Origin of the sequence: Micromonospora sp. NPDC048909 (assembly GCF_040649635.1) — a bacterium.
In the GTDB taxonomy this organism is placed as follows: domain Bacteria; phylum Actinomycetota; class Actinomycetes; order Mycobacteriales; family Micromonosporaceae; genus Micromonospora.
Map to the genome: position 1 here is coordinate 509,537 of NZ_JBEZFU010000001.1, position 651,025 is coordinate 1,160,561.

Annotated in this window: 606 protein-coding genes, 11 tRNA genes, 7 pseudogenes and 1 riboswitch; of the genes and pseudogenes, 369 read left to right on the forward strand and 255 right to left on the reverse strand. The window is 72.6% G+C overall.

The features are described from left to right. Both AB0C04_RS02490 and AB0C04_RS02495 read left to right on the forward strand, forming a co-directional pair. A partial coding sequence (locus AB0C04_RS02490; RefSeq protein WP_357047159.1) for an ATP-binding protein occupies window positions 1-2,411 on the forward strand: 2,411 nt, incomplete at its 5' end. Next, complete coding sequence (locus tag AB0C04_RS02495) at window positions 2,408-2,962, forward strand: response regulator (protein WP_357047161.1); 555 nt, start codon at window positions 2,408-2,410, stop codon at window positions 2,960-2,962. The genes AB0C04_RS02490 and AB0C04_RS02495, both read left to right, overlap by 4 nt. A gap of 15 nt (window positions 2,963-2,977) precedes the next feature. Here AB0C04_RS02495 and AB0C04_RS02500 read toward each other — a convergent pair whose 3' ends face one another. Further along, window positions 2,978-3,313 (reverse strand): STAS domain-containing protein, encoded by a 336-nt coding sequence (locus AB0C04_RS02500; protein ID WP_350868170.1) that lies wholly within the window; start codon window positions 3,311-3,313, stop codon window positions 2,978-2,980. 141 nt (window positions 3,314-3,454) lie between these two features. Between AB0C04_RS02500 and hemL the strand changes: the two genes are divergently transcribed. Genes hemL through ccsB form a run of 6 tightly spaced genes read left to right on the forward strand, consistent with a single transcriptional unit; the run spans window position 3,455 to window position 9,485 of the window. Continuing rightward, window positions 3,455-4,792 (forward strand): glutamate-1-semialdehyde 2,1-aminomutase, encoded by a 1,338-nt coding sequence (gene hemL / locus AB0C04_RS02505; RefSeq protein WP_357047164.1) that lies wholly within the window; start codon window positions 3,455-3,457, stop codon window positions 4,790-4,792. Window positions 4,793-4,797: 5 nt separating this feature from the next. Next, on the forward strand, window positions 4,798-5,445 hold the full coding sequence (locus tag AB0C04_RS02510; RefSeq protein ID WP_350868167.1) for a histidine phosphatase family protein: 648 nt from the start codon (window positions 4,798-4,800) through the stop codon (window positions 5,443-5,445). Next, entirely contained in the window at window positions 5,445-6,017 is a 573-nt protein-coding gene (locus AB0C04_RS02515; RefSeq protein ID WP_357047167.1) for a TlpA disulfide reductase family protein, read from the forward strand. The genes AB0C04_RS02510 and AB0C04_RS02515 overlap by 1 nt, the downstream gene beginning before the upstream one ends. Beyond that, the gene (locus tag AB0C04_RS02520) at window positions 6,017-6,841 is read left to right on the forward strand and encodes a cytochrome c biogenesis protein CcdA (RefSeq protein WP_357047169.1); all 825 of its coding nucleotides are present in this window, start codon (window positions 6,017-6,019) and stop codon (window positions 6,839-6,841) included. The genes AB0C04_RS02515 and AB0C04_RS02520 overlap by 1 nt, the downstream gene beginning before the upstream one ends. Then, a complete protein-coding gene (locus AB0C04_RS02525) occupies window positions 6,841-8,505 on the forward strand; it encodes a cytochrome c biogenesis protein ResB (protein WP_357047171.1) in 1,665 nt (554 codons plus the stop codon). Before AB0C04_RS02520 ends, AB0C04_RS02525 begins: the two co-directional genes overlap by 1 nt. Continuing rightward, window positions 8,505-9,485: a c-type cytochrome biogenesis protein CcsB gene (gene ccsB, locus AB0C04_RS02530; RefSeq protein WP_357047173.1), complete on the forward strand. Its 981-nt coding sequence runs from the start codon at window positions 8,505-8,507 to the stop codon at window positions 9,483-9,485. The genes AB0C04_RS02525 and ccsB overlap by 1 nt, the downstream gene beginning before the upstream one ends. Before the next feature lie 15 nt (window positions 9,486-9,500). Here the strand turns inward: ccsB and AB0C04_RS02535 are convergent, their stop codons facing one another. Together AB0C04_RS02535 and AB0C04_RS02540 are read right to left on the reverse strand one after the other, a co-directional pair. Next, window positions 9,501-9,698 carry a hypothetical protein gene (locus AB0C04_RS02535; RefSeq protein WP_357047175.1) on the reverse strand — a complete coding sequence of 66 codons (198 nt, stop codon included), beginning with the start codon at window positions 9,696-9,698 and terminating at the stop codon, window positions 9,501-9,503. A 278-nt stretch (window positions 9,699-9,976) separates the two neighbouring features. Beyond that, on the reverse strand, window positions 9,977-10,453 hold the full coding sequence (locus AB0C04_RS02540; RefSeq protein WP_357047177.1) for a MarR family winged helix-turn-helix transcriptional regulator: 477 nt from the start codon (window positions 10,451-10,453) through the stop codon (window positions 9,977-9,979). A gap of 69 nt (window positions 10,454-10,522) precedes the next feature. Between AB0C04_RS02540 and AB0C04_RS02545 the strand changes: the two genes are divergently transcribed. The 3 genes from AB0C04_RS02545 to mqnP all read left to right on the forward strand — a co-directional run bounded on the left by AB0C04_RS02545 (window position 10,523) and on the right by mqnP (window position 13,572). Next, the gene (locus AB0C04_RS02545; protein ID WP_357047179.1) at window positions 10,523-11,131 is read left to right on the forward strand and encodes a carboxymuconolactone decarboxylase family protein; all 609 of its coding nucleotides are present in this window, start codon (window positions 10,523-10,525) and stop codon (window positions 11,129-11,131) included. Window positions 11,132-11,200: 69 nt separating this feature from the next. Next, window positions 11,201-12,661 (forward strand): menaquinone biosynthesis decarboxylase, encoded by a 1,461-nt coding sequence (locus tag AB0C04_RS02550; protein ID WP_357047181.1) that lies wholly within the window; start codon window positions 11,201-11,203, stop codon window positions 12,659-12,661. Then, entirely contained in the window at window positions 12,661-13,572 is a 912-nt protein-coding gene (gene mqnP, locus AB0C04_RS02555; protein ID WP_357047183.1) for a menaquinone biosynthesis prenyltransferase MqnP, read from the forward strand. Before AB0C04_RS02550 ends, mqnP begins: the two co-directional genes overlap by 1 nt. A 46-nt stretch (window positions 13,573-13,618) precedes the next feature. Here the strand turns inward: mqnP and AB0C04_RS02560 are convergent, their stop codons facing one another. After that, complete coding sequence (locus tag AB0C04_RS02560; protein ID WP_357047185.1) at window positions 13,619-14,599, reverse strand: terpene synthase family protein; 981 nt, start codon at window positions 14,597-14,599, stop codon at window positions 13,619-13,621. Between the two features lie 197 nt (window positions 14,600-14,796). On the opposite strand from AB0C04_RS02560, the gene AB0C04_RS02565 reads away from it, so the two are divergent. Then, window positions 14,797-15,426, forward strand: coding sequence for a UbiX family flavin prenyltransferase (locus AB0C04_RS02565; RefSeq protein WP_357047187.1), 630 nt, complete (start codon window positions 14,797-14,799; stop codon window positions 15,424-15,426). 73 nt (window positions 15,427-15,499) lie between these two features. Here AB0C04_RS02565 and AB0C04_RS02570 read toward each other — a convergent pair whose 3' ends face one another. Beyond that, window positions 15,500-15,766, reverse strand: coding sequence for a BldC family transcriptional regulator (locus AB0C04_RS02570; RefSeq protein WP_357047189.1), 267 nt, complete (start codon window positions 15,764-15,766; stop codon window positions 15,500-15,502). A 268-nt stretch (window positions 15,767-16,034) separates the two neighbouring features. Here AB0C04_RS02570 and AB0C04_RS02575 point away from each other — a divergent pair, with 268 nt between their 5' ends. The 3 genes from AB0C04_RS02575 to AB0C04_RS02585 are packed head-to-tail and all read left to right on the forward strand — an operon-like array spanning window position 16,035 to window position 18,490. Beyond that, on the forward strand, window positions 16,035-16,493 hold the full coding sequence (locus tag AB0C04_RS02575; protein ID WP_357047191.1) for an Lrp/AsnC family transcriptional regulator: 459 nt from the start codon (window positions 16,035-16,037) through the stop codon (window positions 16,491-16,493). Between the two features lie 50 nt (window positions 16,494-16,543). After that, the gene (locus AB0C04_RS02580) at window positions 16,544-17,374 is read left to right on the forward strand and encodes an SDR family NAD(P)-dependent oxidoreductase (protein WP_357047193.1); all 831 of its coding nucleotides are present in this window, start codon (window positions 16,544-16,546) and stop codon (window positions 17,372-17,374) included. Window positions 17,375-17,398: 24 nt separating this feature from the next. Beyond that, the gene (locus tag AB0C04_RS02585; RefSeq protein ID WP_357047195.1) at window positions 17,399-18,490 is read left to right on the forward strand and encodes a PLP-dependent cysteine synthase family protein; all 1,092 of its coding nucleotides are present in this window, start codon (window positions 17,399-17,401) and stop codon (window positions 18,488-18,490) included. A 52-nt stretch (window positions 18,491-18,542) separates the two neighbouring features. Here the strand turns inward: AB0C04_RS02585 and AB0C04_RS02590 are convergent, their stop codons facing one another. The 3 genes from AB0C04_RS02590 to AB0C04_RS02600 all read right to left on the reverse strand — a co-directional run bounded on the left by AB0C04_RS02590 (window position 18,543) and on the right by AB0C04_RS02600 (window position 21,736). Then, window positions 18,543-19,172: a putative glycolipid-binding domain-containing protein gene (locus AB0C04_RS02590; protein ID WP_357047197.1), complete on the reverse strand. Its 630-nt coding sequence runs from the start codon at window positions 19,170-19,172 to the stop codon at window positions 18,543-18,545. A gap of 129 nt (window positions 19,173-19,301) precedes the next feature. Next, window positions 19,302-21,146 (reverse strand): DEAD/DEAH box helicase, encoded by a 1,845-nt coding sequence (locus tag AB0C04_RS02595; RefSeq protein ID WP_357047199.1) that lies wholly within the window; start codon window positions 21,144-21,146, stop codon window positions 19,302-19,304. Window positions 21,147-21,373: 227 nt separating this feature from the next. Then, complete coding sequence (locus tag AB0C04_RS02600; RefSeq protein ID WP_357047201.1) at window positions 21,374-21,736, reverse strand: hypothetical protein; 363 nt, start codon at window positions 21,734-21,736, stop codon at window positions 21,374-21,376. 7 nt (window positions 21,737-21,743) lie between these two features. Here AB0C04_RS02600 and AB0C04_RS02605 point away from each other — a divergent pair, with 7 nt between their 5' ends. Further along, the gene (locus AB0C04_RS02605) at window positions 21,744-22,463 is read left to right on the forward strand and encodes a hypothetical protein (RefSeq protein ID WP_357047203.1); all 720 of its coding nucleotides are present in this window, start codon (window positions 21,744-21,746) and stop codon (window positions 22,461-22,463) included. A 699-nt stretch (window positions 22,464-23,162) separates the two neighbouring features. On the opposite strand, the gene AB0C04_RS02610 is transcribed toward AB0C04_RS02605, so the two are convergent. After that, a complete protein-coding gene (locus tag AB0C04_RS02610; RefSeq protein WP_357047205.1) occupies window positions 23,163-24,680 on the reverse strand; it encodes a C40 family peptidase in 1,518 nt (505 codons plus the stop codon). A gap of 236 nt (window positions 24,681-24,916) precedes the next feature. Between AB0C04_RS02610 and mqnE the strand changes: the two genes are divergently transcribed. From mqnE to AB0C04_RS02630, 4 genes are all read left to right on the forward strand, one after another. Next, window positions 24,917-26,086, forward strand: coding sequence for an aminofutalosine synthase MqnE (gene mqnE / locus AB0C04_RS02615; protein ID WP_357047207.1), 1,170 nt, complete (start codon window positions 24,917-24,919; stop codon window positions 26,084-26,086). 23 nt (window positions 26,087-26,109) lie between these two features. Then, window positions 26,110-26,532 carry a hypothetical protein gene (locus tag AB0C04_RS02620; protein ID WP_357047209.1) on the forward strand — a complete coding sequence of 141 codons (423 nt, stop codon included), beginning with the start codon at window positions 26,110-26,112 and terminating at the stop codon, window positions 26,530-26,532. A 45-nt stretch (window positions 26,533-26,577) separates the two neighbouring features. Next, a complete protein-coding gene (locus AB0C04_RS02625; protein ID WP_357047211.1) occupies window positions 26,578-26,898 on the forward strand; it encodes a DUF4229 domain-containing protein in 321 nt (106 codons plus the stop codon). A gap of 68 nt (window positions 26,899-26,966) precedes the next feature. After that, the gene (locus tag AB0C04_RS02630; RefSeq protein ID WP_357047213.1) at window positions 26,967-27,449 is read left to right on the forward strand and encodes a hypothetical protein; all 483 of its coding nucleotides are present in this window, start codon (window positions 26,967-26,969) and stop codon (window positions 27,447-27,449) included. A gap of 54 nt (window positions 27,450-27,503) precedes the next feature. Here AB0C04_RS02630 and AB0C04_RS02635 read toward each other — a convergent pair whose 3' ends face one another. Continuing rightward, window positions 27,504-28,868 carry a C39 family peptidase gene (locus AB0C04_RS02635; RefSeq protein WP_357047215.1) on the reverse strand — a complete coding sequence of 455 codons (1,365 nt, stop codon included), beginning with the start codon at window positions 28,866-28,868 and terminating at the stop codon, window positions 27,504-27,506. Between the two features lie 214 nt (window positions 28,869-29,082). Here AB0C04_RS02635 and AB0C04_RS02640 point away from each other — a divergent pair, with 214 nt between their 5' ends. The 4 genes from AB0C04_RS02640 (at window position 29,083) to AB0C04_RS02655 (ending at window position 34,258) form a co-directional block, all read left to right on the forward strand. After that, window positions 29,083-30,957: a M14 family zinc carboxypeptidase gene (locus AB0C04_RS02640; protein WP_357047217.1), complete on the forward strand. Its 1,875-nt coding sequence runs from the start codon at window positions 29,083-29,085 to the stop codon at window positions 30,955-30,957. Between the two features lie 439 nt (window positions 30,958-31,396). Further along, on the forward strand, window positions 31,397-32,332 hold the full coding sequence (locus AB0C04_RS02645; protein ID WP_357047219.1) for an ABC transporter substrate-binding protein: 936 nt from the start codon (window positions 31,397-31,399) through the stop codon (window positions 32,330-32,332). Between the two features lie 31 nt (window positions 32,333-32,363). Beyond that, entirely contained in the window at window positions 32,364-33,461 is a 1,098-nt protein-coding gene (locus AB0C04_RS02650) for an iron ABC transporter permease (protein WP_357049062.1), read from the forward strand. 47 nt (window positions 33,462-33,508) lie between these two features. Continuing rightward, window positions 33,509-34,258 carry an ABC transporter ATP-binding protein gene (locus AB0C04_RS02655; RefSeq protein WP_357049066.1) on the forward strand — a complete coding sequence of 250 codons (750 nt, stop codon included), beginning with the start codon at window positions 33,509-33,511 and terminating at the stop codon, window positions 34,256-34,258. Window positions 34,259-34,264: 6 nt separating this feature from the next. Here the strand turns inward: AB0C04_RS02655 and AB0C04_RS02660 are convergent, their stop codons facing one another. From AB0C04_RS02660 to AB0C04_RS02670, 3 genes are all read right to left on the reverse strand, one after another. Continuing rightward, window positions 34,265-35,032 (reverse strand): VOC family protein, encoded by a 768-nt coding sequence (locus tag AB0C04_RS02660; RefSeq protein WP_357047221.1) that lies wholly within the window; start codon window positions 35,030-35,032, stop codon window positions 34,265-34,267. Between the two features lie 93 nt (window positions 35,033-35,125). After that, a complete protein-coding gene (locus tag AB0C04_RS02665) occupies window positions 35,126-35,863 on the reverse strand; it encodes an ABC transporter permease (protein WP_357047223.1) in 738 nt (245 codons plus the stop codon). Between the two features lie 10 nt (window positions 35,864-35,873). Then, window positions 35,874-36,800: an ABC transporter ATP-binding protein gene (locus tag AB0C04_RS02670; RefSeq protein ID WP_357047225.1), complete on the reverse strand. Its 927-nt coding sequence runs from the start codon at window positions 36,798-36,800 to the stop codon at window positions 35,874-35,876. 170 nt (window positions 36,801-36,970) lie between these two features. Between AB0C04_RS02670 and AB0C04_RS02675 the strand changes: the two genes are divergently transcribed. Continuing rightward, on the forward strand, window positions 36,971-37,570 hold the full coding sequence (locus AB0C04_RS02675) for a hypothetical protein (RefSeq protein WP_357047227.1): 600 nt from the start codon (window positions 36,971-36,973) through the stop codon (window positions 37,568-37,570). Window positions 37,571-37,622: 52 nt separating this feature from the next. Here AB0C04_RS02675 and AB0C04_RS02680 read toward each other — a convergent pair whose 3' ends face one another. Together AB0C04_RS02680 and AB0C04_RS02685 are read right to left on the reverse strand one after the other, a co-directional pair. Continuing rightward, window positions 37,623-39,713, reverse strand: coding sequence for an AAA family ATPase (locus tag AB0C04_RS02680; RefSeq protein WP_357047229.1), 2,091 nt, complete (start codon window positions 39,711-39,713; stop codon window positions 37,623-37,625). A gap of 170 nt (window positions 39,714-39,883) precedes the next feature. Next, window positions 39,884-40,711, reverse strand: a complete 828-nt coding sequence (locus tag AB0C04_RS02685; RefSeq protein ID WP_357047231.1) for a carbon-nitrogen hydrolase family protein — start codon at window positions 40,709-40,711, stop codon at window positions 39,884-39,886. A 102-nt stretch (window positions 40,712-40,813) separates the two neighbouring features. On the opposite strand from AB0C04_RS02685, the gene AB0C04_RS02690 reads away from it, so the two are divergent. Genes AB0C04_RS02690 through AB0C04_RS02700 form a run of 3 tightly spaced genes read left to right on the forward strand, consistent with a single transcriptional unit; the run spans window position 40,814 to window position 43,632 of the window. Next, window positions 40,814-41,395, forward strand: a complete 582-nt coding sequence (locus AB0C04_RS02690) for a metalloregulator ArsR/SmtB family transcription factor (RefSeq protein WP_357047233.1) — start codon at window positions 40,814-40,816, stop codon at window positions 41,393-41,395. Between the two features lie 41 nt (window positions 41,396-41,436). Beyond that, window positions 41,437-42,747, forward strand: coding sequence for an MFS transporter (locus tag AB0C04_RS02695; protein WP_357047235.1), 1,311 nt, complete (start codon window positions 41,437-41,439; stop codon window positions 42,745-42,747). A 33-nt stretch (window positions 42,748-42,780) separates the two neighbouring features. Then, the gene (locus AB0C04_RS02700; protein ID WP_357047236.1) at window positions 42,781-43,632 is read left to right on the forward strand and encodes a menaquinone biosynthesis protein; all 852 of its coding nucleotides are present in this window, start codon (window positions 42,781-42,783) and stop codon (window positions 43,630-43,632) included. Between the two features lie 30 nt (window positions 43,633-43,662). Here AB0C04_RS02700 and AB0C04_RS02705 read toward each other — a convergent pair whose 3' ends face one another. Together AB0C04_RS02705 and AB0C04_RS02710 are read right to left on the reverse strand one after the other, a co-directional pair. Next, window positions 43,663-44,625 carry a hypothetical protein gene (locus AB0C04_RS02705; protein WP_357047238.1) on the reverse strand — a complete coding sequence of 321 codons (963 nt, stop codon included), beginning with the start codon at window positions 44,623-44,625 and terminating at the stop codon, window positions 43,663-43,665. Then, window positions 44,625-45,587, reverse strand: a complete 963-nt coding sequence (locus tag AB0C04_RS02710; RefSeq protein ID WP_357047240.1) for a hypothetical protein — start codon at window positions 45,585-45,587, stop codon at window positions 44,625-44,627. Before AB0C04_RS02710 ends, AB0C04_RS02705 begins: the two co-directional genes overlap by 1 nt. A gap of 368 nt (window positions 45,588-45,955) precedes the next feature. Between AB0C04_RS02710 and paaA the strand changes: the two genes are divergently transcribed. From paaA to AB0C04_RS02835, 25 genes are all read left to right on the forward strand, one after another. Continuing rightward, window positions 45,956-47,023: a 1,2-phenylacetyl-CoA epoxidase subunit PaaA gene (gene paaA / locus AB0C04_RS02715; protein ID WP_357047242.1), complete on the forward strand. Its 1,068-nt coding sequence runs from the start codon at window positions 45,956-45,958 to the stop codon at window positions 47,021-47,023. Continuing rightward, window positions 47,020-47,340 (forward strand): 1,2-phenylacetyl-CoA epoxidase subunit PaaB, encoded by a 321-nt coding sequence (gene paaB, locus AB0C04_RS02720; RefSeq protein ID WP_357047244.1) that lies wholly within the window; start codon window positions 47,020-47,022, stop codon window positions 47,338-47,340. The genes paaA and paaB overlap by 4 nt, the downstream gene beginning before the upstream one ends. Continuing rightward, the gene (gene paaC / locus AB0C04_RS02725; RefSeq protein WP_357047247.1) at window positions 47,337-48,062 is read left to right on the forward strand and encodes a 1,2-phenylacetyl-CoA epoxidase subunit PaaC; all 726 of its coding nucleotides are present in this window, start codon (window positions 47,337-47,339) and stop codon (window positions 48,060-48,062) included. Before paaB ends, paaC begins: the two co-directional genes overlap by 4 nt. A gap of 55 nt (window positions 48,063-48,117) precedes the next feature. Then, entirely contained in the window at window positions 48,118-48,591 is a 474-nt protein-coding gene (gene paaD, locus AB0C04_RS02730) for a 1,2-phenylacetyl-CoA epoxidase subunit PaaD (protein ID WP_357047249.1), read from the forward strand. Further along, window positions 48,588-49,700, forward strand: a complete 1,113-nt coding sequence (gene paaE / locus AB0C04_RS02735) for a 1,2-phenylacetyl-CoA epoxidase subunit PaaE (protein ID WP_350868103.1) — start codon at window positions 48,588-48,590, stop codon at window positions 49,698-49,700. The genes paaD and paaE overlap by 4 nt, the downstream gene beginning before the upstream one ends. Before the next feature lie 173 nt (window positions 49,701-49,873). Then, complete coding sequence (gene mqnC, locus AB0C04_RS02740; RefSeq protein WP_357047251.1) at window positions 49,874-51,064, forward strand: cyclic dehypoxanthinyl futalosine synthase; 1,191 nt, start codon at window positions 49,874-49,876, stop codon at window positions 51,062-51,064. 472 nt (window positions 51,065-51,536) lie between these two features. Next, a complete protein-coding gene (locus tag AB0C04_RS02745) occupies window positions 51,537-52,736 on the forward strand; it encodes a cell wall anchor protein (protein ID WP_357047253.1) in 1,200 nt (399 codons plus the stop codon). Window positions 52,737-52,836: 100 nt separating this feature from the next. Then, on the forward strand, window positions 52,837-53,547 hold the full coding sequence (locus AB0C04_RS02750; protein ID WP_357047255.1) for a demethylmenaquinone methyltransferase: 711 nt from the start codon (window positions 52,837-52,839) through the stop codon (window positions 53,545-53,547). Window positions 53,548-53,610: 63 nt separating this feature from the next. Continuing rightward, complete coding sequence (locus AB0C04_RS02755) at window positions 53,611-53,835, forward strand: hypothetical protein (protein ID WP_357047257.1); 225 nt, start codon at window positions 53,611-53,613, stop codon at window positions 53,833-53,835. Between the two features lie 160 nt (window positions 53,836-53,995). Beyond that, window positions 53,996-55,273: a geranylgeranyl reductase family protein gene (locus tag AB0C04_RS02760; protein WP_357047259.1), complete on the forward strand. Its 1,278-nt coding sequence runs from the start codon at window positions 53,996-53,998 to the stop codon at window positions 55,271-55,273. Between the two features lie 146 nt (window positions 55,274-55,419). Continuing rightward, entirely contained in the window at window positions 55,420-55,785 is a 366-nt protein-coding gene (locus tag AB0C04_RS02765; protein WP_350868092.1) for an NADH-quinone oxidoreductase subunit A, read from the forward strand. A gap of 14 nt (window positions 55,786-55,799) precedes the next feature. Continuing rightward, the gene (locus AB0C04_RS02770) at window positions 55,800-56,477 is read left to right on the forward strand and encodes an NADH-quinone oxidoreductase subunit B family protein (RefSeq protein ID WP_350868090.1); all 678 of its coding nucleotides are present in this window, start codon (window positions 55,800-55,802) and stop codon (window positions 56,475-56,477) included. Continuing rightward, window positions 56,474-57,211: an NADH-quinone oxidoreductase subunit C gene (locus tag AB0C04_RS02775; protein ID WP_357047262.1), complete on the forward strand. Its 738-nt coding sequence runs from the start codon at window positions 56,474-56,476 to the stop codon at window positions 57,209-57,211. The genes AB0C04_RS02770 and AB0C04_RS02775 overlap by 4 nt, the downstream gene beginning before the upstream one ends. Further along, a complete protein-coding gene (locus AB0C04_RS02780) occupies window positions 57,208-58,536 on the forward strand; it encodes an NADH-quinone oxidoreductase subunit D (RefSeq protein WP_350868087.1) in 1,329 nt (442 codons plus the stop codon). Before AB0C04_RS02775 ends, AB0C04_RS02780 begins: the two co-directional genes overlap by 4 nt. Continuing rightward, window positions 58,533-59,690: an NADH-quinone oxidoreductase subunit NuoE gene (nuoE, locus tag AB0C04_RS02785; RefSeq protein ID WP_357047264.1), complete on the forward strand. Its 1,158-nt coding sequence runs from the start codon at window positions 58,533-58,535 to the stop codon at window positions 59,688-59,690. The genes AB0C04_RS02780 and nuoE overlap by 4 nt, the downstream gene beginning before the upstream one ends. Continuing rightward, entirely contained in the window at window positions 59,687-61,003 is a 1,317-nt protein-coding gene (nuoF, locus tag AB0C04_RS02790) for an NADH-quinone oxidoreductase subunit NuoF (protein ID WP_350868083.1), read from the forward strand. Before nuoE ends, nuoF begins: the two co-directional genes overlap by 4 nt. Next, window positions 61,003-63,510 (forward strand): NADH-quinone oxidoreductase subunit G, encoded by a 2,508-nt coding sequence (locus AB0C04_RS02795; RefSeq protein WP_357047267.1) that lies wholly within the window; start codon window positions 61,003-61,005, stop codon window positions 63,508-63,510. Before nuoF ends, AB0C04_RS02795 begins: the two co-directional genes overlap by 1 nt. A 163-nt stretch (window positions 63,511-63,673) precedes the next feature. Further along, complete coding sequence (nuoH, locus tag AB0C04_RS02800) at window positions 63,674-65,026, forward strand: NADH-quinone oxidoreductase subunit NuoH (RefSeq protein WP_357047269.1); 1,353 nt, start codon at window positions 63,674-63,676, stop codon at window positions 65,024-65,026. A gap of 1 nt (window position 65,027) precedes the next feature. Further along, window positions 65,028-65,669 (forward strand): NADH-quinone oxidoreductase subunit NuoI, encoded by a 642-nt coding sequence (gene nuoI, locus AB0C04_RS02805; RefSeq protein ID WP_357047271.1) that lies wholly within the window; start codon window positions 65,028-65,030, stop codon window positions 65,667-65,669. Then, entirely contained in the window at window positions 65,666-66,436 is a 771-nt protein-coding gene (locus AB0C04_RS02810; RefSeq protein ID WP_357047273.1) for an NADH-quinone oxidoreductase subunit J, read from the forward strand. Before nuoI ends, AB0C04_RS02810 begins: the two co-directional genes overlap by 4 nt. 58 nt (window positions 66,437-66,494) lie before the next feature. After that, window positions 66,495-66,812 (forward strand): NADH-quinone oxidoreductase subunit NuoK, encoded by a 318-nt coding sequence (gene nuoK, locus AB0C04_RS02815; protein WP_350868074.1) that lies wholly within the window; start codon window positions 66,495-66,497, stop codon window positions 66,810-66,812. A gap of 11 nt (window positions 66,813-66,823) precedes the next feature. Then, complete coding sequence (gene nuoL, locus AB0C04_RS02820; RefSeq protein ID WP_357047276.1) at window positions 66,824-68,782, forward strand: NADH-quinone oxidoreductase subunit L; 1,959 nt, start codon at window positions 66,824-66,826, stop codon at window positions 68,780-68,782. 64 nt (window positions 68,783-68,846) lie between these two features. Further along, entirely contained in the window at window positions 68,847-70,382 is a 1,536-nt protein-coding gene (locus AB0C04_RS02825; protein WP_357047278.1) for an NADH-quinone oxidoreductase subunit M, read from the forward strand. Next, complete coding sequence (nuoN, locus tag AB0C04_RS02830) at window positions 70,379-71,932, forward strand: NADH-quinone oxidoreductase subunit NuoN (RefSeq protein ID WP_357047280.1); 1,554 nt, start codon at window positions 70,379-70,381, stop codon at window positions 71,930-71,932. Before AB0C04_RS02825 ends, nuoN begins: the two co-directional genes overlap by 4 nt. A gap of 151 nt (window positions 71,933-72,083) precedes the next feature. After that, window positions 72,084-73,157: a polyprenyl synthetase family protein gene (locus tag AB0C04_RS02835; protein WP_357047282.1), complete on the forward strand. Its 1,074-nt coding sequence runs from the start codon at window positions 72,084-72,086 to the stop codon at window positions 73,155-73,157. 143 nt (window positions 73,158-73,300) lie between these two features. Here AB0C04_RS02835 and AB0C04_RS02840 read toward each other — a convergent pair whose 3' ends face one another. Further along, window positions 73,301-74,482: an MFS transporter gene (locus AB0C04_RS02840; RefSeq protein ID WP_357047284.1), complete on the reverse strand. Its 1,182-nt coding sequence runs from the start codon at window positions 74,480-74,482 to the stop codon at window positions 73,301-73,303. A 154-nt stretch (window positions 74,483-74,636) separates the two neighbouring features. On the opposite strand from AB0C04_RS02840, the gene AB0C04_RS02845 reads away from it, so the two are divergent. Further along, window positions 74,637-75,419: an IclR family transcriptional regulator C-terminal domain-containing protein gene (locus AB0C04_RS02845; protein WP_350868063.1), complete on the forward strand. Its 783-nt coding sequence runs from the start codon at window positions 74,637-74,639 to the stop codon at window positions 75,417-75,419. An 81-nt stretch (window positions 75,420-75,500) separates the two neighbouring features. Here AB0C04_RS02845 and AB0C04_RS02850 read toward each other — a convergent pair whose 3' ends face one another. After that, window positions 75,501-77,630, reverse strand: a complete 2,130-nt coding sequence (locus AB0C04_RS02850; RefSeq protein ID WP_357047286.1) for a PhoX family phosphatase — start codon at window positions 77,628-77,630, stop codon at window positions 75,501-75,503. Window positions 77,631-77,882: 252 nt separating this feature from the next. Between AB0C04_RS02850 and AB0C04_RS02855 the strand changes: the two genes are divergently transcribed. Together AB0C04_RS02855 and AB0C04_RS02860 are read left to right on the forward strand one after the other, a co-directional pair. Continuing rightward, window positions 77,883-78,377, forward strand: a complete 495-nt coding sequence (locus AB0C04_RS02855) for a sigma-70 family RNA polymerase sigma factor (protein WP_357049069.1) — start codon at window positions 77,883-77,885, stop codon at window positions 78,375-78,377. Then, the gene (locus AB0C04_RS02860) at window positions 78,374-79,063 is read left to right on the forward strand and encodes a zf-HC2 domain-containing protein (RefSeq protein WP_357047288.1); all 690 of its coding nucleotides are present in this window, start codon (window positions 78,374-78,376) and stop codon (window positions 79,061-79,063) included. Before AB0C04_RS02855 ends, AB0C04_RS02860 begins: the two co-directional genes overlap by 4 nt. Window positions 79,064-79,074: 11 nt before the next feature. Here AB0C04_RS02860 and rarD read toward each other — a convergent pair whose 3' ends face one another. From rarD to eccE, 4 genes are all read right to left on the reverse strand, one after another. After that, the gene (rarD, locus tag AB0C04_RS02865; protein ID WP_357047290.1) at window positions 79,075-80,013 is read right to left on the reverse strand and encodes an EamA family transporter RarD; all 939 of its coding nucleotides are present in this window, start codon (window positions 80,011-80,013) and stop codon (window positions 79,075-79,077) included. Next, window positions 80,010-80,525: a GNAT family N-acetyltransferase gene (locus tag AB0C04_RS02870; RefSeq protein ID WP_357047292.1), complete on the reverse strand. Its 516-nt coding sequence runs from the start codon at window positions 80,523-80,525 to the stop codon at window positions 80,010-80,012. Before AB0C04_RS02870 ends, rarD begins: the two co-directional genes overlap by 4 nt. Before the next feature lie 125 nt (window positions 80,526-80,650). Beyond that, entirely contained in the window at window positions 80,651-81,037 is a 387-nt protein-coding gene (locus tag AB0C04_RS02875) for a phage holin family protein (protein WP_357047294.1), read from the reverse strand. Between the two features lie 118 nt (window positions 81,038-81,155). After that, window positions 81,156-83,021, reverse strand: coding sequence for a type VII secretion protein EccE (gene eccE, locus AB0C04_RS02880; RefSeq protein ID WP_357047296.1), 1,866 nt, complete (start codon window positions 83,019-83,021; stop codon window positions 81,156-81,158). 244 nt (window positions 83,022-83,265) lie between these two features. Here eccE and AB0C04_RS02885 point away from each other — a divergent pair, with 244 nt between their 5' ends. Both AB0C04_RS02885 and AB0C04_RS02890 read left to right on the forward strand, forming a co-directional pair. Then, the gene (locus tag AB0C04_RS02885) at window positions 83,266-83,586 is read left to right on the forward strand and encodes a WXG100 family type VII secretion target (RefSeq protein ID WP_357047298.1); all 321 of its coding nucleotides are present in this window, start codon (window positions 83,266-83,268) and stop codon (window positions 83,584-83,586) included. 32 nt (window positions 83,587-83,618) lie between these two features. Next, window positions 83,619-83,912 carry a WXG100 family type VII secretion target gene (locus tag AB0C04_RS02890; protein ID WP_357047300.1) on the forward strand — a complete coding sequence of 98 codons (294 nt, stop codon included), beginning with the start codon at window positions 83,619-83,621 and terminating at the stop codon, window positions 83,910-83,912. A 124-nt stretch (window positions 83,913-84,036) separates the two neighbouring features. Here AB0C04_RS02890 and mycP (AB0C04_RS02895) read toward each other — a convergent pair whose 3' ends face one another. Beyond that, entirely contained in the window at window positions 84,037-85,299 is a 1,263-nt protein-coding gene (gene mycP, locus AB0C04_RS02895) for a type VII secretion-associated serine protease mycosin (protein WP_357047302.1), read from the reverse strand. Between the two features lie 153 nt (window positions 85,300-85,452). Here mycP (AB0C04_RS02895) and AB0C04_RS02900 point away from each other — a divergent pair, with 153 nt between their 5' ends. Then, window positions 85,453-88,635 (forward strand): SseB family protein, encoded by a 3,183-nt coding sequence (locus AB0C04_RS02900; RefSeq protein ID WP_357047304.1) that lies wholly within the window; start codon window positions 85,453-85,455, stop codon window positions 88,633-88,635. Further along, the gene (locus tag AB0C04_RS02905; protein ID WP_357047306.1) at window positions 88,632-88,997 is read left to right on the forward strand and encodes a hypothetical protein; all 366 of its coding nucleotides are present in this window, start codon (window positions 88,632-88,634) and stop codon (window positions 88,995-88,997) included. The genes AB0C04_RS02900 and AB0C04_RS02905 overlap by 4 nt, the downstream gene beginning before the upstream one ends. A 33-nt stretch (window positions 88,998-89,030) precedes the next feature. Here AB0C04_RS02905 and AB0C04_RS02910 read toward each other — a convergent pair whose 3' ends face one another. The 6 genes from AB0C04_RS02910 to acs form a co-directional block, all read right to left on the reverse strand. After that, complete coding sequence (locus AB0C04_RS02910; protein ID WP_357047308.1) at window positions 89,031-89,963, reverse strand: alpha/beta hydrolase; 933 nt, start codon at window positions 89,961-89,963, stop codon at window positions 89,031-89,033. Between the two features lie 152 nt (window positions 89,964-90,115). Beyond that, window positions 90,116-90,607 carry a hypothetical protein gene (locus AB0C04_RS02915; RefSeq protein WP_357047310.1) on the reverse strand — a complete coding sequence of 164 codons (492 nt, stop codon included), beginning with the start codon at window positions 90,605-90,607 and terminating at the stop codon, window positions 90,116-90,118. 127 nt (window positions 90,608-90,734) lie between these two features. Continuing rightward, the gene (locus tag AB0C04_RS02920; protein ID WP_357049072.1) at window positions 90,735-93,164 is read right to left on the reverse strand and encodes an immune inhibitor A domain-containing protein; all 2,430 of its coding nucleotides are present in this window, start codon (window positions 93,162-93,164) and stop codon (window positions 90,735-90,737) included. Window positions 93,165-93,488: 324 nt separating this feature from the next. After that, window positions 93,489-95,795: an immune inhibitor A domain-containing protein gene (locus AB0C04_RS02925; RefSeq protein ID WP_357047313.1), complete on the reverse strand. Its 2,307-nt coding sequence runs from the start codon at window positions 95,793-95,795 to the stop codon at window positions 93,489-93,491. A gap of 404 nt (window positions 95,796-96,199) precedes the next feature. Continuing rightward, window positions 96,200-98,992, reverse strand: coding sequence for an immune inhibitor A domain-containing protein (locus AB0C04_RS02930; RefSeq protein ID WP_357047316.1), 2,793 nt, complete (start codon window positions 98,990-98,992; stop codon window positions 96,200-96,202). Window positions 98,993-99,259: 267 nt separating this feature from the next. Next, complete coding sequence (acs, locus tag AB0C04_RS02935; RefSeq protein WP_357047319.1) at window positions 99,260-101,251, reverse strand: acetate--CoA ligase; 1,992 nt, start codon at window positions 101,249-101,251, stop codon at window positions 99,260-99,262. A 328-nt stretch (window positions 101,252-101,579) separates the two neighbouring features. On the opposite strand from acs, the gene AB0C04_RS02940 reads away from it, so the two are divergent. After that, entirely contained in the window at window positions 101,580-102,326 is a 747-nt protein-coding gene (locus AB0C04_RS02940) for an oxidoreductase (protein ID WP_357047322.1), read from the forward strand. 152 nt (window positions 102,327-102,478) lie between these two features. Here the strand turns inward: AB0C04_RS02940 and AB0C04_RS02945 are convergent, their stop codons facing one another. The 4 genes from AB0C04_RS02945 to AB0C04_RS02960 all read right to left on the reverse strand — a co-directional run bounded on the left by AB0C04_RS02945 (window position 102,479) and on the right by AB0C04_RS02960 (window position 106,985). Further along, window positions 102,479-103,285 carry an HAD-IB family hydrolase gene (locus tag AB0C04_RS02945; RefSeq protein WP_357047325.1) on the reverse strand — a complete coding sequence of 269 codons (807 nt, stop codon included), beginning with the start codon at window positions 103,283-103,285 and terminating at the stop codon, window positions 102,479-102,481. A gap of 950 nt (window positions 103,286-104,235) precedes the next feature. After that, complete coding sequence (locus AB0C04_RS02950) at window positions 104,236-105,117, reverse strand: hypothetical protein (protein WP_357049075.1); 882 nt, start codon at window positions 105,115-105,117, stop codon at window positions 104,236-104,238. Window positions 105,118-105,375: 258 nt separating this feature from the next. Further along, window positions 105,376-106,344: an alpha/beta hydrolase gene (locus tag AB0C04_RS02955; protein WP_357047328.1), complete on the reverse strand. Its 969-nt coding sequence runs from the start codon at window positions 106,342-106,344 to the stop codon at window positions 105,376-105,378. A 314-nt stretch (window positions 106,345-106,658) separates the two neighbouring features. Continuing rightward, on the reverse strand, window positions 106,659-106,985 hold the full coding sequence (locus AB0C04_RS02960; protein ID WP_357047331.1) for a DUF6331 family protein: 327 nt from the start codon (window positions 106,983-106,985) through the stop codon (window positions 106,659-106,661). A 1,352-nt stretch (window positions 106,986-108,337) separates the two neighbouring features. Here AB0C04_RS02960 and AB0C04_RS02965 point away from each other — a divergent pair. From AB0C04_RS02965 to AB0C04_RS03000, 8 genes and pseudogenes are all read left to right on the forward strand, one after another. After that, the gene (locus AB0C04_RS02965; protein WP_357047334.1) at window positions 108,338-108,784 is read left to right on the forward strand and encodes a glutaredoxin domain-containing protein; all 447 of its coding nucleotides are present in this window, start codon (window positions 108,338-108,340) and stop codon (window positions 108,782-108,784) included. A gap of 190 nt (window positions 108,785-108,974) precedes the next feature. Continuing rightward, the gene (ssd, locus tag AB0C04_RS02970; RefSeq protein WP_357047338.1) at window positions 108,975-110,078 is read left to right on the forward strand and encodes a septum site-determining protein Ssd; all 1,104 of its coding nucleotides are present in this window, start codon (window positions 108,975-108,977) and stop codon (window positions 110,076-110,078) included. Then, window positions 110,075-111,286, forward strand: coding sequence for a TadA family conjugal transfer-associated ATPase (locus tag AB0C04_RS02975; protein ID WP_357047341.1), 1,212 nt, complete (start codon window positions 110,075-110,077; stop codon window positions 111,284-111,286). Before ssd ends, AB0C04_RS02975 begins: the two co-directional genes overlap by 4 nt. Before the next feature lie 590 nt (window positions 111,287-111,876). Next, a pseudogene (locus AB0C04_RS02980) lies at window positions 111,877-112,530 on the forward strand (hypothetical protein); the annotation flags it as partial. Between the two features lie 266 nt (window positions 112,531-112,796). Further along, a complete protein-coding gene (locus AB0C04_RS02985; protein ID WP_357049078.1) occupies window positions 112,797-113,381 on the forward strand; it encodes a type II secretion system F family protein in 585 nt (194 codons plus the stop codon). A 66-nt stretch (window positions 113,382-113,447) separates the two neighbouring features. After that, on the forward strand, window positions 113,448-113,576 hold the full coding sequence (locus AB0C04_RS02990; RefSeq protein WP_208418639.1) for a DUF4244 domain-containing protein: 129 nt from the start codon (window positions 113,448-113,450) through the stop codon (window positions 113,574-113,576). Continuing rightward, window positions 113,573-113,941 (forward strand): TadE family type IV pilus minor pilin, encoded by a 369-nt coding sequence (locus AB0C04_RS02995; protein WP_357047344.1) that lies wholly within the window; start codon window positions 113,573-113,575, stop codon window positions 113,939-113,941. Before AB0C04_RS02990 ends, AB0C04_RS02995 begins: the two co-directional genes overlap by 4 nt. Then, window positions 113,938-114,327: an Rv3654c family TadE-like protein gene (locus tag AB0C04_RS03000; RefSeq protein WP_357047348.1), complete on the forward strand. Its 390-nt coding sequence runs from the start codon at window positions 113,938-113,940 to the stop codon at window positions 114,325-114,327. The genes AB0C04_RS02995 and AB0C04_RS03000 overlap by 4 nt, the downstream gene beginning before the upstream one ends. A gap of 125 nt (window positions 114,328-114,452) precedes the next feature. Here the strand turns inward: AB0C04_RS03000 and AB0C04_RS03005 are convergent, their stop codons facing one another. From AB0C04_RS03005 to AB0C04_RS03015, 3 genes are all read right to left on the reverse strand, one after another. After that, window positions 114,453-115,031, reverse strand: a complete 579-nt coding sequence (locus AB0C04_RS03005) for a hypothetical protein (protein ID WP_350868011.1) — start codon at window positions 115,029-115,031, stop codon at window positions 114,453-114,455. 360 nt (window positions 115,032-115,391) lie between these two features. Further along, window positions 115,392-115,598, reverse strand: coding sequence for a hypothetical protein (locus AB0C04_RS03010; protein WP_350868009.1), 207 nt, complete (start codon window positions 115,596-115,598; stop codon window positions 115,392-115,394). Between the two features lie 115 nt (window positions 115,599-115,713). Next, window positions 115,714-118,107: a DEAD/DEAH box helicase gene (locus AB0C04_RS03015; protein WP_357047352.1), complete on the reverse strand. Its 2,394-nt coding sequence runs from the start codon at window positions 118,105-118,107 to the stop codon at window positions 115,714-115,716. Between the two features lie 139 nt (window positions 118,108-118,246). Here AB0C04_RS03015 and AB0C04_RS03020 point away from each other — a divergent pair, with 139 nt between their 5' ends. From AB0C04_RS03020 to topA, 6 genes are all read left to right on the forward strand, one after another. Beyond that, window positions 118,247-118,603: an STAS domain-containing protein gene (locus tag AB0C04_RS03020; protein WP_350868005.1), complete on the forward strand. Its 357-nt coding sequence runs from the start codon at window positions 118,247-118,249 to the stop codon at window positions 118,601-118,603. Beyond that, complete coding sequence (locus AB0C04_RS03025; protein ID WP_350868003.1) at window positions 118,600-119,037, forward strand: ATP-binding protein; 438 nt, start codon at window positions 118,600-118,602, stop codon at window positions 119,035-119,037. Before AB0C04_RS03020 ends, AB0C04_RS03025 begins: the two co-directional genes overlap by 4 nt. A 346-nt stretch (window positions 119,038-119,383) precedes the next feature. Continuing rightward, entirely contained in the window at window positions 119,384-121,744 is a 2,361-nt protein-coding gene (locus AB0C04_RS03030; RefSeq protein WP_357047357.1) for a sodium-translocating pyrophosphatase, read from the forward strand. Window positions 121,745-121,869: 125 nt separating this feature from the next. Further along, window positions 121,870-122,412: a hypothetical protein gene (locus AB0C04_RS03035; RefSeq protein WP_357047360.1), complete on the forward strand. Its 543-nt coding sequence runs from the start codon at window positions 121,870-121,872 to the stop codon at window positions 122,410-122,412. After that, on the forward strand, window positions 122,409-123,185 hold the full coding sequence (locus AB0C04_RS03040; RefSeq protein ID WP_357049081.1) for a hypothetical protein: 777 nt from the start codon (window positions 122,409-122,411) through the stop codon (window positions 123,183-123,185). The genes AB0C04_RS03035 and AB0C04_RS03040 overlap by 4 nt, the downstream gene beginning before the upstream one ends. A 297-nt stretch (window positions 123,186-123,482) precedes the next feature. Beyond that, window positions 123,483-126,293 (forward strand): type I DNA topoisomerase, encoded by a 2,811-nt coding sequence (gene topA / locus AB0C04_RS03045; RefSeq protein ID WP_357047363.1) that lies wholly within the window; start codon window positions 123,483-123,485, stop codon window positions 126,291-126,293. A gap of 57 nt (window positions 126,294-126,350) precedes the next feature. Here topA and AB0C04_RS03050 read toward each other — a convergent pair whose 3' ends face one another. The 4 genes from AB0C04_RS03050 to AB0C04_RS03065 all read right to left on the reverse strand — a co-directional run bounded on the left by AB0C04_RS03050 (window position 126,351) and on the right by AB0C04_RS03065 (window position 130,897). After that, window positions 126,351-126,851, reverse strand: a complete 501-nt coding sequence (locus tag AB0C04_RS03050) for a MarR family transcriptional regulator (RefSeq protein ID WP_357047366.1) — start codon at window positions 126,849-126,851, stop codon at window positions 126,351-126,353. 105 nt (window positions 126,852-126,956) lie between these two features. Beyond that, window positions 126,957-128,588 carry an anibiotic ABC transporter gene (locus tag AB0C04_RS03055; RefSeq protein WP_357047369.1) on the reverse strand — a complete coding sequence of 544 codons (1,632 nt, stop codon included), beginning with the start codon at window positions 128,586-128,588 and terminating at the stop codon, window positions 126,957-126,959. Next, on the reverse strand, window positions 128,585-129,484 hold the full coding sequence (locus tag AB0C04_RS03060; protein ID WP_357047372.1) for an ABC transporter ATP-binding protein: 900 nt from the start codon (window positions 129,482-129,484) through the stop codon (window positions 128,585-128,587). Before AB0C04_RS03060 ends, AB0C04_RS03055 begins: the two co-directional genes overlap by 4 nt. Before the next feature lie 96 nt (window positions 129,485-129,580). Then, on the reverse strand, window positions 129,581-130,897 hold the full coding sequence (locus AB0C04_RS03065) for a D-arabinono-1,4-lactone oxidase (RefSeq protein ID WP_357047375.1): 1,317 nt from the start codon (window positions 130,895-130,897) through the stop codon (window positions 129,581-129,583). Window positions 130,898-131,122: 225 nt separating this feature from the next. Between AB0C04_RS03065 and AB0C04_RS03070 the strand changes: the two genes are divergently transcribed. After that, a complete protein-coding gene (locus AB0C04_RS03070; protein ID WP_350868806.1) occupies window positions 131,123-131,698 on the forward strand; it encodes a TetR family transcriptional regulator in 576 nt (191 codons plus the stop codon). 202 nt (window positions 131,699-131,900) lie between these two features. On the opposite strand, the gene AB0C04_RS03075 is transcribed toward AB0C04_RS03070, so the two are convergent. Continuing rightward, the gene (locus AB0C04_RS03075; protein ID WP_357047378.1) at window positions 131,901-133,109 is read right to left on the reverse strand and encodes an alanine racemase; all 1,209 of its coding nucleotides are present in this window, start codon (window positions 133,107-133,109) and stop codon (window positions 131,901-131,903) included. Between the two features lie 148 nt (window positions 133,110-133,257). Here AB0C04_RS03075 and tmk point away from each other — a divergent pair, with 148 nt between their 5' ends. The 6 genes from tmk to ricT all read left to right on the forward strand — a co-directional run bounded on the left by tmk (window position 133,258) and on the right by ricT (window position 139,443). Then, window positions 133,258-135,600: a dTMP kinase gene (gene tmk, locus AB0C04_RS03080; protein WP_357047381.1), complete on the forward strand. Its 2,343-nt coding sequence runs from the start codon at window positions 133,258-133,260 to the stop codon at window positions 135,598-135,600. Continuing rightward, window positions 135,600-136,841 carry a DNA polymerase III subunit delta' gene (locus tag AB0C04_RS03085; protein ID WP_357047384.1) on the forward strand — a complete coding sequence of 414 codons (1,242 nt, stop codon included), beginning with the start codon at window positions 135,600-135,602 and terminating at the stop codon, window positions 136,839-136,841. The genes tmk and AB0C04_RS03085 overlap by 1 nt, the downstream gene beginning before the upstream one ends. 141 nt (window positions 136,842-136,982) lie before the next feature. Next, window positions 136,983-137,312 carry a YbaB/EbfC family nucleoid-associated protein gene (locus AB0C04_RS03090; protein WP_350867981.1) on the forward strand — a complete coding sequence of 110 codons (330 nt, stop codon included), beginning with the start codon at window positions 136,983-136,985 and terminating at the stop codon, window positions 137,310-137,312. Between the two features lies 1 nt (window position 137,313). Continuing rightward, window positions 137,314-137,619: a hypothetical protein gene (locus AB0C04_RS03095; RefSeq protein WP_357047387.1), complete on the forward strand. Its 306-nt coding sequence runs from the start codon at window positions 137,314-137,316 to the stop codon at window positions 137,617-137,619. Then, window positions 137,619-138,305 (forward strand): hypothetical protein, encoded by a 687-nt coding sequence (locus tag AB0C04_RS03100; protein ID WP_357047390.1) that lies wholly within the window; start codon window positions 137,619-137,621, stop codon window positions 138,303-138,305. The genes AB0C04_RS03095 and AB0C04_RS03100 overlap by 1 nt, the downstream gene beginning before the upstream one ends. 301 nt (window positions 138,306-138,606) lie before the next feature. Further along, window positions 138,607-139,443 carry a regulatory iron-sulfur-containing complex subunit RicT gene (gene ricT / locus AB0C04_RS03105; protein WP_357047393.1) on the forward strand — a complete coding sequence of 279 codons (837 nt, stop codon included), beginning with the start codon at window positions 138,607-138,609 and terminating at the stop codon, window positions 139,441-139,443. A gap of 121 nt (window positions 139,444-139,564) precedes the next feature. Here the strand turns inward: ricT and AB0C04_RS03110 are convergent, their stop codons facing one another. Beyond that, entirely contained in the window at window positions 139,565-141,358 is a 1,794-nt protein-coding gene (locus AB0C04_RS03110) for a metallophosphoesterase (RefSeq protein WP_357047396.1), read from the reverse strand. A 143-nt stretch (window positions 141,359-141,501) separates the two neighbouring features. On the opposite strand from AB0C04_RS03110, the gene AB0C04_RS03115 reads away from it, so the two are divergent. The 3 genes from AB0C04_RS03115 to AB0C04_RS03125 all read left to right on the forward strand — a co-directional run bounded on the left by AB0C04_RS03115 (window position 141,502) and on the right by AB0C04_RS03125 (window position 142,519). Continuing rightward, window positions 141,502-141,575: transfer RNA gene (locus tag AB0C04_RS03115), tRNA-Thr, on the forward strand. A 116-nt stretch (window positions 141,576-141,691) separates the two neighbouring features. After that, the gene (locus AB0C04_RS03120) at window positions 141,692-142,072 is read left to right on the forward strand and encodes a VOC family protein (RefSeq protein WP_357047399.1); all 381 of its coding nucleotides are present in this window, start codon (window positions 141,692-141,694) and stop codon (window positions 142,070-142,072) included. A 51-nt stretch (window positions 142,073-142,123) separates the two neighbouring features. After that, window positions 142,124-142,519 (forward strand): hypothetical protein, encoded by a 396-nt coding sequence (locus AB0C04_RS03125; RefSeq protein ID WP_357047402.1) that lies wholly within the window; start codon window positions 142,124-142,126, stop codon window positions 142,517-142,519. Here AB0C04_RS03125 and AB0C04_RS03130 read toward each other — a convergent pair. Beyond that, entirely contained in the window at window positions 142,498-142,686 is a 189-nt protein-coding gene (locus AB0C04_RS03130; protein ID WP_357047405.1) for a hypothetical protein, read from the reverse strand. The genes AB0C04_RS03125 and AB0C04_RS03130 overlap by 22 nt on opposite strands. 148 nt (window positions 142,687-142,834) lie before the next feature. Beyond that, window positions 142,835-143,314: a hypothetical protein gene (locus tag AB0C04_RS03135; RefSeq protein ID WP_357047408.1), complete on the reverse strand. Its 480-nt coding sequence runs from the start codon at window positions 143,312-143,314 to the stop codon at window positions 142,835-142,837. Between the two features lie 111 nt (window positions 143,315-143,425). Between AB0C04_RS03135 and AB0C04_RS03140 the strand changes: the two genes are divergently transcribed. Then, window positions 143,426-143,803 carry a nuclear transport factor 2 family protein gene (locus AB0C04_RS03140; protein ID WP_357047411.1) on the forward strand — a complete coding sequence of 126 codons (378 nt, stop codon included), beginning with the start codon at window positions 143,426-143,428 and terminating at the stop codon, window positions 143,801-143,803. Window positions 143,804-143,841: 38 nt separating this feature from the next. Here AB0C04_RS03140 and AB0C04_RS03145 read toward each other — a convergent pair whose 3' ends face one another. The 5 genes and pseudogenes from AB0C04_RS03145 to AB0C04_RS03165 all read right to left on the reverse strand — a co-directional run bounded on the left by AB0C04_RS03145 (window position 143,842) and on the right by AB0C04_RS03165 (window position 147,976). Next, window positions 143,842-144,798 carry an alpha/beta fold hydrolase gene (locus tag AB0C04_RS03145; RefSeq protein ID WP_357047414.1) on the reverse strand — a complete coding sequence of 319 codons (957 nt, stop codon included), beginning with the start codon at window positions 144,796-144,798 and terminating at the stop codon, window positions 143,842-143,844. Between the two features lie 116 nt (window positions 144,799-144,914). Then, a pseudogene (locus AB0C04_RS03150) lies at window positions 144,915-145,139 on the reverse strand (DUF4190 domain-containing protein); the annotation flags it as partial. Between the two features lie 144 nt (window positions 145,140-145,283). Then, a complete protein-coding gene (locus tag AB0C04_RS03155; protein ID WP_357049084.1) occupies window positions 145,284-146,504 on the reverse strand; it encodes an MFS transporter in 1,221 nt (406 codons plus the stop codon). 155 nt (window positions 146,505-146,659) lie between these two features. After that, window positions 146,660-147,286, reverse strand: a complete 627-nt coding sequence (locus AB0C04_RS03160) for a helix-turn-helix domain-containing protein (RefSeq protein WP_357047417.1) — start codon at window positions 147,284-147,286, stop codon at window positions 146,660-146,662. 72 nt (window positions 147,287-147,358) lie between these two features. Continuing rightward, the gene (locus AB0C04_RS03165) at window positions 147,359-147,976 is read right to left on the reverse strand and encodes a pyridoxamine 5'-phosphate oxidase family protein (protein WP_357047420.1); all 618 of its coding nucleotides are present in this window, start codon (window positions 147,974-147,976) and stop codon (window positions 147,359-147,361) included. 157 nt (window positions 147,977-148,133) lie between these two features. On the opposite strand from AB0C04_RS03165, the gene AB0C04_RS03170 reads away from it, so the two are divergent. The 3 genes from AB0C04_RS03170 (at window position 148,134) to AB0C04_RS03180 (ending at window position 150,389) form a co-directional block, all read left to right on the forward strand. Then, the gene (locus AB0C04_RS03170) at window positions 148,134-148,640 is read left to right on the forward strand and encodes a DUF2231 domain-containing protein (RefSeq protein WP_357047423.1); all 507 of its coding nucleotides are present in this window, start codon (window positions 148,134-148,136) and stop codon (window positions 148,638-148,640) included. Between the two features lie 76 nt (window positions 148,641-148,716). Continuing rightward, window positions 148,717-149,262, forward strand: coding sequence for an Hsp20/alpha crystallin family protein (locus tag AB0C04_RS03175; protein ID WP_357047426.1), 546 nt, complete (start codon window positions 148,717-148,719; stop codon window positions 149,260-149,262). A gap of 5 nt (window positions 149,263-149,267) precedes the next feature. After that, complete coding sequence (locus AB0C04_RS03180; protein WP_357047429.1) at window positions 149,268-150,389, forward strand: glycosyltransferase family 9 protein; 1,122 nt, start codon at window positions 149,268-149,270, stop codon at window positions 150,387-150,389. Window positions 150,390-150,412: 23 nt separating this feature from the next. Here AB0C04_RS03180 and AB0C04_RS03185 read toward each other — a convergent pair whose 3' ends face one another. After that, window positions 150,413-151,291 carry a glycosyltransferase family A protein gene (locus tag AB0C04_RS03185; RefSeq protein WP_357047432.1) on the reverse strand — a complete coding sequence of 293 codons (879 nt, stop codon included), beginning with the start codon at window positions 151,289-151,291 and terminating at the stop codon, window positions 150,413-150,415. Then, window positions 151,288-153,171 carry a D-glycero-beta-D-manno-heptose 1-phosphate adenylyltransferase gene (rfaE2, locus tag AB0C04_RS03190; RefSeq protein ID WP_357047435.1) on the reverse strand — a complete coding sequence of 628 codons (1,884 nt, stop codon included), beginning with the start codon at window positions 153,169-153,171 and terminating at the stop codon, window positions 151,288-151,290. The genes AB0C04_RS03185 and rfaE2 overlap by 4 nt, the downstream gene beginning before the upstream one ends. 168 nt (window positions 153,172-153,339) lie before the next feature. Between rfaE2 and AB0C04_RS03195 the strand changes: the two genes are divergently transcribed. Together AB0C04_RS03195 and AB0C04_RS03200 are read left to right on the forward strand one after the other, a co-directional pair. Further along, window positions 153,340-153,882, forward strand: a complete 543-nt coding sequence (locus AB0C04_RS03195) for a type 1 glutamine amidotransferase domain-containing protein (protein WP_357047438.1) — start codon at window positions 153,340-153,342, stop codon at window positions 153,880-153,882. A gap of 140 nt (window positions 153,883-154,022) precedes the next feature. Next, window positions 154,023-155,699 (forward strand): MDR family MFS transporter, encoded by a 1,677-nt coding sequence (locus AB0C04_RS03200; RefSeq protein WP_357047441.1) that lies wholly within the window; start codon window positions 154,023-154,025, stop codon window positions 155,697-155,699. Window positions 155,700-155,819: 120 nt separating this feature from the next. Here AB0C04_RS03200 and AB0C04_RS03205 read toward each other — a convergent pair whose 3' ends face one another. Continuing rightward, window positions 155,820-156,311: an NUDIX domain-containing protein gene (locus AB0C04_RS03205; protein WP_350867935.1), complete on the reverse strand. Its 492-nt coding sequence runs from the start codon at window positions 156,309-156,311 to the stop codon at window positions 155,820-155,822. 98 nt (window positions 156,312-156,409) lie between these two features. Here AB0C04_RS03205 and AB0C04_RS03210 point away from each other — a divergent pair, with 98 nt between their 5' ends. Continuing rightward, a complete protein-coding gene (locus tag AB0C04_RS03210; protein WP_357049087.1) occupies window positions 156,410-158,044 on the forward strand; it encodes a fatty acid--CoA ligase in 1,635 nt (544 codons plus the stop codon). Between the two features lie 180 nt (window positions 158,045-158,224). Here AB0C04_RS03210 and AB0C04_RS03215 read toward each other — a convergent pair whose 3' ends face one another. The 7 genes from AB0C04_RS03215 to AB0C04_RS03245 form a co-directional block, all read right to left on the reverse strand. After that, window positions 158,225-159,238, reverse strand: a complete 1,014-nt coding sequence (locus tag AB0C04_RS03215) for an NADPH:quinone reductase (RefSeq protein WP_357047445.1) — start codon at window positions 159,236-159,238, stop codon at window positions 158,225-158,227. Window positions 159,239-159,391: 153 nt separating this feature from the next. Beyond that, window positions 159,392-160,045, reverse strand: a complete 654-nt coding sequence (locus AB0C04_RS03220; RefSeq protein WP_357047447.1) for an HAD family phosphatase — start codon at window positions 160,043-160,045, stop codon at window positions 159,392-159,394. A 102-nt stretch (window positions 160,046-160,147) separates the two neighbouring features. Then, window positions 160,148-160,972 carry a hypothetical protein gene (locus AB0C04_RS03225; RefSeq protein ID WP_357049090.1) on the reverse strand — a complete coding sequence of 275 codons (825 nt, stop codon included), beginning with the start codon at window positions 160,970-160,972 and terminating at the stop codon, window positions 160,148-160,150. A gap of 184 nt (window positions 160,973-161,156) precedes the next feature. Beyond that, window positions 161,157-161,813: an FKBP-type peptidyl-prolyl cis-trans isomerase gene (locus tag AB0C04_RS03230; RefSeq protein WP_357047451.1), complete on the reverse strand. Its 657-nt coding sequence runs from the start codon at window positions 161,811-161,813 to the stop codon at window positions 161,157-161,159. A 136-nt stretch (window positions 161,814-161,949) separates the two neighbouring features. Continuing rightward, the gene (locus AB0C04_RS03235; RefSeq protein WP_357047454.1) at window positions 161,950-162,588 is read right to left on the reverse strand and encodes a DUF4241 domain-containing protein; all 639 of its coding nucleotides are present in this window, start codon (window positions 162,586-162,588) and stop codon (window positions 161,950-161,952) included. A 109-nt stretch (window positions 162,589-162,697) separates the two neighbouring features. Beyond that, on the reverse strand, window positions 162,698-163,042 hold the full coding sequence (locus AB0C04_RS03240; protein WP_357047457.1) for a thioredoxin domain-containing protein: 345 nt from the start codon (window positions 163,040-163,042) through the stop codon (window positions 162,698-162,700). Further along, window positions 163,015-163,404 carry a MerR family transcriptional regulator gene (locus tag AB0C04_RS03245; protein WP_357047460.1) on the reverse strand — a complete coding sequence of 130 codons (390 nt, stop codon included), beginning with the start codon at window positions 163,402-163,404 and terminating at the stop codon, window positions 163,015-163,017. Before AB0C04_RS03245 ends, AB0C04_RS03240 begins: the two co-directional genes overlap by 28 nt. Window positions 163,405-163,523: 119 nt before the next feature. Between AB0C04_RS03245 and AB0C04_RS03250 the strand changes: the two genes are divergently transcribed. Next, entirely contained in the window at window positions 163,524-163,916 is a 393-nt protein-coding gene (locus tag AB0C04_RS03250; RefSeq protein WP_350867924.1) for a PPOX class F420-dependent oxidoreductase, read from the forward strand. A gap of 4 nt (window positions 163,917-163,920) precedes the next feature. On the opposite strand, the gene AB0C04_RS03255 is transcribed toward AB0C04_RS03250, so the two are convergent. Next, on the reverse strand, window positions 163,921-164,940 hold the full coding sequence (locus tag AB0C04_RS03255; RefSeq protein ID WP_357047466.1) for a Ku protein: 1,020 nt from the start codon (window positions 164,938-164,940) through the stop codon (window positions 163,921-163,923). An 85-nt stretch (window positions 164,941-165,025) separates the two neighbouring features. Between AB0C04_RS03255 and ligD (AB0C04_RS03260) the strand changes: the two genes are divergently transcribed. The 3 genes from ligD (AB0C04_RS03260) (at window position 165,026) to AB0C04_RS03270 (ending at window position 168,215) form a co-directional block, all read left to right on the forward strand. Next, complete coding sequence (gene ligD, locus AB0C04_RS03260; RefSeq protein WP_357047469.1) at window positions 165,026-165,967, forward strand: non-homologous end-joining DNA ligase; 942 nt, start codon at window positions 165,026-165,028, stop codon at window positions 165,965-165,967. Continuing rightward, window positions 165,957-166,871 (forward strand): non-homologous end-joining DNA ligase, encoded by a 915-nt coding sequence (gene ligD, locus AB0C04_RS03265; protein WP_357047472.1) that lies wholly within the window; start codon window positions 165,957-165,959, stop codon window positions 166,869-166,871. The genes ligD (AB0C04_RS03260) and ligD (AB0C04_RS03265) overlap by 11 nt, the downstream gene beginning before the upstream one ends. A gap of 477 nt (window positions 166,872-167,348) precedes the next feature. Beyond that, a complete protein-coding gene (locus tag AB0C04_RS03270) occupies window positions 167,349-168,215 on the forward strand; it encodes a GNAT family N-acetyltransferase (protein ID WP_357047476.1) in 867 nt (288 codons plus the stop codon). 87 nt (window positions 168,216-168,302) lie between these two features. Here AB0C04_RS03270 and AB0C04_RS03275 read toward each other — a convergent pair whose 3' ends face one another. Continuing rightward, a complete protein-coding gene (locus AB0C04_RS03275) occupies window positions 168,303-170,609 on the reverse strand; it encodes an esterase-like activity of phytase family protein (RefSeq protein WP_357047479.1) in 2,307 nt (768 codons plus the stop codon). Between the two features lie 54 nt (window positions 170,610-170,663). Continuing rightward, on the reverse strand, window positions 170,664-171,707 hold the full coding sequence (locus AB0C04_RS03280; protein WP_357047482.1) for a hypothetical protein: 1,044 nt from the start codon (window positions 171,705-171,707) through the stop codon (window positions 170,664-170,666). A gap of 208 nt (window positions 171,708-171,915) precedes the next feature. Here AB0C04_RS03280 and AB0C04_RS03285 point away from each other — a divergent pair, with 208 nt between their 5' ends. Then, window positions 171,916-172,671: a TIGR03089 family protein gene (locus tag AB0C04_RS03285; RefSeq protein ID WP_357047485.1), complete on the forward strand. Its 756-nt coding sequence runs from the start codon at window positions 171,916-171,918 to the stop codon at window positions 172,669-172,671. A gap of 148 nt (window positions 172,672-172,819) precedes the next feature. Here AB0C04_RS03285 and AB0C04_RS03290 read toward each other — a convergent pair whose 3' ends face one another. Then, the gene (locus tag AB0C04_RS03290) at window positions 172,820-173,749 is read right to left on the reverse strand and encodes a hypothetical protein (RefSeq protein ID WP_357047488.1); all 930 of its coding nucleotides are present in this window, start codon (window positions 173,747-173,749) and stop codon (window positions 172,820-172,822) included. Then, window positions 173,739-174,248, reverse strand: a complete 510-nt coding sequence (locus tag AB0C04_RS03295; RefSeq protein WP_357047491.1) for a SigE family RNA polymerase sigma factor — start codon at window positions 174,246-174,248, stop codon at window positions 173,739-173,741. Before AB0C04_RS03295 ends, AB0C04_RS03290 begins: the two co-directional genes overlap by 11 nt. A gap of 438 nt (window positions 174,249-174,686) precedes the next feature. On the opposite strand from AB0C04_RS03295, the gene AB0C04_RS03300 reads away from it, so the two are divergent. After that, the gene (locus AB0C04_RS03300) at window positions 174,687-175,646 is read left to right on the forward strand and encodes a zinc metalloprotease (protein ID WP_357047494.1); all 960 of its coding nucleotides are present in this window, start codon (window positions 174,687-174,689) and stop codon (window positions 175,644-175,646) included. A gap of 71 nt (window positions 175,647-175,717) precedes the next feature. On the opposite strand, the gene AB0C04_RS03305 is transcribed toward AB0C04_RS03300, so the two are convergent. Continuing rightward, the gene (locus tag AB0C04_RS03305; RefSeq protein ID WP_357047498.1) at window positions 175,718-177,397 is read right to left on the reverse strand and encodes a DNA repair helicase XPB; all 1,680 of its coding nucleotides are present in this window, start codon (window positions 177,395-177,397) and stop codon (window positions 175,718-175,720) included. Between the two features lie 179 nt (window positions 177,398-177,576). On the opposite strand from AB0C04_RS03305, the gene AB0C04_RS03310 reads away from it, so the two are divergent. Both AB0C04_RS03310 and AB0C04_RS03315 read left to right on the forward strand, forming a co-directional pair. Next, window positions 177,577-178,458: a L,D-transpeptidase family protein gene (locus tag AB0C04_RS03310; protein WP_357047501.1), complete on the forward strand. Its 882-nt coding sequence runs from the start codon at window positions 177,577-177,579 to the stop codon at window positions 178,456-178,458. 92 nt (window positions 178,459-178,550) lie between these two features. Next, window positions 178,551-178,787 (forward strand): hypothetical protein, encoded by a 237-nt coding sequence (locus tag AB0C04_RS03315; RefSeq protein ID WP_357047504.1) that lies wholly within the window; start codon window positions 178,551-178,553, stop codon window positions 178,785-178,787. A 46-nt stretch (window positions 178,788-178,833) separates the two neighbouring features. Here the strand turns inward: AB0C04_RS03315 and AB0C04_RS03320 are convergent, their stop codons facing one another. Next, the gene (locus tag AB0C04_RS03320) at window positions 178,834-181,308 is read right to left on the reverse strand and encodes a helicase-associated domain-containing protein (protein WP_357047507.1); all 2,475 of its coding nucleotides are present in this window, start codon (window positions 181,306-181,308) and stop codon (window positions 178,834-178,836) included. An 82-nt stretch (window positions 181,309-181,390) separates the two neighbouring features. Between AB0C04_RS03320 and AB0C04_RS03325 the strand changes: the two genes are divergently transcribed. Beyond that, on the forward strand, window positions 181,391-182,014 hold the full coding sequence (locus AB0C04_RS03325; RefSeq protein ID WP_357047510.1) for an HAD hydrolase-like protein: 624 nt from the start codon (window positions 181,391-181,393) through the stop codon (window positions 182,012-182,014). Between the two features lie 28 nt (window positions 182,015-182,042). Continuing rightward, a complete protein-coding gene (locus AB0C04_RS03330) occupies window positions 182,043-182,429 on the forward strand; it encodes a cold shock domain-containing protein (protein WP_350867898.1) in 387 nt (128 codons plus the stop codon). Here the strand turns inward: AB0C04_RS03330 and AB0C04_RS03335 are convergent. Further along, window positions 182,390-183,220, reverse strand: a complete 831-nt coding sequence (locus AB0C04_RS03335) for a 1,4-dihydroxy-6-naphthoate synthase (RefSeq protein ID WP_357047513.1) — start codon at window positions 183,218-183,220, stop codon at window positions 182,390-182,392. The genes AB0C04_RS03330 and AB0C04_RS03335 overlap by 40 nt on opposite strands. A gap of 867 nt (window positions 183,221-184,087) precedes the next feature. Between AB0C04_RS03335 and AB0C04_RS03340 the strand changes: the two genes are divergently transcribed. Further along, complete coding sequence (locus tag AB0C04_RS03340) at window positions 184,088-184,918, forward strand: GNAT family N-acetyltransferase (RefSeq protein ID WP_357047515.1); 831 nt, start codon at window positions 184,088-184,090, stop codon at window positions 184,916-184,918. A gap of 63 nt (window positions 184,919-184,981) precedes the next feature. On the opposite strand, the gene AB0C04_RS03345 is transcribed toward AB0C04_RS03340, so the two are convergent. Then, complete coding sequence (locus AB0C04_RS03345) at window positions 184,982-185,632, reverse strand: futalosine hydrolase (protein ID WP_357047518.1); 651 nt, start codon at window positions 185,630-185,632, stop codon at window positions 184,982-184,984. After that, the gene (locus AB0C04_RS03350; protein ID WP_357047523.1) at window positions 185,629-187,242 is read right to left on the reverse strand and encodes an MFS transporter; all 1,614 of its coding nucleotides are present in this window, start codon (window positions 187,240-187,242) and stop codon (window positions 185,629-185,631) included. Before AB0C04_RS03350 ends, AB0C04_RS03345 begins: the two co-directional genes overlap by 4 nt. A gap of 87 nt (window positions 187,243-187,329) precedes the next feature. Between AB0C04_RS03350 and AB0C04_RS03355 the strand changes: the two genes are divergently transcribed. After that, window positions 187,330-188,169, forward strand: coding sequence for a DUF3027 domain-containing protein (locus tag AB0C04_RS03355; RefSeq protein WP_357047526.1), 840 nt, complete (start codon window positions 187,330-187,332; stop codon window positions 188,167-188,169). Window positions 188,170-188,190: 21 nt separating this feature from the next. Here AB0C04_RS03355 and AB0C04_RS03360 read toward each other — a convergent pair whose 3' ends face one another. Beyond that, entirely contained in the window at window positions 188,191-188,442 is a 252-nt protein-coding gene (locus AB0C04_RS03360; protein WP_357047529.1) for a DUF2530 domain-containing protein, read from the reverse strand. 88 nt (window positions 188,443-188,530) lie between these two features. Between AB0C04_RS03360 and AB0C04_RS03365 the strand changes: the two genes are divergently transcribed. The 5 genes from AB0C04_RS03365 (at window position 188,531) to thpR (ending at window position 193,154) form a co-directional block, all read left to right on the forward strand. Beyond that, entirely contained in the window at window positions 188,531-190,012 is a 1,482-nt protein-coding gene (locus tag AB0C04_RS03365; protein WP_357047532.1) for an NCS2 family permease, read from the forward strand. Window positions 190,013-190,128: 116 nt separating this feature from the next. Then, window positions 190,129-190,578, forward strand: coding sequence for a MarR family transcriptional regulator (locus tag AB0C04_RS03370; protein ID WP_357047535.1), 450 nt, complete (start codon window positions 190,129-190,131; stop codon window positions 190,576-190,578). Window positions 190,579-190,648: 70 nt separating this feature from the next. Then, a complete protein-coding gene (locus AB0C04_RS03375; protein WP_357047539.1) occupies window positions 190,649-191,932 on the forward strand; it encodes an MFS transporter in 1,284 nt (427 codons plus the stop codon). A gap of 121 nt (window positions 191,933-192,053) precedes the next feature. Next, window positions 192,054-192,563 (forward strand): hypothetical protein, encoded by a 510-nt coding sequence (locus AB0C04_RS03380; RefSeq protein ID WP_357047542.1) that lies wholly within the window; start codon window positions 192,054-192,056, stop codon window positions 192,561-192,563. A 12-nt stretch (window positions 192,564-192,575) separates the two neighbouring features. Further along, a complete protein-coding gene (gene thpR / locus AB0C04_RS03385) occupies window positions 192,576-193,154 on the forward strand; it encodes an RNA 2',3'-cyclic phosphodiesterase (protein ID WP_357047545.1) in 579 nt (192 codons plus the stop codon). Window positions 193,155-193,215: 61 nt separating this feature from the next. On the opposite strand, the gene AB0C04_RS03390 is transcribed toward thpR, so the two are convergent. The 4 genes from AB0C04_RS03390 to AB0C04_RS03405 form a co-directional block, all read right to left on the reverse strand. After that, entirely contained in the window at window positions 193,216-194,202 is a 987-nt protein-coding gene (locus AB0C04_RS03390) for an aldo/keto reductase (RefSeq protein WP_357047548.1), read from the reverse strand. Window positions 194,203-194,280: 78 nt separating this feature from the next. Continuing rightward, the gene (gene sepH, locus AB0C04_RS03395; protein WP_357047551.1) at window positions 194,281-195,357 is read right to left on the reverse strand and encodes a septation protein SepH; all 1,077 of its coding nucleotides are present in this window, start codon (window positions 195,355-195,357) and stop codon (window positions 194,281-194,283) included. Between the two features lie 185 nt (window positions 195,358-195,542). After that, window positions 195,543-196,670, reverse strand: coding sequence for a phosphoserine transaminase (serC, locus tag AB0C04_RS03400; RefSeq protein ID WP_357047554.1), 1,128 nt, complete (start codon window positions 196,668-196,670; stop codon window positions 195,543-195,545). A 307-nt stretch (window positions 196,671-196,977) separates the two neighbouring features. Then, entirely contained in the window at window positions 196,978-198,084 is a 1,107-nt protein-coding gene (locus AB0C04_RS03405) for a citrate synthase 2 (protein WP_350867870.1), read from the reverse strand. Window positions 198,085-198,366: 282 nt separating this feature from the next. Here AB0C04_RS03405 and pdxH point away from each other — a divergent pair, with 282 nt between their 5' ends. The 7 genes from pdxH to AB0C04_RS03440 all read left to right on the forward strand — a co-directional run bounded on the left by pdxH (window position 198,367) and on the right by AB0C04_RS03440 (window position 204,525). Further along, complete coding sequence (gene pdxH, locus AB0C04_RS03410) at window positions 198,367-198,996, forward strand: pyridoxamine 5'-phosphate oxidase (protein WP_357049093.1); 630 nt, start codon at window positions 198,367-198,369, stop codon at window positions 198,994-198,996. Next, complete coding sequence (locus AB0C04_RS03415) at window positions 198,993-200,351, forward strand: MFS transporter (protein WP_357047558.1); 1,359 nt, start codon at window positions 198,993-198,995, stop codon at window positions 200,349-200,351. Before pdxH ends, AB0C04_RS03415 begins: the two co-directional genes overlap by 4 nt. A gap of 18 nt (window positions 200,352-200,369) precedes the next feature. After that, window positions 200,370-201,299 (forward strand): aldose 1-epimerase family protein, encoded by a 930-nt coding sequence (locus tag AB0C04_RS03420; RefSeq protein WP_357047562.1) that lies wholly within the window; start codon window positions 200,370-200,372, stop codon window positions 201,297-201,299. Window positions 201,300-201,324: 25 nt separating this feature from the next. After that, entirely contained in the window at window positions 201,325-201,927 is a 603-nt protein-coding gene (locus AB0C04_RS03425; protein WP_357047566.1) for a nitroreductase family protein, read from the forward strand. A gap of 188 nt (window positions 201,928-202,115) precedes the next feature. Continuing rightward, window positions 202,116-202,421 (forward strand): type II toxin-antitoxin system VapB family antitoxin, encoded by a 306-nt coding sequence (locus AB0C04_RS03430; RefSeq protein WP_350867862.1) that lies wholly within the window; start codon window positions 202,116-202,118, stop codon window positions 202,419-202,421. A 43-nt stretch (window positions 202,422-202,464) separates the two neighbouring features. Continuing rightward, window positions 202,465-203,640 (forward strand): acyl-CoA dehydrogenase family protein, encoded by a 1,176-nt coding sequence (locus AB0C04_RS03435; protein ID WP_357047569.1) that lies wholly within the window; start codon window positions 202,465-202,467, stop codon window positions 203,638-203,640. 120 nt (window positions 203,641-203,760) lie between these two features. Next, window positions 203,761-204,525 (forward strand): DUF4230 domain-containing protein, encoded by a 765-nt coding sequence (locus tag AB0C04_RS03440; RefSeq protein ID WP_357047572.1) that lies wholly within the window; start codon window positions 203,761-203,763, stop codon window positions 204,523-204,525. Window positions 204,526-204,748: 223 nt separating this feature from the next. Here the strand turns inward: AB0C04_RS03440 and AB0C04_RS03445 are convergent, their stop codons facing one another. After that, a complete protein-coding gene (locus tag AB0C04_RS03445; protein WP_357047575.1) occupies window positions 204,749-204,958 on the reverse strand; it encodes a PspC domain-containing protein in 210 nt (69 codons plus the stop codon). A 331-nt stretch (window positions 204,959-205,289) separates the two neighbouring features. Between AB0C04_RS03445 and AB0C04_RS03450 the strand changes: the two genes are divergently transcribed. The 10 genes from AB0C04_RS03450 to AB0C04_RS03495 all read left to right on the forward strand — a co-directional run bounded on the left by AB0C04_RS03450 (window position 205,290) and on the right by AB0C04_RS03495 (window position 218,944). Next, a complete protein-coding gene (locus tag AB0C04_RS03450) occupies window positions 205,290-206,660 on the forward strand; it encodes an L-serine ammonia-lyase (RefSeq protein WP_357047578.1) in 1,371 nt (456 codons plus the stop codon). A 70-nt stretch (window positions 206,661-206,730) separates the two neighbouring features. Continuing rightward, the gene (locus tag AB0C04_RS03455; RefSeq protein ID WP_350867854.1) at window positions 206,731-207,558 is read left to right on the forward strand and encodes an ABC transporter permease; all 828 of its coding nucleotides are present in this window, start codon (window positions 206,731-206,733) and stop codon (window positions 207,556-207,558) included. A gap of 2 nt (window positions 207,559-207,560) precedes the next feature. After that, window positions 207,561-208,307 (forward strand): ABC transporter ATP-binding protein, encoded by a 747-nt coding sequence (locus AB0C04_RS03460; RefSeq protein ID WP_357047582.1) that lies wholly within the window; start codon window positions 207,561-207,563, stop codon window positions 208,305-208,307. After that, window positions 208,304-210,376, forward strand: a complete 2,073-nt coding sequence (locus AB0C04_RS03465) for a DUF5941 domain-containing protein (protein WP_357047585.1) — start codon at window positions 208,304-208,306, stop codon at window positions 210,374-210,376. Before AB0C04_RS03460 ends, AB0C04_RS03465 begins: the two co-directional genes overlap by 4 nt. Window positions 210,377-210,391: 15 nt before the next feature. Further along, window positions 210,392-212,602, forward strand: coding sequence for a bifunctional glycosyltransferase family 2 protein/CDP-glycerol:glycerophosphate glycerophosphotransferase (locus AB0C04_RS03470; RefSeq protein WP_357047588.1), 2,211 nt, complete (start codon window positions 210,392-210,394; stop codon window positions 212,600-212,602). 149 nt (window positions 212,603-212,751) lie between these two features. Further along, window positions 212,752-214,056, forward strand: coding sequence for an ABC transporter ATP-binding protein (locus AB0C04_RS03475; protein WP_357047591.1), 1,305 nt, complete (start codon window positions 212,752-212,754; stop codon window positions 214,054-214,056). Window positions 214,057-214,122: 66 nt separating this feature from the next. Further along, window positions 214,123-215,109, forward strand: coding sequence for a hypothetical protein (locus AB0C04_RS03480; protein WP_357047594.1), 987 nt, complete (start codon window positions 214,123-214,125; stop codon window positions 215,107-215,109). A gap of 193 nt (window positions 215,110-215,302) precedes the next feature. Further along, window positions 215,303-215,767 (forward strand): DUF4442 domain-containing protein, encoded by a 465-nt coding sequence (locus AB0C04_RS03485; RefSeq protein WP_357047597.1) that lies wholly within the window; start codon window positions 215,303-215,305, stop codon window positions 215,765-215,767. Between the two features lie 55 nt (window positions 215,768-215,822). Further along, on the forward strand, window positions 215,823-216,575 hold the full coding sequence (locus AB0C04_RS03490; RefSeq protein ID WP_357047600.1) for a beta-phosphoglucomutase family hydrolase: 753 nt from the start codon (window positions 215,823-215,825) through the stop codon (window positions 216,573-216,575). Further along, window positions 216,572-218,944: a glycoside hydrolase family 65 protein gene (locus tag AB0C04_RS03495; protein ID WP_357047603.1), complete on the forward strand. Its 2,373-nt coding sequence runs from the start codon at window positions 216,572-216,574 to the stop codon at window positions 218,942-218,944. Before AB0C04_RS03490 ends, AB0C04_RS03495 begins: the two co-directional genes overlap by 4 nt. 96 nt (window positions 218,945-219,040) lie before the next feature. Here AB0C04_RS03495 and AB0C04_RS03500 read toward each other — a convergent pair whose 3' ends face one another. Next, window positions 219,041-219,241 (reverse strand): hypothetical protein, encoded by a 201-nt coding sequence (locus AB0C04_RS03500; protein ID WP_357047606.1) that lies wholly within the window; start codon window positions 219,239-219,241, stop codon window positions 219,041-219,043. A gap of 299 nt (window positions 219,242-219,540) precedes the next feature. Here AB0C04_RS03500 and AB0C04_RS03505 point away from each other — a divergent pair, with 299 nt between their 5' ends. Further along, window positions 219,541-220,197, forward strand: a complete 657-nt coding sequence (locus tag AB0C04_RS03505; protein ID WP_357047609.1) for a dienelactone hydrolase family protein — start codon at window positions 219,541-219,543, stop codon at window positions 220,195-220,197. 65 nt (window positions 220,198-220,262) lie between these two features. On the opposite strand, the gene AB0C04_RS03510 is transcribed toward AB0C04_RS03505, so the two are convergent. Next, window positions 220,263-221,417 (reverse strand): AI-2E family transporter, encoded by a 1,155-nt coding sequence (locus tag AB0C04_RS03510; protein ID WP_357047612.1) that lies wholly within the window; start codon window positions 221,415-221,417, stop codon window positions 220,263-220,265. A 282-nt stretch (window positions 221,418-221,699) separates the two neighbouring features. Here AB0C04_RS03510 and AB0C04_RS03515 point away from each other — a divergent pair, with 282 nt between their 5' ends. Next, window positions 221,700-221,882: an antitoxin gene (locus AB0C04_RS03515; protein ID WP_357047615.1), complete on the forward strand. Its 183-nt coding sequence runs from the start codon at window positions 221,700-221,702 to the stop codon at window positions 221,880-221,882. A 63-nt stretch (window positions 221,883-221,945) separates the two neighbouring features. On the opposite strand, the gene AB0C04_RS03520 is transcribed toward AB0C04_RS03515, so the two are convergent. Then, window positions 221,946-222,833: an aminoglycoside phosphotransferase family protein gene (locus AB0C04_RS03520; RefSeq protein ID WP_357049096.1), complete on the reverse strand. Its 888-nt coding sequence runs from the start codon at window positions 222,831-222,833 to the stop codon at window positions 221,946-221,948. Between the two features lie 109 nt (window positions 222,834-222,942). Between AB0C04_RS03520 and AB0C04_RS03525 the strand changes: the two genes are divergently transcribed. Beyond that, window positions 222,943-224,301 (forward strand): FUSC family protein, encoded by a 1,359-nt coding sequence (locus AB0C04_RS03525; protein WP_357047618.1) that lies wholly within the window; start codon window positions 222,943-222,945, stop codon window positions 224,299-224,301. A 10-nt stretch (window positions 224,302-224,311) separates the two neighbouring features. On the opposite strand, the gene AB0C04_RS03530 is transcribed toward AB0C04_RS03525, so the two are convergent. The 8 genes from AB0C04_RS03530 to eccB form a co-directional block, all read right to left on the reverse strand. Then, entirely contained in the window at window positions 224,312-224,974 is a 663-nt protein-coding gene (locus AB0C04_RS03530; protein WP_357047621.1) for a C39 family peptidase, read from the reverse strand. Window positions 224,975-225,369: 395 nt separating this feature from the next. Beyond that, window positions 225,370-225,777, reverse strand: coding sequence for a TIGR03618 family F420-dependent PPOX class oxidoreductase (locus tag AB0C04_RS03535; RefSeq protein ID WP_357047624.1), 408 nt, complete (start codon window positions 225,775-225,777; stop codon window positions 225,370-225,372). A gap of 31 nt (window positions 225,778-225,808) precedes the next feature. Next, the gene (locus AB0C04_RS03540) at window positions 225,809-226,150 is read right to left on the reverse strand and encodes a YkvA family protein (RefSeq protein ID WP_350867825.1); all 342 of its coding nucleotides are present in this window, start codon (window positions 226,148-226,150) and stop codon (window positions 225,809-225,811) included. Window positions 226,151-226,236: 86 nt separating this feature from the next. After that, the gene (locus AB0C04_RS03545) at window positions 226,237-227,034 is read right to left on the reverse strand and encodes a hypothetical protein (RefSeq protein ID WP_357047629.1); all 798 of its coding nucleotides are present in this window, start codon (window positions 227,032-227,034) and stop codon (window positions 226,237-226,239) included. A gap of 220 nt (window positions 227,035-227,254) precedes the next feature. After that, entirely contained in the window at window positions 227,255-227,566 is a 312-nt protein-coding gene (locus AB0C04_RS03550; RefSeq protein WP_357047632.1) for a hypothetical protein, read from the reverse strand. Between the two features lie 248 nt (window positions 227,567-227,814). Next, window positions 227,815-229,098 (reverse strand): WXG100 family type VII secretion target, encoded by a 1,284-nt coding sequence (locus AB0C04_RS03555; RefSeq protein ID WP_357047635.1) that lies wholly within the window; start codon window positions 229,096-229,098, stop codon window positions 227,815-227,817. Beyond that, a complete protein-coding gene (locus tag AB0C04_RS03560; RefSeq protein WP_357047638.1) occupies window positions 229,091-229,459 on the reverse strand; it encodes a hypothetical protein in 369 nt (122 codons plus the stop codon). Before AB0C04_RS03560 ends, AB0C04_RS03555 begins: the two co-directional genes overlap by 8 nt. 105 nt (window positions 229,460-229,564) lie before the next feature. Then, window positions 229,565-231,121 carry a type VII secretion protein EccB gene (gene eccB / locus AB0C04_RS03565; protein WP_357047641.1) on the reverse strand — a complete coding sequence of 519 codons (1,557 nt, stop codon included), beginning with the start codon at window positions 231,119-231,121 and terminating at the stop codon, window positions 229,565-229,567. A 160-nt stretch (window positions 231,122-231,281) separates the two neighbouring features. Between eccB and AB0C04_RS03570 the strand changes: the two genes are divergently transcribed. Next, window positions 231,282-232,472, forward strand: a complete 1,191-nt coding sequence (locus AB0C04_RS03570; RefSeq protein ID WP_357047644.1) for a type VII secretion protein EccE — start codon at window positions 231,282-231,284, stop codon at window positions 232,470-232,472. Here the strand turns inward: AB0C04_RS03570 and eccD are convergent. After that, the gene (eccD, locus tag AB0C04_RS03575; RefSeq protein WP_357047647.1) at window positions 232,456-233,853 is read right to left on the reverse strand and encodes a type VII secretion integral membrane protein EccD; all 1,398 of its coding nucleotides are present in this window, start codon (window positions 233,851-233,853) and stop codon (window positions 232,456-232,458) included. The genes AB0C04_RS03570 and eccD overlap by 17 nt on opposite strands. A gap of 169 nt (window positions 233,854-234,022) precedes the next feature. Here eccD and eccCa point away from each other — a divergent pair, with 169 nt between their 5' ends. From eccCa to AB0C04_RS03610, 7 genes are all read left to right on the forward strand, one after another. Continuing rightward, window positions 234,023-237,988: a type VII secretion protein EccCa gene (gene eccCa, locus AB0C04_RS03580; RefSeq protein WP_357047650.1), complete on the forward strand. Its 3,966-nt coding sequence runs from the start codon at window positions 234,023-234,025 to the stop codon at window positions 237,986-237,988. Between the two features lie 58 nt (window positions 237,989-238,046). Next, window positions 238,047-238,310 (forward strand): hypothetical protein, encoded by a 264-nt coding sequence (locus AB0C04_RS03585; RefSeq protein WP_357047653.1) that lies wholly within the window; start codon window positions 238,047-238,049, stop codon window positions 238,308-238,310. A 193-nt stretch (window positions 238,311-238,503) separates the two neighbouring features. Further along, window positions 238,504-238,812, forward strand: coding sequence for a WXG100 family type VII secretion target (locus tag AB0C04_RS03590; protein ID WP_357047656.1), 309 nt, complete (start codon window positions 238,504-238,506; stop codon window positions 238,810-238,812). A gap of 28 nt (window positions 238,813-238,840) precedes the next feature. Then, entirely contained in the window at window positions 238,841-239,122 is a 282-nt protein-coding gene (locus AB0C04_RS03595; RefSeq protein WP_350867805.1) for a WXG100 family type VII secretion target, read from the forward strand. A gap of 134 nt (window positions 239,123-239,256) precedes the next feature. Then, complete coding sequence (locus AB0C04_RS03600) at window positions 239,257-240,771, forward strand: S8 family serine peptidase (protein WP_357047659.1); 1,515 nt, start codon at window positions 239,257-239,259, stop codon at window positions 240,769-240,771. A gap of 34 nt (window positions 240,772-240,805) precedes the next feature. Beyond that, window positions 240,806-241,342 carry a hypothetical protein gene (locus tag AB0C04_RS03605; protein WP_357047662.1) on the forward strand — a complete coding sequence of 179 codons (537 nt, stop codon included), beginning with the start codon at window positions 240,806-240,808 and terminating at the stop codon, window positions 241,340-241,342. 16 nt (window positions 241,343-241,358) lie between these two features. Then, complete coding sequence (locus AB0C04_RS03610; RefSeq protein WP_357047665.1) at window positions 241,359-242,732, forward strand: hypothetical protein; 1,374 nt, start codon at window positions 241,359-241,361, stop codon at window positions 242,730-242,732. Between the two features lie 134 nt (window positions 242,733-242,866). Here AB0C04_RS03610 and mycP (AB0C04_RS03615) read toward each other — a convergent pair whose 3' ends face one another. Together mycP (AB0C04_RS03615) and AB0C04_RS03620 are read right to left on the reverse strand one after the other, a co-directional pair. Further along, window positions 242,867-244,063 (reverse strand): type VII secretion-associated serine protease mycosin, encoded by a 1,197-nt coding sequence (mycP, locus tag AB0C04_RS03615; protein ID WP_357047668.1) that lies wholly within the window; start codon window positions 244,061-244,063, stop codon window positions 242,867-242,869. A gap of 109 nt (window positions 244,064-244,172) precedes the next feature. Next, on the reverse strand, window positions 244,173-244,505 hold the full coding sequence (locus AB0C04_RS03620) for a MarR family winged helix-turn-helix transcriptional regulator (RefSeq protein ID WP_357047671.1): 333 nt from the start codon (window positions 244,503-244,505) through the stop codon (window positions 244,173-244,175). A 177-nt stretch (window positions 244,506-244,682) separates the two neighbouring features. Here AB0C04_RS03620 and AB0C04_RS03625 point away from each other — a divergent pair, with 177 nt between their 5' ends. Next, window positions 244,683-245,405 carry a carbonic anhydrase gene (locus AB0C04_RS03625; RefSeq protein ID WP_357047673.1) on the forward strand — a complete coding sequence of 241 codons (723 nt, stop codon included), beginning with the start codon at window positions 244,683-244,685 and terminating at the stop codon, window positions 245,403-245,405. Window positions 245,406-245,504: 99 nt separating this feature from the next. Here AB0C04_RS03625 and AB0C04_RS03630 read toward each other — a convergent pair whose 3' ends face one another. Both AB0C04_RS03630 and AB0C04_RS03635 read right to left on the reverse strand, forming a co-directional pair. Continuing rightward, window positions 245,505-246,524, reverse strand: coding sequence for a hypothetical protein (locus AB0C04_RS03630; protein ID WP_357047676.1), 1,020 nt, complete (start codon window positions 246,522-246,524; stop codon window positions 245,505-245,507). 3 nt (window positions 246,525-246,527) lie between these two features. Further along, window positions 246,528-246,659, reverse strand: a riboswitch (cyclic di-AMP (ydaO/yuaA leader). A 166-nt stretch (window positions 246,660-246,825) separates the two neighbouring features. Further along, the gene (locus AB0C04_RS03635; RefSeq protein ID WP_357047679.1) at window positions 246,826-248,193 is read right to left on the reverse strand and encodes a YibE/F family protein; all 1,368 of its coding nucleotides are present in this window, start codon (window positions 248,191-248,193) and stop codon (window positions 246,826-246,828) included. Between the two features lie 697 nt (window positions 248,194-248,890). On the opposite strand from AB0C04_RS03635, the gene AB0C04_RS03640 reads away from it, so the two are divergent. Next, window positions 248,891-250,852, forward strand: a complete 1,962-nt coding sequence (locus tag AB0C04_RS03640) for a heavy metal translocating P-type ATPase (protein WP_357049099.1) — start codon at window positions 248,891-248,893, stop codon at window positions 250,850-250,852. 3 nt (window positions 250,853-250,855) lie between these two features. On the opposite strand, the gene AB0C04_RS03645 is transcribed toward AB0C04_RS03640, so the two are convergent. Beyond that, window positions 250,856-251,152 (reverse strand): metal-sensitive transcriptional regulator, encoded by a 297-nt coding sequence (locus AB0C04_RS03645; RefSeq protein ID WP_357047682.1) that lies wholly within the window; start codon window positions 251,150-251,152, stop codon window positions 250,856-250,858. Between the two features lie 146 nt (window positions 251,153-251,298). Here AB0C04_RS03645 and AB0C04_RS03650 point away from each other — a divergent pair, with 146 nt between their 5' ends. The 7 genes from AB0C04_RS03650 (at window position 251,299) to AB0C04_RS03680 (ending at window position 256,339) form a co-directional block, all read left to right on the forward strand. Then, window positions 251,299-251,508, forward strand: a complete 210-nt coding sequence (locus AB0C04_RS03650) for a cation transporter (RefSeq protein ID WP_357047685.1) — start codon at window positions 251,299-251,301, stop codon at window positions 251,506-251,508. A 29-nt stretch (window positions 251,509-251,537) separates the two neighbouring features. Further along, complete coding sequence (locus AB0C04_RS03655) at window positions 251,538-252,524, forward strand: hypothetical protein (RefSeq protein WP_357047688.1); 987 nt, start codon at window positions 251,538-251,540, stop codon at window positions 252,522-252,524. An 11-nt stretch (window positions 252,525-252,535) separates the two neighbouring features. After that, the gene (locus tag AB0C04_RS03660) at window positions 252,536-254,800 is read left to right on the forward strand and encodes a heavy metal translocating P-type ATPase (protein WP_357047694.1); all 2,265 of its coding nucleotides are present in this window, start codon (window positions 252,536-252,538) and stop codon (window positions 254,798-254,800) included. Window positions 254,801-254,873: 73 nt separating this feature from the next. After that, window positions 254,874-255,047, forward strand: a complete 174-nt coding sequence (locus tag AB0C04_RS03665; protein ID WP_350867779.1) for a CsbD family protein — start codon at window positions 254,874-254,876, stop codon at window positions 255,045-255,047. A 119-nt stretch (window positions 255,048-255,166) separates the two neighbouring features. Beyond that, window positions 255,167-255,667 carry a hypothetical protein gene (locus tag AB0C04_RS03670; protein WP_357047698.1) on the forward strand — a complete coding sequence of 167 codons (501 nt, stop codon included), beginning with the start codon at window positions 255,167-255,169 and terminating at the stop codon, window positions 255,665-255,667. Window positions 255,668-255,776: 109 nt separating this feature from the next. Continuing rightward, entirely contained in the window at window positions 255,777-256,133 is a 357-nt protein-coding gene (locus AB0C04_RS03675) for a helix-turn-helix domain-containing protein (RefSeq protein WP_357047701.1), read from the forward strand. Beyond that, window positions 256,130-256,339, forward strand: a complete 210-nt coding sequence (locus AB0C04_RS03680; protein WP_357047704.1) for an alpha/beta hydrolase — start codon at window positions 256,130-256,132, stop codon at window positions 256,337-256,339. Before AB0C04_RS03675 ends, AB0C04_RS03680 begins: the two co-directional genes overlap by 4 nt. 49 nt (window positions 256,340-256,388) lie before the next feature. Here AB0C04_RS03680 and AB0C04_RS03685 read toward each other — a convergent pair whose 3' ends face one another. From AB0C04_RS03685 to AB0C04_RS03710, 6 genes are all read right to left on the reverse strand, one after another. After that, complete coding sequence (locus tag AB0C04_RS03685; protein ID WP_357047707.1) at window positions 256,389-257,024, reverse strand: dihydrofolate reductase family protein; 636 nt, start codon at window positions 257,022-257,024, stop codon at window positions 256,389-256,391. Continuing rightward, window positions 257,021-258,298 (reverse strand): DUF6596 domain-containing protein, encoded by a 1,278-nt coding sequence (locus AB0C04_RS03690; RefSeq protein WP_357047710.1) that lies wholly within the window; start codon window positions 258,296-258,298, stop codon window positions 257,021-257,023. The genes AB0C04_RS03685 and AB0C04_RS03690 overlap by 4 nt, the downstream gene beginning before the upstream one ends. Then, entirely contained in the window at window positions 258,295-258,651 is a 357-nt protein-coding gene (locus AB0C04_RS03695; RefSeq protein WP_357049102.1) for a YciI family protein, read from the reverse strand. The genes AB0C04_RS03690 and AB0C04_RS03695 overlap by 4 nt, the downstream gene beginning before the upstream one ends. 147 nt (window positions 258,652-258,798) lie before the next feature. Then, window positions 258,799-260,055 (reverse strand): DUF2786 domain-containing protein, encoded by a 1,257-nt coding sequence (locus AB0C04_RS03700; RefSeq protein WP_357047713.1) that lies wholly within the window; start codon window positions 260,053-260,055, stop codon window positions 258,799-258,801. A gap of 143 nt (window positions 260,056-260,198) precedes the next feature. Next, the gene (locus AB0C04_RS03705; RefSeq protein ID WP_357047716.1) at window positions 260,199-260,882 is read right to left on the reverse strand and encodes a response regulator; all 684 of its coding nucleotides are present in this window, start codon (window positions 260,880-260,882) and stop codon (window positions 260,199-260,201) included. Then, a complete protein-coding gene (locus AB0C04_RS03710) occupies window positions 260,879-262,468 on the reverse strand; it encodes a sensor histidine kinase (protein ID WP_357047719.1) in 1,590 nt (529 codons plus the stop codon). Before AB0C04_RS03710 ends, AB0C04_RS03705 begins: the two co-directional genes overlap by 4 nt. A 112-nt stretch (window positions 262,469-262,580) precedes the next feature. Here AB0C04_RS03710 and AB0C04_RS03715 point away from each other — a divergent pair, with 112 nt between their 5' ends. Next, window positions 262,581-263,993, forward strand: a complete 1,413-nt coding sequence (locus AB0C04_RS03715; RefSeq protein ID WP_357047722.1) for a cation:dicarboxylase symporter family transporter — start codon at window positions 262,581-262,583, stop codon at window positions 263,991-263,993. A gap of 67 nt (window positions 263,994-264,060) precedes the next feature. Here the strand turns inward: AB0C04_RS03715 and AB0C04_RS03720 are convergent, their stop codons facing one another. Then, window positions 264,061-265,197: a CaiB/BaiF CoA-transferase family protein gene (locus tag AB0C04_RS03720; protein WP_357047725.1), complete on the reverse strand. Its 1,137-nt coding sequence runs from the start codon at window positions 265,195-265,197 to the stop codon at window positions 264,061-264,063. Beyond that, window positions 265,187-266,335, reverse strand: a complete 1,149-nt coding sequence (locus tag AB0C04_RS03725) for an acyl-CoA dehydrogenase family protein (RefSeq protein ID WP_357047728.1) — start codon at window positions 266,333-266,335, stop codon at window positions 265,187-265,189. The genes AB0C04_RS03720 and AB0C04_RS03725 overlap by 11 nt, the downstream gene beginning before the upstream one ends. A 113-nt stretch (window positions 266,336-266,448) precedes the next feature. Between AB0C04_RS03725 and AB0C04_RS03730 the strand changes: the two genes are divergently transcribed. Together AB0C04_RS03730 and AB0C04_RS03735 are read left to right on the forward strand one after the other, a co-directional pair. Next, window positions 266,449-267,405, forward strand: coding sequence for an ATP-binding cassette domain-containing protein (locus tag AB0C04_RS03730; RefSeq protein WP_357047731.1), 957 nt, complete (start codon window positions 266,449-266,451; stop codon window positions 267,403-267,405). Further along, on the forward strand, window positions 267,402-268,193 hold the full coding sequence (locus AB0C04_RS03735; RefSeq protein WP_357047734.1) for an ABC transporter permease: 792 nt from the start codon (window positions 267,402-267,404) through the stop codon (window positions 268,191-268,193). The genes AB0C04_RS03730 and AB0C04_RS03735 overlap by 4 nt, the downstream gene beginning before the upstream one ends. Here AB0C04_RS03735 and AB0C04_RS03740 read toward each other — a convergent pair. Together AB0C04_RS03740 and AB0C04_RS03745 are read right to left on the reverse strand one after the other, a co-directional pair. Next, window positions 268,169-271,366, reverse strand: a complete 3,198-nt coding sequence (locus AB0C04_RS03740; protein ID WP_357047737.1) for a BTAD domain-containing putative transcriptional regulator — start codon at window positions 271,364-271,366, stop codon at window positions 268,169-268,171. The genes AB0C04_RS03735 and AB0C04_RS03740 overlap by 25 nt on opposite strands. A 34-nt stretch (window positions 271,367-271,400) precedes the next feature. Continuing rightward, window positions 271,401-273,320, reverse strand: a complete 1,920-nt coding sequence (locus AB0C04_RS03745) for an APC family permease (RefSeq protein WP_357047740.1) — start codon at window positions 273,318-273,320, stop codon at window positions 271,401-271,403. A 241-nt stretch (window positions 273,321-273,561) separates the two neighbouring features. Between AB0C04_RS03745 and AB0C04_RS03750 the strand changes: the two genes are divergently transcribed. The 9 genes from AB0C04_RS03750 (at window position 273,562) to AB0C04_RS03790 (ending at window position 283,042) form a co-directional block, all read left to right on the forward strand. Beyond that, a complete protein-coding gene (locus AB0C04_RS03750) occupies window positions 273,562-274,038 on the forward strand; it encodes a hypothetical protein (protein WP_357047743.1) in 477 nt (158 codons plus the stop codon). Beyond that, complete coding sequence (locus AB0C04_RS03755) at window positions 274,028-274,603, forward strand: hypothetical protein (protein WP_357047746.1); 576 nt, start codon at window positions 274,028-274,030, stop codon at window positions 274,601-274,603. Before AB0C04_RS03750 ends, AB0C04_RS03755 begins: the two co-directional genes overlap by 11 nt. A 138-nt stretch (window positions 274,604-274,741) precedes the next feature. Further along, the gene (locus AB0C04_RS03760; RefSeq protein WP_357047750.1) at window positions 274,742-274,885 is read left to right on the forward strand and encodes a hypothetical protein; all 144 of its coding nucleotides are present in this window, start codon (window positions 274,742-274,744) and stop codon (window positions 274,883-274,885) included. Continuing rightward, window positions 274,882-274,971 (forward strand): K(+)-transporting ATPase subunit F, encoded by a 90-nt coding sequence (gene kdpF / locus AB0C04_RS03765; RefSeq protein WP_262287437.1) that lies wholly within the window; start codon window positions 274,882-274,884, stop codon window positions 274,969-274,971. The genes AB0C04_RS03760 and kdpF overlap by 4 nt, the downstream gene beginning before the upstream one ends. Further along, window positions 274,971-276,626, forward strand: coding sequence for a potassium-transporting ATPase subunit KdpA (gene kdpA / locus AB0C04_RS03770; RefSeq protein ID WP_357047755.1), 1,656 nt, complete (start codon window positions 274,971-274,973; stop codon window positions 276,624-276,626). The genes kdpF and kdpA overlap by 1 nt, the downstream gene beginning before the upstream one ends. Window positions 276,627-276,646: 20 nt before the next feature. Continuing rightward, window positions 276,647-278,839, forward strand: coding sequence for a potassium-transporting ATPase subunit KdpB (kdpB, locus tag AB0C04_RS03775; protein ID WP_357047758.1), 2,193 nt, complete (start codon window positions 276,647-276,649; stop codon window positions 278,837-278,839). Beyond that, the gene (locus AB0C04_RS03780) at window positions 278,839-279,720 is read left to right on the forward strand and encodes a potassium-transporting ATPase subunit C (RefSeq protein ID WP_357047761.1); all 882 of its coding nucleotides are present in this window, start codon (window positions 278,839-278,841) and stop codon (window positions 279,718-279,720) included. The genes kdpB and AB0C04_RS03780 overlap by 1 nt, the downstream gene beginning before the upstream one ends. Window positions 279,721-279,812: 92 nt before the next feature. Beyond that, on the forward strand, window positions 279,813-282,365 hold the full coding sequence (locus AB0C04_RS03785) for a sensor histidine kinase KdpD (RefSeq protein ID WP_357047763.1): 2,553 nt from the start codon (window positions 279,813-279,815) through the stop codon (window positions 282,363-282,365). Continuing rightward, a complete protein-coding gene (locus AB0C04_RS03790) occupies window positions 282,362-283,042 on the forward strand; it encodes a response regulator (RefSeq protein ID WP_357047766.1) in 681 nt (226 codons plus the stop codon). The genes AB0C04_RS03785 and AB0C04_RS03790 overlap by 4 nt, the downstream gene beginning before the upstream one ends. A 48-nt stretch (window positions 283,043-283,090) precedes the next feature. Here AB0C04_RS03790 and AB0C04_RS03795 read toward each other — a convergent pair whose 3' ends face one another. The 8 genes from AB0C04_RS03795 to AB0C04_RS03830 all read right to left on the reverse strand — a co-directional run bounded on the left by AB0C04_RS03795 (window position 283,091) and on the right by AB0C04_RS03830 (window position 289,450). Then, complete coding sequence (locus AB0C04_RS03795; protein WP_357047770.1) at window positions 283,091-283,657, reverse strand: winged helix-turn-helix domain-containing protein; 567 nt, start codon at window positions 283,655-283,657, stop codon at window positions 283,091-283,093. 19 nt (window positions 283,658-283,676) lie between these two features. Continuing rightward, window positions 283,677-284,024 carry an SAV_915 family protein gene (locus AB0C04_RS03800; RefSeq protein ID WP_357047773.1) on the reverse strand — a complete coding sequence of 116 codons (348 nt, stop codon included), beginning with the start codon at window positions 284,022-284,024 and terminating at the stop codon, window positions 283,677-283,679. 47 nt (window positions 284,025-284,071) lie between these two features. Further along, window positions 284,072-284,572, reverse strand: a complete 501-nt coding sequence (locus tag AB0C04_RS03805) for a universal stress protein (protein WP_357047776.1) — start codon at window positions 284,570-284,572, stop codon at window positions 284,072-284,074. Then, window positions 284,569-285,018 (reverse strand): hypothetical protein, encoded by a 450-nt coding sequence (locus AB0C04_RS03810; protein ID WP_357047779.1) that lies wholly within the window; start codon window positions 285,016-285,018, stop codon window positions 284,569-284,571. The genes AB0C04_RS03805 and AB0C04_RS03810 overlap by 4 nt, the downstream gene beginning before the upstream one ends. Before the next feature lie 109 nt (window positions 285,019-285,127). After that, window positions 285,128-287,008 carry a glycoside hydrolase family 15 protein gene (locus AB0C04_RS03815; protein ID WP_357047782.1) on the reverse strand — a complete coding sequence of 627 codons (1,881 nt, stop codon included), beginning with the start codon at window positions 287,006-287,008 and terminating at the stop codon, window positions 285,128-285,130. Window positions 287,009-287,137: 129 nt separating this feature from the next. Further along, window positions 287,138-288,100, reverse strand: coding sequence for a sensor histidine kinase (locus AB0C04_RS03820; RefSeq protein WP_357047785.1), 963 nt, complete (start codon window positions 288,098-288,100; stop codon window positions 287,138-287,140). Beyond that, the gene (locus AB0C04_RS03825) at window positions 288,097-288,930 is read right to left on the reverse strand and encodes an MEDS domain-containing protein (protein WP_357047788.1); all 834 of its coding nucleotides are present in this window, start codon (window positions 288,928-288,930) and stop codon (window positions 288,097-288,099) included. The genes AB0C04_RS03820 and AB0C04_RS03825 overlap by 4 nt, the downstream gene beginning before the upstream one ends. 40 nt (window positions 288,931-288,970) lie before the next feature. After that, window positions 288,971-289,450: a MarR family transcriptional regulator gene (locus AB0C04_RS03830; RefSeq protein ID WP_357047791.1), complete on the reverse strand. Its 480-nt coding sequence runs from the start codon at window positions 289,448-289,450 to the stop codon at window positions 288,971-288,973. A gap of 134 nt (window positions 289,451-289,584) precedes the next feature. On the opposite strand from AB0C04_RS03830, the gene AB0C04_RS03835 reads away from it, so the two are divergent. Both AB0C04_RS03835 and AB0C04_RS03840 read left to right on the forward strand, forming a co-directional pair. Further along, window positions 289,585-291,870, forward strand: coding sequence for an LLM class flavin-dependent oxidoreductase (locus tag AB0C04_RS03835; protein ID WP_357047794.1), 2,286 nt, complete (start codon window positions 289,585-289,587; stop codon window positions 291,868-291,870). Continuing rightward, on the forward strand, window positions 291,867-292,778 hold the full coding sequence (locus AB0C04_RS03840) for an LLM class flavin-dependent oxidoreductase (protein WP_357047797.1): 912 nt from the start codon (window positions 291,867-291,869) through the stop codon (window positions 292,776-292,778). The genes AB0C04_RS03835 and AB0C04_RS03840 overlap by 4 nt, the downstream gene beginning before the upstream one ends. Before the next feature lie 9 nt (window positions 292,779-292,787). Here AB0C04_RS03840 and AB0C04_RS03845 read toward each other — a convergent pair whose 3' ends face one another. The 3 genes from AB0C04_RS03845 to AB0C04_RS03855 form a co-directional block, all read right to left on the reverse strand. Beyond that, entirely contained in the window at window positions 292,788-294,077 is a 1,290-nt protein-coding gene (locus AB0C04_RS03845; protein ID WP_357047800.1) for a sigma-70 family RNA polymerase sigma factor, read from the reverse strand. Next, window positions 294,074-294,415: a YciI family protein gene (locus AB0C04_RS03850; RefSeq protein ID WP_357047803.1), complete on the reverse strand. Its 342-nt coding sequence runs from the start codon at window positions 294,413-294,415 to the stop codon at window positions 294,074-294,076. Before AB0C04_RS03850 ends, AB0C04_RS03845 begins: the two co-directional genes overlap by 4 nt. A 125-nt stretch (window positions 294,416-294,540) precedes the next feature. Beyond that, window positions 294,541-295,419, reverse strand: coding sequence for an alpha/beta hydrolase (locus tag AB0C04_RS03855; RefSeq protein WP_357047807.1), 879 nt, complete (start codon window positions 295,417-295,419; stop codon window positions 294,541-294,543). 164 nt (window positions 295,420-295,583) lie between these two features. Here AB0C04_RS03855 and AB0C04_RS03860 point away from each other — a divergent pair, with 164 nt between their 5' ends. Then, window positions 295,584-298,862: a BTAD domain-containing putative transcriptional regulator gene (locus tag AB0C04_RS03860; protein WP_357047810.1), complete on the forward strand. Its 3,279-nt coding sequence runs from the start codon at window positions 295,584-295,586 to the stop codon at window positions 298,860-298,862. A gap of 45 nt (window positions 298,863-298,907) precedes the next feature. On the opposite strand, the gene ileS is transcribed toward AB0C04_RS03860, so the two are convergent. Then, window positions 298,908-302,030: an isoleucine--tRNA ligase gene (gene ileS / locus AB0C04_RS03865; protein WP_357047813.1), complete on the reverse strand. Its 3,123-nt coding sequence runs from the start codon at window positions 302,028-302,030 to the stop codon at window positions 298,908-298,910. A 365-nt stretch (window positions 302,031-302,395) separates the two neighbouring features. Here ileS and AB0C04_RS03870 point away from each other — a divergent pair, with 365 nt between their 5' ends. Both AB0C04_RS03870 and AB0C04_RS03875 read left to right on the forward strand, forming a co-directional pair. Further along, window positions 302,396-303,001, forward strand: a complete 606-nt coding sequence (locus AB0C04_RS03870) for a helix-turn-helix domain-containing protein (protein WP_357047816.1) — start codon at window positions 302,396-302,398, stop codon at window positions 302,999-303,001. Window positions 303,002-303,017: 16 nt separating this feature from the next. Further along, entirely contained in the window at window positions 303,018-303,776 is a 759-nt protein-coding gene (locus AB0C04_RS03875; RefSeq protein WP_357047819.1) for an SRPBCC domain-containing protein, read from the forward strand. Window positions 303,777-303,856: 80 nt separating this feature from the next. Here AB0C04_RS03875 and AB0C04_RS03880 read toward each other — a convergent pair whose 3' ends face one another. After that, complete coding sequence (locus tag AB0C04_RS03880; RefSeq protein WP_357047822.1) at window positions 303,857-304,789, reverse strand: helix-turn-helix domain-containing protein; 933 nt, start codon at window positions 304,787-304,789, stop codon at window positions 303,857-303,859. An 81-nt stretch (window positions 304,790-304,870) separates the two neighbouring features. Between AB0C04_RS03880 and AB0C04_RS03885 the strand changes: the two genes are divergently transcribed. Further along, window positions 304,871-305,281 carry a DUF6010 family protein gene (locus AB0C04_RS03885; protein ID WP_357047825.1) on the forward strand — a complete coding sequence of 137 codons (411 nt, stop codon included), beginning with the start codon at window positions 304,871-304,873 and terminating at the stop codon, window positions 305,279-305,281. 84 nt (window positions 305,282-305,365) lie between these two features. On the opposite strand, the gene AB0C04_RS03890 is transcribed toward AB0C04_RS03885, so the two are convergent. The 4 genes from AB0C04_RS03890 to AB0C04_RS03905 form a co-directional block, all read right to left on the reverse strand. Further along, window positions 305,366-305,572, reverse strand: coding sequence for a hypothetical protein (locus AB0C04_RS03890; RefSeq protein WP_357047828.1), 207 nt, complete (start codon window positions 305,570-305,572; stop codon window positions 305,366-305,368). A 157-nt stretch (window positions 305,573-305,729) separates the two neighbouring features. Next, window positions 305,730-306,911 carry a low temperature requirement protein A gene (locus AB0C04_RS03895; protein ID WP_357047831.1) on the reverse strand — a complete coding sequence of 394 codons (1,182 nt, stop codon included), beginning with the start codon at window positions 306,909-306,911 and terminating at the stop codon, window positions 305,730-305,732. Between the two features lie 198 nt (window positions 306,912-307,109). Beyond that, on the reverse strand, window positions 307,110-307,664 hold the full coding sequence (locus tag AB0C04_RS03900) for a DUF5994 family protein (protein WP_357047834.1): 555 nt from the start codon (window positions 307,662-307,664) through the stop codon (window positions 307,110-307,112). Between the two features lie 3 nt (window positions 307,665-307,667). Continuing rightward, window positions 307,668-307,973 (reverse strand): LapA family protein, encoded by a 306-nt coding sequence (locus tag AB0C04_RS03905; RefSeq protein WP_357047837.1) that lies wholly within the window; start codon window positions 307,971-307,973, stop codon window positions 307,668-307,670. A 735-nt stretch (window positions 307,974-308,708) separates the two neighbouring features. Here AB0C04_RS03905 and AB0C04_RS03910 point away from each other — a divergent pair. The 6 genes from AB0C04_RS03910 (at window position 308,709) to AB0C04_RS03935 (ending at window position 314,706) form a co-directional block, all read left to right on the forward strand. Further along, window positions 308,709-308,882, forward strand: coding sequence for a hypothetical protein (locus AB0C04_RS03910; protein WP_357047840.1), 174 nt, complete (start codon window positions 308,709-308,711; stop codon window positions 308,880-308,882). A 2-nt stretch (window positions 308,883-308,884) separates the two neighbouring features. Beyond that, window positions 308,885-309,901 carry a glycosyltransferase family 4 protein gene (locus AB0C04_RS03915; protein ID WP_357047843.1) on the forward strand — a complete coding sequence of 339 codons (1,017 nt, stop codon included), beginning with the start codon at window positions 308,885-308,887 and terminating at the stop codon, window positions 309,899-309,901. A 153-nt stretch (window positions 309,902-310,054) separates the two neighbouring features. After that, the gene (locus AB0C04_RS03920) at window positions 310,055-311,191 is read left to right on the forward strand and encodes a glycosyltransferase (RefSeq protein ID WP_350867696.1); all 1,137 of its coding nucleotides are present in this window, start codon (window positions 310,055-310,057) and stop codon (window positions 311,189-311,191) included. Next, a complete protein-coding gene (locus tag AB0C04_RS03925; protein WP_357047847.1) occupies window positions 311,188-312,240 on the forward strand; it encodes a glycosyltransferase in 1,053 nt (350 codons plus the stop codon). The genes AB0C04_RS03920 and AB0C04_RS03925 overlap by 4 nt, the downstream gene beginning before the upstream one ends. Next, window positions 312,237-313,730: a glycoside hydrolase family 130 protein gene (locus AB0C04_RS03930; RefSeq protein WP_357047850.1), complete on the forward strand. Its 1,494-nt coding sequence runs from the start codon at window positions 312,237-312,239 to the stop codon at window positions 313,728-313,730. Before AB0C04_RS03925 ends, AB0C04_RS03930 begins: the two co-directional genes overlap by 4 nt. Window positions 313,731-313,986: 256 nt before the next feature. Beyond that, entirely contained in the window at window positions 313,987-314,706 is a 720-nt protein-coding gene (locus AB0C04_RS03935) for a SigB/SigF/SigG family RNA polymerase sigma factor (RefSeq protein ID WP_357049105.1), read from the forward strand. A 30-nt stretch (window positions 314,707-314,736) separates the two neighbouring features. Here AB0C04_RS03935 and AB0C04_RS03940 read toward each other — a convergent pair whose 3' ends face one another. After that, entirely contained in the window at window positions 314,737-315,237 is a 501-nt protein-coding gene (locus AB0C04_RS03940) for an anthrone oxygenase family protein (RefSeq protein ID WP_357047854.1), read from the reverse strand. Window positions 315,238-315,730: 493 nt separating this feature from the next. On the opposite strand from AB0C04_RS03940, the gene AB0C04_RS03945 reads away from it, so the two are divergent. The 3 genes from AB0C04_RS03945 (at window position 315,731) to AB0C04_RS03955 (ending at window position 317,910) form a co-directional block, all read left to right on the forward strand. Then, window positions 315,731-315,806: transfer RNA gene (locus tag AB0C04_RS03945), tRNA-Arg, on the forward strand. Window positions 315,807-316,210: 404 nt separating this feature from the next. Further along, window positions 316,211-317,152 (forward strand): ATP-binding cassette domain-containing protein, encoded by a 942-nt coding sequence (locus AB0C04_RS03950; RefSeq protein ID WP_357047857.1) that lies wholly within the window; start codon window positions 316,211-316,213, stop codon window positions 317,150-317,152. Beyond that, a complete protein-coding gene (locus AB0C04_RS03955) occupies window positions 317,149-317,910 on the forward strand; it encodes an ABC transporter permease (protein WP_357047860.1) in 762 nt (253 codons plus the stop codon). Before AB0C04_RS03950 ends, AB0C04_RS03955 begins: the two co-directional genes overlap by 4 nt. On the opposite strand, the gene AB0C04_RS03960 is transcribed toward AB0C04_RS03955, so the two are convergent. Both AB0C04_RS03960 and AB0C04_RS03965 read right to left on the reverse strand, forming a co-directional pair. Continuing rightward, window positions 317,894-321,037, reverse strand: a complete 3,144-nt coding sequence (locus tag AB0C04_RS03960) for a BTAD domain-containing putative transcriptional regulator (protein ID WP_357047863.1) — start codon at window positions 321,035-321,037, stop codon at window positions 317,894-317,896. The two genes, AB0C04_RS03955 and AB0C04_RS03960, sit on opposite strands and share 17 nt — an antisense overlap. A gap of 282 nt (window positions 321,038-321,319) precedes the next feature. Continuing rightward, window positions 321,320-321,595 carry a hypothetical protein gene (locus tag AB0C04_RS03965; RefSeq protein ID WP_357047866.1) on the reverse strand — a complete coding sequence of 92 codons (276 nt, stop codon included), beginning with the start codon at window positions 321,593-321,595 and terminating at the stop codon, window positions 321,320-321,322. Between AB0C04_RS03965 and AB0C04_RS03970 the strand changes: the two genes are divergently transcribed. From AB0C04_RS03970 to AB0C04_RS03995, 6 genes are all read left to right on the forward strand, one after another. Then, window positions 321,569-321,641, forward strand: a tRNA-Trp gene (locus AB0C04_RS03970). The genes AB0C04_RS03965 and AB0C04_RS03970 overlap by 27 nt on opposite strands. Before the next feature lie 298 nt (window positions 321,642-321,939). Beyond that, window positions 321,940-322,013, forward strand: a tRNA-Gln gene (locus tag AB0C04_RS03975). A gap of 15 nt (window positions 322,014-322,028) precedes the next feature. Then, window positions 322,029-322,101 (forward strand) — tRNA-Leu (locus tag AB0C04_RS03980). Between the two features lie 5 nt (window positions 322,102-322,106). Further along, window positions 322,107-322,178, forward strand: a tRNA-Ala gene (locus AB0C04_RS03985). Between the two features lie 49 nt (window positions 322,179-322,227). Next, window positions 322,228-322,300 (forward strand) — tRNA-Arg (locus AB0C04_RS03990). A gap of 23 nt (window positions 322,301-322,323) precedes the next feature. Next, window positions 322,324-322,394: transfer RNA gene (locus AB0C04_RS03995), tRNA-Cys, on the forward strand. A 129-nt stretch (window positions 322,395-322,523) separates the two neighbouring features. On the opposite strand, the gene AB0C04_RS04000 is transcribed toward AB0C04_RS03995, so the two are convergent. From AB0C04_RS04000 to AB0C04_RS04015, 4 genes are all read right to left on the reverse strand, one after another. After that, entirely contained in the window at window positions 322,524-323,057 is a 534-nt protein-coding gene (locus AB0C04_RS04000) for a hypothetical protein (RefSeq protein ID WP_357047869.1), read from the reverse strand. A gap of 125 nt (window positions 323,058-323,182) precedes the next feature. Further along, window positions 323,183-323,653, reverse strand: coding sequence for a hypothetical protein (locus tag AB0C04_RS04005; protein ID WP_357047872.1), 471 nt, complete (start codon window positions 323,651-323,653; stop codon window positions 323,183-323,185). A 188-nt stretch (window positions 323,654-323,841) separates the two neighbouring features. Then, window positions 323,842-324,504, reverse strand: coding sequence for a methyltransferase domain-containing protein (locus tag AB0C04_RS04010; RefSeq protein WP_357047875.1), 663 nt, complete (start codon window positions 324,502-324,504; stop codon window positions 323,842-323,844). A 175-nt stretch (window positions 324,505-324,679) separates the two neighbouring features. After that, complete coding sequence (locus tag AB0C04_RS04015; RefSeq protein WP_357047878.1) at window positions 324,680-325,528, reverse strand: SDR family oxidoreductase; 849 nt, start codon at window positions 325,526-325,528, stop codon at window positions 324,680-324,682. A gap of 117 nt (window positions 325,529-325,645) precedes the next feature. On the opposite strand from AB0C04_RS04015, the gene AB0C04_RS04020 reads away from it, so the two are divergent. Then, complete coding sequence (locus tag AB0C04_RS04020; protein ID WP_357047881.1) at window positions 325,646-325,999, forward strand: helix-turn-helix domain-containing protein; 354 nt, start codon at window positions 325,646-325,648, stop codon at window positions 325,997-325,999. Between the two features lie 270 nt (window positions 326,000-326,269). On the opposite strand, the gene AB0C04_RS04025 is transcribed toward AB0C04_RS04020, so the two are convergent. After that, window positions 326,270-326,872: an ATP-dependent Clp protease proteolytic subunit gene (locus AB0C04_RS04025; protein WP_350867660.1), complete on the reverse strand. Its 603-nt coding sequence runs from the start codon at window positions 326,870-326,872 to the stop codon at window positions 326,270-326,272. Window positions 326,873-327,006: 134 nt separating this feature from the next. Beyond that, window positions 327,007-327,501, reverse strand: a complete 495-nt coding sequence (locus tag AB0C04_RS04030) for a helix-turn-helix transcriptional regulator (RefSeq protein ID WP_357047884.1) — start codon at window positions 327,499-327,501, stop codon at window positions 327,007-327,009. Between the two features lie 256 nt (window positions 327,502-327,757). On the opposite strand from AB0C04_RS04030, the gene AB0C04_RS04035 reads away from it, so the two are divergent. After that, window positions 327,758-328,771, forward strand: a complete 1,014-nt coding sequence (locus AB0C04_RS04035; RefSeq protein ID WP_357047887.1) for a potassium channel family protein — start codon at window positions 327,758-327,760, stop codon at window positions 328,769-328,771. Between the two features lie 42 nt (window positions 328,772-328,813). On the opposite strand, the gene AB0C04_RS04040 is transcribed toward AB0C04_RS04035, so the two are convergent. Then, window positions 328,814-329,302 carry a MarR family winged helix-turn-helix transcriptional regulator gene (locus AB0C04_RS04040; RefSeq protein WP_357047891.1) on the reverse strand — a complete coding sequence of 163 codons (489 nt, stop codon included), beginning with the start codon at window positions 329,300-329,302 and terminating at the stop codon, window positions 328,814-328,816. A gap of 84 nt (window positions 329,303-329,386) precedes the next feature. On the opposite strand from AB0C04_RS04040, the gene AB0C04_RS04045 reads away from it, so the two are divergent. After that, the gene (locus AB0C04_RS04045) at window positions 329,387-330,034 is read left to right on the forward strand and encodes an NAD(P)H-dependent oxidoreductase (RefSeq protein ID WP_357047894.1); all 648 of its coding nucleotides are present in this window, start codon (window positions 329,387-329,389) and stop codon (window positions 330,032-330,034) included. Window positions 330,035-330,113: 79 nt separating this feature from the next. Here the strand turns inward: AB0C04_RS04045 and AB0C04_RS04050 are convergent, their stop codons facing one another. The 3 genes from AB0C04_RS04050 to AB0C04_RS04060 all read right to left on the reverse strand — a co-directional run bounded on the left by AB0C04_RS04050 (window position 330,114) and on the right by AB0C04_RS04060 (window position 334,732). Continuing rightward, window positions 330,114-331,148 carry a 2-oxoacid:ferredoxin oxidoreductase subunit beta gene (locus tag AB0C04_RS04050; protein WP_357047897.1) on the reverse strand — a complete coding sequence of 345 codons (1,035 nt, stop codon included), beginning with the start codon at window positions 331,146-331,148 and terminating at the stop codon, window positions 330,114-330,116. Then, complete coding sequence (locus tag AB0C04_RS04055) at window positions 331,141-332,988, reverse strand: 2-oxoacid:acceptor oxidoreductase subunit alpha (RefSeq protein ID WP_357047900.1); 1,848 nt, start codon at window positions 332,986-332,988, stop codon at window positions 331,141-331,143. Before AB0C04_RS04055 ends, AB0C04_RS04050 begins: the two co-directional genes overlap by 8 nt. 313 nt (window positions 332,989-333,301) lie before the next feature. Next, complete coding sequence (locus tag AB0C04_RS04060) at window positions 333,302-334,732, reverse strand: hypothetical protein (protein WP_357047903.1); 1,431 nt, start codon at window positions 334,730-334,732, stop codon at window positions 333,302-333,304. Between the two features lie 128 nt (window positions 334,733-334,860). Between AB0C04_RS04060 and ndhC the strand changes: the two genes are divergently transcribed. Then, the gene (gene ndhC, locus AB0C04_RS04065) at window positions 334,861-335,238 is read left to right on the forward strand and encodes an NADH-quinone oxidoreductase subunit A (protein WP_357047906.1); all 378 of its coding nucleotides are present in this window, start codon (window positions 334,861-334,863) and stop codon (window positions 335,236-335,238) included. A 104-nt stretch (window positions 335,239-335,342) separates the two neighbouring features. On the opposite strand, the gene folP is transcribed toward ndhC, so the two are convergent. Next, on the reverse strand, window positions 335,343-336,212 hold the full coding sequence (folP, locus tag AB0C04_RS04070; protein WP_357047909.1) for a dihydropteroate synthase: 870 nt from the start codon (window positions 336,210-336,212) through the stop codon (window positions 335,343-335,345). A gap of 150 nt (window positions 336,213-336,362) precedes the next feature. Here folP and AB0C04_RS04075 point away from each other — a divergent pair, with 150 nt between their 5' ends. Then, on the forward strand, window positions 336,363-336,923 hold the full coding sequence (locus AB0C04_RS04075) for a DivIVA domain-containing protein (RefSeq protein ID WP_357047912.1): 561 nt from the start codon (window positions 336,363-336,365) through the stop codon (window positions 336,921-336,923). Continuing rightward, complete coding sequence (locus AB0C04_RS04080) at window positions 336,920-337,417, forward strand: SRPBCC family protein (protein WP_357047915.1); 498 nt, start codon at window positions 336,920-336,922, stop codon at window positions 337,415-337,417. Before AB0C04_RS04075 ends, AB0C04_RS04080 begins: the two co-directional genes overlap by 4 nt. Window positions 337,418-337,446: 29 nt before the next feature. Here the strand turns inward: AB0C04_RS04080 and AB0C04_RS04085 are convergent, their stop codons facing one another. After that, window positions 337,447-338,346: a sterol desaturase family protein gene (locus tag AB0C04_RS04085; protein WP_357047918.1), complete on the reverse strand. Its 900-nt coding sequence runs from the start codon at window positions 338,344-338,346 to the stop codon at window positions 337,447-337,449. 143 nt (window positions 338,347-338,489) lie between these two features. On the opposite strand from AB0C04_RS04085, the gene AB0C04_RS04090 reads away from it, so the two are divergent. After that, on the forward strand, window positions 338,490-339,071 hold the full coding sequence (locus AB0C04_RS04090; protein ID WP_357047921.1) for a DNA-3-methyladenine glycosylase I: 582 nt from the start codon (window positions 338,490-338,492) through the stop codon (window positions 339,069-339,071). A gap of 13 nt (window positions 339,072-339,084) precedes the next feature. Further along, window positions 339,085-339,705, forward strand: a complete 621-nt coding sequence (locus AB0C04_RS04095) for a hypothetical protein (protein ID WP_357047924.1) — start codon at window positions 339,085-339,087, stop codon at window positions 339,703-339,705. Between the two features lie 32 nt (window positions 339,706-339,737). Here AB0C04_RS04095 and AB0C04_RS04100 read toward each other — a convergent pair whose 3' ends face one another. Continuing rightward, the gene (locus AB0C04_RS04100; protein WP_357047927.1) at window positions 339,738-340,529 is read right to left on the reverse strand and encodes an enoyl-CoA hydratase-related protein; all 792 of its coding nucleotides are present in this window, start codon (window positions 340,527-340,529) and stop codon (window positions 339,738-339,740) included. A 4-nt stretch (window positions 340,530-340,533) separates the two neighbouring features. Continuing rightward, the gene (locus AB0C04_RS04105) at window positions 340,534-341,352 is read right to left on the reverse strand and encodes a PaaX family transcriptional regulator C-terminal domain-containing protein (protein ID WP_357047930.1); all 819 of its coding nucleotides are present in this window, start codon (window positions 341,350-341,352) and stop codon (window positions 340,534-340,536) included. Between the two features lie 190 nt (window positions 341,353-341,542). Between AB0C04_RS04105 and AB0C04_RS04110 the strand changes: the two genes are divergently transcribed. Both AB0C04_RS04110 and AB0C04_RS04115 read left to right on the forward strand, forming a co-directional pair. Then, window positions 341,543-341,710: a DUF3117 domain-containing protein gene (locus AB0C04_RS04110; RefSeq protein ID WP_007455245.1), complete on the forward strand. Its 168-nt coding sequence runs from the start codon at window positions 341,543-341,545 to the stop codon at window positions 341,708-341,710. Between the two features lie 149 nt (window positions 341,711-341,859). Then, entirely contained in the window at window positions 341,860-343,332 is a 1,473-nt protein-coding gene (locus AB0C04_RS04115; protein ID WP_357047933.1) for a leucyl aminopeptidase family protein, read from the forward strand. Between the two features lie 49 nt (window positions 343,333-343,381). Here AB0C04_RS04115 and AB0C04_RS04120 read toward each other — a convergent pair whose 3' ends face one another. Beyond that, entirely contained in the window at window positions 343,382-343,954 is a 573-nt protein-coding gene (locus tag AB0C04_RS04120; RefSeq protein ID WP_350867627.1) for an O-methyltransferase, read from the reverse strand. Window positions 343,955-344,257: 303 nt separating this feature from the next. Here AB0C04_RS04120 and AB0C04_RS04125 point away from each other — a divergent pair, with 303 nt between their 5' ends. Further along, complete coding sequence (locus tag AB0C04_RS04125) at window positions 344,258-345,592, forward strand: trypsin-like peptidase domain-containing protein (protein WP_357049108.1); 1,335 nt, start codon at window positions 344,258-344,260, stop codon at window positions 345,590-345,592. 76 nt (window positions 345,593-345,668) lie between these two features. Further along, on the forward strand, window positions 345,669-346,091 hold the full coding sequence (locus AB0C04_RS04130; protein WP_357047936.1) for a preprotein translocase subunit TatB: 423 nt from the start codon (window positions 345,669-345,671) through the stop codon (window positions 346,089-346,091). 114 nt (window positions 346,092-346,205) lie between these two features. Here the strand turns inward: AB0C04_RS04130 and AB0C04_RS04135 are convergent, their stop codons facing one another. The 3 genes from AB0C04_RS04135 to AB0C04_RS04145 form a co-directional block, all read right to left on the reverse strand. Beyond that, complete coding sequence (locus AB0C04_RS04135; protein ID WP_357047939.1) at window positions 346,206-347,354, reverse strand: Mrp/NBP35 family ATP-binding protein; 1,149 nt, start codon at window positions 347,352-347,354, stop codon at window positions 346,206-346,208. A gap of 189 nt (window positions 347,355-347,543) precedes the next feature. Continuing rightward, the gene (locus tag AB0C04_RS04140) at window positions 347,544-348,173 is read right to left on the reverse strand and encodes a DUF1003 domain-containing protein (protein ID WP_357047942.1); all 630 of its coding nucleotides are present in this window, start codon (window positions 348,171-348,173) and stop codon (window positions 347,544-347,546) included. Next, on the reverse strand, window positions 348,166-349,452 hold the full coding sequence (locus AB0C04_RS04145; protein WP_357047946.1) for a CBS domain-containing protein: 1,287 nt from the start codon (window positions 349,450-349,452) through the stop codon (window positions 348,166-348,168). Before AB0C04_RS04145 ends, AB0C04_RS04140 begins: the two co-directional genes overlap by 8 nt. A gap of 33 nt (window positions 349,453-349,485) precedes the next feature. Between AB0C04_RS04145 and AB0C04_RS04150 the strand changes: the two genes are divergently transcribed. Both AB0C04_RS04150 and AB0C04_RS04155 read left to right on the forward strand, forming a co-directional pair. Then, window positions 349,486-350,355: a PhzF family phenazine biosynthesis protein gene (locus tag AB0C04_RS04150; protein ID WP_357047950.1), complete on the forward strand. Its 870-nt coding sequence runs from the start codon at window positions 349,486-349,488 to the stop codon at window positions 350,353-350,355. A 58-nt stretch (window positions 350,356-350,413) separates the two neighbouring features. Then, a complete protein-coding gene (locus AB0C04_RS04155) occupies window positions 350,414-350,926 on the forward strand; it encodes a hypothetical protein (protein ID WP_357047952.1) in 513 nt (170 codons plus the stop codon). A 42-nt stretch (window positions 350,927-350,968) separates the two neighbouring features. On the opposite strand, the gene AB0C04_RS04160 is transcribed toward AB0C04_RS04155, so the two are convergent. Beyond that, window positions 350,969-351,736: an HAD family hydrolase gene (locus AB0C04_RS04160; RefSeq protein ID WP_357047955.1), complete on the reverse strand. Its 768-nt coding sequence runs from the start codon at window positions 351,734-351,736 to the stop codon at window positions 350,969-350,971. A gap of 140 nt (window positions 351,737-351,876) precedes the next feature. On the opposite strand from AB0C04_RS04160, the gene AB0C04_RS04165 reads away from it, so the two are divergent. The 5 genes and pseudogenes from AB0C04_RS04165 to AB0C04_RS04185 form a co-directional block, all read left to right on the forward strand. Then, entirely contained in the window at window positions 351,877-352,797 is a 921-nt protein-coding gene (locus tag AB0C04_RS04165) for a DMT family transporter (protein ID WP_357049111.1), read from the forward strand. A gap of 164 nt (window positions 352,798-352,961) precedes the next feature. Beyond that, entirely contained in the window at window positions 352,962-355,154 is a 2,193-nt protein-coding gene (locus tag AB0C04_RS04170) for an APC family permease (RefSeq protein WP_357047958.1), read from the forward strand. A gap of 68 nt (window positions 355,155-355,222) precedes the next feature. Next, entirely contained in the window at window positions 355,223-355,663 is a 441-nt protein-coding gene (locus AB0C04_RS04175; protein WP_357047961.1) for a SigE family RNA polymerase sigma factor, read from the forward strand. A gap of 130 nt (window positions 355,664-355,793) precedes the next feature. After that, a complete protein-coding gene (locus AB0C04_RS04180; RefSeq protein WP_357049114.1) occupies window positions 355,794-357,278 on the forward strand; it encodes a recombinase family protein in 1,485 nt (494 codons plus the stop codon). 254 nt (window positions 357,279-357,532) lie between these two features. After that, window positions 357,533-357,864 (forward strand): annotated as a pseudogene (locus AB0C04_RS04185) (transposase); the annotation flags it as partial. A 41-nt stretch (window positions 357,865-357,905) separates the two neighbouring features. Here AB0C04_RS04185 and AB0C04_RS04190 read toward each other — a convergent pair. The 5 genes and pseudogenes from AB0C04_RS04190 to AB0C04_RS04210 form a co-directional block, all read right to left on the reverse strand. Further along, window positions 357,906-359,309, reverse strand: coding sequence for an ATP-binding protein (locus tag AB0C04_RS04190; RefSeq protein WP_357047964.1), 1,404 nt, complete (start codon window positions 359,307-359,309; stop codon window positions 357,906-357,908). Between the two features lie 372 nt (window positions 359,310-359,681). Further along, the gene (locus AB0C04_RS04195) at window positions 359,682-359,912 is read right to left on the reverse strand and encodes a hypothetical protein (RefSeq protein ID WP_357047968.1); all 231 of its coding nucleotides are present in this window, start codon (window positions 359,910-359,912) and stop codon (window positions 359,682-359,684) included. Between the two features lie 185 nt (window positions 359,913-360,097). Beyond that, window positions 360,098-360,382: a hypothetical protein gene (locus AB0C04_RS04200; RefSeq protein WP_357047971.1), complete on the reverse strand. Its 285-nt coding sequence runs from the start codon at window positions 360,380-360,382 to the stop codon at window positions 360,098-360,100. A 224-nt stretch (window positions 360,383-360,606) separates the two neighbouring features. Next, window positions 360,607-360,915 (reverse strand): annotated as a pseudogene (locus tag AB0C04_RS04205) (hypothetical protein); the annotation flags it as partial. Window positions 360,916-361,616: 701 nt separating this feature from the next. Further along, window positions 361,617-362,234, reverse strand: coding sequence for a hypothetical protein (locus AB0C04_RS04210; RefSeq protein ID WP_357047974.1), 618 nt, complete (start codon window positions 362,232-362,234; stop codon window positions 361,617-361,619). 995 nt (window positions 362,235-363,229) lie between these two features. Between AB0C04_RS04210 and AB0C04_RS04215 the strand changes: the two genes are divergently transcribed. Beyond that, window positions 363,230-364,066: a DUF2637 domain-containing protein gene (locus AB0C04_RS04215; RefSeq protein WP_357047977.1), complete on the forward strand. Its 837-nt coding sequence runs from the start codon at window positions 363,230-363,232 to the stop codon at window positions 364,064-364,066. A 437-nt stretch (window positions 364,067-364,503) separates the two neighbouring features. Then, window positions 364,504-365,439 carry a replication-relaxation family protein gene (locus AB0C04_RS04220; RefSeq protein ID WP_357047980.1) on the forward strand — a complete coding sequence of 312 codons (936 nt, stop codon included), beginning with the start codon at window positions 364,504-364,506 and terminating at the stop codon, window positions 365,437-365,439. Between the two features lie 906 nt (window positions 365,440-366,345). Here the strand turns inward: AB0C04_RS04220 and AB0C04_RS04225 are convergent. After that, window positions 366,346-366,978, reverse strand: a complete 633-nt coding sequence (locus AB0C04_RS04225) for a 2'-5' RNA ligase family protein (protein ID WP_357047983.1) — start codon at window positions 366,976-366,978, stop codon at window positions 366,346-366,348. 14 nt (window positions 366,979-366,992) lie between these two features. Next, on the reverse strand, window positions 366,993-368,462 hold the full coding sequence (locus AB0C04_RS04230; RefSeq protein ID WP_357047986.1) for a helix-turn-helix transcriptional regulator: 1,470 nt from the start codon (window positions 368,460-368,462) through the stop codon (window positions 366,993-366,995). A gap of 375 nt (window positions 368,463-368,837) precedes the next feature. On the opposite strand from AB0C04_RS04230, the gene AB0C04_RS04235 reads away from it, so the two are divergent. From AB0C04_RS04235 to AB0C04_RS04285, 11 genes are all read left to right on the forward strand, one after another. Next, the gene (locus AB0C04_RS04235) at window positions 368,838-370,244 is read left to right on the forward strand and encodes an APC family permease (protein ID WP_357047989.1); all 1,407 of its coding nucleotides are present in this window, start codon (window positions 368,838-368,840) and stop codon (window positions 370,242-370,244) included. Then, window positions 370,241-371,254, forward strand: coding sequence for an acetamidase/formamidase family protein (locus AB0C04_RS04240; RefSeq protein ID WP_357047992.1), 1,014 nt, complete (start codon window positions 370,241-370,243; stop codon window positions 371,252-371,254). The genes AB0C04_RS04235 and AB0C04_RS04240 overlap by 4 nt, the downstream gene beginning before the upstream one ends. A gap of 9 nt (window positions 371,255-371,263) precedes the next feature. Next, window positions 371,264-371,944: a GPP34 family phosphoprotein gene (locus tag AB0C04_RS04245; protein WP_357047995.1), complete on the forward strand. Its 681-nt coding sequence runs from the start codon at window positions 371,264-371,266 to the stop codon at window positions 371,942-371,944. A gap of 84 nt (window positions 371,945-372,028) precedes the next feature. Continuing rightward, window positions 372,029-372,655 (forward strand): N-acetyltransferase, encoded by a 627-nt coding sequence (locus AB0C04_RS04250; RefSeq protein WP_357047998.1) that lies wholly within the window; start codon window positions 372,029-372,031, stop codon window positions 372,653-372,655. A gap of 49 nt (window positions 372,656-372,704) precedes the next feature. Then, window positions 372,705-373,274: a DUF4254 domain-containing protein gene (locus AB0C04_RS04255; RefSeq protein WP_357048001.1), complete on the forward strand. Its 570-nt coding sequence runs from the start codon at window positions 372,705-372,707 to the stop codon at window positions 373,272-373,274. Continuing rightward, window positions 373,271-375,178 carry a hypothetical protein gene (locus tag AB0C04_RS04260; protein ID WP_357048004.1) on the forward strand — a complete coding sequence of 636 codons (1,908 nt, stop codon included), beginning with the start codon at window positions 373,271-373,273 and terminating at the stop codon, window positions 375,176-375,178. Before AB0C04_RS04255 ends, AB0C04_RS04260 begins: the two co-directional genes overlap by 4 nt. After that, window positions 375,175-375,729 carry a phosphoribosyltransferase gene (locus tag AB0C04_RS04265; RefSeq protein ID WP_357048007.1) on the forward strand — a complete coding sequence of 185 codons (555 nt, stop codon included), beginning with the start codon at window positions 375,175-375,177 and terminating at the stop codon, window positions 375,727-375,729. The genes AB0C04_RS04260 and AB0C04_RS04265 overlap by 4 nt, the downstream gene beginning before the upstream one ends. Then, window positions 375,726-376,802 carry a glycosyltransferase family 9 protein gene (locus AB0C04_RS04270; RefSeq protein WP_357048011.1) on the forward strand — a complete coding sequence of 359 codons (1,077 nt, stop codon included), beginning with the start codon at window positions 375,726-375,728 and terminating at the stop codon, window positions 376,800-376,802. Before AB0C04_RS04265 ends, AB0C04_RS04270 begins: the two co-directional genes overlap by 4 nt. Then, window positions 376,799-377,932, forward strand: coding sequence for a hypothetical protein (locus tag AB0C04_RS04275; protein WP_357048013.1), 1,134 nt, complete (start codon window positions 376,799-376,801; stop codon window positions 377,930-377,932). The genes AB0C04_RS04270 and AB0C04_RS04275 overlap by 4 nt, the downstream gene beginning before the upstream one ends. Beyond that, window positions 377,929-378,675: an SDR family oxidoreductase gene (locus AB0C04_RS04280; RefSeq protein WP_357048016.1), complete on the forward strand. Its 747-nt coding sequence runs from the start codon at window positions 377,929-377,931 to the stop codon at window positions 378,673-378,675. The genes AB0C04_RS04275 and AB0C04_RS04280 overlap by 4 nt, the downstream gene beginning before the upstream one ends. After that, window positions 378,672-379,259: a histidine phosphatase family protein gene (locus AB0C04_RS04285; RefSeq protein ID WP_357048019.1), complete on the forward strand. Its 588-nt coding sequence runs from the start codon at window positions 378,672-378,674 to the stop codon at window positions 379,257-379,259. The genes AB0C04_RS04280 and AB0C04_RS04285 overlap by 4 nt, the downstream gene beginning before the upstream one ends. Here the strand turns inward: AB0C04_RS04285 and AB0C04_RS04290 are convergent. Further along, window positions 379,242-379,688 carry an NUDIX hydrolase gene (locus AB0C04_RS04290; protein WP_357048022.1) on the reverse strand — a complete coding sequence of 149 codons (447 nt, stop codon included), beginning with the start codon at window positions 379,686-379,688 and terminating at the stop codon, window positions 379,242-379,244. The two genes, AB0C04_RS04285 and AB0C04_RS04290, sit on opposite strands and share 18 nt — an antisense overlap. Before the next feature lie 634 nt (window positions 379,689-380,322). Between AB0C04_RS04290 and AB0C04_RS04295 the strand changes: the two genes are divergently transcribed. The 3 genes from AB0C04_RS04295 to AB0C04_RS04305 are packed head-to-tail and all read left to right on the forward strand — an operon-like array spanning window position 380,323 to window position 385,710. Beyond that, window positions 380,323-382,932 (forward strand): DEAD/DEAH box helicase family protein, encoded by a 2,610-nt coding sequence (locus AB0C04_RS04295; RefSeq protein WP_357048025.1) that lies wholly within the window; start codon window positions 380,323-380,325, stop codon window positions 382,930-382,932. Continuing rightward, complete coding sequence (locus AB0C04_RS04300) at window positions 382,929-384,209, forward strand: restriction endonuclease subunit S (RefSeq protein WP_357048028.1); 1,281 nt, start codon at window positions 382,929-382,931, stop codon at window positions 384,207-384,209. Before AB0C04_RS04295 ends, AB0C04_RS04300 begins: the two co-directional genes overlap by 4 nt. Then, entirely contained in the window at window positions 384,202-385,710 is a 1,509-nt protein-coding gene (locus AB0C04_RS04305; RefSeq protein ID WP_357048031.1) for a class I SAM-dependent DNA methyltransferase, read from the forward strand. The genes AB0C04_RS04300 and AB0C04_RS04305 overlap by 8 nt, the downstream gene beginning before the upstream one ends. A gap of 5 nt (window positions 385,711-385,715) precedes the next feature. Here AB0C04_RS04305 and AB0C04_RS04310 read toward each other — a convergent pair whose 3' ends face one another. Genes AB0C04_RS04310 through AB0C04_RS04325 form a run of 4 tightly spaced genes read right to left on the reverse strand, consistent with a single transcriptional unit; the run spans window position 385,716 to window position 388,395 of the window. Continuing rightward, entirely contained in the window at window positions 385,716-387,200 is a 1,485-nt protein-coding gene (locus AB0C04_RS04310) for a ThiF family adenylyltransferase (protein WP_357048034.1), read from the reverse strand. Beyond that, a complete protein-coding gene (locus AB0C04_RS04315) occupies window positions 387,190-387,681 on the reverse strand; it encodes a hypothetical protein (protein ID WP_357048037.1) in 492 nt (163 codons plus the stop codon). The genes AB0C04_RS04310 and AB0C04_RS04315 overlap by 11 nt, the downstream gene beginning before the upstream one ends. Then, window positions 387,678-388,115: a hypothetical protein gene (locus AB0C04_RS04320; RefSeq protein WP_357048040.1), complete on the reverse strand. Its 438-nt coding sequence runs from the start codon at window positions 388,113-388,115 to the stop codon at window positions 387,678-387,680. The genes AB0C04_RS04315 and AB0C04_RS04320 overlap by 4 nt, the downstream gene beginning before the upstream one ends. A gap of 7 nt (window positions 388,116-388,122) precedes the next feature. Then, window positions 388,123-388,395 (reverse strand): hypothetical protein, encoded by a 273-nt coding sequence (locus tag AB0C04_RS04325; RefSeq protein WP_357048043.1) that lies wholly within the window; start codon window positions 388,393-388,395, stop codon window positions 388,123-388,125. A 193-nt stretch (window positions 388,396-388,588) separates the two neighbouring features. Here AB0C04_RS04325 and AB0C04_RS04330 point away from each other — a divergent pair, with 193 nt between their 5' ends. The 3 genes from AB0C04_RS04330 to AB0C04_RS04340 all read left to right on the forward strand — a co-directional run bounded on the left by AB0C04_RS04330 (window position 388,589) and on the right by AB0C04_RS04340 (window position 391,256). Beyond that, window positions 388,589-388,954: a helix-turn-helix transcriptional regulator gene (locus AB0C04_RS04330; protein ID WP_357048046.1), complete on the forward strand. Its 366-nt coding sequence runs from the start codon at window positions 388,589-388,591 to the stop codon at window positions 388,952-388,954. Window positions 388,955-388,958: 4 nt separating this feature from the next. Next, window positions 388,959-389,537: an ImmA/IrrE family metallo-endopeptidase gene (locus tag AB0C04_RS04335; RefSeq protein WP_357048049.1), complete on the forward strand. Its 579-nt coding sequence runs from the start codon at window positions 388,959-388,961 to the stop codon at window positions 389,535-389,537. Window positions 389,538-389,837: 300 nt separating this feature from the next. After that, complete coding sequence (locus AB0C04_RS04340; RefSeq protein ID WP_357048052.1) at window positions 389,838-391,256, forward strand: hypothetical protein; 1,419 nt, start codon at window positions 389,838-389,840, stop codon at window positions 391,254-391,256. Here the strand turns inward: AB0C04_RS04340 and AB0C04_RS04345 are convergent. Together AB0C04_RS04345 and AB0C04_RS04350 are read right to left on the reverse strand one after the other, a co-directional pair. Continuing rightward, entirely contained in the window at window positions 391,225-391,941 is a 717-nt protein-coding gene (locus tag AB0C04_RS04345; RefSeq protein WP_357048055.1) for a GNAT family N-acetyltransferase, read from the reverse strand. The two genes, AB0C04_RS04340 and AB0C04_RS04345, sit on opposite strands and share 32 nt — an antisense overlap. A 49-nt stretch (window positions 391,942-391,990) precedes the next feature. Continuing rightward, on the reverse strand, window positions 391,991-392,815 hold the full coding sequence (locus AB0C04_RS04350; protein WP_357048058.1) for an SDR family NAD(P)-dependent oxidoreductase: 825 nt from the start codon (window positions 392,813-392,815) through the stop codon (window positions 391,991-391,993). Between the two features lie 139 nt (window positions 392,816-392,954). Between AB0C04_RS04350 and AB0C04_RS04355 the strand changes: the two genes are divergently transcribed. Continuing rightward, window positions 392,955-393,911 (forward strand): CoA ester lyase, encoded by a 957-nt coding sequence (locus tag AB0C04_RS04355; RefSeq protein WP_357048062.1) that lies wholly within the window; start codon window positions 392,955-392,957, stop codon window positions 393,909-393,911. 24 nt (window positions 393,912-393,935) lie between these two features. On the opposite strand, the gene AB0C04_RS04360 is transcribed toward AB0C04_RS04355, so the two are convergent. Continuing rightward, window positions 393,936-394,439, reverse strand: a complete 504-nt coding sequence (locus AB0C04_RS04360) for a DUF4190 domain-containing protein (protein WP_357048066.1) — start codon at window positions 394,437-394,439, stop codon at window positions 393,936-393,938. A gap of 116 nt (window positions 394,440-394,555) precedes the next feature. On the opposite strand from AB0C04_RS04360, the gene AB0C04_RS04365 reads away from it, so the two are divergent. Beyond that, window positions 394,556-395,470, forward strand: a complete 915-nt coding sequence (locus tag AB0C04_RS04365; RefSeq protein ID WP_357048069.1) for an SDR family NAD(P)-dependent oxidoreductase — start codon at window positions 394,556-394,558, stop codon at window positions 395,468-395,470. Between the two features lie 10 nt (window positions 395,471-395,480). Here AB0C04_RS04365 and AB0C04_RS04370 read toward each other — a convergent pair whose 3' ends face one another. Then, window positions 395,481-396,047: a DUF4190 domain-containing protein gene (locus tag AB0C04_RS04370; protein ID WP_357048072.1), complete on the reverse strand. Its 567-nt coding sequence runs from the start codon at window positions 396,045-396,047 to the stop codon at window positions 395,481-395,483. Between the two features lie 178 nt (window positions 396,048-396,225). Here AB0C04_RS04370 and AB0C04_RS04375 point away from each other — a divergent pair, with 178 nt between their 5' ends. Continuing rightward, window positions 396,226-397,422, forward strand: a complete 1,197-nt coding sequence (locus AB0C04_RS04375) for an acyl-CoA dehydrogenase family protein (RefSeq protein WP_357048075.1) — start codon at window positions 396,226-396,228, stop codon at window positions 397,420-397,422. Between the two features lie 57 nt (window positions 397,423-397,479). On the opposite strand, the gene AB0C04_RS04380 is transcribed toward AB0C04_RS04375, so the two are convergent. After that, on the reverse strand, window positions 397,480-397,887 hold the full coding sequence (locus AB0C04_RS04380) for a CoA-binding protein (RefSeq protein ID WP_357048078.1): 408 nt from the start codon (window positions 397,885-397,887) through the stop codon (window positions 397,480-397,482). Between the two features lie 98 nt (window positions 397,888-397,985). Continuing rightward, a complete protein-coding gene (locus AB0C04_RS04385; RefSeq protein ID WP_357048081.1) occupies window positions 397,986-399,086 on the reverse strand; it encodes an Rv2578c family radical SAM protein in 1,101 nt (366 codons plus the stop codon). Window positions 399,087-399,189: 103 nt separating this feature from the next. On the opposite strand from AB0C04_RS04385, the gene AB0C04_RS04390 reads away from it, so the two are divergent. Next, the gene (locus AB0C04_RS04390; RefSeq protein WP_357048084.1) at window positions 399,190-399,570 is read left to right on the forward strand and encodes a DUF393 domain-containing protein; all 381 of its coding nucleotides are present in this window, start codon (window positions 399,190-399,192) and stop codon (window positions 399,568-399,570) included. Between the two features lie 13 nt (window positions 399,571-399,583). Here AB0C04_RS04390 and AB0C04_RS04395 read toward each other — a convergent pair whose 3' ends face one another. From AB0C04_RS04395 to AB0C04_RS04420, 6 genes are all read right to left on the reverse strand, one after another. Then, window positions 399,584-400,279, reverse strand: coding sequence for a cellulose binding domain-containing protein (locus AB0C04_RS04395; RefSeq protein WP_357048087.1), 696 nt, complete (start codon window positions 400,277-400,279; stop codon window positions 399,584-399,586). Window positions 400,280-400,384: 105 nt separating this feature from the next. After that, window positions 400,385-400,765: a DUF742 domain-containing protein gene (locus AB0C04_RS04400; RefSeq protein ID WP_357048090.1), complete on the reverse strand. Its 381-nt coding sequence runs from the start codon at window positions 400,763-400,765 to the stop codon at window positions 400,385-400,387. Beyond that, window positions 400,743-401,189, reverse strand: a complete 447-nt coding sequence (locus tag AB0C04_RS04405) for a roadblock/LC7 domain-containing protein (RefSeq protein ID WP_350867592.1) — start codon at window positions 401,187-401,189, stop codon at window positions 400,743-400,745. Before AB0C04_RS04405 ends, AB0C04_RS04400 begins: the two co-directional genes overlap by 23 nt. Next, complete coding sequence (locus AB0C04_RS04410; RefSeq protein WP_357048094.1) at window positions 401,186-403,195, reverse strand: nitrate- and nitrite sensing domain-containing protein; 2,010 nt, start codon at window positions 403,193-403,195, stop codon at window positions 401,186-401,188. Before AB0C04_RS04410 ends, AB0C04_RS04405 begins: the two co-directional genes overlap by 4 nt. Window positions 403,196-403,236: 41 nt before the next feature. Further along, window positions 403,237-405,804, reverse strand: coding sequence for a helix-turn-helix transcriptional regulator (locus AB0C04_RS04415; RefSeq protein WP_357048097.1), 2,568 nt, complete (start codon window positions 405,802-405,804; stop codon window positions 403,237-403,239). Between the two features lie 5 nt (window positions 405,805-405,809). After that, window positions 405,810-407,087, reverse strand: a complete 1,278-nt coding sequence (locus tag AB0C04_RS04420) for an Hsp70 family protein (RefSeq protein WP_357048100.1) — start codon at window positions 407,085-407,087, stop codon at window positions 405,810-405,812. A 307-nt stretch (window positions 407,088-407,394) separates the two neighbouring features. Here AB0C04_RS04420 and AB0C04_RS04425 point away from each other — a divergent pair, with 307 nt between their 5' ends. The 3 genes from AB0C04_RS04425 to AB0C04_RS04435 all read left to right on the forward strand — a co-directional run bounded on the left by AB0C04_RS04425 (window position 407,395) and on the right by AB0C04_RS04435 (window position 411,732). Further along, window positions 407,395-408,288 carry an IniB N-terminal domain-containing protein gene (locus AB0C04_RS04425; protein WP_357048103.1) on the forward strand — a complete coding sequence of 298 codons (894 nt, stop codon included), beginning with the start codon at window positions 407,395-407,397 and terminating at the stop codon, window positions 408,286-408,288. 121 nt (window positions 408,289-408,409) lie between these two features. After that, window positions 408,410-410,266, forward strand: a complete 1,857-nt coding sequence (locus AB0C04_RS04430) for a dynamin family protein (RefSeq protein ID WP_357048106.1) — start codon at window positions 408,410-408,412, stop codon at window positions 410,264-410,266. Next, complete coding sequence (locus AB0C04_RS04435) at window positions 410,263-411,732, forward strand: GTP-binding protein (protein ID WP_357048109.1); 1,470 nt, start codon at window positions 410,263-410,265, stop codon at window positions 411,730-411,732. The genes AB0C04_RS04430 and AB0C04_RS04435 overlap by 4 nt, the downstream gene beginning before the upstream one ends. On the opposite strand, the gene AB0C04_RS04440 is transcribed toward AB0C04_RS04435, so the two are convergent. From AB0C04_RS04440 to trxA, 3 genes are all read right to left on the reverse strand, one after another. Then, window positions 411,643-412,557, reverse strand: coding sequence for an HTTM domain-containing protein (locus AB0C04_RS04440; protein WP_357048112.1), 915 nt, complete (start codon window positions 412,555-412,557; stop codon window positions 411,643-411,645). The two genes, AB0C04_RS04435 and AB0C04_RS04440, sit on opposite strands and share 90 nt — an antisense overlap. Next, window positions 412,554-412,994 (reverse strand): hypothetical protein, encoded by a 441-nt coding sequence (locus AB0C04_RS04445; protein ID WP_357048115.1) that lies wholly within the window; start codon window positions 412,992-412,994, stop codon window positions 412,554-412,556. The genes AB0C04_RS04440 and AB0C04_RS04445 overlap by 4 nt, the downstream gene beginning before the upstream one ends. 142 nt (window positions 412,995-413,136) lie before the next feature. Further along, window positions 413,137-413,499 carry a thioredoxin gene (gene trxA / locus AB0C04_RS04450; RefSeq protein WP_357048118.1) on the reverse strand — a complete coding sequence of 121 codons (363 nt, stop codon included), beginning with the start codon at window positions 413,497-413,499 and terminating at the stop codon, window positions 413,137-413,139. Window positions 413,500-414,050: 551 nt separating this feature from the next. On the opposite strand from trxA, the gene AB0C04_RS04455 reads away from it, so the two are divergent. From AB0C04_RS04455 to AB0C04_RS04505, 11 genes are all read left to right on the forward strand, one after another. Then, entirely contained in the window at window positions 414,051-414,566 is a 516-nt protein-coding gene (locus AB0C04_RS04455; RefSeq protein ID WP_357048121.1) for a MaoC family dehydratase, read from the forward strand. Window positions 414,567-414,647: 81 nt separating this feature from the next. Further along, entirely contained in the window at window positions 414,648-415,178 is a 531-nt protein-coding gene (locus tag AB0C04_RS04460; RefSeq protein WP_357048124.1) for a hypothetical protein, read from the forward strand. Between the two features lie 53 nt (window positions 415,179-415,231). Further along, window positions 415,232-415,855 (forward strand): RNA methyltransferase, encoded by a 624-nt coding sequence (locus AB0C04_RS04465; protein ID WP_357048127.1) that lies wholly within the window; start codon window positions 415,232-415,234, stop codon window positions 415,853-415,855. A 156-nt stretch (window positions 415,856-416,011) separates the two neighbouring features. Next, entirely contained in the window at window positions 416,012-416,698 is a 687-nt protein-coding gene (locus AB0C04_RS04470) for a DUF6758 family protein (protein WP_357048130.1), read from the forward strand. A 116-nt stretch (window positions 416,699-416,814) separates the two neighbouring features. Continuing rightward, window positions 416,815-416,973: a hypothetical protein gene (locus tag AB0C04_RS04475; protein WP_007455302.1), complete on the forward strand. Its 159-nt coding sequence runs from the start codon at window positions 416,815-416,817 to the stop codon at window positions 416,971-416,973. A 6-nt stretch (window positions 416,974-416,979) separates the two neighbouring features. After that, entirely contained in the window at window positions 416,980-417,855 is an 876-nt protein-coding gene (locus AB0C04_RS04480) for a PH domain-containing protein (protein WP_357048133.1), read from the forward strand. Window positions 417,856-417,958: 103 nt separating this feature from the next. Next, window positions 417,959-418,804 carry a SigE family RNA polymerase sigma factor gene (locus AB0C04_RS04485; protein ID WP_357048136.1) on the forward strand — a complete coding sequence of 282 codons (846 nt, stop codon included), beginning with the start codon at window positions 417,959-417,961 and terminating at the stop codon, window positions 418,802-418,804. Beyond that, window positions 418,801-420,072 carry a hypothetical protein gene (locus tag AB0C04_RS04490; RefSeq protein WP_357048138.1) on the forward strand — a complete coding sequence of 424 codons (1,272 nt, stop codon included), beginning with the start codon at window positions 418,801-418,803 and terminating at the stop codon, window positions 420,070-420,072. Before AB0C04_RS04485 ends, AB0C04_RS04490 begins: the two co-directional genes overlap by 4 nt. Before the next feature lie 83 nt (window positions 420,073-420,155). After that, window positions 420,156-421,034, forward strand: a complete 879-nt coding sequence (locus AB0C04_RS04495) for a PHP domain-containing protein (RefSeq protein ID WP_357048141.1) — start codon at window positions 420,156-420,158, stop codon at window positions 421,032-421,034. A 40-nt stretch (window positions 421,035-421,074) separates the two neighbouring features. Continuing rightward, a complete protein-coding gene (locus tag AB0C04_RS04500) occupies window positions 421,075-421,689 on the forward strand; it encodes a MarC family protein (RefSeq protein WP_357048144.1) in 615 nt (204 codons plus the stop codon). Between the two features lie 44 nt (window positions 421,690-421,733). Further along, window positions 421,734-422,666, forward strand: a complete 933-nt coding sequence (locus tag AB0C04_RS04505) for a PD-(D/E)XK nuclease family protein (RefSeq protein ID WP_357048147.1) — start codon at window positions 421,734-421,736, stop codon at window positions 422,664-422,666. Window positions 422,667-422,778: 112 nt separating this feature from the next. On the opposite strand, the gene AB0C04_RS04510 is transcribed toward AB0C04_RS04505, so the two are convergent. After that, the gene (locus AB0C04_RS04510) at window positions 422,779-423,642 is read right to left on the reverse strand and encodes an oxygenase MpaB family protein (protein ID WP_357048150.1); all 864 of its coding nucleotides are present in this window, start codon (window positions 423,640-423,642) and stop codon (window positions 422,779-422,781) included. 33 nt (window positions 423,643-423,675) lie between these two features. Then, window positions 423,676-424,104, reverse strand: coding sequence for a Fur family transcriptional regulator (locus AB0C04_RS04515; protein ID WP_350867553.1), 429 nt, complete (start codon window positions 424,102-424,104; stop codon window positions 423,676-423,678). A 196-nt stretch (window positions 424,105-424,300) separates the two neighbouring features. On the opposite strand from AB0C04_RS04515, the gene AB0C04_RS04520 reads away from it, so the two are divergent. Beyond that, complete coding sequence (locus AB0C04_RS04520; RefSeq protein WP_357049117.1) at window positions 424,301-424,783, forward strand: DUF2231 domain-containing protein; 483 nt, start codon at window positions 424,301-424,303, stop codon at window positions 424,781-424,783. A gap of 18 nt (window positions 424,784-424,801) precedes the next feature. Here the strand turns inward: AB0C04_RS04520 and AB0C04_RS04525 are convergent, their stop codons facing one another. Continuing rightward, the gene (locus AB0C04_RS04525) at window positions 424,802-425,140 is read right to left on the reverse strand and encodes a hypothetical protein (RefSeq protein ID WP_357048153.1); all 339 of its coding nucleotides are present in this window, start codon (window positions 425,138-425,140) and stop codon (window positions 424,802-424,804) included. A gap of 95 nt (window positions 425,141-425,235) precedes the next feature. Between AB0C04_RS04525 and AB0C04_RS04530 the strand changes: the two genes are divergently transcribed. Next, a complete protein-coding gene (locus AB0C04_RS04530; protein WP_357048156.1) occupies window positions 425,236-425,412 on the forward strand; it encodes a hypothetical protein in 177 nt (58 codons plus the stop codon). A 33-nt stretch (window positions 425,413-425,445) separates the two neighbouring features. On the opposite strand, the gene AB0C04_RS04535 is transcribed toward AB0C04_RS04530, so the two are convergent. After that, complete coding sequence (locus AB0C04_RS04535; protein ID WP_357048159.1) at window positions 425,446-426,018, reverse strand: flagellar biosynthesis protein FlgA; 573 nt, start codon at window positions 426,016-426,018, stop codon at window positions 425,446-425,448. A 157-nt stretch (window positions 426,019-426,175) separates the two neighbouring features. Here AB0C04_RS04535 and AB0C04_RS04540 point away from each other — a divergent pair, with 157 nt between their 5' ends. Beyond that, complete coding sequence (locus AB0C04_RS04540; protein ID WP_357049163.1) at window positions 426,176-426,403, forward strand: hypothetical protein; 228 nt, start codon at window positions 426,176-426,178, stop codon at window positions 426,401-426,403. Between the two features lie 14 nt (window positions 426,404-426,417). Here the strand turns inward: AB0C04_RS04540 and AB0C04_RS04545 are convergent. Next, window positions 426,418-426,558, reverse strand: a pseudogene (locus AB0C04_RS04545) (FmdB family zinc ribbon protein); the annotation flags it as partial. A 60-nt stretch (window positions 426,559-426,618) separates the two neighbouring features. Continuing rightward, entirely contained in the window at window positions 426,619-427,305 is a 687-nt protein-coding gene (locus AB0C04_RS04550) for a 5-formyltetrahydrofolate cyclo-ligase (protein ID WP_357048162.1), read from the reverse strand. An 85-nt stretch (window positions 427,306-427,390) separates the two neighbouring features. Here AB0C04_RS04550 and AB0C04_RS04555 point away from each other — a divergent pair, with 85 nt between their 5' ends. The 12 genes from AB0C04_RS04555 (at window position 427,391) to AB0C04_RS04610 (ending at window position 439,353) form a co-directional block, all read left to right on the forward strand. After that, window positions 427,391-429,868 (forward strand): diguanylate cyclase, encoded by a 2,478-nt coding sequence (locus tag AB0C04_RS04555; RefSeq protein WP_357048165.1) that lies wholly within the window; start codon window positions 427,391-427,393, stop codon window positions 429,866-429,868. A 9-nt stretch (window positions 429,869-429,877) separates the two neighbouring features. Further along, on the forward strand, window positions 429,878-430,840 hold the full coding sequence (locus tag AB0C04_RS04560; protein ID WP_357048168.1) for a UTP--glucose-1-phosphate uridylyltransferase: 963 nt from the start codon (window positions 429,878-429,880) through the stop codon (window positions 430,838-430,840). Next, a complete protein-coding gene (gene glp / locus AB0C04_RS04565; protein ID WP_350867540.1) occupies window positions 430,837-432,120 on the forward strand; it encodes a gephyrin-like molybdotransferase Glp in 1,284 nt (427 codons plus the stop codon). The genes AB0C04_RS04560 and glp overlap by 4 nt, the downstream gene beginning before the upstream one ends. Window positions 432,121-432,230: 110 nt before the next feature. Continuing rightward, a complete protein-coding gene (locus AB0C04_RS04570) occupies window positions 432,231-432,881 on the forward strand; it encodes a GNAT family protein (RefSeq protein WP_357048172.1) in 651 nt (216 codons plus the stop codon). Between the two features lie 177 nt (window positions 432,882-433,058). Further along, complete coding sequence (locus AB0C04_RS04575; RefSeq protein ID WP_357048175.1) at window positions 433,059-433,853, forward strand: hypothetical protein; 795 nt, start codon at window positions 433,059-433,061, stop codon at window positions 433,851-433,853. Between the two features lie 246 nt (window positions 433,854-434,099). Then, window positions 434,100-434,173, forward strand: a tRNA-Ala gene (locus AB0C04_RS04580). Window positions 434,174-434,289: 116 nt separating this feature from the next. Beyond that, window positions 434,290-434,766 carry a DUF4279 domain-containing protein gene (locus AB0C04_RS04585; protein ID WP_357048178.1) on the forward strand — a complete coding sequence of 159 codons (477 nt, stop codon included), beginning with the start codon at window positions 434,290-434,292 and terminating at the stop codon, window positions 434,764-434,766. 499 nt (window positions 434,767-435,265) lie between these two features. Beyond that, window positions 435,266-436,489: a macrolide family glycosyltransferase gene (locus AB0C04_RS04590; protein ID WP_357048181.1), complete on the forward strand. Its 1,224-nt coding sequence runs from the start codon at window positions 435,266-435,268 to the stop codon at window positions 436,487-436,489. 3 nt (window positions 436,490-436,492) lie between these two features. Further along, window positions 436,493-436,984: a hypothetical protein gene (locus AB0C04_RS04595; RefSeq protein WP_357048184.1), complete on the forward strand. Its 492-nt coding sequence runs from the start codon at window positions 436,493-436,495 to the stop codon at window positions 436,982-436,984. Beyond that, the gene (locus AB0C04_RS04600; protein ID WP_357048187.1) at window positions 436,981-437,925 is read left to right on the forward strand and encodes a hypothetical protein; all 945 of its coding nucleotides are present in this window, start codon (window positions 436,981-436,983) and stop codon (window positions 437,923-437,925) included. The genes AB0C04_RS04595 and AB0C04_RS04600 overlap by 4 nt, the downstream gene beginning before the upstream one ends. A 371-nt stretch (window positions 437,926-438,296) precedes the next feature. Beyond that, the gene (locus AB0C04_RS04605; RefSeq protein WP_357048190.1) at window positions 438,297-439,004 is read left to right on the forward strand and encodes a hypothetical protein; all 708 of its coding nucleotides are present in this window, start codon (window positions 438,297-438,299) and stop codon (window positions 439,002-439,004) included. Then, on the forward strand, window positions 439,000-439,353 hold the full coding sequence (locus AB0C04_RS04610; protein ID WP_357049120.1) for a transcriptional regulator: 354 nt from the start codon (window positions 439,000-439,002) through the stop codon (window positions 439,351-439,353). The genes AB0C04_RS04605 and AB0C04_RS04610 overlap by 5 nt, the downstream gene beginning before the upstream one ends. Here AB0C04_RS04610 and AB0C04_RS04615 read toward each other — a convergent pair. Together AB0C04_RS04615 and AB0C04_RS04620 are read right to left on the reverse strand one after the other, a co-directional pair. Next, a complete protein-coding gene (locus AB0C04_RS04615) occupies window positions 439,350-440,783 on the reverse strand; it encodes an FAD-dependent oxidoreductase (protein WP_357048193.1) in 1,434 nt (477 codons plus the stop codon). The two genes, AB0C04_RS04610 and AB0C04_RS04615, sit on opposite strands and share 4 nt — an antisense overlap. A 93-nt stretch (window positions 440,784-440,876) precedes the next feature. Then, window positions 440,877-441,422 carry a dihydrofolate reductase family protein gene (locus tag AB0C04_RS04620; RefSeq protein ID WP_357048196.1) on the reverse strand — a complete coding sequence of 182 codons (546 nt, stop codon included), beginning with the start codon at window positions 441,420-441,422 and terminating at the stop codon, window positions 440,877-440,879. Between the two features lie 151 nt (window positions 441,423-441,573). Here AB0C04_RS04620 and AB0C04_RS04625 point away from each other — a divergent pair, with 151 nt between their 5' ends. Then, window positions 441,574-441,858, forward strand: a complete 285-nt coding sequence (locus AB0C04_RS04625) for a VOC family protein (protein ID WP_357048199.1) — start codon at window positions 441,574-441,576, stop codon at window positions 441,856-441,858. 20 nt (window positions 441,859-441,878) lie between these two features. Here the strand turns inward: AB0C04_RS04625 and AB0C04_RS04630 are convergent, their stop codons facing one another. Beyond that, window positions 441,879-442,874 carry a DUF4352 domain-containing protein gene (locus AB0C04_RS04630; protein ID WP_357048202.1) on the reverse strand — a complete coding sequence of 332 codons (996 nt, stop codon included), beginning with the start codon at window positions 442,872-442,874 and terminating at the stop codon, window positions 441,879-441,881. 367 nt (window positions 442,875-443,241) lie between these two features. Beyond that, window positions 443,242-443,898: a 4'-phosphopantetheinyl transferase superfamily protein gene (locus AB0C04_RS04635; RefSeq protein WP_357048205.1), complete on the reverse strand. Its 657-nt coding sequence runs from the start codon at window positions 443,896-443,898 to the stop codon at window positions 443,242-443,244. Window positions 443,899-444,111: 213 nt separating this feature from the next. On the opposite strand from AB0C04_RS04635, the gene AB0C04_RS04640 reads away from it, so the two are divergent. Further along, complete coding sequence (locus AB0C04_RS04640) at window positions 444,112-444,378, forward strand: hypothetical protein (RefSeq protein WP_357048208.1); 267 nt, start codon at window positions 444,112-444,114, stop codon at window positions 444,376-444,378. A 66-nt stretch (window positions 444,379-444,444) separates the two neighbouring features. Here AB0C04_RS04640 and AB0C04_RS04645 read toward each other — a convergent pair whose 3' ends face one another. From AB0C04_RS04645 to AB0C04_RS04660, 4 genes are all read right to left on the reverse strand, one after another. After that, window positions 444,445-445,245, reverse strand: a complete 801-nt coding sequence (locus AB0C04_RS04645) for a peptidase (protein ID WP_357048211.1) — start codon at window positions 445,243-445,245, stop codon at window positions 444,445-444,447. Window positions 445,246-445,247: 2 nt separating this feature from the next. Continuing rightward, window positions 445,248-446,543, reverse strand: a complete 1,296-nt coding sequence (locus AB0C04_RS04650) for a VWA domain-containing protein (protein WP_357048214.1) — start codon at window positions 446,541-446,543, stop codon at window positions 445,248-445,250. Window positions 446,544-446,654: 111 nt separating this feature from the next. Continuing rightward, window positions 446,655-447,035, reverse strand: a complete 381-nt coding sequence (locus tag AB0C04_RS04655) for an MmcQ/YjbR family DNA-binding protein (RefSeq protein WP_357048217.1) — start codon at window positions 447,033-447,035, stop codon at window positions 446,655-446,657. A 356-nt stretch (window positions 447,036-447,391) separates the two neighbouring features. Continuing rightward, complete coding sequence (locus AB0C04_RS04660) at window positions 447,392-449,104, reverse strand: phospholipid carrier-dependent glycosyltransferase (RefSeq protein WP_357048220.1); 1,713 nt, start codon at window positions 449,102-449,104, stop codon at window positions 447,392-447,394. 83 nt (window positions 449,105-449,187) lie between these two features. Between AB0C04_RS04660 and rsmI the strand changes: the two genes are divergently transcribed. After that, the gene (rsmI, locus tag AB0C04_RS04665) at window positions 449,188-450,036 is read left to right on the forward strand and encodes a 16S rRNA (cytidine(1402)-2'-O)-methyltransferase (protein ID WP_357048223.1); all 849 of its coding nucleotides are present in this window, start codon (window positions 449,188-449,190) and stop codon (window positions 450,034-450,036) included. Window positions 450,037-450,050: 14 nt separating this feature from the next. On the opposite strand, the gene AB0C04_RS04670 is transcribed toward rsmI, so the two are convergent. Continuing rightward, the gene (locus tag AB0C04_RS04670; protein WP_357048226.1) at window positions 450,051-451,256 is read right to left on the reverse strand and encodes a hypothetical protein; all 1,206 of its coding nucleotides are present in this window, start codon (window positions 451,254-451,256) and stop codon (window positions 450,051-450,053) included. Between the two features lie 415 nt (window positions 451,257-451,671). Here AB0C04_RS04670 and metG point away from each other — a divergent pair, with 415 nt between their 5' ends. Next, a complete protein-coding gene (metG, locus tag AB0C04_RS04675; RefSeq protein ID WP_357048229.1) occupies window positions 451,672-453,474 on the forward strand; it encodes a methionine--tRNA ligase in 1,803 nt (600 codons plus the stop codon). Window positions 453,475-453,591: 117 nt separating this feature from the next. On the opposite strand, the gene AB0C04_RS04680 is transcribed toward metG, so the two are convergent. Continuing rightward, window positions 453,592-454,443, reverse strand: coding sequence for an alpha/beta hydrolase (locus AB0C04_RS04680; RefSeq protein ID WP_357048232.1), 852 nt, complete (start codon window positions 454,441-454,443; stop codon window positions 453,592-453,594). A 106-nt stretch (window positions 454,444-454,549) separates the two neighbouring features. Beyond that, window positions 454,550-455,797: a hypothetical protein gene (locus tag AB0C04_RS04685; RefSeq protein WP_357048236.1), complete on the reverse strand. Its 1,248-nt coding sequence runs from the start codon at window positions 455,795-455,797 to the stop codon at window positions 454,550-454,552. Between the two features lie 133 nt (window positions 455,798-455,930). On the opposite strand from AB0C04_RS04685, the gene AB0C04_RS04690 reads away from it, so the two are divergent. The 7 genes from AB0C04_RS04690 to AB0C04_RS04720 all read left to right on the forward strand — a co-directional run bounded on the left by AB0C04_RS04690 (window position 455,931) and on the right by AB0C04_RS04720 (window position 462,202). Then, entirely contained in the window at window positions 455,931-456,818 is an 888-nt protein-coding gene (locus AB0C04_RS04690) for a TatD family hydrolase (RefSeq protein WP_350868781.1), read from the forward strand. A gap of 73 nt (window positions 456,819-456,891) precedes the next feature. Next, on the forward strand, window positions 456,892-457,761 hold the full coding sequence (gene rsmA / locus AB0C04_RS04695; protein ID WP_357048239.1) for a 16S rRNA (adenine(1518)-N(6)/adenine(1519)-N(6))-dimethyltransferase RsmA: 870 nt from the start codon (window positions 456,892-456,894) through the stop codon (window positions 457,759-457,761). A gap of 9 nt (window positions 457,762-457,770) precedes the next feature. After that, a complete protein-coding gene (locus AB0C04_RS04700; protein WP_357048242.1) occupies window positions 457,771-457,920 on the forward strand; it encodes a hypothetical protein in 150 nt (49 codons plus the stop codon). Beyond that, complete coding sequence (locus tag AB0C04_RS04705) at window positions 457,917-458,864, forward strand: 4-(cytidine 5'-diphospho)-2-C-methyl-D-erythritol kinase (RefSeq protein WP_357048245.1); 948 nt, start codon at window positions 457,917-457,919, stop codon at window positions 458,862-458,864. Before AB0C04_RS04700 ends, AB0C04_RS04705 begins: the two co-directional genes overlap by 4 nt. 274 nt (window positions 458,865-459,138) lie before the next feature. Next, entirely contained in the window at window positions 459,139-460,944 is a 1,806-nt protein-coding gene (locus AB0C04_RS04710) for an ABC-F family ATP-binding cassette domain-containing protein (RefSeq protein ID WP_357048248.1), read from the forward strand. Window positions 460,945-461,047: 103 nt separating this feature from the next. Continuing rightward, entirely contained in the window at window positions 461,048-461,503 is a 456-nt protein-coding gene (locus tag AB0C04_RS04715; protein ID WP_357048251.1) for a DUF4383 domain-containing protein, read from the forward strand. Window positions 461,504-461,725: 222 nt separating this feature from the next. Then, window positions 461,726-462,202 (forward strand): DUF4383 domain-containing protein, encoded by a 477-nt coding sequence (locus AB0C04_RS04720; RefSeq protein WP_357048254.1) that lies wholly within the window; start codon window positions 461,726-461,728, stop codon window positions 462,200-462,202. Window positions 462,203-462,266: 64 nt separating this feature from the next. Here the strand turns inward: AB0C04_RS04720 and AB0C04_RS04725 are convergent, their stop codons facing one another. Next, the gene (locus AB0C04_RS04725; RefSeq protein WP_357048257.1) at window positions 462,267-462,956 is read right to left on the reverse strand and encodes a TetR/AcrR family transcriptional regulator; all 690 of its coding nucleotides are present in this window, start codon (window positions 462,954-462,956) and stop codon (window positions 462,267-462,269) included. Window positions 462,957-463,182: 226 nt separating this feature from the next. Further along, window positions 463,183-464,139, reverse strand: a complete 957-nt coding sequence (locus AB0C04_RS04730) for an acyl-CoA desaturase (protein ID WP_357048260.1) — start codon at window positions 464,137-464,139, stop codon at window positions 463,183-463,185. 311 nt (window positions 464,140-464,450) lie between these two features. Here AB0C04_RS04730 and AB0C04_RS04735 point away from each other — a divergent pair. The 8 genes from AB0C04_RS04735 (at window position 464,451) to AB0C04_RS04770 (ending at window position 472,133) form a co-directional block, all read left to right on the forward strand. Beyond that, window positions 464,451-464,522, forward strand: a tRNA-Gln gene (locus AB0C04_RS04735). Between the two features lie 101 nt (window positions 464,523-464,623). After that, on the forward strand, window positions 464,624-466,159 hold the full coding sequence (glmU, locus tag AB0C04_RS04740; RefSeq protein ID WP_357048263.1) for a bifunctional UDP-N-acetylglucosamine diphosphorylase/glucosamine-1-phosphate N-acetyltransferase GlmU: 1,536 nt from the start codon (window positions 464,624-464,626) through the stop codon (window positions 466,157-466,159). A 61-nt stretch (window positions 466,160-466,220) separates the two neighbouring features. Continuing rightward, the gene (locus AB0C04_RS04745; protein ID WP_350867491.1) at window positions 466,221-467,201 is read left to right on the forward strand and encodes a ribose-phosphate diphosphokinase; all 981 of its coding nucleotides are present in this window, start codon (window positions 466,221-466,223) and stop codon (window positions 467,199-467,201) included. A 265-nt stretch (window positions 467,202-467,466) separates the two neighbouring features. Next, on the forward strand, window positions 467,467-468,165 hold the full coding sequence (locus AB0C04_RS04750; RefSeq protein ID WP_357048268.1) for a 50S ribosomal protein L25/general stress protein Ctc: 699 nt from the start codon (window positions 467,467-467,469) through the stop codon (window positions 468,163-468,165). Between the two features lie 88 nt (window positions 468,166-468,253). Then, window positions 468,254-468,844: an aminoacyl-tRNA hydrolase gene (gene pth, locus AB0C04_RS04755; protein WP_357048271.1), complete on the forward strand. Its 591-nt coding sequence runs from the start codon at window positions 468,254-468,256 to the stop codon at window positions 468,842-468,844. Window positions 468,845-468,983: 139 nt separating this feature from the next. Then, complete coding sequence (locus AB0C04_RS04760; RefSeq protein ID WP_357048274.1) at window positions 468,984-469,814, forward strand: inositol monophosphatase family protein; 831 nt, start codon at window positions 468,984-468,986, stop codon at window positions 469,812-469,814. 73 nt (window positions 469,815-469,887) lie between these two features. Beyond that, a complete protein-coding gene (cysD, locus tag AB0C04_RS04765) occupies window positions 469,888-470,799 on the forward strand; it encodes a sulfate adenylyltransferase subunit CysD (RefSeq protein ID WP_350867484.1) in 912 nt (303 codons plus the stop codon). Next, window positions 470,799-472,133, forward strand: a complete 1,335-nt coding sequence (locus AB0C04_RS04770; protein ID WP_357048279.1) for a GTP-binding protein — start codon at window positions 470,799-470,801, stop codon at window positions 472,131-472,133. Before cysD ends, AB0C04_RS04770 begins: the two co-directional genes overlap by 1 nt. Before the next feature lie 135 nt (window positions 472,134-472,268). Here the strand turns inward: AB0C04_RS04770 and galK are convergent, their stop codons facing one another. Both galK and galE read right to left on the reverse strand, forming a co-directional pair. After that, the gene (gene galK / locus AB0C04_RS04775) at window positions 472,269-473,426 is read right to left on the reverse strand and encodes a galactokinase (RefSeq protein ID WP_357048282.1); all 1,158 of its coding nucleotides are present in this window, start codon (window positions 473,424-473,426) and stop codon (window positions 472,269-472,271) included. After that, window positions 473,423-474,352 (reverse strand): UDP-glucose 4-epimerase GalE, encoded by a 930-nt coding sequence (galE, locus tag AB0C04_RS04780; protein WP_357049123.1) that lies wholly within the window; start codon window positions 474,350-474,352, stop codon window positions 473,423-473,425. The genes galK and galE overlap by 4 nt, the downstream gene beginning before the upstream one ends. A gap of 267 nt (window positions 474,353-474,619) precedes the next feature. Between galE and AB0C04_RS04785 the strand changes: the two genes are divergently transcribed. The 7 genes from AB0C04_RS04785 (at window position 474,620) to AB0C04_RS04815 (ending at window position 479,851) form a co-directional block, all read left to right on the forward strand. Continuing rightward, on the forward strand, window positions 474,620-475,645 hold the full coding sequence (locus AB0C04_RS04785) for a hemolysin family protein (protein ID WP_357048285.1): 1,026 nt from the start codon (window positions 474,620-474,622) through the stop codon (window positions 475,643-475,645). A 33-nt stretch (window positions 475,646-475,678) separates the two neighbouring features. Beyond that, on the forward strand, window positions 475,679-476,704 hold the full coding sequence (gene trpS, locus AB0C04_RS04790; RefSeq protein ID WP_357048288.1) for a tryptophan--tRNA ligase: 1,026 nt from the start codon (window positions 475,679-475,681) through the stop codon (window positions 476,702-476,704). 24 nt (window positions 476,705-476,728) lie between these two features. Beyond that, window positions 476,729-477,307 carry a 2'-5' RNA ligase family protein gene (locus AB0C04_RS04795; protein WP_357048291.1) on the forward strand — a complete coding sequence of 193 codons (579 nt, stop codon included), beginning with the start codon at window positions 476,729-476,731 and terminating at the stop codon, window positions 477,305-477,307. 69 nt (window positions 477,308-477,376) lie between these two features. Then, window positions 477,377-478,300: a YihY/virulence factor BrkB family protein gene (locus tag AB0C04_RS04800; protein ID WP_357048294.1), complete on the forward strand. Its 924-nt coding sequence runs from the start codon at window positions 477,377-477,379 to the stop codon at window positions 478,298-478,300. Next, the gene (locus AB0C04_RS04805) at window positions 478,297-478,686 is read left to right on the forward strand and encodes a GntR family transcriptional regulator (protein WP_357048298.1); all 390 of its coding nucleotides are present in this window, start codon (window positions 478,297-478,299) and stop codon (window positions 478,684-478,686) included. Before AB0C04_RS04800 ends, AB0C04_RS04805 begins: the two co-directional genes overlap by 4 nt. A gap of 25 nt (window positions 478,687-478,711) precedes the next feature. Then, window positions 478,712-479,338 carry an SRPBCC domain-containing protein gene (locus AB0C04_RS04810; protein ID WP_357048301.1) on the forward strand — a complete coding sequence of 209 codons (627 nt, stop codon included), beginning with the start codon at window positions 478,712-478,714 and terminating at the stop codon, window positions 479,336-479,338. Between the two features lie 69 nt (window positions 479,339-479,407). After that, the gene (locus AB0C04_RS04815) at window positions 479,408-479,851 is read left to right on the forward strand and encodes a hypothetical protein (protein ID WP_357048303.1); all 444 of its coding nucleotides are present in this window, start codon (window positions 479,408-479,410) and stop codon (window positions 479,849-479,851) included. Between the two features lie 79 nt (window positions 479,852-479,930). Here AB0C04_RS04815 and AB0C04_RS04820 read toward each other — a convergent pair whose 3' ends face one another. The 3 genes from AB0C04_RS04820 to AB0C04_RS04830 form a co-directional block, all read right to left on the reverse strand. Continuing rightward, window positions 479,931-480,299, reverse strand: a complete 369-nt coding sequence (locus tag AB0C04_RS04820; RefSeq protein ID WP_357048306.1) for a VOC family protein — start codon at window positions 480,297-480,299, stop codon at window positions 479,931-479,933. 230 nt (window positions 480,300-480,529) lie between these two features. Beyond that, a complete protein-coding gene (locus AB0C04_RS04825) occupies window positions 480,530-482,167 on the reverse strand; it encodes a glycoside hydrolase family 13 protein (RefSeq protein WP_357048309.1) in 1,638 nt (545 codons plus the stop codon). A gap of 161 nt (window positions 482,168-482,328) precedes the next feature. Further along, on the reverse strand, window positions 482,329-483,417 hold the full coding sequence (locus AB0C04_RS04830) for a LacI family DNA-binding transcriptional regulator (protein ID WP_357048312.1): 1,089 nt from the start codon (window positions 483,415-483,417) through the stop codon (window positions 482,329-482,331). Window positions 483,418-483,615: 198 nt separating this feature from the next. Here AB0C04_RS04830 and AB0C04_RS04835 point away from each other — a divergent pair, with 198 nt between their 5' ends. From AB0C04_RS04835 to AB0C04_RS04895, 13 genes are all read left to right on the forward strand, one after another. Then, on the forward strand, window positions 483,616-484,863 hold the full coding sequence (locus AB0C04_RS04835) for a maltose ABC transporter substrate-binding protein (RefSeq protein WP_357048315.1): 1,248 nt from the start codon (window positions 483,616-483,618) through the stop codon (window positions 484,861-484,863). Beyond that, entirely contained in the window at window positions 484,863-486,500 is a 1,638-nt protein-coding gene (locus tag AB0C04_RS04840; protein ID WP_357048318.1) for an ABC transporter permease subunit, read from the forward strand. Before AB0C04_RS04835 ends, AB0C04_RS04840 begins: the two co-directional genes overlap by 1 nt. Window positions 486,501-486,555: 55 nt before the next feature. Beyond that, window positions 486,556-487,488 carry a sugar ABC transporter permease gene (locus AB0C04_RS04845; RefSeq protein WP_357048321.1) on the forward strand — a complete coding sequence of 311 codons (933 nt, stop codon included), beginning with the start codon at window positions 486,556-486,558 and terminating at the stop codon, window positions 487,486-487,488. 366 nt (window positions 487,489-487,854) lie between these two features. Then, window positions 487,855-489,660: a glycoside hydrolase family 13 protein gene (locus AB0C04_RS04850; protein WP_357048323.1), complete on the forward strand. Its 1,806-nt coding sequence runs from the start codon at window positions 487,855-487,857 to the stop codon at window positions 489,658-489,660. A 169-nt stretch (window positions 489,661-489,829) separates the two neighbouring features. Then, window positions 489,830-490,318, forward strand: coding sequence for a hypothetical protein (locus AB0C04_RS04855; RefSeq protein WP_357048326.1), 489 nt, complete (start codon window positions 489,830-489,832; stop codon window positions 490,316-490,318). After that, window positions 490,306-490,647: a hypothetical protein gene (locus AB0C04_RS04860; RefSeq protein ID WP_357048330.1), complete on the forward strand. Its 342-nt coding sequence runs from the start codon at window positions 490,306-490,308 to the stop codon at window positions 490,645-490,647. Before AB0C04_RS04855 ends, AB0C04_RS04860 begins: the two co-directional genes overlap by 13 nt. A 276-nt stretch (window positions 490,648-490,923) precedes the next feature. Continuing rightward, the gene (locus AB0C04_RS04865; RefSeq protein WP_357049126.1) at window positions 490,924-491,991 is read left to right on the forward strand and encodes a BMP family ABC transporter substrate-binding protein; all 1,068 of its coding nucleotides are present in this window, start codon (window positions 490,924-490,926) and stop codon (window positions 491,989-491,991) included. Between the two features lie 264 nt (window positions 491,992-492,255). Beyond that, window positions 492,256-493,836, forward strand: coding sequence for an ABC transporter ATP-binding protein (locus tag AB0C04_RS04870; RefSeq protein ID WP_357049129.1), 1,581 nt, complete (start codon window positions 492,256-492,258; stop codon window positions 493,834-493,836). A gap of 76 nt (window positions 493,837-493,912) precedes the next feature. Continuing rightward, on the forward strand, window positions 493,913-495,268 hold the full coding sequence (locus tag AB0C04_RS04875) for an ABC transporter permease (protein WP_357048333.1): 1,356 nt from the start codon (window positions 493,913-493,915) through the stop codon (window positions 495,266-495,268). A 3-nt stretch (window positions 495,269-495,271) separates the two neighbouring features. Further along, the gene (locus AB0C04_RS04880; protein WP_357048336.1) at window positions 495,272-496,552 is read left to right on the forward strand and encodes an ABC transporter permease; all 1,281 of its coding nucleotides are present in this window, start codon (window positions 495,272-495,274) and stop codon (window positions 496,550-496,552) included. A gap of 15 nt (window positions 496,553-496,567) precedes the next feature. After that, on the forward strand, window positions 496,568-497,272 hold the full coding sequence (locus AB0C04_RS04885; protein WP_357048339.1) for a cytidine deaminase: 705 nt from the start codon (window positions 496,568-496,570) through the stop codon (window positions 497,270-497,272). 136 nt (window positions 497,273-497,408) lie between these two features. Next, a complete protein-coding gene (locus AB0C04_RS04890) occupies window positions 497,409-498,689 on the forward strand; it encodes a thymidine phosphorylase (RefSeq protein ID WP_357048343.1) in 1,281 nt (426 codons plus the stop codon). A gap of 106 nt (window positions 498,690-498,795) precedes the next feature. Beyond that, the gene (locus AB0C04_RS04895) at window positions 498,796-499,476 is read left to right on the forward strand and encodes a DUF4272 domain-containing protein (RefSeq protein WP_357048346.1); all 681 of its coding nucleotides are present in this window, start codon (window positions 498,796-498,798) and stop codon (window positions 499,474-499,476) included. 10 nt (window positions 499,477-499,486) lie between these two features. Here the strand turns inward: AB0C04_RS04895 and AB0C04_RS04900 are convergent, their stop codons facing one another. From AB0C04_RS04900 to AB0C04_RS04910, 3 genes are all read right to left on the reverse strand, one after another. Continuing rightward, entirely contained in the window at window positions 499,487-500,350 is an 864-nt protein-coding gene (locus AB0C04_RS04900; protein ID WP_357048349.1) for a putative RNA methyltransferase, read from the reverse strand. Window positions 500,351-500,441: 91 nt separating this feature from the next. Then, the gene (locus tag AB0C04_RS04905; RefSeq protein WP_357048352.1) at window positions 500,442-501,170 is read right to left on the reverse strand and encodes a sensor domain-containing protein; all 729 of its coding nucleotides are present in this window, start codon (window positions 501,168-501,170) and stop codon (window positions 500,442-500,444) included. Window positions 501,171-501,271: 101 nt separating this feature from the next. Next, on the reverse strand, window positions 501,272-501,748 hold the full coding sequence (locus tag AB0C04_RS04910; RefSeq protein WP_357048355.1) for a MarR family transcriptional regulator: 477 nt from the start codon (window positions 501,746-501,748) through the stop codon (window positions 501,272-501,274). Between the two features lie 58 nt (window positions 501,749-501,806). On the opposite strand from AB0C04_RS04910, the gene AB0C04_RS04915 reads away from it, so the two are divergent. Together AB0C04_RS04915 and AB0C04_RS04920 are read left to right on the forward strand one after the other, a co-directional pair. Continuing rightward, complete coding sequence (locus tag AB0C04_RS04915) at window positions 501,807-502,256, forward strand: PPOX class F420-dependent oxidoreductase (protein WP_357048358.1); 450 nt, start codon at window positions 501,807-501,809, stop codon at window positions 502,254-502,256. A gap of 53 nt (window positions 502,257-502,309) precedes the next feature. Then, complete coding sequence (locus AB0C04_RS04920; protein ID WP_357048361.1) at window positions 502,310-503,392, forward strand: adenosine deaminase; 1,083 nt, start codon at window positions 502,310-502,312, stop codon at window positions 503,390-503,392. On the opposite strand, the gene AB0C04_RS04925 is transcribed toward AB0C04_RS04920, so the two are convergent. Continuing rightward, window positions 503,368-503,688, reverse strand: a complete 321-nt coding sequence (locus AB0C04_RS04925; RefSeq protein WP_350867436.1) for a hypothetical protein — start codon at window positions 503,686-503,688, stop codon at window positions 503,368-503,370. The genes AB0C04_RS04920 and AB0C04_RS04925 overlap by 25 nt on opposite strands. 502 nt (window positions 503,689-504,190) lie before the next feature. Here AB0C04_RS04925 and AB0C04_RS04930 point away from each other — a divergent pair. The 4 genes from AB0C04_RS04930 to AB0C04_RS04945 all read left to right on the forward strand — a co-directional run bounded on the left by AB0C04_RS04930 (window position 504,191) and on the right by AB0C04_RS04945 (window position 509,304). Continuing rightward, window positions 504,191-507,835 carry a nitrate- and nitrite sensing domain-containing protein gene (locus tag AB0C04_RS04930; protein ID WP_357048366.1) on the forward strand — a complete coding sequence of 1,215 codons (3,645 nt, stop codon included), beginning with the start codon at window positions 504,191-504,193 and terminating at the stop codon, window positions 507,833-507,835. Continuing rightward, window positions 507,832-508,236, forward strand: coding sequence for a roadblock/LC7 domain-containing protein (locus AB0C04_RS04935; protein ID WP_030329023.1), 405 nt, complete (start codon window positions 507,832-507,834; stop codon window positions 508,234-508,236). The genes AB0C04_RS04930 and AB0C04_RS04935 overlap by 4 nt, the downstream gene beginning before the upstream one ends. Before the next feature lie 95 nt (window positions 508,237-508,331). Further along, window positions 508,332-508,709, forward strand: a complete 378-nt coding sequence (locus tag AB0C04_RS04940) for a DUF742 domain-containing protein (protein ID WP_350868772.1) — start codon at window positions 508,332-508,334, stop codon at window positions 508,707-508,709. A gap of 1 nt (window position 508,710) precedes the next feature. Further along, on the forward strand, window positions 508,711-509,304 hold the full coding sequence (locus AB0C04_RS04945; RefSeq protein WP_350867432.1) for an ATP/GTP-binding protein: 594 nt from the start codon (window positions 508,711-508,713) through the stop codon (window positions 509,302-509,304). Window positions 509,305-509,641: 337 nt separating this feature from the next. Here the strand turns inward: AB0C04_RS04945 and AB0C04_RS04950 are convergent, their stop codons facing one another. Further along, window positions 509,642-512,062, reverse strand: a complete 2,421-nt coding sequence (locus AB0C04_RS04950) for a transposase (RefSeq protein WP_357049133.1) — start codon at window positions 512,060-512,062, stop codon at window positions 509,642-509,644. A gap of 39 nt (window positions 512,063-512,101) precedes the next feature. Continuing rightward, window positions 512,102-513,043 (reverse strand): DNA primase, encoded by a 942-nt coding sequence (locus AB0C04_RS04955; RefSeq protein ID WP_357048371.1) that lies wholly within the window; start codon window positions 513,041-513,043, stop codon window positions 512,102-512,104. Between the two features lie 117 nt (window positions 513,044-513,160). Between AB0C04_RS04955 and AB0C04_RS04960 the strand changes: the two genes are divergently transcribed. Next, a complete protein-coding gene (locus AB0C04_RS04960) occupies window positions 513,161-513,499 on the forward strand; it encodes a helix-turn-helix transcriptional regulator (RefSeq protein ID WP_357048374.1) in 339 nt (112 codons plus the stop codon). A gap of 14 nt (window positions 513,500-513,513) precedes the next feature. Here AB0C04_RS04960 and AB0C04_RS04965 read toward each other — a convergent pair whose 3' ends face one another. The 10 genes from AB0C04_RS04965 to deoC all read right to left on the reverse strand — a co-directional run bounded on the left by AB0C04_RS04965 (window position 513,514) and on the right by deoC (window position 524,924). Then, window positions 513,514-514,188 (reverse strand): permease prefix domain 1-containing protein, encoded by a 675-nt coding sequence (locus AB0C04_RS04965; RefSeq protein ID WP_357048377.1) that lies wholly within the window; start codon window positions 514,186-514,188, stop codon window positions 513,514-513,516. 68 nt (window positions 514,189-514,256) lie between these two features. Then, a complete protein-coding gene (gene cydC / locus AB0C04_RS04970; RefSeq protein ID WP_357048381.1) occupies window positions 514,257-516,104 on the reverse strand; it encodes a thiol reductant ABC exporter subunit CydC in 1,848 nt (615 codons plus the stop codon). Beyond that, on the reverse strand, window positions 516,101-517,777 hold the full coding sequence (cydD, locus tag AB0C04_RS04975) for a thiol reductant ABC exporter subunit CydD (protein WP_357048384.1): 1,677 nt from the start codon (window positions 517,775-517,777) through the stop codon (window positions 516,101-516,103). The genes cydC and cydD overlap by 4 nt, the downstream gene beginning before the upstream one ends. Beyond that, window positions 517,774-518,781, reverse strand: a complete 1,008-nt coding sequence (locus AB0C04_RS04980; RefSeq protein WP_357048387.1) for a cytochrome d ubiquinol oxidase subunit II — start codon at window positions 518,779-518,781, stop codon at window positions 517,774-517,776. Before AB0C04_RS04980 ends, cydD begins: the two co-directional genes overlap by 4 nt. 9 nt (window positions 518,782-518,790) lie before the next feature. After that, a complete protein-coding gene (locus AB0C04_RS04985) occupies window positions 518,791-520,038 on the reverse strand; it encodes a cytochrome ubiquinol oxidase subunit I (protein ID WP_357048390.1) in 1,248 nt (415 codons plus the stop codon). A gap of 130 nt (window positions 520,039-520,168) precedes the next feature. Continuing rightward, window positions 520,169-521,074 carry a M56 family metallopeptidase gene (locus tag AB0C04_RS04990; RefSeq protein WP_357048393.1) on the reverse strand — a complete coding sequence of 302 codons (906 nt, stop codon included), beginning with the start codon at window positions 521,072-521,074 and terminating at the stop codon, window positions 520,169-520,171. 10 nt (window positions 521,075-521,084) lie between these two features. Beyond that, entirely contained in the window at window positions 521,085-521,537 is a 453-nt protein-coding gene (locus tag AB0C04_RS04995) for a BlaI/MecI/CopY family transcriptional regulator (protein ID WP_357048396.1), read from the reverse strand. Between the two features lie 174 nt (window positions 521,538-521,711). Beyond that, a complete protein-coding gene (locus AB0C04_RS05000) occupies window positions 521,712-522,536 on the reverse strand; it encodes an aldehyde dehydrogenase family protein (protein ID WP_357048399.1) in 825 nt (274 codons plus the stop codon). After that, window positions 522,529-523,959: an aldehyde dehydrogenase family protein gene (locus AB0C04_RS05005; protein ID WP_357048402.1), complete on the reverse strand. Its 1,431-nt coding sequence runs from the start codon at window positions 523,957-523,959 to the stop codon at window positions 522,529-522,531. Before AB0C04_RS05005 ends, AB0C04_RS05000 begins: the two co-directional genes overlap by 8 nt. 5 nt (window positions 523,960-523,964) lie before the next feature. Continuing rightward, a complete protein-coding gene (gene deoC, locus AB0C04_RS05010; protein WP_350867409.1) occupies window positions 523,965-524,924 on the reverse strand; it encodes a deoxyribose-phosphate aldolase in 960 nt (319 codons plus the stop codon). A 144-nt stretch (window positions 524,925-525,068) separates the two neighbouring features. Between deoC and upp the strand changes: the two genes are divergently transcribed. Together upp and AB0C04_RS05020 are read left to right on the forward strand one after the other, a co-directional pair. Further along, a complete protein-coding gene (gene upp / locus AB0C04_RS05015) occupies window positions 525,069-525,701 on the forward strand; it encodes a uracil phosphoribosyltransferase (protein ID WP_350867407.1) in 633 nt (210 codons plus the stop codon). Window positions 525,702-525,763: 62 nt separating this feature from the next. After that, on the forward strand, window positions 525,764-526,441 hold the full coding sequence (locus AB0C04_RS05020; RefSeq protein WP_357048406.1) for a GPP34 family phosphoprotein: 678 nt from the start codon (window positions 525,764-525,766) through the stop codon (window positions 526,439-526,441). Window positions 526,442-526,518: 77 nt separating this feature from the next. Here AB0C04_RS05020 and AB0C04_RS05025 read toward each other — a convergent pair whose 3' ends face one another. After that, window positions 526,519-528,186: a phospho-sugar mutase gene (locus tag AB0C04_RS05025; RefSeq protein ID WP_357048409.1), complete on the reverse strand. Its 1,668-nt coding sequence runs from the start codon at window positions 528,184-528,186 to the stop codon at window positions 526,519-526,521. Between the two features lie 48 nt (window positions 528,187-528,234). Then, on the reverse strand, window positions 528,235-530,289 hold the full coding sequence (locus AB0C04_RS05030; RefSeq protein ID WP_357048412.1) for a serine/threonine-protein kinase: 2,055 nt from the start codon (window positions 530,287-530,289) through the stop codon (window positions 528,235-528,237). Between the two features lie 205 nt (window positions 530,290-530,494). Here AB0C04_RS05030 and AB0C04_RS05035 point away from each other — a divergent pair, with 205 nt between their 5' ends. Both AB0C04_RS05035 and AB0C04_RS05040 read left to right on the forward strand, forming a co-directional pair. Then, window positions 530,495-532,078: a methylmalonyl-CoA mutase family protein gene (locus AB0C04_RS05035; protein ID WP_357048415.1), complete on the forward strand. Its 1,584-nt coding sequence runs from the start codon at window positions 530,495-530,497 to the stop codon at window positions 532,076-532,078. Between the two features lie 571 nt (window positions 532,079-532,649). Next, on the forward strand, window positions 532,650-533,909 hold the full coding sequence (locus AB0C04_RS05040; RefSeq protein WP_357048418.1) for an amidohydrolase: 1,260 nt from the start codon (window positions 532,650-532,652) through the stop codon (window positions 533,907-533,909). Here AB0C04_RS05040 and AB0C04_RS05045 read toward each other — a convergent pair. Further along, on the reverse strand, window positions 533,866-534,795 hold the full coding sequence (locus tag AB0C04_RS05045) for a DUF4349 domain-containing protein (protein WP_357048421.1): 930 nt from the start codon (window positions 534,793-534,795) through the stop codon (window positions 533,866-533,868). The genes AB0C04_RS05040 and AB0C04_RS05045 overlap by 44 nt on opposite strands. Window positions 534,796-534,908: 113 nt before the next feature. Between AB0C04_RS05045 and AB0C04_RS05050 the strand changes: the two genes are divergently transcribed. From AB0C04_RS05050 to AB0C04_RS05065, 4 genes are all read left to right on the forward strand, one after another. Continuing rightward, window positions 534,909-535,535 (forward strand): MBL fold metallo-hydrolase, encoded by a 627-nt coding sequence (locus AB0C04_RS05050; protein ID WP_357048424.1) that lies wholly within the window; start codon window positions 534,909-534,911, stop codon window positions 535,533-535,535. A gap of 4 nt (window positions 535,536-535,539) precedes the next feature. Continuing rightward, entirely contained in the window at window positions 535,540-536,523 is a 984-nt protein-coding gene (locus tag AB0C04_RS05055) for a hypothetical protein (RefSeq protein ID WP_357048427.1), read from the forward strand. Window positions 536,524-536,587: 64 nt separating this feature from the next. Next, a complete protein-coding gene (locus AB0C04_RS05060) occupies window positions 536,588-537,349 on the forward strand; it encodes a hypothetical protein (protein WP_357048430.1) in 762 nt (253 codons plus the stop codon). 73 nt (window positions 537,350-537,422) lie between these two features. After that, the gene (locus AB0C04_RS05065; protein WP_357048433.1) at window positions 537,423-538,394 is read left to right on the forward strand and encodes a GNAT family N-acetyltransferase; all 972 of its coding nucleotides are present in this window, start codon (window positions 537,423-537,425) and stop codon (window positions 538,392-538,394) included. A gap of 72 nt (window positions 538,395-538,466) precedes the next feature. Here AB0C04_RS05065 and AB0C04_RS05070 read toward each other — a convergent pair whose 3' ends face one another. Beyond that, on the reverse strand, window positions 538,467-538,922 hold the full coding sequence (locus AB0C04_RS05070; RefSeq protein WP_350867388.1) for a gamma-glutamylcyclotransferase: 456 nt from the start codon (window positions 538,920-538,922) through the stop codon (window positions 538,467-538,469). A gap of 106 nt (window positions 538,923-539,028) precedes the next feature. Here AB0C04_RS05070 and AB0C04_RS05075 point away from each other — a divergent pair, with 106 nt between their 5' ends. Further along, a complete protein-coding gene (locus AB0C04_RS05075; protein WP_357048437.1) occupies window positions 539,029-540,432 on the forward strand; it encodes an NAD(P)H-quinone dehydrogenase in 1,404 nt (467 codons plus the stop codon). Here AB0C04_RS05075 and AB0C04_RS05080 read toward each other — a convergent pair. After that, window positions 540,410-541,108: a DUF998 domain-containing protein gene (locus AB0C04_RS05080; protein WP_357048440.1), complete on the reverse strand. Its 699-nt coding sequence runs from the start codon at window positions 541,106-541,108 to the stop codon at window positions 540,410-540,412. The two genes, AB0C04_RS05075 and AB0C04_RS05080, sit on opposite strands and share 23 nt — an antisense overlap. Window positions 541,109-541,276: 168 nt before the next feature. Continuing rightward, window positions 541,277-541,885 (reverse strand): DedA family protein, encoded by a 609-nt coding sequence (locus AB0C04_RS05085; RefSeq protein ID WP_357048443.1) that lies wholly within the window; start codon window positions 541,883-541,885, stop codon window positions 541,277-541,279. Between the two features lie 364 nt (window positions 541,886-542,249). Here AB0C04_RS05085 and AB0C04_RS05090 point away from each other — a divergent pair, with 364 nt between their 5' ends. Together AB0C04_RS05090 and thrS are read left to right on the forward strand one after the other, a co-directional pair. Then, window positions 542,250-543,044 carry a hypothetical protein gene (locus tag AB0C04_RS05090; RefSeq protein ID WP_357048446.1) on the forward strand — a complete coding sequence of 265 codons (795 nt, stop codon included), beginning with the start codon at window positions 542,250-542,252 and terminating at the stop codon, window positions 543,042-543,044. Window positions 543,045-543,311: 267 nt separating this feature from the next. Continuing rightward, a complete protein-coding gene (gene thrS / locus AB0C04_RS05095; RefSeq protein WP_357048449.1) occupies window positions 543,312-544,526 on the forward strand; it encodes a threonine--tRNA ligase in 1,215 nt (404 codons plus the stop codon). A gap of 113 nt (window positions 544,527-544,639) precedes the next feature. Here thrS and AB0C04_RS05100 read toward each other — a convergent pair whose 3' ends face one another. Genes AB0C04_RS05100 through AB0C04_RS05115 form a run of 4 tightly spaced genes read right to left on the reverse strand, consistent with a single transcriptional unit; the run spans window position 544,640 to window position 549,390 of the window. Next, window positions 544,640-546,712, reverse strand: coding sequence for an ABC transporter ATP-binding protein (locus AB0C04_RS05100; protein WP_357048454.1), 2,073 nt, complete (start codon window positions 546,710-546,712; stop codon window positions 544,640-544,642). Continuing rightward, window positions 546,709-548,442 (reverse strand): ABC transporter ATP-binding protein, encoded by a 1,734-nt coding sequence (locus tag AB0C04_RS05105; RefSeq protein ID WP_357048457.1) that lies wholly within the window; start codon window positions 548,440-548,442, stop codon window positions 546,709-546,711. The genes AB0C04_RS05100 and AB0C04_RS05105 overlap by 4 nt, the downstream gene beginning before the upstream one ends. Beyond that, on the reverse strand, window positions 548,436-548,918 hold the full coding sequence (locus AB0C04_RS05110; RefSeq protein ID WP_357048460.1) for a MarR family transcriptional regulator: 483 nt from the start codon (window positions 548,916-548,918) through the stop codon (window positions 548,436-548,438). Before AB0C04_RS05110 ends, AB0C04_RS05105 begins: the two co-directional genes overlap by 7 nt. Before the next feature lie 25 nt (window positions 548,919-548,943). Then, the gene (locus tag AB0C04_RS05115; protein ID WP_357048463.1) at window positions 548,944-549,390 is read right to left on the reverse strand and encodes a DoxX family membrane protein; all 447 of its coding nucleotides are present in this window, start codon (window positions 549,388-549,390) and stop codon (window positions 548,944-548,946) included. A gap of 81 nt (window positions 549,391-549,471) precedes the next feature. On the opposite strand from AB0C04_RS05115, the gene AB0C04_RS05120 reads away from it, so the two are divergent. Beyond that, window positions 549,472-550,035 carry a TetR/AcrR family transcriptional regulator gene (locus AB0C04_RS05120; protein WP_357048466.1) on the forward strand — a complete coding sequence of 188 codons (564 nt, stop codon included), beginning with the start codon at window positions 549,472-549,474 and terminating at the stop codon, window positions 550,033-550,035. A 269-nt stretch (window positions 550,036-550,304) separates the two neighbouring features. Here the strand turns inward: AB0C04_RS05120 and AB0C04_RS05125 are convergent, their stop codons facing one another. Together AB0C04_RS05125 and AB0C04_RS05130 are read right to left on the reverse strand one after the other, a co-directional pair. Beyond that, the gene (locus AB0C04_RS05125) at window positions 550,305-551,744 is read right to left on the reverse strand and encodes a GuaB1 family IMP dehydrogenase-related protein (protein ID WP_357048470.1); all 1,440 of its coding nucleotides are present in this window, start codon (window positions 551,742-551,744) and stop codon (window positions 550,305-550,307) included. Between the two features lie 72 nt (window positions 551,745-551,816). Then, window positions 551,817-552,413 carry a LysE/ArgO family amino acid transporter gene (locus AB0C04_RS05130; protein ID WP_357048473.1) on the reverse strand — a complete coding sequence of 199 codons (597 nt, stop codon included), beginning with the start codon at window positions 552,411-552,413 and terminating at the stop codon, window positions 551,817-551,819. Between the two features lie 68 nt (window positions 552,414-552,481). Here AB0C04_RS05130 and AB0C04_RS05135 point away from each other — a divergent pair, with 68 nt between their 5' ends. Then, window positions 552,482-553,378, forward strand: a complete 897-nt coding sequence (locus AB0C04_RS05135; RefSeq protein WP_357048476.1) for a LysR family transcriptional regulator ArgP — start codon at window positions 552,482-552,484, stop codon at window positions 553,376-553,378. Between the two features lie 32 nt (window positions 553,379-553,410). On the opposite strand, the gene AB0C04_RS05140 is transcribed toward AB0C04_RS05135, so the two are convergent. Further along, a complete protein-coding gene (locus AB0C04_RS05140; protein ID WP_357048479.1) occupies window positions 553,411-555,162 on the reverse strand; it encodes a biotin carboxylase N-terminal domain-containing protein in 1,752 nt (583 codons plus the stop codon). A 148-nt stretch (window positions 555,163-555,310) separates the two neighbouring features. On the opposite strand from AB0C04_RS05140, the gene AB0C04_RS05145 reads away from it, so the two are divergent. From AB0C04_RS05145 to AB0C04_RS05160, 4 genes are all read left to right on the forward strand, one after another. Beyond that, window positions 555,311-555,922, forward strand: coding sequence for a PadR family transcriptional regulator (locus AB0C04_RS05145; RefSeq protein WP_357049136.1), 612 nt, complete (start codon window positions 555,311-555,313; stop codon window positions 555,920-555,922). A gap of 126 nt (window positions 555,923-556,048) precedes the next feature. Beyond that, on the forward strand, window positions 556,049-557,008 hold the full coding sequence (locus tag AB0C04_RS05150) for an ATP-binding cassette domain-containing protein (protein WP_357048482.1): 960 nt from the start codon (window positions 556,049-556,051) through the stop codon (window positions 557,006-557,008). A 15-nt stretch (window positions 557,009-557,023) separates the two neighbouring features. Then, a complete protein-coding gene (locus AB0C04_RS05155; protein ID WP_350867357.1) occupies window positions 557,024-557,779 on the forward strand; it encodes an ABC transporter permease in 756 nt (251 codons plus the stop codon). 61 nt (window positions 557,780-557,840) lie between these two features. Continuing rightward, window positions 557,841-559,217 carry an MFS transporter gene (locus AB0C04_RS05160; protein WP_357048487.1) on the forward strand — a complete coding sequence of 459 codons (1,377 nt, stop codon included), beginning with the start codon at window positions 557,841-557,843 and terminating at the stop codon, window positions 559,215-559,217. Window positions 559,218-559,388: 171 nt separating this feature from the next. Here AB0C04_RS05160 and AB0C04_RS05165 read toward each other — a convergent pair whose 3' ends face one another. From AB0C04_RS05165 to AB0C04_RS05185, 5 genes are all read right to left on the reverse strand, one after another. Next, window positions 559,389-560,042 (reverse strand): O-methyltransferase, encoded by a 654-nt coding sequence (locus tag AB0C04_RS05165; RefSeq protein ID WP_357048491.1) that lies wholly within the window; start codon window positions 560,040-560,042, stop codon window positions 559,389-559,391. A 9-nt stretch (window positions 560,043-560,051) separates the two neighbouring features. Beyond that, window positions 560,052-560,708, reverse strand: coding sequence for a Maf family protein (locus AB0C04_RS05170; RefSeq protein WP_357048494.1), 657 nt, complete (start codon window positions 560,706-560,708; stop codon window positions 560,052-560,054). Window positions 560,709-560,806: 98 nt separating this feature from the next. Next, window positions 560,807-561,919: a S8 family serine peptidase gene (locus AB0C04_RS05175; protein ID WP_357049139.1), complete on the reverse strand. Its 1,113-nt coding sequence runs from the start codon at window positions 561,917-561,919 to the stop codon at window positions 560,807-560,809. A 1,462-nt stretch (window positions 561,920-563,381) separates the two neighbouring features. Beyond that, window positions 563,382-563,837 carry a hypothetical protein gene (locus tag AB0C04_RS05180; RefSeq protein WP_357048497.1) on the reverse strand — a complete coding sequence of 152 codons (456 nt, stop codon included), beginning with the start codon at window positions 563,835-563,837 and terminating at the stop codon, window positions 563,382-563,384. An 87-nt stretch (window positions 563,838-563,924) separates the two neighbouring features. Further along, window positions 563,925-564,137, reverse strand: a complete 213-nt coding sequence (locus tag AB0C04_RS05185) for an acyl-CoA carboxylase subunit epsilon (protein WP_357048500.1) — start codon at window positions 564,135-564,137, stop codon at window positions 563,925-563,927. 91 nt (window positions 564,138-564,228) lie between these two features. Here AB0C04_RS05185 and AB0C04_RS05190 point away from each other — a divergent pair, with 91 nt between their 5' ends. Together AB0C04_RS05190 and AB0C04_RS05195 are read left to right on the forward strand one after the other, a co-directional pair. After that, window positions 564,229-566,268 carry a protein kinase gene (locus AB0C04_RS05190; RefSeq protein ID WP_357048503.1) on the forward strand — a complete coding sequence of 680 codons (2,040 nt, stop codon included), beginning with the start codon at window positions 564,229-564,231 and terminating at the stop codon, window positions 566,266-566,268. Between the two features lie 89 nt (window positions 566,269-566,357). Then, the gene (locus tag AB0C04_RS05195) at window positions 566,358-566,600 is read left to right on the forward strand and encodes a hypothetical protein (protein ID WP_357048506.1); all 243 of its coding nucleotides are present in this window, start codon (window positions 566,358-566,360) and stop codon (window positions 566,598-566,600) included. Window positions 566,601-566,710: 110 nt separating this feature from the next. On the opposite strand, the gene AB0C04_RS05200 is transcribed toward AB0C04_RS05195, so the two are convergent. Beyond that, window positions 566,711-567,466 (reverse strand): GH25 family lysozyme, encoded by a 756-nt coding sequence (locus AB0C04_RS05200; protein ID WP_350867346.1) that lies wholly within the window; start codon window positions 567,464-567,466, stop codon window positions 566,711-566,713. 212 nt (window positions 567,467-567,678) lie between these two features. On the opposite strand from AB0C04_RS05200, the gene AB0C04_RS05205 reads away from it, so the two are divergent. The 4 genes from AB0C04_RS05205 (at window position 567,679) to AB0C04_RS05220 (ending at window position 570,935) form a co-directional block, all read left to right on the forward strand. After that, window positions 567,679-568,422, forward strand: a complete 744-nt coding sequence (locus tag AB0C04_RS05205) for a M50 family metallopeptidase (RefSeq protein WP_357048510.1) — start codon at window positions 567,679-567,681, stop codon at window positions 568,420-568,422. Between the two features lie 110 nt (window positions 568,423-568,532). Further along, window positions 568,533-569,516, forward strand: a complete 984-nt coding sequence (locus tag AB0C04_RS05210; protein WP_357048513.1) for a 2-dehydropantoate 2-reductase N-terminal domain-containing protein — start codon at window positions 568,533-568,535, stop codon at window positions 569,514-569,516. Between the two features lie 62 nt (window positions 569,517-569,578). Continuing rightward, window positions 569,579-570,079: a SigE family RNA polymerase sigma factor gene (locus AB0C04_RS05215; protein WP_357048516.1), complete on the forward strand. Its 501-nt coding sequence runs from the start codon at window positions 569,579-569,581 to the stop codon at window positions 570,077-570,079. Then, window positions 570,072-570,935, forward strand: a complete 864-nt coding sequence (locus tag AB0C04_RS05220; protein ID WP_357048519.1) for a hypothetical protein — start codon at window positions 570,072-570,074, stop codon at window positions 570,933-570,935. Before AB0C04_RS05215 ends, AB0C04_RS05220 begins: the two co-directional genes overlap by 8 nt. Window positions 570,936-571,074: 139 nt before the next feature. On the opposite strand, the gene AB0C04_RS05225 is transcribed toward AB0C04_RS05220, so the two are convergent. Then, window positions 571,075-572,658, reverse strand: a complete 1,584-nt coding sequence (locus AB0C04_RS05225) for an acyl-CoA carboxylase subunit beta (protein ID WP_350867338.1) — start codon at window positions 572,656-572,658, stop codon at window positions 571,075-571,077. Window positions 572,659-572,762: 104 nt separating this feature from the next. Here AB0C04_RS05225 and AB0C04_RS05230 point away from each other — a divergent pair, with 104 nt between their 5' ends. Together AB0C04_RS05230 and AB0C04_RS05235 are read left to right on the forward strand one after the other, a co-directional pair. Next, window positions 572,763-573,638, forward strand: coding sequence for a biotin--[acetyl-CoA-carboxylase] ligase (locus tag AB0C04_RS05230; protein WP_357048523.1), 876 nt, complete (start codon window positions 572,763-572,765; stop codon window positions 573,636-573,638). Window positions 573,639-573,787: 149 nt separating this feature from the next. After that, complete coding sequence (locus tag AB0C04_RS05235) at window positions 573,788-574,360, forward strand: PH domain-containing protein (protein WP_350867334.1); 573 nt, start codon at window positions 573,788-573,790, stop codon at window positions 574,358-574,360. A 133-nt stretch (window positions 574,361-574,493) separates the two neighbouring features. On the opposite strand, the gene AB0C04_RS05240 is transcribed toward AB0C04_RS05235, so the two are convergent. Both AB0C04_RS05240 and AB0C04_RS05245 read right to left on the reverse strand, forming a co-directional pair. After that, window positions 574,494-575,204: a GtrA family protein gene (locus AB0C04_RS05240; RefSeq protein ID WP_357048527.1), complete on the reverse strand. Its 711-nt coding sequence runs from the start codon at window positions 575,202-575,204 to the stop codon at window positions 574,494-574,496. A gap of 63 nt (window positions 575,205-575,267) precedes the next feature. After that, window positions 575,268-576,118: pseudogene (locus tag AB0C04_RS05245) on the reverse strand (GtrA family protein); the annotation flags it as partial. Window positions 576,119-576,257: 139 nt separating this feature from the next. On the opposite strand from AB0C04_RS05245, the gene AB0C04_RS05250 reads away from it, so the two are divergent. From AB0C04_RS05250 to AB0C04_RS05265, 4 genes are all read left to right on the forward strand, one after another. After that, window positions 576,258-578,102: a phosphoenolpyruvate carboxykinase (GTP) gene (locus tag AB0C04_RS05250; RefSeq protein WP_357048530.1), complete on the forward strand. Its 1,845-nt coding sequence runs from the start codon at window positions 576,258-576,260 to the stop codon at window positions 578,100-578,102. Window positions 578,103-578,139: 37 nt separating this feature from the next. Next, window positions 578,140-579,015 (forward strand): hypothetical protein, encoded by an 876-nt coding sequence (locus AB0C04_RS05255; RefSeq protein ID WP_357048533.1) that lies wholly within the window; start codon window positions 578,140-578,142, stop codon window positions 579,013-579,015. A 177-nt stretch (window positions 579,016-579,192) separates the two neighbouring features. Further along, the gene (locus AB0C04_RS05260; RefSeq protein ID WP_357048536.1) at window positions 579,193-580,335 is read left to right on the forward strand and encodes a geranylgeranyl reductase family protein; all 1,143 of its coding nucleotides are present in this window, start codon (window positions 579,193-579,195) and stop codon (window positions 580,333-580,335) included. A 31-nt stretch (window positions 580,336-580,366) separates the two neighbouring features. Next, window positions 580,367-581,137 carry an isoprenyl transferase gene (locus AB0C04_RS05265; RefSeq protein WP_350867324.1) on the forward strand — a complete coding sequence of 257 codons (771 nt, stop codon included), beginning with the start codon at window positions 580,367-580,369 and terminating at the stop codon, window positions 581,135-581,137. A 24-nt stretch (window positions 581,138-581,161) separates the two neighbouring features. Here the strand turns inward: AB0C04_RS05265 and otsB are convergent, their stop codons facing one another. From otsB to AB0C04_RS05280, 3 genes are all read right to left on the reverse strand, one after another. After that, entirely contained in the window at window positions 581,162-581,986 is an 825-nt protein-coding gene (gene otsB / locus AB0C04_RS05270) for a trehalose-phosphatase (protein ID WP_357048541.1), read from the reverse strand. Between the two features lie 70 nt (window positions 581,987-582,056). Further along, window positions 582,057-582,410 (reverse strand): hypothetical protein, encoded by a 354-nt coding sequence (locus tag AB0C04_RS05275; RefSeq protein ID WP_357048544.1) that lies wholly within the window; start codon window positions 582,408-582,410, stop codon window positions 582,057-582,059. A gap of 162 nt (window positions 582,411-582,572) precedes the next feature. Next, window positions 582,573-583,016: an XRE family transcriptional regulator gene (locus AB0C04_RS05280; protein WP_357048547.1), complete on the reverse strand. Its 444-nt coding sequence runs from the start codon at window positions 583,014-583,016 to the stop codon at window positions 582,573-582,575. 264 nt (window positions 583,017-583,280) lie between these two features. On the opposite strand from AB0C04_RS05280, the gene AB0C04_RS05285 reads away from it, so the two are divergent. The 7 genes from AB0C04_RS05285 (at window position 583,281) to AB0C04_RS05315 (ending at window position 590,332) form a co-directional block, all read left to right on the forward strand. Next, the gene (locus tag AB0C04_RS05285) at window positions 583,281-583,625 is read left to right on the forward strand and encodes a hypothetical protein (protein WP_357048552.1); all 345 of its coding nucleotides are present in this window, start codon (window positions 583,281-583,283) and stop codon (window positions 583,623-583,625) included. A 31-nt stretch (window positions 583,626-583,656) separates the two neighbouring features. Then, window positions 583,657-583,992, forward strand: a complete 336-nt coding sequence (locus AB0C04_RS05290) for a hypothetical protein (RefSeq protein WP_357048555.1) — start codon at window positions 583,657-583,659, stop codon at window positions 583,990-583,992. Window positions 583,993-584,426: 434 nt separating this feature from the next. Continuing rightward, window positions 584,427-585,842: a PhoH family protein gene (locus AB0C04_RS05295; RefSeq protein WP_357048558.1), complete on the forward strand. Its 1,416-nt coding sequence runs from the start codon at window positions 584,427-584,429 to the stop codon at window positions 585,840-585,842. 273 nt (window positions 585,843-586,115) lie between these two features. Then, window positions 586,116-586,796 carry a lytic transglycosylase domain-containing protein gene (locus tag AB0C04_RS05300; protein WP_357048561.1) on the forward strand — a complete coding sequence of 227 codons (681 nt, stop codon included), beginning with the start codon at window positions 586,116-586,118 and terminating at the stop codon, window positions 586,794-586,796. A gap of 111 nt (window positions 586,797-586,907) precedes the next feature. Further along, complete coding sequence (locus AB0C04_RS05305) at window positions 586,908-587,561, forward strand: rhomboid family intramembrane serine protease (protein ID WP_357048564.1); 654 nt, start codon at window positions 586,908-586,910, stop codon at window positions 587,559-587,561. A 135-nt stretch (window positions 587,562-587,696) separates the two neighbouring features. Then, window positions 587,697-588,665: an NAD(P)/FAD-dependent oxidoreductase gene (locus tag AB0C04_RS05310; RefSeq protein WP_350867307.1), complete on the forward strand. Its 969-nt coding sequence runs from the start codon at window positions 587,697-587,699 to the stop codon at window positions 588,663-588,665. Window positions 588,666-588,733: 68 nt separating this feature from the next. Beyond that, a complete protein-coding gene (locus AB0C04_RS05315; protein ID WP_357048567.1) occupies window positions 588,734-590,332 on the forward strand; it encodes a hypothetical protein in 1,599 nt (532 codons plus the stop codon). Between the two features lie 43 nt (window positions 590,333-590,375). Here the strand turns inward: AB0C04_RS05315 and AB0C04_RS05320 are convergent, their stop codons facing one another. After that, complete coding sequence (locus AB0C04_RS05320) at window positions 590,376-591,065, reverse strand: TetR-like C-terminal domain-containing protein (RefSeq protein ID WP_357048570.1); 690 nt, start codon at window positions 591,063-591,065, stop codon at window positions 590,376-590,378. A 128-nt stretch (window positions 591,066-591,193) separates the two neighbouring features. On the opposite strand from AB0C04_RS05320, the gene AB0C04_RS05325 reads away from it, so the two are divergent. Continuing rightward, the gene (locus tag AB0C04_RS05325) at window positions 591,194-592,150 is read left to right on the forward strand and encodes an NAD-dependent epimerase/dehydratase family protein (RefSeq protein WP_357048573.1); all 957 of its coding nucleotides are present in this window, start codon (window positions 591,194-591,196) and stop codon (window positions 592,148-592,150) included. A gap of 56 nt (window positions 592,151-592,206) precedes the next feature. Here AB0C04_RS05325 and AB0C04_RS05330 read toward each other — a convergent pair whose 3' ends face one another. Continuing rightward, entirely contained in the window at window positions 592,207-593,145 is a 939-nt protein-coding gene (locus tag AB0C04_RS05330; protein WP_357049142.1) for a DMT family transporter, read from the reverse strand. A 26-nt stretch (window positions 593,146-593,171) separates the two neighbouring features. Then, window positions 593,172-594,203 (reverse strand): class II fructose-bisphosphatase, encoded by a 1,032-nt coding sequence (gene glpX / locus AB0C04_RS05335; RefSeq protein WP_350867303.1) that lies wholly within the window; start codon window positions 594,201-594,203, stop codon window positions 593,172-593,174. 157 nt (window positions 594,204-594,360) lie between these two features. Here glpX and AB0C04_RS05340 point away from each other — a divergent pair, with 157 nt between their 5' ends. After that, a complete protein-coding gene (locus tag AB0C04_RS05340) occupies window positions 594,361-595,110 on the forward strand; it encodes a DUF4245 domain-containing protein (RefSeq protein ID WP_357048576.1) in 750 nt (249 codons plus the stop codon). Window positions 595,111-595,340: 230 nt separating this feature from the next. Next, window positions 595,341-596,195: a hypothetical protein gene (locus tag AB0C04_RS05345; protein WP_357048579.1), complete on the forward strand. Its 855-nt coding sequence runs from the start codon at window positions 595,341-595,343 to the stop codon at window positions 596,193-596,195. Between the two features lie 61 nt (window positions 596,196-596,256). Here AB0C04_RS05345 and AB0C04_RS05350 read toward each other — a convergent pair whose 3' ends face one another. Beyond that, window positions 596,257-596,478, reverse strand: a complete 222-nt coding sequence (locus AB0C04_RS05350; protein WP_350867298.1) for an exodeoxyribonuclease VII small subunit — start codon at window positions 596,476-596,478, stop codon at window positions 596,257-596,259. A gap of 33 nt (window positions 596,479-596,511) precedes the next feature. Further along, window positions 596,512-597,732, reverse strand: coding sequence for an exodeoxyribonuclease VII large subunit (xseA, locus tag AB0C04_RS05355; RefSeq protein ID WP_350867296.1), 1,221 nt, complete (start codon window positions 597,730-597,732; stop codon window positions 596,512-596,514). Window positions 597,733-597,875: 143 nt separating this feature from the next. On the opposite strand from xseA, the gene AB0C04_RS05360 reads away from it, so the two are divergent. Beyond that, window positions 597,876-598,865, forward strand: coding sequence for a 4-hydroxy-3-methylbut-2-enyl diphosphate reductase (locus tag AB0C04_RS05360; protein ID WP_357048584.1), 990 nt, complete (start codon window positions 597,876-597,878; stop codon window positions 598,863-598,865). Between the two features lie 46 nt (window positions 598,866-598,911). Continuing rightward, window positions 598,912-599,349, forward strand: a complete 438-nt coding sequence (locus AB0C04_RS05365; RefSeq protein ID WP_357048587.1) for a hypothetical protein — start codon at window positions 598,912-598,914, stop codon at window positions 599,347-599,349. Between the two features lie 18 nt (window positions 599,350-599,367). On the opposite strand, the gene AB0C04_RS05370 is transcribed toward AB0C04_RS05365, so the two are convergent. After that, entirely contained in the window at window positions 599,368-600,534 is a 1,167-nt protein-coding gene (locus tag AB0C04_RS05370; RefSeq protein ID WP_350867291.1) for a DNA recombination protein RmuC, read from the reverse strand. Window positions 600,535-600,588: 54 nt separating this feature from the next. On the opposite strand from AB0C04_RS05370, the gene AB0C04_RS05375 reads away from it, so the two are divergent. Next, window positions 600,589-601,380 carry a hypothetical protein gene (locus AB0C04_RS05375; RefSeq protein ID WP_357048591.1) on the forward strand — a complete coding sequence of 264 codons (792 nt, stop codon included), beginning with the start codon at window positions 600,589-600,591 and terminating at the stop codon, window positions 601,378-601,380. 67 nt (window positions 601,381-601,447) lie between these two features. On the opposite strand, the gene ppc is transcribed toward AB0C04_RS05375, so the two are convergent. Together ppc and AB0C04_RS05385 are read right to left on the reverse strand one after the other, a co-directional pair. After that, window positions 601,448-604,234 carry a phosphoenolpyruvate carboxylase gene (gene ppc / locus AB0C04_RS05380; RefSeq protein ID WP_350867288.1) on the reverse strand — a complete coding sequence of 929 codons (2,787 nt, stop codon included), beginning with the start codon at window positions 604,232-604,234 and terminating at the stop codon, window positions 601,448-601,450. Between the two features lie 129 nt (window positions 604,235-604,363). Then, complete coding sequence (locus tag AB0C04_RS05385; protein WP_357048595.1) at window positions 604,364-605,401, reverse strand: hypothetical protein; 1,038 nt, start codon at window positions 605,399-605,401, stop codon at window positions 604,364-604,366. Between the two features lie 83 nt (window positions 605,402-605,484). Between AB0C04_RS05385 and AB0C04_RS05390 the strand changes: the two genes are divergently transcribed. Further along, window positions 605,485-606,525 carry a S66 peptidase family protein gene (locus AB0C04_RS05390; RefSeq protein ID WP_357048598.1) on the forward strand — a complete coding sequence of 347 codons (1,041 nt, stop codon included), beginning with the start codon at window positions 605,485-605,487 and terminating at the stop codon, window positions 606,523-606,525. A gap of 294 nt (window positions 606,526-606,819) precedes the next feature. Here the strand turns inward: AB0C04_RS05390 and AB0C04_RS05395 are convergent, their stop codons facing one another. Continuing rightward, a complete protein-coding gene (locus AB0C04_RS05395; protein WP_357048601.1) occupies window positions 606,820-607,740 on the reverse strand; it encodes a cyclase family protein in 921 nt (306 codons plus the stop codon). A gap of 583 nt (window positions 607,741-608,323) precedes the next feature. Between AB0C04_RS05395 and mfd the strand changes: the two genes are divergently transcribed. The 4 genes from mfd to AB0C04_RS05415 all read left to right on the forward strand — a co-directional run bounded on the left by mfd (window position 608,324) and on the right by AB0C04_RS05415 (window position 615,731). Then, on the forward strand, window positions 608,324-612,010 hold the full coding sequence (gene mfd / locus AB0C04_RS05400) for a transcription-repair coupling factor (RefSeq protein ID WP_357048604.1): 3,687 nt from the start codon (window positions 608,324-608,326) through the stop codon (window positions 612,008-612,010). Between the two features lie 171 nt (window positions 612,011-612,181). Continuing rightward, window positions 612,182-613,012 carry a hypothetical protein gene (locus tag AB0C04_RS05405; protein WP_357048607.1) on the forward strand — a complete coding sequence of 277 codons (831 nt, stop codon included), beginning with the start codon at window positions 612,182-612,184 and terminating at the stop codon, window positions 613,010-613,012. Window position 613,013: 1 nt separating this feature from the next. Further along, on the forward strand, window positions 613,014-614,009 hold the full coding sequence (locus AB0C04_RS05410; protein ID WP_357048610.1) for a nucleoside triphosphate pyrophosphohydrolase: 996 nt from the start codon (window positions 613,014-613,016) through the stop codon (window positions 614,007-614,009). 102 nt (window positions 614,010-614,111) lie between these two features. After that, on the forward strand, window positions 614,112-615,731 hold the full coding sequence (locus tag AB0C04_RS05415; RefSeq protein WP_357048613.1) for a DUF885 domain-containing protein: 1,620 nt from the start codon (window positions 614,112-614,114) through the stop codon (window positions 615,729-615,731). A 69-nt stretch (window positions 615,732-615,800) separates the two neighbouring features. Here the strand turns inward: AB0C04_RS05415 and nudC are convergent, their stop codons facing one another. Both nudC and AB0C04_RS05425 read right to left on the reverse strand, forming a co-directional pair. Further along, window positions 615,801-616,631: an NAD(+) diphosphatase gene (gene nudC / locus AB0C04_RS05420; protein WP_357048616.1), complete on the reverse strand. Its 831-nt coding sequence runs from the start codon at window positions 616,629-616,631 to the stop codon at window positions 615,801-615,803. Further along, window positions 616,628-617,320 carry a hypothetical protein gene (locus tag AB0C04_RS05425; RefSeq protein WP_357048619.1) on the reverse strand — a complete coding sequence of 231 codons (693 nt, stop codon included), beginning with the start codon at window positions 617,318-617,320 and terminating at the stop codon, window positions 616,628-616,630. Before AB0C04_RS05425 ends, nudC begins: the two co-directional genes overlap by 4 nt. Window positions 617,321-617,568: 248 nt before the next feature. Between AB0C04_RS05425 and eno the strand changes: the two genes are divergently transcribed. The 5 genes from eno to AB0C04_RS05450 all read left to right on the forward strand — a co-directional run bounded on the left by eno (window position 617,569) and on the right by AB0C04_RS05450 (window position 621,955). Continuing rightward, complete coding sequence (gene eno / locus AB0C04_RS05430; RefSeq protein ID WP_357048622.1) at window positions 617,569-618,852, forward strand: phosphopyruvate hydratase; 1,284 nt, start codon at window positions 617,569-617,571, stop codon at window positions 618,850-618,852. A gap of 31 nt (window positions 618,853-618,883) precedes the next feature. Then, window positions 618,884-619,522 carry a septum formation initiator family protein gene (locus tag AB0C04_RS05435; protein ID WP_357048625.1) on the forward strand — a complete coding sequence of 213 codons (639 nt, stop codon included), beginning with the start codon at window positions 618,884-618,886 and terminating at the stop codon, window positions 619,520-619,522. Between the two features lie 34 nt (window positions 619,523-619,556). After that, on the forward strand, window positions 619,557-620,114 hold the full coding sequence (locus AB0C04_RS05440) for a DUF501 domain-containing protein (RefSeq protein WP_350868764.1): 558 nt from the start codon (window positions 619,557-619,559) through the stop codon (window positions 620,112-620,114). Beyond that, window positions 620,111-620,656 (forward strand): amino-acid N-acetyltransferase, encoded by a 546-nt coding sequence (locus AB0C04_RS05445; RefSeq protein WP_357048630.1) that lies wholly within the window; start codon window positions 620,111-620,113, stop codon window positions 620,654-620,656. The genes AB0C04_RS05440 and AB0C04_RS05445 overlap by 4 nt, the downstream gene beginning before the upstream one ends. 369 nt (window positions 620,657-621,025) lie before the next feature. Further along, a complete protein-coding gene (locus AB0C04_RS05450) occupies window positions 621,026-621,955 on the forward strand; it encodes a Ppx/GppA phosphatase family protein (protein WP_357049145.1) in 930 nt (309 codons plus the stop codon). 28 nt (window positions 621,956-621,983) lie between these two features. Here the strand turns inward: AB0C04_RS05450 and AB0C04_RS05455 are convergent, their stop codons facing one another. Then, complete coding sequence (locus AB0C04_RS05455; RefSeq protein ID WP_357048633.1) at window positions 621,984-622,127, reverse strand: hypothetical protein; 144 nt, start codon at window positions 622,125-622,127, stop codon at window positions 621,984-621,986. Between the two features lie 75 nt (window positions 622,128-622,202). On the opposite strand from AB0C04_RS05455, the gene AB0C04_RS05460 reads away from it, so the two are divergent. The 11 genes and pseudogenes from AB0C04_RS05460 to AB0C04_RS05510 all read left to right on the forward strand — a co-directional run bounded on the left by AB0C04_RS05460 (window position 622,203) and on the right by AB0C04_RS05510 (window position 631,690). Next, a complete protein-coding gene (locus AB0C04_RS05460) occupies window positions 622,203-622,535 on the forward strand; it encodes a PadR family transcriptional regulator (protein WP_091394259.1) in 333 nt (110 codons plus the stop codon). Beyond that, window positions 622,532-623,563 (forward strand): hypothetical protein, encoded by a 1,032-nt coding sequence (locus AB0C04_RS05465; RefSeq protein ID WP_357048636.1) that lies wholly within the window; start codon window positions 622,532-622,534, stop codon window positions 623,561-623,563. Before AB0C04_RS05460 ends, AB0C04_RS05465 begins: the two co-directional genes overlap by 4 nt. Before the next feature lie 251 nt (window positions 623,564-623,814). Beyond that, a pseudogene (locus AB0C04_RS05470) lies at window positions 623,815-624,207 on the forward strand (hypothetical protein); the annotation flags it as partial. Between the two features lie 217 nt (window positions 624,208-624,424). Further along, window positions 624,425-625,111: a dienelactone hydrolase family protein gene (locus AB0C04_RS05475; RefSeq protein ID WP_357048639.1), complete on the forward strand. Its 687-nt coding sequence runs from the start codon at window positions 624,425-624,427 to the stop codon at window positions 625,109-625,111. Window positions 625,112-625,130: 19 nt separating this feature from the next. Next, a complete protein-coding gene (locus AB0C04_RS05480; RefSeq protein WP_357049148.1) occupies window positions 625,131-625,844 on the forward strand; it encodes a uracil-DNA glycosylase in 714 nt (237 codons plus the stop codon). A gap of 19 nt (window positions 625,845-625,863) precedes the next feature. Next, window positions 625,864-626,652 carry a DUF4129 domain-containing protein gene (locus AB0C04_RS05485; protein ID WP_357048642.1) on the forward strand — a complete coding sequence of 263 codons (789 nt, stop codon included), beginning with the start codon at window positions 625,864-625,866 and terminating at the stop codon, window positions 626,650-626,652. Beyond that, complete coding sequence (locus AB0C04_RS05490) at window positions 626,649-627,239, forward strand: hypothetical protein (RefSeq protein ID WP_357048645.1); 591 nt, start codon at window positions 626,649-626,651, stop codon at window positions 627,237-627,239. The genes AB0C04_RS05485 and AB0C04_RS05490 overlap by 4 nt, the downstream gene beginning before the upstream one ends. Further along, complete coding sequence (locus AB0C04_RS05495; protein WP_350867256.1) at window positions 627,239-628,246, forward strand: MoxR family ATPase; 1,008 nt, start codon at window positions 627,239-627,241, stop codon at window positions 628,244-628,246. Before AB0C04_RS05490 ends, AB0C04_RS05495 begins: the two co-directional genes overlap by 1 nt. Continuing rightward, window positions 628,246-629,643, forward strand: a complete 1,398-nt coding sequence (locus tag AB0C04_RS05500; protein WP_357048649.1) for a DUF58 domain-containing protein — start codon at window positions 628,246-628,248, stop codon at window positions 629,641-629,643. The genes AB0C04_RS05495 and AB0C04_RS05500 overlap by 1 nt, the downstream gene beginning before the upstream one ends. A 46-nt stretch (window positions 629,644-629,689) precedes the next feature. Beyond that, window positions 629,690-630,253 (forward strand): hypothetical protein, encoded by a 564-nt coding sequence (locus AB0C04_RS05505; RefSeq protein WP_357048651.1) that lies wholly within the window; start codon window positions 629,690-629,692, stop codon window positions 630,251-630,253. Between the two features lie 105 nt (window positions 630,254-630,358). Further along, entirely contained in the window at window positions 630,359-631,690 is a 1,332-nt protein-coding gene (locus tag AB0C04_RS05510; protein WP_357048654.1) for an NAD(P)/FAD-dependent oxidoreductase, read from the forward strand. 145 nt (window positions 631,691-631,835) lie between these two features. On the opposite strand, the gene AB0C04_RS05515 is transcribed toward AB0C04_RS05510, so the two are convergent. Next, entirely contained in the window at window positions 631,836-633,707 is a 1,872-nt protein-coding gene (locus AB0C04_RS05515) for a hypothetical protein (RefSeq protein ID WP_357048657.1), read from the reverse strand. Window positions 633,708-633,810: 103 nt separating this feature from the next. Here AB0C04_RS05515 and AB0C04_RS05520 point away from each other — a divergent pair. The 4 genes from AB0C04_RS05520 (at window position 633,811) to AB0C04_RS05535 (ending at window position 636,076) form a co-directional block, all read left to right on the forward strand. Next, window positions 633,811-633,891, forward strand: a tRNA-Leu gene (locus AB0C04_RS05520). A gap of 111 nt (window positions 633,892-634,002) precedes the next feature. Then, window positions 634,003-634,818: a Bax inhibitor-1/YccA family protein gene (locus tag AB0C04_RS05525; RefSeq protein WP_350867247.1), complete on the forward strand. Its 816-nt coding sequence runs from the start codon at window positions 634,003-634,005 to the stop codon at window positions 634,816-634,818. A 128-nt stretch (window positions 634,819-634,946) separates the two neighbouring features. Then, entirely contained in the window at window positions 634,947-635,705 is a 759-nt protein-coding gene (locus AB0C04_RS05530) for a Bax inhibitor-1/YccA family protein (RefSeq protein ID WP_357048660.1), read from the forward strand. A 50-nt stretch (window positions 635,706-635,755) separates the two neighbouring features. Continuing rightward, a complete protein-coding gene (locus AB0C04_RS05535) occupies window positions 635,756-636,076 on the forward strand; it encodes a hypothetical protein (protein ID WP_357048665.1) in 321 nt (106 codons plus the stop codon). Window positions 636,077-636,091: 15 nt separating this feature from the next. On the opposite strand, the gene AB0C04_RS05540 is transcribed toward AB0C04_RS05535, so the two are convergent. The 3 genes from AB0C04_RS05540 to AB0C04_RS05550 all read right to left on the reverse strand — a co-directional run bounded on the left by AB0C04_RS05540 (window position 636,092) and on the right by AB0C04_RS05550 (window position 639,290). Continuing rightward, on the reverse strand, window positions 636,092-637,354 hold the full coding sequence (locus AB0C04_RS05540) for an acetyl-CoA C-acetyltransferase (RefSeq protein ID WP_357048668.1): 1,263 nt from the start codon (window positions 637,352-637,354) through the stop codon (window positions 636,092-636,094). 86 nt (window positions 637,355-637,440) lie between these two features. Next, on the reverse strand, window positions 637,441-638,244 hold the full coding sequence (locus AB0C04_RS05545; RefSeq protein WP_357048671.1) for an SGNH/GDSL hydrolase family protein: 804 nt from the start codon (window positions 638,242-638,244) through the stop codon (window positions 637,441-637,443). Continuing rightward, entirely contained in the window at window positions 638,241-639,290 is a 1,050-nt protein-coding gene (locus AB0C04_RS05550; protein WP_357048674.1) for an SGNH/GDSL hydrolase family protein, read from the reverse strand. The genes AB0C04_RS05545 and AB0C04_RS05550 overlap by 4 nt, the downstream gene beginning before the upstream one ends. A 170-nt stretch (window positions 639,291-639,460) precedes the next feature. Here AB0C04_RS05550 and AB0C04_RS05555 point away from each other — a divergent pair, with 170 nt between their 5' ends. Together AB0C04_RS05555 and AB0C04_RS05560 are read left to right on the forward strand one after the other, a co-directional pair. Beyond that, entirely contained in the window at window positions 639,461-639,817 is a 357-nt protein-coding gene (locus AB0C04_RS05555; protein WP_357048677.1) for a YkvA family protein, read from the forward strand. 81 nt (window positions 639,818-639,898) lie between these two features. Then, the gene (locus AB0C04_RS05560) at window positions 639,899-641,269 is read left to right on the forward strand and encodes a cystathionine beta-synthase (RefSeq protein ID WP_357048680.1); all 1,371 of its coding nucleotides are present in this window, start codon (window positions 639,899-639,901) and stop codon (window positions 641,267-641,269) included. 106 nt (window positions 641,270-641,375) lie between these two features. On the opposite strand, the gene AB0C04_RS05565 is transcribed toward AB0C04_RS05560, so the two are convergent. The 5 genes from AB0C04_RS05565 to AB0C04_RS05585 form a co-directional block, all read right to left on the reverse strand. Continuing rightward, the gene (locus tag AB0C04_RS05565; RefSeq protein WP_357048683.1) at window positions 641,376-642,332 is read right to left on the reverse strand and encodes a trypsin-like peptidase domain-containing protein; all 957 of its coding nucleotides are present in this window, start codon (window positions 642,330-642,332) and stop codon (window positions 641,376-641,378) included. A gap of 96 nt (window positions 642,333-642,428) precedes the next feature. Then, window positions 642,429-642,938: a GNAT family N-acetyltransferase gene (locus tag AB0C04_RS05570; RefSeq protein WP_357048686.1), complete on the reverse strand. Its 510-nt coding sequence runs from the start codon at window positions 642,936-642,938 to the stop codon at window positions 642,429-642,431. Beyond that, window positions 642,935-643,864: a ribonuclease Z gene (locus tag AB0C04_RS05575; RefSeq protein WP_350867229.1), complete on the reverse strand. Its 930-nt coding sequence runs from the start codon at window positions 643,862-643,864 to the stop codon at window positions 642,935-642,937. The genes AB0C04_RS05570 and AB0C04_RS05575 overlap by 4 nt, the downstream gene beginning before the upstream one ends. A gap of 1,022 nt (window positions 643,865-644,886) precedes the next feature. Continuing rightward, the gene (gene msrA, locus AB0C04_RS05580; RefSeq protein ID WP_357048689.1) at window positions 644,887-645,549 is read right to left on the reverse strand and encodes a peptide-methionine (S)-S-oxide reductase MsrA; all 663 of its coding nucleotides are present in this window, start codon (window positions 645,547-645,549) and stop codon (window positions 644,887-644,889) included. 134 nt (window positions 645,550-645,683) lie between these two features. Next, the gene (locus tag AB0C04_RS05585; RefSeq protein ID WP_357048692.1) at window positions 645,684-646,094 is read right to left on the reverse strand and encodes an HIT family protein; all 411 of its coding nucleotides are present in this window, start codon (window positions 646,092-646,094) and stop codon (window positions 645,684-645,686) included. Window positions 646,095-646,216: 122 nt separating this feature from the next. Between AB0C04_RS05585 and AB0C04_RS05590 the strand changes: the two genes are divergently transcribed. Genes AB0C04_RS05590 through ilvA form a run of 4 tightly spaced genes read left to right on the forward strand, consistent with a single transcriptional unit; the run spans window position 646,217 to window position 650,969 of the window. Next, window positions 646,217-647,359, forward strand: coding sequence for a cystathionine gamma-synthase (locus AB0C04_RS05590; RefSeq protein ID WP_357048695.1), 1,143 nt, complete (start codon window positions 646,217-646,219; stop codon window positions 647,357-647,359). A 16-nt stretch (window positions 647,360-647,375) separates the two neighbouring features. Further along, window positions 647,376-648,785 (forward strand): amidase, encoded by a 1,410-nt coding sequence (locus AB0C04_RS05595; RefSeq protein ID WP_357048698.1) that lies wholly within the window; start codon window positions 647,376-647,378, stop codon window positions 648,783-648,785. Between the two features lie 49 nt (window positions 648,786-648,834). Further along, complete coding sequence (locus AB0C04_RS05600) at window positions 648,835-649,752, forward strand: DUF4328 domain-containing protein (protein ID WP_357048700.1); 918 nt, start codon at window positions 648,835-648,837, stop codon at window positions 649,750-649,752. Further along, a complete protein-coding gene (gene ilvA / locus AB0C04_RS05605) occupies window positions 649,749-650,969 on the forward strand; it encodes a threonine ammonia-lyase (protein ID WP_357048702.1) in 1,221 nt (406 codons plus the stop codon). Before AB0C04_RS05600 ends, ilvA begins: the two co-directional genes overlap by 4 nt. The last annotated feature ends 56 nt before the right edge of the window (window positions 650,970-651,025 follow it).

Genomic DNA, 651,025 nt, shown 5'->3' on the forward strand with positions numbered 1-651,025 from the left:
ATCTGACCGACAACGTGAACTCGATGGCGTCGAACCTGACCAGCCAGGTACGCAACATCGCCTCGGTCACCACGGCGGTCGCCAAGGGCGACCTCGGCCAGAAGATCACCGTCGACGCGCAGGGCGAGATCCTGGAGCTGAAGAACACCGTCAACACGATGGTCGACCAACTGTCGTCGTTCGCCGACGAGGTGACCCGGGTCGGCCGCGAGGTCGGCATCGAGGGCAAGCTGGGCGGTCAGGCCCAGGTCAAGGGGGTCTCCGGCACCTGGCGGGACCTCACCGAGAACGTGAACCAGCTCGCCTCCACGCTGACCACCCAGCTCCGGGCGATCGCCCAGGTCTCCACCTCGGTCACCCGGGGCGACCTGACCCAGCGGATCAACGTCAAGGCGCAGGGCGAGATCGCCGAGCTGAAGGACAACATCAACCAGATGATCGTCACCCTCCGGGAGACGACCAAGAAGAACGCCGAGCAGGGCTGGCTCGACTCCAACCTGGCCCGGATCGGCGGGCTGTTGCAGGGCCAGCGCGACCTCGGCGAGGTCTGCCGCATGATCATGGTGGAGGTGACCCCGCTGGTCGACGCGCAGCTCGGCGCGTTCTTCCTCTCGGACACCTCCGACGGGAGCATGCGGCTGCGGCTGACCGCCTCCTACGGGTACGTGGCCCGCGGGCACGACGTCACCTTCGGGCCGGGTGAGGGGCTGGTCGGCCAGGCCGCGCTCTCCCGCCGCACCATCCGGGTGAGCGCCGCACCGGACCGCGCGCTGACCCTGCGCTCCGGGCTGGCCGACACGCCCCCGACCGACCTGGTCGTGCTCCCCATGCTCTTCGAGGGCGAGCTGCTCGGCGTGATCGAGTTCGCCAGCGTGGCCGCCTTCTCCGAGCTGCACCTGTCGTTCCTGGAGCGGCTGGTGGTCACCATCGGCATCGCGGTCAACACCATCCAGGCCAACCGGCGTACGGAGGAGCTGCTGGCCCAGTCGCAGCGGCTGGCGCACGAGCTGCAGGAGCAGTCGGCGGAGCTCCAGCGGACCAACGCCGAGCTGGAGGAGAAGGCCACCCTGCTGTCGGAGCAGAAGGGCAACATCGAGACCAAGAACCGGGAGATCGAGCTGGCCCGGATCGGTCTGGAGGAGAAGGCGCAGCAGCTCACCCGGGCCTCGGCGTACAAGTCGGAGTTCCTGGCCAACATGAGCCACGAGCTGCGGACCCCGCTGAACTCGCTGCTCCTGCTGGCCCGGCTGCTCGCCGAGAACTCGGAGCAGAACCTCTCCCCGAAGCAGATCGAGTTCGCCCGGACCATCCACAGCGCCGGCTCCGACCTGCTCTCGCTGATCGACGACATCCTGGACCTGTCGAAGATCGAGGCGGGCCGGATGGACGTCGAGCCGACCGAGGTGCGGTTCGTCGAGATCCGCGGCTACGTCGAGCAGGCGTTCGCGCCGCAGGCCGAGGAGAAGGGCCTGGACTTCCAGGTGCGGGTCAGCAAGGACCTGCCGTCGGCGCTGGTCACCGACGCCCTGCGGCTCCAGCAGATCCTGCGCAACCTGCTCTCCAACGCGGTGAAGTTCACCGACAACGGCGCGGTGACGCTGCGCATCGCGCCGGCGGCGGAGAACGCGGTCTTCGACGTGCCGGCGTTGACCAACGCCCGGCGGGTGATCGCGTTCACCGTGATCGACACCGGCATCGGCATCTCGGACGACAAGCTGTCGATCATCTTCGAGGCGTTCCAGCAGGCGGACGGGACCACCAGCCGCCGCTACGGCGGCACCGGCCTCGGCCTGTCGATCAGCCGGGACCTGGCCCGGCTGCTGGGTGGCACCATCACCGTCTCGTCGGCGCCGGGGCAGGGCTCCACCTTCACCCTCTTCGTTCCGGAGGTGCTGGCGCCGGACGCGGTGGTCGCTCCGCTGCCGCCGTCGCCGACCCGGGCCGGCCTGCCGTCGTCGCTGCTGATGCCGCCGCTGGAGCTGCCGCAGCCGGCCCCCGGGCCGACCAGCCGGCAACTGGACGGGGCGACCGTGTTGATCGTGGACGACGACGTCCGGAACGTCTTCGCCCTCACCAGCGCGTTGGAACTGCACGGGATGACCGTGTTGTACTCGGACAACGGGGCGGACGGCGTCCGCCTGCTCGCCGAGCACCCGGAGGTGGACATCGTCCTGATGGACGCCATGATGCCGGACCAGGACGGGTACGAGACCACCCGCCAGATCCGCCGCAACCACCGCTTCGCGGACCTGCCCATCGTCTTCCTGACCGCGAAGGCGATGCCGGGGGACCGGGAGTCGGCGCTCGCGGCCGGGGGCAGCGACTACATCACCAAGCCGGTGGACCTGGACGAGCTGATCGAGCTCATGTCGTCCTGGATCAGTGGCAGCCGGACTGAGGAGAACTCGTGACCCAGATGGCCAAGGCGCTGCTCGTGGACGACCGTCGGGAGAACCTGATGGCCCTGGAGGCGATCCTCCAGGGCCTGCCGGTCCAGTCGGTGGCCGTGGAGAGCGGCGAGGCCGCGCTCAAGCAGCTGCTGGTGGACGACTTCGCGGTGATCCTGCTGGACGCCCAGATGCCGGACATGGACGGCTTCGAGACGGCGAGCCACATCAAGCGCCGGGAGCGGACCCGGCACGTGCCGATCATCTTCCTCACCGCCGCCGACCGGGACGCCCAACTGGCCCTGCGCGGCTACGCGGTCGGCGCGGTCGACTACCTCACCAAGCCGTTCGACCCGTGGGTGCTCCGGGCCAAGGTGTCGGTCTTCGTGGAGCTCTGGGTGAAGACCCGGCAGTTGGCCGCGCAGTCGGACCTGGTCCGGGAGCGGGACGCGCAGTGGCGGGTGCTGACCGACGCGGTCGACGAGGCCACCACGCTGCTCCGCGCTGACGAGCCGGACGCCGGTGAGCGCGCCGCCGACCTGCTCGAGCAGGCCCGCTGGGGCAACCCGGGCTGATCCCCGCGTCGCGGGTCAGCCGGTGGTCTGGTCGTTGCGGATCATCAGGGCCGAACGCAGGCCGGTGATGTCCAGCACCCGGAGCAGGAAGTCGCCCACGTGGGTGAGCATCAGCAGGCTCTGCGCGTGGCTCGCCTTGCGGCTGAGCACGACCAGGGTGCCCAGCCCCTGCGAGTCGCAGAAGGTGACCCCGCCGAGGTCCAGCACGATCCGCGGGGGCGGGTCGGCGAGCACCTCGTTCACGACGGTCGAGAGCTGGGCGGCCGTGAGCATGTCGATCTCACCGGCAAGGCGCAGCACAGCTTCGTCGCCCGTCCGGTGTAGCGTGATGGACAGTTCGGCACGATCCACCCGGTCAGCCTAACCCGATCCGGTCGGCGTGGCCCGTCGAGGCGATGCAGCCCCGCCGGCGTCCCGGCCCGGGTGAGCCGGGTAACCCCAGCCCGGGGTGGCTGCCGCCGCATCCGTCGGCGCTGACACAATGGCCTAATCGTGACCGACACCTTTTCCGCCGGATCTGGCCGCTACCCGGCCGACGCGCCGGCCTCCGAGGCCCTGTTCGACCGCGCCCGCGCCATCGTGCCGGGCGGGGTCAACTCCCCCGTGCGCGCCTTTCAGGCGGTGGGCGGCACTCCGCGCTTCATGGTCCGGGGGGAGGGGCCCTGGCTCTACGACGCCGACGACCGGCGCTACGTCGACCTGGTCTGCTCGTGGGGCCCGCTGATCCTCGGTCACGCGCATCCGGAGGTCGTCGCCGCCGTGCAGGCCGCGGCCGCCCGGGGCACCAGCTTCGGCACCCCCACGCCGGCCGAGGTCGAGCTGGCCGCCGAGATCGTCGACCGCACGCCGGTCGAGCAGGTCCGGCTGGTCAACTCCGGCACCGAGGCCACCATGTCGGCGATCCGGCTGGCCCGGGGCTTCACCGGCCGGTCCGAGATCATCAAGTTCGCCGGGTGCTACCACGGGCACGTGGACGCGCTGCTCGCCGCCGCCGGCTCCGGGGTGGCCACCCTCGGCCTGCCCGACTCGCCCGGGGTCACCGGCGCTGCCGCGAGCGAGACCATCGTGCTGCCCTACAACGACATCCGGGCGGTCGAGGAGGCCTTCGCCGCCGAGGGGCCGCACATCGCCGCGGTGATCACCGAGGCCGCGGCCGGCAACATGGGTGTGGTCGCCCCGCGCGACGGGTTCAACCAGGAGCTGGCCCGGATCGCGCACGCGCACGGCGCCCTGCTCATCGTCGACGAGGTGATGACCGGGTTCCGGGTCTCCCGCGCCGGTTGGCACGGCCTCGACGCGTCCGACGCCGACCTGTGGACGTACGGCAAGGTCATGGGTGGTGGCCTGCCCGCCGCGGCGTTCGGCGGGCGCGCGGAGATCATGGCCCGGCTCGCCCCCGCCGGCCCGGTCTACCAGGCCGGCACGCTCTCCGGTAACCCCCTCGCCTGCGCCGCCGGCCTGGCCACCCTGCGGCTGGCCGACGAGGCGCTCTACCAGCGCCTCGACCAGACGGCCGCCGTCGTGGGCAAGCTCGCCGCCGACGCGCTGGCCGCCGCCGGGGTCCCGCACCGGCTGTCGTACGCGGGCAGCATGTTCTCGATCTTCTTCACCGACGCCGACGTGGTCGACTACGACAGCGCCCGGACCCAGCAGGTCCCGGCGTTCAAGGCGTTCTTCCACGCGATGCTCGCCGCCGGCGTCTACCTGCCGCCGAGCGCGTTCGAGTCGTGGTTCGTCTCGGCGGCGCTGGACGACGCCGCCCTGGATCAGATCGCCGCGGCGTTGCCGTCGGCGGCGCGGGCAGCGGCAGCGGCGGGTCACGGGGGGTAGGCGCGGTGAGCAAGACGGTGGTCCACGTGCTCCGGCACGGCGAGGTGCACAACCCGGGCAGGATTCTCTACGGGCGGCTGCCCGGTTTCCGCCTCTCCGAGCTGGGCGTGCAGATGGCCAAGGCCGCCGCGCAGGGGCTCGCCGAGCGCGAGGTGGTGCACGTGGTGGCCAGCCCGCTGGAACGCGCCCAGCAGACCGCCGAGCCGATCGCGGGGCAGTTCGGCCTCCCGGTCGGGGTGGACGAGCGGCTGATCGAGAGCGCGAACTGGTTCGAGGGCAAGCAGGTCTCGCCGGGTGACGGCTCCTTCCGCGACCCGCGCAACTGGTGGGTGCTGCGCGACCCGGTGACCCCGTCCTGGGGTGAGGCCTACCGGGCGATCGCCGAGCGGATGTTCGCCGCGCTGCACGCAGCCCGGGTCGCCGCCGAGGGGCGCGAGGCGGTGCTGGTCTCGCACCAGCTGCCGATCTGGACGCTGCGCCGGTACGTCGAGCGCAAGCGGCTCTGGCACGACCCGCGCCGGCGGCAGTGCGGCCTGGCCAGCCTCACCTCGTTCCACTTCGACGGCGCCAAGGTGGTCGGTATCGGCTACACCGAGCCGGCCGCCCACCTGATCGCGATGTCGCCGACGGCCCGGACGGCCAAGGGGGCCTGATGCGTGCCCGGAGGTGGACCGCGGGTCTGCTCGCCACCGTCGCCGCGGTGGCGCTGGTCGGCTGCACCTCGCAGAGCCAGGAGAAGACCTGCGCCACCAACGCCGACGGCGTGATCGAGTGTGCGCCGGACCAGCGCTCCGCGCCGCCGAAGATCTCCGGTGAGCTGCTCACCGGCGGCAGCTACGACGTCTCCCAGGCCCGTGGCCAGGTCGTCGTGGTCAACTTCTGGGGCTCCTGGTGCGCGCCGTGCCGCGCCGAGGCCGACGACCTGGAGGCCACCTACCAGGCCACCAAGGCCTCCGGGGTGAGCTTCCTCGGCATCAACGTCCAGGACAGCAAGGACAAGGCCCTGGCGTTCGAGGAGGGCCGGGTGAGCTACCCGAGCCTCTTCGACCCGCCCAGCCGGTTGGCCCTCGCCATGGACATCCCGCCGAACACCATCCCGGCCACCGTCGTGCTCGACCGCGACGGCCGGATCGCCGCGGTGATCCGGGCCGCGGTCAAGCAGGAGGGCCTGCAACCCATCGTCGAGCGGGTCGCCGCCGAGCAGCCGGCCTCCGGTTCCCGCTGATGGGCGAGACGTTCCGGCAGGTCGCCCTCTCCGGGCCGCTGCTGCTCGCCATCGGCGCGGCCGCCCTCGCCGGCCTGGTCAGCTTCCTCTCCCCGTGCGTGCTGCCGTTGGTGCCCGGCTACCTGTCGTACGTCACCGGGCTGGCCGGCGCCGACCTGGAGGGGCGCCGCGTGGGCGCCGGCGACGCGCCGACCGGGGACGATCCGGGCGGCGGCGTCGCGCTGGCCACCCGGCCGGTCGCCGCGGTCAAGGGCCGGGTGCTCGCCGGGACACTGCTCTTCATCGCCGGCTTCACCGTCGTCTTCACCGCCACCGCGGTCCTCTTCGCCAGCGTGGGAAAGGTCTTCTTCACCTACGAGCGGACGCTGGAGATCGTGATCGGCGCGCTCATCATCGTGCTGGGGCTGGCCTTCGTCGGCCTGGTCCCCGGCATGGAGCGGGAGTTCCGGATCCACCGGCTGCCGGCCGCCGGGCTGCTCGGCGCGCCGGTCTTCGGGGCGGTCTTCGCGCTCAGCTGGGTGCCGTGCGTCGGCCCCACGCTGGCCGCCGTGACCGGCATGGCCACCGTCAGCGGTCAGGTCGACCGGGCGGTGGTGCTCGCCGTGGCGTACTGCCTGGGGCTGGGGATCCCGTTCGTCGTCTTCGGGCTGGGCTTCCAGCGCCTGCTCGGGGTCTTCCGCGCCATCCGCCGCAACAGCCGCTGGGTCACCCGGGTCGGTGGCGCCCTGCTGATCCTGATCGGCCTCGCGCTGGTCACCGGGGGATGGACGAACGTCGTGATCTGGCTGCAGACCACCTTCGGGGTGGGCGAGGTGAGCATCTGATGACCGCCGTGGACGAGCGACCGGCCACCCCCGCCTCGGCGCCCCGGCGCCGGCCGAACCGGGCGCTGGCCCTGCTGCGCAACTCCTGGCGGCAGCTGACCAGCATGCGTACCGCGCTGGTGCTGCTCTTCCTGCTCGCCATCGCGGCCATTCCCGGCTCGGTGCTGCCGCAGCGCGGGATCAGCCCGGAGAAGGTCAACGAGTACTTCGTCGAGCACCCCGACCTCGCGCCCCGGCTCGACCAGATCGGCGCGTTCGAGGTCTTCAGTTCGATCTGGTTCTCCGCGATCTACCTGCTGCTCTTCACCTCGCTGATCGGCTGCATCACGCCGCGGCTGCGCGATCACGTCCGGGCGCTGCGGGCGAAGCCGCCGGCCGCGCCGAAGCGACTGGACCGGCTGCCCCAGCACACGGTGCTCGCCGCGCCGGCCGGGGGCACGGCCGCGATCGTCGAGGTGCTGCGCCGGCGTCGCTGGCGGGTGACGGTCCGCGGCAACGAGGTCTCCGCCGAGAAGGGTTACCTCAAGGAGAGCGGCAACCTGCTCTTCCACAGCTCGCTGATCGTCGTGCTCGTCGGCGTCGCGCTCGGCTCCTGGTACGGCTGGCACGGCAACCGGCTGCTGGTGGCCGGCGCGGAGAACGCCTTCTGCAACACCCGCCAGCAGTACGCCGAGGCGCAGCTCGGCCCGCAGGTGGAGAGCGGTGACCTGCCCGCGTTCTGCCTGACCCTGGACGCGTTCCAGGCCCGGTTCCTCGACACCGGCCAGCCGGAGTTCTTCAACGCCACGGTGAGCGTGGAGGAGCCGGGCCAGGCCACCCGGACCGCGGACTTCTCGGTGAACTCGCCGCTGCGGCTGGACGGCGCCAACGTCTACCTGCTCGGGCACGGGTACGCCCCGATCATCCGCTACACCGACCGCTACGGCCGCAGCCAGACCAGCACCACGCCGTTCCTCACCACCGGCGACATGGGCCTGACCAGCGAGGGGCTGGCGGCGTTCCCGGACGCCAACCTCGACCCGAAGACCGGCAAGCGGGACCCGAACCTGCAGATGGCCTTCACCGGCCTCTACCTGCCCACCGCGCCGGACTCCGCGCCGTACGTGCGGTCGCAGTATCCGACCGAGCGCAACCCGGTGCTGAACCTGGTCGCCTACCGGGGCAACCTCGGTCTGGACGCCGGCATCCCCGGCTCGGTCTACCAGCTCGACCAGCGGCAGGTCCAGACCGGCCGGGTCAAGCAGGTCGGCGACAAGCTGCTCAAGCAGGGCGAGACCTGGAAGCTCGACGACGGCAGCAGGCTCGAGTTCCTCGGTACGAAGCGGTACATCACCCTCTCGGTGCGGCACGATCCCGGCTCGGGGCTGCTGCTGGTGGCCTGCGGAGTGCTGCTCGTCGGGCTGATGGGTTCGCTCTTCGGCCGGCGTCGCCGGGTCTTCTTCCGGGTGACGCCCGCCGGATCCGCGGACCCCGCCAGCGCAACAACGACGGCCGGTAGTAGTTTGGTGGAGGCCGGTGGGTTGCCGCGCACCGACTATCCAGGGTTCGCCGACGAGTTCGCGCAGCTCGTCGCCGCGATCAGCGGTGACGAACGATCGGACGAGCGGGCCGGCACGGAGCGCGACGGCAGCGACCGGGCCGGGACGCGAGAAGGGACCGACTGATGTCCGCACTCTCCGACCAGCTGGTGACGTTCGCGATCCTGGTGTACCTGGTCGCGATGATCAGCCACGCCGTCGAGTACGCGCTCGGCAACGCGCGGGCCCGGATCGTCAAGGCCGCACCCGCGCGGGAGTTGGTCGGCGCGGGCGCCGGTGGGCCCGGCGGGACGGTCGCGCCCCCGGTGGACCCGGCGCCGCCGGTGCGCACCGCGGCCCGTAGCGGCGGCCGCGCCCGGCTGGCCGGCCTGATCGCCGTCGGGGCCACCGCGGTCGCCGTCCTGCTGCACCTCGCGGCGCTGGTCACCCGCGGCATCGCCGCCGACCGGATGCCGTGGGGCAACATGTACGAGTTCGTGCTCACGGTCTCGTTCATCGGCGCCGCCGCCTGGCTGGCGGTGCTCGCCAAGCGGCCGTCGCTGCGCCGGCTCGGGCTCTTCCTCACCCTGGTCATGGTGCTGCTGCTGGCCATCGCCGAGCTGGTGCTCTACGTGCCGATCGTGCCGCTGGTGCCGGCGCTCAACTCGTACTGGTTCGTCATCCACGTCTCCACCATCGTCTTCTCCTCCGGCATCTTCCTGCTCGGCGTGGTGCCGGCGGTGGCGTTCCTGATGCGTAACGGCTACGAGCAGGGCAAGCGGAGCTTCCCGTACACCCTGGCCAAGCGGCTCCCGGCGGCCGCCGCCCTGGAGCGGCTGACCTTCACGCTGCACGCCTTCTCGTTCCCGATCTTCACCTTCGCGGTGATCGCCGGCGCGATCTGGGCCGAGGCGGCCTGGGGCCGGCCCTGGGGCTGGGACCCGAAGGAGACCTGGGCCTTCATCTCCTGGGTGGTCTACGCCGGCTACCTGCACTCCCGGGCCACCCCGAGCGTCAAGCGGAACGTGGCCACCTGGATCGCGGTGCTCGGCTTCCTCACCATGCTGATGAACCTGTTCGGCGTGAACATCTTCTTCACCGGCCTGCACTCCTACGGCGGGCTGTGAGCCGACCGGCGGCCGCTAGCCCCGCTGGCGGCGGCGGAGTGTCTCGTCGACCCGCAGGGTGACCTGGTAGGCGACCTCGGGCACGTCGGCGAGTTCGATCCGTTCGGCGCGCAGCGCGAGCTGGGCGTGCAGCTCGCGGGCGACGGCGTCGCGCAGCTCGACCAGCAGCGGCGACAGGCCGTCCGGGTCACCGACCACGTAGGCGTCCGACATGTCGCCAGGCTCCGCCCCGACCGGGCCGGCCCGCCAGCTCCGGTGAGATTTCTCGCCGGCACTCCCGGCCTGATCGATTCGCCAGCGCCCTCGGCCTGATCGGCTCGCCGGCACCCTCGGCCTGACCGACCGGTCGGCGCGCTCGGCTTGGTCGACTCCAGGTCGCCGATATCGCGGTGTCCAGCGCCCCGCAACACCCACCGTATCGGCGACATCCTGTCGATCAACTCGGCCCGTGGCCCTGCCGGCCCGCGACCCTGCGCGCGGCTCGTGGTCGGTCAGCCGCCGAACCAGCCGGGGACGTCGAGGCGGAACCAGTTCGCGGGGGTGACCGCGCGCAGGTCGTCCTCCATCGCGGCGACCCGCTCCGGGCCGAGGGTGTCGGCCCACCGCTGCCGGAGCTGGTCGAAGACGACCGCGGAGCGGTGCAGCCCGTCCCGGCCCCGCGCGGTCGTCCGGACCAGCTTGCGCCGGGCGTCCCGGGGGTCGTCGACCCGTTCCAGGTAGCCGAGGGCGACCAGCCGGTCCACCGTCTTGCCGGCCGCCTGCTTGGAGATGCCCAGCCGCTGTCCCAGCTCGGTGGCGGTGGTGCCCTCGACGCCGACGGCCTGGAGCACGAAGCCGTGCAGCGGCCGGAGCTCCGTGTGTCCCTGCCGGGCCAGCTCGGCGTGCAGGTCGTCGATGAGGGTGCGGAAACCGGCCAGCAGCAGCAGGGGCAGCAGGAAGCCGGGCCGTTCGGGGTCAGCCGTTGCCACGTTCGACAACCACGTTTACTATTTGGTCAACCACGTTGACGATCGTACGCCACCCGAGAGCAGGTACCCGTGCACCGAACCGTCTTCCCCGTCCACACCGTCGACACCGCGCCCGATGCCGCTCGGCCGGTCATCGAGGGCGTACGCCGCGGCTTCGGCTGGCTGCCGGCGGCGGTCGCGCTGATGGCCGACTCGCCCGAGCTGCTCAACGGATTCCTCACCGCCAACCGGATCTTCGAGCAGACCGACCTGACCCCGCTCGAACGCGAGGTGGTGGTCTTCACCGTCGCCACCGGCAACGAGTGCCACGTCTGCGTGGCGCTGCACACCGCGACGCTGGCCAAGTTGGCGGCCAGCGCCGAGCTGACCGCCGCGCTGCGGGCCGGCGGCGCCCTGCCCGAGCCGAAGCTGGAGGCGCTACGCCGGTTCACCGGTGCGGTGCTGGCGCATTCCGGCGCGGTACCCGACCCGGAGCTGGACGCCTTCCTGGCCGCCGGCTACCAGCCCCGGCACGCGCTGGACGTGGTGCTCGGCGTCGGCACGTACACCATCTCCACCTTCGCCAACCGGCTCACCGGCGCGCCCCTCGACCCGCCGCTGGCCCGGTACTCCTGGCAGCCCGACGGGACCGGCGCTGCCGGGTCGGGGCCGACACACCTCCCCGCCCAGGGCCGGTGACCGCGCTCGACCTCACCTGCGCCCACCCGGCTTGTTCACCGACGTGGCCGGTGCGGGAGACTGGCGGGCATGGCGGCTCGTGGCTTCCCGTACACCGACCTCAAGGACTTCCTCGCGGCGCTGGAGCGCGCGGGCGAGTTGCGGCGGGTGAGCGTCCCGGTCGACCCGACCCTGGAGATCAGCGAGGTGGTCACCCGGACGGTCCGCGCGGGCGGCCCGGCGCTGCTCTTCGAGCGGCCCACCCGGGGCGAAATGCCCGTCGCGATCAACCTCTTCGGCACCGAGAAGCGGATGGCGATGGCGCTCGGCGTCGAGTCGCTCGACGAGATCGGCGCGCGGATCGGCGCCCTGGTCAAGCCGGAGCTGCCGGTCGGCTGGTCCGGCATCCGCGAGGGCCTCGGCAAGGTCATGCAGCTCAAGTCGGTGCCGCCGCGCAAGGTCAAGACCGCCCCCTGCCAGCAGGTGGTCTACTCCGGCGACGACGTCGACCTGAACCGGCTGCCCGGCCTGCAGGTGTGGCCCGGTGACGGCGGCATCTTCCACAACTACGGGCTGACCCACACCAAGCACCCGGAAACCGGCAAGCGCAACCTCGGTCTCTACCGGCTCCAGCAGCACTCGCAGAACACGCTCGGCATGCACTGGCAGATCCACAAGGACTCCACCGCCCACCACGCGGTGGCAGAGCGCCTCGGCCAGCGACTCCCGGTCGCCATCGCCATCGGCTGCGACCCGGTGGTGTCGTACGCAGCATCCGCGCCGCTGCCCGGCGACATCGACGAGTACCTGTTCGCCGGCTTCCTGCGCGGCGAGCGGGTGGAGATGGTCGACTGCCTCACCGTGCCGCTCCAGGTGCCCGCGCACGCGCAGGTCGTGCTGGAGGGCTACCTGGAGCCCGGTGAGCGGCTGCCCGAGGGCCCGTTCGGCGACCACACCGGCTACTACACCCCGGTCGAGCCGTTTCCGGTGCTGCACGTCGAGACGATGACCATGCAGCGCGACCCGGTCTACCACTCGATCGTCACCTCACAGCCGCCGCAGGAGGACCACGGCCTCGGCAAGGCCACCGAGCGGATCTTCCAGCCGCTGCTCAAGCTGCTGATCCCGGACATCGTCGACTACGACCTGCCGGCCGCCGGCGTCTTCCACAACTGCGCGATCGTGTCGATCCGCAAGCGCTACCCGAAGCACGCGCAGAAGGTGATGAACGCGATCTGGGGCGCCCACCTGATGTCGCTGACCAAGCTGATCGTGATCGTCGACGAGGACTGCGACGTGCACGACTACAACGAGGTCGCCTTCCGCGCCTTCGGCAACGTCGACTACGCGCGCGACCTGCTGCTCACCGAGGGCCCGGTGGATCACCTCGACCACTCGTCGTACCAGCAGTTCTGGGGCGGCAAGGCGGGCGTCGACGCGACCCGCAAGCTGCCGGCCGAGGGCTACACCCGGGGCTGGCCGGAGGAGATGCGGATGTCGCCCGAGGTGGCCTCGCTGGTCGACAAGCGTTGGAAGGAGTACGGGATCTGATGACGGCCGTGCTGGAGCCCGTGGAACGACCGGGCCGGGTCAAGTCCTTCCTCAAACTGGTCACCATCGAGCACTCGGTCTTCGCGCTGCCCTTCGCGTACCTGTCGGCGCTGACCGCGATGCAGGTCGACGGCGGGCACGTCCGCTGGCTCGACCTGCTGCTGATCACCGTGGCGATGGTCGGGGCGCGGACGTTCGCGATGGCCGCCAACCGGATCCTCGACCGGCGGATCGACGCCCGGAACCCGCGTACCGCCGGGCGGGAACTGGTCACCGGGGCGGTCAGCGTGCGGACGGCCTGGACCGGCGCGGTCGTCGCGCTGGTCGTCTTCCTGATCGCTGCCGCGCTGCTCAACCCGCTCTGCCTGGCGCTCGCCCCGCTCGCCGTGGTGCCGCTGGTGGTCTACCCGTACGGCAAGCGGTTCACCAACTGGCCGCACGCCATCCTGGCGATCGCCCAGGCGGTCGGGCCGGTCGGCGCCTGGCTGGCGGTCACCGGCACCCTCAGCGGCTCCGGGCCGGCCTGGCTGCTGGGCGCGGCGGTCGGCCTCTGGATCGGCGGCTTCGACCTGATCTACGCCTGCCAGGACGACGAGATCGACCGGAAGATCGGCGTGCACAGCGTCCCGGCCCGGTACGGTCGGCGCTTCGCGCTGCACGCCTCCACCGTCGCGCACGTGGTCACCTTCGCGCTCTTCGTCTGGTTCGGCGCGCTGGTCGGCTTCGGCTGGCTCTGGTGGATCGGGTTGGCGCTGACCGCGGTCGCCTTCGGTTACCAGCACCTGGTGGTCACCCCGACCGACCTCAGCAAGGTCAACCGCGCGTTCTTCACCGCCAACGGCTTCGTCGGCATTGCGCTGTTCGCCTTCGCCCTGCTCGACCTGGTGATCCGGCTCGGCCTGCGGGCGTGACTCCGGGCGGGCCACCGGCGGCCGGTCCGGCCCGGTGGTCGCCGGGTCAGCCGGTGGCGGCGGGTTCGAGGTGGGCGTCCGGATAGCGGGCGCTCTCCATCGTCCAGTCGATGGTGCCCCGAACCGCGTTGGCCACCCCGTCGAGCAGGTCGGTGACCGGCTCGTCCAGCGCCGGACCGAACGACGGCACCGCCGCGCGCAGCTCGACGAAGCGCCGCATCGAGGCCCGCCACCGCTCGGCCACCAGCTCCACCGCCGTGTCGGTCGGCACGCCCCGCTCGCCGGCGAGCGCCAGCACCAGGTTGTGCCCGCCCGCGGTGGCCCGGTCCCGCTCCAGCGATGCCAGGTCGTTGTACCAGGAGAGCAGGTCATTGCCGGTGTCGGCGAACCGGCGCAGCAGCGGGTGGTGGTAGACCGGGTCCGGCAGCGGACGCCCGGTGACGAACTCCGTCAGCGGGAACGACACGTACGCCGCCGAGGTGGCCCGGCGCAGCTCGACGTACTCGGCGACGGCGGGGCGGCGACCGAGGGTCTTGTTGACCGCCTCCCGCACCGTGCCGTCCAGGTGGTGCCCGACCGCGTCGGCGAACCGGTGCCGCCAACGGGCCGGCATCCGCCGGTGGGGCTCCCGCCACGCCCGGACCAGCAGCCGCCGCAGCGGCCCGGTCAGCCCGGCGTGCTGGTGGCGGTGCCCGCTGTGCAGCACCGTCAGCGCGCCGTCGCGCAGTGCGCGGATCTGCGCCGGCGTCAGCCGACCCGGCCCGTCGCAGGCGTCGTCGACCAGGAAGAACCAGGTGAAGAGCGCGGTCAGCACCCGCAGGTCGGCCTCGGTGGCATTCGGGTAGAGGCGTCCGGCGTACCGGGCGAAGCCGGCGCGGGCCATCCGCCGCGCGGCGGCGTCGTCCAGCGGTACGCCGAGGTCGGGCAGGAACTCGATCAGCCACTCCTGCACCCCGTCGGCGTAGGGCGACAGCCGGGGGGCGATCGGGCACTCGGACCGGAGCGACCGGAGGAGCGCGGCGGTCATCAGCCGACTCCTCCCCGGCAGCCCTGCCATCGTGCGGACGATTTCCGGCAGCATGCCAGGTCGCCGAGGCCGCCACCTCCCCCGGACGGGCAGCGGGGCACACGCGGGGCAACCGCCGCAAACCGCCGGAGGTCGGGGCGGCCCGGAAGCGGGGGCCGGCCGCCGGGCCGCGGCGGTGACCAGGCAGGCTGGACGGCATGCGCGAACCATGGGTGGTCGGCGTCTCCGGTGCGTCCGGCACGCCGTACGCGGCGGCCGTCGTACGCGGGCTGCTCGACGCCGGGGAGCCGGTGGACCTGATCGTCTCCCGGGCGGCCCGGCTCACCCTGCTGGACGAGACCGGCCGTCCGTTCCGGGACGCGCACTGGGCCGACGACCTCGCCGCTTGGCTGGGCCGGGAACTGGGCGACGCCGACGTGCGGCACTGGCCGGCCGGCGACCTGGCGGCCGGGCCGAGCAGCGGTTCGTACCGGGTGCGCGGGATGGCGGTGGTGCCGGCGAGCACCGCGGCCTGTGCCGGCATCGCGATCGGACTCTCCAAGGACCTGCTGCAACGGGCTGCCGAGGTCAACCTCAAGGAGCGGCGGCCGGTCGTGGTGGTGCCCCGGGAAACCCCGGTGACCCGCAGCCACCTCGAGCACCTGATCGCGTTGCACGATGCCGGCGCGGTGGTGCTGCCCGCCAGCCCCGGCTTCTACGGCGCCGGCGCGTCCGCGTCGGCCCAGCAGTTGGTCGACTTCGTCGCCGGCAAGGCGCTGGACGCGTTGGGCGTGCCGCACACGCTGTTCCGCCGGTGGTCGGGAGAGCTCGGCGCGGGTCGGGACTGACGCCGGCCGTCACCCGGATGCCGGGACGCGGACCGGACCTCGCGCCCGGCCCGCGTGGTGGTGTCCGTAACGCTCAATACATGCCGGCGTTGGCTGGCCCGGGACCGGTCGAGGCGGCCGGACCGGTGTTGCGCGGCCTACCCACCTCGTCGCTCTCGTCCAGCATGCCCTCCCCCTCAAGCAGGGCCCGCACCTCGGATTCCCGAAACCGGCGATGCCCGCCTGGAGTCCGGATGCTGCCGATCCGACCGGCCGCCGCCCATCTCGTCACAGTCTTCGGGTCAACCCGAAACAGCGCGGCGACCTCACCCGGTGTCAGCAGGCGATCTCCAGTGTCCACAGCCCCCTCCTCGCGTCGACGAAGCCCCCGGCTGAACACACTGCCCCCGGCCGGTGCGAGCCCAGAGCCGTCATGAGGGACGTATGGCAATTACAGCACCAGCGAACTGGCCTGTCCGCCAAACGCGAAAAACGCACTGAGTGGGGAGTTAGTCAATGATACCGGCGCTGTGCTCCTTATACCGTCCGTGCGCGAGGCGTTACCTTCCGTATGGGCAACGGATGCCGGAGTCAGGGCGTTACGCCCTACCGGCTAGGGTCTACCTTCCGTGGACACCATCGACCTGAGCCTCGTGGAGCTGCTACGCGGCAACGCCCGCCTCTCCTACGCCGAACTTGCCCGCCAGGTCGGGCTCTCCGCACCGGCGGTGCACGAGCGGGTCGGCAAGTTGGAGGCCAGCGGCGTGCTCCGGGGCTACCGGGCCGACGTGGCGCCGGAGGCGATCGGGCTCGGCGTCACCGCGCTGATCGGCATCGTCGAGGACTCCGGCGCGGACACCGACGACGTGCTGGCGGCGTTCCGGGCGATGCCCGAGATCGAGTCCTGCTACTTCATGGCCGGCGTCGAGTCGTTCCTGCTCAAGGCGCGGGTCGGCACGATCGCGGAGCTGGAACAGCTGATCGTGCGGCTGAACCGGACCGCCGGCGTGGCCTCCACCCGGACCAGCATCGCGCTCTCCACCAAGTGGGAGAACCGCCCGCAGCCGGTCACCCCGCCCCCCGCCTGACCGCCCGGGCGGCCCTGGCGTCGGCCGGCCGGCGACGATAGGTTGCGCCGGTGACCTCGCCAGCCCGCGGTGCGGCCGTGGTGACCGGCGCCGCCGGTGGCCTCGGCCGCTCCATCGCCGCCGCGCTGCACGCCGACGGCTGGCCGGTGCTGCTCACCGACGTCGACCCGGGCGCGGTGGCCGCCGTGGCGGCACCGCTCGGAGGCTGGTCCCGCGCCCTGGACGTACGCGACGAGGCCGGCTGCGCCGAGGTGGCCGCCGAGGCGGCGGCGCACGGCGGCGGCCTGGGGCTCTGGGTCAACAACGCCGGCATCCTGGTCACCGGGCCGGCGTGGGAGCAGGACGGGTCGACCCGGCGCCGGGTGCTCGACGTCAACGCGCTCGGCGCGATGAACGGGACGCTCGCCGCGCTGGCCGTGATGCGTGCCCAGGGACGCGGCCACGTGCTCAACGTCGTCTCGCTGGCCGGGCTGGTCGCCGCGCCCGGTGAGACGGTCTACGCGGCCAGCAAACACGCCCTGCTCGCGTTCAGCCTCGGCACCCTCGCCGACCTGAGGATGGCCGGCCACCGTGGGGTGCACGTCTCCTGCCTCTGCCCGGACGGGATCTGGACCCCGATGCTGCACGACCGGCTGGACGACCCGGGAGCGCTGGCGTCCTTCACCGGCTCGATGCTCAGCCCCGAACGGGTCGCCGCCCGGGTGGTCCGGCTGGCCCGGCGACCCCGTCCGGTGGTGACCCTGCCGCGCTGGCGTGGCGCCCAGGTCCGGCTGCTGGACGCCGTACCCCGGCTCGCCCTCGGGCTGACCCCGGTGGTCCGCGCCGTCGGCCGGGCCGGGCAGCGGCGGCAACGCCGTCGGGCCGGCGTGGACCCCGACTAGCCGCGTCCCTGCTACGTTTCCGGCGTGACTCACCTGGATCGATGCGACGAGGTCAGCCGGAGGTGGGTGACCGAGGCGATCGCCGCGGTCGAGGCGGACGCCAACCGCTCGGCCGACACCCACCTGCTGCCCTTCCCGCTGCCCCGGGACTGGGGGATCGACCTCTACCTCAAGGACGAGTCGGTGCACCCGACCGGGTCGCTGAAGCACCGCCTGGCCCGCTCGCTCTTCCTCTACGGGCTCTGCAACGGCTGGATCGGGCCGCGGACCACCATCGTGGAGGCGTCCTCCGGCTCGACGGCGGTCTCCGAGGCGTACTTCGCCCGGATGCTGGGGCTGTCGTTCATCGCGGTGATGCCCGCCGCCACCTCGCCGGAGAAGATCGCCCAGATCGAGTTCCAGGGCGGTCGCTGTCACCTGGTCGACGACCCGGCCCGGGTGGTGGCCGAGGCCCGCGGGCTGGCCGAGGAGACCGGCGGGCACTTCATGGACCAGTTCACCTACGCCGAACGGGCCACCGACTGGCGGGGCAACAACAACATCGCCGAGTCGATCTACGCGCAGCTCGCCCTGGAGCGGCACCCGGTACCCGACTGGATCGTGGTGGGCGCCGGCACCGGCGGCACCAGCGCCACCATCGGCCGGTACATCCGCTACCGCCGGCTGCACACCAAGCTCTGCGTGGTCGACACGGAGTACTCGGCCTTCTATCCCGCCTGGCTGGCCGCCGACTGGACGCTGCGCATCGAGAAGGGGTCCAGGATCGAGGGGATCGGCCGGCCGAGCGTGGAGCCGTCCTTCGTACCCCCGGTGGTGGACCGGATGGCGCAGGTGCCGGACGCCGCCTCGCTCGCCGCCATGCGCACCGGCTCGGCCGTGCTCGGGCGGCGGGTGGGCGGCTCGACCGGCACCAACCTGTGGGGGGCGTTCGGGCTGATCGCCGGGATGCTCGCCGAGGGACGGAGCGGCTCCCTGGTCACCCTGATCTGCGACGCCGGCGAACGGTACGCCGACACCTACTACTCGGACGACTGGGTGGCCGGCCAGGGTCTCGACCTGGCCCCGCACCTGGCCACCGTCGAGCGCTTCCTGGCCGACGGCGTCTGGCCGGCCTGAGCCCGTCCACGCCCTGGCCGGCCGCGAGCTGGGGCGACCGGGACCACCGGGGTCAGCGCGGGTCGATCCGCTCGGCCAGCCCCGGGTAGCGCAGCACGTAACCCGCCACGTCCAGGTCGATGTCGGCGGTGTAGGTGTCGCTGACGAACCGGACCCGGCCCGGGCCCAACGACGTGTAGACCTGCTCGGCTGGGATCACCACGAGACTCGGCACCAGCACCCAGGCGACGCTGATCCGGTGCCCGGTGTCGGCCGCGGCGTTGGTCAGCCCTAGCCGGTGCACCGGCAACGCGTTCAACAGCGGAGAGCCGCCGAGGTCGACGTCGAGCGCGTCGGCCAGCCGGTCCGGATCGTCGGTGCCGGGCAGCCCGACCGGAGCATGCCCCGCGGCGGTCAGCGCCGCGTCCAGGTCACCCTGCTCGGCGGTGGTCACCCGCCACCGGTCGGCCGCCCGTTCCAGACGTACGCTGCGCAGCCAGCCGGTCCCCTCCACCTCGACCTCGAAGCGGGTGGTCGTCCAGTCGGGTGCGGTGCTCAGCTGGTAGCGCGCGGTCCACGGGATCGGATCGACAGCGATCATGGTGCCCCGGGCCGCCAGCCCCCGGCCGTCGTCGAAGAGGGCGTGCTCGCTGCCGGCGGTGTCGGTCCGGGTCCAGAAGAGCGACTTCGGCATGGTCGGCATGAGCCGGACCTTACGCGACCGGACCGTCACCGGCAGCGATGCGGAGACGGTTCGGCTGGAAACACGGAAGATCTTGGTAGGAGACGGCCGGGGAGGGCCGAAACCTACCAAGATCTCCCGTTGACGTACCTAGTGTGTGCGGGCCGGGCCGCGGGCGGCGAAGCCGCGCTGGTCGTCGCGCGGGCGGTCGTCGCGACCGCGCCCCTCGGACCGGAAGCCGCCGCGCCGGTCGCCCCGGTCGCTGCCGGCACGCCCGTCACGGTCGGCGAACCGTCGCTCGCCCTGCGGCCGGTCGTCGTAGCGGCGCTCGCCCTGCGGCCGGTCGCCGTAGCGCCGTTCGCCCTGCGGGCGGTCGCCGTACTGCCGCTCACCTTGCGGGCGGTCGCCGTAGCGCCGTTCGCCCTGGGGACGGTCGCCGTACTGCCGCTCACCCTGCGGGCGGTCGCTGTAACGCCGTTCGCCCTGGGGGCGGTCGCCGAACCGGCGTTCGCCCTGGGGGCGGTCGCCGAAGCGGCGCTCGCTCTGCGGGCGGTCGCCGAACCGGCGGTCGGAGAAGCTCCGGTCGCCGAAACGCCGCTCGCCGTGGCCGCTCCGGTCGCCGTAGCGACGCGGGCCGCCGGGGCGGTCGCCGTGCCGGCGGGGCTCCTCCGGCTCCTCGCGAACCGCGACGCCGCTCGGCTCCCGGGCTCCGGTCAACTCGGTGAGCACCGGGTCGCCGGCCCGAACCCGAGCCTCTGCGGGTGCGACGCCCGCCTTCTCCAGCATGGCCAGCGTGGTCCGGCGCTGCTTCGGCAGCACCAGGGTGGCCACCGCTCCGGATTCGCCGGCGCGGGCGGTCCGGCCGGCCCGGTGCAGGTAGTCCTTCGGGTCCTTCGGCGGGTCGACGTGCAGGACCAGGGTGACCCCGTCCACGTGGATGCCGCGGGCGGCCACGTCGGTGGCGACCAGCACGTTCATCCGACCCTCGCGGAACTCGGCCAGGGTGCGGGTACGCATCCGCTGGGTCTTGCCGCCGTGCAGCCCGCCGGCCCGCACGCCGACCGCGGCGAGCTGGGTGACCAGCCGGTCCACGCCGAGCTGAGTCCGGGCGAACACCATGGTCCGGCCGTCCCGCGCCGCGATGGACGCCGTCACCGAGAACTTGTCGTGCGGCGGGATCAGCAGCAGGTGGTGGTCCATCGTGGAGACGGCAGCGGTCGCCGGCGCGGTGGAGTGCGTGACCGGGTCGGTCATGAACCGCTTGACCAGCGCGTCGACGTCACCGTCCAGGGTGGCCGAGAAGAGCAGCCGCTGCGTGCCGGCCGGGGTCTTCGCCAGCAACTCGGTGACCTCCGGCAGGAAGCCCATGTCGGCCATCTGGTCGGCCTCGTCGAGCACGGTCACCTCGACGTCGTCCAAGCGGCAGACGCCGCGGGCGATCAGGTCGCCGAGCCGCCCGGGGGTGGCCACGATGATCTCCACGCCGCGGCGCAGCGCGTCGATCTGCCGGTCGTACGGAACCCCGCCGACGGCCGTCTTGAGGAAGACGCCCACCGACTTGCCGAGCGGCAACAGGGCGTCGTTGACCTGCATGGCCAGTTCCCGGGTCGGGACCAGCACCAGCGCGCGCGGGTGCAGCGGCCGGGCCCGTTCGCCGGCGGCGACCCGGGCGAGCAGCGGCAGCCCGAAGGCGAGGGTCTTGCCGGAGCCGGTCTGGCCCCGGCCGAGCACATCCCGGCCGGCGAGCGCATCCGGGACGGTCGCCCGCTGGATCTCGAACGGGCTGGTGATGCCCTCCCGTGCGAGAGCGCGGACCAGCTGCTGGGGCAGGCCGAGCGCGGCGAAGTCGCGGGTGTCGCTCACGGCCTGCTCCGCGACCGGAGCGGTCTGCTCCGAGGTCGGGTTGGTCTGCTCGTCGGCCGGGCTGGTCTGCTCCTGGGCCGCGGCGGCGTCGAAGGCGGACGGAAACGTGCTGGGGTCAGCAAAGGTGGTCAAGAAGTGCCTTTCAAGCGGGGCGCATCTTCGCGATGGCCTGCCGCAGCTGAACGCCGCCGGATCGCCCGCAAGACCGCCCATGGGCGCACAGGACGCGCGCCAGGTCAGTGATCTACACAAGTGTACGGCGACCGTCGCCAGCCGCCACCTGGCCGTAACCGTAGTGGGCGGGCTCACCCGCCCGGAGGGGTCGGTGAGCGCCACCCGGCACGGCGCGGCGGGCCCGGTCAGCCGCTCAGCACGCTGCCGATCAGCCCGTCCACCGCGTCACCGGCCAGCAGCACGATGAGCACGCTGATCACCACCAGCAGCCCGAGGGCGGCGGCCAGCACGACCACCACCCGGGTGGTACTCGACCGTTCGGCCGGCGTGTCCGACCAGCCCTGCGCCAGGATGTGCCCGGTCAACGAACCGGAGGTCTCCGCCGGGCTCGGCAGCGCGATCGTGGTGAAGCCAGGACCGTCGGTGCCGGCGCTGTAGACCGTGCCGAGGTCCGGGCCGCCGTCGTACCGGCCCGGGCGGGGGTTGCCCGACCCGCTCACCTGGGTGCTGCCGCCGGCCGGGGTGCGGGCGGCCGGGACGCCACCCATCGCGGACGTGGACGGCGCGTCGGGCGGTTGGGCCCCGCCCGGCCAGGAACCGCCGCGCGCTCCCGTCGTCGGAGAGTTCCCGGCGGCGCCCAGTTCGGCCGGGCTGGCTGCCGGCGGCCAGCCCGGCAGCGCCGGCTCGGGCACGATCGGCGGCGCCGAGACGGGTGCGCCGGCCCGGCCGCCGGGCGGCGTGGAGATGGGTGCGGTGGCCTGGCCGGCGGGCGGCCCGGAAGTGGGTGCGCTGGCCGAACCCCCGGGCGGCGCGGACGCGGGCGCGCTGGCCCAGCCGGCGGGCGGCGCGGAGACGGACGTGCCGGCCCGTCCGCCTGGTGGTGCCGAGATCGGCGCAGCGGCGCGAGCAGCCGGGGCGGACATCGGGAACGCGGACGTCGCCGGGGGCGGAGGGAAGGGCGGCGCCGGCATCGGGCCGGGCGGCGACGGTGGCGGTGGCACCGGTGGCCCGGGCGGCGGCGCCGGCGGGCCCGGCATGGGCGGCACCGGGCCGGGAGGCGGCGTGGGGCGCGGACCCGGAGGCGGCGTCGGGCGCGGCCCCGGCGGAGTCGGCCCGGGCAGCGGCGGGGCCGGGGAGGGTGGAGTCGGCCCGGGCACCGGCGGGGTGGGCGCGGGGGCCGGCTCCGGTTCCGGGGTGGGCGGCTTCGGCGGCTGCACCGGCTCCGGCGGCTGTGCGGGCTCGGGTGGTTCCGGGTTCACCGGGCCGGACCGGTAGACCCCGGGCGTCCCGGCCCGCGCCCCCGCGCCCGCCTCGTCGGCGGTGGCCCGGCTCGAACCGGGGACCGCGACGCTGGCCCGGGCGGCTCCCGCGTCGGCGGTGGCCCGGCTCCCGCTGGGCGCCGCGACGCTGGCCCGGCCGGCCGGCGTACCCGCCGTTCCGGACGCGACCCGGTCGGTACCCGGAACGGACGCGCGGGCCCGGGCAGGCGCGGTCGAGCCGTGCCGTTGGCCCGGCAGGGCCGAACCACCGGAACTGTCCGAGCCTGCCCCTCCGTAGGTGGTGCCGGCGTTCGCACCGGCCGGCGGAGCCCCCTCGGCGGGTGCGGCGGCGGTGGTCACGCTGGCGCGTGCCCGTACCGGTTTCGCCGGCTCAGACTCGTCCCTGCCCACCGCCGACTCGGCAGGTGCCGGCTCGGCGTCGGCCCGGCTCGCGTCGGCCGAGCGCTCGGCGTCCCCGCTCTCGGGGGCGGCCGTCGGGCCGTCGGAGGTGGCGTCTGACGCCATGCGGGGCGGGGTGTCGGCCCCGCCGTCGGGCGTGGGAGCCGGGCCGGACGTCTCCGCCGGGACCTTCTGATCGGCCATGCTCGCCCTCCGCGCAACGCTCGCACCCGGAACCCGGCCGGGACCGGGCGTGCCTGGGTGCCACGGTGCCACATTCCACCCCGGCGGGACAGCCGGAGTCCAGCCTTCCGGCCTAGTTGCCGGCGCTCTGGGTCTCGGAGGACGACGCCGACGGACTGCCGGTCGAGGTGTCCTCGCTGGCACTGTTGGACGGCGCGACGCTGGACGGCGCCACACTCGGCGTCGGGCTGGTCGACGTGCTCGGAGTGGGCGTGGGCGTCGTCGGCTTCGGCGGGAGCGGAGGCTTGGTCGCGCCGGTCGTCTTCGTCGGTGTGGGCCGCGGCGTGCTCGAGCCGGTGGGCGTCGGTGTCGGTGTCGGGGTCGACGTGGGGGGCGGCGTGGGCGTCGGAGTGCCGGTGGGCGGCGCGGGCACCGCCCCGATCACCCGGGTGGCGGCGTAGAGCCGGGACCAGGTCACCGTGGAGATCTTGACGACGTCGCCGGTGGTCGGGGCGTGCACCATCTTGCCGTTCCCGATGTACATCCCGACGTGGTGGATCGTCGACCAGTTGCTGCCCGAGGCGAAGAAGAGCAGGTCGCCGGGGAGCAGCGCGCTGCGGTCCACGGTGCGGCCGCGGGTGGCGTAGTACTGGTCGCGGGAGACCCGGGGCAGGTCGAAGTAGTCGGCCCCCTTGGAGCGGTAGGCCGCCCACATGAGGCCGGAGCAGTCGAACCGGTTCGGCCCCTCGGCGGCCCAGAGGTAAGGGTCGCCGAGCTGGGCGAGGGCGTAGCGCACCGCGGCCATGGCCCGGGGGTGGGCGGCCAGGCCGTTGACGTCCTGACCCTGGAGGTAGCCGGCGCCGAGCTGCTGTTCGGCGGCCTCCTGCTGGCGCTCGAGCTGGATGAGCTGCGCGGAGTTGTCGCGGCGCAGCTTGAGCAGCTTCGCCTCCTCGGTGTGCAGCGCCTTCTCGCCGGCGGTGAACTCGGCCCGGGCGGCGTTGAGTGCCGCCTCCGCCGCCGAGTAGGCCTGGTAGGCGGTCTGCTCGGCGGCCCGGGCCCGGGCCAGCTCACCGGCCGCGGCCGTGGTCGACCCCTCGACCTTCTCGCCCCGGTTGATCCGCTGGAGCTCGCTGAGCCCCTGAATGTCGTTGGCGAACTCGCCAGGGGGCAGTGCCGCAGCAGCCTTGAGCGCCTCGGCGGCGACCGTGTCGGCCTGCTCCTGGGCCCGGGTCAGGCCGTCCCGGGCGAGCTTCATCTCCTGGTCGGCGGCGGCGAGCCGGGTCTCCGCGTCGGTGCGCTTCTGGCGTAGTTGGAGCAGCGTCTCGCCGAGCAGCCCGACCTGGGTCTGTGCGGTGTAGACCTGGGTGGCCAACGGTCCGGTGCCGAGGGTGCCGCCGACCGGGGTGCCCGGAGTCACCGGGGTGCCGACCACGGGCGCGCCGCCGGGAAGTTGGACCGAGCCGGTGACCGAGGGCCGGACGCCGGAGTCGGGCACGGTGGTGGGTACGCCGGGGTCGGCGTAGGCCGGAGCGGCCAGCACCGCGGCGGCGATCGCGCCGAGCAGGGCGGACCAGAGCCTCGGACGCAGCACCGGCGAGACCACCGGGCTCCGCCGTCGTCGCCGTCGTCGCCCGAGCCCGCTGTCAACCATTCCGCTGCTCCCCGTCCGACAGGCAGACGCCGCGCCGGTGGCGCGGCCGTGGGGACGCTATCAGTGTGTCGCTCCCCACCCGTTCTTACCTCAATCAGGGCAATGTTGTCGATGCGTGGCCGGGTAACGGGAGGCTGAGAATCTGCTGAACGGGGTCGCTGCCGCGGACCGTGCCGGCGGGGTGGTCGGTGCTCCGACGTACCCTCGACCGGGACCGCAGGTGGAAGGGACGTGCCATGGACGCCGGACTCAAGCGAGAGCTCGAAGCGAAGGTGTACGCCGGGGAGCGGCTGACCCGGGAGGACGGGATCGCCCTCTACGACAGCGACGACCTGGTCTGGCTGGGTCGGCTGGCCCACCACCGGCGTACCGAGCTGAACGGCGACCGGGTGATGTTCAACGTCAACCGGCACCTCAACCTCACCAACGTCTGCTCCGCGTCGTGCGCCTACTGCTCCTTCCAGCGCAAGCCGGGTGAGAAGGACGCCTACACGATGCGCATCGACGAGGCGGTCCGTAAGGCCAAGGAGATGGAGGACGAGCAGCTCACCGAGCTGCACATCGTCAACGGCCTGCACCCGACGCTGCCCTGGCGCTACTACCCGAAGGTGCTGCGCGAGCTGAAGGCGGCGCTGCCGAACGTCAAGCTCAAGTGCTTCACCGCCACCGAGGTGCAGTGGTTCGAGAAGATCAGCGGCCTGTCCGCCGACGAGATCCTCGACGAGCTGATGGACGCCGGCCTGGAGTCGCTCACCGGCGGCGGCGCGGAGATCTTCGACTGGGAGGTCCGCCAGCACATCGTGGACCACGCCTGTCACTGGGAGGACTGGTCGCGGATCCATGCCCTGGCGCACAGCAAGGGCATGAAGACCCCGGCCACGATGCTCTACGGGCACATCGAGGAGCCCCGGCACCGCGTGGACCACGTGCTGCGGCTGCGCGAGCTGCAGGACGAGACGGGTGGCTTCGCGGTCTTCATCCCGCTGCGCTACCAGCACGACTTCGTCGACTCGGCGGACGGCAAGATCCGTAACCGGATCCAGGCCCAGACCACGATGGCCTCGCCGGCCGAGTCGCTGAGGACCTTCGCGGTCTCCCGGCTGCTCTTCGACAACGTTCCGCACGTGAAGTGCTTCTGGGTGATGCACGGCCTCTCGGTCGCCCAGCTCTCGCTGAACTTCGGCGCCGACGACCTGGACGGCTCGGTCGTCGAATACAAGATCACGCACGACGCCGACTCGTACGGCACGCCGAACACCATGCACCGCGACGACCTGCTGCACCTGATCTGGGACGCCGGCTTCCAGCCGGTCGAGCGGGACACCCGCTACAACGTGGTCCGGGAGTACGACAGGGCGCCGTCGCTTGCCGAGCGGCGCGCCGAACCGCAGCAGGTCTGGGCCTGAGCCGGCACGTACCCTCGTTGTCGATGACGGAACAGCAGAGCGGTTTTCCCCGGCGCGACGCCGAGGGGCGCATCCGTACCCTCGGTGACCTGCTCGGGGTGAGCCTGGCCGGCTGGGTGATCGGGGTGCTCGCCCTGGTCCTGTTCGACTGGGCCTTCGCCTCGTTCGGGGCGGGCGAGTTCGGCCGGGCGAACGGGTGGCTCGCGGTGATCCTCCCGGCCTGGCTCTTCTGGGAGGACTTCCGGGCCTGGGGGTTCGGCGCGGCCCGGGTGGTGGCGGGACTGCTCGCCGCCGCGGTCGCGGTGGTCGCCGGGCTGCTGGTCGCCGGGGTGGCGGCCGGGTTACCGTCGCTGCTCACCGGCGCGCTGGCGGCGGCCGCCTTCACGGTGGTCTACGCGGTGCTGTGGTTTCCCGGCGTCCGGTGGCTGGCCCGCCGGACGGGCTGAAACCGCCCGCCGGACGGGCCGGCGGCGGAGAACGGAGTGGTGCAGGTGAGCGCGTCGGTCAAGTACACGCTGGGCCGGATCGGGCTGTTCGTGCTCGTGCTGGCGGCCCTCTGGCTGGTCGACATGAACCTCTTCCTGAGGCTGATGCTGGCCCTGGTCTTCTCCGCCGCGCTCTCGTTCTTCCTGCTCAAGGGCTGGCGGGACGAGATGGCCGAGGAGATGTCCGGTGCGGCCGAGCGGCGTCGGAGCGAGAAGGAGCGGCTCCGCTCGGCGCTGGCCGGCGACGACCAGCCGAGCGACGACCAGCCGAGGGACGACCAGCCGAGCGACGGTCAGCCGGGCGAGGGTCAGCGGCGGGTCGACTAGGGCCGGCAGCGGGGGCGGGTCGGAAACGGGGCGGTACGACCGGGTCCGGCTCGCTAAGGTCTGCCGCCGTGGGAACTCTCAGCAAGATCAGCGACTGGCGGGCCAAGGTGCTCGTCTGGGTCGGCCTTCCGGTCATCGCCGTCATCGGACTGGTCATGGGTGCCGGTGACCTCGGGCCGGCCTGGCAGGCCAAGGGCGGCGGCGGAACGGCGGGCACCTTCACCGCCGTGCAGGAGGAGTGCGGGCGGCGTAGCTGCACCTGGCACGGGGACTTCGTGGCCGAGGGCGGCGAGAAGCGTGCGGACGTCATCCTCTACGACGCGCCGGACGGGCTCATGCAGGGCGCAACGGCACCGGCCCGGGACTCGGGCGCTCGCAAGGGAGTCTTCTCCACCACCGGCGGTTCCACCTGGCTGATCGTGACCGGGCTCTCCCTCGCCGGCGTGGTGGCCGCGGTGATCTGGGTGGTCGTCATCCTGCGCGCGGTTCGCCGGCGCCGCGAGCAGCGGGCGGCGGACGGGGCATTCCTCACCGCCACCGGCCAGGACTGATTTCACCGGCGAGCCCGGCACGGTCGACCGCGACCGTGCCGGGCTCGTCCGTTCTCACCAGTTGGTGGAGCCGGGGACGTGTGGCCAGGGCTTGTGTGCCGGCTTGATCAGGTAGGCGATGCCGCCGGAGCCGCCGGAGACCCCGCCGCTGGCGTTGGTCCGCTTGGTCCGCAACCAGATCTGCTCGAACTGTTCCCGCTGGTAGACGTTGCGCACCACGTCGTTGCTGGACGACGCGGGGTCGTTGACGATGACGTCACCCTCGGCGGTGAAGCCGACCACCACGAACAGATGGCCGGAGGTGCCGTAGTTCGCCCCGTCCAGCTCGCTGGCGAGGAACGACTGGCTGGTCACCACCGGAATGCCGGCGGCGATGAAGCGCTCCAGCTCGTCCAGGGAGTGCAACCGGGTCACCCGTCCCTCCAGGCCCGGGAAGCTGGCGGCGTACGCGGTGTTGAACGGCCAGTTGCCGGCGCCGTCGTAGGCGTAGTCGTAGGTCATCCGGGCGGCGTGGTTGACCGTCGGGTCCGGGTAGGTCGGGTCCACCCAGGCCGTGTCGGCCGCGGACGGCTTGCGTCCCCAGTACTCGACCACCATCTCGGTGGAGGTGGGGGAGCACCAGGCCTCGCCGCCGCCGTCGTACTCGGGGTAGTGGCCGGAGTGGACGTTCTGCGAGTAGCGCGGCACCGGCAGCTCGACGCCCCAGGCGATGTGCCCGGCGCTGGGGGTGACGGTGAACCGGTCCGGCACGTTCGAGCTCATCGCGCCGAGCATGTGCACCACCGGCGCGGCGGTCTGCCCGGGCGCCCGGTAGAGGGTCAGCCGCAGCTGGTAGGCCCGCAGCAGCACCCCGGCCGTGGCGTCGTCGATGCTGAAGGTGTCGGTCCAGATCGTCGACCAGGGGTCACCCTGCCGGTTGACGGTGGTCCGCTTGATGTCGGCGTCCCCGGCGGCCCAGCGCCCCATCACGTACCACGGGGTCTGCTCGCCGGTGTTGTAGCTGCCCTGGAGCTCGACCTGGATCCAGGTCCCGGCGGGCGTCTTCGCGTTCCAGGAGGCGACCAGTTCGGTGGCGTCGAAGCCGACCTGGGTGACCGGTGAGGTCCAGGTCGCGTACTCCCAGCTGCGGGTGGTCCCGGTGTGCGGGTCGGTGTAGTCGGTGGTGCCGACGGGGCGGGCCAGGGTCAGGCCCGGGTTGGCGCCGGGCGTCGCCCGGGTGCCGGCGTGGCTGCCCCGGCGCCAGTCCGGGTAGCGGGACCACTCCTGGAAGGTGATCTGCTCGTCGTGGCTGATCGGCCGGGACGCGGCGGTCCGGTCGACGGCGACCGGGGCGGCCGCGCCGGCGGGCACCGCGGTGCCGAGGAGGGTGAGCGCGGTGACGCCGGCGAGGGCGGCCACGCGTAGGCGTGATCTGGCCATGGGTGCTCCGCGGGTCTGGAGGTCGGGCATCGTTGCTGGTCAGTCTCCCGCCCGGAAGGAAGTTTCGCCAGATGTAGACGGATGGAAAATCATTGCCAACGTGATGATCCGCTTGGCATGGATTAGGCAGCGATCAATGTTGATATGACCATGTGACGGATGGTGAAGTGTGCAGCACCGAACGGGATCTCCCCGTACCCCGAGGAGGTTGTCCATGGCCCTCCGCACGCCCATCCCTCTCCGCCGTGTCCTGGCGCTCGCCGTCGTCGCCGGCGTGGCGCTCGCCACCGTCGCCACCGGACCGGTCTCCGCCCGGCCCGCCCCGGAACCCGACGCCGCCCCCGCCGCCAGCTACCGGGTGCTCGGCCCCCGTACCCTCGCCGACCGCAACGCGGTGGCCCGCACCGGAGCGGCCATCGACTACAGCGAACACGGCGTGCTGCACATCTCGGCCACCTCGGCCGAGGCCGCCGCGATCGCCCGGCTCGGCTTCCGGCTGGAGCCGATCGCCGAGCCGCCCACCCACGAGCACGCGGACGGCGACGTGGGCATCCAGGCCTTCCCGCCGGCCGACTCGAACTACCACGACTACGCCGAGCTGACCGCGGTGGTGAACCAGGTCGTCGCCGACCATCCGGGGATCGCCCGCAAGCTCAGCATCGGCAGCTCGTACGAGGGCCGGGACCTGATGGCCGTGAAGATCTCCGACAACGTCGGCACCGACGAGAACGAGCCGGAGCTCCTCTTCAACGCCCAGCAGCACGCCCGCGAGCACCTCACCGTGGAGATGGCGATCTACCTGCTCAACCTCTTCACGGACAGCTACGGCAGCGACTCGCGGATCACCAACCTGGTCAACGGGCGCGAGATCTGGATCGTGCCGACGGTCAACCCGGACGGCAGCGAGTACGACATCGCCACCGGCTCGTACCGCTCCTGGCGGAAGAACCGGCAGCCGAACAGCGGTTCGTCGAACGTCGGCACCGACCTCAACCGCAACTGGAGCTACAACTGGGGTTGCTGCGGCGGCTCGTCCGGCTCCACCTCGTCGGAGACCTACCGGGGACCCTCGGCGTTCTCCGCGCCCGAGACCCAGGCGCTGCGCAACTTCGTCAACAGCCGGGTGGTCGGCGGAGTCCAGCAGATCAAGGCCAACATCGACTTCCACACCTACTCGCAGCTGGTGCTCTGGCCCTACGGCTACACCACCGCGAACACCGCGCCCGGCATGAACGCCGACCAGTACAACACCTTCGCCACCATCGGCCAGCAGATGGCGGCCACCAACGGCTACACCCCGGAGCAGTCCAGCGACCTCTACATCACCGACGGGGACAGCATCGACTGGATGTGGGCCACCCACGGCATCTGGGCCTACACCTTCGAGATGTACCCGGGCTCCGCCTCCGGGGGCGGCTTCTACCCGCCCGACGAGGTGATCCCCGCGCAGACCTCCCGCAACCGGGAGGCGGTGCTGATCCTCAGCGAGTACGCCGACTGCCCGTACCGGGCGATCGGCAAGCAGGCGCAGTACTGCGGCGGTGGTGGCGGCACCACGGTCTGGTCGGACACCTTCGAGACCGCCACCGGCTGGACCATCAACCCGGCCGGCACGGACACCGCGACCCTCGGGGCGTGGGAGCGGGGCGCCGCCCAGGCGACCACGTCCAGCGGCGCGAAGCAGCTCACCCCGTACGCCGGCAGCAACGACCTGGTCACCGGCCGGCTCGCCGGAACTGGGGCCGGCGACTACGACCTCGACGGCGGGGCGACCAGCGCCCGGTCCCCGGCGGTGACCCTGCCGGCGAGCGGCACGCTCACTCTCTCGCTGGCCTGGTACCTGGCGCACGGCTCGAACGCCTCGTCGGCCGACTACTTCCGGGTCAGCGTGGTGCACAACGGCGGCACCACCACCCTGCTCACCCAGGCCGGCGCGGCCAGCAACCGCAACGGCGCCTGGACCGTGTCGAACCTGAACCTCACCCCGTACGCCGGGCAGTCCGTCCGGATCCTGGTGGAGGCCGCGGACGCTTCCGGGGCCAGCCTGGTCGAGGCGGCTGTGGACAACGTCACCATCACCTCCTCCTGATCGGGTGGGGCCCCGTCCTGCCCCCGACGGGGCCCCACCACCCCGGCCGGCTCGCCGGATCCCGGACATACCGCCAGTGAACGACCGTTCCGGCCCGCCAGGCTGATCGACTCTCTCCGATCGAGTCGTCATCGATCGGGCACGTCCCCGCGGTGCGCTACCGTCTTACCGACCGATCCACAGCGAAGCCGGTGCGAAACCGGCGCTGTCCCGCAACTGTGATGCCCCACCGCGGCGCCCGGCCCGTCCGGCCGGATGCCGCCGGCGCCGGCCCTGCCGGCGCCGAGCCGCGTACGGCCCTCCGGCCGACGCCGCGCGGCGGGGACGAGCCAGGTCGCCTGCGGAGCGGTCGCGACCCGCGCTCTCGAGGAAGGGCGCCTCGCGGACGGGCGCACTCCCTGTCGGCGAAGCACCACGCTCCTCGGCCGACAGGAGGACCATGTCCAGACGTACCCCCCGGCTTCTCGCCGCGACCCTCGCGGTCGCCGCGCTCGCCCTCGGCGCCTGCGCGCAGAAGACCGATGACCAGCCCGCGGCCGGCACCGGCCCGTCGAGCGCCGCCTACCCGGTGACGGTCGGCAAGCTCACCCTCGACAAGCGCCCCGAGAAGATCATCTCGCTCTCGCCGTCGGTGACCGAGATGCTCTTCGCCATCGGCGCCGGCCCTCAGGTGGTCGCGGCCGACGACAACTCGAACTACCCGCCGGAGGCGCCGAAGAGCGACCTCTCCGGCTTCCAGCCGAACGCCGAGGCGATCGCCGCCAAGAACCCCGACCTGGTGGTGCTCTCCAACGACACCAACAAGGTCGTCGACCAGCTCACCGCGCTGAAGATCCCGGTGCTGCTCACCCCGGCGGCGACCACGCTGGACGACTCGTACCGGCAGATCACCGACCTCGGCACGCTCACCGGCCACGCCGACGCGGCGGCCGACGTCACCGGGCGGATGAAGGACGACATCGGCAAGCTGGTCAAGGACCTGCCGCAGCGCCCGGAGAAGCTGACCTACTACCACGAGCTGGGCACGGAGCTGTACAGCGCGACCAGCAAGACCTTCATCGGCTCGCTCTACGCGATGGCCGGCCTGGAGAACATCGCCGACCCGGCCGACGCCGACGGCAAGAACGGCGGCTACCCGCAGCTCTCCCAGGAGGTCATCGTCAAGGCCGACCCGGACTTCATCTTCCTCGCCGACACCAAGTGCTGCCAGCAGAGCGCCGAGACGGTCAAGGCGCGCAGCGGCTGGTCCGGACTCACCGCGGTGAAGAACAACCAGGTGATCGCGCTGGACGACGACATCGCCTCGCGCTGGGGCCCGCGCGTCGTCGACCTGCTCCGCTCCATCGTGGACGCGGTCGCCAAGGTGCCCGCGTGAACGACCTCCCCCGGTGACCAGGGCGCTTCCGGTGGCCCAGACCGCACCGCCGGCCCGTCCGGCCGGGACGCCGCCCGCGTCCCGGCCGGCCGGCCTGCGCCCGATCTGGCTGGTGGCCGGCGTGATCGCGGTGCTCGTCGCGCTGGTGGCCGGGGTGTCCCTCGGCCCGGTCACCCTGCCGCCCGGGAGCGTCGCCGCCGAGCTGCTCAACCTGCTGCCCGGCGTGCACCTGGAGAGCGGACTCAACGAACGCGAGATCGCCATCGTGACCGAGCTGCGGCTGCCCCGGGTGGTGCTCGGCCTGCTCGTCGGCGGGATGCTCGCCCTGGCCGGCGGCTGCTACCAGGGCGTCTTCCGCAACCCGCTGGCCGATCCGTACCTGCTCGGGGTGGCCGCCGGAGCGGGCCTCGCGGTCACCGCGGTGATCGCGCTCGGCGGCGCCGGCACGGCGGGCGCGCTCACCGGGCTGCCGGTGACCATCCCGCTCGCCGCGTTCGTCGGCTCGCTCGGCGCGGTCGCGATGACCTACCTGCTCGGCGCGGCGGGCGGCCGGAGCCGCTCCCCGGCGATGTTGATCCTGGCCGGGGTGGCGGTCTCCGCGTTCCTCTCCGCCGGGCAGACCTACCTGCTGCAACAGCACTCCGACAGCATCCAGGCGGTCTACTCCTGGCTGCTCGGCCGGCTGGCCACGGCCGGCTGGCACGACGTGCTGCTGGTGCTGCCGTACGCCGTGCTGACCGCGGTGGTGGTGCTGCTGCACGGGCGGGAGCTGGACGTGCTCTCGGTCGGTGACGACGAGGCGACCAGCCTCGGGCTGCACCCGCAGCGGTCCCGGTACCTGCTGGTCGCGGCGGCCTCGCTGGGCACCGCGGCGGCGGTCTCCGCGACCGGCCTGATCGGCTTCGTCGGCATCATCGTGCCGCACACCGTGCGACTGCTCGCCGGGTCGAGCTACCGGGTGATCCTGCCGCTCTCCCTGCTCTTCGGCGCCGCCTTCCTGGCGCTCACCGACGTGGTGGCGCGCACCGCCGCCGCGCCGGCCGAGATCCCGATCGGGGTGGTGACCGCACTGCTCGGCGGCCCGTTCTTCGTGCTGGTCCTGCGTACCGCCCGCCGGGTGCTGACGTGAGGCCCGCCCAGCCGTCCGCTGCCGCCTCAGCGGTCGAGGTCCGTGGGCTGCACGTCACCCTGGACGGGGCCCGGATCCTGGCCGGGGTCGACCTGACCGTCGCCGTCGGCGAGTGGGTCACCGTGATCGGCCCGAACGGGGCGGGCAAGTCGACCCTGCTGCGCGCCGTCGGCGGCCTGCTGCCCACGAAGGGCGAGGTCACCCTCTTCGGTACGCCGATCGGGTCGCTGCGCCGCCGCGACCGGGCCCGGGTGGTGGCCACGGTGGCCCAGTCCCCGGTCGTGCCGCCGGGCATGCCGGTGCTGGACTACGTGCTGCTCGGCCGGACCCCGTACATCCCGGCGCTCGGTCGGGAGTCGGCCGCCGACCTGGCCGCCGTGCACGAGGTGCTGGAGCGGCTGGACCTGACCGGCTTCCACCGGCGCGAGCTGGCCACCCTCTCCGGCGGTGAACGGCAGCGGGTCTTCCTGGCCCGCGCGCTGGCTCAGGGCGCCACCCTGCTGCTGCTGGACGAGCCGACCAGCGCCCTGGACATCGGTCACCAGCAGGAGGTGCTGGAGCTGGTCGACCAGTTGCGCCGCGAGCACGGGCTGACCGTCTGCGCGACCATGCACGACCTCTCCATCGCCGGCGAGTACGCCGACCGGATGGTGCTGCTCGACGAGGGCCGGGTGGCCGCCGCCGGCGCCCCGCGCGAGGTGCTCACCGAGCGGCTGCTCGCCACGCACTACGGGGCCAGCGTCCGGGTGGTCGACGGTGAGCACGGCCCGCTGGTCGTGCCGGTCCGCCGCCGCTGACCCCGATCAGTCGGTGCCGACGTCGATGACCGAGAAGAGCGCGCCCTGCGGGTCGCGCAGCGCGGCGAACCGCCCCACCGGGATGTCGCGCGGCGGCACCAGGATGGTCCCGCCCAGCTCGGCGGCGCGGGCCGCGGCGGCGTCCGCGTCGGCGACCGCGAAGTAGACCGTCCAGTACGCCGGCAGGTCCGTCGGGAAGTCGTCGGCCAGCGGCGGCATCATCCCGGCCACGATCCGCGCCCCCAGCCGCCAGCCGGTGTAGGTCATCGAGCCGACCGGCTGGTCGTCCGGCTGCCAGCCGAAGACCAGCTCGTAGAAGACCTTGGCCCCCTCCGGGTCGGGGGTGACCAGCTCGTTCCAGCTCATCGCGCCCGGCACGTTGAACACCTCGCCGCCGGACATCGCCATCGGCTGCCAGACGCTGAACGAGGCGCCGGCCGGGTCGGCGAAGACAGCCATCCGCCCCCGGTCGAAGACCTCGAACGGCGGCACGACCACCTGCCCGCCGGCCCGCTCGACCCGGCCCGCGACCAGGTCGGCGTCGTCTGTGGCGACGTACGTCGACCAGATCGGGATCTGGTCGGGGATGGCCGGCGGACCCGCCCCGGCCACGGCCTGGCCGGCCAGTTTGAACACCGTGTAGCCGCCCGCCTCCGGCTCCGGGGCCACCTGGCCGGTCCAGCCGAACAGCTCCGGGTAGAAGCGTCGCGCGTCGGCGAGATCGGGGGTGGCCAGGTCGGCCCAGCAGGGCGTGCCCGGCGGGACGGTGCTCACGGCGACCCCTCTCGGCTCCGGTGGCCGGGACCGGCCCCCTGCCGGAATCCTGGCACCGTCCCGCCGACGTACGGGGCGAAATCGGACGAAATTTCAGCTGAACCGGCGACCCTCGTCCCGTCGGTACGCCCAGCCGGCGAGCGCTGCCAGCAACACCACCCAGACGCCCAGCATGGTCAGGGACAACGGCCGCACCGGGTGGTCGCCCACCGCCGCCCACATCAACTCGACCGCTCCTCGGGTGGGCAGGTAGGGCGCGAGCGCCTCGATGAACCCGGGTGCCTCGCCGGGGGCGGAGAGCAGGCCACCGCCGAAGGCGAGCGGGAAGAAGACGATCTGGGCGACCACGATCGCCGCCTTGCTCGGCAGCGAGTAGCCGATGGCGAGCCCCATCAGGGTGAACGGCACCGAGACCACGGCGACCGTGCCGATCGCCAGCAGGAACGCCGCCGGCGTGATCTGCGCGGCGGTCAGCGTCGCGCCGATCACCACCACCGGGATCAGCGAGAGGTAGGTGAGCGCCAGACCGGCCAGCACCCGGCCGGCGAACCGGGGCGCCGGCCCGGCCGGCAGGGTCCGGGTGTACGGGTTCCACGGCTGGTCGCGGTCCTCGGCCACGCCGATGCCGTACTGGAAGATGTTGGCGCTCATCACCGAGAAGGTGACCATCGAGGCGGTGGCGAAGGTGGCGCCGGTCGGGTCGTCGCCGGCGAACGGGACCACGAAGAAGAGCATCGCGGCGGCCGGGAAGAACGCGCTGCCGAAGACGGCGACCGGGATCCGGACGATCTCCAGCAGCTGGTAGCGGGCGTGGACCAGGGCAAGCTGCACGGTCGCCTCCTCAGGCGGTGGTGCCGGCCGGAGCGGCGTGGACGTCGGGCTCGTTCTCGGCGCCGGCCGGTGGCGCGTCGGAGGTGATGGCGAGGAACGCCTCCTCCAGCGAGGTGGGGCGTACCTCCAGGTCGGTGAAGGCCACCCCGGCGGTGACCAGGTCCCGGACGAGCTGGTCGGCGTCGGTGGTGAGCAGGTGCGTGCGGCCGTCGATCCGCTCGGTGCGTACCACGCCGGGCAGGGTGGGCAGCCGGTCGGCGACGAGGCTGACCCGCCGTACGCCGACCACCGCCCGGACCGCCGCCATGGTGTCGTCGACCAGTACCCGTCCCTGCCCGATCACCACGACCCGGCGGGCCAGCGCCTCCACCTCCTCCAGGTAGTGACTGGAGAGCAGCACCGCTCCGCCGTCGGCGTGGAACCCGCGGATCGCCTCCCAGAGGCTGTGTCGGGCCTCCACGTCCAGGCCGGTCGTCGGCTCGTCGAGCAGCACCAGCCGGGGCCGGCCGACGAAGGCCAGCGCCACCGCGAGCCTGCGGCGCTGGCCGCCGGAGAGCCCGCCGGTCTGTCGCCGCGCCTGCTCGGTCAGGCCGAACCGGTCGAGCAGTTCGTCGCGGGGTACCGGGTCGGGGTAGTGCGCGGAGACGAAGTCGACCACCTCGCCGACCCGCAGGGTGCCCGGAAGCCCGGTCTCCTGCGGGGTCACCCCGATCTGCCGTCGGGACGCCGGGTCGCGCGGGTCGCCGCCGAAGAGTTCGACCCGGCCCGAGGTCGGGCGGCGCAACCCGACGAGCAGGTTCATCAGCGTGCTCTTGCCGGCCCCGTTCGGGCCGAGCAGACCGACCAGCTCACCGGCGCGTACCTCGAGGTCGACCCGGTCGAGGGCGAGGACGTCACCGTACCGGCGGCTGGCCTGGTCGGCGCGGGCGAGGATCATGAGGGTTCTCCTTTGCCGGTGAACTGCCGGTTCTCTGTGTACCGGGCGGGCGCCAACTTTGTTGTCCCCCCGGCGGGGGGCGGTCGGGGACGAGTGTCGAAGCGCGGCGCACGAGAGCACCCGACGGTCGCGGGGCACCGGGGCCGACCGCCACGACCGATACTGACCCGGTGCAGGAGACCAGTTACCGCGACCGGATCGGACAGCTCGCCGAGCCGGGTGAGCGGGTGTTGGCGTACGCGAAGGCCGAGGCCGCCAACGGGGTGACGCCGGCACCCCCGCCCGCCCCGGCCGCGCCGGCGGCGCCCGGCCGGGTGACCGTCGGGTCGGCCCTGCTCAACGTGCTCGTTCCGCTGGTCACCTGGGCGCCCGGCGACCGACTGGTGGATCGGATCGCCTGGGGCGTCGCCGGCCGCGGGGTTCCGGGCTCCGCCGCCTCCCGCCTGCACCACGCGCTGCGATCGCCCCGGCCGGTCGGGACGGTGCGGGACGTTCTGCTCGCCGCCACCGACCGGCGGCTGCTGGTCTGCCTCACCGGGCCGGTGAAGCTGCTGTCCACACGCGAGGACGACGAGCGGTCGCTGGCCGAGACCCGGATCGCCTGGTCCGCGTCGCGCGCGGAGGTGGCGTCGGCCCGGGTGGGCTGGCACCGGCTCAACCCGAAGCGGCTGCGCCTCGACTTCACCGACGGCTCGTGGCTCGCCTTCACCGTGCCGATCGCCGAGTCGGGCCGGCCGCTGCGCGCGGTCGCCGCCGCCCTCTCCGGCTGAGCGGCCCCGGGGCGCAGCGCCGCTTCGCCGGGCCTCGGGAAGGCGCGCGCGGTCAGTCGGCCAGCAGCGCCGGCAGCGGCTCGGCGTGCAGCACCGTGAGCCGGGAGACCGCCCGGGTGAGCACCACGTAGAGCCGGTGCAGGCCGCGCGGCTCGGCCGCCACGATCGCGGCCGGCTCGACCACCACCACGTGGTCGTACTCCAGGCCCTTGACCAGGGTCGCGGGGACCACGGTGACCCGCGCGGCGGTGGCCACGTCGTCGGCGGTCGCGGTGGGCACGTCGGCGTCGGCGAGCGCCGCACGCAGCTCGTCCACCGTGTCGTCGGCGGCGATCACGCCGACCGAGCCGTCGTGCGCGAGCGCCGCCCGCACCTCGGCCACCGTCGCCGCGGCCGGATCGGTCACGGTACGAATGTCCAGGCCGCCGTCCCGGCGCAGCGACTCGGCCGGGGGTACGTCCACGGCGAGCGCCGGCAGCAGCCGGTTGGCGAACTCGACCACCGCGGCCGGCACCCGGAAGCCGACGGTCAGCGGGACCACGGCGGCGTCCGGCTTGCCCAGGTGGCTCAGGGACCGCCGCCAGTCCGTGGCGGCCCACGGCGCGGTGCCCTGAGCCAGGTCGCCGAGGAGGGTGATCGACCCGTGCTCGCTGCGTCGGGCGATGGCCCGGCACTGCATCGGGGAGAGGTCCTGGGCCTCGTCGAGCACCACGTGGCCGAAGCCGCCCGGCCGCTCGATCAGCCCGGACGCCTCGTCGATGAGGACCGCGTCGGCGGCCGTCCATCGGGTCGCCTTCGCGGTACGCGCCGGCTTGGACCAGGTCAACAGGGCCTGCTCGGCCTCGGTGAGGAGCCCGTCCGCCGCCGCGGCGAGCGCCGCAGGGTCGGCGAGCAGGGCGTACACCAGGCCTTCCGCGCTGAGCGCCGGCCAGACCGCGTCGAGGAACCCGGTCACCGGCCGGGACTTCCCCATCCGGCGCAGCCAGGGATCGCCGGGCGACTCCGCGCGGCGCGCCTCGGCCTGTCGTTGCAGCAGGCTGATGACCCGGGCCCGCACCCGCTCCCGGCCCACGCCGTACGGCAGCCCCTCCCGGCGGGTCTCCTCGATCACCCGGTGCAGCGGATCCAGGCCGATCCGCCAGCGGAACGAGCCGTCGGAGACCATGATCGGCTCGGTCGGCTCCCCGATGTGCGCCTCGACCGCGCGGCGCAGCACCTCGGCCATCCGGGCGTCGTGCTTCAGCGTGGCCGTGGCGGGGTCCTCCACGGCCCGGATCGGCACCCGGGCGAGCAGGTCCTCCACCGTGGACTGCTCGACCTCCACCTCACCGAGCGCCGGCAGCACCGCCGCGATGTACGACAGGAACGCCCGGTTCGGTCCGACGATCAACACGCCGGCCCGCCGCAACCGCTCCCGATGCAGGTAGAGCAGGTACGCGGCGCGGTGCAGCCCGACGGCGGTCTTACCGGTGCCCGGCGCTCCCTGCACGCAGATCGAGTCGGCGAGGTCGGCCCGGACCAGCTCGTCCTGCTCGGGTTGGATGGTGGCGACGATGTCCCGCATCGGCCCGACGCGTGGCCGCTCGATCTCGGAGGTCAGGATCCGGCTGGCCGTGCCCAGCTCCTCGCCCCGGTCCAGGTGCTCGTCCTCGAAGCTGGTGAGCACCCCGGTGCTGAAGCCGAACCGGCGCCGGGTGGCGATCCCCTGCGGGTCCCGGGCGCTGGCCCGGTAGAACGACCGGGAGATCGGGGCCCGCCAGTCGAGCACCAGCGGCTCGCCGCGCTCGTCGGTGACGTGGCGCCGGCCGATGTGGTAGCGCCGGCCGGCGTGGTCCGCGTACGTCGCGTCGCCGTCGACGGTGTCGGGGATCTCGCCGTCCAGACCGTCGGCACCCGCGCCGAAGTCGAGCCGGCCGAAGAAGAGTGGGGTGGTGGGGTCGTCGGCGAGCTCGGCGACCCGGCGGGCCAACGTCCGGCCGAGGGTCTCGGCGGCGTACGCGTCGCCGGCCACCTGGTCACCGGTGGAGAAGAGGGCCTTGGCCCGCTCGCGCATCCGGCTCAGCGCTGCTCGGGAGGTGTCCAGGTGGGCCCGCTCGGAGGCGAGTTCCACATCCAGGGACTGATCTTGGGCGTGCAGGGTCATCCACGTACTCCTCGACACGGGGAAAAACGCTGCCGCTCGCGTTTCCGGCTCGTGGGCCGGCGCGGGGACGTCCGCTGCGGTGCATACTCACCGCGGCCGTCAGGCGGAGACGAAAAGCCTACTCCCGTGCGTCAGCCCGGCAACCGAATTTCGGCGCCGGCCGGCGCGGGTCACGCGGTGGGCCGGGCAACCGACGATCCGTCGGCCGGCTGCCGGGCCGTCGGGTGGTACCGCAGGTCGAGGACGTCGCGGCGTTGCTGGTCGAGGCTCCAGTCGGAGACCTCGGCCAGGTCGACGGTGACCCGGAGGGTGCCGGTGTCGCCGGGCGGTAGCTCGGCGAGCACCTCGCCGCGGGGTGAGACCACCATGCTCGGGCAGTGCTGCCGCGGGTCGGCGAGGTTCACCGCGAAGACGAACCGCTGGTTCTCGGCGGCCCGGCTGATCAGGTGGCTGCGCCAGAGACCCGGGACCGCCTCGGGGCTCGCGGCGTTGGTCAGGAAGAGGAAGGCGGCGGCGCCCGAGCGGGCCAGGTACTGCCACTGCTCGGGGTAGCGGATCTCCCGGCACAGCTGCACGCCCACCACGAGGTCGCCCCAGGGCTGGGGCACGGGGCGGGTGGGCAGTTCGGCGCCGGCCCGCAGCACGGGCCGCTCGTTCACCGCCAGGTTGATCTTCCGGTAGCTCCACCGGCCGCCGGACGGGGTGAAGTGCAGCGCGGCGTTCCACCAGGCGCCGTCCTCGAGCACCAGCGATCCGCAGAAGAGGTGGACACCCCGGAGCCGGGCCAGCTCGGCGACCGTCTCGATCGCCTCGGCGAGTTGCCGGGGATCGAGCGCGGCGAGCGGGGAGAGGTCCGGCGCGTACCCGGAGAGGGCGCCCTCGGGCAGCAGTACGACGTCGTTGGGCCGGCTGTGGCTCAGCACCGTCTCGATCGAGGCGAGATTGGTGGCGATGTCCCAGCCGGTGGGGACCTGGCCGATCGTCACGGATGTCTTCATGCCCGCCCTCCCTCGCCGTTGAGCCCGGCCAGCCTAGTGCCGCGCCACGGTCCACGGCCGGGGGTGATGGCGGGTGCCCGGGCGGCCCGGGATCATGGGGGAATGACCGAGCCGAGCCCTGAGCAGCGTCGGGTGACGATCAGCGATCCGCAGGTGATGCGCGCGCTGGCCCATCCGGCCCGACTCGCGATCATGGACCATCTGAGCTCACTGCCGGGCGGCGCGACGGCCACCGAGTGCGCCGAGATCGTCGGTCAGTCGCCGAGCGCCACCAGTTACCACCTTCGCGAGCTGGCGAAGGCCGGCCTGGTCGAGCCGGCGCCGAGCCGGGGCGACGCGCGGGAGCGGATCTGGCGCACGGTCAGCGCCGGCTGGACGGTCGACGCCGGAAGAGGGGCCGAGCCGGAGACCCGGGCGGCCGAGCGCGCGTTGATCGAGGCGTGGTTCGCCCGCGACCTGGAGCGCAGCCGGGACTGGTTGCGGCGGGCGCCGGACGAGCCGGCCGAGTGGTACGACGTCGCCCGGCTCTCCGACAGTCAACTGCTGCTCACGGCGGCCGAGTTGAAGGAGGTGAACGAGGCGGTGTTCCGGCTGTTGGAGCCGTACCGCAAGCGGACCCGGGTGGATCCGCCGGCTGACGCGCGGACGGTCTCGATCCAGTACAAGGCGCTGCCGATGGAGTGAGCGGGCTTGCCATCACAGGTGTGAAGGATTATTTTCGAAATATGTCCTTCACACCTGTCTCGTCGCGCTGGTCGGACGTCTGGCTGGTCACCGCCGCCCGGGGCCTCTCCAGCTGCGGGGACTTCCTCGCGGCCGCCGCGCTGACCCTGGCGTTGCAGACCGCGGGCGCCGGCGGTCTCGCGGTCTCGGGGCTGTTGCTCGCCGCGACCCTGCCGCTGGTCGCGCTGGCTCCGCTGACCGGGCGGCTCGCCGACCGGGTGGACAGCCGCACCCTGCTGGTCGTCGCCGGCGTGGCCCAGGCCGGCATCTGCCTCGCGCTGGCGTACGCCGACAGTCCGCCGCTGGTCATCGTCCTGGTCGGCCTGCTCGCCGTCGGCCTGGCCGTGACCCAGCCGGTGCTCGCCGCCCTGGTTCCGGCGATGGTCAGGCCGGCGGACCTGCCCCGGGCCAGCGCCCTGCACCAGTCGGCCGGCACCCTCGGTGCGCTGGCCGGCCCGGCGCTGGCCGGGCTGCTGGTGGGCGGCTTCGGCACGCGGGTCCCGCTGCTCGTCGACGCGGTCAGCTACCTCGCCCTGGTGGCGGCAGGGCTGCTCATCCGCACCCGACGGGGCGGCCGGCGGCGGGCGCAGCCGGCGGCGACCGGGACCACCGCCGACGGTCGCACCACGGCCGGCTGGCGACTGCGCAGCGACCCGCTGCTGCTGGCGATGGTGGTGAGCGTGGCCGGGGTGGTCGGCGCGGTAGGGGCGATCAACGTGGTGGAGGTCTTCTTCATCCGGGAGACGCTGCACAGCACCACCACCATGTACGGGCTGGTGACCGGCGCCTGGACGCTGGGCATGCTGGCCGGAGCATGGATCTTCGCCCGGGTGGTCAGGCGGTTCCCGCGGGACGCCGCGCTGACCCGGGCGACCCTTGCCCTGCTCGGCGGATGCTGCCTGATGGTGCTGGTCTCGGCGGCCGTGCCGTCCGCCCTGCTGCTGGTGCCGATCTGGCTGATCGGCGGCGTCTGGAACGGCGGTAACAACGTCTTCGGCAACGTGCTGATGGCCCGGCGGGTCCCCGAGGCGGCTCGCGGTCGCGCCTTCGCGATCTATGGTGGCGCGGTCCAGGGCGCGGCCATGGTCGGCTACCTCGCCGGTGGTCTGCTGCTGGAGTTCTTCGCGCCGCGGCCGCTGGTCGCCGTCGCCGGGGTCGCCGGGCTGGTCGCGGTCGCCCTGCTGGTGATACCCGTCAACCGCGCGGCCCGCGCCGAGCGGTCCGAGTCGCCCGAACGCGCCTCCGAGCCGGGGGAGCGGACGGGGCTGTCGGCGTCGGATGCGGGGTTGGCCACTCCGGCACCGGGCCGCTGAGCGGGTGCCGGTGGGCGGGGATACGGTCAGGGCATGGCTGAGCGCATCGCCCGTCCCCGGGTCGGACACATCCAGTTCCTGAACTGCCTGCCGATCTACTGGGGGCTGATGCGCTCCGGCGCCCTGCTCGACGTCGACCTCTACAAGGACACCCCGGACCAGTTGAACTCGGCGCTGGTCGGCGGTGACCTGGACATCGGCCCGATCACGCAGCTGGAGTACCTGCGGCACGCCGACGAGCTGCTGCTGCTGCCCGACCTTGCGGTCGGCAGCGACGGGCCGGTGCTCTCGGTCAACATCGTCTCCACCCGGCCGCTGAGCGAGCTGGACGGGGCGCGGGTCGCGCTCGGCTCGACCTCCCGCACCGGCGTGCTGTTGGCGCAGATGTACCTCGCCGAGCGGTACGGGGTCCGGCCGGACTACTTCCGGTGCCCGCCGGACCTGACCCAGATGCTGCTGGAGGCGGACGCCGCGGTGCTCATCGGGGACGTGGCGCTTCGCGCCCTCCACGAGGCGCCGCGCCAGGGTCTCGAGGTCACCGACCTGGGGCAGGCCTGGCGGGACTGGACCGGGCTGCCGATGGTCTTCGCCGTCTGGGCGGCCCGCCGCGACTTCGCCGCCGCCCACCCGGGCGTGGTCAAGGAGGTGCACGAGGCGTTCCTGCGCTCGCGCGACCTCAGCCTGGCCGAGCTCGACCAGGTGGCCGAGGCGGGCGCCCGTTGGGAGCCGTTCGACGCGGAGACCCTGGCCACGTACTTCCGTACGCTGGACTTCTCGTTGGGCGAGCGGCAGGTGGCCGGGCTGCGGGAGTTCGCCCGACGGGCCGCGGCCCTCGGTGAGGCCCCCGCCCTGCCGGCCGACGGGCCCGAGTTCTTCGCCGGCTGACCGGCCCGCCGAGTCGCCCCGGCTGGCGGGTCAGACGCCGGGGCGCAGCAGGGCTTCGGTGATCTTCTCGCAGTTCTTCATGCCGTAGTCGTAGCCCATGTCGATCGGGTACTGGACCATCACGCCCATCGTCCAGGTGTCGCCGATGGCCAGGCAGTTGATGTGCATCTCCTGCTCCTTGGTCCGGTCGATCCACCCGTTCTTGATGGCGATCTTCTTCTGCTGCGCCGCCGGGAACGCCTTGCGGATGCCGAAGTCACCGGCGCCGCGGACCAGTCGCATCTCGTTGAGCAGCCACTTGGTCCACTCCGGGCCGGCTGCCGTGCCGTCGGCGATGCAGTTGCCCATTCGGGCGGTGTCCCGGGGCGACAGTGCGGTACGGCTCCAGCCGCCGTCGGGCGCGACGCTGCTGTCGGTGAGCTTGCACATCGAGATCAGCCGCTTGATCGACGCGGCCCGCCCGACGTTGTTGTAGAACTGCTCGGCCCGGGTGTTGTCGCTGTCGCGGATGATCCGGGTGGCGTCGGCGAGCTTGGCGTCGCTCGGGGTCTGGCCGTTCTCGTCGGCCCGGCGCAGGTAGTCGGCGACGATCCAGGCCTTGATCAGCGAGGCGGTGGTGCTGGTCTCGTCCATGTTCTTCGAACCGATGATCTTCCCGGTGCGTCGGTCCAGCACGCTCCAGGAGTACCAGCCCTCGATGTCCAGGTCGAGATCCTTGGCCACGAACGGCAGCGGTGCCAGCGACGGGCTGGGGCTCGGCGACGGCCGGGTGCGGCGGTCGCCGGGCGTGCTGGTGGAGCGCTCGGTCGGTGCGTCGGCATCGCCCCACCGCGAGGCGGCCCGGGACTCGAACGGCGAGCCGGGCAGCAGGCGAAGCGACACGAGCACGAGTCCGATCAGGATCACCGCGATCGCGATCAACCGCAGCGGAGAGGCCTCGCCGCCCCGCCCCTCGCCGCCCTGCCGGTCGCGGCTGCGTCGGTCGCCGGCCATCAGAGCTTCCCGAGGGGCTGCTGCGGCACCTTGAGCGCCGCGCCGGGCTGCGGGGTCACCAGTTGGGTGGCCACGCTCGCGCAGGCCTTCGCCCCGTAGGCGAGGCCGTTCTTCTGCGGGTAGCGCAGCATCACCGCGAGGCTCCACTTGCCGGTGACGGCGAGGCAGTTGACGTGCCAGTTGCCGTCGTACATGAGCGGGGTCCAGCCGTTCTTGATGCTGACCGGCCCCTGCGCCTTGATCGACGCCGGTAGACCGTCGATGATCCCCCACCTACCGCCGCCGGACTTCGCCTTCTGGTCCTTGGCCGCCGTGCTGCCCCGCACCTTGGACATCTCGTCGAGCAGGAACTTGGTCCACTTCTGCCCGGCGGCGGTGCCGTCGGCGATGCAGTCGCCGAGGCGTACCGCGTCGCGCGGGGACATCTGGGTGAAGCTCCACCAGCCGATGTAACCGGGCACCTTGCCCGGCTTGGTGTCGGTCAGCTTGCAGGTGCTGGTCATCCGCTTGATGCTCGCGCTGCCGCCGTTCAGCTTGTAGAGCAGGTTGGCGGCGTCGTCGTTGCTGTCCCGGATCGCCGTGGTGATGTTCTTCTTGGCGCTGGCCGACAGCTCCTTGTCGCCGAGTCGCTTCAGGTAGTCGGCGGCGAACCAGGACTTGATCATCGACTCGGTCGAGCTGGTCGAGGTCATGTTCTTCGAACCGGAGATCTTCCCGGTCGCCCGGTCCATCAGGGCCCAGGAGAAGAACTCGCCCTTGAAGTTCACCGAGACCGGGCCGGCGGCCAGCGTCGGGGGCGGCGGCGGGGTCGGTGCGGGCGCGGCGACGCTGCCGCCACCACCGCCACCACCGCTGGCGGTGGCGTCGTCACCGGCGAGCCGGGCGTACGCGGCGGGAACGATCAGGACGCCACCGAGCAGGACCGCCACGACGGCAAGCACCATGGTCACGCGGGAACGCATGAGTGGGGGAGCTCCAGATGTCAGGGCCGGGGGGCCGGCTGTTGCCAGGACGACCGGTCGATCGCCGGGGCCGGGGGTTGCGGCCCGTGTGGTGATGGCGATCGTCAGGAGCCGATCGGTGTGACCGGGAAAGTCTACGTCTGGATCCGGTGTGCGCCAGGATCCGCCACCTGGCAACTTGCCATAAAGGCGGGAGATCGGCCCGCTATGCGGCCTCTGTGGGGGTTCATCTTTGCCGAGTGAGCCAAGTCATAGGACCGATCGGGAGAATCCGGCCACTGGAGGCGGTGGTTCCGTGACGGAAGGTAGCTTCGGATTCCTGTTACACCCTCTGGTTTATTGAGTCGCGAGCTGTAACACTTGTCCTCATGTATGGCAACGACTTCGGCGCCCCGGAGGACGCACCCGGCGGCGGCCTGCTCGGCGAGGTCGAGGCGGCGGAAGTTGCGCTGCGCGAGGCGGCGGCGCGGCAGCGACGCGGCGGACCCGCGCCGGACGAGGACCTGGCGACGTACTTCGCCGAGGTCGTGTCGGCGGATCAGAAGATCGAGCCACGCGACTGGATGCCGGAGGCGTACCGCAGGACGCTGATCCGGCAGATCGCCCAGCACGCCCACTCCGAGATCATCGGCATGCAGCCGGAGGGGAACTGGATCAGCCGGGCGCCGTCGCTCAAGCGCAAGGCGATCCTGCTCGCCAAGGTCCAGGACGAGGCAGGGCACGGCCTCTACCTCTACGCCGCCGCCGAGACCCTCGGCATCAGTCGGGACGAGCTCGTCCAGCTGCTGCTCGACGGCCGCCAGAAGTACAGCTCGATCTTCAACTACCCGACCCTCACCTGGGCCGACGTCGGCGCGATCGGTTGGCTGGTGGACGGCGCCGCGATCGTCAACCAGGTGCCCCTCTGCCGCTGCTCCTACGGCCCCTATGCCCGAGCGATGATCCGGGTCTGCAAGGAAGAGTCGTTCCACCAGCGGCAGGGCTACGAGATCCTGCACACGCTGGCGCACGGCACTCCGGCGCAGAAGGCGATGGCCCAGGACGCGGTGGACCGCTGGTGGTACCCGTCGCTGGCGATGTTCGGCCCGCCCGACGGCGACTCGACGCACTCCGAGCAGTCGATGGCCTGGAAGATCAAGCGCTTCTCCAACGACGAGCTGCGTCAGCGCTTCGTCGACATGTGCGTGCAGCAGGCCGAGATCCTCGGGCTGCGCATCCCCGACGAGGCGCTGCGCTGGAACGACGAGCGGCAGTCGCACGACTACACCCAGCCGGACTACGACGAGCTGATGCGGGTGATCAAGGGCGACGGGCCCTGCAACCGGCAGCGGATCGCGCACCGGCGGCAGGCCCACGCCGACGGCGCCTGGGTGCGCGAGGCGGCCGCGGCGTACGCGGCCAAGCGGGCCGAGCAGAAGGAGACGGTGGCCGCGTGAGCGAGCGCAGCGAGCGAACCGACCAGCCCAGCGTGACCGGTCATTCGCCTCTTTGGGAGGTCTTCGTCCGGGCCCGGCGCGGGCTGTCGCACACCCACGTGGGCAGCCTGCACGCGCCCGACGCCGAGCTGGCCCTGCGCAACGCGCGGGACCTCTACACCCGGCGGCAGGAGGGCGTGTCGATCTGGGTGGTGCCGGCAGGCGCGATCACCGCGTCCAGCCCGGACGAGAAGGACGTCTTCTTCGATCCGGCGGCGGACAAGGTCTACCGCCACCCCACCTTCTACGACGTGCCGGACGGGGTGGCCCACCTGTGAACGGCCCCTTCCACTTCACGCTCGCGCTCGGCGACGACGCGTTGATCGCCGCGCAGCGGCTGGCCGAATGGACCACCCGGGCGCCGGAGATGGAGGAGGACGTCGCGCTGGCCAACATCGCCCTCGACCAGCTCGGCGCGGCCCGCCTGCTGCTGACGTACGCGGGCGAGCTGGAGGGTGCCGGCCGCGACGAGGACGCGCTGGCGTACCTGCGCGACGACCGGGAGTTCCGCAACTGCCTCCTGGTCGAGCTGCCCAACGGCGACTTCGCGGTCACCATGGCGAAGCTGCTCTTCCTCGCCGCCTACCAGCTACCGCTCTACACCGCGCTGGCCGGTTGCGCCGACGAGCGGCTGGCCGCGATCGGGGCCAAGGCGCGCAAGGAGTCGGCGTACCACCTGGACCACGCTTCGCTCTGGGTGCGGCGTCTCGGTGACGGCACCGAGGAGTCGCACCGCCGGATGCAGGCGGCGGTCGACCAGGTCTGGCCGTACGTCGGGGAGCTCTTCGCACCCGACGCGGCGGCACCGGTCGACCCGGCCACGCTCCGGGCGGACTTCGACGCCACCGTGGCCGCCGTGCTGGCCGAGGCCACGCTCACCCGACCGGAGACCCGCTGGGCGCCGGCCGGCGGGCGGCAGGGCGTGCACACCGAGGAGTTGTCGTACCTGCTCGCCGAGATGCAGGTGCTGCACCGCGCCCACCCGGGGGCGAAATGGTGAGCGCGAGGAGTGCAGCGAAGCGGAGCCCCGCAGTCGCGAACGGAAGGCGGCACCGGTGAACCCGAGGGAGGCCGTGGCCTCGGTGGTGGATCCGGAGATCCGGGTGCTCACCATCGACGAGCTGGGCATCCTGCGGGCGGTCGACGCCGACCCGGCGACCGGCCGGGTGGTCGTCACCATCACCCCCACCTACACCGGCTGCCCGGCGATGGACGTGATCCGCGCCGACATCCGCCGGGCGCTGGCCGCGGCCGGCCACCCCGACGCCGAGGTCCGGACGGTCCACCGCCCGGCCTGGAGCACCGACTGGATCACCGAATCCGGCCGGGCCAAGCTGGCCGCCGCCGGGATCGCCCCGCCCGGGCCGGTCCGTGCCGACGGCGTCGTGCCGTTGACCCTCACGGTGCGCTGCCCGCGCTGCGGATCGCCGGAGACCGAGCAGCTCAGCCGGTTCGGCTCCACCGCGTGCAAGGCGCTCTGGCGGTGCCGCTCCTGCTCCGAACCCTTCGACCACCTGAAGGCGCTGTGACAGTCACCATCACCCGGCCGGTCCGCCGCCGGCCGGTCTTCCACCCGCTGCCGGTCGCCGCCGTCGACCGGCTCACCGACGACGCCGTGGCGGTCACCTTCGCGGTGCCCGCGGAGCTGCGGGAGACGTTCGCGTTCCGCGCCGGCCAACACCTCACCGTCCGGCGCCCCGCCCTCGACGACGGCGCGGACGTGCGCCGCTCGTACTCCATCTGCTCCACTCCGGACGAGCTGGCCCGGCACGGCCGGCTGCGGATCGGGGTGCGCGAGGTGCCCGGCGGTGCCTTCTCGACGTTCGCCTGCGGCGCGCTGCGCGGCGGGGACACCGTCGAGGTGCTGCCCCCGCTCGGCAACTTCAGCACGGCGTTCGACCCGGCCCGGGTCCGCCACTACGGCGCGGTGGTCGCCGGCTCCGGCATCACCCCGGTGCTCGCGCTGGTCGCGACCGCGCTCGCCGTCGAGCCGGCCAGCACCTTCACCCTGGTGTACGGCAACCGGACGGCGAACACCGTGATGTTCGCCGAGGAGCTGGCCGACCTGAAGGACCGTTACCCGACCCGGCTGCACCTGGTGCACGTGCTCTCCCGGGAGCAGGGCGAGTCGCCGCTGCTCTCCGGGCGGATCGACGCCGACCGGCTGGGCCGGTTGCTGGAGACCATCGTGCCCGGGGAGCGGATCGAGGAGTGGTTCCTCTGCGGCCCGTACGGCATGGTGCTCGACGTCCGGGAGGTGCTGGCCGGGCGCGGGGTGCCCGACTCGGCGGTGCACACCGAGCTGTTCCACGTCGACGCCCCGCCGGAGCCGCCGCGCCGCCCCGGTGACGAGCCCGGCGCCGGCGCCGAGGTGACCATCACCCTGGACGGCCGGTCGTCGAGCTTCACGATGCGCCGCGACGAGCGGGTGCTGGACGCGGCGCTCAAGGTCCGCGGCGAGCTGCCGTACGCCTGCAAGGGCGGCGTCTGCTCGACCTGCCGCGCGAAGGTCGTCGACGGCGAGGTCACCATGGCCCGCAACTACGCCCTGGAGCCCGACGAAGTGGCCGCCGGCTACGTGCTGACCTGTCAGTCCAGCCCGCTCACCGACCGCCTGACGGTCGACTACGACGCCTGACCACCACGCCTTCCGTGGCGATCATGCAGTCGTGGTGCCCGATCACGCCCGCTTCGCGGCTTACGTGAGGCACCACAACCGCATGATCGGCGTGGGAGGGGTCTTTGGGGTGTGGGTCACCGGGATTGGAGTGGTGTGTGGCGGGGTCGGCGGGGCGACGTAGGCTCGGGGGCGTGACGGTGAGCCGGGAGATCGACGACATCCTGCAGCGCGGCGCGGACGGCGGGCGGATCACGCCCGAGGAGGCCCTGCTGCTCTACACCGAGGCGCCCTTCCACGCCCTGGGCGAGGCGGCCGACGCGGTACGCCGACGGCGCTACCCGGACAACATCGTCACCTACCTGATCGACCGCAACATCAACTACACCAACGTCTGCGTGACGGCGTGCAAGTTCTGCGCCTTCTACCGGGCGCCGAAGCACAAGGAGGGCTGGACCCACCCGACCGAGGAGATCCTGCGCCGCTGCGGCGAGGCGGTCGAGCTGGGTGCCACCCAGGTGATGCTCCAGGGCGGGCACCACCCGGACTACGGCGTGGAGTACTACGAGGGGCTCTTCTCCGCGGTCAAGCAGGCCTACCCGCAGCTGGTCATCCACTCGATCGGGCCGAGCGAGATCCTGCACATGGCCAAGGTCTCCGGCGTCAGCCTCGACGAGGCGATCGCCCGGATCAAGGCGGCCGGGCTGGACTCGATCGCCGGCGCCGGCGCCGAGATGCTGCCCGAGCGGCCGCGGAAGGCGATCGCCCCGTTGAAGGAGTCCGGCGCACGCTGGCTCGAGGTGATGGAGCTGGCGCACCGGCAGGGCCTCGAGTCGACCGCGACGATGATGATGGGCACCGGCGAGACCAACGCCGAGCGGATCGAGCACCTGCGGATGATCCGCGACGTGCAGGACCGCACCGGCGGCTTCCGGTCCTTCATCCCCTGGACCTACCAGCCGGAGAACAACCACCTCAAGGGACGCACCCAGGCGACCACGCTGGAATATCTGCGGCTGGTCGCGGTGGCCCGGCTCTTCTTCGAGACCGTGCCGCACCTGCAGGCGTCCTGGTTGACCACCGGCAAGGACGTCGGCCAGCTCGCGCTGCACATGGGCGTGGACGACCTCGGCTCGATCATGCTGGAGGAGAACGTCATCTCCTCCGCCGGCGCCCGGCACCGGTCCAACCTGCACGAGCTGATCGGCATGATCCGCTCTGCCGGTCGGATCCCGGCTCAGCGCGACACCCTCTACCACCGGCTCGCCGTGCACCACACGCCGGCCGACGACCCGACCGACGAGCGCGTCGTCTCGCACTTCTCCTCGATCGCCATGCCCGGCGGTGGCGCCGGGAAGTCGCTGCCGCTGGTCGACGTCCGCTGAGCATTCCCGACCCGCTGCCGGCTTGGCTCGGCACCGCCGCGCTGCCCGTCTCGTTTCCCCACAACAACCGTCAATCCGGACCGCTCCAGGTCACGGTTCTGTATGGGGTGGCGAGACAGCCGCCGCGGGGGTGGCAGAGGTGATCGACGACCGCTAACGTGCGCCGGCATACCGAGCCGAATCGGCGCGGCCGTGCCGGTCACGGTGGTGTGATGGGCCTGGTCGCGCGGCGGCGGCGGTGGTGATCGACGAGCAGAGCATCGCCCCGAGGCGGTCCTCCATCGGCCCGTGAGGGCCGTTCACATAACGCAGGGCAGTGCGGGCGGGATGGGCGACCATCCCGCCCGTACTGTCCATCCGGTCTGGACCGGACGGATGAAACCCGCCGTCCACGCTGGTGTCGGAGATCGACCTCGGATAACGTCCGCTCGGTTCCGTAACCACTCTTCTTCCCTACCCCGAGGGACGACCCATGACAGCGTTCCACCGCTCGACGCTGGCACGCGCCGGCGTCGCGGTCCTGCTCGCCGCCGGTGGTCTGGCCACCGTGGCCGCCCCGGCGCACGCCGCCGACCAGGCGGACCTCGCCCTGGTCCCGGTCAGCTACGACCTGGCCAAGGGCGTCAAGCAGGCCAAGGCCAAGCCGTTCCAGTTCAACGTCGAGAATCTGGCGTCGGTCGACGCGAAGGCCGTCACGGTCACCGTCGACACGGCCGGTCTCAAGCCGAAGAAGGTCGGCTTCGTGGTGCCGGACGGCTGCGAGGTGTCCGGCGCGACCTACACCTGCCTGCTCGGTGACCTGCCAGGCGGCACGAGCGAGCGCTTCGGCATCCCGCTCTTCTCCACCGGTGGCCGCGGTGCCGCCGGCACCCTGAAGGTCACCATCAAGGCGGACAACGCCGATGGGGACGAGGTCGAGCACGACATCACCGTGGTGAAGGCCGGTTACGACCTCACTTCGTGGGTGCAGGACGTGCAGGCCAACGTCGTGGTCAACGGCGCGGTCGTCGACGAGCCCGACCTGAAGCCGGTGCCGCGCGGTAGGACGGTGCCGCTCGACTGGGCGGTCTACAACGACGGCAGCCGCAAGGCGACCGGCATCTTCTACGGCCTGACCCTGCCGCCCGGCGTCAGTTTCGTACAGAAGCCGGAGGGTTGCCTGGAGCAGCAGTTCCTCGGCAAGGCGCAGCTGTTCTGCGAGGACGCGGGCGCCGTCGTCAGGCCCGGCCAGTACTACACGACGGACGTGACCGTGAAGGTCGGCGAGGGTGTGACCGAGCCGGTGCTGCACGAGGGTGACCTGTTCGCGTACGGGCTGGACGCTGCCGAGGGGCAGCCCGAGGAGGAGCCGGAGGTCGCCGGCGCGCAGCAGCGGAAGGCGTTCACCGAGGCCGACGAGCTGGACAACCACACCACCTTCGAGGCGTTCGTGGACCTGTCCGCGCAGCCCACCCCGACTCCGACTCCGACGCCGACGGGCGCGCCCACGCCGACCCCGGGCGCCGGTGGCGGCAGCGGTGGTGGCGGCGGTCTGCCGGTGACCGGCGTGCAGGCCGGCCTGATCGGTGGCATCGGTGTGGCCGTCCTGCTGGCCGGTGGCGTGCTGCTGCTGGCCTCCCGCCGGCGCAGGGTCGTACTGGTGGCACCGGGCGACGAGAAGTCCGAGGCCTGATCGGAACGGAATGCGAGGGCGGGGTGGGCGACCACCCCGCCCTCCGCGCGTGGTGGGGGCCTCCGGCCGGGCGTGCGGGTCGGGCTGGCAGAGTGGAGGGGTGAGTCGGACCCCCCACGGCCAGCGCGCCAGCCTGGACAAGCAGCCGCACGAGGTCGCCGCGATGTTCGACGGCGTGGCGGCGCGCTACGACCTGACGAACACCGTCCTCTCCTTCGGGCAGGACCGTTCCTGGCGGCGGGCGACCCGGGCCGCGCTCGGGCTGCGCCCGGGCGAGCGGGTGCTCGACGTGGGCGCGGGCACCGGGGTCTCGACCGAGGAGTTGGCCCAGTCCGGGGCGTACGCGGTCGGCGCCGACCTGTCGCTCGGCATGCTGTACGCCGGCAAGCAGAGCCGCCCGAGCGTGCCGCTGCTGGGCGGGGACGCGCTGCGGCTGCCGTTCGCCGACGCCAGCTTCGACGCGGTGACCATCTCCTTCGCGCTGCGCAACGTGACCGACACGGATGCCGCGCTGCGTGAGCTGGCCCGGGTCACCCGGCCCGGCGGCCGGCTGGTGGTCTGCGAGTTCAGCACCCCGGTCAACCCGGCCTTCCGCACGGTCTACCTGTCGTACCTGATGCGCTCGCTGCCGGCGGTGGCCCGCGCGGTCTCCAGCAACCCGGAGGCGTACGTCTACCTGGCCGAGTCGATCCGGGCCTGGCCGGATCAGGCGGCGCTGGCCGGGCGGATCGGCGCGACGGGTTGGCAGCGGGTGGGTTGGCGCAACCTGACCGGCGGTGTCGTCGCTCTGCACCGGGCGATCCGCAGCTAGGGTCTGGCACCCTCTTTCGTGAATATCCGATTTTAGTCCACTTTGCGCCGTAAGCTCGCCCCCATGACGGGACCAGAGCGAGCGGAGCGCGCGGCCGCCACCGACGACGACGCGGCCGAACTCATCACGCAGCTGCGGGAGCTGGCCGGCGCCGATCCGGCCGACGTCCGTCAGGTGGTTGCCGAGGTGCTCGCGGCGCTCGACCGCGCGGCCGGTGGTGCGCTGCGTGAGCACCTGCCCGAGACGATCCGGGTCGATGCCGGCCTGGACGCCCCCAGCCGGGCCTGAGCTCGCGGGCGCGAGGCCTGACATCGAGCGCACGAAAACGGCCCTCAGCTGTCACATCAGCAACTTAGGTACCCCTGGTCGGGCAGGGGTGAGACGCCGGTCATAGACTCCCACCGTCTGGCTTGTGAACCATTTCACGAGCAGTCGGGAGGAGGCGCGGATGACCGCGGTGGAGCACGACGCCGACGTGATCGTCGTGGGCGCCGGTCCCGGTGGGTCGGCGACCGCGTACCACCTGGCCCGGCACGGGGTCCGGGTGCTGCTGCTGGAGAAGACCGAGTTCCCGCGGGAGAAGGTCTGCGGCGACGGGTTGACCCCGCGCGCGGTGCGCCAGCTGGTCCGGATGGGCGTGGACACCTCGCCCGAGGCGGGCTGGCTGCACAACCGGGGCCTGCGGGTCATCGGTGGCGGCGTCCGGCTGGAGCTGGACTGGCCCGACCTGGCGAGCTTCCCCAACTACGGCCTGGTCCGCACCCGGCTGGACTTCGACGACCTGCTCGCGCAGCGGGCCGTCGCCGCCGGCGCCAAGCTGCGTACCGGCGTGAACGTCATGGGGCCGGTGCTCGACGCGGACGGCCGGGTGATCGGCGTGCAGGCCGAGATCGGCCCGGACAAGGCCCCCGGCACCTTCCACGCCCCGCTGGTGGTCGCGGCCGACGGCGTCTCCGGCCGCTTCCCGCTCGCGCTGGGGCTGGCCAAGCGGGAGGACCGGCCGATCGGGGTGGCCGTCCGGCGCTACTACCACTCGCCGGCCAAGGCCGACGACAACTACCTCGAGTCCTGGCTGGAGCTGCGCAGCAAGGAGGGCGGCGACAACCTGCTGCCCGGGTACGGCTGGATCTTCGGGCTCGGTGACGGCCGGGTCAACGTGGGTCTCGGCGTGCTCAACTCCTCGTCCGCGTTCGGCAAGACCAACTACCGCCGGTTGCTCACCGACTGGCTGGCCAACACCCCGGCCGACTGGGGCATGACCGACGAGACGAACGCCGACGGCCCGATCCTCGGCGCCGCGCTGCCGATGGGCTTCAACCGGGTTCCGCACTACACCCGCGGCGTGCTGCTGGTCGGCGACTCCGGCGGCATGGTGAACCCGTTCAACGGCGAGGGCATCGCCTACGCGATGGAGTCCGGCGAACTGGCCGCGGAGGTGGCGGTGCAGGCGCTCGCGCGGCCGGCCGGCGCCGAGCGGGAGCGGGCGCTGATGGCGTACCCGCAGGAGCTGAAGGCCCGGTTCGGCGGCTACTACCGGCTCGGCGGGGTCTTCGTGAAGCTGATCGGCCGTCCGGAGGTGATGCGGATGGCGACCAAGCACGGCATGCCGCACCCCATGCTGATGCGCTTCGTACTCAAGCTGCTGGCCAACCTGACCGATCCGCGCGGCGGAGACGCGATGGACCGGGTCATCAACGCGATGACGAAGGTGGCGCCGGCCGTGTAACACGAGGACTCAGCTTGCGCGCCTCGCGGTCGCGGACGAAGCAGGCACGGTGTAGGACCGCCCCCCGGCGGTGCCCGTCGTCGGGGACGTGAATAGTGTGATTTTCGTCAACCACGAGGGCAGGGAAGGACGAGCAGGAGAAGAAGATGTCGCTCTCGCCTTACGCACCCATCATCGGGCTGTTCGCCGTCGCCGCGGCGTTTGCGCTGTTCTCCGTGGCCGCCGCCCGCTTCGCCGGTCCCCGGCGCTACAACAAGGCCAAACTCGAGGCGTACGAGTGCGGCATCGAGCCCAGCCCGCAGCCGGTCGGCGGCGGGCGGTTCCCGATCAAGTTCTACCTGACGGCGATGCTCTTCATCGTCTTCGACATCGAGATCATCTTCCTCTACCCCTGGGCGGTCTCGTTCGACGCCCTGCCGATCTTCGGCTTCGTGGAGATGGTCCTGTTCATCGTCGCGGTCTTCGTCGCATACGCCTACGTCTGGCGGCGCGGCGGCCTGGACTGGGACTGAGGAAGGAACGTCAGATGGGCATCGAGGAGAAGCTCCCCGCCGGCGTCCTGCTCACCTCGGTGGAGAAGCTGGTCAACTGGTCCCGGAAGTCGTCCGTCTGGGGCGCCACCTTCGGCCTGGCCTGCTGCGCCATCGAGATGATGGCGGCCGGCGGCCCGCACTACGACATGGGCCGCTGGGGCATGGAGGTCTTCCGGGCCTCGCCGCGCCAGGCGGACCTGATGATCGTGGCCGGCCGGGTCAGTCAGAAGATGGCTCCGGTCCTGCGCCAGATCTACGACCAGATGGCCGAGCCGCGCTGGGTGCTCTCGATGGGCGTCTGCGCCAGCAGCGGCGGGATGTTCAACAACTACGCCATCGTGCAGGGCGTCGACCACGTCGTGCCGGTCGACATGTACCTGCCCGGCTGCCCGCCGCGGCCGGAGATGCTCATCGACGCGATCCTCAAGCTCCGCGAGAAGATCATGTACGAGCCGCTCGGCGCGAACGGCCGCAAGATGCTCGAGGCGCGCAAGGAGCGCGGCGACGTGCCGGTCGTCCCCTACGGCTCGATGCCGTCGTCGTACCGCAGTGACAAGGCCCGCCGGGCCGAGTGGACCCAGGCGGTCCGCGAGGGCCGCGAGGAGCAGCTGCGGATCGAGAACTGGATGAAGGCCCAGACCCACCTCCAGCCGCACGGGGGCCACAAGTGACCGCACCTCACGACAAGCCGAACGACGGCGGCGTACCGGTACCGGTGACGCCCCCCGGCGCCAGCAGCGGTGCCCCCGCCGAATACCCACCGGCCAGCCCCGCCGGCCGTGGCATGTTCGGCAACCAGGGCTCCGGCGACGTCTCCGGCTACGGCGGCCTGGTCCGCCCGCGCCGGTCGATCGAGGGCGCGTCCCGGCCGTTCGGAAGCTACTTCGACGAGGTCCACGACGCGCTGGAGGAGGCCTATCCGGCCTTCGCCGACGCGATCGAGAAGGTCGTGGTCGACCGGGGCGAGCTGACCCTGCACGTCCGCCCGGAGCGGATCGCCGAGGTCTGCCAGGTGATGCGGGACGATCTCGCGCTCCGCTTCGAGCTCTGCTCCTCGGTCTCCGGGGTCGACTACCTCGGCGCGGACGCCCGCCGCCTGCACGTGGTCTACCAGCTCACCTCGATGACCTACCGGCGTCGGGTCCGGCTGGAGGCGGCCGTCTCCGCGGAGGATCCGCACCTGCCCAGCGTCACCTCGGTCTACCCGACGGCGGACTGGCAGGAGCGGGAGGCGTACGACATGTTCGGCATCGTCTTCGACGGCCATCCCAACCTGACCCGGATCCTCATGCCGGACGACTGGGAGGGGCACCCGCAGCGCAAGGACTATCCGCTCGGCGGCGTCCCCGTCGAGTACAAGGGCGCCGAGATCCCGCCGCCGGACCGACGGAGGTCGTACCAGTGACCACTTCGAACTACGCGACCGAGCGTGAGACCAGCGAGGGCCGGGTCTTCACCGTCACCGGTGGCGACTGGGACAGCGTCGTCTCCGGCACCGACCCGATCAACGACGAGCGGATCGTCGTCAACATGGGTCCGCAGCACCCGTCGACGCACGGCGTGCTCCGGCTGATCCTGGAGCTGGAGGGCGAGACGGTCCGCGAGGCCCGCTCGGTCGTCGGCTACCTGCACACCGGCATCGAGAAGAACCTCGAGTACCGCAACTGGGTCCAGGGCAGCACCTTCGTGACCCGGATGGACTACCTCTCCCCGCTGTTCAACGAGACGGCGTACGCGCTGGCGGTGGAGAAGCTGCTCGGCATCACCGACGAGATCACCGAGCGGGCCACCACCATCCGGGTGCTGATGATGGAGCTGAACCGGATCTCCTCGCACCTGGTCTGGCTGGCCACCACCGGCATGGAGCTGGGCGCGATCTCGATCATGCTCTACGGCTTCCGCGAGCGGGAGTACATCCTCGACATCTTCGAGAACATCACCGGCCTGCGGATGAACCACGCGTACGTGCGGCCGGGCGGCGTGGCGCAGGACGTGCCGGACGAGGCGATCGCCAAGATCCGCAAGTTCCTCACCATGATGCCGAAGAAGCTCAAGGAGTACGAGGACCTCCTCTCCGGTCAGCCGATCTGGGTCGAGCGGACCAAGAACGTCGCGGTGCTCGACGTGACCGGCTGCGTGGCGCTCGGCGTGACCGGCCCGGTGCTGCGCTCCGCCGGCCTCGCCTGGGACCTGCGCAAGACCATGCCGTACTGCGGCTACGAGACGTACGAGTTCGACGTCCCGACGCACCCCGACGGCGACGTGTGGGGCCGCTACCAGGTCCGGCTCGCAGAGATCCGCGAGTCGCTCAAGCTGGTCGAGCAGGCGGTGGACCGGCTGGCCAAGCCGGGACCGGTGATGGTCGCCGACCGGAAGATCGCCTGGCCGGCGCAGCTGGCCATCGGCGTCGACGGGATGGGCAACTCGCTGGAGCACGTCGCCAAGATCATGGGTCAGTCGATGGAGTCGCTGATCCACCACTTCAAGCTCGTCACCGAGGGCTTCCGGGTTCCGCCGGGCCAGGTGTACGTCGGCATCGAGTCGCCCCGCGGCGAGCTGGGCGTGCACGCGGTCTCCGACGGAGGCACCCGGCCCTACCGGGTGCACTACCGGGAGCCGAGCTTCGTCAACCTCCAGGCCCTTCCGGCGATGGCCGAGGGCGGTCTGATCGCCGACGTGATCGCCGGTGGCGCCTCGCTGGACCCCGTGATGGGTGGTTGTGACCGATGACCGTTTTCACTGAAGAGACCCGGGAGCGGGCGCGCGAGATCATCGCGCGCTACCCGGCCGACCGGTCCCGCTCGGCGCTGCTGCCGCTGCTGCACCTGGTGCAGGCCGAGGAGGGTTACGTCTCCCCGGCCGGGGTGGAGTTCTGCGCCGAGGTGCTGGGGCTGAACAAGGCCCAGGTCGGCGCGGTCGCCACCTTCTACACCATGTACAAGCGCAAGCCGACCGGTGACTGGCTGGTCAGCGTCTGCACCAACACCATGTGCAACGTGCTCGGTGGCCAGCAGGTCTACGACACCCTCGCCGAACACCTCGGCGTCGGGCACGACGAGACCACCGCCGACGGGTCGATCACCCTGGAGCACGCCGAGTGCCTGGCGGCCTGCGACTACGGGCCGGTCATGACCGTCAACTACGACTTCTTCGACGGCGTCGACCCGCAGACCGCGGTCGGCGTGGTCGACGAGCTGCGCGCGGGCGGCCGCCCGAGGCCGACCCGGGGCGCCCGGCTCTGCACGCTCAAGGAGATGGCGGTGCAGCTCGCCGGCTTCGCCGACGAGCGCGAGGGCGCGGTCGCCGACGGCGGGCCGGGCGAGCCCACCCTGCGCGGCCTGCGGTTGGCCCAGCAGCACGGCATCTCGGTGCCGGGCTTCGACCCGATGACCCCGATCCGGAGCAAGGCCGAGGCCGACAAGGCCGCCGCCGAGGCCAAGGCCAGGGCGGAGGCCGCGAAGCCGGCACCGGCCGCCGCGGTGGCCAAGGGCGGCGACGGCGCCGCCGCCCCGACGGGTACGCCGGGCAACGCCGGTGCCGGCGAGCCGGCAGCCCCGGAGCGGGCCACCGGCAGCACCACCCGCGACGTCAAGGCCCCGGACGACAAGTCGCCGGAGATCCGGGCGGCCGAGACGCGGCAGCCCGACGCCTCGACCGCCGTGGCGGACGCCCCCGGCACCAAGGTTCCGGTGGACACCACCGCGCCGGCGCCCCGGGACGCGCAGGAGGCGGAGGCCGCCGGTGCGGCGGCGAACCCGCCGGCCGGCGACGGCAAGCCCGCCGGCGACGAGGCCGGGGCGCAGGAGCGCAACCTCAACGAAGCCTCGGCGGACACCGGCGGCGCCGGCGGCGCCGCGGCGAGCGAAACGGGGGTCCAGAAGTGACCACTCCTCGGCCGGAGACGCTGGCCAAGCTGACGCCGGTGCTGACCAAGCGCTGGCTGTCGCCGGACGCCTGGCGGATCGGCACCTACGAGAAGCTCGACGGCTACGCGGCGCTGCGCAAGGCGCTCAAGGCCCACCCGGACGACCTGATCCAGCTGATCAAGGACTCCGGGCTGCGCGGTCGCGGTGGCGCCGGCTTCCCCACCGGCCTCAAGTGGGGCTTCATCCCGCAGGGCGACGGCAAGCCGCACTACCTGGTGGTCAACGCCGACGAGGGCGAGCCGGGCACCTGCAAGGACCTGCCGCTGATGACGCACGACCCGCACTCGCTGGTCGAGGGCGTCATCATCGCCTCGTACGCGATCCGGGCCAACCGCGCCTACATCTACATCCGGGGCGAGGCCGTGCACGCCGCCCGGCGGCTGCGCAACGCCGTGCAGGAGGCGTACGCCAAGGGCTACCTCGGTACGAACATCCAGGGCACCGGGTTCGACCTGGAACTGGTGGTGCACTCGGGCGCCGGGGCGTACATCTGCGGTGAGGAGACCGCGCTGCTGGACTCGCTGGAGGGCTTCCGGGGTCAGCCCCGGCTCCGTCCGCCGTTCCCGGCGACCCACGGCCTGTACGCCAGCCCGACGGTGGTCAACAACGTCGGCACCATCGCCAGCGTGCCGTACATCGTGCTCGGTGGCGCCGACTGGTGGAAGAGCATGGGCACGGAGAAGTCCTCCGGGCCGATGATCTACTCGCTCTCCGGCCGGGTCGCCAACCCGGGCCAGTACGAGTGCTCGATGGGCGTGACGCTGCGCGAGCTGCTGGAGCTGGCCGGCGGGATGCAGCCGGGGCACAACCTGAGGTTCTGGACCCCGGGTGGCTCGTCGACCCCGCTGCTCGCCGCCGAGCACCTGGACGTGCCGCTGGACTTCGAGGGGGTGGCGGCGGCCGGCTCGATCCTCGGCACCACGGCCACCCAGATCTTCTCCGACCAGGACTGCCCGGTCTACGCGACGTACCGGTGGCTGGAGTTCTACCACCACGAGTCGTGCGGCAAGTGCACCCCGTGCCGGGAGGGCAACTACTGGATGGTCCGGGTGTACCGGCGGATCCTCTCCGGTCAGGGCACCCACGAGGACCTGGACACCCTGCTCGACACCTGCGACAACATCCTGGGCCGCTCGTTCTGCGGTCTGGGTGACGGTGCGACCAGCTCGGTGACCTCGTCACTGCAGTACTTCAAGCAGGACTACCTCGACTACATCGAGGGGCGCACGGCGCCGAAGCTGTCGGACAAGCAGCTGGTGGGAGCCCACTAATGACCGACGTAGTTAAGCCGACCGAGACCGTCACGCTCACCATCGACGGCGTCGAGGTCACCGCCCCCAAGGGGGCGCTGCTGATCCGGGTCGCCGAGCAGCTGGGCACCGAGATCCCCCGATTCTGCGACCACCCGCTGCTGGCTCCGGCCGGCGCGTGCCGGCAGTGCCTGGTGGAGGTGGAGGGGCAGCGCAAGCCCGTCGCCTCCTGCACCCAGACCGTCGCCGACGGCATGGTGGTCCGCACCCAGCTCACCTCCCCGGTCGCCAAGAAGGCGCAGGAGGGGGTGATGGAGCTGCTGCTGCTCAACCACCCGCTCGACTGCCCGATGTGTGACAAGGGCGGTGAGTGCCCGCTGCAGAACCAGGCGATGTCGACCGGCCGCACCGACTCCCGGTTCCACGAGCACAAGCGGGAGTACCCGAAGCCGCTGCCGATCAGCAGCCAGGTGCTGCTGGACCGGGAGCGCTGCGTGCTCTGCCAGCGGTGCACCCGGTTCTCCGAGGAGATCGCCGGTGACAAGTTCATCGACCTGATGGGCCGGTCCTCCGCCGAAGAGATCAACATCTACCGGGACGACGCGTACGGCGAGGAGGGCGACGCCGGCGACGTGCCGTTCAACTCGTACTTCTCCGGCAACACCGTGCAGATCTGCCCGGTCGGCGCGCTGACCGGCGCCCAGTACCGCTTCCGGGCCCGCCCCTTCGACCTGGTTTCCAGCCCGAGCGTCTGCGAGCACTGCTCGGCCGGCTGCGCGCAGCGCACGGACTGGCGGCGGGGCAAGGTGCAGCGCCGGCTGGCCGGCGACGACCCGGCGGTCAACGAGGAGTGGAACTGCGACAAGGGGCGGTGGGGCTTCCAGTACACCCGCGCCTTCGACCGGATCGACACCCCGATGGTCCGCGACCAGCAGACCGGCGAGCTGCGTGAGGCGTCCTGGAGCGAGGCGCTCACGGTGGCCGCCGAGGGTCTGCGCGCCGCGCGGGACACCGGGCGGGGCACGGCGGTGCTCACCGGCGGTCGGTTGACCGTCGAGGACGCCTACGCGTACGCCAAGTTCGCCCGGGTCGCGCTCAACACCAACGACATCGACTTCCGCGCCCGGCCGGTCTCCCGCGAGGAGTCCGACTTCCTGGCCAGCTCGGTCGCCGGCGTCACCGACGTGACCTACGCCGACGTCGACAAGGCGCCGGCGGTGGTGCTGGTCGGGCTGGAGCCGGAGGAGGAGTGCCCGATCCTCTTCCTGCGGCTGCGGAAGGCGTACCTCAAGAAGACGCTGACGGTCTACGCGATCGCGCCGTTCGCCACCCGGGGCCTGGAGAAGCTCGGTGCCAAGCTGGCCCGGGTGGTGCCGGGCGAGGAGGCCAGCGTGCTCGCCGAGCACGCCACGGTCGCCGAGGCGCTGAGCACCGAGGGCGCCATCCTGATCGTCGGTGAGCGGCTCGCCGAGGTGCCGGGTGGGCTCTCCGCCGCCGCGGACATCGCCCGGCGTACCGGCGCGAAGCTGGCCTGGGTGCCGCGGCGCGCGGGTGACCGCGGCGCGGTCGACGCCGGCTGCCTGCCGAACCTGCTCCCCGGCGGGCGCCTGGTAACCGAGCCGGCGGCCCGGGCCGAGCTGGGCGAGATGTGGGACATCGCGGCCGGGGTGATCCCGAGCCAGGCCGGCCGGGACACCGACGGCATCCTCGCGGCGGCCGCCAACGGTCAGCTCGGCGCCCTGGTGGTGGCCGGGGTCGACCCGGCCGACCTGGCCGACCCGCGCCTGGCCGAGCAGGCCCTGGACGCGGTGCCGTTCCTGGTCAGCCTGGAGCAGCGGCTCAGCGCGGTGGCCCGCCGGGCGGACGTGGTCCTTCCGGTCGCCCCGGCGGTCGAGAAGGCCGGTAGCTTCGTGGACTGGGAAGGCCGGCTGCGTACCTTCGACGCCGTGCTGCAGACCGCGGCGATGACCGACGGCCGGGTGCTGGACGCGATCGCCGCGCAGCTCGACGTGCGGCTCGGCACCGCCGACGTGCTCAGCGTCCGGCGCGAGCTGGGCGCCCTGCCGCCCACCCGGACCGAGCGCCCCGCCGCGCCGTCGGTGGCTCCGGTCACCGTGCCGCACCCGGGCGCCGGCGAGGCGGTGCTCTCCACCTGGCACCAGCTGATCGACCTGGGCAGCCTCACCGACGGCGACGAGCACCTCGCCGGCACCGCCCGCCCGCCGGTGGCCCGGCTGGGCAAGGGCACCGCCGAGGCGCTGGGCGTCGCGGACGGTGACCCGGTCACGGTCGGCACCGACCGGGGCGCCCTGACCCTGCCGGCGGCCATCACCGAGATGCCGGACGGCGTGGTCTGGCTGCCGACCAACTCACCCGGCGCCACCGTGCGACGCAGCCTCGGCGCGACGTCCGGCACGGTGGTCCGGATCTCCGTTCCCGCCCCGACGGCGGCCGTGCCGGCCAACCGGGTGGCGGCGGACGAGGCCGGTCTTCCGGGTCCGCTCCTCAACTCCGGGGGTGTCCAGTGAGCCCCGCAGTCGCGAATGAAAGGTGCGGCACGGTGAGCGCGAGGAGTGAACGAGCGCAGCGAGTGAGCCCCGCAGTCGCGAATGAAAGGTGCGGCACGGTGAGCGCGAGGAGTGAACGAGCGCAGCGAGTGAGCCCCGCAGTCGCGAACGAAAGGTGGGCACTGTGAACGCGCTCTACCTGGCGCAGGACCCGACGCTGGCCGACTTCGGCAAGGACCCGTGGTGGCTCGTCGTGGGCAAGGTGCTCTTCGCCTTCGTCTTCGCGGTGCTGGCCACCCTGCTCGGCGTCTGGTTCGAGCGGCGCGTGGTGGGCTACATGCAGGTCCGGCCGGGCCCCAACCAGGTCGGCCCGTTCGGCCTGCTGCAGACCCTGGCCGACGGCCTGAAGATGGCCTTCAAGGAGGACATCCTGCCGCGGACCGCGGACAAGGTCGTCTACTTCTTCGCGCCGACCATCTCGGTGATCTGCGCGGTCACCGCGCTGTCGGTGGTGCCGTTCGGCCCGATGGTGAGCATCTTCGGCCACTGGACGCCGTTGCAGGTCACCGACGTGTCGGTGGCGGTGCTGGTGCTGCTGGCCTGCTCCTCGATGGGCATCTACGGCATCGTGCTCGGCGGCTGGGCCTCCGGCTCCACCTACCCGCTCCTCGGTGGCCTGCGCTCCAGCGCCCAGATGATCTCCTACGAGGTCGCGATGGGGCTGAGCATCGTGGCGGTGTTCATGACCGCCGGCACGATGAGCACCAGCGGGATCGTCGCCGCGCAGGGCGACGGCACCCAGCTGTCCATCTTCGGCACGGAGATCCCGGCCCCCGGCTGGTACGCGATCCTGCTGCTGCCGAGCTTCATCATCTTCTTCATCGCCACCGTCGGTGAGACCAACCGGGCGCCGTTCGACCTGCCAGAGGCGGAGTCCGAGCTGGTCGCGGGCTTCATGACCGAGTACAGCTCGCTGAAGTTCGCGCTCTTCATGCTCTCCGAGTACGTGTCGATGGTGACCATGTCCGCGGTCACCACGACGCTCTTCCTCGGCGGCTGGCGGGCGCCCTGGCCGATCACCCTCTGGGAGGGCGCCAACTCCGGTTGGTGGCCGATGCTCTGGTTCTTCGGCAAGGTGATCCTGCTGGTCTTCGTCTTCGTCTGGCTGCGGGGCACGCTGCCCCGGCTGCGCTACGACCAGTTCATGCGGCTCGGCTGGAAGGTGCTGCTCCCGATCAACCTGGTCTGGATCCTGGTGCTGAGCGGGCTGCGCTCGATCGAGGACTGGGACACCAAGGGCAGGCTGACGGCGGTCGGCATCGCGGCCGGCGTACTGCTGATCGCCACGCTCTTCTGGCCGACCCGCCGGCCGCAGCCGAAGCCGAGCGTGCAGGAACAGGTCGACAGCCGGCCGCACGGGAGCTTCCCGCTGCCGCCGATGGATCTTCAGGTACCACCGAGCCCGCGCATCACGCGCGTGGTCGCCGAGCGGGAGCCGGCCAACATCGCCGCCGGCTCGGACTCCAGGGAGGTGTGACGTGGGCGCGATTACCGGAACGTTCAAGGGCTTCGGGGTCACCTTCTCGCACATGTTCAGGAAGGTCGTCACCACCGACTACCCGTTCAAGCCGCCGGTGTCGGCGCCGCGCTACCACGGGCGGCACATCCTCAACCGGCACCCGGACGGGCTGGAGAAGTGCATCGGCTGCGAGCTCTGCGCCTGGGCCTGCCCGGCCGATGCGATCTACGTCGAGGGTGGCGACAACACCGACCAGCAGCGCTTCTCGCCGGGTGAGCGGTACGCCAGCGTCTACCAGATCAACTACGCCCGGTGCATCTTCTGCGGGCTCTGCATCGAGGCCTGCCCGACCCGTTCGCTCACCATGAGCAACGAGTACGAGCTGGCCCGGGACAACCGGCAGGACCTGATCTTCACCAAGGAGCAGCTGCTCGCGCCGCTGCTGCCGGGGATGGAGCAGCCGCCGCACCCGATGCGGCTGGGTGAGAGCGAGAAGGACTACTACGTCGGCTCGCTGACCAACCCGGGCACGTCGGCCGGCGCGGAGCGCTCTCCGATGAGCCCCGGCCGGTACGAGGTCGAGGAGCACCCCGGCGTGACGTTCCCGGGCGCCGAGCAGGCGGCCCAGCGGGCCGAAGCGGGCAAGGGAGGCTCGGCATGACCACGCAGACGGTGCTCGCCGCGGCGGCCTCGGTGCCCACCGGCGAGGCGGTCACCTTCTGGATCCTCGCCCCGCTCGCGCTGCTCGGCGGGATCGGGATGGTCGCCGCCCGCAACGCCGTGCACTCGGCGCTCTGGCTGGTGCTGACCATGCTCTGCCTCGGCGTGTTCTATGTGCTGCAGGCCGGGCCGTTCATCGGCATGGTGCAGATCATCGTCTACACCGGCGCGATCATGATGCTCTTCCTCTTCGTGCTGATGCTGGTCGGCCGGGACGCGTCGGACTCGCTGATCGAGACGCTGCGCGGGCAGCGGACGGCGGCGCTGCTGCTGGCGCTCGGCTTCGCCGGCCTGGTCGGCACCGGCCTGTACCGGGGGGTCGAGGGCGTCAGCGCGGTCGGCCTGGCCACGCCGAACGCCGACGGGAACGTGCAGGGCATCGCGCGGCTGCTCTTCACCAAGTACGTCTTCGCCTTCGAGCTCACCTCGGCGTTGCTGATCACCGCGGCGGTCGGCGCGATGGTGCTGGCGCACATCGAGCGGCGCAAGGAGGACAAGCTCGACCAGCCGGCGACCATGCGGGCGCGCTTCGCCCCGGGCAACTACCCCGGTCCGAAGCCCGGCCCCGGCGTCTTCGCCACCTCCTCCTCGGTGGCCACCCCGGCCCGGCTGCCGGACGGCCGGCTCACCGAGCGGAGCACCCCGGCGATCCTGCCGGTACGCGAGCTGACCGCCGAGGAGACTTCGCTGAAGGGCACGGACCGGTGAGCGCGAGGAGTGCAGCGAAGCGGAGCCCCGCAGTCGCGAACGGAAGGCAGGCCCAGTAATGGAGAAGTTCTTCTCGGTCGAGCCGAACTACTACCTCGTCCTCGCCGCGGTGCTCTTCACCATCGGCGCCGCGGGCGTGCTCATCCGGCGCAACGCGATCGTGCTGTTCATGTGCGTCGAGCTGATGCTCAACGCGGCCAACCTGACCCTGGTCACCTTCAGCCGGATCAACGGTGACCTCAACGGCCAGATCATGGCGTTCTTCGTGATGGTGGTGGCGGCCGCGGAGGTCGTGGTCGGTCTCGCGATCATCATGTCGATCTTCCGGACCCGGCGCTCCGCGAGCGTCGACGACGCCAACCTGCTGAAGTACTGAGGGGTCCTGCGGTGGGAGAGAATCTGACGAACGCCCCGGTCGAGCCGGCGGGGGCCGTCACCTATGCGGTCGCGGACGGTCTGCTCGGCAGCGTCTGGCTGCTCGTGGCGATTCCGCTGATCAGCGCGGCGATCCTGCTGCTGCTCGGCCGACGCGCCGACCGCTGGGGGCACTGGCTCGGGGTGGCCGCCATCGGCGCCTCGTTCGTGCTGGGCCTGACCTACTTCTTCCAGCTGCGCGGGCTGGAGAACAAGTCGGTCGAGCTGAGCCTCTGGGACTTCATCACGGTCGGTGACCTGCGGGTGGACTTCGGTCTGCTCTTCGACCCGCTGGCCGCGGTCTTCGTGCTGCTGATCACCGGGGTGGGCTTCCTGATCCACCTCTACGCGGTCGAGTACATGGCGCACGACGCGGGCCGCCGGCGCTTCTTCGGCTACTTCAATCTGTTCGTCGCCGCCATGCTGCTGCTGGTGCTCGGCAACAACTACGTGATGCTCTACTTCGGCTGGGAGGGCGTCGGTCTGGCGTCGTACCTGCTGATCTCCTTCTGGTACGAGCGGCCGAGCGCCGCCACCGCCGGTAAGAAGGCGTTCCTCATGAACCGGGTCGGCGACGCCGGCCTGGCGATCGGCATCTTCATCATGTTCGCCACCCTCGGCACCACCCAGTACGACGAGGTCTTCAGCGGCATCGGCGCGCTGGCCGGCCCCACCGTGCTGGTGCTCGGCCTGCTGCTGCTGCTCGGCGCGACCGGCAAGTCCGGCCAGTTCCCGCTCCAGGCCTGGCTGCCGGACGCGATGGAGGGCCCGACCCCGGTGTCGGCGCTCATCCACGCGGCCACCATGGTCACCGCGGGCGTCTACCTGATCGCCCGGTCCAACCCGATCTTCTCGGCCAACACCACGCTGCAACTCGTGGTGGTCAGCGTCGGTGCGCTCACCCTGCTGGTCGGCTGCGTCATCGGCGCCGCCAAGGACGACATCAAGCGGGTGCTCGCCTGGTCGACGGTGAGCCAGATCGGCTACATGTTCGTCGGCGTGGGCCTGGGCGGCGCGGCGTACGCGTTGGCCATCGTGCACCTGCTGGCGCACGGCTTCTTCAAGGCCAACATGTTCCTCGGCGCCGGCTCGGTGATGCACGGCATGAACGACCAGGTCGACATCCGCCGCTTCGGCGGCCTGTCGAAGTACATGAAGGTCACCTGGATCACCTTCATGATGGGCTGGCTCGCCATCATCGGCATGTTCCCGTTCTCCGGCTTCTTCTCCAAGGAGCCGATCATCGTGGCCGCGTTCGAGCGGGACGACTGGACCGCGTGGCTCTTCGGCGGCGCGACGCTGCTCGGCGCCGGGCTGACCGCGTTCTACATGACCCGGCTCTTCGTGCTCACCTTCCACGGGCCGAAGCGGTGGACCGAGGAGATCGAGCACCCGCACGAGTCGCCGACGCTGATGACCATCCCGCTGATCCTGCTGGCCATCGGCTCGGTCGGGGCCGGCTTCCTGCTCTCCACCTCGGTGCCGGACTGGCTGACCGCCACCGCCGGCCTCGGCGGCGAGCACGGCGAGCACGCCCCGGTCCTCTCGCACGCGGTGATCACCACGCTCTCGCTGCTGGTCACGGTGCTCGGCGTCGGGCTGGCCTGGTTCCTGTTCCGGGGCGGCACGGCCACCGCGCCGCAACCAGCCGGGGTGCTGGTCACCGCGGCCCGTCGCAACCTCTACACGGACGCCGTCAACGAGGCGGTCTTCGAGAAGCCGGGCGTCTTCCTCACCCGGGCGCTGGTCTTCCTCGACAACCGGGGCGTGGACGGGCTGGTCAACGGCCTCGCCGCGGCGGTCGGTGGTGGCTCCGGCCGGCTCCGGCGGCTGCAGACCGGCTTCGTCCGGTCGTACGCGACCTCGATCCTGACCGGCGCGCTGCTGGTGGTGGCGGCGTTCCTGGCCGTACAGGCGGGGTGGCTGGCGTGATCGACCTCTTCCCGGCCGCCCCCGCCGGCGGACCACGCAGTGACGACGGAGGTAAGGCCGCATAATGTCCAACTTCCCGTTCCTCTCGGTGCTGACCGTGGCGCCGCTGGTGGGCGCCCTGGTGGTGGCCCTCCTGCCACGCCACCGGCCGGAGCTGGCCAAGCAGGTGGCGTTCGTCTGGTCGCTGCTGGTGCTGGTGCTCTCGGTGGTCATGTGGTTCACCTTCAAGGCCGGCGGTGACCGCTTCCAGTTCCGCGAGTCGTACCCGTGGATCCCGAACTGGGGGGTCAGCTTCACCTTCGCGGCGGACGGCATCGCGCTGGTGATGCTGATGCTGATCGCGGTGCTGGTGCCGCTGGTGATCCTGGCGTCCTGGCACGACGCCGAGTCGTCGAAGCGCTCGGTGCCGGTCTACTTCGCGCTGCTGCTCGTCCTCGAGTGCACGATGATCGGCGTCTTCGCCGCCGCCGACGTCTTCCTGTTCTACGTGTTCTTCGAGGTCATGCTGGTGCCGATGTACTTCCTGATCGGCAGCTACGGCGGCCACCAGCGGCAGTACGCGGCGGTCAAGTTCTTCCTCTACTCGCTGGTCGGCGGCCTCTTCATGCTGGCCGCGGTGATCGGCCTCTGGGTGGTCGGCGGAAAGACCTTCGACTGGCAGGCGCTGTCCCAGGTGGACATCTCCACGGGCACGGAGCGCTGGCTCTTCCTCGGCTTCTTCCTCGCGTTCGCGATCAAGGCGCCGTTCTTCCCGTTCCACACCTGGCTGCCGGACGCCGGTGGCGCGGCCCCGGCCGGCGCGGCGGCGCTGCTGGTCGGCGTCCTCGACAAGGTCGGCACCTTCGGCATCCTGCGTTACTGCCTGCCGCTCTTTCCCGACGCGGCGAAGTGGTTCGCGCCGTGGGCGCTGGCGCTCGGCCTGATCGGCATCATCTACGCCGCACTGCTGGCGGTCGGCCAGAACGACCTGAAGCGGCTGGTGTCGTACACCTCGATCGCGCACTTCGGGTTCATCGGGGTGGGCATCTTCGCCTTCACCACCCAGGCCGGCACCGGCGCCGTGTTCTACATGGTCAACCACGGTCTCGCCACCGGCCTGCTCTTCCTGGTGGTGGGCATGCTGATCGCGCGCCGCGGCTCCTCCCTGATCAGCGACTTCGGCGGCGCCGGCAAGCTGGTCCCGGTGCTGGCCGGCGTGCTCTTCTTCGCCGGTCTGGCCTCGCTGGCGCTACCCGGCACCGCGCCGTTCATCTCCGAGTTCCTGGTGCTGATCGGCACCTTCACGGTGAACAAGCCGGTCGCGGTGATCGCCACGCTCGGCATCATCCTGGCCGCGGCGTACGTGCTGTGGATGGTGCAGCGCACCACCCAGGGGACGCTCAACCCGGCGCTCACCGAGGTCGACGGGATGCGTCGTGACCTCAACCTGCGCGAGAAGGTCGTCGTCGCACCCCTGATCGCGCTGATCGTGCTGCTCGGCTTCTACCCGAAGCCGGTCACCGACGTGATCAACCCCGCCGTCCAGGCGACCATGGACGACATCGGCAGGACCGACCCCGCCCCGTCGGTGGGCGGCACCGTCCAGGAGGCGGCAAAGTGACCGAGTTGAAACTGCCGTCGATCGACTACGCGGCGCTCGCGCCGACGTTGATCATGCTGGCGGCCGCGCTCTTCGGCGTGCTGGTCGAGGCGTTCGTGCCGCGGCGTCTGCGGCACGTGGTGCAGCTGACCCTGGCGCTGCTCGCGGTGCTCGCCGCGCTGACCATGGTGGTGCTCAACGCCGACGACCGGCTGATCACCGCCGGCCAGGCCATCGCTATCGACGGGCCGACGCTCTTCCTCCAGGGCGCGATCCTGGTGCTCGCCGCGATGGCGCTGCTGCTGATCGGTGAGCGCACGGTGGAGCGGGGCGGGGCCTTCGTCGCCCAGGCGGCGGTGACCGCCGAGTCGGCCGAGGACCAGCGGCAGGCCGAGGGGAAGAACGGCGCCACCGAGGTCTACCCGCTGACCACCTTCGCGATCGGCGGCATGCTGATCTTCGTGGCGGCCAACGACCTGCTGACCATGTTCATCGCGCTCGAGGTCTTCTCGCTCCCGCTCTACCTGCTCTGTGCGCTGGCCCGTCGCCGGCGGCTGCTGAGCCAGGAGGCGGCGATGAAGTACTTCCTGCTCGGCGCGTACGCCTCGGCGTTCTTCCTGTTCGGCGTGGCCCTGATCTACGGCTTCACCGCCGGCACCCCGGGCCGGTCCGCCGGGGTCGACTTCGCCACCATCAACGCGGCGGTCGGCGGTTCGCCGGCCAGCCCCGTGCTGCTCTTCGCCGGCATGGCGCTGCTCGCCATCGGCCTGCTGTTCAAGGCGGCCGCCGCGCCCTTCCACGTCTGGACGCCGGACGTCTACCAGGGCGCCCCGACGCCGATCACCGGCTTCATGGCGGCCTGCACCAAGGTCGCCGCGTTCGGTGCGCTGCTGCGGGTCTTCCACGTCGCCTTCGCCGGCGCCAGCTGGGACTTCACCCCGGTGCTCGGGGCGGTGGCGGTGCTGACCATGCTGGTCGGCGCGGTGCTGGCGGTGACCCAGACCGACATCAAGCGGCTGCTGGCGTACTCCTCGATCGCCAACGCCGGCTACCTGCTGGTCGGGGTGCTGGCGCCCTCGAAGGACGGCCTCTCCGGCACGATGTTCTACCTGGTCGCGTACGGCTTCTCGGTGCTCGCCGCGTTCGCCGTGGTGACCCTCGTCCGCGACGCCGACGGGGAAGCCACCCACCTGTCCCGCTGGGCGGGCCTGGGGCGGCGCTCGCCGTTCTACGCCGGGCTTTTCACCTTCATCCTGCTCGCCTTCGCCGGTATCCCACTGACCAGCGGCTTTACCAGCAAGTTCGCGGTCTTCGGGCCCGCGCTCGCGGACGGGCAGGGATGGCTGGTGATCGCCGGCGTGCTGACCAGCATGGTGCTGGCCTTCCCGTACCTGCGGGTCGTGGTGATGATGTGGCTCTCCGAGCCGGGCGAGTCCACCCCGACGGTCACCGTGCCCGGCGGGCTCACCTCGGCCGCGCTGATGATCGGGGTGGTGGCCACCCTGGTCCTCGGTGTCGCTCCGGCCCCGCTGCTCGACCTGGCCACCGGGGCCGCCGAGTTCGTCCGATAGGCAACGCGCACGCCCGACGGGGGCCGGTACGCCATGGCGTACCGGCCCCCCGTCCGTATCCAGTGCACCGAGCGGTGCGTGCACAGTGCGCCCCGGCGCAGCACGCATCCCCCGTCCGGGGCTGGTCGAACGGGTGTGGCATGGTTGAGGCGTGGTGAATCCGGCTGGCGAGCGTACAGGTGCCACCGGCTCCGGCGGTCGTCGGAGCCGGCAGGGCACGGGTCAGTTCGGCGCGCTCGGCCTCTATCTCGCCGATCCCCAGCTCGAGGCGTCCGTGCTGGCGCTGCTCGACGCCGTCGAGGTCGAACTGCGGGCCAGTGTGGCCAGCGCCGATCCGTTCGTGACCGAGGCGGCCCGGCACCTGGTCGAGGCCGGCGGCAAGCGGTTCCGGCCGTTGCTGGTGGCGCTCGGCGCCCAGTTCGGCGATCCGACCGAGACGCGGATCGTGCAGGCCGCGGTGGTGATGGAGCTCACCCACCTGGCGACGCTCTACCACGACGACGTGATGGACGAGGCGGCCGTGCGCCGGGGGGCGCCGAGCGCCAACTCGCGCTGGACCAACTCGGTCGCCATCCTGGTCGGTGACTACCTCTTCGCCCGCGCCGCGGACCTCGCGGCCGACCTCGGCACCGAGGCGGTGCAGCTGCAGGCGCGCACCTTCGCCCGGCTGGTGCACGGCCAGATCGCCGAGACCGTCGGGCCGCGCCCCGGCGACGACCCGGTGGCGCACTACCTCCAGGTGATCGCCGGCAAGACCGGCTCGCTGATCGCCACCTCCGCCCGGTTCGGCGGGATGTTCGGCGGCGCGTCGCCGGAGCACACCGAGGCGCTGGCCGGATACGGCGAGACCATCGGCGTCGCCTTCCAGCTCTCCGACGACCTGCTCGACATCGCCTCGGAGTCGGTCCAGTCGGGTAAGACCCCCGGCACCGACCTGCGGGAGGGCGTACCGACGCTGCCGGTGCTCTACGCCCAGGCGGCAGACGACTCCGACGCCGCGTCCGTCCGGCTGCGGGAGATCCTCGCCGCCGGCGCGGTGACCGACGACGCCCTGCACGCCGAGGCGCTCGGCCTGCTTCGGGAGAGCCCGGCGCTCAAGCGGGCCCGCGAAACGGTGCGCAGCTACGCCGAGGACGCCCGCGCCCGACTCGCCCCGCTGCCCCACAACCCGGCCCGCCGCGCCCTCGAGTCCCTCTGCGACTTCGTCGCCGACCGCACCAGCTAACCCCCACCCCATCCCCGCCCAGCCCCGGGCCCTCCCGCCAACGCGCGGTGATCAAGAGAACTGCGTCGGGAACGATCTCCGCGGTGACGCGAACCTCTTGATGAACGGGAGGGGCGGGACGCAGCGGACGGGGTGGGCGTGGGTCAGGGGCGGGTCAGGAGGCGGCTGCCGGTGAGCATCAGGGCGGCGGCCAGCAGCATCGAGCCGGCGGCGGTGCTCCACATGGCGGGGTAGCCGGAGTGGGCGGCGAGCGAGCCCAGGCCCAGCGGACCGAGGCAGCCGCCCGCGTACACCCCGGTCTGGGTGATCGAGGTGGCGGCGGCCGGGGCCTGCGGGTGCAGCCGGACCACGGCGAAGTTCATCAGCCCCGGCCAGGCCCAGCCGAGGCCGAAGCCGAGCACGACGCCGGCCACCAGCGGCACCGGGCCGGCCACCGCGAGCAGCCCGAGCCCCGCCGCGCCGACCACCAGCATGCCGGCGATGAGCGCCACGTGCCCGCCCGACCGCCGGTCGGCCAGCCAGCCCGCGCCGACCCGGGCCGCGACGCAGACCGCGCTGCCCAGGGTCAGGGTGAGGCCGGCTAGCCCGGGCGCGAGCCCGCGCCCGACCGAGGAGTCCACCACGAAGGTGCCCAGCGCGTTGGCGGCGGCCGCCGCCAGGGTCGCGGCCACCCCGATGACCACCAGGGCGCCCGTGCCACGGCCGGCCCGCGCGCCGGTCGCCCGCCGGGCCCGCCCGGCCTCCCGCCGGGGTACGACGAGCAGGGCGGCCAGCGCGGTGCCGGCCGCGGCGACGAACGCCCAGCGCCAACCGGCGGTGAGCGCGATGGTCGGCACCGCCGCCCCGGCCAGCAGGGTGGAGACCGGGATCGCCGCCTGCTTGACCCCGAACGAGAGCCCCTGCCGCTGCGGCGGGACGTGCCGGGCCAGCGCGGCGTTGCTCGCCAACTGGCCGAGGGCGTTCGCGATACCGCCGAGCGCCAGCAGCCCCAGCAGCACCGGGTACGACCGGGCCAGCGCCGCCACGGCCAGCAGGACGCCGGCGGAGAGCAGGATGCCGGCGCGGGCCACCACCGCCGGCCCGTAGCGCTCGGCGAGGACGCCGGAGGGAACCGAGGCCAACGCGCCCACCCCGAAGTAGACCGACACGGCGAGGCCGAGCCCGGCGGGGGAGAAGCCGAGGTCGTCACCGAGCTGCACGGCGAGGCCACCGACCAGGAAGACCGGCAGGACGCAGGCGATGGTGACCACGATGGCGCTGACGCTGGCCCGCAGGGGCCGGGTGGAAACGGTGTCCGGGGCGGGGGTGACGGCGGTGTCGGTCATGGTCCGGCAAACCTACGCCGGTCGCCTCGACAGCACGGAACGTGTCCGTGGCTGCACGAGCCGTTGATGACGATCTGGCATCCTCGACCCGAACAGTCGTTTCGCACCGGGCCTGTATTTCATATGGTGTAAGTCCCCGGCGGCGGAGGTGGTTGTGCGCGACCCCCTGGCGGAACCTTCGGACCTGATCCGCAGCGTCTCCCGCGCGCTACGAGTGCTCGAGTCGGTCGGTCGTGCCCCGAAGGGGCTGACCGTCAAGCAGATCGCCCGGCGGTGCGAGCTGACCGTCGCCACCACCTACCACCTGGTCCGCACCCTGGCCTACGAGGGCTACGTGATCCGCCGCGAGGACGGCACGTACATCGTGGGGCTGGAGGTCGCCGACCGCTACCGGGAGCTGGTGACCGCGTTTCGCGGGCCGCCGGCGGTCGGGGAGACCCTGCGCCGGGCCGCCGCCGACACCGGCTACAGCCACTACCTGGGCCGCTTCGTGGGCGGCCAGGTGGCGCTGACCGCGGTCGCCGAGGGGCCACGCTCGCCCTACCTGGAGGAACTGGTCCCCGGCTTCGACGAGGGCGCGCACGCCACCGCGCTCGGCAAGGCCCTGCTCGCCACGCTCACCGCCGAGCAGCGCTTCCGCTACCTGCGCGAGTACGGCATGCGCCCGTTCACCACGGCGACGCTCACCAGCTCGGAGACCTTCGAGGCGGACCTGGCCGCCGGTGACCGGCGGGGCATGCAGCTGGAACTCGGGCAGTTCCGCCAGGGCGTGGCCTGCGCCGCGGTGCTGGTCAGCCCGGACAAGGACATGGAACGCCGGCTCGTGCTCGCCTGCGCGCTGCCGGCCAGCGAGATGATGACCTCCGCCCGGGTGGTGCGGGCGAAGCTGCTCACCGTGGCCCGGTCGGTCGCCGACGGCATCGCCGCCGAGCAGTGAGCCGGGAACGCCGCGAGGCCCTCCCCCGGGCTGGGAGAGGGCCCCGCGGTGGCGGTCCAGCGCCGGACCGCCGGAGGAACGTCAGCTACCCACCGGGCCGCCGTCGAGACGCCAGGTGACCACGACACCCGGCTTGGCGTAGTCGCCGTCCGGCCAGGTGGACTTCGGTGACTCCACCGAGGCGCCGGTGATCTCACCCGGGTGCTGCACCGCCACGAAGACCGAGCGGTTGTCGCCGGTGATGAACGGGCCGCAGGTCTCCGCGCCGAGCGGCACGGTCAGGAACTGCTTCAGGTGACCCCGCTCCGGACCCTCCAGGGCGGTCGCGAACAGGCCGTCGTTGCTGCCCAGCGCGTTGCCGTCGGTGGAGATCCAGAGGTTGCCGGTGGCGTCGAAGGCCACGTTGTCCGGGCAGGAGATCGGGGAGACCTTGGTCTTGTCGTACCCGGCGAAGTAGGTCGACGCGTCGGTCGGGTCGCCGCAGACGATCGGCAGCGACCAGGTGAACGACTCGGCGGTGTTGTCGCCGCGGTTCTCCTCCAGCTCCAGCACCTGCCCGTGCTTGTTGGCGTTGCGCGGGTTCGCCTCGTCCGCCTTCGGGTTGCTGCCGACACCCCGGTTGGTGTTGTTGGTCAGCGCCACGTACACCTTGCCGGTGAGCAGGCTCGGCTCGACGTCCTCCGGCCGGTCCATCTTGGTCGCGCCGACCTTGTCACCGGCGAGCCGGGTGAAGGTGAGCACGTCCGCCGCGGTCATCCCGTCCACGTACGAGCGGTTGCCGCTGACCAGCTTGATCCAGCGACCCCGACCGTTGAAGGCGCCGTCCGAGGGGAGCTTGCCGGAGCCGTCGATCTCGCCGGCGCTGGTCTGCTCCAGCTGAGCGACGTACAGGGTGCCGGACTCCAGCAGGGTCAGGTTGTGCTTGCGGGCGGCCCAGGAGTCGCCCTTCATGAACTTCTTGTCCGAGACGAACTTGTACAGGTAGTCGAACCGCTCGTCGTCGCCCATGTACGCGACCACATGGCCGTCCTTGGCGATGATGACGTTCGCGCCCTCGTGCTTGAACCGGCCCAGCGCGGTGTGCTTGCGCGGGCGGGCCTCGGGGTCGAACGGGTCGATCTCGACGACCCACCCGAACCGGTGCGCCTCGTTCGGGTGCTTGGCCAGGTCGAAGCGCTCGTCGGCGCGCTCCCACTTGCGGCTGCCGCTCGGGTAGCGGGCGGTGGTCGTGATGCCGTAGCGCTCCAGCTTCGGCTTCAGCTCCGCCGGTACGGCGTCCGCGCCCACGAAGTACTGGTTGAAGTTCTCCTCGCCGGAGAGCACCGTGCCCCACGGGGTCACGCCACCGGCGCAGTTGTTCAGCGTGCCGACGACCGTCCGGCCCTTCGGGTCGGCGGCGGTCTTCAACCAGGCCGAGCCGGCCGCCGGGCCGGTCAGGTCGAACTTGGTGGCCAGCGCGGTGACCCGCCGGTTGTACGGCCGGCGACCCTTCGCGACCGGCCGCCACTGGCCGGTGCCGTCGACCCGCTCCAGCTCCACCACGGACATGCCGTGCGCGGCCATCGCGATCCGCAGCTGCTCGACCGAGAGGTTGTCCAGGCCGGGGAAGGCCGGGAACATCAGGTCCTCGTTGGTGTACTCGTGGTTGACCACGAGCAGCGCCCGCTTGCCCTGCTTGTCCAGCGGCAGCACGCCGACGAAGTCGTTGTTGTAGCCGAACTGCTTGGCCTGCGCCGCGGCGGTCTGCCGGTGCACGTTGAACTCCGGCGCGCCGGGCACGACCTCGTCGCCCCACTTGATGACGACGGCGTGGTCGTAGCCGTTCGGCACCACCAGGGTGTCCAGCTTGTTCGGCGGGATCGGGTTGAACGTCAGCGCGCCGTTGCCGATGCCCTGCGGCGGGCGGCCGAAGCCGAAGGTCTCGGGCACCACCGCCGTCTCGCCGGGAGCGGCCGAGGCGGGAGCCGCGCCGGCCAGCGCGCCGGCCGCCGCACCACCGAAGCCGAGCACCAGCGCGCCGACCGCGCCGGCCCGGACCACACCGCGCCGGGTGACCTCGGTGCTCACCACGTCGCCGAAGTAGGCGTTGTCGGAGGTGTTCGGTACCGGGTGGTCGCAGGCGTTGCCGCAGCGGTAGAGGCAGGTCATGTTGTCACGGCTGCCGTGGCGGGTGGCGCCCAACAGCGGGAGCAGCCGGGGACGGTCGCTCATGGGGAGGAGCCTCCTGATGGGGGTCGGTGGCACGCTGGACGTCCCGCCGGCGTGCGTACCTGCCGGACGCTAGGAGGGCGTGGTGAGCGATCGTCGGCGTCGATGTGAACCAGACGTGAACAGATCGCCGGCGAACGCCCGTTGACCTCGTGCTGAACCGATCGGCGTGACCGCACGTATTCCCGGGCGTACGCCCCCGTCGGACTCGCGCCGAGAGCGAGGAGACCCGCCATCAGCGACCACGACGCCCAACTGCTCCGCGCCCTGCACGACGAGCATGCCGAGGCGCTGTACGCGCACGCCCTGCGGCTGGTCAACGGCGACCGGCAGCGGGCCGAGGACCTGGTGCAGGAGACCCTGCTGCGCGCCTGGCGACACCCCGAGTCGCTCGACCCGAGCCGCGGCTCCGTCCGCGCCTGGCTCTTCACCACCGCCCGCAACCTGGCCATCGACGCCTGGCGACGGCGGTCCACCCGGGTCGGCGAGATCTACACCGACGAGCTGCCGGAGCCGCCGGAGGTGGTGGACGAGGCCGAGCGCGCGGTGGAGGCGTGGACCGTCGCCGAGGCGCTGAACCGGCTCAGCCCGACCCATCGTGAGGTGCTCGTCGAGTGCTTCTACCAGGGGCGCTCGGTGGCCGAGGCGGCGTCCCGCCTGGGGGTGCCGCCGGGCACGGTCAAGTCGCGGACGCACTACGCGCTGCGCTCACTACGGTTGGTCCTGGCGGAGATGGGGGTGACCGGATGACCCGCTGCGAGTTCGCGCACGACGACGGCGCGTACGTGCTGGGTGCGCTCGCCCCCGCCGAGCGGGCCGCGTACGAGCGGCACCTCGCCGGCTGCGCCGAGTGCCGCGAGGCGGTCGCCGAGATCGCGGTGCTGCCCGGGCTGCTCGGCCGGCTCGACCCGGCCGGGTTGGAGCAGTTCCTGCCGCCCCCGTCGGGTCCCTCGCTGCCGACGCTGCTCGACGAGGCCCGGCAGCGCCGCCGTGGCGAGCGTTCGACCGTCCGCCGCCGGTACGCGCTGACCACGCTCGTCGCGGCCGCGCTGGCCCTGCTGGTCGGCGTCGGCACGGCCGCCGTGCTGCCCCGCAAGACCGTGCCGCCACCGGAGCAGGTGCGGATGGTCGCCATGCAGCCGGTCGCCGGGACGGTGCCGGTGCACGCCGAGATCGGCCTGACCGGCACCGACTGGGGGACCGAGGTGACCATGCACTGCGGCTACGACCAGCGCGCCGGCTACCGCAAGGCGTACACGTTCCGGCTGGTGGCGCACGGTCCGGACGGCGCGACCGAGCAGATCGGCTCGTGGCTGGCCGCGCCCGGCGACGACGTGCGGTTCAGCGGCGTCACCCGGTTCACCGACGCCGAGCTGGTCCGGTTGGAGCTGCTCCGCGCCGACGGCACCGCGGTGCTCAGCTACGACGTCCGCTGAACCGGCCGGGCTCAGCGGGCGACGGGGACGGTGGCGGTCGCCGCGCGGCGGGCGGCGGCGGTGGTGGTGGCGCGGGTGCGCCGGGCCTGGCGCAGCGCGTCCGCGGTGAAGATGATCAGGGCGAGCCAGACCAGCGCGAAGCCGCCCAGCCGGGCCGGCGGCATCGGCTCGTGGAAGATCAGCACGCCGCAGCCGAGCTGGAGGATCGGGGCGAGGTACTGGAGCATGCCGAGGTTGGTCAGCGGCAACCGGTTCGCCGCGCCGGCGAAGAGCAGCAGCGGGATCGCGGTGGCCGCGCCCGCCAGCACCAGCAGCGCCGTGTGCCCGGCCGAGGTGTGCCCGAAGGTGGCGTCGCCGGAGGCGGCGAGCCAACCGAGGTAGCCCAGCGCGGGGAGCGCCAGCACCGCGGACTCGACGAAGAGCCCCTCGGCGGCGGGCAGCCCGAGCCGCTTCTTCACCAGGCTGTAGCCGCCGAAGCTGACCGCCAGGGTGAGCGCCAGATAGGGCAGCCGACCGTAGTCGACGGTGAGCACGGCCACGGCCAGGCCGCCGACGGCCAGCGCCACCCACTGCGCGGGGCGCAGCCGCTCGCGCAGCACCGTCACCCCGAGCAGCACGACCACCAGCGGGTTGATGAAGTAGCCGAGCGCGGTCTCCACCACCCGGTCGGAGTTGACCCCGTAGATGTAGGTGCCCCAGTTCACCGCGATCAGCGCCGCGGCGACGCCGATGCCGGCCAGCGCCCGGGGCCGGCGGGCCAACGCCCGCAAGAAGCCGACGTTGCGCAGCGCGGCGAGCACCAGCGCGACGAAGACCACCGACCAGACGATCCGGTGGGCGAGGATCTCCAGCGGTCCGGCCGGCCGGAGCAGCTTGAGGTAGATCGGGAAGAAGCCCCAGAGCAGGTACGCGCCGAAGCCGTAGAGGTATCCCAGGCGGGTCGGGGTCACGCCTCCACCGTAAGGGGCGACTGCCCCGTTCGTTCCTTTCCGACGGGCGGCGTGACCGGCGTCACTGGCGCCGCCGCCCCGTCGCGCCGGTCCAGCTCCATCCAGCGCTCGGCAGCCACCGGGGCGAAGCCGACCTTCGCGTACACGCCGTGCGCGTCGTTCGTGGCCAGCAGGATCCGCCGTACGCCGAGCCCGTCGAGGTGGTCGCGGATCGCGCCGGCCAGCCAGGTGCCCAGCCCGTTGCCCCGCTCGCCGGCGTCGACGAAGACGTCGCAGAGCCAGGCGAAGGTGGCCCGGTCGGTGACCACCCGGGCCACCGCCACCTGCGCGCCGTCGCCCGGGCGGTACACGCCGTACGGAATCGAGCCGGCGAACGCGCGGGCCACCGTCTCCCGGTCCCGCCCCAGCGCCCAGTACGCCTCGGTGCTGAGCCAGTGGTGCACCCGGTCCAGGTCGAGCCGGGCCGGGTCGGTGCTGAGCAGGTAGCCGTCGCCGCGGGTCAGGGAGAACACCCCTGTGACGCTAGCCCCGGGCCCCCTGCGCCGCGCCGGCCAATTCCCGGACTCTGGTCACCGCCCGCGCTCCGGCCCGCACTCGCCCTCGGCCCGGCGCTCGTCTCCGGCCCGCGCCGCGCCGGTCAGTCGCGGTCGAGGATGGCGCCGAGAACCCAGGTCACGACGCCGACGAAGAGCGCACCCAGCACGGCGGCCGGCCAGAACCCGTCCACGTGGAACGGCAGCCCGGCCTCACCGGCGATCCAGCTGGTCAGCAGGAAGAGCAGCCCGTTCACCACCAGTGCGATCAGACCGAGGGTCAGCAGGTAGAAGCCGCAGCCGACGGTCTTGATGATCGGTTGGAGCACCGCGTTCACCACGCCGAAGATGGCCGCGACGAGGACCAGGGTGACGACCGCGTTGGTGGCGGAGTCGGTGTCCAGCGTGATGCCCGGGATGAGCAGGGTGGCCAACCAGAAGGCGAGCGCCGTCGTGGCCAGTCGGATCAGCAGACCCTTGAGAAAACCCATGGCGGGGATCGTGCCACGGACCGGTCACCGGCGGAACCCGTGGAGATCGACGAACCTGCGGTGATCGGCTGCCGGTCGCCGGTCGGGCGCGGAGCGTCGCGAACCCGGCCGGCAGCGGTCAGCGGCGGGACGGGCGACCGATCAGCTGCGACTCGATCGGAGTGGCGGAGAGCAGCGCCCAGCGCAGCGCCCGTCGGTTGACCACCGCGACCATGTCGTCCCGGATCCGGGTCAGCCACTCGGCGGAGTGGCCGAGCCCGAGCGCGGCGCCGGCCAACGCGGCCTCGCCCGGATCGAGGGGTTGAAGCACCGCCAGGTCGGCCCGGCTCAGCGCGTCCACGTCGGCCGGGGTCAGCTCGTCACGTACCACCAGGGTGGACCGCCACGGCGGGCCCGGCTCCGGATCGGCCGGCACCGGGCCCACGTCGACCAGCACCAGCAGCGGCCACAGCGGTGTGCCCGGCGCGCCGGGGACCGGTCGGCCGGGCGGGAGCAGCGGGATCGTGCCGCCGGGCGCGCCGACGCCCCGCACGAACGGCTCCCAGACGCGTGGGCGGGCGGTCTGCACCACCACCCTGGCGCCGGTCGCCATCGCGCGCAGGGCCACGAGCTGAGCGGCGGGCACCCCGCCGACCAGCAGCACCCGGGTGCCCTCGGGCCGGAACAGCCGGACGGTGACCGCGGTGCCGTGCCGGTTGGCGCCGAGCATCAGCCCCCCGCCGCCGGCGACGAGTTCCAGCCCGTCCACGGCCGGCACGGGCTGGGCGTACGGGCTGGCCAGCGCCAGTGGCAGCGTGCCGGCCAGGCCGGGCAGCTGCTCGCCGTCCAGCCGGCGAACGTCCGCGCCGAGGCCGGTCACCAGCTGACGCAGCGCCTCGGCGGCCAGCGACAGCTCTCCCGACGAGCCGGCGGCCAGGCGTACGGTCAGCTCGGCCGGAGCCGGCGCGGCGGCCGGATGCGGGCCGGCGCTGAGCGAGACGCTCGTGGCGGTCGCCGGCAGCGCCAGCATCCGGGTGATCAGCCGTCGCCCGCCGTCGCCGCGCAGATCCGGCCACCGGGTCACCCGGAACGTGGTCTGGAACAGTTCGCCGGTGCGCACCGTCGACCAGCACTCCCGCAGCGGCGCGGCGTCGTGGTGGGCCAGCTCGTCGAGCGCCCGCAGCGCGGCGGCCGTACCCAGTGGACGGGCGGCGAGGGACCCGAGCCGTCGGACGATCCGGCGCAGCGTGCCGGCGAGCGCCTGCCGCAGCTCCTCCGCCGACCACCCGTCGACCCGGAGCACCCGCACGGCGAGGAGCACCCGTTCCCGCCCGGCCAGTCGCCCGTCGGTGAGCTGCCGGTACGACGTGCCGACCGTGCCACCCGCTGTCGGTACCGGTGCCGGCGCGGCGGAGAGCACGAGCTGGATCCGGATCGGTGGCCCGTCCGGGGTGGGCGGCGGGAGCAGCGCCGAGGGGGCGGGCAGCATGCGCAGGCCGCCCCCCAGCAGGTCACCCGGGTCGCCGATCTCCAGCAGCGCCGTCACGCCGGCGGCGTCGTCCAGCATCGCGGCCGGACCGCCGGCCACCTCCGCCGAGCGGACCACGGCACCCGGATCGACCAGGTCGAGCAGGGCGGTCGGTCCGGCCTCCGCCGGCAGGACCCGCCTACGGGTCAGGTAGCCGAGCGCGGTGCCGGACCATTCGAAGAGCCAGCGACCGCGCAGCCGTAGCCAGGCCAGCGCGAGCAGCAGGACGGCCGCCAGCAGCGCCGCCGCCAGCGCGGGTGCGCCCCGGCCGAGGGCGGCGAGCGGCAGCGCCACCGCCACCTGCGCGGCGACGATCTGGCCGGCACGGACCCCGGCCGGTCGGCGGGCGGTCCACTGTGGCGGCAATGCGGGCCGGGGTGCGACCGGCGGCCCCCCGGCTGGGGCCGGGTCACGCCGGTCGGCCAGCTCACCCGGCCCGCCTCCCGGGCGTGGGCCGCTGGTGGTCGTCGCCGTCACCGCGCCTCCCACCCGATCACTGCCCGCTACCTGGCTGACGCACATGGTAAGCGAAGGACCGGGGTCCGCGTTGTCCACAGGGGAGCGGGCGGGGTAGCAGAAGTGCTATCAGGCGGCTACCGTCAGCCACGAGTTTCGCTGACCCCGCGCCCGCCGTGCGCATCATCCCCGGGCGTGAGCGGCGTGTTCCCCGGCGGGCACGCCGACGGCCAGCCACGCGCGACGAGACGAGGTGAGGTCCGGAGTGTCCCAGACCCAGGCGGAAGCTGCGGTGATGCAGCAGACCGCGGCGAAGTTCGAGCAGGTGGACCAGTCGCTGCAATCGATGCTGAGCAGCCTGATGACCGAGTTGGAGGTGTTGCAGCAGGCCTGGCGCGGCGCCGGCGGGCGGTCGTTCGAGCAGGTCAAGCAGCAGTGGGCGCAGGATCAGGCGGCGTTGCAGCGAGCCCTGCGGGAGACCGCGGGCGCGATCCGCACCGCCGGCCAGCAGTACGACGCCTCGGACACCGAGGCCGCCGGCCGGGTTGCCGGCACCAACCGCGGCGGCATCCAACTGCCGCTGTAGAACGATCCGATCCAGGGGGAGGGAGATCGCAGGTGGACCACGGTGTGCTGGTCGTCAACTTCGCCGCGCTGCAACAGGCCGGCGCGGACATCCAGAAGGCGCTGAACGCACTCGAGTCGCAGCTCGGCCAGTTGGAGCGCGACGCCGCGCCGTTGGTGGCCGGCTGGAACGGCGAGGCCAAGCAGGCCTACGAGCAGCGGCAGTCGCGGTGGCGCTCGGCGTCGCAGGATCTGCAGGCCATGCTGCGCGACATCAAGCTCGCGGTGGACGACTCCGCGACCGACTATCTGGACACCGAGAAGAAGAACGTCGGTCTGTTCCAGTGAGCCCGGCGCGTGGGACGCCGCAGGGCGACCCGGTGCGGGGCTGAGTCGGATCAGTTGGTGGCGTCGGCCCGGGACGGGCCGGCGCCACCGTCGTCCCGGCCGGCGTGCCCATCACGCCCGTGGGTCAGCGGGGGTCGGCGGGCCGCCAGCGCCGCCGGCTGCCGCGCGGCAGCACGAGGGCGATCAGCACGGCCGCACCCGCCGCCGCCGCACCGACCGTCGCCACCGTCAGCGCCCGGTCCCGGGCCGCCGTCCGCCGGGCCCGCTGGGCCAGGCGCGCCGGGTCGGCCGGCTCGTCGGCCAGGGCGGCGACGGGGCGGGTCCGGCCGGTCGCGCCGTCGGGCGTCTCGGTGACCGCCCGGTACGGGTTGAGCACGCCGGCGCCGTAGCCACCGCCCGAGCCGGCCCCGGGCGCGGGGTCGGCGGTGGCGACGATCCGTTCGGTCACCTGCGCGGCGGTCAGTTCGGGGCGGTACTGCCGGAGCAACGCCGCGGCGGCGGCGACGAACGGGGCCGCATAGCTGGTGCCCTCGGTCCGCTGGTGGCCCTGCCCGGGCGCGGCGGTCAACACGTCGCTGCCGGGGGCGACCAGGTCGACGTACGGGCCCGTCTGGGAGAAGGACGCCCGGGTGCCGTCGGCGGCGATCGCCCCCACCCCCAGCACTCCGTCGTAGGCGGCCGGATAGGGCCGGGGGTCGCCGCCCTCGTGCAGGTTCCCGGCGGCGGCCACCACCACCACGTCCCGGCCCAGCGCGTAGTCGACCGCGGACCGGACGGCCGGGTTGTCCGCGTAGAGCACGACGGAGAGGTTGAGCACGTCGGCGCCGTGGTCCACCGCCCAGCGGATGCCCCGCGCGAACTCGGCGGCGCTGACCGTACGCCCCGACTCCCGGCCCTGGACCACCTGCTGCTCGCTGACCCGGACCGGCAGGATCCGGGCCCCCGGGGCCAGGCCCCGAAACGCGACCCCGGTGCGGGGCGCCGCCGCGATGATGCTCGCCACGCCGGTGCCGTGGCCGGCGCAGTCCCGGGTGCCGTCCGCACCCCGGTCCAGCAGGTCCGTGCCGTCGAGTACCCGATCGGCGAGCTGCGGATGGTCCCGGTCCACGCCGGAGTCGACGACTGCCACCGTCACTCCCGCACCGGTGGCGAGCGGCGCCAGCCGCTCCGGCGCGTACCGCTGCTGCGGCCAGGGTGTCGCGGCGACGGCCCGGACGGGGGCCAGCGGCGTCGGGCAACCCGGTGCCAGCCGCGACGTGCCGGCGCTCGCCGGGGCCGGTCCTCGGGCGGACGCGGTGGCCGGCTCCCCGCCCCAGGCGACGGGCGTGCCGGTCAGCAGTGCGGCCGTCAGCATCGCCAGGACGAGGCGCGTCATCGACCCGGACATCGACGGCCTCCGTATCGTGTCGGCTCCGGGACGGGATGTTATCGCCTCGCCGACGAGCCGGCCGACCGGCGGCGTCCTCGCCATTGTGATCTTGTTACTACCTTGTAGGTTGTAGGCGATGCCTGTGGCCTGTTCCCGGAAGGAGAGGTGGCCGTGACCGAATGGGAGCCGGCCACGGAGGCCGAGGCGGCGATGCGGGACGCGCTACGCGCCAACGACCAGGAACTCTATTTCCGCATCCTGGCCCGGACCGAGCTTCTCCTGCCGGTCTCCACCCCGGCCGTCGGGCAGACCCCGGCGGGCTGGGGCACCTGGACCACCGGTGGTCGCACCCACGTGCTCGCCTTCACCTCCACCGGCGCGCTGCGGGCGTGCCTCGGAGAGAACTCCGGCGCCACCCGTCGGGTGCCGTACCCCGAACTCGCCGCCGGCTGGCCCAATCCGGAGTGGTGGCTGGCGGTCAACCCCGGTCTGCCCGTCGAGGGCTACCTCCCGGCGTGGTTCGTCGCCCAGCTGTCCCGCGGCGACGTGCGGCTGCCCGGCCGGACCCTGGGCGCCCGGGCTCGACTGGAGCGGGCGGAGACGTTGGCGCGGGCTCGTGCCGCCGGAGCCCAGCCGGGCCGGGACGCCCAGGCGGGGCCGTCCGTCGACGGACCGGACGCCGGCCCGCCCGGCCGGACCTCCCCGGGGGGCGCCGTTCCCGTCCCCGGCAGCAGCACCCCGGGGGCAGTCGGGTTTCCGCCCGCGCCGACCGCCGCCGCGCCGACCGCCGCCGCACTGTCGCGCCGCCCGGCGGAGGCGGTGCCGGAAGCCGACGCAGCCCGTCCGGGCGTCGGGCGCGCTCAGCCCGACCGGGCGCAGCCGAGCGCCGGTGGCGGGGAGCCCGGTCACCCCGCTGGCCGGCCCGTTGCGCCGCGGTTCGCCCCGCGCGACGCGCCCTCGGGTCGCACCGGTCCCGGGTCGGCCTGGCCGTCGTCGGCACGGCCCGGACGGACCGCCGATTCCGGCGGACCGTCGACCGCCAACGGGCGAGTCGCCTCGGTCGGGAACGCCCGCGCCGGGGGCGAGGAGAACGAGCCCGGGTCGCGGCAGTCCTTCTTCGAACCGTCGTCCGGGCGTGGCGCGGCGTCGTACCGCGAACCGGCCCGTCCCGGCGACCGGGCGGCGCCACCATCCCGGTTCGGGCGCAGCGACCAGCCGTTTCCCCGACGCCGCCCGCTGGACGCGCCGGTGGGTGAGGAGCAGACCCGGGCCTTCTTCGCTCCCAACCGCGAGCCGACTCCGACGCCGAGGCCGCCGGCGGACGATCCCCGGGCGGCCCGATCCGCGCCCGGCATCGAGACGACCCAGCCGCTGCCACGTCCGGCGCCGCCGGCCGACGAGGCCACCCGCGCGTTCGGCGTCCGCACCCCGTCGGCCGGGCAGCCCGCCTCGACCGGCCGCCCGCCGGCCTGGGAGCGGGACGGGGAGCTGACCCAGCCGTTGTCGTACCGCCGCGCCGAGCCGGCGGAGGAGCTACCACCGTCCATCGCGGAACCGGTCTCCGGCCCGCCCGCGCCGCGCCGCGGCTTCACGCCCATCGTCATCGAGGGCACGATCATCGAGTCCCGGGTGCTGTCCGACCCGCCGGACGCGCCACCGGCGCCCGGACCGGTCCGGGCGCCGCTGCCCGGCGACAGCGACCGCTCGCGGCCCGGCACCGGGTCGGCCCGCACCGCGAACGGGCGCGGCAGTGCCGACGACGACCGATGGGCTGGCGCGGCAGCGGCCGACGCGCCGAGCGATGCCACCACCGACCTGTGGGGCGGAACCCGCGCGGGAGGCCCGGGCACCGAAGCTGCCGGCGGCACCGAGGCCGCCGGCGGAGGCGGGACGGAGCGCCGGGGCGAGGCCGTGGAGGCCGACCGGTGGGCCGCCCTCCGCGGCGACCACACCATCGGCGGCGATCCCGGTGCCACCGGCCCGGCCGCCACCGCACCCCCGGGCGGCGAGCGCCCGGTCACCCCGCGCCCCGACGACGCGTCGGCGAGTTTCCCGAGGTCGACCGACGCCCCGTTCGGTTTCCCGGGCCCGCGTGGCGTCCCGGTCGGCTCCCCTCGCCCGGGCGACGCGACGACCGGGGACGGGGCCGACCTGTGGACACCGCGAGCGGCGCCCGGCCCCGCCCACACCGAGCCCGCTGCCCCGCCGGCTCGACCGGCCGCCGAGACGCCCAGGCCCGCCGAGACGCCGAGGCCCGCCGAGACGCCGAGGCCCGCCGAGACGCCGAGGCCCGCCGAGACGCCGAGGCCCGCCGAGACGGCCGGGGTCGGCGGAGCGGTCGCGGACAAGGCGCCGGACGGCCGTCCGCCCGTCGAGGAGCCGGCGTTCGACTTCCAGCCGGCGAACGCGGTCGAGGAGGACCTGCTCGGCGCGACGGGCGCGGGAAGCACCGACACCTTCCTCTCCACGCTGCTGCTGGCCCGGGTGCTGCTGCCGGTCTCGCCGGACTCGGCCCCGGGTAGCCGGCCCGGCGAGCCCGGCTTCGTGTGGCGCACTCAGGAGCTGGACGGGGAGACCTTCGTGGTGGTCTACACCTCCCCGGAACGGCTGGCGGAGCACACCGTCGGCGAGGTGGCGACGGTACCGGTCAAGTTCGTCCAGCTGATCCGCCGCTGGCCGGAGGAGAACTGGTCGTTCGCGGTCAACCCGGGCACCCCGGTCGGCGCCAAGCTGCCCGGTGAACAGATCGTCGGGCTGGCCAACTGGGCCGCCGAGGTCGGCCTGGGCGACGACGGGTACGCCGAGGAGGCACCCGCCGCGGCCGAGCCCGCCCAGCGACCCCGTCACACACCGAAGGCCGTCGACCCGTCCCGCCCGATCCTGATGCAGAAGGCGATCGCCGCCAGCCAGCTCGCCTACTACCTGGAGCGCGGCTACGACCGCGTCTCCGGCTTCGTGCACCGGGCCAACGAGCTCGCCCACCTGACCACCCCGGCCCAGCTCTACGACGCGCTCGGCCTCGGCTACCCCGAATCACCGTTCTCCCGGGACGCCGAGGAGGTCTACGTGCTGCGCTGGCCGGCGCACCGGCCGAGCCTCTACCGAATCCCCTACGGCGGGCAGAACGAGCCCGCCATGCGGGCGATGGAGGGCTGGGTCATCGAGCGTGCGCCGTTCCGGGGCAACGGGTTTGCCCCCGGCGAGAGCAACGATGTGGTGGCGGAGTTCAAGGTGGACAGTGCCCGGCTGCCGCACGGTGCCCAGCTGTGGCGGATCGGTGCGGACGGCACCGAGCGGGTGGTCGCGACCCTGGACGCCGACACCCTGCTCTGGCGGGAGGTCGGTGCGGCGTGACTCGCGACGGCTTCGTGGCCCGCTGGCGCGGCCGGGAATACCAGGCCAGCCCGGACGGCGACGACATCCGCCTCTACCAGCCGGAACCCGCCGAGGGCTTCGAGGAGGTCCGGCCGGGGCGGTACGTGCGGGTGCTGCCGGCGGTCGAGGTCGAGGATCTGGTGTACGTGCGCACCACCTGCACGTGGCAGGGGCAACCGTTCGTCGTGCTCGGCGAACACGACGGCTGGCTGCGGGTGGAGTACACCGGTGGCCGCTGGCCGGTGGCGCAGGCGATGCGTCTGGAGGTGTTCGACTTCGGCGTCTACCAGGGTTGGGCGCCGGCCGCCGAGGTCACCGACCTGCGTGAGCAGCGGTTGTAGCGGACGACGCGCGGCGTGGCTCGGCCGGGCCGGTCAGGACTTCGTCCAGCGCAGCACCTCGCCGAGCACCAGTTCGGGCGCCTCGACGTGCGGGAAGTGCCCCACCCCGTCGAGCAGCCGCCACTCGTACGGGGCGACGACATAGCGCCCGGAGCCCTGGGCGGTACGCGGCAGCGAGGCGAGGTCGACGGCGCCGTGCAGTTGCAGGGTCGGCGTGATCAGCGGCTTCTGCATCAGCCGGACGAAGCGGTAGCCGTGCAGCCGCAGCACCGAGCGGAACGCCCACCGGTAACCCTCCAGCGCGCAGAACGCCGCCTGCGGGATCCGCATCGCCTCCCGGCAGCGCTGCGCGTACGCCGCGAAGTCCGGCCCGGCCACCCAGTCCGGCCCGCCCCAGCGACGCAGGTACTCCTCGACGGCCGCCGCGCCGTCCCGGGTCAGCACGTGTTCGTAGCGGGGCAGCTGGAACTTCAACGTCGGCGTGGCGGCGGCGAACTGTCCGCGCGGATCGGCGAAGATCGCCGCGCGCAGCCGCAACGGGTGCGGCGCGCCGAGCACCACCAGCCGCCGGACCAGGGCCGGGTGGAACGAGGCGACCGTCCAGGCGACCATCCCGCCGGCTCCAGAGCCGACCAGGGTGGCCGAGCGCTCGCCGAGGGCACGGATCAGCCCGGCGATGTCGGCGGCGAGCGTGTAGCCGTCGTACCCCCGGGGTGGCTTGTCGCTCGCGCCGTAACCTCGCAGGTCGACGGCGACCGCCCGGTAGCCGGCGTCGGCGACGGCCGGCAGCAGCTCGTGCCACGCCCACCAGTGCTCCGGGAAGCCGTGCAGGAAGAGCACCATCGGCCCGGCGCCGGCTTCGACCACGTGGAACCGGCTGCCGTTCGCCCCGACGAACCGGTGCGTCCAGGGCCCCTCGGTGAGGACGCAGGACTCGTCGACGGCTCCGCCGTGCTGGTCGGTCATGGTCCCAGCCTAGGACCCGGCACTCGCGCCCGTGCGGGCCGTCAGGCGAGGGGCCGCAACGGCCGGCGCGCGATGCCGGCCGCGCGGTGCGACGGGATCCGGGCCGGCGGCGGTGTGCCGGCCGCGGTGACGCCGTGCGGGAGGCCCGGGCGTCAGTCCGACACGATGCTCATCGGGATGCCGGGGCCGCAGGCGATACGGGCCATAGTGGGGGTGAGCCGGAGCGTGACGAAGCTGCCTTGGCGCAGCTCACCGGCGTTCGGGCCGTGCAGCGCGTACTCGGTGCCGTCCTCGGCCACCAGGCCGTAGCACGGGCCCCGGCCACCGCGGGTGATGTGCCCGCTGACCAGGCCGGCGGGCCGCAGGTCGGTGGGCGGGCTCGGCTTGACGGCCGGCGGACGCAGGGTGGGCAGCTCGGTGGCGGACACCGGTGGCCGTGCCGGCGAGCCGGTCGCCGCAGGCGACGGCGGGCTGGCCGCACCGGGCGTCGGACCGGTGGTCTGCTCCGGGGTCGGCGTGGCGCTCGCACTCGCGGTGGGGGAGGTGGCCGGTGGGGCGGTCGTACCCGCGTCGCCGGGCCCGGACCGGGCGCAGGCGGCCAACGCCAGCACCGGCAGGAGGACGAGGACAGCCCGGGAAGACATCAGCACGCCCCTTCGACGCCGCGCCCGTCGCCCCAGTTCCGAACTGCCCGGCAGAACTTGCCACGGGGCGGAAAACGACAACGGCGCCCGGGAGAACCCGGGCGCCGCCGTCGTCACCGTTGACGAATCAGGAAATGCGGATCTTCATCGAGGTGCCGTCCTGCTCCAGAACCTTCACCTTGACACCGGCTGCGGGGAGCTTGACGCCGTGGTTCGGCAGCTCCTCGTAGAAGTACTTCTTGGTGTCGTCGAAGAGCGGCTGCGCGTCCTGGCCGCGGATGTACTGCGGCTGGCTGTTCAGGTGCAGGGTGAACGAGTCGGCCTTCTTCAGGCTGAACGGCGCGTCGTACACCTGGACCCGGGCCCGCCACGGCTGACCGGTGAGGTTGTAGATCGGGCGCGGGTGCGCGTCGATGTACAAGTTCTGGCCCTCGCCCGGGTGGGCGCCCGTGTCGTTGTCCGCCCAGCGGGTGTTCCAGTACGAGATGAGCAGACCCTCCTGGTACGCGTAGTGGTCCACCCAGTCCGGGCGGGTGTTCGCGTAGCCGAAGAAGTACGGGCCGGTCTTCAGGTACTTGTCGTACGAGACGTACGACCGGTTGCCCGCGATGTAGAAGTTGGGGAACGTGTCGGTGTAGGTCGCACCGACGATTTCCCACTCTTTCAGCGCCCAGCCCGCGTCGGTCTCGGCGCCGTCGGTGAACACCGTCTGGCCGTCGGCGGTCACGGTGATCGCGTCACCGAAGAAGCCACCCTCGGAGACGCCCCCGTCGGTGACGTAGTGCAGGCGGACCTGCGCCACCTTGCCGGCGAGCGAGTTCAGCGGGATGTTGATGTCGGCCCAGGCACCGTTGCTGCTGCCGTCGAGAGCTGGCCGGTCGGCGCCGTCGACGCCGATCGGCTGGCCGTTGACGGTGCCGTCCAGGTCGGTCCAGGTCTGCCCACCGTCGGTCGACGCCTCGAAGTAGAGGTAGTCGTACCCCTCTTCGATGGCGTACTTGCCCTTGAGCGACAGTGCCGCGGACGACTTGCCGGTGAGGTCGAACGTCCTCGTCATCGTGCCGTTGAGGTCGTCTCTGTTGCCGGAGAAGTACTGCTTCGCGCCTGCGAACGGCGAGCCGTAGTTGAAGGTGTACTCCCGCTCGGGTAGTACCACCACCACCGCCTGCGCGTCCTTCGAGTTGTACTCCTGCGGGCCCAGGTCGATGGTCTGCTTCTGGCCCGCGACGACCACCTCGTAGTCGAGCCAGCCGAGCTGGAGCTTGTTCCACGCGCCCAGGTCACCACCGCGGTCACCGATGCCGACGTCGTTCTTGGCGCCGAGCCGGCTCTGGGCCATCAGGGTCCAGTGCTCGTTGTTGTTGTCGGTCGAGCCGTAGTCGTCCGGCAGGCCGAGGTCGTGGCCGTACTCGTGGTAGAAGACGCTCCGGCCACCGTTCTCCGGCTGGATCGTGTAGTCACGGATCCAGAGACCGGTGTTCCCGATCTGGGTGCCGCCGATCGGGAAGTTCGGCGGGCCGACCGGCGAGCTGTTGAACGCCGACCAGCGGTGGCTCCAGATGGCGTCCTCGCCCTGGTGCGGGTCACCGTCGGCCTGGTCGCCGCCGGAGTGGACGATCTGGAAGTGGTCGATGTAGCCGTCCGGCTCGTTGAAGTCGGCGTCGCCGTCGTAGTCGAACCGGTCCCACGTGTCGTACGACCGCAGGTCCTCGGCGATCTGCGCCTCGGTGCGGCCCTTGGCCTTCTGGTCGTTGTACCAGACGGTGACGGCGTCGCGGATCAATGCCCAGGTGTTCGAGCAGACGTTGTCGGGGCAAACGGCCAGGTCGTCCTGCGGGTCCGGCTGCTGACCCGGCTCCGGGTCCGGGATCGGGTCGTCGGAGCGACCGTAGCGGGCCTCGTTGTACGGCACCTTGACCCAGTCGCTGACCATGCCGTCGACGGTGTAGCGACCCGAGGACTGGGCCTCGTAGTACTGCTTCAGCGACTCGTCGCCCGGCTTCGTGCCGAAGTACAGCTGGCGGAAGTGCTCCGGGCTGAAGTCCGGCTGCCAGATGGTGGAGTTGTCCACCGCCCGGTTGGGCTGCGGGATCTTGTTGTGCAGCGGCCCCTCGAAGGTGGTCGGCCCGGCGATGTCCGGGTTCATGTCCTTGTCCGGGTAGGACGGGTGCCGCTGGTCGCCGAACTCCGCCAGGATCACGAAGATCTTGTCGGTCCGTTCGCGCTTGAGCTCGACGTACTGGTGGCGGGTCTCCTGCTGGCCGCCGGCGCGATTACGGGCGTTCGTCGCGGTGGCCGCCTTTCCGACCTCACCGACCTTGACGACCGTGCTCCCGTTGACCTCCATGGGCTTGCTGCGCCCGGTCAGGACGTCGCTGAGGCCCTCCTGACGGAGCGCGCGACGCTTCTCCTCGAGCTTGTCGGGGAGTTCGTCCTTGAGTGCCTGCGGTTCGGCGGCGGAAGGAGCTGCTGCCGGCAGTTTGGGCTGGGGCGCCGCCGAGGCGGACGGGCCGAAAGCGAGGCCTGTCGCCGTCAGTGAGAGCCCGAGCAGACCCACTGCGACTCTGCGCACGTGGTACCTCCGGTGTGAGGGAACCGGCCCTACGGGGGTACGGACCGGTGAAGATCGATCCCACAGGTGGGACCAATGGTGAACATAGACACTGGCGGGACGGGTGGGAAGATGGACGCGTCGATTTGTTGCAAGATTTTGTTTGCCCTGTCGTCAGCCGTCACACCCCGAGCGCTCCATCAACGTTCGTGAGCAGGAGCGGGCCGGAACGCGCGCACGTGCAGCGGTGCATTTCGATCAAATGGTTCGAGGACCGAAAAAGTGGGGCCGGCGGCGTCTCCGCCACCGGCCCCACCATTCTTCGATGGATCAGTTGCTGACCCGCACGACCATCAGGTCGGTCGGGTGATTGCCCTGCTTCACGATCTCGATGCGGGTGCCGGTACCGGCCACCTTCACCGAGTTCTGCTCGTTCTGCGGCGACCAGTAGCGGTCCACCACGCTGTCGTCGAAGACCCGGTTGGCCTTCAGCTTCGGCAGGGTGACCGGCACCCCGTTGAGGCGGAAGGTCTGCGCGGGCTTCTGCTTGGTGCTGAACGTGGCGTCGAAGCCGCTGCGCCGGTTGGTGAGGGTGCCCTGGCCGTTGACCGTGATCGGACCGGGCCGGACGTCGACCGGCAGGTTGAGGCCGTAGCCCGGGTGCGCCGAGGTGTTGTTGTCGCCGTACGCGTAGTTCACGTACCAGACCAGCATGCCGGGCTGGTTGGCGTACCGGTCCACGAAGTCCGGCCGGGTGTTGGCGTAGCCGAAGTTGTACCCGCCGGTCCGCAGCGCGTCGTCGTACCCGAGGTAGGTCCGGTTCTCGGCGATGTAGAAGCGGGGGTAGACGTCGGTGACCGAGCCGGACATCCGGGTGAAGCCCTTCGCGCTCCACTCGGCGGCCTGGGTCTCCGCGTCGTCGGTCCACGCGGCGGTGCCGTTCCTGGTCAGCGAGATGTTGTCCAGGAACGCGCCGGCGAAGTGCACGCCGCCGTCGGTCGCGTAGCGGTAGCGGAACTGCACGGTCTGCCCGGCGTACGCGGACAGGTCGTAGGTCAGGTCCACCCAGTTGCCGCTGCTGGAGCCGTCGATCCCGGTCTCACCGGCGTCGACCAGCGAGTTGGTGAGCGAGGTCCAGCTGGTGCCACCGTTGGTGGACACCTCGGCGTAGAGGTAGTCGAAGTCCTCTTCGATGTCGTACTGGGCCTTCGCGGTGATCGACGCGGTGGTCGCCCCGGTCAGGTCCAGCGTGCGGGTCAGCGAGTTCTTCAGGTCGTCCGCGCTGCCGCCCCACCATTCGTACGAGCCCGCGAACGGGGTGTTGTACTCGGTGGTCTGGGTCTGCGACGGCAGGTTGACCACGACCGCCTGGGCCTTCGGCCCGTCGTTGTCACCGGCCGGGCCGAGCGTCACCTGGGTGGTGCCGCTGTCCTCCTCGACCACGCTGTGGTTCAGCCAGCCGAGGAAGAGCTTCGACCACGGGTCCATGTAGCCCGGGGTCGACCCGATGTCGTCGGTGCCGTGGCTCAGCCACGAACCCGAGGCCATCAGGCTCCAGAAGCCGACGCCGTTGTCGCCGCCGTCGGTGTCGTAGAGGTCAGGCAGGCCGAGGTCGTGACCGTACTCGTGGGCGAACACGCCCAGGCCGCCGTTCTCGGGCTCGGTGGTGTAGTCCCGGATCCAGAGACCGGTGTCACCGATCTGCACACCACCGGAGAGGTTGCCGGCCGGGCCGGCGACGCCCTCCAGGTTGGTGAAGGCGCCCCAGCGGTGCGACCAGATGGCGTCCTCGCCCTGGGCGCCGCCGCCGGCCTCCTCGCCCTCGCCCGCGTGCACCGCCTGGAAGTGGTCGATGTAGCCGTCGGCCTCGTTGAAGTTGCCGTCCCCGTCGAAGTCGTACCGGTCCCAGACGTCGAACTGGGCCAGGTACTCCTTGATCTGGGCGGCGGTCTTGCCGGCGGCGACCTGGGAGTCATACCAGGACGTGGCGCTGTCCTTGATGAAGTTCCAGGAGCCGTCGGCCTCGGAGATGGCGTTGCTGCCGTACCGGGCCTCGTTGTACGGGACGGTGACCCAGTCGGTCACGTCACCACCGACGGTGTACCGGCCACCGGACTGCGTGAGGTAGAAGTCGCGGAACGACTCGCCCTCGCCGTAGAACATGTCCAGGTAGTGCTCGCGGTGGAAGTCGGGCCGCCACATCGTGCTGTTGTCGTCGGTGGCGTTGCCGTCCCAGTTGCGGTCCGGCTCGGGGATCTGGTTCACCACCGGGCCGGCGGTGCCGCCGGTACGCGGGTCGGTCTTGTCGCCGAAGTTGACCAGCATGGTGAAGATCGGGTCGACCTTCGGAGCCTGCTGGTACTCGACGAACAGGTCGTCCTTGACCTGGATGACGTTCGAGCCGTTGCGCTTCTGCAGCTTGGCCTTGCCGGTGAGCAGGTCGGCGATGGCCTGCTTGCGGAGCTCCCGGTGCTGGTCCGCCTTCGGGTCAGGCAGGTTGTCGCGACCGTGCTTCGCCTTGTCGGATCCGGGGGTCGGGCCTGCCGCCGGGGCGCCGGAGGCCGGCGTCGCCACGACTCCCGCCGCCAGCAGCGCGGCCGTGGCGGTGGCCAGACCGGCTGTGACTCGTCTCCTCAAAGGTCTCCTCCTTTGTGGATCTGTTACATGACATGCGTTGCCGAAGCCATCACTGTCATGAGATGCGTCACTCACCCTGACAGAGGGCTGAACGAATGTCACGAGTCCTTTGTTCGACGGCGCTCGACCTTCTGGGAGGTTTTAGCGCGATAAATCGGTCCAAGCAGGCCGTAGCCTTAGGCAACTGTTCACGTTACGTTTCGATCACGATCACGGTGAGTAGCGGGAATTATGGAGTCCCCAATGGGGAGCGCCGACGTCGCTGAGATCGTCACATCCGCGGTCCGCACGAGGTCGTGCGAGCCGCACCGCGGGGTCGCCGACCAGACGGCGGACGGCCCGCCCGAAGCGAACGCTTCGGACGGGCCGCCCGTTGACCACCCGTCGCGAGGACGGGTGCGCGGTCAGTTCCTCGCCGGCGTCACGTAGATCGTCGCGGACGAGTTGTCCCGCTTCGTCTTCTTGATCGTGAGCGAGACCCCGAAGTTGACGCCCTGGTCACCGGGGTTGCCGGTGCCCAGCACGATCACGCCACCGCCCAGGGTCACCCCGTAGAACTCCGGCGCGGGCGTGCCGTCCGGGTTGGTGACCCGGGTGGTGTACGGCGCGTTGTTCCGCGACGGCAGCACCACCGAGGCGTCGCTGTCCCGGGCGTACGCCGCGCCGTCCCGCATCTCGATGCCCGGGTACCAGCCCTTGGCGTCCGTGAACGCCTTCACCGGGGGCTGCGAGCGGAACTTGGTGCAGTACGCGCTGTACGGCTCACCCGCCGCCTCCAGGCACTCCGTGAAGGGGTACGTCGAGTTCAGCGAGAACGCCGCGTTCGACGACTGCGGTCGGCTGGGCAGGTTGTCCGTCACCGACGGGTCCTTCACCGCGGCCTGGCCGGTCCGCCGGTACGGGTCGAAGTGCGAGTCGACGATGAGCAACCCGCCCTTCGCGCCGTAGCTCGGCAGCGCGGTGAGCTGCCCGGTGACGTGGTTGACGTCGCCGAGCGCGGTGTCCCGGTACCAGACCAGCATGCCCGGGGCGTTGTACGCGATCCGGTCGACCTTCCACGCGTCGCGCGAGTAGATCGTGTCGTAGGCGTACTTCAGGCCCTTGTCGAAGCCGTCGAAGTTGCGCCACTCGGCCAGGTAGTAGTGCGCCTGCGTCATGGTGCCGCTGTCGATGTTCCAGCCGCCACCGGTGGTGTCGACCCAGGTGCCGCCGGTGGCCGTCCAGCCGTTGGCGCCGCCCTCGACGTCGTCGGTCCAGGTGGTGGCCCCGCCGCCGGTGACCGAGAAGTCGTCGGCGAACCAGCCCCGCTCGACGAACGCCTCGTCGGTGGCCTGGCGCAGCCGCAGCTGGATCGTCGTCCCGGCGTACGCCGACAGGTCGACGTAGTCGTGCCGCCAGCCGTCGGTGCTACCGGTCAGGCCGTACTTCTTGCCGCCGAAGTCGTTCATCCGGCCGTTCGGGTCCGGGTAGTTGTCCGGCGTGGTGACCACGTTGCCGGCCTCGTCGTAGACCTTCTGCTCGGCCCAGGTGGTGCCACCGTCGGTCGACACCTCGACGAAGCCGTAGTCCCAGTCGGCCTCGATGACGTAGTTGTTCCACATCCAGAACTTGGCGTCCGCCGCCGCGGGCACCGCCACCGAGCGGCTCAGCTTGACGTCGGCCCAGTCCTGGTCGTTGCCGCTGTGCCACATGTTCGCGCCACTGTGCGGCGTGGCCAGCGTGATCACCTTGTCCGGCAGGTCGACCTTGATGCCGTCCTCGGTGCGGACCGGGGTGCGTGAGGTCTGCCCGAGCTCCACCGTCCGGGCCTGGGAACCGGGGGCCACGGTGAGCGGGTCGGCCCAGCCGAGCACCCACTTGTCCCAGATGCCCATGTGGGTCGGCAGCGCCTGGAAGATCTCACCCGAGTGCGAGCCCGAGGCCATCAGGTCCCAGAAGTCCACGTCGGAGTCGGCGTTGCCGGAGGTGTCGTAGAGGTCCGGCAGACCGAGGTCGTGACCGAACTCGTGGGCGAAGACGCCGACGCCGGCGTCCTCCGGCTGCACGATGTAGTTCGACACCTGGAGGTTGGTGCCCGGGATGGCGAAGCCGCCCGGCACCGAGGAGGAGTGCGCCCAGACCGCGTAGACGCCCTGCGCGCCACCGCCGCTGGACTTGCCCTTGCCGGCGTGCACCAGCACCAGGTGGTCGATCACACCGTCCGGCTCGAAGAAGTTGCCGTCGCCGTCCCGGTCGCCCTGGTCCTCGATGTCGTAGTCGGCCCACGGGAAGTTCGGGTTCGTCGCGGCCAGCGTGGTGATCGCGTCGGTCGCCAGACGGCCGGCACCGGCCGGGTTGTCCGGGTGGCCGTTCATCGACTGCTGACGGCCGGCGACCCAGTTGCCGTTCTCGTCCTGGAAGCAGCGGTTGGCCGCGTACCAGGCCTCCGAGTGCGGCACCGTGATCCACGGACTGGCCTGCCCGTCCACGGTGTACGCGCCCTTGGACATCTCCAGGTACATGTTGTGCATGGTGCGGCCGGACAGGTCGATGCCGCGCTTGCCGTCCGGACCCTTCAGGTCCTTGCGCACCCGCTCGGTGATGCCCGTCTTGGTGTAGAGCATCTTGTCGTAGTGGTTGGGCGAGAAGTTCGGCACCCACATCGAGTTGTTGTCCTCGTACCCCAGGTTGGCGGGGTTCGGGATGTTGTTGTGCTTCGGCCCGTTCTGCACCGTGCCCGGCACGCAGGTGCGGTCCTCGAACACCGTCCTCGGCACCATGACGTCGGTGAAGTCGTCGTTGGCCTGGTCGTTGAACTCCACCAGCAGGGTCAACAGCTTCGCCGTCTGGGTGCTGGGGGCCTGCTTGATCTTCCGCGGGTTCTGCTTGGTCCGGATGGACTTGGCCTCGATCTTGGCCAGCTCCCGGGCGGTCACCGGGTTGCCGCGTGCGTACTTGCGGTCGAACGCCCGCGCCTCGTCGGGCGGCGAGGTGTAGACGCCGTCCTTGCCCTTGACCTCGCGGCCGCCGGTATCCGGCTGCACCTCGGGCTCGGCGTAGTTGATGTAGTGCTCATCGGCCCCGATGACCGCGCGCGGGGCCGCGGTCGTCTGGGCCGCGGCGCTGCCGGTCACGGTCAGTGACGTGGCCGCGAGAGCAACGGCGGGCAGCGCGACGAGTAGGCGCCGGCGTGCCCCGGACTGGGGTTTTTTGTTCATGCCACTCCATTTCTCGGGCATGGCAAAGGAGGACGTCGGCCGACCGATCGAGAGAGTGATGCCCGTCGAACCGGCTCGACGTGCGTGAACCTAAATCAGAACCGACCGGAGCGACAGGGGTCAAAGCTCGCCTATGTCCGTTCAGCTTCTCCCGGCTCCCCCGACCGACCGATATGACAGTCGGCAACGATCTGGGTGGGCAGCCGTAAGACGTGACGGAGGGTGGCGGTCCACCGGACCACCACCCTCCGAGGTGTACGCCTGCCGTCAGTCCTCGTCGGACTTTCCGCCGCTCATGCCCGCCGAGATCAGATCCATCACCGAGGAGTCCTGGAGCGTGGTGACGTCGCCGAGCGACCGGTGCTCCGCCACGTCCCGCAGCAGCCGGCGCATGATCTTGCCCGAACGGGTCTTCGGCAGCTCGGCCACCAGCATGATCTGCCGGGGCTTCGCGATCGGCCCGAGGGTCTTCGCCACGTGGCTGCGCAGGTCCGCGATGAGCTGCTCGCCCGCCTCGCCGGCGATGTCCGTGCTGCCCCGCGGAATGGCGAACGCGACGATCGCCTGACCGGTGGTCGGGTCGGTCGCGCCGACCACCGCCGCCTCGGCCACCGAGGGGTGCGAGACCAGCGCCGACTCCACCTCGGTCGTGGAGATGTTGTGACCGGAGACCAGCATGACGTCGTCCACCCGGCCGAGCAGCCAGATGTGCCCGTCGTCGTCCTTCTTGGCTCCGTCGCCGGCGAAGTAGACCCAGTCGCCGCCCGACCCGCCGGCGCCGGCGCCGAACCGGGACCAGTACGTCTCGATGAACCGGTTGTCGTCACCCCAGATGGTGCGCAGCATCGACGGCCACGGCTCGCGGAGCACCAGGTAACCGCCGCCGCCGTTGGGCACCGACTGGCCCTGGTCGTCCACCACGTCGCCGACGATGCCCGGCAGCGGCGTCATCGCGCTGCCCGGCTTGGCCTCGGTCACGCCCGGCAGCGGGGAGATCATGATCGCGCCGGTCTCGGTCTGCCACCAGGTGTCCACGACGGGCAGCTCACCCCGGCCGATGTGCTGCCGGTACCAGATCCACGCCTCCGGGTTGATCGGCTCGCCGACGCTGCCCAGCAGCCGCAGCGAGGACAGGTCGAAGCCGGCCGGGATGTCCTCGCCCCACTTCATCATGGTGCGGATCAGCGTCGGCGCGGTGTAGAGGATGGTGACCTTGTACTTGTCGACGATCTCCCAGAACCGGCCCTTGTGCGGCGTGTCCGGCGTGCCCTCGTACATCACCTGGGTGGCGCCGTTGGAGAGCGGCCCGTACACGATGTAGGAGTGCCCGGTGACCCAGCCGATGTCGGCCGTGCACCAGTAGACGTCGGTCTCCGGCTTCAGGTCGAACACCGCGTGGGTGGTGTAGGAGGTCTGGGTCAGGTAGCCGCCGGTGGTGTGCAGGATGCCCTTCGGCCGGGCCGTGGTGCCGCTGGTGTAGAGGATGAAGAGCGGGTGCTCGGCGTCGAACGGCTGCGCGGCGTGCTCCGGCGAGGCGGTCTCCACCGTCTCGTGCCACCAGCGGTCCTTGGCGGACCAGGCGACGTCCTCGCCGGTGCGGCGGACCACCAGCACGTGCTCGATCGACGGGCAGTTCGCCACCGCCTCGTCCACGGTCGGCTTCAGCGCCGACGGCTTGCCCCGCCGGTAGCCGCCGTCCGCGGTGATCACCAGCTTGGCGCTGGCGTCCTGGATCCGGTTGGTCAGCGCGTCCGCCGAGAAGCCACCGAAGACCACGCTGTGCGTGGCGCCGATCCGGGCGCAGGCCAGCATCGCGACCGCGGCCTCCGGAATCATCGGCATGTAGATGGCCACCCGGTCGCCCGCGGTGACGCCCAGCTCGGTCAGCGCGTTGGCCGCCTGGCAGGTCAGCGTGTGCAGGTCGGCGTACGTCAGGGTGCGGGTGTCACCCGGTTCGCCCTCCCAGTGGATCGCCACCCGGTCGCCCCGGCCGGCCTCGACGTGCCGGTCCAGGCAGTTGTACGCCACGTTCAGCTCACCGCCGACGAACCACTTCGCGAACGGCGGGTTCGACCAGTCCAGCACCTGGTCCCACTGCTTCGACCAGGCCAGCCGGTCGGCCTGCCGCTCCCAGAAGGCCAGCCGGTCGGCCGCTGCCTCGTCGTAGGCGTCGGCCTTGACATTGGCCTCGGCGGCGAGTGCGGCTGGCGGGGGGAACTGGCGCGTCTCGTTCAGCAGATTGGCCAATGCCTCGCTCATCCGTGACTCCTCGTCGCTCGGGGTGACCTGCGTCTCGTCTGGGGGAGAGGTTAGTCCGGCCGGTCGGCGTGGGCGACCGCCGCCCGCCCGTACCGCGCCGAGCGGCCCCCGGCGCGCGCCAAGCTGCACGACGGCCCCGGCTGACGTGTCCGGCCGCGCCGTCGGGTCGGATCTGCGTCCGGCCCGGCGGTGGCGGTCGCCGTGTCCGGCGGCGCTGTCGGGGCGGGTCGATGCGTCCTGTCGGCGGGCTGACGCCGGCCCGGTGGCGTCGATCGCCTTCCGGGTGGCTCTCGCCCGGCCCGGCGGGCCGGGTCGCTAGCGTGACGGGGTGACCACCGACCCGCTCGCCCCGCTGCTCGCGCTCGCCGACATCGCCCCCGCCGTCGAGCGCGCCCGCGAGCACTTCGACCAGGCGCTGCGGCACCGCGCGCTGCGCCGGCACGGCGGCCAGGTCGCCGCCGAGGTCAGCCTCCGGTCCGCGGTGGCCAGCGCGGCCCTCGAGGGGTACCCGCGCGAGCGCGAGGCGGTGCGCGCCGGCACCGTCACCGACCCCGTCGTCCAGGGCGCGCTACGGGTCGCCGGCGCCCTGCCCGGGTTGACCGACCTCTGGCCGAAGGCGCCCCGACAGGCGCTGGCCCGACTGCACGTGCTCGCCGCACGGGACGTCGTACCCGAGCCGGAGCTGGGGCGGCCGGTGGCCGATCCGGTGGTCGGCGCCCGGCTGGACGGCCTGGCCGGGCTGGCCGCCGGCGGCACGAAGGTCCCGCCGCTGGTGCTCGCCGCCGTGGTGCACGGCGAACTGCTGAACCTGCGCCCCTTCGCCGGGCCGTCCGGGGTGGTCGCCCGGGGCGCCGCCCGGCTGGTGCTGCTCTCCAGCGGCTTCGACCCGCGCGGCCTGCTCGCCGTCGACGTCGGCCACCACGAGCGCGAGCCGGAGTACGTCGGCTCGGCAGGCGCCTTCGCCACCGGCACCCCGGACGGGCTCCGCTCGTGGCTGCGGCACTACATGAGCGCCGTCGAGGTGGGCGCCGACCAGCTCACCCAGATCGGCGACGAGGTCCTGGCCGCCGCCTGACCGGGTCGCACGCCGCCTGGAGACTGGACCGCGCACTTTCCCGGAAGTTGCTGCCTCCCGACGTCGTGAGACAGCAGTTTCCCCGAAGGCGCGGCCTCACCTTGCGTCGTGCGGCCCTCGGGTCCGGAGTGCGGCCCTCGGGTCCGGGTGCGTCAGGCGGTGGTGGAGGTGGCGCGGGTGCGGCGGTGCCGGCCGTACCAGGCGATGCCGATCGCCACCCCGACGCCGACCGCCGCAGCGGCCGCGGCCACCGGGACGGCCGGGCGCTCGCGCAGCCGCCGGCCCAGCGGGATCGGGTGCCGGAACTCGAGCACCGGCCAGGCGTTCTCCGCCGCCAGCTTGCGCAGCTGGCGGTCCGGGTTCACCACGGTCGGGTGGCCCACGCACTCCAGCAGCGGCCGGTCGCTGTACGAGTCGGAATAGGCGTACGAGTCGGCGAGGTCGTAGCCGCGCGCGGCGGCCAGCTCGTTGACGCCTTCGACCTTGCTCGGGCCGGCCGCGTAGAACTCGACCTCGCCGCTGTACCGACCGTCCTGCACCGTCATCCGGGTGGCGATCACGTCGGTCACCCCGAGCAGCTCGCCGATCGGCCGGACCATCTCCTCGCCGGAGGCCGAGACCAGCACGACGTCCCGGCCGGCCGCCTGGTGCTCCTCGATGAGCGCGGCCGCCTCGGCGTACACGTACGGGTTGATCAGCTCGTGCAGCGTCTCCGCGACGATCTGGCGGACCTGCTCCACCTGCCAGCCCTTGCAGAGGGTGGCCAGGTAGTCCCGTGTTCGGGCCATGGTCTGCTCGTCGGTGCCGCCCAGCCGGAACATCAGCTGCGCGTACGCCGACTTGACCACGTCACGCCGTGTGATCAACCCGTCCCGGTAGAACGGCCGACCGAACGCCAATGCGCTCGACTTGGCGATGACGGTCTTGTCCAGATCGAAGAAAGCGGCACCTCGGCCCACGGCGCGAAAGTCTAGCCGGATGGTCTATGGTCGGCGGGTGCCCGGGGTCGGTGATCTCCAGACCGGCGGGCCGACCCGATCATCTCTGCTGACGGTGATCGCGATCACACTCTGCGAAACAAATTCGCAGGGAGTGGAGTGAACACCACTCGACGTAACAGGTCCGCTCAGGCAGACTTGTCCGTACGACGAGCATGCATATGTCGCACAACAGGCAGACCCTCAGCGGTTGCACCCCCCGTGACCGCTGAGTTGGTTCGGCTCGACCCCCCCGGAGCCGAACCTCCCGACGACCCCCGTCTCCCCCCGACGGGGGTCGTCCCTTTCCGGGTTGTGAATTGAGGCCCAGGTCACAGCTCGTCTCCGTCCCCGTCGAGGGCGTCGTCTGAGGGCGTTTCTCCGGTCTGAGGCAGCAGGGAGGCAGCAGAGCCGTCGAAGGCAGCCAGGACGCGCGTGGCGTAGTCGTCCCCGGTGTGGGTGTAACGATGAGCGTCGTGGACGCCTGCTCGTGGCCCATCACCCGCTGCACCCGGTTGACCGGGGACGCCGTCGGTGACCAGCCAGGTCGCGTAGGCGTGGCGCAGGTCGTGGAACCGCATCCCGCCGACGGCCTTGGCCGCCACGCAGGCAACGGCCTCCCGCTCGGTGGGGACGGCTCACCCGGCGTGACGTCTGGCTCGCCCGCGAGGTCCGCTGGCACGTCGGATGTGCCGGCCGCCCTGCCTCACGCGTTTGGGCGGCGTCACGTGGGCTGCCCGCATCTACCGGCAGCCGCGGTGTTGAGCCGGGTGCACCCGGCGTCCGTACTGTCCCTGACCTCTTCGAGATTTCAAGGCGGGAGCGTGCTGACCCGGCATCCGTAAGGTAAGTCGAGAACGGTCCCGGGGTCGGGTTGTCCGAACATACTTTGCGGAGTCGAAGGCGGCGCGGCCGCAGGGCTGGCCTCCGCGTCAGTTGCGCGGCCGCCAACTGCCCGGCGTACGCGACGAGTCGTGTCCCAGTCCATAGCCGGCGTGGATTTCCACAGCGCTCACTCCAAGCGCGTCGAGACCTCGGTTGAGCTCGCGGTCCGCCCTGAACTCGGCCGTCACGTACTGCTCGCCGTCGACCGCGGTCGCCGGAGCCCAGCCGCTGCGACCAAGCGCTGTCATGGCCGTCTGCACCGCCACCCATGGACGGTGCCCAGTGATGCCGACCAGCGCGTACACCCGGGTGAACGACACCGGCCGACTGACCTCGACAGGACCGGCGCTGTCACAGGTCCGCCTGCCGACCCGTTCGGCGAGCGTCGCGGCCACCTCAACGGCGTGGTCGGCGCCGCTGTTCGGCACGTCGACGATGAGGGCCACCCGTGCCGTCTCCTGCTCACGCATCAAGGCCCGCAACCGGGGGGCGAACTCCTCCGCCTTGGCGTCGGGGACACCGCCGCCATCGAAATCCGCAGCGGTGCCTTCGGACGAGTCCGTATCGGTGTCACCGGACGCGTCAGCGTGCGCGTCGACGTCGAGCCAGTGTCCGGTGTCCCGGAAACGAGCAGCCGCTTCGCTCCAGGCGAGGTAGGCCAAGTCGGTGTCGCTGTCGGACGCCGGTGGGGCCGGCTCATTGCCGGACAAGAACCCGCGTACGAAGTACTGGGCCTGCTCGGAGCAGACGCCAATCTCACCCTTGGCCACCCGGGTACGGATGCCACGCTCGGCACAGTAGGCGAGCATGCGCCCGGGGAACGTGTGTGCATTGCCGTCGAGAAGGTAGTGCCGTCCGCATTTCTCGGTGTCGAACCACAGATCGGGGTCGACGTCGGGCGGCAATGGCGGGCGACTGGGGAAGGCCATCCGACGACGGTAGGCCAATTCGTCGACGCCGACGAACACCATTTCGCCCGCTGGCGTCGGCGGGTTGGCAACCGCACTGACGGGAACACCCAAACAGGACCACCACGGCACGCCGCCGACAAGCCCTGCATTCGTCGTTCTCCTGAACGAGGCGAAGCCCGAGACTCTCCCGGAGCCCGCCTCGACCGATCCCGACGTCGAAGTCGCCGTGATCGATGGGACGTCTGGCCGCAACTCTGGTCCGCGATGGCGTAAGGCTCAGCGCGGATTGCGGGCCGCGAGCCACCCGTCCCGGTACGGGGCCAGGAACCCGGTCAGGGCGGCGAGCATCGCGTCCGGAGCCTGCTCGGCGACCCAGTGTGCGCAGTCGGGCAGGACCACGGTTTGCACGTCGTCCGCGACGAGTTCCATCCACTTGCCGACCTGTTCGCCGAAGCTTTCCGCTCCGCCGATCGCCAGGACGGGCATCGTCAGCCGGCGGGTCTTGCGCTGCTCGTTCTGCGCCTGGGTCACCGGGAAAGCGCGGTAGAGCTCGAAGCAGCCGCGCAGCGCCTCCGGGTCGGCCGCGAGGAGGTCGACGTAATACTTGACGGCGTCGGTGGGCAGCATCTTCTTTCCGGCCGCAGCCGAAAACTTCGCGTCTAAGAAGATGTCCTCCCGCCCGCTGACGAGCTTCTCGTTGACCTCTGGAAGTGCGTTGAACGGGATGTGCCACAGGCGTTCGTTGAGCGGCGCGGGAAGGATCAGTGGCGGCGTGGGAGACACGCCCGGAAGAGGGGCTTCCCCGAGGGCCAGGCGGTCGACCCGGTCGGGATGATCAGCGGCCAGGGCGTAGCCGATGAGCAGTCCGGTGTCGCAGCCGACCATGGCGAACCGCTGGTGGCCGAGCGCGTCCATCAACGCCACAAGGTCGTTTGCGAGGGTTGCGGTGTCGTAGCCGTCCCGGGGCTTGTCGGACAGCCCCATACCACGCTGATCGACCGCGATCACCTCGAAGCTCGCGGCCAGCGCCGGCATCATCAGCCGCCATGCGTACCAGGTCTGGGGCCAGCCGTGTACCAGCAGCAGCGGCGGCCCGTCGCCTCCGATGGCCGCGTGCAGACGCAGTGCCCCGGCGTCGACGTACCGGCTGGTGAACGTGTCCGTGAACCCGTCCGGAAGGTTCGGAGCCTGCGAGACGGAGCCGGGGCCCTCCGCGGCGAGCGGGCCGGTGGACGATGCGCTCATATCGGGATCCCCTCTCACCGCAGATCACGGCACTGGAGTGCCGCTTCCGTCACGCCCTGTCTTGGGTGACGCTGCCACAACGCCGACGGCCATGGATGTGGTTGTCGTTGACCTTCCTCTGTTCGGCTGACAGCCGGCGGGTCTGCGACGCAAGAGGACCACTGCTCCGTCACGTAGCAACGTCCTTGGCTCCAACGCCATTCGTCGGCATTGATCACCAACAAATCACTGCGTCCGCCTTTGCAAGGCAGGGGTTAGGGGGTTCAGTCCACGCGCCGCCGTGCCCCGGCCGTGCCCGATGGAGCGTCGACCGCTCACGACGCGTCGCCAGCCGCCAGTCCCGCGTCGAACGCGGCCAGGAAGTCCAGCAACTGACGCCGCGCGGCGTCGTCGTGCGTGCGGTGGTTCAGGAATGTCGACGTGACGCGGTGCGAGAGGTCCTCGACCACCTCGATCAGCTCGGCGAGTTGAAGCCGAGCCTCGACCACCGCGGCCGACCCCACCTGACGGCACCACGCCTCGATAAGGGCGGGATCGGTGGAGATGGCGTCGAGCCCGCAGCACTCGCGGACACACTCGGCCTCGCAAAAGATGATGCACTTGCTCAGGGGCGGTGGTATTTCGACCGACAGGTCCACCATTGCCGCTCCTTCCGCTGAGCCCACCGCAACGGTGACGGGTAGCCGATGCTAGCGCCCGTCACCGGACTGCGGAATGTGGCGGCCAGTGGCCCGGATCGTCCGGCGACCGCGTTGCCGAAAGTCATTGAGTTAGGACAGGGAAGCATCAAGGAGCCAGCGACACGCACCACGACCGCCGATGCAGGACCGCACCGCTTGACGGCGATCCGCGAGAATCCGGTACTCAAGGCCTACGGACTACAGCCGTCGAAGGCCCGGTACGGCGTTCGGGACGAAGCGGCTGGGGAGTCAGGGCGGTGCAGCAAGATGCGGCGCGTCCACTCCAGGCGGCGTTCGGCCTGGGTCGGCTAGTGGAGCCGACTACGGATCGATACGGTCACCAATCCGGTGCTTCTCGGTTCCCGCAAGTCGGACACTGCGTGCCGTTCCACGGGCCGTTGCTGCCGCAGTGCGAGCAAACATAGCTGGGGTGGGAACCGAGCACGCCGATTCGGTCGCCACTCGAAACAAGTGCAACGGAAGGAGTCAGCGGTTTCACAAGCGTCCAGCCGCCGAAGTCGACCTTTATTTGGAGGTCCGGGTGCAGGGCTCCGGCCTCCTGGACTTCGGGCAGGGCGGCGACCACAGGAGCAATCACCTTCGCTGCCGAGCGCGCGAGTCCATTCCTTGCCTGCTTCCTTCAGGCTGGCGAGGTCAAGGCCTTGGTCAGAGAAGATATCTGTAAGGAGATTGAAGGCTTCGTCAACCTTCCGGTCAGCCTTGAACTTTGCCGCCCTCGTGGTGACCCTCTTCGCCCGCTTCTCCGCGCTTTGTACCAAGATGCCGATAATAGGCGTGTTGGGTGAAATCCGTGCACTCTTGATGCTGTTGCAACGTCGGCAACTCGGGAGCAAGTTCGAGGGTGCCCGCACGTCGTAGTCATGCGAAAGGCCGTGCAGCTTGGCGTGCAGGAATCACACCGAGCTCCCTCGACCTAAGTGTTGTGGCGTGAGCTGAAGATACCCATCACCCTCTGCTGCCGTACAGCGCGTCGCGCGGCGCCGCTGCCGGGCTGCCTGCCTCCGTCCAAGCCACGCTCACTGACCTACCGCCAGGGCAGGTGACCGGCAAAGGCAACGAAGCAGCAAGAAGGCAGCAAGAGCCTTGATGTGCGCTAGATCCAAACGCCAACCGACGAGGCCCCGCACCTGTTCGTCGACACCACCTGGCAGCAGCCGACAGCTTGAGACCGCATCCCCCCGACGGGGTCGTCCCTTTCCAGGTCCAGCGTTGAGTCCCAGGTCACAACTCCTCCCACCGGCCGGCCGGCAGCCGTACCGCGTAGTGCACGCCGGCGGGTAGCGTCCGGCGGCATGCTGCGTAGTTGGAAGCTGACGGGCATCGCGCTGGTCTGCGGGGCGGTCGTGGCGGGCACCCTGTTCGCGACCGGCTCGACCCAGACCGGTGCCGTTGAGCTGCTGGTGTTTCTCGGGTTGGCGGCCCTGCTGTCGCCACTGGTCTTTCCGAGGTCCGTCGACGCCGCCCAGGCGCAGGAGCGCAGCGCGGGTGACGGCCGAGTGATCATTTATTGGCGGCCCGGCTGCCAGTACTGCCTACGGCTGCGCGCCCGCCTCGGCCGGGATGCGCGACAGGCGTACTGGGTCAACATCTGGCGTGATCCCGCCGGTGCGGCTGCCGTCCGGGCGGTGACGGGGGGCGACGAGACGGTGCCGACCGTCGTGGTCGGTGGAGAATCCTTCGTCAACCCCGACCCCGGCTGGCTGCGCGACCGGATACGCGCCCTCGGTGACCGGGGCTAGCGTCGCGGATCGGCAAAGTACCTGCTGGGAGGGTGTCCGGAGGTCGGCGGCGCATAGCAGATCGACTGGTCCGGCGGGCGTTGTCCACAGCCGGCTGAGTTGTCCACAGGGGGCGGCAGGAGGGCGGTAGGCGGGGCGGAACGCGAGCAGGGTCTCGGTCAGCACCCGAGCCCGACCGCTGGAGGCCGCGATGCCACCCCGTACCGCCATTCCATCGCCCACCCGACGACCGCTGGTCGTCACCGCCGACGGCGAGCTGCTCGACGACCTGCTCCGGCTCGCCGCTGCCGGCGGAGCCGAGGTGGAGCTGGCACCCGACCCGGCCGCCGCCCGGACCCGCTGGCTGCCCGCGCCGATCGTGCTGGTCGGCGCGGACCAGGCCCAGCCCTGCCTGCGCGCCCGGCTGCCACACCGGCCCCGGCTGGTGCTGGTCGGCCGCTCCGGGGAGCTCGATCCCGGCTGGCAGGTCGCCGAGCTGATCGGCGCCGAACACGTCGCTACGCTGCCGGCGGCCGAGCCCTGGCTGGTCGACCGCCTCGCCGAGCACGGCGCCGACCGGTCGTCCGGCCCGGGAGCGCGCATCGTCGCGGTGTTCGGTGGGCGGGGCGGTGCCGGGGCGAGCGTCCTGGCCGGTGGCCTCGCGGTCACCGCGGCCCGCACCCGGCTGCGTACCCTGCTGGTCGACGCCGACCCACTCGGCGGCGGGCTCGATCTGGTGCTCGGCTGGGAAGAGTTGGAGGGGCTGCGCTGGCCGGCACTCACCGACGCCGACGGCCGGGTCGACGCCCCCGCGCTGGTGCGGGCCCTGCCGAACCGGGGCGACCTGGTGGTGCTCTCCTGGGACCGGGGCGACCTGCTCGCCCTGCCGGCCCCGGCAATGGCCGCCACCGTCGACGCGGCGCGGCGCGGGCGGGATTTCGTGGTGGTCGACCTGCCCCGGCAGCTCGACGACGCCGCGGTCATCGCGCTGCAGGCCGCCGACCAGGCGTTCGTCATCGTCCCCGCCGAGCTGCGCGCCACCGCGGCTGCTGCCCGGGTGGTGGCCGCCGCTTCGCCACACTGCGCCGACCTGTCCGTCATCGTCCGCGGGCCGGCTCCCGGTCGGCTCAAGGCGACCGAGGTGGCCCGGGCGCTCGGGCTCCCGCTGGCCGGCGCGCTCCGGCCGGAGCCCGGCATCACCCGCGGGCTGGAACGCGGCGAGGCGCCGGCCGCATCCGGTCGTGGCCCACTGGCCGTCCTCTGCCAGCGGATCGTCGCGGAGTTGACCGGCGTGCCCGCTGCGGGTGCGGCGTGACGGGGCGGCAGGACGGCGACGGGCTCTCCGCCCGGGTGCGGCAGCGGATGGCCGCCGCCGCGACTCCGGTCACCCCGGCGGCGATCGTCTCCGCGGTACGGGCCGAGCCCGCTGCGGCCGTCCTCGGCGACACGGCGGTGCTGCGGATGGCCGACCGGGTACGCGACGAACTCGTCGGCGCCGGTCCGCTCGCCCCGCTGCTGGCCGACCCGGAGGTGACCGACGTACTGGTCAACGGCACGCGGGTGTGGGTCGACCGGGGGCAGGGGCTGCACCAGGTGGCGGTGCCGGTGGGCTCGGTCGACGACGTACGCCGGCTGGCCCAGCGGTTGACCGCGAGCGCGGGGCGGCGGTTGGACGACGGCTCGCCGTACGCCGACGCCCGGCTCGCCGACGGCACCCGGCTGCACGCCGTCCTGCCGCCGGTGGCGACCGACGGGCCCTACCTGTCACTGCGGACCTTCCGGCAACGGCCGTTCACCCTCGACGAGCTGGTGCAGCACGGCACGGTGCCCCGACCGGTGGCGCCGCTGCTCTCCGCGGTGGTGGCGGCGCGGCTCGCCTATCTGGTGACCGGCGGGACGGGATCGGGCAAGACCACGCTGCTCAACACGCTCCTTGGGCTGGTGCCGGCGACCGAGCGGATCGTGCTGGTGGAGGACGCGGCCGAGTTGCAGCCGAAGCACCCGCACGTGGTGGGGTTGCAGGCGCGTACCGCCAATGTGGAGGGCTCGGGCGTGGTGAGCCTGGCCGACCTGGTCCGCCAGGCGCTGCGGATGCGACCGGACCGGCTCGTGGTCGGTGAGTGCCGGGGCGGCGAGGTGGTCGACCTGCTCGCTGCCCTGAACACCGGACACGACGGTGGAGCCGGGACGCTGCACGCCAACGCTCCGTCCGACGTGCCCGCCCGGCTGGAGGCGCTCGGCATGCTCGGCGGACTGCCCCGCGCCGCGCTGCACGCACAGGTGGCCGCCGCACTCCAGGTGCTGCTGCAGGTGCGCCGGGGTGATCGGGGCCGGGTGCTGGAGGCCGTCTGTGTGCTGCTGCCTGAGGGGCCGGAGCGACTGGTCACCGCGGTGCCCGCCTGGGTGCGCGGACGCGGCCTCGGTCTCGCCGGGCGGGCGCTCGCCGCGCTGCTGCGGGATAGGGGCGTAGCGGTGCCGCCGATCCTCTGCGAGCCCTGGCCCGGATCGGCCGGTCCGGCATGAGCCCGGGGCTGTGGCTGGCGGCCGCGTTCCTGCTGGTCGCGGCCGTCCTGGTGGGCTGGCCACTGCACAGCGCGCGGGCCCGCCGCCGCGCGTTGGTCGCGACGATACGACCGACCGGGCGCACCGAGCCTTCGCGGACGTGGCGGACGGTGAGCGGTGACGGTGGCGGCCGGCCGAGCAGGTCGGGTCGGCGCGCCGACCCGGCTGCGGAGGATCCCCTCGTCGGCTGGGTCGCGGAGCTGGGCCGAGCCCTCGACGTTTCCGGCCCGCTGGTTGATCGTGATGGTTCCGCGCACCGCACGGAGGCGGCGACGACCGGTCCTGGCGGCGACCCCGCCCGGGCTGGCGGAAACCGCCGCACGCCCGCGATCGAGCGGGACGTCGACACCCGAGTGCCGTGGCCGTCTGGCGGATCCCCCCGGCGGTCGCGCCCGCCGGGCCCGTCGCGTCCGCCGGGACGACGGGACGGCCGTGGGCCGGCCGGGCTCGGCGGGACGCCGGCCGCGAGCGTCTCGGTACAGCACCGGCCGACCGTCGCCACCCCGGCGGCGCGGCCGGACCGTCCCGGATGGTCGGTGCTGTTGACCGGATCGCCGAGGCGCACGTTGTTCCTGGCCGGTCTGACCGGGGCCGGGGTCGGTGGCTTGCTGGCCGGCCCGGTCGCCGCGGCGGCACTCGCCGGCTACGGACTGCTCGGCGTCCGGGCGGCCGTTCGTTGGCAGGTGACCCGTTCGGTGGAGCGGGCGCGGCGCCGCCGGCTGGACCAGCTCGCCGGTCTCGCCGCGGACCTGCGGGCCGGGCTGCCCGTGTCGGCGCTCATCCGAGCCGCGACGGCCCCGACTGTCGAAGGTGCGGACCGGCCGGTCGCCGATGGCGCGACAGCGGGGCGTCCGGAGCCCGGGAACCGGCTCGACCGGCTCGCGTCGGCGGCGGTGCGCCTCGCCGACCGCACCGGTGCGCCGTTGGCGGAGTTGCTGGAGCGGATCGAGGCGGACGCTCGGTCGACCGACCGGGGACTGGCCGCCGCAGCGGCGCAGGCGGCGGGCGCGCGGGCCACCGCGTGGCTGCTGGCGGCCCTACCACTCGGTGGCATCGGGCTCGGCTACGGCATCGGAGTGGATCCGGTGCGGGTACTCCTGCACACCCCGATCGGCGCGGCCTGCACGGTGCTCGCCGTCGCGCTCCAGGCGGCCGGGTTGTTCTGGGCGGAACGGCTCGCTGGCACTCCCGGCGGGGCCGACTGATGGTCCGCCCGGCGGTCGCCGCCGGCTGCCTGGTCGCGGCGGCCCTGCTGCTCACCGTCACCGGCCGTCGACCGCTGCACCGGCTGCGCGCCCCCGACGGCGGGGCGCGGGCGCGGGACGGCGGGCCTCCGTGGAGCGGTGGGCGGTCTGCGGACGGCGGGCGGCCGGGGGACGGCGGGCGGCAATGGGGCGGCAGTGTCGCGGCGGCCGGCGGGCCGGGGGCGCAGAACGGTGCGCCTCCCGCCCGGCAGGGTCGGCGGCCGGACGTGATCCGGCTCGCGGCCGCGCTGAGCGGCCTGGCGGTGGCGGTGGTCGTCGGCGGCTGGCCGGGTCTGCTCGCCGCGCTACCCGCCGCGCTGATGCTCGACCGGTTGCTCCGGCGGATCGAGTCACCCGCCGTCCGCAACCGGCGCCTGCGCGAGGGCGCCGACCTGCCACTCGCCGCCGACCTGCTGGCGGCGGCTCTGCGGGCGGGCGCGCCGGTGGACCGCTCGGTGCTCGCCGTGGCCGAGGCGCTGGACGGCCCGCTCGCCGAGCGGCTCGGGCGGGTCGGCCGGACGCTCCTGCTGGGCGGCGGCCCGCAGGAAGCCTGGTCCGCACTTGACGGGGTGCCGGGGGCGGAGCGGCTGGCCGCGGCCGCGTACCGCTCGTCGAACAGTGGTGCCGCGCTGGCCGGTGCGCTCACCCGGCTCGCCGACGACCTGCGGGCCGACCGGGCCACCGCCGCCGAGGCGTCGGCCCGCCGTGCGGGCGTGCTCATCGTCCTGCCGCTGGGGCTCTGCTTTCTGCCGGCCTTCATTCTCGCCGGCCTGGTGCCGGTGATCGTCGCCGTCCTCGGCGACGTGCTCTGAGAACCATCGAGGAAAGGGGTACGGCTCGTGCGCAAACTTCTCGCCCGCCTCCGCGGGGACGCCGGAATGAACACGGCCGAGTACGCCGTCGGCACACTCGCGGCGGTGGCCTTCGCCGGCATCCTGCTGAAGGTGCTGACCTCCGGGAACGTGCAGTCCGCGTTGACCGCCGTCATCGACCGGGCGCTCAAGTGAGCCGGCGCCGGCTGGCCGGTCGCGACCGGGGGTCGTTCACCGCCGAGTTGGCGGCCGGCCTGCCGGCGCTGCTGCTGCTCCTGCTCGCCGGGCTGACCGCGGTCAACGCGGTCGACGCCCGGGCGGGCTGCCTGCACGCGGCCCGGGAGGCGGCGCTCGCCGCCTCCCGGGGCGAGGACGGAGCGTCGGCGGGGGTCCACGCGGCCCCACCCGGGGCGGAGGTCGCGGTGGCGGTCGACGGCGAGCGGGTGCGGGCGACCGTACGGGCACCGGTCCGGGCGCTGGGTGCGCGGCTGCCCCGGATCACCGTGTCGGCCACCGCCGTCGCCGCCGTCGAGCCCGGCACACCCGGAGTGCTCCCGTGAGCCCGCCCCGGTGCTGGCCGGCGTTGCCGTCGGGCGGCGGGGACGCGCAGCGAGGTGGAGCCAGCGTCTGTCTACTCGCGATCGGGTTGGTGTTCGTGCTGGCCGGAGCATTCGGGGCGGCCGTCGGCGCGGCCCGGACGGCCGTCCAGCGGGCCGGCGTCGCGGCGGACTTCGGTGCGCTCGCCGGTGCCGGCCGGGCGCTCGACGGCGACGTCGTCGCCTGCGCGCTGGCCGCCGAACTCGTGGGCAGCAACGGCGGTCGGCTGGTCGCCTGCCAGCTCGACGGGCTCGACGTGCTGGTCACAGCGGAGGTCACGGTCACAGCACTGCCTGGCCTGACCCGGGTCGCGACGGCCACTGCCCGAGCTGGCCCACTACGCGGTTGACGCGCGGATGGGGGGCGGTCGTCACCGCGACTTCCGGCGACCGGATTCGCCGGACTGGTCACGACCGGGGTCCGACCGGGTGGCCCGGGACGTGGACGGCCTGGTCGGCGCCCCGGGCCGGCGGGTCAGCGGGCCTGCAGGGCGTCGAGGGCGACGGCCATCGCGATGACCAGCCGCCGGTCGATCTGCGGGTGCTGGATCTCGACCACGTACCGGTCGCGCAGGCCCCACTTCTTCACCACGGTGAAGACCGGCTGGCCGCCGGCGGTGAAGTCGAAGTGGTAGGGCAACCAGGAGAGCGAGTCCACGAAGCGGCGCAGCAGCGCCACCGGCATGCTGCGCTCCTGGCCGGTGACCTGCGGGAGCCCGTTCTGCTCCACGTGCCAGGTGGAGCGGAGCAGGGACTGGGCGAAGTCCTTGCGGAACAGGCCGATCGGGTTGCCGGCGGCGTCCGTGACGTCGTACGTGGCGCCGAGGTCGAGGCGCTGGCGGGCCTTGAAGCCGAGCAGCGGCTGCTGCTTGGAGTCGTCGGTGTAGATGGTCACCTGCTCCTTGAAGGCGAGCCGCTTCTGCTGGGCGAAGGCCAGCATCTCGCCCTCGGAGCCGTCCGGCGCCACCGCGTGGACCTGGTACTGGTTGACCATCATCCGCAGCCGCTGGCGGATGTGGAACTGCTGCTGAGCCTGCAAGTTGTCGAGCTGCATCTGTTCTCCTCCGGGGATGGGTGCGGGCCGGAGTCTCGCACAGCGCGGTGCTCGCCGCCGCCCGCGCGCGCCGTGACGTCTCCGGACGCACCGATCATCCACCCGGCAAGCCCCCGTACCGGCCGTGACCTGCCGACCCGGGCCAGCCAGCCGCCGTCGGCTGCGCGCCGTCGCCGAGCCCAACCCGCAGCGGCGGCTGTCCTCCGTCGGCCGAACCTTGCCACCGAACCCAATCTCGACGGCCGGCTGAGGCGTGGGCGGCCACCAGGGCACCCAACCTCCGGGCGGCTGCGCCGCCGGCGAACCGGATGCCCGGCGGGAGGGCAGGACCCGCCGACCCCCGTGGGCCGGCGACTGGGGTCAGCGGCCGCCGTCGACGGTGACGCGCAGGGCCCAGCCGTTGAGCACCTGGTGGATGCCGCGCAGGCGCTCGTTGATCTGCTCCAGCCGCTCGGCCTGGGCCAGGGCGGCCAGCGCGGAGCCGAGCGCGATCTGCTGGTCGGGGGTGAGGTTCTCCTGGTCGATGCCGTAGAGCAGATCGACGGTCTCGGCGATGGTGTCGGCCACGACTACCTCCTCAGGGGGACGGGGCGGCGGTCACGAGAGGTGCGCGCACGTCGATGGAAGCGCTCCCATGTCATGCGCCCGGCCGGGCTCGAACTCATGCATCGAAGGAGAGGTGTCAGGCCGGCAGGTTGGCCAGCACCACGTCCAGCACCCGGATCGCGTCCGGCTTCGAGAGCGGGTTGTTGCCGTTGCCGCACTTCGGCGACTGCACGCAGGAGGGGCAGCCGGTCTCGCAGCCGCACTCGGCGATCGCGTCCCGGGTGGCCCGCAGCCAGCCCGCTGCGGTGCCGTACGCCCGCTCGGCGAAGCCGGCCCCGCCCGGGTGTCCGTCGTAGACGAAGACCGTCGGCGCCTCGGTGTCCGGGTGCAGGGCGGTGGAGAGCCCACCGATGTCCCACCGGTCGCAGGTGGCCATCAGCGGCAGCAGCCCGATCGCCGCGTGTTCGGCCGCGTGCAGCGCGCCGGGCACGTCCGCCGCCTCGACGCCGGCCCGGGCCAGCGACTCCGGCGACAGGGTGAACCAGACCGCGACCGTGCGCAGCTCCCGGGTCGGCAGGTCCAGCGGCCGGGTGTCGATCACCTCGCCGGTGGCGATCCGCCGCCGCTGGTACGAGACCACCTGGCTGGTCACGTCCACCTCGCCGAGGAACATCCCGACCGGCCCGGCGTCCAGGTACGAGCGCACCGACACCACGGAGACGTTGGTGACGTCCCGGGCGTGGGTGGACCAGTCCGGCTCCTCGGCGTGCACCAGCGCGCACCCGTCGGCCAGGTCCAGCTCGTCCACCACGTACGAGACGCCCTGGTGCAGGTAGACCGCGCCGGGATGGAGCATGAAGTGCGACGAGCCGCCGTCCACCGTGCCGAGCAGTCGGCCGGTGGCCGCCTCCACCACCACGACCGGCGCCCCGCCCTCGCCGCGCAGGTCTACCTCGGGTCGCTCCCGGTGCCGCCAGTACCAGCCGGTCGGCCGCTGCCGCAGCGCCCCCGCCGCCACCAGCTCGTCGACCGCCTCCTTCGCCCCGTCGCCGAAGAGCGCCAGGTCGGCCGGGGTGAGCGGCGCCTCGACCGCGGCGCAGGCCAGCTGCGGGGCGAGCACGTACGGGTTGGCCGGGTCGAGCACGGTCGCCTCCACCGGCCGCCCGAAGACCGCCTCCGGGTGGTGCACCAGGTAGGTGTCCAGCGGGTCGTCCCGGGCGACCAGCACGGCGAGCGCCTCCTGCCCGGAGCGCCCCGCCCGGCCGGCCTGCTGCCACAGCGACGCCCGGGTGCCCGGGTAGCCGCAGATCAGCACCGCGTCCAGGCCGACCAGGTCGACCCCGAGCTCCAGCGCGTTGGTCGAGGCCAGCCCGAGCAGATCGCCGTGCAGCAGCGCCCGTTCCAGCTCCCGCCGCTCCTCGCGCAGGTAGCCGGCGCGGTAGGCGGCCACCCGCTCACCCAGCCCGGGCACCGCGTCGTCGAGGGCCCGGCGGGCGTTGGCCGCCACCACCTCGGCGCCCTTACGGGAGCGGACGAAGGCGAGCGTGCGTACCCCCGCGGCGACCGTGTCGGCGAGCAGGTCGGCGGTCTCCCGCAGCGCCGACCGGCGGACCGGCGCCAGGTCGGCCGTCTCGACGGAGGTGTCGGCCGAGGGCAGCAGTGGCGGCTCCCAGAGCGCGAAGGTCACCCCGCCGCGCGGCGAGGTGTCCTCGGTCACCGCGGCCACCGGCAGGCCGGTGAGCCGGCCGGCCGCCGTCGCCGGGTCGCCCGAGGTCGCGGAGGCCAGCACGAACACCGGCGTGCTCCCGTAGCGGGCGCACTGTCGGCGCAGCCGACGCAGCACGTGCGCGACGTGCGAGCCGAACACCCCGCGGTAGGTGTGGCACTCGTCGATGACCACGTACGTGAGCCGGCGCAGGAAGCCCGTCCACTGGGCGTGCCCGGGCAGGACGCCGTGGTGCAGCATGTCCGGGTTGGTCAGCACGAACCGCGAGTGCCGGCGGATCCACTCGCGCTCGGCGCGCGGCGTGTCGCCGTCGTAGCAGGCCGGGCGTACCCCTTCCAGCTCCAGTTCGGCGACGGCGCGCAGCTGGTCCGCGGCGAGCGCCTTGGTCGGCGCCAGGTAGAGCACGGTGGCCCGGGGGTCGGCGAGCAGCGTGGCCAGTGCCGGCAGCTGGTACGCCAGCGACTTGCCGGAGGCGGTGCCGGTGGCGACCACCACGTGCTGGCCGTCGTACGCCAGGCTGGCCGCCTCGGCCTGGTGCCGCCACGGCGCGACCACGCCGCGCCGGGCGAACGCCGCGCGCAGCTCCGGCGGGGCCCACTGCGGCCACGGCGCCGGCACGCCCGGTCGGGCCGGCACCCGCTCGACGTGGGTGACCGGGTCGGCGACGGCGCGGGCGCGCAGCCGGTCCAGCAGGTCGGCCGGGGCGCGCTCAGGCCCGGGACCGGCGGTTACGGTGGCGGCGGACGACGGCTTCAGGTCGTGGCGCGGCGCCAGGCGCGCCGAGCTGAAGCCGTCGGAAGTCACGTCCTGCACTCTCGCACTGGTGTTCGGAGATGAAAAGTCGGGGCCCGGGGTAAGGGGGAGCCGGCGCCGGTGACCACAGCGTCTGCCAGCGGTAGTGGTTAGATGCCCAGAGAGTTTACGGCTCGCGCGAGGAGGACCGATGGAGCTGTCGCTGGCGACCCGCACCGTGGGCGAGCACACGGTGCTCGAGGTCGGCGGTGAGGTGGACGTCTACACCGCCCCCCGGCTGCGCGAACGGCTCCTCGAACTGATCGACGGTGGCGCGCGGCACGTCGTGGTCGATCTCGGCCGGGTCGACTTCCTCGACTCCACCGGGCTGGGCGTGCTGGTCGGCGCGCTGAAGCGGCTGCGCTCGGCGGGCGGCTCGTTCGCCCTGGTCTGCGACAAGGAGCCGCTGCTCAAGATCTTCCGGATCACGGCGCTCGACCAGGTCTTCCCGTTGCACCCCACGGTCGACGCGGCGGTCGACGCCGACGCGACCGGCGCCGGCGCGTGATGGCCACGGTCCGGCTCTCCTTCTCCCCGGCGCCGGTGCACGTGCGTACCGCCCGGCTGGTCGGCGTCGCCGTTGCCAGGCGGGCCGGGGTGCGCGAGGACCTGCTCGACGAGGTCCGCCTCGCGATCGGCGAGGCGTGCACCCGCGCGGTCGCGCTGCACCGCCAGTACGGCCTGGCCGACCCGGTGCTGGTGGAGATGTCCGACGCCGGGCAGTACGCCGTCCGGGTGGTCGACCGCGCGCCGATCGAGGCGGGCATCGGCCTCGCCGCGCTGCCGCCGGACGAGTTGGCCAACGAGTCGCTCACCGACGAGGCGCTCACCACCGGCGTGGGCTTCGCGCTGCTCGCCGGCTTCGTCGAGGACCTCCAGGTCCGCCCGGTCGACGAGGGCATCGGCACCGAGGTGCGGATGGTCTGGCCGGTAGGCCGCTGACCCTCCCCGGCGCACCACCGCGTCACCGCTGACCCGTCACACCGCACAGGCCGCGTTCCCACCGGGAGCGCGGCCTGCATCGTATGGACCCGTTCCTATATCAGATTTCGGTTCATAACACAGCGACGAAGATCATCGGTGGGGGGTGCACCCTCGGTGTGACCTCGGACACTGCGGAGGGCTACAGTACCCGGGTTGTCTGCAAGTGATCCATCCCGCAGCCAGCGGGAACGGGTGTTCGTCGCTCGTCCGCTGGGTGGGCTCGGCGGGCGCTTGCGAGTCCGCATCCAGGCGCCGGTCGGTGCGTCTCCACCGGCCGACGCGTGTTCGGTACAGGAGGACACAGATGTCCGAGACCTTGGCCGCCGACGTTGGCGGGCTTTCCCTTGACGGAGCCAATGTCACGTACGTCGTCATCGCCGCGGTGATCGCGCTGGTGGCGCTCGTCTTCGCCGCCGCCCTCACCAGGACGGTTCTGGCGGCCGGCAAGGGCACCGCGAACATGCAGGAGATCTCCGGGGCCGTCCAGGAGGGCGCTTCGGCGTACCTGCTCCGACAGTTCCGCACCCTGGCGATCTTCGTCGTCGTCGCGGTGATACTGCTCTACCTGCTGCCGGTGCACGACACCGACGGCAGCGAGACCGCCGTGAAGATCGGCCGGTCGGCCTTCTTCGTGGTCGGCGCGCTCTTCAGCGCCTTCATCGGCGGCGCCGGCATGTGGCTGGCCACCCGCGCCAACCTGCGGGTCGCGGCCGCCGCCCGGGAGCGACAGGGTGGCCGGGAGGCCGCCATGAAGATCGCCTTCCGGACCGGTGGCGTGGTCGGCTTCCTCACGGTCGGGCTCGGCCTCTTCGGCGCCGCGCTCGTCGTCATCCTCTTCCGGGGGGACGCGCCGACCGTGCTGGAGGGCTTCGGCTTCGGCGCCGCGCTGCTCGCGATGTTCATGCGGGTCGGCGGCGGCATCTTCACCAAGGCCGCCGACGTCGGCGCCGACCTGGTCGGCAAGGTCGAGCAGGGCATCCCGGAGGACGACCCGCGCAACGCCGCCACCATCGCCGACAACGTGGGCGACAACGTCGGTGACTGCGCGGGCATGGCCGCCGACCTCTTCGAGTCGTACGCGGTCACCCTGGTCGCCGCGCTGATCCTCGGTCGTGCCGCGTTCGGCGAGGACGGCCTGGTCTTCCCGCTGATCATCTCCACGATCGGCGTCCTGGTCGCGATCGTCGGCGTCTTCATCACCCGGCTGCGCACCTCCGACCGCAACGGCCTGACCGCGATCAACCGGGCCTTCTACCTCTCCGCGGTGATCTCCGCGGTGCTGGTGGCGATCGCCGCGTACGCGTACCTGCCGGCGACCTTCGCCGAGCTGGAGGGCGGGCTCACCGACGTCGACCGCAACCCACGGCTAGTGGCCATCGGCGCGGTGATCATCGGTATCGTGCTGGCCGCCGCGATCCAGGCGCTGACCGGCTACTTCACCGAGACCAACAAGCGCCCGGTGCAGGACATCGGCAAGAGCTCGCAGACCGGTGCGGCGACCGTCATCCTCGCCGGCATCAGCGTCGGCCTGGAGTCGGCGGTCTACTCGGCGCTGTTGATCGGCGCCGGCGTGTTCGGCGCGTTCCTGCTCGGCGGTACCTCCATCACGCTCTCGCTCTTCGCGGTCGCGCTGGCCGGCACCGGCCTGCTCACCACGGTCGGCGTGATCGTCGCGATGGACACCTTCGGGCCGATCTCCGACAACGCCCAGGGCGTGGCGGAGATGTCCGGCGACATCGACGAGCACGGCGCCCGGACGCTGACCGAGCTGGACGCGGTCGGCAACACCACCAAGGCGATCACCAAGGGCATCGCGATCGCCACCGCGGTGCTCGCCGCGACGGCGCTCTTCGGCTCGTACACCGACACGCTGCGCACCGCGTACGCGGACGCCGGGGTGGGCGACGTCGGGTCGGAGATCCTGAACTCGCTGAACGTGGCGAACCCGCGCAACCTGGTCGGTCTGATCATCGGTGCGGCGGTGGTCTTCCTCTTCTCCGGGCTGGCCATCAACGCGGTCTCCCGCTCGGCCGGCGCGGTTGTGATGGAGGTCCGCCGGCAGTTCCGTGAGCTGCCCGGCATCATGGACCGCACCCAGCGTCCGGAGTACGGCAAGGTCGTCGACATCTGCACCCGGGACGCTCAGCGCGAGCTGATGACCCCCGGCCTGCTGGCCATCCTGGCTCCGATCGCGGTCGGCTTCGGCCTCGGCCCGGGGGCGCTGGCGTCGTACCTGGCCGGTGCGATCGGGGCGGGCACGCTGATGGCGGTCTTCCTGTCCAACTCCGGCGGCGCGTGGGACAACGCCAAGAAGCTGGTGGAGGATGGCGCGTACGGCGGGAAGGGCTCCGAGTCGCACGCCGCGACCGTCATCGGTGACACCGTCGGCGACCCGTTCAAGGACACCGCCGGCCCGGCGATCAACCCGTTGATCAAGGTGATGAACCTGGTCTCGCTGCTGATCGCGCCGGCCGTGGTGGCCTGGAGCGTGGGCGACGACCGGAACACCGGCCTGCGGATCGGCATCGCGGTGGCGGCCACCCTGGTCATCGTCGCGGCGGTGATGTTCAGCAAGCGCAAGGGCGTGGCGATGTCCGACGCGGACGCCGGCGACGGCACCGGATCGGGCAGCCCCGACCAGCAGCAGGAGACGGTTCCGGCCTGACCCGGACGGCACGGAGTCCCCGGCCGGCGCCCGTCGCCGGCCGGGGCTCCGGGCACCCACGCCGGGCCCGCAGTGGGGAAACCTGAGCGGTGCCACCCCTCGACAGAGGCCGTACGCTGCAACGCATGCGTACGTGCCGGGCGACTGCTGCCGGAAAGCTCACGGTGGTCCTGGCCACGCTCGTTCTGGTCGTCTCCGGCTGTGGCGGCGGCCCCAGCCCGCGGGCCTGGGCGGCCTCGGTCTGTTCCGCGCTCGCTCCGTGGCGCTCGGAGATCAGCAGGTTGACCAGCAGCACCGACCAGCAGATGACCGCGCAGACCACCCCCGCGCAGGCCAAGGAGAACCTGGTCCGCCTCTTCGGCGGCGCCGAGGAGGCCAGTGAGACGGCCCGGCGCGAGGTCGAGAAGGCCGGCGTGCCGGAGACCGACCACGGCGAGGAGATTTCCGCCGGCTTCCGCTCCTCCCTGGGGAAGATGCGGGACGCCTACGGCCGGGCGCGGGACACCATCGACGGGCTCAGCACCGCTCAGGCCAGCACCTTCTACGACGGGGTCAAGGCCGCCGTGGACACCCTGAACAAGGAGTACGACGCCGGTGCGCTCGACACCAATCGGCTCAAGTCGGAGGAGCTGAAACGGGCCTTCGACGAGGTGCCGGAGTGTCGCTGAACGGGCTCGGCGACCAGTCGGGAGGAGAGCTTCTCCCGGCGCTCTTCCCGGTGCCCGAGCCCGATCCGGCGTCGACTGTCCGTGCCGGCCGGCGCGGACGGCGTACCGCGTCCGTCGGCACCGACTTGCCGGCGGCGGCCGGCGGGGAGCCCGACCCGACCCGGGGCCTGTCGGGGCCGCCGGAGACCGCCGAGGGCCGGCAGCTGGTCTTCTTCGGCGCGGAGACGGCCGAGCCGAGCGTCGCCGACCTGGTCGGGCTGCTGGCCGGGCCGGGCGAGGTGGTCCGGATGGGCGGCACCGCCCGGCTCTCGGTGGTGGTCGACGCCGCCTGGCGGGTGCACGTCCTGGTGGCCGAGCTGGCCCAGCGGGGGTTGGCAGCGAGCTGGGAGCCGACCGAGGACGAGCGGCACGCGGTGCGCACCTCGTACACCCGCACGTTGAAGCCACTCGCGATGGCCTGGCTGCGCGGGGCGGCGAAGCGGCCACCGGCCGGCTTCCATCTCAACGGCCGGCGGCTGCGGCTCTGGTTGGCCGCGGCCGGGGTGGCCGAGCCGCCCGGGTTCCTGCTCCGGCTGGGCGCGGCGGACCAGCAGTGCTGGGAGCCGGTCGGCCGGGCGCTCGCCGCGGTCGGCCTCGCCGGCGACCTGCTGGCGCCGGAGCTGGGCGGTCCGGCGTACCTGATCACCGGGCGGCGCCGGCTGCGCCGCCTCGCGGAGCTGGTGGGGGATCCCCCGCCGGCCGCCCCGGCGCCGGCCTGGCCTGCCCTGTCCTGACGGCGCCGGGGGTGTCAGGTCGCGGACAGCCGGGGGACGATAACGGCAGAAAACGGGCGGGTGGGACCTCAGCCGACGGTCCGCCATCATCACAGTGGCCCGCTTCCGGCCCTACCCACGGTGTACGGTGGCGCCGTCCGGCAGGTCGATCCCTGTCGGGGCGGTTTGCCGCCCGCGAAACCCGAAACGCGGACGGCGCGTTACGTTGGACATCCGGGCCGCCGGGGTTCCGGGGGCCGAATGCGGCCCGAATCGGACGCCGAGCGGTCGTGAGCAGGAGTGAGGTCGGGGAGAGACGTGCCAAGCAACGCTGGAACCACCCGTCTGGTCATCGTCGAGTCACCGGCGAAGGCCAAGACGATCTCGGGCTACCTCGGCCCGGGGTACGTCGTGGAGGCCAGCTTCGGGCACGTCCGCGACCTGCCGCGCAACGCCGCCGACGTGCCGGCCAAATACAAGGGTGAGCCGTGGGCCCGCCTCGGGGTGGACGTCGACAACGGCTTCCACGCGCTCTACGTGGTCTCCGCCGACCGCAAGCAGCAGATCAGCAAGCTGGTGAAGCTGGCCAAGGAGGTCGACGAGATCTTCCTGGCGACGGATGAGGACCGCGAGGGCGAGGCCATCGCCTGGCACCTGGTGGAGACGCTCAAGCCCAAGGTGCCGGTCCGGCGGATGGTCTTCCACGAGATCACCAAGCCGGCGATCCAGGCCGCGGTGGCCAACCCGCGCGAGATCGACCGGGACCTGGTCGACGCCCAGGAGGCCCGGCGCATCCTCGACCGCCTCTACGGCTACGAGGTCTCGCCGGTGCTGTGGAAGAAGGTCATGCCGAAGCTCTCGGCGGGCCGGGTGCAGTCCGTGGCGACCCGGATCGTGGTCGAGCGGGAGCGGCAGCGGATGGCCTTCCGCACCGCCGAGTACTGGGACATCCTGGCCACCCTGGCCGTGCGGAACCCGGGCGAGGGGCCGCGGGCGTTCAACGCCACGCTGATCGCGCTGAACGGTGACCGGATCGCCACCGGCAAGGACTTCGAGCCGACCACCGGCCGGGTGAAGCCCGGGGCCGGCGTCGTGCACCTGGACGAGAGCGGCGCCCGTGGGCTGGCGGCCCGGCTCGAGGGGCGGCAGTTCACCGTCACCCGGGTCGAGGAGAAGCCCTACCGCCGCCGCCCCTACGCGCCGTTCATCACCTCGACCCTCCAGCAGGAGGCGGCCCGCAAGCTGCGCCTCTCCTCGCAGCAGACGATGCGCACCGCGCAGCGGCTCTACGAGAACGGCTACATCACCTATATGCGGACCGACTCGGTCAACCTGTCGGAGACCGCCATCTCGGCGGCCCGCCGGCAGATCGTCGAGCTGTACGGCGAGCGCAGCGTGCCGCCGGAGCCGCGCCGCTACACCGGCAAGGTGAAGAACGCGCAGGAGGCGCACGAGGCGATCCGCCCGGCGGGGGACAACTTCCGCACCCCGGGCGAGGTGGCCAAGGAGCTGTCGGCCGAGGAGTTCAAGCTCTACGAGCTGATCTGGCGGCGGACCATCGCCTCGCAGATGACCGACGCGGTCGGCTCCAGCGTCTCGGTGCGCATCCGCGCGGTCTCCTCGGCGAGCGAGGAGGCCGACTTCGGCGCGACCGGCAAGACCATCACCGACCCGGGCTTCCTGCGCGCCTACGTCGAGTCGAGCGACGACGAGAACGCCGAGGCCGAGGACGCCGAGCGGCGGCTGCCCACCCTGGTCAAGGACCAGCCGCTGACCGCCGACGAGCTGGCCGCGCAGGGGCACCACACCCAGCCGCCGTCGCGCTACACCGAGGCGTCGCTGGTCAAGGCGCTGGAAGAGCTGGGCATCGGCCGCCCGTCCACGTACGCCTCGATCATGCAGACCATCCAGGACCGCGGCTACGTGATCAAGCGCGGCCAGGCGATGATCCCGACCTTCCTGGCGTTCGCGGTGATCGGGCTGATGGAGCGGCACTACCCGCGCCTGATCGACTACGACTTCACCGCCAGCATGGAGAACGAGCTGGACGAGATCGCGGGCGGGGACCACGCCGCGGTCGACTTCCTCACCGCCTTCTACTTCGGCAGCGCCAACGGCGCCGGCGACCAGGACATCGCGCACGCCGGCGGGCTCAAGAAGCTGGTCACCGAGAACCTCAGCGAGATCGACGCGCGCAGCGTCAACTCCATCCCGCTCTTCACCGACGACGAGGGCCGCGAGGTCGTCGTCCGGGTCGGCCGGTACGGGCCGTACCTCCAGCGGGCGGTGCCCGGCGAGCAGCCAACCCCGGCCGCCACCGGCGAGGGCGAGGAGGGCGGCGGCCAGGGCGACCGGGCACCTATCCCGGAGGGCCTGGCCCCGGACGAGCTGACCCCGGAGAAGGTGCACGAGCTGTTCCTCGGCGGCAGCGGCGAGCGCAAGCTCGGCGACGACCCGGGCACCGGCGAGCCGATCGTGCTCAAGTCCGGCCGGTTCGGCCCGTACGTCTCCAGCGGCGAGCGCAAGTCCTCGCTGCTGCGCACGCAGACGCCCGACTCGCTGACCCTGGAAGAGGCGCTCAAGCTGCTCAGCCTGCCCCGGCTGATCGGCGTCGCGCCGGACGGCGTCGAGGTCTTCGCGAACAACGGGCGCTACGGCCCGTACGTCAAGCGGGGTGAGGAGTTCCGCTCGCTGGACTCCGAGGACAAGATGTTCACCGTCACCCTGGACGAGGCGCTGGCCCTGCTGGCCGCACCGAAGACCCGTGGCCGGCGGGCCGCGGCGCCGCCGCTGCGGGAGATGGGCGTCGACCCGCTGACCGAGAAGCCGCTGGTCATCAAGGACGGCCGGTTCGGCCCGTACGTGACCGACGGGGAGACCAACGCGTCACTGCGGCGCGCGCAGACGCCGGAGGCGTTGACCATCGAGGAGGCCTCCGAGATGCTCGCCGAGAAGCGGGCGAAGGGACCGGCGCCGCGCAAGAAGGCGGCGGCGAAGAAGGCCCCGGCCAAGAAGGCCGCCACCAAGAAGACCGCGGCGGCGGCGAAGTCCACCGCGGCCAAGAAGACCACCACCGCCAAGGCGACCGCCGCCAAGAAGGCAACCCCCCGCAAGGCACCGGCGGAGTAACCCCGTCGAGGCGTGGCGCACGGCCGGCGTTGCCCGGCCGCGCGCCCGCCGTGCCGGTCAACCGCCCCGCTGTGGCCGCTGCCGCTCCTCGCGGGTCTTCTCCCACCGCTCCGCGGCGGCGCTCATCTCGTCCTGGACGAAGAGGAAGAAGTCCCGCAGCTCAGCCAGTCGCGCACCGGCCGACGACTCCTCCTCACCGACCGCCACCACACCCTCGTGGACGACGTCGGCGAACCTCGTGTAGATCCCGCTGCGGATCATCGAGGTGTACGTGTGGGACTCGGCCGCCTTGTAAAGGTCCCGGCGAGATCCGGGGGCCGGCTCGCGTACCGCCATGCCGACGTGGATCAGGTAGCGCACCGCGCCGGAGACGGCGGCGGGGCTGACTCCGAGCCGCTCGCTGATCTGCGCCGCGGTCAACCCGGGTTCCTCGGCGACCAGGAGCGCCGCGAGCACCCGCGAGGGCATCCTGGGCACGCCCATGTCGCTGAAGGTGAGGGCGAAGTGCTCGACGAAGCGTCGAACGGCTTCCTCATCGCGGTGGCCTGCGGGTTGCATCAACCTATCTTTCACTACTTTCTGAACTTCTTGTAACGATCGTTCCGGACGGCGGCGCGGCCGGCTCGAAGCCGGCCGCGCCGCGAACGGAGTCACCCGCTGGGTTCACGAGGCGAGGTTACGTCGGCGGAAGAGGATCAGGCCCGCCCCGCCCAGTGCCAGGGCGACGGCGGACATGACCACGATCGGCGCCGCCGTGGCGTCGGCGGGCGCCGCCGGGATGTGGCTGAACGGCGAGATGTCCCGCACCGCTTCGGGCACGCCGAACAGGGACCCGTACGGACCCATGACGAAGGCGAGGGCGAAGCCGAACCAGGTCAGCCCCACCGAGATTCGCGGCACGAGCCCGAAGAGTGCCACGGCCAGCCCGGCCAGGGTCAGCACCGCCGGCAGTTGCAGGTACGCCGTGCCGGCCAGGTGCCCCGTCTGGCCGCCGAGATCGTCGACGCTCGCGCCGTACACCAGGCCGATCGAGACCGCGGCGAGCCCGAGCATGCCCACGGCGCCGGCCGTGGCGATCACGATGTGGCTGCCCAGCCAGGTCAGCCGGCCGGTCGCGGTGGCGAGCACCGCCTCGGCCCGCCCGCTGGCCTCCTCGGCCCTCGCCCGCAGCAGCGCCTGGACCAGGAAGCCGGCGACGAGCACGCCGATGGTCGCCATCATCGCGGCGAAGAAGGCGTCCATCACCTCGTGCCCACCCCCACCGGCGAGGTCGTCGAGCCGCCCCGCCACGTTCTCGTTGGTTGCCAGCTGGTCCTTGACCGCGTTGGCTATCGAGCCGACGAGCAGCCCGAACGCCGCGATCGTCACCGCCCAGCCGAGCACGGTGCCACGTTGCAGCCGCCAGGCCAGACCGAGCGGGCTGAGCAACGCGGAGGACGCCCGGGCCGGTCCGGGACGGTCCGGTAGCAGGCCCATGCCGACGTCGCGCCGCGCGGTGAGGGCGAAGGCCGCCGCTGTCAGGATCCCGAGGAGCGCGAGCGGCAGCGCGAGGACCCACCACCGGTCGCCGGCGAAGGGCCGAACCTGCATCGTCCAGCCGATCGGGGAGAGCCAGGAGGGCCAGGCACTGCTCATGGTGTAACCGTCCGGCCGCACCTCGCCGAAGGCGTCGGCGAGGCCACGGATCAGATAGCCGGTGCCGACCGCCGCGGCGGCGATCCCGTTGGCGGCGCGCGCACCCTGGGTCAGCTGCGCGACGACGGCGGCGATCGCGGCGAAGGCGATGCCGGCGGCACCGACCCCGGCGCCGGCGGCGAAGGACCCGGCGACAGGTTCGCCGTTGCCGGCGAAGGTGAGCCCGATCAGCGTCGCGAGCGCGACATTGGCACCCACCACGACGATCAGGGCGGCGGTCAGGCTGGCGTGCCGGCCGACGGCCGTCGCCCCGATCATCTCGGCGCGTCCGGTCTCCTCGTTCTGTCGGGTGTGCCGGACGACGGCGAGGGTGCTCATGAAGCCCGCCATCAACGCCAGGAACGCCAGGATCCCGAAGACGGTCATCTGGCCGTCGCTGGTGCCGGTGGGGGCGGCCCGGAACATCAGCAGTCCGGGCGTGTCGACGGCCACGCGCAGGACGGCGAGCCGGTCGGCCTCGGTCGGGTACTGCGTGTCGATCGCCGAGCCGGCGAAGGCGCCGAGCGCGACGGTGCTCAGGATCCAGACCGGCAGCTGCACGCGGTCGCGCCGCAGCGCGAGGCGGGCCAGCCAGGTCGTTCCGGTGTAGGCGCTGCTCATCGCACACCCGCCAGCTCGTCGCCGTAGTGCCGCAGGAAGAGCTCCTCCAGCGACGGCGGGGCGCTCGAGAGGGCGCGGACCTCGAACCGGGTCAGGTACTCCAGCGCGCGGTTCAGCTCGGCGCCGTCGACGGCGAACGTCGCGTGGGTGGCCGACACGTCGGCGTCGTGTACGCCGGGCAGCGTCGCCAGCCCGTCGATGGGCAGCGTCGTCTCCACCGTGACCGTGGTGCGGGTCAGGTGTCGCAGCTGGGCGAGGGTCCCACTCTCCACCGTGCGGCCCTGCCGGATGATGCTCACCCGGTCACAGAGCGCCTCCACTTCGGAGAAGATGTGGCTGGAGAGCAGAACGGTCCGGCCCTGCCGCTTCACCTCGCGTACGCACTCCTGGAAGGCCGCCTCCATCAGTGGGTCCAGCCCCGAGGTCGGCTCGTCGAGGACGTAGAGCTCGACGTCGGAGGCGAAGGCGGCGACGATCGCCACCTTCTGCCGGTTTCCCTTCGAGTACGTGCGGGCCCGCTTCGACGGATCGAGCTGGAACCGCTGGAGCAGCTCGTCCCTACGCTGCTTGTCCAGGCCGCCCCGCAGCGACCCGAAGAGGTCGATCGCCTCCCCGCCGGTCAGGTTCGGCCACAGGTTCACATCGCCCGGCACGTACGCGAGACGTCGGTGCAGGTCCACCGCGTTGCGCCACGGGTCGCCGCCGAGCAGACCGATCGTGCCGGCGTCCGCCCGCAGCAACCCGAGCAGGACGCGGATGGTGGTGGACTTTCCGGAGCCGTTCGGGCCCAGGAAGCCGTGCACCTCGCCGGTGTCGACGTGCAGGTCCAGTCCGTCGAGGGCGCGCACCCGGCCGAAGGTCTTCACCAGGGCGGAGACGGAGATAGCACTAGTCATGCCTCGAACGCTACGCCAGATTCACAGAATCGTGAAATCTCTGAACCGTATAAATCTCGTTAAAATCCGTGCGGCGATCGGAGGGCGGACCGGCGTTCAGTCGCCGAGGGTGCGGGTCAGGTGCGGGTTGGTGAAGACGCGGTCCGGGTCCAGTCGGTCGCGTACGGCCAGGAAGTCCGACCAGCGGGGATACGCGGGGGCGAGGGACGCCGCGTCGCGTCCGTGCAGCTTGCCCCAGTGCGGCCGACCGCCCAGCTCCGCGGCGACCCGTTCGAAGGCGGTGAAGTACGGCTCGTACGGCATCCCGACGTACTGGTGGACGGCGAGGTAGACGGAGTCCCGGCCGTAGCCGTGCGAGAGCCAGATGTCGTCGGCGGCGGTGAACCGCACCTCCACCGGAAAGAGCACCTTGAACGGCAGCCCGTCCACGATCCGCCGGAGCGCGTCCAGTGCCTCGCCGAGCGCCGCGCGCGGCAGCCCGTACTCCATTTCCACGAAGCGGACCCGGCGCGGGGTGCAGAAGACCTGGTCGGAGCGGCCGGTGTAGCGGCGTTCGGTGAGTGCCCGCGCGGAGACCGCGCTGATTCCGGGGGCGAGGGCGGGCACCGCGCGGCCGAGCCGGCAGGCGCCCGCGAAGACGGTGTTGGCCAGGAACTCGTCGTCCAGCCAGCCGCGTAGCCGGGACAGCGGGCGGTCGTGGGTGGGCACCCGGTCGTTGGTCTTGACCTGCACCCGGGCGGTGTACGGGAACCAGTAGAACTCGACGTGGTCGTGCGCCTCGATCAGCTCGGGCAGCTCGGCCAGCACCGTGTCCAGCGGCGCCGGACGCTCGTGCGCGTGCAGCACGAACGCGTCCTCGCAGCGCAGCGTCACCTCGACCAGTACGCCGAGCGCGCCGAGCGAGACCCGGGCGGCGGCGAAGACGTCGGGGTTCTCCTCGGCGGAGCAGCGCAGCACCTCGCCGGTGCCGGTGACCAGGGTGAGGGCCTCGACGAAGGTGGACAGGCAGCCGTACCCTCCGCCGGTGCCGTGGGTGCCGGTGGAGATGGCCCCGGCGATGGTCTGCGCGTCGATGTCGCCGAGGTTGGGCAGGGCGAGGCCGTGCCGGGCGAGCAGCTCGTTGAGCGCCCGCAGGGTCATGCCGGCCGGTACGGTGACGAGCCGGCGTTCGGCGTCCACCCGTACGCCGGTGTCGAGCGCGGCCAGCTCCATCCGCTGGTCGTCGGCGAGGGCGATGGCGGTGAACGAGTGCCCGCTGCCGGCGACGCGGATCCGGTTGCCGGCGGCGCGGGCGGCCCGGACGGCCTCGGCGACCTCAGCGGTGCAGGCGGGGCGCAGGATGGTGGTGGCGGTGCCCCGCTGGTTGCCGGCCCAGTTGGACCACGGGACGGTGGACGGTGCGGTGCCGACCATGCGCACTCCTCGACATGAATATGAACTGACTTCATATCAGGAACGTTGTTGCTGGTAAATACCGCAACTGAGGTCCGCTCGTTGTACCGGTAGTCACGGACTCGTGACGTGCAGATATGTTCATCCGTCGAAGGGGGGTGGCGCCGAGTGTCCACACCAGCCGCCACGACCGGGCCGCTGCGCCGCGTACCGGTGCAGGGTCGAAGTGTCGCGCGGGTCCAGCGAATGCTGGACGCCTGCGCCGAACTCGTCGACGAGGTGGGGTACGAGGGGCTGACCACGACCTTGCTCGCCGAGCGTGCCGAGGTGGCGATCGGGTCGGTCTACCAGTTCTTTCCGGACAAGCGGGCGATCGTGCAGGCGCTGACCCTGCGCACGATGGAGTCCTACCTCCAGCGGCTCGACGAGCGGTTCGCGTCGGACGACATGACCCACTGGTGGGACGGCGTCGACGCGGGCATCGACGAGTACATCACGATGCACCGCACCGTTCCGGGATTCCGTACCCTGCACTTCGGCGACGTGGTCGACCTGCACCTGCTCGACGAGCAGCGGGACAACAACGGGGTGATCGCGGACCAGTTGGCCCGGGTGCTCACCGAGCGTTTCGGGCTGACCGACGTCCCCGAGCTCCGTTTCCACCTGGAGATCGCGGTGGAGGTGGCCGACGCACTGATCAAGCTTGCGTTCCGCCGCCGAGCCGAGGGCGACGAACGGGTGCTGCTCGAGGCCAAGGCGTTGATCCGGGACTACCTGCACCGTCAGGTGGACGCCCCGGCCAACGCCAGCAAGTCCGGCTGAGCCGCAGGTCGCCGCCGGCTTCCCAGCGGCGGCAGCGAACGGCCCGGGGTGCGCCGGGCGGTAGCGAACGGCCCGGGGTGCGCCGGGCGGTGGGGAACAGCGTCCGGGGTGCGCCGGGCGGTGGTGCGCAGGATCGACGGCCCGGGGTGCGCCGGGTGGCGGAACAGCAGGAACGCCTCCCGGGGTGCGCCGGGCCGGCCAGTCAGAGGAAGGCGTGGCCCTCGCCCCGGTAGGTGGGCACGGTTGCCACGACGGCGTCCCCCTCGACCAGGTGCAGCTCGTTGACGTGCTCGCCCAGTTCACCGGCCTTCGCGTGCCGGAACCACACCCGGTCGCCGACCCGGAGCGTCGCCGCGGCGGCGCCGGCCAGCGGGGTTTGCACCTCACCGGCCCCCTCGGCGCCGAGCAGCGTCAGCCCCGCCGGCAGCACCGGCCGGGGCAGTCGGCTGGCCGCCGCCGCGCCGGAGGCGATCCAGCCGCCGCCGAGCACGGTGGCCAGGTCGGGTGCCGGCCGGCGGACCACCGCGCAGGCGAAGTAGGCCGCCGGCGTGGGCCGCCAGGCACGGTACGCGTCGAAGAGCGTCGGACCGTACAGGCCGGATCCGGCGGTGACCTCGGTGACCGCGGGATCCGCACTGGTCGCCGCCACGCTGCCGGTGCCGCCGCCGTTGACGAACTCCAGGTCGGCGTGCTCGCGTACGGCGGCCACCGCCGCGCCCCGGCGGGCAACCAGCTCGCGGTACGAGCGGCGCTGGGCCAGCCGGATCGCGCGGCCGAGCAACGCCTGCCCGGGCGGCGCGTCGCCGAGGCCGGCGATCTGTGCCTCGTACGCCATCAGCCCGACCAGCCGGAAGCCGGCGCGACCGGCGACGGTGGCGGCGAGCGCGCCGGCCGCCCTGGCGCTGTGCACCGGTGAGCGACGCACCCCGACGTGCACCCGCCCGCCCAGCGGGCGCCAGGAGGCGTCCAGGTCGAGGCAGACCCGCAGCTCCGCCCGCTGGTCGGGGGCGCGCACGGTGTCGATGAGGTCCAGTTGGTCGGTGCCGTCGACCATCACGGTGACCGCCGCGGCGAGCGCGGGGTCGGCGGCCAGTTCGGCCAGCGCCCCCCGGTCGACGGTGGGGTACGCCACCAGCACGTCGTCGGCCACACCGGCCCGGACCAGCCAGATCGCCTCGGGCAGGGTGAACGCCAGCACCCCCCGCCAGCCGCTCCGGTGCAGTGCCCGGGTGATCAGCTCCCGGCTGCGTACCGATTTGCTGGCCAGCCGGACCGGCTTGCCGGCGGCGAGCCCGGCCAACGCGCTCGCGTTGGCGTCGAAGGCGGTCAGGTCGACCACCGCGTACGGCGGGTCGAGGTGGGCGGTCGCCCGGTCCAGGCGCTCGCGAAGTTTGTCGCTTTCGGTGGCCACGTGTGCACGCTAACTGTCCGACGGTCAATGCGAAACACCCTCGCGTACGCCTGGGTGCGGCCGATGGCCCCGGCGGCCTAGGCTCGGCGAGCAGGAGAATGTCACGGGTGGGGCGGCCCCCCACCGGGTCTAGAGTGTTGCACCGGGGATGCCCAGCGATGGGCCGGCACGTGGAGGTACGGCCATCGAAAGCCAGAACAACGGCGAGTCGTCCGGCGTGTCGCCGTCCGACGGCCAGCCCGCGGAGCGGGTGGGACAGATGGGGAGCACCTCGGCTCCGCTGGGCAGCGCCGCGGGGCAGATCGGTGGTGCCGCCGGCCAGTCCGGCGCCGGATCGCCCCCGCCGGCCGGCAACCAGACCGACCGCTCCGGCCTCACCGCGATCCGCTCGGTGCTGCGCATCCGGCCGTTCCGCCGGCTCTGGATCGTGCTCGGCGCCGCCTCCTTCGGCGACTGGCTCGGCCTGCTCGCCACCTCGGTCTTCGCCGCCGCCCAGGTGCAGGGCAGCACCGCCAAGGGCGCGGCCTTCGGCGGCCTGATCGCGATCCGGTTGCTGCCGGCGCTGGTGCTCGGCCCGGTGGCCGGTGTCCTCGCCGACCGCTTCGACCGGCGCTGGATGATGGTCATCTGCGACCTGCTGCGCTTCGTACTCTTCGCCTCGATCCCCCTCTACGCGCTCACCGGCGCCAGCGGGGCGCTCGTGGTCACCTGGGCCCTGATCGCCACCTTCCTGATCGAGTCGATCACCCTGCTCTGGATCCCGGCCAAGGAGGCCGCGGTCCCCAACCTGATCCCGCGTGCCCGGCTGGAGACCGCCAACCAGCTCACGCTCATCACCACGTACGGCCTCACCCCGATCGCGGCGGCCATCGTCGCGGCGGTGCTGGACCGCAGCGTGCGCGGGCTGGTCGGTGGCGACCTGCCGAACTGGGCCGAGCCGGCCCAGCTCGCGCTCTGGGTCAACGCCTTCTCCCGGCTCGCCACCGCGCTGGTCGTCGCGTTCGGGATCAAGGAGATCAGCCGGGCGCAGGCCGCCCAGCGGGACCGCACCGGGCAGAGCATGACCAAGCAGTTCGCCGAGGGCTGGCGGTTCATCTCGCAGACCCCGCTGGTCCGGGGCCTGGTGCTCGGCATCTTCGGCGCGTTCGCCGGTGGCGGCATCGTGATCGGCACCGCCCGGTTCTTCGCCAACTCGCTCGGTGCCGGTGACGCCGCCTTCTTCCTGCTCTTCGGCGCGATCTTCATCGGCCTGGCGCTCGGCATCGGGCTCGGCCCGATGGTCGTCAAGGAGATGTCCCGGCGCCGCTGGTTCGGCATGAGCATCGTGCTGGCCAGCGCGGCGGTGATGACCCTGGCCTTCGCCATCCACCTGTCGATGGCGATCGTCGGCGCGGTCCTGGTCGGCGCCGGCGCCGGGATGGCCTTCCTGGCCGGCACCACACTGCTCGGTGGGGAGATCGCGGACGAGGTGCGCGGTCGGGTCTTCGCGGTGGTGCAGATCGGCACCCGGCTGGTGCTGATCCTGGCGATCGCGCTGAGCAGCCTGCTCGCCGGCGTCGGCGGCTCCCGCAAGCTGGAGATCGCCGACCTCGGCCTCTCGATCTCGTCCACCCGACTGCTGCTGCTCGCCGCCGGCGCGGCCGGCATCTTCGCCGGGATCAGCGCGTTCGGGCAGATGGACGACAAGAAGGGCGTACCGGTCCTGGCCGACCTCTGGGGCTCGATCCGGGGTCGTCCGCTGATGCCGGCCGAACCGTTCGTCTCCAACGGGCTCTTCGTGGTCTTCGAGGGCGGCGAGGGCGCGGGGAAGTCCACCCAGCTGGCGCTGCTCGCCGAGCGGCTCGGGCAGAAGGGCCGGGAGGTGGTGGTCACCCGCGAGCCGGGCGCCACCGCGGTGGGCGAGCGGATCCGCTCGCTGGTGCTGGAGAACTCGGGCGACGAGGCGCCGTCGCCGCGCGCCGAGGCGCTGCTCTACGCCGCCGACCGGGCCCACCACGTGGCCACCGTGGTTCGCCCGGCGCTGGTCCGCGGCGCGGCGGTGATCAGCGACCGGTACGTCGACTCCTCCCTGGCGTACCAGGGTGCCGGGCGCACGCTCCCGGTCGACGAGGTCTCCTGGCTCTCCTCCTGGGCCACCGGTGGGCTCAAGCCCGACCTGGTGGTGCTGCTCGACGTCGACCCGCAGACCGGCCTGTCCCGGGTGTCGGCCCGCAACCAGGACGCCGACCGGCTGGAGGCCGAGTCCGTCGCGTTCCACGAGCGGGTCCGGTACGCCTTCCTCGACCTCGCCGCGGCCGACCCGAAGCGCTACCTGGTGCTCGACGCGTCCCGCCCGGCGAAGAAGATCGCCGAGCTGGTGGCCCGGCGGGTCGAGGACCTGCTGGGCGACCCCGCCGGCATCGTGCACCCCCGGCCGGCGCAGGGACCGGACACCTCGGTGCAGCCTGAGTTATCCGACGCGGAGCTGGTGACGATGGAGCATCGGACCTGATGCCGGACGTCTTCGCCGACCTGGTCGGCCAGGACGAGGCGGTTGCCACGCTGCGCCGGGCCGCCGCCGCGGCGGCCGCCGTGCGCCGGCACGCCGCCGATCAGCCGGCGCTCGCGCTCACCCCGACCGGGTCGGCCGGTGGCGCCGCCGACCCCGGTGCCGGCATGACCCACGCCTGGATCTTCACCGGGCCGCCCGGCTCCGGGCGTTCGGTGGCGGCGCGCGCCTTCGCCGCCGCGCTCCAGTGCGCGTACGGCACCGGGTGCGGCGAGTGCCCCGGCTGCCACACCACGCTGACCGGCACCCACGCCGACGTCCGGCTGGTGGTGCCGGAGGGGCTCTCCATCGGCGTGAACGAGATGCGGGCGCTGGTGCTCCGCGCCGCCAGCACCCCGTCCGGCGGGCGCTGGCAGGTGGTGGTGATCGAGGACGCCGACCGGCTCACCGAGGCGGCCGGCAACGCGCTGCTCAAGGCGATCGAGGAGCCGCCGCCGCGGACCGTCTTCCTGCTCTGCGCCCCGTCCACCCACCCGGACGACATCTCCGTGACGATCCGGTCGCGCTGCCGGGTCGTACCGCTGCGGCAGCCGCCGGCCACCGCGGTGGCCGAGGTGCTGGTCCAGCGGGACGGCATCGCGCCCGACGTGGCGCAGTGGGCGGCCGCGGCCGCCCAGGGGCACGTCGGCCGGGCCCGCCGGCTGGCCCGCGACCCGGAGGCACGCAAGCGGCGCGACGCGGTGCTCGCGGTTCCGCGCCGGTTGACCGGGGTGGGTGCCGCGTTCGACGCGGCGTCCGCGCTGATCGAGGCGGCCGAGGCGGAGGCCGAGGCGTCGGTGGCGGAAGCCGACGCCAGCGAGCGCGCGGCGCTGGAGACCGCGCTCGGCGCGGGCGGCACCGGCCGGGGCGCCGCGGGTGCCATCCGAGGTGCCGCCGGGCAGCTCAAGGACCTGGAGAAGCGGCAGAAGTCGCGAGCCACCCGGGCCCAGCGGGACGCCCTGGACCGGGCGCTGGTCGACCTCGCCGGCTTCTACCGGGACGCGCTCACCATCGCGCTGCGCGCCCCGGTCGAGCCGGTGCACACCGACACCGCCGCGCTCGCCGGCGCCGGGGCGCAGAAGTGGGACGCCGAGGGGGCGCTGCGCCGGCTGGAGGCGGTGCTGCAGTGCCGCGCCGCGATCGAGGCGAACGTGAAGCCCCGGATCGCCGTCGAAGCGATGATGCTCGCCCTCTGGCGGGGCTGACCCCCGTCCGGCCTGCGGTCCCGCCTGCCGGACCGGTCATCCACAGGCATCGACAGCCTCGATTGGCGTGCGGTACGGTCCGGAGGCCGCGGTGACGACGGCAGCACGCTCAGTGATGATCAGTCCGGGAGGAGTCCGCGGATGCCACGGGGGGAGATCGACGAGGCCTGGATCGAGGAGGCGGTGCGGCGCTACCGCCGGATCGAATCCCTCCAGGCCGAGTTCGACCAGGCGGTGTCCACGGTGGAGGTCACCGTGCGGTCGCCCGACGGCCTGGTCGAGGTCGTGGTGACGGCCGGCGGTCGGATCACCGACGTCCGATTCCTCGGTCCGCTGCACACCCGCAACCCCCGCGACGTGGCCGGCTCGGTGCAGGCGGCGGTCACCGCCGCCGCCGACGCGGCCGAGTGGGCCCGGGAGAAGCTGCACAACGAGACCTTCACCGCCTACCGACCGCTCGCGGGGGCCTGACATGGACGCCCTGCGCGCCCTCGCCGCGCGCCTCGACCAGGCCAGCGCCACGCTCAGCACGCTCTCCCACACGGTCACCGCCGCCGATCCGGCCCAGGCCGCCTTCGGCGTCGACGCGCCCGGGCGTCCGGGTGAGGTCGGCCGGGCGCTGCACCGACAGTGGATGACCGCCACCGAACACCGCGCCCGGGAGGCCCGCGCGGCCGCCGGTCGGCTCAGCGCCGCCGCCGCCGCGATCCGGGAGGCGGCCGACCGCTACACCGATGCCGACCGGGGCGCCCGGCGGCGGCTGGGCGGGGAGGCGTGATGGACGCCCTGGACCGACTGGCCGAGCCCGGCCTGGATCTGCTGCGCCGGGTCGACACCCTGCTCGCCGCCGGTGCCCCCGAGTCGCACCGGGTCTGGCCGCTGCTGCGCCGGATGCAGGTGCTGCCGGGCGACGCCGTCCGCACCTTCCTCGACCTGCACCCCGCGCCGCTGGCCGGTGCCGGGCACGCGGTGCGCCGGCTGGTCCGGGGCTACGACGACGTCTCGGCCACGCTGGCCGACCCGGTGCTCTGGTCCGGGCCGGCCGCCGAGGCCTACGCGCAGGCGCGCACGGCGCTGCTGCACCACCTCGACGAGGGCCCGGAGAGCCTGGTCGGCCGGCTGGAGTCGACCGCCGGCTACGCCGACGCGTTGGCCGACTGGGTGGAGGGCAGCCGGCTGACCCTGGCCCGGGCACTGGCCGACGTGCTCCGCTCCGCCGAGGCGGTGGCGGTGGTCGCCGCCACCTCGATGTCGGCCGGGTCGGTGGGCAGTTCGGGCCCGGCCGGGCCGGGGGTGGCCGAAGCGGCCGAGATCGCCGCTCGGGTGCTGGCGGTGCTCTGCGTCGCCTACGACGGGGCGGACACGCTGCTGCGGGAGTGGGCGCCGAGCCTCGCCGAGTCGACGTGGCGGCCCGCGGTGGTCGGCCGGTCCCGCTACGACGCCCCCACCCGCGTCGGCTGGTAGCGGCGCGGCGTTCGAGCCCCGGACAGTCCACGGCGCCGCGCTCGGGCGCCCGGTCGACCGGGCACCGGCTGCGACGCCGTGGACTTCCCCCTGCACCCCCCGCAGGTCTGCCTCCACTCAACGCCTCCGTCGGTCGTTTGTCGCCCATGCCGACCCGGATTCAGCCGTCCGGGCGAGGATCAATGGCACGACGGGCTGGCCGGTGGGTCGGTCAAGTCGACCGATGTGAATGGCTGCACGGTGTAGTCGTCCGGCGACGCCCGGACGGCCGGCGGCCGGGGATCCGTCGTAGGGTGGGGGCATGGGCATGCTCTGCGCGGTCAGCTTCAACCGGTACGGGCGCCTCTACTACCTCGACCCGGGCGAGCTGCGTCCGCAGGTCGGCGACAAGGTGCTGGTGCCCACGGACGACGGGCCCGAGGTGGCGGAGTGCGTCTGGGCCGCGCAGTGGGTCACCGAGGAGACCGACGGCTTCCCCAAGCTGGTCGGCCTGGCCGGCGAGGACGACCTGCACCGCGACGAGGCGCTGCGTCGGCGCAAGGCCGAGGCGAAGGTGGCTGCCAAGCGGCTGATCCGGGCGCACGGCCTGCCGATGAAGGTGGTGGCCGTCGACCACGTGCTCGGCGCCGACGACGGCGGTGAACGGAGCACGATCTACTTCACCGCTCCGCATCGGGTCGACTTCCGCTCGCTGGTCCGCGACCTCGGCGCGACCCTGCACTGCCGGGTCGAGCTGCGCCAGCTTTCCGCCCGCGATTCGGCGCGGGTGCAGGGCGGCATCGGCTCCTGCGGGCGGGATCTGTGCTGCGCCACCTTCCTCACCGACTTCGAGCCGGTGACCATCCGGATGGCCAAGGACCAGGACCTGCCGCTCAACCCGCTGCGCATCTCCGGCGCGTGTGGCCGGCTGATGTGCTGCCTGAAGTACGAGCACCCGCTCTACCAGCGCTTCCAGGAGTCGGCCGCGCCGATCGGGGCTCGGGTCTCCACGCCCGAGGGCGACGGCCGGGTGGTCGGGCACAGCGTCCCGCGCGACTCGGTCACCGTCCGGTTGGACGCCGACGGCTCCCGCTGCTCCTGCTCACGCGCCTCCGTCTGCGCCCCCCGCCAAGCCCACGACCAGCACTACACCCCCTGACCCCCCTCCCTCCCGCCACCCACCTCCACCTCGTTGATCATGAGGTTTGCGGCGAAGTCGATCGCGGTCAGTGCCGCGATCCTCATGATCAACCAGAGGTGCTGGGGTGGGGTGGGGCTGGTCAGGTGAGGGTGATGGGGGGTTCGGCCAGGCGGGGGGTCAGCGGGGATTTGGGGGTCAGCCACGAGGCCGTGGGGGACTGGTCGGGGTTGACCTGCCAGTCGCGGGCTACCCGGTCGACCGCGACCGGATAGATGGTCAGCGTGCCGTCGGTGTCGATCCGCATCCGCAGGAACGCCTTCGAGTCCTCGATGCCCTGACCGGCGAAGAGCTCGTTGACGTTCACCCCGAACGCGCCGGCGACCAGCAGGTACGCCGCCACCAGTTGGCTGGCGACCAACCCGCTCACCGGCCCGTAGAGCACCGCCGCGGCGACCACCGGCAGCGGCCACGGCCAGTCGTAGAAGGGCAGGTGCAGCCAGGCCCAGGTGCCGGCCGCGCCCAACCCGACCTGGGCCAGCCCGTGCCCGATGCCGAGGATCCAGTGTCGGGCGTGCCGCTTGCCGCCGGCGCTGGGCGGCTTGGCGAAGAACGCGGCGCCGAGCAGCGTCACCACCAGCATCAGCACCAACGGCACACTGAACAGCCGCTGCTCGGTGGTGCCGACCCGGTTCGCCGCGACCCCGGCCATCGCCAGCATCAGCAACGTGTGCAGGGTGCCGAGCAGGGTGGTGAAGCCCGGGTTGCGCAGCGGCAGCCGGGGGAAGATGCCCCAGCCGTACCGTCGGGAGCGGGCCGCGTCCGGGTAGCGGGCGACCAGGTCGTACGGGCGGGTGCGGCTGGACCGGCGGGCCAGGGTGTCCTTCGGCGGTACCTCGATCCGCTCCGGGAGCTTGTGCGTCGGGTAGAGGTAGGCGCCGCCGCTGCCACAGGTGACCAACTGCCGGTCCGGGCCGGCGTACCGGGCGTAGTGGTGCAGGTCGCCGGAGATCAGCAGCCGGACCTGCGCGCCGGTGGGCGAGATGATCGTACGGATGAAGTAGTCGATCGAGTCGTACGCCGTGGGGTGGTCGGCGGCCTTGACCCAGGTCGGCGCCGGCACCGCCAGGATCACCCGGCTCTGCGGGCCCAGCTTCTCGGCCACCGTGTCGAAGTAGGCAAGCTGCGGATCGTCCAGGTACGAGCCGGACTGGTCGTCCAGGCCGAGCAGCCACCAGTCGGCCGGCAGCTCGACGGCGAAGTAGGAGCGGGACTGGCCGGTGCCCCAGCCACCGAAGTGCCGGTCCCGGGAGCGGACGAAGAGCCGCAGGAAGGCGGTCAGCCCGTCGTACCAGTCGTGGTTGCCGGGCACCGCGAAGAGGGTGGGGCGCTCGGGCGGGCTGACCGGCAGCGCCGCCTGGTAGGGCCCCTTGCACCGGTCCTCGTACGCCTCGTAGGCCGCCGACGGATAGACCTGGTCGCCGCCCATCACCAGGGTCTGCGCGCGGGGCAGCCGGTGCCCGTCGACCTCCAGCTCGGGCTGGGCGAGCAGGTACGCCACCGAGTAGGTGGCGTTGAAGCCGTCGCCCAGGTCGGCCACGTAGTCCAGCCACAGCCCGCCGTCCGGGCCGACCTGCCGCTCGATCCGGGCGTCGAGGGAGTTCTGCAGCTCCCGCTTGTCCAGGTACGCCCCGAAGAGCATCGCCAGCAGGGTACGGATGCCGGTGCTGATCAGCAGGAACGGCGCGAGCCACGGCACCGGCCTGCGCGGGGTGAAGCCCAGCTCCAGCGGGTCGGTGGTCCGCGGCCGTCGGGCCGCCCGATCGCCGGCCGGCTCGCTGGCGCTGCCGACGCCCGGGGCGCCCGCCGATCTGCCGGCAGGCGGGTCCTCGGGACGCGGGGCCGGCTCGTCGGGGCGGGGGTGATCATCGGTCACCCGCCGCAGCGTAGTCCCGACCGGCCACGAACGCTGTCCGGCGAACGACGGAACGCACCCGATGTCCGGCTTGCCGCCCGGCCGCGCCCCGGGGGTATCCGGTTCGGCCCGTGCCGGGGTGTGCCGTACACTTGACGATCGTTGCCGCCTTAGCTCAGTCGGCTAGAGCGACGCACTCGTAATGCGTAGGTCGACGGTTCGATTCCGTCAGGCGGCTCGGTACAGAAGCCCAGGTCAAAATGGCCTGGGCTTCGCCGTTTCCCGAGGTCGAACGCGCTCCTCGCCGGCCGATATGGGTTGACCTGTTCGCCGGGCCCGCACGAGGCTGACGGGATGGGGACTGTCATCCGAAACTTCGCGTTCGACTGCGCCGACCCGTACGAACTGGCGCACTTCTGGGCCAAGGTCTTCGACTGCCCGGTCGACCCCCAGCTCGAGCCGGACGACGAGGAGGTGGCCATCGAGCCGCCTGGCGGCACGAGGCTCTACTTCCAGCGGGTACCGGAGCCGAAGACCGTCAAGAACCGTACGCACATCTGCCTACAGCCGGAGGTGCTCCGCGATCAGGAGGTCGAGCGTATCGGCGCCCTCGGCGCCACCATCGTCGCCGATCACCGTGATCCGGACGGCAGCGGCTGGGTCGTGATGGCCGACCCGGAGGGCAACGAGTTCTGCGTGCTACGCAGCGACGCCGAGCGCCAGACAACCGCATAGGGCATCCGCGCTGCCCGCCGCATATCAAGGGCAGTTGATACCTTCCGCGCGATGGAGAAGCGCCACCCGGCAGCGGCCCTGTTCCTCGCGGCCCTTCTCACCGCCTGCTCCGGCACTGCCTCGCATGAAGAGCAGCTGGATTACCTGCGCGAGATGGCTCAGCATGGGGCCGAACTGCATGCGGTGAAGAAGAGCCAAGGATCCGCCGGCGATCGGGAAGAGTGCGCTGGCGCCTACGAACAGATCTACGATGGACCGTCCGGCCACGCCGCGCCCCAGGTCGAGGACTACGCCAAGAGGGTCGAGTTGCTGAAGAGCGGCGAGCGGCTGTTTATCGAGAGCTGCGTGAACGGCACGCCGTCGCCGGTATCCGCGCAGAGTGAGCCGCCAGCCTCTCCGCCCGCGAAGCGTGAAGCTGTGAGTGATCAGTCCTTGTCTTTGAGGTGACCATTGGCGCGGCGCCGGTCTGCGTCCTGAGTTCCGTGGCGAACGGCCATACGGATCACGATGTACAGGACGACCAGACCGACGATCCATGGGGCCACGCCGGAGAGCAGGTCCATGAGGGGTGAGCCCGGCGACGACATGGCCGCGAGTGGAAGTTCCATGATCATGTCTGGCACGGTAGGCGCCGTGCGGTGTGCCAGCCACCCCCTTCACGGGTGAGCCGTGCAGCCATCCGGATAGCCGAACCCACCGGCACAACCAGATCTCACCCTGACGCCAACAGTCGGGTGACCACGCATGCGGCCTGCCGAGCGCTCAGGGCGTGTTGGGGCTGTTGGTGAGCGTGCCGGCGCGGAGTTGCACCTGGTCGGTCTGCCACTCCTGGCGAGACCCGGGTGGCGGCAGCTCGACTCCGGCGATGCCGGCGGGGGACGAGAACTCCCGACGAAGCTGGTCGATCATCTGCTCGGCCTGCTGTCGCATCGCCGGGGAGTTGTCGGGGCCGTCGAGGCTCAGCCCCAGCACGGCGGCGCCGTCGTCAGTGATCGTGATCATTGCCCACGGGTGTTGCCGGCTGCGCAGGTAGAGCGTGAACGCGTCGCGGCCGCTCCAGCGGAGATCGGCCAGGGCTGCCGCGTCGGCCTCGGTCGGCGGGCCGGCGACGTAGGTGCGGGTGAAGGCGGACAGCCGTTCGTCACCTGGGTCGTCGGTGTCGACGTAGCGGTCGATGAACACCTGCAACACCTCGGGGGTGGGTTGCGCCACCCAGACGTAGACGTCCCAGCAGAGCGACACCAGCTCAGAGTAGGTGGGAACCAGGCGGTGCACGAGTGGCCCTCGACGTCAGGCACATGGCCCGGCGTCGCGCGTCGGCAACTTGTCGGTGGGACCGGCCACGATGTGCCGATGGAGCCAAGGACGATCGTTCAGGAGCTGTGGGATCGCATGCAGGCCCGCGACTGGGGCCGGCTCGGCGAGTTGCTGGCCGACGACCTGGTGGTGGAGTGGCCGGTCAGCGGCGAACGCATCGTGGGCCCGGCGAGCTACGTGGCCGTCAACGCCGAATATCCGGAGGGATGGTCGATCGACGTCCTGCGGATCGTGGCGGAGGGCGAGGTCGTGGTCTCCGAGGTCGAGGTCCCGCACGAGACCATGGGGGTCTTCCGGGTGGCGTCGTTCTGGACGGTGCGCGACGGGAAGGTCGTGGCTGGTCGGGAGTACTGGACGAGTCTCGGGGCGGACCCTTCGCCACAGTGGCGTGCCGCCTACGTGCAGCGGGTGTGATCACGCGCCATTGACCAGGCGGGACGGCCGATGGGCCGTCAGTGCCGCGTGCGGGGCGCGCCGCAGTGGCGTTGCAGCCAGGTGACGACGAGTTCGTCGAAGCCGGGCGCCCGTACGCCGGGTGTGTAGTGGCCGTTGCTCACCTGGGCTTGTCCCTCGCCCGCGTAGATCCGGATGTTGTGGTCGGCGTGCGGGAAGACCACGATGTCGTGCTGCGCGGCGCGCAGGGTCCCGGCTATGACCCGCACACTCTCCCGCACCGGGACCAGCAGGTCGTCGGCGCCGAAGATCGCCAGCAGCGGGCAGCGCAGGGCGCCGAGCGCCGGCGCCGGGTCGTAGTCCGCGATCCCGGCGAGGAAGGCGATCGATCGGGGTGTCGTCCCGGCGAGCAGCGGATACCAGGCGGCGGCGTGCCAGCGTGCCTGCTCGGCGTGCACCCGGGCTGGATCTTCGCCCGCCCGGACCCGCCCGACCTGGTCGTGCAGCAGCGCCACCGCCTGCCGCACATCGGCCTCGGTAAAGCCCTCGGCCGGGAGTTGATGACGCAGCCGGTGCTCCTCCTGGGCGAGCACGTTCACCCCGGGACCGGAGACGCTCACCACCGCCGCCACCGTGTCGTCCACCGACGCCGCGAGTTGGGCCACCCAGCCGCCCTGGCTGCCGCCGACCAGCGCGACCCCGTCCGGCAGCACGTCCTCGCGTTCACGCAGGGCCCGCACCGCGGCTGTCGTCTCCGTGGCCCGGTCGGCGATGGTCTGCCCCGTCCAGTCACCGGTCGAGGCTCCGGAACCCGGCTTGTCGTACGCGAAGCTGGCGAAGCCGGCGGCGGCGAGCCGTGTTGGCCAGGCGCCCTGGTCCCGTCCGCCCGGACCGGAGCCTTCCACGAACACCACCGCCGGATACGGGCCCGGCCACGGTGGTCGGACGTAGTCGCCGACCAGCCTGGTCCCGTTGTTGTCAAAGGACAGCTCCGTGGTCACCGGCGTGAAGAGCACACCGCCAACATAGTCACGCCCGTCGTTGCGGGCCGTGCGCACGCCCTTCAGCGGGCCAACGCCGGTGGTGGGCGGACGCCGCCGGGGCGCCCGCCCTACGCGCGCGGCCGAGGGTGTCAGGCGGTCGAGTTTCCGGTGCTCATGGCCGCCACGAAGATGAGGATGAACCCCAGTACGCCGAGAATGGTGAAGATGTAGCTCAGCACCAGCCCCGCGGTGGCGAGCCCCCCGCCCTGTTCGCCGGTCCGTCGGATCTGCTTCTTCGCGATGTGGCCGAGCACGATGCCGGCGGGCGAGAACACGAACGCGAAGACCAGCGACAGAATTGCCATCACGTTGGTGCCGGCGACCTGCGGGGCGTTCGTCGGCCGCTCGTGTTCTGTGTACGACGGTTGACTCATCGGTCCCTCCCTGGATGTCTGCTGGGAGTTCCCTGATGTCCAGCCGACGTCAAGGACAAACATGGATCTCGATGTCGCCGTCGGTCATCCGGCAGCCGCTTCGGGCAGATCGCGCAGGCGGCGGGCCGGCGAGAAGATCACCCAGAGCACGCCGGCCAGCGCGCCCACCGTCGCGATCCAGAGCGCCTCGCGGATGCCGAGGGCGGCACCGAGGGCACCGCCGATCAGGGCTCCGATCGGCCGGATCCCGTAGTTGATGGTGCGCCGCACACCGGTCGCCCGGGCCAGGAGCGACTCGGGGGTGAGCGCGGTCTGCACCGAGCCGGTCACGATGTCGAGCATCATCACGCCCACCGCGCAGAGGAGCTCGGCGGTGAAGAGCATCCCGAGCACCAGCGGCGTCGGGCCGCCGGCGAGCGGGACGAGCACCAGCGGGGCCGGGAAGAGCACGAAGCCGGCCACCATGGTCGGTCCGATGCCGAACCGGCGCGTCAGCCGGCCGGTGACCGCGGCGCCGAAGAGGCCGCCCACCGCGCCCGCGCCGAGCACCATGCCGAGCAGGCCGGGCGAGAGGTGCAGCTCGCGGGTGGCGTAGAGGACGAAGAGCGCGGCGAACATGAAGTTGAACAGGTTGACCGTGGTGGTGCCGAGCACGATCGCCCGCATCATCGGCGTCCGGGCGATGAACCGGAGGCCTTCGGCGATGCCCAGGCCGGCGCCGCGGGCGGGCGCCGGCTCCGTCGGCCGGATCCGCCCCAGGAAGTACGCGGACCAGACGTACGACAACGCGTCGGCGACCAGGGCGATCGGTGCGGAGAGCAGCTGCACCAGGAGACCGCCGATGCTCGGCCCGGCCACCAGGGACATCGCCCGGCTGCCGTTGATCAGGGTGTTGGCCTCGACGTAGTCCCGGCGCTGCACCACGGAGACGAAGAGCGGTCCGCGGGCGACCTCGAAGAGCACCGCGAGCGTGCCCATCGCGAAGGCCACGCCGTAGAGCTGGGGCAGGGTGAGCAGGTCCAACAGGTAGGCCGCGGGGATCGTGGCCAGCAGCAACGCCCGGCCGACGTCACTGACGACCATGACGCGTCGCTTGTGCGGGAACCGGTCCACCCAGGCTCCGGCGAGCAGCGAGAAGAACAGGTTCGGCGCCAGCAGCGCGGCGGTCAGGTAACCCATCTGCGCCGGCCCCGCGTCGGTGATGAGCACGGCCAGCAGCGGCAGGGCGAGGGTGGAGATCTCGTCGCCGAAGTAGGACACGGTCTGCGCCGACCAGTACCGGCGGAACGTCCGTTCGCGCAGCATCCGGGGCAGCCGGCCGCGCAGGCCCGGGCCACCGGACTCGCCCTCCCCGCCCGCCGGGGTCGAGCCGGCACCGGGAAGGGTGGTCCCGCCCGTTGACGCGGCATCGGCCGGAGTGATGACGGTGGCGGCGAGCGGCGTGCCGGGCAGCTCACCGCTCATCGGGCTTCACCCGACTCGGTCGCCGCGTCGTCCGAGACGGCGGGGGTGTCGCCGAACGACGGAGGCGAGAGCACCGCGAGCTGGATCATGCTGACCCGGCGCCAGCCGGCGGGCCGCTGGGACGGGTCGGTGACCCGGTCGTCGTAGGTGGCGAACAGGGCGCCCACTCGCTCCTTCAGCTCGGCCAGCTCGTCGGCGGTCAGGTAGAGCGACTGGTCGCTGAAGCCGGTGACCGCGCGCCAGGATGTCGGTTCGTCGGCTCGCCGGGCCAGGAACTCCTCGGCCTGTCGGGTGTAGAGGGCGAGCTGAGCGGCGTTCAGTTCGTCGGTGGCCGCCCGCATCTGCGCGTCGTCCGAGTCGTCGTCCCAGGAGGTGCTGCGCGCGGTCGCCCGCCACGGCCGCTCCCTGGCGTCGGCGCCGGGGGCCCGCTCGGCGAGTCCGTACTTGGCGAGCTGGCGCAGGTGGAACGAGCAGCTCGCGACGCTCTCGCCGAGCTGTTCGGCGGCCCGGGTGGCGGTCATCGGGCCCTGCTGGCGGAGCAGCCCGATGAGGGTCATCCGCAGTGGGTGCGCGTAGCCGCGCAGCGCCTTCGGATCGGTCAGCTTCATTCGGGGCAGCGTCATATTCTAAAGCTAGCTTTAGAAAGATAGCTTTAGCAAGCGCCCGAGCGCTTTCGTCCGAGCGACGGCGGGCGGTCAGGCGTAGATGCTCTTGATGTACTCCGGGCCGTAGTGGCTTTCCAGCTCGGCCAGGCTCTCCGCCGGGGCCTCCACCTCCTTGATCAGGCGGGCCCGCGACGGCAGTACGTCCGGCTGCCAGGTCTCCGGCTGCCAGAGCTGGGAACGGAGGAACGCCTTGGCGCAGTGGTAGAAGATATGCTCGATCTCCACCACGATCGCCAGGATCGGGCGGTGGCCCTTGACGACCATGTCGTCGAACCAGGGCGCGTCGCGGACCAGTCGGGCCCGTCCGTTGATCCGCAGCGTGTCGGTGCGCCCGGGGATCAGGAAGATCAACCCGACGTGCGGGTTCTCCAGGATGTTGCGGTAGCCGTCCGCCCGCCGGTTGCCCGGTCGCTCCGGCACGGCGATGGTCCGATCGTCCAGCGCCAGGGCGAACCCGGCGGGGTCCCCCTTCGGCGACACGTCGCAGCTGCCGTCCGCGCCCGCGGTTGCCACCAGCAGGAACGGCGACGCGGCGAGCCAATCCAGGTCCCGCTGGTGTAGCCGGGTGCGTTCCTTGGCAACCGCCCGCGCGTGCGGCGGGCCCAACAGCTCGCGCAGTTCCTCGTGCGAAGTGATCTCCACCGTCACGTGATCCTCCCCGGGGCGTTGACCGTGGTGGCGGGACCACCGTGCGGTGGGCCCGTCCGCCAGCCTAGGAGAGCGTGACCAGGGTGAGGTTTGCCCCTCGGAGGCGGGGGTACCGCCTCACCCGACGCGCCGCGGACCCGACCAGTGGAGGCCGGAGATGGAGAGCCGACTCAAGGTGCTTGGCCATCCCGTCCACCCGATGCTGGTGATGTTCCCGGTCGCCCTGCTGGCCACCGCGGTCCTCTTCGACGTGATCGACACCGTCGGCGGCCCCGACGTCCTCGGCGAGGTCGCGTACTGGAACATCGCGGTCGGCCTGGTCGGCGGCCTGCTCGCCGCAGTGGCCGGCACGTTCGACCTGCTGGCCATTCCGACCGGCACCCGCGCCAAGCGGGTGGCGCTCACCCACGCCGCCGCGAACCTGGCGGTGATCCTGCTCTTCGCCGCGGTCTGGGCGGTCCGGCTCAACGCCGACTCGCAGGCCGCCGGCGGCGCGCTCATCGCCATCGAGGTCGTCGCCCTGGCGATCCTCGGCGTCAGCGCCTGGCTCGGCGGTGAGCTGGTCGACCGGCTCGGGGTGGGCGTCGACGCCGAGGCCGGCCTGGACGCGCCCAGCTCGTTGCGGCCCACCGCGGCCACTCAGCGGATCGGAGAGATGCCATGAGCGAGCGTAGTGAGCCAATCATCGGGCACCAGGCCGCTCGGTCTCATGCGGTGGCCGACCGAACGGAGGCGTCGGCATGAGCGAACAGGGTGGCGGCGGATTCGGCCGGGGCTGGCGGAGTCGGCAGCAGGGCTGGGACCCGATGGGTGAGCTTCAGTCGCTCCGCACAGAGTTGCGTCGCCTGGTCGGCGCCCGGTCCGGCCCGCCCGAGGTGGAGCTGACCGAGACCGCCGAGGGCTGGGAGGTCATCGTCCGGCTGCCCGGGGTGGCGCCGGAGGAGGTGGCGGTCGAGTTGGACGACCGGGAGCTCTGCGTGCGGGCCCGCTCCGAGGCGGAGGTCAACGCCGACCAGGGCATTCCCGGTGGCTTCGAGACCCGAGGCTTCGAATATCGGGTCGACCTGCCGTCGCGGGTGGACCCGAACGCCATCGACGCGGTGATGGACCACGGTCTGCTCCGCGTCCGGCTGCCGCGTGCCGCCCGGCCCAGCACGCGCACCATCACGGTCGGTCGCACCGGCCCCCGCACCGCAGGCAGCGGTACGCCGATGCCGGCCGATCCCGCCGCGGACCGGGAACTGCACCACCCGGACACCGCCGCCGGCGAGATCGACCGGCCGTAGCGGGAGTGGTCGCGCCGTCCCTGCTCGGCCCGGTCGCCGAGCCCGTGCCCGACGTGGCGCGGATCGCCGTGCTGCGCGCCAACGCGCTCGGCGACTTCATCTTCGTGCTGCCGACACTGGACGCGCTGCGCGCCGCGTACCCCGAGGCGGAGATCGTGCTGATCGCCGCGCCCTGGCACGCGAAGCTCTGGCGCGACCGGCCCGGCCCGGTCGACCGGGTGCTGGTCGTGCCGGCGGCCGACGGCATTCGCCGGCCCGAGCCGGACGAGCCACCCGCCGCGATGGCGGACTTCCTGGCCGCGGCCCGCGCCGAACGTTTCGACCTGGCGTTGCAGGTGCACGGCGGTGGCGCGAACTCCAACCCGCTGATCGCGGCGTTCGGCGCCCGGGTCACCGCCGGTTTGCGCGCCGAGTCCGCGCCCCCGCTGGACCGGTGGACCCGGTACGTCTACTACCAGCACGAGGTGATCCGCTACCTGGAGGTGGCCGCGCTGGTCGGTGCTCCGGCCACCACCATCGTGCCCACGCTGGCCGTCACCGCCGCCGACCGGGCCGAGGCTGCCGAGGTGCTCGGTCCCGTGCGGCAGCCGCGGGTGGCACTGCACCCGGGCGCGACCGACACCCGCCGGCGCTGGCCCGCGGAGCGGTTCGCCGAGGTCGCCCGCGAGCTGGTCGGCGACGGGTACGAGGTGCTGGTCACCGGCACGCCGACCGAGCAGGAGGTGGTGGACCGGGTGGTCGCGGCGGCCGGGGTGCCGCTCCGCCCGCAGGTCGGCACGCTCAGCCTGGGCGGGCTGGCCGGTTGCTTCGCCGACTGCGCGCTGGTGGTCTCCAATGACACCGGCCCGCTGCACCTGGCCGCGGCGGTCGGCGCCCGGACCGTGGGCGTCTACTGGGTCGGCAACCTGATCAACAGTGGCAACCCGCTACGCGGCCGGCACCGCCCGATCACGTCGTGGACGGTGCACTGCCCGGTCTGCGGGGTGGACTGCACCCCCGGCATCTACCCGCACCGGTCGGGCGACGGCGAGTGCCCGCACCGGGACTCGTTCGTCACCGACGTGCCGGTGGTCGAGGTGCTGGAAGCCGCCCGGGAGTTGCTGCGCCCGGAGCCCGGCGCGCCCTGAGCCGGGCGCGCCCTGAGCCGGGCTCACGCTGGCTGCGGGGCGTCCTCGTCGGCGAGCACGACCTCCCACGCCTCCACGTCCCGCTCGGTGACGGTGGTCGGCGACTCCAGGTGGTACGCCCCGCTGGGCAGCACGCCCGCGCCGCCGTGCCGGGCCAGCACCGCGAGCTGGGCGGCCACGTCCTCGCCCTGGTGCCGCTCCTGCACCCGCCGCCAGAACTCGAAGCCGCCCGAGTCGACCAGCTTCGCCCGGTCGTAGAGCACGCACCCGCCGACCCAGGAGACCTTGTACGCCCGCCAGGCGCCGGGTGGCAGGGCCAGCTTCCCGGTGACGTGCAGCAGGTTCGCCGCCGAGTGGATCCGCGCCCGGTTCCACTCCGGGGTGCCCGGGCGGATCCGCTCCGGCACGGGCGGGTCGATCCACTCCTCGTAGTGCCCGTGGGTTTCCGGCCGGACGTCGTCGCGGTAGGAGAGACCGTGCACGGCGTTGCCCACGAACCCGCAGCCGAGTTCGGTCAGGGCGGTCACCAGCCGGTGCAGCGTCCCGGGTTCCAGCCAGACGTCGTCGTCCACGAAGAGCACGTAACGGGCGGTCGAGGCGGCCAGCAGATAGGCCCGGTGCTCGGCCAGCCCGCGTCGGGGCAACCGACGGGTGAGCAGCACCGGGTGACCCCGGTGTCGCAACGCGCGGGCCATCGTGGCGGCGGCCGGGTGGGCGAACGCCGGTTCCCCGTCGGACTGGTCGCTGACCACCACGCCGAACCCGGGCACCCCGTCCTGCGCGGCCAGCCCGGCGAGGGTGACCGCCAGCTCGGCGGGGCGGTTCCGGGTCGGGATCAGCACGTCGACCAGCCGGTCGGCGCGGAACTGTTCCGGACTGCCCGGGTCGAGCGGCCGGTTCACGACGGCTTGCTGGTCAACGACGAGTCCGGTTCCCGCTCCTGGCTGTGCGCGCGGATCCGCTCGATGATCTGCGAGGTGGAGCGGTCCGGCACGTAGCCGAGGGTGCGGACCTGGCCGCCCAGCCGGCGGACCAGCGGAGCCTCCGGCACCATCTCCGGAGGGTAGTCGCCGCCCTTGACGTAGACGTCCGGGCGGACGGTCTCGATCAGCGTGGCCGGCGAGTCCTCCTCGAAGACCACCACGTGGTCCACGCAGGAGAGCGCCGCGAGCAGCGCCGCCCGGTCCTCGACCGGGTTCACCGGGCGGTCCGGCCCCTTCAACCGGCGGACGCTGCCGTCGGCGTTCACCGCCACCACCAGCAGGTCGCCGAGCGTACGGGCCTGTTCCAGGTAACGCACGTGCCCGCGGTGCAGCACGTCGAAGCAGCCGTTGGTGAAGACCACCCGCCGGCCGGAGCGCCGGTGCTCGTCGACGATCGTGGCGAGTTCCTCCGACCCGACCACCGCCGGGCTCCCGGCGTCCTCGTTCGGGATCTCCAGCGCGGCGAGCAGGTCCTGTCGACGGCAGACACAGGTGCCGGTGTCCGAGACGGTGATGGTCGCGGCCAGCTGGGCGAGCTGGGCGGCCGTCGGCAGCGGCGCGTCCGCGGCCAGCGCCAACGTCATCGCCGCCAGGTAGGCGTCCCCGGCCCCGACCGCGTGGCTGGCCGGCACGGGGGTGCTGTGGCTACGTCGCGGCTCGCCGTCGGCCCCGCCGACCACCGCGCCCTCGGTGTCCAGGGTCACCGCCACCACGTCCGCGCCGGTGTGCGCGCGCAGCTCGGCCAGGCGCGACTCGGCCAGCACGGCCCGGTTGACGCCCTCACCGGCGGTCGCGTTCACCGTGACGCCGGTGCCGGTCACGCTCAGTCCGTCACCGGTCATCGCCACCCGGCCCTCGCCGGGTGTCGGCTCGCCGGTGGGCCCGATCCGGTCGGCGCGCGCCGCGCCACCGATCGGATCCGCGCCGACCACGCCGTCGAGGCTGCCGGCCCGGGTGACCGCCGGGTCGTCGGGGCCCGCCGACGAGTCGTGCTCGCGGAACGCCCGGGCGCCGGGTGCGGCTCCGACGGTCAGCTCCGAGGGGCCGTCGGCCGGGTCGTGCTCCGGGTGATCGAGGTGCAACTGACCGCCGGCGGTACGCGGGGCGGAGCCGCCCGCGCGGGCCAGCAGCCGGGTCGCCTCGGCGAAGCTCGGGGTCACCACGGTCGGGGCGAGGCCGCGCCAGTCGGCGAGGTCGTGCGCGTCCAGCGCCACCGTGGCGTAGCGCTCCCGGTGGGCGACCAGCCAGGCGCGCACCGGCGCGGGCAGGGCGCCGAGGCCGTAGTCGCAGACGACCAGGGTGGGCGGCTCCCCGCCGGCGGCGGCGCGCAGCTCCTCGGTGGCGCAGTCGAGGGCGGTGAGCAGTCGGGCGACCCCGTCCGCGTCGAGCGCGTCGTCGGGCTCGCCGGAGTCCTCCCGGAGCAGGATCTGGTTCCCGGCCAGCATCCGTCGCTTCACCGGCGTGGGTCGGCCGGGCTGGTTGACCGTGCGGTCCCAGACTCCGGCCCGGTCCAGGCAGTCGTGGACCTCGTCGCCGGCGACGTCGGCGCCGACCGGGGCGACCAGCACCGCCAGCCCACCGAGCGCGGCCACGTTCACCGCGGTGTTCGCCGCCCCGCCGGCCGCGGAGATCCGCCGGCGGAGGGTGAGCACCGGGGCGGGCGCCTCCCGGCAGAGCCGTTCGGACTCCGCGAACCGCCACTCGTCGAGCATGGCGTCGCCGATGACCAGGACCGGCCGTCCCCGCCAGCTGTCCACGACCGTGGCGAGCCGGCGCTGTTCCGCTGCTGCTCCTGCCATGCCCTGCCGGATCCCCCGGGCCTGGTGGGTCAAACCTGGGCCGCCCGTCGACCCCGGTCGATCCCGCCGTGGACCGGCGGGTGGTGGTGGGCGTCACCGCTTGTCTGGTTTCGCCCGGTGCCGCCCGGGAAGGAATTCGGACATACCCCGGGAGAGAGGAGCAGCAAGATGGCAGCGACGACCCTGAGCGGCAAGCGGATCGCCTTCCTCGCCGCCGACGGCGTGGAGGAGGTCGAGTACGTCCAGCCGCGCGAGGCGGTGGAGAAGGCCGGCGCCTCGGTGGAGCTGATCTCGCTGAAGCCCGGCTCGATCCGGTCCTTCAACCATCTCGACCCGGCCAAGCCGTACGACGTGGATGTGACGGTGGCCGACGCGGACGCCGGTGGCTACGACGCCCTGGTGCTGCCCGGCGGGGTGGCGAACCCCGACTTCCTGCGCGGCGATCCGGACGCGGTCCGATTCGTCCGGGCGTTCTTCGACGCGGGAAAGCCGGTCGGTGTGATCTGCCACGGGCCGTGGACGCTGATCGAGGCCGACGTGGTGCGAGGTCGGCGGATCACCTCCTGGCCCACCCTGCGCACCGACCTCGTCAACGCCGGCGCGACCTGGGTGGACGAGGAGTGCGTCACCGACGGCAACCTGACCAGCAGCCGCAAACCCGACGACCTGCCCGCCTTCTGCCAGAAGATCACCGAAACCTTCGCCGCCTGACCCTGGATCCCCCGGTCGATCATGGAGTTGGCCGCTCGACACGGCGGCGCGCCGCCAACTCCATGATCGGCCCCGCTCGGGGTGGGAGGGTTTTTCCCGGTCTCGGCGCATGTTCCGCGCGGGTCGGGAAAGAAGGCGAGATGACCACCGAAGCCTCCGCCGCGCCGGTGCTGAATCGCCAGCAGATCCGGCTGCTCATGATCGGCCTGATGACCGGCATGCTGCTGGCCGCCCTCGACCAGACCATCGTCGGTACCGCCCTGCCGACCATCGTCGGCGAGCTGGGTGGGATCAACCACTACTCGTGGGTGGTGACCGCCTACCTGCTCGCGTCGACCGCGTCGACCCCGCTGTACGGCAAGATGGCCGACCTGTACGGGCGCCGACCGGTCTTCCTCTTCTCGATCGGCGCGTTCCTGGTCGGTTCGTTGCTGGCCGGGCTGTCGCAGAACATGACCCAGCTGATCCTCACCCGGGGCATCCAGGGTCTGGGCGCCGGTGGTCTGATGACGCTCGCGTTCACCATCATCTCGGACGTGGTCTCACCCCGGGAACGGGGCCGCTACCAGGGCCTGTTCGGCGCGGTCTTCGGCATCTCGTCGGTGGCCGGTCCGCTGGTCGGCGGGTACTTCGCGGAGACCAACTGGCGGTGGATCTTCTACATCAACGTGCCGTTGGCCATCCTGGCCATCGTGGTCTGCTACCACGTGATGCGGCTGATCCCGTTCGAGCGCCGCGACCACGCCGTCGACTGGGTCGGCGCAGGGCTGCTGGTCGCCGGGGTGAGCTCCCTGCTGCTGGCGCTGAGCTGGGGCGGCAACGAGTACGCCTGGGGCTCCGGCGTGATCATCGGGCTCTTCGCCGCCGGTGCGGTGCTCGGCGTGCTCTTCCTGCTCCAGGAGTCGCGGGTCGCCGAGCCGATCCTGCCGCTGCGGCTGTTCCGCAGCCGTACCTTCGCACTGGCCAACAGCGGTGGCTTCGTGCTCGGTCTGGTGATGTTCGGGTCGATCATCTTCATCCCGCTCTACCTCCAGATCGTCAAGGGGGCCTCGCCGACCAAGAGCGGTCTGCTGATGCTGCCGATGATGGCCGGCATCATCTTCACCTCGATCCTCACCGGTCGGGCGATGAGCCGGATCGGGCGGTACAAGTGGTTCCCGGTGGCCGGTTCGGTGGTGCTGCTCGCCGGCATGCTGCTCTTCACCCGGTTGCACGTGGACACGTCGCTCTGGGAGGCGTTCGCCTACATGGTGGTGATCGGCGTCGGGCTGGGCCTCTGCATGCAGTCGCTGATCCTCGCGGTGCAGAACGCCGTCGCCGTACGTGACCTGGGTGCCGGCACCTCCTCGGCGACCTTCTTCCGGTCACTGGGTGGCTCGTTCGGGGTGGCGATCCTCGGCACCGTGCTCTCCTCGCGGCTCAACGGCGCGCTGGCCGACCGGCTGCCCGGCGCGATCGCCCAGCTGCCGCCGGACCAGCAGGCCGCGGTACGGGCGAGTGGCGGCGCGAACATCTCGATCAACGACCCGGCGACCATCATGGCGCTGCCCGGGCCGGTCCGGGCAGCGATCCAGAGCTCCTTCGTCGAGGGGTTGCACCTGGTCTTCCTGACCGCGGGGCTGATCGCCATCCTGGCCGTGCTGGTCACCCTCGCCATGCCGAACGCTCAGCTGCGCGGCACCGGCCCGGAGGGCGCCACCGGCGGCGCCGACCCGCTCGGCGGCAAGGCCCCCGCCCCCGGTGGCAAGCCGCTCACCAAGGAGTCGAAGGACGAGGCCATCGCCGACATGGAGGCCAAGTCCCAAACCATGATCTGACCCGGGTGTCGGCCCAGGCTGTGTCGGCCTGGTGATCAAGAGCTTTGCGTCAGGATCCGGTACCGGCCTGACGCAAAGCTCTTGATCACCGGGAGGTCGGGTGGAGCGGGCACCCGGGGGTTACTTGAGGATGAGGCGGTTGGTCTGTTCGAAGACGTCCAGGTCGGCGAGGGTCTCGTGGACGGAGGCCGACAGCGGGGCCGGGAACTGCTCGCGGTGGAAGAAGGCCGCGTCGGTGGTCTCGTCGGTCACCCGGGCCAGCGTGCCGTCCCACTCCTCGACCCGGAACGCGGTGGTGAAGATCTGGTAGGTGTGGCCGTACATGTTGGTGTGGGTGCGGTCCGGGCCGGTGTAGAGGGCGAACGCGCACACCCGCAGCGCCCGCAGGCCGGTCTCCTCGCGGACCTCGCGTACGGCGCAGTCGGCGATCGACTCACCCAGCTCCATCGCGCCGGCCGGCATCGCCCACTGGCCGTTGTCCGAGCGCCGGATCAGCAGCACCCGACCGGCGTTGTCCCGCACCACCGCCCGGGCCCCGACGAACATCAGCGTCCGGTCTCCGGCGAGCGCGCGCAGCTGCCCCACGTACGAGTCGGCCCAGGAGATGCTCACCCGGACAATTTACGAGCCGCGGCCGGGACCGGGCGGATTTCCGGGGTTCCCAACATGTGACCGGCGACACTAGCTTGTGACCCATGCGTAGCACGATGATGGACGCCCCCCTCCAGGTCGCCCGGATCCTCGAACACGGCGCCACCGTGCACGGCACCGCCGAGGTGGTCACGTGGACCGGCGCCGAACCCCGCCGGATGACGTACGCCGAAGTCGGCCGGGACGCCGCCCGGCTCGCCCACGGATTGCGCGCCGAGTGCGGCGTGACCGGCGACGAGCGGGTCGCCACCTTCATGTGGAACAACAACGAGCATCTGGTCGCCTACTTCGCGGTGCCGAGCATGGGCGCCGTGCTGCACACCCTCAACCTGCGGCTCTTTCCCGACCAGGTCGCCTACATCGCCAACCACGCCGAGGACCGGGTGGTGCTGGTCGACACCACGCTGATCCCGCTGCTGGCCCGGGTGATCGGCCAGATGACCACGGTGCGTCACGTGGTCGTGGTCGGCGGCGGCGACCCGGCCACGCTGGTCGAGGCGGCCGGCGACCGGATCACCGTGCACCACTGGGACGCGCTGCTCGCCGACCGCCCCGAAACCTACGACTGGCCCGAGGTGGACGAGCGCGACGCCGCCGCGCTCTGCTACACCTCCGGGACCACGGGCAACCCGAAGGGCGTTGCCTACTCGCACCGGTCGATCTACCTGCACTCGCTGCAGGTCTGCATGCCGGAGGGCTTCGGCCTCGGGCCGACCGACCGGGAGCTGGCCATCGTGCCGATGTTCCACGCGATGTCCTGGGGGCTGCCGTTCGCGGCCTTCCTCTCCGGCGCTTCGCTGATCATGCCGGACCGGTTCCTCCAGGCCGCGCCGATCGCCGAGATGATCGCCGCGGAGCGGCCCACCCTGGCCGGCGCGGTGCCGACCATCTGGACCGATCTGCTGGCCTACCTGGACAGCCACGAGGTGGACACCTCGTCGCTCAAGGAGGTCATCGTCGGCGGCTCCGCCTGCCCGCCGTCGCTGATGCACGCGTTCGCCGAGCGGCACGACATCCAGGTCATCCACGCCTGGGGGATGACGGAGATGTCCCCGCTCGGCTCGGTCTCCCGGCCGCCGGCCGGCGCGACCGGTGACGAGGCCTGGCGCTACCGCTACACCCAGGGCCGGGTGCCGGCCGGGGTCGAGGCGCGGATCGTCGGGCCGTCGGCGGAGCCGCTGCCCGCCGACGGCGTGTCCGTGGGGGAGCTGGAGGTCCGCGGCCCGTGGGTGACCGCGCGGTACGTCGGCGACGAGACGCCCGAGGAGGAGAAGTTCCGCGACGGCTGGCTGCGTACCGGCGACGTGGGCACCCTCTCGGCGGACGGCTACATCACGCTGACCGACCGGGCGAAGGATGTGATCAAGTCCGGCGGTGAGTGGATCTCCTCGGTGGAGCTGGAGAACGCGCTGATGGCGCACCCGGCCGTGCTGGAAGCCTGCGTGGTGGGGGTGCCGGACGAGCGGTGGGACGAGCGGCCGCTGGCCACCGTGGTGGTCCGCGAGGGTGCGACGGTCAGCGCCGAGGAGCTACGGGACTTCCTCTCCGCCTCGGTGGCCCGCTGGCAGCTGCCCGAGCGCTGGGCCTTCATCGACGCGGTGCCGAAGACCAGCGTCGGCAAGTTCGACAAGAAGGTCGTCCGTTCGCGGTACGCCGAGGGGGAACTGACCGTCCGGGAGCTGACCGCGCCGTAACGTTTTCCTGCGGGCTGTCGCCTGTTGGGTAGGAGCACTCCTGAAGACGTTCCTCCCCAGGGGCGGCCCCGGCGTTCGCACCGCGCCGGGGCCGCCCGTTCCATGCGGCGTTACCCGCAATGCCATTATTGCGAGAGTTGTTCGCCTACGTCCCGATGACGCGAAATATTCTCGTCCGGGTCACTGGTCGCTGGTGCTGATCAGCACCTTCCCGACCACGGCGTTCTCCACGGCCTGGTGCGCGGCGGCAGCCGCGGAGAGCGGGTGGTGGTGCAGCGGCAGCCCGGCGTCCTCGCCGACCCGGATGCCAGCCTGGGCGGCGGCCGCGGCCACGTCGACGACCGCCTGCGCCTTGGCCGCCTTCGGCACGGTGTAGACCATCACGAACTGCCAACGGGCGTTCGGCCTCATCAGATCGCGGACGGGCAGGGTCACCTCGGTTCCGCCCTCGTTGGCGTAGACGCAGACCGCGCCGCCGTGACGCAGCACCTGCACGTCGGTGGTCGCGTTCTTCGCCGGGGCGACCTCGACGATCGTGTGCACCCCGTCGGGGGAGATCTTGCGGACCTCCTCGACCACGTCCTGCTCCCGATAGTTGATCACGAAAGAGGCGCCGGCCGCCGCCGCCAGCTGCGCCTTCTCGGCGCTGCTCACCGTGGCGATCACGGTCGCGTCGGCCCATCGGGCGAGCTGGATCGCCGCGTTACCGACCGCGCCGGCCCCGCCCTGGACCAGCACCGTGTGATCGGTCAGCGCACCGGCGCGAAGCGCGTCCGGCATGTACTCGCCGGCGGTCAGGCAACGGTGCGCGGTGAGAAACGGGATGCCGAGGCAGGCGCCCAGGTCGAACGAGGCGTCGCCGAGGCGCACCGTGTGCCGGACCGGGACCACGGTGTACTCGGCGGTGGTGCCCCACGGGCGCTGCCAGGCCGCCTCCCAGAGCCAGACCCGCTCGCCGGTCAGCTCCTGCTCGACGCCCTCGCCGACCGCCTCGATCACCCCGGCGCCGTCCTGACCGGGAATCTGCCAGCCGGCCGGCAACGGGGACTGCTGCCGGCCCTTCCAGTCCGTCGGGTTCACCCCGGAGACGGCCATCCGGACCAGGACCTCGCCCGGCCCGGGCTCCGGCACCGGCCGGTCGACCAACTGGAGCACCGACGGGTCGCCGTTGCGCTCGTACACGATCGCCTTCATCGCGGTCTCCTCACTCCCGACGCATCCCGGGGCCGGAAGGGCGTCGTCGGCTGCGGTACCCGACCGCATCGGGCTCATGCCGATCTTCGCGGCTCCGTAAACCGGACAACCGGGCGACGGGCGGACGGCAGGTGACAGCGGGGACGGCCCGGGTCAGCCGAGCCGGTCGACGGTCTCCGGGGTCAGCTCGTCGATCGAGCCGAGGGTCACCGCGGCGAGCGCCACCGCGTCCGGATCCAGCGGGTACGAGCCGTGCGGCACCGCCACCACCCGCATGCCGGCGGCGGCCGCCGAACGCACCCCGTTTGAGGAGTCCTCCACGGCGACGCAACGGGCCGGATCGACCTTCATCCGCCGCGCCACGGCGAGGTAGACATCCGGCGCCGGCTTGCCGCGCTCGGTCTCCTCGGTGGAGAGCGTCGCGCCGAACGCGTCGGTCAGCCCGGTGGCGGTCAGCGTGGCCGCGATCAACCGGGTGGGCGAGGAGCTGGCCAGCCCCAGCGGCCACCGCGCGGCCAGCCGGCGCACCACCCGGTCGGCGTCGTCGATCAGCGGTACGTGCGCCGCGTAACGCCGGGTCATCTCGTCGACCACCTCGACCGCCACCCGCTCGGCGGTACGCGACACGCCCAGCTCGTCGCTTAGGTACCGGGCCCACTCGCCGGTGCTCATCCCCATCAGCCGGCGCTGGCTGTCCGGCTGCCAGGTGCCCCCGTGGGTCGCCACGTACGCCCGCCGGACCTCCTCCCAGACCGGCTCGGAGTCCACGATCACGCCGTCCAGGTCGAAGACCACCGCATCCGCCACATGCCCCATCCTGCCCGACGGCCGGCTGTCGGTCAGCCGGGCGGGCCGCTGACGCAACCGGGTGCGATGCGGCGGTGGCGGCCCGCGCGGGACGCGGCGGGCTCAGGCCGGCAGTGCGGGTAGGCCGATCGGGCTCTGCGCCGGGATCACCGAGTGGCAGCGCCGGGCGACCGGTTCGAGCAGCTCGCGCAGCCGGTCGGCGCGGTCCGCGCCGAGCGCCTGCCACGGTCGGGCGGCCGCGGCGTCGGTGGCGTCCTCGACCGCCTGGAAGCCGGCCCGCCCGCGTTCGGTGGGCTCGCCGTCGCGGGTGAGCCAGCCCCGGGAGCGCAGCCGGTCGCGCGCGGCGGCCCACTGCTCCTCGCTCCAGCCCCGGCCGAGCAGGTGCTGGGCGGGGATGTCGAGCGCGACCCGCCAGGCCAGCGCCTCCACCGGGTCGAGGTCGGCGGCGACGAGGGCGGCGATGTGCCCGTCGCCCCGGTGCTCGCGCAGCGTCGTGGCGGCCTGCCAGAGCCGGGCCAGCGGGTATTCGCCGGCGGGCAGCGCGGCGTTGGCGGCGCCGAGCACCCGGCCGGAGTTGTCCGCCGCGCCGGCCGCCGCCTCCAGCAGGTCGGCCGCCTCGGTGAGGTGCTCCTCGGGCAGTTCGTAGGTGAACTCGGCCAGCGCCTGCACCGCGCCGGTGAGCCGGGCCCGCAGTGCCTCCTGCGGGGTGGCCAGCCGCCACACGGCCGGCAACGCCCGGGTCACCATCGGCGGGGCGAAGGTGAAGAAGGCGGCGATCACGGGGGCGGCCTCGGTCGGGCCGAGCGGAGCGGCCCGGCCGGCGAAGTAGCCCCGCCAGTAGCCGCGCAGCCCGACCGCCTCATAGGCGGACCGGGCCCGGGGGTGGAAGTAGGTGACCGCGTGCACCGGCTCGTAGTGCGTCCACATCAGTCGGGCGGTGCGCCCAGGTTCGTCCAACGCCGTCACGTGCACCTCCGGGTCCGCATCCGGGTACACCCTGGACGGTGGGGCCGTCCAGGGTGACCACGAACCTACTGGGTGTGTGTGACGGGTTGGAAGCCCTCTGTGGTCAACCGCATCGCGGGAAGTTGACCAACCGGGGCGGCTCGACCTACTGCGCGGCCAGCACGTCCACCACGAAGCGCAGCGGACCGGCCGGCCGGCCGCCCGAAGCGTCGTTGCCGTACGCCAGCTCGGCCGGGATGTCGAGCTGCACCCGGCTGCCCACCGTGACCCCGACCAGGCCCTGGTCCCAGCCCTTGATGACCTGCCCGACACCGATCGGGAAGCTGGCCGGCTGGCCGGTGTTCCAGGACGCGTCGAACTCCTTGGCGTCCTTGTAGAAGACGCCGACGTAGTTCGTGGTGATCGTCTGGCCGGCCTTCACCGCCGGGCCGGTGCCCTTGATCAGCGGGGTGACGGTCAGCTTCGTCAACTCGCCCTTGCCGGCGGTGACCGTCGGCTTGGTGCCCAGCGCCGGGTCGGCGCCCTCGGGCAGCTGCGGGGCGGGCGGCGCGCCGGGCGACGCGGCGGCGTCGCCAGCCGGAGCGGTCGCCGACGGGGACGCGTCGGCCTGCGGCGCGGCGTCGTCGTCGCCCCCCTGGCCGACGATCACGAAGACGGTGACCAGCACCGCCACCACGGCCAGGCCGGCGAGCCCGCCCAGCCACGCCTGCCGGCGGCGCTTCGCCTCGGCCGCCTTCTGCGCGGCCAACTGGGCGGCCAGCCGCCGCTCCGACTTGGTCCGGTTCTGCGTACGCTCGCTCACGGCGTCGACTCCCTGCTGCGAAGGTGTGGCCGGCCCGGGGCCGGGGGGAAAGTCGACGCACACGGTACCCGCCCGGACGTCAACCGTGCCCTCCCCGGACCAGTGTTGATCACTGGGCGCGTCGCGGTGGCCCCGCCTATCCCGGCACCACCATGAAGTCGGTCACGAACGAGGTGACCCTGCCGTCGGCGGACCGGCCGATCCAGGTGCCGTAGCAGCCGTCGCCCCAACCGGAGCTGACCGTGACGACGTTCGCGCCGGTCGCCTCGTCCAGCACTGCCGTGATCAACCCCGGCACCGGCGCCGTCGGCAGCTCATCCGGGATGAAGACCTCCTCGACCTGGTCGTACTCCCAGCCTTCCAGCACGCTCAGCGCCGCCGGGTCGGCGAGCGTGCCGGTGCCGGCGTCCACCCCGTAGCCGAAGTAGTCGTCCGCGCCGAGGGTCGAGGAGTCCTGGTCGCCGACCAGCGCCAGCTCCCAGCGGACCGTCGGCTCGTCCGACACCACCAGCTCCAGCGCGGCCACCCGCCGGTCCACCTCGGCGTCGTCGCGGAGCACCGCGGCCACCCAGGCCCGGGCCGGGTAGCTGCCGGGAGCGACCGTGACGGTGAACGGTTCGGCCTCCGGGCAGACCAGCGGATCGCAGCCCACCACCCGGCCGGTCGGCAGGACGATGTCGCCCACCGGGTACGCCTCGACCACGTACGCGCCGTGCTCGTCGGCGAAGCGGGCACCGGGCGTCAGCAACCGGTCCAGGTCAGGGGTGTACGGCATCGGGTCTCCTCCGGTGGCGGATGGCCGGCGGAGCGTACCCGGAGGGGACGACCGGCCCGCGGCCGGAACCGGACAGTCGGCACGCCACGGGCCGGGCGCCCCCGGGTCCTCACGCCTCCAGGTGCCGCTCCAGCGCCGCGCGCAGGTGGTTCTTCGGCCGGGACCCGACGATCGAGCCGACCAGTTCACCGTGTCGGAAGATCAGCAGGGTGGGCAGCGACATGACCTGGTAACGGCGAGTGGTCTGCGGGTTCTCGTCCGAGTTGAGGGTGGCGATGCTCAGCCGCCCGGCGAACTCCCCGGCCAGCTCGGCGAGGCTGCGGGAGATGGCGTGGCAGGGCGGGCACCACTGCGCCCAGACGTCGAGCACCACGGGCCGGTCGGCGCCGAGCACCGTGCTGGCGAAGGTCTCGTCGGTCACCGTGATCAGGGCGTGTTGCGCAACCTCAGGCATGTTCTCTCCCGTTCGGCGATGGCATGGGCGAGCTGGTCCCGCAGCTCCTGCCGGACCGTGTGCAGCCGGTCGATACCGGCGTCGACCTCGGCGAGTTTGCGGCGCAGCACCGCCACGGAATCCGGGCAGACGTGCCCGGAGGTGTTGCCGGCGCGCAGGCAGGCGACGAACGGGCGGATGTCGTCCAGCCCGAATCCGACCGCGAGCAGCGCCCGGATCTCGCGTACGACGTGCAGCTCCGCCTCGTCGTAGACCCGGTAACCGTTCGCCGAGCGGGCCGGGCGGACCAGCCCGTGCGTCTCGTAGTAGCGCAACGCCCGGGTGCTGGTGCCGGCGCGTTCCGCCAGTTCACCGATGAGCATCGGACCTCCCTCGCCGCCGGCGTCGCGTCCGACGCTAGACCTTGCCGTCGGCGTCAAGGCAAACCCCGAGTTGGGCCGGGACGCCGGTGAGCCGGTCGCCCCGCCGGTAGATTTCGGCCATGGCGATCCTCACCGACGACGACCTGGCCCTGCTGGCCGAGCCCCAGCTCGCGCACGTGGCGACCATCGAGGCGGACGGCAGCCCGCACGTCACGCCCGTCTGGGTGGACACCGACGGCGAGCACATCCTGTTCAACACGGTCAAGGGACGGGTGAAGTACGAGAACATCCGCCGCAACCCGGAGGTCGCGATCTCCGTGGTCGACAAGGCCGACGACTTCCGCACGCTCTGGGTGAAGGGCACCGCCGAGCTGGTGCCCGGCGACGCCGACGCGCACATCGACCGGATGGCGAAGAAGTACCTCGGCGAGGACACCTACCCGTTCCGCCGGGAGGGCGACGAGCGGGTGATCGTCCAGGTCACCCTGACCGAGAAGCTCGGCCGGGGCTGAGCAGTCAGGCGGTCTTGCGGGCCGTCTTCTTCGCCGCCGTCTTCTTGGGCGCGGCCTTCTTCTCGGCCTCGGTGGTCTTCTTCGCGGCGCTCTTCTTCGCCGCCGCCTTCTTCGGTGCGGCCTTCTTCTCGGCGGTCTTCTTGGCCGGCGCCTTCGCCGCCTTCTTCTGCGCGGCGGCCTTCTGTGCGGAGCGGGCCGACGAGATCGGGGTCGGCTCGGCGCCGCCACCGCGGGCCGGCTCCTCGCCGCGCGCCGCCCGGGCCCGCTCCACGGACGCCTTCAGCGCGGCCATCAGGTCCACCGCCGCCGCCGGGGCCTCCTCGACCTCCTCCGGCTGGACCACCTCGCGGCCCTCGACCTTGGCGTCGATGACCTCCTGCAACGCGGCCCGGTAGTCGTCGGTGAAGGCGTCCGGCTCGAAGTCGCCGGCCATCGAGTCGATCAGCGAACTGGCCATCGCCAGCTCCGGCGGCCGGACCTTGAGGTCCTCGTCGAGGAAGCCGAAGTCGGGGGTACGCACCTCGTCGGGCCAGAGCATGGTGTTGAGCAGCAGCACGCCCTCGCGGACCCGCAGGGTGGCCAGCTGTTCCCGCTGGCGCAGCGCCACCTTGACGATGGCCACCCGCTCCGAGTCGGTCAGCGCGTCCCGCAGCAGCACGTACGGCTTGGTCGCCGCGCCGTCCGGCTCGAGGAAGTAGGCCTTGTTGTAGAGGATCGGGTCGACCTGCTCGGCCGGGACGAACTCCAGCACGTCGATCGCGTGCGAGGTGGTCAGCGGCAGCTCGGCGAAGTCCTCGTCGGTGAGGATCACCATCTCGCCGCCGCCGATGTCGTAGCCCTTGGCGATGTCGTCGTAGGTGACCTCTTCGCCACAGACGGAGCAGGTGCGCTTGTAGCGGATCCGTCCACCGTCCTCCCGGTGCACCTGGTGGAACCGGATGTCCTTCTCCTCCGTGGCGGAGTAGAGCTTGACCGCGATCGAGACCAGCCCGAACGAGACCGCTCCCTTCCAGATGGCGCGCATGCTGGCTCCTCTCCCCGCGTAATGACCAGGATCGCAAACGATCGAAGCGGGCGCGAGGACTTCCGCCGCGAACTACAGTCATTGGGTGCCCGGCGCGCCGCTCAAGCCGATGCTCGCGATGACCGGGCAGCTCCCGGCGGGCGCCGGCTGGGCCTACGAGTTCAAGTGGGACGGGGTCCGCGCGCTCGCCGACATCTCCGGCGGTGGGCAGCACCTCTACGCCCGCTCCGGCGTGGAGATCACCGCCGCGTACCCGGAACTGGCGTCCCTACGTGACCAGGTCGGCGACGCGCTGCTCGACGGCGAGGTGGTGCTGCTCGGCGAGACCGGGCAGCCCTCGTTCACCGCCCTGGCCGAGCGGATGCACGTGCGGGACCGGAACAAGGCGGCCCGGCTGGCAGCCGTCATGCCGGTCACCTACATGATCTTCGACCTGCTCCGGCTCGACGGCGAGGACCTGACCGGCTGGCCGTACGAACGCCGCCGGGAGACCCTCGACGGCCTGGCGCTGGGTGGCGCGCGGTGGGCGGTCCCGCCGGTCTTTCCCGACGGTCCGGCCACCTACCAGGCCGCCGGGGAGCACGGCCTGGAGGGAGTGATGGCCAAGCGGGTCGGATCGGTCTACCGGCCCGGGGTCCGCTCGCCGGACTGGGTGAAGGTCAAGCTGGAGGTGACCGGCGACTTCGTGGTCGGCGGCTGGCGGCCGGGCGCGCGCCGGATCGGCGGGCTGCTCGTCGGGGTGCCCCGCCCGGACGGGCGGCTCACCTACCGTGGCCGGGTCGGTGGTGGGATCGGCGCGGCCATCGAGCGGCAACTCCTCGCCGAGCTGGAGCCGCTGCGCGCCCCCGGCTCGCCGTTCGCGGGCGACGTGCCCCGCGAGGATGCCCGGGGCGCGATCTGGGTAACTCCCCGGGTCGTGGTGGAGGTGAAGTACGGCCAGCGCACCCCGGACGGGCGGTTACGGTTCCCCCGGGTGCTCCGGCTGCGACCGGACAAACCGCCCGAGGAGGTTGATGATGCCGGCTGACCGGTTGCGGGTGGACGTGGAGGGGCGTTCGCTGGAACTGTCCAACCTGGACAAGGTGCTCTATCCGGGCGCAGGGTTCACCAAGGGTGAGGTGATCGACTACTACACCCGGATCTCGCCCGTGCTCCTGCCGCACCTGCAGGACCGGGCGCTGACCCGGATCCGCTTCCCCAACGGGGTGGACGGCAATTCGTTCTTCGAGAAGAACAAGCCGGCGGCGACCCCGGACTGGGTCCGGACCGAGACGCTGCCCGCGCCGGGGTCGAGCAAGGGGCGGGAGACCATCGACTACGTGGTCTGTGACGAGCTGCCCACCCTGGTCTGGTTGGCGAACCTCGCCGCGTTGGAGCTGCACACGCCGCAGTGGAAGGTCGGCGAGCACCCGGACATGATGGTGGTCGACCTGGATCCGGGGGCGCCCGCCGGGCTGAAGGAATGCTGCGCGGTCGCGGTGCTGATGCGTGACCGGCTCGCCGACGACGGCATCGACAGCTACCCGAAGACCTCCGGCAAGAAGGGGATGCAGCTCTGCTGCCCGGTCGCCGGCACCCAGTCCGCCGACGACGTCTCCGCCTACGCCCGCCGGATCGCCCAGGAGCTGGAGCGGGCGCACCCGAAGCTGATCGTGTCGAAGATGGCGAAGAACCTGCGCCCCGGCAAGATCTTCATTGACTGGAGCCAGAACAACGCGGCGAAGACCACGGTGGCGCCCTACTCGCTGCGGGCCCAGGCGGCGCCGACGGTGTCGACGCCGCTGACCTGGGACGAGGTGGAGGCTGGCGCGGCGGGCAAGCGTCCGGCGACGAAGCCGTACACCGCCACCGAGGTGCTCAAGCGGGTGGAGAAGTCCGGCGACCTGCTCGCCCCGGTGCTCGACGGCGGCCCGGAGCTGCCAGCCCCCTGAATTCCGTTCTCCGCACCGTGCCCGCCCAGTCAGAGCGGAGCGCTCAGGTGACGCAACGTGTGGCTACGGATCGTGGTCGGGGTGGCGGCCTCCCACCCTTCCCCCTCGCATCCTTTGCTCTGCTTCAGCAGGGGCAACACCGCGCTGAGCTGCTAATCCGCGGATCGGCTACCCCAGGCCAACCGTCGCCGTCTGTAACTCGCCGTTACTGTTGCCTCCGCTGAAGCAGAGCAAAGGGTCCGGGGTGGGTCGGTCGGCGGCCCGGCTAGGTCGCGCTGCGTGACCGGCGACCGGGGCTCCGCGCGTCCATTTCGCCCCGATCGTCCTGGCCGGGGGCGCGGCCAGGTCGTCGGCGTCCGCCGGCCTCGTACGGCTGGGCCCGACCCGAATCCGGTTGACGGCGGTGTCCGGGCTCGCGCCTACTGACTCACCGGAGCGCGGCCGGCGGGGCCGCGGCGCGGAGGACGAAGGACGACGGTGGACCCGACGACTCTCACCTGGCAGCCGTACGGCGAAGAGCACCTGCCGGCCCTGACCGGGCTGGCCCAGGCCTGTCTCGCTGCCGACGGGGGACTGCCACTGTTCGTCCAGTCGCCGCTGCTGCGGGCGCGGCTGCTCCAGGCCCGTACCCTCGGCGCCTGGCATGACGGCGAGCTCGTGGCGGCCGTCGGTGTGGGCACCGACCGGCGCCCGGTCTCGATGACCGGCCTCGTGCACCCGGCTTGGCGCGGGCGGGGCCTCGGCGGCCGGCTGCTGAGCTGGGCGGGCGAGCAGGCCGGAAGCGAGGAACTGCTGGTGACCACCGAGACGTGGAGCTCGGGCGCAGAGGCTCTGTTCGCAGCGCGCGGCTTCGACCGGACCTTCGTCGAGTGGGTGCAGCGGCACGACCTCGGGACCCTCCCGGACGTGGCGGCACCTGAGGGCCTACGTGCCGAGCCGGTGACCTGGGCAGCCGGCCCAGAGCTGTTCGCGACCTACCAGGCGTCCTTCGCCGACCGGCCCGGCTTCCGCGCTCCCGAGGCCGAGGAGTGGCTGGGCGAGCTGCGCGAGGACGACGAGTACCGGCCGGACCTCTCCCTGCTGGCCCGGGGGCCGGACGGGCGCCCGGTCGGCTTCGTCAACGTCATCGGCACCTGGATCGACCAGGTGGGCGTCGTTCCGGAGTGGCGGAAGCGGCGGGTCGGGGCTTACCTGGTGGCGCGGGCGTTGCGCTCGCTGGCGGGCGACGGGGCCGGCGAGGCCTGGCTCTGCGTCAATGACGACAACCCGGCTGCCGCCCTCTACCGCCGGCTGGGCTTCGCCGACGCCGGCCGGCGCGCCCGCTACCTGCTACGCCACCCCTGACGCGCGGCGAAGGCCCGGCGCCCACCCGTGGTGGACGCCGGGCCCGGGGGCGACCCCGGCCGACCGCTGTCGGGGCCGCCATACGGGTCAGCCGCGCCCGAAGACCTTCCGGCTGGACCCGAGCCGCAGCAGGACCGTCTCGCCGGTGGCGTCCTGGACCGCGTCGTTGTCGGTGATCGCGTACACCTCGCCGTTGCCGGCCACGGTCAAGCCCTCGAGCTTCTCCTGCGTCCACCCGTTGGTGGCGCGCAGCGCGGGCAGCACGTCGACCGCGAGCGTCTTCGGCAGCACGCGCAGCGGGCCGGGCGCCGCGGCCCCGCCGGGCAGCGGCACGGTGTAGATCCGCTTCACCGTGGCGGCCGGGCCGTTCAGCTTGTCCCGCTCGATGACCGCGAGGCGGTCGCCGACCACGGTGATCTCGGACAGCCCCATCCAGTCACCCGGCACGGTGGTGCTGCCCAGCTGGTAACCGAACCAGCTCCAGGTGCCGGCCGTGACGTCGTACCGGCCCAGCCGGACCACGCCGGCCGGGTCGGTGCTCAGCTCCCGCTGCACAGCCACCCAGACAATCTCCCGGCCCTGCCGGTCGGTGGTCGCGGTGACCCCCTCCAGGCCCTGCTTGGCCAGGCCGGCGGCGACCTCGGTGGGCAGTGCGACGGTCTGCCGGGTGACCCCGGCGGCGTCGAGACGGACCAGCTTGTTCTCCGCGCCCGTGGCGCCCTCCACGGCGAGCCAGAAGCCGCCCTGCGGGCGGGCGAAGATGCCCTCGGCGTCGTACCCGACCGGCGCGCCGGTCGCGTCCTTCACCGGCAGCGCGCCGGTGATCACGGCCGGGGTCCGCTTCGCGTCGATGGTGAGGATCCGGGTCTGGCTGTACGCCGCGTCGGTGACGCTGTAGAGCTGGTCGCGCTTGCCGGGCGCCGCGGTCAGCGCGCCGAGCGCCCCCCAGCCGATCGGCGTGCCGGCCCGGTCGGTGCCGGAGACGATGCTCGGGAAGGCGGGAGTGCCCTTGCCCAGTTGGAAGAGCGAGACCGAGGCGCGGACGTTGACCGAGGCGTCGTCCTCCTCGCTGGAGACCGCGAGCAGGCCGCGCGACGGGATGGGCAGCAGCCCCTCCGGCCCGTTCGTGGTGGGCAGCACCTGCTTGAACACCGGCGCGGTCGGGCGGCTCAGGTCGTAGACGGCGACGAAGTTGCTCCGCTCCGAGCCGACGAACGCGTACCGCACGCCGTCGTACTCGGCGACGGCGACGCCCTCCGGCTCGGTGCCCTTCTTGCCGGCCCGATCCTCGTTGTGCAGGCCGTAGGTGACGGCGAGCCGCTCGAAGCTGTTGCCGGCGTCCCAGGCGACCCGCCCGGTACGGCTGTCGAAGACGGACCAGCCGCGGGTGCCGCCCCGCCAGTCGCCCTCGTTCGCCGTCGCCAGGTAGCGGTCGTCGATCCAGGAGACCGCGTCCGGCTCGCGCGGCACGTCGGTGATCGACCCGGTGAGGTCGATGACCCCGTCCTTCTTGGTGTCGATCCCGCTGATCGTGGCGGTGCCGGCGCTGAACACCTTCGTGAGCCGGCCGGTGGGCAGGTCGATCAGGGCGACGCCGTTGTTCTCCTGGAGGGTCACCGCCAGCTCGTCCCGGCTGTTGATCGAGACGTACTCCGGCTCCGGGTCGGTCGGCGCGGCGAGGCCGGCCTGGACCAGGGCGGGCAGCGCCTGACCGTTGGCGCCCGTCAGTGGAACCGGCCGCAGCCGCCAGCCGGCCGGCGACGTGCCGGTCAGGTCGACGATCTGCACGAAGCCCGCCGGGAGCTGGGGCAGGTCGCCCTCCTCACCGCCGGGCGGGGTGGCCTCCTCGTCGCGCTCGTTCTCGATCGCGATCGCGGCGTACCGCTTGTTCCTGCTGATCGCGATCGAGTCGGGCTGACCGCCGAGGTCGAAGCTCCTGACCCGCTTGCGGGTGGCCAGCTCGATCACGTCGAGGCGGCCGGACGGCTCGGTGTAGCTGCTGCTGGTGTTCACCACCACCAGCACGTACCTGCCGACCACGGCCACCGACGTGGGCTCGTCCTCGGCGTTGCCGAGCTGGGCCAGGGAGAGGGTGCCGAGGCCGCGCGGCCGGTCGGCCCGGGAGATGTCGAGGAAGCCGATCCGGCGGGCCAGCGCGTCCGTGTGGATCAGGGTGCGGCCGTCCTCGCTGACCGCCGAGATCTCGGCGACCGTCGGGGTCGCCGGGTCCTCGCCGGCCGGCCGGTTCTCGAAGACCGGGTAGGTGGCGACCCGGTCGAAGGCGAGCGGCTTGCCCGGGTGGTGCCCGCCCGCCGACGCCGAGGTGGCACCGGTCAGGCTGGCGGCTGCGACACTGGCCGCAGTGAGCGCCGTAAATGCTCTTCTGAATGTCAAGGACTTCCTCCGTAAGGTCATGCCCGGACGGAGGCTGACACCCGAGGGGGAGCATCAGCTTGCGGGGACGTGAACAGTCGGCGAAGCGCGCCGCAGCCGCCACCAGGCACCCCCGATCAGGGCGAACGTGACCACACTGACCGCGATGTCGCCGGTCAACGCCGCCGCCGGAGACGCCGCGGCGTACGGCGGCACGAGGTAGGCGAAAGCGGCGGCGGAGATCACGCTGGCCGAGCCGGCGGCGAGCACGTGCCGCTGCCCCCAGCCGGCGCGCCCGGACCAGCGCACGATCAGGCCCCCGACGACGGCCGCGACCGCCAGCGCGATGCCCACCCCGACCCACCCGGGCGCCAGGGCGGTGCCGAAGTGGGCGATCAGCACCAGCAGCGCCACCAGGATCGGGCGCGGCGCCCGGACGGTGCGTGGCGGTGCCGGCGATCGCCAGCGGGGCAGCAGGGCCGCGCCGACGAGGATGAGGATCACTGTGGCGGCGAAGGCCAGTTGAAGCGGGCTGGCCAGGAAGCCCTTCCGGCCACTCTCGTCGGAGAAGATCAGCAGGCTGCCGGCCAGCCAGAGCAGCACGACCACCACCAGGCCCGGCCGGCCCAGCCACGGCCGCAGCCGGCGGCCCGCCCCGAGGTACGACTCGACGATCGCGATCGGCGCGCAGATGGTCAGCATGATGTGGTTGCCCACGTAGTCGAACGCCTGCCGGACGCTGAACCCGAGCCCGGGCACCAGCGTCGCCGCGGCGGCGGCCTGGGTGTCGGCGTACTCCGTGTCGTCCAGGTAGTCGGGGTTGAACAGCGACTGGTCGACCAGGCCGGCCTGGACCACGCCGAACGCGGCGGCGAGCAGCACGATCACCGGCCAGCCGCCGCCGAGGTGCCGGGCGGTCTCCCGGATCAGGATTGCCGCCCCGCCGTACATCGGGCCGAGGAAGACCACCACCGGGAGAAAGTCGTCGAGGGTGAAGCCGCCCCACGAACACTCGGCGGCCCACGGGGCGAGCACCAGCAGGGCCAGCACCGGCGCGAGCCGCCGGGGCAGTGACGGCCGGTCCGCAGGTGCGGCGGCGGTGCGGGGAAGGGTGGTCATCGAGGCTCCTCGGGGCACTCGGGGTCACCCGGCACGGTGCCCGAGCCGCCCGGCCCGCCGATACGGCCATCGGCCGACGCCCCACGCGACCAAAGTCGACCGGCACGCGACCGCATCGGCCCGCACCGCACCGACCGCCCAACAGCGCGGGTCGCCGTGGCCGGCGGACCGGCGGTTAGGGTGGTCCCGACCGGCAGGAGGGCCTCCGATGACCGCCAGCACACACGTCACCGTCACGGCCGACGCACCGCGCGACGCCGATTCTCCGCTGCTCACCTACCTGGACGACGCCACCGGCGATCGGGTCGACCTGACCGCGACGCAGCTCGGCGGCTGGGCGGCGCGCACCGCGGGCCTGCTGCGGGACGGCTGCGGGCTGACCCCGGGCAGCCGGGTGGCGGTGCTGCTACCGCCGCACTGGCGTACCGCTGCGGTGTTGTTGGGCGCCTGGGCGGTCGGCCTGGCGGTGTCGTTCCGGCCTCGCGCCACCGCGGGCCTGCCGGTCCTCGAACCCGGCGGCGACCTGCCGTACGACGCGGTCTTCGTGACTCAGGAACGGCTCGACGACTGGCTGGAGGACGTGCCCGACGGGACGCACCGCTACCTCGTCGGCACCGGCCCCGACCCGCTGGCCGACGTGCCGGTCGGCTGGCTCGACTGGTCCCGCGAGGTGCTGCGGCACCCCGACGTGGCACCCGACCACGCCGCCATCCGCCCGACCGACCCGGCCAGCCCGGACGGCACCACCTACGGCGACTGGGGCGCGATCGCCCGCGAGATGGCCCAGATGTGGGACCTGTGCGCCGGGGACCGGCTCCTGGTCGACGCGGCCGAGCACGAGCAGCCGCTGAAGTGGCTGCTCGCGCCGCTGTCCGCCGGGGCATCCGTGGTGCTCTGTGCCAACCTCGACCCGGCGAAGCGGGACGCGCGGGTCGCCGCCGAGCAGGTCACCCGGGTCCTCTGAGCCGCGCCCGTCCCGCGGCGCAGCGCGCCAGGTGATCGGCGCGCAGCGCACACCGACGGAGAACACGTACGAAGGCCCTGGTCAGGACGTCAGTCCCAGCCAGGGCCTTTCGACGTTGCTCCGGCGACCAGCACGGGCCGCCCGGCGTTCAGCCGAGCCAGCGCCGGATCGCGGTCACCGCCCGGCGGCTGTAATCGTCGACCTGGGAACGCTCGCTGGAGGTGCCTTCCCACCCCTGTTCCCAGAGCACGGTCACCACGTCACCGATCCGAATCGCCCGGATCAACCGCACAGTGTTGCCGCCGGTCGGGTCACCGTTGACGTCCCGAGCCGGCTCGCTCATCTCGAACAGCACGGAGTCGTCGCCGAAGTCGCCGCTGTTCAACAGCCGCTGCCGGGAGACAACCCCCTCTACGCGCTCCTGCTCGGGGCAGTTCTGCACAGCCCGGCGGAGGTCGCCCATCCAGGCCGCGGCCTTCCCGGACCGGTAGATGGTGATGCTGTGCAGGTAACTGCCGTCTGGCACATGCCCCTCGGGGGTGTCCGGCTTCCGGTAGACCAGTTTCTTGGTCCGGCGCTGCACCAGGGACTCGTCGCTGGGGTAACGGGCGCCGCAGAGCTTCGGCAGGGCGTCCTCAAAGACGAAGGCGGGTGGCGAGGCGACGGTTCCGGCCGGCTGGGTGAAGAAGGCCCGGTCGGGGATGCTGGTCGGAGTGTCGGGAGCTTCGCTCCGGTTCGTCGGCGGCTTTCCGGCGCTCGGCGTGGTCGCCAACCCGGTCGGGTCCACCGGCGACGGCGAGGTGGTAGCCGTCGGGGACGGTGTCGTGGTCGCCGACGGCGTGCTCACCGACGGCGTGCTGCCGGGGGTGACGACCTGGGCGCCCTGGTTCGCCGTCAGCACCAACTGGCTGCCGGCCGCCGTAGCAACCACCAGGACCGCCGCGGCCAGCGCCGTGACCGTTCCACGGGCACGGGCACGCCGGTCGGCCCGGCGCCGCAGCGCGTCTGGAGGCGTCAGCACCTGCTCGTCGGCGTCCTCGGCCAGGGAGCGGTAGAAACTGTCCAGTTCACGCGACACCAGTGGCCTCCATTTCCTCGGGCGAGACATCGGGCAGCAGGGCGGCGAGCCGCGACCGGCCACGCGACAACCACGACTTGACGGTTCCGATCGGCGCGTTCGTCTCCCGCGCGATGTCCTCCACGGACATGTCGAACAGGTAGTGCAGCGCCAGTGCCTGGCGCTGCGCCGCGGGCAACTGCCGGAGCGCACCCACCAGCAGGACGGTGTCGTCAGCCGGCGGACGAACCACGTCCGGTGGGCCGTAACGGGCGATCGCCGCTCGCCAGCCGCTGAGCCGACGCCACCGGTCCGCCGCCAGCCGGGCCACGACGAGACGGACCCACGCCTCGGGTGCGGGGTGGTCGGAGAGCTTCCGCCAGTGCCGCCACGCCCGGGCGAACGCCTCCTGCACGAGGTCCTGCGCCTCGGTGTGATCCCCGGCCACCGCGTACCCGTAGCGCAGCATCCGTTTCCTGCTGCTCCGGTAGAAATCGTCGAAGCTCTCTGCGTCCCTCATCCACCTCTGCCCGTTCTGCTGACTGACACGCATGGGGGACGGACGAGCGTGCCGGCGGGTTGCGGTCGTGCCGAGAAATTTTCCCGTCCGTTCGGGGCTGGGGTCTTGTCGCATGTCGGCAGCAACGCTGACACCCACACCGCCCGCCGCCGAGCAGTGGTCGGTCGCAGAAGACCCAGTGGCGTACGCCCCTGCTCGTCCTCGGCCGCCACGGTCACCCCGCCCGGCCAGCGGGGGGAACTTGGTTTCCAAACCGTCCGGGCGCTTTTGTAAGAGCGCTCCTCGGCCCGCTACCGTTACATCGACATTAGTCATTTGAACAGGGCTTTTGTCGGCGCTACTGACGTGGTCTTATACCGGGCAGACGACGTCATTGACCTGGGTCATGGCAACCCCGCGTCGATTCCGCACCGCGTCCATCCCTTGAAAGGTGCACCGATGCACAGGAGACCTATCTACCGACTGGCAGTCCTCACCGCCACCGCCGCGACGTTGCTGGCGTCCGGTGGCGCCTACGGCGCGGTGGCGGCAGCACCCCTGACCGTCTCCCCGGGTGTCGAGGCGTGTGAGCCGGGTGCCGACGAGCACAGCGTGGCCCGGGTCGCCGAGGGCGCCACCGCAAAAGAGCCGGAGCTGTACTCCAAGAACGAGGCGAACGCCTACGGCGTGATCAAGGATTCGCCGCGCCTGGCCAACGGCAGCGTCACCGTGCCCACGATCTTCCACATGGTCTCCGACCACCCGCTCAGCGCGGCGGAGACGACCAGGTGGAACACCCTGATCGCGGCACAGATGACGGTGCTCAACGACTCGTTCGCGGGCCGTACGGCGGCGAACGCCTCGGACACGCCGTTCCGGTTCTCGCTCGTCGACACCACGTGGACGGTGAACAGCGACTGGTACACCGTCGTGCCGGGCAAGAACGAGCGGAACATGAAGCAGGCGCTGTACACCGGCGACGCCCGCACCCTGAACGTCTACGCGGCCAACATCGGCGGCGGGCTCCTCGGCTGGGCGTACTTCCCGAAGGGTTACAACAACGGCCGGGACTACATCGACGGTGTGGTGATGCTCGACGAGTCGATGCCGGGCGGAACGGCGGGCAAGTACGCGCTGGGCGACACGCTGACGCACGAGGTCGGGCACTGGCTGATGCTGGAGCACACCTTCGCGCACGGGTGCTCCGCTTCCGGCGACTTCGTCGCGGACACTCCGCGCGAGGCGGCGCCCCAGTTCGACTGCCCGGTGGGCGCGGACACCTGCACCGCGCCCGGGCTGGACCCGATCCACAACTTCATGGACTACACGCAGGACTCCTGCATGAACATGTTCACCGCGGGACAGGCGGACCGGATGAGCGACGCCTGGGTGGCGTTCCGATCCGGTGGCGGCAAGTAACCGAGCATTGCCGGGTTGACGGGCCGCGCTCAGCGGCCCGTCAACCCCTTTCGGGCCTCGGGATCGCGTTGCTAGTCGACGGTCGGAAGCTTCGGGCCGAGGACGTCGTCGGCGTCCACGATGGTGTACGCGTACCCCTGCTCGGCCAGGAACCGCTGCCGGTGCGCCGCGTACTCGGTGTCGATCGTGTCCCGGGAGACGACCGTGTAGAAGTGCGCCTGTCGGCCGTCGGCCTTGGGGCGGAGCACCCGGCCCAGCCGCTGCGCCTCCTCCTGCCGGGAGCCGAACGTCCCGGACACCTGGATCGCCACCGCCGCCTCCGGCAGGTCGATGGAGAAGTTGCCGACCTTCGAGATGACCAGGGTACGGATCTCGCCGGAGCGGAACGCGTCGAAGAGCCGCTCGCGTTCCTTGTTGGTGGTCGAGCCCTGCACGATCGGCGCGTCGAGGTATTCGCCCAGCTGGTGCAGCTGGTCGATGTAGCCGCCGATCACCAGCACCTGGTCGCCCTTGTGCCGGTCGACCAGCGCCCGCACCACCGGCAGCTTCGTCCGGGCGGTCGCCGCCATCCGGTAGCGCTCCTCGGCCTCCGCCGTCGCGTACGCCATCCGCTCCGCGTCGGTCAGGGTCACCCGGACCTCGGTGCACTCGGCCGGGGCGATCCAGCCCTGCGACTCGATGTCCTTCCACGGCGCGTCGTACCGCTTGGGGCCGATCAGGCTGAACACGTCGCCCTCCCGGCCGTCCTCGCGGACCAGGGTCGCGGTCAGGCCGAGCCGGCGGCGGGCCTGCAGGTCCGCGGTGAACCGGAAGATCGGCGCGGGCAGCAGGTGCACCTCGTCGTAGATGACCAGGCCCCAGTCGCGGGCGCCGAAGAGGTCCAGGTGGGTGAAGGCGCCGCCGCGCCGCGAGGTGAGCACCTGGTACGTGGCGATGGTGACCGGACGGATCTCCTTGCGCTCGCCCGAGTACTCGCCGATCTCCTCCTCGGTCAGCGAGGTGCGCGCGACCAGTTCCCGCTTCCACTGCCGGCCGGCCACCGTGTTGGTGACCAGGATCAGCGTGGTCGCCTTGGCCTCGGCCATCGCGGCCGCGCCCACCAGCGTCTTGCCGGCGCCGCAGGGGAGCACCACCACGCCCGACCCGCCGGCCCAGAACGTCTCCACCGCCTCCCGCTGGTACGACCGCAGCGTCCACGGCTTGCGGCCGTCCTTGCCGGCCTCGGCCAGCTCGATCGGGTGCGCCTCGCCGTCCACGTAGCCGGCCAGGTCCTCGGCCGGCCAGCCGAGCTTGAGCAGCGCCTGCTTGAGCCGGCCCCGCTCGGAGGGGTGCACCGCGATGGTGTCGTCGTCGATCCGCGCGCCGAGCATGCCGGCGAGCTTCTTGCTCTTGGCGACCTCGACCAGCACCACCCGGTCGAACGCTCGCAGCACCAGCCCGTGCACCGGGTCGTTGGCGAGCTGGAGGCGGCCGTACCGGTCCATCGTCTCGGCCACGTCCACCAGCAGCGCGTGCGGGACGGGGTAGCGGGAGAACTTGATCAGCGCGTCGACGACGCTCTCGGCGTCGTGCCCCGCGGCCCGGGCGTTCCAGAGCCCGAGCGGGGTCAGCCGGTAGGTGTGCACGTGCTCCGGGGAGCGCTCCAGCTCCGCGAAGGGCGCGATGGCCATCCGGCAGGCCTGTGCGTCGGGGTGGTCGATCTCCAGCAGCAGGGTCTTGTCCGACTGCACGATCAGTGGTCCACCGCTCACGCCAGCGTCCTCTCCTCGGGGTTGCCGCCAGTCGGTTACCCGCTACGGCGAGTGACCGGCCGCAGGCCGACCATCCAGTGTTGCACGCGGCGGGAGGTCGGAAGAAAAATGCTCACCCGATGCAACCGGTCTGGCACTTATAAACGTCTACGAAGGGGACGGTTCTGCAGGGAGGGCTCATGAAGCGCGTTCGACTCACTTCCCGGCTGGTCGCCCTGGTGGTGGTCACGCTGGTCGGCGCCGGCGCGTGCGCGCTCGACCCGTCGACCGGCGGGAGTGGTGGCGGGGGAGCCGCCCCGGCCGGAGCGGCGGAACAGGCATCGGGGGCGAGCGCAGCGCCCGGTACCGACCAGCGTGACCAACCCGCGACGACGACGCCGGAGCCGACCGCGTCCCGAACGACCCCGCCGAAGCCCAGGCCGTCGCCGACCCGCACCGCGCCGAAGCCGGCGACCAGCACCACCCCGGCCGGTTGCCCGCAGGGCGAGCAGCAGCGGGCGGTGGAGACCTACCTGGCCCAGCTGGGCGGGTTCGGCGCGGTGACCGTCGACGGCCGGCAGTCCGCCGCAGACTGCGCCGCGATCAAGAAGTTCCAGCAGCGGTACGACATCCGGCCGGCCGCCGGCCGCGCCGGCCCGACGACGTACGACGTGGCGAAGCGACTCGCCACCACCGACACCAGCCGGTGCCGGGCCGGCTCGGGCACCACGTTCTGCATCGACCTGACCCGGCAGACCACCTGGGTGATGCGCAACGGCAAGGTGCTCGTGAAGCCCACGGTGACCCGGACCGGGATGTCCGGCTACCGGACGCCGGCCGGCACCTTCACGATCAACTACCGGAACGTCAAGGAGTGGTCCAACCCGTACGAGGTCTGGCTGCCGTACTGGCAGCACTTCACCCAGGGCATGGGCTTCCACGAGACCACCACCTACCTGCACAACAAGTCGATCGGCTCGCACGGCTGCGTCAACCTGCTGCACCGCGACGCGGTCCGCTACTGGGAGCTGGGCAAGGTCGGCAGTCGGGTGGTCCTGATCGGGCGACGCCCCGGCACCTGAGCCGCCCGAATCCGGGATTTATCCCCTGTCACTTCCGCCCCGCCGGTGCCACGCTGGACGTCTGGCGTCGCGCCGGCGGGGAGGGGCGGAAGATGACGGTCGATCGTGACGTGGTCCCCGAACACGACCGGGCGCCGGCCGGCGAGGTCTCCACCGCCACCCTGGTCGCGTACGCGGTCGCCGGCGTGGTGCTTTTTGGCTGGTTCCTCTTCGGCTGGCTGGTGCTCCGGCAGGGCTTCGTCAACTCCGTCGGCGAGACGGCCGGCGCCGGCTTCGCGCTGCTGCTGGTGATCGCGGTCGTCGGCACGGTCCGCCGCAGCCGCCGCTGACCGGCCCGACCTCGGTCGCACGGCATCGACCGCAGCGGCATCCGGGTCAGTCGGCGAGCACCGCCGCGGTGATCCGGTGCAGCGCGAAGGTGTGCAGCATCTCCGTCCGCTCGTCCTCGGCCCGCAGGTAGCCGGCGCCGATAGAGACGGGCTTGACCAGCCGGGATGCGGTCGCCCCGTGCGCGTCGACGTAGCCGACCCAGACCAGCGCCTTGTCCCGTACCGCCTGTTGCAGCACCGCGAGGGCGTCGGTGTGGCTGTGCGTCGGCGTCGGGCCGGTGACGCCCCGGACGCCGCCGCGCACCACCGCCGGGGCCCGCCGGGCCGCCCGGGCCGCGGCATCGCCCCGCCGGATCTGTTCCACCACCCCGAGCAGCCGCGGCATCGGCAGCTTCGGCGCGACCAGCGGGTCGAGGGTCCGAGTGGCCACCGACACCCGGGCGGGTGCCCGTCGGGTCTTCGGGCGGGAGAGCACCGCCGCGCCGCTGGCGTCCTCGGGCACCGGGGCATAACCGGCGTCGCGCAGCGCACCGAGCAGCCGCCCCACCTGGTACGGGGTGATCAGCACGGTGGGCGCCAGCCGACGCAGCGCCAGCGACTCCAGCCGCCGGTCGGCGAAGACCTCGCTGAGCAGCGCCTCGTCGTCGCTGCGCAGGTACGCCCCGGCGGCGCCACCGCGCAGCCCCCCGTGCTTGCGGGCCACGTCGTCCACCAGGTAGGTGAGCGACTGCGGTATCGGGGTGCGGGAGCGCCGCCGGAAAACCGCGTGCAGGTCGTCCGCGGTGTAGCCGGCGTCCAGCGCCCGGCGCACGCTCGCCGGGCTGACCCGGTAGACGCTGGCCCCGCCCGCCGACTCCTGCTCGGCCACCGCGTCCAGCTCGCCGGCGAGCGTCGGGTCCGGCGGTCCGGGCACCACCACGGTCAGGTCGGCCTGCACCAGGAAGTGGTCGACGGGGGCGGGCAGCAGCGCGTCCAGCGCCCGTACCGCGGTCGACGGCTCCTCGCTGTCGGCCTCGGCGCGCACCCCGAGCGGGTCGTCCGCACCGTGCTCGTCCGTGTCGGCCAGCAGCAGCCGCCCGTACGAGGTCAGCGCCCCCAGCCCGGTGACGCCGAGCTGAGCGGCCTCGGCGAGCACCTCCCGGTGCGCGTTCTCCCGCCCCCGGCTGCGCCGGGGTGCCCGCCAGTCGAGCAGCTCCAACACCTCGTCGGGCGTGGGGGCGGTCGCCGGCTCCAGGTCGGCGAGGACGCCGAGCACCGCCCGTCGGGCAGCCGGCGCGCCGGCCCGCTCCGCCTCGGCGGAGTGCACGGTGATCGGCCGGTCCCGGTCGTCGCGCTGGCCGACCAGCCCCACCTGCCGGGTCATGGTCAGCCAGGCGCGGGCCAGTTGCTCCCAGCGCTGGGCCAGGGAGGCGGCCCGCCACACCTCGTAGCCGCCCGTCGGCAGCACCTGCTGGTCGGCCCCGTACCGGGTGGTGGTGGCACCGGGCAGCTCCAGTTCACCGGTCAGCCCGGCCGCGTACGCCACCTCGAGCAGCAGGGCGGCGTTCGGCTCGTCCAGCCCGGCGGCGCGGGCCAGCCGGCGCAGGTCGCGTACCCCGATGCCGCCGGAGCGGAGCACCGGGGCCGGCTCGGCGGCGAGCTGCTCCAGCAGCGCCTCGGTGTGGCGTACCACCTCCATGGTCTGGCCGGCGCCGGCCGAGTCGACCGCCTTCGGCTCCCTCGGCGTGGCGGCGACCGGCGGTGGGCTGGTCCGCAACGGGCCGAGCGGTCCGCTGTCGCGGCGCAGCAGCAGCCCGATCTCCCGGGGCAGCTCGACCGTGCCGCCCACCCCCGCCCTGCCGGTGGAGATCGAGACCAGCAGCCGGTTGTCCACCAGCCAGCGCACCGGCGACCCGGTCGGCGCGCCGCCGTTGGTCGGGTCCGGCGGCAGCGCGTCCTCCGCCCCGAGCGGCGGCGCCTGCAACGCGCCCGGTGGCACGCTGCCCACCGGCGGTCCGGCCGCGAGCCGGTCCAGGATCGCCCGGGCGGAGGGCGGCGCGGCGAGCAGGGTCCGGCGCAGCTTCGCCGGGTCCGCGCAGAGCGCGGCCGTGCGCGGGTCCAGCTCGGCCGCCGGTCGGCCGAGCCCGGCAGGGTACGGCGCCACCTCGTCGACGCTCGGCACCACGGTGAGGGCGCTCTCCGGGCCGTACAGCAGGAAGAGTGCCCGCAGCCGGTTGACCGCGCGCCGGACGGCGGCCGGCTCGGGTGGCCGGGGACCGGCCGCCGCCATGGCGAGCACGGCTTCGGTCGAGGTGGTGCCGTCCGTCGGGTCACCGGTCAGCCGGGCGGCGTCGAGGATCAAGAGGGTGAACTGGTCCAGCCCGTCCAGCGCCCGGGCCACCGAGACCCGGGACTGCGCCCGGATGGCGAGGGCGGAGATGTCGGACGGCACGGGTACGACGAGGTCCGGCCGCAGCTGGAGGAGGGCGGCCAGCGACTCGTCGGGCAGCGACCGCAGGTGGTCGGCGAGTGAGGTGGTCATCGTCGTTCCACGCTAGCCCGGTCCGGGGTGGTCCCGCCCCTCGGACGTCCGGCTGGCTGGGCGGGGCCGGTAGGTTCTTCGCATGCTCCCTCTGACGGTCGGGTTCGACCTCGACATGACGTTGGTCGACTCGCGCCCCGGCATCGCCGCCGCCTTCCGGGCGCTCACCGCGCAGACCGGTGTGCCGGTGGACGCGGACGCGGCGGTGTCCCGGCTCGGGCCGCCGCTGCGCACGGAGATCGCCCGGTGGTTCCCGCCGGAGCAGGTCGAGTCGGCGGTGCGGCTCTACCGGGAGCTCTACCCGGCGTACGCGATCACCCCGACCGTCCCGCTGCCCGGCGCCCGGGAGGCGATCGAGGCGGTCCGCGCCCGGGGCGGCCGGGTGCTGGTGGTCACCTCCAAGCTCGGCCGGCTGGCCCGGCTGCATCTGGAGCACCTGGGGCTGGTGGTGGACGAGCTGGCCGGTGACCTCTTCGCCGAGGAGAAGGCGACGGCGCTGCGGCAGCACGGCGCGACCCACTACGTCGGGGATCACGTGGCCGACATGGTGGCCGCCGCGGCGGCGGGGGTGCCGGGCATCGCGGTTGCGACCGGCCCGTGCTCGGCCGAGGAGCTGCGCGAGGCCGGGGCCGAGGTGGTGCTGGACGATCTCACCGGATTCCCGGCGGCGCTCGACGGCATGATCCAGCTAGCCTTGGGGCAGTAGACGTCTCAAGCGAAGCAGGGGTTCTCAGGTGCCTACGGGTCGAGTGAAGTGGTACGACGCGACCAAGGGATACGGGTTCGTCACCAGTGACGAGGGTGGCGACGTGTTCCTGCCGAAGGGCGCGCTACCGGCGGGTGTCACCGACCTCAAGGGTGGTCAGCGGGTCGATTTCAGCGTGGTGGACAGCCGCCGGGGCGCGCAGGCCATGGGGGTCAAGCTGTTGGAGGCGCCGCCGTCGGTGGCCGAGCTGCGCCGCCGGCCGGCGGAGGAGCTGCACGGCCTGGTCGAAGACATGATCAAGGTGCTGGAGGCGAAGGTCCAGCCGGACCTGCGCCGGGGCCGCTTCCCGGACCGGAAGACGTCGCAGAAGATCGCTCAGCTGGTCCACGCGGTGGCGCGCGAGCTGGAGGTCTGAGGCACCAGCCCGGCGTCGGCGGCTCGGCCGAGCAGCGCCTCCACGGCGGCGAATCCCGCCTCCCCCAGGTCGGCGGTGAATTCGTTGACGTAGAGGCCGATGTGCTGGTCGACGACGTCGGGCTCCATCTCCTGGGAGTGCGCGAGCACGTAGTCACGGCTGGTGGCCGGGTCGGCCCAGGCCTGTCGCACGGATTCCCGGATCCACCCGGCGGCGGCCTTCGGGTCGACGACGCCGCGCCGGGCGAGGATCGCGCCGAGGGGGATGGGCAGGCCGGTGTCGGCCTCCCACCACTCGCCGAGGTCGACCAGGGCGGTCAGGCCGTGCCGGTGGTAGGTGAACCGGGCCTCGTGGATGACCAGGCCGGCGTCGTAGCGGCCGGCGGCCACGCCGGGCATGATCTCGTGGAACGGCACCACCTCGATCCGCGCCGGCGGGTGGCCTGCCGCCCAGAGCCGGAAGAGCAGGTACGCGGTGGTCCGGTCACCGGGTACGGCGACGGTCGCCCCGGAGAGTTCGGTGCGGTCGCCGCGGGTGAGCACCAGCGGCCCGCAGCCGCGACCGAGCGCCCCGCCGCACGGCAGCAGGTGATACTTGTCCAGCAGCCACGGCAGCGCCGCGTAACTCACCTTGACCAGGTCGAACTCCCCGCGCTCGGCAGCCGTGTTGGTCACGTCCACGTCGGCGTAGGTCACCTCGACCGGCGGAGCGCCGGAGACCCGGCCATGCACCAGGGCGTCGAAGACGAACGTGTCGTTGGGGCAGGGCGAGATCGCCAGGGAGAGCGCCACGCCCCCACCGTAGCCCCGCCCCCGCAGGCCGTCCCTTTGCGGGCCCCTGCCACTGTGACCTGGCACCTGGGCTGAACGCGGGGCGGCTCTGACCAGCGCGACCGACCAGAGTGCCGGCGCGGCCGCGGGCCGCGTGGTGGTCAGCCGACCCGGGCCGCCCGCTGCCCCGCGCTGCTCTGGTCCGGAGCGAGCCCCCCGGACCTGAGCGGGGCCTCGGTCCTAGGCGGGCTCCGGACCTAACCGCCCCCCGAACCTGTGGTTGACCCCCTTTGGAGCTGATGTCGTAGACGATTCGCCTGCCTTACTCGCCGCACCTGCGGCCGCCCGCGGTGGGATCAGGCCCCGCGCGTGTCGCCGACGTCGCCCGCGGTGCCCCGCGGCCCCTGCCGCTGCGGGTCGCCGGCGCCGGTGGCCGACCCGCGCCTCCTGCGGCCGTGGATCGCGGCGCCGGCGGCGGCTCGCGCCTCCTGCGGCCGTGGATCGCGGCGCCGGTGGCGGCTCGCGCTCCCAGCGGCCGTGGGTCGCGGCGCCGGCGGCGGTGGCGGCCGGGCCGGCGTCCCTCAACCCGGGTTATGCCGCGAGCAGGTGCCGCGACGCCGCAGGCCTCCGGGCCGGTACCGCGCGGCAGCGCTCCGGTTTGAGCCGCCCGTGCCCGAGGCAGCAAACGCTGAGGCCCGCTTCCTGGGTGATGACATAGACGGTTCAGCTCCAGAGCGTTGCAGTACCCATTGACCTCCCCGACCGGTAGCGCTCCGCAGGTGGACCGGTTCGCCGCTGGCGTTACCTGGTCACAGTGTTGTCCACAGTGTTGTCCACAGGATGCATGCGGGTGTTGATGACGAGGTTGCGAGGCGGCAGCATCGGGTTGTGGGCGAGGCGGCGGATGCGATCGATGTGGGCAGGAGCCTGCGGGCTCTGCGCCGGAAGGCGGATCTGAGCCAGCGGGAGCTTGCCGAGCGGTCTGGCGTACCGCAGGCCACTCTGGCGCGGATCGAGTCCGGGCGGGCGGGGGATCCGCGATTTCGCACGGTCGAGCGGCTGGTGCGCGCTGCGGGCGGCGAGCTGATTATCGGCCTGCCGCGGCAGGTGGAACTGGCACCGGTGTCGGCGGTGCCGCACGACGATCTGCGTGATGAGGCGGGGCGGCGATATCCAGCGCACCTGGACGTCTGGGAGGTTCGCAAGCCGCGGGACTGGCCGGGCGCCTGGTGGGCAGATTGGTACAACCTGCCGCCAGAGCGGTATCCGTTGCCTCTGCCGCTCGCCACATATCAGCTGAACCGGTGTTACCGGGATGACCGCCGTCGGCGGGAGCAGGTTCGGCGGACCTTCCGGGTGCGCCGGGTGACCGACGAACAGTTCGCCCCGACCTGCTGGCGATTCGTCGCGGAGTTGCCCGACGGCGAACTCGTGGGCGAACTTCGGGCGCACGAACGGAACCCCCGCCTGTGCTACGGCGACTACGGCGACGGCGCGGAGCGGGAGATGGTGCTCGACGGTGTTCTCGTCGCTCTCGCTCATCGGCGGCTGGGTGTCGGGCGGCGGCTGGTCGAGGCGCTCGTCGACGACATGCGGACATGGGGCATTCGCAGCGCCTACGCGATCGCCGACGGCGGCGGGGTCGACCTGCTGCTCGCCTGCGGCTTCCGGTTCGAGGCGAGCCGCCCGGCGGCACTGCGGCTGGACCGGGTGCCCTGAGTAATGGCAGTGGCGTAGCGAATCAGAGCCAGGGCGGCAGAGCGTGGTGAGCCGAGTGCGGGGTCAGCCGAGGGCGGGGGCGGCCTCGGTCAGGGCGGCGAGGGCCTCGCGTAGGCGCCAGGCGTCGCGGTCGCGGGGGCCGATCGGGTTGGAGATGGTGCGCAGTTCGGCGAAGGGCAGGCCGGCCTGGGCGGCGGCCACCGCCACGCCGTACCCCTCCATGGCCTCGGCCACGGCGTCCGGGTGGCGCCGGCTCAACGCCTCGGCGCTGGCGGCGGTGCCGGTCACGGTGGTGACCGTGAGTACCGGCCCGACGGTGGCGGCCGGCAGCGCGGCACGGAGCGCGGCCAGCAGCTCCGGATCGGCGGTGACGGTGCTGCCGCCACCCAGCAGCGCGGGCGGCATGCCGAGCGCGTCGATCGGGATGAAGCCCTCCGGGGACTCGGCGCCGAGGTCCGCCGCGATGCTCGCGGTCCCCAGCACGGTGCCACCCACCGCGACCCGAGCGGTGAAGCCGCCGGCCACCCCGGCGCTGACCACCGCGCGGTAGGGCCGGCCGGCCGCCTCGGCCAGCGCCAGCAGCCGGGCGGTGGCCGCACCCGCGACCGCCGGTCCCACCCCGACCGGGGCGACCGTCACCGTGGGATCGGTGAGGCCGGCCCGCACCGCGTCCGCCTCGGCCGGCACCGCGGTGACCACCAGCAGGGCGCTCACGAGAGCGGTCCGTGCGGTTCCCGCCGGTTCTCCTCGTCGCTGCCGCCCGGGCCGCCGACGGCCGAGGACGGGCGGTAGATGTGGTAGCCGGGCGGGGCGAGCCCGGGCTCGTAGCCCGAGGCGCCGTTCGGCGCCGGGGCCGGTGAGGTCGGGCTCGGGTCGTCGGCCTTCGTCGGCGCGCCGTCCGGGTCGTCGGCCGGCTCCTCGGCCAGCTCGTCGTCGCCGAGCGGCCGGCCGGCCAGGCGCTGGCCACGCAGCCGGCTGGCGACCAGCACGCCCCGGATGGCGGCGAGCACACCGACCCCGGCGGCGACCGCGATGCCCGTACGACCGTCGAACGGGACCAGCCCGAGCCCGCCGCCGAGGACGAAGGCGAGCATCAGCACCGTCTCGGAGTGGGCGAAGGAACTGGCCCGCAGGCGCTCCGGGATCCGCTCCTGGATCGAGGCGTCCACGGCCAGCTTGGCCACCCCGCTCAGCATCGCGGTGACCAGGCAGAACAGGGCCACCATCGGCAGCGAGAACTTCAGCACGGCGAGCACCGCCACACCGGCCACGATGACCATGCTGCTGGACTGGATCGCGGTCGGCCGGTGGATCCGCAACCGGGTACCGACCGCGGTGGCGAGGAAGGTGCCCACCGCCAGCGCGCCGCCGACCAGCCCCAGCGCGGCCTCGTCGCTCAGCTCCCGGCCGAACACGACCGTGGTCAGGTCGCCCTTCTTGATGGCGAAGGCGAGGAAGAGCAGCAGGAAGCCGTAGATCGCGCGCAGCGTGGCCGAGCCGATCAGGGTGGCGATCACCAACCGGCCCGCCGGTCGGCCCCGGCCCAATGGGCGATCACCGGAGCGCCGGCCGAGCGCCCGCAGCGCACGCGGCACCCGTTCCGGCGGTTCCGAGTCGGCCTTCGGCGGTAGCCGTAGCGCGATGACCATGCCGACGAGGAAGATCACCGAGGCGACCCGGAGCGGCCACTGCGGCCCGAACCAGAACGCGGCCAGCCCGATCGGGGCGACCAGCGCGCCGGCCACCGTGCCGTAGACGCTCGCCCTCGCGCCGACCTGGGAGAGGCCCAGCCCTTCCGGAAGCAGTCGCGGCACCGCGGCCGAGCGGGCCACCCCGTAGGCCCGGGAGAGCGCCAGCACCCCGAACGCCGCCGGGTAGAGCCCGAAGCCGTGGATGTAGTCGGAGATCAGCCAGGCCAGGAACGCCCGGCCGAGCATGGTGGCGGCCAGCGCGTAGCGGCGGCCGTGCCGGAAGTGGTCGAGCAGCGGCCCGACCACCGGGGCGAGCATGGCGAACGGCACCATCGTCACCAGCAGGTAGAGCGCGACCTTGCTGCGCGCCTCGCCGAGCGGCACGTTGAAGAAGATCGTCCCGGCCAGGCCGATGGCGATCAGAGTGTCCCCGGCGCAGGAGACCGCGTGCAGGTCGAAGAGGCGAACCATGCCGACCTCGCCGCCGGCGCCCCTGGCGCGGGCCCGGCCGGCCCGGCGGGTCACCCAGCGCCCGCTGCCGACCGAGCCGCGGAACAGCAGCCGGAGCGCGCGGATGCCGGTGCCGACGGTCCGCCCGAGGACGGACCGCTCAGGGCGGGAGGACAGCGGCATGTGCACCATCCTCGCCCATCCGATCCCGGTGCGCCGCACCACTTGCGCAGAACGTGACCGGGGAGTCCCTGTCACCCCGCCGTACGCATGGGGAACAATGGTCGGGTGACCAGGCCCGCCTCCACCCGCGCCGCCCGCCTCGACCAGGTCTGCGCTGACGCCGTCGAGGTGGCCCGCGCCGCCATCACCGAGGTGGATGCCGACGACGTCGGTGAGCACCTCCAGGCAGTGGCCGAGGGCGACCGGCTCGTCACCCACTACTTCGAGTGTCGGCTCGCTGGCTACCGCGGCTGGCGCTGGGCGGTCACCGTCACCCGGGTGCCGCGCAGCCGCCAGGTCACCGTCTGCGAGACGGTCCTGCTGCCCGGCACTGACGCGATGCTCGCCCCCGGTTGGCTGCCCTGGCAGGAGCGGCTCAAGCCGGGCGACCTCGGCCCCGGCGACCTGCTGCCCACCCCGCCCGACGACGAGCGGTTGGTTCCCGGCTACCTGCTCTCCGACGACCCGGCGGTCGAGGAGACGGCCTGGGAGTTCGGCCTGGGCCGGGCCCGGGTGCTCTCCCGGGAGGGGCGCTCCGAGGCGGCCCAGCGCTGGTACGACGGCGACCACGGTCCCGCCGCCCCGATCTCCGCCGCCGCCCCTGCCTCGGCCCGCTGCGGCACCTGCGGCTTCTACCTGCCGCTGGCCGGCGCCATGCGGCAGGCCTTCGGCGCCTGCGGCAACTTCTACGCTCCCGACGACGGCCGCGTGGTGAGCGCCGACCACGGTTGCGGCGCGCACTCGGAGACGCTCATCGAGGCGGCCGAGACGTCCGTCGAGGAGATGCCGACCGTCTACGACGACAGCGCGGTGGAGGCCATGTCGGTCAGCCGGGCTCCCGGGTCGGTCGAGGCGGCCGAGCCGGCGGAGCCGTACGGCCACCCCTGACCGGTCGAGCCGGCGCGCGGGTCAGCCGGCCGCGGCGCGCCGGCGGCGACGGTTGGCGTCGTGTCGCAGCATGACCGCCAGGCCGGGGAACCCCCAGAGGAAGCCGGCCAGGCAGATCCAGAGCCAGTTCTGATGATCGTGGTCGGTCAGCCAGCCGCGGAAGAAGATCAGGAGCACCAGCCCGACGAGCGCCCAGCCGGCCATTCCGGCGAGCGCGAACGGCACCATCGGTGGGTCGAGCGGCTCCGGCCGCGGTGGCTGCTCGTTCGGCACCGGGCAAGCGTACGCGATCGGCTTTCCCTGCACGCCACTGATCTGGGACGATGCGCGCGACGTCCGGAAGATCACCTGCGAGGACCTGATGGCTGTAACGCCGCCCCCCGACAACGGCACCCCACCCGGCCCCGCTCGTCCGCGTAACGGATTCGATCGTTTCTTCGAGATCTCCGCCCGTGGCTCGACGATGAGCCGCGAGGTACGCGGTGGCCTGGCGACCTTCTTCACGATGGCCTACATCGTGGTGCTGAACCCGCTCATCCTCGGTAGTGCCGTCGACGGTGACGGCAAGACCCTCCCGATCCCGGCGATCGCCGCGGCGACCGCCCTGGTCGCCGGCGTGATGACCATCCTGATGGGCGTGGTGGGCCGGTTCCCGCTGGCGCTCGCCGCCGGCCTCGGCGTCAACGCGCTGGTCGCGTACGAGATCGCCCCGGAGATGACCTGGGCGGACGCCATGGGTCTGGTGGTGATCGAAGGTGTGATCATCGCGGTGCTGGTGCTGACCGGCCTGCGTACCGCGGTGTTCCGTTCGGTGCCGACCCAGCTGAAGACGGCGATCGGCGTCGGCATCGGTCTCTTCCTGACCATCATCGGCCTGGTCGACGCCGGTTTCGTCCGGCGGGTGCCGGACGTGGCGAACACGACGGTGCCGGTCGGGCTGGGCATCGGCGGCAAGCTGGTCAGCTGGCCGTTGCTGGTCTTCGTGGTCGGGCTGCTGCTGACCCTGGTGCTGGTGGTACGCCGGGTCCGGGGCGCGATCCTGATCGGCATCCTCGCCTCGACCGTGCTGGCGATCGTCGTCGAGGCGGTGGCGAACATCGGGCCGTCCGTGGTGAACGGTCAGCCCAACCCGAAGGGCTGGGCGCTGAACGTCCCGGAGCTGCCGAAGACGGTGGTGGACGTGCCCGACCTGTCGCTGCTCGGCAACTTCAACGTGCTGGACTCGTGGAGCCGGGCCGGCTGGCTGGTCGTCCTGATGTTCGTGTTCACGCTGCTGATCACGGACTTCTTCGACACCATGGGCACGATGGTCGCCGTCGGCCAGGAGGGCGGCATGCTCGACGAGCAGGGCACCCCGCCCCGGGCGAAGGAGATCCTGCTGGTCGACTCGATCGCCGCGGCGGCCGGCGGTGCGGCCAGCACCTCCAGCAACACGTCGTACATCGAGAGCGCCTCCGGTGTGGCGGAGGGTGCCCGGACCGGGGTGGCCAACCTGGTCACCGGTGCGCTCTTCCTGCTGGCGATGTTCCTGGCGCCGCTGGTGCTGGTGGTGCCGTTCGAGGCGGCCTCCACCGCGCTGGTGGTGGTGGGCTTCCTGATGATGACCGCGGTGCGGACCATCGACTGGTCCGACTACGAGATCGCCATCCCGGCGTTCCTCACCATCGTGCTGATGCCCTTCACCTACTCGATCTCGAACGGCATCGGTGCAGGTCTGATCACGTACGTCGTGGTGAAGGTGGCCAGGGGGAAGGCCCGGGAGGTGCACCCGCTGCTGTACGGGGTAGCCGTGCTCTTCGTCCTCTACTTCCTGCGCGGGCCGATCGAGTCCGTGGTGCTGTGACCGCCCTGCTCCGGGTCGGGTCCGGTCTGGATCCCGGCCCGGAGCGGGCAAACCTTCCTCGTGAGCCTGGTCATATCGGATGTCGTTAGCCAGGCTCATTAGTTAAGCTAACTATCGTGACGGAGCGGACGGTGACGGCGAAACGCGTGCCACCGGCGCAGCTGGCTCCCCAGTTGCGTGATGCGATCACCCGACTCAACCGGCGGGTCCGCCAGGCCCGACCGGTCGGCGACCTCACGGTCACCCAGGTCTCCGCGCTCACCAGCCTCAAGCTGGCGGGTGCGCTGACGCCCCGGGAACTGGCCGACGTCGAGCGGGTGCAGCCACCGACGATGACCAAGATCGTCGCGAAGTTGGAGGAGCGCGGCCTCGTGCAGCGCACCCCCCATCCGACCGACGGACGACAGGTCATCCTCGCGGCGACCGAAGGAGGGCAGGCCGTGCTCGACCAGTTCGAGCGGGCCCGCGATGAATGGCTGGCCCACCGGCTGGCCGAGCTCGACGAGGACGAACGGGAGACCCTGCACAGGGCCGCCGGGATTCTCCAGCAGCTCGCTCGCGCCTGAGCCGCCCGCGCCACCGGGCCGTGCCGTCACCTGTCGATGACGCGTACGTCCCGGAGGAGGCGCACCGAGAGTGCAGGCCAAGCTGAGCACGATGTTCCAGTCCCTACAGGTCCGCAACTACCGGCTCTTCGCGTCCGGGCAGCTGATCAAACTGATCGGCGTCTGGATGATGTTCATCGCCCAGGACTGGCTCGTCCTCGAGCTCTCTGACAACTCGGCGACCGCGCTCGGCGTGGTCACCGCGCTCCAGTTCACCCCGGTGCTGCTGCTCACCCTGCTCTCCGGGCGGCTCGCCGACCGCTACGACAAGCGGGTGCTGCTCTTCGTCGCCAACGCCCTCTGGACCGTGCTGGCGCTCGGCATGAGCCTGCTGGTCCTCACCGACCTGGTGCAGCTCTGGCACGTCTTCGCGTTCGCCGCCCTGCTCGGCGTCGCCAACGCCGTGGAGACCCCGGTCCGGCAGGCGTTCGTCTCCGAACTCGTCGGGATGTCGCTGCTGCCGAACGCGCTCTCGCTGAACGCGGCCGTCTTCAACTCCGCCCGGATCGTCGGACCGGCCGTCGCCGGTCTGGCCATCGCCGCCTTCGACGTCGGCCCGGTCTTTCTCTTCACCGCGCTCAGCTCGATCGCGCCGCTGGTCAACGTGGTCCGGATGCGCACCTCCGAGCTGCACCGCGAAGCCCTGCCGCCGCGCGACGAGCGGGCGTCGGCGAAGGTGATCGACGGGCTGCGGTACGTCTGGCGCCGCTCCGACCTGTTGCTGCCGATGGTGGTGATGTCGGTGATCGGCATGTCGCTCTTCAACTTCCAGCTCACCCTGGCCGCGCTGGCCAAGACCGTGTTCAACACCGGGGCGGCCTCGTTCGGCCTGTTCAGCACCGCGCTGGCGGTCGGCGCGCTCGGCGGCGCCCTCTCCGGCACCGGGCGGCGCAGCCGCCCGTCGGTCTGGCTGGTGCTCGGCGCGGCGGTCGCCTGCGCCAGCTTCGGCACCCTGGTCGGTCTCGCGTCGGCGTACTGGCTGGTGGTGACGCTGTTGGTGCCGACCGGGTTCTTCATGGTGTTCTTCGCCCAGGCCGCCAACCAGCGGGTCCAGCTCGGCGTGGACGCCGCCTTCCGGGGACGGGTGATGGCCCTGTGGGTGCTGGTGTTCCTGGGTACCAACCCGGTCGGCGCGCCGCTGATCGGCTGGGTGGCGGAGACCTTCGGCGCCGGTGCCAGCATCTGGATCGGCGGGCTCATCTCGCTGGCCACCGCGCTGCTGGCGCTGACCTGGCAGCTGCGCCGCTCCGGCGCCCGGCTGCGGTTCCGGGTGCTGCCGATGCCCCGCTTCTACGTGACCTCCACCGACTGCTGAGTCGGCCGGGGCCCCTGGTACGGGGGCCCCGCCGGCTTGACCGACGGAGTCCCGTTGAGCGGATGGCGCGGATGCCGCCAATCCGGTGGCGGAGCGGCACCATGAGGCTTAGCGTCGATGCGTGGGAGTCGGACGCGCGCTGCTGCTGGCCCTGGCGTTCCTCGCCGTGGCCAGTTTGCCGGCGGCCTTCGCCCTGCTCTTCTGCGCCGACGAGATCCTCGACCGGGTGGTCTGCGGCTACACCGAATGGCGGGACCGGCGCCGTGAGCGGCGCACCATCGCCAAGCTCGACCGGGCCATCGAGGCCGACGCGCTGACCCGCGACATCGACCTCTCCGAGTTCGACCGGGAGGACCGGCGGCCGTTGGAACAGCTCGCCTCCGACCTGCGCCGGCTGGGTAGCCAGCGGCTCGGTGGGAGCGGCCGGTCGATGGTGTGGCACGGCGCCGTGCTCCAGGCGTACGACGACCGGCTCCGGCGGGCCTGCCGGGCCCTCGGCATCACCGAGCACCTGAGCGAGCTCTCCGGGGTCGACCAGGAGATCGAGCGGGTCCGGGTGGAGGGGCTGCTGCACGCCGCCGGGATGAGCCTGCCCGCCGCCCGGGCCGGTCACCACCAGCGGCACCGCTGATCGGCGTACGGGGTGCGGCTCTTCGTCGCGGTCTGCCCACCGGCGGAGGCGGTCGACCACCTGAGCGCCCAGCTCGCGCGACTGAGGATCGGAGCGGCGGCCGCGGCCGGGATCAACGTCCGGCTCGCCGACCCGGCGCACGTCCACCTCACCCTCGCCTTCCTCGGCGACGTCGAGGAGGCGCGGCTGGTGGAGGTGGAGAGCGCGCTCGGGCTCGCCGCCGAGTGGTTCCGTGACGGCCGGGACGCCTCGCCCCGGCTGCGCCTCGGCGGCGGCGGCCGGTTCGGCCGGGACCGGTTCACCGTGCTCTGGGTGGACGTACGCGGCGAGGTCGAGGCGCTCGCCACCCTGGCCCGGCTGGTCCGCTCCCGGCTACGGCACGCCCGCCTGCCGAACGACGAGAAGCCGTTCCGCGCGCACCTGACCGTCGCCCGGCCCGGTGATCGGCTGGACCGCGCCGACATCGAGGCGGACCGGGCCACTCTGGACGGTTACCAGGGGCCGGAGTGGCCGGCGACCGAGCTGCTGCTGGTACGCAGTCACCTCGGTCCCCGGCCCCGCTACGACCGGCTCGCCGCGTGGCCGCTCTGACCGCTGCCCGGATGGGCGGCAGGTCAGCCGGCGGATCTGTCCGCGACCGACCGTCGGGCGGTCACCAGGCCCAGGCCTCCGGGCCCGGACCACCCTTGCCGACCGGCGGGAAGAGCTCGTCCAGCCGACCGAGGGTCGCCTCGTCGAGCTGGACGTCCAGCGCGCCGAGCGAACGGTCCAGCTGCTCGACGGTGCGCGGGCCGATGATCGGCGCGGTCACCCCCGGCCGGGAGAGCAGCCACCCGAGCGCCACGTCGGCCGGGTCGTGACCGAGGTCGGCGCAGAGCTTCTCGTACGCCTCGATGGTCGCCCGGTGCTCGGCCAGCGTCTCGGCCGAGCGGCCGCTGGTGCCCCGCGCGGCGCTGCCCTCGGCCATCTTGCGCAGCAGCCCGGCGAGCAGCCCGCCGTGCAGCGGCGACCACGGGATGATGCCCAGCCCGTGGTGCTGCGCGGCCGGGATCACCTCCAGCTCGACGTGCCGGGTCATCAGGTTGTAGATGCACTGCTCGGAGACGAGGCCGAGGAAGTGCCGCTTCGCCGCCGCCTCCTGCGCCACCGAGATGTGCCAGCCGGCGAAGTTGGACGATCCGACGTAGAGCACCTTGCCCTGGGCGACCAGCGTCTCCATCGCCTGCCAGATCTCCTCCCAGGGGGTGCTCCGGGAGATGTGGTGCATCTGGTAGAGGTCGATGGTGTCGGTCTGCAGCCGGCGCAGCGAGGCCTCACAGGCCCGGATGATGTGCCGGGCGGAGAGGCCCTGTTCGTTGGGCCAGTCGCCCATCTTGCCGTAGACCTTGGTGGCCAGTACGACCTTGTCCCGGCGACCGCCGCCTTGGGCGAACCAGCGGCCGATGATCTGCTCGGTGATGCCCTCGCCGGTCTGCCAGCCGTAGACGTTGGCGGTGTCGAAGAAGTTGATCCCGTGCTCCAGCGCGCGATCCATGATCGCGAAACTGTCCGGTTCGCTGGTCTGCGGTCCGAAGTTCATCGTGCCGAGGCAGAGGCGGCTGACCGACAGGCCGGTGCGGCCAAGATTCGTGTACTCCATGGACCCAGCCTGCCACCGTGGCACTTCGAGTGCCTCACGCCGGACGGGCGGCCGGTCAGCCACCCGCCCGACGCGTGGTCAGGAGGACTCGCGGGCCGCCGGGCCGCTGCCGAAGAGCACGTCGTCCCAGCTGGGCAGGCGCTTGCGCGGCTTGCCCGTGGCGTCGGTCGACTCGCCGCCGGCGGCGGCCGCCGCGCCGGTGCGGCGAGGCCGGAGGACCGCCAGCGACGGCACGGCCGGCACCTCCTTGGGCGCGTCCGAGTCGTCGTCGAAGGCGGAACCGGGGCCACCGCCGAGCAGCGCCGCGGCGCCACCGCCGACGGCCCGCTGCCGGGGCGCGTCGGACCCGGCCAGGGCGGCCGGCGTACGCGGCTCCAGGCTCCGGCCCGACGACCCACCGAGCGGCCGGTCGAGGGAGGCGAGCAGGGCATCGCGGCCGGCGCGGATCGGATCCCGCCCGGGGCGGGCGTGCTCGGCGGGGCCGGGCAGGCCGTGCCCGCCCCGACTCGGCTCGCGCGACGGGCCCGGCAGGGCGTGCCCGCCCCGCTCCGGCGCCGGCTCCTGGCCGAGGATCGGCGTGGGGCGCTCGGCGCAGAGGTATTGCGCCATGTCGTCGTGCGGGGTGACGTTCTGCCGGGTCTTGTCGAGATCCCAGATGGCCTGGGCGGTGGCCTTGCCGGACGGCCAGGTGGCGACGATCCGCCAGGTCCCGTCGTCGCGCCGGTAGGCGTCCCACGAGATCTTCTCGGTGTCGATGCCGTGCTGGGCCAGCCGGCCGTTGACCACCTCGGCCAGCGGGGTCGGCTTCTCCGCGCCCTTGAGCCGGGTGCGGCGGGCGTGCTGGGCCAGCATCGCCCGCTCCTGAAGCACCGGGCCGGCGTAGCGCAGCACCCGGTCGACCGGGACCCCGGCGATCCGCGCGACGTCCTCTGCGGACTCACCCGAGCGGATGCGAGCCTGGATGTCGCGTGGGGACAGTGACGGGACCGGATCGGCGGCGGCCGGCGCGACCGCGAGCGGCGGGGCGCCCGGCTCGGCGTGCATCGCGCCCGCGATGCGCTCGTCGATGGGCAGGGCGAGCAGTCGACCCACCTCGTCGGCGAGCACCAGGGCCTGGCCGTCCTCGGAGAGGGCGACGAAGCGTACTGGGCGCATAGCGTTGCCTCCGTCCCGCTTCGCTGGCCGCATGCCACGGGTCGGCCACCCGGGCGTCTCGGACTACCGTACGCTGATCCGCCCTGAGGTGGGAGACGCCACGCCCGCATGTCGTGGATGAGCAGCGGCGATGGTCACGGTGGGTGTCCGCCGCACCGGGCGGTGGACACCCACCGTGACTCTGGTCAGAGTCGCTCGACCACGTAGTCGATGGACGCGGTCAGCGCCTCGACGTCGGCCGGCTCCACGGCCGGGAAGAGCGCGACCCGCAACTGGTTGCGGCCGAGCTTCCGGTAGGGCTCGGTGTCCACGATGCCGTTGGCGCGCAGCGCCTTGGCGATCGCGCCGGCGTCCACCTCGTCGGCGAAGTCGATGGTGGCGACCACATTGGACCGCAGCGCCGGGTCGGCGACGTACGGCGTGGCCACCGCCGAGCGCTCCGCCCAGCCGTAGACGATCGCCGCGCTCTCGGCGGTCCGCTTGGCCGCCCAGGTGAGGCCGCCCTGGGCGTTCATCCAGTCGGTCTGCTCGGCCGCCAGGAAGATGGTGGCCAGCGCCGGGGTGTTGTAGGTCTGCTCCAGGCGCGAGTTGTCGATCGCGGTGACCAGGTCGAGGAACGCCGGGATGTAGCGGCCGGAGGCCTTGATCTCGGTGGCCCGCTCCAGCGCGGCCGGCGACATCAGGGCCAGCCAGAGGCCGCCGTCGGAGCCGAAGCACTTCTGCGGAGCGAAGTAGTAGACGTCGGTGTCCCCGACGTTCACCTCGAGCCCGCCGGCGCCGGAGGTGGCGTCGACCAGCAGCAGCGAGCCCTCGTCGGCGCCGGGTACCCGGGAGATCGGCACCGCCACGCCGGTGGAGGTCTCGTTGTGCGGGGTGGCGTAGACATCCACCCCGGCCTCGGCGACCAGGGTGGGTGCGCTGCCCGCCGCCGACTTGCGAATGGTCGGCTCGCCCAGGAACGGCGCGTCGGAGACCGACTTGGCGAACTTGGCGCCGAACTCGCCGAAGCTGGCGAACTGGGCCCGGTCGCGGACCAGGCCGAACGTGGCGACCTCCCAGAAGGCGGTGGTGCCGCCGTTGCCGAGCACCACCTCGTAACCCTCGGGCAGGGAGAAGAACTCGGCGATGCCGCGCCGCAGGCGCGCCACCTGGTCACGGACCGTCTTCTGCCGGTGCGAGGTGCCCAGGTAGCTGGTCGCCACCTCGGCGAGGGCGGAGACCGCCGCCGGGCGGACCTTGGACGGGCCGCAGCCGAACCGTCCGTCGGCAGGCTTGATCTCTTCGGGAATCCGGATGGTCGGTGCGTCAGCCACGGTCTTCAAGATCCTTCCGCATGGGCCGTGAGCCCGGTGAGCTGGCGGGCACGGACCGGCGGCGGGCGTCTGGACGCGCGGCGGCCGGGATCCGAGCCCGGTCCGGCGGCACTGCCGAGTCTTCATCCTCCCATCCCCTGGCGTTCGCCTCGCCGCTGGTCTCGGCCCCGCTGGTGAGGCGTGCGCCACAGGCCGCCGGGACCCGGGCGCCGCTCTGCCGGCCGGAGCGCAGCGGAACGACCCGGACCGGGCCGGAAAGCGCGAGGGGCCCCGTCCGCGACGGACGGGCCCCCTCGGCGTACGCGGGTCAGACGCCGTGCGGGATGGCGTCCCAGCCCTCGACCTGCTGCGGCCGGCGCGGGCCCGGGCCGACGTAGCGGGCGGACGGGCGGACCAGCCGCTGGAGCTTCTTCTGCTCCAGGATGTGCGCGCTCCAACCGCCCATCCGGGCGCAGGTGAACATCGAGGTGAACATGTGCGCCGGCACCTCGGCGAAGTCGAGCACCACGGCCGACCAGAACTCGACGTTGGTGGCCAGCACCCGGTCCGGACGGCGGGCCTGGAGCTCGGCCAGCGCGGCCTTCTCCAGCGCCTCGGCGATCTCGAAGCGGGGCGCGCCCAGCTCCTTCGCGGTGCGGCGGAGCACTCGGGCGCGCGGGTCCTCGGCCCGGTAGACCCGATGCCCGAAGCCCATCAGCCGCTCGCCCCGGTCGAGCACGCCCTTGACGTAGCCCTCGGCGTCGCCGCTGCGCTCCACCGCCTCCAGCATGCTCAGCACCCGCGACGGCGCGCCGCCGTGCAGCGGGCCGGAGAGCGCGCCGATCCCGGAGGAGATGCAGGCCGCGGCGTCCGCGCCGGTCGAGGCGACGATCCGGGCGGTGAAGGTGGAGGCGTTCAGCCCGTGCTCGGCGGCCGAGATGAAGTACGCGTCGACGGCCTTGACGTGCCGCGGGTCCGGCTCGCCGCGCCAGCGCTTCATGAACCGCTCGACGATGGTCTGCGCCTTGTCGATCTCCTTCTGCGGCACCGCCGGCAGACCCAGGCCGCGGGCGGACTGGGCGACGAAGGAGAGCGCGGTCACCGAGACCCGGGCGAGGTCCGCGCGGGCCTGCTCGTCGGAGATGTCCAGCAGCTGGTTGAGCCCCCAGTACGGGGCGAGCATGGCGACCGCGGACTGCACGTCGACCCGGATGTCACCGGAGTGCACCGGCACCGGGAAGGGCTCCGCCGGCGGCAGGCCCGGCCCGAACCGGCCGTCGACGAGCAGCGCCCAGACGTTGCCGAAGGAGACCTGACCGATCAGATCCTCGATGTCGACCCCGCGATAGCGCAGTGCACCGCCCTCGCGGTCGGGTTCGGCGATCTCGGTCTCGAAGGCTACGACGCCCTCCAGCCCGGGTTTGAAGTCGGCCATGTCGCTCTCCTGGATCTGGTCGGTGCGCCGGTCAGGCTCAACGCGGCCCAGCCGGCCGAGCACCCTCAGGCGACCCTCAGGGATGTGTTCGCAACATCTTGCCTGCTGAGTAACCGAGTACGCGACCCGCTGCGACTGTGCCGCACACGACATCCCCGGACGCGCATCCCGCCGCTGGCTGGGCAAGACTGGGCGGTACGGGCTGGCCAGCGTCGCAGGGCACGAGCCGGCCCGGCGAGAAGGAGTGCGAACGTGACGGGCGACACACCCGCCCTGGCCGCGATGCGTAACGAGTACGCCGCGGACCTGGGCCTTTCCGAGGCCGACCTGGCCGGCGACTGGCACAGCCAGTTCGCCCGCTGGTTCGCCGACGCGGTGGCCTTCGGGCTGCCCGAGCCGAACGCGATGGTGGTCGGCACGGCCGACGCCGCCGGCCGGCCGAGCGGGCGGACCGTGCTGCTGAAGGGGCACGACCCGGACGGGTTCGTCTTCTTCACCAACCACGCCTCGCGCAAGGGCGCCGAGGTGGCTGCCAACCCGTACGCCAGCCTGGTCTTCCCCTGGTTCGCCATGCAGCGTCAGGTGGTGGTCGCCGGCACCGTCGAGCCGCTGCCGAGGGCCGAGACGGAGGCCTACTTCGCCACCCGGCCGCGCGGTTCCCAACTGGGCGCCTGGGCCAGCCCCCAGTCGCAGGTGGTCGCCGACCGGGCTGCCCTGGAAGAGCGCTACCAGGCGGCGGCGGAGCGGTTCGCCGCCGTGCCGTCGATCCCCGCGCCGCCGCACTGGGGCGGGCTGCGCGTGCGCCCCGACTCGGTGGAGTTCTGGCAGGGCCGGGCCGGGCGGCTGCACGACCGGCTGCGGTTCCGCCGCACCGAGGCGGACGCCTGGACGGTCGAACGGCTGGCGCCGTGACGGGAGTGCAACAGGCCCGGGCGCGCGCGGCGCGCCGCTGGGCGATCGACCTGCGGCCGCTCGGGGTGCCCGCGTACCGGCGGCTCTGGCTCGGCAACGGCATCGCGATGTTCGGCTTCCAGTTCACCGCGGTCGCCGTGCCGGTGGAGATGTGGGCGCTGACCGGGAAGTCGCTCTGGGTCGGCCTGCTGGGCATCGCCGGGTTCGTACCGTTGTTGATCTTCGGACTCTGGGGCGGCGCGATCGCCGACGCCCGCGACCGGCGGCTGGTGCTGCTCGGCGGGTCCGCGCTGCTCTGGGCCTCCACGCTCGGCCTGCTGGCGCAGGCGGTGTTCCGGGTGGGCAGCCCGGTGCTGCTGCTGGTCCTGGTGGCCGTGCAGTCGATCGCGTTCGCGGTCAGCTCGCCCGCGCGCAGCGCGATGCTGCCCCGGCTGGTCCCGGCGGAGCTGGTGCCGGCGGCGAGCACGCTGAACTACACCACCTTCACCGCCGCGTCGGTGGTCGGCCCGCTGGCGGCCGGGCTGATCCTCTCCATCTGGGCCGACCCCCAGGTCGCCCTGCCGATCGCGTACGGGGCGGACGCGCTGCTCTTCACCGCGATGGTCTGGGCCGCGCTCCGGCTGCCGGCGCTGCCGCCCGAACCGCACCCGGACGGCGACACCACCCCGGCCCGGGCCGGCCTGGCCAGCGTGGTCGACGGCTTCCGCTACCTGGCCACCACCCCGGTGCTGTTGCTGTCGTTCGCCGTCGACCTGATCGCGATGATCCTGGCCATGCCCCGGGCGCTCTTCCCGGAGATCGCGCACGAGCGGTTCGGCGGCGGCGGGTCGGTCGGTTGGCTCTTCAGCGCCATCGCCATCGGGTCGATGCTGGGCGGGCTGACCTCCGGCTGGATCGGTCGGCTCCGCCGGCAGGGGCTCGGGCTGGTGGTCGCGGTGGTCGCCTGGGGGCTCGCCATCGCGGCGGCCGGGCTGGCCCACCAGCTCTGGCTGATGATCCTGCTGCTCGGCGTGGCCGGCGCGGCCGACCTGGTCAGCGCGGTGCTGCGGCAGTCCATGCTGCTGGTCTACGCGCCGGATCGGATGCGCGGCCGGCTGCAGGGAGTGAACACGGTGGTGGTTGCCGGCGGCCCGCGCCTCGGCGACCTGCGGGCCGGCGGGATGGCCGCCGGGCTCGGCGGTGGGGTCGCCTGGGTGGCCGGCGGCGTCGGTGCGGCGGTGCTGGTGGTGCTGCTCGCCGTCGCCTTCCCCGCCCTGCTGCGCTACCGGGCCGCGACGTCGTCCGACGGCGCGCAGGGGGACGTCGCGCCGGGCGACGAGCGGGCGGCGACGGCGTCGACCGGTGACCGAGAGTGACCAGTTAGGGTCGCGGACATGGACACCCCTGACCAGCTCCCGCTCTCGGGCACCCAGTGGACCATCGCCGCGGCCGGCCATGAGGCCGTCATCGTGGAGGTGGGCGGCGGGGTACGGACGTACCGGCACGACGGCGTCGACTACCTCGACGGTTACGCCGAGGACGAGCTCTGCCCCGGCTGCGCCGGGCAGGTGCTGGCGCCGTGGCCGAACCGGATCCGGGACGGGCGGTACCTCCTCGGTGAGCAGTCGTACCAGCTGCCGCTGACCGAGCCGGATCGGCACGTGGCGATCCACGGGCTGGTCAACTGGGTGCGCTGGCAGCTGGTGGAGCAGTCGCCGGACGCGGTGACGCTCAGCTACGACCTGCCGCCCCAGCCGGGCTACCCGTGGCCGCTGCGGCTGATCAGCCGGTGGAGCGTCGGGGCGGACGGCCTGCGCGCCGAGCACGAGGTGCGCAACATCGGTGGCGAGGCCGCTCCGTTCGGCTTCTCCGTGCACCCGTACCTGCAACTGGCCGGCGTGGCGGTGGACGACCTGGCGATGCGGGTGCCCGGCCAGACCCGGATGGTGCTGGACAGCCGGCTGCTGCCGGTCGCCGCGACCCCGGTCGACGGCACCGAGTACGACTTCACCAGCCCGCGCCGGATCGGGGACGCCGTCCTCGACCTCTCCTTCGGTGACGTGGTCCGGGACGCCGACGGTGGTTCGTCGGTGAGCCTGGCCGGGCCGGACGGCGCGTCGGGCGTGACCATCTGGGCCGACCGCGAGTTCGGTTGGTGGCAGGTCTTCACCGGCGACACGCTCACCGGCGTGCGGCACCGCCGTTCGGTCGCGGTCGAGCCGATGACCTGCCCGCCCGACGCGTTCCGCTCCGGTAAGGACGTGATCATGCTGAAGCCGGGGGCGACCTGGCGCGGCGTCTGGGGTGTCCGGCCGGGCGCCTGACCGGCCGGCGTCTCGGGGGGTGGGCATGGAGTTCGCCGAGGTGGTCCGGCGGCGGCGGATGGTGCGCAACTACGACCCGGACCGGCCGGTCCCGCCCGAGGTGGTGCAGCGCCTGCTCGACCACGCGGTCCGGGCGCCGTCCGCCGGCTTCGCGCAGGGCTGGGGCTTCCTGGTGCTGGAGGAGCCCGCCGAGCGGGAACGGTTCTGGGCGTCGACCACGCCGGAGGGCGGTGGCCGGGAGCGGTGGCTGGCCGGCATGCGCCGGGCGCCGCTGATCATCGTGCCGCATGCCAACCGGTCGGCGTACCTGGAGCGGTATGCGGAGCCGGACAAGGGTTGGGTGGACCGGTCCGCCGAGCGCTGGCCGGTGCCCTACTGGTACGTGGACACCGGCTTCGCCGCCCTGCTGATGCTGCTCACCGCGGTGGACGAGGGGCTCGGCGCCTGCTTCTTCGGCATCCCGCCGCAACAGGTGTCGACCTACCGGCACGCCTTCGGGGTGCCCGAGGAGTACGCGCCGATCGGTGCGGTGACTGTGGGTTACCGGGCCGCCGACCATCGGTCATCTTCGCTGCGGCGTGGGCGCCGTCCGGTCGACCAGGTGGTCCGCCGGGGACGGTGGAGCTGAGCGGTACGCCGGATTCGCCCCGTTGAGGATCGGGCGAGCGGTAGCGAAACTGACATCAGGGAGCAGAACGCGGTGTGCGACAGGCGGCTAGGCTGGCACGGTCATCGGTGCCGCGCCGCGCGGTGCCACGCCGCGACCCGGCACGGCGCCGTCGGTCGGACCGGCCATGGGGAGGGGAGCGTTTCGTCGTGATCTTCAGAGCGGTCCGGGACGGGCGTCCCTACCCGGAGCACAACCTGACGCTCAAGCAGTGGTCGGAGATCCCGCCACGGCCGCTGCGCCTGGATCAGTTGATCACCACCAAGCGCGAGCTGGCGCTGGACAAGCTCCTCGCCGAGGATTCCACCTTCTACGGCGACCTGTTCCCGCACGTGGTGCAGTGGAACGGCGGCCTCTACCTGGAGGACGGCCTGCACCGGGCGCTGCGCGCCGCACTCCAGCAGCGCAACCAGATCCACGCCCGGGTGCTGGTGCTTTCCGAGGCGGTCGAGTGACGCGCGGTCGCGCCCCGCGCTGAGCCTTCGTTAGGGTGCTGCCATGAGCTCGCGCCCCAACGCCCCGCTCGACCTGCTCGACCTGGACTCCTCGCTCAGCGAGGAGGAGCGGCAGATTCGCGCCGTCGTGCGCCAGCTGGTCGACGACCGGGTACGCCCGCACGTGGCCGGCTGGTACGAGGAGGGCCAGGTGCCCGCCCGCGAGCTGGCCCGTGAGTTCGGCAAGCTCGGCCTGCTCGGCATGCACCTGACCGGCTACGGCTGCCCCGGCGCGTCGGCTGTCGCGTACGGGCTGGCCTGCCTGGAGCTGGAGGCCGGCGACTCCGGCATCCGCTCGCTGGTCTCGGTGCAGGGCTCGCTGGCCATGTACGCCATCTGGCGCTACGGCAGCGAGGAGCAGAAGACGCGCTGGCTGCCGTCGATGGCCACCGGCGAGGCGATCGGCTGCTTCGGGCTGACCGAGCCCGACCACGGCTCCGACCCGGCCTCGATGACCACCCGGGCCCGCCGTGACGGCGACGACTGGGTGCTCACCGGCGGCAAGATGTGGATCACCAACGCCCCGATCGCCGATGTCGGGGTGATCTGGGCGCGCACCGACGACGGGGTGCGAGGTTTCGCCGTACCGATGGACACGCCCGGCGTGAGCGCGCGGGAGATCCGGCACAAGATGTCGCTGCGCGCGTCGGTCACCGGGGAGATCGTGCTCGACGACGTCCGGCTTCCGGCGGACGCGAGACTGCCCGAGGCGGTCGGGCTCAAGGCGCCCCTGAGCTGCCTCACCGAGGCCCGGCACGGCATCGTCTGGGGTGCGCTGGGCGCGGCCCGCGAGTGCCTGGAGACCACCCTGGCGTACGCCGGCACCCGCACCCAGTTCGGCCGGCCGCTGGCCGGTTTCCAGCTCACCCAGGCCAAGCTCGCCGACATGGCGGTCGAGCTGGAGAAGGGCTACCTGCTGGCGCTGCACCTCGGCCGGCTCGCCGATGCCGGCCGGCTCCGCCCCGAGCAGGTCAGCGTCGGCAAGCTGAACAACGTACGGGAGGCGCTGGGCATCGCCCGGCAGTGCCGCACGATCCTGGGCGCCAACGGCGTGTCGGGCGAGTACCCGGTGATGCGGCACGCCAACAACCTGGAGAGCGTGCTCACCTACGAGGGCACCTCGGAGATCCACCAACTGGTGATCGGGCAGCGGCTGACCGGGATCAGCGCCTTCGCCTGACCCGCAGGACACCGCGTTGACCTGCGGCGATGGCCTATCACGCGGCTCGGCGCGCGCCTGTCGTACGGCGGACGTACTGTCATTCTCAGACGGCTATGTCTGACAAGGACGGTGAGGGCGATGGCCCGCGACGGTGACAGCAACGAGCCCACCACGGAGTTCCCGGGATACCCCACCGGCGACGCGCTCAAGGTCCGCTCCGACGTCACACCCGAGCCGCCGACGACGCCGCCGAGCTCATCCGGTGGTCCCGCGAAGGGCCTGCTCTGGGTGCTCGGCGCGGCGGCGCTCGCGGTGGTCGTGCTGCTCGGGGTGCAGGGCAGCGGGCTCTGGCCCAGCTTCCGCAACCCGTTCGCCGAGCAGCAGACCGACCGGAGCCAGCCGACCCTGCTGAAGTCGATCCAGGATCTCAGCCGCTACGTCGCGGCCGAGGGCAACTTCCAGGTGGTGGTCGACCTGCAGACCGACCGGAAGTACGTGCCCGAGTTCCTGCTCAACGAGCGCACCCTCTTCGTCGGGGCGGGCAGCGTCGAGGCGTATGTGGACTTCGCGAAGATCGCCGACGGTGCGGTGGTCGAGTCGGCCGACGGCAAGTCTGTCGAGATCAAGTTGCCGGCGCCGCAGCTCGGCGAGACCAACCTGGACCTCGAGAAGAGCTACGTCTTCGCCGAGAAGCGCGGCCTGCTCAACCGGCTGGGCGACGTGTTCGCCAATGATCCCAACCGGCAGCAGGAGGTCTACCGGCTCGCCGAGGAGCGGATCACCGCCGCCGCCCGGGACAGCGGGCTCGGTGCCCGGGCCGAGGAGAACACCCGCAAGATGCTGGAGGGGCTGCTCCGCTCGCTCGGCTACGAGCAGGTGACCATCACCTACGTCGCCCCCTGACCAGAACGCCGACGGCGCCCGCCCCGACTACCCGGGACGGGCGCCGCCGCCTGTCCAACCCCGCCGCGCCCGCGGCCGTCCGCCGCGCCCCGGCCGACCCGCCGCGTCTTCCTCATGATCCAGACAACTGAGTTGCTGCTTCGTCGTCGGCGGAGGCCGCTACTTCGGGGATGTTGTCCCCTCGATCCGGGCGGAGGGCGGCCGGCGGGTCGGGTCGGCTCGGTCAGTGGCGGGCGGTGGCCAGGTAGCGGTCCTCGTTCGGCATCAGGAGCCAGAGCACCAGGTAGACGATCACCTGGGTGCCGGGCAGCAGCAGCGACAGCAGGAACAGCAGCCGGACGAAGCCGGCCGACACGCCGAACCGCTGAGCCAGGCCGGCGCAGACACCGGCGAACATGCGCCCCTGACGGGGCCGGACCAGTTTGCGACTCATCGTCGTCACTCCCACTCTGCGGCGGTACGCCGCTCTGAAATCCACGGTAGGAAGGGGTGGCCACCACGCCCTCAGCCCACAGGACGATCGGTGACCCCGGTACCCGTAGGTGATTACCCGGCCCGGCCGGCCCGACGCTTCTCCGATCGCGTGGCCACGGCTCCCCGGACGTTCACCCGTGGTCCCGGCGGCGTTCGGCAGGCGGGTGACCTGGGCGGGTAGGCTCGCAGGTTGGGCACCCACACCCCGGGCGCCCGCCGGCCGCCCGGACCCGGGCGGCACGACCGGGCCGGATCCCGTACGACGGGGACGACGGCGAGGAAGCGCAGCCATGATCAGTGTTTTCGACCTCTTCAGCGTCGGCATCGGGCCGTCCAGCTCGCACACGGTGGGTCCGATGCGGGCCGCCCGGACGTTCGTCACCGGGCTCAAGGCCGACGGGCTGCTCGCGGCGACCGCCCGGGTGCAGGCCGAGCTCTTCGGCTCGCTCGGCGCGACCGGCCACGGCCACGGCAGCGACCGGGCCGTCCTGCTCGGGCTGGCCGGGGAGGCGCCGGAGACGGTCGACACCGACAGCGTGGCGCCCCGGGTCGCCCGGATCCGCACCGAGCGGCGGATCGGCCTGCTCGACGCGCACGAGATCGACTTCGACCCGGACCGTGATCTGGTGCTGCACCGTCGACGCTCGCTGCCGTACCACCCGAACGGGATGACGTTCGTCGCGTACGACGACACCGGCGCGGAGCTGCGCTCCCGCACGTACTACTCGGTCGGTGGCGGATTTGTGGTGGACGAGGCGGCGGCCGGCGCGGACCGGATCACCCCCGACACCACCCGGGTGCGGCACCCGTTCCTCACCGGCGCGGAGCTGCTGAAGATCACCACTGGCACCGGCCTGTCGATCAGCGAGGTGATGCTCGCCAACGAGCTCTCCTGGCGCAGCGAGCGCGAGGTGCGCGACGGTCTGCTGGAGATCTGGCGGGTGATGCGCGAGTGCGTGGAGCAGGGCTGCGAGCGCGACGGCGTACTCCCCGGCGGGCTGAAGGTCCGCCGGCGCGCCGCGGAGCTGCGGCGCAGCCTGGAGGCGGAGACCGGCGGCAGCGACCCGCTGCGGGTGATGGACTGGGTCACCCTCTTCGCGCTGGCGGTCAACGAGGAGAACGCCGCCGGCGGCCGGGTGGTCACCGCGCCGACCAACGGCGCGGCCGGCATCATCCCCGCGGTGCTGCACTACTACACCCGGTTCGTGCCCGGCGCCTCCGACGAGGGCGTGGTCCGGTTCCTGCTGGCGGCCGGCGCGATCGGTGTGCTGTTCAAGGAGAACGCCTCGATCTCCGGGGCCGAGGTCGGCTGCCAGGGTGAGGTGGGGTCGGCCTGTTCGATGGCCGCGGCCGGCCTGGCCGAGGCGCTGGGCGGCACCCCGGAGCAGGTGGAGAACGCGGCCGAGATCGGCATGGAGCACAATCTCGGTCTGACCTGCGACCCGGTCGGTGGGCTGGTGCAGATCCCGTGCATCGAGCGGAACGCGGTGGCTAGCATCAAGGCGATCACGGCAGCCCGGCTCGCGCTGCGCGGTGACGGGGTGCACGCCGTCTCGCTCGACAAGGTCATCAAGACCATGCGGGAGACCGGCGCGGACATGAAGGTCAAGTACAAGGAGACGGCACGGGGCGGTCTGGCCGTCAATGTGATCGAGTGCTGAACGCGCCCGACGAGGGGCATACGTTCACCGACTGCTAACCTGTCGTCCGTTTCGAAGGCGGGAGGCGGCGGTGACCTCTGGCGTCGCGGCGTTGTGGTCGCACCGCAACTCCCTGCGCATCCTGGTCAAGCGCGACCTCGCGGTCAAGTACCAGCAGTCCGTGCTCGGCTACTTCTGGTCACTGATCGAGCCGCTCGGCATGGGGGCGATCTACTGGTTCGTCTTCGGCGTCCTCTACTCCCGCGACACCGGACGGCACCTGGGCGACGCGGCCGAGTCGTACCCGCTCTTCCTGATCACCGGGATCTTCGCCTGGATGTGGACCAGTTCGGCGTTGAGCGAGGCGACCAACGCGCTCACCGGCCAGTCACGGTTGATCACCACGATGAACGTGCCCCGGCAGGTCTTCCCGATCGGCCGGGTCACCGGCCGGTTCGCCGAGTACGCCGCCGGCCTGCCGATCCTGATCGCCGTCGCGCTGGTCTACGCCGCGCACGGCCGGGTCGAGCTGGGCTGGTCGCTGTTGGCGCTGCCGCTCGCGGTGGCCGTCCAGGGCACCCTGCTGATCGGGCTGGCCCTGCTGCTCTCCGCCTTCAACGTGCTGATGCGCGACGTCGAGCGGTTCATGCGCCTGATCATCCGGGTGCTCTTCTACGCCACGCCGATCATCTATCCGCTGAGCCTGGTCCGGGAGTCCGACCTGCCCGGTTGGCTGAAGGTGGGGTACGAGCTGAACCCGCTGGTCGGCATCTTCCAACTGCACCACTCGGTCTGGTACCCGGACGAGTTCCCGGACGCGCGGCTGCTCGCCACCACCGTCGTCGGCAGCCTGCTGGTGCTGGCCGCCGGCTGGTGGTCGTTCCGCCGGCTCGAACCCGCCGTGCTCAAGGAACTGTAGAGATGGCCGACCCGATCATCGAGGCGGACGGGCTCGGCATCCGGTTCGTCCGCAACCGGCGCCGCCAGCTGCGGCTGCGCGAGCTGTTCATCCATCGCGGCGGGCGCAAAGCGCCGGCCGGCCAGTTCTGGCCGCTGCGCGACGTGTCGTTCCAGATCAACGCCGGCGAGACGGTCGGCGTGATCGGCCGCAACGGCACCGGCAAGAGCACCCTGCTGCGGCTGATCGCCGGGGTGTTGATCCCCGACGAGGGAGGCATCCGGGTCCGCGGCGACGTCGCTCCGCTGCTGGAGCTCTCCGCCGGGTTCTCCAACGACCTGAGCGGGCGGGAGAACCTGCACCTGGTGGGCGGTCTGCACGGACTCTCGGCCGGCTACCTGAAGCGGCACTTCGACGAGATCGTCTCGTTCGCCGGCGAGCAGGTGGAGCGGGCCATCGACACCTCGGTGCGGCACTACTCGTCCGGGATGAAGGTACGGCTCGGCTTCGCGATCATCTCCCATCTGCCGCACCCGATCCTGCTGATGGACGAGGTGACCGCGGTCGGCGACGCGGAGTTCCGCAAGAAGTGTTACGCGACGATTGATCGTCTGCTCGGGGAGGGGCGCACGCTGGTGCTGGTGTCACACAACGAAAAGGACCTGACCCGGTTCTGCCGTCGGGGGCTCTACCTCGACGCGGGCCGGCTGACGCTCGACGGCACCATCGCCGAGGCGCTCGACGCGTACCACGCCGCGGTTCCGCGGTGATGCTCGCGATCGTGCTCGCCGCCGGCACGCCCGCGGCGGGCCTGAGCACCGCGACCGGCGAGCCGCTGGCCGACCGGCTGGCCGCCCAGTTGCGCCGCGCCGGCGCGGACCAGGTGCGCTTCGCCGCCGATCTCGACGAGCTGGCCGGGCTCGCCGACTCCGCCACCGGGCCGCTGCTGGTCACCGGCGCCGACCTGGTCGCGCACACCGCCGTACTGCGGCACCTGGCCACCAGCCCGGTGGGGCCGACGGTGGCCCTGGTGCTCACCGACCCGCCGGTGCCCGGCCGGACCGTGGTGCGCGAGGAGCGCGGCCAGGTGGTCGTCGCCGGCCCGGTGGGCGCCCTCGACGGTGACGCCACCGGCGTCTTCGGCGGCGCGCTGCGGGTCGGCGTGGACGACCTGCCGAATCTCGCCGCCGCCGCCCGGGCCGCGGCGGCCGGCGTGCTGCCCGTCGCCACGCCGCTCGGCCCGGCCGGGGACGTGGCGCCGCTGCCGGTGGCCGGCGAGGGCGGATCTCCCGCGTCGGTCGCCGCCGGTGGTCCCGGCTCCGCGGTCGACCGGCTCTTCGCCGGGCTCACCGCGCTCGGCACGCTGGTCTTCGCCCAGCGGGTACGGCTGCTCGTCGCGCACCGGGTCGCCGACGCGGCCGGGTTGACCGCCGCCGAGGCAGCGGTGACCGCGGTCGACGAGGACCGGGCCGAGCTGCGGCTCTCGGTGAAGGAGCGGGACGACTTCTTCTCCACCTACTTCGTCAGCACCTGGTCGCCGTACGTGGTGCGGTTGGCGGCCCGGCTGCGGCTCACCCCGACCGGGGTCACGGTCATCTCGGTGCTCTTCGCGCTTGCTGCCGCGGTGCTGTTCGGCGTCGGCGGCCGGTTGGCGCTGGTCGGCGGCGCGGTGCTGCTCTACCTCGGCTTCGTGCTGGACTGCGTGGACGGCCAGCTGGCCCGGTACACCCGCAACTTCAGCGCCTGGGGCGGCTGGCTGGACACCATGGCCGACCGGGCCAAGGAATACCTGGTCTACGCCGGCCTGGGCTTCGGGGTGACCCACGCCGGGCTGGGCAACGGCTGGGCGCTGGCGATCGCCGCGATGACCCTGCAGACCGTGCGGCACATGACCGACACCTGGTACGGGGTGCTGCACGACGAGGCGGCGCGGCGGCCGCGTACCGCCGGTGCCGGCGGTGGCGGCATCGGTGACCGGCTGAACGCCGCGTCCACCCGGGTGCAGGCGGACACCGGTTCGCTGTCGTACTGGCTGAAGCGGACCGTGGTCTTCCCGATCGGCGAGCGCTGGGCCCTGATCGCGCTGACCGTGGCGCTGTTCAACCCGCTGGTCAGCCTGGTCGCGGTGCTGGTCTGGGGCACGCTGGCGTTCGCGTACACCGGTGCGCTGCGCACCCTGCGGGCGCGCTGGATGTGGGTTCCGGTGCTGGACACCGTCGACGCCACGCTGCACCGCGACGACGGGCCGCTGGCCGTCCGGCTGCCGGTGGTGCGCCCGATGGGGCCGCTCACCCTGGCCGTGATCGCGGCGCTCGGTCCGGCGGCCCTGCTGGTCCCGGCGCTGGTGGCCGCGTACGGCGACGGCTCGGCGGCCGGGCTGCGCTGGTGGCTGCCGGTGGCCCTGCTGGTGCTGCTCGTCGGCGGCCTGGGTGCCCGGGCGGCGCACAACGGCCCGCTGGACTGGCTGGTACCGGCGGCGCTGCGGGCCGGCGAGTACCTCTTCGCGATCACCGTCGGGGTGGTCGGGGACGTCCCGCCGTGGCTGATCTTCGGCTACGTCTTCGTGCTGACCGTGCACCACTACGACCTCACCGCCCGGCTGGAGAAGCGGCAGGCGGCACCGCCGTTGCACGACGCCACGCTGGGCTGGGAGGGGCGCTCGGCACTGCTGGCCCTGGCGGCAATCGTCGGGTTCGCGGGTATCGGGATGGCTACACTCGGTACGTACCTTCTCGTGGTTTTTGTGGCGAGCGTCGTCCTGGCCTGGGTCGTCCTGCCGGCCCGCGCGGCGCGGGCGTCGGCGGTGCCGGTGCGGACGGGAGGCGGCGCGCCGGGCTGACGGAGGGAAGGCCGGATGACCCTGATCAGCTTCGTCGTTCCGGCCTTCCGGGTGCAGGGCTACCTGCGCGAGTGCCTCGACTCGATCCTCGGCCAACCCTTCACCGACATCGAGGTGATCGGGGTCGACGACTGCTCGCCGGACGACAGCGGCGAGATCATCGCCGAGTACGCGGCGCGCGACCAGCGGGTCCGCCCGGTCCGGCTGGCCGAGAACGCGGGGCTCGGTCCGGCCCGCAACATCGGGCTGGACCGAGCCGTCGGCGAGTACGTCTGGTTCGTCGACGGGGACGACTGGCTGGCGCCGGACTGCCTGCCGGAGGTGGCCGCCCGGCTGCACGCCACCCGACCGGACGTGCTGCTCGTCGACCACGTCCGGACGCACTGGAACGACACCGCGACCCGCAGCGCGATGCGCGAGGTCTTCCCGGAGCCGCCCGGGGAGGGGACGTTCCGGCTGCGCGAGCGGCCGGCGGCGATGCGACTGCTGCACACCGCGTGGAACCGACTGGTCCGCCGGAAGTTCCTGCTCGACCTCGGGCTGCGCTTCGAGCCCGGCTGGTACGAGGACGTGTCGTTCAGCTACCCCGTGCTGATGGCCGCGGACCGGATCGGCGTGCTGGACCGGGTCTGTGTCAACTACCGGCAGCGCCGGGCCGGAGCGATCACCCGGACCCGGGGTGACCGGCACTTCGAGGTGTTTCCGCAGTGGCACCGGGTGTTCCAGCTGATGGAGCGCTGGGGGCCGGCCGTCGACGAGCTGCGCCCGGCGGTCTTCGAGCGGATGATCTGGCACTACCTGACCGTGCTCGGCAACGGGCAGCGGATCGCCCCGGAGCTGCGTCCGGCCTTCTTCGCCCAGATCACCGCCGACTACGCCCGCTGGCTGCCAGCTGCCGGCTACCCGGCGCCGGACGGGGTGGAGGGGCTCAAGCACCGGCTGGTCGCGGCCGGCCGGTGGCGGACGTTCAGCGCGCTGCGCGCCGCCAACCGGGCCCGCGACGCCGCCCGGCGTTCGGCGCGGACCGCCAGGCGGCGGGTGACGCCGGTGGCCCGCCGCAACGCCCGCCGAGCCCGCGACGTGCTGTTCCGCGAGTACTACCGGGCGGAGCTGCGCCGCCCGGTCGACCCGTCGCTCGCCGTCTACGCCGCGTACTGGTACCGGGGGTACGCCTGCAATCCGGCGGCGATCCACGAGACGGCCCGCCGGCTGGCACCGGAGATCCGCGGCGTGTGGATCGTCCGCCGGGACCGGGTCGACACCCTCCCGCCCGGGGTGGAGTACGTGGTGGCCGGGACCCCGGCCTACTACCGGATGCTCGCCCGGGCCCGCTGGCTGGTCAACAACGTCAACTTCCCGGACTTCGTCCGTAAGCGGCCCGGTTCGGTGCACGTGCAGACCCACCACGGCACGCCGGTCAAGGTGATGGGGCTCGACCAGCAGCGGTACCCGATCGGCGCCGGCCGGATGGACTTCGCCGGCCTGCTGCGCCGGGTGGACCGCTGGGACTACAGCATCACCTCGAACAGCTTCTCCACCCAGATGTGGGACCGGGCGTACCCGGCCACGTACACCACGCTGGAGGTCGGCTACCCGCGCAACGACCGCCTGGTCACCGCGACCACCGAGGACGTGTTGCAGCTGCGCGCGGAGCTGGGGATCGGCCTGGCCGAGCAGGTGGTGCTGTACGCGCCGACGCACCGCGAGCATCTGCCGCACTACCGGCCGCCGTTCGACCCGGACCGGTTCCTGGAGGCGCTCGGGCCGTCCGGCCGGCTGCTGATGCGCAGCCACTACTTCCACGACCGGGATCGCCGCCCGCGTCGGCCGGCCGAGCGGGAGCGGATCCACGACGTCAGCTCCCACCAGCGGGTGGAGGACCTGTACCTGGTCGCCGACGTGCTGGTCACCGACTACTCGTCGGCGATGTTCGACTACGCGGTCCTGGACCGGCCGATCGTCATCTACGCGCCGGACTGGGAGGCGTACCGGCTGGCCCGGGGGGTCTACTTCGACGTGACCGAGGAACCGCCGGGCGCGGTGGCGCTGACCTTCGCCGACCTGATCGATCTGTTCCGGAGCGGCGAGGTCCGCTCGGAGTCCGCGGCCAAGGCGCGACAGCAGTTCCGGGCCCGGTTCTGTGCGCTGGACGACGGGCGGGCGGCGGAGCGGGTGGTCCGCACGGTCTTCCTCGGCGAGCCGGTGGAGGCGCGCCGTTCCTGCTGACGTCCGCCCGCGAGGGGATAGTCGGCGTTCGATGAGGTCGTAACAGGACCGTCACTGGCTGAACATGGCACGTTTACCCGATGTGCGGGCGGCATGATCTTGGTCACAGTCATTCGGGGGGTTCGTCGGACGAGCTGGGGGAGGTGACGGTGTCAACCGTCGCGCTCAAGGATGTCACCAAGGTCTTCAAGGACGGCACAGTCGCGGTCGACAGCATCAACCTCGACGTCACCGACGGTGAGTTCATGGTGCTGCTCGGCCCGTCCGGCTGCGGAAAGTCGACCGTGCTGCGGATGATCGCCGGCCTGGAGGACCCGAGCAGCGGGGCCATCCTGCTCGACGGCGAACTGGCCAACGACCTGTCGCCACGGGACCGGAAGATCGCCATGGTCTTCCAGGACTTCGCGCTCTACCCGCACATGACCGTCGGTGACAACATCGCCTTTCCGCTGCGGCTGGCCGGGATGGAGCCGGAGCCGCGCGGCGAGCGGGTCAGCGACGTGGCCAGCGCGCTCGGCATCGGCGATGTGCTCGGGCGCCGGCCGGGCCAGCTCTCCGGCGGGCAGCGCCAGCGGGTGGCGATGGGCCGGGCGATCGTCCGCCGTCCCGGGCTCTTCCTGATGGACGAGCCGCTGTCCAACCTCGACAGCGGGCTGCGCGCCGAGCTGCGCGCGGAGATCTCCGGCCTGACCCGTGAGCTGGGGGTCACCACCATCTACGTCACGCACGACCAGGCCGAAGCGCTCACCATGGCCGACCGGGTGGCGATCATGCGCCGCGGCGTCCTCCAGGACGTCGGCACCCCCACCCAGGTGTACGGCCGCCCGGCCACCCTCTACGTGGCCGCGTTCCTCGGCAGCCCGCGAATGAACCTGCTGGAGGCGTCGGTCTACGTCCACCTCGACCGGTACGTCACGCTCACCCTCGGCGAGCAGGCGCTCTACCTGCCGTGGGACGACATCCGCAGCCGCGCGGTCGCGCACTACCACGGCGAGCGGATCGTGGTCGGGATGCGGGCCGAGGCCCTCACCCCGGTCACGCCGGACAGCCCGGGCGACGTGCTGCACGGCCGGATCCGCTACCTGGAGCACCACGGTCACGAGTCGCTGGCCTTCCTCGACATCGGCGCGACCGCGATCGTGGTCGACGAGATGGGCAGCCGGGGCGGCAACACCCTGGACGCCGGCCAGCGCGGGCTGCGCCGGTTCGGCCAGGTGATGCAGCGCTTCGCCGGCAAGCCGACGGACGCCGCCACGGAGCCGGCCGCGCGCGGCACCCGGACGAGCGTGCTGCCCGACCCGGGACGGCACCACCGGCGCCCGGCCGAGTTGGCGGTACGCCTCGCTCCGTATCCGGCGGTATCCACCGGGCACCCGCTCTCCGTCCGGGTACGCATGGACGCCCTGCACTTCTTCGACGAGCGGGGCGATCGCATCGACGTGGGGTGGCGCTGAATCGAACCGGTGCCCTACCGTTCGGCGACCGGAGTCCACATAGCAACAACCGAGAGGGGTGCGCCCGTGTCGGGTGACCGTCCGAATCCGCTCGTCATCGAGCGCATCCTGCGCGACCGCGAGGGAATCTGGCAGCAGATCGTGGCCGAGCGCGACCTGAACGCGCTGACCGGCCGGATGTTGGCCAGCTCCGCGATCGCGCTGGCCTGCTACGGCGCTGTGCTCGGCGCGTTCCACAGCGCCCTGATGGCGTTGACCTCGGCGGTGAAGCTGCCGCTGCTCTTCCTGGTCACGTTGGCCATCTGTCTGCCCACGCTCTACCTGTTCAACCTGGTCTTCGGAGCCCGCCTCTCGGTACGCCAGTCGCTGGCGCTGGTGATGGTGGCGATCACGGTCACCGCGATGCTGGCCGTGGCGTTCGCCCCGATCAGCCTCTTCTTCCTGATCACCGCCCCCGACTACGGCTTCTTCAAGCTGCTCAACGTCGCGATCCTGACCCTCTCGGCGTTCGTCGGGCTGCGTTTCCTGACCGGCGGTATGCAGGTGCTCAACCAGCACGGCCTGCTCGCCCCGGCCGAGCCCGCCGCCGCCCCCGTGGCCGTACCGGCCGCTGCCCCCGTGGCCGTACCGTCGGCGCCGGCCGCCGTCGAGCCGGTCGCCGTGCCGGCCGGCGTGGCGGCGAACGGTGCGGCCTCGGCCGCGAGCGGGTCGGACGGGTCCGCGCCCGCTCCCACCGCCCCGGCGATCCCCGCGCAGGCGGTCGGTCCGCAGCCGGCGGTCGCCCCCGTGTTCCCGCCCGGGATGGTGCCGCCGGGCTACCCGTCGACGCAGCGGCCCTGGGCCACCCCGCCGGTCCGCCGCGCCGAGCCGAGCCAGCGGCCGGCGAGCATGACCCTGCTCTACATCTGGATCCTGCTCTTCGGCTTCGTCGGCACCCAGCTGGCCTGGACCCTGCGCCCGTTCTTCGGCGACCCGGAGCAGGATTTCGCCCTCTTCCGCAGCATCGACGGCAACTTCTACGCGGAGATCCTGCGCACCATCGCCAACCTCTGACCCGCCCCGGGCGCGGCGCTGCCGCGGCTTGTCGATCATGCAGTTGTGATGGGCGGAATGAAGCCTTTCGCGACTTTTGCCAGGCACCACAACTGCATGATCGACGGGGTGGGCGGGGTGGAGGGCGGGGCGGGGTGGGTGGGGGTGCAGCGAGGCCTTGCTCTGGGAAATTACTGGCGAGTAGCGTCGGGGCATGTCCATCGACTCACGCCAGGTGGCGGCCGGGATGCTCGAGGCCGTGCCGTTCGCCCGCACACTCGGCTTCGAGTTCGTCGAGGTCGCCCCGGAAGCTGACGGTGGGGTCCGGGCGGTCGTCCGGCTGCCCGACTCGCCGGACACCCACAATCATGTCGGCGGCCCGCACGCCGGCGCCATGTTCACGCTCGGCGAGACCGCCTCCGGCGCGGTGGTGCTGGCCGCGTTCGGTCAGCTCCTCGACCGCGCGGTGCCGCTGGCCGTCCGAGCCGAGATCGCGTACCGCAAGCTGGCCATCGGGCCGGTGCGCGCCACCGCCCGGCTGGGTCGCTCGGCGTCCGAGGTGATCGCGGAACTGGAGTCCGGCCGGCGGCCGGAGTTCCCGGTCGAGGTCGAGATCAGCACCGAGGACGGCACGCCCACCTCGGCGATGACAGTCATCTGGACCCTGCGCCCGCAATAGCCCGAGGCAGGCGGAAACGGGTTTGCCGGGCCGATCGGGTGGTTAGATTCGTACCGTGCTGGGCCTACCTGCTCACGTGACCGCCTGTCTCTTCGACCTGGACGGTGTGCTGACGCAGACCGCCCGGGTGCACAACGCCGCCTGGACCGAGACGTTCGACGCGTTCCTGCGCCAGCACGCCGCGGCGACCGGTGTGCCCTACCAGCCGTTCGACCCCGGCCCGGACTACAACCGGTACGTCGACGGCCGGCCCCGGGCGGACGGGGTGCGAACCTTCCTCGCCTCTCGCGGGATCGTGCTCCCCGAGGGCGCGCCCGACGACCCACCGGACGCCGACACGGTGAACGGGGTCGGCAACCGCAAGAATCTCCTGCTGCTGGAGCACCTGCGCACTCACGGCGTCGACGTCTACCCGGGCTCGGTGGCATACCTGAAGGCGGCCGCCGCGGCGGGGCTGCGCCGGGCCGTCGTCACGGCCAGCGCCAACGGCCGGGAGGTGGTGGCCGCCGCCGGCCTGGAGCCGCTGCTCGAAGCCCGGGTGGACGGGCTCGTCGCCCACGCCGAGGGCCTGCGCGGCAAGCCCCACCCGGACACCTTCCTGGCCGGCGCGAAGCTGCTCGGCGTCGAACCGGCCCAGGCCGTGGTCTTCGAGGACGCGCTCTCCGGCGTGGCCGCCGGGCGGGCGGGCGGCTTCGGCTACGTGGTCGGGGTCGACCGGGTCGGCCAGGCCGACGAACTGCGCGCGCACGGCGCCGACGTGGTCGTCACCGATCTCGCCGACCTGCTGGACGAAAGGCACACCGCGTGATCAGGGAACGCGCCTATCCGGTCGACCCGTGGCATGTCCGGGAGATCCGGCTCGACATGGACGTGCTGGCCCAGTCCGAGTCGGTCTTCGCCCTCTCCAACGGGCACATCGGGCTGCGCGGCAACCTGGACGAGGGCGAGCCGCACGGTCTGCCCGGGACGTACCTGAACTCCTTCTACGAGCTGCGCCCGCTGCCCTACGCCGAGGCCGGCTACGGCTTCCCGGAGTCCGGCCAGACCATCGTCAACGTCACCAACGGCAAGCTGATCCGGCTGCTGGTCGACGACGAGCCGCTGGACGTCCGCTACGGCGAACTGCTGGCCCACGAGCGGACCCTCGACCTGCGCGCCGGCACCCTGCACCGGGAGCTGCACTGGCGCTCGCCCGCCGGCCGCGAGGTCAAGGTCCGCAGCACCCGCATGGTCTCGTTCGCCCAGCGTGCGGTGGCTGCGATCAGCTACGAGGTGGAGGCGGTCGAGGGCCCGCTGCGGCTGATCGTCCAGTCCGAGCTGGTGGCCAACGAGTCGCTGCCGGCGCAGAGCCGTGACCCGAGGGTGGCCGCGGTGCTCGAGTCGCCGCTGCTGGCCGAGGAGGAGCTCACCACCGAGGACGGCGGTCTGCTCGTGCACCGGACCAAGGTCTCCGGGCTGCGGGTCGCCGCCGCCATGGACCACGAGGTGTACGGTCCAGACCGCACCACCATCGAGTCCGAGGGGTACGAGGACTGGGTCCGCACCACGATCGGCTGCGTGCTCAAGCCGGGCGAGAAACTGCGGGTGGTCAAGTACCTGGCCTACGGCTGGTCCAGCCGCCGTTCTCTGCCGGCCCTGCGCGACCAGGTCGGCGCGGCGCTGGCCGCCGCCCGCCTGGACGGCTGGGAGGGTCTCTGCCGCGAGCAGCGGGAGTACCTCGACGAGTTCTGGGACGCGGCGGACGTGCGGGTCGAGGGCGACCCGGAGATCCAGCAGGCGGTCCGCTTCGGGCTCTACCACGTGCTTCAGGCCGGTGCGCGGGCCGAGCGCCGGCCGATCGCCGCGAAGGGGCTGACCGGCCCGGGATACGACGGGCACGCGTTCTGGGACACCGAGATGTTCGTCCTGCCGGTGCTCACGTACACCCAACCCAGCGCGGTCCGCAACGCGCTGTACTGGCGGCACGCCACGCTCAACCAGGCCCGGGAGCGTGCCGAGACACTGAACCTGAAGGGCGCAGCCTTTCCCTGGCGGACGATCGAGGGGCCGGAGTCGTCCGGCTACTGGCCGGCGGGGACCGCCGCGTTCCACATCGCGGCCGACGTCGCCGACGCGCTGCGCCGCTACGTCCTGGTCACCAACGACACCCAGCTGGAGCAGGAGATCGGGCTGGAGCTGCTGGTGGAGACCGCCCGGCTGTGGCGCTCCCTCGGCCACCACGACCGGCACGGGGTGTTCCACATCGACGGGGTGACCGGGCCGGACGAGTACACCGCGGTGAAGAACGACAACATCTACACCAACCTGATGGCGCAGCGGAACCTCATCACCGCGGCGGACCTGGTGGGGCGCTACCGGGACCAGGCGACGCACCTCGGTGTCACCGACGAGGAAGCGGCGAGCTGGCGGGACGCGGCGGCGTCCATGCACCTGCCGTACGACGAGGAGGTCGACGTCCATCAGCAGGTGGAGGGGTTCACCCGGCTCCAGGAGTGGGACTTCGCGTACACGCCGGCGGAGAAGTATCCGCTGTTGCTGCACTACCCGTACTTCGACCTGTACCGCAAGCAGGTGATCAAGCAGGCGGACCTGGTGCTCGCCATGCACTGGCGGGGTGACGCGTTCACCCCGGAGCAGAAGGTGCGCAACTTCCTCTACTACGAGCGCCGGACGGTGCGGGACTCGTCGCTCTCCGCCTGCACCCAGTCGGTGCTCGCCGCCGAGGTGGGCCACCCGGAGCTGGCGCACAGCTACCTGCGCGAGGCCGCGCTGATGGACCTGCACGACCTGAACGAGAACACCCGCGACGGCGTACACATGGCCTCGCTGGCCGGCGCCTGGATCGCCCTGGTGGCCGGCATGGGTGGCCTGCGGGACCACGACGGTGAGCTGTCCTTCGCGCCCCGGCTCTCCAGCAAGCTCAGCCGGCTGGAGTTCTCGTTGCAGTGGCGCGGGCTACGGCTGCGGGTGGATGTCCGGCCGCACCAGACCACCTACGAGCTTCGCCACGGCGAGCCGGACGACGTCGTGGAGCTGCGGCATCACGACGAGACGATCCGGATCACCCCGGGCCAACCGGTGACCGTGCCGGTGCCGCCGGCCCATCCGGCCGGCCCGCCCCCGGAGCAGCCGCCCGGCCGGGGTCCGCTGCTCCGGCTGCCGGAGACCGAGCCGTGACCGGCGCGCGGTCCGCCGGGCGGCGGCGGGTCCGATGACGTACGCGGCCGGGGCGGGTTGCTCCCGCCCCGGCCGCCGCACACATCGCACCTCAGCTCAGATGGGGTCTCCGGTGGACGGGCGGCCCGCCGCGTCGCGGGGTGCCATCGCCCGCGGATCGTCGGCGGTACGCGCGTGTGCCGCGTTGTCCGCCCAGTCCTTGTTGCGCTCGGCTGCCTGCAGCCGGCCCTCCTCCTCGGACCTCTGCTCGTGCCGGGACGCCTGTTGCTGCCGGGATGTCTGCCGCTGCTGGGCCATCGTGATCCTCGCGATCCGTCGGGGCGCACGCTGCGCCGACACGGTCTGCGGTCGCCCGTCGGCTACCCGACCCGCCCGTCGACAAACTCCGCCCGGTGGCCCGGTGGCCCGGTGGCCCGGTGGCCCGTTGGTCCGGGCCGCGGTCGGCGGGGCTGGCGGGGACGGTGTGGTGCGGTGTGGCTTCGGGGCCGCTGTGACGGCGGTGGCTGGGATGGGTTGACCGGCGCCACGCGTGCGGCGGGTCGGCCGGGGTATGCGCAGCGCAGCCGGCGACCCGGCCGGCGGGCTGGAGGTCGGGCATGGACGTGCGGAGCAGTGCGGTGACGATCCCGGTCGGGGACGCGGGGCTCCCGGCGGATCTGGTGCTCCCCGCCGACCCGGTCGGGGTGGTGCTCTTCGCGCACGGCAGTGGCAGTTCCCGGCACAGCCCGCGGAACGTGGCGGTGGCCCAGGTGTTCAACCGGCAGGCGCTCGGCACCGTGCTGGTCGACCTGCTGACGCCGGAGGAGGACGAGGTGGACGCCCGCACCGCCGAGCTCCGCTTCGACATCGGGCTGCTCGCCGGCCGGCTCGCGGCGATCGTCGACTGGCTGGCCGCCGAGCCGGCGACGCGCGGGCTTCCGATCGGTCTCTTCGGTGCCAGCACCGGTGCCGCCGCGGCGCTGGTCGGTGCGGCGGCCCGACCCGATCAGGTACGCGCGGTGGTCTCCCGAGGCGGCCGGCCCGATCTGGCCGGTACCGCGCTCGCCGCGGTACGCGCGCCGACGCTGCTGCTGGTGGGTGGCCTGGACGAGCAGGTGATCACCTTGAACGAGCAGGCCCGCGAGGCGCTGCCCGGTCTCGTTGAGCTGCACGTGGTGCCCGGCGCGACCCACCTCTTCGAGGAGCCGGGCACGCTCGACCAGGTTGCCGACGCCGCCACCGCCTGGTTCGCCACCCACCTGCGCGCGTCCTGACCCGCCCGCTTTCGTCGCGGGTCATCGCCCAGCTCGACCGCTGATCCGCCCGGCCAGACCCATGATCAAACCGGCTGGCCGGCCGGGGCGGAAGGCGGGGTCGGGGTCGGGGGTGGGGCCGCGCGGCGGTGTTGTTGGACGGTGTCGATGACGCGCCAGACGACGGCCGTGATCGGCACCGAGACGAAGGCGCCGGCGATGCCGGCGATCAACGTGCCGGCGGTGACCGCCACCAGGATCACCGCCGGGTGCAGCCGGACCTGCCGCTTCATGATGAGCGGTTCCAGCAGGTTGCCCTCGATCTGCTGCACGGCGATGACCGCGGCCAGGGTGAGCAGCGCCGTGGTCGGCCCGTTGGCGGCCAGCGCCACCAGCACCGCCACCGCGCCGGCAACGGTGGCGCCGATGATCGGTATGAACCCGCCGATGAAGGTGATCAGCGCGAGCGGCAGCGCCAGCGGCACGCCGAGCAGCACCAGCGCCAGCCCGATGCCGATCGCGTCGATCGCCGCGATCATCATCGTGCCCCGGCTGTACGCGCCGAGCGTGCGCCAGCCCATCCGCCCCGCCTCGGCCGTCACCTGGCGGTTGGGGCCGGTCGTCCGGGTGAGCACCCAGTTCCACATCGTCCGGCCGTCCTTGAGCAGGAAGAAGAGCAGCACCAGGGCGAGCAGCGCGGAGCCGGCCACCTCGGCGGCGGTCCGGGCACCGGCCACCGGGTCGAGCGAGCCCTGCCCGAAGCCCTGCCGGGCCTGCTCGATCATCCAGTCCAACTGCTGGTCGGTGATCGGCAGAGTCGAGGTGACGAAGTCGCGGGTGCGGCTCAGCCCCTGCGACAGCTCCTGCCGCAGCTCGGTGAACTGGCTGGCGGTCAGGTCCCAGACCAGCACGCCCACGCCGACGAGGAGACCGACCAGCAGCAGGATGCTCAGCAGCGCGGCCAGCGACGCGGGCAGCCGGAGCCGGCGGAGCAGGAGCAGCACCGGATCGAGCAGCGCGGCCAGGAAGATGGTGGCGGCCAGCGCGATCGCCAGCGGTGCCAGCAGCATGGCGATCCGGCCGAGCAGGTACAGCCCGGCCACGATGACGACCAGACAGGCGCTCCACACCACCGCCGAGCGGACCAGCCAGGGCAGTCCGGCCCAGGCCTGTCGTGGGGCGCTGCCGGCTCGGCCGATCACCGTCCCGCCGGGCGTCCGCCCGGCATCGTCCTCGTCCACCTCGGCCCTCCTCGATCGCTGGCGGGCAGGTACCCGGCCGGCGTCATCCCGACACCCGCCCGGGCGATCTGTGCTGTCCCCTGGCGGCGCGCGGACCGCTGCGAGGGCCGGGTGGACATCGACTGTGGACGCTCCGGCTGGCCCGGTCTGGGTGTCGATGCACCGCACTGTGTTCCTGCGTACCGCCGCGATGCCGCCGTCCCTTTTCGACGGGATGGCTGGTGTTTGCGGCGCTCGGCCGAGGGAAGCCAGCAGATCCGACCCGGAACCGAGGAGGACGTCGTGGGCGACTTCATGGACAAGGCCAAGGACATGGCGGACAAGCACGACAAGCAGGTCGACCAGGGGATCGAGAAGGCCGGCGACGTGGCCGACAAGCGTACCGGCGGCAAGTACGACGAGCAGATCGACAAGGGTGTCGACCAGGCGCAGGCGCGTACCGGTGAGGGCGACCAGGTGCGCTGACCGGTGGACCCCGTCCCGGGTCGCCGTCGGCGGCCCGGGACCGTCCGCTTCAGACGGGGCGGCCTACCGCGCCGAGTCGAGCAGGGCGTCGAGGGTGTGTCGCGCGACGCCGGCCATCACCGGGTTGGTCTCGACGTAGTACGGCAGTGCCCCGATGGCCTGGGCCAGGGCCCAGCCGCGCCCGCGTGCCCAGGCCGCGTCGTCGACGGCGAGGGCACGCCGGTAGGCCTCCCGGCCGAGGGGCGGCAGCAGATTCCACGCCGGCATGAGGTCCAGGGCGGGGTCGCCGACGCGGACCGCGCCGAGGTCGATCACCGCGGCCAGCCGGCCGTCGCGTACCAGCAGGTTGCCCGGCATGAGGTCGCCGTGCAGCCACACGTCCGGCCCGTCGTGGGCCGGCGCTTCCAGACAGGCGGTCCAGATCCCGGCGAGTCGGACGGTGTCCACGAGCTGGGCACTTGCGGCAAGGTACTCGCGGACGTACCGGTCCTGGGTGTGCAGCGGCCCGCCCCGGCCTCGGCCGTTCCACGTCGCGCCGTCGGTGTCCACCGCGCGCAGGGCCGCGACGAATCCGGCGAGGTCGCGCGCGAACGCGACCGGGTCACCGATGGTCGAGCGGCTCGCGGTCTCACCGGGGATCCAGCGGTACGCCGCCCAGCGGCCCGGGTAGCCCGGCCCGGGCTCACCCAGAGCCAGCGGTTCGGGGACCGGCAGGGGCACCCGGCCGGCGAACCGGTGCGCGCTGGCCTGCTCGTCGACCAACTCGTCCCACAGGTCGGGGCCGGGCTGCAACGGAAAGCGCAGGACGACCTCGTCGCCGAGCCGGAAGAGCGCGTGGACCGTGCCGTGCGAGACGATCGGGCGTACGGGGTGGTCGGCCCAGTGCGGAAACTGGGCGGCGACCAGCGCAGCGACGACGTCGACGGGGACGTCGACCTGGTCGGCGTGCATTCTCACCGGCTGATCCTGCCCTCGAGCGTGGCCGAGTGGCGAGCGGTTTTTCCGCCGGTCTGTCGGTGGTCCGCATGATTCACCCGGGCCGGGTGGGGTAACCGCCGCCATGGCCGACGATCGTCCCGCCACCGAGCCCGAGCGGTCCTCGCTCGGCGACGTCGCCGAGCGGGGCGGCCAACGGGTGGAGGAGGCCCGGCGACGCGGTGGCGAGGCGGGCAAGATCCGGCTGCGCCAGCTGGAGATCACTCTCGTGATCGCGTTGCAGTCGGGGCTGGCCGCGGCGCTCGCGGCCCTGATCGCGCAGAACCTGCTCGGCCCGGGCGCGCACGTCTTCGCCCCCGCGGCGGCGGTCGCCACCATCGCCAGCGCCATCGGTCAGCGGGCCCGCCGCACCTTCGAACTGCTGGGCGGGGTGGGGCTCGGTGTCATCATCGGGGACCTGCTGCGCCTCGGGCTCGGCAGCGGCCCCTGGCAGACCGGGCTGGTGGTCGGGCTGGCGATTGCCACCGCACTGCTGGTGGCCGGCCGGGGCGGTCAGCTGGTCGGCCAGGCGGGCGGTACCGCCGTCCTGATCTCCACGCTCGCCCCGATGGAGCGCGGGCTCGAGCTGCCGCGGATCTTCGACGCTCTGGTCGGCAGCATCGTCGGCCTGGTGGTGGTCGCGCTCCTGGTGCCGGTCAACCCGATCCGGGTGCTGGACCGGGCCGCCGCGCCGGTGTACGACGCGGTCGGCGGCCAGCTCCACGAGCTGAGCGGCGCGCTCCGCCGCCGGGATACCGAAGGGGCGGTCCAGGCGCTGGAACGGGTGCGCTCGCTCGACGGCGACATCGGCCGGTTGAACGAGGCGCTCAGTGGCGCGGACGAGGTGGTGACCCTGGCGCCGATCCGCTGGCACCGCCGGGAGCAGTACCGCCAGTTCGCGCGCAGCGCGGAGCACCTGGAACGGATGGCGCTGGACACCCGTGCGCTCGCCCGATGGTCGGCGACCTGCCTTCAGTACCAGGAGCCGGTTCCGGATGAACTGCCCGCCGCCATCGCCCGACTCGGCGACGCGGTCCGGGCCATGCGCCAGGAGTGTCGGGCGGGGGAGCAGCCAGGTCAGGCGAGGTCGCTCACCCTGAAGGCGGCCAATCTCGCCGGTCGGGCCTGGGCGCAGGGGGTCCGTACCTTCGGCGACGCGATCGTCACCGGCATCCGTACGGCCGCCAGTGACCTGCTCCGGTCCGGCGGCTGCGAGCCGGAGGAGGCCAACCGGCTGGTGCGCACGGCTGCCGGTGCGGGTGAGCGGGCCATCCATCCGCCGTTGCGCCGCCAACTGCAGCGGACCGCCCGGCAGAACTTCGTCACCGGCGCCGGGGCGCGAGTTCGTCGGGCGAAGCGCCGGAGCACGATGCGCGGTCGTTCGGGTCGGGCCCGGGAGAACAGCCGGGCCGGGCTCCCCGGTAGGGGAGGCCCGGCCCGGTGATGGCCGCGGATCAGGAGGAGTAACCGCGCTCGGCGATCCAGTTGGCGACCTTGCCGAGGGGCATCCAGTACTCGCCGTCGGTCGGGTCGGCCGGGTCGGCGATCTGGATGGCGTCCCCACCGTCGCGGTAGCCGACCAGGGTCAGATAGTGGCCACCCTCGTACGAGTGCGGGATGCCGTTGACGTCCACGGCGGTGCCCTTGACGTTCGCCACCACCGGCCGCCCGGCGTCCAGCGCGTCCCGCACGTCGGTGCGAAGTCGCTCGACCTGCTCCGGCTTGGCCACCGAGTCACGGATCTCGGTGGTCTTGTACTTGCCGCCGGTCAGCGCGTTGAGCACCCGGGTGGTGTCCTCGGCCGAGTTGGTGCCGGCCTCGGTGGTGCCCAGCAGTGCCGCGACCTCGTCCTGCGAGATCGCCTTGCCCTGCGCCGAGAGCGCAATCCGGGTGGCGGCGGGACCGCAGTAGTAGAAGTTCGGCTGGGCCTGGTAATCCACGCCCACCGTCCGCTCGGCCCGCCGGTCGTGCTGGCCGCCCTTGTCGGACTGGGTGGACGTCGCCGGGCCGGTCTGGACCGGGGCGGCCTGGGCGGCCACCGCGGGGCCCAGCACGCAGCCGCCGGCGACCAGCAGGCCGGCAACGGAGAGGCCGCTCTTGTGCAGGATGGGATTCATGCGTCGGGCTCCAATCGGGGGGTTTGTCGCCTCCGGTCGGAGGCGGGCAAGCACCAGGACAGGCGCTCGGCTCATCAGCTGAACGACACCCGGGCGCCGTCGCGCCCCGGGATACCGGGGGATGTAACGGCCCTGCTCCGCCCGGCATTCCACCGCTCGGCCACCCCGGCCTGCGGCGTCGTGACCAGTCGCAACGGTCCAACCCACCCGGCGATTCCGGGCGAACCACCCGCCCGCCTCCAGCCCCGGTGATCAAGAGCGTTGCGGTACCGGAAACCGGACTCCTGACCCGAACCTCTTGATCATCTGCTCAGGGAACGGACAGTGCGGATATCAGGGGGCAGCCCGGACAGGTGGGCATGCCGGGTGGTGGGTGGCCGTCAGGGGGTGCCGGGTCAGAGGCTGCCCAGCAGGCGGGTCACAGTGATCTCGATGACCACGCGGGCCGGATTCGGGCGGGGGGTGCGGTAGCGCTCGGCGTACCGGCGCTCCGCCTCGGCGACCGCGGCCGGATCGGTGCGGACGACCGCCCGGCCCTCGATGGTGAGCCAGCGCCGGCCGTCGACGTGACAGACGGCCACCGGGGCGCCCTGCGGGCCGGCCGCGGCGACATGGTCGGCCTTGCGGGAGGTGCCGGAGGTGATGACCCGGGCCAGGCCCGCCGCCGGGTCGAGGGTCACCCCGATCGGCACCACGTGCGGGGTACCGTCCGGACGCAGCGTGGTCAGCGTGGCGAGGTGCCGCTCCCGGCAGAAGGCGGCGACGCGCTCGTCGCGTATGTCCAGTCGATGCGCGCCCGACATGCTCGTCCCCTGTCTCCCGGTGCCGGGGCGATCATGGCACGCGCCGCCGGGCCCGCCCGGACTCCGGGGGCGCGTCCGGCTGCCCGGGCAGCCGGCGGGCGGCCGCGCGGCGCTGATGGGCCAACCGGGTGAGATAGATCAGCGCACCCGCCAGCACACCCATGTCGTCCAGGTAGATCGGGTCGGGCAGCACGTCGACCGGGAAGATCGTGTAGATCAGGGCACCGTAGAAGGCGACCTTGCCGCTGCCGCCGAGCGCGGTGAGCATGCGCCGGGCCCGGACCACCCGGATCGCCAGCAGCACGGCGCCGACCAGCGTGGCGACCGCCACGATGCCGGCGATCACGACGACGATCCACGCCTCTCGGGACATGCGGTCACGCTAACCCAACTCGACCAGGCCGACCGGGCCGCCGCCGGTACGCCGCCCGGAGGTGTCGGGGCTCCGGCCCTCGCCGATCAGTACGCCGGCACCGCGGCCCGGCCGCGCGCCACGACCTGGTTCTCCCGGGTCTGCTGTTCGACGGGGCGGGCGACCTCGCTCAGCGGCAGCACCGACTGCTGCTCCTCCACCTGACGGCCGGTGGCGGCGAACGCCTCGTCCCGCAGACTCCGCGCGGAAGCGACCGCCAGTTCGGCGGCCCGCCACGCCGTCTGCTCCTGCTCCCGGGCCGCCTGCTGCCGGGCGAACAGGTTGTCGCGTACCGCCCGCCGCAGGACCAGCTCCTGCTCCACCGGGTGCAGTCGCGGGTCCCAGCCGTTGCGGTGGGCGAAGACGTCACTGAGCTGCTCCACCGACAGCTCCCGCCGCCAGTACGCATCCAGTGCGGCCCGGTGCAGGTAGCGCTCGCGATCGACGTACTCGGCGGGGGTGCGGACGGTCCGCGGCAGGGGCATCGCCGTGGCGGCGCCGAGCCGGCGGACGTCAGCCTCGGCCGCCTCGTACGCCTGCCAGGCCTTTTCGACCGACTCCTGCGCCGCGAGCCACTCCGCCCGGCGACGCTGCGCGGTGGCGGTGGCCCGCTCCGCGGCGACCGCGACCTCCGCGGCGTACCGGACCCGTTCCCGCTCCTCCTGGACCTGTTCGAGCTGGCTCGGCATGGCCGCCCGCCGGATCCGGGCGGCGGTGTCGGTGCGGAGCCGGCCCGGTCGCAGCAGCAGGGCGGCGACGGTGACCGCCACCACGGCGAGCAGGCTCAGCCAGATCACGGCGGCCCGGGACACGTCGGGCAGTACGGCGGAGAAGACGGTCTGCATCAGCTGCACCTCGCGGTTGATTGTCGGGAGTGGACGAGATGACCCGCTATGGGTAAAGGGACGAGGGAGGCGTAAAGCGACACGGCGTCGCCGGGGCTGGAAGCCGCCCGATCGGGGCGCGTCGGCTCACCGGAAGGCTCCTGCCGCCCGATCTGCGCGATCGGCGAGCCCGCGGTGGATCAGTCCGGCCGACAGCCGCCGGGTGGTCTGGCCCCGGGGGTCAGGCGCGCGGAGGGCCGCGTCGGCCCGGAGCGCCGCGGCCCGCGTCGGTGGCGACGGCCGGAGCGAAGGTCGACGGCACGATGCCGGTCGGAGCGGTGACGATGGGCTGGCCGGTCGGCCGTGGCGACGGAGCGGTGATGTCGACCAACCGCTCGACGGACGGTGCGGCCTCGGGTCGCAGTGCCTCGACCTGGCTGCTCACCGCGCTCGACCGGACCTGGGCGACCGGTGGCGCGGCCAGTGCCGGCACCGTCGTGGCGCCGCCGAAGCCGACGGTCAGCGCGAGCGCGGCAACGGCAAAGCGGGTCATCTCGCGCAGAGAACGCAGCGTGGCCCGCCAGACGGGACGAGCGGACGCTACGGACAGCACGTCACCAACCTATCGCCCGTGGCGGAGCAGCGCAGCGGGGCGAACCCGATCAGGCACGTGACCGAGCCCACCCTGTCCGGTGTGGACTCGCGCCCGGCCGACGGTTGACCAGCAGGTCGTCCCGGCAGCGCACGACTGCGGCCCACCCGGAACTCCGGGTGGGCCGCAGCGGTGTCTCGGGAGGTGGATCAGTCGGTGGTGCCGAGCACCGACGGCGGGGCGTCCTTGCCGTCCTGCCAGACCATCTCGTCCTCGGTGAGCCAGGTGAGGCGCTCGTCGGACTCGTCCTCGTCGTGCTGGCCGTGGCCGCCGAGCACGCCCGGCCGGTTGGCTCCGGCGCCCCGGCCGCGGCCCACGCCCTGGCGGGCCGTCGCGGCCTCCCGGGCGCCACCGTCGCCACGCCGGCCGTCCATGCTCCGCCCCACGCCGCTGGCGGAACGGCCCTCCGCCGCGGCGGTGCCGCCCGTCGGACGGATGGAGGTCGTCGAGGAGCTGGTGGCCGAGCTGGCGAGGGCACCGGTGCCGACCACGCCGCCGGCGGGTGCCCCGCCCGACGGGCCGAAGAGACCGGAACCGGCGCCGGCCGTCATGGTGCCGGCGCCGCCGCCGGGCGCGCCGCCGCCGGCCCCGGTCATCAGCTGGCCGCCGGCCAGCTCGCCGGCGCCGGCCAGGGACGTCCCGACCTGGGGAACCGTGGTGCCGGGACCGGTCAGCCCGGTCGTGTCGGTGTCGGTGCCGGTCGGGCCGGTCAGGTCCGCGCCGTGGCCGGTGTCGGGGCCGCCGACGAGCCGGTCGGGGTTGGAAACCGTGGCGTCGCCGGTCTTCGGGTTGAGGCCCGTGCTGTCGGGTGCGGCCGTCGGCGTGCTGACCCGCGGCCCGGTGCGCGGGGTCGAGCCGGTGCTGTCGACGGTGCCCGGGGTGTCGGGATCCGGCGGCGGGGGCGTGACGATCCGTCCGTAGGCGGAGAACTCGTAGCCGGCGGCCAGCTCGGCCACCACGTTGACCATGCGCTGGTGCGCCTTCTCCTGCTCTTCCTTGTCCTGCTGGTGGCCGATCAGCCCACCGACCAACGCGCCGGGCACGCCGAAGACCGCGCCCTTGAGCGCCCCGTTGACGGCCTGATCGTGGTCGTCGGTCTCCTCGGGGCTCTCGGCCTGCTTGTGTGCCGTCCGCAGCTGACCGGCCATCATGGTCAGTGCCTGCTGGACGTCGGCCATGCCTTCGCCCAGGGCACCCGTGTGGTCGACGATCAGCGTCAGTCGCCGCTGGAACTCGTTTCCGGCCGAACCCGTCCAGGTGTTGGCCAGCTTGGCCAGGTCGCCGCTCAGGTCGCGGCCGAGGCCGTCGAGGATGCCCTTGAGCGAGGACCATTGCGCGGCGACACCGTCGATCTGCTCGGGCTTGCCGGCCATCAACCCGTTGTAGAGCTCCTGGTGGCTCACGCCCTGGTAGCGCTGGGTGTACTCAGACACGCGGCTCCCCCTCCGGCTTGAGCGCCTTGTCGACCCCGGTGAGCGCGGCCTCGATGTCGGCCGAGTTGGCGGCGTTGCGCGCCTCGGTCGTCCGGTAGTTGGCCAGGATCGTGCTGGTGCCCCGCTGCGCCGCCTTCACCGCCTGCCGGAGGCGCTCGGCCTGCTCGACGTAGGACTGGTGGACGTCGGAGTAGCGGCGGGCGTTGCTGGTCGCGTCGATGAACCCGCCCAGTGCCGGGGGCGAGCACTGCATCTCGGTGTTGAGCTTGCGCAACACCGACTCGACCTCGGTCAGCCGGTCGGCCAACCGCGAATGGAAGTCCTCAAGGGACAGAAGATCGACTTCCGTGCGCCCGGTCATGGCAACATCCCCGTCGTGCTAATCGACAACCGTTGGCCAGCATCAGGTTAGTCGACGGGAGCGACCCGGGCGACCCGCTGTCGCGCGGGCCGCCGAAAGGTCCGTTCAGCCACCCACCGCGGGTGCCCCGGACGACGGACTGCCGGTGGTGGCCGGTGACCCGCTGGGGGAGCCGCCGGGCCCCGGCGATCCGCTGGCGTCCGGTGTCGGCGAGCCGGTCGGCTCGTCCGACGATGCCGGTGCCGGTGCGCCGGGCTCGAAGACGGTCATCGCGTCGGCCCGTTCCAGCGTGGGCCCGGTGGGGATGAGCGCCAGCAGCGAGCCGGGCACGGCGAGTGGGACGACCCCGCCGTAGCCGAGCGCGGTCAGCGCGTCCCCGGAGCGGGTGCCGAGTGGGTACCGGATGCCCTGGGGGCTGATCAGGTAGACGGTCGAGCCGGGCGCGCCGGTACCGCTGCCGCCCGCGCCGGGCGCCGCCTGAACCAGCATGCCCTTTCCACCGGGCAGCAGTACCCGCTCGGCCGTGCGTACCGCGTCGCGGCCAGTCTGCCGGACCGGCAGCCCGGCCGGGTCAGCGCTGGTCAGCTCCGCCGGGGCCCGGTCGAAGACCTCCACCGTGGTCACCGGCGGGCCGCCTCCCGCGCTCGCCCGGTACGTCGCGCAGAGCACCGTCTGGCCGTCCCGGGCCGGGTAGAGGGCGGGCAGCGTCTGCGGCATGCCGACCTCCTCAACCCGCTGCTCGGTGTAGAGGCGACCGGCCTGGTCCGGGGTGATGTCGGTGACCTCGCCGCCGGTGCGCAGCAGCAGCAGCGCCGTCACCTCGCCGATCGAGACCAGCCCTTCCCGGGTGAGCACGTAGTGCTTGCCGGCGGCCCGGTAGACCTGCCCGACCCGGCCGGGCCGGCCGGCCACCTCGAGCCCGCTCTGCTCACTCTCTCCGGCCAGCGCCGGCGCCCGTAGGGCTGGGCCGGCCGGCACCGCGTTGAGCAGTTGCTGGCCCACCCGGAGCGCCGGAGCGTCCGCTATCCGCAGCGCGGTGACCGTGCTGTCTCCGCCGACCATCTGCAGCCGGAGGTCGTTGGTGAGCAGGTGCCGCTGACCGTCGACGCTGACCAGCACCGCCCGGTCGCCCAGCGGGGTGCCGCCGGGGATCGGCCGGTTGATCACCACCTGGGTGCTCGACCGCCGGGGGTCGGCCGGGTCGGGCACGTCGCAGACCGACCAGGGCAACCCCGTGAGTGACGTGCGGTCCGGCAGGGCGTCCGGGGCGCCGACGATGCCGACCGCCGCGCCGCGCGGCCGATCCCGGATCGAGGCCTGCGACATCGTCCGGACCTGCGGGTCCGCCTCGTTGAGGATGAGCCGCGCCGAGGCGTAGTTGAGCGTCGGATACAGCTGACCCTCGACGAAGATGTAGGTGGCGCCGGTTTCCCGCTCGATCACCAGGGTGTTCGTCTCCAGCGGCGCCGTGTTTCCGGTGAACTGCCCGTACGCGCCCGCGCCGCCGAGCACCACGGCGGCGGCGATGACGCTGCCGAAGACAGCCATGCCGAGCCGACGCATCGGCAGGTTGCTGGTCTCCGGGTCGCCCGACAAGAGCGCCGAGACGATCCGGCGGGTGACGAACCGGTACGCCTGCACCTGATCGCGGCGGGTCCGCATGTCTTACCTCCGGCGGGGTGGATCCGCGACGATCAGGTCCGGGTCGTGTCGCGGGCTTCCCTACGATAAGGGGCCGTCGACGGGTTACCGGGACCAGCGCCCGCGCTCGGCAGCTACCGACGTGGCGGGAAGCCGCACCGTGCAGGAGGGACAGTCACCGATGACGCAGGTTCAGGCGCCACCCACGCGAACCGCCGTGGACCCGTCCGGGGTACCGGACAGGCCGGTCCCGGCGCCCGATCAGCGGCGTCGGGGGCGGATCGGCCCGCTGGTGGTCGGCCAGCTGATCGTGCTGGAGCTCTGCGCGGTCGCCGTCTGGGCCGCTTTGGGCGGGCCGAGCTGGCTCGCCGGGGTGGTCGCCGTCGTGGCGCTGCTCGTCCTGCTGGCGGTCTTCGCCCGGCGCGGCGGTCGGTGGTGGTACGAGGACCTGCTGCTGCGCCGCCGGCTGCGGGAGCGTCGGGAGCGCGCGAAGGCGGCCCTCGCCGCGGGCGGTGGCGGGGATCCCCGGCTGGTCTCGCTCGCACCGGAGTTGTCGGTCATCGAGCTGACCGACCGGGGCACCCGGCTCGGCATCGGCCAGGACGAGCAGGGTTGGTTCGCCGCGGTGGCGCTGTACGGCCGCTCCGGCGCGCCGGTCGGCTCGGTGGAGGCCACGGTGGTGGATCGGGCGCTGCGGGTGCTCGCCGAGTTCAGCGGGCCGGTCAGCCTGGCCCAGGTGGTCTCGCACACCCTGGTCTGGTACCCGGCGCCGGGCGCGCCACCGGCCGCGCACCGTACCGTGTGGGTGGCGCTGCGGCTCTCGATCGCCGACGCCCGGACGGAGACGGTGACCCGGGGCGGCGGCATGCCCGGCGTGCACCGCACGCTGGCCGCCGGCATCGGCCGGCTCGGCAAGGCGCTGAACGCCGCCGGGCTCACCCACCGGGCGCTGGGCCGCGACGAGCTGCGTGCCGCGGTGGTCTCGGCCGCCGGCCTGGACCTCACCCCGGAACCGCCGGCGGAGACCTGGACCGGGCTGCGCGGCGGCGGTTGGACCCACCGGTGCCTGGCGCTGCGGGCCCGGCCGGACGCTTCACTCGGGGCCCTGGTGGATGCGGTGACCTCGACCTCCGCGCCCTCGCACACGGTGTCGGCCGTGGTGCTGCCGGGCGGACGCACGGTCGCGCCGCTGCTCCGGGTCGCGTCGATGGACAACCACGTCGAGGCGTTGGTGAAGGTGGTCCGGGACGTCGCGCGGCGGTGCGGGACGCCGGGCCGCCCGGTCGACGGGCAGCATGGGCCGGGTGTCTGGGCGACCACCCCGGCCGGGTCGCTGCCGGCCGGGGGTTCGTCGGTCAGGGCCGCAGGTTGACGATCCAGCCGTAGAGGCCGAGGACCCACACGGCCAGCGGCACCAGCGCGATGATCAGAAGGATCTCCACGATGTCCAGCAGGCGGCCCCAGACCGGCGAGATCCGCTTGCCGGCCACGGTCAGGCCGTAGATCAGGCTGACCACCGAGGCGAGCAGCAGGCCGCCCACGATCACGCCGAGCCGGACCGGCGTGCCGCCACCGGCGAAGGTGGCCGCCGCGGTGAGGCCGAGCCCGGCGGTGCCGGCGAAGAGCACCGGCGTCCGCTGGGCGCGGCCGAGGAACGGCCGCGCCCGCAGCAGCGACAGCACAGCCAGCACCAGGCAGAGCAGCACCGCCGGCAACCGGCCGTTCAGGGCCAGCAGGACCTGCGCGCCGAGCACCACCAACGCGACCGTCCACAGCAGACCCGTGAGGAACTCGTCGGCCCGCTCGCTGAGCTGCAGCACCCGCCGGCCGTCCACCGACTCGGTGTCGGTCTTCAGGTCGTCAGGGCCGGTCGGGATGGACGGAACGGGCAGCCGGGCCAGCCGGTAGGCGGCCATCGGCAGCGCCGGAACCGCGCCGAACGCGATCGTGGCCAGCACCGCCGCGGCGGCCGTCGCGCTGATGTCGAAGGCGAGGCTGAGCACCGCGCCGAGGCCGGTCGCCGCGCCGAGGGCGACCGCGCCGAAGAAGAGCGGCAGCCGGTCGCCCACGGCCAGCGCCGAGATCGCGGCGAAGAGCACCACCGCGGTCGCGGCGAGCAGCACGTGCGGGCTGGCCAGCTCGGTGAGGCGCCGGTCACCGGCGAGCAGCAGCAGGCCGCCGACGCCCGCGTAACCCAGGCCGACCGTCGCCAGCACCGCGCCGGTGCGGCTGTCGCCGGCCGCGCGGGACAGCACCGCGGCACCGACCAGCAGCGCGACCGCGACCAGCAGGGCGGCCAGCGCCGCAGGCAGCTGCGGCGGCCCGGTGAAGAGCGCGGCCACCGCGCCGGCGCTCAGCGCCGCCGCCGCGAAGAGCACCGCGAACGACCGGGTGGTGCCGACCTGCCAGGCGCCGGGCCGTTGGTTGGTCGCGGTGGCGACGGCGTCCACCACGTCGTCGAAGACGACCTCCGGCGCGGTGGCCGACCGCGGGTTGAAGTAGAGGACCTCGCCGTCCCGGACGCCGAGCTGCGTGGCGGTGCGGCCACCGTCCAGCGGCTGCCCGCCGAGCCGCGCCAGGCTCCAGCCGCCGTGCCGTACGCCCTCGTCGGCCAGGTCCTCCCCGGCGTAGCGCAGCAGCGTCGGCAGCAGGTCGGCGAGGGGTACGTCGGATGGCAGCGCGAGGTCCATCCGGGTCCGGGGAGCCACGATGGTGATCCGGCTCAGGCCGCCGGTCGCCGTCTTCGTCGCCACTGTGGCCTCCTCGTGCTCTCCGTACGATCACCTGGCCGGCAGCATCGCTCCAACGGGACCGCGACGCCCACGGGAGATTACCTACGATGACAGCCACGTACGATGCCCACCCGACGAGTTCCTCGCGTCGCAGAACTTCATCAGGGCCGCTTCTGGGGAGGAGACAGCCGTGAGCACGGTGGTGTTCCGCCGGCTCCCGCGTCAGCCGGGACCGGCTTTGCCGCGCGGCGAGGTGCTGCTCGAGTCGCCACCCGAGCTGCCGGAGCCGACCCCCCGCGGGATGGGTCAGCTGCTGATGATCCTGCCGATGTTCTGTGGCGTCGGCGCGATGGCCTTCCTCTACGCCGGACGCGGCGGCGGCATGATGACCTACGTCGCCGGCGGCCTCTTCGGTGTGTCGATGCTCGGCATGGCGATCGGTTCGCTGAGCAACAACGGCGGCAACGACAAGGCCGAGCTGAACGCGGACCGCCGCGACTACATGCGTTACCTCGCCCAGATGCGCAAGCGCACCCGGCGTGCGGCCGAGCAGCAGCGGGCGGCGATGGCGTGGCGGCACCCGGAGCCGGACGCGCTCTGGTCGGTCGCGGCCTCCCGGCGGCTCTGGGAGCGGCGGATCACCGAGGACGACTTCGGCGAGACCCGGATCGCCCTCGGGCCGCAGCGGCTGGCGGTGGAGATCGTCCCGCCGGAGACCAAGCCCGTCGAGGACCTGGAACCGATGAGCGCTATCGCGCTGCGCCGGTTCGTCCGGGCCCACTCCACGGTTCCGGAGCTGCCCACCGCGCTGTCGGTGCGGGCGTTCAGCCGGGTGGTGCTGCGCGGCGACCGCGAGCCGGTGCTCGACCTCGCCCGGGCCGCCCTCGGCCAGCTGGCCACCTTCCACGCCCCGGACGACATGATCATCGCGGTGGTTGCGGCCGCCGACCGGCAGCCCGCCTGGGACTGGGTGAAGTGGCTGCCGCACGCGCACCACAGTGGACGTACCGACGCCGCCGGCGCCCGCCGGCTCGTCTTCGCCAGTCTCGCCGAGGCCGAGGAGGCGCTCGCCAACGAGCTGGCCGGCCGGCCCCGGTTCGCCCCCGAGGCGAAGCCGTTGACCACCGCACCGCACCTAGTGGTGCTGCTCGACGGCGGCGAGGTCGCGCCGACCTGCCAGCTGATGGGTGCCGGTCTGCTCGGCACCACGGTCATCGACCTCTCCGGCACCGTCCCCCGCGACGCCGGTCGGTCGCTGCTCTGCCTGGACGCGGGCGACGGCAGCTCGCTCGAGCTGGTCCGTGGCGCGTCGTCGTCCCGGCTGGGCCGGCCGGACCGGCTCAGCGTGGCCGCCGCGGAGGGCCTGGCCCGGCAGGTCGCGCCCTACCGGCTCTCCCAGCAGCAGGCGAGCACCGAGGAGCCGCTGGCCCGCAGCATGGAGCTGCCCGACCTGCTCGGCGTCGGCGACGCCGCCGCGGTGGACGTGCAGCAGACCTGGCGGCCCCGCAGCCACCGTGACCGGCTGCGCATCCCGCTGGGCGTGGGCCCGGACGGCAACGTGGTCGAGCTGGACTTCAAGGAGTCCGCGCACGAGGGCATGGGGCCGCACGGTCTGGTGATCGGCGCGACCGGTTCCGGCAAGAGCGAGCTGCTCCGCACGGTGGTGGCCGCCCTGGCGGTCACCCACTCCTCGGAGGAGCTCAACTTCGTCCTGGTCGACTTCAAGGGTGGCGCGACGTTCGCGTCACTGGAGGCACTGCCGCACACCAGTGCCGTGATCACCAACCTGGCCGACGAGCTGCCGCTGGTCGACCGGATGCGCGACGCGCTCGCCGGCGAGATGGTCCGCCGGCAGGAGCTGCTGCGGGCGGCCGGCAACTACGTCTCCCGCTTCGAGTACGAGAAGGCCCGCGCCGCCGGTGAGCCGTTGGCGCCGATGCCCAGCCTGCTCATCATCTGCGACGAGTTCAGCGAGCTGCTCGCGGCGAAGCCCGACTTCATCGACCTCTTCGTGATGATCGGCCGGCTGGGCCGGTCGCTCGGCGTGCACCTGCTGCTCGCCAGCCAGCGACTGGAGGAGGGCAAGCTACGCGGCCTGGACACGCACCTGTCGTACCGGATCGGTCTGCGCACCTTCTCCGCGGTGGAGAGCCGGATCGTGCTCGGCGTGCCCGACGCGTACGAGCTGCCGAACGCGCCCGGTCACGGTTACCTGAAGACGGACACCAGCACCATGCTGCGGTTCCGGGCCGCCTACGTCTCCGGGCCCTACCGGGCGCCGGGACAGCAGGCGTCCCGGTCGCAGGCCCTGGTGCAGCGCCGGATCGTGCCCTACGGCGTGAACTTCGTGCCGGTGCAGACGCCGCAGCTGCCGGTGGAGACGACGCCGGAACCCGAGCAGCCGGCCGACGGCAAGACCGTCGCGATGCTGGACGTGGTCATCGACCGGCTCAAGGGCAAGGGCCGGCCGGCGCACCAGGTCTGGCTCCCGCCGCTGGCCGAGCCGCCGGGCCTGGGCGAGCTGCTCGGCCCGCTGACCGCCGATCCGACCTACGGGCTCTGCACCGCCTCGTGGCCGGGCCGGGGCCGGCTCACCGTTCCGGTCGGCGTGGTCGACCGGCCGTACGAGCAGCGCCGCGACCCGATGATGGTGGAGCTGGCCGGCGCGGGCGGCAACGTGGTCATCGTCGGCGCCTCGATGAGCGGCAAGAGCACGATGCTCCGCTCGATGCTCGCCTCGCTGTCGCTCACCCACACCCCGCGCGAGGTGCAGTTCTTCTGCCTCGACTTCGGCGGTGGCGCGCTGCGCAGCCTGGACGCGCTGCCGCACATGTCCGGGGTGGCCGGCCGGCGGGACACCGAGGCGGTCCGTCGTACGGTGGCCGAGGTGGTGGCCGTCCTGGACGACCGGGAGGCACGTTTCGCCCAGCACGGCATCGACTCGGTGGCGAGCTACCGCCGGCGGCGGGCCGCGGGCGAGTTCGCCGACGACCCGTTCGGCGACGTCTTCCTGGTGGTCGACGGCTGGAACACGCTCCGCCAGGAGTACGAGGAGCTGGAACAGACCATCACCACCCTGGCCAACCGGGGGCTCGGCTTCGGCGTGCACGTGGTGGTGACCGCGGTGCGCTGGGCGGAGATCCGGATCAACATGCGGGACCTGCTCGGCACCAAGCTGGAGCTGCGGTTGGGCGACCCGGCGGAGTCCGAGATCGACCGTCGGTCTGCGATGAACGTGCCGGAGAAGTCCCCGGGCCGCGGTCTCACCCGGGACAAGCTGCACTTCCTCACGGCGATCTCCCGGATCGACGGCCGGCGGGACATCGAGGATCTCTCCGAGGCGTCGATCGCGCTCTCCCGGCACGTGGCGGCGGCCTGGCCGGGCCGCCCGGCGCCGAAGGTGCGGCTGCTGCCGCGCAAGCTGCCGGTCGGCGAACTCGCCCGGATCATCGACCGGTCGGTGCCCGGCCTGCCGATCGGGGTCAACGAGTCCGCGCTGGCGCCGGTCTACCTCGACCTGGCGAACGAGCCGCACCTGACCGTCTTCGGCGACGCCGAGTGCGGCAAGACCAACCTGCTCCGGCTGATCGCCCGGGGCATCACCGAGCGGTACACCCCCGCCCAGGCCCGGTTGGTGATCGCCGACTACCGGCGCGGCCTGCTCGGCGCGGTGGAGGGTGACCATCTGCTCGACTACGCGCCGTCCAACCAGGCGTTCGCGCAGGGGCTGGGCTCGATCCGCAGCGCGCTCTCCAACCGATTGCCCGGCCCGAACGTCACCACCGCCCAGCTGCGCGACCGCAGCTGGTGGAAGGGGCCGGACCTGTACATCCTGGTCGACGACTACGACCTGGTGGCCTCGGGCGGCAACAACCCGCTCAGCGCTCTGCATGAGCTGCTGCCCCAGGCCCGCGACATCGGCCTGCACCTGATCATCACCCGGCGGGCCGGCGGGGTGGCCCGGGCCCTCTACGAGCCGGTGCTGCAACGCCTGCGCGAGCTGGACAGCCCGGGGTTGCTGATGTCCGGCAACCGCGAGGAGGGCGCGGTCTTCGGCAACCTGCGGCCCAGTGTGCAGCCACCGGGCCGGGGCACGCTGGTGCGCCGACGCGACGGCCAGCAGCTGATCCAGACCGCGTGGTCCGAGCCGATGTGAGGCCCGGACGTCGCGCTGATTCGCGGTGGTAACGGTCGATGCGCGGAGGGATGTTCCGATGTGGCAGTTGTGGCTCTTCCTGACCGCGCTGGCGGCGCTCCTGGTGGGACTTCTGCTCACCGCGTACGAGCGGCTGCGTCCGTCGGCAGCCCTGCGGCGGTCGGGAGTGGTGCTCCTGCTGAGCGGGACGCTGGCCATGCTTCCGGTGCTCATCGACCGGGCGCTGGCGAAGCCGGCGCTGTGGGTGGCGGTCGCGTTGCTGGTCGGCATCCTGCTGGCCGGTCCGTTGATGGTGCGGGACGCGTCCCGGCCCCGGCCCTGAAGTCGCCCGGGATCGGCGGCACCGCCCGGAGACGATCGCCCCGACATATCGATTGCGGTCGGGCCAGGGCTGCGCGCGCTGGACCGGGTCGGCTACGGTCTTCACAGGAGTGTCCGTCGGTGGGGTGTTTCGCCTTGCCGCGGGGGAAGGCGCGGCAGAACCGCCGCCACAACATGACGGAAGGGTGTGAAGCATGGCGTTCGAGGTCGAAGCTGCGACTCTACATACCGCCGCGAGTGACGTGCGGTCCACGCGCAGCGAGGTCGACGGCGAGCTGAAGAAGCTGTGGAACGTGGCCGACGACCTGGCCATCGCCTGGAAGGGTCAGGCGTCCACGGGCTTCCAGTCGCTCATGCAGCGCTGGAACGAGGACACCGCCAAGCTGCTGACGGCGATGGACAACATCGCCGACCTGCTGGACAAGTCGGGTACGACGCACCAGGTCAACGACGAAGAGCAGCAGCAGATGCTGGACAAGTTCCACTCTGCCCTCAACCCGTGATCCATAGCCAGGAGCAGAGGAGGAAGTCGTGACGATCAAGGTTGACTACGCGGTCCTCGAGAGCAGCAACCAGCAGATGCAGGCCATCTCGCGGACGCTCGACGAGAAGCTCGACACGCTGCGTCAGATGCTGTCCAAGCTTCAGTGGGACGGCGAGGACCGGGCCGCCTACGAGCAGCACCAGGCTCAGTGGGACAGCGCCGTTCGGGACATCAACCGGATCCTGAACGAGATCGGTGGCGCCGTCGGCATCGCCCGGGAAAACTACGTCAGCACCGAGATGAGCAACTCCAAGGTCTGGAGCAGCTGACCAGACCGCCTACATGGCTCCGGTCCGGTTCGACCGGGCCGGAGCCGTGCTGCGTTACGCGTACCACACCGGCCCTGGGGGAAGTCATGTCAGCCCACAAGCGTCTACGACCGGTCGCCAGGTCGGCCTGCGCCATGCTCGCGCTGGTTGCCGCGGTCGGCGTCGGCCCGGTGGCCGCGCCGGCTCCGGCCCGGGCCGCCGACACGGTACGCGGCCTCCAGTGGCACTTGAACAGCCTGAAGATCTCCGACGCGCATCGGCTGTCGAAGGGGCGCGGGGTCACCGTCGGGGTGGTCGACAGTGGCGTCTACGCCGCCCACCCGGACCTCAAGGGACAGGTGCTGCGGGGTCGCGGCATGGGCCCCGGGGTGGCCACCGACGGCCGGACGGACCCGGACGGAGAGGCCGGGCACGGCACCGCGATGGCCGGCATCATCGCCGGCCGGGGCGGCGGTGCCATGCACGCGCTGGGCATCGCCCCCGAAGCGAAGATCCTTCCGGTGGGCCTGGGGCCCGAGGACCGGGGGCTCCAGGAGGCGCCCGCGGCCATCCGGTGGGCGGTCGATGAGGGCGCCGACGTGCTCAACCTGTCGTTCGGCATGCACAGCGACGATCCGGAGGTCGTCGAGGCGGTCCGCTACGCGCTGAGCAAGAACGTGGTGGTGGTCGCGGCCACCGGCAACGAGGACGGCGGCTACCCGAAGATCCCCCAGCCGGCCAGCGTTCCCGGCGTCATCGCGGTCGGCGCGGCCACCCGTTCCGGCGGGGTGTGGAACGGCACGGTGACGGGGCCCGAGATGGCGATCTCAGCGCCCGGTGAGCGGATCATCGCACCCGCCCCGCCCGACGCCTCACCGAACGGCTACCTCATCTCCGACGGCACCAGCAACGCCACCGCGGTCGTCTCCGGCGTCGCCGCGCTGGTCCGCGCCCGCTACCCGGACCTCGACGCCGCCAACGTGGTCAACCGGCTGGTCCGCACCGCCCGGGACCGGGGCCCGGCCGGGCGCGACGCGGAGTTCGGCTTCGGCTCCATCGACGTGCTCGCGGCGCTGAGCAAGTCGGTCCCGGCCGTCGAGACGAACCCGTTGGCCGCGCCCGTCGGCGGCTCTGCCAGCCCGGGCGGGCCGGCCGGCGGGGCCGACGACGAGGACGACGACGGGCCGGCGGTCTCGATCGGGCTCGCCGACAACGCCGGCTTGCAGATCGTGCTCTGTCTGCTGGCGGTCCTCGTGATCGTGGCGATCATCGTGATCCTCGTGGTGGTGAACCGCCGGGCCCGCCGCCGTGCCGCTGCCGGCCCGCCACCGGGTCCGATCCCCCCGCCCGGGCAGTACCCGCCGCCTGGGCAGTACCCACCGCCTGGGCAGTACCCACCGCCTGGGCAGTACCCGCCGCCGGGGCAGTACCCGCCGCCGGGGCAGTACCCGCCTCCTGGGCAGTACCAGCCGTATCCACCGTCGGGAGTCCCGGTGCCGCCCGCCGGCGTCGGGCAGACACCGCCCGGGCCGCACCCCTACCCGCCGGGCCCAACCGGCCCGCCCACGACCGCGCAGCCGTACGGGCCGCCGTATCCGCCCGGGTCGCCGGGCGCGGTGCCGCCCGCCCCGCCGATGACACCACCGCCGGGTCAGCAGCCGCGCCAGTGACCAGACCGTTCAGCCGCCCCAGGGGAGGACAGCAGTGAGCGACGAGGACGACCGGGTCGAGGTTCGTATGCCGATCCCGATGCCGATCAACCCGGTGATGCCCTACACGGGAGACATCCGGGGAATCAGCTTCGACCGGATCGGCGTGGACCAGGCCGAGACGCCCAGCGGCCTGGTGGCCGGCAAGGGCGAACAGGGTGTGAAGACCGAGTGGGACGCGGGCAACCTCGACTCCGCCATCGACTGGCTGGAGACGCACGCGAGTTACGTCTACCGGCTCTCGTACGACATGGTGGAGATCAAGGACAAGCTCGGCGGCGACCAGGCCATGGCCGGTGAGGGTCCGCTCGGCGGCTTCCACTACGCGACGCAGCTCTCCCAGCGGCACACCGAGCTGTACGGCACCACGGAGGGCGGGCTCCGCACCCTCTCCGAGAACCTCTACAACGCGGCGGACGCGCTGCGCACGGTCAAGCGGAACTACGAGAACGCCGAGGGTGCCAACGCCATGACGGCGCAGCAGATGCAGCAGGCCTTCAACAACGCCGCGAGCGGCGGCGGCGACCACTAGAGCGGGGGACGGGGAGATGGGCGACGGGAAGAGCTGGGAGGAGATGGCCCGGGAGGTGCTGGTGGCCGGTCGGCCGGCCGATGTCGCCAGCGCCGCCCTCGGCTGGAAGGAACTGGTCAAGAACATCGGCGAGGTCAAGGAGAGTCTCGAGAAGAACGTCAAGGACCTCGGCGCGGTCTGGAAGGGCCCCGCGTACGAGTCGTTCAAGACGCACATCGAGGGCTTGGCCAAGCAGGCCGGCGGCCTCCAGGACGACATCGACAAGCCGGGCCACGGCAAGGTCAGCATGGCGACCACCCTGGAGACCGCGGCCAGGCAGCTGGAGGAGGCGCAGAACAAGATGCCGATCCCGGCCGCCTGCGTGGGTGACGTGCTGGCGGCCCGGAACGGGGAGATCACCCTCGGCATCGGCATGTTCGAGACCAAGGTCACGGCCGACCTGATGGGCAGCTGGCCGGCCGAGCAGATGGGCAAGCTCGGTGACTGGGTGACCGGCTGGTTCTCCGACAAGGAGGGCGAGGCCCGCAAGGTCTACGACGAGGTCAACGGCAACTTCCGGGACCGGACGATGGAGGCACCCGGCAGCGGCCGGTCGGGCGGCCTGGAGAACGTCAACACCGAGGTGCCCAATCTGGACACCGGTGGCGGTGGCAAGGGCGTCGGCGACGTCTCCGACATCGGCGGCGGTGGCGGTAAGCCCAAGCTCGGTGACATCGGTGAGCCGATGGCTGTGAAGCCCGGCGACTCGCTCGACACCGGGGACCCGGGTATCGGTTCCGGCGCCCACCCGGATCTCTCCGGCGGCTACGACCCGGAGACCGGCGGGGTGCCGGGCGGTGGCGAACTGCCCGACGACTACGGCACCGGCCTCGCCGGCGCCGGTGGCCCGAGCGGTGCCGGGATCGGCTCGAGCGGGCTCGGCGGTGCCGGGCTGAGCGCCGGCTCCGGACTGGGTTCGGGCGGGGGTGTGGGCGGTGGCGCCGGGGGTGGAGCGATCCCCGGCGGTGGCGCGCTCGGCCGTGCCGTCACCCCCGGCATGCCGCCGATGATGGGCGGCGGCGCGGCCGGCGGCGGTCGCGGTGGAGGCGGCCGGGGCGCTGGTGGCCGGCTCGGCGCGGGCAAGCTCGGTGCCGGCGGGATGATGCCCGGCATGGCTGGTGGCGGCATGGCCGGCGGCGGCGCCGGTCGTGGCGGAGGTGGCCGTGGGGGCGTGGCCGGCGCGGCCGGCGGTGCCCGGGGCGCGGGTGCCCGCGGCGCCGGTGTCGCCGGGATGGGGCCGGGCGGCGGTGCCGGCTACGGCGAGCAGGAGAGCGCCCGCAACACCTGGCTGGAGGAGGACGAGGACGTCTGGGGCGCGGACGGCGACGGCGCCCCCGGCATCCTGCGCTGAGTCCCACCGGAAGCCGCCCGACCGTTGGTCGGGCGGCTTCCGTGCGTCTGGTCGAGCTGAGCGCGTCGCCCGCGCACCGTGACGTCCGGCGCGCTCCCGGCCGCTCCGGCCCACCCGCGCGGGCGCGTGCGGACTCAGCCGGTGGTGAGCGTGTCGGCTCCGGCCGGGCGCCGCCCGGGGCGCCAGCCGCGCCGACGGCCCCGCACCAGGATCGGCTTGATCGCCAGCAGGAGCGCCGCGAGCATTGCGCCGACGACGGCCACCCAGATCGCCACCGTCCGTTGCCAGTCCAGCGGGTCACCCGGTGGGGCCGGCGCGGGCATCGCCGCCGGCGGCGGGTCGGACCGGGTGCCGAGCACGGTCGACACCGCCCGGTACGGGTTGACCACGCCGTAGCCGACCTCGGCGTTGTGGCCGTCCGGCGGGTTGTCCGCCGTCTGGGTCAACCGGTCGGCGACCTGCTGTGCGGTGAGATCGGGATGCGCGGCGCGTACCAGCGCGGCGACTCCGGACACGTACGCGGCGGCGAAGCTGGTGCCGCCCTGCGGTTCGCCGATGTAGCCCGACCCACCGGGCGCCGGGCCGACGATGTTCACGCCGGGCGCGGCGATGTCGACGTAGTTGCCGCTCACCGAGCTGCCGACGTGCGCCCCCTGCTCGTCCACCCCGGCGACCGCGATCACCCCGGGGTACGCGGCCGGGTAGCCCGTCCGGTCCTGTTGCTGGTCCTCGCGCCGGTTGCCGGCGGCGGCCACCACGATGACCCGCTTGCGCACCGCGTAGTCGACCGCCTCGGCGAGTTCCTTGCGGGGGAGAGTCACCAGGGACAGGTTGATCACGTCAGCGCCGTTGTCGACGGCCCAGACGATCGCGTCGGCGATCTCGCCGGGCAGCGCCTCGTCATGGTTGTCCTTGCCGTCCGGCAGCACCCGGATCGGCAGGATGCGGGCCTGCGGGGCGATGCCGGTGAACGGCACCCCGCTGCCCTCGCGCCCGGCGATGATGCCGGCCACGATGGTGCCGTGCCCGGCCATGTCGCAGCGGCCCTTGTTGGCCGGCAGGCCGTTGAAGTCGGCACCCTCGCGCACCTGCCCGTTCAGCAGCGGGTGGGTGGCCGAGACGCCGGAATCGATCACCGCCACGGTCACCCCGGCGCCGCGGGAGAGCGGCCAGGCCGCGGACGGGTCGAGCCGGCGCAGCGCCCACGGCGTCTCGGTCGGCGGCGCAAGGCCGGCGGGGCCGCAGGTGGGGGCCGCCATGGCCGGCGACGGCGGCACGACAGCCGTTCCGAGCAGGACGGTGATCGATCCACAGAGGACCGCCCGGACCACGCGCCCGGCACGGTGGGCCCTTCCGCCAGCGTTCAGCCGCCTGCTCTCGCGCACCCGCTGAGATTACCGCCGCCGCGCCCGCCGTGCGGCTACGGGAGCCCGCAGGTCGTCACTGGCGGTTTGGCGCCGTCTCCTCGGTGAAGAGCGCGAGGAGGGCGCCGACCTCCCGGTCCGCCTCTGCGGGGTGGCGGAACCGGCCAGCCGGGTTGAGGGTGTATTCGTTGCGCCGGCCCACCCGGGTGCGGACCAGGTAGCCGCCGGCTTCCAGGTCGGCGACGATCGCCTGGGCCGCGCGTTCGGTGACGCCCACCTCGTCGGCGACGTCACGCAGCCGGGCGGTGGGGTTCCGGGCGATGGCAAGCAGCACGTGTCCGTGGTTGGTGAGGAAGGTCCAGTTTCGGGGGCTCCCGTACCCGCTCGTACTCGTCGCCATGGCCGTCATGGTATGGCTCGCCGGCGTTGCCCGTCGCCTTGGCCGGTGCTGCTGAACACCTGAAACGCATATCACGTATCCCTTGACGTATCTTGCGCTGAGTGTGACTGTGGATCACAGCCCGCGTCCGTCAGCGGCCGGGGGTGACGGTGACCTGGCCGATCGCGTGGGAGTCGAGGTGCGGGCATGAGCGGACCCGGATCGCCCGGAGCACACCCGGGCGCCCAGCGCGTCCCCGACGCGTCGGACGGTGTCGCGTCGCCACCCGACCCGGAGCAGGCCCTAGCCGAGCTGCGGGCGGGCAACCAGCGCTTCGTCACGGGCGCCCCGCGCCACCCGAACCAGGACGTCGAGCGGCGGGCCGAGGTGGCCGCCGAGCAACACCCGTTCGCGGTGATCGTCGGCTGCGCCGACTCACGACTCGCCGCCGAGATCATCTTCGATCGCGGCCTGGGTGATCTCTTCGTGGTCCGCACCGCCGGGCACACCGCCGGTCCGGAGGTGCTGGGCAGCGTCGAGTACGCGGTCAGCGTGCTGGGCGTCCCGCTGGTGGTGGTGCTCGGGCACGACTCCTGCGGCGCGGTGCAGGCGGCCCGGGATGCGGTCGCCACCGGCACCCCGCCGCCGGGACACCTCGGTGCGGTGGTGGACGCCGTGGTGCCCAGCCTCCGCCGGGCCGCCGCCGAGGGTGTGGACGACATCAACGGGATCGTGGACATCCACATCGCCCAGACCGTCGAGGCCCTTCTCGGCAACTCCACGGTGCTGGCCGCCGAGGTGGCCGGTGGGCGGTGCGCGGTGGTCGGCATGTCGTACCGGCTCGCCGCGGGTGAGGTGCTCCAGGTCGCCGAGGTGCCGGCGGGGGGATCCATCGCCCCGGTGGGCCTCGACGCGCCGGCGGGCGCCTAGCAGGGTCGACCCCGGCCCGCCGGTCGTGGGCGGTCAGCTCGCCCGGGTACGCGAAGGGCCGCCCCACGAGCGCGGAGCGGCCCTGTCGTGCGGATGTCGCTAGAGCAGCGACATGTGCACGTGGTCGGTGTGGTTGGAGGGCCCGCTGTAGGACTTCCAACCGGTCGCCGGGAACCAGATCTGCCTGTTCCAGATCACGTAGTAGATGCCGAGCCGGTCGGCGTTACGGATCAGGAACGCGGCCACGTTGTTGCCGTACATCCGGGTGTCGTTGTTGTGCCACGGCGCGAAGCCGCTCTTCTGCAGTGACCAGTCACAGGCGCGGCCCTTCGGGTGCTCCCACGGGCCGCCGGAGCGGTAGCAGCCGACGAACCGGTTGAAGCCGGCCCGCTTGACCTCCTTGTACGCGTGCAACGTGCGCGGGGTGACGCAGCCGGAGGTGGTGGGGTCGTTCTCGGAGCACGACTGCGGCTTCCAGTCCCCGTCGGCGGTCCGGCCCGGGCCGATCCGGGCGACCGGCGAGGTGGCCGAGACCAGGCCGCCGGTGAAGCCCTTCCCGCCGACCAGCGCCAGCGCCTTGTCCGCTTCGCGCTTCTGCTTGGCCATCACCGCGGTCTGCTTCTGCTGCTCGCGTACCTCGGCGTCGATCGCGAGCTTGGCCAGTTCGGCCCGGCTCTTGATGGCGTTGACCTTGGCAAGCTTCTGCCCGTTGACCAGGTTGAGCTCGTCGAGGCCGGCGGCGCGCTGGACGAACGAGTCCGGGGCCTTGCTCTCCAGCAGCACGGCCATCGCGCCGATCCGCCCGGTGCGGTAGGACTGAGCGGCGATCTGCCCGACCTGCGGGGCCAGCGCGTCCAGCTCGTCCTGCGCCCGCTTCACCTCGAGGGCGAGTTCCAGCTGGCGCTTCTTCGACTTCTCCAGCTTGATCTTGGCCGAGGAGTAGCTGCGGTTGGTCGCCTCGATCACGTCGTTGAGCAGCTTGGGCTCGCCGTCCTCCTCATGCCCGGAGGGGGTGCTCGGGGTGGGCGCGGCGGACGCCGGGAGGGGCCCGGCGAGCACGGCCAACGCGGCGAACACGGCCACCACAGGTGTCAACCAGCGGCGTAGGGGTGCCGTCACAGTGTTCCCTTCCATCGACCGCCGACCGGGTTAGCTGACGGGTTCGGGGCGGAAGTGGCCCCTACCGCTGGCGCGGATTCACCCCGGGTACCTGGGTTCCCGGTTCGCCCCTTGGCGATTGGGCGGTGGTACCGCAGGCGCCGCTGCGCGCCTTCGTCGGTAACCGGCAGCGAGGTTACCTGAGAGTCGACCCGTGGATCTACGTCCGGATGCCGACTAAAACCGTCATTTCGCCATTGCGCTGGGTGATCAGTGACGTGGTCGTCAGGTCGTGGGACCCGCCTGATCACGCTGCGGAGTGTCACCATGCGCTGTCTGTGCTCCTGTCCGGGTCGGGCCACCACTTCCGGGTGGCGGGGGATGGTTCCGGATCTCCGGCCGGACCGGGCCGACCCGCACCGAGCGCCTCCAACGCCTCGGCCCGGTCCGGCGCCGGCCGGGCGGCGGGGGTGGTGGGAGTGCCGTCGCCGGCGCGCTCCGGCGTTCCGTCGTGACCGGCCGTGGTCACCAGCGCGGCCAGCGCGGTGGTCAGCGGTACGGCGGCGATCAGGCCCAGCGTGGCGACCGCGCTGCGGACGATCTCCTGGGCCAGGAACTCGCTGGTGAGGATCTGGCTCACCCCGCGGGAGTCGGCGGTCAGCAGGAGCAGCAGCGGCAGCGAGGCGCCGGCGTACGCCAGCACGATGGTGTTCACCGTCGAGGCGATGTGCGCCCGGCCGACCCGGGTCGCGGCCCGGTAGAGCTGCCGGCGGGACAGGCCCGGGTTCGCGTGGGCCAACTCGGTGACCGTGGCCGCCTGAGTGACGGTGACGTCGTCGAGCACGCCGAGTGAGCCGATGATGATGCCGGCCAGCAGCAGGCCGTGCAGGTCCACGTCGGCCTGGAACATCGACAGCGTGGTGGCGTCCTCGCTGCCGAAACCGGTGAGGTGGGTGGCGGCGGTGGCCAGGGTGCCGAGCAGCCCGGTGAGCACCAGGCTGCCCAGGGTGCCGAGCACGGCCACCGAGGTCTGCGCGGTGATCCCGTGCGTCAGGTAGAGCACCACGAACATGATCAGCGCGGCGCCGACCACCGCGACCAGCAGGGGCGACCGGCCCGCGCTGATTCCGGGGAGGACGAAGGCGAGCAGGATGGCGAAGCTGGCGGCCAGGCCGGCGAGTGCGGCCACCCCACGCCACCGGCCGAACGCGACGATGGCGGCGGCGAAGACGACAGCCAGCCAGATCAGTGGCGTGCCCCGCTGGTGCTCCGCGATGTTCCAGCTGCTCGCCGTCGGATCGGCCGGATCGGTCAGCTCGACCAGGATGATCTCGTCGCCGGCCTCGACCCGTGGCGCCCCCGGACCGGCCGGAATCGGGGTCTGCACCTGCTGTCCGGCGGCCGGGCCGGTGTCCACCCGTACGCTGACCGTGCCGCAGGGTTCCGACCCGGTCTCGGGCGCGCCCTCGGGGACCTCCGGCGCGGGCGGGCAGGACTCGCTCACCACCCGGGTGACCGTGCCGTGGTAGCGCGGCACGTCGGCACCGGCCTCCGGCTCGGGCGAGTTCCAGGGCCAGAGCACCAGAGCGGCGACCACGGTGGCGAGGACGAGGGGGACCACCGTCGCGACGAGGATCCGTCGCACCCGGGGCGGGGTGGACGGAGCGGGACGGGTGTGGTCGGCGCCCAATGCGAGTCTCCCAACGAATCCGAGGCGGGGTACGTACCGGCGGGGCGAACGGTTCAGCGCCGCCGGACGACCACCGGGGTAGGCGCCTCGGATGGCGCCAGGGTGGTGCGACGGTGACCCACCGTGAGCGCGACGCCCGACCGGTTCCGGCCGCGGGCGGCGGACGGTGCCCGACGGTGCGGTCGGGCCGGACGGTGCGGGATCCGGAGAGCCATTGTCGGAATGCTAACCAGGTGTGGCCGACGCCGCCGCTCGCGTGGGGCGGTGTCGGGGCACCGCATGCCGGGGAAGGTGCCCGCCGGGCCGGCCGGGCGGGCATGGTGGAGGCATGCCCGTGCACCCGCGATCGCCGGAGCCGGATCACGGCACCTCCGCGCCCGCCCCGCCGCGGCGCGGTCATCCGGGGCGGGGCGGACCCGGTGGCCGGCCAGCTCACGACAGCCCTGCCGGGCCGGCGGGTCACGACGACCACGCCGCTCCGGCCGGCCGCGAGAACCAGGCCGGGCCCGTCGGGCCCGCCGGGCGCGACAGCCACGACAGCGACGCCGGACCGGCCGGGCAGGACAGCCCGGCCGGGCACGACAACGGGGCCGGCGACGACAGCCACGCCGGGCGGGCCGGGCGCGGCGAGCACGCGGGCCACGGCGGGCACGACAAGCACGGCGGGCACGACAAGCACGCCGGGCACGACCCGGAGATGTTCCGGCGGCGGTTCTGGCTCTGTCTGCTGCTCACCGTGCCGGTCGTGGTCACCAGCCACATGGTGATGGAGTGGTTCGGCTACCGTCTGGAGTTCCCGGGCCGCTCCTGGGTGGGGCCGGTGCTCGGCTCGGTGGTGTTCTGGTGGGGCGGCTGGCCGTTCCTGGTCGGCGCCGTACGCGAGGTCCGGGACCGGGCGCCGGGCATGATGCTGCTGATCGCCATGGCGATCAGCGTCGCCTACGTCGCCTCGCTCGCCACCAGCCTCGGCGCCTTCGACCTCGACTTCTGGTGGGAGCTGGCCGCGCTGGTCACCATCATGCTGCTCGGTCACTGGCAGGAGATGCGGGCCATCGGGCAGGCGCGGGGAGCGCTGGCCGCGCTCGCCGCGCTGCTCCCCGACCAGGCCGACCGGGTGACACCGGACGGCGGGGTGGAGTCGGTCCCGGTCGTCGGGCTACGGGTCGGCGACGTGGTGCTGGTCCGGCCGGGCGGCCGGGTGCCGGCGGACGGCCGGGTGGTGGACGGCGGTGCGGAGCTGGACGAGTCGATGGTCACCGGGGAGTCCCGGCCGGTGCTCCGATCGGTCGGGGACCGGGTGGTGGCCGGCACGGTGGCCACCGACTCGGCGCTTCGGGTCCGGGTCGAGGCGGTCGGCGAGCAGACCACGCTCGCCGGCATCCAGCGGATGGTCGCCGAGGCCCAGCAGTCCAGCGGGCGGGCGCAGGTGCTGGCCGACCGGTTCGCCGCCGCGCTCTTCTACCTGGCCACCGCCACCGCCGTGGTCACCGTGCTGGTCTGGACGCTGCTCGGCCAGGTGGACGAGGCGGTGGTCCGGGCCGTCACGGTCCTGGTGATCGCCTGCCCGCACGCGCTCGGCCTGGCGATCCCGCTGGTGATCGCGCTATCCACCGCGCTGGCCGCAGGGTCCGGGATCCTGGTGAAGGACCGGCTGGCGCTGGAGCGGATGCGGACCGTCGACGCGGTGCTCTTCGACAAGACCGGGACGCTGACCCGGGGTGAACACGCGGTCACCGACCTGGCGGCGGCGCCCGGCACCGACCGGGACGAGCTGGTGCGGCTCGCCGCCGGGGTGGAGTCGGACAGCGAGCACCCGCTGGCCCGGGCCATCGTGGCGGCGGCGGACCAGCGCGGCGGGGCGGCGCGGGCGACCGGCTTCCGGTCCCTGCCGGGCCGCGGCGTGCAGGCCACGGTCGACGGTACGGAGTACGCGGTCGGCGGGCCGGCGCTGCTGCGGGAGCTGGGCGCGCGGCTGCCGGACGAGCTTGGTCCGGCGGTCGACCGGTGGGCCGGCCGGGGCGCGGCGGTGCTGCACCTGGTCCGGCTGCCGGACACGGTGCTCGGTGCGTTCGCGTTGACCGACGAGGTGCGGCCCGAGGCGCGGAAGGCGGTCGCCGAGCTGCGCGCCCAGGGCGTCGGGACCATCGCGATGATCACCGGCGACGCTCGGGCGGTTGCCGAGGCGGTCGCCGCCGACCTCGGTTTCCGCCCCGGCGACGAGGTCTTCGCCGAGGTGCTGCCGGCGGAGAAGGACGGCAAGGTGACCGAGCTGCAGCGGCGCGGGTTGACCGTGGCGATGGTCGGCGACGGGGTGAACGACGCCCCGGCACTGGCCCGGGCCGACGTCGGCATCGCGATCGGCGCCGGCACCGACGTGGCGATCGAATCGGCCGGCGTGGTGCTCGCCTCCTCGGACCCGCGCGGCGTCACCGCGGTGATCCGGCTCTCCCGTGCCTCGTACCGGAAGATGCTGCAGAACCTGGGCTGGGCGGCGGGCTACAACGTGGTCGCGTTGCCGCTGGCCGCCGGGGTGCTGGCCTCGGCCGGGGTGGCGCTGAGCCCGGCGCTCGCCGCGGTGCTGATGTCCGCCTCCACCATCGTGGTGGCGCTCAACGCCCAACTGCTGCGCCGGGTGCGCCTCGGCCCGGCCGGCGACTGACGGTCAGCCGCGCTTCATCAGGCGACCGACGGCGGCCATCATCTCGGTGGCCATCTCGTCGGCCCGGCCTTCGGCCGCCCCCTCGTGCATGCAGTGCCGGGCGTGCCCGTCGAGCAGGCCGAGCGCGACCTTGTCCAACGCCGCCTGGATCGCGGAGATCTGGGTCAGCACGTCGATGCAGTAGCGGTCCTCGTCGACCATCTTCTCGATGCCGCGGACCTGCCCCTCGATGCGCCGCAGCCGGCTGAGCAGTTGGTCCTTGCTGGCGGTGTACCCGCGGATCGGGGTGGGAGTGGTCATGCCGACAAGGATAGCCTACCCCTGGGGGGTATGGTACGGTCCTGTGGTGGCCGATACCCCCACCGGGTACCGGTACATCGACAGGGCGGCTGTCCGCCCCGCCTCACCCCCTGCGGGTGCGGCTGGGCGGCGGAAGGAGAGTTCCGATGATCACCACGACGTACCAGGTGCAGGGCATGACCTGCGGGCACTGCGTCAGCTCGGTCAGCGCCGAGGTCGGCGCCATTCCGGGCGTCAGCGACGTCCAGGTCGACCTGGCCACCGGCCGGGTCGCCGTCACCAGCGAGAGCCCGCTGGACGCCGCGTCGGTGCGCGCCGCGGTCGACGAGGCCGGCTACGAGCTCGTCGACGCCTGACGGCGTCGGACGAAGATCGAGGTATCACGATGAACACCGGAATGAAGCTGGGCGGCTTCGCCCTCGGGCTCGTCGCGGTGTTCGGCGCGGCGTACGGGGTCGGTCAGGTGGTCGGCCCCGTCGCCCCCGCCGCCGAATCCCGCCACCAGAGCACCACCGGCGCCGGGCACGACACCACCGGCGACGCCGGACACGGCGGCGAGGAGGGCACGGACGCCCACCTCCCCGGCGGCCTGCTCGTCTCCGACCGCGGCTACACCCTCGTGCCGGTCGCCACCTCGGCCGGCGAGTTCGCCTTCCGGATCACCGGTCCGGACGGCCGGCCGGTCACCGGGTACGACGTGGCGCACGACAAGCGGATGCACCTGATCGTCGCGCGCCGCGACCTCTCCGGGTTCCGGCACGTGCATCCCGAACTGGGGTCGGACGGCACCTGGCGGGTCGCCTCTCCGCTCGGCGGGCCGGGCGTCTGGCGGGCGTTCGCCGACTTCACCCCCACCGGAGGTCAGCCGCTGACGCTCGGCGTCGACGTGAGCGTGCCCGGCACGCTGACCGACCGGCCGTTGCCGGCGCCGGCGACCAGCACCACCGTCGACGGCTACACCGTCACGCTGGCCGGCAATCCGCAGCCCGGCCTTACCGCCGAGCTGACCCTGACCGTCAGCCGCGACGGCGCGCCGGTCACCGACCTGGAGCCCTACCTCGGTGCGTACGGGCACCTGGTGGCGCTGCGCCAGGGCGACCTGGCGTACCTGCACGTGCACCCGGACGGCGCACCCGGCGACGGGCGGACGAGTCCGGGCCCCGCGGTGACGTTCCTCGCCGAGGTGCCGTCGGCCGGCGCCTACCGGCTCTACCTGGACTTCAAGCACGGCGGCGCGGTGCACACCGCGGAGTTCACCGTGCTGGCCGGCAACGTGGCGGCGACCGGCGGCGCGTCCGCCGCGCCGAGCAGCGCCGCACCCACCCCGACCGGCGTCGCCGAGCACGGCGAGCCCGGCCACGGGCACGACTGACGGGACCGCAGATGACCACCACCAGCAGCACCCCGCTGCCCACCGCGCCCAACCTGATCGAGCTCGCCATCGGCGGGATGACCTGCGCCTCCTGCGCCGCCCGGATCGAGAAGAAGCTGAACCGGATGGACGGCGTCTCGGCCAGCGTCAACTACGCCACCGAGAAGGCCACCGTCCGTTACGCCGACGACGTCACGCCGGACGAGCTGATCGCCACGGTGGAGAAGACCGGCTACACGGCGGTGGTGCCACCTCCGCCCACTCCGGCGGGTACCCCGGTCGCCGCCGAGCCGGTGGACGAGCTGCGCGGGCTTCGGACCCGACTCTGGGCATCGGTGGCGCTGAGCGTGCCGGTGATCGTGCTGGCCATGGTGCCCGCCTGGCAGTTCGACTACTGGCAGTGGCTGTCGCTGACGCTGGCCGCCCCGGTCGTGGTCTGGGGCGGCCTGCCGTTCCACCGGGCCGCGCTGATCAACCTGCGGCACGGCGCCGCGACCATGGACACCCTGGTCTCGGTCGGCACCCTGGCGGCGTTCGGCTGGTCGCTCTGGGCGCTCTTCCTCGGCGACGCCGGGATGCCCGGGATGACGCACCCGTTCCGGTTCGACATCACCCGCTCCGACGGCGCCGGGAACATCTACCTGGAGGCGGCGGCCGGGGTGACCGTCTTCATCCTCGCCGGCCGCTACTTCGAGGCCCGCTCGAAGCGCACGGCCGGGGCCGCGCTACGCGCCCTGCTCGAACTCGGCGCCCGGGACGTCGCGGTGCTGCGCGGCGGGGTGGAGATTCGGATCCCGGTCGATCAGCTCGCCGTCTCGGACCGGTTCGTGGTCCGGCCCGGCGAGAAGATCGCCACCGACGGCGTGGTCGACGAGGGCACCTCGGCGGTCGACGCCAGCATGCTGACCGGCGAGTCCGTCCCGGTCGAGGTCGGTCCGGGCGACGCCGTGGTCGGTGCGACGGTGAACGCGGGCGGCCGGTTGGTGGTCACCGCTACCCGGGTCGGCGCCGACACCCAGCTGGCCCAGATGGCCCGCCTGGTCGAGCAGGCCCAGAGCGGCAAGGCGGCCGCGCAGCGGCTGGCCGACCGGATCTCCGGCGTCTTCGTCCCGATCGTGATCGCCCTGGCCGTGGGCACCCTCGGCTGGTGGCTCGGCACCGGGGCGGGGCCGACCGCCGCGTTCACCGCCGCGGTGGCCGTGCTGATCATCGCCTGCCCGTGTGCGCTCGGGCTGGCCACCCCGACCGCGCTGCTGGTCGGCACCGGCCGGGGCGCCCAGCTCGGCGTGCTGATCAAGGGACCGGAGGTGCTGGAGAACACCCGGAAGGTCGACACCGTGGTGCTGGACAAGACCGGCACGGTGACCACCGGCCGGATGACCCTGGTCGACGTGCTGCCCGCCGAGGGCACCGACGCCGACGAGCTGCTCCGGCTGGCCGGGGCGCTGGAGGGCGCCTCGGAGCACCCGATCGCCCGGGCGGTCGCTGCCGGCGCCGCCGAGGCCGGGGCGCTGCCGGCGGTCACCGGTTTCGCCAACGTCGAGGGGCTCGGCGTGACCGGCACGGTGGCCGGGCACGAGGTGCTGGTCGGACGGCTCCGGCTGCTGCGGGAGCGCGGATTCGACGTACCCCCGGGGGTCGAGCGGGCGGCGACCGACGCGGAGGCCGCCGGCCGGACGGCGGTGCTCGCCGGCTGGGACGGGCGGGCGCGGGGCGTCCTCGCGGTCGCCGACGTGGTCAAGCCGACCAGCCGGGCCGCCGTGGCCCAGCTCCGAGACCTCGGGCTGCGCCCGGTGCTGCTCACCGGCGACAACGACACGGTGGCCCGCGCGGTCGCCTCCGAGGTCGGCATCACCGAGGTGATCGCCGAGGTGCTGCCGGCCGACAAGGTCGACGTGGTCGCGCGGCTTCAGGCCGAGGGGCGGACGGTGGCGATGGTCGGCGACGGGGTCAACGACGCCGCCGCGCTGGCCCGGGCCGACCTGGGCCTGGCGATGGGGACCGGCACCGACGTGGCGATCGAGGCGTCCGACCTGACCCTGGTCCGGGACGACCTGACCGCCGCGGTCGACGCGATCCGGCTCGCCCGGCGCACCCTGAACACCATCCGGGGCAACCTGTTCTGGGCCTTCGGCTACAACGTCGCGGCCCTGCCACTGGCCGCGGCCGGGCTGCTCAACCCGATGATCGCCGGTGCCACGATGGCCCTCTCCTCGGTCTTCGTCGTCGCGAACAGCCTGCGCCTGCGCCGCTTCCGTCCGGTCACACCCGCCTGATCGTCGATGGTTGGGCAGGTCGGGGGCGGGGTACCTCTCCGGGCGTAGCGGTACTTCGGAGTGGAGGTTCGCGATGGGTATGGACGACAAGGTCAAGAACGCGACCGAGGATGCGACCGGCAAGATCAAGGAAGGCGCCGGTCGGGCAACCGACGACGAGCGGCTGGAGGCCGAGGGTCGCAACGACCAGGCCGCGGCCAACCTCAAGCAGGCCGGCGAGAAGATCAAGGACGCCTTCAAGAGCTGACCGTACGCACGACACGCCGGGCCGGTGCTGACCGGCCCGGCGTGTCCTGCGCCGACGCCCGGTCGTTTCCAGGGCGAGGTGTTCGCCCTGAACGGCCGACGGTGCGACGGGAGGGGACGATGTCGTACGCCACAATGGCCGCCCGAGCCGCCATCGCCGCCGGGCTGGCGGCTCTGGTCGTCGGCTGTCAGGCGCCCGGGTCGCGCTCCGGTGCGCCGGCTTCCACGCCCACCGCGACCGGGCCGACCACTCCCACCGCCGCCGTCTCGCCCAGCGCGACCCCGTCGCCCGTGACCGCGGCCAACACCGTGCAGGTCTGCCAGGCCGTGGACCGCCTCATCATCGCCACCAGCCGGAGAATCGCCGCGGACTCGACCGCCGCGACCGAGCGCGAGTTGACCGGCGAGCAGCTCGCCGACCAGCTCCGGGGAAACCTGGCCGAGCTGGCCGACCAGATCCGTTCGCAGGCCCGCCGGGCCGAGGATCCGCAGATCAAGAAGCTGGTCGCGGACACCGCGGACCAGATCGACGCCGGCGGCCGCGCCGAGCGCCCGGCCGCCTGGCTGGCCGACACCTTCACCCGGATCCCGGCCAACCTCACGCGGGACTGCCGGCCCTGACCCGGACGCCCTGCGGGTGAACCCGTAACTCACCCTGATCGCGCGGTCGAGGGCCTACAACACCGACGCCGTACCTGCTGACTTCCTTTTGCATGTGCAAGGGCTCGTCATGAGTGGTGACCCGCCGCTGTCGGGAGATGACCTGGTCCGGGTGCTCGGCACCCTGGCCAACCCACACCGGTTGCGGGTGATCGCCGCGTTGGCCCGGGAGCGCGCCTACGTCAGTCGGCTCGCCCGGGATCTCGGCATCAGCCGCGCCCTGCTGCAGGTCCACCTGCGGAAGCTGACGGCGGCCGGTCTCGTGTCCGCCCAGCTGGAGTTGTCGGAGGACGGGAAGGCAATGAAGTACTACGAGGTGAAACCGTTCGTGCTCCGGCTCACTCCGGAGCTCATCGCGGTCGCGGTCCGCACGCTGACCCCGCCGGACGCCGCGGACCGCGACGGTGCCGGGGGGTGGTCGAAATGAGCGAGCACGACTGGACCGAGGTGGTCGGGGCGTTCGGCGTCGCCCGACAACTCGGCCGCCACGGCGTCATGCTGACCTACCAGGGCTGGGGGCACGGCAGTTACACGACCAGCCCGTGCGTTGCCGGGGCCGTCGACCGGTACCTGGTCGACGTGGCGCCGCCGGCTCGGGGCGTCCGGTGCCCGGCGGTGGACCCGCCCGCCTGACCGCCACCTCGCCGGCCGTCGGATCGGGTGACCCGGCGGCCGGCGACGGTCAGCGTGACACCCGGTACGTCACGTGGGTGACGCTCGGGCCGGCGACCACCGCCGCCTGCTCCAGCCGGAGATCGCCGACCTCCTCGAAGAGCCGCTCACCGGCCCCGAGCACGATCGGGACGATGTGCAGCTGGAGGGTGTCGAGCAGGCCGGCGGTCAGGAACTGCCGGACGGTGCTCGCGCCGCCGGCGATCGAGACGTCCCGCTCACCCGCCGCCTCCCGTGCCTGCTTCAGCGCGGAGTGGACCCCGTCGGTGACGAAGCGGAACTCCGTGCCACCGGCCATGATCAGCGGCGCGCGCGGACGGTGGGTGAGCACGAAGACCGGCGTGTGGAACGGCGGCTCCTCGCCCCACCAGCCGCGCCACGTCTCGTCCCACGGCCCGTCGCCGCCGCCGAACATGTGCCGCCCCATGACGTACGCGCCGATGTTGCGGGTCATCTCGTCGACGACGTCCGCGTCCACGCCGCGATCGCCACCGGTCAACCCGTGCTGTGCCCGCCAGGTGTCCAGGCCGAAGAACCACTCGTGCAGGCGCAGGCCGCCCCGGCCGAGCGGATCCTGGGGGCTCTGCTCCGGCCCCGCCACGTAGCCGTCCAGGGAGATCGACAGTTGACTCGTCACGGTGCTCATGGTCGGTCCACTCCAATGCTCGACGGTTGCTCGGTGCCGGCCAGCCGGGCGGCCCGCAGCTCCAGGTAGCGCCGCTCGGGGAGGCTGGTGGTGGCCCGGGCCGCAGCCAGGTACGCCTCCCGCGCCGGGCCGGGCTCGCCGGCCAGCTCCAGCAGGTGGGCACGGACCGCCGCGAGCCGGTGGTGTGCGGCTGTGCGCTCGTCCTCGGCGAGCGGCGCGAGCAGCGCCAGCCCGGCGCGCGGACCGTCCACCATGGCCACCGCGACCGCCTGGTTCAGGGTGACCATCGGGTTCGGCGCGATCCGGGCGAGCAGCCGGTAGAGCGCCACGATCTGCGGCCAGTCCGTCTCCGCGGCCGAGGGCGCCTCGGCGTGCACCGCCGCGATCGCCGCCTGGAGCTGGTACGGCCCGGGCGGCGACCAGGTCAGCGCCTCGGTGACCAGGGCGACGCCCTCCGCCGTGGCGGCCCGGTCCCACCGGTCGCGGTCCTGCTCGGCCAGCGGCACCAGTTCGCCGCCCGGCCCGACCCGGGCCGCCCGGTGCGCGTCGGTCAGCAGCATCAGCGCCAGCAGCCCGGTCACCTCCCCGTCGTCGGGGAGCAGCGCGTGCAGCATCCGGGCCAGCCGTATCGCCTCACCGGTCAGCTCGGCGCGGTGCAGCTCCGGCCCGCTGGACGCGGTGTACCCCTCGTTGAAGATCAGGTAGAGCACCTGCCGCACCGCGGCCAACCGGTCGTCCCGGTCGGCCGGCGACGGCATGGTGAACCGCGCGCCGGCCGCCTCGACCCGCTGCTTGGCCCGGCGGATCCGCTGGCTCATCGTCGCCTCGGGCACCAGGTAGGCGCGCGCGATCTGTGCGGTGCTGAGTCCGCCGACCGCGCGCAGGGTCAGCGCCACCTGCGCCGACCGGGCCAACGCCGGGTGGCAGCAGAGGAAGAGCAGCCGCAGCGTGTCGTCGCCGGCCGGCGGCTCCGCGTCCGCCGGCGGGGCGACCGTGGCGTACGCCGGCTCGCGGGCGGCCACCGTGACCTCGCGCTCCCGGCGGGCGTGCTCGCTGCGCCACTCGTCGGTGAGCCGGCGGGTGGCGACGGTGAGCAGCCAGGCGCGCGGCTGCTCCGGCAGGCCCTGCTCCGGCCACTGGAGAGCGGCGGCGAGCAGCGCCTCCTGCACCGCGTCCTCGCACCGGTCGAACTGGCCGTGCCGGCGGACGAGCAGGCCGAGGACCTGCGGCGCCAGGACGCGCAGCAGCTCCTCGACCTCGCCGCCGTCGGTCACATCTCAGTCCCGGCGTCGTCCATGATCGGGCGGACCTCCATGACGCCGCCGTAGCGCACGTCCGGCCAGCGTGCCGCGATCTCCGCCGCCCGTTCCGGGCTCTCGCAGTCGACCGCCAGGTAGCCGGCGAACTGCTCCTTGCTCTCCATGAACGGCCCGTCGACGACCTCCGGGTGCCCGCCGGCCAGCCGGACGGTACGCGTCTGCGACGGGTCGGCCAGCGCCTGCCCGCCCACCAGCTCCCCGGACGCGGAGAGCTCCGCCATGATCTCGTCGACCTCGCCGAAGAGCGCGACCCGCTCCTGTTCGGAGAGCTCCTCGACGAAACCGGGCCGGTTCCAGATCAACAGCATGTACTTCACGACCTGCTCCTCGCGTCCTGGCCGCGCGATCGGTGGCGCGGCTCGCCGAGGGGTCGGAGCCGATGCTCCGTGCCCTACATCCGTACGGAAGAAAATCGCAGAATCTTCGGCGGGACGGTGGCCCCCACGCCGGAGCGGTCACCGCTTGCCGCGTACCTGCCGGCCCGGCCGGGCACCGCCCAGGTCGAGCGACGCCCGGTCGGCTGCCGACGTGCCGGAGGCCCAGCCCTCCGCGTCCCGGACGGTCAGCCGGTGCCGGCGGACCCCGGGGAAGAGGCTCTCCATCCGTTCGCGCACCGCCTCACCTCGGGCGGCCAGCACCGGCAGCAACCGCTCCGCCCCGGCGGCCTCCGCCGCCTGCCGGCTCGCCGCCGCGCTGACCGCCCGCAGCCGTTCGCCGATCCGCAGCGCGAACGCGTTGAGGAAGGACTCGTCGTAACCGCGGGTACGCCGCACGCCCCCCTTTCCCTGGCGCTGACCCCGGCCGCGCAGCATCTCGGCGGTGGCCTGCACCAGCAGCGACGTGTAGAGCAGCTCGACCGCCTCCAGGTCGGCCGGCCAGCCGAGCACGGTGGCGAAGCCGAGATCGTCGGACCAGACGGCCTCGCACCCGTTCGCCGCCGCCACCTCCTGCACCAGCAGCGCCTTCGCGCCGGCGTACGGGGCTTCGGTGCCGAGCCGCACCCCGCCGGGCAGGTCGGTCCGTGGCGCGTCGGCCGCCAGCAACGCCTCGTCGAGGCTGTGCCGGGCCATCAGCTCCTGCGCCTTGCCGGTCAGCGCCTCGGCCTCTGCCGGGAAGGTGGTCGACTCGGCCTTGGCCAGCAGCGCCCGGACCCGGTCCAGCATCCGCGAACCGCCGCCGCCCCGGGACCCGGCGGCCGGACCGGCCGGCCCGCCGGTCGGCGCCGATCCGGGCGGTGGCCGGAGCACGGCGATCGGCGGCAGCCCCTCCACCAGCGCCAGCGCCTCGACCGCCTCCCGCAGCGCGGTCACCCGGTCCACCCCTTCCCGGGCGGCCCAGGCGGTGAGGTGGGCACGGTCGCCGTCCGACCGCAGGTCGGCGTCCAGGTCGCGCAGTTGGTCGTCCCACCACGTCGGGACCGGGCCCGGCAGGTCGCGCCGCTGGACGGCCATCGCGTCCGCGAGCAGCCGGGCCGGCCGGGCGCCGAGCCGACGGCCCGCGATCCGGGCCAGGTCGACCGGCTGCCAGCCGCGCGGCCAGAGCCGCCCGACGCCGGCGGCCAGCCGGCGCAGCAGCGCCGCGTCCACCGCCGCCGCGCCGTCCGGTGCGCCGGTGCCGACCACGAGCCGGTCCAGCTGCCGCTCGGCGCGGCGTACGTCGTTGTCGCGGGCCGCCGCGAGCGCGTCGGTGATGAGCTCGTCGGCGTCGGGCACAGCCGGGTCCCTCCCTGCTCCTGTGGGCGGGCTCCCGCGCCGCCACCTGCATGATCATGCCCGGCGGGCTCCGGCCGGGCCGGAACGGGGAGGTTCGGATCCCTCCGGCCCGGCGCGGGTCACGGCACCGCCGGTGCGGGCGCTCAGGTGGGCCGGTACTCCACCTCGGGACGGCCCGGGGTGCCGTAGCGGGGTGTCCGGGCCACCCGGCCGGTCTCGGCCAGGTGTTCCAGGTAACGCCGCGCGGTGACCCGGGAGGTGCCGGTCCGCTCGGCGACCTCCGAGGCGGAGAGCCCCGGCTGACGGCGCAGCACGTCCAGTACGGCGTCGAGCGTCTGCGCGCCGAGCCCCTTCGGCAGGGTGTCCGGGGCCGTTCCGCGCAGGGTGGCGAACATCCGGTCCACCTCGTGCTGGGCGGCGACCGCGCCACCCGCCGACGCCTGCCGTCGGTACTCGGCGTAGCGCTCCAACTTGTCCCGGAAGGCGGCGAAGGTGAACGGCTTGAGCAGGTAGTGGGTCACCCCGAGGGCCACCGCCGAACGGACCACGGCCAGGTCCCGGGCGGAGGTGACGGCGAGCACGTCGGCGTCGCTGCCGGCCGCCCGCATCGCCCGGCAGACGTCCAGGCCGTGCACGTCGGGCAGGTGGAAGTCGAGCAGCACCAGGTCGACCGCGTCCGCACCGGTCCGGCGCAGCTCCCGCATCGCCTCCCGGGCGGTGTGCGCCACCCCGACCACCCGGAACCCCGGCACCCGCTCGGTGTACGCGCGGTGGGCCGCCGCGATCAACTCCTCGTCCTCGACGACGAGCACCCGGATCTCGGTCATGTCGGCTGCTCCACTCCGACCGGCAGCCGGACCCGGAACACCGTCCCGCCGTCCGGGCCGGCGGCAACCTCGTGCCGGCCACCGTGCCGCGCCAGCACCTGGGCGACCAGGGCGAGGCCGATGCCCCGTCCGCTGGCCTTGGTCGACCAGCCCCGACGGAACGCGTCGCCGACCCGGTCGGGTGGCAGCCCGGAGCCGCTGTCGGTCACCTCGACCAGCACCTCGTCGGCCGTCTCGGTCACGTACACCCGTACGCGGCGGGGCGGCTCCCCGGCGGCGACCGCCTCCAGCGCGTTGTCGACCAGGTTGCCCACCACGGTGAGCAGCTCCCCGGCCGGCAGGGTGCCGACGTCGAGCCGGGAGGTCGGGTCGACGGTCAGCTCCACGCCGCGCTCGGCGGCCTGGGCGGACTTGCCGAGCAGCAGCGCGGCCAGCGCCGGTTCGGCGATCGCCCCGACCACCTGGTCGGTGAGCTGCTGGGCCAGCGCCAGCTCCTCGGTGGCCAGCCGGACGGCCTCCTCGGTGCGCCCCAGCTCGACCAGGGTGAGCACGGTGTGCAGCCGGTTGGCGGCCTCGTGCGCCTGCGACCGGAGCGCGTCGGTGAGCCCGCGCACCGAGTCCAGCTCGCTGGTGAGGGCCCGCAGGTCGGTGTGGTCACGCAGGGTCAGCACCGTGCCCAGGGCCCGGCTGTCGGCGCCGGTGGGGCGGAGGTTGGCGACCAGCGCGCGGTCGGCGGTCAGGATCAGCTCGTCCCGGGCGGCCTGGCCCGACGTGATCAGCTCGGTCAGCGCGGCCGGCAGGTCGGCTTCGGTCACCGGCTGGTCGACCAGCGGCGCGTCGGCGGGCAGCCCGAGCAGTCGTCGGCCCTCGTCGTTGATCAGGGCGATCCGGCGGTCCGGGCCGATCACCACCAGGCCCTCGCCCACCGAGTGCAGCACCGCGTCGTAGTACTCGTACATCCGGGTGATCTGGGCCGGGCCGAGGCCGTGGGTCTGCCGGCGCAGCCGCCGGCTGAGCAGCCAGGAGCCGGCGCCGGCCAGGGCCAGGGCCGCGATGGTGGCGACCACCAGCACCGGTGACTTCTCGAGCAGCTCCCGGTTGATCGCCTCGGTGGTGATGCCGACCGAGACCAGCCCGATCACCGCGCCGCCGGTGTCGCGTACCGGCACCACCGCGCGGACCGACTCGCCGAGGGTGCCGGTGTTGACCACGGTGAAGGGCTGCCCGGCCAGCGCCGGTTCGATCGTGCCGATGAACGGCCGGCCGATCTGGGTCGGGTCGGTGTGCGAGTAGCGGGTCCGGTCCGGGGCCATCACCACCACGAAGTCCGTGCTGGTGGCGACGCGGATCGACTCGGCGTACGGCTGGAGGGTGGCGGACGGGTCCGGGGTGCGCAGCGCGGCGGCCACCTCGGGCGACCGGGCGACCGTCTCGGCCACCGCCAGCACCTCCTCGCGGGCCGCGTCCCGGGCGTCGGAGCGGGCGACCAGCGCGACCCCCAGGGTGGCCGCCGCCACCAGCAGCGTGACCACGACGACCTGGAGGGCGAACAGCTGCCCGGCGATGCTCCATTTCCGTCCGGTCATGTCTCCTCGTCGTGACGGTCCGTCGCGCTCCCTGTTTCGTCGACAGTTCAGGTCGGTGAACAGAATGAACGCAAGGCTGATTCCGGTTGAGACCTGGGCCACAGTCTCAGCCATGCAGACCCCCACCACCAGCACACCGGCCCCGCGGCCCCGGCGGGATCGCACCCACTTCCTCTACCTCGCGGTGATCGGCGCCGTCCTGGCGGGCATCATCCTCGGCTTCGCGGCCCCCGACGCGGCCCAGGAGCTCAAGCCCCTCGGCACCGGTTTCGTCGCGCTGATCAAGATGATGATCAGCCCGGTCATCTTCTGCACCATCGTGCTCGGCGTCGGCTCCGTGCGGCAGGCCGCGAAGGTCGGCAAGGTCGGCGGCCTGGCGCTCGGCTACTTCCTGATCATGTCGACCGTCGCGCTCGCCATCGGCCTGGTCGTCGGCAACCTGATCCACCCCGGCTCCGGGCTTCAGCTGAGCAACGAGCTGGCCGAGGCCGGCCAGAAGGCGGCCGGCACCGAGAGCGAGGGGACCGCCGACTTCCTGCTCGGCATCATCCCGACCTCACTGCTCTCCGCGCTGACCGGCGGCGAGGTGCTGCAGACCCTGCTGGTCGCCCTGCTGGTCGGTTTCGCCGTGCAGAGCATGGGCCGCCGGGGCGAGCCGGTGCTGCGGGCCGTCGGCACCATCCAGCGCCTGGTCTTCAAGGTGCTCGCCATGATCATGTGGTTGGCGCCGATCGGTGCGTTCGGCGCGATCGCCGCGGTGGTCGGGGCGACCGGGATGGACGCGTTGAAGAGCCTGGCCCAGATCATGCTGGGCTTCTACGCGACGTGTCTGATCTTCGTGCTGGTGGTGCTCGGTGCGCTGCTGTGGTTCGTGGCCCGGATCTCGATCTTCTCGCTGCTGCGGTACCTCGGTCGGGAGTTCCTGCTGATCGTGTCGACCTCGTCGTCGGAGTCGGCGCTGCCGCGGTTGATCGCGAAGATGGAGCACGTCGGGGTGAGCAAGCCGGTGGTGGGCATCACGGTGCCGACCGGCTACTCGTTCAACCTGGACGGCACCGCGATCTACCTGACCATGGCGTCGCTCTTCATCGCCTCGGCGATGGGCGACCCGCTCTCGGTCGGCGAGCAGATCTCGCTGCTGGTCTTCATGATCATCGCGTCCAAGGGCGCCGCCGGGATCACCGGCGCCGGCCTCGCCACCCTGGCCGGCGGGCTCCAGTCGCACCGGCCGGACCTGGTCGACGGGGTGGGGCTGATCGTGGGCATCGACCGGTTCATGTCCGAGGCGCGGGCGCTGACGAACTTCGCCGGCAACGCGGTCGCCACCGTCCTCATCGGCCGCTGGACCGGCGAGTTCGACCCGGAGCAGGCCCGGGCGGTGCTCGCCGGCGAGCGTCCGTTCGACGAGGCCACCATGCTCGACGAGGACCACGACGGCCCGGACGTGCAGGAGGCAGCCGCCGATCCCACCGCCGACACCTCGTCGACCGTGGCCGAGCCGGAGCCGGCCACCACGCGCCGCTGACCGCTGGAGAGCTTGGTAGGAAACGGCCCGTCCAGGGGCGCTTTCCTACCAAGCTCCGCTTCTGGGGCTAGCCCGACCAACTCGCGATGATCTCCGACGCGGGTTCCGGGTCGGGGGTGGGGGCGGGAGGCGGGGCGGGCGTACGTCCGAATCGGGGTGCCGGCGCGGGCTGGACCTCCCCGCCGACCTCCACGAAGGTGCCCCGGGCGGCGTTGTGCGGGTGTCGGTGCGCCTCGGTCGGGGCGAGCACCGGCGCCACGCAGGCGTCCAGGTCGGTGAAGACGGCCGTCCACTCGTCCCGCGTCCGGGTCGCGAACCGTTCCGTGAACCGGCGGCGCAGCTCGTCCCAGCCCGTCGGGTCGTACTGGGCCGGGAGGTCGGGGTCGTCGCCCAGCCCAAGGCCGGCGAGGAGAGCGGCGTAGAAGGCCGGCTCCAGCGCGCCGACCGCCAGGTAACCGCCGTCGGCGGTGCGGTACGTGTCGTAGAACGGTGCCCCGCCGTCGAGCAGGTTGCGCCCGCGCGGCGCGGACCACAGCCCGGTGCCGAGCATCCCGTGCAGGAACGCGGTGAGCAGCGCGGAGCCGTCGACCATCGCGGCGTCCACCACCTGCCCGACGCCGGAGCGTTCTCGCTCCAGCAACGCCGCCAGCACTCCGACGGCGAGCAGCATTCCGCCGCCGGCGAAGTCGCCGAGCAGGTTCAACGGCGCGTGCGGGCGCTCACCGGCCCGGCCCAGCGGCTCCAGCGCGCCCGCCACCGCGATGTAGTCGATGTCGTGCCCGGCCCGGGGGGCCAGTGGGCCGTCCTGCCCCCAGCCGGTCATCCGGGCGTACACCAGCCGGGGGTTGCGGGCCCGGCAGGTCTCCGGCCCGAAGCCCAGCCGCTCGGCCACCCCCGGCCGGTACGCCTCGACCAGCACGTCCGCGCGCTCCACCAGGCGCAGCAGGTCGGCCACGCCGTCCGGCGACTTGAGGTCCAGAGCGGTGACCCGCCGGCCGCGTTGCAACGGCCCGCCGGGTGGCGCGGCCAGCCGACCAGCGGCGGGACCGCCGGGCCGGTCGACCCGGACCACGTCGGCGCCGAGGTCGGCGAGCACCATGCAGCCGAACGGGGCGGGCGCGAGGCTGGCCAGCTCGACCACCCGTACCCCGGCCAGCGGCCCGCCCGGTCCTTCCGGCGCGGCCGACCCGGGGTCAGAGCGCACGGGCGATCAGCTCCTTCATGATCTCGTTGGTGCCACCGTAGATCTTCTGAGCCCGGGCGTCGGCGTACATCCGGGCGATCGGGTACTCGGTGGTGTAGCCGTAGCCGCCGAAGAGCTGCAGGCAGCGGTCGATGACCTCGCACTGCCCCTCGGTCAGCCAGTACTTGGCCATCGCGGCGATCGGCACGTCCAGCTCACCCCGGCAGTGCCGGGCGATGCAGTCGTCCAGGAAGACCCGGCTGGCCCGGGCCCGGGTGGCGCACTCGGCGAGCACCATCCGGGTGTTCTGGTGCCCGAGCAGCGGCTTGCCGAACGCGGTGCGCTCCTTGGTGTAGGCCACGGTCAGCTCGACCGCCCGTTCCATCGCGGCGACCGCGCCCACCGCGATCACCAGTCGCTCCTGCGGGAGCTGCTGCATCAGCTGGACGAAGCCGAGCCCCTCGGCCCCGCCGAGCAGGTTCGCCGCCGGCACCCGGAACCCGTCGAAGAAGAGCTCGGCGGTGTCGTTGGCGTGCAGCCCGATCTTGGAGAGCAGCCGGCCACGGCGGAAGCCTTCCGGGTCACCGCCGACCTCGCAGACCAGCAGCGAGATCCCGGCGGCCCGCTGCTCCGGGTCGGTCTTGACGGCCACGATGACCAGGTCGGCGAGCCCGCCGTTGCTGATGAAGGTCTTCGCCCCGCTGACCAGGTAGTCGTCGCCGTCGCGCACCGCGCGGGTGCGCATCGCCTGCAGGTCCGAGCCGCCGTCCGGCTCGGTCATCGCGATCGCCCCGACCAGTTCGCCGCTGCACAGCCCGGGCAGCCAGCGCCGCTTCTGCTCCTCGCTGCCGTACGCCACCAGGTAGCCGGTGACGATGCCGCTGTGCACGGCCAGACCGAGGCTGCTCTCCCCGGTGTGCGCCTGCTCGTGCAGCATCACCGCCTCGTGGGTGAAGCCGCCGCCCCCGCCGCCGTACTGCTCCGGCACGGAGAGGCCGAGCAGCCCCAACTCGCCGGCGCGGCGGTAGTGCTCGCGGTCCGGGTGCCCCTGAGCGGCCAACCGGTCGGCGTGCGGCAGCACCTCCTTGGTGAAGAAGCTGCGGGCCAGGTCGGCCAGGTCGTCGTGCTCGGGTTGGCGCCAGGGCGAGGGGTGCGACATGGCCTCACCCTCGTGCCCGCCCCCCGGTGTGTCAACAGGCCCGGAAGGTGCCGCCCCGACCGGTGAAACCGCGATGAAACCGCCGTGATCCGGGTGCCGCGCACGCTTCCCCCATGACGACAACCGCACCACGGCCGGCGATCGCCGCGACCGGCCTGCGCAAGACGTACGGCGACCACGTCGTGCTCGACGGCATCGACCTGCACGTCACCGAGGGGACGGTGTTCGCGCTGCTCGGCCCGAACGGCGCCGGCAAGACCACGGCGGTCCAGATCCTGTCCACGCTGATCCGGGCGGACGGTGGCGACGTAAGGGTCGTCGGACACGACCTGACCCGCGAGCCGGACCGGGTGCGCGCCGGCATCGGCGTCACCGGCCAGTTCTCCGCGGTCGACAACCTGCTCACCGGCGCGGAGAACTTGAAGCTCATGGCCGACCTGCGTCACCTTCGGCGTGCCGCGGAGCGTCGGCGGACCGCCGAGCTGCTCGAGCGGTTCGACCTGGTGGACGCGGCCGGCAAGCCGGCTGCCACCTACTCCGGCGGCATGCGGCGACGGCTCGACCTGGCGATGACCCTGGTCGGCGACCCGCGGCTGATCTTCCTGGACGAGCCGACGACCGGCCTGGACCCGCGCAGCCGCCGGGCGATGTGGGAGGTCATCCGGGAACTGGTGTCCGGCGGCGTGACCATCTTCCTCACCACCCAGTACCTGGAGGAGGCGGACCAGCTCGCCGACCGCATCGCTGTGCTGGACCACGGCCGGCTGGTCGCCGAGGGCACCGCCGAGGAGCTGAAGCGGCGGGTGCCGGGCGGACACATCCGGCTGCGCTTCGCCGACGTCGAGGCGTTGGCCGCGGCGGCCCGGGTCCTCGGCGAGGTGCAGCGCGACGACGAGGCGCTCACCCTGCGGGTGCCCAGCGACGGCGGCGTCCGCTCGCTGCGGGCCGTCCTCGACCGGCTCGACGACATCACGGTCGAGGTCGAGTCGCTGAGCGTGCACACCCCCGACCTCGACGACGTCTTCCTCACCCTCACCGGCCACGACACCCAGGAAGAGGTCCCGGCATGAGTACCTTGTCGTACACCCTGAGCGACTCCGCGACCATGCTGCGCCGCAATCTGCGGCACATGCTGCGGTACCCGTCCCTGACCGTGATGATCATCGGCCTTCCGGTGGTCTTCCTGCTGCTCTTCGTCTACGTCTTCGGCGGCACCCTCGGTGCCGGCCTCGGTGGTTCCGCCGGTGGCCGCGAGGAGTACGCCACCTACGTCACCCCTGGCATCCTGCTGATCACGATCGCCGGAGTGGCGCAGGGCACGGCGATCTCGGTGGCGATGGACATGACCGAGGGGATCGTGGCCCGGTTCCGCACCATGTCCATCGCCCGGGTCTCGGTGCTGACCGGCCACGTCGTCGGCAGCCTGATCCAGACGATGGTCGGCCTCGCGGTGGTCACCGCGATCGCGCTGCTGGTCGGGTTCCGCCCCACCGCCGGCCCGATCGGTTGGCTCGCCGCCGCCGGGCTGCTCGCCGCGGTGTCCTTCGCGGTCACCTGGCTCACGGTCGCCCTCGGCATGGTCAGCAAGAGCGTCGAGTCGGCCAGCAACCTTCCGCAGCCGTTGCTGCTGCTGCCCTTCCTGGGCAGCGGGTTCGTGCCCACCGACTCGATGCCGACCGGGCTGCGCTGGTTCGCCGAGTACCAGCCGTTCACGCCGGTGATGGAGACCCTGCGTGGCCTGCTGGTGGGCGGGCCGATCGGTTCCAGCGCGACCCAGGCTCTCGCCTGGTGCGCCGGGATCACGCTGCTGAGCTACCTGTGGGCGCGCAAGCTCTACGATCGCGACCCGTCGCGATGACCGGCGGGACGGGCGGCCAGCGCCGACAGCGCGGCCGCCCGCAGCCCGCCCGGGTCCATGGCGGCGTACGTCGACACCGCGTCGGCGTACGCCGCCTTGTCGGCCTGTTCGGCCTCCTGCCGCGCGGTGGCCGAGGACATCGTGGGCTGGAACTCCCGCAGGAAGCGGAACCGCTCCGCCAGGGCGACCAGCCGGGCGCCGCTGGCGGCGGCCTCGGGATCGCCGGCGTTGCGGGCCTGCTCGATGTCGACCATGGCGAGCGCCAGGAGGAGCGTGCCGGAGACCGGCTGCTCCATCACGAACGCGGGCGGGTTGACGGCGGGATTCGTCAGCATCCGGTGCAGGTGGTCGGCCAGCACATCCGGCAGCGTGGGAACGAGATCGAGCCGGTCGGACCTGGCGTGCGCGACGACGGCGACCGCCCCGATCTGGAGCGCCCACGGGGTGGGGCGGCCGCACTCGTCGGTCTGGAACAGCGGGTCCACGGACGCGGTGACGTCCGTGACGGCCTGTCGCCACAGCTCCAGTCCGCGGTCGACCTGGCCACGCTGGAGCTGGACCTCGGCGCGGACGCCCAGCTCGAACGACCCCAGCCCGTACGCGTCCTCGGTGCCGTGCTGGGCCGCCAGTTCGAGCCAGCGCTCCGCCGCGTCGACGTCACCGGCCCCGAGGCTGACGAGCGCCAGCGCCCACCGGATCTGGATCACGTCTGCCCACGGCCCGGTCTCCTCCAGCAGGCGCAGCGCCGCCATCAGGTGCCGTCGTGTCTCCTCCCACTCATCCGTCTGGGCGAGCAGTTCGCTGAGTCGGGAGTGGGCGAGGATCCGCAACCACGGGGTGACGCCCGGCCCGAAGGCGTCGAGCATCCGCCGGGCCGCGTCGAGCGCGCCCTCCGGGTCGCCCTCCCGCTCGCAGGTGTAGGTGGCGAGGCAGTGGGCGAGGCCGGCCACGAGCGGTTCGGGGCGGGCCCGGAGCGCGCGCAGCTCGGCGGGGTCCGCGGCGATCGCGGGGAGGGCGTTCAGCAGGATCGACAGCGCACCGGTCAGGGTGTCCGGCGACGGTGGCGGCAGGCGGCGCAGGGTCACCAGGCTGCGGATGGGGTGAGGGCCCTGGATCATCATCAGGTTCGCCGCGCAGAGGGCCGAGGCGACCCTGGTCACCTCGACGAACTCCGGCTCGGGCCGGTAGTGCGAGAGCGGCGGCCCGGTCTCCTCGGCGAGCGCGATCATCCGGGTGTAGGCGGCGTCCAGCGTCCAGATGCCGGCCAGGACGGCCGCGGTGGCGGCCACCGTGGGGCAGTCCGCACGGGCCAGCCCCATCCGGTACGCCTGCACGAGGTTGTCCTGCTCGGCGCGGATCCGCTCCACGGTGGCGAACCCGTCCGGGCCGAGCAGTTCTTCGTGGTGCGTGAGGCCGACGTCGCGGGCCCAGCCGAGGAGACGGTCGGTCACCGGCCCGGTCTCGCCGGCCTCGTCGCGGCGGGCGGCGCTGAACTCGCGGACCGTCTCCAGCATCCGCAGCCGGATGCCCGTCGGGGTCTCGTCGACCTTGAGCAGCGACTGGTCCACCAGGTGTTCGAGCACCGGCAGCGGGTCGCCGTCGACCAGGTACCGGGCCGCGTCGGCGGTGAACCCGCCGGGAAAGACGGAGAGGGCACGCATGGCCGTCCGGCTGGCCTCGTCGAGCAGGGCCCAGCTCCAGTCGACCACCGCGTGGAGCGTGTGGTGCCGCTGCGGCGCGTCCCGGGCCCCGCCGCGGAGCAGGGCGAACCGGTCGTCCAGCCGGCGGGCGATCTCGGCCACCGACATGGTCCGCACCCGGGCCGCCGCCAGCTCCACCGCGAGCGGGAGCCCGTCGAGGTGGCGGCAGAGCGCCGCCACCACGTCCCCGGGCAGGTCGACGCCGGGTCGCCCGGCGCGCGCCCGCTGCCCGAACAGCTCGACGCTGGTCGGCAGCGTCAGCTCCGGCAGCAGGTGGACGGACTCGGAGGAGAGGCCCAACGGGGTACGGCTGGTGGTGAGCACCCGCAGTTCGCGGGTCGTCGAGACCAGCGCACCGACCAGCTCGGCGGCCCCTCGGACGACGTGCTCGCAGTTGTCGAGCACCAGCAGCGTCGGCCCCGAGCCGAGCACGGCGGCGATGGCGGTCGCCGGGTCCCGCCCGGCGGACAGGGCGGCGGCCGGCGTACCGAGCGTCTCGCCGATGCCGAGCGCGGCGGCCACCTCACGGGCCACGTCCTCGTCGGCTCGCACGCCGGCGAGCGGCACCAGGTGGACGACGCGCTGCTCGGCCTGCCGGGCGACCGCGTACGACAGTCGGGTCTTGCCCAGCCCGCCAGGCCCCACGATGGACGTCACCCGGGAGGCGCGCAGCAGCTCGGTCACGGCGGCGACGTCGGTGTCCCGCCCGAGCAGCGGGTTCGGGTCGTGCGGCACGCCGTGCCGGACCGGCGGCGGCTCGTCCCGCAGCAGCTGCCGCTGCACCTCCCGCAGCGCCGTTCCGGGATCGGTGCCGAGTTCGTCGCGGAGCGACCGCCGGTACGCCTCGTACCGGGCCAGCGCCGCCGACGGACCGACCGTGGCCGCCTCGGCGCGCAGCAGCTCGCCGAGCAGCTCCTCGTCGCGGGTCGGTCCGCCGGCCAGCTCGGCGAGCGGTCCGACCGCCTCGGCGTGCCGGCCGAGCCGGGCCAACGCAAGCGCCCGGGAGCGCAGCAGCGACCGGTACGCGGTGGCCCGTTCGGCCCGCAGCTCGGCGAGCGGGTCGCCGGCGGCGCTCTCCTCGGGTGGCCCGCTCCAGTAGGCCAGGCCGGCGTCCGCACTGGACAGCGCCGCGGCATGGTCGCCGGCCCGAGCCCGCTCCGCGCTCACCGTGGCGTGGCGCAACACGGCGGCGGCGTCGACCTGCTCCTCGGCCAGGGTGAGCCGGTAGCCGGTGGCGGTCCGGGCGATGACGTCCGCGCCGAGCTGCGCGCGCACCCGGGAGACCAGGATCTGCAGCGCCTTGGGCGGGTTCTCCGGCAGCTCGTCCGGCCAGAGCCCGGCGATCAGGCGGCCGGTGCCGCACCCGGCGCGCAGGTCACCGGCGAGCAGCGCGAGCAGCCCGCGCAGCCGGGGTCCGGTGATCTCCCGGCCCCGGTAGGAGACACCTGACAGCAGGGTCAGCTCGGCGGTCACCGGACCAGGTTAGTCACGACGGGGTCCGCCGGCGTCACGCCCCGGCCGGGGCGCCCGCCTCAGCGGCGTGGCGCGGCGCGGGCACCGGGAAGCGCATCCGGCAGACGATCGCGTCGGTGTCCCGGCGGACCGCCCGCTCCAGCACCGAGCCGCGGTTGTTCCGCAGGATCCGCTCCCACCGCCGCTGCGGCGCCACCTCGGGGATGACCACGAACACGTGGCGTCCCGGGTAGTGCCCCCGGAGGTGCTCGACCACCGGCCGGCCCAGGTCCCGGTCGGTGGACTCGACCACCGCGACGGGGACGTCCGGGTGCCAGGCCTCCCACTTCGTCTGGAATCGTTCCGCCGATCCGGGCTCGTCCGCGTAAGTGACGTGCACGGCGGCGACCTCGTCGCCAAGGGAGAGCGCGGCGGCCAGTGCCCGCCTGGTCAGCTCGGAGACATCGCCGACCGCGACGACCACGACCGACGGCCCGGGGCGCGGCGGCGCGGGCGTCTGGCCCAGCCGCAGGCTCGCGCCGAAGCGGTCGTATGCCCGGTGCACACTCTCGAAGCCGAACACCAGCAGCGGCAGGGCGAGCGCGATGAGCCAGGCGCCCTCGGACAACTTGCTGCCTGTGGTCACGATGGCGGCAGCGAAGGTCAGTAGGGCGCCGAAGCCGTTGAGACCCAACTTCCACCGCCAGCCCCGCCCGCGCTCGATCAGCCAGTGCCGGACCATCCCGTACTGGGCGATGGTGAAGCCGACGAAGACGCCGATCGCAAAGAGCGGCACCAGCGTGTTCATCTGCCCGTTCGCGGCCACCAGCAGCACCGCCGCGACCGCTGAGAGCACGAGGACTCCGTAGCGGTGGACCTGGCGCCGGGCGCGCAGGGCGAACACATGCGGCAGGTAGTTGTCCTCGGCCAGCAGCCGGGCCAGCACCGGCAGCCCACCGAACGAGGTGTTCGCAGCCAAGGCGAGCAGCACCATGGTGGCAAACTGCACAACATAGAACGCGATCCCGTGCCCCAGCGCGGCGTCGGTCAGCTGCGCCAGCACGGTCACCCCCTCGACCGGGTGGAGTTGGAACCGGCCGATCAGCGTGGCGAGACCGATCAGCATGACGCCCAGCAGGGCGCCGAGCGCCACCTCGGCGCGCTGCGCACGCCGCACGGCGGGCTCCCGAAACGAGGGGACCGCGTTGGCGATGGCCTCCACGCCGGTCAGCGCGGCGCAACCGTTGGCGAACGCCTTGAGCAGCAGCAGCGCGCCGACCGCCTGGATGGGCCCGGTGGCCGGCACCGCCGTGCTGATGGCTGCCGGTGCGTCGCGAAGCAGGCCGGCGACGATCACCGTGCAGATCGACCCGACGAAGATGGCGGTGGGCAGGATGAACGCCCGGGCGCTGGCCGCGATGCCGCGCAAGTTGACTGCGGTGATCAGCACCAGCACCCCCAGGCAGAGCTGCACCGTGTACGGCAGCAGCGCCGGGAAGGCCGAGGTCAGCGCGGCGACACCGGCCGCGACCGAGACGGCCACGTTCAGCACGTAGTCGATTACGAGGGAGGCAGCCGCGACCAGGCTGGTGCGCCGGGACAGGTGTCGCTTGGCCACCGCGTAGGCGCCGCCGCCATCGGGGAACGCGGCGATCACTTGCCGGTAGGAGAGGACCAGTACCGCGAGCAGGCCTGCGATCGCCAGGGTGACCGGCAGGGTGAGGCCCAAGCCGGCGCCGCCGGCGGCGGCGAGCACCAGCACGATCGCCTCGGGGCCGTACGAGACCGACGCCATCGCGTCCAGGGAGAGCGCGGCCAGGCCGCCGGACACGGAGAGCCGTTCCCGGCCATCGGTGTTCCGGTTCGTCCGGCCGATCGGCCGGCGGGTCCGCCCGGACGCGGCGCCCGCCAGCGCCGTGGTGGGGCTCGGGCGTCCTGCGGGCTCCGGACCGAGCGCGGTGGGAGAACTGACCATGCGCATCACCATGCGTCGGTGGGCTCTGTGGCCTGGTTGGTCTATACGGCTTCTTCACGGAGTGGCCGGAAATCAGTACGGCGGTTTCACGAAGGCCCTGGCGGGCCGCGTTATGACCCCGTCAAGAATCCCGCCTCGGCCGTCACGGGTGCGTGAAAACCGTCGACGGTGGCCGGCCGGCCGGACTGGTATGGCGACGTACGGGCCCGGCAGGCGGGCTCGAGTTCGGCGGAGGCGTGCGGTGAGCGTCGATCATGGCCGGGAGACCGGAACTGGGGACTGTCGGACACCGACCGGGATCAGCGTCGCGGTCGGCGCAGTGCTGGTGGTCGCGGCGACGCTGCTGGCCGCTGCGCTCTTCCCGCCGGCCGAGCTGCCCGGCCGGCTGCTCGTCGTCGCGGTCGCGGTCGGCGGGTACGCCGCCGTCGTGCCGGACCTGCGAGCGCTGGCCGTGACGACGGTGCTGGCCGCGGCGACCTTCATCGGGTTCCTGGTCAACCAGTTCGGGGACCTGACAGGCGTCTCCGGCGGCGTCTGGGCGTACACCGCGGTGATCGCGTTCGCCGGAGTCCTGGGGGCTGGGTACCGGCACATGCGCTCATCGGTACCGCCGCCCGGGGCGACTCCCGATCCAACCCCGACGGTGCTGCCCCGGTCGGCCGCCGAGTCCGTGGTGGCCCCACCGGACGGCACCCACGGTCTGGGCCGTGCGGCCTGAATCCGGACCGTCCGGCGGCGTGTTTCCCGCGCCGCCGGACGGCGTGTTGTCCATCTCGGTCGAGCTGGTCAGCGGACGCGGCCGGGACTGGTGGCCGCGCCCCGGCCGGGTCTTCCTCGCCCGTCGCCGGCACACCTTCTCCCAGTTGGCCGAGGCGATCGACGTCGCCTTCGGCCGCTGGGATCTGGCGCATCTACGGATGTTCGTGCTGCCGGACGGCACCGACATCAGTTGGTCGGCCTGGCGGGACGGGCCGGCCTTTCCGGGCACCCGTGACGGGCGGACCAGTCACCTCGACCTCCTGCCGGCCGGCGCGTCCTTCGCGTACGTGTTCGACCTGGGCCAGGACTGGACTCATCTGTGCCAGGTGCAGCAGCCGCAGCCGGACACCCCGAAAAAGCAACCACCCGACCCGCCCCGCCCGTACCGGGGTTGGGGTGACCTCCCCGACCAGTACGGCCGGCAGGGGCCCGACGACTCGACCAGCGCCCCGTCGGCGCGCGGCTCGTCGGCGCTCCTGGTTGACCTGCCCCCGATCCTGCCCAGCTGGGGCAGCCGGCCCTGACCCCCGCTCATCAGGCATGCCGCCTCCCTGTGGGGCGGCTCACCCGTTCGGGGCCGGACCGTGAAAACGCCGTCAAGAAAGCCGGACGTGCCGTCATGGTCGCGTTATGGACCCTGTCGCCGCGCAGCAGGTGGCGCTTTGATTGCCCGGCGCGACCGGCAGGCGGTCGCGACGAACCTTTCCGTACGAGGAGTCAGCGTGTCTGACGTGGTGTTCGTGGTCTTGACGGTGGCGCTGTTCGCAGCGCTCGCCCTGGTGATCCGGGCGGTGGAGAAGCTGTGAGCGCGGTCAACGCCGTCGGCTTGGTGCTGGCGATCGGCCTGGGTCTGTTCCTGGTGGTCGCCCTGCTGTTCCCGGAGCGCTTCTGATGACCATGACAACAGCCGGCGTCATCTTCATCCTGTCGTTGGTGGTGGCGCTGGTCGCCGTCTACAAGCCGTTCGGCGACTACATGTACCGGGTGGTCTCCGGCACCCGGCAGTCCCGCGTCGAGCGCGGGATCTTCCGGCTGGTCGGGGTCAACCCGGCCGCCGAGCAGACCTGGGGCGTCTATGCCCGCAGCGTGCTGGCCTTCTCGGCCGTCTCCATCCTGTTCCTCTACCTGTTCCAGCGGGTGCAGGACAAGCTCTGGCTGTCGCTGGGCTTCGACGCGGTGGTGCCGCACGGCGCCTGGAACACCGCGGTGTCGTTCGTGACGAACACCAACTGGCAGTCGTACTCCGGTGAGTCGACCATGGGTCACCTGGTGCAGATGGCCGGCCTGGCGGTGCAGAACTTCGTCTCCGCGTCGGTCGGCATCGCGGTCGCGGTCGCCCTGGTCCGCGGCTTCGCCCGGCACCGCACCGAGCAGCTGGGCAACTTCTGGGTCGACCTGACCCGGATCACGTTGCGCATCCTGCTGCCGATCGCCGTGCTCAGCGCGATCGCGCTGATGATCGGCGGTGTAGTGCAGAACCTCTCCGCCGGCACCGATGTCAGCACGCTGACCGGTGGCAGCCAGACGATCACCGGCGGGCCGGTGGCCAGCCAGGAAGTGATCAAGGAGCTGGGCACCAACGGCGGTGGCTTCTACAACGCGAACAGTGCTCACCCGTTCGAGAACCCGACGGCCTGGACCAACTGGCTCGAGCTCTTCCTGATCTTCGTGATCCCGTTCAGCCTGCCCCGGGTGTTCGGCCGGATGGTCGGCCAGAACCGGCAGGGCTACGCCATCGTCGCGGTGATGGGCATCCTCGCGCTGGCCAGCGTCACGCTGACCAACGTCTTCGAACTGGCCGGGCACGGCACCGTGCCGCAGGCGGTCGGCGCGGCGCTGGAGGGCAAGGAGGTCCGCTTCGACGTGTCGAATTCGGCTACCTTCGCCGCGGCGACCACGTTGACCTCGACCGGCGCGGTCAACTCGTTCCACGACTCGTTCACGCCGCTCGGCGGCATGATGCCGATCGTCAACATGATGCTCGGCGAGGTCGCCCCGGGCGGCGTCGGGGCCGGCCTCTACGGCCTGCTGATCCTCGCGGTGATCACGGTGTTCGTGGCCGGGCTGATGGTCGGCCGTACGCCGGAGTACCTGGGCAAGAAGATCGGCGCCCGGGAGATCAAGTTCGCTTCGATGTACTTCCTGATCACCCCGGCGCTGGTGCTGATCGGCACCGCGGCGGCGTTCGCCACCGGCAACAACTCGACCGCGCTGAACGTGGGCCCGCACGGGCTCTCCGAGGTGCTCTACGCGTTCACCTCGGCGAGCAACAACAACGGTTCCGCGTTCGCCGGCATCACCGTGAACACCACCTGGTGGGACACCGCGCTCGGGTTGTGCATGCTGCTCGGCCGGTTCCTGCCGATCATCTTCGTGCTCGCCCTGGCCGGTTCGCTGGCCCGGCAGCAGCCCACCCCGGCGTCCGAGGGCACCCTGCCGACCCACCGGCCCCTGTTCGTCGGGATGGTCGTCGGCGTCACGGTGATCCTGGTCGCGCTGACCTTCTTGCCCGCACTCGCGCTCGGCCCCCTGGCTGAGGGGCTGTGAACCCCATGAGGAACGAGAACATGTCCGTCACGTCGGTGACATCCGGGGCCGGCGAACAGCCGACCGCGGGCACCCCGGCCACCCAGGGCAACCGGGTCGGCGGGGGTCTGCTCGACCCGAAGCAGCTGTTCCGGTCCCTGCCGGACGCGCTGCGCAAGCTCGACCCGCGCACGTTGTGGCGCAACCCGGTGATGCTGATCGTCGAGATCGGCGCCGTCTTCACCACCGTGCTCGCGGTCGCGGATCCGTCCGTGTTCGCCTGGGCCATCACCGTCTGGCTCTGGCTGACGGTGCTCTTCGCCAACCTCGCCGAGGCCGTGGCGGAGGGCCGGGGCAAGGCCCAGGCGGCCACCCTGCGCCAGGCCAAGCGGGACACCATCGCCACCCGGCTGATCGGCTGGGCGCCCGGCACGCCGGCCAACCGGTACTCGGACGAGGCGGTGCCCGCACCGGAGCTGAAGCAGGGCGACATCGTCCTGGTCGAGGCGGGCGGCACCATCCCGGGCGACGGTGACGTCGTCGAGGGCATCGCCAGCGTGGACGAGTCGGCCATCACCGGTGAGTCCGCGCCGGTGATCCGGGAGTCCGGCGGCGACCGCAGCGCGGTCACCGGCGGCACCAGGGTGCTCTCCGACCGGATCGTCGTGAAGATCACCCAGAAGCCCGGGGAGAGCTTCATCGACCGGATGATCGCCCTGGTCGAGGGCGCCAACCGGCAGAAGACGCCGAACGAGATCGCGCTGAACATCCTGCTCGCCGCGCTCACGATCATCTTCCTGCTCGCGGTGGTCACCCTCCAGCCGTTGGCGATCTTCTCGAAGGCGTACCAGGCCGCCGCGCCGGACACCGGTGCGATCACCGGCTCCGGCGTCAGCGGAGTCGTGCTGGTCTCGCTGCTGGTCTGCCTGATCCCGACAACCATCGGCGCGCTGCTCTCGGCGATCGGCATCGCCGGCATGGACCGCCTGGTGCAGCGCAACGTGCTTGCGGTGAGCGGTCGCGCGGTCGAGGCGGCCGGCGACGTGAACACCCTGCTGCTCGACAAGACCGGCACGATCACCCTCGGCAACCGGCAGGCCGCCGAGTTCCTGCCGGTCGAGGGAGTCACCGCCGCGGACGTCGCGGACGCCGCGCAGCTCTCCAGCCTGGCCGACGAGACCCCGGAGGGGCGCTCGGTGGTGGTGCTGGCCAAGAACGAGTACGGGCTGCGCGAGCGCGAGCCGGGCGTGATGCCGCACGCCACCTTCGTGCCGTTCACCGCGCAGACCCGGATGAGCGGCGTCGACCTCGGCGCGGAGAGCGTCGACGGCGGCGTCCGCCGGATCCGCAAGGGCGCCGCGGCCGCGGTGATGAAGTGGGTACGCGACAACGGTGGCCACCCGACCGCTCAGGTCGGTGACCTGGTGGACGCGATCAGCGGCACCGGCGGCACCCCGCTGGTCGTCGCTGAGCACGTGGACGGTCAGCCCGCCCGGGCGCTCGGTGTCATCCACCTCAAGGACGTGGTCAAGTCCGGGATGCGCGAGCGTTTCGACGAGATGCGCCGGATGGGCATCCGGACCGTGATGATCACCGGCGACAACCCGCGTACCGCGAAGGCGATCGCCGACGAGGCCGGGGTGGACGACTTCCTCGCCGAGGCCACGCCGGAGGACAAGCTCGCCCTGATCAAGAAGGAGCAGCAGGGCGGCCGGCTGGTCGCGATGACCGGTGACGGCACCAACGACGCTCCGGCGCTGGCCCAGGCCGACGTCGGCGTGGCGATGAACACCGGCACGTCGGCCGCGAAGGAGGCCGGCAACATGGTCGACCTCGACTCGGACCCGACGAAGCTCATCGAGATCGTCGAGATCGGCAAGCAGTTGCTGATCACCCGGGGCGCGTTGACCACCTTCTCCATCGCCAACGACGTCGCGAAGTACTTCGCGATCATCCCGGCCATGTTCGCCGGCCTCTACCCGAGCCTGGACGCGCTGAACATCATGCGACTGTCCAGCCCGGAGTCGGCGATCCTCTCCGCGGTCATCTTCAACGCGATCATCATCGTCGTGCTGATTCCGCTCGCCCTGCGCGGCGTGCGGTACCGGCCGGCGAGCGCGTCGAAGCTGCTCAGCCGCAACCTGTGGCTGTACGGCCTGGGCGGCCTCGTCGTGCCGTTCGTCGGAATCAAGATCATTGACCTGATCATCCAGTTCATTCCAGGGATCTCGTGATGCGCCTACCAAACTGGCTCGCCCAGCACCTCGCTGCCCTACGGGCCCTGCTCGTCTTCACCGTCCTGCTCGGCCTGGCCTACCCGCTCGCGCTGGTCGCCGTCGGCCAGATCCCCGGTCTCGCCGGCAAGGCGGACGGGTCCCTGGTGAACGTCGGCGGGCAGACCGTCGGCAGCAGCCTGATCGGGCAGTCGTTCACCGACGCCGACGGCAACCCGGTCGCGCGCTACTTCCAGAGCCGCCCGTCGGCCGCCGGTGACGGCTACGACCCCACCGCCACCGCGGCCAGCAACCTCGGCCCGGAGAGCGTGGTGGACACCATCGCCACCGACCCCGAGGAGTCGACGCAGAGCCTGCTCACCCAGGTCTGCGAGCGCAGCAAGGCGGTCGGCGAGCTCAACGGCGTGGACGGCAGCCGCCCGTTCTGCACCACCGACGGGGTCGGCGCGGTGCTCGCGGTGTTCCGCGCCGACGGTCTCACCGGCACGGTGACCCGGGTGGTCAGCGTCAACCAGGCCGCCCCGGCCGCCCCGTTCCTCGCCACCTTCGAGGGCGTGTCGGTGGAGCCGGCCCAGCCGGGCGAGGACTACGTGGCCGACGGCGGGATCATCACCCCGATCCGCGGCAACGCGCCGGCCACGCCCGCGGTGCCCGCGGACGCGGTCACCGCCAGCGGCAGCGGCCTCGACCCGCAGATCAGCCCGGCGTACGCCGAGCTTCAGGTGAACCGGGTCGCACGCGAGCGCGGCGCCGACCCGACGGCGGTCCGTCGCCTGGTGGACGCGCACACCAACAGCCGGGCGCTCGGCTTCATGGGGGAGCCCGGAGTGAACGTCCTCGAGCTCAACCTGGCCCTGGACCGGGAGTTCCCGGCCCGCTGACACACCGAGCGCACGGGGCGAGGCCACCACCGGTGGTCTCGCCCCGTGCCGTGGCCGCCCCACGGGGCCGGCCGACCGGAGAGGATGGTCCCGTGCCACGAGGAGAACTCCGCATCTACCTGGGCGCCGCCCCCGGCGTCGGCAAGACCTACGCCATGCTGGAGGAGGCCCACCGCCGGGCAGACCGGGGCACTGACGTGGTGATCGGGCTGGTCGAGACGCACGGCCGCAAGCACACCGCGGCGATGCTCGGCGACCTGGAGCAGCTGCCCCGGCGCACCATCGAGTACCGCGGCGCCGAGTTCGCCGAGATGGACCTCGACGCGATCCTCGCCCGCCGACCCCAGGTCGCCATAATCGACGAGCTGGCGCACACCAACGTCCCCGGCACCCGCAACGCCAAGCGGTGGCAGGACGTCCAGGAGCTGCTCGACGCGGGCATCGACGTGCTCTCCACGGTCAACGTGCAGCACCTCGAATCGGTCAACGACGTGGTCGCGCAGATCACCGGCACCACCCAGCGGGAGACCGTGCCGGACGAGATCGTCCGCGCCGCCGAGCAGGTCGAGCTGGTCGACATGACCCCGGAGGCGCTGCGCCGCCGGATGGCGCACGGCAACATCTACCGGCCCGACAAGATCGACGCGGCGCTGGGCAACTACTTCCGCGTCGGCAACCTCACCGCGCTGCGCGAGCTGGCGCTGCTCTGGCTGGCCGACAAGGTCGACGAGCAGCTCGGCCGCTACCGCAGCCAGGAGGGCATCGCCGAGACCTGGGAGGCCCGTGAGCGGGTGGTGGTCGCGCTCACCGGCGGCCCCGAGGGGGAGACCCTGATCCGCCGGGCGGCCCGGGTCGCCGCCCGCAGCAAGGGCGCCGACCTGCTCGCCGTGCACGTCGCCCGCAGCGACGGCCTGGCCGGCGCCGACCCGGCGCAGCTCGCCCGGCAGCGGGTGCTGGTGGAGAGCCTCGGCGGCACCTACCACCAGGTCCTCGGCACCGACGTGCCGGCGGCCCTGCTCGACTTCGCCCGTGGGGTCAACGCCACCCAGCTGGTGCTCGGCGCCAGCCGCCGCGGCCGCTTCGCCCAGCTCTTCTCCCGCGGCGTGGGGGTGACCACCACCGCGCTCTCCGGTGCCATCGACGTGCACCTGGTCACCCACACCGAGGCGGGCCGCGGCCGTGCCGCGGCCGTGCCGGCGGCGGCGCTCTCCCGGCGTCGGCGGCTGTTCGGCTTCGCCCTCGCCCTGGTCGGCATGCCGCTGCTGACCCTGCTGCTGACGGTGCTGCCCGACCTCACCCTGGCCAGTGACATCATGCTCTTCCTCGCCGGGGTGGTGGCGGTCGCGCTGGTCGGCGGGCTCTGGCCGGCTCTGGTCGCCGCCCTCGGCGGGACGTTGCTGATCAACTGGTTCTTCACCCCGCCCTTCCACACGCTTACCATCGCCGAGCCGGAGAACCTGCTCGCCCTTGGGGTCTTCGTCGGCGTGGCCCTCGCGGTCAGCTGGATCGTGGACCTCGCCGCGCGGCGTACCCGCGAAGCCGCCCGCGCCGCGGCCGACGCGCAGACCCTGGCCGCCGTGGCCGGTGGGGTGCTGCGCGGCGGCCGGCCGCTGATCGCGCTGCTCGACCAGCTCCGGGAGACGTTCGGGCTGCGCTCGGTCAGCGTGCTGGAGCTTGTCGAGGAGGCCGCCGGCCGACCGGCCCGGGCCCGGGAGGAAGGCTCCTGGTGCGTGGTGGCGAGCGTCGGCGACCAGCCGGCCACCACCCCGGACAGCGGCGAGACGACGGTACCGGTCGACGAACGGATCACCGTCGTGCTCTGCGGCCGCCGGCTGGAGGCGGCCGACCGTCGCCTGGTCGAGGCGTTCGCCGCCCAGGCCGCCGTCGCGCTGCGGCAGGAGCGGCTGGCCGAGGAGGCGGCCACCGCCCGGCCGCTCGCCGAGGCCGACCGGATGCGTACCGCGCTGCTCGCCGCGGTCAGCCACGACCTGCGTACCCCGCTTGCGTCGGCGAAGGCGGCGGTGACCAGCCTGCGCAGCCCGGACGTCGAGTTCGACGAGGAGGACCGGGCGGAGCTGCTGGCCACTGCCGAGGAGTCGTTGGACCGGCTGGCGCGGCTGGTCGCCAACCTGCTCGACATGAGCCGGCTCCAGGCCGGCGTGCTCGGCCTCACCCCGGTCACGATCGGTCTGGAGGACGCGGTGCCCCGCGCCCTGGACGAGCTCGAACCCCAGGCCGCCGGGGTCGCCACCGACATCCCGGCCGACCTGCCCGCCGTCTCCGCCGACCCCGGGCTGCTGGAGCGGGTGCTGGTGAACATCATCGCCAACGCGCTGCGCTACAGCCCGCCCGGTCAGCCGCCGACGGTTACCGCGAGCGCCCACGCCGGCCAGGTCGAGCTGCGGGTCATCGACACCGGCCCAGGCATCCCCGAGGACAAGTGGGAGCACGTCTTCCTGCCCTTCCAGCGGCTCGGCGACCGGGACAACCAGACCGGGGTCGGGCTCGGCCTGGCGCTCTCCCGTGGGCTCGCCGAGGCGATGGGGGGCAGCCTGACCCCGGAGACCACTCCGGGTGGTGGACTGACGATGGTGCTGCGGCTGCCGGCCGTCAGCCACAACCTGGTGGAGGGACCACAGGAATGACGCGCATCCTGGTCGTCGACGACGAGCCGCAGATCCTGCGTGCCCTGCGGATCAACCTGCGCGCCCGCCGGTACGACGTCGAGGTCGCCGACACCGGCGCCGGCGCGCTCAAGGCCGCCGCCAGCCACCCACCCGACCTGGTCGTCCTCGACCTCGGTCTGCCGGACATGGACGGGGTCGAGGTGATCCGGGGCCTGCGCGGCTGGACCACCGTGCCGATCATCGTGCTCTCCGGCCGGGCCGGCAGTGAGGACAAGGTCGACGCGCTCGACGCGGGTGCGGACGACTACGTCACCAAGCCGTTCGGGGTCGAGGAGCTGCTCGCCCGGATCCGGGCGGTCACCCGTCGGTTGAGCGCCGCCACCGACGTCACCGCCACCCTGCGGATCGGCCAGCACACCGTCGACCTCGCCGACCGTACCGTCACCCGGGACGACGGGACCGAGGTGAAGCTGACCCCGATCCAGTGGGCCGTGCTGGAGAAGTTGCTGCGCCACCCCGGCAAGCTGGTCAGCCAGCGGCAGCTGCTGCACGACGTGTGGGGGCCGGAGTACCAGAACGAGAGCAACTACCTGCGCCAGTACCTGGCCCAGCTGCGCCGCAAGCTGGAGGACGACCCGGCCCGCCCCCGGCACCTGATCACCGAGCCCGGAATGGGCTACCGCTACCGCCCGTGACGCCGGTCGGGGACCCCGCCGGCGTCACGGGCGTGGCGCTGGCCGGCGTCAGTCGGCGGTGACGTGCAGCCGCTCGATGCCGTCGAGGCGGTAACCGACGCCGTGCACGGTCGTGATGACCCGCCCCCGGTCGGCGAGCTTCTGCCGGATCCGGCGGACGTGCACGTCGACGGTGCGCGCGCCGAGGCAGGCTTCGTAGCCCCAGACGTCGTGCAGCAGCTGACCCCGGGTCATTGCCTGGTACGGATGGCGGGCCAGGAAGAGCAGCAGGTCGTACTCGCGGCGGGGCATCGTCAGCGGAGCCCCGTCCAGCAGGGCGGTCCGGCGCACCGGTCGGAGCACCAGGCCAGTCCCGGCGGGGTCGGGGGCGACCCGCAGGCGGCGCGGCCAGCGGCCGGCGGCCGCCTCCGGTGCGTCGAGGGTGACCCGCGCCCGGGCCGGCGGCTCGCCGGGTGGGGCAGCACCGGCGACGACCGCGGAGATCCGTTCGACCAGCGCCCGGGCGGCCTCGGTGCCGGGGCCGGCGGCCCGTACGACCACGGAGATCTCGACGATCACCCCGGTCTCGGTCGACCCGGCCGAGACCGAACCGACCGGGTCGGACGGGGTCAGCATGGTGAGGTGGCTCGACACGTCAGGCCCGCCGGGTGCCGGCGAGTGCGGCGGCCGGCTGGCGCGGCATCGGTGCGGTGGGCGTCTCCGTCGGGGTAGGCGCCTCCGGTGCGACCGGGGGTGCGACCAGCAGCGGGTCGAGCTGGATGCGGTCGATGCCCAGCGGCTTCAGCATGGCCCGCAGGGCCGACTCGCAGAGCCGGGTCCACGGCTGGTCCGCGCCCATCGCGCTGGCGAGCTTCTCCGGTCCGGTGAAGGCCAGGCCGACCCGCTGCCCCTGTGGGAGCCGGGCGGTCCGCACCGTCATCGCCTGTCGTCCGGGCACCTCGTGCACCGGGACGACCCAGGTATCCGGAACCTCGTCCATCATGTTGCCTTTCCTTGAAGATTCCGATCGGTCCGGGCAATGGCGCCCGGTCATCGGGCGAACCGTTCGAGATCACGGCCGAAGCGGCGGATCGCGTCGGCGCGAGCCCAGGCCGGTGCGGGCACCGCGATCACCGGAACGCTCGACCGGGCGATGCAGTACCGGGTGACGTGCCCGCCCCCGGTGCCGAAGCGGCCCCGACGAGGGCTGCCCACCACCAGGAGGTCCGTCGGCCGTGAGGCGTGGTCGACCAGCACCTGGCCGGCGTAGCCCTGTTCGGCCACGACCCGCACGGACACGTCCCGGGGCACGCCGCCGAAGGCCGCGTCGAAGGCCTCCCGCACGTAAATGCGGGCCGACCGGGCGAACTCGTCCTGCCAGAGCCACGGCATGGTGCCGGGGCGCCAGAGCGGCACGAACGTCCAGGCCCGCACCGCGTGCAGGAGTGCGCCCTCACGGTGTGCCAGTCGCACCGCGGTGCGCAGCGCCTCCAGGCCGGCGTAGGACCGGTCGACGCCGACCACGATCCGGGCGGCGGACGGGCGGCTCATGCCGGTGACGGCACGCGCACCGTGACGGTGCTGGCCGGTGGTTCGGCGCCGCCCGAGAGATCGAGCGGGCGCAGGATGCTGTGCGTGACGACGACCTCCGCGCCACCGCGCCGCCGCAGGTCGGCCACGGCGCGGTGCAGCACGGTCAGGCTGTTGGCGGAGAGCCGGACGACGGCGTCGATGTCGGCCGCGATCCACCACGCGTCCACCGCGCAGGGCTCGGCCCGCAGGTATTCGAGCAGGTGGCGGCCGGGCGTGGCGCTGGTCAGCCGCACGCCGACCAGCACCTCGTGCCGCCGCTCCGGCTCGCCGGCTGCGGTGGGGGCAGGGGGCGGGGACGCGGCCAGCAGACCGGCGGTGGGGCCGTCGGTCTGCCGCGCGGGCGGGCGTCCGGTGCTCGCCGGCACCTGCCCGCGATCCCGCCGCCTCAACCGTCGTGACGTCATATCGCCATCGTGACGAGCGGTGGACGGCGGTTCCGGTCCCGATACGGCGATTTGACGGTGGACCGGGCTTTCTTGACGCGCCGTTGACGACCCCTGTCCGACGGGCGGCTCAGCCGTGCCGGTGCTGGTCGGCCCAGGCATGCAGGGTGTCCCGGTCAGTGGCGGGGTCCTTCAGGGCGGCATCCAGGTTGAGGGCGGCCTCGATCAGCGCGAGGTGGGTGAACGCCTGCGGGTAGTTGCCCAGCGCGGTGCCGTCGGGCGCGCGCTGTTCGGCGTAGAGGCCGAGCGGGCCGGCGTACCCGCGGAGCCGGTCGAAGACCCGTCGGGCCTCCTCCCGGCGGCCGGTGAGCACCAGCGCGGAGACCAGGTCGAAGCAGCAGCGCAGGAACGCGCCCTCCTCGCCGGGCAGTCCGTCGTCCACGGCGTAGCGCCGCAGCAGCCCAGGAGCGATGCCGAGCCCGTCGCGGATCCGGTCGATGGTGCCGGTGACTCGGGGGTCGTCGCCGGGCAGGAAGCCGACCACCGGGATGCGCAGCAGGGCGGCGTCCAGGTCGCGTGACCCGTACGCCATGACGAAGCTGCCCAGCTCCGGGTCGTAGCCGCGCTCGCAGACCTCCGCGTGCAGCGCGTCCCGGGCCTGGGCCCACCGCGACACCGGCGCGCTGCGGTCGCCGAGCAGCTCGGCGAGGCGGATGCCCCGGTCCAGGCAGACCCAGGTCATCACCTTCGCGTTGACGTAGTGCCGGCGTGGGCCGCGGATCTCCCAGATCCCGTGGTCCGGTTCCCGCCACCGGTCGGCCATGTTGTCGACGTGCCGGCACAGCACTCGCCACTGGTCGGCGGTCAGCTCACCGGTCAGCTCCTGGTACGCGTACGCCGCGTCCAGCACGTGCCCGTAGGTGTCGAACTGCAGCTGCTCGGCCGCCTCGTTGCCGATCCGGACCGGCGCCGAGCCGGCGTACCCGGACAGGTGCGGCAGTACCCGTTCCTCGGTTGTGACGCCGTGGATGCCGACCAGCGGCGCCTGGGTCTTCCCGGCACCGGCCTGGGCGCAGACGTCGAGCAGGAAGCGCAGGTAGCGCCGGCCCTCCTCGGCGTGCCCGAGCGAGAACAGGGCGAGCAGCAGCGCGGCGTCCCGGTGCCAGGTGTAGCGGTAGTCCCGGTTGCGCACCCCGCCGATCTCCTCGGGCAGTGACGTCGTCGGGGCGGCCAGCAGCGCGCCCGTCTCGTCGAACGAGAGGCCGCGCAGCACCAGCGCGCTGTGCCGTACGGCGTCCGCACCGAAGCCGGTGTAGTCGCCGCGACCGGACCAGTCCCGCCAGGTGGCGCAGGTCCGGTCGAGCAGCCGCTCCGGGGCGTCCTTCCGCGACCCGGCCGACGGCCCGGGCCAGCCGGACCGTTCGCCGTAGCCGAGCAGCACGGTGGCGGTGGCCCCCTCAATCAGCTCGACCTCGCCGCGCAGCGAGCCGCCGTCGACCACGAGCGGCAGGGTGGACCGCACGTCGAGCGGAACGCTCTGGGCCCGCCAGCCGCCGTCGACGGACGCCCACTCGGCGGCGTCCGCGCCGTGGCCGGGGCGCGGCTGCACCCGCACCGCCAGCCGTACCGTGCCGCGCTCGACCGTCACCCGCCGGACCAGCAGCCGCTCAGCCCGGATCGGCCGCTCCGGATCGCCGGGTCGGACGGCGAGGAAGTCCTGCCCGACCGCGGTGCCGGTCGGTCCGGCGTACCGGCTCTCCAGCACCAGGGTGTCGGGCAGGTAGCGGCGGACCGGTTGCGGACAGCCGGCAACGGAGAGCGAGAACACCCCGCCCATCCGCCGGTCGAGCAGCCGGGCGAAGACCGCGTCGCCATCGGCGTGCGGGACGCAGAACCACTCGACGGCACCGTCCGCGCCGAGCAGGGCGGTGGTGTGGGTGTCGGAGAGGAAGGCGTACGAGCCGACGGGCGGCAGGCTCGGGTCAGCTCCGGCGGGAGCAGCGCTGGACACCACGCTCTCCTCCTTCCGCCGGCGGCGGGGCCCGGCGACGACTACCCGACCAGCGGGCGGGTAGTCGACCGGGTGGCGGGAGGCGTGCACGAGGTCGCCCCGCCCACGGGTGCGCGTGTTCCCGGTGGGTCAGCTGGCGGGGTCGGGGTTGCCGGCGATGAGTCGGAGGGTGAAGCCGTCGCCGCCCCGGTGCAGGCTCACGTGGTTGCAGGACTGGTAGGTGATCCAGAGCCCGAGGCCGCCGGTCGCGCCGTTGCCCGCCGGGAGCAGCCCCGCGAACGGGTCCTTCGGGCCGTCCCCGCCGTCGCTCACCGTCACCACGATCCGATCGGCGCCGACCCAGAGGCGCAGCCGGACCGGAGGACGCCCGTGCCGCAGCGCGTTGGTGACAATCTCGCTGACGGCGACGACCAGGTCGTCCAGGTCGTCCGCGGGCAGCACGCCGGGGTCGGCGTCGTGCACCGCCGCGCGGGCCTGCGCCGCCGTCGGGTCGGTCAGCTCCACCAGTGGCGGGGTGGCCTGCAGCGGGTCGGCCGGCGCGGCGCGGTGTTCGCGCAGGTAGACCGCCGGCTCCAGGTAGGTCGGGCTGAGCGGGTGCCCGCCGTCCGGGGTGGCGAACCGGGGATGGGTGCGGGCCACCTCGTCGAGCACCGCGGGCGGGGTGATCCGGGTGTCGTACGCGCACATGCTCCAGAGCGGGAAGTCGTCGTACGCGTGGTTGATCGCCGACTCGTACCGGGCCCACCAGTCCCACGTCGCGCCGAGCGCGATCCGGGGCAGCTCGCCGATGATCCGGATCTGGTTGGCCCCGGCGGCCACCTGAGCCGCCAGCAACTCCCGGTAGGAGCGGATCGCGGCGGTGGGTCGGGCGTAGACGTCGCCGCCGGGCAGGAACTCGACGCCCGAGCCGACGGGCAGGGCGGCCCGGACCAGCCGACCGGTGCGGTCGCCGAGGGACACGAACGTCGGCTCGCCGGCCTCGACCCCGCCGAGCAGGAACGGCACCACGACCGCGAGCAGTTCGTCGTCGGAGTCGTAGCGAATCGCTTCGTGCAGGTAACCGTGGTGCCCGGCGGCCGCGCCCGTCCTCATCGCGCCAGCTCCACCTGCAGCCCGGACAGGTTGAGCAGCGCCGCGAGGCGGGCCGGGCCGGCGTGCGGGGAGCGGAGCACCAGGGTGGCGCCGCGCCGGCGGGCGTAGTCGCGCAGCATCAGCAGGGCGCGGTGGTCGATGAAGCGCAGCCGGGGAGCCTCCAGTACCAGCCGGCCGTCGAGCGGCCGCAGGTCGGCCCGCTCCAGCGCGGTGCCGAGCAGTTCGTGGCCGCTGCGGTCCAGCTCGCCGGCGAGCCCGGCGCGGTCGTCGGCCGGCTCGCACGCGTAGAGCTGGAACGGCGCCTCGGTCGCGTTCGTCTCCGGGTGCAGGCAGGCCAGCTCCGCGACGGCCCGGGAGTCCAGCTCCCGCCGGTCGTAGCCGCACATGGCGGAGAAGGGCCGGGCCCGCATGTAGCGGTCGACCTGGTGCTCGTAGCGGGTGAACGCGTCCAGCTGAGCGGGGCTGCGCACCAGCGGGGTCGCCTCGGCGACCACCCGCAGCCCGCGGTAGCCGGCGGCGAGGGCGGCGTCGGTGGCGGCGGCGTACGCCCGTACCTGCGCCGGGCCGTCCACGACCGTCCCGGCGCGGTACGTCGCGTCCAGCGGCACCACCTCGGCCATCCCGCAGGCCAGCGCGTCGCGCAGCGCCGGCGCGGTGGAGAGCTGGGCGAGGACCGGTTCGGGTCGCCCGGTGGTGACGTACCAGAGCCGTTCGCCGGCGGAGAGGCCCGCGGCGAGGAACGCGCGGGCCTGCCGGTCGAACCCGGCCCGATCGTCATAAACCCAGCAGACGTGCCCGTACGGCGCCGAAGGCAGCAGTCCGCTGGTCACGCCGTTCGTCCCATGCCGGGAGTGTAGGCCAGCGCGGCGGTCACGGCGTTTCCGCCGGACAGTTCTGGTGCAGCCGGGCCAGCACCATGGCGTTGGCCTGGTGCAGGGCGTCGAGCTGGTCGGGGGTGAGCGCATCGAGGAACAACTCGCGTACCCGGGCGGCGTGGGCCGGCGCGGCCGACCGGATGGTGTCCTGCCCCGTCTCGGTCAGCCGGACCAGCGGCGCCCGTTGGTCGTCGACGCAGACCTCCCGGGCGACCAGGCCGCGCTGTTCCATCCGGCGGATCTGGTGGGCGAGGCGGCTCTTCTCCCACTGCAGTTCGGTGCGGAGCGCCCGGGCCCGCATGGTCTGGTCCGGGGCGTCGGCGAGCGCGGCGAGCACCTCGAAGTCGGACTCGGAGATGCCCGAGTCCTGTTGGAGGGACTGGCCCAGGGCCAGCGCCAGCTGGTTGCGCATCCGGTGGAAGGTGCGCCACACCTGCTGCTCCCGCTCATCGAGCCGGCCTTCGGAATGACCCATCCGACCAGCGTAGTTCGCGTTCGGACGCGAGTCGGCGCGGGAAATCGGCTCCCCCGTCGGGCATGAGCGGCCTCACACCGGCCCACGCGTCGCGCGTCGTACACTGGTTGACGCATCAACCTTTGGGAGAGCTCGTGTCAGGTAACTATGGCCACCGCCTCGAGTTCGGCACGTTCGTCACACCGACGAACGCGTCACCCGAGACGCCGGTGGCGCTCGCCCGGCGCAGCGAGGAACTCGGCTACGACCTGGTCACCTTCCAGGACCACCCGTACCAGCCGGCGTTCCTGGACACCTGGACGCTGCTGTCCTGGGTCGCCGGGAAGACCGAACGCATCCGGTTGGCCGCGAACGTGCTGAACGTGCCGCTGCGGGCGCCGGCGGTGCTGGCCCGCTCCGCCGCCAGTCTGGACCTGCTCTCCGACGGCCGGCTGGACCTCGCCCTCGGCGCCGGCGCGTTCTGGCAGGCGATCGAGGCGATGGGCGGCCGGCGGCTGACCCCGCGGGAGTCGGTCGACGCGCTCGGCGAGGCGATCGACGTCATCCGCGCCCTGCTGGCGGCCGACGACCCGACGCCGGCCAGCTATGCCGGCGAGCACCATCGACTCGACGGCGCCGAGCGCGGCCCGCTGCCGGCCCACCACATCCCGATCTGGCTCGGCGCGTACCGGCCGCGGATGCTGCGGCTGGTCGGCACGAAGGCCGACGGGTGGCTGCCCACGCTCGGTCCGGTCGAGCCCGACGCACTCCGGGCCGGCAACAAGATCATTGACGAGGCGGCCCGGGAGGCGGGGCGTGACCCGGCGGAGATCCGGCGGCTGCTGAACGTCTCCGGCCGGTTCGCGCAAAACCGGCAGGGCCTCCTGCACGGGCCGGCCGCCAGCTGGGTCGAGGACCTGCTGCCGCTGGTCGTCGAGGACGGCATCGGCACCCTGATCCTGATGACCGATGACGACGCGACCATGACCCGGTTCGCCCAGGAGGTCGTCCCGGCGCTGCGCGAGGCCGTCGACCGGCGGCTGCCGGCCCCGCTGCCCACCACCGCGCGGCGCAGCGTCACCGTCCGCGCCAAGCGGCGCCCGGGCATCGCCTACGACGAGGTGCCGCCGTCCCTGGTCGACGGCGCGGTGGAGCCCGGCGACGTCGGCTACTCCCAGGTGAAGTCGAACTACATGCGCGGTGGCGCGCCCGGCCTGATTCTGCGACCGGGCACCCCGGCCGAGGTGGCCGACGCGCTCGCCTTCGCCCGCGCGCACCGGGACCTGCCGTTGGGCATCCGCAGCGGCGGTCACGGCATCAGCGGCCGGTCGACCAACGACGGCGGCCTCGTGATCGACGTCGGCCGGATGAACCAGATCGAGGTGCTCGACGAGGCCACCCGTCGGGTACGCGTCGGACCCGGCGCGCGGTGGATGGAGGTCGCCGCGGCGCTGGCCCCGTACGGCTGGGCGCTCACCTCCGGCGACTACGGCGGGGTCGGGGTCGGCGGGCTGGCCACCGCCGGCGGCGTCGGCTGGCTGGCGCGCAAGCACGGCCTGACCATCGACCACCTGCGCGCGGTCGAGTTGGTCCTCGCCGACGGCACCCAGGTCCGCGCCAGCGACACCGAGAATCCCGACCTGTTCTGGGCGGTACGCGGCGCCGGCGCCAACTTCGGGGTGGTGACCGCGTTCGAGTTCGAGGTCGACGAGGTCGGGCCGGTCGGTTGGGCGCAGTTCGCCCTGGACGCCAGCGACCCGGAGCTGCTGGTCCGCTGGGGGGCCGCGGTGGAGGCCGCGCCGCGCGACCTGACCAGCGCGCTTCTCATGGGCCCGCCCCGCATCGGCCAGCCGCAGGTGGCGCAGGTGATGGCGATGGTCGACTCGGACGACCCGGCGACGATCGTCGGGCAGCTCCAGCCCGTCGCGGACATCGCCCCCGGCTACGACCAGCAGGTGGTCATCACCTCGTACGCCTCGGTGATGGCCAACGCGAGCGACGGCCCGCACCACGGGCAGGGGGAGCCCATCTCCCGTACCGGCTTCGTCGAGCACCTCACGCCCGCCTTCGCGGCAGCCGCCAACCGGCTGCTGGCCAGCGGCGTGGTGTATTTCTTCCACATCCGTTCGGTCGGCGGCGCGGTCACCGATGTCGATCCCGACGCGATGGCGTGGAGCCACCGCGGGGTCAACTTCCACGTCAGCGCGTTCGGGCGGCACCGCGGCCGGCTCGACGCCCTCTGGGACGACCTCTTCGCCGGGCAGCTACGCGGCACCTACCTCAGCTTCGAGACCGACCAGCGCCCGGAGCGGCTCGCCGACGCGTTTCCGCCCCGCACGCTGGCCCGGCTCCGCGAGCTGAAGGCGCGCTACGACCCGGACCAGCTCTTCCGTGACAACTTCGCCATCACACCCGACACCGCATCGAGGACGACGCCATGAGCGACTACGGACACGATCTGCTGTTCGGCACCTTCGTCACGCCCACCGCGCAGCCCGTCCGGCACGCGGTCGACCTGGCGGTGCTGGCCGACCGCGCGGGGCTGGACCTGGTCACCTTCCAGGACCACCCCTACCAGCCCCGGTTCCACGACACCTGGACCCTGCTGAGCTACGTGGCCGCCCGCACCGAACGCGTCCACCTCAGCGGGAACGTGCTCAACCTGCCGCTGCGACAGCCGGCGGTGCTGGCCCGCAGCGCGGCGAGCCTGGACCTGCTCAGCGGCGGCCGGTTCGAACTCGGCATCGGCGCCGGGGCGTTCTGGGAGGCCATCGAGGCGATGGGCGGACGGCGGCTCTCCGCCGGCCAGGCGATCACCGCGCTCGACGAGGCGATCCGGATCATGCGTGAGGTGTGGGCGGCCGACAAGCCGGGCGGGGTCCGCGTCGACGGCGAGTACTACCGGGTCAACGGCGCCAAGCGCGGACCCGCGCCGGCCCACCAGGTGAACGTCTGGATCGGGGCGTACAAGCCGCGGATGTTGCGGCTGACCGGCCGGGTGGGCGACGGCTGGCTGCCGTCCCTGCAGTACCTGCCCGGCGGGCCGGGCGACCTGGCCACGATGAACGAGCAGATCGACGAGTCCGCCGTGGCGGCGGGCCGGGATCCCGCCCAGATCCGGCGGCTGCTCAACGTCGGTGGCCAGTTCGCGCCGACCGGCCGGTCGCTGCTCAACGGCCCGCCCGAGCAGTGGGCGGAGGACCTCGCCGGGCTGGCCTTGGAGCACGGGGTGAGCGCCTTCATCCTGGGCAGCGACGACCCGGCCGCGATCGAACTCTTCGCCGCCGAGGTCGCCCCGGCGACCCGCGAGCTGGTCGCCGAGGAGCGCGCCCGCACGACGTCGGGCTGAGAGTCCCGGTCAGTCGCCGGACGCGCCGGCTCCGCCGGCAGCCTCGATCGCGGTCAACCGGCGGCGCAGGTGGGCCCGCTCCGGCTCGGTGCCGGCCAGGTCGAGCGCCTCCCGGTAGGCCGTCGCCGCCTCCGGCAGCCGGCCCAGCCGGTGCAGCAGGTCCGCCCGGGCCGCCGGGTACGGGTGGTAGCCACGCAGCTGCGGCTCGCCGGCCAGCTCGTCGAGCAGCGCCAGACCGGCCTGCAGGCCGTCCCGCATGGCCACCGCCGCCGCCCGGTTCAGGGCCACCACCGGCGACGGCGTCAGCGCCAGCAGTACGTCGTAGAGCGCCACCACCTGCGGCCAGTCCGTGGAGGCCTCGTCGGCGGCCTCGTCATGCAGCGCGGCGATCGCGGCCTGCACCCCGTACGGGCCGGGTGGGCCGCCGGTCAACGCGGCGAGCACCAGACCCTGCCCCTCCTCGATCATCGGGCGGTCCCAGCGGGTGCGGTCCTGCGCGTCGAGGAGCACCAGCTCGCCGGTCGGGCCGATCCGGGCGTCCCGCCGGGCGTGCACCAGCAGCATCAGTCCGAGCAGGCCGGCCACCTCGCGCTCGCGGTGGAGCAGCCGGCGCAGGATCCGGGCCAGCCGGATGGCCTCCTCGGCGAGGTCGGGGCGCTGCAGGTGCGGGCCGGAGCTGGCCGCATAGCCCTCGGTGAAGATCGAGTACACCGCCTGGAGCACGCCGGACAGCCGTGCGGGCAGCTCGTCCGGCTCGGGAACCCGGAACGGGATGCGGGCCTCGCGGATCTTCTTCTTGGCCCGGACCAGCCGCTGCGCCATCGTCGCCGTCGGGACGAGGTAGGCCCGGGCGACCTCGGGCGTGGTCAGCCCGGCGAGGTAACGCAGGGTCAGGGCCCCGCGGTCCGCCGCCGGCAGCGCCGGATGGGCGCAGGTGAAGAAGAGCCGCAGCCGCTCGTCGGGGAGCCCGCCGTCGGCGTCCGCGGGCGCGGCCGGGCCGGCCCGGTCCGCCTCCGCCTGGAGGATCGCGAGCCGGGCGGCGTACGCCTGGTCGCGCCGGAGCCGGTCGACGGCCCGGCGCCGGGCCGTGGTGAGCAGCCAGGCGCCGGGCCGGGCCGGTACGCCGTCGACGGGCCAGTGCGTCAGGGCGGCCTCGATCGCCTCGGAGGCGACGTCCTCGGCCAGGTCGAGGTCGCCGAAGCGGTGTACCAGGGCGGCGAGCAGCCGGCCGCGCTCCTCCCGGAACACCGCCTCCACGCAGGCGCGGGTGCCGGCCGGCTGCCCGGCCATCCCGGTCATCCCTCGAACTCGGCGACCGGCCGCACCTCCATCGTCCCGCCGTCGCGCGCACCGGGACAGCGGGCGGCCCAGTCCAGGGCGACGTCGAGGTTCGGCACGTCGATCACGTAGTAGCCGCCGAGGACCTCGCGGGTCTCGGCGAACGGGCCGTCGGTGACGGTCCGCTCGCCGGACGGGTCGACCCGGACCGTGGTGGCGGTGGTGAGGTCGGCCAGCGAGTGCCCGGTGACGAAGATGCCCGCCTCCTGCACCTCCTTGTCGTAGGCCACCCAGTCCTCGACGGTGCACGTCGGCGCCGCGTCCGGAGACCCGGCGTAGATCAGCATCATGTACTTCATGTCTGACTCCTGTCGTCGTTCCTGGTTGCCGTACGACCTGACGACGAACGGGACCGGCCTGGATCGACAGCCCCCGGAAATTCTCTCCCACCGAACCCGCAGCGGGTCGGCCCGCCGCGTCCCGGTCAGCGGGCGAGCAGGGCGCGCAGCGCCGCGACGACCTCGGCCGGCGCCTCCTCGGCCATGAAGTGGCCGCAGGAAACGGTGCGGTGGGCCAGATCCGGCGCCCACGCCCGCCACAGCGCGGCGGCGTCGTAGCCGAGCGCGGCGCCCCAGTCCTGCTGGAGGACGGTCACCGGCATCCGCAGCCGGTTCCCGGCCGCGCGGTCGGCCCGGTCGTGCTCGACGTCGATGCCGGCGGAGGCCCGGTAGTCGGCCACGATCGAGGTGACCGCGGCCCGGGACGCCGCCAGGTACGCGGCCCGCACCTCGGCCGGGAACACCTCCCGGTCCTGGGTCCACGCGTCGAGGAAGTGCCCGAAGAAGGCGTCCGCGCTAGCGCTGATCAGCTGCTCGGGCAGGCCGGGCGGCTGGGCCATCAGGTAGAGGTGAAAGCCGACCGCGGCGGTGGTGCCGTGCAGGACGTCCCACATGTCGAGGGTGGGCAGCACGTCGAGCGCGGCGAGGTGGGTGACCACCTGCGGGTGATCGAGACCGGCCCGGACGGCGACCAGGGCGCCTCGGTCGTGCCCGACCAGGGCGAAGCGTTCGTGTCCCAGCGCGCGGGCCAGCGCGACCACGTCGGCGGCCATCGTCCGCTTCGCGTACCCGGCCCCGTCGGTGTCGGCGGGCTTGTCGCTGGCGCCGTAGCCGCGCAGGTCGGGGCAGATCACGGTGTGGTCCGCGGCGAGGTCGGCGGCGACGTGCCGCCACATGAGGTGCGTCTGCGGGAAGCCGTGCAGCAGCACGACGGCGGGGCCGGAACCGCCCACGGCCGCGTTGAGCGTGACGCCGTCGGCGACGGTGACGCGCCGGTAGTCGAAGCCCTTGATGGTGGGTTCCACGGAGGAGACCTTTCCTGGTGACGTTGGCCCAGGCGCCGGGGCGGTGCGCCCCTCGCCTGGTGTACGCCGTCGAGCCTGCTCGGCGGTGATGAGCAGCGGATCAGCACCGGATGAGTGCCGGACGGGCCCGCCGGCTGCGGCCGGCGGTTGCCTAGATTGGGGAGATGACCGGGCAGGTGGCGGTGACCTTCGGCGTGCTCGGCCCGGTGCGGGCCGTCGCCGGCGGTGGCCCGGTGCCGCTGCGGGGTGCGCGCCAGCGTGCGGTGCTGGCCCGGCTGCTGGCCGCCCGGGGTCGGGTGGTGCCGGTCGACCGGCTCGTCGACGCCCTGTGGGACGAGCCGCCGGACGCGGCGGTGGCGGCCATCCGCACCTTCGTCGCCGATCTGCGCAGGGCCCTGGAACCGGAACGGCCACCCCGCCAGCCGTCCCGGCTGCTGATCACCGAGCCGCCCGGGTACGCGTTGCAACCGGCGCGGGACGCCGTGGACGCCTGGCGGTTCGAAGCGGCGGTCGGCGAGTCGGGCGAGCTGCTGACGGCCGGGGCGGCGGAGCTGGCGCTGGCCCGTCTCGACGCCGCGCTCGCCCTCTGGCGCGGCCCCGCCTTTGCCGAGTACGCCGGCCAGAGCTGGGCCCGCGGGGAGATCGACCGGCTGGACGAGTTGCGGATGCTGGCCGTGCAGCGGCGGGCCGAGGCGCTGTTGGCGCTGGGCCGGCCCGCCGAGGCGACCGCCGAGCTGCGGGCGCTGGCCGCCGATCAACCGCTGAGGGAGGACGCCTGGCGGCTGCTGGCGCTCGCCCTCTATCGGAGCGACCGGCAGGGCGACGCGCTGGCCGCGCTGCGCCGGGCCCGGGAGACGCTGGTAGCGGAGCTGGGCGTCGACCCCGGGCCCCGGCTGCGGGACCTGGAGGCCGACATCCTCGCCCAGGCCCCGCACCTCGCCGGCCCGGCCGCCCCGGCGCCGGTGACCGGGGCGCCCGCCGCGCCCGCCGCCCCGACACCCGGCGGCCCGGCGCGGGCATTCGTCGGCCGGGACGCGGAGCTGCGCAGCCTGCGGGCTTCGGCCGACCGGGCGGTCGAGCTGGGCAGCCCGACGCTCGTCCTGCTCTCCGGGGACGCGGGGGCCGGCAAGTCGGCGCTCGCCGAGGCGCTGACCGGCCGGCTGGCAGCGGCCGGCTGGACGACGGTGTGGGGCCGCAGCCCGGAGTACGACGGCGCCCCGGTTGCCTGGCCGTGGCGGCAGGTCGCCGACGAGCTGGCCGCATCGACGGGGATCGCCCCGCCGGCGGCCGGGGAGCCGGCGGACCGGGCCGAGGCCGACCCGGCGGTGGGCCGGTTCCGGCTGCACGGCGCCGCCGCGGCGCAGCTCTCCGCGGTGGCCGGACGGGCGCCGGTGCTGGTGGTCCTCGATGATCTGCACCGGGCGGACCAGGGCACCCTGGACCTGTTGACCGCGCTCTTCACCGAGCCGGCACCGGTGACCGGCCCGGTGCTGCTGGTCGGGACCTACCGGGCCACCGAGATCACCCCGGAGCTGACCGGCGCGCTGGCCCGGATCGCCCGGCTCGAACCGCTCCGGATCTACCTCGGCGGAATCGCCGAGGCGGCGACGGGCGACCTGGTCCGGGCCCTGGTCGGGCGGGACCTGGACCCGTCCGCGGTGCGGCTCGTCCACCGCCGCAGCGGAGGCAACCCGTTCTTCGTCCGGGAGTTGGCCCGGCTGCTCGCCGCCGAGGGCGACGCGGCGTTGGAGCGGGTGCCCGCCGGGGTGCGCGACGTCATCCGGCACCGGCTCGCCCGGCTGTCTCCGGTGGCGCAGGAGGGGCTGCGGCAGGCCGCGGTGCTCGGCCGGGACGTCGACCCGGAGGTACTCGCCGCACTGGCAAGCGGCGACACCGCGACGCTCGACGCGCTGGACGACGCGTTGCGGGCCGGATTCCTCAGCGAGCAGGCCGACGGCGGGCTGCGGTTCACCCACATCCTGGTCCGCGACACTCTCTACGGCGACCTGTCCGCGCTGCGCCGGGCCCATTGGCATCGGGCGGCCGGTGTGGCGATCGAACGGCTGCACCCCGACGACGTCGTCGCCCTCGCCCACCATTTCGGGCAGGCGGGCAGGACCACCGCTGCGCGCGCGGCCCGCTATGCCGAGCTCGCCGCCGAGCAGGCCGAACGGCGGGCCCACCCCCACCAGGCAGCCCGGCTCTGGCAGCAGGCGGTCGACGCCCACGACCGGGCCGGCGGCGGTGACGTCCGGAGCAGGTTGACGGCGGTGATGGGGCTCGGCCGGGCGCTCGCCGTCACAGGGCACCTGGACCGCACCCGCCGCTACCGGGCGGAGGGGATCGACGCGGCCGAGCGGCTCGACGACCCGGCGCTCCTCGCGACCGTGCTCACCGCCTTCGACGTGCCGGCGATCTGGCCCCGCAACGACGACGAGGCGCTCTCCGGCCGCATCGTCCGGGCGGCCGAGCACGCCCTGACCGCGGTCGGCGAGGACGGCGTGGAGCTACGCAGCCGCATGTTGAGCACGACGGCGCTGGAGTTGCGCGGCGCCCGTACCGACCGGGGGCGCCGGGCGGCGGTCGAGGCGGAGGCGCTGGCCCGGCGGCTGGGTGACCCGGCCCTGCTGGCGTTCGCTCTCAACGCCCGGTTCATGCACAGCTTCTCGCGCAGCGGACTCGCGGCCGAGCGGGCCCGGCTCGGGGCGGAGCTGGTCGACCTGGCCGCCGGGCACGAGCTGGTGACCTTCGAGGTGCTCGGGCATCTCGTGTTGATGCAGGCGTACGGGGCGCTCGCCGACCTCGGCACCGCCGACGCCCACGCGGTCGCCGCCGACCAGCTCGCCGAGCGACACGACCTGCCGCTGGTGGGCGTCTTCACCGCGTGGTACGCGGCCCTGCGTCTCGCCCTCGCCGGGCGATCGGCCGAGGCGGATATCGCCTACCGGCGGGCGCACGCGCGCATGCCGGCCGGCGGGATGCCCGGCATGGAGCAGGGCCTGCTGCCGTTCGCCCTGCTGTCGCTGCGGCTCGCCGACACGCCGCCGACGGCCCCGCCGGAGGTCTCCGACGAACTGGACTGGGGGCCGCACGCGCCGTGGGTCCGCCCGTTGGCCCTGGCCGCCGCCGGCCACCGCGACGAGACCGTCGCCGCGCTGCGCGCTCTTCCGGAGTCACCGCACGACCTGCTCCGCGAGGCCCGCGCCTGCCTCGTCGCCCGCGCCGCGCTCGCCGCCGATGACCGGAACGCCATGTCGTACGCGTACGCCGAGCTGCTGCCCGCGGCCGGCGAGCTGGCCGGGGCGGGCAGCGGGGTGCTCAGCCTCGGCCCGGTGGCCCGGTACCTGGCCGACCTCGCCGCCGCGCTCGGACGGCATGACGAGGCCGCCGCCCATCAGCGGTCGGCGCGGGCGGTTGCGGCGCGGGTCCGGGCGGCGGTCTGACCGGTTCGCCGCCCCGGACCGTGGTGGCCCGGGGCGGCAACGGAGTCAGGCCTTCCGGAGCCAGAAGGTCAGGCCGAGCGACTCGTCGGTGAACGGCTGGGCGTCCGGCCAGGACGCCTCGCCCTCGGCGCAGTCGGTCGCCAGCACCTCTTCGGCCACCAGGTCGCGGTGCTCGGTGAGGGCGAGCGCGGTCTCCTCCCGGTCGGTCCGGTACCGCAGCTCGATCCGGTCGGTCACCTCCAGGCCGCTGCTCTTGCGCGCCTCCTGGATCTGTCGGATCGCGTCCCGGGCCACCCCGGCCCGGCGCAGCTCCGGGGTCAGGTGCAGGTCCAGGGCCAGGGTCGCGCCCGCGTCGCTGGCCACCGCCCAGCCCTCCCGCGGCGTCTCCACCACGACCACCTCGTCCGGGCCGAGGGTCACGGACTCGTCGTCGACGAGGACCGTGGCCGAGCCGGTGTCGCGCAGCGAGTCCCGCAGCGCGGCGGCGTCGGCGGCCGTGATCGCCTTGGCCACCTGCTGCACCCCCTTGCCGAAGCGCTTGCCGAGGGTACGGAAGTTGGCCTTGGCGGTGGTGTCCACCAGCGAACCGCCCGCGCCGCCCACCGGCTCGACCGAGCCGACGTTCAGCTCGGCGGCGATCTCGGCCAGCAGCTCCGGCGACAGCTCCTCGAACCCGTTGGCGGAGGCCAACGCCCGGGACAGCGGCTGGCGGACCTTCATCCCGGAGTCGGCCCGGGCGGCCCGGCCCAGCTCGACCAGCCGGCGGGCGAGCGCCATCTGCCGGGACAGGGCCGGGTCGATCAGCGACTCGTCGACCTCCGGGTACGCGGCCAGGTGCACCGACTCCGGCAGCGTCGGGGCGACCGGTACGACCATGTCCTGCCAGACCCGCTCGGTGACGAACGGGGTGAGTGGCGCCAGCAGCAGGGTGACGGTGGTCAGTGCCTCGTGCAGGGTGGCGAGCGCCGCGCGGTCGCCCCGCCAGAAGCGCCGCCGGCTGCGCCGGACGTACCAGTTCGACAGGTCGTCGATGAACGTGGCGAGCAGCCGTCCCGCCTGGTGCGTGTCGAACGCGGCCATCGCGGCGTCGACCTGCTGCACCAGCGTGTTCAGCTCGGAGAGCACCCACCGGTCCAGCACGGGCCGGTCCGCCGGCGCCGGGTCGGCGGGCGACGGGGTCCAGTTGGCGGTACGGCCGTAGAGGGACTGGAAGGCGGCCGTGTTCCAGTAGGTCAGCAGGATCTTGCGGACCACCTCCTGGAGCGCGGTGTGCCCGACCCGTCGCGCCGACCAGGGCGAGCCGACGGCGGCCATGAACCAGCGCACCGCGTCCGCGCCGTGCTGGTCCATCAGCGGGATCGGTTCCAGGATGTTGCCCAGGTGCTTGGACATCTTGCGGCCGTCCTCGGCCAGGATGTGGCCGAGGCAGACCACGTTCTCGTACGACGACTTGTCGAAGACCAGCGTGCCGATGGCCATCAGCGTGTAGAACCAGCCACGCGTCTGGTCGATGGCCTCGGAGATGAACTGGGCCGGGTAGCGCTCGGTGAAGAGCTCGGCGTTGCGGTGCGGGTAGCCGAACTGCGCGAACGGCATGGAGCCCGAGTCGTACCAGGCGTCGATGACGTCGGGCACCCGGCGGGCGGTCTCGCCGCAGTGGCAGGCGAAGGCGACGTCGTCGATGAACGGCCGGTGCGGGTCGAGGTTGCTCAGGTCGGACCCGGTCAGCTCACCCAGCTCCGCCAGCGAGCCGACGCAGGTCAGGTGCTCGTTCGCGCACCGCCAGATGGGCAGGGGGGTGCCCCAGTAGCGCCGGCGGGAGAGCGCCCAGTCGACGTTGTTGTTGAGCCAGTCGCCGTAGCGGCCGTACTTGACCGTGGCGGGGTGCCAGGTGGTGCGCTCGTTCTCGCGCAGCAGCGCCTCCCGGACGGCGGTGGTCCGCACGTACCAGGACGGCTGGGCGTAGTAGATCAGCGCGGTGTGGCAGCGCCAGCAGTGCGGGTAGCTGTGCTCGTACGGCTGGTTGCGGAAGAGCAGTCCCCGCGCCTGCAGGTCCTCGATCAGCGGCCGGTCGGCCTCCTTGAAGAAGAGCCCGCCGACCAGCGGCACCTCCGGGGAGAACCGGCCGTTGGACTGCACCGGGTTCACCATCGGCAGGCCGTACGCCCGGCTGTTGGCCAGGTCGTCCGCGCCGAAGGCGGGCGCCTGGTGGACCAGCCCGGTGCCGCTGTCCGTGGTCACGTACGACGCGAGGATCACGATGTGCGCGTCGGGAACCTCGACCAGGTCGAAGGGCGCCCGGTAGGTCCACCGCTCGAGTTCCTTGCCCGTGAACGACTCGCCGGTCAGCTCCCACCCGTCGCCGAGCGAGTACGCCAGCAACGGCTCGGCAACCACGAGCTGCTCGTTGCCGTCGGTGGCCACCACGTACCGCACGTCGGGGTGCACCGCGACGGCGACGTTCGACGGCAGGGTCCACGGGGTGGTGGTCCAGACCAGCAGTGCGGCCCGGTCGGCCAGCGGGCCGGAGGTGAGTGGGAAGCGGACGAAGACCGACGGGTCGACGACCGTCTCGTAGCCCTGGGCGACCTCGTGGTCGGAGAGGCCGGTCTCGTCGCGCGGGCACCACGGCGCGACCCGGAAGTCCTCGACCAGCAGGCCCTTGTCGAAGATCTGCTTCAACGACCACCAGACGGACTCGATGTACTCCGGGTCCATGGTCCGGTAGGCGTCGTCCATGTCCACCCAGTAGCCCATGCGCTCGGTGAGTTCGGCGAACGCGTCGGTGTGCCGGGTGACCGATTCGCGGCAGCGCGCGTTGAACTCCGCGATGCCGAACTTCTCGATGTCCTGCTTGCCGGAGAAGCCGAGCTCGCGCTCGACGGCCAACTCCACGGGGAGACCGTGGCAGTCCCAGCCGGCCTTGCGGGCGACGTGGAACCCCTTCATGGTCTTGTAGCGCGGGAAGACGTCCTTGAAGACCCGGGCCTCGATGTGGTGGGCGCCGGGCATGCCGTTGGCGGTCGGCGGTCCCTCGTAGAAGACCCACTGCGGGCGGCCCTCGGACTGCTCGAGGCTGCGCGCGAAGATGCTGTTGGCGTGCCAGAAGTGCAGGACCTCGTGATCGAGCTCGGGCAGATCGACCTGGGTCGGTACGCTGCGGTACATCGTTCCTCCGTCGGCGCGTGTGGTGAAGCTCCGCCGGAGGGACGAGGCCGTGGGCCCCGCGGTACCACCCTCCTTGGCCGGTAACGGCCCTCTCGTTCAGGTGTGGTCGGGTCTACTCGGCCTGGCGGCCTTTCTTCCGACGGCTCCGGGGTGATCTTCTCGCCACGCACACCCCCGGGCTTCCACCATCTCCGGGTCGCTTCTGGCTGCGTGCGGCGGTACTCGTCCCCATCTGCGCCTTCCGCACGCATCCTATCCCAGCCGATCTGAGCACGACCACGGCGTTCTGGAGGGGCGGGATCTCAGGACTCACCGACAACTCATTTTGTCTTGACAAAAGAATCTGTCGGTGGGAGAGTCAAGCCATGTTCGACATCGCAGTGATCGAGGACCCGGCGGCGGCCGAGGCGTCGCTGGACCCGATGCGGGCCCGGCTGCTGGCCGAGCTCGCCGAGCCGGCCTCGGCGACGATGCTCGCCGCCCGCGTCGGCCTGCCGCGCCAGAAGGTCAACTACCACCTCCGGGCGCTCGAGCAGCACGGCCTGATCGAGCTGGTCGAGGAGCGTCGCAAGGGCAACGTCACCGAGCGGGTCATGCGCGCCACCGCGGCGTCCTACGTGATCTCGCCCGCGGCCCTGGCCGCCGTGCGCCCCAACCCCACGCCGGCGCCGGACCGGCTCTCCGCGCGGTGGCTGCTCGCGATCGCCGCCCGCCTCGTGCAGGACGTCGGCACGCTGATCACCGGCGCCGACCGGGCGAAGAAGCGGGTGGCGACCTTCGCCCTCGACGGCACCGTCCGGTTCGCCTCGGCGAGCGACCGGGCCGCGTTCGCCGAGGAGCTGGCCACCGCGGTCACCGCGCTGGTCGGCAAGTACCACGACGAGACCGCCCCCGGCGGTCGTGAGCACCGGGTGGTGCTCGCCCTGCACCCCACCGTCGACCCCAGCACCGCATCCGCCAACGAATCCTGACGAAAGGCTTTGGATCATGGGACACCACTTCGAGCTCCAGAAGGACATCGAGCTGGCCGCCACCCCCGAGCAGGTGTGGGAGGCGATCGCCACCGGGCCGGGCATCGACTCCTGGTTCATGGGTCGCAGTCAGGTGGAGCCACGCGAGGGTGGGCGGACCAGCCTCACCATGGCCGGCCACGTCGACGAGGCGACGGTCACCGCCTGGGAGCCGGGAAAGCGGTTCGCGAACCGCACCGAGCCCGGGCCGGACGGCAGCTTCATGGCCATCGAATACCTCATCGAGGGCCGTGAGCAGGGCGGCACCGTGCTGCGCCTGGTCCAGAGCGGCGTGCTCGGCGACAACTGGGAGACCGAGTACGAGGCGATGCAGACCGGCTGGAACATGTATTTGGGCAGCCTGGCCGCCTACCTCGAACACTTCCCCGGCCGGACCGGCGTCCCGGTCACCGCGTTCCGGCCCGAGGCCGGCCGTCCGGAGCAGGTGTGGGCGGCGGTGGCCGACGCCTTCGGCATCGCCGGCCCGATCACCGAGGGCGCCAAGGCTCGGCTCACGATCGACGGCCTGCCGCCGATCGAGGGGGTCGTCGACCTCGCCGGGCTGCCGACCTACGTCGGCGTCCGCACCGACGACGCGCTCTACCGATTCCTGCACTCGGGCACCGAGCGGGGCAACGTCCTGGTCCTCGGCCACCACGTCTTCACCGCCGACGCGGATTCGTCCCGGACCGAGCAGGCCTGGCAGGACTGGGTGAACACGCTGCCGATCGGCTGAGGGGTCGAGCCCCAGCACGCACCGGAGAGCGACCGTGTCCCGCCACAGTGGCGCGAGCGGTCGCTCTCCGGTCTGCGACGTCAGCCGCTGCGGTACGCGCCGCGGTACGTGCGCGGGCTGACCCCGACGACCTGCCGGAAGCACTCGCGGAAGGCGGTCGCCGAGGCGAACCCGACCAACTCGCCGACCCGCTCGACCGGCGTGCCGGTCTCTTCGAGGAGTTGCTGGGCCCGGCGGACACGCTGCCGGCTGAGCCACTGCATCGGGGTCGCGCCGGTCTGCTGACGGAAGTGCCGGCTGAGCGACCGGGTGCTCATCGAGGCTCGGGCGGCGAGTTCGGCCAGCGTCAGCGGGGCGTTCAGATTGTCGGTCAACCAGGTGAGCAGTGGCTGAAGCGAGGTGCCGTCCGGCGCGGGCGGTTCGTGGCTGATGAACTGCGCCTGGCCGCCGGCCCGTTCCAGTGGCATGACGCAGCTGCGCGCCGTCGCGGCGGCCACCGCGACGCCGTGGTCGCGGCGCACGATGTGCAGACAGAGGTCGAGCCCCGCGGCGGCGCCGGCCGAGGTCAGCACCGACCCCTCGTCGACGAAGAGCACGTCCGGATCGACGGCCACCTGGGGATGGCGGTGGGCCAGCTCGGTGGCGGCCGCCCAGTGCGTGGCGGCGCGCCGCCCGTCGAGCAGCCCGGCGGCGGCCAGGACGAACGCCCCGGTGCAGATCGACACCAGTCGCCCGTGCGTGGCGCGAAGCGTGTCGATGACGACGCTCGGCACCGGTTGGTCGAGATCGGCGAGCCCCGGGACGACAACCGTGTCCGCCCCGGTCGCCACGCTCAACCCGTGCCGCGCCCGGATGCTGATCGGCCCGCACACCACCTCGTCGGCGGCCGCGCAGACCGACACCTCGTACGCCGGGCGGCCGTCGGCCAACCGGGCGCGACTGAAGACCTCCACCGGTACGGAGAGGTCGAAGGGCACGACGCCGTCGTAGGCGAGGATCGCGACACGATGCACCCGCACATTGTGGCGCGATCCCGTCGATGACGGTCCAGCCAGCCACTGCCAGCCGGTCTGCGCCGCACCTAGGTTCGGCGCATGGCTGTTCTCGTCGCGTTGCTCATCGGTGTCCTGTACGTCTGCCTGAACTCACTGATCCCCGAGCCGCAGCGGCGCAGGGTCAACGCCGTCATGGTGGGCGGGGCCGGGGCGGCGTACCTCAGCGGCGGCGGCTTCGGGGTCTGGGAGCTGGCGTTCACCGCGGTGCTGACCTACGTCGCGTACCGCGGGTTGGAGTCGTGGACGTTCATCGGGATCGGCTGGCTGCTGCACACCGCCTGGGACCTCGCCCACCACCTCAGCGGCGATCCGATCCTTCCGTTCGCGTCCGGGTCGTCGTTCGGCTGCATGATCTGCGATCCGGTCATCGCCCTCTGGTGCCTGACCGGCGGCCACTCGGTGACCGACGCGCTGCGTGCCCGGTTCGCCCGCGCCCGGTCCACCGGCTGACGGACTCGCCGGGGGCGGCCCGGCCGACGGGTTCGCCGACCGGGTCGGGGCTGCGGGTCGCGCCGACGTGGCGGCCGGCGCCGGTCACGGGTCGAGGGGAGTCGGCTGGGTGCGCAGGTAGGTGAGCACCGCCAGCACGCGGCGGCCGACCACGAGCAGCCCGAGGGAGAGCAGGCCGGCGATCGGGACGGTGGTCACCAGGTAGGCCAACGCCCGCCACGGCCAACTGGAGATCAGGTAGCCGCGGCGGCGTAGCGCCTCGGCCAGGTGCGGAGGCTGCGCCGATGTCATGGCATCGACGCTAATCGGGGCTGGACCTGCGACCCAGCCGGCTGGATCCACCTCGTGGGTAGCGCCAGCCCCACCCGGATGCGGGGCGTGCCCGGCCCGCGGTAACCGGCCTCGCCGGCCCATTGCCCACCCTGAGCAGACGCCCGCCGTCCGCCAGCTACATCGAGGGCGCCGGTGGCTCGGGTGGGTTTCCGTAGGCACGGATGCCGTCTGCGACGGCGACTCCCGCCAGTACGAGGGCGGCGGTGATGCCGGCGACCAGCGAGGGCGCCAGCATCAGAGCGGGCGCCGCGACGACCAGCACGAGCAGCGCGACCAGCCGGGACGGCGACACCCGGCTGAACACCTCGTATTCGAACCGGGCTCGTCCGACCAGGAACAGCGCTGGTCCGCCGAGAATGATGCCGGCCAGCCAGGGCGTGGTGTGCTCGGCGGGGTGGACGATGACAATCTCGAAACCGGCGGCGGCGGCGACCACGCCGGCCACCATGAGCAGGTGGGTGTAGGGGGCGGACCGGACGAATCCGCCCGGGTCCCGGGAGGACTCGATGGCCGCCTGCAGCAGGGCCCCGGCGCGGTGGACGTAGATCTGCCACAGCAGCACGGTGGCGAGGAACGCGACCACGAGCGCCGCGGTGCTGCCGGCCGTCACGTCGGCGTCGGCGTAGGTCAGGGTGGTGACGAGGACGAGATCGCCGAGGGCGAGAGTGAAGAACTGCTGGTAACGCTCCGCCAGATGGTCGGCCGCCACCCGGTACTGGGACACGGGTATCCGACCGAGTTTCGGCGTGGGGTATCGGAGCCAGGCCGACCCGTAGTCGACGGCGAGCGCGGCGGTCCACAGCAGACCCCGCGCCAGACCCGTCACCATGCCGCCGGCGAGCCACGGTACGGCGGAGACCACGAACCAGAAGATGAACCTGCTGGCATGTAGTTGCGCCACGCGGCCGTGCAGCGCGGAGGCGAGGAAGATGCCACGTCCCACGTGGATCGCCACATACGCGCTGGCGAAGAGCAGGGCACGGTCGGCGAAGGCTCCGGGTAGCGAGCCGGCCATCAGGATGGTCCCGATCATGACCCAGAGCGTCATGATGAAGATCGGAGGCCGCTGCGCGTGGTAGAAGTCGGTCGCCAACGCGGTGATGGACCAGACCCACCAGATCGCCATCAGCAGCACCACGGCCTGGAAGACCCCGACCCAGTCGAGACTCCGGGCCAGGGTTCGTGACGTCAGGGCGAGTGCGGCGACGAACACCAGATCGAGGAACAGTTCCAGCAGGGTTGCCCGCTGGGGTCCCTCACCCTCACGCGTCAGTCCTACTGCTTGGTCGGTCGTCATCGGTTGCCCGTCTACTGACTCCAGGGTCTTGAGGGCATCGAGGAGCGGCCTGCGAAGGAAAGCTGGGCGAGTCTGGTGCTCCCAGGATGGCCATGACGAATATTAATGGAGTAATGGGCATTCGGCCGGAGAAGGTGTGGTTTATCCAAGAGATGGCCATGGTGATCCCTTTGGCGTTTCCCCTGCCGGCCGTCCCGGTTACTCGCGCATGGGGCTGACCCGAGAATCCCGGCCCTTGACTCCGTTGCCACCGCCCTCGTTGTCCCACTCCGCGTACGACTCTGTGCTGGCCGTCGACGCCCGGGCGGGTACCACCCGGACGGCGGCCAGGATGTCGGGCGCGCGCCTGAGGTTGGCCGGGTCGGCGGCGATCGCCATCGCCCGCTCCGCTGCCGCCGGCGGGATGCTGGGCGGTACCACGAGCAGGTCGATCTGGGTGTCCCGGTCGGTGGTGGCGACCAGCACGGCGGGGTCGAGGGAGTCGAACCAGCCGAACCGGACCACGTCCGACCCGACGGTCAACCGGCGGAATCGGTCGTCCCAGGCGCGGAGGTTGAGCACGACGTTCCGGATCCGGCCATGGCGTTCGGTCAGTGCGACGAGCAGGCCGGGGAGTTCGGCGGCCGGATCCCAGGAGCGCGGCCACCACCCGCCGTCGAGCACCGTCCGTCCCCGAGTGGGGGCGAGTACGAGCCGAGGTGCGATGGGCGTCGAAGCGGGAATCATGGCGTCGGGGTGCCGGGTGACGGACACGGCTCAGCCTTCCTGGTGGGACAGCGGCGAGGCCGGGGGGAGCCCGGTCGTTGGCGGGGAGGTCGGTTCGGGTTCGTAGGGCCCCGCCGCCCGCTTCGCGGGACGGCGGTGGCGCATCCTCAGCTGGACGATCCGGGCCGTGCCGGGGAGGGCGACGAGCAGGACCCCGGCGACAGCGGCCAGCAGCAGCGCCACACCGATCGGCAGGGCGACGTGGGCGCCGAGGAACGTCACCTCGGCGCGCTGGCCGTTCTGCAGCACGAAGATCAGCAACAGCAGGAGCACGACGGCGAACACCACGGCGACCACCCACAGATCCCCGATTCGCGAGCGCTTCAGCGCAGGCCGAAGGGGAGCCGGGCGAGCGTCGGCGGGACCGTCGTGTCCGTTGACGGTGGAGAGTTGGACGTTCCTGTTTCGGGGTGCGGTCATCACGAACCGCCGCCTTCCGATGGGTGCCCGGCGTACCTGGCTGCCGGCGTGGGCCAGCGCGGGCGGGGGTGAAGGCGGGCCGGCGACGGACCGTCGCGGCCCGGCGTGCAGGCGCGGGGGAGGTGCCGGCCGTCGGCGCGACGGGAAGTCGGCGACCTGGCCGATGGATGTACGGCGGTGGGTGACGCGGTGACCCCGATCGGTGCGGTGCGTCCGCCGGCAGCGGAGCGTCAGTCACCAGGGGTCCCGAGCGACAATGCCAGCGTACGCCTCCGCTGCGGATACCGCTGTGCAGGCAGTTTCCGGGTGGCCACTGCATGCGGTGATGGTGCAGATCCACGCTGTGCGGCGTACGGTGGGCATGTCGCCCGGACCCGCGGTGGCCGCCAGGTGCCGCCGCCACCAGCCCGCAGGGGCGTTCAACGACCGTCATCCCATCGCCACAGCATGACCGTCGTGCTGGCTGATCGCCGACCAGGCTCCGGCCACTGGATCCACCGGTCACGGCACGTTCAGGTTCGCCCCGACGACGAGTGATGGGATCCGACCGGCGCGTCCACACCGCCGTCCGTGAGCGTGACCGTTCCGGACGGCTTCACTAGGGAGCACCCGATGAGGATCGCCAGGCACAGGATCGTCACCGCCCTTCGCGAACGGGGCCAGCAGGCCAGGGCCGACTGGGTCGAGCGGGAACTGCCGGAGCAGGTTGACCCGGCCAAGCACACCGGGCTGCTCGCCACCCTGCGTCTCGACCTGGCCGACCTCGCCGACGCGCCATCCCCGTGAGAGTGGCGCTGCTCGGACCGGTCGCCTGGCGGACACCCCCGTACCACTACGGCCCCTGGGAACAGGTGACGGGCCTGCTCGCCGAAGGGCTGGTCGCTCGCGGCGTGGACGTGACACTCTTCGCGACGCTGGACTCCGCCACCTCCGCCACCCTCGACGGTGTCTGCCCGCGGGGGTACGCCGACGACCCCGCCATGGACGGCCGGGTGTGGGAGGCCATGCATGTCTCCCACGCGTTGACCCGCGCCGAGGACTTCGACCTGGTGCACAACCACCTCGACTGGTTGCCGCTGGCCTTCGCCGAACACTGCCCCGCGCCGCTGCTCACCACCGTGCACGGCTTCTCCGGCGCGGGGATCCTCCCCGCCTACGCTCGGGCCCGCTCGTCCTACGTGTCGATCTCTGACGCCGACCGGGCCCCGGGGCTGGACTACGTCGCCACGGTGCACCACGGCGTCGACCTCACCGGGCTGCCGTTCACCGGCGATGCCGGCCCCGGGCTGGCCGCGTTCGGCCGGATCCACCCCGACAAAGGCACTCACACCGCCATCGAGATCGCCCGCCTCACCGGCCGGCCGCTCACCATCTGCGGCATCGTCCAGGACGAGCGGTACTTCGCCGAACAGGTGGCCCCGCACATCGACGGCGACCAGGTCACCTTCCTCGGGTCGGTGGGCCCCCGACGGCGCGCGGAGGTCCTGGGCGCCAGCACCGCCCTGCTGCACCCGATCGCCTTCGACGAGCCGTTCGGGCTGTCGGTGGTGGAGTCGATGGCGTGCGGCACACCGGTCGTCGCCTTCGCCCGCGGGTCCATGCCGGAGGTGATCGACGACGGGGTGACGGGATATCTCGTGCACACCGTCGAGCAGGCCGTCGACGCCGTCACTCGGGTCACCGGTCTCGACCGGAGCGGCTGCCGGGATCGGGCCCGGCAGCGCTTCGGTGCGGACCGGATGGTCGGCGACTACCTCGCCGTCTACGACCAACTCACCCGTCGGTCGCGACGCGGGACCCGCTGACCGCCCGGGGAAGCATGCCTGACGAGGGCCCGCAGCCGCGGTGACCCAGCCTCGAACCGTTCCGCCGGTGACACACGCTCGCCGGCGTACGCCGCATCGCGTGAGGCCGCCCCCGTTTCCGGTGGCGTCCGACAACCGGAGGGCACGACACCCATGCTCAGCTACGGTTTCCTCAGCACCCACCCACCGACCCGGTGCGGACTGGCCACTTTCAACTCCGCACTGGCCACTCACCTGACCGCCGACGGTACGCCCGGCGGCGTCGTGCGAGTCACCGACGGAAGCGACGACCAGCGGCCCCGCCCCGGCGTCGTGCACACCTGGTCGGCACGCGCCCCGGCCGGCTGGCGGGATGCCGCCGCCGCGCTGAACGCCTTCGACGTGGCCATCGTCCAGCACGAGTACGGCATCTACCCCGGCGCCGACGGCCAGGACGTCCTGCCGTTGCTGCGCCGGCTCGCCGTGCCCAGCATCGTCGTCCTGCACACCGTGCTCCGGCAGCCCTCCGCCCGGCAGAAGTCCCTGCTGGAGCAGATCGTCGCCGCTGCCGGCGCGGTCGTCACGATGACCGACACGGCCCGTGACCGGCTGATCGTCGGCTACGCCGTGAACCCGGGCAAGGTCACGGTCATCCCGCACGGCGCCGCCGAGCACACCGGCGTGCCCGCTGACCGCCGTACCCGCCCGCACCTGTTGACCTGGGGTCTGCTCGGCCCCGGCAAGGGGATCGAGTGGTCGATGCGGGCCCTCGCGCGGTTGCAGGACCTCGACCCGACACCCACCTACACCGTCGCGGGCCGGACCCACCCCAGGGTGATCGAGCAACACGGCGAGGCGTACCGGGCGGGTCTGCACCAGCTCGGCGCCCAGCTGGGCGTGGCGCACGCCGTGGACTACCAGAACGTCTACCACGACGAGCATGAGCTCGGCGCGTTGATCCGCTCCGCCGACGTGGTCGTGCTGCCCTACGACTCCCGGGAGCAGGTCACCTCCGGCGTGCTCATCGAAGCGGTGGCCGCCGGGGTGCCCGTCGTGGCCACGGCGTTCCCACACGCCGTCGAGCTGCTCACCGGCGGCCCCGGTCTGGTCGTACCCCATCAGGACCCGGCGGCGCTGGCCGCGGCGATCCGGCGGATCCTGACCGAACCAGGCCTGGCCGTCCGGCTGGCCGGCCGGATCCGGCCGCTGGCCGAGCAGCTGCGGTGGCCGACGGTGGCCGCCCGCTACGGCACTCTCGCCGAGCGGCTCATCGCCGCCCGCCCGCCGGCGGTCAGTGTGGCGTCGGCGTGACCGCGACCACCGGCCGCCCGGCCGCACCGTTCGGCGCTCGCGGGCTCGCCGTTCCCAAACCGAACTTCACGCACCTGACCCGGTTGAGCGACGACACCGGCCTCTTCGAACACGCCCGGCACGCCATCGCCCGCCGCGAGCACGGCTACTGCACCGACGACGTCGCCCGCGGCCTGGTCGTCACCAGCCGGGAGCCGGAGCCGACCGAGGCGGTGCTCCGACTCGCGGAGCGCTACCTCGCCTTCCTGACCCACGCGCAGGATGCCGGCGGCGCCTTCCACAACCGGCTCGGTCACGACCGGCGCTGGACCGACGAGCCCGGGGTCGGTGACTGGTGGGGTCGGGCGCTGTGGGGGCTGGGCACCGCCGCCGCCCGCAGTCCCGCCGGTTGGATCCGGGAGGAGGCGCTGGTCGCCTTCAGCAGGGGTGCCACGCGGCGCTCCCGGGCACCGCACGCCATGGCGTTCGCCGGGCTCGGCGCCGCCGAGGTGCTGCGCCGCCACCCAGGGCATGCCGCCGCGGCCGCGCTGCTGGCGGACGCGGCCGGCACGGTTGGCGGACCCGGATCGGACCCGCGGTGGCCCTGGCCCCGGCAGCAGCTGACCTACGCCAACGCGGCACTCGCCGAGGTGGTCATCACCGCCAGCCAGCTGCGCCACGGTGGCCCGCCGCTCGACGACGGGCTGCGAATGCTGGCCTGGCTGCGGGACGTCCAACTCCGCGACGGACGGCTGTCGGTGATACCCGCCGGTGGGTGGCGGCGCGGCGCGGCGCGACTGCGCCACGACCAACAGCCGATCGAGGTCGCCGCCTTCGCCGACGCCTGCGCCACGGCCGCCGCGGTCACCGGAGACCGGGACTGGGACACCGGGGTACACCAGGCGGTCGGGTGGTTCCTCGGCGACAACGACGTCGGCACGTCGATGTGGGATCCGGAGACCGGTGGCGGCTACGACGGGCTGACCGCGCACGGACCCAACCTCAACCAGGGCGCCGAATCCACCCTCGCGCTGATCTCCACTCTGCAGCACGCGGCGCGGTGGTCGTGACCGGACCACCGGCCCTCCGGCAGGCGCTCACCCTCACCCCTGATCCACGCCGGGTCATCGTCAAGCTCTTCGTCCCCGGTGAGGACGCCGCCCTGGTACGCACTCGTGCCGGGGCACTGATCGATCGCGTGGCGCACCTCGACGACGAGGAAGCCGCCCGGCTGCTGCGGGACACCATCGACCGCTTCGGCGGTCGGCACCGGGACCTGGACCGCACCTTCCACCACCACTACGACCTCGTCCGTCACCGGGTCGCCCGAGCCCGGGACCTTTCACCCACCACCCGGCAGCTGGTCGGCGCCTACTTCAGCCACGAGTACGCGGTCGAGGCCGCGGCGCTGTGCAACCCGTCGACGGTGGCCCATCCCGACCAGAGCGCCCTCGGCGCCGGGCAGTTGCGCGTCGCGGTCAGCCTGCGCCAGATCGGCGAGGGTCACCTGTCGTCCATCGGGTTCGCCACCGCAGTCCTCGGACCCGGGCGAAGGATCACCGTCGCCGACCGGTCCGGCCCCTTGGTCGTGGGGCAGCGGGTCGGCGTACGGCACCGACGGGACCTACTCGCCGCCGGTCTGGCCGAGGACGACTGCGACAACGAGGTCACCGCCACCGTGCTGGACGCCCTGCCCGAACGGTACGACGAGGCCACCTTCGAGCGGGTGCTCGGCGACCTGCCGCCGGATCTGCTCTCCCGCAGCACCGGGTTGCGCACGCTCGAACAACTGCGCCGTACCAACGCCGGCAGCTACGCCACGAGCTTCCCCGCCGACACCGCACTGCATCAGCGGGTGCTCTGGCCGGCAACACCGGCGGAGAGCAACGGCATGGAGGACGCGCGGTTCGTCCGGTTCACCGACGATTCCGGACCGGTGTACCGGGCCACCTACACGGCGTACGACGGCCGGAACATCGCCACCCGCGGGCTGGCCAGCGCCGACCTGCGGCGCTTCGAGATAACTCCGATGCGCGGGCCGGGCGTACGCAACAAGGGCGTTGCGCTCTTTCCCCGCCCCGTCGGCGGCCGTCACCTGGCTCTCTGCCGCGCAGACGGCGAAACCATCGGTCTGACCTGCCTGGACGGTGCGAGCCGGTGGCGGCCCCCGGTGCCGCTGCACGCTCCGCGCGACAGTTGGGAGCTGATCCAGGTCGGCAACTGCGGATCCCCCATCGAGACCGACGCGGGCTGGCTCGTGCTCACCCATGGTGTCGGCCCGATGCGTCGGTACGCCATCGGCGCGCTCCTGCTCGACCTGCACCGACCGGAGCAGGTCATCGCCGAGCTCCCCGGCGCTCTGCTGTCGCCCGACGAGGCCGACCGGGACGGGTACGTGCCCAACGTCGTCTACTCCTGTGGTGGGCTCGTGCACGACGGTGAGCTGTGGCTGCCGTACGGGGCCAGCGACGCCCGGGTCGGTTTCGCCACCGTTCCCGTCGCCGCGCTCATCGCGGCGATGGCGGAATCCGCACCGCCGTCCGCCCGCCCGGGCCGATGATCTTCCACCGCTCGGCCCTAAGCCGTTCACGACGGGATAGTCGCGATGACCTGCGCCATATCAGCCTTTCGGCTAGCTATCCGATGGCCGTTAGTCTAGTGTCTGGTCCAACGGTCGGTGCCGCAGCCGCGAAGCGCCGCCGGGAGCAGTGGAGGAACCAGCGATGACCATCACCACGGACCGACCCGCCCCGGCGAGCACCCGCACCGACAGCATCACCTCACCCGACTCGCCCGCGACCCAGCTGCTCACCGCGATGGGCGCGCTGCCCGCCGACCACCCGTCGCGTGCCGCGATGCGCGACAAGGCGATCGAGGCCTGGCTGCCGCTCGCCAACCACCTCGCCCGCCGCTACAGCGGTCGCGGCGAGCCCAGCGACGATTTGGCGCAGACCGCCGCGATCGGTCTGATCAAGGCGATCGACAAGTTCGACCCGTCCCGCGGCGTCGACTTCGCCGGCTACGCGATCCCCACCATCGTGGGCGAGCTCAAGCGGCACTTCCGCGACCGCACCTGGGACATCCGGGTGCCCCGTCGCCTCCAGGAGCTGCGCCTGGCGATCTCCGACGCCAACAGCTCGCTGCTGCAGACCCTGGGCCGCTCGCCGACGGTCGCCGACATCGCCGCCCACCTCAAGCTCACCGAGGAAGAGGTGCTGGAGGGCCTGGAGGGCGCCCGGGCCTACAACGCGGTCTCGCTCTCCGCCCCCACCGGTGACGGTGAGCGGGCCACCGAGCTGGGCGACATGCTCGGCGGCGAAGACGCCGAGTACGGCCTCGCCGAGCTGCGCGTCTCCCTCGGCCCGGCGCTGGCCACCCTCGACGAGCGCGAGCAGAAGATCCTCATCCTGCGCTTCTACGGCAACCTGACCCAGAGCGAGATTGCCACGCAGGTCGGCGTATCGCAGATGCACGTCTCCCGGCTACTGGCCCGCGCCCTGGTCAAGCTGCGCGGCCAGCTCGCCGACGCCCGCTGACGCGGGCCAGTCGGCTCGGCGGCTGGCGCCTCAACCGGCGGCATTGCCCCGGACCATCAGCGCCCAGGTGAGGCAGCCGAACGCGGCCGTGTTCGTGAGCGCGCGGACGATGTTCCAGGTGACCCAGCTGGCCTCGAAGCGCTCGCGTACGGCTGCGAGATCGGCGATGCGGCCGGGCTCGCCGGCCGCCGCGAGCGCGTCGTTGAGCGGGACGTTGACGGCGATGGTGACGATCACCGTCAGCAGGTAGAGGGCGAGCCCGCCGATGATCCACGGCAGGGCCGGTCGTCCTTCTCCCCGCCAGGCCAGGACGGCTGACAGGGCGGCGAACACCACCGCGCCCAGGAAGCTCACCATGAACCAGCCGTTGACGATCGTCGCGTTGATCCGCTGCATCGCCTCCACGAAGGTCCGGTCGTCGGCGCCCTTCAGCGCGGGCATGATCGCGTACGCGAAGGCCGCGAACAACCCGGCCATCAGCCCGGTGGTGATGGTGGCGGCGACCAGCGCCGCATGCTGTGCGAGCCTCATCGGTCCTGCCTCCGGTAGCCGCCGGCGGCGAGAACCAGGACCGTCCACTGCTCTCGCGATGTCGTCATACGGATCATTCAAATGCCGAGACGGCAGACTCTCCATAGCTGAAGCGCGCAGCTTGATGTTCGATCGTCTACACGGACGCGAGGTGATGGCGTCCCGAACCGGGAAGCCACCACCTCGCGCGTCATGCCAACCCGCCCGGTCGTCCCGTCGATGTCAGCCCTTACCGTCGGACGGGCTGTGCAGCGCTTCGCGGACCCGGTCGATGACCGCCAGAGCCGGGCCGGCCGACAGGGTGCCCTTCCCGAACTGTGCGCTGGGGTGCGGCATGGCACCCCATCTGCGGGATGAGCTGCGCGACGTGGTCGGGGCGGAGTTGGGCGGTGGGCGTGCACCCCAACGGCGTCGGTCTGTGGGACCTGGGGTCCGCGGAGGCCGCTCCCTGCCACCCCGGGTCAACCCGCAGGTCGCTAGACTTGGCCCTCGCGCCCTCGTAGCTCAGGGGATAGAGCAACGGTTTCCTAAACCGTGTGTCGCAGGTTCGAATCCTGCCGGGGGCACCAGGTTACCGCCTTGATCAGCGATTACTGATCCGTCTTCCTGGGCTTTCGTGCCCGCTGCGTCCGATCGCCTCGCCATCGCGCCCGGTTCGCGCCCAGGTGGCCGTGCAGCGTGCTAGCCACCCCTGCCGGCACTCGAGCCCATCCGGCAGCAGGTCCGCCCAGGTGAGGGCGGCGCCCGGGAGTACGGCGACCGGGTAGTCCTCAAGATCCATGCCTGGTGCCCCGCGGATCCGCGCGCGGATCGCAGCGAGGTCCTCTGAAGATCGCGGTAGCCGAGCGTCCGGCGGCCTCCGACCGATCGGCTGTCTCAGCAGGGCTGCCCCCGGCGGCCCGGCATACCGCGTCAGTGGTCGTGTCAGGGGCATGTCAGGCCGGTGACAGGGCGGGCGCCCATCGTTGCCGGCATGAGGAATTCAGCGATCGAGGTTTCCGGGCTACGAAAGGCCTTCGGCGACAAGGTCGTACTCGACGGCATCGATCTGGATGTGCAGGCGGGCACGATCTTCTCCCTACTCGGCCCGAACGGCGCGGGTAAGACGACGACGGTGAACGTGCTGAGCACGTTGATGAAGGCCGACGGTGGGACGGTGCGCGTCGGCGGCCACGACGTCGCCACCGAGGCCAAGGCGGTGCGCGCGACGATCGGGGTCACCGGTCAGTTCGTGGCGCTGGATGAGCTGCTGACCGGGCAGGAGAACCTGCAGTTGATGGTGGATCTCCACCGGGTGGGCTCCGCGGGCCGGCGGGTCGTCACCGAGCTGCTGGAGCGGTTCGACCTGTCGGAGTCGGCGCAGAAGCCGGTGTCGACGTATTCCGGGGGTATGCGCCGGAAGCTGGACCTGGCCATGACGCTCGTCGGCAACCCTCGGATCATCTTCCTGGACGAGCCGACGACGGGCCTGGATCCGCGCAGCCGCCGCACGATGTGGGCCATCGTCCGCGAGTTGGTGGCCGACGGGGTGACGATCTTCCTCACCACCCAGTACCTGGAGGAGGCCGATCAGCTCGCCGACCGGATCGCGGTGCTCGATCAGGGCCGGCTGGTCGCGCAGGGCACCTCCGCGGAGCTGAAGCGCCAGATTCCCGGCGGTCACGTCCGGCTCAGCTTCGCCGATCTCGGCGAGCTCGATGCGGCTGCCCGGTTCTTCACCGGCTCCACCCGGGACGACGAGAGCCTGACCCTGCGGGTTCCCGGCGACGGTGGCACGAACTCGTTGCGGGCCCTGCTGAACCAGCTCGACGAGCATGCGATCCAGCCCGAGGAGTTCTCCGTGCACACGCCGGACCTCGATGACGTCTTCCTCGCCCTTACCGGTCGCTCGAGCACGGAGGCCATGGCCAAATGAGTACCACTGGATCAGCGTTCGGCGATTCGGCGATCATGCTGCGCCGCAACTTCAAACACACCGTCCGGAATCCTGTCGCAGTGTTCAACGCGGTGCTGTTCCCGGTCGTCATCATGGTGATGTTCGTCTACGTGCTCGGTGACGCTTTCAGCGTCGGCGTCGACTATGTCGACTACGCGACGCCGGGCATGATCCTCCTGGCGGTCTGTTACGGGCTGGGAGCCACCGCGACGGCCGTGAACTCGGACATGACGAAGGGGGTCATCAAACGGTTCAAGGTCATGGATGTCTCTCGTGGCGCGGTGCTGACCGGTCATGTGGTCGCCAGCATGCTCAACAATCTGATTGCGATCGCGGCCATCATCGGGACGGCCTTCCTGCTGGGATTCCGCTCTTCCGGGAGTCTCCTCGACTGGCTCAGTGCGATCGGTCTCGTCGTGCTGCTCGCTTTCTCGGTCGGCTGGTTCACCGTCGCACTGGGGTTGGCCGCGAAGACTCCGGAAACGGCAGGTCTGGGCACCGTGCCGCTGATCATGCTGCCGTTCTTCAGCAGCGCGATCGTGCCGGCGGACAAGATGGGCCCTGGCATCCGGCAGTTCGCGGAATATCAGCCCTTCACGCCGATCATCGAAGCTTTGCGTGGGTTGCTCGCCGGCACCCCGTCAAGCGGCGACACGATCGCCGCGATCGCCTGGTGCGTCGGGATCGGTGTCCTCGGGTACCTGTGGGCGACCACCACCTTCAAGAAGCGAGCGTGACTTCGACCAGCTGACGCCAGCTTGTCAGGTTGTCCTCCCGCGCCGCCTCGGCGAACCGTGTGTCGCCGAGGCGGCGCCGCGCTGTCTGCTCGATCCGGGCCACGTCCGGGTGGGAACGGTCCTGCAATCCGCGTACGGCGGCGCTGGCCGCGAGCAGCCGCGCGGCCTGTTCGTACTCGTCGCGGCGTAGAGCCAGGTCCGCGACCCCGACGAGCACCTGCGCGATCAGGGGTGCGTGCCCCGCCTCGGAGGCCGCCTGCCAGGCCGCTGCGCGGTGCGTACGGGACTCGCCGGGATCGTCGGCAAGGTAGCCGAGCAGGTCGTGGGTCACCGCGCGCGAGTTCGCCCACTCCGCTTCGCCGCCCAGCAGGGTTGTCGCGAGGCCGAGTTGCCGGTACGCCTCCTCGGCGTCGCCGTCCCAACGAGCGAGTTCCGCCTTCGCGAGGGCCAGCTCAGCCAGCGCATCCGGCCAGGTGACCGGTTCCGCGCAGCGTTGCGCCTCGGCCATCGCCGCCGCGCTGGCATCCTTGTCGCCCAGCAGCCAGTACAGCTGGGCCTGTCGCGCCCGCCGCCGGATGACATCCTCGATGGCGCCGACCTGGGTGACGACCTCGATCGCCTGCTCGTAGTACTCGCACGCAGCGGCGAACTCGCCGAGCATGGCGACCCGGTCGGCCAGCTCGGTCAGCGCGAACGAAATCCCGAACCGCTCGCCGAGGGCCCGGAACTCTGCGAGCGCCATCTCAAGATGGGCGTCCGCATCCCGCCCCTCCTGGCCGAGCATGATCCGCATCTTGCCAAGGTGCAGCCGGGCCAGTGCGCGTGCCCAGGGCTCCTCGTCGTCCAGCAGTGACTCGAACGCCGGCAGGAACGCGTCCGGTGCCTGCAACATGCGTTCCAGCGGTACGACGAACTTCAACAGCGGGTGGCTTCGCTGACTGTGCCGGCTGAGTTCATACGCCTTGTGGATCCACTCCGCCGCCCGGTGCTCGTCGCCCTGCCCGGAGCTGACGTACATGCTCATCAGCGCGTACACCGTGGCCCGGATCTCATCGGTCACCTCGCCGGGCATTTCCGTGGCCGCGGTGATCAGCTCTATGCCTTCGGCCTTGTGCCCGCTGAACCACCAGTACCAGCCGACGCCCGCCGCGAGCCGCATCGCCGCGTGCGCCTCGCCGGCCCCGATCGCACCACGCATCGCCGAGCCGATGTTGTCGTGCTCGGCCAGGAGCGTGGCGAGCCACTGCAACTGCTCGGCACGGCGCAGATGCGGCTCCGCGGTCTCGGCGAGTTCGGTGAAGTAGGCGAGATGCGCTCGGCGGGCCAGGTCCGATTCCCCGGCCTCCGCGAGCCGGTTCGCGGCGTACTCCTTGATCGTGCCGAGCATCCGGTAGCGCGGTGCGCTGTCGCCCTCGGCGACCAGCAGCGACTTCTCGGCCAGCGAGGTGAGCAACTCGAGCATCTCTTCCGGCGCCACCCCGTCGCCGGCGCAGACCCGCTCGGCCGCTTCGATGCTCGCCCCGCCCGTGAACACCGAGAGCCGGCGCAGGACCACCCGTTCGGGATCGGTGAGCAACTCCCAGCTCCAGTCGACCACCGCCCGCAGCGTCCGGTGCCGCGGCAACGCGGTCCGGCTACCGCCGGTCAACAGCCGGAACCGGTCGTCGAGCCGGTGGGCGAGCTGATCGAGGGACATGGTGCGCAACCGGGCGGCGGCCAGTTCGATCGCCAGCGGCATCCCGTCCAGCGCCCGGCAGACGCGCGCCATCGTCGACAACGTGGCGGCGTCGATCGCGAGGTCCTTGCGCATCGCGCCCGCCCGGTCCCGCAGCAACTGAACGGCCGGGGACGACTTGATCTCGCCGGGGTCGGCGTCGACCTTCGGTGAAGCCAGCGGCTCGACCAGCCACAGCGCCTCGCCGGTGATGCCGAGCGGTTCCCTGCTCGTCGCCAGGATCCGCAGCCGCTGGCATTCGCCGAGCATCCGATGGGCGAACGCCGCCGCGGACTCGATCACGTGCTCACAGTTGTCCAGGATCAGCAGCGCCTCCCGCTCGCCGATCGCGGCGATGAGCCGGTCCGTCAGATCCGCGTCCCGTGCCCCGCTGAGCAGAGCATCACGAAGGCCGAGCCCGGCGATCGTCGGCTGTGCCACGTCGCCGTCGGCGCCGATCGCGGCGAGTTCCACCAGCCAGGCCCCGTCCGGCAGGTCGCCGACCAGCGTGCGGGCGGTCTCCGTGGCCAGCCTGGTCTTTCCCGAGCCGCCCGGCCCGATCAGGGTGGTGAGCCGGTGTCCGGCGACGAGCGCGCGGACTGCGGCGACGTCGGCGTCCTTGCCGACGAAGCTGGTCAGCTCGGCACGCAGGTTGGTCTTCCGCTCATCCTCCCGGCGTTTCCCATCGCCGCGCAGCAGCGCGACGTGCAACGCGGACAGCTCCGGTGAGGGGTCGACGCCCAGCGCGTCGGCCAGGGCCTCTCTCGTGCGCTGGTAGACCAGCAGCGCCTCGCTGCCGCGACCGGCCGCCACGAGGGCGCGCATCAGCGCAGCGACAAGCCGTTCCCGCACCGGGTGCGCGGCCACCAGGTCGGTCAGTTCGCTGACCAGCTCCGCACCATCGCCGAGGCCGACCTCCGCGTCGAACCGATCTTCCAGGGCAGTGAGGTGTAGCCCTTCGAGCCGGGTGACCGCCGCGTCGATCGCCCTACTGTCCGGCAGACCGACGTCCTGCATGGCGGCACCGCGCCACAGTGCGAGGGCTTCGCGCAGCAGCCGTACCCGTTGAGGACCGTCGCCGTCGCGGACCTGGCTCGCGGTGACGAGACGTTCGAACCGCACGGCGTCGACGTCGTCGGGTGCCACCGTCAACCGGTAGCCGTCGGTGTGCCCCTCGACCGATCCCTCCGGCAGCGCCTTTCGCAGCCGGGAAACCAAGCGGTGCAGGGCATTCGTCGCGTCGGCGGGCGGCTGTTCACCCCAGATCCAGTCGACGAGCGTTGCCTTCGGGACCACGCGACCCGGTTCGAGCGCGAGGGCGACCAACAGTCCGCGCAGCCGGGCGCCCGGCACGTCGGCGAAGGCGCCGTCGTCCGTGCGAACCTCGAACGATCCGAGCATCCCGATCTGCACGCAGCAGATCCTGCCATGGGGTTTGAGCACGCTCCCGACTGCTGATGCCCGGACCACAGCTGGCAGCGCCGCCGTACCTGAATTCGCTCGCGGTGATGGCCTGCTGCCGGGTCCACCCGCAACGAGGATCTCCGGGAGAGCGGCGACCAGGCCTCATCGAGGTCGAACACGGCCACCGCGCAAGGCTAGCCGTCCCTGACAGGGCACTCGTTCTGGTGCCCGCTCACCACGTCGCCATATGAAGTGAATCGGAAAAGCGATTGCCTGCCGTCGACACGGCCCCTACTTTTGATCAGGCAAGGTCATCCCGACGAACTCGAGGAGTTCCCCGTGTTGCAGTACCTCTGCACCGAAATGGCGCGGCTTCTGCCGTGCGCCGGTGTCGTGCTGCCCTCGATCGGGCGAGCCCACGATCTCTGTGCGAGTGAGCAGAACTGGCAGCCGGGGCGGCGGCGCGAATAGCGCACCTTCAAACGCGAAGCCGCCCACCCGCCAGGGATCGGGCGGCTTTTTCGTTAGTGACAACTGCACAGGGGCGTAGCTCAATTGGTAGAGCACCGGTCTCCAAAACCGGAGGTCGCAGGTTCGATTCCTGTCGCCCCTGCTCATCGTCCCGGCCGTGGCCGGCGACGTAGCACATTCTCAACTCCACAGTGGATGGCATGAGACTCCTGGCCGGCGCCGACATATGGGCCGGCCGGGGCTAATACCCTCCGGGACGAGGGAGACGGCAACCCACTCGCTTTGGGAACGAGGGAAACGGGGTGCGACTCCCCGGTCCCGGACCAAGGGACGGACCTCACTCTCGCGGGGCGGGCCTGGAGTTGAGACTCCAGCCGTCGCTCCCACCTGATCGAGCACGGTGCGGTCCTACCCGGCCGGCGAGACCTCGTCGGCCCCTTTGCGGGCTGGTGCAATTCGGCAGCACGTCCGGCTCTGAACCGGAAGGTTGGAGGTTCGAATCCTCCGCCCGCAGCGGCTCGCAGTTCATGCCCGACTGGCCCAGCGGTAGAGGCGCTCGGTTCAGGTCCGAGAGGTGCGGGGTTCGAATCCCCGGTCGGGTACGCATGGGTCGGGTGCTGGTGCACAGCGTCGCTTTGCAAGCCTCGCGTGCCCGGTTCGAAACCGGGTCGATCCACCAATGCCCTGTCGGTCCAGCCAGGAGTGGACGCCGGGTTGTCGACCCGCATGCCCCCGTAGCTCAGCGGACAGAGCGCCTGGCTACGAACCAGGAAGCCGCAGGTTCGATCCCTGCCGGGGGCACCTACCGCAGTTGGTTACGGCCTGGTCGTGTGCCCGAGTGGTCAGGGAGCGGTCCGCAAAACCGCGTACCGGGGTTCGATTCCCCGCACGGCCTCGATGTGTGCCATCCACTGGGTGAGGCGCAGGCGGGCATGGGCCCAACTGCCGCTCATAACGGCGGCCTGCTCGGTTCGACTCCGAGGCCTGCGACCAGTGCGGCGGCCGGGCTGCGCCCCGGTCGGGCTCAGTAGCAGCTCTTGCGGGAAGCCCGTACGAAGGCGTCTCGTGACACCACCTTCGTGGTGTCGTGGTCGACGGGTGCCAGCACCTGGTCGGGGCCGATCCGGGCGAAGTCCGCGGTGCTGAAGTCCACGGAGATGGCGTCACGACCGCTCGACCCGGAGAGGCTGTATGTGGCCTCGGGCTTCAGTTCGGTGAGCGGCTCCGTCCGCACCGCGGTGCCCGACGCCGGCGCAGAGGTCTCGCGGGTTCCGGCGGTCTCCCAACCCGCCGGCGGCTGACCGAGCAGCGGGACCTCCACCACCTCGGTGGTCGACTGCCCACTGATCCGCCAACTGGTCAGCGGGCCATCCCTCGTCTGGTCCTCACTGGTTTCGTACACGCTCATCTGAGAGAACGAGCCGTCGCACGGGACGAGAACACCGATCGGCCGGCCATCCAGCACGGCGAGGGCCACGACCGGTTCGTCGGGTGGGGTGCAGGCGGCCAGGAGCCCGAGCAGCGGAAGCAGCATCACCGCGACGGTCTGTCTGCGCATGCGGTCACTCTCTCAATGCGAGATCACACGCCGATCGCATGACGATCACGATCGGTTGATGGGCGGCGAGCCGGCGCCTGCATCGACCGGCGGGCACGGCGGCCCGCCGGCCGATGGTCAGGGATTCAGTTGCCGCAGGCGGTGTCCAGTGCTTCGATCGGCTGCTTCAGCGCGGGCTCGTCGACCTCCACCGGCTTCTTGTCGGCCAGTCGCTGCTCGATCGCGGTGGCCAGGGTCTCGAAGGCGGTGCGTACGGTCGGGTCGGCGGCCTGGGGCGCCTGGGCCCGCAGGCCGGTGACGATCGTGGTGTAGTGCCCACGGATCAGCCGGTCCTCCTCCGCCTTGCTGACCGGCTTGTCGATCTGGGCGATGGCGTCGTCGGCCATCCCGACGAAGCCGGTCTTGACCACCTCGGTGGCGGCCTTGCACACCGTCTGGCTGTTGGCGGCGACGTCGACCGTGGGGCTGGCCGCCGCGCTGGTCGGCCCGCCGGCCGTGGGCTCGCTGGTCTTCTCGCACCCGGCCGCGAGGCCGGTCAGCGCCGCCAGGGCGGCGAGGGTGCCGAGGGCGCGCAGGCGCCTACTGGGCTTGGACATGCTTACTCCCCGTGTGTCGTGCGTGGTCTGCGGCCCGCCGGGGCCGTTCGGACCCGGTCGATCGGACCGTCGATCCGCCACTGTAGAGGTCCGGTGCTGATCCCGCGATCAGGATTCCCCGCTCGGTGGCCCCGCCCGGACCCGGGCGGCCGGCGCAGGCGAGGCCCGCACCGGGAGGCGGACGTTCGTCAGGGCCCGGGCTTGCGGGCCAGCAGGTACGCCTGCGGCGTCTTCTCCGTACCGCCGGCGTACGGCTCGGGCTCGCGGACGAGCTGCGCCCGCAGCGTGAAGCCGGCATCGGTCAGCAGCGCCGCGACCTGCTCCGGCCGGCGCCGGCGGAAGGTCAGCGACAGCGGCTGGCCGAACCCCTCGGTGCGGATCACCGGTTCGTCGCCGACCTGGAAGACCATGGCCAGGTGGCCGCCCGGGGCGAGGGCCCGGTGGAAGCCGGCGAAGGTCGCCGGCAACAGCTCGTCGGGGACGTGGATGATCGAGTACCAGGCCGTGATGCCGGCGAGACCGCTCTCGGGCAGGTCGAGCGCGGTCATCGAGCCCTCGTCGAAGCGCAACTCGGGATGGTTGCGGCGGGCCACCGCCAGCATCCCGGGTGAGAGGTCGATGCCGAACGCCGCCAGCCCGAGCCCGCTGAGGTAGCCGGTCACCGCGCCGGTCCCGCAGCCGATGTCGGCGACCGGACCACCACCGGTCCGCTGCACCAGTTCGGCGAAGGCGGTGAGGACGGCCCGGTCCCACGGCTTGCTGGTCAGCTCGTCGCGGAACTGGGCGGCGATTTCGGTGGCCACGGCGTCGTAGGACGTCCGGGTCTCGCGGAGGAAGTCCGGTTCGATCATTCCGGGCAGGCTACGCCGGGCCGCCCGTTGGCCGAGGGCCGGCCGTCCGCCTTCGTGACGGGCGCGGGACGCCACCGGCGGCTCGGCGTAAGCGGGACGGCACGGCCGGCTCGGCGGGCACCCGGAACGGCGCCGCCCCGCCCGCGACGGCGAGCGGGGCGGCGAGAGGGAAGGCTCAGAGCGCGGCGCGGATGGCCTCGGCCAGGGTGACCGGCGGACGGCCGAGCAGCCGGGCCAGGTCGTCGCCCTCGACCTCCAGCTCGCCCAGGGCGAGCCCACGGTCACCGTCGGCGAGAACGGCGGCGAAGTCGGCGGGTACGCCGGCGCCGACCAGCATCTCGACGTACTTCTCCTCGGGAAGGTCGGTGTAGCTCACCTCGCGGCCGGCCTGCCGGGACAGCTCCTCGGCCAGCCCGGTCAGGGTGAACGGTGCGCCACCCAGCTCGTACGCCCGGTTGGCGTGGCCCTCGGTGGTGACCACCGCGGCGGCGGCCTCGGCGTAGTCGGCCCGGGCGGCCGCGCTGACCCGACCGTCGCCGGCCGCACCGGCGATGCCGTACCGCAGGTAGGTGGGGATCTGCGGCAGGTAGTTCTCGAAGTACCAGCTGTTGCGCAGGAAGACGTACGGCAGGCCGGAGGCGACGATCTCCTGCTCGACGCCGCGGTGCTCGGTGGCGAGGACCAGGCTGGAGGTGTCCGCCTTGGTGATGCTGGTGTAGGCGATCAGGCTGACGCCGGCCTGCTTGGCGGCGGCCGCCACGTTGCGGGCCTGCTCCACCCGGCGGCCGAGTTCGGTGCCGGAGACGAACACCACCTTGTCGGCGCCGGCGAAGGCTGCGCGCAGCGACGCGGGGTCGTTGTAGTCGGCCTGCCGTACGGTCACCCCGCGCTCGGCGAGGTCGGCGAGTCGGCTGGTGTCCCGGCCGAGCGCCACGATCTCGGCGGCGGGTACGCCCCGGTTGAGCAGCGATTCCACGGTGAGCCGGCCGAGGTGGCCGGTGGCGCCGGTGACGGCGATGGACATGCGAACTCCCTCTAGAAAGTGGGTCGGACCTCAGCTGCAACGGGAAGCCAGCCGGGTCACTTCCCGTTGGAGAGTAGGCACCTTGAAGTGCGTAACTCACCGTGGGAGAGTGAACGCGTGGAACCGGACCTCTACGACCGCAAGTGCGGTAGTCGGCAGGTGCTCGACCGGATCGGCGACCGGTGGAGCGTCCTGGTGGTGCTCGTCCTCGCCGACGGCACGAAGCGCTACGGCGACCTGGCCAAGCGCATCGACGGGGTGAGCCAGAAGATGCTCACCCAGACGTTGCGCGCGTTGGAGCGCGACGGGCTGGTCACCCGCGAGGTGCACGCCTCCGTGCCGCCCCGGGTCGACTACGCCCTCACCGACCTGGGGCGCAGCCTGCTCGACCTGCTCTCCGGGCTCCAGGCGTGGGCCACCACCAACCTCGGCGAGGTGGAGGCGGCCCGGGTCCGCTACGACTCCAGGTGATGTAACGAGATTTGGCGGGAAGACGCTACGTCGCCAGCGCGGGCGCGGAATTCCCGACGCGAATAGGCTCCGTCGTATCGAGAACCGCCAGATCGTGGCACTCCCACGGCCGGGGTGTCGGACGCGAGTGAGGGGGCGTGTCCGCCGCCGCCGCCGGGCGGGTGCCCATCGACGTCTCGCCGCCCAGCGGAGGATCCGCGTCGCGCGACACTGCTCGCCACTCGGGGTGCGACGGCGGCCGGCGGGACCATCGCCGGCCGCCGTCGCGGCTCAGCCCACCGGCAGCTGCTCGGACTGGCTGATCACCTGATCGATCAGTCCGTACTCCCGGGCCTGCTCGGCGGTGAACCAGCGGTCCCGGTCCCAGTCGCGCTGGATCTCCGCCAACGTCCGCCCGCTGTGCTGGGCGATCAACTCCTGCATGGTCCGCTTCACGTGCAGCATGTTCTCGGCCTGGATGGTGATGTCCGCGGCCGTGCCGCCCATCCCGCCCGACGGCTGATGCATCATGATCCGCGAATGCGGCAGGGAGTATCGCTTGCCGGCCGCGCCGGCACAGAGCAGGAACTGCCCCATCGAGCCGGCGAAGCCGAGCGCCAGGGTCGCCACATCGTTGCGGACGTAGCGCATGGTGTCGTAGACCGCCATGCCCGCGGTCACCGAGCCGCCCGGCGAGTTGATGTAGAGGAAGATGTCCCGCTCGGGATCCTCGGCGGCGAGCAGCAGGATCTGCGCGCAGATCTGATTCGCCGAGGCGTCGGTCACCTCGGTGCCGAGGAAGACGATCCGCTCCTTCAGCAGCCGCTCGAACACCTGGTCACCGAAGGACGGCTGCCCGCCGTCCAGCATCCGCACGCCGCCATAGCCGATCATCACGTCCGCCTTCCACCGTGCCGGCGGGCGGCGGAACCGCCCGGGATACCGGCCTCTCCAGCGTGCGCGCGGTGGTGGCGGAGGCCCAGCGATTCTGCCGGCGGCGAATCTGCCGCCGGCAGAACCGGCCAGGCCTAGACGGTGGTCAGCCGCCGCCGGCCCGACCGGGCCTGTCCGCAGCGCAGCAGGTCGGCGGTACGCGGACCGGGGCGCCCGGCCGGCGCCGGCCCGAACCCGCCGACGCGCAGCGTGGGACCACCGGCCCGAGGGCCGCGGTGCAGCATCGCCCCGGGGGTACGCGGACCGACCCGGACGGTCGGCCCCTGCTCGCCCAGGGCGGTTGGGACGCGCTCCAACTGGGCCAGCCCGACGCGGGGCGTGGCGGGGATCCGCGGCTCGACCTGGCGCAGGTCGTCCCGGGCCTCCTCGAGCAGTTCGGAGAGGTGGATGCCGAGCGCCCGGCAGATCGCCGCGAGCACCTCGGAGGAGGCCTCCTTGCGACCGCGCTCGACCTCGGACAGGTAGGGCACGGAGACCCCGGCGACCTCGGCCACCTCGCGCAGCGTGCGGCCCTGGCGCAGCCGCAGCCGACGCAGCACCCCACCGATCACCCGTCGCAGTAACGACATGCCGGCCTCACTCTCACGGTCGTCGTCCCGGGGACACCCCCATCATGCCCGCTGTCACCGGTCCGGGCCGCCCCGGACCGCTGACCGGCCCGCCTCGGTCCGCGGCGACCCGGGTCCGGGACGCCGCAGGCCGGCGCCTCCTCCACGGCCTTTCAGTCGGCGGGCTGGTTGCCCGGGTCGCGACCCGGACGTGCGGATCGCGGCGTAACCGCTATGTTGTGGGCGTGCAGGCGACGGCGGCGGAGCAGGTTCGACGGTGATCCATTTTCCCGCGCAGCGTCGGGGTCCACTCAGCGCGCTCAGCCTGCGGTTGGCCGCCGCGCTCGGCCTGGTCTTCGCCACCGTCGCGGTGGTCTATCTCGACCGGGGCGGCTACCGCGACGTCAACGAGGACGGCATCACCCTGCTCGACTGCTTCTACTACACGGTGGTGACCCTCTCGACCACCGGCTACGGGGACATCACCCCGTTCAGCCCGAGCGCCCGGTTGATCAACGTCCTGTTCATCACGCCCGCCCGGGTGCTCTTCCTGATCATCCTGGTCGGCACCACCCTGGAAGTCCTGACCGAGCAGTACCGGACCGGCCGTCGGCTGACCCGGTGGAGGAAAACCGTGAAGGACCACGTCATCATCTGCGGCTACGGCACCAAGGGCCGCAGCGCGGTCTCCGCCCTGCTGGAGAACGGGCTCGACAAGTCGCGGATCATCGTCGTCGAGCGCAACGGCGCGGCGCTGCGGCAGGCCACCTCGGCCGGGCTGGTCGCGATCGAGGGCTCGGCCACCCGTTCGGCGACGCTGAACGAGGCGCACATCCGGACGGCCAAGGCCGTGATCATCGCGACCGACAGCGACGACGCGTCGGTCCTGGTGGCGCTGACCGTACGGCAGCTCACCGCGGGCCAGGTGCGGATCATCGCGGCGGCGCGGGAGGCGGAGAACGCCCCGCTGCTCAAGCAGAGCGGCGCGCACCACGTGATCGTCTCCTCGGCCACCGCCGGCCGGCTGCTGGGCCTCTCCACCTCCGCCCCGCCGCTGATCGACGTCGTCGAGGACCTGCTCACCCCCGGGCAGGGGATGGCGCTGGCCATGCGGTCGGCCGAGCGCGACGAGGTGGGCCGTTCACCACGTGAGCTGGACTCGCTGGTCATCGCCCTGGTGCGCCGGGGCAAGGTGGTCACCCTGGCCGACCGGGCCGGCGCGGTCATCGAGACCGGGGACATGCTGGTGCACGTCCGGGACGACCGGCCGCGGTCGACGGCCACCGTCTGATCGCCAATTCGGCCCGCCCTCCGGGACTGCCGGAGCGACCGCTCAGCAGACGGCGTCGCCGTTCGGGTCCAGCTCGGCGACCTCGGCGCAGGTCACCTCTCTCCCGCTGATCGCCCGGCGGAGCAGGTCGTAGAGGGTCTCGCGCTCGGCCGGCTCCAGCGCGCCGAGGACGTCGTCCTCGGCGACGACGAGGGCGCACTCGGCTTCGCGGAGGCGTTTCGCGCCGGCCTCGGTGAGGCTCACCACGTGCCGGCGGCGGTCCTCGAGTGAGCGCCGCCGCTCGACCAGGCCCGTCGCTTCCAGGTCGTTGAGCAGCCCGACGACGTTCGTGCTGTCGATCTGCAGGGAGCTGGCGAGCCCCTGCTGGCTGATGCCGGCGGCGTCCCGCAGCACGGTGAGGGCGACCAGGTGCCGGGGTCGCAGGCCCAGCGGCGCCAGCACCGATTCCGACCTGAGCCGCATCCGTCGGGCCAGGTAGTCGAGCAGCGCGCCGGAGCGGCGTTCCGACTGCTCAACCGGCCCTACAGACATGTGACTCAGTTTACCCCTGCCGCAGAACGTCGGTCTGCTATAAATAGTTTGTGTCACGCAAACGATCTGTGGAGGGCTAGTTAAATGCCACACCTGTTGCACATCGACTCGAGCATCCGGGGCGAGCACTCGGTCAGCCGACAGCTCACCGCTCGCGCCGCTGCCGTCTGGCGTGCCGCCCACCCGGACGGCACCGTGACCTACCGGGACCTCGGCAAGCAGCCGCTGCCCCACCTGGACGAGGCCGGCGGCCTGGCGCGGATGGTGCCGCCCGACCAGCACACCCCGGAGCAGCGCGCCTCCTGGCAGCTGACCGAGCACCTGGTCGACGAGGTCAAGCGGGCCGACACCGTGCTGCTGGGCCTGCCGCTCTACAACTACGGCGCGCCGAGCAGCGTGAAGACCTGGGTCGACCACCTGATCGCACCCGGCATCGCGTACGACCCGGCGACCGGCGCCGGCCTGCTCGGCGACCGTGAGTTCATCGTGTTGGCCAGCCGCGGTGGCGGCTACAGCGCGGGCACCCCGCGCGAGGGTTGGGACCACGCCGAGCCGTGGCTTCCGCACGGCATGTCGCAGACCGGCCTGGAGCCGCGCTTCATCGCCGCCGAGCTGACCCTCGCGCCGGTGGTCCCGGCGATGGCCGAGCTGGTCGGCCTGCACGAGGAGAGCCTCGCGGCGGCCGAGCGGGCCATCGACGAGCTCTGGACGGCGGCCCCGGCGGCGGTCTGACCGGCGCCGCTTCTGCGGTACGACGAGAGGGGGCCGTTCCCCGACGGGAACGGCCCCCTCTGCGGTCGACGGGTGCGGGTCACATGATGGTCCAGGTGTCCCCGCTGCCCAGCAGGGCGGAAAGCTGCTGCTCGGGGGTCTCGGTGACCTCCGCCCGGGCGGCGGCGAGCTGGTCCTGCACCGTGCTGTCGTAGGACGGCCGGTCCACCGAGCGGAACACGCCGATCGGGGTGTTGCGCAGGTCGAGGCCGGGCAGCCGGGAGAGCGCGAACGCGTACGCCGGGTCGTTGACCGTCGCGTCGTGCACGACGATCTCGTCGGGGCCGGTGTTCGCCGTCTCCCGGACCTCCAGGCCGAACCCGCCGGGCGGGTGCACGACGCAGAACTGGCCGTCCTTGCCGAAGGTGATCGGCTGCCCGTGCTCCAGCCGGATCAGGAAGTCGTCCCGGGTGCCCGGATCCTTCAGCTGGTCGAAGGCGCCGTCGTTGAAGATGTTGCAGTTCTGGTAGATCTCCACGAACGCCGAGCCCTGGTGCTCGGCGGCGGCCCGGAGCACCGACTGGAGGTGCTTGCGGTCGGAGTCGATGGTGCGCCCCACGAAGGTCGCCTCGGCGCCGAGCGCCAGCGAGAGCGGGTTGAAGGGCGAGTCGGCCGAGCCGACCGGCGTCGACTTGGTGATCTTGCCGAGCTCCGAGGTGGGCGAGTACTGCCCCTTGGTCAGCCCGTAGATCCGGTTGTTGAAGAGCAGGATCTTGAGGTTGACGTTGCGGCGCAGCGCGTGGATCAGGTGGTTGCCGCCGATCGAGAGGGCGTCACCGTCACCGGTCACCACCCAGACCGAGAGGTCCGGCCGGGTGACCGACAGGCCGGTGGCGATCGCCGGGGCCCGGCCGTGAATCGAGTGCATCCCGTAGGTGTTCATGTAGTACGGGAAGCGCGACGAGCAGCCGATCCCGGAGACGAAGACCGTCCGCTCGCGGGGGATGTTCAGCTCTGGCATGAACTGCTGGATGGCGGCCAGGATCGCGTAGTCACCGCAGCCGGGGCACCAGCGCACCTCCTGGTCGGACTTGAAGTCCTTGGCGGTGAGCTTGAGGGCGACGGGCTCAGACATTCTTCAGGACCTCTTCCAGCATCGTCTCCAGCTCGGCGGCCGTGAACGGCAGGCCGCGGACCTGGTTGTAGCCGATCGCGTCGACCAGGTACTTCGCCCGGATCACGTGGGCGAGCTGGCCGAGGTTCATCTCGGGGATGACCACGCGGTCGTAGGAGCGCAGCACCGTGCCGAGGTTCGCCGGCATCGGGGCGAGGTGCCGCAGGTGCGCCTGGGCGATGGAGAGCCCACGCTGGCGCAGGCCGCGGCAGGCGGCGCCGATCGGCCCGTACGTCGAGCCCCAGCCGAGCACCAGCACCCGGGCGTCGCCGTCCGGGTCCTCGACCTCGACGTCCGGCACCGGGATGGTCTCGATCCGGGCCGCCCGGGTGCGCACCATGAAGTCGTGGTTCGCCGGGTCGTACGAGATGTCGCCGGTCTTGTCGGCCTTCTCCAGCCCGCCGATCCGGTGCTCCAGCCCCGGCGTGCCCGGGATGGCCCACGGTCGGGCCAGGGTCTCCGGGTCGCGAAGGTAGGGCAGGAAGGTCGTGCCGTCCTCGCCGTTGGGCGCGGTGGCGAACTCGACCCGCAGGTCGGGCAGGGACTCCACGTCGGGCAGCAGCCACGGCTCGGAGCCGTTGGCGACGTAGTTGTCCGACAGCAGGATCACCGGGGTGCGGTAGGTGAGCGCGATCCGGGCGGCCTCCAGCGCGGCGTGGAAGCAGTCCGACGGGGACTTCGGGGCGATCACCGCCACCGGGGCCTCGCCGTGCCGGCCGTAGAGCGCCATGTTGAGGTCGGCCTGCTCGGTCTTGGTCGGCATGCCCGTCGACGGACCGGCCCGCTGCACGTCGACGATGACCAGCGGCAGCTCCAGCGCCACGGCCAGGGAGATCGTCTCGCTCTTCAGCGCCACACCCGGGCCACTGGTGGTGGTGACGCCGAGTGACCCGCCGTAGGCGGCGCCGAGTGCCGCCCCGACCGCGGCGATCTCGTCTTCGGCCTGCATGGTGAGCACGCCCAACTTCTTGTGCTTGCTCAGCTCGTGCAGGATGTCCGAGGCCGGCGTGATCGGGTAGGCGCCGAGGAACACCGGCAGCCCGGAGCGGACCCCGGCGGCGACCAGGCCGAGCGAGAGCGCGGCGTTGCCGGTGATGTTGCGGTAGGTGCCCGGCTGCATCTTCGCCGGCTTGACCTCGTAGCGGACCGCGAAGTCCTCGGTGGTCTCGCCGAAGTTCCAGCCGGCCCGGAAGGCGGCGATGTTCGCGGCGACCAGCTCCGGCCGGGCGGCGAACTTGCGCTCCAGGAACCGCAGCGTCGACTCGTAGGGCCGGGAGTACATCCAGGAGAGCAGGCCGAGCGCGAACATGTTCTTGGCCCGCTCGGCGTCCTTCTTGGACACCTCCTGCGCGGCGAGGGCGCCGATCGTCATCGAGGTCAGCGCGACCGGGTGTACGACGTAGCCGGCGAGCGAGTCGTCGTCGAGCGGGCTGACCTGGTAGCCCACCTTGGCCAGGTTGCGCTTGGTGAACTCGTCGGTGTTGACGATGATGTCCGCGCCTCGGGGCAGGTCGGCCAGGTTGGCCTTGAGCGCGGCCGGGTTCATCGCCACCAGCACGTTCGGCGCGTCACCAGGGGTGAGGATGTCGTAGTCGGCGAAGTGCACCTGGAAGCTGGAGACGCCGGGCAGCGTCCCGGCGGGGGCGCGGATCTCGGCGGGAAAGTTGGGCAGTGTCGAGATGTCGTTGCCGAGCTGGGCCGTCTCCGAGGTGAACCGGTCGCCGGTCAGTTGCATGCCGTCGCCGGAGTCGCCGGCGAACCGGATGACCACCCGGTCGAGTTGACGGATCTGCTTGGTCACGCCTGCACCTCGCTTCGCTGCGCGCGGTTGCGCGGGCGGCTCGACATGATGGTGACCCCGCCTTGCCCGGCCACGTGACCTCCTTGACGCACCGCTGCACCGCGCCGGCCGTGACTGCCGGCCCGCTGTGGTTTCTCCCCTGAGAGCCTACGTCGGATCGACCCGTCACCTTCCCAGGAGGTTCGCCGACTGGGACCGAATCGGGGGGTGAAATTCACCTTTTAGTGGTGATTAGCCCCTCGCGCCGTAATCGAGATCACCGTCCGCCGATGCTCCAGCCCGGAATGTGCCCGCCGATCCGGGGCTCCGCCGCTCACTCCTGGGTCGCGGGCGACCGCCCCGGGTCGGTCACCGGCTCGGCGAGCCGGCGGCGCAGCGACGTGGTGGCCAGCCAGAGCGCCAGTACGACCAGCAGGGCCGAGACCACGATGAGGATGATCGCGGTGCGCTGCACCGAGCCGGCCCCGTCGCCGCCCGTGTCGGCGTCGCCGGCGCCCAGCACGCCCTGTGAACCGGTCGGCGCGGGTGCCGCGGCCACCGGGGTGGCCAGCGCCGCCGCCGCGGTGATCCGGAAGCTCATCTGCACCTGCCGGGTCCGGCCGCTGCGGGGGTCGAGCTGGCCGACGACCGCACCCGACAGCGGGGCGTCCCGCTGTGCGTCCGGTGTCGCCTCGACCGGGAGGCGCAGCTCGGCGCGTCCTCCGGCGGGTATCGCGCCCACGTCGCAGCGGGTCCGGGTCTCCTCGACCGCGACGCAGCCCGCGGGTGGTGCCGGCACGGTGACCCCGGCCGGGAGGACCACGTCGACCCGCCCGGTGGCGTCGACCTTGCCGGTGTTGCCGAGCCGCACGCCGAGCTCGCTCGCCGCCCCGCTGATGTCGAAGGCGACCTCGTCGGCGTGCAACGCGATGCCCGGCGCCGGCGGGCCCGGCGGGAAGAGCACCGCGAACCCCTCGTTGTCGCTCACCGCGCCGGTCACCCCGGGGGCGCTGGCGGTGACCGCCACCGAGCCGCTCAGCGGCATCCGTCGCCAGGCGGTGCCGGAGATCCGGACCCGGACCAGGGTGCTGAACCGGGCTCCCGCCGCGGCCGTCCACTCACCGCAGCGGTACGCGCCACCGCCGCTGGCCGCGCAGCCCTCGGTGCCGGCGTCGGTCAGCCCGGCGGGCAGCGTGTAGGAGAGTCGGATCCGCTCGGCGGTGGTGCCGGTGTTGGTCACCGTGACCCGCAGGGTGGTGTTCGTGCTGGCCGCGTTCCAGTAGCCGCTGCTCAGGGTGATGTCCCCGGTGGTGATGCGGATCCCGAGCGGGTGCTGTGCCGGGGCGCCGCCGGGCGCCGGCGGTCGGACCGGTGGCACCGGTGGGACCGGCGGCACCGGCGGGCGGCTGGACGTGCCGGCACCCGGCGTCGGCCCGGTGGCCGGCGCCGACGTCTCCGGGGCGCCGGTGGTCGGGGTCGGGTCGGTGGTCGCGGGCGGCGTCGTCTCGGCGGGCGGCTCGATGGTCGGCGGCGGTGTGGTCGGGTCCGGGGCGGTCTCGGTCGGCTCAGCCGTCGGGGTCTCGTCGCCCGGGTCCTCCGCCGGATCGGTGGCTGACGCGACCGGGCTGGCCTCCGGGACGGCCGCCGTGGCCCAGCCCGGCACGACCGCGATCGCGGTCAGCAGGCCGAGCGTGAGCGACATCGCCAGCAGGGGCGCGCTGCGGCCACGCGCCCGTCGTCCGGGGGGTACGTCCACGCTGGCCATCTGTCCTCCGGTACGACGGGTCAGGTCCAATATTCGGTAACGCTTGCCCCGCGGCACTAGTCCCAGTCGGAAACAAATCCGTAACGTGTTCGATACGTGCCCGCGGACCGGACGGTAGGCTGCCGACCGTGACCGGTTACCTGGGCTCGTACGCGACGCTCGGGCTCCTGCTGCTCGCCAGCGTCCTCTTCTTCGTTACGGCGTTCTCGGCCAATCGGATGTTACGTCCTGGCCGTCCGGCTGATCCACCCGGCAAACGGACCAGCTATGAGTGCGGGCTGGACCCGGTCGGCGGCGACTGGGCGCAGATGCAGATCCGCTACTACGTCTACGCCTACCTCTACGTGCTCTTCGCGGTCGAGGCGGTGTTCCTGTTCCCCTGGGCGGTGGTCTTCGACCGGCCCGGGTTCGGCCTGGTCACGGTCGTCGAGATGGCGATCTTCGTGGCGGTGCTGGCGCTGGGCATCCTGTACGCCTGGCGTAGGAACATCCTGCGCTGGACCTGACCGCCCCGGCCACCGGCGATCGTGTCGGCCCGGCCGTCCGTTCGCGCCGCCCCGGCGGTCGGTCATGCCCGGCCCACGCCTGATCGGCGGGCGGTCGACGCGGATCAGGCGAGGCCGCGCCGGGTGGCCGCCGGCGGGCGGTCACCCCGGATCGCGGCCACCATGTCGAGCACCCGGCGGGTGGGGCCGACCTGGTGGGCGCGGAACACCCGGGCGCCCAGCCAGGCGGAGACCGCGGTCGCCGCGAGCGTCCCCTCCAGCCGCTCGGCGACCGGCAGGTCCAGCGTCTCGCCGATGAAGTCCTTGTTGGAGAGCGCCACAAGCAGCGGCCATCCGGTGGCGGTGAGTTCGTCCAGCCGCCGGGTGATCTCCAGAGAGTGACGGGTGTTCTTGCCGAAGTCGTGCGCCGGGTCGATCAGGATGCCGTCCCGGCGTACGCCCAGAGCGGCCGCGCGCTCGGCGAGACCGGTGACCGTTGCGACCACGTCGGCCACCACGTCGTCGAAGGCCGCCCGGTGCGGCCGGGTGCGCGGGGCCAGACCGCCGGCGTGCGAGCAGACCAGGCCGGCCCCGGTCTTCGCGGCGACCCCGGCCAGCGCGGGATCCGCACCGGACCAGGTGTCGTTCAGCAGGTCGGCCCCGGCGGCCACCGCCTCCACCGCGACCTCCGCCCGCCAGGTGTCGATGGAGATCACCACGTCCGGGAAGGCGGCCCGGACCGCGGCGATCGTGTCGACCGTGCGCCGGATCTCCTCGGCCACGTCGACGTCGTCACCCGGGCCGGCCTTGACCCCGCCGATGTCGATGATCTCGGCGCCGTCGGCGACGGCCCGCTCCACCGCCCGCAGCGCGCTGTCGGCGGCGAAGGTGGCGCCCCGGTCGAAGAACGAGTCCGGCGTGCGGTTGACGATCGCCATCACCACCAGCTCGCCGGAGGCGAAGGTCCGCCCACCGAGCCGAAGCTCCCCGGCCATCGCGCCTCCCTGAAGATCCACCTGGTCGGCCGCCGCACCGTCGGCCGGTCCCGACGCTAGCCGGTCGATCCGTGTCCCACCCGTGCGGTACACCCGTCCGGCGTGGGTGGCGGGCTCGCTCCGGCCCGGTCGACATGCCACGATCTGTGCATGGGTCAGCTTCTGCTCATGGTGGTCGTGGCGTTGACCGTCGCGGCGGTGGTGTTCGGGGTGACGGTGCTGGTCACCGGTCGGGATCCGGGGCTGATGCCGGCCGAGCCGGACGGCCGGGCCGTGCCGCTGCCGGGCAACCGTCCGCTGCGGGAGTCGGACGTGGGTGAGGCGCGGTTCGACACCGCGCTGCGTGGGTACCGGATGATCCAGGTCGATCAGGCGATGCGCCGGGCCGCCTACGACATCGGCTACAAGTCGGAGCTGATCGGCGTGCTGGAAGCGGAGGTGGCCGCGTTGCGCGAGGGACGGACGGCGGACGCCGACGCGCTGCGCCGGGCGCGCGAGCAGGCGGCGGGCGTCGGGGCGGCCAACGGAGTCGTCTCCGTGCCGGGTGCGGCCACCGGCCCGGCGGCCACCGGCCCAGCGGCCGATGGGCCGGCGGTCGGGCCGGTCACCGTGACGGCGGCGGAGCACGACCCGAATGCCCAGGCGAACGACACGGAGGCGAAGCGCGGGGCGGGGCGGCCCGGCCCGGCGGTGCCGTCGGAGTCGGCGTGACCGAACCGGACGGCGGGGACGGCCTGCGCGAGGCGGCCCAGCCGGGCGCCGGCGAGGTGACCGCCACGGTGATCGTCGACGCTCCGGCGGAACGGGTCTTCGCCGCGCTGCTCGCCTGGGAGCGCCAGTCGGACTGGATCCCGTTCACCCGGGTGCGGGTGGTGGAGGGCGACGGTCGCGAGGGCAGCCTGGTGGAGGCGGTGACCGCGCTGGGGCCGGCCGAGGTGCGCGACGAGATGCGGGTGGTCCGGGTCGACGAGCCCTACGAGATCGGGGTGGTGCACTGCGGCCGGCTGCTGCGCGGCCCGGGCGTGCTGCGCTGCACTCCGCTGGCGCGCGACCGCACCCAGGTGGTGTGGCACGAGTGGTTCCACCTGCCGGGTGGGCCGGCCGGCCGGGTTGCCTGGCCGGTGGTCTGGCCCGGCTCCAAGTACGGCCTGACCCGGGCGCTGCGGAAGTTCGGCCGCCTGGTCGAGCTGGGCCTGCTGCCCTGACCGTCGCCGGGGCCGAGGCGGGTTGCGGCCTACGGTGTTGCTCCGCCGCCGGCCGGTGCCGGTTGCGGCGCCCCGGTGGCCGGCCGGGATGTCTCGGCGGTGGCGGGTTGCCAGCCGGGTGACCGGAACAGGTGCCCGGCCCGGCTGCGCCAACCGGCCGCGGCCCGCAGGTCACGGGCGATCGACACGTACTCGTGGAAGGCCACCCGGACCGGGTTGTGGGTGCCGATGTTCTTGGTCAGGCCGTAGACGCAGCGCTCCCGCTCCGGAGCGAACGTGCCGAAGAGCCGGTCCCAGACGATCAGGATGCCGCCGAAGTTGCGATCCAGGTAGCCGCCCTGCGAGGCATGGTGCACCCGGTGGTGCGACGGGGTGTTGAACACCGCCTCGTACCAGCGCGGCAGCTTGTCGATCCGTTCGGTGTGGATCCAGAACTGGTAGAGCAGGTTGACCGAGCCGCAGAAGGCGACCACGGCCGGGTGCACCCCGGCCAGGATCATCGGGATGTAGAAGACCCAGCTGGTCAGACCGGTCCACGGCTGGCGCAGCGCGGTGGAGAGGTTGAACCGCTGCGACGAGTGGTGCACCACGTGCGAGGCCCAGAGGATCCGGATCACGTGATGGCCGCGGTGCGACCAGTAATAGCTGAAGTCCTGGGCCAGCAGGATCAGCGGCCAGCTCCACCACACCTCGGCGATCCGCAGCGGGGTGAGCGCGTAGAGCAGCGCGTACGCGGCGGCGATCGGGATCTTCCAGAGCAGGTCGGTGAAGACGCTGCCCAGCCCCATCGTCAGGCTGGTGGCGGTGTCGGCGCCGCCGTAGCCGATCTCGTCGTCGTCGCGGTGCAGCAGGTAGGAGATCCGTTCCAGCACGACCAGCAGCAGGAACGCCGGGATCGACCAGGCGATGACGTCCGGGAACTCCTTCATGGGTCGCCTCCCGTGCTCGGTGCCCTCGGCGCGGCCGCGCCCACGGCCGGTGGCCGCACCCCTACCGGTCGGTAACCTGCACGATAGGCAGCCTCCCGCCCGCTGGCAATGGGGTGTCGGAGGTTTGCCCTAGCGTGTAGGCCGTGACTGACCTGGTGATCGGCGCCGACGGGCTGCCGCGCTGCGCCTGGGGGTCGAGCACCCCTGACTACGCCGTCTACCACGACACCGAGTGGGGGCAGCCGCTGCACGGCGACGACGCGCTCTACGAGCGGATGACGCTGGAGGCGTTCCAGTCCGGCCTGTCCTGGCTGACCATCCTGCGCAAGCGTCCGGCGTTCCGGCTGGCCTTCGACGAGTTCCGGATCCCGACCGTCGCCGGCTACGGCGAGGCCGAGGTGACCCGGCTGCTCGCCGACGCGGGCATCGTGCGCAACCGGGCCAAGATCGAGGCCGCGATCGCGAACGCGCGAGCCGCGACCGAGCTGCCCGAGGGGCTCTCCGCGCTGCTCTGGTCGTTCGCGCCGGCACCCCGGCCGGCCCGCCCGGCGTCGTTCGCCGAGCTGTCGGCGATCACCCCGGAGTCCACCGCGATGGCCAAGGCGCTCAAGAAGCGCGGCTTCCGGTTCGTCGGCCCGACCACGGCCTACGCGCTGATGCAGGCCACCGGGATGGTCGACGACCACCTCGCCGGCTGTCACGTCAAGCCCACCGGGACGGCGTGATGAGATTGGCTGCATGACGACCGACATCGCGCACCGGCGGGACGGGACGGGCCGGGCCGCGAGCACCGGTGCCTGGGCCGTGCTGCTGCCCGCCGCCCGCTATGACGCCGAGCGGCTCGTGCACCACGACACCCTCGAGCTGACCGGCCTGGACGAGATCGGGCGACCCCGCCCCGGCGACGAGGTCGCGGTGCTGGCCGACGAGCCACTCCGGCTGGTGGCGCTGGGCCGGGTCGCCGCGCCGACCGGCGCGCGGCCCGAAGACCCGGACGACCCGCAGTCCGACCGGGAGGCGGCGCTGGTGGTGACGTACACCCGGCGGGCTTTCGACGAGCCGGTGCCGGCCGAGCAGCTCGCGCTCGACGGGCCGGTCACCGCCCTCGACCCGGCGGCCTACCGGGCGTTGGCCGACCGGCTCGGTCCGCCGCCCGCGCGACGCACCTGGCTGGTCAGCCTCGACCTGCCGATCGAGGCTGACACCCCGGCCGAGGCGGTCCGGCTGTTCTGGTCCTACGTGCAGGAGCTCGGCCCGCGCGAGCTGCCCGCCTTCGTCTCGCCGGCCGGCGACGAGCTGGCCATGCAGGCGTTCGTGCTCGGCGCCGAGGCCAACCAGGATCCGGAGGAGGACGACTGACCGAGCCGCCCGCTCGGGTCGGGCGCGGCGGCTCAGCGTCCCTCGAAGACCGGCTTCTGCTTGCCGACGAAGGCGAGGGTGGCCGCCCGGTGATCGGTCGTGGCGCCGCAGATCGTCTGTGCCTGGGCCTCGGCGGCCAGGGCGTCGGCGAGGGTGCCGGCGTCGGCGATGGAGAGCTGCCGCTTGATCGCCCCGTAGGCGACGGTGGGGCCGGCGGCGAGCCGGGCGGCCAACTCCTGGGCGGCCGGCAGCACCTGCTCGTCGTCGTCAACCAGGCGGTTCAGCAGCCCGAGCCGGCAGGCCTCCTCGGCGCGGACCGGCTCGGCGAGCATCAGCAGCTCCACCGCCTTGGCGTGGCCGACCAGCCGGGGCAGCGTCCACGAGGCGCCGGTGTCGGCGGCGAGCCCGACCTTGGCGAACGCCATCAGGAAGTTGGTGGTCGGGCCGCCGATCCGGATGTCGGCCAGGAAGGCCAGCGACGCGCCGGCGCCGGCGGCCATCCCGCGCACCGCGGCCACCACCGGCTTCGGCAGGTTGGCCAGCCGGGCGGCGATCGGGTTGTAGTGCGCCCGGACGGTGGCGAGCGGGTCGCCGCTGGTGGACTCCAGGGTCGCCACGTGCTCGCGCAGATCCTGCCCGGCGCTGAACGACCCGCCCGCCCCGGCGAGCACCACGGCCCGGCAGCTCCGGTCGGTCTCCAGCTCGGCCAGGGTGTCCCGGAGCGCCTCCTTGAGCGCCACGTCGAGCGCGTTCATCGCCTTCGGGCGGTTCAGCGTCAGCGTGACGACGGCGTCGGTCCGGTCGACGAGCAGCGGTTCGGTCACGTTTCTAACGACCCTTCTGTCGAACGATGCGGTTGCCGGCGTCGAGACACTGCTCGACGTACCGGTCGGCGGCCGGCCGCAGCCGGGCCGCGTGCCGGTCGAAGAAGCTCGCCGCAGCGGTGCCGGGCCAGCGCTCCGGGAGCAGCGCCGGGGGTAGCTGCGGGTCCCGGAACAGGAAGGTACGCCACGCGTGCACCAGCCGGAACCGGGCGGCGTACGCCTCCTCGTCCCCGCTGCGCACCGTCACCCCGGAGAGCAGCGGGCGTTGCTCGGCGACGAACCGCTCGTAGGCCCGGCCGATCTCGGCCAGGTCCCAGGCGCGGCGGACCACCCCCATCGCGCCCGGTGTGCCGGCGGCGTGCGCCGCAGTGAACCGCTCGTAGCGCACGCCCGCCTCGCTGAGCAGCAGGTCCACGTCCTCACCCGGCCGGGTCGCCACCCAGTTGCACTCGTCGAGCGTGCCGTAGCCGAGGAAGCTGAGGTTCGCGGCGAGCCGCTGGCGTTCCCGCCGCGAGGTCGGCGCCTCCAGCACGAGCAGATCGAAGCGGCCGTCCCAGCCGACCCGGCCGGTCCGGTAGATCCGGGCGGCTGCCTCGTCGAGTCGCCGGGCGGCTTTCGGTGTGATCGAATACCCCGGCCCGGACGCCAGCCGGAGCGGGTCGAGCCAGCCCTGGCGGACCATCCGGGAGACCGCGGTCCGCACGGCCGGCGGGGCGATACCGAGCGGCGCCAACAGCTTGACCAGGGCGGCGACCGGCGCCCGGCCACCCCTCGGTCTGAGGTAGTCGCCGTACAGGTCGAAGAGTGCCGACCGTGCCTGCATGACCGCACATTGTGACAGGCCTTCTCAAGATAAGCTAGATGCTGTTACATCAATGCTGCTTCGGTTTGGGTCCGGCGGTGTTCATCAGGGAAAATCGTTGGTCGACGCCCCGCGGCGGTTGCGGGTGGGTCGTGAAGAAGTGGCTGTGGGGCAACCCACCGACCCTGGTGTAGGTCTGAGGGGAGACAACATGGCGGCGATGAAGCCGCGGACGGGCGACGGTCCGCTGGAAGTCACCAAGGAGGGGCGGGGCATCGTCATGCGGGTCCCGCTGGAGGGCGGTGGCCGGCTCGTCGTCGAGATGACTCCGGACGAGGCCAACGCGCTCGGTGACGCGCTGAAGGCGGCCGCCGGCTGATCGAGGAGCGGCCTGGGCGGCAGCTGCCGCCCGGACGGTTCGTCATACCCTGAGCCACCGGCCCGGCCGGTGGCTCAGGGCTTACCGGCGCGGAGCGCCGTGGGGGCGATCCCCGCTCCGCGATCCCTTTCCTGGAGGTACGGTCCCGCGTGCTCGCCATCCGTCTGGTCGCCGAGCCTCACCGGCTCGACACTCTCGTCCTGCCCCTTCGACCGGCCGGGACGGAGGCGGGCGGAGACGCCCCGACCGTGCCGGTCCCGACCGCGGTGACGCTGCCCGACGGCGTCGCCGACGAGGCCGCCGCACTGGCCCCCGCCGCCCGGCTCACCGGCCGCGCCGGTGAGGTCAGGACCCAGTTCCGCCCGGGGCGGACCCCCGGCGTGCTGGTCCTGATGGGCATCGGCGACGGCGACGAGGGCGATTGGCGGCGTGCGGGCGCCGCGTTGGCCCGTGCCACCACCGATGAGACGCACATCACCATCGCGCTGCCGGCCGACGCGTCCCCGGCCGCGGTCCGAGGGCTCTACGAGGGGCTGCTGCTGGCCTCCTACCGCTTCCGGTTGACCGACGCCGGTGACGCGCCCGCGCTCGCCGGAGTCGACCTGCTGGTCGGCGACCCGGACGCCTACCTGGCCGTGGTCGAGACGGCCCGGACCACCGCCCGGATGACCCGGCTGGCCCGCGATCTGACCAACACGCCCTCGTCGGTGAAGAACCCGGAGTGGTTCGCCGGGCAGGTCGCCGAGGTGGCCGGCGGGACGCCGGACCTGCACCTGCGGGTACGAGAACCGGCCGAGCTGGCGGCCGAGGGCTTCGGCGGCATCCTCGCCGTCGGCGGCGGCTCGGCCAGCGGGCCGCGCCTGGTCGAACTGGACTGGCACCCGGCCGGCGCGAGCACCCACGTGGTGCTGGTCGGCAAGGGCATCACCTTCGACACCGGCGGCATCTCGATCAAGCCGGTGCCGGCGATGAAGCTGATGCGCAAGGACATGGGCGGCGCCGCCGCGGTGGTCGCCGCCACCCTCGGCGCTGCCGCGCTGCGACTGCCCGTCCGGATCACCGCACTCGCCCCGCTGGCCGAGAACATGGTCAGCGGCTCGGCGTTCCGTCCCGGCGACGTCATTCGGCACTACGGCGGGGTGACCAGCGAGTCCACCAACTCCGACGCCGAAGGACGGCTGGTGCTCGCCGATGCGCTCGCCTACGCCGCGGCGCAGCTGAAGCCGGACCTGCTGGTCGACCTGGCCACGCTGACCGGCGCGAACGCCGTGGCGCTGGGCAAGCGCACCGGCGCCCTCTACAGCGAGAACGACCAGCTCGCCGCCGACCTGCTCGCGGCCGGCGAGGCGGCCGGTGAGTCGGCCTGGCGGATGCCGCTACCGGCGGACTACGTCGAGTTCCTGGGCAGCGAGGTGGCTGACCTGTACAGCGCTCCGGAGCCGGCCAAGTCGGTCACCTCCGCCCTCTTCCTGCGCGAGTTCACCGGCGACCTGCGCGACCGTTGGCTGCACGTGGACATGTCCGCGCCGTCCTGGGCGGACGCCGACGACGCGGAGCTGACCAAGGGCGCGACCGGCTGGGGCGTACGGTTCCTGATGCGCTGGCTGGCCACGCTGAGCTGACCGCGCGACGGCGGGCGACCCCGGCGGGCGACGCCCCCGCCGGGGCGGCTCAACACTTGACGGCGGCGAGCAGGCCGTGGCCGACCGGCAGCAGCGCCGGGATCCAGTGCTCCGACTCCCGGACCGCCTTGATGGTCTCCCGGACGGTCACCGTCTCCGCGTCGCGGGCGGCCGGGTCACCGATCCGGCCACCGGCGAGCATGCCGTTGAGCGCGAGCACGCCGCCGGGGCGCAGCAGCCGCAGCGCGGCCTCGACGCAGGCGTGGAAGCCGGTCGCCTCGGCGTCGACGAAGACCAGGTCGTACGCGCCGTCCGCGAGCCGCGGCAGCACGTCGAGCGCCCGGCCGGTGATGATCCGGGTCCGGCCGGAGACGAAGCCCGCCTCGGCGAAGATCCGCCGGGCGATCCGCTGGTGCTCCACCTCGACGTCGATCGTGGTGAGTACGCCGTCCGCGCGCATGCCGCGGAGCAGCCAGACTCCGCTGACCCCGGTCCCGGTGCCGATCTCCACCACCGCGCGGGCGTTGCCGGCGGCGGCGAGCAGCCGCAGCGCGGCGCCCGCACCGGGTGTCACGGCGTCCAGGCCCACCTCGCGGGCGAGGCTGCGGGCGGTGCGCAGCACGAGGTCCTCGGCAACGTACGACTCGGCGAACTGCTGGGCCGGGCTCGTCGAACTGCCAGAACCGGCGACCGTGGCGATGGGGCACCTCCGGGCGGCGAATGGTGCAGGGGGCGGGTTGGGCGCTATGAGCCTAGAGGCGGCGGGTCCACGGCGCAGACGCGCGTCCGGCCCCTGGCGATCACGGGGCGGCAACCGCTGACCCCATCCCGGACATCCGTGCAATCCTGGAAGCGGTGTCCCGCCAGTCGGGGCCGGACGGGTGTTCTCGTCGGGCCACGGAGCGCGCGGGATCCGGGGGACGGACTGGGAGGCACCGACGTGACCGACGGCTGGGACTGGCGCCGGCCCGGTGATGCTCCGGCTCCGGCGGCGGGACCGCCGGGGACGGGTGCCCCACCGGGGTCGGCCGCGCCGCGCAGCGCCGGGGAGGGCACCGCATCGCCCTGGTGGTCCGACGCCCTGGTCGACCCGTGGCGGGACCCGGCCGCGCCGGCCGCGGTGGTCGTACCGGCGGTGACCGACAGCGCGACGGCGCCCGAGGCGGTCAGCGATCCGGATGCGCCGGGCCGGCCGGCACTTCGCCAACTGCTGCTCATCCCGTTGGTGACCGCGCTGCTCGCCGGCACCCTCGGTGGCGCGCTCGGCTACGCGTTCGCGGTCCGCGGTGGCGCCGCGGGCACGGTGCTCGGCGCCGATCCGGCCCAGGCGCCCGCGCTGGCCCAGCGCAAACCGGAGTCACTGGCCGGGGTCGCCGAACGGGTCCTGCCCAGCGTGGTGACCGTCCGGGTGAGCAGCCTCGCCGGGACGAGCGAGGGTTCCGGCTTCGTGGTGAGCGCCGACGGGCATGTGATCACCAACGATCACGTGGTGGCCGGCGGCACCGGCAAGGCCTCGGTGGTCTTCAACGACGGCAGTACCGCGCCGGCCCAGCTCGTCGGCCAGGATCCGGAGTCGGACATCGCGGTGATCAAGGTGGATCGCAGCGGGTTGCGGCCGGTCGAGTTCGGTGACTCCGACGCGCTCGCCGTCGGCGACCCGGTGCTGGCGATCGGCTCGCCGCTGTCGCTGGCCAACACGGTCACCGCCGGCATCGTGAGCGCCCTGGACCGGACGATGCAGGCCGGTGAGCCGGGTGGCCCGGTGCGCTACTACGCAGCCATCCAGACCGACGCGGCGGTCAACCACGGCAACTCCGGCGGCCCACTGGTGGACGGGGCCGGTCGGGTGGTGGGGGTGAACTCCACGATCAAGTCCCTGGTCTCCGACGGGCAGGAGGCGGGCAACATCGGCCTCGCCTTCGCCATCCCGATCAACCAGGCCAAGCGGGTGACCCAGGACATCATCGGCACCGGCAAGGCCCGGCGGACGGTGATCGGCGCCCAGGTCGGCGGCCCGGGGGCGGGCATCGCCGGCGGCGGCGTACGGCTCGCGGCGGTCGAGCCGTCCGGGCCCGCCGACGGGGCCGGGCTCCGGGCCGGTGACGTGGTCCTGCGGCTGAACGGCCGGCCGATGACCGAGCCGACCGACCTGATCGCCCTGGTTCGTAAGTTCGCGCCCGGTTCGGTGGTCACCGTCGAGTACCGCCGGGGCTCCGATCGGCAGAACGCCTCGGTCACGCTCGCAGCGGATGCCAAGTGAGGACCCTGTCACCCCCTCCCCGGTTCCTCTCCGACGTGCGTAGTCTTGCTGCTGACCCCGAGAGGAGGCCGGCGGGATGCTCGACAACCTGAACTGGTGGGAGATCGGTGCGCTGCTGCTCCTGGCGCTGCTGATCTTCGGTGACCGGCTGCCCGCGGTCATCACCGACGGGCTGCGGATGGTGCGCAACCTGCGCAACATGGCCCGCAACGCGACCACCGACCTGAGTCGGGAGCTCGGCACCGACATCCAGCTCGAGGATCTGCATCCGAAGGCGTTCATCCGTAAGCACCTGCTCAGCGAAGAGGACGAGCAGGCGATCCGGAAGCCGTTGCAGGGCGTCTACGACAACCTCCGGGCGGACGTCACCGGCGTGCACGACGACCTGAAGGACGTGGCCAACGCCGCCGACGTGCGGTCCACCGGCGCCCGGTCGTCCACGGCCACCGGCGGCGCCCCGGCACCCGCCCCCCGAGCCAGCTACGACGACGCCACCTGAGCCGTTCGCGGCCCCGTCCGGCTCTTCTCGATCGACTCCGTATCGCCGAAACGGGGGTGTCCCGCTACCGGGACACCCCCGTTTTCGGGGAAACGACAGCCGGGCCGGGTCGGATCAGCGGCCGGCGGGCTTGAGGCCGAGCGGCTTGCCCAGCAGCGACTCGCGCCGGACGGCGAGCCGGTCGGCCACCGAGCCGAGCGCCACCGCGGCCGGCGACTCCGGCTCGGCCAGCACGATCGGGTTGCCCGCGTCGCCGGCCTCACGCACCCGGGTGTCCAGCGGGATCTGCCCGAGCAGCGGCACCTGGGCGCCGATGGTCCGGCTCAGCGACTCGGCGACGGACTGGCCGCCGCCGGCGCCGAAGATCTCCATCCGGGAGCCGTCCGGCAGCTCCAGCCAGGACATGTTCTCGATCACGCCGACGATCCGCTGGTGGGTCTGCAACGCGATCGCGCCGGCCCGCTCCGCCACCTCGGCGGCGGCGGCCTGCGGGGTGGTCACCACGAGGATCTCCGAGTTGGGCAGCAGCTGGGCCAGCGAGATGGCCACGTCGCCGGTGCCCGGGGGGAGGTCGAGCAGGAGCACGTCCAGGTCGCCCCAGTAGACGTCCGCGAGGAACTGCTGCAGCGCCCGGTGCAGCATCGGGCCGCGCCACACCACGGCGGCGTTGCCGGCGGTGAACATGCCGATCGAGATGACCTTCACGCCGTGCGACTGCGGGGGCATGATCATGTCTTCGACCCGGGTCGGGCGGCCGTCCGCGCCGAGCATCCGGGGCACCGAGTGACCGTAGATGTCGGCGTCGACCACGCCGACGGAGAGCCCGCGGGCGGCCAGCGCCGCGGCCAGGTTCACCGTCACGCTGGACTTGCCGACGCCGCCCTTGCCGCTGGCCACCGCGTACACCCGGGTACGGGAGCCGGGCTGGGCGAACGGAATGACCGGCTCCGCGGACGCGCCGCCGCCGCGCAGTGTCGCCTGCAACGACTGGCGCTGCTCCGGGCTCATCACCCCGAATTCGATCTGCACGCCGGTCACGCCGGGCACCGCGGCGACCGCGGCGGTGATGTCGGAGCGCAGCTTGTCCTTCAGCGGGCAGCCGGCGACGGTGAGCAGCAGCTCGACCCGTACCACGCCGTCCGGGCCGACCACGGCGGACTGGACCATGCCCAGCTCGGTGATGGGCCGGCGGATCTCCGGGTCGTTGACGGTGGCCAGGGCGGCCTGGATCGCGTCCTCGACGGTGCTGACGGGTGCTGACATGCCCGCAATGCTACGTCGAGGGGGATCCGCCCCGCGCTCAGCAGGGGTCGGTGTGAGCGAGTCGATGGCGATGCCAGCCCTCATCCGGGGGCTGGACGGCCAACCGACGAAGTGGGACGATCGAGACGAACGCCGCTCGCCTGGCCCCTTGAGGCGCGCGGCGTTCAAACGTTGCGGCGCCCGTCGCGCTCAGCCCTCCGGGGTCCGCGGCGTCGCCGGGTCCGGCCGGCGGTCCCGGGCGAAGTCACCGTCGAGGTCGTCGCGCGGCTCGTCCAGCCCCTCGCCGCCGGCCGACCGGGCCTGCTTCTCCTGCTGGCGTCGATCGAGCCGTTGCCGGCGCTGCGCCGCCTCGTCCAGCTCCTCGGCCAGCCGGGCCAGTTCGGAGCGGAGGAAGTCCCGGGTGGCGACCTCACCCATCGCGTTCCGCAGCGCGGCGATCTCCCGGGCCAGATACTCGGTGTCCGCCTTCTGCGCGGTCGCCCGCCGTCGGTCCTCCTCCAGCGCCACCCGGTCCCGGTCCGCCTGCCGGTTCTGCGCCAGCAGGATCAGCGGGGCCGCGTAGCTGGCCTGCAACGACAGCACCAGAGTGAGGAACGTGAAGGTGTACGGGTCGAAGCGCAGGTTCGCCGGTGCCAGCGTGTTCCAGCCGAACCAGATGGCGATCACCGCCGTCATGTAGACGATGAAGTTCGCCGTGCCCATGCTGCGAGCGATCCCCTCCGACCACCGGCCGAACGCCTCCGGGTCGAACCGGGGCAGCTTGACGCCCCTGGGCTCGCGCGGCTGATCCAGCCGCCCCGCCCGCCGCTGCTCAGTCATCCGCGCCGTCCACCGTCGCCTCGGCGGGGCTCTGGGTTCCGATCGCGTCCCGGTCGCGCCAGTCCCGGGGCAGCGAGTGGTCCAGCACGTCGTCCACCGTCACCGCGCCGACCAGCCGGTTGCTGCGGTCGATCACCGGCATGGCGACCAGGTCGTAGGTGGCCATCCGGCGGGTGATCTCCGGCAGCGGGGTGGTCGGCCGCAGCGGGTCGATGTCGTTGACGACCACACCGCCGAGCATGTCGGCCGGTGGCTCGCGGAGCAGCCGTTGGAAGTGCACCATGCCCAGGTAGCGCCCGGTCGGCGTGGTCAGGGGCGCCCGGGTGACGAACACCTGCGCGGCCACGGCGGGGGAGAGCTGCGGCTCCCGGATCCGCGCCAGCGCCTCGGCGACGGTGGCGTCCGGCGGCAGGATCACCGGCTCGGAGGTCATCACGCTGCCGGCGGTGCCCGGGGTGTACTTCAGCAGTTGGCGTACCGGGTCGGCCTCGTCCGGGGTCATCAGGTCCAGCAGCACGTCCTGCTCCGGCGGCGGTAGCTCGTTGAGCAGGTCCGCGGCGTCGTCCGGGTCCATCTCCTCCAGCACGTCGGCGGCCCGTTCCCGGTCCAGCGCGGCGAGGATCTCCACCTGGTCGTGCTCGGGCAGTTCGCTGAGCACGTCCGCCAGCCGCTCGTCGTCCAGCGCCGCGGCGACCTCGTTGCGCCGGGCGTCCGGCAGGTCCTGCAACGCGTTGGCCAGGTCGGCCGGGCGCATGTCCTCCAGCACGGCGAGCAGGTTGGCCGTGCCCCGGTCGTCGGCGATGCCACTGAGCCCGCGTACCCGGTCCCAGTCGACCTGGTGCAGGTGTCCCCGCCGGGTGAGCCGGCCGGTCTGCTCGCGCACCGCGACCCGGCTGAGCGACCACTCGCCGCCCCGGCTGCACTCCATCGCCACGTCCACCACCGCGCCGGCCTGGCCGCCCGGGTCGAGCTGCACCCGCCGGTCGAGCAGCTCCTGGAGCACCAGCAGCTCGTTCGGGCGCTTCTCGAAGCGGCGCAGGTTGAGGGTGCCGCTGCCGAGGACCACCGCGTCGGCGTCGATCGAGGTGATCCGGTTGATGGAGAGGAAGATCCGCCGACGCAGCGGCATCTCGGCGACCAGCCCCACCACCTCGGGCGGTCGCTGGGTCGGCCGGAGCCGGGCCACGGCGTCACGGACCCGGCCCACCTGGTCACCGTTGGGGTCGAAGACAGCGACGCCGGCGAGCCGGGCGATGTAGACCCGGGTCGGGGTACTCACGGGCACCAGCCTAAGCGCCTAGTGTTTGTCAGCATGTCGACCTTGGCGTACGAGATCGTGGACGTCTTCACCGACCGCCCCTTCGCCGGCAACCCGCTGGCCGTGGTGTTCGGCGCGGAAGCCCTGGCAACCGAGCAGATGCAGGCGCTCGCGCTGGAGTTCAACCTCTCCGAGACGGTGTTCGTGCTGCCTCCCACCCAGGTCGGCGCCACCTACCGGGCCCGGATCTTCACCCCGGCGGCGGAGTTGCCCTTCGCCGGTCACCCGAGCGTGGGCGCCGCGGTGGTCGCGAGCCGCCGCGGCATGTTCGGGGTGGGGCAGGTCACCCAGGAGTGCGGCGCGGGCGTGCTCCCGCTGGAGGTCACCGCGACCGGGGCGACGCTGACCGGCGGCGGTCCGACGCTCGGGCCCGAACTGGACCCGGAGCCGCTGCTGGAGATCGTCAGCCTCGGCTCGGCCGACCACGCCGGTCCGTCGCCCCGGGTCGCCGGCTGCGGGCTGGAGTTCCCGTACCTCCCGGTCCGTCCGGACGCGGTGGCCCGGGCCCGGGTGGACGTGGCTGCGGCACAGCGGTACGGGGTGGAGCACGTCAGCGTCTTCTCCTGGGACGCCGCAAGCCAAACCGCGCACGCCCGGGTCTTCGTGCCCGGGCTCGGTGTTCCGGAGGACCCGGCCACCGGTTCGGCGGCGCTGGGCCTCGGTGTCTGGCTGGTGGCCAGCGGCCTGCTTCCCGGCGACGGCCGCTCCTCGTACGCCGTCCGCCAGGGCATCGAGATCAACCGCCCCTCCTCGCTCGCCTGCACGGTCACCGCGGCGAACGGCGCGGCGGTGGGCGCCACGGTGGGCGGCCAGGTCGTTCCGGTGGCCCGCGGCGAGATCATGGTGCCGCCGTTCGTGGGCTGAGTGATCGACCCGGCCCGCCAGGCTGACGCGACCGGCCCCGGTGGGGGAGGATGCCGCTGTGACGGACGAGGACGGGCGGAGCAGCACGCCCCTGGTCGACGAGGTGATCAAGAAGGCCGCGGTGGCCTGGGTGAGCGTCTCCGGCGGCCCGGCGGTGGCGCTCTGGTGCGCCACTCTGGAGGGCGCGCTCGTCGTGGTCAGCGGCCCGGGCGAGCAGGCCGCGCCGGGGCTGGCCGACGCCACGCAGGCGCAGGTCACGATGCGCGGTGACCACGGTGGCCGGATCGTGACCTGGCCGGCCCGGGTCAGCCGGGTGCGACCGGGCGGCGAGGAGTGGGAGACCCTCGCGCCGCTGGTCGCGGCGAAGCGGTTGAACGCCTCCGGGCCGACCGTCGAGCTGATACGGCGCTGGGCGGACGACGGCTGCGCGCTGAACCGGCTCACCCCGGCCGGCGAGCCGCTCTCCGGCGAGGCCCTGCCCAGCGGTTCGCTGGCCGAGCCGCCCCGGGAGACCCCGGCGGTCCGAGCGGCCCGTCGACCGTTCCGGCTGCACCGGGTCCGCCGCCGCTGATCCCCGGCCGTCCGGCCGCACCCCGCCCGCCGGTCCGCCGGCTCAGCCGCCCACCGGGGTCGTGGCCGGGCGGTGCCGGTCCGGCCGGGCCGCCACCTCGGGTGCGACTTCGCCGGCCGGGACGATCCTCCGCCCGACCAGGTCCACCACCTCGTACAGCGCACCGAGCACCGGGCCGCGCCAGTCCAGGTCGGCGTTGAACACCATGTGCTCGACGAGGTCCGGCTCGGCCAGCCGGGCCGCGGTCATGCCGGCCCGCTCCGCCCCGGTCAGCTCCTGGCTGCCGCCGTCGCCGACGTAGAGGCAGTCCTGCGGGGCCAACCCCAGCCGCCGGCACGCCGCCAGGTAGAGCGCCGGGTCCGGCTTGCACCGCCCGACCTGCACCGAGAAGACCCGTACGTCGAGCAGCGGGGCGATCGCCAACCGCGGAAGGAAGGCCGGCAGCTCGTGGGTGCAGTCGCTGATCACACCGGTACGCAGGCCGAGGTGGCGCAGCTCGGCCAGTGTCGACACCGCGTCTGGGCGCAGCCGGGTGTCCGCGCGTACCGCCCGGTGCCGGGAGGCCACCGCCGCGCGCACCGCGGCGTCCGAGGGGCGTACGCCGGCCTGCGCGCAGACCCAGCGCAGCGTCGCCTCGGCGTTGCCGAGCTGCCCGGTGGCCCGCTGGTAGAAGGTCCGGTCGAGCACCTCGGCGAGCGCGTCGCTGGGGCAGCCCAGCAGCTCCGCGGTGCCGTGATGAGCCGCGCCACGCTGGACCGACGTGGTCAGCGTGCCGAAGAAGTCGAAGAGCACCGCCTGGAACCTCGGCATGGGGGGAGCGCCTCCGGACGTAGGGGTGTCGCCGGCGCGGACCGCATGATCGTAACGGAGTGCTGACGTTCCGTGGTGACCGGGGCATGTGAGGATTGCTCCCCGTGTCCCCATCCCCGTACCGCCCGCCGCTCGACCCGATGACCACCGGGGCCGTCGCTCTCGCCGTGGTCGCCGTCTCGTCGTCCGCGCCGCTGGTCGCGTTCGCGGCCGCGCCGGCGCTGGCCATCGCGTTCTGGCGCAACCTGCTCTCGGTCGCCGTGCTCGGTCCGTTCTCGGCGACCCGGCGCCGCGCCGAATTCCGGGCGCTGACCGTGGGCGCGGGCCGGCGGGAGGGCTGGTACTGCGTGCTCTCCGGCGTCGCGCTGGCCGCCCACTTCGCCACCTGGATGCCGAGCGCCCAACTCACCTCGGTCGCCGCCGCCACCGCCCTCGGCGCCACCCAGCCGGTCTGGCAGGGGCTGATCGCCCGGGGCCAGGGTCGCCGACTGCCGGTGGTGGTCTGGGCGGGGATCGGGGTCGCGGTCGCCGGTGCCGCGCTCGCCACCGGCGCCGACGTCGCGGTCTCCGGGCGGGCGTTCGCCGGCGATCTGCTCGCGGTGGCCGGCGGGATGTTCGCCGCGATCTACACCGCCTTCGGGGAACGGGCCCGGGCCAGCATCAGCACCACGACCTACACCACCATCTGCTACGGCGTCTGCGCGCTGATCCTGCTGGTCGTCTGCCTGGTCGGCGGGGTGCGCCTGGTCGGCTTCGACGGCCACACCTGGCTGGCCATCGTCGCCCTGGTGGCGGGCGCCCAACTGCTCGGGCACTCGATGTTCAACTACGCGCTGCACCGGATCTCCGCCACCACGGTGAGCGTGCTGATCCTGCTGGAGGCGCCGGGCGCCGCCCTGATCGGCTGGGTCTGGCTGGGTCAGCTGCCCCGCCCGCTCGCCCTGCCCGGGCTGGCGCTGCTGCTCGCCGGGGTCACCGTGGTGATCGTGGGCGGCGCGCGTGCCGGGCGCCGTACCGAGCCGGTCCCCGTCCCCGCCGACGGCGCCCCGCTGCCCGACTGACCCGCCCAGGCCGCCCGGGCCGCCGCCGCTCCGCTCCGCTGCCCCGACTGACCCGTCCAGGCCGCCCCGGACGGGCACCTTCTCGGCGAAGAGTCGCCATTCCGCCGCCGGCGGGGCCGCTTTCGGTGACAGTGCGGAGGGAGCCGGGCGACGAAAGAGCGGTGATGGGGCGGCGGGACAGCGGGGGTGACGAGGAGCGGACGCCGGGGATGGCGGTCACCCCGTCGGCCGAGTTCCCGCCGCTGAGCGAGGACGAGCTGGGCGCGCTGCGCCGGATCGGCGAGCAGTGGCGGGACGTCCGGGCCGCCGCCGACCTGCCGATCGACCCCGCGCTCCGCCGGCACCCCACCGAGCCCGCCGCCGGCCGGTTCGGCCGACTCGCCCCGATCGAGATGTTCCAGGTCGGCGATCCCGGCGAGCTGGTCGCGACCGAGCCGGCCAACGTACCCGGCACCCGTGCTGGGCGGGAGCTGACCCGGCTCCGGCGGGCGCTCTTCGGGCCGCCGCTGAGCAGCGCGGCGGTGCTCTACGAGCGGATGCGCAAGCTGGTCGCCCTGCCGGTGCTCTCGTCCGACCTGCTCAGCTCGGTGGCGTACGGGCCGGAGGCGATGCTGGCCGTGCTGGTGCTGGCCGGCGCCGGCGCGTTGGGGCTGTCCCTGCCGCTGGCCGCCGTGCTGGCCCTGCTCATGGTCGCCGTCGGCCTCTCCTACCGGCAGACCGTGGTCGCCTATCCGCATGGCGCCGGCTCCTACGTGGTGGCCACCGACAACCTCGGTGCCCGGCCGGGGCTCGCCGCCGCGGCCGGCCTGATGGTGGACTACGTGCTCACCGTCGCGGTCTCGGTGGCGGCGGGGGTGCACGCGGTGACGTCGGCGCTGCCCGGGATGAGTCGGTTCACCGTGCCGCTCGGGGTGCTGATCATCACCGTGCTGCTCGCCGGGAATCTGCGCGGCGTACGGGCCGCCGGCAACCTCTTCGTCTGGCCCACGTACGCCTTCGTCGTCGCGTTGCTGTTGCTGCTCGTGGTCGGCTACGTCCGCGCGGCCGAACGGGGATTCGCCCCCGTCGCACCCCCGCCGGTGCCGGCGGCCGAAGGGCTGGGCGTGCTGCTGGTGCTGCGGGCCTTCGCCTCCGGCGCGGTGTCGATGACCGGTATCGAGGCGGTGTCGAACGCGGTGCCCGCGTTCAAGCCGCCGGAGTGGCGCAACGCCCGCACCACCCTCAGCTGGATGATCGCCATCCTGGTGCTCTTCTTCGTCGGGCTGACCGTGCTGATCCACCTCAGCGGGCTGGTACCCACCACGCAGGCGACGCTGCTGTCCCAGCTGGCCCGGGTCACCTTCCCGACCGGTCCCTGGTTCGGCCTGGTGCAGGCCGCCACCGCCCTGATCCTGCTGCTGGCCGCCAATACCGCGTTCGCCGGCTTTCCGCGGCTGCTGTTCTTCATGGCCCGGGCCGGCCACGCGCCGCGACGGTTCCTGCACATGGGCGACCGGCTGGCCTTCAGCGACGGTCTGATCGCGCTCGCGGTCGCGGCGGGGCTGGTCTTCGTCGCGTTCCGCGGCCACACCGAGGCGCTGATCCCGCTCTACGCGGTCGGGGTGTTCCTCGCCTTCACCCTCTCCCAGACGGGCATGGTGGTGCACTGGCGTCGACGGCGCGACGGGGGTTGGCGCCGCCGGGCGGCGGTGAACGCCGTCGGGGCGACCCTCTCCGGACTGGTGCTGGTGACCGCCGCGCTGACCAAGTTCACCGAGGGCGCCTGGGTGGTGGTGATCGCCGTGCCGCTGCTCGTGCTGCTGTCGCTGGCCATCCACCGGCACTACCGGACGCTGGACCGGTCGCTGGCGCTGGCGCCGTCTCCGAACGGCAAGCGGGCGCTGACCCCCGCGCCGCTGCCCGGTGCGATCGAACCGGGCGCGCCGGCCGAGGCGCAGGAACTTCCGCAACAGGTACGGCACCTGGTGGTGGTGCCGGTCGCCCGGCTGAACCGGGCCTCGCTGCGGGCCCTGGCGTACGCGGCCTCGCTCGGCCAGCCGACCCTGGCCGTGCACATCGCCCCGGAGGACGCCGAGTCCGACCGGTTTCGTGAGCAGTGGCGGGCCTGGGGAGACCACGTGCGGCTGGAGACGATCGTGTCGCCGTACCGGGCGGTGATCGGGCCGCTCGCGCACTACCTGGAGGCGCTGCACGTCTCCCGGCCCGACGTGCTGCTCACCGTGATCGTGCCCGAGGTGGTGCTGCGCAGCCGATGGCACCGCCCGTTGCACAACCGGGTCGAGCAGCGGCTGCGCCGGGCCCTGCGTCCGCTGCCCGGCGTGGTGGTGACCAACCTGCCGGTGCACCTGAGCGAATAACCCGCACCGGTACGGTTCCCTCCACAGCGCCCCCGCCCGGCGTCTGTCCGGGTGAGGAGGGCGATCCGTTGACGACTGAGGACCGGGTCCGGGCCGGCTTCGCCGAGTTCGTTCGCGCCGAGACGGCGAGGCTGACAAGGTTCGCGTACCTGCTGACCGGCGACCGGCACCACGCCGAGGACCTGGTCCAGGTGGCGCTGGCCCGGGTCGCCGTCCGCTGGGAGCGGCTCGACGACCCGGCCGCCTACCTGCGCCGCGTGCTCGTCACCCAGGCGGCCAGCTGGTGGCGGTGGCGCCGCGCCCGCCCGCCGGAGCGGCTGGACGGTCTCCTGCCCGACCGCGCCGGCCCCGGCGACGACGCCGACCTGCGGTTGGCGCTGCGGGCGGCGCTCGCCCGGCTCACCGTGCGCCAGCGGGCCGTGCTGGTGCTGCGCTACTACGAGGACCGCACCGAGACCGAGACGGCCGCGCTGCTCGGCTGCCGGGTGGGCACCGTCAAGGATCGTTAGAAGCTATGGTCGATGTTGCCGACACGAACGTCGATCTAGGGGGACGGTTCTGATGGTACGGCGTAGGGCCCGGTCGGGGAACCGGGGCCGGTTCGACAGCAAGGACGCGCTGCTGGCCGGTGGCGTGGAGGTGCGGGCGTTGCGGTATCAGCGCGCGAGTCAGGACAAGAAGGAGCAGGGCAAGAGCGTCCACGACCAGGGCGTGCTCAACCTGGCGGAGATCACGAAGCGGTCCTGGACCGATGCGGGGTCGTTCACGGACAACCACCGCTCGGCGAGCCGCCGCGCTACCAAGGAGCGCGAGCAGTTCGAGTTGCTGATCGAGCAGATCCGCGCGAGCAAGGGCGACGTGCTGGTGGTCTGGGAGATCTCCCGCAAGGAACGCGACCTCGCGGTGTTCGTAAAGATCCGCGACATGTGCCACGAGGTCGGCCTCAACTTCTGGCTGGTCGGCGGCGTTTTGTATGACCTGCGGGACAAGAACGACCGGATGATGCTCGGCTTCCAGGCGGTGCAGGCCGAGTGGATGGCCGACTCCATCCGCGACAACGTGCTGCGCGGCATCGTCGGCGCCGCTGAAGCCGGGCGTCCGCACGGGAAGGTCACCTATGGGTACCGGCGGATCTACGACCAGCGCACCAGAGCACTCCTGCGTCAGGAGCCCGATACCGAGACCCGCAGCGCCGTGGCGGCGGACGGGACAGTGACGGAGTATTCGCACGCGCAGGTGGTGCGGGACAACTTCCGCAAGATCGCCGAAGGCATGCCCCTCACGGTCCGCGAGGCCGAACTGAACCGCCTTGGCATTCCCGCGTCGCAGGGTGGGGTTTGGCGGCGCGGCATCCTGCGTAAGCAGGTGATGAATCCGGCCTACATCGGCAAGCGGGTGCTGCGCGGCGAGATCGTCGGCGACGGGATTTGGCCCGCTTTGATCGAGGAGGAGACGTACTGGTCGGTGGTGCGGATGCTGGGCGACCCGTCGCGGACCACGACCCGTCCTGCCCGCGCGGTGCATCTGCTGTCGTACCTGGTGCGCTGCGGCGTCTGCGGCGGGCCGCTGTCGTCGCAGAAGGTGAACCGGCACGGCTGGACGGGGCCGGTGTACTCCTGCCTGCACAAGCGGTGCGCCGCCGTGAAGGCCGAGTTCCTCAACGAGTACGTGCAGCGCACGGTGGGGGCGTGGCTGTCGCGCCCCGACGTCTACGACATCCTCACCGCTGCCAGCGCCACCGACGAGGAGGTCGCCCACGCCCGCGCCGAAGCCCAACGGCTGCGCGGGGAGTTGGAGGACTGGCGCAAGCTCGGGGAGGAGGGCGAAGTCACCGCGATCGCCTACGCCCGCGCCGAGAAGGGCCTCCTCGCGCAGATTGCCGAGTACGAGCAACGCGCCGCCGACGCCGGGATCCCCGCCGTGCTCCGCGGGCGCATCGGTGACCAGGCGGTGCAGGCGTGGCAGGACCTGGGCGACGACGTCCCGGTCAAGCGGGAGATCATCCGCCTCGTCGCCGACATCAAGCTCCTGCGCGCCGGGTTCAAGGGTGAACGCCGCACCTTCGGCCGCCACCGCCTCGACTGGCGGTGGAAGTTCGGCCCGCAAGATCAGCAGATGGCCTGAGCCGGCCGAGCCGGCCCGGAGAAGGAGGAACATGACCTCCGTCGGATGGCGAGTATGAGACTCTGCGTCGTGGGCGACTCGATGAGCAAGTGGCGCCGTAAGTCGCGAGGAGTTTGTGGCGCTGGGCTCGCAGTCTCACCTGTCGGCAATGCCCGGTCCCCGCCGTGTTCGATCCTTATAGGAAGCGGGTTGTCCCCATCGCCCAGGCAGCGGCACCCCGCACCACGGCCTTGTTCGGCGTCGGCCCCGAGGTCGCCGCCCAGCTGCTCACCACCGCCGGCGACAATCCCGACCGGCTGCACTCCGAAGCCGCCCTCGCCCACCTCTGCGGCGCAGCACCCATCCCCGCCAGCTCCGGACGGACCCGCCGCCACCGCCTCCACCGAGGAGGCGACCGCGGCGCCAACCACGCCCTGCACACCATCGCCCTCTGCCGCCTGCGCTACGACCCACCTATCCGCGCCTACCAGCAACGACGCATCATCGAAGCCTCAGCAAGCAAGAGATCCTGCGCTGCCTCAAGCGCTACATCGTCCGCGACGTCTACACCGCCCTACGCGCCGACTTCGCCGCCCTCACCCCTTGACCTCCATAGGAGCATCGGGATGGCACCGAGGCGCTGGGGGACTACTGCTCGTAGTGGTCAGCGAGGTCGCGAATCGGTGTTGGATGCTTCGCGAGGGGGATTTCGAGGCTTCCCTTTGTCACACCCCGAACGCTCTTGGATGTGGCCTGCCAACTAGCAGCTATGGGCCCGTCGAACGGCACTTGGGCGAGCAGCACAACGGGCACGAGAGGCATGTCCCTCTCAAGTGGACGAAGGTCGAACGAAGAGAAAGTTAAGGTAGTTGATCCGCCATTCGCGATGTCGACCGTGCTCTCGTCACGCAGATGAAGGTTGATCTGCGAGTGCGAGCCGACAAGCATTTGCGATAGCCTGCTCGCTTGGCGACCGGATACCGGCTGGACGTATGGACCAAAGGGGCGAGGCAGGGCCGGAAGACGACCCTCATTCATCGCGCGCGTCGATGGCTGCACAGCTTCGACCGCACCCGGCATGTAAAGCACCACCTTTACCGCCGAGTAATTCTCCTTGGTCTCGTTAGAAACCGTCAGCTTGACGGGCGTTAGCTTCTCGGCGGCGGCTCGACGGCCAACGTAGGAAAGTCCGTCCTTGCACCGCTGTAAGTATCGTTCAACTTCTTCCCTATACTGCTCAGGCGTCCGATCTTCCTCTCGCCGGCGAAGAGCGCCCCGGATTCCACGAGATATCTCCTCCTGCGCCTCGTGCGCCAGCCTAGATATGGCACTTTCCGCAGGTAAGCCGAGATGCAGGGCCGCTCGCTCCTGTAGGCCCGGGTGCGGAAGGCTGGCGAGTAGCTGTCGCCTGGTGGCTGCTACCCAGTCCTCCACGGCATCATCGGAGAAATCGACCGTGGCAACTTCTCGCGGCTCGGCCAACGCCAGAGTTATTCCATGCAGTTCGGAAGCGCTTTTAGCCCTTTCGAAGAGGCGGCGCAGTTCGATAGATGATGCCCGAGGCGTCTTAGCTCCACGGCGCACGAAGATATCCCCATCGCGCCAGCCACCCGGCCCATCTTTACGAAGGTGGTGGATGGGATCGCCGTCCCTAGGAGCCGCGACTTCAATGATTAGGACACTTCGGCCATCGACAGAGACCCAGTAGGGCCTAAAGCGTGGCCCGTCATCCCCGAGATACGGTCGAAGCCGATCCTCCAGAACGGCCGGGTCAACCTCGTCCATTCCTATCACTTCTCCCGGCTTGACACCGACCAAGAAATAGGAACGCCCCTCGCAGTAACCAGATGCTGCGCCTGGCGAGCGGTTCGCCATACCTATGATGCCCCGGGCGATGGAGATCTTGCCCTCAGCTGAGGCCAAATCGAGAACGGACTTCCACTCGATCCAATCGGTTTCGTCGCTCTCCCGAGCATTTTTGACAGCCAAGGCGAGAGAGGAAAATTCCTGAGAGGTTAAGGGTGCGCGAGATGAATCGAAGTCAAGCGGCACTTTTCCTCCTGAACCAGGACAGTTTCGACCGGCCGGTTGCCACCGATACCGATGAGCCCGATCAATCTAGTCATGGTAGCCCTGTGGGGAGGTGTCGGAGTGCCCTGCAATGGGAGGCGGCGTGGCAGCCTGCTCGGCCAAGATCTAGTTCCCGTCATGTTCCCGTGGATCCTCATGAAGCCCCGGACCGGGCTGGACTCGACTGGACCCAACGCGGACGGACCGGAGTGCGTTTCCGCAGCTCACAGGCCGTTCATGCAGCTGGTGGCGGGTAGAGGATCGAACCTCTGTAGCTTTCGCGACGAATTTACAGGCCACGCACCGAGACACGTAAGCCGAGCAGACCAAGGCCGGACAAGTTGATCAAAGTCCTCACTTGCGCGGATATGCAGCCTGCAGCACCTCACGAACCAGCTCGCTCGGACGGCGATTTGTCAGCTCCGCCACCTTCTGGATCATCTGGAATGTCTGGTCATCTACTCGCACGCTTAGCCTGTGCGATGCCCCTCCCTCGGTAGAAAGGGATGGTCGGCCCACCCTTCGCGGGACAAGCTTGTTGACGTCGTAACCGGCCTCTGCTTCGGCCGCCAGTTCGGCCTCCACCTGTGGAGTGAGCCGAACTCCACTCTTGGTTTGGCGCCCGCCCGTCCTCGGGACCTTGCTCTCGCCTTTAGGCGTTGGGAAGTCCTTCTCAGTCTTGGTTGCTCGCTTGCCCTTGGCAACACGGCCCTGCACCTTGGCCTTGCCAGGGGCAGACGAGGCCGCACCATCCTTTGTCGCTCGCGCTGTCATACCCGCCATGGCTTCGCCTCCTTGTATAGCCGGTTGTAGTTAGGGCGCATCTCCATCGAGTGGATCACTCGTAGCGTGCCATCCAACATCTCGATGGCGATGACCTCAAGGGGCACGCCGTCCTTGTCGTCGCCTAGGAACAACAGTCGTTCGGGGCGGTCCGGAGGTTCCGGGTCCAAGACGTACGGCTGGCCGCAGTGCTCGATCACGTACTGTGACCGAGGCCGAGATATGCCGTGCTTGGTCGCGGACTGTGCCCACGAGTACTTGTACCTAGCCACGATCCCTATTTCGTCTGACGAAACTCGTCCTAGCTAGCCTGACACGTCTAGGCGATGCCTGCAAGGACTTCGCGCAGTACGGGCAGCCCTAGCGGCCGACTGGTTCACACCGCTCGGCGCGCTGACAGGCTGTTCTGTGAAGATCAACTAGTACAACGCCAGGAAAGACGAGCGCCCCAAGAAGGTTGAAACGTCGGGAGACGCTGACCAGGGGCCGGCTAGGGTCAGAGCGCCGACGAGCCCGCTTCAAACCGATGCGAGGGCCGCTCGCGGCTTAGTACTCCAACGTCACTTGGCCTGTCTGCGCTGGTAGTAGGACCGTCGGGCTCGGGCTTGGGATGTTCGTCGCCAGATCGACCAGTGCAGGGTGTGCGGAGTCGGCGGATCTCGGCGACGGTCAACGCGATGATCTCGGGACCGGGGTCAGGCTGTTGGGCGGCGAGGATGGTCAGAACGGCCAGGGCGAGCATGGCCAGGGTGATGAACCGGTGCCAGCCGGTCCAGCCGCGGACCTGGTAGTGGTCCAAGCCGACGGCGGGAACCTTCCGTCGACGGGTCGCGCCGCCCCGCCCGATTGCGGCGGGACGACGGACCCGATCCACGCTCACCTCTGCCTGAAGGTCAAGTCGTCTGGCGGGCTTCCCATGAGCAGCCCTGCAGCCCAGGGGACCTGCTGGTCTTGTGGGCCGACTTTCCCAGTCGAGGCGGTGGCGGCCGAAGGTGCGGTCGTTCGCCCTTGAACCCGGCGCTCAGGAGTCTGACCATGCCCCGCGAACGACTCAGTGCTCTCGCCGCCCTGCCCGAGGATGTGATCGATCCGCTCTTGTGGCGGCTCGCCTTCGATGTCGCCGCCGCGCACCAACCGAACGAGCGTGGCAACGGCCGGAATCTGCAGTGCCTCGGGCAGCGGGGCATGTGCGCCGCCGCGCACGCTGCCCGCCGCGCGATGGCCCTCGCACGGCAGTCCCGAACGACCGCGTCATGCACCCGACCAGCCCGAGGGCGCGCGACGGTGGTCAAACCTTCCCAGCGCGGTTTCGCCGGTTGGTTCACGACGCGGTCCCCACTCGAGGTGACACGCCCCGCCAGCCGTTCGGCGACCCTCCCGCACTGGTCACCCGCGAAAAGCGCCGTCGCGTAGCGGGACCAGCGTCAGTGGCATGCCTGCACGATCGCTCATGCGCATCTGAGCGGTGTCGCGGCGGGCGTCCGGACAGACCCGGAAGGCGTGCGGTCACAGTCGAGCGGGCAGACCAGGTGCGAGCGGCTGGGTACGTGGTTCGGCCCCCCAGACGTTCCAGGCGTCGATCTCGCTGTACTCCAGGTCAATGTCGTAGTGCTCGCCCCGGCGCATCGGATATCTGCCGTCGGGAGCCATGTCCGGGTCGTGCAGGCGTGCGGTGATGACGCCGTCGCACGGCAGCCGGAAGTCGCAGACGAGCTCACCATCGTGATCGGAGGCGTCGTTCGCGACGGTGGCCGCCATCCGCATCGGCGCGGCCACCACCCCTTGGCGGCAGTCTGGGCACGTGGTGAGGTGCGCCTGCCGGGCCTGCTGGCACGCGATGCTGAAGGGCACGTCGCGGAAGTACTCGCGGCCCGCCGGCGTGCGTCTGCCGATCTTGGCGCAGACGGCGATCAGCTGCCGCTCCGCCCACTGGGCGCCCTGCCATTCCTCCGAGACCCAGCGACGCTTGATGGTGAGACCGTAGCGACCGCAATCTCGCTCGTGACGCTCATGGCGCGTGCGGGGGTCGCCGGTGCGGCCCACCTTGATGACCTCGTTGTCGAACTGCAAGACGTAGAGGTGTTCCCCGCCCGGGCGCATTGATGTCGACTGGCCTCTTGCCACGGCCGGGGAGTGTAGCGGCTACCCCTGACAGCGGCCGGCAAGGATCGGCTGCCATCGCCATCCGACGATCTTCGCCACGGCGTTCGCACTCCGTGGCGCCACCACAGCCGCAGGACAACAGAAGGCCACGAACCAGCGGCTGAGGCAGAACGTGACCACGCGGATCGCGTCCCAGCATCCGCCTACAGAGATCGACATCCCAACATGCGAGACATCACAGAAAGATCCTCGGCCACGATCGCGTGGACGAACAGGGACCATCACGGACGCGGGTGACATCTATAGCACTCAGCCGGACTGGTGGCAAGACCCGGTGGCTGATCTGTTGGAAATCAGTGGTTGACTCCATCGGGTTTCCGGGGCGTAATGGAGAGACGTTCCCGCAGCGCCGGCTGGCGCGGTCGGCCACAGACGCAGCGGGCAGGCACCCCCACTCGGGGGTGCCTGCCGTTGCTGGTGCCGACCCTGTCGGGTACGTCGAGTGATGGGAGGACCCCATGAAGGATCGTCTGTCGGCGAGTTGAGCCGCCGCACCGCCTGAGCGCCTGCGCGCTGTCGGTGGTGGGTCCTGATCATCTGTGGCTCGGCTTGGCCGTTCGCCCTGTGTCCACGCTGTTGACCGCAGCCTGCTGTGCGGGCCGCGGCGACGCCTGCTTCCCCTGCTGCCTGCCCCTTGCGTGGGGTCTGGCGTGTTCCTTGACTCGACCATAGTGACTTGCCGTCCCCCGCGCCCACGTGAGGGGTCCGCCCGGCCGGAGGTCACCCGGCAGGGTCCCGCCTGCCCGTACCCGGCGGGGCAGGCGCGACCCGCGGGCGATCCCGCCCTCGTGCCGCACCTGGAACCCACAACCCCAATCTTGGAGAGATCGTGACTTCACTCGACAACATCGTCTCTACGGGCCCGGCCGTCACGGCCGCCCTCCCGGTCGTCCACATCTGGGCGACGACGCCTCACGAGGTGTCATCCGGGCCAGCCGGCCACAGGTGGTGGGCCCTTGGCGACACATGACCAGCGACGCCGCGACCCGCCCGCTGCGGCGGGGCCGGGGCGGCAGCGGCTGGAGGACCGCGCCCAGGTGGCGATCATGCTGCTGATCGGCGGGGCGGCCGGCGCGGCGTCGTTCACCCACGTGCATGACGTCGCCGCCGCGCACGGCCAGCCGGGCTGGCTGGCCTGGGCCGATGCGATCGTCCTGGAGCTGACCTCGATCGCCGCCGGTCTGGAGCTGCGCCGCAACCGGCGACTGGGCAAAAGGATCGTCTTCCCGGCCACCATGCTGACCGCGGCGGTGCTGCTGTCCCTGGCCGCGCAGGTCGTCGAGGCCGAGGCGTCGGTGATCGGCTGGATCGCCGCCGCCCTACCCGCCCTGGGTTTCCTGGCGATGGTGAAGATCGCCCTCGGACGCGCCGACCCCACCCCACCCACCTCAACCGTCCAACCCGCGCCGACGAAGCCCGAACCACCGCGGACCGTCGACACGTCGGTCCCGGACAACCAGCCGCCGGTCCGCGTCACCGCCGTCGCGGTCCCGGACTCCGCGACAGGCGTCCCCGCCGTCGCGGACCAACCATCGGCGGTCCCGGACTACCCGGACCATCAGCCATCGACCGACGACAGCGGTCCGGAAGTCACCGCACTGGTCCCGGCCGCCCGGACCGCCGCCCACACCCTCACCGCCGAAGGGACACCCCTGTCCCGCAAAGCCCTCGCCCGACAACTCCGCGCGGATGGACACCAACTGTCCAACGCCACCGCCTCAGCCCTCGTGCGCGTCCTCCGCGCCGAGACAACCCCGCCGACTGCGGATCTGTCACCTCGGGAGGCCGCGTGACAGAACCCTACCCACGGCTCCTGTCAGCCCGAGCCGATGCTGTCAGACCAGCGTGCGCGCCTGTCAGCAGGCCCGCGAGCCGACAGATGCCGACCGGAACTGTCCACCCGCTCCCGCCCCCTGCGGCGGCGGGCGCACCAATCTCACACCTACTCGCACCTCTGACCTTGGAGCACCAACGATGATCACCTCGTACCGCGAACCTCACCAGCGCAACCGACCCGACTCACACCCACTCTCACCGCACCGTCACGCCGAACCCGGTGTGCCCGGCAGTGTCGCAGTCAGCGCCGATCCCCGGTCTACCGTCCGTCTTGATCCTGACCCCCAACCTGACCCCCCACAGCCGCTCACGGCCCAGGTCAACCCCGCTCTTAGCGCTCCGACGCCGCTCCAGACAGACCCTCCACTCTGGGGCCTCCCCCCTGGGGCTGCCCATGCGTAAACCCATACACAGCGCGGATCCGTTGCTGCGCCTGCAAGCCAGCATCACCGCCCGCGACGACCAGCTCCTCGACTGGCTCTACGACCACGGCGTCCTCACCACCGACCAGATCGCCGCCGCCCTGTTCCCATCCCTGGACTTCACCCAACGCCGTCTACGCCGACTCACCCTCCTGCGGGTCGTGGACCGGTTCCGGCCCAACCGGGCCTACGGAGGCTCCTACCCCTACCACTACGTCCTGGACCAACTCGGCTACGACCACGTCCACGCCCAACGCGGACTCGGACGACCCCGCCGGGACCAGGCCCGCCGCCGCAAACAATCGCTGACCAGCCGGCCGGACCTGCCGCACCTGCTCGGCGGCAACCAGGTCTTCATCGACCTCGCCGCCCACGCCCGCACCCACCCCGACACCGAGCTGGCCCGCTGGCAGCCCGCATCCGCCTACCACGACCCCGGCACCCTCTACCGCGAAGGCGGCGACCCGCAGATCATCATCGCCGGAGCGACCGGGTTCCCCCGCCCCGACGGCGCCGGGGTGTGGACCGAACGCGGACGCTCCGTGCCGTTCTTCCTCGAGTACGACACCAGCGGCGAACACCTGCGGGTCCTCATCGAAAAGATCGCCAAGTACGAACGGCTGCACCTCATGAGCGCCTGGGCGTGGCCGGTGCTGTTCCACCTGCCCTCCGCACGGCGGGAGGCGAACCTGCACCACCGCCTCGCCGGCATCGACCTGACAACGGTCATCGCCACCACCACCGCCGAACTGCGCACCGCGCTCGACGCCAGCCCCGCCGACCAGGTCTGGCAACTCGCCGCACACGGCGGCCGTCACCGACTCATCGACCTGCCCTACACCGACACCGACCACGACGACGAGTTCCCCACCCACACCGCGCCCGACCAGGACGGCCGGTCCGCCTGATGAGGTCGGGGCGGCGCGGGCGGCGCGTGCTGGCGGCCTGGCCGCCCCACACGCCGCCCGGGCCCGCCACATCCGCCCCAACCTCTGGCGCGGCGGTCGTCGCCCACCGTGCGCGGCACTCACGGGCAAAGCCGGACCGGACCGAGCGTTGTGTGGCGCGGGCAGCAGGGCTCACGAGCTGTCAACCGCTGTCAGCGGCGCCGCTCGGCGACAGACAGACCTCGACCGCTACTTACGCCAGCGACTCGGCTCCGTGAGTTGCTGTGAGTGGCGCACGTCTTCACTTGCATGGCCACCGGAGTTACAGTCCGCGGCCCTCACCGACGCCGAACCGCCGTCGACTCCGGCCGGCGAAACCTGGCGATCGAACTTCAGCAAGTTCCCCAACCGAGAAGGAGATGCCCATGGCCCCACACGTCGACCTCACGCCACGAGCCGTCCTGGGAGGGACATGGCCACACGCCGTGACCAGCAATCACGCGCGAACACACCACACCCGTCGTCGCCGACCACGCCCACGCGGACAACCGGCGGCGAGGCCCCGACCGCACACCCCGAGGGGGCGGATGCTCCGCCCCTGCCGGGGACGCTGTCGATGGCCCGTTACCTGACCGACCCCGCCACCGAGACCGAGATCCAAGCCTTGGCCGCTGAAGCCGGCCTCCCGACCGTTGACCAAGCCGCCACCCTCGCCCGCCTGCTCCGCCTACACCAACCCGCACCGCCACGCGCCGCCTGACCTGCGCCCGCCCCGCCTCGGGGCGGGCGCAGCCTCCTCCACCCGAACCCGCCGAGTGAGCAGCCATTGCGGCGGTGACCTCTGTCGCCCGCGACGAGGTGCGGAGCGAGGAAGCATGGGCTTGACGATCACCACCACGCGGTGACATGGCGGGCGTAGAACAGGATTCAGGAACCGAGTTCCACCGTGGCGTACGGTTCCCACACGTACATGCCCTCGTCCCGGTTGAGGACGATGAGCTGGCACGAGGTGATCAGCGCGTCCGCGCTGATCTTCGGGGCGGAGGAGAGTGCCTCGATGAGCGGCGCCGCGGGACCGTCGGTGTTGGTGTAGGCCAGGCTGAGGTGAGGGTTGTAGGGCTCGGCGGCCTCGGGTACGCGGTCCTGGCCCCAGACGTCGGCGATGGCGGCACGGATGGCGGCGCGTAGTTGCCGCACGGGCTCGATCGGGTCGACGGCGATCTGGATGGACTCGGGATCGACGTGGGGGGTGCCGATGGTGAGCTTGATGGGTGACAAGCGCGAGCACCGGTCACTGGCGGCGGCCACGATGGCGTCGACGTCGTCGGGGGCGACCTCTTGGACGAAGCCGATGCCCTGCATGGTGAGGTGAAGCCATCGGTTCGGAATGACGTCGAGGCTGGGCTGCGAGGACAGCAGGGACCGGTACTGGTCAGCGAGCTTCTCGACCTCGGGTTGCCCATCGAAGGTGATGTGCCAGGTGTAGAAGCGGGAGCCGATACCCCAACCCGGTCGCCAGTACCAGTGGTTACGGATATCGGTGGCGTGCGGGACTGCCATGGGTTCTCCAGGTGTCACGGAAGTTGCCGGGCGGCGCCGGTGGCGCAGAACTCGGTGATGGCTGCTTGGACACTGCGAGCCTCGATGCTCGTGCGCAGCAACGGGTTGCCAGCGATGTTGCGCCCAACGCCACGCAGGCGGTGCACCAGCGGGTCGAGCCGCTGTTCGGGTGGCAGAGCGAGCACCGGTGACAGGACCGAGACCGCGCCGTCGAGGCTGCCGGCTTTGAGATGCGCCGCGGCGGCCCAGATGCGGATCTGGGCGAGCGTGCCGTAGGCAACCGAGGGGTCCGCGGCGGCTTCCGTCAGGGCGTGCTCGGCATGCTCGATGGCGCTGGCGGCCTCGCCGATGCGGAGCAGCACTGAACCAGCGTAGTTGTGTTGGCGCACCGTGCCGCAGGCGAGAAGGCCACCCACGGGGTCGCCGCTGGCATGTTGGCGGGCCTCTTCGGCGCGTTGCAGTGCTGCTCGTGCAGGCTCGACGGCGCCGATCTCCGCCCACGCGTCCGCTTCCTGGCACGCCAGCATGACCGCCGCGCTGCCTTCGGCGGCATGGCCGTAGCCGCGCACGGCGGCGCTGGCAGCGTCTTCGAACCGCCGCTCCCACAGGTGGGTCTTGCTGATCGTGGAGAGGACCCAGGCGCGGAGGGTGTTGTCGCGGACGGTCTCGGCGCACATCCAGGCGGTGCGCGCTTGGGACTCGGCTGCGGCCGGGTGTCCGAGATCGCCGGCCATCCAGGCGAGCAGTGTGCAGAGGTAGCCCGCCCAGGTGTAGAGCTCCCGAGACTGATCAGGGTTCTGACGCCCGGTCTGCAGAAGGCGGAATACGCGGTCGGCCAGGAGCCCGGCCCGCGCGTAGACGACGACGGGCGGCTCGGTCAGGTAGTCGACGGCAATCCTGCGGGTGGAGGCAGCGACATCGTCGAGGGTGAAAGGCCCGACGTTGGAGGCTTGCGCCCATGTGCCGAAGCTCGCCGTGCGTTCTGCCACCGCTATCACCAGTTCCGTCTCGTCCTGCAGAGCGCCGAGGTCCCACCGCAGAGGCTCAGCCATCGAGCCAGGCGGTGCTGAGGATGCGACCGATGGTGTAAGCATCGGGGCGGCGTTCCTGCCGCCCAGCACCGCTCGGTCTGCTTCCGGCATAGCGGTCAGGTCGTCGAGATCGACCAGACTGCCCGGTTCGGTGCCGAAGACCTGCGCCAGTGCGTTCAAGGCGGCCAAGGTGGGCCGACGACCGCCGAAGGGCCACCGCTCGTAGTCGCTGATCCGCGCCCCGGTGAACGTCGCCGAACCGTTTCCCTTGGCGTTCAATTTCTCGGCTACCGCGTCCTGGGTCCAACCATGGGCCTGGCGGAAGGCATCTCGGGGGCGTAGCCCGAAGCGGCGCTGCAGCTCGGCGGCGATGGCTATGGGTGTCGCTCCGAAACCAGCCAGGGTCTGGCGTACGTGATCACGTTGCGCCTTGGTGCCCGTCGTCCTCGCCATCGCGGTCACCTCCTACCTGCGGCCTCCTGTCGCACGGTATCGCCCCTCTCATCGAAATCGGTACGGGGCACGGCGAGGCCAGCGGCCCCGGGGTGGGTAGCTCGCCGCTAGTCGATCAAAGTATCTGCAGGTCGTGGGCGTGCGCGGGTGGGGAAAAACCTCACCACCGCTGGGGATCCACTCATGTGGATGCGCTTGGCAAGCTTGCTGAGCCGGATCACCGTCGGTCCGGATGTAGCCACCACCAGTGACGAGTGGAGTGGCTGCCACAGCAACGTCAACCGCGAATGCCCGTCGCCGTCGGGTCGTTGACGACCACCCGGCCGGCGTCTCTCCGCGCCCTGCTCGCGCTTCTCATCCTCGTGAGGATCACCGATGACAACCTCGAACGACCTGGCCCGCTACGGCTATCGGCAGGAACTCAGCCGCCAGCTGCGGTTTCGGGACCTGTTGGCGTACGGCTTGGTGTACATGGTCCCGATCGCGCCGATGGCGATCTTCGGCAGCGTGTATGCGGGCTCCGGCGGCATGGTGGCCCTCGCCTACGTCATCGGTGTGGTGGCGCTGGTGTTCACCGCGTTCTCGTACGCGCAGATGGTGAAGGCGTTCCCGATGTCAGGCAGCGTGTACAACTACGCGGGTCGGGGCATCAGCCCGCCGGTCGGGTTCCTCGCCGGCTGGGTGATCCTCCTCGACTACGTGCTCGTTCCCGGCCTGCTGTACCTGGTGGCGTCGGTGGCGATGCACGCCACGGTGCCGGTGGTGCCGGTGTGGCTGTGGCTGCTCGGGTTCGTCGCGGTCAACACCGTCGTCAACTCGGTCGGCATCCGCATGACGGCGGTGGTCACTCGGGTGATGCTCGTCGGTGAGTTGATCGTCCTGGCGTTGTTCCTGGTCGTCGCCGGTTGGGCCCTCGCGACGGGTAGGGGCCGGTTCAGTTGGGACGCGTTCTACAACGCCGACACGTTCACCTGGTCCCTCGTGGCGGGGGCGGTGTCAATCGCGGTGCTGTCGTTCCTGGGCTTCGACGGCATCTCCATGTTGGCGGAGGAAACCCGTGACGGCGCCCGGCAGATCGGCCGGGCGATGGCGGCCGTGCTCGTCCTGGCGGGGGTGTTGTTCATCGCGCAGACGTGGCTGGCGGCGATGCTCGTGCCCAACCCCGGCGGGCTGCTGGCCGAGGGTGATGTGAACGGCACCGCCTTCTACGACGCCGCCGCAGTGGCCGGCGGGAGCTGGCTGGCGACGGTGTGCGCGGTGGCGACCGCGATCGCATGGGGGTTGCCGAACTCGATGGTCGCGCAGGTCGCCACGTCCCGACTGCTGTACGCGATGGCCCGTGATCGGCAGCTCCCCGCGTTCCTGGCGAAGGTGTCGGTGCGCCGCAACGTGCCGATCAACGCGACCCTGCTCACCGGCGTTGCGTCCCTCGCCCTGGGCCTGTACATGGCGACGCGGGCGGATGGCATCACCCTGTTGTCGTCGCTGATCAACTTCGGAGCGATGGTGGCGTTCCTGGTCCTGCACGTCTCCGTGGTCGTGCACCACCTGATCCGCCGTCGCAGCGGCAACTGGTTCGCGCACCTGCTCATGCCCGGAATCGGGTTCGTGATCCTCGCCTACGTGGTGGTGAACGCCAACATCGCCGCCCAGCGCCTCGGCCTGGCCTGGCTGGGCCTCGGCGTGCTGGTCCTGGTCAGCCTGTACCTGACCGGCCGCCGGCCGGTGCTGTCCGGCCTGACCCGCACCCGGGCCGCCCGGCGTGACATGGAACGGGTGTGATCTCGATGAGTCAATTCACCTACCGGCCTGCCCGTGACGAGTTGGCCTACACCTTCGGCGGCCGTCTCCCGGTGGCCCACGTCCGCTCCGGCGACGTCTTCACGGTGCACACGCAGGACTGCTTTGGCGGTCTCGTGCGGGGTCCGGCGGACCTGCCGTCGCAGGTGTGCCAGATGCCGTATCTGAACCCGGCGTCGGGGCCGTTCTTCGTGGAGGACGCCGAGCCCGGCGACACCCTCGCCGTGCACCTCCTGTCGATCGAGCCGGCCCGCGACTGGGGCGTATCGGCGACCTTCCCGTACTTCGGGGCACTCACGTCGACCTCGCACACAGCCACCCTGCAGCCGCCGCTGGAGGAGCGGGTGTGGGTGTACGACATCGACCGGCACGCGGGCATCGTCCGCTACCGGGCCACCGCCAGCGAGCACACCGTCGAGCTGCCGCTGGATCCCATGATCGGCACCATCGGCGTCGCCCCATGTGGCAAGGAGTCCCGGTCCACGATCGTCCCGGACTACTACGGCGGGAACCTCGACACCCCGGAACTGCGCGCCGGGACCACCCTGTATCTCGGGGTTAACGTGCACGGGGCGATGCTCGCCCTCGGCGACGGCCACGCCCGCCAGGGACACGGCGAAGCCTGCGGCGTCGGCGTGGAGATCGCCACCGTCACCACCCTCGCCGTCGAGGTCGTCAAGGGCGCCGCCACCGCCTGGCCGCGCCTGGAAACTGACACGACCATCATGTCGGTCGGCTGCGCCCGCCCCCTGGAGGACGCCTACCGCATGGCCCACCAGGACCTCACCGCCTGGACCATCGACTTGTGCGGCCTGCAGACCCTGGACGCCTATCAGCTCATCTCGCAGGCCGGGCGGGCGCCCATAGGCAACGTCTGCGACCCCAACTACACCGTCCTGGCGGCCATCGACAAAGCGCTGCTCCCGCAGCCGCAGGCTGCCTACCGCGACGCGCACGCCCGGCTGCGGGACATTGCCGCAGTTCAGGAATAGGGGCATCTGATGACCGCGTCGATACCCCAGCTGTCGCTGCGCGACGAGCTGTTCCTGCTCGGGCACCACGACGACACCGGCCAGCCGCACGTGCACCGCCAAGCCTTGGCCCTCGGCATGGCCGGCGGAGTGCTGATCGACCTGTTTCTCGCCGGACGGATCACGCTCGACTTATACGGCGACCATCCGGCCGCGGACCGGTGGCTACGCCTGAACTCCGACCAGGCAGTCGGTGACCTGATCGCCGACACCGCCCTCGCCGCGATCCACCACTCCCGGACCACCCCGACCGTGAAGGCGTTCCTGCGCAGCTTCGCCGATGACCTGTACGAACGCACCCGCGCCGGACTCGTCGCCGCCGGCATCCTGCGCCACACCGCCCGCCGCCGCCTCGGCGGCCTAATCCGCGCCGACGCCTACCTCGCCACCGACACCAAGTGGGCCGTCGTCGCCCGCGCCCGGCTGCGCTACCTCGCCGCCGGCCGTGAACAACCGGACAACCACACCGCCGCGCTCGCCGGAATCGTCGCCGTCCTCGGCCTCGCCGACCACCTCTACCTCGACGACGACACCGCCACCCTCACCGCCCACCTGAAGACCATCGCCGCCCAACACCACCGCTCCATCCGGGAGATCACCGCCGCCGTCGACGCCGCGATCGGTGACCTCGCCACCGCCACCTACCGATAGATCGCCGAGAGGGACGACAACGCCGTGGACTCAAGCGTTCGTATCCGCGCCGCCCGCTGGACAGACATACAGGCCGTCGCCGCGTTGATCGCCGACGCCCTGCAGCCCAGCCCGCTCGGTGCCTGGCTGGTACCGGACGCGGCGCAGCGCCGCCAGGTGATGACCGACGTCGTCGCGGTGTGGGTGGAGCACGCGATGTTCTTCGGCGACGTGCACCTCACCGACGACCTCACCGCCGCCATGGTCGGCTTCTACCGCTACCGACCGATCCCGCCACCGGCCAACTACCCGACCCGCCTCGTTGAGGCCGCCGGAGCACACGCTGAGCGCTTCACCGCCCTTGAGTGCCTGATCGCACAGCAGCAGCCCACCGAACCGCACTACCACCTGGCGCTCCTCGCCGTATCCCCAACGCGGCAGAAGGCCGGCTGCGGCAGCGCCCTGCTCAGCCATCACCGCGTCCGCCTCGACCGCATCGGCCTGCCCTCCTGGACCGCCGTTACCGCAGAACCGGAGCACCTGCTCGCCCGCTATGGGTACACGCTCCGCCCGCCCCTCACCGTGCCGAACGGGCCGAACGGGCCGAGTCTGCGACCCATGCGCCGTAACCCGCACCGCGCCAGTAACCCAATGCCGATCAACTCCCCGCGTCCGGTCGGCAACCGCTTGCAAGGCAACACCACCCACACCGGCACCACCCTCCGGCCCTGACAGGCCGAGCACCGGCCGCCGCCCTACCAAGGATCAAGGAGGCTCACCCGTGCCCCTCCGTTCCGTCGGTGACCCACCACTCGCCCCCGACCCGCAGCGTTATCCACCGCTGCCCAGCTCAGACCTGATCACCAATACGTTCGGCGGCCATCCGCGGGTTCTGCCAGAGGTTTGGGCGGTGCCCCTTCACGCGGCGTCTCGGCTCGCCTCGCACCACCGCGAACAATGGGCGGCGGAGACAATCTCCCGCGACCCGGCCGCTGACGACCACGTGGTGGCTGCTGCCAAGAGATCGATCGATCGTCTCAACACCACGCGCGTCGCTCTCATCGGGGAGATCGACTCCTGGGTTGAGCGTGTGATCCGGCCTCCGGGCGGGGCACCGTTGCACACCGAGACCATCGGCTCCGTGATCGACCGCATGGCCATCGCGTGGGTTCGGTGGAGGCGATTCTCGGAGACCGCCAAGCTGGACCCGAACGAAGTCGATCCTTCGCTGGCGTTCCAGCAGTTCACCGAGCTCACCGAAGCCTTCGACACCCTTGTGCTTGACATCCATGAAGGTCGCCGCCGCATTCCTCACTGGCGCACGCTGAAGAGCTATCGGAAGCGGCGATGAGGATCGCCGTCACCCTCAACGGCGCCGACAATGTCGGCAAGACCACGAACGCCCGCTGGCTGGCGTCGGCGATGCCGGATGTCGAGTTCACCGGGACAGTCGATCGGTGGGACCGGCGATGGGCCGAGGTGTCGCGACGAGACTTCAGTCATTGGTGGTTCGTCGACAGCACCACCGACGAACACATCGACCTCGTCTTCAGCTCCCACGCCGCACGGTGTGCCGGTGGCGGCCCCTTGGCTTTGGAGGACCGCGGTTGGCCGATGCTTGTGGCGACCTGCGCCGCGACAGCGGCGGTCAAGGACGGCATCTCCACCGCCGAGGCGCTCGCCCAAGTTGAGGCCAAAGCACGTCGCTATGCCCCCGCGCCGCGCCGTGAGCTGCACCTGCTGCTGCGCCACAGCGACCAGCCGGTAGCCGAGGCGCACCACGCTGTGGCACGCGAGCCTGTGCCGACCACCGAACGTTACGCCGAGTATCAGCGTCGACTGGCCGAGGCGATCGATCTTCAAGTCGGCAGCGGGGAGTACGAGGCCATCGTGGTGCGCGGGTACCGCCCACTCCTTGATGTGCAGCGTGAAATCCGCCAGGTCCTGACGCAACTCGATGTGCCCGTCGTTCCGCTGCCACCAGACCGGATCAAGCACCTATGGGTGCTCGCTGGCATGTCCGAGAGCGGCAAGAGCACGGTCGGTGAGTTGCTCCGCACGGAGCACACAGCCACCCGGCTGAAGATCGGCTACCTCATGCAGCTCGCCGCCGATCGGCTCGGGGTGGCCGGCCCGTATCGCGAATGGGACGAGCTGACCCAGGCGCAGATGCTCACAGAAGAGATCCTGCGGTTCGCCGCGATGAACCCGGGCTCGCACCGGATCAGCCTGGAAAGCGCGCACCGCTTGGAGGCCACAGCACACCTCCGCAGGATCTGGGGTGAGCGCTGCGAGATTGTGTTCCTCCGCCTCCCGGACAGGCTTCGCGCGCAGCGCGCCACCGAGGCCATGGAGTCGCTCTCCGCCCGCGACGCGATCAAGCGAAGCCGGGGTGGAGACCGCATCGCGTCGATCGCCGACACGGTCATCGACAACGGCCACAGCCTCGCCGCGCTGAAGAGGGCCGTCACGGAAGTTGTTCACCGCAGGTCCGGGGCCAGGGTTCCACCGCACGCGGGCACGACCATCCCCGAGGCCCTGCAACCGGTACTCGCCGACTGCGTCGCCAGACTGACCGATTCTGAGACCGCGCTCGTCGCCGCCACCGGGAGCCTCGCCCATCAGGGCTGGCAATCGGGATGGAGCGACATCGACCTCCTTGTCGTACGCGACACGCTGCCTCTTCACTGGCTCCAGACCAGGCGTGTACCCCAGAGCGGACCGGCGGGCGAGAAGATCGCGCTGTCGTCGTTCACCACCCGGGAGATGCTCACCGGGTCGGTCCCACCCCGAGTACTGCACGCGGTGCAGCAGATAGCCCACGACGGCTGCGGCCTGCTCTACCGCCGAAGCGACCTCGTACTCAACGCCTTCGACGCACCAGCCGACGACCGCGCCTCACGCAGCGAGCTGCCGCTCGTGGCGATGGTGTTGCGGCGACTCGTCGCGAACCCCGAGCCCGATGTCCGCGCTGTCTACAAGCACGTCGTGCTGATCATGAAGATCATCCTGCGCGCCGACGGGGTGGACCTCGACGCCAGCGAGGAGGTCCGTCTCGCCTTCACCACCAGCCATCCGGACGCCGACATCGACCTCCCGCCGGTGGCCGAGGTCAATGGCGACCGGTGGCGACAGGACGAAACCCTCTCCCATCGGGTCCGCGGGGCCGCCGCCAAAATCCTCGCCTACCACGACGTGCTCGGCTGCTCGGTCGCGTCGAAAGCTCCCCCGACGGAAGGATCAGATCTTCGATGACCACCGCCTTTGACGATGTCCTCCACGCCGATCGGGTGACCCGACTCGGGGTGGGCGACACCGCTCGTCCGATTCGCGTCGTCCACGGCCTTGATGGCATCCGCACCGACGTGGCCGCGGAACAGGTACTGGCGACGGGACGCACGTTGTGGAAGCGATGGTGCGAGCACCCGGCGTACCGGCCGCACGATCTTCTCCTGGGCTTGGACGCCGGCGGCATCGTGCCGACGATCGCGGTGGCCTGGGCCAGCGGTAGCCAGTATCGGCTCGCCTGGAAGGTCAACCTCGACCTACCCGGGAAGCTCGTGTTCCACGAGCCGCATGCCCGGCGTCTTGAGGTCTTCGCCTACGGCGACTTCGAAGGACTGCGCGTCCTCATCGTGGACGACGAGATCACGACCGGACTCACTCTGGCCAATCTCGTCGAGGCGCTCCGCGCGGCCGGCGCCGACATCACCGGCGCGCTCGGCCTCGTCGAAGACACCGCTGGCGAGGGCCGACAGCTACTCGAACGCAACGGGGTCCCGCTGTGCGTACTGACAACGCTGTGACCCTCGTCGAGGAACCGGTGTGCCACCGCGGCGGACGGTACGTCGTCCAACGTGAACAGGCGCCGCTCGGCCGGCTCCTGCCGTATCGCCGAGCCAACGGAGAGACCCCACCCCGGCGGGTACTCCTCGACGCGGTTCGTGAGACCGGGTGGCGCATCGACTTCGGCTCTCGCGGACTCGGCGACCTGCTGCTTGGCCTCGCCATGGCACAGGCGCTTCACGATGCCACACACGATCAGTTCGGAACCCTGGAGTACGCCGGCAGCCGAGCGGACCTGATCGCCCGGTGCACCCTTCCGGTCGCCGTCACGGGCGGAGACGGGCACCAACTGGGGACGCTCGGCAGCGACAATGCTTCGGGATTCGACGCGGTACCGGAAGAGCCTCCAACGCTGCTCGACCTCATCGACGTTGACACTGTCGAGGTCCATGCGGCGCTGCCGATGCGCTACTACCTCGACGTCGAGCAAGCCCTCGGCGTCAGGCTCCCCGCATCCGGTGACCCGTCTCCCGGGTTCCGGTCGTCGGTCGCTGCGCCGGAGCCACTTCACGTGGTCTTCGTGGGCACGACGAGTCGCCCCGACCGCAAGGACTACGGCATCGACAACTTCGGCGCCCTCGCCGAACACCTGTCAGCCCGCCACTCGGGCGCCTGGCGCTTCAGCCTGGTGACACCACCGGACCACCAGCCTCCGGCATCCGTAGGGCAGATTGAAGTACTTCACGGACCAACGGCGGTCGAGTGCATTGACCTGTTCGCCGCCGCCGAGCTGGTCATCGGCAACGACACCGGCTTGACCCATCTTGCCGCGCTCACCATTCGAGCGGACGGCACCCAGCCGCATGTGGTCGGCCTCTACGGACGGCACGGCTACGCTAAGTGGATCACCGGATCAGCAGGCCACCACGCGGTGGCCACGCCGTTCTCGCACCTGATGTCGGTCGCCGACGCGTGTCCCGTGCGAGACCGCTACGACGACACGCTCTGGTCCACCGCGAGCGACCTTCGCGCCATCCCCGCCAAGGTCATAGCCGACTTCGCGGGGCAGTGCGCGGGCTGGTGGACTCGATGATCCGCGTCGGCCGCTACCGCCGCTTCACCATGAACCGCACCTTCCACCTCGACATCGGCGCACACCGCCTCTTCGCCAAGGTGAATCCGAACCCCGTGGAGGCTGCGGCCGAAGTCGCCGGGCACCACCGAATCCGCCGCCACTACCGGCTACCGAGGCTGCATTCCCAGCACCGCATCGGGCGCTGGACCCTCACCCTCTACGACCGCCACCGACCCGATCTTCCGGACACCGGCCTGCTCCTCGACGCTCTCACGTCCACCGGCCCCGGCAGCGCGCACAACCTCGACTGCGGGCTCGACGCGACCTTCCAGCACTACCGCCGAACCATCGACGCGACCATCTGCCGAGTCCCCGCCTCACGCGCCAACAGCAAGCTCTACCGCGACCGGGCCCAGCCCGGCGGCAGGCTGGACCACTACTACGGCCACAACCCGATCCTGCTCAAACTTACCGACGCCGACGGTCTCCGCCCCTCCGAGCTGCGGAAAACCACCCTCATGGTCAACGGACAGCCCCGACGGCTCGACCTTCCTGCCCTCGTCGGCGAGCTACGCGACGCCTTACACCTGGACGAGCAGGTCTGGGCTGCGATGACCCAGGGCGACCCCACCGACTTCAACATCGGCCTCGACGCCGACAACCAGCCCGTCTGGTTCGACTACGACACCGCAGGCCTCAACGCCATCCCCGGCGAGATCGCCTGCTTCCTCTGGTACCAGAGACTGCACGGCGCCTGGCTCGTCCCTCACTACAACACCGACGCCTACGCCGATCACAAGAAGGCACTCGCCGAAGCTGTCGAACCCACCGTACGGCTCAGAAGGCTCTCCCACCGAGCCGTCGGCATCGACTACCAGCACCAACCATCGCCGGCCCGGCAGCAAGCCATCACCCGATACCTCACGACGCTCGCCCGGCCGCTCGCACTCTCCGCCGCCACCGATCTGCTCACCTGGATACGCCCGTACCTCGCCATGCGGGTCCTCGCGGTATACCCACTACAGCTCCTGGAACCCCGCGACGCCGCTCTGTCGCTGGGCCTACTCGCCGACCTCTACGCACCCGACGCCGAACTGGAGCAGATCCTCGGACTCACCATTCAGACGCCAGCGGAGCCGCCCTTATGAGCCGCCCCATCGCCGTCATCACCGGAGCAGGCACAGGCATCGGAGCGGCCATCGCCGCCCGGCTCTCAGCCGCCTTCGACCTCGTCCTGACTCACCGATACGACGACACCAACCTCGCCGCGGTCGTCGAGGCCGCCCGCCGCCACGGCGCACAGGCCCACACGGTCACCGGCGACCTGACCGCCGCTGACACCCAGACCGCACTCCGCGCCACTATCGAGCAACACGCCAACCAACTCGCAGTCCTGATCAGCAACGCCGGCGCGTACCCCCGCATCCCGTGGAGTCGGACGGACCTCAACGTCCTTCGTGACCAGCTCGAACTCAACCTCGTCGCGCACGCCGCCGCGATCCGCGCCGTCACACCAGCCTTCATCAGCAACAACTACGGCCGCATCGTCGTTGTCTCGTCAGTCATGACCCAGCTCGGACGCGTCGACCTCGCCGGCTACATCGCCGCGAAAAGCGGCCTGGAAGGACTCGTCCGCGCGCTCGCCCGCGAACTCGGTCCCCACAACATCACCGTCAACACCGTGCGGCCCGGCTCGATCGAGGTCCCCGCAGAACGTAGCGTCGTACCCGATCACGCGGCCATGGTCCGACGCCAACTCGACCGACAGTGCATCAGACGACGGGGTCAACCCTCGGATGTCGCTGCCGCCATCGCCTTCCTGGCCGCCTCGGAAGCGGGATTCATTACTGGCCAAGCGATCAACATTGACGGCGGCTGGCACCTGTCATGACGACCCTCTGGATCCGCCACGGAACCAGCCTCGACGGAATCACCCGACCCCACGCCCATGCCCGCCCCGACACGCCCCTTACCGCGCGCGGCGCGGCACAGATTGCCGCCACCGCCCACGCACTTCGTGACCGCGGTGTCCGGCCTGCAATCGTTTTGACCAGCCCGCATCCGCGCGCGGTCACAAGCGCGGAGATCCTGGCTGCGCTGCTCGGCGTGCCGCTCGCCAGCCCAAACCCGCTGTACGCCGAGTGGCGCGCCCCCGACTGCGTCCTCGGCAAAGGGCCTGACGACTACCCACCTGAGTACCTGACCTGGCGCACGCACCGGCTCCGCGACCCAGACTCGGCCCTGGCCGGCGGCGAGAGCCTTACAGCGCTTTACGAACGGGCGACGGCCGCCTCGGCGATCCTCGGACACGCGGGTGGAGGAAACACAGCATTGATCGTCTCGCACCGAGTGTTCATCGGCGCGGTCGCAGCGATCACCGCCGGAGCGAGCCGCCCTCAGGACGTGTTCCAAGCTGCGCGCCGCTTCACGCTCGCGCCGGCAGGGATCTGGCCCGATTCAGGTCAACTCCGATAGCAACGCGTCAGTGTTCGCGAGGATGAAATCCTTCAGGGCGGCAGGCTTCAGATCCACCTCAGGAAGGCGGTCGACAGCTACCCGGTCGAGAACGTAGCCACCCCGGCCCGGTTCAGCGAACTCCGGACCCGTACGGGCACTCTCGTCAACCCGTGTGAGCCGGCAGGAGACGAAGTGCTGTACGGATACCCCATCACCCGACGGCGAGCTGAACAAAAACACCTGGCTGAGCCGCTCTGCCTCCGCGCCCAACTCCTCCTGCAGCTCACGGCGCAGGGCTGCATCAAGGGATGTATCCGTCGGCTCAAGGCCGCCACCGGGCGCAGTCCAGTAAGGGGCTTGGCCGGGCTTCGTTCTCTTGATCAACACGAGCTGATTGCTTTCGTCCCACAGAATCGCTCGTACCGACCGACGCAGAATCTCACGCATGTAGACCCCTATCAACAGCTGCCACGGCCTAGGCGAGTCGAAGTTACACCGTGAGGCCTTGCCAAGGACGAAACCCTGGCTTCTTGCCGAAGCGTGCTATAGCTCCGACTTGGGCCCTGGTCCCGCCGCCTTTCTGACCTGCGAGGCACCTCCTGCGGGTCGAACTACGAGGTGGTCGGCTCCGCCTGAACTGGATCTGAGCCAGAGTTGAAGGGGCGTCCGTCTCCGTCCGCCACCGGCCCACCGGCAACTGCTAGCTGGCAGGCTCCGCAAAGCCCGACGTGTCCCCGCTGCATCACCGTTAGTTAGGCAGCGAACCCATCCGGCAGACGATGCTGATGAGGCAGGGGCAAGGGCGTTTCACCCACCATCCCGGGGCGTTTCACGCCTTGACGGTGCTTCTCGAAGTCCGCAGGGCAACTCATGATCGGTCACTAGGGGGATGCGGAGAGTGCGTTTGATCGACTAGCCTCCCTGGGTTGTGGGGGCAATGTCTAGCGATGTCCGGCTTCAAGCAGAGCAGCGGGCCCGGGTCCTGATCGATCGGCAGCTTCGAGATGCCGGCTGGCTTGTGCAAGACCGCTCCGAAACGAACCTTTTTGCGGGCGCGGGTGTGGCCGTTCGTGAGGCGATCATGGCGAAAGGCCACGGCCGGGTCGACTACCTCCTGTATGTCGATCAGCGGGTCGCCGGGGTGATCGAGGCCAAGCCGGAGGGAACCCCGCTGTCAGGGGTGGAGTGGCAGTCGGCCATGTACGCCGAGGGCCTTCCTCTCGCGGTGCGGCTGAAGGCGCTGACCCGCGACGGACGGCTGCCGTTCGTGTTCGAAGCCAGTGGCTCGGAAACCCACTTCACCAACGGCTACGACCCCCAGCCCCGGGCCCGCCGTGTGTTCGCCTTCCCGCAGCCTGGCACCCTCGCCAGGAGCGTCCGTAACGCGGAAGCCGACCCGAGGCGACCGACGTGGCGGGCTAAGGTCCCTCACCTGCCACCCTTGGATACCGCTCCACTGCGCCCAGCGCAGATCACTGCGATCGAAGGAATCGAGCGGTCGCTGACCGAGCAGCGGTTCGACCGGTCGCTGGTGCAGATGGCCACCGGCGCGGGCAAGACCTTCACGGCCGTGACCGAGTGCTACCGGCTGCTCACGCACGGCGGCTTCGCCAGGGTGCTCTTCCTGGTCGACCGCAACAACCTGGCCGACCAAACCTTGGCCGAGTTCCAGAACTACCGCACGCCGGGTGACGGGCGGCGGTTCACCGAGCTCTACAACGTCGACAAGCTCACCAGTGCCGGCATGCTGGGCAGCTCCAGCGTAGTGATCTCCACGATCCAGCGGGTCTTCAAGGTCCTCGCTGGCGACACCGCTCCCGAGGGCGACGACCCGGGCCTCGACGGCTTCGTGCCTGACGCTCCGGTCAGCGTTGTCTACGACGCCGGGATGCCGCCGGAGACGTTCGACCTGGTGATCGTGGACGAGGCGCACCGCTCGATCTACGGGGTGTGGCGGGGGGTGCTGGAGTACTTCGACGCGCACATCGTCGGCCTGACCGCCACCCCCGGCAAACAGACCTTCGGGTTCTTCCGGCAGAACCTGGTGTCGGAGTACACCTATCCGCAGTCGGTGGCCGACAACGTCAACGTCGACTTCGATCTGTACCGGATCAAGACCCAGATCAGTAGCCAGGGCTCGAAGATCGACGCCGGCACAGTGGTGCCGAAGGTCGACCGTCGGACCCGCGTCCAGCGGCTGGAAACCCTCGACGAGGACCTGGAGTACACCCACAAGCAACTCGACCGGGCGGTCACCGCCACCTCGCAGATCCGCCTGGTGCTGGAAACGTTCCGCGACAAACTGTTCACCGAAATCTTCCCCGGCAGGCACACCGTCCCCAAGACGCTGATTTTCTGCAAGGACGACGCCCACGCCGAGGAAGTTGTCACCACCGTCCGCGAGGTGTTCGGCAAGGGCAACGACTTCGCCGCGAAGATCACCTACAGTGCCCGCGACCCCAAGGGCCAGTTGCAGGCGTTCCGCACCTCGGCGAGCCTGCGCATCGCGGTCACCGTCGACATGATCGCCACCGGCACCGACGTCAAGCCGTTGGAATGCGTGTTCTTCCTGCGCGACGTGCGCTCCGCAGCGTACTTCGAACAGATGAAGGGCCGCGGCGCCCGCACCATCGCGCCAGCAGACTTCCAGGCCGTCACCCCAGACGCCACCCAGAAGACCCGGTTCGTCATCGTCGACGCCGTCGGCGTCACCGAACACGACTTCGTCGACCCACCCCTGAACCGGGAAAAGGGCGTCTCGCTCAAGCAACTGCTCGACAAGGCCGCCACCCTCACCCTCACCGAGACCGAAACCGCCACCCTCGCGTCCCGCCTGGCGGCACTGGAACTGCAACTCACGCCCGACGAGCGCACGGAACTTGACGCCGTCGCCGGCGGCTCAGTGCGCGACATCGTCCGCGGCCTGGTCGACGCCGTCGACCCCGACACCCAAGCCCGCGCCACCGCCAACGCCGCTGACCCCGCAGCCGCCGTCCAAGCCCTGCTCGACACCGCGGTACGCCCCATCGCGGCGAACCCGCAGCTGCGGCAGCGGATCTTGGAGCTACGCCGCACCCACGACCGGATCATCGACGAGGTCAGCGTCGACGTGCTCGAAGACGCCTACGGCGTGGTCGACACTTCCCGGGCCCGGTCGATAGTCGAGTCCTGGCGGGCGTACCTGGACGAGCACCGCGACGAGATCACCGCGATCCAGCTGCTGGCTGAGGCGCGCGAGCGGCGGATCTCCTTCGCCGACATCAAGGAACTCGCCGAGCGCATCCAGCGCCCGCCCCGCAACTGGACCATCGACCTCATCTGGGCTGCTCACGAAGCCATCGAAGCTGACCTCGTCCGGCACAGCGACCGGCACACCCTCACCGACCTGGTGTCGCTGATCCGGTACACCATCGGGCAAGATAACGAACTCGTGCCCTACGCGGAGAAGATCCGCCAGCGGTACGCCGGCTGGCTCCGCCAGCAGGAACAGGCCGGGGTGACGTTCACCGAGACGGAGAGGTGGTGGCTGGACCGCATGGTCGAAGTTATCGCCGCGTCGGCCGGCATCAGCTCACACGACCTCGACAACGCTCCCTTCGCCGAGCGTGGCGGCATCGACGGCGCCATCCGCGACCTTGGCCCCCGTGCCGCCGCTTTCATCGACCAACTCAATACGGAGTTGACAGCGTGAACAGACTCCCGCCTGGCTGGTCATACGCACGCATCGACAGAGTCGCACGGGTGCAAGGAGGAATCCAGAAGCAAGGCAAGCGCCGGCCGGTCAAGAATAGGTACCCATTCTTGCGCGTAGCGAATGTGCTTCGGGGAAAGCTCGATCTCAGCGAGGTGCACGAGGTTGAGCTATTCGATGGCGAGTTGGAGCGCTACCAGCTGGAATACGGGGACCTCCTCGTGGTAGAGGGGAATGGTAGTCCCGATCAAATCGGACGTGCCGCAGTTTGGGACGAAACGATCCCTGAATGCGTCCACCAAAACCATCTGATACGAGTTAGACCATCGTGCGGACTCCTGCCAAAATACCTGGCTTACGCGTGGAACTCGCCGAAAACGGCCCAGCACCTACGGGATGTTGCGGGATCAACAAGTGGCTTGTACACGCTGAGCACGGCTAAGGTCAAAGCAGTTGAGATTCCTATGTGCCCAGTCGATGAGCAGCAGCGTATCGTCGACCTCCTCGAGGACCACCTCTCCCGCATCGATGCCGCCACCACGGGCCTATTTCAAGCGGACCAGAGGACTGCTGCATATAAGGCTGCGGCGGCGGTTACCGAACTTGAGGCGGCCGGCGGTGAATACGCCTCCCTTGCATCCATCTCTACTGCAGTACGAAACGGCATCTTCGTTTCACGGGCAAAGCCCGAACCTAACGGTGTGCCTATTCTCCGAATCGGCGCTGTGCGACCCCTGTTGCTGGATCTGACAGATCTGCGCTATTCCGAGCGAGATCGCCATGACCTAGCGACGAAGGATGCGCTCCTCAATGGCGGTGACCTGCTGTTCACTCGCTACAACGGGAATCCACGGTTTGTTGGGGCGTGCGCCATGGTTCCGTATGGCGTTAGCGATCTCACCTATCCAGATAAACTGATCCGTGTCCAGGTTGACAGGAACATTGCCGAGCCGGGATTTGTGGCGCTAGCCTGCAGCTTTGGCGAGGGTCGACGGCAAATCCAGTCAAAGGTGAAGACAACGTCGGGTCAAGCCGGGGTATCCGGGACCGACTTGAAACGGATCGCTATCCGGATTCCTGACCTCCCTGTGCAGGGCGAGGTAATGAAACGGGTTCAGGAAGCGCTGGACCATGCTGATCGAATCGCGGCGGCGACGGACGCAGCGAGACGACGGAGCGCATCGCTGCGGCGGGCGCTGTTGGACGCGGCGTTCTCGGGCCGGTTGACTGGGCGGGCGAGTGACATAAACCTGGATGAGGAGTTGGCGGGTGTCTGACGCGCGGCGGTTGGTCGACAAGCTGTGGTCGTATTGCAATGTGCTGCGCGACGACGGGATCGGCACGATCGAATACACCGAGCAGCTCACCTACCTTCTGTTCTTGAAGATGGCGCACGAGCGCGAGACCCGGCCGCTGATGCCGGAGCGGATCGTGCCGGCGCACTGTTCGTGGCAGCGGCTGCTGGACGCCGAGGGTGACCACCTGGAAGTCACCTACCGGCACATCCTCGAAGACCTGGCCCGCCAGCCCGGCACCCTTGGGACGATCTACCGCAAGGCGCAGAACCGCATCCAGGACCCAGCTAAGCTGAAGCGGCTGATCGTCGATCTGATCGACAAGGAGAACTGGTCGGCCGCCGGCACCGACATCAAGGGCGACGCGTACGAGGAACTGCTCTCCAAAGGCGCGGAGGACATCAAGTCCGGCGCCGGGCAGTACTTCACCCCCCGTCCGGTGATCCAGGCGATGGTCGACTGTATCCGGCCGACCGTCCGCGATACCGTGGTCGACCCGGCCGCCGGCACCGGCGGCTTCCTGCTGGCGGCGCACGAGTACGCCTCCCGCCGCGCAGAGACGCTGACCCCGACCGAACGCGCCCACCTGCGCGACACCTTCGTCCGCGGAGTTGAGTTGGTCGATGGGACCGCCCGGCTCGCCGCGATGAACCTGCTGCTACACGGCATCGGCACCCCGACCGGCGACAGCCTCATCGAGGTCAAGGACGCGCTGATCGCCGACCCAGGCCAGCGGTACTCAGTCGTGCTGTCCAACCCGCCGTTCGGCCGCAAGTCGTCCCTAACGATGGTCGGCACGGACGGCCGAGAGGCCCGCGACGAGCGCGAAATCGAGCGGCAGGACTTCGTCGTCACCACCGCCAACAAGCAGCTCAACTTCCTCCAGCACATCGCCACAATCCTTGATATCAACGGCCGCGCCGCCGTCGTCCTGCCAGACAACGTGCTGTTCGAGGGCGGGGCGGGGGAGACCCTGCGGCGGCGGCTGCTGCGCGACTTCGACCTGCACACGATGCTGCGGCTGCCCACCGGCATCTTCTACGCCCAAGGCGTCAAGGCCAACGTGCTGTTCTTCGACAAGAAGCCCGCCGCCGAACGCCCCTGGACCGACCGGCTCTGGATCCACGATCTGCGCACCAACCAGCACTTCACCCTCAAACAGAACCCGCTACGCCGCCGCCACCTCGACGACTTCGTCGCCTCCTACCTCCCGGGCAAGCCCCGGTCCGAGCGCGTCGAGACGGAGCGGTTCAAGGCGTTTACGTACGAGGAACTGTTGGCCCGGGACAAGGTCAACCTCGACATCACCTGGCTGCGCGACGAGTCCCTCGAGGACATGGAAAACCTCCCGGCACCCGAGGTCATCGCAAGAGAGATCGTCGAGGATCTCACCGCAGCCCTGGCCGAATTCGAGGCTGTCGCTGCCGCCTTGGAAGCCACCGACACGGCCGACCGCATGGCGTCATCAGGGCCGTTAGCTTGAAATGCTCACTGCGTGAGGATGTTCTTGGCGCGTTGAGCCCGTACCAGTCGGATGACGTCCGCATTGGTCTGGCAGTAGCAGTCTGAGCGCGGTCGACGATCGTCGACCATGTCGGGCCGGGGGCCGTACAGCGTGTCGTACTCGATCTGACGGATCGGGATACGGCTGCCTCCGGGGTGGGTGCGAGCGATCAGCGCACCGACCATGAGGCTCGCGGCTTGCTGAGCGACGAACGCTGCCGACGGCTGATAGCCGTCGTCGCCGGCGGCAGTGGTCAGACCCATGACACGGCCGAGGCCGCACACGGGTTGTCCAACGTGTCGTTCGAGCAACTGACGGCCCTGGCGGGGTAGGCCGCGCAGATCATCCTCAGTGAGGGCATCGTCGCCTCGAGCGATGCGCGCCAGCGGCAGCCCGGTAGCCTGGTGGAGGCGCTGCTCAGCCGTCAATGTCGTCGTGCTGGCGGGGAAGTAGCAGCGCATACATGGACCGGTGGGCAAGGCTTCGTGCAGGCTGACGGTGGTGCCGGCGCGTCCACCGGTGCCGCCGTCAAGGACAAGGTCGGCGTAGATGCGTTGGAGGTCATGGCGTGCCGCGATGTTGTCGACGGCACCGAGCACTGACTGCGGCATAGGCTTGTGGCCCGCGTCGATCTGTGCAATGAAGTCGTCGACCGTCCCGTGAACGCGGCGAATGTTCATGTGTTGGAGCGTTGCTTCGACTATGTCGACCTTGGGGAGTCGGGCGGCGGCGTCTTGACCGGTGCCGAGGCTGTAGGTGATCACGTTCGGCGGTTCGAAGATCTGTCGGTCGACGACGGCCATCTCTCCGGTTGCTTCCAGCGCGCGAAGGATGAGCGCGACGGCGGTGCCGATCGCACCCGCGCCGATGAGCGCGAGTCGCTCAACGTGCAGGTGCTGGGGAGCCTGCTCACGCGGTGAGAAGAGTCTGACTGGGCAGAAGTCGAGCGCCTCGATGCGGCGGTGTGATCCTGGTCGGAGCGCGGTGACCGTCTTGAAGATTTCGCCAGTGAGCATGGCGGCGGTCAGGACGGAGCCGAGGCCGCTGCCGGCGTACCGCAACTTCGGAAACGGCTGTCCAGGCCTTCGGATATGCGTGCCGTGTCCGTCGGGGACGCCGCTGAGGTGCGCGGCTGCATGGTCGACACCGACCTGCACGTGAAGCGCGTCCGGCGGTGCAGCACCAACCGTGATCGGCCGTTCCGGGTCGATACCGGCGGCGATGCTTACGACTTGGTCTAGGAGGTCGTCGCCCAGGCGTCCGGAGCCGTGACCGGGGTCGAGACTGAGTTGGATGGGCAGGCGCCTCAGGTCTGCGACAAGGACGCGGAGGCACGTGCTGCTGCCAGGCACAGTGAGGTCCACGGAGATGTGGACCTGGGACGCTTCGATCCGACCGCGAAGGCTCTCCGGTTCACCGCCCGTAGCGGTTGCGGCGAGCAGGAGACTGCGGCTGTAGTCAGTCGGCACGTACACCATCTCCGTCGAAGACAACACTGTCCATACAAGCCGCTGCGTCGCATCGTGGCGCTTCAGTCGGCGTCCAGTCCGACGTGAAGGTCCACCAGCGCCACAGAGCGAGGTCCTCGGGCGGGTTGTCGAACGTGGGAACAACCGCGCTACGGAAGCCCTTCACCCGCAGGCCACCCTCGCGGTCGGTTCGGGACAGGAACGCTTTTTTAGCGTGCGAGTGAACCATCGCGCGGACCTGCAGCTCGTTGTCTTCGGCCCAGGTGAAGATTGCATCGAAGGCGGGCCTGGTGATGCAGAACAACCCGTGCTTACGGACGATGCCAGTGGCGCCGGCGACCGCTACGACGCTCACCGTCGAGTCGCCAGGCTTTGTGAGCAGGAGGCCACCTGTCTCGACGCCGGCTCGGCCGAAGCGGCGAATGTCGGCGCAAAGGCGGGTGACGGCTGGAGTCGGCACGATGAGGTTTGGCTGACTCATGCGGCTCGTGCACCCCCGATCCGGTTGATGTCCTCAACGAGGTTCTCGACGACGAAGAGGAACGGATTGCCGGTGTTGCGCCAGGCGTGCGGGCCAGTCGCCCATTCCGCGTGGAGGGACTGCCCCTCAGCGGTGAAAGGCTTGCAGATGTCGTTCGGAGCGCGATATCCGCTCGCTGCGGGCCAGCCCCGCGGATCGCTGGTCGGCTGGCCGATCGCGGGAGCGAACAGTAGCGATGGTGGTCGGTGGGGGTACACCGTCCAGGAGATCCGTGCGACGAACTGGTTACTGCCGGGAGCGGTGGGTTGAACGACCGCCCAGTAGAGACCCGCCGGGTCGGCTTCGCGGTGCACGAGCCGCCCGCCGGCGGAGGACAGGAATTCCTCCACCGCCGGGACGTCCCGTGCGAGAGTGATCGTGCTCTCGATATCCATTATCGGGTCAGCTCGCGCCCTGGATCGTCTCGGTGCGCAGCTTGAGGTGCAGAGCGTGAGCGTGGCCCGCGAGCTCTCCGAGCGTCTTGTCGACGGGGATCTCGTCGCCGTCGTGCTTGAGGTAGTACCGGGTGGTCCCGTCAGCGGTCACGCCGAAGGCCGTCAAGGAGTCTCCCAGCACGTTGCCGATCGTGACCGAGCCGGCGTACTCGCGGTGGTACGGCCGTTCGGCGGTCGCGAACGTGACCGTGACCTTGATGTCGTGGGGCTTGTTGGGCATGGTTGCTCTCTCTCGCGCAGTGAATCTTGGTGCCGGAGGCGGGCAGACTTCACCCCGACCTCACGGTGCGCTGCGATTGCTACATCGCAACGCGTGCCGGTGTTGCAACTTGACCTTCGCACGGATATGCCGCCGATGCAAGCCGTTTCACTCGTGCAATAATGGGGTGGCTCGACGAGACGAGGGAGACGGGATGAGCGATGAGCCTGAGAAGGGGCGCTTCGACGCCGCAGCGTTCTACGCAGCGCTGGACCGGACCCGGGCGGAGCGAGGGCTGCGCTGGAAGCAGGTGGGGGACGAGGCCAAGGTCAGTCCGTCAACGCTGACCCGGCTGGCCCAGGGACGCCGACCGGATGTCGACAGCCTGGCCGCGCTGGTGGACTGGGCCGGGCTGAGCGCCGACGACTTCGTTCGTCGGACGCAGCCAAGGCAGGAAACACACGGCACACTCGCTGGCGTTTCGACCTACCTGCGTGCAGACAAGAACCTCGACGACCGCAAGGCCGAGGCGATCGAGAAAGTCATCGAGGTCATGTATCGCCAGATGACGGACGGCTGAGCTGATGGCGGGCAAGCTGCGTAAAGGCTTCCATCGCGAGGCGAACGAGACAGCCGAGTCCATCCGAGCCGAGCTTGGACTCGGAAACTTCGACCCACTGGACCCGTGGAAGCTAGCCGCGCACCTGGACATCGAGATCCGGAAACTCAGCGACATCGCGGTTGAAGTACCGGCGGTGTCGTGCCTGCTGGAGGAGGACGACAAGTCGCTCAGCGCCGCGACCGTGTTCAAGGGCTCGAAGCGGCGCATCGTCGTAAACGACGCACACGGGCTCCCCCGGCAATACTCCAGTATCTGCCACGAACTCGCACACGGTCTACTTCTACATACCCCCGCCATAGCGTTCAATGCCAGCGGGTGCCGTCACTGGGACCAGGAGATGGAGGACGAGGCGGACTGCCTAGGCGGGAAGCTACTGCTCACGGACCAAGCCGCACGGGGTCTCGTCACGCGGAACGTCCCAGCGGACGCCGCCCAACGCCGCTACGGCATCAGCCCAGAAATGCTCCGATACCGACTCAACATGAGCGGTGCCCAAAGGCTGCGGCAGAGCAAGACTCGTCAACATTCGGGCAACCTTTAGTTGTCGGCCGCTACCACGACCTCCGGCCGAGACGTAGTGGACAACCCGGGCCCTACCACTCGGACCATGGCTGACGCTGATGCGGAACCGGTTGGGGGCGGGCCAGTTTCCCGCTTGGTCAGCTCATAGCGCCGGCCGCCGTCGGGTGCCGGAACCCAGGTCGGGCAGGTATGAGCTTGTTGGCTTCTTTCGACGCTTGACTACGGTGAAGAGTCAGACCCGGCACGCCCTGGGCCGGTTGCGCGTCCTCGCCCCCGAGCTGGCCGAGTTGGTCGGCCGGAGCGCGCAGGAGGTGACCCGATGACCACCCGACTCACCGAGGCGCTGCGCGGCCTGGCCGACGGCGTGCCGCCGGCCGTCGTACCCGAGGAGCTCTTCGACGTCGCGCGGGCCCAGCACCGGCGTCGCCGGGCCACCGCGGCCGGCGCGCTCGCCGTCCTGGTGCTGCTGCTCGGCACCGGATACGCGCTGCGCCCGGTCGCCCTGCCGGCGCCCGCGGCCCCCCGGTTCGACGCCCCCGGCCTGCCCAGCCGGTTCGTCGCGCCGCCACTGCGCACCGCCACTGTGCAGGATTCGGCCCCCGGTGCCGCGGCGATGCTCTTCGGCGGTCCGGCCGTCCGCACCGACTGGCACGAGACCCGGCTGGGTGTGGTGGCCGCGGACGCCGACCGGTACCGGGTGCTCGACGCCGGACACCAGGTGCCCGGCTTCGACGCGTTGCTTTCACCGGACGGGCGGTACGTCTGGACGGGTAGGCGGTTGCTCGACCTGACGTCCGCGCGATCCACCCCGGATGTCCTGGACGGCTACCCGCTCGCCTTCGCGCCCGACGGTGTCCGGCTCGCCTACGCCGACGACGACGCCACGTTCACCCCGCCGAACACCTACGCCACGCCGTACGTCGGGGTGTACGACCGCGAACGCCGGACCGACGTGCTACGGATTCCGGTGGGTACCGCCTGGATACCTCCGGGACGCACCGCCGCCCTCTCGCCCGACGGCGGCGAGGTGGCCCTCCAGGTCCGCGACGAGGTGTGGCTGACCCGGGTCTCCGACGCCGGCCCCGACCGCACCGCCGAGCCGTACCGGAAGCTGCCGCTCGCCGGCGGGCGGCTCGCCGGTGCCGGTTCATGGTCGGCCGACGGGCGGTCGGTGGCCGTCCTGGAGCGGTCCCGCTGCACCAACTGTCCGGTGCCGGCATACCCGCGCACCTGGCGGTTGGCGACCCGCGCCACCGCCGACGGTGCCCCGCAGGCCGGCCCGGTCTTCCCCGAGCTGCGCTCCCGCACCTACGTGCAGCTGCTCGGCTGGCGCTCCGCCGACGAGGCGGTCGCCCTCGTCGGGGTGCCCGGCAGAGAGGCGGTCGACCGGCCGGAGGAGCACGACATCGCCTGGGGCCCGTACCACGAGCCGGGCACCGACGCGGTCGAGCTGGTGGTGCTGCGCCGCGGCGCGTCCGCACCGGAGGTGCTCCTCCGTACCCCGGCCGGGATCACCGACCTGTCCGTCGCCGCCGACCTGGCGCTCGACGGCGCGGTACGCGAGTCGGGCCAGCCCGACTACGGTCCGCTGCCGTACTGGCTGGTCGCGCTCGGGTTGCTCGGTACGGCGGCGGTGGCCGTCCCGCTGCTCGTCCTGTTCGGCCGCTGGCGTAGCCGCCGATCGGGGTCGCGCCCGCGGAAAGCGGTCAGACGTCCTGGACCGGCAGCACCCGGGTGACCGGCGCGGCGTCGCCGAGCGTGGCCCGCAACGCGAGCCGTTCCGGGTCGGCCATGAAGCTCTCCTGCCCGGCCCGGCTGGCGAACCGGATCACGTGCACCTCGGTCCGCCCGTCGTCGGTGCGCAGCCGTCGCTCCAGCCGCCCACCGTGCCGGTCCAACAGGGCGAGCACCGCGTCCTCGTACCGTTGCCCGGCCTCGACGTCGGGCAGCTCGACCAGCGCGACCAACCGCACGGTGTCGGCCGGGTCGGCCACCAGCGACTTCCAGAAGTGGTGGTCGACGTGACCGCCGGGGATGCCGTCCCGGATCCCGGTGTCGGTGTAGCCGTGCCGCCGGTAGAAGGCCGGCGCCTGGAACGAGAACGACGACACCGAGATCTCGGTGCAGCCCCGACGCCCGGCCTCTTCCTCGGCCGCCCGCAGCAGCCGGCCGCCCCACCCTTCGTGCCGGCGCTCCGCTCGGACCCACACCGTGTTGATCCCGGCCCGCCCGCCCCAGGTCCAGCCGGTCAGGCCGCCGAGCAGCTCCCCGTCGGCGTCGGTGACCCGGACCGAGAGCCCGGCCTCGTCGTCCGCGCCGGTGGCGGCGTTGTTGAAGACGGTCAGCTCCCGGTCGATCCGGGCGGCCAGTTCGGCGTCCTCACCGGACACCCGCAGCGTTGGTGTGTCGTTCCCCGTCGTCATGGCGCGGAGTATGTCAGCGGGCGGAGCGAGCCGGGCGCCGTGAAACGCGTCAGGCGTCGACGCCGACGGCCTTGGCACTGGCTGTCCAGAGCCGGGCGGCGAGCTGCGGGTCGGTCGCCTTGCGCAGCGGCCGGCGCAGGCGGCGGTCGTAGTAGTAACCGCCGTTCACCAGCCGGGTCGGGTCGGAGCTGGCGAGCCAGATCAACGTCTCCGCCCCCTTCTCCGGGCTGCGGAACGGCAGCACCCGCATGCCGAGGGCGACCAGCCGACTGTCGTTGGCGAACCGGGTGCGCACGACGCCCGGGTGGAAGGAGTGCGCGGGGATCTCCGGCCAGCGCCGGGCCGCCTCGCCGGCGAAGAGGATGTTCGCCTGCTTGCTGGTGCCGTACGCGGTCATCGGCCGGTAGCGGCGCAGCGTGGCGTTGAGGTCGTCCGCGTCGAGCGCCCCGCTGCGGTGCGCGCCGGAGGCGGTGACCAGGGTTCGACCGATCCGATCCTTCAGCAGGTTGCTGAGCAGGAACGGAGCCAGGTGGTTGGCCTGGATGGAGAGCTCGAAACCGTCGACGGTGGTGATCGGCTGCAACACGATCGCGCCCGCGTTGTTGATCAGCACATCGATGCGGTCGTACGCGGCCCGCAGTCGCTCCGCCAGCCGGCGCACGTCGTCCAGCACCGCGAAGTCGGCCCGGAACAGCTCCGGCCGCTCGCCCGCCGCCTCGCGGACCCGATCCCCGGCGGCCTGCAACCGGGCCGGGTCCCGACCGACCAGTACCACCTGGTCACCCCGGCACGCCAGGTCCACGGCGGTGGCCAGCCCGATGCCCGAGCTGGCCCCGGTCACCACCACCAGCCGACGCCCAGTGAGATCTTCCACAGGTCCATTCACCCCGGTCATGGCGCGAGGTTACCGTGTGGTCACAAACACCTTTGGGATCGTTAAGGCCGTCGGTGTCCCCGCCGGCCCGTCGTCAGGTGCGCCGGCATGCCCGCCGGACGCTGGAAGGAGCGCATCCATGGCCGCTGTCGGTCGCCCCCGCCGGTCCTGCCTCGCGGTACCCGGTTCCAGCGTCAAGATGCTCGGCAAGGCCCAGGGCCTCCCCGCCGACCAGGTCTTCCTCGACCTGGAGGACGCGGTCGCGCCGCTGGCCAAGCCGGACGCCCGCAAGAACATCGTGGCCGCCCTCAACGAGGGTGACTGGGCCGGCAAGACCCGGGTGGTCCGGGTCAACGACCTGACCACCCCGTGGACCTACCGGGACGTCATCGACGTGGTCGAGGGGGCCGGCGCCAACCTCGACTGCATCATGCTGCCCAAGGTGCAGAGCGCCGCCCAGGTGCAGTGGCTCGACCTGACCCTCACCCAGTTGGAGCGGACCCTCGGCCTGGAGGTCGGCCGGATCGGCATCGAGGCGCAGATCGAGAACGCCGCCGGACTGGTCAACGTGGACGAGATCGCCGCCGCCTCGCCGCGGGTGGAGACCATCATCTTCGGCCCGGCCGACTTCATGGCCTCGATCAACATGAAGTCGCTGGTGGTCGGCGCGCTGATCCCCGACTACCCCGGCGACCCCTACCACTACATCCTGATGCGGATCCTGATGGCCGCTCGGATGCACGACAAGCAGGCCATCGACGGCCCGTTCCTGCAGATCCGGGACACCGACGCGTTCCGCGAGGTGGCGAAGCGCTCCGCCGCGCTCGGCTTCGACGGCAAGTGGGTGCTGCACCCCGGTCAGATCGACGCGGCGAACGAGGTCTACTCGCCGGCCCAGGCCGACTACGACCACGCCGAGCTGATCCTCGACGCGTACGAGCACTACACCTCGGAGGCGGGCGGCCGGCTCGGCGCGGTGATGCTCGGCGACGAGATGATCGACGAGGCGTCCCGGAAGATGGCCCTGGTGATCGCGGCCAAGGGCCGGGCAGCCGGAATGAGCCGGACCTCGTCCTTCAGCCCGCCGGCGGAGTGAGCCCCGCCGACGGGCCGGGAACGGTCAGTAGCTGGTGTTGTCGCTCTGAGTGATGGCGAAGATGATCGCCGCCGCGTAGAAGAGGATCACCAGCACCAGCAGGGCGGTGAGGATCCAGCCGACGATGATGGCAGCCTTCGCCATCCCCTCGCCGCCCTCGCCGGTGACCCGGATCTGCTTCTGGGCCATGTGCCCGAGGATCGCGCCGATCGGCGCCGTGATGCACGAGGTCAACCCGATCAGGGAGAGCACCAGGGCCGCGATGGCCAGCCCGTTGGTCTTCTGCGGCGGGGCGTAGCCGTAGCCCGGATGACCGGGGGCCGGGTATCCCGGCAGGGCGTACGCCGTGGTGGGCACCGGCTGCTGCCCGGCGCCGTACGGGTCGACCGGGGCGTACGGATCGACCGGGCCGGGCTGGGTGGGCACCGGCTGGCCGCCGATCGGCAGCGTCGGGTCGGCCGGCGGGCCGGACTGCTGGCCCGACCACGCCGGATCGTTCCAGCCGCCGGACGGTGGGGGATAGGTCATGTGCTCTCTCCGTCGCATCGGGTGCGCCGTCAGGGTAGCCAGCACCGCGCAAACCCGATGCCCCTGCTACCGGGTGCCGCATTGCCCGGGCAGGCCCGAACGGGCAGGATCCAGGCATGGCAATCGACGCGCGCGCCGCGGACCGTTCCGGCAGCCGACCGAGGCGGGACGCCAGCCGCCCGGGCCTGGGCCGGCGCAACCGCGCGAGCGCACCGGCGGGTCAGCACGGCCAGGAGGGCCAGGACGGGCCCGCCGCCCTCCCCGAGCCGGTGACCATGCGGCTCGATGGCCGGGTCGCGCTCGTCACCGGGGCGGGCAGCGCGGACGGGATCGGCTACGCGACCGCGCGCCGGCTCGCCGACCTGGGTGCCCGGGTGGCGATCGTCTCGACCACCCGGCGGATCCACGAGCGGGCGAGCGAGCTGGGCGTCACCGGCTTCGTCGCCGACCTGACCGACGAGTCCGAGGTGGGCGCGCTGGCCGACGCGGTCGCCGACCAGCTCGGCGACGTCGAGGTGCTGGTCAACAACGCCGGCCTGGCCAGCCGGGCCAGCCCCGAGGTGCTCCGCCCGGTCGCCCAGCTCACCTACGACGAGTGGCGCGGCGAGATCGACCGCAACCTGACCACGGCGTTCCTGTGCAGCCGGGCGTTCATCGGCGGGATGGCCGAGCGCGGCTGGGGGCGGATCGTCAACCTGTCCGCCACCGCCGGCCCGGTCAACGCGCTGCCCACCGAGGCCGCGTACGCGGCGGCGAAGGCGGGCGTGATCGGCCTGACCAGGGCGCTGGCCATGGAGATGATCGCCGACGGCGTGACCGTGAACGCGGTCGCGCCGGGCACCATCTACACCGCGGCGTCCACCATGGCCGAGATCAAGCAGGGCCTCGGCACGCCGGTCGGCCGGCCGGGCACGCCCGACGAGGTGGCTGCGGCGATCGCGTTCCTCTGTTCGCCGGCCGCGTCCTACATCACCGGGCAGATGCTGGTGGTCGACGGGGGCAACAGCGTCCGCGAGGCCCAGTTCCGCTGACGCTGAGCGGTCAGTAGCCCCCGCTGTCGCCGCTGTAGCCGGTGAACGCCAGCAGGGCGATCCAGCCGCAGCAGGCCAGCAGCCCCAGCCCGGTGAAGACGTAGCCCAGGATCAGCCCCCAGGTGGCGAGCTGTTCGCCCTCCTCGCCGCTGGTGCGCAACTGCCGTTTCGCCAGGTGGCCGAGGACGGCGCCGGCGGGCGGGAAGACGAACGCGAAGACCAGCGACAGGATGGCGAGCACGTTGGTGCCGCGCCCGGGTCCGCCCGGCGGGGGACCGTACTGGCCGTAGGGCGTCTGCGGGGCGTACGACGGCTGCTGCCCCCACTGCGGGCCGGGCGGGTAGCCACTGGGCTGGCCGAACGGCGGCTGGTCCGGGGCGGGCGGCTGGTCGGCCGGCGGGCCGTACGGCGATCCCTCCGGCGGCGGCCCGTACGGCGATCCCTCCGGCGGCCGCCCGAACGGCGACCCGTCGGACGGCGGCGCGTAGGGCGAGCGCTCCGGCGGCGGCTCGTACGGCGACGGAGGCTGTTCGGGGCGGGACGGGTCGGACGGTTCGGACGGCGGCGGATTGGTCACGGTCTCCTCCTCTGCCGGCGCCGCCGGTCGGGGCCCTCTTGCCGGACGCTACCCGCAGCGGTGAACCTTTTCACAGCGGTTGTGGGGACTGGTCACCTTGGCCTCGCCGCCGTGGCGACCGATACTGACCCAGCGTTCAGTTACCCAGGAGTAATACGCCGATCCCCCGGAGGCTGAGATGGCTCGACTCGCCCAGACACCCGGCCTGACCGATGTGCAGCGGTCGATCCTGGAGACCGTCCGGGAGTTCGCCGACAAAGAGATCATTCCGCACGCGCAGCGGCTGGAGCATGCCGACGAGTACCCGACCGACATCCTCGACGGGATGCGCGAGATGGGCCTCTTCGGCCTCACCATCGACGAGGAGTACGGCGGGCTGGGCGAGTCCCTGCTGACCTACGCGCTGGTGGTCGAGCAGCTCTCCCGGGGCTGGATGTCGATCTCCGGCATCGTCAACACCCACTTCATCGTGGCGTACCTGATTTCTCAGCACGGCTCGGCCGAGCAGAAGAGCCGGCTGCTGCCGAAGATGGCCACCGGCGAGGTGCGCGGCGCGTTCTCCATGTCCGAGCCGGAGTGCGGCTCCGACGTCTCGGCGATCAAGTCGAAGGCGGTCCGCGACGGCGACAGCTACGTGCTCAACGGCCAGAAGATGTGGCTGACCAACGGCGCGTACTCCTCCGTGGTCGCCACCCTGGTCAAGACCGAGACCGGCGCCGACTCGGTGTACGGAAACATGAGCACCTTCCTGCTCGAGAAGGAGCCCGGCTTCGGTGAGACCGCCCCCGGCCTCACCATCCCCGGCAAGATCGACAAGATGGGCTACAAGGGCGTCGAGACCACCGAGATGGTGCTCGACGGGGTGACCGTCCCCCACTCCGCCGTCCTCGGCGGCGCGGAGCAGGTCGGCCGCGGCTTCTACCAGATGATGGACGGCATCGAGGTCGGCCGGGTCAACGTCGCCGCCCGCGCCTGCGGCATCTCGCTGCGCGCCTTCGAACTCGCCGTCGCGTACGCCCAGCAGCGCCGCACCTTCGGCCAGCCCCTCGCCAAGCACCAGGCCATCGCATTCAAGCTCGCCGAGATGGGTACGAAGATCGAGGCGGCGCACTCCCTGATGGTCAACGCCGCCCGGCTCAAGGACGCCGGCCAGCGCAACGACGTCGAGGCCGGGATGGCCAAGCTGCTCGCCTCCGAGTACTGCGCCGAGGTGGTGCAGGAGGCGTTCCGCATCCACGGCGGCTACGGCTACTCCAAGGAGTACGAGATCGAGCGGCTGATGCGGGAGGCGCCGTTCCTGCTGATCGGCGAGGGCACCTCGGAGATCCAGAAGACCATCATCTCCCGCGGCCTGCTCAAGGAGTACAAGCTCTGACCGCCGCCTGAGCGACCGCCGGGCGTGGGCCTACCGGGCCCGGCGTTTTCGCCGTCGTCAGCCCAGGCGGGTCAGGCCGGCCGCGGCCCGTTCCACGATCAGGCAGCGGTCCTCGACGTAGTCGATGCCCGCCTCCTCGGCGATCCGCCGCGCCTCGGGCGAGACGATACCGAGCTGCAACCACACCGCCGGTGCGCCGATCGCCACCGCCTGGCGGACCACCTCGACCGCGTCCGCGGCCGGGCGGAAGACGTCCACCAGATCGACCGGGTGCGGGATGTCGGCCAGCGACCGGTAGACCGGCTCACCGAAGAGCTCGTCGGCGGTCGGGTTGACCGGGATGATCCGCCAGCCGTACCGCTGCATCTGCGACGGCACGGTGTGCGCGGGCTTGAGCGGGTCGCGGGACGCGCCGACGACGGCGATCACGGCGGAGTCGGCGAGGATCTGCTGAGCGGTACGCACCTGGCGACTGTAACTCCGCTGCGGCGCTCCCGACCGCGCGGGCGGGCGACGGAGACGCTGTCGGGGCTGGGCGGCGTGAGTGCGCCGACCCGGTTCGGTCAGAGCAGGGACAGCTGCTCGGCGGCCGGGGGCGGCGGCGATTTGGTCAGGCGGCGATGCCCACCGCGCTCACCGGGCCCACCACCCTGGCCGGACTCACCGGGCTCCGCGTGCTCGGCGGGTTCGCTGCGGTAAAGGCCGTGCCGGCGGGCCGCGATCCGCACCCGTGCGGTCAGCTCGCGCTGGTAGGCCTGCGGGGCGTAGGCGCCGGCGCGGTAGAGCTCGCGATAGCGCGGGACCAGGTGCGGGAACTCCCGGGCCAGCCAGTGCGCGTACCACTCGCGAGCGCCGGGGCGCAGGTGCAGGGCGATCGGGGTCACGCTGGTCGCGCCGGCCGCCGCGATCGCCGCCACGGTGGCGTCGATCGACTCGTCGCTGTCGCTCAGCCCGGGCAGGATCGGCGCCATCAGCACGCCGACGGAGAGCCCCGCGTCGCTCAGCGCCCGGACGGCGTCCAACCGCCGGCGCGGGCTCGGGGTGCCCGGCTCGACGGCGCGCCAGAGCCGCTCGTCGACGAAGCCCACCGAGTAGGAGACGCCGACCCGGGTGACCTCGGCGGCCTGGCGCAGCAGCGGCAGGTCGCGCAGGACCAGCGTGCCCTTGGTGAGGATCGAGAACGGGTTGGCGAAGTCGCGCAGCGCCGCGATGATCTGCGGCATGAGCTGGTAGCGCCCCTCGGCCCGCTGGTAGCAGTCGACGTTGGTGCCCATCGCGACGTGCGCGCCCCGCCAGCGCGGCGCGGCCAGCTCGCGGCGGACCAGCTCGCCCGCGTTGACCTTGACGATCACCTTGCTGTCGAAGTCCGCCCCGGCATCGAGGTCGAGATAAGTGTGAGTATTCCTCGCGTAGCAATACACACACGCATGGCTGCAGCCACGGTAGGGGTTGATCGTCCACTCGAACGGGACGCGGGAGGTGCCCGGCACCCGGTTGATGATCGACTTGGCCCGCACCTCGTAGAAGGTCATCCCCGCGAAGGCGGGGGTGTCGAAGGTGCGGACGGTTGCGCCGGGCAGCGCCAGCGGCAGGGGTGGCGTCGCTGGCGCTGCCCGCTCGGGAACTCCCTCGACCGGGGGAGCGGTGAGGTTGTCCCAGCGCATGGCCACTATTCGAACACGCGTACGAGCACGCCGCAAGCGAACGCGCCGGTGTTCCTCCCCACCTCGTCGATGCCGCGCCGACCCTCGGGTGGAGGATGGAGGCATGGAGAGGTCGACGTTCGTCTACGACGGGGACTGCGCGTTCTGCACCCGCTGCGCCGAGTTCATCGAGCGGCGCATCCCCACCTCCGCCCGGGTGGTGCCGTGGCAGTTCGCCGACCTGGCCGCCCTGGGGCTGACCGAGGTCGAGTGCGAGCAGGCCGTGCAGTGGGTGGGCGTCGACGGCGTACGCGCCGCCGGGCCGGACGCCATCGCCCGGCTGCTGGGCGACAGCGGGCCGTTCTGGCGGGTGGCCGGGGCCGGCCTGCGGTTCCCGCCGGTACGCGCCGCCGCCTGGCCCGCGTACCGCTGGGTGGCCCGCAACCGGCACCGGTTGCCCGGCGGCACCGCGGCCTGTGCGGTGCCGGCCGCGCGGCGGGACTGACCCCCGCCGCGGCTCAGTCCGGCAGACCGGCGCAGGCCGCGCCGTCGATGGTGCACGCGGTGGGTGCGGCGCTGATCGGAGCGCCGGCCACCCGGAACGTCACCCGGGTCGAGCCGCGCCCCGGCACCTGGCCGGCGGCGCCGTCCGGCACGAAGATCCACTTCGCGCCGTCGCGGCTGGCTCGGGCGCCGCTCACCGCGGTGACGTCGAGCGACTCGCGGGGCAGCGTGACCACCAGCGTCCACTTCGGCGCCGGGGCGGGGCCCGGGTTCTGGATGGTCACCGTGGCGCCGTAGCTGAGCAGCGCGCTCTCCCCGATGGCGAAGTCGGCCCGCAGCGGTACGGCCGCCGGGGCGGATGTGGTTGCCGGGCCGGCGGTGGTGGGCGGCGCAGCGGAGGTCGGGGTCGCGGTGGCGGACGGCCGGGTGGGCGACGGACGGGCGGACGCCGGCGGCAGAGCCTCCGCGCCGGGTGTGCCCGGCTCGGGGACGTTCGGCACGTAGGGATTCGGTGGCGGGTCGAGGGCCACCGGGGCCAGCCGTTCCGGGGTCCGCAGAACCAGGACTACGGGGACCGCCGTGGCCACCAGCACCGCCAGCGAGGCGAGGATGGCGATCTGGGCGAACCGGGACCCCTCACCCCGCCCGGTGACCGCGTACCGGATGGCGTTCGCGACGTCCATGATCCGGTCGAGCAGGATGATCGCCACGGTCCGTCGTGGTTGCGGCGGTGATGCCGGCACTACCTCGTACCCCTTTCAGATTTTCCACCAGTAGCCGCCGTGGCGGCACCGGCATCGCGGTCGGCCAGCGGCTCACAGCGCGCGTAGCCCGGCGAGCAACTCCCTGAGCAGGTCCTCGGACGGCAGTTCGGAGAGGGTCGGCGGCTCGTGCGTCTCGATGAGACCGGCGGCGAGCAAGTCGCCGAGGAGCACCCGGACGGTGCCCACCGGAAGGTCCAGATCAGCGCCGATCTCGGCCACCGAGAGCGGTCGCCGGCACATCTCGACGATCGCCGCCTGTTCCGGAAAGAGCTGCGCGGTCGGCGGCGCCGGGCCCCGGGAGACGACCAGCGTGATCAGGTCGAACCGACCCTTGTCGGGCGCGCTACGCCCGCCCGTCATGGTGTACGGGCGGACCACCGGCCCGGCGTCGTCGTCGTACCACGCCTCCTCACCGCCCCCGGTCGGCTGCACCGATCTCCCCGCCCGTCACTGTCGAAGCCGGTTCGAGATACACCGGCAGGTGCCGCTCGGCCTGGCCCACGAAGAGCGCCACCTCGTACGCCATGTCGCCGACCTCGGCGTCGCCACCGATCCGGACGGTCAGGATCGCGCCGTTGCGGGTGGTGGCGACGAAGAGGAACGCCCGTGCCATCTGTACCACGACCTGGCGCAGCGCGCCGCCGACGCAGACCCGGGTGGCCGCCGTGCCGAGCGCCTCCATGCCGGCGACCAGGCTGGAGAGCTGGTTCGCCAGCCGGTCGTCGACCTCGCGGCTGGCCCCGAGCAGCAGCCCGTCCGGCGAGAGCACCACCGCGAACTCGGCCCCGTGCACCCGATCGACCAGATCGTTCAGGGCGTCCGTCAGGCTGTCGGCAGTGACCACTGATTGCGTCATGAGCGTCCTCTCGCTGCTCTGGAGACCGGTATCTCGACCGTGTCGGAGCCGGCCGTTCCCGGCCCGGGCCGCACCGGCCCGGGGTGTCGGCTCCGCACCGGCAGGTCGCCGGCTCCGGATCCGGCTGGTGACCGCGTCGGCGGTACGGGCTGGGGGCCGGCCGGCCCGGTCGCCGCCCCGTCGGGCCCAACCGGCGTGACCAGGGTGGCCGGGAGCAGGACGACCGCTGCCGTTCCGCCGCGGGGACCGGGGTGCAGCGAGACCCTGGCACCGCAGCGGGCGGCGAGCAGGGCAGCAGCGTACAGCCCGTTGCGGCCGGCGGGTGGCCCCGTCGGGGGCGGTTCGGCCAGCAGGTGGTTCGCCGCGGCGAGGGCGGCCGCGTCGAGGCCCGGCCCGTCATCGGTGACCACCAGGGCGCGGCCTTCCGGGCGGTCCTCGCCGGCCAGCCGCACGGTGGTGCTGGCCGGCGAGAACGCCAGCGCGTTCTCGACCAGCTCGGCGAGCAGGTGGGTGACGTCGGTGACCGCGGGGCCGGCGAGCGACCCCGGCCAGTGCGGGGCGACCAGCACCCGCTGGTAGTCGGCGACCTCGGCGACCGCGCCGCGCGCCACGTCCAGCAGCGGCACCGGCCGGCGCCAGCGCCGGGCCGGCCGCGCGCCGGCGAGGCTGACCAGTTTCTCGACGTTGCGCCGGAGCCGGGTGGCGAGGTGGTCGAGCCGGAACAGGTCGGCGGTCTCCTCCGCGCTGTGCTCGCGCCGCTCCATCGTGTCGAGCAGGGTGAGCTGCTCGCGCAGGAGCGCCTGGTTGCGCTGGGTGAGGCGGAGGAACAGCTCCCGGGTGGCCGCCGCCGAGGTGCGCTCGTCCCGCCCGGGTCCGGCGTCCGTCATGGCCTGCGGCGCTGCCACCACCGCGGCCGGCGACACCGGGCGGGTGCCGCGCTCCGGTCCGGCGTCTTCCCACTGGTGGGGGTGGAGCGCGGGGTCCGGACCGGCGGCCGGTGGGGTCGCGGCGGGGCGGCCGGGCTCGCCGGTCAGCCGGCGGACGGTGCGGGCGCCGGCGACCAGCGCGGCGAGCACCGCGATGAGTCCGAGCCCCAGCACCGCGCCGGTGCGGGCGACCACCAGGGCGGCGCCGGGCGTGGCCCGCTCGACGCTGCCCAGGGCCGCGGACCGGACCAGGTCGTGCAGCCCGGCCAGGGCGGGATCGGCGGCGGCCTGCCACTCCTCCGCGGTCAGCGGGGGTGGGCCGTCGTCGGCCCGCAGCAGCCGGTCCTCCTGCGAGAGCAGTACCGAGAACCGGGGGCCCTCCAGCAGGGCCCGGTAGCCGTTCCGGTCCGCCGTCGGCAGTCCGGCCACCGCCTCGGCGCCGGCGTACCGCTGGTTGCTGACCAGTTCGGTGAGCCGCCGCCGGTCGTCGGCGCTGATCCGGCCGCTGGTCAGGACGGCGGTGAGCAGGGTGTCCTCGCGGGCGAGCAGTTCCCGGGAGCGGGCGAGCGCGACGACCGCACGGGTCTCCGCGGCCAGCGCGCTCTCCCGCGCGCCCCACTCGGGGCCGTAGATCGCGAAAGCGCTGTCGATCAGCCGGTCGTAGCCGGCGATCGACTCGGCCCGGCCGGCGTCCACCTCGCCCCGCAGGCCGGCCAGCCCGTCGAGCTGGCGGAGCAGCTCGTCGGCCCGGTCGCGTACCGCACCGGCGGTGAGCAGCCGGAGGTCGCTGCCGGTGGCGGTGTCGCGCAGCGCGGCCGCGGCCCGGTCGGTGTCCTCGCGGACGCGGGCCAGCGTGGTGCGCGCCCGGGGGGCGCCGGCGACGGTTCCGGCGCTGAGTCGCCGCTCGGTCTGCAGGCCCAGGATCAGCCGGTCGGTGGGCTGGCCGAGCGTCTCCGCCAGGGCGCGGATCCGAAGCAGGTCGGCCGCGTCCCGCCCGGTCAGGAACGCGGCGTACGACCAGAGCGCGATCAGCACGACCGCCACGGCGAGGAGCTGCCGCCGGATTCCGTTCGGGTTCATCGTGGTCCCACCTCCGCTCACCGGGCCGCTCCCGTCCGCGCTCATCGGGCCGACCGTTCGGGCCAGGGCTGCCCGGCGGCGACGCCGGACCGGTCGGCCACGATGGTGCGCAGCAGGGCCAGCAGCTCGGCCCGGTTGGCGCAGTTGAGTCGGGAGCGCATCCGCGCCACGTGGTGTTCGACGGTCTTCGCCGAGATGAAGAGCCGGTCGCCGATCTCCCGGTAGGTCAGCCCGGCCAGCACCAGCTCGGCCACCTCCCGTTCCCGGTCGCTGAGGCGCTGCCCGGCCGGGGTGGTGAGAGCGTCCGCGACCTGCCCTTCGGTGCCGGCGGGTCGCTGCTCGCCCTTGGTCCCGGCCGATCGGCCCTGCAGCGTCCGGGCGCAGTCCAGCAGGGCGGTCATCGCCCGCCGGTCGGAGGTCCGGATCGCGGCCTGCCCGGCGAGGCGGGCACCGTCCCAGCAGAGCCCCGCGTCGTGCAGCCCGCGGGCGGCAGTCTCCACCCGGGTCGCGTCGATTACGCCGCGCAGCACGTCGACCCAGCTGGTGGCGGCCGCGGCGACCACGGTCGCGTAGCGGCTGTGCGGTGCCGCGGCGGTCAGCGCGGCCACGTGGTCGTCGGCGACGGCGGGCTCCTCGGTGAGGATGGCGGCGTGCAGGCCGCTCCAGTGCAGTGGCGCGCTCCACAGTGGTGGATCGCCGAGTCGGGCCAACAGTGATCGGGCTTCGCGCAGGTACGGCGCCAGCCGGTCCAGGTCGCCGAGTCGCGCGCCGGCGATGGCCAGTTCGCCGAGCGGCAGCAGGGTGAAGAGGTCCACCGGGTGCCGGACCAGCGCCTCCAGCGCGTGCCCCCAGCCGCGCTGGAGCGCGCCGAGGTCACTGTTGCGTCGGGCGATGGCCAGCTCCAGGGCGGTGGCGAAGAGCAGGTCGCGCGATTCGAGCGGTCGGCCGCCGGCGGTGACCGTGCCGAGGCGTTCGGTCGCGACGACCGTCTGTCCCCGGACCATCAGGATCCACGCTTGCAGCAGCCGGTGCCGGCGGGCCATCAGCGGGCCGCCGATGCCGCTGGCCAGCGCCCGGTCGAGCACCCGGTCGGCGATGTCGAGCTCGCCGCAGTGCACCGCGGTCAGCGCGGCGAGCGCGGCCGGGCTGTCCGGCAGCAGCACCGCCCGGCCGTCCGGCTCCAGCAGGGCTGTCGCCTGCACCAGGGTGGAGAGCGCGGCGGTGGGTACGCCGTCGACGCTGTCCCGGACCCCGGCGGCCATCAGCCGGGCGGCGCTGGCGTGCAGGGTGGGCGGTCCGTCCCGGTCGTCGCCGGGGGCGGCCGTCGATCCGGTCGGATCGCCGCTGGCCAGCGCGCCGACGGTGGCGAACGCGGCGGCCGGGGCGGCGCCCGACCACCGGTACAGCTCCACGCTCCGGCTGACCTGGCCGCGGTGCGCGAGAGCCGTCGCGGCGACCACCGCGGCCTCGGCCCGGTCGGTCGGTGCGGCTGAGGCGAGCAGTCGGTCGGCGAGCCGGAGCGCGGCGTCGAGGTCCCCGGCGAGCGCGGCGGCGACCGCCTGCCGCGCGCCGACCGGGCGTCCGGCGGCAGCGGCGGCGGCGAAGAGTTCCGCCGCGAGGGCCGGTTCGGTGGTGAGCGCCTCCTCGGCGGCTGCCTCCAGCGTTCCGCCCGGGCAGTCGCCGGCCACCCCGGCCGCGAACAGGGCGCGGACCAGCGGCAGCACCGGGCCGCCCCGGGCCAGCTGCACCTCGCTGAGCCGGCGCCAGACCGCGGTGCGTTCGGTGGCCGGGCTGAGGGCGGTCACCGCCCGCCGGACCAGCGGCGCGAGCCGGCCGTCCGCGCCGAGCAGGCCCGCCGCCCGGGTCGCCGCGACGATGCCGTCCACCTCGGCCGGCTCGCGGCCGAGCAGCGTGCCGAGCAGCTCCACCGGCAGCGGTACGCCGGCGGCGACGGCCAGCAGCAGCCGCCGGACGTCGGGCGCGAGATCGTCCAGGTCCGGCCCGAACTCGAGGACGGCCTGCCGGGGTGGTTCGGCCGGTACGCCGGGGCCGAGTTCCCGCCCGCGCAGCCCGCGGACCAGGCGCTCGACGTCGCGGGGCACGCCGGCGGTCTGGCCGTGCACGAAGTCGACGAGTTCGGCGCGCCGGCCGAGTTCGGGCGCGGTGGCGAGGTAGGCGGCGGTCTGGTCGCGGGCGAACGGGGTGAGCAGGACGACCTGCCCGTCCCGCCGCAGCGTGTCGGCCAGCTCGACCAGCGCGCCCGGCCGCGGCCACGGCCGGTAGCCGACGGCCAGCCGGTGCCGCCGCCCGGCCGCGAGGCGGCGCAGGGCGCGGAGCCGACCGTCGTCGAGCAGATGGGCGTCGTCGACCAGCAGCACGGTGTCGGGGTCGATCTCCTCGGGCAGCTCCGGGACGTCCTCCCGAGCGGTGACCCCGGCCCGGCGGTAGACCCGGGCCAGTTCCTGGAGGTACGCGCTGCGGCCGTGCCCTCCCGGGCCGGTCACGGCCAACGCCAGCGGCGCCGCCGGATCCGTGGCCACCGCGTCGAGCAGGGCCTTCGGTGCGCGGTCCAGCACCAGTCCGCCGCCGGCGGCAGTGCTCATGATCATGGTGGTCATCCTTCGCGTCCCCGGGTCCGGGCCAGCGCCAGCCGGGACGGCCTCGGCAGATCCAGCGGGGCGATCCGGACCGGGGGACGGGGTGGGGGTTCACTGTGGACAGCCGGGCGGCCGTGGTCGGGGCGGCGCGGCGAGGGGATGGCCGGTGCGGCGTCCCGGCGGGCCTCGGCGGTGGGGCGGGGGGTCCGGTCCGGTTCGGCCGGTCGCGGGCGGGGCGACACCACCTGGCAGGCGGCCAGCGCGGCGCCGGTGGCGGCGGTCAGCTGGGGGTCGGGTTCCACCTCGACCGGCACCGGAAAGGCGGCGGCGAGCAGTTCGCCGACCAGCGGAATGCGGGTGGAGCCGCCGGTCAGCAGGACGGCGTCGAGTTCGGCGGGCCGCAGCCCGGCGGAGTTCACCGTCCGGAGCAGCAGGTCCACGGTGGCCTGCACGGCCGGGCGGATCATCTCCTCGAACTGCACCCTGCTCACCGGTACCCGGGCCGGCCCGGCGGGCAGGTTCAGCAGCACGTCGGTCCCGGTGTCGACGGTCAGCGCGCGTTTGGCCCGGTCGCACTCGGGCCGCAGGGCGCGCAGGGTGGCGTGCGTCTCCCGGCGGCCGGCGGCGGCGAGTTCCCGGGCGAGCACGGTGCGGACGTGCTCGGCCAGCGCCTCGTCGAAGTCGGCGCCGCCGATCCAGTCCAGCCCCTGGGGGAAGCCGAAGGTCTCGTACCGGCCGCGCGCGTTGCGCCGGACCAAGGCCGCCTCGAAGCTGTTGCCGCCCAGGGCGTAGACCGCGGCGGCGCTGCCGGCGAAGCCCCGTGCCGCATGGCTCTCGGCGACCGTGACGGTACGCGGCAGCAGCGTCACGTGGGACAGTCCCAGCTCCCAGAGCGCGGCGTGCAGCAGGTCCCGCCGGTGCCGTCCCCACCCTGCGGGGTGGCTGAGCACGACCGCCTCGGCGGGCGCGCCCTCCCGGTCGTGGACCCGTTCGACCACCCAGGTGGCCAGCACGGCGGTCAGCATCTGTGGCGGGCACGCCTCGCCGGCGAGCAGCAGCGGCACGTCGTCGCCGACCCGGTGCACGAAGCCACGCGCGGTACGGCTGCCGTCGTCGGTGCCCGACTCGCCGACCACGAGAGTCCCGTCCTCGCCCAGGTGCAGCACGGACGGCACGGTCGTCGAGGCGGCGTCCAGCGCCACCACCTCGGGGCGGGCCCAGCTGGCCCCCCGTCGCCGGGCCACGGTGGCCACGGTGGTGGTGCTCCCGATGTCTATCCCCAGGACGTACGGCATCCGCCTATTTCTTCCTTCACCACGAGTCGGCCGGTCGAGGGCCGCGGGTATCCCACCCCGTGTACGGCCCACCCCCGGCGAATCCCCGTGGGCTCCTACGTTCGTACCAGAGATCTCTCCTGCATCGAGACCCTAAATCTGACCGGCCCGGTTCCCCCAGTCCCCCTAACGTACGAGGGGGTCGACGCCCTAATCGAGCGGGGCGGGTTGCGGGATCATCCCCGATGCCCGGTGCCGGTCCGTGCCCATAGCGTCGCTTCCGACGAGCGGCGGTCGACGACGCCCACATCCGAGGAGAAACCGGCACATGGACCAGACCCTGCACGACTTCGTGCTCAACCTGCTCACCGACGCCGACGCCCGGTCGGCCTTCGACCTCGACCCGGAGGGCGCGCTGCAGGCCGCGGGGCTCACCGACATCACCGCCGCCGACGTGCAGGACGTGGTTCCGCTGGTGGTCGACTACGCCCCGGTGAACGGGCTCGCGCCGGTGGCCCCGGTGGTCGGCCAGCTCGGCGCGGACCCGCTGGTGACCGACGCGACCGACGTCGTCGGCCAGTTGCAGAGCGTGGCGCAGCAGATCACCATCAGCAGCAGCTACTCCGGTGTGGACGTCAAGGCCGGTGTGCTCGGCGCCATCGCCGTCGACCCGACGGCGGTCGCCGCGGGCGCGATGGTGCTGCCCGGGATCGGCCTCGGCGTCGGGCCCGGTGGCCTCGCCACCGACCTGACCGGGGTGCACGACGTCGCGAACACCCTCGACGCCGACGTGGTGGGCGCGGTGGACACCGTGGCGGACCCGGTGATCGGGGATGTCACCAGCACGGTCGGCAGCCCGGAGACGGTGCTCGACTCGACCGACCACGGCCTGCTGGGTACGCCGGACGGTCTGCTCGGCGGCACCCTCTCGGGCACCACGGGCCAGGTCGGCGGCCTGGTCGACTCGCTCGGCGTCGACGACACCCTGGGCGGGCTGGGCCTCACCGGCGGCGACAGCGGCGGGGTCGGGCCGGTCGACGTGCCGTCCACGGTGGGCGGCGTGACGCATCAGGTGGATGGCGTTCTCTCCGGCGTCACCGGCACGGTGGGCAGCGTGACCGGTGGCGTCACCGACGGGGTGACCGGCGACGCCGGGGTCCACGGGGACGGTTCCGCGTCTCACGGCGGCGGGCTGCTGGGCATCACCGACGGTCTGCTCTGACCGACGCCCGGTCGGAGCAGGGAAAGGCCGGGTCGCCCGTTGTGGCGGCCCGGCCACTCCCCGTTTCCAGGATCCTCACCCTCTTGATAATTGATCCGAAACCAGCACACTTGGTGCGGTGATGGCGGGGATCTGGCTGGACGTGCTCGACGGGATCGCCCGCACGTGCCGGGAACACGGGCGCGGCGACCTGCTGCAGGCGGTCCGGCACAAGCGTGCCCAACTGCTCGACCCGACCCTGCGCGTGCTGGTCGTGGGCGAGCCCAACCAGGGCAAGAGCCAGCTGGTCAACGCGATCGTCAACGCACCGGTCTGCCCGGTCGGCGACGGTCGCACCACGGTGCTGCCGACGGTGGTGCAGCATGCCGAGGAACCCGCGGTGGCGGTGGTCCAGGCGCCCCCGGCGACCCCCGATCGGACCGGCGGCGGCGCCCTCCCCGGTGCGGTCGAGCGGACCCCAGTGCCACTGGACCGGATCGCGGCCGGCGTGGCCGGGACGCTCGGCCGCCGGCCGGGCGGCGGGCCGGCGTACGTCGAGATCGGACTGCCACGCGCGCTGCTCGCCGGCGGACTCGTGCTGGTGGACACTCCCGGCAGCGACGAGGTGGCCGCGCTCGGTGGCGCCGGCCCGGTCGCCGGCCTGAGCCGGGCGGACGCCGTGCTGGTGGTCTCCGACTCGACCCGGGAACTCTCGGTGGCCGAGCTGAACCTGCTGTTGCACGTCACCCGGTCGCACCCGAACGTGGTGGTGGTGCAGACCAAGATCGACCTCGTGCCGGACTGGCGGGTGGTCGCCGAGCGCAACCGGCGGCACCTGGCCGAGGCGGGCGTGCCGGCGGCGCTGATCCCGGTGTCGGCGGCGCTGCGGTTGCGTGCGGCCACCGTCGACGACCGCGGGCTCAACGCCGAGTCGGGCTTCCCGGCGCTGATCGGCCGGCTCCAGCGGGACCTGGCCGGCAAGGCCGACGTGCTGGCCCGGGCCGCGGTCGGCCTGACCGCCCGGACGGTGGTGGAACAGCTGGCCGCGCCGCTGCGCGCCGAGCTGGAGAGCCAGCGGGCCGAGGAGCAGTCCGGGCCGATGTCCCGGCTGCACGCGGCCCAGCGCGAGGTGGACGAGCTGCGCCGGTGCTCCACACGCTGGCAGAACGCGCTCAACGACGAGATGGCCGACCTGCTCTCCGACATCGAGTACGACCTGCGTGACCGCACCCGGCAGATCCTGCGGATGGTCGACGAGGCCTTCGACACCGCCGACCCGCTGGTCGCCTGGGAGACCTTCCAGGAGTGGTTGAGCCGCAGCCTGGTCGAGGCGGCGGAGGCCAACCACGAGTGGCTGGCGCAGCGCTGCGACCACGCCGCCCGGCGGGTGGCCGGCAACTTCGCCCGATACGGCTACGACGTGCTGCCGCCCTGGTCGATGACGGTGCCGGAGGATCTGGTCGATCGGCTGCCGGAGATCGAGCGGCCGAGCATCGACCGGTTCACCGCCACCCAGAAGGTGATCACCGGCATGAAGGGGTCGTACGGGGGCCTGCTGATGTTCGGCCTGGCGCTGACGCTGGCCGGTATGCCGATGATCAATCCGGTCTCGATCGGCGCCGGCGCGCTCTTCGGTGGCAAGAGCATCCGGGACGAGAGCCGCCAGCTGCTCCGCCGGCGGCAGGCGACGGTGAAGACGGCGATCCAGCGGCACGTCGACGACTTCTTCGTCCGGATGACCAAGGACTGCCGGGACGCCGCCCGCCAGGTGCAGCGGATGCTGCGGGACCACTTCACCGCGCTCACCGACGAGTTGCAGGAGGCCATCGTCCAGTCGCTGCGGAGCGCCAAGCAGGCCGCCGACACCGACGCGGCTGTGCGTGACCAGCGTCAGCGCGAGATCAAGCTGAAGATGACCCGGTTGGCGGCGCTCTACGAACAGGCCCAGCAGTTGACCGGGGCCCGGCCGGCGCCGGCCCCGCTGGAGCCCCGGTCATGACCGTCGGCCTGCGCCTGGACGAGGCGGTGTGGGGGCTGCTGCACCAGGCGTTGCAGCTCTATCGGGACGATCCCCGGGCCACCGGTCACCTGCGTCGTCAGCTGGCCCGGCTGGAGCAGCCGCTGCGGGTCGCCATCGCCGGCCCGTGGCGCGCCGGCAAGTCGACGCTGCTGAACGCGCTGATGGGCGAGGAGGTTGCCCCGGTCGTCGGGGCCGACGGCAGTGCCGTGTTCACCTGGTACGAGGACGGCCCGCAACCGCGGGCGACCGGATACTCGGCCAGCCATCCGCCGCAGGAGCTGGCGATGGCCAAGTCGGCGACCGGGATGCGGGTCGACCTGGTCGGCTGGCGGGCCGGCGAACTGCGCGACATCGTGGTCCGCTGGCCTACCCGGGCGCTGCGGCAGGTGACCCTGATCGACACGCCGGCGGTCGGTCAGCCCGGCGAGCACGGCCGCTCACCGGTGATGGACCGGGTGCTGCGCGAGGCGGACGCGGTGCTCTACCTGACCCGGGACGGGCGCGGCAGCGACCTGCGGGTGCTGGAGTCCGGCCGGGAGAGCGCGGTCGGGCAGGCCGCCCCGGTGAACGTGATCATGCTGCTCTCCCGGGCCGACGAGACCGGCGGGGGCAAGATCGATGCGCTGCTCACCGCGCGGCAGCTCGCCCGACGGCACTACCGAGACCCGCGGGTGAACGCGCTCAGTGTCGCGGTGGTGCCGTGCAGCGGGTTGATCGGGCTGGCCGGTCGGGTGCTCAGTGAGTCCGACTTCGCCGCCCTCGCCCAGCTGGCCACGGTGCCCCGCCCGGAGTTGGAGGCGTACCTGCTCTCCGCCGACCGCTTCCTGCGCGGCGCGTTGCCGGTGCCGCTGGACGCGGAGCTACGCGCCGGCCTGCTGGACCGGCTCGGCCTGTTCGGCGTCCGGTTGGCCGCCACGCTGGTGCGGACCGGTTGCGACAGCCGGGCCACCCTCTCCGCCGAACTGATCCGCCGTAGCGGCCTGGCCGAGCTGCGCGAGTCGGTGACCCGCTTCTTCGTCGACCGGCGGGACACGCTCAAGTCGCGCTCGGCCCTGGCGGCGGTCGAGGCGCTGGCCCGGGCCGAGCCCGGCCCGGGCACCGCGGAGCTGCTCAGCACCGTGGAACAGATCCTCGCCGGCGCGCACGAGTTCCAGGAGCTGCGCATGCTGGCGGCGCTACGGGACGCGCGGCTCGGCTTCGACGCCGAGATCGCCGCGGAGGCGCGGCGGCTGGTGGGTGGCGACGGCGTCGGGCTGGCCGTCCGGCTCGGTGTCGAGCACGACGCCAGTGTGCAGCGGCTCTGGGAGGTCGCCGCCGACGCGCAGTGGCGCTGGCGGGACCGGGCCGAGGACCCGCTACTCCGGTTGGCCCAGCGGCGCGGGGCGCAGGTGGTGGTCCGCAGTTGTGAGGGAATGCTCGCCGAGTTGGCCGACGGGGGCCGGTGAGCCGCGGCGGCGGAGCCGGCGCAGCCACTCGACCGGGCGAACCCGCTCCAGCGGCAGGAAGCTGGTCATCGCGGCCAGGTGTGGGGCGAACGAGATGGTGATGGTCGCCATGGTGACCGCGTGGAACGAGTAGAAGAAGCCGACCATGGCATGCCGCCACCGCTCGGGCAGCAGGAAGACCAGTGGGCTGGCCAGCTCGAACGCGACGATTCCGAACTGGGCGACGATCAGCAGGTAGGGCACCTGGGCGATCAGGTCGGCGAACTCGGTGCCGCGCCGGATGATCGCCCGGGCCAGCACCGAACCGGTCAGCCAGTCCAGGCCGCCGAAACGCAGCTTCGCCCAGGCGGCCAGGAAGTAGGTGCAGACCACGGCGATCTGGGTGACCCGCAGCGCCCAACCGCCGGCCTCGCTCCGGGTCGCGTCGCCGTGGCGGGCGCGTCCGGCAGTGGGGAGCACGGCCAGCGCGACGAGCAGGCCGAAGCGGTCGTGGTCGACCTTGCCGTAGCTCATCGCGATGATCATCCACTCGAGGTACAGCGCGCAGACCGACCAACCGAGGAGCCGAGGCGCCCGCCCGGTCGCGGCGAGCAGCGAGAGCAGCAGCAGCGCCCAGAAGATCACCGCCACCAGGGCCGGGGTCGGTGTCGGCAGCGGCAGCGAGCGGCCGATCAGCAGTGGCTGGTAGAGATCGCCGGGCACGCTCACCCGGGTGCGTACCCACGGGGTGAAGACCACCAGGTCGGCGGCGACGAAGAGGTAGATCAGGGTCCGGAAGGCGGCGATCCGGCCGCGCGGGACCGGCTCGGTCAACCAGCGGCTCATCGCGGAGCCTGCCAGCGGACCACCGTCTCGTCGGTGTGCCGGCCGGTGGGGCGGCCGCCCTCGATGCCGAACCAGCGGATCACGATGCGGACCTCGACCAGCTCGGGGGCGGCCGGGTGCCGCTCGGCGTACGCGTCGGCGACCTCGGCGAGGAGCGCGGGCTCGGCGGCGTACCGGCCCTGCTGGCCCTCGATCTCGGCTCGGCGGATGCCGGTCGCGTCCTGACCGAGACTCACCACCGCACCGGTGGCGTCCACCCCCTCGACCCGGGTGTCCGGGGCCGGCGCGTTCGGCGGGTTGGAGGTGGCGTACATCCGGAAGGGGCCGAACGGGAAGTCGTCGTCGCTGCCCCAGACCGTGCCGGCGAGCAGCACGGCGAGACCGAGCGCGGTGACGCCGAGCCGGGCGGCCCGTCCGCGGGTTGTCAACGTTTCCATCGGATCGTGACGATACGGGAAACATCGCAAGGCCCGGGTCCCTCTGACGGCCATACCTGACCTGCCTGCGCGGGCTCGGCCGACACGACGACGGCCGGGCCCCGATCGGGGCCCGGCCGTCAACGCCGTACGGGTAGCCGGCTCAGTGCTTGTGCTCGGCCAGCTGCTTGCGGACGTCATCCATGTCGAGCGCCTCGACCTGCTCGATCAGGTTCTCCAGCGCCGACTCGGGCAGGGCGCCGGGCTGCGCGAAGACGATGACGCCGTCCCGGATCGCCATGATGGTCGGGATGGACCGGATGTCGAACTTGGCGCCCAGCTCCTGCTGCGCCTCGGTGTCGACCTTGCCGAAGACGATGCCCGGGTGCTTCTCCGAGGAGCGCTCGTAGACCGGGGCGAACCGCTTACACGGACCACACCAGTCGGCCCAGAAGTCCACCAGCACGATGCCGTCGTTGCCGGTCACCTCGTCGAAGTTCGCCGTGGTCAGCTCAACGGTAGCCATTGCACTCTCTCCGATCACCGCGGATTACCTACGTCCCGTAGAACCAGGGCTGACTGTGTCGCATTCCCACGCATGGGCAGGGCAAACCTGTGACGTAGCGAGCACTCGGCCACGACGAGTCATCGACCCGTGTCTGTCCGGGCCTGCCCTGCCGAACGCAAATGCACGTCGCACTTGCGTGACAAGCCGTGATGGGAGCGTTTCCAACATGATCCACTGCATTGACCGGAACGAATTGGTGACCTGCCACCTGACATGGGGCTATCCGGCCTGCAAAGATCGCTCACCCGGCCGCCGGCCGTGACTCAGCGTAGTGTTACAAAAGTATAAATGTGACCTCTGTCTCTGTCGGTGCCGGACAGGCGTACGGCAGAATCTTTCTCATCAGAGCGTGGGCGGCGGGTGCCGGGGAGGGCCCCGCCGCTCATTGCGTCTCCCCCCAGATGTGGCCGGTGTGACTTTTCCGCGCGGCCCGCGCCCCGGGGATCGCCTTAACCCTCGATAAGGCATGCTGTGCCGAACTCCATCGCCGCCCGTCGAAGGGGACCAGGATGCAGTTCGGCCGCTACTACGAGGAGTTCGAGGTCGGCGCGGTCTACCGGCACTGGCCGGGCAAGACCGTCACCGAGTACGACGACCACCTCTTCTGCCTGCTCACCATGAACCACCATCCGCTGCACATGGACGCCCACTACGCGGAGTCCGCCAGCCAGTTCAAGCGCAACGTGGTGGTCGGCAACTACATCTACTCCCTGCTGCTGGGCATGTCCGTGCCCGACGTGAGCGGCAAGGCGATCGCCAACCTCGAGGTCGAGTCGCTCCGGCACGTCGCACCCACCTTCCACGGCGACACCATCTACGGCGAGACCACCGTGCTGGACAAGCGGGAGTCGAACTCCAAGCCGGACCGGGGCGTGGTGTCGGTGGAGACCCGCGGCTACAACCAGGACGGCACGATGGTCTGCGTCTTCCGCCGCCGGGTCATGGTCCCGAAGCGGGAGTACGCGGCCAGCACGGTTCCCGAGGGAGTCGACCCGGAGCGGCCGAGCTTTCCCGAGCCGCGCTGAGCGCCGGCCCCCGGACAGCGTCCAGCCCTCTTCCCGCCGTGTTCCGGTGGGAAGGGGGCTCTTTTCGCGATCCGGGGCAATATGCTGGCGCCGGAGGTCCCCATGAGCCACTCCGTCGCAGGAGAGCCGCCCTCTGCCGGCCCCCGCGCCGCACCGCTGACCACCGCCGGCTACTCCGCCGACGAGTGGGATCTGCTCACCAACCTGCCCGGCCGGGTGATCGTCGCCGCCACCGCGTCCGGTCCCGGTCGACCTCCGCGGGGGGTCAGCGACGGACTCGCCGGCCTGGACGCGGTGGCCGCCGGCCGATCCTTCGACAGCGATCTGATCCGCGCGGTGGTCTCCGCGATCTACGCCCGGCACGACGGCGCCACGACCTCCGGCGACCGGGCCACCGACCTGGTGGACCTGCTCGCGGCCTGTCGGGCGGTGGTACGGGTGCTCGACCGGCGGGCCGACCCGGCCGACTCGGCGGCGTACCGCCAGTGGGTGCAGTCGGTCGCGGCACGGGTCTGCCGTGCCGTGCCGGCGGGAGCCGCGCGGATCGCCGTCACGGCCCCGGCCGACCGGCGCTTCCTCGACCGGCTGGGTGACGCCCTCGGGCTGCGATGACCGGCCGATGCCTGCGCGGACGACCCCGCCAGGTGCCGTAACCTCTGCTGACCGTGACCGGTGAGCAGCTCGATGTCGGCGTGGGCCCCTGGCCGGGAGACCTGCCGGACGACCCGCGGTACGACCCCGACCTGCTCGCCGAGGGGGACCGGCGCAACGTGGTCGACCGCTACCGCTACTGGCGGCGCGAGGAGGTCGTCGCCGACCTGGACCGGCGCCGCCACGACTTCCATGTGGCGATCGAGAACTGGCAGCACGACCTCAACATCGGCACGGTGGTGCGCAACGCGAACGCCTTCCTCGCCGCCGAGGTCCACATCGTGGGCCGGCGACGGTGGAACCGGCGCGGCGCCATGGTGACCGACCGCTACCAGCACGTGCGACACCACGAGACGATCGAGGAGTTCGTCACCTGGGCAGCCGCTCATGAGCTGCCGATCGTCGGCATCGACAACCTGCCCGGCTCCCGCCCGCTGGAGACCACCACCCTGCCGCGACGCTGCGTACTGCTCTTCGGTCAGGAGGGGCCGGGCCTGTCAGCGCCGGCCCGGGCCGCCTGCGACCAACTCTTCTCCATCGCCCAGTACGGCTCGACCCGCTCGATCAACGCCGGGGTGGCCAGCGGCATCGCCATGCACGCCTGGATCCGGGCGTACGCCGGCCCGCCGCCGGACTGATCCGGGGGAGGACCACACCGGCCACCTGCCGCCGTTCGAGGGGTGGCCCGTGTTCGGGCAGGGGTGCGCGCCGATTCCTCGCCATTCGCGACGGAAACGGCTGCTCCGCTTGACGGCCCCGCCCGACGGGGTGACGGTGGGGATGTGAGTGTCGCGGTGAGTTGTCCCAGATGCGGAAGTCAGGTCCGGTCACCGGACCTCATGCACACCGAGTCGAGGTGTGTGCGGTGCGGGCCGGTGTCACCGCTGCACGTGCCCGAACACATCGGAGCCGAGATCGTGGCGAGCGTGGTGGAACGGATCACCGCCGGCGCCGAGCCACCACATCGGCCGGCCGCGCCACTCTGGTGCCCGTGGCCGCTGCCGCCGGGCTGGACGATGACCGGGGTGGCGTACGCCGGGGACGACCGCACCGGCGTACGGGCCACCGCGGTGGCCTGCGCCGGCCCCGAGCCGCTCGGCGGCGGCCCGGCCGACCTGGTCTTCGTCGCCGAGGAGCCGGGCGTCGGCCTGGGTACCCGGCTCGCGGGCATGGCCGGGCCGGATCCCGGTCCGCAGCTCGCCGAGGCGTTGACCGACCCGGGCCCGGGCCACCCCGAGCACGTCGGCCAGGCGCGGATCCGGGTGGCCGGGCACCCTACTCCACTGTGGTTGGTCCATTCACCGACGGATCGAAGCGCGTACGCCGGCGAGGCTCGGGGAATGTGGCTGCATGCGATAGCCTGGCCGGCGAGTGCGGGTCACCTGCTCGCGGAGGACGTCGTGTTGCACGACCTGACCGAGTGGACTCCACCCGAACTCGTGTACGGCGCACCATCTCCGTACCTGCACGGTAGGGCTTGACAACCCTCCCGGAATGACGGAGAACGGACGCAGATATTCACTGTACGACACCACACTGATACTCTGGGTGCCGCTGCGGTAATGGGACCCGGCGCCGCGCGAGAGGATGGCCCGCCATGGTCAAGAAGGTCCTCACCTGGGCCGGTATCGCATTCTTGATCTTCTTCGTCGCCTACCGGCCAAACTCTGCGGCGGATGTGTTCAAGTCGCTCGGCGGCGGGATCATGGACATCGCCCAGGGGTTCGGCGACTTCTTCACCAGCCTCGTCGCCTGACCCCCGATGGGCAGCCCCTCCGGTCCACCCTTCGACCCGGACGACCCTGACCGGGAGCGCCGGGAACGCGACACGGAGCCGATCCCCCGGGTTCCCCCGGACGAGGGGCCCGGCTACGGCGCCGGTCCAGGCCTCTCCGACGGTCCGTCCCTTTCGGACGACGTCGGCTTCGGCGACGGTCCCGGCTACGCGGGTGAGGGCCGCTCCGGCCGGTCCTGGATCCGCGACCCGGAGGCCGGCTACCAGGCCCCGGCGATCTCCGAGGACGAGCTGGCCGGTCTGCGCGCCGACGCGGCCGGCAACGCGCCCCGGCGGGTGCTGCCGCTGGAGGACGAACCCAGCTCCCTGGTCGCCCGCTACCTCTTCCCGACCGAGCGCTACCGGGGCGAGTGGAAGCGGCACTGGATCCACCTCGCCACGCCGATCCTCATCGGGATCGCCGCGACCTTCGTGCTCGGCTACCTCTCCGGCTTCCTCGCCGGGCAGGACGTCGGTGCGCTCACCACCATCGCCGTGCTGCTCTGGTTCGCGGTGATGGGCTGGGTGGCGTGGAAGGTCGCCGACTGGTGGTATGACCGGTTCATCCTGACCAACAAGCGGGTGATGGTGGTCAACGGCATCATCACCCGCCGGGTGGCGATGATGCCGCTGGTCCGGGTCACCGACATGAAGTACGAGCAGACGCCGAGCGGCCGGGCGCTCAACTACGGCACCTTCGTGCTGGAGTCCGCCGGCCAGGAGCAGGCGCTGCGCGAGATCAAGAACCTGCCCAACCCGAACGAGCTCTACCTGCGAGTGGTCGAAGAGATGTACGAGCCGCAGGCGGTCGAGGCGCGGCTGGGCAAGGAAGCCGACGAGGCCAAGGCCGACGACGGCGCGTGACCGAATCTGTCCGAACATCGGAGGAAGTGCACACCTTTCGCCATGGACCTCGGCCGCCCTGGCATGGCAACCTGCCAGGACGGTCGGGGTGTGGAGGTGGGCAGTGGGGAACAGGGATCCGCTGGAGGAGGAGTTCCGCGAGTTCGTCGCGGCCCGATCCGGCGCCCTCCTGCGCACCGCCTACCTGCTGACCGCCGACTGGGCCACCGCCGAGGACCTCCTGCAGACCGCGTTGACCAAGACCTACCTCGCCTGGAAGCGGCTCGGCGGGATCGAGGCGATCGAACCGTACGCCCGCCGGGTGATGGTGAACACGTCGACCAGTTGGTGGCGGCGACGCTGGCACGGTGAACGCCCCACCGAGGTGCTGCCGGAGCGGGCCGCCGCCGACGAGATCGAGCAGCAGCTCGACCGGGACGTGCTCTGGCGCCACCTCAGCGCGCTGCCCACCCGGCAGCGGGCCGTGCTGGTGCTGCGCTACTACGAGGACATGTCCGAGGCGCAGACCGCCGCGCTGCTCGACATCTCGCCGGGCACGGTGAAGAGCCAGACGTCGCGCGCGCTGGCCACCCTGCGCAAGCGGATGGGCGCCGAGGCCGCTCAGGAGTTGGCCGTCGAGCCGAGCGCCGCGCCGGCACGGCCGAGCCGGGGGCTCCGGCCGGCGGCGCCCAGACCCCCGTCGGCTCGCCCCGACGCCCGGTCACCCGAGCCGGCCGTCTCGGCGGCCGGCTCCGCGCCCGCTACCGCCTCCGATGCGATCCCGCGGCAGGCCACGGCGGCGGCGCCCGACCGCGGCGACCAGGCCGCCGCCGGCGACGCTCCGGCGGCCGACCGGGCACGACGAGTCCCGCCCGGCGGGCCGGTGGACGATGTCCCGGTCCCGGCCGTTGCCTTCGCCGCCCCGGTCTCCGGCGTCCCGGCCGGCAGTGCCCGCGGGAAACAGCGATGACCGCCACCCGGCGTCGGGGTGGCAACCGGATTGCCGTCCCGGCGCGTCCATTGGAGGTGACGAAGGACGAGCTGGAATCCGCGGTGCGGGAGACCTTCTCCCAGCAGGTCGCCGTGCCCCGGCCGCTCGCCGTCGACCCGGCCGGCGCCGCGATCCGCCGCGCCCGGCGGGTCCAGCGCCAGCGCGCCATGACCGGTCTGGCCCTGGCCGCCGTCGCCACGGTGGCCGTCAGCACCGGGGTGGCCCAGCTTGGTGCCGAGCCGCGTCGGTCGGCCCCGCCGACGGTCGTGCTCGGTGACCCGTACGCCTCGGCCCGGCCGGATCCCGTCCTCTCCTCGGAGCCGTCGATCGTCGACGGGCAGGCGCCCGGCACCGAGGTGGACCTGATCGTCGGGACCGTCATCGTCGGTGCGGACGGGCGGCGGGTCGCGCTGCCCGGCGTCGGCCCGGCCGAGCGGGCCCATCGGCTGCCCGAGAACGCCGGCTGGCTGGTGGTCGGCGCCGCCACCACCGCGGGCCGCTCGCTCTGGTCGGTGTCCCGGGAAGGCAACGCTCAGGTGCTGCTGGCCGGCGCGGGGACGATCATCGTGTCGGCGGACGGCCGCCAGGTGGCCTGGCGCGACGGCGCCGACCTGGTCTCGGCCGGGGTCGTCGGTACCCAGCTGATCGCGCCGGTCCGCACCCCCGCGCCGGCCACCGCCGTGCCGGACGGTTTCGTCGGGGACTCCGTGCTGGTCCGGCTCGACCCGGCCCGGCCGGGACACACCATCTGGCACCCGAGTGTCGGCCCGGTCCCGGTGGACGCCGATCGGGCCACCCTGAACCTCTACGGCGCCCTGCCCGACGGTCGACTGGTCGGGCAGATCTCCGGCGCTCGCGCCGACGGCCCCTGCCTCGCCGTGGTCGACCCGGGCCGCGAGTTGGCCCCGGTGCACACCGGATGCGGCGCCACCCTGAGCCCGGACGGGCTCGGCGCGGTCTCCGGGGACGGCCGGTGGTTGCTGGCGAACGGCCGGTACGACGGCGCGGAGAGCGCCCTGCTGATCGACGTGACGCGGATCGGCGGCACAGTGGCCGCCCGCCCCGCCGGACCTCCGATGACCGGCGCGGTGGCCTGGGCGTCGCCCGACGCCGCGGCGTACGTCGACGGCTCGGGCGAGCTGGTCCGGGTGCAGGTGAAGAGCGTGCTGGCCGGCGAGCCGGCCGCCCCGTCCCCGGTGCCCGGCGCCGGCCCGAGCGACCGCCCGGTGGTGGTGAGCGGCTCCTGACCGCCCGGCGACCGCGGCGTCCCGGCTCCGGGGCGTCACGGCCCGGGCGGGTGAGCGGGCGGCGTCGCCGGTAGCGTCGGGCGATGACCCCGCGTACCAGTCCGGCCGGCCGGATCGACCTGCACACCCACTCCACGGCCAGCGACGGCACGCTGAGCCCCGCGGAGCTGGTACGCGCGGCCGCCGACGCCGGGCTCGACGTGGTGGCGATCACCGACCACGACAGCACCGCCGGCTGGGCGCCCGCGCTGGACGCGCTGCCGACCGGGCTCCGCCTGGTCCGGGGGGCGGAACTCTCCTGCCGATGGTTCGGCGCGGAGCCCGCGGTGCCGCTGCACCTGCTGGCGTACCTCTTCGACCCGGACGCACCGGAGCTGGTCGCCGAACTGACCCGGGTGCGGGCCGCCCGCGAGGAGCGCGGCGAACGGATCGTGAACCTGCTGCGGGCCGACGGCATCGACGTCAGCTGGCCGGAGATCCTGGCCGGCGCGGCCGGCGGCACCGTCGGCCGGCCACACATCGCGCTGGCCCTGATCCGGGCCGGCCTGGTCACCAGCACCAGCGAGGCGTTCGGGCCGGACTGGCTGGGCGAGCGCTACCGGCTGCCCAAGGAGGACATCGACGTGTTCCGCGCGGTGCGGCTGGTCCGGTCGGCCGGCGGTGTACCGGTCTTCGCCCACCCGCGCGCCACCCGGCGGGGGCGGGTGGTGCCGGACGAGTTGATCGCCGAGCTGGCGGCGGTCGGGCTCGCCGGGCTGGAAGCGGACCACGAGGACCACTCCCCGGCCGAGCGGGCGCACGTCCGGGGGCTCGCCGCCGAGCTGGGGCTGCTGGTCACCGGCTCCTCCGACTTCCACGGCACGCACAAGACCGTCCGGCTCGGCGCGTTCACCACCGACCCCGAGGCGTACGAGCGGATCGTCGCGGAGGCCGGCGGGGTGACCGAAGTCGCTTCCGGCTGATCCGCGGATCGGCCTCCGGCGCCGCCGCTAGGTTGATCAGGTGGATCTCAAGCTCTTCGGTGAGGTCTTCGTGACCCTGCTGGTGATCACCGACCCGCCGGGCATGATGCCCATCTTCCTCGCGCTGACCGGCCCGCTCTCCCCCCGGGACCGGTACCGGGCCGCCTGGCAGGCGGTCGCGCTGGCGCTCGGCGTGATCGTGGTCTTCGCGGTGGCTGGGCAGACCCTGCTCGACTACCTGCACGTCGACCTGCCGGCGCTCCAGGCCGCCGGCGGGCTGCTGCTGGTGCTGGTCGCGCTGGAGCTGCTGACCGGCAAGGGCGACGAGCCGAGCGGGCAGTCCACCTCGAACATCGCGCTGGTGCCGTTGGGCACCCCACTGCTGGCCGGCCCGGGTGCGATCGTGGCCACCATGCTCTTCGTCCAGCAGGCGGAGGGCGTCACCGACTTCGTGGCGATCGGCACCGCGATCATCGCGGTGATGGCCGCGGTCTGGATCGTGCTCCGCTTCTCCGGCGGGATCGTGAAGATCCTGCGGCCGGGCGGGATCGAGGTGCTCACCCGCATCGCCGGCCTGCTGCTGGCCGCGATCGCGGTGCAGCTCATCGCGGACGCGGTGGCCGCGTTCGTCACGCAGTACGTGAACATGGTCTGAGCGCGTCCGCGCGGCTGTCGTAGGTGGATGGCAGGATCGCAGGCGTGCGACGACCCACCCCAGCCGGCCGACCCTCCTCCGGGCGCGCCCCACGCCCCCGCGAGGGGCAGGCCGAGCAGCTCGGCTTCGAGGGCATGCCGGAGCGCCTTTTCGTCTGCACCCCGAGCAAGCTCGGCGCCTACGCCGACTGCCCCCGCCGCTACCGCTACTCCTACGTCGACCGCCCGGCGCCGCCCAAGGGCCCGCCGTGGGCGCACAACTCGCTCGGTGCCAGCGTGCACACCGCGCTGAAGAACTGGTACGCGGTGCCCCTCGATCGACGTCGGCCGGAGGCGCTGGCCGGGCTGCTGCGGGGCACCTGGGTCCGCGAGGGCTATCGCGACGACGAGCAGGAGCGGGCGGCCTACCGGCGAGCGCTGGGCTGGCTCGAGGCCTACGTCGAGACGCTCGAACCGGAGGTCGACCCGCTCGGGGTGGAGCGGGTCGTCGCGGTCAAGACCGCCGTGCTGGCCTTCAACGGCCGGGCCGACCGGATCGACTCCCGCCCCGGTCCCGAGGGCACTGAGCTGGTCATCGTCGACTACAAGACCGGCCGCACCGGGCTGGACGCCGACGACGCCCGAGGCTCCCAGGCGCTGGCGCTCTACGCGTACGCGGCCGAGCGGGTCTTCCGCCGGCCGTGCCGCCGGGTCGAGCTGCACCACCTGCCGACCGGCACGGTGGCCGGGCACGACCACACCGCGGAGTCGTTGGCCCGGCAGCTGAGCCGCGCCGAGGAGACCGCCCGCGACATCATGGCCGCCGAGCGGGCGGTCGCCGACGGCTCGGATCCCGACGAGGCCTTCCCGACCTCGCCGAGCCCCCGGTGCGGATGGTGCGACTACCGGCGGGTCTGTCCGGCCGGGGCGCAGACGCCGGGCAAGGAGCCGTGGGCGGCGGTCGACCGCCCGCCCGAGGGGGAGCCGGCTCAGCAGTGACCGGCGGCCGGATCACCGGGCGGGCCCGGTCAACGGCTCGCGGCAGCGCCACCGGCTCAGCGGGTGGCCAGGTCAGCCGGCGGGCAGGGCGCCGGTTCGGCGGGTGGCCAGGTCAGCCGGCGGCCGGGGTGCCGGCGAGGCGGGCCGCGCGTTCCTTGGCGGCCTGCTGCAACGGCCCCTCCCGATAGCGGCGGGGCAGCGCGGCGAGCGCGAGCCGGAGCGCCCGGACGGTCAGGTCCGCCGACAGCGCGGTGGTCGGCAGGCCGAGACCGCCGTACATCCGACGGGCCCATGCCGGCAGCAGCGCCAGCGCGGTGCCGGCGACGCCGAAGTAGGCCCACCGGGGCGGGCCGAGGGTCAGGCCGAGCCGCGCCGGCAGGCTCAGCTTCCAGGGCAGCGGCGGCGCGGTGAGGAAGAGCGCGGTCTCGGCGGCCTCCCGGGTCATCCGCAGCTCCGGGCGGACGGCCCCGTAGTAGTCGGCCACCTCGGCGGCGGTGCCGGGGACGGTCGCCGGGTCGAGGCCGACCAGCGCGGCCGACCGGCGCTGCTCCGTGTAGTAGCCGTCGACCTCGGCGGGCGACAGCGGCAACCCGGCCCGCCGGGCGGTGTCCAGGAACGACTCCACCTCGGTGACGTGCACCCAGCGCAGCAGGTCAGGGTCATCGATGCGGAACTGCTCGCCGGTGGCCGGGTCGGTGGCCCGGAGCCGGGCGTGCAGACGGCGCAGCCGTCGACCGGCCGACTCCGCCTCGGCGATGGTCCCGTAGACGGTGACGCCGACGTAGTTGGCGGTGCGGACGAGGCGCCCCCAGGCGTCGGTGCGGTAGTTGCTGTTCTGTGCCACCCCGGCCATCGCGCGCGGGTGCAGCGCCTGGAGGTAGAGCGAGCGGAGGCCGGCGACGATCAGGATCGGCTCCTCGTGCACCTTCCACGTGACCGAACCCGGACCGAAGAGGCCGAGATCATCGGAGTCCACGGATCAAGAGTGCCACGACCCGGGCGGCGCGGGTCACTCGTCGGCGGTGCGGCGGGCCTGGCAGCCCGGGCAGAGCCCCCAGAAGGTCACCTCGGCCTCGTCGACCTCATAGCCGTGCGTGGTGTGCGGGTCGAGGCAGGGGGCGCTGCCCACCGTGCAGTCGACATCGGCGATCTCGCCGCAGCCTCGGCAGACCACGTGGTGGTGGTTGTCGCCCGTCCGGGACTCGTAGCGGGCGGGGCTGCCGGCCGGCTCGATCCGGCGGGAGAGACCGGCCCGGGACAGCGCGCCGAGGACGTCGTAGACCGCCTGGGTGGAGACCGAGTCGAGCCGCTCGCGGACCCGGCGGGTGATCTCGTCGACCTCCAGGTGACCGCCCGCGGCCAGCACGTCCAGCACGGCGAGGCGCGGCCGGGTGACCCGCAGGCCCCTGGACCGGAGCAGCTCCTCGGGACTGGACATGCGCCAATGACAGCACGCGTCACCTCCATCGACAACCGGGCTGCGGCGTCGGGTGGTCGCGGACACAGCCCGAGCGGGTCGGGTCCGGGCGGCGGTGAACCGGTTCGGGACGGCCTGCGTGTAGGCGAACGAGGAGACCGTCGGCCGCTGGACCGTAGGCTGGCAGGCCGCAACCGTGATCAACCTGGAGGGGTCGATGTTCGAGGAGGTCCTGGGCCTACCGCTGCACGTCCTGGTGGTGCACGCGGTCGTGGTGTTCGTGCCACTGCTGGCGGTGCTCGCCGTGGCGTACGCCGCGCTGCCGCGCTGGCGCTCCCGGCTGGACTGGGCGACCGGCATCCTGGCGGTGGTCGCGCCGGTGGCCACGTTCGTGGCCGTGCAGTCCGGTGAGGCGTTCACCGACGCGCTGGTCGCGCGGGGCTTCCAAGGCCCGATCCTCGATCAGATCTTCGAGCACTCCCGGTACGGCGACATCTTGTTCCGGATCGTCGTCCCGCTCGGCATCCTGGTCCTCCTGCTGCTGGTGGTGACCAGCGGCAATCCGCGGGTGCCGAGGCTGCCGGCGCTGGTCACCCCGGTGCTCGCCGTCGCGGTGGTCGCGCTGGCGGGCGCCTCGCTGGTCTACGTCTACCTGACCGGGCACTCCGGCGCCGAGACGGTCTGGGGCACCACGCTCTGACCGCCGTCGGGCGGCCGGTCACAGGATGATCCGGGAGCAGAGCAGGCAGACCAGAACCAGCAGCACCACTCCGGCCAACGCGCCGAAGCTGTAGGTCACCCGCTGCGCCCGCTGCTCCGCCACGTCCAGCGCGGCCATGTCCTGCGGCGGCAGGCGGCGCGGTGGGGCCGGTTCCAGGTGCACCGGTGGACGCCAGCCGGCCGGCGGCGGTGTGCTCGGCGGCGGGCCGGTGTATCCGCCGGGCGGTCCGCTCCCGCCGGCCGGGGGCGCGGTGGGCTGGTCCGCGGGCCCTTCACCGCCGGCTGGGGGTCGCCGCCAGTAGTCGTCCGGGGAGCTGCCACCGGTGGGGGTCGTCACGCCGTCCGACGCTACCAACGGCGCGACCCGAGAACCGGGCGACGCGGCAGAGCGGCCGGGGCCCGGTGGCCCGGGCTGCGTTAGTCTTGCCCGTCGTGAACACCGAGGACCCGGGTGCCCGTGGCGACGACGACCGCCCGGTCGACCTGAGCGACGACGACTTCGTGGTGCTGCCGGAGCAGACGGCCGACGACACCGACCGTGGCTGGGGCGAGCGGGCCGGCGGCAGCGACGACTGGCTGCTCGCCGAGCGCCCACCGCACTGGGACTGAGCGACCGTCGAAGAGGTCGCGGTCGGCTGCGGCTCAGCCGCGTACGACGACGGCGAAGCGGCTGCCCTCCGGCTGGCCGACCGCGCGCTGCGCCTGATCGGGTCGGAGGGCGAGGTAGAGGGCGGCCGAGCCGTCGGTCGCCCCGGCGCCCACCACGTCGAGCACCAGCGCCCGGGCCGCCAACAGGCTCGCCTTGCCGGGGCGACCACCGGCCGGCACGGCGAGCAGGTCGACCCGCGCGCCCGGCCGGACCACCGCTAGCGCGGCCGGCTCGGCCAGCCGGACCGGCACCCCGACCAGCCCGGTGGGCAGCGGGAACGGCACACCGGTCGGGTGCGGGTCTTCGGGTGCCATGGCCGGCTGCGGGCCGGCCGTCGAGTGCGGGGTATCACCCGCGGCCGGCGCGGTCGGTGCGGCACCGGACGTGCCCGGCGCGACCCGGGGCGCCGGGGGACAGTCGGACGGGGTGTGCAGCACGGCCGCCGCCAGGCCGAGCAGTGCGGCGACCAGCCCGGCTCGGAGCAGCGTGCCACCGCGCGGGAGGCGGGGTCGGCGTACCGGGCGCAGTGATTCCGCCGTGCCCGCGCCGTCGTTCGCCATCGCCATCGCTCCCGCCCTCGGCAGAGCGCCGTCGAGGCGCCCCTGGGCAGCAGGTTAGGGGCGGGCGGGACGCCGGTCCGGCCACCGGCCGGCGGCCTGTGGACAACCGGCCGACCTGTGGACAACCCCCGCGGGGCGGACCGGGCTGCTATGCGCCGGCCCCGTGGCTCAGGACGCCGAGCCGCTGGTGCTGCTGGCGGCCGAGGCCTTCGAAGCTCCGCCGTTGGACGAGCCGCTCGACGAGCCGTTCGACGAGCCGTTCGACGACGAAGAGGAAGAGGTCGACGACGGGGTCGAGCTGGACGAGTCGGAGGACGACTCCGACTTCGCCGGCTTGCTGGCGCCGTTCGGCACGGTGTCGGAGCCGGCCGAGCGGGAGTCGGTGCGGTAGAACCCGGAGCCCTTGAACACGATGCCGACCGAGTTGAAGACCTTGCGCAGCCGCCCCGCACACGCCGGGCACTCGGTCAGCGGCGCGTCGGAGAACGACTGGACCGCCTCGAGCTGCTGGCCGCACGCGGTGCAGGCGTACTGGTACGTGGGCACGTTTCCTCCGGATCAGACTCGGCCGGTTGGCACTCGGCATCTTCGAGTGCCAATGGTGCGTCATTCGCCCCGGGTTCGTCCAGCGGAAGTGTGGGGCGCGACACCCGGCGGCGCACCCGGTGCGGGTGGCGCGACGTCAAGCGTACGCAGGCCGCCGGCGGGGGTGACCACCGCGCGTACCGGGCGGTCGTGGGGCTCGGCGGGAACGGCCGGGACCAGCTCGCCGTCGTGCAGCGGGACCACGGTCAGCGTCGCGGCCGGCACCCGGGCCAGCGCCCGGTCGTACGAGCCGCCGCCCCGGCCCAGCCGCAGCCCTCGCCGGTCGACGGCCAGCGCGGGCACCACCACCAGCTCGGCGCCGGTGATCGCGGAAACCCCGAGCCGCAGCCCGGTCGGCTGGCGCATCCCCCGGCCCGCCGCGGCGAGCGAGCCCGGCCCGGCGTACCGGGCCCAGTCCAGGTCGAGATCCGGGCGGAGCACCGGGAGCAGCAGCTCGCCGCCGGGCGGCAGCGCCGCGCGCAACGCCTCCGGCAGCTCGGACCCGCCGGGCTCCGAGCCGACCGGCACGTACGCCGTCATCCGGGCCGGGCGCAGCCGGCGTACCAGCGCCACCAGCTCGGCCTGGACACGGCCCGCGGCGGCAGCCCGGTCCGCAACGGTGAGTTCTCGACGGTGAGCGAGCAACTCGATACGCATGTCGCGTTTCGCCACATGAGTCACTTCCGCTCCATCAGAAAATTCCGGCACGCAACACTCCTGACGCAACGCCTCTCCCATGGTGGCTCTGTGTCAGCATCGCAGCATCGGAGGCGGAACTTCCGGGGGGAACCGAGTGACGCTACGCGGGCGGTTGACGGCGGCCTTCCTCGTGGTGGTCCTCGGCCCGGTCGTGCTCGGCGCGCTCTTCGTCGCCTCGACGGTGAACGCCGTCGACCGAGGTCGCTCCACCGAGCGGCTGGCGGTGGCCGCCGCGACCGTGCGTACCTCGGTCGACGCCCTCTGCCAGCAGTTGCGCGCCGCCGCCGACGCGGTGGCGCTGGCCGGCGACCCGAGCGGCGCCGCCGCTCAGGTCGTCAGCCGAGGCCTGGCCGCCGCGGTGATGGTCAGCGACATGGCCGGCCGGATCACGTACACCACCCCCGGCGCGCCGCCGACCCCCTGGTCGGAGTGCGCCGGCGCTCCGCCGACGAGCGGCCCGGTCCGGGCGCTGACCGCCCGGGTCGACCTGCGCGACCGCGCCGGCGCGACGCTCGGCACGGTCACCGCGGCGCAGCCGGTCGACCCGGCCTTCGTCGCCCGCCTGGCCGCGGTGACCGGCGTGGCGGTCACCCTGCTCGACGACGACGCCGGGCCCGCGCGGGTCACCCACACCACCGAATCCCGGGAGGTACGCGACGCGGTGCTGGCCGCCGCCGGCACGCTGGACGGCGAGGGGGTCAGCGAGACCGCCGACGGCCGGTACGTACGCCGGATCGGTCCCTCGTCCGGGCAGCCGCTGCCGCTGGTGCTCTCGATCCCGAGCGACCGGCCACCGGGGTTGCCGACCGTGCTCCTCGCGGCGGTGGTGCTGGCGGCGGTGCTCGCGGTGCTGGCCGCCTGGCGGCTGGCCCGGGTCACCACCCGGCCGCTGGTCGAGCTGGCCGCCGCGGTCGACCGGGTGGCGCAGGGCGACCTGACCGCCCGGGTTCCGGTACGCACCCGCGACGAGCTGGGCCGGCTGGCCGGCGCCTTCAATCGGATGACCCGGGAGACCGGCTCCTACGTGGCCGCGCTGACCAGCAGCCGGGACCAGCTGCGGGGCCACCTGGCGGTGCTCGGGGACACCCTGGCCAGCACCCACGACCTGCAACGCATCCTGCGGGTGATCCTGCACAGCGCGATCGCGGCCACCGGCGCCCGGGCCGGGGCGGTGCTGCTGGTCGACTCCAACGGGATGCTCGTCGCGCAGTGCACCGCGGGCCTCGACGGGCGCTGCCCCGAGCCGGACGGCGCGGCGCTGCTGCGAGTACCGGTCGGCAGCGGCGTGGTCGGCGCGGTCGCGGCCACCGGCGAGCCGCAGCGCGGGCGGATGGAGCCGACCGACGTACCGCCGGGTGAGCCGCGCTGCCGGACGTACATCGCGGTCCCGTTCGCCACCCCTGGCGGTCCGGGCGCGACGGGCGGTGCTGCCGGCGGTCCGGCGGACCCGGCGGCGACCGGCGGGACCAGCGCGGGCGCGGCGCCGCCCGCCGGGGGGCCGGACGAGACGCCGACGGTCGAGCTGCCCGGTGCCGGCGGCGGGACCGACCCCGTCGCCCCGGCTGCGGCGCTCGGCGTGTTGGCCCTCTACGACCGCCTCGGCGCGGACGAGTTCGACGACGACGACCTGGACACCCTGCGCACCTTCGCGGGCCACGCGGCGGTGGCCGTGGACAACGTCCGGGTGCACGAGGAGGCGCAGCGGCTCTCGCTCACCGACCCGCTGACCGGGCTGTGGAACTACCGCTACCTGCGCGAGTCGATCCGCCGGGAGGTCGAGCGGGCCAGCCGGTTCGGCCGGATGCTCAGCGTGCTCGCCCTCGACCTCGACCGGTTCAAGGACGTCAACGACACGTGGGGGCACGCGGCCGGGGACACCGTGCTGGCGGAGTTCGCCCGGCGGCTACGCGACGAGATCCGCGAGGTCGACCTGGCCTTCCGGCAGGGCGGCGAGGAGTTCGTGCTGATGCTGCCGGAGACCGACGCCCGGGGCGCGGCGATCGTGGCGGAGCGCCTCGGCGCGGCCATCCGGGACACCGCGATCCCGGTCGAGGCGCACGCCGGCGCCCCGGTGCCGATCCGGGTCACCGTCTCCATCGGCATCGCGGTCTACCCCGACCACGCCAGCACCGGCCAGCAGGTGTTGGACGCGGCCGACGACGCGCTCTACGCCGCCAAGGGCGCCGGCCGCGACACCTACCGGGTGAGCAGCCGCCGAGCCCTCACCGCGCGGGAACTCCCGGTGCCCGCCGGCGCGGCCAGCCCGGCCGACGGGCTGCCCCGCGCCGGGCGGGCCACCGCGCCCAGCCGGCCCGAGTCGGCCGCCGCTCCCGGGTCGGTCCAGGTCGCCGCGCCCGGCTGTCCGGAATCCGCCACTGCGGGCCGCGCCGAGGTACCCGCGTCCGCCTGCGCCGAACCGGCACACGCCGAGGTCGACACCGCCGACGCGCCGCTCGGCCCGGCGTTCGGCGGCCCGGACGTCGCGCGAGCCGGGCCTGGTTCGCCGCGGTCGGCCCCGGCGGGCGGCGCGTCTTCCGGGCCACACCCGCCGCGACAGAGCCGTGGCCGATAGTCTCGCGGCATGTCGGAGCACTCAGCGAGCCCCTCAACCACGGCTGCCGCAACCGGCCGTGCCCGTGCGGTCAAGGCCGTCATCCCGGCCGCCGGTCTGGCCACCCGGTTCCTGCCCGCGACGAAGGCGGTGCCCAAGGAGCTGCTGCCGGTGGTCGACCGGCCGGTGCTGCAGTACATCGTCGAGGAGGCCACCCAGGCCGGCATCAATGATGTTCTGCTGATCACCGGGCGGGGTAAGACCTCGATGGTGGATCACTTCGACCGCCGCCCCGACTTGGAGGCCCGGTTGGAGGAGAAGGGCGACGAGAAGACTCTCGCCGCGGTGCGCCGGCCCAGCGAGCTGGCCGAGATCTACACCTGCCGGCAGCCGGAACAGCTCGGCCTCGGCCACGCCGTCGGGTACGCGGAGTCGCACGTCGGCGAGCAGCCCTTCGCGGTGCTGCTCGGCGACGAGTTCGTGAAGCTCGACCAGCCGCTGCTGCCGGCGATGCTGGAGCTCCAGGCCCGCACCGGTGGCGTGGTGCTGGCCTTCTTCGAGGTCGACCCGGCCGAGACCAAGCGGTACGGGATCGCCTCCGTCGAGCCGGCCGAGGGGGAGCTGACCGACATCGGCGAGGTCGTCAAGGTGACCGGCATGGTGGAGAAGCCCAAGCCGGAGGACGCGCCGAGCAACCTGGCCGTGCTCGGCCGCTACGTGCTGCCCGCGAAGATCTTCGACGCGATCCGGCGTACCGAGCCGGGCAGCGGCGGTGAGATCCAGCTGACCGACGCGATGGAGCTGCTGCGCGCCGAGGGCATCCCGGTGCACGCGATCGTCTACCGGGGCACCCGCTACGACACCGGCATGCCGCTGGGCTACCTGCAGACGGTGGTGCAAATCGCCGCCGAGCGGGAGGACCTCGGCACCGAGTTCCGCAAGTGGCTGGCCGACTTCGTCAACTCCGACGCGTCGGGTGGATCTGGTACATGACAGCGACGGCCGACGCCGAGGCGGCCGCGAACGAGTTGACGCCGCTCGCCGACTACCTGGGCAGCGTGCTGCGCAGGTTACGCGCGCTGCCTCCGCTCGACCTCGACCTCACCCAGGCGCACGGCAACGTCCTCGCCGAGGACGTCGTCGCGCCGCACGCCTTCCCGGCCTTCGACCAGGCCGCCGTCGACGGGTACGCGGCCCGCTGGGAGGACCTCGCGGGTGCCGGGCGGGCCGCCGGCGGGCGGGCCGTCCGGCTCAACGTGGTCGGTGACCTGGGCGCGGCGAGCTGGCGACCGGTCCGGCTGACCCCCGGCTCGTGCTTCTCGGTGGCCGCCGGGGCGCCGCTGCCGGTCGCCGCCGACGTGGTGGTCCCGGTGGAGTGGACCGACCAGGGCATGGCCGCGGTGGAGATCTACCGGACCCCCAAGCGTGGGTACGGCCTGCGCCGGGCCGGCGAAGAGCTGCCCGCGGGCACGCTGCTCGCCCGCGCCGGCACGTACGTCTCCCCGGCACTGGTCGCGGTCTTCGCCGCCACCGGCATCGGCCACGTGGTGGTGCGGCCCAGCCCGCGGGTGGTCATCGTGGCCACCGGCGACGAGCTGGTGGACGTGGGCCGGGGCAGTCAGCCCGGCCAGGTGGTGGACGCGAACTCGCACGCGTTGACCGCGGCCGCGGCCGAGGCCGGCGCGCTGGCCTACCGGGTCGGGATCTGCGACGACGATCCGGAGGGGTTGCGCGGGCTGCTGGAGGACCAGACCCTGAGCGCCGATCTGATCATCACCACCGGTGGCACCGGCACCGGCCCGGGCGACATGGTCCGTCGGATCCTCTCCCGCCGGGAGGGCGGCCGGGCCGGACCGGTCACCTTCACCGACGTGGCGCTCTACCCGGGCACCGCGCTCGGCTTCGGCACGGTCGGGGCCGAGGAGGTGCCGGTGGTCTGCCTGCCCGGTGAACCCGGTGCGGCGCTGATCGGCTTCGAGGTGCTGGCCCGGCCGGCGATCCAGCTGCTGGCCGGGGCCGAGCCGGTGTTCCGGCCCAGCGTCCGCGCGCACCTGCTGGAGACCGTGTCGTCCCCGGTCGGGTTGCGCGAGTTCCGTCCGGCGCACGTCGCCGAGCGGCGGGGCGGCGGCTACACCGTCCAGCCGCTGAGTGGTGGGCCGTTCACCCTCTCCGGGCTGGCCGAGGCGAACGGCCTGCTGGTCCTGGGCGAGCGGGTCACCACCGCCGCGGCCGGCTCCACGGTGGACGTCCTGCTGCTCGACCGTCGCCGGTGAGCGCGGGCAGTGAGCTTGCGAGCTAAGCACCGCTGCGGTGAACGGGTCGACGGTTCGGCCGGGTCGCGGGAGGGTGCGCGCCCGGCCGTCGCGGGCGTAGGGTCCGGCCCGTGAGCCTCTTCGGAACCGGACGGGCCCCCGGCTGGCCGGCGGTCCTGGTCGACGGTCCGGTGGTGCTGCGGCCGTACCGGCGCTCCGACGCGGCCGCCTGGTCGGAGGTGCGGCGCGCCAACGAGAGCTGGCTGGCGCCGTGGGAGTCGTCGATGCCCGGCGAGTGGGACCAGCTGAACTCGCCGGCCGCGTTCCGCTGGGTCCAGCGGGACCAGCGCCGCTCGGCGCGGACCGGTGAGGGGATGCCGTTCGCGGTCTGCCTGCACGAGGAGGGGCGCGAGCGCCTGGTCGGCCACCTCAACGTGGGCAGCATCGTGCGGCGGGCGTTCTGCTCCGGGTACGTGGGTTACTGGGTGGACCACCGAGTGGCCGGGCGTGGGGTGATCCCGACCGCGCTGGCGCTGGCCGTCGACCACGCCTTCGGGCCGGGCGGGTTGCACCGGGTGGAGGTGAACATCCGGCCGGAGAATCGGCCGTCCCGCCGGGTGGTGGAGAAGCTCGGGTTCCGCGAGGAGGCGTACCACGTGCGCTACATGCACATTGACGGTGCGTGGCGGGACCACATCGGATACGCGATGACCAGCGAGGAGGTCGCCGCGGAGGGCGGGCTGCTGGCCCGCTGGCACCGGGTGCGCGCCGGGGCGAGGTGAACCGTCCCACGGACGGGATCGGCGCGGCGTGCCGGCATCCCGGACGCTCGCCCGTAACCTCAAGTAACTGCAAGCTTTGGCAAGCGCTGCACGCCCGCATGATCCACGCGGTCGACACCGATCGGTGGAAGATCCTGCGGCCGGGTGACGGTTGCTCCGAATTTGGTGACGGGAGGGGTGAGGGTGCCGACCTCGGTGCTCCTCGCCGTCCTCGCCGCCGCCGGTCTGCTCGCCCTCGCTCCGGCGCTCGTCCGCCGGTACGACGCCACCGAGCGGCTGGTGGCGGAGCGGGCGCAGTCGACGGCGCGGGTGCTGCAGCGCCACCGTCGGCGTCGTACCGTGCCGGGACGCCGGCCGGTCCACCCGCCTCGCGCCCTTGTCGTCACGCTCAGTGAAAACTCGACTACGGGGAGTCTGGGCGCGCCGGTCTCCGGTCCACCCGCCGCCGGCCGCCGATCGGGCCGGCTGCGCGCAGTGCCGCCCGCCCAGCGCCGGGCCCGCCGCCGCCCGCCGCCGCGCCGGCCGCACACCCCGGCCATCTACCGCCGCCGCCGGGTGCTCGCCGCACTGCTGCTGCTCAACGTCGTCGAGCTGGTCGGCGTGATCGTGGTCGGCCCCGGGTTCTGGATCAGCGTCTCGGTCACCGGCACGCTGCTCGTCGCGTACGTCGTACACCTGCGGCAGCGCGCGGTGGCGGATCGCCGGCGCCGGCGGGCGCGGGCCCGTGAGGCGGCCTGGCTGGCCGCCCGGCAGGCCGAGGTCCGGCGGGAGCAGGCCCGCCGGGCGGCGGCTCGCCGGGAGGCGCAGCGCCGACTGGCGGCCCAGCGCGAGGTGGTACGCCGCGCGGCGATGGGCCTGGACCGGCCCGCCGACCTGCCGGCCGTGGCGAACGGCGGCTCGGTCTCCTACCGGCGATCCGGTGGCCTCCGCGGCCGCCCCTACCAGACCGGCCCCGGCTCCCACACCGCCTGACGCCCCGGCATTTGTCCGTTTCGCGGTCCGGCCCGCCGGGTCCGGGCGGTGAGTCCGCCCGGCCCGCCCGGGTTCCTGGAAGTCGGGGTATCCCGTCTGCGTGGATACGCCGCCTTCGCGGAGCCCGAGTCGATCATCGGCGCGCCTCGCCGGGGCTGATTCGCGGTGGAGGGAGCCGACCTGTTAGCCTTGTCGCCGGCCCGCCCGGTGAAAGCCGGGTGGGACCGAAGCCGGTTCGCCGGTGGAGGGGCTGTGGCGCAGACTGGTAGCGCACCTCGTTCGCATCGAGGGGGTCAGGGGTTCAAATCCCCTCAGCTCCACCCCAGGTCAAAGGCCGTTTCCGCTCGTCGGAGACGGCCTTTTTCGATCTTGCCGGCTGCGGAATGCAGCAAGAAACCGACGGCACCGTCGGTGCCTGCGTGGGTAGGGTCCGCCAGTGCTCATCTCCCAGTACACGTACTTCGCGCTGAGCTCGAACCGGGTTTCGGCTGCCGAGATTACCGCGAGGCTCGGCATCGAACCGGACGAGATCGCTGTTCGTGGCAGCCGTCTGGCCAGCCCTGCGAGGCCCGCCTGCCACCGGTGGAAGATCACGTGTCGCGTGCCTGGCTGGACGGTTGACGAACAGATCGATCGGATTGTGGATCGGCTTTTCATTCATGCCGAGCGGATCGGCGAGCTGGCCGTCGAGCTGGACAAATTCGATGGAGAACCGGGCGCGAGCATGCTGCAGGTTGTCCGGGTGTTCGAGCACCCGGATGGTGAGGAGGAGGACCTGACAGGCCCGTCCGAAGGCTTCGAGAAGCTCGCCGGTCAGCATCAGTTGTTGGGCTGGCACCTCGATGCCCGGATGTTGGAGTTCCTCCGACTGACGCGAGCAGAGCTGGACGTGGACGAGTACGCCTACGGATGAGGCTGGCTCCCCGACGGGGAGGCGCAGGCCGCCAGGTGGTCTGCACCGAGATCGCCCGGATGCTCGACTTGCGGCCGCGAAGTTTGGCTCCCGGTGCAAGGATGCCTGCCCGGCGTGATGGCCTGACGAGCTTCGAGTGGCTGTCGACTCAGGACGCGGTAGCACCAGGGCCAGTTTGGCCGAGCGGGCGTGCCATGAGCCCCGGTCGGGGTGCGGCGCGGCCCAGACCCGCCCGCGAACGGGGTGAGTGCCTGGTCCGCGACGTGCTGCGAACCGGCAACGTCTACGCTGTGACCAGCGGCCACCGCAACAGGCGACTGTTGTCCAAACACAGAGCCCACGCGGTGGCTGCGCTGCGCTTGCCGGCCCCCAACCAAGCTCCCTGGACGGCTGCCGTGACAGGTGCGGACGGACGCGAAGCTGCGTCGGGGTGAGGAAGGCGGAACATGATCGCTACAGGGTGCCGGGCGCTGACTCCTTCCCCGCCCGGGATTGGCCGATGAGCGCGTTCGCCTTCCTGAACATCGGCATGCACGGCCACATCAATCCGACGCTGCCGGTCGTGGCCGAGCTGGTTCGTCGTGGTCACTCCGTCACCTACCACGCGACGCCCGCGTACGCCGACGAGGTCGCGGCCACCGGCGCGCGCGTGCTCCGCTACTCCGGCGAGGAACTGCCGCTCGCCGGCCCGCCGACACCGGTCACGCTGCTGACTCAGCTGGTGCGCACCGCCGTACGCGTGCTGCCCGGCGTCCTCGACGACCTGCGCGGCGCCCGGCCCGATCTGATCGTGCACGACTCCCTCTGCCCGTGGGGGCCGGTGGCCGCCCGGGAACTCGACGTGCCGGCTGCGTCGTCGTTCACCACGTTCGCGTTCAACCGGCAGGTGCCGAGCCCCACCCACGGTTCCTGGGAACTGCTCGCCGCAGCGGCGGCCCTGCCCCGCCACACCGGGGCGTACCTGAGGTCGCGCTGGGAGCTGCGCCGCCGGTACGACACGGGTGCGCTGCCCCTGGTCGACCTGGCGAACATCCGTCAGCCGCTCAACCTGGTCTACACCTCGCGGGCGTTCCACCCGGCGGCCGACAGCTTCGACCAGTCCTACCGGTTCGTCGGAGCGAGCCTCGGCGCCCGCCCGGTCGACTCGTCGTTCCCGGTGGACCAGCTGCGGGATCCGGTGCTGTACGCCTCGCTGGGCACGGTGTTCGAGGCCGGCCCGCGGCTGCTGCGCGGCTTCGCCGAGGCGCTCGCCCCGCTGGGCGGCACCGTGATCGTCTCGACCGGACACACCGATCCCGCCGCGCTCGGTCCACTGCCGGCGAACGTGATCGCCCAACGCTCCGTACCCCAGCCGGAGGTGCTGGCCCGCGCAGCGCTGTTCATCACGCACGGCGGGGTGAACAGCGTCAACGAGGCCCTGTACGCCGGCGTCCCGATGCTGGTGATCCCGCAGGGCGCCGACCAGTCGTTGGTGGCTTCCCGGGTCGTCGAGCTCGATGCCGGCCTCTCGATCCGCACCGAGGACGTCAACGTGGAGGTCGTACGCGGCCTCGCCCAGCGCCTGCTCGACGATCCCCGATTCCGGGCCGGTGCGAACGCCCTGCAGGTCGCTCAGCGTGAGGCGGGCGGCTATTCGCGCGCCGCCGACGAACTCGAGCGCCATGTGCGGCAGGCCGGGCCGGTCGCCCAGCCGGTCTCTGTCGATCAGCCACCGCAGGACTGACCGATGTCCCCCTTCGTCACCGCCCTGCTGCTGTTCGCCGGGCTGTCCGAGGCCGCCGGTCGTCTCCTGCCCGTGGTGGCACGGCTCTCCGGCGCGTCGCGCGCCCGGGTGGTCGGGCTGATGCTGGCCGGCGCCGTCGTGGACGGCGCGGTATTCGCGCTCTGGCCGCTGTCCGCGTGGACGCTTGCCGAGCTGGTGCTGCCCACCTCGCGGCCCGATGGGGCCGCGCTGGCCTGGACGCCGGGCCTGGTCGCCCCGCTGCTGCTCGCCGCGGTCCTCGCGTTTCCGCTGCTCGGGCCGCTGCTGCACCTGGTGCTCATGGTGGGAGTGGGGGCTGGCCTCAGCGCTGAGCTCGCCACGGTGGCCGGGATCGGTTGGTGGCAGGCCGCCGGCTGCGTGGCCGTCGCGGGAGTCGGGCTCGGCGTCGCCGTCGAGGGCGTCCGCCACCTGGTCGTACGGCTCAACACGAGGAGAGCACCGGAGCGACGCGCATGATCGAGTTTGCGCTCCTGCTGCTGTTGGGCGGGCTCGGACCGATCCTGCTCGCCGAAGCTCTGCTCGCCCGCTACGAGGTGCTGGCCTATGCCGCGGGCTGGCGGACTCCCACCACCGAACTCCCCACAGGCATGCCGTACGCCCGGGGCGCGGACCCGGACCGCCCCCCGGACGCCTACCTGGTCTATCTGGACGGCATCGGCAAACGCCGCTTCCACGACACCCGCGACGGTGGGCGACTGGTCAAGTCTCTGATCGCCAAGGCGCCGGAGCTCAGGGTGCTGGGTCAGGTGCAGCCCTACTCCCCGCTGGCCGACCCGCTCGCCAACCGGCCGGTGTGGATCTGGCTGCGCCGCCGGATCGGGCTGGTGCTGTTCCTGCACAACGTGGTGCAGATCTTCGTCGCCGCCGACCGCCGCTACCGCCCCCTCTACAACCGCGCCGTCGGCTCGCAGATCGCCAGTCAGCTCCGGCTCGCCGGCTACCAGCCGGACAGCGGTATCCCCGTGGTACTGCTCTCCTACAGCGGGGGCGCCCAGGTCGCCACCGGCGCGGTGAACGAACTGTGGGCCCAGCTGCGCTCACCGCTCTGGCTGATCACTCTCGGCGGGTTCCACAACGGCGCCAACGACGTCACCCACGCCCAGTTCCTCTGCCAGCTCACCAGTGCCGGCGACTGGATCGAGCGGGTCGGCACCGTGATGTTCCCGCAGCGGTGGCGGCTGTTTCGCCGCAGCGGATGGAACCGGGCGGACCGTGCAGGGAAGATCACGGTGCACCGGCTCGACCCGGCCACCCACGTCGGTCCGCTCAGCTACGTCAGCCCGGGGGCGCGGCTACCCGATGGCCGCAGTCACCTCGACCGGACCGCTGACACCGTGATCGGGCTGATCCGCGATCGCCTGGGCGCGATCGCGGAGACCGACGGCCCGCAGCAGTGAACGGCTCGACGACGGCGTGCCGTGCGCCGCGATGGCGCTTCCGCCTCCGGTCGAATCCGGCCAGCGCGGCGAGGCGGGGCTGGAGGCGCTGACCCCGGCCCCAGCCCCGCTCGGCTCCTTCCGCCGTCCGCCTCGACCCTCGTCAGGCCTTGACCTGCTCGGCGATCTCCAAGGCGATGGCCCTCGACTGCTCCGCGGACAGTGGAGCCTCCGGCTGCGCGGGAACCGCCGGAACGCTTGCGCAGAATGGTTTGCAATGTAAACCTATTGGTAGTGCAGCGACTGTGAGTCGATCCCTGGAGGCCGCCGTGCCGGACCAACCGCACCCCAGCCAGCACAGTGAGGCCACACCCGCGGAACTCCTCGCCTCGGTGGCCGCCCTGCGGCGACGTACCCGGGCCGTTCGGCACGCCTACTGGTTTCCGCTCCTGCTGTTCGGTCTGCTCACCGTGCTCGCGGCACCGTTCTACGTCGAGTCGGTGGAACCGCCCGGGATGCGGGCCTCGGCCGAGAATCCCGCACTGACCAGCCTCGGCGGGGACTTCCTCGAGCGCTCGGCGGCCCTCGGCTGGTACTGGCTCGCGGCCCTCATCGGCGGTTACCTGCTCAGCCTCTGGTGGTACCGGCGGCATGGCGAGCGGGTGGGCGTGCAGACCCCGACGAGGGCCTACCTCGTCGCCGGCATCGCGGGCGTGCTGGTGGGGCTCGTGCTGCCGGTCGTACTGCGACTGTTGCTGCTCAACGCGGCGACGGCGGTATCGGACGCGACGAGCTGGCTGACCACACCCCTGTCCGGTGTCGCCAACCGCGGCATGCTTCCGCATCTGATCATCGCGGTGGGCCTGGTGGTCCTTGCGCGGCTGGAGCGCAGCCGCGGCCTGGCGGCCGTGGCCCTGCTCTACGTCGCGGCCATCGTCCTGGTGAACGTCCACTTCCAGACAACGGAGTTCGAACCGGGCGATCTGAGTCGGACAAGCTTCATGATCGCCGCCCTGCTGCCGGCGCCGATCCTCATCCTCGCCGGAGGCGTCGCCCTCCTTCGTACCGGGAAGGTGCCACGAGGTCGACGTGAAGATTGAAGACGACGACAAGGCCCCGACGGCGAGTAGTGCCGGGCATCCGACGAACGGCCTCAGCGACGTCGTCCACCAGCGCCACCGGCTCGGCATCCTCACCATCGCGGCCGAGTCGGAGCGTGTGGAGGTCGCCTACCTGCGCGACACGCTCGAACTGACCGCCGGCAACCTCTCCCGACACCTCGCCGTACTGGAGGAGGCGGGTCTGATCCAGATCGAGCGGGGCTACCACGGCCGCCGGCCGAAGACCTGGATCAGGATCACCCGGCAGGGGCAGGAGGCGCTGGCCGCCGAGATAGCCGCGCTTCAGCAGCTCCTCCGCGGTCACCAGCACTCCCACCCCCGAGGCTAGGGGCGGTCTTCCGGTCGTGTCGGGGCACCCCCGCCCCGGAGCAGGCCGAGCCGGAGCGCCCGCAGCAGGGTGCCGGGCCGGCTGAGCGTCGCCGGGTGGTCGACCATGGTGGTCACCCGGCTGAGTCGGTCGCTGAGCACCTGATCGGTCAGCGACGCCCGGAAGACCATGTCACCGAACCACTTGGTGACCCGGTACCCGCGCGGATACGGCCCGTCGACGTGCGGCAGCTCGATGTCGGCGGAGGTGGAGATCTGCCAGGCGGCATCGACGATCACCCGGACCTGGTCGAAGTACGCCCACGCCGGCTCGTCGTGCGGCTTCGGGCCCGACCGCAGGTACGCGGAGAGGCAGGAGGCGTGCAGGGTCGCGGAGGTCATGCCCTGGCCGTACACCGGATTGAACGAGGCGATCGCGTCGCCGGCGGCGACCAGCCCGGCGGGCAGCCGGTCGAGCCGGTGGAAGTCGCGGCGTCGGCTGTCGGCCTGGTGGTACGTGACCACCCCGCCGAGCATCTCCCCGCGTTCGGCGATGTCGCCGAACATCTGCGGATAGTGCTCGCGACAGCGGGCGGTGAAGTCGGCGACGTCGCGGCTGGGCCGGTCGTCGTCGTAGCCGGCGACCAGCATGATCCAGCGGTCGCCCTCGACCGAGTTGATCCCGCCGATCCGCGCGGTACGGCCCTTGCCGGCCATGGTGTGGTAGACCACCACCCACGTATCGCTGACCTTCTCGTCCCGCTTGAAGAGCGCGGTCGCGTAGTTCAGTTTGATCGGCATCCGCTGCATGGGTGGGCGGGGCCACCCGTTATCGGCGAGCCAGTCGCTCAACCGGCTGGACCGCCCCATCGCGTCGACCACCAGGTCCGCCGCTTCCACGACCGGCTCGGTGCCGCCCTCGGGCACGTACCGCGCGCCGGTGACGCGCCGGTCGGCGAAGACCAGGCCGTCCGCCCGGCCGTACGCGATACGGATGTTGTCGACGGCGAGGGTCCGCCGCCGGACCAGCGCCTCCAGGAACGGCCGCGTGGTGATCAGCATCGGGCCGGTGGCGGCCGGTGCCGGTGGCAGCCCGAGTACGCCGTTCACGAAGATCTTCGCCGGCACCTCCTCGCTCGGCGGCGGCGCGCCGAGCGCCAACGCCTCGTCGACGATGCCGGGAAACCACCGCTCCAGCTGGATCTGGCCGGCCGGCAGGAGGGCGTGCACCTGGCTGCCCTGCGGCACGCCGGGGCGAGGCCCGTCATCCACATCGGACGGGTCCCGCTCGATGATCAGCACCTCTTCGGCGTGGTCGCTGAGCACCCGCGCCGCCATCAGGCCGGCGACGCTGCCGCCGAGCACCACCGCACGGCGCATGACCACGCTGGCCTCGGTCGGCCGTTGCGCCGTTGCTATCTCCGAGAAGAGCCGGGAGGGGGAGGGGGGCATGCGATCACTCCTCGAGCGGTCGGGAAACCTGAGCATCCACGACCGTAGCCATCGATGGCCGGCCCTGCCGAGCGATGTGTAAGGCTTCCGCCGCTACGCCGGGTTCAGCACCTCGTAGTCGACGAGCAGGCCACCCGATGAGGTCTTGGCGGCGCGCAGCAGGCGCAGCTTGCGCAGGCTGGTGTCGTCGCTGAAGAGTTTCCGCCCGGCCCCGGCGACCGCCGGGGCGATCAGGAGCCGCAGCTCGTCCACGAGATTCGCGTCGAACAGGGAACGGGCGAGCTGGATGCTGCCGTGGACGCCGATGTCGCGGCCGGGCCGCGCCTTGAGGTCTTGGACGAATGGTGTGAGCGGGCCGCTGACGACGGTGGTGTTGGCCCACGGCTGCGTCGGCTCGGTCGACGTGATGACGTACTTCCGGACGCCGTTGATGAAGCTGGCGAACGGCTCGTCGGTGGAGGTCGTCCAGTAGGGCGCCCACTCGTCGTACATGCGGCGGCCGAGCAGCACGGTGTCCTGGGCGTCGATGACCCGGCTGAGGTTGGCGTACATCTCCTCGTCGAAGTTGAAGAGGTAGCGGTCGGGGGACTCAGCGACGCCGTCGAGGGACAGCAGCGTGTAGACCACCAGCTTTCGCATACCGCTCCCCACTTGGTGTGCCGAGAGGGACCTGCCCGATTCGGGCAACAATATCGGAGTCGGCCCCGCACCCGGCCTGGCGCGCCGAGGCGGCCGGTCCTGATCGGCTTCGCGGCTTGCCTGACCGGGAGCGGTCGGGAACGCTGACCGGATGGCCGAGCCGCGGACGATGACCTTCGACAGCGCGGACCCGCCGGCCCTGGCCGCCTTCCTCCGGGTGCCCGAGCCGAAGGTGGCGAAGAACCGGCTCCACCTGGACATCCAGGCCGGCGGAGGGCGTGGCGTGCCGTGGGAGCTGCGGGCGCCGCGGGTACGGGCGGCGGTCGAGCGGCTGGTGGCGGTGGGTGCGACGGCGTTGCACGAGGACGTGGTCGACGGCCGACTCGACCATGTCGTGCTGGCCGATCCGGAGGGCAACGAGTTCTGCGTGGTGTGACCGGCGCCCACCGGTCGGTGCTACGGCCGCCAGGAGCCCGCCGGCTCGAAGCGGTGCAGGTACTCCAACGCGCCGTCCTTGTCGGGCACGTCGAAGACGACGGTGCCGCTCCGCTCGCTCCCGACGGAGAGGTTGCCCGCCGGCAGCGGCTTGCCGCAGCCGGAGAAGGCCCCGGCGATCGCGTTCGTCTCGGTGCCGTCCGCGGCCACCCACTGGAAGAAGAGCGGGTTGACCGAACCGCTTCCCTTGGTGACCACCGCGGTCACCTCCGCGATCAGGTACATGCCCTCCTCCGGGTCCAGCGCGAACGACTCGCACGCCTTGGTCGAGGTCCGGAACGTCGTCACGGTGATCTCCATGGTGCCGTCGTCGTCCGCGATCACCAGGGTCTCCCCGGCCGCCATGTTCCGGGTCTCGCCGGTGGACGGGGCGGCGGAGGACGGCCGGCTGCTCGGGCGATCGCCCACACCGCTGGTCACCCCGGGGGTGGGCAGCGCGTCGGTCACGTCGTCCGCCGCCCGGTTCGCGCCGATGATCACCGCGACGATGCCGCCGACGCAGCAGAGCAGGGCCAGCACGGCTACGGCCGCGACGACGATCAGCAGGGTCTTCCGGGACTTCGCGGGCGCGGCCGGTAGCGCGCCGGGCGGGTAGCCGACGCCGGGCGGCGGCGCGCCGGGCGGATAGCTGCCGCCGGGGTACGGCTGCTGCGGCGCGCCGGGCACCGGCGGGTAGGGCGTGCCCGGGTAGGGCTGCTGCGCTGCCCCGGGGGCCGGCGGATAGGGCTGCTGCGGTACTCCGGAAACCGGCGGGTACGGCTGCTGCGGAGCATTCGGCGCCGTCGGAAACGGTGTGGTCGGCTGCGGGACGCCGGACACCGGGGGATAGGGCGCGGTCGGGTACGGCTGCTGGGGTGCGCCGGACACCGGCGGCAGCGGCGCGGTCGGTGGGGTCCACGACTCGGCCGGGGCGGCCGGCATCGGCGGCTGCGGCGCCCACGGTTGCGTCGGCGGCATCGGGGACACGGTCGGTGTGGACCACGGTTCCCCGGCCGGCTGGGGCGCCGCGGGAACCGGCTGCTGGGGGAGCGTCGGCGCCGACCCGGGCTCGCCCGGCGCCGGTGGTTGCGGGCCACCGGGAACCGGCGGGTGCGGCACGGTTGCCGGCTCGCCCGGTACCGGCGACATCGGGGCCGTCGGGAACGCCTGGGTGGGCGGCTCCGGCTGCGGCTGGTCGGGGTCGTGCGGCCCGGCGGGCGGCTCGGGGTGGCTCACCGTACTCCTCGATGACGTGGGCGGGTCGGCAATTCGCCGACGCTACCGTGAGCCGGCGGCCCGGTCTGTCCCCCGCGTGGCCGGCCTCGCACCCCCGGACGGTGACGGGTCAGGGCTGCGGGAGCACGGCGGCGGTGCGGACCAGACCGTCCGCCACCACGAATCGGCCGCTCACCGTCCTCGGTGGAGCCTCGACCGGCGCGGCGTCGATCCGGGCCGGTGCGATCCGGGCGGAGAACGTGCCGGCGTCCGGGTCGAGCGCCACCAGGGCGTCGGCGAAGTCCAGCCAGGTGCCGACCACCGGGTGCCAGACCTTGTAGACCGTCTCCTTCGCGCTGAACAGCACTGCCGCCCAGGAGATGCCCGTCGGCAGCGCGGCCAGCCGCTCCTCCTCCTCGGGCAGGCAGATCATCCGGCGTACCCCCGGGTTGAGCGGCCGATGCTGCTCGGCGTCCATGCCGACGGAGCGCACGGCGGTGCTGCGGGCCGCGGCGGCCGCACAGTATCCGCGGGTGTGGGTGATGGTGCCGACCACGCCGGCCGGCCAGACGGGCGCCCGGTCGTCGGCCGAGGGCACGGGCGCCGGCGGGAGCCCGAGCGTGGCCATCGCCCGCCGGGCGCAGACGCGCCCGGCGGTGAAGTCCCGCCGCCGGCTCTCCACCGCCCGCTCACTGAGACAGGCCAGCTCCGCAGCGAGCAGTTGCCCGGTCCAGTCGTGGGGGCCGGCAACGGCAACCGCGACCTCGGGCGGCAGCAGGTCACGCATCGCCGACCCCGCGGTTCAGCAGGTGCCGCCGGACCCGCCGGGCCGGCGCCGGGTCAATCGTCAGGTTTCTGACTGCCACGAATGCCGAAAGTACCGCAACGATGTAACAGCGGATGGTTCCGTAGCGCTGGTGCGGCGGCGGTCGGCCGCGATGGCGATCGATCCGTGCCCGGGCAGTCGCCCGACCCTGTGAGGAACCGGAGAGGGAGTGCGATGACCGGTGGTGCGGATCCGTCCAGCCCGCGCAGCGACGAACATGCCCCGGTGCCGCCGAGCTGGAGCTGCGGCTCCTGTGGCGACGAGTGGCCGTGCGCGACGAGGCGCAGTCGGCTTCTGCAGGAGTACGGGGACCGCGCGATGCTCAGCGTCTACCTGGGCTCCTGCCTCGCCGCCGCCACCGAGGACCTGCGTGCCGCGCCGGTGACGTCCCTTCAGGACCGGTTCATCGGTTGGCTGCCCCGAGGTCCGCGCAACGCCTGATCACCGCGGTGGTCCACGGCTCCGGCCGGGTGGTCGGCGCCCGGTCGACGCCGACCACCCCTGTGCTCAGCCGCGCCGGGGTCGGCGGGTCAGCGCGAAGCCGACCACCCCGGCCACCGCCGCCAGGATGCCGCCGGCGGTGGTCCAGATCCACCGCGAACCGAGTGCCGGCAGCAGCTCGTCCAGCCCGCCGCTCTCCTCGGCCGCGTCGTCGGCGGGGGCGGCGAGCGCGTCGTCGGTCAGCACCGCCCCGGCCTGGGTGTTCGGCACCAGCGGCGCCGCCAGTTCGCCGTCGTCGGCCGGGGCGCCACCGTCGCCGTCGGCACTGACCAGCAGCTCCACCTCGATCGGCGCGCCGAGATCCGGTTCCGGCACGTCGACGACCGAGAGCCGGACGAAGTAGGTGCCGGGCAGCGGGTCGGCCGACCAGGGCTCGGCCCACGGCCGTACCTCGCGCAGCGTGCAGCCGAGCGCCACCCGGGCGGCCGTGGCGTCGACGGTCGGCGTCTGCGCCCCGGCCGTGCACGCCTGCCGGCGACGCAGCCCGTCGAAGACGTCGAGGGTCCAGGTGGCGGCGCCGCTGCGGTTCCTGGGGAAGGCCACGGCGGCGGTGATGTCGTGCACCTGCCCGGCGGTGGCCGGATAGGACCAGTAGAGGTGGTCGCCGGTGGAGGCGGCGACCCGGACCGGCTGGCCGGCGGTGATGGCGGTGGCGGTGAGGAACGAGGTGCCCGCCCGGGTCACCGTCGTGGCCCCGGGCGACGGGGTGGGCGCGGCGCTCGGGTCGGCGAGCGCCGCGGTGGGCAGCAGCGCGGGGCCGGCGGCGGCCACCAGGGCCGCCAATGACCGGATCAATGCGGTACGCACGCTCACTTCTCCCTCCACGTGGCCACCCACCAGCGGGTGAGCAGCCCGGTCACCAGGCCGGTGAGCAGCCCGGCCACGGTCAGCAGCGCCAGCAGCACCCAACCCCGGCCGAGGTCCGGTCCCCGGGGGTCCGGCGCGGCGGCCACCACGTCGACGGTCAGCTCGACCGGCATCCCCGGGTTCACCCCGGTGCCCGGGCGGGGTGCGAACGAGTTGCTGACCACCAGGCAGACCGTGGTCGCCGGCGGCGACTGGTCGGCGTCGGCCTCGGCGCCGTCGTTCTGGTCGGGGTCGTTCTCGTCGGGGTCGTCCCCGGACCAGCGCAGCCCGGCGGAGATGACGTCGGCCCGGCCGCTGCCGGCGTCCGCGCCCCGGACCAGCTCGCGGCCGTCCTCGGCGACCGCCCGCAGCAGGACGCCGTAGTCCCGGTTGACCGGGCGGTCCAGCGCCACGCTGACCGAGGCACGCAGCTCCTGACCGGGCCGTACCGGCACCCGGTACCAGCGGTGCTCGGAGAACATCTCCCGGTCGGTGTAGACGCCGGGGCCGAGCAGCGGCGCGCCCGGGCAACCTGTGCCGCCGCCGACGGCCGTCGGCGTCCGGGTGTACGTCTCGCCGGCCCGCTCGACCAACTGCTTGATGCGGTCGGTCAGCTCCTCGGTGCTCTGGGCCGCCGTGTAGGTGCCGCCGGTCGCGCCGGCGATGCAGAGCAGCTGTCGCCGTACCTTCTCGTCCGGGGCCAGGCCCAGCGTGTCGACCACCAGCCGGGTGCCCTGGGCGGCCAGCTCGCGGGCCACGTCGCACGGGTCCGGCGGGGCGCAGGTGTCCTCGCCGTCGGTGATCAGCACGATCCGCCGGGCGGTGGCGCCCGTGCCGAGGTCCTGGGCGGCGCCGCGCAGGGCGAGCCCGACCGGGGTGAACCCGGTCGGCCGCAGGGTGGCCACCGCCGCCTTCGCCTCGGTCCGGTCGACCGGGCCCACCGGCACGATCTGCTGGGTGTCCTGGCAGCCGACCTTCTTGTCCTTGCCCCGGTAGGTGGCGCCGAGCACCCGGATGCCGAGCTGGGTCTCCGCCGGCAGCGCGTCGACGACCTCGTTGAAGGCCTGCTGGGCGACGGAGATCCGGCTGCGGCCGTCGATGTCCCGGGCCCGCATCGAGCCACTGACGTCGAGCACCAGCTCGACCCGGGGTGGTTCGGTGGGTGTCGGCTCGTCGGCCGCGGCGGGCGCCGGCCCGAGCAGCGCGGAGACCAGCACCAGTCCGGCGAGGACGGTGCCGGATCGTCTTGAGTTGATCACCGGCGAAGTGTAGGAGCGATCCACTTAGGATGATCATCGGGGTCGGGGCGGCCGATCACCCGCGGCAGCTGGCCTGCTCGCTCAGATCGGCCGGCCGGCGGTGTGCACCGCTCAGCCGGCGGGTCGGGGCGGCTCGGCGTCGAGCAGGGCCACCAGCCGCTTCGGGGCCACGTCCCGGTACGCGTCCCGGCACAGCTCGTCGATCTCGGCCCAGTCCACCTCGCCGTCGAGCCGTACGCCGAGCCAGCCGCGAGAGCCCACGTAGGGCGGTCGGAAGAACCGGGCGGGGTCGGCGGCGATCAGCTCCTCCTGCGCGCCCGGCGGCGCCGCGCACCAGAGGTGCGGGAAGGCGTTGTGGTGGTGGCCGTCGACGTGCAGCGTGACGAAGACGCTCTTTCCCCGGACGAACCACGTCGGCGAGCCGTGGCTGGGCCGTTCGGTGACCTCCGGCAGGGCCAGGCAACTCGCGCGGACCCGGTCGAGCAGCTGCATTCGCGCACCTCCCATGCTCGGCCGTCACCTGATCCCAGGTCGGGCCAGCCGCCGGATCGGCGTCCCGTGGCGTCCAGTCAAGACGGTGCGCGGCCGGTAACCGGTAACCGTCGGTCAACTGCCGGATCTGCCGGGTTATCGGGCGGGCATCGGTCAGAAATCTGACCCAAGTCGACCCGTTGTGCCGGTGGTGCGCGGTGGTTAAGCTTCTCTTGCGCGCCCCAATCGCCCGCTTCCCCCGTGGCAGGCGATCGGGGCGCGCACCTATGTCGACCGGGCTCCCACGTGCAGACGTGCGGGCCCGCTGTCGTTTCTCGCCGCTCCCCGACGGCCGCCGTCCGGCGCCGTCGCGCTGATCAGATCCAGCGGCCGTCCAGCCACATCCGCGCCGACCAGTCCGCGTACGGCAGCAGCTGTCCGACGAAGATCGGATAGAAGTACGCGAAGCAGAGCGCGACCAGCAGCACGTACGCGCCCACCACCACACCGCCGATCAGGCGGCGGTCGTAGCCGGCGTCGCCGACAGCGGGCGCCCGGGCCTCGCCGGCGCCGGCGGCCGGCGCGGGGGAGACGATCGCGCCGAGCACGTAGACCACCGCCAGCACCAGGAAGGGCAGCGCCGGCGCGGCGTAGAAGGAGAACATCGTCCGCCCGTCCAGGGCGAACCAGAACCAGGGCAGCAGACCCGCCGCCACGCTGAGCAGGATCGCCCCGGCCCGCCAGTCGCGCCGGGCCGCGCCGAGCCAGGCCAGCCCCACCAGGGCCGGCAGGAACGACCACCAGAGCAGCGGCGTGCCCAGCAGGAGGATCTCCGAGGCGCAGCTCGGTGCCCCGCAGGCGCCCTCGCCGGTCCAGTAGAACGCCACCGGGCGGCCGAGCAGCAGCCACTGCCACGGCCAGGACTGGTACTTGTGCGGGGTCTCCAGCCCGGTGTGGAAGCCGTAGGCCGCCTTGTGGTACTCGAACAGGTTGATCAGCGGCCCGACCACCGGGGCGTCGCTGAGCGGGGCGCCGGGATAGTTCGTGGCGAGCCGGTAGTAGCCCTCGTCGCCGAGCAGCCAGCCGGACCAGGTGGCGACGTAGGTGACCAGCAGCAACCCACCGGCCGCCACCAGCCACGGCGTCTCGTCGAGCAGGGTGTCCCGCCACGGCCGGCGTACCCCGGCCGACCGGCGCACCCCGACCTCCCAGAAGAGCACCAGCAGCGCGAACGCCGGCACGAAGTAGAGCGCACTCCACTTCACCGCGCAGGCACAACCGAGCAGCACCCCGGCGGCCAGCCGCCACCACGGCCAGCTCCGCCAGCCGCCCGCCGGCCGCCCGGCCCGGCCCGGCTGGGCCGGATCCAGCCCGGCGTCCAGCGCCCGCGCCCAGCGCCGGCGTCGCGCGTCCCGGTCGAGCACCAGCGCGCCGAACGCGGCCAGCACGAAGAAGAGCAGGAAGATGTCGAGCAGCGCCGTGCGGGAGAGCACCAGGTGGAACCCGTCCAGGGCGAGCAGCAGGCCGGCGGCGCAGCCGAGCGCGGTGGAGCGGAACAGCCGTCGGCCGATGCGTATCAGCAGGAGCACCGAGAGGGTGCCCACGACGGCCGCCGAGAACCGCCAGCCGAACTCCGGCGCGGTGGTGACCAGGTGCCCCGGCACCGAGATGCGGCCCTCGGCGTCCTGGTAGCCGAAGGCCCACTCGCCGAGCCCGATGAGCCACTTGCCCAGCGGCGGGTGCACCACGTACGACGCGTTGCCGTCCTTGTAGTTCCACTCGACGCCGCGGTCGATCAGGCCGTACGCGTCACGGGCGTAGTAGACCTCGTCGAAGATCTTGCCGCCGGGGCCGGAGAGGCCGACGAAGCGCAGGATGCCGGCGATCAGCACCACCGCGCCGGTGGCCAGCCACGACCAGCCGTCGAGGCGGGCCTCGACGGTGGCCAGCCGCCGACGGACCACGCCGGGCACCCCGCTGCCGCCGGCCGGGGGCACGGCGGCGCTCGCCTCGGCCGACCCGTCGTCGGCCGGCCCGTCCGGCCCCGCCGGGCCCGCGCTCGCGCTCTGCGCTGTCGACGCACTCGTCACCCGGCGATCGTAGGCTGCGAAGGTGGCCGGTGGCGCCCGTCGTCGCCGATACCGGAACCGCTGAAGATTCAGGAGCACAACCTGTGGGTGATATGTCGGATGTCGGGCGACTGGTCCTGCTCGGCGCGCCGCTCGGCAACCCGGCCGACGCCTCCGCCCGATTCCGCGAGATGTTGGCCACCGCCGACGTGGTCGCCGCCGAGGACACCCGCCGGCTGACCCGGCTGGCCCGGGACCTCGACGTCACCATCCCCGGCCGGATCGTCTCGTACTTCGAGGGCAACGAGGAGCGGCGCACCCCGGAGCTGGTCGAGGTGATCCAGGCCGGCTACCTCGTCGCGCTGGTGACCGACGGCGGCATGCCGAGCGTCTCCGACCCGGGCTACCGGCTGGTCCGGGCCGCGCTCGACGTCGGGGCGCCGGTCACCGCGGCACCCGGCCCGAGCGCCGTCACCACCGCCCTCGCCCTCTCCGGGCTGCCCTGCGACCGGTTCTGCTTCGAGGGGTTCCTGCCCCGCTCACCCGGCGCCCGGCGGTCCCGGCTGCGGGCTCTCGCCGCCGAGGAGCGCACCCTGGTCCTCTTCGAGGCGCCGCACCGGGTCACCGCGGCGCTGGCCGACCTGGCCGACGCGTTCGGCGCCGACCGGCCGGCCGCGCTCTGCCGTGAGCTCACCAAGACGTACGAGGAGGTGCTTCGCCGTCCCCTCGGCGAGCTGGCCCGGTGGGCTGCCGAGGGCGACCCCCGGGGTGAGATCACGCTGGTGGTGGCGGGCGCCCCGGCGACTCCGCCGGAGCGCCCCGACGACGACACGCTGCGCGCCGCGGTGGCCGACCGGGAGGCCGCCGGCCTCTCCCGCCGCGATGCGATCAGTGACGTCGCCACCAGCTACGGCCTGCGCCGGCGGGACGTCTACGCCGTCGTGCACAGCTGAGCGGGCTCCCGGGGTCACCAGGCGGCGACGAGGAAGCCCAGCGCGATCAGTCCCGGCCCGGCGAAGGAGACGCCGATCGCCCAGCGCCGGGCCCGTCGCCCGGTCAGCATGGCGGAACCGGTCCACCGGGCGATCCCGGCGCCGCAGCCGGCCACCGCCAGCAGACCGAGCACCCAGCGCAGGTGCCGGGCGATCCCGGTGTCGACGTAGGCGGTCTCACCGTGCGGCCCGGTCATCCTGGCCGGCAGCGTCGTGCCGGTCGCGGTCCGCTCGGACGGCACCCCGCTGACCCGTACCCCGTGCGCGACGAAGCGCCCGGCGTCGGCGGCGAAGATTCCGCGGCAGCGCTGGGTCAGCCCGCCGCCGGTGCAGTCGCCGATCACCACCGTGCCGCCCGTGGCGTGGCCCACCGCGACCCAGAGCGGGCCGGCGCTGACCCAGGCGAAGAAGGCGGCGAGCAGGCTCAGCGCCAGCAGCACGGCGAGGCCGCGCAGCGGGTCGGGCGGGTGGGTCGCGGCTCTGGTCCGCCGCCGCCGGACACCGCCGTCCCGGGTCTCCCGGTCCGGCTGGCGCGCCTCCTCCCGGATCGGGGTGCCGTCCCAGTGCACCTCCTCGATCGGTGCCCAGACCGCTGAGTCGGCGTCGTCCGGCGCGCCGTTCGCCGCCGTTCGGGCGACCCGCCGCCAGCGCTTCGGCTGTCGTACCGGCACCCGGCGCGGCACCGCGTCCACCGGCGCCCCGGTGGTCGGTTCCAGCTCGACCGGGGCCTCGGGCTGGTCGGCCGTGGTCTGCGGTGCCCGGGCCCGCCGCGACGCCTCCCGCTGGTGCGGGCGCGCCGGGTCGGACCGGTCCGGCCCGCCCGCCGCGGTGCCCTCAGTCGAGTCCGGGTCGCTCTCGGCAGGTGCCGGAGCCGGGCCAACGCCGGTGGGCGCCGGGCCAACGTCGGTGGGCGCCGGACCGGCGCGCGGCGGGCCGGGTCGGATCGGGGTGGGCATCGGGCGGGGGCGGGTCGGGCTCGGCGGCGGTGGCGCGGGGGTCGGCACCGACGTGCCCGGCCCGGGTGCCCCGGCCGGCGGCGCGCCGGCCTGGGCCGGGGCGCTGCTGGCGGTGGCCTGGGCCGGTGCGGTGGTGGCCTGCGCCGCGCGCGTGGCCCGCTTGGAGGTCTTCGGCTGCGCCGGTGCGGCTGACCGGGCCGGCGGTGCGGCCTTGGCGCTGGGCACCGGGCGGGGCTGTGGTGCGACCGTCGCCGCCCGGCCCGACCGGCCACGGGGCGGATCACCCGGCTGGGCGTCGGCGGGCTCCGAGCCGCCAGCGCTCGGGCCGCCGCCCGCTGACGTCCCCGCACCGGCCGTAGAGCCGTCCCGGGTCGCCCCGCCACCCGCCGTGTCGGGCGGGTCGGAACTCTCGGCGACCGTCGCCCCCGAAGGGCGGTCGTCTTGCTTCCGGGCCGCTCGTCTGCCAGTCACGACGTTCATTGCACACCGGAGCCGAGGGAGGATCGGGCAGCTCAGCCGCGTGTCGGCGACAAATCGGACCAAAAGCCGAGGGGGTTCCGCCGGTCCGTCGACCCGGCGACGCCCCCGGCACCCCTATTGGTTCGCGGCTTGCCGTAGCGGGTCACTACGCTTGCTGGTCATGAGTCACGTTCTCGCGGCGGTTGCCTGGCCGTACGCCAACGGCCCGCGCCACATCGGCCACGTCTCCGGTTTCGGCGTTCCCTCCGACGTCTTCAGCCGGTACATGCGGATGGCCGGCCACGACGTGCTCATGGTCTCCGGCACCGACGAGCACGGCACCCCGATCCAGGTGCAGGCCGACGCCGAGGGGGTCACCCCCCGCGAGCTGGCCGACCGGTACAACCGGGTGATCGTCGAGGACCTGCACGGGCTCGGCCTCTCCTACGACCTGTTCACCCGCACCACCACCCGCAACCACTACGCGGTGGTGCAGGAGCTGTTCGAGGGGATGTACCGCAACGGCTACATCGTGCCCAAGACCACCATGGGCGCGATCTCCCCGTCCACCGGCCGCACCCTGCCCGACCGCTACATCGAGGGCACCTGCCCGATCTGCGGCTACGGCAGCGCGCGCGGCGACCAGTGCGACAACTGCGGCAACCAGCTCGACCCGATCGACCTGATCAACCCGAAGTCCAAGATCAACGGCGAGACGCCGGAGTTCGTGGAGACCGAGCACTTCTTCCTGGACCTGCCCGCCCTCGCCGACGTGCTGCGGCAGTGGCTCGACGGCCGGGAGGGCTGGCGGCCCAACGTGCTCCGCTTCTCCCGGAACCTCCTCGACGACCTGCAGCCCCGGGCGATCACCCGGGACCTCGAGTGGGGTGTGCCGATCCCGCTGGACGGCTGGCGCGACCGCTCCGACAAGCGGATCTACGTCTGGTTCGACGCGGTGATCGGCTACCTCTCCGCCTCGATCGAGTGGGCTCGCCGCTCCGGCGACCCCGAGGCGTGGCGCAGGTGGTGGTCCACCGACGGGGAGGGCAAGGACGCCCGGACGTACTACTTCATGGGCAAGGACAACATCGTCTTCCACTCGGTGATCTGGCCGGCGCTGCTGGCCGGCTACTCCGGCGAGGGGTCGCGCGACGGCGAACCGGGCGAGCTGGGCCAGCTCAACCTGCCCACCGAGGTGGTCTCCAGCGAATACCTCACCATGGAGGGGCGCAAGTTCTCCTCGTCCCGCCGGGTGGTCATCTACGTCCGCGACTTCCTGGAGCGCTACGACGCCGACGCGCTGCGCTACTTCATCGCCGCCGCCGGTCCGGAGAGCAACGACACCGACTTCACCTGGGCCGAGTTCCTCCGCCGCAACAACGACGAGCTGGTCGCCGGCTGGGGCAACCTGGTCAACCGGTCCATCTCGATGGCGGCGAAGAACTTCGGCGCGATCCCGCCGGTCGACCCGGCCGGACTCACCGAGGCCGACGAGGCGCTGCTCGCCACCGCCCGGGCCGGCTTCGCTACCGTGGGCGACCTGATCGGCCGGCACCGGCAGAAGCAGGCGATCGGTGAGGCGATGAAGGTGGTCGCCGAGGCCAACAGGTACCTCTCCGAGCAGGCCCCGTGGAAGCTCAAGGACGAGGCCGACAAGCCCCGGATGGGCACCATCCTGCACGTCGCCCTCCAAGTGGTAAGCGACGCCAACACGCTGCTCACCCCGTTCCTGCCGCACTCCGCGCAGCGGGTCCACGAGCTGCTCGGCGGCACCGGCGTACACGCGCCGATGCCGTCGATCATGGAGGTCGAGGACCTCGACGGCGGTCCCGGGTACCCGGTGCTGACCGGCGACTACACGCAGGGCACGCGCTGGGAGTCCGTACCCCTGGTGGTGGGCCGGGCGCTCGCCGCGCCCAAGCCGGTGTTCCGCAAGCTCGACCCGTCCATCGTGGACGAGGAGCTGGCCCGGCTGGCTGGCTGAACCGGTACGACGAAGCGGCCCCGGGGCATCCCCGGGGCCGCAACCTTTCTCGGCCGGCCGCGTGGCCGACGGGCCACCCGTCCGGCGCCCGCACCGGGCGCCGGACGGGAGTCGGCGTCAGGCGCGGGCCATCGACGGCGCGCCGATGAAGTCCATGATCGCCTTGTTGACCTCGGTGGGGTGCGTCCACGGGATGCCGTGCGGCGCGCCCTTCAGGGTGACCAGCTGGCTGCCGGCGAGCATCGGCTGCAGCCGCTGCCCGGTCTTCGCAAACGGCAGCACGTTGTCCTTGTCACCCTGCACGATCAGCACCGGCACGTCGATCTGCGGCAGGTCACCGCGGAAGTCGGTCAGCCAGGCGTCCACGGAGTCGTGGGTGCCCTTCGCCGAGGCGCGTGCGCCGATCTCCCAGTGCGCCCGGTAGGCCTCGTCGCTGACCCACTTCCCCTTGTTCTCGCTGTAGTTGAAGAAGGCGTCGCAGAACTGGGTGAGGTAGGCGAACCGGTCCTGGATGATCGCCTGCTGGAAGCCGTCGAAGAGGCTCTTCGGAACGCCCTCCGGGTTGTCCGCGGTCTGCATCAGGAACGGCGCCAGCGGCGCCAGCAGCACCGCCTGGCTCACCCGCTCCGAGCCGTACGCGCCGAGGTAGCGGGTCACCTCGCCGGTGCCCATGGAGTGGCCGACCAGGACCGCGTTACGCAGATCCAGCTCGGTCATCAGCACGTCGAGGTCGGCGGCGAGGGTGTCGTAGTCGTACCCCATCGTCGGCTGCGCCGAGTTGCCGTAACCGCGGCGATCGTAGGTGATCACCCGATATCCGGCGTTGAGCAGCGGAATGGCTTCCTTCTCCCAGGTCGCCCCGTTGAACGGGAAGCCGTGGATCAGGACGATCGGCTGACCGGAGCCGTGATCCTCGTAGTACAGGTCGATGGGCGCGGAGTTTTCCGTACCCACGGTGATGAACGGCATGCTCTTCTCCTGATGTCGGGCTCGGTTGTCTCCTCGCCCGGCGCATTCCCGTCCCACCGGTTGATATGCGGCACCCACCGGTCGCCGCCGTGCCGCCGGCCACCGCCTACAGCGTGTACGGAATGTCCGTGACCTGGTCGTCCGTCACCTCTGCCCCCGGTGCCCACGTCTCGTAGACGCCTCGGTCGTGACACTGGGCCGCGGTGGTCGCGACCGTCTCGGGATCGGGCCGGCACAGCCGCAGTCGCAGCCAGCCCGCCTCCTCGCGTAGCACCAGGCAGGGCACCCCGCGCCAGCTCGCGTAGCGCAGCCGGCGGGCCACCCTCTCGACCGGGTAGCGGGCCGCCCGGGTCATCGCCAGCACCCGGAACCCGCCGGGCAGGTCGGCGACCGCCTCGTACTCGCTGCCGGCGTACGCCCCCACCAGCTGGGTGGAGCGCGGCGCGTCCCCGGTCGGCACGTACTCCTGGTCGGGGGAGAGGCCGGGCACCGCGGCGAGCAGATGCCGCCACTGCGGCCCGACCATCCGCAGCCAGCCCCGCTGCTCCGCCTGGTAGCTGTAGAGCACCACCTCCACCCCCTCCGCCGGATAGGCGAGCAGGGTGGCGTTCGCCGGCATCGGCAGGTCGGCGAAGTCCCGGGTGACGAACTCCGGGATCAGCTGGCTGTTGCTGGGCACGAAACCGGTGCCCAGCACCGGCGCGCCCAGCCGGTCCCGGGGCGGCAGCGTGCTCAGCCCTCGGTGCGCCTCGCCCACCGGCACGTCGTAGTCGCCCGGGTCGGCGGCCCGCCAGCGCAGCGCGTACGCCACGTCCAGGCCGTCCCGGCTCACCTCGCCGTCGGTCCGCAGCAGCGTCGTCGCCGCCGGCGTACGCAGGTGCGCGACGTCGTGCTCCCGGTAGCAGAAGCCGTGCGGCAGCCAACCCCGCACGTACCCGGCGAGCTGACGCGGGGAGAGCACCTTCACCATTCGGGTGCCCCGCCGGATCACCGCCGAGCTGCGCGCCGCGGTGAGCATCGGGTCGCCGGACGCGTCCGGCCGCTGGCTGAGCTGGTGCAGCTGCGCCCAGCCCCGCTCGCGGTGCGCCGGCATCATCAGCGGGGTGTCCGGATCCTCGGCCGGTTCCGCTGCGCCGTGCACCGCGGTCACCTCGGTGACGTGCACGAAGCGGCGCCACGGCAGGGCCGAGCCGGTTCGGGGCGCCCACTCGAAACCGGCCACCTCGTCGGCGCTGAACAGCTCGTACGCGGCGCCCCGGGCGATCTCCTCCGCCGGGTAGACGCCGCCGCCGTACGCCACCCGCAGCCCGGTCCGCTCGCCGGCGTCGCCGCTGGCCTGAGGAGTGACGCTCATGCCGGCCTGCCGGCTCGCTCGCTCACCTGGCGACCGTAGAGTCGCCCTGAGTAGTCAAGGTGAACTGCGGGTGACGGACAGGTGGACCGGCCAGTGTGTGATCCTTTGGTGGATGACCGAGCCAACCGAACAGATGACCGGGCCCGCTGAATCTCGCCGCGCCCGGGCGGCCCGGCGGGCCGGCGAGTTCCCGCCCGCGCCCGAGCCGCTGCCCCGCCCGGTGCTCGACAGCCACACCCACCTGGACATCACGGTCAGCGAGGCCGGCGTCCCCGGCGGCGGTGCCGCCGACGACCCGGTCGCGGCGGCCGTCGCGGTCGCCGCGCAGGTCGGGGTCGACCGGCTGGTGCAGGTCGGGGTGGACGTCGCCTCGTCGCGCTGGGGTGCCGAGACCGCCGAGAAGTACCCGGCGGTGCTCGCCACCGTGGCGCTGCACCCGAACGAGGCCCCCCGCCTGCCCGACCTCGACGAGGCGCTACGCGAGATCGAGGCGCTCGCCGCCCGGGACCGGGTCCGCGGCATCGGCGAGACCGGCATGGACTTCTTCCGCACCGGCGACGAGGGGCGCGCCGCGCAGGAGGCGAGCTTTCGGGCCCACATCGCCATCGCCAAGCGGTACCGCAAGGCGCTGGTCATCCACGACCGGGACGCGCACGCCGACGTGCTGCGCATCCTCGACGACGAGGGCGCGCCGGAGACCGTGGTGCTGCACTGCTTCTCCGGCGACGCCGACTTCGCCGCCGAGTGCGTGCGCCGGGGCTACCTGCTCAGCTTCGCCGGTACGGTCACCTTCGGCAGCGCCGCCGCGTTGCGAGAGGCCGCCGCGCTGACCCCGCTCGACCAGATCCTGGTGGAGACCGACGCGCCCTATCTCACCCCGATGCCGCACCGGGGTCGGCCCAACGCGTCGTACCTCATTCCGTTGACCGTCCGGTCGCTCGCCGCCACCACCGGCGCGGACCTCGACGAACTCTGCGCCGCCATCTCCGCCACCGGCGAGCGGGTCTTCGGGCCGTGGTGACCGGCCCGACCCGGCGTGGACCGGGCCCGGGGTGCACGCGAGGTCTGCCGGTCGGCCGGCCTACGCTGCTGCCATGACCGGTCTCCTCGGCCCGGCGGAGATCCGGGAGCTGGCCGCCCGGCTGGGCGTCGCGCCCACCAAGAAGCTCGGCCAGAACTTCGTGCACGACCCGAACACGGTGCGGCGGATCGTGACCACGGCCGGGCTCACCCCGGACGACGTGGCGGTGGAGGTCGGCCCCGGGCTCGGCTCGCTCACCCTGGCCCTGCTGCCGGTCGCCGCGCACGTGCACGCCGTGGAGATCGACCCGGTGCTCGCCGGGGCGCTGCCGGAGACCGCGGCCCGGCACGCCGGCCCGGACGCCGACCGGCTCACCGTGCACCGCGCCGACGCGCTGCGGATCACCGCCGCCCAGCTCGGCGACCCCACCCCGACCGCGCTGGTCGCCAACCTGCCGTACAACGTCGCCGTGCCGGTGGTGCTGCACCTGCTCGCCGAGCTGCCCAGCCTGCGGCACGGCCTGGTGATGGTGCAGAAGGAGGTCGCCGACCGGCTGGTCGCCGGCCCCGGCTCGAAGGTGTACGGCATCCCGTCGGTCAAGCTCGCCTGGTACGCCCGGTCCCGGGCCGCCGGCAAGGTCCCGCCGAACGTGTTCTGGCCGGTGCCGAACGTCGACTCCGGCCTGGTCGCCTTCACCCGGCGGGAACCGCCCCGCCCCGAGGTTCCCCGGGAGCGGGTCTTCTCGGTGGTGGACGCGGCGTTCGCCCAGCGCCGCAAGACCCTCCGGGCGGCCCTCGCCGGCTGGGCGGGCGGCGCGGACCGGGCCGCCGCAGCGCTCACCGCGGCCGGCGTGGACCCGGGTGCCCGCGGCGAGTCGTTGACCGTCGAGCAGTTCGCCGCGATCGCCGCGTCGGCTCCGGCTGCCGCGCCCGGCGGGCAGTAGGCTGGCGCGGTGCCCGCCGAGGACGCGCAGCATCCGCTGCCCGTGTACGCGTACGACCTGGTCGGGGGTCGGCAGGCGCCGGCCGCCGACGCCGCCGAGGAGCTGATCGTGGAGAAGCCGTTCGACATCCACCTGCGGCTGCGGGACGTCACCACGTGACCGAGGCCTGGCGACCGGACGACGACGAGCGGCGCGGGGCCAGCGGCCCGGTGAAGGTGCGGGTGCCCGCCAAGGTCAACCTGCACCTCGGGGTGGGGCCGCTGCGCCGCGACGGCTACCACGAGCTGAACACCGTCTACCACGCCATCTCCATTCACGACGAGCTCACGGCCCGCCGGGGCGACACGCTCACGCTGACCATGGAGGGCGAGGGTGCCGGGGAACTGGCCCTGGACGACTCCAATCTGGTGATCCGGGCCGCGCACGCGCTCGCCGGTTACGCCGGCGTGCTCCCGCACGCCCGGCTGCACCTGCGCAAGCAGATCCCGCTCGCCGGCGGGCTGGCGGGCGGCAGCGCCGACGCGGCGGCCGCCCTGGTCGCCTGCGACGCGCTGTGGGGCACCGGGCTCTCCCGCGACGAACTGGCCGGCATCGCCGCCGACCTCGGCTCGGACGTGCCGTTCCTCATCCACGGCGGCACCGCGCTGGGCACCGGGCGGGGCGAGGCGGTCAGCCCGGTGCTGGCCCGCCCCACCTCCTGGCACTGGGTGGTCGGCATCGCCGACGGCGGTCTCTCCACCCCGGCCGCCTACGCCGAACTCGACCGGCTCCGCGAGGCCGGCACCGCCGGACCGCCGCTGGGCAGCACCGACCGGTTGCTCGCCGCGCTGCGGCAGCGGGATCCGCGGGTGCTCGCCGCCGCGCTCGGCAACGACCTGCAGGACGCGGCGCTCGCCATGCGTCCGGCGCTCGCCGACACCCTGAAGGCCGGCGAGGCGGCCGGCGCGCTGGCCGGCCTCGTCTCCGGCTCCGGGCCGACCTGCGTCTTCCTGGCCGCCGACGAGGCGCACGCCGGGCGGATCGCCGCCGAGCTGACCGCGGCCGAGGTGTGCCGCGAGGTCCGGGTCGCCCACGGGCCGATGGCGGGCGCCCGGGTCGTCTGAGGCTGCGCCCGAGGTCGATCGGTAGCACCCAGGGCGGGCAGGATCCTCACCAGGCTCCGCGACGCGACGCGGTCGACCCTCGCCCGCGGCGGCGTGGTCGGTCCGGGCACGGTCGGGGCGGCTTCCGCGGGCTCGGGGTGCCGCCACGACGCCGACCCGGACAGCGGACACCCGGGCGGCGGCCGTGCCGGCGCGCGGGGCGTCCGCGTACGCTGGGAGGCCAGGCGTCCCGTGCCAGCCGGCACCGGGACGCTTTGATCATGGAAGGTAGGTCGTGGCCAACATCGTCAACCTGGACCGCGTGTCCAAGGGCTACGGGGCCGCCGGGCCGCTGCTCACCGACGTCTCGCTCGGCCTCGACGACGCCGACCGGATCGGCGTCGTTGGCCTCAACGGCGCCGGTAAGTCGACCCTGCTCCGGCTGCTCACCCGCACCGAGGAGCCGGACGACGGCCGCGTCACCCACCGCCGGGACCTGCGGGTCGCCTGGCTGCCGCAGAACCTCACCCTCGCCCCGGACGCCACCGTCCGGGACGTGGTGCTCGGCACCGAGTGGCTCGACGAGAGCATGGGCGCCGAGCACGAGTGGGCCGGCGACGCCGGGGTGCGGGCCATCCTCGACGGCCTCGGCATGCCCCACCTCGGCCTCGACCAGCCGGTCGGCCCGATGTCCGGTGGCGAGCGCCGCCGGGTGGCTCTCGCCGCGCTGCTGGTCCGCGACTCCGACCTGCTCATCCTCGACGAGCCCACCAACCACCTCGACGTGGGCGGCGTCGACTGGCTGGCCCGGCACCTGCTCGGTCGCAAGGGCGCGCTCGTCGTGGTCACCCACGACCGCTGGTTCCTCGACGCCGTCTGCACCACCACCTGGGAGGTCGCCGACCAGGCCGTCCGGGCGTACGAGGGCGGCTTCGCCGCCTGGACGCTCGCCCGGGTCGAGCGCGAGCGGGTCGCCGCGGCCACCGAGGCCCGCCGGCAGAACCTGCTCCGCAAGGAGATCGCCTGGCTGCGGCGGGGCCCGCCGGCCCGGACCTCCAAGCCACGGTTCCGGATCGACGCGGCCAACGCACTGATCGCCGACGTCCCGCCGGCGCGGGACACCATGTCGCTGCAACGGCTCGCCACCGCCCGGCTCGGCAAGCAGGTGTACGACCTGGAGCAGGTCACCCTGCACGCCGGCCCGAAGGAGATTCTGCACGACGTCACGTGGCAGGTCGGCCCCGGCGACCGGATCGCCATCCTGGGCGCCAACGGCGCCGGCAAGACCACCCTGCTGCGGATGCTCGCCGGCGTCACCCATTCGCACGGCGGCCGGTTCGTCACCGGCTCCACCGTGCGGCCCGCGTTCCTCTCGCAGGAGCTGGCCGAGCTGCCCGGCCAGCTGCGCGTGCTGGAGGCGGTCGAGGAGGTGGCCCGGCGGGTGCAGCTCGGCGACCGGGAGATCTCCGCCGCCCAGCTCGCCGAGGTCTTCGGTTTCGACGACCGGCGGCTCTGGACCCCGGTCAGTGACCTCTCGGGTGGCGAGCGCCGCCGGCTGCAGATGCTCAGGCTGCTCGCCGCCGAGCCGAACGTGCTCCTCTTCGACGAGCCCACCAACGACCTGGACACCGACACCCTCGCCGCGCTCGAGGACCTGCTCGACTCGTGGCCCGGCACGGTGATCGTGGCCAGCCACGACCGCTACCTGATCGAGCGGGTCACCGATTCCGTGTTTGGCATGTTCGGTGACGGCCGGCTGGTGCATCTGCCCGGCGGGGTGGACGAGTACCTGCGCCGGGCCGCGTCCCGGCCCGGGTCCGCCGGCGCCGAAGCGGTCCCGGCCGCCTCGCCGGAGGCGCCGGCCCGTACCGGCATGTCCGCCGCGGAGGTGCGGCAGGCCCGCAAGGAGCTGACCCGGCTGGAGCGGCAGATCAGCAAGTTGGACCAGCGTGAGGCGGCGTTGCTCGACCAGCTCGCCGCGAACGCGACCGACTACGCACGGGTCGCCGAGTTGGACGGCCAGCTCAAGGACGTACGCGCCGAGCGGGAGCGCACCGAGGAGACCTGGCTGACCCTGGCCGAGGAGCTGCCGGCGGACTGACGGTCGCTGGGCTGGTCAGGCAGGGGGCCCGTGTGCGGCGTCACACCCCGACATGCGGGAGAATCGTCGACGACCTCACCCGAACGGCGTTGGAGACTCTGACATGGCCCACACCCCCGTCAACCACCCCGCGCGGCCGATCTACCGGGCGATCGGCGGGCTGACCGGTCTGTACCTGGTGGTCTTCGGTGTGCTCGGCAGCATCGCGAGCGCTGGCGGCGAGTTCTTCGCCCAGGACGACACCCAGATCCTCGGTCAGGGGACGAATCTCGGCTTCTCGCTGCTCAGCGTCCTGCTCGGCCTGATCGTGCTGGCCGGCACCGCGCTCGGCCGCAACGTCGACGTGGTGATCAACCAGTGGCTGGCGTACCTCCTCATGGTGGTCAGCCTCGGCGGGCTCGCCTTCATCCGGACCGACGCGAACATCTTCAACTTCAGCATCGCCACGGTCATCGCGGTCATGACGGTCGGCCTGGTCCTGCTGATGGTCGGCATGTACGGCAAGGTCGGCACCGACGACGAGAAGGAAGCCTGGCAGAAGGCTCGCCTGGTGCTCTGAGCTCGCCGGTCGCGCTCCGGTTTCGCCGGGGTCCGAGCTGTGCTCCGGTGGTCGTCCCCGACCGCTGGCCACTCGGGCTCCGGCGAAACCCGTCTTCGGCCCGTCGGCGTCCGGCAGATCGGCGGCCGGGTTCCGCCCGCCGCCCCCGCGTTTGCCGCACATCCTCCGCGGATTCGGGTGACAATCCTCCGGAAAAGGCCATCTCGGGCGGAGGAGGGCACCATGCCGCACTTTCCGGTGAACCATCCGGCGCGGCCGATCTACCGGATCCTCTCCGGGCTCATCGGGCTCTACATCCTGGTCTTCGGCGTGTGGGGGGTCGCGGAGACCGCCGGGAGCCCGCTCTTCGGTCGCGACAGCCACTGGGTGCTCGGTCTGCGTACCAACCTGGCGTTCTCGCTGGCCTCGGTGGTGTTCGGCGTCGTCCTGCTGGTCGGCGCCTCCCGACGCAGCAACCTCGGCCACTACATGAATCTGACCGCCGGGACGATCTTCCTGGTCACCAGCATCCTGATGATGTCCGTGCTGCAGACCGAGGCGAACTTCCTGAACTTCTCGATGTCGACGGTCATCGTCTCGATGCTCTTCGGCCTGGTGCTGCTCGGCACCGGCCTCTACGACAAGGTCGGCCTGCCGGAGCATGCCGAGGCGGAGCGGAACAACCGCAAGCACCCGGTCTCCGAGGCGCACACCCGCTGACCCGCTGGACGCCGGCCGGCCGGCTCATCGGCGTGGCCCGGCCGGCTCAGCGCGTCAGGCAGGCTCAGCGCGGCCGGGAGGTGATCAGCCCCGGCTTCGACTCCAGGTGGGACAGCCCGTTCCAGGCCAGGTTCACCAGGTGCGCCGCCACCGTCTCCTTGCGCGGCTTGCGGACCTCCAGCCACCACCGGCCGGTCAACGCCACCATGCCGACCAGCGCCTGGGCGTAGAGCTCGGCGAGCTTCGGGTCGTAGCCGCGGCTCTTGTACTCCGCGCCCAGGATGTGCTCCACCTGGTGGGCGATGTCGTTGAGCACGCTGCTGAAGTTGCCCGTCGCCGACATCAGCGGCGACTCGCGGACCAGCACCCGGAACCCGCTGGTCTCCTCCTCGATGTAGCCCAGCAGGGCCATCGCGGCCTGCTCCAGCAACTCCCGCGGGTGGCCGGCGGTCAGCGCCGTGGTGATCCGGTCCAGCAGCGCCCGGACCTCCCGGTCCACCACCACCGCGTAGAGCCCTTCCTTGCCGCCGAAGTGCTCGTAGACCACCGGCTTGGAGACCTTCGCCCGGGCCGCCACCTCCTCGATGGAGGTGGCGTCGAACCCGCGCTCGGCGAAGAGCTGCCGACCGATCAAGATCAGTTGCTCGCGGCGCTGGGCCGCCGGCATGCGTACCCGCGAGGCGCGCTTGCCGCCCGCCGCGGGTACCGACCGTCGTTGGCCCGTGCCACTGTCATTGCCTGGGACATCCGACATCTCGTCACCTCGCTGGCGCTCAGCGACGCCCTGCCGTGGGATGGTGTCTCCGCTGTGCCCGCTCACGTCGCCGCCTCACTGGCGTGCGGTCGGAAGGCGCTCTCGCGCCCACCGACCGTGTTCGCCGCGGGCCCGGCCCCTGTACCGCCGGACCCTCCGGCGCGCCCCCCGCCTGGTTCGGTCACCCGGCCATACTGCCAGGTAACCTCCAGCCCCATCGCCCGGATTACCTGGCCGCCGGCTCGACCAACTTCGCCGCGATCCGCTCCGGCTTCGGCCAGCGGACGTCGTACGCCGAGCCGATCTTCTCGAAGAACCAGATCACCCGGGCCGAGATGTCCACCTGGCCGCGCAGCACGCCGTGCCGGGCCGAGGTCGGGTCGGCGTGGTGCAGGTTGTGCCAGCTCTCGCCGAAGGACAGGATCGCCAGCGGCCAGAAGTTGGCCGCGCGGTCGCCCTGGCGCATGACGAACGGGCGCTCGCCGTAGACGTGGCAGACCGAGTTGATCGACCAGGTCACGTGGTGCAGCAGCGCGATGCGGACCAGGCCGCCCCAGAAGAGCGCGGTCAGCGCGCCCTGCCAGGACCAGGTCAGCAGGCCGCCCATCAGCGCCGGGCCGAGCACCGAGGCCGCCACCAGCGCCGGGAAGAGCTTGGCGACGCGGCTGATGTCCTTGTCGGCCATGAGGTCCGGGGCGAAGCGTTCCCGGTTGGAAAGTTCCCGGCCGAAGAGCCAGCCCACGTGCGCGTGGAACAGGCCACGGGTCAGGCCCCAGACGTTCTCGCCGAACCGCCAGGGCGAGTGCGGGTCGCCCTCCAGATCGGAAAAGGCGTGGTGGCGGCGGTGGTCGGCGACCCACTGGATGATGTCGCCCTGTGCCGCGAACGAGCCGGAGACCGCCAGCGCGACCCGCAGCCAGCGCTTGGCCTTGAACGAGCCGTGGGTGAAGTAGCGGTGGTAGCCGACCGTGATGCCGAGCCCCGAGATCACGTACCAGAAACCGGCGATACCGACGTCGGTCCAGCTCAGCCAGCCACCCCAGGCCATCGGGATGGCGGCGATCAGCGCCACGAAGGGGATCACCACGAACGCCCAGAGGGCGATCAGGATGCCGGGTGACTGGGAGCCTTCGGTGAGCGGCTTCGGTCCGGGAGTCTTGGGTTCGAGCAGAGCGGTCGTCATGGCACCTCGCAGGAAGAGGGGAAGGGGAAGATCAACGAAGCTACGCCTACGTCACCGTAACTTACGGGACCGTAGATCGCACGGGGAAGTTCGCGAATCGGCTTCGTCGTACCCGCCCCGTTCGCGGCTGAGCTGCGTAGACCCGTTCTGCGCGGAAGAGTTCCGGTGCGCGACCGGCCCGCTGTCCGTCCGGGGTGCGGGACGCGGAGGGATCATGGTGGGAATGAGCGATGGCGCCGCCGGGCCGGGGCGCTAAGGTGTAGCGGCGGGGCGAGGAAGGCCCGCGGGCGGCAGGCATCTCGCGTCGCTGATCGGCCGTGGTGTAATTGGCAACACCCAAGATTTTGGCTCTTGAGTTTCAGGTTCGAATCCTGGCGGCCGAGCTTCCTCAGGACTTCCCGCGCACGGGGTATCGGACAATCCCCCCACACCCTCTGGTTAGCATGGCCGCGAGAGTGTCCGCCTGCCGACGGGAGCCCACGTCGTGTCCCAGCCTCACCCCCGCACCGTTGTCGTGCTCGCCGCCGGTGAGGGCAAGCGGATGAAGTCGGCGCTGCCCAAGGTGCTGCACCCGCTGCTCGGTCGTACGCTGCTCGGCCACGTGCTGAGCGCGGCGGGGCCGCTGGCCGCGGATCGCACCGTGGTGGTGGTCGGCCACGGCGCCGACCAGGTCCGCGCCCACCTCGCCGAGATCGCCCCGGACGCCACCGGAGTGCTCCAGGCCGAGCAGCTCGGCACCGGTCACGCGGTACGCATCGCGCTGGACGCGGTGCCGGACGCCACCGGCACCGTGATCGTGATCAACGGAGACGTGCCGCTGCTCCGCCCGGAGACGGTGAGCGCTCTCGTGCAGGCCCACGAGCAGGCCGGCGCGGCGGCCACGGTGCTCGCCGCGGAGGTGCCCGACCCGACCGGCCTCGGTCGGATCGTCCGGGCCGCCGACGGCCAGTTGGAGCAGATCGTCGAGGAGCGGGACGCGACCGCGACGCAGCGCGCCATCCGGGAGATCAACGCCGGCATCTACGCGTTCGACGTGGCGCGGCTGCGCAACGCGCTGGGCAAGCTCTCCACCGACAACGACCAGGGCGAGGAGTATCTGACCGACGTCTTCGGCCTGCTCGGTTCGGCGGGCGAGCCGGTGACCGTGCACGTCGCGGCGGACCACGTGGAGACGCTGGGCTGCAACGACCGGGTCGAGCTGGCGGCGCTGCGCCGGCTGCTGCGCGACCGGATCAACGAGGGCTGGATGCGTACCGGGGTGAGCCTGCTCGACCCGGAGACCACCTGGATCGACGTGACCGTGGCACTGGACCGGGACGCCGTGATCGACCAGAACACCCAGCTGCGCGGCGCCACGGTGGTCGGCACCGGGGCGGTCGTCGGCCCGGACGTGACGCTGATCGACACGGTGGTCGGCGCCGGCGCGACCGTGCTGCGCAGCCACGCGGTGGGCGCCGAGGTCGGCCCGGGCGCCAGCGTCGGCCCGTACGCCTACCTGCGGCCGGACGCGCGGCTCGCCGAGAAGTCGAAGGTCGGCACGTTCGTCGAGGTGAAGAACTCCGAGGTCGGCCCGGGTGCGAAGGTGCCACACCTGTCGTACGTGGGTGACGCGACGATCGGGGCGAAGGCGAACATCGGCGCGGCGACGATCGTGGTGAACTACGACGGGGTGAACAAGAACCGGACCATCGTCGGCGAGGCGGCGTTCATCGGCTGCGACACCAGCCTGATCGCCCCGGTCGAGGTGGGCGCCGGGGCCTACGTGGCGGCCGGGAGCGCGATCACCCAGGACGTGCCGCCGGGGGCGCTGGGCGTGACCCGGGCGCCGCAGCGCAACGTCGAGGGCTGGGTGGCTCGCAAGCGGCCGGGAACGGTCTCGGCGGCGGCGGCCGAGCGGGCCCTGCGGGCCGCCGAGGGTGCGCCGGACGAGGCACGGCTGGCAAGTGACAGTGAGGCAATCCACGGGGATGCCGAGACGGTGGGCGGTGCGTCCGCCACGGGAGATACTGCAACCGAATAGTCCCGGCCCACCACCACCGTGCAGTGCCGGGTCACACCGACCAACGGGAGCAGACGGGCCCATGGGCAGCATCGTCGCCGAAAACCGCAAGAGTCTGATGCTCTTCACCGGGCGTGGTTTTCCGGAGTTGGCCAAGGAGATCGGTGAGGTGCTCGGCGTCGCGCCGACGCCGGCCGACGCGTACGAGTTCGCCAACGGCGAGATCTTCGTACGGTTCAGGGACTCGGTGCGTGGTTCGGACGCCTTCGTGGTGCAGTCCGTCACGCACGGGGTGAACACCTGGGTCATGGAGACCCTGATCATGATCGACGCACTGAAGCGCGGGTCGGCCAAGCGGATCACCGTGGTACTGCCGTTCTACCCGTACGCGCGGCAGGACAAGAAGCACCGCGGCCGGGAGCCGATCTCGGCCCGGCTGATCGCCGACCTGCTGAAGACTGCCGGGGCCAACCGCATCCTCACCGTCGACCTGCACACCGCGCAGATCCAGGGCTTCTTCGACGGCCCGGTCGACCACCTCTTCGCGATGGACATCCTCGCCGAGTACGTGGAGCACAAGTACGCCGGCCGGCCGATGACCGTGGTGGCACCCGATTCGGGCCGGGTACGGGTGGCCGAGCGGTGGACCGACCGGCTCGGCGGCTGCCCGCTGGCGTTCATCCACAAGACCCGCGACCCGATGAAGCCGAACCAGGTGGTGGCGAACCGGGTCGTCGGCGACGTGGAGGGTCGGGTCTGCCTGATCGTCGACGACATGATCGACACCGGCGGCACGATCTGCCGGGCGGCGGACATCCTCAAGGAGTCCGGCGCGGCCGACGTGATCGTCGCGTCCACCCACGCGCTGCTCTCGGACCCGGCGACCGAGCGGTTGAAGAACAGCCCGATCAGCGAGGTCGTGGTCACCAACACGCTGCCGCTGCCGCCCGAGAAGCAGCTCGACAAGATCACCGTGCTGTCGATCGCGCCGCTGCTGGCCCGGGCGATCCGGGAGGTCTTCGACGACGGCTCGGTGACCACCCTCTTCGGTGGCCTGAGCTGACCTTTTCCGCCGTTCCCGCCGGTGCCGAGCACCGGCGGGAACGGCGATGTGGGGACTGGCGGAGAGTCGGGAATTCCCTCGGGTAGACTGGTGCGGTTGCCACGGCGAGGGTGCCCTGCGGGCCGCTGACGAAGCGCCGCACGGAGGCACCGTCATCGACGCGGTGCTCCGGGCAGTCGTTCATGACGCATGAGCCCCAGCGAGCCCCTCGCCCCAGCACCGCAAGTCGACAAGCCGCCGCGCAAAAAGCATCAGGAGTTTCGCCGTGTCCGAGGTAAAGATCAGCGCCGAGCCCCGTACCGAGTTCGGCAAGGGTGGTGCCCGTCGTACCCGCCGGGCCGGCAAGGTGCCCGCCGTGCTGTACGGCCACGGCGAGAAGCCCAAGCACATCGCGCTGCCGTCCCGTGAGTTCGCGGCCGCGATCCGCAAGGGTGGCGCCAACCAGCTGTTCGCGATCGACATCACCGACGGCACCCAGGTGCTGGCGCTGCCGAAGGCGATCCAGCGTGACCCGATCAAGGACACCTTCGAGCACGTGGACCTGCTGCTGGTCCGCCGGGGCGAGAAGGTCACCGTCGAGGTCCCGGTCCAGCTGACCGGCGAGGCCGCGAAGGACACCCTGATCGTGCACGACCACGACACCCTCTCGGTGACCGCCGACGCCACCAAGGTCCCCGACCACCTGGAGGCCTCGATCGAGGGCCTGGAGGCGGGCTCCCAGGTGACCGCCGGTGACGTGACGCTGCCGTCCGGCGTCGAGCTGGCCGTCGACCAGGAGCTGCCGGTCGCCGCGGTGACCGCCGCGCCGACCGCCGAGCAGCTCGAGGCGACGCTGCCCGAGGTCGAGGAGGCCACCGAGGAGGCCGAGGCCGAGGTCGGCGAGGTCACCGAGGGCTCCGAGGGCGCGGATGCCGCCCCGGCCGCCGAGGGCGCCGAGAACACCGAGGCCCGTACCGAGGCCTGATCGGTTCGTACTGTGCGACAGGCGTCCCCGAGCGTTCGGGGGCGCCTGTCGGCGTATCGGGTGAGTTCGACGGCGGGAAGGGCGGGTCGTGACGGACGAGGCAGGGCCGTGGCTGGTGGTCGGCCTGGGCAACCCGGGCCGGGAGTACGCCGGTAACCGGCACAACGTCGGCTTCCTGGTGGCCGACCTGTTGGCCGGGCGGATCGGCGCGAAGTTCGGCCGGCACCGGCGCGCGGTGGCGGAGGTCGCCGAGGGGCGGCTGGGCTTCGGCGGGCCCCGGCTGGTGCTGGTGAAGCCGCTGACCTACATGAACCTCTCCGGCGGGCCGGTGGCCGCGTTGGCCCAGTTCTACAAGGTGGCCCCGGGCCAGGTGATCGCGGTGCACGACGAGCTGGACATCGGCTACGGGCAGCTGCGGGTGAAGTGCGGCGGCGGCGAGGGCGGGCACAACGGGCTGCGCTCGATGTCGAAGTCGCTCGGCACCAAGGAGTACGTGCGGGTCCGGTTCGGCATCGGCCGGCCGCCGGGCCGGCAGGATCCGGCGGACTACGTACTGTCGGATTTCGGCCCGGTCGAGCGCAAGGAGCTGGAGTTCCTGGTGGACCGGGCGGCCGATGTGGTGGAGTCGGTCATCGCCCGGGGCGTGGAGCCGACGCAGAACCTGTACCACGGCGGCTGACACCGGGCGGGGCACACCGGATCGGGCGTACCGGGCCGGTAGTCTGCGCCTTTCGGCGTGGCGCGACCGGCGACGCGGGTCGCGGCGGGACGGTCCGGCGGACGACCCGGGCCGTGGCGAGGCGACGGGAGCGGTAGTCATGGGCAGTCCTCCGATGATCGACGGCGCGTTCGCCCGGTGGTTGGCGGGCCGGGCCGGGCAGGCGTTGCTCGGGCTGCGCGCGGAGATGGGCTTCGCCGACCCGGGGGCGTTGAAGTCGGCCGGGGACAAGGTCTCGCACGACCTGATCCGCACCGAGCTGGCCAAGTGGCGCCCGGGCGACGCGGTGCTCTCCGAGGAGGACGAGGGGTCGCGACTGGCCTGGGCGGCGGAGGTGAACGCCGGGGCGGTGTCCCGGTTGACCGCGGACCGGGTGTGGATCGTCGACCCGCTCGACGGCACCCGGGAGTTCGCCGAGGACGGGCGGACGGACTGGGCGGTGCACGTGGCGCTCTGGGCGCGCACCGCGCCGAGCCCGCACGGACTGATCGCCGGCGCGGTGGGGTTGCCCGCGCAGCACCGGGTGCTCGGCACCGACTATCCGCCGGCGTACCCGCCGATGACGTTGGAGGCGGCGACCGCCGGCGCGCGGATCATCCGACTCGCGGCGAGCCGGAGCCGTCCCCCGGTGTTCCTCACCGACCTGGCCGAGGATGTGGGGGCGCACCTGGTGCCGATGGGTTCGGCCGGAGCGAAGATCGCCGCGGTGGTGACCGGCGAGGTGGACGCGTACATCCACGCCGGCGGGCAGTACGAGTGGGACTCGGCGGCGCCGGTGGCTGTGGCGACGGCCACCGGACTGCACGCTTCCCGGATCGATGGTTCTGCGCTGAAATACAACGAAGCGGATCCGCGCCTGCCCGACCTGTTGGTCTGCCGCAAGGATCTCGCCCCCCGGCTGCTTGCAGCGTTGCAGCGCCATTCCGGGTAGCCTGAGGCACTTCTTGACTTCCCCGACCTGAAAGGTCTGGAAACCGGATGAGCGAGCGATTCGAGGCCCGGTCGTGACCGCCCCCGCCGCCTACCAGGTCTCGCACCTGGCTGCCCTTGAGGCGGAGAGCATCTTCGTGATGCGCGAGGTGGTGGCCGAGATGGAGCGGCCGGTGCTGCTCTTCTCGGGCGGCAAGGACTCGATCGTGATGCTCCGGCTGGCCCAGAAGGCGTTCGCCCCGGCGAACATCCCCTTCCCGGTGATGCACGTCGACACCGGGCACAACTTCCCCGAGGTCATGGAGTACCGCGACCGGCGCGTCGCCGAGCTGGGGTTGCAGCTGGTGGTGGCGAGCGTGCCCGAGGCCCTGACGAGTGGCCTGGTGCGCGAGCCGGCCGACGGGACGCGCAACCGCATCCAGACCCCGGTGCTGCTCGACGCGGTCGAGAAGCACCGCTTCGACGCGCTCTTCGGCGGTGCCCGTCGGGACGAGGAGAAGGCCCGGGCCAAGGAGCGGGTGTTCAGCTTCCGCGACGAGTTCGGCCAGTGGGACCCGAAGAACCAGCGCCCGGAGCTCTGGTCGCTCTACAACGGCCGGCACCACCCGGGCGAGTCGATCCGGGTCTTCCCGCTCTCCAACTGGACCGAGCTGGACGTCTGGCACTACATCGCCCGGGAGCGGATCGCGCTGCCGTCGATCTACTACGCGCACGAGCGCGAGGTGATCGACCGCGACGGGATGCTCTACGCGGTCAACGAGTACTTCCGCCCGAGGGCCGGCGAGGAGCGGTTCAAGGCGCGGGTGCGCTACCGCACGGTGGGCGACGCGTCCCTCACCGCGGCCGTGCGCTCCGACGCCGACACCGTGGAGAAGGTCATCGAGGAGGTGGCGGCGACCCGGCTCACGGAGCGCGGCGCGACCCGCGGTGACGACCGGGTCAGTGAGGCCGCCATGGAGGACCGCAAGCGGGAGGGCTACTTCTGATGACCGCCGAGACCGTCGCGCCGGCCGGCGCGGACGCAACGGAAGCCCCGGCTGCCACCGGCACACCGGAGGCCCGGCCAATGGATCTGCTCCGGTTCGCCACCGCGGGCAGCGTGGACGACGGCAAGTCCACGCTGATCGGGCGGCTGCTCTACGACACCAAGTCGCTCTTCACCGACCAGTTGGCCGCGGTCGAGGCGGTCAGCGCGGCGCGCGGCGACGAGTACACCAACCTGGCGCTGCTCACCGACGGCCTGCGGGCGGAGCGGGAGCAGGGCATCACCATCGACGTGGCGTACCGGTACTTCGCCACCCCACGGCGGAAGTTCATCATCGCCGACACCCCCGGGCACATCCAGTACACCCGGAACATGGTCACCGGCGCCTCGACGGCCGACCTCGCGCTGATCCTGGTGGACGCTCGCAAGGGGTTGGTGGAGCAGTCCCGCCGGCACGCGTTCCTCTGCTCGCTGCTGCGGGTGCCGCACCTGGTGCTCTGCGTCAACAAGATGGACCTGGTCGACTACTCGCAGGAGGTCTTCGAGCGGATCGCCGACGAGTTCACCGCGTTCGCCGCGAAGCTCGAGGTGCCCGACCTGACCGTGGTGCCGGTCTCCGCGCTGAAGGGCGACAACATCGTCGGGCGCTCGGCGAACATGCCCTGGTACGAGGGGCCGTCGCTGCTGCACCACCTGGAGCGGGTGCACATCGCCTCGGACCGCAACCTGGTCGACGTCCGCTTCCCGGTGCAGTACGTGATCCGTCCGCAGTCGACCACGGTCACCGACTACCGCGGATACGCCGGCCAGGTCGCCTCGGGTGTGCTGAAGCCGGGTGACGAGGTGATGGTGCTGCCGTCCGGGTTCACCAGCCGGATCGCCGCGGTGGAGACCGCCGACGGGCCGGTCGCCGAGGCGTTCCCGCCGATGTCGGTGACGGTACGGCTGACCGACGAGATCGACATCTCCCGGGGCGACCTGATCTGCCGGCCGAACAACGCCCCGGCGGTGGCCCAGGACATCGAGGCGATGATCTGCTGGATGGACGAGACCCGCCCGTTGCAGGTCGGCGGCAAGTACGCGATCAAGCACACCACCCGGTCGGCCCGGGCGATCGTGCGCGGCCTGCACTACCGGTTGGACATCAACTCGCTGCACCGCGACGAGTCGGCGGGCGAGCTGCGGCTCAACGAGATCGGCCGGGTGCGGCTGCGGACCACCGTCCCGCTGCTGGCCGACGAATATCGCCGCAACCGCACCACCGGCGGTTTCGTCGTCATCGACGAGACCACCAACCGCACCGTCGGCGCCGGCATGATCGTCGAGGCCTCCTGACCCCCTCCCACCCCGCCCCTACGCACCGTTCCCGTTCCCGCTGCCGTTCCCGTTCTCGATGATCAAGAGGTTTGCGTCATGTCCCGGCCGGATCCTGACGCAAACCTCTTGATCAACTCGACGGGAACGGGGGGCTCAGTTCAGGCGGGTGGCGCCGGGGGCCGGGAGCACGGTGACGTGGGCGGGGGTCTGGAAGCCGCGTTCGGCGTAGGCGGCGGTGACGGCCTCGGCGACCGCGTCGGCGGCGTCCGCCTCGACCAGGGCCAGCACGCAGCCGCCGAAGCCGCCGCCGGTCATCCGGGCACCGAGCGCGCCGGCGGCGAGCGCGGCCTCGACCGCGGTGTCGATCTCCGGCACGGTGATCTCGAAGTCGTCGCGCATCGAGGCGTGTGACGCGGTCAGCAGCGGGCCGATCTCGCCGACCCGGCCGGCGCGCAGCAGCACCACGGTGTCGAGCACCCGCTGGTCCTCGGTGACCACGTGCCGGACCCGGCGCCGGGTCTCGTCGTCGTCGAGCCGGGCGAGCGCCGAGTCGAGCTGGTCCACGCCGACGTCGCGCAGCGCGGTCACGCCGAGCCGGTCGGCCGCGGCCTCGCAGGACTTGCGGCGGGCCGCGTACTCGCCGTCGGCGTGCCGGTGCGGTGCCCGGCTGTCGACGACCAGCATGGCGAGCCCGGCGGCGTGCAGGTCGAACGGGATGTGCTCGACCTCCTCCGTACGGCAGTCGAGGAAGAGCGCGTGCCCGTCGCGGCAGCGGATCGCGGCCGACTGGTCCATGATTCCGGTCGGCGCGCCGACGTAGGCGTTCTCGGCGCGCTGGGCGAGCCGGGGCTGCCGGGCGGCGGGCAGGTCCAGGCCGCCCAGGTCGACCAGAGCGGTCAGCACCGCCGCCTCCAGCGCGGCCGAGGAGGAGAGCCCGGCGCCGAGCGGCACGTCGGAGGCGATCGCCAGCCGGGCCCCGGGTACGGCGTGACCGGCGTCGCGCAGCGCCCAGACCACCCCGGCGACGTACGCGCCCCAGCCGGTGACCCGGCCGGGCTCGGCGACGTCGTCGGCGTCGAACGTGATCGTCTCGCCGGAGAGCTCGGACCAGACCGTCCAGCGCTGGCCGTCCTGCCGGTCGGCGGCGGCCACCGTCCGGAGCGGCAGCGCGAAGGGCAGCACGAAGCCGTCGTTGTAGTCGGTGTGCTCGCCGATCAGGTTGACCCGGCCCGGTGCCGCCCAACGGCCGGCGGGCGCGGCGCCGTACTCCCGCTGGAAGCCCGCGGTGGCGCGGTCGGCGACGTCGGTCATGCCTGCTCCAAAATGTGCGTGCGGTAGAAGGCCCAGGCGTCGCCGACCATGTCGTGCAGGGTCGGCTTGCGCGGCACCCAGCCCAGCTCCTCGCGGGCCAGCCGGGAGGAGGCGACGAGCTCGGACGGGTCGCCCTCGCGTCGCGGCGCGACCTCGACCGGCAGCGGGTGCCCAGTGACCTCGCGGACCACGTCGACCACCTGCCGGTTGGTGAACCCGCTGCCGTTGCCGAGGTTGTAGATCCGGTGCTGGCCCGCGGTGGCCGCGTCCAGCGCGAGCAGGTGGGCCCGGGCCAGGTCGGCCACGTGGATGTAGTCGCGCACGCAGGTGCCGTCGACGGTGGGGTAGTCGTCGCCGAATAGCTGGAGCTTCTCCCGCCGGCCGGCGGCGACCTCCAGCGCGATCGGGATCAGGTGGGTCTCCGGATCGTGCCGCTCGCCGAGCGCGACGTCGCCCTCGAGGTGCGCGCCGGCGACGTTGAAGTAGCGCAGCGAGACGGCGGCCAGCCCGTGCCCGATCGCCTCGGAGGTCAGGGCCATGTCGACGGCGAGCTTGGTGGCCCCGTACGTGTTGGTGGGGGCCTTCACCGCGGTCTCGGGGATCGGCAGCTCGGTGGGGTTGCCGTAGACCGCGGCGGTGGAGGAGAAGACCAGCCGGGGCACCCCGGCGGCCCGGACGGCGTCGAGCAGGGCGAGCGAACCGATCGTGTTGGTGTGCCAGTAGAGCTCCGGCTTGACCATCGACTCGCCGGCGGCGATGAGGGCGGCGAAGTGCAGCACGCCGTCGAAGCCGGCCTGCGGGGTGAGCACCCGGGCGGCGTCGTGGATGGACGCGTCGACGTGGGTGGCGTCGGGGGCGAGCGCCTCGCGGTGCCCGGTGCGCAGGTCGTCGAGGACGACCACCTCGTGGCCGGCGTCGAGCAGCATCCGGGTCACCACGCTGCCGATGAACCCGGCACCGCCGGTGACGAGCAGTTTCACGTCGTTGCCTCCTGCCTGGCCGGCCCGGGACGCGGCCCTTCGGTGATCACCCTACGGTGGCGGCCGGAGCCCGGCCGTGCCTGCGGTCATCCTGATTCCATCATAAACTCTCATGATTCAACAGAGTTGAACATGCCCGGCGTGCGGAAGCCGGCGGCCCGAGCCGGCCGGAAAGCCGGTGCTGGAAGGGCGCAGGTGTCTACCATCTCTGGCATGCGGGAAGCGGGCGGTCCCGAGCACCGGCGACGCGTGCGGCGGCCGCCCCGCCCTGACCCGAGCCCGGTAGCCCGAGCTGTCGCCCGCGTGGTCGTCCGGGCCGCCGACGCCGCCACCCGCCTCGTCACCGACCTGCTCGGCGCCAGCCCGGCGGCCGGCCGGGAGCGGATCAGCGAAGCCGAGCTGCGCGACCTGGTCGCCGCGAACACCCTGCTCGACCCGGACGAGCGCCGGATCATCGACGAGGTGCTGGTCGCCGGGGCGAGCCTGGTCCGTGAGGTGATGATGCCCCGCACCGAGGTGGTGTTCCTGCCCGCCGGGCTCTCCATCGACGAGGCGGCCCGTCTGGTCCGGGCCGAGCCGCACACCCGGTACCCGGTCACCGACGGCACCCACGACGACGTGGTCGGCTTCGTCCACCTGCGCGACGTGCTGCTCCGCCCGGAGACCGACCGGTGCGGCACGGTCGGCGAGCTGACCCGGGAGGTGAAGCGGCTGCCCGGCAGCAAGCGGGTGCTCGCCGCGCTGACCGAGATGCGCCGCGAGGGGCACCACCTGGCGGTCGTGGTCGACGAGTACGGCGGCACCGCCGGCATCGTCACCCTCGAAGACCTGATCGAGGAGCTGGTCGGCGAGATCCACGACGAGTACGACGACGCGCCCGACCCGGTGCGCGCCGGGCTGCCCGCGGTGGTCGACGGTCGGCTCAACCTGGCCGACTTCGCCGAACGTACCGGAGTGACGCTGCCGCCCGGGCCGTACGGGACGGTGGGCGGGTTCGTCATGGCGGCGCTGGGCCGGCTGCCGGTCGTCGGCGACGAGGTGCCGGTGCCGCCCGGGCCGGCCGACGCCGCCGCCCCGGAGCCCGGCGACCCGGCCGGCGGTTGGCTGCTGCGGGTGCTGGCACTGGACGGGCGGCGGGTGGCGCGGCTCGCCGTCTCCGCCGTGCGCCTGCCCGAGCAGCGACGTGAGGTCACGGCGCCGACGGCGGCGAGCGGCGGCCGACCCGCCGGCCCGTCATGACGCCCGCCCCGGCTTGCTGACAGAATTGCCGGCATGTCCGACGTTCCCGCCCGCCCCCGCGTCTTCTCCGGCATCCAGCCGACGGCCGACTCGTTCCACCTCGGCAACTACCTGGGCGCGGTGCGGCACTGGGTGGCGTTGCAGGAGACCCACGACGCGTTCTACTGCGTGGTCGACCTGCACGCGATCACCGCCGGGCACGACCCGAAGGTGCTCAAGCAGCGGTCCCGGGTGGCCGCCGCCCAGCTCTTCGCCGTCGGCATCGACCCGGAGCGCAGCACCCTCTTCGTCCAGTCGCAGGTGCCCGAGCACCCGCAGCTGGCCTGGGTGCTCGGCTGCATCACCGGCTTCGGTGAGGCCAGCCGGATGACCCAGTTCAAGGACAAGTCGCAGAAGCAGGGCAGCGAGCGCTCCAGCGTCGGCCTCTTCACCTACCCGATCCTGCAGGCCGCCGACATCCTGCTCTACCAGGCGCACGCGGTGCCGGTCGGCGAGGACCAGCGTCAGCACCTGGAGCTCTCCCGAGACCTGGCGCAGCGGTTCAACTCGCTGTTCGGCAAGACCTTCACCGTGCCCGCCCCGCACATCGTGAAGGACACCGCGAAGATCACCGACCTGCAGGAACCGACCGCGAAGATGTCCAAGTCGTCGTCCTCGCCGGCCGGCATCATCGACCTGCTTGACGATCCCGCCCGCTCGGCCAAGAAGATCCGCTCCGCGGTCACCGACACCGGGCGGGAGATCGTCTTCGACGCCGAGGGCAAGCCCGGCATCTCCAACCTGCTGACCATCCACTCCGCCCTGAGCGGCCGCAGCACCGACGAGCTGGTCGGCGCGTACGCCGGCAAGGGCTACGGCGATCTGAAGAAGGACCTGGCCGAGGTGGTGTCCGAGTTCGTCCGGCCGATCCAGGAGCGCACCCGGGCCTACCTGGACGACCCGGCCCAGTTGGACAAGCTGCTCGCCGCCGGCGCCGAGAAGGCCCGTGCGGTGGCCGCGCCGACGCTGCGCGCGGTGTACGAGCGGGTGGGCTTCTTCCCGCCGGTGCGCGGCGAGTAGCGCCGCGGCGCGACGCGGGACGGGATGAAGGGGCCGGTGGCCGGAGAGGTGGCGCGCAGCGTGGACCGCAGGGACGGGTCGCCGGAGGCCGGTGACGCCCTCCAGATCGGCATCGCCGTCGACATCCCCGAGCCGTGGGGCAGCGTGCTCACCCGGCGGCGGGTCGAGGCCGGCGATCCGCTGGCGGTCCCGGCGCACGTGACGCTGCTCGGGCCGACCGAGATTCCGGCGACCGCGCTGCCCGCCGTGGAGCGGCACCTGGCCACGGTCGCCGGCGCCCACCTGCCGTTCACCCTGCACCTGCGCGGCACCGGGACGTTCCGGCCGGTGACCCAGGTGGTCTTCGTGGCGGTGGCCGCCGGGATCAGCGAGTGCGAACTGCTCGCCGCCGCGATCAACGCCGCACCGGAACTGCGCCGAGAGGCGCGCTTCCCGTACCACCCGCACGTCACCGTGGCGCAGGACGTAGCGCCGGAGGCGCTGGACAAGGCGTACGAGGACCTGGCCGACTTCTCGGCCGTGTTCGAGGTGGCCGGGTTCACTCTCTTCTCCCATGGGCAGACCCGGTGGCAGCCGCGCCGGGACTTCCGGCTCGGCGGCTGACGACCGGGGTGTGGGCGCGCCCGACGGCGGTTACCCCCACGACCCGCCGACATCGGCGAGGATGACGGCGTGAACGTGATCGGTCGGGTCGAGGCGGCCATCGACCGCCGGGTGAGCGCCGCCCGCCGTCGATCGCCGGTCTTCGACCACGTGTGGCGGGCCGGCGCGCTCTACGCCGAGGTGCTCGGCGGCCGGCTGGCCGCCGCGATCGCCTACTACGGCTTCTTCGCGGTCTTCGCCCTGGCTCTGGTCGCGTACGCCATCTTCGGCGCGATCCTGGACGACAACGACGAGGTCAGCTCCGCCGCAGCCGACTTCCTCCGGGACAATCTGCCGTTCCTCGACCCGGTGCAGATCGCCGACAGCAGCGGCACGGTCGGCGTGGTCGGCCTGGTCATCCTGGCCTTCACCGGGATCGGCTGGATCGAGGCGATCCGCTCCTCGCAGCGGCTGATGTACGGGCTGAACCAGCAGCCCGGCAACCTGGTGATCCGCCGGCTGGTCGACATCGGCGTCATGGTCGTCGTCTTCGTGCTGCTCGGCGGCTCGGTGGCCGCTGTCGACGCGCTGGAGTCGGTGCTGCGCTGGTTGCTGCGCAGCACCGGTTCACTCGGCCTGACCACGCTGAGCGCGCTGCTCAGCATCCTGGTCAACGCGGTGCTCGCCGTGCTGCTGCTGGTCGCGATTCCCCGGCTGCGGATGAGCCGGGCCCGGCTGCGCCCGGTGGTGTGGCTGGTCGCGATCGGCATCACGCTGCTCAACACGGTCGGGCGCTACTACGTGGTGCGTACCGAGCGGAATCCGGCGTACACGGTGGTGGCCGGCGCGGTGGGGCTGCTGCTCTACCTCTACCTGCTCAACCAACTGGTGCTCTTCGGCGCGGCGCTCGCCGCGACCAGCACCCGCGGCCGGGTGGTCGACCTGGCGGAGGGCCCGGCGCCGGACGACATCGACGACGAAGCCGGGCCCGGCACCCCGGGCGGTGCGGTGTGACCAGAGGGGAGCGGGCGTTGCTGATCTCGGTCGACGCGGGGTCGTCCGTGCCACCGTACGAGCAGCTGCGCGGGCAGCTCGCCGAGATGATCGGGGACGGCCGGCTGCCGGTCGGCACCCGGCTGCCCACCGTCCGGCAGCTCGCCGCCGATCTGAACCTGGCCGCGAACACGGTCGCCCGGGCGTACCGGGAGCTGGAATCGGCCGGCCTGCTTCAGACCCGGGGCCGGCACGGCACATTCGTCGCACCCGGCCGGGATGATGCGATGGACCGCTTGCACCGGGTGGCCACCGACTACGCGGCCGAGGCACGCCGGCTCGGCGTGCCGCCCGCTGCGGCGCTCGCCCTGGTCCGCGCGGCCCTGGACGCGACGCGGCCGGGATGACATCCGAACGACGAGGGGAGCATCGGTGATCGAACCGGAGGCGCTGACGGTCGAGGTCGCGGTGGCCGCGCCGATCGACCGGGTCTGGGCGGCGTTGACCGAGCCGGCCGAGATCGGGCAGTGGTTCGGCTGGGAGTACGACGGCCTGGCCGACGAGATCCGCCACATCTTCGTCGACCACGCCGAGCGCTTCCCGCCCGGCCGGCTGGCGATGGCCGACGGTTCGGAGATCGTGCTCGCCGGCGACGACGGGCGGACGCTGGTGCGGGTGGTCATGCCCGGTGACGGCGACGACGCCTTCAACCTGATCCTGGAGGGCTGGCGGGCCTTCTTCGAGCAGCTGCGCTTCCTGCTCGAACGGCAACCGGTCGAGCCTCGGCGCACCGTCTACCTGACCGGCGCGGCCACCGGCGCGCAGCTGCTCGCCGCCCTGCCACCGGGGGAGCTGTGGCACCGGAGCGGCTATCTGCGGATGGTGGTCGACGGCGACGGCCGGCTGCTGACCGCCCTGGCCGAGCAGCCGCTCGACGCGGGCGAGGTGGCCCCGGTGAGCCTCACCGTCAGCAGCTACGGCCTGGACGACGACGCCGCGGCCCGCCTCCGCGACGAGTGGAACAGCCGCTGGCACGCCGCGCTCCCACCGGCCCCCTGACGGTCGCCGACGAGGGTGGATCGGGCGATTGCCGCCCGAGGCTCGGGGGAGACGGACGATGATGGGCCGGTGGGCGCACTCGTGACGTTGGACCTGCCGAGCGACTCGCCGATGCTCGGCCTGCCGTGGATCATCACGCTCGGTCCGCTCGGCGACGACGACGAGTGGGAGCCGGTGGTCTGCGGCCCCTACGAGCGTCCGCACGCGCTCGCCCTGGCCGAGGCGGTGGTGGCCGACGAACAGCTGATGGCCGTCGTCGAGCCGCTGCTGCCGGCGCTCTCCGCCGAGGAGATCCGCAGCGAGATCGCCGCCGCCCAGATCGCGGCGGCGGACGAGGCCGCACAGGTCGACCAGGCCGACCTCTACGGCGATTTCGAGGACACCATCGACGAGGAGCTGGACGCGGCGGCGGACGAGGCCGGCCACGGTGAGCGGGCCGTCCCGCCCACCGAGGCCGAGCTGCGCGCCGGGTTCCGCCGCATCGCCGAGATCCTCACCGCCAAGGGGGCGTGACCGCTCGGCCCGCGAGGGCTCAGGCGGGCATCCGGCGCGGGTCGGCCCGGGCGATGTCGCGGGCCCGGCCGCCGAGGGGTCAGGGCCGCGTCGGCTGGGCGTTCAGGATGCAGAACTCGTTGTCCTCCGGGTCGGCGAGCACCACGAACTGCTCCTCGCCGGTCTGCCCGACGTCGGCGTGCCGGGCGCCGAGCCCGATCAGCCGCTGTACCTCCGCGCCCGGGTCGCCGTCGCTGACCAGGTCCAGGTGCAGCCGGTTCTTGCCCCGCTTCGCGGTGCCGGAGCCCTGCAGCCACACCGTGGGGCCGGTCGCACCGTCGGCGGGCCAGAGCTTCGCGCTGCCGTCATCGCCCTGCTCGACGGTGTAACCGAGCGCCCCGGACCAGAACGTCACCATCAGATCGACGTCCTCGACGTCGAGGGTGTACTGCGTCACCCGTGCCACCATGTGCACCACCTCCGTCGCCACTGCCCGGTGCGGTACCCGGGCGGCGGCGGGGCGACACGTGGACGCACCGACCATTGTGGTTTTCCGGTTCCGGGCGGACGCCGGCGCCCCGCAGGGCGGACCCCGCGAGACGCCGGTGCCACCTCACCCCCCACCACAAGGGGCCGGTAGCCCAGTCGCCCGTCGGCGCGGGGCACAACGGACGACCAGGTTGCTGAGGGCTTACCCGTTCAGCTCCGATCGAACCAGGCCGCGGCGTCCACCGGCAGCAGGTGCCCGGTGCCCTGCGCGGTGAGCGGTCCGCTGGCGGCCAGCGGCTCGCCGTACCCGTCGATCAGCGCCGGGGCGCCGCTGATGTTCACCACGCAGGTCAGCACGGCGTCGCCCGCGGTGCGGGTGAAGGCCAGCACGCCGGGCCCGGTCTCCAGCCAGGTGACCGGGCCGGCGTCGGCCGCCAGCGCCGGGTGTTCGCGTCGGATCCGCAGGGCGGCGCGGTAGAGCTCCAGGGTGGAGCCGGGGTCGCCGGTCTGGGCGGCGACCGAGAGCGCACGCCAGGTGGCCGGGGCCGGCAGCCAGCTCAGCTCGCTGTCGGCCGGGCCGAATCCGTACGGCGCGAGTTCGCCGCTCCACGGGATCGGCACCCGGCAGCCGTCCCGGCTCTCGCCGGTACGCAGGAACGCCGGGTCTTGGCGCAGCTCGTCGGGCAGGTCCAGCACCTCCGGCAGGCCCAGCTCCTCGCCCTGGTAGAGGTAGGCGCAGCCGGGCAGCGCGAGCATCAGCAGGGTGGCCGCGCGGGCCCGGCGCAGCCCCTCCGGCCCGTCGCCGTAGCGGGTGACGTGCCGCTGCTTGTCGTGGTTGGAGAGCACCCAGGTGGTCGGCGCGCCGACGATGGTCGACTCGGCCAGCGCGGTGTCGATGACCTTGCGGAACGAGTCGGCCGACCAGGTTGCGTCGAGGAAGTCGAAGCTGAATGCCTGGTGCAGCTCGTCCGGGCCGATGTAGCGGGCCAGCCGCTGCGGCGTCTCGGCCCACGCCTCCGCCACCGCCATCCGGCCGCCGGGGTAGCTGTCCAGGATCGGCCGCCAGGAGCGGTAGATGTCGTGCACCTCGTCCTGGTCGAAGTAGGGGAGCCGGCCCTTGCCGAGCAGTTCGACCTGGCGCTGGCCGGTGGTCAGCGTGCTGAATCCGACGTCGGGCAGCCCCTCGGCCTTGATCATTCCGTGCGCCACGTCGATCCGGAAGCCGTCCACGCCCCGGTCCAGCCAGAAGCGCAGTACGTCTTCGAACTCGGCGCGGACCTCGGGGTGCCGCCAGTTCAGGTCCGGCTGGGCCAGGTCGAACAGGTGCAGGTACCACTGGCCGTCCGGCACCCGGGTCCAGGCTGGGCCGCCGAAGATGCTCTCCCAGTCGTTGGGTGGCAGCTCGCCGTGCTCGCCCCGGCCCTCGGCGAAGAGGTAGCGGGCCCGCTGCGGGGAGCCCGGGGTGGCGGCGAGCGCGGCGGTGAACCAGGGGTGCGCGTTGGAGGTGTGGTTCGGCACCAGGTCGACGATGATCCGCAGCCCGAGGGTGTGCGCGTCGGTGATCATCGCGTCGAAGTCGACGAGGGTGCCGAACATCGGGTCGACGTCGCGGTAGTCGGCCACGTCGTAGCCGCCGTCCACCATCGGGGAGGTGTAGAAGGGGGTCAGCCAGAGCGCGTCCACCCCGAGGTCGCGCAGGTACGGCAGGCGCTCCCGGAGGCCCCGCAGGTCACCGATGCCGTCGCCGTTCGCGTCGGCGAAGCTGCGGACGTAGACCTGGTAGACGACCGCGGAGCGCCACCAGTCCTCGGCGGCGTCGGTCGGCGGGTCGGCGGAGGTGGCGGTCATCGGTGGCGTGTCCGTTCTCGGGCGCGTGACGTCGACACCCGGTGGTCTGGGGTGCGGTGGGTGTCTGAGCAGAATGCCGGCCGGGCGCTGCAAGAGTCAAGCAGCGCTTGCGCAAGAAATGGTCGGCGTTGCGGGCCGCAGAGCCCGGCTGGCGGGCTGGGTCAGGCCGGTATGGCCAGCGCGGGTGGCGTCGGGCGCCGCCGGGCCGACCCACCGGGCGCCGGGCGGGCCGGGTTCGCCGGCGCGACCGCGGTGGAGCCGCGGACCACCAGCTCGGGGCGGAACAGGTACTCGGAGTGCGGCGCGGCGTGCCCGTTGATCTCGTCGACCAGGGCCCGGACGGCGGCCACCGCCATCGCGATCACCGGCTGCCGCATGGTGGTCAGCGGCGGGTCGGTGAAGGCCATCAGCGGTGAGTCGTCGTAGCCGACCACGGAGAGGTCGGCGGGGACCGTAAGGCCGCGCTGCCGGGCTGCCCGGACGGCGCCGAGCGCCATCAGGTCCGAGCCGCAGACGACGCCGGTGACGCCGCGGTCCAGCAAACGACCGGCGGCGGCCTCGCCACCCTCGACGCCGAAGAGGGTGAGCTCGGCGAGTTCGTCCAGTTCGGACTCGGTCAGCCCGGCCAGCCGGCGCATCGCGTCGCGCCAGCCGGCCACCTTGCGCTGCACCGGCACGAACCGGTCCGGGCCGGTGATCAGGCCGATCCGCCGGTGCCCGAGCGCGACCAGGTGGGCGACGGCCAGCTCGGCGGCCTCGCCGTCGTCGCAGGAGACGAAGGGGGCCGCCACGTCCGGCACGTACCCGTTGATCATCACGACCGGCAGCGGCCGGGCGATCAGGGCGCGGTAGCGCTCGTGGTTGGCGGCGGTGTCGGCGTGCAGGCCGGAGACGAAGACGATCCCGGAGACCTGCCGGTCCAGCAGCATCTCGACGTACTCGTCCTCGGTGACCCCGCCCGGGGTCTGGGTGCAGAGCACCGGGGTGAACCCGCTCTGCGCCAGGGTCGACTCGATGACCTGCGCGAAGGCGGGAAAGATCGGGTTGTCCAGCTCCGGCACCACCAGGCCGACCAGGCCGGCGCTGCGCTTGCGCAGCCGGGCCGGCCGCTCGTAGCCGAGCACGTCGAGGGCGGTGAGGACGGCCTGGCGGGTCTCCGGGGCCACACCGGGGCGGTCGTTGAGCACCCGCGACACCGTGGCCTCGCTGACTTCGGCCTGTTGGGCGATGTCGGACAGTCGAGCGCGCATGGCGGCACTTTAGCCCAAGGGCAAGTTCTTGCGTACGGTTCTGCAAGGTCTTCCATTCTTTGAAACCCCTTGCTAACGTCCCCGCAACACGCGACAGCAGCGGCGCCGTGACCGTGCGCCGGTTGGCAAGAACTTTCTCAGGTTCCCACTGGCGGGCGCCCTTCCCCCGGCGGACCCGCCACGACGACAGGAGTACCGATGCGCATCCGTACCGCGGGTGTGGTCGCCGTCTTCGCCCTGGCGCTCGCCGCCTCGGGCTGTGGCGGCGACAGCGACGAGCCGGCCACGAACGAATCCCCCAAGGCCGCCGGCGGCAAGCTGGTGATCTGGGCCGACGACAAGCGGACCGCCGCCCTCAAGCCGTTCGCCGAGAAGTTCGGCCAGGAGAACGGCGTCACCGTCGAGGTGCAGGCCGTCTCCAAGGACCTGCAGACCAACTTCGTGACCGCCTCGCAGCAGGGCAGCGGACCGGACGTCGTGGTCGGCGCGCACGACTGGATCGGCAACCTGGTGCAGAACGGGGCCATCGACCCGGTGCAGCTCGCCGCCGAGCAGAAGAGCGCGTTCAACGAGACCGCGATCAAGGCGGTCACCTTCAACGGCCAGCTCTACGGCGCGCCGTACGCGATGGAGAACCTCGCCCTGATCCGCAACACCGAGCTGGCTCCCGAGGCGCCGAAGACCATCGAGGACCTGGTCGCCACCGGCAAGAAGCTCAAGGCGGACAAGAAGGCCAGCGAGATCCTCTGCCTCCAGTCCGGCCAGAACGGCGACGCGTACCACATCTACCCGCTCTACACCTCGGCCGGCGGCTACCTCTTCGGCACGGCGGCCAACGGCGACTACGACCCGAAGGACCTGGGCGTGGGCAAGCCGGAGTCGATCGAGGCGTTCAAGAAGATCGGCGCGCTCGGCGAGAAGGGCGAGGGGGCGTTGAAGCGCTCCATCACCGGCGAGAACTCGATCGCCACCTTCGGGGCCAAGAAGTGCGCCTTCCTGGTCTCCGGCCCGTGGGCCATCGCGGACGCCAAGAAGGCCGGCATCAAGTACGACATCTCCCCGGTCCCCGGCTTCGCCGGCGGCAAGGAGGCCCAGCCGTTCGTCGGCGTCCAGGCGTTCTACGTCGCGTCGAAGGGCAAGAACAAGGCGTTGGCCCAGGAGTTCGTGGCCAACTACGTGACCAAGCCGGACCTGGCCGTCGCGCTCTACAACGCCGAGCCCCGCCCGCCGGCGCTGACCGCCGCGCTCGACCAGGTCAAGGGCACCGACCCCGACCTGGCCAAGTTCACCGAGGCCGGCAAGAACGGCCAGGTGCTCCCGGCGATCCCGGCGATGGCCGCCATCTGGGACCCGTTCGGCAAGGCGGAGGCCGCCGTCATCGGCGGCGCCGACCCGGCCAAGACGATCACCGCGGCCGGCAAGACGATCGCTGGCCAGATCAAGTAATGAACGCGCCGCTGTCCGGCCCGGGGTCTGCCCAGCAGGCCCCGGGCCGGGAGCCCGTCGGCTCCCGGCCCCCGGGGCAACGCGCCGCGCGTGACCACGCGCCGACCACCCTGACCGGACTGGCGGTCAAGGTGGTCCTGCTCGGCCTGACCGCCGGCATTGCCACCTGGGCCGCCTTCCCGCTGGTCGAGGCGGAGAAGTGGGTCGGGCTGGCCCTGCTGGCGGCGACCACGGCCGGCCTGTTCTACCTCTACCTCACCCCCCGGCACATCCCGGCGAAGTACCTGGTTCCCGGAACGCTCTTCCTGATCGCGTTCCAGGTGTTCCCGGTGCTCTACACGGCGAGCACCGCCTTCACGAACTTCGGTGACGGGCACCGCGGCACCAAGGACGACGCGGTCGTCGCCATCCAGACGGCCTCGGTCAAGCAGGTGCCCGGCTCTGTCGAGTACGCCCTCTCCATCGCCACGAAGGGCGCCCCGACCGCCGGTCCGCTGGTCTTCCTGGTCACCGACCCGAGCACCGGCATCGTCTCGGTCGGCGACGCCGAGGGGCTGCGCCAGCTCGACCCGGCCGACGTCACCGTCGCACCGGGCGGCAAGGTCACCGCCGCCGACGGCTACACCGTGCTGAACTTCGGCCAGGCCGGCGCCCGCGGTCAGGAGATCACCGACCTGGTCGTGCCGACCGCCGGTGGCGCGATCCGGTCCACCGGGCTGACCCGCGCCTATGAGGGCAAGGCGGTCCGGGCGTACGACGCGGGCTGCGACTGCGTCCGAGACAGCGAGACCGGCAAGTCCTGGTCCGCGGACGAGGAGACCGGCTCCTTCGTCGCCGCCGACGGTGAGCGGCTGGCCCAGGGTTGGAAGGTCAACGTCGGGCTCTCGAACTTCAGCCGGGTGCTGACCGACCCGAACATCTCCGGGCCGTTCTTCGGCACCCTGATCTGGAACTTCGGCTTCGCGATCGGCTCCACCGGGCTCACCTTCCTGCTCGGTATGGCCATCGCGCTGGCGCTGCACTCGCCGCGGGTGCGCGGCACCAACCTCTACCGGGTGCTGCTGATCCTGCCGTACGCCATGCCGTCGTTCGCGATGCTGCTGATCTGGCGGGACATGTTCAACACCGACTTCGGCCTGGTCAACAACCTGTTCGGGCTCGGCGTCGACTGGTTCGGTCAGGACTGGTCGGCCCGGGCGGCGGTGCTGCTGGTGCAGCTCTGGCTCGGCTACCCGTACATGTTCCTGGTGGCCACCGGCGCGTTGCAGGCCATCCCCGCGGAGCTGACCGAGGCGACGTCGGTGGACGGGGCGTCACCCTGGCAGTCGTTCCGCGCGGTGACCCTGCCGCTGCTGCTGGTCGCGCTCTCTCCGCTGCTTATCGCGTCGTTCGCGTACAACTTCAACAACATCAACGCGATCTGGCTGACCACCGAGGGCGGCCCGTTCCCGGCAGACAACCCGCGCAACGGGGCGACGGACCTGCTGATCACCTACACCTACCGGCTGGCCTTCGGCGCTCAGGGCGCCGAGTACGGCACGGCCGCCGCGGTCTCGATCTTCATCTTCGCGATCGTCGCGACGGTCTCGGCGATCAGCTTCCGACGTACCCGCAAGCAGGAGGAGGTGTACGCATGAGCGAGCGTCAGCGAGCGAACCCTCTTGGCGGCACGGTGTGCAGCGGAGTGCCGGCATGAGCACGCTCAGCGGGGTCCGGGCCGCCGGCGACACGGCCGGCGGCGCGTCGGTCGTCAACCGCAACTCGCGCGGCGGGTCGAAGGGCCGGTGGTTCCGCCAGGTCGGCTGGCGGCACCTGGTCGGGGTGCTGGCGGTGGTGTTCAGTCTCTTCCCGATCGTGTTCGTGCTCTCCGCGGCGCTCAACCCGCGCGGCACGCTCTCGTCCACCGAACTGGTGCCGACCGACGGGGTGTCGGTGGAGAACTTCGGGAACCTCTTCGCGCAGTTCGCGTTCGCCCGCTGGTTCGCCAACAGCGTGCTCGTCGCCGGCCTCGCCGCGTTGGTGTCGATCTTCCTTTCCGCGCTGGCGGCGTACGCCTTCTCCCGGATGCGCTTCGCGGGCCGCCGGATCGGGCTGCTCGCGCTGCTGCTGATCCAGATGTTTCCGCAGTTCCTGGCGGTCGTGGCGATCTTCCTGATCTTCACAACGATCACCGACCTGTGGCCGGGGATCGGCTTCAACACGCCCTGGGGGTTGTTCCTGCTCTACATGGGCGGTGCGCTGGGCGTGAACACCTGGCTGATGAAGGGCTTCTTCGACACCCTGCCGAGAGAGCTGGACGAGTCGGCCACCATGGACGGCGCCACGCACGCCCAGATCTTCTTCCGGATCATGCTGCCGCTGATCGCGCCGATCCTGGCGGTGACCGCGCTGCTCTCCTTCATCGGCACGATCAACGAGTTCATGCTCGCGAACGTGTTCCTCACCGACACCGAGTCGAAGACCCTCGCGGTCGGCATGTACGGCATGGTGGCCGGCGAGCGGAACAACAACTTCGGGATGTTCGCGGCGGCCACCCTGCTCACCGCGATCCCCACCGTGCTGGTCTTCCAGCTCCTGCAGCGCTACATCGTCTCCGGCCTGACCTCCGGAGCGGTGAAGGGGTGAATCGGAGGGGTGGCCGCTCATCGCCGAGGGCGAGCTGAGTGGTACTGCTCCGAGGCGTCAACGTCGGAGTGCCCGGCGGCGCGGCATCGTCCGTCGCGTCCTTTGCTCTGCTTCAGCGACGGCAACGGCTGCCGTCCGATATCCGGACGGACGCCGTTGCCTCGGCTGAAGCAGAGCAAAGGAGTCGACGGGGACCCGGCCGGCCCGGCCGACCTGGCTCGCGGGCCCGGCCGACCTGGCTCGCGGGCCCGGCCGACCTGGCTCGCGGGCCCGGTCGACCTGGCTCGCGGGCCCGGCCGACAGGGCCTGCCGGCCCGCCGCGCACCGTCCAGCCCGGCCCAGCCCACAACGGAAGGACCCCCTGCCGTGCTCGCGCACCACGACGGCTCCGCTCTTCACGTCCCCGAGCAGGAGCCCTCGCTCGGTGACACAGTCGACGTCTTCGTCCGGGCACCGGCCGGCGCCGACGTCCGGCGGGTACACGTTCGCACCACCGGTGACGGCGAGCCCCGGTTCACCGAGGCGGTGGTGGACCGGGTCGACGGCGACGAGGTCTGGTGGCGTGCTCCGGTCGAGGTCCGCAACCCGGTCAGCAACTACCGCTTCCTGCTCACCGGCGGCCGTGGCCAACGCTGGCTGAACGCCGCCGGGGTGGTCGGCCACGACGTCCCGGACCACGGCGACTTCAAGCTGGTCACTCACGCCCCGCCGCCGGCCTGGGCGCGGGACGCGGTGATCTACCAGATCTTCCCGGACCGGTTCGCCCGCTCCGCCAACGCGGACGGGCGGGTGCCGCCGGACTGGGCGATCCCGTGCGACTGGGAGACGCCGGTGATCGGGCGCGGCCCGGAGACACCACACCAGTTCTACGGCGGCGACCTGGACGGCGTCGTCGAGCGGCTGGACCACCTGGACCGGCTCGGGGTGAACACCGTCTACCTCACCCCGATCTTCCCGGCCCGCTCCAACCACCGCTACGACGCGGCGAGCTTCGACACCGTCGACCCGCTGCTCGGCGGGGACGCCGCGCTGGCCCGGCTCGCCGACGCGGTGCACACCCGCGGTTGGCGGCTGCTCGGTGACATCACCAGCAACCACACCGGCGACGCGCACGGTTGGTTCACCGCGGCCACCGCCGACGTCCACGCTGCCGAGCGGGAGCTGTACTACTTCGACGAGGTGACCGGCGACTACGAGTCCTGGAACGGGGTCAGGTCGCTGCCGAAGTTGAACTGGGGCAGCGCCGAGCTGCGCCGCCGCTTCGCCACCGCGCCCGACTCGCTGCTGCGCCGCTGGCTTCGCGAGCCGTACCGGTTGGACGGCTGGCGGGTGGACGTGGCGAACATGACCGGTCGGCGGGGCGCCGACGCGTACACCCACGAGGTGGCCGCGCTGCTGCGGGCCGTGGTGGCGCAGACCCGGCCGGACGGCCTGGTGATGGCCGAACACGGGCACGACCACACCGGTGACCTGGACCGCGACGGCTGGCACGGGACCATGAACTACGTCGGCTTCACCGACCCGGTCTGGTCCTGGCTGCGCCACGGCGATCAGCCGGTGCCGAACTTCCTCGGCACCCCGGGCGGGGTGCGCCGCCGGGACGCCGAGGCGGTGCTGGCCACCATGCACGCCTTCCGGTCACTGGTCTCCTGGCGCTCGTACACCCATTCGTGGCAGCTGCTCGGCTCGCACGACTCGGCCCGGATCCGGACGGTGGTCGGCGACGCCGCCCGGCAGGAGGTGGCGGCCGGGCTGCTCGCCACCATGCCCGGCACTCCGATGATCTTCGCAGGGGACGAACTCGGCCTCACCGGCGTCAACGGCGAGGGTTCGCGTACCCCGATGCCGTGGCACCGGCCGGAGAGCTGGGACGCGGGGACCTTCGCCGCGTACCGGTCGCTGCTCGCGCTGCGTCGCGCCGAGCCCGCGCTGCGCCACGGCGGCCTGCGGTGGCTGCATTCCGACCCGGACACTCTGATCTTCCTGCGCGAGTCACCGGCGGGCTCGGTGCTGGTGCTGGCTCGACGTTCGGTCGCCGGGCCGGTCCGGCTGGCCGGGCTTCCGGTCGGCGAGAACCTGTACGGCGGCGCGCCCGCGCTGCGGCCCGACCGGGACGGCGCGGTGACGCTGCCGGGCGACGGTCCCACCTTCCAGGTCTGGCGGCTGAGCTGAGCTCGGGCACGCGCTCCGGCTGGCCGGTGCGGACCTCCCTCGGCGGGGGTCAGACCGACCGCGGGGTCGCTGGCGGCCTACGCCGTGGTCGCCGGGGCAGCGGGTGTCGTCGTGCTGCACGACTGGCTGGGCGTGATCGGCGGGGACCGGCTCGCCGAGGGGGGTGATCGTGCTCTTCGCGCTCGCCGCCGGGGCCACCGTCGCCGGGCTGGGTGCGGTGCTCGGCCGGCCGGGGATCGGGCTGGGCGCACTGCTGGTCTTCCTGGTCGGTAACCCGCTCTCGGCGGTCTCCGCCGCCCCCGAGCTGCTGCCCCAACCCTGGGGCGAGATCGGGCAGTGGCTGCCGGTCGGCGCGGGCGGTACCGCGCTGCGCTCCGCCGCCTTCTTCGCCGGCGCCGGCGCCGGCCAGGCGGTGGCGATCCTCGCCGGGTACGCCGTGGCGGGGTTGCTCCTGGTGCTGCTCGCCCGGCGGGGCCGGATCGGCGCCGGCGGTCGGCGGTCCGGCCGAGCGCGCCGCGGTGTCCGTGGGCTGACCGGTCGGGCCGCGGGTCGGACGGCGGCGGTGTGCCCAGCTCAGCGGGCTGCGGCTCGCCGCGCCCGCCGCCCCCTACTACAAAGTGTCGTTGATAGGGGAGGATGGTGCCCGTGGAAGCACTGAGGCTGATCCTTCTCTACGTCCATCTCATCGGGTTCGCGTTGCTGCTGGGCGGTTCGATCGCCCAGTACGCGAGCGGCCGGCTGCGGATCAACGCGGCCATGCTCTGGGGCGCCGTGATTCAGTTGCTGACCGGTATCGGGCTCAGCGCGCCGCTGCGCGACGGGGACGAACCGGCACCGGCGAAGCTTGTTACCAAGTTCGTCATCGCGGTGCTGATCTTCGTAATGGTCTTCTTCTCCCGCAAGCGGGCCGACGTCAACCGGGGTCACTTCCTCGCAATTGTCGGGTTGACCCTGGTCAACGCGGCGGTGGCGGTCTTCTGGCGGTAACGTCAGGCTTGCGGCGACGTCCGCAGAACCGGACGTTTCGCCACGCCTGGGCGCGCGTCTACCGGCACGAAGAGTGATCTGCCCCACCGAAGGGTTACGTAGGGGTAACAGGCACTCAACAGTCGTGCACGATTGTCGGCCGGTGGGTGGGCGCGGGCGTACGCTCCCGTCCGTAACGTGGGACGCCGGCGGCACAGCGCAAGCCGGCTCAAGGGCTGCCACCGCACTAGGCGCGGTGTGCAATGGGAAGGAGACGTCTTGCGCTCGGTGCGTGGGATGCGGATCGCCTCGATCGTGGCGGCGGGTGGGCTCGTGCTGAGCGCCGCCGCTTGTGGCGAGGCGCCGGATGAGAACAACGGCGCCGGTGACGGCGGCAAGAAGTTCACCGCCTGTATGGTGACCGACGTCGGCGGCATCGACGACAAGTCGTTCAACACCTCGGCATGGCAGGGGCTCAAGGATGCCCAGGCGGCCAACAGCAACATCGACCCCAAGTTCGTGGCGTCGAAGGCCGAGGCGGACTACGAGCCCAACCTGACGCAGTTCGTCAACCAGAAGTGCAACTTCATCCTGGCCGTTGGTGGCCTGATGGGTGACGCCACCAAGAAGATCGCCGAGGCGAACCCGAACCAGCAGTTCGGCATCGTCGACGCGAACCCGGGCGTGGCGAACGTCTACCCGATGCAGTTCGACACCGCCCAGGCCGCCTTCCAGGCCGGCTACCTGGCCGCCGGGATGAGCAAGAGCGGCAAGGTGGGCACCTACGGTGGCCTGCCGATCCCGCCGGTGACCATCTTCATGGACGGCTTCGTCGACGGCGTCGCGCACTACAACAAGACCAAGGGCAAGAACGTCCAGGCCCTGGGTTGGAACAAGGAGACCCAGAAGGGCTCCTTCACCAACGACTTCGCCAAGCAGGACGAGGGCAAGAAGGTCTCCGACGCGCTGGTCGCCCAGGGCGCGGACATCATCATGCCGGTCGCCGGCGGCTCCGGCCTCGGCACCACCGCCGCGGCGAAGGCCTCGGGTGGCAAGTACAGCACCATCTGGGTGGACGTCGACGGCTGCGAGAGCACCCCGGACTGCTCCGCGATCCTGACCACCGTGGTCAAGAACATCCCGGAGGCTGTCAAGGAGGCTGTGCTCAAGGCCGCCGGTGGCGAGAAGCTCGCTGCCCAGCCGGGCTTCGTCGGCACCCTGGCCAACACCGGCGTCTCGATCGCCCCGTACCACGACTTCGACAGCAAGGTTCCGGCCGAGCTGAAGGCCGAGGTCGACAAGATCAAGGCGGACATCTCCGCCGGCACCATCACCGTCACCTCGAAGGCCCAGCCGACCAAGTGACGACTGGCCGGTACCACCGGTGAGATCATCGGGTGGAGCCGGCGGTAACAGGTACGACCGATCCGGCCGCTCCGGCCCGGCGGGGGCACCCACCCCGCCGGGCGGGGGCGGCCGATCGCGCGCCCGCAACGGCGCCCGGCCCGGTCAGCGGTCGGGTCGACCGGCAGCTACGCTGCACCATCGCTCGCACTCCAGGAGGTTGCGCTGAGACTCGAACTGCGCGGCATCACCAAGCGGTTCGGTGATCTGGTCGCCAACGACCACATCGACCTGACGGTGGAGCCTGGAGAGATTCACGCCCTGCTCGGCGAGAACGGCGCCGGCAAGTCGACCCTGATGAACGTGCTCTACGGGCTCTACCAGCCCGACGAGGGCGAGATCCTGGTCGACGGCCAGCCGCTGAAGCTGAAGGGCCCGTCCGACGCGATCGCCGCCGGGATCGGCATGGTGCACCAGCACTTCATGCTGGTGCCGGTCTTCACGGTGGCCGAGAACGTCATGCTCGGCGCGGAACAGGTGCGGGGCGGCATCGCCGGTTTCCTGGATCGACGGCGAGCCCGCCGCCAGGTCACCGAGGTCTCCGAGCGATACAACCTGCGGGTCGACCCGGATGCGGTGATCGAGGACCTGCCGGTCGGCATCCAGCAGCGGGTGGAGATCGTCAAGGCGCTCACCCGTGACGTCGACCTGCTCATCCTCGACGAGCCGACCGCGGTGCTCACCCCGCAGGAGACCGAGGAGCTGCTCGCCGTCATGCGGTCGCTCAAGGCCGCCGGCAAGTCGATCGTCTTCATCACCCACAAGCTCGGTGAGGTGAAGGCGATCGCCGACCGGATCACCGTGATCCGGCGCGGCAAGACGGTCGGCACGGCCTCCCCCGAGGCGAGCCGGGACGAGCTGGCCGCGCTGATGGTCGGCCGTAGCGTCCGGCTCACCGTGGAGAAGGCCGAGGCCACCCCGGGCCGGCCGGTGCTCGAGGTCGCCGGGCTGGTGGTGGACGACGACCGGCAGATCCGCGCGGTCGACGGCATCAACCTGACCGTGCGCGCCGGTGAGGTGCTCGGCGTGGCGGGCGTGCAGGGCAACGGCCAGACCGAGTTGATCGAGGCGATCATGGGCCTGCGCCCGGTGCTCGCCGGGACGGTCACCCTCGACGGCGACCGGATCGACGGCTGGGCGACCAAGAAGGTGCTCAGGGCCGGCGTCGGCTACGTGCCCGAGGACCGCAGCGTCGACGGGCTGGTCAAGGAGTTCAGCGTCGCCGAGAACCTGGTGCTGGACATTTACGACCGGGCGCCGTTCGGCAAGGGACTTTCGCTCAAGCCGGACGCCATCGCCGCCTCGGCGAAGGAGCGGATCGCGCAGTTCGACGTGCGCACCTCCTCGGCCGATGCGCCGGTGGGCACCCTCTCCGGCGGCAACCAGCAGAAGGTGATCGTGGCCCGGGAGCTCTCCCGACCGCTGAAGCTCTTCATCGCCGCCCAGCCGACCCGCGGCGTGGACGTGGGATCGATCGAGTTCATCCACAGCCGGGTCATCCGGGAGCGGGACATCGGCACCGCCGTCATGGTCGTCTCCAGCGAGCTGGACGAGGTGATCGGGCTGGCCGACCGGATCGCGGTGATGTACCGCGGCCGGATCATCGGCATCGTCGGCCCGGAGACCCCCCGCGAGGAGATCGGCCTGCTGATGGCCGGCATCGCGCCGGACGTGGCGGCCGAACAGGTTCGTGGCCCGGCGGCCGAGCCGGCCGACGGCGCGGCGCCCGGGCAGACCGGTGGCGCGGCGGCGAGCGACGGTGGCGCGACGTCCGCCGAGGGCCCAGGTAGCGAGGACGAGGCATGAGCGAGCGCAGCGAGCGAATCATCAGGTGCAGTGCGGCCGAGCCTCATGCCGGCACGGAGCGCAGCGGAGTGCAGGCATGAGCAACCCCACCCCGCAGTCGGGTTCGCCGGACAAGGAGCCGGCGACCGAGGCGCAGGCGGCGCAGAACGCGCTCGGCAACACCGAGCGGGCCGAGCCGGCGACGACGCCGCAGGGCGGCGCGCCCGAGCCCCGACCCACTCTCGGCCGGCTGTTCCTGGACAACCTCTGGGCGGCCAACACCTTCACGGTCACCCTGCTCTCGCTGGTGCTGGCGATCGTGGTCGGCGGCATCCTGATGATCATCTCGGATCCGGAAGTCCTGTCGACCTACTCGTACATCACCGCCCGCCCGTCGGACGCGTTCAGCGCCAGCTGGACGTTGGTCAGCGAGGCGTACGCCAACCTGTTCAAGGGCTCGGTCTTCGACCCGGAGGCCTTCTCCGACTGGCTGAACGGTGACAACGGGTGGCAGGCGGTGCTCGCGCCGATCTCCGAGACGCTCACCTACACCGCGCCGCTGGTCTTCACCGGCCTCTCGGTGGCGCTTGCCTTCCGCGGCGGCCTGTTCAACATCGGCGCCCAGGGCCAGGCCACCATCGGCGTGATCCTGGCCGCGCTGGCCGGCTTCCTGCTGCCGCTCCCGCCCGGCCTGCACCTGCTCGTCGCGGTGCTCGCCGGTGGCCTCGGCGGTGCGATCTGGGGCTTCATCCCGGGCATCCTCAAGGCGCGGGCCGGCGCGCACGAGGTGATCAACACGATCATGCTCAACTACGTCGCCACGTACTTCCTGACCTGGTTGATCGTGCAGAACGGGGTGCAGGACCCGAACCGCACCGACGCGATCAGCAGGCCGGTGGACCCCTCGGCGCAGCTGCCCCGGCTGCTCGGCGACAACCTGCGGGTGCACGCCGGCATCCTGGTGGCGGTGCTGGCCACCTGGGCGGTCGCCTGGCTGCTCAACCGCTCGACGCTCGGGTTCGAACTGCGCGCCGTCGGGGCCAACCCGGACGCCGCGCGGACCGCCGGCATCAGCGTCACCCGGACGTTCATCCTGATCATGGTGTTCTCCGGGGCCCTGGCCGGCTTGGGTGGCACGAACATGGTGCTCGGCTCCACCGCCAGCGCGCTCACCCCGCTGGTGGTGGCCCAGATCGGCTTCGACGGCATCCTGGTGGCCCTGCTCGGCCGGGTCAAGCCGTGGGGTGTCGCGCTCGCCGCGCTGCTCTTCGGTGCGCTGCAGGCCGGCGGCAACCGGATGCAGTCGTACTCCGGTATCTCGCTGGAGCTGGTCACGGTGCTCCAGGCGCTGATCGTCATCTTCATCGCCGCGCCGGCCCTGGTGAAGGCGATCTTCCAGCTCCGGGCCGCACGGGCCGCCCGGTTGCAGACGAGCCTGGCGAAGGGCTGGTAACTCATGTCCACCATGGCTGTCCCGGACGTCGCGGTCGCCCCGGTCAACGAGGGCTTCTGGACGCGTAACCGCAAGGTCGGCCTCGTGCTGGCGGTGCTCGGCCTGCTGGCCGCGGTGCTGTTCGGCGCGCTCGCCACCGACCAGCAGGCCCGGTTCACGCTCAGCGAGGACGCCGCCGGCGCCGCGTTGGAGATCAACGGCACGTTCGGCGCCATCCTCTTCGGGATCGTCGCGCTCGCCGCCGGCGCGGCGCTGCTCGCCGGGGTGCCGAAGCGCTGGTTCGTCACCGTGCTCGGCGTCGGGCTGGTCGGCTTCGTGCTCTCCTTCCTCTGCTGGCAGGTCTCCGCGGCCCCGACCGGGCAGAACTTCATGCCCCTGGTCAACATCCTGCGGGGCACCTTCATCCTGGCCCTGCCGCTGATCTTCGGCGCGCTCGCCGGGGTGCTCTGCGAGCGCTCCGGCGTGGTGAACGTGGCCATCGAGGGGCAGTTGCTGATGGGCGCGTTCAGCGGCGCGCTCTTCGGCAGCATCTCGGGCAACGTCTGGGTGGGTCTGGTCGCGGCGGCGATCGGCGGCGCGACGATCTCGCTGCTGCTGGCCATCTTCGCCATCCGCTACCTGGTCGACCAGGTGGTCATGGGGATCGTGCTGAACCTGCTCGCGGTCGGCGTCACCGGCTTCCTCTACGAGCGGCTGATGCAGACCAACATCGAGCGTTACAACAGCGCGCCCCGCTTCAGCAACTGGGAGATCCCGCTGCTCAAGGACATCCCGGTGCTCGGCCCGGCGCTGTTCCGCGGCAACATCTTCCTCTACCTCGGCCTGCTGCTGGTGCTGGTGATCCACATCGGGCTGTTCCGCACCCGGTGGGGCCTGCGCACCCGCTCGGTCGGCGAGCACCCGACCGCCGCCGACACCCTCGGCGTCCGGGTGCTCGGGCTGCGCTACCGCAACGTGCTGCTGGCCGGTGTGGTCGCCGGCATCGGCGGCGCCTCCTACACGCTGGCGCTCTTCTCGTTCACCAAGAACATGATCGGCGGCAAGGGCTTCATCGCGCTGGCCGCGCTGATCTTCGGCCGGTGGAACCCGACCGGCGCGCTGCTCGCCGCGCTCTTCTTCGGTTTCGCCGACCAGCTCGCCACCTACCTGGGCGCGATCAACAGTGTGATCCCCAGCCAGTTCCTGGCCATGCTGCCCTACCTGGCGACGATCCTGGCGGTGGCCGGGCTGGTCGGTAGGGTGCGGGCACCGGCCGCGGACGGCAAGCCGTACATCAAGGGCTGACGGGGAGAGCACCACATGGAGATCGACTGGACCCAACTGCGCGCCGCCGCCGTCGAGGTGATGCGGCACGCGTACGCCCCGTACTCGAAGTTTCCCGTCGGGGCGGCCGCCCTGGTCGACGACGGCCGGGTGGTGGTCGGCTGCAACGTGGAGAACGCCGCGTACGGCGTCGTGCTCTGCGCCGAGTGCGGCGTGGTCTCCTCGCTGCACGCCACCGGCGGCGGCCGGCTGGTCGCGCTCTCCTGCGTGGACGCGACCGGCGAGCCGCTGATGCCCTGCGGCCGGTGCCGGCAGCTGCTCTGGGAGAACGGCGGCCCGGAGTGCCTGGTCGAGACGAAGGGTCGCCCGCTGCGGATGGCCGAGCTGCTGCCGCACGCGTTCGGGGTGGAAGACCTGGACGCGGTGATCGGGGAGACCCCGCTACCGGTGGTGCCGGAGCGGCTGGCCGCCTGGCGGGGCCGGGGCACGGTCTTCGTGCACGCCGACCTCAACGCCGGCCAGCAGGTTTGGACGGCGTACTGGGAGCGGTCCGCCGGGGACGACGCGCAGGCCGAGACCGGGGTGCTGGAGGAGGGCCCGAGCTGGGACGACCCGGCTGAGGCGATCACCTGGGGGCTGGCCCGTACGCCCCGGGTGGTGGTCGTCGACGCGAACGGCGGCATCTTCTGGGCCGGCGAGGGTGAGCCGCCGATGGAGATCCCTAGCCGCTGGGGTGGCTGAGCTTCAGGGCCGGGGCCGACCGCGCCCGGCTCCGGGCGGTCAGGCTTGATCCCTCCGCCGGGCGCGGTCGGCCCCGTCCCCCGTGGGCACGTTCCGTTGGCCGGTTCTGCCATTCGACTAGGAAAGATCTTTTGTGATGAGTGAGTTTGCGGCGGTTGATGTCATTCGGGCGAAGCGGGACGGCGGGGTGCTGTCGGACGCGCAGATCGACTGGGTGGTCGACGCGTACACCCGGGGCGTGGTGGCCGACGAGCAGATGTCGGCGCTGGCCATGGCGATCCTGCTGCGCGGGATGACCGGCCCGGAGATCGCCCGGTGGACCGCCGCGATGATCGCCAGCGGAGAACGGCTGGACCTCTCGGCCGTCGACCGGCCGACCGTCGACAAGCACTCCACCGGCGGGGTCGGCGACAAGATCACGCTTCCGCTCACCCCGCTGGTGGCCGCCTGCGGCGCCGCCGTGCCGCAGCTGAGCGGACGGGGCCTCGGGCACACCGGCGGCACGCTGGACAAGCTCGAGTCGATTCCGGGCTGGCGGGCGGCGCTGAGCAACGACGAGTTCATCAACCAGCTGCGCGACGTCGGCGCGGTGATCTGCGCGGCCGGCGCCGGCCTCGCCCCGGCCGACCGGAAGCTGTACGCGCTGCGCGACGTGACCGGCACCGTCGAGGCGATCCCACTGATCGCCAGTTCGATCATGAGCAAGAAGATCGCCGAGGGCACCGGCGCGCTGGTGCTCGACGTCAAGGTCGGCTCGGGTGCGTTCATGAAGTCCGTCGAGCACGCCCGCGAGTTGGCCCGCACCATGGTCGAGCTGGGCGGGGCGCACGGCGTACGGACGGTCGCCCTGCTCACCGACATGTCCACCCCGCTCGGCCGGGCCATCGGCAACGGGGTGGAGGTGACCGAGTCGGTCGAGGTGCTGGCCGGCGGCGGTCCGGCCGACGTGGTCGAACTGACGCTGGCCCTGGCCCGGGAGATGCTCGACGCGGCCGGCCTGCCGGACGCCGACCCGGCGGCCGCGCTCCGCGACGGCCGGGCGATGGACTCCTGGCGGGCGATGATCCGCGCCCAGGGCGGTGACCCGGACGCGCCGATGCCGACCGCTCCCGAGGTCGAGGTGGTCGCGGCGCCGGCCGACGGGTTCGTCGAGTCGATCGACGCGTACGCCATGGGAGTGGCCGCGTGGCGGCTCGGCGCTGGCCGGGCCCGCAAGGAGGACCCGGTCAGCGTGCCGGCCGGGATCCTGTTGCACAAGCGGCCGGGTGACCCGGTGCGGGCCGGCGAACCCCTCTACGAGCTGCGCGCCGAGCAGGCCGACCGGCTGCCCGCAGCGCTGGCCGAGGCCGCCCGCGCGGTACGGATCTCACCGAGCGCGCCGGTGACGGCACCGTTGGTGATGGAGCGGATAGGCTGACCCCGCGGCGCCGGGGCGGCGTGTCGTCGGCCACCTGGGACCGCTATCCTGCCTGGCCAAGGGGGGACAACCGGCGCTGAGTCGTCGCGAGCAAGGGAATTTCGCCGTGACCGTACCTGCCCCCGACCCACGTGAGGTGCGCGAGGCGAGCCTGGACGAGCTGTCCCGGCTGGGCCTGCCGCTGCCGCCGCCGCAGTTCCCGCTCGTCTGGGAGCCCGACGACCAGATCGAGCTGCGTCCCACGGTGGAGATCGAGGCCCGGATCGCCGTGCTGCACCTGATCCTGGCCCGCTGCTTCGGGATGCCGCCGCAGGCCGCGATGAGCTGGCTGCTCGCGTCGCACCTGGTCGAGATGGTCACCCCGCCGGAGTGGCAGTTCGTCACCGGCAGCAAGGGCGACCACCGCTCGTTCGTGCTGCACCACGACGCGCTCTTCTCGCTCGCCTGGGTGCTCGGCCTGACCAAGGTGCTCGACCCGACGCTGCCGGTGGACGAACGGCTGGTCGAGCGGATGCCGCACATCGCCGGCGGGGAGACCTTCGGCCAGTGGCGGTCCCGGATCCTCGCCGCGCCGCAACACCCTGCCGACGCGGCCGCCCTGCTCGATCTGCACTACTGCCTGGACTGGGCGTACCTGGAGATGGAGCGGCACGGCAAGACGCTGCCCGGGCTGGTCGACGCGAACGCGATCGGTCAGCGGCGGTGGGCGCTGGAGTGGGCGGTGATCCTCCGCGGGCCGTACCACGACGAGCCCCCCGGCTGGGAAGAGGTCGACCTCTCCACCTGAGCCCCGCCGGTCAGCTCGGGGTGGGCTGCCACACGGCGAGCCGGACCGCGACGGTGACCCGGACCGGTTCGGCCAGCGCGGCGATCCGGCTGGCCAGCCCGGCCGGGTCGGTGTGCCAGGCGCTGGGCCCCATGCCCACCAGCGTGGCCACCTCGGTTCGGGTCAGCGTCAGCTCGCCCCGGTGCAGTGCACCGCCCACCCGGGTGAACTGCGCGCCGAGGCTGCCGGCCACCCGGTCCTCCTTGGTCGGATCGACTCGGAGCAGCCCGAGCGGGCCGACCAGTTCGGCGAGGTGTTCCTCGGCGGGGGTCACCACGAGCAGCGCCCCGGCCGGGTGCAGCACCCGGCGGAACTCCGGACCGTTGCGCGGCGCGAAGACGTTCAGCAGCAGGTGGGCCGCGCCGTCGGCGAGCGGCAGCCGCTGCCAGGTGTCGGCGAGCGCCGCCGCGGCCCGCGGGTGGCCCCGGGCGGCCCGGCGCAGCGCCGGCTTCGACACGTCCAGGGCCAGACCGACCGCGTCCGGCAGCGCCGCCAGCACCGCCGCCAGGTACCGGCCGGTCCCGGCACCGGCATCCACCACCAGGGGGTACGCCCCGGCGACCGGTGGCGTCGCGGCCACCGCCGCCTCGGTGAGCGCGGTCGAGATCAGGTCGTAGTGCCCGGCGGCCAGGAAATCGGCGCGGGCGGCCACCATCTCGGCGGTGTCGCCGACGTGCGGGGCGCGACCGGCGAGCAGGTTGACGTAGCCCTGCCGGGCCACGTCGAAGCTGTGCCGGCGCGGGCAGCGCAGCGCCTGGGCGGTGCCGGCGACCGCCTCGGCCAACGGTTCGCCGCAGACCGGGCAGCGCAGCCGGTCGAGGATGCGAGCGTCCATGATCAGGCGTCCGGGCGGGTCGGTGCCGGGCGGACCCGGCCGTGATCACGGTCCGGTCCCGCGCCCCGGAGCGGCTTCGACTCCTCGGCGTTCACGATCGGCACGGTAGCTCCACCTGGACCACGGTAGGCCCACCGGCCGGCGGGTCGAAGGCCGCCCGGCTGTGGCGGGCGGTCGGCCCGAGCAGCGCCCGGGTCAGCCGCGCGTCCAGCTCCACCAGGCCGCGTGGCAGCCGGTACGCGACGCACGCCACCAGCAGCCCGACCACGGCGGCCAGCGCGGGGGAGTCGACGGGCAGGCCGGCGTACGGGTCGATCAGGCCGGGTCGGATCCCGTGCAGCACCGGCGCGGCCAGCCCCTGCGCCGCGCCGAGCCAGCACACCACCGGCAGCAGCACCCCGACGGCGGTGAGCGGCAGGTAGACGAGCTGGAAGAGCAGGTCCCGATAGGTGGCCGGATCGGTCACCAGCGCTGACAGCCGGGCGGTGGCCGGCCCGGTGGCGGGCCGGTACGGCGAGGCCACCGGTTCGCCCGCCACCCGCCGGCGTTGCCGGTCCATGAGGGCGCGGGACCGGGTCACCGCCCCGTCGAGCAGCGGCAGCCCGATGCCGGCCGGGCTCAGCGCGGCACCGACGAGGGCGCCGAGGGCGAGCAGTCCGCCGGCGAGCGCGACCGGCCCGCCGGCCAGGAGGTGGCCGAGATCCCGTACCGCCTGACCGGCGATGCTCACCGGCTCCTGCTCGCCGCCGACCCCGGGGGGACCGGGCCAGCGGTGACCGGTGGCCGCGCCGCCGACGCCCGTCGTCATCGTGGTCCCCATCGCCGCCTCCACGCTCGTCAGCCCAGCAATGACGCTAGGTGGATCGGTGGGCCGCTTCGATGGTGTGCGCACGACAGTCCATGGTGGTGCTGGCACCACCGTCAGCGGGGTGGTGACCTCTCCGCGTCGGAGAGGTTCTCGACGACCCGGTGGCTGAACGCGGCCAGCGCGGCGATCTCGTCCGGGCCGAGCAGGTCGATCAGGTGCCGGCGGACGGCGGCGACGTGGCCGGGGGCGGCCGCCTCGATCGCCCGGCGGCCCTGCGGGGTGAGCACGACGATGGCGCCTCGGGCGTCCGTGGGGCACTCCTCGCGGGTGACCAGGCCGCGCTGCTGCATCCGGGTCAGGTGGTGGGAGAGCCGGCTGCGTGACCAGAGCATCCGGTCGGCCAACTCTCTGACCCGCAGCCGCTGGCCGGGCGTCTCGGAGAGGTCGGAGAGCACGTCGTAGTCGGGCTCGGAGAGCCCGGCGTCGTGCATCAGGTCGCGAGCCAGATGCAGGTCGAGCAGGCGTCGCATCCGGCGGTAGCCGCGCCAGGCCCGGTCCTCCCGCTCGTCGAGCCAGCGGGGTTCGTCCACGTCATCGATCCTAGCCACATTGTTGACACATCATCAACTGCCGCCTACGGTCGATGACATGTCATCGACATCGCCGCCCGGGCCGGATCACGGCGGAGCCGCCCGGCTGTGGGAGCTCTTCGGCGGGCGCGGGCGCGGAGTGCTGGTCACCCTGCGCCGCGACGGGCGGCCGCAGCTGTCCAACCTCGACTACCTGGCCGAGCCGGGGTTGATCCGCTGCTCCACCACCGGCGACCGGGCGAAGGTCCGCAACCTGCGCCGCGACCCGCGGGCCAGCTTCCACGTCACCACCGCCGACGGCGGGGCGTACGCGGTGGCGGAGGGGACGGTGAGCCTCAGCCCACCGGCGGCGGAGAACGACGACGCCACCGTCGCGGAGCTCGTCGAGGTCTACCGGCGGATCCGCGGCGAGCACCCGGACTGGGCGGAGTACCGGGCGGCCATGGTCGCCGACGGCCGGCTGGTGCTCCGGCTCGCCGTCGAACGGGTCTACGGGTGGCGCCCGTAACGGGCGCGGCCGGTCCCGGCGCGGTCGCGCCCGCGGCTGACTAGGGTCTGAGCATGGTCGCGACTATCCGGTACGAGGACATCGTCAAGGTCCCGAAGGCGCTGCTGCACGATCACCTGGACGGCGGCCTGCGGCCGGCGACGATCGTCGAGCTGGCCGCGGAGGTGGGGCACGAGCTGCCCACGGCCGACGCCGAGGCGCTCGGGGCCTGGTTCGTCGAGGCGGCTGCCTCCGGGTCGCTGGAGCGTTACCTGGAGACGTTCGCGCACACCGTCGCCGTGATGCAGACCGCGCCCGCGCTGCGCCGGGTCGCCCGCGAGTGCGCGCTCGACCTGGCCGCCGACGGGGTGGTCTACGCCGAGGTGCGCTTCGCCCCGGAGCAGCACCTGGAGCGGGACCTCAGCCTCGACGAGGTGGTCGAGGCGGTGCTCGTCGGCTTCGCCGAGGGCAGTGCCCAGGCCGCCGCGGCCGGCACCCCGATCCGGGTCGGCACGCTGCTCACCGCGATGAGGCACGCCGCCCGCTCGCAGGAGATCGCCGAGCTGGCCGTGCGGCACCGGGACGCCGGCGTGGTGGGCTTCGACATCGCCGGCGCGGAGGCGGGCTTCCCGCCGACCCGGCACCTGGACGCCTTCGAGTACCTCCAGCGGGAGAACTTCCACTTCACCATCCACGCCGGCGAGGCGTTCGGGCTGCCGTCGATCTGGCAGGCCATCCAGTGGTGCGGCGCGGACCGGCTCGGCCACGGGGTACGGATCGTGGACGACATCACCACCGGGCCCGAGCCGGTGCTCGGCCGGCTGGCCGCGTACGTCCGGGACAAGCGGATCCCGCTGGAGCTCTGCCCGTCGTCGAACGTGCAGACCGGTGCCGCGGCCTCGATCTCCGAGCATCCGATCGGGCTGCTGCGCGATCTGCGCTTCCGGGTGACGGTGAACACCGACAACCGGTTGATGAGCGGCACGTCGATGTCCCGCGAGATGGCGCTGCTGGTAGACGCCTTCGGCTACGGCTGGGCCGAACTGCGGTGGCTCACCATCAACGCGATGAAGAGCGCCTTCATCCCGTTCGACGAGCGGCTGCGGATCATCGACGAGGTGATCAAGCCGGCCTACGCGGAGCTGCTGCTCGACTGATCGGCGCGCTGCGGGTGGCCGGCGAGCAGGCTGGCCACCTGGCGCAGCACCTCTCGGCCCCGGGCCGCCTCGGCGCCCAGCCCGGTCTGCCGGCGCAGCACCGCCGGCTCGGCACGCAACAGCGCCAACCCCCGGCGGAGCAGCACCCGGGGCCCCTTGCGCTGCTCGGCCAGGTCGCGGCTGAGCCGGCGGAGGAAGGTGGCGCCGCGCGGCCGGCGCAGGGCGTACGCCCCGGCGAGCAGCCCGCGCCGTTGGCACTCCGCGACAATCTCGGCGGCGAAAATCCCTTCGGCCACAAAAAGTGGCGATCCGGCTATGTCAAATGCCCGGGTGGCCACCCGGCGGTCCGCGCCTATCGCATAAACCGGCACTTCCGCCCGACCCTCCCGGGCCAGCTTGGCAATGGTTTCCACGGCCGCCTCGGCGTCCCAGGACAGTGGTGACTCCCAGTCCACCTGACCGCTTTGGCGCGGCAACGTAGGGTCATCGCCCTCCTTGTAGAAGTCGTCCAAGCAGAGCACCGGAAGGCCGGTTCGTTGGGCTATGTACGACTTTCCAGAGCCGGAAGGGCCGGCGAGCAGGACGACGCGGTGCGGGTGTCTCATTACCTTTAGTAACTCCGGCCAGACGGTCTGCTATCAAATTGCATCAACATCTCATCACACCATCGGCGGGTACCAACCTGGGCTTTCTCTTTGCGAGGCGGCGTGATGGAATCTCGGGGGTCCGACCCGCCGGGTCGGTCGCTGGGCGTTGCCCGGGGCAACGCGCTGAAGCTGTAATCGCGAGGGCGGTGACGTGAGCAAACGGCCAAAGACGGCGGGCTCCTTCCTGTCGCGGCTGGGCCGGCCGGCCAGCCGGCTCCGGGACATGCCGATCTGGTCCAAGCTCGGTCTCATCATGATCGTGCCGACCATCGCCACGGTTGTGGTGGGCACCAGTGGTCTGGTCGACCACCTGGAGACGCTCAACAATGCCAACCGGGCAGGCGACCTGGCCAACCTCTCCGGCTATGCGGGTGATCTGATCGACACCCTGCAGGACGAGCGGACCACCGCGGTGCTGCTGCTGGTCGCGCCCCAGGGGCAGGCGAAGGCGCAGTACGAGGAGGCCTACCGGCGGGTCAACTCCCGGGTGGACCAGTCGAAGGGGCCCTACCTCTCCCAGCGGTCGTCGATCGACGATCTGCCGGGCAGCCTCGAGACCCTGCTGGACCAGATCGACCAAAGCCTCACCGATCTGCCGGGCACCCGCAGCCAGGTCTACAACAACAAGCTCACGCCGGTCGACGCGACCCAGTCGTACGAGTCGGTGATCACCAACCTGCTCGCCATCCGCGACTCGGCCACCCAGCTCGCCGGCGACAACGACCTGAGCGACCGGATGCGGGCCGCCGCCGCCGTGGCGCGGGAGAAGGAGTTCCTCTCCCTGCGCCGGGTGGTGGTACACCGGGCGTTGGCGCAGAAGCAGCTGACCCCGACGCTGCGTAAGGACTACATCGCCAGCGGCACCGGCTCGGACCAGGCCGTGCAGAGCTTCAAGGCGGTGGCGAGCCCGGACGAGGCTCGGTTCCACGACCAGACCATCGCCGGTGGCGACCGGCGGGAGGCCGAGACCTACACCGGCTGGCTCGACGGCAACACCTCCGGCAGCATGGCCGGCGCCCCGTTCGGGCCCGACCAGTGGGACTCCGCCATGGTCGCGAACGCCAAGCTGATCCGTACGGTGGAGTCGCGGCTCGACGGCGACGTGGTCACCCGGGCCGACGAGATCCGCTCCGACGTGCAGCGGCAGGTGTTCCTGGAGACCGGCCTGCTGCTCGTCATGCTGCTGCTGGCCATCCTCTTCGCCTACCTCGTCGCCCGCTCGATGGCCCGGTCGCTGCGCGACCTGCGCCAGGGCGCCCTCTCCGTGGCCCAGTACGGCCTCCCGCAGGCCGTGGCCCGACTGCGTGACCCGCAGGTCACCGGCCAGCTCTCCCCGGCGCAGCTGGCCAACCAGATCGCCGAGCCGCTGCCGGTGCGCAGCAAGGACGAGTTCGGCCAGGTGACCGAGGCGTTCAACGCCGTCCACCTGGAAGCCGTCCGCACCGCCGCCGAGCAGGCGGCGCTGCGCGCCTCCGTCGCGACGATGTTCGTCAACCTCGCCCGCCGCTCGCAGATCCTGGTCGACCGCCTGATCGGGCACCTCGACCGGCTGGAGCGCGGCGAGGAGGACCCGGACCGGCTGGCCGAGCTGTTCCAGCTCGACCACCTGGCCACCCGGATGCGGCGCAACGACGAGAACCTGCTGGTGCTCGCCGGTGCCGACTCCACCCGTGTCCAGCGGGAGCCGGCCGCGCTGATCGACGTGCTGCGCGCCGCCCAGTCCGAGGTCGAGCACTACACCCGGATCGAGTTCGGCGTGATCGACCGGGACATCGAGGTCGCCGCCCACGCGGTCAACGACCTGGTGCACCTGGTCGCCGAGCTCTTCGACAACGCCACCGCCTTCTCGCCGCCGGACTCCCAGGTGATGGTCGAGGCCCGTCGGGTCGGCGACCGTGCCTCGCTCTACGTCGAGGACCGCGGCATCGGGATCAGCGGCGACCAGCTGCACGAGCTCAACGAGCGGCTGGCCACGCCGCCGCAGGTGGACGTGGCCGTCTCCCGGATGATGGGCCTGGTCGTGGTCGCCCGACTGGCGGCCCGGCACGGCGTCCGGGTCGAGCTGCGCCCCGGCTCCGACCGGGGGACCGTCGCCGACGTGACGCTGCCCACCTCGGTCCTGGTGCCTCGTGCGCTCGCCGGGCGGGCGCAGGGCGCCCCGGCGCTGCCCGCCTCCGCCGGCGGCCCGCCGCCCACGGCCAGCCCCACGCCGTCCTTCGGCGCGTTGCCCGCGTTGGGCGCTCGACAGAGCGAGTCCGGCAACCAGGTGACCCTCGGCGGTCGCCCGTTCGACCCGGCGTCGCGCAACGGCGCGGGCACCCCGGCAGCAGCCGGCTCGGTCCCCGCCATGCCGGCCTGGTCGGACCTCACCGGTGCGGCCGGCGCCAACGCGGCCAGCCCGTTCACCCCGCGTAACGCCAACGGCCAGCCGATCGACCCGCTGCCGCAGCGGCGCAACAACGGTGAGGCCGAGCCGGCCACCGGCCAGCAGCCGAACATCCCGCGGCAGCTGCCGAGCAGCCCGGAGGCCGGGTCCTACTCGCCGCCGCCGGTCTCCGCGCCGCCGCTGCCGCCGATCTCGGGCGGTCCGGTCTCCGGCTCGCCGGTCTCGGCGCAACCGTTCTCGGGTCCGCCGGTCTCCGTGTCGCCGTACGCCGGTCCGCCGACGTCCGCCTCGCCCTACGCCGGCCCGCCGACCTCGGCGTCGCCGTACGCCGGCCCGCCGGTCTCGGCGCAGCCCTACTCGGCGCCGCCGGTCTCCGCGCAGCCGTACTCCGGGCAGCCCTACTCGGGGCAGCCGTACTCGGCCCCGCCGGCCGGGCAGCCCTACTCGGCCCCGCCGGCCGGGCAGCCCTACTCCGCGCCGCCGGCGAACCAGCTGCCGTCGCGGCCGGCCTCGAGCGCCGCAGCGCCGCCGGTCTGGCCGCCGGTCGCCGGTGCCGAACGGGACGCCGCGACGCCCCCGGTGCCCGAGCGCCTCGCCGCGGCCCTGGACATGACCACCGAGCTGCCGCGGGTGCCGCGGCCCGGTACCGAGAGCCAGCCGTCGGCCGCGCCGACGCCGGCTCCCGCGCCGGCCGCGCCGCAGGCGCAGAGCCGACCCACGCCGCCCCCGCAGGCCCAGAACCGGCAGCGTTACGCGGACGAGACGATGGAGCTGCCGATCTTCCGGGAGCTCGAGTCGGCCTGGTTCCGTACCGCTCGGCGGGGGTCGGAGGAGTCGGCGAAACCCGCACAGCCGGCGGCGGCGAACGGCGCCACGACGCAGCAGTTCGCCGCAGTGGACGACACCGGCCGGGCCGTCCAGAAGACACCACCCGGGACGACAGGTAACGCACCGATGGCAGAGACTCCGACGGCCGGAGGGGCGCCACGGGGGAACGGCTCGACCGCGAACGGGGGCAGCCGGCCCACGATCGCCGAGAGCCTGCCCACCCGCCGGCCCCAGCAGCAGAGCAACGGCTGGCAGACCGCTGCCGACGACGGGTGGCGGGCCGCCACGGCGGCCACCGACGTGCCGGTGCAGACCACCACGACGACGGGTCTGCCGAAGCGCACGCCGATGGCACAGTTGGTGCCGGGTGCGGTGGAAAAGCCCGCCGCAGCCGTCCAGCGGCGTACGCCGGAGGGTGTACGCGGCCTGCTCTCGGCCTACCACCGGGGTGTGCAGCGTGGACGTAGCAACCCCGCGGAGAGCAACCCGACCAGCCCGGAGGCGACTCCGGGAGGGCAGCAATCCTCGCAGTCTGGCTCAGGCCCAGTGGCCGGGAGCGGGCAGAAGGAGCAAGAAGGATGACTACTACGCAGGATCTCGGTTGGCTCCTCGCCAACTTCGCCGACCGGGTACCCGGTGTCGCGCACGCGGTCGCGGTCTCCGCGGACGGCCTGCTCCTCGCGTCGTCAAGGGATCTCCCGCGTGACCGGGCCGACCAGTTGGCGGCCATCTCGTCCGGCCTGGTCAGCCTGACCCAGGGCGCGGCCCGCTGCTTCGAGGGAGGCGCGGTGTTGCAGACGGTCGTGGAGATGGACAATGGCTTCCTGTTCCTGATGTCCATCTCGGACGGCTCGTCGTTCGCGGTGCTCGCCGCGCGCAGCAGCGACGTCGGGCAGGTCGGCTACGAGATGGCGTTGCTCGTCGACCGGGTGGGCGACGCGCTGACCCCGCAGCCGCGAGCGGCTGCGGGAATGCTGGGCTGACGCCCTGCTGACCAAGGTCGGCTGGGCAGTAGCGACGACAAGACGGGCTCCACCGGATGGAGCCGGTGCCGGGTACGAGGGAGGTGAGCGGCGACATGTCCGATCGTGACGAACCGACAGGAGCGTTGGTCCGTCCATACGCCGTCACCCGTGGTCGTACCCGCCCCCGACTCGACATCGCGCTGGAGGCGCTCGTCGAGACGACGGTGCGCGGCCGGGCCGCTGCCAACGGCAGCATCGGCCAGGGCCGCGAACACCAGTACATCGCCGCGCTGTGTGACGGACGCGTGCAGTCGCTCGCCGAGATCGCGGCGCGGATGCAGCTCCCGCTTGGTGTGGCCCGGGTGCTCATCGCCGACATGGCGACGGACGGCCTGGTCGCGGTCCACGAGCCGACCATCCTGGACGACTCGAACGACGCGGTGGGCACTGAACTGCTGGAGAGGGTGCTGAGTGGACTTCGCAGGCTCTGACATGTCGCACCGCCCGCCGAGCCCGAGCGGGCGCGTGACGTCGGCGAAGATCGTTATTGCCGGTGGATTCGGCGTCGGCAAGACGACGCTGGTCGGCTCGGTATCGGAGATCACGCCGCTGACCACCGAGGCCATCATGACCTCTGCCGGCGTGGGTGTCGACGACAACCGGCAGGTGCCGGGAAAGTCGACGACCACGGTGGCCATGGACTTCGGCCGCATCACGATCGACCGTGACCTGATCCTGTACCTGTTCGGTACGCCGGGTCAGACCCGGTTCTGGTTCATGTGGGACGAATTGGTGCGCGGGGCGATCGGTGCGGTCGTGCTGGTGGACACCCGCCGGCTGGCCGACTGCTTCGCGGCGATCGACTTCTTCGAGCACCGGCGGCTGCCGTACCTGGTGGCCATCAACTGCTTCGACGGGATGCAGTACCACGACCCGCAGGACGTCCGGGACGCGTTGGCGATCTCGAGCGACGTGCCGGTGGTGGCCTGTGACGCCCGAAACCGGGAGTCGACGAAGCACGTGCTGATCTCGCTGGTCGAGTACGTGCTCACCATGCGTCGTACCCGCGCGGTCGCGCCCGCCTGACAGGCCCGTCGACACGCCCGGTGCGGCTTCGGCTGCCACCGGGCGTTTGTCGCTGTCCGGGCGCGCCCCGACGCCGCCGCACGCCCGCCAGCCGGCGCGCCCGCCCGGGTGCCTGCCGGCTGGCGACGCCCGGGGCGGGATGGCCATGCCGCGGCGGTGCCGCCGGTGTGCCCGTGCCGTGGACTGAGCGCGCCCGGCGGCCACACCGACGCCAGCGGCCGGCAGGGCGGGCCGTACCGCCGCGAGCGTCCACCCAGAGCCGAGAGCCCCTGCCGCCGCCCGGTGTGCAATCCACCGGGGGCGTACAGGGGCTCAGGGGCAGGTCGGGTCGCCGGGGTCAGGAACGGTAACCGGCGGAGCGGTACTCGTACTCCCGGTCGTCGTCGCGGTCACCGTGGTCGCGGCTGAAGTCCCAGCCACCCGCGGCCTCCCGCCCGGGGCGGCCGCCCACCGCGAAACCGCCGATCTCCTGCCCACGGCGCCAGCCGCGGAAGTAGCCGGTGGTGTTCTCGGCAAGGCTCGCGGCGTCCCGCACGATCCGCAGCGGGCGCTCCTCCCGTAGCGGCGAACCGGGCACCAGGTTGGCCTGCGGCACCCGCTTGGGCAGCCCGGCCGTGGTCTCCGCACCGACCGCCGGGCGGGCGGCCTGCTCGGCCGCCTGCCAGCCGGCGTCGGAGGTGGTCGACCAGTCCAGGTCCACCTCGTCGACGTGCCCGACGAACCACGCGGACTTCGCCTGCGCGAAGATCAGCAGGTCGCCGTCGCCACCCTCGTCCGCCACCGGCGGCGGCCGGTGCTCCACCGGCGGTGGCCGGTGCTCGGCCGGGGGCGATCGGTGCTCGACCGGGGGCGGCGGGCGGTGCTCGGCCGCCGGGCGTTCGACCGGCGGACGTTCGGCGCGGCTCGGGAGCCGACCATTGCGGCCGGCGTCCGACCGGTCGACCAGCCGCAGCGGTGGCGTCTCCAGCTGCGGGTCGGCCGGCGGGTTGGCACCCTCGCGCAGCGCCCGGTCGGCCAGCGGCGGCGGCTCGACGAGCCGCAGCATCGGCGGTTCCTGCGGCAGGTCGTCGGCGAGCCACGGCGGGGTGACCCGCCCCTCGCCCGTCCCCGGGTCGGTCGGCGCGTCCACGCCGCGTCCGTAGGAGTAGGCGACCGGGTTGTTCGCCGAACTGTCGGCCGGGTCCTCCGGGTTGTTGACCAGCGGCCAGTTGGCCCGCGATCCGGGCGCGGCGGACTCCTGGTCGGGCCGGGGCGTGGGCACCGGGACGCTCAGGTCGGTGGCGCTGAACCCGCCCGTGGGGGGCGGTGGCGCCGCGCCGTTCGTCTTCGGCCTGGGCGGGATGACCGTGCGCTGCCGCTCGGCACGAGCGTTGTTGATCGCCGCGGTGGTCAGGGTGGGCCGGAAGGGCTCACCCGCCTCGGCGGGCGGCACATTGCCCCGCTGCGCGGGCGCGATCGGGGTGATCCCGGGCGGCGGCGGTGGCGGCGCGGAGACCGGGCGGTTGGTGGGTCCGTCGATCCGGCTCGGGGTCGGCTCGGCCCGCCCGGGCGGGGCGGACACCGGCGGACCGGCCATCGCGGCCGGCGCCACCGGCGCCGGTGCGACCGGCGGCGGAGTGACCGGCGCGGGTGCCACCGGCGGCGGCCCGAGCGGTCGCGGCGTGAGCGGAGGGTTGCCGCCGGAGACGGGCTCCGGACGACTGCGGCGGCCGCCGCCGGCGGGCAGCGGCTCGGCGCTCGCCGGCCGGACCGCCCGCAGGCCGGTGCCGGTGTTCGCCAGATTGGCCAGCTCTTCCACCGGCTCACCGCGCCGGGCGGCGGCCCGGCGGCCGGGCGCCGGTGCGGGCGTGGTGACCCGGGAGCTGAGCGCGCCCACCAGCGCGTCGCAGCCCGCGTCGCAGGCGCGGACCGAGGCGACCGCCTGCCGGACGGTCTCCGCAACGGCGGAGGTGAGCGCCCGGTTCACGGTGGCCCGGCGAGGGGTCTCGGAGATGGCGACCCGCAGTGCGGTGATCGCCTCGTCGATCTCGTCGGCGTCTGCGACGCCGTCGGCGGCGAGGTGCGCGGCGATGGCGTCTGCGGCGACCGGGGTCTCCCGGCCGCGGGTGGCGCCGCCACCGAGCATCCCCGGCTCCGGCAGCGCGTCGAGCACGGCCAGTGGGATCGGCTCGGCCGGGTCGGGGTATGCGCGCAGCGCCGCCGGGTAGAGCTCGCGGAGCACCTCGCGCAGCGCGACGGCGGCGGAGTGCCGCCCGCTGGCCAGCGCGGCGTGTGCGGAGAGCACCTGCTTGTAGCCGGCGAGGTCCCGGGGCGCGGGCAGGGTGACCGCGGAGAGCGCACCGGCCTGCAGGGCGCGGGCCAGGCCGACGGCCCGTCGCTCGGCCGGCGGCGACTGCATCTCCTCCAGCGAGTCGTCGTCGGCGAACCGCTCGGCGAAGTCGTCCACCGAGTCGTCGTCGGCGATCGCCAGCGGGCGCCCGGCCGCGCTGAGCAGCGAGGTCACCGTGTGGTCGTCGCTGTCGGCGGCGATCGCCGCACCGCTCGGCCCGCCTGACCGCTCCACGAGCAGCGCGACCAGCTGGGCGTAACCCGCCGGTTCGTCGCCGATCTCGCAGACATGCAGCAGACGGCCTGCGTCATCGACCACAGCAGACGTCAGCGTCGAGCCGGCCGAGGCCGGTCGGTCGGCCGGATCCGCCGAGGCTAGACCGCAGTACACGCGCACGAGCGCCACGGCGTCGTCCTCCTCCCGGGACAGGTCTTTCCTCTGCCAGAGACTGATGCTCCCCGGTACGGGTCAGTCGCGCCAGTCCACGACCGCAGAGATCTTGCCGACAATGGTGCGCCAACCGAGACTTGCGGTTTGTGCCCCGATTTTCTTCAGCCGCCGCCGACCCCGGAAAGCGCCGATCCCGCCGTTGACGGTGGCCCGCAGCGCCTCGTCCAGATCGTCGAGGCTGGAGCCGGCCGAGAGCATGTCGAGCACGGCGGGTAGCCGCAGCGCGTACGACAGGTCACGGGCGACCTCGCCGGCCTCGATCAGGAGCGTCGGATCCCACGTGTCGTGCCCGCCGCGGAGGTTCTCCACCACCAGGTCGAGCTCGTAGGTGTCCTCGTCCAGCGGCGCGATGTGGGCCGGTTCCACCCGTTCGGACAGTTCCCGCCAGCTGTCCAGTTGGGACAGATCGTTGGGCGCACCGGATCGGACGAAACTGACCAACGACTCCGGGGTCTTGAAGAGCAACAGCCGGCCCCGGTGGGTGAGGAAGACCGGCACCTCCTCGTCGTCCGCCTCCTCGGCGGCCTCCTCCTCGGAGTCGGCGTCCTCGTCGGAGTCGGCGGTCTCCCGGCGGCGCTTGGCGTCCTCGTCGCTCTCGGCGAACTCCTCGGCCAGCTCCTCGTCGAGGATCACGACGGTCTCGTCGTCCTCGTCCTCCTCCTCGAGCACCTGGCGGCGGGCGAGGAAAGGGTCGTCCTGGTCGCGCTCGGTGACGTCGGTCGGGGTCAGCTCCCCGGCCGGCCGGTACGCCCGCAGGGTGAAGCCGGTGCCGGCGGGCAGGGCGATCTCCACCGGGTCGATGCCGACCTCGTCCCAGAGCGAGCGGTCGACCGCGACCGACGGGTCGTCGGTCTCGGCTTCCTCCGGCTCGGTGGTGTCGTCGAGCTCGGGCTCGTCGGCGTCGGGCCGTTGAGGCGACTGGCGGGCCACGCTGACCTCCGTGTGCTTCGGGCTGCCCACCCGCCGACGTCTCCGACGACGAGTGACTCTGGGCACATACCCTAGTGGGCCGCTCCGGAACACCTGAGCCCGCACCCCGGTGGCGGTCCGGCCGCCGGACAAGTAGCGTAGCTACGTATGAAGGCCCAGGCGTTGCACGGACACCTCGACGCCCTGCTCCTCGCCGTGCTCGAGGCGGGGTCGCTGCACGGCTACGCCATCATCGAGGCGTTGCGGGCCCGCAGCGACGGCAACCTCGACCTGCCGACCGGCACCATCTATCCCGCGCTGCGCCGACTGGAACGGGCCGGACACGTGGCCAGCACCTGGAGCACCGTCAACGGCCGCGAGCGGCGGACGTACCAGCTCACCGACGGCGGGCGTCGGGCGCTGGCCGGCGAGCGGGCGGGCTGGCGCGAGTTCAGCTCCACCGTCGGCCGCTTCCTCGACCCGGACGTTCCACCCACCCCCGCCTGAGCCGCCCGGCGGGCTCAGCGGGCGGCGAGCAGCCAGCCACGCGCGGCCCGGCCCACCCAGATGTAGCCGGCGCCCGCCAGCACCATGCCGACGATCATCGGCGGCCAGCTGAGCGCCGCGTCCCAGAGCCCGATCGACCAGCCGAAGAGCGCCGCCCCGGCGAGCACACCGAGCCCGAGCAGACCCGTCAGGCCGGTGCCGACCAGCCGGGCGAGGACGGCGGGGCCGGGCCGTGCCGAGCGGGCCGTCACCGTGACCAGCAGGAGCCCGACGACCGCGACGGCGAGCGCGACCAGCCAGATGCCGCTCACCGACCGGGAGAGCAGGAGATAGCCGGCCGGCGGGTGCGGACCGTCACTGCTCCAGCTCGACCCGCGCCAGGTGAGGTCTCCGGCGACGGCCAGGGTCGCCGCGAACGCGAGCACCCGCAGCGACAGCCCGCGCAGCGCCGCCACCGCAAGTTCGGCCTGCCACGCCGGCAGGAGCTGCGCCGGGCTGCCGAACTCGGCCACCGCCCGCCGCTCGGCCTCCGCCGCCGGCAGCCCGCCGGCCCGGTACGCCTCGACGGCGTCCTGCAACCCGTGCCGGGCCTCGGTGAGCAGGTCGGACTTGAGCCGGGCCGGCCCGTGCAGGCGGGCGGCCAACTCCCGCAGGTGGCCCTCCACCGAGACGTCGTCGCAGCGCAGCATGGCCCCACCCTGCCACGCCGGGCGGCCGGCCGTCGTCCGGGAGAACCCTGGACCGACCCGGAGACCGGTCAGGGCGCCAGGGCCAGGTAGCCGCGCTCCGCCGCCTCCTGGATGAGCCACTGGTCCCGGTACCAGCCGGGGCTGGCGATCAGGGCGGCGTGCCGGCCCCGCTGCACCACGTGGCCGGCGTCGAGGACCACGATCTCGTCCAGCCCGGCCAGCCCGCTGAGCCGGTGGCTGATCAGCAGCACCGAGTGCCCCGCCGGGGTCGCGGCCAGCACCGAGGCGAGCACGGCGTCGGCGGCGGCCGGGTCCAGCCCTTCGGTCGGTTCGTCGAGCACCAGCACGGCCGGCGCGGCCAGCAGCGCGCGGGCCAGGGCCAACCGCTGGCGCTGCCCGCCGGAGAGCTGCCCGCCCTCCTCGCCGACCACGGTGTCCCAGCCGGCGGGCTGTGCCCGTACCCAGTCCAGCAGCCCGGCCGCCGCGGTCGCGGCGGCCAGTTCGTCCTCGCCGGCGCCCGGTCGGCCGAGCAGCAGGTTCTCCCGGACCGAGGCGTGGAAGACGTACGCCTCGGCGAGCAGCCCGCCGACCGCGCGGGGCAGCTCGTCCTCGGAGTAGGTCGCCAGGTCCCGCCCGTCCACGATGACCCGACCGGACGCGGGGCGCACCGCGCCGGTCAGGACGGCGGCCAGGGTGCTCTTGCCCGCACCGCTCGGGCCGACCACCGCGACCCGGCGGCCGGCGGGCAGGTCGAGGCTGAGCCGGTCGAGCGCCGGCACGGCGCCGGTGCGGTACCGGACGGTCACCTCGTCGAAGCGCACGTCGTGCGGTCCAACCACGGGCGAGGCCGGCTGCGCCCGCCCGTCCTCGGGTCGGGCCGGCCCGCCCGTCGGCGATGTGGCCGGCGTCGGGCCGGCGGGTGCGGAGTCGACGTCACCGAGCAGGGCGGCGACCCGGGCCAGTCCGGCCCGGAGCTGGGTCCACTGCCGGGCCGCCCCGACCAGCGCCAGCGTGATCTCGACCGCGGCGAGCGTGCCGACGGCCAGGACGCCGACCAGCACGCCGGGCACCTCCGCGGCCAACGCGACCAGCACCACCGCGCCGGCGGTGAGGCCGGCGACGAGGGTGCCGGCCGCGTCCACCGCGAAGCCGGCGGCGGCGAGCCGGCGCTCCAGTCGGGCCAGCCGCTGGGCGCGCCCGGTCGCCGCGCGCAGCGCGGAGTCGGTGGCCCCGAACGCGGCGAGGTCGGCGGCGCCGTGGGTCAGGTCGATCGCGTCGGCGGCCAGCGCCCCGCGCAGTGGCGCCAGTTCGTCGGCGCTGCGCCGGGTCAGCGCGGTGGCCAGTGCGGGCAGTGCCACCCCGGCGACCAGCAGTCCCACGGCGAGCGCGCCGGCGGCGGGCGGCGAGATCAGCGCGGCCCCGCCCACCGCGAGCACGCTGACCAGCACCGCCGCCGAGGCCGGGACGAGCACCCGCAGCAGCAGGTCCTGGACCGCCTCGACGTCGGAGACCAGGCGACTCAGCGCGTCGCCGGTGCGGGGCGGGGCAGCCTGCCGCGCGGCGAGGCTGGCGAAGACCCGGGCCCGGACGTCGGTGATCATCCGGAGCACGGCGTCGTGCCCGGCCAACCGTTCGGTGTAGCGGAACACGCCACGGCTGATCGCCAGGGCCCGGACGGCGACGATGGCCACCGTCAGCCGGTCCAGCGGCGGCCGCCCGGCGGCGCTCATCAGCAGCCAGGTCGCGGTCGCCATCAGGGCCAGCCCGGCGAGTTCGGTGGCGGCGGCGAGCAACCCGGCGCCGACCAGCCGGTTCAGGTACGGCCGGGCCAGCCGCAGCACGGTCCGCTCGGCCCGGCCGGACCCGCCCGGCCCGGTCGGTGGCGGTGCGGAGTCGGATCGCGGCGCGTCGGTCATCGGGTCGCCTTCCCGGTGGGCGCCGGGGTCAGCTCGGTGACCCGGCCGTCCTCGATCCGCAGGATCCGGTCGGCGTCGTCGAGCAGCGCCGGGCGGTGCGCGACCAGCAGTGCGGTGCGGCCGGTGACCAGCCGCCGGGTCGCGGCGAGCACCACCGCCTCCGAGGCGCTGTCCAGCCGGGCGGTCGGCTCGTCGAGCAGCACCACCGGGGCGTCCCGGAGGAAGGCCCGGGCCAGCGCGACCCGCTGCCGCTGCCCGCTGGAGAGGCCGTGCCCCCGCTCGCCGAGCATCGTGCCCAGCCCGTCGGGCAGCCCGGCGACCACCTCGTCGAGGGCCGCGCCGTGCACGGCCCCGGCGAGCGTCTCGGCGGGGGTGTCGGCGGCGCCGAGCCGGATGTTGTCGGCCAGCGAGGCGGCGAAGAGGTGCGCGCGCTGCGGCACCCAGGCCAGCTGCCGGCGCCACGCGTCGGGGTCGGCGTCGGCCAGGTCGACTCCGCCGACGGTCACCCGCCCGCTGGTCGGGGTGACGAAGCCGAGCAGCAGCCCGAGCAGGGTGCTCTTGCCCGCCCCGCTCGGACCGATGATCGCGATCCGCTCGCCGGGCCGGATGGTCAGCGTCACGTCGCGCAGCGCGGTGGTCCGCTCGTACGCCACGGTCACCGACTCGAACCGGATCTCGCCCCTCCCGTCCGGGACGAGGCGCGCAGCCGGCCCGCCCGGGGCCGGCGCCCCGGTCTGCACCTCGAACGCGTCGTTCAGCGCGCTGAGCCCCTCCATGCTGGCGTGGAAACGGCTGCCGGCCGCTCGCAGCGGCAGGTACGCCTCCGGGGTGAGCAGCAGCACCAGGAGCGCGGTCTGCAGGGCGAGCCCGCCGCCGAGCAGCCGGATGCCGACCGGCACCGCCACCAGGGCCACCGAGAGGGTGGCGACCAGCTCCAGCACCAGGGCGGAGAGGAAGGCGATGCGCAGCGTCTTCATGGTGGCGGCCCGGTGCCCGTCGGCCATCCGGCGGACCACGTCGACCTGCGCTCGGGCCCGGCCGAAGGCCCGCAGCGTGGGCAGCCCGGCGACCATGTCCAGGAAGTGCCCGCCGAGCAGGGAGAGTCGCCGCCACTGCCGCTCGGTGGCGGCCTGCGCCTGCCAGCCGAGCAGCGCCCCGAAGATCGGGATCAGCGGCAGGGTCAGCGCGATGATCACCGCCGAACTCCAGTCGGCCAGGCCGATCCGGGCCAGCACGGCCACCGGGACGGTGACGCTGAGCACGAGCTGGGGCAGGTAGCCGGTGAAGTAGGCGTCCAACGCGTCCAGCCCACGCCCGGCCAGGGTGGCGAGCTGCCCGGCCCGCTGCCCGGCGACCCACCCTGGCCCGTGCCGGCCGACCGCGCCGAGCAGGTCCGTGCGCAGCGCGGCCTTGACCGTCGCGGCCACCCGGGCGGCCACCGTGCCCTGCGCCCAGACGAGCAGCGCCCGGGCGGCGACGGTGGCCACGAAGCCGCCCAGGGCGGGGCGGTCCAGCCGGCCGCCGAACGCGGTGGCGAGCAGCATGGCCAGGGCGGTGGCCTGCGCGACGACCAGCGCCGCGGCGGCCACGCCGAGGAGTGCGAGCAGGGCGAGGTCGCGGCGGGCCGCGGGGACCCGACGCAGCAGACGTGGGTCGAAGGGGCGGCGGTTCACCAGTACACCGGTGCCCTGCCGTCCGTCCGTCCCCGGAACACCCACCAACACATCAGCTGGAAGCCTAGTAGGGCCGGCAGGAGCGGTAGCGCCAGCCAGCCCAGCAGGCGCAGGGTGGGTGCGCTGGCCGCCGCGTCGGCCACGGTCAGTGACGCGCCCGGATCGGTGGTGGAGACCAGCACGTAGGGCCAGAGGGTGGCGCCGACCAGGGCCACCGGCAGGGCCAGGGTCACCGCGGTGGCGGCGAAGGCCAGCCCGGGCCGCCGTCGCGCGAGCGCCGCGCGGGCCACCAGCAGCGCCGCGACCAGCAGCACCGGCAGCAGTACGCCGGCCAGCGGTCGTTGCGCGGTGGCGCGTACCCGCTCGGAGAGCAGCCCGGCGACGGTCGCCAAGCCGATCGCGGCGAGCGCCACCGGGATCAGCCGGCGGGCCAGCCGGCCGACCACGAGCGCGTCCGCTTCCGGCAGCCGGAGGGTGAGGAAGGTCGCACCGTGCAGCGCGATCAGGGCGAGCACGGCCAGCCCGGCCGCGGCGACGAACGGGGTGAAGACGTGGGTCAGCCCGGCGACGTGCCCGTCGCTGTGCAGCGGTACGCCCTGGAGCAGCCCGGCCAGCACGGCGCCCCAGCCGAGCGCGGCGAGCGCGCTGCCGGCGACGACCACCCGGTCCCACCCGTTGCGGGCCCGCTGACCGGTGGGGCGGCTGCGCAGCTGCACCCCGGCGGTCACCAGGATCACCCCGGCGAGCGCGCCGAGCACCGCCGGGTAGAACCCGGCGAGCAGTTCCCCCTCGAGCAGCGGGAAGGCGCCGAAGAGGATGCCGACGGCGGCCACCAGCCAGACCTCGTTGCCGAGGAAGAACGGACCGACGGCGTTGAGCGCCGCCCGGCGGCGGCCGGGGTCGGTCTCGCGGGCGAGCAGCAGGCCGACGCCGTAGTCGTAGCCGCCGAGCACCAGGTAGCTGGCGAAGAAGAGGCCGAGCAGGGCGTACCAGGCGAGTTCCATGGTCGGCTCCTAGGCGAGGGCGGGTGTGGGGGCGAGGTCGGCGGGCTCTCCCGGCGGCCGACCGAGGGCCGGGTCGTGGGCGCCGCGCGCGGCGTGCCGGGCGAGCAGCACCCAGTTGGTAACGGCGAGAGTGCCGAGCAGCAGGCTGAATCCGATCAGCGAGGTGAGCATCACCGGTGCGCCGACCGGGGAGACCGCCTGGTCGACCGGGAGCAGTCCGTACGCGACCCAGGGCTGGCGGCCGACCTCCCGGGAGATCCAGCCGAGGATCACCGCGACGAAGGGCACCGGCAGGGCGAGCAGCAGCAGCCAGAGCGGGAAGCGCAGGCGGATGATCCAATCGCGCCAGATCAGCGGCACCAACAGCCAGAGCAGGCCGAGGCCGAAGCCGATCAGGATCATGAAGCCGAGCCCGACGCTGGCCAGCACCGGTGGGGTGTAGTCGCCGGGGCCGAACCGCGTGGTCCACTCGGCGACCAGCGCGTCGGCCTCGGGGCCGGCGCCGAACTTGGTCGGCTGCACGGCGCCGACCGGGCCGAACTGGGCGAAGCCGAAGCCCTGCACCAGGGTGACGGCCAGTGCCGCGGTGACCAGGCCGATCCGCAGTGAGGTACGGAAGAGCGCGTGGTCGGCGGTGCGCCGGATCAGGTGCCAGGCGCTCACCGCTGCCATCAGCATCCCGCCGACCAGCAGGGACGCCGAGACCACGTGGCCGAACGCCATGCCAAGGCTGGGGTTGGTGAGCAGCGCCCCGAAGTCGGTGAGGTGGGCGACGCCGTCGCGCAGTTCGTAGCCGACCGGGTTCTGCAGCCAGGAGTTGGCCACCATGATCCAGAACGCCGACGCGTACGCGGTCAGCGCGACGCCGTAGAGCAGCGCGAGGTGCACTCCGCGCCGCATCCGGTGCCACCCGAAGATCCACATGCCGAGGAACGTGGACTCCAGGAAGAAGGCGACCAGGGTCTCGATCGCGAGCGGGGCCCCGAAGACGTTGCCGACGTAGCGCGACAGCCCGCTCCAGTTCAGCCCGAACTGGAACTCCATCACGATGCCGGTGGCGATGCCGAGCACGTAGTTGATCACGTAGAGCTGGCCCCAGAACCGGGTCAGCCGTTCGAACTTCTGGTTGCCGGTGATCACCCACGCGGTCTGCAGTCCGACCAGCAGGGTGACCAGGCCGAGCGTGACCGCAACGAAGAGAAAGTGGATCGATGTGGTGGCGGCGAACTGCAGTCGGGCGATGAGCAGGGTGTCCATAGCCGGCTCTCCAACGGTTGGCTCGCTTGTCGTAGCGAGCCTACACGTAGATTCTCTACGCATAACTACTACGTCGCGTCGTAGACAATGTTACGACAAGACGTAGTAGTTGTGGGGGAGGTGTCGCGGGTCAGCTCAGGAAGAGCGAGACGGGCAGCGCGACCAGGGTGGAAGCCACGGCCAGCGCGGTGGCGCCGATCAGGCGGGGTGGCCGGTCGGCGACCAGCAGCCGCTGCACCCGGACGTCCAGATCCCGGTCGCCGATGCCGAGGGCGCCAACCGGGGTGATCCGGTGGCCGGCCGCGGCGAACCGACGCAGCGCGCCGGCCAGCGGCGCCTCGGCGTGCAGCTCGCGGGCCTTGTCGTCGGCGCGCATCTCGACCAGCAGCGCGACCCGCTCATGCGCCCGCCGGACCCAGCCGAACCAGGGCAGCGCCCGGCAGAGCGCGGTGAACGGCAGCAGCACCAGGTCGTGCCGCTCCTCGGCGTGTGCCCGCTCATGGGTGAGCACGGCGGCCAGCTCGGCCCGGTCCAGCAGGCTCAGCGTCCCGGCGCTCACCACCACCCGCGGCTTCACGCCGGGCAGGCAGTACGCCGCGGCGCTCGGGTGGTCGAGCACCAGCGCGCCGGGCGCGGCGGGGTCGTCCCGGGCCACCAGGGTGAGCAGCTCCCGGTGCCGGCGCTGCGCGCGGACCGCGCCGTGGATGCTGCGCACCGTGGTGGTCAGCAGCACCGCGCCGATGCCGAAGCCGAAGCTGACCCCGGCCAGGTGCAGCACCCCCAGCCCGGCGGGGAGACGGTCGTGCAGCAGATCGTCGAAGAGGGAGACCAGGGCGGTGCCGGTGGGCTGGTCGTACCCGGCCAGCCCGAGCGCCATCGGCAGGCCCATGGCGGAGAGCCCGAGCGCCAGACCGACCGCCTGCCAGCAGACGATGGCCACCCGTGGGCTGCGCCACGTCCAGGTGGACCGGGCGAGCACCTGCGCGGTCAGCCAGCAGGCCAGGACGGTCAGGGCGAAGTGCAGGGCGTACGCCATGGCAGCCGCCCTACCGGTCCGCTGCCTCGTCGGCGGGGGCCGGGCGGGTGACCGGCGGATCGATCTGATCGGTGAGCGCGTCCTCGGCCGGCCTGGCGCCGGCGGCCTCGGCGGAGAGCGCGGCGCGCAGCACCTCGGCCTCCGTGCCGGTCACCGAGCGGGCGAAGCGCACCAGCGCCGCGTCCCGGCTGCCGCCCAGGTCGAGCGCGTCGAGCATGAGCTGGGCGATGTGCCCCTCGCGGGTGCCCGCGGCGCGGTAGCGCCAGGCCCGGCCCTCCCGTTCGCGCTGCACCATGCCCTTGCCGGCCAGCCGGTCCAGCACGGTCATCACCGTGGTGTAGGCCAGCTCCCGGCCGGCCAGCGCGTCGGCCACCTCCCGCACGGTGACGCCGTCCGACGTGCCCGGGACCGAGTCCCAGAGCACGTCCATCACCGCACGTTCGAGATCACCAAGCCGAGTCACGCCACAATCCTACCCCCGGTAGTAGATCCCTCCCACGGCAGCACACCCGAGCTGACCCCCGGCGCGGACCTGGCCCACGTCAGGTTTTCCGGGGCGCCCCGCCCGCGCACGGATCAAGCCTGACCGCCCGGAGCGGGCGGGGCTCCCCGGAAAACCCCAAGGCCGGGACGAGACTCACACCCCCTTGGGATGCCAGACCGTCTTCGTCTCCAGCAGGGTGGTCATCCGGGCGACGCCCGGGTCGGCGAACCAGTCGTGGTCCGCCGGGGCCGGCCGGAGCACCCGCTTGAGGTTCTCGGCGGCCTTGACCTCCAGGTCGGCGCCGAGTTCGGCGTCGGCGACCCCGGTCAGGTCGATCGCGTTGACGTCCATGTGGCTGGCCAGCGTCGGCACCGTCTCGGAGATCCGGCCGGTGAGCAGGTTCACCACGCCACCGGGCAGATCCGAGGTGGCCAGCACCTCGGCCAGGGTGACCGCCGCGAGGGGCTGCGCCGGTGACGCGGCCACCACGACGGTGTTGCCGGTCACGATCGCCGGGGCGACCACACTGACCAGGCCGAGCAGCGCCGGCTGCTCCGGGGCCACCACGGCCACCACGCCGGTCGGCTCCGGCGCCGAGATGTTGAAGTACGGGCCGGCCACCGGGTTCGCCCCGCCGTACACCTGGGCGAGCTTGTCGGACCAGCCGGCGTACCAGACCCAGCGGTCGATCGCCGCGTCCACCTCGTCGGCCGGGACACCGAGGGCGACGAACTGCTCGCGCCGGCCCTCCAGCATCTCCGCGACCCGGTAGAGGATCTGACCCCGGTTGTACGCGGTCGCCCCGGCCCAGCCCTTCACAGCGGCGCGGGCGGCGACCACGGCGTCCCGCGCGTCCTTGCGGGAGGCAAGAGAGACGTTGGAGTCCTGCACGAGATACGACCGTCCCGACTCGCTGCGCGGGAACTTCCCGCCGATGAAGAGCTTGTACGTCTTGCGTACCGCGACCCGCTCAGACATTGAGGTAGCCCTCCAGCCCGTGCCGGCCGCCCTCGCGACCGTAGCCCGACTCCTTGTAGCCGCCGAACGGCGAGGTGGGGTCGAACTTGTTGAACGTGTTGGCCCAGACGACGCCGGCGCGCAGTCGGTCGGCCATCCACAGGATCCGGGAACCCTTGTCGGTCCAGATCCCGGCGGACAGCCCGTACGGCGTGTTGTTCGCCTTCTCCACCGCCTCGGCCGGGGTGCGGAAGGTGAGCACCGAGAGCACCGGGCCGAAGATCTCCTCCCGGGCGATCCGGTGCGCCTGGGTGACCCCGGTGAAGATGGTCGGGGCGAACCAGAAGCCCCGGTCGGGCAGCTCGCACGGCGGCGACCAGCGCTCCGCGCCCTCGGCCGAGCCCGCGTCGGAGAGTTCGCGGATCCGGGCCAGCTGGGCCGCCGAGTTGATCGCGCCGATGTCGGTGTTCTTGTCCAGCGGGTCGCCGAGCCGCAGCTGGGCCATCCGCCGCTTGAGCGACTCCAGCACCCGGTCGGCGACGTTCTCCTGGATCAGCAGCCGGGAGCCGGCGCAGCAGACGTGCCCCTGGTTGAAGAAGATCCCGTTGACGATGCCCTCGACCGCCTGGTCGATCGGCGCGTCGTCGAAGACGATGTTGGCCGCCTTGCCGCCCAGCTCCAGGGTGAGCTTCTTACGGGTGCCGGCGACCGAGCGGGCGATGGCCCGGCCGACCTCCGTCGACCCGGTGAAGGCGACCTTGTCGACCCCCGGGTGCTCGACCAGCGCCCGGCCGGTCTCGCCCGCGCCGGTGACGATGTTGACCACACCGGCCGGCAGCTCGGCCTGCTGGCAGATCTCGGCGAAGAGCAGCGCGGTCAGCGGGGTGGTCTCGGCCGGCTTCAGCACCACCGTGTTACCGGCGGCGAGCGCCGGGGCGATCTTCCAGGCCAGCATCAGCAGCGGGAAGTTCCACGGGATGACCTGCGCCGCCACGCCGAGCGGCCGGGGGTTGGCGCCGAACCCGGCGTGCTCCAGCTTGTCGGCCCAGCCGGCGTAGTAGAAGAAGTGCGCGGCGACCAGCGGCAGGTCGACGTCCCGGGACTCCTTGATCGGCTTGCCGTTGTCCAGCGACTCCAGCACGGCCAGCTCGCGGGAGCGCTCCTGAATGATCCGGGCGATCCGGAACAGGTACTTGGCCCGGTCGCGGCCCGGCATCGGGCCCCAGACCTTCTCGTACGCCGCCCGGGCGGCCTTGACCGCGCGGTCCACGTCCTGGGCGCCGCCCTCGGCGACCTCGGCCAGCACCTCCTCGGAGGCGGGGTTGACCGACTTGAAGCTGCCGCCGTCGGTCGGGTCGACGAACTTTCCGTCGATGAAGAGCCCGTAGGAGGGCTTGATGTCCACCACCGAGCGGGACTCGGGGGCGGGGGCGTATTCGAACATCGGGCTCAGTCCAGGGTGAAGTAGTCGGGGCCGGCGTAGACGCCGGTCGTCAGCTTGGTGCGCTGCATCAGCAGGTCATTGAGGAGGCTGGAGGCGCCGAAGCGGAACCAGTCCGGGTCCAGCCAGTCCGCGCCGACCGTCTCGTTGACCATCACCAGGTACTTGATCGCGTCCTTGGTGTTCTTGATGCCGCCGGCCGGCTTCACGCCGACCTGCCGGCCGGTGGCGGCGCGGAAGTCGCGCACCGCCTCCAGCATCACCAGGGTCACCGGCGGGGTGGCGGCCACCGGAACCTTGCCGGTGGAGGTCTTGATGAAGTCGCCGCCGGCGAGCATGGCCAGCCAGGAGGCGCGCCGCACGTTGTCGTACGTGGCCAGCTCGCCGGTCTCCAGGATCACCTTCAGGTGCGCGTCGCCGCAGGCCTCCTTGGTGGCGACGATCTCGTCGTACACCTCGGAGTAGCGGCCGGCCAGGAAGGCACCGCGGTTGATCACCATGTCGATCTCGTCGGCGCCGGCCGCGACGGCCGCCCGGGTGTCGGCGAGCTTGACGTCGAGCGGCGCCTGCCCGGACGGGAAGGCGGTGGCCACGCTGGCCAGGTGCACCTTGCTGCCGCGCAGCACCTCGGCCACGTACGGGACCATCGCCGGGTAGACGCAGACCGCGCCGACGTGCGGGCAGGACGGGTCGGCCGGGTCCGGGCGCAGCGCCTTGGCGGCCAGCGCCCGCACCTTGCCCGGGGTGTCGGCCCCTTCGAGGGTGGTGAGGTCGACCATCCGGATCGCCAGGTCGATCGCCTGGGCCTTGGCGGTGGTCTTGATGGAGCGGGTGCCGAGCTGTGCCGCCCGCTGCTCCGCGCCCACCTGGTCCACGCCGGGCAGGCCGTGCAGGAAGGTCCGCAGAGCGGTCTCGGATCGTCCCAGCTCGGAGAGGTCCGACCGGGCCGACGTCGCTGTCGCCGTCATGCCAGGAAGTCTACGCATCCACCGGCTGAGTGATCTTGGTCACTGCCGTCCCGTCGGGCTCCCCGCAGGCGTCGGGAGTGAGCGGCGTCGCCCGTCCGCCCGCGACCGCGTATCGGCCCGCTGCGTTCGGTAGGTTGAGCGATCGTGGACGTACACGTCATTGACCACCCGCTGGCCCAGTCCCGGTTGACTGCCATGCGGGACGAGCGCACCGACTCCTCCTCGTTCCGGGCGGCGCTGCACGAACTGACCACCATGCTGGTGTACGAGGCGGCGCGCTCCTTCCCGGTCGAGCGGTACCCGGTGCAGACCCCGGTCACCAGCACCGAGGGCACCCGGCTGGCGAACCCGCCGCTGCTGGTGCCGGTGCTGCGCGCCGGCCTCGGCATGGCCGACGCCGCGCTGGGCCTGCTGCCGGAGTCCTCGATGGGCTTCGTCGGCCTGGCCCGGGACGAGGAGACGTACGAGCCGCGCGCCTACATGGAGTCGCTGCCCCGGGACCTGGCCGGCCTGCCGGTGCTGGTGCTCGACCCGATGCTCGCCACCGGTGGTTCGCTGGAGCACTGCTGCCGGCTGCTCGCCGACCGCGGCTGCACCGACATCACGGTGCTCTGCGTGCTGGCCGCGCCGGTCGGCATCGAGCGGCTGGAGCGCTCCGGACTGCCGCTGCGCCTGGTCACGGCGTCGATCGACCAGGACCTCAACGACCGGATGTTCATCGTCCCCGGGCTCGGTGACGCGGGCGACCGCCAGTTCGGCGGGATGCCCCGCTTCTGACGTCGGCCCGACCCTCGGCGAGTTCGTGCGCGGGGTGCGCGCAGCGGCTACCGTTCCGGGCCATGACTGGTGTTGCGCTCGCCGAGGAGTTGCTGCTTCTCGCGTACGACGACGAAACCGGCAAGGCGACCATGCCGCGGATCAGCCTCGATCTGGGCATGGCCGCCGCGGTGCTGATCGAGCTGGCCCTCGCCGGTCGGATCGCGTACGCCGACGGAAACCTGGCCGCGGTCGACCCGACACCCACCGGCGAACCGATCGCCGACGCGGTCCTCGCCAGGATCGCCAGCGACACCCCGCACACCCCCGCCTCCTGGGTGCAGCGGCTGCGGCACGGCCTGCGTGACCGGATCCTCGGCGACCTGTGCACCCAGGGCGTGGTGCGGGACGTGGACGAGACCGAGCTGGGCTTCATTCACGTGCACCGCTACCCGGTCGTGGACACCTCGGTGGAGGCGGACACCCGCCGCCGGCTGGCCGAGGCGCTCACCGGCGGGCTGGTCCCCGACGAGCGGACGGCCGCGCTGGCCACCCTGGTCGCGGTGCTGCGGATGGAGTCCGCGCTCGGCGTGGACGGGCAGACCGCCGAGGAGGCCCGCCAGCGGCTGGCGGAGATCGCCACCGGCGCCGGGTTCTCCGGCGACGTGAGCCTGGACGACTCCGTGGTCCGCCCCTCGGTGGGCCTGGTCGTCGCCGCCCTCGCCCAGGCGGTCGACCACGCCCTCGGCCCCCGCCGCTAGTCGCACCCGCTGCTGTTGATCAAGAGGTTCGCGTCAGGATTCGCGGCTTGCCTGACGCAAACCTCTTGATCAACGCGTCAGATGCCGAGGGCGGTGGCGATTTCTGAGCGGAGGGCGGCCACGGACTGGGTGGCGCGGTCGCGGGCGGCGCCGACCTCGCCTTCCGCGACCGGCTCCACCACCTCCAGGTACGCCTTGAGCTTCGGTTCGGTGCCGGACGGACGGATCACCACCCGGGCCGCGTCGGTGCGCAGGATCACCACGTCCGACTCGGGGAGCAGGTCCTCGGTCGCGGTGACCGGGTGCCCGAGCAGCGTGGTCGGGGTGGCCGCCCGGATCCGGGCCATCGCGTCGGCGATCTCCCGCAGGTCGTCCACCCGCACCGAGAGCTGGTCGGTGTGGTGCACGCCGAACTCGGCCGCCAGCTCGTCCAACCGGTCGGTGAGGGTGCGCCCCTGTGCCTTGAGCCCGGCGGCCAGCTCGGCCACGGTCAGCGCGGCGGTGATGCCGTCCTTGTCCCGCACGTGGTCGGGGGCGACGCAGTAGCCGAGCGCCTCCTCGTAGCCGAAGACCAGCGGCGCCGAGCCCCCGCCGGCCCGCACGATCCACTTGAACCCGGTCAACGTCTCGTCGTAGGGCAGGCCCCGGGCGGCGCACATCGCCCGCAGCAGCGACGACGACACGATCGTGGTGGCGTAGAGGCCGGTCACGCCGCGACGCATCAGGTGGTCGGCGAGGAGCACGCCCACCTCGTCGCCGCGCAGCATCCGCCAGCCGGTGACCGCGTCCCGCACGGCGACCGCGCAGCGGTCCGCGTCCGGGTCGTTCGCGATGGCGATGTCGGCCGCGGTGGCGTCGGCGAGCGCCACCAACTTGTCCACCGCACCGGGCTCCTCCGGGTTGGGAAAGGAGACCGTGGGGAAGGCCGGGTCCGGCTCGGCCTGCTCGGGCACCACCCCGGGCACTGGGAAGCCGGCCCGGGCGAAGGCGGCGGTGAGCACCGCCGCGCCCACCCCGTGCAGCGGGGTGTACGCCACCGACAGCTCCCGCGACCCGTCCGGTGCGATCACCGCGGTGGCCCGCTCCACGTAGGAGGCCACCAGATCGTCGCCGAGCACCTGGCCGGGCGGGCCGAGCGGCACCTCGGTCAGCGGGCCGACCGCCCGGATCGCGGCCTCGATGCCGGCGTCCGCCGGCGGCACGATCTGCGCCCCCGCGCCCAGCTCGCCGCCGAGCTCGGCACCGAGGTAGACCTTGTAGCCGTTGTCCTGTGGCGGGTTGTGGCTGGCGGTGACCATCACTCCGGCCACCGCGCCGAGGCGCCGGACGGCGTACGCGAGCACCGGGGTCGGCAGCGGTCGGGGCAGCAGCAGTGCCGGTCGCCCCGTCCCGGTGGCCACCTGGGCGGTCCGCTCGGCGAACTCGCGGGAGCCGTAGCGCGCGTCGTACCCGATCACCAGCGGGCCGGTGCCGCCCTGGGCGGCGAGCCAGCCGACCAGCCCGGCGGCGGCCTGGGTGACCACCGCGAGGTTCATCCCGTTCGGGCCGGCCCGCAGGGGGCCGCGCAGCCCGGCGGTGCCGAAGGTCAGCGGGCCGGCGAAGCGGTCGGCCAGCTCCGGGGCGCTCGCCGGCAGCCGGTCGAGCACCGCCCGCAGCTCCGCCCGGCTGGCCGGGTCCGGGTCGTCGTCGAGCCAGCGTCGGGCTTGCTCGCGAATGTCGTCGATGTCAGTGGTTTCCGCCGGCATGCCTCTTGATAGCACGCCGGCGGATCACCGCTGACGGTTCCCTCCGGCTCAGCCCGCGGCGGTGAGCTGGAACGTGCGCACCATCTCGTCGAAGATCGGCTTGCTCTCCGCGAACTTCGCCTCGGTCGAGCTGAGGTAGAACGAGTAGATCTTTCCGCCGCTGACCACGCCCCGCCAGACGCCGTGCCGTCTGGTGTCGCCCTCGCCGCAGGTGTACTCGAACTCGGCGGCCGCCTTGCCAGCCAGCTCCTGCTCCGTCATCGAGAGCTGGGTGTACGGCTTGGGGCAGGACTTCGCCTTCTTCAGCCCGCCCTCGGCGATCTCGGCCCAGCGCATCGAGCTGCTGCCGCCGAAGTTCTCGGTGAGGATGCGCACCTTGCGCCCGGAGTCCTCCGGGTCGACGTAGTCGATGTAGAGACCGCCGGTCGCCCGCTCCCAACCCTTGGGCACCATCACCTGGACGCCGCGGGCGGAGTGCTCCTGCATCTCGACGCCGGGGCCGGCGGGTGCGGTGGCCGTTGGCTGGGCCTGCGGCGCCGGGGGTGCCGGGTCGTCGCCGCTGGACAGGGCGATCACCCCGATGAGCAGCAGCACGGCGACCCCACCGGCCGCGGCGAGCTGGACCTTGCGCGGCCAGCCCTTGACGGTGCCGACCAGCTCTCCGCCCATCCGGCGGGCCCGGTCGAGCGGCTTGCCACCCGCGCCGGGCGGGTTGGCCGGCGCGGCCCAGGGCTGGCCGGTGCCCGGCACCGACCACTGGCCGCCGCCGTAGGTGCCCCCCACCCGCTGGGTGGCGTCGGACCCGCCCGCGTAGGGGACGGCCTGGGTGGCGTCCGGTCGGGCGCCCCAGGTGACCCGCTGGGTGGCGTCCGGGTGGGCGCCGGCGTCCACCCGCTGGGTGGCGTCGGCGCCACCGTAGGTGCGGCCGGTCGCCGGGCGGCCCGGCGTCGGCATCGCGCCGGTGGGCGTGTGCAGCGGACCGGCCAGCGCGTCGGCGCTGGTCTCGTCGAGCGCGGCGGCGTCGGCGGCGGCAGGCTTCGGCCGCTCGCCCCGGCGCAGCTCGGCCAGCCGGTCGGTCAGCGACTCACCGGGGCCGAGCATCGCCCGCCCGCCGATCTGGCCGCTGGGCTTGGGCTCCGGCTGGGCCGGCGGAGGGGGCGAGACCGGGCGCTGCACGGGCACCACGGCGTACGGGTCGGTCACCGAGTGCACGGCGGTGGCGGTGCTGCCCAGCGGGCCGGCCAGCAGCTCGCGGAGCATGGCCCGGGAGGTGTGCACGTCGAGCCGGCGGCTCGGGTCCTTCTCCAGAAGGCCCATCAGCACCCGGGTCAGCGGGCCGCTGCGCTGCGGCGGGGCGGGCGGGTCCTCGACCACCGCGTGCATGGTCTCGATCGGGTCGCCCTTGTCGAACGGGGGGCGCCCCTCGACCGCCGTGTAGAGCGTCACACCGAGCGAGAAGAGGTCGCTGGGCGGGCCGAACTCCTGGCCCATGGCCCGCTCGGGGGAGATGAAGTGCGGCGAGCCGAGCACCATCCCGGGCGTGGTGAGCTGCACGTCGGTGGGCATCCGGGCCACCCCGAAGTCGGTCAGCACGCAGCGGCCGTCGGAGCAGATCAGCACGTTGGCCGGCTTGACGTCGCGGTGCAGCACGCCGATCGCGTGCGCCACCTCCAGCGCGCCGAGCAGGGCGATGCCGATCTTGGCCACCGCGCGCGGCGCGACCGGGCCGTCCTCGATCACCATGTCGGCGAGGCTGCGGGCGTCCAGCAGCTCCATCACGATCCACGGTCGGCCACCCTCGGTGACCACGTCGTACACCTGCACCACCGCCGGGTGCTGGATCGCCGCGGCGGCCCGGGCCTCGCGGAGCGTGCGCTCGTACATCGCGTCACGGTCGCTGGGGGCCAGCCCCGGGGGGAGGACGACCTCCTTGACCGCCACGTCCCGCCGCAGCAGGGTGTCTGTGGCACGCCAGACCGTACCCATGCCGCCGTTGCCCACCGAGGAGCGCAGCGAGTAGCGACCACCGATGGTGGTGCCGGGTGCCGCGCGCCCGTTGGGAGGACTGGCAGGTCCGCCGCTCCAGGTCGGGATCTGAGTCACAGAAGAGCCACCGGGGGATATCGAGGGGGCTGGGACACAACCCCCCTATCTTGCTGGTTCCGACGCCCGATGCGAAAGCCGACGCGTCGGACGTTTATCGAAGTCCACGTTCCGTACCCGACTGTTCACCTCAGGTCGACCTTCGTGGACGCAGTGTGCGGTATCCCTCACCCGGTCCGGCCGCCCGGCGTCCTACCATCCGGTAATGAGCGAACGGCGGTCAAGCGAGTCCGGTTTCCCGATCAAGGGCGTCTACACGGCGGCCGACCTCCCGGCGGAACTGGACTCCCGGCTGGGCGGCCCCGGCGAGTTCCCGTACACCCGCGGGGTCTACCCCACCATGTACACCTCCCGCCCGTGGACCATGCGTCAGTACGCCGGCTTCGGCACCGCCACCGAGTCGAACGCGCGCTACCACCAGCTGCTGCGGGCCGGCACGATGGGCCTCTCGGTCGCCTTCGACCTGCCGACCCAGATGGGCTACGACTCCGACGACCCGATCGCGCACGGCGAGGTGGGCAAGGTGGGGGTGGCCATCGACTCCATCGAGGACATGCGGCTGCTCTTCGACGGCATCCCGCTGGACAAGGTCTCGACCTCGATGACCATCAACGCGCCCGGCTCGGTGCTGCTCCTGCTCTACCAACTGGTGGCGGAGGAGAACGGCGTCCCCGGCTCGGCGTTGAACGGGACCATCCAGAACGACATCCTCAAGGAGTACATCGCCCGGGGCACGTACATCTTCCCGCCGAAGCCCTCGCTGCGGCTGGTCGCGGACACCTTCGGCTACTGCCGCGCCGAGGTGCCGAAGTGGAACACCATCTCCATCTCCGGCTACCACATGGCCGAGGCCGGGGCGTCCCCCGCTCAGGAGATCGCGTTCACCCTGGCCAACGGGGTGGAGTACGTCCGGGCCGCGCTCGCCGCCGGGCTCGCGGTGGACGACTTCGCCCCCCGGCTGTCGTTCTTCTTCGTGGCCCGGACGACGCTGATCGAGGAGGTCGCCAAGTTCCGGGCGGCCCGGCGGATCTGGGCCCGGCTGATGCGCGACGACTTCGGCGCGAAGGATCCGAAGTCGATGATGCTGCGGTTCCACACCCAGACCGCGGGGGTGCAGCTCACCGCCCAGCAGCCCGAGGTGAACCTGGTCCGGGTCGCGGTGCAGGGGCTCGCCGCGGTGCTCGGCGGCACCCAGTCGCTGCACACCAACAGCTTCGACGAGGCGATCGCGCTGCCGACCGAGAAGGCGGCCCGACTGGCGCTGCGTACCCAGCAGGTGCTGGCGTACGAGACCGACCTGACGGCCACCGTCGACCCGTTCGCCGGCTCGTACGTGGTCGAGGCGATGACGGCCGAGCTGGAGGCGGCGGCGATCGAGCTGATGGACCGGGTCGCCGACCACGGTTCGGCGGTGGACGCGATCGAGGCCGGGTTCCAGAAGCGGGAGATCGAGCAGTCCGCGTACCGGATCGCCCAGGAGATCGACTCTGGCGAGCGGGTGGTGGTCGGGCTGAACCGGTTCCGGATCGACGACGAGGAGCCCTACGAGCCGCTTCGGGTCGACCCGGCGATCGAGGCGGCGCAGGCGGAGCGCCTGGCCCAGCTGCGGCGTAGCCGGGACGCCGGCGCGGTTGAGCGGGCCCTCGCCGAGCTGCGTGCCGCCGCCGACGGCACCGAGAACGTGCTCTACCCGATGAAGGACGCGCTGCGGGCCCGGGCCACGGTCGGCGAGGTCTGCGGGACGCTGCGCGAGGCGTGGGGCCTCTACCGGCCCACCGACCGGTTCTGAGTCGGCGCACCGCAACCCGGCACCGGTTCCCGGTGCCGGGTTGCTGTCGTGTTTCCGCTGGTCAGGTGCGTGATGATCGGGTTCGTCGAGCGCTACAGTCGAAGACAGTTCCCCGGCTGGTGCGGCGTGGCCCCGACCGGCGTGGTGTGTGCCCACGAGGTTTGCGGGTACCCCGACCCGGTGAACGGGGACGGACACCCTGTGCGGTCTTCCCGCACCGGTGCATGTGAGCGTCGGTAGCCGTTCGTTGCGGAGAGTGGTCGGCTAATTGCCGGAGTGTCGGTTCATCAGACCGACTAATGCGACAATTCGCAACGAGAGGCCCAGTACGGACGCTCGATTTCGTGACCGCTGAATCGGTTACGCGTTGTAGGAGGTGAGACGGCGGATGACGGCGTTCGAACGCGATCTACCTGCTGTCCCGCCGATCCCCGAGCGCTCTCAGCAGGGCATTCGTGACGCTGCGCGGTCCGATCACTACCGTAACGAGGTTGCGCAGCGTCACCGGCGGAGGTCTAGGCTGTCTGCTGTTCCCGATGATCCATCCATCTCTAGTGATCGAGAATTCGACGTGACGAGTGCGATGATGTTGCCGACCGGCAGCCAGTTGGCGTCGCCCTGGCCGGAGGCGCCATCCGGGTCCCACCCCCTGCCGTTCGAGCTGGACAACCTGCTCGCGCTACGGGTACCCGGCCTCATCGCCACCCGTCGTCACATCCACGCGCACCCGGAACTCTCCGGCAGCGAGTTCGCCACGGCCACGCTGATCGCCCGGGAACTCTCGCTGGCCGGGCTGAACCCCCGGATGCTGCCCAAGGGCAACGGCGTGCTCTGCGACATCAACGGCCGCCCCGACGGTCCGGTGATCGCCCTGCGCGCGGACATCGACGCGCTGCCGCTGACCGACGTCAAGGACGTCCCCTACCGCTCCACCGTGGACGGCGTCTGCCACGCCTGCGGCCACGACGTGCACACCTCGGTCATGCTCGGCGTCGGCATGCTGCTGGGTCAGCTCGCCGCCCTCGGCGAGCTGGACGGCCGGGTCCGGCTGATCTTCCAGCCGGCCGAGGAGATCCTGCCCTGCGGCTCGCTGGAGGTCATCGAGGCCGGCGGCCTGGACGACGTGGTGCAGATCTTCGCGCTGCACTGCGACCCCAACCTCCCGGTGGGCCAGATCGGCCTGCGGGTCGGCCCGATCACCGCCGCCGCGGACAACGTCACCGTCCGGCTGACCGGGCCCGGCGGGCACACCGCGCGCCCGCACCTCACCGTCGACCTGGTCGACGCGCTCGGCCGGCTGGTCACCGAGGTGCCCGCGCTGGTCAGCCGCCGGGTACCGGCCAACAGCGGGCTGCTGCTGGTCTTCGGCCACGCGTCGGCCGGCACCCGCTACAACGTCATTCCCTCCGAGGCGTGCGCGGCCGGCACCCTGCGGGTGATGGACCGCGACACCTGGGAGCTGGCGCCGAAGATCGTCGCTCAGGTGGTGCGGGACGTGATCGCCCCGACCGGCGCGACCGTCGACCTGGAGTACCTGCGCGGCCGGCCGCCGGTCAGCAACGACTCGCGGGCCATTCAGGTTCTCACCGCCGCCACCACTGCCGCCCTCGGCCCGGAGGGCGTCGCGGAGACCCCGCAGAGCATGGGTGGCGAGGACTTCTCCTGGTACCTGGAGTACGTCCCCGGCGCGCTGGCCCGGCTGGGCGTCGGCCGGTCCGGGCCCAACGTCGACCTGCACCGCGCCTCGTTCGACGTCGACGAGCGGGCCATCCCGGCCGGCGTCCGGGTCATGGTGCAGACCGCGCTGCGGGCACTGGCGGCGGCGCGCTGACCGCTGCCGCGGGCCGACGACGACGCCGCCGGCGCAGCACCACGAGCAGCGCCGCCACCGGTACGCCGAAGGCGATCAGCCACGGCAGCACCGCGCCCAGCACGGTCAGCAGGATGGTCATCGAGGCCAGGAAGACCTTCCAGCCGCCGCTCAACCCGACCAGGAAGCCGATCTCGGACTCCTCGTCCGCCGTGCTCACGTCCGGCCCCACCAGGGTCAGCGTGATGGTGGAGAGCGCGGTCAGGTCGGCCAGTCGGCGCTTCTTCGCCTCCAGTGAGGCCAGGTCGGCCTCCCGCCGGGCCAGCTCGCCCTCCAGCGACACCAGATCGGTGATCGTGGTGGCCCGGGCGAGCAGCCGACGGGCGCTCTCCACCCGGGCGCGCTGGCTCGCGATCCGCGCGTCCAGGTCGATGGTCTCCTCGGTGACGTCCTGGGTGTGGATCTCCCGCCGCTCCTGCCGGCCCAGCTTGGCCAGCTCGTCGATCACCGCGGTGAACCTCGCCGCCGGCACCCGAAGCTCCAGCTCCGCCCGGGCGTCCGCGTCGGAGCTGGAGCGCTGGTCACCGCCGACGAAGCCACCCACCGCGGTCACCGCCGTCACCGCGCTGCGGGCGGCGGTGTCCACATCGTCCACCTGGACCAGCATCGTTCCGGTGTAGATGATCGAACGCTGGTCGACGCGCAGGTCGGGTGCGCCCGCCCCGGCCTCGGCCGGCGCGCCGCCGCCCGCCGCGTCGCGGTCCGCCGCTCCGGCCGCCGGCGCCTCGTTCGAGGTCGCCGTGTCATCGCCGGAGCCGCCGGCTCCGCAGCCGCCCAGCACCAGCACCGCCACCAGTCCCAGCGCCGCCAACGGCGCGCCGCGGTGGCGTCGTTCCCGCACGTCCATCCCCGCTCCCCTCTGCTCGCCCGGATGGGCGATACCTCGGACGCGGCGCGCCAGCACGCCGGTTCCGGCAGACTGCGCTGAGGACGTCACGATTCGATAATCGAGGAGTCACGATGCAGCTCACCAAGTACGCCCACTCCTGCCTACGGGTGGAGCACGACGGCGGCGTGCTGGTCATCGATCCCGGGATCTTCAACGACCCGGCGGCGCTCGACGGGGCGGACGCGGTACTGATCACGCACGAGCACCCGGACCACCTGAACGCCGAGGCGATCACCCGCCAGCTCGACCGGCGACCCTTCACGGTGCACGGGCCGGCCTCGCTCGCCGCGCCCCTGGCCGACGCGGCGGAGGTGTTGCAGTCGATCCAGCCCGGTGAGCGGTTCACCGCGGCCGGGGTGGCGATCCGCGCCTACGGCGGGCAGCACGCGGTGATCCACCCGGACATCCCGGTGGTGGCGAACCTGGGCTTCCTGATCAACGACGTGGTCTACCACCCGGGGGACTCGCTGGTCGTGCCGGACCAGCCGGTCGACACGCTCTTCGCGCCCATCCACGCCCCCTGGTCGAAGTTCTCCGAGGTGGTCGACTTCATCCGGGCGGTCGCCCCGCGCCGGGCGTACGCGCTGCACGACGCGCTGCTGAACACGAACGGGCTGGGGGTGCTCGACCGCCAGTACACGGCGCTGTCCCACACCGAGTACCAGCGGCTGGAGCCCGGTACCCGGCTGGACGCCTGACGCGATGGCCGACCCCTCCGCCGAGCTGGTGCGGCAGCTCTACAGCACGCCCCCGGACCGCTTCGTCGCGGCCCGGGACGCGGCGGCCGCCGAGGCCCGGGGCGCGGGTGACCCGGCGGCCGCCCGGCAGATCGCCCGGCTGCGCCGCCCGACCGTGGCCGCCTGGCTGGTGAACCTGCTCGCGATCCGCCGACCCGAGCTGGTCGCCGACCTGGTGCAGCTCGCCGAGGCGTTGCGCACCGCCCAGCGCGAGCTGCGCGGCCCGCGGCTGCGGGAACTCTCCGCGCAGCGGCGGGCGGTGGTCGGCGCGCTCGTCGCCGAGGTGCGCAAGCTCGCCGCCGGGGAGGCCGGCGCCCCGTCGGCCGGGAAGCTGCCGTTGGCCGAGGTGGAGGCGACCCTCAACGCGGCGCTCGCCGACACCGAGGTGGCCGAGCAGATCCAGGCCGGGCGGTTGCTCCGGGCGGCGAGCTACGCCGGCTTCGGCGAGACCCCCCGCCCGCAGCTGCGCCTGGTCACCGGGGGCGACGAGGAGGGCGAGGAAGCGGCGGAGCGCCGGAGCCGGCGGGACACCGGGCGGGCCCCGGCCCAGCGGGCCCCGGGCGGCCGGTCCGCCGACCGGGCCGCGGAACGTGCCGCTCAGGCCGAGCGGGCCGCCCGGGCCGAGCGGGCGCGGCAGCGCCGGGCGCTGGAGCGGGAGCTGACGAAGGCGCGTACCGATCAGCAACGCGCCGAGTCGGAGCTGGCGGACGCGACGGCGGCCGAGCAGGACGGCGCCGCCGCACTCGACGGGATCGAGACCGAGCTGGCCGAGTTGGAGCGGCGGCGGGCGGTCGCCGAGCAGGAGCTGAGCCGGGCCAAGCTGGCCCGGCGGGGGGCGGAGCGGACGCTCACCACGGCCCGGCGGCGCACCGGCGAGGTGGAGGCGGCGGTGGAGGCGCTGGAGGCCGACGAGGGGGCTGCCGGGACGGGCGGTGAAGAGGCAGACTGACCTCGATGGACGGACGTGGGATGCGGGCGGGACCGGCCCGCTCCGGCGCGCGCGGGCAGGCCCGATGACGCCGGAGCAGGTCGCCGCGGCCAGCAAGCCGATGGTGCTCGACCTCGGCGACGCGTTCAGCCGCTGCCCGATCACCCTGCGCCGGGCGCGACTGCTCGGAATCTCCGGCTGGGCCTTCTACGTCAGCGGCCGGGCCGGCGCGCTCGGTGACGTACGCGCCGAGACGGCGGCCGCCGCGCTCGGCTTCATCGCGCCGGACGCGGTGGCCGACGGCTGGGACAACGCGGCCCGCACCGTCCGGCCCTTCGAGGTGGCCGCCGCGACGCTCGCCGAGTGCTGCCGGTGGGGCTCGCAGCACCTGGACAGCGTCCCCGGGGTCGAACGGCTCGCCGGTCTGCTGGAACGCGCGGTCGGCGCGGCCGATGCCAGCGGCATGCCGCTCTTCGCCGCGTGGCGGGCGATGCCGGTGCCGGGCCGGACGGCCGGGGCGCGGGCCGCGGCGGCGCTGCGACTGCTCCGGGAGCACTTCGCCGGCGCCTACCTGCTCGCCGTCCGGGCCAGCGGGATGACGCCGCTGGAGTCGGTGCTGGCCGGGCCGGAGGGGGAGGCGGGCGCGATGGCCTGCGGATGGGCGCCGCCCTACCCGCCGGTCGGGCCGCTGGTCCGCCGCCGGCTCTGGGCCGAGGCGGTGACCGACCGGCTGGCCGTGCCGGCGTTCGCGGCGCTCGGCCCGGTCGACGGCGTCGAGCTGCTCGACCTGCTGACCGCCGCCCGGGCCCAGTCGGGCCCGGTGGCCCGGTCCGGCCCGGCCGCCTGATCGGCGAAGGCCCGCCGTGCGCCGGGCGGTAAATCGGCGGCGCGGCGCGTCGTCCCCTGCCAGGATCGGCCGTGTGACCCTTCCCGCTGGCTGGAGCGCGCGCCGGCCCACCCTCGACGACGTCCCCGCGATCCTCGCCGTGGTGCACGCCGCGGACACCTTCGCCGTCGGTTATCCCGACTTCGACGCCGAGGACGTCGAGGCGGCGCTGACCGGCCCGTACGTCGATCCGGCCCGGGATCACTGGCTGGCCCTGGACCCGGACGGCACGGTGGTCGGCTGGGCCAGCGTCGACAACCCGACCGGCGTCGGGCGGGAGTTCGTGGAGGTCTACGTCGACCCGGAGCAGGGGCACCAGGTACGCGGCCCGCTGCTGGCCCGCCAACTGGACCGGGTCGCCGAGCGGGCCACCGAGCGTGAGCTGCCGGCGCTCACCGTGCGGTGCGCGGTGTTCGAGCCGGAGCGGGACTGGCAGCGCGCCCTGGGCGACGCCGGCTTCGCGCTGGTGAAGCGCTACGTCCGGATGCACCGTTCGCTGGCCGACCTGCCCGCCGAGCCGCCCCCGCCGCCCGGGGTGACGGTCCGCCCGGTCCGCCCCGACGACGAGCTGGACCTGCGGGAGTTCCACCGGATCTTCGACACCGCGTTCCGGGACACCCCCGACTACGAGCCGCTCGGCTACGCCGAGTGGCGCAAGAAGATCACTCAGCACGGCACCACCTGGGACGAGTGGTTCGTCGCCGAGGTGGACGGGGTGGCGGCCGGTGCGCTGCAATCCTCCGACCAGGCGTTGGACCAGAACGAGGGCTTCGTCCGCAGCCTCTCCGTGCTGCCCGCCTTCCGGCGTCGGGGGGTGGGCGCCGCGTTGCTGCGCCGGGCGTTCGCCCGCTACGCGGAGAAGGGCCGCAGCTCGGCCGGCCTCGGGGTCGACCTGGCCAACCCCACCACCCCCCTGTCGCTCTACCGCTCGGTGGGGCTCGCCGAGACCCGGTGGACCGACATGTACGAGCTGGTCGTACCGGCCGCGCCGGGGGCCGGTGTGTGATTGACGACGCTGCCCGGGGTCGGCGGGCGACCCGGCTCGCGGCGGTAGCAGACTGGCAGTGTGCGACAGCCTCTAGGCCGACGCGGTGCCGGTGGGGCGGGACCGCAGCTCGGTGACGTAGTCGTCCGGCGCGCCCGCCTTCTCGGCGGCGGTCGCGATCTCCGAGAGGTACCAGGCGGTCGGCAGGCCACCCTCGTAGCCGTCGAAGACGTAGACCCACGCGGTCACGTCCCCGTCGAGGGTGGAGACCCGGACGTGCAGCTTGCGGTACGTGCCGGCGGTGACGCCCTCGATCTCGTCGAGCTGGGCGGCGTCGTAGGGGTGGATGTCGTAGAGCGCCGCGAAGACCCGGTCACCGGGGGACTCGACCACGGTGCTCACCGCGCCTTCCCAGCCGATCACGTCGGCACCGGCGAAGGTCAGCCGCCAGCCCTCCAGCCAACCGGTGCCCACCATCGGCGAATGCGGGCAGTAGGCGCGCATCCGGGCGGGATCCAGGTTTGAGCCGTAGGCGGCGTGAAGACGCACGGCGATGACGATAGCCCGGCGGGCGGGTGGGGGAGAATACGACAGTGCGTGTCGGACGCGTTCGGGAGAAGAAAGTCACTGTGAGCATCGACGAAGGGCGAACGCTGTGAGCCGGATCGTGATCATCGGCGGGGGGCCGGCCGGCTACGAGGCGGCCCTGGTCGCCGCGCAGCTGGACGCTGAGGTCACCGTGGTGGAGGCCGACGGCGCCGGTGGGGCCTGCGTGCTGTCCGACTGCGTACCGTCGAAGACCTTCATCGCCAGCTCCGAGGTGGTGACCGGCTACCGGGACACCGAGGAGTTCGGGGTGCACTCCGACGGGCTGGAGGCGGTCACCGTCGACGCCCGGGCGGTGCACGAGCGGGTCAAGCGCCTCGCGCTGGCCCAGTCGGCCGACATCCACGCCAAGCTGCTCAAGGCCGGGGTCACCTTCGTGGCCGGCACCGCCCGGGTCGGCGAGGACACCCTCGGTCACACCCACCGGGTGCTGGTCACCCCGACCGACGGCGCCGACGAGTACTCGATCGAGGCGGCCACCGTGCTGGTCGCCACCGGCGCCACCCCGCGCCAGCTGCCCACCGCGCTGCCGGACGGCGAGCGCATCCTGACCTGGCGCCAGGTGTACGACCTGCCGGAGCTTCCCGAGCACCTGATCGTGGTCGGCTCCGGCGTGACCGGCGCCGAGTTCGCCAGCGCGTACCTCGCGATGGGGGTCGAGGTCACCCTGGTCTCCAGCCGCGACCGGGTGATGCCGCACGAGGACGCCGACGCGGCCTCGGCGATCGAGCGGGTGTTCCGGGCCCGGGGGATGAGCATCCTCAACAACTCCCGCGCCGACGCCGTCCGCCGGACCGAGACGGGCGTCGAGGTCGAGCTCTCCGACGGCCGCAAGGTCTACGGCTCGCACGCGCTGATCGCGGTCGGTTCCATCCCCAACACGGCCAACCTGGGGCTCGCCGAGTACGGCGTCGAGCTGGCCCGCGGCGGCTACGTCACCGTCGACCGGGTGTCCCGGACCAACGTCCCCGGCATCTACGCCGCCGGCGACTGCACCGGGGTGCTGCCGCTGGCGAGCGTCGCGGCCATGCAGGGCCGGATCGCGATGTGGCACGCGCTCGGCGAGGCGGTCCGCCCGCTGCGGCTGCGCACCGTCGCCGCGAACGTCTTCACCGACCCCGAGCTGGCCACGGTGGGGGTCTCCCAGGACGAGGTGGACGCCGGCAAGGTCCCGGCCCGGCAGGTGATGCTGCCGCTCTCCGGCAACGCCCGGGCCAAGATGGACGACCTCGCCGACGGCTTCGTGAAGCTCTTCTGCCGCCCGGCCAGCGGCCAGGTGATCGGCGGTGTGGTGGTCGCACCGAAGGCCAGCGAGCTGATCCTGCCGATCACCATGGCGGTGGAGAACAACCTGACCGTCAACGAGCTGGCCCAGACGATCACCATCTACCCGAGCCTCTCCGGCTCCATCACCGAGGCCGCCCGCCAGCTCATGCTCCACGAACTGGAGTAACCCCCTTCGACTGGCCGATCATGGAGTTGTGGTGGGCGTTCCGGGCCGGAACGCCGCTTTCCCGGGGCACCACAACCGCATGATCGCCGGCTGCCCTGCTGAGGGTGAGGGCGATGGTGGTGAGGACGGCTACCTCGGCGAGGATGAGCAGCCGCTCGGCCAGGCCGATCAGCAGCCGGTCGCCGGGGTAGGCGGACCAGATCATCGCCGCCGCGAGGACGAGGCTGGTCAGCACCAGGCCGCGTAGCACCCCGGCGACCGGGGCGAGGTGGGCCCGGCGGGCGAGCAGCCAGCCGGCGACCGGCAGCGCCAGGAACGCGACGACCGAGGCGTACCGGTGCAGATACGCGGCGGTGGTCATCGGCGTACCGGGCTCATTGGTCGGCACCAGGGCGGCCAGCACCAGCCCGGCCACCCAGGCCCCGAGCAGCAGTTCGGCGGCGGGGGAGCGGGGCCCGGTGCGGCGGAGGCCGGGCAGCAGGACCGCGGTGGCGAGGGCGAGCAACACCATGGCGACGTCGATGACGCCGCCCCGGTCGGAGACCGCGAAGTCGCTCACGGTCAGCGCCCACGGGTTCAGATCGTCGTTGACTTCGAGGTGGCCGATCACGGCGAGCAGGGCCGCGAAGGCGATTCCGCCGAGGGCGAGCAGGCCGGCGCTCCGGGTTCCAGGCATGCCTCAGCCTGTCGCCGGAACCACCCGAAGCGGATCGGGGCCGGCCACCGAAATCGATCCCGGGGACCACCCCTAGGACACGCGGTCACGCCCCCTGCGGGTGCGCCTGCCGGCGCCGGATGCCGGTCGTCGACGGATGCAGCCGACGGCCCATGGCGGCGGGCGGGGTCAGTCGACCGGGACCTCGGGGCGGGCGTGCCGGGCGCTGACCAGGGTCATCGCCCAACCGGCGGCGGCGAAACCGGCCGCCGCCACGGCGGCGATCACCACGAGCCGCCAGGCCGATTCGGTCAGCGCGGTCCCGCCGAGGTGCCCCACCATCGCGCCGTAGGTCGCCCAGCCGAGCGCGGCGGCCGTCTCGTAGATCATGAAGAGTCGGTACGGGTAGCGGCTGCGGCCGGCCGAGAAGTGGGCCGCCATCCGGCCGCCGGGCACGAACCGGCAGAGCAGGATCACCAGCGGCCCGGGGCGGCGTAACCCCTGGGTGACCCGGTCGGCGACCCGTCGGGTCCGGCTCGGCTCGGCATGTCGGGCGGCGCGACGGTCAGGCGCGCTGCGGCCGAGCAGGTAGCAGGCGAGGTCCCCGGCGAGCACCCCGAGGGTTCCCACGGCGATGGTCAGCGGCAGGTCCAGCCCGCCGTACACGGTGAGCGCCCCGCTGGTGATCATGATGACCTGGGTGGGGATCACCGGGATGAAGGCGTCCGCCGCCAGGAGACCGAGCAGCGCGAGGTACGCCCACGTCGGCGAAGCGACGTCAGTGAGTAGTTCGGGCACGCCTGCCACCTCGCCGGATCCGGCCGATTGGGTGTACTGAGCCTGACGGCGTGTCCGGCGTCACCGTGGACAGCCCTGGCCGGTGGTGACCACCGACACGGCAGGGCCACCCAGGTACAACGACCGTCCGGGCCCGCAGGTCACGGGCTGCGCGACGGTCGGCGGATCGGCGTCCGTCGGCGTACCGTTGTCGGCGCGCGGCCCCGTGACCGTCGGATCCCCCGTTTCCGACGACCGGGCCGCGGAGGGCGGCCGGCAGGTCCCGTGCCGGCCGCCCGCCCCTCTCGGGGGCAGGACGAACCAGCCGCAAATTCGCATGATCATCCGTCCCGGTCCGCCGGGGCACGCCGGTACGGTCGGCCGCATGGCCCGACTTTCCGAGATCACCTTCCGGCTGCCCGACACGACCGAGGCGCACGCCTTCCTCAGCGACCTGCGCACGTTGCTCGCCGACGTGCCGTACGCCTCGGAGGCGGTCGGCCGCCTCACGCTCACCCCGCCGCGGCCGGACGGAGCCCGGCCGGTGACCACGTTCCTGCTGGCCGACGTGCCGGAGCCGGAGATCGCCCTCGACACCGGGCAGACCATCGGCGTCGGCGGTGGGGCCGCACCCGACGAGCAGGGCCCGCCGGCCGGGATCGAGCTGGCAGAGCTGGCCCGCCGGCTCGCCGGGCACGTCCCGCGCGTCGACCACACCGGGGTGAACCTGCCCACCTGCGCCGACCGGCCCGAGCAGTGGCAGAGCCTGGTGGCTGCCGTCGCCTCGACCGCGACGATGTACCGCTATCCCACCGGCGAACCGTGGCCGTTCGTGCTTCCGTCGAGCGCCGACGAGTTCCAGCACGGCATCGCAGACTTCGTCGTCGGGCGGGAGCCCCGGTTCGAACTGGTCCACGACCCGTGGCGGACGCACCCGGAGTGGCAGTTCGCCCTCTGGACCGACCTGACCCGTGCCCAGCTCGAACTGCTCTTCCCCGACCCCCAGGGGATGACCTTTCCCGGTCTGGAGGAAATCTTCCGGGTCGTTCCGATCCGCAGTCCCTGGCCGGGACTGGGGATCCGCTTCGACCTCTGCTACCGCATCGAGGACGGCCCGTCGGACTGGGAGACCGGCGAGTGGCTCGTCCGGGCGGGCGGCCGGATCCCCCCGACGCCGTAGACCGCCGGCACTTCCCACGACCGGCCACGGCCACCTGCCGGCGGAAGGCGGAGCGGGAGGCCCGGCCGGAAATCCGGGTGCGGACGCGGCCGACGCGCGGATACCGTCGCCGCATGCGCAGCGCGGATCTGACCACGACGCCGGGAATCCCCGGCGCGCCGCACTGACGTCTTCGTCGACGAGGCCCCGGGGCGATCCGCCCCCGACGGCCGCGCGGCGTTCGGTGACCAGATCGCCTCCGGGTCGTACCCGATCAAGGAGAGCGACATGATCGACCACCGCAGGCTCGGCCGTGAGCTGGACCTGTTCGTCTCCCACCCGCTGGCCGGCGCCGGGCTGCCGATCTGGCTGCCCGCCGGCGCCGCCGCCCGGCACGCGGTCGAGGAGTACGTCCGGGAGCTGGAGCGGCGGGCCGGCTACCAGCACGTCTACTCGCCGCCGCTGGGCAAGCGGGAGCTCTTCGAACTCTCCGGCCACCTCGGCTACTTCGCCGACGACATGTTCCCGCCGATGCGGGTGAGTGACGACGACGAGTTCGTGCTCCGGCCGGCGCTCTGCCCGCACCACGCCCTGGTCTTCGCCGCCCGTGGCCGCTCCTACCGGGAGCTGCCGCTGCGTATCGCCGAGCTGGGCGGGATGTACCGGTCCGAGCGCTCCGGGGTGCTCGGCGGACTGTCCCGGGTACGGGCCATCTCGCTGAACGACGCGCACAACTTCTGTGCCCTGGACCAGGTGGGGGAGGAGGTCGCCGAGATCCTCCGGCTGATCCGCGAGGCGCACGCCGCGCTCGGCGTCCGCCCGGCCGGGTTCCGGCTGTCGCTGCGCGGACCGGGGCAGAAGTACGTCGGCGACGACGCCCAGTGGGCGCGCGCCGAGGAGCTGCTGCGCGCCGCCCTGGCCGGGCTGGAGTACGTCGAGGCGCCGGGGGACGCCGCCTTCTACGGGCCGAAGATCGACATCCAGATCGTGGACGCCGCCGGCCGCGAGTCGACCCTCGCCACCGTCCAGCTCGACTTCGACAAGCCGGAGCGGTTCGACCTGTCCTACACCGACCGGGACGGGTCGCGGCGGCGGCCGGTGATGGTGCACCGGAGCCTGGTCGGCAGCATGGAGCGGCTCTTCGCGCACCTCATCGAGGTGCACCAGGGCGCCTTCCCGGCCTGGTACGCGCCGGTCCAGCTGGCGGTGCTTCCGGTCGACGACGGGCAGGCCGCCGCCGCGGCCGACCTCGCCGTGCGGGGCGAGGCGGCCGGGCTGCGGGTCGAGGTGGACGCCGCCGGCTCGCTCGGCGCGCGGGTCCGGGACGCGGCCCGCCGCCGGGTGCCGTACGTCGCGGTGATCGGTGCCCGGGAGGCCGCCGGCGGGCTGGTCGCCCTGCGGTTGCGCGACGGCCGGGGGTTGGACCCGATGCCGGTCGAGGCCGCGCTCCGGCTGGTCACCGGCGTGGTGGCCGCCCGCAGCGCCGACCTGCTGCCCGGCTGAACCGGACCCCGCGCCGGCGCGCCGTGCGCCGGGCCCGGCGCCGGCACCCGGCACCTCGAGCCCGGCGCCGGCACCCGGCACCTCGGGCCCGGCGCCGACGCCCGGCACGTCGGTCACGACGACAGCGCCCCCTGGGCCGGCGCGGGCCGCCGTGCGGCGCCGTCGTCGGGCTCGTCGGAGTCGGTGAGCGCTTGGCTGAACTGCGACCGGTACAGCTGGTGGTACGCGCCGCCCGCGGCGACCAGCTGCTCGTGCGTGCCCTGCTCGACGATCCGGCCGTTCTCCATCATCAGGATCAGGTCGGCGTCCCGGATGGTGGAGAGCCGGTGCGCGATGACGAAGCTGGTCCGGTCCGAGCGCAGCGCGGCCATGGCCCGCTGGAGCAGCACCTCGGTCCGGGTGTCGACCGAGCTGGTCGCCTCGTCCAGGATCAGCAGGGACGGCTCGGCGAGGAACGCCCGGGCGATCGTGATCAGCTGCTTCTCGCCCGCGCTGACGTTGCTCCCCTCCTCGTCGATGACCGTGTCGTAGCCGTCCGGCAGGCTGCGCACGAACCGGTCCACGAAGGTGGCCCGGGCCGCGGCCAGGATCTCCTCTTCGGTGGCGTCCGGGCGTCCGTAGGCGATGTTGTCCCGGATGGTGCCGCCGAAGAGCCAGGTGTCCTGCAGCACCATGCCGATGCGGCCCCGCAGGTCGTCGCGGCGCATCGTGGTGATGTCCACGCCGTCCAGGCTGATCCGGCCGGCGTCCAGCTCGTAGAACCGCATGATCAGGTTGACCAGGGTGGTCTTGCCGGCGCCGGTCGGCCCGACGATCGCCACGGTGTGCCCCGGCTCGGCGACCAGCGACAGATCGTCGATCAGCGGCTTGTCCGGCTCGTACCGGAACGAGACGTGGTCGAACTCGACCCGGCCGTGCGGGTCGGTCACCCGGGCCGGCACCGCCGGGTCGGGGCTCTGCTCGTCGGCGTCGAGCACCGCGAAGACCCGCTCGGCCGAGGCCACCCCGGACTGGAGCAGGTTGGCCATCGAGGCCACCTGGGTCAGCGGCTGGGTGAACTGCCGGGAGTACTGGATGAACGCCTGCACGTCGCCGAGGCTCATCGACCCGGACGCGACCCGGAGGCCACCGACCACGGCGATCGCCACGTAGCTGAGGTTCCCGATGAACATCATCGACGGCATGATGATCCCGGAGACGAACTGCGCACCGAAGCTGGCCCGGAACAGCTCATCGTTCTTCTCGGTGAAGGCGGCCTGCACCTCGCGCTGGCGACCGAAGACCTTGACCAGCTCGTGGCCGGTGAACGCCTCCTCGATCTGGCCGTTCAGCTCGCCGGTGTGCCGCCACTGGGCGATGAACTGCTGCTGCGACCGCTTGGCGATCCGCTGGGTGACCAGCACCGACAGCGGTACGGCGACCAGCGCCACCAGGGCCAGCAGCGGCGAGATCCAGAACATCGCGCCGAGCACGCCGACCACGGTGAGCAGCGAGGTGAGCAGCTGGCTCAACGTCTGCTGAAGGCTCGTCGAGATGTTGTCGATGTCGTTGGTGACCCGACTGAGCAGCTCACCTCGGGGCTGCCGGTCGAAGTAGGGCAGCGGCAGCCGGTTGAGCTTCGCCTCCACATCGGCACGCAGCGTCAGCACGGTGCGCTGCACCACGCCGTTGAGCAGCCAGCCCTGCCACCACATGAGCAGGCTGGCGGCGAGGTAGAGGGCGAGCGCCAGCGAGAGCACCCGGCCCAGCGCGCCGAAATCGATGCCCGCGCCGGGCACCGGGTTCATCCGGGCCAGCATGTCGGCGAACGCGTCGTTGCCGGTCGCCCGGGCCGCCGCCACGGCCTGCTCGGTGGTGCTTCCCGCCGGAATCTGCCGGCCGATCACGCCGGTGAAGATCAGGTCGGTGGCGTGGCCGAGGATCTTCGGTCCGGCCACGCTGAACCCGACGCTCACCACCGCGAGCGCGATGATCGCCATCAGCTGGAGCCGGTGCGGGCGCAGCCGGCCGAGCAGCCGCCGGGCGGACGGCACGAAGTCCATCGACCGCTCGGCGGGCATCCCGGCGCCCATCCACGGCGGGCCGCCGCGCTGTCCGCCGGGCGGCAGCCGCTTCGGCGTCCGCCCTTCGCCGGCCGGCTTCTGCGCGGGTACGGCCGCAGCCGGCCGCCCGTTCGACTCGCTCATGCCGGCACCTCCGCGGTCTGCTGCGAGGCGACGATCTCGGCGTACGTCGGGCAGCTCTGCAGTAGTTCCTCGTGTCGTCCCACTCCGACGACTCCCCCGTCCTCGAGCACGATGATCTGGTCGGCGTCGACGATCGTGGAGACCCGTTGGGCCACGATCACCACGGCGGCGTCGGCGGTGACCGGCCGCAGCGCCGCCCGCAACCGCGCGTCGGTGCCCAGGTCGAGCGCGGAGAACGAGTCGTCGAAGAGGTAGATCTCCGGCTTGCGTACCAGGGCGCGGGCGATCGCGAGCCGCTGCCGCTGCCCGCCGGAGACGGTGGTGCCGCCCTGCGCGATCGGGGCGTTCAGCCCGTCCGGCATCTGGGCGACGAAGTCGGCCGCCTGGGCGATCTCCAGCGCCGCCCAGAGCTCCGGGTCGGTGGCGTCCGGGTTGCCGTAGCGCAGGTTGCTCGCCACCGTGCCGGTGAAGAGGTAGGGCCGCTGCGGCACCAGGCCGATCCGACGCCACAACTCGTCCGGCGCCAGCTCCCGGACGTCGACCCCGTCGACCAGGACGGCGCCGTCGGTGACGTCGACCAGGCGGGGGATCAGCGAGAGCAGGGTGGTCTTTCCCGCGCCGGTGCTGCCGATGATCGCCGTGGTCGTTCCCGGGGTGACCCGGAACGAGATGTCCCGCAGCACCGGCTCGGCCGCGCCCGGGTACTGGAAGCGCACCCCGCGCAGCTCCAGTTCGGCCCGGCTCGGCGGCTCGGCGACCGGGCTCGGGGCCGGCACCACCGACGAGTCGGTGTCCAGCACCTCGGTGATCCGTTCGGCGCAGACCGCCGCCCGGGGCACCATCATCAGCATGAAGGTCGCCATCATGACGGCCATCAGGATCTGCATCAGGTACTGGAGGAACGCGGTGAGCGCGCCGACCGCGATCGCCCCGGAGTCGACCCGCTGCGCGCCGAACCAGAGCACGGCGACGCTGGAGACGTTGAGCACCAGCATCACCACCGGGAAGATCAGCGCCAGCAGCCGGCCGGTGCGCAGCGCGGTCGCGGTCAGGTCGGCGTTGGCGACCGCGAAGCGGTCCGTCTCGTACGGCTCCCGGACGAACGCCCGGACCACCCGGATGCCGGTGATCTGCTCGCGCAGCACCCGGTTGACGGTGTCGATCCGGGTCTGCATGAGCCGGAAACCGGGCACCATCCGGCGGATGACCAGGCTCAACGCGACGGCCAGCACCGGCACGCTGACCAGCATCAGCCAGGAGAGCCCGAGGTCCTCCTGGAGCGCCATCACCACCCCGCCGACGCTCATGATCGGTGCGGCGACCAGCATGGTGCAGCTCATCAGCACGAGCATCTGCACCTGTTGCACGTCGTTGGTGTTGCGGGTGATCAGCGAGGGCGCGCCGAATCGGGCGACCTCGCGGGCGGAGAAGCGGTTGACGTGCCCGAAGATCGAGGCCCGGACGTCGCGGCCGAAGCCCATCGCGGTCCGCGCGCCGAGGTAGACCGCCGCGATCGAGCAGATGATCTGGACCAGGCTGACCAGCAGCATCCAGCCGCCGGTACGCATGATGTAGGCGGTGTCGCCACGGGCGATGCCCTGGTCGATGATGTCGGCGTTGAGGCTGGGCAGGTAGAGCGATGCCATGGTGCCGACAAGTTGGAGCAGCACCACCAGGGCGAGTGGCCGTGAGTAGGGGCGCAGGTGGCCGCGGAGCAGTCGGATCAGCACTGCTGGCCGTCCGGCAGGTCGGTGGGTTCGATCATGCGTGGTTCCTCTCCACTACCGATGACCTCCAGCAGGAAGGCCCGGATCACCGCCTCCTTGGCGGGATCGGCGTCGACCGAGGTGAGCGGCCGGCCCGCTCGGATGAGGGCGCCGATCGCGGCGACTCGTTCGCGGCCGGCCGGGGTGATGGCGAGCCGAACGCTGCGCCGGTCGATGTCGTCGCGCTGCCGTTCGACCAGCCCGTCGCGTTCAAGGGTGTCGATGATGCCGGTCAGCGTCGCCGGCCGGACGAAGCAGCGTTGGGCCACCTCGCGGTGCGGCAGCGCGCCGTCCTTGTCGAGGGTCATGAGGGTGACCATGCCGGCCTGGGTGAGGTTGAACTTCTCCGCCAGGAAGCGGTTCCACCGCTGGCCGACGAGGTGGCCGGCGACCACCAGGAGTCGGCCCATCGGCACGTCGTTGAGGGTTACCAGGTCCACGGGGAGCAGATTAGCTCCCTGATAGTCAGGGGCCAAACGAAATAACGGCCGCGGCGGCGAGGAAGACGAACTGCAGCGCGGTCCGCCTCGCCAGTGGGGTGACCGGTCGTCCGGCCAGGGTGAGGCGGCGCCGGGCGGCCGAGACGTTGGCCGGGAACATCGCGAGCATGAGCAGCCCCAGCGCCGCCGCGGCCCAGCGGGCGGTCGCCGGCACGAGCAGCGCCACCGCCCCCGCCAACTCCAGCAGCCCGGTGAGGGTCACCAGCAGGTCCGGCCGCGGCAGCCGGGGCGGCACCATGGCGATCAGGTCGTCGCGCCGCCCGCCGGCGAAGTGCGCGGAGGCGGTGAGCGCGAACATCAGGGCCAGCCCGATCCGCAGCGCGGGCTGCCAGCCGTCGAGCCCGTCGATCCCGACCAACCCGGCCAGCCGGGCGAGCCCGGCTCCGACGATCAGTGCGATCAGTGGAGCCATGATCTCCTCCTCGCTCGAACTTGTCGGTGACAAGATGGCTCGCCGAGCGACATCTTGTCAATGGCAAGTTAGGATCGCGGCATGACCGGAACGCGTGGCTACCATCACGGCGACCTGCGCCGTGCCCTGCTCGACGCGGCGGTGGAGGTGATCGAGGAGTCCGGGCCGGCCGCCGTCAGCCTGCGGGACCTGGCCCGCCGGGCGGGGGTCTCGCACGCCGCACCGGCGCACCACTTCGGCGACAAGGCCGGCCTGCTCACCGTGCTCGCCGTGCAGGGCTTCGAGATGCTCGCCGAGGCGCTGCGCGGGGCCGGCGACGACCTGCTCGACGCCGGCGTGGCGTACGTCGACTTCGCGGTGCGGCACCGCGCGCACTTCGAGGTGATGTTCCGGCCCGAGCTCTACCGTGCCGACGCGCCGGAGGTGCGGGCGGCCCGGGAGGGGGCCGGCGACGCGCTGCGGGCCGGGGTGGCCGGCCGCCCCGCCCGCGACGGCGGCCCGGCCGACCCCGGGCGGGACGCCCTCGCCGCCTGGTCGATCGTGCACGGCTTCGCCACGCTCTGGCTCGCCGGCGCGCTACCGGCCCGGGTCGGCGACGACCCTCAGCGGGCCGCCCGCGCCGTGATCCGCCGGCTCTTCGCATAGCCCGTCGATTTCGCGCCGCACGTGCAACCGAACGTCCGGCGGCTGCCATCCCCTCAGTGACGGGCGAAACGGGGAGGGGATGGCCGATGGGTGGACCGGAGACGCAGCATGGCGCCGGGTCGAGCGGCGCCGTCGGATGACCCGGCGGATCGAGGACGACCGGGTGATGGTGGTCGTGTGGCGTGTCCTGCTGGTCGCCGCCGCGCTGGCCGTCGTCGGGGCCGGCGCGGCCGTCGTCGGCTGGGCCGCCTGACCGGCCGGCCTGCCGGTCACCAACTGGTCGGCAGCGGCATCCCCTCGGTGTAACCGGCAGCGCTCTGCACACCCACCAGGGCCCGCTCGTGGAACTCCGACAGGTCCCGTGCGCCGGCATAGGTGAAGGCGCTGCGTACCCCGGCGATGATCTCGTCGATCAGGTCCTCCACCCCCGGGCGGTTCGGGTCGAGGTACATCCGGGCGGAGGAGATGCCCTCCTCGAAGACCGCCTTGCGGGCCCGGTCGTACGGGCTGTCGTCGGCGGTGCGGGCGCTGACCGCCCGGGCCGAGGCCATGCCGAAGCTCTCCTTGTAACGCCGGCCGTCGGCTTCGGTGTAGATGTCGCCCGGGGATTCGTAGGTGCCGGCGAACCAGGAGCCGATCATCACGTTCGAGGCGCCGGCGGCGAGCGCGAGCGCCACGTCGCGCGGGTGCCGGACGCCCCCGTCGGCCCACACGTGCCGGCCGAGTTCCCGCGCCGCCGCCGCGCAGTCGAGGACGGCCGAGAACTGGGGCCGTCCCACGCCGGTCATCATCCGGGTGGTGCACATCGCGCCCGGGCCGACTCCGACCTTGACGATGTCGGCACCCGCCTCGACGAGGTCGCGTACCCCGTCGGAGGTGACCACGTTGCCGGCCGCCACCGGTACCGCCGGGTCGAGCTTGCGGACCGCCCGCAGCGCGGAGATCATCCGCTCCTGGTGGCCGTGCGCGGTGTCCACCACCAGCGTGTCCACCCCGGCCTCCAGCAGCGCCGCGGCCTTGCCGGTGACGTCGCCGTTGATGCCGACCGCGGCGGCGATCCGCAGCCGCCCGTGATCGTCCACCGCCGGCCGGTAGAGGGTGGCCCGCAGCGCGCCCGGCCGGGTCAACACGCCGACCAGCCGGCCGTCCGCGTCGACCACCGGGGCGAGCCGGCGGCGGCCCGCCGAGAGCAGGTCGAAGCCGGTACGCGGATCCGCGTCCGCCGGCACCGTGTGCAGCTCGGTGGACATCACGTGGCGCAGCTGGGCGAACCGGTCGACGCTCACGGTGTCCGCCTCGGTGACCACGCCGAGCGGCCGGCCGGCGGCGTCCACCACGATCACCGCGCCGTGCGCGCGCTTCGGCAGCAGGTGGATGGCGTCGCCGACGGTGTCCGTCGGGCCGAGGGTGATCGGCGTGTCGTAGACCAGATGGCGCCGCTTGACCCAGGCGACGACGGTCGCCACCACCTCGATCGGGATGTCCTGCGGGATGACCGCGATCGCGCCGCGCCGGGCCACCGTCTCGGCCATCCGCCGTCCGGCGACCGCCGTCATGTTCGACACCACCAGCGGGATGGTGGTGCCGGTGCCGTCGCCGGTGGAGAGGTCGACGTCGAGGCGTGAGCCCAGGTCGGACCGGGCCGGCGCCATGAAGACGTCGTTGTAGGTCAGGTCGTGCGCGGGAACCGCGCCATGTAGGAACCGCACCCGGCCATCATTCCTGGCCGCGGGCCGTCCTGCCGCCGCTGGTCACGGAAAACACCTTTCGCCGCTGGTTGATCAACCGACCAGCAGCGCCACAGCCAACCCCGCCATCAGCACCGCTATCGCGCCGTCCAGCCACCGCCAGGCGGCGGCGCGCGCCAGCAGCGGCCCGAGGCGGCGTGCGCCGGCGCCGAGCGCGGTGAACCAGCCGACGCTGGCCAGGGCCGCCCCGACGCCGAAGGCCCACCGGTCGGGGTGCTGCTGCGCGAGGCCGCCGAGCAGCAGCACCGTGTCCAGGTAGACGTGCGGGTTCAGGTAGGTGAAGGCGAGGCAGGCAAGGATCGTCGCCCGCAGCGTCGCCGGCGGCCGGTCGGTTGGCACCAGCGCCCCGGGGCGCAGGGCCCGGCGGGCGGCGAGCGCCGCGTAGCCCAGCAGGAAGGCAGCGCCGGCCCAGCGGATCGTGGCCACCAGCGCCGGCCGGTCGGCGACCAGGGTGCCGACCCCGGCGATGCCGGCGGTGATCAGCGCCGCGTCGGAGACGGCGCAGGTGAGCACGACCGGAAGCACGTGCTCGCGGCGCAGCCCCTGGCGCAGGACGAAGGCGTTCTGCGCCCCGATGGCGACGATCAGGGCGAGGGAGACGGAGAAGCCGGCGGCGGCGGAGCTGAGCACTCCCAGACGGTAGGTGTGCCGACCGCATGAGTCGAACTAAAGATTCTGAAGCTGGTTAAGCTGAGCTGATGGACGGCCTCGACTCCACCCAGCTGCGGACGCTCGCGGCGGTGGTCGCGGAGGGCAGCTTCGAGGCGGCGGCCCGGCTGCTGCACATCACACCCTCGGCGGTGAGCCAGCGCGTCAAGGCGTTGGAGGAGACGGTCGGGCAGGTGCTCGTCCGGCGGGCCCGTCCCTGCGTGGCCACCGCGGCCGGTGCGCCGCTGCTACGCCTCGCCGGGCAGCTCGAGCTGCTCGAACGGGAGGCGCTGGCGGACGCCCGCGGCCCGCTGACCGGCGGGGGCGCCCGGACCCGGCTGGCGGTGGTGGTGAACGCCGACTCGCTCGGCACCTGGTTCCCGGCCGCCCTGGCCCGGGTGCCCGAGCGGCTCGGGATCTGTTTCGACATTCGCCAGGACGACCAGGACCACACCGCCGAACTGCTCCGCGACGGCGCGGTGACGGCGGCGGTGACCGCCCAGCGTGAGGCGGTCCAGGGCTGCCGGGTGCTCCGGCTCGGCGCGATGCGTTACCGCGCGCTGGCCGCGCCGTCGCTGGCCGCCGCGCACTTCCCCGACGGGCTCACCGCGGCTGCCCTGGCCGCCGCGCCGGTGGTCGTCTTCGACCGCAAGGACCGGGCGCAGCACCGCTTCCTGCGGGCCGTCACCGGCCGGGCGCTCGACCCGCCGGTGCACTACGTCCCGTCGGTGCCGGCGTTCAGCGCCGCGATCCGGCTCGGGCTGGGTTGGGGCCTGGTCCCCGAGCAGATCGCCGACGACGACCTGGCGGCCGGGCACTGCGTCGACATCGCCCCCGGGCGGCAGGTGGACGTGCCGCTCTACTGGCAGCACTGGCGGCTGGAGTCGGAGGTGCTGACCGCCGTGACCGCCGCTGTCCGCGAGGTGGCCGCCGAGACCCTGCGCTGAGCGGGCCGCCCGCCCGACGACTGACGCGCCGGTCAGGAGATGGTGCAGATCGCCGCGCCCGCGCTGATCACCGCGCCGACCTCCGCGGTCAGCCCACTGATCGTGCCGCCCTTGTGGGCGTGCAGCGGCTGCTCCATCTTCATCGCCTCCAGCACCACGACCAGGTCGCCCTCGGCGACGGTGTCCCCGTCCGCCACCGCGATCTTGACGATGGTGCCCTGCATCGGCGAGGTGAGCGCGTCACCGCTGACCGTGGCGCCGGCCTTGGCGCCGCCGCCACGGCGGGCCGGCTTCCGGACGGCCGACGCGGCGCTGGCCGTACCCGCGCCGAGGCCGGCGGGGAGGGTGACCTCCAGCCGCTTGCCACCCACCTCGACCACGACGGTCTCCCGCTCGGCCGGCTCGGCGGCGGGGCCGGCGGCGGCGGTGAACGGTGGGACGGTGTTGTCGAACTCGGTCTCGATCCACCGGGTGTGCACGGTGAACGGCTCGGCGGTGAACGCCGGATCCCGGACCACCAGGCGGTGGAACGGCAGCGCGGTGGCCATCCCGTCGACCACCATCTCGTCCAGTGCCCGGCGGGCCCGCTCCAGCGCTTCCGTCCGGGTCTCCCCGGTGATGATCACCTTGGCCAGCAGCGAGTCGAAGTTTCCGCCGATCACGTCGCCGGCCGAGATACCGGTGTCGACCCGGACGCCCGGGCCGGTCGGCAGCCGCAGCGCGGTGACCGTGCCGGGCGCGGGCAGGAAGTTGCGGCCCGGGTCCTCGCCGTTGATCCGGAACTCGATGGAGTGCCCGCGCGGGGTCGGGTCCTCGGTGATCCGCAGCTTCTCGCCGTCGGCGATGCGGAACTGCTCCCGGACCAGGTCGATGCCGGCGGTCTCCTCGGTCACCGGGTGCTCGACCTGGAGCCGGGTGTTCACCTCGAGGAAGGAGATGGTGCCGTCCGCGCCGACCAGGTACTCGACCGTGCCCGCGCCGTGGTAGCCGGCCTCGCGGCAGATCGCCTTGGCACTGTGGTGGATCTGGGCCCGCTGGGCGTCGGTGAGGAACGGTGCGGGCGCCTCCTCGACCAGCTTCTGGTGCCGCCGCTGGAGCGAGCAGTCCCGGGTGCCGACCACGATGACGTTGCCGTGCTGGTCGGCGAGGACCTGGGCCTCGACGTGACGGGGCTGGTCGAGGTAGCGCTCGACGAAGCACTCGCCGCGACCGAACGCGGCGACCGCCTCCCGGGTGGCCGACTCGAAGAGCTGCGGGATCTCCTCCATGGTGCGGGCCACCTTGAGCCCGCGCCCGCCGCCGCCGAAGGCTGCCTTGATGGCGACCGGCAGGCCGTGGTCGACGGCGAACGCCATCACCTCGTCCGGGCTGCCGACCGGGTCGGGGGTGCCGGGCACCAGCGGGGCGCCGGCGCGCTGCGCGATGTGCCGGGCGGTGACCTTGTCCCCGAGGTCGCGGATCGCCTGCGGGGTGGGGCCGATCCAGGTCAGCCCGGCGTCGATGACGGCCTGGGCGAAGTCGGCGTTCTCGGAGAGGAAGCCGTAGCCGGGGTGCACGGCGTCGGCGTCGGCCTTCGCGGCCACGTCGAGCAGCTTGTCGATGCGCAGGTACGTGTCGGCCGCGGTGTCCCCGCCCAGGGCGTAGGCCTCGTCGGCGAGCGTGGCGTGCAGGGCCTCACGGTCCGAGTCCGCGTAGACCGCGACACTGCCGAGACCGGCGTCGCGGCAGGCGCGGATGACGCGGACGGCGATCTCGCCGCGGTTGGCGATGAGTACCTTGCGCACCGTGGGGGCTCCTCCCAGGAGGTCGTTGACCGGGAGTGTATCGGCCACCCTGCGGGCCCTAACGATCGCTCAGTGTGGGATGCCGCACTGTCACCACCGGGCCTTAGTCAAACTTGGTTATTACGCTTGTCCGGTGTCTGCCACTCGGATGATGATTCTCGGTCTGGTCAAGTGGATGCAGCCGGTGCACGGCTACGACGTGCGGCGCGAACTGCTCAGCTGGAACGCCGACAAGTGGGCGAACGTGCAGCCCGGCTCGATCTACCACGCCCTGCGCAAGCTGACCGAGGAGGGACTGCTGCGGGCGGTCGCCACCGAACAGGTCGGCGGCCGGCCGGCCCGTACCACGTACGAGGTCACGCCCAAGGGCGACGACGAGTTCGAGACGCTGCTGCGCGGTCTGTGGTGGAAGGTGCACGAGGTCCCGGACCCGTTCACGGCGGCCTTCTCCTTCCTGCCGGCGATGCCGCGCGAGGAGGCGGCGGCCGCCCTGCGCAACCGGGCCACCCAGCTCGGCGCGGGGGTCGAGTGGATGCGGGCCTCGTTGGAGTCGGACTGGATCCGCGAGACCAAGCCGGTGCACGTGGCGTGGATGTTCGAGCTCTGGTCGGCGCGGGCGGAGGCGGAGATCGCGTGGTGCGAGCGGATCGCCGAGCGGATCGAATCCGGAGTGTCGTACCTGCCTGCTGGGCTGGACCGGGCGCAGGGTTGGTCGGGCTGGCAGGAGCGGCTGCCGGACCGACCGACCGACGCGGAATAATCAACGTTGACCACAGAAGCTATATCGCGTTAGCCTGCTCCCGGCACAACGGGGGGAGTGCGCCGTGCGGCGTCCCCAGGGCAGGCGGCGGCCGGCACGGCCCGGCCCGGACGACCAGGAGCAGAGATGATCGAGACCAGAGGGTTGCGGAAATCGTTCCGCTCCCGGGCGGGTCGGGAGACGAAGACCGTCGACGCCGTACGGGGGGTGAACCTGGAGGTCGCCGAGGGGGAGATCTTCGGCTTCCTCGGCCCCAACGGCGCCGGCAAGACCACCACGCTGCGGATGCTCGCCACCCTCATCGAGCCCGACGGCGGCGACGCGACCATCGCCGGCGCCGACCTGCGCAAGGCCCCCGGTGAGGTGCGCCGCCGGATCGGCTACGTCGCCCAGGGCGGCAGCACCTGGGACGAGTCCACCGCCCGCGAGGAGCTCGTCCTCCAGGCCCGGCTCTACGGCCTCAGCAAGGCCGAGGCGAGCCGCCGCGCCGTCCGCGCCCTGGAGGCCTTCCAGCTCACCGAGTACGCCGACCGCAAGTGCAAGACCTACTCCGGTGGGCAGCGCCGGCGGGTGGAGATCGCGCTCGGCATCATCCACGAGCCGAAGATCGTCTTCCTGGACGAGCCGACCACCGGCCTCGACCCGCAGAGCCGCGCCCACATGTGGGACGAGATCCGCCGGCTGCGCACCGAGGGGATGACGGTCTTCATCACCACCCACTACCTCGACGAGGCCGACGCGCTCTGCGACCGGATCGCGATCATGGATCACGGCGAGGTGGTCGCCGAGGGCACCCCGGTCGAGCTCAAGCGCGAGATCTCCGGCGACGTGGTGCTGGTCGGGCTGGAGGCCGCCGCGACGCCCCAGGCCGCGCAGACGCTCGACGGCGAGGCGTACGTCAACAAGCTGGAGACCGCCGACGAGGGCGGCCTGCGGCTCTACGTGGACGAGGGCGCCACGGCGATCCCGCAGATCCTGCGCCGGCTGGACCAGGCCGGCCTCGCACTCGCCTCGATCGAGCTGCACCGGCCCAGCCTGGACGACGTCTTCCTCACCAAGACCGGCCGCTCGCTGCGCGAGTCCTGAGAATCGGAGACCTTGATGAAACTCGCCCGCGACACCTGGCTCATCTTCGAGCGCCAGTTCCAACTGCTGCTGCGCAACCCGGTCTGGGTCTTCGTCGGCGTCTTCCAGCCGGTGATGTACCTGCTGCTCTTCGCCCCGCTGCTCAAGCCCGCGCTGAACGCGCCGACCCAGGCCGAGGCCTACAAGATCTTCGTACCCGGCCTGCTGGTGCTGTTGGCCATCTTCGGCGGCCTGTTCCAGGGCTTCGGCCTGATCGCCGAGCTGCGCGCCGGGGTCATCGAGCGGTCCCGGGTCACCCCGGTCAGCCGGCTCGCCCTGCTGCTCGGCCGCTCGCTGCGGGACGTCGTCTCGCTGCTGGTGCAGGCGGTCATCATCACGCTGCTCGCGCTCCTCTTCGACCTGCGGGTGGTCCTCGGCGACCTGCTGCTGGCCTACCTGATGCTCGCGCTGATCGCGCTGATGACCTCGGCCGTCTCCTACGGCGTCGCGCTGAAGGTCAAGAGCGAGGACGCCCTGGCACCGCTGATGAACACCGTCGCCCAGCCGGTGCTGCTGCTCTCCGGCATCCTGCTGCCGCTCACCTTCGCGCCGGGCTGGCTGCAGGGCATCGCCGATTGGAACCCGTTCTCCTGGGCGGTCGACGGCACCCGCGCCCTCTTCGCCGGCGACCTGGCCAACGACAAGGTCTGGCAGGGGCTGACCATCACCGCGGTCCTCGCCGTCGCCGGCGTCTACTGGGCGGCCCGCCAGTTCGCCCGCAGCGTCCGCTGATCGGGAGAGCTGCCTCTCAGTCGGGGCGGGGCATCGGGCCGGCGCTTGTAGCGTAAGGTCCGTGCCCCGCCTCACCCGTGACCAGATCACCTGGTTGGCCTACGCCCAGCTGGGCCTGTGGGGCTTCTTCCTCTACGGCTTCGGCCCGGTCGTCCCGCTGCTGCGCGACGAACAGGGCACCAGCGCCGCCGTCGCCGGGCTGCACAGCACCGCCATCGCGGTCGGCTCGCTGATCGGCGGCGCGCTCTTCGCCCCGCTGGCCGCGCGGATCGGTCGGGGCCCCGCGATCTGGACCGGTCTGGCCGGCGTGGCCGTCGGCGTAGCCGCGTTCGGCACCCTCCGCGCGCTGCCCGCCACCCTCGCCGCGGTCGCCGTGATCGCCACCTTCGGCATGGCGGTGATCAGCGGCGTCAACGTGGTCCTCGTCGCCCGGCACGGCCGTGCCGCACCCGCCGCGCTCGCCGAGGCCAACGCCGCCTGCGCCGGCATGGGCATCCTCGCCCCGCTGGTGATCGGCGCCTGCGTCGACGCCGGGCTCGGCTGGCGGCCGGCGATGGCCGTCGAGGTCGGGCTGATCGCGCTGGTCGGGCTCGTCTGGCTGGCATTCCGGGTACGCCAGCCGAAGCCCCTCTCCGCTGCCTCTCCTGCCGTTGTCGGCACCGGTCCGGCCGCTGCCGGCGTCTCTCTTGCCGATGCCGGGCCCGATCTCGCCGCTGTCGGCCTCGATCCGGCCGTTGCCGGGTCAGATCTCGCCGTTGTCGGCGCTGGTGCTGCCGCCGCCGGGCGTGATCACGCCGTTGTCGGCGCCGGTCCTGCCGTTGCCGGGCCGGAAGCGGTGGGCCGGAGACTGCCTCGGCCGTACTGGATCGCCTGGACGCTGATGTCGGTGACCGGCTCGATCGAGGTCTGCCTGTCGCTCTGGACCGCGGACGTGCTCCGCTCGCACGCCGGCATGAGCGCCGGCAGCGCGAGCGCCGCCGTCGCCGCGATCGTCTGCGGGATGTTCCTCGGCCGGTTGGCCGGCGGCCGGATCGCGCTGCGGCTGCCGCCGGTACCGCTGCTGCTCGGGGCGCTGGGGATGTCGCTGGCCGGCTTCGCCGTCTTCTGGTCCGCGTCGATCGGCTGGCTGGCGGTGGCCGGGCTGGTCGTGCTCGGCCTGGGCAACGCGCTGCACTATCCGCTGGCCATCTCGATCGCGCTCGCCGTGGCCGGCCCGGCAGCCGACCGGGCGGCGGGCTGGTCGGCGTACTCGATGGGGATCGGTTTTGGAATCGCCCCGGTGCTGCTCGGCCGGGTGGCCGACGGGATCGGCCCGCATCTGGCGTTCCTGCTGCTCCCGGCGTTCATCGCGGTCGCCGCGCTGCTCGCCGTCCGCCTCGGCCGCTCGCTGCGGGCCGCTCACCCGACCGACGACCGCTCGATGGTGCTCACGCGTTGACCGGGCGGACGACGCCTGATCAACACAAGGTCGGCGATATTGCGGTGTCCGACCCGCTTGGACACCGCAATATCGCCGAAATCGAGTGGATCGTCGACATGCCGGGGCGCTGACCGCTCGTCGGCGGGGTGCTGGCCGTCGCGGCGGTGCCGGTCCGGGCGTCGGAGCCGGTCAGTGCACCCGAGCGAGGGTGAGCCCGTCGGCGATCGGCAACATGACCGCGTCGACCCGCACGTCGGCCAGCACCTCGTCGTTGAATGCGGCGATCGCCCGGTCGCCGACGTTCTGCGGAGCGAGCACCCGCCCGCCGCGCAGCACGTTGTCCACGGCGATGACACCACCGGGCCGCATCCGGGGCACCAACTCCGCCCAGTAGATCGGGTAACCCGTCTTGTCCGCGTCGATGAACGCGAAGTCGAGGTGGCGCTCGTGCGGCAATTCACGCAGGGTGTCCCCGGCCGGGCCGATGCGCAGCTCGATCCGGTCGGCCACCCCGGCCCGGGCCCAGTAGCGGCGGGCGATGCCGGTGTACTCCTCGGAGATGTCGAAGCAGGTCAGCCGGCCGCCGTCGGGCAGCCCCCGGGCGATCGCCAGCGAGGAGAGGCCGGTGAACGTGCCCACCTCGACCGCCTGCCGGGCTCCCAGCAGCCGGGTGAGGAAGGTCAGGAACGCGGCCTGCTCCGGCGCGACCTGCATCGTCGCCTCGTCAGGGAGCGCGGCACGGGTCTCCTCGGCAAGGTCGCGCATGATCTCGTCCGGCGGAGATCCGTGCCCGACCAGGTATGCGTGGAGGTCGTCGGTGAGCGGGATCGACTTCGTGGTCATGGCTGGACGCTAACCGAGCGGCTCGACCGATTGCCCGCCCGGCGCGACCTTCGTCCACAGATCTGTGATCCGCAGATCCAACTCGGCGAGGAGCCGGCGCAGCAGCGGCAGCGACAGCCCGACGACGGTGCTCTGGTCGCCCTCGATCCGCTCGACGAACGGACCGCCCAACCCGTCGATCGTGAACGCGCCGGCCACCGCCAGCGGCTCACCGGTGGCAACGTAGGTCTCGATCTCGTGGTCGCTGATGTCGGCGAAGTGGACGGTGGTCGAGGCGACCGCCTCGGCGCGCCGCCCCGCCGTGACGTCGATCAGGCAGTGTCCGCTGTGCAGCACCCCGCTGCGTCCCCGCATCCGCAGCCAACGCTGGGTTGCGTCCGCCGCGTCGGCCGGCTTGCCGAGGATCTCGCCGTCGAAGGCGAGCACCGAGTCGCAGCCGATCACCAGCGTCCGCTGGTCGGTGGCCGGCCGCAGCCGGGTGAGCACCGCCTGCGCCTTCAGTCGGGCCAACTCCAGGCAGAGCTCCTCTGCCCGGTCGGTGACCACCAGAGACTCATCGACGCCGCTGACCAGCACATCCGGCTCGATGCCGGCGGCTTGGAGAATCTTGCGGCGGGCGGGACTCGCCGAGGCGAGCACGAGGCGGAGCGGCAGCTGATCAGGCACCTGACCGACGTTACCGGCTGACTCACGGCCGCGCGCCGCGCCACCTCTCGACACGTCGTCGGCCCAACGCAGTTGCGGGTGATGTCACCCAGCGCGGGTCAGTGACTGATCCGCGGGGGTGGATCGTCGCCGCGCCGACGCCGTCGGGCCAGGACGGCCCAGGTCGTACCCGCGGCCACGATCACCCCGAGCGTGACCAACCCCCGGACCGTGGCGGCCGAACTGTCATCGTCGGAGGGCGCCGCCGCCCCCGTCGTACTCGGGTCGCCGCCGGCGGGGGCACTCGCCGTCGCAGACTCAAAACCGAGCGGCGGTACGTCGGCGGTCAGCGCCGCCACAATGTCGATGACGCCGTAGCCGTACTCGTCGTCCCGCCCGGGCGGCCCCTTGTCGACCGCCGTGGCAGTAAGTCGATGCGCAACCTCACGGGCCGGCAGGTAGGGATACTTCGAGCGGATCAACGCCGCCGCCCCCGCCACAATCGCAGTAGCGTCGGACGTGCCGGTGCCCTTGCGGTACTTCCCGTCGATACTCGTGCTGTAAATGTCAACGGCGGGGGCCACCACGTCGATCTCCGGCCCGATGACCGATACAGCAGCTAACGCTCCATTCCTATCTACTCCGCCAACCGCGACCACCTGGTTCATAGAGGCTGGAAAGCCCACCTGGTCATCTTCGGGCCTGTTGCCCCCAGCTGCCGCCACGAAGATGTCGGATGCTAGAGCAGTTTGAAGTGCCTGCGTCAGCCGCGGACTAGATGCTCCACCGCTGGAAATGCTGATGATGTCGACATTTTGTGAGATGGCGAACTCAATGCCCTGCGCTAAGGCGTCAGGATTTCCATCGCCACCCGGTGGAGAATCGTAGATTGGCAGAATCTTCGCCTTAGGCGCGATTCCTATTGCGCCGGCACCACTTCGTTGGCCATGAGCTGCAATCAGCCCCGCCATGCCAGTTCCGTGGCTGTCGCGGTCTTGCCGACCATCCCCGCTGCCGCCGGGAATGATGTCAATGCCAGCAAGGACGTTCGCGCGAAGATCGGGATGTAAATCAACTCCCGTATCCGGCACCGCCACAATGATCCCCTCGCCTTGTGTCTCCTGGTGTGCCTTGGCGAGGTTCAGAAAGTTCAGGTGCCACTGATCGCCTCGTACCTGATCTGCTCCCTGGGGCTTCGGCTCCTGGGCGGCCTTACCGTGTGCGAGAGAAATTGGTCCGGCGGTCGCCGCTCCTGCAAATGTCGCGAAGGTCAGGATAATCGCCGCACGGATGGTGCATCGCCTCACCGGCCTAGACCGATTGCTGGCCCTGGATCGAGCGGACCCTCGTCGTCCGGGGGTAGGACTACCGGTGGCACTCCCTTGTCAGTTTCCCAGGGGTGATCCGGATCCCACGGCCGTGGACGACGTTCGCTGGGACCCTCGTCGTGAGTCGGTCCGAGTGCCCGAGCCATTCCAGAGGGACGACCTCCGCCCATGCCCGGCGAGCCACCCATGGGAGGCAGTCCCTGGCTGCTTGGAAAACCGCGGCCTCCCCCCGGGCGAGAACCAGCCCCACCGGTTGGGGTGGTCCCGGCTCCCCCGCCGCCGATTACGCCTCCGACCGGGTTAACGCGGCGCGGTGTGTTTCCTCCGCCTGTGGGCCCGAGGCCGGAACTTGGGACGGCGCCGATCAAACCCGCAGGAGGAATCGGCCGGTGCGGCGACGGGCCGGCGTGGGGTCCGTTAGTGCCGCCGCCGGCCGGCCGGTTGTTTGTGCCGGGCGGTCCATGCGGCGGTGCCTGCGGTGCGGGGCGGTGGGGAATTCCAGATGGCAAAGGCGGCTGGAGACCGAGGTTAGGGGCAGGGGCGGGTGGCGCGATCGAGGTCGGGCCGGGCCGGGTGCTGTTGGCTGGGTTTAGCGCCGTTCCGGTACCGAGCCCGCCGAGGATGGGCCCTACTCCAGGCGCCTGTGGCATCGGAACTGGCCGAGGGGCGACCGATGCGCCTCTGGTCGGCGACGCGCCGCCATAAGTAGTAGTGAGTGGCACGGGAACAATCGGCGGGATCGTTGGTGAAGCCGGTGCGCTCCCGTAGACATCCGAGTCTCCCGGATCTCGCCGCGGCCGTACGGCCGGCGGCCTTTGAAGTGCTACTTGAGCGTGTTGGAGTTCGCTGCTGAGGCCGTACATGATGCCGCGCGCTTGGACGTTGAGGGTTTCCAGGTCGGCGTCGGTCACCGGTTGGTCGGGCACTCGGCTGCCCATGGCTGCCTTCGGGTCGGCGGCGGTCGCCTCGTACGCCTGCTTCTGCTGGAGCTTGGCCGCGTACACCTCGTGGATCTTTTGAAGCGCGGTGCGGGTGCCGCTGATGGCCTGGGTCGCGGCGGCCAGCGCGGTGTAGTTGGTGGCGGCGGCGTCGTGGGTGCGCTGGACCTTGTCGATCAGCTCGTCCAGTTCGGCGAGGTAGGCGCGGGAGGCCGCGTTCGTTGCGGGGGGCCAGGCCTCGGCGAGGCCGCGGCGGTATTCCTGAAGCCGGCTCAGGTGGGTCTGCGCCAGGTCACAGACCTTGCGCCAGCCGGCTACCTGCTTCCAGTGGTTGGTGGTGTCGTGGTCCTGCAGGCAGGCCCACATGCTGTTGACATCCATCAGGTGCCAGTCGGTGAGACCGGAGGTGCGACCGCTGCCCCGTTCGATCACGGCAGCACCACCGAGCCGTCGTCGGGCGCGGTCGGGTCGCGCAGGACCACCGACGGGGCGGCGGGCACCACCGTGCCGGGGGTGGTGAGGGCGTGCTCGACGTCGACCACGCGGGCCGCGGAGAAGGCGTCGGTGCCGGCGTAGTGGTCGGCGACGGTGCCCGCGGCGGCGGCCAGGTGGCCGGTGGCGCCCTGGACGCCCCAGACCATGTCGACGGCCGCCTGCTGGGTCTCGTGATGTGCGCGCAGAAAGTTGACCAGCTCGATGAAGGCGTCGCACGGATTGGGCAGCGGGGCCTTCATGTCGTCGGCGATGTAGGACAGGTGCGGCGCATAGTTGCGCTCCACCTCGGCCGTGAGCCGGTCGGCGAACTCGCGCAGCTGGCGAATGTCGGCCTCGATGCCGCCGTAGCCGCTCAGCCAGGCCGCTGGGCGGCCCTCCTCAGGGATCATCGATCCTCCCCCACCGTCACGGCACCGTTTCCCTGAGTGAGGTTAGCCGCTAGGGGCGACCCTGGCAGCCCCGGACCGCCAATGGGATCAGCGGGGCAGGCCGGAAGCGCGCCAGGCGCCGGCGCCCGCAGTGGGTGCGGCGCCGGTCGGTCGTCCGCTGCGCGCCCAGGCCGACGCGGCCACCGGCGCCGGCGCGGCGGCTGGCCGGGTACGCGCCACGATCGCTCCCACCAGTGCGGCCAGTTCCTCGGCGGTGGGCACGCCGCGAACGACCCGGAACAGCGGCTCTTCGGCAGACATGCGGCCAGGGTACGCGTCCAGAACTTGACCTTCGCCGCACAGTGGCGTGCCGGCGGTGTGAGTGTCACGCCCGCCGGGTACCGTCTCAGCGATGTCGAACGCGCTTCCCCAACTCGTCGCTGACCGTTACCGGCTTATTTCGCCGCTCGGTCAGGGCGGCATGGGTCGGGTGTGGAAGGCGCGCGACGAGGTGCTGCACCGGGACGTGGCGATCAAGGAATTAGTCCCGCCGCCCGGCCTCACCGACGACGAGCGCCGTGAGATGCGGGAACGCTCGCTTCGCGAGGCTCGGGCCATCGCCCGGCTCAACAACGTCAACGTCGTCCGCATCTTCGACGTGCTGCGTACCGACGGCGATCCGTGGATCGTCATGGAGTACGTCGCGTCGAAGTCGTTGCAGGACACTCTCGCCGAGTCCGGCCCGGTCACGCCGGCCCGCGCGATCGACATCGGCCTCGGGGTGCTCGGCGCGCTGAAGGCCGCGCACAAGGCCGGGGTCATGCACCGGGACGTCAAGCCGGGCAACGTGCTGCTCGGCGACGACGGCCGGGTGGTGCTGACCGACTTCGGTCTCGCCACCATCCCGGGCGACCCGAACGTGACCCGCACCGGCATGGTGCTCGGCTCACCCGCCTACATCGCGCCGGAGCGGGCCCGGGACGGCACCGCCGGGCCGGAGGCCGACCTCTGGTCGCTGGGCGCCACGCTCTACGCGGCGGTCGAGGGCAAGTCGCCGTACGCGCGGCCGTCGGCGATCGGCACTCTCGCGGCGCTCGCCACCGAGCCGATGCCGCCGCCGAAGAACGCCGGACCGCTGAAGCCGGTGCTGCAGGGCCTGCTGCGCAAGGACCCGACCGAGCGGATCACCGCCGAGGTGGCGGAACGGTTGCTGCGTCGCGCCGACGGCAAGCGTTCGCGGGGCATCTCGCTGCTCGACGGCGTACGCCGACCGGGGCCCAACGGTCCGCGCCTGCCGCGCCCGGCTGTGGTGCCGGCCCCGCGCCCGGCCGAGCGGGTCGACCCGCCGGCCGCTCCGCCGGCGCCTCGCACGCCCCCGGCGGCGGCTGCCGGCGCGGCGGCCGCGGCCGCTTCGGTCGGTGCGGACGACGTCACGACGAAGGTCCCGGCCAGCGCTGACGCCGCGCCGACCGCGAAGGTGGACCGGCCGACGGCCGACGCCGACCCGACCAGCAAGATCGAGGCACCCGCGTCACCGGCCTCGGCGCCCACCTCCTCGGCGCCCACCTCCCCGGCCCCGACCGACACGCGATCGGACACGACCGCGACGGACGAGCCCGGCGACGAGCCGACGGCGGTGGCCGAGCAGATCCCGGTCGACCAGGTGGATCCTGCCGGGGCGGCCAATCCGACCTCGGTGCTGCCGGTCAGTCCGTCGGCCCCGCCGGCCGGGCGGGCGCCGATCCCGTTGCCCACCGGGGCGCCGGCCGACCGGAAGCGACGCAACCTGCTGATCGGCGTGCTGGTCGCCGTGCTGCTGCTCGGCCTCGCGATTGTCGTGCCGCTGCTGTCCAGCGGCGACGACCCCGAGGGCGGTGACACGCCACAGGCCAACAGCAGCAGCGCGAACCCGCCGTCGGCGGCAGCGCCGACCTCCGCGCCGGCCACTCCGCCGCCGACCAGCGCGGCACCCAGCGTGACCCCGTCGGCGAGTGCCTCTGCCGGGGGCCTGCCGGCGGGCTGGACACTGCGCAAGGATCCGGTCGGCTTCGCCGTGCCGGTGCCGAACGGCTGGACCCGGAGTTCCGGGGGCACTTGGGTCAAATTCGAGGAGCCCAACGGTGTGCGCGAGCTGGTCATCGACCGGACCGACCAGCCGCAGTCGGACGCGGCAGCCGCATGGCGCGCCATCGAGCCCGACCGGAAGGGCCTGGTGCGCGACTACAAGGGGCTCGGCATCCGCTCTGTGAGCGGCTTCTGGAAGACCTGCGCGGACTGGGAGTGGCTGGAGACCCGTGACGGCACCCGGATCCACGTCCGTAACCGAGGTTTCGTGACCGCCCGCAACCGTGGTTTCGCGATTCGGTGGGAGGTGGCCGAGAAGGACTGGAAGGCCAACCTGCCGAACTTCGACCTGATCGCCCGCGAGTTCGTGCCCGACCGCAAGGACTGATCAGCGGGAATCGCATCCTCGCGAAACTGATTCGCATGGCCTTCCGTCGTTCGGGGTACCTGATCCTCGACGACGGAAGGAGGTACGACATGAGTTACCGACGGAGGGACACCCGACCGCGGTTGGCACTGTGGATGCTCGTCGCGCTCGGCGACGCGATCCTGGTCCTGGCCAGCATCGGGATCCCGGTGCTCATCGCGCTGTTCAGCGTCGTGGCCGTCACCGTCGCCGGGGTGGGTGCCCGGCTGCTGATGCGGCGCGGGGCCCTGGTCCGCGAGGAGGCGGTCCCCGCCCGGGTCGCGGTGCCGATGGGAAGCCGGCGCCGGGCCTGACCGACCGGCGTCGCGGCTGAGCCGCAGAGGTGGCGTGGCGGCAGCCGGACCAGTTGTCAACCGTACGGTGACAGCCGATCCCGCTGCCGCCAACTGCCGGGCCGGGCGGATCAGGCGGTGTTGTTCGCGAGCGCGATTAGCCGGGTGCGGTCACCGTTCCAGTAGTTGCGGTCGACGTTGCCGCTGATCCCCGAGACGGTGCCGGTGCTGGTGTACTGCCAGAAGCTCCAAACCGGTGCGCCGGCCGGCAGGGTGCCGGGCGCGCTGGCCCAGCGGGCGACCCAGAGCGGGTGGTTGGCCCACGGCCCGGTCCAGCTGCCGGTGCACTGGTTCCAGAAGCTGGTCGTGGTGTAGATGACCGCGTAGCGGCCGGTGCGCGAGCGGTAGGTGTTGAGGAAGTCCTGCACCCAGTTGCGCATGCCGGTGGTGCTGAGGCCGTAGCAGTAGCCGCCGCTGTACGGGTTGGCCTCCAGGTCCAAAGCCGCGGGTAAGGTGCGGCTGTCCGCGGACCAGGCGCCGCCGTTGGAGGCCAAGTAGTTCGCCTGGACCGCGCCGGAGGAGATGTTGGGACGGGCGAAGTGGTACGCCCCGCGGATCACCCCCGCGTTGTACGCGTTGACGTAGTTGGCGTTGAAGTTCGGGTCCTTGTAGCTCGTCCCCTCGGTGGCCTTGATGAAGGCGAACTGGATGCCGGCGTTGCGCACGCTCGTCCAGTTGATGCTGCCCTGGTAGCGCGAGACGTCGATGCCGGGCGTGGTGGCGGCGGCGGCCGGGCCGGCGGTGGCGACGAGCCCCGCGGCCGCGGTGGCGAGGACGGTGAGGCCGGCCGCGAGGAGCCGACGCAGCGGAGATCTGGTGGGGGTCATGGGTCCCTCCAAGTAGCCATCGATTGATGCTCATCTTTGGAGGTAATCGCCCAAGAACGCAAGGGGGGTTAAAGAAACTTTCATGGACGGCGGCATGGCGGGCCCCGCCATTGACGCCGTGTGCCGGTCGCCGCACAGCCCGTGACCGGCGTGCTCGCCCCGTCGGGTGGGGGGCCTGGCGACGAGCGTGTGGGCCGGTAGGCTCGCGCCCCATGGTGTCGTTCGACGGGCTGACCAACCTCTGGGACCGGCTGATCAGCGCGCAGCCCGACCCGCCGCCGCTGCTGGTGCTGCTCACCGCGCTCATCGCGCTGCTGGTGGTCTCGACCCGCCTGCCCTGGCGGGTCGCCCGTAACGCGATCACCATCGCCCACGAGGGCGGTCATGCCCTCGTCGCCCTGCTCACCGGCCGGAAACTGCGCGGCATCCGGCTGCACTCGGACACCTCGGGGCTGACCCTCTCCGCCGGCCGACCGAGTGGGCCGGGCATGATTCTCACCCTGCTCGCCGGGTACATCGCCCCGCCGCTGGTCGGGTTGGCCGGCGCGTGGCTGCTCGGCGGCAACCGGATCACGCTGCTGCTCTGGGTGGCCGTGGCGCTGCTGCTCGCCATGCTGGTCATGATCCGCAACGCCTTCGGCGTGGTCTCGCTGCTGGTCACCGGCGGCGTGGTGCTCGCCGTGTCCTGGTACGCCTCGCCGCAGGTGCAGGCGGCGTTCGCGTACACCGGGGTGTGGTTCCTGCTGCTCGGCGGCGTACGGCCGGTGGTGGAGCTGCAGCGGTTGCGCACCCGGGGCCGGATGCCCGCCTCCGACGCCGACCAGCTCGCCGGGCTCACCCCGTTCCCGCCGTTCTTCTGGGTCACCCTCTTCGCCCTGGTCAACCTGGTCGTGCTGGTGGCCGGCGCTCTGCTCCTGACCGGCCCCATCCTCACCGACGCCGGCCTCACCCTGTAACGGGTCGCGTCGATCATGCAGTTGTGGTGCCTCATATAAGCCGCACATCGGGCTAACTCGGGCACCACAAGTCCATGATCGACGGTGTGGGTGCGAGGCAGAATGGGCGGATGCGCTATGTGATCATCGGGGCCGGGGCGGTTGGCGGGACCATCGGGGTGCGGCTGGCGGAGGCGGGACACGAGGTCACGCTCGTGGCCCGGGGCGCGCATCTGGCGGCGATCCGGGAGCGAGGGCTGACCCTGCGCCAACCGGAGCAGGAGCTGACCGCGCGGCTGCCCGCGGTCGATGCCCCGGACGGGCGGCCCTTGCCCGCCGACACCGTGCTGGTGCTCACCGTCAAGTCGCAGGACACCGCGGCAGCGCTGGCCACCTGGGTGGACGCGCCGGTGGTCGGCGGCGGCACGGCCGGCGAACGCCTGCCGTTGCTCACCGCGCAGAACGGGGTGGCGAACGAGTCCACCGCGCTGCGGCGCTTCGCCCGGGTGCACGGGGTGTGCGTCTGGCTGCCCGCCACCCACCTGGAGCCGGGAGTGGTGGTGGCCAACGGCCACCCGCACCCGGGGATGCTGCACCTCGGCCGCTACCCGTCCGGATCGGACGACACCGACCGCGCGGTCGCCGCCGAGCTGACCGCCGCCGGCTTCGTCGCGCCGGTCCGGCCGGACGTGATGCGCTGGAAGTACGGCAAGCTGCTCGGCAACCTGGGTAACGGACTCCAGGCGCTCCTCGGTCGGGACATCCCGGAGGAGCTGGCCGGCCGGGTGCGGGCCGAGGGCGAGGCGGTGCTCGCCGCGGCCGGAATCGCGCACACCAGCCAGGACGAGGAGACCGCCCAGCGGGGTGACCTCGTGCAGCGCCGGCCGGTCGGCGGCGAGCAACGGGCCGGTGGCTCCACCTGGCAGAGCCTGGCCCGGGGCGCCGGCTCGGTCGAGACCGACCACCTCAACGGCGAGGTCGTGCTCCTCGGGCGGCTGCACGACGTACCGACGCCGGCCAACGACGCGGTGCAGCGGGCGGTACGCCGCGCGGCGCGGGAGCGGATCCCGGCCGGCGAGTTCCCCCGGGTGGAGCTGGCGAAATTGCTCGGCTGAGCAGGCAACCGTCGGCACCGGCCGGCGCGTGTCCACTGCGACCGCCACGGGGAGGTAGCCAGGTGCCGGACGTCGAGGGATTCGACGAGTTCTACCGAGGTAGCCGACAACGGCTGCTCGGCTTCGTCTACGTGCTCACCGGGGATCTCGCCGAGGCGCAGGACGCGGTCCAGGAGGCGTACATCCGGGCCTGGCAGCGTTGGTCCACGGTGAGCGGCTACGACGACCCGGAGGCGTGGACCCGGGTGGTCGCCGCCCGGATCGCGGTGAGCCGTTGGCGCAGCCTGCGCAGCCGGGCCCGGGCCTACCTGCGGCACGGCAGCGTCGAGACCACCCCGGGCCCGGGCACCGAGACGGTCGAGGTGGTCGCCGCGTTACGCCGGCTCCCCGAGGAGCAACGCACCGCGATCGCGCTCTACTACCTGCTCGGCATGCCGGTCGCCGAGGTGGCCCGGGAGACCGACGCCCCGGTGGGCACCGTCAAGGCCCGCCTCTCCCGGGGACGTACCGCGCTCGCCGGGCTGCTCGCCGTCTCTGACCTTGAGGAGGCCGCTGATGCGTGACGACCTGACATTCGTCGAGAAGGTGCAGCGGGACCTGCGTGACGTGCGCTGGCCCGGCCCGGAGGAGATCCGGGCCCAGGCCCGCCGCCGTAGCCGTCACCGGATGACGGCCGCAGCGACCGCGGTGCTGGCGCTCGCCGCAGCCTCCGCCGTCGCGGTCGTCGCACCGGGTCGATCCTGGACACCCCCGACCGCCTCGGTCGATCCGAGCGTGCCCGTCCGTGCGGAGATCACCACAGAGGCTCTGCTCCGGCCGGCCGATCTCGGGCTGGCGTCGGCGGATACCCAGCTCACCGGGTCGGGGCTGGCGGAGCCGATCCGGATCGACGACATGCTCGGCGCCTGCCGGACGAGCCAGGGGCTGGCGCAGACCTGGCCGTCCCGTTGGTCGCGATCGCAGACCCTCCTGACCGAGCGGCCGGACGGCGTCGACCTCGCGCCCGGCGACGTGCTGGCGATGCAGGACGTCTACCGGCTCACGCCGGAGGGAGCCAAGGCGTTCCTCGCCGACCTCGACCAGGTCATCGCCCCGTGCGTGCAGTGGCGCAGCGTCGGGCCGTACGAGTCGAAGGGGCGGGCCGGCACGGCGGAGGCGGTACACCACTGGCGGATCGTCCAGCGGGACTTCGCGGGGGACGATGCCGCCATGGTGCAACACGTCGTGTCCGGGGTCCGCGACATGAAGACCGGCGAGACGATCGGCGACGTGCCCCAGCCGACCTACAAGGCGATCATCCGGGTCGGTGACCTCGTCGCGGTACTCGGCCTCGGGCGGTACGGCACCGAGTCCGAGCTGCTCCAGCTCGCCACGGTGGCGGCCGGAAGGATGTGTCAGGCGGCGAACCCGGACTGCTGAGCCTGCCGTTGATCCCGCGCAACTTCAGGGAAAATGTCGCCTCCGGGCTGCGGGAGGCCGCAGTTCCCTGAAGTTGCGCGGATCTTGCCGCCGGCGGCGACGTTGAGCGTCGGCGGCGACGCGGGGCGTGCGGCGGGATCTACAGCGGGATGTTGCCGTGCTTCTTGGGAGGCAGGGTCTCCCGCTTGGTGCGCAGGACGCGCAGCGCCCGGACGATCTGGGTGCGGGTCTCGTGCGGCGGGATGACCGAGTCGACATACCCGCGCTCGGCGGCCACGTACGGGTTGGCCAGGGTGTCCTCGTACTCGGCGATCTTCTCGGCCCGCAGCGCGGCCGGATCGTCCGCGCCCGCCAGCTCCGAGCGGTAGAGGATGTTCACCGCCCCCTGCGCGCCCATCACCGCGATCTGCGCGGTCGGCCAGGCGAAGTTCAGGTCCGCGCCCAGGTGCTTGGAGCCCATCACGTCGTACGCCCCGCCGTACGCCTTGCGGGTGATGACGGTGACCTTCGGGACGGTGGCCTCGGCGTACGCGTAGATGAGCTTGGCGCCGCGGCGGATGATGCCGTCCCACTCCTGCCCGGTGCCGGGCAGGAAGCCGGGAACGTCCACGAACGTCAGCACCGGGATGTTGAACGCGTCGCAGGTGCGGACGAACCGGGCGGCCTTCTCGGAGGCGGCGATGTCGAGCGTGCCGGCGAAGTGCATCGGCTGGTTCGCCACCACGCCGACCGGCCGCCCCTCGACCCGGCCGTAGCCCACCACGATGTTCTGCGCGTAGAGCGGCTGGACCTCCAGGAACTCCCCGTCGTCCAGCACGTGCTCGATCACCCGGTGGATGTCGTACGGCTGGTTGGCCGAGTCCGGGATCAGCGTGTCCAGCTCCCGGTCCTCGTCGGTGATCTCCAGGTCGGCATCGGCGGGGTAGACCACCGGCTCGTCGAGGTTGTTCGACGGCAGGTACGACAGCAGCGCCTTGACGTACTCGATCGCGTCGTCCTCGTCGCTGGCGAGGTAGTGCGCGTTGCCGCTGCGCGAGTTGTGGGTGCGGGCGCCGCCCAGCTCCTCCATCGCCACGTCCTCGCCGGTGACCGTCTTGATGACGTCCGGGCCGGTGATGAACATGTGCGAGGTCTGGTCGACCATCACGGTGAAGTCGGTGACCGCCGGGGAGTAGACCGCCCCGCCGGCGCAGGGCCCCATCACCAGCGAGATCTGCGGGATGACCCCGGAGGCGCGGACGTTGCGGAAGAAGATCTCGCCGTAGAGGCCGAGGCTGGCCACGCCCTCCTGGATCCGGGCGCCGCCGGAGTCGTTGATGCCGACCACCGGGCAGCCGATCTTCATGGCCAGGTCCATCACCTTGACGATCTTCTCGCCGAAGACCTCGCCGAGGGAGCCGCCGAAGACCGTGAAGTCCTGGGCGAAGACGCAGACCTGCCGGCCGTCGACGGTGCCGTAGCCGGTCACCACGCCGTCACCGTACGGGCGGGTCTTCTCCAGGCCGAAGGTGGTGGACCGGTGCCGGGCCAGCTCGTCGAGCTCGACGAAGGAGCCCTCGTCGAGCAGCAGCTCGATCCGCTCCCGCGCGGTCTTCTTGCCCCGGGCGTGCTGCTTCTCGACCGCGCGCGCCGACCCGGCGTGCACCGCCTCGTCGACCCGGCGCTCCAGGTCCGCCAGCTTGCCCGCGGTGCTGTGGATGTTGATCCCGGTCTCGGTAGTCACCCAGGGAATATAACGATGGTTCAGGTCGGTGCCGTTGTGCAGTTCGCCTCAGCTCTGCGCCGAGGGGCCGCAGGTGGGCGCGGGGTGCGCCGTAGGCTGGCGGAATGCCGGGCTCGCCGTACACCGATCTGGAACGCCCGCCGCTCTCGGCGGCGCGGCTGCGGCGGGCGCTGGTCGCCCCCTACGGCCCGTGGGCCCGGCTGGAGCTGCGGGCCGAGACCGGCTCCACCAACGCCGACGTGGCCGAGGCGGCCCGGGCCGGCGAGCCGGAGGGGCTGGTGGTGGTCGCCGAGCGGCAGACCGCCGGCCGCGGCCGGCGCGGCCGGGTCTGGCAGTCGCCGCCGCGGGCGGGCATCGCGACCAGCGTGCTGCTCCGGCCCGGCGAGGCCGTCGCCGAGCGCGGCTGGGCGCCGGCGCCACCCACCGGGTACGGCTGGCTGCCGCTGCTCGCCGGGGTCGCGCTGGTCGAGGCGGTGACCCGGCTGGCCGAGCTGGATGCGGTGCTGAAGTGGCCGAACGACCTGCTCATCGACGGCGCGAAGTGCGCCGGTGTGCTCCTCGAGGCGGTGCCCGGTGGGTCGCCGGCCGCGCCGCCGGCCATCGTGCTCGGCATCGGGCTCAATGTGACACTCCGCGCTGACGAGCTGCCGGAGAACCCGACCGGGCTGCCGGCCACCTCGCTGCGACTGGCCGGCGCCACGGCCACCGACCGCGACCCGCTGCTGCGGGCGCTGCTGCGCGCGGTCGCCGACTGGTACGACCGCTGGCGCACCGCCGGTGGCGACGCGACGGCCAGTGGCCTGCGGGAGGCCTACCTCGCCGCGTGCGCCACGGTCGGCCGCCCGGTACGTGTGCTGCTGCCCGGGGGTCAGGAGCTGACCGGCACGGCCACCGGGGTGGACCCGGACGGCCAACTGGTGGTCGACACCGCCGACGGCGAGCGTCATCTGGCCGCCGGCGACGTGCTGCACCTGCGCTGAGTGCCGGCTCGCGGCACGGGGTGCGGCCGTGCGCCGGTGAGCGGAGCGCGCAAGATCACGTAGCTGGGCCGGTGCCGGCCGCGCGGCTGATGGCCCGTCGCGCCGTGACCGGTTACGGTCAGCGCGTCCGTTCCTGCGAGGAGGTTTCCGTGGCGTTCCCCGAAGACGTGCTCACCGAGGACGAGCACGTCGTGCTGCACCTGCATCCGCACTGGAAGGCGCTGATCCGGCCGGTCGCGGTGCTGGTGCTCGCCGTCGCCGCGGTGGTGGTCGGCGTGCTCCTGCTACCCGCGGGCGGCGGTGGCTCGATCGCGCTCGCCGTGATCGGCGTCATCGCCCTGGTGGCGGTGCTCTGGCTCGCGCTCTGGCCGTTCCTGGTCTGGCGCACCACGCACTATCTGTTCACGAATGAGCGGGTGCTGCTCCAGCAGGGTGTGTTCTCCCGGGATCGGCGGGACATCCCGCTCACCCGGATCAACGACCACGCGATGAACCAGCGTTTCGTCGAGCGGCTGCTCGGCTGCGGGACGCTGACCATCGAGTCGGCCGGCGAGCGCGGGCAGTCCGTGCTCACCGACGTGCCGCGGGTTGGCCAGGTGCAGACCAAGCTCTACGAGCTGGTCGAGGCGCACCACGACAAGCACTCCCTGGGCGACGGCGAGATGCGGGAGATCCTCGCCGACATGCGCGAGGGCAAGCCCCTCCGCGACCCCACCGCCTGACCCCCGCGTTCGCCCGCATTGATCATGAAGTTGTTGTCCGTCAGGACACGCCGTGCCCGGTGACGACAACTTCATGATCAACGCAGCTGCCCCCGGCCGGACCGGCCGGGGGCTTTCGGATGGGTCGGGTTGGTCAGCGGCGAGGCGAGCGGCGGGTGGCGGCCTGGAGCTCGGCGGCCAGCTCCGCGTCCAGATCCGTACCGGCCAGGCGGGCGTCCATGACGCCCGGCCGCCCCTGGTTGGGAGCGCCGGGCTGGCCGGCCCCCCTCGCCGCTCCCGGTTGGCCGGCCGGCGGCTGGGACTCCTCGAGCTCGGAGACCGACTCGGCCAGCTCGGCGACCGGATCCATCTCGGCCATGGTGTCCCACTCGTCACGTGGGATGCGGTGCCAGTTCTCCTCCTCCGGCGCGGGGGCCGGCTGGAAGACGAACGTCCGGTAGGACCAGAACCTGAACAGCGTGGCCAGCAGGACACCGCCGGTCTTCGCCACGTTCAACGCCAGCAGGCTGTTCACCCCGAGGCCGTACTTGGCCGCGGCGAGTACGCCCAGCTCGATGAAGAGGCCGGTCGCGTTGAAGAGGAAGAACAGGACGTACTCGCGCCGTAGCGCGGATTTGGGTCGGTCCCGGTACGTCCAGTGACGATTCATCAGATACGACGTGATCGTCGCCACCACGGTGGCGATCACGGTCGCCTTCAGCTGACCGTCGACGAAAACAGTCAGTGCCAGGGCATTGAACACCGCGTAATTGATGACGGTGTTGATGCCGCCGACGATGCCGAATTTGAGCGCCTCGTGGATGAACTTCTGCCAGCGCTCAGGCAGCAGACGGACAAGACGCATGCGGAACACCTTAGGGCAGTCGGTTTAGCCGGCAGGCTCCGGCCGGACGGGATGGGCGGCAGGTCACGCCCCGTGGTCTCGGTCGTGCTTCACTTCCGGAACGGCTGGGGTTCCCGCTTCCACGAAGACGAACCGTCGGTAGGACCAGAATCGGAACAGCGTCCCGAGCCCGGTGCCGACGATGAAGCTGGCGATGTTGTCGGCCAGCGGGGTCTGGAAGACCTCCGGCCAGATGCTGCCCAGCCCGTAGCGGCTGATGGCGAGGCAGGCCACCGCGATGCCGAGCCCGACGGCGTTGAAGAAGAAGAACAGTGCGTACTCGCGCGCCGGGTTGTTGCGCTGGCGGTGCCGCCAGGTCCAGAACCGGTTGCCCAGGAAGGCGATCGTCGCGGCGATCACGGTGGAGATCGTCTTCGCGGTCACCTGCTCCATGCCCCGCATGGTGGTCAGGTAGTTGAAGAGCGCGAAGTCGAGCAGGAAGGCGACCCCGCCCACGGTGGCGAACTTGCTCAGCTCGTGGATGAGGTGACCGAACCGGTCCAGCAGGGCGCCGATCAGACCCGTGCGGGTCTGCGGAGAGCCCGGTTGCTCTCCGGTCATCGTCGCGGCCACCCGCCGAGCCTACCGGCTGCTGACACGTCGCACGGGTAGCAACGGCGAGCAGGGGCGGCCGGCAGGGGCGGGCCGCGCGGCGTCCGCGGTGGACATGAACAGAGCGTAACCGCAGGGACCGCGGATCCGGACCGGATTCGGCGATCCGGGAGGCATCGACGCCAGCCGTACGGGTACTCGATGTGTGCCGCGCGATCCAGGCGCGGTGGAAGGTCCACAGCAAGATTTGCGTGAAACTGCGCGGAAAAACGGGTATCAGCTCGCGATGTCGCAGCGTGGCCGTACCTTGTGCAGTTCTTCACAACCAGTCCCACTGACTCGGGAGGCTGCCCGGTTTACGCTGAGCGCAATCCCAGGTTTCCACGATGGCGACGCGGTTCCCGCCCGCCAAGACTCGTGCATCCCATAGATCGGTCAGCGTCGACCACAAGGAGATGTGTCATGGTTGCTCCGGCTGTTGTTCGGGGTATCGATCAGGCCCCGACGTCCCATCCCAAACTTCTTGCCTGGGTCCGTGAGGTCGCGGAACTGACCACCCCCGAGCGGGTGGTCTGGGTGGACGGGTCCGACGAGGAGTGGCGCCGCCTCACCGATGAGCTGGTGGAGGCCGGCACCCTGATCCGCCTCAACCCGGAGAAGAAGCCGAACTCGTTCTACGCGCGCACCGACCCGTCGGACGTCGCCCGGGTCGAGGAACGCACCTACATCTGCTCCGTCGACGAGGCGGACGCCGGCCCCACCAACAACTGGATGGCGCCGGCCGAGATGAAGCGCACGATGACGGACCTCTACCGCGGCTCGATGCGGGGCCGGACGATGTACGTCATCCCGTTCGTGATGGGGCCGGTCGAGTCCGAGAGCCCCATGTTCGGCGTCGAGATCACCGACAGCCCATACGTGGTCGCCTCGATGCGGATCATGACCCGGATGGGCGCGTCGATCCTCGAGGCGATGGGGACCGACGCGGACTTCGTGCACGCGCTGCACTCGATCGGCGCGCCGCTCGCCCCCGGCCAGCAGGACGTCGCCTGGCCTTGCAACGAGACCAAGTACATCTCGCACTTCCCGGAGACCCGGGAGATCTGGTCGTACGGGTCCGGTTACGGCGGCAACTCGCTGCTCGGCAAGAAGTGCTACTCGCTGCGGATCGCCAGCGTGATGGGGCGCGACGAGGGCTGGCTCGCCGAGCACATGCTGATCCTCAAGATCACCTCGCCGGAGGGCAAGGTCTACCACATCGCCGGCGCGTTCCCGTCCGCCTGCGGCAAGACCAACCTGGCGATGGTGGAGCCGACCATCCCGGGCTGGAAGGTCGAGACCATCGGCGACGACATCGCCTGGATGCGGTTCGGCGAGGACGGACGCCTCTACGCGGTCAACCCGGAGTACGGCCTCTTCGGCGTCGCGCCGGGCACCGACTGGAAGACCAACGCCAACGCGATGCGCACCCTCGACCGGGGCAACTCCGTCTTCACCAACGTGGGCCTCACCGACGACGGTGACGTCTGGTGGGAGGGCATGGGCGAGCCGCCGGCGCACCTGATCGACTGGAAGGGCAACGACTGGACGCCGGAGAGCGACAGCCTCTCCTCGCACGCGAACAGCCGGTTCTGCACCCCGATCACCCAGTGCCCGATCCTGGCCGAGGACTACTACGACCCGAACGGCGTGCCGATCGACGCGATCCTCTTCGGCGGCCGTCGCAAGGACACCATCCCACTGGTGACCGAGGCGCGCGACTGGGTGCACGGCGTCTACATGGGTGCCACGCTCTCCTCGGAGACCACCGCGGCCGCGTCCGGCGCGGTCGGCGTGGTGCGCCGGGACCCGATGGCGATGCTGCCGTTCATCGGCTACAACGCCGGCGACTACTTCCGGCACTGGATCGAGATGGGCAAGGGTGCCGACGGCGACGAGGCCAAGCTTCCGAAGATCTACTACGTCAACTGGTTCCGTAAGGACCCGGAGGGCAACTTCCTCTGGCCGGGCTTCGGCGAGAACTCCCGGGTGCTCAAGTGGGTCGTCGAGCGGATCGAGGGTCGGGCCGACGCGGTGGAGACCCCGGTCGGCATGGTGCCGGCGCCCGACGCGCTGGACGTCGACGGTCTGGACATGACCCCGGAGGACGTCCGGATCGCGCTGAAGGTAGACCCGGACGAGTGGCGCAACGAGCTGCCACTGGTCACCGAGTGGTTCGAGAAGTTCGGCGACAAGCTGCCCGGGGTCCTCTGGGCGGAGTTGGACGCGCTGCGCGCGCGGCTCGACGCGGAGCAGCCGCAGCGGTAGGTGTACCGCTTGCCCACGCGGGGCATCATCGGATCCCATGAGGACGGCCGCCGAGACCGAGGTCCGGCGGCCGTCCGCCGTCCGGGCGTTGACCTCGCTGCTCGCGGTCACGGCGGCGGCGACCGTCGTGGTCGAGCTGCTCAACTGGTGGTACGCCCCGGAGCAGGGCTTCGGCCTCGCGGTCCGGACCGGCTGGGCGATGCTGCGCTCGCTCGGCTTCCTGGTGCTGATCGGGCACGTCCGTCGCGGTAGGACGGTGGCCCGGCCGTTCGGGCTGATCCTCGCCGTGACCACGGTCTTCGCCGTCGCCCGGCTGATCGTGCCCCGGCAGGGGGTGCCGCCGCTGCCCGGGGTGCTCGGCTTCGCGCTGCTGACCGGGCTCTGCGGGGCGGTGGTCTGGCTGCTGTACCGCTCGCCGGCCCTCGCCGGGCACCTGGTCTGGCACCGCCCCCGGCTGGTCATCGACCGGTCCGGCTTCTCGTGGCGGGAGGTGCCACCGCGCCGCCCGGAGGCCAGCGGCTGGCTGCTCACGAGCCGGGTGGCCGCGTTCACCTACAGCCCGTTGATGCTGGTGCCCGCCCTCGTCGCCGGGGGCGCGGTGCTGGACGGCCGGCTGATCGCCGTGCCCGCCGTGCTGATCTGGTTCGGCGCCGGGGTGGTCACCAGCTACGCGGTGCTCCTGTGCACCGCCTTCCTCATGCGTGGCCGGCGCTGGGCCCGGGGTCTGCTGGTCGCCGTCACGGCGGTGGTGCTCGCCGTCGACCTGCCGCTCTGCCGGTGGCTTCTCGGCGTGGACGGCCTGGTCCGGGACGGCGGCCCCCTGGTGGCCGCCGCTGCCGTCGCCCTCTACGGCCTCTATCGCGCCACCCGCGCCGAACAAGCCACCTCCACCCCCACCCCCTTCACCGGTTGATCATGAGGTTTGCGGCGCTCCGGGAGATCGAACCCGCCGCAATCCTCATGATCAACGGCGGGAACGTGGGGGCTGGCCGGTGCGGTATCGGCGATCGTGAGCGGGGAGCGGGCAGGATGAGGCGGACGGGGCCAGCCGACCCGGTGCGCCGGGTGACCGCCGGAGGAGGGCGACGCGATGAGCGACGAATTCGACGTGGTGGTGGTCGGGGCCGGTCCGGCGGGGTCGGCCGCCGCGTTGGCGGCCCGGCGGGGCGGGGCCCGGGTGCTGCTGTTGGACCGGGCCGACTTCCCCCGGGACAAGGCGTGCGGGGACGGCATCGCCGCGCACGCGCTGGACGTCCTCGACGAGCTGGGAGTGCGGGACGCGGTGGCCGGGTACCCCCCGCTGCCGGCGCTGCGGCTGGTCGGCCCGGGCGGTGACACCGTCGCCCGGACGCTGCCCCGGCCGGCGTACACGGTGCCCCGGGAGGTCTTCGACGCCCGTCTGGTGGCCGCGGCGGTGGCCGCCGGCGCGGAGCTGCGCCGGCACGCCGTCCGCCGGGTCGAGCAGCGCGGCGACCGGGTGGTGCTCGACGGGGAGCTGGCCGCGCGGGTGGTGGTGGGCGCGGACGGCGCCGGGTCGGTGGTCCGGCGGGCGCTCGGGCATCCGGTGAACCCGGACCGCCACCTGGCGCTGGCCATGCGGGGATACGCGCCCGCCCGGCCCGGGCCGGCGGAGCAGCTCATCGTCACCGCCGACGCCCGCTGGCCCGCGTACGCCTGGTCCTTCCCGATCGGCGACGGGCGGGCGAACATCGGGTACGGGGAGGTGCTGCGGGGCGAGCCGCTGACCCGGGAGCACCTGCTCGACCGGCTCGCCGCGCTGCTGCCCGGGACGGACCCGGCCACCGTCGACGGGTTGCGCGCCCACCACCTGCCGCTGTCGACGCACCGGCCGTCGCCGGGCCGGGGGCGGGTGCTGCTGGCCGGTGACGCGCTGTCACTGATCAATCCGTTCACCGGCGAAGGGATCTTCTACGCCCTGCTCTCCGGAGCGCTGGCTGGCGCCGCGGCGGCCGGGTCGCCGGGGCGCGCCGCCGCGCGGTACACCGGCAGCCTGCGCCGCCGGCTCGGGACGCACCTGCGGCACAGCTCGATGGCGGCCTGGCTGGCCCGGCACCGCCGGGTGGTCGACGCCGCGATCCGGGCCGCCCGGCGGGACGACCGGGTCTACCGCACCGTCGTGGAGCTGGGACTCGGCGACGGACGGCTGGACGCGCGCACTCTCGGCATGATCGGCATCGGTCTCGCGGGGCGGGATCAGCCTCCGAGGCGGTGATCCCACCAGCAGGTCGCTACGCTGCTAGGTGATGTCTCTGCGGAACCTTATCTACTCCGTGTACGAGCGCCGCCTGACGGCGAAGCTCGTGGGTAAGCCGGTGCCCCGACACGTCGGCGTGATGTGCGACGGCAACCGGCGGTGGGCCAAGGAGATGGGCTACGTCGACCCGAACGACGGGCACCGGGTCGGTGCCGCCAAGATCAAGCATGTGCTGGGCTGGTGCGACCAGGCCGGTATCGCGCACGTCACCCTCTACCTGCTGGCCACCGACAACCTGCGTCGGCCGGCCAGCGAGCTCGACCCGCTGCTCCAGATCATCGAGGACCTGGTGGTGGAACTGGCCGAGGAGGGCAACCCCTGGCGGCTGCGGATGGTGGGCGCGCTCGACCTGCTGCCCGCGCAGACCGCGGCCGCGCTCAAGGCGGCCGAGGAGCGCACCCGGGACCGCAGCGGCGGGGCCGAGGTGAACATCGCGGTCGGCTACGGTGGCCGGCGGGAGATCACCGATGCCGTCCGCTCCCTGCTGCTGGAGCACGCGGCCGCCGGTGGCACCATCGAGGAGCTGGCCGAGGTGCTGGACGTCGAGCACATCGCCGAGCACCTCTACACCCGTGGCCAGCCCGACCCTGACCTGGTCATCCGGACCAGCGGCGAGCAGCGTCTCTCCGGCTTCATGCTCTGGCAGTCGGCGCACTCCGAGTTCTACTTCTGCGAACTCAACTGGCCCGACTTCCGGCACATCGACTTCCTCCGGGCGCTGCGGTCGTACGCCAACCGCCAACGCCGCTACGGCACCTGAGGCGGGCCCGAGGCCGGTCGGCTCTCAGGCGAGGTGGTGGGTGGCCTCGGTGAGGAAGTCGCCGAGGGCGGCGGGGGAGTCGATGGTGAGGTCGGCCGCGGTGGCCACCTCCTGACCGGTCTCCGGGTTGGCCACGGCCACGCAGACGGCGAAGAAGTCCGGGTCGGCGGCGGCCCGCGCGCGGAGCGCGGCGAACGCCTTGATGTCGGAGACGTCGTCGCCGAAGTACCAGGCGGCGCCGGCGTCCCGGATCACCTCGCCGATCACCATGCCCTTGTCCCGGTCGACCGGGGGCTTGAGCTCGAGCACCATGCGACCCGCCTGCACCCGCAGCCCCAGGCGGTCGGCCTGAGCCCGGCCCCACTCCTGCACCGCCTCACCGAGCTGGGGCGCGGTGCGCCAGTGCAGCGCCACGGAGAGCCGCTTGAACTCGACGAGGGTCCCCGCGGGAAGCTCGCGGCGGGCCAGGTCGGCGAGCTCGCCCATGGTCGGCACCCAGGGCAGCGCGGCCGGCTCGGTCACCGTCTCGCCGCCCGAGTGGCTGTGCTCCAGGCCGTAGAGTCCGTAGAGGTCGACCCCGGCGAGGCCGCCGAGGTGCTCGCGGAGGAACTCCACCGGGCGGGCCGAGACGATCGCGACCCGCCGCACCAACGGCGCGAGCGCCTCGATCGCAGCCACCACCTTGGGGGCGGGCTGCACGGCGGTCGGGTCGTCGTCGACCGGCGCGAGGGTGCCGTCGAAGTCGAAGAAGAGCACGGTTCCAGCCGCCCGATCGGCGGTCGTCTGCCAGGCCTCATCGGCGTTCAACGGGGTCATCGGCTGGTGGTTGCCCAGATTCAACGGCGGCACGCGCGTCAGCGTACCCCGGTTTTGGCGGCGCATTCGTGGCCGAGATGACCCCTCGGCGAGGGCGCGGGGATCAGCGTTCGGCGGCTCCCCGTCCACGGCGTCCGAAGGGCACGACCGCCGCCTCCTGGCCGTGGCTGAGCAGATAGCCCTCCACGAACCCGGTGTTGCGGTCGCCGGTGTGCGACTCGATCTCGTTCAGCCGCGCCACCAGGAACTCGGTGAGCGCGCTGATCCGGTCGTTCAGCCGTTCGTGCAGCTCGGCCAGCACGGCCAGGATGACCGCGGTGCCGGCGATGGTGAGCGCGAAGAGGTTCACGAGCAGCGGAAGCTGCCCGCCGTCGACCGCGAGGGTCACCGCGTTCCCGGTGACGCACAGCGTCAGCGACACCGTGGCCACCACAACTGCCAACCATTTCAGGGTCATGGACAGACCCCTCCTTCTGTCCCGCAGGGCTGGGTTCGGCCTTGTCCCGTCCCCCCGCCGACGACGAGCCCAAGCAGTACGAATAGGGACGCTAGCGTGCCCGTTCCTGCCCCGGAGCGAAACGAATGAGTCCGACCTGCCGTTCTTTCGCCATCTGAGGAACTACCCGGCTTGTTTCCCTCGCTTTCGGACATCGACCGGGAGAGTCGGGCGATAAGCGAGGTAGCGAATGGTTTCGCGGATGTGGAACTTCTCCGCGTCCGACACGTTCGGGTCGACCAGCCGGCGCAGCAGCGCCTCCACGTCCGGGTCCATCGGCGGGGCCGGCTGACCGCCCCGTGGGGCGGCGGCGGCGCGGTCCCAGCCGAGAGCGGCGAACGCGGCGGCCGGGTTGAGGCCGAGGCCCTCGCAGAAGGCCACCACCCGCTCGGCCTCCGGGTCGCTGGCCCAGTCGCCGCGAACCCACCGGTTGATGGTCTGTCGGGAGACGCCGGTGCGTCGAGAGACCTCGGTGCCGCTCCATGCCCGGGTGGCCCGCGCCTCGTCGAGCGCGCGTCGGACGAAGGTGGCGAAGGCGATCTTTCGTGCGTTGGCCGTCTCGGTCACCTCGTGACGGTACGGCCAGTCGGCCCGGGACGGGGTCCCCGGCACGCTGCTGTCACGCGAACGTGACGGCGCTTTCGGATTTCCGGTAAACGATCCAGGGCCGCTTCTGAGGGGTGCCACCTGGGTAGAATAGATCACCGTAGGTGTCAGGGTAAACGGACGAAAAGCTGATACTGTCACGCTCATGGGACAATCTACGGTGTGTCACGTGCCTGAGACGATTGGTGCTCACATGCGTCACGCCCCCGGTGCGAGGGGGGTGTGGTGACCGAACTCGCGACCCGCGCCCAGGCCTTCAGCCTGATCGCCCAGGGGGTCGAGGCCGGCCTGAGCGCCCCCTGGCGCCTCTACCTCGCCCGGGGCTGCCGGTACCTCTCGCTGAGCGTGGGCGACCGGGCCGAGTGGAACGCCTGGCGTACCCACCTCAACTGCCCGGAACTGAGCGTCCGGGTCTACGACGCCGGCGGGGAGATCCGCCGGTCGTCGGTGGCCGAGGTGGTCCTGGACGACTGCCGGATCAGCGTCGAGCTGGTCGAGGAGGTCAGCACCGACGACCTGGACCGGCTGCTGGTCGCCGATCCCACCTCGGTCGAGCCGGAGGAGCGATGACCCGGTACCCGCGGCACACCGGAGCCGCCCGATGAGCCCGTTCCTCGCGATCTTCCTGGTGTTGGTGCTCGGCGCGACCAGCTACGCCGCCGGCCGGCTGCACGGGCAGCTCAGCTACCGCATCGGCTACCGGTTCGGCTACCGGCAGGGTTACTTCGACGGCGACCGCGGCGCCTGGAACCGGCGTCGCCGGGACGCGCAGGCCGCCATCGCGTCGGCGCTGTCCGCGGCCCCGCCGAGCACGATCCGGGTGGGCGGGACGGTGGTCCGCCCCGGCACCACCTACACCGGCTCGTCGTTCACGGCGCCGGCCGCCCCGGTCACCGGGCGGCACCCGACCGGCACCCTGGTCCGACGGACCGGTTGAGACGGTCGGTGGGGCAACCCCGGGCGGGGCGCCCCACCTGCCGGCGACCAGACGCGGTGCGTCGTCCGCGGCGGACACGCACCGTCGGGGCCACGTCAGACCGGTGACGGTGGCCCCACCGGCCGGGATGCGCGCAGGGGGCATGCATCCCGGCCGGCTCCGCCGCCCGTGGCTCGGCAGCCGGCGTGCCCGATCGCGCCGGCTGCCGCCGGCCGTCCGACCGTTCACCGGGCGGTCTCCGAAGATCCACGATCGCCCTCTAGCCGGGATGCCCCGACGCGGCTAGCGTCTAGGCATGGCACGGGGTTCTCCCGGGCCAACCGGCCGCCCGGACCTGCGACCTCGCGCACGGGGCCCCGCATCCGACCCCGTGTCCCCGGGCACCGGAGGAGGCGGAACACGGGTGGCGGGTGCCCATCCGTCGGAGCAGGCCTGTGACGACTCGCCGCAACACCGCCGGTGCCGACCAGACCCCGGCCGCGACTGCCACGACCCGCCGCGCAAGCCGGAGCCGCCGTACCGCGGCCGCCGCGCCGGCCGACCCGAAGGAGCCGCGACCAGCAGGCCAGGTCTTCGTCCTGGACACCTCGGTACTGCTTTCCGATCCTGCCGCGTTCCACCGCTTCGCCGAGCACGAGGTGGTGCTGCCGCTGGTCGTGATCTCCGAGTTGGAGGGCAAGCGGCACCATCCTGAGCTCGGCTGGTTCGCCCGTCAGTCGCTGCGCATGCTGGACGAGTTGCGGGTACGCCACGGCCGGCTGGACCGGCCGGTGCCGGCCAACGACGCCGGTGGCACGCTGCGGGTCGAGCTGAACCACAGCGACGACGGCGTGCTGCCGCCCGGCTTCCGTACCGAGTCGAACGACGCCCGGATCCTCTCGGTGGCGCTCAACCTGGCCACCGAGGGCAGGGCGGTGACCCTGGTCAGCAAGGACATGCCGCTGCGGGTCAAGGCCGCCTCGGTCGGCCTGCGGGCAGACGAGTACCGGCACGGCCAGGCCGGCGACCCGACCTGGACCGGGATGTCCGAGCTGGAGCTCAGCGAGGAGCAGATCGGCCGGCTCTACGCCGGCGAGGTGCTCGACCTGGACGAGGCGGCCGGGCTGACCTGTCACACCGGCCTGGTGCTGCACTCCGCGCGGGGGTCGGCGCTCGGTCGGGTGCTCCCGGACAAGACCGTGCGGCTGGTCCGCGGCGACCGGGAGGCGTTCGGCGTGCACGGGCGCTCCGCCGAGCAGCGGATCGCACTGGACCTGCTGCTGGACGAGTCGATCGGCATCGTGTCGCTCGGCGGGCGGGCCGGCACCGGAAAGTCCGCCCTGGCGCTCTGCGCCGGCCTGGAGGCGGTGATGGAGCGGCGCCGGCACAAGAAGGTGGTCGTCTTCCGCCCGCTCTACGCGGTGGGCGGTCAGGAGTTGGGCTACCTGCCCGGGTCCGAGTCGGAGAAGATGTCGCCCTGGGCGCAGGCGGTCTTCGACACCCTCGGCTCGGTGGTGCACGAGAACGTGTTGGAGGAGGTCACCTCCCGCGGCCTGCTCGAGGTGCTGCCGCTGACCCATATCCGGGGGCGGAGCCTGCACGACGCGTTCGTGATCGTGGACGAGGCCCAGTCGCTGGAGCGGGGGGTGCTGCTCACCGTGCTGTCCCGGATCGGGCAGGGCTCCCGGGTCGTGCTCACCCACGACGTCGCGCAGCGGGACAACCTCCGGGTCGGCCGGCACGACGGGGTGACCGCGGTGATCGAGGCGTTGAAGGGCCATCCCCTCTTCGCTCACGTCACGCTCAGCCGTTCGGAGCGGTCCCCGATCGCCGCGATGGTGACGGATCTACTGGAGGACACCCCCGGCTGATGACCGTTATGTAGCTATTCGTCCGCATATTTTTTGTGGTGCAAGTCACAAAGGCGTCTCTTGGTTTCCCATCAGCCTCACTGTGCGCGATGGTGTCCCACGAGCGCCCGCGCCCCGGAAAGATCGTTGAGAATCGTTCGCCCCACTGGAACGAGATCGGCGGATACCGGTACGTCGGCGTTGACCGGCGACGGTCGGGGCGCTCACGGCGCGGGATCGGCCTCGACGGTCCGGGACCGCGCCGTGTCCTTGCCCCCGACGAAGGGAAACTTCGTGAGTCGGCTGTGGAGCCGGTTGGGTGCCCGTACGGCCGCCGTCGCACTGCTCTCCGTGGGCGTTGCCGGCGGCTTCTATCTGGGCGAAGACCGGGAGACCCAGCAACAGGGCCTCACCGCGCAGGTCGGCGCGGAGGTCGACCAGGCGGAGTACGACTATCAGCGTGAGCGGCAGGCCGCCCACCAGGTGCAGTCCGCCAAGCAGCGCGCCGCCGAGTACCAGGCCAAGCTGCGCGCCGCCGAGGCCGCCAAGGAGGCCGCCGAGCGGGCCCGTAAGGCCGAGCAGGCCGCCGCGTCCCGCAAGCGCGACCGGGAGGCGGCCCAGAAGGCGGCCGCCAAGCCGTACACCGGACCGATCCCGGCCTCCTGCGCGGAGTTCAGCGGCAACCGGAAGATCGGCTGCGCGGAGATGATCAAGGCGGGCTTCGGCATCGCGGAGTTCCCCTGCCTGGACCGGCTCTGGACCAAGGAGAGCGGCTGGAACCACAAGGCCCGCAACTCCTCGTCCGGGGCGTACGGCATTCCGCAGGCGCTGCCGGGCAGCAAGATGGGCTCGGTCGCCGACGACTGGCAGACCAACCCGGCGACCCAGATCAAGTGGGGCCTGGGCTACATCGAGGGCCGCTACGGCACGCCCTGCAAGGCCTGGGCGCACTCCCAGGACGTGGGCTGGTACTGATCCGGATGTGAGACCGGCGGGGCGGATGGATCATCATCCGCTCCGCCGTCCTCGTCCGGGCGGCCGGGACGCGAGTGGCGGTCGGCCCCGTTTGCTGATAGCAGTTGGAGGGTGACCCTGCTCCCCGGAAGTGGCGACCCCCACCAGTTCGGCACCGAGGCGTTCTACGCCGCCCTCGGTCGGGCCTTCGTCGCGATGTGCGCGGTGGTGCCGTTCCTCTTCCTCATCGAAGCCCTCGACCAGGGTCTCGCCTTCAGCCTCGACACCACGGCCGGGATCATCCCGCAGCGCATCGACGGCCTCGACGGGGTCTTCTTCTCGCCGTTCCTGCACCACGGCTTCGACCACCTCTACAGCAACAGCATCCCGCTGATCCTGCTCGGCACCTTCGTGCTCGCCGCGGGCGCCCGCCGGTTCCTCTGGTCCACCCTGGTGATCATCCTGGTCAGCGGGCTCGGCGTCTGGTTCACCGGCTCGCCCAACTCCGTGGTGGTCGGGGCGAGCGGGGTCATCTTCGGCTACCTGGGGATCCTGCTCACCCGCGGCATCGTCGAGCGCAGCTGGTGGAACTTCGCGGTCTTCCTGCTGGTCGGCCTGCTCTACGGCTGGCAGTTGGTCGGCATCCTCCCCACCGACGAGCGGATCTCCTGGCAGGGGCACCTGTTCGGGCTCCTCGGCGGGGTCGTCGCCGCGATCCTGTTCCGCCGGCGTCGCACCGACCGGGGTGGCCCCTACCACTCCGAGTCCTCGCTCACCCTGCCCTGAGCCGGGCCGCCCCGCACCCCGTTCGGATCGACGACCCGGCCGCGCCGGATCGGGACGTGCTTGCCCGGGCGGCGTCGCCGCCCTACCGTCGGCATCAGCACGCGTTGATCCGCGAGCGGGAAGCGACGGTACGCCATGCGCGAGGTCGATGTCGCCGTGATCGGGGCCGGTCCGGCCGGCCTCTTCGCCGCGTACTACGCCGGGTTCCGAGGGCTCTCGGTGGCGGTGATCGACGCCCTGCCGGAGCCGGGCGGCCAGGTCACCGCGATGTACCCGGAGAAGCTGATCCTCGACGTCGCCGGGTTTCCGTCGATCAAGGGCCGTGACCTAGTGGCCAACCTGGTCGCCCAGGCGGCGCCGTTCGACCCGGGTTACCTGCTCGGCACCCGGGCCGAGAAGCTCTCCTACGCCGACGGGCGGCCGGTGCTCGGCCTCGCCGGCGGCGAGCAGCTCAGCTGCGGCGCGGTGATCGTCACCGGTGGGCTGGGCAGCTTCACCCCGCGCCCGCTGCCGGTCGCCGAACATTTCGTCGGCGCGGGAATCGTCTACTTCGTACCGCAGCCGGCCGAGCTGGCCGGCCGGGACGTGCTGATCGTCGGCGGCGGCGACTCGGCCTTCGACTGGGCACTCACCCTGCACCCGCTGGCCCGCTCGGTGACGCTGGTGCACCGGCGGGAGAAGTTCCGGGCACACGCCGCGACCGTCGCGAGGGTGTTGGCTCTGCCGATCCGGGTGGTGGTCAACGCCGAGCTGACCCGGCTGCACGGCGACGGCGCCGTCACCGGTGCCGAGATCACCGTCCGGGGCGGCGCGGCCGAGACCCTGCCGGTCGACACGGTCGTCGCGGCTCTCGGCTTCACCGCCGACCTCGGGCCACTCGCCGAGTGGGGGCTGCGGCTGGACCGCCGGCACATCGTGGTGGACAGCGCGATGGCCACCAACCTGCCGCGGATCTTCGCAGCCGGCGACATCACCGAGTACCCGGGCAAGGTCCGGCTGATCGCCACCGGCTTCGGCGAGGCGGCGACGGCGGTGAACAACGCGGCCGTGGTGATCGACCCGAGCGCGCACCTCTTCCCGGGCCACTCCTCCGACGGCAGCTGACCGGGACCGGTACCGGAAGCTGTTCCCGGCGTGGCCGGATCGAGATCCGGCGCTGCGACCGTGGGCCGATGACCGACCCGTCCCCGCCCCGCGACAGCGCGCCGGCGACCCTGGCCTGGCTGGGGCACCCGTTCTCCGTGGCCGCGCTGGTCCTGCTCGTGGTCAACGACCAGCTGCTCAAGGCGGCCTTCCCGGGACTGGTGACCGGCAAGCTCAGCGACGTCGCCGGCCTGGTGATCGCGCCGCCGCTGGTCGCCGTCCTGCTCACCCTCCTGGCGCCCCGGCTGCCGGCCCGCGCCGCCGTCGGGGTCGGGCTCGGGCTGGTCGGCGTCGGCTTCGCGGTGGTCAAGTCGAGCGGGTACGCCGCCGCCGGCGCCTCGGCGATCTGGAGCGTCGTCAGTGGACCCTCGCTGGTCCGGGCGGACCGCACCGACCTGCTCACCCTGCCCGCGCTGCTCGTGGCCGCCTGGAGTTGGTCCCGAGCTCGGCGTGAGCCGGTTGGCCGTCGCCCGGCGCGGCTGGTCCGCCTGTTGGTGCTGCTCCCCGCAGCGATGTTCGCGGTCGCCGCGACGAGTCCCGTGCACTACCCCGACGCGGTCCAGGCGACGGTCGCCGACGGGCGGTTGGTCGCCGGCTTCGGGACCGGTTACGACACCTACGCCTCCTTCGCCAACACCTGGCGGCTGAGCCAGGACGGCGGGACGACCTGGCGGGACCCGACCGGGACCGAGGAGGAGGCGCTGAGACGCCGGATCATGCCGGCGGCCGAGCCGGTCCGGCAGGGCTGCTCGGCCGCGGTGCCGGCGCGGTGCTACCGCCTGGCGTCGGGACGGATCCGGGTGGAGCAGAGTGACGATGCGGGCCGGACCTGGCGCCTGGCCTGGGAGGTGACCAAGGCGCAGCGGGCCGTGCTGATCCAGCAGTACCAACAGCCCGGCCGGGGTGGCGAACGGGTCGCCGGGCAGGAGTTGACCGTGCAGGACACCGACGACGGCCGGCACGTGGTGCTGGTCGCCAACGGCCGGGACGGCTTCGCCCTGCGCCGAGCCGACGGTGTCTGGGAGCGGATCGGCTTCGCCGGAGCCGTGGTGCGCAACCATCCGTTCGAGGGACGGCCACCGACGCTCGGCGGGAGCACCCCGGCCGACCGGGGCACGGATCCGCTCCGGGCGGTGCTCCTCGGGCTCGCGCTGATCGCGACGGTGCTCACGGTCTCCGGCGCCCGGGCCGGGCGTCGCGCCGGCATCGGATCGTGGTTGCCGGGCAGCCTGGTCGGGCTCGGGGTCCCGGCCGTGGCGCTGCTGGTCGCGATCTGGCTCGACGCCTCCGTCGTGGTCACCTTGGCGTTCGTCGCGTTCCTGCCGTTGCTGGTCGGCGTGCCGCTGCTGGCCCTGATCCCGGCGTGGGCTCGCGGCGCCCCCGCCCAGTGGACGGTGGAGGTCTTCCTGGCCGCCGCGCTCGCCGCGACACTGGCCGTCCTGCCGCTGGGCGGCTGGCTCTACGGCCGGCCCGCGTACACCTGGGCGGCGGTGCTGCTGGCCCTGCTGGCCAGCGTGCCAGGGTTGCTCCTGGGGTGGCGCGCGGCCCGGTTGGTCGGACGGCCCACCGCTACCGCCGCGACCAACGATCCGCCGTATCCGCCGCTGTCGATCATGCTGACCGGCTGACCGGCTGACCGGCTGACCGGCTGACCGGCTGACCGGCCGCGGGTCAGGGTAGGCCGATCAGGTCGGCCATCAGCGCGGTCTGATGGTCGAAGTAGGCGTCCCGGTGCTTGAGCGACTCGTTGATCCGGCCGAAGAGCTCGAAGCTGATCAGCCCGAAGAGCTGGGTCCAGCCGGCCATGCCCCGGGCGAGCAGCGCCTCGGGCAGCCCGGGAAAGAAGGCGTCGGCGAGCTCGGCCAGGTCGTCGCGCAGCGGGGCGGTCAGCTCGCCGGCCGGGGGTGGGGTGAGCAGGCCGGCGGCCAGCCCGTCCCGGAGGATGCCGACCAGGGTCACCGGTGGCCGCTGGGCCGGGGCGACGGTGTCCTCCGGTGCGGCGTAGCCGGGCACCGGGCTGCCGTAGAGCAGCGCGTACTCGGCCGGGTGGGCGAGCGCCCAGCCGCGCGCCGCGCGGCACACCGCGTGCCAGCGCCCGCGCAGGTCGAGCCGGTCGACACCGGTGTCGGCCGTCTCCACCGCGTCGCCCAACGCGTCGTACGCCTCGATGATCAGCGCGGTGAGCAGCTCGTCGCGGCTGGGCACGTAGCGGTAGATCGCCGAGGAGACCATGCCCATGTCCCGGGCGACGGCGCGCAGCGAGAGGTTGGCGCCGTCGGTGGCCAGGTGCCGGCGGGCCACAGTCTTGATCTCGTCGATCATCTCGGCCCGGACCCGGGCGCGGATCGAGGGTGCGGACATGGGCCTACTCTGCCACACCGGAGAGCGCACGTCTAAAAAGAGAGCGGTGCTCTTGACGTGCCGAGTCGTGAGCGAGCATCCTGTCTCTATTGAGAGCGGTGCTCTCGCGACGAAAGGGTGGCTCTGGAATGGGACTGCATGTGATCGTCGGGGCCGGACCGGTCGGCACCGCCACCGCCCGGCTGCTGGTCGAGCGGGGCGAGCGGGTCCGGCTGGTGAGCCGGCGCGGCACCGGCCCGGCGCATCCGGGGGTGGAGCGGGTGGCCGCCGACGCCACCGACGCGGAGCGGCTCGGCGCGCTGGCCGAGGGCGCCGCGGCGCTCTACAACTGCGCCAACCCGCCGTACCACCGCTGGGCGACCGACTGGCCGCCGCTGGCGGCCGCGCTGCTCGCCGCCGCCGAGCGCGCCGGGGCGGTGCTGGCCACGGTGGGCAACCTCTACGGCTACGGCCCGGTGGACGCCCCGATGACCGAGGCGACCCCGCTGCGGCCGAACAGCGTCAAGGGACAGGTCCGGGCCAGGATGTGGACCGACGCGCTCGACGCCCACCGGGCCGGGCGGGTACGGGCCACCGAGGTGCGCGGCGGCGACTACCTGGGCGCCGGCGCCCAGTCGGTGGCCACCCTGCTGGTGCTGCCCCGGGTGCTGGCCGGGCGGCGGGCGATGGCACCGGCCGACCTCGACGCCCCGCACAGCTGGACGTACGTCGGTGACGTCGCCCGGACGCTGGTCGCGGCCGCCGGCGACGAGCGCGGACCGGGCCGGGCGTGGCACGTGCCGAGCCCGCCGCCGATCTCGCTGCGCGCGCTGGCGGTCCGCACGGCGGCGTTGGCCGGTGCGCCGACGCCGAAGCTGTCGCGGATGCCGGGCCCGGTGCTCTGGCTCGGCGGTCTGTTCGACCCCACCGCCCGCGAGATGCGCGAGGTGGCCTACCAGTTCGACCGGCCGTTCAGGCTCGACTCCAGCGCGGCGACGGGCACCTTCGGCATCGAGCCCACCCCGCTCGACGACGTGCTCACCGAGACCGTCGCGGCGCTGCGACACCACCGCCCGCGGGTCGTCGACGGTCAGCCGCCACGCTGACCGGGTCGTCCTGCTCGGCCGGGGAGGCGCCGACCGCTCCGGCCTCGGGCGCTCGCTCAGCTCGGCCGGGCGGGCGCCAACGCGGCGACGAGCACGGCGACCAGGGTGAGGGCGGCGCCGAGCAGGGTGGTGAGGCTGGGGTGTGAGGCCTCCGTCGGGAGGGCCAGGTCCAGCAGGACGGCGCCGACGATCTGACCGGCGATGGTGGCCAACCCGAGCAGCAGGACGCCGGTGAAGCGCACGATGGCGGCGGCGAGCGCGATGAACACGATGCCGATCGGGCCGCCCAGGTAGAGCCAGGGCTCGGTCGGCAGGCTCCCGGCCGGCCAGCCGCGTACCGCGATGTCGATGGCGAACGCGACCAGCAGCGCGACTGTGCCGACGGCGAAGTTGATCAGGGTGGCGGTCAACGCGCTGTCCGCGGCGGCCCGGACCCGTCCGTTGACCGCCTGCTGCCAGGCGATGCCGATCCCGGCCAGCAGCGGCAGCACCGCCAGCACCAGGGCACCCGGGTCACCGAGCCGGTCGCTGACCGCCAGCAGTACCGCGGCCACGGTGAGTGCCGCGCCGGTGAGGCGTTGGGCGGTGACCGCCTGCCGGCCGGTCGGGCCGATGCCGGCCCGGTCCACCGCCAGGCTGCTGCCGGACTGGCCGGCGACCACCGCGACGGTGAACACCGCCACGCCGAGCGTGCCGATGGTGAGCCCCTGGGTGGCCACCAGGAAGGCGCCGCACACGCCGCCCAGGCACTGCCAGGGTCGCAGGGCGCCGGCGGCGAGTGCCCTGCGGACGGCGACCAGGCCGCGCCGCCCGGCCGGGGTGGCGGGAACCAGCGCCAGCAGCACCAGCAGACCCACGCCGAAGGAGACCACCGCGGCGGCGAAGCCGTCGGCCAGGCGTACGCCGAGTTCGCCGTTGATCCGTGACTGCCCGGCCACGGCGAGGCCGGAGACGGTCGCCAGGCCCACCCCGACGATCCGCTGGGTCGCCGGCAGGGTGGACCGTTCGGTTGTGCCGGCGCTCACTCCTGTTCGGCCAGGGGCCGGCCGTCGAAGTCGACGGCCGAGTAGAGCGCCAGCTTCTCCAGCCGGTGGTACGAGTCGATCACCCGGATCGTGCCGCTCTTGGAGCGCATCACGATCGACTGGGTGTACGCGCCACCGGCCCGGTAGCGCACCCCGCGCAGCAGGTCGCCCGAGGTCACGCCGGTCGCCACGAAGAAGCAGTTGTCCCCGGTGACCAGGTCGTCGGTGGTGAGCACCCGGTCCAGGTCGTGCCCGGCGGCCAGCGCCTTCTCCCGCTCCTCGTCGTCCTTGGGCCAGAGCTTCGCCTGCATCACCCCGCCCATGCACTTGAGGGCGCAGGCCGAGGTGATCCCCTCCGGGGTGCCGCCGATGCCCATCAGCACGTCGACGTCCGACTCGCCCCGGGCCGCCGCGATGGCACCCGCGATGTCGCCGTCGGAGATGAACCGGATGCCGGCACCAGCCCGCCGGATCTGGCTGACCAGGTCCTTGTGCCGGGGCCGGTCGAGGACGCAGACCGTCACCTCGGAGATGTCGGTGCCCTTGACCTTGGCGATCCGGCGCAGGTTGTCGGCCACCCCGGCGTTGATGTCCACCACGTCGGCGTAGACCGGGCCGACGGCGAGCTTCTCCATGTAGAAGACCGCGCTGGGGTCGAACATCGCGCCCCGCTCGGCGACCGCCAGCACCGCGAGGGCGTTCGGCATGCCCTTGCTCATCAGGGTGGTGCCGTCGATCGGGTCGACCGCGACGTCCACCTCCGGACCGGTCCCGTCACCGACCTCCTCACCGTTGAAGAGCATCGGTGCGTTGTCCTTCTCGCCCTCGCCGATCACCACGACGCCCCGCATCGGGATCGAGTTGATCAGTTTGCGCATGGCGTCGACGGCGGCCCCGTCGCCGCCCTCCTTGTCGCCACGGCCGACCCACCGGCCGGCGGCCATCGCCGCTGCCTCTGTGACGCGGACCAGGTCGAGGGCAAGGTTGCGGTCCAGATTCTGCGGGATCCGGGTCCTGGTGTTCGTCATGACGGCTCCTCCTCGCGACGGTGCGGGGTGGACCGGCGGTACGGGCGTCCGCTGCCGCCGGCTTTGTCGCTGATCCTCACACGATGGCGGATCGGGTGCCGGGCCGGGGCGGTGATGGCCCGGATACCGCCGGTCGGGCGGCTGCGAGAATGGTGGGGTGGAACCCGCACAGCCTGCCGACCGCGTACCCGCCGAGCCGACGCCGACCGCCGACCCGACCCCGACCGGCCCGGGCGCCCCGCCCACCGGCGCCACCGCCGCCGACGCCACCGCGGGCGAGTTGGCCATGGTCGAGTCGACCGGTTCCGGGCCGCAGGTCCCGCCGTCCGTCGCCGGGCGGCAGCCGATGGGCGCCGCGCCGCTGGACCCGCCGGCGCCGCCGGCCGCCGTCGACGCCCGCCGGTCCGAGCGGTCGCCGAAGGACATGGCGATCTCGCTGCTGGTGCTGCTGATCCCGATCGCCCTGCTGCTGGCCTTCTACCGGGGCTTCCTCGGCGGCGACCAGGCGAGCACGGTCGACCCGACGGCCGCGATCGACCAGGCCCGGTCGGCCAACGCCTTTCCGGTCAGCCAGCCGGCCGACCTCGGCTCCGACTGGCGTACGGTCAGCGCCAACTACCAGACCGTCGAGGGCGGCGCGAACCTGCGGATCGGCTACCTGACCCCGGAGGGCCGGGGCGCCCAGCTGGTGCAGAGCAACGTGCCGGCCGAGCGGCTGCTGCCCGCCGAGCTGACCGACCAGGCGCAGCCGCAGGGGCAGGCCGACCTGGCCGGGCGGAACTGGCAGCGGTACACCGCGCGCGGCAACGAGCAGGCGCTGGTGCTGCTGGAACCGGGCCGGACGGTGATCGTGGTGGGTGACGCCCGGGAGACCGAGCTGCGTCAGCTGGCCGCCGCACTTCGTTGACCGCCCGGCCGCCTCCCCGCGGTCCGGGTCCACCGGCTCCTCCGCCGCCCCTTTCGCGTAACCGAATGGGGTAACCGGACAGAACGGTGATTGTGCGACGCCTCGACAGGGAACAGGAGAGGAGCGGACCCGGCCGGCTCGGGTTCGCGCGGCGCAGTCGACGGTCGTGCTGCGTCGCCCGGTTTCCGGCGCCGTCAACGCGTCGGGTGACCCCCTCTTGGGAGACACAGATGACTGTTCGACGACTGAGCGCCGGCCTGGTGGCCGCCGCGTTGTTCACTCCGGGCCTGGCCGCCTGCAACGCCGCCGGCACACCGGGCAGCTCCGCCTCGCCGAGCGTCTCCGCCTCGGGGACGGCCACGGCCACCGCCGGTGGCACCGCGTCGCCGGCGGCGGGCGACGCCAAGCAGGCCCTGCTCGCCTCGACCACGGCGATCCGGGACGGGAACTTCCGGTTCAGCATGACCGGCGGGGGCAGCACCGCCGAGGGACTGGTGCACGAGCCGTCCCAGAGCGCCCAGATGCGGGTGTCGATCGGCGACGCCTCCTCGGACCTGTCGATGACGCTCGACGTCGTCCACTCCCGGCCGGACAGCTGGGTGAAGGTGGACCTGGGCGGCAAGGCGGCCAGCAGCGTGCCCGGCCTGCAGAAGCTGAACCTCGGCAAGTACCAGCACCTGGACCAGACCCGGATCAAGGGCAACCGCAACCTCGGCTTCGACTTCGACAAGCTCGACCCGGCCGGCAGTGAGGTGCTGACCCAGGGGGTCACCGAGGTCCGGCAGACCGGCGAGGGCGCGTACGCCGGCACCATCGACGTGTCGAAGGCCGCCGAGGCCGGCTCGCTGGACGCCACGATGATCACCGCGCTCGGGCCGCAGGCCCAGTCGGTGCCGTTCACCGCCAAGGTGGACCCGCAGGGCCGGCTCAGCGAGCTGGTGATCCAGATTCCGGCGGCCGGCCAGGCCAAGGCGCAGGACGTCCGAATCACCTACTCCGACTACGGCAACGCCACGGCCGCGCAGAAGCCGCCGGCCGCCCAGGTCGTCGAGGCCCCGCCGGAGCTGTACAACCTCTTCAACTGACCCTCGTCGCGCGGGCATGGGGATCCTCCCCGTGCCCGCGCGTCGTTCCGTCTGAGGCGGGTCAGGAGGCGGGTTCCTGCCGGGCCGCGTCGATCCGGGCCCGGGCGCCATCCAGCCAGCGCTGGCAGATCACCGCCAGCGCCTCGCCGCGCTCCCAGAGCGACAGCGACTCCTCCAGCGAGGTGCCGCCGGCCTCCAGCCGCTCCACCACCGACGCCAGTTCGGCGCGGGCCTGCTCGTAGCTGAGCCGCTCGTCCGGCCCGGCCTTCGTCTCGTCAGTCATCGGCTCCATCCCAGCACACGCCGGCGCGCCGGCTCATCCGTCCACCGTCGCGGCCAGTTCGCCGTCGGCGAGGCGTACCCGCAGCGGGTCGCCCTTGCCCACCTCGGAGGCGGCGCGGACCACGTGCCCGTCGGCGCGCTGCACGATCGCGTACCCCCGGTCGAGGGTGGCGGCCGGGGAGAGCGCGCGCAGCCGGGCCAGGGTGTGGCGCAGTTCGTCGCCCGCGGCGGCCAGCCGGTGGTCCAGGCAGCGGCCGGCCCGCTGGCGTAGCGCGGTCAGTTCGGTGGCCCGCTGGTCGACCATCACCTGCGGGCGGGCCAGCACCGGCCGGGAGCGCACCGCGTCGAGGCGGTGCGCCTCGCGGTCGACCATGTTGCGCACCGCGCGCTCCAGCCGGTTGCGGGCCTGGCCGATGAGGCGTACCTCCTCGGCCAGGTCGGGGACGACCCGCTTGGCCGCGTCGGTGGGGGTGGACGCCCGCACGTCGGCGACGTAGTCCAGCAACGGGGTGTCCGTCTCGTGGCCGATGGCGCTGACCACCGGCGTACGGCAGCCGAAGACCGCCCGGCAGAGCGCCTCGTCGGAGAAGGGCAGCAGGTCCTCGATGCCGCCGCCACCACGGGCGATGATGATCACGTCGATGGTCGGGTCGGCGTCGAGCACCTTGAGCGCGTCCACGATCTGCGGCACCGCGCTCGGGCCCTGCACCGCCACGTTGACCGTCCGGAACTCCACCGCCGGCCAGCGCCGCCGGGCGTTGGTGAGCACGTCCCGCTCGGCCGCCGAGGCCCGACCGGTGATCAGCCCGATCCGGCGGGGCAGGAATGGCGGGCGGCGCTTGCGGGCCCGGTCGAAGAGCCCCTCGGCGGCGAGCAGCTTCTTGAGCTTCTCCAGCCGGGCCAGCAGCTCACCGAGGCCCACCTGGCGGATCTCGTCGGCGCGCAGGCTCAGCGTGCCGCGCGCGGCGTAGAACTCGGGCTTGGCGTGCAGCACCACCCGGGCGCCCTCGCTCAGCTCCGGGGCGCCGGAGTCGAGGACGTCCCGGTTGGTGGTGACGGTCAGGCTCAGGTCGGCCGATGGGTCGCGCAGGGTGAGGAAGACCGTGCTGGCCCCGGGACGGCGGCTGATCTGCGCCACCTGCCCGTCGACCCACACCCAGCCGAGTCGCGCGATCCAGGCGCCGACCTTCTGGCTGACCACCCGGACCGGCCACGGCTCCTCGGACGTGCTCCGCCCCACCTCGTCCGTGCTCACCCGCCCACCCTACGGACCCACCCGGTGATCAAGAAGTTTGCGTTCCCCGAGGCGCGTTTCCTGACCCGAAACTCTTGATCACCGGGCCCGGGGTCACGGTCGCAGCGGATGTCCCCTTCTCGGTCGGCACGTACGATGGGCGGGTGACCGAGGTTCAGGCGACTCCCCAGACCGGCAAGCGCGTGCTCCTGGCCAAGCCCCGCGGCTACTGCGCGGGCGTCGACCGTGCGGTGCAGACCGTGGAGGAGGCGCTCAAGCTCTACGGCGCGCCTATCTACGTCCGCAAGGAGATCGTGCACAACAAGCACGTGGTGCAGACCCTCGAGGCCCAGGGCGCGATCTTCGTGGAGGAGAACGACGAGGTGCCGGAGGGCGCCACCGTCATCTTCTCCGCACACGGGGTCGCTCCGGAGGTCTACGAGCAGGCCCGGGCGCGCTCGCTGAAGGCGATCGACGCGACCTGCCCGCTGGTCACCAAGGTGCACCACGAGGCGAAGCGGTTCGCCGCCGACGACTACGACATTCTGCTGATCGGTCACGAAGGGCACGAGGAGGTCATCGGCACCGCCGGTGAGGCCCCCGCGCACATCCAGCTCGTCGACGGGCCGGAGGACGCCGACAAGGTCACGGTCCGCGACCCGAACAAGGTGGTCTGGCTCTCCCAGACGACCCTGTCGGTGGACGAGACGCTGGAGACGGTGGCCCGGCTGAAGAAGCGGCTGCCGATGCTCCAGTCGCCGCCCAGCGACGACATCTGCTACGCCACCTCCAACCGGCAGCACGTGGTCAAGGAGATCGCCGCGGAGTGCGACGTGGTGATCGTCGTCGGCTCGCGCAACTCCTCCAACTCGGTTCGCCTGGTCGAGGTGGCGCTGGACGCCGGCGCCCGCGCCGGTCACCTGGTCGACTTCGCCCACGAGATCGACGACGCCTGGCTGGAGGGGGCCCGCACGGTCGGCCTGACCTCGGGTGCGAGCGTGCCGGAGGAGCTGGTGGCGCAGGTGCTGGCGCACCTCGCCGCGCGGGGTTTCGCCGACGTGGAGGAGATCACCACCGCCAACGAGCGGCTCACCTTCTCGCTGCCGCAGGAACTCAAGCGGGACATGCGGGCCGCCGCAGCGGCCCGCGGCTGACCCGCGCCCGGGAACGACCGGCCACCCCGGCACGTCTGATACGGGTATGAAGACCCTTCGACTCACCGTCGTAGCCCTGCTCGCCGGCGTGGCCCTGACCGCGTGCGGCGCAGCGGACGACGCCGGCACCCCCACCTCCACGTCGACGGGAGCACCCCCGGTGACCGAGCAGCCCGCGACCCCGGCGACATCCCCCACCCCGGCGACCCCGCCGGCACCCTCGACCAGCCCCACCCGCCCGCCGAAGAGCCCCGGTGGTCCCACCCTGCCGCCGCCGGTGGGCGCCACCACGCTGACCGGCACGATCGCCCCCGGTGTCGAGCCGGGCTGTCTGCTGCTCGACGGCTACCTGCTGGTCGGCGGCCCGCGCAACGTGCTGACCGCGGGCGCGAAGGTCACCGTCAGCGGCCGGGTCGAGCCGAACATGATGACCACCTGCCAGCAGGGCACCCCGTTCGTGGTGGAGAGCGCGCAGCGGGCCTGACCGGGCCGGCCCGCCGGATCAGCGGGCCGGCAGCTCGCCGTCGGTCGAGTCGAGCAGCTCCGGCGCCTGCGGCTGCCGGGGCGCCAGCTCCACCTGCGGCGGCGCGGTCAGCTCCTGGTCGGAGACGCCCAGCTCGGCGAGCTTGCGGGCGCTGACCAGCACCCGCGCCTCCAGCGAACCGACCGCCCGGTTGTAGGCGGTCACCGCGCTACCCAGCGCGGAGCCGAGCTTGCCGACGTGGTCGCCGAGGGTGGCGAGCCGGCCGTGCAGCTCCCGGGCCAGCGAGTGCACCGCCACCGCGTTGCGGGCCAGCGCCTCCTGCCGCCAGGAGTAGGCGACGGTGCGCAGCAGCGCGACCAGGGTGGCCGGCGTGGCCAGCACCACGTTGCGGGCGAAGGCGTGCTCCAGCAGCGTCGGGTCGCGCTGAAGGGCCACGTCGAGGAACGGGTCGGCCGGCACGAAGAGCACCACGAACTCCGGCGTGCTGTCGAAGGCCGACCAGTAGGACTTCGCGGCCAGCGCGTCGACGTGCGCGCGCAGGTGCCGGGCGTGCGCGTCGAGGTGGGTGTCCCGGCCCCGCTCGTCGCGCGCCTCCATCGCGGTCAGGTAGGCGTCGAACGGCGCCTTGGCGTCGACCACCACCGACCGGCCGCCGTGCAGCCGGACCACCAGGTCGGGGCGGACCACCTGCTGGTCGGTGGTGGTCGAGGTGACCTGCTCGGCGAAGTCGCAGTGCTCCAGCAGACCGGCCGCCTCGATGATCCGTCGCAGCTGGTGCTCGCCCCAGCGCCCGCGTACCTGGGGTGCGCGCAGCGCCGCGACCAGCTGTTTGGTCTCGGTGCGCAGCTCGCCGGAGACTGCGCTCATCGAGCGGACCTGCTCGCGCAGCTCGGCGTAGGCGTCGACCCGGTCGTGCTCCAGCTCCGCCACCCGCTGCTCGTAGCGGCGCAGGGTGTCGTGCAGCGGTGCGACCGCCCGGGCCACCGCCTCCTGCGACTGAGCCGTCGCCTCGTAGCTCAGCGCCCGCATGGACTGCTCAAGGCGCCCCTCACCCTCCCGGGTGGCGCGCAGCGTCGCGTCCAGCCGGGCGATCTCGGCCGCGGAGCGGGACCGGGCCGCGAGCCAGCCCACGGCGCCGCCGGCGCCGAGGCAGAGCACCACCACGGCCAGCGTCGGGAAGTCCATCACTGAAGCTTGCCAAACGCGTACGACGTTGCCTGCCCGGGTACCTTCGTGCCCATGGAACTTCTGCTGGTGGTCATCCTGGTGGTGCTGCTGCTGGGGGCGTTCGTCTGGTGGCGGCGGGAGGCCGCGGCACGGGAGGCCCGGAGCCTGGCCGACGTGCGGGCGGACGCCCAGCGCTGGTACGAGCGCCTGGGCGGTCAGGTGATGAACCTGCACGGTGACGCCCCGGCGGTCCGGCAGGCGCTGGTCGACGCCGGTGAGCGGTACAACGCGGCCGGCAGCCAGCTCGACCAGGCCCGCACGGTGCAGCAGTACCGGCTGGCCCGGGAGACCGCGCTGGAGGGGCTCGCCTACGCGCGAGCGGCCCGGATCGCGCTCGGCATCGACCCCGGGCCCGAGCTGCCGCCGCTCGCCGCCGCGACGGGCACCGGCGAGCTGACCCGGGAGCGCCAGGTCGAGGTGCAGGGGCAGACCTTCAAGGCCGGCCCGCAGCCGGGCCAGGACACCCCCTACTACTACCCGGGCGGGCGCTACCAGGGGCGTCCGGTGCCGGCCGGTTGGTACTCGACGCCGTGGTGGAAGACCGCCCTCGGCGCCGGCGCCGGCGTGCTGGGCGGCATGCTGATCGCCGACGCGCTCTTCTCCCCGGCCTTCGCCGACCCGGGCTACGGCTACGAGGCCGGCTACCAGGAGGGCTTCGGCGACGGCGCCGACTACGGCGACGGTCAGGGCGGCGACGGTCAGGGCGGCGACGCCGGTGGTGACCAGGCCGGCGACTTCGGCGGCGGGGACTTCGGTGGTGGGGACTTCGGCGGCGGCGATTTCGGCGGCGGCGGCGACTTCTGATCCTGCTGACGACTGAGCGGCAGCCACCTCACCGGCGGCTGCCGCTCACTCGTGTGCCGGGGGCGGGTCAGCCGGTGTTGCGCATCCCGGCGGCGATGCCGTTGACCGTGGTGAGCAGGGCGCGCTCCAGCGCCGTACCGTCGCTCGGCGCCCGGCGGCCGCCCGGCGCGGTGGCCACCGCCCGACCCGCCGCGCCGGACTCCCGGTACTGCCGCAGCAGCGCCACCTGAAGGTGGTGCAGCGGCTCCAGGTAGGTGTCGCGCACCGCGAGGGTGCGCTGCAGGACCGGGGAGTTCTCCAGCAGCGCGGGGGAGGCGGTCACCGCCAGCACCTCGCGCTTGGTCAGCTCGTACTCCTGCTCGATCTGGTGGAAGATCGGGTGCAGCGCCTTGGGCACCAGCGTCTCGACGTAACGGCGGGCGATGCTCAGGTCGGTCTTGGTGAGCATCATCTCCACGTTGGAGAGGAACGTCCGGAAGAAGTGCCAGTTCCGGTGCATCTCGGCCAGCACGTCCGCCAGCCCGGCCTCGCGGGCCGCGGCCAGCCCGGAGCCCACGCCGAACCAACCGGGCACGATCTGCCGGGTCTGCGTCCAGCCGAACACCCACGGGATGGCCCGCAGCCCGGCCAGGCCGGCGCCGGTGTTGGGCCGCTTCGCCGGGCGCGAACCGATGTTCAGCGCGCCGAGCAGCTCGGTCGGGGTGGACGCCCAGAAGTACGCGGGCAGGTCCGGGTCCTCGACCAACGAGCGGTACGAGCGGTACGCCGAGTCGGAGACCACCTCCATCGCGGCGTCCCAGCGCTCCAGCAGCTCGGCGGGCTGCCGGGGTGCGGTGTGCAGCAGGGTGGCCTGGAGCACCGCGGCCAGGGTCAGCTCCAGGTTCTCCCGGGCCAGCGACGGCAGGGTGTACTTGTCGGAGATCACCTCGCCCTGCTCGGTCACCTTGATCGCGCCGTCCAGCGTGCCGTACGGCTGGGCCAGGATCGCCTCGTGCGTCGGCCCGCCGCCGCGTCCCACCGTGCCGCCCCGGCCGTGGAAGAGCCGCAGGTGCACCCCGTGCCGGGCGGCCACGTCACGCAGCGCGCGCTGCGCCCGGTGGATCGACCACTGGCTGGTGGTGATGCCCGCCTCCTTGTTGGAGTCGGAGTAGCCGAGCATGACCTCCTGCACGTCGCCCCGGGCCGCGACCAGCGCCCGGTACGCCGGCAGGGAGAGCAGCTCGTCCAGCAGCTCGCCGCCCGCGTTGAGCTCGGCCGGGGTCTCCAGCAGCGGGACGAAACCGATCCGGGCCCGACCGGTGTGCACGTCGACCAGCCCGGCCTCCCGGGCGAGCACCACCGCGGCGAGCACGTCGTCCACGCCGAGGGTCATCGAGATGATGTACGACTCGATCACCTCGGCGCCGAACCGGTCCTGCGCCTCCCGGATGGTGCCGAACACGTCGAACGTCTTGCGGGCCGACTCGGTGAGCGGAGTGTCCACGGTGGAGAGCGGGCGGCGGCCGGTCAGCTCGTCGGCGAGGAGCTTGGTCCGCTCCAGCCGGGTCAGCGCCGGGTAGTCGGAGACCTCGCCGACGGCCGCGTAGAGCTGAGCCAGCACCTCGTGGTGCTTCTCGGCGTGCTCCCGGACGTCCATGGTGGCCAGGTGCAGGCCGAACGCGGAGACCGTCCGGATGGTGGAGGCCAGTCGGCCGACCGCGGTGAGCTGGCCGGAGTTGCGGGCCAGTGAGGCGCGCAGCAGCTCCAGGTCGGCGATCAGCTCGGCCGAGCCCCGGTAGTCGCGACCGGGCACATGCGCGGTGCCCTGGCGCAGCCGCTGCCGGGTGTTGGTCAGCTTCGCCTTCACGCAGCGCGCCTTGAGCCGGTAGGGCTCCTCGGCGTTCACCCGGCGGAACCGGGGCGCCACCTCGGGCAGCGCGTCCAGGTCGGCCGCGAGGCTGGCCGAGAGGTCCAACGACACCCCGCGCAGCCGGCGGGAGACGGAGACCTCGTTGATCAGGTGGTCCATCGCCTTCTCGGTGGCCGCGATGCCGTGCTCGTGCTGGATGCTCAACACGTCACGGGTCACCGTCGGGGTGACGAACGGGTTGCCGTCCCGGTCACCGCCGATCCAGGTGCCGAAGCTCAACGGCCGGGCCGTCGGCGAGGTCTCCACGCCGAGGGTGCGCAGCGTGTCGGCGAGGTCGTCAAGGACCTGCGGGGCGGCCTCGGCGTAGAGGTCGCGCAGGTAGTAGATGGCGTTGCGCGCCTCGTCGGTCGGGTCCGGCCGGTCCAGCCGCAGCTCGTCGGTCTGCCACATCAGGTCGAGCAGCTCGGCCAGCCGCCGGTTCGCCGGCCCCTCGTCGCTGGCGCCGTAGAGGATCGCGTTCGCGGTCTCGGCGTCCAGCTCGTCGGCGATCGCCCGCAGCTTCGACAGGATCGAGCGGCGGGCCGCCTCGGTCGGGTGGGCGGTGAAGACCGGTCGGACCGCCAGCCGGCGGGCCACCGCGGCGATCTCCTCGGCCGGCACCCCGCGTTCGGCGATCATCTTGGCCGCCTGGTCGAGCCAGCCGCCGTGCACCGCCCGACGGCGGCGCAGGTCGCGGGCCCGGTGCACCTGCTCGGTGATGTTGGCCAGGTGGAAGTAGGTGGAGAAGGCCCGGGCCAGCTTGGTGCCGGTGGTGACGTCGAGCGTGCCGAGCCGCTGGGCGGCGGTCGGGGCGTCGGACCGGACCAGCGCGCGGATCTCCTCGACCAGGTCGAGCAGGGGGCGGCCCTCCTGGCGGGCCAGGGTCTGCCCGAGCAGGGTGCCGAGGCGGCGGATGTCGGCCCGCAGTGCGGCGTCGGGGCCGTCGTGGTCGTGCTGGTCGGTCACGATGCGCTCCTTACGTGGATACGAAGGACAGCGCTGTCCGACTCCCTGGATGGTATCCGCGCTGACCCCGACGGCAGGAGGGGCCCCGGAAGATCCACTCTCCGTCCAGCGGCGTTTTCCGGCGTGATCTCAGCCACCCTGGTCGGTCGTTGGCGAGCGGGGCGGCCCGGCGCGGCGGCCGCGGACCAGGCTCGCGGCGACCAGACCGACCCCGCCGACCAGCGCCCAGAGCGCGAGCAGGATGGCCGGCCAGCCGGCCGACCACCAGTCGAAGTAGACCGCGGACTTGGTCAGGTCGTTGGCCAACCCGGGGATGTTCCAGCGGTGCATCGTGCGTAGCCAGCCGGGCAGGAACTCCGGGGCGAAGATGCCGCCGGAGCCCGGGTTGCCGAGCACCACCAGGAGCAGGATGACCAGCGCGGTGCCGGCGATGCCGAGCCAGCCCTGGATGGCGCTGGCGATCATCGCGGCGGCGAGGACGGCCAGCGCGCCGACGGCGGCGATCGTCAGCACCTCGTCGTTCCAGATCCCCAGGCCCGGCCCCACCACGAGCGAGCCGGCGACGCCGAGCAGCACGCTGTAGACGGCGAGCGCGGCGATCCGCAGCCCCGCCCGGCGGGGCGAACGCGGGGTGGTTCCGGAGGCGATCCCCAGCACGGTCGAGGCGAGATAGCCGCCGAGCACGTACCCGACGTTCAGGTAGAAGGGCACCACGCCGCGTGGGTCGACCGACACGACCGGCACCTCGTCGGTGATCTTCAGCGGGGTGCCGGCGCGCTGGGCGGCGGCGCGGAGCACCTCGGTGATCGCCCCGGTGGCGCTCGGCCCGGACGCGCTGGCGATGGTGAGCAGCAAACCCTCCGGGTTGGCGGTGAGCACCCCGTACACCTGGCGGTTCTTCAGGCCGTCCTCGGCGGCGCCCGGGTCGTCGTACTCGACCGGTTTGATGATGTCGGTCTGGCCGCGCACGGCGGCCAAGACCTCCTCGGCGCGCTGGTCGCCGAGGGCGAAGCCGACCGGCAGGTCCCGCGGGGTGGGCTGGTGCAGCGCGCCGACGTAGGCCGCGATGAACGCGGTGGCCAGCGCGAGGGTGCCGAGCAACAGACCGGCGGTACGCGCCAGTGAGTCGCGCGCCCGCACGTCCCGCGCCTCCCGCGCCTGGTCCACGCCGCCAGCCTAGGGCTGGTTCAGCGGCATTTGAGGTGATTCGCCGGGCGGAAACCGGTTGGCCGGTCCGCTAGCTTCTGATCATGGTGACGTTGCGCTACCCCCCGAAGCCGCGCCCCGGTGACCGGGTCGCGGTGGTCTCGCCCTCCGCCGGCCTGCCGGCCATCTTCCCGCACGTCCACGAGCTGGGGCTGCACCGGCTGCGCGAGGAGTTCGGCCTGGAACCGGTCGAGTACCCGACCACCCGGGTGCTCGGCGCCGACCCCCGGGACCGGGCGCGGGATCTCACCGCCGCGTTCGCCGACCCGTCGATCACGGCCGTGCTGGCGACCGTCGGCGGAGACGATTTGATCACCGTCACCCCGCACCTCGACGACGCGGTGCTGCGGGCGAACCCGAAGCCGTACTTCGGCTACTCGGACAACACCAACGTGCTCAACCACCTGTACCGGCTCGGCATCGTCGGCTACCACGGCGGGTCCGTCCTGGTGCACCTCGGCCGGTCGGGCGCACCGCACCCGTCGACCTTCGACTCGCTGCGTGCGGCGCTCTTCACCGCCGGCTGGTACGACCTCAGCCCGGCCACCGAGTGGGGCGACGAACCCCGCGACTGGCGGGACCCGGCCACCCTCTCCGACGAGCCGGTGATGTTCCCCGGGGCCGGCTGGCACTGGCAGGGGCCGGCGACCGTGGTGCAGGGCCGCACCTGGGGCGGCAACCTGGAGATCCTGCACTGGCTGATGGCGACCGACCGGGTGCCGTCGGCGGCGGAGCTGGCCGGCTCGGTGCTGATCTTCGAGACCTCCGAGGAGCTCCCGTCCGCCACCGAGGTCTTCCGGATCGTGCGGAACATGGGGGAGCGGGGGCTGCTCGCCGCCTTCCCGGCGGTGCTCGTCGGCCGGGCCAAGGCCTGGGACTTCGACCGCCCGCATACCCTCGACCAGCGGCGCGCCTGGGCGGACGACCAGCGCGCGGCCGTCAGCCGGGCGCTCGCCGACTACGCCGACGACCCGGTCGTGGTCTTCGACGTCGACCTCGGTCACACCGACCCGCAGTTGATCATCCCGTACGGCGGAGAGGTCCGGGTCGACGCCGTCGAGCGCCGGATCTCGGTGCGCTACTGAATCCCGTCCGTACCGGCGGCCGCCACCGGAGTCGGGTCGCCGCCCGGCCGCCGGGCGTCCTGTGGCCGCCGATGTCTCGTGGCCGCCCGATGTCTCGTGGCCGCCCGATGTCCGGTGGCCCGCCCGGCGTCCGGTGGCCGCCGCTGTCCCGTGGCCGCCGGCGGTGGGAGACCGCACTATCGGCGACCTGGTGATGATCTCGGTCGGCGGTCGGCGGTCGGCGGTCGGCGGTGGGCCGGCCGGCGGTCGGGCGGTCGGTCGTCGGCCCCGGCCTCCTGCGTCAACGAGGCGAGGTCAGGTGTCCAGGACGGCGAAGGCCCGGACCGGGAAGGTGCCCATGCCCGCGACCAGCGGCGGCGCGGCGGTGAACCGGAAGCCGTCCGGGGGCAGAGCACCCAGGCCGGTCAGGTGCTCCACGATCGGGATCCCGGCGGCCAGCAGAGCGCTGTGCGCGGGGCGCTCGCCAGCCGCCGCCGGACTCATGTCGTCGATGTTGATCGAGTCGATGCCGACCAGCGCCGCGCCCGCGTCGGCCAGCGCCCGGGCCGCGTCCCCGGTCAGGTACGGCGCCTCCGGAGCGCCGTACCGGTCGGTGCCGAAGTGCGCGTCCCACCCGGTCTGCAACAGCACCGCGCGACCGGCCACGTCGTACGGGGCGAGCATCAGTCGGTCCACCGCCCGGGTGCCGGTCGGAATCCGGACCACGATGCCGGGCAGGTCGGCGAGCCGGTCCAGTGGTAGCCCGGACAGGTCGGCCCCGTCGGCCCAACGGTGCGCCGGTGAGTCCAGGTAGGTGCCGGTGTTGGCAATCATGTCGACCCGGGTCACCTGGAACTCGGTGCCCGGGGCGTAGTTCGCGCGGGACGCCTCGCGGCTCAGCCACTCGGTGATCCGCGGCCCCGGCCAGCCGGGCAGGGTGGTCATCCCGTCCCGGATCACGTGGCTCAACTCGACCAGCCGTCGACCGGCGACGCCGCCGGGCTGGCCACCGGCGACGCCGCGCCCGCCCTTGTGCGGCTCCTGGATCAGCGTCTTGTTGCTGATCCGTACCTCGCCGACCATCAGCAGGCCGAGGTGCCGGACCAGCAGCGCGGCCAAGTCCTCGTCGCTGATCTCCCGGCCCGGTATGTCCAGCCGGAACCCCTCGGTCCGTAGCCCGCCACCGTTGGCGAAGCTGACCTCCGCATCGAACTGTGCCCGCCACTCCTCACTCATCTCCGAACCCGATCACGCCAGCCGGAGCCGGTCAAGATCCACCGAGCCGAGCCGAGCCGAGCCGGTCCGAGCCGAGCCGAGCCGGCCCGAGCCGAGCCGGCCCGAGCCGAGCCGGTCCGAGCCGAGCCGGTCCGAGCCGAGCCGGCCCGAACCGAGTCGGTCCGAGCCGAGCCGATCCGAGCCGGGGGTCGGGCTGAGCCGAGCCGGGCCGGGGATCGGGCCGAGCCGGGTCGAGCCGGGCCGGGGGCCGGGTCGGGGCGCGGCTGGCCTGGCCAGGCCAAGATCTACACAGTTTCCGGGAAACAGTGGTGTCGCGGCCTGTCGGAGGCCCCAACTTCACGGAAGTTGTGCGGATCTTGGGCGCGGGGCGCGGGGCGCGGGGCGCGGGGCGCGGGGCGCGGGGCGCGGGGCGCGGGGCGCGGGGCGCGGGGCGCGGGGCGCGGGGCGCGGGGCGCGCGGGCGTGGCCTGGGCGGGAAGGGGGTGGGTGTCGGCCGGCGGAGATAGGCTGGCAGACGTGCACCCCCCGTCCGGCCGGACGCGGGGGATCTGTCGTGTGCACCGACTCCCCTGGAAGTGATTCGCATGCTCACCGGACTCTTCTCCGCCGCGCTGGCCGACCCCGGGCTGGCCCGGGCGCGTGACCTGGCGCGCACCGGTGCCGCGCAGGTCGACGGGCTCGACATCACCGCCCCGCCGGCGCTGCGTCCCTTCGCGGTCGCCGCCGTCGCCGCGGACGCCGCCGAGGCCGGCGGACCAGGCGGTGCCGGGCAAACAGGCGGTGCGCCGCAGGGTGGCGCGCGACAGGGTGGCGCGGGGCGGCCGGTGCTCGCGGTCACCGCGACGACCCGGGAGGCCGACGACCTGGCCGCCGCGCTGGGCAGCCTGCTGCCGTCCGAGCAGGTGGCGGTCTACCCGTCCTGGGAGACGCTGCCGCACGAGCGGCTCTCGCCCCGGTCGGACACGGTCGGCCGGCGGCTCGCCGTGCTGCGCCGCCTCGCGCACCCGGAGTCGGTCGACGCGCACGGCCGTACCGGTCCGCTGCGGGTGGTCGTGGCCCCGGTGCGCTCGCTGCTGCAACCGCAGCTCAAGGGCCTCGGCGACCTGGAGCCGGTGCAGCTCGCGGCCGGTGAGGAGGCCGACCTGGAAGAGGTCGCCCGCCGGTTGACCGACATGGCGTACGCCCGGGTCGACCTGGTCACCAAGCGCGGCGAGTTCGCCGTCCGCGGCGGCATCCTCGACGTCTTCCCGCCCACCGACGAGCACCCGTCGCGGGTCGAGTTCTGGGGCGACGAGGTGGAGGAGATCCGTACCTTCGCCGTCGCCGACCAGCGGACCATCGAGCAGGTCGCCCAGCTCTGGGCGCCGCCCTGCCGCGAGCTGCTGCTCACCCCCGAGGTGCGCGAGCGGGCCGCGGCGCTCGGGGAGCAGCACCCGGAGCTGCTCGAGATCCTGGACAAGCTCGCCGAAGGCATCCCGGTCGAGGGGATGGAGTCGCTGGTTCCGGCGCTGCTCGGCGACGAGAGCCTGGAGCTGCTGCTGGACACCATGCCGGCCGGCACCCACGTACTCCTCTGCGACCCGGAGCGGATCCGCACCCGGGCCCACGACCTGGTCCGTACCTCGGAGGAGTTTCTCCAGGCCAGCTGGGCCGCGGCCGCGGTCGGCGGCCAGGCCCCGGTCGACCTGGGCGCCGCCGCCTTCCGCAGCCTCGCCGAGGTACGCGCGGCGGCCGGCAAGCTGGGCCAGCCGTGGTGGACGCTCTCCCCGTTCGGCCTGGCCGAGCCGGCGGCCACCGCGGCGCGTCAGCCCTGGGAGGACGAGCCGGAGGCGGTCAGCGTCACCCCGGACGACGCGATCGCGGTGTCGCTAGCCGCCCAGCCGGCGCCGCTCTACCACGGCGAGACCGCCCGGGTGGTCGACGACCTGAAGCGCTGGGCCGGCGAGGGCTGGTCGATCGCGCTGGTCTTCGAGGGGCACGGCCCGGCCCAGCGCGCCGTCGAGGTGCTGCGCGACGCGGGGCTGGGCGCCCGGCTGACCGAGACCGTGCCGGTCGCGCCCGACGCGGGCGAGGTGCTGGTCACCTGCGGCTCGCTGGGCGCCGGCTTCGTCGACGAGTCGTCCCGGTTCGTGCTGCTCACCGGCAACGACATCACCGGTGGGCGGGGCACCTCGACCCGCGACATGCGCAAGATGCCGAGCCGGCGGCGCAACACCATCGATCCGCTGGAGCTGAAGGCCGGCGACCACGTGGTGCACGAGCAGCACGGCATTGGCCGGTACGTCGAGCTGGTGCAGCGCACGGTCAACGGCGCCTCCCGGGAGTACCTGGTCATCGAGTACGCCCCCAGCAAGCGCGGCCAGCCCGGCGACCGGCTCTTCGTCCCCACCGACCAGCTCGACCAGCTCAGCCGGTACGTCGGCGGCGAGCAGCCGACCCTGCACAAGATGGGCGGCTCGGACTGGCAGAAGTCGAAGGCCCGGGCCCGCAAGGCGGTCCGCGAGATCGCCGCGCAGCTGATCCAGCTCTACGCCGCCCGCAAGGCGTCCAAGGGGCACTCGTTCGGCCCGGACACCCCGTGGCAGCGTGAGCTGGAGGACGCGTTCCCCTGGCAGGAGACGCCCGACCAGCTCGCCGCCATCGAAGAGGTCAAGCGGGACATGGAGCAGACCGTCCCGATGGACCGGCTGATCTGCGGCGACGTCGGCTACGGCAAGACCGAGATCGCGGTGCGGGCTGCGTTCAAGGCCGTCCAGGACGGCAAGCAGGTGGCCGTGCTGGTGCCGACCACGCTCCTGGTGCAGCAGCACTACAACACGTTCGCCGAGCGGATGGGTCAGTTCCCGGTGACGATCCGGCAGCTGTCGCGGTTCCAGACGCCGAAGGAGGCCGAGCAGGCCCTGACGATGGCGGCCGAGGGCACCGCCGACATCGTCATCGGCACCCACCGGCTGCTCCAGGCCGCCACCCGGTTCAAGTCGCTCGGGCTGGTCATCGTCGACGAGGAGCAGCGGTTCGGCGTCGAGCACAAGGAGCACCTGAAGTCCATGCGTGCCTCGGTCGACGTGCTGAGCATGTCGGCCACCCCGATCCCGCGGACGCTGGAGATGGCGATCACCGGCATCCGGGAGATGTCCACCATCGCCACCCCGCCAGAGGAGCGGCACCCGGTGCTCACCGCCGTCGGGGCGTACGACGATCGGCAGGTGGCCGCCGCCATCCACCGGGAGCTGCTCCGCGACGGGCAGGTCTTCTACCTGCACAACCGGGTGGAGTCGATCGATCGGGCGGCCCGGCGGATCCGCGAGCTGGTGCCCGAGGCGCGGGTCGCGGTGGCGCACGGCCAGATGGGTGAGGAGGCGCTCGAGAAGGTCATGGTCGGCTTCTGGGAGAAGGAGTTCGACGTACTGGTCTGCACCACGATCGTGGAGTCCGGCATCGACATTCCGAACGCCAACACGCTCATCGTCGAGCGCGCCGATCTGCTCGGCCTGTCCCAGCTGCACCAGATCCGTGGCCGGGTGGGCCGGGGCCGGGAGCGGGCGTACGCGTACTTCCTCTACCCGGCGGACAAGCCGCTCACCGAGAACGCGCACGAGCGACTGGCCACCATCGCGCAGCACACCGAGCTGGGCGCCGGCATGTACGTGGCGATGAAGGACCTGGAGATCCGGGGCGCCGGCAACCTGCTCGGCGGCGAGCAGTCCGGGCACATCGAGGGCGTCGGCTTCGACCTCTACGTGCGGATGGTCGGCGAGGCGGTGCAGGCGTTCAAGGGTGAGCGTCCGGAGGAGGAGGTCGACGTCAAGATCGACCTGCCGGTCGACGCGCACCTGCCGCACGACTACGTCGCGGTGGAACGGCTGCGACTGGAGATGTACCGCAAGCTCGCCGAGGCGCGCGACGACGACCGGCTGCGCGAGGTGGTCGCCGAGATGACCGACCGGTACGGCGAGCCGCCGGCGCCGGTGCAGAACCTGGTCGCGGTGGCCCGGTTCCGGCTGCTCGCCCGCCGGTACGGCCTCACCGACGTCTCGATGCAGGGCAAGCACCTGCGCTTCGGTCCGCTGCCGCTGCCCGACTCGAAGCAGCTGCGGCTCAAGCGCTACCACCCGGACTCGGTCTACAAGCAGGCCACCGACCAGGTGAGCGTGCCGCGGCCGAGCACCCGTCGGATCGGCGGCGAGCCGCTGCGCGACCAGGCCCTGCTGGAGTGGTGCGCCCAGCTGCTCACCGACGTCCTGGGCCAACCCGCCCTGGCCACCGCCTGACGCCCGGCGCCTGACGCCGGCGCCCGGCGCCCGGCGTTGATCATGAAGTTATTGCCCGGCGAGCCGGCGTGTCGCGGCTACAGCTTCATGATCACCGAAGTGGGGTGCCGGGCGGCGGGGCCAGGGTGGGGGGCGTCACAGGCGGGGTTGCGGCATGAGAGAGTGGCGGTCATGCGTGCTCGCCGTTTGATCGCCGCCGCCAGCCTCGCGGCCCTCGGTGCCCTCTCCCTCGCCGCCTGCGGGAAGTCCGCCCCCGACGTCGCCGCGTACGTCGGTGACACCAGTTGGTCGACCAAACGGGTGGACGCGGTCTACGACGACGCGCAGGCGAAGTTCGGGGAGGCGGTGCGCCTCGAGGCAGCTCAGGCTGGTGTCAGCCCGTCGCCGGAGCAGCTTCGCTCCACTGTGACGCGTCAGGACGTGCTGAACCTGCTGGTCAGCCTGGAGCTGGGCAAGCGGGTGGTGGCCGCCAAGAACCTCCAGGTGCCCGACGCGGTCAGCCCGGAGCAGCTCCAGCAGAGCCTGCGGGTACCCGCCACGGCCGAGTACACCAAGCTCTGGGGCGAGTGGATCGACGTCTCCCAGGCGCTCAGCCAGCAGCTCCCGCCGGCCGACCTCAGCGACGACTCGATGATGGCCGTCTACCAGGCGATCGCCAAGACTGGGGCGATCGACAGCGGGCTCTCAGTCGCCGAGGTCCGGCAGGCGTTCGGCGACGGCGGCTTCGTTCGCGCCGCCTCGGCGCTCAGCACCGCGCTTCAGGAAGAGGCCAGCCGGGCGGACGCCTCGATCAACCCGCGCTACCGTCCGGTCGGCGTGCCCTCCGTGGTCAGCTCCGGCCAGTCGCTGATCTTCTACTCGCTGCCATACATCAACCGGGACGGCCCGGTCACCGACATCTCCACCCCGGAGCCGGTCCCGTCGGCGGGGCCCAGCGGCGAGGCGGTGCCCAGCGACGAGGCCGCGGCCAGCGACGAGGCGACGGCCGGCACGGAAAGCTGAGATGTCGGCACGGATCGTCCTGCTGGTCACCTCGCCCCGGCTGCCGGCCGGGCTGCTGACCGCGGCCGCCTGGGACGTCGTACGGTCCGCGCCGGTGCTCACCGGTGCGGAGAGCGAGCTGACCGTGGCCGTGCGCGCGGCGGGCGCCGAGGTCACGGTGGTGGACGGCCCGGCGACGCAGGCGTTGCTGGACGCGGTGGCGGCGCACGGCACCGCGGTCTGGCTGGCCGGGCCGGCGGGTGACGAGTCGCTCGCCCGGGAGCTGGGGCTGCGGTTGGCCCGGGAGCCGGGCCTGGCCGAGCTGGAGCTGATGTACGGCTCGTGGGATCCGCCCGGCGCCCGGCTGCTCGACGCGGTGGCGGTGCTCGATCGGCTGGCCTCGCCGGGCGGTGACCCGTGGAAGCGGGCGCAGACGCACCAGAGCCTCGCCGGCTTCCTGCTGGAGGAGTGCTACGAGGCGTACGACGCGATCAGCGCCGGGGACACCGACGCGCTGCGCGAGGAGTTGGGCGACGTGCTGCTCCAGGTGGTGCTGCACGCCCGGCTCGCCGAGGAGCTGCCCGAGGGCGAGCGGTGGAACGTCGACGACGTGGCCGGCGGGCTGGTCGACAAGATGATCCGGCGCAATCCGCACGTCTTCGCCGGGGCGGAGGTGGGCACGCTGGACGAGATCACCGCCAACTGGGAGCGGATCAAGCGGGCCGAGAAGGCGCGGGGTTCGGTGCTCGACGGCATCGCGTTGAGCCAGCCCGCGCTGGCCCTGGCCGCGAAGATCCTGGAGCGCGCCGGACGGGTCGGCCTGGCCGTGCCGCCACCGTTGGCGGAGTCCCAGGTGGATCCGGAGGCCCGGCTCGGCGCCGGCCTGCTGGCCACGGTCGCCGCCGCCCGCGAGGCCGACCTCGACCCCGAGGCGGCTCTCCGCCGTGCCGCCCTCGCCTACGCCGACGCCGTCCGCGCCGCCGAATCCCCACCCCCCGACCCGCAACCCGACCAGTAGATCGATCATGAACGTGTCGCCCGGACACGCCGGTGTTCCTGGCAACAACTCATGATCAACGTGTGCCGGGCGACCAGGTGGTGGGGCCGGTAGGGTCGGTGGGTGGAATCGTTCGTGCCGCTCGCTGAGCGGATTGTTGAGGCGTTGCTGGAGAGCCGGCCCGGGCTGGCCACGTCGGCCGGCGACCACCGCTACGACGACCGGCTGCCCGACTTCTCCCCGGACGGGCGCGCCGCCGACCGAGCCATGCTCACCGACGCGGCCAACGCGCTCTCCGAGCTGGACCCGGAGGCGTTGGAGGTCGAGGAGCAGGTCGACCACGCGCTGCTCAGCGCCCTGGTCGACCGGGAGATGTTCGAGTTGACCGAGATCCGTGGCTACGAGTGGGATCCGCTGCGGCACAACCCCGGCCCGCTGCTGCACGCGCTGGTCGCCCGCCCGTACGCCCCGGCCGAGGTGCGGCTGACCCAGCTGGCCGGGCGGCTCGCGGCCGTGCCGGACGCGCTGGCGATCGCCCGCGGGACGCTGCGCGACATGCCCCGGATCCACGCCGAGACGGCGGTTGGGCAGTTCACCGGCGCCGCCGCGCTGATCCGCGACGAGGTACCGGCGCTGCTCGCTCAGGTCCCTGCGCTGCACGGTCTGGTCGAGCCGGCCGCCACCGCCGCGATCGCCGCGCTGGAGGAGTTCGTCGCCTGGCTGCGGATCGGGCTGGCCACCGATGCCGGCCCGGGGCGTGATCCGCGCCTGGGCCGGCGTCGCTGGGAGGCTCGGCTCTGGCACACCCTCGACACCGAGCTGGGCGCACCGGAGATCCGCCGCCGCGCCTGGGCCAACCTCGACCGGGTCACCGCGGAGATCCGGGAGGCGGCGGTCGAGCTGGTCGGTGGCCCGGCCGACGACGAGACGGTCCGCCGCGCGCTGAACCTGCTCGCGGCCGAGCACCCGGACGACCACACCATCGTCGACCTGGCCGGCGTGACCCTGGACGAGGCGACCGACTTCGTCCGCGCCCACGACCTGGTGACCCTGCTCGACGACCCGTGTGTGATCCAGGAGATGCCCGCGTTCGCCCGGGGCGTGGCCGTCGCCTACTGCGACTCACCCGGCCCGCTGGAGACCGCGGACGTGCCGACCTTCTACTGCATCGCGCCCACCCCGGCGGAGTGGCCGGCACACCGGGTCGAGTCGTTCTACCGCGAGTACAACGACCACATGATCCGCAACCTGACCGTGCACGAGGCGATGCCCGGGCACTTCCTCCAGCTCGCGCACGCCCGTCGGTACGCCGGCGGCACCCGGGTGCGGGCGCTGGCCAGGTCCGGCCCGTTCATCGAGGGCTGGGCGGTCTACGCGGAGGAGCTGATGGCCGGGCTCGGCTTCGGTGGCCTGCCGGTGCGGTTGCAGCAGCTCAAGATGCAGCTGCGGATGACCATCAATGCGTTGCTCGACCAGCTGGTGCACTGCGAGGAGCTGCCCGAGGCCGAGGCGATGGCGCTGATGACCGAGCGCGGGTTCCAGGAGGAGGGCGAGGCGGCGGGCAAGTGGCGCCGGGCGCTGCTCACCTCGACCCAGCTCTCCACGTACTTCGTCGGCTACAGCGAGGTCGCCGAGATCGCCGCGGCCCGGCCGGACGGGGTGTCGGTGCGCGAGTGGCACGACGCGATGCTCGCGCACGACTGCCCGCCCCCGCGCCACCTGCGCACCCTGCTCGGTCTCTGACCGTCACCCGTCGGCCGGGTCGCCACCCTCGGCCGGGCCGCCGGTCGGACCGGCCGCGAAGCCGGGGGATCAGCGCCGAGCGCCCGTCGCGGTCGCGTCGATCAGCCAGCGGGAGATGGAGTACGCGGGCGGCAGCTCGGCCGGCAGCGCGTCCAGCGGGAACCAGCGGGCCTGCACCAGCTCCCGCCCGTCCACGACCGGCTCGGCGGCCGGGTCGGCGGCGGTGGCGGTGAAGCCGGTGAGCAGCACCCCCGGGCCGGACATCGCCCACGGCTGACTGCCGAAGTAGGTCAGCCCGTCGACGGTCAGCCCGACCTCCTCGCCGACCTCCCGGTGCACGGCGGCCTCCAGCGTCTCGCCCGCCTCGACGAACCCGGCGACCAGCGCCCAGAGTTCCGTCGGCCCGTACGAGTGCCGGACCAGCAGCAGCTCGTCGGGGCGGCCGGCGGCTCCGGGTCGGGTGATCGCGACCAGCACCGCGGGGGAGAGCCGCATCGGCACGTAGAGGCCGCAGTCGGGGCAGCGGCGGGCGGACTCCCCGGGCACGTCGGCCAGCTCGGCCCGGCAGGCCCCGCACCAACGGTGGCTGTGCCGCCAGGTCACCACCTGCAACGCCCGCCCGGCGAGCGCGGCCAGCGGCTCGGGCAGCTCGGCCGCGAGCCTCCGCCAGCTGACCCAGCGGCCGGCACCGGCCTTGCTCCGGCCGGCGGCCCAGACCGGCACGTCGTCGAGCGTGCCGATCGGCACCCAGTCGTGATCGCCGGGCAGGTCGGCGATCCGGTTCAACCGCCCGTCCGGGCCGAGCAGCAGCTTGCGGCCGGCCACCAGCAGCGCGGGATGATCCGGTCCGGGTGGCCCGGGATGTCCCGCGCCGGGCACGAAGCGGGAACCGTCGGTCACGAGGTGGTCGTACGCCGGTCCACCACGCCGGCCCCGGACGGCAGGTCGAAGGCGGCGCCGTCGACGGTGTCGGAGTAGCGGCTCAGCGTCAGCTCCATCGGCTTGCCGTCGACCTCGCCGGTGAAGCTGCCGAGCACTCCCTCGGTGGTCATGCAGGCGGAGAAGTCACCGGCCGCCTGTTCGACATCCATGCAGGTGGCGTGGTGTCCGGCCAGGGTGGTGTCGCTCTGCTCGATGACCGCCTCCGGGTCGAGCGCGGCGGTGGTCAGCATCCCCACGACCACCGGTGGGGTGACCAGGCCACGCCGCTTGGCCTCGGCGAAGACCGTCACGGCGGGCTTGCTGCCGGGCGCCGGGGGCGGCACCAGCGTGCAGATGGTCCTGCCGCCGGTCGCCTCGCACTGGGCGGTGGCGTCGGCGGTGACGGTGAGCCTGCCACCCGGGTAGCGGTAGGCGGAGCGGGCCGGGTCCTGCGCCTGCGCGATGGAGGCGGTCTGCCCGCCCGGGAGCTGGTAGTCGGCCGAGTAGGTCAGCTCCAGCGACCGGTCCAGCCGGGCGGCGAAGTCGTTGACCAGATCGGCCCGCCCGATCGACCGTCCGGCATCGTCGAGGGCCTGACAGCCGGTAACTGTGAGCGACGCGATGACCGACACGGCGAGCATGCGGAGGGTGGTCGAGGCGGCGGGCATGCCGCCCAGCCTGATAGATCGGGTCCGTGCTACGCAAACCCGTTGCCGGTTGGCGCCCGAGAATCCGGGAATGTCCGGGTAAGCCGCCGCCGAGGGCAGGTCTCGGGCCGGGCCGCGGCCGACCGGACGGGCCTCGTGCGCGCCCGGACGGCCCGCGCCCGAGCGCCGCCCGATACGCTGCGTTCAACACCTGCCTCAGCCGCACCGTCGCGGCTCGCACCGGAAACACACATACGAGGAGCGACTCAGTGGCAACCATCGAGGGAATCGTCGCCCGGGAGATTCTCGACTCGCGGGGCAACCCCACCGTCGAGGTCGAGGTCGGCCTGGACGACGGCACGGTGGCCCGCGCCGCGGTGCCCTCCGGCGCCTCCACCGGCGCTTTCGAGGCGATCGAGCTGCGCGACGGTGACGCCGACCGCTACCAGGGCAAGGGCGTCGAGAAGGCGGTCTCGAACGTCGAGGACCGGATCGTCGACCAGATCATCGGCTACGAGGCCAGCGAGCAGCGCCTGATCGACCAGAAGATGCTCGACATCGACGGCACCGACACCAAGTCCGAGCTGGGCGCGAACGCCATCCTGGGGGTCTCCCTCGCGGTGGCGAAGGCGGCGGCCGGCAGCGCCGAGCTGAGCCTCTTCCGCTACCTGGGTGGCCCGAACGCGCACCTGCTGCCGGTGCCGATGATGAACATCCTCAACGGTGGCGCGCACGCGGACTCCAACGTCGACATCCAGGAGTTCATGATCGCGCCGATCGGCGCGCCCAGCTTCCGCGAGGCGCTCCGCTCCGGCGCCGAGGTCTACCACGCGCTGAAGTCGGTGCTGAAGAAGAAGGACCTCTCGACCGGCCTGGGTGACGAGGGCGGCTTCGCGCCGAACCTGCCCACCAACTCCGCGGCGCTGGACCTGATCGCCGAGGCGGTCGAGAAGGCCGGCTACCGGCTCGGCACCGACATCGTCTTCGCGCTCGACGTGGCGGCGACGGAGTTCTTCGACAACGGCACCTACACCTTCGAGGGCGCCGCGAAGTCCGCCGAGGAGATGAGCAACTACTACACCAAGCTGGCGGGTGACTACCCGATCGTGTCGATCGAGGACCCGCTGGCGGAGGACGACTGGACCGGCTGGCAGACGCTGACCGCGTCGATCGGTGACCGGGTCCAGATCGTCGGCGACGACCTCTTCGTCACCAACCCGCAGCGCATCGCCCGTGGCATCGCCGAGAAGGCCGCGAACGCGGTGCTGGTGAAGGTCAACCAGATCGGCTCGCTCACCGAGACCCTGGACGCGGTGGACCTGGCCCACCGGGCCGGCTTCAAGTGCATGATGAGCCACCGCTCGGGCGAGACCGAGGACACCACCATCGCCGACCTCGCGGTGGCCACCGGCTGCGGCCAGATCAAGACCGGCGCCCCGGCCCGTTCGGATCGGGTGGCGAAGTACAACCAGCTCCTGCGGATCGAGGAGGAACTGGCCGACGCGGCGCGGTACGCCGGTGCGGGCGCCTTCCCGCGCTACCGTTCGGCCTGAGAGCGCGAAGCCTCGGGGGAGGGGTGTGACGATGCAGCAGCGCCGCACACCGGGTGGTCAGCGTCCCGCCCGCCGGCCCGGCCAGTCCGGCCGGCCGGGCGGGGCCCGCAGCGCCCGGGCGCCGCTCCGGGAGGCCGGCGTGCGTGCCGAGCCGCGCGGCGCGGCCGGTCGCGCGCCGAGCGCCGCGCGGGGCAGCGAGGGCGTACGCTCCGCGAGCCGGCCCGCCGCCGCCCGGCGTACGGCTGCCGGCGGCTCGGTCAAGCGGCTCTCCGCACCCCACCCCCGACGCTTCACCGGGCGGGCCACCGTGCTCTTCGCGGTGCTCATCGCGCTCGCCCTGGCATACACCTTTCCGGTACGGGTCTACCTGAACCAGCAGGCCGACATCGAGCGGATGGAGGCCGCCCAGGCGGCGCAGGAGAAGCTGATCTCCGACCTGTCGGCCGAGGCGGCGAAGTGGCAGGACCCGGCCTTCATCGAGACCAAGGCCCGGGAGCGGTTCTACATGGGCCGGCCGGGCGAGAAGCTGGTGATTCTGCTCAACGACCCGGAGGGCGCCGCCCGGGACGCGGGCCGCTCCGCCCCCGGCGCGCCGACCACGCCCGACCCCTGGTACGACACCCTGTGGTCGAGCGTCCGGGCCGCCAACGGCGAGCAGCCCGCCAGCTGAGCACCAGTCGAGCACCGAACGAGAGATGGGCACCGTGACTGTCGTACCACCGCAGGAGTCGGCGGCGGATTCCGTACCCCCGCCGAAGCGGGAGCCGGCCACCGAGGCCGACCTGGCCGCGGTGGCCGCGCAGCTCGGACGCCCGCCCCGCGGCACCCGGGCGGTGGCCCACCGCTGCCCGTGCGGCCTCCCCGACGTGGTCGAGACGACGCCTCGGCTCTCCGACGGCACCCCCTTCCCGACGCTCTACTACCTCACCTGCCCGCGGGCGACCGGGGCGTGCAGCCGGCTGGAGTCGGCCGGGCTGATGAAGGAGATGGCCGAGCGGCTGGCCGCCGATCCGGAGTTGGCCGCCCACTACCGCGCCGCGCACGAGGACTACCTGGCCCGGCGGGAGGCGATCGGCGAGGTGCCGGAGATCGCCGGCATCTCCGCCGGTGGTATGCCCGGCCGGGTGAAGTGCCTGCACGTCCACCTCGGGCACGCGCTCGGCGCCGGGCCCGGGGTCAACCCGTTCGGTGACGAGACGCTGGCGCTGATCGAGCCCTGGTGGACGGCGGGGCCCTGCGTGGACGTGCCGGCAACGGAATGAGCGCCCCCGTCGAACGGCCGGCGGGCCGGGCCGCCGAGGACGAGATCGTGGTCCGGCGGGCCCGCACCGGGGACGTGCGGGGGATCCGCCGGCTGGTGGACACCTACACCGACGACCGGCGGCTGCTCAGCAAGGCCACCGTCACCCTCTACGAGGATGTGCAGGAGTTCCGGGTCGCGGTACGCGCCGACGACGGCACGGTGGTGGGCTGCGGCGCGCTGCACGTGATGTGGGAGGACCTGGCCGAGATCCGCACGGTCGCGGTCGACCCGTCCTGCCGGGGCCGGAAGATCGGGCACCGGATCGTCGGCGAGCTGATCGACGCGGCCCGTGAGCTGGGGGTGGCCCGGATCTTCGTGCTCACCTTCGAGACGCGCTTCTTCGGCTCGTTCGGCTTCACCGAGATCGACGGCGCGCCCGTGCCGCAGCCGGTCTACGAGCAGCTGCTGCGTTCCTACGACGAGGGTGTCGCGGAGTTCCTCGACCTGGAGCGGGTCAAGCCGAACACCCTGGGCAATTCCCGGATGCTGCTGCGTCTCTGAGCCGACGATCGCCGCCGGCGCGTGGTGGTCGCGGAGGGTGAGGTCGACCCCGGCCACCACCGCCCTGTCTCCGACGCTTTGCTCTGCTTCAGCGACGGAAACAGTAACGATCGGTGATGGCTGCCGGGCGATGGTCAAGAGCCGTTCCCCTGCTCAGGGCTAGTGTTGCCGGGAGTGAAGCAGAGCAAAGGCTGTGTGGGGGCGGTTGCTCGGGCGAGCGACGGTCGCTGAGCGTGATGCTGACCTGGCGTGACCGACCTGCCGGCCTGACCGGGGTGCCGGCACGATCGCCGGTCGGCCGGCGCCGTCTGGAGCGGTACGGCAGTCGGCCCGCCGACCTGTCGTAGGGTGGCGGACGTGACGACGCGCGTGGCCGCCATTGACTGCGGGACCAATTCGATCCGGCTGCTGGTGGCCGACCTGCCCGACCCGGATGCCGGGCCGGAGGCGCCGCTCGCCGACGTGAGCCGCCGGATGGAGATCGTTCGGCTGGGCCAGGGGGTGGACCGGACCGGTCGACTCGCGCCGGAGGCGATCGAGCGCACCCGGGTCGCGCTGGCCAGCTACGCGGGCGAGATCGAGAAGCTCGGCGCCGAGCGGGTCCGGATGGTCGCCACCTCGGCGACCCGGGACGCCGCCAACGCCGAGGACTTCCGGACGATGGTGCGGCAGACCCTCGGGGTCGCCCCCGAGGTGGTCACCGGCGACGAGGAGGCGCGGCTCTCGTTCACCGGGGCGGTGCGCGGCCTGCCCGCCGGCGCCGAACCGCCGTACCTGGTGGTGGACATCGGGGGCGGCTCGACCGAGTTCGTGGTCGGCACCCGGGACGGCGGCGTGCAGGCGGCGTTGTCGGTGGACATCGGCTGCGTCCGGATGACCGAGCGGCACCTGCACGGCGACCCGCCGGGGCTGGACGAGATCGCCGCCGCGCGGGCCGACATCACCGTCGCGGTCGACCGGGCGCTCGCCGTCGTACCCGGGCGCGAGGCCGCCACGCTGGTCGGGCTCGCCGGGTCGGTCACCACCGTGGTCGCCATCGCCCAGGGGCTGCGGGCGTACGACCCGGCGCGGATCCATCACGCCCGGGTCTCCTACGAGGCGGTGGCCGAGGTGACCGCCGACCTTCTCGGCAATACCCGCGAGCAGCGGCTGGCCATGCCGGTGATGCACCCGGGACGGGCCGACGTGATCGGCGCGGGCGCCCTGGTGCTCCGGGTGATCATGGAGCGGGCCGGCCTGCCCTCCGTGGTCGCCTCCGAGCACGACATCCTCGACGGCATCGCCTGGAGCCTCCAGTAGCCGGCCGCGCCCTCCGCGACGGGTGAGGCTACGACGGGAAGTCGGTCGAGCGGCTGATGTCCGCCCACTGCTCGGCCTCCGCGCGCCCATGCCGGGTGTGCCGCCGACCCGCCCGCCCGCCGAGCGAGCAGACCTGCACGAAGGTTCCGGAGCGCTGCGTCGCACTTTGCACGCCGGTTCCGCCGAGACTCGCCGCTCGCTAGTCTTTCGTTGACGGTACTGCGCATCGCACAGTAGTGTGCCTTGCGTGGACACCACCCAGCTGTTGAAGGGCGTGCTGGATCTCGCGGTGCTCGCCGTCCTCCGCGAGGAGGACGGCTACGGCTACGACATCCTGCGTCGACTGCGCGAGGCCGGCCTGGAGGAGGTCGGCGACGCGTCGGTCTACGGCACACTCCGCCGGCTCTTCGCCGCCGGCCTGCTCACCACCTACGTCGTGCCGAGCGAGTCCGGCCCGCACCGCAAGTACTACTCGCTGAACGCGGCCGGCCGGGATCAGTTGACCCGTTCCGGCAAGCTCTGGCGCTCGTTCGCCACCACCATGGACACACTGCTCGACGATCGGGGGATGGCGGCATGACCGTCACGGAGCAGGAGATCGCGGACTACGTCGGACGGGTCCGGGCAGCGCTGGCCGACCTGCCGCCGGCAGTCCGCGACGAGCTGACCGAGGACCTGCCGGAACACCTCGCCGAGGTGGCCGCCGAAGCCGACGGCTCGCTGGTCGACCGGCTCGGTCAGCCCGAGGCGTACGCCGTCGAGCTGCGGGTCGCGGCCGGCGCGCAGAGCGTCGCCGGTCGCAACGTGGAGCGACGGGTGGCCGCCGCCCTGCTCCGCGCCCGGGGCCGGCTGCACGCCGTGGACACCCGGCTCGGCCCGCCCTTCGGCTACCCGACCGCCAGCGAGTTCCTGCGGCTGCTCCGCCCGGCCTGGTGGGTGCTGCGCGGCTACCTCGCCGCGATGCTGGTCACCGCGGTGACCACGGGCGGCACCTTCGGTCTGCTGCCCCGCTTCGGCGGTGAGCTCCTCGCCGGCCTGGTGATGCTCGTCGGCCTCGTGCTCGGGTCGCTGTGGCTCGGCCGCCGCTCCGAGCGGTTGCGCGGCTGGCCGCGCTGGGCGCTGCACGCCAGCAGTCTGGTGCTCGCCGTCTTCGCGCTGTCCGCACTGGCCAGTGCCGAAGATCGCGCCGGCTACTACCCCTACGACCAGATCGCGGTGAACAACCCGTACGACCGGGTGCGGGACGTGTTCGTCTACGACAGTGAGGGTCGGCTGGTGGAGAACGCCCGGCTCTTCGACCAGAACGGCGACCCGATCCGGCTCGGTTACCCGGACTGCGTCGACGAGCGGGACCCGAACGGCAACAACCCGCTGCTGCGCCCCTACCCGTACTGCCCGGAGCAGGCGCCCTTCGCGCCGCGGGCCCCGGCCGGGCCCGCCCCGACACCGGTCCTGCCGCCGCTGGCCACTCCGGCGCCCACCGATACGCCCGAGCCGACCGGCAGCGCGGACCCGGCCGCGACCGCGACTCCCGGCGCCACGGCAAGTCCGGGGGCCACGGCGACTCCCACCGACACGCCGGAGCCCACCCCCACCGCCACCCGCTGACCTCTCGCCGGCACTCCCGGTCACCGCCCGCCGGTGACCGGGAGTGCCTGCTAGCACCCGAAGCTGGGAAATGGCTGAACGGATGAGGCCAGCGGGGCGGCGGGCGCGGTTGATCATCGTTACGGTGTCGTCTGCTCCTCAACCCCTCGGAAGGAACCCTCGTGTCAGAGCAGGTCGCACCGCCCCCCTCGGCTGACGCCGAGCAGCCCCAGCCAGCCGTGCAGGCGCCGCCGCCGGCCGAGCCGGAGGCGAAGAAGTCCGGTGCCAAGAAGGCGCTCGGCATCGTCGGCGCGATCGTCGTCTTCCTGGTCATCGCCGGTCTCAAGTTCGGCCTGGCCAGCGCAATCGGCAACTTCTTCGACAAGGACGCCACCGCCGAGGCGAAGGCCGGCGACTGCATCGCCGAGCTGCCCGAGGTCACCGGCGCCGAGGAGGAGGAGGTCGACAACGCGAAGGTCGTCGACTGCACCTCGACCGAGGCCGCGTACAACGTGGTCGGCCGGGTCGACGGGCAGACCGAGGCGCAGGCGAAGGCCGGCACCGCGTGCGAGCAGTACATCAAGGAGAACGAGGACGGCTACCTCTTCTACAGCATCGAGCCGGGCAAGACCGGGTACCTGCTCTGCCTGACCAAGAAGGCCTGAGCCGGCACACCCACCGGCCGGGCCGGAGCCCGGCCACAGCCACCGCCGACGGCGGCGCGGAGATCCTCCGCGCCGCCGTCGGCGTACCCAGCGTCACCCGTGGGCGAACGGGAGGTGAATGCCACTGTTCCGGCATCTTCCCGGCGCGGGCGCGGCGTGGCAGGCTACCGGCACTGGGCGACCAGCCAACGATGACTGACCGCTAGGAGGACGGCCAATGGGCGAAATGGTGAGCTACCGCAGCAACGGCGGTACGAGCGAGGGTTATCTCGCGATACCCTCCGGCGGTGCGGCCAGCCCTGCGGTCATCGTCATCCAGGACTGGTGGGGCCTGGTGCCGCACGTACGGTCGGTCGTCGACCGGTTCGCCGAGGCGGGTTTCGTCGCGCTCGCCCCGGACTTCCGGCACGGCGAGCCGGCCAGCAAGCCGACCGAGCCGCGACAGATGCTGAACAGCGCGCAGATGGACGAGGCGGCGACGGAGATCGCCGCTGCCGCCGACTACCTGGCCGGCCGCAGCGAGGTCACCGGCAAGGCCGGGTGCGCCGGGTTCTGCGCCGGGGCGAGCCTGGCCCTCTGGGCGGCGACCCGGTCCGAGCGGATCGTCGCGACCGCGGCCTTCTACCCCCGGCTGCCGTGGGACGGGATGCGTCCCGAGTGGGCCGACTACGCGGGCAAGGCCGCCATCATCCACTGCTCCGAAGCGGACGGCACCTCGGCCGACGAGGGCGTGCAGACCGTACGCCTGGCCATCGAGACCGCCGGCGGCAACTGCCAGACCTACGACTACCCGGGCACCGCGCACGCCTTCTTCAACGAGGACCGGCCGGAGAACTACGACCAGCGCGCCGCCGCCACCGCGTGGGCGCGGACCCTGGAACTGTTCCGGGCGAAGCTTGGCTGAGCCGCGTACCCCCGAGGAGGTGGTCGCCCGCGCCGCGCGGGCGACCGACCTGGCCGACCTCGACGCGGCGGTGAGCGACTGCTTCGCCTGCCCGCGGCTGGTCGACTGGCGGGAGGAGGTCGCCCGGACCCGCCGAGCGGCCTTCCGCGACCAGCGGTACTGGGGCCGACCGGTGCCCGGCTTCGGTGCCGCGGACGCGCGGATCGGCATCCTCGGTCTGGCACCCGCCGCGCACGGCGGCAACCGCACCGGCCGGATCTTCACCGGCGACCGCTCCGGCGACGTGCTCTTCGCCGCGCTGCATCGCGCCGGGCTGGCCAACCAGCCGACCAGTGTCGCCGCCGACGACGGGCTCGCCCTGCGGGACACCCGGATCTTCGCCGCGGTGCGCTGCGCACCGCCGGACAACAAACCGACGCCGCAGGAGCGCGACACCTGCGCACCCTGGGTGCACCGCGAGGTCTCGCTGATCCGGCCCACGCTGCGGGTGGTGGTCGCGCTGGGCGCCTTCGCCTGGGCCGCGTGGTGGCCGACGCTGCGCCAGGTGTACGGACTCCGTCCGCCCAGCCCGCGACCGGTCTTCACCCATGGGGCACACTGGTCCGGCACAGCCGCACCGGATCTGCTCGGCTGCTACCACGTCAGCCAGCAGAACACCTTCACGGGACGGCTGACACCAGGAATGCTGGACGATGTGTTCGCCCGGGCGAAGCAGTTGGCCGGAGTGGACTGACCTGCGTGGGGTGGTGGCGATGACGGACGGAACGCGCCGGCCCACGCCGTACCCCCCGGCGGGCGACGGCGAGCCGGGGGCCGGCCTGGGCCTGGTGCGCCGCTGGTGGCCGGTGGGCTTGGTGGCCCTGCTGCTCGCCGTGGCCGCGCTCGCCGCGTCGCACTCGTCGATCGGGGCGAGCCGGATTCCGCCCGCCGCCGAGAACATTCCGTGGGTGCCCGAATACCCGTCGGTGGAGCCTGAGCAGTCGATCCCGGCCGAGCCGCGCGACCTCAATCCGCCGCAGATCCCACAGTGGATGGTCACCGCCGCGCTCGTCCTGCTCGGGCTGGCCGTCCTCGGCGCGTTCGGCTACCTCACCTGGGTGTTGATCCGCGGTGCGCTGCGCCGTACCAGCCGGGCGTTGCCGAAGCAGCGGCACCGGCGCTCCGCAGCGGGCGCCACCCGCGACGTGGTGGCGGCCCTGGACGCCGGCCTCATCGACCTGGACGACCAGGACACCGACCCCCGGGTCGCGGTCATCGCCTGCTGGGTACGCCTGGAGGAGGCCGCCGCGGCGGCCGGCGTCCCTCGGCTGGCCGGCGACACCCCCACCGACCTGGTCACCCGGCTGCTGCGTGGTGACCCCTCGGCCGGGGTGCCGGCCATCGTCAGCGCCGACGTGCTCGCCGAGTTCGCGCACGTCTACCGGGAGGCCCGCTACGCCACCCGGCCGGTCGACGAGAGCACCCGCGACCAGGCGCGAGCCGCGCTGCGCCGGCTGCGCGGCGAGCTGACCGCGACGACACCGGGTGAGGTGTCGTCGTGAGCAGCGGCGCCAGCATCGACGACCTGCTCAGCTTCGAGGAGGAACGCTCCCGGCCGGACGATCGCGACCGCGTCGGCCGGGTCGGGCAGGTGCTGCGCACCCTCGCCGGCGTCGCGTCGGTGGTGGTCGTGCTCGTCGTCGGCCTGCGCGCGGTCGGCCTGCGGGTGTCGCTGCTGATCCTGATCGCCGGGGTGGTCGCGTTGTTCCTGGTGCGCCGGGTCGTCGCCGCGCTGGCGCCCACGCCGCCACCTCCGGTCGGCACCCGGGCGCCGGTGACCGCCGCGGACGACGGCACCTGGAACTGGAGCGCCCGGGACGCGCTGCGGACCGCGATCAACGGCTGGGAGGTGCCGCTGGACTGGTCGGCGACCCGGCCCGAGCGGTTCACCGGCGTGGTCCTGCCCCGGCTCGGCGAACTGGCCGACGAGCGACTTCGTCTCAAGCACGGGGTGACCCGCGATTCGGATCCGGCCCGCGCCCGCAGTCTGCTGGGAGAGCGGCTCTGGACGTTCCTGGAGACCCCGCCCCGCCGCACCCCGTCGCCGCGCGATCTCGCGGCGATCGTCGCCGAACTGGAGAAGATCTGATGAACGACGTGGACCGGAGCATGCCCGCCGCCGAGGTCGGCCAGCTGGCCCGGGCGGTGCTGGACGCCGTCGGCTCGGTCGTGGTCGGCAAGCGGGACGCTCTGGAGCTGGTCCTCGCCGGGATCCTGGCCGGCGGGCACGTCCTGCTGGAGGACCTGCCCGGCCTGGGCAAGACGCTCACCGCGCGTTCCTTCGCCCAGGCGCTCGGGCTGGACTTCCGCCGGCTCCAGTTCACCCCGGACCTGCTCCCCGCCGACGTGACCGGGTCCTTCCTCTACGACCAGCGCAGCGGCGACTTCGCGTTCCGGGCCGGCCCGGTCTTCACCAACCTGCTGCTCGCCGACGAGATCAACCGGACCCCGCCGAAGACCCAGTCGGCCCTGCTCGAGGCGATGCAGGAGAAGCAGGTCTCGGTGGAAGGCGTCACCTACCGGCTGGACGAGCCGTTCCACGTGCTGGCCACCGCCAACCCGATCGAGTACGAGGGCACCTACCCGCTGCCCGAGGCGCAGCTCGACCGCTTCCTGCTCCGGGTCTCCTTCGGCTACCCCGAGCACGAGGAGGAGTGGGAGGTGCTGCGCCGGAGGATGGCCCGCCGCCGCGAGGAGGCCGAGATCAAGCCGGTGGTGGACGCGGCGACCCTGCGGGCGATGCAGGCCGCGCTGGAGGACGTGGTGGTCGAGGACTCCGTCGGCCGGTACATCGTCTCGCTGACCGCGGCCACCCGGGAGCACCCGTCGGTCCTGGTCGGCGCCTCACCGCGCGGCTCGCTGGCGCTGCTGCTGCTGTCCCGGGTGCGGGCCGTGTTCGCCGGACGGGACTACGTGGTGCCGGAGGACGTCAAGGAGGTCGCCGCACCGGCGCTGGCCCACCGGATCACGCTGCGTCCGGAGATGTGGCTGCGCCGGGTCGACCCGTCCTTCGTGGTGGGTGAGGTGCTCGAAGGCACTCCGGCGCCGGCCAGCGGCGCGCTGCCCAGCTACGCGGCCGGCCGGCCCGCGCGCTGATGACCGTGCCGAGCGTGCCGCAACAGCGAAGCGTGCCGGGGCAGGAGCCAGCTGCGGCAACCGGTTGGACGCCCACCCGGGCGCTCGGCCGCGCCGTGCTGCTCACCGGCCTGCTGCTGGTGGCCGCGGTGGTGCTCGGGCGGATCGATCTGATCGTGCTGGCCGCCCCGTTCGCGCTCGGCACCGCGTACGCGCTGCGCCGTCGGCCGGTCGCGTTGCCGCAGGTGTGGGTCGAGGCCGACGACGGCCACCTGGTCGAGGGGGGTGAGCTGACCGGCGCGGTGACGGTCGGCAACCCGGACGTCGTCGCCTACGAGCTGGTCGTGCTCCGAACCCGGGTCTCACCCTGGCTGCGGATCGAGCGGGTGGGCTTCGCTGGCGCCGGGGCGGCCGGCGGCGGTTCGGTGGCCGACCGACCGTTCGTGACGTCGGTGCCGACCGCCTCGGCGATCGACCTGGAACTCTCCGGTAGCGCGCTGCGCTGGGGGCGGCACCCGGTCGGTCCGGCCGGCGCCCGGGTCGCCACCGCCGGCGGGCTGCTGGTCTCCCGCGCGGTGATCACCGATCCGGTCCGGGTCCGGGTCTACCCGAAGACGGAGCCGTTCGAGGCGGTGGAGGCGATGCCCCGGGCCGCCGGCCTGGTCGGCGCGCACCACTCCCGGCGACCCGGCGAGGGCGGCGAGTTGGCGGGCGTGCGGGTCTTCGCCCCCGGTGACCGGCTGCGCCGGATCGACTGGCGGGTCTCGCTGCGGGCCCGGCAGCTGCACGTGGCCGCCACCCTCTCCGACCGGGACGCCGAGGTGGTCGTGCTGCTCGACGTGCTGGCCGAGGCCGGTCGCTCGGGCGGCGTCTCCGGCGCCGCCTCGGTGCTGGACACCACCGTGCGGGCGTCGGCGGCGATCGCCGAGCACTACCTGCACCGGGGAGACCGGGTGTCGCTGCTCGAGTACGGGCCGGCGGCGCGCCGGCTGCGCCCGGGGGCCGGCCGCCGGCAGTACCTGACGGTTTTGGAGTGGCTGCTCGACGTCCGGGTCGAGGCGAGCCCGCACGAGCCGTACGACCAGGTCTTCGGCCCGCAACTGCTCTCCGCCGACGCGCTCGTGGTGGTGCTGACTCCGCTGCTCGACGAGCGGTCGGCGCAGATGCTGGCCCGGCTGGCCCGGTCCGGCCGGTTCGTGGTGGCGGTGGACACGCTCCCCGCCGACCTCGCGCCGCCGAAGGACCGGGGCTGGGCCGAGGTGGCCTACCGGCTGTGGCGGCTGGACCGGGACACGATGATCGCGCAGTTGCGCGAGCACGGCGTGCCGGTGGTCCGCTGGGCCGGCGCGGGCAGCCTGGACCAGGTGCTGCGGGACGTCGCCCGGCTCGCCACTGCCCCCCGGGTGGGTGGCCGGTGAGCGCCGTGCGGGTCGATGGCCGGCCGGGGGACGGAGGCGAGCCGCGATGATCGACACCGTCACCGAACGGGTCCGGGCGCTGCGGTCGGCGGCGAGGCGGATCAGCCTGACGCCGCTGCTGATCCGGGCCGGTGTCTACCTGACCGTGCTGGCCGGCTTCGTGCTGGCCTTCCCGGCGGAGGTGCTGGCCGGGCAGCAGCTCGGCGCGCTGGTGCTGGTGGCGCTGCTACCGGCGGTCGGCCCGCGCCGGGTCTGGCCGACTTTCGCGGCGCTGGTCACGGTGGGTGGGTGGCTGATCTCCACCGACGGTTACGGCCGGCCGGTCACGCTCTGGCGGTTGCTGGCCCTGGCCGGGGTGCTCTACCTGGGGCACACGCTCTGCGCGCTGGCCGCGCTGCTGCCGTACGACGCGGTGGTCGACCCGGTGCTGATCACGCGGTGGCTGCTGCGGGCCGCCCTGGTGCTGCTGGCCGCGTCGGTGCTCGGGGTGCTGCTGATGGGGTTCGGGGAGCTCGGTGGAGACGCCGGCTACCAGCTGGCCACGGTGGCCGGGCTGCTGGTGGCGGTAGGGGTGGCGGCGTTGCTCGGGTGGCTGCTGCGTCGCCGGTGAAAATCGCGGTGACGCGGGGGTTGCGCAGGTCACAGCGGTTGTGCTCCGTCACAGAACGGGGGCGCGAGCGGGATTAGCTGAGCAACCCGGGGAAAGATAGATGACGTGAATCCGAAGCGGATCCTTGTGGTGGGTGCGGGACATGTCGGCCTCTATGCGGCCCTGCGCCTGTCGAAGAAGCTGAGCTCCCGTGAGGCTGAGGTCATCGTGGTCGACCCGCAGCCGCACATGACCTACCAGCCCTTCCTGCCGGAGGCCTCGGCGGGCAACATCTCCCCTCGGCACGCGGTGGTGCCGCTGCGGCGGGAGTTGCGCAGGTGCAAGGTGGTGGCCGGCACGGTGACGGGGATCGAGCACGACCGTAAGGTCGCCACGGTCCAGCCGATCTCCGGCCCGCCCCGGGAGATCGCCTACGACCACGTGATCGTCGCACCGGGCTCGGTGTCCCGGACGCTGCCGATTCCCGGCCTGCACGAGCAGGGCATCGGGTTCAAGACCATCGGCGAGGCGATCTACCTCCGCAACCACGTGCTGGATCGGCTCGACGTGGCGGCTGTCACGCCGGACCCGGACGTCCGCCGCACCGCGCTGACCTTCGTCTTCGTCGGTGGTGGCTACGCCGGCATCGAGGCTCTCGCGGAGATGGAGGACATGGCCCGCGACGCCCTGCGCTACTACCCGGAGCTCAAGCCGGAGGAGATGCGCTGGGTGCTGGTAGAGGCCACCCAGCGGGTGCTGCCCGAGGTCGACCGGGACATGGGCGCCTACACGGTGCAGCAGCTGCTCAAGCGGAACATGGACATCCGGCTGGACACCCGGCTCGAATCCTGCGTCGACGGGGTGGTCAAGCTCTCCGACGGCGACAGCTTCCGCGCCGACACCATCGTCTGGACGGCCGGCGTCAAGCCGTCGCCGCTGCTCGACATGACCGACTTCCCGCGGGACGAGCGGCGCCGGGTGACCTGCCTGCCGACCCTGCAGGTGGTCGACGGCGACCGGGTGGTCGAGGGCGCGTGGAGCGCGGGCGACTGCGCCGCCGTGCCGGACCTGACCGGCCCGCCCGGGGCGTACTGCTCGCCGAGTGCCCAGCACGCGGTGCGACAGGCCGCCAGGATGGCGGACAACATCAAGGAGGTCATCCGGGGCCGGGAGCCGGTGGAGTACCGGCACAAGCACGTCGGCAGCGTGGCCAGCCTTGGCCTGCACAAGGGTGTGGCCCAGGTGTACGGGGTCAAGATGACCGGATGGCCGGCCTGGTTCATGCACCGGACGTACCACATGAGCCGGATCCCCTCCTTCAACCGGAAGGTCCGGGTGGTCGTCGACTGGTCCCTGGCCTTCTTCCTGAAGCGTGAGGTGGTCGCCCTCGGCCAGCTGCACGACCCGCGCGAGGAGTTCGCCGAGGCGTCCCAGCCGGTCGGCGCCCGTCGGGGCTGACCGCGACGTACCCGAAAGGGGCCTCTCCGCCGTACGGCGGAGGGGCCCTTTCGTCGCGTGGGCGAAGTGGCGCGGGGCCGCAGACCCGCGCTGGACGTGGTGGCGCGGGGCCGCAGACCTGCGTTGGACGTGGTGGCGCGGGGCCTCAGACCCGCCAGATCCAGGCGTCGGCGACCCGGGTCGGCGGGCCGTAGAGCTGCTCCAGGGTCGTCCGCAGGCTCTCCACGTGCGGGGCATTGTCGGCGAGCGCCACGCAGGAGGCGCCCCAGAAGTCGGCGTCCTGGGCGGCCTGCCGGCGCTGCTCGTCGCCGATCACCGGCTGGTCGCCGCGGCGCGCCACGTCGCTCAGCAGAGCGGAGGTGGGCTGCTGGTAGGTGCCCATGGCCGCGCTGCCGTTGCGCCCGTAGGGGCCGATGAAGAAGCCCTCCGGGGTGGCGAAGGCGGCGTCCGCGGCGGCGGCCCAGCGCATCGGCCAGGGCTCCTTCGGGGTGGGCAGCGGGACCGGCACCAGCACCCCGCCCGGGCGGACACACTGCCGCCAGTGGCCGCCGGTGATGAACTCCGGCAACGCCGGGCGCTCGGCCGTCGGCAGCGGGGTGGGGAAGAGCGGCAGCAGCGCCGCGCCGACCGCCGCCGGGACCAGCCGCCGAGCCCGGCCGGTGCCGCGCAGCGCCCGGTCCACGGCCAGCACCAGCAGCGTTCCGGCCAGCGGCAGTACGGCGAGGGCGAACCGCATCGGCAGCGCGCCGTCCACCACCGGCAGGCCCGCCAGCAGGGCGTACGGGCCGGGCACCCCGGTGCGGGTGCCGCCGACCACCACGGCCGGGCCGAGCGCGAGCCCGCCCATCACCAGCGCGGCGACGGTGCAGGCGACCGCCAGCCGGCGGCGGCCCAGCCAGAGCGCACAGCCCGCGGTGACCAGCAGCAGCGGCCAGCCGAGGAAGGTGTTGTACTCGGCCGGGCCGGTGGTCAGCCGGGCCGCGTCGTCGCCGCCGGCCACCGACAGCGGGGAGATGGTCCACCAGCTGCGCAGGTCCGCCGAGAAGTAGTGCGGGCTGAACATGCCGTCGGCGACCCCCTGAGGGCCGGCGAACTGGAACCAGAGCGGGTAGCCGAGCACCAGCAGGGCCAGCCCGGCGGCGAGCGCCATCCCGCCGGCGAAGCCGGGCAGCGCTCGGCGGGCCAGTTCCCGGTCCACGGTGGCGTAGGTGACGGCCATGATCAGCAGGGAGAGCGCGGTGAGGAAGAGCACCTCCTCGCCGATGAAGACCTGGGCGGTGATCGCGGCGGCGAGGCCGACCGCCGAGCTGACCATGCGGCGCCGGTCCGGGCCGAGCACGACCGTGCTGCCGGCCGGATCCGCCGGATCCGCGGGCCCGATCCGCTCCGGGTCGGCGGCGCGCAGCAGCCGCACCACCAACCAGACGATGACCGGGACCAGCCACTGCGCGGTCATGTGCAGGTGACTGTTGGTCTGCGAGATCATTCCCGGGCCGAAGCCGCAGAGGCCGGCGCCGAGCCCGGCGGCGAGCCGGCGGGCACGCAGCGTCCGGGTGTAGAGCAGGTACCAGGCGACCGCCGTGCCGGCCAGGTTCGCTGCCGCCAGCAGGGCGAAGGTGACCGGCGCGCCGAGCAGCAGGGTGACCGGGGCGAGGGCGATGCCGAGCGCGATGACCGTGGTGTTGGTCATCAGGTTCACCCCGTCCGGCGCGTTGAGCCGGTCGGTGAGCAGGCTGAAGTCGCCGAGCAGGGCCCGCGCGTCGACCGCGAGGAACCACTCGTAGAGGGTCTGGTCCGCCGCGTTGAGCGCCAGTGTCCGGGAGCCGGGGTCGGGCCACAGCCCGTGGGTGAGCCAGCCGGCCAGCAGGAGGAAGAAGAGCGCGACCCCGAGGTCCGCGCGGTGCCGGCCGAGAGCGGCCAGCAGCCGGGCCGTCCGGGGCCGGCGGGCGGCCCGGTCGGCGAGGCGGAGAGCCTGCTCAGGGGCGGCGTCGGGGGCCGTGGGGGCTGCGCTGCTCACGGCTTCGACCCTAATGTGGCGACCGCATCGGGGTACGCCGGGTAGCCACAGACCGGTTACCGTGACACTGCACCGCGGCGTGTCGACGCACCGGTGCCGCCCGGCCCGGGTGGTGGAACGGCAGACACGGCCGCCTTAAAAGCGGCTGCCGAAAGGCGTGCGGGTTCGACCCCCGCCCCGGGCACCGACACATTTCCACCTCTCTCCCCTCTCAGCGATCTCCACTGATGGCCAGGGCAGTTACTCTTGTGTGTGCACGTTCACGTGCACACGACCCCCTGAGGGAGGCCAGACAGTGAAGACCTCGAACCCGGTGCTCGCCCGGCTCGGCCAGGCGGCCGAGCGGGAGCGCTCCGCCGGGTACGCCCCGGCCGGGCCCTACGGCGCGCCCGGCATTCCGCAGCAGTACCCGACCGAGGCCGGCTACCCGGCCGCGCCGCCGACGGTGGCGCCCATGTCCATCGACGACGTGGTGGTCAAGACCGTCACCCTGCTCGGCATCCTCGGCGTCTCCGCCGCGGCCGCGTGGGTGCTCGTCCCCGACGCGCTGGTCGGTGTCGCCTGGATCGGCGCCGCGGTGGTCGGCCTGGTCCTCGGCCTGATCATCTCGTTCTCCCGGATGGCGAACCCGGCGCTGGTCGTCACGTACGCCGTCATCGAGGGCGTCTTCGTCGGCATGGTCAGCAAGTTCTTCGAGTCGGCCTACGACGGAATCGTGATCCAGGCCGTGGCGGCCACCTTCGGCGTCTTCTTCCTGATGGCCATGCTCTACAAGGTGCGGGCCATCCGGGCGACCCCGGCGTTCGTCAAGGGCGTGACCGCCGCGATCGTCGGCCTCTTCGGCGTGATGCTGATCAACCTGGTACTGGCGCTCTTCGGCATCAACACCGGCCTGCGCGACGGCAGCCCGCTGGCCATCGGGTTCAGCCTGGTGGTCATCGTGGTCGCGGCGCTGAGCTTCGTGCTCAGCTTCAAGGAGGTCGAGGACGGCGTCCGGATGGGCCTGCCGCAGCGCTACTCCTGGGTCGCCGCGTTCGGCATCCTGGTCAGCCTGGTCTGGCTCTACATCGAGATCCTGCGCCTGCTGAGCTACTTCCAGGGCGACGACTGACCCCCTCTCCTCCGCTGACCGTCGGCGCCCGTCCCCGCACCGTGGGGGCGGGCGCCGGCGTTTTCCCGACGCGGCCCGATCCACCGGGGCAGAGTGACTGCGAGGGGTAGTGCGGCGAGGGGGTGGCGGTGCGCAGTACCAACCCGGTGCTGAACCGGCTCGACGAGACCACCCGGCTGGAGAGCCGGGTGCTCGGCGTCGGGGCCGCCGAGGAGATGACCGTCGACGACGTGGTGGTCCGGACGGTCGGGCTGCTGCTGATCACCGGTGCGACCGCGCTGCTGGCCTGGCTCTTCGTCCCGCAGGCGGTCTGGGTGCCGGCCGCGCTCGCCGGCAGCGCCCTGGCCGCGATCGCGTTGGCGCTGGTCATCTCGCTGCGCGCGATCACCAACCCGGCCCCGATGGTGGCGTTCGCGGTGATCGAGGGGTTGCTGCTGGGCGTGGCGAGTCGCGCTTTCGAGCTGGTCTACCCGGGCATCGTGGCGCAGGCGGTGGCCGGCACCTTCGGCGTCTTCCTCGGCATGGCGCTGCTCTACCGGGCCCGGCTGATCCGGGCCACTCCCCGGCTGGCCCGACTGGTCATCGGCACCCTGCTCGGCATCGTCGCGATCAGCGTGGTGAACCTGGTGGTCTACCTGGTGACCGGGCGGCAGGGGTTGGAGATCTACAGCCTCACCGGCGAGGTGGGCGGTCTGGCGTACGTGATCGCGGTGGTGGCCATCATCGCGGGCGCGTTCAGCTTCATCCTCGACTTCGACCTCATCGAGCGGTCGGTGCGCGCCGGCCGGCCACGGCGGTACGCCTGGCTCTGCGCCTTCGGGCTCCTCACCGGCCTGGTCTTCCTCTACTGGCAGCTGCTGCGGCTGCTCAGCTATCTGCGCCGGTGAACCGCTCACCCCGGTGAACCGGTGACCTCCGGTCCGTACACTCTTCCGCGATGAGCGCAGCAGAACTGGACCGTGCGGTGCAGCTCCTGGTCGGCCAGGTCGGGCACTGGGAGCAACCACGCTGGGCAGCCGCCGCTGCCGGCGGGAACGCGGCCCGCGCCGACCTGGTGCACCGACTGGTGCAGGAGATCGCCAACCTGGCGGCCGACGCCGAGGGGGAGCCGCGCCGCACCGTGCCCCGGCTGGCGAACGACCTGGCCCTGCCCGACCAGCTCCGGGTGGTCGCCGCGGATCTGATGGCCGCCGGCCCGGAGCCCGCGGCGCTGGCCCGGGCCGCCGCCGAGGTGACGGCGACCCGAACCGCGCTCTGATCGGGGCGGGACGGCTCAGCTGAGCCGTTCGAGCACCATCGCCATGCCCTGGCCGCCGCCGACGCACATGGTCTCCAGACCGATGGTCCCGTCGTGCCACTCCAGGGCGTTGAGCAGGGTGCCGGTGATCCGGGCGCCGGTCATGCCGAACGGGTGACCGACGGCGATCGCCCCGCCCATCACGTTCAGCTTCTCCAGCGGGATGTCCAGCTGCCGGTACGACGGGATCACCTGGGCGGCGAACGCCTCGTTGATCTCGACCAGGTCGACGTCGTCGATGGTCATCCCGGCCCGCTTGAGCGCCTGCCGGGACGCCTCCACCGGGCCGAGGCCCATGATCTCCGGGGAGAGCGCGGTGACGCCGGTCGAGAGGATCCGGGCCAGCGGGGTGATGCCGAGGTCCCGGGCGCGCTGGGCGCTCATCACCACGACCGCGGCGGCCCCGTCGTTGAGCGGGCAGCAGTTGCCGGCGGTGATCCGCCCGTCCGGCCGGAACACCGGCTTCAGGCCGGCCACGCCCGCCAGGGTGACCCCCGGGCGCGGGCCGTCGTCGGTGCTGACCACCGTGCCGTCCGGGGTGGTCACCGGGGTGATCTCGCGGGCCCAGAAGCCGTCCGCGATCGCCTTCTCGGCGAGGTTCTGGCTGCGTACGCCGAACTCGTCCATGTCGGCGCGGGTCACGTCGTGGACCTGGGCCAGGTTCTCCGCGGTCTGACCCATGGTGAGGTAGATGTCCGGCAGCTCGCCGGACTCGCGCGGGTCGGACCAGACCTCGGCGCCGCCCTGGGCGCGGGCCTTCGACCGCTCGCGCGCCGCGCTGAAGCGCGGGTTCTCCCAGCCGCCACCGACAAGCTCCTGGGCCTGCGGGGGCAGGCCGTCGGAGTTGCCGCGGGCGTAGCGGGAGACGGTCTCGACGCCGGCGGAGATGAAGACGTCACCCTCGCCGGCCCGGATCGCGTGCATCGCCATCCGGGTGGTCTGCAAGGAGGAGGCGCAGTAGCGGGTGAGGGTGGCGCCCGGCAGGGTGTCCAGGCCCATCAGCGTGGCGACCACCCGGGCCATGTTGAAGCCCTGCTCGCCGCCGGGCAGGCCGCAGCCGAGGTAGAGGTCGTCGATCTCGCCTGGGTCGAGCTGGGGGATCTTGTCGAGGGCGGCCTGGACGATGGTCGCGGCGAGGTCGTCCGGTCGGACGTCGCGCAGGGACCCCTTCTGGGCCCGGCCGATGGGGGAGCGGGCGGTGGCGACGATGACGGCGTCGCGGGACGACTCAGTCGACATGAGCCAACGTTAACCCGCCGGTAACTTGGCGCGGAAGCCGCGCGGGCGGCGGGAAATGTCACCCGCCGCCGCCTTCCTCGGCGGGGTCAGTGCCGGGACGCGACCGCCGCGGCGGCCGCGACGGCGGGCAGCAGCGCGTGCGCCCAGACCCGGTAGCCGTCGGCGGAGGGGTGGTAACCGTCGTGGCAGAGGGTGTTGGCGTCGGCGCGGAACACCGGCCCGGTCTCGGTGCCCAGGTCGACCACCGAGCCGCCGGCGTCGAGCACGGCGGCCGTCTGGGCGCGGGCGATCCGACGCCCGGACCAGCCGACCAGTTGGCGCAGCGGCGGGGCGATCGCGCGGACCGCGCCGAGATCCGGGCAGGTGCCGACGACGACCTCCACCCGCGCCTCACGGAGCCGGTGCACGGCCGCGCCGAGGTAGGCCGACACGTCGGACGGGCGGCGCAGCCCGGTGGCGTCGTTCGCTCCGATCAGGATCAGCGCCACGTCGGGACGCTCACCGAGCAGAGCGCGGGCCACCTGAGTGGCGAGGTCGGTCGTGCGGGAGCCGCTAACCCCGACGCAGGAGAGGTGCACCAGCCGGCCGGTGGGCCCCTCGCTCAGCAGGTTGGCCAGCTGCCCGCCGATGGTGTCGTCGAGCCGGTCGACCCCGACGCCCAGGGCGGACGAGTCGCCGAGCAGAACCAGCCGCAGCGGCGGCGCGCCGGCCCGGCCGACCGTGGCCCGCAGCGCGAGCCCCAGCTCCGGCTGGGCGTAGCGCCGGTGTCGGGCGATGAACGCCTCCCCGGCGAGGACCGCGGCACCGCCCACGGTGCCGGCGATCAGGGAGAGCACCGCCGCCCGACCGAGCCGGCCGGCGAGCCTCGTGGCGATGTCCTGCTCGGTCATGCCAGTCCCTCCACTGTGGGTGAGTCGGTGGCCGGGCCGGACTGCGGCACGGTGCCGACGCCGAAGAACGCCCGCCGGCGCAGCTGCGCCCATCGGCCGGCCGGGCCGCGGTCACGCCCCCGGACCTGGGTGGCGCTGACCTCCGTGCCGGCGTGCCGGGCCGCCTCCTGCGCCGCCTCCGGCAGCGACCGTACGCCCTGACCGGGGGTCGGCGCTCGCCGCTCCGCCCCGGCGTCGAGCGCGGAAAGCACCGTGGGCAGCAGCGCCGCGGCGGCCATCGCGTAGCCCTCGGCGGAGGGGTGGAAACGGTCCCAGGCGAACATCCGGGCCGGCTCCGCCGCGAACCGTGGGCCGAGCAGGTCGCCGAGGGAGACCGTCCAGCCGCCGGCCTCGACCACTGCCACCGTCTGAGCGGCGGCTAGCTGTCGGCTCCAGCGCCGGGCCAGCCAGCGCAACGGCGGCTGGATGGGTTGGATCGCTCCCAGGTCAGGGCAGGTGCCGACGACCACCTCGCAGCCGGCGTCGCGCAGCGTGCGGACCACCTCGACCAGATAGCGGACGGCGAGCGCGTGCGGGGTGCGGTTGGTGATGTCGTTGCCGCCGATGAGGATCACCGCGACGTCCGGCCGGCACTCCAGGGCCGCCTCGACCTGGTGCCGCAGCACGGCGGAGATCGCTCCGACCACGGCGAAGCGGTGCAGTCGCACCGGACGCTGGGTGCGGCGGGACAGGCCGGTGGCGAGCAGCGCGCCGGGCGTCTCCCGGCGGCGGTGCACCCCGTAGCCGGCCGCCGAGGAGTCGCCGAGCACCACCATCGTGAGCGGCTCACCGGGGAACTTCGCGCCGTAGACCCCGTCGCAGCGAGGTGGCGGCGCCTCGGCCATCGGGATGGTGCGGCGGGCGCGACGGGCCTGGCCGATCAGCACCCCGGCGCTCGCCACCGTGGCCGCCGCGGTGGCACCCGTGCCGATCGCCGCCAGGCGGGCGATCTGCCGGGCGCGCCGCCAGCGCGGACCAACGGGTACGACGGAACCAGCCACCCCCATACCGCGACAGTATCGCGCCGGCCCGACACGGCGCTGTCGTCGTAGCGGCACACGGGTGGCTGGCGGACTGTCGTTCTGGGTAAGTCTCTCCCGGGTGACTCCGGCGCGGGCCGACCGGTCCGGCGAGCTTGCGTCAGGACGCCACGCTGTCCCCGGAGAGGAGCACGATGATGGGGAAGACACTGAAGCGGAGCGCGGCCTTCACGGCCCTGGCCCGGGCCCTGGCCGCCGGGGCCCGCGGCGGCCCCTCACTGGGCAGCCGGCTGGCGGCGCTGCCCCGGATGATCCGGGCGACCACCCGCGGCGAGTACGACGGCGGCCTCCGGCTGGCCCTGATGACCGCGGCGACGGCGTACATCGTCTCGCCGATCGACCTGCTCCCGGAGATCCCGTTGGCGATCTTCGGGCTGGCCGACGACGCGGTCATGGTCACCTGGCTGGCCGGCAGCGTGCTCGCCGAGACCGAGCGCTTCCTGGAGTGGGAGGCGCGTCGCGACTCCGTCATCCCCGGGCGTGTGGTGCCCTGACGGGCCGTACCCTGGGCGCTGGGAACCCCCGAACCACCTGCCCGGCCGCCGTCGCCGGCGCCGAGAGAAGGACACATCGAGGTGCAGTACTACGACAACGTCGTCGACCTGATCGGCAACACCCCCCTGGTACGGCTGCGCAACGTCACGGCCGGCATCCAGGCCACCGTGCTGGCGAAGGTGGAATACCTGAACCCGGGCGGTTCGGTGAAGGACCGGATCGCGTTGCGCATGGTGGAGGACGCCGAGAAGGCCGGCATCCTGCGCCCGGGCGGCACCATCGTCGAGCCGACCAGCGGCAACACCGGTGTCGGGCTGGCCCTGGTGGCCCAGCTCAAGGGCTACAAGTGCGTCTTCGTCTGCCCCGACAAGGTCAGCCAGGACAAGCAGGACGTGCTGCGGGCGTACGGCGCCGAGGTGGTGGTCTGCCCCACGGCGGTCGCCCCGGAGGACCCGCGCTCCTACTACAACGTCTCCGACCGGTTGGCCCGGGAGATCCCCGGCGCCTGGAAGCCGGACCAGTACAGCCACCCGGCCAACCCGCGCTCGCACTACGAGAGCACCGGTCCGGAGCTGTGGAAGCAGACCGAGGGCGAGATCACCCACTTCGTCGCGGGCGTGGGCACCGGCGGCACCATCTCGGGCATCGGCCGCTACCTGAAGGAGGCCTCCGACGGGCGGGTCCGGATCATCGGCGCCGACCCGGAGGGCTCGGTCTACTCCGGCGGCACCGGCCGGCCCTACCTGGTCGAGGGCGTCGGTGAGGACTTCTGGCCGCAGACGTACGACCGGGGGGTCGCCGACGAGATCGTCGAGGTCTCCGACAAGGCCTCGTTCGAGATGACCCGGCGGCTGGCCCGCGAGGAGGGGCTGCTGGTCGGCGGCTCCTGCGGGATGGCCGTGGTGGCCGCGCTGGAGGTGGCCCGTAAGGCCGGCCCGGACGACGTGGTCGTGGTGCTGCTGCCGGACGGCGGCCGGGGCTACCTCTCCAAGATCTTCAACGACGCGTGGATGGCCCGGTACGGCTTCCTGGACAACTCCGGCGCCGAGCCGACCGTGGCGGACGCCCTGGCGAGCAAGCCGGGCGCCCTGCCCGAGCTGGTGCACGTGCACCCGACCGAGACGGTCCGCGACGCGATCGACTACATGCGCGAGTACGGCGTCTCCCAGCTGCCGGTGCTCAAGGCCGAGCCGCCGGTGGTCACCGGCGAGGTGGCCGGCTCGATCGCCGAGAAGGACCTGCTGGACGCGCTCTTCACCGGCCAGGCGCACCTGCACGACACGATCGAGCGGCACATGGGCGCGCCGCTGCCGATGATCGGCGGCGGGCAGCCGGTGAGCGAGGCGGTCGGCCTGTTGGAGAAGTCCGACGCCGCGCTGGTGCTGGTCGACGGCAAGCCCAAGGGCGTGCTCACCCGGCAGGACCTGCTCGCCCACCTCGGCGCGCACTGACCCGACGACGACACGACGGTGCCCTCCCAGCCGGGAGGGCGCCGTCGTGCTGTGGCGACGGGCGGGCGCCGGACCCCGCGCGACACGCCGTCGCGCGGGTCACCCGTCAGCGGGCGAGTTCCGTGGGGACGGCCACCACGTCGACGAGGGCGCCCTTGCGCAGCACCGTCACCGGCAGCCGCGCGCCGATGGCCGGGCCGAGCATGAGCCGTTGCAGGCCCTGACCGTCGCGGACCGGGCGGTCGCCGGCGGAGAGGATCACGTCGCCCAGGTAGATCCCGGCCAGCCCGGCCGGGCTGCCCGGAACGACCTCCACCACCCGCAGGCCGCGCCGCTGGCCGGTCCGCGCCGTCACCTCGGGCGGGAGCGGAACCGGCACGCCGGCCACCCCCAGCCAGGCCCGGCGGACCCGGCCGTGGGCGGTGAGGTCGGCGATGATCTGCCGGGTGGTGGCGTTGATCGGCACCGCCAACCCGAGCCCGTACCCGGCGACCGCCGTGTTCACCCCGATCACCCGGCCGGCCGAGTCGGCCAGCGCCCCGCCGGAGTTGCCCGGGTTCAGCGCCGCGTCGGTCTGGATCACGTCCTCGATGAGCCGGGTGACCCGGCCGTCCCGGGCCGGCAGCGAGCGGCCCAGCCCGGAGACCACGCCGGCGGTCACCGAGCCGGCCAGCCCCATCGGGTTGCCCACGGCGACCACCAGCTGGCCGATCCGCAGCCCATCGGCGTCGCCCAGCTCGACCGGTGGCACGGTGGTCTCCTCGACCCGCAGCACGGCGAGGTCCGACAACGGATCGGCGCCGACCACCCGGAACCGGGCCTCGGTGCCGTCGGCGAAGGCGGCTGACCCGTCCTGCGCGCCCTGCACCACGTGCGCGCTTGTCAACAGCAGGCCGTCGGTGCCCACGGTGACCGCGGAGCCGGCGCCGGCCCCGCGCGCGGTCCGCACCGACAGGGCGGCCACGCTGGGCAGCACCCGGGCCGCCACGCCCGTGACCACCTGGGAGTACGCGTCCAGAGCAGCGGCCTCGGTCGGCTCCGGCGCGGTGTGCTCGGTGTCCATGACCCGAGCAACGCGGCCGGATCGACGGGCATGCCCGGATCAGCTCAGAGCGAACGGCCGGTCACCGCGAACGGCCGGTCACCGCGTTCTGGCGGGTCACAGTGGGCGGGCGTAGCGCAGCTGAGTGGTGACCGCGGGGCCGATCAGGTCGTCCCGCTTCGCGCCGGTCGGCGTCCAGCCGCCGCGTTCGTAGAACCGGCGGGCGGAATCGTTCTGCGCGAGCACCCAGAGCACCGCCCGGCTCCAGCCCCGGCTCCGCATGGTGTCCAGTGCGTCGATCATCAGTTCCCGGCCCACGCCGCGTCCCCGTTCGGCCGGGTCGAGGTGGATCGCGTTGAGCAGGCCGGTCGCCGGGTCGCCCTCGTCGTCCGGGCCGACGTAGCTGAAGCCGACCAGCGTGCCGTCGCGTTCGGCGACGGTCAGCAGGTGGTCGTCCCGCTCCCAGAGCCACCGTTCGGCCCAGTACCGCCCCATCGCCTCCGGCGTCGGTTCGGCGAGCGCCTCGGGCGGCAGGAAGGACGAGTAGGTGGCGACCCGGGAGTGCTGGTGCAGCGCGCCGACCGCCAGCAGGTCGTCGGCGGTGGCCTGGCGGAGGGTGACGATCACCGGGGCGAGGTTACCCGGCGCGGCGGCACCTGCACGGTGGTCAGGTCCTCGGCGATCACCAGCTCGCCGTCGAAGTGCGCGCGGGCCTCGTCGTGGAACCGGCGCGGGTCCGAATACCGCTGGGAGAAGTGGGTGAGCACCAGCCGGCGTACCCCTGACTCGGCCGCCACCCGGGCGGCCTGCGCCGCGGTGAGGTGGCCGACCTCGGCGGCGAGCGCGGCCTCCGATTCCAGGAAGGTCGACTCGATCACCAGCAGGTCCGCGTGTTCGGCCAGGGCGTAGACCCCGTCGCAGAGGCCGGTGTCCATCACGAAGGCGAACCGCTGCCCAGGCCGAGGGAGGCTCACCTCGTCGCGGGTGATCCGGCGCCCGTCCAGGTCGAGGTGGCCGACCCGGATCAGCTCGCCGACGGCCGGCCCGGCGATGCCGTACGCGGCCAGCTTCTCCGGCAGCATCCGGCAGCCGTCCGGCTCGACCAGCCGGTAGCCGTACGTCTCGATGGGGTGCCGTAGCCGGCGGGCCTCCAGCGTGCCGCAGCTCAGCGCGATCCGCTGCCCGTCCGCCTCGATCGGCTCGACGCGCAGCTCGGCGGTCTCGTAGAAGGAGGTGGCGTGCCGGAGTCGGGCGAAGTACTCGGCGCCGCCGGCCGGGAAGTGCACCGCGACCGGGTGCGGCACCCGGTCCAGGGAGAGCCGCTGGATGGTGCCGGGCAGGCCGAGGCAGTGGTCACCGTGGAAGTGGGTGACGCAGATCCGGGTCAGGTCGGTCGCCGTGACCGTGGTGTGCAGCAGCTGCCGCTGGCTGCCCTCGCCCGGGTCGAAGAGGATCACCTCGTCGTCCCAGCGGAGCACGTACCCGTTGTGGTTGCGCTGCCGGGTCGGCGCCTGGCTGGCCGTTCCGAGCACCACCAACTCGCGCATCGACACGGTGAACTCCTGTGGCTGAGCTGACCGGCGCGGCTCTGCCGCGCAGATGAAGCGACCCCCGGGGCGTCCGCGCTTGCGCGCGGGCCGGCTGGACTGGGCCGGCGCCCCGGGGGTCGGGTGGCTGTCGTGGTTTCGCCGCACCGCTGCCACACGGTCTCGACGATGGTGCAGTGCCCGCCTCGCGGCGGACTGATCACTGTCGAGGACAGCGGCTAGCGGACAGCCACCTCACGAGTCCGATTGCTATACAAGTCTGGACCACCTCCTTTCGCGTGTACCGCCACGCTATCGAGTCTCCGCGCGGCTCGGCAACGGATTTCGATCACAGCGGTGAACGGGAATGCCCGGCCGCCAGACCGCACGGCCGCGCCCAGGCGGGGGCGTTCGGGTATGCGGGGATCGGTGCGCTTCGCGATGACGAGCACGGGCAGCTGATCAAGGACGGCCTGGATCGGCTGGCGCAACAGCTGGCCTCCTGACAGCCGCGCGCTGGCAGGACTTGTTGCACAGTCGCTGGATTGCGCGTTCGAGGCCGCCTGGCGGGGCTTCCGGCTTAGGCGCCCAAAATGGGTGAAATGGACGACCTGCTGCAGGGTAATGTCCGTTTCGCTGCCACGGATGCTGTGGATCGTGCGCCGAAGATCCCGTTCATCCCAAACCGGCAGCTTTTCGTCATCACATGCCCGTCTTCGACCCGACCCAGACCGTACCCAGAGATGTGGAGAGGCTCCTCAATACGCCGCAAGATCAAGACCTCTGGTCACGCGTACGACGTGAAGACTGGCACGTTGACCACTGTGGTGCCGCCGCGCAGTCGCGATGACGGATAGCGGTCCGCTCAGTGTCGTCGCTGGATCTGGGCGCCCAGCAGCGCGGCGCGCGCCCGGTACCCGTACCGGTACCTCGTACCGCGAAGGGTTTTCGGGCGCGACGACCGGCTTGGCGTAACCGCGCGGGTGGGTTCCGCTGTCGCTGGCCATCGCGCCCCCCTCCATACGTCTGAATCAGGCTTGCGCCTGCGGTCAGCCGGCGGTACGGGCCACGCCCACCGGGCAGCTCAGCCCGTTCGGGCCGTGGTTGCAGTACCCGTTGGGGTTCTTCGTCGGCGCCAGATACTGCTGGTGGTAGTCCTCGGCCAGGTAGTAGCTGCCGAGCCGGTCGATCTCCGTGGTGATCTCGCCCTTACCGGCGCGGGCCACGATCGGTGCGAACGCGTCGCGGGAGGCGGTCGCGGTGGCCAGCTGCTCGTCGGTGCTGGCGTAGATCGCCGACCGGTACTGGGTGCCCACGTCGTTGCCCTGGCGCATGCCCTGGGTCGGGTCGTGGTTCTCCCAGAAGACCTTCAGCAGGTCCTCGTAGCTGATCTTCGACGGGTCGTAGACGACCTGGACCGCCTCGGCGTGCCCCGTCCGGCCCGAGCAGACCTCGTCGTACGTCGGGTTCGGCGTGTAGCCGCCCGCGTAGCCGGCGGAGGTGGTGATCACGCCGGGCAGGGTCCAGAACAGTCGCTCGGCACCCCAGAAACACCCCATGCCGAACACGGCGATCTGGCTGCCCTCGGGGAACGGACCCTTCAGCGGGGTGCCCAGCACCTCGTGCCGGTCGGCGACCGGCATCGAGATCGGACGGCCCGACAGGGCCTGGTCGGGAGAAATCATTTCGGCCTTCATTCGGCGCAGGAACACGGTGGGACTCCTCTCGTACCTCTCCCAGCGTGTAACACCGGCGGGTCCCTCACCCTTACCCGCTGCACCCCGACTCAGGCCGCCGCGAGGGGTGGGAGAGATCTTGGATGGCTCGTGCCGATATCTCCCGCCGGTCAGAGTGCGGCGCTGACCCGGTCCGCGTACTCCTGCGCCTCGGCGTCGTCGGTGTAACGGGTGCGGGGCCAGAAGAAGCCGCGCAGCCCGTCGCCCTTGGTCCGCGGTACGACGTGGGTGTGCAGGTGCGGGACGGACTGGGACACCTTGTTGTTCATCGCCACGAACGTCCCGCCGGCCCCCAGACCGGACTCCACCGCCACCGCCACCCGCTGGACCAGGCCGAAGTAGCCGGCCAGCTCCCCCGCCGGCAGCTCGGCCAGCGTCACCAGGTGGGCACGCGGTACCACCAGCACATGGCCCCGGAAGACCGGCCGGGTGTCCAGGAACCCCACCCCGTCCGGGACGTCGACGACCCGGAACGCGGGCACCTCACCCGCGACGATCCCGCAGAACACGCACCCGGCCACCCGACCAGGCTAGTGCCGCCAGCACCGGACCGCCCGTCCCGCCAACCCGTACGACACGGCGCTGACGTGACCCGCGCCGGGTTGCGCCCGATGGGCGCGGGTGGCGGACTAACGTCACGGGAATGAGTCACGGCTTTGAGACGCTCGCCATCCACGCCGGTCAGGACCCCGAGGCCCGCACCGGCGCGGTGATCACTCCTATCTTCCAGACCAGCACGTACGCGCAGGACGCCGTCGGGGCGCCGCGCCTCGGCTACGAGTACAGCCGCTCCGGCAACCCGACCCGGGACGCGCTCCAGGAGTGCCTGGCCGCGCTGGAGGGCGGGCCGGTCGGGCTGGCCTTCGCCAGTGGACTGGCCGCCGAGGACACCCTGCTGCGGACCGTCTGCAAGCCGGGTGACCACGTGGTCATCCCGGACGACGCGTACGGCGGCACCTACCGGCTCTTCGCCCGCGTCGTGGAGCGGTGGGGCCTGGACTTCACGCCGGCGAAGGTCTCCGACCCGGACGCGATCCGCGCCGCCGTGCAGCCCGGCCGGACGAAGATCGTCTGGGTGGAGACGCCGACCAACCCGCTGCTCGGCATCGCCGACATCGCCGCGCTGGCGAGCATCGCGCACGACGCGGGCGCCCTGCTGGTGGTCGACAACACCTTCGCCTCGCCGTATCTGCAGCAGCCGATCGCGCACGGCGCCGACGTGGTGGTGCACTCCACCACCAAGTACATCGGCGGGCACTCCGACGTGGTCGGTGGCGCGCTGATCGCCGCCGACGCCGGGCTCGGCGAGGAGCTGCGCTACCACCAGAACGCGATGGGTGCGATCAACGGGCCGTTCGACGCCTGGCTGACCCTGCGCGGCATCAAGACCCTGGGCGTACGGATGGACCGGCACTGCGACAACGCGGAGCGGCTCGCCGCCTACCTCGACGGGCACGCCAAGGTGTCCCAGGTGATCTATCCCGGCCTGCCCTCGCACCCCGGTCACGAGGTGGCCGCGAAGCAGATGCGCCGGTTCGGCGGCATGATCTCCTTCCGGGCGGCCGGAGGCGAGGAGCACGCGGTCGAGATCTGCAACCGGGCCAAGCTCTTCGTGCTCGCCGAGTCGCTCGGCGGGGTGGAATCGCTGATCGAGCACCCGGGCCGGATGACACACGCAAGTGCTGCCGGCTCGCCGCTTGAAGTTCCCGGCGATCTCGTGCGACTGTCTGTCGGCATCGAGACGGTCGAGGACCTGCTCGCCGATCTGGAACAGGCGCTGGGCTGACCGCTGGCTGGGGAGGGTGGCCGTGCAGGACATCATGCCGACCTGGGTGGGGGCGACCGCGAAGCAGATCGCCCGCGGCGTGCGGCGGGGCGACGTCTCCGCCACCCAGGTGGTGGCAGACCACCTCGACCACATCTCCCGGGCCGACGCCGAACTCGCCGCGTTCCGGGCGGTCCGCGGCGGGGAGGCGATCACCGAGGCGGAGAAGGTCGACGAGCAGGAGGACCTCGCCAACCTTCCGCTGGCCGGGGTGCCGGTGGCCGTCAAGGAGAACACCCCCGTCGCCGGCCTGCCCACCTGGAACGGTTCGGCGGCGGTGCGTACCGGAGTCGCCGAGGCCGACCACGAGGTGGTCCGCCGGCTGCGCGGCGCCGGTGCGGTGATCCTCGGGGTGACCCGGATGCCGGAGCTCGGCCTCTGGGCGCTCACCGACGACGACACCGGGGTGACCCGCAATCCGTGGGACACCGCGCGTACGCCGGGCGGCTCGTCCGGCGGCGCCGCGGCCGCGGTGGCCGCCGGGCTGGTGCCGATCGCGCACGGCAACGACGGCCTCGGCTCGATCCGCATCCCGGCGGCCTGCTGCGGTCTGGTCGGGCTCAAGCCCGGCCGAGGCGTGATCCCGTGCCAGCTCGGCGCCGACGACTGGTTCGGCCTCACCGAGCACGGCATGTTGACCACCACGGTCGCCGACGCCGCGGTGGGCTTCTCGGTGCTCGCGGGGCGGCGTCCGGAGAAGCTGGTGCCGCCGCAGCGGCTGCGGGTCGGCGTCTCGCTTCGTTCGCCGGTCCGCGGCGTCTCCCCGGACGCGCCCAACCGGGACGCGGTCGCCACCGCCGGCCGGCTGCTCGCCGCCGCCGGTCACGACACCGTGCCGGCGGATCCGGTCTACCCGACCCGGCTCGGGCTGCAGGGCATCGCCACCTGGTTCGCCGCGGCGGCCGCGGACGTCCGGGCCTCCGGCATCCAGCGCCGCGACCTGCAACCGCGCAGCCGCCGGCACGTCGCGCTCGGCGAATGGGCGCAGCGGCGCGGGTACGTCCGGGAGGCCGACCGGGCCGCCTGGCGGGACCGGTCCATCGGCTTCTTCACCGACCGCTCGATCGACCTGCTGCTCACCCCGGCGCTGGCCGGTCCGCCGCCGGAGGCCGCCGTCTGGTCCGGCCGGTCCTGGCGGGCCAACATGGCGGCCAACATCCGGTACGCCCCGTTCGCCGCGCCGTGGAACATCGCCGGTCTGCCGTCGATCGTGGTGCCGGTCGGGCGCCGCCCGGACGGCCTGCCGGTGGCCGTGCAGCTGGTCGGGCCGCCCGGCTCGGAGCTGCTGCTGCTCGGGGTGGCCGGTCAGTTCGAGATGGCCGCCCCGTGGTCCCGGCACGCCCCCGGCTATCCGCGGGTCGGCACGGGGTCGCCGGCCGTCGCATGATCGTCTAGCGTGTGCGCGCACCCCTCGCGCCGCACCCTGGATGGTCACCATGCAGTGCCAGACCTGCGGGGACGCCACGTCCCCGACCTTCAACGAGTGCCAGAACTGCCACACCCCGCTGGGCCAGCCGGCCGTGACGCCGGGGCTGCCGACCTATTCGGTGCGCGGCATCGGGCTGGCCGCCTCGATCGCGGTCGGCGCGACCGCCGTCTTCTTCCTGCTGAAGCAGCTCTTTCCGATCTACGCGCGGGGGCTGATCGAGCGGGCCGCAGCCGACCAGGACGCCGATCGGCTTTTCGCCATGGTGCTCGCCGAGGTGGTGCTCTCCATACCGTTCGCGCTCGCCGTCCTTACCGCCAGCGTGCTGGTGATCATCTGGACCTGGCGGGCCCGGAAGAACACCGACGCCTTCCCGGGCGCGCTGCCGTCGATGAAACCCGGCTGGGCGATTGCCGGCTGGCTGGTGCCGTTCGTCAACTTCGTGGTGCCCGCCCTGGTGGTGGGCAGCATCGCCCGGGACAGCATCCGGCGGAGCGTCGGTGGACTGGTCGGACTCTGGTGGATCGCCTGGCTGGTCTTCAGCGTCGGCGAGCGGGTGGTCAACCTGAAGAACGAGGTGGCGGCCGCAACGCTGCCGGAATCGCCGACCAGCGCCGCCCACTTCCAGGCGTGGGTGGACCACTACCAGCAGCAGGTCGGCCGGAACCTGGTCCCGGCGCTGGCCTGCCTGGTCGCCGCGGTCACGTTCATCGTGCTGGTCCAGCGGATCTCGGCCGCCCAGCAGGACCGCATCGCCCGTGCCGCCCCCGCCTGGTCGATCGTCCCGGGGATGCAGCTGCCGCCGGGCACGCCCGGGATGCCCGCCCGCCCGCAGCCGGTGACGGCACCGTCGCCGCAGGTGCAGGCCGGTGCGACGCCGGTGTCCCCGCCGGCTCCGCCGGCGTCGGGTGGCACGATCGGGGCATGAACGAACTGGTCGGTCTCGCCGACGTACAGGCCGCGCGGGAACTGCTCGCCGGCGTTACCCGGACCACCCCGCTTGAGCCCTCCCGGCCGCTCAGCGCGGTGCTCGGCGGGCCCACCTGGCTCAAGTGCGAGAACGTCCAGCGCGCCGGCTCGTACAAGGTGCGTGGCGCGTACGTGCGGATCTCCCGGCTGTCGGCGGAGGAGCGGGCCAGGGGCGTGGTGGCGGCGAGCGCCGGCAACCACGCTCAGGGGGTGGCCCTCGCCGCCGGCCTGGTCGGTACGCACGCCACGGTCTTCATGCCGGTGGGTGCGCCGCTGCCGAAGGTGGCGGCCACCAAGGGGTACGGCGCGCAGATCGAGCTGGTGGGTGCGACGGTCGACGAGTCGCTTGTCGCGGCGCAGACCTTCGCCGAGCGGACCGGGGCGGTGCTGATCCACCCGTTCGACCACCCGGATGTGATCGCCGGGCAGGGCACGGTTGCCCTGGAGATCCTCGAACAGTGCCCGGACGTGAGGACGATCGTCACCGGGGTGGGCGGCGGTGGGCTGGTCTCCGGGATCGCGGTGGCCGCCAAGGCGCTGCGCCCGGACGTCCGGGTGATCGGGGTGCAGGCGGCCGGCGCGGCGGCGTACCCGCCCTCGCTGCTCGCCGGCGAGCCGGTGCGGCTGCCGGCGTTCAGCACCATCGCCGACGGCATCGCGGTCGGTCGGCCCGGCGATCTCACCTTCAGCCACGTGCGCAAGCTGGTGGACGAGGTGGTGACCGTGTCGGAGGAGGACATCTCCCGGGCGCTGCTGATGCTGCTGGAGCGGAGCAAGCAGGTGGTGGAGCCGGCGGGCGCGGTCGGCGTCGCCGCGCTGCTGGCCGGGTCGGTGCAGGTGGAGGCCCCGGTGGTGGCGGTGCTCTCCGGCGGAAACATCGACCCGCTGCTGTTGCTGCGGGTGATCGAGCACGGGCTCGCCGCCGCCGGCCGTTACCTGCGGCTCACGGTGCGCTGCTCGGACCGCCCGGGCCAGCTCGCCTCGCTGCTCGGCGAGATCGCCGAGCACCGGGCGAACGTGGTGGACGTGGAGCACCAGCGGGCCAACCCGCACCTGCACCTCGGCGAGGTGGAGGTGGCGCTGTCGGTGGAGACCCGGGGCGTGCAGCACTCGGACACGCTGATCAGCGCCCTGCGGGCGAGCGGCTACCAGGTGGTCTTTGCGGGCGAGGCGTGACACCGACGGCGCCACCTCCACCTCGCCGAGGTGCAGGTGCGGGTTGGCCCGCTGGT

Bases quoted from the DNA above. Each gene is read 5' to 3' on its own strand.
- sepH (WP_357047551.1), bottom strand. From the start codon at position 195,357: ATGCGCCCAGTACGCTTCGTCGCCCTCTCCGAGGACGGCCAGGCCCTG.
- AB0C04_RS04745 (WP_350867491.1), top strand. From the start codon at position 466,221: ATGGGCAGCATCGTCGCCGAAAACCGCAAGAGTCTGATGCTCTTCACC.
- AB0C04_RS04875 (WP_357048333.1), top strand. From the start codon at position 493,913: ATGAGCAACCCCACCCCGCAGTCGGGTTCGCCGGACAAGGAGCCGGCG.
- AB0C04_RS04110 (WP_007455245.1), top strand. From the start codon at position 341,543: ATGGCGGCGATGAAGCCGCGGACGGGCGACGGTCCGCTGGAAGTCACC.
- AB0C04_RS04315 (WP_357048037.1), bottom strand. From the start codon at position 387,681: ATGAGTCAGCCAAACCTCATCGTGCCGACTCCAGCCGTCACCCGCCTT.
- AB0C04_RS03470 (WP_357047588.1), top strand. From the start codon at position 210,392: ATGACCCTGATCAGCTTCGTCGTTCCGGCCTTCCGGGTGCAGGGCTAC.
- AB0C04_RS03940 (WP_357047854.1), bottom strand. From the start codon at position 315,237: ATGAGGCTCGCACAGCATGCGGCGCTGGTCGCCGCCACCATCACCACC.
- AB0C04_RS04415 (WP_357048097.1), bottom strand. From the start codon at position 405,804: ATGATCATGAGCACTGCCGCCGGCGGCGGACTGGTGCTGGACCGCGCA.
- AB0C04_RS04010 (WP_357047875.1), bottom strand. From the start codon at position 324,504: ATGATCGAACCGGACTTCCTCCGCGAGACCCGGACGTCCTACGACGCC.
- AB0C04_RS05155 (WP_350867357.1), top strand. From the start codon at position 557,024: ATGAAACTCGCCCGCGACACCTGGCTCATCTTCGAGCGCCAGTTCCAA.
- AB0C04_RS03725 (WP_357047728.1), bottom strand. From the start codon at position 266,335: ATGTCGCACCCCTCGCCCTGGCGCCAACCCGAGCACGACGACCTGGCC.
- AB0C04_RS04770 (WP_357048279.1), top strand. From the start codon at position 470,799: ATGACCGCCGAGACCGTCGCGCCGGCCGGCGCGGACGCAACGGAAGCC.
- AB0C04_RS04430 (WP_357048106.1), top strand. From the start codon at position 408,410: ATGGCGGGGATCTGGCTGGACGTGCTCGACGGGATCGCCCGCACGTGC.
- AB0C04_RS04375 (WP_357048075.1), top strand. From the start codon at position 396,226: ATGGCTCGACTCGCCCAGACACCCGGCCTGACCGATGTGCAGCGGTCG.
- AB0C04_RS04965 (WP_357048377.1), bottom strand. From the start codon at position 514,188: ATGCTGCGCTGCGACGACGTCTCGGTGGAGGGCCACCTGCGGGAGTTG.
- AB0C04_RS05505 (WP_357048651.1), top strand. From the start codon at position 629,690: ATGATCGACACCGTCACCGAACGGGTCCGGGCGCTGCGGTCGGCGGCG.
- AB0C04_RS04165 (WP_357049111.1), top strand. From the start codon at position 351,877: ATGACCACCGGGGCCGTCGCTCTCGCCGTGGTCGCCGTCTCGTCGTCC.
- AB0C04_RS03090 (WP_350867981.1), top strand. From the start codon at position 136,983: ATGCCACGGGGGGAGATCGACGAGGCCTGGATCGAGGAGGCGGTGCGG.
- AB0C04_RS02955 (WP_357047328.1), bottom strand. From the start codon at position 106,344: ATGAGCGCATCGTCCACCGGCCCGCTCGCCGCGGAGGGCCCCGGCTCC.
- AB0C04_RS05555 (WP_357048677.1), top strand. From the start codon at position 639,461: ATGGGGAAGACACTGAAGCGGAGCGCGGCCTTCACGGCCCTGGCCCGG.
- AB0C04_RS02795 (WP_357047267.1), top strand. From the start codon at position 61,003: ATGACCGACGTAGTTAAGCCGACCGAGACCGTCACGCTCACCATCGAC.
- AB0C04_RS05120 (WP_357048466.1), top strand. From the start codon at position 549,472: ATGACCGGAACGCGTGGCTACCATCACGGCGACCTGCGCCGTGCCCTG.
- AB0C04_RS03790 (WP_357047766.1), top strand. From the start codon at position 282,362: ATGACGCGCATCCTGGTCGTCGACGACGAGCCGCAGATCCTGCGTGCC.
- AB0C04_RS03295 (WP_357047491.1), bottom strand. From the start codon at position 174,248: ATGAGGGACGCAGAGAGCTTCGACGATTTCTACCGGAGCAGCAGGAAA.
- AB0C04_RS03780 (WP_357047761.1), top strand. From the start codon at position 278,839: ATGCGCCTACCAAACTGGCTCGCCCAGCACCTCGCTGCCCTACGGGCC.
- AB0C04_RS03440 (WP_357047572.1), top strand. From the start codon at position 203,761: ATGGCCCGCGACGGTGACAGCAACGAGCCCACCACGGAGTTCCCGGGA.
- AB0C04_RS03450 (WP_357047578.1), top strand. From the start codon at position 205,290: ATGATCAGTGTTTTCGACCTCTTCAGCGTCGGCATCGGGCCGTCCAGC.
- AB0C04_RS03195 (WP_357047438.1), top strand. From the start codon at position 153,340: ATGGCAGCGACGACCCTGAGCGGCAAGCGGATCGCCTTCCTCGCCGCC.
- AB0C04_RS03200 (WP_357047441.1), top strand. From the start codon at position 154,023: ATGACCACCGAAGCCTCCGCCGCGCCGGTGCTGAATCGCCAGCAGATC.
- AB0C04_RS05545 (WP_357048671.1), bottom strand. From the start codon at position 638,244: ATGACCGAGCAGGACATCGCCACGAGGCTCGCCGGCCGGCTCGGTCGG.
- AB0C04_RS03420 (WP_357047562.1), top strand. From the start codon at position 200,370: ATGGACACCCCTGACCAGCTCCCGCTCTCGGGCACCCAGTGGACCATC.
- AB0C04_RS03800 (WP_357047773.1), bottom strand. From the start codon at position 284,024: ATGATGGACGAGGTTCCGGATACCTGGGTCGTCCCGGTGCACGAGGTG.
- AB0C04_RS04085 (WP_357047918.1), bottom strand. From the start codon at position 338,346: ATGAAGGAGTTCCCGGACGTCATCGCCTGGTCGATCCCGGCGTTCCTG.
- AB0C04_RS04945 (WP_350867432.1), top strand. From the start codon at position 508,711: ATGTCGCACCGCCCGCCGAGCCCGAGCGGGCGCGTGACGTCGGCGAAG.
- AB0C04_RS03235 (WP_357047454.1), bottom strand. From the start codon at position 162,588: ATGCCGTACACCCCTGACCTGGACCGGTTGCTGACGCCCGGTGCCCGC.
- AB0C04_RS03530 (WP_357047621.1), bottom strand. From the start codon at position 224,974: ATGAATCCCATCCTGCACAAGAGCGGCCTCTCCGTTGCCGGCCTGCTG.
- AB0C04_RS03895 (WP_357047831.1), bottom strand. From the start codon at position 306,911: ATGACGACCGACCAAGCAGTAGGACTGACGCGTGAGGGTGAGGGACCC.
- AB0C04_RS05425 (WP_357048619.1), bottom strand. From the start codon at position 617,320: ATGCCCGCCGCCTCGACCACCCTCCGCATGCTCGCCGTGTCGGTCATC.
- AB0C04_RS03885 (WP_357047825.1), top strand. From the start codon at position 304,871: ATGGCTGTTCTCGTCGCGTTGCTCATCGGTGTCCTGTACGTCTGCCTG.
- kdpA (WP_357047755.1), top strand. From the start codon at position 274,971: ATGACCATGACAACAGCCGGCGTCATCTTCATCCTGTCGTTGGTGGTG.
- AB0C04_RS03215 (WP_357047445.1), bottom strand. From the start codon at position 159,238: ATGAAGGCGATCGTGTACGAGCGCAACGGCGACCCGTCGGTGCTCCAG.
- AB0C04_RS05165 (WP_357048491.1), bottom strand. From the start codon at position 560,042: ATGACCACGAAGTCGATCCCGCTCACCGACGACCTCCACGCATACCTG.
- AB0C04_RS05000 (WP_357048399.1), bottom strand. From the start codon at position 522,536: ATGTCTGAGCGGGTCGCGGTACGCAAGACGTACAAGCTCTTCATCGGC.
- AB0C04_RS03175 (WP_357047426.1), top strand. From the start codon at position 148,717: ATGAGCGAACAGGGTGGCGGCGGATTCGGCCGGGGCTGGCGGAGTCGG.
- AB0C04_RS04260 (WP_357048004.1), top strand. From the start codon at position 373,271: ATGAGGATCGCCGTCACCCTCAACGGCGCCGACAATGTCGGCAAGACC.
- AB0C04_RS02705 (WP_357047238.1), bottom strand. From the start codon at position 44,625: ATGGCCGGCGACCGACGCAGCCGCGACCGGCAGGGCGGCGAGGGGCGG.
- AB0C04_RS03435 (WP_357047569.1), top strand. From the start codon at position 202,465: ATGAGCTCGCGCCCCAACGCCCCGCTCGACCTGCTCGACCTGGACTCC.
- AB0C04_RS03500 (WP_357047606.1), bottom strand. From the start codon at position 219,241: ATGGCCCAGCAGCGGCAGACATCCCGGCAGCAACAGGCGTCCCGGCAC.
- AB0C04_RS05320 (WP_357048570.1), bottom strand. From the start codon at position 591,065: ATGTCCGCACCCTCGATCCGCGCCCGGGTCCGGGCCGAGATGATCGAC.
- AB0C04_RS03225 (WP_357049090.1), bottom strand. From the start codon at position 160,972: ATGTGGACGCACTACGAGCCGGTGCACGCGGTCACCTACTTCCACCCC.
- AB0C04_RS03660 (WP_357047694.1), top strand. From the start codon at position 252,536: ATGACCACCACCAGCAGCACCCCGCTGCCCACCGCGCCCAACCTGATC.
- AB0C04_RS02710 (WP_357047240.1), bottom strand. From the start codon at position 45,587: ATGCGTTCCCGCGTGACCATGGTGCTTGCCGTCGTGGCGGTCCTGCTC.
- AB0C04_RS04420 (WP_357048100.1), bottom strand. From the start codon at position 407,087: ATGCCGTACGTCCTGGGGATAGACATCGGGAGCACCACCACCGTGGCC.
- AB0C04_RS04140 (WP_357047942.1), bottom strand. From the start codon at position 348,173: ATGACTGAGCAGCGGCGGGCGGGGCGGCTGGATCAGCCGCGCGAGCCC.
- AB0C04_RS03125 (WP_357047402.1), top strand. From the start codon at position 142,124: ATGGAGAAGCGCCACCCGGCAGCGGCCCTGTTCCTCGCGGCCCTTCTC.
- AB0C04_RS03680 (WP_357047704.1), top strand. From the start codon at position 256,130: ATGAGCGAGCACGACTGGACCGAGGTGGTCGGGGCGTTCGGCGTCGCC.
- nuoE (WP_357047264.1), top strand. From the start codon at position 58,533: ATGACCGTTTTCACTGAAGAGACCCGGGAGCGGGCGCGCGAGATCATC.
- AB0C04_RS04390 (WP_357048084.1), top strand. From the start codon at position 399,190: ATGGAGAGGTCGACGTTCGTCTACGACGGGGACTGCGCGTTCTGCACC.
- AB0C04_RS04885 (WP_357048339.1), top strand. From the start codon at position 496,568: ATGGAGATCGACTGGACCCAACTGCGCGCCGCCGCCGTCGAGGTGATG.
- AB0C04_RS02770 (WP_350868090.1), top strand. From the start codon at position 55,800: ATGGGCATCGAGGAGAAGCTCCCCGCCGGCGTCCTGCTCACCTCGGTG.
- ileS (WP_357047813.1), bottom strand. From the start codon at position 302,030: ATGTACCGCAGCGTACCGACCCAGGTCGATCTGCCCGAGCTCGATCAC.
- AB0C04_RS05025 (WP_357048409.1), bottom strand. From the start codon at position 528,186: ATGCCGGCGGAAACCACTGACATCGACGACATTCGCGAGCAAGCCCGA.
- AB0C04_RS05200 (WP_350867346.1), bottom strand. From the start codon at position 567,466: ATGACCCCCACCAGATCTCCGCTGCGTCGGCTCCTCGCGGCCGGCCTC.
- AB0C04_RS02670 (WP_357047225.1), bottom strand. From the start codon at position 36,800: ATGATCCTCGCCCGCGCCGACCAGGCCAGCCGCCGGTACGGTGACGTC.
- glp (WP_350867540.1), top strand. From the start codon at position 430,837: ATGACAGCGACGGCCGACGCCGAGGCGGCCGCGAACGAGTTGACGCCG.
- AB0C04_RS05600 (WP_357048700.1), top strand. From the start codon at position 648,835: ATGCAGTGCCAGACCTGCGGGGACGCCACGTCCCCGACCTTCAACGAG.
- AB0C04_RS04990 (WP_357048393.1), bottom strand. From the start codon at position 521,074: ATGGCGTACGCCCTGCACTTCGCCCTGACCGTCCTGGCCTGCTGGCTG.
- AB0C04_RS04625 (WP_357048199.1), top strand. From the start codon at position 441,574: ATGGCCGAGCCGCGGACGATGACCTTCGACAGCGCGGACCCGCCGGCC.
- AB0C04_RS03310 (WP_357047501.1), top strand. From the start codon at position 177,577: ATGAAGCGCGTTCGACTCACTTCCCGGCTGGTCGCCCTGGTGGTGGTC.
- AB0C04_RS03170 (WP_357047423.1), top strand. From the start codon at position 148,134: ATGGAGAGCCGACTCAAGGTGCTTGGCCATCCCGTCCACCCGATGCTG.
- AB0C04_RS04045 (WP_357047894.1), top strand. From the start codon at position 329,387: ATGCCACACCTGTTGCACATCGACTCGAGCATCCGGGGCGAGCACTCG.
- AB0C04_RS02520 (WP_357047169.1), top strand. From the start codon at position 6,017: ATGGGCGAGACGTTCCGGCAGGTCGCCCTCTCCGGGCCGCTGCTGCTC.
- AB0C04_RS05405 (WP_357048607.1), top strand. From the start codon at position 612,182: ATGCGTGCTCGCCGTTTGATCGCCGCCGCCAGCCTCGCGGCCCTCGGT.
- AB0C04_RS04365 (WP_357048069.1), top strand. From the start codon at position 394,556: ATGGCAATCGACGCGCGCGCCGCGGACCGTTCCGGCAGCCGACCGAGG.
- AB0C04_RS04515 (WP_350867553.1), bottom strand. From the start codon at position 424,104: ATGTCCAGTCCCGAGGAGCTGCTCCGGTCCAGGGGCCTGCGGGTCACC.
- AB0C04_RS04445 (WP_357048115.1), bottom strand. From the start codon at position 412,994: ATGGAAACGTTGACAACCCGCGGACGGGCCGCCCGGCTCGGCGTCACC.
- AB0C04_RS03910 (WP_357047840.1), top strand. From the start codon at position 308,709: ATGAGGATCGCCAGGCACAGGATCGTCACCGCCCTTCGCGAACGGGGC.
- AB0C04_RS03285 (WP_357047485.1), top strand. From the start codon at position 171,916: ATGACCGCCAGCACACACGTCACCGTCACGGCCGACGCACCGCGCGAC.
- ccsB (WP_357047173.1), top strand. From the start codon at position 8,505: ATGTCCGCACTCTCCGACCAGCTGGTGACGTTCGCGATCCTGGTGTAC.
- AB0C04_RS04385 (WP_357048081.1), bottom strand. From the start codon at position 399,086: ATGCGCTGGGACAACCTCACCGCTCCCCCGGTCGAGGGAGTTCCCGAG.
- AB0C04_RS04535 (WP_357048159.1), bottom strand. From the start codon at position 426,018: ATGGCGATGGCGAACGACGGCGCGGGCACGGCGGAATCACTGCGCCCG.
- AB0C04_RS04335 (WP_357048049.1), top strand. From the start codon at position 388,959: ATGGCGGGCAAGCTGCGTAAAGGCTTCCATCGCGAGGCGAACGAGACA.
- AB0C04_RS04520 (WP_357049117.1), top strand. From the start codon at position 424,301: ATGTTCGAGGAGGTCCTGGGCCTACCGCTGCACGTCCTGGTGGTGCAC.
- AB0C04_RS04935 (WP_030329023.1), top strand. From the start codon at position 507,832: ATGACTACTACGCAGGATCTCGGTTGGCTCCTCGCCAACTTCGCCGAC.
- AB0C04_RS04330 (WP_357048046.1), top strand. From the start codon at position 388,589: ATGAGCGATGAGCCTGAGAAGGGGCGCTTCGACGCCGCAGCGTTCTAC.
- AB0C04_RS04615 (WP_357048193.1), bottom strand. From the start codon at position 440,783: ATGCCCCCCTCCCCCTCCCGGCTCTTCTCGGAGATAGCAACGGCGCAA.
- AB0C04_RS02825 (WP_357047278.1), top strand. From the start codon at position 68,847: ATGTCCAACTTCCCGTTCCTCTCGGTGCTGACCGTGGCGCCGCTGGTG.
- AB0C04_RS05465 (WP_357048636.1), top strand. From the start codon at position 622,532: ATGACCGTCACGGAGCAGGAGATCGCGGACTACGTCGGACGGGTCCGG.
- AB0C04_RS05045 (WP_357048421.1), bottom strand. From the start codon at position 534,795: ATGGACGTGCGGGAACGACGCCACCGCGGCGCGCCGTTGGCGGCGCTG.
- AB0C04_RS04360 (WP_357048066.1), bottom strand. From the start codon at position 394,439: ATGACCTATCCCCCACCGTCCGGCGGCTGGAACGATCCGGCGTGGTCG.
- tmk (WP_357047381.1), top strand. From the start codon at position 133,258: ATGCCCAGCGATGGGCCGGCACGTGGAGGTACGGCCATCGAAAGCCAG.
- AB0C04_RS03160 (WP_357047417.1), bottom strand. From the start codon at position 147,286: ATGACGCTGCCCCGAATGAAGCTGACCGATCCGAAGGCGCTGCGCGGC.
- AB0C04_RS02600 (WP_357047201.1), bottom strand. From the start codon at position 21,736: ATGGGTGGCGTCCCGGCCGCCCGCACCCCGGCCGGCGGCAGCACCCAG.
- AB0C04_RS03350 (WP_357047523.1), bottom strand. From the start codon at position 187,242: ATGCCGCTGTCCTCCCGCCCTGAGCGGTCCGTCCTCGGGCGGACCGTC.
- eccB (WP_357047641.1), bottom strand. From the start codon at position 231,121: ATGCGGACCCGCCGCGATCAGGTGCAGGCGTACCGGTTCGTCACCCGC.
- AB0C04_RS05345 (WP_357048579.1), top strand. From the start codon at position 595,341: ATGACTGTTCGACGACTGAGCGCCGGCCTGGTGGCCGCCGCGTTGTTC.
- AB0C04_RS04940 (WP_350868772.1), top strand. From the start codon at position 508,332: ATGTCCGATCGTGACGAACCGACAGGAGCGTTGGTCCGTCCATACGCC.
- AB0C04_RS05590 (WP_357048695.1), top strand. From the start codon at position 646,217: ATGAGTCACGGCTTTGAGACGCTCGCCATCCACGCCGGTCAGGACCCC.
- AB0C04_RS05115 (WP_357048463.1), bottom strand. From the start codon at position 549,390: ATGGCTCCACTGATCGCACTGATCGTCGGAGCCGGGCTCGCCCGGCTG.
- AB0C04_RS03820 (WP_357047785.1), bottom strand. From the start codon at position 288,100: ATGAGGACGGGCGCGGCCGCCGGGCACCACGGTTACCTGCACGAAGCG.
- mqnP (WP_357047183.1), top strand. From the start codon at position 12,661: ATGACGGCCGTGCTGGAGCCCGTGGAACGACCGGGCCGGGTCAAGTCC.
- AB0C04_RS02965 (WP_357047334.1), top strand. From the start codon at position 108,338: ATGCTGCGTAGTTGGAAGCTGACGGGCATCGCGCTGGTCTGCGGGGCG.
- AB0C04_RS04480 (WP_357048133.1), top strand. From the start codon at position 416,980: ATGGGCAGCCCCTCCGGTCCACCCTTCGACCCGGACGACCCTGACCGG.
- ilvA (WP_357048702.1), top strand. From the start codon at position 649,749: ATGAACGAACTGGTCGGTCTCGCCGACGTACAGGCCGCGCGGGAACTG.
- AB0C04_RS03425 (WP_357047566.1), top strand. From the start codon at position 201,325: ATGGAGTTCGCCGAGGTGGTCCGGCGGCGGCGGATGGTGCGCAACTAC.
- AB0C04_RS03535 (WP_357047624.1), bottom strand. From the start codon at position 225,777: ATGTCGGGCGCGCATCGACTGGACATACGCGACGAGCGCGTCGCCGCC.
- AB0C04_RS03610 (WP_357047665.1), top strand. From the start codon at position 241,359: ATGGGCGACGGGAAGAGCTGGGAGGAGATGGCCCGGGAGGTGCTGGTG.
- AB0C04_RS04985 (WP_357048390.1), bottom strand. From the start codon at position 520,038: ATGGACACCCTGCTCATCGCCCGACTGCAGTTCGCCGCCACCACATCG.
- trxA (WP_357048118.1), bottom strand. From the start codon at position 413,499: ATGGCTACCGTTGAGCTGACCACGGCGAACTTCGACGAGGTGACCGGC.
- AB0C04_RS05035 (WP_357048415.1), top strand. From the start codon at position 530,495: ATGAGCGAACGGCGGTCAAGCGAGTCCGGTTTCCCGATCAAGGGCGTC.
- AB0C04_RS03320 (WP_357047507.1), bottom strand. From the start codon at position 181,308: ATGACCACCTCACTCGCCGACCACCTGCGGTCGCTGCCCGACGAGTCG.
- AB0C04_RS02745 (WP_357047253.1), top strand. From the start codon at position 51,537: ATGACAGCGTTCCACCGCTCGACGCTGGCACGCGCCGGCGTCGCGGTC.
- AB0C04_RS04345 (WP_357048055.1), bottom strand. From the start codon at position 391,941: ATGACGACGGGGAACGACACACCAACGCTGCGGGTGTCCGGTGAGGAC.
- AB0C04_RS02680 (WP_357047229.1), bottom strand. From the start codon at position 39,713: ATGACCCTGCACGCCCAAGATCAGTCCCTGGATGTGGAACTCGCCTCC.
- AB0C04_RS02760 (WP_357047259.1), top strand. From the start codon at position 53,996: ATGACCGCGGTGGAGCACGACGCCGACGTGATCGTCGTGGGCGCCGGT.
- AB0C04_RS04890 (WP_357048343.1), top strand. From the start codon at position 497,409: ATGAGTGAGTTTGCGGCGGTTGATGTCATTCGGGCGAAGCGGGACGGC.
- AB0C04_RS04245 (WP_357047995.1), top strand. From the start codon at position 371,264: ATGACCGCGTCGATACCCCAGCTGTCGCTGCGCGACGAGCTGTTCCTG.
- AB0C04_RS04865 (WP_357049126.1), top strand. From the start codon at position 490,924: ATGCGGATCGCCTCGATCGTGGCGGCGGGTGGGCTCGTGCTGAGCGCC.
- AB0C04_RS04275 (WP_357048013.1), top strand. From the start codon at position 376,799: ATGATCCGCGTCGGCCGCTACCGCCGCTTCACCATGAACCGCACCTTC.
- AB0C04_RS05265 (WP_350867324.1), top strand. From the start codon at position 580,367: ATGTCTCTGCGGAACCTTATCTACTCCGTGTACGAGCGCCGCCTGACG.
- AB0C04_RS03590 (WP_357047656.1), top strand. From the start codon at position 238,504: ATGGCGTTCGAGGTCGAAGCTGCGACTCTACATACCGCCGCGAGTGAC.
- AB0C04_RS04600 (WP_357048187.1), top strand. From the start codon at position 436,981: ATGATCGAGTTTGCGCTCCTGCTGCTGTTGGGCGGGCTCGGACCGATC.
- AB0C04_RS04230 (WP_357047986.1), bottom strand. From the start codon at position 368,462: ATGGCGAGGACGACGGGCACCAAGGCGCAACGTGATCACGTACGCCAG.
- AB0C04_RS04320 (WP_357048040.1), bottom strand. From the start codon at position 388,115: ATGGATATCGAGAGCACGATCACTCTCGCACGGGACGTCCCGGCGGTG.
- AB0C04_RS04170 (WP_357047958.1), top strand. From the start codon at position 352,962: ATGGGGCGGCGGGACAGCGGGGGTGACGAGGAGCGGACGCCGGGGATG.
- AB0C04_RS03210 (WP_357049087.1), top strand. From the start codon at position 156,410: ATGGACGCCCCCCTCCAGGTCGCCCGGATCCTCGAACACGGCGCCACC.
- AB0C04_RS03735 (WP_357047734.1), top strand. From the start codon at position 267,402: ATGAGTACCTTGTCGTACACCCTGAGCGACTCCGCGACCATGCTGCGC.
- AB0C04_RS03155 (WP_357049084.1), bottom strand. From the start codon at position 146,504: ATGCTGCGCGAACGGACGTTCCGCCGGTACTGGTCGGCGCAGACCGTG.
- AB0C04_RS03685 (WP_357047707.1), bottom strand. From the start codon at position 257,024: ATGAGCACCGTGACGAGTCAACTGTCGATCTCCCTGGACGGCTACGTG.
- AB0C04_RS04455 (WP_357048121.1), top strand. From the start codon at position 414,051: ATGCAGTTCGGCCGCTACTACGAGGAGTTCGAGGTCGGCGCGGTCTAC.
- AB0C04_RS03545 (WP_357047629.1), bottom strand. From the start codon at position 227,034: ATGCAGACCGTCTTCTCCGCCGTACTGCCCGACGTGTCCCGGGCCGCC.
- AB0C04_RS05485 (WP_357048642.1), top strand. From the start codon at position 625,864: ATGACGGACGGAACGCGCCGGCCCACGCCGTACCCCCCGGCGGGCGAC.
- AB0C04_RS05205 (WP_357048510.1), top strand. From the start codon at position 567,679: ATGGTGTCGTTCGACGGGCTGACCAACCTCTGGGACCGGCTGATCAGC.
- nuoK (WP_350868074.1), top strand. From the start codon at position 66,495: ATGGAGAAGTTCTTCTCGGTCGAGCCGAACTACTACCTCGTCCTCGCC.
- AB0C04_RS03085 (WP_357047384.1), top strand. From the start codon at position 135,600: ATGCCGGACGTCTTCGCCGACCTGGTCGGCCAGGACGAGGCGGTTGCC.
- AB0C04_RS04685 (WP_357048236.1), bottom strand. From the start codon at position 455,797: ATGAGCGTCACTCCTCAGGCCAGCGGCGACGCCGGCGAGCGGACCGGG.
- paaA (WP_357047242.1), top strand. From the start codon at position 45,956: ATGTATGGCAACGACTTCGGCGCCCCGGAGGACGCACCCGGCGGCGGC.
- AB0C04_RS03950 (WP_357047857.1), top strand. From the start codon at position 316,211: ATGAGGAATTCAGCGATCGAGGTTTCCGGGCTACGAAAGGCCTTCGGC.
- AB0C04_RS03870 (WP_357047816.1), top strand. From the start codon at position 302,396: ATGTTCGACATCGCAGTGATCGAGGACCCGGCGGCGGCCGAGGCGTCG.
- AB0C04_RS05190 (WP_357048503.1), top strand. From the start codon at position 564,229: ATGTCGAACGCGCTTCCCCAACTCGTCGCTGACCGTTACCGGCTTATT.
- AB0C04_RS05390 (WP_357048598.1), top strand. From the start codon at position 605,485: ATGGTGACGTTGCGCTACCCCCCGAAGCCGCGCCCCGGTGACCGGGTC.
- ricT (WP_357047393.1), top strand. From the start codon at position 138,607: ATGGGCATGCTCTGCGCGGTCAGCTTCAACCGGTACGGGCGCCTCTAC.
- AB0C04_RS05250 (WP_357048530.1), top strand. From the start codon at position 576,258: ATGGTTGCTCCGGCTGTTGTTCGGGGTATCGATCAGGCCCCGACGTCC.
- kdpB (WP_357047758.1), top strand. From the start codon at position 276,647: ATGTCCGTCACGTCGGTGACATCCGGGGCCGGCGAACAGCCGACCGCG.
- AB0C04_RS02765 (WP_350868092.1), top strand. From the start codon at position 55,420: ATGTCGCTCTCGCCTTACGCACCCATCATCGGGCTGTTCGCCGTCGCC.
- AB0C04_RS04280 (WP_357048016.1), top strand. From the start codon at position 377,929: ATGAGCCGCCCCATCGCCGTCATCACCGGAGCAGGCACAGGCATCGGA.
- AB0C04_RS03405 (WP_350867870.1), bottom strand. From the start codon at position 198,084: ATGGCCGACTTCAAACCCGGGCTGGAGGGCGTCGTAGCCTTCGAGACC.
- AB0C04_RS04920 (WP_357048361.1), top strand. From the start codon at position 502,310: ATGGTCGCGACTATCCGGTACGAGGACATCGTCAAGGTCCCGAAGGCG.
- AB0C04_RS05350 (WP_350867298.1), bottom strand. From the start codon at position 596,478: ATGACTGACGAGACGAAGGCCGGGCCGGACGAGCGGCTCAGCTACGAG.
- AB0C04_RS05495 (WP_350867256.1), top strand. From the start codon at position 627,239: ATGAACGACGTGGACCGGAGCATGCCCGCCGCCGAGGTCGGCCAGCTG.
- AB0C04_RS03640 (WP_357049099.1), top strand. From the start codon at position 248,891: ATGTTCCGGCGGCGGTTCTGGCTCTGTCTGCTGCTCACCGTGCCGGTC.
- AB0C04_RS04715 (WP_357048251.1), top strand. From the start codon at position 461,048: ATGGCCCACACCCCCGTCAACCACCCCGCGCGGCCGATCTACCGGGCG.
- AB0C04_RS05180 (WP_357048497.1), bottom strand. From the start codon at position 563,837: ATGATCCCTGAGGAGGGCCGCCCAGCGGCCTGGCTGAGCGGCTACGGC.
- AB0C04_RS03050 (WP_357047366.1), bottom strand. From the start codon at position 126,851: ATGCAACCCGCAGGCCACCGCGATGAGGAAGCCGTTCGACGCTTCGTC.
- AB0C04_RS02565 (WP_357047187.1), top strand. From the start codon at position 14,797: ATGCGCGAACCATGGGTGGTCGGCGTCTCCGGTGCGTCCGGCACGCCG.
- AB0C04_RS03810 (WP_357047779.1), bottom strand. From the start codon at position 285,018: ATGACGTCACGACGGTTGAGGCGGCGGGATCGCGGGCAGGTGCCGGCG.
- AB0C04_RS02755 (WP_357047257.1), top strand. From the start codon at position 53,611: ATGACGGGACCAGAGCGAGCGGAGCGCGCGGCCGCCACCGACGACGAC.
- AB0C04_RS04290 (WP_357048022.1), bottom strand. From the start codon at position 379,688: ATGCGTGAGATTCTGCGTCGGTCGGTACGAGCGATTCTGTGGGACGAA.
- AB0C04_RS03805 (WP_357047776.1), bottom strand. From the start codon at position 284,572: ATGAGCCGCCCGTCCGCCGCCCGGATCGTGGTCGGCGTCGACCGGTCC.
- AB0C04_RS02990 (WP_208418639.1), top strand. From the start codon at position 113,448: ATGAACACGGCCGAGTACGCCGTCGGCACACTCGCGGCGGTGGCCTTC.
- AB0C04_RS04105 (WP_357047930.1), bottom strand. From the start codon at position 341,352: ATGCAGGCACGGTCGGCACTCTTCGACCTGTACGGCGACTACCTCAGA.
- AB0C04_RS02645 (WP_357047219.1), top strand. From the start codon at position 31,397: ATGTCCAGACGTACCCCCCGGCTTCTCGCCGCGACCCTCGCGGTCGCC.
- AB0C04_RS05255 (WP_357048533.1), top strand. From the start codon at position 578,140: ATGAGGACGGCCGCCGAGACCGAGGTCCGGCGGCCGTCCGCCGTCCGG.
- AB0C04_RS04040 (WP_357047891.1), bottom strand. From the start codon at position 329,302: ATGTCTGTAGGGCCGGTTGAGCAGTCGGAACGCCGCTCCGGCGCGCTG.
- AB0C04_RS03525 (WP_357047618.1), top strand. From the start codon at position 222,943: ATGGCCGACGATCGTCCCGCCACCGAGCCCGAGCGGTCCTCGCTCGGC.
- AB0C04_RS03860 (WP_357047810.1), top strand. From the start codon at position 295,584: ATGACCGGGCAGGTGGCGGTGACCTTCGGCGTGCTCGGCCCGGTGCGG.
- AB0C04_RS03005 (WP_350868011.1), bottom strand. From the start codon at position 115,031: ATGCAGCTCGACAACTTGCAGGCTCAGCAGCAGTTCCACATCCGCCAG.
- AB0C04_RS05375 (WP_357048591.1), top strand. From the start codon at position 600,589: ATGGAACTTCTGCTGGTGGTCATCCTGGTGGTGCTGCTGCTGGGGGCG.
- AB0C04_RS03325 (WP_357047510.1), top strand. From the start codon at position 181,391: ATGCTCCCTCTGACGGTCGGGTTCGACCTCGACATGACGTTGGTCGAC.
- AB0C04_RS03730 (WP_357047731.1), top strand. From the start codon at position 266,449: ATGACGACAACCGCACCACGGCCGGCGATCGCCGCGACCGGCCTGCGC.
- AB0C04_RS04655 (WP_357048217.1), bottom strand. From the start codon at position 447,035: ATGCAGCTGCTCGACCGGGTCCGCGCGAGTTGCCTGGCCCTGCCGGAG.
- AB0C04_RS04590 (WP_357048181.1), top strand. From the start codon at position 435,266: ATGAGCGCGTTCGCCTTCCTGAACATCGGCATGCACGGCCACATCAAT.
- AB0C04_RS04440 (WP_357048112.1), bottom strand. From the start codon at position 412,557: ATGAGCCGCTGGTTGACCGAGCCGGTCCCGCGCGGCCGGATCGCCGCC.
- AB0C04_RS03550 (WP_357047632.1), bottom strand. From the start codon at position 227,566: ATGACCCGCTTTGCCGTTGCCGCGCTCGCGCTGACCGTCGGCTTCGGC.
- AB0C04_RS04130 (WP_357047936.1), top strand. From the start codon at position 345,669: ATGCTCGACAACCTGAACTGGTGGGAGATCGGTGCGCTGCTGCTCCTG.
- AB0C04_RS05050 (WP_357048424.1), top strand. From the start codon at position 534,909: ATGCAGCTCACCAAGTACGCCCACTCCTGCCTACGGGTGGAGCACGAC.
- AB0C04_RS02590 (WP_357047197.1), bottom strand. From the start codon at position 19,172: ATGCCGACCATGCCGAAGTCGCTCTTCTGGACCCGGACCGACACCGCC.
- AB0C04_RS02915 (WP_357047310.1), bottom strand. From the start codon at position 90,607: ATGTCTTCCCGGGCTGTCCTCGTCCTCCTGCCGGTGCTGGCGTTGGCC.
- AB0C04_RS04225 (WP_357047983.1), bottom strand. From the start codon at position 366,978: ATGGCAGTCCCGCACGCCACCGATATCCGTAACCACTGGTACTGGCGA.
- AB0C04_RS03245 (WP_357047460.1), bottom strand. From the start codon at position 163,404: ATGCTCATCGGTGAACTGGCGGAACGCGCCGGCACCAGCACCCGGGCG.
- AB0C04_RS04295 (WP_357048025.1), top strand. From the start codon at position 380,323: ATGGCGAAAGGCCACGGCCGGGTCGACTACCTCCTGTATGTCGATCAG.
- AB0C04_RS05195 (WP_357048506.1), top strand. From the start codon at position 566,358: ATGAGTTACCGACGGAGGGACACCCGACCGCGGTTGGCACTGTGGATG.
- AB0C04_RS03585 (WP_357047653.1), top strand. From the start codon at position 238,047: ATGTGGCAGTTGTGGCTCTTCCTGACCGCGCTGGCGGCGCTCCTGGTG.
- AB0C04_RS03300 (WP_357047494.1), top strand. From the start codon at position 174,687: ATGCACAGGAGACCTATCTACCGACTGGCAGTCCTCACCGCCACCGCC.
- AB0C04_RS03120 (WP_357047399.1), top strand. From the start codon at position 141,692: ATGGGGACTGTCATCCGAAACTTCGCGTTCGACTGCGCCGACCCGTAC.
- AB0C04_RS02685 (WP_357047231.1), bottom strand. From the start codon at position 40,711: ATGAAGACATCCGTGACGATCGGCCAGGTCCCCACCGGCTGGGACATC.
- AB0C04_RS03675 (WP_357047701.1), top strand. From the start codon at position 255,777: ATGAGTGGTGACCCGCCGCTGTCGGGAGATGACCTGGTCCGGGTGCTC.
- AB0C04_RS04475 (WP_007455302.1), top strand. From the start codon at position 416,815: ATGGTCAAGAAGGTCCTCACCTGGGCCGGTATCGCATTCTTGATCTTC.
- AB0C04_RS04840 (WP_357048318.1), top strand. From the start codon at position 484,863: ATGAACGCGCCGCTGTCCGGCCCGGGGTCTGCCCAGCAGGCCCCGGGC.
- AB0C04_RS03650 (WP_357047685.1), top strand. From the start codon at position 251,299: ATGATCACCACGACGTACCAGGTGCAGGGCATGACCTGCGGGCACTGC.
- AB0C04_RS04285 (WP_357048019.1), top strand. From the start codon at position 378,672: ATGACGACCCTCTGGATCCGCCACGGAACCAGCCTCGACGGAATCACC.
- AB0C04_RS03070 (WP_350868806.1), top strand. From the start codon at position 131,123: ATGCTGGACGCCTGCGCCGAACTCGTCGACGAGGTGGGGTACGAGGGG.
- AB0C04_RS03645 (WP_357047682.1), bottom strand. From the start codon at position 251,152: ATGACCACTCCCACCCCGATCCGCGGGTACACCGCCAGCAAGGACCAA.
- AB0C04_RS04680 (WP_357048232.1), bottom strand. From the start codon at position 454,443: ATGCCGTTCATCACCGTGGGTACGGAAAACTCCGCGCCCATCGACCTG.
- AB0C04_RS05145 (WP_357049136.1), top strand. From the start codon at position 555,311: ATGATGATTCTCGGTCTGGTCAAGTGGATGCAGCCGGTGCACGGCTAC.
- AB0C04_RS03715 (WP_357047722.1), top strand. From the start codon at position 262,581: ATGCAGACCCCCACCACCAGCACACCGGCCCCGCGGCCCCGGCGGGAT.
- AB0C04_RS04060 (WP_357047903.1), bottom strand. From the start codon at position 334,732: ATGGCCAGCGTGGACGTACCCCCCGGACGACGGGCGCGTGGCCGCAGC.
- AB0C04_RS05080 (WP_357048440.1), bottom strand. From the start codon at position 541,108: ATGCCTGGAACCCGGAGCGCCGGCCTGCTCGCCCTCGGCGGAATCGCC.
- AB0C04_RS04075 (WP_357047912.1), top strand. From the start codon at position 336,363: ATGGGTCAGCTTCTGCTCATGGTGGTCGTGGCGTTGACCGTCGCGGCG.
- AB0C04_RS03620 (WP_357047671.1), bottom strand. From the start codon at position 244,505: ATGACGGCCATGGCGACGAGTACGAGCGGGTACGGGAGCCCCCGAAAC.
- AB0C04_RS04220 (WP_357047980.1), top strand. From the start codon at position 364,504: ATGCGTAAACCCATACACAGCGCGGATCCGTTGCTGCGCCTGCAAGCC.
- AB0C04_RS04435 (WP_357048109.1), top strand. From the start codon at position 410,263: ATGACCGTCGGCCTGCGCCTGGACGAGGCGGTGTGGGGGCTGCTGCAC.
- AB0C04_RS04490 (WP_357048138.1), top strand. From the start codon at position 418,801: ATGACCGCCACCCGGCGTCGGGGTGGCAACCGGATTGCCGTCCCGGCG.
- AB0C04_RS04405 (WP_350867592.1), bottom strand. From the start codon at position 401,189: ATGACGCAATCAGTGGTCACTGCCGACAGCCTGACGGACGCCCTGAAC.
- AB0C04_RS02690 (WP_357047233.1), top strand. From the start codon at position 40,814: ATGACCGAGCCGAGCCCTGAGCAGCGTCGGGTGACGATCAGCGATCCG.
- AB0C04_RS02960 (WP_357047331.1), bottom strand. From the start codon at position 106,985: ATGGTGGACCTGTCGGTCGAAATACCACCGCCCCTGAGCAAGTGCATC.
- AB0C04_RS03390 (WP_357047548.1), bottom strand. From the start codon at position 194,202: ATGGAGTACACGAATCTTGGCCGCACCGGCCTGTCGGTCAGCCGCCTC.
- AB0C04_RS04730 (WP_357048260.1), bottom strand. From the start codon at position 464,139: ATGACGACCGCTCTGCTCGAACCCAAGACTCCCGGACCGAAGCCGCTC.
- AB0C04_RS04635 (WP_357048205.1), bottom strand. From the start codon at position 443,898: ATGCGTGACCTGCTGCCGCCCGAGGTCGCGGTTGCCGTTGCCGGCCCC.
- AB0C04_RS02850 (WP_357047286.1), bottom strand. From the start codon at position 77,630: ATGAGCGACCGTCCCCGGCTGCTCCCGCTGTTGGGCGCCACCCGCCAC.
- AB0C04_RS05290 (WP_357048555.1), top strand. From the start codon at position 583,657: ATGAGCCCGTTCCTCGCGATCTTCCTGGTGTTGGTGCTCGGCGCGACC.
- AB0C04_RS04025 (WP_350867660.1), bottom strand. From the start codon at position 326,872: ATGATCGGCTATGGCGGCGTGCGGATGCTGGACGGCGGGCAGCCGTCC.
- AB0C04_RS02560 (WP_357047185.1), bottom strand. From the start codon at position 14,599: ATGACCGCCGCGCTCCTCCGGTCGCTCCGGTCCGAGTGCCCGATCGCC.
- AB0C04_RS02810 (WP_357047273.1), top strand. From the start codon at position 65,666: ATGACCACGCAGACGGTGCTCGCCGCGGCGGCCTCGGTGCCCACCGGC.
- AB0C04_RS03055 (WP_357047369.1), bottom strand. From the start codon at position 128,588: ATGAGCAGCGCCTACACCGGAACGACCTGGCTGGCCCGCCTCGCGCTG.
- acs (WP_357047319.1), bottom strand. From the start codon at position 101,251: ATGAGCGAGGCATTGGCCAATCTGCTGAACGAGACGCGCCAGTTCCCC.
- AB0C04_RS05230 (WP_357048523.1), top strand. From the start codon at position 572,763: ATGCCGGGCTCGCCGTACACCGATCTGGAACGCCCGCCGCTCTCGGCG.
- ssd (WP_357047338.1), top strand. From the start codon at position 108,975: ATGCCACCCCGTACCGCCATTCCATCGCCCACCCGACGACCGCTGGTC.
- AB0C04_RS03540 (WP_350867825.1), bottom strand. From the start codon at position 226,150: ATGTCCCGAGAGGCGTGGATCGTCGTCGTGATCGCCGGCATCGTGGCG.
- AB0C04_RS05090 (WP_357048446.1), top strand. From the start codon at position 542,250: ATGGCCCGACTTTCCGAGATCACCTTCCGGCTGCCCGACACGACCGAG.
- AB0C04_RS03060 (WP_357047372.1), bottom strand. From the start codon at position 129,484: ATGACTAGTGCTATCTCCGTCTCCGCCCTGGTGAAGACCTTCGGCCGG.
- AB0C04_RS03890 (WP_357047828.1), bottom strand. From the start codon at position 305,572: ATGACATCGGCGCAGCCTCCGCACCTGGCCGAGGCGCTACGCCGCCGC.
- AB0C04_RS04410 (WP_357048094.1), bottom strand. From the start codon at position 403,195: ATGAACCCGAACGGAATCCGGCGGCAGCTCCTCGCCGTGGCGGTCGTG.
- AB0C04_RS03830 (WP_357047791.1), bottom strand. From the start codon at position 289,450: ATGGGTCATTCCGAAGGCCGGCTCGATGAGCGGGAGCAGCAGGTGTGG.
- AB0C04_RS04830 (WP_357048312.1), bottom strand. From the start codon at position 483,417: ATGCGCGCTCGACTGTCCGACATCGCCCAACAGGCCGAAGTCAGCGAG.
- AB0C04_RS04795 (WP_357048291.1), top strand. From the start codon at position 476,729: ATGAAGGGGCCGGTGGCCGGAGAGGTGGCGCGCAGCGTGGACCGCAGG.
- AB0C04_RS03665 (WP_350867779.1), top strand. From the start codon at position 254,874: ATGGGTATGGACGACAAGGTCAAGAACGCGACCGAGGATGCGACCGGC.
- AB0C04_RS05220 (WP_357048519.1), top strand. From the start codon at position 570,072: ATGCGTGACGACCTGACATTCGTCGAGAAGGTGCAGCGGGACCTGCGT.
- trpS (WP_357048288.1), top strand. From the start codon at position 475,679: ATGTCCGACGTTCCCGCCCGCCCCCGCGTCTTCTCCGGCATCCAGCCG.
- AB0C04_RS02525 (WP_357047171.1), top strand. From the start codon at position 6,841: ATGACCGCCGTGGACGAGCGACCGGCCACCCCCGCCTCGGCGCCCCGG.
- AB0C04_RS02700 (WP_357047236.1), top strand. From the start codon at position 42,781: ATGGCTGAGCGCATCGCCCGTCCCCGGGTCGGACACATCCAGTTCCTG.
- AB0C04_RS04835 (WP_357048315.1), top strand. From the start codon at position 483,616: ATGCGCATCCGTACCGCGGGTGTGGTCGCCGTCTTCGCCCTGGCGCTC.
- AB0C04_RS04900 (WP_357048349.1), bottom strand. From the start codon at position 500,350: ATGGACGCTCGCATCCTCGACCGGCTGCGCTGCCCGGTCTGCGGCGAA.
- galK (WP_357048282.1), bottom strand. From the start codon at position 473,426: ATGACCGACGTCGCCGACCGCGCCACCGCGGGCTTCCAGCGGGAGTAC.
- AB0C04_RS05135 (WP_357048476.1), top strand. From the start codon at position 552,482: ATGGACGGCCTCGACTCCACCCAGCTGCGGACGCTCGCGGCGGTGGTC.
- AB0C04_RS02620 (WP_357047209.1), top strand. From the start codon at position 26,110: ATGACGGAACAGCAGAGCGGTTTTCCCCGGCGCGACGCCGAGGGGCGC.
- AB0C04_RS04915 (WP_357048358.1), top strand. From the start codon at position 501,807: ATGTCATCGACATCGCCGCCCGGGCCGGATCACGGCGGAGCCGCCCGG.
- AB0C04_RS02930 (WP_357047316.1), bottom strand. From the start codon at position 98,992: ATGAACAAAAAACCCCAGTCCGGGGCACGCCGGCGCCTACTCGTCGCG.
- AB0C04_RS03655 (WP_357047688.1), top strand. From the start codon at position 251,538: ATGAACACCGGAATGAAGCTGGGCGGCTTCGCCCTCGGGCTCGTCGCG.
- galE (WP_357049123.1), bottom strand. From the start codon at position 474,352: ATGCTGCTCGACGCCGGCCACGAGGTGGTCGTCCTCGACGACCTGCGC.
- AB0C04_RS04135 (WP_357047939.1), bottom strand. From the start codon at position 347,354: ATGTCAGCACCCGTCAGCACCGTCGAGGACGCGATCCAGGCCGCCCTG.
- AB0C04_RS04825 (WP_357048309.1), bottom strand. From the start codon at position 482,167: ATGACCGCCACCTCCGCCGACCCGCCGACCGACGCCGCCGAGGACTGG.
- AB0C04_RS03030 (WP_357047357.1), top strand. From the start codon at position 119,384: ATGTCCGAGACCTTGGCCGCCGACGTTGGCGGGCTTTCCCTTGACGGA.
- AB0C04_RS02635 (WP_357047215.1), bottom strand. From the start codon at position 28,868: ATGGCCAGATCACGCCTACGCGTGGCCGCCCTCGCCGGCGTCACCGCG.
- AB0C04_RS05435 (WP_357048625.1), top strand. From the start codon at position 618,884: ATGCAGCAGCGCCGCACACCGGGTGGTCAGCGTCCCGCCCGCCGGCCC.
- AB0C04_RS05395 (WP_357048601.1), bottom strand. From the start codon at position 607,740: ATGAGTGAGGAGTGGCGGGCACAGTTCGATGCGGAGGTCAGCTTCGCC.
- AB0C04_RS03280 (WP_357047482.1), bottom strand. From the start codon at position 171,707: ATGACCACCCTTCCCCGCACCGCCGCCGCACCTGCGGACCGGCCGTCA.
- AB0C04_RS04630 (WP_357048202.1), bottom strand. From the start codon at position 442,874: ATGCCGCCGACGCAACCGTGGGCGCCGCAGCCGCCGATGCCGGCCGCC.
- AB0C04_RS04015 (WP_357047878.1), bottom strand. From the start codon at position 325,528: ATGTCCATCGCCGTCACCGGCGCCACCGGCCACCTCGGCCGGCTCACC.
- AB0C04_RS03850 (WP_357047803.1), bottom strand. From the start codon at position 294,415: ATGAAGTACATGATGCTGATCTACGCCGGGTCTCCGGACGCGGCGCCG.
- AB0C04_RS03365 (WP_357047532.1), top strand. From the start codon at position 188,531: ATGGCTGTAACGCCGCCCCCCGACAACGGCACCCCACCCGGCCCCGCT.
- AB0C04_RS03020 (WP_350868005.1), top strand. From the start codon at position 118,247: ATGGAGCTGTCGCTGGCGACCCGCACCGTGGGCGAGCACACGGTGCTC.
- AB0C04_RS05540 (WP_357048668.1), bottom strand. From the start codon at position 637,354: ATGTCGACTGAGTCGTCCCGCGACGCCGTCATCGTCGCCACCGCCCGC.
- AB0C04_RS04620 (WP_357048196.1), bottom strand. From the start codon at position 441,422: ATGCGAAAGCTGGTGGTCTACACGCTGCTGTCCCTCGACGGCGTCGCT.
- AB0C04_RS03485 (WP_357047597.1), top strand. From the start codon at position 215,303: ATGTCCATCGACTCACGCCAGGTGGCGGCCGGGATGCTCGAGGCCGTG.
- AB0C04_RS04160 (WP_357047955.1), bottom strand. From the start codon at position 351,736: ATGCCGAGGTTCCAGGCGGTGCTCTTCGACTTCTTCGGCACGCTGACC.
- AB0C04_RS05565 (WP_357048683.1), bottom strand. From the start codon at position 642,332: ATGGACACCGAGCACACCGCGCCGGAGCCGACCGAGGCCGCTGCTCTG.
- AB0C04_RS05500 (WP_357048649.1), top strand. From the start codon at position 628,246: ATGACCGTGCCGAGCGTGCCGCAACAGCGAAGCGTGCCGGGGCAGGAG.
- AB0C04_RS02535 (WP_357047175.1), bottom strand. From the start codon at position 9,698: ATGTCGGACGCCTACGTGGTCGGTGACCCGGACGGCCTGTCGCCGCTG.
- AB0C04_RS05005 (WP_357048402.1), bottom strand. From the start codon at position 523,959: ATGTTCGAATACGCCCCCGCCCCCGAGTCCCGCTCGGTGGTGGACATC.
- rfaE2 (WP_357047435.1), bottom strand. From the start codon at position 153,171: ATGGCAGGAGCAGCAGCGGAACAGCGCCGGCTCGCCACGGTCGTGGAC.
- AB0C04_RS04495 (WP_357048141.1), top strand. From the start codon at position 420,156: ATGACCCCGCGTACCAGTCCGGCCGGCCGGATCGACCTGCACACCCAC.
- AB0C04_RS05275 (WP_357048544.1), bottom strand. From the start codon at position 582,410: ATGACCCTGAAATGGTTGGCAGTTGTGGTGGCCACGGTGTCGCTGACG.
- AB0C04_RS05060 (WP_357048430.1), top strand. From the start codon at position 536,588: ATGACGCCGGAGCAGGTCGCCGCGGCCAGCAAGCCGATGGTGCTCGAC.
- AB0C04_RS05550 (WP_357048674.1), bottom strand. From the start codon at position 639,290: ATGGGGGTGGCTGGTTCCGTCGTACCCGTTGGTCCGCGCTGGCGGCGC.
- AB0C04_RS03255 (WP_357047466.1), bottom strand. From the start codon at position 164,940: ATGCGCGCCATCTGGAAGGGAGCGGTCTCGTTCGGGCTGGTCTCGATC.
- AB0C04_RS04030 (WP_357047884.1), bottom strand. From the start codon at position 327,501: ATGTCGTTACTGCGACGGGTGATCGGTGGGGTGCTGCGTCGGCTGCGG.
- AB0C04_RS03710 (WP_357047719.1), bottom strand. From the start codon at position 262,468: ATGACCGGACGGAAATGGAGCATCGCCGGGCAGCTGTTCGCCCTCCAG.
- AB0C04_RS04760 (WP_357048274.1), top strand. From the start codon at position 468,984: ATGGGCAGTCCTCCGATGATCGACGGCGCGTTCGCCCGGTGGTTGGCG.
- AB0C04_RS05410 (WP_357048610.1), top strand. From the start codon at position 613,014: ATGTCGGCACGGATCGTCCTGCTGGTCACCTCGCCCCGGCTGCCGGCC.
- AB0C04_RS02860 (WP_357047288.1), top strand. From the start codon at position 78,374: ATGACCCGCTGCGAGTTCGCGCACGACGACGGCGCGTACGTGCTGGGT.
- ligD (WP_357047472.1), top strand. From the start codon at position 165,957: ATGCCGGCTGACCGGTTGCGGGTGGACGTGGAGGGGCGTTCGCTGGAA.
- AB0C04_RS03670 (WP_357047698.1), top strand. From the start codon at position 255,167: ATGTCGTACGCCACAATGGCCGCCCGAGCCGCCATCGCCGCCGGGCTG.
- AB0C04_RS05325 (WP_357048573.1), top strand. From the start codon at position 591,194: ATGGGACTGCATGTGATCGTCGGGGCCGGACCGGTCGGCACCGCCACC.
- AB0C04_RS03250 (WP_350867924.1), top strand. From the start codon at position 163,524: ATGGCGATCCTCACCGACGACGACCTGGCCCTGCTGGCCGAGCCCCAG.
- AB0C04_RS02950 (WP_357049075.1), bottom strand. From the start codon at position 105,117: ATGGCCTTCCCCAGTCGCCCGCCATTGCCGCCCGACGTCGACCCCGAT.
- AB0C04_RS03355 (WP_357047526.1), top strand. From the start codon at position 187,330: ATGGGGAACAATGGTCGGGTGACCAGGCCCGCCTCCACCCGCGCCGCC.
- AB0C04_RS05310 (WP_350867307.1), top strand. From the start codon at position 587,697: ATGCGCGAGGTCGATGTCGCCGTGATCGGGGCCGGTCCGGCCGGCCTC.
- AB0C04_RS04460 (WP_357048124.1), top strand. From the start codon at position 414,648: ATGCTGGCGCCGGAGGTCCCCATGAGCCACTCCGTCGCAGGAGAGCCG.
- AB0C04_RS05315 (WP_357048567.1), top strand. From the start codon at position 588,734: ATGACCGACCCGTCCCCGCCCCGCGACAGCGCGCCGGCGACCCTGGCC.
- AB0C04_RS04595 (WP_357048184.1), top strand. From the start codon at position 436,493: ATGTCCCCCTTCGTCACCGCCCTGCTGCTGTTCGCCGGGCTGTCCGAG.
- AB0C04_RS03845 (WP_357047800.1), bottom strand. From the start codon at position 294,077: ATGACCGGGATGGCCGGGCAGCCGGCCGGCACCCGCGCCTGCGTGGAG.
- AB0C04_RS03460 (WP_357047582.1), top strand. From the start codon at position 207,561: ATGGCCGACCCGATCATCGAGGCGGACGGGCTCGGCATCCGGTTCGTC.
- AB0C04_RS02840 (WP_357047284.1), bottom strand. From the start codon at position 74,482: ATGACCGACACCGCCGTCACCCCCGCCCCGGACACCGTTTCCACCCGG.
- AB0C04_RS03505 (WP_357047609.1), top strand. From the start codon at position 219,541: ATGGACGTGCGGAGCAGTGCGGTGACGATCCCGGTCGGGGACGCGGGG.
- AB0C04_RS03705 (WP_357047716.1), bottom strand. From the start codon at position 260,882: ATGACCGAGATCCGGGTGCTCGTCGTCGAGGACGAGGAGTTGATCGCG.
- AB0C04_RS04905 (WP_357048352.1), bottom strand. From the start codon at position 501,170: ATGGGGACCACGATGACGACGGGCGTCGGCGGCGCGGCCACCGGTCAC.
- AB0C04_RS03920 (WP_350867696.1), top strand. From the start codon at position 310,055: ATGCTCAGCTACGGTTTCCTCAGCACCCACCCACCGACCCGGTGCGGA.
- AB0C04_RS04880 (WP_357048336.1), top strand. From the start codon at position 495,272: ATGTCCACCATGGCTGTCCCGGACGTCGCGGTCGCCCCGGTCAACGAG.
- AB0C04_RS04980 (WP_357048387.1), bottom strand. From the start codon at position 518,781: ATGGAACTCGCCTGGTACGCCCTGCTCGGCCTCTTCTTCGCCAGCTAC.
- AB0C04_RS04005 (WP_357047872.1), bottom strand. From the start codon at position 323,653: ATGTCCAAGCCCAGTAGGCGCCTGCGCGCCCTCGGCACCCTCGCCGCC.
- AB0C04_RS04725 (WP_357048257.1), bottom strand. From the start codon at position 462,956: ATGTCGGATGTCCCAGGCAATGACAGTGGCACGGGCCAACGACGGTCG.
- AB0C04_RS03570 (WP_357047644.1), top strand. From the start codon at position 231,282: ATGACGCAGGTTCAGGCGCCACCCACGCGAACCGCCGTGGACCCGTCC.
- AB0C04_RS02550 (WP_357047181.1), top strand. From the start codon at position 11,201: ATGGCGGCTCGTGGCTTCCCGTACACCGACCTCAAGGACTTCCTCGCG.
- AB0C04_RS02910 (WP_357047308.1), bottom strand. From the start codon at position 89,963: ATGACCGACCAGCACGGCGGAGCCGTCGACGAGTCCTGCGTCCTCACC.
- AB0C04_RS04050 (WP_357047897.1), bottom strand. From the start codon at position 331,148: ATGTCTGAGCCCGTCGCCCTCAAGCTCACCGCCAAGGACTTCAAGTCC.
- AB0C04_RS04640 (WP_357048208.1), top strand. From the start codon at position 444,112: ATGACCGGTGGTGCGGATCCGTCCAGCCCGCGCAGCGACGAACATGCC.
- glpX (WP_350867303.1), bottom strand. From the start codon at position 594,203: ATGACGAACACCAGGACCCGGATCCCGCAGAATCTGGACCGCAACCTT.
- AB0C04_RS05260 (WP_357048536.1), top strand. From the start codon at position 579,193: ATGAGCGACGAATTCGACGTGGTGGTGGTCGGGGCCGGTCCGGCGGGG.
- AB0C04_RS04150 (WP_357047950.1), top strand. From the start codon at position 349,486: ATGTCGACCTTGGCGTACGAGATCGTGGACGTCTTCACCGACCGCCCC.
- AB0C04_RS05210 (WP_357048513.1), top strand. From the start codon at position 568,533: ATGCGCTATGTGATCATCGGGGCCGGGGCGGTTGGCGGGACCATCGGG.
- mycP (WP_357047302.1), bottom strand. From the start codon at position 85,299: ATGTCCGGGTCGATGACGCGCCTCGTCCTGGCGATGCTGACGGCCGCA.
- AB0C04_RS03445 (WP_357047575.1), bottom strand. From the start codon at position 204,958: ATGAGTCGCAAACTGGTCCGGCCCCGTCAGGGGCGCATGTTCGCCGGT.
- AB0C04_RS03625 (WP_357047673.1), top strand. From the start codon at position 244,683: ATGAGCGGACCCGGATCGCCCGGAGCACACCCGGGCGCCCAGCGCGTC.
- AB0C04_RS03035 (WP_357047360.1), top strand. From the start codon at position 121,870: ATGCGTACGTGCCGGGCGACTGCTGCCGGAAAGCTCACGGTGGTCCTG.
- AB0C04_RS03600 (WP_357047659.1), top strand. From the start codon at position 239,257: ATGCTCGCGCTGGTTGCCGCGGTCGGCGTCGGCCCGGTGGCCGCGCCG.
- AB0C04_RS03560 (WP_357047638.1), bottom strand. From the start codon at position 229,459: ATGACCGGGCGCACGGAAGTCGATCTTCTGTCCCTTGAGGACTTCCAT.
- AB0C04_RS04560 (WP_357048168.1), top strand. From the start codon at position 429,878: ATGTCGGAGCACTCAGCGAGCCCCTCAACCACGGCTGCCGCAACCGGC.
- AB0C04_RS05365 (WP_357048587.1), top strand. From the start codon at position 598,912: ATGAAGACCCTTCGACTCACCGTCGTAGCCCTGCTCGCCGGCGTGGCC.
- thrS (WP_357048449.1), top strand. From the start codon at position 543,312: ATGATCGACCACCGCAGGCTCGGCCGTGAGCTGGACCTGTTCGTCTCC.
- AB0C04_RS04265 (WP_357048007.1), top strand. From the start codon at position 375,175: ATGACCACCGCCTTTGACGATGTCCTCCACGCCGATCGGGTGACCCGA.
- AB0C04_RS04820 (WP_357048306.1), bottom strand. From the start codon at position 480,299: ATGGTGGCACGGGTGACGCAGTACACCCTCGACGTCGAGGACGTCGAT.
- pdxH (WP_357049093.1), top strand. From the start codon at position 198,367: ATGCGTAACGAGTACGCCGCGGACCTGGGCCTTTCCGAGGCCGACCTG.
- AB0C04_RS03240 (WP_357047457.1), bottom strand. From the start codon at position 163,042: ATGCCTGAGGTTGCGCAACACGCCCTGATCACGGTGACCGACGAGACC.
- AB0C04_RS04845 (WP_357048321.1), top strand. From the start codon at position 486,556: ATGAGCACGCTCAGCGGGGTCCGGGCCGCCGGCGACACGGCCGGCGGC.
- AB0C04_RS04690 (WP_350868781.1), top strand. From the start codon at position 455,931: ATGACCGGGCCCGCTGAATCTCGCCGCGCCCGGGCGGCCCGGCGGGCC.
- cydC (WP_357048381.1), bottom strand. From the start codon at position 516,104: ATGACCGACGCGCCGCGATCCGACTCCGCACCGCCACCGACCGGGCCG.
- AB0C04_RS05445 (WP_357048630.1), top strand. From the start codon at position 620,111: ATGAGCGCCCCCGTCGAACGGCCGGCGGGCCGGGCCGCCGAGGACGAG.
- AB0C04_RS03695 (WP_357049102.1), bottom strand. From the start codon at position 258,651: ATGCTGTTGATCTGGAACCGGCCCGGTTTCGTCGAGGAGCTCTCCGAA.
- AB0C04_RS05240 (WP_357048527.1), bottom strand. From the start codon at position 575,204: ATGCGTCTTGTCCGTCTGCTGCCTGAGCGCTGGCAGAAGTTCATCCAC.
- folP (WP_357047909.1), bottom strand. From the start codon at position 336,212: ATGGCCGGGGAGCTTCGGCTCGGTGGGCGGACCTTCGCCTCCGGCGAG.
- AB0C04_RS05100 (WP_357048454.1), bottom strand. From the start codon at position 546,712: ATGAGCGAGTCGAACGGGCGGCCGGCTGCGGCCGTACCCGCGCAGAAG.
- AB0C04_RS03140 (WP_357047411.1), top strand. From the start codon at position 143,426: ATGGAGCCAAGGACGATCGTTCAGGAGCTGTGGGATCGCATGCAGGCC.
- AB0C04_RS04000 (WP_357047869.1), bottom strand. From the start codon at position 323,057: ATGCGCAGACAGACCGTCGCGGTGATGCTGCTTCCGCTGCTCGGGCTC.
- AB0C04_RS04235 (WP_357047989.1), top strand. From the start codon at position 368,838: ATGACAACCTCGAACGACCTGGCCCGCTACGGCTATCGGCAGGAACTC.
- rsmA (WP_357048239.1), top strand. From the start codon at position 456,892: ATGACCGGTCTCCTCGGCCCGGCGGAGATCCGGGAGCTGGCCGCCCGG.
- AB0C04_RS05020 (WP_357048406.1), top strand. From the start codon at position 525,764: ATGACTGGTGTTGCGCTCGCCGAGGAGTTGCTGCTTCTCGCGTACGAC.
- AB0C04_RS03100 (WP_357047390.1), top strand. From the start codon at position 137,619: ATGGACGCCCTGGACCGACTGGCCGAGCCCGGCCTGGATCTGCTGCGC.
- AB0C04_RS03065 (WP_357047375.1), bottom strand. From the start codon at position 130,897: ATGGTCGGCACCGCACCGTCCACCGTCCCGTGGTCCAACTGGGCCGGC.
- AB0C04_RS05055 (WP_357048427.1), top strand. From the start codon at position 535,540: ATGGCCGACCCCTCCGCCGAGCTGGTGCGGCAGCTCTACAGCACGCCC.
- mqnE (WP_357047207.1), top strand. From the start codon at position 24,917: ATGGACGCCGGACTCAAGCGAGAGCTCGAAGCGAAGGTGTACGCCGGG.
- AB0C04_RS03955 (WP_357047860.1), top strand. From the start codon at position 317,149: ATGAGTACCACTGGATCAGCGTTCGGCGATTCGGCGATCATGCTGCGC.
- AB0C04_RS03935 (WP_357049105.1), top strand. From the start codon at position 313,987: ATGGGCGCGCTGCCCGCCGACCACCCGTCGCGTGCCGCGATGCGCGAC.
- AB0C04_RS03095 (WP_357047387.1), top strand. From the start codon at position 137,314: ATGGACGCCCTGCGCGCCCTCGCCGCGCGCCTCGACCAGGCCAGCGCC.
- AB0C04_RS05475 (WP_357048639.1), top strand. From the start codon at position 624,425: ATGGGCGAAATGGTGAGCTACCGCAGCAACGGCGGTACGAGCGAGGGT.
- deoC (WP_350867409.1), bottom strand. From the start codon at position 524,924: ATGACGGCGACAGCGACGTCGGCCCGGTCGGACCTCTCCGAGCTGGGA.
- AB0C04_RS04785 (WP_357048285.1), top strand. From the start codon at position 474,620: ATGCGGGAAGCGGGCGGTCCCGAGCACCGGCGACGCGTGCGGCGGCCG.
- AB0C04_RS03520 (WP_357049096.1), bottom strand. From the start codon at position 222,833: ATGCACGCCGACCAGGTCGACGTCCCCGTCGACGTCGTCGCTGCGCTG.
- AB0C04_RS04340 (WP_357048052.1), top strand. From the start codon at position 389,838: ATGACCACCCGACTCACCGAGGCGCTGCGCGGCCTGGCCGACGGCGTG.
- AB0C04_RS04425 (WP_357048103.1), top strand. From the start codon at position 407,395: ATGGACCAGACCCTGCACGACTTCGTGCTCAACCTGCTCACCGACGCC.
- AB0C04_RS05370 (WP_350867291.1), bottom strand. From the start codon at position 600,534: ATGGACTTCCCGACGCTGGCCGTGGTGGTGCTCTGCCTCGGCGCCGGC.
- AB0C04_RS03875 (WP_357047819.1), top strand. From the start codon at position 303,018: ATGGGACACCACTTCGAGCTCCAGAAGGACATCGAGCTGGCCGCCACC.
- AB0C04_RS02875 (WP_357047294.1), bottom strand. From the start codon at position 81,037: ATGGGTTTTCTCAAGGGTCTGCTGATCCGACTGGCCACGACGGCGCTC.
- AB0C04_RS03315 (WP_357047504.1), top strand. From the start codon at position 178,551: ATGACGGTCGATCGTGACGTGGTCCCCGAACACGACCGGGCGCCGGCC.
- metG (WP_357048229.1), top strand. From the start codon at position 451,672: ATGAGTCACGTTCTCGCGGCGGTTGCCTGGCCGTACGCCAACGGCCCG.
- AB0C04_RS05150 (WP_357048482.1), top strand. From the start codon at position 556,049: ATGATCGAGACCAGAGGGTTGCGGAAATCGTTCCGCTCCCGGGCGGGT.
- mfd (WP_357048604.1), top strand. From the start codon at position 608,324: ATGCTCACCGGACTCTTCTCCGCCGCGCTGGCCGACCCCGGGCTGGCC.
- AB0C04_RS05535 (WP_357048665.1), top strand. From the start codon at position 635,756: ATGAGCGCAGCAGAACTGGACCGTGCGGTGCAGCTCCTGGTCGGCCAG.
- AB0C04_RS03130 (WP_357047405.1), bottom strand. From the start codon at position 142,686: ATGATCATGGAACTTCCACTCGCGGCCATGTCGTCGCCGGGCTCACCC.
- AB0C04_RS02515 (WP_357047167.1), top strand. From the start codon at position 5,445: ATGCGTGCCCGGAGGTGGACCGCGGGTCTGCTCGCCACCGTCGCCGCG.
- AB0C04_RS03795 (WP_357047770.1), bottom strand. From the start codon at position 283,657: ATGCTGACCCCGTCCGACCCGGTCGGTTCGGTCTCGGCCGGGTCGACC.
- AB0C04_RS04355 (WP_357048062.1), top strand. From the start codon at position 392,955: ATGGCCGCTGTCGGTCGCCCCCGCCGGTCCTGCCTCGCGGTACCCGGT.
- AB0C04_RS03745 (WP_357047740.1), bottom strand. From the start codon at position 273,320: ATGGTCAGTTCTCCCACCGCGCTCGGTCCGGAGCCCGCAGGACGCCCG.
- AB0C04_RS02695 (WP_357047235.1), top strand. From the start codon at position 41,437: ATGTCCTTCACACCTGTCTCGTCGCGCTGGTCGGACGTCTGGCTGGTC.
- AB0C04_RS04720 (WP_357048254.1), top strand. From the start codon at position 461,726: ATGCCGCACTTTCCGGTGAACCATCCGGCGCGGCCGATCTACCGGATC.
- AB0C04_RS02640 (WP_357047217.1), top strand. From the start codon at position 29,083: ATGGCCCTCCGCACGCCCATCCCTCTCCGCCGTGTCCTGGCGCTCGCC.
- AB0C04_RS03840 (WP_357047797.1), top strand. From the start codon at position 291,867: ATGAGCGACTACGGACACGATCTGCTGTTCGGCACCTTCGTCACGCCC.
- AB0C04_RS04960 (WP_357048374.1), top strand. From the start codon at position 513,161: ATGAAGGCCCAGGCGTTGCACGGACACCTCGACGCCCTGCTCCTCGCC.
- AB0C04_RS04095 (WP_357047924.1), top strand. From the start codon at position 339,085: ATGACGACCGACATCGCGCACCGGCGGGACGGGACGGGCCGGGCCGCG.
- AB0C04_RS04325 (WP_357048043.1), bottom strand. From the start codon at position 388,395: ATGCCCAACAAGCCCCACGACATCAAGGTCACGGTCACGTTCGCGACC.
- AB0C04_RS05185 (WP_357048500.1), bottom strand. From the start codon at position 564,137: ATGTCTGCCGAAGAGCCGCTGTTCCGGGTCGTTCGCGGCGTGCCCACC.
- AB0C04_RS02610 (WP_357047205.1), bottom strand. From the start codon at position 24,680: ATGGTTGACAGCGGGCTCGGGCGACGACGGCGACGACGGCGGAGCCCG.